The 922,746-nt window shown below is 53.6% G+C and carries 866 protein-coding genes, 16 tRNA genes, 7 pseudogenes and 1 riboswitch (2 of these 890 cut by a window edge); of the genes and pseudogenes, 395 read left to right on the plus strand and 494 right to left on the minus strand.

Features of this window, described 5'->3' with window-relative positions:
* The 3 genes in view from O3S68_RS07065 to O3S68_RS07075 are tightly spaced (each overlapping or abutting the next) and all read left to right on the plus strand, a layout consistent with a single transcriptional unit that may run on beyond the window.
* A protein-coding gene (locus O3S68_RS07065) for an FUSC family protein (RefSeq protein ID WP_442913102.1) crosses the window boundary here: on the plus strand, nucleotides 1–1,140 show its 3' portion. It extends 933 nt beyond the left edge of the window; only the last 1,140 of its 2,073 coding nucleotides appear in the window; its start codon lies beyond the left edge, outside the window; it ends in the stop codon at nucleotides 1,138–1,140.
* Nucleotides 1,133–1,348: a DUF1656 domain-containing protein gene (locus tag O3S68_RS07070; protein WP_269231125.1), complete on the plus strand. Its 216-nt coding sequence runs from the start codon at nucleotides 1,133–1,135 to the stop codon at nucleotides 1,346–1,348. The genes O3S68_RS07065 and O3S68_RS07070 overlap by 8 nt, the downstream gene beginning before the upstream one ends.
* Nucleotides 1,345–2,256: an efflux RND transporter periplasmic adaptor subunit gene (locus tag O3S68_RS07075; RefSeq protein ID WP_269231126.1), complete on the plus strand. Its 912-nt coding sequence runs from the start codon at nucleotides 1,345–1,347 to the stop codon at nucleotides 2,254–2,256. Before O3S68_RS07070 ends, O3S68_RS07075 begins: the two co-directional genes overlap by 4 nt.
* A gap of 74 nt (nucleotides 2,257–2,330) precedes the next feature.
* Here the strand turns inward: O3S68_RS07075 and O3S68_RS07080 are convergent, their stop codons facing one another.
* The 3 genes from O3S68_RS07080 to O3S68_RS07090 all read right to left on the minus strand — a co-directional run bounded on the left by O3S68_RS07080 (nucleotide 2,331) and on the right by O3S68_RS07090 (nucleotide 4,685).
* Complete coding sequence (locus O3S68_RS07080) at nucleotides 2,331–3,509, minus strand: alpha/beta hydrolase-fold protein (RefSeq protein ID WP_269231127.1); 1,179 nt, start codon at nucleotides 3,507–3,509, stop codon at nucleotides 2,331–2,333.
* 378 nt (nucleotides 3,510–3,887) lie between these two features.
* Nucleotides 3,888–4,298 (minus strand): ASCH domain-containing protein, encoded by a 411-nt coding sequence (locus tag O3S68_RS07085; protein WP_269231128.1) that lies wholly within the window; start codon nucleotides 4,296–4,298, stop codon nucleotides 3,888–3,890.
* Nucleotides 4,299–4,409: 111 nt separating this feature from the next.
* A complete protein-coding gene (locus O3S68_RS07090; RefSeq protein ID WP_016495764.1) occupies nucleotides 4,410–4,685 on the minus strand; it encodes a hypothetical protein in 276 nt (91 codons plus the stop codon).
* A gap of 369 nt (nucleotides 4,686–5,054) precedes the next feature.
* Between O3S68_RS07090 and O3S68_RS07095 the strand changes: the two genes are divergently transcribed.
* On the plus strand, nucleotides 5,055–5,987 hold the full coding sequence (locus O3S68_RS07095) for an ATP-grasp fold amidoligase family protein (protein WP_269231129.1): 933 nt from the start codon (nucleotides 5,055–5,057) through the stop codon (nucleotides 5,985–5,987).
* Here O3S68_RS07095 and O3S68_RS07100 read toward each other — a convergent pair whose 3' ends face one another.
* Both O3S68_RS07100 and O3S68_RS07105 read right to left on the minus strand, forming a co-directional pair.
* A complete protein-coding gene (locus O3S68_RS07100; RefSeq protein ID WP_269231130.1) occupies nucleotides 5,988–7,061 on the minus strand; it encodes an ATP-binding protein in 1,074 nt (357 codons plus the stop codon). It abuts the gene before it with no gap.
* Complete coding sequence (locus O3S68_RS07105; RefSeq protein ID WP_016495761.1) at nucleotides 7,058–7,762, minus strand: response regulator; 705 nt, start codon at nucleotides 7,760–7,762, stop codon at nucleotides 7,058–7,060. Before O3S68_RS07105 ends, O3S68_RS07100 begins: the two co-directional genes overlap by 4 nt.
* Nucleotides 7,763–8,197: 435 nt before the next feature.
* Between O3S68_RS07105 and crrC the strand changes: the two genes are divergently transcribed.
* The 3 genes from crrC (at nucleotide 8,198) to O3S68_RS07115 (ending at nucleotide 12,931) form a co-directional block, all read left to right on the plus strand.
* The gene (gene crrC / locus O3S68_RS24275; protein ID WP_045509591.1) at nucleotides 8,198–8,584 is read left to right on the plus strand and encodes a colistin resistant protein CrrC; all 387 of its coding nucleotides are present in this window, start codon (nucleotides 8,198–8,200) and stop codon (nucleotides 8,582–8,584) included.
* A gap of 271 nt (nucleotides 8,585–8,855) precedes the next feature.
* Nucleotides 8,856–9,779 carry an ABC transporter six-transmembrane domain-containing protein gene (locus O3S68_RS07110; RefSeq protein WP_016495758.1) on the plus strand — a complete coding sequence of 308 codons (924 nt, stop codon included), beginning with the start codon at nucleotides 8,856–8,858 and terminating at the stop codon, nucleotides 9,777–9,779.
* 38 nt (nucleotides 9,780–9,817) lie between these two features.
* Entirely contained in the window at nucleotides 9,818–12,931 is a 3,114-nt protein-coding gene (locus O3S68_RS07115; protein WP_269231131.1) for a multidrug efflux RND transporter permease subunit, read from the plus strand.
* Between the two features lie 71 nt (nucleotides 12,932–13,002).
* Here the strand turns inward: O3S68_RS07115 and O3S68_RS07120 are convergent, their stop codons facing one another.
* From O3S68_RS07120 to O3S68_RS07130, 3 genes are all read right to left on the minus strand, one after another.
* Nucleotides 13,003–13,170, minus strand: coding sequence for a hypothetical protein (locus tag O3S68_RS07120; protein WP_269231132.1), 168 nt, complete (start codon nucleotides 13,168–13,170; stop codon nucleotides 13,003–13,005).
* A 365-nt stretch (nucleotides 13,171–13,535) separates the two neighbouring features.
* Complete coding sequence (locus tag O3S68_RS07125) at nucleotides 13,536–14,018, minus strand: RES family NAD+ phosphorylase (protein ID WP_269231133.1); 483 nt, start codon at nucleotides 14,016–14,018, stop codon at nucleotides 13,536–13,538.
* 62 nt (nucleotides 14,019–14,080) lie between these two features.
* Nucleotides 14,081–14,542, minus strand: a complete 462-nt coding sequence (locus O3S68_RS07130; RefSeq protein ID WP_269231134.1) for a hypothetical protein — start codon at nucleotides 14,540–14,542, stop codon at nucleotides 14,081–14,083.
* A gap of 201 nt (nucleotides 14,543–14,743) precedes the next feature.
* Between O3S68_RS07130 and cspE (O3S68_RS07135) the strand changes: the two genes are divergently transcribed.
* On the plus strand, nucleotides 14,744–14,956 hold the full coding sequence (cspE, locus tag O3S68_RS07135; protein WP_016495754.1) for a transcription antiterminator/RNA stability regulator CspE: 213 nt from the start codon (nucleotides 14,744–14,746) through the stop codon (nucleotides 14,954–14,956).
* A gap of 636 nt (nucleotides 14,957–15,592) precedes the next feature.
* Nucleotides 15,593–17,506 (plus strand): methyl-accepting chemotaxis protein, encoded by a 1,914-nt coding sequence (locus tag O3S68_RS07140; RefSeq protein WP_269231135.1) that lies wholly within the window; start codon nucleotides 15,593–15,595, stop codon nucleotides 17,504–17,506.
* A 78-nt stretch (nucleotides 17,507–17,584) separates the two neighbouring features.
* Here O3S68_RS07140 and O3S68_RS07145 read toward each other — a convergent pair whose 3' ends face one another.
* Nucleotides 17,585–18,616, minus strand: a complete 1,032-nt coding sequence (locus tag O3S68_RS07145; protein ID WP_269231136.1) for a S66 family peptidase — start codon at nucleotides 18,614–18,616, stop codon at nucleotides 17,585–17,587.
* A 136-nt stretch (nucleotides 18,617–18,752) separates the two neighbouring features.
* A complete protein-coding gene (gene yajD / locus O3S68_RS07150; protein WP_013365700.1) occupies nucleotides 18,753–19,100 on the minus strand; it encodes an HNH nuclease YajD in 348 nt (115 codons plus the stop codon).
* A 562-nt stretch (nucleotides 19,101–19,662) separates the two neighbouring features.
* On the opposite strand from yajD, the gene O3S68_RS07155 reads away from it, so the two are divergent.
* The gene (locus tag O3S68_RS07155) at nucleotides 19,663–20,874 is read left to right on the plus strand and encodes an MFS transporter (protein ID WP_269231671.1); all 1,212 of its coding nucleotides are present in this window, start codon (nucleotides 19,663–19,665) and stop codon (nucleotides 20,872–20,874) included.
* Between the two features lie 45 nt (nucleotides 20,875–20,919).
* On the opposite strand, the gene O3S68_RS07160 is transcribed toward O3S68_RS07155, so the two are convergent.
* The gene (locus O3S68_RS07160) at nucleotides 20,920–21,717 is read right to left on the minus strand and encodes a helix-turn-helix domain-containing protein (protein ID WP_016495749.1); all 798 of its coding nucleotides are present in this window, start codon (nucleotides 21,715–21,717) and stop codon (nucleotides 20,920–20,922) included.
* A 211-nt stretch (nucleotides 21,718–21,928) separates the two neighbouring features.
* Here O3S68_RS07160 and cfa point away from each other — a divergent pair, with 211 nt between their 5' ends.
* The 12 genes from cfa (at nucleotide 21,929) to O3S68_RS07220 (ending at nucleotide 35,229) form a co-directional block, all read left to right on the plus strand.
* A complete protein-coding gene (gene cfa, locus O3S68_RS07165) occupies nucleotides 21,929–23,077 on the plus strand; it encodes a cyclopropane fatty acyl phospholipid synthase (protein ID WP_016495748.1) in 1,149 nt (382 codons plus the stop codon).
* Nucleotides 23,078–23,171: 94 nt separating this feature from the next.
* A complete protein-coding gene (locus O3S68_RS07170) occupies nucleotides 23,172–23,891 on the plus strand; it encodes a (Fe-S)-binding protein (protein WP_045509622.1) in 720 nt (239 codons plus the stop codon).
* Nucleotides 23,892–23,900: 9 nt separating this feature from the next.
* Nucleotides 23,901–25,334, plus strand: a complete 1,434-nt coding sequence (locus tag O3S68_RS07175; protein ID WP_269231137.1) for a LutB/LldF family L-lactate oxidation iron-sulfur protein — start codon at nucleotides 23,901–23,903, stop codon at nucleotides 25,332–25,334.
* Nucleotides 25,334–26,029, plus strand: coding sequence for a LutC/YkgG family protein (locus tag O3S68_RS07180; RefSeq protein ID WP_269231138.1), 696 nt, complete (start codon nucleotides 25,334–25,336; stop codon nucleotides 26,027–26,029). The genes O3S68_RS07175 and O3S68_RS07180 overlap by 1 nt, the downstream gene beginning before the upstream one ends.
* Before the next feature lie 127 nt (nucleotides 26,030–26,156).
* Complete coding sequence (locus O3S68_RS07185) at nucleotides 26,157–26,522, plus strand: helix-turn-helix transcriptional regulator (protein ID WP_082071774.1); 366 nt, start codon at nucleotides 26,157–26,159, stop codon at nucleotides 26,520–26,522.
* 66 nt (nucleotides 26,523–26,588) lie between these two features.
* Nucleotides 26,589–27,377, plus strand: a complete 789-nt coding sequence (locus tag O3S68_RS07190; protein WP_269231139.1) for a phosphotransferase — start codon at nucleotides 26,589–26,591, stop codon at nucleotides 27,375–27,377.
* A gap of 92 nt (nucleotides 27,378–27,469) precedes the next feature.
* Nucleotides 27,470–28,375, plus strand: coding sequence for a transcriptional regulator GcvA (gene gcvA / locus O3S68_RS07195; RefSeq protein ID WP_045509633.1), 906 nt, complete (start codon nucleotides 27,470–27,472; stop codon nucleotides 28,373–28,375).
* A 74-nt stretch (nucleotides 28,376–28,449) separates the two neighbouring features.
* Nucleotides 28,450–29,277, plus strand: a complete 828-nt coding sequence (locus tag O3S68_RS07200) for a DMT family transporter (protein WP_269231140.1) — start codon at nucleotides 28,450–28,452, stop codon at nucleotides 29,275–29,277.
* Between the two features lie 20 nt (nucleotides 29,278–29,297).
* Nucleotides 29,298–30,188, plus strand: a complete 891-nt coding sequence (locus O3S68_RS07205; RefSeq protein ID WP_045509638.1) for an oxidoreductase — start codon at nucleotides 29,298–29,300, stop codon at nucleotides 30,186–30,188.
* 138 nt (nucleotides 30,189–30,326) lie between these two features.
* Nucleotides 30,327–32,720, plus strand: a complete 2,394-nt coding sequence (locus O3S68_RS07210) for a phosphoketolase family protein (protein WP_269231141.1) — start codon at nucleotides 30,327–30,329, stop codon at nucleotides 32,718–32,720.
* A gap of 149 nt (nucleotides 32,721–32,869) precedes the next feature.
* Nucleotides 32,870–34,183, plus strand: coding sequence for a cation:proton antiporter (locus tag O3S68_RS07215; RefSeq protein ID WP_269231142.1), 1,314 nt, complete (start codon nucleotides 32,870–32,872; stop codon nucleotides 34,181–34,183).
* Nucleotides 34,184–34,272: 89 nt separating this feature from the next.
* Nucleotides 34,273–35,229: a quinone oxidoreductase family protein gene (locus O3S68_RS07220; RefSeq protein WP_269231143.1), complete on the plus strand. Its 957-nt coding sequence runs from the start codon at nucleotides 34,273–34,275 to the stop codon at nucleotides 35,227–35,229.
* On the opposite strand, the gene O3S68_RS07225 is transcribed toward O3S68_RS07220, so the two are convergent.
* The 4 genes from O3S68_RS07225 to ycgZ form a co-directional block, all read right to left on the minus strand.
* Nucleotides 35,213–36,736 carry an alpha/beta hydrolase gene (locus tag O3S68_RS07225; RefSeq protein WP_269231144.1) on the minus strand — a complete coding sequence of 508 codons (1,524 nt, stop codon included), beginning with the start codon at nucleotides 36,734–36,736 and terminating at the stop codon, nucleotides 35,213–35,215. The genes O3S68_RS07220 and O3S68_RS07225 overlap by 17 nt on opposite strands.
* A gap of 260 nt (nucleotides 36,737–36,996) precedes the next feature.
* The gene (locus O3S68_RS07230) at nucleotides 36,997–37,275 is read right to left on the minus strand and encodes a biofilm development regulator YmgB/AriR family protein (protein WP_170956311.1); all 279 of its coding nucleotides are present in this window, start codon (nucleotides 37,273–37,275) and stop codon (nucleotides 36,997–36,999) included.
* Nucleotides 37,276–37,316: 41 nt separating this feature from the next.
* Nucleotides 37,317–37,625, minus strand: a complete 309-nt coding sequence (locus O3S68_RS07235; protein WP_045509656.1) for a hypothetical protein — start codon at nucleotides 37,623–37,625, stop codon at nucleotides 37,317–37,319.
* A gap of 147 nt (nucleotides 37,626–37,772) precedes the next feature.
* Nucleotides 37,773–38,012, minus strand: coding sequence for a regulatory protein YcgZ (ycgZ, locus tag O3S68_RS07240; protein WP_016495733.1), 240 nt, complete (start codon nucleotides 38,010–38,012; stop codon nucleotides 37,773–37,775).
* Between the two features lie 333 nt (nucleotides 38,013–38,345).
* Here ycgZ and O3S68_RS07245 point away from each other — a divergent pair, with 333 nt between their 5' ends.
* The 3 genes from O3S68_RS07245 to O3S68_RS07255 all read left to right on the plus strand — a co-directional run bounded on the left by O3S68_RS07245 (nucleotide 38,346) and on the right by O3S68_RS07255 (nucleotide 41,382).
* Complete coding sequence (locus O3S68_RS07245) at nucleotides 38,346–39,569, plus strand: diguanylate phosphodiesterase (protein ID WP_016495732.1); 1,224 nt, start codon at nucleotides 38,346–38,348, stop codon at nucleotides 39,567–39,569.
* Nucleotides 39,570–39,669: 100 nt separating this feature from the next.
* Complete coding sequence (locus O3S68_RS07250) at nucleotides 39,670–40,416, plus strand: MerR family transcriptional regulator (protein ID WP_097405835.1); 747 nt, start codon at nucleotides 39,670–39,672, stop codon at nucleotides 40,414–40,416.
* 156 nt (nucleotides 40,417–40,572) lie between these two features.
* Nucleotides 40,573–41,382: a hypothetical protein gene (locus O3S68_RS07255; protein WP_269231145.1), complete on the plus strand. Its 810-nt coding sequence runs from the start codon at nucleotides 40,573–40,575 to the stop codon at nucleotides 41,380–41,382.
* A 59-nt stretch (nucleotides 41,383–41,441) separates the two neighbouring features.
* On the opposite strand, the gene O3S68_RS07260 is transcribed toward O3S68_RS07255, so the two are convergent.
* The 5 genes from O3S68_RS07260 to O3S68_RS07280 all read right to left on the minus strand — a co-directional run bounded on the left by O3S68_RS07260 (nucleotide 41,442) and on the right by O3S68_RS07280 (nucleotide 46,809).
* Nucleotides 41,442–42,677, minus strand: coding sequence for an MFS transporter (locus O3S68_RS07260; RefSeq protein ID WP_269231146.1), 1,236 nt, complete (start codon nucleotides 42,675–42,677; stop codon nucleotides 41,442–41,444).
* 20 nt (nucleotides 42,678–42,697) lie between these two features.
* Nucleotides 42,698–44,233, minus strand: a complete 1,536-nt coding sequence (locus tag O3S68_RS07265) for a DHA2 family efflux MFS transporter permease subunit (RefSeq protein WP_016495728.1) — start codon at nucleotides 44,231–44,233, stop codon at nucleotides 42,698–42,700.
* Between the two features lie 10 nt (nucleotides 44,234–44,243).
* The gene (locus tag O3S68_RS07270; RefSeq protein WP_160269826.1) at nucleotides 44,244–45,422 is read right to left on the minus strand and encodes an efflux RND transporter periplasmic adaptor subunit; all 1,179 of its coding nucleotides are present in this window, start codon (nucleotides 45,420–45,422) and stop codon (nucleotides 44,244–44,246) included.
* A 22-nt stretch (nucleotides 45,423–45,444) separates the two neighbouring features.
* Nucleotides 45,445–45,900, minus strand: a complete 456-nt coding sequence (locus O3S68_RS07275) for a MarR family transcriptional regulator (RefSeq protein ID WP_016495726.1) — start codon at nucleotides 45,898–45,900, stop codon at nucleotides 45,445–45,447.
* 123 nt (nucleotides 45,901–46,023) lie between these two features.
* Nucleotides 46,024–46,809: an HAD family hydrolase gene (locus O3S68_RS07280; RefSeq protein ID WP_269231147.1), complete on the minus strand. Its 786-nt coding sequence runs from the start codon at nucleotides 46,807–46,809 to the stop codon at nucleotides 46,024–46,026.
* A 679-nt stretch (nucleotides 46,810–47,488) separates the two neighbouring features.
* Between O3S68_RS07280 and O3S68_RS07285 the strand changes: the two genes are divergently transcribed.
* Together O3S68_RS07285 and O3S68_RS07290 are read left to right on the plus strand one after the other, a co-directional pair.
* Complete coding sequence (locus O3S68_RS07285) at nucleotides 47,489–47,995, plus strand: ferritin-like domain-containing protein (RefSeq protein ID WP_016495724.1); 507 nt, start codon at nucleotides 47,489–47,491, stop codon at nucleotides 47,993–47,995.
* Between the two features lie 27 nt (nucleotides 47,996–48,022).
* A complete protein-coding gene (locus O3S68_RS07290; protein WP_269231148.1) occupies nucleotides 48,023–48,898 on the plus strand; it encodes a manganese catalase family protein in 876 nt (291 codons plus the stop codon).
* Nucleotides 48,899–48,934: 36 nt separating this feature from the next.
* Here O3S68_RS07290 and O3S68_RS07295 read toward each other — a convergent pair whose 3' ends face one another.
* Nucleotides 48,935–49,762: an MBL fold metallo-hydrolase gene (locus O3S68_RS07295; RefSeq protein ID WP_097405828.1), complete on the minus strand. Its 828-nt coding sequence runs from the start codon at nucleotides 49,760–49,762 to the stop codon at nucleotides 48,935–48,937.
* Between the two features lie 18 nt (nucleotides 49,763–49,780).
* Complete coding sequence (locus tag O3S68_RS07300) at nucleotides 49,781–50,527, minus strand: OBAP family protein (protein ID WP_269231149.1); 747 nt, start codon at nucleotides 50,525–50,527, stop codon at nucleotides 49,781–49,783.
* A gap of 631 nt (nucleotides 50,528–51,158) precedes the next feature.
* Between O3S68_RS07300 and katG the strand changes: the two genes are divergently transcribed.
* Complete coding sequence (katG, locus tag O3S68_RS07305) at nucleotides 51,159–53,342, plus strand: catalase/peroxidase HPI (protein WP_269231150.1); 2,184 nt, start codon at nucleotides 51,159–51,161, stop codon at nucleotides 53,340–53,342.
* A 43-nt stretch (nucleotides 53,343–53,385) separates the two neighbouring features.
* Here the strand turns inward: katG and O3S68_RS07310 are convergent, their stop codons facing one another.
* Nucleotides 53,386–53,787 (minus strand): RidA family protein, encoded by a 402-nt coding sequence (locus O3S68_RS07310; RefSeq protein ID WP_016495719.1) that lies wholly within the window; start codon nucleotides 53,785–53,787, stop codon nucleotides 53,386–53,388.
* Between the two features lie 108 nt (nucleotides 53,788–53,895).
* Between O3S68_RS07310 and O3S68_RS07315 the strand changes: the two genes are divergently transcribed.
* Nucleotides 53,896–54,501, plus strand: coding sequence for a TetR/AcrR family transcriptional regulator (locus O3S68_RS07315; protein WP_269231151.1), 606 nt, complete (start codon nucleotides 53,896–53,898; stop codon nucleotides 54,499–54,501).
* Nucleotides 54,502–54,733: 232 nt separating this feature from the next.
* On the opposite strand, the gene O3S68_RS07320 is transcribed toward O3S68_RS07315, so the two are convergent.
* From O3S68_RS07320 to fdhF, 5 genes are all read right to left on the minus strand, one after another.
* Nucleotides 54,734–54,895, minus strand: coding sequence for a hypothetical protein (locus tag O3S68_RS07320; protein ID WP_016495717.1), 162 nt, complete (start codon nucleotides 54,893–54,895; stop codon nucleotides 54,734–54,736).
* A gap of 111 nt (nucleotides 54,896–55,006) precedes the next feature.
* Nucleotides 55,007–55,993 (minus strand): cytochrome d ubiquinol oxidase subunit II, encoded by a 987-nt coding sequence (locus tag O3S68_RS07325; protein ID WP_269231152.1) that lies wholly within the window; start codon nucleotides 55,991–55,993, stop codon nucleotides 55,007–55,009.
* A gap of 1 nt (nucleotide 55,994) precedes the next feature.
* The gene (locus O3S68_RS07330; RefSeq protein WP_269231153.1) at nucleotides 55,995–57,371 is read right to left on the minus strand and encodes a cytochrome ubiquinol oxidase subunit I; all 1,377 of its coding nucleotides are present in this window, start codon (nucleotides 57,369–57,371) and stop codon (nucleotides 55,995–55,997) included.
* Nucleotides 57,371–57,850, minus strand: a complete 480-nt coding sequence (locus O3S68_RS07335; protein ID WP_097405823.1) for a DUF1641 domain-containing protein — start codon at nucleotides 57,848–57,850, stop codon at nucleotides 57,371–57,373. Before O3S68_RS07335 ends, O3S68_RS07330 begins: the two co-directional genes overlap by 1 nt.
* Nucleotides 57,850–60,822, minus strand: a complete 2,973-nt coding sequence (gene fdhF, locus O3S68_RS07340) for a formate dehydrogenase subunit alpha (protein ID WP_269231154.1) — start codon at nucleotides 60,820–60,822, stop codon at nucleotides 57,850–57,852. The genes O3S68_RS07335 and fdhF overlap by 1 nt, the downstream gene beginning before the upstream one ends.
* Nucleotides 60,823–61,339: 517 nt before the next feature.
* Between fdhF and O3S68_RS07345 the strand changes: the two genes are divergently transcribed.
* The 6 genes from O3S68_RS07345 (at nucleotide 61,340) to gap (ending at nucleotide 65,144) form a co-directional block, all read left to right on the plus strand.
* On the plus strand, nucleotides 61,340–61,522 hold the full coding sequence (locus O3S68_RS07345; RefSeq protein ID WP_016495712.1) for a general stress protein: 183 nt from the start codon (nucleotides 61,340–61,342) through the stop codon (nucleotides 61,520–61,522).
* Nucleotides 61,523–61,621: 99 nt separating this feature from the next.
* Nucleotides 61,622–62,119 (plus strand): YciE/YciF ferroxidase family protein, encoded by a 498-nt coding sequence (locus O3S68_RS07350; RefSeq protein WP_045509684.1) that lies wholly within the window; start codon nucleotides 61,622–61,624, stop codon nucleotides 62,117–62,119.
* 34 nt (nucleotides 62,120–62,153) lie between these two features.
* Complete coding sequence (locus O3S68_RS07355; RefSeq protein WP_016495710.1) at nucleotides 62,154–62,660, plus strand: ferritin-like domain-containing protein; 507 nt, start codon at nucleotides 62,154–62,156, stop codon at nucleotides 62,658–62,660.
* A gap of 66 nt (nucleotides 62,661–62,726) precedes the next feature.
* Nucleotides 62,727–62,927: a hypothetical protein gene (locus tag O3S68_RS07360; protein WP_160269805.1), complete on the plus strand. Its 201-nt coding sequence runs from the start codon at nucleotides 62,727–62,729 to the stop codon at nucleotides 62,925–62,927.
* A gap of 142 nt (nucleotides 62,928–63,069) precedes the next feature.
* Complete coding sequence (locus O3S68_RS07365) at nucleotides 63,070–64,050, plus strand: GlxA family transcriptional regulator (RefSeq protein ID WP_160269803.1); 981 nt, start codon at nucleotides 63,070–63,072, stop codon at nucleotides 64,048–64,050.
* Nucleotides 64,051–64,133: 83 nt separating this feature from the next.
* Nucleotides 64,134–65,144, plus strand: coding sequence for a type I glyceraldehyde-3-phosphate dehydrogenase (gene gap, locus O3S68_RS07370; protein ID WP_269231155.1), 1,011 nt, complete (start codon nucleotides 64,134–64,136; stop codon nucleotides 65,142–65,144).
* 36 nt (nucleotides 65,145–65,180) lie between these two features.
* Here gap and O3S68_RS07375 read toward each other — a convergent pair whose 3' ends face one another.
* Nucleotides 65,181–65,543, minus strand: a complete 363-nt coding sequence (locus tag O3S68_RS07375) for a MerR family transcriptional regulator (protein ID WP_016495706.1) — start codon at nucleotides 65,541–65,543, stop codon at nucleotides 65,181–65,183.
* An 85-nt stretch (nucleotides 65,544–65,628) separates the two neighbouring features.
* Here O3S68_RS07375 and O3S68_RS07380 point away from each other — a divergent pair, with 85 nt between their 5' ends.
* Complete coding sequence (locus O3S68_RS07380) at nucleotides 65,629–66,513, plus strand: alpha/beta fold hydrolase (protein ID WP_269231156.1); 885 nt, start codon at nucleotides 65,629–65,631, stop codon at nucleotides 66,511–66,513.
* A 37-nt stretch (nucleotides 66,514–66,550) separates the two neighbouring features.
* On the opposite strand, the gene adhP is transcribed toward O3S68_RS07380, so the two are convergent.
* Both adhP and exaC read right to left on the minus strand, forming a co-directional pair.
* A complete protein-coding gene (gene adhP, locus O3S68_RS07385; protein ID WP_017457060.1) occupies nucleotides 66,551–67,582 on the minus strand; it encodes an alcohol dehydrogenase AdhP in 1,032 nt (343 codons plus the stop codon).
* A 27-nt stretch (nucleotides 67,583–67,609) separates the two neighbouring features.
* Nucleotides 67,610–69,130 carry an acetaldehyde dehydrogenase ExaC gene (exaC, locus tag O3S68_RS07390; protein ID WP_269231157.1) on the minus strand — a complete coding sequence of 507 codons (1,521 nt, stop codon included), beginning with the start codon at nucleotides 69,128–69,130 and terminating at the stop codon, nucleotides 67,610–67,612.
* Nucleotides 69,131–69,404: 274 nt separating this feature from the next.
* Between exaC and O3S68_RS07395 the strand changes: the two genes are divergently transcribed.
* On the plus strand, nucleotides 69,405–71,162 hold the full coding sequence (locus tag O3S68_RS07395; RefSeq protein ID WP_269231158.1) for a sigma-54-dependent Fis family transcriptional regulator: 1,758 nt from the start codon (nucleotides 69,405–69,407) through the stop codon (nucleotides 71,160–71,162).
* 95 nt (nucleotides 71,163–71,257) lie between these two features.
* On the opposite strand, the gene mqo is transcribed toward O3S68_RS07395, so the two are convergent.
* Nucleotides 71,258–72,949, minus strand: coding sequence for a malate dehydrogenase (quinone) (mqo, locus tag O3S68_RS07400; protein WP_269231159.1), 1,692 nt, complete (start codon nucleotides 72,947–72,949; stop codon nucleotides 71,258–71,260).
* A gap of 258 nt (nucleotides 72,950–73,207) precedes the next feature.
* Complete coding sequence (locus O3S68_RS07405; protein WP_269231160.1) at nucleotides 73,208–74,122, minus strand: N-acetylmuramic acid 6-phosphate etherase; 915 nt, start codon at nucleotides 74,120–74,122, stop codon at nucleotides 73,208–73,210.
* A gap of 173 nt (nucleotides 74,123–74,295) precedes the next feature.
* Between O3S68_RS07405 and O3S68_RS07410 the strand changes: the two genes are divergently transcribed.
* Both O3S68_RS07410 and dcuR read left to right on the plus strand, forming a co-directional pair.
* Complete coding sequence (locus O3S68_RS07410) at nucleotides 74,296–75,909, plus strand: sensor histidine kinase (protein WP_016495699.1); 1,614 nt, start codon at nucleotides 74,296–74,298, stop codon at nucleotides 75,907–75,909.
* Nucleotides 75,906–76,625, plus strand: a complete 720-nt coding sequence (gene dcuR, locus O3S68_RS07415; protein ID WP_016495698.1) for a two-component system response regulator DcuR — start codon at nucleotides 75,906–75,908, stop codon at nucleotides 76,623–76,625. Before O3S68_RS07410 ends, dcuR begins: the two co-directional genes overlap by 4 nt.
* Here dcuR and O3S68_RS07420 read toward each other — a convergent pair.
* Nucleotides 76,606–77,568 (minus strand): FAD:protein FMN transferase, encoded by a 963-nt coding sequence (locus O3S68_RS07420; RefSeq protein WP_269231161.1) that lies wholly within the window; start codon nucleotides 77,566–77,568, stop codon nucleotides 76,606–76,608. The two genes, dcuR and O3S68_RS07420, sit on opposite strands and share 20 nt — an antisense overlap.
* Before the next feature lie 66 nt (nucleotides 77,569–77,634).
* Nucleotides 77,635–80,415, minus strand: coding sequence for a flavocytochrome c (locus O3S68_RS07425; RefSeq protein WP_269231162.1), 2,781 nt, complete (start codon nucleotides 80,413–80,415; stop codon nucleotides 77,635–77,637).
* A gap of 636 nt (nucleotides 80,416–81,051) precedes the next feature.
* Between O3S68_RS07425 and O3S68_RS07430 the strand changes: the two genes are divergently transcribed.
* Nucleotides 81,052–82,563, plus strand: coding sequence for an anion permease (locus tag O3S68_RS07430; protein WP_071925190.1), 1,512 nt, complete (start codon nucleotides 81,052–81,054; stop codon nucleotides 82,561–82,563).
* A gap of 51 nt (nucleotides 82,564–82,614) precedes the next feature.
* Entirely contained in the window at nucleotides 82,615–84,264 is a 1,650-nt protein-coding gene (gene fumA, locus O3S68_RS07435; protein ID WP_269231163.1) for a class I fumarate hydratase FumA, read from the plus strand.
* 69 nt (nucleotides 84,265–84,333) lie between these two features.
* Here fumA and O3S68_RS07440 read toward each other — a convergent pair whose 3' ends face one another.
* The 54 genes from O3S68_RS07440 to O3S68_RS07705 all read right to left on the minus strand — a co-directional run bounded on the left by O3S68_RS07440 (nucleotide 84,334) and on the right by O3S68_RS07705 (nucleotide 139,443).
* On the minus strand, nucleotides 84,334–84,642 hold the full coding sequence (locus O3S68_RS07440; protein WP_016495693.1) for a hypothetical protein: 309 nt from the start codon (nucleotides 84,640–84,642) through the stop codon (nucleotides 84,334–84,336).
* Complete coding sequence (locus O3S68_RS07445) at nucleotides 84,632–85,006, minus strand: hypothetical protein (RefSeq protein WP_269231164.1); 375 nt, start codon at nucleotides 85,004–85,006, stop codon at nucleotides 84,632–84,634. The genes O3S68_RS07440 and O3S68_RS07445 overlap by 11 nt, the downstream gene beginning before the upstream one ends.
* Nucleotides 85,007–85,048: 42 nt before the next feature.
* Nucleotides 85,049–85,567 (minus strand): hypothetical protein, encoded by a 519-nt coding sequence (locus O3S68_RS07450; RefSeq protein ID WP_269231165.1) that lies wholly within the window; start codon nucleotides 85,565–85,567, stop codon nucleotides 85,049–85,051.
* 30 nt (nucleotides 85,568–85,597) lie between these two features.
* Nucleotides 85,598–86,314 carry a hypothetical protein gene (locus tag O3S68_RS07455; protein WP_269231166.1) on the minus strand — a complete coding sequence of 239 codons (717 nt, stop codon included), beginning with the start codon at nucleotides 86,312–86,314 and terminating at the stop codon, nucleotides 85,598–85,600.
* Nucleotides 86,315–86,360: 46 nt separating this feature from the next.
* Entirely contained in the window at nucleotides 86,361–86,588 is a 228-nt protein-coding gene (locus O3S68_RS07460; RefSeq protein WP_269231167.1) for a hypothetical protein, read from the minus strand.
* 136 nt (nucleotides 86,589–86,724) lie between these two features.
* The gene (locus O3S68_RS07465; RefSeq protein WP_269231168.1) at nucleotides 86,725–87,363 is read right to left on the minus strand and encodes a hypothetical protein; all 639 of its coding nucleotides are present in this window, start codon (nucleotides 87,361–87,363) and stop codon (nucleotides 86,725–86,727) included.
* Nucleotides 87,364–87,518: 155 nt separating this feature from the next.
* Complete coding sequence (locus tag O3S68_RS07470; RefSeq protein ID WP_016495690.1) at nucleotides 87,519–87,773, minus strand: hypothetical protein; 255 nt, start codon at nucleotides 87,771–87,773, stop codon at nucleotides 87,519–87,521.
* A gap of 226 nt (nucleotides 87,774–87,999) precedes the next feature.
* Complete coding sequence (locus O3S68_RS07475; protein ID WP_269231169.1) at nucleotides 88,000–88,386, minus strand: immunity protein Tsi6 family protein; 387 nt, start codon at nucleotides 88,384–88,386, stop codon at nucleotides 88,000–88,002.
* 367 nt (nucleotides 88,387–88,753) lie between these two features.
* On the minus strand, nucleotides 88,754–89,128 hold the full coding sequence (locus tag O3S68_RS07480; RefSeq protein ID WP_269231170.1) for a hypothetical protein: 375 nt from the start codon (nucleotides 89,126–89,128) through the stop codon (nucleotides 88,754–88,756).
* A gap of 286 nt (nucleotides 89,129–89,414) precedes the next feature.
* Nucleotides 89,415–89,696, minus strand: a complete 282-nt coding sequence (locus tag O3S68_RS07485) for a hypothetical protein (protein ID WP_269231171.1) — start codon at nucleotides 89,694–89,696, stop codon at nucleotides 89,415–89,417.
* Between the two features lie 41 nt (nucleotides 89,697–89,737).
* Nucleotides 89,738–90,043, minus strand: a complete 306-nt coding sequence (locus O3S68_RS07490) for a hypothetical protein (RefSeq protein ID WP_269231172.1) — start codon at nucleotides 90,041–90,043, stop codon at nucleotides 89,738–89,740.
* Between the two features lie 1,364 nt (nucleotides 90,044–91,407).
* Nucleotides 91,408–91,845, minus strand: a complete 438-nt coding sequence (locus O3S68_RS07495; RefSeq protein ID WP_269231173.1) for a hypothetical protein — start codon at nucleotides 91,843–91,845, stop codon at nucleotides 91,408–91,410.
* Nucleotide 91,846: 1 nt separating this feature from the next.
* On the minus strand, nucleotides 91,847–96,268 hold the full coding sequence (locus O3S68_RS07500) for an RHS repeat-associated core domain-containing protein (RefSeq protein ID WP_269231174.1): 4,422 nt from the start codon (nucleotides 96,266–96,268) through the stop codon (nucleotides 91,847–91,849).
* 13 nt (nucleotides 96,269–96,281) lie between these two features.
* Nucleotides 96,282–96,710 (minus strand): DcrB-related protein, encoded by a 429-nt coding sequence (locus O3S68_RS07505; RefSeq protein WP_097405807.1) that lies wholly within the window; start codon nucleotides 96,708–96,710, stop codon nucleotides 96,282–96,284.
* 3 nt (nucleotides 96,711–96,713) lie between these two features.
* On the minus strand, nucleotides 96,714–97,151 hold the full coding sequence (locus O3S68_RS07510) for a hypothetical protein (protein WP_269231175.1): 438 nt from the start codon (nucleotides 97,149–97,151) through the stop codon (nucleotides 96,714–96,716).
* 61 nt (nucleotides 97,152–97,212) lie between these two features.
* Nucleotides 97,213–99,822 (minus strand): type VI secretion system Vgr family protein, encoded by a 2,610-nt coding sequence (locus O3S68_RS07515; RefSeq protein ID WP_269231176.1) that lies wholly within the window; start codon nucleotides 99,820–99,822, stop codon nucleotides 97,213–97,215.
* A gap of 100 nt (nucleotides 99,823–99,922) precedes the next feature.
* A complete protein-coding gene (locus O3S68_RS07520) occupies nucleotides 99,923–100,315 on the minus strand; it encodes a DUF4150 domain-containing protein (RefSeq protein WP_016495682.1) in 393 nt (130 codons plus the stop codon).
* 4 nt (nucleotides 100,316–100,319) lie between these two features.
* Nucleotides 100,320–100,925 (minus strand): DUF3540 domain-containing protein, encoded by a 606-nt coding sequence (locus O3S68_RS07525; protein WP_269231177.1) that lies wholly within the window; start codon nucleotides 100,923–100,925, stop codon nucleotides 100,320–100,322.
* The gene (locus tag O3S68_RS07530; RefSeq protein ID WP_269231178.1) at nucleotides 100,922–102,007 is read right to left on the minus strand and encodes a pentapeptide repeat-containing protein; all 1,086 of its coding nucleotides are present in this window, start codon (nucleotides 102,005–102,007) and stop codon (nucleotides 100,922–100,924) included. The genes O3S68_RS07525 and O3S68_RS07530 overlap by 4 nt, the downstream gene beginning before the upstream one ends.
* A complete protein-coding gene (locus tag O3S68_RS07535) occupies nucleotides 102,004–104,544 on the minus strand; it encodes a DUF2169 family type VI secretion system accessory protein (protein ID WP_269231179.1) in 2,541 nt (846 codons plus the stop codon). Before O3S68_RS07535 ends, O3S68_RS07530 begins: the two co-directional genes overlap by 4 nt.
* 85 nt (nucleotides 104,545–104,629) lie before the next feature.
* Nucleotides 104,630–104,992: a hypothetical protein gene (locus O3S68_RS07540; RefSeq protein WP_016495678.1), complete on the minus strand. Its 363-nt coding sequence runs from the start codon at nucleotides 104,990–104,992 to the stop codon at nucleotides 104,630–104,632.
* Nucleotides 104,992–105,390: a hypothetical protein gene (locus O3S68_RS07545; RefSeq protein ID WP_269231180.1), complete on the minus strand. Its 399-nt coding sequence runs from the start codon at nucleotides 105,388–105,390 to the stop codon at nucleotides 104,992–104,994. Before O3S68_RS07545 ends, O3S68_RS07540 begins: the two co-directional genes overlap by 1 nt.
* Nucleotides 105,391–105,735: 345 nt before the next feature.
* Nucleotides 105,736–106,044, minus strand: a complete 309-nt coding sequence (locus O3S68_RS07550; RefSeq protein WP_269231181.1) for a hypothetical protein — start codon at nucleotides 106,042–106,044, stop codon at nucleotides 105,736–105,738.
* A gap of 129 nt (nucleotides 106,045–106,173) precedes the next feature.
* Nucleotides 106,174–106,536, minus strand: a complete 363-nt coding sequence (locus O3S68_RS07555) for a hypothetical protein (protein WP_269231182.1) — start codon at nucleotides 106,534–106,536, stop codon at nucleotides 106,174–106,176.
* Nucleotides 106,537–106,667: 131 nt separating this feature from the next.
* A complete protein-coding gene (locus O3S68_RS07560) occupies nucleotides 106,668–107,048 on the minus strand; it encodes a hypothetical protein (RefSeq protein ID WP_269231183.1) in 381 nt (126 codons plus the stop codon).
* A 78-nt stretch (nucleotides 107,049–107,126) separates the two neighbouring features.
* On the minus strand, nucleotides 107,127–107,501 hold the full coding sequence (locus tag O3S68_RS07565; protein WP_269231184.1) for a DUF3592 domain-containing protein: 375 nt from the start codon (nucleotides 107,499–107,501) through the stop codon (nucleotides 107,127–107,129).
* Nucleotides 107,502–107,611: 110 nt separating this feature from the next.
* A complete protein-coding gene (locus O3S68_RS07570) occupies nucleotides 107,612–107,983 on the minus strand; it encodes a hypothetical protein (RefSeq protein ID WP_269231185.1) in 372 nt (123 codons plus the stop codon).
* A 299-nt stretch (nucleotides 107,984–108,282) separates the two neighbouring features.
* Nucleotides 108,283–108,630, minus strand: coding sequence for a DUF3592 domain-containing protein (locus tag O3S68_RS07575; RefSeq protein WP_269231186.1), 348 nt, complete (start codon nucleotides 108,628–108,630; stop codon nucleotides 108,283–108,285).
* A 5-nt stretch (nucleotides 108,631–108,635) separates the two neighbouring features.
* The gene (locus O3S68_RS07580; RefSeq protein WP_269231187.1) at nucleotides 108,636–111,032 is read right to left on the minus strand and encodes a type VI secretion system Vgr family protein; all 2,397 of its coding nucleotides are present in this window, start codon (nucleotides 111,030–111,032) and stop codon (nucleotides 108,636–108,638) included.
* Between the two features lie 60 nt (nucleotides 111,033–111,092).
* A complete protein-coding gene (locus tag O3S68_RS07585) occupies nucleotides 111,093–111,470 on the minus strand; it encodes a DcrB-related protein (protein WP_016495669.1) in 378 nt (125 codons plus the stop codon).
* A 142-nt stretch (nucleotides 111,471–111,612) separates the two neighbouring features.
* On the minus strand, nucleotides 111,613–113,085 hold the full coding sequence (locus O3S68_RS07590; protein ID WP_269231188.1) for a serine/threonine protein kinase: 1,473 nt from the start codon (nucleotides 113,083–113,085) through the stop codon (nucleotides 111,613–111,615).
* Between the two features lie 26 nt (nucleotides 113,086–113,111).
* Nucleotides 113,112–115,730: a type VI secretion system ATPase TssH gene (tssH, locus tag O3S68_RS07595; RefSeq protein WP_269231189.1), complete on the minus strand. Its 2,619-nt coding sequence runs from the start codon at nucleotides 115,728–115,730 to the stop codon at nucleotides 113,112–113,114.
* A gap of 113 nt (nucleotides 115,731–115,843) precedes the next feature.
* Complete coding sequence (gene tssG, locus O3S68_RS07600; protein ID WP_269231190.1) at nucleotides 115,844–116,887, minus strand: type VI secretion system baseplate subunit TssG; 1,044 nt, start codon at nucleotides 116,885–116,887, stop codon at nucleotides 115,844–115,846.
* Entirely contained in the window at nucleotides 116,884–118,755 is a 1,872-nt protein-coding gene (tssF, locus tag O3S68_RS07605) for a type VI secretion system baseplate subunit TssF (RefSeq protein ID WP_269231191.1), read from the minus strand. The genes tssG and tssF overlap by 4 nt, the downstream gene beginning before the upstream one ends.
* A gap of 2 nt (nucleotides 118,756–118,757) precedes the next feature.
* On the minus strand, nucleotides 118,758–119,327 hold the full coding sequence (tssE, locus tag O3S68_RS07610) for a type VI secretion system baseplate subunit TssE (RefSeq protein WP_160269750.1): 570 nt from the start codon (nucleotides 119,325–119,327) through the stop codon (nucleotides 118,758–118,760).
* On the minus strand, nucleotides 119,320–120,132 hold the full coding sequence (locus O3S68_RS07615; RefSeq protein WP_269231192.1) for a type VI secretion system accessory protein TagJ: 813 nt from the start codon (nucleotides 120,130–120,132) through the stop codon (nucleotides 119,320–119,322). Before O3S68_RS07615 ends, tssE begins: the two co-directional genes overlap by 8 nt.
* A 9-nt stretch (nucleotides 120,133–120,141) precedes the next feature.
* Nucleotides 120,142–121,131, minus strand: coding sequence for a hypothetical protein (locus O3S68_RS07620; protein WP_269231193.1), 990 nt, complete (start codon nucleotides 121,129–121,131; stop codon nucleotides 120,142–120,144).
* Nucleotides 121,132–121,151: 20 nt separating this feature from the next.
* The gene (locus tag O3S68_RS07625) at nucleotides 121,152–121,946 is read right to left on the minus strand and encodes a PP2C family protein-serine/threonine phosphatase (protein WP_016495661.1); all 795 of its coding nucleotides are present in this window, start codon (nucleotides 121,944–121,946) and stop codon (nucleotides 121,152–121,154) included.
* Nucleotides 121,943–123,748: a type VI secretion system-associated FHA domain protein TagH gene (gene tagH, locus O3S68_RS07630; protein ID WP_269231194.1), complete on the minus strand. Its 1,806-nt coding sequence runs from the start codon at nucleotides 123,746–123,748 to the stop codon at nucleotides 121,943–121,945. The genes O3S68_RS07625 and tagH overlap by 4 nt, the downstream gene beginning before the upstream one ends.
* 129 nt (nucleotides 123,749–123,877) lie before the next feature.
* Entirely contained in the window at nucleotides 123,878–124,714 is an 837-nt protein-coding gene (locus O3S68_RS07635; protein WP_269231195.1) for a lysozyme inhibitor LprI family protein, read from the minus strand.
* 103 nt (nucleotides 124,715–124,817) lie between these two features.
* Nucleotides 124,818–125,612: a lysozyme inhibitor LprI family protein gene (locus tag O3S68_RS07640; protein WP_269231196.1), complete on the minus strand. Its 795-nt coding sequence runs from the start codon at nucleotides 125,610–125,612 to the stop codon at nucleotides 124,818–124,820.
* Nucleotides 125,613–125,615: 3 nt separating this feature from the next.
* Nucleotides 125,616–126,449 carry a peptidoglycan-binding protein gene (locus O3S68_RS07645; protein ID WP_045509807.1) on the minus strand — a complete coding sequence of 278 codons (834 nt, stop codon included), beginning with the start codon at nucleotides 126,447–126,449 and terminating at the stop codon, nucleotides 125,616–125,618.
* 203 nt (nucleotides 126,450–126,652) lie between these two features.
* Nucleotides 126,653–127,135, minus strand: a complete 483-nt coding sequence (locus tag O3S68_RS07650) for an Hcp family type VI secretion system effector (RefSeq protein WP_016495656.1) — start codon at nucleotides 127,133–127,135, stop codon at nucleotides 126,653–126,655.
* A gap of 197 nt (nucleotides 127,136–127,332) precedes the next feature.
* On the minus strand, nucleotides 127,333–127,827 hold the full coding sequence (locus O3S68_RS07655; protein WP_269231197.1) for a T6SS effector amidase Tae4 family protein: 495 nt from the start codon (nucleotides 127,825–127,827) through the stop codon (nucleotides 127,333–127,335).
* Entirely contained in the window at nucleotides 127,824–128,255 is a 432-nt protein-coding gene (locus tag O3S68_RS07660) for a Rap1a/Tai family immunity protein (RefSeq protein WP_045509812.1), read from the minus strand. Before O3S68_RS07660 ends, O3S68_RS07655 begins: the two co-directional genes overlap by 4 nt.
* A gap of 68 nt (nucleotides 128,256–128,323) precedes the next feature.
* Nucleotides 128,324–129,826, minus strand: a complete 1,503-nt coding sequence (tssC, locus tag O3S68_RS07665; RefSeq protein WP_269231198.1) for a type VI secretion system contractile sheath large subunit — start codon at nucleotides 129,824–129,826, stop codon at nucleotides 128,324–128,326.
* A 3-nt stretch (nucleotides 129,827–129,829) separates the two neighbouring features.
* A complete protein-coding gene (tssB, locus tag O3S68_RS07670) occupies nucleotides 129,830–130,354 on the minus strand; it encodes a type VI secretion system contractile sheath small subunit (protein ID WP_016495653.1) in 525 nt (174 codons plus the stop codon).
* Between the two features lie 74 nt (nucleotides 130,355–130,428).
* Nucleotides 130,429–131,442: a type VI secretion system protein TssA gene (tssA, locus tag O3S68_RS07675; protein WP_016495652.1), complete on the minus strand. Its 1,014-nt coding sequence runs from the start codon at nucleotides 131,440–131,442 to the stop codon at nucleotides 130,429–130,431.
* 11 nt (nucleotides 131,443–131,453) lie between these two features.
* The gene (gene tagF, locus O3S68_RS07680) at nucleotides 131,454–132,164 is read right to left on the minus strand and encodes a type VI secretion system-associated protein TagF (RefSeq protein ID WP_016495651.1); all 711 of its coding nucleotides are present in this window, start codon (nucleotides 132,162–132,164) and stop codon (nucleotides 131,454–131,456) included.
* A gap of 18 nt (nucleotides 132,165–132,182) precedes the next feature.
* Nucleotides 132,183–135,794 (minus strand): type VI secretion system membrane subunit TssM, encoded by a 3,612-nt coding sequence (gene tssM, locus O3S68_RS07685; protein WP_269231199.1) that lies wholly within the window; start codon nucleotides 135,792–135,794, stop codon nucleotides 132,183–132,185.
* A gap of 3 nt (nucleotides 135,795–135,797) precedes the next feature.
* A complete protein-coding gene (locus tag O3S68_RS07690; RefSeq protein WP_016495649.1) occupies nucleotides 135,798–137,036 on the minus strand; it encodes a DotU family type VI secretion system protein in 1,239 nt (412 codons plus the stop codon).
* 17 nt (nucleotides 137,037–137,053) lie between these two features.
* Complete coding sequence (gene tssK, locus O3S68_RS07695; RefSeq protein ID WP_269231200.1) at nucleotides 137,054–138,397, minus strand: type VI secretion system baseplate subunit TssK; 1,344 nt, start codon at nucleotides 138,395–138,397, stop codon at nucleotides 137,054–137,056.
* 24 nt (nucleotides 138,398–138,421) lie between these two features.
* Nucleotides 138,422–138,928 carry a type VI secretion system lipoprotein TssJ gene (gene tssJ / locus O3S68_RS07700; protein ID WP_016495647.1) on the minus strand — a complete coding sequence of 169 codons (507 nt, stop codon included), beginning with the start codon at nucleotides 138,926–138,928 and terminating at the stop codon, nucleotides 138,422–138,424.
* 23 nt (nucleotides 138,929–138,951) lie between these two features.
* Nucleotides 138,952–139,443 (minus strand): hypothetical protein, encoded by a 492-nt coding sequence (locus tag O3S68_RS07705; RefSeq protein WP_016495646.1) that lies wholly within the window; start codon nucleotides 139,441–139,443, stop codon nucleotides 138,952–138,954.
* Nucleotides 139,444–140,426: 983 nt separating this feature from the next.
* Between O3S68_RS07705 and O3S68_RS07710 the strand changes: the two genes are divergently transcribed.
* Complete coding sequence (locus O3S68_RS07710; RefSeq protein ID WP_269231201.1) at nucleotides 140,427–142,148, plus strand: alpha,alpha-trehalase; 1,722 nt, start codon at nucleotides 140,427–140,429, stop codon at nucleotides 142,146–142,148.
* A 69-nt stretch (nucleotides 142,149–142,217) separates the two neighbouring features.
* Here O3S68_RS07710 and O3S68_RS07715 read toward each other — a convergent pair whose 3' ends face one another.
* Nucleotides 142,218–142,472 carry a GlsB/YeaQ/YmgE family stress response membrane protein gene (locus O3S68_RS07715; RefSeq protein WP_016495644.1) on the minus strand — a complete coding sequence of 85 codons (255 nt, stop codon included), beginning with the start codon at nucleotides 142,470–142,472 and terminating at the stop codon, nucleotides 142,218–142,220.
* Nucleotides 142,473–142,682: 210 nt separating this feature from the next.
* On the opposite strand from O3S68_RS07715, the gene ycgR reads away from it, so the two are divergent.
* The gene (gene ycgR, locus O3S68_RS07720) at nucleotides 142,683–143,414 is read left to right on the plus strand and encodes a flagellar brake protein YcgR (protein WP_016495643.1); all 732 of its coding nucleotides are present in this window, start codon (nucleotides 142,683–142,685) and stop codon (nucleotides 143,412–143,414) included.
* On the opposite strand, the gene emtA is transcribed toward ycgR, so the two are convergent.
* Complete coding sequence (emtA, locus tag O3S68_RS07725; RefSeq protein WP_016495642.1) at nucleotides 143,415–144,026, minus strand: membrane-bound lytic murein transglycosylase EmtA; 612 nt, start codon at nucleotides 144,024–144,026, stop codon at nucleotides 143,415–143,417.
* 100 nt (nucleotides 144,027–144,126) lie between these two features.
* Here emtA and ldcA point away from each other — a divergent pair, with 100 nt between their 5' ends.
* Together ldcA and O3S68_RS07735 are read left to right on the plus strand one after the other, a co-directional pair.
* Nucleotides 144,127–145,038, plus strand: a complete 912-nt coding sequence (gene ldcA, locus O3S68_RS07730; RefSeq protein WP_269231202.1) for a muramoyltetrapeptide carboxypeptidase — start codon at nucleotides 144,127–144,129, stop codon at nucleotides 145,036–145,038.
* Between the two features lie 123 nt (nucleotides 145,039–145,161).
* A complete protein-coding gene (locus tag O3S68_RS07735; protein ID WP_269231203.1) occupies nucleotides 145,162–146,895 on the plus strand; it encodes a potassium/proton antiporter in 1,734 nt (577 codons plus the stop codon).
* 15 nt (nucleotides 146,896–146,910) lie between these two features.
* Here the strand turns inward: O3S68_RS07735 and dadX are convergent, their stop codons facing one another.
* Complete coding sequence (gene dadX, locus O3S68_RS07740) at nucleotides 146,911–147,981, minus strand: catabolic alanine racemase DadX (RefSeq protein ID WP_097405795.1); 1,071 nt, start codon at nucleotides 147,979–147,981, stop codon at nucleotides 146,911–146,913.
* A gap of 18 nt (nucleotides 147,982–147,999) precedes the next feature.
* The gene (locus tag O3S68_RS07745; protein ID WP_327062256.1) at nucleotides 148,000–149,340 is read right to left on the minus strand and encodes a D-amino acid dehydrogenase; all 1,341 of its coding nucleotides are present in this window, start codon (nucleotides 149,338–149,340) and stop codon (nucleotides 148,000–148,002) included.
* 277 nt (nucleotides 149,341–149,617) lie between these two features.
* Here O3S68_RS07745 and O3S68_RS07750 point away from each other — a divergent pair, with 277 nt between their 5' ends.
* Nucleotides 149,618–151,150, plus strand: coding sequence for a SpoVR family protein (locus O3S68_RS07750; protein WP_016495637.1), 1,533 nt, complete (start codon nucleotides 149,618–149,620; stop codon nucleotides 151,148–151,150).
* 33 nt (nucleotides 151,151–151,183) lie between these two features.
* Here O3S68_RS07750 and fadR read toward each other — a convergent pair whose 3' ends face one another.
* A complete protein-coding gene (fadR, locus tag O3S68_RS07755; protein ID WP_016495636.1) occupies nucleotides 151,184–151,903 on the minus strand; it encodes a fatty acid metabolism transcriptional regulator FadR in 720 nt (239 codons plus the stop codon).
* A 332-nt stretch (nucleotides 151,904–152,235) separates the two neighbouring features.
* Between fadR and dsbB the strand changes: the two genes are divergently transcribed.
* Together dsbB and O3S68_RS07765 are read left to right on the plus strand one after the other, a co-directional pair.
* A complete protein-coding gene (dsbB, locus tag O3S68_RS07760) occupies nucleotides 152,236–152,766 on the plus strand; it encodes a disulfide bond formation protein DsbB (RefSeq protein ID WP_016495635.1) in 531 nt (176 codons plus the stop codon).
* A gap of 93 nt (nucleotides 152,767–152,859) precedes the next feature.
* Nucleotides 152,860–153,105, plus strand: coding sequence for a hypothetical protein (locus tag O3S68_RS07765; protein ID WP_269231204.1), 246 nt, complete (start codon nucleotides 152,860–152,862; stop codon nucleotides 153,103–153,105).
* 186 nt (nucleotides 153,106–153,291) lie between these two features.
* On the opposite strand, the pseudogene O3S68_RS07770 reads toward O3S68_RS07765, so the two are convergent.
* Nucleotides 153,292–153,596 (minus strand): annotated as a pseudogene (locus O3S68_RS07770) (hypothetical protein).
* Between the two features lie 448 nt (nucleotides 153,597–154,044).
* Here O3S68_RS07770 and O3S68_RS07775 point away from each other — a divergent pair.
* Entirely contained in the window at nucleotides 154,045–155,097 is a 1,053-nt protein-coding gene (locus O3S68_RS07775; RefSeq protein ID WP_016495633.1) for an acyltransferase family protein, read from the plus strand.
* A 140-nt stretch (nucleotides 155,098–155,237) separates the two neighbouring features.
* On the opposite strand, the pseudogene O3S68_RS07780 reads toward O3S68_RS07775, so the two are convergent.
* A pseudogene (locus O3S68_RS07780) lies at nucleotides 155,238–156,244 on the minus strand (IS3 family transposase); the annotation flags it as partial.
* 66 nt (nucleotides 156,245–156,310) lie between these two features.
* Between O3S68_RS07780 and O3S68_RS07785 the strand changes: the two are divergent.
* On the plus strand, nucleotides 156,311–157,327 hold the full coding sequence (locus O3S68_RS07785) for an IS110 family transposase (protein ID WP_269231205.1): 1,017 nt from the start codon (nucleotides 156,311–156,313) through the stop codon (nucleotides 157,325–157,327).
* Between the two features lie 219 nt (nucleotides 157,328–157,546).
* Here the strand turns inward: O3S68_RS07785 and O3S68_RS07790 are convergent.
* Nucleotides 157,547–157,666: pseudogene (locus O3S68_RS07790) on the minus strand (transposase); the annotation flags it as partial.
* A 69-nt stretch (nucleotides 157,667–157,735) separates the two neighbouring features.
* Here O3S68_RS07790 and O3S68_RS07795 point away from each other — a divergent pair.
* Nucleotides 157,736–158,713, plus strand: a pseudogene (locus O3S68_RS07795) (tyrosine-type recombinase/integrase); the annotation flags it as partial.
* A 113-nt stretch (nucleotides 158,714–158,826) separates the two neighbouring features.
* On the opposite strand, the gene icd reads toward O3S68_RS07795, so the two are convergent.
* Nucleotides 158,827–160,077, minus strand: coding sequence for an NADP-dependent isocitrate dehydrogenase (gene icd, locus O3S68_RS07800; protein ID WP_269231206.1), 1,251 nt, complete (start codon nucleotides 160,075–160,077; stop codon nucleotides 158,827–158,829).
* Between the two features lie 185 nt (nucleotides 160,078–160,262).
* Here icd and rluE point away from each other — a divergent pair, with 185 nt between their 5' ends.
* The 8 genes from rluE to O3S68_RS07840 all read left to right on the plus strand — a co-directional run bounded on the left by rluE (nucleotide 160,263) and on the right by O3S68_RS07840 (nucleotide 168,182).
* Nucleotides 160,263–160,910, plus strand: a complete 648-nt coding sequence (rluE, locus tag O3S68_RS07805; RefSeq protein WP_044489834.1) for a 23S rRNA pseudouridine(2457) synthase RluE — start codon at nucleotides 160,263–160,265, stop codon at nucleotides 160,908–160,910.
* A 14-nt stretch (nucleotides 160,911–160,924) separates the two neighbouring features.
* The gene (locus O3S68_RS07810; RefSeq protein WP_269231672.1) at nucleotides 160,925–161,383 is read left to right on the plus strand and encodes an NUDIX hydrolase; all 459 of its coding nucleotides are present in this window, start codon (nucleotides 160,925–160,927) and stop codon (nucleotides 161,381–161,383) included.
* 55 nt (nucleotides 161,384–161,438) lie between these two features.
* Nucleotides 161,439–162,545: a tRNA 2-thiouridine(34) synthase MnmA gene (gene mnmA, locus O3S68_RS07815; protein WP_269231207.1), complete on the plus strand. Its 1,107-nt coding sequence runs from the start codon at nucleotides 161,439–161,441 to the stop codon at nucleotides 162,543–162,545.
* Nucleotides 162,546–162,617: 72 nt separating this feature from the next.
* Nucleotides 162,618–163,247 (plus strand): high frequency lysogenization protein HflD, encoded by a 630-nt coding sequence (hflD, locus tag O3S68_RS07820; RefSeq protein WP_020457488.1) that lies wholly within the window; start codon nucleotides 162,618–162,620, stop codon nucleotides 163,245–163,247.
* Between the two features lie 19 nt (nucleotides 163,248–163,266).
* Nucleotides 163,267–164,637, plus strand: coding sequence for an adenylosuccinate lyase (gene purB / locus O3S68_RS07825; RefSeq protein WP_020457487.1), 1,371 nt, complete (start codon nucleotides 163,267–163,269; stop codon nucleotides 164,635–164,637).
* 138 nt (nucleotides 164,638–164,775) lie between these two features.
* Nucleotides 164,776–165,450, plus strand: coding sequence for a two-component system response regulator PhoP (phoP, locus tag O3S68_RS07830; protein ID WP_017456462.1), 675 nt, complete (start codon nucleotides 164,776–164,778; stop codon nucleotides 165,448–165,450).
* The gene (phoQ, locus tag O3S68_RS07835) at nucleotides 165,447–166,910 is read left to right on the plus strand and encodes a two-component system sensor histidine kinase PhoQ (RefSeq protein WP_020457486.1); all 1,464 of its coding nucleotides are present in this window, start codon (nucleotides 165,447–165,449) and stop codon (nucleotides 166,908–166,910) included. Before phoP ends, phoQ begins: the two co-directional genes overlap by 4 nt.
* Before the next feature lie 150 nt (nucleotides 166,911–167,060).
* Nucleotides 167,061–168,182 (plus strand): ribosomal protein uL16 3-hydroxylase, encoded by a 1,122-nt coding sequence (locus O3S68_RS07840; protein ID WP_020457485.1) that lies wholly within the window; start codon nucleotides 167,061–167,063, stop codon nucleotides 168,180–168,182.
* 48 nt (nucleotides 168,183–168,230) lie between these two features.
* Here O3S68_RS07840 and pepT read toward each other — a convergent pair whose 3' ends face one another.
* Nucleotides 168,231–169,457, minus strand: coding sequence for a peptidase T (gene pepT / locus O3S68_RS07845; RefSeq protein ID WP_269231208.1), 1,227 nt, complete (start codon nucleotides 169,455–169,457; stop codon nucleotides 168,231–168,233).
* A 290-nt stretch (nucleotides 169,458–169,747) separates the two neighbouring features.
* On the opposite strand from pepT, the gene potA reads away from it, so the two are divergent.
* The 4 genes from potA (at nucleotide 169,748) to potD (ending at nucleotide 173,675) form a co-directional block, all read left to right on the plus strand.
* Entirely contained in the window at nucleotides 169,748–170,866 is a 1,119-nt protein-coding gene (gene potA / locus O3S68_RS07850; protein WP_249882167.1) for a spermidine/putrescine ABC transporter ATP-binding protein PotA, read from the plus strand.
* Nucleotides 170,850–171,707: a spermidine/putrescine ABC transporter permease PotB gene (potB, locus tag O3S68_RS07855; protein WP_097407906.1), complete on the plus strand. Its 858-nt coding sequence runs from the start codon at nucleotides 170,850–170,852 to the stop codon at nucleotides 171,705–171,707. Before potA ends, potB begins: the two co-directional genes overlap by 17 nt.
* Nucleotides 171,704–172,501 carry a spermidine/putrescine ABC transporter permease PotC gene (gene potC / locus O3S68_RS07860; RefSeq protein WP_020457481.1) on the plus strand — a complete coding sequence of 266 codons (798 nt, stop codon included), beginning with the start codon at nucleotides 171,704–171,706 and terminating at the stop codon, nucleotides 172,499–172,501. Before potB ends, potC begins: the two co-directional genes overlap by 4 nt.
* Nucleotides 172,502–172,628: 127 nt before the next feature.
* Entirely contained in the window at nucleotides 172,629–173,675 is a 1,047-nt protein-coding gene (gene potD / locus O3S68_RS07865; protein ID WP_269231209.1) for a spermidine/putrescine ABC transporter substrate-binding protein PotD, read from the plus strand.
* A gap of 22 nt (nucleotides 173,676–173,697) precedes the next feature.
* On the opposite strand, the gene O3S68_RS07870 is transcribed toward potD, so the two are convergent.
* From O3S68_RS07870 to lolC, 8 genes are all read right to left on the minus strand, one after another.
* Entirely contained in the window at nucleotides 173,698–175,044 is a 1,347-nt protein-coding gene (locus O3S68_RS07870; protein ID WP_269231210.1) for an ATP-binding protein, read from the minus strand.
* Nucleotides 175,013–175,699, minus strand: coding sequence for a response regulator transcription factor (locus O3S68_RS07875; RefSeq protein ID WP_269231211.1), 687 nt, complete (start codon nucleotides 175,697–175,699; stop codon nucleotides 175,013–175,015). The genes O3S68_RS07870 and O3S68_RS07875 overlap by 32 nt, the downstream gene beginning before the upstream one ends.
* Nucleotides 175,699–176,460, minus strand: a complete 762-nt coding sequence (locus O3S68_RS07880) for a MipA/OmpV family protein (protein WP_269231212.1) — start codon at nucleotides 176,458–176,460, stop codon at nucleotides 175,699–175,701. The genes O3S68_RS07875 and O3S68_RS07880 overlap by 1 nt, the downstream gene beginning before the upstream one ends.
* A 162-nt stretch (nucleotides 176,461–176,622) precedes the next feature.
* Entirely contained in the window at nucleotides 176,623–177,444 is an 822-nt protein-coding gene (gene cobB / locus O3S68_RS07885; RefSeq protein WP_269231213.1) for a Sir2 family NAD+-dependent deacetylase, read from the minus strand.
* A gap of 14 nt (nucleotides 177,445–177,458) precedes the next feature.
* Nucleotides 177,459–178,370, minus strand: coding sequence for an N-acetylglucosamine kinase (gene nagK, locus O3S68_RS07890; protein ID WP_020457475.1), 912 nt, complete (start codon nucleotides 178,368–178,370; stop codon nucleotides 177,459–177,461).
* A 35-nt stretch (nucleotides 178,371–178,405) separates the two neighbouring features.
* The gene (gene lolE / locus O3S68_RS07895; RefSeq protein ID WP_020457474.1) at nucleotides 178,406–179,650 is read right to left on the minus strand and encodes a lipoprotein-releasing ABC transporter permease subunit LolE; all 1,245 of its coding nucleotides are present in this window, start codon (nucleotides 179,648–179,650) and stop codon (nucleotides 178,406–178,408) included.
* On the minus strand, nucleotides 179,650–180,351 hold the full coding sequence (gene lolD, locus O3S68_RS07900; protein ID WP_160270719.1) for a lipoprotein-releasing ABC transporter ATP-binding protein LolD: 702 nt from the start codon (nucleotides 180,349–180,351) through the stop codon (nucleotides 179,650–179,652). The genes lolE and lolD overlap by 1 nt, the downstream gene beginning before the upstream one ends.
* Nucleotides 180,344–181,543 (minus strand): lipoprotein-releasing ABC transporter permease subunit LolC, encoded by a 1,200-nt coding sequence (lolC, locus tag O3S68_RS07905; RefSeq protein ID WP_269231214.1) that lies wholly within the window; start codon nucleotides 181,541–181,543, stop codon nucleotides 180,344–180,346. The genes lolD and lolC overlap by 8 nt, the downstream gene beginning before the upstream one ends.
* A 293-nt stretch (nucleotides 181,544–181,836) precedes the next feature.
* On the opposite strand from lolC, the gene O3S68_RS07910 reads away from it, so the two are divergent.
* The 3 genes from O3S68_RS07910 to ldtC all read left to right on the plus strand — a co-directional run bounded on the left by O3S68_RS07910 (nucleotide 181,837) and on the right by ldtC (nucleotide 187,589).
* Nucleotides 181,837–182,910, plus strand: coding sequence for an acyltransferase family protein (locus O3S68_RS07910; RefSeq protein ID WP_269231215.1), 1,074 nt, complete (start codon nucleotides 181,837–181,839; stop codon nucleotides 182,908–182,910).
* 113 nt (nucleotides 182,911–183,023) lie between these two features.
* Nucleotides 183,024–186,470, plus strand: coding sequence for a transcription-repair coupling factor (gene mfd, locus O3S68_RS07915; protein ID WP_269231216.1), 3,447 nt, complete (start codon nucleotides 183,024–183,026; stop codon nucleotides 186,468–186,470).
* A gap of 159 nt (nucleotides 186,471–186,629) precedes the next feature.
* Nucleotides 186,630–187,589: a L,D-transpeptidase LdtC gene (gene ldtC / locus O3S68_RS07920; protein ID WP_269231217.1), complete on the plus strand. Its 960-nt coding sequence runs from the start codon at nucleotides 186,630–186,632 to the stop codon at nucleotides 187,587–187,589.
* A 77-nt stretch (nucleotides 187,590–187,666) separates the two neighbouring features.
* Here ldtC and bhsA read toward each other — a convergent pair whose 3' ends face one another.
* Nucleotides 187,667–187,924 (minus strand): multiple stress resistance protein BhsA, encoded by a 258-nt coding sequence (gene bhsA / locus O3S68_RS07925; RefSeq protein ID WP_269231218.1) that lies wholly within the window; start codon nucleotides 187,922–187,924, stop codon nucleotides 187,667–187,669.
* 245 nt (nucleotides 187,925–188,169) lie between these two features.
* Here bhsA and O3S68_RS07930 point away from each other — a divergent pair, with 245 nt between their 5' ends.
* Nucleotides 188,170–188,805, plus strand: a complete 636-nt coding sequence (locus O3S68_RS07930; protein WP_097407886.1) for a TetR/AcrR family transcriptional regulator — start codon at nucleotides 188,170–188,172, stop codon at nucleotides 188,803–188,805.
* A gap of 522 nt (nucleotides 188,806–189,327) precedes the next feature.
* On the opposite strand, the gene O3S68_RS07935 is transcribed toward O3S68_RS07930, so the two are convergent.
* From O3S68_RS07935 to hinT, 8 genes are all read right to left on the minus strand, one after another.
* Complete coding sequence (locus tag O3S68_RS07935) at nucleotides 189,328–189,867, minus strand: glycine zipper 2TM domain-containing protein (protein ID WP_020457466.1); 540 nt, start codon at nucleotides 189,865–189,867, stop codon at nucleotides 189,328–189,330.
* Between the two features lie 195 nt (nucleotides 189,868–190,062).
* Nucleotides 190,063–191,367, minus strand: a complete 1,305-nt coding sequence (locus O3S68_RS07940; RefSeq protein ID WP_269231219.1) for an NAD(P)/FAD-dependent oxidoreductase — start codon at nucleotides 191,365–191,367, stop codon at nucleotides 190,063–190,065.
* A 259-nt stretch (nucleotides 191,368–191,626) separates the two neighbouring features.
* Complete coding sequence (gene ycfP, locus O3S68_RS07945; RefSeq protein ID WP_269231220.1) at nucleotides 191,627–192,169, minus strand: alpha/beta hydrolase YcfP; 543 nt, start codon at nucleotides 192,167–192,169, stop codon at nucleotides 191,627–191,629.
* A gap of 36 nt (nucleotides 192,170–192,205) precedes the next feature.
* On the minus strand, nucleotides 192,206–193,231 hold the full coding sequence (gene nagZ, locus O3S68_RS07950) for a beta-N-acetylhexosaminidase (protein WP_269231221.1): 1,026 nt from the start codon (nucleotides 193,229–193,231) through the stop codon (nucleotides 192,206–192,208).
* Nucleotides 193,232–193,233: 2 nt separating this feature from the next.
* A complete protein-coding gene (gene thiK / locus O3S68_RS07955; RefSeq protein WP_269231222.1) occupies nucleotides 193,234–194,058 on the minus strand; it encodes a thiamine kinase in 825 nt (274 codons plus the stop codon).
* On the minus strand, nucleotides 194,039–194,698 hold the full coding sequence (gene lpoB, locus O3S68_RS07960; protein WP_097407879.1) for a penicillin-binding protein activator LpoB: 660 nt from the start codon (nucleotides 194,696–194,698) through the stop codon (nucleotides 194,039–194,041). Before lpoB ends, thiK begins: the two co-directional genes overlap by 20 nt.
* 10 nt (nucleotides 194,699–194,708) lie before the next feature.
* Nucleotides 194,709–195,083 (minus strand): YcfL family protein, encoded by a 375-nt coding sequence (locus O3S68_RS07965; RefSeq protein ID WP_020457460.1) that lies wholly within the window; start codon nucleotides 195,081–195,083, stop codon nucleotides 194,709–194,711.
* A gap of 1 nt (nucleotide 195,084) precedes the next feature.
* On the minus strand, nucleotides 195,085–195,444 hold the full coding sequence (gene hinT, locus O3S68_RS07970) for a purine nucleoside phosphoramidase (protein WP_020457459.1): 360 nt from the start codon (nucleotides 195,442–195,444) through the stop codon (nucleotides 195,085–195,087).
* A 338-nt stretch (nucleotides 195,445–195,782) separates the two neighbouring features.
* Here hinT and fhuE point away from each other — a divergent pair, with 338 nt between their 5' ends.
* The gene (gene fhuE, locus O3S68_RS07975; protein ID WP_269231223.1) at nucleotides 195,783–197,996 is read left to right on the plus strand and encodes a ferric-rhodotorulic acid/ferric-coprogen receptor FhuE; all 2,214 of its coding nucleotides are present in this window, start codon (nucleotides 195,783–195,785) and stop codon (nucleotides 197,994–197,996) included.
* A gap of 490 nt (nucleotides 197,997–198,486) precedes the next feature.
* Here the strand turns inward: fhuE and ptsG are convergent, their stop codons facing one another.
* The 14 genes from ptsG to yceD form a co-directional block, all read right to left on the minus strand.
* Nucleotides 198,487–199,920 carry a PTS glucose transporter subunit IIBC gene (gene ptsG / locus O3S68_RS07980; protein WP_017456430.1) on the minus strand — a complete coding sequence of 478 codons (1,434 nt, stop codon included), beginning with the start codon at nucleotides 199,918–199,920 and terminating at the stop codon, nucleotides 198,487–198,489.
* Nucleotides 199,921–200,219: 299 nt separating this feature from the next.
* Nucleotides 200,220–201,014 carry a metal-dependent hydrolase gene (locus O3S68_RS07985; protein WP_269231224.1) on the minus strand — a complete coding sequence of 265 codons (795 nt, stop codon included), beginning with the start codon at nucleotides 201,012–201,014 and terminating at the stop codon, nucleotides 200,220–200,222.
* Between the two features lie 9 nt (nucleotides 201,015–201,023).
* A complete protein-coding gene (gene holB / locus O3S68_RS07990) occupies nucleotides 201,024–202,028 on the minus strand; it encodes a DNA polymerase III subunit delta' (RefSeq protein WP_269231225.1) in 1,005 nt (334 codons plus the stop codon).
* Nucleotides 202,025–202,666, minus strand: coding sequence for a dTMP kinase (gene tmk / locus O3S68_RS07995; protein ID WP_020457455.1), 642 nt, complete (start codon nucleotides 202,664–202,666; stop codon nucleotides 202,025–202,027). The genes holB and tmk overlap by 4 nt, the downstream gene beginning before the upstream one ends.
* Nucleotides 202,656–203,678 carry a cell division protein YceG gene (gene yceG / locus O3S68_RS08000; protein ID WP_045507095.1) on the minus strand — a complete coding sequence of 341 codons (1,023 nt, stop codon included), beginning with the start codon at nucleotides 203,676–203,678 and terminating at the stop codon, nucleotides 202,656–202,658. Before yceG ends, tmk begins: the two co-directional genes overlap by 11 nt.
* On the minus strand, nucleotides 203,675–204,490 hold the full coding sequence (pabC, locus tag O3S68_RS08005) for an aminodeoxychorismate lyase (RefSeq protein WP_269231226.1): 816 nt from the start codon (nucleotides 204,488–204,490) through the stop codon (nucleotides 203,675–203,677). Before pabC ends, yceG begins: the two co-directional genes overlap by 4 nt.
* Nucleotides 204,491–204,606: 116 nt before the next feature.
* The gene (gene fabF, locus O3S68_RS08010) at nucleotides 204,607–205,848 is read right to left on the minus strand and encodes a beta-ketoacyl-ACP synthase II (protein WP_044489622.1); all 1,242 of its coding nucleotides are present in this window, start codon (nucleotides 205,846–205,848) and stop codon (nucleotides 204,607–204,609) included.
* A 91-nt stretch (nucleotides 205,849–205,939) separates the two neighbouring features.
* Nucleotides 205,940–206,176 carry an acyl carrier protein gene (acpP, locus tag O3S68_RS08015; protein WP_000103754.1) on the minus strand — a complete coding sequence of 79 codons (237 nt, stop codon included), beginning with the start codon at nucleotides 206,174–206,176 and terminating at the stop codon, nucleotides 205,940–205,942.
* Nucleotides 206,177–206,330: 154 nt separating this feature from the next.
* Nucleotides 206,331–207,065, minus strand: a complete 735-nt coding sequence (fabG, locus tag O3S68_RS08020) for a 3-oxoacyl-ACP reductase FabG (protein ID WP_020457450.1) — start codon at nucleotides 207,063–207,065, stop codon at nucleotides 206,331–206,333.
* Nucleotides 207,066–207,077: 12 nt separating this feature from the next.
* The gene (gene fabD / locus O3S68_RS08025; RefSeq protein ID WP_020457449.1) at nucleotides 207,078–208,007 is read right to left on the minus strand and encodes an ACP S-malonyltransferase; all 930 of its coding nucleotides are present in this window, start codon (nucleotides 208,005–208,007) and stop codon (nucleotides 207,078–207,080) included.
* 16 nt (nucleotides 208,008–208,023) lie between these two features.
* Entirely contained in the window at nucleotides 208,024–208,977 is a 954-nt protein-coding gene (locus tag O3S68_RS08030; protein WP_097407552.1) for a beta-ketoacyl-ACP synthase III, read from the minus strand.
* A gap of 6 nt (nucleotides 208,978–208,983) precedes the next feature.
* Nucleotides 208,984–210,072, minus strand: a complete 1,089-nt coding sequence (gene plsX / locus O3S68_RS08035) for a phosphate acyltransferase PlsX (protein WP_269231227.1) — start codon at nucleotides 210,070–210,072, stop codon at nucleotides 208,984–208,986.
* A 79-nt stretch (nucleotides 210,073–210,151) separates the two neighbouring features.
* Nucleotides 210,152–210,325: a 50S ribosomal protein L32 gene (rpmF, locus tag O3S68_RS08040; protein ID WP_020457446.1), complete on the minus strand. Its 174-nt coding sequence runs from the start codon at nucleotides 210,323–210,325 to the stop codon at nucleotides 210,152–210,154.
* A 16-nt stretch (nucleotides 210,326–210,341) separates the two neighbouring features.
* Nucleotides 210,342–210,863 carry a 23S rRNA accumulation protein YceD gene (gene yceD, locus O3S68_RS08045; RefSeq protein WP_045507078.1) on the minus strand — a complete coding sequence of 174 codons (522 nt, stop codon included), beginning with the start codon at nucleotides 210,861–210,863 and terminating at the stop codon, nucleotides 210,342–210,344.
* Between the two features lie 141 nt (nucleotides 210,864–211,004).
* Between yceD and O3S68_RS08050 the strand changes: the two genes are divergently transcribed.
* Together O3S68_RS08050 and O3S68_RS08055 are read left to right on the plus strand one after the other, a co-directional pair.
* A complete protein-coding gene (locus O3S68_RS08050) occupies nucleotides 211,005–211,589 on the plus strand; it encodes a Maf family protein (protein WP_269231228.1) in 585 nt (194 codons plus the stop codon).
* Between the two features lie 85 nt (nucleotides 211,590–211,674).
* The gene (locus O3S68_RS08055) at nucleotides 211,675–212,826 is read left to right on the plus strand and encodes a dienelactone hydrolase family protein (protein WP_269231229.1); all 1,152 of its coding nucleotides are present in this window, start codon (nucleotides 211,675–211,677) and stop codon (nucleotides 212,824–212,826) included.
* Nucleotides 212,827–212,868: 42 nt separating this feature from the next.
* Here O3S68_RS08055 and rluC read toward each other — a convergent pair whose 3' ends face one another.
* Entirely contained in the window at nucleotides 212,869–213,822 is a 954-nt protein-coding gene (gene rluC, locus O3S68_RS08060) for a 23S rRNA pseudouridine(955/2504/2580) synthase RluC (protein WP_269231230.1), read from the minus strand.
* A 570-nt stretch (nucleotides 213,823–214,392) separates the two neighbouring features.
* Between rluC and rne the strand changes: the two genes are divergently transcribed.
* Nucleotides 214,393–217,539: a ribonuclease E gene (gene rne, locus O3S68_RS08065; protein WP_269231231.1), complete on the plus strand. Its 3,147-nt coding sequence runs from the start codon at nucleotides 214,393–214,395 to the stop codon at nucleotides 217,537–217,539.
* 40 nt (nucleotides 217,540–217,579) lie between these two features.
* Here the strand turns inward: rne and O3S68_RS08070 are convergent, their stop codons facing one another.
* A complete protein-coding gene (locus O3S68_RS08070; RefSeq protein ID WP_442913104.1) occupies nucleotides 217,580–218,482 on the minus strand; it encodes a LysR family transcriptional regulator in 903 nt (300 codons plus the stop codon).
* 161 nt (nucleotides 218,483–218,643) lie between these two features.
* Between O3S68_RS08070 and O3S68_RS08075 the strand changes: the two genes are divergently transcribed.
* Entirely contained in the window at nucleotides 218,644–219,855 is a 1,212-nt protein-coding gene (locus tag O3S68_RS08075) for an MFS transporter (RefSeq protein WP_020457439.1), read from the plus strand.
* An 81-nt stretch (nucleotides 219,856–219,936) separates the two neighbouring features.
* Here the strand turns inward: O3S68_RS08075 and flgL are convergent, their stop codons facing one another.
* From flgL to flgB, 11 genes are all read right to left on the minus strand, one after another.
* Nucleotides 219,937–220,905 (minus strand): flagellar hook-associated protein FlgL, encoded by a 969-nt coding sequence (gene flgL / locus O3S68_RS08080; protein ID WP_045507066.1) that lies wholly within the window; start codon nucleotides 220,903–220,905, stop codon nucleotides 219,937–219,939.
* A 14-nt stretch (nucleotides 220,906–220,919) separates the two neighbouring features.
* Nucleotides 220,920–222,569, minus strand: coding sequence for a flagellar hook-associated protein FlgK (gene flgK, locus O3S68_RS08085; protein WP_020457437.1), 1,650 nt, complete (start codon nucleotides 222,567–222,569; stop codon nucleotides 220,920–220,922).
* A 75-nt stretch (nucleotides 222,570–222,644) separates the two neighbouring features.
* Nucleotides 222,645–223,601 carry a flagellar assembly peptidoglycan hydrolase FlgJ gene (gene flgJ, locus O3S68_RS08090; protein ID WP_017456410.1) on the minus strand — a complete coding sequence of 319 codons (957 nt, stop codon included), beginning with the start codon at nucleotides 223,599–223,601 and terminating at the stop codon, nucleotides 222,645–222,647.
* The gene (locus tag O3S68_RS08095; protein ID WP_020457436.1) at nucleotides 223,601–224,698 is read right to left on the minus strand and encodes a flagellar basal body P-ring protein FlgI; all 1,098 of its coding nucleotides are present in this window, start codon (nucleotides 224,696–224,698) and stop codon (nucleotides 223,601–223,603) included. Before O3S68_RS08095 ends, flgJ begins: the two co-directional genes overlap by 1 nt.
* Nucleotides 224,699–224,710: 12 nt before the next feature.
* Nucleotides 224,711–225,409 carry a flagellar basal body L-ring protein FlgH gene (gene flgH, locus O3S68_RS08100; RefSeq protein ID WP_020457435.1) on the minus strand — a complete coding sequence of 233 codons (699 nt, stop codon included), beginning with the start codon at nucleotides 225,407–225,409 and terminating at the stop codon, nucleotides 224,711–224,713.
* Nucleotides 225,410–225,466: 57 nt separating this feature from the next.
* Nucleotides 225,467–226,249, minus strand: a complete 783-nt coding sequence (flgG, locus tag O3S68_RS08105; RefSeq protein WP_017456407.1) for a flagellar basal-body rod protein FlgG — start codon at nucleotides 226,247–226,249, stop codon at nucleotides 225,467–225,469.
* Nucleotides 226,250–226,265: 16 nt separating this feature from the next.
* On the minus strand, nucleotides 226,266–227,021 hold the full coding sequence (locus O3S68_RS08110; RefSeq protein ID WP_020457433.1) for a flagellar basal body rod protein FlgF: 756 nt from the start codon (nucleotides 227,019–227,021) through the stop codon (nucleotides 226,266–226,268).
* A 20-nt stretch (nucleotides 227,022–227,041) separates the two neighbouring features.
* A complete protein-coding gene (gene flgE, locus O3S68_RS08115; protein WP_017456405.1) occupies nucleotides 227,042–228,319 on the minus strand; it encodes a flagellar hook protein FlgE in 1,278 nt (425 codons plus the stop codon).
* 26 nt (nucleotides 228,320–228,345) lie between these two features.
* A complete protein-coding gene (gene flgD / locus O3S68_RS08120) occupies nucleotides 228,346–229,026 on the minus strand; it encodes a flagellar hook assembly protein FlgD (RefSeq protein ID WP_020457432.1) in 681 nt (226 codons plus the stop codon).
* Nucleotides 229,027–229,037: 11 nt separating this feature from the next.
* Nucleotides 229,038–229,442 (minus strand): flagellar basal body rod protein FlgC, encoded by a 405-nt coding sequence (gene flgC / locus O3S68_RS08125; RefSeq protein WP_020457431.1) that lies wholly within the window; start codon nucleotides 229,440–229,442, stop codon nucleotides 229,038–229,040.
* A 4-nt stretch (nucleotides 229,443–229,446) separates the two neighbouring features.
* Complete coding sequence (gene flgB / locus O3S68_RS08130; RefSeq protein WP_017456402.1) at nucleotides 229,447–229,863, minus strand: flagellar basal body rod protein FlgB; 417 nt, start codon at nucleotides 229,861–229,863, stop codon at nucleotides 229,447–229,449.
* 157 nt (nucleotides 229,864–230,020) lie between these two features.
* Here flgB and flgA point away from each other — a divergent pair, with 157 nt between their 5' ends.
* From flgA to flgN, 3 genes are all read left to right on the plus strand, one after another.
* Complete coding sequence (gene flgA / locus O3S68_RS08135) at nucleotides 230,021–230,680, plus strand: flagellar basal body P-ring formation chaperone FlgA (protein ID WP_269231233.1); 660 nt, start codon at nucleotides 230,021–230,023, stop codon at nucleotides 230,678–230,680.
* Between the two features lie 94 nt (nucleotides 230,681–230,774).
* The gene (gene flgM, locus O3S68_RS08140) at nucleotides 230,775–231,068 is read left to right on the plus strand and encodes a flagellar biosynthesis anti-sigma factor FlgM (protein ID WP_017456400.1); all 294 of its coding nucleotides are present in this window, start codon (nucleotides 230,775–230,777) and stop codon (nucleotides 231,066–231,068) included.
* Between the two features lie 4 nt (nucleotides 231,069–231,072).
* On the plus strand, nucleotides 231,073–231,495 hold the full coding sequence (gene flgN, locus O3S68_RS08145; RefSeq protein ID WP_017456399.1) for a flagella biosynthesis chaperone FlgN: 423 nt from the start codon (nucleotides 231,073–231,075) through the stop codon (nucleotides 231,493–231,495).
* An 80-nt stretch (nucleotides 231,496–231,575) separates the two neighbouring features.
* Here the strand turns inward: flgN and murJ are convergent, their stop codons facing one another.
* From murJ to rimJ, 4 genes are all read right to left on the minus strand, one after another.
* Complete coding sequence (gene murJ, locus O3S68_RS08150; protein WP_020457428.1) at nucleotides 231,576–233,114, minus strand: murein biosynthesis integral membrane protein MurJ; 1,539 nt, start codon at nucleotides 233,112–233,114, stop codon at nucleotides 231,576–231,578.
* A gap of 107 nt (nucleotides 233,115–233,221) precedes the next feature.
* Entirely contained in the window at nucleotides 233,222–234,145 is a 924-nt protein-coding gene (locus O3S68_RS08155) for a Gfo/Idh/MocA family protein (protein ID WP_269231234.1), read from the minus strand.
* 2 nt (nucleotides 234,146–234,147) lie between these two features.
* On the minus strand, nucleotides 234,148–234,795 hold the full coding sequence (locus O3S68_RS08160; RefSeq protein WP_045507054.1) for a YceH family protein: 648 nt from the start codon (nucleotides 234,793–234,795) through the stop codon (nucleotides 234,148–234,150).
* Between the two features lie 9 nt (nucleotides 234,796–234,804).
* Entirely contained in the window at nucleotides 234,805–235,389 is a 585-nt protein-coding gene (gene rimJ / locus O3S68_RS08165) for a ribosomal protein S5-alanine N-acetyltransferase (RefSeq protein ID WP_020457425.1), read from the minus strand.
* Between the two features lie 237 nt (nucleotides 235,390–235,626).
* On the opposite strand from rimJ, the gene mdtH reads away from it, so the two are divergent.
* The 10 genes from mdtH to O3S68_RS08215 all read left to right on the plus strand — a co-directional run bounded on the left by mdtH (nucleotide 235,627) and on the right by O3S68_RS08215 (nucleotide 243,051).
* Nucleotides 235,627–236,835, plus strand: coding sequence for a multidrug efflux MFS transporter MdtH (gene mdtH, locus O3S68_RS08170; protein ID WP_269231235.1), 1,209 nt, complete (start codon nucleotides 235,627–235,629; stop codon nucleotides 236,833–236,835).
* Nucleotides 236,836–236,900: 65 nt separating this feature from the next.
* Nucleotides 236,901–237,548 carry a glutaredoxin 2 gene (grxB, locus tag O3S68_RS08175; RefSeq protein WP_269231236.1) on the plus strand — a complete coding sequence of 216 codons (648 nt, stop codon included), beginning with the start codon at nucleotides 236,901–236,903 and terminating at the stop codon, nucleotides 237,546–237,548.
* 123 nt (nucleotides 237,549–237,671) lie between these two features.
* Nucleotides 237,672–238,232, plus strand: a complete 561-nt coding sequence (locus tag O3S68_RS08180) for a lipoprotein (protein ID WP_020457422.1) — start codon at nucleotides 237,672–237,674, stop codon at nucleotides 238,230–238,232.
* Between the two features lie 115 nt (nucleotides 238,233–238,347).
* Nucleotides 238,348–239,388 (plus strand): dihydroorotase, encoded by a 1,041-nt coding sequence (gene pyrC, locus O3S68_RS08185; RefSeq protein ID WP_269231237.1) that lies wholly within the window; start codon nucleotides 238,348–238,350, stop codon nucleotides 239,386–239,388.
* A 75-nt stretch (nucleotides 239,389–239,463) separates the two neighbouring features.
* Nucleotides 239,464–239,709 carry a DNA damage-inducible protein I gene (gene dinI / locus O3S68_RS08190; RefSeq protein WP_017456390.1) on the plus strand — a complete coding sequence of 82 codons (246 nt, stop codon included), beginning with the start codon at nucleotides 239,464–239,466 and terminating at the stop codon, nucleotides 239,707–239,709.
* Between the two features lie 277 nt (nucleotides 239,710–239,986).
* On the plus strand, nucleotides 239,987–240,241 hold the full coding sequence (bssS, locus tag O3S68_RS08195; RefSeq protein WP_269231673.1) for a biofilm formation regulator BssS: 255 nt from the start codon (nucleotides 239,987–239,989) through the stop codon (nucleotides 240,239–240,241).
* A gap of 120 nt (nucleotides 240,242–240,361) precedes the next feature.
* Complete coding sequence (solA, locus tag O3S68_RS08200; RefSeq protein WP_269231238.1) at nucleotides 240,362–241,480, plus strand: N-methyl-L-tryptophan oxidase; 1,119 nt, start codon at nucleotides 240,362–240,364, stop codon at nucleotides 241,478–241,480.
* Nucleotides 241,481–241,531: 51 nt separating this feature from the next.
* A complete protein-coding gene (locus O3S68_RS08205) occupies nucleotides 241,532–241,648 on the plus strand; it encodes a YceO family protein (RefSeq protein ID WP_097407539.1) in 117 nt (38 codons plus the stop codon).
* Between the two features lie 259 nt (nucleotides 241,649–241,907).
* Nucleotides 241,908–242,474, plus strand: a complete 567-nt coding sequence (locus O3S68_RS08210) for a cytochrome b (RefSeq protein ID WP_269231239.1) — start codon at nucleotides 241,908–241,910, stop codon at nucleotides 242,472–242,474.
* Between the two features lies 1 nt (nucleotide 242,475).
* Nucleotides 242,476–243,051 carry a YceI family protein gene (locus tag O3S68_RS08215; RefSeq protein WP_020457417.1) on the plus strand — a complete coding sequence of 192 codons (576 nt, stop codon included), beginning with the start codon at nucleotides 242,476–242,478 and terminating at the stop codon, nucleotides 243,049–243,051.
* Nucleotides 243,052–243,085: 34 nt separating this feature from the next.
* Here the strand turns inward: O3S68_RS08215 and trhO are convergent, their stop codons facing one another.
* On the minus strand, nucleotides 243,086–244,135 hold the full coding sequence (gene trhO / locus O3S68_RS08220; protein ID WP_269231240.1) for an oxygen-dependent tRNA uridine(34) hydroxylase TrhO: 1,050 nt from the start codon (nucleotides 244,133–244,135) through the stop codon (nucleotides 243,086–243,088).
* Nucleotides 244,136–244,352: 217 nt separating this feature from the next.
* Between trhO and O3S68_RS08225 the strand changes: the two genes are divergently transcribed.
* The 3 genes from O3S68_RS08225 (at nucleotide 244,353) to O3S68_RS08235 (ending at nucleotide 247,392) form a co-directional block, all read left to right on the plus strand.
* Nucleotides 244,353–245,273: a Kdo(2)-lipid IV(A) acyltransferase gene (locus O3S68_RS08225; protein WP_020457415.1), complete on the plus strand. Its 921-nt coding sequence runs from the start codon at nucleotides 244,353–244,355 to the stop codon at nucleotides 245,271–245,273.
* A gap of 138 nt (nucleotides 245,274–245,411) precedes the next feature.
* Entirely contained in the window at nucleotides 245,412–246,659 is a 1,248-nt protein-coding gene (gene mdtG, locus O3S68_RS08230) for a multidrug efflux MFS transporter MdtG (protein ID WP_269231241.1), read from the plus strand.
* A 343-nt stretch (nucleotides 246,660–247,002) separates the two neighbouring features.
* Nucleotides 247,003–247,392 (plus strand): MysB family protein, encoded by a 390-nt coding sequence (locus O3S68_RS08235; protein ID WP_020457413.1) that lies wholly within the window; start codon nucleotides 247,003–247,005, stop codon nucleotides 247,390–247,392.
* Here the strand turns inward: O3S68_RS08235 and O3S68_RS08240 are convergent, their stop codons facing one another.
* From O3S68_RS08240 to mdoG, 3 genes are all read right to left on the minus strand, one after another.
* A complete protein-coding gene (locus O3S68_RS08240) occupies nucleotides 247,393–247,620 on the minus strand; it encodes a YceK/YidQ family lipoprotein (protein WP_160270752.1) in 228 nt (75 codons plus the stop codon).
* A 72-nt stretch (nucleotides 247,621–247,692) separates the two neighbouring features.
* Nucleotides 247,693–250,221, minus strand: a complete 2,529-nt coding sequence (mdoH, locus tag O3S68_RS08245) for a glucans biosynthesis glucosyltransferase MdoH (RefSeq protein WP_045507036.1) — start codon at nucleotides 250,219–250,221, stop codon at nucleotides 247,693–247,695.
* A complete protein-coding gene (gene mdoG / locus O3S68_RS08250) occupies nucleotides 250,214–251,749 on the minus strand; it encodes a glucans biosynthesis protein MdoG (protein ID WP_020457411.1) in 1,536 nt (511 codons plus the stop codon). The genes mdoH and mdoG overlap by 8 nt, the downstream gene beginning before the upstream one ends.
* A gap of 273 nt (nucleotides 251,750–252,022) precedes the next feature.
* Between mdoG and mdoC the strand changes: the two genes are divergently transcribed.
* On the plus strand, nucleotides 252,023–253,171 hold the full coding sequence (mdoC, locus tag O3S68_RS08255) for a glucans biosynthesis protein MdoC (protein ID WP_020457410.1): 1,149 nt from the start codon (nucleotides 252,023–252,025) through the stop codon (nucleotides 253,169–253,171).
* Between the two features lie 36 nt (nucleotides 253,172–253,207).
* Here the strand turns inward: mdoC and ymdB are convergent, their stop codons facing one another.
* The 5 genes from ymdB to csgB all read right to left on the minus strand — a co-directional run bounded on the left by ymdB (nucleotide 253,208) and on the right by csgB (nucleotide 255,588).
* Nucleotides 253,208–253,738, minus strand: coding sequence for an O-acetyl-ADP-ribose deacetylase (ymdB, locus tag O3S68_RS08260; RefSeq protein ID WP_269231242.1), 531 nt, complete (start codon nucleotides 253,736–253,738; stop codon nucleotides 253,208–253,210).
* 79 nt (nucleotides 253,739–253,817) lie between these two features.
* Entirely contained in the window at nucleotides 253,818–254,144 is a 327-nt protein-coding gene (locus O3S68_RS08265; RefSeq protein WP_269231243.1) for a hypothetical protein, read from the minus strand.
* Nucleotides 254,145–254,268: 124 nt separating this feature from the next.
* Complete coding sequence (csgC, locus tag O3S68_RS08270) at nucleotides 254,269–254,589, minus strand: curli assembly chaperone CsgC (RefSeq protein ID WP_269231244.1); 321 nt, start codon at nucleotides 254,587–254,589, stop codon at nucleotides 254,269–254,271.
* Nucleotides 254,590–254,642: 53 nt separating this feature from the next.
* Nucleotides 254,643–255,092 (minus strand): curli major subunit CsgA, encoded by a 450-nt coding sequence (csgA, locus tag O3S68_RS08275; protein WP_017456373.1) that lies wholly within the window; start codon nucleotides 255,090–255,092, stop codon nucleotides 254,643–254,645.
* 40 nt (nucleotides 255,093–255,132) lie between these two features.
* A complete protein-coding gene (gene csgB / locus O3S68_RS08280; RefSeq protein WP_174240605.1) occupies nucleotides 255,133–255,588 on the minus strand; it encodes a curli minor subunit CsgB in 456 nt (151 codons plus the stop codon).
* A gap of 591 nt (nucleotides 255,589–256,179) precedes the next feature.
* On the opposite strand from csgB, the gene csgD reads away from it, so the two are divergent.
* The 4 genes from csgD to csgG are packed head-to-tail and all read left to right on the plus strand — an operon-like array spanning nucleotide 256,180 to nucleotide 258,523.
* Nucleotides 256,180–256,830, plus strand: coding sequence for a biofilm master transcriptional regulator CsgD (gene csgD, locus O3S68_RS08285; RefSeq protein WP_020457405.1), 651 nt, complete (start codon nucleotides 256,180–256,182; stop codon nucleotides 256,828–256,830).
* A gap of 4 nt (nucleotides 256,831–256,834) precedes the next feature.
* The gene (gene csgE, locus O3S68_RS08290) at nucleotides 256,835–257,224 is read left to right on the plus strand and encodes a curli production assembly/transport protein CsgE (RefSeq protein ID WP_020457404.1); all 390 of its coding nucleotides are present in this window, start codon (nucleotides 256,835–256,837) and stop codon (nucleotides 257,222–257,224) included.
* Nucleotides 257,225–257,250: 26 nt separating this feature from the next.
* Nucleotides 257,251–257,664 (plus strand): curli production assembly/transport protein CsgF, encoded by a 414-nt coding sequence (gene csgF / locus O3S68_RS08295; protein ID WP_017456369.1) that lies wholly within the window; start codon nucleotides 257,251–257,253, stop codon nucleotides 257,662–257,664.
* 25 nt (nucleotides 257,665–257,689) lie between these two features.
* The gene (csgG, locus tag O3S68_RS08300) at nucleotides 257,690–258,523 is read left to right on the plus strand and encodes a curli production assembly/transport protein CsgG (protein ID WP_020457402.1); all 834 of its coding nucleotides are present in this window, start codon (nucleotides 257,690–257,692) and stop codon (nucleotides 258,521–258,523) included.
* Nucleotides 258,524–258,546: 23 nt separating this feature from the next.
* Here the strand turns inward: csgG and O3S68_RS08305 are convergent, their stop codons facing one another.
* The 4 genes from O3S68_RS08305 to ghrA all read right to left on the minus strand — a co-directional run bounded on the left by O3S68_RS08305 (nucleotide 258,547) and on the right by ghrA (nucleotide 261,467).
* Nucleotides 258,547–259,029: a DUF1097 domain-containing protein gene (locus O3S68_RS08305; protein WP_202819292.1), complete on the minus strand. Its 483-nt coding sequence runs from the start codon at nucleotides 259,027–259,029 to the stop codon at nucleotides 258,547–258,549.
* 102 nt (nucleotides 259,030–259,131) lie between these two features.
* The gene (locus O3S68_RS08310) at nucleotides 259,132–259,686 is read right to left on the minus strand and encodes a TorD/DmsD family molecular chaperone (protein ID WP_269231245.1); all 555 of its coding nucleotides are present in this window, start codon (nucleotides 259,684–259,686) and stop codon (nucleotides 259,132–259,134) included.
* A gap of 19 nt (nucleotides 259,687–259,705) precedes the next feature.
* Nucleotides 259,706–260,443 (minus strand): phosphatase, encoded by a 738-nt coding sequence (locus O3S68_RS08315; RefSeq protein WP_269231246.1) that lies wholly within the window; start codon nucleotides 260,441–260,443, stop codon nucleotides 259,706–259,708.
* 85 nt (nucleotides 260,444–260,528) lie between these two features.
* Nucleotides 260,529–261,467: a glyoxylate/hydroxypyruvate reductase GhrA gene (gene ghrA, locus O3S68_RS08320; RefSeq protein WP_269231247.1), complete on the minus strand. Its 939-nt coding sequence runs from the start codon at nucleotides 261,465–261,467 to the stop codon at nucleotides 260,529–260,531.
* 263 nt (nucleotides 261,468–261,730) lie between these two features.
* On the opposite strand from ghrA, the gene O3S68_RS08325 reads away from it, so the two are divergent.
* A tRNA-Ser gene (locus O3S68_RS08325) sits at nucleotides 261,731–261,818 on the plus strand.
* Between the two features lie 203 nt (nucleotides 261,819–262,021).
* On the opposite strand, the gene O3S68_RS08330 is transcribed toward O3S68_RS08325, so the two are convergent.
* Together O3S68_RS08330 and O3S68_RS08335 are read right to left on the minus strand one after the other, a co-directional pair.
* On the minus strand, nucleotides 262,022–262,327 hold the full coding sequence (locus O3S68_RS08330; protein WP_269231248.1) for a putative quinol monooxygenase: 306 nt from the start codon (nucleotides 262,325–262,327) through the stop codon (nucleotides 262,022–262,024).
* Nucleotides 262,328–262,388: 61 nt separating this feature from the next.
* On the minus strand, nucleotides 262,389–263,405 hold the full coding sequence (locus O3S68_RS08335; RefSeq protein ID WP_269231249.1) for an NADP-dependent oxidoreductase: 1,017 nt from the start codon (nucleotides 263,403–263,405) through the stop codon (nucleotides 262,389–262,391).
* Between the two features lie 91 nt (nucleotides 263,406–263,496).
* Between O3S68_RS08335 and O3S68_RS08340 the strand changes: the two genes are divergently transcribed.
* Together O3S68_RS08340 and O3S68_RS08345 are read left to right on the plus strand one after the other, a co-directional pair.
* A complete protein-coding gene (locus tag O3S68_RS08340) occupies nucleotides 263,497–264,399 on the plus strand; it encodes a LysR substrate-binding domain-containing protein (protein ID WP_269231250.1) in 903 nt (300 codons plus the stop codon).
* Between the two features lie 153 nt (nucleotides 264,400–264,552).
* Nucleotides 264,553–264,882: an NIPSNAP family protein gene (locus O3S68_RS08345; protein WP_071925278.1), complete on the plus strand. Its 330-nt coding sequence runs from the start codon at nucleotides 264,553–264,555 to the stop codon at nucleotides 264,880–264,882.
* 341 nt (nucleotides 264,883–265,223) lie between these two features.
* On the opposite strand, the gene O3S68_RS08350 is transcribed toward O3S68_RS08345, so the two are convergent.
* Nucleotides 265,224–266,132: a LysR family transcriptional regulator gene (locus O3S68_RS08350; RefSeq protein ID WP_269231251.1), complete on the minus strand. Its 909-nt coding sequence runs from the start codon at nucleotides 266,130–266,132 to the stop codon at nucleotides 265,224–265,226.
* Nucleotides 266,133–266,225: 93 nt separating this feature from the next.
* Here O3S68_RS08350 and O3S68_RS08355 point away from each other — a divergent pair, with 93 nt between their 5' ends.
* The 3 genes from O3S68_RS08355 to O3S68_RS08365 all read left to right on the plus strand — a co-directional run bounded on the left by O3S68_RS08355 (nucleotide 266,226) and on the right by O3S68_RS08365 (nucleotide 268,410).
* The gene (locus tag O3S68_RS08355; protein WP_269231252.1) at nucleotides 266,226–267,209 is read left to right on the plus strand and encodes an NAD-dependent epimerase/dehydratase family protein; all 984 of its coding nucleotides are present in this window, start codon (nucleotides 266,226–266,228) and stop codon (nucleotides 267,207–267,209) included.
* 435 nt (nucleotides 267,210–267,644) lie between these two features.
* On the plus strand, nucleotides 267,645–268,052 hold the full coding sequence (locus tag O3S68_RS08360; protein ID WP_269231253.1) for a hypothetical protein: 408 nt from the start codon (nucleotides 267,645–267,647) through the stop codon (nucleotides 268,050–268,052).
* A 169-nt stretch (nucleotides 268,053–268,221) separates the two neighbouring features.
* Nucleotides 268,222–268,410: a hypothetical protein gene (locus tag O3S68_RS08365; protein ID WP_269231694.1), complete on the plus strand. Its 189-nt coding sequence runs from the start codon at nucleotides 268,222–268,224 to the stop codon at nucleotides 268,408–268,410.
* A gap of 11 nt (nucleotides 268,411–268,421) precedes the next feature.
* Here O3S68_RS08365 and O3S68_RS08370 read toward each other — a convergent pair whose 3' ends face one another.
* Together O3S68_RS08370 and O3S68_RS08375 are read right to left on the minus strand one after the other, a co-directional pair.
* Nucleotides 268,422–268,967: a hypothetical protein gene (locus tag O3S68_RS08370; RefSeq protein WP_269231254.1), complete on the minus strand. Its 546-nt coding sequence runs from the start codon at nucleotides 268,965–268,967 to the stop codon at nucleotides 268,422–268,424.
* A gap of 411 nt (nucleotides 268,968–269,378) precedes the next feature.
* Nucleotides 269,379–271,277, minus strand: coding sequence for a methyl-accepting chemotaxis protein (locus O3S68_RS08375; protein ID WP_269231255.1), 1,899 nt, complete (start codon nucleotides 271,275–271,277; stop codon nucleotides 269,379–269,381).
* Nucleotides 271,278–271,636: 359 nt separating this feature from the next.
* Between O3S68_RS08375 and O3S68_RS08380 the strand changes: the two genes are divergently transcribed.
* Nucleotides 271,637–272,617, plus strand: coding sequence for a hypothetical protein (locus O3S68_RS08380; RefSeq protein WP_269231256.1), 981 nt, complete (start codon nucleotides 271,637–271,639; stop codon nucleotides 272,615–272,617).
* Here the strand turns inward: O3S68_RS08380 and O3S68_RS08385 are convergent.
* The 3 genes from O3S68_RS08385 to O3S68_RS08395 all read right to left on the minus strand — a co-directional run bounded on the left by O3S68_RS08385 (nucleotide 272,606) and on the right by O3S68_RS08395 (nucleotide 274,973).
* Nucleotides 272,606–272,728, minus strand: a complete 123-nt coding sequence (locus O3S68_RS08385; RefSeq protein ID WP_269231257.1) for a hypothetical protein — start codon at nucleotides 272,726–272,728, stop codon at nucleotides 272,606–272,608. The two genes, O3S68_RS08380 and O3S68_RS08385, sit on opposite strands and share 12 nt — an antisense overlap.
* A gap of 258 nt (nucleotides 272,729–272,986) precedes the next feature.
* A complete protein-coding gene (locus O3S68_RS08390) occupies nucleotides 272,987–273,943 on the minus strand; it encodes a hypothetical protein (RefSeq protein WP_269231258.1) in 957 nt (318 codons plus the stop codon).
* Nucleotides 273,891–274,973 (minus strand): MFS transporter, encoded by a 1,083-nt coding sequence (locus O3S68_RS08395; protein WP_269231259.1) that lies wholly within the window; start codon nucleotides 274,971–274,973, stop codon nucleotides 273,891–273,893. The genes O3S68_RS08390 and O3S68_RS08395 overlap by 53 nt, the downstream gene beginning before the upstream one ends.
* 504 nt (nucleotides 274,974–275,477) lie before the next feature.
* Here O3S68_RS08395 and O3S68_RS08400 point away from each other — a divergent pair.
* Nucleotides 275,478–276,284, plus strand: a complete 807-nt coding sequence (locus tag O3S68_RS08400; protein WP_269231260.1) for an SDR family NAD(P)-dependent oxidoreductase — start codon at nucleotides 275,478–275,480, stop codon at nucleotides 276,282–276,284.
* 365 nt (nucleotides 276,285–276,649) lie between these two features.
* On the opposite strand, the gene O3S68_RS08405 is transcribed toward O3S68_RS08400, so the two are convergent.
* On the minus strand, nucleotides 276,650–276,943 hold the full coding sequence (locus tag O3S68_RS08405; protein WP_020457383.1) for a DUF1330 domain-containing protein: 294 nt from the start codon (nucleotides 276,941–276,943) through the stop codon (nucleotides 276,650–276,652).
* A 203-nt stretch (nucleotides 276,944–277,146) separates the two neighbouring features.
* On the opposite strand from O3S68_RS08405, the gene O3S68_RS08410 reads away from it, so the two are divergent.
* Complete coding sequence (locus O3S68_RS08410; RefSeq protein ID WP_269231261.1) at nucleotides 277,147–278,052, plus strand: LysR family transcriptional regulator; 906 nt, start codon at nucleotides 277,147–277,149, stop codon at nucleotides 278,050–278,052.
* A gap of 49 nt (nucleotides 278,053–278,101) precedes the next feature.
* Here O3S68_RS08410 and O3S68_RS08415 read toward each other — a convergent pair whose 3' ends face one another.
* Nucleotides 278,102–278,869 carry an AraC family transcriptional regulator gene (locus tag O3S68_RS08415; protein ID WP_269231262.1) on the minus strand — a complete coding sequence of 256 codons (768 nt, stop codon included), beginning with the start codon at nucleotides 278,867–278,869 and terminating at the stop codon, nucleotides 278,102–278,104.
* A 115-nt stretch (nucleotides 278,870–278,984) separates the two neighbouring features.
* Between O3S68_RS08415 and O3S68_RS08420 the strand changes: the two genes are divergently transcribed.
* Entirely contained in the window at nucleotides 278,985–279,710 is a 726-nt protein-coding gene (locus O3S68_RS08420) for a type 1 glutamine amidotransferase (protein ID WP_269231263.1), read from the plus strand.
* A gap of 110 nt (nucleotides 279,711–279,820) precedes the next feature.
* Here the strand turns inward: O3S68_RS08420 and O3S68_RS08425 are convergent, their stop codons facing one another.
* A complete protein-coding gene (locus tag O3S68_RS08425; protein ID WP_017456351.1) occupies nucleotides 279,821–280,297 on the minus strand; it encodes a nuclear transport factor 2 family protein in 477 nt (158 codons plus the stop codon).
* Nucleotides 280,298–280,356: 59 nt separating this feature from the next.
* Nucleotides 280,357–280,926 carry a TetR/AcrR family transcriptional regulator gene (locus O3S68_RS08430; protein WP_269231264.1) on the minus strand — a complete coding sequence of 190 codons (570 nt, stop codon included), beginning with the start codon at nucleotides 280,924–280,926 and terminating at the stop codon, nucleotides 280,357–280,359.
* 445 nt (nucleotides 280,927–281,371) lie between these two features.
* Here O3S68_RS08430 and O3S68_RS08435 point away from each other — a divergent pair, with 445 nt between their 5' ends.
* Nucleotides 281,372–281,821 (plus strand): carboxymuconolactone decarboxylase family protein, encoded by a 450-nt coding sequence (locus O3S68_RS08435; protein WP_160270775.1) that lies wholly within the window; start codon nucleotides 281,372–281,374, stop codon nucleotides 281,819–281,821.
* A 44-nt stretch (nucleotides 281,822–281,865) separates the two neighbouring features.
* On the opposite strand, the gene O3S68_RS08440 is transcribed toward O3S68_RS08435, so the two are convergent.
* From O3S68_RS08440 to O3S68_RS08450, 3 genes are all read right to left on the minus strand, one after another.
* Complete coding sequence (locus tag O3S68_RS08440; protein ID WP_269231265.1) at nucleotides 281,866–282,723, minus strand: hypothetical protein; 858 nt, start codon at nucleotides 282,721–282,723, stop codon at nucleotides 281,866–281,868.
* Between the two features lie 149 nt (nucleotides 282,724–282,872).
* Nucleotides 282,873–283,616, minus strand: a complete 744-nt coding sequence (locus tag O3S68_RS08445; protein WP_269231266.1) for an SDR family oxidoreductase — start codon at nucleotides 283,614–283,616, stop codon at nucleotides 282,873–282,875.
* A gap of 225 nt (nucleotides 283,617–283,841) precedes the next feature.
* Nucleotides 283,842–284,282: a GNAT family N-acetyltransferase gene (locus O3S68_RS08450; protein ID WP_269231267.1), complete on the minus strand. Its 441-nt coding sequence runs from the start codon at nucleotides 284,280–284,282 to the stop codon at nucleotides 283,842–283,844.
* Between the two features lie 437 nt (nucleotides 284,283–284,719).
* Between O3S68_RS08450 and O3S68_RS08455 the strand changes: the two genes are divergently transcribed.
* Nucleotides 284,720–285,223, plus strand: a complete 504-nt coding sequence (locus O3S68_RS08455; RefSeq protein WP_097407517.1) for a DUF1003 domain-containing protein — start codon at nucleotides 284,720–284,722, stop codon at nucleotides 285,221–285,223.
* Nucleotides 285,224–285,608: 385 nt separating this feature from the next.
* Complete coding sequence (catA, locus tag O3S68_RS08460; protein WP_269231268.1) at nucleotides 285,609–286,286, plus strand: type A chloramphenicol O-acetyltransferase; 678 nt, start codon at nucleotides 285,609–285,611, stop codon at nucleotides 286,284–286,286.
* A gap of 289 nt (nucleotides 286,287–286,575) precedes the next feature.
* Here the strand turns inward: catA and O3S68_RS24280 are convergent, their stop codons facing one another.
* From O3S68_RS24280 to O3S68_RS08475, 4 genes are all read right to left on the minus strand, one after another.
* Nucleotides 286,576–286,779, minus strand: a complete 204-nt coding sequence (locus O3S68_RS24280; protein ID WP_052679781.1) for a barstar family protein — start codon at nucleotides 286,777–286,779, stop codon at nucleotides 286,576–286,578.
* Nucleotides 286,780–287,120: 341 nt separating this feature from the next.
* Nucleotides 287,121–287,558 (minus strand): hypothetical protein, encoded by a 438-nt coding sequence (locus O3S68_RS08465; protein WP_331275942.1) that lies wholly within the window; start codon nucleotides 287,556–287,558, stop codon nucleotides 287,121–287,123.
* 50 nt (nucleotides 287,559–287,608) lie between these two features.
* Nucleotides 287,609–288,997 carry a sensor histidine kinase gene (locus O3S68_RS08470; RefSeq protein WP_269231270.1) on the minus strand — a complete coding sequence of 463 codons (1,389 nt, stop codon included), beginning with the start codon at nucleotides 288,995–288,997 and terminating at the stop codon, nucleotides 287,609–287,611.
* A complete protein-coding gene (locus O3S68_RS08475) occupies nucleotides 288,997–289,674 on the minus strand; it encodes a response regulator (protein WP_269231271.1) in 678 nt (225 codons plus the stop codon). The genes O3S68_RS08470 and O3S68_RS08475 overlap by 1 nt, the downstream gene beginning before the upstream one ends.
* Nucleotides 289,675–289,880: 206 nt before the next feature.
* Here O3S68_RS08475 and O3S68_RS08480 point away from each other — a divergent pair, with 206 nt between their 5' ends.
* Nucleotides 289,881–290,717, plus strand: coding sequence for a MipA/OmpV family protein (locus O3S68_RS08480; RefSeq protein WP_269231272.1), 837 nt, complete (start codon nucleotides 289,881–289,883; stop codon nucleotides 290,715–290,717).
* Between the two features lie 172 nt (nucleotides 290,718–290,889).
* Here the strand turns inward: O3S68_RS08480 and O3S68_RS08485 are convergent.
* Nucleotides 290,890–291,483, minus strand: a pseudogene (locus O3S68_RS08485) (LysR substrate-binding domain-containing protein); the annotation flags it as partial.
* 233 nt (nucleotides 291,484–291,716) lie between these two features.
* The gene (locus tag O3S68_RS08490) at nucleotides 291,717–292,487 is read right to left on the minus strand and encodes an SDR family oxidoreductase (RefSeq protein WP_269231273.1); all 771 of its coding nucleotides are present in this window, start codon (nucleotides 292,485–292,487) and stop codon (nucleotides 291,717–291,719) included.
* Nucleotides 292,488–292,581: 94 nt separating this feature from the next.
* Here O3S68_RS08490 and O3S68_RS08495 point away from each other — a divergent pair, with 94 nt between their 5' ends.
* On the plus strand, nucleotides 292,582–293,526 hold the full coding sequence (locus O3S68_RS08495) for an AraC family transcriptional regulator (protein WP_269231274.1): 945 nt from the start codon (nucleotides 292,582–292,584) through the stop codon (nucleotides 293,524–293,526).
* Between the two features lie 28 nt (nucleotides 293,527–293,554).
* Here O3S68_RS08495 and O3S68_RS08500 read toward each other — a convergent pair whose 3' ends face one another.
* Complete coding sequence (locus O3S68_RS08500; protein ID WP_269231275.1) at nucleotides 293,555–294,421, minus strand: SDR family oxidoreductase; 867 nt, start codon at nucleotides 294,419–294,421, stop codon at nucleotides 293,555–293,557.
* Between the two features lie 108 nt (nucleotides 294,422–294,529).
* Here O3S68_RS08500 and O3S68_RS08505 point away from each other — a divergent pair, with 108 nt between their 5' ends.
* Nucleotides 294,530–295,405 carry a LysR family transcriptional regulator gene (locus O3S68_RS08505; protein WP_269231276.1) on the plus strand — a complete coding sequence of 292 codons (876 nt, stop codon included), beginning with the start codon at nucleotides 294,530–294,532 and terminating at the stop codon, nucleotides 295,403–295,405.
* 273 nt (nucleotides 295,406–295,678) lie between these two features.
* Complete coding sequence (locus O3S68_RS08510) at nucleotides 295,679–296,131, plus strand: GNAT family N-acetyltransferase (protein ID WP_269231277.1); 453 nt, start codon at nucleotides 295,679–295,681, stop codon at nucleotides 296,129–296,131.
* A gap of 109 nt (nucleotides 296,132–296,240) precedes the next feature.
* On the opposite strand, the gene O3S68_RS08515 is transcribed toward O3S68_RS08510, so the two are convergent.
* Nucleotides 296,241–296,777 (minus strand): dihydrofolate reductase family protein, encoded by a 537-nt coding sequence (locus O3S68_RS08515; RefSeq protein ID WP_269231278.1) that lies wholly within the window; start codon nucleotides 296,775–296,777, stop codon nucleotides 296,241–296,243.
* Between the two features lie 603 nt (nucleotides 296,778–297,380).
* Here O3S68_RS08515 and O3S68_RS08520 point away from each other — a divergent pair.
* Entirely contained in the window at nucleotides 297,381–298,286 is a 906-nt protein-coding gene (locus O3S68_RS08520; protein WP_269231279.1) for an NADP-dependent oxidoreductase, read from the plus strand.
* A 241-nt stretch (nucleotides 298,287–298,527) separates the two neighbouring features.
* Here the strand turns inward: O3S68_RS08520 and mmuM are convergent, their stop codons facing one another.
* The 3 genes from mmuM to O3S68_RS08535 all read right to left on the minus strand — a co-directional run bounded on the left by mmuM (nucleotide 298,528) and on the right by O3S68_RS08535 (nucleotide 301,962).
* Nucleotides 298,528–299,460, minus strand: a complete 933-nt coding sequence (gene mmuM / locus O3S68_RS08525; RefSeq protein ID WP_269231280.1) for a homocysteine S-methyltransferase — start codon at nucleotides 299,458–299,460, stop codon at nucleotides 298,528–298,530.
* The gene (gene mmuP, locus O3S68_RS08530) at nucleotides 299,447–300,847 is read right to left on the minus strand and encodes an S-methylmethionine permease (RefSeq protein ID WP_269231281.1); all 1,401 of its coding nucleotides are present in this window, start codon (nucleotides 300,845–300,847) and stop codon (nucleotides 299,447–299,449) included. Before mmuP ends, mmuM begins: the two co-directional genes overlap by 14 nt.
* A 362-nt stretch (nucleotides 300,848–301,209) precedes the next feature.
* Nucleotides 301,210–301,962, minus strand: coding sequence for an IclR family transcriptional regulator (locus O3S68_RS08535; RefSeq protein ID WP_097407862.1), 753 nt, complete (start codon nucleotides 301,960–301,962; stop codon nucleotides 301,210–301,212).
* A 404-nt stretch (nucleotides 301,963–302,366) separates the two neighbouring features.
* Here O3S68_RS08535 and O3S68_RS08540 point away from each other — a divergent pair, with 404 nt between their 5' ends.
* From O3S68_RS08540 to O3S68_RS08565, 6 genes and pseudogenes are all read left to right on the plus strand, one after another.
* A complete protein-coding gene (locus tag O3S68_RS08540; protein WP_007372873.1) occupies nucleotides 302,367–302,759 on the plus strand; it encodes a RidA family protein in 393 nt (130 codons plus the stop codon).
* A 201-nt stretch (nucleotides 302,760–302,960) separates the two neighbouring features.
* Nucleotides 302,961–303,800: an ABC transporter substrate-binding protein gene (locus O3S68_RS08545; RefSeq protein ID WP_269231282.1), complete on the plus strand. Its 840-nt coding sequence runs from the start codon at nucleotides 302,961–302,963 to the stop codon at nucleotides 303,798–303,800.
* Nucleotides 303,801–303,853: 53 nt separating this feature from the next.
* A complete protein-coding gene (locus O3S68_RS08550; RefSeq protein ID WP_249882263.1) occupies nucleotides 303,854–304,591 on the plus strand; it encodes an amino acid ABC transporter permease in 738 nt (245 codons plus the stop codon).
* Entirely contained in the window at nucleotides 304,588–305,232 is a 645-nt protein-coding gene (locus O3S68_RS08555; protein WP_045506919.1) for an amino acid ABC transporter permease, read from the plus strand. The genes O3S68_RS08550 and O3S68_RS08555 overlap by 4 nt, the downstream gene beginning before the upstream one ends.
* Nucleotides 305,229–305,965 (plus strand): annotated as a pseudogene (locus O3S68_RS08560) (amino acid ABC transporter ATP-binding protein). The gene O3S68_RS08555 and the pseudogene O3S68_RS08560 overlap by 4 nt, the downstream one beginning before the upstream one ends.
* An 11-nt stretch (nucleotides 305,966–305,976) precedes the next feature.
* Entirely contained in the window at nucleotides 305,977–307,248 is a 1,272-nt protein-coding gene (locus tag O3S68_RS08565) for an alanine racemase (protein WP_331275949.1), read from the plus strand.
* Between the two features lie 108 nt (nucleotides 307,249–307,356).
* On the opposite strand, the gene O3S68_RS08570 is transcribed toward O3S68_RS08565, so the two are convergent.
* Nucleotides 307,357–308,283: an AraC family transcriptional regulator gene (locus O3S68_RS08570; RefSeq protein ID WP_269231284.1), complete on the minus strand. Its 927-nt coding sequence runs from the start codon at nucleotides 308,281–308,283 to the stop codon at nucleotides 307,357–307,359.
* Between the two features lie 371 nt (nucleotides 308,284–308,654).
* Between O3S68_RS08570 and O3S68_RS08575 the strand changes: the two genes are divergently transcribed.
* Together O3S68_RS08575 and O3S68_RS08580 are read left to right on the plus strand one after the other, a co-directional pair.
* Nucleotides 308,655–309,401: an SDR family NAD(P)-dependent oxidoreductase gene (locus tag O3S68_RS08575; protein ID WP_269231285.1), complete on the plus strand. Its 747-nt coding sequence runs from the start codon at nucleotides 308,655–308,657 to the stop codon at nucleotides 309,399–309,401.
* A 13-nt stretch (nucleotides 309,402–309,414) separates the two neighbouring features.
* Nucleotides 309,415–310,128 (plus strand): SDR family oxidoreductase, encoded by a 714-nt coding sequence (locus O3S68_RS08580; protein ID WP_269231286.1) that lies wholly within the window; start codon nucleotides 309,415–309,417, stop codon nucleotides 310,126–310,128.
* A 103-nt stretch (nucleotides 310,129–310,231) separates the two neighbouring features.
* Here the strand turns inward: O3S68_RS08580 and O3S68_RS08585 are convergent, their stop codons facing one another.
* Nucleotides 310,232–310,633, minus strand: coding sequence for a winged helix-turn-helix transcriptional regulator (locus tag O3S68_RS08585; RefSeq protein ID WP_020457344.1), 402 nt, complete (start codon nucleotides 310,631–310,633; stop codon nucleotides 310,232–310,234).
* 101 nt (nucleotides 310,634–310,734) lie between these two features.
* Here O3S68_RS08585 and O3S68_RS08590 point away from each other — a divergent pair, with 101 nt between their 5' ends.
* The gene (locus O3S68_RS08590; protein ID WP_020457343.1) at nucleotides 310,735–311,466 is read left to right on the plus strand and encodes an SDR family NAD(P)-dependent oxidoreductase; all 732 of its coding nucleotides are present in this window, start codon (nucleotides 310,735–310,737) and stop codon (nucleotides 311,464–311,466) included.
* 597 nt (nucleotides 311,467–312,063) lie between these two features.
* Nucleotides 312,064–312,309 (plus strand): Imm74 family immunity protein, encoded by a 246-nt coding sequence (locus O3S68_RS08595; RefSeq protein WP_269231287.1) that lies wholly within the window; start codon nucleotides 312,064–312,066, stop codon nucleotides 312,307–312,309.
* Between the two features lie 696 nt (nucleotides 312,310–313,005).
* On the opposite strand, the gene O3S68_RS08600 is transcribed toward O3S68_RS08595, so the two are convergent.
* The gene (locus O3S68_RS08600; protein ID WP_269231288.1) at nucleotides 313,006–313,962 is read right to left on the minus strand and encodes a D-2-hydroxyacid dehydrogenase family protein; all 957 of its coding nucleotides are present in this window, start codon (nucleotides 313,960–313,962) and stop codon (nucleotides 313,006–313,008) included.
* A gap of 1,074 nt (nucleotides 313,963–315,036) precedes the next feature.
* On the opposite strand from O3S68_RS08600, the gene O3S68_RS08605 reads away from it, so the two are divergent.
* From O3S68_RS08605 to O3S68_RS08640, 8 genes are all read left to right on the plus strand, one after another.
* Nucleotides 315,037–315,468, plus strand: a complete 432-nt coding sequence (locus O3S68_RS08605) for a polyketide cyclase (protein WP_269231289.1) — start codon at nucleotides 315,037–315,039, stop codon at nucleotides 315,466–315,468.
* Between the two features lie 115 nt (nucleotides 315,469–315,583).
* On the plus strand, nucleotides 315,584–315,967 hold the full coding sequence (locus tag O3S68_RS08610; protein WP_269231290.1) for a Rid family hydrolase: 384 nt from the start codon (nucleotides 315,584–315,586) through the stop codon (nucleotides 315,965–315,967).
* Nucleotides 315,968–316,000: 33 nt separating this feature from the next.
* Complete coding sequence (locus O3S68_RS08615) at nucleotides 316,001–316,564, plus strand: GNAT family N-acetyltransferase (RefSeq protein ID WP_269231291.1); 564 nt, start codon at nucleotides 316,001–316,003, stop codon at nucleotides 316,562–316,564.
* A gap of 336 nt (nucleotides 316,565–316,900) precedes the next feature.
* Nucleotides 316,901–317,128 carry a hypothetical protein gene (locus O3S68_RS08620; RefSeq protein WP_269231292.1) on the plus strand — a complete coding sequence of 76 codons (228 nt, stop codon included), beginning with the start codon at nucleotides 316,901–316,903 and terminating at the stop codon, nucleotides 317,126–317,128.
* A 274-nt stretch (nucleotides 317,129–317,402) separates the two neighbouring features.
* Nucleotides 317,403–317,936 (plus strand): glyoxalase superfamily protein, encoded by a 534-nt coding sequence (locus O3S68_RS08625; RefSeq protein WP_269231293.1) that lies wholly within the window; start codon nucleotides 317,403–317,405, stop codon nucleotides 317,934–317,936.
* Between the two features lie 473 nt (nucleotides 317,937–318,409).
* Nucleotides 318,410–319,189 carry a BPL-N domain-containing protein gene (locus O3S68_RS08630; RefSeq protein WP_269231674.1) on the plus strand — a complete coding sequence of 260 codons (780 nt, stop codon included), beginning with the start codon at nucleotides 318,410–318,412 and terminating at the stop codon, nucleotides 319,187–319,189.
* A gap of 67 nt (nucleotides 319,190–319,256) precedes the next feature.
* Entirely contained in the window at nucleotides 319,257–319,403 is a 147-nt protein-coding gene (locus O3S68_RS24285) for an omptin family outer membrane protease (protein ID WP_442913133.1), read from the plus strand.
* Between the two features lie 498 nt (nucleotides 319,404–319,901).
* A tRNA-Ser gene (locus O3S68_RS08640) sits at nucleotides 319,902–319,989 on the plus strand.
* An 857-nt stretch (nucleotides 319,990–320,846) separates the two neighbouring features.
* Here the strand turns inward: O3S68_RS08640 and O3S68_RS08645 are convergent.
* Nucleotides 320,847–321,746: a LysR family transcriptional regulator gene (locus O3S68_RS08645; protein ID WP_269231294.1), complete on the minus strand. Its 900-nt coding sequence runs from the start codon at nucleotides 321,744–321,746 to the stop codon at nucleotides 320,847–320,849.
* Nucleotides 321,747–321,844: 98 nt separating this feature from the next.
* On the opposite strand from O3S68_RS08645, the gene O3S68_RS08650 reads away from it, so the two are divergent.
* Together O3S68_RS08650 and O3S68_RS08655 are read left to right on the plus strand one after the other, a co-directional pair.
* Nucleotides 321,845–322,567, plus strand: a complete 723-nt coding sequence (locus O3S68_RS08650; RefSeq protein ID WP_097407837.1) for an SDR family oxidoreductase — start codon at nucleotides 321,845–321,847, stop codon at nucleotides 322,565–322,567.
* A gap of 695 nt (nucleotides 322,568–323,262) precedes the next feature.
* On the plus strand, nucleotides 323,263–323,742 hold the full coding sequence (locus O3S68_RS08655; protein WP_020457333.1) for an RrF2 family transcriptional regulator: 480 nt from the start codon (nucleotides 323,263–323,265) through the stop codon (nucleotides 323,740–323,742).
* A gap of 66 nt (nucleotides 323,743–323,808) precedes the next feature.
* Here O3S68_RS08655 and oqxB read toward each other — a convergent pair whose 3' ends face one another.
* Together oqxB and O3S68_RS08665 are read right to left on the minus strand one after the other, a co-directional pair.
* Nucleotides 323,809–326,961, minus strand: coding sequence for a multidrug efflux RND transporter permease subunit OqxB (oqxB, locus tag O3S68_RS08660; protein ID WP_269231295.1), 3,153 nt, complete (start codon nucleotides 326,959–326,961; stop codon nucleotides 323,809–323,811).
* 23 nt (nucleotides 326,962–326,984) lie between these two features.
* Nucleotides 326,985–328,160, minus strand: coding sequence for an efflux RND transporter periplasmic adaptor subunit (locus tag O3S68_RS08665; protein WP_020457331.1), 1,176 nt, complete (start codon nucleotides 328,158–328,160; stop codon nucleotides 326,985–326,987).
* Nucleotides 328,161–328,494: 334 nt separating this feature from the next.
* Here O3S68_RS08665 and O3S68_RS08670 point away from each other — a divergent pair, with 334 nt between their 5' ends.
* The gene (locus O3S68_RS08670) at nucleotides 328,495–328,857 is read left to right on the plus strand and encodes a helix-turn-helix domain-containing protein (RefSeq protein ID WP_044489829.1); all 363 of its coding nucleotides are present in this window, start codon (nucleotides 328,495–328,497) and stop codon (nucleotides 328,855–328,857) included.
* 687 nt (nucleotides 328,858–329,544) lie between these two features.
* Here the strand turns inward: O3S68_RS08670 and O3S68_RS08680 are convergent.
* The 7 genes from O3S68_RS08680 to efeU all read right to left on the minus strand — a co-directional run bounded on the left by O3S68_RS08680 (nucleotide 329,545) and on the right by efeU (nucleotide 337,668).
* Complete coding sequence (locus O3S68_RS08680) at nucleotides 329,545–330,870, minus strand: glycoside hydrolase family 28 protein (RefSeq protein WP_269231296.1); 1,326 nt, start codon at nucleotides 330,868–330,870, stop codon at nucleotides 329,545–329,547.
* Nucleotides 330,871–331,123: 253 nt separating this feature from the next.
* A complete protein-coding gene (locus O3S68_RS08685; RefSeq protein WP_238328363.1) occupies nucleotides 331,124–331,531 on the minus strand; it encodes a hypothetical protein in 408 nt (135 codons plus the stop codon).
* A gap of 276 nt (nucleotides 331,532–331,807) precedes the next feature.
* Nucleotides 331,808–332,365: a chorismate mutase gene (locus tag O3S68_RS08690; RefSeq protein ID WP_269231297.1), complete on the minus strand. Its 558-nt coding sequence runs from the start codon at nucleotides 332,363–332,365 to the stop codon at nucleotides 331,808–331,810.
* Between the two features lie 687 nt (nucleotides 332,366–333,052).
* A complete protein-coding gene (gene phoH / locus O3S68_RS08695) occupies nucleotides 333,053–333,841 on the minus strand; it encodes a phosphate starvation-inducible protein PhoH (protein WP_017456289.1) in 789 nt (262 codons plus the stop codon).
* Between the two features lie 538 nt (nucleotides 333,842–334,379).
* Nucleotides 334,380–335,663, minus strand: coding sequence for an iron uptake transporter deferrochelatase/peroxidase subunit (gene efeB, locus O3S68_RS08700; protein ID WP_269231298.1), 1,284 nt, complete (start codon nucleotides 335,661–335,663; stop codon nucleotides 334,380–334,382).
* Nucleotides 335,664–335,667: 4 nt separating this feature from the next.
* Nucleotides 335,668–336,795, minus strand: a complete 1,128-nt coding sequence (efeO, locus tag O3S68_RS08705; protein WP_269231299.1) for an iron uptake system protein EfeO — start codon at nucleotides 336,793–336,795, stop codon at nucleotides 335,668–335,670.
* 39 nt (nucleotides 336,796–336,834) lie between these two features.
* A complete protein-coding gene (gene efeU, locus O3S68_RS08710) occupies nucleotides 336,835–337,668 on the minus strand; it encodes an iron uptake transporter permease EfeU (protein WP_020457322.1) in 834 nt (277 codons plus the stop codon).
* Between the two features lie 281 nt (nucleotides 337,669–337,949).
* On the opposite strand from efeU, the gene O3S68_RS08715 reads away from it, so the two are divergent.
* Nucleotides 337,950–339,134 (plus strand): NupC/NupG family nucleoside CNT transporter, encoded by a 1,185-nt coding sequence (locus tag O3S68_RS08715; RefSeq protein WP_020457321.1) that lies wholly within the window; start codon nucleotides 337,950–337,952, stop codon nucleotides 339,132–339,134.
* 35 nt (nucleotides 339,135–339,169) lie between these two features.
* Here the strand turns inward: O3S68_RS08715 and O3S68_RS08720 are convergent, their stop codons facing one another.
* Both O3S68_RS08720 and putP read right to left on the minus strand, forming a co-directional pair.
* Nucleotides 339,170–339,601, minus strand: coding sequence for a DUF3574 domain-containing protein (locus O3S68_RS08720; RefSeq protein WP_269231300.1), 432 nt, complete (start codon nucleotides 339,599–339,601; stop codon nucleotides 339,170–339,172).
* A 99-nt stretch (nucleotides 339,602–339,700) separates the two neighbouring features.
* Entirely contained in the window at nucleotides 339,701–341,209 is a 1,509-nt protein-coding gene (gene putP, locus O3S68_RS08725; protein ID WP_269231301.1) for a sodium/proline symporter PutP, read from the minus strand.
* A 418-nt stretch (nucleotides 341,210–341,627) separates the two neighbouring features.
* On the opposite strand from putP, the gene putA reads away from it, so the two are divergent.
* Nucleotides 341,628–345,584 (plus strand): trifunctional transcriptional regulator/proline dehydrogenase/L-glutamate gamma-semialdehyde dehydrogenase, encoded by a 3,957-nt coding sequence (gene putA / locus O3S68_RS08730; RefSeq protein WP_269231302.1) that lies wholly within the window; start codon nucleotides 341,628–341,630, stop codon nucleotides 345,582–345,584.
* Nucleotides 345,585–345,634: 50 nt separating this feature from the next.
* Here putA and O3S68_RS08735 read toward each other — a convergent pair whose 3' ends face one another.
* The 6 genes from O3S68_RS08735 to O3S68_RS08760 form a co-directional block, all read right to left on the minus strand.
* On the minus strand, nucleotides 345,635–346,237 hold the full coding sequence (locus O3S68_RS08735) for a KpsF/GutQ family sugar-phosphate isomerase (protein WP_269231303.1): 603 nt from the start codon (nucleotides 346,235–346,237) through the stop codon (nucleotides 345,635–345,637).
* Nucleotides 346,234–347,871 carry an FGGY-family carbohydrate kinase gene (locus O3S68_RS08740; protein WP_269231304.1) on the minus strand — a complete coding sequence of 546 codons (1,638 nt, stop codon included), beginning with the start codon at nucleotides 347,869–347,871 and terminating at the stop codon, nucleotides 346,234–346,236. Before O3S68_RS08740 ends, O3S68_RS08735 begins: the two co-directional genes overlap by 4 nt.
* 16 nt (nucleotides 347,872–347,887) lie before the next feature.
* Entirely contained in the window at nucleotides 347,888–348,841 is a 954-nt protein-coding gene (locus O3S68_RS08745; protein ID WP_020457315.1) for an ABC transporter permease, read from the minus strand.
* A 1-nt stretch (nucleotide 348,842) separates the two neighbouring features.
* Nucleotides 348,843–349,832, minus strand: coding sequence for an ABC transporter permease (locus O3S68_RS08750; RefSeq protein WP_097407818.1), 990 nt, complete (start codon nucleotides 349,830–349,832; stop codon nucleotides 348,843–348,845).
* Nucleotides 349,825–351,324: a sugar ABC transporter ATP-binding protein gene (locus tag O3S68_RS08755; protein ID WP_269231305.1), complete on the minus strand. Its 1,500-nt coding sequence runs from the start codon at nucleotides 351,322–351,324 to the stop codon at nucleotides 349,825–349,827. Before O3S68_RS08755 ends, O3S68_RS08750 begins: the two co-directional genes overlap by 8 nt.
* A 107-nt stretch (nucleotides 351,325–351,431) precedes the next feature.
* Entirely contained in the window at nucleotides 351,432–352,415 is a 984-nt protein-coding gene (locus O3S68_RS08760) for an autoinducer 2 ABC transporter substrate-binding protein (protein ID WP_017456273.1), read from the minus strand.
* A gap of 421 nt (nucleotides 352,416–352,836) precedes the next feature.
* Between O3S68_RS08760 and O3S68_RS08765 the strand changes: the two genes are divergently transcribed.
* Both O3S68_RS08765 and O3S68_RS08770 read left to right on the plus strand, forming a co-directional pair.
* Nucleotides 352,837–353,388 carry a nucleotidyltransferase family protein gene (locus O3S68_RS08765; protein WP_269231306.1) on the plus strand — a complete coding sequence of 184 codons (552 nt, stop codon included), beginning with the start codon at nucleotides 352,837–352,839 and terminating at the stop codon, nucleotides 353,386–353,388.
* Between the two features lie 63 nt (nucleotides 353,389–353,451).
* Complete coding sequence (locus O3S68_RS08770) at nucleotides 353,452–353,847, plus strand: lysozyme inhibitor LprI family protein (RefSeq protein WP_045506835.1); 396 nt, start codon at nucleotides 353,452–353,454, stop codon at nucleotides 353,845–353,847.
* Here O3S68_RS08770 and rutR read toward each other — a convergent pair.
* From rutR to O3S68_RS08785, 3 genes are all read right to left on the minus strand, one after another.
* Nucleotides 353,844–354,482, minus strand: a complete 639-nt coding sequence (rutR, locus tag O3S68_RS08775) for an HTH-type transcriptional regulator RutR (RefSeq protein WP_269231307.1) — start codon at nucleotides 354,480–354,482, stop codon at nucleotides 353,844–353,846. The genes O3S68_RS08770 and rutR overlap by 4 nt on opposite strands.
* A 23-nt stretch (nucleotides 354,483–354,505) precedes the next feature.
* A complete protein-coding gene (locus tag O3S68_RS08780; RefSeq protein WP_269231308.1) occupies nucleotides 354,506–355,426 on the minus strand; it encodes a DMT family transporter in 921 nt (306 codons plus the stop codon).
* Nucleotides 355,427–355,557: 131 nt separating this feature from the next.
* The gene (locus O3S68_RS08785) at nucleotides 355,558–355,734 is read right to left on the minus strand and encodes a general stress protein (RefSeq protein WP_020457308.1); all 177 of its coding nucleotides are present in this window, start codon (nucleotides 355,732–355,734) and stop codon (nucleotides 355,558–355,560) included.
* Between the two features lie 393 nt (nucleotides 355,735–356,127).
* On the opposite strand from O3S68_RS08785, the gene wrbA reads away from it, so the two are divergent.
* Complete coding sequence (gene wrbA, locus O3S68_RS08790) at nucleotides 356,128–356,724, plus strand: NAD(P)H:quinone oxidoreductase (protein ID WP_020457307.1); 597 nt, start codon at nucleotides 356,128–356,130, stop codon at nucleotides 356,722–356,724.
* A 20-nt stretch (nucleotides 356,725–356,744) separates the two neighbouring features.
* Nucleotides 356,745–356,972 carry a YccJ family protein gene (locus O3S68_RS08795; RefSeq protein WP_017456265.1) on the plus strand — a complete coding sequence of 76 codons (228 nt, stop codon included), beginning with the start codon at nucleotides 356,745–356,747 and terminating at the stop codon, nucleotides 356,970–356,972.
* Between the two features lie 42 nt (nucleotides 356,973–357,014).
* On the opposite strand, the gene agp is transcribed toward O3S68_RS08795, so the two are convergent.
* Entirely contained in the window at nucleotides 357,015–358,253 is a 1,239-nt protein-coding gene (gene agp / locus O3S68_RS08800; protein ID WP_269231309.1) for a bifunctional glucose-1-phosphatase/inositol phosphatase, read from the minus strand.
* Between the two features lie 152 nt (nucleotides 358,254–358,405).
* Here agp and O3S68_RS08805 point away from each other — a divergent pair, with 152 nt between their 5' ends.
* Nucleotides 358,406–358,852 (plus strand): winged helix-turn-helix transcriptional regulator, encoded by a 447-nt coding sequence (locus tag O3S68_RS08805; RefSeq protein ID WP_020457305.1) that lies wholly within the window; start codon nucleotides 358,406–358,408, stop codon nucleotides 358,850–358,852.
* 133 nt (nucleotides 358,853–358,985) lie between these two features.
* Nucleotides 358,986–359,768, plus strand: a complete 783-nt coding sequence (locus O3S68_RS08810; protein WP_269231310.1) for an SDR family NAD(P)-dependent oxidoreductase — start codon at nucleotides 358,986–358,988, stop codon at nucleotides 359,766–359,768.
* Between the two features lie 56 nt (nucleotides 359,769–359,824).
* On the opposite strand, the gene O3S68_RS08815 is transcribed toward O3S68_RS08810, so the two are convergent.
* Nucleotides 359,825–360,559, minus strand: coding sequence for a YnfC family lipoprotein (locus tag O3S68_RS08815; RefSeq protein ID WP_269231311.1), 735 nt, complete (start codon nucleotides 360,557–360,559; stop codon nucleotides 359,825–359,827).
* A gap of 8 nt (nucleotides 360,560–360,567) precedes the next feature.
* On the opposite strand from O3S68_RS08815, the gene O3S68_RS08820 reads away from it, so the two are divergent.
* On the plus strand, nucleotides 360,568–360,780 hold the full coding sequence (locus O3S68_RS08820) for a hypothetical protein (RefSeq protein WP_152641194.1): 213 nt from the start codon (nucleotides 360,568–360,570) through the stop codon (nucleotides 360,778–360,780).
* Nucleotides 360,781–360,810: 30 nt separating this feature from the next.
* Here O3S68_RS08820 and O3S68_RS08825 read toward each other — a convergent pair whose 3' ends face one another.
* On the minus strand, nucleotides 360,811–362,193 hold the full coding sequence (locus O3S68_RS08825; protein WP_020457302.1) for a diguanylate cyclase: 1,383 nt from the start codon (nucleotides 362,191–362,193) through the stop codon (nucleotides 360,811–360,813).
* 390 nt (nucleotides 362,194–362,583) lie between these two features.
* Between O3S68_RS08825 and O3S68_RS08830 the strand changes: the two genes are divergently transcribed.
* Entirely contained in the window at nucleotides 362,584–363,177 is a 594-nt protein-coding gene (locus O3S68_RS08830; protein WP_045506820.1) for a helix-turn-helix transcriptional regulator, read from the plus strand.
* 64 nt (nucleotides 363,178–363,241) lie between these two features.
* Here O3S68_RS08830 and O3S68_RS08835 read toward each other — a convergent pair whose 3' ends face one another.
* The 17 genes from O3S68_RS08835 to O3S68_RS08910 form a co-directional block, all read right to left on the minus strand.
* Nucleotides 363,242–364,243 carry a hypothetical protein gene (locus tag O3S68_RS08835; protein WP_269231312.1) on the minus strand — a complete coding sequence of 334 codons (1,002 nt, stop codon included), beginning with the start codon at nucleotides 364,241–364,243 and terminating at the stop codon, nucleotides 363,242–363,244.
* 16 nt (nucleotides 364,244–364,259) lie between these two features.
* Nucleotides 364,260–365,186, minus strand: coding sequence for an ACP S-malonyltransferase (locus O3S68_RS08840; protein WP_160270815.1), 927 nt, complete (start codon nucleotides 365,184–365,186; stop codon nucleotides 364,260–364,262).
* Between the two features lie 11 nt (nucleotides 365,187–365,197).
* Nucleotides 365,198–365,494 carry a hypothetical protein gene (locus tag O3S68_RS24200; RefSeq protein WP_331275943.1) on the minus strand — a complete coding sequence of 99 codons (297 nt, stop codon included), beginning with the start codon at nucleotides 365,492–365,494 and terminating at the stop codon, nucleotides 365,198–365,200.
* A 42-nt stretch (nucleotides 365,495–365,536) separates the two neighbouring features.
* Entirely contained in the window at nucleotides 365,537–366,565 is a 1,029-nt protein-coding gene (locus O3S68_RS08845) for a hypothetical protein (RefSeq protein ID WP_331275944.1), read from the minus strand.
* Nucleotides 366,566–366,582: 17 nt separating this feature from the next.
* Entirely contained in the window at nucleotides 366,583–367,320 is a 738-nt protein-coding gene (locus O3S68_RS08850) for an outer membrane lipoprotein-sorting protein (protein WP_269231675.1), read from the minus strand.
* A gap of 56 nt (nucleotides 367,321–367,376) precedes the next feature.
* Nucleotides 367,377–368,681 (minus strand): ABC transporter permease, encoded by a 1,305-nt coding sequence (locus tag O3S68_RS08855; protein WP_269231313.1) that lies wholly within the window; start codon nucleotides 368,679–368,681, stop codon nucleotides 367,377–367,379.
* Between the two features lie 6 nt (nucleotides 368,682–368,687).
* Nucleotides 368,688–369,344: a hypothetical protein gene (locus tag O3S68_RS08860; protein ID WP_269231314.1), complete on the minus strand. Its 657-nt coding sequence runs from the start codon at nucleotides 369,342–369,344 to the stop codon at nucleotides 368,688–368,690.
* Nucleotides 369,328–370,035, minus strand: a complete 708-nt coding sequence (locus tag O3S68_RS08865) for an ABC transporter ATP-binding protein (RefSeq protein ID WP_269231315.1) — start codon at nucleotides 370,033–370,035, stop codon at nucleotides 369,328–369,330. The genes O3S68_RS08860 and O3S68_RS08865 overlap by 17 nt, the downstream gene beginning before the upstream one ends.
* Before the next feature lie 3 nt (nucleotides 370,036–370,038).
* Entirely contained in the window at nucleotides 370,039–371,028 is a 990-nt protein-coding gene (locus tag O3S68_RS08870; RefSeq protein WP_269231316.1) for an ATP-binding protein, read from the minus strand.
* 11 nt (nucleotides 371,029–371,039) lie between these two features.
* On the minus strand, nucleotides 371,040–372,251 hold the full coding sequence (locus tag O3S68_RS08875; protein WP_269231317.1) for a beta-ketoacyl synthase: 1,212 nt from the start codon (nucleotides 372,249–372,251) through the stop codon (nucleotides 371,040–371,042).
* A gap of 4 nt (nucleotides 372,252–372,255) precedes the next feature.
* Nucleotides 372,256–374,814: a beta-ketoacyl-[acyl-carrier-protein] synthase family protein gene (locus O3S68_RS08880; protein ID WP_269231318.1), complete on the minus strand. Its 2,559-nt coding sequence runs from the start codon at nucleotides 374,812–374,814 to the stop codon at nucleotides 372,256–372,258.
* Nucleotides 374,815–374,915: 101 nt separating this feature from the next.
* Nucleotides 374,916–376,076 (minus strand): aminomethyltransferase family protein, encoded by a 1,161-nt coding sequence (locus O3S68_RS08885; RefSeq protein WP_269231319.1) that lies wholly within the window; start codon nucleotides 376,074–376,076, stop codon nucleotides 374,916–374,918.
* Between the two features lie 30 nt (nucleotides 376,077–376,106).
* Nucleotides 376,107–376,388 (minus strand): acyl carrier protein, encoded by a 282-nt coding sequence (locus O3S68_RS08890; RefSeq protein WP_020457289.1) that lies wholly within the window; start codon nucleotides 376,386–376,388, stop codon nucleotides 376,107–376,109.
* 3 nt (nucleotides 376,389–376,391) lie between these two features.
* A complete protein-coding gene (locus O3S68_RS08895) occupies nucleotides 376,392–376,958 on the minus strand; it encodes a 3-hydroxyacyl-ACP dehydratase FabZ family protein (protein WP_269231320.1) in 567 nt (188 codons plus the stop codon).
* 3 nt (nucleotides 376,959–376,961) lie between these two features.
* Complete coding sequence (locus O3S68_RS08900; RefSeq protein WP_269231676.1) at nucleotides 376,962–377,717, minus strand: SDR family oxidoreductase; 756 nt, start codon at nucleotides 377,715–377,717, stop codon at nucleotides 376,962–376,964.
* The gene (gene acpS, locus O3S68_RS08905) at nucleotides 377,710–378,102 is read right to left on the minus strand and encodes a holo-ACP synthase (RefSeq protein ID WP_045507240.1); all 393 of its coding nucleotides are present in this window, start codon (nucleotides 378,100–378,102) and stop codon (nucleotides 377,710–377,712) included. The genes O3S68_RS08900 and acpS overlap by 8 nt, the downstream gene beginning before the upstream one ends.
* Nucleotides 378,103–378,121: 19 nt before the next feature.
* On the minus strand, nucleotides 378,122–379,765 hold the full coding sequence (locus O3S68_RS08910; protein WP_269231321.1) for a ShlB/FhaC/HecB family hemolysin secretion/activation protein: 1,644 nt from the start codon (nucleotides 379,763–379,765) through the stop codon (nucleotides 378,122–378,124).
* A gap of 661 nt (nucleotides 379,766–380,426) precedes the next feature.
* On the opposite strand from O3S68_RS08910, the gene O3S68_RS08915 reads away from it, so the two are divergent.
* Nucleotides 380,427–381,284 carry a winged helix-turn-helix domain-containing protein gene (locus tag O3S68_RS08915; protein WP_269231322.1) on the plus strand — a complete coding sequence of 286 codons (858 nt, stop codon included), beginning with the start codon at nucleotides 380,427–380,429 and terminating at the stop codon, nucleotides 381,282–381,284.
* Nucleotides 381,277–381,759, plus strand: coding sequence for a hypothetical protein (locus tag O3S68_RS08920; RefSeq protein ID WP_045506786.1), 483 nt, complete (start codon nucleotides 381,277–381,279; stop codon nucleotides 381,757–381,759). Before O3S68_RS08915 ends, O3S68_RS08920 begins: the two co-directional genes overlap by 8 nt.
* Nucleotides 381,760–381,977: 218 nt before the next feature.
* Here O3S68_RS08920 and O3S68_RS08925 read toward each other — a convergent pair.
* Together O3S68_RS08925 and O3S68_RS08930 are read right to left on the minus strand one after the other, a co-directional pair.
* A tRNA-Ser gene (locus O3S68_RS08925) sits at nucleotides 381,978–382,065 on the minus strand.
* 134 nt (nucleotides 382,066–382,199) lie between these two features.
* Nucleotides 382,200–383,828, minus strand: a complete 1,629-nt coding sequence (locus O3S68_RS08930; RefSeq protein WP_269231323.1) for an ABC transporter substrate-binding protein — start codon at nucleotides 383,826–383,828, stop codon at nucleotides 382,200–382,202.
* Between the two features lie 272 nt (nucleotides 383,829–384,100).
* On the opposite strand from O3S68_RS08930, the gene yccA reads away from it, so the two are divergent.
* The gene (gene yccA / locus O3S68_RS08935; protein ID WP_269231324.1) at nucleotides 384,101–384,760 is read left to right on the plus strand and encodes an FtsH protease modulator YccA; all 660 of its coding nucleotides are present in this window, start codon (nucleotides 384,101–384,103) and stop codon (nucleotides 384,758–384,760) included.
* A gap of 88 nt (nucleotides 384,761–384,848) precedes the next feature.
* Nucleotides 384,849–385,178 carry a sulfurtransferase TusE gene (gene tusE, locus O3S68_RS08940; RefSeq protein ID WP_020457280.1) on the plus strand — a complete coding sequence of 110 codons (330 nt, stop codon included), beginning with the start codon at nucleotides 384,849–384,851 and terminating at the stop codon, nucleotides 385,176–385,178.
* On the opposite strand, the gene yccX is transcribed toward tusE, so the two are convergent.
* Nucleotides 385,175–385,456 carry an acylphosphatase gene (gene yccX, locus O3S68_RS08945; protein ID WP_045506776.1) on the minus strand — a complete coding sequence of 94 codons (282 nt, stop codon included), beginning with the start codon at nucleotides 385,454–385,456 and terminating at the stop codon, nucleotides 385,175–385,177. The genes tusE and yccX overlap by 4 nt on opposite strands.
* Before the next feature lie 93 nt (nucleotides 385,457–385,549).
* Here yccX and rlmI point away from each other — a divergent pair, with 93 nt between their 5' ends.
* Together rlmI and hspQ are read left to right on the plus strand one after the other, a co-directional pair.
* The gene (rlmI, locus tag O3S68_RS08950; protein ID WP_097408004.1) at nucleotides 385,550–386,740 is read left to right on the plus strand and encodes a 23S rRNA (cytosine(1962)-C(5))-methyltransferase RlmI; all 1,191 of its coding nucleotides are present in this window, start codon (nucleotides 385,550–385,552) and stop codon (nucleotides 386,738–386,740) included.
* A 60-nt stretch (nucleotides 386,741–386,800) separates the two neighbouring features.
* Nucleotides 386,801–387,118 (plus strand): heat shock protein HspQ, encoded by a 318-nt coding sequence (hspQ, locus tag O3S68_RS08955; protein ID WP_017456235.1) that lies wholly within the window; start codon nucleotides 386,801–386,803, stop codon nucleotides 387,116–387,118.
* Nucleotides 387,119–387,146: 28 nt separating this feature from the next.
* On the opposite strand, the gene O3S68_RS08960 is transcribed toward hspQ, so the two are convergent.
* The gene (locus O3S68_RS08960; protein ID WP_020457277.1) at nucleotides 387,147–387,560 is read right to left on the minus strand and encodes a CoA-binding protein; all 414 of its coding nucleotides are present in this window, start codon (nucleotides 387,558–387,560) and stop codon (nucleotides 387,147–387,149) included.
* A gap of 137 nt (nucleotides 387,561–387,697) precedes the next feature.
* On the opposite strand from O3S68_RS08960, the gene mgsA reads away from it, so the two are divergent.
* Entirely contained in the window at nucleotides 387,698–388,156 is a 459-nt protein-coding gene (gene mgsA / locus O3S68_RS08965) for a methylglyoxal synthase (RefSeq protein ID WP_086871977.1), read from the plus strand.
* Between the two features lie 30 nt (nucleotides 388,157–388,186).
* On the opposite strand, the gene helD is transcribed toward mgsA, so the two are convergent.
* Nucleotides 388,187–390,241, minus strand: a complete 2,055-nt coding sequence (gene helD, locus O3S68_RS08970) for a DNA helicase IV (protein WP_269231325.1) — start codon at nucleotides 390,239–390,241, stop codon at nucleotides 388,187–388,189.
* Between the two features lie 122 nt (nucleotides 390,242–390,363).
* On the opposite strand from helD, the gene O3S68_RS08975 reads away from it, so the two are divergent.
* Both O3S68_RS08975 and yccS read left to right on the plus strand, forming a co-directional pair.
* Nucleotides 390,364–390,810 carry a YccF domain-containing protein gene (locus O3S68_RS08975; RefSeq protein WP_020457274.1) on the plus strand — a complete coding sequence of 149 codons (447 nt, stop codon included), beginning with the start codon at nucleotides 390,364–390,366 and terminating at the stop codon, nucleotides 390,808–390,810.
* A gap of 17 nt (nucleotides 390,811–390,827) precedes the next feature.
* Nucleotides 390,828–392,957 carry a YccS family putative transporter gene (gene yccS / locus O3S68_RS08980; protein WP_160270822.1) on the plus strand — a complete coding sequence of 710 codons (2,130 nt, stop codon included), beginning with the start codon at nucleotides 390,828–390,830 and terminating at the stop codon, nucleotides 392,955–392,957.
* Here yccS and O3S68_RS08985 read toward each other — a convergent pair.
* Nucleotides 392,951–393,571, minus strand: coding sequence for a TfoX/Sxy family DNA transformation protein (locus O3S68_RS08985; RefSeq protein ID WP_269231326.1), 621 nt, complete (start codon nucleotides 393,569–393,571; stop codon nucleotides 392,951–392,953). The genes yccS and O3S68_RS08985 overlap by 7 nt on opposite strands.
* A 218-nt stretch (nucleotides 393,572–393,789) precedes the next feature.
* On the opposite strand from O3S68_RS08985, the gene sulA reads away from it, so the two are divergent.
* Both sulA and ompA read left to right on the plus strand, forming a co-directional pair.
* Nucleotides 393,790–394,299 carry an SOS-induced cell division inhibitor SulA gene (gene sulA, locus O3S68_RS08990; RefSeq protein WP_020457271.1) on the plus strand — a complete coding sequence of 170 codons (510 nt, stop codon included), beginning with the start codon at nucleotides 393,790–393,792 and terminating at the stop codon, nucleotides 394,297–394,299.
* A 367-nt stretch (nucleotides 394,300–394,666) separates the two neighbouring features.
* Nucleotides 394,667–395,716, plus strand: coding sequence for a porin OmpA (gene ompA, locus O3S68_RS08995; RefSeq protein WP_045506756.1), 1,050 nt, complete (start codon nucleotides 394,667–394,669; stop codon nucleotides 395,714–395,716).
* A 75-nt stretch (nucleotides 395,717–395,791) separates the two neighbouring features.
* Here ompA and matP read toward each other — a convergent pair whose 3' ends face one another.
* The gene (gene matP, locus O3S68_RS09000; protein WP_020457269.1) at nucleotides 395,792–396,244 is read right to left on the minus strand and encodes a macrodomain Ter protein MatP; all 453 of its coding nucleotides are present in this window, start codon (nucleotides 396,242–396,244) and stop codon (nucleotides 395,792–395,794) included.
* 182 nt (nucleotides 396,245–396,426) lie between these two features.
* Between matP and O3S68_RS09005 the strand changes: the two genes are divergently transcribed.
* Together O3S68_RS09005 and fabA are read left to right on the plus strand one after the other, a co-directional pair.
* The gene (locus tag O3S68_RS09005; RefSeq protein WP_269231327.1) at nucleotides 396,427–398,187 is read left to right on the plus strand and encodes a Lon protease family protein; all 1,761 of its coding nucleotides are present in this window, start codon (nucleotides 396,427–396,429) and stop codon (nucleotides 398,185–398,187) included.
* A 69-nt stretch (nucleotides 398,188–398,256) separates the two neighbouring features.
* Nucleotides 398,257–398,775, plus strand: a complete 519-nt coding sequence (fabA, locus tag O3S68_RS09010; RefSeq protein WP_131411023.1) for a bifunctional 3-hydroxydecanoyl-ACP dehydratase/trans-2-decenoyl-ACP isomerase — start codon at nucleotides 398,257–398,259, stop codon at nucleotides 398,773–398,775.
* 70 nt (nucleotides 398,776–398,845) lie between these two features.
* Here the strand turns inward: fabA and rmf are convergent, their stop codons facing one another.
* From rmf to rlmKL, 6 genes are all read right to left on the minus strand, one after another.
* Complete coding sequence (rmf, locus tag O3S68_RS09015) at nucleotides 398,846–399,013, minus strand: ribosome modulation factor (RefSeq protein ID WP_017456222.1); 168 nt, start codon at nucleotides 399,011–399,013, stop codon at nucleotides 398,846–398,848.
* A 253-nt stretch (nucleotides 399,014–399,266) separates the two neighbouring features.
* A complete protein-coding gene (gene pqiC, locus O3S68_RS09020) occupies nucleotides 399,267–399,839 on the minus strand; it encodes a membrane integrity-associated transporter subunit PqiC (RefSeq protein ID WP_269231328.1) in 573 nt (190 codons plus the stop codon).
* On the minus strand, nucleotides 399,836–401,476 hold the full coding sequence (gene pqiB, locus O3S68_RS09025) for an intermembrane transport protein PqiB (RefSeq protein ID WP_269231329.1): 1,641 nt from the start codon (nucleotides 401,474–401,476) through the stop codon (nucleotides 399,836–399,838). The genes pqiC and pqiB overlap by 4 nt, the downstream gene beginning before the upstream one ends.
* Nucleotides 401,466–402,734 (minus strand): membrane integrity-associated transporter subunit PqiA, encoded by a 1,269-nt coding sequence (pqiA, locus tag O3S68_RS09030; protein ID WP_269231330.1) that lies wholly within the window; start codon nucleotides 402,732–402,734, stop codon nucleotides 401,466–401,468. The genes pqiB and pqiA overlap by 11 nt, the downstream gene beginning before the upstream one ends.
* A gap of 11 nt (nucleotides 402,735–402,745) precedes the next feature.
* Entirely contained in the window at nucleotides 402,746–404,653 is a 1,908-nt protein-coding gene (locus O3S68_RS09035) for an ABC transporter ATP-binding protein (RefSeq protein ID WP_269231331.1), read from the minus strand.
* A 12-nt stretch (nucleotides 404,654–404,665) separates the two neighbouring features.
* The gene (gene rlmKL, locus O3S68_RS09040; RefSeq protein ID WP_269231332.1) at nucleotides 404,666–406,774 is read right to left on the minus strand and encodes a bifunctional 23S rRNA (guanine(2069)-N(7))-methyltransferase RlmK/23S rRNA (guanine(2445)-N(2))-methyltransferase RlmL; all 2,109 of its coding nucleotides are present in this window, start codon (nucleotides 406,772–406,774) and stop codon (nucleotides 404,666–404,668) included.
* A 99-nt stretch (nucleotides 406,775–406,873) separates the two neighbouring features.
* Here rlmKL and O3S68_RS09045 point away from each other — a divergent pair, with 99 nt between their 5' ends.
* On the plus strand, nucleotides 406,874–407,983 hold the full coding sequence (locus O3S68_RS09045) for a YcbX family protein (protein WP_269231333.1): 1,110 nt from the start codon (nucleotides 406,874–406,876) through the stop codon (nucleotides 407,981–407,983).
* Here the strand turns inward: O3S68_RS09045 and zapC are convergent.
* Both zapC and pyrD read right to left on the minus strand, forming a co-directional pair.
* Nucleotides 407,980–408,522, minus strand: coding sequence for a cell division protein ZapC (gene zapC, locus O3S68_RS09050; RefSeq protein WP_020457261.1), 543 nt, complete (start codon nucleotides 408,520–408,522; stop codon nucleotides 407,980–407,982). The two genes, O3S68_RS09045 and zapC, sit on opposite strands and share 4 nt — an antisense overlap.
* A gap of 168 nt (nucleotides 408,523–408,690) precedes the next feature.
* Complete coding sequence (gene pyrD / locus O3S68_RS09055) at nucleotides 408,691–409,701, minus strand: quinone-dependent dihydroorotate dehydrogenase (RefSeq protein ID WP_269231334.1); 1,011 nt, start codon at nucleotides 409,699–409,701, stop codon at nucleotides 408,691–408,693.
* Between the two features lie 247 nt (nucleotides 409,702–409,948).
* Here pyrD and ssuE point away from each other — a divergent pair, with 247 nt between their 5' ends.
* The 5 genes from ssuE to ssuB are packed head-to-tail and all read left to right on the plus strand — an operon-like array spanning nucleotide 409,949 to nucleotide 414,199.
* Nucleotides 409,949–410,524 (plus strand): NADPH-dependent FMN reductase, encoded by a 576-nt coding sequence (gene ssuE, locus O3S68_RS09060; protein WP_020457259.1) that lies wholly within the window; start codon nucleotides 409,949–409,951, stop codon nucleotides 410,522–410,524.
* Nucleotides 410,517–411,488: a sulfonate ABC transporter substrate-binding protein gene (locus O3S68_RS09065; protein ID WP_269231335.1), complete on the plus strand. Its 972-nt coding sequence runs from the start codon at nucleotides 410,517–410,519 to the stop codon at nucleotides 411,486–411,488. The genes ssuE and O3S68_RS09065 overlap by 8 nt, the downstream gene beginning before the upstream one ends.
* Nucleotides 411,485–412,630, plus strand: a complete 1,146-nt coding sequence (gene ssuD / locus O3S68_RS09070; RefSeq protein WP_269231336.1) for an FMNH2-dependent alkanesulfonate monooxygenase — start codon at nucleotides 411,485–411,487, stop codon at nucleotides 412,628–412,630. Before O3S68_RS09065 ends, ssuD begins: the two co-directional genes overlap by 4 nt.
* Before the next feature lie 7 nt (nucleotides 412,631–412,637).
* Entirely contained in the window at nucleotides 412,638–413,426 is a 789-nt protein-coding gene (gene ssuC, locus O3S68_RS09075) for an aliphatic sulfonate ABC transporter permease SsuC (protein ID WP_269231337.1), read from the plus strand.
* The gene (gene ssuB / locus O3S68_RS09080) at nucleotides 413,423–414,199 is read left to right on the plus strand and encodes an aliphatic sulfonates ABC transporter ATP-binding protein (RefSeq protein WP_269231338.1); all 777 of its coding nucleotides are present in this window, start codon (nucleotides 413,423–413,425) and stop codon (nucleotides 414,197–414,199) included. The genes ssuC and ssuB overlap by 4 nt, the downstream gene beginning before the upstream one ends.
* Before the next feature lie 205 nt (nucleotides 414,200–414,404).
* Here the strand turns inward: ssuB and pepN are convergent, their stop codons facing one another.
* Nucleotides 414,405–417,017 (minus strand): aminopeptidase N, encoded by a 2,613-nt coding sequence (gene pepN / locus O3S68_RS09085; protein WP_269231339.1) that lies wholly within the window; start codon nucleotides 417,015–417,017, stop codon nucleotides 414,405–414,407.
* A gap of 263 nt (nucleotides 417,018–417,280) precedes the next feature.
* Here pepN and pncB point away from each other — a divergent pair, with 263 nt between their 5' ends.
* From pncB to O3S68_RS09105, 4 genes are all read left to right on the plus strand, one after another.
* Nucleotides 417,281–418,483: a nicotinate phosphoribosyltransferase gene (gene pncB / locus O3S68_RS09090; protein ID WP_269231340.1), complete on the plus strand. Its 1,203-nt coding sequence runs from the start codon at nucleotides 417,281–417,283 to the stop codon at nucleotides 418,481–418,483.
* Nucleotides 418,484–418,642: 159 nt separating this feature from the next.
* Nucleotides 418,643–420,043, plus strand: a complete 1,401-nt coding sequence (asnS, locus tag O3S68_RS09095; protein WP_045506708.1) for an asparagine--tRNA ligase — start codon at nucleotides 418,643–418,645, stop codon at nucleotides 420,041–420,043.
* A 602-nt stretch (nucleotides 420,044–420,645) separates the two neighbouring features.
* The gene (ompF, locus tag O3S68_RS09100) at nucleotides 420,646–421,779 is read left to right on the plus strand and encodes a porin OmpF (RefSeq protein ID WP_269231341.1); all 1,134 of its coding nucleotides are present in this window, start codon (nucleotides 420,646–420,648) and stop codon (nucleotides 421,777–421,779) included.
* Between the two features lie 187 nt (nucleotides 421,780–421,966).
* Nucleotides 421,967–423,157 (plus strand): amino acid aminotransferase, encoded by a 1,191-nt coding sequence (locus O3S68_RS09105; protein ID WP_269231342.1) that lies wholly within the window; start codon nucleotides 421,967–421,969, stop codon nucleotides 423,155–423,157.
* A gap of 45 nt (nucleotides 423,158–423,202) precedes the next feature.
* Here O3S68_RS09105 and O3S68_RS09110 read toward each other — a convergent pair whose 3' ends face one another.
* From O3S68_RS09110 to cmoM, 7 genes are all read right to left on the minus strand, one after another.
* On the minus strand, nucleotides 423,203–423,850 hold the full coding sequence (locus O3S68_RS09110; RefSeq protein WP_045506700.1) for an MBL fold metallo-hydrolase: 648 nt from the start codon (nucleotides 423,848–423,850) through the stop codon (nucleotides 423,203–423,205).
* A gap of 26 nt (nucleotides 423,851–423,876) precedes the next feature.
* Nucleotides 423,877–424,425 carry a YcbK family protein gene (locus O3S68_RS09115; RefSeq protein WP_020457248.1) on the minus strand — a complete coding sequence of 183 codons (549 nt, stop codon included), beginning with the start codon at nucleotides 424,423–424,425 and terminating at the stop codon, nucleotides 423,877–423,879.
* 188 nt (nucleotides 424,426–424,613) lie between these two features.
* The gene (ldtD, locus tag O3S68_RS09120; protein ID WP_269231343.1) at nucleotides 424,614–426,416 is read right to left on the minus strand and encodes a L,D-transpeptidase; all 1,803 of its coding nucleotides are present in this window, start codon (nucleotides 426,414–426,416) and stop codon (nucleotides 424,614–424,616) included.
* A gap of 184 nt (nucleotides 426,417–426,600) precedes the next feature.
* Complete coding sequence (gene mukB, locus O3S68_RS09125) at nucleotides 426,601–431,049, minus strand: chromosome partition protein MukB (RefSeq protein WP_269231344.1); 4,449 nt, start codon at nucleotides 431,047–431,049, stop codon at nucleotides 426,601–426,603.
* On the minus strand, nucleotides 431,049–431,753 hold the full coding sequence (gene mukE, locus O3S68_RS09130) for a chromosome partition protein MukE (RefSeq protein WP_045506691.1): 705 nt from the start codon (nucleotides 431,751–431,753) through the stop codon (nucleotides 431,049–431,051). The genes mukB and mukE overlap by 1 nt, the downstream gene beginning before the upstream one ends.
* On the minus strand, nucleotides 431,734–433,056 hold the full coding sequence (gene mukF, locus O3S68_RS09135; protein WP_269231345.1) for a chromosome partition protein MukF: 1,323 nt from the start codon (nucleotides 433,054–433,056) through the stop codon (nucleotides 431,734–431,736). Before mukF ends, mukE begins: the two co-directional genes overlap by 20 nt.
* Entirely contained in the window at nucleotides 433,049–433,843 is a 795-nt protein-coding gene (gene cmoM, locus O3S68_RS09140; protein ID WP_269231346.1) for a tRNA uridine 5-oxyacetic acid(34) methyltransferase CmoM, read from the minus strand. Before cmoM ends, mukF begins: the two co-directional genes overlap by 8 nt.
* Nucleotides 433,844–433,961: 118 nt before the next feature.
* Here cmoM and elyC point away from each other — a divergent pair, with 118 nt between their 5' ends.
* Entirely contained in the window at nucleotides 433,962–434,738 is a 777-nt protein-coding gene (elyC, locus tag O3S68_RS09145) for an envelope biogenesis factor ElyC (RefSeq protein WP_269231347.1), read from the plus strand.
* Here elyC and O3S68_RS09150 read toward each other — a convergent pair.
* The 13 genes from O3S68_RS09150 to O3S68_RS09210 all read right to left on the minus strand — a co-directional run bounded on the left by O3S68_RS09150 (nucleotide 434,718) and on the right by O3S68_RS09210 (nucleotide 449,641).
* Nucleotides 434,718–435,611, minus strand: a complete 894-nt coding sequence (locus O3S68_RS09150; RefSeq protein ID WP_045506688.1) for a YcbJ family phosphotransferase — start codon at nucleotides 435,609–435,611, stop codon at nucleotides 434,718–434,720. The genes elyC and O3S68_RS09150 overlap by 21 nt on opposite strands.
* 136 nt (nucleotides 435,612–435,747) lie before the next feature.
* Entirely contained in the window at nucleotides 435,748–436,494 is a 747-nt protein-coding gene (kdsB, locus tag O3S68_RS09155; RefSeq protein WP_017456194.1) for a 3-deoxy-manno-octulosonate cytidylyltransferase, read from the minus strand.
* The gene (gene ycaR, locus O3S68_RS09160) at nucleotides 436,491–436,673 is read right to left on the minus strand and encodes a protein YcaR (RefSeq protein ID WP_020457241.1); all 183 of its coding nucleotides are present in this window, start codon (nucleotides 436,671–436,673) and stop codon (nucleotides 436,491–436,493) included. Before ycaR ends, kdsB begins: the two co-directional genes overlap by 4 nt.
* 53 nt (nucleotides 436,674–436,726) lie before the next feature.
* Nucleotides 436,727–437,956, minus strand: coding sequence for a winged helix-turn-helix domain-containing protein (locus tag O3S68_RS09165; RefSeq protein ID WP_097406925.1), 1,230 nt, complete (start codon nucleotides 437,954–437,956; stop codon nucleotides 436,727–436,729).
* Between the two features lie 45 nt (nucleotides 437,957–438,001).
* Entirely contained in the window at nucleotides 438,002–438,979 is a 978-nt protein-coding gene (lpxK, locus tag O3S68_RS09170; RefSeq protein WP_269231348.1) for a tetraacyldisaccharide 4'-kinase, read from the minus strand.
* Complete coding sequence (gene msbA, locus O3S68_RS09175) at nucleotides 438,976–440,724, minus strand: lipid A ABC transporter ATP-binding protein/permease MsbA (RefSeq protein ID WP_045506679.1); 1,749 nt, start codon at nucleotides 440,722–440,724, stop codon at nucleotides 438,976–438,978. Before msbA ends, lpxK begins: the two co-directional genes overlap by 4 nt.
* 36 nt (nucleotides 440,725–440,760) lie before the next feature.
* The gene (locus O3S68_RS09180; RefSeq protein WP_269231349.1) at nucleotides 440,761–443,025 is read right to left on the minus strand and encodes a ComEC family protein; all 2,265 of its coding nucleotides are present in this window, start codon (nucleotides 443,023–443,025) and stop codon (nucleotides 440,761–440,763) included.
* Between the two features lie 216 nt (nucleotides 443,026–443,241).
* Nucleotides 443,242–443,526: an integration host factor subunit beta gene (gene ihfB / locus O3S68_RS09185; RefSeq protein ID WP_007374142.1), complete on the minus strand. Its 285-nt coding sequence runs from the start codon at nucleotides 443,524–443,526 to the stop codon at nucleotides 443,242–443,244.
* 183 nt (nucleotides 443,527–443,709) lie between these two features.
* On the minus strand, nucleotides 443,710–445,383 hold the full coding sequence (rpsA, locus tag O3S68_RS09190; RefSeq protein ID WP_017456188.1) for a 30S ribosomal protein S1: 1,674 nt from the start codon (nucleotides 445,381–445,383) through the stop codon (nucleotides 443,710–443,712).
* 113 nt (nucleotides 445,384–445,496) lie between these two features.
* Nucleotides 445,497–446,180 carry a (d)CMP kinase gene (cmk, locus tag O3S68_RS09195; protein ID WP_017456187.1) on the minus strand — a complete coding sequence of 228 codons (684 nt, stop codon included), beginning with the start codon at nucleotides 446,178–446,180 and terminating at the stop codon, nucleotides 445,497–445,499.
* Nucleotides 446,181–446,345: 165 nt separating this feature from the next.
* A complete protein-coding gene (gene aroA, locus O3S68_RS09200; protein WP_269231350.1) occupies nucleotides 446,346–447,629 on the minus strand; it encodes a 3-phosphoshikimate 1-carboxyvinyltransferase in 1,284 nt (427 codons plus the stop codon).
* A gap of 71 nt (nucleotides 447,630–447,700) precedes the next feature.
* Nucleotides 447,701–448,786: a 3-phosphoserine/phosphohydroxythreonine transaminase gene (gene serC / locus O3S68_RS09205; protein ID WP_097406921.1), complete on the minus strand. Its 1,086-nt coding sequence runs from the start codon at nucleotides 448,784–448,786 to the stop codon at nucleotides 447,701–447,703.
* A 162-nt stretch (nucleotides 448,787–448,948) separates the two neighbouring features.
* The gene (locus O3S68_RS09210; RefSeq protein WP_020457234.1) at nucleotides 448,949–449,641 is read right to left on the minus strand and encodes a DUF421 domain-containing protein; all 693 of its coding nucleotides are present in this window, start codon (nucleotides 449,639–449,641) and stop codon (nucleotides 448,949–448,951) included.
* 136 nt (nucleotides 449,642–449,777) lie between these two features.
* Here O3S68_RS09210 and ycaO point away from each other — a divergent pair, with 136 nt between their 5' ends.
* From ycaO to pflA, 4 genes are all read left to right on the plus strand, one after another.
* A complete protein-coding gene (gene ycaO, locus O3S68_RS09215; RefSeq protein ID WP_045507236.1) occupies nucleotides 449,778–451,538 on the plus strand; it encodes a 30S ribosomal protein S12 methylthiotransferase accessory factor YcaO in 1,761 nt (586 codons plus the stop codon).
* A 405-nt stretch (nucleotides 451,539–451,943) separates the two neighbouring features.
* Nucleotides 451,944–452,801, plus strand: a complete 858-nt coding sequence (gene focA / locus O3S68_RS09220) for a formate transporter FocA (RefSeq protein ID WP_020457232.1) — start codon at nucleotides 451,944–451,946, stop codon at nucleotides 452,799–452,801.
* Nucleotides 452,802–452,852: 51 nt separating this feature from the next.
* Nucleotides 452,853–455,135 carry a formate C-acetyltransferase gene (gene pflB / locus O3S68_RS09225; RefSeq protein WP_020457231.1) on the plus strand — a complete coding sequence of 761 codons (2,283 nt, stop codon included), beginning with the start codon at nucleotides 452,853–452,855 and terminating at the stop codon, nucleotides 455,133–455,135.
* 194 nt (nucleotides 455,136–455,329) lie between these two features.
* Nucleotides 455,330–456,070 (plus strand): pyruvate formate lyase 1-activating protein, encoded by a 741-nt coding sequence (pflA, locus tag O3S68_RS09230; RefSeq protein ID WP_020457230.1) that lies wholly within the window; start codon nucleotides 455,330–455,332, stop codon nucleotides 456,068–456,070.
* A 65-nt stretch (nucleotides 456,071–456,135) separates the two neighbouring features.
* Here the strand turns inward: pflA and O3S68_RS09235 are convergent, their stop codons facing one another.
* From O3S68_RS09235 to lolA, 4 genes are all read right to left on the minus strand, one after another.
* Nucleotides 456,136–457,284, minus strand: coding sequence for an MFS transporter (locus tag O3S68_RS09235; RefSeq protein WP_020457229.1), 1,149 nt, complete (start codon nucleotides 457,282–457,284; stop codon nucleotides 456,136–456,138).
* Nucleotides 457,285–457,737: 453 nt separating this feature from the next.
* A complete protein-coding gene (serS, locus tag O3S68_RS09240; protein WP_269231351.1) occupies nucleotides 457,738–459,030 on the minus strand; it encodes a serine--tRNA ligase in 1,293 nt (430 codons plus the stop codon).
* A gap of 91 nt (nucleotides 459,031–459,121) precedes the next feature.
* Nucleotides 459,122–460,465: a replication-associated recombination protein RarA gene (gene rarA / locus O3S68_RS09245; RefSeq protein ID WP_269231352.1), complete on the minus strand. Its 1,344-nt coding sequence runs from the start codon at nucleotides 460,463–460,465 to the stop codon at nucleotides 459,122–459,124.
* Between the two features lie 9 nt (nucleotides 460,466–460,474).
* Nucleotides 460,475–461,086, minus strand: a complete 612-nt coding sequence (gene lolA, locus O3S68_RS09250) for an outer membrane lipoprotein chaperone LolA (RefSeq protein ID WP_249882355.1) — start codon at nucleotides 461,084–461,086, stop codon at nucleotides 460,475–460,477.
* Nucleotides 461,087–461,412: 326 nt separating this feature from the next.
* Between lolA and O3S68_RS09255 the strand changes: the two genes are divergently transcribed.
* Entirely contained in the window at nucleotides 461,413–462,090 is a 678-nt protein-coding gene (locus tag O3S68_RS09255) for a hypothetical protein (RefSeq protein ID WP_269231353.1), read from the plus strand.
* Between the two features lie 69 nt (nucleotides 462,091–462,159).
* Here O3S68_RS09255 and ftsK read toward each other — a convergent pair whose 3' ends face one another.
* Both ftsK and lrp read right to left on the minus strand, forming a co-directional pair.
* Nucleotides 462,160–466,137: a DNA translocase FtsK gene (gene ftsK / locus O3S68_RS09260; RefSeq protein ID WP_269231354.1), complete on the minus strand. Its 3,978-nt coding sequence runs from the start codon at nucleotides 466,135–466,137 to the stop codon at nucleotides 462,160–462,162.
* Nucleotides 466,138–466,257: 120 nt separating this feature from the next.
* The gene (gene lrp / locus O3S68_RS09265; protein WP_000228469.1) at nucleotides 466,258–466,752 is read right to left on the minus strand and encodes a leucine-responsive transcriptional regulator Lrp; all 495 of its coding nucleotides are present in this window, start codon (nucleotides 466,750–466,752) and stop codon (nucleotides 466,258–466,260) included.
* Between the two features lie 553 nt (nucleotides 466,753–467,305).
* Between lrp and trxB the strand changes: the two genes are divergently transcribed.
* The 8 genes from trxB to O3S68_RS09305 all read left to right on the plus strand — a co-directional run bounded on the left by trxB (nucleotide 467,306) and on the right by O3S68_RS09305 (nucleotide 475,742).
* Entirely contained in the window at nucleotides 467,306–468,271 is a 966-nt protein-coding gene (trxB, locus tag O3S68_RS09270; protein ID WP_269231355.1) for a thioredoxin-disulfide reductase, read from the plus strand.
* Nucleotides 468,272–468,385: 114 nt separating this feature from the next.
* Nucleotides 468,386–470,152, plus strand: a complete 1,767-nt coding sequence (gene cydD, locus O3S68_RS09275; protein ID WP_269231356.1) for a heme ABC transporter permease/ATP-binding protein CydD — start codon at nucleotides 468,386–468,388, stop codon at nucleotides 470,150–470,152.
* Complete coding sequence (cydC, locus tag O3S68_RS09280; protein WP_269231357.1) at nucleotides 470,153–471,874, plus strand: heme ABC transporter ATP-binding protein/permease CydC; 1,722 nt, start codon at nucleotides 470,153–470,155, stop codon at nucleotides 471,872–471,874.
* A gap of 106 nt (nucleotides 471,875–471,980) precedes the next feature.
* A complete protein-coding gene (gene aat, locus O3S68_RS09285; RefSeq protein WP_020457221.1) occupies nucleotides 471,981–472,682 on the plus strand; it encodes a leucyl/phenylalanyl-tRNA--protein transferase in 702 nt (233 codons plus the stop codon).
* A gap of 289 nt (nucleotides 472,683–472,971) precedes the next feature.
* Entirely contained in the window at nucleotides 472,972–473,190 is a 219-nt protein-coding gene (infA, locus tag O3S68_RS09290; RefSeq protein ID WP_001040187.1) for a translation initiation factor IF-1, read from the plus strand.
* A gap of 156 nt (nucleotides 473,191–473,346) precedes the next feature.
* Nucleotides 473,347–473,790, plus strand: coding sequence for a type II RES/Xre toxin-antitoxin system antitoxin (gene parS / locus O3S68_RS09295; protein ID WP_020457220.1), 444 nt, complete (start codon nucleotides 473,347–473,349; stop codon nucleotides 473,788–473,790).
* A complete protein-coding gene (locus tag O3S68_RS09300; protein WP_269231358.1) occupies nucleotides 473,787–474,251 on the plus strand; it encodes an RES family NAD+ phosphorylase in 465 nt (154 codons plus the stop codon). The genes parS and O3S68_RS09300 overlap by 4 nt, the downstream gene beginning before the upstream one ends.
* A 102-nt stretch (nucleotides 474,252–474,353) precedes the next feature.
* Nucleotides 474,354–475,742 carry a diguanylate cyclase gene (locus O3S68_RS09305; RefSeq protein ID WP_269231359.1) on the plus strand — a complete coding sequence of 463 codons (1,389 nt, stop codon included), beginning with the start codon at nucleotides 474,354–474,356 and terminating at the stop codon, nucleotides 475,740–475,742.
* A gap of 67 nt (nucleotides 475,743–475,809) precedes the next feature.
* On the opposite strand, the gene clpA is transcribed toward O3S68_RS09305, so the two are convergent.
* Together clpA and clpS are read right to left on the minus strand one after the other, a co-directional pair.
* Nucleotides 475,810–478,101: an ATP-dependent Clp protease ATP-binding subunit ClpA gene (gene clpA / locus O3S68_RS09310; protein WP_017456165.1), complete on the minus strand. Its 2,292-nt coding sequence runs from the start codon at nucleotides 478,099–478,101 to the stop codon at nucleotides 475,810–475,812.
* Nucleotides 478,102–478,131: 30 nt separating this feature from the next.
* Entirely contained in the window at nucleotides 478,132–478,452 is a 321-nt protein-coding gene (gene clpS / locus O3S68_RS09315) for an ATP-dependent Clp protease adapter ClpS (protein WP_017456164.1), read from the minus strand.
* A gap of 328 nt (nucleotides 478,453–478,780) precedes the next feature.
* Here clpS and cspD point away from each other — a divergent pair, with 328 nt between their 5' ends.
* Nucleotides 478,781–479,002, plus strand: coding sequence for a cold shock-like protein CspD (cspD, locus tag O3S68_RS09320; protein WP_007374119.1), 222 nt, complete (start codon nucleotides 478,781–478,783; stop codon nucleotides 479,000–479,002).
* Nucleotides 479,003–479,066: 64 nt separating this feature from the next.
* Here the strand turns inward: cspD and macB are convergent, their stop codons facing one another.
* Both macB and macA read right to left on the minus strand, forming a co-directional pair.
* The gene (macB, locus tag O3S68_RS09325) at nucleotides 479,067–481,013 is read right to left on the minus strand and encodes a macrolide ABC transporter ATP-binding protein/permease MacB (protein WP_269231360.1); all 1,947 of its coding nucleotides are present in this window, start codon (nucleotides 481,011–481,013) and stop codon (nucleotides 479,067–479,069) included.
* Nucleotides 481,010–482,122, minus strand: a complete 1,113-nt coding sequence (macA, locus tag O3S68_RS09330) for a macrolide transporter subunit MacA (RefSeq protein WP_269231361.1) — start codon at nucleotides 482,120–482,122, stop codon at nucleotides 481,010–481,012. Before macA ends, macB begins: the two co-directional genes overlap by 4 nt.
* Nucleotides 482,123–482,212: 90 nt before the next feature.
* Here macA and O3S68_RS09335 point away from each other — a divergent pair.
* Nucleotides 482,213–482,650, plus strand: a pseudogene (locus O3S68_RS09335) (VirK/YbjX family protein); the annotation flags it as partial.
* Here the strand turns inward: O3S68_RS09335 and O3S68_RS09340 are convergent.
* Nucleotides 482,647–484,305: an ATP-dependent endonuclease gene (locus O3S68_RS09340; protein WP_269231362.1), complete on the minus strand. Its 1,659-nt coding sequence runs from the start codon at nucleotides 484,303–484,305 to the stop codon at nucleotides 482,647–482,649. The pseudogene O3S68_RS09335 and the gene O3S68_RS09340 overlap by 4 nt on opposite strands.
* 370 nt (nucleotides 484,306–484,675) lie before the next feature.
* Here O3S68_RS09340 and aqpZ point away from each other — a divergent pair, with 370 nt between their 5' ends.
* The 4 genes from aqpZ to hcr all read left to right on the plus strand — a co-directional run bounded on the left by aqpZ (nucleotide 484,676) and on the right by hcr (nucleotide 489,176).
* Entirely contained in the window at nucleotides 484,676–485,371 is a 696-nt protein-coding gene (gene aqpZ / locus O3S68_RS09345; protein WP_045506639.1) for an aquaporin Z, read from the plus strand.
* A 126-nt stretch (nucleotides 485,372–485,497) separates the two neighbouring features.
* The gene (locus O3S68_RS09350) at nucleotides 485,498–486,397 is read left to right on the plus strand and encodes a lysine exporter LysO family protein (RefSeq protein WP_269231363.1); all 900 of its coding nucleotides are present in this window, start codon (nucleotides 485,498–485,500) and stop codon (nucleotides 486,395–486,397) included.
* A gap of 147 nt (nucleotides 486,398–486,544) precedes the next feature.
* Nucleotides 486,545–488,197 (plus strand): hydroxylamine reductase, encoded by a 1,653-nt coding sequence (hcp, locus tag O3S68_RS09355; RefSeq protein WP_020457211.1) that lies wholly within the window; start codon nucleotides 486,545–486,547, stop codon nucleotides 488,195–488,197.
* Between the two features lie 10 nt (nucleotides 488,198–488,207).
* Nucleotides 488,208–489,176 (plus strand): NADH oxidoreductase, encoded by a 969-nt coding sequence (hcr, locus tag O3S68_RS09360; RefSeq protein WP_269231364.1) that lies wholly within the window; start codon nucleotides 488,208–488,210, stop codon nucleotides 489,174–489,176.
* A 52-nt stretch (nucleotides 489,177–489,228) separates the two neighbouring features.
* Here the strand turns inward: hcr and O3S68_RS09365 are convergent, their stop codons facing one another.
* A complete protein-coding gene (locus tag O3S68_RS09365; RefSeq protein WP_020457209.1) occupies nucleotides 489,229–489,657 on the minus strand; it encodes a DoxX family protein in 429 nt (142 codons plus the stop codon).
* 153 nt (nucleotides 489,658–489,810) lie between these two features.
* Here O3S68_RS09365 and poxB point away from each other — a divergent pair, with 153 nt between their 5' ends.
* From poxB to O3S68_RS09385, 4 genes are all read left to right on the plus strand, one after another.
* Nucleotides 489,811–491,529, plus strand: a complete 1,719-nt coding sequence (gene poxB, locus O3S68_RS09370) for a ubiquinone-dependent pyruvate dehydrogenase (protein WP_269231365.1) — start codon at nucleotides 489,811–489,813, stop codon at nucleotides 491,527–491,529.
* A 38-nt stretch (nucleotides 491,530–491,567) separates the two neighbouring features.
* Nucleotides 491,568–492,566, plus strand: coding sequence for a low-specificity L-threonine aldolase (ltaE, locus tag O3S68_RS09375; protein WP_269231366.1), 999 nt, complete (start codon nucleotides 491,568–491,570; stop codon nucleotides 492,564–492,566).
* A 10-nt stretch (nucleotides 492,567–492,576) separates the two neighbouring features.
* On the plus strand, nucleotides 492,577–494,013 hold the full coding sequence (locus O3S68_RS09380) for an SDR family oxidoreductase (protein ID WP_269231367.1): 1,437 nt from the start codon (nucleotides 492,577–492,579) through the stop codon (nucleotides 494,011–494,013).
* Nucleotides 494,014–494,107: 94 nt separating this feature from the next.
* Nucleotides 494,108–495,121: an NAD-dependent epimerase/dehydratase family protein gene (locus O3S68_RS09385; RefSeq protein WP_020457205.1), complete on the plus strand. Its 1,014-nt coding sequence runs from the start codon at nucleotides 494,108–494,110 to the stop codon at nucleotides 495,119–495,121.
* Nucleotides 495,122–495,126: 5 nt separating this feature from the next.
* On the opposite strand, the gene O3S68_RS09390 is transcribed toward O3S68_RS09385, so the two are convergent.
* From O3S68_RS09390 to O3S68_RS09400, 3 genes are all read right to left on the minus strand, one after another.
* Nucleotides 495,127–495,660 (minus strand): WG repeat-containing protein, encoded by a 534-nt coding sequence (locus O3S68_RS09390; protein ID WP_233500360.1) that lies wholly within the window; start codon nucleotides 495,658–495,660, stop codon nucleotides 495,127–495,129.
* A gap of 67 nt (nucleotides 495,661–495,727) precedes the next feature.
* Nucleotides 495,728–496,558, minus strand: a complete 831-nt coding sequence (locus O3S68_RS09395; RefSeq protein WP_020457203.1) for an N-acetylmuramoyl-L-alanine amidase — start codon at nucleotides 496,556–496,558, stop codon at nucleotides 495,728–495,730.
* Nucleotides 496,555–496,878, minus strand: a complete 324-nt coding sequence (locus O3S68_RS09400; RefSeq protein ID WP_065368906.1) for a heavy metal-binding domain-containing protein — start codon at nucleotides 496,876–496,878, stop codon at nucleotides 496,555–496,557. Before O3S68_RS09400 ends, O3S68_RS09395 begins: the two co-directional genes overlap by 4 nt.
* A 102-nt stretch (nucleotides 496,879–496,980) precedes the next feature.
* Here O3S68_RS09400 and O3S68_RS09405 point away from each other — a divergent pair, with 102 nt between their 5' ends.
* The 6 genes from O3S68_RS09405 (at nucleotide 496,981) to artJ (ending at nucleotide 501,478) form a co-directional block, all read left to right on the plus strand.
* Entirely contained in the window at nucleotides 496,981–497,496 is a 516-nt protein-coding gene (locus O3S68_RS09405) for a lipoprotein (RefSeq protein ID WP_269231368.1), read from the plus strand.
* A gap of 209 nt (nucleotides 497,497–497,705) precedes the next feature.
* A complete protein-coding gene (gene artP / locus O3S68_RS09410; RefSeq protein WP_020457200.1) occupies nucleotides 497,706–498,434 on the plus strand; it encodes an arginine ABC transporter ATP-binding protein ArtP in 729 nt (242 codons plus the stop codon).
* 19 nt (nucleotides 498,435–498,453) lie between these two features.
* Nucleotides 498,454–499,185, plus strand: a complete 732-nt coding sequence (gene artI, locus O3S68_RS09415) for an arginine ABC transporter substrate-binding protein ArtI (protein ID WP_017456144.1) — start codon at nucleotides 498,454–498,456, stop codon at nucleotides 499,183–499,185.
* A 6-nt stretch (nucleotides 499,186–499,191) separates the two neighbouring features.
* Nucleotides 499,192–499,908, plus strand: a complete 717-nt coding sequence (gene artQ, locus O3S68_RS09420; protein WP_017456143.1) for an arginine ABC transporter permease ArtQ — start codon at nucleotides 499,192–499,194, stop codon at nucleotides 499,906–499,908.
* Complete coding sequence (gene artM, locus O3S68_RS09425) at nucleotides 499,908–500,576, plus strand: arginine ABC transporter permease ArtM (protein WP_017456142.1); 669 nt, start codon at nucleotides 499,908–499,910, stop codon at nucleotides 500,574–500,576. The genes artQ and artM overlap by 1 nt, the downstream gene beginning before the upstream one ends.
* Before the next feature lie 170 nt (nucleotides 500,577–500,746).
* Complete coding sequence (artJ, locus tag O3S68_RS09430; RefSeq protein WP_269231369.1) at nucleotides 500,747–501,478, plus strand: arginine ABC transporter substrate-binding protein ArtJ; 732 nt, start codon at nucleotides 500,747–500,749, stop codon at nucleotides 501,476–501,478.
* Between the two features lie 31 nt (nucleotides 501,479–501,509).
* Here the strand turns inward: artJ and O3S68_RS09435 are convergent, their stop codons facing one another.
* The 10 genes from O3S68_RS09435 to nfsA form a co-directional block, all read right to left on the minus strand.
* Nucleotides 501,510–503,834, minus strand: coding sequence for an FdhF/YdeP family oxidoreductase (locus tag O3S68_RS09435; RefSeq protein WP_269231370.1), 2,325 nt, complete (start codon nucleotides 503,832–503,834; stop codon nucleotides 501,510–501,512).
* A gap of 123 nt (nucleotides 503,835–503,957) precedes the next feature.
* Complete coding sequence (gene rlmC, locus O3S68_RS09440) at nucleotides 503,958–505,085, minus strand: 23S rRNA (uracil(747)-C(5))-methyltransferase RlmC (protein WP_269231371.1); 1,128 nt, start codon at nucleotides 505,083–505,085, stop codon at nucleotides 503,958–503,960.
* Between the two features lie 41 nt (nucleotides 505,086–505,126).
* Nucleotides 505,127–505,597, minus strand: coding sequence for a YbjO family protein (locus O3S68_RS09445; RefSeq protein WP_020457194.1), 471 nt, complete (start codon nucleotides 505,595–505,597; stop codon nucleotides 505,127–505,129).
* 73 nt (nucleotides 505,598–505,670) lie between these two features.
* A complete protein-coding gene (gene potI / locus O3S68_RS09450) occupies nucleotides 505,671–506,516 on the minus strand; it encodes a putrescine ABC transporter permease PotI (RefSeq protein WP_017456138.1) in 846 nt (281 codons plus the stop codon).
* A complete protein-coding gene (gene potH / locus O3S68_RS09455) occupies nucleotides 506,513–507,466 on the minus strand; it encodes a putrescine ABC transporter permease PotH (RefSeq protein WP_020457192.1) in 954 nt (317 codons plus the stop codon). Before potH ends, potI begins: the two co-directional genes overlap by 4 nt.
* A 9-nt stretch (nucleotides 507,467–507,475) precedes the next feature.
* Nucleotides 507,476–508,609: a putrescine ABC transporter ATP-binding subunit PotG gene (potG, locus tag O3S68_RS09460; protein ID WP_045506612.1), complete on the minus strand. Its 1,134-nt coding sequence runs from the start codon at nucleotides 508,607–508,609 to the stop codon at nucleotides 507,476–507,478.
* 140 nt (nucleotides 508,610–508,749) lie between these two features.
* On the minus strand, nucleotides 508,750–509,862 hold the full coding sequence (gene potF, locus O3S68_RS09465) for a spermidine/putrescine ABC transporter substrate-binding protein PotF (protein WP_020457190.1): 1,113 nt from the start codon (nucleotides 509,860–509,862) through the stop codon (nucleotides 508,750–508,752).
* A 349-nt stretch (nucleotides 509,863–510,211) separates the two neighbouring features.
* Complete coding sequence (locus tag O3S68_RS09470) at nucleotides 510,212–510,691, minus strand: YbjN domain-containing protein (RefSeq protein WP_020457189.1); 480 nt, start codon at nucleotides 510,689–510,691, stop codon at nucleotides 510,212–510,214.
* 85 nt (nucleotides 510,692–510,776) lie between these two features.
* The gene (gene rimK, locus O3S68_RS09475) at nucleotides 510,777–511,679 is read right to left on the minus strand and encodes a 30S ribosomal protein S6--L-glutamate ligase (RefSeq protein WP_020457188.1); all 903 of its coding nucleotides are present in this window, start codon (nucleotides 511,677–511,679) and stop codon (nucleotides 510,777–510,779) included.
* A 72-nt stretch (nucleotides 511,680–511,751) separates the two neighbouring features.
* Nucleotides 511,752–512,474 carry an oxygen-insensitive NADPH nitroreductase gene (gene nfsA, locus O3S68_RS09480; protein ID WP_269231372.1) on the minus strand — a complete coding sequence of 241 codons (723 nt, stop codon included), beginning with the start codon at nucleotides 512,472–512,474 and terminating at the stop codon, nucleotides 511,752–511,754.
* Nucleotides 512,475–512,648: 174 nt separating this feature from the next.
* On the opposite strand from nfsA, the gene O3S68_RS09485 reads away from it, so the two are divergent.
* A complete protein-coding gene (locus tag O3S68_RS09485) occupies nucleotides 512,649–512,912 on the plus strand; it encodes a GrxA family glutaredoxin (protein ID WP_017456131.1) in 264 nt (87 codons plus the stop codon).
* A gap of 30 nt (nucleotides 512,913–512,942) precedes the next feature.
* On the opposite strand, the gene ybjM is transcribed toward O3S68_RS09485, so the two are convergent.
* Nucleotides 512,943–513,308, minus strand: a complete 366-nt coding sequence (gene ybjM / locus O3S68_RS09490) for an inner membrane protein YbjM (protein WP_269231373.1) — start codon at nucleotides 513,306–513,308, stop codon at nucleotides 512,943–512,945.
* A 281-nt stretch (nucleotides 513,309–513,589) separates the two neighbouring features.
* On the opposite strand from ybjM, the gene O3S68_RS09495 reads away from it, so the two are divergent.
* Entirely contained in the window at nucleotides 513,590–515,275 is a 1,686-nt protein-coding gene (locus O3S68_RS09495) for an aspartate:alanine antiporter (protein WP_020457185.1), read from the plus strand.
* Between the two features lie 286 nt (nucleotides 515,276–515,561).
* Entirely contained in the window at nucleotides 515,562–516,224 is a 663-nt protein-coding gene (locus tag O3S68_RS09500) for a hypothetical protein (protein WP_269231374.1), read from the plus strand.
* Here O3S68_RS09500 and O3S68_RS09505 read toward each other — a convergent pair.
* Nucleotides 516,221–516,784 (minus strand): hypothetical protein, encoded by a 564-nt coding sequence (locus O3S68_RS09505; protein WP_269231375.1) that lies wholly within the window; start codon nucleotides 516,782–516,784, stop codon nucleotides 516,221–516,223. The two genes, O3S68_RS09500 and O3S68_RS09505, sit on opposite strands and share 4 nt — an antisense overlap.
* A 26-nt stretch (nucleotides 516,785–516,810) precedes the next feature.
* Between O3S68_RS09505 and O3S68_RS09510 the strand changes: the two genes are divergently transcribed.
* The gene (locus O3S68_RS09510) at nucleotides 516,811–517,029 is read left to right on the plus strand and encodes a DUF7661 family protein (RefSeq protein WP_020457182.1); all 219 of its coding nucleotides are present in this window, start codon (nucleotides 516,811–516,813) and stop codon (nucleotides 517,027–517,029) included.
* An 11-nt stretch (nucleotides 517,030–517,040) separates the two neighbouring features.
* The gene (locus O3S68_RS09515) at nucleotides 517,041–517,787 is read left to right on the plus strand and encodes a 2-phosphosulfolactate phosphatase (RefSeq protein ID WP_269231376.1); all 747 of its coding nucleotides are present in this window, start codon (nucleotides 517,041–517,043) and stop codon (nucleotides 517,785–517,787) included.
* Here O3S68_RS09515 and O3S68_RS09520 read toward each other — a convergent pair.
* Entirely contained in the window at nucleotides 517,758–518,300 is a 543-nt protein-coding gene (locus O3S68_RS09520) for a TetR/AcrR family transcriptional regulator (protein ID WP_020457180.1), read from the minus strand. The genes O3S68_RS09515 and O3S68_RS09520 overlap by 30 nt on opposite strands.
* A gap of 80 nt (nucleotides 518,301–518,380) precedes the next feature.
* On the opposite strand from O3S68_RS09520, the gene O3S68_RS09525 reads away from it, so the two are divergent.
* Nucleotides 518,381–519,583 carry an MFS transporter gene (locus tag O3S68_RS09525; RefSeq protein ID WP_269231377.1) on the plus strand — a complete coding sequence of 401 codons (1,203 nt, stop codon included), beginning with the start codon at nucleotides 518,381–518,383 and terminating at the stop codon, nucleotides 519,581–519,583.
* A gap of 31 nt (nucleotides 519,584–519,614) precedes the next feature.
* Here the strand turns inward: O3S68_RS09525 and O3S68_RS09530 are convergent, their stop codons facing one another.
* Nucleotides 519,615–520,847, minus strand: coding sequence for an MFS transporter (locus O3S68_RS09530; RefSeq protein WP_269231378.1), 1,233 nt, complete (start codon nucleotides 520,845–520,847; stop codon nucleotides 519,615–519,617).
* Between the two features lie 274 nt (nucleotides 520,848–521,121).
* Between O3S68_RS09530 and ybjG the strand changes: the two genes are divergently transcribed.
* Nucleotides 521,122–521,730 carry an undecaprenyl-diphosphate phosphatase gene (ybjG, locus tag O3S68_RS09535; protein WP_017456076.1) on the plus strand — a complete coding sequence of 203 codons (609 nt, stop codon included), beginning with the start codon at nucleotides 521,122–521,124 and terminating at the stop codon, nucleotides 521,728–521,730.
* Between the two features lie 65 nt (nucleotides 521,731–521,795).
* Nucleotides 521,796–522,554, plus strand: coding sequence for a DNA-binding transcriptional repressor DeoR (deoR, locus tag O3S68_RS09540; protein ID WP_269231379.1), 759 nt, complete (start codon nucleotides 521,796–521,798; stop codon nucleotides 522,552–522,554).
* A 31-nt stretch (nucleotides 522,555–522,585) separates the two neighbouring features.
* On the opposite strand, the gene dacC is transcribed toward deoR, so the two are convergent.
* On the minus strand, nucleotides 522,586–523,788 hold the full coding sequence (gene dacC / locus O3S68_RS09545) for a serine-type D-Ala-D-Ala carboxypeptidase (RefSeq protein ID WP_020457176.1): 1,203 nt from the start codon (nucleotides 523,786–523,788) through the stop codon (nucleotides 522,586–522,588).
* A 336-nt stretch (nucleotides 523,789–524,124) separates the two neighbouring features.
* On the opposite strand from dacC, the gene O3S68_RS09550 reads away from it, so the two are divergent.
* The gene (locus tag O3S68_RS09550; RefSeq protein ID WP_269231380.1) at nucleotides 524,125–524,754 is read left to right on the plus strand and encodes a glutathione S-transferase family protein; all 630 of its coding nucleotides are present in this window, start codon (nucleotides 524,125–524,127) and stop codon (nucleotides 524,752–524,754) included.
* A 117-nt stretch (nucleotides 524,755–524,871) separates the two neighbouring features.
* On the opposite strand, the gene O3S68_RS09555 is transcribed toward O3S68_RS09550, so the two are convergent.
* The 3 genes from O3S68_RS09555 to O3S68_RS09565 form a co-directional block, all read right to left on the minus strand.
* Nucleotides 524,872–525,333 carry a hypothetical protein gene (locus O3S68_RS09555; protein WP_233500361.1) on the minus strand — a complete coding sequence of 154 codons (462 nt, stop codon included), beginning with the start codon at nucleotides 525,331–525,333 and terminating at the stop codon, nucleotides 524,872–524,874.
* Between the two features lie 52 nt (nucleotides 525,334–525,385).
* On the minus strand, nucleotides 525,386–525,739 hold the full coding sequence (locus O3S68_RS09560; protein WP_269231381.1) for a hypothetical protein: 354 nt from the start codon (nucleotides 525,737–525,739) through the stop codon (nucleotides 525,386–525,388).
* A gap of 215 nt (nucleotides 525,740–525,954) precedes the next feature.
* Entirely contained in the window at nucleotides 525,955–526,845 is an 891-nt protein-coding gene (locus O3S68_RS09565) for a LysR substrate-binding domain-containing protein (protein ID WP_020457172.1), read from the minus strand.
* A gap of 753 nt (nucleotides 526,846–527,598) precedes the next feature.
* Here O3S68_RS09565 and O3S68_RS09570 point away from each other — a divergent pair.
* A complete protein-coding gene (locus O3S68_RS09570) occupies nucleotides 527,599–528,504 on the plus strand; it encodes a flagellin N-terminal helical domain-containing protein (RefSeq protein ID WP_020457171.1) in 906 nt (301 codons plus the stop codon).
* Nucleotides 528,505–528,793: 289 nt separating this feature from the next.
* On the opposite strand, the gene O3S68_RS09575 is transcribed toward O3S68_RS09570, so the two are convergent.
* From O3S68_RS09575 to O3S68_RS09585, 3 genes are all read right to left on the minus strand, one after another.
* Nucleotides 528,794–529,405, minus strand: a complete 612-nt coding sequence (locus tag O3S68_RS09575) for a protein phosphatase CheZ (protein WP_045506523.1) — start codon at nucleotides 529,403–529,405, stop codon at nucleotides 528,794–528,796.
* Nucleotides 529,406–529,652: 247 nt separating this feature from the next.
* A complete protein-coding gene (locus O3S68_RS09580) occupies nucleotides 529,653–530,759 on the minus strand; it encodes a PQQ-dependent sugar dehydrogenase (RefSeq protein ID WP_269231382.1) in 1,107 nt (368 codons plus the stop codon).
* Between the two features lie 177 nt (nucleotides 530,760–530,936).
* Nucleotides 530,937–531,320: a biofilm formation regulator BssR gene (locus O3S68_RS09585; RefSeq protein ID WP_017456065.1), complete on the minus strand. Its 384-nt coding sequence runs from the start codon at nucleotides 531,318–531,320 to the stop codon at nucleotides 530,937–530,939.
* Nucleotides 531,321–531,751: 431 nt separating this feature from the next.
* Here O3S68_RS09585 and O3S68_RS09590 point away from each other — a divergent pair, with 431 nt between their 5' ends.
* The 3 genes from O3S68_RS09590 to O3S68_RS09600 are packed head-to-tail and all read left to right on the plus strand — an operon-like array spanning nucleotide 531,752 to nucleotide 533,178.
* Entirely contained in the window at nucleotides 531,752–532,375 is a 624-nt protein-coding gene (locus O3S68_RS09590) for a glutathione S-transferase family protein (protein ID WP_044489818.1), read from the plus strand.
* Between the two features lie 4 nt (nucleotides 532,376–532,379).
* Nucleotides 532,380–532,760, plus strand: coding sequence for an SH3 domain-containing protein (locus tag O3S68_RS09595; RefSeq protein WP_269231383.1), 381 nt, complete (start codon nucleotides 532,380–532,382; stop codon nucleotides 532,758–532,760).
* Nucleotides 532,741–533,178, plus strand: coding sequence for an NUDIX hydrolase (locus O3S68_RS09600; protein ID WP_269231384.1), 438 nt, complete (start codon nucleotides 532,741–532,743; stop codon nucleotides 533,176–533,178). The genes O3S68_RS09595 and O3S68_RS09600 overlap by 20 nt, the downstream gene beginning before the upstream one ends.
* A 10-nt stretch (nucleotides 533,179–533,188) precedes the next feature.
* On the opposite strand, the gene O3S68_RS09605 is transcribed toward O3S68_RS09600, so the two are convergent.
* Nucleotides 533,189–533,458 carry a hypothetical protein gene (locus O3S68_RS09605; RefSeq protein WP_160270875.1) on the minus strand — a complete coding sequence of 90 codons (270 nt, stop codon included), beginning with the start codon at nucleotides 533,456–533,458 and terminating at the stop codon, nucleotides 533,189–533,191.
* A gap of 117 nt (nucleotides 533,459–533,575) precedes the next feature.
* Nucleotides 533,576–534,049: a GNAT family N-acetyltransferase gene (locus O3S68_RS09610; protein WP_045506505.1), complete on the minus strand. Its 474-nt coding sequence runs from the start codon at nucleotides 534,047–534,049 to the stop codon at nucleotides 533,576–533,578.
* A 206-nt stretch (nucleotides 534,050–534,255) separates the two neighbouring features.
* Here O3S68_RS09610 and O3S68_RS09615 point away from each other — a divergent pair, with 206 nt between their 5' ends.
* A complete protein-coding gene (locus O3S68_RS09615; protein WP_020457163.1) occupies nucleotides 534,256–534,513 on the plus strand; it encodes a hypothetical protein in 258 nt (85 codons plus the stop codon).
* Nucleotides 534,514–534,542: 29 nt separating this feature from the next.
* On the opposite strand, the gene O3S68_RS09620 is transcribed toward O3S68_RS09615, so the two are convergent.
* Complete coding sequence (locus O3S68_RS09620) at nucleotides 534,543–535,511, minus strand: alpha/beta hydrolase (RefSeq protein WP_269231385.1); 969 nt, start codon at nucleotides 535,509–535,511, stop codon at nucleotides 534,543–534,545.
* A gap of 202 nt (nucleotides 535,512–535,713) precedes the next feature.
* Here O3S68_RS09620 and O3S68_RS09625 point away from each other — a divergent pair, with 202 nt between their 5' ends.
* The 3 genes from O3S68_RS09625 (at nucleotide 535,714) to O3S68_RS09635 (ending at nucleotide 537,621) form a co-directional block, all read left to right on the plus strand.
* The gene (locus O3S68_RS09625) at nucleotides 535,714–536,748 is read left to right on the plus strand and encodes a trypsin-like serine peptidase (protein ID WP_269231386.1); all 1,035 of its coding nucleotides are present in this window, start codon (nucleotides 535,714–535,716) and stop codon (nucleotides 536,746–536,748) included.
* A 12-nt stretch (nucleotides 536,749–536,760) separates the two neighbouring features.
* Nucleotides 536,761–537,207 (plus strand): hypothetical protein, encoded by a 447-nt coding sequence (locus O3S68_RS09630; protein ID WP_269231387.1) that lies wholly within the window; start codon nucleotides 536,761–536,763, stop codon nucleotides 537,205–537,207.
* 111 nt (nucleotides 537,208–537,318) lie between these two features.
* Nucleotides 537,319–537,621: a hypothetical protein gene (locus O3S68_RS09635; protein WP_269231388.1), complete on the plus strand. Its 303-nt coding sequence runs from the start codon at nucleotides 537,319–537,321 to the stop codon at nucleotides 537,619–537,621.
* 87 nt (nucleotides 537,622–537,708) lie between these two features.
* On the opposite strand, the gene O3S68_RS09640 is transcribed toward O3S68_RS09635, so the two are convergent.
* Nucleotides 537,709–538,668 carry a bifunctional helix-turn-helix transcriptional regulator/GNAT family N-acetyltransferase gene (locus tag O3S68_RS09640; RefSeq protein ID WP_114413821.1) on the minus strand — a complete coding sequence of 320 codons (960 nt, stop codon included), beginning with the start codon at nucleotides 538,666–538,668 and terminating at the stop codon, nucleotides 537,709–537,711.
* A gap of 450 nt (nucleotides 538,669–539,118) precedes the next feature.
* Here O3S68_RS09640 and rimO point away from each other — a divergent pair, with 450 nt between their 5' ends.
* Nucleotides 539,119–540,444 carry a 30S ribosomal protein S12 methylthiotransferase RimO gene (gene rimO / locus O3S68_RS09645; RefSeq protein WP_020457158.1) on the plus strand — a complete coding sequence of 442 codons (1,326 nt, stop codon included), beginning with the start codon at nucleotides 539,119–539,121 and terminating at the stop codon, nucleotides 540,442–540,444.
* 37 nt (nucleotides 540,445–540,481) lie between these two features.
* Here the strand turns inward: rimO and gsiD are convergent, their stop codons facing one another.
* Genes gsiD through iaaA form a run of 5 tightly spaced genes read right to left on the minus strand, consistent with a single transcriptional unit; the run spans nucleotide 540,482 to nucleotide 546,757 of the window.
* Nucleotides 540,482–541,393: a glutathione ABC transporter permease GsiD gene (gene gsiD / locus O3S68_RS09650; protein ID WP_020457157.1), complete on the minus strand. Its 912-nt coding sequence runs from the start codon at nucleotides 541,391–541,393 to the stop codon at nucleotides 540,482–540,484.
* 2 nt (nucleotides 541,394–541,395) lie between these two features.
* The gene (gene gsiC, locus O3S68_RS09655; RefSeq protein WP_020457156.1) at nucleotides 541,396–542,316 is read right to left on the minus strand and encodes a glutathione ABC transporter permease GsiC; all 921 of its coding nucleotides are present in this window, start codon (nucleotides 542,314–542,316) and stop codon (nucleotides 541,396–541,398) included.
* Nucleotides 542,317–542,361: 45 nt separating this feature from the next.
* The gene (gene gsiB, locus O3S68_RS09660) at nucleotides 542,362–543,903 is read right to left on the minus strand and encodes a glutathione ABC transporter substrate-binding protein GsiB (protein ID WP_045506492.1); all 1,542 of its coding nucleotides are present in this window, start codon (nucleotides 543,901–543,903) and stop codon (nucleotides 542,362–542,364) included.
* 33 nt (nucleotides 543,904–543,936) lie between these two features.
* A complete protein-coding gene (gsiA, locus tag O3S68_RS09665) occupies nucleotides 543,937–545,796 on the minus strand; it encodes a glutathione ABC transporter ATP-binding protein GsiA (RefSeq protein ID WP_170956354.1) in 1,860 nt (619 codons plus the stop codon).
* A 19-nt stretch (nucleotides 545,797–545,815) separates the two neighbouring features.
* Nucleotides 545,816–546,757 (minus strand): beta-aspartyl-peptidase, encoded by a 942-nt coding sequence (gene iaaA, locus O3S68_RS09670; RefSeq protein ID WP_020457153.1) that lies wholly within the window; start codon nucleotides 546,755–546,757, stop codon nucleotides 545,816–545,818.
* A 163-nt stretch (nucleotides 546,758–546,920) separates the two neighbouring features.
* On the opposite strand from iaaA, the gene moeA reads away from it, so the two are divergent.
* The 6 genes from moeA (at nucleotide 546,921) to O3S68_RS09700 (ending at nucleotide 554,930) form a co-directional block, all read left to right on the plus strand.
* Complete coding sequence (gene moeA / locus O3S68_RS09675; RefSeq protein WP_045506485.1) at nucleotides 546,921–548,153, plus strand: molybdopterin molybdotransferase MoeA; 1,233 nt, start codon at nucleotides 546,921–546,923, stop codon at nucleotides 548,151–548,153.
* A 2-nt stretch (nucleotides 548,154–548,155) separates the two neighbouring features.
* Complete coding sequence (gene moeB / locus O3S68_RS09680) at nucleotides 548,156–548,908, plus strand: molybdopterin-synthase adenylyltransferase MoeB (RefSeq protein WP_269231389.1); 753 nt, start codon at nucleotides 548,156–548,158, stop codon at nucleotides 548,906–548,908.
* A gap of 122 nt (nucleotides 548,909–549,030) precedes the next feature.
* Nucleotides 549,031–549,930, plus strand: coding sequence for a glycyl-radical enzyme activating protein (locus O3S68_RS09685; RefSeq protein ID WP_269231390.1), 900 nt, complete (start codon nucleotides 549,031–549,033; stop codon nucleotides 549,928–549,930).
* A 4-nt stretch (nucleotides 549,931–549,934) separates the two neighbouring features.
* Nucleotides 549,935–552,367, plus strand: coding sequence for a formate C-acetyltransferase/glycerol dehydratase family glycyl radical enzyme (locus tag O3S68_RS09690; protein WP_269231391.1), 2,433 nt, complete (start codon nucleotides 549,935–549,937; stop codon nucleotides 552,365–552,367).
* 334 nt (nucleotides 552,368–552,701) lie between these two features.
* A complete protein-coding gene (locus tag O3S68_RS09695) occupies nucleotides 552,702–553,517 on the plus strand; it encodes a Cof-type HAD-IIB family hydrolase (RefSeq protein ID WP_097406880.1) in 816 nt (271 codons plus the stop codon).
* Nucleotides 553,518–553,670: 153 nt separating this feature from the next.
* Nucleotides 553,671–554,930 carry a DUF1479 domain-containing protein gene (locus O3S68_RS09700; RefSeq protein WP_269231392.1) on the plus strand — a complete coding sequence of 420 codons (1,260 nt, stop codon included), beginning with the start codon at nucleotides 553,671–553,673 and terminating at the stop codon, nucleotides 554,928–554,930.
* On the opposite strand, the gene O3S68_RS09705 is transcribed toward O3S68_RS09700, so the two are convergent.
* Nucleotides 554,927–556,000, minus strand: coding sequence for a LacI family DNA-binding transcriptional regulator (locus O3S68_RS09705; protein ID WP_020457146.1), 1,074 nt, complete (start codon nucleotides 555,998–556,000; stop codon nucleotides 554,927–554,929). The genes O3S68_RS09700 and O3S68_RS09705 overlap by 4 nt on opposite strands.
* 298 nt (nucleotides 556,001–556,298) lie before the next feature.
* Here O3S68_RS09705 and O3S68_RS09710 point away from each other — a divergent pair, with 298 nt between their 5' ends.
* On the plus strand, nucleotides 556,299–557,600 hold the full coding sequence (locus O3S68_RS09710) for an MFS transporter (protein ID WP_020457145.1): 1,302 nt from the start codon (nucleotides 556,299–556,301) through the stop codon (nucleotides 557,598–557,600).
* A 15-nt stretch (nucleotides 557,601–557,615) separates the two neighbouring features.
* Nucleotides 557,616–559,982, plus strand: a complete 2,367-nt coding sequence (locus O3S68_RS09715) for a glycoside hydrolase family 31 protein (protein ID WP_269231393.1) — start codon at nucleotides 557,616–557,618, stop codon at nucleotides 559,980–559,982.
* A 542-nt stretch (nucleotides 559,983–560,524) separates the two neighbouring features.
* On the opposite strand, the gene O3S68_RS09720 is transcribed toward O3S68_RS09715, so the two are convergent.
* Nucleotides 560,525–562,117: an ABC-F family ATPase gene (locus tag O3S68_RS09720; protein WP_020457143.1), complete on the minus strand. Its 1,593-nt coding sequence runs from the start codon at nucleotides 562,115–562,117 to the stop codon at nucleotides 560,525–560,527.
* Nucleotides 562,118–562,325: 208 nt separating this feature from the next.
* Between O3S68_RS09720 and ldtB the strand changes: the two genes are divergently transcribed.
* Nucleotides 562,326–563,246 carry a L,D-transpeptidase gene (ldtB, locus tag O3S68_RS09725; protein ID WP_017456038.1) on the plus strand — a complete coding sequence of 307 codons (921 nt, stop codon included), beginning with the start codon at nucleotides 562,326–562,328 and terminating at the stop codon, nucleotides 563,244–563,246.
* Nucleotides 563,247–563,292: 46 nt separating this feature from the next.
* Here the strand turns inward: ldtB and O3S68_RS09730 are convergent, their stop codons facing one another.
* From O3S68_RS09730 to mntR, 9 genes are all read right to left on the minus strand, one after another.
* Nucleotides 563,293–564,009 carry a GntR family transcriptional regulator gene (locus O3S68_RS09730; RefSeq protein WP_017456037.1) on the minus strand — a complete coding sequence of 239 codons (717 nt, stop codon included), beginning with the start codon at nucleotides 564,007–564,009 and terminating at the stop codon, nucleotides 563,293–563,295.
* A 15-nt stretch (nucleotides 564,010–564,024) separates the two neighbouring features.
* Entirely contained in the window at nucleotides 564,025–565,344 is a 1,320-nt protein-coding gene (locus tag O3S68_RS09735; protein ID WP_269231394.1) for a PTS sugar transporter subunit IIC, read from the minus strand.
* A 24-nt stretch (nucleotides 565,345–565,368) separates the two neighbouring features.
* Complete coding sequence (locus tag O3S68_RS09740) at nucleotides 565,369–566,745, minus strand: glycoside hydrolase family 1 protein (protein ID WP_269231395.1); 1,377 nt, start codon at nucleotides 566,743–566,745, stop codon at nucleotides 565,369–565,371.
* A gap of 153 nt (nucleotides 566,746–566,898) precedes the next feature.
* Entirely contained in the window at nucleotides 566,899–567,945 is a 1,047-nt protein-coding gene (locus O3S68_RS09745; RefSeq protein ID WP_020457139.1) for an aldo/keto reductase, read from the minus strand.
* Nucleotides 567,946–568,046: 101 nt separating this feature from the next.
* Nucleotides 568,047–569,570: an efflux transporter outer membrane subunit gene (locus O3S68_RS09750; RefSeq protein ID WP_020457138.1), complete on the minus strand. Its 1,524-nt coding sequence runs from the start codon at nucleotides 569,568–569,570 to the stop codon at nucleotides 568,047–568,049.
* A gap of 1 nt (nucleotide 569,571) precedes the next feature.
* Entirely contained in the window at nucleotides 569,572–571,143 is a 1,572-nt protein-coding gene (locus tag O3S68_RS09755) for a DHA2 family efflux MFS transporter permease subunit (protein ID WP_020457137.1), read from the minus strand.
* A complete protein-coding gene (locus O3S68_RS09760) occupies nucleotides 571,140–572,237 on the minus strand; it encodes an HlyD family secretion protein (protein WP_269231396.1) in 1,098 nt (365 codons plus the stop codon). The genes O3S68_RS09755 and O3S68_RS09760 overlap by 4 nt, the downstream gene beginning before the upstream one ends.
* A 101-nt stretch (nucleotides 572,238–572,338) precedes the next feature.
* On the minus strand, nucleotides 572,339–573,448 hold the full coding sequence (locus tag O3S68_RS09765) for an anion transporter (protein WP_269231397.1): 1,110 nt from the start codon (nucleotides 573,446–573,448) through the stop codon (nucleotides 572,339–572,341).
* On the minus strand, nucleotides 573,445–573,915 hold the full coding sequence (gene mntR / locus O3S68_RS09770) for a manganese-binding transcriptional regulator MntR (RefSeq protein WP_020457134.1): 471 nt from the start codon (nucleotides 573,913–573,915) through the stop codon (nucleotides 573,445–573,447). Before mntR ends, O3S68_RS09765 begins: the two co-directional genes overlap by 4 nt.
* A 188-nt stretch (nucleotides 573,916–574,103) precedes the next feature.
* On the opposite strand from mntR, the gene mntS reads away from it, so the two are divergent.
* Both mntS and O3S68_RS09780 read left to right on the plus strand, forming a co-directional pair.
* Nucleotides 574,104–574,235: a manganase accumulation protein MntS gene (gene mntS / locus O3S68_RS09775; protein ID WP_045506449.1), complete on the plus strand. Its 132-nt coding sequence runs from the start codon at nucleotides 574,104–574,106 to the stop codon at nucleotides 574,233–574,235.
* Nucleotides 574,236–574,516: 281 nt separating this feature from the next.
* Nucleotides 574,517–576,106 carry a phosphoethanolamine transferase gene (locus O3S68_RS09780; RefSeq protein WP_020457132.1) on the plus strand — a complete coding sequence of 530 codons (1,590 nt, stop codon included), beginning with the start codon at nucleotides 574,517–574,519 and terminating at the stop codon, nucleotides 576,104–576,106.
* Between the two features lie 67 nt (nucleotides 576,107–576,173).
* Here the strand turns inward: O3S68_RS09780 and ompX are convergent, their stop codons facing one another.
* Nucleotides 576,174–576,686: an outer membrane protein OmpX gene (gene ompX, locus O3S68_RS09785; protein WP_020457131.1), complete on the minus strand. Its 513-nt coding sequence runs from the start codon at nucleotides 576,684–576,686 to the stop codon at nucleotides 576,174–576,176.
* Nucleotides 576,687–577,049: 363 nt separating this feature from the next.
* Between ompX and rhtA the strand changes: the two genes are divergently transcribed.
* The 6 genes from rhtA to ybiO all read left to right on the plus strand — a co-directional run bounded on the left by rhtA (nucleotide 577,050) and on the right by ybiO (nucleotide 583,663).
* Nucleotides 577,050–577,937 (plus strand): threonine/homoserine exporter RhtA, encoded by an 888-nt coding sequence (gene rhtA / locus O3S68_RS09790; RefSeq protein ID WP_020457130.1) that lies wholly within the window; start codon nucleotides 577,050–577,052, stop codon nucleotides 577,935–577,937.
* Nucleotides 577,938–578,234: 297 nt separating this feature from the next.
* Nucleotides 578,235–578,738: a DNA starvation/stationary phase protection protein Dps gene (gene dps, locus O3S68_RS09795; protein ID WP_020457129.1), complete on the plus strand. Its 504-nt coding sequence runs from the start codon at nucleotides 578,235–578,237 to the stop codon at nucleotides 578,736–578,738.
* A 361-nt stretch (nucleotides 578,739–579,099) separates the two neighbouring features.
* Entirely contained in the window at nucleotides 579,100–579,846 is a 747-nt protein-coding gene (glnH, locus tag O3S68_RS09800; protein ID WP_020457128.1) for a glutamine ABC transporter substrate-binding protein GlnH, read from the plus strand.
* An 85-nt stretch (nucleotides 579,847–579,931) separates the two neighbouring features.
* The gene (gene glnP / locus O3S68_RS09805; RefSeq protein ID WP_017456022.1) at nucleotides 579,932–580,591 is read left to right on the plus strand and encodes a glutamine ABC transporter permease GlnP; all 660 of its coding nucleotides are present in this window, start codon (nucleotides 579,932–579,934) and stop codon (nucleotides 580,589–580,591) included.
* Nucleotides 580,588–581,310 carry a glutamine ABC transporter ATP-binding protein GlnQ gene (gene glnQ / locus O3S68_RS09810; protein WP_017456021.1) on the plus strand — a complete coding sequence of 241 codons (723 nt, stop codon included), beginning with the start codon at nucleotides 580,588–580,590 and terminating at the stop codon, nucleotides 581,308–581,310. Before glnP ends, glnQ begins: the two co-directional genes overlap by 4 nt.
* A gap of 115 nt (nucleotides 581,311–581,425) precedes the next feature.
* Nucleotides 581,426–583,663: a mechanosensitive channel protein gene (gene ybiO / locus O3S68_RS09815; RefSeq protein ID WP_269231398.1), complete on the plus strand. Its 2,238-nt coding sequence runs from the start codon at nucleotides 581,426–581,428 to the stop codon at nucleotides 583,661–583,663.
* Here ybiO and rlmF read toward each other — a convergent pair.
* On the minus strand, nucleotides 583,653–584,588 hold the full coding sequence (gene rlmF, locus O3S68_RS09820; protein ID WP_269231399.1) for a 23S rRNA (adenine(1618)-N(6))-methyltransferase RlmF: 936 nt from the start codon (nucleotides 584,586–584,588) through the stop codon (nucleotides 583,653–583,655). The two genes, ybiO and rlmF, sit on opposite strands and share 11 nt — an antisense overlap.
* 98 nt (nucleotides 584,589–584,686) lie before the next feature.
* Between rlmF and O3S68_RS09825 the strand changes: the two genes are divergently transcribed.
* The 3 genes from O3S68_RS09825 to ybiJ all read left to right on the plus strand — a co-directional run bounded on the left by O3S68_RS09825 (nucleotide 584,687) and on the right by ybiJ (nucleotide 586,212).
* Nucleotides 584,687–585,301, plus strand: coding sequence for a flavin reductase family protein (locus O3S68_RS09825; protein ID WP_269231400.1), 615 nt, complete (start codon nucleotides 584,687–584,689; stop codon nucleotides 585,299–585,301).
* Between the two features lie 98 nt (nucleotides 585,302–585,399).
* Nucleotides 585,400–585,666: a DksA/TraR family C4-type zinc finger protein gene (locus O3S68_RS09830; RefSeq protein WP_020457124.1), complete on the plus strand. Its 267-nt coding sequence runs from the start codon at nucleotides 585,400–585,402 to the stop codon at nucleotides 585,664–585,666.
* A 285-nt stretch (nucleotides 585,667–585,951) separates the two neighbouring features.
* Complete coding sequence (gene ybiJ, locus O3S68_RS09835) at nucleotides 585,952–586,212, plus strand: DUF1471 family protein YbiJ (RefSeq protein ID WP_269231401.1); 261 nt, start codon at nucleotides 585,952–585,954, stop codon at nucleotides 586,210–586,212.
* A gap of 113 nt (nucleotides 586,213–586,325) precedes the next feature.
* Here the strand turns inward: ybiJ and ybiB are convergent, their stop codons facing one another.
* Entirely contained in the window at nucleotides 586,326–587,288 is a 963-nt protein-coding gene (gene ybiB / locus O3S68_RS09840; RefSeq protein WP_045506429.1) for a DNA-binding protein YbiB, read from the minus strand.
* Nucleotides 587,289–587,313: 25 nt separating this feature from the next.
* Nucleotides 587,314–589,467 (minus strand): ATP-dependent DNA helicase DinG, encoded by a 2,154-nt coding sequence (gene dinG, locus O3S68_RS09845; RefSeq protein WP_097406865.1) that lies wholly within the window; start codon nucleotides 589,465–589,467, stop codon nucleotides 587,314–587,316.
* A 331-nt stretch (nucleotides 589,468–589,798) separates the two neighbouring features.
* On the opposite strand from dinG, the gene licT (O3S68_RS09850) reads away from it, so the two are divergent.
* The 5 genes from licT (O3S68_RS09850) to O3S68_RS09870 all read left to right on the plus strand — a co-directional run bounded on the left by licT (O3S68_RS09850) (nucleotide 589,799) and on the right by O3S68_RS09870 (nucleotide 596,540).
* Complete coding sequence (gene licT, locus O3S68_RS09850) at nucleotides 589,799–590,638, plus strand: BglG family transcription antiterminator LicT (RefSeq protein ID WP_020457119.1); 840 nt, start codon at nucleotides 589,799–589,801, stop codon at nucleotides 590,636–590,638.
* A gap of 159 nt (nucleotides 590,639–590,797) precedes the next feature.
* Entirely contained in the window at nucleotides 590,798–592,636 is a 1,839-nt protein-coding gene (locus O3S68_RS09855) for a beta-glucoside-specific PTS transporter subunit IIABC (protein ID WP_269231402.1), read from the plus strand.
* 11 nt (nucleotides 592,637–592,647) lie between these two features.
* Nucleotides 592,648–594,120 (plus strand): glycoside hydrolase family 1 protein, encoded by a 1,473-nt coding sequence (locus O3S68_RS09860; protein WP_269231403.1) that lies wholly within the window; start codon nucleotides 592,648–592,650, stop codon nucleotides 594,118–594,120.
* Nucleotides 594,121–594,129: 9 nt separating this feature from the next.
* The gene (locus O3S68_RS09865; protein ID WP_269231404.1) at nucleotides 594,130–595,521 is read left to right on the plus strand and encodes a glycoside hydrolase family 1 protein; all 1,392 of its coding nucleotides are present in this window, start codon (nucleotides 594,130–594,132) and stop codon (nucleotides 595,519–595,521) included.
* 65 nt (nucleotides 595,522–595,586) lie between these two features.
* Nucleotides 595,587–596,540 (plus strand): alpha/beta hydrolase, encoded by a 954-nt coding sequence (locus O3S68_RS09870; RefSeq protein WP_269231405.1) that lies wholly within the window; start codon nucleotides 595,587–595,589, stop codon nucleotides 596,538–596,540.
* Here O3S68_RS09870 and rhlE read toward each other — a convergent pair whose 3' ends face one another.
* Complete coding sequence (gene rhlE / locus O3S68_RS09875) at nucleotides 596,541–598,016, minus strand: ATP-dependent RNA helicase RhlE (RefSeq protein ID WP_249882479.1); 1,476 nt, start codon at nucleotides 598,014–598,016, stop codon at nucleotides 596,541–596,543.
* A gap of 235 nt (nucleotides 598,017–598,251) precedes the next feature.
* Between rhlE and cecR the strand changes: the two genes are divergently transcribed.
* From cecR to O3S68_RS09900, 5 genes are read left to right on the plus strand one after another with little or no spacing between them, the layout of a single operon-like run.
* Nucleotides 598,252–598,926, plus strand: coding sequence for a transcriptional regulator CecR (cecR, locus tag O3S68_RS09880; protein WP_269231406.1), 675 nt, complete (start codon nucleotides 598,252–598,254; stop codon nucleotides 598,924–598,926).
* The gene (gene hlyD / locus O3S68_RS09885) at nucleotides 598,926–599,921 is read left to right on the plus strand and encodes a secretion protein HlyD (protein WP_160271521.1); all 996 of its coding nucleotides are present in this window, start codon (nucleotides 598,926–598,928) and stop codon (nucleotides 599,919–599,921) included. The genes cecR and hlyD overlap by 1 nt, the downstream gene beginning before the upstream one ends.
* Complete coding sequence (locus tag O3S68_RS09890; RefSeq protein ID WP_269231407.1) at nucleotides 599,914–601,653, plus strand: ATP-binding cassette domain-containing protein; 1,740 nt, start codon at nucleotides 599,914–599,916, stop codon at nucleotides 601,651–601,653. The genes hlyD and O3S68_RS09890 overlap by 8 nt, the downstream gene beginning before the upstream one ends.
* Nucleotides 601,643–602,776 (plus strand): ABC transporter permease, encoded by a 1,134-nt coding sequence (locus tag O3S68_RS09895; RefSeq protein ID WP_045514051.1) that lies wholly within the window; start codon nucleotides 601,643–601,645, stop codon nucleotides 602,774–602,776. Before O3S68_RS09890 ends, O3S68_RS09895 begins: the two co-directional genes overlap by 11 nt.
* 9 nt (nucleotides 602,777–602,785) lie before the next feature.
* Nucleotides 602,786–603,892: an ABC transporter permease gene (locus tag O3S68_RS09900; RefSeq protein ID WP_269231408.1), complete on the plus strand. Its 1,107-nt coding sequence runs from the start codon at nucleotides 602,786–602,788 to the stop codon at nucleotides 603,890–603,892.
* A gap of 52 nt (nucleotides 603,893–603,944) precedes the next feature.
* Here O3S68_RS09900 and O3S68_RS09905 read toward each other — a convergent pair whose 3' ends face one another.
* On the minus strand, nucleotides 603,945–604,382 hold the full coding sequence (locus O3S68_RS09905) for a YbhQ family protein (RefSeq protein ID WP_269231409.1): 438 nt from the start codon (nucleotides 604,380–604,382) through the stop codon (nucleotides 603,945–603,947).
* 132 nt (nucleotides 604,383–604,514) lie between these two features.
* Here O3S68_RS09905 and O3S68_RS09910 point away from each other — a divergent pair, with 132 nt between their 5' ends.
* The 3 genes from O3S68_RS09910 to O3S68_RS09920 are packed head-to-tail and all read left to right on the plus strand — an operon-like array spanning nucleotide 604,515 to nucleotide 607,482.
* On the plus strand, nucleotides 604,515–605,276 hold the full coding sequence (locus O3S68_RS09910; protein WP_020457107.1) for an endonuclease/exonuclease/phosphatase family protein: 762 nt from the start codon (nucleotides 604,515–604,517) through the stop codon (nucleotides 605,274–605,276).
* Nucleotides 605,273–606,517, plus strand: a complete 1,245-nt coding sequence (gene clsB, locus O3S68_RS09915) for a cardiolipin synthase ClsB (RefSeq protein ID WP_020457106.1) — start codon at nucleotides 605,273–605,275, stop codon at nucleotides 606,515–606,517. The genes O3S68_RS09910 and clsB overlap by 4 nt, the downstream gene beginning before the upstream one ends.
* On the plus strand, nucleotides 606,514–607,482 hold the full coding sequence (locus O3S68_RS09920) for a lysylphosphatidylglycerol synthase domain-containing protein (protein WP_045514047.1): 969 nt from the start codon (nucleotides 606,514–606,516) through the stop codon (nucleotides 607,480–607,482). The genes clsB and O3S68_RS09920 overlap by 4 nt, the downstream gene beginning before the upstream one ends.
* A gap of 4 nt (nucleotides 607,483–607,486) precedes the next feature.
* Here O3S68_RS09920 and O3S68_RS09925 read toward each other — a convergent pair whose 3' ends face one another.
* From O3S68_RS09925 to moaA, 7 genes are all read right to left on the minus strand, one after another.
* Complete coding sequence (locus O3S68_RS09925; protein WP_269231410.1) at nucleotides 607,487–608,188, minus strand: Bax inhibitor-1 family protein; 702 nt, start codon at nucleotides 608,186–608,188, stop codon at nucleotides 607,487–607,489.
* A gap of 75 nt (nucleotides 608,189–608,263) precedes the next feature.
* Complete coding sequence (locus O3S68_RS09930; protein WP_269231411.1) at nucleotides 608,264–608,971, minus strand: Bax inhibitor-1/YccA family protein; 708 nt, start codon at nucleotides 608,969–608,971, stop codon at nucleotides 608,264–608,266.
* 57 nt (nucleotides 608,972–609,028) lie between these two features.
* Nucleotides 609,029–609,481 carry a molybdopterin synthase catalytic subunit MoaE gene (gene moaE / locus O3S68_RS09935; RefSeq protein ID WP_020457103.1) on the minus strand — a complete coding sequence of 151 codons (453 nt, stop codon included), beginning with the start codon at nucleotides 609,479–609,481 and terminating at the stop codon, nucleotides 609,029–609,031.
* Between the two features lies 1 nt (nucleotide 609,482).
* Entirely contained in the window at nucleotides 609,483–609,728 is a 246-nt protein-coding gene (gene moaD / locus O3S68_RS09940) for a molybdopterin synthase sulfur carrier subunit (RefSeq protein ID WP_269231412.1), read from the minus strand.
* Entirely contained in the window at nucleotides 609,721–610,206 is a 486-nt protein-coding gene (gene moaC / locus O3S68_RS09945; RefSeq protein WP_269231413.1) for a cyclic pyranopterin monophosphate synthase MoaC, read from the minus strand. Before moaC ends, moaD begins: the two co-directional genes overlap by 8 nt.
* A gap of 3 nt (nucleotides 610,207–610,209) precedes the next feature.
* Nucleotides 610,210–610,722, minus strand: a complete 513-nt coding sequence (moaB, locus tag O3S68_RS09950; RefSeq protein ID WP_045514033.1) for a molybdenum cofactor biosynthesis protein B — start codon at nucleotides 610,720–610,722, stop codon at nucleotides 610,210–610,212.
* Between the two features lie 17 nt (nucleotides 610,723–610,739).
* Complete coding sequence (gene moaA / locus O3S68_RS09955) at nucleotides 610,740–611,729, minus strand: GTP 3',8-cyclase MoaA (protein WP_020457100.1); 990 nt, start codon at nucleotides 611,727–611,729, stop codon at nucleotides 610,740–610,742.
* A riboswitch (molybdenum cofactor riboswitch) is annotated at nucleotides 611,717–611,862 on the minus strand. (Overlaps the previous gene by 13 nt.)
* 226 nt (nucleotides 611,863–612,088) lie before the next feature.
* Here moaA and yvcK point away from each other — a divergent pair.
* The 4 genes from yvcK to pmrB all read left to right on the plus strand — a co-directional run bounded on the left by yvcK (nucleotide 612,089) and on the right by pmrB (nucleotide 616,507).
* Nucleotides 612,089–612,997: a uridine diphosphate-N-acetylglucosamine-binding protein YvcK gene (gene yvcK / locus O3S68_RS09960; protein WP_020457099.1), complete on the plus strand. Its 909-nt coding sequence runs from the start codon at nucleotides 612,089–612,091 to the stop codon at nucleotides 612,995–612,997.
* 109 nt (nucleotides 612,998–613,106) lie between these two features.
* Nucleotides 613,107–614,750 carry a phosphoethanolamine transferase EptA gene (gene eptA / locus O3S68_RS09965; protein WP_045514027.1) on the plus strand — a complete coding sequence of 548 codons (1,644 nt, stop codon included), beginning with the start codon at nucleotides 613,107–613,109 and terminating at the stop codon, nucleotides 614,748–614,750.
* Nucleotides 614,747–615,418, plus strand: coding sequence for a two-component system response regulator PmrA (gene pmrA, locus O3S68_RS09970; RefSeq protein ID WP_020457097.1), 672 nt, complete (start codon nucleotides 614,747–614,749; stop codon nucleotides 615,416–615,418). The genes eptA and pmrA overlap by 4 nt, the downstream gene beginning before the upstream one ends.
* Nucleotides 615,419–615,421: 3 nt before the next feature.
* Nucleotides 615,422–616,507, plus strand: a complete 1,086-nt coding sequence (gene pmrB, locus O3S68_RS09975; protein WP_020457096.1) for a two-component system sensor histidine kinase PmrB — start codon at nucleotides 615,422–615,424, stop codon at nucleotides 616,505–616,507.
* A 213-nt stretch (nucleotides 616,508–616,720) separates the two neighbouring features.
* On the opposite strand, the gene uvrB is transcribed toward pmrB, so the two are convergent.
* The gene (uvrB, locus tag O3S68_RS09980; protein ID WP_269231414.1) at nucleotides 616,721–618,742 is read right to left on the minus strand and encodes an excinuclease ABC subunit UvrB; all 2,022 of its coding nucleotides are present in this window, start codon (nucleotides 618,740–618,742) and stop codon (nucleotides 616,721–616,723) included.
* A gap of 412 nt (nucleotides 618,743–619,154) precedes the next feature.
* Here uvrB and O3S68_RS09985 point away from each other — a divergent pair, with 412 nt between their 5' ends.
* Together O3S68_RS09985 and O3S68_RS09990 are read left to right on the plus strand one after the other, a co-directional pair.
* The gene (locus O3S68_RS09985; protein WP_269231415.1) at nucleotides 619,155–619,532 is read left to right on the plus strand and encodes a hypothetical protein; all 378 of its coding nucleotides are present in this window, start codon (nucleotides 619,155–619,157) and stop codon (nucleotides 619,530–619,532) included.
* Nucleotides 619,495–620,217, plus strand: a complete 723-nt coding sequence (locus O3S68_RS09990; RefSeq protein WP_044489598.1) for an ABC transporter ATP-binding protein — start codon at nucleotides 619,495–619,497, stop codon at nucleotides 620,215–620,217. The genes O3S68_RS09985 and O3S68_RS09990 overlap by 38 nt, the downstream gene beginning before the upstream one ends.
* On the opposite strand, the gene bioD is transcribed toward O3S68_RS09990, so the two are convergent.
* From bioD to bioB, 4 genes are read right to left on the minus strand one after another with little or no spacing between them, the layout of a single operon-like run.
* Nucleotides 620,159–620,881: a dethiobiotin synthase gene (bioD, locus tag O3S68_RS09995; protein WP_020457092.1), complete on the minus strand. Its 723-nt coding sequence runs from the start codon at nucleotides 620,879–620,881 to the stop codon at nucleotides 620,159–620,161. The genes O3S68_RS09990 and bioD overlap by 59 nt on opposite strands.
* Nucleotides 620,874–621,623: a malonyl-ACP O-methyltransferase BioC gene (gene bioC, locus O3S68_RS10000; protein WP_269231416.1), complete on the minus strand. Its 750-nt coding sequence runs from the start codon at nucleotides 621,621–621,623 to the stop codon at nucleotides 620,874–620,876. The genes bioD and bioC overlap by 8 nt, the downstream gene beginning before the upstream one ends.
* Nucleotides 621,610–622,764 carry an 8-amino-7-oxononanoate synthase gene (gene bioF, locus O3S68_RS10005; protein WP_045514015.1) on the minus strand — a complete coding sequence of 385 codons (1,155 nt, stop codon included), beginning with the start codon at nucleotides 622,762–622,764 and terminating at the stop codon, nucleotides 621,610–621,612. The genes bioC and bioF overlap by 14 nt, the downstream gene beginning before the upstream one ends.
* Entirely contained in the window at nucleotides 622,761–623,801 is a 1,041-nt protein-coding gene (bioB, locus tag O3S68_RS10010; RefSeq protein WP_045514012.1) for a biotin synthase BioB, read from the minus strand. The genes bioF and bioB overlap by 4 nt, the downstream gene beginning before the upstream one ends.
* 86 nt (nucleotides 623,802–623,887) lie before the next feature.
* Here bioB and bioA point away from each other — a divergent pair, with 86 nt between their 5' ends.
* From bioA to O3S68_RS10025, 3 genes are all read left to right on the plus strand, one after another.
* The gene (bioA, locus tag O3S68_RS10015; RefSeq protein ID WP_269231417.1) at nucleotides 623,888–625,174 is read left to right on the plus strand and encodes an adenosylmethionine--8-amino-7-oxononanoate transaminase; all 1,287 of its coding nucleotides are present in this window, start codon (nucleotides 623,888–623,890) and stop codon (nucleotides 625,172–625,174) included.
* Nucleotides 625,175–625,232: 58 nt separating this feature from the next.
* Nucleotides 625,233–625,709, plus strand: coding sequence for a kinase inhibitor (locus O3S68_RS10020; protein ID WP_045514006.1), 477 nt, complete (start codon nucleotides 625,233–625,235; stop codon nucleotides 625,707–625,709).
* A gap of 113 nt (nucleotides 625,710–625,822) precedes the next feature.
* The gene (locus O3S68_RS10025; protein ID WP_065368965.1) at nucleotides 625,823–627,106 is read left to right on the plus strand and encodes a putative acyl-CoA thioester hydrolase; all 1,284 of its coding nucleotides are present in this window, start codon (nucleotides 625,823–625,825) and stop codon (nucleotides 627,104–627,106) included.
* Between the two features lie 61 nt (nucleotides 627,107–627,167).
* Here O3S68_RS10025 and pgl read toward each other — a convergent pair whose 3' ends face one another.
* Entirely contained in the window at nucleotides 627,168–628,163 is a 996-nt protein-coding gene (gene pgl, locus O3S68_RS10030; protein WP_020457085.1) for a 6-phosphogluconolactonase, read from the minus strand.
* A gap of 156 nt (nucleotides 628,164–628,319) precedes the next feature.
* Here pgl and O3S68_RS10035 point away from each other — a divergent pair, with 156 nt between their 5' ends.
* Nucleotides 628,320–629,138 (plus strand): pyridoxal phosphatase, encoded by an 819-nt coding sequence (locus O3S68_RS10035; protein WP_269231418.1) that lies wholly within the window; start codon nucleotides 628,320–628,322, stop codon nucleotides 629,136–629,138.
* 109 nt (nucleotides 629,139–629,247) lie between these two features.
* Here the strand turns inward: O3S68_RS10035 and modC are convergent, their stop codons facing one another.
* The 4 genes from modC to O3S68_RS10055 all read right to left on the minus strand — a co-directional run bounded on the left by modC (nucleotide 629,248) and on the right by O3S68_RS10055 (nucleotide 632,103).
* Entirely contained in the window at nucleotides 629,248–630,306 is a 1,059-nt protein-coding gene (modC, locus tag O3S68_RS10040) for a molybdenum ABC transporter ATP-binding protein ModC (RefSeq protein WP_045513997.1), read from the minus strand.
* A gap of 3 nt (nucleotides 630,307–630,309) precedes the next feature.
* A complete protein-coding gene (gene modB / locus O3S68_RS10045) occupies nucleotides 630,310–630,999 on the minus strand; it encodes a molybdate ABC transporter permease subunit (protein WP_020457082.1) in 690 nt (229 codons plus the stop codon).
* Nucleotides 630,996–631,772, minus strand: a complete 777-nt coding sequence (gene modA, locus O3S68_RS10050; protein ID WP_269231419.1) for a molybdate ABC transporter substrate-binding protein — start codon at nucleotides 631,770–631,772, stop codon at nucleotides 630,996–630,998. Before modA ends, modB begins: the two co-directional genes overlap by 4 nt.
* A gap of 181 nt (nucleotides 631,773–631,953) precedes the next feature.
* Nucleotides 631,954–632,103 (minus strand): AcrZ family multidrug efflux pump-associated protein, encoded by a 150-nt coding sequence (locus O3S68_RS10055; RefSeq protein WP_017455971.1) that lies wholly within the window; start codon nucleotides 632,101–632,103, stop codon nucleotides 631,954–631,956.
* Between the two features lie 164 nt (nucleotides 632,104–632,267).
* Between O3S68_RS10055 and modE the strand changes: the two genes are divergently transcribed.
* The 9 genes from modE (at nucleotide 632,268) to gpmA (ending at nucleotide 641,824) form a co-directional block, all read left to right on the plus strand.
* The gene (gene modE, locus O3S68_RS10060; protein WP_097406842.1) at nucleotides 632,268–633,056 is read left to right on the plus strand and encodes a molybdenum-dependent transcriptional regulator; all 789 of its coding nucleotides are present in this window, start codon (nucleotides 632,268–632,270) and stop codon (nucleotides 633,054–633,056) included.
* A 67-nt stretch (nucleotides 633,057–633,123) separates the two neighbouring features.
* Nucleotides 633,124–634,593: a molybdate ABC transporter ATP-binding protein ModF gene (modF, locus tag O3S68_RS10065; protein ID WP_269231420.1), complete on the plus strand. Its 1,470-nt coding sequence runs from the start codon at nucleotides 633,124–633,126 to the stop codon at nucleotides 634,591–634,593.
* Between the two features lie 175 nt (nucleotides 634,594–634,768).
* Nucleotides 634,769–635,689 (plus strand): DUF2167 domain-containing protein, encoded by a 921-nt coding sequence (locus O3S68_RS10070; protein WP_269231421.1) that lies wholly within the window; start codon nucleotides 634,769–634,771, stop codon nucleotides 635,687–635,689.
* 3 nt (nucleotides 635,690–635,692) lie between these two features.
* Nucleotides 635,693–636,388 (plus strand): site-2 protease family protein, encoded by a 696-nt coding sequence (locus tag O3S68_RS10075; RefSeq protein ID WP_269231422.1) that lies wholly within the window; start codon nucleotides 635,693–635,695, stop codon nucleotides 636,386–636,388.
* 217 nt (nucleotides 636,389–636,605) lie between these two features.
* Nucleotides 636,606–637,622 carry a UDP-glucose 4-epimerase GalE gene (gene galE / locus O3S68_RS10080; protein WP_020457076.1) on the plus strand — a complete coding sequence of 339 codons (1,017 nt, stop codon included), beginning with the start codon at nucleotides 636,606–636,608 and terminating at the stop codon, nucleotides 637,620–637,622.
* A gap of 10 nt (nucleotides 637,623–637,632) precedes the next feature.
* Nucleotides 637,633–638,679, plus strand: coding sequence for a galactose-1-phosphate uridylyltransferase (galT, locus tag O3S68_RS10085; RefSeq protein ID WP_269231423.1), 1,047 nt, complete (start codon nucleotides 637,633–637,635; stop codon nucleotides 638,677–638,679).
* A gap of 2 nt (nucleotides 638,680–638,681) precedes the next feature.
* Nucleotides 638,682–639,830: a galactokinase gene (gene galK, locus O3S68_RS10090; RefSeq protein WP_020457074.1), complete on the plus strand. Its 1,149-nt coding sequence runs from the start codon at nucleotides 638,682–638,684 to the stop codon at nucleotides 639,828–639,830.
* On the plus strand, nucleotides 639,824–640,864 hold the full coding sequence (gene galM, locus O3S68_RS10095) for a galactose-1-epimerase (protein WP_020457073.1): 1,041 nt from the start codon (nucleotides 639,824–639,826) through the stop codon (nucleotides 640,862–640,864). The genes galK and galM overlap by 7 nt, the downstream gene beginning before the upstream one ends.
* A gap of 207 nt (nucleotides 640,865–641,071) precedes the next feature.
* The gene (gene gpmA, locus O3S68_RS10100; RefSeq protein WP_020457072.1) at nucleotides 641,072–641,824 is read left to right on the plus strand and encodes a 2,3-diphosphoglycerate-dependent phosphoglycerate mutase; all 753 of its coding nucleotides are present in this window, start codon (nucleotides 641,072–641,074) and stop codon (nucleotides 641,822–641,824) included.
* A gap of 56 nt (nucleotides 641,825–641,880) precedes the next feature.
* Here gpmA and aroG read toward each other — a convergent pair whose 3' ends face one another.
* On the minus strand, nucleotides 641,881–642,933 hold the full coding sequence (gene aroG / locus O3S68_RS10105) for a 3-deoxy-7-phosphoheptulonate synthase AroG (RefSeq protein WP_020457071.1): 1,053 nt from the start codon (nucleotides 642,931–642,933) through the stop codon (nucleotides 641,881–641,883).
* Nucleotides 642,934–643,251: 318 nt separating this feature from the next.
* Between aroG and O3S68_RS10110 the strand changes: the two genes are divergently transcribed.
* On the plus strand, nucleotides 643,252–643,629 hold the full coding sequence (locus O3S68_RS10110; protein ID WP_020457070.1) for a protein YbgS: 378 nt from the start codon (nucleotides 643,252–643,254) through the stop codon (nucleotides 643,627–643,629).
* 127 nt (nucleotides 643,630–643,756) lie between these two features.
* Entirely contained in the window at nucleotides 643,757–644,689 is a 933-nt protein-coding gene (zitB, locus tag O3S68_RS10115) for a CDF family zinc transporter ZitB (RefSeq protein ID WP_269231424.1), read from the plus strand.
* On the opposite strand, the gene pnuC is transcribed toward zitB, so the two are convergent.
* From pnuC to O3S68_RS10220, 19 genes are all read right to left on the minus strand, one after another.
* On the minus strand, nucleotides 644,686–645,405 hold the full coding sequence (gene pnuC, locus O3S68_RS10120) for a nicotinamide riboside transporter PnuC (protein ID WP_269231425.1): 720 nt from the start codon (nucleotides 645,403–645,405) through the stop codon (nucleotides 644,686–644,688). The two genes, zitB and pnuC, sit on opposite strands and share 4 nt — an antisense overlap.
* 38 nt (nucleotides 645,406–645,443) lie before the next feature.
* The gene (nadA, locus tag O3S68_RS10125) at nucleotides 645,444–646,487 is read right to left on the minus strand and encodes a quinolinate synthase NadA (protein WP_045514069.1); all 1,044 of its coding nucleotides are present in this window, start codon (nucleotides 646,485–646,487) and stop codon (nucleotides 645,444–645,446) included.
* A 560-nt stretch (nucleotides 646,488–647,047) separates the two neighbouring features.
* Nucleotides 647,048–647,123 (minus strand) — tRNA-Lys (locus tag O3S68_RS10140).
* Nucleotides 647,124–647,172: 49 nt separating this feature from the next.
* A tRNA-Lys gene (locus O3S68_RS10145) sits at nucleotides 647,173–647,248 on the minus strand.
* 138 nt (nucleotides 647,249–647,386) lie between these two features.
* A tRNA-Lys gene (locus O3S68_RS10150) sits at nucleotides 647,387–647,462 on the minus strand.
* A 3-nt stretch (nucleotides 647,463–647,465) separates the two neighbouring features.
* Nucleotides 647,466–647,541 (minus strand) — tRNA-Val (locus tag O3S68_RS10155).
* Between the two features lie 26 nt (nucleotides 647,542–647,567).
* Nucleotides 647,568–647,643: transfer RNA gene (locus O3S68_RS10160), tRNA-Lys, on the minus strand.
* A 163-nt stretch (nucleotides 647,644–647,806) separates the two neighbouring features.
* Entirely contained in the window at nucleotides 647,807–648,613 is an 807-nt protein-coding gene (gene cpoB / locus O3S68_RS10165; protein ID WP_160270920.1) for a cell division protein CpoB, read from the minus strand.
* Nucleotides 648,614–648,622: 9 nt separating this feature from the next.
* A complete protein-coding gene (gene pal, locus O3S68_RS10170; protein WP_017455955.1) occupies nucleotides 648,623–649,135 on the minus strand; it encodes a peptidoglycan-associated lipoprotein Pal in 513 nt (170 codons plus the stop codon).
* A 33-nt stretch (nucleotides 649,136–649,168) separates the two neighbouring features.
* Nucleotides 649,169–650,461, minus strand: coding sequence for a Tol-Pal system beta propeller repeat protein TolB (gene tolB, locus O3S68_RS10175; protein WP_020457065.1), 1,293 nt, complete (start codon nucleotides 650,459–650,461; stop codon nucleotides 649,169–649,171).
* Nucleotides 650,462–650,592: 131 nt separating this feature from the next.
* Nucleotides 650,593–651,855 (minus strand): cell envelope integrity protein TolA, encoded by a 1,263-nt coding sequence (tolA, locus tag O3S68_RS10180; protein WP_097406838.1) that lies wholly within the window; start codon nucleotides 651,853–651,855, stop codon nucleotides 650,593–650,595.
* A 39-nt stretch (nucleotides 651,856–651,894) separates the two neighbouring features.
* Nucleotides 651,895–652,323 carry a colicin uptake protein TolR gene (tolR, locus tag O3S68_RS10185; RefSeq protein WP_017455952.1) on the minus strand — a complete coding sequence of 143 codons (429 nt, stop codon included), beginning with the start codon at nucleotides 652,321–652,323 and terminating at the stop codon, nucleotides 651,895–651,897.
* A 3-nt stretch (nucleotides 652,324–652,326) separates the two neighbouring features.
* Nucleotides 652,327–653,019: a Tol-Pal system protein TolQ gene (gene tolQ, locus O3S68_RS10190; RefSeq protein WP_044489595.1), complete on the minus strand. Its 693-nt coding sequence runs from the start codon at nucleotides 653,017–653,019 to the stop codon at nucleotides 652,327–652,329.
* Entirely contained in the window at nucleotides 653,016–653,420 is a 405-nt protein-coding gene (gene ybgC / locus O3S68_RS10195; RefSeq protein ID WP_020457061.1) for a tol-pal system-associated acyl-CoA thioesterase, read from the minus strand. The genes tolQ and ybgC overlap by 4 nt, the downstream gene beginning before the upstream one ends.
* 148 nt (nucleotides 653,421–653,568) lie before the next feature.
* Nucleotides 653,569–653,862, minus strand: a complete 294-nt coding sequence (gene ybgE, locus O3S68_RS10200; protein ID WP_269231426.1) for a cyd operon protein YbgE — start codon at nucleotides 653,860–653,862, stop codon at nucleotides 653,569–653,571.
* A complete protein-coding gene (gene cydX, locus O3S68_RS10205) occupies nucleotides 653,862–653,975 on the minus strand; it encodes a cytochrome bd-I oxidase subunit CydX (RefSeq protein WP_004100325.1) in 114 nt (37 codons plus the stop codon). The genes ybgE and cydX overlap by 1 nt, the downstream gene beginning before the upstream one ends.
* 14 nt (nucleotides 653,976–653,989) lie before the next feature.
* Nucleotides 653,990–655,129, minus strand: a complete 1,140-nt coding sequence (gene cydB / locus O3S68_RS10210) for a cytochrome d ubiquinol oxidase subunit II (protein ID WP_269231427.1) — start codon at nucleotides 655,127–655,129, stop codon at nucleotides 653,990–653,992.
* 15 nt (nucleotides 655,130–655,144) lie between these two features.
* Entirely contained in the window at nucleotides 655,145–656,713 is a 1,569-nt protein-coding gene (cydA, locus tag O3S68_RS10215; RefSeq protein ID WP_020457058.1) for a cytochrome ubiquinol oxidase subunit I, read from the minus strand.
* A 650-nt stretch (nucleotides 656,714–657,363) separates the two neighbouring features.
* A complete protein-coding gene (locus O3S68_RS10220; protein ID WP_269231428.1) occupies nucleotides 657,364–658,560 on the minus strand; it encodes an MFS transporter in 1,197 nt (398 codons plus the stop codon).
* An 88-nt stretch (nucleotides 658,561–658,648) separates the two neighbouring features.
* Here O3S68_RS10220 and O3S68_RS10225 point away from each other — a divergent pair, with 88 nt between their 5' ends.
* Entirely contained in the window at nucleotides 658,649–659,086 is a 438-nt protein-coding gene (locus O3S68_RS10225) for a winged helix-turn-helix transcriptional regulator (RefSeq protein ID WP_269231429.1), read from the plus strand.
* A 73-nt stretch (nucleotides 659,087–659,159) separates the two neighbouring features.
* On the opposite strand, the gene sucD is transcribed toward O3S68_RS10225, so the two are convergent.
* The 8 genes from sucD to sdhC all read right to left on the minus strand — a co-directional run bounded on the left by sucD (nucleotide 659,160) and on the right by sdhC (nucleotide 668,961).
* Nucleotides 659,160–660,029, minus strand: coding sequence for a succinate--CoA ligase subunit alpha (gene sucD / locus O3S68_RS10230; protein ID WP_020457055.1), 870 nt, complete (start codon nucleotides 660,027–660,029; stop codon nucleotides 659,160–659,162).
* Nucleotides 660,029–661,195: an ADP-forming succinate--CoA ligase subunit beta gene (gene sucC / locus O3S68_RS10235; RefSeq protein WP_017455943.1), complete on the minus strand. Its 1,167-nt coding sequence runs from the start codon at nucleotides 661,193–661,195 to the stop codon at nucleotides 660,029–660,031. The genes sucD and sucC overlap by 1 nt, the downstream gene beginning before the upstream one ends.
* Before the next feature lie 103 nt (nucleotides 661,196–661,298).
* On the minus strand, nucleotides 661,299–662,519 hold the full coding sequence (gene odhB, locus O3S68_RS10240; RefSeq protein ID WP_020457054.1) for a 2-oxoglutarate dehydrogenase complex dihydrolipoyllysine-residue succinyltransferase: 1,221 nt from the start codon (nucleotides 662,517–662,519) through the stop codon (nucleotides 661,299–661,301).
* A gap of 14 nt (nucleotides 662,520–662,533) precedes the next feature.
* Entirely contained in the window at nucleotides 662,534–665,341 is a 2,808-nt protein-coding gene (gene sucA / locus O3S68_RS10245) for a 2-oxoglutarate dehydrogenase E1 component (protein WP_045509043.1), read from the minus strand.
* Between the two features lie 376 nt (nucleotides 665,342–665,717).
* On the minus strand, nucleotides 665,718–666,434 hold the full coding sequence (locus O3S68_RS10250) for a succinate dehydrogenase iron-sulfur subunit (RefSeq protein WP_017455940.1): 717 nt from the start codon (nucleotides 666,432–666,434) through the stop codon (nucleotides 665,718–665,720).
* A 15-nt stretch (nucleotides 666,435–666,449) separates the two neighbouring features.
* On the minus strand, nucleotides 666,450–668,216 hold the full coding sequence (gene sdhA, locus O3S68_RS10255; protein ID WP_020457052.1) for a succinate dehydrogenase flavoprotein subunit: 1,767 nt from the start codon (nucleotides 668,214–668,216) through the stop codon (nucleotides 666,450–666,452).
* Nucleotides 668,216–668,563, minus strand: a complete 348-nt coding sequence (gene sdhD, locus O3S68_RS10260; protein ID WP_020457051.1) for a succinate dehydrogenase membrane anchor subunit — start codon at nucleotides 668,561–668,563, stop codon at nucleotides 668,216–668,218. The genes sdhA and sdhD overlap by 1 nt, the downstream gene beginning before the upstream one ends.
* Nucleotides 668,557–668,961, minus strand: a complete 405-nt coding sequence (gene sdhC, locus O3S68_RS10265; RefSeq protein WP_017455937.1) for a succinate dehydrogenase cytochrome b556 subunit — start codon at nucleotides 668,959–668,961, stop codon at nucleotides 668,557–668,559. The genes sdhD and sdhC overlap by 7 nt, the downstream gene beginning before the upstream one ends.
* A 275-nt stretch (nucleotides 668,962–669,236) precedes the next feature.
* On the opposite strand from sdhC, the gene O3S68_RS24290 reads away from it, so the two are divergent.
* Both O3S68_RS24290 and O3S68_RS10270 read left to right on the plus strand, forming a co-directional pair.
* Complete coding sequence (locus O3S68_RS24290) at nucleotides 669,237–669,395, plus strand: hypothetical protein (protein WP_436873314.1); 159 nt, start codon at nucleotides 669,237–669,239, stop codon at nucleotides 669,393–669,395.
* Nucleotides 669,396–669,598: 203 nt separating this feature from the next.
* On the plus strand, nucleotides 669,599–670,885 hold the full coding sequence (locus tag O3S68_RS10270; RefSeq protein ID WP_017455936.1) for a citrate synthase: 1,287 nt from the start codon (nucleotides 669,599–669,601) through the stop codon (nucleotides 670,883–670,885).
* A gap of 46 nt (nucleotides 670,886–670,931) precedes the next feature.
* Here O3S68_RS10270 and nei read toward each other — a convergent pair whose 3' ends face one another.
* The 8 genes from nei to O3S68_RS10310 form a co-directional block, all read right to left on the minus strand.
* Nucleotides 670,932–671,723: an endonuclease VIII gene (nei, locus tag O3S68_RS10275; protein ID WP_269231430.1), complete on the minus strand. Its 792-nt coding sequence runs from the start codon at nucleotides 671,721–671,723 to the stop codon at nucleotides 670,932–670,934.
* 14 nt (nucleotides 671,724–671,737) lie between these two features.
* Nucleotides 671,738–672,475 carry a 5-oxoprolinase subunit PxpA gene (gene pxpA / locus O3S68_RS10280; RefSeq protein ID WP_045509039.1) on the minus strand — a complete coding sequence of 246 codons (738 nt, stop codon included), beginning with the start codon at nucleotides 672,473–672,475 and terminating at the stop codon, nucleotides 671,738–671,740.
* Nucleotides 672,465–673,397, minus strand: coding sequence for a 5-oxoprolinase subunit PxpC (gene pxpC / locus O3S68_RS10285; RefSeq protein ID WP_269231431.1), 933 nt, complete (start codon nucleotides 673,395–673,397; stop codon nucleotides 672,465–672,467). The genes pxpA and pxpC overlap by 11 nt, the downstream gene beginning before the upstream one ends.
* Nucleotides 673,391–674,047 carry a 5-oxoprolinase subunit PxpB gene (pxpB, locus tag O3S68_RS10290; RefSeq protein ID WP_044489594.1) on the minus strand — a complete coding sequence of 219 codons (657 nt, stop codon included), beginning with the start codon at nucleotides 674,045–674,047 and terminating at the stop codon, nucleotides 673,391–673,393. Before pxpB ends, pxpC begins: the two co-directional genes overlap by 7 nt.
* Nucleotides 674,048–674,058: 11 nt before the next feature.
* Entirely contained in the window at nucleotides 674,059–674,802 is a 744-nt protein-coding gene (locus tag O3S68_RS10295; protein WP_045509031.1) for a type 2 GTP cyclohydrolase I, read from the minus strand.
* Between the two features lie 10 nt (nucleotides 674,803–674,812).
* Nucleotides 674,813–676,225: a deoxyribodipyrimidine photo-lyase gene (gene phrB / locus O3S68_RS10300; RefSeq protein ID WP_249882523.1), complete on the minus strand. Its 1,413-nt coding sequence runs from the start codon at nucleotides 676,223–676,225 to the stop codon at nucleotides 674,813–674,815.
* A 16-nt stretch (nucleotides 676,226–676,241) separates the two neighbouring features.
* A complete protein-coding gene (locus O3S68_RS10305; RefSeq protein WP_331275950.1) occupies nucleotides 676,242–676,577 on the minus strand; it encodes a DUF1722 domain-containing protein in 336 nt (111 codons plus the stop codon).
* A gap of 132 nt (nucleotides 676,578–676,709) precedes the next feature.
* Nucleotides 676,710–676,916, minus strand: a complete 207-nt coding sequence (locus O3S68_RS10310; RefSeq protein WP_017455929.1) for a YbfA family protein — start codon at nucleotides 676,914–676,916, stop codon at nucleotides 676,710–676,712.
* A gap of 415 nt (nucleotides 676,917–677,331) precedes the next feature.
* On the opposite strand from O3S68_RS10310, the gene kdpF reads away from it, so the two are divergent.
* Genes kdpF through O3S68_RS10345 form a run of 7 tightly spaced genes read left to right on the plus strand, consistent with a single transcriptional unit; the run spans nucleotide 677,332 to nucleotide 685,582 of the window.
* Nucleotides 677,332–677,421, plus strand: a complete 90-nt coding sequence (gene kdpF, locus O3S68_RS10315) for a K(+)-transporting ATPase subunit F (RefSeq protein WP_020457044.1) — start codon at nucleotides 677,332–677,334, stop codon at nucleotides 677,419–677,421.
* Nucleotides 677,421–679,097, plus strand: coding sequence for a potassium-transporting ATPase subunit KdpA (kdpA, locus tag O3S68_RS10320; protein ID WP_020457043.1), 1,677 nt, complete (start codon nucleotides 677,421–677,423; stop codon nucleotides 679,095–679,097). The genes kdpF and kdpA overlap by 1 nt, the downstream gene beginning before the upstream one ends.
* Before the next feature lie 20 nt (nucleotides 679,098–679,117).
* Nucleotides 679,118–681,166, plus strand: a complete 2,049-nt coding sequence (kdpB, locus tag O3S68_RS10325) for a potassium-transporting ATPase subunit KdpB (protein WP_020457042.1) — start codon at nucleotides 679,118–679,120, stop codon at nucleotides 681,164–681,166.
* Between the two features lie 13 nt (nucleotides 681,167–681,179).
* The gene (gene kdpC / locus O3S68_RS10330; RefSeq protein ID WP_269231432.1) at nucleotides 681,180–681,755 is read left to right on the plus strand and encodes a potassium-transporting ATPase subunit KdpC; all 576 of its coding nucleotides are present in this window, start codon (nucleotides 681,180–681,182) and stop codon (nucleotides 681,753–681,755) included.
* 3 nt (nucleotides 681,756–681,758) lie between these two features.
* The gene (gene kdpD / locus O3S68_RS10335) at nucleotides 681,759–684,446 is read left to right on the plus strand and encodes a two-component system sensor histidine kinase KdpD (protein ID WP_269231433.1); all 2,688 of its coding nucleotides are present in this window, start codon (nucleotides 681,759–681,761) and stop codon (nucleotides 684,444–684,446) included.
* On the plus strand, nucleotides 684,443–685,120 hold the full coding sequence (gene kdpE / locus O3S68_RS10340) for a two-component system response regulator KdpE (protein WP_045509019.1): 678 nt from the start codon (nucleotides 684,443–684,445) through the stop codon (nucleotides 685,118–685,120). The genes kdpD and kdpE overlap by 4 nt, the downstream gene beginning before the upstream one ends.
* A gap of 33 nt (nucleotides 685,121–685,153) precedes the next feature.
* The gene (locus tag O3S68_RS10345) at nucleotides 685,154–685,582 is read left to right on the plus strand and encodes an EamA family transporter (RefSeq protein WP_017455922.1); all 429 of its coding nucleotides are present in this window, start codon (nucleotides 685,154–685,156) and stop codon (nucleotides 685,580–685,582) included.
* A gap of 43 nt (nucleotides 685,583–685,625) precedes the next feature.
* On the opposite strand, the gene pgm is transcribed toward O3S68_RS10345, so the two are convergent.
* Entirely contained in the window at nucleotides 685,626–687,266 is a 1,641-nt protein-coding gene (gene pgm / locus O3S68_RS10350) for a phosphoglucomutase (alpha-D-glucose-1,6-bisphosphate-dependent) (RefSeq protein WP_086871560.1), read from the minus strand.
* Between the two features lie 24 nt (nucleotides 687,267–687,290).
* On the minus strand, nucleotides 687,291–687,848 hold the full coding sequence (gene seqA / locus O3S68_RS10355) for a replication initiation negative regulator SeqA (protein ID WP_045509016.1): 558 nt from the start codon (nucleotides 687,846–687,848) through the stop codon (nucleotides 687,291–687,293).
* 182 nt (nucleotides 687,849–688,030) lie between these two features.
* Between seqA and ybfF the strand changes: the two genes are divergently transcribed.
* From ybfF to fur, 4 genes are all read left to right on the plus strand, one after another.
* Entirely contained in the window at nucleotides 688,031–688,804 is a 774-nt protein-coding gene (gene ybfF / locus O3S68_RS10360; protein ID WP_020457034.1) for an esterase, read from the plus strand.
* Between the two features lie 132 nt (nucleotides 688,805–688,936).
* Nucleotides 688,937–689,218: a LexA regulated protein gene (gene ybfE / locus O3S68_RS10365; protein WP_269231434.1), complete on the plus strand. Its 282-nt coding sequence runs from the start codon at nucleotides 688,937–688,939 to the stop codon at nucleotides 689,216–689,218.
* 163 nt (nucleotides 689,219–689,381) lie between these two features.
* The gene (fldA, locus tag O3S68_RS10370; RefSeq protein ID WP_170956365.1) at nucleotides 689,382–689,912 is read left to right on the plus strand and encodes a flavodoxin FldA; all 531 of its coding nucleotides are present in this window, start codon (nucleotides 689,382–689,384) and stop codon (nucleotides 689,910–689,912) included.
* Between the two features lie 291 nt (nucleotides 689,913–690,203).
* Nucleotides 690,204–690,650, plus strand: a complete 447-nt coding sequence (gene fur / locus O3S68_RS10375; RefSeq protein ID WP_007373881.1) for a ferric iron uptake transcriptional regulator — start codon at nucleotides 690,204–690,206, stop codon at nucleotides 690,648–690,650.
* 116 nt (nucleotides 690,651–690,766) lie between these two features.
* Here fur and O3S68_RS10380 read toward each other — a convergent pair whose 3' ends face one another.
* From O3S68_RS10380 to nagE, 5 genes are all read right to left on the minus strand, one after another.
* Complete coding sequence (locus O3S68_RS10380; protein ID WP_269231435.1) at nucleotides 690,767–693,421, minus strand: beta-N-acetylhexosaminidase; 2,655 nt, start codon at nucleotides 693,419–693,421, stop codon at nucleotides 690,767–690,769.
* Nucleotides 693,422–693,466: 45 nt separating this feature from the next.
* The gene (chiP, locus tag O3S68_RS10385) at nucleotides 693,467–694,864 is read right to left on the minus strand and encodes a chitoporin ChiP (protein ID WP_020457031.1); all 1,398 of its coding nucleotides are present in this window, start codon (nucleotides 694,862–694,864) and stop codon (nucleotides 693,467–693,469) included.
* A 449-nt stretch (nucleotides 694,865–695,313) separates the two neighbouring features.
* Nucleotides 695,314–696,981 carry a glutamine--tRNA ligase gene (glnS, locus tag O3S68_RS10390; RefSeq protein ID WP_020457030.1) on the minus strand — a complete coding sequence of 556 codons (1,668 nt, stop codon included), beginning with the start codon at nucleotides 696,979–696,981 and terminating at the stop codon, nucleotides 695,314–695,316.
* Between the two features lie 83 nt (nucleotides 696,982–697,064).
* Nucleotides 697,065–697,496 carry a membrane lipoprotein lipid attachment site-containing protein gene (locus O3S68_RS10395; RefSeq protein ID WP_097407161.1) on the minus strand — a complete coding sequence of 144 codons (432 nt, stop codon included), beginning with the start codon at nucleotides 697,494–697,496 and terminating at the stop codon, nucleotides 697,065–697,067.
* 114 nt (nucleotides 697,497–697,610) lie between these two features.
* Entirely contained in the window at nucleotides 697,611–699,629 is a 2,019-nt protein-coding gene (nagE, locus tag O3S68_RS10400) for an N-acetylglucosamine-specific PTS transporter subunit IIBC (protein WP_269231436.1), read from the minus strand.
* A 331-nt stretch (nucleotides 699,630–699,960) separates the two neighbouring features.
* Between nagE and nagB the strand changes: the two genes are divergently transcribed.
* The 13 genes from nagB to O3S68_RS10465 all read left to right on the plus strand — a co-directional run bounded on the left by nagB (nucleotide 699,961) and on the right by O3S68_RS10465 (nucleotide 707,555).
* Complete coding sequence (gene nagB / locus O3S68_RS10405; protein WP_017455911.1) at nucleotides 699,961–700,761, plus strand: glucosamine-6-phosphate deaminase; 801 nt, start codon at nucleotides 699,961–699,963, stop codon at nucleotides 700,759–700,761.
* A 63-nt stretch (nucleotides 700,762–700,824) separates the two neighbouring features.
* The gene (gene nagA, locus O3S68_RS10410; protein ID WP_045509002.1) at nucleotides 700,825–701,973 is read left to right on the plus strand and encodes an N-acetylglucosamine-6-phosphate deacetylase; all 1,149 of its coding nucleotides are present in this window, start codon (nucleotides 700,825–700,827) and stop codon (nucleotides 701,971–701,973) included.
* A gap of 9 nt (nucleotides 701,974–701,982) precedes the next feature.
* Complete coding sequence (gene nagC / locus O3S68_RS10415; protein WP_269231437.1) at nucleotides 701,983–703,203, plus strand: DNA-binding transcriptional regulator NagC; 1,221 nt, start codon at nucleotides 701,983–701,985, stop codon at nucleotides 703,201–703,203.
* 42 nt (nucleotides 703,204–703,245) lie between these two features.
* Nucleotides 703,246–703,998 (plus strand): HAD-IIA family hydrolase, encoded by a 753-nt coding sequence (locus O3S68_RS10420; protein WP_020457025.1) that lies wholly within the window; start codon nucleotides 703,246–703,248, stop codon nucleotides 703,996–703,998.
* A 256-nt stretch (nucleotides 703,999–704,254) separates the two neighbouring features.
* Nucleotides 704,255–705,919 carry an asparagine synthase B gene (asnB, locus tag O3S68_RS10425; RefSeq protein WP_017455907.1) on the plus strand — a complete coding sequence of 555 codons (1,665 nt, stop codon included), beginning with the start codon at nucleotides 704,255–704,257 and terminating at the stop codon, nucleotides 705,917–705,919.
* Between the two features lie 218 nt (nucleotides 705,920–706,137).
* Nucleotides 706,138–706,214: transfer RNA gene (locus O3S68_RS10430), tRNA-Met, on the plus strand.
* Nucleotides 706,215–706,222: 8 nt separating this feature from the next.
* Nucleotides 706,223–706,307: transfer RNA gene (locus O3S68_RS10435), tRNA-Leu, on the plus strand.
* Nucleotides 706,308–706,330: 23 nt separating this feature from the next.
* Nucleotides 706,331–706,405 (plus strand) — tRNA-Gln (locus O3S68_RS10440).
* Between the two features lie 35 nt (nucleotides 706,406–706,440).
* A tRNA-Gln gene (locus O3S68_RS10445) sits at nucleotides 706,441–706,515 on the plus strand.
* Nucleotides 706,516–706,543: 28 nt separating this feature from the next.
* Nucleotides 706,544–706,620, plus strand: a tRNA-Met gene (locus O3S68_RS10450).
* A 45-nt stretch (nucleotides 706,621–706,665) separates the two neighbouring features.
* Nucleotides 706,666–706,740: transfer RNA gene (locus tag O3S68_RS10455), tRNA-Gln, on the plus strand.
* Between the two features lie 33 nt (nucleotides 706,741–706,773).
* A tRNA-Gln gene (locus O3S68_RS10460) sits at nucleotides 706,774–706,848 on the plus strand.
* A gap of 119 nt (nucleotides 706,849–706,967) precedes the next feature.
* A complete protein-coding gene (locus O3S68_RS10465) occupies nucleotides 706,968–707,555 on the plus strand; it encodes a hypothetical protein (protein ID WP_269231438.1) in 588 nt (195 codons plus the stop codon).
* A 29-nt stretch (nucleotides 707,556–707,584) separates the two neighbouring features.
* On the opposite strand, the gene ubiF is transcribed toward O3S68_RS10465, so the two are convergent.
* On the minus strand, nucleotides 707,585–708,760 hold the full coding sequence (gene ubiF / locus O3S68_RS10470; RefSeq protein ID WP_269231439.1) for a 3-demethoxyubiquinol 3-hydroxylase: 1,176 nt from the start codon (nucleotides 708,758–708,760) through the stop codon (nucleotides 707,585–707,587).
* 171 nt (nucleotides 708,761–708,931) lie between these two features.
* On the opposite strand from ubiF, the gene miaB reads away from it, so the two are divergent.
* From miaB to gltL, 9 genes are all read left to right on the plus strand, one after another.
* The gene (gene miaB / locus O3S68_RS10475) at nucleotides 708,932–710,356 is read left to right on the plus strand and encodes a tRNA (N6-isopentenyl adenosine(37)-C2)-methylthiotransferase MiaB (protein ID WP_020457022.1); all 1,425 of its coding nucleotides are present in this window, start codon (nucleotides 708,932–708,934) and stop codon (nucleotides 710,354–710,356) included.
* A gap of 142 nt (nucleotides 710,357–710,498) precedes the next feature.
* The gene (locus O3S68_RS10480) at nucleotides 710,499–711,545 is read left to right on the plus strand and encodes a PhoH family protein (RefSeq protein ID WP_269231440.1); all 1,047 of its coding nucleotides are present in this window, start codon (nucleotides 710,499–710,501) and stop codon (nucleotides 711,543–711,545) included.
* Nucleotides 711,542–712,009 (plus strand): rRNA maturation RNase YbeY, encoded by a 468-nt coding sequence (gene ybeY, locus O3S68_RS10485; protein WP_045508988.1) that lies wholly within the window; start codon nucleotides 711,542–711,544, stop codon nucleotides 712,007–712,009. Before O3S68_RS10480 ends, ybeY begins: the two co-directional genes overlap by 4 nt.
* Nucleotides 712,010–712,114: 105 nt before the next feature.
* A complete protein-coding gene (corC, locus tag O3S68_RS10490; protein WP_044489811.1) occupies nucleotides 712,115–712,993 on the plus strand; it encodes a CNNM family magnesium/cobalt transport protein CorC in 879 nt (292 codons plus the stop codon).
* Nucleotides 712,994–712,998: 5 nt separating this feature from the next.
* The gene (gene lnt / locus O3S68_RS10495) at nucleotides 712,999–714,537 is read left to right on the plus strand and encodes an apolipoprotein N-acyltransferase (RefSeq protein ID WP_269231441.1); all 1,539 of its coding nucleotides are present in this window, start codon (nucleotides 712,999–713,001) and stop codon (nucleotides 714,535–714,537) included.
* 385 nt (nucleotides 714,538–714,922) lie between these two features.
* Nucleotides 714,923–715,849 (plus strand): amino acid ABC transporter substrate-binding protein, encoded by a 927-nt coding sequence (locus tag O3S68_RS10500; protein ID WP_017455899.1) that lies wholly within the window; start codon nucleotides 714,923–714,925, stop codon nucleotides 715,847–715,849.
* A gap of 158 nt (nucleotides 715,850–716,007) precedes the next feature.
* Nucleotides 716,008–716,748: an amino acid ABC transporter permease gene (locus tag O3S68_RS10505; protein WP_020457017.1), complete on the plus strand. Its 741-nt coding sequence runs from the start codon at nucleotides 716,008–716,010 to the stop codon at nucleotides 716,746–716,748.
* Nucleotides 716,749–716,750: 2 nt separating this feature from the next.
* On the plus strand, nucleotides 716,751–717,425 hold the full coding sequence (gltK, locus tag O3S68_RS10510) for a glutamate/aspartate ABC transporter permease GltK (protein ID WP_020457016.1): 675 nt from the start codon (nucleotides 716,751–716,753) through the stop codon (nucleotides 717,423–717,425).
* Nucleotides 717,425–718,150 (plus strand): glutamate/aspartate ABC transporter ATP-binding protein GltL, encoded by a 726-nt coding sequence (gene gltL / locus O3S68_RS10515; protein WP_269231442.1) that lies wholly within the window; start codon nucleotides 717,425–717,427, stop codon nucleotides 718,148–718,150. The genes gltK and gltL overlap by 1 nt, the downstream gene beginning before the upstream one ends.
* Before the next feature lie 39 nt (nucleotides 718,151–718,189).
* On the opposite strand, the gene O3S68_RS10520 is transcribed toward gltL, so the two are convergent.
* Complete coding sequence (locus O3S68_RS10520; protein ID WP_020457014.1) at nucleotides 718,190–718,672, minus strand: zinc ribbon-containing protein; 483 nt, start codon at nucleotides 718,670–718,672, stop codon at nucleotides 718,190–718,192.
* A 235-nt stretch (nucleotides 718,673–718,907) separates the two neighbouring features.
* Between O3S68_RS10520 and leuS the strand changes: the two genes are divergently transcribed.
* Genes leuS through nadD form a run of 4 tightly spaced genes read left to right on the plus strand, consistent with a single transcriptional unit; the run spans nucleotide 718,908 to nucleotide 723,742 of the window.
* The gene (leuS, locus tag O3S68_RS10525; protein ID WP_269231443.1) at nucleotides 718,908–721,490 is read left to right on the plus strand and encodes a leucine--tRNA ligase; all 2,583 of its coding nucleotides are present in this window, start codon (nucleotides 718,908–718,910) and stop codon (nucleotides 721,488–721,490) included.
* 14 nt (nucleotides 721,491–721,504) lie between these two features.
* On the plus strand, nucleotides 721,505–722,068 hold the full coding sequence (lptE, locus tag O3S68_RS10530; protein WP_044489592.1) for an LPS assembly lipoprotein LptE: 564 nt from the start codon (nucleotides 721,505–721,507) through the stop codon (nucleotides 722,066–722,068).
* Nucleotides 722,068–723,099 carry a DNA polymerase III subunit delta gene (holA, locus tag O3S68_RS10535; RefSeq protein ID WP_020457011.1) on the plus strand — a complete coding sequence of 344 codons (1,032 nt, stop codon included), beginning with the start codon at nucleotides 722,068–722,070 and terminating at the stop codon, nucleotides 723,097–723,099. The genes lptE and holA overlap by 1 nt, the downstream gene beginning before the upstream one ends.
* Before the next feature lies 1 nt (nucleotide 723,100).
* Nucleotides 723,101–723,742, plus strand: coding sequence for a nicotinate-nucleotide adenylyltransferase (gene nadD, locus O3S68_RS10540; protein WP_269231678.1), 642 nt, complete (start codon nucleotides 723,101–723,103; stop codon nucleotides 723,740–723,742).
* Here the strand turns inward: nadD and cobD are convergent.
* Nucleotides 723,717–724,811: a threonine-phosphate decarboxylase CobD gene (gene cobD, locus O3S68_RS10545; RefSeq protein ID WP_269231444.1), complete on the minus strand. Its 1,095-nt coding sequence runs from the start codon at nucleotides 724,809–724,811 to the stop codon at nucleotides 723,717–723,719. The genes nadD and cobD overlap by 26 nt on opposite strands.
* A 99-nt stretch (nucleotides 724,812–724,910) precedes the next feature.
* Here cobD and O3S68_RS10550 point away from each other — a divergent pair, with 99 nt between their 5' ends.
* The 11 genes from O3S68_RS10550 to lipA all read left to right on the plus strand — a co-directional run bounded on the left by O3S68_RS10550 (nucleotide 724,911) and on the right by lipA (nucleotide 735,691).
* On the plus strand, nucleotides 724,911–725,528 hold the full coding sequence (locus O3S68_RS10550) for an adenosylcobalamin/alpha-ribazole phosphatase (protein WP_045509062.1): 618 nt from the start codon (nucleotides 724,911–724,913) through the stop codon (nucleotides 725,526–725,528).
* Nucleotides 725,529–725,770: 242 nt separating this feature from the next.
* Nucleotides 725,771–726,088, plus strand: a complete 318-nt coding sequence (rsfS, locus tag O3S68_RS10555; RefSeq protein WP_017455887.1) for a ribosome silencing factor — start codon at nucleotides 725,771–725,773, stop codon at nucleotides 726,086–726,088.
* Between the two features lie 3 nt (nucleotides 726,089–726,091).
* Nucleotides 726,092–726,559: a 23S rRNA (pseudouridine(1915)-N(3))-methyltransferase RlmH gene (rlmH, locus tag O3S68_RS10560; protein WP_017455886.1), complete on the plus strand. Its 468-nt coding sequence runs from the start codon at nucleotides 726,092–726,094 to the stop codon at nucleotides 726,557–726,559.
* Between the two features lie 29 nt (nucleotides 726,560–726,588).
* Nucleotides 726,589–728,490 carry a peptidoglycan DD-transpeptidase MrdA gene (gene mrdA / locus O3S68_RS10565; protein ID WP_020457006.1) on the plus strand — a complete coding sequence of 634 codons (1,902 nt, stop codon included), beginning with the start codon at nucleotides 726,589–726,591 and terminating at the stop codon, nucleotides 728,488–728,490.
* Nucleotide 728,491: 1 nt separating this feature from the next.
* A complete protein-coding gene (mrdB, locus tag O3S68_RS10570) occupies nucleotides 728,492–729,604 on the plus strand; it encodes a peptidoglycan glycosyltransferase MrdB (RefSeq protein WP_020457005.1) in 1,113 nt (370 codons plus the stop codon).
* 10 nt (nucleotides 729,605–729,614) lie between these two features.
* Nucleotides 729,615–730,808 (plus strand): endolytic peptidoglycan transglycosylase RlpA, encoded by a 1,194-nt coding sequence (gene rlpA, locus O3S68_RS10575; protein WP_269231445.1) that lies wholly within the window; start codon nucleotides 729,615–729,617, stop codon nucleotides 730,806–730,808.
* Nucleotides 730,809–730,947: 139 nt separating this feature from the next.
* On the plus strand, nucleotides 730,948–732,159 hold the full coding sequence (gene dacA, locus O3S68_RS10580) for a D-alanyl-D-alanine carboxypeptidase DacA (protein ID WP_020457003.1): 1,212 nt from the start codon (nucleotides 730,948–730,950) through the stop codon (nucleotides 732,157–732,159).
* 104 nt (nucleotides 732,160–732,263) lie between these two features.
* The gene (ybeD, locus tag O3S68_RS10585; RefSeq protein ID WP_017455881.1) at nucleotides 732,264–732,527 is read left to right on the plus strand and encodes a DUF493 family protein YbeD; all 264 of its coding nucleotides are present in this window, start codon (nucleotides 732,264–732,266) and stop codon (nucleotides 732,525–732,527) included.
* A gap of 88 nt (nucleotides 732,528–732,615) precedes the next feature.
* Nucleotides 732,616–733,257 carry a lipoyl(octanoyl) transferase LipB gene (gene lipB, locus O3S68_RS10590; RefSeq protein ID WP_017455880.1) on the plus strand — a complete coding sequence of 214 codons (642 nt, stop codon included), beginning with the start codon at nucleotides 732,616–732,618 and terminating at the stop codon, nucleotides 733,255–733,257.
* Nucleotides 733,258–733,561: 304 nt separating this feature from the next.
* Nucleotides 733,562–734,515, plus strand: a complete 954-nt coding sequence (locus O3S68_RS10595) for a YbeF family transcriptional regulator (RefSeq protein ID WP_269231446.1) — start codon at nucleotides 733,562–733,564, stop codon at nucleotides 734,513–734,515.
* Nucleotides 734,516–734,725: 210 nt separating this feature from the next.
* Complete coding sequence (gene lipA, locus O3S68_RS10600) at nucleotides 734,726–735,691, plus strand: lipoyl synthase (RefSeq protein WP_269231447.1); 966 nt, start codon at nucleotides 734,726–734,728, stop codon at nucleotides 735,689–735,691.
* Between the two features lie 69 nt (nucleotides 735,692–735,760).
* Here the strand turns inward: lipA and tatE are convergent, their stop codons facing one another.
* Nucleotides 735,761–735,955, minus strand: coding sequence for a twin-arginine translocase subunit TatE (gene tatE / locus O3S68_RS10605; protein ID WP_017455877.1), 195 nt, complete (start codon nucleotides 735,953–735,955; stop codon nucleotides 735,761–735,763).
* A gap of 127 nt (nucleotides 735,956–736,082) precedes the next feature.
* Nucleotides 736,083–736,871 carry a deaminated glutathione amidase gene (locus O3S68_RS10610; protein WP_269231448.1) on the minus strand — a complete coding sequence of 263 codons (789 nt, stop codon included), beginning with the start codon at nucleotides 736,869–736,871 and terminating at the stop codon, nucleotides 736,083–736,085.
* Between the two features lie 89 nt (nucleotides 736,872–736,960).
* Here O3S68_RS10610 and crcB point away from each other — a divergent pair, with 89 nt between their 5' ends.
* Nucleotides 736,961–737,344, plus strand: a complete 384-nt coding sequence (gene crcB, locus O3S68_RS10615; protein ID WP_017455875.1) for a fluoride efflux transporter CrcB — start codon at nucleotides 736,961–736,963, stop codon at nucleotides 737,342–737,344.
* Between the two features lie 62 nt (nucleotides 737,345–737,406).
* Here crcB and cspE (O3S68_RS10620) read toward each other — a convergent pair whose 3' ends face one another.
* The 7 genes from cspE (O3S68_RS10620) to O3S68_RS10650 all read right to left on the minus strand — a co-directional run bounded on the left by cspE (O3S68_RS10620) (nucleotide 737,407) and on the right by O3S68_RS10650 (nucleotide 745,186).
* Complete coding sequence (cspE, locus tag O3S68_RS10620) at nucleotides 737,407–737,616, minus strand: transcription antiterminator/RNA stability regulator CspE (protein ID WP_007373839.1); 210 nt, start codon at nucleotides 737,614–737,616, stop codon at nucleotides 737,407–737,409.
* Between the two features lie 192 nt (nucleotides 737,617–737,808).
* Complete coding sequence (gene pagP, locus O3S68_RS10625; RefSeq protein ID WP_442913138.1) at nucleotides 737,809–738,342, minus strand: lipid IV(A) palmitoyltransferase PagP; 534 nt, start codon at nucleotides 738,340–738,342, stop codon at nucleotides 737,809–737,811.
* 200 nt (nucleotides 738,343–738,542) lie between these two features.
* Complete coding sequence (locus tag O3S68_RS10630) at nucleotides 738,543–741,662, minus strand: efflux RND transporter permease subunit (RefSeq protein ID WP_269231450.1); 3,120 nt, start codon at nucleotides 741,660–741,662, stop codon at nucleotides 738,543–738,545.
* Nucleotides 741,659–743,113 (minus strand): efflux RND transporter periplasmic adaptor subunit, encoded by a 1,455-nt coding sequence (locus O3S68_RS10635; RefSeq protein WP_269231451.1) that lies wholly within the window; start codon nucleotides 743,111–743,113, stop codon nucleotides 741,659–741,661. The genes O3S68_RS10630 and O3S68_RS10635 overlap by 4 nt, the downstream gene beginning before the upstream one ends.
* Entirely contained in the window at nucleotides 743,113–744,366 is a 1,254-nt protein-coding gene (locus O3S68_RS10640; RefSeq protein WP_269231452.1) for a TolC family protein, read from the minus strand. Before O3S68_RS10640 ends, O3S68_RS10635 begins: the two co-directional genes overlap by 1 nt.
* 12 nt (nucleotides 744,367–744,378) lie before the next feature.
* Nucleotides 744,379–744,720, minus strand: a complete 342-nt coding sequence (locus tag O3S68_RS10645) for a copper-binding protein (protein WP_269231453.1) — start codon at nucleotides 744,718–744,720, stop codon at nucleotides 744,379–744,381.
* A gap of 55 nt (nucleotides 744,721–744,775) precedes the next feature.
* Nucleotides 744,776–745,186 (minus strand): DUF2946 domain-containing protein, encoded by a 411-nt coding sequence (locus O3S68_RS10650; RefSeq protein ID WP_269231679.1) that lies wholly within the window; start codon nucleotides 745,184–745,186, stop codon nucleotides 744,776–744,778.
* A gap of 346 nt (nucleotides 745,187–745,532) precedes the next feature.
* Here O3S68_RS10650 and dcuC point away from each other — a divergent pair, with 346 nt between their 5' ends.
* The 4 genes from dcuC to uspG all read left to right on the plus strand — a co-directional run bounded on the left by dcuC (nucleotide 745,533) and on the right by uspG (nucleotide 748,937).
* Nucleotides 745,533–746,909, plus strand: coding sequence for an anaerobic C4-dicarboxylate transporter DcuC (gene dcuC / locus O3S68_RS10655; RefSeq protein ID WP_097400594.1), 1,377 nt, complete (start codon nucleotides 745,533–745,535; stop codon nucleotides 746,907–746,909).
* A 97-nt stretch (nucleotides 746,910–747,006) separates the two neighbouring features.
* Nucleotides 747,007–747,810: a ribonuclease I gene (gene rna / locus O3S68_RS10660; protein WP_020456992.1), complete on the plus strand. Its 804-nt coding sequence runs from the start codon at nucleotides 747,007–747,009 to the stop codon at nucleotides 747,808–747,810.
* Between the two features lie 138 nt (nucleotides 747,811–747,948).
* Nucleotides 747,949–748,359, plus strand: coding sequence for a nucleoside diphosphate kinase regulator (gene rnk, locus O3S68_RS10665; protein WP_017455866.1), 411 nt, complete (start codon nucleotides 747,949–747,951; stop codon nucleotides 748,357–748,359).
* Nucleotides 748,360–748,508: 149 nt separating this feature from the next.
* Entirely contained in the window at nucleotides 748,509–748,937 is a 429-nt protein-coding gene (gene uspG, locus O3S68_RS10670; protein WP_017455865.1) for a universal stress protein UspG, read from the plus strand.
* An 81-nt stretch (nucleotides 748,938–749,018) separates the two neighbouring features.
* On the opposite strand, the gene ahpF is transcribed toward uspG, so the two are convergent.
* Nucleotides 749,019–750,584 (minus strand): alkyl hydroperoxide reductase subunit F, encoded by a 1,566-nt coding sequence (ahpF, locus tag O3S68_RS10675; RefSeq protein WP_045508936.1) that lies wholly within the window; start codon nucleotides 750,582–750,584, stop codon nucleotides 749,019–749,021.
* A 241-nt stretch (nucleotides 750,585–750,825) separates the two neighbouring features.
* Nucleotides 750,826–751,389, minus strand: coding sequence for an alkyl hydroperoxide reductase subunit C (ahpC, locus tag O3S68_RS10680; RefSeq protein ID WP_002894394.1), 564 nt, complete (start codon nucleotides 751,387–751,389; stop codon nucleotides 750,826–750,828).
* 367 nt (nucleotides 751,390–751,756) lie between these two features.
* Between ahpC and dsbG the strand changes: the two genes are divergently transcribed.
* Nucleotides 751,757–752,503, plus strand: a complete 747-nt coding sequence (dsbG, locus tag O3S68_RS10685; RefSeq protein ID WP_269231454.1) for a thiol:disulfide interchange protein DsbG — start codon at nucleotides 751,757–751,759, stop codon at nucleotides 752,501–752,503.
* A gap of 40 nt (nucleotides 752,504–752,543) precedes the next feature.
* On the opposite strand, the gene O3S68_RS10690 is transcribed toward dsbG, so the two are convergent.
* On the minus strand, nucleotides 752,544–753,704 hold the full coding sequence (locus O3S68_RS10690) for a pyridoxal phosphate-dependent aminotransferase (RefSeq protein WP_269231455.1): 1,161 nt from the start codon (nucleotides 753,702–753,704) through the stop codon (nucleotides 752,544–752,546).
* A 116-nt stretch (nucleotides 753,705–753,820) separates the two neighbouring features.
* Here O3S68_RS10690 and O3S68_RS10695 point away from each other — a divergent pair, with 116 nt between their 5' ends.
* The 3 genes from O3S68_RS10695 to O3S68_RS10705 are packed head-to-tail and all read left to right on the plus strand — an operon-like array spanning nucleotide 753,821 to nucleotide 755,660.
* Nucleotides 753,821–754,435 carry a methylthioribulose 1-phosphate dehydratase gene (locus O3S68_RS10695; protein WP_045508930.1) on the plus strand — a complete coding sequence of 205 codons (615 nt, stop codon included), beginning with the start codon at nucleotides 753,821–753,823 and terminating at the stop codon, nucleotides 754,433–754,435.
* Complete coding sequence (gene mtnC / locus O3S68_RS10700) at nucleotides 754,432–755,121, plus strand: acireductone synthase (protein ID WP_269231456.1); 690 nt, start codon at nucleotides 754,432–754,434, stop codon at nucleotides 755,119–755,121. Before O3S68_RS10695 ends, mtnC begins: the two co-directional genes overlap by 4 nt.
* Nucleotides 755,118–755,660, plus strand: coding sequence for a 1,2-dihydroxy-3-keto-5-methylthiopentene dioxygenase (locus O3S68_RS10705; RefSeq protein WP_269231457.1), 543 nt, complete (start codon nucleotides 755,118–755,120; stop codon nucleotides 755,658–755,660). The genes mtnC and O3S68_RS10705 overlap by 4 nt, the downstream gene beginning before the upstream one ends.
* 93 nt (nucleotides 755,661–755,753) lie before the next feature.
* On the opposite strand, the gene O3S68_RS10710 is transcribed toward O3S68_RS10705, so the two are convergent.
* The 3 genes from O3S68_RS10710 to O3S68_RS10720 all read right to left on the minus strand — a co-directional run bounded on the left by O3S68_RS10710 (nucleotide 755,754) and on the right by O3S68_RS10720 (nucleotide 758,370).
* Nucleotides 755,754–756,629 carry a DUF4435 domain-containing protein gene (locus tag O3S68_RS10710; RefSeq protein WP_269231458.1) on the minus strand — a complete coding sequence of 292 codons (876 nt, stop codon included), beginning with the start codon at nucleotides 756,627–756,629 and terminating at the stop codon, nucleotides 755,754–755,756.
* Between the two features lie 2 nt (nucleotides 756,630–756,631).
* A complete protein-coding gene (locus O3S68_RS10715; RefSeq protein ID WP_269231459.1) occupies nucleotides 756,632–757,858 on the minus strand; it encodes an AAA family ATPase in 1,227 nt (408 codons plus the stop codon).
* Nucleotides 757,859–758,142: 284 nt separating this feature from the next.
* Nucleotides 758,143–758,370, minus strand: coding sequence for a helix-turn-helix domain-containing protein (locus O3S68_RS10720; protein ID WP_269231460.1), 228 nt, complete (start codon nucleotides 758,368–758,370; stop codon nucleotides 758,143–758,145).
* A 107-nt stretch (nucleotides 758,371–758,477) separates the two neighbouring features.
* On the opposite strand from O3S68_RS10720, the gene O3S68_RS10725 reads away from it, so the two are divergent.
* From O3S68_RS10725 to O3S68_RS10745, 5 genes are all read left to right on the plus strand, one after another.
* Nucleotides 758,478–758,732, plus strand: coding sequence for a helix-turn-helix domain-containing protein (locus O3S68_RS10725; RefSeq protein WP_017455853.1), 255 nt, complete (start codon nucleotides 758,478–758,480; stop codon nucleotides 758,730–758,732).
* Between the two features lie 80 nt (nucleotides 758,733–758,812).
* Nucleotides 758,813–758,923, plus strand: coding sequence for a type II toxin -antitoxin system TacA 1-like antitoxin (locus O3S68_RS10730; RefSeq protein ID WP_269231680.1), 111 nt, complete (start codon nucleotides 758,813–758,815; stop codon nucleotides 758,921–758,923).
* 160 nt (nucleotides 758,924–759,083) lie between these two features.
* A complete protein-coding gene (locus tag O3S68_RS10735) occupies nucleotides 759,084–759,656 on the plus strand; it encodes a DUF1349 domain-containing protein (RefSeq protein WP_269231461.1) in 573 nt (190 codons plus the stop codon).
* Between the two features lie 436 nt (nucleotides 759,657–760,092).
* Nucleotides 760,093–761,631, plus strand: coding sequence for a methyl-accepting chemotaxis protein (locus tag O3S68_RS10740; RefSeq protein ID WP_269231462.1), 1,539 nt, complete (start codon nucleotides 760,093–760,095; stop codon nucleotides 761,629–761,631).
* Nucleotides 761,632–761,953: 322 nt separating this feature from the next.
* A complete protein-coding gene (locus O3S68_RS10745) occupies nucleotides 761,954–762,406 on the plus strand; it encodes a lysozyme inhibitor LprI family protein (protein WP_020456977.1) in 453 nt (150 codons plus the stop codon).
* A 73-nt stretch (nucleotides 762,407–762,479) separates the two neighbouring features.
* Here O3S68_RS10745 and O3S68_RS10750 read toward each other — a convergent pair whose 3' ends face one another.
* The 7 genes from O3S68_RS10750 to O3S68_RS10780 form a co-directional block, all read right to left on the minus strand.
* Nucleotides 762,480–762,740 carry a hypothetical protein gene (locus O3S68_RS10750; protein WP_269231681.1) on the minus strand — a complete coding sequence of 87 codons (261 nt, stop codon included), beginning with the start codon at nucleotides 762,738–762,740 and terminating at the stop codon, nucleotides 762,480–762,482.
* Between the two features lie 41 nt (nucleotides 762,741–762,781).
* On the minus strand, nucleotides 762,782–763,054 hold the full coding sequence (locus O3S68_RS10755; RefSeq protein ID WP_045508918.1) for a MafI family immunity protein: 273 nt from the start codon (nucleotides 763,052–763,054) through the stop codon (nucleotides 762,782–762,784).
* Complete coding sequence (locus tag O3S68_RS10760) at nucleotides 763,054–763,389, minus strand: SdpI family protein (protein WP_020456974.1); 336 nt, start codon at nucleotides 763,387–763,389, stop codon at nucleotides 763,054–763,056. Before O3S68_RS10760 ends, O3S68_RS10755 begins: the two co-directional genes overlap by 1 nt.
* A 170-nt stretch (nucleotides 763,390–763,559) precedes the next feature.
* Nucleotides 763,560–765,305, minus strand: a complete 1,746-nt coding sequence (locus tag O3S68_RS10765; protein WP_269231463.1) for a ShlB/FhaC/HecB family hemolysin secretion/activation protein — start codon at nucleotides 765,303–765,305, stop codon at nucleotides 763,560–763,562.
* A gap of 16 nt (nucleotides 765,306–765,321) precedes the next feature.
* Nucleotides 765,322–769,509 carry a beta strand repeat-containing protein gene (locus tag O3S68_RS10770; RefSeq protein ID WP_269231464.1) on the minus strand — a complete coding sequence of 1,396 codons (4,188 nt, stop codon included), beginning with the start codon at nucleotides 769,507–769,509 and terminating at the stop codon, nucleotides 765,322–765,324.
* Between the two features lie 278 nt (nucleotides 769,510–769,787).
* Nucleotides 769,788–770,558 carry a hypothetical protein gene (locus O3S68_RS10775; protein WP_020456971.1) on the minus strand — a complete coding sequence of 257 codons (771 nt, stop codon included), beginning with the start codon at nucleotides 770,556–770,558 and terminating at the stop codon, nucleotides 769,788–769,790.
* 1 nt (nucleotide 770,559) lies between these two features.
* Entirely contained in the window at nucleotides 770,560–770,757 is a 198-nt protein-coding gene (locus tag O3S68_RS10780) for a hypothetical protein (protein ID WP_269231465.1), read from the minus strand.
* Nucleotides 770,758–770,940: 183 nt separating this feature from the next.
* Here O3S68_RS10780 and leuA point away from each other — a divergent pair, with 183 nt between their 5' ends.
* On the plus strand, nucleotides 770,941–772,611 hold the full coding sequence (leuA, locus tag O3S68_RS10785; protein ID WP_269231466.1) for a 2-isopropylmalate synthase: 1,671 nt from the start codon (nucleotides 770,941–770,943) through the stop codon (nucleotides 772,609–772,611).
* Here leuA and O3S68_RS10790 read toward each other — a convergent pair.
* The 7 genes from O3S68_RS10790 to O3S68_RS10820 all read right to left on the minus strand — a co-directional run bounded on the left by O3S68_RS10790 (nucleotide 772,601) and on the right by O3S68_RS10820 (nucleotide 780,013).
* A complete protein-coding gene (locus tag O3S68_RS10790) occupies nucleotides 772,601–773,362 on the minus strand; it encodes an AraC family transcriptional regulator (protein ID WP_269231467.1) in 762 nt (253 codons plus the stop codon). The genes leuA and O3S68_RS10790 overlap by 11 nt on opposite strands.
* A 62-nt stretch (nucleotides 773,363–773,424) precedes the next feature.
* Nucleotides 773,425–774,171 carry an IucA/IucC family C-terminal-domain containing protein gene (locus O3S68_RS10795; RefSeq protein ID WP_269231468.1) on the minus strand — a complete coding sequence of 249 codons (747 nt, stop codon included), beginning with the start codon at nucleotides 774,169–774,171 and terminating at the stop codon, nucleotides 773,425–773,427.
* A complete protein-coding gene (locus tag O3S68_RS10800; protein WP_269231469.1) occupies nucleotides 774,158–774,952 on the minus strand; it encodes an ABC transporter ATP-binding protein in 795 nt (264 codons plus the stop codon). Before O3S68_RS10800 ends, O3S68_RS10795 begins: the two co-directional genes overlap by 14 nt.
* A gap of 15 nt (nucleotides 774,953–774,967) precedes the next feature.
* The gene (locus tag O3S68_RS10805) at nucleotides 774,968–775,999 is read right to left on the minus strand and encodes a FecCD family ABC transporter permease (protein ID WP_269231470.1); all 1,032 of its coding nucleotides are present in this window, start codon (nucleotides 775,997–775,999) and stop codon (nucleotides 774,968–774,970) included.
* Entirely contained in the window at nucleotides 775,989–776,975 is a 987-nt protein-coding gene (locus O3S68_RS10810) for a FecCD family ABC transporter permease (protein WP_269231471.1), read from the minus strand. The genes O3S68_RS10805 and O3S68_RS10810 overlap by 11 nt, the downstream gene beginning before the upstream one ends.
* Complete coding sequence (locus O3S68_RS10815; RefSeq protein ID WP_269231472.1) at nucleotides 776,972–777,880, minus strand: ABC transporter substrate-binding protein; 909 nt, start codon at nucleotides 777,878–777,880, stop codon at nucleotides 776,972–776,974. Before O3S68_RS10815 ends, O3S68_RS10810 begins: the two co-directional genes overlap by 4 nt.
* A 36-nt stretch (nucleotides 777,881–777,916) precedes the next feature.
* The gene (locus O3S68_RS10820) at nucleotides 777,917–780,013 is read right to left on the minus strand and encodes a TonB-dependent receptor (protein ID WP_442913117.1); all 2,097 of its coding nucleotides are present in this window, start codon (nucleotides 780,011–780,013) and stop codon (nucleotides 777,917–777,919) included.
* Nucleotides 780,014–780,299: 286 nt separating this feature from the next.
* Between O3S68_RS10820 and O3S68_RS10825 the strand changes: the two genes are divergently transcribed.
* From O3S68_RS10825 to O3S68_RS10835, 3 genes are read left to right on the plus strand one after another with little or no spacing between them, the layout of a single operon-like run.
* Nucleotides 780,300–780,719, plus strand: coding sequence for a DUF2231 domain-containing protein (locus tag O3S68_RS10825; protein ID WP_269231473.1), 420 nt, complete (start codon nucleotides 780,300–780,302; stop codon nucleotides 780,717–780,719).
* Nucleotides 780,720–780,730: 11 nt separating this feature from the next.
* Nucleotides 780,731–782,029, plus strand: coding sequence for a PQQ-dependent sugar dehydrogenase (locus tag O3S68_RS10830; protein WP_269231474.1), 1,299 nt, complete (start codon nucleotides 780,731–780,733; stop codon nucleotides 782,027–782,029).
* A 59-nt stretch (nucleotides 782,030–782,088) separates the two neighbouring features.
* The gene (locus O3S68_RS10835) at nucleotides 782,089–782,568 is read left to right on the plus strand and encodes a tetratricopeptide repeat protein (protein WP_045508879.1); all 480 of its coding nucleotides are present in this window, start codon (nucleotides 782,089–782,091) and stop codon (nucleotides 782,566–782,568) included.
* A gap of 44 nt (nucleotides 782,569–782,612) precedes the next feature.
* On the opposite strand, the gene O3S68_RS10840 is transcribed toward O3S68_RS10835, so the two are convergent.
* Genes O3S68_RS10840 through O3S68_RS10850 form a run of 3 tightly spaced genes read right to left on the minus strand, consistent with a single transcriptional unit; the run spans nucleotide 782,613 to nucleotide 785,595 of the window.
* The gene (locus O3S68_RS10840; RefSeq protein WP_269231475.1) at nucleotides 782,613–783,401 is read right to left on the minus strand and encodes an ABC transporter ATP-binding protein; all 789 of its coding nucleotides are present in this window, start codon (nucleotides 783,399–783,401) and stop codon (nucleotides 782,613–782,615) included.
* Nucleotides 783,398–784,426, minus strand: a complete 1,029-nt coding sequence (locus O3S68_RS10845) for a FecCD family ABC transporter permease (protein WP_269231682.1) — start codon at nucleotides 784,424–784,426, stop codon at nucleotides 783,398–783,400. Before O3S68_RS10845 ends, O3S68_RS10840 begins: the two co-directional genes overlap by 4 nt.
* A gap of 50 nt (nucleotides 784,427–784,476) precedes the next feature.
* Entirely contained in the window at nucleotides 784,477–785,595 is a 1,119-nt protein-coding gene (locus tag O3S68_RS10850) for an ABC transporter substrate-binding protein (protein WP_269231476.1), read from the minus strand.
* A 217-nt stretch (nucleotides 785,596–785,812) separates the two neighbouring features.
* On the opposite strand from O3S68_RS10850, the gene O3S68_RS10855 reads away from it, so the two are divergent.
* Complete coding sequence (locus tag O3S68_RS10855; protein WP_020456955.1) at nucleotides 785,813–786,238, plus strand: hypothetical protein; 426 nt, start codon at nucleotides 785,813–785,815, stop codon at nucleotides 786,236–786,238.
* Nucleotides 786,239–786,329: 91 nt separating this feature from the next.
* A complete protein-coding gene (locus O3S68_RS10860) occupies nucleotides 786,330–786,899 on the plus strand; it encodes a hypothetical protein (RefSeq protein ID WP_269231477.1) in 570 nt (189 codons plus the stop codon).
* A gap of 75 nt (nucleotides 786,900–786,974) precedes the next feature.
* Here the strand turns inward: O3S68_RS10860 and mtnA are convergent, their stop codons facing one another.
* Nucleotides 786,975–787,997: an S-methyl-5-thioribose-1-phosphate isomerase gene (mtnA, locus tag O3S68_RS10865; RefSeq protein ID WP_020456953.1), complete on the minus strand. Its 1,023-nt coding sequence runs from the start codon at nucleotides 787,995–787,997 to the stop codon at nucleotides 786,975–786,977.
* Nucleotides 787,998–788,098: 101 nt separating this feature from the next.
* Between mtnA and mtnK the strand changes: the two genes are divergently transcribed.
* On the plus strand, nucleotides 788,099–789,298 hold the full coding sequence (gene mtnK, locus O3S68_RS10870) for an S-methyl-5-thioribose kinase (RefSeq protein WP_269231478.1): 1,200 nt from the start codon (nucleotides 788,099–788,101) through the stop codon (nucleotides 789,296–789,298).
* Between the two features lie 37 nt (nucleotides 789,299–789,335).
* On the opposite strand, the gene O3S68_RS10875 is transcribed toward mtnK, so the two are convergent.
* From O3S68_RS10875 to O3S68_RS10890, 4 genes are read right to left on the minus strand one after another with little or no spacing between them, the layout of a single operon-like run.
* Nucleotides 789,336–790,580: an LVIVD repeat-containing protein gene (locus O3S68_RS10875; RefSeq protein WP_160270974.1), complete on the minus strand. Its 1,245-nt coding sequence runs from the start codon at nucleotides 790,578–790,580 to the stop codon at nucleotides 789,336–789,338.
* A 9-nt stretch (nucleotides 790,581–790,589) separates the two neighbouring features.
* A complete protein-coding gene (locus O3S68_RS10880; protein ID WP_020456950.1) occupies nucleotides 790,590–791,654 on the minus strand; it encodes a sugar ABC transporter substrate-binding protein in 1,065 nt (354 codons plus the stop codon).
* An 18-nt stretch (nucleotides 791,655–791,672) separates the two neighbouring features.
* Entirely contained in the window at nucleotides 791,673–792,668 is a 996-nt protein-coding gene (locus tag O3S68_RS10885; protein ID WP_269231479.1) for an ABC transporter permease, read from the minus strand.
* Nucleotides 792,665–794,167 (minus strand): sugar ABC transporter ATP-binding protein, encoded by a 1,503-nt coding sequence (locus O3S68_RS10890; protein ID WP_269231480.1) that lies wholly within the window; start codon nucleotides 794,165–794,167, stop codon nucleotides 792,665–792,667. The genes O3S68_RS10885 and O3S68_RS10890 overlap by 4 nt, the downstream gene beginning before the upstream one ends.
* A gap of 162 nt (nucleotides 794,168–794,329) precedes the next feature.
* On the opposite strand from O3S68_RS10890, the gene O3S68_RS10895 reads away from it, so the two are divergent.
* Nucleotides 794,330–795,418 (plus strand): oxidoreductase, encoded by a 1,089-nt coding sequence (locus O3S68_RS10895; protein ID WP_269231481.1) that lies wholly within the window; start codon nucleotides 794,330–794,332, stop codon nucleotides 795,416–795,418.
* A 54-nt stretch (nucleotides 795,419–795,472) separates the two neighbouring features.
* On the opposite strand, the gene betA is transcribed toward O3S68_RS10895, so the two are convergent.
* Genes betA through betI form a run of 3 tightly spaced genes read right to left on the minus strand, consistent with a single transcriptional unit; the run spans nucleotide 795,473 to nucleotide 799,261 of the window.
* Nucleotides 795,473–797,152, minus strand: coding sequence for a choline dehydrogenase (gene betA / locus O3S68_RS10900; RefSeq protein ID WP_269231482.1), 1,680 nt, complete (start codon nucleotides 797,150–797,152; stop codon nucleotides 795,473–795,475).
* Between the two features lie 27 nt (nucleotides 797,153–797,179).
* Entirely contained in the window at nucleotides 797,180–798,652 is a 1,473-nt protein-coding gene (gene betB, locus O3S68_RS10905; RefSeq protein WP_269231483.1) for a betaine-aldehyde dehydrogenase, read from the minus strand.
* Between the two features lie 12 nt (nucleotides 798,653–798,664).
* Nucleotides 798,665–799,261 (minus strand): transcriptional regulator BetI, encoded by a 597-nt coding sequence (gene betI / locus O3S68_RS10910; protein ID WP_269231484.1) that lies wholly within the window; start codon nucleotides 799,259–799,261, stop codon nucleotides 798,665–798,667.
* Nucleotides 799,262–799,499: 238 nt separating this feature from the next.
* Between betI and O3S68_RS10915 the strand changes: the two genes are divergently transcribed.
* Nucleotides 799,500–801,530 (plus strand): choline transporter, encoded by a 2,031-nt coding sequence (locus tag O3S68_RS10915; protein WP_269231485.1) that lies wholly within the window; start codon nucleotides 799,500–799,502, stop codon nucleotides 801,528–801,530.
* Nucleotides 801,531–801,558: 28 nt separating this feature from the next.
* On the opposite strand, the gene O3S68_RS10920 is transcribed toward O3S68_RS10915, so the two are convergent.
* Nucleotides 801,559–802,149 carry a TetR/AcrR family transcriptional regulator gene (locus O3S68_RS10920; RefSeq protein WP_269231486.1) on the minus strand — a complete coding sequence of 197 codons (591 nt, stop codon included), beginning with the start codon at nucleotides 802,147–802,149 and terminating at the stop codon, nucleotides 801,559–801,561.
* Between the two features lie 110 nt (nucleotides 802,150–802,259).
* Here O3S68_RS10920 and O3S68_RS10925 point away from each other — a divergent pair, with 110 nt between their 5' ends.
* Nucleotides 802,260–803,003 (plus strand): SDR family NAD(P)-dependent oxidoreductase, encoded by a 744-nt coding sequence (locus tag O3S68_RS10925; RefSeq protein ID WP_045508839.1) that lies wholly within the window; start codon nucleotides 802,260–802,262, stop codon nucleotides 803,001–803,003.
* 120 nt (nucleotides 803,004–803,123) lie between these two features.
* Here O3S68_RS10925 and O3S68_RS10930 read toward each other — a convergent pair whose 3' ends face one another.
* From O3S68_RS10930 to entC, 7 genes are all read right to left on the minus strand, one after another.
* A complete protein-coding gene (locus tag O3S68_RS10930) occupies nucleotides 803,124–803,321 on the minus strand; it encodes a YbdD/YjiX family protein (RefSeq protein WP_017455812.1) in 198 nt (65 codons plus the stop codon).
* Between the two features lie 20 nt (nucleotides 803,322–803,341).
* The gene (gene cstA / locus O3S68_RS10935) at nucleotides 803,342–805,447 is read right to left on the minus strand and encodes a pyruvate/proton symporter CstA (RefSeq protein ID WP_269231487.1); all 2,106 of its coding nucleotides are present in this window, start codon (nucleotides 805,445–805,447) and stop codon (nucleotides 803,342–803,344) included.
* Between the two features lie 168 nt (nucleotides 805,448–805,615).
* Entirely contained in the window at nucleotides 805,616–806,029 is a 414-nt protein-coding gene (gene entH / locus O3S68_RS10940; protein ID WP_269231488.1) for a proofreading thioesterase EntH, read from the minus strand.
* Nucleotides 806,030–806,785 (minus strand): 2,3-dihydro-2,3-dihydroxybenzoate dehydrogenase EntA, encoded by a 756-nt coding sequence (gene entA, locus O3S68_RS10945; RefSeq protein ID WP_097407219.1) that lies wholly within the window; start codon nucleotides 806,783–806,785, stop codon nucleotides 806,030–806,032.
* Entirely contained in the window at nucleotides 806,785–807,636 is an 852-nt protein-coding gene (locus tag O3S68_RS10950; RefSeq protein WP_269231489.1) for an isochorismatase, read from the minus strand. Before O3S68_RS10950 ends, entA begins: the two co-directional genes overlap by 1 nt.
* Nucleotides 807,637–807,646: 10 nt before the next feature.
* Nucleotides 807,647–809,257 carry a (2,3-dihydroxybenzoyl)adenylate synthase EntE gene (gene entE / locus O3S68_RS10955; protein ID WP_269231490.1) on the minus strand — a complete coding sequence of 537 codons (1,611 nt, stop codon included), beginning with the start codon at nucleotides 809,255–809,257 and terminating at the stop codon, nucleotides 807,647–807,649.
* Between the two features lie 9 nt (nucleotides 809,258–809,266).
* A complete protein-coding gene (gene entC, locus O3S68_RS10960; protein WP_269231491.1) occupies nucleotides 809,267–810,442 on the minus strand; it encodes an isochorismate synthase EntC in 1,176 nt (391 codons plus the stop codon).
* A gap of 259 nt (nucleotides 810,443–810,701) precedes the next feature.
* On the opposite strand from entC, the gene fepB reads away from it, so the two are divergent.
* Entirely contained in the window at nucleotides 810,702–811,589 is an 888-nt protein-coding gene (gene fepB / locus O3S68_RS10965) for a Fe2+-enterobactin ABC transporter substrate-binding protein (RefSeq protein WP_269231492.1), read from the plus strand.
* Here the strand turns inward: fepB and entS are convergent, their stop codons facing one another.
* On the minus strand, nucleotides 811,590–812,831 hold the full coding sequence (entS, locus tag O3S68_RS10970; protein WP_269231493.1) for an enterobactin transporter EntS: 1,242 nt from the start codon (nucleotides 812,829–812,831) through the stop codon (nucleotides 811,590–811,592).
* Between the two features lie 112 nt (nucleotides 812,832–812,943).
* Between entS and fepD the strand changes: the two genes are divergently transcribed.
* The 3 genes from fepD to fepC are packed head-to-tail and all read left to right on the plus strand — an operon-like array spanning nucleotide 812,944 to nucleotide 815,734.
* Nucleotides 812,944–813,948, plus strand: coding sequence for a Fe(3+)-siderophore ABC transporter permease (gene fepD / locus O3S68_RS10975; RefSeq protein WP_045508810.1), 1,005 nt, complete (start codon nucleotides 812,944–812,946; stop codon nucleotides 813,946–813,948).
* Complete coding sequence (fepG, locus tag O3S68_RS10980) at nucleotides 813,945–814,937, plus strand: iron-enterobactin ABC transporter permease (protein ID WP_269231494.1); 993 nt, start codon at nucleotides 813,945–813,947, stop codon at nucleotides 814,935–814,937. Before fepD ends, fepG begins: the two co-directional genes overlap by 4 nt.
* Nucleotides 814,934–815,734, plus strand: coding sequence for an iron-enterobactin ABC transporter ATP-binding protein (gene fepC, locus O3S68_RS10985; protein ID WP_269231495.1), 801 nt, complete (start codon nucleotides 814,934–814,936; stop codon nucleotides 815,732–815,734). Before fepG ends, fepC begins: the two co-directional genes overlap by 4 nt.
* Nucleotides 815,735–815,886: 152 nt before the next feature.
* Here fepC and entF read toward each other — a convergent pair whose 3' ends face one another.
* From entF to fes, 3 genes are read right to left on the minus strand one after another with little or no spacing between them, the layout of a single operon-like run.
* The gene (gene entF, locus O3S68_RS10990) at nucleotides 815,887–819,774 is read right to left on the minus strand and encodes an enterobactin non-ribosomal peptide synthetase EntF (RefSeq protein WP_269231496.1); all 3,888 of its coding nucleotides are present in this window, start codon (nucleotides 819,772–819,774) and stop codon (nucleotides 815,887–815,889) included.
* A gap of 10 nt (nucleotides 819,775–819,784) precedes the next feature.
* Nucleotides 819,785–819,988, minus strand: a complete 204-nt coding sequence (locus O3S68_RS10995) for an MbtH family protein (RefSeq protein ID WP_020456925.1) — start codon at nucleotides 819,986–819,988, stop codon at nucleotides 819,785–819,787.
* 28 nt (nucleotides 819,989–820,016) lie between these two features.
* The gene (gene fes / locus O3S68_RS11000) at nucleotides 820,017–821,228 is read right to left on the minus strand and encodes an enterochelin esterase (protein WP_269231497.1); all 1,212 of its coding nucleotides are present in this window, start codon (nucleotides 821,226–821,228) and stop codon (nucleotides 820,017–820,019) included.
* Nucleotides 821,229–821,480: 252 nt separating this feature from the next.
* On the opposite strand from fes, the gene O3S68_RS11005 reads away from it, so the two are divergent.
* Nucleotides 821,481–823,754 carry a TonB-dependent siderophore receptor gene (locus O3S68_RS11005; RefSeq protein ID WP_269231498.1) on the plus strand — a complete coding sequence of 758 codons (2,274 nt, stop codon included), beginning with the start codon at nucleotides 821,481–821,483 and terminating at the stop codon, nucleotides 823,752–823,754.
* A gap of 162 nt (nucleotides 823,755–823,916) precedes the next feature.
* On the opposite strand, the gene O3S68_RS11010 is transcribed toward O3S68_RS11005, so the two are convergent.
* The 3 genes from O3S68_RS11010 to O3S68_RS11020 all read right to left on the minus strand — a co-directional run bounded on the left by O3S68_RS11010 (nucleotide 823,917) and on the right by O3S68_RS11020 (nucleotide 828,091).
* On the minus strand, nucleotides 823,917–825,596 hold the full coding sequence (locus O3S68_RS11010) for a methyl-accepting chemotaxis protein (RefSeq protein WP_045508796.1): 1,680 nt from the start codon (nucleotides 825,594–825,596) through the stop codon (nucleotides 823,917–823,919).
* Between the two features lie 283 nt (nucleotides 825,597–825,879).
* Nucleotides 825,880–826,593, minus strand: coding sequence for a GNAT family N-acetyltransferase (locus O3S68_RS11015; RefSeq protein ID WP_269231499.1), 714 nt, complete (start codon nucleotides 826,591–826,593; stop codon nucleotides 825,880–825,882).
* Nucleotides 826,594–826,753: 160 nt separating this feature from the next.
* Nucleotides 826,754–828,091, minus strand: a complete 1,338-nt coding sequence (locus O3S68_RS11020; protein ID WP_269231683.1) for an aspartate aminotransferase family protein — start codon at nucleotides 828,089–828,091, stop codon at nucleotides 826,754–826,756.
* Nucleotides 828,092–828,275: 184 nt separating this feature from the next.
* On the opposite strand from O3S68_RS11020, the gene O3S68_RS11025 reads away from it, so the two are divergent.
* From O3S68_RS11025 to O3S68_RS11035, 3 genes are all read left to right on the plus strand, one after another.
* Entirely contained in the window at nucleotides 828,276–829,040 is a 765-nt protein-coding gene (locus O3S68_RS11025; protein ID WP_269231500.1) for an SDR family NAD(P)-dependent oxidoreductase, read from the plus strand.
* A 595-nt stretch (nucleotides 829,041–829,635) separates the two neighbouring features.
* Nucleotides 829,636–830,871, plus strand: coding sequence for an EAL and HDOD domain-containing protein (locus tag O3S68_RS11030; protein WP_269231501.1), 1,236 nt, complete (start codon nucleotides 829,636–829,638; stop codon nucleotides 830,869–830,871).
* Between the two features lie 95 nt (nucleotides 830,872–830,966).
* Nucleotides 830,967–831,380, plus strand: coding sequence for a winged helix-turn-helix domain-containing protein (locus O3S68_RS11035; protein ID WP_020456916.1), 414 nt, complete (start codon nucleotides 830,967–830,969; stop codon nucleotides 831,378–831,380).
* 10 nt (nucleotides 831,381–831,390) lie between these two features.
* Here O3S68_RS11035 and O3S68_RS11040 read toward each other — a convergent pair whose 3' ends face one another.
* Nucleotides 831,391–832,281: a LysR family transcriptional regulator gene (locus O3S68_RS11040; RefSeq protein WP_045508783.1), complete on the minus strand. Its 891-nt coding sequence runs from the start codon at nucleotides 832,279–832,281 to the stop codon at nucleotides 831,391–831,393.
* Between the two features lie 677 nt (nucleotides 832,282–832,958).
* On the opposite strand from O3S68_RS11040, the gene ompC reads away from it, so the two are divergent.
* On the plus strand, nucleotides 832,959–834,086 hold the full coding sequence (gene ompC / locus O3S68_RS11045) for a porin OmpC (RefSeq protein ID WP_269231502.1): 1,128 nt from the start codon (nucleotides 832,959–832,961) through the stop codon (nucleotides 834,084–834,086).
* A 79-nt stretch (nucleotides 834,087–834,165) separates the two neighbouring features.
* Here the strand turns inward: ompC and O3S68_RS11050 are convergent, their stop codons facing one another.
* From O3S68_RS11050 to O3S68_RS11065, 4 genes are all read right to left on the minus strand, one after another.
* Nucleotides 834,166–834,498, minus strand: a complete 333-nt coding sequence (locus tag O3S68_RS11050) for a helix-turn-helix domain-containing protein (RefSeq protein WP_020456913.1) — start codon at nucleotides 834,496–834,498, stop codon at nucleotides 834,166–834,168.
* 230 nt (nucleotides 834,499–834,728) lie between these two features.
* On the minus strand, nucleotides 834,729–835,037 hold the full coding sequence (locus tag O3S68_RS11055) for a YciI family protein (protein WP_269231503.1): 309 nt from the start codon (nucleotides 835,035–835,037) through the stop codon (nucleotides 834,729–834,731).
* 17 nt (nucleotides 835,038–835,054) lie between these two features.
* Nucleotides 835,055–835,681, minus strand: a complete 627-nt coding sequence (locus O3S68_RS11060; protein WP_160271526.1) for an FMN-dependent NADH-azoreductase — start codon at nucleotides 835,679–835,681, stop codon at nucleotides 835,055–835,057.
* A gap of 27 nt (nucleotides 835,682–835,708) precedes the next feature.
* Complete coding sequence (locus O3S68_RS11065) at nucleotides 835,709–836,482, minus strand: alpha/beta fold hydrolase (RefSeq protein ID WP_442913118.1); 774 nt, start codon at nucleotides 836,480–836,482, stop codon at nucleotides 835,709–835,711.
* A gap of 129 nt (nucleotides 836,483–836,611) precedes the next feature.
* Between O3S68_RS11065 and O3S68_RS11070 the strand changes: the two genes are divergently transcribed.
* The 3 genes from O3S68_RS11070 (at nucleotide 836,612) to O3S68_RS11080 (ending at nucleotide 839,237) form a co-directional block, all read left to right on the plus strand.
* Nucleotides 836,612–837,592 (plus strand): GlxA family transcriptional regulator, encoded by a 981-nt coding sequence (locus O3S68_RS11070; protein ID WP_269231504.1) that lies wholly within the window; start codon nucleotides 836,612–836,614, stop codon nucleotides 837,590–837,592.
* Between the two features lie 142 nt (nucleotides 837,593–837,734).
* Nucleotides 837,735–838,373: a DsbA family protein gene (locus O3S68_RS11075; protein WP_269231505.1), complete on the plus strand. Its 639-nt coding sequence runs from the start codon at nucleotides 837,735–837,737 to the stop codon at nucleotides 838,371–838,373.
* Between the two features lie 12 nt (nucleotides 838,374–838,385).
* Entirely contained in the window at nucleotides 838,386–839,237 is an 852-nt protein-coding gene (locus O3S68_RS11080) for a Vmh family MBL fold metallo-hydrolase (protein ID WP_269231506.1), read from the plus strand.
* Between the two features lie 302 nt (nucleotides 839,238–839,539).
* Here the strand turns inward: O3S68_RS11080 and yjbE are convergent, their stop codons facing one another.
* The gene (gene yjbE, locus O3S68_RS11085) at nucleotides 839,540–839,788 is read right to left on the minus strand and encodes an exopolysaccharide production protein YjbE (RefSeq protein ID WP_269231507.1); all 249 of its coding nucleotides are present in this window, start codon (nucleotides 839,786–839,788) and stop codon (nucleotides 839,540–839,542) included.
* Between the two features lie 302 nt (nucleotides 839,789–840,090).
* Here yjbE and O3S68_RS11090 point away from each other — a divergent pair, with 302 nt between their 5' ends.
* On the plus strand, nucleotides 840,091–840,657 hold the full coding sequence (locus O3S68_RS11090) for a LuxR C-terminal-related transcriptional regulator (protein ID WP_269231508.1): 567 nt from the start codon (nucleotides 840,091–840,093) through the stop codon (nucleotides 840,655–840,657).
* Between the two features lie 471 nt (nucleotides 840,658–841,128).
* On the opposite strand, the gene O3S68_RS11095 is transcribed toward O3S68_RS11090, so the two are convergent.
* On the minus strand, nucleotides 841,129–842,016 hold the full coding sequence (locus tag O3S68_RS11095) for a LysR family transcriptional regulator (protein ID WP_020456904.1): 888 nt from the start codon (nucleotides 842,014–842,016) through the stop codon (nucleotides 841,129–841,131).
* Between the two features lie 1,359 nt (nucleotides 842,017–843,375).
* Here O3S68_RS11095 and O3S68_RS11100 point away from each other — a divergent pair.
* The 3 genes from O3S68_RS11100 (at nucleotide 843,376) to O3S68_RS11110 (ending at nucleotide 844,693) form a co-directional block, all read left to right on the plus strand.
* Nucleotides 843,376–843,855, plus strand: coding sequence for a hypothetical protein (locus O3S68_RS11100; protein WP_020456902.1), 480 nt, complete (start codon nucleotides 843,376–843,378; stop codon nucleotides 843,853–843,855).
* 401 nt (nucleotides 843,856–844,256) lie between these two features.
* Nucleotides 844,257–844,490, plus strand: a complete 234-nt coding sequence (locus O3S68_RS11105) for a KTSC domain-containing protein (protein WP_020456901.1) — start codon at nucleotides 844,257–844,259, stop codon at nucleotides 844,488–844,490.
* A gap of 104 nt (nucleotides 844,491–844,594) precedes the next feature.
* Complete coding sequence (locus tag O3S68_RS11110; protein ID WP_017455774.1) at nucleotides 844,595–844,693, plus strand: YoaK family small membrane protein; 99 nt, start codon at nucleotides 844,595–844,597, stop codon at nucleotides 844,691–844,693.
* Here the strand turns inward: O3S68_RS11110 and O3S68_RS11115 are convergent.
* Complete coding sequence (locus tag O3S68_RS11115) at nucleotides 844,690–845,931, minus strand: MFS transporter (protein WP_269231509.1); 1,242 nt, start codon at nucleotides 845,929–845,931, stop codon at nucleotides 844,690–844,692. The two genes, O3S68_RS11110 and O3S68_RS11115, sit on opposite strands and share 4 nt — an antisense overlap.
* A 206-nt stretch (nucleotides 845,932–846,137) precedes the next feature.
* Between O3S68_RS11115 and O3S68_RS11120 the strand changes: the two genes are divergently transcribed.
* The 3 genes from O3S68_RS11120 to O3S68_RS11130 are packed head-to-tail and all read left to right on the plus strand — an operon-like array spanning nucleotide 846,138 to nucleotide 848,934.
* Nucleotides 846,138–847,142: an ABC transporter substrate-binding protein gene (locus O3S68_RS11120; protein WP_020456899.1), complete on the plus strand. Its 1,005-nt coding sequence runs from the start codon at nucleotides 846,138–846,140 to the stop codon at nucleotides 847,140–847,142.
* Nucleotides 847,139–848,179 carry a FecCD family ABC transporter permease gene (locus O3S68_RS11125; RefSeq protein ID WP_269231510.1) on the plus strand — a complete coding sequence of 347 codons (1,041 nt, stop codon included), beginning with the start codon at nucleotides 847,139–847,141 and terminating at the stop codon, nucleotides 848,177–848,179. The genes O3S68_RS11120 and O3S68_RS11125 overlap by 4 nt, the downstream gene beginning before the upstream one ends.
* The gene (locus O3S68_RS11130) at nucleotides 848,176–848,934 is read left to right on the plus strand and encodes an ABC transporter ATP-binding protein (RefSeq protein WP_045508757.1); all 759 of its coding nucleotides are present in this window, start codon (nucleotides 848,176–848,178) and stop codon (nucleotides 848,932–848,934) included. Before O3S68_RS11125 ends, O3S68_RS11130 begins: the two co-directional genes overlap by 4 nt.
* Before the next feature lie 45 nt (nucleotides 848,935–848,979).
* Here the strand turns inward: O3S68_RS11130 and O3S68_RS11135 are convergent, their stop codons facing one another.
* Together O3S68_RS11135 and O3S68_RS11140 are read right to left on the minus strand one after the other, a co-directional pair.
* Nucleotides 848,980–849,384 carry a hypothetical protein gene (locus O3S68_RS11135; protein WP_020456896.1) on the minus strand — a complete coding sequence of 135 codons (405 nt, stop codon included), beginning with the start codon at nucleotides 849,382–849,384 and terminating at the stop codon, nucleotides 848,980–848,982.
* Between the two features lies 1 nt (nucleotide 849,385).
* Nucleotides 849,386–850,690, minus strand: coding sequence for a hypothetical protein (locus tag O3S68_RS11140; protein ID WP_160271006.1), 1,305 nt, complete (start codon nucleotides 850,688–850,690; stop codon nucleotides 849,386–849,388).
* 316 nt (nucleotides 850,691–851,006) lie between these two features.
* Between O3S68_RS11140 and O3S68_RS11145 the strand changes: the two genes are divergently transcribed.
* A complete protein-coding gene (locus tag O3S68_RS11145) occupies nucleotides 851,007–851,939 on the plus strand; it encodes a nucleoside recognition domain-containing protein (protein WP_020456894.1) in 933 nt (310 codons plus the stop codon).
* Between the two features lie 40 nt (nucleotides 851,940–851,979).
* On the opposite strand, the gene O3S68_RS11150 is transcribed toward O3S68_RS11145, so the two are convergent.
* Genes O3S68_RS11150 through O3S68_RS11170 form a run of 5 tightly spaced genes read right to left on the minus strand, consistent with a single transcriptional unit; the run spans nucleotide 851,980 to nucleotide 857,269 of the window.
* The gene (locus tag O3S68_RS11150; RefSeq protein WP_020456893.1) at nucleotides 851,980–853,494 is read right to left on the minus strand and encodes an ABC transporter substrate-binding protein; all 1,515 of its coding nucleotides are present in this window, start codon (nucleotides 853,492–853,494) and stop codon (nucleotides 851,980–851,982) included.
* On the minus strand, nucleotides 853,475–854,512 hold the full coding sequence (locus O3S68_RS11155; protein ID WP_269231511.1) for an ABC transporter ATP-binding protein: 1,038 nt from the start codon (nucleotides 854,510–854,512) through the stop codon (nucleotides 853,475–853,477). The genes O3S68_RS11150 and O3S68_RS11155 overlap by 20 nt, the downstream gene beginning before the upstream one ends.
* Nucleotides 854,512–855,492 (minus strand): ABC transporter ATP-binding protein, encoded by a 981-nt coding sequence (locus tag O3S68_RS11160; RefSeq protein ID WP_045508747.1) that lies wholly within the window; start codon nucleotides 855,490–855,492, stop codon nucleotides 854,512–854,514. Before O3S68_RS11160 ends, O3S68_RS11155 begins: the two co-directional genes overlap by 1 nt.
* The gene (locus tag O3S68_RS11165) at nucleotides 855,489–856,334 is read right to left on the minus strand and encodes an ABC transporter permease (RefSeq protein ID WP_269231512.1); all 846 of its coding nucleotides are present in this window, start codon (nucleotides 856,332–856,334) and stop codon (nucleotides 855,489–855,491) included. Before O3S68_RS11165 ends, O3S68_RS11160 begins: the two co-directional genes overlap by 4 nt.
* A complete protein-coding gene (locus tag O3S68_RS11170) occupies nucleotides 856,331–857,269 on the minus strand; it encodes an ABC transporter permease (protein ID WP_045508744.1) in 939 nt (312 codons plus the stop codon). The genes O3S68_RS11165 and O3S68_RS11170 overlap by 4 nt, the downstream gene beginning before the upstream one ends.
* Before the next feature lie 265 nt (nucleotides 857,270–857,534).
* Between O3S68_RS11170 and O3S68_RS11175 the strand changes: the two genes are divergently transcribed.
* Both O3S68_RS11175 and O3S68_RS11180 read left to right on the plus strand, forming a co-directional pair.
* Nucleotides 857,535–858,290: a LuxR family transcriptional regulator gene (locus O3S68_RS11175; protein WP_020456888.1), complete on the plus strand. Its 756-nt coding sequence runs from the start codon at nucleotides 857,535–857,537 to the stop codon at nucleotides 858,288–858,290.
* 84 nt (nucleotides 858,291–858,374) lie between these two features.
* Nucleotides 858,375–859,268: a proline iminopeptidase-family hydrolase gene (locus O3S68_RS11180; protein ID WP_020456887.1), complete on the plus strand. Its 894-nt coding sequence runs from the start codon at nucleotides 858,375–858,377 to the stop codon at nucleotides 859,266–859,268.
* A 52-nt stretch (nucleotides 859,269–859,320) separates the two neighbouring features.
* On the opposite strand, the gene O3S68_RS11185 is transcribed toward O3S68_RS11180, so the two are convergent.
* Complete coding sequence (locus O3S68_RS11185) at nucleotides 859,321–859,857, minus strand: helix-turn-helix transcriptional regulator (protein WP_020456886.1); 537 nt, start codon at nucleotides 859,855–859,857, stop codon at nucleotides 859,321–859,323.
* 811 nt (nucleotides 859,858–860,668) lie between these two features.
* Here O3S68_RS11185 and O3S68_RS11190 point away from each other — a divergent pair.
* The 4 genes from O3S68_RS11190 to O3S68_RS11205 all read left to right on the plus strand — a co-directional run bounded on the left by O3S68_RS11190 (nucleotide 860,669) and on the right by O3S68_RS11205 (nucleotide 865,752).
* Nucleotides 860,669–861,370 (plus strand): oligogalacturonate-specific porin KdgM family protein, encoded by a 702-nt coding sequence (locus O3S68_RS11190; RefSeq protein WP_065369098.1) that lies wholly within the window; start codon nucleotides 860,669–860,671, stop codon nucleotides 861,368–861,370.
* Nucleotides 861,371–861,443: 73 nt separating this feature from the next.
* A complete protein-coding gene (locus O3S68_RS11195) occupies nucleotides 861,444–863,153 on the plus strand; it encodes a pectate lyase (protein WP_269231513.1) in 1,710 nt (569 codons plus the stop codon).
* A gap of 575 nt (nucleotides 863,154–863,728) precedes the next feature.
* A complete protein-coding gene (locus tag O3S68_RS11200; RefSeq protein WP_269231514.1) occupies nucleotides 863,729–865,393 on the plus strand; it encodes a methyl-accepting chemotaxis protein in 1,665 nt (554 codons plus the stop codon).
* Between the two features lie 161 nt (nucleotides 865,394–865,554).
* Complete coding sequence (locus tag O3S68_RS11205) at nucleotides 865,555–865,752, plus strand: hypothetical protein (protein WP_020456882.1); 198 nt, start codon at nucleotides 865,555–865,557, stop codon at nucleotides 865,750–865,752.
* Nucleotides 865,753–865,802: 50 nt separating this feature from the next.
* Here O3S68_RS11205 and O3S68_RS11210 read toward each other — a convergent pair whose 3' ends face one another.
* From O3S68_RS11210 to O3S68_RS11235, 6 genes are all read right to left on the minus strand, one after another.
* The gene (locus O3S68_RS11210) at nucleotides 865,803–866,894 is read right to left on the minus strand and encodes an NADH:flavin oxidoreductase/NADH oxidase (RefSeq protein WP_045508734.1); all 1,092 of its coding nucleotides are present in this window, start codon (nucleotides 866,892–866,894) and stop codon (nucleotides 865,803–865,805) included.
* Nucleotides 866,895–867,049: 155 nt separating this feature from the next.
* Complete coding sequence (locus tag O3S68_RS11215; protein ID WP_269231515.1) at nucleotides 867,050–867,868, minus strand: phosphate/phosphite/phosphonate ABC transporter substrate-binding protein; 819 nt, start codon at nucleotides 867,866–867,868, stop codon at nucleotides 867,050–867,052.
* On the minus strand, nucleotides 867,834–868,799 hold the full coding sequence (locus O3S68_RS11220) for a fatty acid desaturase (protein ID WP_269231516.1): 966 nt from the start codon (nucleotides 868,797–868,799) through the stop codon (nucleotides 867,834–867,836). Before O3S68_RS11220 ends, O3S68_RS11215 begins: the two co-directional genes overlap by 35 nt.
* Nucleotides 868,800–868,917: 118 nt before the next feature.
* Nucleotides 868,918–869,172: a putative quinol monooxygenase gene (locus tag O3S68_RS11225; protein WP_269231517.1), complete on the minus strand. Its 255-nt coding sequence runs from the start codon at nucleotides 869,170–869,172 to the stop codon at nucleotides 868,918–868,920.
* A gap of 165 nt (nucleotides 869,173–869,337) precedes the next feature.
* Nucleotides 869,338–869,703, minus strand: coding sequence for a nuclear transport factor 2 family protein (locus O3S68_RS11230; protein ID WP_269231518.1), 366 nt, complete (start codon nucleotides 869,701–869,703; stop codon nucleotides 869,338–869,340).
* 54 nt (nucleotides 869,704–869,757) lie between these two features.
* Nucleotides 869,758–870,507: a glucose 1-dehydrogenase gene (locus O3S68_RS11235; protein ID WP_020456876.1), complete on the minus strand. Its 750-nt coding sequence runs from the start codon at nucleotides 870,505–870,507 to the stop codon at nucleotides 869,758–869,760.
* Between the two features lie 165 nt (nucleotides 870,508–870,672).
* Between O3S68_RS11235 and O3S68_RS11240 the strand changes: the two genes are divergently transcribed.
* From O3S68_RS11240 to O3S68_RS11250, 3 genes are all read left to right on the plus strand, one after another.
* A complete protein-coding gene (locus tag O3S68_RS11240; RefSeq protein ID WP_045508711.1) occupies nucleotides 870,673–871,578 on the plus strand; it encodes a LysR family transcriptional regulator in 906 nt (301 codons plus the stop codon).
* A 397-nt stretch (nucleotides 871,579–871,975) separates the two neighbouring features.
* Nucleotides 871,976–872,194, plus strand: coding sequence for a hypothetical protein (locus tag O3S68_RS11245; RefSeq protein WP_269231519.1), 219 nt, complete (start codon nucleotides 871,976–871,978; stop codon nucleotides 872,192–872,194).
* Nucleotides 872,195–872,496: 302 nt separating this feature from the next.
* Complete coding sequence (locus O3S68_RS11250) at nucleotides 872,497–872,901, plus strand: H-NS family histone-like protein (RefSeq protein ID WP_017455745.1); 405 nt, start codon at nucleotides 872,497–872,499, stop codon at nucleotides 872,899–872,901.
* Nucleotides 872,902–873,010: 109 nt separating this feature from the next.
* On the opposite strand, the gene O3S68_RS11255 is transcribed toward O3S68_RS11250, so the two are convergent.
* Both O3S68_RS11255 and O3S68_RS11260 read right to left on the minus strand, forming a co-directional pair.
* The gene (locus O3S68_RS11255; protein WP_269231520.1) at nucleotides 873,011–874,588 is read right to left on the minus strand and encodes a carbohydrate porin; all 1,578 of its coding nucleotides are present in this window, start codon (nucleotides 874,586–874,588) and stop codon (nucleotides 873,011–873,013) included.
* A gap of 195 nt (nucleotides 874,589–874,783) precedes the next feature.
* The gene (locus tag O3S68_RS11260; RefSeq protein WP_269231521.1) at nucleotides 874,784–876,670 is read right to left on the minus strand and encodes a beta-glucoside-specific PTS transporter subunit IIABC; all 1,887 of its coding nucleotides are present in this window, start codon (nucleotides 876,668–876,670) and stop codon (nucleotides 874,784–874,786) included.
* Between the two features lie 545 nt (nucleotides 876,671–877,215).
* On the opposite strand from O3S68_RS11260, the gene O3S68_RS11265 reads away from it, so the two are divergent.
* Nucleotides 877,216–877,341, plus strand: coding sequence for a hypothetical protein (locus O3S68_RS11265; protein WP_269231522.1), 126 nt, complete (start codon nucleotides 877,216–877,218; stop codon nucleotides 877,339–877,341).
* A gap of 52 nt (nucleotides 877,342–877,393) precedes the next feature.
* Here O3S68_RS11265 and O3S68_RS11270 read toward each other — a convergent pair whose 3' ends face one another.
* The 4 genes from O3S68_RS11270 to O3S68_RS11285 form a co-directional block, all read right to left on the minus strand.
* Nucleotides 877,394–878,791 (minus strand): glycoside hydrolase family 1 protein, encoded by a 1,398-nt coding sequence (locus tag O3S68_RS11270; RefSeq protein WP_269231523.1) that lies wholly within the window; start codon nucleotides 878,789–878,791, stop codon nucleotides 877,394–877,396.
* A 28-nt stretch (nucleotides 878,792–878,819) separates the two neighbouring features.
* The gene (licT, locus tag O3S68_RS11275) at nucleotides 878,820–879,650 is read right to left on the minus strand and encodes a BglG family transcription antiterminator LicT (RefSeq protein WP_269231524.1); all 831 of its coding nucleotides are present in this window, start codon (nucleotides 879,648–879,650) and stop codon (nucleotides 878,820–878,822) included.
* A 368-nt stretch (nucleotides 879,651–880,018) separates the two neighbouring features.
* Nucleotides 880,019–880,555, minus strand: a complete 537-nt coding sequence (locus O3S68_RS11280) for a FlhC family transcriptional regulator (RefSeq protein ID WP_097406231.1) — start codon at nucleotides 880,553–880,555, stop codon at nucleotides 880,019–880,021.
* Nucleotides 880,556–880,836: 281 nt separating this feature from the next.
* Nucleotides 880,837–881,262, minus strand: a complete 426-nt coding sequence (locus O3S68_RS11285; RefSeq protein WP_269231525.1) for a GNAT family N-acetyltransferase — start codon at nucleotides 881,260–881,262, stop codon at nucleotides 880,837–880,839.
* A 208-nt stretch (nucleotides 881,263–881,470) separates the two neighbouring features.
* On the opposite strand from O3S68_RS11285, the gene O3S68_RS11290 reads away from it, so the two are divergent.
* Together O3S68_RS11290 and srsR are read left to right on the plus strand one after the other, a co-directional pair.
* Nucleotides 881,471–882,148: a hypothetical protein gene (locus tag O3S68_RS11290; RefSeq protein WP_269231526.1), complete on the plus strand. Its 678-nt coding sequence runs from the start codon at nucleotides 881,471–881,473 to the stop codon at nucleotides 882,146–882,148.
* A 166-nt stretch (nucleotides 882,149–882,314) separates the two neighbouring features.
* Nucleotides 882,315–883,244 (plus strand): LysR family transcriptional regulator SrsR, encoded by a 930-nt coding sequence (srsR, locus tag O3S68_RS11295; RefSeq protein WP_045508693.1) that lies wholly within the window; start codon nucleotides 882,315–882,317, stop codon nucleotides 883,242–883,244.
* On the opposite strand, the gene O3S68_RS11300 is transcribed toward srsR, so the two are convergent.
* The 6 genes from O3S68_RS11300 to O3S68_RS11325 all read right to left on the minus strand — a co-directional run bounded on the left by O3S68_RS11300 (nucleotide 883,215) and on the right by O3S68_RS11325 (nucleotide 889,390).
* Nucleotides 883,215–884,693, minus strand: coding sequence for a succinate CoA transferase (locus O3S68_RS11300; RefSeq protein ID WP_269231527.1), 1,479 nt, complete (start codon nucleotides 884,691–884,693; stop codon nucleotides 883,215–883,217). The genes srsR and O3S68_RS11300 overlap by 30 nt on opposite strands.
* A gap of 15 nt (nucleotides 884,694–884,708) precedes the next feature.
* Nucleotides 884,709–885,494: a methylmalonyl-CoA decarboxylase gene (gene scpB, locus O3S68_RS11305; RefSeq protein WP_020456866.1), complete on the minus strand. Its 786-nt coding sequence runs from the start codon at nucleotides 885,492–885,494 to the stop codon at nucleotides 884,709–884,711.
* A 12-nt stretch (nucleotides 885,495–885,506) separates the two neighbouring features.
* The gene (meaB, locus tag O3S68_RS11310) at nucleotides 885,507–886,505 is read right to left on the minus strand and encodes a methylmalonyl Co-A mutase-associated GTPase MeaB (RefSeq protein ID WP_269231528.1); all 999 of its coding nucleotides are present in this window, start codon (nucleotides 886,503–886,505) and stop codon (nucleotides 885,507–885,509) included.
* Complete coding sequence (gene scpA / locus O3S68_RS11315; protein WP_269231529.1) at nucleotides 886,498–888,642, minus strand: methylmalonyl-CoA mutase; 2,145 nt, start codon at nucleotides 888,640–888,642, stop codon at nucleotides 886,498–886,500. Before scpA ends, meaB begins: the two co-directional genes overlap by 8 nt.
* 166 nt (nucleotides 888,643–888,808) lie before the next feature.
* Nucleotides 888,809–889,012, minus strand: coding sequence for a hypothetical protein (locus O3S68_RS11320; protein WP_020456863.1), 204 nt, complete (start codon nucleotides 889,010–889,012; stop codon nucleotides 888,809–888,811).
* Nucleotides 889,013–889,165: 153 nt separating this feature from the next.
* Nucleotides 889,166–889,390 carry a hypothetical protein gene (locus O3S68_RS11325; RefSeq protein ID WP_269231530.1) on the minus strand — a complete coding sequence of 75 codons (225 nt, stop codon included), beginning with the start codon at nucleotides 889,388–889,390 and terminating at the stop codon, nucleotides 889,166–889,168.
* 958 nt (nucleotides 889,391–890,348) lie between these two features.
* Between O3S68_RS11325 and O3S68_RS11330 the strand changes: the two genes are divergently transcribed.
* From O3S68_RS11330 to O3S68_RS11345, 4 genes are all read left to right on the plus strand, one after another.
* Nucleotides 890,349–890,816, plus strand: a complete 468-nt coding sequence (locus O3S68_RS11330; RefSeq protein ID WP_020456862.1) for an Hsp20 family protein — start codon at nucleotides 890,349–890,351, stop codon at nucleotides 890,814–890,816.
* A gap of 258 nt (nucleotides 890,817–891,074) precedes the next feature.
* Nucleotides 891,075–891,245: a YnfU family zinc-binding protein gene (locus O3S68_RS11335; RefSeq protein WP_216848957.1), complete on the plus strand. Its 171-nt coding sequence runs from the start codon at nucleotides 891,075–891,077 to the stop codon at nucleotides 891,243–891,245.
* A gap of 508 nt (nucleotides 891,246–891,753) precedes the next feature.
* Nucleotides 891,754–892,080, plus strand: coding sequence for an anti-adapter protein IraP (iraP, locus tag O3S68_RS11340; RefSeq protein WP_020456860.1), 327 nt, complete (start codon nucleotides 891,754–891,756; stop codon nucleotides 892,078–892,080).
* A gap of 482 nt (nucleotides 892,081–892,562) precedes the next feature.
* Nucleotides 892,563–892,793, plus strand: coding sequence for a hypothetical protein (locus tag O3S68_RS11345; protein ID WP_020456859.1), 231 nt, complete (start codon nucleotides 892,563–892,565; stop codon nucleotides 892,791–892,793).
* 459 nt (nucleotides 892,794–893,252) lie between these two features.
* Here O3S68_RS11345 and O3S68_RS11350 read toward each other — a convergent pair.
* A tRNA-Arg gene (locus O3S68_RS11350) sits at nucleotides 893,253–893,329 on the minus strand.
* 274 nt (nucleotides 893,330–893,603) lie between these two features.
* Between O3S68_RS11350 and O3S68_RS11355 the strand changes: the two genes are divergently transcribed.
* The 3 genes from O3S68_RS11355 (at nucleotide 893,604) to fimZ (ending at nucleotide 896,233) form a co-directional block, all read left to right on the plus strand.
* Nucleotides 893,604–894,251 carry a hypothetical protein gene (locus tag O3S68_RS11355; RefSeq protein ID WP_269231531.1) on the plus strand — a complete coding sequence of 216 codons (648 nt, stop codon included), beginning with the start codon at nucleotides 893,604–893,606 and terminating at the stop codon, nucleotides 894,249–894,251.
* Nucleotides 894,211–894,996 carry a fimbria biosynthesis regulator FimY gene (gene fimY, locus O3S68_RS11360; protein ID WP_269231532.1) on the plus strand — a complete coding sequence of 262 codons (786 nt, stop codon included), beginning with the start codon at nucleotides 894,211–894,213 and terminating at the stop codon, nucleotides 894,994–894,996. Before O3S68_RS11355 ends, fimY begins: the two co-directional genes overlap by 41 nt.
* A 604-nt stretch (nucleotides 894,997–895,600) precedes the next feature.
* A complete protein-coding gene (gene fimZ, locus O3S68_RS11365) occupies nucleotides 895,601–896,233 on the plus strand; it encodes a fimbria biosynthesis transcriptional regulator FimZ (RefSeq protein ID WP_020456855.1) in 633 nt (210 codons plus the stop codon).
* 52 nt (nucleotides 896,234–896,285) lie between these two features.
* Here the strand turns inward: fimZ and sfmF are convergent, their stop codons facing one another.
* The 6 genes from sfmF to fimA all read right to left on the minus strand — a co-directional run bounded on the left by sfmF (nucleotide 896,286) and on the right by fimA (nucleotide 901,975).
* A complete protein-coding gene (gene sfmF, locus O3S68_RS11370) occupies nucleotides 896,286–896,804 on the minus strand; it encodes a fimbria assembly protein (protein WP_097406239.1) in 519 nt (172 codons plus the stop codon).
* Nucleotides 896,805–896,813: 9 nt separating this feature from the next.
* A complete protein-coding gene (gene fimH, locus O3S68_RS11375; protein WP_097406240.1) occupies nucleotides 896,814–897,818 on the minus strand; it encodes a type 1 fimbria D-mannose specific adhesin FimH in 1,005 nt (334 codons plus the stop codon).
* A 4-nt stretch (nucleotides 897,819–897,822) separates the two neighbouring features.
* The gene (locus O3S68_RS11380; protein WP_269231533.1) at nucleotides 897,823–900,408 is read right to left on the minus strand and encodes a fimbrial biogenesis usher protein; all 2,586 of its coding nucleotides are present in this window, start codon (nucleotides 900,406–900,408) and stop codon (nucleotides 897,823–897,825) included.
* A 24-nt stretch (nucleotides 900,409–900,432) separates the two neighbouring features.
* Complete coding sequence (fimC, locus tag O3S68_RS11385; RefSeq protein ID WP_269231534.1) at nucleotides 900,433–901,125, minus strand: type 1 fimbria chaperone FimC; 693 nt, start codon at nucleotides 901,123–901,125, stop codon at nucleotides 900,433–900,435.
* Nucleotides 901,126–901,171: 46 nt separating this feature from the next.
* Nucleotides 901,172–901,360: a hypothetical protein gene (locus tag O3S68_RS11390; protein ID WP_269231535.1), complete on the minus strand. Its 189-nt coding sequence runs from the start codon at nucleotides 901,358–901,360 to the stop codon at nucleotides 901,172–901,174.
* A 69-nt stretch (nucleotides 901,361–901,429) separates the two neighbouring features.
* Nucleotides 901,430–901,975: a type 1 fimbrial major subunit FimA gene (gene fimA / locus O3S68_RS11395; protein ID WP_269231536.1), complete on the minus strand. Its 546-nt coding sequence runs from the start codon at nucleotides 901,973–901,975 to the stop codon at nucleotides 901,430–901,432.
* A 536-nt stretch (nucleotides 901,976–902,511) separates the two neighbouring features.
* Between fimA and folD the strand changes: the two genes are divergently transcribed.
* The 5 genes from folD (at nucleotide 902,512) to O3S68_RS11420 (ending at nucleotide 907,107) form a co-directional block, all read left to right on the plus strand.
* Nucleotides 902,512–903,378: a bifunctional methylenetetrahydrofolate dehydrogenase/methenyltetrahydrofolate cyclohydrolase FolD gene (gene folD, locus O3S68_RS11400; protein ID WP_020456848.1), complete on the plus strand. Its 867-nt coding sequence runs from the start codon at nucleotides 902,512–902,514 to the stop codon at nucleotides 903,376–903,378.
* A 1-nt stretch (nucleotide 903,379) separates the two neighbouring features.
* Nucleotides 903,380–903,592 carry a ribosome-associated protein YbcJ gene (gene ybcJ, locus O3S68_RS11405; RefSeq protein ID WP_269231537.1) on the plus strand — a complete coding sequence of 71 codons (213 nt, stop codon included), beginning with the start codon at nucleotides 903,380–903,382 and terminating at the stop codon, nucleotides 903,590–903,592.
* A 237-nt stretch (nucleotides 903,593–903,829) separates the two neighbouring features.
* Nucleotides 903,830–905,329, plus strand: a complete 1,500-nt coding sequence (locus O3S68_RS11410; RefSeq protein ID WP_044489584.1) for a PTS transporter subunit EIIC — start codon at nucleotides 903,830–903,832, stop codon at nucleotides 905,327–905,329.
* Nucleotides 905,330–905,399: 70 nt separating this feature from the next.
* On the plus strand, nucleotides 905,400–906,416 hold the full coding sequence (gene malI, locus O3S68_RS11415; protein WP_020456846.1) for a Mal regulon transcriptional regulator MalI: 1,017 nt from the start codon (nucleotides 905,400–905,402) through the stop codon (nucleotides 906,414–906,416).
* Nucleotides 906,417–906,582: 166 nt separating this feature from the next.
* Complete coding sequence (locus tag O3S68_RS11420; RefSeq protein ID WP_269231538.1) at nucleotides 906,583–907,107, plus strand: metal-dependent hydrolase; 525 nt, start codon at nucleotides 906,583–906,585, stop codon at nucleotides 907,105–907,107.
* A 63-nt stretch (nucleotides 907,108–907,170) separates the two neighbouring features.
* On the opposite strand, the gene cysS is transcribed toward O3S68_RS11420, so the two are convergent.
* Nucleotides 907,171–908,571, minus strand: a complete 1,401-nt coding sequence (cysS, locus tag O3S68_RS11425) for a cysteine--tRNA ligase (RefSeq protein ID WP_269231539.1) — start codon at nucleotides 908,569–908,571, stop codon at nucleotides 907,171–907,173.
* A gap of 173 nt (nucleotides 908,572–908,744) precedes the next feature.
* On the opposite strand from cysS, the gene ppiB reads away from it, so the two are divergent.
* The 5 genes from ppiB to mnmH all read left to right on the plus strand — a co-directional run bounded on the left by ppiB (nucleotide 908,745) and on the right by mnmH (nucleotide 912,837).
* Complete coding sequence (gene ppiB, locus O3S68_RS11430; RefSeq protein ID WP_020456843.1) at nucleotides 908,745–909,239, plus strand: peptidylprolyl isomerase B; 495 nt, start codon at nucleotides 908,745–908,747, stop codon at nucleotides 909,237–909,239.
* Between the two features lie 3 nt (nucleotides 909,240–909,242).
* Nucleotides 909,243–909,965: a UDP-2,3-diacylglucosamine diphosphatase gene (gene lpxH, locus O3S68_RS11435; protein ID WP_269231540.1), complete on the plus strand. Its 723-nt coding sequence runs from the start codon at nucleotides 909,243–909,245 to the stop codon at nucleotides 909,963–909,965.
* 128 nt (nucleotides 909,966–910,093) lie between these two features.
* A complete protein-coding gene (gene purE / locus O3S68_RS11440; protein ID WP_020456841.1) occupies nucleotides 910,094–910,603 on the plus strand; it encodes a 5-(carboxyamino)imidazole ribonucleotide mutase in 510 nt (169 codons plus the stop codon).
* Nucleotides 910,600–911,667, plus strand: coding sequence for a 5-(carboxyamino)imidazole ribonucleotide synthase (purK, locus tag O3S68_RS11445; RefSeq protein ID WP_269231541.1), 1,068 nt, complete (start codon nucleotides 910,600–910,602; stop codon nucleotides 911,665–911,667). The genes purE and purK overlap by 4 nt, the downstream gene beginning before the upstream one ends.
* Nucleotides 911,668–911,757: 90 nt before the next feature.
* Nucleotides 911,758–912,837, plus strand: a complete 1,080-nt coding sequence (mnmH, locus tag O3S68_RS11450; RefSeq protein ID WP_269231542.1) for a tRNA 2-selenouridine(34) synthase MnmH — start codon at nucleotides 911,758–911,760, stop codon at nucleotides 912,835–912,837.
* Here the strand turns inward: mnmH and O3S68_RS11455 are convergent.
* The 6 genes from O3S68_RS11455 to ybbA form a co-directional block, all read right to left on the minus strand.
* Nucleotides 912,834–913,493, minus strand: coding sequence for a methionine ABC transporter permease (locus tag O3S68_RS11455; RefSeq protein WP_020456837.1), 660 nt, complete (start codon nucleotides 913,491–913,493; stop codon nucleotides 912,834–912,836). The two genes, mnmH and O3S68_RS11455, sit on opposite strands and share 4 nt — an antisense overlap.
* Nucleotides 913,486–914,508 (minus strand): virulence-associated ABC transporter ATP-binding protein SfbB, encoded by a 1,023-nt coding sequence (gene sfbB / locus O3S68_RS11460; protein WP_020456836.1) that lies wholly within the window; start codon nucleotides 914,506–914,508, stop codon nucleotides 913,486–913,488. Before sfbB ends, O3S68_RS11455 begins: the two co-directional genes overlap by 8 nt.
* A 57-nt stretch (nucleotides 914,509–914,565) precedes the next feature.
* A complete protein-coding gene (locus tag O3S68_RS11465; protein ID WP_269231543.1) occupies nucleotides 914,566–915,402 on the minus strand; it encodes a MetQ/NlpA family ABC transporter substrate-binding protein in 837 nt (278 codons plus the stop codon).
* A gap of 302 nt (nucleotides 915,403–915,704) precedes the next feature.
* Nucleotides 915,705–916,850 carry a porin gene (locus O3S68_RS11470; RefSeq protein WP_269231544.1) on the minus strand — a complete coding sequence of 382 codons (1,146 nt, stop codon included), beginning with the start codon at nucleotides 916,848–916,850 and terminating at the stop codon, nucleotides 915,705–915,707.
* Nucleotides 916,851–917,048: 198 nt separating this feature from the next.
* A complete protein-coding gene (ybbP, locus tag O3S68_RS11475; RefSeq protein ID WP_269231545.1) occupies nucleotides 917,049–919,463 on the minus strand; it encodes a putative ABC transporter permease subunit YbbP in 2,415 nt (804 codons plus the stop codon).
* Nucleotides 919,460–920,146: a putative ABC transporter ATP-binding protein YbbA gene (ybbA, locus tag O3S68_RS11480; protein WP_020456832.1), complete on the minus strand. Its 687-nt coding sequence runs from the start codon at nucleotides 920,144–920,146 to the stop codon at nucleotides 919,460–919,462. The genes ybbP and ybbA overlap by 4 nt, the downstream gene beginning before the upstream one ends.
* On the opposite strand from ybbA, the gene tesA reads away from it, so the two are divergent.
* The 4 genes from tesA to O3S68_RS11500 form a co-directional block, all read left to right on the plus strand.
* Entirely contained in the window at nucleotides 920,117–920,740 is a 624-nt protein-coding gene (gene tesA, locus O3S68_RS11485) for a multifunctional acyl-CoA thioesterase I/protease I/lysophospholipase L1 (protein WP_269231685.1), read from the plus strand. The two genes, ybbA and tesA, sit on opposite strands and share 30 nt — an antisense overlap.
* Before the next feature lie 28 nt (nucleotides 920,741–920,768).
* Complete coding sequence (locus O3S68_RS11490; protein ID WP_020456830.1) at nucleotides 920,769–921,539, plus strand: SDR family oxidoreductase; 771 nt, start codon at nucleotides 920,769–920,771, stop codon at nucleotides 921,537–921,539.
* 61 nt (nucleotides 921,540–921,600) lie between these two features.
* Nucleotides 921,601–922,455, plus strand: coding sequence for a co-chaperone YbbN (locus O3S68_RS11495; protein WP_269231546.1), 855 nt, complete (start codon nucleotides 921,601–921,603; stop codon nucleotides 922,453–922,455).
* An 84-nt stretch (nucleotides 922,456–922,539) separates the two neighbouring features.
* Nucleotides 922,540–922,746 carry the start of an SPFH domain-containing protein gene (locus O3S68_RS11500; protein WP_017455696.1) on the plus strand. Its footprint extends 708 nt past the window's final position, so the window shows 207 of its 915 coding nt (coding positions 1–207); its start codon is at nucleotides 922,540–922,542; its stop codon lies beyond the right edge, outside the window.

The raw sequence follows: 922,746 nt of genomic DNA on the forward strand, positions 1-922,746 counted from the left end.
GCAGAACGCTGCGCGATATTAACCAAACGGCTTGCCCGGCTTGCCGCCGCAGAGGCGCTGACCTTTGAAACGGCGCTGCAGATGAACCTTGTCCGTCACCTCCATGAAGCCATTATCCTGTTGCTGCACTGCGAGCGGCTCGCGAACGCACTCGCGCAGGCAAAACCGGCGCAACAACCAGCAGAAGATAAACCGGCGAAAGGCTATGTCTTTCACCGCGACAGCCTGTCTGCAGCGCGCACGGCGCTGGGGGCGTTTGTCATCATCCTCTGTGGTTGCCTGATCTGGATTTATTCCGCCTGGCCCGATGGCGCGACGGCGGTCTCCATTCTCGGGGTCTGCTGCACGCTGTTCGGCAGTTTCGATACCCCGGTGCCGCATATTGTGAAATACATGATAGGTTCCGCCTGGGGGGTGATGGTGAGCCTGCTCTACAGCTTTGCCCTGCTTCCCCAGGTGACAGATTTCGCGGTGCTGGTGGCAGTGCTGGCGCCGGTCTATCTGTGGGCCGGATCGTTACAGGCGCGACCGGCTACCACCTTTATGGCGATGGGGATCACGCTGACGCTGCCCATCTTATGTGAGCTGGGAGCGCACTACAGCGGTGATTTCGCCACCGCCGTCAATACCGCCATCGCGCTTTTTGCCGCCACCGGCTTCGCGGTTCTGGGTATGGGGTTGCTGCAAACCGTGCAGGCCGATGCCGCCATCCAGCGCCTGCTGCGCATTTGCCAACGCGATATCAGGCGCAGTGTGAAAGGCGTCATGATGCTTGATGAAGTGCACTGGACCAATCTGATGATGGACAGAGCGGCGTTGTTACTGCCGCGCCTGCAACGCAGCGAACAGGCAGCCGGAGATGTGCTGCAGGCGATGTTGCAGGCTTTGCGTATCGGCCTTGCGGTAGTGCATTTACGTCGCTTGCAAACGCAAGTTAGCCGTAAAACCGCCGTTGAGATAAGCCTGCTTCTTGAACGGCTTATCCACCATACCGACTCGCCTGCGCCAGGCCCGCACCTTCACACCCTGATTGACCGCCACGCGCAATCGCCGCATGCGCTTTCACAAAAACTCACCGACAGCCTGCTGGATCTGCACTGTGCCTTGCGTGAACACAATAAGGAGCCGAACGATGGTTAATGATCTCAATCTCGCTGGCGTATACGTGCCCGGGCTGCTGGTGATCGCGCTGGCGGCGTTACTGCTCACGCTGTTATGGGTGCCGCTTTTCACCTTCATCAGACCCCTTCGGCGCCTGCCCTGGCGTCCGCTGATGAGTTTTGCCACTTACATTGTTACTTTTTTCCTGCTTATGCAGGGACTGAACGCGCTGGGGTTAGTCGCATGAAATCCTTTTTTTCTCTGTTAAGCCGTTATGCACTGACGTTAAGCGCCGTGCTGGTGGCAACCCTCCTTGCTTACCTGATGTGGAAACATTACGCGCAGCGTCCCTGGACCCGTGATGGTCGGGTGCGTGCTGATGTGGTGCAGATAGCGCCGGATGTTTCCGGGCCGGTGGCAAATGTTGCCGTTCGCGATAACCAGTGGGTTAATCGTGGCGATGTGCTCTATTCGTTCGATCCGCACTGGCTGAAGCTGGCGGTAGCCAGCGCGCAGGCGGATGTCGAGGCGAAACGCCATGAGATGTTAATGCGCCAGGATGCGGCGACAAGGCGTTCGCAAATTAAAGGCGTGATCTCCGGCGAAGACTTACAACAAACAGGCAGTGCGGCCAGCATCGCAGTGGCGAATTATCACGGCGCGCTGGCGGCGCTGGAACTGGCACAACTAAATTTATCGCATGCCACGGTGCGCGCGCCGGTAGCGGGCTATGTCACGCATCTCAGGCTGCGTCCGGGCGACTACGCCACCGCCGGGGAAACCAAAGTGGCCATCATTGATGCGAACAGCTTCTGGGTTGTGGGCTATTTTGAGGAGACAAAACTGCGGCATATTCATGTCGGAAATCGCGCACACATCGCGCTGATGGGGTTTGAACCCGTCATCACCGGTCACGTTGAGAGCATCGGGCACGGCATCGGCGACAGCAATGACGAAACGGGTGGTCTTGGCCTGCCGGACGTCAACCCCACCTTTAGCTGGGTGCGACTTGCGCAGCGCGTACCGGTCCGCATTCATATCGATAAGTTGCCCGCAGGCGTGGAGTTAGTGGCGGGGTTATCCGCCACGGTGTCAGTGGAGACTACCGGGCGGAAAACTTCCCCATCGTTACTCGCCCGCATAACCGGTGAATAACCAAAGCGTTAAATGTTGTCTTGATTTTGTCCGCTGGCAGCCTGTTCAGCGCCAGCGGACGATACGGCAACGCCTTATTTAAACAGTTTCTGCACAAACTCAGCATAGGCGGGACGCCAGACATCCATTTCATGCCCCAGACCGGGATACGCTTTATAGCTAAACGTGATGCCCTTTTGCTCCAGTTCTTTTTTAAGCCCGGCAATATCCTTCCCGGTGACGGTATCTTTTTCGCCCACCACCAACGTGAAGTTATGCAACTGCTTATTCACTTCCTGCGGCTTATTGAGCTGCGCCGTCACACCCGCATCCGGGACGGTGGCGGTGGTGACACCACTGAATGTCGCCAGCCAGCCAAAGCTGTCCAGATGGTTCATCCCGGAAACCAGTGCCTGAAAGCCCCCTTGTGAGAGCCCGGCCAGCGCACGTCCGCCAGCATCCTTGCGCACATTAAAGCGGGCATCGACCAGCGGAATAATGTCATGCATCAGTTCGCGATCTGCCGCTTTGGCATTAAGCGGATAGAAGGTTTTGCGCCGCTCTTTCGGCGGGAAATTTTCCGGGATCGCCTGCACGATATCCGTTTCGGTATCCGGCACCACCACCAGCATGGGTTTGATTTTCCCTTCGGCCAGCAGGTTGTCCATTATTTGCGGCAACCGCCCCTGATCAATGGCGGAAAGGCCGGTATCGCCAAAGCCATGGTAGAAATAGAGCACCGGCAGAGGTTCGCCTTTACCGTTGTAACCCGGCGGCGTCCAGATATACATGCGACGCTCTGAACGCAGTTCTTTCGCGTGGTAGGTCACCGTCAACAGATCGCCATGGGGCACAGCGCGATCGTCCAGAATACTGCCCGGCACCAGAATCAGGCTGGTATTGACCTGGCGCTGCGGTTTCTGAAACCGGCTTCCTGTATCCACCGAACGAAAACCATCGACATCAAAGTAATATTCGTAAAGGTTCGGTGCCAGTGCGGCGCTTTTCCACGACCATATGCCGTGCTCATCTTTTTGCATGTCGTGTGAAACAACGCTCTCCGGGGTTGAACCGGTCACCACCGATACCCGCTTTGCGCCCGGCGCGAAAAGGCGAAAGGTAATACTTTTATCGGCGTTAACCTGGGTTACATACTGACTTACCGGCACAGATAAATCCGGCGTCGCCGGTAATGGCGCGGCCACGGCAGGAAGCGTCGCGCCCGCAACAAGCGCGCTGACGGTAAGCGCCAGCCATGTAATGTGTGTTTTCATATTCCACTCCCTCATTGTTTTTCTCGTTAAGGCAGAACGTGTTAGCGCATTCCCACCACGCTTCAACCTGAACGCCAGCCCGCCCGATCAATGTTACCCGCGAAGGCCGGCAGCAAAAGTTTGCGTAGTGAGCGGATTTTTAAAAACCTGTTTCTGTGCGTTTTGCGATATATGTTGCGTAAATCAGCGACTTTTAACCAATTTTGAACAGGGTTAAGAAAGAGAGGACGTTCTGTGAACATCACGCTGAGTTTCTGCATGGCGAGCTTTTCGACCTGTTGCAGCGGTGCGGGTTTTGAAGGTGAAACAGGTGAAACGCGCCCGTCGCGTTTCACCTCGGGAGTATTAGGAAATGCGGATCGACCGTCAATCCACGGTTTAGAGAACCTCAACCACCGCGAACTCTTCCGCGACAAGCTCCATCTGTTCAGAGAAAAATCCCGCGCGGGTAAAAAAGGCTTTGTGCTCTTCGCGCCAGTATTCAAGACTTAAATCGCCCTCGCCCTCTTTTCTGGCAAACTCTTCCGTCACATCGCAAAAGCGTACCAGGCGCAGCGCTAGCATTCTGATGACGCAAACCGGGGAATATTGCCCGTCGAGAATAATATGATAACTGCCGATTTTGGCTGCCGATTCTTCAGCGAGGTAGGAAGCAAGCGAGCAGCAGGAGGCCGTTTTTCTGCCACTCACCACTAAGCGTGCAAGCGCGTTTGCCATCTCCGGCTGGTCGCCGAATGACCATGCCTGTGCGCCGGGATAGGCGTTTTTTAGTTCATCAATTTTCGTCATGCTGGACCTTTTATCGGCGTATTATCGGCGTAACTTCGCGGCAACCCGCGTTCAGGGCGGGCATTGTGCCGCCGTATTTCCCATCCATTAACGTAACCATCTACGTTTTGATCACTGCTCTTTTTTGCGCACAAGAGAGGTGACAATGGCCGTCAATCCACCGATAAGCGGCATCGGTCCTGCGCCGGCGAGGAAGTTTTCGCGATCGATTTGGTTATCACGGCGAATATCCGCAAAGCGGGCAAGCGCGTTTTTTTCACTGCTCGCGCTGATCTCTTCAAACTGTTTTTCGAAACCCTGCGCCACCAGTTGTGAAGCGGCATCCCCTTGCGAACTTTTCAGCACAACGATTTGCTTACCTTTTTGATAAAAACTGTAATCCGTCATTTCTCACTCCCTCATAGAAAAGGTGGCCCGACGGGTAATATATCTGGCTTAAGTGAATTCTGAACCTGTTTTCTGCGCAATTTGTTAAGCCGGTAAGAAAGACCCTTTTATCTTCAAGCCCTGTACCTTCCTGCAAAGATAATTCGCGTTTCTCTTTCCTTACTCCCGCCCCCTATTTCGCGGTCACACGCCGGTATCTGTGTTGAGATTTAACTTAAAGAAGATATTGCCCGTTCCCTTCTGCCAAGCAGAACTTAGCCAACTCGTTTAAGGATGTTTTACCAATAGCCACTCCATCGTCACTCCATATTAGCGGCAATATAAATCAATAAATCCTCTGCAGAATGTTTACTGTCCGCAGGAGGAAAAATGAACAGATTTAACTATTTCATGAAATACACCGAGTATCTGGGTCGAAAACTTTTAACCGCTATGGTTCAGGATCACCAGTTTCATAGCAAGAGATTAAAAAGACTCACGGGCAGAACCCCCGATCTGGTTAATCCGGTGACGCTGAGCGAAAAAATATGCTACCGAATGATGCATGACCATAACCCACTCTATACGCGGCTGGCAGATAAACTGGCGGTGCGCGATTACGTTGCGACGCGTACGCAGAAAGTACAATTACCCACCTTGCTTTGCGTCTATGACAACGTGCAAAGCATCGATTTCAGCCAGTTACCGGACAAGTTTGTGCTGAAGTGTAATCACGACAGTGGTAGCGCAGTAATATGCACCGATAAGGACAAACTCAATATTGCGCGCGCGCTGCAGAAGCTGGATTTTGCCCTGCGCAAAAATATGTATTACACCACCCGGGAATGGCAGTATAAAAACATCAAACCGGTTATATTGTGCGAAAAATACATTGATTTATTTTCCGAAAGAGACAAAAGCCGCACGCCAGAAATGCTAAGAATACACTGTTTTCACGGCATCGCGGGTTTTATCGAAGCAGACTTTACCGATGATGCCGGTCACGGTTTTATTAATGTCTACAATCGCTGCTGGCAGTTGCAGCCCTTTCAGATGGAATATCCCAATACCCCCGGGGCGATACCTGAACCGGAATTATTGCATAAGGCAATAACCGCTGCGCAGGAGCTGTCAACCGGGATCGATTATTGCCGAATTGATCTTATGCTGCAGCGTGATGTTATTTATTTCAGTGAAATCACCCTCAGCCCCCGGCGCGGCAAGTTACAAATCTCACCGCCAGAGTGGGATACCCGGCTGGGTGAGATGTGGAATATGGCCGCGAGACAAACCAACCCGCAATTGCAGACACAGAAAGCGTAATCACGGTTGTTTCCGTAGGGGCCATGAGAGGCGAAAAATAGAATGGCCCTGATCGGTTAACGTGTAGGTAACGTCGCCCTGATGGGCAAGCATGATGGCTTTCAGCACTGATAGTCCCAGCCCACAGCCTCCCGGATTGGTATCCCTTGCGCTGGCGCCGCGCTGAAAGGGGTGAAACATAAATTTATGAAACGCCTCCGGGATCCCCGGCCCCCCATCCTCAATAAGAATAAAGTTCTCGTGTTCATTCGCGCCGTGGCGGATCACCATGCTTTTAGAGGTGGCATATTTTATCGCGTTATCGAAAAGGACAGTCAGACACTGAATGATTCGCAGCGGATCGCACTGGCATTGCTGGGGGTGTAATTCGGTCGCGACGGTAAAATGGCTGCGTTTAAATTCCAGCGCAAAGGAATCCACCGCGCTCTGAATGATCTCCTGCAAATCCACTTCCGCGAGCGTTAACGTAAATTCGGCCCCGCCGGATGAACTCACCACCCGCAGATCTTCTATCAGGCTGGATAAACCCTCGGTTTGTTTAAGCAGATTGTTAAACAAGGTTGGATTTGGCTCGAATACGCCATCCACCAGCCCCTGTAAACGGCCCCGCAGAATGGTAACCGGCGTGCGCAGTTCATGGGCGATGGCGGCATTCCAGGATCTGCGCTGCGCATCCATTGTTTGTAGTTTTTCTGCCATCTCATTGAAGTCATTAACCAGATGATTAAGCTCACCCAGATGGGAACTGGCGCAAAACGCCCGCGCGCCCAGATCGCCCTGGGCTATCCTGCGCAGGCTGGTCGCAACGGAGCTTAACGGGGTCAATATTCTTGCCGACAGTTTTACCGTAAAAAAAAGCGAGATGGATAAACTTATCGCGGAAGCAATCAGGATCCATAACCAGTCCAGATAGGTCATCTGATCCTCATTCCCGGCCATTGCCCCGCCGGGAATGTAATAAATGATAAAGGTATAAAACAGGTAGGAGCCGATAACCGAGACAGCCATAACCGTCAGCGTCAGCGAAATCATAAACGCCAGAACCTGGCGGCTTAACGGATGGCCTTTGTTCATTTGTTTTCACCTAACCGGTAACCCATGCCGCGAATACTTTCCGGAACCCCTTTTAATCCGCAGTTTTCCAGCTTTTTGCGCAACTTGCTCATATGGCTGTCCACCGTGCGATCCAGGGTATCACCTTCCGGCAGGCAGGCATTGAGCAACTCTTCGCGCGAGCAGACTTTGCGCGGGTTACGCGCCAGATAGGCCAGCAGTTTGAATTCGGTCGTTGTCAGTAAGGGAGAGATAACCTCGCCGCAACCATTGATCTCCACATAAAAATCTTGCGGATACACCGTTAAAAAGGGGGTGCGGATAGGCTTATTGTGGAGTTGTTCGTGGCTGGCCTTTGCCCTGCGCAGCACAGCTTCGATACGTGCGACCACTTCAGTGGGATTGAAAGGTTTAACGACGTAATCATCCGCGCCAAGCCGCAGCCCCATCAGTTTGTCGATATCCTGATCCAGTGCCGTAACCATGATGACCGGAATATTGCTCTCTTTTCGCAGTGTGGAAAGGACAGTCCAGCCATCAAACACCGGCAACTGGATATCCAGTAATACCAAATCAGGCTTTTTCAGCCGACAGGTATCTATTGCCTGCTCGCCGTCCGCCGCGCGCAGGGTGCGCATCCCCGAACGCTGAATATAACTGGTCAGAATATCCGCTATTTCATCATCATCTTCAGCAACAAGAATAAGATAGTTGTCGTTCATGATTTCTCCACCCACCACTGATATTGCAGGCATTCTGTGACCTGGCTTGCGCGAAAGCATACACCGATGTTTTCGCTGCGGTTAATGCACTGAGACAAATGCCGTTTTTCTAAGCTGTTTCTGAAGCCAGGCAATAACGCGCAGGTCATCAGCGAACATGAGACCCGGTTGTGCGACGAAAGTTGCATCCAGGTAAACTCACTGACGTCTCATTTTTTTCTCAATGTCTGACGGCAACATCCGCAAGTGAATATTTACCAGGCAGACGTACACACTCGCTCCACATTCGGGTAATCAATTTTCCACAGTCCTGGATAACAATAGAAACTAAGGCATAGAAAATAACGTGTTACTGGAAAACGATGACATAAATAAACACGGTAAAAACATCTTATTTCATTACCGGTAACGCTATCTTTCGGAGTAGAAATATCAATGAAGTACTTACGGAAGCTCACCGCTGAAAAAATCAGTTCATTGATGATATTTTCGCTATGGTTATGGGGAATGTTCTATATATGGCTTATTTTGATGCACAACGTTGAGGAAAAAGTAGGTGCGACGCTGCTTTCATCGCCGTTTATCTATTCGGCGTTAAGCGTTTCACTTTTATTGTTTTTGCTACAGGAAAAAGCGGGCGTACTGAAAGAGCTGGCGCTTGTCACCTTCGTTTTGGTCATCATATTTCTTCACCTTATTCTCATCTTTAATATTCTGTTACTGAGGTTTCCTGATATTTATGATTTTAGTTTTTATTATGAGTGTTTTTTGATTATTTTCCTCGGCGTTACGCCGATGTACCTTTTATTGCGGATCCTCTGAATCTTGTTGAATGCGAAGCAACGATTTTTGGCGATAAGCGTGGTGACAGGTAGCGAGAAAATTCTGGCATCTTTATATCGCAGATAAACTAGCTGCCTCCATATAGCCTCCATAAAGCAGCCATTCTGCGTAAACATCAAAACGATACACTGCATCAATGCACTGTAATTCTGGCGCATATGTTAATCGGCTCGCAATGAAAGCGCAGGGGTGATTAAGCATAAAGGTAAGCCAGGATTGTTCATCCATACCGGGTAGATACTTTTTTATAATGACGTCGATAAATAAACACCCACCGTCCTCCACTGAAAATGTGAAAAGGACATTAAAACATCTGGCCGTAAAAAACGGGAAAAAGCTCTCGGTGACTTTTTTGCTGGTGATTGCGGAAAACGTGACCTATTTGTTGTATCCCGTGCTGGCGGGCATCGCTATCAACGCGATTCTGGCGGGAAATGCCCTTACAGCCGCGCTGTATGGGCTGATGATCCTCTTTATCTGGATCCTCGGTGCAACCCGTCGCAGCATCGATACGCGCACATTTGCACGCATTTATGCCGGTCTTGCCGTATCGGTTATTATTGCGCAGCGTAAATATCAGCTTAATCACTCAACCATCGCCGCGCGGGTGGTGTTAGCCCGTGAATTTGTTGATTTCTTTGAGATGCATCTGCCGATGCTGATGACCTCGATTATTTCCCTTTTTGGCGCGGCCATTATGCTGCTCATCATTGAGTTTCACGCCGGGGTGATGTGTGTGGTTATTGTCATTATTCTGTCGTGCTTTCTTAAAGGCTATACCCGTAAAAATGAGTTGCTGTTTAACCGGCTGAATAACCGACTGGAGAAGGAGGTGGACTATGTGCATAAAGCCACCACGCTCTCGCTTAACCGCCATTATTCCTCCCTTGCCCGCTTGCGAATCAGACTTTCCGATCGTGAAGCGCTGGGATACCTGGCGATCGGCGTGTTGATCGCCCTGCTCTTTACCCTGACCATTATATTAATGACCTCAACCCAGGGGGTGAACGCCGGGCATATTTATTCGGTAATGACGTATATGTGGATGTTTGCCACCAGCCTTGATGATGCCCCGCAACTGCTGGAGAAGTTTTCACAACTTAAAGACATTGGTCAACGCGTCAAGACGGATGATGTCGATACCGGGACATTATCACCGCAGCAGAAACCTTGAATTTACTCATCTCGCCTTAATTGTTCGGAATTGATTTCATGCCACAATTTTTTATTGACCGGCCTGTCTTTGCCTGGGTTGTTGCACTGTTCATTATATTGAGTGGGTGTTTATCCATCCCGCATCTTCCGGTCGCACAATATCCGTCGGTCGCGCCGCCGAGTATTATTATTTCGGTCAGTTTTCCTGGCGCATCGCCTGACATGATGAATAGCTCGGTGGTTTCACTTATCGAGCGAGAGATCACCGGTGTCGACAATTTGCTCTATTTCGAGTCCACCAGCGATACCAGCGGAATGGCGTCTATCACGGTGACGTTTAAACCCGGAACGGACAGCAAACTCGCGCAGATGGATGTGCAAAATAAGGTAAAAACCGTGGAGCCGCGCCTACAGCAGGCGGTGAGACAAAACGGTGTCACCGTTGAAGCAGCCGAGTCTGGTTTTCTGCTGATGGTCGGACTGAAATCCGAAACGGGTGCCTATCAGGAGGCGGATCTGAGTGATTATTTCGCCAGAAACATCAGCGATGCACTTCGTCGCGTGCCGGGCGTGGGCAAGGTTCAGTTGTTCGGCGGTGAAAAAGCCATGCGCATCTGGCTTGACCCGGTAAAAATGCACCATTACCAGCTTTCAGCCAGTGACGTCATCAGCGCGGTGAGCCAACAGAATGTGCTGGTTTCACCCGGCAGATCGGGAGACGAACCGGCGCTGCCGGGCCAGGACGTCACTTATCCGTTAACCGTGAAGGGGCAACTCACCTCTGTTGCGGAATTTAAAAATATCACCCTCAAAGCGACCACGGACGGCGCGCGTCTGACGCTTGGCGATATCGCACGCGTGGAGTCTGGGTTACAGAGTTATACCTATGGCATCCGGGAAAATGGCGTTCCGGCAACGGCAGCAGCGATTCAGCTTTCACCAGGCGCGAATGCCATCAGCACTGCCGCAGGGATTCATCAGCGACTGGCCGAACTGAGCACCGCGCTGCCGCAGGGCATGGCGTTTACCGTTCCGTTCGACACCGCCCCTTTTGTCAAAGCGTCGATCATCAAAGTGGTACAAACGTTAGCCGAAGCGATGGTGCTGGTTTTTCTGGTGATGCTGATCTTTTTGCACAACATCCGTTGCACGCTCATCCCGGCCATTGTTGTTCCGGTGGCGCTGCTCGGGACATTCACCGTGATGCTGCTAAGCGGCTATTCCATCAATATTCTGACCATGTTTGGCATGGTGTTAGCCATTGGTATCATCGTCGATGACGCGATTGTTGTCGTCGAGAACGTTGAGCGACTGATGGCAGAAAAAGGCCTCCCGGCGCGCGAGGCGACCCGCGAAGCGATGCGGGAAATCACACCGGCGATTATTGGCATTACGCTGGTGCTCACCGCCGTGTTTATCCCGATGGCCTTTGCCAGCGGTTCGGTCGGGGTGATTTACCGCCAGTTCACGGTTTCGATGGCGGTATCGATCCTGTTCTCCGCTTTTTTAGCTTTAACGCTGACGCCTGCGCTCTGTGCCACCCTGCTGAAGCCGCATCAGAAAAATGCGACTTCAGCGGGAAGATTTGCCGCCGGGTTTAACCGTTCTTTTCAGATGCTCTCTTCACGTTATACCGCGGGACTGGGGTATGTCGTAAAGCGAACCGGGCGGATGATGCTGCTTTATGCCGCGCTGTGCGCGGCCCTGGTGATGGGGTTAATCACGCTGCCATCCTCTTTTTTGCCCGAAGAGGATCAGGGCTATTTTATGTCCTCCATCCAGCTTCCCTCCGAGGCCACGATGCAGCGCACGCTCGCGGTGGTGAAACGCTATGAAGATGAGGTAGCGGCACGGCAAGCCGTTGATAGCAATATTATGATCCTCGGTTTCGGTTTTTCAGGCTCGGGGCAAAACTCCGCGCTGGCTTTTACGACCTTAAAAGCGTGGTCCTCGCGCAAGGGCATCGCAGCCCAAGATGAAGCCGATCTCATTCAGGCAAAAATGCAATCCGTGCCCGACGCGGTAACCATGAGCCTGCTGCCGCCCGCTATCGCTGATATGGGCACCTCTTCCGGGTTCACCTTTTATGTTGAAGACAGAGCGGGCAAAGGCTACGAGGCGCTGAAACAGGCCGCAGACAGGCTGGTTTTACAGGCAAACAAGAGTGCAAATCTTGCGGATGTCTATATCGATGGATTACCCGAGGGGGCCTCTATTTCCCTGAACATCGACCGGGAAAAAGCGCAAGCGTTAGGCGTATCGTTTGAGGAGATCAATCAGGCTATTTCTGTCACCTCGGGTTCAAACTATGTCAATGACTACACCAATGCTGGCCGTGTCCAGCAGGTCATTGTGCAGGCCGATGCGGCCTACCGAATGCAGCCTGAAACGCTGTTAAAAATATCCGTAAAAAACCGGCTCGGGGAAATGGTGCCACTTTCAGCTTTTGTCACCTCGGCCTGGCACCAGGCCCCGCAGCAACTCAATCGTTATCAAGGATACCCGGCCATTCGCATTACCGGCAGCGCCGCTTCGGGTCACGCCAGTGGTGAAGCGATGAAAACTATGGAGCAACTGGCAAAGGCATTACCGCCAGGGTTTACCGGCGAGTGGGCGGGCAGTTCGTTGCAGGAGAAAGCCTCGGCGTCCCAGTTGCCAGGGTTAATCCTCCTGTCTGTGCTGGTGGTATTTCTGGTGCTGGCGGCACTGTATGAAAGCTGGTCAATTCCCGTTTCCGTGATGCTGGCCGTGCCGTTGGGGCTTATCGGCGCGCTTATTGCTGTTAGCGCTGCCAGTATGACCAACGATGTCTTTTTCAAAGTGGACCTAATTACCCTGATTGGTCTTTCAGCCAAAAACGCCATTTTGATTGTCGAATTTGCCCGGCAGCTACGCCACCAGGGCATGAGCACCCTGGAGGCAACATTCATGGCGTCCCGACAACGGCTGCGCCCGATTTTGATGACCTCGTTAGCCTTCACGCTGGGCGTTGTTCCCCTGATGCTCGCCAGTGGTGCCAGCGCCAGCACGCAGAATGCCATCGGTATTGGGGTTTTCGGGGGCATGATCAGCGGCACCGTATTCGCGATTTTCTTTGTGCCGGTATTTTTTATTGTGGTGACAGCATTTTTTGACAGGAGTTTGCGATCCATAAATAAACCCAAAGCGTGACGTATAACCAGGCCGACCCAAGCCGGTACGTGTTTGTTTAAAGCCCCGGAAAGGGGCTGAACCGTGGTTAACTAGGGTGCGGGGGGAACGGGTGGCGCCAGTGCCAGTTCCCTCACTTCCAGCCGGACTTCATAACGCTTGCCGTTTTCCAGCGCCGGCAGATTTTTAACCACATTGTTCAACGTATCGACCGGGGTGGTGGTTTGCTGGACGACACCATACACGAGGGATCCCGGCACGGGCGGGCTATCCCTTTGTAGCGGCGGCGGTTTTATATCGCCCTCCGGGGCAGCAAAAACAGAAAAAGTGCACACCATAACGGCAGTGGCCAGGCGTGTCTTCGTTAATCCTCTCATGCTGTTCTCCGCGTTTGTGGTTAAAAAAACATCACCCGAGGGAAAATAGCCCGCCAACAAGAAGGGAATGTGAACGCGTTTCGCAAGAGAGGAAAATTGCCGGACAACATCGTGACGTCATGGCCAGAAACGGCGTCGCGGCAGACATTTCTTTCGCCCGCCATGTACGCTTTTGGCTTCCAGCACGGTACTCAGCATCGTAGCCAGACCGTAGTGGTGTCTATCCGGTGCGTTATGTCAGCTTCGTACTATTCAATAATATTGACCTGACATTGGCTGTTGTTATTCCAGGCAAAAAGCACCAGATGCCAGAGCCCGGGCGCTTTACGCGAAGGGTCAATTAAACCATTAAAGCCGAGTGATTCCAGCCGATTACGCACACCCCACGAGCCGGGAACGCCGCCCTCTTTCACCATTTCCTGCCATGGCGCAATCGCATCCTGAAGATTAATGCCCGCAGCCAGCACGGCATCTGCACTCCGGAGATCAAAAATGTTCTTTGCCATAACCCTGACTTTGACTATTTCCAGGCTGGCGCTTCGGTTGCTGCGGTGGGATTGCATGGCTGCTTCTACACCAGCCGGCGATGAACTCAGGTACAGCGTTGGTTGATGGCTGTCAGAATAGCGCCCTGGCGCTCTGGAGCCGGCTAATGCAAAGTGCCGGTAGGCCGGATCAACTGCGCGATAAAAGACCCCGTCAACCGCTGTAAAATGCGTTGTCAGATCCATAAATCTCCTCATTGTGTTCTGAGAAAAAGTCTGCCATGGCAGCCGCGTCGATTCTGCTTCGTTTAATGGCCTGATTTCCGTCCTGCTGCCTGTGCTGATACGAGGATAAATTTGATGCTGCTCAATATGTAGTCCGATCCGCGTTGCAAGGTCAACAAGCGCGGCGTATCACCGTCGATGGCACTTTTGCCATTCTTTGGGGACGAAAACATGGCTGACAGAAGACCACTTAATCCAGACGTCGTCGTACCTAAACCTGGTGGTGGCACACAACCTCGCGATCGCAACAATAACGGAAGGGTTCGTGGGAAACGCTCGGACGCAGGTAAATCGAGAAAATGATGACCGGGGCCACCTTGCGGTGGCCTTTTTGTTTTACCCCCTAAGCGAATTGGCAACGCAACCTTGCAAAAACTCTGCGAAATAACAGGCTTAAGAAAGGACTTAAAGCCAGGCAAAACAGACAGCCATGCAGCCATCCGGGCGTGTAAGTGGTTAAAATAAAAAAACATAAACGTTGCCAAATCGAACTCGCTATGTCTTAATAGCGCCATCGGTTTGGAATACAGACCTTATGAAAGCAGTTTTAGTAAAGCAGTCCTCAGTTCAAGAGTTATCCAAAGATACCCTTCTTCGTGAGCCTCCTCCTAAGTGCCAAATAAGTCACTCTATAATCACAGGCCATTATCGCCGCGCTTCGTGGCTCATCAATTAAGGAAATATCAATGTCTAATAAAATGACTGGTTTAGTAAAATGGTTCAACTCTGATAAAGGTTTTGGCTTTATCACTCCGGACGACGGCAGCAAAGATGTGTTTGTTCACTTCTCTGCAATCCAGAGCGACAGCTACAAAACCCTGGATGAAGGTCAGAAAGTCTCCTTCACCATCGAAAGCGGCGCGAAAGGCCCTGCAGCTGGTAACGTTACCGCGCTGTAAGTCCTGCCCTTTATCAGCGGTGCTTACCACAGCGATGAAGGCAAACAGCCTGAGCAGTTAAGCGCGACTGAGAATAAAAAACCCGCCTGGTGCGGGTTTTTTATTGCCCGCATTTCGGCAAAACGGAGAGTGTTGGCGCCAGACAGGCGTAGCGCTGTTTGGCACAACCAGAAAAGCGACATTAAGAAATATCCTGTCAGATGAATAAATATTGAGAGCCCGCCCACATTTAATTCGCCGCTATCCCCAAAGAACATAGAGCACTAATTAAAACCAGGCTAATCGGTAATTTCGCAAGCCCGTCAGTATGAATGACGGCACATATAATATATTCCCTCTTAGTTTTATCTCTGCCAATAAAAAACTTTGCTGACTCATGATTACAACGCTGATCGAATAAAAGCACACGGCTTTTTTCGCTATCTATAATGCAATGTGCTTCATTTACTTAAAATATATTTTTCGCCTGCAATTTTTTTCTTTTTTTCATTAAAAAATGTGCGGCAATTGTCGATAAGTATTTTGATAAGTCCTGTCTCCAGCGTCCTCTTAAGAAGTGAAGACACCTGCAATCTGATAAGAAGTGAAAATGAAACCGTCTTTTAAATATTAAGAATTATTATTGAGGATACCTCTATGCCAAAGCTGTTACCGTCAATAAAAAACCTGCCTGTCGCTGCCAAGCTGTTTGGCGGATTTGCGGTTTTGATAATTATCATTGTTCTGTCTTCACTTATCAGCATTCAGCAATCCAGCAATATCCGCGACCACGCCCTGAAAGGAAAGTTAATCAATGAAATCAGTACGGAGCTAAATACCGCGCGGCGTAACCGTTTGACGTATCAATTAAACCACGATGAAAAATCCCTTGAGGCGAACAAAGTCGCCATTGAAAAAATGGACCAGAAAGCAGTTACTGGTCTGGACTACACCTGGGACGATGACGCCCGCGTGTTGTTTGATGAACTGCGCAGCACTATCCCGGATTACGCCACTCACCGGGACACGTTTGTTAAGCTGGAAAAAGTGACCGTCGGGCAGTCACAGAATCTGACATCAGCTGATATGAAAACCCTGCTCAATCAATTCACTACCCGCCTTGAGCAGCAGGAAACCACCACCAAAAACGAGATAGCGTTGCTGAACCGCCTCAACAATATCTGGACGACGGCGTATGAGATCCAGTCATCGGCGGGTAAGCAAGGAATGGACATTTTTGCCCGTCAGTACGATGAAGCAACAAAAATGCTTAACGCTGAAAATGCGGCGTTTAGCGCTGAAGACAAAGAGATGGCGCAGGCGTTTCTCAGCGGCCTGCAGGGGCACGTCACAGCATATGCGGCTGCATTAAAAGAGTCGCAGAAGGCGGCGACGGAATTGACCACCGTGGCAGAAAAAATCAATACCGTTACCTCGAATTTGGTTACAGGCCAGACGCAGAAAAATATCGATATCATTCAGCGGGTGATGATCATCATGGGCGTGGTTGCCCTTTGCGCCGTACTGACGGGGTTACTGGTCGCCTGGCTGCTTACGCGCCAGATGACGCGGCAGATAAAACACAATCTGACGCTGGCAGAACGTATTGCCGAAGGTGACCTGACCGCAACCATTGAACCTCAGTCAAAAGATGAACTGGGTCGCCTGACGCTGGCCATGGGCGTGATGAACGACAAGCTTCGCGAAATGATCACCCAGATAAAAGAGTCGGTGGTTCATGTTGCCAATGCCTCTTCGGACATTTCAGCAGGCAATACGGATCTGGCCTCCCGCACAGAACAGCAGTCTGCCGCCGTGGTTGAAACGGCGGCCAGCATGGAGGAGTTGACCTCAACGGTTAAGCGTAATGCCGACAATGCGCGCGAAGCCAGTCAGCTCGCGGTGCTGGCGGCGGAACATGCACGTTCCGGTGGGAAAATTGTCTGGGATGTCGTCAGCACGATGGAGACGATCACCGAAAGCTCAAACAAGATCACCGATATCATCAGCGTCATCAATGGCATCTCTTTCCAGACCAATATCCTTGCGCTAAACGCAGCCGTTGAGGCGGCGCGCGCAGGTGAACAGGGGCGCGGTTTTGCCGTGGTGGCGGGAGAAGTAAGAAGCCTTGCATCGCGCAGCGCTCAGGCCGCCAAAGAGATCGAAAGCCTGATTAAAGAGTCCGTCCAACGTGTGGTCACCGGTTCAGAAATGGCCAATAAAGCCGGGACGACGATGGAGCAGATTGTCTCTTCTGTCACCAATGTGAGTGGCATCATGAACGAAATCTCCAGTGCGTCGGAAGAACAGAGCAGAGGTATCGATCAGATTGGTAAGGCGGTCACCGAGCTGGATTCAACGACACAGCAGAATGCCGCGCTGGTTCAGGAGTCGTCTGCGGCATCATCATCACTGGAACAACAGGCTGAGCAACTTGCACAACTGGTTTCGGTGTTCAAACTGCGTTCCGATACCGTTAAGCCGAAAAAAAGCGTAGCGGCGCCTCACCGCAAGGTTGATCTGAAGCCCGCAACGTCGACAGGTCATAGTGCTGACTGGGAATCGTTCTGACGGTTATGACTTGCCAGTAAGTGCCCTCCTGATGAGGAGGGCACTGTTCGCGGCCAAATGATAAACGGTGGCGGCTTATTACCTGTCTGACAGCCAGGGTTCGACGATGGATACGTTCTGATTGTCAAAATCAAGGGTAAGCGTTGAACCAAGGGGTAAAGTCAGCATCGGATGCGTGTGGCAGCAATCAAAACCATCCACGATCGGAACGTTTTCGTCACCTAAAACTTCGCGTAATACATCGAAAGGCGTCCGGCCGCTTCCGGCGTTATCGAATAATTCATGTTTACCAAGAAGGATCGCCCGCGCTTTTTTAAATACGCCATTGAGTTTCAGCATCACGAATGAACGTTCAACGGTGGCAATATCTTTTAAGCTATCTTCAATGAACAGAATGTCACCGGATCGTATTTCAGGCATCCATTCACTCCCCCAGATACCCGATAACGTATTCAGGTTACCGCCAATAACGCGCCCTGTGTGTACCCCCTGCCCGATAAACCGGCAATTATTCGCATACAGTGTTTTAGCCCGTACCGGCTCGGCATCATCCCAGTTAAGCCGTTCATCCGTCCATTTTTCCGGTAAAACATAGTCGTAGTGACCGTTATTCTGTCCGCAAAGTATTTCAATAAACGCGTGATAAGTGGCATCCACCAGCGGCGGAAATTCACCAAATGAAGCAACCAATGCCGGGCCATAAAAGGTAACTAATCCCGTTCGCGCATAAATTCCCGCCAGTAACGCAGTGGTATCTGAATAACCAATGATTATTTTTGGGTCTGCTTTCAGGGCGTCATAATCAATAAAAGGCAGCAAGGCGTTACTATTATTTCCACCTATTGTCGACATCACACAGCGAATGTGCGGATCGCGAATAAGTTCGTTGAACTCCTGCGCTCGCTCCGCAATCGTGCCGGAGCGATAGAAATCAGACTTGCCGGTCAGACGACCGGCTTTAAGACGAAACCCTTTCTCCTCCAGGAAGCGTTTCCCACGGCTAAACCGATTGGGTGCCGTGGTAGTTACCGGCGCTGATGAAGAGAAAAAACCAATGGTGTCACCGACCTGAAGAGGCGGCGCCAGAAGAGGCTTGCTGAAGTTAATCATTGGGATCCTTGCCTGTACTTACCTGCCAGCTTGCGTGCAAAACCTGTTTAGCACGCTTACTTAACGCCACGACTGACGGCTTGTTGCCAACCTGCCCGGCACTGATTTTTGCGGGCAGGAGCGAAGAGTGCTGGCGCTATTTTTTCTTATTCAGCATCGATTTTAAATCGGCAAAGGGGTTATACGTTGCGGCCCCGACATCTTTCTGCGCGTCTTCCCCTGCCACTACGGTAGTGCCGTACTGATCGGCTTCCGTATATTTCGAGTGTTCGTGGTCATGGCAAAACAGACACAACAGCTCCCAGTTGCTGCCATCTTCCGGGTTATTGGTATGGTCGTGATCGATATGGTGAACCGTTAATTCGCGCAGATTTGAATAGACAAACTCGCGTGAACAGCGTCCACACACCCACGGATAGATTTTAAGTGCTTTCTCACGATAACCGCTTTCCAGCCGCGCGTAGTTTTTTGGGATCAAAGCCATTGCCAGTGCCACCTGTTATAAAAAGATAGTTTTCTACTATATCCCAAAAGCGACGCGCTGGCGTAACCCGCAGCGGTGAATGGCTGGCAACACACCGCTGCGGGCCGTTTGCTTTATTAGCCTGTTAGTGGAGCGGCTCTACTCCGCCATCGAAGCGGTGGTTGATCACATTTGACCGGCACGCCACCCGCTAGCTAAAAACGCCAAAGATATCGGCAGTGCCGCCCAAAGCACGGCGCGGCTGATGGTCGCTGTTGTCCGGGGGTGTGATTTTGCTGGCATAGCCGTCAAACACCGTCGGCATCGTCAGCCGCCTTGAAGATGCAGACTCACCACACGTTTGCAGTCGACCGCCTTTCCTGCGCCCCTTCGCCAGCACGACAGAATGTTACATTTATGTATCACACGATTGACGTGAAAGCCGATTATTATCCCTTCTCACAGGTGTTCGATACGGCATCTGTTTTGTCTGCCAGCCGCCGGAAGCGGATAACAACCCGCTTTCAGGATGCGGAAAACCGGGACTTCAGGAACGCAGCGCATGCACATAAAAAGGGGTTCTATGCCGTTACGCTCGCTACAGGCACTCTGTTTAGTGAATTTTTTCATGGCGGATGTCAGGGATGGCCTTGGCCCCTTTTTGGGGATCTTTCTCACTGAGCATCACTGGCAAGCCGACAACATTGGCTGGATGATGACAGCCGGCGGTCTGGCGGGTCTGGTGGCGACCATGCCTTCCGGGCTGGTCGCTGACGCCACCCGGCATAAGCGCGGCATTCTCGTTACCTGCTGCTTGCTGATCACCGCCGCCACGCTGTTACTCTGGGCGTATCCGACACTTTTTGTCGTTGGTTTTTCACAACTTGTCACCGGCATATCCGCCGCGTTTATTGCGCCGCTATTAATGGGTATTACGCTTGGCTTAACCGGCCCGTCTGGCTTTAACCAGCAGATGGGCAGGAACGAGGCGTTTAACCACGGCGGAAATATGAGTGCCGCGATCCTGGCGGGCATTCTGGTGTGGTATTTCGGTACCGATGCCGTTTTTATTCTGATGACCGGCATGGCGATATGCGCAACGTTCGCGGTATTTGCTGTTCGCAATAACGACATTGATAACCGCGCCGCACGGGGGCTCAGTCACGGCGAAGATCCGGCGGCCGTCCCCCGCCTCAGTGCGATTATCACCCACCCGGCCCTTATTGCGACTGGCGTGACGCTGATGCTGTTTCACCTGGCTAACGCGGCGCTGCTGCCGATGCTCAGCATGCGGGTGGCCTCCGCGCCCGGCGGGGAAATGAGCGCCGGTGTATATGCGGCGGCGACCGTCATTATTTCGCAACTGGTGATGATCCCCGTCGCCTTATTTGCCGCCGCCAGGGCGGGAAAATATGGTTACCCGCTGCTGATTACCGCAGCGTTGCTGGTTCTGCCGCTGCGCGCGGCACTTGCCTGCGTCTCGGCAGGACCGCTTTTTATGATCCCGGTTCAGATACTGGATGGCGTGGCCGCAGGGCTGCTGGGCGTGGCGGTACCCGGTTATATCGTTAAATTGCTGGAAGGCAGCGGGCACACCAACGCCGGGCAGAGCTTTATCATGCTGTTGCAGGGTGCCGGAGCCGCATTCAGCCCGGCGATGGCAGGAACAATTGCGGCGAAATACTCCTACAGCGTGGCGTTTGCCGTGCTGGGGGCAATCGCCCTGCTGGCGCTGGTTATCTGGTGGCTACGCCGGCTTTTTTCAGGAGTTAGTAAAGAGCGGCAGTATGAATGACGCGCGCCCCGGCGCGGCTGAAAAAGCGCGGCGGGTAGTCTCTGTTTAATAGCGCGTTGGCGGCACGCCGAACATGGCGCGAAACGCAAAGGTAAACGAGGCCGGGCTTGAATAGCCAAGCTCCAGCGCTACCTGCGTCACGCTGCGTTTGTTTTTTAGCATCACCACGGATTCCAGCAAACGCACCCGTTTTTTCCATTCGCTGAACGCCACGCCGGTCTCCTTTTTGAAACGGCGCGAGAACGTGCGCACCGACATACCGCTACAGGAGGCCCACTGTTCAATACTGTGCGCGTCGCCGGGGGTTTTCTGGATCTGGCTGCAAACTCTCGTCAGCAACGGCGATACCGGCCAGGAGACCGATAACCCGGCATCGGGTAAACGTCTGAGCAGCGAAATCAGCACCTGCACTAACTGCGCGTCATCGCCTGCGTCGTCATACTTTTCCGGCACGTTTTGCGTGGCGTAGTGAATATACTCACGCACAAAATCACTCACCACCACCACCTTACTGCCGCTAAAGGGGATGGTGGCAAAATCGGCCTCGACATACAGGCTTTCCAGCAATACGTCGCTGCCGGCAAGAAGACGGTGCGGCACGCGCGCCGGGATCCAGACACCGTAAAGCACGGGCACCACCAGCGTCTTCCCTTCAATTTCCACCCGCATACTTCCCTCGCGCGCATAGAGAAATTCCGCGAACGGATGCTCATGCATGTCCACGCCCGTATCGCCGCGTAAAGGGTAACTGCGAAAGTACACCGGGCGAGGCAAGGTCATCAGCACCGGCGCGGGCTGGCCGCTAATGGGCTGACGAGGCGGCAACACAAGCTTTGAGCACATAACAACCTGACCTCTATTCGATGAAGTTTGTCTTGATAGCACAGCGCAGGCAAAACGGGTTTCCTGAATAATGAACGGGTCATAAATATATTTCACCCGTTGTGAACAATTTACCAGCCAGCTGCCTGAGCGATAAGCCTTTTTCGCACTGACGGGCAGTGAATAACGGGGGAATTACCGGCTGAGCGCACGCTACGTTGAAGGAAAGATGATGGCTAACGAATGTACCGTCGATGTGATCAGTAAACCCGGCCACTGGCTGCGGATTGTCCAGGAACTGCTGTCCCAGGCAGGCATCATGATTAATGGTCCCGAACCCTGGGATATCCGCGTGCATGACACGCGTTTTTTCAGGCGCGTGTTGCAGCAGGGTTCACTCGGGCTCGGTGAAAGTTATATGGAGGGCTGGTGGGATTGCAAACAGCTCGATGCGTTTTTTGACAAGCTATTGCGCGCCAGACTTGATGAGCAGCGCCCGGCGCGTTTGGCCGACCTGATGCGCATTGCCGCGGCGCGCATCATCAACCCTCAGTCCCGTCGCCGCGCCTGGCAAGTGGGCGAAGTGCATTACGATCTGGGTAACGATCTGTTTAGCCGCATGCTCGATCCCCATATGCAGTACTCCTGCGGTTACTGGAAAAACGCCGATGAACTCTGCGCGGCGCAGGAGGATAAGCTCGCGCTGATCTGTGAAAAACTGCAGCTTAAACCGGGCATGACGCTGCTGGATATTGGCTGCGGCTGGGGCGGTTTAGCGCAATACGCGGCGCGCCATTATGGTGTCAGCGTTGAAGGCATCACCATTTCGGCAGAGCAAAAAGCCTACGCCGAAAGCCACAGCGAGGGGCTGGATATTCGCATCCTGTTGCAGGATTACCGCGATCTGGATAAACGCTATGACCGCATCGTCTCCGTCGGCATGTTCGAACATGTCGGCCCGAAAAACTATGCGACCTACTTTAACGCCGTCGATCGCTGCCTGAAGCCAGATGGTCTGTTTTTACTGCACTCCATCGGGTCGAATAAAACCCTGCATAATGTCGATCCCTGGATCAATAAATACATTTTCCCGAATGGCTGCCTGCCCTCCTTAAAACAGATTACCGAAGCCAGCGAGCCCTATTTTGTTATCGAAGATGTGCATAATTTCGGTGCCGATTACGACAAAACATTAATGGCCTGGCATCGCCGTTTTAATCAGGCCTGGCCGCAAATAGCAGGCAATTACTCCACGCAATTTCATCGCATGTTTAATTATTACCTCACCGCCTGCGCGGGCGCATTTCGCGCCAGAAATATCCAGCTCTGGCAAATCGTATTAAGCCGCGGCGTCACCGGCGGGCTGCGCGTGGCGCGCTAAAGAGACGAGAAAACAGGTAAGCGCAAACGCCCTCGCCGCCTGCCTGAAATGAAAAATAACGTTATGCCGTTATCTTCGCTGGAAGCTAAATAATATGAACGTAAATTTTTTTGTTACCTGCATTGGGGACGCACTTAAATCGCGCATGGCGCGAAACAGTGTCCTGCTACTCGAACAGTTAGGCTGCCGTGTGCAGTTTCCTGAAAAACAGGGCTGCTGCGGTCAACCGGCAATTAATAGCGGCTACATTCGTGACGCCTTGCCGGGTATGAAAGCGCAAATTGCGGCGCTGGAAATCAACGACTACCCGATTATCTCGCCTGCCGGTTCCTGCATGAACGCGATCCGCCACTATGGGGACTGGCTGGTCGATGAACCTGAGTGGGCGATGCGCGCCGCGAAGGTTGCCAGCCGCATGGTTGATCTGACCTCCTTTATCGTTAACCAGCTTGGCGTAACCGACGTCGGCGCGCGCCTGCCAGGACGGGCGGTCTATCACCCCTCATGCAGCCTGTTTCGTAAGCTCGGGGTACGTGATGAACCGCTAATACTGCTGCGCGAGGTGCGCGATCTGGAAATTGTGCCGTTTGGCGCCCAGGAAACCTGCTGCGGATTTGGCGGCACCTTTTCGGTCAAAATGGCCGAAATTTCCGGCGAGATGGTGAAAGAAAAGGTCGCGCATATCATGCAAGCCAGGCCGGATTACCTGATCGGCGCGGATGCCAGTTGCCTGCTGAATATCGGCGGGCGTTTACAGCGTGAAGGCCAGAACGTGCGTGTGCTGCATATCGCTGATGTGCTGATGAGCCGCTAAGGAAACACTATGTCGCTAAAAACCAGCAATGTTCCTTTTTATGACCGGGTACAGCAGCAAATTGACGATCCGGTAATGCGCCACGCCGTGGCGAACGCGCAGGATCGGATCGGTATCAACCGGCAGAAAATGGTCGATGAACTGGAAAACTGGCCCGACTGGCGCTCGCGCGCCGCTGAAATTCGTGCCCATGTTCTCGACAATCTCGATGCCTATCTTTACCAGTTAAGCGAAAAGATCCGCGCTAACGGCGGTCACGTCTTTTTCGCCGATACGCATGAAGATGCCACCCGCTATATTTTGCAGGTTGCCGGGGAAAAACAGGCGCGCAAAATCGTTAAATCGAAGTCGATGGTCACCGAAGAGATCGGCATGAACGCCGCGCTTGAAGCGGCTGGCATTGAGGTCGTGGAAACGGATCTGGGCGAGTATATTCTGCAACTCGCCAAAGATGCCCCCTCACACGTGGTTGTCCCGGCCATTCATCGGGATCGCCATCAAATTCAGCACGTGTTGCGCGAAAAGCTGGGTTATAACGGCCCCGAAACGCCGGAAGCCATGACGCGTTTTATTCGCCAGAAGATCCGCGAGGATTTCCTCAGCGCCGACATCGGCATTACTGGCTGCAACTTTGCAGTCGCGGAAACCGGCACGCTCAGCCTGGTGAGCAATGAAGGCAATGCCCGGCTTTGTACCACCGTGCCAAAAACGCATATCGCCGTGATGGGCATGGAGCGCGTGGTGCCGACATTCGCTGAGCTGGACGTCATCCTCACCATGCTGTCGCGCAGCGCGGTTGGCGCCCGTCTTACGGGATATAACACCTGGCTTACCGGCGCGAAAGGCAGCATGGAGAGCGACGGACCGGAGTCGTTCCATCTGGTCATTGTCGACAATGGTCGCTCGCAGGTGCTGGGCTCGCCTTTCCAGGACATCCTGCGCTGCATCCGCTGCGGTGCCTGCATGAATACCTGCCCGGCCTACCGTCATATCGGCGGACACGGTTACGGCTCGATCTATCCCGGCCCGGTTGGCGCGGTGCTTACGCCGTTGCTCGGCGGTTATGATGATTTCAAAAACCTGCCCTACGCCTGCTCGTTATGTACCGCCTGCGATGATGTCTGCCCGGTGCGCATTCCGCTGTCGTCACTGATCCTTGAACACCGCCGCACGCTGGCGGAAAGCGGAAGAACGCCCGCCATGGAAAGACACACCGTTCATCTGTTCAATTACGCCAACCGTCACCCCCGGCTGTGGAAAGTAGGCATGGTCGCTGGGGCACGCGCCGCCCAACTGATGATCCGCAACGGCAAGATGCCCTTTACGATCTCAGCCATCGGCAAGTGGACGGAGGCCCGCGATCTGCCCGCTGCCGATGGCGAGAGTTTCCGCAGTTGGTTTAAAAAACACCAAAAACAGCATAAAAACGGGGAGCAAGCCTGATGGAAAACCGCGATGCGTTTATGCAAAAAATTGCTGGTCGACTCGGTCGCGAACCGCGTCAGATACCGCCGCCGCTGGAGTTTGCCGGACACGCTCCGCTGACAAGCCGCTACGCCGGACAGATCCAGCAGCACCCCTGCGACAGTTTTATCGAATATGCGACCACGGTTATGCAGGCCCACTGCGAAGTGGCTCCGCTGGCGCAAGTTCCCCAGCTTGCCGAACGGATCTGTAACCAGTACGGCGGCGGTCCGCTGCTGATTAGCGGCGACGCCCGGCTGGCAAACGTCGGGATCACCGCGCATTTGCAGAACAGGTTTCCAGCAAATTGCTGGGCGTCATCGGGCGGAGAAGAGAATCTGCGTCGCGCCGCACAAGCCAGCATTGGCGTGGTCTACGCCGAATATGGTCTGTGCGAAACCGGCGGTGTGGTGCTCTTTTCCTCCCCGTCACAGGGGCGCGCTATCAGCCTGCTGCCCACCACCACCCTGTTCGTTATCTATAAGAGCAGATTGCTGTATGGCGTCACACAACTGGCGCACGTTTTGCGCCAGCGGGTGCAGGAAGGCGAAACGCTTCCCTCGTGTATCAATCTTATCGCCGGACCAAGTTCGACGGCCGATATTGAGCTGATTAAAGTCGTCGGCGTCCACGGGCCGCTTAATGCCGTCTACTTAATTATTGAAGATTGCTGATGCGGATAATCTGACGGGCGGAAACAGGTCATCTGCCCGTAAACAGAATGACGCGTGACGCTTTTGCGTTCGGGGAGGAAACAGAGATAACTTCCCCAAGCGCCGCGCATTCACAGCGGGTATTGAAATGAGAAAAAAGTCCTCGTTATATCTGATGAGCTTAACCATCCAGGATATTCTCCAGTGGATAGAGCGCAATATTGCCGAGCCCTTACCGCTTGGCGTGTTAGCGAAAAAATCCGGTTACTCCGCCTGGCATTTCCAGCGCGGTTTTAAACAAATCGCCGGCATGTCGCCTGGCGTGTATATCCGCTACCGGCGCATGGTGATTGCGAAAGCGTTGCTGAGCGAAACGCATCGCTCTATTACGGATATTGCGCTGCACCTGGGTTACCAACAGCAATCGACATTCTGCCGCGCGTTTCGCGAACAGTATCAGTTAACGCCAAGACAATATCGCCTGCTTGCGCAGGAGCAGTCGACGCAGGAATAAACCGCCCTCGCGTCGCCACCCTCCAGGCTACACTGAAACGCTCGACCAGCGCGCAAGGAATAAGGGATGACAGCTCAGGATTTATCAAAAATGGGGGCTGCAAACGTGGCGCTTTTTGTTGATGAGCATGGCCAGCGCGTCATTGAGAAATATCCCGTCAGTGAGGTTGAATATGCTTTTTATCAACATGCGGCGCACCGGCTCAACGCGGCAAAGATTGCCTCGCCAGGGCTGTTATTCGCCGATCCGGCGCGACAGTTAGTAAGGCTTGAGTATATTCCTCACCCGGTTTCGCAGGATGCCGTGGCAGGTGATGAGGTGTTAGCGATGCTGGCTCGCTTGCATCGCGTTGCGCCAGAGGCGTCATGGCGCTATCACCCGCACAGCTGGTCAGTTTCCGCGCTGGAAAAATCGCTGGCGCTGCTGGCGTTGCCGGAACCGGCTTCGCAACAACTGCGCCGTTTTCAGCAATCCAGCGAGGTGCTCTTTCGCCATCCGGGGTTAATTTCCGGCGACAGCAATGCGGGTAACTGGGGACGACGGGATAACGGCGAGCTGGTGCTCTTCGACTGGGAACGATTTTCCACGGGAAGCCCGGCGATTGACCTCGCGCCGCTGATAAAAGGGATGGGCACCACACACGCTTTTCAGGCGCTTGCCGGGCGCTATTGTCGTATTGCGGATCATGCAACACCGCGCGAACTCGGCCGGGAGATTGCCCTCGCCAAAGCGTGGATTGTCACCGAAGTGGTCACGCTGCTTGCTGAGCGGCAGAAAACCGATCTTCAGCGCTATCTCGCCTGGTACCGGCAACATCTTCCGGACTGGTTAGACAGCACCGTTACCCTGCTCTGAATGGCGGCAGCTTACTGTTCTGTTCGCGTAGCTTTCCCCACGATTTCGGCATAGGGTGTTATGAGCATTAGCTCATTAACAGGAACCGTAAGATGCGTGATCTTCCCCCCACTGCGACACTGCGCGCCTTTGAAGTGGCAACCCGCCACACCACCTTTACCGCGGCGGCGGCAGAGCTGTGTATAACGCAAAGTGCCGTCAGCCATCAGCTAAAAAATCTCGAGGACATCTGGGGATTACCGCTGTTTCAGCGCGGCAAAACCCTCAGCCTGACGCCAGCCGGTGCCGCGCTCGCCCCGCTGGTACGCGAATTTTTCAGCAAACTGGAAACCACGCTGGCGGATTTGCGCGAGCAAAAAGGCCGGGTGCGACTGCGCGTCAACACCACTTACTCTTTTGCGCTGAAATGGTTGCTCCCACGCTTGCCGGATCTGGCGCGCTTACACCCGGAAATTCTGGTGACGCTGGAAAGCACCGATCAGGCCATTAACTTCGCCAGCACCGATGCCGATGTGGCGATCCGCTTTGGTCACGGGAATTATCCGGCGCTGCATACAGAATTTATGTTCCGCGAGCAGCTTTTCCCGGTTGCCAGCCCGGCACTTTTGCAGCGTTTTGGCACGCCGGATGAACCTGCCGAACTGCTGCGCTACCCGCTGCTGACGCGCGATGGCGCCGATCTGGTTCCCAAATGGGACGCCTGGTTTAAGCAGGTCGGCGTTAATACCGATGTGCTGCATGAGAACGTGCGTTTCGCCGATACCAATATGACCATCGAAGCGGCGCTACTGGGCCAGGGAATTGCGCTGGCGCGCAGTGGGCACGTTGAAAAGGAGATCGCCGATGGCTCGCTGGTGCGGCTTTTTGACGTGCCTTTCCCGTCGCCGGCCGCCTATTATTTTGTCTGCCCGCAGGGGATCGAAACACAGCCGCACATTGTGACATTCCGCAGCTGGCTGTTAGCAGAGTCACAACAGGCACAGCTTAACTATCGCTAAGCATGAGTATTTGTTCATGCTGGTGTGATGACACTTCACTTTTCATCCGGGCATGTGCTGATTAGCATCGATACATGCCCACTTACCTTGTTTTACTGACGTTATTCGCCGCCCTGCTGCATGCCAGCTGGAATACGCTGTTACGCGGCGGCACGGATCGCTTATGGTCAATGACCATCATGTGCGCGACGATAGCCCTCACCTGCATTGTCGTGGCGCCGTTTTTACCCTTGCCGGCTTATGCCAGCTGGAAATATGCGCTGCTGTCAGCGGTGCTGCATGTCGGTTATAACCTGTCTCTGGTACGCAGTTATCAGAGCGGCGATCTCGGGCAAACCTACCCGATTGCGCGCGGTGCTTCACCGCTGATGGTGACCCTGACGGCGGCTCTGTTTGCCGGGGAAAAAATGGCCGTGAACGCGCTGGCTGGCATTGGGTTGATTTCCGGCGGTATTCTGCTGCTTGCCCTGCAACGCCGTCGCCTGGCGCTACCGGGTCTGAAATATTCGCTGGTCACTGGCGCGTTTATCGCCGCTTATAGCGTGGTGGATGGCATTGGCGTGCGCATCGCGGGTAATGCCATCGCCTATACCGTGTGGATGAGTGCGTTATGGGGCGCGCTGATGCCCGCGCTCTATATCGGGCTTCGCGGTGCAAAAAGTTTACTGCGCTGGCGTCCCGATGTATTGCCTGCTGCCGCCGGCGGGCTGGTTTCGCTGTTGGCTTACGGCATCATTATTTATGCGATGGCGACCGCGCCAATGGGGGCAGTTTCAGCGCTGCGTGAAACCAGCGTTCTGTTTGCGGCGCTACTGGGTTATCTGTTTCTCGGCGAGACGTTAACGCTAAGAAAAGTGCTGGCGTGTACGGTGATCGCGACCGGCACGGTAATAATTGGTTAACCACATCAGGAGAACTCACCATGTCTGATTTTCCGACAATTGCGCTGCTTGGCCCGGGGGCTATCGGCACGACTATCGCGGCGGCGCTGCACGAAGTGGGCCACGCGCCCGTTTTATGCGGACGTACCGCGCACCCGCAGTTGATTCTGCGCCACGATGAGGGGGAAATTGTGGTGCCCGGCCCGGTATTGAGCGATCCGGCAGCGCTGCATAAGCCGTTCGATCTGGTGTTTGTGGCGGTGAAAACCACGCAGGTTGCGCAGAGCGCCGCCTGGCTGGCGACGTTATGCGATGAAAACACCGTTGTGTGCGCGCTGCAAAATGGCGTCGAGCAAAAAAACCAGCTCGCTCCACTGGTCAACGGCGCAAGCGTGCTGCCGTCCGTCGTCTGGTTCCCGGCGCAGCGTGAGCCGGATGCCTCTGTCTGGCTGCGCGCCAGACCGCGCCTGACGCTGCCGGACGTGCCGCAGGCAGAACGGGTGGTGAAAGCGCTCAGCGACACACGCTGCGCGGTTGAATTGTCGGCGGATTTTACATCGATCGCCTGGCGCAAGCTGTTGCAGAATGCGGTCGCTGGCCTGATGGTGCTCGCCAATCGCCGCGCCGGCATGTTTACACGCGAGGATATCACCGCGCTGGCACTGGCGTACCTGCGTGAATGCCTGACGGTTGCGCGGGCGGAAGGCGCGGTGCTCAGCGATAACGTTGCCCGGGAGATTGTGGACGGTTTTCACCGTGCGCCGGCGGATTTGGGGACGTCAATTCTCGCCGACCGCCAGGCGAATCGCCCGCTGGAGTGGGATATCCGTAACGGCGTGGTGCAGCGCTATGGCCGCACGCATGGCATCGCCACGCCCATCAGCGATGTGGTGGTTCCACTGCTGGCCGCAGGCAGTGAAGGCCCCGGTTGATCGTCCGGTTTTGCACGAAAAAGGGAGCGTGATGCTGTTCATTTCGTCATCAGAAAACACGGTGTGCCAGGCTTAAAGGGAAATTTGTTCGCCTGCAAGGGCAACGCCTGGTTTACCTTCTGACGACGCGAGGAAAGCATGACACAGATATCGTCTCTCTCTGACCACGAAATTCAGCTGCTTGATCGCTACTGGCGCGCGGCCAATTATCTCTCTGTCGGGCAAATCTACCTGATGGATAACCCGCTACTGCGCGAGCCGCTCAGGCCGGAACATATCAAACCGCGCCTGCTGGGCCACTGGGGTACCACGCCGGGGCTGAATTTTATCTATGTTCATCTCAACCGCGCCATACGCCAGCGCGATCTCGATATGATTTATATCTGCGGCCCCGGCCATGGCGGGCCAGGCATGGTGGCCAACACCTGGCTTGAGGGGAGCTACAGCGAAATCTACCCGCAGATAAGCCAGAACGCCGACGGCATGAAGAAGCTGTTCCGCCAGTTTTCTTTCCCCGGCGGCATCCCCAGCCACGCCGCGCCCGAAACGCCCGGTTCGATTAATGAAGGCGGCGAGCTGGGTTACTCACTTGCTCATGCGTTTGGCGCGGTGTTCGATAACCCGTCCCTGATTGCCGCCTGCGTGATTGGCGATGGCGAAGCGGAAACCGGTCCCCTGGCCTCAAGCTGGCACGGCATAAAATTTCTCAACGCCGCCCGCGACGGCGCGGTACTACCGATCCTGCACCTGAACGGGTACAAAATTGCCAACCCTACGCTTCTCGGGCGCACCAGCGATGATGATTTACAACAGCTCTTTCGCGGCTACGGCTACGAACCGCTGTTTGTCAGTGGCCATGAACCCGCCAGGATGCACCGCCTGATGGCACAAACACTGGAACAGGCGCTGAACAGCATCCGTGACTATCAGCAGCAGGCGCGCAGTGGCGAGGCGCAGACCACCGTGCCGCGCTGGCCACTGATCATTCTGCGCAGTCCCAAAGGCTGGACAGGCCCGCAAACCGTCGATTGCAAAAAAGTGGAGGACTTCTGGCGCGCGCATCAGGTTCCGGTTTCATCATGCCGTGAAAACGATGAGCACCGGCAACTGCTGGAACAGTGGATGCGCAGCTATCAGCCAGACGATCTTTTCGATGCATCGGGACAACTCAAAACAGAACTACAGGTACTGGCTCCGGTCGGCGACAAACGCATGGGCGCGTCGCCGTGGGCCAACGGTGGTCGTTTACGCCGGGAGCTGGTGACGCCGGACCTGCATCACTACGCCGTCGAAGTGACCTCCCCGGGCGAAACGCAGGCCGAATCCACCGCCGCGCTGGGCGCCTATCTGGCCGGTATTTTCGAACACAACCGCGATAATTTCCGGCTGTTTGGCCCCGACGAAACGGCCTCCAACCGGTTGAGTAAAGTGTTCGACGTAACGAATCGCACCTGGCAGGAGCCGCTTAAACCCTATGATGAGCAACTGGCGCGCGATGGTCGGGTGATGGAGATCCTGAGCGAACATCAATGCCAGGGCTGGCTTGAGGGCTATTTGCTGACCGGGCGTCACGGGCTGTTCAACTGTTATGAGGCGTTTATTCATATTGTCGACTCGATGTTTAACCAGCATGCGAAGTGGCTGAAAGTGACGCGCAACCTGCCCTGGCGCGCGCCGATATCGTCGCTCAACTACCTGCTCTCCTCGCATGTCTGGCGCCAGGATCACAATGGCTACAGCCATCAGGACCCCGGTTTTATCGATCATGTCGCCAATAAAAAAGCGGATATTGTGCGCATCTACCTGCCGCCGGATGCCAATACCCTGCTGTGTGTCGCCGACCACTGCCTGAAAACCTGGGATCGCATTAACGTCATCGTCGCCGGGAAACAGCCTGCGCCTCAGTGGTTAAACCTCGACGACGCGGCAAAACACTGCGCCGCAGGGATGGGGATCTGGCCGTGGGCCGGAAACGTGCAGCAGAACGAAACTCCGGATGTGGTGATGGCCTGCGCGGGCGACGTGCCGACCATGGAAACCCTCGCTGCGGTCGACCTGCTGCGTCATTACCTGCCGGAGCTGCGTGTTCAGGTGGTGAACGTCGTGGATCTCATGGCGCTGCAAACCCAGGATCAGCATCCGCATGGCCTGAGCGAAGAGGCCTTCGAAGCGGTGTTTACTGCCGATAAGCCGGTGATTTTTGCCTTCCATGGCTACCCGAGTCTGATTCACCGCCTCACTTATCAGCGCAACAACCACCGCCATTTTCACGTGCATGGCTTTATGGAAGAAGGCACCACCACTACGCCATTTGATATGACCGTGCTCAATGAACTGGATCGTTTTCACCTGGCGCAGGAGGCGATTTTGCGCGTGCCGTCGTTACAGGGCAAAGCGGATGACATCCTGGAGGATCTGGCGCAAAAAATTGCCGCGCACCATCAGTATGTTCGCGAATATGGCGAAGACTTGCCTGAAGTGCAGAACTGGAAATGGCCATCACAGCAAGGGGAAGGCAACGTACCGGAATAAACGGGCGTGCAACCCGCACGCGTAATGTCCCATGTGTTACCAGCACGCCGTTCGCCAGGCGCGGCGTGCTGGCATTAGGGAGCACTCTGCTGGCACATCTTTTGGTAGCAGCTATACCTGTTAAGAAGATGATTTTGCTCGGGAGTAGTATGGAATATCTGGCCTGGACCGCTGCGGCGGGTTGTTTGTTGTTGTTTATGTCTCTCTCTTACGGCTGGATAAGCCGTGTCCCGGTGCCCATTTTTGGCCTCTATCTGCTGGTTGGCATCGCCTGCGGGCCGTGGATGCTGGGGCTGATTGGCATTGATATTGTTCGCCACGCACCGCTTACCAGCCGGATAACGGAAATGGCGATGGCAGCGTCGCTTTTTATCACCGGGCTAAAAATCCGCCTGCCGCTTACCTCGCCTTACTGGCGAATGGGCATCATGCTGGCGCTGCCCGCTATGTTGCTGACCATTGCCGGGATTATGCTCGCCGCCCATTTTATGGCCGATCTTTCATGGCCGTTATCGCTGGCGCTGGCGGCCATTCTCGCCCCTACCGATCCGGTGCTGGCAAGCCTGGTGGCTATCAACGATGCACAGGATGATGACCGCCTCAGGATCGCGCTCTCCAGTGAAGCGGGTCTCAATGATGGCACCGCGCTGCCCTTTTTGATGCTGGCGCTGGTCTGGCAAAAAGCCGGTGGCGCAATCAGCGCCGGTGAATGGTTTCACTGGCTGAGCGTCGATCTGCTCTGGGCGCTTATCGGCGGGCTGGGTATCGGTTTTGTTCTCGGACGCTTAATTGGCCTGGTCGCCACACGCTCACGCCACGCGCAGGGGGAAGTAGCACCGAGCGATTTTATTGCGTTAGCGCTGATTTGCCTGAGTTTTTCGCTGGCGATGATGCTCAGCGCGTCCGGTTTTCTCGCGGCGTTCGCTGCCGGTATCGGCCTGCGTAGCGCCGAGATGAGCGTACAAAAACGCCACACCAGCGAGGACGATCACGACCTGCCCGCCGAGATGCAGGTGAATCCGCATACCCGGCACGGGCTTGAAGAGCATAACCCGATCAAATCCGTCGGTCTGGTGGTGGGCGATGCGCTCTCCTTTGGCGATACCGTTGAGCGGTTGCTGGCCGCCGGGCTGGTGATCGTGCTTGGTGTGACACTGTCACGCCACTGGGATGCCAGCGCGCTGCTGCTGGCCTTCACCGTGTTTATCATCATTCGCCCCCTCGCCGTCTGGTTGCTGACCTGGCGTTCGGGTGAATCCGTGCTGCATCGGTTAAGTCTTGGCTGGCTGGGCATTCGCGGGATCGGCAGTCTTAACTATATCGCCTACGCCTGGACGCATGGCCTTCAGAACGCGGGAGCGATAACCGATATCGCCATCACCATCGTGACGCTAAGCGTGCTGGTGCACGGTATTTCAGTCACGCCATTACTCACCCTGCGGCGAAAACAGGAACAGCGCTGAACGTCGCCGCGAACCATCATACGCAGACGTAGCGTCGCTGAGCTTGCGGCGTTGTCATGATCACCCGCAGATAAAAACAGGAGACAACGATGAAAGCCGCACGCTATTTTCAGCCGGGAAAACCGGAGGTTTTACGTTATACCGATGTCCCTGAACCTGTTTGTGGTCCGAACGATGTGCTGATCCGCGTAGAAGCCATCGCGCTTGAGGGCGGCGATGTGATTAATCGCGCCACGGCCTTCCCCGGCGAGCAAGGTGGTATTCCTGGTTATTCCGCTGCGGGCACGATTATTGAAGTCGGTGCGCAGGTAACAGATCGCCACCCGGGACAACGTGTGGCGACGCTCGCGCTCGCGGGTTCTCATGCCCAGTACCGCGTTGCACCCGCGCAATGGTCATGGGTCATTCCCGACGGGCTGGATGTTGTTTCCGCGTCCGTTATCCCGGTGAGTTTTGGCACGGCTGCCTGGGCGCTCTCTTCACGCTTAAAGATCAAAACAGGCGATAGCGTGCTTATCCAGGGCGGCGCGGGTGGCGTTGGGGTTGCCGCCATTCAGCTTGCGAAGGCGCAGGGCGCGCGTGTGCTCGCCACGCTTTCCGGTGATGCCCGCGTAAGCCAACTGACAACGCTCGGACTTGATGTCGCACTGGATTACCGCCAGCAGGATATTGTCGCCGAGGTGAAACGGCTGACAAACGCAGCCGGCGTGGACGGCGTTCTCGATCTGGTCGGCTCGACGCTGGAACAATCCATCGCCTGCCTGCGCGAATGGGGAACCGTGGTACTGGCCGGTAACGCCGGGGGAAATGCCCGCGCCGATCTGGCGGCATTACAGCAAGCTAATCAAACGATTAGCGGGCTTTTCTGGGGGCGTGAACTTGCCCACCAGCAAGCACGAGATTCAATCGACACGCTGCTGATGGATGTCAGGGATAACAAATTCAGCGTGATCATCGACAGAGAGTTTTCCCTGCAAGAGGTGGTGCAAGCCCACCGCTACGTAGAGGAAAACCGCGTGCTGGGGCGCATTATTCTGCGTCCCTGACGGCTGGCGACTGGCGAGAAGCATTGAGGCACGCCGGGATATCGCGCTTATCGCTGCACGCAATGCGCTGGTTTATTTGCGCCATCATCCACGGGAAAAAAGGGTTAGAACTGGTGCGCATCAGCGTATCAAGACTCACCGCCAGCGTATTGGTTTCGCCGCGTAGCGAAATGGCGCCGAGGCTTATGCCGTATTGATTATTCTGCGCCGGATAGAGGCCGTACAGGGAGTCATTCAGTGGAAACGGCAGCGCAATGTGCGACAGCGAAAACATCCCCGGCGGCCAGGCAATGTGTAACGCCTCCTGCGTCTCCTGCACCGCCTGCGCGGGCGTCATGCGGGCAACCGTGTCAACGCTGTCGGCGGCGGCATTGGTAATGACGGTTGCGGTGTAGCGACGTGGCGGCGCAGGCAGCAGCGTATTCACCGCCAGCGAGGCTGACGGGCGAAACAGCGCACCGGCATTGGCCGCCTGGTTGATATCAAACAGCACTAACTCGCTGCCGTTTTGCGGCACATAGCGGTACAGCGCGTCGACCACCGCGCGGGTACTGACCGTGGAATCCATCACCGACTGGAACGTCAGCACCGGCGGTAAGCCTTTTATCTGTCCGCTGCGCGCAGCCTGCTGGATCTGCTGCTGCAACGCCTGCGTTAGCAACCATGATTGTCGGGCGGCGTTAACCGGAAACGAATTGTATTTATACGGGTTGAATTCTGGCACCACATTCAGCCACGCCGCTTTGGCAAACGCCGGAAACGCCGCGGGCCAGCCAGCGAGCCCGGCAAAACGCGCATAGGACGGGACGCCGATCATCGGCGATAACAGAATGATCTGTTGTGGTCGGCGCAGCGCGCTGTTGCCAAGGCTATCCAGCGCATACTGCATGGCCAGTGCGCCCCCGTTCGAGTAGCCGACAAGATGCAGCGGTACGGACGATCCCGCAAGCCTTGTGGCTTCCCGCACAGCCAGTCGCGTGGTCGCCAGCCATTGGTCGCGATCCACTTTCGCCAGCGCGCCCGGTGCTGTGCCGTGCCCCGGCATGCGCGGCACCACCACCACAAATCCCTGCTGCTGCCAGGCCTGCGCCAGGTAACGCATGCTGTAGGGCGAATCCGTCAGCCCGTGCAGCAACACCGCCGCGCCGCGAATAGTGCCTTGCGGCATCAATACCTGAGAGCGGTTCCAGTTGGGTTGAAAACCGGCGGGGTAAACCCGGCTTTGCGCGTAAAACCGGTTAAGCGGTGTTTTCTCATCGTCGCTAAGCGCATCTGTGAGCTGCGTTTTCATGTCGCGGAAAAGCGTGTCTTCGTGCGCAAGATAGTCGGCGAAACGGGCGTGGTCGATGGCTTCGGCAGACATTTCATCAGCAGACCAGCGGTGCCATGACTGCAACGAAGGGCCTTTTTCCGACTGATAAACGCGGCCAATAAAAAAAACGATGCCGAGCACAAGCAGCCCAACGGCAAGCTTTCTGGCAAGTGCGATGAGCTTAAAACCTGACATTATTGCCCTTTGTCGCCACCAGGCGCGGCGATGCCGTTACGAAACAGTGCACAGAGAATAGTGCCACTTTTCAGATTGCGGCAAATCACTATGTCGGCAGGCAAGCGTAAAAAAACCCTGGTGTGGCAGGTGTTGGCAAATGGTGTTTTCAACAAGTGGAGCCAGTAGAAGCCAATAAAGGAAGGCAAAAAACCGCTATTGGCAGATTATTGCCACCGTCTGCTTTTGCGGACGGTGGCAATAATCCCTCGTTCCTGAGGTCAGATATCATCCGTCGTATGGTGTACAACAATTTCCAGCGTATTGCGGATAATGTCGCTTCGTACCACATCATCCGTGCTTTCGATCATCCGGATAAGTTCAAGAATCAACGCCTTATGGGTTATACGTTCATCGGCTGCGACTATGCGTCTGATGGCGACACCAAGAATGGCGGATTCCTCTGCAAGTTTTTCACCACCGCTGCGAAAATATTCCATGAGAGAAAGATCGGTAAGATTTTCGTACCCATCAGAACTTTCAAGCATAGCCTGGCTCATTTCATTACCCCATGTTGAGTTCATTCTTATCAGCACTTCAGTCAGTGTTTTTTACTACTGCCCGGCTGCTTGTTGCCAAACAGTGGATAAATGTTATCCCTGCGATCCTCATTCCATTCCATGCCTACCGCGTCTGCGCCATGGCGCATTTCGCCCAGCGTGTTATTGCTGATTTCGGCAATAATGCGCCCCAGCATCTTGCGCCGTTGGCTGTCAGGTTCACTGCTCTCCATCGAACGCAGCCGGGCTATCAGGGCCTGGGTGCTGATAGGAGAGTTGTCTTTCAGGAGTGACAACACGGCCACTCCGATAAGTTCATCTGTCAGTTGCTCTATTTCACTACTGTTCATAACTGCATCTCGGGTTGCCGCCCGTTGCCGAAGTGCAATTGCGGCATGAAGCCAATTCTCACGTGGTAGCGTTCTGCCAGAGCTTATGGCGCCCCGTGAGAATTGACTCAAATAACCAGGTCATTTATCGCGATTAGTCTTTTCATCTTAACGATCAAACAGCAAACCAATCAGCGTGTGATAGTGGCTCTCCTCTTCCGGGCCAGATGCTTTTTCAAGCCGCGACAACAATTTTGTACAAATAGCCTTACGGTTCAGATTGCGGCCTTCGGTCAGGATCTCGACTGCAATGCGTCCCAATGTTTCTTGCTGCGTTGGCAGCGTGGCTTTATCAAAGTAGCGAGTAACAGCATTCGCTGTGTTTGGAAGAAAACCATTCTGTTGCATCTGTTAATCCTCTAAAGTCCATGAGTCAGGAAAGTACAATTAAAGTTATACAAAGATTGCTAATATGTACATAGAAATTGTACAAAATAATTAGCCCCCTATAGAAACACTCAATAAATTCATACAAATTAACAAGTTAACACAAAAACAAAAGCTCTTGGACGCGACGGATTTGTACAAATTACCTGTATCGATGCCTGCTGAGTTGTTAACATTTCTGCATAATCACCTGCGGACATACGCGAACTATTTGAAAATAAATGGAATAACGGCACAACGTCCTGGCTATCTTCTGCTAAGGTAAATATTCCTAAATATCCCGCCGGAACTCCTATGCTTACCACCATCATTTACCGCAGCCACCTGCACGACCATGTCTCGTTTAAGATGCTTGAAGAGATGGTCGCAGCCGCCAATATCAAAAATGGTCGGGCCAGCGTGACGGGGATCCTGCTATTTAATGGCACCCATTTTTTTCAATTGCTTGAAGGACCTGAAGAAAGTGTTACGGCTATTTATCAGGACATCTGTGGCGATGACCGCCATTACAATTTGGTCGAAGTGCTCAGAGACTACGCGCCGTCAAGGCGCTTCGGTAAGACCGGAATGGAGCTGTTCGACTTGCGCGATCACGATCGTGAAGCGGTATTGCAGACCGTGTTTGATAAAGGCACAACGCGATACCAACTGACCTACGGCGATCGCGCATTACAGTTCTTTCAGACCTTCGTCGAAGACAGCGAGAAAGAGTTCTACTACGAAATTCCACCGGGCGATGCCTGGGAGTTTATTGCCGATGGCAACGCGATACCCCTGCCGCCAGGCGTCCCGGATAGCCGTGCCGACTGCCATTTTGCTTTCCAGCCTATTGTTGACCCCTTTGCCCGCCAGATTGTCTCTGTCGAAGCGCTGCTGCGTACCCGCGTAGGCGGCTCGCCGCAGGACTGGTTCGACGATATGGCCGGGGATGATATTTACACCGCCGATTTACAAAGCAAGCGCGTCGCTTTTGCGATGGCCGCGGCGTTGAAGCTGGGTACGCAGACGCTCTCGGTAAATCTGCTGCCCATGACGCTGGTAAAGGTGCCTGATGCCACTGAATTTATTGTGCAGGCGATTAAAGAGCACGGGCTGGTTCCTGAACAGGTCATCGTGGAATTTAACGAAAGCGCTGTGTTTTCTTGCATTGATGCGTTTACGCAGGCGGTAAAAATGCTGAAAGGTGCCGGTATTCGTGTGGCAATCGATCACTTCGGTGCCGGGTTTGGCGGGCTGGTATTGCTGACGCAATTCCAGCCGGACCGAATCAAAATCAACCGTGCCCTGATTGCGGACGTGCACAAAAGTGGCTCCCGTCAGGCCATTGTTCAGGCGATTATCAAATGCTGTACCTCGCTGGAAATTGCTATTTCCGCCGTCGGCGTCGAAAAGGCGGAAGAGTGGATGTGGCTTGAATCGGCGGGCATTTCTCAGTTCCAGGGTCACCTTTTCGCGCGCCCGGATGTAAACGGCATTCCGGCCGTGGCCTGGCCAGAAAAAAGAGATGAGATGATATAAGCTGTGCAGCGAAGTTGTACAAAAAAGGATTTGTACAACTTTGCAAAGTTAACTTAGTCTGTGAAAAGAGCACACTGGCGTTAAAGAGTACGAGGGAGCTATGGCTTTTTATAGTATCGGCGAGGTTGCCGAACGCTGCGGGATAAACCCGGTCACACTACGCGCCTGGCAGCGTCGCTATGGGCTGTTAAAACCGCAGCGCAGTGAAGGTGGTCATCGTCAATTCGATGAGTCTGACATTCAGCGCATTGTGGAGATCAAGCGCTGGATCGATAACGGCATTTCCGTAAGCAAAGTTAAAGCCTTGCTCGACGACAACAAATTCGCCGGGCAAACAAGCTGGGCGTCACTCCAGGAAGAGTTGATGTCGATGCTGCGACAAGTGAATCCCTCCCGGCTGCGCGCCACCCTTCACACCTTGAGTCAGACACACGCAGCGGATGTGCTTATCGACGACATACTGGTGCCGGTACGCCAGCGGCTCAGCCGCGATAAAAATACCGCACGTGTGGTGTTAAGCCTGCTGGACGGCGTATTAGTGGAGTTCGCCGCGTCAGGCATTGCCACCGCGCGTGAACAGGCAGCAAAAACGGCGCTGCTGATCGCCTGGGGAAATGACGATCGCACCCATCTATGGCTCGAAGCATGGCGCCTGTCACAGCAGGGCTGGCGCATTGATGTCCTCGCCGAACCGCTCGACTCCCCTCACCCGGAATTTTTTCCCGGCCAGCATCTGTTTGTCTGGACCGGCAAACCGCTCACGCGCAGCCAGGCGCAGCAGCTTGCCCACTGGCGGGAACAGGGGTTTGCTATCGCTCACCATAGCGGCAAGGCAGAAAGCATCTGAGACTGGCGTTCAATTCAGCCTTGCTTCTCTGTCGCTATCGGTTTGCTGAAAACCGTTTTGTCTCCCCACTACTCCTGATGATCGCGGAGATCATCAGCTGTGGTTATAATCGCTTCGCCAGTTCGCACAGAAAATAATATTAATAAGGGGAGCATTGTGACGGAAAAAGCATCAGATTCAGGTTTGAAGGAACAGATAACGGGTTTTGCCAGTAATATTATTTCCAGCCGATTAAAAGGGCCAGTGTATATCTATTTATTGTGCTCACTGGTCGCGTTTAACTGGAAGCACATATTACTTATCGCCATGTCGGATGAGAAAATAGAAACCCTCCTTAAAAATATCACCAGCGCTTACCATTTCTCGCATAACTATTTTTACTGGCCGCTGGTGGTGGGTTTTGGCATGTCTATAGCCATGCCGGTACTGGATTTTGTTGTTAATTTACTCTCCTCTTTTGTACGCATTGGTGTTAACTGGTCAGATCGCGTCGCAAATGCCGCATGGCAATGGTTTATGGATCGTATCAATGCAGGCAGAACAAAGACGCTCAAAAAAACGCTGGCGCTTGAAGCTGATCTTGCAAAAGCCCAATTTCAACTTGATAACGCCCAAAAATCTCTCAGCAATACCCGACAACTCTCCTCCTCTGTTCGCCAGGAAATTATTTCGCTTGCCGCGCGGCTGGCTGTTATTTCCGGGAATATAAGCACTAACCTGGAAGCTTTAAACGATCCGGAGAAAGTTCAAAGCACCCTTCACAAACTGTTTGATTTTGATGAACGTAATCCGGGACGTGCGTTGGCGAAAAAAATATATATGACTAATGCATCCGAAGATTTTATTGAAGCAATAATACGGCAAACGCAATCATTCTCTAAAGAGGATATAGAAAAGATAATGGCGTTTCTGAATCTTCCCTCCGCCACGGCCGAAGAGAACGAACCCGCGGCTGCTCAGGGTTAACCATTCTGCCAGGCAATATTTTCCCTGAACAGAGCCCGGCGTAAACCGGGCTGATTAACCTACCCCATATCACTTTCCAGCCGCTGGCGGTGGCGCAAACCGGGGAACCACTTCATCCAGAGGGCTACCACAATCAACGTGCCGACACCGCCAATCGCCGCCGCAGGCACCGCGCCAAGCCACGCCGCCAGCATACCGGATTCAAATTCGCCGAGCTGGTTAGAGGTGTTGATAAAAATGGAGTTAACCGCGTTCACCCGCCCGCGCATCTCGTCTGGGGTATCGAGTTGCACCAGCGAACCGCGGATCACCATGCTCACCATGTCGAAACCGCCGAGCGCGAACAGCGCCAGCAACGACAGCCACATCCAGCTTGAGAAGGCGAACACCAGCGTCGCCACGCCAAACCCTGCCACACACATAAACATGATCATGCCGACATTGCGCCTCAATGCGCGGTGGCTTAACCAGAAGCCCACCAGCAGCGCACCAACGGCTGGCGCACTACGCAGCAAGCCCAGACCAAGCGGCCCGGTATGCAGCACATCATGGGCGAAAATGGGCAGCAGCGCGGTCGCGCCGCCGAGCAGTACGGCAAACAGATCGAGCGAAATCACCCCCAGCACATCCGGGCGGTTGCGGATAAACCCAACGCCGGCAAACAGCGAAGATAGCGTCGCCGGCGTGCGCGGCGGCTGCGCCTGTTCATACCGCAGCGTCATCACCAGCAACAGCGACACCAGATAGAGTCCGGCGGTAACGCTGTACACCACATCGGCCCCCGCCGCGTAGAGAAAACCGCCCAGCGCCGGGCCGACAATCTGCGCCGCCTGGCCGGAAACCGCATTCGCGGCCGTTGCTCGCGGTAAAATGGAGAGCGGCACCAGCGCTGGCAACATCGAAATCATCGATGGCGACTCAATGGTTTTGGCGCAAGAGATAACGAAGATAAGCGCCAGAATCACCCACACGCTGGCATCGCCCTGCCACGTTAACCACGCCAGCGCGGCGATGGCCAGCCACTCGAGAATCTGCGCCAGCAGCACCACGCGACGGCGGTCAAACTGGTCGGCGATATGCCCGGCAGGCAGCGCCAGCGTTAACGAGGGAATAAACTGCACCAGACCAATCATCCCCAGCCAGAACGCGCTCTGTGTCTGGGAGTAAATTTGCCAGCCGACGATGATAGATAACATCTGAAAACCGAAGCTGGAGCTGGTTCGCGCCAGCCAGAAGGCAACAAAAGAACGATGCTGCAATAAACGACCATCACTGCCTGGTAACACCGGAGCCATAGGTTATTCCATCTCTGTTATTAGTGTCCTGCCGACGGCGCGCCCGGCGCACCGGAACGCACAAACGGCGGGCGGGCAAACCAAATCACCACCACCAGCGCCAGAAATCCCCAGCCCAACAGCCAGAAATAGTCGATGGTCGACAGCATATAGGCCTGCTGTTCAATGGTTTTATCCACCGCCGCCAGGTGTTGCTGCGTCACGCCGCCCATTTTATGCAGATAATCAGTGGCCGCCGGGTTATACACGGAGACGCTTTCCGTCAGGTTAGCATGATGGTAAACCTCGCGGCGCGACCAGATCCAGGTGGTGAGCGACGAGGCAAACGAGCCGCCCAGCACGCGGAAAAAGGTTGCCAGCCCGGAGCCTTCCGCCACTTCGGCACCGTGCAGATTCGACAGCACAATGGTAGTGATCGGCATAAAGAAAAACGCCACGCCGATACCCATAAACATCTGCACTTCCGCCACGGTGCGAAAATCGACACTGGTATTAAACTGCGCGCGGATAAGGCAGGATGCGCCCATGGTCAGAAACGACAACGACGCCAGCAGGCGCAGATCCACTTTATGGGCGTAGCGACCGATAAACGGTGTTAACAGCAGCGGTAAAAAGCCCATCGGCGCGGCGGCAAGCCCGGCCCAGATGGCGGTATAACCCATCTGGGTTTGCAGCCACTGCGGCAGGATAATGTTAATGGCGAAAAAGGCCGCGTAACCGAGCGTCAGCGTTGCGGTGCCGATGGCGAAGTTGCGATCTTTAAACAGCCGCAGGTTCACAATCGGGTGCTGCTCCCCCAGTTCCCAGATGACAAACGACGCCAGCGCAATGGCGGAAAGTACCGACATAACGATGATTTCCGTGGCGTTGAACCAGTCCATGTCGTTGCCTTTATCCAGCACCACCTGCAACAGGCCCACGCCGAGCACCAGCAACGCAATGCCGATGTAATCGATCGGCGAATGAGAGGTGGTTTCTTCGCGCTCGCGCAGCTGTGTCCAGACCACGATGGCGGCGAAAATCCCTATTGGTACGTTGATATAGAAGATCCACGGCCACGAGTAATTGTCGGTGATCCAGCCGCCGGTAATCGGCCCGACAATCGGTGCGACCACGGTCACCATCGACAGCAACGCCAGCGCCATACTGCGTTTGCTGGTCGGGAAAATCACCAGCAATAGCGTCTGGCACATCGGGAACATCGGCCCGGCAAAAAAGCCCTGCAGCGCGCGGAAGATAATCAGCTCGGTCATGCTGTGGGCGAACCCGCACAGAAACGAGGTCAGAGTGAACAGCGCCACCGAACCAACAAACAGCTTGAGCTGACCAAAGCGACGGGTAAACCAGCCGGTCAGCGGCAGCGCAATAGCATTACACACCGCGAACGAGGTAATCACCCAGGTGCCCTGATCCGAACTGACGCCAAGGTTACCGGCGATGGTCGGCAGCGCAACGTTCGCGATGGTGGTATCCAGCACCTGCATAAAGGTTGCCAGCGACAGCGCAATCGTCGCCAGCAACAGGCTCGGTGGCGTAAACGCCGACTTATCTTGCATAACGTCTCTCTTAGCGGGCGCCGGACGCTACCGCCTGGCTGTTGTCATGAAGAATTTTCGCCACCAGTTGATCGGCGTTCTCCAGTGCGTTCTGGTAAACGTCGGTAGTGAAGCGCGGCGCAGCAACCGTTTTGGGCGGCAGCAGATCGCCATCGGCGTTACGAATATCCACGCGGGCAAACATCGACAGCCCCACGCGCAGCGGATGTTTCTGCATGTCATGCGGGTCAAGGGTGATGCGCACCGGCAAACGCTGGATGATTTTGATCCAGTTCCCGCTGGCGTTTTGCGCCGGCAGCAGCGAAAACGCACTGCCGGTGCCAATGCCCAGACTCTCAATGGTGCCGTGGTACTCCACATCGTCACCGTAGAGATCGGCGGTCAGCGTCACTTTCTGCCCCAGACGCATGGTATTCATCTGGCTCTCTTTAAAGTTGGCGTCCACCCACACCTGATCCAGCGGCACAATCGACATCAGCGTGGTGCCGGAATCGACGCGCATCCCCAGTTGTACCGCGCGTTTCGCGACAAAGCCGCTTACCGGCGCAACAATGGTGCTGCGCGCGTTATCGAGGTAACGCTGGCGCAACGTGGCAATCGCGCTTTTGATTTCCGGATGGCTGTCGATAACCGTGTCATCGGTCATTGCCAGGTTAGTGCTTAACGCCTGTTGCGCCGCCGCCAGATCGCTTTTCGCCGTGGCGACCGCATCGCGGTAGTGCGCTAAATCCTCAACGGAAATCGCGCCGCTGGTAGCGATTTTTTGCCGACGCGCATAGTCGTTCTGCGCGGTTTGCAACGCGGTTTGTTTCGCCGCAACCTGCGCACGGTAGTTATCGACCGTGCTGTACAAGCCGCGCACCTGGCGCACAGTGCTGGCCAGGTTCGCTTCTGCCTGTTGCAGGGCAATTTCGGTGTCACTCGGATCCAGCAACACCAGCGGCTGCCCTTTTTCGACATAATCGCCTTCATCAACGGAAACCTGCGTCACCGTCCCGCCGATTTGCGGCGTTAAGGTCACCAGGTTGGCGTTGACGTACGCATCGTCAGTGCTTTCGTAGTAACGGGCATATAACAGATACCAGGCCAGACAGCCTGCGGCGATAAGCAGCAAAACAACGAACAGGATAGCGAAGTTGCGCTTACGTTTGCTCGGCGCGCGTTCGGGTTGTGCAGATGAAGTTTGCATCTTGATACCTTTTCAGGACAGCTTAGCGATGTGGGCGGGTTGCCTCGTCCGGCAACATTTTTATCAGCAGTTCAACCAGCAGCCGCGACTCGTCGGCGGTCAGACGCCTGGTCATCGTACTGAGAATCGAGGCCAGCGCCTCATTCTGAAATCGGTCACAAATCACGCGCCCTTTGTCGGTCAATTCGAGAATGACCTGGCGTTTATCTTCCGGGTTGGTGGTGCGCACAATCAGATCGCGCTTGACCATGCGCTCAAGCATGCGGCTCATCGCCCCGGCGTCCATCAGCAGATTTTTGCTCACTTCAACCGGGCTATTGAAGCCTTTATAGATACTTATCAATACCTTGAACTGTGCAGCGGTGATATCCGCAGCAGAAAAGTACTGGCTAATAAGCTGGTCTTTGAACTGGTTTGCCAGATGAATCAACAAACCGAGGTGCAGTTTTGGGTTGGGAATATCCGCAGCGTTAGTCATGATATTTGCCTGGTCAGTAATTACAAATGAAATTACTGACCAGGCAGTGAACTGTCAATGAATTGTCAAGATAAGCGCACGTTTTGTCAGTGCGTGATGGTGTTCCGGGTGGTGAAGATCAACTTAACACGTTGATTTTATAGCTTGTGAAGCGAGCACTGCATTCGCTGCTTCGACAAACCCGGCCCCACCCGGCCCACGCGTGATCCAGGCAGGCGCCTGGGGCAGCGCATCAAGGCACTCCATCACGGTACTGACGCCTACCGAATGGCGGAAAAAGGCAAACATCGGTGCATCATTGAGTGAATCACCGGTATAAAGCACCGAGTCAGGGTCGCTATCGATGTCGAGGTTGTAGTGTTCGCGCAGCACTTTTCGCGCCATCACCAGCTTGTCGTAACCGCCCAGCCAGCCGAGAAGCCAGAGATTATTGACCGTGACACTGGCTCCATGACTGCGCATGCAGTTGATGATGGCGGCGTTTTGTTCGTCATCCGCCGTGCGGGAAAAAGCAATACTGGTCAGTCGAAAGGGCTGGTCATCAGCCAGCGTGGCCGTGGGAACCTGGCGTTTTACGTCGTCAATAATATGCGCTAATTGTGGTGTCAGTTTCGCCTGCGCGTCGTGCCAGTAGTGACGCGCAATCCCCTCCCGTGCGCGGCGATAAAAAAGCCCGCCGTTTTCGCCAATCACCCCTGCCACCGGCCACATTCGCGCCATTTGATCGCACCAGCCAGCCGGTGCGGCGGTCACAGGAATAACGCTGATCCCCGCGTGTTGTAACTGTTCCAGTGCCTGGTAGGTGGCAGCAGCCAGTTTTCCCTGGTATGTCAGGGTTTCGTCCATGTCCGTCAGGACAAAACGTACTGCGCGGAAAGTCGCGGCATGGGCATTTTCCAGTTGTTTCATGATGTTCTCCTCGTGGGCTAACAGGGTAACGAGCCATCAGCGCCCTGAACATCATTCTGATTAGCAATAATCCTCATATGGAAAAGTAAAAACGGGCATATGCCGCATGCACCTGTCAGGTAAGGCATCACTCTCTTTTTTAACGCCGCGAATGGAGCGGTTCAACAGTGCATTCGGCGGCAACCCTTTCGGCGGGCGCGAGGGCTGAGATAGTTCTTAAACTTGCTGAATATCACGCGTGTAGCCGCTTGCCAAACGTAAAGAAATGTCAAAAAAGGCCACGAAAAAGCCAGCTATACCTGCCAAAAATGAGTGATAGTGACACAGGTGATTAATGAAAACGAAAGTGCATGCCGTTAAGTTATTAATATTAATGAAAATTTATTTTTTAAAAAATAATAACAAGCGAAACGGCGAGCAAAAAATATATTCAACCCAACCTGTTTACGCCTCGGTTTGACTAAATGAGGTCAGTGTCTAAATTTAATATCAAGCGACACACGCTGGCATGTAAATATAAAGCAGGAAGGATATCAGGATTAATATTTGTCTATTTAATTCATCTCGCGTTAATAAACGCCGCATAACTTCCCCTGATATTTTTTATTAATCGTATAACTGCTGATAACAGCGGCAGTGCCCTATTTTGCTTATCCACTCAACCATGAAAGGATCAGATATGACACCTCAAGAAAATTATCACGACTGGTTACGCGATGCACATGCCATGGAAAAACAAGCTGAGTCAATGCTTAATGCCATGAGCAGCCGCATCGATAATTACCCCGATTTACGCGCACGAATTGAGCAACATTTAACGGAAACGCAAGGGCAAATAAAATTGCTGGAAACGGTGATGGATCGTAACGATATTAACCGTTCGTTAATGAAAGATGCCACCAGCAAAATGGCGGCGATGGGTCAATCATTTGGTGGCATGTTTGCACCGGATGAAATCGTTAAAGGCGCAATCAGTAGCTACGTCTTCGAACAATTTGAAATTGCCTGTTATACCTCGCTTATCGCCGCGGCTGAAAAAGCCGGTGACAGCGCCAGCATCGATATTTTCAAACAGATCCTGGCGGAAGAAAAAGCAATGGCCGAATGGGCACTCAATCATATTCCGGATGTGACAGAACAATTTTTGCTGCGCAGCGCAGCGGAAGGCGTGGAAGCTAAAAAATAATAAATTTTATTTTTCAGGAGGCAAGCAATGTTTCGTCATGTAAAGCAACTGCAATACACCGTGCGCGTCAGTGAACCGAATCCAGGGCTGGCCAACCTGCTGCTTGAACAGTTTGGCGGCCCGCAAGGGGAACTGGCTGCGGCATGCCGCTATTTCACCCAGGGGCTGGGTGATGAAGACGCCGGTCGCAAAGAGATGTTGATGGACATCGCGACAGAAGAGCTCAGCCATCTGGAAATTATCGGTTCGCTGGTCGGCATGCTCAATAAAGGGGCAAAAGGCGAGCTGGCAGAAGGCACCGAAAGTGAGGCGGAGCTGTATCGCTCGTTAACCGAAAACGGTAACGACAGCCATATAACGTCGCTGCTGTACGGCGGCGGCCCCGCGCTGACTAACTCCGCCGGTGTCCCGTGGACCGCCGCTTATATTGATACGATTGGCGAAGTGACCGCCGACTTGCGTTCGAATATCGCCGCCGAAGCGCGCGCGAAAATTATTTACGAGCGCCTAATCAATGTCACCGACGATCCGGGGGTAAAAGACGCGTTAGGTTTCCTGATGACCCGTGAAGCCGCGCATATGCTCTCTTTTGAGAAGGCGCTCTACTCGATTCGCAATAATTTCCCGCCAGGAAAATTACCGCCAATCGAACAGTACACCAACGTCTACTACAACATGTCGGAAGGTGACGATCCGCGCGGTAGCTGGAACAGCGATGAGAACTTTGACTATGTCGCCGATCCACAACCGGCGGTCGACGGCGGTGACGGCTCCGCCACCACGACGCTCAGCCCGGAACAACTGGCGCTGGTAAAAGCGATGGCCGAACGCACCAAATCCGATCCGACTGTGGATCCCATCACCGGCGCCGACCTCGGTAGCGGTGAACCCCAGCCGAAATAAGCATCCCGAAAGCATCTGCCTTGCAGATGCTTTTTTTTATCGGCGTTGTAACGCACGCAACTCCTGCGCATCGTGGCTACAAAACAGCCGGATCTCCTCGCCATGCGTTAACGCCAGCTCGCGCAGACGTTGCTGGTTAACCCTTCTGGCTGCGTTATCCATCGCCATCATCCATTGATAAAAACGCAGCCCCGGCGTGCAGTGGCGCTCCGTCCCCCCGATTTCCCCCCGGTAAAACCAGGCGTCACCGCCGTGCAGTAGCCAGCCAGCGGGATGCTGAATGGCAATACCGGCATGACCCAGCGTGTGACCAGCGAGCGGGATAAGCAAAATCTCCGGCGGCAACCCACGCAGGGCCGTCACGGCATCAAAGCCGTACCACTTCTCGCCTTCGGCGGCATACCCCTGCCAGCCCGATACGCCCTGCCACTGGCCGGGACGATAGCGTTCGCGTGTCAGCCAGCTGTGCCGCTGCTGCGCAGTGTCGATTTCGCGCTGTAAGAGATGGATCTGCGCCTGCGGGAAATCGGTCAGGCCGCCGGCGTGGTCAAAATCCAGATGGGTCAATACAATATGCCGCACATCTGCAGCCTTAAACCCTAACGCCTCAACCTGGGCCAGCGCCGTTAAGTTTTCCCGCTGCTGGATATTGTTCAACAGGCGAAAAAAGGCCGGGATATTGCGCCGGGGCTGGCGCATATCGGTGGTGCCGAAGCCGGTATCCACCAGCACCAGACCGTGGCGTTGTGTTTCAAGCAGCAGGCAGTGACACGCCAGATGCGCATGCACACCTTTGCTGAAACCGTCATACAGCGCGCCGCCGAGTGGGCACATACAGCCGCAATTAAGATGATGAATAATCACGTTTGCCCTCCGCGAGCGTTATTTATGCGCATGTGTACCTTCAGAGAGCGTAACGGGCTTGATTTGAATTACCTGCCCCTGTTCCCACGCATCCGCGCCCTGTGCCACCGGGTGCGCTGGCAGGTCTGCGCGCTGCTGCCTGATAGCCGGGGTGCTCACGCCAAAACGGCGATCGCGGTCAGCAAGCAGCGCCGGATCGAGTTGCCAATCTTGTGTAAATCCCATCATTAGCGCGGGCACGCCCAGCGGCAGCGTCTGATCACGTTCAGTGTGCCAGGTATGCCAGGTCTTGCCGTAGGTATTCACGATATTGCTCATCAAGGCTTTTTCGGCGACGGCCGGTAAACCCGGCGCAATAAGCGAGCCGGATTTCACTTCATAACGGTGGCTATGCCAGAGTTTTTTCTCCTCGGGCGGCAGCGTTTTGAAAAGTCGCTCACTGATGATGTATTCCACGCCCATCAGCCGTGCATTTGCGGTATTACCGTCATAAATCACCGCCTGCATGACATCGTTATTTAACACGGTGACATAATGATGGGCTTCCATTTGCCCTTGTCGATCGCCGTTATAAAAATGAAAGCCATCAAGGTAAGCACTTATTGCCTCAATCGGCGGGCGAGATTGTATTAGCGCTGCGCCTGTTTCGAGGGTTTTCATTTTTCCGGAAGTTTTCTCGCCAGGTATAGCCGTTTGCGGTTCGCTATTATTGGCGCCACAGCCAACAAGCATCAGGGGAATAATAAGATGTAAAGCCAGACGCATTGATCTTTTTCCTTAAAGTCAGGTGGAATAATCAGGGTAGCGTATGCTGCGTATTCGGCCAGTTATATTGTGATAATGTGCCGTTACGTCATTATTAGCGAAACGGTAAAAAAGAAAAAATGTCGTTCTCTACATAAGATTATCCACAACCCTTCCCCCACGCTGGCAAAAAATGCATTGCCGTAATCTCTTTCTTATTGAGCAAACGCAGCGAAATGCAGTCGCTACATAGCGTGCTTATTAGCCATTCCGTTTCGGTCGATTAAATTAACATTGCGCAGATAAATCATCAGAAAATTATTCCGGACGCCGGGATGGATATATTTCGTCAAAACGTTGGCGTTTAATTTCAAAGAGAGAATACACACCTGTGTTCCATACGCTTGCAGGTAGCGCCTGCTGTACCGTGGTGACGTGGTCACAAAAAATGCGCTACGCCCGGAAAAAAACCGTAACGGTAGTGGTGGAATTGCTAATGTTTAGGAGTGGGTAGCGCAGTTAAGCGATTTGCGTCAAGTTTTTACCATTTTATAGAAAGGTATTAACTATCAAATCTGTAGATTCATTCAAATACCTTTATCAGGAAGCAGTGTATATCGTAACGACAGAACACAAGCAAATGGAGCCCGATATGAGCACGTCAGACGATCAATCCCTCTCGTCATCCGTCGAGAAATGCCCCTTTCATAACAAAAGCAGCGAAAAAAGTGCAGGCCCGGTAACCAGTAACCGCGACTGGTGGCCGAACCAGTTACGCGTAGATTTGCTAAACCAACACTCCAACCGTTCTAACCCGCTGGGTGAAAATTTTAACTACCGCGAAGAGTTCAAAAAGCTCGATTATTCCGCGCTCAAAGCTGATATCCGCAATGTGCTGACCGATTCCCAGGAGTGGTGGCCAGCAGACTGGGGCAGTTATATCGGCCTGTTTATTCGCATGGCCTGGCACAGCGCCGGCACCTATCGCACCGTCGATGGTCGCGGGGGTTCAGGTCGTGGTCAGCAGCGCTTTGCACCGCTCAACTCGTGGCCGGATAACGTCAGCCTTGATAAAGCGCGTCGTCTGCTGTGGCCGGTAAAACAAAAATATGGTCAAAAAATCTCCTGGGGCGATCTGATTATTCTGGCGGGCAACGTGGCGCTGGAAAATGCCGGTTTCCGCACTTTTGGTTTTGGTGCCGGGCGTGAAGATGTCTGGGAACCGGATATGGATGTCGACTGGGGTAATGAAAAAGAGTGGCTAAGCCACCGCCACCCGGAAAGCCTGGCGCAGGCCGCGATTGGCGCAACCGAGATGGGGCTGATTTACGTTAACCCGGAAGGCCCGAACGCCAGCGGCGAGCCCGTTTCTGCAGCCTCTGCCATTCGCGCCACCTTCGGCAATATGGGCATGAACGATGAAGAGACCGTCGCGCTGATCGCCGGTGGTCATACGCTGGGCAAAACCCACGGTGCCGCCACGCCGGATAACCATGTCGGGCCAGAGCCGGAAGCCGCGCCGCTGGAAGCGCAGGGTCTGGGCTGGATGAGCAGCTACGGTAGCGGTGCAGGCCCAGATGCCATCACTTCCGGTCTGGAAGTGGCATGGACGCAAACACCCACCCAGTGGAGCAACTACTTTTTCGAAAACCTGTTCAAATATGAGTGGGTGCAAACCCGCAGCCCGGCGGGTGCTATCCAGTTTGAAGCGAAAGATGCCCCGGAAAATATCCCTGATCCGTTCGACCCGGCGAAAAAACGCAAGCCCACCATGCTGGTAACCGATTTGACGCTGCGTTTCGACCCGGAATTTGAAAAGATTTCGCGCCGTTTCCTCAACGATCCACAGGCGTTTAATGAAGCCTTTGCCCGCGCCTGGTTCAAACTGACCCACCGCGATATGGGGCCAAAATCACGCTACATCGGCCCGGAAGTGCCAAAAGAAGATCTGATTTGGCAGGATCCGCTGCCTGCGGCGGTTCATCAGCCGAACGGTGCTGATATCGCTAATCTGAAAGCGGCGATTGCCGAATCCGGCTTGTCGGTGAGCGAACTGATTTCAGTCGCCTGGGCGTCTGCCTCCACCTTCCGTGGCGGCGATAAACGCGGCGGCGCGAACGGCGCGCGTCTGGCGCTGGCACCGCAAAATGGCTGGGAAGTGAACGCTATCGCCACGAAAGCCCTGCCCGCGTTGCAAAGTATTCAGAAAACGCTGGCGAAAGCCTCGCTGGCGGATGTGATTGTGCTGGCGGGCGTGGTTGGCGTTGAAAAAGCAGCGGCAGCGGCCGGTGTGCAGGTTAATGTGCCGTTTACGCCGGGGCGTGTCGATGCGCGTCAGGATCAAACCGATGTGGACTCTTTCGCACTGATGGAGCCGCTGGCCGATGGCTTCCGCAACTATCGCCGCGTGTGGGATGGAATCAGCACCGAAACGTTGCTGATTGATAAAGCGCAGCAACTGACGCTCACCGCGCCGGAAATGACCGTGCTGGTTGGCGGCCTGCGCGTACTGGGTGCGAACTATGACGGCAGTAAGCACGGCGTCTTTACCGACCAGCCGGGCGTACTGAGCACCGATTTCTTCGTTAACCTGCTCGATATGCGCACCGCATGGAAAGCCACCGACGAGAAATCAGAGCTGTTTGAAGGCCGCGATCGCAAGAGCGGTGAGGTGAAATACACCGCCACGCGCGCCGACCTGGTGTTTGGCTCCAACTCGGTACTGCGCGCGCTGGCGGAAGTTTACGCCAGCGCCGACGGTAAACAGAAATTCGTCACCGACTTTGTTGCCGCCTGGACAAAAGTGATGAATCTCGATCGCTTCGATCTGCTCTAATCCCGCTCTTTATCCTCAAGCCTGCGATCTGTCGCAGGCTTTTTTATGCCGCGCGTTCAGGAATGCGCGCAATCACCTTAATTTCGAAATCAAAACCCGCCAGCCAGTTCACGCCCACGGCTGTCCAGTTGGGATACGGCGGCTGCGGGAAAAGCGCCTGTTTGACTTGCATAATGGTGGCGAACTGGTTTTCCGGGTCCGTATGAAAGGTGGTGACATCAATCAGATCATCAAAAGTACACCCCGCCGCCGCCAGCGTGGCCTGGAGATTGTCGAACGCAAGACGCACCTGTGCCGCGAAATCGGGCTCCGGGCTGCCATCGGCGCGGCTGCCAACCTGACCGGAAACAAACAGCAGATCGCCGGAGCGTATCGCGGCGGAGTAACCATGTTGTTCATACAACGCATGGCGATGAGCGGGAAAAACGGGTTCGCGTGGGATCATAGAGTTACCTTTTGTTGGTTGATTTGAGATACACTTCGTATATGAAGTTAATCCACATACACTGCGTATGTCAATTCACATACGCGATGTATTTCAAAGAGAGTCAACATGGCCGTAAAACGTCGCGCGCAAACCATGGAAGAGAATCGCGCCAAACTTATCGCCGCAGCACGCAAGGCGTTTGCCGAAAAAGGCTTTGCGGCGGCATCAATGGATGAACTGACCGCCAGCGTGGGCTTAACGCGCGGGGCGCTGTATCACAACTTTGGCGATAAACAGGGCTTACTTGCCGCCGTGGTGGCGCAGGTTGATGGCGAAATGGCGCAGCGCGCGAAGATGTGCGCGCAAGCCACCGATAATGCCTGGGATGCGCTGCTGGCTGAAGGTGTCGCCTATATCGAAATGGCGCTCGATGCGGAAATTCAGCGCATTGTGTTGCTTGATGGCCCGGCGTTTCTTGGCGATCCTTCGCGCTGGCCAAGCCAGAATGCCTGCCTGCAGGCCACCCGTATCGCCGTTGCTGACATGGTGGCAAACGGCGAGATGAAAGAGGTGGATGTGGAATCCGCCGCGCGTTTGCTCAACGGCGCGGCGTTGAATGCCGCGTTATGGGTCGCCGCCAGTGATAACCCGCAACAGACGTTACCCAAAGTTATTAACGCGTTTTGCTTGCTGGCCAACGGGCTGCGCGCAGAGAAAAAAAACCCGGCGTAATGCCGGGAATAATGGGTAGATAACGAGTTTTAGCGTGGCGGCAAAGTGCGCCGCCGCGAAATCAGGGTAACAACAAATGAAGCCGCAAGCCGGAGAAAACAGAGTCAGTGGCAGGGCTCGCGGCTATTAAAAGGGATAAATATAACGCAGAGATGACACGGCGTCGGTGGCGAATAATACGCCCGTCGCCTGCACTCCTGTGCCACTGGTGAAGCATGCTACCCGAGTGTGTTCAACCTGAAGCGGCTTCTTTCTCCAGCCTGAGCACAAAATGGTTATCGTGACGGGCAATCTTCGCCCCGCTGTTGCCGTAGTTTGCCGAGAGCATAAAAAACGTATCCGCATCGACATCAAAAGCCAGCTCAACTTCCTGGTGCTTACCTGAGCTAATCATTTGATATGCCTGCTTTAAATTATAAGCTTTTGCTATAGCCATGGATAAGTCTCCGCGCATGCTGTTGCTTACTGTAAATCTCGCCTTTACTTTATAGCCTGTTTTGCCGAACTAACCTGCAATTTTTCCACTGAAGATGCGAAAAACCCAGCTGTTATAAAGCAACGTTACGGGCACCAGTAGCGCAAACATCACCAACAGAAATCGCTGCGTGGCCGGTGGCGCGGCGGTTTGCGTAATGCTGAGAACAGGTGGCACTATCCAGGGAAAAAGCGTAAACACCAGCGCACAAAAAGCACAACTGACTATCACCTGCACCGCCGCCAGCGGTAGAAATATCCGCCGCAATATCAGCCCCAGCCATAACAACGCAACTGCCAGTGCAGCCACCAACGAGAGTGGTAACCACAGCCACGGGTTAAACAGATGCTGTCGCCAGGTTTCGTGCAACTGCGCGCTCCACACCAGCAACCCCGCCAGCAGCAACCCGGTGCCGATGGCGAGCCACGGCATCACCCGCCGCCCCCACGTTTCCAGCTCGCCGGTACAGCGCCAGATTATCCACCCTGCCCCCATCAGGCTATATCCGCAGACCAGCGCAAGGCCGCAATAGAATGGAAAAGGACGCAGCCACTCAAAACCGCTGCCGGTAAACTGGCGCCCATCGGTAGCAATTCCCTGCAACAGCGCGCCCACAATAATCCCTTGCGCCAGCGCCGCCAGTAGCGAACCAGCCACCAGCATCAGGTCAAACAGCCGTGGCGCATAGTGGCGGTACTCAATTGCCATGCCGCGCATCACCAGCGCCAACAACATCACAAACACCGGGATATAGAGCGCGCTGAGGATGATGCCGTACGCCAGCGGGAAAAGCCCCAGCAAGCCACCCGCCGTGAGCACCAGCCAGGTTTCGTTGCCATCCCAGACCGGCAGTAAAGAGAGGTTGATAATATGACGCGACTCCGGGCTGCGCTGAAAGGCGCACAGGATGCCGGTGCCCAAATCCGTGCCATCAAGCAGAACATAGATCAGCAAACTGAGCGCCAGCGCCGCGGCACAAAGCGCATCAAGCCAGGGCAAACCTAAAATATCCGGCATATCACGTCCCCTTCCCGGTGCGTTCGGCGACCTCAGGCATGGCACTCTTTTCATGCCTCGCCGGTAAGCGCGACATCAGTTTCAGCAAAAACCACAGCCCCAGCGCAAAAAGCGCGATATAAACCACCACGGTCACCAGCAACGAGCCCAGCACCAGTTCAGGTGAAACCGGCGCCACACTGTGCGAGGTGCGCAGCAAGCCGTAAACGGTCCAGGGCTGACGCCCCGCTTCCGTCACCAGCCAGCCTGCGAGCATGGCGATAAATCCGGCGGGTGCCAGTAGCACCATCACGCGTTGTAACCAGCGTGCCCGCCACAAACGCCCCCGCAGGCGCACCACCAGCCCGGCCATGCCCGCAGCCGCCATGACGATGCCAAGCCCGACCATCACGCGAAACGACCAGAACACCACCGGCACCCACGGCAACGCTTCCGCCGGGTACTGGTTGAGCGTGTGAATGCGCCCTTCAAGATTGTGCCGCAAGTAGAGCGAACCGATATCGGGAATGGCGACTTCGTATAAATTGCGGCGCTGTTGCATGTCCGGCAGCGCAAATAATCGCAGCGGCTCGCCTTCGCCCGGCGGCGGTGGATCCCACGCGCCTTCCATCGCCGCCAGTTTTATCGGCTGATGGTCGCGCGTGTTTTCGCCATGCAGATCGCCAAGCACGATCTGTACCGGTGCCATCACCACCAGCATCCACAGGCCCAGTGAGAACATCTGGCGCGCCGCCGGATGTCGCGCCTCGCGCAGCAGATGCCACGCCCCGCAGGCCGCCACCAGGCACGCCGTGCCCAACATTGCCGCCACCACCATATGTGCCATGCGCCAGGGAAATGACGGGTTGATAATCGCCGCCCACCAGTCGACCGGCACAAAGCGACCATCGGCCGCCACGGCGAAGCCATCCGGCGTTTGCATCCATGAGTTGGCCGCAAGGATCCAAAACGCGCTGAACAGCGAACCAAGCGCCACAATACAGGTCGCCATAAAATGCACCCACGGCCGGACTTTGCCCATGCCGAAAAGCACCACGCCCATAAACCCCGCTTCAAGAAAGAACGCGACCAGCACTTCCATATACATCATCGGGCCGAGCACTGCCCCCGCGCGGCTGGCAAGTCCGCTCCAGTTCGTCCCGAAAGCGAACTCCATCACCACGCCGGTGACCACGCCCACTGCCACGTTAAGGGCAAAAATTTTGCTCCAGTAGCGCCACAGCGACAGCCAGAGCCGCTGCTTGCGCCAGAGCCACATCGCCTCAAGGAACATCAAAAAATGCGCCAGACCAATGGAAAAAGCCGCCAGCACAATGTGAAAGCCGATGGTAAAAGCAAACTGGCCGCGCGCCAGCAACAGTGCGGTTTCCTCGTTCATTATGCGTCGCTGGGTTTACCGGTCCACGCGGAGATCGGCTTATCAACCGGTTGCTCCATGCGCCGCGCGAAGGCTTTCATCCCGGTAAGCAGGGGTTGCAGGGCATGCCACAGATCCTCGTCCTGCAGCATCTTCCACGCCCCTTGCAGACCCGGAGCGGTATGCTCACCCGCCCCGGCAGGCTGGCTTAGCGCATCGGCCATATCGCGCAGGCCAAAGGCCAGTTTGTACATTTTCTCCGGTGGAATGCTGGAGAGCGCGAGCAGCAGCACCGCGATATTCTGTATCGCATTGAGCGTGCCTTCGCGCTGTAAGCCGTTAACCAGCACCTGCGCGATCTCCTGATTGGCTCCTACCAAATCATTTGCCAGGCGCAGCACGCCATGCTGATGCAGCGACTCCAGCAGCCGCGCCAGTTCTTCATGGGCATCGGGGCCAATCTTTGCCGGTTCCGGCTGATAATCAATCGCTTTTGCCATCAGAATTTCTCCGGGTGGGGTTCGGTTGCTGGCGGTTCGCGGTAATCTTCGCGTCGCCATTTCTCTTCCACTGGCACCTTGTCAATCGGGGTACGTTTACCGTGGCGGAAATTGTGCTTCGGTAGCGGGTCGGGCAGCGGTGGGCGATCCAGCGTTTCAAGGCGCACGGCCAGCTCTTTATAGGCAGGTGTATTGACCGACGGATCGTGGTGTTCGCCAGTGAGTTGGTTAATGCCATCTTTACCCTGATGAATAGAGATAAACAGCACCTTCCCCTGAACGCGATCGGTCACCACCACCGGCACCTCAACTTCTCCGCGCCGGGAGATAAGTTTTACCCAGTCGCCTTCCTGCAAGCTGCGCGCGCTCGCCAGCTGCGGGCTGATTTCCACAAACCAGTCCGGTGAAAGACTGGTGGTGCGCCCGCCCTGCCCGCTCTGGTTGGTGGACTGGAAATGCTCCTGCATCCGGCCATTGTTGAGTAACAAATCATATTCGGCATCTGCCTCTTCAGCGGGCGGTTGCCAGCTCAGCGGATAAAGCGTGGCGCGCCCGTCGGGGGATTTAAAGCGTTCGGTATAAAGCAGCGGTGTGCTGCTGCCATCGGCGTTGACCGGCCAGATTTGCGATTTCCAGCCCTCAAGACGTGAATAGCTGACACCGGCAAAGCTTTCGGCAATGCCCGCTACTTCCGCCATGATCTCCTGCGGGTGTTGATAGCCCCAGTCATGGCCCATACGGGCCGCCAGTTGCGTGAGGATCCACCAGTCCGGGCGGCTGTCGCCGAGCGGCTCCATTACCGGGTAGAAGCGCTGAATTCGCCGCTCAGTGTTTACAAACGACCCCTCTTTTTCCACGCTCGGACAGCCAGGCAACACCACATCAGCAAACTGCGCCGTGCGGCTAAGAAACAGATCCTGCACCACCAGAAAATCGAGGTTGGTAAAACCCTGGTGCACATTTTCTGCGTCCGCGTCGGAAAAAGCGGTTTCCTCGCCAATGACGTACATGGCACGGATCACCTCCTTGCGCGCCAGTTCAACCATCATAAAGTTGTCCTGCCCGACGTTAAGCGACAGGCGCTCAGCCGGTACGCCCCAGGCCTTGGCCCATTTTTCGCGGATCTGTGGATCACTGACCGATTCATAGCCAGGGTAGAAATTTTTCAGGCAGCCAAAGTCGCTGGCGCCCTGCACATTGTTATGTCCGCGCATCGGGTAGCCGCCGGTGCCGGGTCGGCCATAGTTGCCGGTCACCAGTAACAGGTTGGATAACGCGGTGCTGGTGTCTGCGCCGTGGCTGTGCTGCGTGATGCCCATCGCCCACATAATGCAGACGCTACCCGCCTTGCCGATCAACTCTGCCGCTTCGCGCAGTGTCTCTTCCTGTATGCCGGTGATTTGCGCGGCGTAATCCAGCGTAAACGGGGTTAGCGACTGGCGATAGGCGTCAACCTGGTTGACACGTTCCGCGAGGAATGCCGCATCTTCATAACCGTGGTCAAACATATAACGCGCCATTGCCGATGCCCATACCAGATCGCTGCCGGGATGAATGCGTAAATGCAGGTCGGCGCGTTCCGCCATTTCGTGGCGTCTTGGGTCGACCACCAGCCATTTTTGCCCGCGGTGTTTTTTTGCCGCTTTCAGGCGTGAGGCGATCACCGGATGGTTCTCCGCCGTGTTGCTGCCGACGATAATCACCAGTTCGGCCTGTTGCAGATCGTCAATTGTCCCGGCATCGCCACCATAGCCCACCGTGCGAAACAGCCCTTCCGTGGCCGGGTTCTGGCAGTAGCGCGATGAGTTATCCACGCTGTTGGTGCCAATAATGGCGCGGGCAATTTTTTGCGTCAGATACGCTTCTTCGTTGCTGCCTTTACTGGAGCCGATAAAACCAATACTGTCCGGGCTGTACTGATCACGGGTCTGTAATAAGCGGCTGGCGACAAGGGTTAAGGCTTCCTCCCAGCTTGCCGGGCGAAAACGGTCATTTTCGCGGATCAGCGGCGTGGTCAGGCGCTGCGGGCTGTTAATGAAATCCCACGCGAATTTGCCCTTAACACAGGTGGAGATGCCATTTACCGGCGCATCAACCACCGGCTGCACTTTCAGAAGCTGGCGGTCGCGGGTCCACATTTCAAAGCTGCATCCGACGCCGCAATAGGTGCAGACGGTTTTGGTGCGTTTGATCTCCTGCTGGCGTAACGCGGTATCCATCACCGAAATACCGGAGATAATTTCGGCGCCGGTGGAATTCTCCAGCACTTTGATCACATCGATCAGCGGACGTTTGAGCGACTGGCGCATCGAGGTAAAGGGCCCGGCATCCGGCTGCATGCTTTTTTCCAGCAGCGCATTGCACGGGCAGACCGTCACACAATGCCCGCAACTAACACAGCTCGAACCGGCAATTTGATTCCCCCCGTCCCACAGCACGCGTGGATGCTCCATGGTGTAATCAATGCTCAGCGTTTCGTTGACTTCCACATTCTGACAGGCGTCCACGCAGCGCCCGCATAATATGCATTGATCCGGATCGTAGATGTAAAACGGGTTGGAGTGATCTTTAACGTAAGGCTTACGCGTATACGGGTAGCGCTGAATAGGAATGTGCATATCCACCATGGTGTTATGCAATGTACAGTCGCCAGTATTGTGTTCGCACACGGTACAATAAAGTTCATGTTTAGCCAGCAGACGATCCATGCCCTCTTCGCGCGCCGCCCGCGCCTGGCTGTCCAGCGAGTTAATCACCAGCCCGTCATGGCTTCGCAGCGTACAGCCGCGCACCAGCTTCCCCGCCTGTTCGACCCAGCACACATCACAGGTCTGTAACGGATCGAGCGCCGGGTGGTAGCAAACATGGGGTAGCGTGATATTACAGGTTTCAAGAAAATCGATCAGCGGGACATTTTCGGGGCCAACCAGCGCCCTACCGTCGTACAGGACGGTACATTTTTGCAGGCTCATCTTGCTTCCTCACCAAAAAACGCTGTACGCGCACTCCCCGGTTCGACAGCTCAGTGAACTGGCAAAAGTCGTTCCTGTTCAGGGTGACGTATCGGTTATGAAATTTAAAAGTAGTTGCCGCGTGAGCGGCGAGCCAAACGGCAAGATACATTCTGCATCCCTGTTTGAGACTTCTCTTAAAACCATAAGAAATCATGATGATTTACCAAAGCCAAATGTAAATTTATGTCAATAAATGCCATTTTCATGCCAGAAACCACATGAAAAAAGGTAGGTAATAACGAGAGGTAATATTCGTTTTCTATCTACTTTTTGCTAAGTGGCTTATTTTAAAGATACATCCTCAATGCCGCTTTGTTTAAATAACCAGCAGCTACACCTAAAGGAGTATTTTTTTGCATAGGAATTTTCACGTTTGACTATTTCACTACAGCGACTAACTTTAATCCCTGAACGCAGTGAACATGGTTTCGAATATTCATGTTCATATATTTAACAACGAAACAGGAGAAATATTATGGCTGAACATCGTGGCGGCTCAGGTAATTTCGCCGAAGATCGTGAAAAAGCGTCCGAAGCGGGCCGCAAAGGCGGTCAACACAGCGGTGGTAATTTCAAAAATGATCCACAGCGCGCTTCCGAAGCAGGTAAAAAAGGCGGCCAGAATAGCCACAGCGGCGGCCGTAAATCAGGGGATTAATTTCTGATTTAATTTTTTACCGCATCAATATATTTATTTTATTCCTGGCGAGCCGGCAACGGCTCGCTATTTTTAACCTGAAATTAAAGGTCTTTAATTATGCAGATTAATACGCTAAACGATTTATTTATCCACGGTTTGTCGGACATTTACAGCGCAGAAAAACAACTTGCCCGCGCGTTAGCCAAACTGGCACGCGAAGCCTCTACGCCCGAGCTGGTGCAAGCCTTCAAACAACACATGGAAGAGACGCAAGGCCAGATAGAGCGCATCGATCAGCTGCTTGAAGCCGAAAGCGGCCTGAAGTTAAAACGCATGAAGTGTCATGCGATGGAAGGTTTAGTAGAGGAAGCCGACGAGGTGATTGAAAGCACTGAAAAAGGCACTATTCGTGACGCCGCGTTAATTGCCGCTGCGCAAAAAGTTGAACATTATGAAATTGCCTCTTACGGTACGCTTTGCACCCTTGCCGATCAATTAGGCTATAAAAAAGCGAAAAATCTTCTGGCGCAAACGCTGGAAGAGGAAAAAACCACCGACAATTTGCTTACCAAAATTGCGACCAGCAAAATTAATTCCAAAGCGGAAGTAGAATAAATGTCATTGAGTTAATTCCACCTGAGGTAAACGTATGACACGCGAAGAGAATTATCACGACTGGCTACGTGACGCACATGGGATGGAAAAACAGGCAGAGTCGATGCTGGAGGCAATGGCTAAACGCATCGATAATTATCCTGTGTTGAAAAGCAAAATTGAAAGTCATTTAGCCGAAACCCGCGAACAAATAGTGTTACTTGAAGGGCTTATTGATCAATGCGGAATATCGCGATCGGTCCTCAAAGACACCATGGGTAAAATGGCGGCGATGGGTCAAGCCGTTGGCGGTGTCTTTAATTCCGACGAGGTGGTTAAAGGCGCAATAGGTGGCTATGTCTTTGAGCAATTTGAAATTGCGTGCTACACCTCATTGATTAGAACGGCTGAAGAATTGGGCGATGTTAACGGCGTGCAGGTGCTGCAAAAAATTGTGGCGCAAGAGATTGAAATGGCGGAGTGGATGCTCCAGCACGTGCCGGAAGTGACAACTCAATTCCTTGACCGCTCCAGCGCGCCCGGCGTTGAAGCGAAAAAATAACCTGCGTTTATTGTTAATGGAGAGACGACGATGCTGCCAAAGCTGAAACGCGTAAGGAATGTGTTAATGAACAACCGTGCCAGTGACGATCTCGGCTGGCAAGTGTTGAGTGAGTTTGAACGCGCCCGGGAGCAAAAACCCTTTGTCGCCGGGCAACCTGCCAGCAACCATGATGAGGCTGAACTGCCGCAACCCGATCTTTCTCTCGACCCCGTGCAGGAATATCTGGTCACGACGATGGCTAACCGTAAACAGGCCAGCGAATAACGCCCATAGACCGCGTTATTCGATAACATTTTGTGTCTTGTTAGATTTGCCCGGAGCGGAGACTCCGGGTTTTTTATTGCCCGTCATCCGCGCCCTTCAGCGCAGGCTTGACTTAAAATGTAATTGGCGTACGTTTCAGGACATGAAAACATTCCTGATTATTGTTCCTGATGGCGGCATGCTGTTCGAAGCCGCCGGGATTGCCGACATTCTGATGCAGGCCAACCAGCTACACCCGGATGAGACCGCGCAGCCGCGCTATCGCGTTACCGTTGCCACCACCCAGCCTCACCAGGTGATCCATGGCCAGTCCGGGCTGAACCTGCTGGCCGATCACCGCCTGCCGGAGATCGATCCGCGACAGCCGTGGGACACCATCATGATAACCGGTCGCGGTACTGATGCCGAAGAAGGTACGGCCGTGGTGGACTGGCTGCGTCTTGCCGCGCCGCACGCGCGTCGGGTCGTTTCTATTTGCGGTGGCGCGATGCTGCTGGCACAAAGTGGGTTGCTTAACGGACGGCGCGCAACCACCCACTGGCGGCTGCTGGAAACCATGCAGAAAGAATACCCCGCGGTAACCGTTGAAGGCGGCCCGCTCTATATTCAGGACGGGCCAGTCTGGACCTCCGGCGGCGTCAGTTCCGGCTTCGATCTCACGCTGGCGCTGGTCGAAGATGATTATGGCTTCTCACTGGCGCTGGATATCGCGCAGAACATGGTGATGTACCTGCGCCGCCCCGGCGGTCAGTTGCAGTTCAGCCGCTATCAATTGCAGCAGGCCAGCGGCGTCGGGCCAATCAGCGAACTGCAAAACTGGATCCTTGCCAACCTGGCTGAGGATTTATCCGTTGAGCGGCTGGCGGAACAGGTTGCGATGAGCCCGCGAAATTTCACCCGCGTCTTTACCCGTGAAAGCGGTGTTTCTCCCGCGCGCTATGTGGCCGAAGCGCGGCTCGCCGCCGCACGTAGCCGGCTGGAGCAAACCAGTGAAACCCTGGAGCAGATCGCCGCCGCCACCGGTTTCGGCAGCAGCATCAATCTGCGGCGCATTTTCGAACGCCAGTTACACCTGACACCAGGCGATTACCGCCAGCGCTTCCACTGCCGCAAATTGGCGTAAAGTGATCCTTTTTTGTCGTTTACGCCAAACCATGACCGGCCTACAGTAACTGCAGTTAGTTACCGCACAGGAAGGAGTCAATTATGGTTAAGGTCGGCATTAATGGTTTTGGCAGGATTGGACGCAACGTGTTACGCGCGGCGCTGGGCAACCCGGAGATTCAGATCGTGGCGATTAACGATCTGACAGACAGCAAGACCCTCGCTCATCTGCTGAAACATGATTCTCTGCTCGGCACCCTGCCCGTTCCGGTAGAAGCGGGTGAAGGCCAGTTGTTCGTCGATGGCAATGCGGTGCGTGTGTTCAGCGAACGCGATCCGGGCAACATTCCATGGCGCGATGTTGGTGTGGAAGTGGTAATTGAAGCCACCGGTTTCTTCACCGAACGCGACAAAGCCGAAGTGCATATCAGCCGCGGCGGCGCAAAACGGGTGATTATCTCCGCACCGGGTAAAAATGATGATTTAACCATCGTGCTGGGCGTGAACGACAGCCAGTACGATCCCAAACGCCATTTTGTGGTCAGCAACGGCAGTTGTACCACCAACGGACTTGCCCCTGCCGCGCAAGTGCTGCATCAGCGCTTCGGGATCGAACATGGCCTGATGAACACCACCCACGCCTATACCAACAGCCAGGCGCTGCACGACCAGCCGGAAAAAGATCTGCGCGGCGCGCGTGCTGCGGCGCTGTCGATTGTGCCTTACTCCAGCGGGGCGGCGAAAGCGCTCGGCAAAGTGATCCCGGAACTCGACGGCCGGTTGACAGGCTACTCTCTGCGCGTGCCGGTTCCGGTGGTGTCGATTGTTGACCTGACGGTCACGCTAAAACGTGATGTTACGGTTGAAGAGGTTAATGCCGCGTTCCGCGAAGCCGCAGAGGCCGGTCCGCTGAAAGGTATTCTCGGTTACAGTGACGAACCGCTGGTTTCCAGCGATTACCAGGGCGACCCGCGCTCGTCGATCATTGACGGATTATCAACGCTGGTGATTGGCGGCAATCTGGTGAAAATCCTCGCCTGGTATGATAACGAGTGGGGCTTCTCAAATCGCCTGGTTGAACTGGCAAGCCTGATCGGCAAACGCGGTTTATAACGGCGAGACTTCTGCCCTGCACATTATGACGACGCCTCAGGGCGTCGTTTTTTGTTCTGTCGCGCCCAGCGCGGCAACCAGTTGCGCGCGGCGGCGTTCAAGGGTGGCGATTTGCGCCTCAATCGTCGCCAGCCGTTTACGCTGCAACGCGCGCGTTTGCGGACACATCGTCGCCCCTTCTTCATTGCGCATACAGGCAGGAAAAGCGGCAATTTCAGCAATGCTAAACCCCGTGGCGATTAACTGCTGGATTTGCCTCACCTGGCCGAGCGCCTGCGGTGGAAAGTAGCGATAACCGTTGCAGGCACGCGTGCTGCACAGCAGGCCGTGTCGATCATAATGGCGGATAGAGCGCACGCTGATGCCCGTTTGTCGGGCGAGTTCGCCAATTGAAAACATTCTCTTCCTCCCGGTAAATGGCTTGACTCTGACACCAGTGTCAGGGTTGAGGATAGCCGCGAACATTCATCTGGAGGAACATTTTATGCTGTTATCCACTGGCCGTTATCTCGCTATTTTGTTATTCATCTTTTCCGCCTCGCTGTTTGCCAGCGACAAGCAGTACACCGTGACCTCGGCGGACGGTGTGGAACTGGCGGTACAAGAGTCCGGCGCGCCGCAAGGCAAGCCGATTATTTTTATTCACGGCTTATTAGGCAGCCACCTGAACTGGGAAAAACAGCGTCAGGATCCGGCTTTGCAACGTTTTCGCTTAATCAGTTTTGATATGCGCGGCCATGGTCTGTCAGCCAAACCGATGCAAGCAGAGGCCTACCGCGAGGGAAGCCGCTGGGCGGAAGATGTCGCCGCCGTCATTGCCGCAAGCCATGCAAAAAAACCGCTGCTGGTCGGCTGGTCGCTGGGTGGCGCGGTGATCAGTCACTACCTGGCGCAGTTTGGTGACAAAGCCCTGTCTGGCGCGCTGTATGTCGACGCCGTGGTGGAGTTAACGCCCGATCAGATCCCGGCGCATCCGCAAGTCTATCAGGCGATGACCTCGGCGGATTTAGCCACCCACCTGGATGGCGAGCGCGAATTTCTGCGGCTCTGCTTCTACCAGCAACCTGACCCGGTTACCTTCGCGCGCCTGCAAGCCAATGCGGCGATGGCCTCCTGGGAGATGCAACGCGCCGTACCGTCAATGAAAGTTGCGCTTGAGCAGGGGCTGGGAAAAGCGACAATCCCGGTACGCTTTATCTACGGCAGGCATGACCAGCTGGTGGAGCCACACGCATCGCTGGCGCGTGCCAGAAGCGTGAATCCCCGTATTAGCGCGGTGTGGTTTGACCATTCGGGGCACGCCCCGTTCCTGGAAGAGCCAGCCCGTTTTAACCAGCAGTTGGCAGAGTTTGCGGATGCTCTGCACTGAAACGCCAAACGGGGCATCGCTGCCCCGTTTTACTCTGTTACTTCGACATATCGACGACGATCCTGCCGGTGATTTTCCCGGCGCGCATCCGCTCAAAGATGCTGTTGATATTCTCCAGCGGCTCCACGGCGATTTCCGCATGGACTTTGTTGCGCCCGGCGAAATCCAGCGCTTCCTGCAGATCTTTACGCGTACCGACAATCGAACCGCGCACCGTGGTGCCATCGAGCACCATGTCAAAAATCGACAGGTCGAATTTCCCCGGTGGTAAGCCGTTGAGCACCATGGTGCCGCCACGGCGCATCATGGTTGTTGCCTGCTCAAACGCTTTTGGCGATACCGCGGTCACCAGCACACCGTGCGCACCGCCAAACTCGCTATGGAAACGCGTTCCCGGATCTTCCTGGCGCGCATTGACCACCACCGAGGCACCGAGACGGCGGGCAAACGCCAGCTTGTCATCATCAATATCGACCGCCGCCACGTTCATGCCCATCGCCACCGCGTACTGGATCGCCAGGTGTCCCAGACCGCCGATACCCGACACCACCACCCACTCTCCGGCGCGCGCTTCGGTCATTTTCAGCCCTTTATAGACTGTCACCCCGGCGCAGAGGATTGGCGCGATACTCTGAAAATCGACATTATCCGGCAAAATCCCGACATAGCTGGCATCGGCCAGGCAATATTCGGCAAACGTACCGTTTACCGAATAGCCGGAGTTTTGCTGCGAATGGCACAGGGTTTCCCAGCCGCCAAGGCAGTGTTCACAGTGACCACATGTTGAGTAGAGCCACGGCACACCAACCCGGTCGCCCTCTTTCACATGCTTCACGCCCGGCCCGACAGCCACCACATGGCCGACACCTTCGTGGCCGGGGATAAACGGCGGGTTCGGTTTAATCGGCCAGTCGCCATCGGCGGCGTGTAAATCCGTGTGACATACGCCGGTCGCTTCAATTTTGACGAGGATCTTGCCCGGTTCAACAGCCGGCACCATCACCTCTTCAATCACCAGCGGCTGACCAAAGGCTTTCACCACTGCGGCTTTCATGGTTTTCAGTTGCATATTATCGCCTCATCCTGATGTAGATAATTAATACAGCCCCAGCGGCGAACCGCTGTAACTCACCAGCAGGTTTTTGATCTGCTGATAGTGGCTCAGCGCCAGTTTGTGGGTTTCACGCCCGACGCCCGAGTTTTTGTAACCGCCAAACGCCGCATGTGCCGGGTAGAGGTGGTAACAGTTTGTCCACACGCGACCCGCTTTAATGCCGCGTCCCATGCGCCATGCGCGATTGATATCCAGCGTCCACACCCCGGCGCCGAGGCCAAACTCGGTGTCGTTGGCGATACGCAGCGCTTCGGCTTCATCTTTAAAGGTGGTAATGCCCAGCACCGGCCCAAAAATCTCTTCCTGGAAGCAGCGCATCCCGTTATGGCCTTTAATCAATGTCGGCTGGATATAGAAACCGTTTTGCAGCCCGTCGCCGTGTTCCACGTGAGCGCCGCCGGTAATGATTTCGCCGCCTTCGTCGCGGGCAATCGAGATGTAAGAGAGGATCTTGTCGTACTGCTCTTGTGACGCCTGCGCACCAATCATGGTGTCGGTGTCAAACGGGTCGCCTTGGCGGATGTTCTCCATGCGGGCGATAACTTTTTCGACAAACTGCGGGTAGATCGATTCCTGCACCAGCACGCGCGACGGGCAGGTGCAGACTTCGCCCTGGTTGAAGAAGCCGAGCACCACGCCTTCCACCGCTTTATCAATAAAGCCTTCATCACCGTTCATCACATCTTCAAAGTAGATATTCGGTGATTTGCCGCCGAGTTCGACGGTGCTGGGGATGATGTTTTCCGCCGCGCACGAAAGGATGTGGCGGCCAATCGGCGTGGAGCCGGTAAAGGCGATTTTTTCGATGCGTTTGCTGCGCGCCAGCGGTTCACCGGCTTCAGTGCCGAAGCCGTGCACCACATTCAGCACGCCTTTGGGTAGCAGATCGCCAATCAGTTCCATCAACACGCAGATGCCAAGCGGTGTCTGTTCAGCCGGTTTCAGTACCACGCAGTTACCCGCCGCCAGCGCCGGCGCCAGTTTCCATGCCGCCATCAGCAGCGGGAAGTTCCACGGAATGATCTGCCCGACGACGCCCAGCGGTTCATAGATGTGGTAAGCAACCGTATTGCTGTCGATCTCTGCCGCTGTCCCTTCCTGCGCGCGGATACAACCGGCGAAATAACGGAAGTGATCAACAGCCAGCGGCAAATCCGCGCCCATGGTTTCGCGGATCGGTTTTCCGTTATCCCAGGTTTCTGTTAATGCCAGCATTTCCAGGTTGGCTTCGATGCGATCGGCAATGGCCAGCAGCACATTGGCGCGATCCTGCACGCTGGTTTTTCCCCAGGCGTCGGCGGCAGCATGCGCTGCGTCCAGAGCCTTCTCAATATCCGCCGCGTCTGAGCGCGGGAATTCGGCAATCACCTGTCCGGTGACCGGCGAGGTGTTGGTAAACCAACGCCCTTCCACCGGGTCAACAAATTCACCGCCAATATAGTTGCCATAACGCTGTTTAAAAGAGACTTTCGCGCCATCAAGGCCAGGGTGGACATATTTCATAAGATGTTCCTCTTTTATTATCGGTACAGGTGAGGCGTCGCGCATCGTGGCGGACACAGTGACATAAGCAGTTCTTATGCCAGGTCGTAGCAAACGATCCGTCGCAGGTGCGTTTATGCTGATAAAACAAGGAAATAACTGAAAGCCAGACTTTTGCCGGAATGAAATGACACAAAAAAGGCTGGTACAGGGTGCGGGAAGTGTGTCGCACGTCGCTACATACGGGACACTGTTATGCTACACAAATGTAACATCTCATTTAATGGAGAGTCACATGCCGCCACGCGCCTTGTCCCTCGCTCCTGCCGGGTTACCCTGCCTGCTTGAAAACTCCTGGCAGCGTAGTCGCAGCTACGGGTTGACCCGCGATGATGACGCCCAGCCCTGGGTAGCGACATCCATGCTGAAAGATGCCCGCGCGGAAAACGGTTGGGTCAACCACCTGGCCGCCCCGCTGCTGGCGCGACTGCGCCCGGAGCTTGCCAGTCATCCGTCGATAATGGTGCTGTCCGACGCTACCGGTCTGGTGCTGGAGACCCACGGCAACCGCGACTTTCTGCAAAAAGCGCAGCGTTATGCGCTGGCACCCGGCAACCTGTGGGGCGAACACGCGCGCGGCACTAACGCGATAGGGACTGCGCTGGCATTGCAGCGCCATTGTGAAGTTTCCGGCGGCGAACATTACCTCAGCCGCAACGCAGGCTTGTTTTGCTCGGCGTCCCCCGTCTTCCGGCCGGATGGACAAATTGCCGGGGTGTTAGATCTCTCAACACCCGCCCAGGCGCCGCGCCGCGATGCCGCCGCGCTGATCCGTCGCGCGGTATGCCAAATAGAACATGAGTGGGCCACCAGCGCGCTTGGTGCCGACCGCTGGCTGCTGAGTCTGCATCACGACCCGTCGGTGCTCGGCAGTGCGCAGGAGCTGTTGCTGATTTTCGCCGATCAGACATTGCTCGGTGCGAACAAGCTGGCGATGGATGAGTTTTCGCTGACGCCGCAGCATTTTGGCGAACTCTCTTTGCAAACGCTTTTCCCGGAGGCCGGTTTACAGGTCGGCGAAACCACCCTCGACGCCAGTAATACACGGCGCTACTACGCGCGTCAGACGCTGCCTGCGCGGCGCTATATCGGGCGCGGCGCAGCCCTCGCGCAGGATCAAATGGCGCGGGAAAAAGAGAAAGCACTGCGCATTGTTAATGCCGGGATTGCCTTGTGCGTGACCGGTGAAACCGGCAGCGGGAAAGAGTATCTGGCCCGCGAGCTATATGCCCGCAGCCAGTGGCGCACAGGAAACTTTGTCGCCATTAACTGTGCGGCGCTCCCGGAGCATTTGATTGAGTCCGAACTGTTTGGCTATGTTCCCGGCGCGTTTACCGGCGCAAGCCCGAAAGGCTATATCGGTAAGTGCCGGGAAGCCGATGGTGGCGTTCTGTTTCTTGACGAGATTGGCGATATGCCGCTGGCGCTGCAAACCCGCCTGCTGCGCGTATTGCAGGAGAAGAAAGTGACGCCGCTGGGTGCCAACAGTGTGTATGACGTCAACTTCACGCTAATTTGTGCCACCCATCAGGATCTCGCCGCACGGGTGCAGGCCGGGACATTCCGCGAAGATCTGCTGTACCGCATTCAGGAGTTTCATCTGCGCATTCCTCCGTTGCGCGAGTGGCAGAATGTTGATGGGTTTATCCAAAAACTGTGGCAGGAGCTGGGCGCAGCCAGCCGTGGCCTTACTCTTAGCGCCGAGGTGGTCGCCACGCTGGCGGGTCGCCCGTGGCCGGGAAATGTGCGCCAGTTACTCAGCCAGTTGCGGGTATTGATGGCGCTGGCGGAAGACGGTGATTGCATTACGCTTGCGGATCTTCCCCATGACAGTGCCTCTTCGCCCCCGCCAACGCTGGCGGTGGCAGCCCCGCAAGATGAGCAGAGCGCGATTGCAGAAGCGCGGGGCAACATGAGTCTGGCGGCTAAAAAGCTGGGGATATCGCGCAGCACGCTCTACCGTCGCCTCGAAAAACGGCAAGCGAACGGTTAAATGCGCGACGGGAATAACAACAGAGTTTTATTCAGGCGGGAACGGTCGCAACCGACAAAAAGAGAAAGGGCGCACCGGAGTGCGCCCTGTTTTATTTACAGCGCCATATCGTGCTGTGGGGAGGCGTCGCTTTTCGCTTGAACCGGCTTGTCAGCCGGAGCATCGCTTTTCGCCTCTGCCGGTTTATCAGCCGGGGCGTTTTTCTGATCGTTCATCTCAATCACCGGCGGTTTCGCCAGTTGCAGCGTGGCGGCGGTGTCATCCCACACTTTCTGGGTCAACGCCACGTTACCGTTCATCTCCTGACCGTAGCTCGGCACGATGTCGCGGATTTTGCTCTGCCACTGCGGCGAGTTGAACTGCTCCGGGAACATCTTCTTCAGCACATTCAGGGTGATTGGTGCCGCCGTCGACGCGCCCGGCGATGCGCCAAGCAGCGCAGAGATGGTTTTCTGCTGATCGACCACCACTTCGGTGCCAAGCTTCAGTACGCCACCTTTGTCTTCATCTTTCTTGATGATCTGCACACGCTGGCCGGCCTGGATCAGTTTCCAGTCCTCTTTACGCGCCTGCGGATAGTACTCTTTCAGCGCTTCAAAGCGGTCTTCATCGCTCAGCATCACCTGACCAATCAGGTATTTCACCAGGTCGAAGTTGTCGAGCCCTACGTGGGTCATCGGCATAAAGTTGCTGGTGGTGGTAGTGCTCAGCAGGTCAAAGAAGGAGCCGTTTTTCAGGAATTTGGTGGAGAAGGTCGCGAACGGCCCAAACAGCACGACGCGTTTGCCATCAATAAAACGGGCATCGATATGCGGTACCGACATCGGCGGCGCGCCCACGGACGCCTGACCGTAGACTTTTTGCAGGTGCTGGCTGGTGATCGCCGGGTTTTCCGTCATCAGGAAGGAACCTCCGACCGGGAAGCCCGCGTAATTATCCGCTTCCGGGATGCCGGTTTTTTGCAGCAGCTTCAGCGCCCCGCCACCAGCACCGATAAAGACATATTTCGCATCGATGGCGTGCTCGTTACCGCTGTTCACGTCTTTGATGGTGACATGCCAGGAGTTATCGGCATTGCGTTTGAAATCGGTCACTTCGGAAGAGGTTTGCAGGGAGAAGTTGCTGCTTTTTTTCAGGCTGCCAACCAGCTGACGGGTAATTTCACCGTAGTTAACGTCGGTGCCGACCGGCGTCCAGGTGGCGGCGACTTTCTGGTTCGGGTCGCGCCCTTCCATCACCAGCGGTGCCCACTGTTTAATTTGCTGATGGTCGGTGGAGAATTTCATGCCCTGGAATAAGGTCGTTTGCTGCAAAGCGGCATAACGTTTTGCCAGATAATCCACATTATCGCCCCAGACGAAACTCATGTGCGGCGTGGAATTAATAAAAGCGTGCGGGTTATTCAAAATACCGCGCTTCACCTGTGCCGACCAGAACTGGCGGGAAATCATAAACTGCTCATTAATTTCCAGCGCTTTGCTGACATCAATAGAGCCATCCGGACGCTGCGGAGTGTAATTAAGTTCCATATTTGCCGAGTGACCGGTGCCGGCATTATTCCAGCCGTTAGAAGACTCGAGCGCTACGCCATCGAGTTTTTCCACCATCACTTGTTTCCACTCCGGCTGCAGCTCCTGCAGCCAGGTCCCCAGAGAGGCGCTCATGATGCCGCCGCCAATCAGCAGGAAGTCCGTTTTTTGCGTCTCTTCCGCGTACGCGCTGGTCACTGAACTGACGAGTAACGCGGCGGCGCTGAGCGAGATAATTGTCTTTTTCATTGCAGGCATAATTATAAGGTTACATAGCAGGTGTGATTTGTGAAAACAGATATTAACGCACTTTTACGTTAATTTAAAATATCATACACAATTCAGCTCATATCGATAAATAGTATTTCGCCGCTTTTTTAAATTAAAAAAAGCAGTGACATAAATAATGTGGAATTAATAGTGACGGGATTTATCTTAAAAACTCGAAATATCAAACGCTCGTACAATACATAATAAAAAAACCCGCCGTAATTATTGGCGGGCTTTTTTCATTATTCAGACATCAGCAAAATGCGTTTTCGCCTCCTGTAAGGCAATTCGCAGATGATCGTTATTCTCGGTTAGCAGATCGCGCGCGCGCCAGGCATCCAGACCGGTCAGCACCATTAATATCGCCGTACGGCAGTTATGGTCGCAGCTCTCCAGCGCGCTTTTCGCTTGCTCGCGAGAGCACTGCGTCGCCGCCATCATCAGCGTGATTTGCCGCTCTGCCCAGTGCACACTGGTCGCCTGCACATCCACCCGCAGGTTGCTATAAACACGCCCGGTACGGATAGCAAGACCGGTTGCCAGCATATTGAGGATTTGCTGCTGGGCAAGCCGCGCTTTCGGTTCGCTAAAACCACTCACCACCTCCGCGCCGCTGTCCGGTGCCAGCACGATATCCGCCAACCGGGCGGCTTCGCTATCGTGACCCCGGCAAACCAGCGCGATGTGTGCGCCGAGCACCCAGGCGTGGCGCAGCGCGCCCCATGTCCACGGCGTTTTACCACTGACCGACAGCGCCACCAGCATATCGTCATGGCTAAAGTTGATGGCCTGTAAATCGGCAACCCCGCGTTCATAATTTGCCGCCGCCGCGTCACGCTCTTGCGCGTTAGCATTGATGCCACCGGCCAACAAGCCAATAACGCCATGACGTGTATCGGGAGCAAAACCTTGTGCGGTTTGTATCGCCGCCTGCCCGGACGCACCGGCGCCGATAATCACCACCCTGCCGGCGCGATTCAGCGTCGCGCTGGCGTTATCCACCAGCCGGGCGATCTCCGGCAAACAGGCGCTTACCGCGTCGGTAACCTGTTTATCTTCCTCATTGATGAGCGTCAGCATATCCAGCGTGGCGAGCCGGTCGATGTCGGTCGTGCGGCGGTTGCGACGTTCCACTAGTGAACCGTTTGGCTTACTGCTCATACCCTGCTCCTTCTGAATGGTTCCACACTCACTATAAGGTTATTTATCTGCCTTACCTGCGAATGGGGTCACGCTTCACGGCTACGCCGCGCATTTTGTACTTCTCGCGCCGCTTTAAGATTTTTACGCCTTCGGTGATAATAACTATCTTGATGTGAATAATTGGGTTTGGCATGAAAGAGTTAGCGCAGCGGATAAAACCACGCAAACGCCCTATGAAGCTCAGTACCACCGTGACGCTAATGGTATGCAGCGTTATCGGTTCGGTGTTGCTGCTGGCCTTTGCCCTGTGGTTCTGGCAAATCAGTAATGCCACGCGCGATGGTGTAAAAGAGACGGCGCTGGCCGTTGCGCGCACGCTGGCTGATTCGCCTGAAATCAAGCGTGGATTATTGTTGCCGCCTGACAGCAACGTGATCCAGCCGCTGACGGAAGCGGTCGCTGCCCGCAACGATCTGCTGTATGCCATCGTCACCAATATGCACGGCATCCGGTATTCGCACCCGAACGCCGGGATCATCGGGCAACACTTTATTGGCGAGGATCTAAACCCGGCGCTGAAAGGCAAAGAAAATGTCGCCGTGAACCGCGGCGTGCTGGCACCGGCATTACGCGTTTTTACACCGGTATATGACGACGCCAACCAGCAAATTGGCGTGGTGGTGGTCGGGATCTCGCTGAGCAAGGTCGATCAGCAAGTCAGCCGCAGCCGCTGGGCGGTGATGTGGACGTTGCTGTTTAGCGCGCTGGTGGGCTCGCTCGGTACCTGGCAACTGGTGCGGGTGCTGAAACGCATTCTGCTTGGCCTTGAGCCGCACGAGATCTCGGCGCAATTCAAGCAGCGCCAGGCGATGTTACAGTCACTGAAAGAAGGGGTGATTGCCGTCGATGCTGACGGGCGCGTAACGCTGCTTAACCATGCCGCACGGCAGATGCTGCTGACCAATGCACCAGACGGTGCCGCCGGACACGGGCCTCTGCTCGCCGACCTGCTCGAAGTGCTGGAAACCGGCGAGCCAACCCACGATCGCGAGCTCGGTTGCAACGGTCTGCTGCTGCTCAGCAACACCGTGCCGGTGCGCAGCCAGGGCGTGGTGATTGGCGCGATCAGCACTTTCCGCGATAAAACCGAAGTCAGCCAGCTACTCCAGCGGCTGGACGGGATGGTGAATTATGTTGATGCGTTGCGCACCACGTCCCACGAATTTATGAACAAGCTGCATGTTATTCTCGGCCTGCTAAACATGAAAAGTTATGACAAGCTTGAAGAGTACGTGCTGCAAACCGCGCAGAATTATCAAACCGATATTGGCGCTATTCAGCACCGGGTTAAATCGCCGGTGGTGGCGGGTTTTCTGTTAGGCAAAATCAACCGGGCGAAAGAGCGCGGTTTTACGCTGACGCTGGCGGATGAGAGCCTGGTGCCGGATAACCCCAATGAGAAGCAAGTTACCGTACTGGTGACGGTGCTGGGGAATCTCATCGAAAATGCGCTCGATGCCATGAGTAGTCAGCCGGAAGGCGAAGTGGGTATCCTGCTGCATTATCAGGATGGCTGGCTGACCGGCGAAGTGAGCGACGATGGTCCGGGCATTGCGCCAGGTAATATCGACGCCATTTTCCGCAAAGGATTCTCGACGAAAGGTGATAACCGGGGCGTTGGGCTGTTTCTTGCCAGCCAGCAGCTCACCGAACTTGGCGGCACGATCACCGTCGAGTCTGAACCCGGTGTCTTTACCCAATTTTTTGTCCATCTCCCCTGGGATAGTGAAAGGAAGAACGCGTGATAAATGTATTAATTGTTGACGATGATGCCATGGTCGCCGAGCTGAACCGCATGTATGTGGCGCAGATCGCCGGCTTTCAGTGCTGCGGCACGGCATCGACGCTGCGCCAGGCCGAGGAGATGATTAACGATCCGCAGCGGGATATTGATCTGGTGCTGCTGGATGTCTATATGCAGCAGGACAGCGGGCTGGATCTACTCCCCATCATTCGCGCCAGTGGCCGGGCGATTGATGTCATTATGATCACCTCCTCCGCCGATGCGGCAACCATTCAGACGTCACTGCACTATGGAGTGGTGGATTATCTGATCAAACCCTTCCAGTTCCCGCGCTTCGAAGAAGCGCTGACCTCGTGGCGCGAAAAGCGCAAGCTGATGAGTGCGCACCCCTATTATGAGCAGTCTGATGTCGACCGCCTGTTACACGGTGGCGCGCCTGAAGCCGCCGATACGCGCCGTCTGCCAAAAGGGTTAACCGCGCAGACATTGCGTACCATTTGCCAGTGGATTGACGCCCATCCGGGCATTGAGTTTTCCACCGATGAACTGGCGAATGCCGTGAATATTTCGCGCGTGTCGTGCCGTAAATATCTGATTTGGCTTGCCCAAATCAATATCCTCTACACCACCATTCACTACGGTGCAACCGGTCGCCCGGTGTATCGCTACCAGTTGATCGCCGACCAATACAGCTTACTTAAGCAGTACAGTCAGTGATTCGGTAACTGTCGTCGCACGGCGTAAAGCGGAACTGACGCTGTGAAGAGAGGATAATGTCGCGGTTTTTGGTGACGAAAATCGCTTCAATATCCTCGCGCTGTTTCAGTAATGCGCAGCCTTTTTCCACACCGAGACCGAAGATAAGCGTGGTCCAGATATCACCGTCGAGCGAATCGCGGGAAATGATCGTCACGCTGTCGAGTTCGTTATCCAGCGGGTAACCACTGCGCGGGTCAAGAATATGGTGCCAGCATTTACCATCCTGTTCGAAATAGCGCTCGTAGGTGCCGGATGTCACCACCGATTGGTTCACCACGTCTATCGACCCCACCAGCGCATCGCCGGACGAGAAAGGCTTTTTCAGCCCGATAGACCAGCTACCTTGCGGCGTGCCCAGGGTTTGCACATTGCCCCCCAGGTTAATCAACCCGTCGCGCACATCCTGCTGATGCAGGTAATCGCGCACCCGATCGGCGATAAAGCCTTTGGCGATTGCGCCAAGATCGATCTCCATCCCCGGCTGGGTGAGAAACACGCTGCTGTCGGCATCATTCAGCACCACATCCTGCGGACGGGTAATGCGCAGCCGCGCGGTTATCTCGTCGGCTGGCGGTACGCGGTCGCCTTTAAAACCGATACGCCACAGTTTCACCAGCGGGCCAATCGCCAGGTTAAAAGCACTGTCCTGCACCATGCTGGCGGCTTTGGCGCATTTAATCAGTTCATACACCGGACGGCTGACCGCAACCGGATGCTGACCTGCGGCGTGATTAATATCCATCACCTGCGAATGGGCGCGGTTGACCGTCAGCAGATCTTCGTAACGTTTGATAAGGCCAAAAACGCGGGAGGCGAGCGCTTCGTTATCGGCAAAGAGTTTCAGCAGAATGGGAGAACCCATAAGGGTTGCAGAGTAGCTCCAGACACGGTTATCGGACATCGCACTCTCCTGATGGGCTAAATTGAGCAGGCCTGCGCAGTGGCAGGCCTGAAGTGTAGCACGCGGTTAGCCGCGTTTGGCGCGCATTGCAGCCTGGTGTCCCGCCAGTGAGCCGAAGATAATAATATCGGCCACGGCGTTCCCGCCGATACGGTTGCCGCCATGCAGGCCGCCAACCACTTCCCCGGCGGCATAAGCGCCCGCGATCACCTGGTTTTCTGTGTTCAACACTTCGGTTTCAGTGTTGATGGTCACGCCCCCCATGGTGTGGTGCACACCCGGTGCAATCTGGATCGCGTGGAACGGGCCTTCATTGATCGGCGCACGCAGTGCGGTGGTGCGACCAAAGTCCTCATCGTGCTGTTTTTCCACAAAGCCGTTGTAGCGTTCGAGCGTGGCCAGGAAAGCGTGGTAATCGATACCCAGTTTATCCGCCAGTTCACGCGGCGAGCTGGCGCTGGTAACCAGGCCACGCGCGATATACTCGTCTGCCGCTTTGTTTTTCGCTCTGACATGCTCATCAAACACGATGTAAGCGTAATGTTCCGGCAGGGCGATGATTGCCGCCGAGACTTTATCGCGGGTCGACATTTCGTTAAAGAAGCGTTTGCCCTGCTGGCTGACGAGAATCGCACCGCCGCCGCGAATCGATTCGGAAATCAGGTACGAGGTATTCTGTTCAACGGTCGGGTGGATCTGAATTTCGCCCATATCCACAGTGCCCGCGCCAATACGTTCCAGCAGTGCGATACCGCCGCCGGTCGCGCCTTTATGGTTGGTGGTGACAAAACCTTCCAGATCCGGACGGTATTTCACCACCATTGCGCTGTTGGCGCTGAAACCACCGGTCGCCACAATCACACTTTTCGCCTCGATCACCACACTCTCCTGCTCTTCGGTCAGCAGGCGTACACCGCGCACTTCACCTTGCTCAAACAGAATGTCGTCCACTGAGGTATCCAGCATTACATCGATGCCGCGTTTGGTGACATTACGCACCAGACCGCTAATCAGGTAGCCACCGACTGCCGATCCGTCGCGCGGGCGGTGCGTACGGTCAATGCTCATCCCGCCAGTGGTGGTGATATCGTTAAGCATAATGCCGCGACGAGCCAGCCATTCGATGGCTTCTGGCGCATTTTCCACAAAGCGACGCAGCAGCGCCGGATTGTTTTTGTTACCGCCGCCTTTCAGGGTTTCCGCGTAGAACAGCTCTTTGCTGTCCTGAATGCCTTTTACGCGCTGGAAGCGGGTTTCCGCGGCGTTCATGCCCGCAGAGGCTTTAATGGTGTTACCGCCGATGGTTGGCATTTTTTCGACAATCAGTACGCTGGCACCTTCGTCGTGCGCCTGAATTGCCGCCGCCAGACCCGCGCCGCCGCTACCGACAACCACAACGTCATAGCGTTTGGGTTCCTGAGAGTCACTGCCCTCTTCTGCCGCCAGCGCTTTGCTGGATTTCACCATCGCTTTTGATACCGCTTTTTTCACCGCTTCGCTCTGGCTGGTTGCGCCTGAAATCGCGTCAACGTGCGGGCTGTTGGCCGTCAGGATGCGGCCGCGGATCTCTTCAAAGCTGCTGGTGAATTCAACGCTATCAACGGTACTTGAGGCGAGTTCGATATCAACGATGCGGTCTGTGTCGAGGCTGACATTGATAACCAGCTCGTTAGCGTCGTCCTGAACCGTTTCAGCAAAAAGACCTGGCTTAAATTTCGAAGCGCCCATGCTCATGTCGCGGATCATCGCTTCAACCAGCGAGAAACGCCACAGCGGTTCCGGGATATTCAGCGCTTCACGCTGGGTACTATCAATGAACAGCTCCAGGGTTTCACCGTTGGCGATACGCGCCGTCCAGTCCGGATACGCGATGCACGCACGGCCTACCGCAATCAGGTCATAGCCCTGATCCAGCCCCTGCTCAGCGTCGGCGGCATTAACGATACCGCCAACACCCATCACCGGCACCTGCGCCAGCGTTGCAGAACGCATGGCACAATATTTTTTAATCAGTGGCGTCGGATCGCTGGTGTCGTTAATGGAAGGACGCAGCGCCGCACCCAGCGAAAAGTGCAAATAATCAACACCGCGCGCCGCCAGCTTTTCCAGCAGGAACATGGTGTCATCAAAACGGATGCCGGGCACTTCCAGCTCTTCCGGCGAGAAACGGTAACCGATAATAAAGGCGTCGTCGGCGTACTGACGCGCCATTTTATGGGTGATGTCCAGTACGGCCAGCGGGAACTTCGCGCGGTTGTCGCGGCTGCCGCCCCACTCATCATCACGCTGGTTGGAGTTTGGCGAGAAGAATTGCTGGATAAGGTAGGTATTGGCACCGTGAATTTCGACACCATCGAACCCGGCCTGAATGGCGCGGCGCACGGCGTCACCAAATTTGCCAATCATTCCTTCCACTTCAGCGGTGGTCAGCGCAACCGGGGTTGCCGCGCCATCACGCGGAGCGGCAATAGCGCTCGGACCAACCGGCGCACGACCGCCAATCAGCTTCGGTTCGACCATGCGGCCGCCGTGGTAAATCTGCAAAATTGCTTTTGAACCTTCGGCTTTAATCGCCGAGGCAATTTTTGCCAGACCGGCAATTTTCTCGTCGTTATCAATACCGATAGCGCCCGGAAATGCCAGGCCGAGATCATCGACAAAACAGCATTCAACAATAATGGTGCCGATACTTCCGGCGCGGGCGCGATAATATTCCACCAGTTCACTGCTGACTGTCCCGTCAAAATAACCTGTGCAGGTGGTCATTGGCGCCATTAACAAACGGTTTTTCAGTTCTGCGCCATTCGGCAAGGTAAACGGGCTGAGGATGCGTTCGTTGCTGGTCATAATTAAACTCCAAATCTAAAAATTAAAAACTTTGAATTCGGTGACGGATTTATTTTTCGTTCTGTTTTTTAATCCTGATGTCGTGTATTTAATATACCGTGAATTTTAATTACCAAATTAATTACGTTAGTTATAAAACTATTTAACCACCTTAATAACAGAGCTACCTCCAGCGTATTATCATTTTTAAATATCGTATTCACACAGCTTTAATTACCGGTAACATTGCGATTACTTCACACTTTTCCTTTCCAGCTTTATTCAAATAATAAAACAGACAAACATCATATAGTTAAAAGAAAATACCTCGTTAATGAGAGTTATTATCAGCACCATTTTTTAACATTTACGGTAATTTTGTGAAATTAACCACATAATACTCTGTGGGTATTCATTTTATTAAAAAAAGTGTCGTTCGTTTCGTTTTCTTGATCTCAATCAATAGTATTCGCCAATGGAAGAGCAATATATAAATACGCTCAGATTTTTATTTAATGCGATTGAATTTGCGTTAAACAACACATGCCAGAATGTGAAAAGTCTCAATAAAAAATTAAAGTAACTTTTGAAACTAAAATAATCAGAGATTCACTTTCCGCGCATGACCGAATTTTTAACTACTTGTAGATGCTCACTATGACAGAGAAAACAACAACCCCACCGTCTGCTCCCGCAGCCAGTGCAAAAGCCGGAAATAAAAACCGCCTGATAATGATGGCGTTGCCGATTATCGTGGCAGTGCTTCTGCTGTTTGTCCCGGTGCCGGAAGGTTTACCGCCGTTTGCCTGGCACTACTTTGCTATCTTCGTTGGCGTTATTGTCGGCCTGATTTTCGAACCCCTGCCGGGTGCGGTTATCGGCATGACCGGCGTGGTGGTTATCGCGCTGTGTAGCCAGTGGCTACTGTTCAGCCCGGAACAACTGGCCGACCCGAAATTCAAGCTGGCTGGCCAGTCCTTTAAATGGGCGGTAAGCGGTTTCGGTAACTCCACCGTGTGGCTTATCTTCGGCGCGTTTATGTTTGCCGCCGGTTACGATAAAACCCAGTTTGGTCGCCGCCTGGCGCTGATTCTGGTGAAATATCTTGGCCGCCGCAGCCTGACGCTCGGTTACGCCATTACTTTCGCCGACCTGCTGCTGGCACCGTTCACCCCGTCAAACACCGCGCGCAGCGGCGGGACAATCTACCCGATTATCGCCAACCTGCCGCCGCTGTACGGTTCCAAACCGAACGATCCAAGCGCGCGCCGCATCGGTTCTTACCTGATGTGGGTGGCGATTACCGCAGCCTGTATCACCAGTTCTATGTTCCTTTCCGCACTGGCACCGAACCTGCTGGCGCTGGCGCTGGTGAAAAGCACCGTTGGCATTAATATCTCCTGGGGTAGCTGGTTTATCGCCTTCCTGCCGCTGGGCGTGCTGTTGATTCTGACCATGCCGCTGCTGGCTTACTGGTTCTACCCGCCAGAAGTGAAAGTCAATGACGAAGTGCCGCTGTGGGCCAGCCGCGAGCTGGAAAAACTGGGCAGAATGTCACGCAATGAAATCCTGCTGCTGGTGTTTGTCTGCTGTGCGCTGCTGATGTGGATCTTTGCCGCCGACTTTATCGAGCCTGCGCTTGCCGCGCTGCTGGTGGTCGTGCTGATGCTGTGGACCGGCGTATTAACCTGGAACGACATCACCAGCAACAAACCGGCATGGAACACCTTTGTCTGGTTCGCCACTCTGGTTGCGCTGGCCGATGGCCTCTCCACCACCGGCTTTATCGCCTGGTTGGGTAAAGAAGGCGGCCTGCTGATGAGCGGTATCTCTCCGGGGATGGCGACCATCGCCCTGCTGCTGGCGTTCTACCTGCTGCACTATCTGTTCGCCAGCACCACCGCGCACACCACGGCGCTGCTGCCTGCAATGCTGACCATCGCGGCGACAATTCCTGGCATCAATATGGAAGTCGTGGTTCTGGTTCTGTGTACCTCACTCGGCGTGATGGGCATCATCACCCCGTACGGTACTGGCCCAAGCCCGATTTACTACGGTAGCGGCTACCTGCCGACCAAAGATTACTGGCGTCTGGGCACCATCTTCGGTGCTATCTTCCTGGCCGCCCTGCTGTTGATTGGTTATCCGTGGATCACCATGATGTTCTGATTCGTAACCGCCGGGCATTCCCGGCGGTTTTATTTTATGGAGTAAAGAGCTATGTCGAACAAACCCTTTGTTTATCAGGACCCGTTCCCGCTGGCGAAAGACGATACGGAATATTATCTGCTGAGCCGTGAATATGTCTCCGTCGCCGACTTTGACGGCCAGCAAGTACTGAAAGTCGAGCCGGAAGGGCTGACGCTGCTGGCACAACGCGCGTTCCATGACGCGTCTTTTATGCTGCGCCCTTCCCACCAGAAACAGGTGGCGGCCATTCTGCATGACCCGCAAGCGAGCGAAAACGACAAATACGTTGCTCTGCAATTCCTGCGTAACTCTGAAATCGCCGCTAAAGGCGTGCTGCCGACCTGCCAGGACACCGGCACGGCAATCATTATGGGTAAAAAAGGTCAGCGCGTGTGGACCGGCGGCGGCGATGAAGCCGCGCTGGCGCGTGGTGTTTATAACACCTACACCGAAGACAACCTGCGTTATTCGCAGAATGCGCCGCTGGATATGTATAAAGAGGTCAACACCGGCACTAACCTGCCTGCGCAGATCGATCTCTATAGCGTCGACGGCGACGAGTATAAATTCCTCTGCATCGCCAAAGGCGGCGGTTCAGCTAACAAAACCTATCTCTATCAGGAAACCAAAGCGCTGATTACACCGGCGAAGCTGAAAAACTATCTGGTTGAGAAGATGCGTACCCTCGGCACGGCAGCCTGCCCGCCATACCATATCGCCTTCGTGATTGGTGGTACGTCTGCGGAGTCCACGCTGAAAACGGTGAAACTGGCCTCAACCCGCTACTATGACGGCTTGCCGACCGAAGGTAACGAACATGGCCAGGCATTCCGCGATGTCCAGCTTGAACAAGAGCTGATGCAGGAAGCGCAGAACCTTGGCCTCGGCGCGCAGTTCGGCGGTAAATATTTCGCTCACGATATCCGTGTCATCCGTCTGCCGCGCCACGGTGCCTCCTGCCCTATCGGCATGGGCGTCTCCTGCTCCGCCGACCGTAACATCAAAGCGAAAATCAACCGCGAAGGTATCTGGATCGAGAAGATGGAGCACAATCCGGGGCAATATATTCCGGAAGAGCTGCGCCAGCAGGGTGAAGGCGATGTGGCGAAAATCGATCTCAACCAGCCGATGAAAGCGATCCTCGCACAGCTTTCCGCGTTCCCGGTATCAACCCGCGTTTCGCTGAACGGTACGATTATCGTGGCGCGCGATATTGCTCACGCGAAGCTGAAAGAGCTGATTGATAATGGCGAAGAGCTGCCGCAGTACGTGAAAGATCACCCGATCTACTACGCCGGCCCGGCAAAAACGCCAGAAGGGTATGCGTCCGGTTCGCTTGGCCCAACCACCGCAGGGCGTATGGACTCCTACGTGGATCTGCTGCAATCGCACGGCGCGAGCATGATCATGCTGGCAAAAGGCAACCGCAGCCAGCAAGTGACCGATGCCTGTGCCAAACACGGCGGTTTCTATCTGGGGAGTATTGGCGGCCCGGCTGCCGTCCTGGCGCAGCAGAGCATTAAGAGCCTCGAATGCGTGGCTTACCCGGAACTGGGTATGGAAGCAATCTGGAAAATTGAAGTGGAGAACTTCCCGGCGTTCATTCTGGTGGATGACAAAGGTAACGACTTCTTCCAGCAGATCCAGAACAAACAGTGCGCCGGCTGTAACCAGCGTTAAGTAAGATGTGAAAAACCCCCGGCGGAGTGTCCGACCGGGGGTTTTTGTTGTACATAAAACAGCGCATGTTTAGTTGATGCGGAGATCATCTTTCCAGCAGAGTCGATAATAGCGCGCAATAATCTTCGCCAGCGCTTCACGTTCGCCAGCCCCAATGACACTGCCGTCATCCCATCGTTTAAGGCTCGTTTTATCCAGCGTGCTGTAGCGCGCAGAAACCTCACAAATCAGTGCCCGTTCATTAAGCTGAAAGAAAAGAAACTCGCCCCGGTAAAGCAATTTAAGGCGAATAACGCCCCATTCGGCGTCATGAAACTGACAGGCGGAACCATCGCGCTTCAGTTCCTGCAACTCTTCGCGCCACGCTTTATTGATCATCGCTAACCACCAGCAGCGCATAAAGTGTGGCGATGTAACGGGCAGGCTGCTGCTCTTTATAACTGAAGATAACCAGCGTTTTCCCCTGCCCGCCTTCGCAGCTATGCGCAGAACAAAGAAGCGAGCCTTCTGGCGCGGAGTAACGCGTATAAGCCTCAGGATTGAAGGTAATGACTTTGATTCTTGCCGCCACCGCGGCCTGAATATCCTCGGGTAGCCGGGCAAAATCCCCGCTCTGGTAGAGATCCGGCTCAATTGGCTTCTGGCAACGCGGACAAATCAATTCGACAGGTTGATTAAAAAAGCGCGTTTCCTCGCCATCGTGCAGCATCACGCGTTTCTTAATAAGTTTGTCGATTTTCATCGTCGTCACCCTGCGCGAAAAATTGAAAATTCAGGTCGCCCTTCAGTCATTTCCAGTGCTGATATTAATGGCCCGCACTTTGCCGCCGGTGACATCGAAAGCGATATTTTTGTGCGCCAGTGAATACATAATCCACTCTTCGCCATCGCTGTTATCGGTTTCACCCGCACCATAAAACTCAATCACACGCTGTTTCGCATCGCCTGGCGCCACGCCACGCACGGTATGCAATGTGGGGGCATGCAGCGTTATCTGCCCGATGACGTAACTGTCGACGCTTTTGCCGCGCTGCTGCCAGTCGATATTAGCGCTGTAGATATCAAAGCCCGCAAAAATGTGGCGGTAAAATTTATAGTTTTCCTCGCCAAATGGCACTTCACCAACAAAATCCTCGCGGGTTTGTTTCCCGAGCGCCGTCAGCAGATTGCGATCCCAGTCCTGCCCCAGGGTGATAGCCTGTTTATTGATTTCCACGGTGAAGTCGTTTTCCGTCAGCGGCGTTTGCGCCGCATGGGCAGAAAAAGCAAACAGCAGCGCAAAAACAGGGAATATTCGACGCATTAACCTTTCCATAGTCAGTCAAAAGAAGCGCTATTTAAGCCAGCTGCCCGCCTGGTTGACAAGCGTTTTACCCGCCTGCGTCACCACCAGTTTCGGCGGGTTGTAATCGACAAGATAAAGCACATCGCCATTACGGAATTCTGCGCCAATCACGCGGTTTTCATTATCCAGCCGCGTTTTACCGTGCAGGCTAATCTGCTGGCTGTCGCGGTTTCGCGCGCCGGTATAAAGCAGATCATCGCAAGGCGTGGTGAACGCGCCGCAATTATTGCGGATCGCCAGCATAAAGTTATCAGTGCGGATAATTTTCGTCGTCGCGCCAGCGTGAACAGTCTCTTTAACCAGCGCGTAATTTTCCGGGGCGTAATAATCACCGTGTTCAGGCGGTTGCGTCAGATGCCACGCCAGCTTGTCACCATTAATAACCAGCGTGGCTTTGCCGTTTTTACCGCCAAAGCTCGAATCAAACGTAACGATGGCGGTGTCATTTTTCACCTCGCCGCGCAGGTTATCCTGCTGTTCATCCGGGCAATCAATGCGGTTGCCGCGCTGAGTGATAAAGCAATACGATCCAGTAAGCTTGTTATTCTGCTGGGATAATTTCAGCGTTAATGTGGATTCGTTACTTTCACTGCCGTGCCACTGACCGGAAAAATCAGTTGCCGACGCGGCGCTGGCGCAGCAGGAGAGCAAGAAGCTCGCAACGACAACATAAAGCCGCTGCTGAGTTGAATGAATAGCGTGCATAACGTGCGTCTGTTCCTTTTCAGCATCACAAAAAATGAGTGGATTCTTAAGGTCCGTAAAAAAACATCAAGGTCGACAGGTCGTTAAGCTCCGCTTTCGATAACGTATTTTTTTCCATGCGATCGTACTGGTAGATAATCCCTTTCATGGGAATGGTCGATGGATGCTCTCTGGCTATGGTCATTAATGTTTCAATATCCGACGGATTTTTGAGCGCTCGGCTGAGGAATTTGTTCAGTAACGCTTCGCCCTCTTCACGGGTTAACAGATCCATGCGCATTTTCTCATATGGTTAATTCAGCAGCGAAAAGCTGATGGCTGAAATAATTACCCTCGACGCCATCAACGCATCTCTGTTTTGCAGCACTATTACCTGCGCCTTTGGAACGTACGGTGACAGGCATGCGAATCTACTCATGCGCTTTCCAGATACCTTTTTCATCGAGAAGGATTTTATTGTTTTGTATCACGGTTAAGCTGTTATCAATTTTACTCAGCAGATAAGTGGTGGTGCCGTTTTTAAAGGTGTAGGTAATAACAGGGCAGATCAACTGTTCACAAGATTTCCGCACCGCAAAGCCATGCAAATTGACTTCGGCCCGATCATTTTTACGCACGCCGTAGTACGTTGCTTCGTCACAATTCGCGCCGTTACCACACACCGTGACCACTTTTATCTTAAATTTAGGGGTTTCAAAAAAATCGACGAAGGTCTCAGCCGTTTGAGTAATCGCGGGCGTGTTAAACGACACGTCCTGAAAGCGGCTAACCCATTGTTGCAACGCATCAGGAATGCGTTTTTCACCTGTATTGCTTTTATAGTGTGCAACCGAAGCCGCTGGCACTACCCATGCGGCAGAAAGTCGACCATCCGGATAAATAACAAATGCGGAGGCATTTTCCAGATAGAGATCTTTCAGCCAGCCTTCCACGAATAACCCGCCATCCGCAGTGTGTCGCGGTTCGCCATAGACATCGAAATTGCCTGCAAACGCAGCGTAATCTGCCCCCAAGACATTTTTTAACGACGCCTGCACCTGCTTATCCACGGTGATATTTTCGACCGTTTCGAGCGTGTCATAATGGTTAATATCAATAACCGCAGCAGCGTCAAATGAGAAAAAAGAGAACAAGCAAATGAAAAGGATCGACAAACGCACGTTGCCAGTAAAAAGATTTCGCATAAAGTTAATTCACTTCCTAATTAGCGCACTTTAAACTCAGGAACCGGGACTTCACGATGTTTGTATTTATCATAATTGTCGCGCATATCTTTTGCTAACGAGACCATTTCATGAAAATCGCTATATCGACTTAACTCGGCATGGTCGAGAATAAAACATTTTTGCACATCCCACATACTGTTATAGGGCCAAATCATGCAAATAAGATATTTATCGTCGCTTTGCAAAATAAAGAAATCGCCCTTTTCTTTATGAATAACGTTCACTTCAGCCATAACTACTCCTGATAACTCTATAAAACAACAACGCTGAATATGCTAAAAAGCATCATCAAGATAATTTTTTTCTTTACTGTCATGTCGATAAGTCAAAACTAGGGCTCAAAATTTCAGCAGGCGAGTCCAGTGGGAATTGAATTTCTGAATAGAAGCTAACAGACTTTATATGCATCTGATTTTTACAGCTTAATGGAGCAACCCTGTTGTTCCGTTCGAAAAATAATCACACATCAAAATCATCTGGATACAGCAAAGCCAGCCTTTTTTGTTTCTCATAATAATTTTTATTAATTTGGTGCGGCAACTGTACCTTTAATCCCTTTCGGATCTGAGAGGCAATATAAAAGGCATCAGTCAATCGTTCAAAGAAAACCTCATCTGAAGATTCAAATTCTTTTGCAGCAAAGATACCAAAAGTCAGATCACGTAACTTACTTTTATCTTTCTCTGTACCATTTACGACATCCTTTAAGTATTTAAGCTGCGCTGCGATTGACTGATACATTGGCACAAGTGAATTTGCTGTTTGATTATTTTCTATGTCCTGACATCTTTTAGTCGCAAGGTTTAATGCTTTTTCTATATATTCGGATGCTGTCAGTTCAGGCATTGGACACTCGTTTATGCGTATGATAACTGGTTGCAAATTACATATCAAACTTATTCTATTCTCGTTAAAAGTTACGTCCGTGAAGATAAAACTTATTAATTACATTAAATTATTAAACTATAGATAGCAGTAGCAAATATTTTGACTCGTCGGAAATGACGTAGTCTGCAAATAAAGAACTTATAAATCATGTCGAATCGATAAAAAGAATTGATTTAGCCATGAAAGGATTGGCCAACTGACACCATCACACTAATTTTAAAAAACGTAATCTGACGCAATTTACTTTTACAAAATAAAACAAACATATAGGCTTTTCATTTTTAAAACCATCGCTGAAATTATTCACTGGCACAATGCAATAATATTATATAGACTTGAAACCCGTCTTTTCAAACAGACAAATCGGACAAACATCACATAGGTAAGATGATAATTTATTAATAACAACTCTGTCATTCATTTTTTTATTTTCGCGATCCCTGTCATACAAGACATACTCACCATCGCAATTAATATTCAGCTCATCTAACAATGTACGCTCAACCAAAATATGCTGCTTTGCCATAGCGTCGTCAGGCTGGACAATGGTTAACCGAATTATATCGTTTACGATGATATTTTTCTCTAATGCCTCGTTTATCGCCTTTGAGACAGTTGCATTGCAAGCTACTGTGTGGACTGAGCAAAATGAAAACACGCCAACCTCGTATTTGAAAAATGACAAAGCTAAATTTTTCATTTTTCACTTTATCAGGAATATGATCTCTACTACTGCTGAAAAACCGGCTTCGTTTATGTATGTATTCTGGCAATAAACACACTTTCGTTTCATGTAATCTTCTTTATCTCACAAGAATCATGTGACAAAAATGGGTAAAATATATTTTTTAATGCTCCAAAGTCACCGCACAATTCAATGTCGGAGGAACTCCTATGAAACGTCACCTGGCCTTGTTCTCGCAAATGCATGAAGCAAGAAGAATCTATTTACAAGAATGTTGAGCGACCGCCAAATTATACTTACTCTAAGACATTCTCATTAGGCATTCTCTCAACCGATAAATCAACTGTTTATCATCGAGACAATCTACTGGTCTAAGATTATCAAGCATCGGAACGTGCTGCTCAATCCACCAGATACCTTCCTTAATTCCTCTTTTACCGTAAATAACCACTGCCAAATCCAAGGCGCCATTGAGTTTACTCGCTAAAAACTTTGCATTATCATCAAAATAATCTTTATTATAAAGCGCTACATAACGTTGCCAACGGTCATCACCAGCATAGAAACCCTCTAATTTTTTCATTTCTTAAAAACCTTCGGACGATTATTGAAACCGCAATTTTTTCAAATGATGGTTAACTCACTTAAATAAGCCTTTGGATAATAAAGCTTAATGATTTCCAGGATCGTATCTCGTTCTTGTTCTTCAATTAGTTTTCCGTTATCCCAGCGCTTAATGCTTTTTTTACTTAACATTGCATCTCGTGCAGAGATTGTGCAAATTAGCGCTCTGTCATTTAACTGAAAGTATAACCCTTCACCACGATAAATTGTTTTAAGGCGAATCACACCATAGGTTTTATCTGCAAACTCAGAAGCCGTGTCATCATTTTTTAAGTCTTGAAGATAAGTGATTTCGTCGCTATTCACTTTAGCCCTCTATTATAAAGCCTGTGGTATGTGCTTAAAAAAAGTCAGGATTAGGAATACTTATTTGCATTAAATAATCGACTCCTGGTATATAACGATTATGAAATTTTACTTTTTATTCGCGCATTTTATGACGTTAATTCTGATTTAGTTACAAAGCTATAACGCCGTACATCGACAATAAAAATTACAATCTGAAGAATAGCTGAGTCTCTTCTTTAAAATTCACTATCTTGCATCTATACGATAAGTATCTTTATCTGTCCAGAATATAACATTATAATTTCCCCAATTAACACCCTAGTCTTTGTAATACTCCATCACTGCTGATGGATACCAGCCATTTCCATACAGGAAAAGAGCTCCTTCATTGATGAGCTCCGCTATGATTTTTTTGTTTATCTTTATCCTCAGGGACCGGTAAGGCCATTACTTCACCAGTGGATAAAATCCTAAATTTTTTAGCCTGTTAATCAAAACCTGATCACTTATTTTTATTTTCACCTCTTTTCCAGCTATATCAATTACGATGATAGAATGATCAGGTATGTTATTCATTTTGTATTTACCCGTGCGCTTGCTGGAGTTGATAGTGGTTAAGCATTTTATCGTAGATTAATCAAAGTATAACGGCAATACATATACCGAATAGAAAAGTAATGGTCATTTAAAATGGGATTATTTGGAATCTTCCCGTTAGCATTCAAATAATTTATTCATTAAAAATTCCCCATCCTCATGATTACACAAGACTGATAGAATTTAATGAACACATGTGGCCATTAAAAATAATCAAATCGTATTCAAGGCATTAGCATCAGGCATACTTTCAATCTCTTAATGAGTTGAGGATCATCAAGACAATCTAATGGCCTTAATGCATCTAAAGCAGATACCTTTTGCTCCAGCCACCACAAACCTTCATTGAGGCCCCTTCGTCCATAGATGACAACGGCCATATCTACGTTACCTTTAATCTTTTTTGCGATAAATCTTGAATCATCGTTAAGATAGTTATCTAATTAATATTTTACAAAGTCATTCCAATCATCATCACCTCTATAGTCATCTTCAAGTGGTGGCATGATTAAAGACTCCGCAAAAACTAAAGGAAAACGTATTTGATCTTTTTAATGGAACATATTTTTTTGCCACTATAAAATCATCAAATAATATTACTTGATGTAAAATAATAAATTAAATAATTTTCCATGAGTCATATGACAAATAACCTTTTGATGAAGCTTATATTTTTTCATAAAAGTAGAGTAAGAGTAACAAGTACTCGCTCTACTAAACAGACTATCCATGCTAGTACACTATTAGTGAATAAATATCCACATTGACATAAGTCCTTTACTTAATTAGCGCCGGTAATGGCATACAATCTCAGCAGTCTGGTTATGTGGATCATATGACGCATCTATATCACCCCATTTATTTTGGAGGGGTAATAAATGATTTGTCTGCTCCTGAAACCAGGCTCTTAGACTTTTAGTCAATTTCCCATCAAACTTCTTTTGTAAGCCATAAAATTTTTGCGTTGGAGCCAGTAACCAACCTTTCAGAGCAGCGTTTTCAATGGAAGACCCATCAAAATAAATAATGACAGTAACTTTCTCTTTTTTATTTTCCTGGTTAATATCTGTGGTTGTTCGATAGTTAAGAACCACATCGTTCACTTTGGGAAACCATTCATCCCATAAAACATTTTGCGATAGGATGTCTTTCTTTTTCATCTGAGGTGAAAGCGTTAAATTTTCATTAACTTCTAATATTCCAGTATCACTATCGAAGTTCATTTCACATTCCTAATTTAAACGGAAGGCCAATTGGTTCAAGCACAGTTTTATAGTTTGATATAAAATACTGCGTCCCGTTTCCTTGACCAAAGATAGTCGAATCCTGAGCTAAAGCTTTTCCTGTTCCAGCAATCGCAACACGTTTAACACGGTAGGCCTGGATCTGACCACGATAGCCAAAGTCACGATGTGGTAAAACTTGTAAACTTTGCCATAATTTACTCCTGCTTCCACCAGCAGCATCAAGAGTTGCCTTATCGAAATAGAACCCCGACTGCCCCGGTGTACCACCATAAATTATCTCACCTTCTTTCAGCATGGTATTTGACCATGAGTCACGACCTTTATATGCTCCATGCCCTTGCCATTGTCGACCAAATGCGGCCTGGTTATGGTCATTTGCTTTTGTCGGCTTACTCGGTTTGCAAGACCGTCTCAACCCCCACGGATCCACCCACCCCTGCGCATTCGGCGCATACTGGTAAAGATTGAGCCCACCCGCCAGCCCTATCGGGTCCTGCTGGGTAAAGCGCCCGCAGTCGGGGTCGTAATAGCGGAACAGATTGTAGTGTAAGCCGGTTTCGCGATCCAGGTACTGTCCCTGCATGCGCAGGTTCTGGGCATATTCCGGCGCATGCAGCGGTGTCTCATGCAGCAGTTTACCCCACGCGCTGTTCTGCCCTACCCAACGCAACTCACCTTCCACGTCGGTGAGACGCTCCGGCGTGCCATTTGGCTGATTGTGGAACCAGTAAACGTCCGGGTCGGTAATACCGTCGATGCGCGCCAGCGGGTCGAAGCTGCCCTGATCGCTGTAAACATAGGTCAGCGGCACATCGTCGTGAATTTCCTGTAATAACCTGAAACCGTCCCAGACGAAATGCGTGGTAACGCTTTGCCCGACCGGCTGGCCAGCGCGCATCTGGCGGCGTGTTTTGCTGATGCGTCGTCCCAACGGGTCATAACGAAAACTGACCTGCACCTGCGGCTTATTGCGGTCACGCGGCTGGCTGATGACCTCCGTCAGCCGGTGTTCGCCATCATAGCGATAGCGCCAGCGCGTCTGGCCGTTATCTTTCTCCACGGTGCGACCGTGGATGTCATATTGCCAGCGGATACCATGCAACTGAGTGACGCGGTTGTGACGCACGGCATGCTGCACCGTTGTATCGACAGGGTTGCTCGCCGCATCCCAGCGCCACTGCTCCTGCCCCGGCAGAGTACCGTCCTGCGTCAGCAAGCGCCCGGCATCGTCGTATTTCCAGCGATACCAGTTAAACGGATTATCGTCCCGTTCTTCACGCACCAGATTATTGCGGTGATCGTAATCCCAGCGGCGGGACCAGCGTCGCGGCGCCGGACGTTGCGCGTTGCCGCTAAAGACGTCGCGCCGATGCATGCGCCCAAGGCGATCGTAATCACTGCGGGTAGTGAGCAGCCCTTGTGTGCGGCTAATTTCCCGGTGCAAGGTGTCGCGGCCAAAATCACTGATCGGCAGGTTATCCAGCGCAATACTTAACAAATGCCCGCTGCCGTAATAGAACTGTTTCAGCTCACGGCCATCCGGCAACTGTAGCGAGGTGCGGTTACCCAGCGCATCGTAGCCCCAGCGGAGTGTACCGTTTTCCCCCTGCTCGCCGATCACGCGTCCCAGCGCATCGAAAGTGAAGTTCAGCTCCTGCTCCGCTTCGGCGCTCCAGCTGTTTTCATCAAGCGCGGGATGCAGGCTAATGCGTTCAGGAAATCCCGCAGCAGACCAGCGCCAGCGCGTCTGGCCTTCCGGTGTGGATCGCGCGAGCAACTGCCCAGCCGCGCTCCAGCTAAAACGGTGGGTAATCGCCTCAGGGTGCCCGGCGGCAAATGTGCGCGACAACGTGCGTCCGCAGGCATCGTAGGTATAGCGGCTGACAACGCCATCCAGCCCCTGCTCTTCCAGCAACAGGGAATCCGCCCCCCAACGGAACTGGTAGGCTTCCCCGTTCTCGTTATGCAGGGCGACCAGGCGGCCACGGCTATCCCAACTGCGGCGGACCTCTTCCCCAAGATGGTTACGCGTCGCCACCAGCCGTCCGGTGTTGTCATAACGAAACGCGCTGCGGCTGCCATCCGCCGCTTCATGTTCTGTCGGTAACCCCTGTTCGTTCCAGCGCAGCGTTTCCAGCCAGCCTTCTGCCCGCTCAAGCTGCACCGGGCGGCCTGCGGCATCATAGTGGTAACGGGTTTCTTCCCCGTCCGCCGCCTGCACCGCAACCAGCCAGCCGAGAGGATGGTAGTGATAACGAGTGAGATGCCCGGAACAATCCGTTTCGCGGATAACCTGACCGGCATCGTTGTACTCCATGCGACGGCTATTGCCAGCCGCATCCACTTCTTCGATAACCTGACCAAACTCGTCGCGATGCCAGACGGTGCTCTGCCCCAGCGCGTCCACCGTGCGCGCGAGGCCAAAATGTGGGTCGTAAAAAAAGCGTGTTGTACTGCCGCCGGGTTCGGTTATTACCGCTGGCAACGCGCGATTTTCCAGCCACCGGGTGGCGCGTTCATTGCCGTCGGCATCAATCTCCTGGACCCGGTTGCCCATCTCGTCATAAACGAAGGTCATGGCATTGCCGAGCGGATCGATACGGCGGGTTAATTGCTCGTTGTCGTTCCATTCGAAACGCCAGTTCTCGCCACGTTCATCGACGAAGCGAACAATCAACCCCTGCGTATTCCAGTAGTGCTGGCGCGTCTGGCCGTCATAGTGCGTAACGGTAGTTAACCCGGCATCGAGATCGTAGGCAAAGCGGCAGCCGTCTCCGGTATTGGTGCGGTTTTCAATGACGCGCCAGTGATCAAACCTCGCCCAGCGGTATTCGCTTTCCAGCCCGCCCGCGGCGCGGTGCCAGACCATCAGGCCGTCATCGTTATAACGATACTCGCGCGTCACGATCCCGCTGGCATCGGTTACTGTTGCCAGTTGACCGCGCGCGTCGTAATGCCAGCGCATCAGCGACCAGTGGTGTTCGCCATCAAAATGGCTGGCGGACGTCACACGCTGCGAAAAACGCGCGTCATCATAAGCGAACGTCACATCAATCGCGCCGGGCGCATCATGAAGCCGTACCAGACGCCCGTGCTCATCCCAGCCGGTTTCCAGCGCGTTGCCATATTCATCACTGAGCGAGGCAAGGCGCAGGATCGCCGGGTTGGCGCGGGTGGGTTTGAATAAACGCCATACCGCGCCGTCATCATCAGCAATGGCGACATCGCCATTATCATTGCGCCGGATGATCACCCCTTCGCTGATGCTGTACATCGCCTGATCAACCGACGGCAAGGTGAAACGCAATTCACGCCCGGTTTCGTCAAACCAACAGGCTTCATCGCCCGTCAGCACCAGATAACTATCAAAAACGGTCGACCAGCCCGCACCAAACAGCCCGGCGCGTGACGTCAGGCTGTTATAGCTGCGCTGCAACCGCAGCGGAAAGCGCCCCGGCAGTGAGAAATCAAGTTCCTGCTCGTCATTAAGGACTTTCACACCGGTGGCGGCATGCACCGGGTGCGGTGAGCCAAATATCGCATTCACCGCCATGTCCGCTAACATACCGCCGCCTGCGGATGCCAGCGCACAGGGCATATTTTTTAAAATTTTGCCGGGGCGTCCGCGGATAAGCGACAACGCGATCATCGCCACCGCTAAACCGGGCAATTTGCCACTTTTGATATCGCGCACCGTCAGGGTTTCGCCGCCAATGATCACATTCGGCGAGACATTATCGGAAACGGTGCCTTCACAGGTGGTTTTGTCTTTCGCGCGAACGGCTGGCTGGCCGTTGATAAACACGCTTTTCGACCCCTGGGCCAGATATTGCGGCCCGGAGTGCTTCTTGCAGGCCACTTTGTCCTGCTCCAGCGGCGATGTCCCGGCGTCCGCCGAGCCGACGGTCGGCTGCCACATTTCGCTGCCAAAATGTTTTGCTCCGGCAAGTAGCATGCCGGCGTAATCGGCGAAACTGGCGGGCGATTGCGGCTCGGCAGGCGGTGTATCCGCCGGGGTTAACGTTCCGGCCGCTCGCGCTGCGAGCTTATTATTGGTCAATACGTTGGCCGAGCCGGTAACGATTTTACCCGCGGGCGACGGCGGGAAAAGCGCGTCGCCAAGGCTATTCGCCATATTACTGATGTCATCGGTGATCCCGGCGACGTTAGCGAGGATGCCGCCAACAATGCCGCTTAACAGGCAACTGGAACCAATCGCCGCCACACTCGCGGCAGCAGCACCGGCGCCCAATAAAGGCGCAGCAGTCGCCGCCGCGAACGCCACCGCCGAACCAATCGCCGCATAGGCGACCCCTTCGGCAACGATACTGGTGATATCGGCGAAAACGCTCGAGTGAATGATTTCATCGCCCTGACGGGCCGCGTGTTTGTCGCTCATGCTACCGATTCCGTTATTCGTGCAGCGTCAGACTGTGTTTAATGGAGTCCCAGCGCTCGCCATCTTCATCGGTAAAAGCGCGCAGTGCCGAAAGGGTAAAGATCATCACTACCGCCGCGCCCGGCGCCTGAACGGCAAACTGTTTTTGCCAGATTTGCTGACCGTTACGGGTAAACACCGTTTCCACTTCTACCGCGCGGGTTTTGTTGTCGCGGCCAACGAGAATACGCGCGAATTCGCTCTGTGCGATATCGCCCATTTGCGTACGCAGCACGTCCCACTGGCGATAAAACTCTTTCTCAAAATCGCTGCCGTCCGGGATCGGGCCGCGACTGACGATCAGCGATAAGCCACTCTCTTCATCGCGAAGCATGGTCATACTGGTGTCCTGCCAGCCGGCAGGAAATAATGAAAAGGAACCTTCCTGGAGGGTATATTGCATAAGTTAATCCTGAAAATTCCTGAGGGTCATATTTTTTAAATAAGAGGGTTGCGCATAAGGAAAACCAAATCCAATGCCATTTCCCTTTTCATCAAGTGGTGTGTTCCAGGAGAAAGTTTCATCTTTAGAACGCCCGCGCGGAACATCAATTAACTTTAATTGCGGGTAGGTTTTCCTGACGTCCTCTAACAAAATATCGGCATTCGCGACATCGTAAGAAATGATATAAACCTTACCCGGATTATGCAGATCAAGACGGACTTCCATATTTCTGATTTCAATACCGCCGTCAATCGTGAACGGTTCTGCTTTTAATCTCTCCGCAATATTGGGATCTTCACGCACAAATCTGCCGGGAATGATTGCATCTAGTTTTTCTACATCCTGGCCGATTGTGTTTTTAAGCTGTGTCGCGAATTGCCATAATGATTGTACTTTCATATTATTTTCTTCTGCGCATGAATAAAATGAGGAGAATAAAGCGAATGTCATTACGATTATTTTAGTGAGGTGCCTTACCTTGCATATAGTCATCGTACATATTCCCGTAATGGTCTTCATAAACTTCATTGGTTGTTGAACCGGATGCAACTTCACCCCTGCGGTAAATTTCTCCAATTGCTTTACTGGCTTCATCGCGGGTTATTTTTCCGCTGTCCATATCTTTAAATGCCTGGATATATTTCATCTCATTCGATGAGTCAGTCATTGAGCCAATATCTATACCGCTATTATGATAAATCTCGCGGCGGACCTGAATTTCATTTAGCGTGGCCTGCCCTTCATCTTTAAGCATGCCGTTAACAAAATTACTTTTTGAGCTGAAGTCATTTTTATAAGGACTGGTCGCATGGCCGACTTCATGCGCTAACGTCATGACCGCTTCATTATCATCCGCCATACTTTCCGGATCTAATACCATGACTTTATTTTTCGTATCGGTCCAGCTTCCCCCCCCTGGAACGTTAGGTGATATATTCCACTGATCATCCATGAGTTTTTTTAAATCGCTCTGCATTTTGGGAGAACTGTTTATTTTCTTCACCACGCCATCACTGAACGGCATGAATTGACTTTTACTCTTCTCGTTACTAAAAACATAATCCCCCTTCAGCGGCGGCGGCGCTTTGTATTTCGTCACCGGTTTAGCAGCCCCCGCCGGAGCCGCTGCCACAGGGGCCGCGTGTTGCACGTTACCCTGCGGGGAAAATTTCGCCTGTACTGCGGAGTTAATATTCCCTTTATGGTCAGCTCCTGGCGCGGTAGTCGGGGCTTTTGTTCCGGGAGCATTGAGATGCAACTTACCGCCGGTGGTAATGTGCCCATCTTCTTCGACAAAGAAGTTAAAGGATTTACCAATCAGGTTGATTTTGCCGTTCGCATTAAGCTCAATGGCGCTGTGACCGGATACCAGCCGCAGTTGCGTCCCGGAAGCCAGAATAAACTGCTCCACCACCGCATCGAGCTTGCCTTTGCCGGTAAGGATTTCCGTTTGCCCTTTCACGGCCTGCGTCTGATTCGTTTCGACGCGGTACAGCTCATTTTTACGTACATAGTGGCTGTGGTTACTGCCGATCGAGCGCGAGGCGTCGTTTTTGACGTGAACATCCATGTTGCGTTCCGCCTGGATCCACACCTGTTCTTCGCCCGCCTTGTCTTCAAAACGCAGGGCGTTGGCGTTATCGACCGAACCATCTTTCGAGCGGCTGAGGAAGCCCATCTGCGTGGCAGCAGCAGGTAATGCCCACGGCGGCATACTCGCTTCGTTATAGACACGCCCGGTAACGATCGGCCGGTCCGGGTCGCCGTTGATAAAGTCGATCACCACTTCGTCGCCCACGCGCGGGATTTGCACCCCGCCGAAGCCCTGCCCCGCCCAGGCACTCGACACACGCACCCAGCAGGAGCTGGTGTCATCGCCTTTTGCCAGACGATCCCAGTGGAATTTCACCTTCACCCGGCCATATTTATCCGTCCAGATGCTTTCGCCCTGCGGGCCGACCACTTTCGCCGTCTGCGGACCGTAGGTTTTCGGCCACGCCGTCACCGCCGCCGGGCGGAACACAACCGACGACGGAATGACGGTGAAATCAATGCGGTGCACCGTTTCGCCGTCGGAGCCGCTGGCGTAGCGGTTTTCCTCGAAAAAGTAGTTCGCTTCGGTGGTCAGGTACTCGCCGTTATCGCTGAAAAACGGCGCGTTATACAGCGCAAAGGTGTTTCCCGGTGCGACACCAACCGCCGTGGCAGTGCCCTGAATCTGCTGGTGCTCCACCTGCCAGCGCTCCTGGCGGATACGCGCGTAATACTCCCCGTGACCGTGCTCGACAAAACGCCCCGGCCAGTCGTACACGTCAATGCTGCCCGGCTGCGGTGACGCCGGGTTCTGCCGCGCCTGGAACAGCCACGCGTTCGGCTTGCGGAAATCGTAATCGTCGAGGCTGTAAATGCCCGGCGTCACGCTGTCCTCCAGCGCCCACTGGCTGATGCCCTCTTCGTCGGTCGCGCCGCCGGACGGCGTCTGGTGATACGGAATGGTTTCATAGCCGCTGAAAGGCTGATGTTCGGTCGCCGCGTCGGTCAGCACCAGCACATGGCGGTCGGCTTCGTGGCGGAAATGGTAGGCGATGCCCTCAAGCTCCATCAGACGGCTGATGAAATCGAGGCTCGATTCCTGGTACTGCACGCAGTAATCCCAGGTGCGGTAACTGCCGGTCAGCTTATCTTCCACGTTCACCTGATATTCGCCGAGCAGCGTTTTCACTATCTGCGGCGCAGTCTGGCCCTGGAAGATACGCAGGTTGCGGTCGCGTTTCATCGGCCACAAATCCGGCTCCACGGTGAGCTGGTACACCGCGTAACGCGTCCCCGAAAGTTCAACGGCGCTCACCGCCACGCGGGTGATTTTGCCGTTGATATAGCGCGTGCCCGTTCCCTGGGTGGGAATATTGATGGTTGCGGATTGCCCCAGCAGCTTGCTGCGGTCTGCCCGCGCATCGGTGCCCAGTACCGTCAGCGCCAGCGTAAATGACTCCGACAGCGCTTCGCGCCCGGAGAGTTTCCAGAAAAGTAAGTCCCCGACGGGTAACGTCGCCGTGATCCTGTTCGCCATAACCATGATTCCGTAAAAAATCAATCACCGGAAAGCGCACTTGCTGTTGCCTGTGCGTTCGTTTTTTTAGGTGGAAAATTACTGTGCGTTGCGTGTGCCGTTACGGTGCCAGCATTAATACTTTGAACTGGCTTGGCACAATGCGCATACCAATGGCATTGGTGGAGTTTTGCAGGCTGACGCTGGTTAAGCGCGTTGCCGGTGTACCTTTCAGCAACACGGTGAACGCGCCGGTCAGATGGCGCGACGGCCCCATCACCGTACCGGACGCCACTCCCGTTGCCACTCCGGGGTTATCGCCATTGGTCAGCGGCGTAATGGTCGCCATATTGTGCGCGGGCATGCCCATAAACAGAATATTGAGCGCGTTCGGTATCGCGGTTGGCCCCAGCGCGATATCCGGGTACGGGATTGGCGTCGGAGCTGGCATCGGCGTCAGACAGACATCCGGGAACGCGAGATCAACACCCATTAACTGGCAGTTTGCAAACATCGAATTACCCCATATGGATCTGTTCAGAATCGACTTTAGTGATCGCTTTCGAGGTGATCACCGTGTTTTGCGCGTGCATACGCAGATAATCTTCCGCTTTCATATCCAGTTGCCCGGCGCGCACATGCTCGGTCTGGCGGGTGGTGCGAAACAGGTGCTGGCTCATCTGCGTGACCGTCTGCCAGACGGATTCCGCGCGTTTGCCAACAATGCGCGAAAGCGTAACCCATGCGGAAATCTTGTCACCGCTGTAGTTCATCTCACTGATATGGCAATCGCCTTTCGCCGCACTGACATTCAGCGCCTCGCTGCTGAGGGTTAACGCGCCCTGGCTTGTGATACGCAAGTCGCCCGGCACACTCAGCTCGGTGGCGTCCTCGTTACCGCGCTCCAGCACGGCGAGTAGCCACATCTGGTTATCGACCGCGCTTATCAGCACCGTATCGCCCGCCTGCGGTGCAATCACGCAGCTTACTGCCCGGCGGCAGTGCCAGCCGCGCCCGTCGCATTCGACCATCAGGCTGCCATCGTCAAAACAGTGGGTGACGCGTGCGGAAAACTGGCCGCCGGGCAGCGTGGCGAGAGTCAAAGGTTGATTGAGGTTGTTCATTGCAGGTCTCCGTAAATTCGGCTGTGGCGTTCGGCGGTCCAGGCCTCCGCCGCCAGTAACTCTTCGTCGTACTCAAGAATGCCTTTGCGATCGGCAAACCGCGCGCCCTCTTGCCGCGCGCGATGAAAACGGCTGCGCGAGAAGATCGCGCCGCGAAAATCGGCTTCGCACACCTCCGCGCCGCTGAAATCGGCATAGGTAAAATCACACAGGGTGAAATCGACCTGTCGGGCCGCAACGTGTTGCAGAATGCTCTGGAAAAAACGGCTCTGTTTAAAACTGGCCTGCTGTAATGTCGCGCCGACAAAAATCGCCTGATCGAACAGGCTGCCGTGGGCGTGCGCGCCGCTCAAATCGGCCTGCATAAACAGCGCCTGCGTGGCATTAACGTTGTTCAGTCGCGCTTGTCTGAGCGATGCGCCTTTGAAATTGCACTGGGTGAGCTGCGCCCCGCTAAAATCAGCGCCATCAAGCTGGTTATCGGTAAACTGGCAGCCGGTGAACTGATGTTGCGCATAGTTTTTGCCGCGCTGGTCGCAGTTAAAAAACACCGCCCGTTCAAACTGGCTCCCGCTGAGATCCGTATTGCGCAGATCAATGCCGTAGTACGTGGTCAGCAGGTTATGGCAATGGTTGAGTTTCGCCCCATCAAGCGGGCACTCAAACAGTGTCGAACGTTCTAAACGCGCACCGGTAAAATGACTTTTATTCAGCGGGCTGCGCATAAACTGGGTGCTGTCAAAAGCCGACTGCGTGAAGTCGCAGCCGTTTAATGTGCATTCGTTGAATACGCAACGCAGCAGCGCGGTATTGCTGAAATTCGCCGCGGCTACATCACACTGGTTAAACACGGTCTCTTCGAGGTGTGCCGCTGTAAGCGCGGCGCCTGCAAGCTGGCATTCGGTAAAAACGCTCTCCTGCAGATTGCAGCCCTGCAGACTGGCCCCTTCGAACGACACCTCCTGAAAAATCCCGCCGGATAAATCACATCCGCGCAGATCGCAGCCATCAAGGTTGAGTTCCATAATGGCCTCGCCGCTTTTCACTTTTTGCTGCAACTCTGCGGCACTTAACTGACTCATATCACCTCCCCGTCGCGCTTCGGCAGGGTTTTCACGCGTTTGTTATAGGCACCCTCAAATTTCGTGGTGCTGTCCGCTATCGACTGGGAAAGATCGGCGCGGAACAGATTGCTGAAACTGAGATCGGCACCTTCAAGACGGCTTTTTTGCATCATCGCGCCCATTAAATTGGCGCCGGTAAAACGCACACGCCGAAAATCAGTTCGCATAAACAGACTGCCGGTTAGCGTCGCGCCGCTAAAATCCGCCCCTTCACATTGCGCCTCGCTGAGATCGCTGTTATCGAGCTTCGCACGAACGAAACGGGCGTCAGTCAGTACCGCCTGGCGTAAATTGCTCTGCTTTAGCTGCGCGCCGCTGAAATCTGCACCACACAGCGTGCCTCCGGATGCCACCGCACAGGTGATAAGCGTGGCGTCACGAAACAGGGCTCGCTCAAGGCGGCTCTCTACCCAGGAACAGCCTTCCAGATGTGCCCCGGCAAAAGAGGCACTTTGCAGATCACACTGGATAAAACTGCTTTTATTCATTGTTGCCGCGCTAAAGTCAGGTTGCGGCAGCGTAAGTTCCATAAACACACAATTATCCAGCGTCGCGTGACGGAATACGCACTGGCTAAAGCCGGTTTTACGCAGCAGCAGGTTTTCCAGCCGTGCATGGCTGAAATCACAGGCGTCAAACAGCGCATCGGTCATTTCCGATTCTGTAAATTGCGCACCGGTGAAATTGGTCTGGTGGCACTGCGCCAGCGCAAGACTTGCTTCGGTGAAGTTGCATTCGCAAAGCGAGGCATCCTGTAAATCCGTACGCGCCAGCATCGCATTGCTGAAATCAGCGCCGTCAAGCTGGCACTGGCTGAGGTTGGCACACTCCAGCAGTGCATTGCGGAAATTGGCGCCACGCAGATCCATGCCGGAGAAATCCGCGCCGGTCAGATCCAGCCCGCTGAAATCTCCGCCCTGCGCCATCGTTCTTTCGGCACGCTGGCGAATAATCAGCGCGATATCGCCAGTCAGTTTGATGGCAGGTGGTTGTTCGGCGGCAGACATCAGATAGAGTTTGTGCAGCGCTTCCCGGCTCTGCTTTAGCTTTTTCTCACTCATGTTGTCGGCGTTGCGCTCCAGTAAATCCTGCATGCGCATCATCGATTCCGGCCCGCGCGGCTGGTTTTCCTGCGCATTCATCTGCGGGAAACGCGCCTCCATCTCTGCTTTGCGTGTTTCGGCCTGCGCCTGCATTTGCCGGGCTTTGCGCTCCATCTCTTCGATAAACTCAGGCAAATCCTCCAGCTTCGGAAGTGCGGGCTCCTCCATCTCCTGGAGCAGATCGGCGGTATCCGCGCCCTGTGCTTCCAGCCGCGCACGATGCTGCTCGCGCAGCTGCATGGCGCGGTTTTGCTGGTTATCGCGCATCGGGCTGTGGTTTTCCTGTACCTCGCTGTCGATCCACGGGCCGATAACCTCTTCAGGTATCAAATCTTTTTCACGGAAGGCAAACAGCGCGCCTTTCTCTTTATCCAGACGCTGATGGAGCACTTTGCGATAGTGGTTGACCGAGCGGGGAGCACCGATTTTTTCCAGCGCAGGCATCAGTTGCAAAACGTCTGCCGCATCGTCTTCATTGATACGCTGATTGCCCTGCCAGATAAGCACCATCTGCTCAAGATGCGGGAAAAACCACACCGTCGTGGCGCGCAGCGCGATCTCTTCAAACAGGATCTCATCGCCGCGCTGGCGCTGCATAAAGCAGCGCGCCTGCCACGGCGGCAGCGTGCCTTCCTGCAAATGCTGCTCCGGGTGCATATTCCAGATGCGCCATGCGGCCTGCGGTGGTAACGCATCCCGCTCTTCCCACCACTGATCGGGGCTGGCGGCGTTAAATACCCGCCAGTCAATATCGGGCGCAAAACCAGGAAAATCATGCTGCAACCAGCGGGCATCGTAGTTTTTACCCATCCGGCGAAAGCGGCGAGGCCAGAGAAGATCCAGCGGGCCGAAAGAGGCTGGTTCAGGTTTTGCGCGCGGAGACGTGACACGCTGATTTAAGAGTTCAATATTAGGCAGGCGACGAAATCGGGTGCCGTTGTGGTTTTCTTCCACGGCGCCGATACCGTGCGGGTTTTCCTCAAAACCTTCGCCCCCGAAAGCGCGGCTCCAGTCGAGACGCATCTGTTCAAAAGGTTTGGCGGCGGTCGGGCGCGAACCGGCCCAGTAGCGATCGCCGGTGACGGCCAGCGTTTTACTGAGCTCACCGATTTCAATGCGCACCGCACACGCGGTTTTATCCTGATGATGGTGCGAATAAGCGAAGCCGGTAGCGAGGAATTCGGCGCGCGCTTTCGGCATTGCCATATCCAGCACGCCGCCGCTGGTTTGCAACTCGCTGGCGGCCAGCTGCCACAACTCGACTTCAGGACGTAATTTTGGTTGCGCGCTCATATCCAGCAGCGCGAGAACAGAAACACCCAGGTGATTTTGCCCCTGCAGGCGAAATGGGCGATTAAGCACACTCAGCCGCAGCGGTTTAATAATCTTCATATAACATCCTTTGGAAGATTAAGCGTATCGTTGGCGTTTTTTTAACGTCAGGAAAGAGCGCCTTACGATGAAATAATTTATGAATTTAAAATACGCGCGGAAGATTAACCTTATTGAGCGAAGGATCGCTGCGCAAATAAATGACCGGAACAGTTTCGCCCGCTTTATAGTTAAGCATCTCCATCGTTTTCACCACGGTAACCACATTTTGTTGTGTGAAAACCTTGCCGGTATGATCGTTAAATTCATAATCCAGTGTGACATTGACGATGCCATTTGGCGCGGGCGTTCCCGCCACGGCCTGAGTTATTCGCGCATTAACATGCACAGGATCGCTGGCGATGCGCTTTTTTATTCGGTTGTTTTTTATATCGCGAATCGCGATTTTAATAAAAACAATAATTACCAGCGCGGGAAAGAGATAAGCAAGATACTTAAAGTAGTCCATTACGTTTCCTGAAATGATTCATCAAAAACAATATCGGCGACAGCGATTTTCTTTGTAAGCAACCCTTGATATTTTATGCGCAACTTAAGGCCCGACTTTAACCTTTCGATATCACTTGCATTAATTAAAGCCGCTGCTTTTTTCTTTTGCGTTTTCCGGTCAATCACAATGATGAAATGGAATAGAAAATATTCGCCTTTTGGCGTTGATTTTAACGGTACCCATATTTCCAGCACACCCTCTTTTTCAAGGCCATACCAGTCACGTAACGTTGCACGATACTGGATTAATTTCGCATCGCCGGTAGGCTCACGCAGACCTTTAATGAAAAGGTAAATAAAAATAGCCAATATAGACCATGAAAAGAGCTTGAGTTTTTTTGCAATGAGGTCCGTCATGAATGGCAATACCTTATCTTCGCTAAAACTCAATTTTAATGACCGCTAAGCGGTCTTCGCTTCCTTTCTTCACTCTGATTCGCAGTCCAGGTTGGATCAATGGCATCTGAGAAATGTTCACCAGGGTTTTAGCAGTGTAGAGTTGATTATCGCCCGGCAGGTGAAAGCGAATATCATAAAAGAAGTCATTATCCAGTAGTTAAAAACAGTGTCTCCCCCCTTTAATTTATTAGCAGCCAAGCAATATTCTCAAACCATTTCGCAGCAAATGAGCTATTCGACCGTTCCTGAACATCAGTACGAATAAACAATAGCGAGCATTAATCTTTTTTTATTATACATATTTTATTTTTCAAATATGAAAACAAAATGTTTATCATCGATATACATGATTTTTATATGCATACCAGATTGCATCTGTGGAGCGTAGAAGGTATCAATCTTTTCACGACCTTCAATGTTACGCCCTTCCACATTTAAAACATAAGCTACAGTTGTATTCCCAGAGTCATCCGTGGAAACGGGCCTGATATTTTCAATTACGGCCATAATCGGGCGACCTTCACTAATTATTTTCTCCGTTTTATTAACAGAAATGAAACACATAATAACAACCACAGCAATTATGCCAATCGCTAATAAAATCCCCATCATATTGCTCATTCCTTTTTTCATAAATACATAGTCAATTGTGCAGACATATTCATCTACTGTGGTCGTGCGCTTCGCACGATAGTGGAATGAGATATGATCAGTGACATCGTCCCGACCTAACCATAATTGTCATAACTTTATCCGGCTTTCTGATTCAAGTATTAGCCATATCTTTTTAGGATTTTCTTTCTTGTAGTAAATATCCACTTTGCGTTCTCGCTCGAGAGGCATCATATCTAACACAGTAACGACCTGTGTTTTTTCCAGACTTATATCGTGACCATCTTGGGTAGTAAACGAAAGCGTAAAGACACATTTTGGTGAACCAGTACCTGAAGTGGATATTTGCTTGATATTATTTATCTTAGCAACTGTCCTTATACCGTTCTTTTTAAAATCATCATGAACCATCCCTGTATGGAATACCAAATAAATAAGGAAGCATGGCGCTACAATGCTTAATATCAGGCCAACATTATCGCCAGTGAACATTATAACCTCTTAAGATTTATATTTATCGATAAGATGGCTTTTAATGAATAACTTCAGCTAAAATGTAATACTAAAGAAATGATATATATGATACCAATTCAAAACCATCATTATTTAAAAATAATATAGGTTTATTTATAATCGATAGCTATCACAGCTATACGTGGTGGATTATCAGCATTATATTTTATTATTAGAGTTAACCCTTTCTGAATCTTATGTATCTCATTAGGTCTAACCAGACCTTTTGCGACATATTTTTTCCTTGTGTCATTAATAGTAGCAGTAAAAGTAAAATCGTATAAAAAATCATTGCCGTACTTGGTATCTGTTTGATGCCACGATTCAAGTGACGTCTCAATAATTTGACCACTCCACTTTTCTCTGGATGACCAGTCACGCAGAGTGGTAACTTCATCTTTATTCGGCTTTAATGTTGAAAAGGCCAGTATAATCCCCAGGATAGATACGATAACGCCGATTATTAAGGGAGTTTCTGTAAAAACACTCATATTCACTGTTATGTAAATAAAAAAATTGGACTAACAACAAAAATTTCGATTCGTGAATGGTATGGTGACAATAGAGATTCACCTGATCAACACACCACCTTTCCCTTCATTCAGAAAATGTTTTTCAGGATTAGTACGTAAATAGACAACCGGAACGGTACTACCGATCGGATATTCGATAAGGTTAATTGTTTTAATTATTGTCAGTACGTTCTTGCGTGAGTAGTTCGCTCCAGTTAAATCTTTAAATTCATAATCGATCGTTAAGTTAACCAATCCGTTTGATGACGGCGTTCCTGGCATAACGGCTGAGATAGTCGCATGGGTATAGACCGGATTTCTAAGAATGATTCTTTTCATCACCCCCCAAACTATGTCCCTGCAGATCAAATAAATAATAAGACCTGCTACCAGCCCAACCAAAATGATATGCAGGACCTTCAAATAATCCATGGAGAGATTTCCTTGATTAATATATATTTCGTTCTAACGACACTGAAAACGAATAAACAGCCAAACCTGAATTAATACACCATCAAACACACTACCCTTTAAAGATTTTGTTAATAGTTTTGATAATCTTCGTAATAAAACTGCTCAGGCATGTTACGATTGACTCTGATTTTGATGATTTGCCCAGGAATAATTTTTTCTTTTTCAGTAATCAAGAAAGAAAAGCCTCTTTTAGAAACAAAAATTTTATCATTGTAATTATATTTGACTGACGCCACCACCACAAAATAATTGTTTATCCTTTGAATCTTATCATAAACTACATCTGATATTTCAGCATCGAGGCTAACGCCATGCTCTTTAATATAAGCATCCTGAGCATCACGCTGCCTGTTCTTATAAACAACATACCCAACAAAAAGCAATATGCACAATGGTATAAACCAGGCAAGCTTAGGCATAATATACGATAAATAACTCATTGTTCCTCAGTTATAAAAAATGTTGACGCCGTCATTAATCAATAAATGGTAGTTATCATTTGTTCACTATTGCTAAGTTTGCGCATCGCCATCATCAACGATACCAGAATGAATAGTTGTGCATATATCGTTAGCTGATGCACGACTTCAACTTAGCAAAGGATTAATTACCGTATAAGGTATCGCTATTTAAACCTTTCTTATGAAGTCGCGCTGTTGTCATTAATAATTTAAATCTCTTTTTTGAAATGAGATGCGATAATTCAACCAGTGACGTACCACTCAAAAATCCAATTAGCTTATTCCATTTCGCTTGGCATAAGAAGTATTTGTTGAGGATCCTGAGGGAGATAGTAAAGCACAACAGTGTTATTCCTCATGATTTTTATTAAATCCTCAGGCGTAAAGAATCTTTTAGTCGTAACGGATACAGTCCCATTTTTAGTTGCAAACTCGACAACCATGCGGAATCGTGTATTTCCCGTGCCAGATGCACCAATTTTTTCCTTACTTAGAATTTTCGCTTCTGTTCTGATTCCTTCTTTCTTAAATTTCTCGTAATCAACACCTGTTTGATAACAAAAAATAAAAACCCCCACTAACGCAAGGACAATTAAAATAATGGTGATAAACGGAGAATTAAACAAAATAGTCACCCTACTATGAATAAATTATTGAAAAAAGTTCTTAAATTAGATTTTGAAATCTCAATTTTATTTTTCAGTCTTGCCCTGACATCAGCGTCGCTCAAATCTATATTTTTGGTTGAACTATCAACCACATTATGTGCGATTGACATGCCTGTTAAGCCACCTGATACACCTGTAAAAGAAAGAGATAAACCAGTAAATGATGTAGACATTCCTTTTGCGTTACTCACCCAAAAAGGTGCATCGATGTCCACATTGGTATCACTCTTTATCGATATGGTACCCGGGGAATAAATACTGATATCACCTAATACAGTTTCATCGAGGTTTCCCTTTATACTTAAGGCTGCATTTCCTTTTACGTCAGTGATTTGATTCTGATGAACCGTCAACTTATCTACACCTTGAATATCTGTTACCACACCTTTCTTGTAAGTTACTTTAGTCGCAGCACTAACTGCTGCGCTTGATGCAGATGATAAAAAGTCAGCAGCAGTTGGATGAGAATCCATGGCTGAAATTACCTGCCCTTTAGTTTGTTTTATATCGAAAGGAACCGTTTTAACAACGCTAGCATTACCCTGTGCATCGATAACTTGCCCAAATACTACTTCCGGTACTTCATACATTATTTTAGCGGCAGCAGTCGTACTTACACTCGCATCGGTTTTAAACACCAAATTGCTCGTGTAACTGTTATCAGAGAACCCCGTAACAGACTTCTTCTCGTTATCGACGATTGTTTCTTCGCGTCCTTTAGCAGTAATCGAGATGGTCTGACCCTTATTAAAGGTCTGCGTATCGTGATCATCAACGGTTACCGAGCGGGTATTTTTGTGCGTGTATATCGTTTGCTGGTGCACAACTTCATTATGAACACCTTCAACCGATACATTCATATCGCGTTCCGAATGCAGATCGACGGATTCACTTCCTAACCGATCCTCAAAAAACAGGTAGCTGGCGTTGTCTTTGCTGCCGTCTTTACTGCGGGTCATAAAGCCCATGCGCGTTGAATCATCCGGCAGTGTCCACGGCGGCATGCTGGATTCGTTATAGACACGCCCGGTAACGATCGGCCGGTCCGGGTCGCCGTTGATAAAGTCGATCACCACTTCGTCGCCCACGCGCGGGATTTGCACCCCGCCGAAACCCTGCCCCGCCCAGGCACTCGACACACGCACCCAGCAGGAGCTGGTGTCATCGCCTTTCGCCAGACGGTCCCAGTGGAATTTCACCTTCACCCGGCCATATTTATCCGTCCAGATGCTCTCGCCCTGCGGGCCGACCACTTTCGCCGTCTGCGGCCCGTAGGTTTTCGGCCACGCCGTCACCGCCGCCGGGCGGAACACCACCGACGACGGAATGACGGTGAAATCGATGCGGTGCACCGTTTCGCCGTCGGAGCCGCTGGCGTAGCGGTTTTCCTCGAAAAAGTAGTTCGCTTCGGTGGTCAGGTACTCGCCGTTATCGCTGAAAAACGGCGCGTTATACAGCGCAAAGGTGTTTCCCGGTGCGACACCAACCGCCGTGGCGGTGCCCTGAATCTGCTGGTGCTCCACCTGCCAGCGCTCCTGGCGGATACGCGCGTAATACTCCCCGTGACCGTGCTCGACAAAACGCCCCGGCCAGTCGTACACGTCAATGCTGCCCGGCTGCGGTGATGCCGGGTTCTGCCGCGCCTGGAACAGCCACGCGTTCGGCTTGCGGAAGTCGTAATCGTCGAGGCTGTAAATACCCGGCGTCACGCTGTCCTCCAGCGCCCACTGGCTGATACCCTCTTCATCCGTGCTGCCGCCGGACGGCGTCTGGTGATAGGGAATGGTTTCGTAGCCGCTGAAGGGCTGATGTTCGGTCGCCGCGTCGGTCAGCACCAGCACATGGCGGTCGGCTTCGTGTCGGAAATGGTAGGCGATGCCCTCAAGCTCCATCAGACGGCTGATGAAATCGAGGCTCGATTCCTGGTACTGCACGCAGTAATCCCAGGTGCGGTAACTGCCGGTCAGCTTATCTTCCACGTTCACCTGATATTCGCCGAGCAGCGTTTTCACTATCTGCGGCGCAGTCTGGCCCTGGAAGATACGCAGGTTGCGGTCGCGTTTCATCGGCCACAAATCCGGCTCCACGGTGAGCTGGTACACCGCGTAACGCGTCCCCGAAAGTTCAACGGCGCTCACCGCCACGCGGGTGATTTTGCCGTTGATATAGCGAGTGCCTGTTCCCTGGGTGGGAATATTGATGGTTGCGGATTGCCCCAGCAGCTTGCTGCGGTCTGCCCGCGCATCGGTGCCCAGTACCGTCAGCGCCAGCGTAAATGACTCCGACAGCGCTTCGCGCCCGGCAAGTTTCCAGAAAAGTAAGTCCCCGACGGGTAACGTCGCCGTGATTCTGTTCTGCATAACGAGAGATCCCTACTCAATGTCTGTCAACGGCAATCAGCGCACGGTAAAACCTGCACGCTATTTTGCACGATGAAATTTAATACTCTGGATGATTTGTTGATATTGCTTTTGATGTTCTTCGCTGAATTCGCCAGGGCAGGTTCCCACGTAGCTCACCATTTTTTTCCCGGCGGGATCGTCGAGCAAAATTAACGTCTGGCGCTGGAAGATAACGTGGTTGTCATTTTTGAACTGGTAGAAGAGCTCCACGGCGGGATAACCGTCCACTTCCAGCATTTCCGACGATTCAAGATGAAAATCGATGAGCGTCATCTCCAGCTCACGCGTTTTTCGGGCAGCGAGGGCGTGAACTTTATCGTCAGCTTTTGCATTACTTCGCGATACGACAAACGTAAATTCACCGCCACCCTGATTGCTGTGTGTTAATAAATTCATAGTTCTGTCTTTTTAATATAACGAGCGAGACGAGCGTTGTTATTGCAACAAGAAGACATTGCATCAGCATGCAATGTGAAAAGTGACGCGCGCGGGAATGGCTTCCCGCGCGCTGCCGGGCGTCAGCCCGGAGGAACCACCACTATTGTGCTTGCGGGTTGATAAGCCAGGTACCTGGCTGCCCAATAGTAATAGTCTGGCTGCGGGTCTGACCGTTGCCCTGCAGTACCAGGTTGTACCGCCCCGGTTGCAGCTTCAACGAGGCAAACCCGTTGGTGGCCGGAGAGACAGACTGCGCTTCGCCGTTCAACGTCAGTTTTTCACCCTCGTTCATACGCACAAAAATCTGCGCTACCGGCTCCTGTACCGCAGGCGCAGTGGTCTGGCTTTGTGCCTGCGTCTGCGTGGTTTGCGAAGGCGTTGCCGCAGGCGCAGTGGTTGTCTCCTGCACGGTCTGGCGCGGCGGTTCAGCGGCCTGCTGCGTGGTCTGCTGCTGATCGCTGTTACTGGCGTTCTGCGTCGCCGCCGTGTCCGACGAGGAATTCCCGCCAAACAGCACCGCCCCCGCAATCACCCCAACGATCACGCCAGCGGCTACCAGCCCCGGCACTTTGTAACGCTTCACGCTACTCAGCGCATCGGTTTTTTCTGTCGTTTCCTCCACCGGCACCAGCATGGTACCCGGCTGTTTTACGCTCATGACGTCGTCGATCCCGGCGACCGGCATTTCAATCAGCGCGGCGAATTCATCCACCGTTTGCGGACGGTCTTCCATTTTCAGCGACAGCGCGCGATCCACCGCCTGCAACAGCGTATGCGAATACCCCGGCAAACCGCGCTGCGTCAGCGGAACATAGGTGTCCTGAATGCTGCGCACCACGCTTACCGGCGGCGGTGAGCCAATAATCAGCGTGTGCAGTACCGCGCCAAGGGCGTAAATATCGGTCCACGGCCCCTGCTCGCTTTCATTGTCGTCGGTGTATTGCTCAATCGGCGCATAGCCCGGACGCAGCATGGTTTCGGTTTCATCGGATACCGAACCAATACTGCGACGCGCAGAGCCGAAATCGAGCAACACCGGCAGGCCGTTATCCTGAATCTGGATGTTATCCAGCGAGATATCGCGGTGCAGATAGCCTTCGTCATGAATGGTTTTGATAGCACCCAGCAGCATCGGCAGCATGCGGCGGATCCACGCTTCATTAATCAGCGTCGGGTTCTTTTCACGCAGGCGGGAAAGCGTGGTGCCGCTGTAAAACACCGTTCCCATGTAGGCGGTGTCGTTCTGCACCCAGAAGCGCAGCACATGCAGCAGGTTCGGGTGGTTGAAGCGCGCCAGCAGACGCGCCTCCTGAATAAAACTGTTCAGCCCGGCGGTAAATGCTTTACTGAAGCGCTCGCTACGCAGCACCAGCGTCATGTCATCATTACGTACCGCCAGCGACGACGGCATAAACTCTTTAATCGCGATGGTTCGCTCAAGCTGGTGATCCTTGGCGCGATAGACGATGCCAAAACCACCGCCGCCGATCACTTCTAAAATTTCAAACTCGTTGAAGCGATATCCCGGTGGCAGTGCATTCGGTACACTCCGGTTGTTATCGTGATCCGTCATATTGGAAAACTCTCTTGATAATGGCTTTACGCCGCAAACTGACAGTGAAACTCACCCTGCTCAAACGTGACCCGTAAGCGCTTATATTGCTCGTCGCGCGCGCTGGCGTCGAGTAATAGCTGGCTCATCAGCGGCAGCAGTGTATTAGTAAGGATGGCGTCCACCATACGGCCGCCTGATTCGACTTCCGTGCAGCGGGCAACAATTTGTTCCACCACGCTGTCGTCCACTTCCGACACAATCCCGTGGTTGTCCGCCAGACGGCGCTGAATGCGTTTAAGCTGCAGGCGCACAATCATCGCCAGCATCTCGTCGCTGAGCGGGTAGTACGGCACCACCAGCAAACGGCCCAGCAGCGCGGGCGGGAAAACCTGCAACAGCGGCGGGCGCAGCGCGTCGCGCAGGGCGTCCGGTTCCGGCATCAGTTCCGGATCGGCGCACATGCCGGTAATCAGCTCAGTCCCGACGTTGGAGGTGAGAATAATAATGGTGTTACGGAAATCAATATGGCGGCCTTCGCCATCTTCCATCCAGCCTTTATCGAACACCTGGAAGAAGATTTCATGCACATCCGGGTGGGCTTTTTCGATCTCATCGAGCAGCACCACGCTGTAAGGACGGCGGCGCACCGCTTCGGTTAACACACCGCCTTCGCCGTAACCCACATAACCCGGAGGCGCACCTTTCAGCGTGGAAACCGTATGTGCTTCCTGGAACTCACTCATGTTGATGGTGATAACGTTCTGCTCGCCGCCGTACAGCGACTCCGCCAGAGCCAGCGCGGTTTCGGTTTTACCGACACCGGACGGGCCGCACAGCATAAAGACGCCTACCGGTTTGTTCGGATCGTCCAGGCGCGCACGCGAAGTCTGTACCCGTTTGGCAATCAGTTCCAGGCCGTGGCGCTGTCCAATCACGCGTTCGTTCAGGGTATCGGCCAGTTTTAACACCGCGTCGATTTCGTTTTTCACCATCCGGCCCAGCGGGATGCCGGTCCAGTCGGAAACCACGGCGGCGACCACGTTGGCATCCACCGAGGTAAACAGCAGCGGCGCGTCGCCCTGTAGCGCACGCAGTTCGGCCTGCTGTTGCGTCAGCGTGGCGCGTATATCGGCCTGCGCCTCTTCCGGCGAAGTATGCAGCTGCGCGCGCAGCGCAATAATCGCGTCAACCAGCGCCTGCTCCTGCTCCCAGCGCGCCGTCAGTTCGTCGCGTTGTTGCGCCAGTTTTTCCAGCTCGACCTGCAATTTTTCCACGCGATCGCTTTCACCGGTCGCCATTTTCGCTTCACGGTTGGCAATCTCAACTTCCACGTCCAGCGCGGCGATGCGGTGCAGGCAATCTTCCAGCTGCGGCGGCGGAGAACTTTGGCTTACCGCGACGCGCGCACAGGCGGTATCGAGCAGCGCAACGGCTTTATCCGGTAACTGGCGCGCCGGAATGTAGCGGTGCGAGAGTTTCACCGCCGCGACAACCGCTTCATCCAGCAGCAGCACGCGGTGGTGTTTTTCCAGGGCGGAAACGGTGCTGCGCAGCATCAGAACGGCTTTTTCTTCGTCTGGTTCGGCGACTTGTACGGTCTGGAAACGGCGGGTCAGCGCCGGATCTTTCTCAATGTATTTTTTGTATTCCGCCCAGGTGGTCGCGCCGATGGTGCGAAGCTGACCACGCGCCAGCGCCGGTTTCAGCAGGTTGGCGGCATCGCCCGTACCCTGCTGGCCGCCGGCGCCAATCAGCGTGTGAATTTCGTCGATAAACAGAATGATCGGCGTCGGGCTGGATTGCACTTCGTTAATCAGCGACTGTAAACGCGCTTCAAATTCGCCCTTCATTCCCGCGCCCGCCTGCAACATGCCAATATCCAGCAGCCACAGTTGCACATCTTTCAGCGGTTCCGGCACGTCACCTGCGGCAATGCGCAGCGCCAGTCCTTCAACCACCGCGGTTTTACCGACGCCCGCTTCACCGGTCAGCAACGGGTTGTTCTGGCGGCGACGCATCAGGATATCGACCATCTGGCGGATCTCTTCATCGCGCCCCACTACCGGGTCGATTTTGCCGTCGCGCGCCCGGGCGGTCAGATCCTGACCATACTGCGCCAGCGTGCCTTGCTGCTGCGGTACGCCCGCGCCTGCGTCATCGTTCAGCGCCACGGTGACTTGCTGGCTCTCTTTGCTGTTAGCGAAAATGGCGTCGAAGTTATCCAGCAACGCATCGGCGCTGATACGCTCAAACTGCGGCGAAATGCCTTTCAGCACGTTTGCCAGACTCCAGGTTTTCAGGATCCCGGCCAGCAGATGGCCGCCACGAATGCGCGTCACGCCATATTTTAACGAGCCATATACCCACGCGCGTTCAACGGCGGTATCAATGTGTTCTGACAAGTCGGAAACCGAACTTGCGCCGCGCGGCAGTTTGTCCAGCGCCGCGACGATATCGCGCGTCAGCGCCTCTTCATCCAGCGAAAAGTGGCGAATAACCTGTTGCAGATCGCCGTCCGTCTGTTGCATCAGTTGATGCAGCCAGTGAACCAGCTCCACATACGGGTTGCCACGCAGCTTGCAAAAGGCGGTGGCGCTTTCCAGCGAGGTAAATAACAGCGTATCGAGTTTGCCGAACAGAACGGCGCGGCTGATTTCTGACATGAGTTCATCCATTATTCATAATTAGTGTGCAGTCATCCTTACAAGCCAGCTCGTCGCGCGATACGACATGCAGGATGTGTGCGTACGTCAGACCAGGAAACTAACAACGGAGGTTACCCCTCCGGGCTGAAAACCAAATCTCCTCGCGCCTGTGGCCTGGGCTGTGTACCAAGCCAGGCGCTGTAACCCAGACGCCCGGCTCCACCAAGCGTGGCACCAGCGACATCTTCACTGCGCAAAATCACTTTCACCGCCCACTGGTACTCAATGCCCAGATACTGGCGCACCCAGTCGCGTAGCGCGGTAACCCACTGTTCACCCGGCATAAAGCGCCGGTAGGTATCGATATTAAGCGGGCCAATTTCGATGCGAAACTTATGGCACACATCGCGTACAGCCTCGCCAAGAAACGCCGATTGCCCGAGGCGCGGCGCGTGTCGCCCGCCCTGTAAGCGCGCACGTTCACGTTCGCTGAGCGGCATCCACTGCGGCACGTTTTCGACAATGGTGACCGGCACGTTGAAATAGCTGCGCAGGATCTTCGCCAGCCCTTCCGGATCGCGCCCGTTGCGGGTCAGATGCCCGGCAAGGGCAAAGCGGGCGTGCGGGCTTAAGCTGCCTTTTTCCAGTTGTCCTGGCTGCCCCATGCCGATCAGCGAGGCGATGTACTGCTCAAAACGTTTGTTATCCTGGCGATCCAGCGAAACGGTCGGCTGCGCATCGGCCCAGGCGCGGTAAAACAGCAGCGCCAGGCGGTGATGAAAAAGATCGGCGAAGGCGCTCAGGCTGTCATCCTGGTGGTGCGCGATACGTTCGCTGGCGTATTCAGTCAGGTGAACCGGCAGCGGGCCGTTGGGGCCAAACAGGCCAAAACTGAGAATCGAGACGTCATACAGCGACGAGTTTTCGCGTTGGCGCACGCTTGACAGCGTCGACGGCGCAAAGCCAAGTGATGGGGTTTGACCAATACGCAACGGCTCAAAACGCGGCAACGGCGCGCGACCCAGCGGGTAACGCTCACCGCCACGCGCATCGACGCGGCGCAGCAGCGTAAACAGATCGTAGCGCCACGGCGTCGCCATTACGTTTTGCCAGAATGCCTCCGGCAGCGCACTGGCGCGCGTAATGACCGGCGCGCTGTTCAGCGTTTCGGTCATATCAGCGCCCTCTTGCCCATGCGCGGCGGCCAGTAACCCACTTCCCCGCGCTGCTGGCTCTTAAGCGTGAACTCGGTAAAGCTGTTCATGCCCACCAGACGGGCAAAAACGCGCTCTAGCACGCTGCCAAACAGGTACGGACTGAAGCCGGAGAACGCCTGCTCATCGACCGTCAGGGTAATGCCAATACCGCGCGCGAAAACAATCGGCCCCGGTTCCGGCACGCGGCGATGCACCGGTTCAAGCACGCAGTGACGCACCCCTTCGATCTGACGCGCGACCGGCGCTTCCGCCAGCCGGGTATAAAGCCCCAGCAACTGGCGCAGCGCCGCAGCGCCTTCACCGTCTTCGCCATCCATCAGGCTTAAATAGTTCATCTGCAACTGGCTGATCAGCCGCCAGGTACTCAACCCTTCTGCCAGCGCCGGACGCGGCGGTGTCGGGCCTTTGCGCAGTTGTAATGTTTTAACCGGCAGCGAATCCGGCAACACAAACTGACCAATCTCCTGCTGCAACATCAGCGGCAAGTCGCGGCTGGTGCACAGCACTTCGGCGGTAATGTAGCGTAACTCTTCCCGCCACGGCGCATGCTGTTCATCCACCAGCGAGGCGAACACTTCCGAACCGATGTAGCCGGTACGCGTGCCGTAACGCTGCGCATGTTCCGATAACGCACGCTGTTCGCGGCGCAGCGAAAAGTAAGCCCCGTAGTTACCTTCGTCCTGGCTCCAGCTACTCCAGAACGGGCGAAATGTTTGTTCATCACGCTGACCGTCGATGCTGGCGTGAATTTTGGTAACGGCGTAGATCTCGTAATCCAGCGGACGGATGTTATCGACCACCAGATGGTACTCATGCAGGCTGTCGCTCAGTTTCTGGCGTTCCGCCACTTTCGGGAACAGGTTAATCACTGGCGTGCAGTGAAGTGCGAGGTGGCTCTTATCCACCACCCGTTCAAGCTGCGCATCGGCTTTGTCGAGCAGAATGATGATATCGAAGGACTTCGCTTCGCCACTTTGCGCCAGCATCGTGCGCAAGCCATGCAGGCTGATAAACAGGAAACGCGACGGAAAAGCAAAGTACTCCTGCAACAGGCGGTAGCCGTCAAAATTGCGCAGATCGTCCGGCAGCAGTGCCTGGTCTGCGCTGAACCCTTCCTGGCGCAGTGCATCGTCGGCCAGCACCAGCGGCGGGGTTTTCTGCCCGTTCGCCTGGCACAGAATGCCGACCTGATGCTCCATCACCAGCTCGAGAAGCTTCAGCGCCTGCATATCCGGGCCGCTTAAGAAGAACTCCAGACGGTCGAAATCAAGATGGCTGAGGTTTACCGGGCCGTCGCAACTCAGGCGAATACGCAGTGCGCTTTGCGCCCCGCGCTGGCTTAAACCGACCTGCGCCAGCGGCAGATCGGCGGGCACGCCGCCCAGTTCCACCTGGCTGATTTTCAGCGGCAGCAGCGTGACATCATGCGCGGTGGTGTAACTACAGGTGACACCGTTCTTTTTCATCACCTGGCTGTCCATCATGGTGCCACGCGGCACCACAAAACCGTTGCTCAAATCGCCTTTCGCGCTGTCCGGTTGCAGTTCGGCAATCGCCATGGACGGCGTGGGCGCAAGGTAATTCGGCGCGACCATTTCCAGCAAACGCTGGGAGAAACGCGGGAACTCGGCGTCCATTTTTAACTGCACGCGCGAGGTCAGAAAGGCAAAACCTTCCATCAGGCGTTCGACATACGGATCGGAGACGTCCATGCCGCGCATACCCAGACGCCCGGCAACTTTCGGGTAGCGTGCGGCGAATTCCTGACCCATTTCGCGCAGCCAGGCCAGTTCGCGGTTGTAATATTCGAGTAATTTGCTGTCCATCGTTACCCCGCGTCTTTCAGCTCGAAATGCCCGTTTTCCAGATCCACATCGGTACGAAACAGGAACTCCAGCGGATAAGGCACGCACCACAGGCGGCCTTTGATCTCAATCGACAGGACGTTATGCAGATCCAGCGACTTAGTATCGGAGATGCAGCGCACCTGCAATCCTTGCGGAAGAATGCGCGGTTCAAAATGCAAAATCGCGTCGGTCAGTTTGCGCTGGATATCCTGCCATTCGATATCCGACATGCGCTTGCCCGCCAGCGGCGACACGCCAAAGTTCACCACCGAACGCCGCACCTGGTCAAAACCGGAGAGATCCTGTTGCGCTTCGTTATTAATGGTGTTGAACAGCCACTGCAAATCGCGCAGCACATGGCGGCGCAGCGCGGAGTGCGAAACCAGATTGTTGTTCACCGGCTCCTGCACTTTATCCGGCGCGTCATCCGTCAGGCGATCGAGCAGCGAAGGCTGCATTTTATCGCGCGCGCCAACGGTCTCTTTCCCGCGCCGCGAGCGCCAGCCGCTACGCAGCAGGTCGCTCTCTTCATCATGCGCAGAGTTACTCATCTGCGGCTTCCACGTTAAAGCTGACGGTGGCGAGATCCAGCAGCGAATATTCGGCGCTGTCGTTAAGCCACACTTTTTGCCCCTGCCCGATATAGTGCGGCGCATCGCCTGGCAACGGCTGCCATTCGGTGACGCGACACAGCTTAAAGCGGTCATCAGCATTCGCATCCAGCGGGTAGCGCGCCGGGATCTGGCACACCTGTTCGCTGCCATCCTGCAAGCGCACCAGCGTGTGACGCCATACTAAATCGGTGACGCTGGCCGGGGGCTGGAACTGCATCGCGGAAATGGCGCTGAACGGCAGCCAGAAATAACGGCCATTGACGATAGCTTCGCAGACCGGGCCAAAGCGGCAATCGCCATCCATCAGCCAGTCAAAGTGCAGCGTTTGACCGTCCTGCGTCGTCAACTGCCCGGGGTTAGCGTCGGCCATTTCCAGCGCGGCTTCACGATCTGCGCTGGCATTCGCCGCTTCCGGCTCCAGCGCGCTGACCATTGATGCCAGCCACGGCCATTGGTGATCCGGCGTAACCGGACGCGCGCGACCGGCCATCACGTCCGCACGCTGGCGTTCGCCTTCAATGGCTTGTTCCAGCAGCGTAACGGTTGGCTGTGCCTGCGGTTTTAACGCCTGCCAGCTTTTTAACTGCGCCAGCGCGCGCGACCAGTTGCCATCAAGGCACAACAGTTGGGCGAACGCGGCGCGCAGATCGGCGTCGCCCGGCTGCGTGCGGATACGGCTTTCGAGCTGCGCCAGGCTTTCCCGCAACGATTCGCCCGCCAGTTGTTGAAACAACGTGTTCATCGCCGCTCCTTAATTAACCGTTTTATAGGTGCCAACCGCCGGGTTGCGCAGCTGCGGGTGCAGCGAGTCAATCAGCAAAATATTCAGGTGCGTACCCGGTTCAAACCACGGCATCCACGCTTTGCGCACTTCTTCAATACGCGCCTGTAAACGCGCCGGATCATTTGCCACGTCGCGGGAGATTTCCACCGCCACGGTGCCATTCGCCTGCCAGCCATTCAGGCTGTCAACATACGGCAGGATCATCCAGCTCTGCGCCAGCGTACCTTCGCTGACCACCATACGTTCGTTGTTGACGGTGGTGATCAACAGGCGATCCGCATCCACACTGGCATTCAGGCCACTGACCGGGAAACCGTGTACGAAGGTCATGGTGATTTTCTTTTCCACGCCGTTGCTGAGTTGCGTCACCACGCTGCGACCGTTCAGCCAGCCGCCCTTCTCACACTTGCCATCTTCTTTGGCGGGAATAAACAACGCGGGCGTACCGGCGCCGCCCTGCCAGAAGGTGCGCAGGTGGCAGCCATCCTGCAAGGTGAACTCCTGCCACGGCGCACGGCTGGCGGGCGGCGAGAGATCTTCGGCGCGACCGGTAGGGGCAACCAGTCCGGCGCTCGGGGTTGCGGCGGGCGCGGTAGTCGCACCGGTTGAGGTGACCACCGGATCCCACTCTTTGGCTTTATCGGCGGTGCCTTCAGCCAGCGTCGTGCCTTGTGGGTCGGTCAGTTTCCAGCGCACCTGCGTCAGCGTGCCGCACTGGTTTTCCAGCAGCGCGCCAAGACGCGGTAAAAAGCTATTCAGTACCGAGGGTTTTTTATCGCCGCTGGCGACAATGCGCAGCGGCAGCGTCTTCGCACACCAGCTTTTTGGCGTGTTATCGGCGACGTTATCGATCCAGACATCCAGTTTTTGCGAAGGCGATTGCACGATGCGGTAGTTTTCTGCCTGCACGCTGCCACACACTGCCAGCAGGGCCAAACCCGGTAGCCAAAGTTTCATAAAAGTCCTTGTAAGCTGTATCAATCACGAAGAGGGAAAAACTGCGCGGCTTCAGAGAGCGTATGCAAAAGCGTCGTCTCCTGAGGCGTGCCCATCCACACCGCTACGGCGCTATAGTTGTCCTGCTGGGTCTGCGCCCCGACACCGTTTTTCAGCAGGATTTGATTCATCAACGTCAGCCACTCATCCGGCGTGTTCACCATGTGCAGCGACTGTTGCATCTGCTCCTCGGTGACGCCGTGCCAGAAACCATCCGTGCACAGCAAAAAAGCATCGCCATCTTCAATCGGCACCACATCACTGTAGCTCGGTTCACGCTCATCCTCGCCCAACCCCAGCGCGAAATAGAGCAAGTTACCGTTGATACCCTCGGTCTGGTGCCCGGCGTCTTTCATCTGCTGGACGAGGCTGTGATCGGTGGTGACGTGGTAAAGCCAGCCGCGACGAAACAGATATAACCGGCTGTCACCCGCGTGCGCCCAGTAGGCGAGCTGGTAATCGCGATCGATAAACAGGCTCACCATGGTGGTGCCCATGCGGTGATAATCCTGCACCGCTTTTTGCTCTTCGCGGATGGCGCGGTTCGCGCCATTCACGTACTGACGAATGTACTGGGCATTGAGGTGCTCGTCACCGTCGAACCGGGTGATAATGGCGTTTCGCGCCAGTTTCGCCGCCACGTCACCGCCGGGTAAACCGGCGATGCCGTCGCAGACCACAAAGCAGGCGGCGCGCTCGCCGATGGTTTCCCCGGTCTGATCCTGATTACTGGCACGTTCGCCCTGTCGCGAAATAGAGGCCGTGCTGATATTCATTCTTCCGATCCGCTTTGTGAGTCTTTGTACTGGTTGACTTCCATGTCGTAAGCGTGGAGGAACGCTTCGCCAAACAGGGTGTGGAAGTCATCGTCAATCTCACCGGCCGTCTGGGCGTAAGTACGAACGTAGTAATCCCATAACGCGGCTTTACGGTTGGAGAGCACGCCAAGCCGCGCGGTTGCGCCGTCGCGTTTGGCGTCATCTTCCAGTTGCTCCGGATTAAACTGCTGCAACATGGCGGCGATAATGGCGCGAATACCGGAGATCATCCCCAGCTGGTGCGCCTGTAAATCGATCAGTGCGTCACGCACCGATTTTTTCGGCGGCATAAAACCAGGCATACGCGTGCCGAACATCTGCATTAATACGGTTTTACCCGACGGCAGCAGTTTGAACGGGTTGTTGGCGTCATCCAGCACCATGGTCATGTCCGCTTTTACACCGCGTTTCAGAATAGAACGCGACGACAACAGCGCAACCGTGCCCTGCGAGAACATGCTCAGCATCTGACCGAACTGGCGCATGTTTTCTTTATCGAACTGCGGCACCGGCTGCATGTCGCTCAGTCCCATGCCTTCAAGCAGCGCATCAAGCAGCTCACCCTTCAGCACATCACCGCTGTCGCCGGTGCTGACTGATGGCGTGCTCTTCGTGCCATTGCTCTGAACCGGATCGATACGCAGACGCCCTTTCGGCGTTTGCGCCGCGCTGCGCTGCACCGCCTGCGGTGTTGGCAGCGTGATACCAGCGTAATCCTGCTGCTCCTGCACCTCTTCCGGCGCGGAGAGCGGCGCGTCGTCGGCAAACAGCGGCGTCGAACTTAAATCTTCCGGGTGCAGCTCGGTAATAATCGGCTGAGCGGTTGGCGGCGGTTCCGGCGTGTTGAGATCGGTAATGATCGGCTGCGGTTCAGCCGGTTTCTGCGCCGCCAGTTCATCGGCATGCGCCAGCGGCACCGCGCCGCTCAGCAGGCCAAGCGGATCGTCGCTGCGGGTTTGCTTCGTGCTACCGCTACCGCCAAACAGCGCCAGCGGATCGAGCTCGTCGCTATCCGGCGTGTGCGATTTTTGTGTCGGTTCAACCGGCGGCACCAGCGCAGAAGGCGTGGAATCGTTGAAGATGCTGTCGTTTTTAAACAACTGTTCGTCGTTAAACAGCTGATCCGAGGCCAGCGATTTCGGCGTCACCAGCGGTTCATTGTTATTGAGCAGCGACAGCGGATCTTCCGGGTTGCGCTCCGGCCCTTTCGGCGCGGCGAACGGGTTAAGATTTTGCGCTTCCTGCGGTTTCGCACGGCTGCTGGAGATGCTGTCGGAGATGGAAAACTCCTGCATCAGGCTGTCCCAGATTTCCGTCGGCACGGACGCCGGTGCGCCTTCTGGCGCGTTTTTCTGCGCCGGAGCAGGTGCCGGTTTCGCCACCTGCGGCTGCGCTGGCTTCGGATACATCTCTTCCGCCATACGGGTGACAGGACGGGTATCCTGGATCAGATCGGTGACTTCAATACGGTACTCATCGATGCCAAGAATATCGCCATCCTGCAGCTCAACCTGACGCCCACGTTCAAGGGGGATGTCATTCAGTACGACGCGGGTCACGTTGCCACGGTTGGTGACGCGGCACTCGCCATTGCCGGCGATATGGACAATCGCCTGCAAACGTGAAATGGAACGGTCGTTGTCCGGCAGCACCAGATTGTTGTCCGTGCCGCGGCCAATGGTGCCGCCCGGGGGATAAAAGTCGCAGCTACTTTGTGGCGGCTGATGACCGGGTTTACTGGTAATAATAGTGAATCGCATCGCGTATTCCTGCTGGAGTTATGTGCACTCAAACGGTGCCGCTTTAGCTAAAACGGCTGCGTTTGAAGACAAGCGAAAAGAAGGTCGACGTTCGCGAACCCGGCGCAGCCACCGGATAAGTCTCTTGTTTTACTGGATTTTACTGACCAATTCAAAGGTCCGTTGTTGCATCGATTTTGTTAAGCAGGCGGCGTCTGTCTGGCACTGGTTGCGTTTTTTAAGCCAGTCGCGCTGCGCCGCTTTCATGCCCGCCAACGTGGCTTTATCCGCCGGGTCAATTTCTTGCTGTTGCTGCAACTGAATAATGTAGGCATCGGTCACGCTGCGATCCCAGGCCGCCAGTTCATTGTCGCCACAAATCGCTTGCTCGGTGGCGCTTAGCTTAGCGTTACAGGAAAAACGGGGCGTAATTTTTTCATCAGCCGTCACGCGTTTCAGCACAAAATAGCTGTTGTCATTCCCGTACATCAGCAGCTTATCGGCAGATAACAACGCTACCCAGTTACCGATGGATTCGCCATCCGGCCCCAGGTGCCCTTGCTGGCATTGCAACACAATTGGGGTGATTTTCTGCATGCCTTGCCCGTTCAAACCGAAATCTTCTGCAACAGGAATTTTGGGCGGAAAACGGCGCTCGCCGGAGGTTTTTACTATCGCTTCATTTAGCGTCATCGGCGATTGCTGAAGGTATGCGGGTTGCTGGCAATCAATGTTCAGCGCCGCGTCGCCACTTACCGCGTGGTTATCAAAACGCACCACGCGGCCAACATAGCTGGGATCGTTGACTTTGGTATAGAAGGAGATGGTGGCTTGCGTATCCGTTGAATTGGCAATAATACGCCAGGGCCCCGAAATAGAGGCTGGCGCTTCTGCTGCGCTGGCCGCGCAGTGACTCAACAAAACCAGTGCGGCTAAGGCGACACACTTTACGCGCGCCGGGGTGAACCGAATGATGCTTCCTGTCATGTTTTTCCCTGCCATCTCATCCAGTGGCGTACATGCAATACCGACAACGTCTTACTACTTAGCAGGGATGGCTGCCCGCCATCCCCTTATGACACGACACGACTCAGACCCCATCCAGGCTGTGCGCCAGCGTTTCCAGACGATCGTTCATCGATTTTTTCAGGCATTGCACATCGCCATTGCAGCTATTGCGCTGGCTTAGCCAGGCTTTCTGTTGCGATTGCAGTTTGTTTTCCAGATCGTTATTGCCAAGCGAGGCGGCTTCTTTACGAAACGCTTTGTACGAACGGGCAACGCTGTTATCCAGGGCCGCCAGCTCGCGATCGCCGCAAATCGCTTTTTCCGGCGCGGAAGCGGCTTTTGCACAATCAAACGATGCCTGCGGTTTGCTGTTTTTATCGACCGGCTTGAGCAAAAGGATGGTGCCATCCGTCCAGTTCAGCAGTAAGCGCTGATTGACGAACGCCAGGCTGGCATCGCTGCCCGCATCACCGTTGGCAAAGTGACCGGATGCGCAGGTAATATTCTCGACCTGCGTTTTCGCGCTCCCGTCTAATCCCAGCTCATAGGTTTTCGCCGCGTCTTTCTCCGGGATGGACTGCGTTGCAGCAACCCAGCCATCCAGCGTGCTGCTGCTTTCTTTCATCGCGGGTGACTGGCAATTCGAGCCGCCCGGCAGCGTAGTGCTGATGCCTTGCGGTGTCACGCTCAGAAAGCGCCCGACAAGGCGATCATCGTTGAACTGATAGTTCAGGGTGCGTTCTGTTTCGGTATTAATAAACGCTTTCTCAACCTGCCACTCGCCCTGTACCGGTGAATTGCCTGCCTGCACCGCCGAAGAGAACAACGCCAGGCAAGTCATGGTTGCCGCTACGATCTGTTTAGTGTGAGTCGTCATTGATCAATTTGTCCCGTAGTCGCCGTTTAAGAAAAGATTCACTTCAAAATTACGACGATTAATCAAACCCTTCATAACTTTGTGTTTACTGGTATTCGCGCGTTTAATTTCCGTCATCGCATCAGAGATCTGCCCGCGATTGATAAAACCAAACACGTTATTCAGCCGTCCACCAGGGTTATACGCAAAGGAGACCAGCGCGTCGAATTCATACTGCTTCAGCGGCACAAAAATACCATTTCTCACCGCGTTAACGTACGGCGGAACGGTGGCACGCAGTAAATTTGTCTCCTGATCGGCGGTAAGACGCACCAGTTTCGCGTTATCGGCGACAAACTGGCTGGCCTGGTCATCATGCAATCTGGCGGCTTTACTGATTTTTTCCGCGGTTATCGCATCAATGCCGATTTCAATCATTTTCGCTTTGATAGATTGCTCTGAGCGCTCTTTCATGTCGTAGCCCGGCCCGAGCGTCACGCCGCTTGCGCCGCCTGGCCAGTGCAGGTAACAACTTTTGTTTGCCCAGGCTTCGCGATGAAAAATAAAGGTCATGCCACTGGCGGAGATATCCATCGCACCGACAGCCTGTCGCCCGGCGCTGCCGGAAATCGGCGGCTGTGGCGCGCGGGTGGTGACCGGTTTTCCCAGTGCAGCAAGGGTGCGTCGCCCGACAATTCCATCGACGTGTAAATTCTGTTTCGCCTGGAATTGTTTGACAGCCATTTCGGTTTTTAAGCCGAAAATACCATCTTCACCGACTTTCGCTCCCGATTTATTCAGCAGCTGCTGTAGCTCTTTAACATTCGTACCACGATCACCCTTGCGCATAACACTCATTCGTTCATCCTCAAATTATTCTTTAATTTTTATACGCACTCAAAAGAAACAGCTTTCATAAAAGCGGCTGCGTTTGAGTAGCAAATTATTTTGTTGGGGATAACGCGACTAACCCGATATAAAAAAGAGAGAAAAAATTAATAATTAAATCGTCATTTGCCAGAAAAAAAACAAGGTGAGCCCTTGCGGGCTCACCACAGCGATTACGCTTCTTTGTTTTCTTTGATGTTCCAGCCAGCGGTGGTTTCAGCACCTTTACCGCCGGAGGAGGACTGCTCCCAGTACTGCTGTTTCACTTTCGCAGCCTGGAATGCATAGGTCACACCTACGGTGTCGCCGTTGTCAGCACCGGTGTACTGAACGGAAGTCACCAGCACGTCTTCCAGCGTGATGCGCGCATACTCAACCTGCTGGCCGCCTGCTTTGCAGACAGACAGCTCAACTTTGGTCAAGTGTTTGCCGCTGGCGCAATGTTTCAGGATAGCCGTCGTGGATTTATCAATGAGTGCGTTAACATGCAGGTCATTAAAATTGACTTTACCGGCACCGCCGCCACCGCCAACGCTCATGTTCCCAGGTTGTGAAGCACCCCAGGAAAAAGATGTGATATCAGTCCAGCCGGTGTGGTTAGAGTCTTTAGATTCACCCGTAACTCCATCGACCTTCAGAAACATATCAATAGCCATAATATTTACTCTTCGTTAATGATAAATATTGCTTTCGAAAAAGCGCTTATATGGCAAACGGGTAAGCATGGGGCCGAATAAAACCGTCCATATTTTACCTCTGCCTCTTTACATCCTGGAAAGATATATTTCTTTCCAGAAGTTCCTTTTCTACCCAGGCGGGTAGAAATTAAATCATTTAATTAATTACGCGTGGGCTACTTTAATTCCCAGAACCACACTTCTTTGGAGTCGGTATGGCATCCACTGTTGCACTGAAACATATTATTACTCAGTGGTTCAAGCAGGTCGATATGACCACCTCCATAACCTGCGATTCTGTGAAAATAAACGACACCTTTACGGTTACGCAATTTTCTGCCCGCTTCGCGAATATCAGTGTAGACTTCAGCTTTTCCAAACACACTGTCTTTATAAAGTTGATCGGCAAGAAGCTTCGCGCCTGGTTCTATCTTTTTACCTTTATAAGGACCGTCTTTAATAATAAATCGGCCAGTAAAATCAATATTATTTTTAAGCAAGGCTAAACTCATTCGTACACCACAAGTATTCTCATAATTCGGATTGCTTGCTTTAAGTGCCTGATAGTCATAGCCAATCTCTTTAAATAGTTCTTCCGGTGATAAAAAGCCAGGTTGATACTTCAGAGAGGAACGATGGAAACGTTTTAACTGCTCGTATAATGGCCTCATTTATTGTTCCCCTTTTTGCATGGCATCAACTCTGTCATCGCATCGCTTATTACTTTTGATGCACGCAGTTTTCCTTTTTCCGCCGTTAGATTTTCAAAGTAGGAATATAAATTTTCATGAATAGATGACGGCAGAAGACGGTTATAACCACACCATGTTTTTCCTTCTGTCGTATCCAGTACGCCTAACAGATACATATCTGCTTTAATCCGCTCACGCTCATTCGTTTTAGAGAACCAGGCGTCAGCAAAACGTTGGGCGCTCATATTTACATCGAAGCCATTTAGCAAAGCAGGATCCCGCATAAGATTTAAAACAGAATCTTCGGGTAACGGAGACGCTTGTGGGTACGAATAGGTCTTCGTCTCCGCACTTATCATTGTGGAGAACATGACCAAAAAACCCGCAAGTCCAATACGCATTTTCATCACATATCCTTCTGTTTGCGAAAATGTTTCCAGGGCCGCAAACCTCTAAAGCTTGCGGCCTGTCTGGCTTACGCCTCTTTGGTTTTCAGCGACGGCAGTTTGGATACCAGACGCAGAGAAACGGTCAGACCTTCCAGCTGGTAGTGCGGACGCAGGAAGAATTTCGCCGCGTAGTAACCAGGGTTATCTTCGATTTCCTGCACCTGCACTTCTGCCGCAGCCAGTGGTTTACGCGCTTTGGTTTCCTGCGAGGAGTTCGCCGGGTCGCCGTCGACGTAGTTCATCACCCAGTCGTTCAGCCAGCGTTCCATTTCGTCACGCTCGCGGAAGGAGCCGATTTTGTCGCGCACAATGCACTTCAGGTAGTGCGCAAAACGGCAGCAGGCGAACAGATACGGCAGACGCGAGGCGAGACGTGCGTTAGCGGTCGCGTCGGCGTCGTGGTACTCCATCGGTTTTTGCAGCGACTGTGCGCCAATAAAGGCGGCGAAGTCGGAGTTTTTACGATGGATAAGCGGCATAAAGCCGTTTTTCGCCAGTTCTGCTTCGCGACGGTCGCTGATGGCGATCTCGGTCGGGCACTTCATGTCCACGCCGCCGTCATCGCTCGGGAAGGTATGGCATGGCAGGTTTTCTACCGCACCACCGGATTCCACACCGCGAATCGAGGTACACCAGCCGTACTCTTTGAAGGAACGGTTGATGTTGGTCGCCATCGCGTAGGCCGCGTTCGCCCACGAATAGTTGTTGTGGTTCGCGCCATCGGTCTCTTCTTCGAAATCGAAGCTGTCAACCGGATTGGTGCGAATACCGTACGGCAGACGCGACAGGAAACGCGGCATGACAAGGCCAAGGTAACGGGCATCTTCAGATTCACGCAGTGAACGCCAGGCAGCGTATTCGGTGTTCTGGAAGATTTTTGTCAGATCGCGCGGGTTCGCCAGTTCCTGCCAGGACTCCATCTGCATCACGCTTGGCGCAGTACCGGTAATGAACGGGCAGTGTGCCGCCGCGCCGATGCGCGCCATTTCGCCCAGCAGTTCGACATCCTGCGGGCTGTGGTCGAAGTAGTAGTCGCCAACCAGGCAGCCAAACGGTTCGCCGCCGAACTGGCCATACTCTTCTTCATAGATTTTTTTGAACAGCGGGCTCTGGTCCCAGCCCACGCCTTTGTAGCGTTTCAGGTTACGGCCCAGTTCCCGCTTGGAGATGCTCATAAAGCGAATTTTCAGCATCTCGTCGGTTTCGGTGTTGTTCACCAGATGGCTCAGACCGCGCCACGCGCTTTCCAGTTTCTGGAAATCTTCGTGGTGGATGATCTGGTTAATCTGCTGCGACAGCTTTTCATCAATCCCGGCAATCAGGTTCTGAATGGTGCGATAGGTATCGCTGGAGAAGGTGACGGTGTTTTCCAGCGCCTGTTGCGCCAGCGTTTTCACCGCGCTTTCTACCGCTGAACGCGCCTGGTCCGTTTTCGGACGGAACTCTTTGCTGAGCAGCGCGCTGAATTCATCCTGGCTGAAGGCCTGTGCGCCCTGCTGCAGTTCTTGCTGTTGAGAAGGGTTGCTCATGGTTTACTCCTCTTTACCTTGCGCACTGTCTTCACTGTTCGGTAACTGGCTGAGCGATTTCAGCAGGGTTGGATCCTGCAACACTTTGGCTATCAACTCTTCCGCGCCGTTTTTGCCGTCCATGTAGGTCAGCAGGTTGGAGAGCTGAGTACGCGCTTCCAGCAGCTTGTTCAGCGGCTCAACTTTGCGCGCCACCGCGTCAGGCAGGAAGTCATCCATGCTGTCGAAAGTTAAATCGACGTTCAGACGGCCTTCGCCGGTCAGGGTGTTGTCGACGTTGAACGCCACGCGCGGTTTCAGCGCTTTCATGCGTTCGTCGAAGTTGTCGACGTCGATTTCGAGGAATTTACGATCCTCAATAGAAGGTAAGTTCTCCACCGGTTTCCCTACCAGATCCGCCATTACGCCCATCACAAACGGAAGCTGGATTTTGCGCTCCGCGCCGTACACTTCCACGTCGTACTCAATCTGTACGCGGGGGGCACGGTTGCGGGCGATAAATTTCTGACCACTGTTACTTATTGCCATGATGTTCTCCATCGAATATGCGCGGTGAAGGTTTGACGACCGGCAACGCGCCTGCCGTCATAACTCGGTACGCGTCAGTCCTGACGCCCAAAGATGTTTTGCAGTTGATTCACGCCATCGGGCGCCAGATCGCGAATAATCTCCATAAAGTCCAGTTCGATTAGCCGCTGTACGCGGTCAATCATCAACGGCGCGGGGTGGCTCGGCTCGTGCTGGGTGAAATATTGCTTCACTTTTTCCAGCATCAGTTGCGCATCGGCACGCGTGGTAACCTGTGCGGTTCGCCAGTCGGTATGCGCCGCAAGCGGTGTCGCGACAACCGCTTGCGGTGCGCTCTCCGCAGGTGCCGTTTGTTCTGTCGCCTGTTGCTCTTCCGTGCGGTTAGCGCGGCTGACGCCGGCGATTAACCCGACCGTTTTGAGTAACTGTTCCATTTCCGGCACCCCGCTTTCGCCCAGTTGTTCGAGCAACCATGTACGGATCGTTTGCAGACGCCCTTCGATTTGGCAGATAGCCTCAATGCCAGGCTGACCGCCGCGCGTGAGTTCATCAATCAGACGCACCCGACCGCCAGGATAGCCTGCACATTCCGTTTTGCTGCCGTCAAGCAACGCCTGCGCGTCGCGCACGTTTAGCTCATCACCGTTGCTGCGCAGCAGCGTCGACTGGCGCAGCGTGGTGGTCAGCGAAGATTTATCGCTTAACCCCGCCAGCGCATTAATGCGATAAAACGGGTCGAATTCACCACCGTCAGTCAGCGAAGGCCAGAGTTGATCCCAGTACAGCGCCAGCGCCTGGCCTAACAGCATTAAACCATCAGCATAGCCTTCCAGCCCGCGACGTCGAGTCCACGCATGGGTTAACGCCATCATCACGCGGATATCTTTAGTGCGCGCCAGCAGCCCGGTGGCCAGTTTTTCCACCCGCGTCCAGTCTGCCGGTTCGGCGGGAATAATGGTGCTGCCAAACTGCTGCTCGGCTTTGCCGAGGCTCGCCTGCTCCATCGCCTGGAAATCGGCGTCGTACTCCAGATTCTCACCGCAAGGCTGCTCCGGGCTGACCGGAGCGAGTAACGATTCTATAGTCATCCGCAACCTGCTTATTCTTCAAACATCGGTGGGTAGAGGCCATGGCGACCGGGTCTTGCGCCACCCGCCGGCTCAAACAACAGCGTGAATAACTGGCCGGTAAAATTGCCGCTGTGCACATGGGTGTAGAGCGGGTAGCCATCGCTGCGGTTGGTCCACCAGAAACTGATCTGGCGCAGCGGATCAAAACATTCGGCGGCCTGTCGCCAGCCGATGGTAGATTCGCCGTCGCCGTCATAACCAATCACATCCAGAATTTCCGAGCGCGTTTCCGGCTCCACCAGTTGTACGGGTGGAATGGAGAGCAGCGCCTGGTCGAGCTGTTCGGGTGAAAACCCATTGCGCACGGCATGCAGCATGGTGCGCCCGAGTTGTTCATACCAGTCACCCGCCTTCGCTAAATGGCGTGGCGACCACTCCAGCGGGTTAATCGCCATCAACGCACACAGTGGATACTGACGACCAACGCTGTCGCGCCCTGGCAGCAGACAGCCCATTTGCACCTGCTGCCCGCCGAGCATCGGCGGCACAACAAAATTCCAGATCGGCGCATTGCTGAACTGCCGGTCGTTTGTACGCTGTTCTTCTTTCTGCCAGTTCATCAGCCCCACCTGAAACCAGTGGGACCACTGACGCTGAAGCGCATCAGGAAAGCGGCGTTGTAAAAAATCGCCCGCACTGGGCAGTTTGCCATACCAGCTAATTGCAGAAGTCGTAGTCATTAGGCGTTCCTTTGCAGTTCAAGGACATGCGAAACGTGGAAGCTGGAACGGGTTGCGGATGCTGTTCGGCGCGAATTCCAGCGTCACCTGATGTCCGTCAACCGTGAATGTCGCCTGGCGGCTCAGGCTGCTGCTGCCGGGGCTGACGCGCGCTTTATCGAAAAAGCGGTTCAGCGCCCAGGCGCCGTTGGTCACCAGCGTAGCGGTTGTACCGTTGGCCAGCCCTAACTGCATCCGCACCTGGTTGGTGCCGCCGGAACCCGGCCAGCTAACGATTTGCACCGCCTGCGGGCCGTGGCTGTAGCGAAGGATTTGTCCGTCTACATCCAGCGTCATATTCAGGATGGTGTTATCCATGCGCACCGTACGCACCGTGGTGCGAAACGACGGTGTTGCGCTGCCGTTGGCAAAGAACGCGTCACGAATCGATTGCGCTTGCTGAAACGGCACCAGCACCCCTTCGCTGCCCGGCAGGGTTTTGCCATCGATGCCCGGCATAAAACGCCATGTCGCCTGGGTGGTATCGACTTTGTTGGTCAGGTTGTCGCGAAAAAAGACATCCATCAGGCCGGTACCAGGGGCAAACATGCGTGCCAGATCGTCGGGGGTAACTTCGCTGCTGGCGGAACGCACTAGCGGGTAGCGTCCGGCAATCGCCTGGCGGCAAAAGCTGCCCACTTCCACGCTGATGCGCTTGCGCACGTTTTCCATATCCCGGCGCTGGGTATCACTGCTCGCGCCAACCGCCATGTTGCTGAACATGGTTTGCAGCCCGCCAGGTAAACGCCCGGCACTGGCCTGCAAACGGCTGATCGCTTCGCCGCCCGGCGGTGGCATTCCGCTGTTGGCGGCATCCTGCACGGCAGTCAGGTAACGATAAAGCTCATCAACCTGTTTGAGAAAATCATCAAACACAATGGTCTTGCCGCCCTTTTCCAGCGGCTGCGCCAGTTCGATGATCGGCGCGAAATGTTCGGTGACACGCTGTTCCGGCGTCTGGCTGGCGGCGGCGTTTGCCGTGGCTGAAGCGCCGTCATGGTTGCTGAACAGCGTTTCGAGCATCTGCGTACCACGGTTGCTGCTCTCCGGCGCTTTCTCTTTACCATCCGCCACGTCATCACGGCTGAGTTTCAACTGCTGGCTGAGATTGATAACCAGCCGGCGCAGCGGTGAGTTGTTTCCGGAAAGCAGACGCGCGGTATTGATGCGCTGGTTCAGATCCGCGCTGTTATTAAGCTGAATGTCACTTAAGAAGTTATCCCAGATAGCGATAAAATCCCGCGCATACAACTGGCGCACCGCGTTATCGGTTTGCTGTTTGTCTTCCGCTTGCGTGGTGGAGCCAAGCACCCAGACATCATCTTCATGCAGCGAGGCGGTGACCGGCGCGATTTGCGCATTGAAACTGTTCCAGTACCCATCCGGGGTATACAACCCCGGCAGCCCTTCACCGACCGGCTTACCGCTTTTGCGGGAAAAGACCAGTTCACTCTGCGGGCCGCCAAGCGACGCCAGCGAAACCTGCTTCAGGTTTTCATCGCGCTCCAGCAGGCGTTTCAGCCGCCCGTAAACGCGGGTGGAGAGCGGTTGCTGGTTGATCAATGCCTGTTCGCGGCTAATCAGCGCCTCGTCTTTGGCATACGGCGACGACTGAATTTGCGGCTCCAGCAGTTGCGTCAGGTGCCACTCAAGCTGGCTTAACTGCGCTTTGGTAACGTTCTGCGGCAGGTTACGTTGCAGATTGAGCATCACCCACGAGTGCAGGAACTTACCGTCGTAATGCTTCGGCTGATACAGCATCTGATAGGCTTTCAGCGCTTCATAGCTGTATTCCACATCGCTGCCGTTGTCGTTACGCAACCAGGTAGTGATGCGCATCGCCACTTCCGGCAGCAGCATCTGTTGCAGCGCTTTCTGGTACAGGGTTTGCGAGGCGTCAGCCACATCGTTACCGCGATAGAGCCCCATACGGCGGGTGATCGGCGGGTTATTGACGTCAAACTTCTCGCTTTCCGGCAGCGCAGAGAGGCCATTAAGCAGCGGCAGCAAGGCAAAGAGATCGCCCTGCTGGCGGTTACGCAGCGCTTTGATCTGCTGGTCAAGGGCCGGTACTTTGGCCTGCACTTCATCCAGATAATCACGGTTGTTGCCGTAGCTGGTAAACCACAAGGCGCTGATAATAATCAGCAGCGCCAGCAGCGCCGCATAACCGGACCAGATCACCGCCCGGCTGCGCAGTTCCCACCAGCGGTTTTGCCCGGCAATACCGGCTTCCTGGAAGATCACGTTTTGCAGCAGATGCTTGATAAAGAAGCTCTGCCCTTTCCCGCCCGGCACCGGTTCCTCTTTGCTGACCGAATCCCAGTTATCGCCTGATTTGCCCTGCGGCAGCGACAGCGCGCGGTTAAGCTCGCCCATCACGCGGTCAAACGGCAGGCCTTCCTGCGTACCGCTGGCAAAATAGATGCCGCGCGGGGAGAACTCGGTTTCAAAGTTGGAGCGGGCAAAAATGGTGTTCAGATAATCTGCCAGCAGCGGACGCAGCGCGGCGAACTCCTGCGGGAACAGGAAACATTCCGCGCGGGCTTGCGCATCGCTTTCACGCAGTAGCGTATCCGGCAGGGCCGCGTCCAGACGCTGTTGCAGCAGCGCGAATTCCTGAATAAAACTGCCCTGCAGGTCGAAATCCGCCAGTTTGGCTTTTTCCCACGGGAAGGTGAAACCCCAGATTTGATCGCGCTGCGCTTTATCAAACCCGGCAAAATACGCGCGAAAACCTTTCAGCAAGTCCGCTTTGGTCACCAGCACATACACCGGGAAACGGATCCCCAGTTGTTCATGCAACTCGGTCAAACGCTGGCGCAGGTTAAGCGCCTGTTCGCGCGATGCCTCGGCTGACTGGGTGAGCAGATCGGCAATGCTGACCGTCACAATCACGCCGTTGATCGGCTGACGGCGGCGATACTTTTGCAGCAGGCCAAGAAACTTCAGCCATTCGCTCGCATCCTGAACCTGCTCGCTCTCCTGCGTGGTATAACGCCCGGCGGTATCGAGCAGCACAGCCTCGTTGGTAAACCACCAGTCACAGTTACGCGTACCGCCAATACCGCGCAGCGCGGTTTTACCGAAGCGATCCGCCAGCGGGAATTGCAGACCGGAGTTGACCAGCGCAGTGGTTTTACCGGAACCCGGCGCGCCGATAATCACATACCACGGCAGTTGATACAGATACTGGGTGCTGAAGCGCTGCGCCCACTGTCCGCGTTGACCTGGCTGGTTGAAGTGCGCTTTTTTCAGTACCTGCGCGGCTTCTTCGAAACGCTCGTTCAGCACCTGTTCTTCGTTATTGAGGCGTTTGCGCTCAACCGGATCTTTTGCCTCTTCGCTTTTCAGGTTGTCCATCAGCTTGCGGTTGAGCCAGGCGTTGTAAAGACGCGGCACAATGTGGCTGTGAACCCAAATCAGGTACATCACCGCAATGGTGATCATGCGGTTTTGCTCAGACTCAAGCGGGCGGGAATCCACGACGGAGAGCAGCGGGCCAATCATCCAGATAACCGCGGCCAGCCCCGTTACGCCAAGGAAACCCCACAAAATGCGGTTGGTCAGCAATGAAAGCAACATATTCATCCTTTAGTTTCCTTGCGGCAATCCGTTCAGCTCGGCGGCCGTATTTCCCGGCGACACCAGCAAAGTAATCTCTACGCGGCGGTTACGGGCGCGGTTTTCAGCCGAGTTGTTCGGCGCGATCGGGTTCATCTCCCCTCGTCCTTCCGCTTTCACACGCGCCGGTTGCGACAGGTGTTTTTGCAGCAGCGACTGCACAGAACGCGCGCGCTCAAGCGACAGCTCGTAGTTCGAGGCGAAACGCGCACTGCGGATCGGCACGTTGTCACTGAAACCCACCACCAGAATTTTGCCGCTGACGTTATTCATCGCCTGCGCAACACGATCGATAACCGGTTCATAGCTTTCGCGTGCCACCGTCGATCCCGAGGCAAACAGGCCATCGCCTTTGAGTGTTACCACGCTGCGATCGGCTTCATCGCGCACCGCCACCAGGCCTGCCTGAATTTCCGGGCGCAGAAACGCGCGTAGGTTAAGTACCGGCTGCACGTTTTGTACCGGCTGCTCAATGGCCGCTTCCGGCAACTGGGTTTGGTAAATTTTCGCCAGCACCGGGTTGGTGCTGTCACCCAGACGCCAGTTGAGCACGATATAGAACAGGCAGGCGAGAAAACCCGCCAGCCCGACACACGCCCACAGCGGAATAACCGGCCGCCACAATTTGCGCATGACCGGTTGATCTTCCGGGTGCGGCGACAGCGGCGGCGGATAGTTGCCACGCACACCGCGAATCATCTGCCACAAGCGCTGTTTGATGGTTTCCAGTTGCGTGCGGCCGTTGTCCATCACCCGGTAACGTCCTTCAAAACCGAGTAACAGGCAGAAGTTGATCAGCTCCAGCAGCGCGATATGTTCGCGCGGGTTTTGCGACAAGCGCGCCAGCAGCTGGAAGAATTTCTCCCCGCCCCAGGTTTCGTTGTGGAACGTCACCAGCAGACCGCTACCGGACCAGACGCCACGGCTTCCCCACGGCGTGAGCGCCGCCGCTTCATCCAGCGCGGTGCATAAACAGTAACGGGCGCCGACGATCACTTCGTAGGCCAGCCCGGATTGCTGGCAGCGCACTTCAAAACGGCGAATTTCATCAATCAGGTGCTGGCGCAGACCGCTTTGATCATCATGAGAAACGGAATAGCGGATCTGCGGTATCGCGTTAAGTAACGGGTTGGCGGCCGCGACCAAAGGATTGTTGCCACTTGCTCCTGCCAGAGCGGCATCGCTGCCGGAGGCTTGTTGTTCCTGCATATTGTGCGCTCGCTGTATTATTCAGTCGGGCTACGGATGGCCCAAAACTCCATATCAAGACCCGGGAATTCACCTGCCAGATGCAGCGCGAAAGCCCCCGATTTTTCCATTTCGTTCCACAGCTCGCCGCCCTTTTCCAGTTCGAAATAGTTGTAACCGGCATGCCACGGAATTTGCGGCGGCGCGACCGGCATGGTGCGCAACTTCATACCCGGCAGTTGCAACTGCACCAGGTCGCGGATTTTGGTGACCGGCGCGACTTTCATCTGGGCCGGGAAATGGGTTTGCAGGATTTCGCCAGGGACACTGGCTTTCACTGCCAGCACGAAACCAAACTCGCGCGCCATGGTGGTGGTCGGCAACGTGACGATATTCAACCCGTGCGTGCGTTCGGTGAGCGGCAACTGGATGGCGTGCTCTTCCATCACCAGAGACAACCCGTTGCGCAGCATCAGTTGTAACTTGCCAAAACACCCGGCCAGATCGTCATGGTCGTAAACCGGCAGCGTCTCTTCCGGCGAGCGTGACGCGGTCCAGGTGGTCAGCTCGGTGGCAAACGCCAGCCAGCTGCGCCACAACTCTTCCGGGTGGATCATCGGCAGCGTTTTCAGATGGGAAACCTGGCCGACATGGTGGTTAATCAAGGCCAGCAGCGTGAATTCCACCATTTCGGAGGTATTGAAACGCCCCGGCTGGCGCAGACGCTGGCCAATCTGCTGGCTACGCTGCATCAGCAAACTTTGCAGATCGTTGATAATGGCGTAAATCGCCGGGTTGTTAACCGCATTCAGCATCGGCGGAATATAACGGCTATCAATTCGAACGTGGTTATCGTTACGTTTTTCTACGACATGCGCGACACCGATCGCCGTCCACTCTGCCGAGAGATCTTTTTCCAGCATCAGTTTCAGACGCAGACGGCCAAACTGCACCGCCGCCGGCCCGACGGACATGGCGTTATCGTCATCGACTTCGCTTTCCCAGGTGACATAACGCGCCAGCGAATCTTTCTCTTCGCTAAAGATCACCTCATCACGCCCGCCGCGACGGGCAGGCAGCGCCAGCACCACGCGCTCATTGTTGATGTTGTCAGGGATAGCCAGCGGTGTGGGCGCCTGGCGAGCATCGTGGAATGAGAAGAACGTGCCATCCGGCAGTAAACCGCTGGCATAACTCAGGGCAATACAGCCCTGGCGCAGCATGGCATCGTCGAGCTCGATATCAAGGTAGCCCCAAAGATACGGGCGCTGCAGTGTCCCCCACTCGCGAATATGGTGTTGCAGATAGCTTTCCGCTCGCTGAAAGTGATGAGGGCGCAGAAACATACCTTCGGTCCACACGACCTTTTCTGCTTTGTTCATACGGTTTTCCTGTTAAGACTGGCGCTATTTGGAAATCACACGGATGCCATTGACGTCGAGGAAGATGTTGGCTTCCAGTTCGTCTGACGACGATTTCCAGAATTCGTAGAAGTGCGTCTCTCCCTGCACCGGGAGCGGTAAGGACATCCGCCATTTTTTGCCATCCAGCGCCTGATACTCCGCCATTACGCCGATGTAACGCGCGTCGGGCGCGCTTTTACCGCTCAGCGTTTTCGACAACTGGCCGGGCATCAGGAAAAATTCATCACTGTTCAGCAGGTTGGCGCCAAGTACGCTATCTGCGTTGTTTTGCAGCGACCAGAAATCGGCGGACATAAATGTCGCGTCCGATTTCAACAGCAACACCCTGACTTTAAGGGGAGCGGACTCATTGATTTGCGGATGAGCCCTGAACTGAAGGTTATAGCTGGTAGGTACGCTGTGTGAAGAGGAGCCACAACCGCTGGCCAGGGTGGCCAGCACAAAGAAAAACACCAGGCTAATCTGGCGTACAACCGAATTATTATTCATACCAGGTACTCGTCACGGCTGGATTAATTGATGATCCACGTTCCGGAGTTGGCGTTTTTGCAAGCCTTACCGCTGCCATCGACAGTCACGCAGGTCTGTTTTTTACGTTTCAGTTTGCGTGCGTCATCACGCAGGGTTTTTTCGTACAGCTCGCTTTTCACGACGGCACGCATCGGTACATAACCAATCAGCTCTTCCTGACCTTCATCGGCCAGCGCCATCCAGAAGTGTTCAACCTGACCCAGAACCACATAGGTTTTACCGGCTTGCAGCTGGCGAATTACTTTGCCGCCGAAATCCGGTGTGCTCATCACCGACGCCGGGTAAAGCGCGCGATAGTCTTGTTTGATAGGCTGGAATTCCTTCGGCGGAATAACCGCGTAGCGGTGTGTCAGCGTGACACCGTTCACTTCGCTGGTGACGATGGTGTCATCGGTTGGGGCGGGTTTAGGTGGCGCTTTACAAGCCGAAACGCCAAAGACAAAAAGAAGAGCCAATACCATTCGCATGTTCATAACGTTTTTTTCCATTGCAAATATATTACTGTGTTGACCTGGAGCGTTTTGGAAAGGGTATTTAAATCGCTCTAAATGACGCAAATCCATGTCCAGTTAAACGCTCAGATAATGAATAAAAGGCATAGCTACCGCACGAGTCTGTCGCAGGGACAGGCCGCAATAATATTACTTTTCATTGACTATCGTGACACAATTTTACAGATCAGATTATTCAATTCAATATGATCTCCGACCTGTTGAAATACTATTATTTAATTTTTTTGCAAATTAGGACAATTCTCAAGAAAGGATTTCACTTTAGATGATAATCCGAAAAGATGCCAACCCACCCATTTTGTAACGGTGCGCAATCTTTGCATAAATCGCTGATTATTAATCAATATTAGTGACAACAAGGCAATAGCATATATTTTAAAATGCGAGATAGGATGAATCCTAAAAACTAATTTTATGTGATAAACCCTACAATATTTAGTAGTGAAAATACCTGAATAAAAGTGCGGATTAACGTACAAGATAAGCAACGGCGTTATTTTGGCTTTGATAGGCAAAATATATTGAACAAATAAACATTATTTCCACAGCACGATAGTCAAGTGTGTAACAGTCCCTGGCAGGAAACATTTCTTTACTTTCATATGAAATTTCAACCCACCTTAAATTGTGTAGTCAGACTTAATTTTTGTGAACCGACAATAAACGAACCCTTTCAGCAAAATTGATACAGCGCACTATTTACCCATTTCGGGCCCTGTCGCAAATAAATAAAAAGCCCCTGACGGACAGGTATGCAGCCGGTGCTGATTATTTGTGCAGCGAGAGCATAAAATCCGCCCCCTGATCTGCCAGCCAGACGGGGAAATTGTCTGGAATCGTGCAAAATGCCAAACGCGACACACGATTTGTTTCAGATTCGACTATGGTTTTGTGCAAGGTTGATTGCGGCAGCACCGCTGTGCACCCGCTAAGGAGAATAATCGATGACAAGACCTGTTCTACACCGACCGCGCGCTCTGCTGCTGGTCATGCAAATCGCGTTAGGCGGCGCGTTACTCGCCACAGCTCCCCACTCTTTCGCCGCCGAGGCGCAAAATACGCCGCAGCCACCGGATGTTCTGCTCGGTCCGCTGTTCAGCGATGTGCAAACCGCTAAGCTCTTTCCCGATCAAAAAACCTTTGCCGATGCCGTGCCGAAAGGTGACCCGCTGATGATCCTCGCGGATTACCGCATGCAGCGCACGCAAACCAGTTTCGATTTACGCCACTTTGTCGATGTGAACTTTACGCTGCCCAAAGAGGGGGAAAAGTATGTTCCGCCTGAAGGGCAAAACCTGCGTGAGCATATTGACGGGCTGTGGCCAGTGTTAACACGCACCACCGACAGCGCCGGGAAATGGGATTCGCTGCTGCCGCTACCAAAACCTTATGTCGTGCCAGGTGGACGTTTTCGCGAAGTCTATTACTGGGATAGTTATTTCACGATGCTCGGTCTCGCCGAGAGCGGCCACTGGGACAAGATTGAAGACATGATCAGCAACTTTGGCCATGAAATCGATACGTGGGGCCATATTCCTAACGGCAACCGCAGCTACTACCTGAGCCGCTCGCAGCCGCCCTTCTTCTCATTGATGGTGGAATTGCTGGCCACGCACGACGGTGACGAAGCGCTGAAAACCTGGCTGCCGCAAATGGAAAAAGAGTACCAGTACTGGATGGAAGGTGCAGATACGCTGCAGCCAGGCCAGGCCAATAAGCGCGTGGTTATGCTCAGCGATGGCAGCATCCTGAACCGCTACTGGGACGATCGCGATACGCCGCGCCCGGAGTCGTGGCTGGATGATGTGACAACGGCCAAAAATAACCCCAATCGCCCGGCAACCGAGATTTACCGCGATTTGCGTTCTGCCGCCGCGTCGGGCTGGGATTTTAGCTCCCGCTGGATGGACGATCCCAATCAGCTTGGCACCATTCGCACCACCAGCATTGTGCCGGTTGATCTGAATGCGCTGATGTTCAAGATGGAAAAAATGCTCGCCCGTGGTTATCAGGCAGCCGGCGATAGCGCGAAAGCAAGTCAGTACGATGCGCTGGCGAACGCGCGTCAGAAAGGTATTGAGGCCAATCTGTGGAATGAAAAAGAGGGCTGGTACGCGGATTACGATCTGAAGACGAAGAAGGTGCGTAATCAGCTGACAGCCGCAGCGCTTTACCCGTTGTTTGTTAATGCCGCCGCCAAAGATCGCGCCGATAAAGTGGCCAGCGCGGCCAAAGAACGGTTGCTGAAGCCGGGGGGTATCGCTACCACCACGGTGAAGAGCGGTCAGCAGTGGGATGCGCCGAACGGCTGGGCGCCGCTGCAATGGGTGGCAACAGCGGGCCTGCAAAATTACGATCAGCAGAAACTGGCAATGGAAGTGAGCTGGCGTTTTCTGACTAATGTGCAGCACACTTACGATCGTGAGAAAAAACTGGTCGAGAAATATGATGTCAGTACCACCGGCACCGGTGGCGGCGGCGGCGAATATCCGCTGCAGGACGGTTTCGGCTGGACCAACGGTGTGACGCTGAAAATGCTCGATCTGATCTGCCCGAAAGAGAAACCGTGCGACAGCGTACCGCAAACGCAGCCCGCACAGCAGGCTGCCGCGAAGGTTGAACCAACGACTCAGCCGCAAAAACAGCAGCAAGCCGTCGCGCAGTAACGCGCACAGTAAAAAGCCGCAACAATCATGTTGCGGCTTTTTTGTCTCAAAAAACGGATGAACTGGCGGTTAATTTCGTCTGAACAACCGGAAGACGGCCAGCACGACAATCGAACCCAGCACCGCGATCAGGAAACTGTGCCAGTTGAAGCCGGTAATATCTCCGCCATAACCAAATTGTGTCGCGAGCCAGCCGCCGACAACGGCCCCGACGATCCCAAGTATACAAGTCAGAATGAAACCGCCTCCATCCCGTCCCGGCATAATCAACTTAGCAATAACGCCAGCAATCAGGCCAAAAACGATCCACGCGAGAATGCCCATGTTTCTCTCTCCTTCTGTTAGTCTTGTTGACGCGCACATACCACTTCGGCGACGCGTTAGCTACAGTATAGATGTCGGTCATAAAACATTTTCATCTCACAGACTTAATTCAAACGGATTACGAAAATAATTACGTTATTTGTATTAAGTTCTTGCCGGGAATGCCGATAAAGCAACGAAGGTGTGTCAGCCATCAAGGAGCCATTCGGCGTGAGCAATTACAGTGAGCAGTTCCTGAAACAAAATCCTCTGGCCGTGCTGGGCGTTTTACGCGACCTGCAAAAGAACCAGGTGCCCGTTTGCATCACCTGGGGTAGCGGTCAGTTCATCAGCAAGATACTGGAAGTGAATCCAGAAGAGCTGGTCATGGATTTTGGCAGCCAGGAGTACGAGAACAACGCAGTACAGCGTGCGGGAAAGGTTACCGTGACCGCTGAAACACATGGCGCCAAAGTCGAATTCACACTGACAAAGCTTTCTGCAGGCGATTTTCAGGCTTTACCTGCTTTTATTACTCCGCTTCCGGAAACGCTGTGGTTTATTCAGCGCCGAGAATATTTCCGCATCAGCGCCCCGCTCCACCCGGCCTATTTTTGTAAGGCATTTATGCCGGATAAAAGCGAGATTCGCTTTCGTCTGTTCGACCTGTCATTAGGCGGTATGGGCGCGCTGCTGGATGGCGAAGCGCCTGCCGCGTTGCAACCAGGCATGCGTTTTTCCAAAGTGGAACTGGATATGGCGTCGTGGGGGCAGTTCTATTTTGACGCGCAGTTGATTGCGATTGGCGAGCGTAAAGTCGTTGATGGCAAAAATGAAACCATTGTCACGCCGCGTCTGAGTTTTCGCTTTTTGAATGTCAGCCCGGGCGTGGAACGCGAGCTCCAGCGCATTATTTTTGCCCTGGAGCGCGAGGCGCGCGAACGCGCCAGCCGGGTACGCTAATTACATCGCATCCATCGCTTTTTGCACTTTCCAGATATAGCGCGGCGCCTGCGGCGCGGGGTGGTTTTCCGCCACATGCTTCATAAACGCGTCTGCGCTTAACTCGTTTATCTCTTCAATGGCTTCGCTTCTGTCGGACGAGAAAGTCCGCAGTAGCGCGCCTGCGCCATTCACATACGAGACCACCAGCGCGTACTGCATCACTTTCGGATCGCGGATGCCTGCCAGCGCCCCGTGCTCAAGAATACTCAAATAAGCCGCCCCCATGGAGATGTTGCGCTCCGGGTTTTTGAGTTCGCTGGTGGACGGTTGCCCGCTCCAGCCCATATGACGGTAAACTTCGCGCCCGGCGGTGGAGGCTTTAAGCTGCATCAGGCCAACGGCGTTGGATTTGCTGACCAGATTCGGGTTACCGCCGGATTCCACGGCGATCATCGCGGTGATCAATTGCGGGCTGACGCCCCATGCTGCACCGGCTTTTTCGGTGATGGGCATCCACTGCATTGCGCGTTTTACCGGCACTTCCGGGTTCCAGTCCGGGTTACGATAATCCTGTTTTGAACTACATCCGGCGAGCAGTACCACTAAAAAAGCAAACCATCTCAATTTCACGCAAGCTAATCCTTCTATAAGTGTCATCGGCTACGGATGACAACGACACAGGTTAGCGGCATGATAACTGTTTCCCTATAGATGTCAGCAAGGAATTGCCATGTCCACCTTCCATCTGATTGCCCCTTCCGGCTATTGCATTAACCAGCACGCCGCAGCGCTTGGCGTCGAACGTCTCACTTCGCAAGGTCATCAGGTTAACAATCAGCACGTCATCACCCGCCGTCATGAGCGTTTCGCAGGACATGACGAAGAGCGCCTGGCGGATATCAACGCACTGGCGCAATTGCCGGGCGACAACATTATCGTGATGCCGGTGCGCGGGGGGTACGGCGTCAGCCGTCTGCTCGCGGATATTGACTGGCAGGCGCTGGTGGCGCGCCAGCAGCATCAACCGTTGCTGATTTGCGGCCATAGCGATTTCACCGCCATTCAACTTGGGTTGCTGGCATACGGCAAAGTCATCACGTTTAGCGGGCCAATGCTGGCCGGTAATTTCGGTGCCGAAACGCTGGATACTTTTACGGCAGAGCACTTCTGGCGCGCTATCAGCAATGAAACCTTTACCATTGAGTGGGACGGTGAAGGCCCGCAATGTGAAGTGGCAGGCACGGTGTGGGGTGGAAACCTGGCGATGTTAAGCTCGCTGATTGGTACGCCCTGGCTGCCTTCCATACCCGGCGGCATTCTGGTGGTGGAAGACATTAATGAACATCCCTACCGCGTGGAACGCATGCTGTTGCAGTTGTTGCACTCAGGTATTCTGGCGCAGCAGCGGGCGCTGATCCTCGGCAGTTTCTCGCTGGCGCAACCCAACGATTACGATGCGGGCTACAATCTTAATAAGATGATCGACTATCTGCGCGCGCAATTGACGATCCCGGTAGTCAGCGGGCTGGCGTTTGGTCATGAACCGCAGACCGTCACACTGCCGCTCGGTGCGCATGCCCGGTTGCAACATGCTGAAAAGACGCAACTGACCTTAACGGGTCATCCCACGATCTTGAGGTAAAAAAAGCGCTTTATGCTCTTATTAAAGCCTTGTTTCTGCCGTTATTATATGACGCACTAAACAACCCGGCCGGTTACTGCCGCCCGGGATCCCCCACGGTGAGGATTAAGGAGAAGCACACCATTGGACGCTGAGGCGATAATCAGTCTGTTTATTCTGGGTTCAGTTCTTGTAACCTGCAGTATTTTATTAAGTTCTTTCTCCTCCCGCCTTGGTATTCCCATTCTGGTTATCTTTCTGGCAATCGGTATGTTGGCCGGTGTTGACGGTATCGGCGGTATTCCGTTCGATAACTACCCTTTTGCTTACATGGTCAGTAACCTCGCGCTGGCGATCATTCTACTCGATGGCGGCATGCGTACCCGCGCCAGCTCGTTTCGCGTCGCGCTTGGCCCCGCGCTTTCCCTGGCGACCATTGGTGTGCTGGTCACTTCCGGCTTAACCGGGATGATGGCCGCCTGGCTGTTCAAGCTCAACATTATGGAAGGCTTTTTGATCGGCGCGATTGTTGGCTCCACCGATGCCGCCGCGGTGTTCTCGCTGCTCGGCGGTAAAGGGCTGAACGAGCGTGTCGGTTCTACCCTTGAAATCGAATCCGGCAGCAACGATCCGATGGCGGTGTTTCTTACCATCACGCTGATTGAGATGATCCAGAAGCACACGGCCGACATCGACATCATGTTCCTCGTGCATATTGTGCGGGAGTTTGGCCTCGGTATTCTGCTCGGCGGCCTGGGCGGCTATCTGTTGCAGCAGATGATTAACCGCATCTCTCTGCCGCCGGGCCTTTATCCGCTGCTGGCACTGAGCGGCGGGATTCTGGTTTTCGCCTTAACTACGGCCCTGCACGGTAGCGGCATTCTGGCGGTCTATCTGTGTGGTTTTGTGCTGGGCAACCGTCCTATCCGCAACCGTTACGGTATCCTGCAAAATTTCGATGGGCTGGCCTGGCTGGCGCAAATCGCCATGTTCCTGGTGTTGGGTCTGTTAGTCACACCGTCTGATCTGTTGCCGATTGCGTTTTCCGCACTCATCCTCTCAGCGTGGATGATTTTTGTTGCTCGTCCTCTGTCCGTGTTTGCCAGCCTGTTACCGTTTCGCGGTTTTAACCTGCGCGAACGCATTTTTATCAGTTGGGTGGGGTTGCGCGGCGCGGTGCCGATTATTCTCGCCACCTTCCCGATGATGGCCGGGCTTGATCACGCGCGCCTGTTCTTTAATGTCGCCTTCTTCGTGGTGTTAATCTCGCTGCTTTTTCAGGGAACGTCGCTCTCGTGGGCGGCGAAAAAAGCCAAAGTTGTCGTGCCACCGGTTGGCTGGCCGGTCTCCCGCGTCGGTCTGGATATTCACCCGGACAATCCGTTTGAGCAGTTTGTTTATCAACTCAGTGCGGATAAATGGTGCGTGGGTGCTGCACTGCGTGATTTACACATGCCTGCGGATACGCGTATTGCGGCACTGTTTCGTGACAACAGCCTTCTGCACCCGACCGGCAGTACCCGGCTGCGTGAAGGCGATGTGTTATGCGTGATTGGCCGCGAAAGCGATCTCCCCGCGCTCGGGAAGCTGTTTAGCCAGTCTCCGCCGGTGGCGCTGGATCAGCGCTTCTTCGGTGATTTTATTCTTGAAGCTGATGCTAAATTTGCCGATGTGGCGCTGATTTACGGTCTGGAAGAGGGGCTGGAGTATCGTGAAAGCCAGCAAACGCTGGGCGATATTGTGCAGCAACTGCTGGGTGCCGCGCCGGTCGTGGGGGATCAGGTCGAGTTCGCCGGGATGATCTGGACAGTGGCGGAAAAAGCCGATAATTCGGTACTGAAAGTCGGCGTTCGCGTGGCGGAAGACGAGGCGGAATAACCGCCTCGCGTTAAGTTACACTGTCACAACAGGCACGCGCGGCGCCAGGGCGCACATCAATTCGTACCCTACTGTTCCGGCCGCCGCCGCCACTTCATCGATTTTTATCTCGTTACCCCATAGCTCAACCGGCGTACCAATCCCGGCCTGCGGGCACGGGGTTAAATCCACCGTCAGCATATCCATTGAGATCGCGCCAACAATGCCGGTACGAATGCCATCCACCAGCACTGGCGTGCCGGAAGGCGCGATGCGCGGATAGCCGTCGGCATACCCACAGGCGACAACACCAATACGCTGTTCGCTCTGCGCGCGGTAACGACAACCGTAGCCCACCGTTTCACCGGCTTTCAGCGTCTGCACGGCAATGATCTCACTGCTCAGCGTCATTACCGGACGGATCCCGCTGTTGGCGACATCCTGCCACGCGCCCGATGGCGAAGCGCCATACAGCACCACGCCGGGGCGCACCCAGTCATAGTGCGTTTCCGGATGCCACAACGTGGCGGCGGAGTTAGCCAGCGAGCGCGGCGCGTTAATGCCTTCCGCCGCCTGCTCAATACGCGCCAGCGGCGCGGCGATACCGTCTGCCCGCTCCGCTTCAGCAAAATGTGACATCAGCGTCACGGTTGCCACATTGGTTAAGGCATTGAGTTGCTGGTACACGGTGTGCACGCGTTCAGGCATAAAGCCGAGACGATTCATCCCGCTGTTGATCTTCAGGTAAACGTCGAGCGGCGCCTGCAGACGCGCGTCCTGCAAGGCTTTGATCTGCCAGTTGCTGTGCAGGCTGGTCGTCAGGCGATATTTATCAAACAGCGGCAGTTCGTCGGCATGGAAAAACCCTTCCAGCATCAGAATCGGCCCTTTCCAGCCGCGTTCGCGTAGCAAAATGGCTTCTTCAAGATTGAGCATCGCAAAGCCATCTGTGCTGTTGAGCGCGCGCCAGATGCGATCCAGACCGTGACCATAGGCGTTCGCCTTCACAACCGACCAGACTTTTGCGGCAGGTGCCGCGCGGCGCACAACCTGTAAGTTATTGCTCAGCGCCGTTAAATCAAGCGTGGCGAGAACCGGACGAGACATTCCTATTCCTTCTTCGAATCAGTTATGAGCACCGTGTAAATGGTGCGCGCGCACAGGGGTAAAGCCAGGCGAATAACGCGCCACGCTTAAATCATCAGCAGCAATCGCAGGAGTACTGCCGGACATCAGGTCGCTTAACAGCTGGCCGGAACCGCAAGCCATTGTCCAGCCAAGGGTGCCGTGCCCGGTGTTCAGCCACAGGTTTTTATACGGCGTGCGTCCGACAACGGGCGTACCGTCTGGCGTCATGGGGCGCAGGCCGGTCCAGAAAGTTGCTTGCTCGACAAATCCGCCACGCGGGAAGAGATCGCGCACCACCATCTCCAGCGTTTCGCGGCGTGGTTTCAGCAGTTCCGTATTAAAGCCAACGATTTCCGCCATGCCGCCGACGCGAATACGCTGATCAAAGCGGGTAATGGCAATTTTGTAGGTTTCATCAAGGATCGTGGAAACCGGTGCGCCGTCTTCTTCGGCAATCGGGATCGTTAATGAATAACCTTTCAGCGGGTATACCGGGATATCGACGATGTTTTTCAGTAAGCCGGTAGACCACGAGCCAAATGCCATCACGTACGCGTCGGCTTTGACCACCTCTTCTCCGCACTTCACACCGTAGATGTTTTCGCCTTCATACAGCAGGCGATCCACCGGGGTGTTAAAACGAAACTCCACGCCCGCCTGCGCCGCCATCTGCGCCAGTTGCTGGGTGAAAAGCTGACAGTCGCCCGTTTCATCATTTGGCAGACGCAAACCACCGGTCAGTTTGTGTGCAACTTCCGCCAGCGCGGGTTCGACTTCCGCCAGCCGGGCAGACTCCAGCAGCTGATAAGGCACGCCGGCATCCTGTAATACGGCAATATCGCGCGTGGCGTTTTCGTACTGCTCAGCGGTGCGAAACAGCTGCAATGTACCGCCTTGCCGCCCTTCATACTGAATACCGGTAGTTTCGCGCAGCAGTTTCAGGCAATCACGGCTGTATTCCGCCAGACGCACCATGCGGCCTTTATTTTCCATATAGTGGCGCGTGTCGCAGTTGCGCAGCATCTGCCACATCCATTTCAGTTGCGATGAGGTGCCGTCGAGGCTGATTGCGAGCGGCGCATGGCGCTGGAACATCCATTTAATGGCTTTTAACGGCACACCTGGCGCCGCCCAGGGCGCGGCGTAGCCTGGTGAGATCTGCCCGGCGTTACCGGCGCTGGTTTCCTGCGCGGGACCCGGCTGGCGATCAATCACCGTGACGTCATGCCCGGCCTGGCGTAAATACCAGGCGCTGGTGACACCCACCACGCCACTTCCTAACACAACAACTCGCATATCCCTCTCCTGTGAGTAAAGCACGATCATCTGATTACAAATTGATAACCCAGATGAAAATATTATTCAACATATGGCTTTTTTATGGTGAGCTTCCTCACAGCTTCGCCGTATGACAAGGGTTTCTGTTATTTAGCATCTCCTGCTGCGCGACTTTTCGCCGCAGCATAATATTTCGAAACACTTGCTATTTACGCCGTTGATATGATGAAAAATCGCGAAGAAAAATTTATGGCTTAGGTACAGATTTAATTGCGTGTTCTATGCTTGAAATGAGACGCTCCATACAGAGAGTGTCGTTAACAACGAGGGCGCGCTAATGGCTACGATTGACTCAATGAATAAGGATTCTATTCGTCTGAGCGATGGACCCGACTGGACTTTCGAACTGCTGGATGATTACCTGGCGGAGATTGACCGGGTGGCGAAACTTTATCGGCTGGATACCTATCCGCACCAAATCGAAGTGATCACCTCAGAGCAGATGATGGACGCTTACTCCAGCGTCGGCATGCCGATCAATTACCCTCACTGGTCGTTCGGGAAGAAATTTATCGAAACTGAGCGGCTTTATAAACATGGGCAACAAGGGCTGGCCTACGAGATAGTCATCAACTCTAACCCCTGCATCGCTTATCTGATGGAAGAGAACACCATTACCATGCAGGCGCTGGTGATGGCGCACGCCTGCTATGGGCACAACTCTTTCTTTAAAAACAATTACTTATTCAAAAGCTGGACCGATGCCAGCTCAATCGTCGACTACCTGATTTTCGCGCGCAAATACATCACCGATTGCGAAGAACGCTACGGTGTGGACGAAGTGGAAAAGTTACTCGACTCGTGCCACGCGCTGATGAACTACGGCGTGGATCGCTACAAACGTCCGCAGAAAATCTCGTTGCAGGAGGAGAAAGCACGGCAGAAAAGCCGTGAAGAGTATCTGCAAAGCCAGGTGAATATGCTGTGGCGTACGCTGCCCAAACGCGAAGAAGAAATAACCATCGCGCAGGCGCGTCGCTACCCGGCGGAGCCGCAGGAAAACTTGCTCTACTTTATGGAAAAAAACGCGCCGTTACTGGAGTCGTGGCAACGCGAGATCCTGCGTATCGTGCGTAAAGTGAGCCAGTACTTCTATCCGCAAAAACAGACGCAGGTGATGAACGAAGGATGGGCGACGTTCTGGCACTACACCATCCTTAACCACCTGTATGACGAAGGCAAAGTGACCGACCGCTTTATGCTGGAATTTTTGCACAGCCACACCAACGTGGTGTTCCAGCCGCCCTATAACAGCCCGTGGTACAGCGGCATTAACCCGTATGCGCTGGGCTTTGCGATGTTTCAGGATATTAAGCGTATTTGCCAGTCGCCAACGGATGAGGACCGTTACTGGTTCCCGGATATTGCCGGTTCGGACTGGCTGGAAACGCTGCATTTCGCGATGCGCGATTTCAAAGATGAGAGCTTTATCAGCCAGTTTATGTCGCCGAAGATCATGCGTGATTTCCGCTTCTTTACCGTTCTGGATGATGACCGTAACAATTATCTTGAGATTGCCGCTATCCATAATGAAGAGGGTTACCGGGAGATCCGCTCGAAACTCTCCTCGCAATACAATCTCAGCAACCTTGAGCCCAACATCCAGGTGTGGAATGTGGATCTGCGCGGCGACCGTTCACTGACGCTGCGCTATATTCCGCACAACCGTGCGCCGCTGGATAAGGGGCGCCGCGAAGTGCTGAAACATGTGCATCGTTTATGGGGTTTTGATGTGTTGCTGGAACAGCAAAACGAAGATGGCAGTGTGGAGTTGCTGGAGCGTTGTCCGCCGCGCGCCAACAGCCTGTAATGAAAAACCCCTCTGTTGAGGGGTTTTCTTTGCTTATCGGCTTTGTAAGGCTAAATCACCCGGCATCGTTTTCTGCATCCGATGCCAGATCTCACCACTATCATGACCATAGCGGCGCACAACTTCGTAGACTTTGTCATGCTGCGCCTGTTCGCACACTTGCGCCAGCTGGTGGTAGAAACCGAGCGCCAGGCTGCGGGCTTCCGGGCTTGAGAAATAGTGGCGACCAATTCGCGTATACAACCCTTTCATGCCGTTAAGGATCAAACCATAAATTGGGTTACCGGACGCAAAGGCCAGACCGCGGAAAATGTTGTAATCGAGGTCAGCGAAGGCATCAGCATGATCTTCAACTTCACGCGCGCTGGCCAGTACTTTCAGCGCGTCTTCCGGATGCTGACGAAACGCGGTGCGAATAAAAATCGTGGAAATGTTGGTACGCACTGAAAGCAGATTATCGATCAGTTGCGGAACACTCTCGTGATCCAGACGCGCCAGCGTTTCCAGAATATTCAGCCCGGAGGTTTCCCAGAAGTTGTTCACTTTCGTCGGCTTGCCGTGCTGAATTGTCAGCCAGCCATCACGGGCGAGGCGCTGTAAAACTTCACGCAATGTGGTACGAGTGACGCCAATCAGTTCAGAGAGTTCGCGTTCAGCCGGAAGAATCGACCCCGGAGGGAAGCGACTATTCCAGATACTTTCAATGATGTACTCTTCCGCGAAACCCGCCGGGCTCTGCGCCTTAATGACCATAGAGAGATTTCCATTACACAGCTAAGCAAAGGACACTCATCATACCAGACCGCACCCGGTGCAGGTAGCGTACCTCATGAAGAAAAAAGGGGATCGGGGATCCATTTTGGCGATTTAACAACGCTTATCCGCAATAGTAACAGGGCTTTGATGCGCAATATTTACCCCGCAGCACGGAGGATATTTTGTTGCGTAAATGGCAGCACTTTGTTGCCAGGTTTGACTTTTCGCATGATAAACATTCGATTACGCATTATTTTCTTGCCCGCTAGTGGCCTGCGCAATGATTTCGTTTACACTGCTTTGTCTACGCATCTCCCAGGGAAATGATTATGTTGCGATATTTAAACGGGTGCTCACGCGGGCGCGGCGCCTGGCTTTTGATGGCGCTAACAGCGTTTGCGCTGGAAATGGTCGCATTGTGGTTCCAGCATGTCATGCTGCTTAAACCTTGCGTCCTGTGCATTTATGAACGCAGTGCGCTCTTTGGCGTAATGGGCGCGGGTATTGTCGGGGCGATTGCGCCGAAAACACCATTACGTTATGTCGCTCTGGCTATCTGGATCTACAGCGCGTGGCGCGGCATCCAGCTGGCCTGGGAACATACCATGATCCAGTTACATCCTTCGCCGTTTATGACCTGCGATTTTGCCGCTCGTTTTCCGGGCTGGCTGCCGCTGGATAAATGGCTGCCGCAGGTGTTTGTCGCTTCTGGCGACTGTGCCGAGCGCCAGTGGTCATTCCTGACGCTGGAAATGCCACAATGGTTGCTGGGCATTTTTGTCGCCTATCTGGTTGTTGCACTGCTGGTGCTGATTGCCCAGCCGTTCAAACCGAAAAAACGCGACCTGTTTGGTCGCTAACAGAACGCTCCTTCGGGAGCGTTTTTTTTGACTGATTCAGGATGAAGGCAACTTCCGCAAAGATGAATACTGGCAGGGAAAAGGACGATTCGGGTGGCTGGAGTTATCGCACTTATTTACTTCGCTTCAGGTACGCTCTTTTTTACGCAGAAGATCAGGCTGTTCGCCATTGTCTCTTCTTTTATTCTCTATATTGCTCTGCATATCGCTGCTGCCAGTACGCTTCTTAGCGGGCTGTTGCTGGCCTCTTTGCTCATCACGTTCGTCATCTTACCGACCCTGAAGCGCCCACGTACACGAAGGCGGTTCTCCACTTTTCCCTGCCCTGCTGGCGGCTGACTGTCCCGGTTATGTATGACGTTTTTGTTAGTCAGCCCATTCCGGCTTATTAAGGACAGGCAGTAGTTAATTTTGATACTGCGTTGAAGTGAAAAGAAAGCAGGTAAAAAGCAATGCATTAGCGCAAGACGAATCGACACCTTCAGCGGTTTTGAGTTGTTTTGCGCTAATTTTTTGCCCCATTTATCATATCACTGGGTTGTCATCGAACTCGCTGGTGCGTGCGTCGTTGATGATGTAGGTGATCATTCCTTTAAAGACCAGTCGGCCATCGAAATCCTCATCGTCTCATCCAGATAGCACATCGCTATCTCCCCGACTACTGGCGTGGCCGACATATCAGAACCAGCAAAGCCCCCCTTATTTATCGCTTCACGGCGGGACTCGCTGCCGACGCGCAGGAAGTACGTCGCGGAAGGCACGCGAATCAGCTCATGGTCGAGCAATATCTTCTCATCCATGTAATCAGCAGCTGGCGAAGGAAAGCCCATAACAGAGCCCTCCGTTCGGGTTGAACTAGAAAAAGATACAGTCCAGGCCTCAAGAGGTCGACGCATCGCGGTATGTGCGGGCGTACGTCCTGACCCACCGGTTGCCCTCGGCAAGTGACAAGTGATGATTCAGGTCCGCCAGGTTTCACACGTTCGTCCTAACAACCTTCCGACCCAAAGGCTCGCGGGTTACTGACTTGTAGAGAGCGGTGATCTTATCATCTTAGCGCGGCATGGCTTCTCCCTTGCACTAACACTGTATATAAACAGCGCAATCCATAAGGTTACATCTCAAAAATGCAAATCAAATTAGTTGCAAAGGCTATCGTTAGAATTAAAAGTAATGGCTACTTTATGTATTTATTGGTATTTTTTGACCAGCAGTCACCTAAGTTATAATTACAACGAACCTTGCGAGCGAACATAGACAAAGGCTGTCTATCGGATTATGCTTAATGAAAAATTTTATTTTGGTAAGTTCATGTTTCGATCAATTCAGATGCTTAGAGCTCTTGCTGTCTGGTTTGTAGTCCTCCATCATGTGAAGCAGATTGCATTCGCAGATCACTTCTCTAATTCCTTCATGGATAAGCTTGCTCACAAAGGCGCGGCAGGCGTTGATCTTTTTTTTATAATCAGTGGCTTTATCATTTATCAAACCATCTATACAAAGCGCGTTAGTGCCGCCCAGTTTGCGTTAAACAGAGTAATGCGCATTGTGCCTGCATACTGGTTATTTACCGGTATAGCTGCATTTTTTGCTCTTTACTTCAATGGTTTAATGTTTGCTACCACAACTAACCCGGAACTTCTAATAAGAAGCCTTCTTTTCTTGCCGACGGAAAGAACTGACATAATAGGTTATATTCCATTCCTTACAGTTGGGTGGACACTAAACTATGAAATGTTATTCTACCTTCTGGCATGTCTGGTAATTTTAACTTCCAGAAAACGCTTTATAGTGCTTATTTCCTTTGTGATAATTTTCAGCTACGAGTACCTTAAGCCATCATTATCAGCCATGCCATTTTATAGCAATGGCATGATGCTTGAATTCCTTCTTGGCGTTTTTGTCGCTGACTTCTATAAAAACGGTATGCTGGAAAAAATAAATCCATTAATTTTAAGCGGACTGTCGGTGGCTGCTTTGGTCTTCATTTACAATAGGCCTGAGGATCATGACATATTATATATTGGATTCCCTTGTGCGGTAGTGGTGGCATGTTTCGTAGGTCTTGAGTCATCAATCAAAGATAATAAGTTTACGAAAATATTTGTTAGACTTGGTGATTATTCCTACTCAACATATTTATGTCACGTTATCGTAATCTGCTCTCTTCTTTATGCTTTTAAAGAAGTTGATAACCGCGAATATATCGTTTCTATTCTTTGCGTCCCATTAACTTTGGCAGTTTCTTTTTTAAGCTACAAATTTATAGAGCGCCCTATAGGGAGTCTATCCAAACACATACTTAAGAAGTCCCCTCCTGTAATAGCATAACATTAGCGGCAGCTATTATAACTGCCGCTAATGTATTAATAACCCCAAAAATCCCCGAAAGTGATGTTTTAGTTATGCCGGATGGCAATTCCCCATCATAGGTTCTGATGATGACCTGCCCACGGGATTAGATACAACCTTCAGTTAGTAATATCGGTTGGTTTTTTTTCATATTTCCTGTTTCGCCAGTCCGTTGCGAATTCAGCTGGTGTCTGGTAATCCAGTGATGAATGGGGACGACACTCGTTATAATCCTGCCGCCAGTCATTAATCGTTTTCCGGGCATGAAGAATATCGCTGAACCAGTGTTCATTCAGACACTCATCGCAAAAACGTCCGTTAAAACTCTCAATAAATCCGTTCTGCGTTGGCTTACCTGGCTGGATAAGCCGTAGTTCCACACTATGCTCAAAGGCCCAGTGATCGAGCGCGCGGCAGGTAAATTCCGGGCCCTGATCGGTTCTTATTGTCGTCGGATACCCCCGAAACAACGCGATGCTGTCCAGAATACGCGTGACCTGAACGCCTGAAATACCGAAAGCAGCGCTGATCGTCAGACACTCCTTCGTGAAATCATCCACACAGGTCAGGCATTTTATCCTGCGACCGTTGGCCAGTGCGTCCATAACGAAATCCATCGACCATGTCAGGTTCGGTGCATCCGGGCACAGAAGCGGAAACCGCTCGGTCGCCAGCCCTTTACGGCGCCATCTGCGTTTTACACTCAGTCCATTAAGGTGGTAAATACGGTATACCCGCTTGTGATTGACGTGAAGGCCCTCCCTACGCAGCAACTGCCAGATGCGCCGATAACCAAAACGTCTGCGTTCAAGCGCCAGCTCAGTAATACGCTCTGATAAATGTGCATCAGTAGCCGGACGCTGAGCATCATAACGGCAGGTCGACAGGGACAAACCTGTAAGCCGGCAGGCACGGCGTTGCGACAGACCGGTCGCATCACACATCAACACCACGGCTTCCCGCTTCTGGCCTGTCGTCAGTACTTTCGCCCCAGAGCCACCTGAAGCGCCTCCTTATCCAGCATGGCTTCGGCAGGCAGCTTCTTGAGCCTGGCGTTCTCTTCCTCAAGCGACTTCAGGCGCTTAACCTCGGGCACCTCCATACCGCCATACTTCTTGCGCCAGGTAATGGGATGGACTACCTCCTCCTCCTGCGGTTAACTGTACGAAATGTGCTCACCAGGAGAATCACCATGAATATCGTATTTCTGGGTATTGATCTGGCTAAAAATGTTTTTCAGCTCTGCGGATTAAACCAGGCCGGCAAACCGGTTTATACGAAACGCACTGGCCGAAAAGAATTACTCCTGACGCTGGCAAATATTCCAGCCTGTCTGATTGGGATCGAAGCGTCCACCGGGGCATTTTACTGGCAGCGTGAGTTTGAGAAACTGGGGCACAAAGTAAAGGTCATCAGTCCTCAGTATGTAAAACCCTTTGTCCGTGGGCAAAAAAATGACGGTAATGATGCACAGGCCATCGCAGTGGCTCTGATGCAACCGACAATGCAGTTCGTGCCGCCAAAAAGCCCTGAACAGCAGGATATCCAGGCTTTACACCGGGCAAGGCAGCGTATTGTTAACCACCGCACTGCGACAGTCTGTCAGATAAGAGGACTGTTACTTGACCGGGGGATCCCCATTGGCAATGCTGTCTCCAGAGCTCGCCGGGCTATTCCTCTTATCCTTGAAGATGCAGAAAACGGTCTAAGTTCCCGTATGCGCAGAACAATTGCGGAACTCTATGATCTCTTTAACGATCTCGAGCGTCGGATCCATTTTTTTGATAAGGAAATTGAAACAGTATTCAGGCAATCAGAAGCCTGCCAGCGTATCGCCAAAGTTAAAGGTATTGGCCCTAAAACGGCCACGGCCGTTGTTGCTGCTATTGGCAAAGGAACTGAATTTAAGAATGGCCGTCACTTTGCTGCATGGCTTGGTCTGGTTCCTCGCCAGCACTCGAGTGGCGACAGGCAGGTGCTGATGAATATGACGAAAAAAGGCGACAAGCATCTACGGACACTTTTTATTCATGGTGCCCGCGCTGTCGTCAGGGTTGCTACGAATAACAATGATGGTTATATGAATCAGTGGGTTAACCAGTTAAAGGAACGGCGCGGATTTAATAAAACGACCGTGGCGGTCGCTAACAAAAACGCGAGAATAATCTGGTCGATGCTGAGAAATGAGACCGAGTATCAGGTAGTGTGAAATTAATACCCTGTCAGCAAAAGTTGCAGCGTACTGAGAAATGGTTACAGGTTGCACCTGCACAATCGGAACCTGATTTTTATACTGGCCTCAGAGGCCGTCCAGTTGTTGAGGCGATTGTGTGCGGATTACCCATTTGGGCACAGATTTTCCTGATGCCGGATAGATGTAAGCAACAACCCAAAACCAGATTCAGTACTTGCAAAACGGAGGTAGTCCATAGATGTAAAAGGTGGCGTCGGAAATGGCGTGCTTACGGCAGAGCTCACGGACAGAAACCCCGGCTTCAGCCTCGCGGAGGATACTGATGATCTGTTCGTCGGAAAAACGCTTCTTCATGGGGATGTCCTCATGTGGCTTATGAAGACATTACTAACATCGCGGTGTATTAATCAACGGGGAGCAGGTCACACTATCATTGCCGAGCAGCGCACCAGGCAAATACTCAGCGTTAACGATCGTTTGGCTCGGATGAAGGGCAAGAGAACTGACATTACTGTAACTGAATGGCTCGATAAATATATCGCTGTCCAGGAGGATCGGTTCCAGCATAAAGAGTTAAGGCTCAATTCGTTAAAACAAAAAAATAAACCTGTTCGTTTATTTCGTGAGCATTGCGGGATGCAGCATTTAAAAGATATCTCAGCACTGGATATTGCAGAGATTATCGATGCCGTAAAAGCTGAAGGCCATAACCGCATGGCTCAAGTGGTTCGCATGGTACTTATCGACGTGTTCAAGGAAGCACAGCATAGCGGTCACGTGCCGCCGGGATTTAACCCGGCACTTGCTACTAAACAGCCGAGAAACAGAATTCAGCGGCAACGCTTATCTCTTGAAGAGTGGAACACTATATTTCTGGCAGCGGAAAAGCAGGAGCCATATCTCCAGTGTGGGATGTTACTTGCTATTGTCACTGGACAACGGCTTGGCGATATCAGCAATATGAAATTCACTGATATTTGGGACGATATGTTACATGTGGAGCAGGAAAAAACAGGTTCACGGCTGGCTATCCCACTGGATTTAAAATGTGAAGCTATTGGGCTTTCTCTTCGGGAAGTAATATCTAAATGCCGCGATGCAGTTGTCAGTAAATATTTGGTGCATTTCAGACATACCACCTCACAGGCAAAAAGAGGGGATCGTGTTTCAGGGAATGCCTTAACAACCACGTTTAAAAAAGCGCGAGATAAATGCGGACTGGAATGGACTAAAGGAGAAGCACCTACATTTCATGAACAGCGTTCTCTTTCGGAAAGGCTATATAGAGAACAAGGTCTCGATACACAGAAATTATTGGGGCATAAATCAAGAAAAATGACCGATAAATATAATGACGATCGCGGTAAAGACTGGACAATTGTCAGTACGAAAACGGGTTAATTTCCGTCCAGTTTTGGGGAAGGGTTTTGGGGAAAGTTTTGGGGAAGAATTTCTCAGAGCCGAAAAAAACGGGAACCAACCGGCTCCCGTTCTTGTTTAACCCGCAAGGCGGATTACATGTTCGCGATAATCGCGTCGCCAAACTCTGAACATTTCAGCAGTTTAGCGCCTTCCATCAGACGTTCAAAATCGTAGGTCACGGTTTTGGCGTTAATCGCGCCGCTCATGCCTTTAACGATCAGGTCAGCCGCTTCAGTCCAGCCCATGTGACGCAGCATCATCTCTGCGGAAAGGATCACAGAACCCGGGTTCACTTTGTCCTGACCTGCGTACTTCGGCGCCGTGCCGTGTGTGGCTTCGAACAGCGCACACTCGTCGCCAATGTTCGCACCAGGAGCGATACCGATACCACCAACTTGCGCCGCCAGGGCGTCGGAGATGTAGTCACCGTTCAGGTTCATACAAGCGATAACGTCATATTCTGCCGGGCGCAGCAGGATCTGTTGCAGGAACGCATCGGCAATAACATCTTTAATGATGATCTCTTTACCGGTTTTCGGGTTCTTGATTTTCTGCCACGGACCGCCATCGATCAGCTCGCCGCCGAACTCTTCGCGTGCCAACTGGTAACCCCAGTCTTTGAACGCGCCTTCGGTGAACTTCATGATGTTGCCTTTGTGCACCAGCGTTACAGAATCACGATCGTTAGTGATTGCGTATTCAATCGCGGCGCGCACCAGGCGCTTGGTGCCTTCTTCGGAGCACGGTTTGATGCCGATACCACAATGTTCCGGGAAGCGAATTTTCTTCACGCCCATCTCTTCACGCAGGAATTTGATCACTTTCTCTGCCTCGGCAGAGTCGGCTTTCCACTCGATACCCGCGTAAATATCTTCTGAGTTTTCACGGAAGATGACCATGTCGGTCAGTTCCGGATGTTTTACCGGGCTCGGCGTGCCATCGTAGTAACGTACCGGGCGCAGGCAGATGTACAGATCCAGTTCCTGGCGCAGCGCAACGTTCAGGGAACGGATGCCGCCGCCAACTGGCGTGGTCAGGGGGCCTTTAATCGCAACGCGATACTCACGAATCAGATCAAGTGTTTCAGGCGGCAGCCAGACGTCCTGGCCGTAAACATGGGTAGATTTCTCACCGGTATAAATTTCCATCCAGGAAATTTTACGCTCGCCCTTATAGGCTTTCTCCACAGCGGCATCCACCACTTTCAGCATCGCCGGGGTCACGTCCACGCCGATACCGTCACCTTCAATGAACGGGATAATCGGGTTATTCGGAACGTTGAGCTTGCCATTTTGCAGGGTGATCTTTTTACCTTCCGCCGGAACAACTACTTTGCTTTCCATTCACCTCTCCTTCGAGCGCTTCTGGTTGTTTGCTCGCTGACTTCATGCCGGGGCGCTCAGACTGCGTCCGCTCACCTGTTACGTGATTCACACAGAGCAAACCGTTTTTGTTAATGAATTGTAATGAGCCCGAACATACTAACCGATACTCAGGCTCCATGAAAGGCAATCGTGATTCAGCTATAATGCGGCAATTGATAACTACTGAAAATACCATGAACAAAACTTCTTTTAGAAATCACCGCCTTAAGCGATTCAGCTCACGACAAGCCACCAGGTCTGAACCACAAAACCAACCAAAACGCGTGATTCTGTTCAATAAACCCTACGATGTTTTGCCACAATTCACCGATGAAGCCGGACGTAGCACGCTGAAAGATTTTATTCCGGTACAGGGCGTTTACGCCGCAGGCCGCCTGGATCGCGACAGTGAAGGGCTGCTGGTGTTGACAAATGATGGCGCGCTACAGGCAAGCCTGACGCAACCGGGCAAACGTACCGGCAAAATCTATTACGTGCAGGTGGAAGGCGAACCGACACCGGCTGCAATTGAAGCGCTGCGCACCGGGGTAACGCTGAACGACGGCCCGACACTGCCTGCTGGCGTTGAGCGCGTAGAGGAGCCGGGCTGGCTGTGGCCGCGTAATCCCCCCATTCGCGAGCGCAAATCGATTCCTACCGCCTGGCTGAAAATCACCCTGTATGAGGGTCGTAACCGCCAGGTGCGGCGCATGACGGCGCATGTTGGCTTCCCTACCCTGCGCCTCATCCGCTACGCTATGGGAAACTACACGCTGGATAACCTCGCCACTGGCGAATGGCGTGACGCTTAATCAGGGAGGCTATGATGTTTAAACCCCATGTAACTGTCGCTTGCGTGGTACACGCGCAGGGTAAATTTCTGGTCGTCGAAGAAACCATTCGCGGCAAGGCGCTGTGGAATCAGCCCGCAGGCCACCTCGAAGCCGATGAAACCCTGCTGCAAGCGGCAAAGCGTGAGCTGTGGGAAGAGACGGGTATTCACGCCGAACCGCAACACTTTATCCGGATGCACCAGTGGCTGGCGCCGGATCGCACGCCGTTCCTGCGTTTTTTATTTACCGTCGAGCTTAACGAAATGTGCGCCACTGAACCCCATGACAGCGATATCGATTGCTGCCACTGGGTCACCGCAGACGAGATCCTGAACGCACGGAACCTGCGTTCGCCGCTGGTTGCGGAGAGCATTCGCTGCTACCAGACCGGCCAGCGTCTGCCGCTGGAAACCATCGCAGAATTTAACTGGCCGTTTACAGGGGATGCCTGAGCCGCCAGCCCGTGCTAGAATACGCCGCCCTGAAGTTCTTAGTCGCGAGTATTCTATGTCTGATAGCCCAAAAAAAGTGATCGTCGGCATGTCCGGCGGTGTCGACTCTTCCGTTTCCGCTTACCTGTTGCAACAACAAGGTTACAAGGTGGAAGGCCTGTTCATGAAGAACTGGGAAGAGGATGACGGCGAGGAATACTGCACTGCGGCGGCGGATCTTGCCGACGCGCAGGCCGTTTGCGACAAGCTCGGCATTCAGCTTCACACCGTCAATTTTGCCGCAGAATACTGGGACAACGTGTTCGAGCATTTCCTGGCTGAATATAAAGCTGGACGTACGCCGAACCCGGATATTCTGTGCAACAAAGAGATCAAATTTAAAGCCTTCCTTGAGTTCGCCGCCGAAGATTTGGGCGCCGACTATATTGCCACCGGCCACTACGTGCGCCGCGCCGACGTTGACGGCAAAAGCCGTCTGCTGCGCGGTCTTGATGGCAATAAGGATCAGAGCTACTTCCTGTATACGCTCGGTCACGAGCAAATCGCGCAGAGCCTGTTCCCGGTTGGCGAACTTGAAAAACCGCAGGTGCGTAAAATCGCCGAAGAGCTGGGGTTGATTACAGCGAAGAAAAAAGACTCGACCGGTATCTGCTTTATTGGCGAGCGTAAATTCCGCGAATTCCTTGGCCGCTATCTGCCCGCCCAGCCGGGTAAAATCCTTACCGTCGACGGGGAAGAGATCGGCGAGCACCAGGGTTTGATGTATCACACGCTCGGCCAGCGTAAAGGGCTGGGTATCGGCGGCACTAAAGAAGGCAGCGAAGAGCCGTGGTACGTGGTCGATAAAGATGTTGAAAACAACATTCTGATTGTCGCCCAGGGTCATGAACACCCGCGCCTGATGTCTGTCGGGCTGATCGCTCAACAGCTGCACTGGGTCGATCGCGAGCCGCTGAAAGGTACGCTGCGCTGCACGGTAAAAACGCGTTATCGCCAGGAAGATATTCCCTGCACGGTTACCGCGCTGGATGATGATCGCATTGATGTCCGCTTCGATGCACCGGTTGCCGCCGTTACACCGGGGCAATCTGCGGTGTTCTACCTGGGCGAAGTGTGCCTCGGCGGCGGTATTATTGAGCAGCGCCTGCCGCTGCCCCTTTAAAAGACCTTTTGCACAACCGGACTGGCCAACGCCCGCAGCAGTGATGTCTGGCGGGCAGATAAAGGAGTGAGTGTGGCGAAGAACTATTACGATATTACCCTGGCGCTGGCGGGAATTTGCCAGTCGGCTCGACTGGTGCAGCAACTGGCGCACCAGGGACACTGCGACGCAGATGCGCTGCATGTCTCGTTAAATAGCGTAATCGACCTGAACCCGGACTCCACCTTAGGTGTCTTTGGCGGCAGCGAAACCAACCTGCGTACCGGGCTGGAAACGCTGCTCGGCGTGCTGAACGCCAGCAACCGCCAGGGGCTGAACGGTGAGCTGACCCGTTACACGCTCAGTATGATGGTGCTGGAGCGCAAGCTCGCCGCCAGCAAAGGCGCGATGGAGACGCTCGGTAACCGCATCGCCGGTTTGCAGCGCCAGTTAGAGCATTTTGACCTGCAGTCAGAAACGCTGCTGAGCGCAATGGCCGCCATCTATGTAGACGTTATCAGCCCGCTGGGACCGCGTATTCAGGTCACCGGCTCGCCTGCCGTGCTGCAAAGCCCGCAGGTGCAGGCGAAAGTCCGCGCCACCTTGCTGGCCGGTATCCGCGCTGCGGTGCTGTGGCACCAGGTTGGCGGCGGTCGTCTACAGTTAATGTTTTCCCGAAATCGCCTGTCGACGCAGGCCAAACAAATTCTCGCTCATTGTTAACCTCCCGGAGTTGTGACTTATGGAATTATCCTCCCTGACCGCCGTTTCCCCTGTCGATGGACGTTACGGCGATAAAGTCAGCGCACTGCGTGGCATCTTCAGCGAATTCGGTTTGCTGAAATTTCGCGTTCAGGTTGAAGTACGCTGGCTGCAAAAACTGGCGACCCACGCGGCGATCAAGGAAGTTCCTGCTTTTGCTGCCGACGCAAACGGTTACCTCGATAAAATCGTTGAAGACTTCAACGAAGAAGACGCCGCGCGCATCAAAACCATCGAACGCACCACCAACCATGACGTGAAAGCGGTGGAGTATTTCCTGAAAGAGAAAGTGGCAGGGATCCCGGCGCTGCACGCCGTTTCTGAATTTATCCACTTCGCTTGTACCTCAGAAGACATCAACAACCTGTCTCACGCGCTGATGCTGAAAACCGCGCGCGACGAAGTGATCCTGCCGTACTGGCGCAAGATCATCGAGGCGGTAAAAGATCTGGCCGTTCAGTACCGCGATATCCCGCTGCTTTCCCGTACCCACGGCCAGCCGGCAACGCCGTCGACGCTGGGTAAAGAGATGGCGAACGTGGCTTACCGCATGGAGCGCCAGTTCCGCCAGCTTAACCAGGTGGAAATTCTGGGCAAAATCAACGGTGCGGTCGGCAACTATAACGCCCATATCGCCGCTTACCCGGAAGTGGACTGGCATCAGTTCAGCGAAGAGTTTGTCACCTCGCTGGGTATTCAGTGGAACCCGTACACCACGCAGATTGAGCCGCATGACTATATTGCCGAGCTGTTTGACTGCATGGCGCGTTTCAACACGATCCTCATCGATTTCGACCGTGATATCTGGGGTTACATTGCGCTGAACCACTTCAAGCAGAAAACCATCGCCGGTGAAATTGGCTCTTCAACCATGCCGCACAAAGTTAACCCGATTGACTTTGAAAACTCAGAAGGCAACCTTGGGCTGTCCAACGCCGTGTTGCAGCATCTGGCCAGCAAATTGCCGGTTTCCCGCTGGCAGCGCGATCTGACCGATTCCACGGTGCTGCGTAACCTGGGTGTTGGTGTGGGTTATGCATTGATTGCCTACCAGTCAACGCTGAAAGGCGTGAGCAAACTGGAAGTGAACCGCGACCGCCTGCTTGATGAGCTGGATCATAACTGGGAAGTACTGGCCGAGCCGATCCAGACCGTCATGCGCCGCTACGGGATCGAAAAACCGTACGAAAAACTGAAAGAGCTGACGCGCGGTAAACGCGTTGATGCCGAAGGCATGAAGCAGTTTATCGATAGCCTGGCGCTGCCGGAAAACGAAAAAGAGCGCCTGAAAGCGATGACCCCGGCCAATTATATTGGTCGTGCCATCACTATGGTTGATGAATTGAAATAACCCCCCGCCGTTGCTGTTAGCCCTCTTTCCGCCGCGAAAGAGGGTTTCTTTCTCCCCCGGTTTAAGAAATGTTTATCCCCTGCGCACCACAATCAGCGTTAAACTATTTATATCAAAAATATATGGAGAGTTCTGACGATGCGCGTACTCGTTGTGGAAGATAATGCTCTGTTGCGTCACCATTTAAAGGTTCAGTTGCAGGAGTTAGGACATCAGGTCGACGCCGCAGAAGATGCAAAGGAAGCGGATTACTTTCTTAACGAACATCTGCCGGACATCGCCATTGTCGATCTCGGTCTGCCGGATGAAGATGGTCTGTCGCTGATCCGCCGCTGGCGCAGCCATGACGTCACGCTGCCGGTGCTGGTGCTTACCGCGCGTGAAGGCTGGCAGGATAAAGTGGAAGTGCTGAGCGCCGGTGCAGATGACTATGTCACCAAACCGTTCCACATCGAAGAAGTGGTGGCGCGTATCCAGGCGCTGATGCGCCGCAACAGCGGCCTCGCGTCTCAGTTGATCTCTATGCCGCCGTTTCAGGTCGATCTCTCCCGTCGCGAACTCTCTATTAATGACGACGTGGTAAAACTCACCGCTTTTGAATACACCATTATGGAAACGCTTATCCGCAACAGCGGCAAAGTGGTCAGCAAAGATTCGCTGATGCTGCAGCTTTACCCCGACGCTGAACTGCGCGAAAGCCACACAATCGACGTTTTGATGGGGCGGTTACGTAAGAAAATCCAGACGCTCTATCCTGACGACGTTATCACTACCGTGCGCGGCCAGGGCTACCTGTTCGAACTGCCGAAATGAGACGCCTGCTGCGGCATTTTCTGCCGCTCTCTCTGCGGGTTCGTTTTTTACTCGCCACGGCCGCCGTCGTGATGGTGCTTTCTCTGGCCTACGGTATGGTGGCGCTGGTGGGTTATAGCGTCAGCTTTGACAAAACGACCTTCCGCCTGCTGCGTGGCGAGAGCAACCTGTTTTATACCCTGGCGCACTGGGATAACAATAAACTCAGTGTGGATCTGCCTGACACCCTCAATTTGCAAAGCCCGACCGTGGCGCTGATTTACGATCAGCAGGGGAATCTTATCTGGTCGCAGAAAGACGTACCGTGGCTGCAAAATCTGATCGAGCCGGACTGGCTTACCGCTAACGGCTTTCATGAGATAGAAGCCGATGTCGATAACAGTAGTACGCTGGTTGATGACGATCACTCGATTGCCCAGAAGCTGAAAGAGATCCGCGAAGATGACAGCAGCTCAGAGATGACGCACTCGGTGGCGGTGAATATCTACCCGGCAACGGCACACATGCCGCAGTTAACCATTGTGGTGGTCGATACCATCCCCATTGAGCTTAAACGTTCTTATATGGTGTGGAGCTGGTTCGTTTACGTGCTCGCCGCCAACCTGCTGTTAGTGGTGCCGCTGTTGTGGCTGGCGGCGTGGTGGAGCTTGCGGCCGATTGAAGATCTGGCGCGCGAAGTGCGCGAGCTGGAAGAGCACCATCGAGAACAGCTCAACCCGGAAACCACCCGCGAGCTCACCAGTCTGGTGAGCAACCTCAATCGGTTGTTAAAAAGTGAACGCGAGCGGTACGACAAATACCGCACTACCCTGACCGATCTGACGCACAGCCTGAAAACGCCGTTAGCGGTGCTGCAAAGTACCCTGCGATCGCTGCGCGGCGAGAAAATGACCGTCAGCGATGCTGAGCCAGTGATGCTGGAGCAAATCAGCCGGATATCCCAGCAAATTGGCTACTACCTGCACCGGGCAACCATGCGCGGTTCCAGCGGTTTGCTCAGCCGTGAACTGCACCCGGTCGCGCCCCTGCTCGACAGCCTGACCTCGGCGCTGAATAAAGTGTATCAGCGCAAAGGCGTCAATATTACGCTCGATATTTCACCGGAAATCAGTTTTGTCGGCGAGAAAAACGACTTTATGGAAGTGATGGGCAACGTGCTGGATAACGCCTGCAAATACTGTCTGGAGTTTGTCGAAGTTTCTGCCCGGCAGACCGACGATACGCTGCATATTCTGGTGGAAGATGACGGGCCGGGAATTCCTGCGGCGAAACGCGAGATGGTGTTTGATCGCGGGCAGCGCGCCGACACGTTACGCCCCGGCCAGGGCGTCGGGCTTGCGGTGGCGCGAGAAATTGTTGATCAGTACGAAGGGCAGATCCTGACCGGTGAAAGCCTGCTCGGTGGCGCAAAAATGGAGGTAATTTTTGGCCGTCAGCAGACGATAACGGCCAACGATTGATCTTCCACCGTAACAACGCGGGCAAAAAGAACAAAAAGGAGCCATTACGGCTCCTTTTTACTTTTATGTCACATTGTTACGCAGACAAAATGACATATCAGCATTACTATGATCCTTTATTCAGCCACTGATTATTTGCCGGAAACGCATATGGAATATCACGTAGAGATAAACTGGCCAGACTTTATTCAACGCTACTGGCAAAAACGCCCGGTGGTGCTGAAGCGTGGCATTAAGAATTTCGTCGACCCGATAAGCCCCGATGAGCTGGCAGGGCTGGCAATGGAAAATGAAGTGGACAGCCGGCTGGTTAGCCACCTTGATGGCAAATGGCAGGTCGGGCACGGCCCTTTTGAAAGTTACGATCACCTGGGTGAGAGCAACTGGTCGCTGTTGGTGCAGGCGGTGAACCACTGGCATCAGCCGGCCGCCGCGTTGATGCGCCCGTTCCGGGTTCTGCCCGACTGGCGCACAGACGATCTGATGATCTCATTCTCCGTGCCCGGCGGCGGTGTTGGCCCGCATCTCGATCAGTATGATGTGTTTATCATTCAGGGAACCGGCCGTCGTCGCTGGCGTGTCGGCGAGAAAACGCCGCTCAAGCAGCACTGCCCGCATCCGGATCTGCTTCAGGTCGATCCGTTCGAGGCGATTATTGATGAAGAGATGGAGCCGGGCGATATTCTCTATATTCCGCCAGGATTTCCGCACGAAGGCTATTCGCTGGAAAACTCACTGAACTACTCGGTAGGTTTCCGTGCGCCAAGCGGTCGCGAGCTGATTAGCGGCTTCGCCGATTATGTTCTGCAACGCGAGCTGGGCAGCCAGCGTTACAGCGATCCGGACGTGCAGCTGCGCGACCATCCGGCAGATATTTTGCCGCACGAACTGGATAAACTGCGCGAAATGATGCTTGAGCTGATTAATCAACCGGAGCAGTTCAGGGAGTGGATGGGCGAATTTATCTCCCAGTCACGCCACGAACTGGATGTTGCGCCGCCAGAGCCGCCTTATCAACCGGATGAGATTTATGATGCGCTGCAACAAGGCGACAAACTGGTGCGCCTTGGCGGCCTGCGCGTGTTGCGAATCGGGGAAGATGTGTTCGCCAACGGCGAGCGGATCAACTCTCCCCATCGCCCGGCGCTGGAGGCACTCGCCAGCCATATCGTGCTGACGGGAGATCTGCTCGGCGATGCGCTGGAAGATCCCTCGTTCCTCGCCATGCTTGCGGCGCTGGTTAACAGCGGTTACTGGTTCTTTGAAGATTAATGCCTGAGGTTGCCCGGCGGTGCTTGCCACCGGGCAATATAAGAAGGTTTACTCAGCTTTGGCGGTCAGTTCGGCGATGCGTACAATCACCTGCACCGCTTTCTCCATCCCTTCCAGCGTCACAAATTCATGTTTACCGTGGTAGTTATAACCGCCGGTAAACAGGTTCGGACACGGTAATCCCATAAACGAGAGCTGCGCCCCGTCAGTGCCGCCGCGGATCGGTTTCAGATCGGGTTCAATATCGCAGTCGCGCATGGCCTGTTGCGCCACGTCCAGAATGTGCGGAAACTCGACCACTTTCTCGTGCATATTGTAGTAGCTGTCTTCAATCACCAGTTCGATATAGCAGTCCGGGTGCAGACCCTTGCCGACTTTTTTGGCGATCTCCATCATCTTACGTTTACGCGCTTCGAAGTTTTTGCGGTCAAAATCGCGGATGATGTAGTGCATGTCGGCGCGATCGACCGAGCCTTTAATGCTGGTGAGATGATAAAACCCTTCGTAGCCCTCGGTCTGTTCCGGACTCTCCTCTTCCGGCACCAGCGCGTGAATTTTGCTGGCGAGCGTCAAGGCGTTAACCATCACCCCTTTCGCCGTGCCGGGATGCACGTTGTTGCCAACAATTTTTATGTTCACCGACGCCGCGTTGAAGTTCTCAAACTCCAGCTCGCCCACGCCGCCGCCATCAACGGTATAGGCCCATTTCGCGCCGAATTTCTCCACGTCGAAATGCTTCGCCCCTTTGCCCACTTCTTCATCCGGCGTGAACGCGACGCAAATATCGCCATGCGGAATATTTTTCTTTTTCAGTACCGCCAGCGCGGTCATGATTTCGGCGACGCCGGCTTTATCATCCGCGCCAAGCAACGTTTTGCCGTCGGTGGTGATCAGCGTCTGGCCCAACATCTGGTGCAACACCGGGAACATCACCGGCGAGAGGATCTCATCGCCAATGCCCAGCGCAATATCGCCGCCGCGATAGTTTTCAACAATTTGCGGGTTAACATTTTTGCCGCTGTAATCCGGCGAGGTGTCGACATGAGAAATAAAACCAATGGCCGGAACCGGCGTTTGCACATTCGACGGCAGTTTCGCCATCACCGTGCCTTTGTCGCTTAATGTCACATTTTCCAGCCCCATCTCTTCCAGCTGGCTCTGAAGTAAACGCAGGAGCTTCCATTGGCCGTCTGTGCTTGGCACCTGGCGGACGCCGGGCTTAGATTGAGTATCCAGAGAAACGTACTGCAAAAAACGCTCTAATAATTTGTCCATGAAGCCCCCCTACAAAATGTCACAACATTATCAGTAAGCGCGAAAAGACAAATATTGCGTCAGGTCACTTTTACCCCGTAAACGGCAATATTTTCAAAATTGCGCGCGGCGTAGTCAGTATTGTTGAGAACATGCGGTGTTGCGCGGTCAAAGGAGAACAACAATTGGCGATTTCATGGGTTTGCCGTAGAATGCCAGCCCTAAAATCGTGCACAACCCTGAAGGTGGTTCATCACAAACCCCGCATCGGATATCACTTTTGATGCGCAAACACGGGACAGAGTAAATAATTGAACACACAATCGCGTTCGCGTTCACCGCTGGTGCAACTGGCTGGTATTCGCAAAAGCTTTGATGGCAAAAATGTCATTTCTGATTTTAATCTCACCATCAATAACGGCGAATTTCTGACGCTGCTTGGCCCTTCGGGCTGCGGTAAAACGACGGTTCTTCGCCTGATCGCCGGGCTCGAAAGCGTTGATGTCGGCCATATCCATCTTGATGCCCAGGATATCACCCACGTTCCGGCAGAACACCGCCATGTGAATACCGTCTTTCAAAGTTACGCCCTCTTCCCGCATATGACCGTGTTCGAAAACGTGGCATTTGGCCTGCGGATGCAAAAAACTCCGGCGCAAGAAATTCCCCCGCGCGTCACCGAAGCACTGCGTATGGTGCAGCTTGACGAGTTCGCCCAGCGTAAACCGCACCAGCTTTCTGGCGGCCAGCAACAGCGTGTCGCCATTGCCCGCGCGGTAGTGAATAAACCGCGCTTACTGCTGCTGGATGAGTCCCTCTCCGCGCTTGACTATAAGCTGCGCAAACAGATGCAGAACGAACTGAAAGCGTTGCAGCGCAAGCTTGGTATCACGTTTGTCTTTGTGACCCACGATCAGGAAGAAGCGCTGACCATGTCAGATCGCATCGTGGTGATGCGCGACGGGCGCATCGAGCAGGACGGCACGCCGCGCGAAATTTATGAAGAGCCGAAAAACCTGTTCGTCGCCAGCTTTATTGGTGAAATCAATATTTTCAGCGCCACGGTGATTGAGCGTCTGGACGACAGCCGCGTGCGGGCAAACGTCGAAGGTCGCGAGTGCAATATCCATGTCAACTTCGCGGTGGAAAAAGGCCAGCAGCTGAACGTGCTGCTTCGCCCGGAAGATCTGCGCGTCGAAGAGATCCATGATATTGCCGAAACCGAAGGGCTGATTGGCTACGTGCGCGAACGTAACTATAAAGGGATGACGCTGGAATCGATGGTCGAGCTGGAAAACGGCAAAATGGTGATGGTCAGCGAGTTCTTTAATGAAGACGACCCGGATTTTGACCATTCGCTGGACCAGAAAATGGCTATCAACTGGGTAGAGAGCTGGGAGGTCGTGCTGGCTGATGAAGAGTACAAGTAAATTCCAGAAGGGCGTGATCGCGACCATCGTCGGTTGGCTTGTACTGTTTGTTTTTCTGCCCAATCTGATGATCATCGCCACCAGCTTTTTGACCCGCGACGACGCTAACTTCGTCAAACTGGTCTTTACGCTGGATAACTACACCAGGCTGTTGGATCCGCTCTATTTCGACGTGCTGCTGCATTCGCTCAACATGGCGTTTATCGCCACGCTGATGTGTCTGGCGCTGGGTTATCCGTTTGCCTGGTTTCTGGCGAAACTGCCCGCCAAGGTGCGTCCGTTACTGCTGTTCTTGCTGATTGTCCCCTTCTGGACCAACTCACTGATCCGCATCTACGGGCTGAAAATTTTCCTCAGCACGAAAGGGTATCTCAACGAGTTCCTGCTATGGCTGGGCGTTATCGATACGCCGCTGCGCATTATGTTTACCCCCGGCGCGGTGATTATCGGGCTGGTCTACATTCTGCTGCCGTTTATGGTCATGCCGCTCTACTCCAGTATTGAAAAACTCGATAAACCGCTGCTGGAAGCGGCAAAAGATCTCGGTGCCAGCAAGTTGCAAACCTTTATCCGCATCATTATTCCGCTGACGATGCCGGGGATTGTCGCCGGTTGTTTGCTGGTGATGCTGCCGGCCATGGGGCTGTTCTACGTCTCGGATTTGATGGGTGGCGCAAAAAACCTGCTGGTCGGCAACGTGATTAAGAGCCAGTTTCTGAACATCCGCGACTGGCCGTTTGGGTCGGCAACCAGCATCACACTGACCATCGTGATGGGGCTGATGTTGCTGGTTTACTGGCGCGCCGCGCGATTGCTGAATAAAAAAGTGGAGCTCGAATGATCGGTCGACTGCTGCGCGGCGGTTTTATGACCGCGATTTACGCTTACCTTTATATCCCGATCATTATTTTGATCGTCAACTCCTTTAACAGCTCGCGCTTTGGCATCAACTGGCAGGGCTTTTCCACCCAGTGGTACAGCCTGTTGATGAATAACGACAGCCTGCTGCAGGCGGCGCAGCACTCGCTGACGATGGCGGTGCTGTCGGCAACGTTCGCGACGTTAATTGGCTCGCTGACTGCCGTGGCGCTTTACCGCTACCGTTTTCGCGGCAAACCATTTGTCAGCGGCATGCTGTTTGTGGTGATGATGTCGCCGGATATCGTAATGGCAATTTCCCTGCTGGTGCTGTTTATGCTGCTCGGCGTGCACCTGGGTTTCTGGTCGCTGCTGTTTTCGCATATCACCTTCTGTCTGCCGTTTGTGGTGGTCACGGTGTTCTCGCGGCTGAAAGGGTTTGATGTGCGGATGCTGGAAGCGGCCAAAGATCTGGGTGCCAGCGAGATGACCATCCTGCGCAAAATCATCCTGCCGCTGGCGATGCCTGCTGTCGCCGCAGGCTGGCTGCTGAGCTTTACCCTGTCGATGGATGACGTCGTGGTTTCCTCTTTCGTCACCGGGCCAGGATATGAAATTCTGCCGTTGAAGATCTACTCAATGGTCAAAGTCGGCGTATCGCCGGAAGTGAACGCGCTGGCGACGATCCTGCTGGTGCTGTCGCTGGTACTGGTGATTGCCAGCCAGTTGATTGCACGTGATACGACGAAAACAAAAAGCCTGCCTCGCCAGGCGTAATGGATGCAGCCAGTTCGGGCGGACAGCGCGCAGAAGCCGCAGAACGTTAGGCGTTCGGGCACTGTCCGGACCCGGAATGGCAAATAAAATAGCCTGCAAGGCAGGCTCTAACTCAGGGGACGTTTGAATGAAAAAATGGTCACGCCACCTGCTCGCGGCGGGCGTACTTGCCCTCGGCATGAGCGCCGCACACGCTGACGACAACAAAACACTCTACTTCTATAACTGGACCGAGTATGTGCCGCCGGGCCTGCTGGAGCAGTTCACCAAAGAGACCGGCATCAAGGTTATCTATTCGACGTATGAATCGAATGAAACGATGTACGCCAAGCTCAAAACCTATAAAGAAGGCGCGTACGACCTGGTGGTGCCGTCGACCTACTTCGTGGACAAAATGCGCAAAGAGGGCATGATCCAGAAGATCGACAAAACGAAGCTGACTAACTTCCACAATCTCGATCCCGAGATGCTTAACAAGCCATTCGACCCGAATAACGATTACTCCATTCCGTACATTTGGGGCGCGACGGCGATCGGCGTCAATACTGACGCCATCGATGCGAAAACCATTACCAGTTGGGCAGATCTGTGGAAACCGGAATACAAAAGCAGCCTGCTGTTAACTGATGATGCGCGCGAAGTGTTCCAGATGGCGCTGCGCAAACTCGGTTATTCCGGCAATACCACCGATGTGAAAGAGATCGAAGCGGCTTATAAAGAGCTGCAAAAACTGATGCCAAACGTGGCGGCGTTCAACTCCGATAACCCGGCGAACCCGTATATGGAAGGCGAAGTGAATCTCGGGATGGTGTGGAATGGCTCCGCCTGGGTTGCGCGCCAGGCGGGAACACCGCTGGAGGTCGTGTGGCCGAAAGAAGGCGGTATTTTCTGGATGGACAGCTTATCGATTCCCGCAAACGCGAAAAACGTCGACGGTGCGCTGAAGTTGATTAACTTCCTGCTGCGCCCGGAAATTGCCAAACAGGTCGCGGAAACCATCGGCTACCCGACGCCAAACCTGGCGGCGCGTAAGCTACTCAAACCTGAAGTGGCAAACGATAAATCCCTCTATCCGGATGCCGAAACCATCCAGAAAGGTGAATGGCAAAACGATGTCGGCAGCACCAGCGCCATTTATGAAGAGTACTACCAGAAGTTAAAAGCGGGCCGTTAACCGCTTTCGTCGACCGGGTCGCTCACCCGGTCGACACCGCCAGAAGCAACCCTGGTCTGGCATTTTCCGCCTGCAACGTCCAGCCGTGCGCCAGCGCAATTTCATGGCAAATCGCCAGCCCCAGCCCGGCTCCGCTATCGCGTCGATGCGCGCCGCGCCAGAAGCGCGAAAACAGCAACGGTAATTCGTCTTCCGCCACGCCCGGCCCGACATCGCGCACCGTAAACCCATTTTCACTGACGGCAATATGCACGGACGTACCGGGTGGCGCGTGCTGGATAGCGTTCTCGATCAGGTTTTTAAGCAGGGTGAATAACGCCCCGCGATCGGCGCGCCAGCGCAGCGGATCGTCTGCCGTTGATAAGGTCAACGAAACCTGCGCATCTGAAGCGATACGCTGAAGAAACTGCACGCAATCGCGGGCAATCGCATGGGCATCAACCTGAGCAAACTGGTAGCTCAGTGGTTCGCTGGCCTCAGCCAGCAGTAATAACTGCTGAACCTGACGCGCCAGATGTTCGACCTGCAATAACAGCGGCTCGCGCGCTTCCTCTGTGGCCTCCATCATTTCTACTTCTGCACGAATCAGCGTCAGCGGTGTTTTTAACTCATGCGCCGCTTTCGCCAGAAAATCCTGCTGATTACGATACCCCTTCTCCAGTCGCGCCAGCGCCTGGTTGAAGCTGTCAATCAGCGGGGAGATCTCTGTCGGTACGCCGCGTGTTTGCAGACGCGCATCCAGCGAGCGCGGCGAGATAAGCGCCGCCTCCGTCGACACATTGCGCAGCGGCTTGAGGGAATATTTCAGCGTCACCCACGCACAAAGCCCGAAGACTACCAGCAGCACCAGGCTGAACAACTCGATACCAAAGCGGATAAACGGTAAGGCAAAACCGCGATGCAGAAAATCGATAATCCGCGAACTGGCAGCCATCTGGATCCACCAGGTTTTGCCTGCAAGAACATACGGTTCGGTCGCACCATCGTAAATCATGCCGTTAAGCGTGAATTTAAACTCTCGTGATACTCGCGGTGCAAGCGTCGGCCAGTGTTGCGCACCGGGCGACATCAGCACGACTCGCCCTTCGCCATCCAGCACTCGATAAGCTACATCATCGGTGATGCTTTGGTAGATCCACAGTGGAAATTGGTCGCCGTTATTGAACCCGGTCGGCTGCCCGCGCGCGTCAAACTGCAAGTCCTGAGCCAGCCGGTGGGTGTAGTCAGAAAGATCCATCCCCGGTAAGCGCTCTTTCACCACCCGACCAGACAGCACCAGCAACGCAATACTCAGCAGCGCCCCGGCGACAAACGCCAGCAGGATCTTCAGCGCAAGGCTATTCAGCCAACGTTTTTTCCCGGATGGCATAGCCTAATCCCCTGAGGTTAACAATCTGCAGGCGCGAACCAATCGCCGTTAACTTACGCCTTAACCGGTGCAGCGCGACGTCGAGCGCGTTCGGCGTTACCGCATCGCTTAACCCCCATCCGGCGGCTTCCATCCGGCTACGGCGCACTACGCCGCCCTGCTTTCCTACCAGCGCTAACATGATTTGCAGCTCAGCAGGTGCCAGCGCAATGTGCTGTTCGCCACACTGCATAATGCTGGCTTCCGGCGAAAGGATTAAATCGCCCCACGCCGGTTGCAGCGGCTGGCTTTGCACCGGACGGCGCAACAGGGCACGCATGCGCGCCACCAGTTCCTCCATGGCAAACGGTTTGGCGAGATAGTCATCCGCGCCCGCCTCCAGCCCTTCGACGCGATCGTGCAGCGCATCGCGGGCGGTGAGGATCAAACACGGGATCGCGACCTGCGTCTGGCGCAGGCGATGCAATAGCTGGATACCGTCGCCATCGGGCAAACCGCGATCGAGCACCAGCCCCTGATAAGAGACCTGTGCTATCGCCGCCCAGGCCGCATCGCCGCGCCCGACAATATCCACAGCGATGCCCGCCGCTGCCAGCCCTTTGGCAATCAGGCGCGCCAGATGGTCGTGATCTTCAATCAGTAATATTCGGCTCATCAGAAATAGTACAGATAACTTATTAAGATGCGGTTTTCGTTAGTCCTGTTCACCAGCGGGCTGTCCTTAATTTCCGACGCCAGCAGCGTCATTTCCACGTCAACCATCAGCGTGTGATGTTCATTGAATGTGTACAGGCTGCGTACGCCCATTTCGGTGTTAATCGAGGCATCTGCACGGTATGCAGGCCGCCACGGACGTGCTTCGCTGCGGCGCACGCCGTAGTAGTAATCGACATAGCTGCTGTTATAACGGCTGACGACCAGCCGCGGCGTCAACGTAAATTGCTCACTCAGATGCCAGCGCTTTTCTGCGCCCAGGCGTAAACGCTGCCCGCGACTGTTACCGGAAAGATCGTGAGTCCAGTCGGTAAACAGATCCACCACCGGGTTTTGCCACCCGATGCCCGCCCCGCCCCAGAATCCCCCTTTGCGCTTGTCCATCCCTTTCAGGATATCGGCATCATCGGACGAATAGCCTGCGCCATCGTAACGGGCTATTAGACCGATATTGAGCTGTTGGGTTTCACTCAGATGTAGCGCGGGCAATTTGACTTCAGCCGCCGTGCCTGAAAAGCGGAAATAACGGTTTTCATAATGCAGAATCGGGATCGGGGTGTACTGACGGTCACTATCCTGGTAAGGCTTTTGCGTGCTAATCACGCCGACGCCAATTCCCCAAACCGGCGGTGTTTCTGCCTGGGCGGCAAAGACAACAGAGACGAGACTTGCTGCGACAACACAACGTGGCACAACACCCATGATGATGCTCCTGTTAGCGGTGGAAACGCTATCATCAGGGGCGTTGTCTTACGGGGAACTTACCAGGGATTTTCACGATAGTCACACGCTGGCGCGTGGCGAACAGGTCAGTAAAAAGCGCTAAACCGCCATCCCCTTAGCTAAAAAGGATGGCGGTGATGGTTAAAGCTTTTTCAGCAGCTTTTCAACGTATTCCGGTACGACCTGGCTTGCCAGCCCATAGTGTTTCTCTTCAAACTCGCTGCCAACCTGGCTCGGTTCGAGATTCAGCTCTACGGTGTGCGCGCCCTGCAGTTTCGCTTCATGCACAAACCCGGCAGCCGGATAAACATGCCCGGAGGTGCCAATCGCGATAAACACATCCGCCATTGCCAGCGCGCTGTAAATCTCGTCCATCCCCAGCGGCATTTCGCCAAACCACACCACATGCGGGCGCAGCGGTGCCGGAAACTGGCAGCAGTGGCATTTGTCATCGTGCGTGACATCCCCCGTCCACGTCAGCACCTGCCCGCTTTGCGAACAGCGCACTTTCAGCAGCTCGCCGTGCATATGGATAATGTTTTTATTGCCCGCGCGTTCGTGCAGGTTGTCGATGTTTTGCGTGATCAGCAAAAAGCGATCGCCCAGCGCCTGCTCGAGCTTCGCCAGCGCCAGATGCGCGGCATTCGGCACAATCTCCGGCAGTTGCAGCTGCCTGCGCCGATCGTTATAGAAGGTTTGCACCAGTTGCGGGTTGCGGGCGAAACCTTCCGGTGTCGCCACGTCTTCAACATGATGCTCTTCCCACAGCCCGTCTGCCGCGCGGAAGGTACGAATACCGGATTCAGCGGAAATGCCCGCTCCCGTCAGAACGACGACTCTTGGTTTTTCCATTACGCCTGGCACCATTGTGTCTCTGAAAAAAATTCGCTGACGCAAGCGCTCGCGCAAACGGCGCTTGTTACGGCGAAAACGGCTGAGACGATGTGAACGTCGCGATTGCATAGCATCCTCTCAGATTAGTCAGTGAGGTGAAGAAAGGCCGCGCCGCGCATCCCGCCCGCATCGCCATGGCGCGCGCGTTCGATACGTGGTACATCGCCTGCCGGTAACAGATGCGGCGCAATACGCGCTGGCAACAGCCGGGTCAGCGCGCTGAAATTTGATAAACCGCCGCCAATTACCAGCAGATCCGGGTCGACAATGGTCAGAATATTACCCAGACACACCGCCAGCAAATCCACATAACGTTCCACATGCGCCAGCGCCTTCGCCTCGCCCTGTTCCCAGCGCGTAATGATTTCCGGCGCTGACAAGGATTGATGATAGAAGTGTCGGTACAGCCAGGCAAAACCGCGCCCGGAGAGATAGTTTTCAATACAACCGATCTTTCCGCAGCCGCATCGGGTAAGCGGGAAATCAAAACCCATCAGCCCCAGCGCATCCACCGGCAGGCGGATATGACCGAACTCACCGGTAATAAAGCGACGGCCAGAGATGGATTTGCCATTCACCACCAGCCCACCGCCAACGCCGGTGCCGAGGATTAACCCCATCACCAGCGGATACTGGCGGAATTCGTCATCCCAGGCTTCGGAGAGCGTAAAGCAGTTGGCGTCGTTGTCGATACGCACATTGCGCTCAAGCAACGCAGTAAGGTCGGCGCGCAGCGGTTGACCGCTGGCAGCGGGGAGATTAGCGGCATACAGCGTGCCGTCGGCGGTTTCCGGCATGCCGGGAATACCGACGCCGACGCTGCCTTTGACACCGAAATGCGCATCCGCTTCGGCAACCAGATCGGCAATGGCGCGCAGAAACGTCTGATAGCTGTCGTGCGGGGTGGCGACGCGCTTTTCCCACTGTAAGCGCCGGTTGGCGTCAAAGACGCCCAACGCGATTTTACTGCCGCCGATATCAAATCCGTAATTCATTGCCACTCCTTCGTTGTGGCCCGTTCCACGCGGAATTACTGCCCGCTCAGCACTCGTGCAGGATCAATATTGCTCGCCCGGCGCGCCGGATACCAGCTTGCCAGCAGGCTTAGCGCCAGCGCCGTCACCAGCACATAGACGACATCCAGCGGGTGCAGCTCCGATGGCAGGAAATCGATAAAGTAGATATCTCCCGACAGGAACTGATGGCCGATCAACTTTTCAATCACATTAATGATTGGCGTTAATTGCAATGATACGACAACGCCGATCACCACACCGCTGATGCTGCCAAGCAGGCCCGCCAGCAGACCGTACCAGACGAAAATGGCGCGGATAAGCCCATCTTTCGCCCCAAGCGTACGCAGCACGGCAATATCACCACTCTTGTCTTTTACCGCCATGACCAGCGTCGAGACAATGTTAAAACAGGCCACGCCAATCACTAAGACCATCGCCAGATACATTATGGCGCGGATCATCTGAATGTCGCGATACATGTAGCCGTACTTACCAATCCAGCTTTTGATATAGACGTAGCTGTTGGTCACTTCACCCGCGTCGCGCACCAGTTTATTGGCGTTAAACACATCATTTACTTTGATGTCGATGCCGGTGACGCTGCCGCCCATATCCAGATATTGCTGCGCGTCCTGCATCGGGATCATCGCATAGCTGTGATCAAGCTGGCCGCTCAGTTGCAGAATGCCCGTGACATGCAAACGCACGCGTTTGGGTTGCAGCAGTTTATGCGCGTCATCGGAGTTGGGGATCATGATGGAAACCCAGTCGCCCTGCTTCACTTTTAGCGCATCGGCCACGCCTTTACCCAGAATGATCTGTTGCTCACCGGCACGGAAATTTTGCCAGGCGTCGCCCTGCACAAATTTCGGCAAAGCGCTAAGCTGCGTTTCCTGCGCCGGGTCAACGCCTTTCACCTGAATCGCGCGCAGGTTGGCACCGCTTTCCACCAGCCCGGTAAAATTAATATAGGGCGCAGCGGCGGCAATGCCCGGCACTTTTTTCACTTTTTCCAGCGCTGTGTCCCAGTTCGTCCAGGGCTGATTCACCGGCTCGATTTCACCGTGCGGCACCACCGCCAGAATGCGGTTGTTCAGTTCACGTTCGAAACCATTCATCGCGCTTAAACCAACAATCAGCACCGCCACGCCCAGCGCGATGCCAACGGTGGAGATCACCGAAATCAGCGACACCATGCCGCCACGACGGCGACCACGACTAAAACGCAGCGCAATCAGTAAAGAGAGGGGTGAGGCCATTACTCGGCCCCCATCAGGGTGACTTCAGTATTCAGGCGACCATCGCGCATTTCTAACTGGCGATTCATACGCTTCGCCAGGTGTAAATCATGGGTCACCACGAGGAAAGCCGTGCCCTGCATTTTGTTCAGTTCGCCCAGCAGTTCGAAAATGCTGTCCGCGTTACGCGCATCGAGGTTCCCTGTCGGTTCATCTGCCAGCACCAGGCGCGGATTGTTGACCAGCGCGCGGGCAATCGCCACACGCTGGCGTTCGCCGCCGGAAAGCTCGGAAGGGCGGTGGCTGGCGCGATGTTCAAGCCCAACCGCGCGCAGCATTTCCCGGGCTCGCTCATTAATTTCCGCTGGTTTCTTTTTGCCAATCAACAGCGGCATTGCCACGTTTTCCAGCGCGGTGAAGTCCGGCAACAAATGATGGAACTGGTAGATAAAGCCTAATTCCCGGTTACGCAGCTCCGCTTTGGCGGTCGAGGTGAGTTTGCTCATCGGCTGGTCACGGAAAATTACATCGCCAGAGGTTGGCGTATCCAGCCCGCCTAACAGGTGCAACAGCGTACTTTTACCGGAGCCGGAGCTGCCGACAATCGCCATTAACTCCCCTTCCGCCATGCTAAAGCTGACATCATGCAGTACGTCGGTTTGCACACTGCCTTCCTGATAGCGTTTGCACAGGTTGTCGCATTGCAACAGGATCTTATTCATAACGTAAAGCCTCAGCGGGTTGAGTGGCGGCGGCGCGCCAGGAAGGATAAAGCGTAGAGAGCAGCGCGATGGCCATCGCCACCAGCGCAATACCAATCACCTGCAGCGGTTCAATCGCCACCGGCAGGGCTGCGCCATCAAGGAAGGCACCAATAATCGGCATCAGGTTATTTAACTGGCTGGCGAGCAGTGCGCCCAGCCCGGCACCCAGCAATGCGCCAATAATCCCGGCGCTGGCTCCTTGCACCATAAACACGGCCATGATTTGACGTGGGGTTAAGCCCTGGGTTTGTAAAATCGCTACCTCGCCCTGCTTTTCCATCACCATCAGACCAAGCGAGGTAATAATGTTGAATGCCGCAACGGCGATGATCAGGCTCAGCAGCAGCCCCATCATGTTTTTTTCCATCCGCACGGCCTGGAACAGCTCGCCTTTACGATCGCGCCAGTCCTGCCATTTGGTGCCTTCCGGCAATGTCTGCTGGCTGAGCACATCGACTTTCAGCGGCTCATTCAACCATAAACGCCAGCCGGTGATATTCCCCGCCGGGTAGCGCATCAGGCGTGAAGCGTCATCAATATTGACCAGCATCTGGTATTCGTCGACTTCACTGTTCGCCGCAAATGTACCCACCACGGTGAACAGACGCTGGCTCGGCAAACGGCCCATCGGCGTAAACTGGCTGGCAGAGGGCACCATCACACGAATTTGATCGCCACGGTTCACGCCCAACTGACCGGCCAGTTGCTCACCGAGGATAATGTTGTATTTGCCCGCTTGCAGATCGCTTTGTTTGACGTTCACCAGATATGGCGTCAGCGGATCGTTTTGCGTTGGATCGATGCCCATCATCACCCCCACCGCCACGCTGCGCGCGCTCTGGAGCACTACATCGCCAGTGGTGAGCGGCGCAATTCGCGTCACGCCCTGTAATTTGATTTGGCTTGCCGGCAGCTGCGCTGGATTCAGTGAGCCGTTTTGCGTGGTAAGAGTGGCCTGTGGCATCAGCCCCAGAATGTTGTTTTGCAGCTCGCGCTCAAAGCCATTCATCACCGATAACACCGTTACCAGCGCCATAACACCGAGGGTGATGCCAATGGTTGACAGCCAGGAGACAAAGCGGCCGAAGCGGTCCGCTGCGCGCCCGCGCATATAGCGCAGGCCTATGAAAAGAGTGACAGGCTGGTACATGAAATCCGTCTGGTTGCTGATAGCAGAGTGAGGAGTATATAAGCGAAAGCACAGAGCGTAAATGAGTGAAACGGTAAGTATTCGTCAGACAGATAAGGAAAAATTCCGTGAAATCAAACCAATAAACAACCGCCAGCCAGTTTGCATTTCCGTTTGTTTGTACGGCTGTTGACCGCTAACGCCCTCTCGCCTTAATCCGAAAATGAACAAATACAGACACTTCCCCAATACATCCCTCTCCCGTCTGCCCAGGATCAACGACCAGGATTTTGGCAAAACAGGCAACAGTGTTAATGAAACAGAAAACATTATGGATTAATCAAATCAAGGGGTTATGTATTTGTCTGGTTGTGGTTTATCACTCCGTCATCACGTTTTACCCGCACCTGTCCACTTTCCAGCATCCGTGGTCGCAAACGCTCACTAAATGCTGGATTTATTTCAACCTTTACCTCGCGCCGTTTCGTATGCCGGTGTTCTTTTTTATCTCCGGCTACCTCATTCGCCGATATATAGACGATGTGCCGTGGAAAGAAACGCTCGATAAGCGTATCTGGAGCATCGTCTATGTGCTGGCGCTGTGGGGCCTCCTGCAATGGGCTGGGTTACGCCAGATAAATGACTGGCTCGCGCCGCAGCGCGATCTGAGTAATGCCGCCAACGCGGCTTACGCGGAGAACTGGCGCGAGTTCGCGCAGGGCATGCTCACCGCCAGTACCAGCTTGTGGTATCTCTATGCGCTGGTGGTCTATTTCACGCTTTGTAAGCTGCTCAGTAACTGGAAAGTGCCACTATTAGCGCTAATGATCCTGGCAAGCCTGGCGATTAATTACCTGCCACTGCCGTGGTGGGGGATGAACAGCGTGGTGCGTAATATGATTTTCTATTCGCTCGGCGCCTGGTATGGGGCAAGCGTAATGGAGTGGGTCAAAACCGTGTCGCTCCGCCGCTACGGATTACTGTTTGCGCTGGCGGCCGTGGTGGCTTTCGGGCTGTGGATGTTGAATATGCCACTGCCGCTGTGCCTGCTTTCTATTGTGGGCATTATGCGTTTGTTCCAGGTGCTGGAGCAGCGTTTTCCCCCCAACGAAAAGAGCCTGCTGAACGTAGTCGGCTCCAATACGCTGGCGATTTATACCACTCACCGCATTCTGATTGAGGCCATCAGCCTTGCGCTGCTCAAACCGATGAACGCAGGCGCATGGCCGCAAACGGTCGAACTGGCGCTGCTGTTAGTCTATCCGTTCGCCACGTTGCTGATTTGTACGCTGGCTGGACTGATGGTGAGAAAATTGTCGTCGGCACTGTTCGCCGATCTCTTTTTCACGCCACCGACGAAACATCTCACGGCGGTGCAAGCGCGTTAATCCTGCGCGTCGTATTGGCTAAACCCGCTTAATCACAGATAATAATGGTATTGCGTATCAGGGATATGCCCCCATAACGGGGGGTATATCCATAACGAGATCTTGATATCCCCATGCCTGAACAATACCGTTATTCCCTGCCTGTCAAAGCAGGCGACCAGCGCCAGTTTGGCGAACTGACAGGTGCTGCCTGCGCCACCGAAGTTGCGGAAATCATTGAGCGCCATCCGGGCCCGGTTGTGCTGATTGCGCCGGATATGCAAAACGCGCTGCGCTTGCAGGATGAGATTGGGCAGTTTACCGATAACCTGGTCATGAACCTCGCCGACTGGGAAACGCTGCCGTATGACAGCTTCTCACCACATCAGGAAATTATCTCTTCCCGCCTGTCGACCCTATATCAGCTCCCCTCCATGCAGCGCGGCGTGCTGATTGTTCCGGTAAATACGCTGATGCAACGCGTTTGCCCGCATAGCTACCTGCATGGCCATGCGCTGGTGATGAAAAAAGGGCAGCGCTTGTCGCGCGATGAGCTGCGCAGCCAACTCGATAGCGCGGGTTATCGCCATGTTGATCAGGTTATGGAGCATGGGGAGTACGCCACACGCGGCGCGCTGCTTGATCTTTTCCCGATGGGCAGCGAGCAGCCTTTCCGCCTCGATTTTTTCGATGACGAAATCGACAGTTTGCGTCTTTTCGACGCCGATACCCAGCGAACGCTGGAAGAAGTCGAAGCAATTAACTTACTGCCCGCACACGAATTCCCGACCGATAAAAACGCCATTGAGCTGTTCCGCAGCCAGTGGCGCGATAAATTTGAGGTCAAACGCGACGCCGAGCATATTTACCAGCAAGTCAGCAAAGGTACGTTGCCTACCGGGATTGAGTACTGGCAACCGCTGTTTTTCAGCGAACCGCTGCCGCCGCTGTTCAGCTATTTCCCGGCAAACACTTTGCTGGTTAACACCGGTAATCTGGAAAGCAGCGCCGAGCGCTTCCAGCAGGAGACGCAGGCGCGTTTTGAGAACCGCGGTGTTGACCCGATGCGCCCTTTACTGCCGCCGGAGACGCTGTGGCTTCGCGTTGATGAGCTCTACAGCGAGCTGAAGAAATGGCCGCGCATCCAGTTGAAAACCGAACAACTGGCCGACAAAGCCGCGCATGTTAACCTGGGTTACCGGTCGTTGCCGGATCTGGCGGTACAGGCGCAGCAGAAATCACCGCTGGATAACCTGCGTAAGTTCCTCGAATCGTTCGCCGGGCCGGTGGTGTTCTCCGTCGAGAGTGAAGGTCGTCGCGAGGCGTTAATTGAGCTGCTGGCACGCATCAAAGTTGCGCCTAAGCGTATTATGCGTCTCGATGAAGCCGAAGCGCCTAGCACATACCTGATGATCGGTGCCGCAGAACACGGCTTTATCGATACGTTACGCAGCCGGGCGCTAATTTGTGAAAGCGATCTGCTCGGTGAGCGCGTCGCGCGTCGCCGTCAGGATACACGGCGCACCATCAACCCGGATACGTTGATCCGTAACCTGGCCGAACTGCATGATGGCCAGCCGGTGGTGCACCTGGAACACGGTGTGGGCCGTTATGCCGGAATGACCACGCTGGAAGCGGGCGGCATCAAAGGCGAATATCTGATGCTGACCTACGCCGGCGACGCCAAACTGTACGTGCCCGTCTCGTCGCTGCATTTAATCAGCCGCTATGCAGGCGGTGCGGAAGAGAACGCGCCGCTGCATAAACTGGGGAGCGATGCCTGGTCGCGCGCGCGGCAAAAAGCGGCGGAAAAAGTGCGCGATGTCGCCGCAGAACTGCTGGATATTTACGCGCAGCGCGCCGCCAAAGCGGGCTTCGCCTTTAAACATGACAAAGAGCAGTATCAACTTTTCTGCGACAGTTTCCCGTTTGAAACCACGCCGGATCAGGCGCAGGCTATTAACGCGGTGCTCAGCGATATGTGCCAGCCGCTGGCAATGGACCGGCTGGTGTGCGGCGATGTCGGCTTCGGTAAAACCGAAGTGGCGATGCGCGCCGCGTTTCTTGCGGTTGAAAACAATAAGCAGGTGGCGGTGCTGGTGCCAACCACCCTGCTCGCCCAACAGCATTTCGATAACTTCCGCGATCGCTTCGCCAACTGGCCGGTGCGCATCGAAATGCTTTCACGTTTTCGCAGCGCCAAAGAGCAGGCGCAGATCCTGGAGCAGGCCGCCGAAGGAAAAATCGATATTCTGATTGGCACACACAAGCTGTTGCAAAGCGATGTCAAACTGAAGGATCTCGGCCTGTTAATTGTCGATGAAGAGCACCGTTTCGGTGTGCGCCACAAAGAGCGTATTAAAGCGATGCGCGCCGATGTGGATATCCTGACGCTGACCGCCACGCCGATCCCCCGTACACTGAATATGGCGATGAGCGGGATGCGCGATCTGTCGATTATCGCCACCCCGCCCGCACGCCGCCTGGCGGTAAAAACCTTTGTACGCGAGTACGACAACCTGGTGGTTCGTGAGGCAATACTGCGCGAGATCCTGCGCGGTGGGCAGGTCTACTATCTCTACAATGATGTGGAAAATATTCAGAAAGCCGCCGACCGGCTGGCGGAACTGGTGCCGGAAGCGCGCATCGCCATCGGTCACGGCCAGATGCGTGAACGCGAGCTGGAGCGGGTGATGAATGATTTCCACCATCAACGTTTCAACGTGCTGGTGTGCACCACCATTATTGAAACCGGGATCGATATTCCGACCGCCAACACCATCATTATTGAACGCGCCGATCACTTCGGCCTTGCCCAGCTCCACCAGTTGCGCGGGCGAGTCGGGCGTTCGCACCACCAGGCCTACGCCTGGCTGCTGACGCCGCATCCCAAAGCGATGACCACCGATGCGCAAAAACGCCTGGAGGCCATCGCCTCGCTGGAAGATTTAGGCGCGGGCTTCGCGCTGGCAACGCATGACCTGGAGATCCGCGGCGCGGGAGAACTGCTGGGCGAAGACCAGAGTGGTCAGATGGAAACCATCGGCTTTTCGCTCTATATGGAACTGCTGGAAAATGCGGTCGATGCGCTGAAAGCGGGCCGCGAGCCGTCGCTGGAAGATCTCACCAGCCAGCAAACCGAAGTGGAATTACGTATGCCGTCGCTGCTGCCGGATGACTTTATTCCTGACGTCAACACGCGCTTGTCATTCTATAAACGCATCGCCAGCGCTAAAGATGAGAACGCGCTGGAGGAAATTAAAGTCGAGCTGATTGACCGTTTCGGCCTGTTGCCGGATGCAGCGCGTAACCTGCTGGATATTGCCCGCTTGCGCCAGCAGGCGCAAAAACTGGGGATCCGCAAGCTGGAAGGCAACGAAAAAGGCGGCATGATTGAGTTCAACGCGAAAAATCATGTCAACCCGGCGTGGCTGATTGGCTTGCTGCAGAAACAACCGCAGCATTTCCGCCTCGATGGCCCAACGCGGCTGAAATTTATGCAGGATCTCAGCGAGCGCAAAGTGCGGATGGATTGGGTTCGTAACTTTATGCAGCAGCTCGCCGAAAACGCGGTAGCCTGAAAAAATGCGTTACGCCGGGTCGCATGGCCCGGCACCTTTACTTTCCTCAACATTTACAAATATTTTGCAATACTCCAGGATTTCCCTACACGCTGACCTACCATAATTCCATCACACAGCTTTATGGCAATAACCTTATGATTTACATGGATTATGGTAATGATAAAAATGTCGCGTTTCGTTCACTGGCTCGCGCTGCTGGCCGCCACTGTCGCTCTCGCCCTCCCCGCACACGCTAACACCTGGCCTTTACCCCCTTCCGGCAGTAACCTCGTTGGCGAGAACCGTTTTCATGTCGTGCAGAACGACGGCGGTTCACTGGAGGCAATTGCCAAGAAATACAATGTTGGATTTCTTGCGCTTTTGCAGGCCAACCCCGGTATCGATCCGTATGTCCCGCGCGCGGGCAGTGTACTGACCATTCCGCTGCAAACGCTGCTGCCCGATGTGCCGCGCAAAGGCATTGTGATCAACCTCGCCGAACTGCGCCTCTATTACTATCCGCCGGGTAAAAACGAAGTCACGGTTTACCCGATCGGCATTGGCCAACTGGGTGGCGACACGCTGACGCCCACCATGGTCACCACGGTTTCCGATAAACGCGCGAACCCCACCTGGACACCGACCGCGAATATTCGTGCACGCTATAAAGCGCAGGGAATAGATTTGCCAGCGGTGATGCCTGCCGGGCCGGATAACCCGATGGGCCACCATGCCATTCGCCTTGCCGCGTTTGGTGGCGTCTATTTGCTGCACGGTACTAACGCCGATTTCGGTATCGGTATGCGCGTTAGCTCCGGCTGCATTCGCCTGCGGGATAAAGACATCTCTAACCTGTTCGCCCAGGTTTCCCCGGGTACGCCAGTGAATATCATCAATACGCCGATCAAAGCGTCAGTTGAACCTGATGGCAGACGGCTGGTGGAAGTGCATCAGCCGCTATCGAAATCGATTAACGATGATCCCAAAACATTACCCATCGTGTTGAACGCTGCGATGCAAGCGTTCAAAGATGATGCGCGCAGCGATGCAGCAGTGATGAGCCATGCGATGGAAGTGCGTTCAGGGATGCCGGTCGATGTCACCCGCCACATTGAAAACGACCCGCAGGTGATGTAACTGCCCTGCTGGCGTAAAAAAAGGCCCTGCGATAATTCGCGGGGCCTTTTTTATCACCGTGGCGTAATGTGTTGCGCTTATTTGTAAAGAACAGCAGTGCCGTGCAGGTTGTCAGAGCCGGTTACCGAGGTGATGCGAAACGACTTTGCGCCCATCTCATCGGCTTTCTGAGCCAGTTGATCTTCTACGGAGGCAAGGTTGGAGTTCGCACGTACACCAACGGTCGCCACTTCCTGCTGGCCTGTCGGAGCAGATTGCACTTCAACAGCAGCGAAACTGGCAAAAGAGAGAGAACTCAGTACAGCAGCAGTAAACAGCGCAGTGATATTTTTCATGATGTCATTCCTGGATGCAGATGAAGGATGCCGTTAAACATTTAATTAACGATCGATACACAAATCGTAGATGTGATCTGCATCAGGCGTCAATGGTTTTTTTATAACGATCATTAAATAAAATAAATTTTATTTAAAATTCATAACGATATGATTTATAGATATGTGCTAATTTGCTGCTGGTTATCTGTCGGGAATATTTTTATAATGGTCATTCAACAAACTAACAAAGGTTAGGCGGCGATATGACCAGTGAAGTCAGCAGTTGCACCAAAAAAAGCCGTGGCCGACCGAAAGTGTTCGACAGGGAAGCGGCGCTCGACAAAGCCATGACGCTATTTTGGCAACATGGTTACGAAGCCACATCATTATCCGATCTCGTCGAAGCGACCGGGGCGAAAGCGCCGACGCTGTATGCCGAGTTCACTAACAAAGAGGGGCTGTTTCGCGCCGTCCTCGATCGTTACATCACCCGTTTCGCGCGCCAGCACGAAGCGCAGTTGTTGTGCGAAGAAAAATCTGTGGAAAGCGCGCTGCGGGATTACTTCACCGCCGTGGCGAAGTGCTTTACCAGTACGGATACACCCGCTGGGTGCTTTATGATCAATACCTCGGCGACGCTGGCGGCATCGTCACAGGCCATTGCGAACACCATAAAATCGCGACACGCACAGCAGGAAGAGACGCTGCGTCAGTTTCTCACCGCTCGCCAGCTGCGCGGCGAAATTCCGCAGACGGTTGACACGCTCGCACTAGCGCAGTTTTTAGGATGTATCTTGCAGGGCATGTCGATCAGCGCGCGTGAAGGCGCGAGTTGTGAAAAACTGCTGCAAATCATTCAAACCACTCTGCGGCTGTGGCCGGATTTGATCAAAGCCTGAAAAAAAATGAGACGGGAAACCGTCTCATCTCGCCTCTGTGATTGAGATATCACATTTCAATAATAGGTAAAATCTATCAGCGTTTTCCCCCGCTTTGCTATTCTTAATTGTGATTATTGCGCGGCTAATGATTAGTCCGGATGATACAAATAATGAGCATCATGATGATGCAGCTATGTACTTGCTTTCCTTTGCTCTCACCCTAAGTGCTGTATTGAACGACTTCCGAGGATAAAGGGTATTTACCTGTACTTAACACATGCAGAAGGAAAATGGAGATGATTTTGCTATTACCATTCATTAAAGTGTTAATAGTAATAACATTATTATTTGGTCTGTGGGTTTTGTTGGGTGGTTCAGTACTGTTTGCATTTATTTCAATTGTGATAACAGGCCTGCTGCTGGTTCGCCAACACGACTTTATTTGACTGATTAAAGCCTTGCAGAAATGTAAGGTTTTTTTAATGAAAAAAGGCTCCTCAGCCTGAGCGATGAGGAGCCAACATGCAGAGTACTTCTGTTTTACGCTTTGTTATTCAAAACGAGTTGACCATTGCCATCCAGCGGAATTTGCGTACCGGGATCTTTATCCATACGGATTTTTCCCTGCTGGTCACCAATTTTATACGTCACGTCATAGCCGAGCATTTTTTCTGACTTGTCATACACAGTGCTGCAACGTTGCTGGGTCGTGGTGTAGGTATCCCTTTCTTGCATCCCACCCTGAATCTGATTACCGGCGTAACCGCCGCCTAATGCACCAACGACTGTGGCGACATCTTTCCCGCGACCGCCACCAAACTGGTGCCCCAGCACGCCACCCGCTACCGCACCGAGTACAGAACCGGTAATCCGGTTTTCATCTTGTACGGGACGACGATGCGTCACTGTCACATTTCGACACTCCTGACGTGGCGTTTTAACTGTTTCCTTGATTGGCGTCGCAGAAACCACTTGCGCGTACTGAGGACCGCGCTCAAACACGTTCAGGCTGGCAACTGCGGCAACGCCCAGTGCAGCGGCCACGCCAATACCGATACCCGCTAACATTGATTTGTTCATCAGGATTCTCTCCCTGTTTGCTATTGGTAACAATTTTGCAACTTCGCAAGCAAGGAAGCCAATCAGAAAGAACGTAAAAAGAGGGATAGTGGGCAGGAAAATGACGACATTCAGAGTTATCCGAGCGGTTTGACGCCATCACTAGAGGGATATGCTGCTCCCCGGGCAGATAAAGCCGCAGGGAGCAGAACAGCGTTAGTGCAATTTGAGACGCGGGCGGATCACCCGGTTAATACTGCCGACCAGCATCATCAGGCCGGTTTTGAAATAACCATGCAGCGCGACCTGATGCATACGGTACAGCGAGATGTACACAAAGCGTGCAATACGGCCTTCAACCATCATCGAACCGCGCATCAGGTTGCCCATCAGGCTGCCAACGGTTGAGAAATTGGACAGGGAAACCAGTGAGCCATGATCTTTATAGACATACGGTTTCAGCGGCTTACCTTTGATCTGCGCCAGAATGTTATGCAAAGCAAGGCTTGCCATCTGGTGAGCGGCCTGCGCACGCGGCGGTACAAAACCACCTTCCGGTCGGGCACACGACGCGCAATCGCCAATTGCGTAAATATCCGCATCGCGGGTGGTTTGCAATGTTGGTTCGACCACAAGCTGGTTAATACGGTTGGTTTCCAGACCGCCAATCTCTTTCATAAAATCCGGCGCTTTGATACCCGCCGCCCACACCATCAGATCGGCGTTGATGTATTCGCCCTCTTTCGTGTGCAGACCACCTTCATCGGCGCTGGTCACCATCGTTTGCGTCAGTACGCGCACGCCCATTTTGGTCAACTCGTTATGCGCAGCACCGGAAATCCGTGGCGGCAGCGCAGGCAGAATGCGTTCGCCGGCTTCCACCAGCGTCACGTTCAGCGCTTCGTTTGTCAGACCTTTATAACCATAACTGTGCAGCTGTTTCACCGCGTTGTGCAGCTCCGCAGAGAGTTCAACACCGGTTGCCCCACCGCCAACAATCGCAATATTGACTTTGCCGTTAGCGCCAAGGTTCGCTGAATATTTCAGGAACAGATTGAGCATTTCCTGGTGGAAACGGCGCGCCTGGTGTGGATTGTCGAGGAAAATGCAGTGCTCTTTCACGCCAGGCGTGTTGAAGTCGTTCGACGTGCTGCCGAGCGCCATTACCAGCGTGTCATAAGCCAGTTTACGTTCCGGAACCAGCAATTCGCCCTTCTCATCGCGCAGTTCAGCAAGCGTAATGGTTTTGTTTTCGCGATTAATATTAACGACAGAACCGAGCTGGAACTGAAAATGGTGATTACGCGCGTGCGCCAGGTAGCTCAGCGCATCAACCCCTTCATCCAGCGAACCTGTCGCTACTTCATGCAGCAACGGTTTCCACAAATGGCTGTGGTTACGATCGACAAGCGTGATTTTCGCTTTTTTGCCGCGGCCAAGCTTTTTACCTAACTGCGTCGCCAGTTCCAGACCACCAGCACCACCGCCTACAATCACAATTTTCTTCAATGGTGTAGTCAACGTGACCCCCTAAAATATTAACCAATTGTTAATTAAAAGTTATAAAAATAGCCTTTAGTTAACAACAAGTTACGCACTTACAACCAGATATTGACGCTGAGAATAACACGAACGGTTCAATGGTCATACCAAAATTGATATGCATCAAGTTTTGATGCTTAAAAGATGAGCAAGTGTAGTCGACAGGCAAAATAATGCCCGGCAAAAGGCAGAAATAAAAATAACGCCGGCAGGTTAGATAACCTGCCGGAATGGGGAATTACCCGAGGGTTTTGAAGGCTTTAATGCGCTGGAGATGCGGGGAGATATTCTTGAATTTATGCGACTGTTGTTCGTCCCAGACAATTTCGTAATAGGGGTGCAACTCTTCGGCTGAGCGCTGGCTGTTCAGTGCTTCGTCCTGGCGCGAGAGGATCACCAGGCAGCGATCGCGATTTTTCTCACGAAAATTGGAAACGCATTTGGTGGCAATATCCTGGTACTCTTCCGGGCGATCAATTTTCCCTTCCATGTTCTCGTAAGGAAACAGGTTAGGATTGAGGATCACCTGACGGATATCGCACAGGAAACCGATGCGCTCGGCCCAGTAACCGCCAAGGCCGACACCGCAAATCAGTGGACGCTCGTCGATATTGAGCTGCAACATTTTATCCACTTCTTTCAGCAGATGCTGCATATCATGCTTCGGATGCCGCGTACTGTAGCTAATCAGACGTACATCCGGATCAATAAACTGCAGCTGCAACACTTTTTCATGGTTGCCGGGGCTGTTTGAGTCAAAACCGTGTAAATAGATAATCATGGTATCCTCACCACTTCGACATCGCGTCCGCAGGAATTAACGGGCCTCTTTGTGCTCCTGCCAGCGCGCATGCAGCTGCTCCAGTTGGTTATGAGCCGCCTTCCAGCGCGCTGAACTCATCAACTCCTGACGAGAATATGAACCTTTATGATACAAATGCGTAACACGTTGTGCATTGATCGGCGACAGGTTATCCAACACGCTTACTGCGCCTTTACGATTATTACAGACCAGGATCATATCGCAACCGGCATCCAGCGATGCCTGGCCACGTTCAGCATAACTTCCCATGATAGCTGCGCCTTCCATTGACAAATCATCCGAAAAAATCACGCCGTCAAAACCCAGCTCGCCGCGTAATACGGTTTTCAGCCAATATGGCGAGCCGCTGGCCGGACGCGGATCGGCGTCAGGATAGATAACGTGCGCGGGCATAATCGCATCGAGTTTGTTTTGCTCAATCAGGTTGCGGAAAATCGTCATATCATGCGCGCGGATCTCGCCTTGTGGCCGCGGGTCGCGTGGTGTTTCTTTATGGGAATCGGCCGTAACCGCCCCGTGACCGGGAAAGTGTTTACCGGTGGTTTTCATCCCTGCGCTGTGCATCCCGTCGATAAAGCGCGTCGCCATAGCCAGCGCTTTCACCGGGTCTTCATGATACGAACGCTCGCCAATCGCCGCGCTGATATGCCCAATATCCAGCACCGGGGCAAAACTGATGTCGATATCCATGGCGATCATTTCGCTGGCCATTAGCCAACCCGCCTCCTGAGCCAGCCGTCCGCCCTCTTCCAGCCCATGCAAAGCAGCAAAAGATTGTGCGGCGGGTAAGCGAGTAAAGCCGTCGCGAAAACGCTGTACGCGCCCGCCTTCCTGATCGACCGCCACCACCAGACGATGATGCGAAGCGCTGCGGATCTGGCGCACCAGCTCCCGTAATTGCTCGGGATCGTGATAATTACGGGTAAAGAGGATCAGGCCACCAACCAGCGGGTGCGCCAGAATCTCGCGCTCTTCCGCATCCAGTTCGTACCCTTCCACATCCAACATCACTGGGCCCACATTTACCTCTCTTGTGCTTTTTTCGCTAGCTGACGCCATATTTCATTCGCCAGCGTAATAAATTGTTGATCGCCCGTTTGCTGCCAGCGGCACTCATACCAGCCAGCCATCAGCATCAAAACCCACGGACGCCAGCGCCGGACCTGGCGCCACAGCAAAGCGGGATTAATGGCAGACTGATGCGCATAGCGATTCACCAGTTCCTGCCGCTCTGCCTCGTTTTTCGTCCATATCGCCGCCAATTCCAGCGCGACATCGCCATCGCCCGCATATTCCCAGTCGATCAGCCGCAACCCCCTGGCACTCTGCACCAGGTTTCCGGCGTGGACATCCATATGTAACGGTGCCAGCCGTAGCGGCACAGGCTCTTTTTGCTGGCGCAACTGCTTTAACTGGCGCAGCCAGAACGGCGTCCGCCGCGAACGCGCACTCTGCTGCCAGTAACCTTCAAGCAGCGGCAATAATGTTATCCGCCAGCCAAACAGCGGCTGGCGGTGTAAATCGTACAGTAACGGCACCAGCACACTGGCCTGCGGCAGCACAGCGCAGACCTCGCCGGGTATATAATCGACCCCCATCCACTCGCCGGTGAATAAGCGCGGGCGTGGAGCAATAGAAGCCGGCAAGCGGCGGAGTAAGCGATACTGACGCAGAAAAGGCGATGATGTCGCCTGGTGCCGTTTTCGCAGCACCAGCGTATGCCGTCCATCGCGAATAAGACAACTCCCGCCGCTGAGGCCGGTATTCTGGCTGGCGACGGGAGTATAGGTCGGAAAGTAGCGTGACAACACCTCGTCACGCGTCTGTTTATTGTTGCTGAACCGCACCTTTACCCGACCAGATAATTTCGCCGGTCTGTACCAGCATCAATTGCATTTGCAGCGCCGGTGCGTTGACATTCCCGGTCGCGTTGGAGTAGAGCACATACTGCGCCCCGACGTTACGGGCAATACCGATGGCTTTACTGCGTGTACCGAGGCTGTCCTGTGGAGAGAGCCCCAGTTGCTGCTTCGCGACCGCCAGTTGCTGCTCGGTAACAAGCGTAAATTTACCGTTATTCGCTAACGCGTTGCGCACCACACCCGTTGCTTCGCTCGTGTTAATGGAACCGTTGGTACGGTTATTGACGCTATCCACTAACAGCACGCTGCCTGCGTTGGCGCCGCTGGCCTGCAACATTTTACCGACCATCGGCTGAACGGCGCCATTCCAGTCAAAATGACGCTCGCGCGGCGCGGGCTGCCCCGTTTGATCCTGATGCTCAATTGGCCCCGGTTGCTGCTGCGGCAGCGTCGGGACAGAAGGCACTTCCGGCACCGGTTGTTGCGGCTCTACCGGCGTGGGTTGTTGCGGCGTGCCTGCACCACCCGCCTGATCAACCGGCGCGGGTTGCTGATCGCTAATACAACCCGCAAGCAGCACGGCCAGGGTTGTCAGTAGCGCGTAGCGTCCAATAGTTTTAATCAAGAGTCACCCCTTACAGGTAAAGATAAAGTCTGACGCTGTGCGCACCCAAATAGTTGGCGCTGCCATACACCGTCACGCCCGAATTTCCCGGGATCGTGACGGTTCGCGGCGCTTCCAGCGGGTGCATTTCCAGACCTCTGGCGTCATACCAGAAAAAACGATAATGCACGGTAACGGGCTGCTGTCGTTCATTAAACAACCGTGAAGACGCGGAAGGCTGGAGTTCCTGCGTACTTAACGTCGGCGGCTGCGCAATAATCCCGGAGGCCAGAATGCTCGATTCCATCACTAACGTCTGGTCGTCGGCGACCGGGATCGTAGGACGTGAACTGCACCCCATCAGTACCAGCGCTGCCAGCCATAACGCGACACGCCCGTTCGTCATATTAAAGACCTTTATGAGCCAGCATCGGCCCCAGTGCGCGCCCGCCGAGCAGGTGCATATGAATATGATAAACCTCCTGCCCGCCATGACGATTACAGTTCATGATCAAACGGTAACCGTCTTCAGCAATCCCTTCATCGCGAGCAATTTTCGCCGCAACCGTCACCATACGCCCCAGCGCCTGCTCGTGCGCTTCGGTCACATCGTTGACGGTTGGGATCAGAATGTTTGGCACAATCAGAACATGGGTTGGAGCTTGCGGAGAGATATCGCGAAAAGCGGTAACCAGTTCGTCCTGATAAACAATATCCGAGGGAATTTCGCGGCGAATGATTTTACTGAAAATGGTTTCTTCGGCCATGACGTTTTCCTTTTATGTTCGCGGAGCCAGCCCGCAGCCGTCGTCAATTACGTGCCCTAGAGTATGATCGAGATTCTCTTGTTGTTTCAACCAAAACGCTGTTTTTCTTTCACCTTTCCGGCTTTGCTGGCACGCAATCGTCCGCGTTTAAGGTGCGCTGCGGTGAAATGGTATTTCAATGGTGAATATTACATCTGTTTACATTCATATAGTGAATGCGTATATTTCGCATTTGCATTTTCATGCGCGATTATTATCAGACGAATTACAAAACCCGCCTGACGCGACAACGTATCGCTGTAAGGCTTTCCCTCTAACGCACCATTAAGGGTTTATGCATGTCTTTCACTCATCACGCCAGGGACGAAGTGCGTCCGTTAGCCGCCACACCGTCTCTGCTTGCCGCCTGTATTGCAATGGCTTTAGTCCCTTCTGCTGCGTTTGCGGCAGAGATCGCCGCAACATCTGAAGATACGGTTGTGGTTGATGGCGCAGCATTAAGCACCTCTGACAGCCAGGCGCAAGACTACAGCGTAAAAACCACCACCACAGGCACCAAGCTGTTACTGGTCCCGCGAGACATTCCACAATCTGTGAGTGTAGTCAGCCAGCAACGTATGCAGGATCAGCAGTTAAATACGATCGAACAAGTGCTGGATAACACGATTGGCGTCAGCGCATCGCGTATTGACAGCCACCGTACGAACTTTTTCGCCCGCGGCTTTTTCGTCAGTAACTTTGCGTATGAAGATATGCCGACATTCCTTGATAACCGGTGGAATTTTGGTGATACCGCAGGCGACACGGCAATTTATGACAAGATTGAAGTGGTGCGCGGCGCGGCCGGTCTGATGAGTGGAACAGGTAATCCCTCTGCTTATGTCAACATGGTGCGTAAACATGCCGACAGCAAAGAATTCAAAGGAACCGCCACCGCGACTTACGGTAGCTGGAACGATCAGCGCTATGTGCTGGATCTGCAAGCACCGTTGAGCGAATCGGGCAACGTGCGCGGCCGGGTTATCACTGGTTACCAGGATAAAGATTCCTGGGTTGAACGTAACCACTACCGCAAAAAATTCATTACCGGTGTAGTAGATGCAGATATTACTGATTCCACTACCCTTTCTCTCGGCTATGACTATCAGGAAAGTGAAGAAGACAGCCCGACCTGGGGCGGTTTCCCGTCGCTATACAGTGATGGCAGCCGCACGCATTTCCGCCGCGGTTTCAATACCGCTGCTGACTGGGCTTACTCCAATGTCGACTCTTCAAAAATTTTCGCCAACCTGACCCAGCGTTTTGACAACGGCTGGGAAGCGAAAGTTAACGCCATGCATGCGGAAACCAACTTCGACAGCAAGCTGATGTATATCGACGGTTACCCGGATAAGACCACCGGTCTGTATGATGCCTCGCAGTGGCAAGGCGCATGGGGCGGCTGGAACCGTGGCGAGCGTAAACAAGACGCTATCGATGCGTTTGTTCGCGGTGGTTACGAGTTGTTTGGCCGCCAGCACGAAGTGATGTTCGGTGGTAGCTACAGCCGCCAGCGCAACAATTATGACAACTCATACCCGGTTAATGACAATTCCGGCCTGATGGATGTCGGCAACATTCATAAATATAACGGCAACACGCTGGCCGACCCGAGCTGGTCTGACTGGGCGCTCTACCAGCGCGATGTGATCCGCCAGAAATCGCTGTATGCGGCAACCCGTATCTCTTTGGCCGATCCGCTGCACTTGATCCTCGGTGCGCGTTATACCGAATGGCGCGCAAAATATAATCTGGAACGTAAGCCGGATGAGATCCGTAACAGCAAGTCCGATGACGTCACGCCATACGCAGGCCTGATTTATGACATCGATGACACCTGGTCTGTTTATGGCAGCTACACCTCTATTTTCGAGCCGTCCAGTCAGCGCGATATCAACAGCGAATTTCTTGAACCTACCACCGGTAAAAGCTATGAAGCTGGCATCAAAGGTGACTGGTATAACACACGTCTGACGGCGACCCTGGCGGTATTCCGTACCGAGCAGGATCACGTTGCCGTATCGACCGGCGAGTACATTCCAAATTCCGGCGGCCAGACCGCGTATAAATCCGTCAACGGCACGGTAAGCAAAGGCATCGAATTTGAGCTCAACGGTGCTCTCACCGACAACTTGCAGCTCACCTTTGGTGCCAGCCGTTTTATGGCTGACGATGGTGACGGTGTAGCCGTTAACCCGGAACAGGCGCGCACCACGATGAAATTATTCACGCGCTACCAGTTGCCGATGCTGTCAGAGCTTTCCGTTGGCGGCGGCGCGCGCTGGCAGAATAAAACCTGGCAGGAGATCAAAGGCCCGAATGGAGACATGCGCATTACGCAAAGCGGTTATACGGTGGTGGATCTGTTCACCCGTTACCAGGCAACTAAAAACTTCGCTATCCAGGCCAATCTGAACAATGTGTTCGATAAAGAGTATTACGATTATCTGGGCACTTACGGTGTGTACGGTGCGCCGCGTAACTTCTCTGTAAGCGCCAGCTACAGCTTCTGATAATCGCAGCCGCGAGCCACTAAGCCCGCCGTCCTCCCGGCGGGCTTTTTTATTCTGTTTTCTTGCTCCCGAAAAACGGCCATTACCGATAACTGCCCGCCCCCAGTTCTCCCGCGATCGCTTATAGCAGACGTTTCCGCTGCACTTATCCTTGCGCATTTAACGTTGAATGTAGTGTGAGTGTGAGGCGCGTCTGTGAGTCACATGACAGCCAGCTTGCCAGAGCGGAGGGGGAATGGCACACGGTCTGTGGGCAACGACGGACTTTGTCCCTCTTTCTTTTCAGTACAGTAAAAATTCAGCGTTAGAAAAGGCAACATTGATTGCGCCTGGCAGGGCATACCGACCTTCTGCAAAAGAAGGCTGTGTCTGCCCGGTGAAATTTAAATCAAGAGGCAAACCTGTTGCTGGCCAGATCCACAGCACATAGTTTTCAGTGGACAATAAAAAAGGGAGCCATCAGGCTCCCTCAGTCTCCCCAGACTATGGCTTAGTTGTTACGGATGTACTCATCCATTTCGGTTTTCAGGTTATCGGATTTAGTACCGAAAATTGCCTGCACACCGGAACCAGCAACAACCACACCCGCAGCACCCAGTTTCTTCAGGCCAGCCTGATCCACTTTCGCTACGTCAGCCACGCTGACACGCAGACGCGTGATGCACGCATCCAGGTTGGTGATGTTCTCTTTACCGCCGAACGCCGTAACCAGAGCCGGAGCCATTTCGCTGGTAACGCCAGCTTTGCTCTCTTCCGTGGTGTCTTCACGACCCGGGGTTTTCAGATCCAGCGCTTTGATCAGCACGCGGAAGATGGTGTAGTAAACCACCGCGTAGCATGCACCGATAACCGGGAACAGCCACAATTTGCTGCTGTTGCCGCTCAGCACGATGAAGTCAATCAGACCGTGAGAGAACGACGTACCGTCACGCATACCCAGCAGGATACAGATCGGGAATGCCAGGCCAGCCAGAATCGCGTGGATAACGTACAGGATCGGCGCAACGAACATGAAGGAGAACTCGATCGGCTCGGTGATACCGGTCAGGAACGAGGTCAGCGCTGCGGAGATCATGATACCGCCCACTTTCGCGCGGTTTTCCGGTTTTGCGGAGTGCCAGATAGCGATAGCAGCAGCCGGCAGACCGTACATTTTGAACAGGAAGCCGCCAGACAGTTTACCCGCAGTCGGGTCACCCGCCATATAACGCGGGATATCGCCGTGGAACACCTGACCTGCTGCGTTGGTGAACTCGCCAATCTGCATCTGGAAAGGTACGTTCCAGATATGGTGCAGACCAAACGGCACCAGGCAACGTTCAATGAAACCGTAGATACCGAACGCCACAACCGGGTTCTGGTAAGCGGCCCACTGGGAGAAAGTCTGAATCGCAGTACCGATCGGCGGCCAAATGAAGGAGAGGATCACGCCGGTGAAAATCGCAGCCAGACCGGAGATGATCGGCACGAAACGTTTACCAGCGAAGAAGCCCAGATACTCAGGCAGCTTGATGCGATAGAAGCGGTTAAACATATACGCGGCAATCGCGCCGGAGATAATACCGCCAAGCACACCAGTATCAGCCAGGTGTTTTGCGGCAATTTCTTCAGCAGGTAAATGCAGAACCAGAGGCGCAACCACTGCCATGGTTTTCACCATGATGCCGTAGGCAACAACGGAGGCCAGAGCCGAAACGCCGTCGTTATTGGTGAAGCCAAGCGCAACACCGATAGCGAAGATCAACGGCATGTTAGCAAAAACGGAACCGCCCGCTTCGGCCATAACGTGGGAAACCACTTCTGGCAGCCAGCTGAAGTTTGCAGAACCGACGCCCAGCAGGATACCTGCGATAGGCAGTACGGATACTGGCAGCATCAGCGATTTACCGACCTTCTGCAGGTTAGCAAATGCATTCTTAAACATAATTGAGAGTGCTCCTGAGTATTAGTGCTTTTTTCTACGCTTTCACGCATTGGCGAGGGGGGAGAACCGCGCCGTGGGAAGGGCATCTAAGCGCCCTTTATTTATTACACAGAGTAAAATAAATCAGTAAAAGTTTGTTTGACGGCTATCACGTTTCAGCTAGCGCCAGTTACGAAACTCACACTGATTTACAAAAGGTATCGGCTTCCGTATGAAAAACGACCGCCACCGCCTTTTTTATGGCGGTGAACTTTACTCCGATCGTTTATTAATTACGAGTACTAAAATAAGCTGACAGATCAGGCAGATTGCAGGCGGGATGGGTCAACATGGAACAAACGGGCAAAGTTCTGTGTCGTTTGTTGCGCAAGCTCTTCGACAGAAACGCCTTTCAGCACCGCCATATATTCCGCCACATCGCGCGTCATTGCTGGCTGGTTCTCTTTGCCACGATGCGGCACCGGGGCGAGATAAGGCGAATCGGTTTCGACCAGTAAGCGATCGAGCGGAATGTAACGTGCCGCATCACGCAACTGCTCCGCGTTGCGGAAGGTGACGATACCAGAAAACGAGATGTAAAAACCCATATCCAGCAGCTTACCTGCCGTTTCGCGATCTTCAGTAAAGCAGTGCAAAACACCTCCGCAATCCGTCACGCGCTCTTCCTGCAAAATCGCAAGCGTGTCTTCTCGCGCATCGCGCGTATGGACGATCACCGGCTTGTTCAGTTCACGGCCAATACGGATATGGATACGGAAGGATTCCTGCTGGCGCGGCTTCGTTTCCGGCGTATAAAAATAGTCCAGCCCGGTTTCTCCCATCGCCACGACGCCCTCTTCCGCCGCCAGTTGGCGCAGCGTGTCGACATCGTACTCTTCATCCTGATTCAGCGGGTGCACTCCGCAGGAAAAGACCACATTCGGGCGCTCCCCCACCAGCTCACGCATCTCGTGGTAACCCGGTAACGTCGTAGCCACCGCCAGACAAAACTTCACGTCGCGCGCGGCAGCTTTCGCCAGCACGTCATCAACGTCTTTGTGCAAAGAGTGGTAATCCAGGCCATCAAGATGGCAGTGCGAATCAACTAAAAACATAATCTTCTCTTACAGATGGGAGACAGGAAGCGTTACGCCTGTTTGCTGGTAACGTTCCAGCGTTAACAATAGATCGGTCAGCAGCAACTCGCGGTTAACCCCGACCACACTAAGCAACTGTTCACGACAGGTAAAAATAGCATGCAGTAACGCGTGCAGCGTTGGCGCTTGCACCTGGCGCGCCAGCTTTTCGACCAGCGCTAAGGCATCAACATTGCTGAGCAATGTCGCTCCTTGCTGCATTTTTAATGCATCAAGCAGCAACGCAGAGAGCCATTGCAAACGCTCAGCCACCTTGTCGTGGTTCAGTGTCGGGAGCATCGCCAGCCAGTCACCGCTATTCAGCGCTGCGTCTGTCGCCTGACAAAGCAACTGCCGTTGCGCCCAGACATCGGTCTGAAGCAGCGCTTCTGCCGCGCCAGGCGAACCGGCGCACAAACGTAGTGCGGTCAGAATCGTCTCTTGCGAGGCGGTAACTTCCCGTGCAAGCCAGCTGCAGGCGTAGTTTTCTGCGGGAGGCGCAAGGTGGTGCAAGCGGCAGCGGCTGCGCAAAGTCGCTAATAATCTTGCCGGCTCCCGACAGCCGAGGAAGAACCAGGTGCGCGCGGGCGGCTCTTCCAGCGTCTTCAGCAACGCGTTGGCGGCGGCGTCGGTCAATAACGCGGCATCCTGGATCCATACCACTTTCGCGCCGCCCAGCCGCGCATGTTCGTAAAGCTTTTCGCTGACTTCACGCACCGCATCAATGCCCAGCGCGGATTTTCCTTTTTCCGGTGCCAGTGCATAGTAATCAGGATGCGTTCCAGCCTGCATAAGCTGGCAGCCGCGGCAGTGGCCGCAGCTTTTATGGCCTTCAGGTGTCTGGCATAGCAAGAAACGGCTGATGGCGTAAATCAACGCATCTTCGCCCATCCCCGGCAGGGCGTGGATCAGCAACGCGTGGTGCCCACGACCGCTCTGATAACTGGCAACCAGTTGCTCAAAATCGGGACGCAGCCACGGATACCATTTCATGCGCCCTGCTCCTGCACCCAGGCTGTTACCGTCTGGCGGATGTCGGCAATCACCTTGTCCAGCGGTTGAGTAGCATCAACGGTGCGAATGCGGTCATCTTGCGCAGCCAGTTCAAGGTAGCGCGCGCGGGTACGATTAAAGAAATCCAGCGACTCTTGCTCAATACGATCCAGCTCGCCACGCGCACGCGCACGTTTCAGGCCAACTTCCGGTGTGACATCCAGATAGAGCGTCAAGTCCGGGCGAAAATCGCCCAGGACGACATCGCGCAGCGTAGCCAACATAGTCTGATCGATGCCTCGTCCGCCGCCCTGGTACGCCTGCGTTGAGAGATCATGGCGATCGCCGATCACCCAGCAACCACGCGCCAGTGCGGGTTTAATGACGGTTTCGACCAGTTGAACCCGGGCTGCGTAAAACATCAGAACTTCGGCTTTATCGGTAATGACTTCATCACCAACGGAACGAATATCCAGCACCAGGCTACGCAATTTTTCCGCCAGCAGCGTACCGCCCGGTTCCCGCGTAAACACCATTTCACCGACGCCAAGCTCTTTCAGCGTCTCAACGATGACATCGCGCGCCGTGGTTTTCCCTGCGCCTTCAAGCCCTTCGATAACGATGTATTTACTGCCCATTTTTTTCCTTAAGTACTTTCAGGTAGTCCTGCACTGCCCGGTTATGGCTGGCGAGATTGGTATTAAATGTATGTCCGCCTTTACCATCCGCGACAAAATAGAGATACGGCGTCTTCGCCGGATGCGCCGCCGCTTTCAGCGAGGCCTCACCGGGTGTAGCAATAGGGCCCGGCGGCAAACCGCTAATTACATAGGTGTTATAGTCGGTCGGCGTTTCCAGATCGGCGCGCGACAGCTTACCATTATAACGCGCGCCCATCCCGTAGATAACCGTCGGATCGGTCTGCAGCCGCATCCCGATGCGCAGCCGGTTAATAAAGACGGAGGCCACCTGATCGCGCTCGCTGGCAACAGCCGTCTCTTTTTCGACAATCGACGCCATGGTTACCAGCTGGTTCTGATCTTTATACGGTAGCCCCTCCATACGCCCTTCCCAGGCTTGCTCTACCGCACGCGACATTTTCTGATGCGCACGCTTGAGCAACGCAACGTCCGTGGTGTTAGCGGTGTACATCCAGGTATCGGGCCAGAACCAGCCTTCCACCCACTGCGGATGCTCCAGTTTCAGGGCTTGCGCCACCGTCGCGTAGTCGTCGTCTTTCAGGGTGTGTTTGATGTAGGGAGCGTCGCGCAACTGTTTGAGGTAATCGCTCAGGCGCATACCTTCGACCAGCCGTAGCGGAAACTGCGCTTCTTTACCACTCTCCAGTAACTGCAACATCTCGCGCACGGTCATCTTCGGTGTAAAACGGTAGGTACCGGCTTTGAAATGTGAAAGATCCGGTTCCAGTCGCAGCAGCCACTGAAACACGCGCGGGCGATTAATTACCTTTTCGCGATACAGCAATTCACCCAACGCCACACGGCCGGTTCCGGCGGGCAGCGTGAAAATGGTTTCATCTTTAATCAGGATCTGGCTGTCCGCTAACTGGCGAACCTTCCAGACGCCGGCTCCCGCCGCGATAACCAGCAAAGCCAACAGGAGGAGAACTACGCGTAACATTTTCTTCATGACGGATTTATGCGCTCACACAAGGGGGCTAAAAAGTGGTACAAATCGCGCGCTGACCAGTGCTGTTCCGCCCACTGGCGAACCGGGACAACTGGCATCAACGCGTTACAAATAATGACTTCGTCGGCCAGCATCAGCACATCATGCCGCGCATTGACTTCGACAACCTCAAAAGCGGAAGTTTTCAGCTGGCGCAAACAATATTGACGCATGATGCCATCAACACCGGCCTGATCAACGCGCGGCGTGAAGACCGTCGAACCCTGCCGCCAGAAGATATTGGCGGCACAACATTCAACCAGCCAGCCTTCGCTATCCAGCACCAGCGCTTCATCAGCAGAGGTCTGCTCAAGCCCGGTGCGAATCAATACCTGCTCCAGGCGGTTAAGGTGTTTGATCCCGGCGAGCATTGGGTTACGCCCGAGACGAATATCACTCAACGCCAGGGTTACCCCTTCCTGCCTCCACCGAGCGTAATGGGCAGGGCTTGCTGATACTGACACTATTCGCGTCGGCGTATCACAACCCGCTGCGCTATAGCCTCGTCCGCCAGTGCCACGGCTGAGAATAACTTTCACCACACCCTCTTCTTTCTCTTTCGCGAGGTGTGCCATTTCCTGCGCCAGTATGTCCCAGTCGAGATAAGGGATCCGGAGCCGTTTACAGGCAAGACGCAGGCGCTGGAGATGCGCGTCAAGAAACTGGATTTGCCCGTCAAGGATGCGCGCGGTGGTAAAACAGCCATCACCAAATTGCGTCGCCCGATCATTCGCGGCAAGCCATTGCTGCTCTTTACCATTAATCAAGAACATAGAGGGCTCCTTATGCGTCTGGGCGGACAGTTTGGCAGGATGAAAAGCGCAGGACAAGGGGATAAACCCGAATAGAAAAGGCCCGACAAGCGGGCCTCCAGTACACAGCGAAATGATCAGACTTTCTTGAAGATCAACGAGCCGTTGGTGCCACCGAAACCGAAGGAGTTACACAGGGTGTACTCCATGCCGCTTACCTGGCGTGCAACATGCGGCACAAAATCCAGATCGCAACCTTCATCCGGGTTATCCAGGTTGATGGTCGGCGGAACAGCCTGATCGCGCAGAGCGAGGATCGAGTAGATAGATTCTACTGCGCCTGCCGCACCCAGCAGGTGGCCGGTCATCGATTTGGTCGAACTAACCATTACTGTACGAGCCGCGTCGCCAAAGACCGATTTCACGGCCTGCGCTTCTGCCATATCTCCCGCCGGCGTAGACGTACCGTGCGCATTAACATAGCCAATCTGGCCCGGGGTGATGCCGGCATCACGCAGTGCATTAACCATCGCCTTCGCGGCACCCGCACCGTTTTCCGGCGGAGAGGTCATATGGTAAGCATCGCTGCTCATACCAAAGCCGACGATTTCAGCATAAATTTTCGCACCGCGCTTTTTCGCATGCTCGTACTCTTCCAGCATGATGATGCCAGCGCCGTCGCCGAGAACAAAGCCGTCACGCTCTTTGTCCCACGGACGGCTTGCCGCCTGCGGATTATCGTTGCGGGTAGACAGCGCGCGCGCTGCGCCAAAGCCACCTACGCCTAACGGCGTACTGGCTTTTTCCGCGCCGCCTGCCAGCATGGCATCAGCATCGCCGTAGGCAATGATACGTGCCGCATGACCGATGTTATGCACACCTGAGGTACACGCTGTCGCGATGGAAATACTCGGGCCTTGCAGACCGAACATGATAGTCAGATGACCTGCCACCATGTTGACAATCGTTGAAGGTACAAAGAACGGGCTGATTTTACGCGGCCCCCCCTTGACGAGGGAGCTATGGTTTTCTTCGATCAGGCCGAGACCGCCGATACCAGAACCAATCGCTGCGCCAATACGGGATGCGTTCTCTTCTGTGACTTCAAGGCCGGAATCCTGCATGGCCTGAACGCCAGCCACAATTCCATATTGAATGAAGTCATCCATCTTGCGCTGTTCTTTACGCGAGATGATGTCTTCACAGTTAAAATCCTTTACTAAGCCAGCAAATTTGGTTGCATAGGCGCTAGTATCGAAATGGTCGATCAGGCTGATGCCACTCTGACCGGCAAGGAGAGCTTTCCAGGTAGACTCTACGGTATTGCCGACAGGAGACAACATGCCAAGTCCGGTCACAACTACACGACGCTTAGACACGTTTGTCCTCCAGGGAGGGTATAAAAAAGAGATTCGTGGGATAACTACAGATAAAACTCAGGCGGTCGAGTGACCGCCTGGAGATGTTCACTTACGCCTGGTGGCCGTTGATGTAATCAATGGCAGCCTGAACGGTGGTGATCTTCTCAGCTTCTTCGTCCGGAATCTCAGTATCAAACTCTTCTTCCAGAGCCATTACCAGCTCAACGGTGTCAAGAGAATCAGCGCCCAGGTCTTCAACGAAGGAAGCATTGTTGGTAACTTCTTCCTGCTTAACGCCCAGCTGTTCGCCGATAATTTTCTTAACGCGTTCTTCGATAGTGCTCATACTCTTAAATTTCCTATCAAAACTCGCTTTCGCGATGGTTTTCGTAGTGTATAAAATGTTGAAAAATTTGCAACTAAATCCCGGCAGTTCTTACCACGATTTTACGCTATTTTGAGGCCTTTCGCCCTAATAACGCAAATAATTTTCATCGTGGTTAAACCATATACATTCCGCCATTGACGTGCAGGGTTTCACCAGTGATGTAACCCGCCTCGTCAGAGGCTAAAAATGCAACCGCACTGGCGATTTCCTGAGCACCGCCAAGGCGACCCGCAGGAACCTGCGCCAGAATACCCGCACGCTGATCATCAGACAGCGCACGCGTCATGTCCGTTTCAATAAAACCCGGAGCAACAACGTTTACAGTAATACCGCGGGACGCAACTTCACGCGCCAGCGATTTACTGAAACCGATAAGACCCGCTTTCGCCGCAGCGTAGTTGGCCTGACCAGCATTTCCCATGGTACCAACCACAGAACCGATAGTGATAATACGCCCATGACGCTTTTTCATCATAGCGCGCATTACCGCTTTTGACAGACGGAAAACAGATGAAAGATTGGTGTCGAGAATATCGTTCCACTCATCCTCTTTCATGCGCATCAACAGGTTATCACGGGTGATCCCGGCATTATTTACCAGAATATCAACCTCGCCAAATTCTGCGCGAATGTTTTCCAGAACAGATTCGATAGATGCAGCATCGGTCACATTCAACACCAGACCTTTGCCGTTGGCACCTAAATAGTCGCTAATCGCCTGCGCGCCACTCTCGCTGGTCGCCGTACCGATAACCTTCGCGCCACGGGCAACGAGGGTTTCAGCAATAGCGCGACCAATACCGCGGCTTGCACCGGTTACCAGTGCGATTTTTCCTTCAAAACTCATGGTCTTCCTCTTTTATTGCGCAAGTGCCTCTGACACGGCAGCCGGCTCGTTGAGCGCAGATGCAGTCAGGGTGTCAACAATACGTTTAGTCAGGCCGGTGAGGACTTTACCCGGGCCAACTTCATATAAGTGCTCAATGCCCTGCGACGCCATCAATTCAACGCTCTTCGTCCATTGCACGGGGCTGTACAGCTGACGCACCAAGGCATCACGAATCGCTTCTGGCGTCGTTTCGCACTTCACATCCACGTTATTTACAACCGGGATCTGCGGCGCGTTAAAAGTAATGTTCTTTAATTCAGCGGCCAGTTTTTCTGCGGCTGGCTTCATCAGCGCACAGTGCGACGGTACGCTAACCGGCAGCGGCAGCGCACGTTTGGCACCTGCAGCCTTGCAAGCAGCGCCTGCGCGTTCAACGGCTTCTTTATGACCAGCAATAACCACCTGGCCTGGCGAATTATAGTTCACCGGAGAGACAACTTGCCCTTGTGCCGATTCTTCACATGCTTTGGCAATGGAAGCATCATCCAGGCCGATAATGGCAGACATCGCGCCAGTACCCGCCGGCACGGCTTCCTGCATGAATTTCCCACGTAGTTCAACCAAACGAACCGCATCAGCAAACGCGATAACACCCGCACACACTAATGCGGAGTATTCGCCCAGGCTATGCCCCGCCATCAGCGCAGGCGTTTTACCACCCTGCTGCTGCCAGACGCGCCACAGCGCGACAGAAGCGGCCAGCAGCGCCGGTTGTGTCTGCCAGGTTTTGTTCAGTTCTTCCGCCGGGCCTTGTTGTACCAGAGACCAGAGATCATAACCCAGAACAGCTGATGCCTCTGCGAACGTCTCTTCAATCACCGGATAAGCCGCAGCCATATCAGCTAACATACCGACGGTTTGGGAGCCTTGTCCCGGGAACACAAAAGCAAATTGCGTCATTTTTTTATCCTTATACTCAGAAACGAACCAGCGCCGAGCCCCAGGTGAACCCGCCACCAAACGCTTCCAGCAGGACAAGTTGCCCCGGCTTAATGCGTCCGTCGCGTACCGCTTCATCAAGCGCGCTGGGAACGGAAGCTGCGGAGGTGTTGCCATGGCGATCCAGCGTAACAACAACGCTATCCATCGACATGCCGAGCTTCTTCGCTGTCGCGCTGATGATACGCAAGTTAGCCTGATGCGGCACCAGCCAGTCCAGCTCGCTGCGCTCAAGATTATTGGCTGTTAATGTTTCATCAACAATACGCGCCAGCTCTGTCACCGCAACTTTGAATACTTCGTTACCCGCCATCGTCAGATAGGTCGGGTTCTCCGGATGCACACGATCAAGGTTAGGCAGCGTCAGCAGCTCGCCGTAGCTCCCGTCTGCGTGCATATGTGTGGAGATGATGCCTGGCTCTTCGGAAGTGCCCAGCACAACAGCGCCTGCGCCATCACCAAACAGAATAATCGTACCGCGGTCGTCCGGATCTAATGTCCGCGCGAGCGCATCAGAACCAATGACCAACGCATGTTTCACCGCACCAGATTTAACATACTGATCGGCGATGCTCAGCGCATAGGTGAAGCCCGCACACGCAGCAGCAACGTCAAACGCCGGGCAGCCTTTGATTTCCAGCATGTTCTGGATTTGGCAGGCTGCACTCGGGAAGGCATGCGTTGCAGAGGTAGTAGCAACAATGATCAAGCCTATCTGATCGTTATTGATGCCCGCCATCTCAAGCGCACGTTTAGCGGCTTCATAGCCCATGGTCGAAACCGTTTCGTTTGCAGCGGCGATGCGGCGCTCACGGATCCCTGTACGGCTGACAATCCACTCGTCAGAGGTTTCCACCATTTTTTCTAAATCGGCGTTTGTCCGAACCTGCTCAGGCAGATAACTGCCGGTACCAATAATCTTCGTATACATGTACGCTCAGTCACTCTTGGGTAATATACACACGCTCTGGTTTTCGCCATCCGTTGCAGACGAAGACGAGTATGCATACACAGATTCCAGGCGAGCGGCGATCCGTTGTGGAACCTGCCGCTGCACCGCCTGCACTGCCTGCTCAATTGCCACGCAAAATGCGCGCTGATTCGCCGCACCATGACTCTTAATCACAGTGCCGCGCAATCCTAACAGACAGGCGCCATTATACTGGTCGGGGTTGAGGTGACTGAATCGCCTTGTCAGGCTTTTTTGTAACCAACGCTTTAATAAAATCAGCCACCACGACCTTTTTTTCCCTTCACCCTGCGATTTCAGCAGTGAAAGAAACATTCTGACAACACCTTCCATTGTTTTTAATGTGACGTTTCCGGTAAAACCGTCACACACCAGCACATCCGTTTTGCCGGTCAATAATTCGTTCGCTTCAAGATAACCAATGTAGTTCATTGAGGACATGGAGCGTAATAATGCCGCAGCATCGCGGATGCTATCGTGCCCTTTGGTCTCTTCTTCACCAATATTTAGTAGCGCCACACGTGGGTTGGCAATACCGAGGATCTCTTCGGCCATCACCGCACCCATCACGGCAAATTGCGCCAGCATCGTGCTGTCACAATCGACGTTTGCGCCCAGATCCAGCACAACGGTCTTGCCTTTCTGTTGATGAGGCAACACGGTCACCAGCGCCGGACGCTCAATTCCGTCAAGCGGTTTGAGCAGCATTTTCGCCAGCCCCATTAGCGCACCGGTATTTCCTGCACTCACGCAGGCCTGGGCGCGACCTTCTTTGACTAACTCCAGCGCCATGCGCATAGAAGTACCACGGCTGCTACGAATAGCCTGCGCTGCGCGCGCATCACTGGCAATAACTGACTGGGCAGGAACAATAAGCAAGCGCGAGCGTTGCTCGAAATCAGCTTTGGCAAGTAATGGCGTGATAGCGTCGGGATCGCCGACTAAAAGAAGGTTGAGTTGAGAATTAGAGTTCAGTGCCTGCAAAGCTGCAGGCACTGTCACGGATGGGCCAAAATCTCCCCCCATGACATCTAACGCCAGGGTTAGACGTGTCAAGGTATCGTCGCAGCCTGGTTCGGTCTATCCCCGCTTATGCGGGGAAATCCTCACTAAGCTTCATCACGCTTGCGCGTGATTACTTAGTGATAACCTTGCGACCGCGGTAGAAACCGTCGGCGGTAACGTGGTGACGCAGGTGGGTTTCACCAGAAGTTTTGTCTACAGACAGGCTGGTGACTGCGGTCAGCGCGTCATGGGAACGACGCATGCCACGTTTGGAACGGGTTGGTTTATTCTGTTGTACGGCCATGGACCTTACTCCTTAATTACTTACGCTTTAAGCTGGCTAATACGGCAAATGGATTTGGTTTCTGCGCTTCATCAGGCAGTTCCCCAAAGACCATGTCCGCCTCGGACACTTCACAGTGTTCAGAATCATGCACCGGAACTACCGGCAGGGAGAGAATGATTTCATCCTCGACCAGCGCCAGCAGATCGATTTCACCGAATTCGTTAACCTCAATCGGCTCATACGCTTCCGGCAGTGCTTCAGCCTGTTCGTCTGAACGCACAGGACTAAAACAATACGTGGTGTAGACCTGATGAGTGAACGGTTTCCCGCAACGCTGGCATTCGAGCGATACCGTTACCTTTGCATCACCGTTTAACACGGCAAGACGCTGGTTATCGATAACGAACGACATGGAGCATTCCACATCACTGTCTACGCTGACTACAGATTCAGCGACGCGCTCCGCCTGGTCGGGAGTATAGATACCCTCGTAATCAAGGCGTTTTTGAGCCGTGCGAACCGGATCAAGAGTCAGGGGTAATTTTACCTTTTGCATAGGGCGCGCATATTAACTTTGTAACGTCATAGAGTCAAAGAAAAAGGCAGCCTGCGGTTGCCTTTTGCCAATAATTCGCACACATTGCGGCCTACAGTTTAAAATGCCTGTCATTGTTAAGCCATATTTGGTGAAAAAAATATGTCGCAAATTATCCTCGCTTCCACTTCGCCCTACCGCCGCGCCCTGCTCGAAAAACTCGGTTTACCCTTCGAATGCGCCGCACCGCAGACAGACGAAACACCGCGTGCAGGCGAAGCGCCTCGCCATTTAGTGCTAAGACTGGCGCAGGAAAAGGCGCAATCACTGGCGCAAAAATACCCTCAGCATTTGATTATTGGTTCCGATCAGGTGTGCGTACTTGATGGCGAAATTACCGGCAAACCGCACACAGAAGAGAATGCCCGCCAGCAATTGACGAAAGCCAGCGGCAATATTGTGACTTTTTATACTGGCCTGGCGCTGTTTAATTCCGCAACCGGTCATGTGCAAACAGAATGTGAGCCTTTCGACGTCCATTTTCGCCGCTTAAGTGAACAGGAAATCGACGACTATGTCCGCAAAGAGCGCCCGTTGAACTGTGCCGGTAGCTTCAAAAGCGAAGGACTGGGTATTGCATTGTTTGAACGCCTGGAAGGACGTGACCCTAATACATTAGTGGGTTTGCCGCTAATTGCGCTGTGCCAGATGCTCCGGCGTGAACATTGTAACCCGTTGTTAAGCTAATGCTTTCGCGATCACAGTTTCTTTTTTAGGCAAACGTTACATTCATCACCAATATTAAAACGCCGTTTTAATTTAAGGAGAGGTGATGAAGATTTTACGTACGTTGCCGCTGATGTTTGCCCTGCTGGCGTCTGGCAATGTTTATGCGCAAGATAAGTGGCAAACAGAGGGCGTCGTTGAAGGCAATCTTCCGGCAAGCTGGCAAACGCTGAAAGCGCAGATGCGTTATCCCGATTCGTGGTTATCAGGCAATTTTAAAGATTTCCACCAGTGGCAATCGCATAGCCGCCAGCTATTTCGCCGCGCCCTGCTCACCCCGGACGCCACGAAACCCTTTTCTCCTCACTCGATAGCGAAAGAAGATCGCGGCATTTATACCGCTGAAAAATTATCGCTAAACATTACGGACGATAACCGCATTTCCGCCCTGTTATTGATGCCGAAAACACCCGGCCCGCACCCTGCCATCGTTCTGTTGCACGATCATGGCTCGAAGTTTGATATCGGCAAAGAGAAGCTGATCCGCCCGTGGGGTAACGCGGAGCAACTCGCCAGTGCGCAAGCATGGGCTGATAAATTTTTCAGCGGTAAATTTATTGGTGATGAACTGGCGAGCCGGGGTTACGCGGTTATCGCTATCGACAGTCCCGGATGGGGCGATCGCGGCCCGATGGTTTATGAACAACAACAGGCGCTGGCCAGCAACTACTTCAATCTGGGACGCTCGCTGGCAGGCGAAGTAGCCTATGAGGATATGCGCACGGTCGATTTTATCGCCGCGCATCCCGGAGTGGATAGTAAACGCGTTGGCGTACTGGGTTTCTCAATGGGTGGTTTTCGCGCCTGGCAACTGGCGGCGCTGAGCGAAAAAGTCGCTGCTACAGCGGTAATTTCGTGGTTTGGAACCTATAACGGCCTGATGCAACCCGGCAATAATGTGTTACGCGGTCAATCCGCGTTCTATATGTTGCATCCGGGGATGCCCGCCCGCATGGACATTCCGGATATCGCCAGCATTGCCGCGCCGAAGCCGATGCTGATTTTCAGCGGTGGCAAAGACAAACTTTTTCCGGCTGAGGCGGTAAAAGACGCTTTTGACAAAGTGCATCGGGTGTGGTCTTCGCAGCAGGCAGACGACAAACTGGTGACGAAAAGCTGGCCGGAACTGGGACATGTCTTTTATCAGGAACAGCAAAATGAAGTGTTTCCGTGGCTGGACAAATGGCTGAAGCCGTAAGCCAACCCCGTTTTCCCCCTCGCAGACGCGAGGGGGAAAAGATTACTTAGCGTTGCGTAACACTTGCAGACAATGTTTGAGTGCATCATCAAGTGGCGCTTCTATACGCAATGTTTCGCCCGTATGGGGATGCGTGAACTTGAGTGCCGCAGCGTGCAGGAACAGTCGTGACAGCCCGGTTGGAGCCAGTTGCTTATCAAACTCGCGATCGCCATAGCGATCGTCAAAAGCAATCGGGTGGCCGGCATGTAGAGTATGTACACGAATCTGATGCGTACGTCCGGTCACCGGGCTGCAACGCACCAGCGTCGCGAATTCATAACGCTCTTCAACTTTAAAACGTGTTTCTGAAGGCTTGCCTTCGCTGTTCACCCGCACTATCCGCTCGCCACTTTGCAGAATATTTTTCAGCAAAGGTGCCTGCACCACTTTGACATGCGACTGCCACTGGCCGCGAACCAGCGCCAGATAATCTTTCTGCATATCTTTACCGCGCAGTTGCTCATGCAGCGAACGCAGCGCGGAACGTTTTTTTGCCACCAGCAAAACGCCGGAGGTGTCACGATCTAAACGGTGAACCAGTTCAAGAAAGCGAGCTTCCGGGCGCAACGCGCGCAAACCTTCAATCACGCCAAAACTCAGCCCGCTACCGCCGTGTACCGCCGTGCCCGAGGGTTTATTCAGCACCAGGATATGCTCGTCTTCATAGAGAATAACGTCGGTTAGCTGGGCAACTTTTTGCAAATGCGGAGAAACCGCCTCTTCTTCTTTTTCTGCAACGCGTACCGGCGGAATGCGGATTTCATCCCCCGCTTCCAGTTTATATTCCGGTTTTACACGTTTTTTATTTACCCGCACTTCACCCTTACGCAGGATGCGGTAAATCATGCTTTTAGGTACCCCTTTGAGCTGGGTACGCAGAAAATTATCGATACGTTGCCCCGCTTCATCAGCGGTAATAGCAACGAATTTTACGGATGGTGTCTCAGTTTTCATGGGAGGCGATTCTAAATAGCCACGCTGAATAGCGCCACTCATTTTTCTATGCTTATATTTACAATTGACTCGGTGACTTCGTTTTGCTCAGTTGATTCGGCGGTTATTAAACCAATCTCCGGGCAAAGGTGAAAAAACTGTGAGTAACCGGGTGATAAATGGTAAAAGTCAGCTTGCTATAACAGGGTTCGCAAGGAATAATGTTGCGGTTTTCCGTGTTGAATCTTGTTAAAACAAGTAAATGAGCGGAATGACCAGTTTTGCCTGTCCGATCATACACGCAGCAATGGCGTAAGACGTATTGAACTTTCAGGCAGTTAGCGGGCTGCGGGTTGCAGTCCTTACCGGTAGATGGAATCTTCTCTGGAGAGTTTTTCCCAGGCTGTTCCCCTGATAATTGCGCTGTGTTTTCCACAGGAAACACAGGCAACCGACACACTGCGCCTCTTTAGCGAGCGACAACCGTGAGGTTGGCGACGCGAATAGTCTCGAGGCCATCGGTTCTCCCCCGGAAAGGCGTTATCTTGCCCGCAGCTTAGTCGTCAATGTAAGAATAATGAGTAAGTTACGATGAAAAGAATGTTAATAAACGCAACTCAGCAAGAAGAGTTGCGTGTCGCACTTGTTGATGGACAACGCCTGTACGACCTGGATATCGAAAGCCCGGGACACGAGCAGAAAAAAGCGAACATCTACAAAGGTAAAATCACCCGCATTGAACCCAGCCTTGAAGCCGCATTTGTTGATTACGGTGCCGAGCGTCACGGTTTCCTCCCCCTCAAAGAGATCGCCCGCGAATACTTCCCAGCTAATTACAACGCACATGGACGTCCGAACATCAAAGACGTACTGCGTGAAGGTCAGGAAGTCATCGTTCAGATTGATAAAGAAGAGCGCGGCAACAAAGGCGCGGCACTGACCACTTTTATCAGCCTTGCAGGCAGCTACCTGGTGCTGATGCCGAACAACCCGCGTGCGGGCGGCATTTCTCGCCGTATTGAAGGCGACGATCGCACCGAGCTGAAAGAAGCACTCTCCAGCCTGGAATTACCGGATGGTATGGGTCTTATCGTACGCACCGCAGGCGTGGGCAAATCCGCCGAAGCGCTGCAGTGGGATTTGAGCTTCCGTCTGAAACACTGGGAAGCTATCCAGAAAGCCGCCGAAAGCCGCCCTGCTCCGTTCCTGATCCATCAGGAAAGCAACGTGATTGTGCGCGCCTTCCGTGACTATCTGCGTCAGGATATCGGCGAAATCCTCATCGATAACCCGAAAGTGCTTGAGCTGGCTCGCCAGCATATCGCTGCGCTGGGTCGTCCCGATTTCAGCAGCAAAATTAAATTGTACACCGGGGAAATCCCGCTGTTCAGCCATTACCAGATTGAGTCGCAGATTGAATCCGCATTCCAGCGTGAAGTCCGTCTGCCGTCCGGTGGCTCTATCGTTATTGACTCCACCGAAGCGCTGACCGCCATCGATATCAACTCCGCACGCGCAACGCGCGGTGGCGATATTGAAGAGACCGCCTTTAACACAAACCTGGAAGCGGCAGATGAGATCGCTCGCCAGTTGCGTCTGCGTGACCTGGGTGGCCTGATCGTTATCGACTTTATTGATATGACCCCGGTGCGCCACCAGCGCGCGGTGGAAAACCGCCTGCGTGAAGCGGTGCGTCAGGATCGTGCGCGTATTCAGATTAGCCATATTTCCCGCTTCGGCCTGCTGGAGATGTCCCGCCAGCGCCTGAGCCCGTCGTTGGGCGAGTCCAGCCATCATGTCTGCCCGCGTTGTAGCGGTACCGGCACCATTCGTGATAACGAATCCCTGTCGCTGTCGATTCTGCGTCTGATTGAAGAAGAAGCGCTGAAAGAAAACACCCAGGAAGTGCATGCGATTGTACCGGTTCCGGTCGCGTCATACCTGTTAAACGAAAAACGCGCCGCGGTAAGCGCTATCGAAGCCCGTCAGGGCGGCGTACGCTGCGTGATCGTGCCAAACGACCAGATGGAAACACCGCACTACTCCGTACTGCGCGTGCGTAAAGGCGAAGAGACGCCAACGCTGAGCTACCTGCTGCCGAAACTGCACGAAGAAGAGATGGCCCTGCCGTCTGAAGAAGAGTACGCCGAACGTAAGTTACCTGAACAACCAGCACTGGCTACCTTCGTTATGCCGGACGTTCCGCCAGCACCACAAGCGCCAGCCGCAGCAGCAAGCCAGGCGCAACCTGCCGCAACACCAGTTGCCGCCCCAGGTTTGCTGGGTCGTTTCTTCTCTGCCCTGAAAGGCTTGTTCGCGGGTGAAGCTGCCCCGGCGCCGGTTGAAGTGAAAGAAGAGAAAAAAGGCGAGAAACAAGAGCGTCAGCAGGATCGTCGTAAATCACGCCAGGGCAACCGTCGCGATCGTAATGACCGCCGTGACAACCGCAGCGAAGGCAACGAAGCGCGCGAAAGCCGTGATAACCGCGAAGGTCGCGAAGAGAATCGTCGTAACCGCCGCGAAAAATCGCAGCAAAACGCCGAAGCCCGTGAATCTCGCCAGCCAGTCGCTGTTGATGAAACAGAGAAAGCGAAATCTCGTGACGAGCAGCAGCAACCTCGCCGTGAGCGCAACCGTCGCCGTAATGATGATAAACGCCAGGCGCAGCAGGATGTCAAAGAGCTGAACCGCGATGAGCAACCTGCTCAGGAAACTGAACAGGAAGAGCGCGTGCAGGTCATGCCGCGTCGTAAACAGCGTCAACTCAGCCAGAAAGTCCGTATTGGCGGTGACAACAACGTAGAAAACCGCGTTGAAGAAATCACTGTCCAGGACACCGCAGCGCAAAACACGCAGCTGGCGAAAGTCGACCTGCCAGCGGTGGTTGAAACCGCGCCGGTACAGGAACAGGATGAAAACGCTGAAGCACGCGAAAACGCGATGCCGCGCCGTTCACGCCGTTCCCCGCGCCACCTGCGCGTGAGTGGTCAGCGTCGCCGTCGCTATCGTGATGAACGTTACCCGCTGCAATCTCCAATGCCGTTGACCGTAGCCTGTGCCTCACCGGAAATGGCGTCCGGTAAAGTGTGGATCCGTTATCCGGTGCCGCGCGCGCAGGAAGAGCAGCAGACTCAGGAACTGTCCGTTGAAAACAATGCAGCCCCTGAGCAGGAGATCGCTCCGGCTATGGCTGAAGCACAACTGGTTGCGCATCCGCAAGCGGAAGTTGTTGAGCCGCAGGCGACGGTTGAAAATGCCGGGCCGGCAGTGGTTGAACCGCAAGCCGCTGTTGAAGCACCGCAGACGGTTGCCGTTGAAACCACCCACCCGGAAGTGATCGACACGCCGGTGGATGAACAACCGCAGCTGATTGCTGAGGAAGATCGTCCCGTTGCGCAGGAAGTGGCAGAAGAAGCCGAACCCGCACAGCAGGAAGTCGCACCGGTAGCAGAAACGCCAGCGCCGGAAGCTGTACAGGACGCGTCCGAAGAAGCGGCTGCGCCAGTTGTTGCCGAGCCGGTGAAAGCGCCGGTGGTAGCGCAGGTTGCTCCCGCGGCTAAAAAAGTGGCTACCGCGCCAATGACCAAAGCGCCAGCGCCTGCCTATGTGCCGGAAGCGCCGCGTCACAGTGACTGGGTACGCCCGAACTTCGTCTTCGAAGGTAAAGGTTCTGCGGGTGGTCACAGCGCCACACACGCGGCAACCGCTCCGGCGACGAAACCGCCAGCTGCTGAGTAATTCCCTGGCAGTCAAAAGCCGACCCCCGGGTCGGCTTTTTTTATGTCTGTCGCACCGGATGGCGCATACCGCCAAGCCCCGGCATCACTTCACGCATCAGTTGTAAAAATTTCCGCAACCGCGCGGGATAATAGCGCGCCCACGGATAAACCAGATGAACCGGCAGCGGCGCGGCCTGCCACTGCGGCAACAGCGCTACCAGCTTGCCACTGCGCAACTCCTCTTCCACCGCCCAACTGGAAATCAGCGTCACGCCAAGCCCGCCAATGGCGGTATTGCGGGCCGCATACAGGCTGTCGGTATAAAGCCGGGGTGCAATCGCCACCTGCTCCGTATCGCCACTTTGCAGGTGACTCAGATGAATTTCATGCTGGTAGAACGTGCTGAGCGCAATCCACGGCAGCGCGGAGAGCTGCTGTGGCGTGTCGACAGCAGGAAAACGCGCCAGCAACGCGGGTGACGCCACGATAGATCGGGGTACTTCTGCCAGCAGTACCGATACCGTTGCCGGGTCCACTTCTGCCCCAACGCGAATAGCGCAATCGATATTGGCACTGAGAAAATCGACATTCTTGTCATTGAGCATCCATTCAACAGAGAGTTGCTGGTGACGTTCAAGAAACTGAGTCAGCGGACCGAGCAGTTGTTCCTGACCAAAGGCATGCGGTGCGCGTACGCGCAAAATCCCGACCGGCTCGTCGTCGGACTGGCTCAGCTCATCTTCCAGCGCTACCCAGGCATCCGCAACGCGCTTTGCATGCTGATAGCAGCGTTCGCCATCATCCGTCAGCTTCATTGCATGGGTGGTGCGCAAGAGCAGCTTGACGCCAAGCAGCGACTCCAGCGACTGCAACCGGCGGCTGACCGTCGCCTGCGTCGTCTCCAGCTGGCGCGCCGCCGCCGACAGCGACCCGGCCTCCACGATACGGATATACGTCCGCATCAAATCCACCCTATCTATACGCTCTTGCCGTTTCATTATTATTTTACCTATACGTTTCACGTATAACCGTTTTACCACTCCGCTGGCTACCGCGCCATGCTCTGCTGCGTAAAAATGGCCTCACTTCGTTATTTACACCTAACGTTCCTGGGGAACCTGCTATGAACCGTCATTCTCTTTCGTCCGATGTTGTTGGCTGGGTCATTTTTGCCCTCGCGCTCGGCGCCGGATTCAGCGTCGCGGCTATCTATTATTCACAACCGCTGCTGCCATTAATGGGCAGCGACCTGCACTTAACCGTCAACGGTATGGGGCTGGTGCCGACACTCACACAGGCCGGTTATGCGCTGGGTATTTTGTTCCTGCTGCCGCTGGGCGACCGCCACGACCGCCGCCGTCTGATCCTGGTTAAAAGTGCTGCACTGGCGCTGCTGTTACTGGCCTGTAGCCTGACCAGCCATCTGCCTTCATTACTGGTCGTCAGCCTATTACTGGGCATGGCCGCAACAATGGCGCAGGATATTGTCCCGGCGGCAGCAATTCTCGCGCCGGAAGGCAAACAGGGGAAAATGGTCGGCACGGTAATGACCGGTTTACTGCTCGGGATCCTGCTTTCCCGTACCGTCAGCGGCTTTGTCGGCGCGGCATTCGGCTGGCGTATCATGTATCAGCTTGCCGCAGTCAGCATTGCGTTGATTGGCGTGCTGATGTGGTCGGTGCTGCCGCGTTTCGCAACCCACTCCACGCTGAGCTACCCGGCGCTGATGAAATCGATGGCGCACCTGTGGCAACGCTATCCGGCACTGCGCCGCGCCGCTTTCGCGCAGGGTTTTTTATCCATCGCTTTTAGCGCTTTCTGGTCAACCCTTGCGTTGATGCTGCTGGAAAAATATCAATTAGGCAGCGCGGTGGCGGGTACTTTCGGCATCGCCGGTGCGGCGGGTGCGTTAGCGGCACCGCTGGCAGGTGGCCTGGCGGATAAAGTTGGCGCAGAAAAAGTTACACAGTTAGGTGCGGGTCTGGTGACGGTATCCTTCGCCCTGATGTTTCTGCTGCCGGTACTGCCGCCGCATGGCCAGCTGGCACTGATTGCCCTCTCGGCGGTGGGTTTCGACCTGGGTCTGCAATCCAGTCTGGTGGCTCACCAGAACCTCGTGTACGGTCTTGAACCGCAAGCGCGTGGTCGTCTGAATGCGCTGCTGTTTACTGGTGTGTTCATTGGTATGGCGCTGGGCTCTGCGCTGGGCAGCAAACTTTACTCCGTTGCGTCCTGGCAGGGTGTGGTCGTGCTGGCAACGGTTTCCGGTCTGGTTGCTCTGCTGATCCGTCTGTTCGACGCCCGTCAAATCCAGCAAGCGGCGCAGAAAGCGTAGGATAAAAAAAAGCCCGCTCCGGGGTGATGGAGCGGGCATAGCGAACATGCCCAGTTTCCAGACATGCTCAAAATGAAAACATTACTTATTCATCTGGAACAACGACAGACCCTGCATATCGGTGAACGCTTTGTAAGACGCCTGCAGCGCGGCTTGTTGCATGGTGTAAGACGAAATCACCGAGTTCCAGTCCACGTCAATCAAATCACTCTTCTGCTGTTTCAGCGCCACAGTACGGTCATCGCCCAGCGCATCGAGGGTGTCCAGTTCGTTCAACTGCGTACCCAGTTCAGCACGGACAGTCGACACGTTGTTCAGGGAGTTACCCAAACCACGGCTGGTTTTATCCACTACTGCCTGCGCTGCCGCCTTGGCGGTTTCATCGCCTGCTACCGGGGTTTTCAGTGCGGTAATCGCCGTATCGAGCATTTTGAACAGATCGGTTTCCGATGTGCCCGGCAGGCCGGTGGCCGGATCAACCGGTTCTGGCGTGGCGTTGCTGCTGATATGGTTGAATACTTCATTGCCCGTATGCGCAATAACCATGGTACGCGAGGCGTCAACCTGCTGGGAAATTGCCTGGTTACCACCGCTATATGTGCCCGTGGCATCATACGGCGCGCTTTCCGTTTTATAGCCGCCAAAAATATAGCGGCCGTTACCGTCGGTACTGTTCGCCAGGTTCAGCAGCTGATCGCGGTAGCCCTGCAGTTCAGTTGCCAGCGAAGCACGGTCATCATCACTCAGCGAACCGTTGCCCGCTTTCACAATGGTGCCCTGTGCGCCAGTGATCGCCGTCGTCACCTGCTGCAATACGCTCTCTTCCAGCGACACTTTCTGCTTGGCGAAAGTACGCGCCGTCTCATATTGAGTGTTTTGCGCCTGCGCCTGCGAAATCACCACCGCCTGAGAAGCGGCAATGGGATCGTCCGACGGGCGGTTAACTTTCTGCCCGGTCGCCATTTGCTCGCCGTAACCCAACCACGCGCTCTGCGAGTTGGTCACGCCGCGCATGCTTTGTTCGTACATCATTTGAGTACTGATACGCATTTTTCACCCCTTACTTAGCGAATGCCGAGCAGCGCATCAAACAGCGTGCTTGCAGTTTGTAAAACCTGAGCGTTCGCCAGGTAATATTGTTGATAACGCTGCAGGTTGCCGTACTCTTCATCGAGGTTAACCCCGGAGATCGACTGCTGCTGCTTGGTCAACTGCGTCACCACGTTCGTCTGCGTGGTGGAGCTGGTTTTCAGCGTCGAGGTTTTGTTACCCACATCGCTGACCAGCGTGGCATACGCGTCGTTAAACGTTTTGTTGCCGCCGACGACTTTCGCGCTTTGCAGATTCAGCATCGCCTGGCCGTTGCGGTTATCGCTCGCACCAGAACCGGCGACGGAAGCCATGGCAATTTTCGACTCATCGGTAATCGCCACGCTCATATTCACAATCGCATTGCTCACCGGGCGAACGGTAAAACTGTCGTTGGCTTTAGGGCCAGTAGTGGCGCTGATGCTAACTTTCAGACCGTCGAAATTCAGCGTGCCATCGGAGGGATCTGGCGTCACGGTGGTCGTGGTATTGTTGGACAGTCGGGTAACTTTCCAGTTAGTCCCGTCGTAGGCCACTTTATAATCCGTCGCCTGTACCGCCGAGCTGTCGCTGACCGCTGCGGTCAGTACCGCATCACCAGTGTTTTTGGAATTACTGGTGGTTGATGGCGCGCCAATGGTAAAGAACTGGCCACCCTGATTACCACTCGCATCGTAACCCTGCGTGTGTTGCTTGTTGAATGAATCAGCAAACGACAGCGCCAGTTGTCCAAGCGTATTACGCGCCTGGTCAAGATCCTGCGAACGGAACGACAGCAAACCGCCCAGCGAACCGGTGGTGATCAGTTTTTCCGGGATCTCAATATTGCCTGCAGTTTTGTCAACATACGCCACGGCAGTACGTGCCGGATCGGCGCTGGACTGAACGGCCGCCAACTGGCGCGCATCGCTGCCCTGCACCAGAGAGTAGCCATCACCCATGCTGATGTTGTAGGTGTTGCCATCCTGGACGCTGACTTCAACACCGACAATTTTGTTCAGTTCACTAACCAGCTGGTCGCGCTGATCGAGCAGGTCATTCGGCGACGCACCGCCGCCAACCGCGGTCAGACGAGAAATCTGGTCGTTAAGTTTGGCAATCTGCGTGGAGTAGTTGTTGATCTGATCAACGCTTGAAGAGATAGACAGGTTTACCTGTTTATCCTGGTCGCGCAGGTACTGGTCGGCCACTTTGAACTGGTTAACCAGACCGTCCGCTTTACCCAGCATCGCCTGACGGGATGACGGGTCAGAAGCGTTACTTACCAGTGTTTGCAGGCTGGAAAAGAAGCTCTGCAGGCTGGTCGACAGCGAGTTAGTGGTATCCGACAGGACATCATCAATTTTTGACATCTGCTGGTAACGCGTGGTCAAACCGCTGTTCTGGTTTTCCGCTGCACGCAGCTGATTAGTAATAAAGGCGTCATACTCACGCTGAACACCGGTAACGAGTACACCGTTACCCACCCAGCCGCCACCGGTCAGGGTACTGTTGCCTGAGGTGAGCACCGTCGTCTGACGGGTATAACCCGCTACGTTATAACTGGCAATGTTATTACTGGCGGTATTAAGCGCGGCCTGGGCTGCGTTGAGCCCACTCATGGCGCTGTTAATCAAACTGGACATGGAGGTTCCTTATACACTTTCAGACATGAGTCCTGTTGACGATTATCGGCAACCCAGGGCAAAACTTGAGATATTTCAGAACAGATTTTGGATATCCGTGCTGTAGGCTTTACTGACCTTTTCACCCATCGATTTAAGCTGTTGGATCATGCTGGTCAGCTTACGGGCGTAGTTTGGATCGGTCGCATAACCGGCGTTCTGCAACGCCTGCGCGCCCTGCTCCGCCGTCGCCGCCGTGGTCACTGCCGAGTAGCGTTTATTACGCGTCAGCATGCCCACATAATCGGAGAGCGCTTCAAGGTACGAGCTGTAGACGCGGAACTTGGCTTTCACCTTCACCGCTTCGCCGTTTTCATATTCTGTCGTCGTGATTTCCGTGGTCGGCCCTTTCCAGCCTGGCGTGGCTTTAACACCAAAAATGTTAAAGCTCGGCTCACCGTTTTCACGCGGGATCTGGCGCTGGCCCCAGCCGGATTCCAGCGCGGCCTGCGCGAGGATCAGGTGATGCGGAACACCGCTCTGCTCACTGGCAAGACGCGCCGGCAGTGAAAGCTGGGCAAGGAAGTCTTTGCTGTCACCGGTTAACGGCTCGTCGCCGTCTTCCGGCACTTTTGGCATCGCTTTGCGCACCAGTTGTGTCAGCGCCTGGTTTTGATAGGACGTTACGGTTTCCAGCGGGAACTTCATCGGCACCTGCTGCATCTGATCGGCAGGCTCAACCGGTGCCTGATCGCCAGCCATCTGTTTAACCATCATATCGGCCAGGCCAAGCCCTTTGCCTGCGGTCATCTGCTGTGCAATTTGCTGGTCATACATGCTGGTGTACAGCCGTGTTGAATCACTGCTGAAAATGCCGTCTTTCGGTAACGCTTCGCGCATGCTTTTCAGCATCATCTGCACGAACATCCCTTCCATCTGGCGGGCAACCGGGCGCAGGTTCGCGCCAGGATCCTGGCGCGTTTGCGCCTTCAGTTCATTCAGTGATTGCGCGTCCCATGCCGCGCTCGTCAACAACCGGCTGTCAGTCAACATTAGATGATCTCCAGTTTCGCACGCAGGCAGCCTGCGCTTTGCATCGCCTGAAGGATGGACATCAGCTCCATCGGGGAAGCACCGAGCGCGTTAAGCGCACGGACCACGCTGTTCAGGTTGGCGCTGGAACGGACGCTTTGCAGCGAACCGCCACTCTGGCGCATATCAATTTGTGTTTGCGGTGTCACCACCGTCTGACCGCCGCCAAATGGCGTATTCGGCTGGCTCACGTTGGCCTGCTGATTGACCGTCACCGAGAGGTTGCCCTGCGCGACAGCACAGTTATCCAGCGCCACTTCGCGGTTCATCACCACCGAGCCGGTACGGGAGTTAATAATGACTTTCGCGTCCTGCTGCGTAACGCCGACTTCCATATTCTGGATGTCTGCCAGCAAACGGACTTGCGAGCTGCCGCCGTTAGAGACGCGGATCTGCACGGTACGCGCATCCAGCGCGGTGGCGCTGCCGTAACCACGGTTACGGTTGATGGTGTCGGCAATTTGCTGCGCCATGCTGAAATCTTCCTGGTTCAGCTGCAGGTTAATGGTGTTACCTGCGCCAAACTGGGTCGGCAGTTCACGTTCGATGACCGCACCGTTAGTAATACGCCCGCCGTTAAGCTGGTTGACCTGCACACTGCTGCCACCTGCGGAAGCACCTGCACCGCCGACCAGAATGTTACCCTGCGCCAGCGCATAAACCTGGCTGTCAACGCCCTTCAGCGGCGTCATCAGCAGCGTACCGCCGCGCAGGCTTTTTGCGTTACCCATTGAGGAGACCACGACATCAATGGTCTGTCCCTGGCGTGCAAACGCCGGGAACTGGGCGGTGACCATCACCGCCGCCACGTTTTTCAGCTGCATGTTGGTGCCGGCAGGAACCGTGATCCCCATCTGCGACAACATGTTGTTTAAGGTTTGGGTGGTAAATGGCGTCTGGGTCGTCTGGTCACCTGTACCATCGAGCCCCACGACCAGGCCATAACCAATTAAGGAGTTTTCACGTACGCCCTGTACACTGGTGAGATCCCGGATACGGTCAGCCTGGGCGAAGGTCGCCACCAGCGCTAACACGATACCAGTCAAATACTTAAACATAATTCACCCCGGTTACATCGGCGATAAGTTGAGGAAGAAACGTTGCAGCCAGCCCATGTTCTGCGCTTCGTTGATATAGCCGTTGCCGACATACTCGATGCGCGCGTCCGCCACCTGTGTGGACGGAACCGTGTTGCTGCCGCTGATGGTGCGTGGGTTCACAACACCCGAGAAGCGGATGAATTCAGTGCCCTGGTTGATGGCTATCTGTTTTTCACCCACCACATGTAAATTGCCATTGATCAGCACCTGATCGACCGTCACGGTCAGCGTGCCGCTAAAGGTATTGCTGGCATTGGCGCCACCTTTGCCGTTAAAGGTATTACCGCCGGAAGCAGAGAGATCGGCGCGGGCATTACCAAACAGACCTTCCAGGTAGCGCGGCGTGGTATCCATGCCGAAACTGGCCTTGCTGTCACGGCTGGCATTTGCCGACGAGCTCTTACTGGCACTGACGTTCTCTTGCAGTACGATCGTCAATGTATCGCCCACGTTACGCGGACGGCGGTCTTCAAACAGTGGCTGATAGCCGTAGTTTATCGGCTGCGCAGTCTGATAAATCGATCCATTTACCATCGGCACCGGTCCCGGAACCGGTTGAGCGGTGGTCGCCCCCTGAACCAACGGCGTTGATGGAACCCAGGCACATCCCGTCAGGGTTAATGCCACTAAAGCCATAATCGGATAGCTGCGCACGGCGTATTTTTGCATTGCATTCATCTTCAAAATCAGGGTTCCGGTGCGGCAGTTACCGCACCGGATAACGCCTTAGAGTTGCGTCAGTTTTTGCAGCATCTGATCGGTGGTCGATACTGCCTTACTGTTTATTTCGTAAGCGCGCTGAACCTGGATCATATTCACCAGCTCTTCCGCCACGTTTACGTTCGAGGTTTCCACAAACCCCTGATACAGCATCCCCGCACCGTTCAGCCCCGGCGTCGTGGAGTTTGGCGCGCCAGACGACTGCGTTTCTGCGTACAGGTTTTCACCAAGACTTTCCAGACCGGTGTCGTTCATAAAGGTGGTCAGGTTTAACTGGCCAACCTGAACAGGCGCAGCGTTACCCTGCTGCGTCACGCTAACCACGCCGTCGCGGCCAATGGTGATGCTCAGGGTGTTCGCCGGAATGGTGATCGCAGGCTGCACCTGGAAACCACCCGCCGTTACCAGTTGACCGTTCTGGTCGACCTGGAAGGAACCATCGCGGGTATACGCCGAGGTGCCGTCCGGCAGCAGCACTTCAAAGAAGCCCTGCCCCTTGATCGCCACATCTTTACTGTTGTTGGTCTGAGACAGGTTGCCCTGGCTATGCAGACGCTCGGTGGCCACCGGACGAACACCGGTACCGATCTGCAAACCCGAAGGTAGCGTTGTCTGCGCTGAAGACTGTGCGCCAGGCTGACGAATCGTCTGGTACAGCAGATCTTCAAATACCGCGCGCTGGCGCTTAAAACCATTGGTACTGACGTTCGCCAGGTTGTTGGCGATGACATCCATATTGGTTTGTTGGGCGTCGAGGCCGGTTTTTGCGATCCATAATGAACTGATCATAAGTAGTCCTGTTTAATTAGCCCATTGACAGCAATTGGTTGGCGCGCTGGGCGTTATCGTCGACGCTGCTGATAATTTTCATCTGCATCTCGAAACGACGGGCGCTGGCGATCATGTCGGTCATTGCGGCAACCGGCTTGACGTTACTGCCCTCCAGCACACCTGACATCACGCGAATAGACGGGTCGTCCTGCAATGTCGTACCACGGGTCGCTTGTGCGTTCTGGCTCAGACGGAACAGCCCGTCATCACCGCGCACCACTTCCTGCGCGTTCGCTTTCACCAGCTTCAGCTTGCCGACCGGCGCGATAGTATTCGCCGGATCGCCAGGGTTCAGCGATGAAATCGTACCGTCAGCCGCGATACTAATTTGCGAACCTTCCGGTACCGAAATCGGGCCGCCGTCGCCAATCACCGGATGCCCCTGAATGGTCAACTGGCCGGTTGAACTCACCTGGATATTACCGTTACGGGTATACCCTTCAGAGCCGTCCGCCGTCTGTACTGCCAGCCAACCGTCCTGCTGCAACGCCACGTCCAGCGGACGCGAGGTGTAGTCAAGTTGCCCTGGCGTCATATCGGCGCCAGGCGTAGAAGCCACTACCAGCGTACGGGTAGGCAGTGAAAGCCCTTCTACCGGTACCGCGCGCAGCGCATTGAGCTGCGCGCGAAAGCCTGGCGTGGACGCATTCGCGAGGTTGCTGGCGGTGACAGCCTGCTGATTCAGCGTCTGGCTGGCGGCGCCCATCGCGGTGTATATTGCGTGATCCATTAAGCCATCCCGTCAGACGATTAACGCAGGTTAACCAGCGTGTTAAGGATCTGATCCTGGGTTTTGATAGTCTGCGCGTTCGACTGATAGTTACGCTGCGCGACAATCATGTTCACCAGTTCTTTACTCAGATTCACGTTTGATGCTTCCAGTGCGCCGTTGGTCAGCTTACCGAAGTTGCCGGAACCCGCTGTACCCACGATAGCAACGCCGGAAGCGGTGGTCGCAGACCAGACGTTATCCCCTTCGGATTTCAGGCCTTCGTTGTTAGCAAAGTTCGCCAGCACGATCTGACCCAGTACCTGAGTTTTCTCGTTGGAGTAGCTGCCCACCACGGTGCCGTCATCGTTGATCGCGTAGCTCACCAGCGATCCTGGCGGGTAACCATCCTGATCAACAGAGGCTGCGCCGCTGCTGCCGGTGTTCTGCTGCATAGAATTCAGGAAGCTCAGCGAGTAAGTGCTGGCAGCAGAACCATTGAGGCTGGCCAGCGCGATATTGATCTGCGGCTGTGCGTTCGGCGCGGCGTTCAGGTTCCAGGTACGCGGCGTGGTGGCCGGCAGCACTTCGGTGTAGTTAGTCACGGAAGTGAGCGTACCGTTGGAGCTGAACGACATCTGCGCGGCTTTTTCATAAGAAGAGCCGGAAATGCTGGAGTCTTTGGTGTAGACATCCCAGGTGTTAGCGGCGGTTTTAACGAAATAGCAGTCAACCGCATGTTCGTTACCCAAGCTGTCGTAAGACGTTACCGTGGTTTTTTTGTTGTAGGTATCCGAGTTAGTCGGATCGAACGGTGTCGTCGTCGGAATGGTCGCCGTCGAGTTCAGGTTCATCGGCATCGTCGCCGTGGTGGTGGCACGCGCCGACATCACGGTCGTTGGGATGTTAATGGTCGTCGGGTTGGCACCGGTCTGTACTACCGGCGGTGTACCCGCAACCGGATAACCCGTCAGTTGCATACCCTGCATGTTGACCAGGTTGCGGTTCTCGTCCAGCTTGAACTGGCCGTTACGGCTGTAATAAACAGAACCGTTGGTATCTACCATGCGGAAGAAACCATTCTGGCTAATCGCAACATCCAGACCACGACCGGTGTTGGTCGTTGTACCGTCGGTAAAGTCCTGAGTGATACCGGCAACTTTTACGCCCAGACCCACTTTAGAACCGGCAAACATATCGGCGAAGGACGCAGAGCCGGATTTAAAGCCATAGGTGGCGGAGTTGGCAATGTTGTTACCAATGACATCGAGGTTGGTGGCCGCAGCATCTAGGCCGCTGACCGCTTGTGAAAAGGCCATGACTTACTCCTGATAAGTGTTTTGGCTTAGATAATCTGCCGTACTTCGTCGAGTGTGGTGGTACCGTAAGTACCTAAATCCAGTGTGCTACCGTTGCTGCCGCGGGTAACACCTTGCACCAGTGCAAACTGCAGCGGCTGGGCAACCAGCTGTGTTGCGCCAGAGCTGGCGGCGATAGAGACTTTATAAGAGCCATCAGGTGCCGCTGTTCCATCCGTCATCTTGCCGTCCCAACTGAAGGTGTGGACACCGGCAGTCAGCGAGCCAATATCGATAGTGCGCACCACGGTACCGTCTTTGCTGGTCACGGTAGCGGTCACTTTATCGGCGGCTTGCGTCAGTTCCACGCCAAACGGCGTTGAGGTTTCTTTGCCCACCAGAACGGTCTGTCCCGGGATCATCACGCCATGGCCAATCAGGTTTGTCGCCTGCAGCGACTGGCTGTTGTCGATCTGTCCGGAAATCGAACCGAGGGTGGTGTTCAGTTTTTCAATCCCGCTCACGGTGCTGATTTGCGCCAGCTGAGTGGTCAGTTCGTTGTTCTGCAGCGGGTTAGTCGGGTCCTGGTTTTTCAGTTGCGCGACCAGCAGCGTTAAAAAGCTGCCTTGCAGGTCGGATGCACTGTTTGTTCCGGTTGCGCTGGTGTTGTTACTGGTCGAGGAGACACCGTTATTTGTCGGGTCATCCACTCTTACGGCGATAGACATGCGCGTCTCCTTTACTGTCCGAGCGTGAGGGTTTTGAGCATCATGCTCTTAACGGTATTAAGCACTTCAACGTTCGCCTGGTAGCTGCGGGACGCAGACATGGTATTCACCATTTCGCCGACCACATCAACATTGGGCATTTTGACGTAGCCATTCGCATCAGCCAGCGGGTTACCTGGTTCGTAAACCAGTTTGTCCGGTGCCTGGCTCTCAATCACATCAGCAACTTTTACACCGCCGGTCGCTTGCCCGGGCGCAGCATCCACCTGGAACACAACCTGCTTAGCGCGATACGGCTGACCATCGGGCCCGGTCACGCTGTCGGCGTTCGCCATGTTACTGGCGGCCACGTTCAAACGTTTGGACTGCGCGGTCAGCGCGGAGCCTGCGACATCAAAGATATTCAGTAATGCCATTTAATTAGTTCCCCTGTTGCAGAACACTCATCATGCTTTTGATCTGCCCACCCAGCACAGTCAAGCCGGTCTGGTATTTAACGCTGTTGTCAGCGAACTGCGTACGTTCACGATCCATATCCACGGTGTTGCCATCCAGCGAAGGCTGATCAGGAATGCGGTACAGCAAATCGGTAGACGGTCCGCTCATCGCCTGCGCCGGAATATGGCGCGAAGAGGTCATGGTCAACGCAACGCCGCTGCCTTCAGCACGCCCACGCTCCATGACTTTTTTCAATTCGCTGGCGAAATCAATATCGCGCGCCTGAAACCCCGGGGTATCGGCGTTGGCGATGTTTGCCGCCAGAATTTCCTGACGCTGGGCGCTCAGGTTCAGCGCTTCTTGCTGGAAACGAAGTGCGGCATCAAGTTTATCGAGCATGGCTCCCCCACTGATGACAATTATTTAGCCAACAGCTTAAATCTCCGCTGACAAACTTATCGCTGGAATAAGGGCAAAATGCGTCGCTATTTATTGCGTTGATAGGTTGACCATGCGGTTAAAATTCCCTCAACCACTCAACAGGCAGGAGTCTGCGATGAACACGTTGAAAGGCGGTTTAGCCGCGACCTTACTGTTTTTAAGCGCCTTTGCTCAGGCCGCTGACTTGCAATCACAGCTGACGTCATTTTTTGCTCAACGTCTTGCTGGCTTTAGCGACGAGGTAGTGGTAAATATACGCACCCCGCAAAATCTGTTACCCAGTTGCGAGCAGCCAGCGCTGAGCGTGCTCGGGAACGCTAAACTGTGGGGGAACCTGAACGTGCTGGCGAATTGCGCAGGTGTTAAGCGCTATTTGCAGGTGGAGGTTCAGGCGACCGGTAACTATGTGGTGGCAGCGCAGTCCGTTGCCCGTGGCAGCCTGTTGCAGCCCGGCAGCGTGACGCTAAAACGCGGCCGCCTCGATCAGTTGCCGCCGAGAACGATGCTGGATATTACCCAGGCGCAGGATGCGGTCAGTTTGCGCGATCTTACTCCAGGCCAGGCGATTCAACTGTCAATGTTGCGCCAGGCGTGGCGGGTTAAAGCGGGTCAGCGTGTACAGGTCGTGGCGTCGGGCGATGGCTTTAGTGTGAACGGCGAAGGTCAGGCACTGAACAATGCGGCGGTGGCGCAAAACGCCCGTGTGCGCATGGCTTCAGGGCAGATTGTCAGCGGTACAGTGGACGCTGATGGGAATATTCTGATTAACCTATAATCTTTTTAAAGAATTCATGTCGCCTGCCGATAATTAAGCAACGACTAAAGATATCAGGCCCGAAACGCCGGGATACCTCGATGAGGACAACACTATGAGCATTGATCGCACATCGTCTTTAAAACCGGTTAGTTCCGTTCAACAGCGCGAAACTAACGAGACCCAAACGCAGAAAACGCGTCTGGAAAAAGCGGCTACGGCAAACAGCACCAGCGTGACCCTCAGCGGCGCGCAGACCAAGCTGATGCAGGCTGGCGCGAATGACATCAATATGGAACGCGTGGAACAGCTGAAAACCGCGATCCGTAATGGTGAACTGAAGATGGACACCGGCAAAATCGCCGATGCCCTGATTGATGAAGCGAAGAGTTACTTGCAGAGTAAATAACAGTATGAATCGACTGTCAGACATTCTTGATCAAATGACAGTTATCCTGAGCGCTCTTAAAGACGTGATGGATGCTGAGCAAAAACAGCTTTCCGTAGGTAACATTCAAAGCAGCGCACTGCAGCGTATCACGGAAGAAAAAAGCTCATTGCTCGCGACACTGGATTACCTGGAGCAACAACGTCGTTCGACACAAAAAGCGCAGCATAGCGCGAACGACGACATCGCCGATCGCTGGCAAACCATTACGCAGAAAACGCAGCATTTGCGCGACCTTAACCAGCACAATGGATGGCTGCTGGAAGGACAAATTGCGCGTAACCAGCAAGCGCTGGAACTGCTAAAGCCGCATCAGGAACCGAGCCTGTACGGCGCGAATGGCTATACCGCTTCCGCCAGCCGTGGCGGAAAGAAAATCTCGATTTAATAAGACCCGTCTTCTTTGCCAGGGATAATTCCCTGGCAATTTGCTTTTCTGTTTTCCCGCTTCCACTTCGCTGAACAGACTTACACCGTAGTCCGCCGCGCGAACTCTTTCACTTTAAAGCCCAGCAGCGCAAGCGTGGCGAAATAGGCCATCACCCCGACCAGCACGACAGCCATCAACCGCAGCAGGCGATAAGGCATAGTGCCAGTTGACCACTCCGGCATGACATACAGCATGCCCATTAATGCCGCTGCCATCACCAGCACCGCAACCACCAGACGCAGCAGGAAACTTGCCCAGCCCGGCTGCGGCGTAAAGATCTGCTGCTTACGCAGCTGCCAGTAAAGCAGCCCGGCGTTCAGACAGGCCGCCAGACCAATCGACAGCGACAACCCGGCGTGTTTCAGCGGCCCGATAAACGCAAGGTTCATTAATTGCGTCATCACCAGCGTGACAATGGCAATCTTCACCGGCGTTTTAATGTTCTGTCGCGAGTAGAAGCCCGGCGCCAGCACTTTAACCACGATAAGCCCCATCAGCCCCACCGAGTAGGCGATGAGCGCGCGCTGGGTCATTGATGCATCAAACGCGGTGAATTTACCGTACTGGAACAGCGAAACGGTCAACGGTTTCGCCAGAATGCCGAGCGCTACGGCGCTGGGCAACGCCAGCAGAAAGCAGAGCCGCAGCCCCCAATCCATCAGGCGGCAATATTCGTCGTGGTTCCCGCTGGCGAAACTTTTCGACAACGACGGTAACAGGATAGTGCCAAGCGCCACGCCAAGCACGCCGGAGGGAAACTCCATCAGGCGGTCAGCGTAATACATCCACGACACGGAACCGGAAACCAGAAACGAGGCGAAAATGGTGTTGATGATAAGTGAGATCTGGCTGACCGAAACCCCCAGAATGGCCGGCCCCATCTGTTTGATAACCCGCATCGCCCCGGCATCGTGGAAGCTGATGCGCGGCAGCACCAGCATGCCGATCTTCTTCAGGTGCGGCAGCTGATACACCAGTTGCAGCACACCGCCGACCGTAACAGCCCAGGCCAGCGCCAGTACCGGCGGATGGAAATAGGGAGCAGCAAACAGCGCAAAGCCAATCATGCTGATGTTTAAGAATGTCGGCGCAAACGCCGGCACCGAAAAGCGATTCCAGGTATTGAGGATCGCCCCGGCCAGCGACGCCAGCGAGATCAGCAGAATGTAAGGGAAGGTAATGCGCAGCAGTTGCGAGGTTAAGTTGAATTTATCCGCCGTATCGGCAAAACCCGGTGCGGTGACGAGGATCACCCACGGTGCCGCCAGCATCCCGGCCACGGTGACGATGGCCAGCGCCAGCGTCAGCAACCCGCAGACATAGGAGACAAACACCCGCGTCGCATCTTCACCCTGTTTGCTTTTGTACTCGGCGAGGATCGGCACAAAGGCCTGAGAAAACGCCCCCTCTGCAAAAATGCGGCGCAATAAATTTGGCAGTTTGAAGGCCACGAAAAAGGCGTCGGTCGCCATTCCCGCACCAAACACCCTTGCCACAATGGCGTCGCGCGCAAAACCCAGCACGCGGGAAAACATCGTCATGGAGCTGACAGCCGCCAGCGATTTTAATAGGTTCATTCTGGTTTCCATAAGACACAACGCCTGCAATGCAGGCGTTGATGTACAGCGAAGCGCTTAGTCTACAGGGAAAAAGGCGAATTACTATCGCCAGATGTTACCGGGCATTATTCACTCATCGCCTCGCGCCAGAGCTTGTCTACCACGCGCTGGGCGAGGATCGCTTGCTCACCTGCGGTTTCCGGAACTGTCTGATTTTGCACGCATTCAATGAAATGGCGGGCGCATCCGGCGAAACCGCGCTGCTCCAGCACACTCTGCCAGCCCGCCACCGGACGGGCGACAACGCCCTGCCCGCGTTCTTCGCGCCACTCGCGCATATCGGTTATGTCCAATAAGCCACCATCCGTCACCGCCTGAACCCATTCCCGCTGGCTGCCCGCCCGGCGATGCATGCTGGTGGTAATTTGCAGGTGTTCAACACTGAAATGGTGCTCGGCATAAATCATAGCGCCATCGTCATTGGTCAGCAGCGTCCCGCTTTTTAATTGCGCGGTACCGCCCGCCAGCCATAGCGCGGTATCCACAACGTGCAGGTAGTCATCCAGCAGGGTGAAGCGTAAATCATGCGGCCCGACGCTGTCGGTACGGTGTTTATCCATACGCAACGAAGCGGCCTGCGGCATCTGCTGTTTTAGCTCGCGGTAAAGCGGGGAGTAACGGCGGTTAAACCCGACCATCAGCGTCAGTTTTTTACGTGCGGCCAGCTCAATAAGCCGCTCCGCATCCTGTAAGTTTTCCGCCAGCGGTTTATCCACACAAACGTGTACACCGAGATTGAGCAACTCACTGACGACCGCATAGTGTGAAACCGTGGAAGTGTGGACAAAAACCGCATCGCATTGTGCCGCCAGGGAAGCCAGCGAGTCGGCATACGGAATGCGCCAGGTTTCGCACACGCGTAGCGCCTTTTCCCGCGTTGGCGACCAGGCCGCCGCCAGCGTCCAGTCAGTTGCTGCGCCTAACACCGGCAACCAGGCCTTTTGCGCAATGCCGCCAAGCCCTACCACACCGATACGTAAAGTTGTCACTGTTAATCTCCCAGATGTGCGAGCAGCGAATCGAGACGCTGCTTCAGTTCAGCCACTTCCGCTTCCAGCGCATCGACACGCGCTGCCAGAGACGCATCCGGCGGGCTGACGGCTTCCACAACATTCACCAGCGTCTGCACATCGCCGCTGAAAAGATGCATAAAGCGGCTTTCGCGTTTGCCCGGCTCTCTCGGCAGACGCACCACATACGGCCCGTCTTCACGCGTCGCCAGATGTTCTAACGCATTTTCCACTTCAGCCATATCGCTGAACTGATGCATCCGTTCGCCGCGGGTGCGCAACTCGCCCGGCGTTTGCGGCCCGCGCAGTAACAGCGTAGTGATCAGCGCCACTTCGGCAGAACTAAGTTTGAGATCGCCAAATTCCGAATTACAAAAACGCTGCTCATATTTTGTCACCCGGTTACCAAAACCGCTTACCGTGCGCAGATAATGGCGCTTGACCAGTTCATCCAGCACCGTTTGCACCTCGTGTTCAGCAAGGTTCATCACCGGTTCACGGTTGGTTTTTTGATTACAGGCAGTGACAACACCATTAATGGAGAGCGGGTATTGCTCCGGCGTCGTCACCTGTTTTTCCAGTAAACAACCAATCACCCTCGCCTCGACGGCGGTTAATTGATACTTCATCAAAACTCCTTAGCGACCGGGGGTCCATTCCTGCGTGGTTAATGCGGTAAGCACGTGATCGCGCCATTGCCCGTCAATTAACAGATACGATTTGGCATAGCCCTCTTTTTCAAAGCCAAGCCTCGCCAGCAAATCACCGCTGCGTTTATTGTGCGGCATGTAGTTCGCCATAATGCGATGCATATGTTGCGTGCGTTGCATATAGCGAATGGCGGTGGTGAGCGCTTCGAACATCAGCCCCTGCCCCTGCCATTTCTGGCCGACGGAATACCCCAGATAACAGGCATGAAAAGAGCCGCGCACCACGTTTGAGAAATTCGCCACGCCAATTATCTCTTTCTCTTCCGGATCGAGCAGCGCAAAGTAGAATGCGGAACCCTGTTTATGAAATTCATTGATCATGCTCAGGCGCGCCTGCCAACCGGAAGGATAACAATGGCTTTCATCGCGCACGGGTTCCCAGGGTTTTAAAAACTGACGGTTTTCGGCGTAATAATCCGCCAGCCGCCAGGCGTCGCGCTCATGCACCAGGCGAACCACCAGGCGGTCTGTTACTAAGCGTACTTTCGGCACGTTACTGCGATAGCCAAACATGCATTACCACTCCTTCCGTTTTACGACTCTTTTAACCCCTTCCCTTTACTATACAGTTGCTCCGGGGCTGTGGGAAAACAGCAACATGGCATTTTCTGCGTCAAACACCATTTTCGATGAAAAGTCTCAATCAAAGGCAGATGTTGATAAAAAAATATTGTCACCACGAAGATGGGAAAAGGCCCGGCGAAACCGCAGAATAAGAAGATCTTATCTTTCTTATTTCCCGGAGGGGAAATGGCGCGCATATCGCAGGCAAGGAGCCTGGGTAAATATTTCCTGCTTGTCGATAATATGCTGGTTGTTCTCGGCTTTTTCGTTGTCTTCCCACTGATTTCTATCCGCTTTGTTGACCAGCTTGGCTGGGCGGCGTTAATGGTCGGCATTGCGCTCGGTTTGCGTCAGTTTATTCAACAAGGGTTGGGGATGTTTGGCGGTGCGATTGCCGACCGCTTCGGCGCCAAGCCGTTGATTGTCACCGGCATGCTGATGCGCGCGGGTGGTTTTGCCGCGATGGCGGTGGCGCATGAACCCTGGCTGCTGTGGCTTTCCTGTATTCTTTCCGGGCTGGGCGGCACGCTGTTTGATCCGCCGCGCTCCGCGCTGGTGGTGAAACTGGTGCGCCCTAATCAGCGCAGCCGTTTTTTCTCGCTATTAATGATGCAGGACAGCGCGGGCGCCGTTATTGGCGCGCTGCTTGGCAGCTGGTTGCTGCAATATGACTTTCGTCTGGTATGTGCGGCCGGGGCGCTGATGTTTATTTTATGTGCCGCATTTAACGCCTGGCTGCTACCTGCATGGAAACTCTCAACGGTGAAAGCACCGGTGCGCGAAGGTCTGACGCGCGTGCTGCGTGACAAGCGCTTTGTGACTTACGTGCTGACCCTTACCGGTTATTACATGCTGGCGGTGCAGGTCATGTTGATGCTGCCGATTATGGTTAACGACATTGCCGGCTCACCGGCGGCAGTGAAGTGGATGTATGCCATTGAAGCCTGTCTGTCGCTGACGCTGCTCTACCCTATTGCTCGCTGGAGTGAAAAACGCTTTCGTCTTGAGCATCGACTGATGGCGGGTCTGCTGGTGATGTCCTTCAGCCTGCTGCCGGTGGGGATGGTCGGCACGCTGCAGCAGCTCTTCACGCTGATTTGCACCTTCTATATTGGCTCCATAATTGCCGAACCCGCGCGGGAAACGTTAAGCGCACAGCTGGCCGATGCCCGTGCACGCGGCAGCTATATGGGGTTCAGCCGTCTTGGGCTGGCCTTCGGTGGCGCGCTTGGTTATGCCGGTGGCGGCTGGCTGTTTGACGCAGGGAAAGCATTTAACCAGCCAGAGCTGCCGTGGATGATGCTTGGCGTTATCGGGATGATCACCTCCATGGCGCTACTGTGGCAATTTAGCCACAAACGTATTCGCCCGACCATGCTCGAGCCCGGCGCCTGATTTGCACGCCGGTTTTCCCTCTTCCATACTGGTAATTGATGGATAAGCCAGTATGGAGGAGAAACGTGAAACTCTACATTTACGATCACTGCCCGTTCTGCATTAAAGCCCGCATGATTTTCGGCCTCAAGAACATCCCCGTCGAACTCAAGATCCTGCTCAATGATGACGAAGCCACACCGACGAAAATGATTGGCCAGAAAATGGTGCCGATCCTGCAAAAGGACGACAGCCGCTATCTGCCGGAAAGCATGGATATTGTTCACTATGTCGATAAGCTGGATGGCAAACCGCTGCTTACCGGCACGCAAAACCCGAAAATCGAAGAGTGGCTGCGCAAGGTTAATGGTTACGTTAATAAGTTATTGATCCCCCGCTTTGCGAAATCGGCGTTTGACGAATTTTCTACGCCGCAGGCGCGCGCCGGGTTTGTAGCCAAAAAAGAGGCCGCCATTGGCGATTTTGCCGAGCACCTCAGCCATTCCACAGGATTAGCGAAAAATATCAGCGACGATTTACGTGCGCTGGATAAATTGATTGTGCAACCCAACGCGGTGAACGGAGAACTCTCCGATGATGATATTCATCTCTTCCCGCTGCTGCGTAATCTGACGCTGGTAAGCGGTATCAACTGGCCAAGCCGCGTTGCAGCGTACCGCGACAATATGGCGAAACAGACACAAATTAACTTGCTGTCATCAATGGCTATTTAACCGCCCATGACGGAAGCGCGCCCGCTTCCGTCATGCCTTTCAGCTTTTTCCGCTGGCCTTTATTTAGTGTGTGTCGCATGCTACGCCCCTGCGTCGTAGCATGGCGATCACGTTGAGGAATTCATGAAGAGAATTATTTTTGCCGCAGCATTACTGTTGAGCGGCGTGCTGGTGGGGTGCAATCAACTGACCCAATATTCTATCAGCGAACAGGAGATTAACCAGGCGCTACAGAAGCGTAACGACTTCGCCAAAGATATTGGCGTGCCCGGCGTTGCGGATGCCCATATTGTGCTGAATAACCTGGCCAGTGAAATCGGTCGCGAAGAACCCAATAAAATCACGCTGACCGGTGATGCGAATCTGGATATGACCTCGCTATTTGGCAACCAGAAAGCCATCATCAAATTGAAACTCAAAGCGTTGCCGGTGTTTGATAAAGAAAAAGGCGCGATTTACCTGCAAGAGATGGAAGTGGTTAACGCCACCGTGACACCGGAAAAAATGCAGACCGTGTTACAAACGTTGATGCCTTATCTTAATCAGTCGCTGCGCAATTACTTTAACCAACGCCCTGCTTATGTGCTGAAAGAAGACAACAGCAAAGGCGAGGCGCTGGCGAAAAAATATGCCAAAGGGATTGAGGTGAAACCGGGGGAAATTATTATCCCCCTCACCGACTAAATAACAGGGCGCCGCGAGCGCCTTTTTTTCAGGAAAAGGATGCAAACGAAAACGTTTCCGCTTATTCTTAGTGCCCGGCAAAAAACACCTGTTTCTCACCAGCCGGAGCACTCCAATGACCCAATCCCAGGTTTTGAAAATCCGCCGTCCTGACGACTGGCATGTCCATTTACGTGATGGCGAAATGCTAAAAACCGTGGTGCCGTGGACCAGCGAAACTTACGCCCGCGCCATTGTCATGCCGAACCTTGCTCCTCCTGTCACCACTGTGGATGCGGCTATCGCCTACCGCCAGCGTATTCTTGACGCTGTGCCCGCCGGGCATGATTTTACGCCATTAATGACCTGCTATCTGACCGACAGCCTGAGCGCCGATGAAGTCGAACGCGGCTTTAACGAGCAGGTATTTACGGCAGCGAAACTCTATCCGGCGAATGCCACGACCAACTCCAGCCATGGTGTTACCAGCTTAGATGCGATTATGCCGGTTCTGGAACGGATGGAGAAACTGGGCATGCCGCTGCTGGTGCATGGTGAAGTGACGCACGCGGATATTGATATTTTCGATCGCGAAGCGCGGTTTATCGAAACGGTCATGGAACCGTTACGCCAGCGCCTGCCGGGGCTGAAAGTGGTGTTTGAGCATATTACGACCAAAGATGCCGCAGATTATGTGCGCGATGGCAATGAGCTGCTGGCCGCGACCATTACCCCTCAGCACCTGATGTTTAACCGAAACCATATGCTGGTCGGTGGCGTACGCCCGCATCTTTATTGCCTGCCGATCCTGAAGCGTAATATTCACCAGCAGGCGCTGCGCGAACTGGTTGCCAGCGGCTTTACGCGCGCGTTTCTCGGTACGGACTCTGCGCCGCATGCGCGTCATCGTAAAGAGGCCAGCTGCGGCTGCGCCGGTTGTTTCAACGCCCCCACCGCGCTTGGCAGTTATGCAACCGTGTTCGAAGAGATGAACGCCCTCCAGCACTTTGAAGCGTTCTGTTCCGTCAACGGGCCACGTTTCTATGGCTTACCGGTGAACGAAACGTTTGTTGAGCTGGTGCGTGAAGAGAGCCAGGTGCCAGAGACGATTGCGCTGCCGGAAGATTCACTGGTGCCGTTCCTCGCCGGTGAAACCGTGCGCTGGCGCGTTAAATAAAAAAATTATCGCTCCCTGTTGTAATATTTTTCGCTTAACTGTATAAACATACAGTAAATTACACAGGGGGCTATTATGCGCATTGAAGTGACTATCGCCAAAACCACACCCTTACCGCCTGGCGCTGTTGATGCACTGGCGGGCGAGTTATCTCGTCGTCTGAACAATTGTTACCCCGATCGCGAAAACAAAATTACGGTTCGCTATGCCGCAGCAAATAATCTTTCGGTTTTAGGCGGTGCAAAAGAAGATAAAGATCGCATAACTGAAATTTTGCAGGAAACCTGGGAAAGCGCCGACGACTGGTTTATCACCGACTAATTTCTCTTTAAGTTTGTGCTTATTGCCGGGTCGCCCCGGCTTTTTTTGTTGTTTTTTTAAGCGCAATCCTGGTGCAGATCTTTTTTAATAAAAATATATGGTTAAGAGCCCGTTTTCTTATTCAAAAAAATCTAACGGCCGAAAAAACATGTTGCAGAGTGTTTAATTATTCGATCTACAACCCCACTTGTTGGTATACTGAAAAAGCTTCAAATAAAACACGCATTGAACCTCAAGAGTCGTTGTCGAATTAAACACGCCAATAAAGGGGGTTATGATGGTAAAGAATAATGAAGTCATCCAGACCCATCCACTGGTCGGATGGGACATCAGCACCGTGGATAGCTACGACGCACTGATGCTCCGGTTGCACTACCAGACCCCAAGCAGAGCCGCTCAGGAAGAGACCGAAGTCGGCCAGACGTTGTGGTTAACGACCGATGTTGCCCGCCAGTTTATATCGATACTCGAAGCGGGCATTGCCAAGATTGAATCGGGCGACTACCAGGAAGATGAGTATCGCAGGCATTAGTGATAATGCGCTATATAGACTCAACAGGCACCCTTGTGGTGCCTTTCTTATTTCTGTCCTTGTATAACGTTCCCAGGTTAATTACCCTCCTGAACACGCATTTGCCTGGAGAACACCACCATGAAATACGATCTCATTATTATTGGCAGCGGCTCTGTCGGCGCAGCGGCAGGCTATTACGCCACGCAAAGCGGGCTGAATGTGCTGATGACCGACGCTCACCTGCCGCCCCATCAGGAAGGCAGCCACCACGGTGATACGCGTTTAATTCGCCACGCTTACGGCGAAGGCGAAAAATATGTTCCGCTGGTATTGCGCGCGCAGCAGTTGTGGGAGCAACTAGTGGCGGAAAGCGGCGAAGCGGTATTTGACCGTACAGGCGTTATCAATATTGGTCCGGCTGATTCCACTTTTTTGGCTAACGTCGCGCAAAGCGCAGCGCAGTGGCAGCTGGCCGTCGAAAAACTCGATGCCCCGTCACTGATGGCTCGCTGGCCGGAAATCCGCGTACCCGACGATTACATCGGCCTGTTTGAAGCCGACTCCGGTGTACTGCGTAGCGAACTGGCGGTAAAGACCTGGATCCGTCTTGCCAAAGAGGCGGGCTGCGCTCAGCTCTTCAATTGCCCGGTCACCGCGCTGCATCATCATGAAGACGGTATCAGCATCGATACCCGGGAAGGGACATTCCACGGCAAAAAAGTTCTTGTCAGCGCGGGGACGTGGGTGCAAAAACTGCTGCCGGCATTGCCGATACAACCGGTCCGCAAAGTTTTTGCGTGGTTCCAGGCCGATGGCCGTTACAGCACCAAAAACAAATTCCCGGCGTTTACCGGTGAAATGCCCAATGGCGACCAGTATTACGGCTTCCCGGCGGAAGACAATGAATTAAAAATCGGCCGTCACAACGGCGGGCAGCTTATCAGCGACGCGCAGCAGCGTAAGCCGTTTGGCGAAGAGCCGGGAGATGGCTCCGAATGTTTCGCTTTCCTGCGCCAGTTTCTGCCCGGCATCGGTGGGTGCTTGTACGGTGCATCCTGCACCTACGATAACTCACCGGATGAAGACTTTATTATTGATACGCTGCCGGGATCCCCGGACACGCTGATTGTCACTGGTCTTAGCGGACACGGTTTCAAATTTGCGCCAGTGCTGGGCGAAATTGCCTGTGAATTTGCCCACGGCAAACGTTCGCATTTTGATTTACAACCTTTCTCACTTTCCCGTTTTACCGGGTAACCTTTCAGCGGCCTCGTTCGGGGTCGCTTATCGCATTTTTACGGAGAGAATATGCACCGTCTGTTTCATTACTTAATAAATAACGTGCGTGAACATTTGATGCTTTATATTGCGCTGTGGTTACTTATCGCACTGATCGATATTATCTATATCGTATGGGCATCTTGATAAACACTGACAAAAATTGACATATACTTATAAAAATATATTTTCAGGGCAGAATATTTAAACATCCTCTCCGCAACAAAACCTTAATAAATTGAGGACTTACACCACAGTCCACCTAATGTGCTGAATGTTATCCAGCAAAGTCATTCAAAAACGATGATATAGAAAAAATAACGATTCAATCGCGTAATTTTGAGTTGCAATATTGTTTCTCTCCCGCCATTTTAATTTAACCAGTTATTAACCCAGATTAACAATTATGCCATTACGCAATTCACCTGAGCGCTACGGCGCCGTTTCTATTGTTCTGCACTGGCTGGTGGCCATTGTGGTTTACGGTATGTTCGCGTTGGGTCTGTGGATGGTAACGCTGAGCTATTACGACGGCTGGTATCATAAAGCGCCTGAGCTCCATAAGAGCATCGGCATTTTGCTCATGTTCGGCCTCGTGTTCCGGGTAGTGTGGCGTTTTCTTTCCCCGCCGCCAAAGCCGCTCGCCAGCTATTCACGTCTGACGCATATCAGCGCCGTGCTTGTTCATATCGCGCTCTATTTGCTGTTGTTCGGCATTCTTTTCAGCGGCTATCTGATCTCCACGGCAGACGGTAAACCCATCAGCGTTTTCGGTCTGTTCGAGATCCCCGCAACGCTTGCCGATGCCGGATCGCAAGCCGACCTTGCCGGAAATATTCACCTCTGGCTGGCATGGACAGTGGTTGTGCTGTCCGTATTACATGGCCTTGCCGCGATTAAACACCATTTCATCGATAAAGACGTCACTCTCAAGCGCATGCTGGGGAAATCGTCGCCTGACTCTGGAGCATAATATGAAGAAAATCCTGCCGGGACTCGCTCTCGCCTCGCTGCTGTTCACCACGGGTTCTGCTATCGCTGCGGACTACAAAATTGATAAAGAGGGTCAACACGCCTTCGTTAATTTTCGTATCCAGCACCTCGGCTATAGCTGGCTCTATGGCACGTTTAAAGATTTCGACGGGACGTTTAGCTTCGACGAAGCCAACCCGGCCTCAGACAAAGTGAACGTGACCATTAACACTAACAGTGTCGATACCAACCACGCCGAGCGTGATAAACACTTACGCAGTGCTGAATTCCTGAATGTCGCCAAATTCCCGCAGGCAACCTTTACTTCAACCGAGGTGAAAAAAGCGGGTGACGGGCTGGATATTACCGGCAATCTGACGCTGAATGGCGTCACCAAACCGGTAGTGCTGGCGGCGAAACTGATGGGCCAGGGCGATGATCCGTGGGGCGGCGTGCGCGCAGGCTTTGAAGCTTCCGGCAAAATTAAGTTGAAAGATTTTAACATCACTACCGATCTGGGCCCGGCGTCACAGGACGTTGAACTGATTATTTCCGTGGAAGGCGTGCGTCAGAAGTAAGATTGCGGGAGAGGGGCAACCCTCTCCCCAGGGTTTATTCCGGATCCGGAATGCCCAGTTTGGTATTCAGACGACCACGGGATTTGTTAAAGATTTTGTTGCCATTCTCCCGCCCGGCGCGACGTTTACGCTGCTCTTCTTCCGGCAGTTCGCTCTCTTCTTTGCACAGCTCACTGCAGCAACCGTTAAATTTCTCAGCGCAGGCCGGACACTGAATAAACAGCAAATGGCAGCCGTCATTGCGACAATTGGTATGGGAATCGCAGGGTGTGCCGCACTGATGGCAATGAGCAATAACGTCATCGGAAATGCGCTCGCCCATACGCTCATCAAAGACAAAGTTTTTACCGATAAAACGCACCGGCAAGCCCTGTTCGCGCGCGCGGCGCGCATATTCAATAATGCCGCCTTCGATATGCCACACTTTAGTGAAGCCGTTATGCTTCATCCAGGCACTCGCTTTCTCGCAGCGGATACCGCCGGTGCAGTACATAACGATTTTCTTATCTTTATGTTCCTGCATCATTTCGACCGCTTTCGGTAGCTGCTCGCGGAACGTATCCGCCGGGATCTCCAGCGCACCAGCGAAATGTCCGACTTCGTATTCGTAGTGATTACGCATATCAATGAACACCGCATCAGGATCGTCGAGCATGGCATTCACTTCCGCCGCTTTCAGATAATCCCCCACATCGCTGGCGTCAAAACTCTCATCTTCGATACCGTCGGCAACAATCCTGTCGCGGACTTTCATGCGCAGCACCCAGAAGGATTTACCGTCATCATCAATCGCGATATTTAAACGCAGGCCGTCGAGCGCCGGATCGAACGCATAAAGCGTCTGGCGAAAGGCGTCGAATTTACTTTGTGGCACGCTGATTTGCGCATTGATGCCTTCATGGGCAAGGTAAATACGGCCAAACACGTTCAACTGGCTAAAAGCCTGGTAGAGCGCGTCGCGCGTGGCTTGCGGATTAATAATCGAGAAATATTTATAGAACGAGACGGTAACGCGCGGTTCCGTTTCCGCGAGCATCCGCGCCTTCAGTTCATCATTGGAGATGCGGTTGTGTAACACTGGCATGGTGTACGTGTCCTGCAAAGTTAGGGGTGAAAAAACGGCGGCATCATAAAGCAAATACTGATAATTTACATCCACACATTTTGCGCTACATTTTCTCTCATTCTAACGATTACGACGCAACAATTCCTGACAAAACAGGCATTCTGTGCGCCATGGTTTTGGTTAATTCCGAAAAAATGCGAGAATACAGGGAATTGTTGCTTCAAACAGGACAGTCATGACGCATTTACCCAAGTTTACGGCATCGCTGCTGCACCCGCGCTACTGGGCTCTCTGGTTCGGGGTCGGCATGCTGTGGTTAGTTGTTCAACTCCCCTATCCCGTGATTTACCGCCTCGGCTGTGGCATTGGTCACCTGGCGCAGCGCCTGATGAAACGTCGCGCGCGTATTGCGCAGCGCAATCTCGAACTCTGCTTTCCGCACATGAGCGAAACAGAGCGGCAGAAAATGGTCGCAAAAAATTTTGAGTCGGTTGGCATGGGTTTAATGGAAACCGGCATGGCCTGGTTCTGGTCCGATCGCCGGATGTCACGCTGGATGGACGTTATCGATTTTGAACATGTCAGAAGCGTGCAGGCGCAGGGGCGAGGAATTTTGCTGATCGGCGTCCATTTTTTGACGCTGGAGATCGGTGCCCGCATGTTTGGTCTGAACGAGCCAGGTATCGGTGTCTATCGCCCGAATGACAACCCGGTTATTGACCTGCTGCAAACCTGGGGCCGCATGCGTTCTAATAAAAGCATGATCGACCGTAAAGATCTTAAAGGCATGATCCGCGCCCTGAAAGCGGGTGATGTCGTTTGGTACGCGCCCGATCATGACTACGGCCCGCGCGCCAGCGTTTTCGCCCCTTTCTTTGCCGTTAAAGATGCGGCTTCCACGTCAGGAACCTGGATGCTGGCCCGCATGTCCCAGGCCTGTATCGTACCTTTTGTTCCACGCCGTAAACCGGACGGTAAAGGGTATGAATTGATTATTCTCGAACCGGAATGCTCTCCTCCGCTCGATGACGCAGAAACCACCGCAGCATGGATGAACAAAGTCGTTGAGCGCTGCATTATGATGGCGCCAGAGCAATATATGTGGTTGCATCGCCGCTTCAAAACGCGCCCGGAAGGCGTCCCCTCTCGCTACTGAAGTGATAAAGAGCCTGCAAATGCAGGCTCTTTTTTTGTCATACAAACCTGCGTCAGCGCATTGCGGCAATCATAACCCGGGCGCATAATTAGCATGCTTACTATCGACTATTATTAATGTGTGCTGTTATGGACGGTTATGTCTCACTCTGATGCCCCAATAAACTGGAAGCGCAATCTCACCGTTGCCTGGTTTGGCTGTTTTCTCACTGGCGCGGCGTTTAGCCTGGTGATGCCCTTTATCCCCCTCTATGTCGAGCAGCTTGGCATCACCGATCCCGGTGCGCTCAATATGTGGTCCGGTTTAGTCTTTAGCATCACCTTCCTGTTCTCTGCCATCGCTTCTCCCTTCTGGGGTGGTCTTGCCGACCGTAAAGGACGCAAAATCATGCTACTGCGTTCCGCGCTCGGCATGGCGATTGTTATGGCGTTACTGGGCATCGCACAAAATGTCTGGCAGCTCCTTGTGCTGCGGGCGTTGCTCGGTTTGCTGGGCGGTTTTATCCCCAACGCCAATGCCCTGATCGCCACGCAAATGCCGCGCAATAAAAGCGGCTGGGCACTGGGGACGCTCTCAACGGGAGGCGTCAGCGGCGCGCTGCTTGGCCCGCTGGCCGGTGGTTTGCTGGCCGATAGCTGGGGTTTGCGGATGGTCTTTTTTATTACCGCTTCTGTGCTTTTTATCTGTTTTCTGCTCACGCTACTTTGCATCCGCGAAAATTTCACCCCGGTGGCAAAACGCGAGATGTTGCACTTCAAAGAGGTTTTCGCCTCGCTAAAAAGCCCCAAACTGGTGTTGAGCCTGTTCATCACCACCATGATTATCCAGGTAGCGACGGGCTCTATTGCACCGATTCTGACACTCTATGTGCGCGATCTTGCCGGTAATGTCAGCAACATTGCCTTTATCAGCGGCATGATTGCCTCCGTGCCTGGCGTCGCGGCACTGCTTAGCGCACCTCGTCTGGGTAAATTGGGCGACAAAATCGGCCCGGAGAAAATCCTCGTCGCGGCATTAATAATCTCCGTCTTGCTACTGCTGCCAATGTCAATGGTGCAAACGCCATGGCAACTGGGCATTTTGCGCTTCCTGCTCGGCGCTGCAGACGGCGCCTTGCTCCCTGCGGTGCAAACGTTGCTGGTCTACAACTCCACCAGTCAAATTGCCGGACGGATATTCAGTTACAACCAGTCATTCCGCGATATTGGTAATGTTACCGGCCCGCTGATGGGTGCGGCGGTCTCGGCCAGCTACGGTTTTCGTGCGGTGTTTTGCGTGACGGCGGGCGTCGTTCTGTTTAATGCCATTTATTCATGGTGCAGTTTGCAGCGCCCTGCCCGCCGGGCCAGAACCGAGGCAACCCGCAGCGTTCAACGCCAGCAGTAGCGTAAAGCGTGATCGCCTACCCGATACAATAGATATTTACCTCACATCCAGGCTGCCCCGCGTATAAAAAAGCGATGCTGTTTCGTGCTTATTTCCCGAATTAATCAAAGCCAAAAAGCGGGATAACTGGCATGACTGACCATCTTTATCTTGCAACACGTTAAACATAAAACGCAGTCACAAACATTCGTCACGGCTCCCGCAGATGTACTGTTATTCAGCGCGACACCTTTCTCGTTATGCCATGAAATCGCTGATTTATTTATGACAAATTTGACGCTCGCAAAGCCAGCGTCTATAGGTTTGTGCATACCTTTTTTACTGTTATCTCAGGAGCGATGATATGGCCGAAACTGAACTGGAGTATTACTCAACACTGTCGGAAGCAATTGATGCCGCGCGGGAATTATTTATTGCCGACAACCCGGATCTTGATGAAGAAGAAATCAGCGTGCAGCAATTCAATGTGCAAAAGTATGTTCTTCAGGATGGCGATATCGCATGGCGCGCTGAGTTTTTTGCGGATGAAGAAGAGCCTGGCGAATGCTTGCCCCTTTTCAGCGGTGAAGCCGCACAAAGTGTCTTTGACGGCGATTTCGATGAGATCGAGATAAGCCAGGAATGGCAGGAAGAAAATACGCTGCATGAATGGGACGAGGGTGAATTCCAGCTGGAACCGCCGCTGGATACCGAAGAGGGACAGACAGCCGCTGACGAGTGGGATGAGCGCTGATTACTCGTAAGGGCCGTGATGAGCATCCAGCGGTAACAAAAGTGTGTCAAACACCAGTGAGAAAGGTAAATCAAGTACGGTAATGTAGCGCCACGCGGAGTCGCGGACATCCCACTTAACGCCGGGATAATACTGATTACCGTGTCCCTGGCCAGGAATTGTCCGGCTGACGATGCTGCCGCAACCGCTTAGCAGATACGCCATGACGACTACCAAAATTACTCTCACAGACAACCTCTTCTTATCTGATACAGATAAAAAAATACCGGCTCTCAGGCCGGTATTTTCCTTAATGTCGGCTTACTTTGCCTTCAACGCCAGCGGGTTAAGCTTCAGCGTTTCATAGTAGCTCGCCCATGACAGATATTTCTCCGGTGCCGCCCACAAGCGATAGTGCATACGCGCTAGTGTGACCGGGTCGCTCAGCAACACCAGGCGACGGTCACGGTTCAGCTTCTCTGGTGTTTCATTCAGCGCCTGCTCAACATGGCGATCGCGGGCAATTTCCAGCACGTGGCTTGCGCGGTGGCGAGCCGTTGCCATCGCCGTTGCCAGCGCGTTGAATGACGGGTTAAACACCGCATGCATAAAGCCATCATCCAGGCTGCGCGAGCGGTTCAGCTCCAGATATTTATCCGTGTTCACCAGCACCTGCGGCGGAGAATACTCTTCCGGGATGAGGAACAGTTTCCAGCGTTTGGTACGCAGTCCGACGGTAGACCGGCTGGAGATAACCGACACGAACGGCGACAGGATCAGCGAGAAGACAATCGGTGCCAGCCAGAACAGGAAGCGGAGATCAAGCCATGCCATCCCTACTGCCCATACCAGCCCCAGCAGCAGCTGAGAACCGTGGCGCATAAAGGCTTCACCCCACGGCGTGGAGTCATCGTCACGCTGCGGCGAGTTCCATACCACTTCCCAGCCAAGGAACGCGCTGACCACAAACACGGTGTGGAACAGCATACGCACCGGCGCAAGCAGCACCGAGAACAGCACTTCCAGCAGCAGGGAAATCGTTACGCGAATGAAACCACCGTACTCTTTCGGCCCCTTGCACCACACCAGGATGATACTCAGTAGCTTCGGCAAGAACAGCAGGACCATTGTCGAAGCGAAAAGCGCAATAGCCAGCTCCGGACGCCACTGCGGCCACACCGGGAACAGCTGGCGCGGCTGCAGGAAGTATTGCGGCTCCGTCAGCGCATGCACCACCTGCAAGGCCGTGGAAAGCGCAAGGAACATAAACCACAGCGGCGCGGAGAGATAGGACATCACACCGGTGAGGAACACTGCGCGGTGAACCGGGTGCATACCTTTTACCAGGAACAGGCGGAAGTTCATCAGGTTGCCGTGACACCAGCGGCGGTCGCGCTTCAGCTCATCGAGCAGGTTCGGCGGCAGCTCTTCATATGAGCCAGGCAGATCGTAAGCAATCCACACCCCCCAACCGGCACGGCGCATCAGCGCGGCTTCGACAAAGTCGTGGGACAGAATCGAACCGGCAAACGAACCTTCACCCGGCAGCGGCGCCAGCGCGCAGTGCTCAATAAACGGTTTCACGCGGATAATCGCGTTATGCCCCCAGTAGTGGGATTCACCCAACTGCCAGAAGTGCAAGCCCGCAGTGAACAACGGCCCGTAAACGCGGGTCGCAAACTGCTGACAACGCGCATAGAGCGTATCCATCCCGGACGCTTTCGGAGACGACTGGATGATCCCGGCGTTCGGGTTCGCTTCCATCAGGCGTACCAGCCCGGTCAGACACTCGCCGCTCATCACGGAGTCCGCATCCAGCACCACCATGTAGCTGTACTGGCTGCCCCAGCGGCGGCAGAAGTCATCGATATTACCGCTTTTGCGTTTTACGCGACGGCGGCGGCGACGGTAGAAAATCTGCCCTTCGCCCTGCACTTCCGCAATCAATTCCATCCAGGCTTTCTGCTCGGCTACGCAGATATCCGGGTTGTAGCTGTCGCTCAGAATATAGACGTCGAAGTGCGCCGCGTTGCCAGTGGCTTTCACAGATTCCCAGGTTGCGCGCAAGCCCGCGAACACGCGATCCACGTCTTCGTTACAGATAGGCATAATCAGCGCCGTGCGATGTTCCGGGTTTAGCGGTTCATCGCCCACCGTCGAGGCCGAAATGCTGTATTTATCGCGGCCAATCAACAGTTGCAGGAAGCCCATCAACGCAGTCCAGAACCCGGCGGAAACCCAGCAGAACAGCACCGCGAACAGGATCAAGATACCGGTTTGCAGCACATACGGCAGGAGCTGCATAAAGGAAACCCACAGATCCTGGCCCGCCATATCCGTTGGGTTGATAAGCGCCCAGCCCTGATAAGGCAGAATGGTTTTCATATACCAGGTGGCGACGACGGTTTGCGCCAGCGTCAGCACCAGCAGGATGTAGCGGCGGATAGAACCGACGGTACGCCATTTCTGCTCGTGTGCTTGCTCCTCTTTGGTCAAACGCGCAAGGTAACGGGGCGCAACTTCGCGCCCGCGCAGACGATCCCAAAAACGGCCAATCGGGTTCGTGCGCCACGGATCGGGGAACATCGAAGAGCGCTTGGCTTTCGGCATCGCCTGAAGCTGTGCACGCCCTTCATCGTCTTTGATCAATTGCCCTTCAGCGAGCGAATCCGGCCAGCTATGTTCCAGACGTGCTTTCACAGAACCCAGCGGCGTATCATCTTCACGCGTCCAGCTCGTATGCTCTTTATCCAGCGCCTCATGCACGCTGCGAATGCTCTCTGTCGGCAGCGCCGCTTTTTCCGATGCGGAAAGCGGCAGCATGTCGATATACTCAGTTGTCTTATTCATTGGCAGGTAGCTGATAGCTCCAGGTTTCACTCAGGTTCTGGTCGGCGTTGACCAGCGCCGCGCGCATATCCGTGGTTTTCTTCGGATCTTTGACTTTCACGCGCAACATCAAACGCCAACCTTGCGTAACCGGATTATAGCGAACGGTGTTTTCCACAATCTCACCGTTATCGCCAATGCTGGCTTGCGCGGTTACTGGGGTATCCTTCGGCAGCTTTTTCATATCCTGGCCGGTGAAATCCACTACAAACGCGATAGTTCCGTCAGGTTGACGGATAAGATTTGACTGTTTCACATCCCCTGTGGAGCGACGCGTCTGCAATACCCACGCATTGTCTGGCGCATGCAGCTTGTCTTCGTCACGGCTAAAGGTGATGGTGTATTTGAAGTTCATCTCTTTACCCGGATCCGGCAGTTGATCCGGGGTCCAGTAAGCGACGATGTTATCGTTAGTTTCATCGTTGGTCGGGATTTCAACCAGTTCGACTTTGCCTTTGCCCCACTCGCCTTTCGGCGTTACCCACGCGCTCGGGCGCAGATCGTAGCGGTCATCGATATCTTCAAAACGGGAGAACTGACGACCACGCTGCAGCAGACCAAAGCCCTGCGGGTTTTCCATCGCATAGCTGCTCACAGCAAGATGTTTCGGGTTATTCAGTGGACGCCAAATCCACTCGCCGTTGCCTGCCAGCATCGATAACCCGTTAGAATCGTGCAATTCCGGGCGATAGTTGGTCGCAGGAGAGGGTTGCGTCGGCCCAAACAGGAACATACTGGTCAGCGGCGCAACACCGAGTTTGCCCACTTTGTCGCGCAGGTAAACTTTGGACTGCACATCCACTACGGTGTCGCGGCCTGGAATAATCACAAAACGGTATGCGCCTGTTGCACGCGGTGAGTCCAGCAGCGCGTAAATGGTCAGGCGTTTGTCAGTTGGTTTTGGACGCTCAATCCAGAACTCACGAAAACGCGGGAACTCTTCGCCAGATGGCAGTGCGGTGTCAATGGCGAGACCGCGAGCGGAAAGGCCATACACCTGCCCCGCACCAATCACGCGGAAGTAGCTTGCGCCCAGCATGCTGACGATTTCATCGTTTTTATCTTTATTATTGATGGGGTACAGAACTTTGAAACCGGCGAAACCGAGGTCTTTGACCGTGTCTTTATCGTGCTGGACGTTGCCGAAATTGAAGTAATCCGGGCTGTATTTGATTTTACGTACGGCAGTGGTAGTCACTTCGTTGATGGTCACTGGCGTGTCGAAGTACATACCCTGGTGATAAAACTCAAGCTTAAATGGGGTGTTGATCGCGTTCCAGTAGGCTTTGTCATGGTTAAACTGGATCTGCTGATAGTCCGCGTATTTCATCTCACGGAACACAGAGGGCAAATTGGTCTTGGGTGCTTCGTAGCCTTTACCGGCCAGTGATTGTGCCTGTTTTGCGACATCATCAATAGAAAAGGCCCAGCCTGATGACGTATAAAGTGACAACAGAACAGCAGCACCTACCCAACGCATTTTCATCATTCGTAATTTAGGTTTCATAATAACTAAGCACTTCCCCCTTTGTGTGCTTAAATCGATCCGATCCATTTTAATGGAAACTCAGGCTATCCGACAACTGAATCCCCGCATTGTTCTCCATGCAGGCTCATTGAATAAGCAAATGAAACTAACCCTTTATCGTTTTGCAGGCTTATCCTGGAGACAGGTTATCGGTCATAGTGTAGGGTTGGTTGCGAATGTAATCATTATTTGTCTTATGGATAAGACGAAAAGTCTGAGAATGTACGGAGTGATATGACCAAAACCCCCGCACAACGAGAATATTTCCTTGATTCCATACGCGCGTGGTTGATGCTGCTTGGGATCCCGTTTCATATTTCGCTGATCTACTCCAGCCATATGTGGCACGTGAACAGCGCCTATCCTTCATGGTGGCTAACGCTGTTCAATGACGCCATACATGCGTTCCGTATGCAGGTGTTCTTTGTCATTTCCGGTTATTTTTCATACATGTTGTATTTGCGTTATCCGCTTAAGCGCTGGTGGAAGTTGCGCGTTGAGCGCGTCGGCATTCCAATGCTCACCGCGATCCCGCTGCTGACGCTGCCGCAATTTATTATGTTGCAATATGTGAAAGATAAAACAGCCGAATGGCACACCCTATCGACTTATGACAAATTCAACACGCTGTCATGGGAACTCATCTCCCATTTATGGTTTTTATTAGTCCTTGTGGTATTAACAACGATCAGCATGGTGCTGTTTAAAAAACTAAAAAATAGCGCTAACCGGCTGGCTGGCAATATTTCGTTGGCGAAACTGTCGCTTTGGTTCCTGCTGTTAGGTATCGCATGGGCTGCGTTGCGTCGAATTGTGTTGATGATCTATCCGGATATATTACGTGACGCGCTGTTTAATTTTGCGGTCATGCAGACGTTGTTCTACATTCCGTTCTTCATTCTTGGTGCGCTGGCATTCATTAACTCGCGCCTGAAATCACTTTTCACCACGCCTTCGCCATGGTGCATGCTCGGCTCAGCGCTGGCCTTTGGTGCTTATTTGCTTAACCAGCGCTATGGCAGTGGTGATGGCTGGATGTACGAAACCGAGGCGGTTATCACCATGCTGCTGGGGCTGTGGATGGTCAATGTCGTCTTTTCATTGGGCCATAAATTGCTGAACTTCCAGTCAGCGCGTGTAAGTTATTTCGTGAACGCATCCCTGTTTATCTATCTGGTACACCATCCGCTGACGTTGCTATTTGGCGCGTGGATCACACCGCATATCCAGTCCAATCTCCTTGGTTTTCTTGCCGGGCTGGTCTTCGTCATTGGCATTGCGGTGCTGCTGTATGAAATCCATCTGCGCATTCCGCTGCTACGCTTCCTTTTTTCCGGCAAGCCGCAGCAAAACGACGCGAAGCGTCATGCTCACGCCAGATAAGGTTTCCGGCTGCCCTGCCCGCAGAGCAGCCGCGCCTTATTGGATGTGCTGAGTCAGTAAGCGCTGGTAAAGCTGCGTCATTTCGTCATCGAAACAAACAAAGATCACCCGCTGGAGTTGAGGCCGGCGTATAAGGTGCGCAGCGACGGTATTAACGGCGATTTCGGCCGCCGCGGCTTTTGGGTAACCATACACGCCGGTACTGATAGCGGGAAAAGCAATGCTCGTGTAACTATTGGCTTCCGCCAGTTGAAGGCTATTGCGGTATGCATCCTCCAGTAAGCGCGCTTCATTCTCTTCTCCGCCACGCCAGACCGGCCCAACGGTATGGATCACCGCTTTCGCCTTTAAATTTCCTGCCGCCGTGATCACCGCATGGCCTGGTGGACACTCGCCCTGCTGCTGACGTACCTGCCGGCACGCATCGAGCAAAGCAGGCCCGGCGGCACGATGAATCGCGCCATCCACACCGCCGCCGCCAAGCAATGATGAGTTTGCTGCATTCACAATCACATCCACTTCAAGCGTGGTGATATCCCCCTGAAGCACCTGCATACGTGGTTGCATTTTTGCCCCCTATCCGCCAGTAACCCGTTAACACCGTTAAGTGTATCCGGAAATAGCAAGGGCAACATATTCAAAATCATCAGTTATAGGTGATGGTAACCTCGGCGCGGGATTGCTGCGCATCGAGATAGCGCATCTGGACTTGCGCAACCTGCGAAGAGAGTGATTGCCCGGTTACCTCGTTGACATGGATTTGCTGGGTCTGCATTTGATTGTTTTGCAAACACGAAAGCTGCAGATTTTGGTTCTGAGTGCGAGTTTCGCAGCCGCCTTCAACGATGGCACCACGAAAATGGATCGCCCCTCCTGCCTGCTGGGTTCCGGCATAGGCGGATGACATCATAAAAAAGCAGGCAACAGGGAACACGAACGCTTGAAACAGACGCATAAACACCTCGTAAATCACTCATCCCTGACGGTTGAGCTTCGGCTATTGGTAAGTTAAATATCGGCACCGTTAACGCGTTCCTTAATTAAAATTAGCATTCAGATGAGGAATATGTTCGCCGTATCCTGGATTAAGTAAATTATTATTCGGCGGGCCACTGCCGGGAGAGATGGAGCGACTGACCATCAGATACCGTGACGAGAATTTTGACGTTATCGTGCGCGGAAATATTCAAATGAATGCGTGAAATTGCGGTTATTTGATTCGCCGGGAGAGTCATTGTGTTTCGTTGCCGGCTTTGGCTCACCCCCGCAGCACCTTCGCGCTCGGTAATAATCTGCACCTGGCAAACACAATCCTGCGTAACCTGCACCAGCGGAGTAATGGTGTAATTGTCGCCCTCGCGGGTGGTATTGAACGTGATCTGGCTGGATAACGCCGCCAGCAATAATAAGGTATGCATAGCGCCTCCAAAAAAAAACAGGGCCGCAGCCCTGTTTATTCCTGCCCGGGGGATCAGTACTGATTCGCGGTAGCGTGGTTACCGTAACCGGTTTGCTGAACAGTGACACTCGAGCCCGATGCAGTCTGGTTAACCAGCGCGCCGTTACCCACACCATACTGGCTCACAGAAATATCAGAGTTGCGGCCATTCCACTGATCGATAGTGGCATTGTTTTGCGCCCCGTTCTGAACCAAATCGATAGAGCTGGCATCAGAACCCTGACCCACATCGGCGGCGTTGGCGGAACCATACTGATGGATAGTCAGGTCAGATTCACGTGCATCGCTTTGCAGAGCAAGGGCGGCGTTGGCGCTGCCATATTGATAAATGCTCAGTTCAGAATTTGGACCATTGCTGCCACCGCCATGACCGCCGCCATTGCCATACTGCGGGACACTACCTGCAAATGCGCCTGCTGAAACAACGATCGCTGCGAATGCTGCCACTTGGAAAAGTTTCATGGTAAACCCCCGTTGGATTGAGATTAAAGCCGCAAGACTTTCAACGTTGAATAACGCGAATAGCCATTTGCGACTGTCGTTGCACCACTACTGCCGTTTTTTGCGTACCGTACTGCGTGATATTTGCCCGGTTGCCCGAGCCTTTCTGAATAATAACCGCGCTATTACCATAAGCCCCCTGCGTAATACTCGCATCGTTGGCACTCCCGGCCTGATCGATATAAGCAAGGTTATAACTTCCGGACTGATTAATTTGCGCTGAATTGTTTCCGCCATTTTGCGAAATAACACCTAATAATTTCGAACCTCGTTGATCAATATGCGCATTATTACTCGCACCATGTTGATCAATATTGGCTGATTGATTATAAGGCGCCTGGCTTAACTCATTAATCGCCAGATTATATTCCGGGTTTGCCAGGTCATATCCGGCTGCTGTTACAAGGCACGGAATTCCCAGCAGGGTTAACATCATAAAGGCTATTTTGTTCTTCATGCTGTCACCGCCAAACTTATTTGTTAATACCTGGTTGCAAAACTGAGTATGCCGTGGATAAAAAGAAAATATCTCACCAGCAAGTTGGATTTTCATTAGTCTTGTCATTCTAAAGCATGAAGTATAATTATCCCCCGTTTGCAGCAGAGGCGGCATCAGATGATTTTTCTTAAATAATTACCCCGGCGTTATAAGCGTCAATGCCCAGGATACGTGGCCAGAGCAAAACGTTAAAATAAGGCGAACCTGAAGCCAACAAAAGTCAGGTCATTGTTCTTAATATAAATTCTCGCACCATATTTTTTTGTAACCCTCCCTGCTTTTGCCTTTGCATATCTACTTGCCCGAACATCAAAATAACATTTCAATATTTAATTTTACATTCTGTTACATGATTCACACTTGCTTTAAGGTTTGCAAGCGTTAGATTGAATTCGCAGCACTCATTACTTTGTATTATTTCTCCCTTGCACGGGCTGATCACTTATTCCTGAACACAGCATAGCGCATCCGACAGTACATCTGGTTTCCCCGGTGAATAACCGGGGGGTTGAAGTTGATGAACAAAAAACAAATACGCGGGGTTTCATCATGTTTAGTGAAGTCCATAGTTCAGCTATTTCAGTCTTATTATTAATAACCAAACCTTCATTACAGGCAACGGCGCTTCTCCAGCATTTAAAATTTGCGCTCTCTTTGCCCGGAAAGCTCCATAATATTCAACGGCCTCTCGATGATATTCCCGCATTGAGCATCGTCTTATTCGACATGATGGATGCGGATAAAAAACTGATTCAGCAATGGCAGAATATCCTGTCACAACGAAATGGTGATATTAAGCTATTGCTGATGAATACCCCTCTTGATTACCCATTCCAGGATGTAGAAAACTGGCCGAATATTACGGGCGTCTTTTACATTTCCGAGGACAGAAGTCAGCTGGTCGATGGCTTACAAGGCGTACAACGTGGTGAGTGCTATTTCTCGCAAAAACTGGCGAGTTATCTCATCACTCATGCCGGGAATTATCGTTACTACAGCACTGAATCTGCACTGCTCACCCACCGGGAAAAAGAGATCCTTAATAAGCTGCGTATCGGCGCATCAAATATTGAAATAGCCCGTTCACTGTTCATTAGTGAAAACACAGTTAAAACGCATCTTTATAATCTTTTCAGGAAGATAGCGGTAAAAAACCGCACGCAAGCCGTCTCCTGGGCTAACGATAATCTCAGGCGTTAATGCTATGAAACGCTATGGGTATCGTCTGGCAACTGCCACTTTGCTGATCGCCTGCGTAAACGTATCGGCTGTTGAAGTCGAAGTTCCCGGGCTGTTAGCCGATCACACTGTATCGTCTGTCGGACACGATTTTTATCGTGCATTTAGTGATAAATGGGAAAGTAACTGGAAAGGGAATTTAACTATCAATGAACGACCTAGCGCCCGTTGGGGAAGCTGGATAACGATAATCGTCAATCAGAGTGTCGTATACCAGACGTTTCTTTTCCCGACGCACCGCGACTTTGAGAAAAATGTCGAAATCGCGTTGGCGCAAACCCAGCAAGCGATCGATCACCTGCAAATAAACCAGGCGCTGCTGAGCGTTGGCGATATGGCGAGTGATGAATTCTAAAATACGTTAAATCTCCGGAGGCTATTATGCGAAGCATATATACCCTGCTTGCGCTGTTGCTTGTCGCGCCTGCATGCTGGGCGGGAACCATGACATTCCAGTTTCGTAATCCTAATTTCGGCGGTAATCCTAATAACGGTGCATTTTTATTAAATAGCGCCCAGGCACAAAATTCTTATACCGATCCCAGCTATAAGGATTACGGCGTGGAAACCACTTCCGCGCTGGATAATTTCACCCAGGCAATACAATCACAAATATTGGGCGGATTACTTACCAATATTAATACCGGTAAACCCGGGCGAATGGTGACCAGCGATTTTATCGTGGATATTTCCAACAAAGACGGACAACTGCAATTAAACGTCACCGACAGAAAAACCGGCAAGACATCTACGATTCAGGTGTCGGGATTGCAAAGCGGTTCAACGGACTTTTAAGCCACTGTCTAACAGGACAACAACTATGTCGCGTCTATTTATTTTATTCGCCGTGTGTTTATTAAGCGGTTGCCTCACTGCGCCGCCAAAACAAGCCGCTAAGCCGACGCTGTTGCCGCGGGCGCAAAGTTACCAGGACCTGACGCATCTGCCGATGCCAAGCGGGAAAATTTTCGTCTCGGTGTATAACATCCAGGATGAAACCGGGCAATTTAAACCCTACCCGGCAAGTAACTTTTCTACCGCCGTCCCGCAAAGCGCGACCGCAATGCTGGTGACGGCGCTGAAAGATTCGCGCTGGTTTGTCCCGCTGGAACGCCAGGGTTTGCAGAATCTGCTAAATGAACGAAAAATCATTCGCGCCGCGCAAGAAAACGGGACTGTTGCCATCAACAATCGCGTTCCTCTTCCCTCGCTGACTGCCGCGAATATCATGATTGAAGGGTCCATTATTGGCTACGAGAGCAATGTAAAATCCGGCGGCATTGGTGCGCGTTATTTCGGCATCGGCGGAGACACACAATATCAGTTGGATCAAATTGCGGTGAATTTGCGGGTGATTAATGTCACGACCGGGGAAATTCTCTCGTCGGTCAACACCAGCAAAACCATCCTCTCCTATGAAGTACAGGCTGGGGTATTTCGCTTTATCGACTACCAGCGGTTGCTGGAAGGAGAAGTTGGCTATACCGCCAACGAACCGGTCATGCTCTGCCTGATGTCAGCGATTGAAACGGGGGTGATTTTGCTGATCAATGACGGGATTGATCGGGGACTGTGGGATTTGCAACAAGGCGCCGATCGCCATAATCCTGTGCTGGCTAAATACCGCGAAATGGCGGTGCCGCCGGAGTCCTGAAAAAAGAAAGGCGTGACTTGCGGTCACGCTTTTTCTTGCTCTTTGAGCAGCGGCTGCGCGCGGCGGGAAGCCAGCCACAGCCCGCTGTTTTTCATGGCATAGCCAAACACTAACCCCACCGCCAGCGACGGGATAACCAGCCGCCAGTCGCCCTGCCCGGCAAACGTCGCGCAGGCGCCAATGAATGTCCCCGGTACAAAAGAAAGCAGCACGTTCCGGGCCTGCAGACACATCAAAAACGCCACCACACCGGTCATCAGATAGCCAACGATCTCCAGATGCGGAGCCAGGGCTGCGCCATGAATCATGACCTGCGCCCAGGCAACGCCACTCATCACCGTACAGGCGGAAATAAGCAGCCCTTTCACACCGCCCTGCGGACACGCGAAATAGGCGGTGCAGCCGAGAAAACCGGCCCAGCTTAATAAACCGAAAGCGACAGCCACCCAGCCCCAGATACCGGAGAGAATGCCTGTCGTAATTGCGATAGAAAGGAGAATGTTCATGGCGCGCATCATAGCAAATGCACGCCCCGGATATGCGACAATGTGCACACTATTTGAAAACCAACTATCTCAGTTGCATTTTAATTGTGATTAAAATCACAATTAATCTTCTAGCTCTTCCTGCAACTCATCCCACATCGCGGCAATTGCATCGCGTGTCAGTGGCGCCATGGTGCGCCAGAACGGCGTTGTCGCATGGGCTTCAACTTTGCCAAAGAAGGTGCCGCACCAGGGCAGGATATAATCGGCGAATAAGGTCTCCTGCGCTTCGCTTTCGTCTTCTGCGGCCTGATCTTCCAGCCATGATGCCGCCAGCAGCAACGTGCCGATGTGATCGGCTGGCGCATCGGTTAACGGCATGCCGCGGCTGGACAAAAATGAACGCACTTCCGCTTCCGTAGCACCTTCCACCCAGGCACTGCGATAAGGCGAGACGCGGCACTCTTCCCCAACAAACAGCGCGTTGTAATCGGCCGCCAGTGCCTGCGCATCGCTGTTTTTCTGCAACCGTTCAAGCAGCTCATCCTGCTCCAGCGGCCAGCTTTCCGCCAGTTTCCCCTCCCGGATCATGGTATAGAGCGGTACCAGCAGAGGATCTTGCGGCTGGCGGTAAAACAGCGAGCCCAGTACACGGCAGAGAATTGAAAATTCGTTCATTCAGTTGTTCCAGTCAGTATTAAAGTTCTGCAAATTCGGGAATTGGTGCCATGCCGCGGGATTCGAGGAAATCCAGCAGACGACGCGGCGAGACATTCAAAATACGATCTTCCGGGAAACCGACGTCATCCAGCACCTTACGGCACTCACTGAAATCGCCCAGCGTAAACGCGGTGTGAGAATCCGATCCCAGCGCCACCCAGCCGCCGGCATCACGCACGGCGGCAGCCACGGCGCGGCAATTCGCCTCGCTGCCTTTGCGCGAATGGATAAACGATGAATTGTTAATTTCAAGCGCAACGCCATATTTCGCGGCGGCAGCGGCAACGGCCGGAATATCAATGTCAAATTTCGGGTTACCGGGATGGCTAATAATATGGACATTGCCGCTGGCGATAGTCGCAATCATGGCCTGAGTATGGGTGGCTTTATCCTGCGGCGGAAACACTGGCTCATGGAAACCTGCAATGATCAGATCCAGCGATGTCAACATCGGTCCGGTGCAGTCGATTTCACCCTCGGTGTTTTTAATATTGGCTTCGATACCGCGCAAAATACCCACGCCATCGACCAGCCGCGGCCAGATGCGCATATTCACAAAGTGCCAGTAGTGCGGCGCATCCGCCATATCCGGCCCGTGGTCGGTAATGGCAAAGAGCTTAATCCCTTTGCGTTTTGCCTCGGCAATATAATCGTGAAGCGTACTGTAAGCGTGGGTGCTGGCGACGGTATGCATATGCAGGTCAACGGGATACATGACTCACTCCTGTAGTTATTTCTGCAAAGGATAGCAGTTATCGTTCGCGAGTTTAATGACAAAACCCGGCGATGCCGGGCGTCTGTCAATAACCACGCGCTCTGTCTACCCGCCCGCTCACCGCTTCACCTCGCTCAATAGCCTGAATAGCCTGCGCGATAAAAGCCACGGCTTCACTGCGGCGTGTCGTCGCCGCCATATGTGGTGTCATCGCCACACGTGGATGCGCCCACAACGGATTATCAGATGGGAGCGGCTCCTGGCTAAAGACATCAAGCATGGCGCCTTTCAGCTTGCCGCTCTCCAGAGCAGCAAGCAAATCACGCTCGACAACATGCACACCGCGCGCAAGATTTATCACATAGCTGTTGTCAGCGAGCTGATTGAGCAACGCAGAGTTAATAATGCCAGCCGTTTCCGGGGTATTGGGCAGCAGATTGATCAACACTCGTGTGCCATGAAGAAAGTCGGGCAACTCCTCGCCACCCGCAAAGCTGGTCACGCCGGGCATGTTTTTACGGCTGCGACTCCAGCTACGCAGCGGGAACCCCCACTGGAGCAGACTTTCGGCCACTTTCGTGCCGAGCACACCCGCGCCGAGGATGCCAATGGTGAAGTCTTCACGTTCGTATTCATCCAGCGGTTGCCATTTCGCCCGCAGTTTTAGCGCCTGGTAATCATCAAAGCGCCTGAACCAGTGCAGCACCTGACTCACGGCATACTCCTGCATTTGCAGCCCCATGCCGGTATCCTCCAGGCGAAACAGCGGAATAGACTCGGGAAGCATCTCAGGATGAGCCTGCAACTGGCTAAGAATCGAGTCAACTCCCGCCCCCAGTGCAAACACGCCTTTTAATTGTCGGCCTTTGAGCATCGCAACCGGTGGATGCCAGACCAGCGCATAATCGGCGTGGGCATTATCGCCCGGCGTCCACGCACGGATATTTGCCTGCGGCAGCGCCTGCCGCAATGCGCGGATCCAGTCATTGTTATTGAATGAGGGGTGATAAAAGATAATTTCCATATCAACTCCAGAACCTGATGTGATGTATCCGGTTATTTTCCGGAACAATTATGCTTTTTCGCGAAGGCCGCTCAGCATAACAAATTTCTCTCATACCTCGCGGAGAAAGTGCCGTGCCGAGAAAAAAAGCGATTTCAGAACGTTTAAGAAGCAGGTTGTTTAAAGTTTGTCTAAACGCGCTAATTTATTGAAAAAGAGGATTGACGGCGTTCCGGGTTTTCCCTACATTAGCGCCCGTCCCGGTAACACCGGGAAGACAATGTGGTAAGGTGTCCGAGTGGCTGAAGGAGCACGCCTGGAAAGTGTGTATACGGCAACGTATCGGGGGTTCGAATCCCCCCCTCACCGCCATCATTCAAAGAAGAGCTCGCATGCAGATGCGGGCTTTTTTTTCGCATAGCGCACTCCCGCAGGGGGGATGAGAAGCCCCGACCGGGGGTCGACAACTGGCGCAGCCAGCTGGACAGATGACGAGCCCGCGAGAAACCTGCCCGCACAAAAAAACGGCAACGTTTTGGAACAACCGCTCGTCAAATATCCTCGCCCTTACATTGTCATTCCCTATCCAGTAGCCCTCTTTCGTTAAGGGCATCATATTTCAGGATTTCGGCGGTCATTCGTTGCTGCCATCGGGTGATAAATGCCCGGGTGTGGGGAGCGGCCAGATGCGCGGTCAGCGCATCCTGATCTTTCCAGCGTTCCGATATGAGCACGCTTCCTGCAAGATGATCCTCTACGGCCACGTCATACGAGAGGTTTCCTGCACGTTTTCGCACGGTTTGAGCAAGCACTTTCATATCGGCCATAAAAAGCGATAAATCAGAGGGGTTGATCTTCACATAGCCACAAATGATGAGCATATCGTCGCCTTTTATCTGCTATTCCCGATCGCCATGGCTGGCCGATCGGGGATCGTGATTATCAAAAGTTTGTCAGCACAATTTTGCCCTGAATCCTTCCCATTGCTGCGCGCTGGTGGGCAGCAGATGCCATTGCGAGCGGATAGGTGCTATCAATCACCACCCGAACCACACCTTCTTCCAGAAGACGGCCTGCTTGCGCTAATTGCGCACCGCTGGAGCGCACTTGCGTGGATGACACCGTCACCGCTTTTTGCGCGGCCTCATGATGTGCGGAAAAGCCTAAAGGATTAACCAGAAAGAGTGCGCCGCCAGGTCTGATACAGCGCAGAAAGCGCGCCATAGTTGCGCCACCCACCGCATCAAAAACGAGATCAACATTTTTTACTGCGTTCTCGGCTGCGGTTTTGGTGTAGTCGATAAACTCGTCTGCCCCCAGCTCGCGTAAAAGCGCTTCATTGTGTGAGGAAGCCACGGCGATGACCCGCGCACCTTTCCAGCGGGCAAGCTGAACAGCAAGGTGTCCCACGCCGCCGCCGGCACCATTGACCAACACGGTTCGCCCTTTTAATGGAACGGCTTTATGTGGAAAAGACTGGAAAGGATTCGGCGCGGCATGCCCGGTTTCGATAAGAAACTGCCAGGCCGTGAGCAGTGACATCGGGGCACCGGCAGCCTGAACATGCCCGATTCCCTGCGGTTTCAGCGCCAGTTCCGACGAAGGAACACTGACATATTCTGCGTAAGCGCCACTGCCCGCCATCACCTTTTCAGGAAAACGCACCATCGAATAGACCTCATCCCCGATGCTGAACCCGGTAACATATTTACCGACCGCCGCGACAACACCTGAGATGTCCGTTCCCAAAATAAGCGGAAAAGTGGGTTCGGGCCACCATTCACGCGGAAGTGCCCGATACCCGTCACACAGATACCAGTCTGGCGGGTTAAGGCTGGCCGCTTGCACATGAACCAGAATCTCGTCGTTTCCCACCCGGGGCCGGGGAACGTCTTCATAACGCAGGTTATCTGGCCCACCAAACGCATGTAGCTGTACAGCTTTCATCATCTCAGTCATTACCGTCTCGCTCTAAAAACAACTCAGGTAACAGAGCATACGGCTAATATTCAGGATTGATAATGTAGCTGTATTTCGCTTTAATTGTGCCATGAAGGAACAAATCGGTTTTGAAAGACTCACGGGTCTTATCGCATTCGCTCGTGCCGGCGCTCTGGGCAGTTACAGTGCCGCTGCCCGCTCGCTCTCCGTTTCACCTTCCGCCATCAGCAAAAGTATTCAACGGCTGGAGAAGCATCTCGGCGTCACGTTATTCACCCGAACGACACGCTCGCTCGTGTTAACGACCGAAGGGCGCGAGCTACATGAGCGGGCGTTGCGATTGCTACGTGATGCCGAGGAGATCGAGCAGATAGCAAAACGCGCGCGCGCGGAACCGGCAGGTACATTGCGGATTGCGGCATCGTTACCGGTGGGTATCCACATGATCGCCCCCGTGCTTGCGCAATTTTGCGCGCTTCACCCAAAAGTGACGATTGATTTACGGCTAAGCGACCAGGTGGTAAACATCGTTGATGAGAATATTGATATTGCCATTCGGATTGGCGATCTCGCGGATTCAAACCTGCTGGCGCGTCGCCTCCCGCCGTATCAGATAGGATGCTATGCCTCGCCTGAATATTTAGCCGGTTGCGCTCCACCGCAACATCCGGATGACTTAATCAGCCACCAGACGATTAATCTGCGTTACCAAAATACAGGGCAACTTTTTCGCTGGCCGTTCCGTGTCGGTGAGCGGGAGATTGAAATTGTGCCTTCGTCAACGGTGATTGTTGATGCCAGCGAAGCCGTCATAGCCGCAATGACTGCCGGGGCCGGAATAGGTATGGCGTCGAATTTTATGGTGTCATCCCTGGTCAGGGATAAAAAGTTAGTTCCCGTACTCGCAGATTTTACGGTAGCGCGGCGTAATATTTCGGCTGTCTGGCACGAAAGTCGCCGTTCCAATCCGGCGGTACGCGCGTTTCTGGATCATATGCTTAAACATTTTTAAATTAGCTGCCAGCGGCGATAATCAACGCGGCATGAACCGCAGTATCCACATTGGCACGCAGGAAATGCTCAGGACGAAATCCGTGCCAGTCTGGTTTTACGGCCCCAGAGCGCAATAATTCGCAATGATGAAAATATAGAAAGGATATCGAAAATGAAAGCAGTGGAATTTTTGCTATACACTCTCAAACCCGGCACCGGGAAAGAGTTTCACCGGATCATGACCGAGGAGAGTGCCCCGCTTCATCGTTCAGCAGGTATGGATATCGTTTCTTTCGGTCTTTCAGCCCATGACGATGATGCTTACTATCTAATCAGAGCTTATGACAGCCTCTCCCACCTGGAATCCTCTCAGGAATCTTTTTATAACAGTGAAGCGTGGCGGCTTGGCCCCCGGCAGGCCATTATTGACAGAATAAGCGTCAGCGTTAAATCGGTGCTCACACTCAGCGACAGTGCAATCGAAAATTTACGATCCAGCTAATTGCGCAACCAGAAATGATTATAACGCCGCGCCAGCGGCATTTTTTTCGCCAGTCCTTAACGTCGCGCGTCACCTGCGCGTAACCACCAGTCTCTTCGGCGCCAACTCACTGTCTCAGCGCCTGCAGAATTGTTCAGTGAACGGCATCCCCATTCGTAAGCCATCTGGTCAGCGATCAGATCCATCTGAACGGCAGCAATGCGCGAGGAGCAGACATTCTGCCCTCTGAAAAGGTTCACAGTAATGACATCTCTGACAAATTGAGGTCGCGGGTATTTACATACGATTTCTGCCTACCTGCCCAGATATTCCATCATCTGCTGCCGTAGAGGTGGCCGTCTTCATGTCCCTACGTTGTTGATATAAGCCTGTAAGCCTGCTGCGAGAATATCGAACACCGTTTTACAGGCCTTACTGTGCCGCAAGTCCTCATGCATCACCAGCCAGGTGTCGAGATGAAACGCAAAGAAATCAGGCATCAACCTCTCTAACGGAACAGGGAAACCGGCCAGTTGAACCTGACACATCCCTATGCCCGCGCCTGCGCGGATAAGGTGCAGTTGCGCGACATCACTGTCAGTGCGCACGGTAAAGCGTTCACGATTTAACTGAGGAAAGTGTTTCAGTGCCTGTAAAATAAAGGGCGTCGTTTTATCAAAGCCCACAAGCGTATGGGTGAACAACTCGTCAATACTTTCCGGTGCGGCGTGGCGTGCCAGATAGGACGGCGAGGCATGCAGACCAATTTCAATACTGCCCAACCGACGCGCAATCAGTTGTTCCTGCACCGGTGTGCTCATGCGTACCGCAATATCCGCTTCCCGGTTCAATAAATCCTGTATTCGGTTAGACAGCACCAGTTCAATGGTAAGTTGAGGATAATCTTCTTTAATTTGTGCAATCAGGGGGGGCAGCACTTCGGTGCCGATAATTTCGCTCGCAGATACGCGAACCACGCCATGTAACCCCGCGGAGTGGGCACTGAAGCTGGCAGCCGAACGCTCAATCATACTGGCTGTGTTTTCCATCGCTTGCGCATGTCCCTGAATCGCTACCGCCGCATCCGTGGCCTGCAGGCCAGTCTGAGAACGTGTAAACAAAACCAGACCAAGGGCGGATTCCAGTGCCGCTACGTGACGCCCCGCTGTGGGCTGGGTGATGGAAAGCATGCGTGCCGCTCCCGACAGGGAACCTTCTTTCATCACTGCCAGGAAGGTTCGATACCATTCCCATGGAATATTTATGTTCATACAAAAATGCATACCTGCTATCTGATGCCATGCAATTACATTTAGCTTGCACAGGCACTACGATGTCAACAGATATCCGGAAGAGGTAAGACAATGAACAGCAATAACAAGGTACTCATACTGGGCGCCACAGGCGGAATCGGTGGTGAAATCGCCCGTAAACTCATCCGCGAAAAATGGGACGTTCATGCGTTGCGCCGCAATGCCCCGCAGAATGAAGATCACGAGAGTATGACGTGGATAAAGGGTGATACGCTGAATGCTGAGCAGGTTGCGAGTGCCGCGTCAGAGTGTGATGTGATTGTTCATGCTGTTAATCCACCAGGTTATCGAAACTGGGAACAACTGGTTTTGCCCATGCTACAGAACACAATCAATGCCGCAGAGCGAAATGGTGCATTAATCGTTCTCCCGGGCACCGTTTATAACTACGGCCCGGACGCCTTTCCACTCCTGCGCGAAGACTCTCTCCAAAATCCTGTCACCAGAAAAGGGGCAATACGGGTGCAAATGGAGAAGGCTTTGTTCGCTTACGCGCAGCGTGGCGGAAAGGTGCTGATTCTGCGGGCCGGTGACTTCTTTGGCCCTGACGCAGGCAACAACTGGTTTTCGCAGGGATTGATCAAACCGGGGCACCTCCCGCGGATAATTAAAAACCCAGGCAAAGCCGGGACAGGCCATCAGTGGGCCTACTTGCCGGATGTCGCCGACACTCTGGCTGCGCTGTTGGCACGTCGGGATCAACTCGACCCTTTTGCCTGCTTTCATATGCGGGGACACTGGGACGCCGATGGTACGGCGATGACCGGAGCCATACAGCGTGTCGCACAGCTTGCTGGTGTTAACGCAAAGGTAAAATCATTTCCCTGGTGGCTCATCACGGCGATGGCACCTTTCAACACCACACTGTATGAAATGCTGGAGATGCGCTATTTATGGGAACAGGCAATACAGATGGACAATGCAAAACTGATCGCTTTCTTAGGCCACGAACCTCATACCCCGCTTATTGAGGCTGTGCGTACCACTTTAATCGGCCAGGGCTGCGTTAATCACACATTGTTCACGCATTCGTGAGCAGATCTGAGTCTCGTTTCTGGCACGAAGCGGCAAACAAAGGCACAGCCATGTCTGCTCCGAGCGAAAAGCGGTTCTTTAAGCCAGTATATATCAGATGCCGGACTAACACTGGCAGGTGATAATCAACCGGGGGCAAGTCAAATGAAGTGGCAGTGATCGGCGGGAAGCCCACAGCTATTGAAGCCAAATTTGTCGATGACGGGGCTAGTTCTATTCAGAACCAAGAAAGCCCGGCTGGCTCAAAACCATGGTCAGTAACTGAATAGACAAAATGGTAGTTCAGGCGAAAAAATACTCCACTGGTTTCGATGGCGGTGCTATCTATCATACAAACAGCCCAGAATTAGCTAGTTACTATTCGAAGGTGTTTACCGATGCGGGCGTCACAAACTTTAAGTTTGTACTTACCCCGGTCACAAAGTGAGGTGTGAAATGAGTAATGATCGAGAAATGTTAGAAAAAATTCTGGGTGGAAAAATCGAGCAGTCGAACGCCAGAAATATACCTGGTGTTACGATTGTGGATGGGCAGCAAGTTGTTTATTTTTCGGACGATGGGAAAAACAACCCCCGAAAACAATTTAATAATATTACGTGCTTTTCTGAGCCTCCGAATGCTGTTCGTGGAGGGGTAAATGATCGCGGGTGCAAAGTCACCCCGCCCTCGGGGCCTATTTTTCACGCGATTTCCTATCATGGTGATCTTGACGGTTGGAGAAAAGATATTGAGGCAGGGGCCATTGGCCTTGGTCTATTACTCGCCCAAATCAAAGGTGATCAATTGGTTATTTCCGATGGCCGCTCAATCCCGCTATCAGATTGCAAAATAGAGTTTTCTTAATCATCACTTATTCTCAACGCCGGTCTCGTGCTGGTTTTTTGCAACCTATTTGCTCCGAGGTTGCATCTGACCCTGACCGGAAATCCTGTGACCTGCTCCCCATCAGCTAACATAACTCAATGTTATCAATGTCCGCTCCTGGCACGAAAGAGTCGATCAGGGGGCAGACATGTCTGCTCAGAGCGAGGAACGGACATTGCTAACAGCATTCTGTGCGAATCAACAGGGAGCGGGTCAGCATTTCCAGAGTTTACCTCTGTGGAAGGCAAAAAAATGGAGTATGCCGATCCAGAACTGGCGGCTGGAAATGCGTCGTTTCATTATCGAGTTCGGTGACCGCCTGAGCGCTCACCTTTAACGAGTGGGCAGTTACACTGAATTACTGACACACTCCTGCCAAAATGTCAGACAAACCCCATATTCATCCAGAAGGTCGTCAGCAATTTCAAACTGAAACACCTTATCCGGGAAAGCCTCTGCTAACGCGCGCTTCCAATATCTAGTTATCTGCTCGGCAAATAAATGACAAAGATGATAATCCTCTTTTGACAGACCTACTTTAAATACGGGTCGGTCCGCTGCATCTTCCCACTTTGAAAAAAACTGATTTATTGAAAAAATATTTCTGTATCGTTCAACGTCTCTGCGCGATGTACTTTGTACTAATACATTAGATTTACTCTCTACTAGCCCCAGCAAATGAAACCTTTTCGGGTCGTATTGCTGAGCGTTAGGTAGCCAGAAAATATGCCCCTGGATCTCAATAAAATCAGGAGAGAGCAAACCCAGCACAGAAATTGCTTGCTCCAGTGAAACCAAGTGCCCTACATATGAAAAAAATTCTCCGGCGCCAATATCTGAAACAAACAGGCTTAATGACTCTTTAGAAATATTACCCTGATAAACTTTCATCATTTCAATCCTAAACTATCTAGAACCAACTGAGGAACATTTCCCTCAAAAGCTTTTGTATCACTTCCCTTCTTGGGAAAATATGTTCCATTCGGAGCCTGGTTCCACTCGACCACCTTAATCCGAGAGTTAGACACATCATATAGTGCACGCCCCTCAGGTGACCTGCTCCCCATAAATTAACATATCTCAACGTTATCAACGTCTGCTTCTGGCACAGCGCTGCCGTTGGTCATTACCTGCACAACTAAAATATGACTACTGAATCTGTGGCGATTAACTGTTGAGTAAAAATAGAGTAGCGCGAAGGGATTTTTACAACGAGTGATATGTGAAGCGGTTCCTGGCGGTAAGGCTAAGTGACAGGCACAAAAGATAAGAAAGCCGACTCTGCCGAGTCGGCTATTTTGGATGTCAGAGCTTGAAGCTGCCAACCACGTTTTCGAGCTGGACGGTTTGTTCTTCCATGGACTGCGCGGCCGCCGCCACCTCTTCCACCAGCGCCGCATTCTGCTGCGTTGCGCTATCGAGCTGGTTGATGGCGATGTTTATCTGGGTAATTCCGCGACTTTGTTCATCGCTGGAAGAGCTGATTTCTGAGATCAGCACGCCCACGCTTTCGACTTTCTCCATCAGGCCGTCCATCGTGGTACCCGCCTGACGAACCAGTCCGCTGCCCTGTTCAATGCTACTCACCGACTCTTCAATCAGTTTTTTGATCTCCTGAGCTGAGCGGGCACTACGCTGCGCCAGCGAACGAACTTCACCGGCCACCACAGCGAACCCACGTCCGTGCTCGCCCGCCCTTGCCGCCTCCACTGCAGCGTTAAGCGCGAGGATATTGGTCTGGAAGGCGATGCCGTCAATCACACTGATGATTTCCACCACTTTAGAGGAGGACTCATTGATGCTATTCATCGTGGAGACAACGTTGTTAACCACACTGGCCCCTTGTTTCGCCACCGCCGAAGCCTCTTCCGCCAGTTTGTTCGCCTGCAACGCGTTCTCTGCGTTAAGGCGCACGGTGCTGGTCAGTTCTTCCATGGACGCTGCTGTTTCCACGATCGAGGCCGATTGATCTTCGGTGCGCGAAGAGAGGTTCAGGTTACCGCTGGCAATCTGGCGCGAAGCCGATGAGATCGCCATCGAGCTATTCCCTACCTGCTGCATCAGCTCATTAAGGAACGAAATAAACTTATTGAAGTTGTTGATAATGGCGTTGAATTCCGGGCTCTTACTTTGCGCAAGACGCTGCGTTAAATCCGCGCCGCCGCTGGATAACGCTTCAATATTACGATTGAGCAACGTCACATTATGGAAAATATTGCGCACAATAATCATCATGATAAAGACGATAAGGATGCCGATAATCGCCTGTACGATGGTGAGCTTGGTCATGATGGCGTCAGACATACTCACCAGGTGGCTGCTCGGAATATCAACCGCCATGAACCATGGGCTGCCGCTGATGGGCAGAACGAACAGGGAATGCGCGCCATCTTCACCGTCATAGCTCCCGCGTACTTCGGTTGTTTTACCCTGGCCCAGCAGGCTAACTAACGGTGCCGCCGCCGGAATACCGAGATCGCGAACGTTTGACAGCGCGGGTTTATCCTGTACGGAAGAGCCGTTACCGACGATTTTGCCGTCCGCTTCAACAATCAGTACGCTGCCGTTTACCGCTTTGCCCATCTCAACAGCCAGCTGATTAAAGAAGCCCAGCGTCACGTCGATGGTCGCCACGCCCCAGGCTTTACCGTCTTTCCAGATCGCCATAGCACAGTTCGTTCGGGGCTGCGGGCTGGCCGCATCCTGATAAGCTTTCGCCCACGCACACTCGCCTTTCGGCGCATTCATGCCGTCTTTATACCAGGGTTGTTCCCAGTATTTTGCCGATTCCGGCTGGTTCCATACGGTGTTGACCTGCAGGTTACCGCTTGCGTCGCGGGCATAGAAGGTACTGAATTTGTCCCGAGCCGGATCTCGCTGGCCGGGAAGAGGCCAAATCCCCCCGCCGAATACGTTTAAATCGCCATATTGGTTAACCAGACGCGGTAATAATGCGTCGATTTGCTCACTTTGCAGACCGACAACCAGTTCAGTGATGGAGCGTTGCTGAGCCTTAACACGGTTCATCTGCTCTTTAATCGCGTTACTTTGTAATTCAACCGTCGCCTGAATATTTTTGGTCTCGGTTTCAATAATCTGCGGGGAAACGAATTGTTTGATAACAATATAGGTAACTATCAATAAGATAACGAAAAAGCTTATAAGTAACAGGCCTATTCGGCCCTGAGTATTTTTCCATGTCATAATAGCGGCACCCGTTCTGGTTGAATTAGGTGTAATAACGACATTTATTTGAAATTCTTTAATTTAAATGGTGCCATGGTTTCATATAACCGCGCATTTCATTGGTCAAAATGAGGTTTTAGAAAAAAACGTTCTGTTGTTCACATTTTTTAATGTCCCCCACTTGTTTCTATAAAAGATAATATCAACGTCATGCGTTATATCCCGTAGATGAATTTATTTTGATGATATCTATATTATTTTCATCAAGATGCGTACATTCTGATGAAACAGAACGGTACGGACAGCAACATGTTCATTCGTACTTTTTTATCAGGCACGGTGGCAAGATACATAAGGCATGAAACTGAAGGACAGACATGACGGCATATTCAAACTCTGATGCGGCAAAGGACTTACGCCCGGCCTTAGACAAGGCACCCGCTGGCGCTGTCAACGGTGAATGGATCTTTATCACGGAGCAGGCTGGAGTCGCCTCGCAAACCGGAGGCTACAGGTATGCCGACGGAAGTCACATTACTGCTGGTGACCACGCCTTTCAGAAGGTTCAGAAGGTTGTCGAGAAACTCGAAGCATCACGGATACAGCCCTTTAATAAGGTTATTGTTCGCTGGCGTAAATCTAAAATACCGTTAATGCGGGGTCGCGTTACGGTTGACATAATTTTCGATGAGGCCATTGTGCCGCGAGGCCCTCAGAGTCCGGTGTATGAGGCTGCCGCTGTCGCAAGGCGAGCATTCTGGAAGAAGTATGGCGAGGTGTCGGATGGTTTTATTGCTGAACGCGGGGATGCAAACATTCACAACCAGACGAAATGGTTCGGGCCCCATCGCCGGGTGCTCAGCATTAAGAGCAGCAGCAAATTAACGCTGGCTACCGATGGCCTCTCGACGCCATGGGCTGGCGTTGCAGCCGCAGAAAACGGCGTAGAATGCGAACTCTTCATGGAGCTGGATGTTTCAGATATTACCGGCCATCAGAGGGATGACTGGGCGCATCTGTTAATGAACCTGGGAGATCTCGTTGCCAATGGCTATGCGATTGCCGCCGATGTTGAAAAATATGAAGCCATTCTGTTCTGCTCTCTTACGGACGATTATCAGCCAATGACCCGGATCGTTCTCAGCCGTGATGGTCGTCGGATTGAGGGGCTGCCCTTCGGTTCAGTTCCGCTGATCCGTGTAACGCCGATAACCGAAGCAGAGATTGAACATCAGGACCAATCCGATGAATGGGCATCAAACGCGGCAAAACATGCACTCGCGCAACGGCGGATAGAAACGTCGAGATTTATCACGACGTTATTCCCCCCAGGCAAAGTGAAGCAGTCAGCTTTCTAAAGAAAGAGCAGCTAAAACGATGACAGGGCGATCCGGACTAACGATATTTTGTAGGCTCACCAGAACGGCATCTGCTTCAGTAAGCGGCAGATTGATGTATGAAATTGCCATACCCCATCTTCATTATCATCAGAAACAAAACTATCCCTTCCCCGGAAGAGATAATTTTTCTATTCGCGATTACCGCCGTATTTGGCTGGCCCTCAAATTACCATGCTAAATTGCTCATTACTGTTGCCGGTTTTATTTTCTTATTCCGTTCTCAGAACGGAAAGTCGGGCATGCCGGTAATCGTTAATACCCAAGCAAAACCGGTTCAACAGCAATAAACGTCGCCACTCCCCCGCTCAGCAACTGAGTAACCACCTGTTATTGCTGATTTTCTCCGAAGGGGTCAGCAGCATAAAAGAAATTGAAAAGCGGATGTGAAACACCGGTGGTCTTTTTATCAGCCTCATCTGCTTTCAAAAAATATTCCAGTAAGGTTTTTGGCGTTTTTGCCAGGTTCTCGAACAAATTTACGGGATGCTGCACCACTTTCCCGCCTTCCAGACGAAAGCCATGTTTCAGTCCGGTTGCGGTTACAAAGAATTTACCATTTACACTGCCAAAATCAGGCTCCGGCGTTTTCAACGTCACTTCACTGGCCGCCTCAACAATAAAGTTTTGATTCCCTTTTTGCTGATAAACCGAAAACTGCGCGTCGGAAACCTGCTCCATGCCAGCGACATTTTTGCCGGCCTGATTGACGATGCTTTCAATAAAGTTAAAGTTTGCCAAATGCGTCGGAGAATATCCCGGGTCCAGTTCATAGCGTAAAAAACCTTCATCCAGCGCGGAGCCAGATAGTTTCCCCCCGTTGAGGATACGTGAGGCTGTTGCCTCATCTTCTGCAATAAATTTGTAAGTCAGTACGTGCCCGCCGGTGTCATACATATTCCCGTCATTAAGGTTTGCCATCACGCCATTAAACATACGGTAATCCCCTAAATCGCGGGCGAGATCGTCCACATAGCGCAGATCCGTTCCCTGTTGCTTTGCCTGGGCATACAACCCGGCCAGCGTATTGCGGTCATTATTTGTCAGAAAATTAACCGAAGACATGCCCATCGTGTCTTTCGTCAGTTGAGTTTGTACAGGCGGGTTGCTGTCCGTATCGCCGAACAGACGGGACATCAGCAGCCCCATACCGCTGAGAGTCGTTTGCCCTGATGCCGCCGGCGTCTTCGCTGACGTCTGTACAGGCTGGGGGAGAGTGGTTTTTGAAATATCCTCAGAGGTGCTTTGCGTCTGTGTGTATTTCGCTGTGGATGTCGTGATAATCATAAAATCCATTTCCCCAAGACCTGAGATGTAAAGTGGATCCCCGGTGAGTCCATACCGCTTTTTTCCGTAGTACCCCACAATCCGGAACACGGCGGAATAGATACGCTGCGCTTATTGATGTGAAATCGTACATCGATATAACTAACGGCATAAGACCGGATAACTTGAGCGTTTTTCCCGCCAGGAACGATGCACCAGGTTGACGCCTGACCGCCATTAACATCCCCATCATCACCAGCCCGGCACCCGCTGAAGAGATCAGCGCCCAGCTATGCGTGATCTCCCAAACCCAGGCGGCAGCCAGTGAACCGCCTGCTCCGCCCAGAAACATGATGCTCATAAAGAGTGTATTAAGACGGTTTCTGGCATCCGGGCGCAAAGCATAAATTGTGTGCTGGTTCGCTATCAGTACACATTGCTCACCCGCATCCAGTAGTAAAATGCCCACCACCAAACCCGCCATGCTGTTCCAGGCCCAGAGAACGCCCCAGGCAAACAGCATGAGTAACACACCCAAAACCACCATCCGGAATGGTCCCTGACGATCGCTGAAACTGCCTGCCAGAGGCGCACACAAAATACCGATTAATCCCAGAGCGGCCAGGGTTCCGGTTACCCCTGCCCCATAACCGTAGCGATGCGCTAACCGGAAAGGGAGCACGGTCCACAGCATGCTGAAAGAGGCAAACAGCATGGCCTGTGTCAGTAATGCGTCTCGCACCGGCGGCTCGCTTTTCCACAGTTCACCTAATGAACGTAACACCGCCGGATAGTGAAACGTGGGTGTCAGCAATGACTGAGAAGGCAAAATGCGCGCGATGAAAAATAGCGCCAGCAATGTCATGACCGCGCCGGAAAAAAAGACGCCACGCCAGCCGAAATACTGACCGATAAGGCCTCCGATAGCCCGGCCAGCAAGAATGCCAGCGAGAACACCGCTCATCACGGTGCCTACCGTTTTTCCCCGCGAAGACACTTTCGACAGAGAGGCAGCAAGCGGCACGATTTGTTGGGCAACGGTTGCCGCCATCCCCCGTCAGGAAAGAGAAGCACACCAGCACAGTCGCCGTTGGGGCTAACATCATGCCGATCAGCGCGAGGAAGAGCACCTGCGCCTGACGCAGGATAAGCCGCTGACGCTCAATATAATCACCTAAGGGGATCAGCAGGAATAAACCCGCCGCATAACCTAACTGGGTGGCCATGGGGATCAACGAAACAGCAGCCCATTCATGGGGAAAGGTCGCTGCGATCAGATTCAGGACAGATTGATTAAAATAAATATTCGCGACCACCATGCAGCAAATCATCGCCAGCATCAGAATTCTGGCTGATGAAAGCGCCTGGTTCTCCGTACGCACTGACCACACCTCGCTCTACATTCACGCTTTTTTGCAGCATAAGCAGAGGCGGCGCCCAACGCTTTGCGCGTTTTTTTCAGACGTCTGAATTATATGGCACAAGCGTCTGAAATCGGGATGAGTTAGTAATGGTTCTCATGTTGTTAACGGTGCTGAGTGTGAGGAGTAACAAAATGGATTTAAAACTGACAGGTAAAGTGGCTCTGGTAACCGGAGCGCGAACCGGGATTGGTTTCAGTATTTGTGAAGAGCTGGCTGCAAATGGTGTGCATGTCGTTATGGTTTCCAGACAAGAACCGGAACTTATCCTGGCGGCGAAAAAGATCGCCGATAAGTATGGTGTTTCGACGCTGCCGGTTGCCGGGGATGTGACCGATCCCGGCCTGCCCTCGCGGGTCGTTGAACAAGCGGAAAAGGGTTTTGGGCACGTTGATCTGCTGGTGAATAATGCCGGAAAAGCCCATGCAGGCACGCTGTTAACCACCACTGAAGAGGACTGGCAGTTAATGACCGAGACCAAATTTTCCGCCATGCGACGCTTTTGCAAAGCTGTGTTACCCGGAATGCAAAGACGAAACTGGGGGCGAATTGTCACTATTTCCTCTATTGGCGGCATCTACCCAAACCCGCAACTTACCGTCTCACATGCACTGAGCGCCGCTATCAACAACCTGACCCGAAGCCTTGCTCTGAGCGTGGCGGCGGATGGCATTCTGGTTAATGCGATTGGCGTGGGTGCTGTCGCGACGGATAACTGGGCGCAGAATATGCTGCCGAATGTCCGCCATCGCCGCCCTGAACTGGCTGATAAAACTGACGACTACGTCATGGCATTACTGGGAAAAGAGAAAACGCCGGTAGGCCGCTTTGGGCTGCCTGAAGATATCGCGGCAATTGCCGCCTTTCTGCTCTCCGAAAGGAATCAGTTTGTTACCGGGCAGACCATTGAAGCATCAGGTGGCGCAGACAGATTTATGTGAATGTTCCCCCTCAAAAGAAGGTGTGAGAGGGGTTAATCTGAACCCGCTAATCAGCATGCCCGGGCCAGCGAAATAAACAGCGCTGACGCCCATTGCCAGGGCAATAATCCCGCGCGCGTTGTGCAGGAGGAGAATACCTGGCTGCGGGAGAGCCGGTGACAGCAAGAGCGGCTTGCCATCACAGTCGATGTCATATGCAGGCGTGCCGATGAACTGAACGAAGCGTCACCGGCCGCGCGGAGACTGCGGTTATGTTCGAGGCAGCAGGCCATCCTGTTTATCAGGATACCGGGGGATTAACCTCCCCCTTGTTTAAGGGCCGCGTTGCCTCTATCCATGAACTCACGGACCTGAAACCCGGCGCGTTAAAGCCCGGTGCCTTCAACCAGTACAAACGTTCCGCTGGCAGCCCCTGAACGTAGTGATCTTGCGGCCTGGTATTCCGGACTTTCATAAAAGCGTTTAGCTTCCGCAAAAGAATCGAACTCAAAAACGACATGCCGTTCATGCGACTCTCCTTCAAGGTTTTCGTACTGCCCGGACCAGGCAATGATCTTCGGATCGAAATTCTGCATGGCCGCCGCCGCCGCTCTGGCATATTCAGCGTAGGCAACGGGATCTGAAACGGTTACATGGGCGATGAGATAACCTTTATTCATGGGTTTTATCCTTCGTTAGCGGCTGGATATGCCAGCGTAAGTACATAGACAAGTGAGAACGTAAAAGCCTTTTCAGGGGATGATTGATCTTCAATGCATCCAGACAGCGTTGTGCGATTACGCGGTGTGAAAGCAGTCTATTAAGTATTAACATGGCCATAAATAGCGGAAAAAATAACGTACTGTTACCCAAAAGGTGAACAATGAAAAATCTGGAGCCACTGATCATTTTTGCGCGCGTGGCGGAAATGAAGAGCTTTACGCAGGCAGCCGAAAGTCTGGGCATCCAGAAAGGACGCGCTTCACTGGTGGTCCGTGAACTCGAGCAGGAAATTGGCGCTACGCTACTGCACCGGACAACGCGGACGGTACAGTTGACTGAAGACGGGCGGATTTTTTATTCGCGCGCCCGCGATTTTCTCTCGGAGGCTGAGGAACTGAAATCCATGTTCTCTCACGGCGATCAGTCATTAAGGGGGAGGATTCGCGTTGATATGCCAGCGGTACTGGCACAAAGCGTGGTGATCCCTGCTCTGCCACAGCTGCTGGAAGCACATCCTGAACTGGAAATTGAACTTTCGAGTACTGACCGCCGTGTCGATCTGGTTCAGGAAGGATTTGACTGCGTTGTGCGCCTCGGCCCCGTTGTTGATGAAACGCTTATTGCACGGCCATTGGGGCATCTGCGCATGATCAACGCCGCCAGTCCGCGCTATCTTGATCGCTTCGGTGTTCCGCAGACGATTGACGATCTTCTCAGCCAGGGACACAGGATGGTTCACTATATGCGCAACTTTGGTTCGAAACCTGACGGATGGGAATATCCGGCAGGCGATGGTTACCACTCAGTGATGTTACCAGGCACCATAAGAGTCAACAGCGTACCGGCTTATCATGAGGCGGGGCTGGCGGGGTTAGGTTTAATTCAGGGAGGCTATTCCTCACTTTTACCCTACATCAAAAGCGGTGCACTGGTTGAAGTGTTGCCCCAGTTTCGCCCCGCGCCGCTCACTGCGTTTTTTGTTGTCGCGCACCGGCGCAACTTGTCGCAGCGTGTAAGAGCGTTTATGAACTGGACCGAAGAAATGTTAAAACCTTACTTTGACTGATACCGGCATTCATAATTGGTTGTTATTGCCCTTCCCCGTCGCAGCCCGGTTAAAACTCGCCGGGCGTTGTCCCCATCACTGAACGGAACGCCGCAGAAAACGCCGCCGGGCATGAGAAACCGAGCTGGTAGGCGATCTGTTTCACAGGGATGTTATCAGCGAGGAGATCTAAGGATGCGTATATTCTGGCTCGCTGTTTCCATGTCCGGAAGCTGAACCCGGTGTCCCGTAAAAACTGGCGAGAAAAAGTCCGTTCCGACATGTTGGCAATGTCAGCCAGGTCAATCAGTGACGCGCTCCAGCGATGACTGAACACCAACTCTCTTGCGGCACGAAATAAACGCGCATCACGCGGCATGGGAAGTTCCGCGCCCCCGGAGGGGGTCTCGCTGAGGATTTCCAGCAGTAAAAGCGCCATTTTTCGCTTTATCGGCGCGTTATATTCACCCGTAAAAAGGCCATTTATGAGTTCTTTCACCAGTGGCGTCGCGCTAATGGTATGAACCTGGCTGTTCCTGCTGAAGTTTGTACAGGCCGCAATCAGGCTACTGCTGACATAGACCGCCCGTAATTCCGTATCTGACAGAACGCTATAAGAGTGAACCATAAACGGGGGGATCCAGAGGGCGCGCTGCGGGGGAATAACCCACTGTCTGTCAGCGGCTTCAACCAGCATTACCCCTCTGGTAGCAAATAATAGCTGCCCTTCAAGATGGTAATGCGGGGGATCAACCTCTCCACGGCGGTAAGAAATGGCCGTGCCTGACCAACCCGTCGCTTCATTATGTCTTGGCGTTTTATCAATGCTGACTGGCATTTCAGATGAGAACCTCTTGTTTACCATGACCTGGCTGATCTTACCCGCGCGATAATGTTGGCGGGTAACGTGCGCTTAATTAACTTTATGACCCGTATTACAGGAGCATACATCTGTGCGAGTACATTTCATTGTTCATGAACGTTTCGAAGCGCCCGGCGCTTACGAAATCTGGGCCACGCGTCGCGGCCATCAGATCACCTTTTCCCGCGTTTATGCCGGTCAAAAACTTCCCGCAGATGCACGGGACATCGATCTGCTGGTGGTCATGGGCGGTCCCCAGGATCCCTCCGTCAGTGTGGAAGAGTGCGCGCATTTTGACTCTCACGCTGAGCAGGCGCTGATTGCCTCGGCGATGAACACAGGTAAAGCCGTCATCGGTGTCTGCCTGGGCGCTCAACTGATTGGCGAAGCATTGGGCGCCCCTTTTGCTCACAGTCCGGAAAAAGAGATTGGCACGTTTCCCATTTTTATGACTGAGAAGGGAGCGCTGAACGAGATGTTCTCTCACTTCGGCAATACCCTTAACGTAGGTCACTGGCATAACGATATGCCGGGGCTTACGCCTGAGGCGGTAATTATCGCCTGGAGCGAGGGATGTCCACGCCAGATCGTCGCGTATTCTGATCGGGTTTACGGGTTTCAGTGCCATATGGAACTGACACCGGAGGTCGTCGAATTGTTGATTGCTCATTCCGAAAACGATTTACGCCGGGCCGCTGAATATCGTTTCGTTCAGTCAGCAGACGAACTGCGGGCGACGGATTACAGCGAAATGAACAGAAACTTATTCATCTTTCTCGACAAACTTGCGTCACGTTACGCCCAGTCAAACGCATGACGGCATTCATCTCAACGGAACCGACTCCTGATGTTAATGAACATCTGGCGTTATTTTTACGTTAAGAAAAGCCCCTGGCTACCACAGTATCCGGGGGCTTAGCGACAAATTTACAGACCCAGTTCCGACAACCCCGGATGATCATCCGGACGACGTCCCAGCGGCCAGTGGAATTTGCGTTCACTCTCTTTGATAGGCATGTCATTGATACAGGCGAAGCGGCGTTTCATCAGGCCATCGGCTTCAAATTCCCAGTTTTCGTTGCCGTAAGAGCGGAACCAGTTGCCTGAGTCATCACGCCATTCGTAAGCGTACCGGACCGCGATACGGTTGCCGTCAAACGCCCATAACTCTTTAATGAGACGATACTCAAGTTCCTTTTTCCATTTACGGGCCAGGAATGCTTTGGCCTCTTCACGATTATTGGCAAACTCGGCGCGGTTACGCCATTTGGTATCCAGTGAGTACGCCAGTGAAACTTTTTCAGCATCGCGGCTGTTCCAGCCATCTTCAGCGAGACGCACTTTTTCAATCGCTGACTCGCGAGTGAAAGGCGGAAGTGGCGGGCGGGTTTGCGTTTCGGACATGGTGAAGCCTCCTGTAAATTCGGATATATGAGTAGAAATCATTTTTTGATACGCAGGCGTTATGAAGAGGCCTGTTCCAGCAAGATTTTCGCCACGTCCTTTGCGCTATCGGCGGCGCTGCAATCGCCCATTACGTACGACATGGTGATAGCGCCCTCCAGCAGAATCAGTAGCTGTCTGGCCAGCGCGACAGGTTGCCCGATATTTAATTGCTCAGTGAGTTCGAGCGTGTAATCCAGCAATTTTTGTTTATGCAGCTTTGCTATCTGGCGAACGGGATCGTCAGGGTTCCCCACTTCTCCGGCTGTGTTGATAAATGCACAACCACGAAAGCCTTCTGATTCAAACCAGCCCCTGAGGACAGTGAACATATTCAAAATGCGATCCTGAGGGGTATCGCCTTTATCAGATTCGGTTCTGAACCAGTGCATCCAGCGTTCATCACGCTCATTCAACGCGGCGGCTGCCACGTCATCCTTGGTCGCGAAATAGCGATAAATACTTTTCCTTGCTACGCCTGAGGTCTTGACCAGAAGGTCCATGCCGGTGGCATGAATACCGTTTTGATAGATCAATTGCTCTGCGGTAGACAGGATTTTTTCTCGGGTATCGGTCGTTTTCTTGTTCATGCGATAAAGGTAGAACGATCGTTCTACCTCGTCAACCCTTTTCTCAGAAAGAACTTTCGAAAAAGAAAAAAGCCGTCCGTGAGTGATAACGAACCACTAGCTGTTTTTAAAGCGCAGATGAGCTGGAGGCGCACTCTACGGGCACGAAGACGCCGAACGCGTCGAATTGAACGTCTGTCATGAGTGGAGAGCGGATATTAATCGTGCGTTTTATCATTCCGGGGAATCATCTTCAACGGACTGTTTTCTCTGTTTAACTGGCAGAAATTCCCGCGCTGAATGTCCTACCTTCTTACTCAGTATTTGTCTCTTTTATTTATGTCATGAATAGCTAATATCACAACGTCAGAGCAGATGTGCCGATTCAAATTCGTCGTAATGGCGCTTTATGACATCGGAATAATAAACAGAGAGCGACTCAACAATTTCAAAAGGAGAGACAAGTATGAAGCGTCCAAACTGGTTTCAGGTTTCTGCTGAAGGTGGAAAGGCTATCGGAGCGCTCCATCATTACGCTACTACCGGGACAAATTTACCCGCTGATCTTATTCACTTAATTTTTTTAAGCGTTTCACAGATTAACGGTTGTGCGCACTGCATTGATATACATACTCGCGACCTTATCAAGGCTGGTATGTCCATCGAAAAGATAGTTCTGGTGCCTGTCTGGCGCGAAGCGACCTATTTATTCTCGGAAACAGAGCAAGCGGCGCTCGCATGGGCAGAAGAAATTACCCGTATCAGTGAAACACACGCTTGCGATAAAGCCTATTCCGCCGCGCTTTCTGTATTCGGTGAAAAAGATCTGGTTGAACTGACCATTGTTATTGCCACTATGAATGCCATTAATCGTATGGGTATCAGTTTTCGCATGAAGCCGCTCGCTAAAGCCTGAAATGCGGTGCTGGCGAAGCGAGGTTATACATAATATTCTGAATTTTATAATGAAATAATTATCGGGGGATGCACCTCTTTAAAGATAAAACACCCCTCATACTGATTTTTGGGTGTGACGGTTTCACGTTCGAAAGCATGATGCCAGGCAGTGCTGACATCCGGTATTTGTTGCGCTGTAAGCAAAGTGTATGCCGCCGCACCGGATAAAAGTTCGACCGAGAGTGGATCGGTAATTTGAAAATTAAATAGCGTTAAATCATTGTGTAAAGCACTACCGCGTTGGGCAAGCTGAGCAATAGAATGACTTTGCAAGGGAAATGCATCCTCAAAATATTCTCGGACGGATTTTAACTGTAATTCTGCCTTCTCAAAGCTACCGCGCCGTTTTATATGAAGATTGTGAAGCATAATTAACATCCGGTGTTCTGGATACGCTGAAGTGAAGTTGATCAAATTTTCAGCCATGCGGAAGTCACGCCATGCAAAAAAGTGTCTTCCCGATCGGGCCCTGAAATATTCATCCCTTTCTCGTTGTTGAATGGGTTGCCATTCCGGGGGGAAGGCAGTTACAGGTCGACGAGGAATAGCGTCAATTCCAAGACAAGGAATTTGCCGCGATATAGCCCATGTCAGTAAATTTAAGGTTTCCTGCGTACGTAATATCGTGGGGAAGTTTTGAAGTCGGCAAATGGCAGATTCATTATGTTGATGCGAAAATAACATCCCTTTACTATCCGCTTCAAAAATTAATACAGCCGAATTTTTAAAATAGCGCTCCGCTATATCCTTTCTTAATTGAGTATATTCCGACACACCATGTATGGATTCGCCCAGAAAAATAAAACGTTTGTCGCGAAAAAGCGGTTGCTCTTTAAGAACATAATCCGTAGATCTACGCATCAGAATTATGGCCGCAAGTGATAATTACATGCTATTACCTTAACTTTATACGGCGACTACGGACAAGTGATTTGCAGTCACTGAAGCATCTCTACTTTACATAAACGGCCTTTAGTGAACGGTGGCCGTTCTGTTTAGCATCAGCGGGCTCAGCCCCGACTACTAAGATCTTCGCGCGTTGGCCCCTGAAAGTAGATGCTACTGATATGGCAACTGCGCGGTTGAGTCAGCACAAAACGAATCGTTTCCCAGATCGATCGCCCATCCAGTAGTCGTTCCCCCATTCTGGAGCGATTATCGACAGCCATATCTAACCCGGTCAGTTCGAAATCCGGTGGGTACAGCCCGGTTACGCGTATATTTTCTTCAGATAACTGCTGTGACAGTTTCGTTGTAAACCCGCTAAGCCCATGCTTGCTGGCAAAAAAAGCGGGATGCGCAATTGAATCCGTAAAATGCGGGATCGCGCATGAAGATATAATGGAGACGATATCAGCACCTTCTGAACGTCTTAATCCAGGCAGCAATGCCTGCGTCAGTAAAATCGACCCCGTAAGTCCTGAACTGATGGTAGTGATAATTTCTGTATCAGGCTGATCGTCCAGTGTCCCTGACAACCACTGGGCGGCATTGAGAATTAAAATGTCGATGGGCTTGTCTGAAGTTAATAACGGTGAAGAAAACGAAGAAAGGGACTCAGGCCGGGTTAAATCACAGATATACCCTTTTGCAATGCCGCCTTCGGCAGTAATGATGCTGCAAGTTTTTTGCATATCATCAGCCCGCCGCGCGCAAAAATTCACCTCGACGCCCTCTCGCGCCAGCCACACGCACAGCGCCCGGCCAAATCCCCCGCCGCCACCGGTAATAACCGCTCTTTTACCTCTCAGCATCTTCATGCCTCCTTTTCTTAATGGATATGTGTGATGGAGATATACATGAGGAGACTGAATGACATCTTTCCGTTAGTGCCATTTTTAATAAATAAACGGCGCGACAAACTGGTGAAGAGAACAAGGGAATTAGCGACTTTCGCCTCTGGCGCAAGGCCGCCCACAAAAATATCATCGGACGGTGATTTGCCCGAAGTTGTAATTTGGGTTCAGGTAGTCCTGTATTTACAACTTGACGGTATAGCGGACAAAATTATCCAGCACGGCAAGCTTATCATACAGTGCCCGGGCCGGATTGGACTCTCTGGTAACCCAATAGACTTTCGACCATGACTTCGTCCGGGCTTCCTCACATATCGCCTCAATCAGCGCTTTTCCCGCGCCAAGGCCGCGCATAGTTTCATCAACAAAAAGATCTTCAAGGTAACAATGAGGCTGTGTTACCCATGTTCCCTCATGCAACACGCACATCGCAAAACCAACCACGCCTTGTTCGGCTTCCGCAAGCCGGCAGATGACATCAGAGTCTGGAGATAGCACCCGATGCCAGGTCGATGAGGTAACATCATCGCTCAGCGTACTGCCAGAAAATTGCAAATATCCGTTCCAGAGCTTTAACCATGCATCGTAATCCTTAGCGTTAGCTTCACGTACCTTAAACGACATGTCATATACCTTGATGAGTAAGTGTTAATTCCATAATAACAAAGCTGATTTTGGCCCCTGGCGCTGCTTCCAGGCTTAAAAGTCCCGGAACGCTAATATCCGTTTCTGCCACGAAGCGGGCAGCGCCGGAAGAGATGATATGCGCTCTGAGTGAAAAACGGGAGTTCGCCGTTTATCCCACCGTTACTGGCGCCTGTTAATCATTGAGGAGCATCAGTAATCATTCGGGGTGTTCCGGGCGAGCTTGCCGGCCGCGAACCATCCAGTTGGCGATGGGATAATGTGGATGGAGTGAGCTGGTTGATACGCTTTATGCAGGCGCTTTACCTGACGTATAACATCCGTGACGTATATTTTTGTACGACTGGGCTTTAGTGTCCAATGATGAAATAAGTTTCGGCGATTCTGGCAACCTCCCCCAGCAGGAAGTCTATGATATGCACACAGATAAAAAATTTCGGTTATATCGCCCCCTGAAAGGCATTACGCATACTTTTGGCGACGAGTGGTTTGCGTTGAAAGCAGAAGCGTTCGCTCGTTTTTTCGGTACGCCGATATTTCTGATTGGACAGACTATCGTTGTGATCGTGTGGATTATTCTGAACGTGGCTGGTGTCGTGAAGTTTGATCCCTATCCTTTTATTCTCCTCAATCTTGCGTTCAGCATTCAGGCTGCTTATGCCGCGCCGCTGATCCTGCTGGCGCAAACCCGGCAGGCGGAGCGAGATCAGGCTCATGCGCTGGCGGATGCACAACACCGCGAAGATCTGGACGACGCAATGACGAAACGCCAGATCCTCGCCGAGGAGCAGTCGGCACAACTGCTGGAATTGCTAAAACAAAATACTCAGTTGACCGAAATGACCCGGGAAATGGCCGAGCGTATCGAAACAATCACCTTACAGCTTGCACAGCGTGAGCTTCACAAACAGCAGCAGTAAATATCTCGTGGTGACTGATGCCACCGTGAGATCTGCTGGCAGACGTCGGGCGTTATGGCAGCGATCCGCTCACTTCGCCAGTATCACGAAAATGCCCCGCTAAGCCTGCTCCCTGAGCAGGCATGACAGGCCGTATTTAGCGAGGAGCGGATATTCGGCGACTTTTTGTCGTTACGAAAATACTGCATATTGCACAATCTACTTTCATTATTTGGATATTGGAAAATTTACGTACTGTTTCTTCCCGTATGAAGATAGATACACTCACTCTTAATAATTTCGTTCGCTACGAGGAAGGTTCCTGGCCTATACACTTGATTAATTTATAGAAAAATCTTAGGCTACCGGAAAAACATTATTCATTATTGGTGACCAAAGGCTAAAAATGAAAAAAACAACTCCAGAATATACAACTGTCGACCTATCTCGTTGGGCAAGGAAGGAGCATTTTGAGGCATTTCAGACCCTTGCTCAGTGTACATTTAGTCAAACTGTACAATTAGATATTACCGCGTTGTTAAAACATATAAAGGCGGTTGGCTGGAAAATTTATCCTACTTTAATTTTTCTCATTGCTAAAATAGTAAACAAGCATACAGAATTTCGTATGGCTATAAAAGACAATGAGCTTGTCATCTGGAATGATATTCACCCATGCTATACGATTTTCCATGATGAAACAGAGACTTTTTCGTCATTATGGAGTCACTACGATGGCAATATTCATCACTTCCTGGATATTTATTCCGAAGACGTCGCACGCTATGGCAATAACCTCTCCTATCTGCCTAAAGAAGAGTCTCGGGAAAACGTATTTTTCGTATCTGCAAATCCCTGGGTAAGTTTTACTGGTTTTAATATTAATATTGCAAACATGCAGAACTTTTTCGCCCCCATGTTCACGATTGGAAAATATTACCAACAAGGTGAAAAAGTACTGTTACCTCTCGCCGTCCAGGTACATCATGCCGTTTGCGATGGCTTCCATGTATCAAGACTAATCAATGAGTTACAAACTATGTGCGATGACTTATTGCGACATTCAGGGGAACCCGAAGCGTAATGCGCCAGAACACGGGTAAATATCCTTTTCCCTGGGGCATACAGCACGACGTCGGCGCTAAAGCTGAAACGGAGAGAGCTTTGGCATGTTTGAATTATCCTTTGGACTCTTTATTATTCCTTGCAAGCGCAAGTAACTCTTCGATATTATTTTTGTCCTCCTGCTTAAAATAAACGTCAAAATCATGCCATTTTATCCTCTTTCCAGGATAAAATGGCATGATTAAGAATATCGAGATAAATCACTTTCTCCTCACCAGGTAACTCGGGGGTTTTCTCATGAATGATGGCTATTTTTTACTATCAATCCAGCTAAAATCACATAAACAATCGTTTAATGCATCCCAGTTGAATCCAAAATATCCGGGAAACCACAGCAAATAATAAAAGCTTTTGAGTAATTCCGAACTCAGTCGTATTTCAGGATCGATTCGCGCGCAAAAGACCTGAGAAATATCTAAAGATGGGTATTTTTCATAGAATTTAAAAGACATTAAATTTTATCCTTTACTTCCTGGAGGGAAGGCTTACGGTCCACTATATCCTGGATCTCACTATCTTAACCCATAATCATTAATTTCAGCGATGGAATATGAGTATCCGTTCCTGGAACCGAGATCCTCTATTTAATCGCGTGATGGTTTCCAACGTACGTTTCAGGCACGAAGCAGTCAGCCATAGACAGGCATCTCCGCTCATCACCAGAAGCGGAGGTTCGCAGTGGTTCCCCTCCTGACGAAGGTATTACGCAATTTGCGGTGTGTTAATCAGTGTGGCGCAAGTCATATGAGCCGGGGCACTTCACGGTAGTGCTGAGTGAGACGCGAGTGTCGTGCTAGCACGTTTTATCGCCGCCAGCCCAGCGCTTAATATCACTTATCTTTGGCGAGCGGATGCCCGCGCTCAGGAGATTTTTGGTGGTGTAAAGGCTGACCTGCGTGTTGTCGCCATTCCGGCTTTCGATCTCAATTAACGTGTTATTAATCAATAACCCTTGTGAAAGGAGCTTTTGATTGATCTCCCCTTTTTTGCGCTCAACGTCAAACTCGCTTAATACGATAACCGGATTTCCTGAATATGCCTCATATTCGAGGCACTGCCTTGCCATGTGCCTGATGATTCGATAGGTATCAGAAGCCCCTGCGTGGCTTATGAAACTGCCGTCAAAAGAGGACTGGCTGCTTTTAAGTTCGCTGACGGTTATGGCGCACCCACTGAGTGCGAGGGAACACAACAGGCCTGCCAGGGCAACGTATTTCACTTTTAACTCCATGGTTCAGGTAGATGCCCTCCGCCGGGTCGGGATCAGCGTTGCGCTTTCGTTCAGGCGGACTTGTGGTCTGGGAAATCAACCGTAACCATCAGTCCGCCTTCTGCAGACGTAGTGAGACTTACGCTGCTGTTGTGTTGCTGCGCAACCGCTTTGACGATGGCAAGCCCCAGCCCACTCCCGCTTTGCATCTGATTAGGATCGCGAAAAAACCGGTCAAACACGCGCTCCCGCAATTCAACCGGAATGCCTGGCCCGGCATCTGAAACACGTAACTGCGTGGAATTATTTAAGGATCGTAACTCCACCTCGACCCGTCCGCCCTCAGGGCTGTACTTCACGGCATTTTCAATAAGGTTATCGATAAGCGACATCAACCGTTCGCGGACACCTGTTATCCAGATTTCATCTTCAGCGTAGAATTCAAGCTCTATCCTGCGCTCAGCCGCGAGCGGCGCCAGCCCGGCCATTCGCTCTTGTATAAGCGTCGTCAGCGGCACAGGCTCCATAACCATGTCAATGCGCGCTTCGCTGTGCATCATCAGCAGCAACTGATTGACGAGACGAGCCGCACGGCTATTGCTGCGAATAATCCCTGCCAGTAACTCTTTTTGACTGTCACTGCTGACATAGGACTGCAAAGCTTCAACATTGATTCGCATTGCAGCCAGCGGGGTACGCAGCTCGTGGGCGGCATCGGCAATGAAAACGCGTTCCCGTTCCGTGCTTTCCCGCACCCTGGCAAGAAATCCGTTCACAGCGTCGACCATCTGGCGAAGCTCCCTGTGCTTTGGCACGGCTTTTAAGGGCGAGAGATCGTCCGGCGTGCGTAGGGAGATTTCATTGACCACCCGATTCCACGGGCGCATCGCAATGCGGATGGACAACCACGCGGGAAACAAAAGAAAAGGAATGCATACCAGTAGCGGCATGACGTAGTAGCCACGCGAATTCAGGTAGATAAAGAAGTTCCAGCCTCCGGCAGGGGTGATGAGTGTGACCTCCGTGTCGGAGTTCGCGGACGTCAGGGTACGGCTGGTCCAGGCGCGCCCTTCGCTCTGAACTCGCTCAATTTTCCCATCGCGGGTGTTTGTCACCCCGGTCGGTGCGCCATCAGAGGCATAAATTATCGCTTTGTTCTTGCGCACGATAAGGCTGATGGAGAGTTCTGGATCTTCACCGCCACCGTAATCTTCCCGCACCGCTTTACTGAGCGCAGCCAGCACATGCGTTCGCTCCTGCGGGCGATCCTCCATACTCTCAACGACAGTAAAAATGGTTTCGTAAGTCTTGCTGCCCGTTAATATCGGCGGGCTACGCAAGTCCTCCCACAAAACGTAAGTCAGAAAAAGACACCAGAGCAGTGTGAGCAGTAGCATTTGAGCTACCATAATACGCCGTACGAACGTTGGGGTTCTCAGATGGCGCCAAAAATTTCGCATCAACCTGCCCCCTTCAGGATCGGGACGGTATCAATGACATACCCAACGCCCCTCACCGTTCGCACATAGCCGTCGCCGATTTTGCGACGCAAATTCCCCATATGCACATCGAGCGCATTACTCATATTTTCTTTTGCGCCAAAGATCCTTTCTTCCAGAAAACTGCGGGTCAGCACGCGATCGCTGCGCAACATCAACGTTTCAAGCAGCGCGTATTCACTTGCCGTCAACTCAACATGCCGTGCATTCACGGTCACGCGTCGCGTCGGCACATGAAGCGATAAGCCGCGAATCTCAATCGCCTCGTTCTCAAAACCGTAACTGCGGCGCGCAAGCGCTCTCACTCTGGCCAGCAACTCGGCGAGAACAAACGGTTTGACAAGATAGTCGTCGGCACCGGCGTCCAGCCCGGAGAGGCGATCGTGCAGTGTGCCGCGCGCCGTCAGGATGATGATGGGGATGCCCTTGAGCTGCTGACGCAAGCGCGCCATCAGGCCCATGCCATCACCGTCGGGTAAGCCGAGGTCGAGTAACACAAGTTCAGGCACGCAGGCATCAAGCTGATGCAGCGCATCCTCTTTGCGGCGAACCCATATGACATCAAATCCTTGATCTGCAAGAGCAATACGCACGCCATTGCCGAGATCCAGGTCGTCTTCGATTAGGAGAATTTTCACAATGGTTACGGTATCAACAGTGAATGAAGAACGTCTGAAGAAAAAAACGGTAGCAGGAAATCTATCAGCTTTGCAGCACCTGTACTTGCTTCATCCTTTCTTCATTTTTGGCTCACGAGAACTTTAGGGGGCGCATGCAAAATGAGCGTTCTGGCGTTTAACACCCGCTTGTATCGTAATCATTTGAATCCACAAGGACTTCTTTAATGAGAAACATCAAACTGCGTCATAAGTTCCCCCTTCCACTTTCGGGGCGCAGCCTGAAAAAAATGTTGCCGGGCGCGGTCCTGGCGTTACTGGCCACCCCGATACTGGCGGCAGAACAGGATCCGGGCAATGCGTTGACCCTGGGAGGCGGCGCGAATGTTACGCCGCGCTATTCTGGCGCGGATAAAAGCCGCGTCACAACAGCCCTGGTGCTTGATTACACAATGGCAAATGGTTTCTTCGTCAGCACCACGCGGGGCATCGGCTACGGCAACAACATCGGCAAGTTCGATTACAACGCGGCGCTGAGCTATCGCGCAGGCCGCAAGGATCGCGATGCGGACAGCGACTCGCTAAGCGACGGCAGCGACTACCTGCGCGGTATGGGCGACGTCAAAGGCTCGGCTCTTGGTGTGCTTGGCGTGGGGTACGGGGTGACCAACTGGCTTAATGTGCAATTGCAGGCCGAGGTGCCGGTTTCGCAGCGAAGCAATGGTGCGGCCCTGCATTTCGGCATCAATAGCCCGCTCTATGTCTCATCGAACAACTCCGTGACGCTGGCGCTGACCGGCAGTTGGGGAACGGAAAAGTACATGCAGACTTACTACGGGGTCAGTGCATCCCAGTCGGCCGCCTCGGGGTTTACTCAATATGATGCCGGATCGGGAATTTATGCCTGGTCAACGAATCTTACCTGGACACACAAGTTCAACCAGGACTGGAGCGTGGTTGCCGCAGCAGGCGTTACGCAGTTGACGGGTGCTGCGCGCAATAGCCCGATTGTGCAACGAAACACATCGCCCACAGGAAGCCTGCTGGTGACATATCGTTTCTGATCGTTGTTCAACACGCTTACCGCCCGCTTATGGCTGCGCACAGCCAATAAACAGGCATTCGTTCCGCCCCGGTTCAGCGAACGGGGCGCAACTCAATACAGTGAAGATCCAAAAGCATCTGCCCCGGACCCGGATAAAACCTGTTAGCTGGCGCATCAGCAGAAGAGCAGGCTCACGTTGCGGACGGGGCGGGATCCGCCAGCAAGGCATCGACGATATCCAGCATGACCCGCAGGCGATCCATATGGCGCAGATCATAGTGATACCCCACCCAGATATCTTTGGATGGCGGCGGTTCCGGCATGCGAATGCTCTGCAATCCGGGGATGGCATCGCCAAGAGGCCGTGGCAAAACAGCAATCCCCATTCCCCGCTGGCACATCTGTGCCTGAACGGCCCGGCTGGTACTGGTAAATACACGCCGCGACTGCGGAAATCTGTCAAGCAGCCAGGCAACGTCAGAAAAGTGGGATTGTGCCGTATTCATAAGAATAAGCCCCACAGCAGCCGGGTCGTGTCCGGCGAGATGCGCGATTTCCGGCATGCCATACAGCGCGTAGGGCATACTCATCAACCGGCGCTGAACAATGTCCGGTTCGGTAAAGGGAACGATGCGAAATGCGATGTCGGCATCACGTCGCGACAGATTAAGTAAGCGGTAGCTGGCGATAATTTCCGGCACAATCGCTGGATGGCGGCGCGTCAGCTCGACCAGCACAGGGGCCAGAACATAATTAGCAAACCACTCGGCTGAGCGAATAACCAGCGGAGTCGCCAGCCAGTTGAGGCGCCGTTACTTCACGCATCCACGCCTGGTACGCGCCGCGCGGCCTCTTTTCCGGGATCAAAAAGCTAATTGTCGCGGCCTTGCAAAACATCCTCGCCAGCCTGATACGCGGTGAAGAGATGGGGAACGGCAGCCATCGCACTTTGCTAAAGCTCAGAGGGGAATATCCCCTCTTTGATCGTCTTTACCACTCCCGTTCCCGTTCGCAGTCGTTAGTAAGTGAAGGGTGAGCGATGCTGTGCCTCTTTCAGCATCATTTGGGCATCTTCACCCGCCGCAGTATAGAGCGGCGCACTGGCATCCCGCGCAACCGCGAAAATGGCATTCGCGACATCATCCGCATGCGTCACGGGCGCGTTGCTATCGCCCACACGCTGGATAAACTCCTGCACCATTTGCCCATAGGCGGGATCATCGATGCCTGCAAAATAGGCGCGCGCATTCTCGCCAAACTTCGTTTCCGGGGAGCGCCCCGGTAACACTACGTGAACACGAATACCAAAAGGCCTGGCTTCAATGGCGAGTGACTCGCTCCATGCATTCAGCGCCGCTTTACTGGCGCGATAAAGGCCAATCAGCGGCATCGCCCGGGTCGTTACGGATGAAGAGACGTTAATGATCACCCCTGATTTTTTCTCTCTCATCAGCGGCAGAAACGCCTGGGTTAATGACAGCGTCCCCAGCACATTGGTGTTCATTAACTGCTGCGCGGTGGCAAGCGGCGTAAGTTCGACCGGTACAGGTGCGCCAAAACCCGCATTGTTCACCAGAACATCAATCGCGCCCGCCGCTTTCACGACATGGTTAATGCTCTGCGCGGAAGTAATATCGAGCGGCAGGATCGTCAGTTTATCGCTTGCAGGCAAACAAGTTGGGTCAGGCGTTCTCATGGTGGCAATCACTTCCCAGCCCTGCTGTAAAAAAAGTTTTGCTGCGGCAAGACCAAAACCTGAAGAGCAACCGGTAATCAGTACAGTAGACATATGTGATCCTCTTTGATGGCAAGAGCAGCGATCATAGCGGCCACCAGCCGGACAATATATAATCAAACGTCCCGTAAATTTTAGAGATCGTCCAATGTCAGATCCGTTGACCGATATTGTTGCCCTGCTCAACCCCAGGCCATCGCATTCAAAACTCGTTGAAGGGCGCGGCCAGTGGCGTATTGTTCGGGAATCTGGCGGAGAGGCCTTTTACTGCGCCGTACTGGAAGGCGAATGCCTGATCACTGTTAACGGCAAAGGACCAACGTTGCTGGTTGCCGGTGATTTTATTCTGATACCCGCCGCGTACGTTTTCGAGAACACCAACGCGGGCGGAGCTGGCTCAACTGACATCACAACGCCTACGATTATCAGCGAAGGGCATGTGCGGATTGGCGCAACCAGCGGACCCGCCGATCTGATCATGACTGTCGGCCACTGTGAATTCGATACGCCGGATAAGCAACTCATCGTCTCTTTGCTGCCAAATGAGATCCTGATTAAAGGGCAACGGCGTTTCGCCACCTTGCTTGAACTTCTGCTGGATGAAAGCCGGGCCAGGCGACCAGGGCGCGACGGGGTATTAATGCGGCTTTTACAGCTGCTGCTGGTCGAGTCGTTACGCAGTAATGATGATCTGCCGAAAACGGCTGGCATCCTGAAAGGGCTGCAACATGAAAAGATCGCCGTCGCGCTGCATCTGATCCATGAAAAACCGGGCGTTGAGTGGCAAATCGCCCAGCTCGCCCGCCACGCCGCCATGTCCCGCTCGGCTTTTTTTGCCGCTTTCAGTGAGACAGTCGGGATGCCGCCGGGGCAATATCTTCTCTTCTGGCGCATGTCGTTAGCGAAAAAAGCGCTGGTCAGCAGCAAAGAGAAAATCGAACAAATTGCCTTTCACGTCGGCTATCAGTCTGCGAGCGCCTTTAACGTGGCATTCACGCACTATGTGGGCGTTCCACCAGGCGTTTTCAGACGCCAGAATGAGATCCCGCAAACGCGTTCCCCGGCGTTAAGCAGGGAGCAGGCTTTTCCTTAAGCCCACGCCCGCGTGCCAGAAGGGTATTTTATTGCGCGGCAAGTGCCGTCACGACGTCGCGGTAAGTATGCAGCGGGCGGCCAAGAAGCGTGACCAGTCGCTCTCTGTCGCCATCCTGCGGGAGCATGCCGTGGCTGACGTAGCGCTCAGCCATCAGACGCATTTCGTAGGCCATCCATTTCGGCATAAATTCCGCCATGCTTGCTTCAAATGCACCCGGATTATCTCCGCCGTAGATAATCTCGCGGCCCAGTACCTCGCTCCATACGGCGGCGGCGCTCTCGCCGGTCAGCGTATCGGGGCCGACAAGATTAATCGTCTCGACAGGCAGTTTTTCGCTCGCCCGATCGCGTCGTATCAGTTCTATAGCCGCCACTTCAGCGATATCGCGGGTGTCGACCATCGCCAGGCCAATCCCGCCGATCGGCATCGGATAAACACCGTGGTTCATGACCACATCCTTAATCATGGCCTCATTGTCAATAAAGTAGGTAGGCCGCAGGATCGTGGCGCTAAAGTCCATTGCTTTAAGCATGCGCTCGGCCCCATATTTCACGGCGAAGTGCGGCACATTCACGGCAACATCGGCGCCAAAGACAGAGAGATAAACCACGCGTTCAACGCCGCACTCGCGGGCAATGTTGAGGGTAATCATCGTCTGGGTATATTCGTCGCTCGTGACCGCATTCAGTAAAAACAGCGTCTTGATGCCGCTGAAGTCGGCGCGCAAGGCGTCGATATCCAGCATATCGCCTTTCACAACCTCCACATTTTCGGCAAAACCGGCCTTTGCGGGGTCACGGGTCAGCACGCGGAAATCGGCGCCGCGGCGAAGAAGCTGGTTAACAATATGGCGGCCGACGCGGCCGGTAGCTCCGGTGATCAGGATGGTCATGGTATTTACTCCGTGGTGTTTGGTTGGTGTGAACAAACACTATCGCGATCCATTTTCGCTTTGAAGATGCTATTTTTTAGATGGTTCGTTCCATAAATGAGACACCCCATGGATATTAATGCCCTAAAAGATTTCCACCTCATCGCGGCCTCGGGCGGGATCGGCGCGGCCAGTCGCGCCAGCGGAAAGCCCAAAGCAACCCTGTCACGCAGGCTGACGGATCTTGAAGAGGCGCTCGGTGTGCGTCTTATTGAACGCGGCGGGCAGAGGCTGCACATCACTGAGGCGGGTGAACGCCTTTTGTCACGCACCGTTGGCGCAATCCGTGACATTGATGAAGCGGTCGAATCCGCGCGGGAAGCGTCGGCAACTCCCGCGGGATGGCTGCGTATTGCGGCCCCGCTGCTCTTTTCGCAACTCGCTCTCGGGCAGCTTCTGGCTGAGTTTCGCCGCCGCTACCCTCGCATTTACGTTGAAGTGATTTCTGAAAATCGAATCAGCGATCTGGTGGATGAGCATTTTGATGTCGCGATCCGTATTAATCCGCACAAAAACAGCACGCTGGTTGGCAGACAGTTTGCCAGAGACAGACTGGCGCTGGTGGCGGTTCCCGCGCTTGAGATGCCGCTCAGCGATGCGCAAAGCGCGCCTGCGATCCCGGCAATTGTGATGTCAACTTATTCGGACGGCGAGCTCTGGACCGTTCAGGGCGGGAAGCGTCGTTTCGCGCCGCAACCAGTGATGCGCCTCTCTTCCCTGCTGACCTTGCGCGACGCCGTGCTGGCAGGTGCCGGCGCGGCGATGCTTCCGCAATCCATTGTCAGCCAGCAACTGGAAAAAGGTGAGCTGGTGTGCTGGGGAGAAGCCGATACATTGACTGAACTCTGGGTGCTGCACACCGCCCGTCGCCTTCAGAGCCCCAAAGTTAAGGCTTTCGTGGAGTTTATTTGCGAGCACTATCCCACCGGCTGGTTCTCTGTCTGAACCAGCCGATTCGGGTATTAACCGGAGATAACTATTTGTTAAGCAACAGATTTAGCACTGCGCTGTGAGGGCATTATTGTTGATTGCCCAACCACGAGCGAATTCTCACGCTGTGCTGTGCTGTGCTGTGCTGTGCTGTGCTGTGCTGTGCTGTGCTGTGCTGTGCTGGCGTGTGGCGTGTGGCGTGTGGCGTGTGGTGTCTGGTGTCTGGTGTCTGGTGTCTGGTAAGAGAGTGTTATTCTGCGTAGAAAATCACCACCAGGAGAGGTTACTTTGCCTTTAAATCTCCATATTCGCCCTGCGCTTGCTGATGAGGCCTCAATGCTGGCTGAACTCCGCGTTGAGGCAATGCGCCCGAGTCTTGAGGCGATCAACAGATTCGATCCCATCAGAGCACGCGAACGCTTCCTTTCGACATTTACGGATAAAGAGACGTTCATCATCTGCTACCAGCATGAGATCGTGGGATTTTACGTGCTGCGGGATTTCCCGACGTACCTCTATCTGGATCACTTCTATATCAAAAATCAATTTCAGGGTAAGGGCGTGGGAAAAGAGGTGGTGCAGCGCATACAGCAAAAAGCCAGACATCCAGGGAAAGCTATCCGACTCATCGCGTTGAAAGCAAGTCCGGCGAATGATTTCTACCGCGCTTTAGGGTTCATGTTTGAGCGAGCTGAAGGCGTTGATAATCACTATATATGGCCATACGTCGACGCTGAATAATGCACTCCTTTTCAGTGAGCTGAGGCAAGGTCGTTGAAGTAAAACAGTACCGCTGGTAGCGGGCGGTACTCTCGCTTTAGCGGAGATCGCCGCTAAGTTTACAGGCGGTTTATGACGTCAGCCGATAGTGCGACTGCACCAGACCCGAAGGGAAGCTGCGGCTTGATAACAGAGTCAACTCTATATCCCTATTCAGGGCTCCGAACAACGGTTTTCCCGAACCGAGCAGGACAGGAACGGTAGTGATAACGATATCGGCGACCAGACCTTCGCGCAGGAACGACTGTATTACCTGCCCGCCATCGATATAGACGCGATGCGCGTTCTGCGCCGCCAGGTCAGTAAGCACCTCCCCTGGCGTGCGGCATGAGAACTGCACTTTGCCCTTCAGCTGCTCGGGCACGGGAGTATCGCTTAGCTGTCGGGAGAGCACCAGCACGGGTCGATCATAAGGCCATTCGTCAAAGGTCAGCACCTTCTCATAGCTGCCCCGCCCCATAACGATCCAATCTTTGTCCGCGATAAATGCTGCATAGCCATGATCTTCTGTCGGGTCATCGCGCTGCAACAACCAGTCGATGTCGCCATCCTGTCGGGCGATATAACCATCAAGACTGACCGCGATAAAAACATGTGTGGTGACCATCAGATGCTCCGTATTCAGGTTGCATATATCCCGTAGAGTTTAGGGATGTGAGCGATATTGGCCTGCTCCCTGCGGAAAAACGTAGCATGAGAGCAGCAACGTTCCCATTATGGATTAAGGCAAAAAATCGTGTGGTGTTGAGTCCAGGATGGAGCGAAAAGCCGTGATCTGCTACCCATAAAGTAACCTATCGCCATGTTAACAACGCCCGCTCCTGGCACTCAGCAACTGGTCAAGGGGCAGGCATGTCGGCAGTCAGTATTTATCAATGATGCCCTGACTGACGACATAAAAAAGCAATCGCCAGGGGGCTATTGACAGCCTGTTTACACCTGAGTAGGCTCACCGGCACGTCGCGAAAAACGATCTTTCTGCTGCTGAATTAATCGCGTACACGTCGATTCTGTTTCCTTACAGTTTGACCAGCGTCTTCGAAATCAATCGCGTTGTTGCCATGACATGGCGAAAGCGCTTATCGCTACCCGTTGGTAGCGGCACGATAAACGGAGCGTACCTATGTCAAACTCAAATTCTGACCCGCAGTTATCTGTCCGTTCTCTTCCTGCTTTTTCTGCTCCTGTGTGTGTAGATGGTAGTAACACGATGAAGGCAATCCGTTATCACGCTTTCGGTGGGCCTGATGAATTACGCGTTGATGAAATTCCTGTTCCTCACGCCGGGCCTGGCGAGATTCGTATTGCGGTGCATTATGCCGGGGTGAATCCATCGGACTGGAAACGCAGAGAGGGCCAGTATCAGGCATTCGAAGATGGGGTGTTGCCACTCACGGTGGGCGTGGAGGCCAGCGGCATTGTTGATGAGATTGGCGATGGCGTTTCCGGCGTTGCCATCGGCGATGCGGTATTCGGTTTTGGTGATGGCACCGTCGCGGAGAAAGCCATCCTCTCGCACTGGGCGGTCAAACCCGCTGCAGTATCTTTTGCGGTGGCAGCAGGCTTGCCCGTAATGACTGATACGGCCAGCCGGGCACTCGATGAAGTGAATATAAAAACGGGGCAGACGCTGCTGGTTAGCGGGGCGGCAGGCGGTGTAGGAACGGCTATCGTCCAGCTTGCCTGCCTGCGCGGCATAACCGTTATTGGTTCAGCAAGCTCCCCCAAGCATGGCTATCTCGCCTCATTAGGCGCCATTCCGACCACGTACGGTCCCGGTTTACAGGAACGAATAACTCACTTAGCGCCGGGAGGTGTTGATGCGGCCATTGACGTTGCGGGTTCCGGGGTCATACCTGAATTAATTTCAATCGTGGGACATCCCGCTCGCGTGCTTTCCGTCGCGGATTTATCTGCAGAGCAGTATGGCGCGAAATTTTCCCACGGCCCGCCTGTATACCCGGAGCTGATCCTCGCAAATATTGCCCGTCTCTGTGCTGATGGCCTGTTTAAACTTCATATTGCGGGCGTATACCCACTGCAACAGACTGCCGATGCACATCGGGAAAGTGCACAAGGCCACGTGACCGGCAAACTCATCATCAAGGTTTGCTGAAGTGCAGCTTGCCGGAAGCAATGGGTTACCCGTCACGTCTCGCTCTTCAATTCGGGTGCAGCCTCGGTGCCTTCCGCCATGCAATGCACAGTCATCAGGTTGAGGTTATCGGTTGTCAGGCATAGACAAATTTTTCGCCAGCCATTGATAACGCAGAGAGCGATTTATCTTCATGCCAGCCGGATGACAGGCAGCGTGGGCCACAATTTCCGGCCCACGAGCCTTGTAAGTTTCCTCGCCGTTAACGGTGTTCGCTCAGCGCGGCAATATCCTGCGGGGTAGTACGGCAGCATCCGCCAATAATTCTCGCTCCCGCCGCTAACCACTGGGGCAAATATGCCGCTAAGGATCCGCTGCTCCCGCCATGTGTGTGCCACGCCTTAGTAACGGCGTCATAGGTTTCACCAGAGTTCGGATAGACAACCAGAGGCAGCGCACTGAGGCTTTGCAGATGTTTGAGGGCGGCGGTGGTTTTGCTCAGCGCAATACAGTTAATTCCCAGCGCAACAATTTGGGGACAACCAGACAGCGCATTTACCACCTGGACCAGCGGTGTGCCATCGCTCAAATGCTTGTCGTCACGTAAGGTAAAAGAGAACCACGCCTGCGCATGCGGGTATTCAGATAGCAGGTCTGCCAGCGCGACGATTTCGGCGAAAGAAGGTAACGTTTCACAGGCCAGCAGATCGGCACCGGCATTGAGCAATGCGTCAATGCGCGGGCGATGAAATGCCTGAAACGCCTCGTGGCTGCACGCGTAGTCGCCGCGATACTCCGAGCCATCTGCCAGATAAGCACCGTATGGCCCAACAGAGCCCGCCACCAGCAGCGGACCGGCATTGGGGTTTTCTGAGCGATAAATGTCACTCGCCTCTTTTGCCAGTTTCACACTCTGTGCAATCAGCGCTTTCGACTGCGCCTCAGTCAGCCCGCGAGCCGCAAAACCAGCGGGTGTGGCCTGGTAACTGGCGGTAATGGCTATCTGTGCGCCCGCCCGAAAGTAATCCAGATGCACGTCCCGAATACGCTGCGGATTTTCCATTAACACTTTGGCCGACCAGAGATTATCGACAAGGCTGCATCCGCGCGCTTCAAGCTCAGTGGCCAGGGCACCATCCAGCACGGCAAAGGGATGATGTTCAAGCAGCGTGGTCAGGGAGTTACTCTGCGGCATAGTCAGCCTCCTTCAATGTTGTTTTCCGGGTGAGAAAATAGGCACCGTAGCAAAAGGCGACAAACGGCAGACCACAATAGAGCGCAATGCGTTGATCCGCATCGAACGCCAGTCCGATGCAGGCCAGCAGACACAGCACGAATCCCAGTACCGGCACCAGCGGATACCAGGGTGCCCGGTATTTCAATGCCGCAGATGACTTGCCCGACTGTAAGTGGCGGCGACGAAAGACAAAGTGGGCCGCGCAGATGCTGAGCCAGACCGCGACAACAGCAAAGCCTGAAATGGCGCTGAGCGCAACGAAGACAGTATCAGGGGCAATCACACTCGATAACAGCGCCAGCAGACCACCAAGCATCGAGACAGAAAGTGCTATCAACGGCACGCCATTTTTGTTGACGCGGGCAAAACAGCCCGGCAACGTTTTTTCGTTTGCCAGCGACCATAGCATACGACCCGACGCGTAGAGCCCGGAATTCGCCGCGGAAAGGATAGCGGTCAGGATGACAAAGTTAAAAATATCTGCTGCATACGGAATGCCGATTTTTTCAAAGACCAGCACAAACGGGCTCTTCTCAACTCCGGCCACATTTGCTGGAACCAGCGCGGCAAGAACAAAAACAGTGCCGATAAAAAACAGGATCAAGCGGGCAATCGTCGCGCGGATCGCAACCGGGATAGCCTGGTGCGGATTTTCTGTTTCACCTGCCGCAATACCGATAAGCTCCGTACCGGAAAAAGCAAAATTGACCGCCACCATGGTCATCAGAATGGGCAAACCGCCGTGCGGGAACCAGCCTTCACTGGTGAGGTTAAAAAGCCCCGGCGACGGTGAACCATCCTTCAGGGAGATAAACCCGAAAATCACCCCGCAACCCAGGATGATGAAGACGAGAATGGTCGCGACTTTAACCAGCGAAAACCAGAACTCCCCTTCGGCAAAGAAACGCGTTGAAATCGCGTTAAGACAAAAAATTACCGCACAAAACAGGGCACTCCATATCCAGACTGGAACCTGCGGAAACCAGTACTGCATACAAAATCCGGCGGCGGTAAAGCTTGAACCCAGTGCAACTGTCCAGGTAAGCCAGTATAGCCATGCCACGGTATACCCTGTCGCCGGACCGATATAGCGCGCCGCATAGACATGAAAAGCGCCGGTTACCGGCATCGCCACGGAAAGCTCGCCAAGGCACTGCATCACCAGCCAGACGACCAGCGCCCCAATCAAATACGCCAGCAGTGTCCCTGCCGCCCCCGTAGTGGAGATGATGTATCCGGTATTAAAAAATAATCCTGTGCCAATGACGCCGCCCAATGACAGCATAATCAAATGGCGGGTTTTCATGGTTCGCTTAAGCTCGCCATTTTCTTGTTGTGTTTGCATACCACCTTCTAAACGTATAGATGTCTAAATGTCCGTTACGGGGTACTTTATATCGTCATTATCAACAAAAGGCCAGCACCAGGCTGACATCCGGGTTGAGACACGCAGAAGCAAGGGGCGTACAAAGATCGGGAAAGCGTTTTTTTCAGCGCACGACCGGGAGGAAACAAGATAAGAATGTCGGGTATCCGGATGCCCCGCCGCAGGAGTGAAAATATCTGTGGCTGTGGGAATGAGTCCTTTTGAAGGGGTTATACCAGCGGGCTTTCGCAGCGCAACGACGCAAGCGATACAACCCTGCGCCCTCTGGTGTAACCCGACGAGACGCAAATCCATTATTTTCAATTACATGGATTATGGACTCAGGTGAAATCCGATAATTTTTGCCCGGAAACGATCAGCTCGTTGAGCAACATCTGACGGCGCTCCTCCGGCGTATCGCGACTCACCATAAAGCAGATTGCGGCGACCGCTTGCCCGCTTCGGGAACGAATCGGTGCGGCCATACAGCAGGTAAAACTCTCTGATAAGCCTTCCGTCAGGCAATATCCCTGCTGTCCGGCACGATGGATATCTTCGAGGAAGGCCTGTTTGTCGAGGACTTGCCCGCTCGCCAGACGGTAGTCCTCTTCGGGAATGAGATCGAGAATGGCACTATCCGACCAGTTACTGAGCAGCAGGCGACCGGTGGCAGTCCACGGAATCGGTACCCGCACCCCGACATCTGAGGTGATTTTGAACGGGTGGGCATTACTTTCCGACAGCACGACGGTGTACTTATTCCCTTCCAGCATACAGAGCTGCACCGTCTCGCCATGACGGGCAACGATCTCAACCATTAACTGATGTGAGCGGCGGATCAGATCGTTATGGGCCATGTAGTCCGCACCGTAATAGTGCATTTCACGGCCGAAGAACACCGCGCCGTCGGCATCCAGTTCAAGCAACCCGGCCTCACTCAGCAGGTTAACAAGTTCATATACGCTGGAACGCGGCGCGCCGGTGGCGTCGATCAAATCGCGCATCGCCATGGGCTGACGAGCGATATGCAACTGGCGAAAAATGTCGATAACCCGGTCAACACCGCGCGCCCGCGATGGCTTCTCGTCCGGCATAAGCAAATTCTCCTGATGCAGTCGGGCGGTCGCGCCAGACAGTAAAAAAGAAAAGCATCATACACCCAGCGTCGTCGTTAACCCATCCCCGTTAATTAAAATTTCATCGCCCGCGTTTATATTTCTTTGTTCTATTTTGGGGCCTCATTTTAGCGCATGAGCTGCAGGTTATTTTTTTAAATAACGACAGCGGTAACATTTCCGGCCAGGAATTTCCTTCATTACTTTTTTATTTTGCGATCGCGACAACATCACGAGAAATTAAATTCTCCGCGATATATTGCAAAAGCAAAAAACCTGTGCAAATCTTGCTCTATCCGATATTGCAGATATCAGTCTGATATACCAGACAACAAACACCCGGCACTAACGGGTATTCTCAGAACCAAAAGGAGCAGCGTTGCATGACGATTAAGCGTTATGGCATTGAAGGCGGCACCGGTACGGGTGGGCAGAAACTGCCGTTCGCACGGGCAGTTGAGGCCGATGGCTGGCTGTATATCTCAGGCCAGACACCGATGCGCGAGGGCGAAGTGGTGGAAGGCGGTATCATCGAACAGACGCAACTGGCGTTCGATAACTGTCTCACCATCATGCGGGAAGCAGGTTATCGCGTGGAAGATGTTGTGCACGTTACGGCGGTATTAACCGACGCGCGCTATTTCAGTTCATTTAATAAAGTATTCAGAGAGATATTTAGTGATAATCCGCCAGCACGTATTTGTAGCGTGCAGGATTTAGTGGTCGACTGCAAAGTGGAAGTGGATATGAAATGTTTCCGCGCTGACCGCAAATAATTAAAACCGTTAAAACAGGCTGCGCTTTTTATTTTTTTTCTTCGTCAACACCAGGACCGCCTGTTATTAATTGATGCTTTTGCTTTTTCACCAGAATATCCCGAAATAATCAGCGCTGCCGCTGCGCGGGCGGTCGCCTGACTTATCACGGGTGACACGGTATTACGCCGTCTCGTCAAACATTAAAAGAGAGCATAAAAAATGAATGCAACAACATCGCTGAAATTAAGTGCCGCAGCACTGGCCGGCGCGCTGGTATTGCTGGCTGCCGCAGGCTGTACGCCGACCGAAGAGAAAAAAGAAGCGGGTGCGGTGCCGCAGTCTGCACTGCAAACCGTCCTGCAGCGCGGCACACTGCGCGTGGGCGACTGCCTGAGCTTTGCCCCGTTTGGTTTTTACGATAAAGACGGCAACCCGGATGGTTATGACGTCGATCTGGCCAAAGCGCTGGCGAAAGAGATGGGCGTCAAACTGGAGATGGTCAACACCACCAGCGCCAACCGCATTCCTAACCTGCAAACCAATAAAGTCGACGTGGTGTTCTGTAACTTCACCCGCAATCTGGAGCGCGCCAAAGAGATCGGTTTCACCAACCCGTATGTCGTGGCGAGCGAAGCCATGCTGGTGCGTAAAAACAGCGGCATTCAGTCCGCGCATGACATGGCCGGAAAAACCATCGCCACGGTGAAAGGTTCCACTAACGGCGACGAAGTGCGCAATCTCGGCATCGACGTGAAAATTCAGGAGTATGACTCATCCCAGGCGGCGATTCTGGCGGTGAAGCAGGGACAGGCTGATGCGATGATCGAAGATAACAACTTCCTCGCCTATCAGGCGAAGCTCGATCCGTCGCTGACCGTGACCAACGAAGCGCTGGTGCCGCTGGAGTACAACGCCTTTGGCGTGAAACTGGGCGATCAGGTGTGGACCAACTATCTGAACGAATTCCTTTTTGAAATCAACGCCTCCGGCGAGAACGCGCAGCTGTATGAGAAATGGTTTGGCAGTAAACCGCGCTACCCGCTGAATCCGCAATACTGATTGTTCGCCCGCGGTGCAGCAACCGATGCTGCACCGCCTGAAGGAGTCACACCATGAGTTATCAATGGCTAACCCTGTGGCGCTACGCCGACACCTTTCTGGACGCCGCCTGGCTGACGTTACAGGTCACGCTGCTGGCGTTTATCCTGGCGGTGGCTCTTGGGCTGCTGGCTGCGCTGGCAAAATCCTCGCCGCTGGCGCCGGTACGCTGGCTCAGCCACTGTTACGTCGAGTTCATCCGCAATACCCCGGTGCTGTTGCAAATTTTCATCATCTTTTTTGGCCTGCCGTCGTTGGGTATCACCATGAGCGCCTTTACCGCAGGCGTGCTGGCGCTGGGGATTAACGTGGGCGCTTATCTGTCGGAAACCTTCCGCGCCGGCATTCAGTCAGTCGCAAAGGGGCAGCTCGAAGCGGCGTATATCCTCGGGATCCCGCGCCGACAGATCTTCCTCAGCGTGGTGCTGCCGCAGGCGGCGCGCGCGGTGTGGCCTGCCATTATCAATAACCTGATTCAGTTACTGCTCGGCACGTCGCTGCTCTCCGCCATCGCGCTGCCTGAACTGACCGGCACCGCAACGGTGATCAATGCGCGCACCCTGCTCTACATCCAGACCTTCAGTATTGTCGCGCTGGTCTATCTGGTGCTGAGCAATCTGTTCTCATGGCTTGGCAACATGGCAGGACGCCGGATGTTCCATCCGCCGCTGGTGACGCCGGTAAAAAAGCCCGGCTGGCAGTGGGCAAAAAAATGGCTGATTAACCCAGCGAAACGGGAGAATGCCCTATGAGCGAACTTATCATCAACTCGCTGCCAATCCTGCTGAAAGGCTTGGTCATCACGTTACTGCTCTCTGTCGCCGCTATCGTTGGCAGCACGCTGCTCGGGTTACTGGCGGCAGTGTTACGCACCAGCCGTTTGCCAGTCGCCAGGCAGATCGCCGTGCTCTATACCGAACTGTTTCGCGGGACACCGGTACTGATCACGCTGATGTTTATCTATTTCGGCGTGGCGTACTTCGGCTATGAAATCAATCTGTTCGCCGCCGGGATCCTTGGCCTGAGCATTTATCAGGGCGCTTACATTGCCGAAGTATTCCGCGCCGGGATTGAAGCTGTCCCCAAAGGCCAGTGGGAGGTGTCGTGGATCCTTGGTCTGACAAAACGCCAGACGTTTCTAAGCGTGATCCTGCCGCAGACGCGCGGCATCGTGCTGCCGCCGCTGGTGGGTCAGTATCTTTCGCTGATTAAAGATACCTCGATTGTCAGCATGATCGGCATGTCGGAATTGATGCACCAGGGCCAGGCCATTGTCGATCGCATCGGTCAGCCGGTGGTGATTTACGGCCTGGTGGCCCTGCTCTACTTCGTTGTCTGCTTTCCGCTTTCCCGTTGGGTTCAACATCATCAAACCAGGAGCCAGTTATCATGAGCAAATCCGCCATTACGCTGAGCCGGATCACCAAATCCTTTGGCTCAACCCAGGTACTAAAAGAGATAAGCCTTGATGTGTCGCCCGGCGAAGTGCTGGTGCTGATTGGTGCATCCGGTTCCGGCAAAAGCACTGTATTACGCATTATGAGTGGGCTGGAAACCGCCGATGGCGGGGAAATCTGGGTGAATGAAGTACCGCTGCACGACCGCAAACGCAGCAGCGAAATCTGTGGCCACGTCGGCATGGTGTTTCAGCAGTTCAATCTGTTCCCCCATAAAACCGCGCTCGGTAACGTGACGCTGGCGTTGATTAAAGCGCAGAAACTGTCCGAGGCCGAAGCCAATAAACGCGGTATGGCGGCCCTGAGCCGTGTCGGGCTGGCCGAGCGCGCGCACCATTATCCGGCCCAGCTCTCCGGCGGTCAGCAGCAGCGCGTGGCGATTGCCCGCGCGCTGGGGGTGGAGCCGAAAATTATGTTTTTCGATGAAGCGACGTCCGCGCTCGATCCCGAACTGGTTGGCGAAGTGATGGAGGTGATGCGCAGCCTGGCGCGTGAAGGTATGACCATGGTGGTGGTCACCCACGAAATGGGTTTTGCGCGTAAAACCGCTGACCGCGTGGTGTTTATGGATCAGGGCGTGATCGCCGAGCAGGGCTCCCGGAGCAGATCTTCGTCAATCCGCAAAATCCGCGCACCCAGCAGTTCTTAGCGCGTGTGCTTGAGCACTAACAGGAGGCATGATGTCGATTCACTTTCCCCTGCAGGCGGACGGCGCGCTGGATGCGCTGCAGCCTGCGCCGCGTTTTAAATCGGTCGCCGGATCCGGTAATCAGCCGCTGGCTAACGGTGTCCAGGTCTTTAACAGCCCGGATGTGTTTTCCCCACTGATGTTGATGAAGCAATCCGCGCTGGAGAATAACCTGCGTCAGCTGGCAGCGTTTTGTCGTGAGCAAGGCGTAATGCTGGCGGCACACGGCAAGACCTCAATGTCTGCGGCGATCCTGCGCCGCGCCGTCACTGAAGGCGGTGCCTGGGGATTGAGCGCCGCCACCCCTGCGCAGGTTCGCGCCTTGCGCCAGTTCGGCATTCGTAACGTCTTCCTCGCCAATGAACTGGTCGACCCTGCAGGCATTCGCTGGATAGGCGAATGGCAACAACAGCATCCCGACCATAATTTCCTGTGCTACGTCGATTCGCTGCAGGGTGTTCGTCTGCTGGAGCAGCATCTCGGCGACAGCCGCATTGCAGTCCTGCTGGAAATGTCAGTCAGCGGCGGGCGCACCGGCTGCCGTTCACCCGCTGAAGCACTGGAGATTGCCGCCGCGATTGCCGCCAGCCCTGCCCTGCAACTGGTGGGTGTTGCGGGTTATGAAGGCGCACTCGGTGCCGGACGTGATGCCGCAGGCGTGCAGCGCGTCAAAGATTACTGCCAGATGCTGATCGACACGGCGGCGCTGCTGGCTGAAAAACAGTTGTTTGCCAGCGAGCAGATTATCCTCAGTGCCGGTGGCGGCGCATGGTTCGACGTGGTATCGGCGTGTTTTACGGCCGCGAAGCTGCCACTGCCCATGACGCCGCTGATTCGATCCGGCGCTTACATGGCGCACGACAGCGGGCTGTACGCGCGCATTGCGCCTTTTGCGCAGCCCGGAGCTACGCATCATTTCACCGCTGCGCTGGAGATCTGGGGACGGGTGTTGTCGCGCCCCGAGCCAGGCCTCGCGTTTGTTGATTTCGGACGCCGCGATGTGCCGTTCGATCAGGATCTGCCCAATCCGCTGTGGGTGCGCAATATCGATGGCAGCGCCCCGCGTGCTGCGTCTGGCATGCGTATTAGCGAGGTGAACGATCAACATGCCTATTTGTTGCTGCCGCAAGAGGATGCGTTAAAGCCCGGCGACTGGGTGGGTTGTGGTATTTCGCATCCCTGTACCGCCTTCGATAAATGGCGGTACTTGCCGCTGGTTGACGATGATTACTGCGTCACGGATTCACTGGAAACCGCATTCTGAGCCAAACATCGGGCGGTAACGGCGCGATAGGTCGTGCTGTTTTTACCTGTGCGACTGCACCGCGCTTATCCGTTCTTTAACTACCACGACATGCAGGCCGGGAAGCGATTATTCCGGCCAGTACGATTCGGCTTTCACTTTTAATAAATGGCGTAAACGCTGCGCTTCCTTTTGCGGTGGGCACCCAAAGAACCGGCTGAATTCTCTGCTAAATTGTGTCGGACTGAGGTAGCCAACCCTGAAAGAGGCTTCGCTGGCCGTGACATTGCGCTTCACCATTAAAAAACGCGCCTGGTGCAGCCTGATGGAAATCAGATACTGTTTGGGTGTTGTGCCAGTGAATGCCCTGAAATGGCGATGAAAAGAGGGAGAGCTCATGCCTGCTTCTTTCGCCAGCGTCTCCACGTCAACAGGCTCCATAAACCGGGTATGCATCGTGCGGATGGCGGCAGCAATTTGTCTGAAATGCCCTTTACCGGAGAGGGCCGCTCTGATGGCGGCTCCCTGCGTATCGATCAGGACGCGATAATAAAGTTCTTTCAGAATACCCGGCCCCAGAATTCTGGCCTGCTCCTCATCAGAAAGCGCCAGCAGAAGGCGATATACCGTGTCGGCCAGTTCTTCTCCCAGCGGGCTGGAAAACATGATTCCCGCCTGCTCATTTTCGCTTACTTCGCTTTCGCCCATTTCAATCAGTAATTCGGCAATCGTGGCGACATCAAGCGATACGGACATAGCCAGCAGCGGTTCTTGCTGGCTGGCAGTCGTCTGGCTGTTGAAAGGAAGAGGCGCTGAGACCACCAGATAATGTCCGGGATCGTAGGTAAATTCCCGCCCGCCCATCAAAGCGGTTTTCTTTCCCTGCAGCACAATGACAATGCACGGTTCGTAAAGGACGGGCGTATGGGGCATCGACTCATTGACCCGCAACAGTTTTATCGCCGTCATACGGGTGCGCGAGTAGCCCTCATCAGGCGCAAGCGCCAGCAAAGCAGGGATCATTTTTTGCGTAAGGCTTGAGGTAAGTCCGGACACTGCACCCCCGAATATATAAAAAGATAATTTTTTGCGTCTGTATAAGGTTATCGAACCCAATTCTGACAGAAAAAGATAATCTTTGTACAGGAACCTTCATTGTTGCATCGCTCTGCTTTCCCTATTCTTTTCGCAGCAAAAGAAAGGCGCAGACGTTATGTATTTCCTTTGTGAATCAACATGCTGCCTTATGACAGACACTGGCGGGAAAACGTCGCACTGAGACGCCTCGCTGCCGCCTGTCGCGCCTGGCGTAGTTTGAACAGATCCCCCGCTTTTCACACCGTCAGATCGGCAGCGCAATCAGGTCAATACCGGCGGCTGAAGACGATGACGTTCAGGCGAGGCAATGCAAAATTTGAGGAATAAAAATGGCAGATTTTTTGGGATTAACGAACAAAGTGGCAATTGTCACCGGTGCCGCAGGTGATATTGGCAGGTCCACCGTAAAACGTCTTGTTAGTCATGACGCTAAGGTGCTGGCTCTCGATATCGACCCGGCAGTTCAGGCCCTGGCACAGCGCAATCAGGTGGTGACGCAGATATGCGATGTCAGCCATGAACAGGAAGTCATCAGCGCCCTCACTCTCGCGCAGGCGGAATTCGGCGGCGTGGACATTCTCATCAACAATGCGGGCAAGACCCTGAATAAACTCGCTACCGAAACATCCGTTGAAGAGTGGGACAGCATTATGGCCATTAATGCCAGAGGGTATTTTCTCCTGAGCCGGGAAAGCCTGAAGGTAATGCAGCCCCGCAGGCAGGGAGCGATTGTCAATGTGGCCTCCGTAGTGAGCATGGTGGGCATGAAAGCCACGTCCGCTTATTCGGCTTCTAAAGGCGCCATCGCGCAACTGACGAAAGTGCTGGCGCTGGAAGCCGCTGAGTATGACATCCGGGTTAATGCCGTCGCCCCCGGCGTCGTCGAAACAAATATTCTGTCCGACATAGTAGAAGACAGTCGGGTGATGCTTGCCAGCTACGGCCATGCGCATCCCCTTGGACGAGTGGCTCAGCCGGAAGAAATTGCGGAAGCCATTATCTGGCTTGCCTCACCGAAAGCGAGTTTCGTGACGGGAACGGTATTAATGGCAGACGGCGGTTATACCGCACAGTAACAAGGAGCCAGTGATGAAAAAGCAGAGCATTTTAATTATCGGAGCCGAGAAAGGGCTGGGTCACGGGCTGACAGCAACCTATCTGGAACGGGGGTGGGACGTTTTCGCCACACACTTACCGGATGCGGATATCTCCGCCCTGCGCGCGCTGGCAGAGATCTACCCTGGCAATCTGATGACCAGCGAGATGGATGTCACCAACAGCGCCCATATCGGGCCACTTCTCGACAGGCTCCGCGAACGGCAGTTTGACGTTATTTTTATGGTGGCCGGAATTTACGGCCCCTTGCATCAGTCCGTGTTGCAGGCATCTGACGCGGAATTCCAGCAAATTATGCTGACCAATGCGTTTGGCCCTGCCCGCCTGGCCCGGCACCTCCTGCCGGTACTTAAGCCTGCGGGAAGCCTGGTTTTCATGTCGTCGCATCGGGGGAGTATCGCCAGCAATACCGAACCGGGGATCGGTCTTGAGCTTTACCGGGCCAGTAAAGCGGCGCTGAATATGCTGGCGCGTTGTATATATATGGATATCAGCCAGGGAGCACAGACGGTGCTGTCGATTCATCCTGGCTGGGTGGCGACGGCGATGGGCACGCTGGATGGTACGGTGGATGCGGAGATCGATGTAAAAACCAGCGTCAATGGCATGATCAGTGTGATTGAGCAACACCGCAACGCCAGAAGCCACTTATTCCTCGATTACGAGAACAACAGCTGGCCCTGGTAATAACCGACAAAGCAGCCTGTATCTTTTCCAGGTTTACCCCGGCCCCGGGAATACACATCCGGGGTTAGCCTGTTGGCGTTATTCAGAGAGCCGGGGGGATTGCTCAGGCCTCAACCCGCCTGTCGTATTTATTTTCCTCCGCATGCGTTCGATCGTATTCAGCCTGCGCCAGTGCAATGGCCGGACCAAACTCCTGCGCCCAGTTCGCCAGCGCAATAAAAGGCTGCTGCAGTGACTGCGCCAGCGGCGTAATGGTGTATTCCACACTCACCGGATGCGTGGAGAGAACGTGACGATCAATTAAACCGTTTCGCTCCAGCCGTTTCAGCGCATCGGCCAGCGCTTTGTGGGTAATTCCGTCCAGCCGTCGGCGAAGTTCATTGAACCGGCAAGGTTCCGTACACAGCACCGTCAGAATTAATATCGACCATTTATTGGTGATATGTTCTAACACCAGGCGGGTATTTCGTTGTTCTATCAGGCAATTATCGTGGTTTTCTGGCATGGCGGTATAGTCACTTATAGTTGGTATAGCGAAAGTGCGTAATTGATATTAAGTATAGAATTTATATCATCTGTTTTCGAGACCTCAACCGGAGAAATCAGATGGGCAAGATAGAGAAAAAAGTCGCTGTGGTGCTTGGTGGTGCAAAAGGGATTGGGCTGGCGATCAGCCAGCGTTTAGCCACCGAGGGGGCTGTTACCTGGTTCACTTCACGGCGGGCAGAAGAGCTTGAGACAGCCAAAAGCAAAATATCAGGAACCGCGATGCCGCTGCAGGCTGATGTCAGTCAGAAGAACGAACTGAGCCGTATCATGCAGACCATTGCTGAAAAATCAGGTCAGATAGATATCCTGATCATCAATGCCGGAATGTCGGAATACGCCCCGCTTGAAGAGGTAAGTGAAGAGCATTTTGACCAGACATTTGGCCTGAATGTTCGCTCCCCCGTTTTTGCTCTACAGGCAGCATTGCCTTTGTTGAAACCCGGCAGCAGTGTCGTTCTCATCGGTTCAATTGCTGATGTTCTCGGCACACATGGATACGGCGTTTACTCGGCCAGCAAAGCCGCACTGCGCTCTTTTGCCCGCACCTGGACACGCGAACTTGCCGCGCGCGGTATCCGCGTTAACGTTGTTGCACCCGGACCGATAGACACAGACATGATGGCCGCAACCTCTGATGAGGTGCGTAAAGGCTTAACCAGCGCAATACCACTTGGCAGAATGGGCCAGCCTGAAGAGGTAGCCAACGCTGCATTTTTCCTCGCCAGTGACGAGAGTTGCTATATAGCAGGTGCTGAGATTTGCGTTGATGGCGGCATGACGCAGGTTTAAACCTTCATTCGACGGCCATCCCGGGATGGCCGTTCAAAGTAACGGCAATATCAGATGATATCTGATATCCAGTCTGCAAATGCGCACACCGCGCGAGAAAGAAAGTGTTGATGCGGGTACAGCACGTTGGCTGGTACGGACAGCGCTCGTAACAGAGAACCACCCGACTCGCCAGGTTTATGGCCATGTGCTGACCAGGCTGGTCCCGGCCAGCGTCCCTGTCACTGGACTGGTCGCTTTTTGCGCAGTGAGGGTCAGTCTTTTCCTTGTGCAGAACGCAGGGCGAAGGGTTGGTGCAGCGCCGGTAATGCAACGTACATGACAGGCAGCCCTGAGCGAGGAGCGGAAGCTCGAAGTTGCTCTTGCAGCGATAAAGGCATTACTAACAACGCCGTATGTCTATAAACGGTGAGCAAGTCAGGGTATGCAAATGGAGTCTCAGGAACGGTGCGTGCAGTATTCGGGCAGAGTCTGCGACCTGAAAAGTCTGGGAAAGAGCTGAGTTGCCTGCGTTGATGAAAAATCCTAATGTAGAAGAAATTATTACTATTGATCCTGTAAGAATGGGCGAGAAAGCTATTTACGTGAGGGGGAATTATGATTCTTGAAGTCTCTCGGGGTCATATCCAAGTAAAAATTGGAGATAGAACGGCGACCGTTCAAGGTGAGATGTTCTTTTCCAGTAAAGATAAAATTGGCTTTGTATTGTACAAGGGGGCTTTGAGGTTTTGGGATGCGCCTAACCAAAGTCAGGTTATGACTGGCGATGATATCGATATGGTTATTGCTGATATTCAGGCCGATTTTTCCAAGGGAGGGCATACCTTAGAAATTGAACATTAGTATGGCAAAAGGTTCTGGAGGGGCAGTTAACATTGGGCTATCGGTTGCGAGAACAACTAAATAATAACAGGCACAATCCGGCTTCGATGCGCAGCTTAGTGCAGAACTGCTGGTAGACCCGCCTACTTTCGTCATTTCGGCGTCGGCCAAGGGTATTCAGTTAATCCGCGATGAGACTGTTACCTCTCATACTGAATGCGAGAAATTTAACAGGCAGCCCTGAGCGAGGAGCGGAAGCTCGCACAATATAAAAATGGCAGGGTTGCTTAAGTCATCAGAGCTGACAGCGAAGTGTTGACCATTTTGCAGGATGTCCGATGAATTCACGCAATGCGTCGAGAAATCCCGTGCCGCTGTAAGCGGATGACGTAACGCGCGTAGCACATATATTTCTGCAAATACATATAGTTGCGTGAATATCTCCGAAAAGAGGAGTGCCAACGCGCCACTGTTAATGTCATCCCCCGCGACCCGTAAGCAGGAACACGATCCCCAGCCCTTCAATCGCCGCCTGACGAATTATTTCGAAATCATCACAACCGAACATGCGTAAGCTACTGTTTTCTCAGACCGAATGGCCAGTCATGCTCGACCAGCAACACAGATCCGCAACGTGCTGGACTACCCCTACCCCGCCAGACGATCCTGCTCTGTAGTTGGGCTGACATGCGCTTATTATTTCCTTTATTTTTTAAGTCAGAGATTTATAACGTGTGTAGTATCACCTTCAAAGAAACGAACCACATTCTCAAAGGCTGCTTTGAAATATAATTCATACCCAGCTTTTTCTACATAACCCAGATGGGGTGTACACAGAACGTTCGGCATGTGTAAGAAAGGGTTATCGGTATCATAGACAGGTTCTTGCTCATAGACATCCAGAGCTGCATATCCGGGACGACCTTGCCGCAAAGCCTCATAAAGCGCACCGTCTGAAACAAGCTCAGCACGACTTGTGTTCACAAATAAAGCATCCCCTTTCATTTTAGAAAGATCACTGAGGGTAATATTTCCTTCAGTTTGCGCCACCAGGCGTTGATGTACTGTGATGATGTCAGAAGTGGAAAAAAACTGCTCTCGGTTTTCCGGCACATGCAATCCAACGGCACGAGCTTCTTCTTGCGCGCGCTCACTCCCCCATATTTGAACCCGCATCCCGAATGCCTGAGCATAATTTGCAATCTTCTTGCCTATTTTCCCGTATCCCAGTATTCCAATAAGTTGGTTATTTACTGCAGAACCCATTTCTGTCTGCCACAACCCTTTTTTCATGGCGTCCACTGATGAAATTAATTTTCTTCTGGAAGCCATAATTAACAACCATGTTAATTCAGCAGGTGCAACAGGCGAACCAATACCTTCAACTATGGCAACACCGGCCCGGGTACATGCATCAATATCGACATTTCTGGCTAACTTGCCAGTTTGACTGATCAGTTTCAGATTAGGCGTACGTCTTAAAAAAGCGTCATCAATAACCGTTCGCTCTCTGATTAATATTAATGCCTGTGCAGTAGCAAGCTGGTTTTCAATATGGGGAGTTTTACTCAAATCCCCAACGGAAACACAGGAGTATTTATCATTGCTTTGCAGAAATTTAAGCGAAGTCGTAGCTAACTGGTAATCATCTGGAATAAGAACTTGAATAGGCATTCTTCACCCTGATTCTGGATTAGTTTCACTTTCATATTATTTCAAACAAGGACGAAGCTATATCTTATTATTTAGCTTTCCCTGCCACTAATAATGATCCATTTGCTGAACAATTTAAGTTTATCAGGAAGATGCTTCTTGTAAAGACCACGTTAAAGGAATGTTATTTTTTTATTTGTTTTACACCAGTATTTAAAATTACGAAACAATACATATCCAAAATAAAACTTTATACTGAGATTGATTACTCCACTGTAAAGCCAGATTAGATGCGGTTCCACTTAGACCTGAACCTCAAAACCATCCATGGGCGATCATTTTATTTCATTTAAAAGATATCAATATTTCGAACGCTACATCTTTCTGTTTGGATGGTTGAATTTAAAAGTCAAAACAGCGAAAGCGTCAGAGAGGAATAAACTCTCCAAGTGCACTGCAATCACACCACAACCGTAACGCAGCAGATGTCGCTGCGTTTGTAAGAGGATATTGAACCTGTGAACCGCCGATAGTGCACGAGGAACTCCACTGGCGTCGTCACTTTTCGGACCAGGACATCTGAAACCATGGCAACGCAATTTTTTAATCAAGGCTTGAACGACGGTATTTCATTGATGGGCAGAAGCCTTAAAACAAGCAATTGAGAAACAAAAGGTCATACAGGTCATGCTGTTACCCTGTATGTGGATTCATAGCCTTACACCGGGTTTTAAGGTCTGCAAAACTCACAGGTCGAATCTGAAACGACATCCCAGCCCAACCAATTCCATGTGTTGTCAGAAATTCCGTGAGGTTTAACTCCCGACGAAGGGGGGCGGTGAGCTGAAAGGCTACTCTGCGAGAAGCGGACCTTTTTATATTCTTTTAGCCATTCAAATTACCGTTTAAAGCGCCACCCGCGTCACATCCCAGCAGCCCTTTCACTGGTCTGCTGGCGAGTGATTATGTGTTGAGATGCCTGCCTGAACGAGATTGACTCTCCCGGAACGAAAAATGAGGTTTGGCATTTTTGCCGTTACACCATTATAAGTACACATTCACTATGCCCACTTACTGTATCTGACGAGCAATTTTATGAATGAAAACAACGCCTGGAGCAAGCGCTATACACTCACTGTAAAAAGCCAGCCGAAAGCAATATGGCAGGCCTTTGTCGACATCAATAACTGGAAACGATGGAACCCTGGCGTAAAGTCAATCACTATCGAGGGGCCATTTCATACGGGAACATGGTTCACAATGGTGTTACCTGAAGGAGAGGTTGTCCGTAGTCAGCTTACTGATGTTTCCGAAGGAAAATATTTCATTGACGAGACCTGGGTGGATGAAACACGGGTCAACGTTGAACATCGTATTGAAGCATCCGGCCCCGATGAGAGTATCGTGACGTATGCAATCAGTACCCAGGGTCCCCAGGCTAAGGCTTTCGGAGAGGGGATCAGCTCGGACTTCCCGGAAGTCATGGCAGGATTGGTTACATACCTGGCCGAAACAGGCTCAATGTAATGGCATCTGAATTCCTGTTTTGTCGACGGGTGGATGATGATCCTGCGTAATTGCCACAGAGCATAACGGTTTGGTACATGCTGGCATTTCTTAAGTCATCAATTTGAGAAAAATTATGAAAAAATCGATAGTTCCTGAAGAATTTCAGCATTATTTCGATGACTGGCACTTCTCCCCCGTCATCGACGCTGATGGCACAGTGTACCTTTCAGGTGTTACCGCAGCACGTAAGGACAAACCGATAAGTAAGCATCCTGAAGAACAATTCCACGATGCGTTTTATAAGCTTGGCGTTTATTTAAACGCCGCCGGTTTGGGCTATGAACATATACTTGAGATGACCACTTTTCATATTGATCTTAAAAAACATATAGACGTTTTTTCGAAAGTAAAAGATGAGTATATAAAGGCGCCATACCCGGCATGGTCCGCCATTGGAGTATCAGAATTCATTCCAGAAAATGCGCTTGTGGAAATGCGGATTGTGGCTAAAAGGTAATTTCCGCATGTCAAATTTTATGAGGATTGCACCGTGAGTGCTAAATTAATTGAGCCTTTGATGTCGGATTTATATATCCTGGAACCCTTAGATAAATCTCATGCTAACGAAATGTATGCAGGATTATGTTCTGTTGACGATTATAAATTTATACCGGCCAACCCACCGGCAAACATGGATGAGTTAACAGCGCGTTATGAGAGAATATCTCAGCGTTACTCGCCGGATAAGAGCCAAATATGGCTAAACTGGGTCATTATACATCGTCAGTCTGGTGCATACCTTGGATATGTCCAGTCGACCATTATGGTTGAAAAAAACTGGGCATATATTGCTTATCATGTGTTTGGCAGGTATCAAAAACGCGGGGTGGCAAAACAGTGTGTGCGTATAGTAATAGATTTTTTATTTAAACATTATCATTTATCTCATGTCGACGCATTGATTGACTCTCGTAACCTGGCCTCAATTGGTTTAGTGGAATCTTTGAAACTAAAGAAAATTAACGAGCTGAAAGATGCGGATTTTTTCAAAGGTTCGGCCAGCGATGAATTTCATTATAGAATTTTTAATAATGAATGGACGACAAAAGCGTGAGGTTATAACGATAAACAATGGGAAATACCAAAGATAATAGACCATCAGAAAGAAAAATAATTAAAATTTATAATTTATTGAAATATAGTTATTCGCAATACCATTTCCCCTATCACACAATCGCCCGTAAACCCCGTTCAAATGAAAAACGTTTTTACCCCTGCTCATTAATCTATCGATATACTTGCGATATCCGTTGAACTCACAGCACGAAGCTGACGTTAGCCCCTCTCACTCATGCTGCAATAACATTCACACAATTGTTATAAAGAAAGTGCTCTGAGAGACAATACATGTAAGGATAATTAATTCAGCAAATCACGGAGTATGACCCCCATGACAATTATATTCATCCCTTCTCTTGTGGCATTGCTTGAAGAACAGGAAAAAGAAACCGGACGCGAATTGAGCCGGTATGAGGTTGAGTCGATACGGGATAATGCTACCGCTATTAACTTACCAACGGACATTGCCCATGACATGCTTGCAAGCCGGGGCTATTCCGATCTCGATGCAGAAAATATCTGGGTAGAATGGTTAGCCTATAAAAATAGAGCATTGTGAATTGTATTGAAGGATTATGAGCAGAACGTCTCGAATACAGTCATCCATTCACCCTAACTACCTGAATTGGTAGTCCCCCTCTTCATGCGAACCTGAAAACTTGTGGCGTTTCACGAGCCTGGGTATTCTCATTCAGGGTCCGTGCTGCCCGCCGCTCGCTTCCTGAAAGGAAAAGGTGAAAGCATGTAAGTTCTCAACCTCATTAATTTTAAAACTCTTGATGGTCGGGACGTGGTAATGCGAGCACCACCATTTCCTGACAGCAGGAGAAAATATGTTTTCCATCGAGCAAGCCAAACAAATGGCGGCAAAGTTAAAAGCCTCTCTTGAGTTGCGTGAACATAAGCTTTCTTATTCCACCGCGCTCGAAACGGTTGCACACCAGTTAGGCTTCAGAGACTGGAACACAGCGGCAGCAACGTTGCCCCCGCAGATCCCACAGTCTCAAATCCAATTCAGCAAACCCATCCCTATCCTGCGAATTTTTGATGTCCGCAAAGCACAGGAGTTCTATCTTGAATTTCTCTCATTCAGCGTTGAGTTTGAACACCGGTTCGAGCCTGGCTTACCGCTGTATATGGGCATTGCCAGAGAAGGGTTGCAGTTACATCTTTCTGAACATCACGGTGACGCCAGCCCGGGCGCAACGATATTTATCCCTTTGAATAATATCGAGCTGTTGAGAAATGAACTCCACGGCAAGCAATATGGATACGGCCGCCCGGAAATCGTGAAGCAAGACTGGGGAGACGTTATGGAAGTCCACGACCCGTTTGGCAACCGGCTGCGCTTCTGTCAACAAAGCTAGTTTGCCCTTCTTGAACAGGGGGATCGTCACCGGCGCTTTCCCCTTATTAAGGCAGTCATGAATGGCACAAACCAGCCTGTCAATAACGCAACCTTGTCTGCCATGCGCGATAAACAACCACGCGGTTTTCTGGCAAATCCCCGGCGCCTTCTCTACTACCCGCATTGCAATGTGTCGCCCGCTCTGCGAGCGGTTATAGAAACGTTGAGAATTTAACGGATAAAGTGGATGTATCCCATGGTGGCTAAACGATGTCCGTTTTTACTCCAGCCCTGCCGCAGGAAAGTGGTGAGCGAAAGGCTGACGTCTGGAGTAATGGTGAAAATGACACGACAGGATTAATGATGTTTCAGGCCTGGCAACGCGCTTTTAACGCCTTCTGGTTGCGTGTCAATCAGAGAGCACGCGCTAATTTGCCGTTTTTCCCTTCCCGTAAACAGCCCTATTGGCATTTAAAAACTCAGGAATGTTTAATGAAATCTGAAGCGCTCCTTTCCAGACGTCACCTGAACATTTTTATATTTACCGCTGCGCTGACTCTCTTCACGACAGGGTATACACCTTCAGCTCACTCTGCAGACAGCAAACCTGTGAAGATCGCGGTTTACCGGGGGGAAGCGGGTTGCGAGGGCTGCTCGGAAATGGTTGTAAAATCGCTCGTTAATACCGGCCTGAAACTCTCCATCAGCTATATGGGTGAGAACGAAAAGCTCACGTTGAACCGCCAGAACCTGAAGGGTTTTGATTTGTATATTCAGCCTGGCGGCGGACAGGACATTCCTGCGGCTTACGATGCGATAGGTGATGAGGGCGCTGACGCGATCCGGGATTTTGTCCGTTCCGGTAAGGGGTATCTTGGGATATGTATGGGCGCTTATCTTGCTGACAAAGACTGGATAGGGCTTATCAATGCCCCCCTTGATTCAGAAGCTGGCAGGCCGGGTGCAGAGGCTAATGACGAAGGAGACTACACGCTTTCCGTTAAATGGGGAGGCAAAGAGGAATCGTTTTACTATCAGGATGGCCCCTATCTGAGTAACAGCGCTGAAAGCCCCGGCTATACCCCCATCGCTTATTACCTGAATGGCGACGTTGCAATGGCGGCCTACACCTTTGGAAAAGGTAAGGTTGTGCTTACCGGCCCTCATCCAGAAGCTGATGAAAGCTGGATTGACGCAAGCAAACCCGGGTATATCCCTGCCGCAAGCAAAATGACACGCCTGCTGAAATATCTGGACCCGCAGAAAGATTGAACACCAACGGCGGCAATACGCGCCTCCTCGCCCTCATCGCCTGGATATCGGGTATTCGTAATCGGGCCTGCCGTACCCTGGCATCGCAGTTCAGTATCGTATTAATGACGTTGAAATTAACGCCCTGCTCAAATTCAGTGATTGGTTTCCAACAAAAACTATACCATTAACGCTGGTCTGCAATATCGTTTCTAAATCAGCGCTGCGTATATAGTCTTTACAGACACGAAGCCCCTGACGGGGCTTTTTTTATAGCCATATTCTCTGAAAAATATCCTGCAAAAGGATTTCAATTAAGCAGCAGCCCCCCACTGATGCGCCTCTTAGATCAGATATAAACGCGACATCATGCCCTTGTCATACTCTGCATCCAGTCCCGCATGGATGCCGACTTCCCCGGCCTCGAACATCCCTATTTCGCCGGATGCGTGATGAAATCGATCCTGTCCATCAAAAAAAACAGTGCGTCTTATGATCGTGAGAATTGAGTACGCATTCACAGGGCTTACTCACGAGGAATGCCTGGCGACATCAGTGCCTGCTCGCTTTGCTTTATGGGCCGGTAAGCTTGCGTATTTTGCGGTAAATCTTCGCATTGCTCACACCTTAAGCGAACAGTCATGAAAGCTTAAAATCTTGCTTGACCGTTTCAGTACAACTCCCTATAGTAGCGCCCCGTTGCCCCCAGTACTGGCTGGCAGCGATACAATGTGGTGAGGTGTCCGAGTGGCTGAAGGAGCACGCCTGGAAAGTGTGTATACGGCAACGTATCGGGGGTTCGAATCCCCCCCTCACCGCCATGATTCAAAGAAGAGCTCGCAGGCAATGCGGGGCTTTTTTTTCGCATATCGCACTCCCCAGGGGGGTGAGAAGCCCCGACCGGGGGTCGACAACTGGCGCAGCCAGTTGGACAGACCATGAACGCAGTGAATGGGCTGCCCGCAGGGTGAGCGCAGCGAATCAATCCCCCCTCACCGCCATCATTCAAAGAAGAGCTCGCAGGCAAATGCGGGCTTTTTTTTCGCATATCGCACTCCCCAGGGGGGTGAGAAGCCCCGACCGGGGGTCGACAACTGGCGCAGCCAGTTGGACAGACCATGAACGCAGTGAATGGGCTGCCCGCAGGGTGAGCGCAGCGAATCAATCCCCCCCTCACCGCCATCATTCAAAGAAGAGCTCGCAGGCAAATGCGGGCTTTTTTTCGCATATCGCACTCCCCAGGGGGGTGAGAAGCCCCGACCGGGGGTCGACAACTGGCGCAGCCAGTTGGACAGACCATGAACGCAGTGAATGGGCTGCCCGTAGGGTGAGCGCAGCGAATCAATCCCCCCCTCACCGCCATCATTCAAAGAAGAGCTCGCATGCAAATGCGGGCTTTTTTTTCGCATATCGCACTCCACCAGGGGGGTGAGAAGCCCCGTCCGGGGGTCGACAACTGGCGCAGCCAGCTGGACAGACCATGAACGCAGTGAATGGGCTGCCCGCACAAAAACGCCGGGAGCGTTTTTGAACAACGCTTGCGTTGGCTCCAAAGGGCCGAGTAATAGTGAGCGCAGCGAATCAATCTCCCCCACAGCCATATTCTGCGTGTCATAAGCAGACATAACCCATGACAAAAGGGGTCAATATCAGCGTGCGAGCCGTGACAACGCTGACGTTAAATATGCTGCTGCCGCCACTGCCTGACGTGGTCTACCAGCGCGCGTAGTTTAGGTGCCATATTTCGGCGTTGCGGAAAGTAGAGATAGAAGCCAGGGAAATAAGGAAGATAATCGTCCAGCAATGAGACAAGCTGCCCGCTTTCAACAAACGGTCTGAACGTATCCTCTGTGGCAAACGTAATTCCGCCACCAGCAAGCGCGAGCCGCAGCATCAGGCGCAGATCATTAGTGGTGATCTGCGGTTCAATCGCCAGGCTGAAAGGTTCTCCCGCCTCCTCAAATGCCCAGCGGTAAGGGGCGACATCTTTGGCAGGACGCCAGCCGATACACCGGTGATGGATCAATTCACGCGGATGTGCGGGTGCGCTGTTCGTCGCGAGATACGCGGGCGAGGCAACCGCCATTTCACGTTGTTTTTCGGTAAGCGGGACGGCGATCATATCCTTTTCAATCACCTCTCCAAGCCTTACGCCAGCATCATAACCCGCAGCCACAATATCAAACTCCTCATCCGTCACGACAATATCGACCGTCACGGCAGGGTTGGCCGCCGCAAACGAGGCGATCAGCGGGCCGGAAAGAAATACTTCGGCTATCGAGGTCACGGCAATGCGAAGGCATCCGCGCGGCATATTCTCCGACGCGACCTCTTCGAACGCCGTTTCAATACTGGATAACGGCAATGACAGGGACTGACGCAGCCGTTCTCCCGCCTCCGTCAGCGTTACTGAGCGCGTCGTACGCATTACCAGCATTGTGCCGAACGCATCTTCAAGTCGTCTTATTCCCTGACTGATTGCCGATCGGGTGACGCCCAGGCGAGCAGCCGCCGCGCTGAAATTACGCTCTTCTGCCACCGCGATAAAAACCGGTACAAGGTTGAGATCAATTTTCATTGTTTAACGCTGCTAACCAGTGAGTCCAGTAACAGCAGGATACAGGAACCAATCGTTAAGTTCTATGATCGTGTCGAACTCAACTGAAGGAGCATGCTATGGATAAAGTGATAGTTATTACTGGCGCATCCAGCGGGATTGGCGAAGGGATGGCCAGAGAGCTGGGCAACGCAGGCGCGAAGGTGTTATTAGGGGCCCGCAGACTGGAGCGTATCGAAGCCATTGCCGCAGAAATACGCAGCGCGGGCGGTATCGCCGAAGCGCGTGAGCTTGATGTCACCAGCCGCCAGTCGATGGCCAGCTTCGTGCAGGCGGCGCTGGATCAATGGGGCCGCGTCGATGTTCTGATCAACAATGCGGGCGTCATGCCGCTCTCTCCGCTTGCCGCCGGCAAACAGGATGAATGGGAGCGAATTATTGACGTGAATATCAAAGGCGTGCTCTGGGGCATTGGCGCTGTGCTTCCCGTGATGCAAGCGCAGGGCTCCGGTCAGATAATCAATATTGGCTCTATTGGTGCCCTGTCTGTCGTGCCAACCGCCGCCGTCTATTGCGCCTCAAAATTCGCAGTACGCGCGATTTCGGATGGTTTACGCCAGGAAAGCCCAAATATTCGCGTGACCTGTGTCAATCCCGGCGTGGTGGAAAGTGAACTTGCCTCAACCATTACGCATCCTGAAACCAGAGCGGCGATGGATGTGTACCGTTCTGTGGCACTTAAACCAGCGGATATTGCCCGTGCCGTGCGGCAGGTCATTGAAGCCCCTGAGAGCGTGGATACAACAGAAATAACCATCAGACCGACCGCGTCAGCCAACTGATATTCCTGACTGATGACAGGCGTTAATGTCCGTTATCATTTCTGCGCATCGTCGGGGCCAGGGTCATGCAGCCTGACGGCAGGAGAACCACTTATCTCCCCTGCCGGGTTGCTGGCCCTGATAGTAAAGCTGGTTTATTGCCCGGAGTCAGCAGAACATGCCGCAACATCTTCTGGAAAATATGCTCTACAGGTGACCTGCATACCTGTACTGGCAGCCCCTACCCGCCAGGCTACCGGTATCGCAATGGCTTTCTTTTGACGAACAGACGGCCCACTTCCCGCACATAACTGAACATCGTTTCCCCCAGAACGGCCCCCTTTGTGGCAGAAAAGACGTTATAAACATTAAGGTATAATCGTTTACCGGGAGGATGAGCACAGTAACGCCTGTGAAGTGTCTGGATAATGGGTCGGCATTGATCCGTTGTATGGTTGTGAGGCGCCATGATGAGCCAGACCATAATTAAATAGCCGCCAGTGCGCCACGGATCTGAACGATGAATCTGAGTTCAATAACCCGTGCGCGGATACATACGTTGCATCCATCCGGCGTACCGGAAACTCTTTTTTACAGGGTTCGTTAAGCGTTGATTGCTTCAAAAAAATTACCGCATTTGTTATATTGTTGCTCATTGCTTATTCACCTCTGCGGTGCCAAAAAGAACAAGATTCACCGCAACCCAGGATTATAAAATGTTAGATTACCGCTTCCCGACAGCTTTGCAGATGGTTCTCAGCGTAGCGATGGCGGAGCAAGTGGGTGAACGTTCGACGAGTGCGATTCTGGCCTACGGCCTGGAAGCGAATCCGAGCTTTATCCGCAAATTAATGGTGCCGCTCACGCGTGACGGCATTATCGTCTCAACGCTTGGCCGCAACGGGTCTATTCACCTTGGTCGCCCGGCGGAAGAGATCACCCTGCGCGATATCTACCTTTCCGTCATCGAAGATAAAAAATTGTGGGCGTCGCGTCCTGACGTACCGGCACGTTGCGTGGTCAGCGCTAACGCCTGCTGGTACTTCAAGTCTATCGCCGAAGAGGCGGAGCAGGCGTCATTACAGGTATTAGCGCGCCACACCGTGGCAAGCGCGCTGGAAGAGGTGAAAAAAGCCGATACCAGCGGATGGGATCCCGTGCCGGAACTTATTGCCCAGTATAAAAAAACCTCTTAATTATTTACTTATTGCGAAAAAAAACCGCCTTCACAATGAAGGCGGTTTTTTTGTATCTGCAACTATTTACGCAGGCAAAACGTCATTTACCGGTTTACCGCGCGTCACAAATTTACGCAGCGTAACGTAAAACACCGGTGTTAAGAACAGACCAAACAGCGTCACGCCCAGCATACCGGAGAACACCGTGATCCCGGTGACGCCGCGCACTTCTGCACCCGCGCCGTGACCGAGGATCAGCGGGATCGTGCCGGCAATAAAGGCGATGGAGGTCATAACAATCGGGCGTAAACGCACGCGGCAAGCCTCCAGCGCCGCTTCCATGATCCCTTTCCCCTGGATTTCCAGCTCGCGGGCAAACTCCACGATAAGAATCGCGTTTTTACACGCCAGCCCCATCAGTACGACCAGACCAACCTGCACGAAGACGTTGTTATCGCCACCGGTCAGCCAGACGCCAAACAGCGCGGACAACATGGTCATCGGGACGATAAGGATCACCGCCAGCGGCAGCGTCCAGCTTTCATACAGTGCGGCCAGCACAAGGAAAGCCAGCAGAACCGCGACCGGGAAGACAATCAGCGCCGTATTGCCCTGCGTGGCCTGCTGGTAGCTCAGATCCGTCCATTCAATATTCATCCCGTTCGGCAGGATCTGCTTAGACATCCCGTCCAGTTGCGTCATCGCCTGCGAGGAAGAGAGAACGCGAGGGTCGGCATCACCAATAAGATCCGCCGCCGGATAACCATTGTAGCGAATCACCGGATCCGGCCCGTAGGTGGTACTGATATTCACCATACTGCCGATCGGCACCATTTCGCCCTGATTATTACGGGTGCGCAAATTCGCAATATCTTCCACACTATCGCGGAACGGCCCGTCGGCTTGCGCCATCACGCGCCAGGTACGGCCAAACTGGTTGAAATCGTTAACATAGGACGAGCCCAGATAGGTTTGCAGCGTACCGAACAGATCGGTTAACGACACGCCCTGCGCTTTCGCCTTATCACGATCGACCTGCACATCCAGTTGCGGAACGTTTGCCTGGTAGGTTGAGATGGGGAAATGCATTCCCGGCGTCTGCATAATCGCACCGGACATGGTGTTCACCGCACTTTGCAGCGCGCCATAGCCAAGACCGGCGCGATCCTGGATGTAGAGCGAATAACCAGAGCCCTGACCCAGCCCTAAAATCGGCGGCGGCAAAATGGAGAAACCAAAGCCCTGCTGGATCTGCGCGATTTTAGCGTTGATCTCAGCGTTAATTTCCGCCGCGGTATGTTTACGCTGGTCGAACGGCTTCAGGCCAAAAAAGACCGTCCCGGTATTCGGCGTGTTGGTGAACTGCAACGCGTTAAGCCCAGGAAAAGCGACCGCATAATCCACACCTTCGGTATTCATACCGATTTCGCTCATTTTGCGGATCACCGCATCGGTACGGGCCAGCGAAGAGCCTTCCGGCATCTTCACGCCGCCAATCAAATAGAGCTTATCCTGTGTCGGAATAAACCCGCCTGGTACGGCTTTAAACATGACGCCAGCGGCACAGAGCAGCAGCACATAAACGACAAACACCGCACCACGTCGACCAAGCGTTTTACCAACCAGCCCCTGATAACCGTTCGAGCTACGATGGAAAAAGCGGTTAAACGGACGGAAAAGCCAACCGAACAGACGGTCAATGAGCCTCGTCGGGAAGTCTTTCGGTGCGCCATGCGGCTTCAACAGCAAGGCAGCCAGAGCCGGAGAGAGCGTCAGCGAGTTGATGGCGGAGATCACCGTCGAAATCGCGATCGTCACCGCAAACTGTTTATAGAACTGACCGGTTACGCCGGAGAGAAACGCCATCGGCACGAACACCGCGCACAGTACCAGCGCAATCGCGATAATCGGCCCGGACACTTCTCGCATCGCCTGATGCGCCGCCTGCAGGGGCGCAAGCCCCTCTTCGATATTTCGCTCGACGTTTTCCACCACCACGATGGCGTCATCCACAACGATACCGATAGCCAGTACCAGCCCGAACAAGCTCAGGGTGTTAAGCGAAAAGCCGAGCAGGTAGAGAATGCTGAACGTCCCCACGACCGAGACCGGCACCGCGATCAGCGGAATAATCGACGCGCGCCAGGTTTGCAGGAACAGGATCACCACCAGCACAACCAGCACCACCGCTTCCAGCAACGTTTGCACGACCGCGCGAATAGAATCGCGAACAAACACCGTCGGATCGTAAGGTGCCGCCCATTTCATATCTTCCGGGAAACGCGTGGCCAGCTCGTTCATTTTGGCGCGCACCGCGTTAGACAAATCGATAGCGTTCGCCCCCGGAGACTGGAAGATACCAATCCCGACCGCGTCTTTATTATTAAGCTGAGAACGCAGCGCATAGCTGCCGGAACCCATTTCAATACGCGCCACGTCGCGCAGGCGTACTACCGAACCGTCTTGCGCCGTTTTCAGAACAATATTGCCAAACTCGTCTTCCGTATGCAGACGCCCCTGGGCGTTAATGGAGATCAGGAAATCGCTCTCTTTCGGCAGCGGCTCCGCGCCAAGTTGCCCGGCGGAAACCTGTACGTTTTGCTCCTGCATCGCCGTCACCACGTCAGAAGCCGTTAACCCGCGAGCCGCCACTTTATTGGGATCCAGCCAGATACGCATCGCGTATTCGCCCGAACCGAAAATCTGAATCTGGCCGACGCCGGGCAGACGCGCCAGTTCATCCTTCACTTTTAGCGTGGCGTAGTTACGCATATACAGTGAATCGTATTTACCGTTGGGCGAAAACAGATGCACCACCAGTGTGAGCGTCGGTGATTGTTTCTGGGTGGTGATGCCCAAACGCCGCACATCTTCCGGCAGACGCGCCTCCGCCTGTGATACGCGGTTTTGCACCTGAACCTGCGCCTGATCGGGATCCGTACCCGGACGGAAAGTGACGGTGGTCACCAGTACGCCGTCGGAGCCTGCAACAGATTTCATGTACATCATGTTTTCAACGCCATTGATCGCTTCTTCCAGCGGCGTCGCCACCGTCTCGGCAATCACTTTCGGGTTGGCGCCCGGATACTCCGCGCGCACCTGCACGCTTGGCGGAACAACGTCAGGGTATTCGCTAACCGGCAACAGCGGGATGGCGATCAATCCTGTGACAAAAATCAGGATCGACAGCACCGCGGCGAAAATCGGCCTGTCGATAAAAAAGCGGGAAAAGTCCATGTGTCGGATTCTCAGGTAAGGGATCAGTTGAGGGCGGCGCTGGCGTTCATGGCAACGGTTTTCGCGTTAACCGGCATCCCCGGCATAAACACTTTTTGTAAACCATCGACGATGACCTTATCGCCAGGGTTCAGCCCCTTCTGCACGATGCGTAAACCGGCGGCCAGACGCCCCGGCGTGATATCGCGACGCTGCGCTTTCCCGTCTTTATCAACGATATAAACATATTTGCGATCCTGATCGGTCAGCACCGCTTTGTCGTCGATAAGCGTGGCTTTGAATTCAGCGCTGCCCGGCAGACGTACGCGGGCAAAAAGCCCCGGTGTGAACTGACGTTGCGCGTTATCCAACAGCGCGCGCATACGGATCGTGCCGGTACTCGGCGTTAACTGATTATCCAGAAAATCCACTTTGCCCTGATGCGGGTAGCCATCCTCCCCGACAAGGCCAATTTCCACCGGTAACGCCAGGTGATTACTGGACGCCCCCTGCCCGCTACGGGCGAGGTTTTGATAGTGGAGGTAGGTCGACTCATCCACGTCAAAGTAGACGTAAACGCTCTTCTGTGAGACCAGCGTGGTGAGGACGCTGGCGCTGTCACCCGCAGTGACCAGATTACCGCTGGTGATCAACGCCCGGCTGGCGCGACCATCGATAGGCGCGGTCACTTTGGTGAAATCCAGGTTCAGTTGCGCGGCATCAACTGCCGCCTGCGCGGCGCGAATGTCGGCCTGCGCCTGAATGGCGGCCGAACGGCGCTGCTCCCACTCCTCACGGGAAACCAGATGGGTATTAATTAATTTATCGGTACGGTTAGCCTCACTTTGCGCCAGGCTGGCCTGCGTTTTGGCTCTCGCCAGCGTCGCCTGCGCCTGTTCCAGCGCGGCGCGATAGGTTCTGTCATCAATGGTGAACAGCACCTGACCCTTTTTCACTTCCTGGCCGTCGGTGTAATTCACTTTATCAATGTAGCCGGAGACGCGGGGGCGGAGCTGAACACTCTCCACCGCTTCAATCCGTCCGTTGAAACTATCCCACTGGCTAATAGATTTCACTACCACGTCAGCGGCGCTGACGGCGGGAGCTTGTGGCACGGCATTTTGCGCGACACCGTTATCACATCCGACGAGCAGTACGGAGAGAAACATCGCTCCCAGTGCATTCAGATGATACTTAACCCAAGGTTTCTGCAGGCTCATTATTTTTATTCCGCTAATTGTAGCCGCCGGGCAAGACGCAGCGGGAGACGCTACGCCACTTCCTTTGTCCGGGCTGGCTTCAGGCCATTTGTGCCGTTCATCGCCACAAAACTGTAACAGTTGCCAATACACTATCGCGGGGATTGTAGGGAGGCGCTAAATTTAGTGCAAGAATAATTGATACACTTTATGTGCTGTTTGAAACAGGGGTAAAAGTCGCGTTTCCGGCAAGGATTTAAATGCAACAATAAAACTTGCAATTAATCTAAAAACGGGCCACCTTTAAATGCAACAGACAAAGATGCTTTTTAATAAGCAGCGTGAGGGCAACAAGATGAACACTGGCGCATTTATTCACGATTTACTCGACTGGATCGACAACAACCTGGAAAGCCGTCTGGACATTGAGACCGTCTCCAGGCGGGCAGGCTATTCGAAATGGCATCTCCAGCGGCTCTTCAAAGAGCATACGGGTTATCGTCTCGCCGAGTATATCCGCGCGCAAAAGCTGCAAAAATCGGTCGAGCGTTTAACCCACAGCGACGAGCCGATTGTGAACGTGGCGATCGCGCTAGGCTTTGACTCCCAGCAATCCTTTAACCGCAGCTTCAAGCGTCAGTATGGGCAGGCCCCCGGCGCATGGCGTCGCAGTGTCGGCTGCCCGCAGGCACAGCAATCACGCCAGCAATCCACATAGCGCGTTGTGGTTTTCGCAAAGGCATTCAGGATGAAATCGTCGGCCTGATAACAGCAGGCCATCGATATGTGGGGGCAGGTTGCCGCGTGTGGTTTGATGTTTCCTTAAAATAGCCGTCCTGAAAAGCCCCGGCACAGCATCATTCTGGTATGAAGAAGCATGACGTGAGCTATTTACAAACCGCATCATCCTTTTTCGATCACATACCAAAGCGGCCATGCTTGTTGTTCCGTAAAAATCTCACCTCCGCCCTCTTCTTCTGAGAATGTAATCTCCCTGACCAAACTACATGCCGTAATTATTCGAATAATTTACGCACCCACCGATACATAAGTTTCGTTTCGTTGATATTTATCCCCCGGTCAAACTTGCCAGTTGATCAGGGATGATGTCGCTAATCTGCCACCCTTCTGCCTGTTAAGCGCTGGCGGGTGAGCTGATGCCTGCCTGTATCAACCTGACAGGCGAGTCCCGTTCAACAGCGGATATTGAACTGACAAGCGTCGTGGCCGTACAGGATCCGCTAAACGCGGCGTATCTGTTCATCGAAGATGGCTGATAGCAAACGGTTTAAAACAACCCTCCTTTGCCGGAGGGCTGTTCCCGTCATCGCTGACTGCGTCAAACGATATTGCGTAATAAACAATCAGCGTCATCAGCACCGGCAGAGTTCCATCGCATACCTTTTTAGTCTTCTGGCACATTCGTCACCGGGAAGGGGATCCAGTTTTTGGCGCAATCCCTCGAGGCAGCCGATCGTGGTAACCATGCTTTTCCCGGCGGCACCGGTGAGACGCCATCGGGGCCAATGCGGATCTGCGCCGATTCAATTATCCAGCGGGCAGGGTTGCTGAAAGAGACGCCGTTCAGGGCAAATTGCAGAGGATGAGCCGCGTCATAACCGCGTAATATCAACTGGCCGCTTTCACCGGAAATATGATTCAGGGAGATATCGCGATAGACAGGAATGTTGTTACCGCTTGCGTGCGCATCATAGCGCGTATCAAAGTCGAGCGGCCGACGATTCCCGCGCATACAAACATTTTCGTAGCGCACATCGCTGACAATGCCACCCCGGCTGATATCACTTTTGATACGAAGCCCGGAAGTTGTGCCATCAAGTGTCAAATCACGCACCCGAATGTCACTGACACCGCCGACGGTCTCGCTACCAATCGACATCCCGTGTCCCCAGTAAAAATGGTTATCCACCAGAATCACATGCCGCGTGGCGCCACCCGCGCCCGCTTTAATCGCCACGTTATCGTCACCGGTTCTGATGAAGCTGTGGGCAATGAGGATATTCTGCGACGAAATGGGATCAATGCCATCGGTGTTACGGGCATCCGCTGGGGTATCAATACGCACGCCCCAGAACGTCGCATCGCGGACGTTTTTCAGCGTGACATGGAATCCTGGCGAATTTCGCAGTGTGATGCCGTGAAAAATAATATGGGAGGCATCATCTATTTCAATCAGGCGAGGTACATTCTGTGCCCCGCCCTCCGTCTGCGCGCGGCGAGCCAGTTGCCACCATGATTCATCCTGGCCTTTTATCGGCTTACCGCCCTGCCCGTCAATAATCCCTTCGCCGACAATGCCTCCACCGTCAGTGCGGCTAAAAAGGATAAAGGGTCGGCAGCCATTCCCTTTATGATCGACAGTTCCACAATGGCCATTTTTGTCGTATACACGTGGGTCACTATTTGCTACCAGCATTGCCCCTTGCGAGATCCAGAGTGTGACGCCAGATTTCATGTTCAGCGGTCCGCTGGAAAAACGCCCCGCCAGAAGCTGTAAAACCTCACCCCGGGGGCAGTTATCAATCGCCGACTGAAGTCGTCGAGTATCGTCTGCCGATGAAGACGTCAGCTTTGCGCAGACAGGCGCAGGCAGCACAGGTTCTGGCGCATCAGCACTCTCCAGGGCCGATAGCGCCGCGCTGAAGCCGGATACCGGGAAAAAAATCAGACTGGCAATTATTCCTTTCACATTACGGCGCAGAAAAAACATAATTATCCCGACATTAGAATTGTTGAAGTATTGTAGTAGTGCTGTGATGAAAACACCGGGCGAATTCGTTTTCAGTTGAAGTGACGTTTAAGTTCGGCAGCCAAAAAGTGTTAGGATGTTTCTTCTTTTTATTTTTGCGATTACCATTCAGCATTAATTCATAGTTCTCAAAGCGTGAGGGATTTTGCAAACCGCATTGGCTTTTCATATTGCTTTCCTTTTAATCTAATGGAAAAGAGATATCGCTTTATGCTTACTCATTACCATCCAGCTTTGTAAAAATACGCCCGGATGTTGCCTCAAGGATGTTCACCACACGCTTCAGTGCTTCGAAATCGGAATAAAACTGTTGGCCTAACGGCGTATTTCTCGCAATCTCAATGCAATAATTCAGGGCGTTTAGCGCATGGTGTGCATGGTAAAGACAAAGCGTGGCGTTGCTGTCCAGACGGGCTTTGGATAACATGCGGACATCCTGTTCAATACCGGCTCTGATACCATCCAGTTTTAAGTACAATAAGCGCAACGCGTCGGGTTCATCAGGTTCCAGTAACAACACATTTATCAGCCCAATGGATTCTTTAAAATTTTTAACGATTGCGTTAATAAAATCACACCCGTCATATGCCATGTTCACTCCGTAAAAAGCCATTAATGCCATTAGTGTCACTTGATATAATTAATGTTGTTATCCAGATGCATGAAAAAGTAAACGGCATTGCCATAAACTAAAAATCACAGTCGGGAACACAAACGGTGACACGCTAATTTTCATTAGCAGAGTTTATCTTTATAAAATTAAACCTGAATACAATAACATTATTTAATCAATGCTCGCAGCATAACCGCATTAATAGTGTGAGTATCGTTGATATTGTTTTTTACCGGTACAGAGCTACGGGTTCGGTGCCTATTTCAAAGACTGTGACGTTGCCTGTCAGACTATCCCTTTATCGCGCGCCTGCTGAGCACGCTGAATAAAGCGCATGGTGTCGAGTAAATTATCCTTCTCAGCGTCAGTAAGATTGGGAGACACCATTTTCTCCGCCAGTAAAGCCCGGTCAGTATAAGAGAGCGTTCCTGCCCGAAGCCGCTGACTTATGGTCAGTAGCAGAAGCTTGTCCAGTTCATTAATACGCCGTCTGATCCCATCAAGATCCAGGAGGGTAACAAAGAATTCTGGTCGGGGTAACCAGTCTGCCAGATAGCGATACTGTATCGCTTTTCCCGCGTTCATCAGCGCACTGATGAACGGCTCCACGGACTGCGGCTCCAGACCAGCCTCGCGCGCGGTGCTGCGCGCCTGCGATATTACTTTTTGTTCCCGGGCTACATCTTCCACCGGCAAATGGTTCTTCACCTTGTAAGCTGCAACTTCTCTCATTAACGCCATACGTTCGGTTAAGAGTGATGAAAGGGCACTGAGACAAATGGGCGCAGATGCTCCTGCAAAAAAGCTACCGGACATACAGAGTGTCGATACGAAAATTTTCATCATCATCCCTCAAGGAAAGGTGCCAACCCTAATTTACCTGTGCAAATATAACCAGTAGTTACTATTTCGTTTCTGGATGTAAGAACTTTGTTATAAGCAGCGTCAACTTTTCGAGCAGCGCATGTCGTTCCAGCGCGTACGGATACAATCTTCTCCTCGAACACCCATTTGCATGGTTCTCCGTAGTTAAAAAATGATTGCGGGATAGACAGCAAGCCAGCACCGCGGCAAAGCGCTAACAGGCACCGTTCACTTTTCATTAATTCAGTTGCGTTATTATTTCATCAAAGTGGCTTTGCGTAAGAAAATGTAACGCGCTGATATCAATATGGATTCATCGACAGAACGCAAATCTTGTACAGATTTGCGATTTCAATAATGGGGAAAAGCACCAGTCAGGTTCGTTTGAACTGCACGTTGCCCATGGCAAATGCGTAATCCCTTACAGGGAAGCAGGCTCACACACTCAGCGGAGTTCTCATCTGCATGCACGGTTATTGATACGTAATTATTTACAAGTCATAGTCTTGCCCTCGCCCTTCAACGAAGCGCTTGTCTGGAAAAGCGGGCTTTTTTGTCTGTCGTGCAGGGAATGGACATCCGGGAACGGGGGAGAGAACGGCCTGTTTGCATCCCGCAAAAAATAAAACCCGGTTTCCCGGGTTTTATCGCTAACTATCAACGCCGTCAGTCGTACGCTTTCAGCGTGCGCTGGCAGAGCGCGGAGCGTACGCAGTCGTCTTTATTAAAGCGTACAACGCCAATCATCTCGTCTTCCTCAAAACGTGCCAGCGCGTCGCTCAAGCCCGATTTCACACCGGATGGCAGGTCACACTGGGTAATATCACCGTTGACAATAACGGTCACGTTCTCCCCGAGGCGCGTTAAAAACATTTTCATTTGCGCAGCCGTGACATTCTGAGCCTCGTCGAGAATGACCACCGCATTTTCAAAGGTACGTCCGCGCATATAGGCGAACGGCGCGATTTCCACCTTACCGATCTCTGGTCGCAGGCAGTATTGCATAAAGGACGCCCCCAGGCGTTTCAATAGCACGTCGTAAACGGGCCGGAAATAGGGAGCGAACTTCTCCGAAATATCACCGGGTAAGAAGCCGAGATCTTCGTCGGCCTGCAGAACCGGTCGGGTTACAATAATCCTGTCCACATCCTTATGGATCAGGGCTTCCGCCGCTTTCGCCGCGCTGATCCACGTTTTCCCGCAGCCGGCTTCACCGGTTGCAAAGATCAGTTGTTTACTCTCGATAGCATTCAGGTAGTGCGCCTGAGCTTCATTGCGCGCTGCAATTGGGGAAGTATCACGGCTGTCCCGCGCCATGCCAATTGCTTCTACGCCACTCATCTGCACAAGCGAGGTGACCGACTCTTCTTCACGTTGTTTATGGCTGCGTGAATCACGTCTCAGCACGCGTTTCGCTTCACGACGAGCTTTGATCACTGCTTTTTGTCTTCCCATGGATAGCACCTTGAGTTGTTGGTTTACATCACACACGTCGCTATCGACGCGATTATGCGCACAAACGTCTGAGGGTTGGCTTCCTTGTAAGCCATGACTTGCCTTTGAAAATGACGTGCCAACGCGACGAACAGCATCGCCTGTCACATCGTCAACATCAGGAATGAAAAAGAAGGAGGAAAATTCAGGGGTGAAGAAGTCGCTGCCGGAGGTCGCACCGCCGTGCCGGGTTTTGCGTGGTCTTTTTGTCTGTCCGCTACTGGACTTTACCATCCGCGATCTCCAGAAAAACTTCATCACCGCAGGGGATAACGCTCTCACTAATTACATCAAAGCTTAGCATCATTGCAACATTATTTTTACCTAACTATAACGTGCATGACCTCTGCGTCGTTGAACAGAGTCTCGGTTATGAATATTACAGAAAGATAACAGATACTTTCTCATACGAAAAAATGATATCTGGATGGCAGAAAAAGTATGTCAGGATGCAACAGATGACAGATTATCCTGCCCGGTGGCGGGCAGGATAGGATCTTCACGCTTCGAGCAGAGATTGCGCCAGATAGCGGTTTGCCGCTTGTACGCCGGGCAATACAAAGAAGTAACCGCCGCCAATCGGACGAATGTACTCTTCCAGCGCCTCGCCGTTCAGACGTTTCTGCACCGTCAGAAAGCCTTTTTCCAGATCGTGCTGATAACAGACGAACAACAGCCCCATATCCAGCTGGCCGGAGTTGGTCACGCCGAGCGAGTAACTATAACCACGCCGCATCATCAGGCTGGATTGGGTCTCTTTCGTCCGCGGGTTCGCCAGGCGAATATGGCTGTCGAGAGCAATAACATCACCGTCTGGATCGCTGGCATAATCCGGGACATCATGTTCATTCTTCATGCCCAGCGGCGCACCGGAATGCTTATCGCGCCCGAAAATGGTCTGCTGCTCTTTCAGCGGTGTGCGATCCCAGAACTCCACATGGAACTGAATAATACGCACCGCCTGGTAACTGCCGCCCACCGCCCACGCCGGTTCGCCCTGCTCTTTCGTCACCCACACCACCTCGTTCATCAACGCATTATCGCGGCTGTCCGGGTTGGCGGTGCCATCTTTAAAGCCCAGCAGGTTAACCGGCGTCTCTTTGCCTTTGCTGCGCGCCGCATGGTCAGAGATAAACCCTTCCCTTTTCCAGCGCACGCTGAGTAAATCTGGCGTGTGTTTGATGATGTCACGCAGTGCGTGAATCACCGTGTCCTGTGTGTTGGCGCAAATCTGGATCAGCAAATCGCCGTGACACAGCGCCGCGTCGAGCGAATCGTTAGGGAAACGCGTCATCTTTTGCAGCTTTTTCGGCATCTGCTCGCGCAAACCAAAACGGTTATCGAACAGCGATTCGCCCACGGAAACCGTCATCGTCAGGTTATCCGGCGCGATATAAGCGCCGAGAATACCGGAGTCCATTGGCGGTAAGCGTGGGTTCGTTGTCTCCGGAGCCGGGCCGCCGGAGGTCAGAAACGTGATGCGCTGCGTCAATAAGCGGAACAGCCGTTCGAGATCGGCTTTATCAGCAGCCAGCACATCAAACGCCACCAGCATCATTGACGCCTGTTGCGGCGTCAAAATACCGGCCTGATGCACGCCCAGGAAAGGCTGCTTCTCCATCCGCGCATCCGGCGAAAGCGTCCCCGGTGCGCTCTTCGGTGTTACCGCATGCGCCACCGGGCATCCGCCAGCCAGCGCAAGCGCGCCGCCCAGCGCGCCCATACTTTTTAATAAACGGCGCCGGGAAGGTTCGCTGACGTCGTTGTTATCCTCTTGCTTCATGGTATTAGTCCAGCCCCAGCACGCCGCGCAGCTGCGCCAGATCTTCCGCCAGTGTTGTGATCGGCCCTTTCAGCGCATTGCGATCGGCGTCGGTCAGCTTATCGTAAGTCTCATATCCGTCTTTAGTGCGGTATTTCGCAAGGATGGTATCTACTTTCTTGAAGTTGGCATCGACTTTCGCCAGCAGTTCGGCGTTATCTTTCTGCAATTGCGGACGCAGCAAATCAACGATTTTCTGAGCGCCATCGACGTTAGCCTGGAAGTCCCACAAGTCTGTGTGGCTGTAGCGATCTTCTTCACCACTGATTTTGCTGGCGGCCACTTCTTCAATCAGACCGGCTGCGCCGCCAACCACTTTAGAAGGAGGGAACGCCAGCTCATTAATGCGCGTTTGCAAATCAACCACATCGGAGTAGAGCTGATCGGCATATTTGTCCATCTCTTTGGTGCTGTTGTCGCCAAACAGGGCTTTTTCCAGACGGTGGAAACCGGTGAATTTCGGATCGGCGGCTTTATGCTCGTAATCATCTTCACGGGCATCAATGCTGCCATCGAGATCGGAGAAAAGCTCAGCAATCGGTTCAATACGCTCGTAGTGCTGGCGCGTCGGCGCGTACAGCGCTTTCGCTTTTTCAATATCGCCCGTTTTCACCGCCTCGGTGAACGCTTTGGTGCCGGAAACCAGCTGCGCCGTTTCAGCAACCACATACGCTTTATACGCGGTAATGGCTCCGCTCAGGCTCAGCAGCGCGTCACCTTTTGCCGCATCGGCTGTTGCCGCGCCTTTCACCACCAGCTTACCTTTCGGGTTGGTTAACAAACCGCAGGTCATCTCATACTCGCCCGGCTGCAGGTTGGCGGTTAGCTTCTGGCTAAAACCTGGCGCGATATTTTCACGCTCTTCAACCACCATTACGCCTTTGAGGATCTCCCACTCGAGCGCTTTCTGGCTGTGGTTGAGAATAATAAACTGCGTTTTACCCGCGTTCACCGTCAGGTTCATCGGCTCACACTGCTTGTCCGTAACCGTGACTTTCACCTGCGGAATATCCGCAGCATGCACCGCGAAAGCACTGGAGATGAATGCCGCCATCCCGGCCTGTAATGCACTACGACGAAAATGAATTGCCATGTCCTTTCCCTTAATTAGTATGTTGTAACTATAAAGCGATTACGGTGCCGCCCGTGAAGGCTGCGTACCCGCGCGAGGCGGTAAAACAAACATCACCAGCGCCGGGATCAGATAGATAAAGTAGACCACCACTTCGCTGACGCTTGGCGTTTCCTGGTAACCAAAAATCCCTTCCAGCAGCGTGCCGGTGAGGGAATGCGTGGTGAGCACATTACTGAAATCGAAGGCCACATCCTGGAAGTGGTTCCATAATCCCGCTTCGTGAAAAGCGCGGATCGCCCCGGCGGCAAGCCCGGCCGCGACAAAGAGAATAAACAGGCTGGTCCATTTGAAAAACGCGCCAAGATTCAGACGCACGCCGCCCCAGTAAAGCAAGAAACCGAGCACCACCGCCGTAGCCAGCCCCAGCACCGCGCCCAGCGGTGGCCAGACGCCAACATCCTGCTGGAATGCCGCCAGCAGAAAGAACACCGATTCCAGCCCTTCGCGCGCCACGGCGAAAAAGACCATCAGGATCAGCGCCCAACCGTGGTTATGACTGCGCGCCAGCGCGCTGTCGACCGCCTGCTCCAGTTGCACTTTGACGTTGCGCGACACTTTGCGCATCCAGAACACCATCCAGGTGAGGATCACCACGGCGATCGCCGCGACAATGCCTTCAAACAGCTCCTGCTCTTTTTGCGGGAACTCGCCGGTGGTTTCATTAATCGCGATACCCAATCCAAGGCAGAGTGCGGCGGCAAGAAAAACACCAATCCACATCACGCTTATCCAGCGTCCGCGCTGGGTACGTTTCAGATAACTGGCAATCAGGCTGACGATCAGCGCCGCTTCGAGGCCTTCACGTAACATAATCAAAAATGGAACAAACATGGAGGAAACCCCTAGTGTCATGCGCGGTCAACGGTTGCAAAGAAAAGTAAATTGCATTGATAGTGATTATCATTACGGCGCAAGGAAACTCAAGCGAAAAATGTTGAGAATGATAACTGGATGTAACCGCGTAGCAGGCTAACCATGCGGTTTTTGCGTTATGCGGAAGCGGTTGAAATAAAGCAAAAACATAGCTTACAAATCTTTAACTTTATATTTACCCCACTCCAGCGCTGTGGCTAAATAAACGCCCCGTTTCGTTTACCTGCAAAATTAAAGACATGACTAACTTTTTCCATTTTTTGCTGGCGCTGATAGTGATCCTCGCGCTGGCCTGGCTGGTGAGTTTCGACCGCCGGCACATTCGTTTTCGCTTCATCCTGCAATTAATTGTTATTGAACTGGCGCTGGCGTGGTTTTTCCTGCACGCGCAAAGCGGGTTAACGCTGATTAAATACGTTTCCGGCTTCTTTGAAGCGCTGCTGAAATTCGCGGGCGAAGGCACCAGCTTTGTCTTCGGCGGGATGAGCGAGAAAGGGCTGGCCTTTATCTTCCTCGGCGTGCTGTGCCCTATCGTCTTTATTTCCGCGCTGATCGGCATTTTGCAACACTGGCGCATTCTGCCCATCTTTATTCGTTTGATAGGCACATTGCTGTCAAAACTGAACGGCATGGGCAAACTGGAGTCGTTTAACGCCGTCAGCTCGCTGATCCTCGGCCAGTCGGAAAACTTTATTGCTTATAAAGGTATCCTCGCCGATCTCTCCTCTCGCCGCATGTTCACCATGGCAGCAACAGCGATGTCGACGGTGTCGTTGTCGATTGTCGGCGCGTATATGACTATGCTGGATGCAAAATATGTGGTTGCCGCGCTGATCCTCAATATGTTCAGCACTTTTATTGTGCTGTCGGTAATTAACCCGACGCGCCCGGAAGCGGAAGCCGAGGTCAAGCTGGAAAAGCTCCACGAATCGCAAAGCTTCTTTGAGATGCTCGGTGAGTACATCCTCGCGGGTTTCAAAGTAGCGATGATTATTCTGGCGATGCTGATTGGCTTTATTGCGCTGATTAGCGCCATTAATGCCCTCTTCTCCGCCTTGTTCGGTATCAGCTTCCAGCAAATCCTCGGTTATGTGTTTTACCCGCTGGCATGGCTGATTGGCATCCCGCTGAGCGATGCGCTGCACGCGGGCAGCATTATGGCGACCAAGCTGGTGGCGAATGAATTTGTGGCGATGATTGAGCTGCAAAAAATCGCCGCGCAGATGACGCCGCGCGGGCTGGGTATTCTTTCCGTGTTCCTGGTATCGTTCGCCAACTTTGCCTCGATCGGTATTGTGGCGGGGGCAATTAAAGGGTTAAACGAGCAACAGGGGAATGCAGTTTCCCGCTTTGGTTTGCGCTTAGTGTACGGCGCAACGCTGGTGAGTTTGCTTTCGGCGGCTTTCGCAGGCGCGGTGTTGTAATTTACTGGCCCACTTCGCGCAAGTGGGCCATAACATCAGAATTGCACACAGACCGGCTGATCGACACGCATCACCGATTCCTGGGCAAAGCGTGATTTGTAGATCTCACGCAGCGCATCGATTTTCGCATCACTTTGCGCATCCACACTGTGGATCAGCATCAGCGCCTTGCTTGGCTCCTTCGACACCTTCCCGTTGCTACTCAGCCACTGTCCCTGCGCATCAAATGTGGTCAACCCATCGCGAAAACGCGGCGTGACATCGTTATCCACATACTGCTGCCACTCCTGCGCGGTAATCGCTTTACCGCCCTGGCGGGTCAAGCCGTAATAGAGCGTGGTTTGCTGCATCTGATTTTCAGCTTTGCAGGTTTGCGCGGCCGCTCCCGGGTGTTTTGCCGCCGGCGAAACGCAACCCGCCAGTAAACCTGCCATCACCAGTGCAGTGAACCCTGTCTTTAACGTCATGTTGTTATCCTCATTGTTATTTGTTGTGAGATAACAGCGTAATTACAATTATTTAGCAATAAAAAAACCCGCCGCAGCGGGTTTTTCATAAGAGATAATTTATTCAGCCTGTAAACGCGATGGCGGCGCAGAGCGGTAATGCGCATCCGCCTCGGCAAAACGCTGCTGCATCTGCGCGGACGGCGCTTTGCCCAGCAGGCTAAACACCACAATGCCGATACTGCCGAAAACGAAGCCCGGAATGATTTCATACAGATCCAGCCAGGCGTAGTGTTTCCAGACAATCACCGTCACCGCACCGATGATCATCCCGGCCAGCGCACCGTTACGCGTCATGCGTGACCACATGACCGAGAACAGCACCACCGGACCAAACGCCGCCCCGAAGCCCGCCCAGGCGTAGCTCACCAGGCCGAGCACGCGGTTTTCCGGATTCGCCGCCAGCGCAATCGCCACCAGCGCCACCAGCAACACCATCGCGCGCCCTACCCATACCAGCTCGCGCTGGCTTGCGCCTTTATGCAAAAACGCTTTGTAGAAATCTTCGGTAATCGCGCTGGAGCACACCAGCAACTGGCAGCTCAGCGTCGACATCACCGCGGCGAGGATCGCCGACAACAGCACCCCGGCAATCCACGGGTTGAACAGAACCTGCGCCAGTTCGATAAATACGCGCTCGGCATTCTGGTTAACGGCTCCCGCCACAGACGGATGCTCATTAAAATAAGCGATGCCGAAGAAGCCCACAGCGACCGCGCCTGCCAGGCACAGGATCATCCACGTCATACTGATGCGACGCGCATGGACAATGGTGTGATGGGAATCCGCCGCCATAAAACGCGCCAGAATATGCGGCTGGCCGAAATAACCCAGTCCCCAGCCCATCAGCGAGACGATGGCGACAAAATTCAGGCCTTTCAGCATATCGACGTTTTCAATGCTTTTTTGCTTGATCACGTCCAGCGAATCACCAAAACCGCCAACGGAAATAATGACAATCACCGGCGTCAGGATCAGCGCGAAAATCATCAGGCTGGCCTGCACCGTATCGGTCCAGCTGATCGCCAGGAAGCCGCCAATAAAGGTGTAAATGATCGTCGCAGCGGCACCAGCCCACAGGGCGGTTTCGTAACTCATACCGAAGGTGCTTTCAAACAGACGCGCGCCGGCAACAATACCGGAAGCACAATAGATGGTGAAAAACACCAGAATCACCACCGCCGAGATAATCCGCAGCAGGCGGCTGTTATCTTCAAAACGGCCGGTGAAATAGTCCGGCAAGGTCAGCGCGTTATTGTTCACCTCGGTGTGGACACGCAAACGTCCGGCCACCAGTTTCCAGTTAATCCACGCGCCCAGCGTCAGGCCAATGGCGATCCAGCTTTCAGAGATCCCCGAGATAAAAATCGCGCCCGGCAGCCCCATCAGCAGCCAGCCACTCATATCCGATGCCCCCGCCGACAGCGCAGTGACCAGCGGCCCAAGGCTGCGGCCCCCCAGAATATAGTCATCGAAGTTTTTCGTCGAACGCCAGGCGACGAAACCGATAAGTATCATGCCAAAGATATAAACAAGAAAAGTCACCAGCATTGGTGTGCTCATTGCCATTAAAAAGTCTCCAGGATTCTTCGTCGGCAAAGACTGTTTGCCGCTTTTGTCCAGCGCCGGAACGGGGCGATGGGGCGTTTAGATTATTTGAAGCGCCCGTATCCTGCCGGATGCCTCACTTATTCACAATTGATTTAACACAGCATTTACATCAAATTCATCCCGACTCTGATAGCAATTTCCTATAGGTTGCACTCTGTCACACTTTCAAAGGTTGCACCTTTAAAAAGTGTTATCTGCCGCATAAAACCTGCTTTGCCAGCGAATTGTTCAGCGCCTTTAGCAATAACCAGCCGTTAACATCTCATTCATTTTCTACCTTGCCAGCCAGGTCACATTTAACAAGGTTGCACAAAGTTGCAACATGATGGATATTTCAGCCTGAACCGCAAAACCACGTAAAAAACAGGAGCAAAGCATGGGCACCACCACCATGGGGGTCAAGCTTGATGACGCAACACGCGAAAGGATCAAAGCCGCCGCGGCGACCATCGACCGCACACCGCACTGGCTGATTAAACAAGCCATCTTCAATTTTCTGGAAAAGCTGGAAAACAACGAAGGCCTGCCGGAACTGGCGACCGCATCCGCCACCGCGCAGGAAGACGAAAGTGCCGTTGTGGTTGATGACAGCCACCAGCCGTTTCTCGATTTTGCCGAGCAGATCCTGCCGCAGTCAGTTTCCCGCGCCGCGATCACCGGCGCATGGCGCTGGGCGGAAACCGATGCGGTGCCGATGTTGCTGGAACAAGCCCGCCTGCCGCAACCGGTGGCGGAAAATGCCCATAAGCTGGCTTATCAGTTAGCGGAAAAACTGCGTAACCAGAAAACCGCCTCCGGCCGCGCTGGCATGGTGCAAAGCCTGTTACAGGAGTTTTCCCTCTCCTCGCAGGAAGGCGTGGCGCTCATGTGTCTGGCCGAAGCGTTACTGCGTATTCCCGACAAAGCCACCCGCGATGCGCTGATCCGCGACAAAATCAGCAACGGTAACTGGCAGTCACACATTGGGCGCAGCCCGTCGCTGTTCGTCAATGCCGCCACCTGGGGGCTGCTGTTTACTGGCCGTCTGGTCTCCACGCACAACGAAGCCAATCTCTCGCATTCGCTGAATCGTATTATTGGCAAAAGCGGTGAGCCGCTGATCCGCAAAGGCGTGGATATGGCAATGCGCCTGATGGGCGAACAGTTCGTCACCGGCGAAACGATCGCCGAAGCGCTGGCCAACGCGCGCAAGCTGGAAGAGAAAGGTTTCCGTTACTCCTACGACATGCTCGGCGAAGCGGCACTCACCGCAGCCGATGCGCAGGCGTATATGGTGTCGTACCAGCAGGCGATCCACGCCATTGGCAAAGCCTCCAACGGGCGCGGCATTTATGAAGGGCCAGGGATTTCCATTAAGTTATCTGCCCTGCACCCGCGCTACAGCCGTGCGCAATACGACCGCGTGATGGATGAACTCTATCCGCGCCTGAAATCCCTCACCTTGCTGGCACGCCAGTATGACATCGGCATTAATATTGACGCCGAAGAGGCCGATCGTCTGGAGATTTCCCTCGATCTGCTGGAAAAACTCTGTTTCGAGCCGGAACTGGCAGGCTGGAACGGCATCGGTTTTGTTATTCAGGCCTACCAGAAGCGCTGCCCGTTTGTGATTGATTATCTTGTGGATCTGGCGACACGTAGCCGTCGTCGTCTGATGATCCGTCTGGTAAAAGGCGCTTACTGGGACAGCGAAATCAAGCGCGCGCAAATGGAAGGGCTGGAAGGCTACCCGGTTTATACCCGCAAGGTATACACCGATGTTTCATACCTCGCCTGCGCGAAAAAATTACTCGCGGTGCCGAACCTGATCTATCCGCAGTTCGCTACTCACAATGCCCATACGCTGGCAGCTATTTACCAGCTTGCCGGGCAAAACTACTATCCGGGCCAGTACGAATTCCAGTGCCTGCACGGCATGGGCGAACCGTTGTATGAGCAAGTCGTAGGGAAAGTGGCCGATGGCAAACTGAACCGCCCGTGCCGCATTTATGCGCCGGTGGGCACCCACGAAACACTGCTGGCGTATCTGGTGCGCCGCCTGCTGGAAAACGGCGCGAATACCTCGTTCGTCAACCGCATCGCCGACAACACGCTGCCGCTGGACGCGCTGGTTGCCGATCCGGTGAGCGAAGTGGAAAAGATCGCCGCCCAGGAAGGCCAGGTCGGTTTACCGCACCCGAAAATCGCCCTGCCCCGCGCACTGTATGGCGAAGGACGAATCAATGCCGCTGGCCTCGATCTGGCGAACGAACACCGTCTGGCCTCGCTCTCCTCCTCGCTGCTCGCCAGCGCGGCGCAGAAATGGTACGCCCGCCCGACGCTGGAACAGGTGGTCATGGACGGCGAACCCGTCGCGGTCGTTAACCCTGCCGAACCGAAAGACACCGTTGGTTATGTGGTGGAAGCCAGCGAAGCGCAGGTTAATCAGGCGCTGGAAAACGCCGTTAATCACGCGCCAATCTGGTTTGCCACACCGCCGCAGGAGCGCGCCGCCATTCTTCAGCGTGCCGCGGTGCTGATGGAAGACCAAATGCAGTCGTTGATTGGCATTCTGGTGCGTGAAGCGGGTAAAACCTTCAGCAACGCCATTGCCGAAGTGCGCGAAGCGGTCGATTTCCTGCGCTACTACGCAGGCCAGGTCAGTGCGGATTTCGATAATGAAACGCACCGTCCGCTGGGGCCGGTAGTCTGTATCAGCCCGTGGAACTTCCCGCTGGCGATTTTCACCGGCCAGATTGCCGCAGCGTTAGCGGCGGGCAACAGCGTGCTGGCAAAACCTGCCGAACAGACTCCGCTGATTGCCGCTCAGGGCGTGGCTATTCTGCTGGAAGCCGGTGTTCCGGCGGGGGTTTTACAGTTATTGCCAGGGCGTGGCGAAACCGTAGGCGCGCAGCTGACCGCCGATCCGCGCGTGCGTGGCGTGATGTTTACCGGCTCCACCGACGTGGCGACGCTGCTGCAACGCAGTATCGCCACGCGTCTCGATGCCCAGGGTCGCCCGACGCCTCTTATCGCTGAAACCGGCGGGATGAACGCGATGATTGTCGACTCCTCCGCGCTTACCGAACAGGTGGTTATCGATGTGCTGGCCTCCGCGTTTGATAGCGCAGGCCAGCGCTGTTCAGCCCTGCGCGTGCTCTGCTTACAGGATGACATTGCCGATCACACGCTGACCATGCTGCGCGGCGCGATGGCGGAGTGTCGCATGGGTAACCCAGGCCGACTGACCACCGATATCGGCCCGGTGATCGATGCCGACGCGAAAGCGAATATCGAGAAACATATTCAGGCCATGCAGGCCAAAGGGCGCAAGGTGTACCAGGCTGTGCGTGAAAACAGTGAAGATGCGCGTGAATGGCGCACCGGCACCTTTGTCGCGCCAACGCTGATTGAACTGGAGAGCTTTGACGAGCTGAAAAAAGAGGTCTTCGGCCCGGTGCTGCACGTTGTCCGTTATCACCGTAACCAGTTGGATCAGTTAATCGCGCAGATTAACGCCTCCGGCTATGGTCTGACGCTCGGCGTTCATACCCGTATCGATGAAACCATCGCCCAGGTCACCGGCAATGCCCATGTCGGTAACCTGTATGTGAACCGCAATATGGTGGGCGCTGTGGTAGGTGTGCAGCCATTTGGCGGTGAAGGGTTGTCCGGCACCGGGCCGAAAGCTGGCGGGCCGCTCTATCTTTACCGCCTGTTAGGCAGCCGACCGGAAAACGCGGTGCAGAAAACGCTGGCCCGTCACGACGCGCAGCATCCGCTGGATGCGCAGCTGAAAGCATCACTCTTGCAGCCGCTGGAAGCATTACGCGCATGGGCAAAAGATCGTCCAGCGCTGCAACAGCTCTGCGCGCATTATGGCGAGCTGGCGCAAACCGGAACACAACGCCTGCTGCAAGGCCCGACGGGTGAACGCAACAGCTGGACGCTGGTACCGCGCGAGCGGGTGCTCTGCGTGGCGGATAACGAGCAGGACGCGCTGGTGCAACTGGCGGCGGTCATCGCCTGCGGCAGTCAACTGCTGTGGCCGGACGATACGCTGCACCGCGATATGGCAAAACAGTTGCCGGAAAGCGTCAGCAAACGTATCCAGTTTGCCAAAGCCGATGCGTTAATGGCGCAGACGTTTGATGCGGTGATTTTCCATGGTGACTCCGACCAACTGGTGGCGCTGTGCGAAAACGTCGCCGCACGAAATGGCGCGATTGTGTCGGTTCAGGGCTTTGCACGCGGTGAAACCAACATCACGCTCGAACGTCTGTGGGTGGAACGCTCGTTGAGCGTCAACACTGCCGCTGCCGGTGGCAACGCCAGCCTGATGACGATTGGCTGAAGCTGTCCTCTCCCTGAAAAACAGTCTGGTAATAACAACAAAAAAGCGCCTTACGGCGCTTTTTTTCTGAGCGTCAATCCAACATCCCCGCCGGGATGTACCGACAGTAACGTCTCTTTTGAATAACCACTTTCGCTCATCAGGCAGGCGCAGGCGGCATCGAAAATCGCCAGCGTCAGCACGATGGAAGTGGTCGCCAGCATATTAAGCGGATCAATTTCGCGCTGCACGCCGGTGGAAATCACCAGCCGCGCGGCCTGGGCGATAGCGGAATCCGGGTTTTCCGTCACGCTAATCAGCGGCACACCCTTTTGCGCAAGCCCTGGCAACAGCCGCGTTAATTCGTCGGAATTCCCGCCGCGCGACAGCATAATCACCAGATCATGGCGATCGAGAAACCCCAAATCACCGTGCGCGGCATCCGTGGCATTCAGATAGATAGCCGGGCGTTCGACGCACGCCAGCATATGGGCAATCTTGCGTGCCGCAATGCCGGATGTTCCTACGCCGGTGACCGCGATTTTGCCACGACAGCCACGCAGCTCTGCCATTAACTTATTCCACAGCGCGTCGTTAAGATGGTGGCTTAACGCCGCCATCTCTTCGCTATAGATTTGCCAGGCGCCGCAGGCCTGACGCCAGCTATCGCTCATGCCTCCTCCTGCATCAGTTGGCGGTATTTCATGTGATCCTGGTACATCGCATGGAAGACGGTGTATTTGCGATCGTAATACTGCTTGATGCGATTAGTCTGCGGCGTCACCGTCTTGCCAATGCGGCTCATCGCCGACATCGCTTCCGGGAAAGTGTCAAACACGCCCGCCGCCACGGTGCCCATCATTGCCCCGCCGAGCAGCATCGCTTCGCTCTCTTCCGGCAGCAACATCGCGCAACCGGTGGCATTTGCATGCTCCTGAACAAAGATCGGGTTTTTGGTGCCACCGCCGCTCGCCATTACCGTGTCGATGCTGTAGCCGCTCTGATTCATTGTTTCAATAATATGCCGCGTCCCGAGGGCAATCGCCTGGATGGTCGCCAGATAATGCAGCGCCATATCCTCCGGTGTACGCGACAGTTTCAACCCGCTGATCACCCCGGTTAATGTCGGGTTCGCACGCGGCGAACGGTTACCGTGGAAGTACGGCAGAATGTGAATATCACGCGTTAAAAACGCGATGTTTTCCGGCTCGCCCGCCATCTTGCGCAGCAGCGCATTCAGCACTTCATAGATGGTTTGCCCTTGCGCTTTTGCCTGGGCGAGCAGCGTTTCGTAGCACGGATGGGACTGGATAATATGGTCAATTAATGCCCCGGTCGCCGACTGCCCGCCCTCATTCAGCCAGTAACCCGGCAGCACTGCCGAGAAGTAAGGCCCCCACACGCCGCCGATAAAGCGTGCCTGCGGTGAGATCGCCATATGGCCGGTAGAGGTACCGCCAATCAGCGCGATACGCCGATCGAAATCCGCCATTTCCCCCGAAGGCCCACTGGCGCCGAGCGTTCCCAGCGTGCCTGCGTGGGCATCGATAATCGACACGCTGACCGCCGTGCCGGGCATCAACCCCATTTCGGTTGCTGCGCGCTGCGTCAGTCCGCGCCCCAGCGGCTCACCCATGGTTTTCACGTAGCGGCCAATTTTCTCCGCGTCATGCTCCAGCAAATCCTCAAGGCCAATCTGGCGGAAATAACTGGTGTCCCACTTATCCTCATGGCCCATATATGTCCACTTGCACACCGTGGAGCAAAGTGAACGGGTATCATCGCCGGTCGCCCGCCAGGTGAGAAAATCCGGCAGGTCGAAGTAATACCCGGCATTGGCCCAGGTGTTCGGCATGTGCTGTTTTAGCCACAGCAGTTTCGGCGTTTGCATCTCCGGCGAGATGATCCCGCCCACGTAATCCAGCACCCGGTGGTGCGTGGCGTTGATACGGTTCGCCTGTGAGATAGCACGGTGATCCATCCACACGATAATGTTCTGCTCACTGCGCCCGGAAGGACTAATGGTCAGCGGGTTGCCCTCTTTGTCGAGCACCACCAGCGAACAGGTCGCGTCAAAACCGAGGCCTTTAACCTGAATCGGATTAATGTCCGCCTGGTTCACCGCATCGCGTACCGCGTTGCACACCGCCTGCCAGATATTGTCGGAAGATTGCTCCACAAAGTCGGCCTGCGGGCGGTAAATTTCAATCGCCCTGCTCGCCTGGCTGACCATTCTGCCGGTCAAATCAAAGACGCCTGCACGTGCGCTGCCGGTGCCAACATCCACACCAATAAAGTAGCTCGCCATTCTTTTTCTCCCGCTCTCAGGCTTTTCGATTTTGTAATGCGATAAAGAGGATCAGCACCGCGCCCCAGAGCGCCATCGTCAGATAACTGCTGATACCCAACAAATTAAAGCCACTCTCCAGCATCTGCAGTACCACCAGCGCCAGCACCAGCCCCAGCACGCGGCCAAAACCGCCGTCCGGGTTAATGCCGCCCAGCACCGACGCCAGAATGGTCACCAGAAGATAAGACTCACCGTAGCCCGCTTTCGCCGAATTGAACTTTGCCATCATCAAAATGGCGGCCGCCCAGCCCAACAGTGCGGAGATGATATAGACCGAAATCTGTACGCGAACGGTATTCACACCGCTGTAGCGGGTGGCCTGCTCGTTTGAACCAACCAGATAAAGGCTGCGCCCGAGCGTCGTGTGTTCGAGTAACACCCACAGCAGCAACGCAACGAAAATAAACAGCAACAACGCAACCGGGATGCCAAGCAGTGTGGCGTTGCCAAGGAACTGAATAGCCGCCGGAAAACCGGAGATGACCGTGCCATTTGAGAACAGAATATTCAGCCCGGAAATCAGCGTCATGGTGCCAAGGGTTGCCAGAATTGGCGAAACGCCAATCCACGCCACCAGCGCACCGTTCAGCGCGCCAATCGCCACTGCCACCAGCAGACCGGCGAGTAACGCCAGCGCCAGGAACAGCGGGTTATCCGGGTGGCTGACAATCACCGCCGCCATCACCAGCGAACAGGCGTTCGCACTGGCAATGATCGACAGATTAATGCCGCCGGTCAGCATGGTGATGCCCATGCCCAGCGCCAGCATGCCCAGAATCGGCAACTGCGAGCCAATCGACTGGAAGTTAGCGATGCTGAAAAAACGGCTGCCGAGCAGCGCAGAGAAAACCAGCGCCACGACGATGATAATCACGCATTGCAAGCGGATGATGGCATCACCGGGCAGAATTCGGACGATGGATTTCATCTTATAACTCCCTCGCAAGTTTGCGTTTTTCGTTCCACGCGGTGGCGCTAATGCTCACCAGAATAATCGCGCCGCTAAACACCGTGTGCCAGTAAGAGGAGACGCCCAGCAGCGTTAAGCCATTCTGCAGAAAGGCCAGCAGCACAACGCCCAGTAGCGTACCGGTCAGCGTACCGCGCCCACCGGACATGCTGGTACCGCCAAGCACCACCGCCGCCAGTACCGTCAGCTCAAACCCCAGCAGCGAGTTGGGCGCAACAGACTGGGTAATTTGCGCCTGCACTACGGCCGCGACGCCTGCGAGAATGCCCATAAAACCGTAGACGTAGAAGTGCAGCTTCAGCAGGTTCAACCCAAGGCGTGACGCGGCATCACGGTTGCCGCCCATGGCATAAATCTGGCGGCCCAGCCGGGTGTAGTTCATTAACACGGCAGTCAGAATGATGGTCGCGCCCAGACACAGCAGCGGCAGCGTCAGTCCATAGTCATATCCATCGGCGGCGGTGAACGAGAACCAGTTGATGCCGTTCATAAACCAGTCCGGAAAACCGTACAGCCACGTCCCTTTGGTGGCATACACCAGCAGGCCGTAGTAAACATTCAGCGTGGCAATGGTAATGATGATGGCAGGCACGCGCAGCCAGTAAACCAGGAAGCCGTTGACCAGGCCCAGCAGCAGCCCGACCGCCATCGACAGCCCTAACGCCAGCGCGAAATTACCACCGTGGGCAATCACCCAACTGGCCATGGCGTATTGGGCAATGGCGGTCATCGCCGGAAACGAAATGTCGATGCCGCCGGAAATCAGCACCACAAACAGTCCGCAGGCCAGAATCCCGAGGATGGCGTAGCTGGTGGCGACATCTGTCAGGTTGCCGAGGGAGAGAAACTCATCGGTACGCACGCTGAGAAATATCGCCAGCGCGATCACCAACAGCCCCAGCCAGAATTCATGTTGCCCGACAAGGCGGGAAAAGGACGTGTTACGCATTGACCACCCCGGCAATTTCCTGCTCTGTGCAATGGTGCGGATTAAATTCGGCCACCAGTTCTCCCTGACGCATCACCAGCACGCGATGGCTGTTGTAGTAAGCCTCCGGGATTTCGTCACAAATCATCAGCACCGCCATCCCCTGCTCCGCCAGCTGGCGGGCAATCTGGTAAATGCCCTCTTTGTTGGCGATGTCTACGCCAACCGTGGGCGAATCCAGGATCAGAATGCGCGGCTGCGTGGCAACCCATTTAGCGATGGCGATACGCTGCGCGTTGCCGCCGGAGAGCGTTTTCACCGGCAACTGTGCATCGGAGACTTTGATATTCAGCTCGCGGATCAGATCGGCCACCAGTTGCCCGGCTTTCGCGTGATCAAGCAACCCGCTGCGTGTGTGCAGCTTGTCGAACACCGTGACGATGGTGTTGTCATAAATCGACTGTTCCATGATCAACCCCTGCGTCAGCCGGTCTTCTGACACATAACCAATGCCGTGACGAATCGCGTCATGGTTGTTACGCAGTTTCACCGGCGTGCCATTGATGCGGATCTCGCCATCTTCCGGTTTGGTCATACCAAACAGACTCATGCACAGTTCGGTACGCCCGGCGCCTAAAAGGCCAACAATCGACACAATTTCGCCGCTGCGCAGCGCCAGATTGATATCACGATATTTACCTTTGCGGCTGAGATGGCGCAGCTCCAGCATGGGCAATTGATCCACCGGTGGTTTTTCCGGCAGCGGGCTATAGTGAAAACGCTGGCCGGTCATCAGATACGCCAGCTCGTGGCTATCCAGTTCGCTTGCCGGCCAGGTACCAATCAATTTGCCGTCGCGCATCACGCTGATACGATCGGCCACTTCCATCACTTCATCCAGACGGTGGCTGACAAACACCACGCAAATACCGGCGGCTTTCAGTTCATTGACCACGCGCAGCAAGCCATTCACTTCCTGGCGGGTAAGCGACGCGGTGGGTTCATCCATAATTACCAGCCGGGCATCGGCGGCAATCGCGCGGCAAATCGCCACCAACTGGCGGTCGGCAATAGAGAGTTTTTCTACTTTTTTATCCGGATCGAGGCGCACGCCAATGCGCGCCATCGCCGCCAGCGCCTGGGTTCGCATCGCGCAACGACGCACCCAGATATCGCCTCCGGGGAGGTAGCGGTGAATGGCGATATTTTCCGCCACGCTAAAATTAGGAAACAGCGACAGATCCTGGTAGATAACCTGAATCCCGTAGTGCGCTGAAAGCTGCGGCGTGAGCTGGTGGAAAAGCTTGCCGTCGAGCGCGATGTTAGCGCCCTTTTCCGGGTGATAAACACCGGAGATAACTTTGATGATAGTGCTCTTTCCGCAGCCGTTTTGCCCCGCCAGACAGTGAACTTCGCCTTTCTCCAGCGTTAAATTCACATTATCCAGCGCCAGCACGCCCGGGAATCGCTTGCTGATATTCTCAAGAGTGATAAATGCGGTGGTGTCGGTCATCGACAATACCTCTGCCAGCGCCCGGGATGGGCGCGAGGTTAAAATCTGCGGCGGAAGAGGCCGGCCTGACGGCCGGCATTCCGGTTCCCTGGTGTGGCCTGAAAGGCTCAGAAACCGAGTGATTGTGCGTTATCTTTGGTCACTTCGAGGATCTTATTAAAACGGATCACTTTCTTATTCATATCAACATCGGCTTTGCCCAACCCATCGATAGTCAGATCGGGCGTCACTTCTTTTCCTTGCAGCAACTGATCGGCGACAGTCACCAGCGCGAAACCGGCGTCACGCGGATCCCACAGCAGCGCTTTTTTGATGTCGCCACGCATCAGATACGGTGCGGCCTGGCCCGGCATCGCGATGCCCACTACTGCCAGTTTGTCTTTTGCACGTTTCTTCTGTACGGCTTGCCCGGCGCCAATCGGCCCCAGCGAACCAAAGCCAATCACCCCTTTCATTTGCGGGTAGGTTTTCATTAAATCGAGGGTGGTGGCATAGGATTTGTCGATGCTTTCGGCAACCGGCAAACGCGAGGTCACTTCGAACATATCCGGGTATTTCTCTTTTTGATATTTGATCGCGTAGTCAGCCCAGGCATTGTGCAGCGGCACCGTCAGCGAGCCGACATAAATGGCGTAACCGCCTTTACCGCCCATATCTTTTGCCAGTTCATCGACGTTGGCCTGCGCATATTTTTCGCTGTCGATGGTTTCGATATCCCACTGACCAATTTGCTGATCCGGCGATTCATGCGTCAGTACCACAATGCCTTTGTCACGGGCCTTTTTCAGCACCGGCTCCAGCACCTTCGCATCGTTCGGCACCACGATGATGGCGTTGACGTTTTTGGCGATCAGATCTTCAATCACTTTCACTTGCTGCGCCGGATCCGGCGTTGATGGCCCGGTCTGGTACGCATTGACGTCCAGTTTTTTCGCCGCTTCGTTGACCCCGGTTTCCATGCGGTTAAACCATGGAATACCGGTAACTTTGGCAACCACCGCGATCTCATATTTTTGTGCCGCAAACGCCTGGCCGGAAACCATGCTGGCAGAAATGAGGGCTGCGCTGAGTAATGCGAGTTTGAATTTCATAGTTGTACCTTTCTTGAGGACAGAGGAAAGTCGCGGAAGGGAGGTTAGCAACGAAGGGAAGAGGCAAAACACTGCTAATTTTAAAAATGTGATATACGCCCAAATAAGTTAAATTGACGATCCATTATTGTTAATTATAAGTTAAATACGCACGAAGATTCTCCAATAGCAGCGCAAACAGTGTTAAATTCAACCTATAAATAAACATATCATTAACAATACATTTTCATTTCCAGCTTTGTGGCAGATGTTTTTACATGGCAAAACCGCATCTCAGCCGCCAGAAGTTTTTAAAATTGAGAACTGAAACGAGCAAGGCAACAACGCCAATAGCAACATTTTCAGCGTAAACGATACTCACCCGCCAGCAGTGGCGATAACCTTGTATTCCCTGCGGCTTAATGAATAACGGAGTGTCACGATGCGCTATGCGGCTGAACTGGAAGCACTGCTTCGTGCCGATTCACAGCGAATGGCGGTACTGGCAATGGTGCAGGCAACGCACGAAGGGTGCTGGACTGGTGCCGGATTTATACGCGATGCGGTTTGGGATCAATTGCACGGTTTTACGCCGCGACCGCATACCGCAGATGTGGATGTTATCTGGCATGAGCCTGCGGACACGCGCGCTGAACGTGATGCCGGGCTGGAGGCACAGTTGCGTCTGCGCTCGGGTGATGTTGCCTGGTCGGTCAAAAATCAGGCGCGTATGCACACGCGTAATGGCGATGCGCAGTACGCCTCGCTTGACGAAGCCCTTTGGCACTGGCCGGAAACGGCGACAGCCGTCGCGGTACGTTTAGACAAAGAGGATCGCCTCGCGATTATCGCCCCTTTTGGGCTGGCGGATTTATTCTGCTTGCGTCTGCAACCGACACCCCGTTTTCAGCACGAGAAGCGGCACCTTTTCGACCAGCGGGTTGATGAAAAACGCTGGCTGACACGCTATCCAAAACTCCAGCTGTGCGGGTGACTTTCGCGAAGGGCTATGTTAATAAAAGCGCTGGTTCAACGCCTTGCGAAATAAGGGGAAGTGATGAAAACGCGTATGCTGGCGCTGGCGGCGCTGTTACTCAGCAGCCCGGTTCTGGCCGATGAGTGCGATAACGCCTCCACACAATCTCAGCTCAACAGCTGTACCGCTGGTCAATACCAGGCCGCGGATAAGAAACTTAATCAAACCTTCCAGGCCGCGCTTAAACGCGCGACGCCGCCGCAAGCGGCGATGCTGAAAAAAGCGCAGCAGAGCTGGATAACCCTGCGCGACAGCGACTGCGCGTTTGTCAGTTCTGGCGTGGAGGGCGGCAGTGCCCAGCCGATGGTGCAAAACCAGTGCCTGACAGATAAAACCAACGAACGTGAAGCCTGGCTGGCATCGCTGCTGCAATGTGGCGAAGGTGATCTGAGCTGCCCATTACCGCCGGGCCATTAACGCACGCGGATGCCTTCGATGATCATATGCTGAACGTTTTCCACCGCGCGCTGAAAGAAAGCCTCATCCTGCAGGGTCGAGCCGGTGACCGCTTCCACCTGGGTTGCGAAATCGGCGTAATGCTGCGTTGAGGCCCAAATCATAAAGATAAGATGATGCGGGTCGACAGCGGCGAGTTTGCCGCTGGCTACCCAGCCCGCAATAATCGCCGATTTATCGTCAATTAAGGTTTTCAAACTGCCGGTCAGTTCCGCTTTCAGCAGCGGCGCGCCCTGGAGCATCTCCTGGCAAAACAGTTTTGATGCCTGGGGATGGTCGCGCGAAACTTCCATCTTTAAACGGATGTATTCGCGAATGGCCGCCAGCGGTGCGAAATCCTCGCGAAACGCTTTCAGCGGCGCTAACCAGATATCGAGGATCTGGCGCAACACGGCGATATAAAGCGCCTCTTTCGACGGGTAGTAATAAAGCAAATTGGTCTTCGATACGCCCGCCAGCTCCGCTACCTGTTCGAGGCGCGCGCCATGAAAACCAAGCCGGGAAAAGAGCTCCAGTGCTGCGGTTAAAATCGCCTGCCGCTTTTCACTCACCGCGCGCTTGCGTTTGCTCGCGCCACTCGCTGCATCCTGTGCCATCACTCACTCCTTCTCCTTCACTATCACGACTCCTGCTCTGCCTCAGTTGCGGCGGCGGAAGTAGATGTTTTTTTCTTTTTCAGCTTCAGCTCACTCACCAGCACGCCAAGCACAATCAACGCGCCGCCCAAAAGTGCTAACAGCGGTAACCGCTCGCCAGCAATGCGACCAAAAATTCCGGCCCACACTGGCTCGCCAGTATAAATAACCGTGGCGCGGGTTGGCGACACGCTGCGCTGCGCCCAGTTCATTACCACCTGGATAATGGCGCTAAAAATACCCAATCCCAGCGCGACCAGTAACAAAGTTGTTGTCAGTGGCGGTATGGTTTCTCCGGCAGGCACCATGGCGGTAAAAGACACCAGCGATGCGGTGAGCAACTGCACCACGGTCACCCGGCGAACATCGACTTTTCCGGCCCAGGCACTGATCAGAATAATTTCGGCGGCAATCGCCAGCGCGCTGGCAAGAGTAATTATTTCCCCCTCACCGAGCGCCAGCATGTTCCCCTCCGGCCCGGCGAGCAACAGCAAGCCGGTAAACGCCAGCGCAATGCCAACACAGGACATGAATCCCGGCAACCGCCCCAGGCACAGCCACTGTAATAGCGGCACCAGAGGCACATACATGGCGGTAATAAAGGCGGATTTGCTGCTGGAAATAGACTGAAGCCCCCAGGTTTGCAGACTGTAACCCAACGCGATAGCAACGCCGATGACGACTCCCGCCTTCACTTCAAGCCAGGTTAAACCACGCAGAATATTGACAGAGAGCATACCCACCGCCAGCGCGGCAGTGGCAAAGCGCAGGCCAACGAAGAAAAACGGCCCGCTCATCGTTACGGCGTATTGCACGGCGAGAAACGTACCACCCCAGAACATGGTGATAAGGATCAGCAGCGCTTCCTGAGGCTTTACGGAGAAGGCGTAACGGGAGAGAGACATATCACAACCGGCAACAGGGGGAAAACGCTAGTGTGCGTTGGCTTCGCAGACGGTGCAAGAATAAAAAAACCGCCGGGTCTCCCCGGCGGCGGGCGTGGTTGACAACCGGTCAGAGCTGTCAGCCGCCATTGTTAGCTGCTGTTGCGGCTACCATGGCTATTTTTGCCCCCTTTTTTACCGGCTTCTGAGGCGCGCTGGGGATCGTTTTTGAAATTCCCCCCGCTCTGCTGGCCACCTTTACGGCCTGCTGCTGATGCTCTTTCACGGTCTTCAGCAAAGTTACCTGATCCACCACGATGGTTTGCCATGCTTACCTCCAGATGAGTGAAATATCAGACATCATACTGCGTTCAGTAAAAGAGGATTCTTTCACCGCACGGTGCAAAGGCAGAGCCTTTATCTGCGCCGTGTGGAACTAAGCTTAGTGGAAGGAAAGTATTCAGCCAGTGAATGGTAATATTCTGCAACAGCTTGCGCTGCCAATAGCCCTCCTTCCCTAAGCGAAACCGATAACTTCCTCTTAACTCGCCAAAAATCTGTCGCGTTTATATGTGACAAATTGTAAGTGCCAGAGTTTTATTTTTTAAATTGTTATTTATCAAAGAAATGGCGCTCTCATTTGCACTCTGGCTATCACGTCATACGCTTAAAAAGAACGCAGCGATCTGCTGCCGTAAATCATCGAATAAGGAGTGAGGCAAATGGCCAAAGTATTGGTGCTTTATTATTCAATGTATGGACATATTGAAACGATGGCGCATGCCGTTGCCGAAGGTGCGCAAAAAGTGAATGGCGCGGATGTGGTCATCAAACGCGTACCGGAAACCATGCCGGCAGAATTATTTTTGAAATCAGGCGGTAAGACGCAAAACGCGCCAGTCGCCACGCCGCAAGAGTTGGCTGACTACGACGCCATCATTTTTGGTACTCCGACGCGCTTCGGCAATATGTCCGGACAGATGCGAACGTTCCTTGATCAGACTGGTGGGTTGTGGGCCTCGGGCGCGTTGTACGGCAAGCTGGCGAGCGTCTTCAGCTCTACCGGCACCGGCGGCGGCCAGGAACATACAATCTCGTCAACCTGGACTACCCTTGCACATCATGGGATGGTGATTGTGCCGATTGGCTACGCTGCCCAGGAGTTGTTCGATATTACGCAGGTTCGCGGAGGCACACCTTATGGCGCAACAACCATTGCCGGTGCCGACGGTTCCCGACAGCCCAGTGATGAAGAGCTGGCCATTGCCCGTTATCAGGGCGAATACGTTGCGGGCCTGGCAGTAAAACTCAACGGTTAACCTTCCACAGGAGGAGAGAGATGCCAACTCAAGAAGCAAAAGCCCATCGCGTTGGTGAATGGGCCAGTTTACGTAATACGTCGCCGGAAATTGCCGAGGCGATCTTCGAACTCGCCGATTATGACGAAAAGCTGGCAGAGAAAATCTGGGAGGAAGGCAGCGATGAAGTGTTGCTGCGCGCCTTTGAAAAAACCGATAAAGATTCTCTTTTCTGGGGCGAACAAACCATAGAACGGCAAAATGTGTAGCATCCGGCTCCCCCGCTATCGCGGGGGAGCACTTCGTTTCGCTTATTTCGCCGCGTCGCGCATTACCGCGTTGAACTTATCAATCGGACAGAACCCATCTTTATCTACCGGGCAGCCGTTTAAGGCCAGCGTGACACGCTGTGCCGGGGATTTAAGGGTTAATGCTTCGGCTTTGCGCAGCTGATCGCGGCTCTGATAAACATATTCAATCTTCATCAGATCGCGATTACCCGCCGTGTCATGCCAGCGCTGGAAAACGATCTTCCCACCAATCGGCGTGCGTTCGTTCTGGTCATGCAGTTGATAAGGTTTGAAATCGAGCGCCGTGAGCAACGAGGCGATGTTGGAGTCATGCCCCACCAGCAGGGTCAGTTTTGGCGCACGGCCAGCCTCTTCCACCAGCGTTTTGTCGATGTATTTCACCAGCGGTTTTGCCACGTTACGCGCCACTTCCGGCGAGGTGAACAAGGTATCCTGGTAGCTATTTTTCAGCTTCGACAAAATATTCCATTGCTGATCAGTTTTGATTTCGCCCCACGCCACCTGGTCCATTGGGAACCCTTCGTAGTACTGCAAGGTGAACGCATCCACCAGCGAGTTCCCCACTTTCAGTGGCCCGGAAACACCCGGCTCCTGCTGATATTTCGCGCTGAAGGTATCGGTGCTATCTACCAGTGAGCATTGTTGTTTCTCTTTACAGGCCGGTGACTGCTGATAGCGGGTGATTTTTTCCAGCAGTTTATAGCTCTCTGCCAGCGCATAGTGCTGGCGCTGAGTTTCCATCGCTTTTACCGCCTGCTGGCCAAACGCGGCAGACTCGTCCGTGATCACCGGATTAAAGGTCGGATCCATGGTGCCCATCTTTTCCTGGTGATGTACCGGGACATCACAGCCAGGAAACGCGCCATTGATAAAGAACTGCGCCGTCGCGACAGTGCGTTGCAGACTGTTAGCCCAGGCGTAAATACTTTCTGGTGACGGACACTCCCCCGTCGCAATGAGCTTCTGCTCCGCGAGCCATTCGCGCATATAGTGCCCCATATACACTTCCAGCACGCCGCCTTTGGTGGTCAGCTCCCCGCCGGGCACATCCCACTCGGGCCATTTGTTGGGTGTTGATTGCTCCAGCACGCTGCCATTATTCGCCAGCGGTGCACGTAAGTTATGACGACTCATGATCAACACTTGTTGTAACTGATAACCCTGTGGTGCCGTTTGCGCCATCGCGGCGGGGAGTGCCATGGTGGCGGCAAGTGCGCTAAGCCAAAAAACCGTTTTCATTATGCTTTCCTTATTTTTCTACCCGAAATTAGATTGTGACACATTCATGACAACTCACGCGCATAAGATCTGCGGAGTGTGCACTGGCGCAAAAAGCGGTGTGAAGCCGCGCGATGTGGTTTTATAATTAAACCGCTAACCGGAGAACCGCGATGAAACGTACCCGCTTTGAAGAAACTTTCTGCCCTGTTGCTCGTTCACTGAATATTATTGGCGACTGGTGGTCGTTACTCATTGTGCGTGATGCACTCGCAGGCGTGACGCGGTTTGGCGAATTCCAGAAAAACCTGGGTATTGCCAAAAACATGCTGACTGCACGTCTTAAACTGCTGGTGGATGAAGGGATTTTGCGCACGCAACCAGCCTCTGACGGCAGCGCCTGGCAGGAGTATGTGTTGACGGAAAAAGGCCGTTCCCTGCAAACGGTGCTTGTCGCTCTTTCCCAATGGGGACAGGAGTGGTTGTTCGGGCAGGATGAGCCCGCCAGCGTGCTGGTCGATAGCCAAACGCATCGGCCATTACAAAAACTGGCTCTGCGCGCCGAGGATGGCCGTGAGTTGCAGCCAGAGGACGTGCGGCTGCGAACTGCCAAACTCTGACAATTCAGTCTGTTACCTCAAACAACTATCAAATCGCACTTTTTGCCGCCTCATTTGGTTGCATTATAAAACCAGATATCGGAAGCTCAATTTAGTTTTATGATAAAACCATTTAACAACGAGGTAAGAGAAAATGACAACTGCACTGATTACTGGCGCCTCTTCAGGGATTGGCGCCATCTATGCCGACCGTTTTGCGGCTCGTGGTTACGACTTGCTGCTGGTTGCGCGTCGCGGCGATCGCTTACAAGCACTTGCCGACGATTTGCAGCATCGCCATGGCGTAAAAATCAGCACACTGGTTGCCGATCTCAGCAAGGCTGAGGGGATCGAGCAGGTTGAAACGGTTTTACGTGACGATACGACGATAAGTCTGCTGGTGAACAATGCCGGTGCAGCCAATCTTGCCCCTATCCTCAGCAGCGGTGCCGATCAACATGAAGCCATCAACACGCTGAATACCACGGCGCTAATGCGTCTGACACTGGCAGCGTTGCCGCGTTTTGTGGAAAACAACCAAGGAACCATTATTAATATTGCTTCAGTTGTTGCTTTCCATGCTCGTGCAGGCAGCGCGGTCTACAGTGCGACGAAAGCCTGGGTGCTTAATTTCACCCGTGGTTTGCAGGAGGAGTTTGCCGGAAGTAATCTTCGCATTCAGGCCGTACTGCCAGCCGCGACCGCGACCGAAATTTGGGGGCATTCCGGTATTACACTTGATGCGCTACCCGAAGGCTCGGTAATGACCAGCGAAGATTTGGTCGATGCGGCACTGGAAGGTCTTGACCAGGGAGAACTGGTCACGATTCCGCCAGTCGAGGATTTACAACTGTGGGATAACTGGGAAGCAGCGCGGCTGGCGCTGTTTAGCGCTTCGCGCAATGGTAAACCTGCCTCACGCTACGCGCGCGATTAACATTTACCGGTCGTTTGTAAATAAAGTGGAGCCACTGGCTGGCTCCACTTTATTACTCAGTAAAAACTCGCGCGGGTGGCGATCGTCATATGCGTCTCAGCATCCCCGGACTTTTCCGGGGTGACATTGAAGTGACAAAGAACCGGAACTAGCCTTTCGTCGTACTGGCATTCACTTACCGCAGTGAAATTAAACCGGGCATCAAGCGCAGATTCATTGACCATCGTATAATCAAGCGGTTTATTGACGCTATCAGGGTAGTGAATGCTGGTTGAGGAGGCGACGAGATCGCCAGAGTAATATTGCACCTTTTTGATATTGCCATCAGTGTCGTAGAAATGATCGGCAATTTTTAGTGTCCGCAGCATTGTCTCGCCCAGCAGGCCTTGCGCATTGGTTTTATAATCAAGATGCCCCTCACTATCATCACGACTCATTAAATTACATTTTTCATCCAGCCCAAAAGCGACAGGTTTGCCATTAAATGTCCCTTTTAACGCTTTTCCTTCATGGGCCAAATTCATATGGCTGTTATCGGACTTACCATCGCGACGTAACGCCTGTACGCAGCCCTCGGCAGATAACGCCACATGGAGCGTATAAACCTCGTTGCCTTTATCATCGGTTCCAGTGGAATCGATGGTTTTGACATGTCCTTTGATCGGGTTGAAATCGAGCAGTGTCGACAAATTTAACAGTACCGGAATATAGGTTTGCTGCGCGCAGGCAACCGTGGTGGTGAGCCCAAGCGAGAGGGCCAACAAATAAGAGCAAATTTTCACTTCTGCCATCCTTTGACATGAAAGTGAAAAGAGTAACAAATGCGGATGATTCAGCAAGACCAGAAAGAGGAAAATCTGAAGGCAAAAAAGCCAGAGTGGCTAAAAAGCGGTTAATATGTCCGCGCATGTTGATGATCGTCAAAAACATTCCTGCTCCAGGTACGGCAGCACAGATTAATTACACCTCGTCACCTTTTCGTAAAAAACGAAAAGAAGCGCTAAACGCGTAAAATAATATACCGCCAATTCATCCGGACAATTCAACCAGGCTCTTTCCATAATTCGACGCGATTGCGACCCTTATTTTTTGCAATATAGAGCGCCTCATCAGCGACCTGAATTAATCGTTCGTAATCAGGGTGACCACTATACATTGCCGCCCCGATAGAAAGAGACAATGCAATATTATCCCCAGAAGGCGAAACAACCGTGATCTTTTCAACACGGCTACGGATGCGCTCAGCAATACGCAAAGTATCAAACTCCGTCGCCTCGGTTAAAATAATGACAAACTCATCGCCACCGTAACGAAAAACATAATCACTACTGCGCACATTGTCATAAAAAGCGCTGGAGACTTTGCGTAAAATCTCATCGCCAGTATGATGCCCCCATGTATCGTTAATCTGTTTAAATTTATCAACGTCAATAATTAATACAGACAACGGTGTATTCATGCGCTTGGCATGTGCAATTTCACGTTTAAATATCGTCGGCAAGAAGCGTCGATTAAGAAGTTTAGTCAGCACATCCATTCCGACTTCATGCCGGGAAACTTCCTCAAACAATTCACGTAACATGGTAATAATCTGCGAAACGGTGTTTCTTATTTGAATTAAAAATTTTATGCGCAGTGTTCGGTTACTTAATGCTCTGGGTGTATTGCGCGTATTGCGGAATACTTCATCCAGGTCCTGAATGAGGCGTGAGATATGTCCCACTTCGGCAATACCGCTAAAATAGTGGCGGCCTTTATGGTTAAACCACAGGCCAAAGTCTGACTGACTGAAAGTCAGGCTATTACCCAAATCAGCATCCAAAATGATTTTGTAGATAAGATCAATTTCCCAGCTTAGCAACGCAGCAGTCTGACGTTCCTTCTCTTCTTCTGCGTTCTCAAGCAAAGTGAAAATACGATAATTCTCATCTTCTTTCGCAGAATTGTGTTCAGTAAAGGTAAAAGCTCGTGACATCACTTCCATGGCAAGATCAATACTGTTAATGGCGTAATGGTAAACTTCAAGTTTCTCTGCTGGGCTGTGAGTTGACGAATTGATCACCGGAAAGAGTATTTTTTTAAGAACCCGGAAGCCCATTTCGACGATTTCAACCGAAATACCAATGCGCGCATGAATGGAAGCAACGTGTTGCTGAACGGCGATAACCTTATCGATATCATCAACCTGGCAAGTCAACACATCGATAATCCACGTCTCCAGTGCACTTTTAAGGCGTCTTTCTACTTGATCATTGGAAAGGAACTCCTCCGCATGAGGGTCAATCAGAACGATACGGTAGAATTCTTGGCTCAGAATATGCGCATGCGTTTTGCCAACTTCTGCAACTAAAAAACGAATACGTTCATCTGTTTTATCAATGAGATGAGTCCACTCGCTTTTAATCAATTTAAGATAATTTTCCATTACTTAAACCCTTACGATAGTTAACGCGCTCTCTGCTTGCCCTCATCAGTGTGCTGAATATTGCAAGCCGGAAACTCACAACAAACGTTGAATGTTCTCCAGTCTTTTTTAAAAAACGAAATAATATGCCAAGAAAAAAACGATCGACAAGATAAAAAAATAAACATTACCTGAAATGCATCACTAACATCTCAATCATTTAAAACAACAAAATCAAGTAATGCACCCAAGAAGTATAGACTGCAAATAAGCAATTACAATCCACCCTGTAACTAACCTTATCTTATTACAAGGTCTTATTTAAGATTATTTAATTACAGGTTCCACTCCTGACTACCTATAATCCAGGAATTATCTCCCGAATTATTCAACACGATATCGAGCAAACACATGAAGATTTATACGATCAGTGACGATGTTTATTTCCAGAATGGAATTATTTCATTAGCCAAGTCGAAGGGATGGGACATAGTTGCACATGAGTTAGATTCCTCTCTTACTAACCAACTAACACCTGATGACGTCGTAATCCTTCATCTGGATGTAAAGAACAGCACCTATGCGAAAGCAATCTCACCGCTTAATAAAGTCTGTAAATTACTGGTTATTTTAGGTGCAGCGAGAGATATTGTGATTAATGATGCTGATCTGGTCATCAAATCCAGGGACTCGCTTCTTGAAATAAGTCGAGCTATTAGAGCTGTGGCAAAGAAGAAAAAAGAACTTTCGATCAAAGAGAGTGACCTCAGTGATATCGAGAATATTATTCTCAAAGAATCACTAAAAGGCAAAAACATCCACCTGATAGCTAAAACACTCAATATACCGCCAAAAAGAGTTTACGCTTACCGCAACAAGGCGTGCAAAAAATTGGGAGGAAAAAAAATAAGTGACCTACTTCTGATAAGGGATAAACTACTTGAAGAATCATCAACTTTTTTCACCTCACCTACCAGTATAAGAGAACTGGATTACAGCTTTTAAAACATACAAGCAAAAGATTATCACCGCCTGTAGTGATATAGATGCTACAGGCGGTTTATTTCTCTCACCAGAGATGAGTCTGTTTGTCGATCGTCCCCCAGCGGAAGTACATGTCACACGCCATCAGAAAATCCCGATGCCAAAGCGCGTAAACGTGCAAATAGTTAAAGCCAATGCAAGGTAAAAAACAGATCAGAAAATAGATCTCAAACCAGAGTTGCCATCCGGACCATGCCAGCAGCATACTAACGAAAATGATCCATACAAACTCTATGAGCAGTAACAGAAGAATTCTCAACCAAAAAGGTTTGTCATAGAATGCAGGCCATGGCAATGAAACTGAAAAGTAAAAATCAATTTCTTTTAAAAACAACCTACCGAGAAAGATATAACGTTTCGACAATCGTGTAAAAAGCAGATTCATCGTCAAAACAATACAACACGCAATAAACATTGCGATCACTACCCCGGCAGAGAAAACGCCTACCCGCTGCGAAAAATCCGCCTCATGTTTCAAAGGCGAAATCGTCAGCAAATTTAAAGCGACACCAAGTAAAAGATAGGCAAAAATATAGCGATAAAGGTGTTTATACTTCACCTTTTCAACCGCTGCTGTTGCTACCTGCTTAATATAACTGGTCCTTAAGTTCCGAAACACACCGTAAATAAAAATCGGTGAAATTGCCAGCAAAGGAATCAGTACATACATTGCTGGATGAACTAAAAAACTGCTCCATATGATTAACCAAAAAACGACAGTAAATAAAATACTGGCAATAAATGGGTGAGAAAACGATGCTTCTGTTTTGCTAAGTTTACTCCCAGAAAAAAAAGAGAAGTCAATTGCTTTTGTAACGCATTTGTATGCCCAAAAAGCTTTAAGTTCATAAATTGAGTTAAAGAATAAAATACCTATTATACCACTGAGATAATAAGTGTCATTTTGATTAAACTTATAGCCATTATTCTTCCAATAAAAACCAATCATAATAAAAACGACAATGAAGAGAAACGGCAGTATTTTTTTGTCCTGAATGCGTATAAATTTGAGATAGTCTGGAATCACAATAGCACCATTATATTTAAAATAATCCCCTGCAATGCAATGTCATCTCAGGTTTAAAGTTTACAAAATCCATTAATACTTTCCCAAGATAAGCTTTATTGCTAATTTCGATAAATAAGGTCGGTTTTTTATTTCCTAAAAAAAGCGACATGGAATCAGCCCATTTAACAGTATGTGTCAAATGCAAGGAGAGGTTTTCTTTGATCTTTACTGGTTCAGTTTCTGCCCTCCCCGTCACATTCATGACGACATCGTGCTGGGGTGGGCAAATTTCAGCATCAGACAAATATTTGCGCATTAAGGGTACGCCTTCAGCCATCAAACGCGTGTGCCAGGCACCGCTTACGCCAAGCTTCACAGGCTCATGGCCTGCAGCACGGAGCTGACGTGAGAACTCATTAAGAGCAGCTATCGTTCCGCCAACCACTTGCTGCCGGTGGCTATTATCACAACTGATATCGATTGGTAGCTCAGATTCATTAATCATTTGACTGAGAGCGGTATTATCTATGCCTTTTACCGCCAACATATAGCCTTTGTATTTTTTACTAACCTCATCCATCACCTGCGAACGAAGATGGATCAGGCGGAACAAATTTTCCAGTGTTACTGCTCCGGCAGCATAAAGAGCGCTATATTCTCCGACACTATGCCCGCATGAACCTGTAACGCGCATGTCCCCAAGTTTGTCTTTACAAAGGGTGTAGAGCGTTATATTCATCGCGGTTACAGCAATTTGTTGTACCGTAGTCTGGATCAAGCGATTCATTGGTCCTTTTAGACATAATCGCCTAATATCCATACCCGAAATATCACTGGCGCAATCCCAGATAGCACATGTTGTTTGATTTATATTCCATAAATCTGCCCCCATACCGATAACAGGATTACCCTGGCCAGCAAAAAGAAAAACAACAGGCTGTGAAGTCTTATTTAAATCCATAGATAATATCCTTATAAATGATATTCAAACCCCAGATACAAACCAATCGTTCTACCAAAGTGGGAGAATTCAGCATCTCTTGAGCCAAATGCTGAAAACATACCAGCATAACCTTCCACTTTTCCGTCAAAATAATTAAGCGGTGTTGAGTAGTGCACACCTACTAACGAACTGTAATCCATCATATTGGTAATAATATAAGGTTGCAGGCTAGAGCCACCTTTGAAAGCTAAACTTGCATACGCATTAATGTAGTGTTTTCCCTGGAGGTTTCCTTTATTTGCAACATTACTAATTTCTGCCCCCATAAGGTATTTATACGCGTCAAACACCTGATCTAATACAGCATACTAATTTTTGGTATTGAGGTAATCGACAAAATTCATTTGCTGGTGCCACTCACGTGCGGAATATCCTTCGCTTTGAAAGTAGTATTCCATGCCAAACAAACTGAAGTTATCGGTTGTGTACTGCCCCCCTATCGCCAACTCAACACCCTGTTTATTTTCGGTGGCATAGAGCGAAGAAGGAAAAACGTAATTTTGCACCACAGCAGCCCTTTGCTGTGAAAAATGCCGCCATTGCTGGGCTGAGTGCAAGGCAATCTCAGCATTGATAATCCATTGTGGTGTGTAATTAAAACTGTCAGCTAAAGCAACAGAGCGAGATTCTCCTGACATAACATTAATTGACGGCGTATGATTTTTAAGACGATATTCTGTATAACTTAACAGATAGCGTTCACTGGAATTAGAGCGTTGATCAGCAGACCAATTGCCTGACGACTCATAGCGCTTATTTATTCGTGCTAATCGAGGTGCGACAGTGAAAGCCAGACCGTAATCCCTTGTATCATGAATAAGGCTCGCTCCCCAAAATGATTCAGCATAAACCGATTTCATTGCCGGAGTATAAAGGCGGTCATTTTTGAATCCCGCATAGTAATTAGTTAGCAGAGCCGATGGCGATTTAAGAAAGAAAATACCCGGTTTATCTCTGAGTTTACCGACTTCCAGACGAATGTTGTCAGAGGCTATAAACGTAAGTTTAACTTGATTCAGTAGCATTCGTGAACGATGGTTATCCTTATCAAACTTACCAGGTGCTCGCCATGGATAATAAGTCAATCCATAAAGTGATAGATCTAAATTAAGCTGTTCCTCAATAAGCGAACAATCACTGCTGAATTTCACGCCTGCGCTATTATTAACATTATCTTTTACATAGGCGTTCTTACCTTCAATATTCCATATCGATGGTTTCTTTTTTGTATAAGAGCCTTGTAACGATAGTGTAACATCAGCATTTTTTTGTATATCTGAACCAGAAAGACAATTTGCAGAGAGACTAACAGGTAACAATATGAATGACAAAGTCACCAGATTTATGCGGCAACTCACTTAACACCTCGCTGGATATATTCCCGGGTAAAGTTAGATTCCGATAAAGACTCGAACCTGACATCGCTGTACTCCATAACAGAATAACCTTTACTATGCTTTGCATCTCGCACAATGATTTTCATTGGTCGCATTTCCCCCAGTACCATTTGAAAATTTTGGTACTGGACTGTTTTAAGCAGTCTATCGTCCATCGAATAATAAGATGCCTGATATGGGTGATAATTTTCTTTTTCAACCAGATAGATAATTTTTGGGTATGTCACTGCATCCGATTTACGCAGTAAGACGAGTTCGTAGCAGATCGATTCCCCGCAGGGCCTATCTCCCGTCAGCGTTGCGCTATAGGAATATTCAAAGTTGGTAACGATTACGTCACCATTTGAAATCTGTCCGACCAATCTTTGTTCTCTCGATATAGGTATAGGTCGTCGAAGGGTTGGCGTATAAAACCAAAGATCATACCAATCAGATAGCATGATATTACCCTTATCCCTTGGCGGATAAATAAACCGAGCTAATGAGCGAGCATCAGCCGGCATTCCTTTTTCAGGCTTCATAAATCGCATCGATATATCAAGGATCTGTTTATTTTCTTCTTTTTCTACACCATTTTTGTACTCAAGCACTGTAACGGTATATCGAAAAGGTTTATTGGGTGAGCGAATTTCGTCAGCTCGCCGAATAATATCCAGCGCACCGACCGCAGCTATCGCACTGGCATTTGCCATCATAAAAAAAACAGACACAATAATGGTTCGAAGACTAACGGTGCCAATCATATTCAGCCTTAAGAAAATTTAAATGCATCTGATATATTTAACCGGGATGCTCGCAACGCAGGTAATATTGACGCTAACGAGGAGGTTAGCACAGGCAATACAAACGTTAACCATATCAACCCGGCGTTATTAATTTTAATGAAAGCAGTATAACCTTGCGTTTGCCCGGGAGAGGGAGGCATGGCAATACCATGTAGATTAATGATACCTGCTAGAATAAAGCCGATGGCAAGACTACCTATCGCACCGAGGATCCCAATATATATGCCTTCCAGCAGGAATAACCGCGAAACATGAAATGGCTGTAAACCTATAGCCCGTAGCGTGGTGATTTCTCGTGTACGCTCTATAATATTCATCGTCATCGCATTACTGATCATAAATATTACGATGAGGACCACGATAAGCTTAATGAAGAAATAAATACCAGAGAGTAACCCCTCCACTTGCTGATAAAAAATAGAAGTATCCTTCCAACTTTTAACGATTAATGGCAAATGATGTTCATCAATAAAATGCCGTAAATTTTTAATAAAAAGATCTGTATTGTCTTTTTTAAGCAAGATTAATACTTTACTTACACCATCTGTACCCATCAATTTTTGTGCTGTCGCCAAAGGCATTTTCATCGCAACATCATCATAATCTTTAATTCCTGAGGAAAAGATGCCACGTAATTTCAATGAAAGTGCGCCCTGACCACCATGGGTGTTGACTGTCATTATATCAAGCCAGTCACCGTAATTCGCATTTAGCGTTGCGGCAAGTCCTTCCCCGAGGGTAACTTCATTGGTTTTCACTCGCGATAAATCACTCCCAGAAATAATTTTATCGAATGAACCGAGCTTTAATGATGGCAACGGTTCCACACCAAACCCTGAAAAAAAACTGGAGGTTTCATTTTCGTATTGTGATACAACGCCGCTAAACTCCAGTTGTCCTGAAATAGTTGAAATATCATCAGATAACCCATGATCACTGAGGATTTCTTTTTTCAGGTTTGCATAATCTGCAATCAGGCTGCGGCTTTTATTAGATGTCTCAAAATATTTTGGATTATAGATCTGTACGTGTCCGATATTTGTTCGAATCGTCTGTTCCTTCAAAATCCAAAAAGAATAGTCAATAAATCCACCATATAAAAAAATAGACACGCCACCCAGCATTATGGCAATCATTGTTGAAAGTGTTCTTTTTTTATGCCGGAACAAATTCAAAAAAGAGAACTTTGCATCCCTGAATTTAAAAAACAGACAATAAAGGACAAAACAGATTATTATAACAACAGCTATATTCATTAAAGGCATATGCATGGAGATCTACTCACCTTTGAGTAATGGAATAACAACCTGGGTAACTTCATTCATATCCCACTCTGGTTCAGCATGGAATTTAGTATTCAGGTACTTCGCATCCCCAGAACTTTTCGCCTTTATTTTTTTCATTAGCAATTCAGCCTGCTGAGGCTGATTGCAACTCACCAGGGCTCTATAACGCATATACTCGATATGATTTACAATATCTTTGTCGAAAACATTTTTTCCCCTTAATAACCGCTCGGTATCATCGAGTGTTACCACGCAACGCCCTATGACAGCAGGTAAATACGCGTCGATGCGTGCGCGTAGATATCTAATACGGGGATTTTCTTCATGTGTATCTACTGCTTCATCAAGATAAAAAAAGCCCGTTTTCGCATATTCCGAAGCATGGATAAAATCATTAACAGCCGAAAAATGATTCGCCTGGCGTAACATTCCATAGGAATAAAAAATCAGCGATGTAACGTTCTTCGTTTTTTCAAACTCCTGAAAAAGCGCCTGTGTCGTTTTCGCTAACGCATCGGATTGCTCAGGAAGGCCGTGCTGTATCACTTTATCGACCTCCGGAGCGGTCATCGCATCAGCACTCTTCGCTACCACCGTACAGGCCAACCCCACCCAGAGTGGCCAATAATACTTATGCACCTGAGCCATGTACTAACACTCCATCTTTAATTTCAATTACCCTCCCGGCCCTGTCTCTAAGCTGGGTTGAATGCGTGGAAATAACAAATGTGGTACCGGTCTGCTGATTTATTTTCATTAAAAAATCTAAAATGGCCTCCCCTGTCGTTAAGTCCAGATTGCCGGTCGGTTCATCGGCGACGACGACTTTGGGATCATGCGCAAGCGCGCGGGCGATCGCAACGCGCTGCTGCTGCCCTCCCGATAACTGACCAGGTTTGCGATCAACTAAATGGCCGAGTCCCACACTGTCCAGGAAATGTAAAGCGCGCTCTTTTGCTTCTTTCTTATTGAAATGTGCATTCAGAATAAGTGGATAAAAAACGTTATCAAAAACACTGAGTACCGGAATGAGGTTAAAAAACTGGAAAATAAATCCTAAGTACTTGCTTCGTACATACGCCAACTGTTTTTCGGGCATTTCATTAAGAACATGATTAAGAAACATGACAGTCCCCCCGGATGGCGTATCGATGCCAGAAAGGATATTGAGCAACGTGCTTTTCCCACTACCGGAAGGCCCACACAGCGCCACAAACTCACCTTTATTAATTTCAAGGTTAATATTTTTAAGCGCATCAACCTTATTTTCACCCGAACCAAAATGCTTATAAATATCCTGCATAAATATTGCTGGAACTTCTTTTATTGTGTTGCTCATCAATCACAACTCCGCCGAAAAGCAGGTATCAAAATAGCTATACCCGCCAAAATTATCAGCTAATATTGTGCGCATCTTTTTTGAAATACCCTTGTTATTTAGTAGATATTCCCAACTCAGCGCAGGTGTAAGACAACCACTCGCCCCATAAATATCGTTCAGATCGATAAAATCAATGCCAGTTTGCTGCGTTACTCGCATGATATTATCTTTCCTGGCCGAAATGGTAAGCAAATCACCTTCCGACAGGTCCTTCATCATCTCACGTTGAATGTCATCAATATTATTGTTAGCGACATAATTACCGCAACTCACTCTTAGTGCACTTTCGCGCAAACTAAAAATAAAACATCCTGTCCGTTCGACAGAGAGTTGCATGCCATTTTTTTGCTTCGATTTGGCGCCACCTTTCATACCAAAGATATCTTCATCCGAAAAAACCAATACAGGGATTGCTCTGTATGCTCCGCATATCACGACAAAATCGAAAACTTTCCAGTGTAGATAATCTTGTGCCAGTTGCATCACCTGTACTAATGCAAATTTCTCCCCACGAACTTTGCAAGTTACGTTTTTGATAGAGAATTTCTTTAATATATTTTTAGGCAACGTATCAATAATCGAAGTATGCAGCGCGCTGGTAATATTTTCAAAAACAGATGATTCTCCCCATGCATCAATATAAATAAAAGCAGTACGCGACTTAAGCAATAACATACGATCTCTTGGGGTCATCTGTTGTAATGCAACATCAGCAGCTTGCTCCATGGATTCTATATAATCCATATAACGCGGTTTACGTATCATTTCCCGCGCATAAGTTTCTTTATCAGTGCCGAATCGCTTAAACGCCCAGCCGCTTGCGGAAGTAGATTTAAGAGCCTGATTATACAGATGCGATTCCCAGGCATTTAACCAGTGAGGTACATAAAAATAGAACTTATCGTCTGGTTCCAGAAGTGAAAATGACGACAGATATATCTCATTTTTCATATCTACTAATCTCAAACACGGGTATCTGACATGACAACACCGATAATTGACCCATCAACACCAAGGCCCGTCTTCAGCAAATGTTTTTTTTCATGTTTAATGGCACCGATATCCGTCAACAGCTGACTTGCTATCTCTTCAATAATGTCATCGTTACTTACCGGAGTAAGTAATTCGCCTTGGCGAAGGGAGTGTTCACCAATAATCAAATCGACGATCCCTGAGCCTGTTGTGGTGTAACCCAGTTGTCCTTTATAAGCGAGAACAGGAACAGGTTGCTTGTCTGAAAGCATTGCGATTGCTTTGGCTTCTGCCTTATCACTGTTTGACGAACCATTGCCATGAGGAATAATTGCGCATAAGTCACCGAGACCAATATTTGCTTCATCTAATATTTTACTGATTACTTTAATAATATTAGAGCTTAACCAAGCTGAATCATTACTGCGGCTCGCGCTAATTTGCGCATATGCAGATTTGAGCCGCACCCCACCGTTTAATCCTCTGGCCTGCCGATGTTTTTTGCTCTCGAGTAATATGACGCCGAATCCCTCTGAAAATAAAACTGATCTGCTATTCTGACCAAATGGCTGTACTGATTCGCTATCAAGCATTGATTGGTTTTCAAGAAACCAGATATCCTGCGTTTTAATTTTTGAACAATTAATTACGCAAACAAGATCTGCCCCGTCACTATCAATCGCCTGGCAACCAAGATGAACCGCAGTTAATGATGAATTACTTGTGCAATGTAAATTAGGCGGAAGATAGTTTAATCCATATTTATGTGCAATATTATAGGAAAGTTCGTCCTGCGACATATTTTTAGCGTGAAGACGACTTATTGATGGTGAACATTTTAGATCCTCAATATCATTATGGTCATAAAAGGATTTATAGTCTATGCCATCAACACGTGGCCCTAACCCGGTTAAATATACCCTTACCCTTTCACCCGTAAGCGCGCTTTTGTCAAGATTAGCCCGTGCCAGTGCATCATCGATTAATCGATATAGTAACGCTAATGGGCTATCATCTCTTTGCTCCAGCTTTGCGACGCGCTTATTCGCTTTAAACCCACATTTCAGCGCTACTTCTTCAGAAGCAAACCAATAAGTTTCATGAACACGCTTACCAGCACGAAGATTATTTATTAATTCACTATAATTTTCAGCAAAGGGTAAATGTAGACTGTAGCCTGCAATGATAGCCGCATTATCCATTGCACTATTCCTTAATTACAAATGCATAATAGTTTCCACCTTCTGTTGCCCCAACCAGCAACACATGCTTAAGCGTTAAATTTTGAGGACTCCGTACGAAGTTTATACGTGAGTCGAAGAACGCTTGCGTATAAGGAATGGCCGGCACTGATTGCTTTTTAATACAATCAATGACAACTAAAAGATTGAGCAACCCGGCAGATGAAGCAACGAACCCGAAATAAGCGTTATAGTTAACGACCGGAACCCGTGGATTCTCTTTCTGGAAGACGCTGTAGATAGCGTCGATTTCAATTTGCGAATTTTCTTTACTGCCATTACTGGTGCCGCAAACCAAATCGATATCTGCTGCACTGACACCGGCATCATCAAGTGCGCGCTCAATTGCCAGAGACATTGCTGACGATTTTTCACTCAATAACGATGCATCAAAGTAGCTATTACTGCTGGATTTACCGTAGCCAGCAATTTCTGCCATCACCTCGGCACCACGCGAAACTGCCGCATCCGGGTCTTCCAGTAATAACATGCACGCACCTTCGCCGGGAATGAATCCCTTTGGCTCCTCGCCATAGATTTGATAATCATTGACATCAGAAGTCATATGGATTTTCTGTGTTAGCGCATCCATATAAAGAGACAGTGAGGGGAAATATTCATCAGCGCCGCCCACTATCACATGGGGTTGCAGGTTTTGCCGGATAATCTCATAACCATAAGTTAATGCGCCGAGCGCCGCATTCTCGCCGGTAGCAAGTGTGGTGGTATAGCCTTTAATGCCTTCAGAAATGCCGCAGAAAGTGGCGATCGAATTCATTAGCGAGCCAGGAAACTCAGAGGTGCTGACTTTCCGCGGATCGGGTTTCAGACTCTGCATATATTTATAGGTTGTCTCCTGAGGGCCACGAGACATCCCCATGATCATGCCGAGCTCTTCGCCATCACGCTTTATTTTACGTTTCGCCATATTCAACGATTCAGACAGCGCAACAAGCGCAAACGTCCCGCCACGCGTTGCCTTTCGGGCATCAAAACGGCGCAGATGTTTACGCGGCTCCAGCCCCATTATCTGAAAGGTTTTAAAATCCGGCTCCTGTTCCGGAAACGTTCCGGTGCTCATGGCAGCTTCATCGCCAAAAATTTCTTCGAGTTGATTTGTGGCAACCAGCACTCTCAGTAATTCCCGCGCTTCTGCCAGGGTGTCATCAGGAAACGTGACACCACCTAACACGGGTACGTGATTTTTTTGCCAGACATTGTGCAAAATATCATTAACCGTGTGACCAATCGCCGTTACGGCCCCTACGCCAGTAATAGCCACACGCTTACTGTCATATTGACTGACCGGCACTGTCCCTGGTTTTGTACTCACCACCATGCAGCAGTTATTTCCACCAAATGCATAGTTATTTTTCATAAAAATATTAATTTCTTTTTCTCGAAACTCATTAGCGACATAGTCCAGGTCGCAATTTGGGCGCGCAATTGAGAAATTGAGAGTCGGTAAAACTTTATTTTCAGGCAGCGTTACCAGACAAGCGATAAGCTCAACAATGCCTGCAGCACCAATGTTATGGCCGAAATAAGATTTTGTTGAACTGACAAGCAAATGATCGTTATCAGGAAACACTTTCTTCATCGCCAGCGTTTCAATACGGTCATTCGCTTCTGTACCCGTACCGTGTGCATTGACGTAATCAATTTGTTCCGGCTTTACACCAGCATTCTCCATGGCTTTAAGCATGACCTGTACCGCGCCACTGGCTCGCGGGTCCGGCCCCGTTTCGTGGTAGGCATCGCAGGAGGTTGCGTAAGAGAGAATTTCACCGTAAATTTTGGCTCCGCGTGCGATGGCATGTTCATAATCCTCCAGTACCATCGCACCAGCACCTTCACCGATAGACATGCCAGACTGACCTGAAAAGGGAGTGCAGGTGCTGGGATGCATCACGTTCAATGCGTAAAACCCAGCAAACGTTGGCAGGTAGATAGGTTCTGTACCGACAGCCAGCATGGTCTTACTTTTACCATTTTGGATATAGTCAAAAGCCATACCGATCGCGTTAGGGCTGGCTGTACAGGCCGTTGCCACCAACTCCCCGCCACCTTTGAGACCTAAGAGTGTCGAAACACTTGAGCAGCAGGAAGAAAATCCCCCCGAATAAATAGTCTTGCGGAGCGAGAAATCATCCATTCTCTGCTCAAAAATTGGCAGAAACGCTTCAGTTCCGGCGGAAGAAACGCCGACAATTAATCCTGTCTCATCAAGGCAGGCTTTATTACCAATAAGCCCGGCCTGAGTCAGCGCATCCTTGCCCACTTTGTATGCCCATAATGCAGCGTTATCCAAAGAGTGGATAATATTTTCAGGGAGCTCTGAATAATCTATTTCCTGAAGGACTTCAGCTGCACGGGCATTTTCAAACCACGTTGCAAACCGCTCACTGTTGCCGACACCATTTTTTTTATCAAAGAGCGCCTGTTTAAAATCTTCAATAGTTTCGGCCAGGGATGACAAAATCCCCATACCTGTAATTACAACGCGTTTCCTGTTCGTTTTCACCGTTATCCCCCGGAGTAGAAAATCTTTGTATTCATAATAAATAGCCAAAGTAAAGCGACATATTTATACCTGTCGCCTTACTTTCGCTTTAATTATTAGAATTACACAATTCGCTTTGACTTTGACGGATCAATAAAACTATGTTCAGCCGGATTGATGAGCATACTTAAGTTATATAAAAAAGGTACGCTTTTTGTTCTCGCTGGAATATGTTTTTCTGCCGTTAAAATTTCAAACCCTGGGAGATCCGCTAAAGCATAATCATTGTCAATCAAAGCCAGCGCGATAAAAGATTGTAACGCAGGGGAAAAACCGGATTTTACAATAACGCCAACCTCTTTCCCCTCTACTAAAACTTTATCATCAGAATTGATTCCACTGCACTCTGCAGTCGGGAGCATACCAATGAGTTTACGCTCAGCCAGATTATGGGACTGTGGCTCAATCACTGACTTGCCAATAAAGTTTTCTTTATCGTATTGAATTGCCCATTGCATTTGCAACTCAATCGGGTTTTGGCTATAGCCGGAAAAAAGACTTTCATCCCATCCGGTATTCTCAAGACGAACAATATCCTGGTATTGGATACCACCGGTTTTTAATTCGTATTTTTCACCAATTGAAAGGATGGTTTCCCATAATTTTACCAGGGAAGCCTCCTCGCCAATGGCCATATATGCAAATTCGCCATGCTTCCCACAGCGGAAAATGATCAGGTCATCGGCCTCATTAATGTACTCAAAGTAAGGTAAACCAATAATGTCGTAGCCATATATTTCTGACATAACTTCCCAGGAGTAAGGCCCTTCCAGCATAATAGCGCCCCAACCGCTATCTGCCATAGACTTAATCTCCGGGCGTTCAACAATATCGAGTGCTTCATCGCTCTCTAAAATTGATGTAAGGCGCTCAATTAACTCCGGTGCCGGGATGTTTTCTGAAAGGATGTAATAACCGTCCGGGGTACAGAGCACATATATGTCCCCGCGGATGGTACCATCCTCATTTAATACCAACGAATAGATACCTTGCTCATCGCGAATAATTGAGATATCAGCTGAGGCCATATGATTTACCAAAGCCCATGCATCATCTCCCATTACGCTAACGATAGCCATATGTGAATAATCGATAAGCAGTGCATTTTCTCTGACTGCTTTATATTCAATGGCGAGATCATGATATGCTACAGGAACTGTGCGCTTATTATAAATGCCCATCCTGGCATTGTTTTCCAAATGCAAGTCATTAAGAGACTTCATAAAACCTCTTCAGGTAAATTGTTCAAAAGGTCAGGCACGTTTTTTTGTAATAACAAATGTTGCCAAATTATTAATGCTACGCATATAAGAAGGATCGTCTCCTTCACTTACTTGTATATCAAAGACCTTATCAAGCAAAACAATAATTTCGGTCGCGTCTACTGAATCCAACTTTAAGCCGTTACCAAATAATGGCGTATCGTCATCAATTTGCGTTTCATCTCGTTGAATATTTAATCGCTGGATGATTTCCGTTTTAATTGTGAAAAGTACATCTTTACGCTCCTGGATATTATCATGCATAGTTGTCATTGCTTATGTTCCATTAATGGTATATTTCGCTTCACGGTAGTTAATTATTGTTCCTTGGCTAATCAATTTTTTACCAACGTTAGCCGTCACGGAATAGTGCATAAACCCAGTTGGATCTGAAAACACCAACTTGCTTGTAACCTCAATCGTATCGCCTGGATAAGCAATATCTTTAAACTTTAAATTCTGTGCTGCTAATACGCCGCGCACTTGTGAGCGCCTTGCCCTGATAATATCCAACAATTCTTGCTGATGGATCTTCGCATAAATATCTCGTAAGTTTTTCAATTCGATGCCAAACTTTTCAAAATAAATATCGCATACATCAGTAATAAATGAAAAATACTCACTTGCCTGACCAAATATCTCTGCAATAAGAACACCGGGCATGATAGGGTCATCAGGAAAGTGTCCAAGTAAATAGGGTTCGTTATATGTAATATGTTTTACGATCTGCACATACCCATTTTCCCCATATTTATAATCATCTATTCTGTCGACCATTAGTAAGGGCTGTCGCCACCCGCCCATCTCAAGAAAAATTTTAGAAGGAATAGAATATCTGGACATAAATCACCGCATTACCAGACCGCCATCGATCACGATGGTCTGGCCAACAATATAACTGGCAGCAGAAGAACTTAAAAAAACAATTGTATTCGCCACTTCCTGGCACTTTCCCAGACGCTTCAAAGGGATTGAGTTCGTTACCTCGCGCACTACAGTACGAGAAACTTTCTTTACCATCCTCGATTCAATCATTCCAGGAGCAACAGCATTCACTCGCACACCCCGAGGAGCTAATTCTGCGGCTAATGTTCTGGTAAAACCGAGCAAAGCGCCTTTTGAAGCACTGTAATTAACCTGGCCTATACTTGGAATTACTGCTGCTATAGAAGAAACATTGATAATCGCTGGAGTTTCAGAACATCGCAGCAGCATTAAAGCTTCCTTCGTTAATCTGAAAGTGCTCAGCATATTTGTATCAATAACAGTACTAAAATCCTCAAAAGTCATTGAGGCAAAAAGACTGTCTTTAACAATGCCTGCGTTATTCACTAATACATCAATCTTTGTGACTTTAGCATTCAAATATTCCATTAATATAGCCACCTTTTCAGAATCAGCTATATCACATTGCAATATATTTAATCTTTGTCCTGCGGGATTAGTTTCTTTTAAATTGTCTAAACGATCCGCATTTGTATTATACAATGCATAAACTTCACACCCTTGTTCCAGAAATTTTTCGCAGATGGCAATGCCGATGTCGCCACTGGCTCCTGATATTAAAACTGTTTTGCCTTTTAGATCATTATATTTATACATTTCCATTACACGCAATTGAGTTAACAAGAGATACTGCTACGGCATGAGTGCGACAATGCGATATGCTAAGTGACACATTAATAACACCGTTTTCCTTTATTACCTCACCCAATCTCCCAGTAAATAAAAAAGAGGGGCAGCCAAATTCATCATGATTTATCTCAATATCTTTAAAGCACACCCCATTCCGAAACCCACAACCAAGCGCTTTAACAATTGATTCTTTAGCGGCCCAAAATCCGGTTGCCCTTTCAAAATCCGGTTCATTTGCATTAATTTTCATTATCTCTTTTTTTGTAAATACGCGTTGTAAAAAAAACTTGCCGCCATTGTTAATCGCGTTAGTGATCCGTTCCACTTCAACGATATCAGTACCGATACTTATCCCTAAATTTATCATAAGATTACAGTTGATAAGTTACATTAAAATTAGATATAAATTGATCTTCAACGAGACCAGTCGGGTACATTAAGGGAACTGATAAAGAGATATCATACCCGAGTGATTTAACTGTTCCTTTAATCCCAAGAATTGTTCCAACTATCCTTTTCCCATCAAAAGTATTTTGTGGGTATATTTCACCAGAAATCTGACCATAATCCGCGCCTATATATAACTCAGAACTGTAATTCCCGATAAGGAAATGTAATGTATTCTGAATATAGTACCCTTTATTGCCATCTAATCCTGTGCTGGTTTCAAACCCTCTAACGTTCCAACGATTACCTATTGTAAATTGATCTTGTAATGTTAACGGCGCTGGCGAAAATTGAGCCCCCATATTCAATTCATAATAATAGTGTAAATACTCACCGTTGAACCATTTCACATAATTTGTAGTCAGATTAAAAATTTGGCTTTCCGTACTCACGTCCCCTGACACCATATCCGGTGTTTTTTCACCACCCAGCCAAGTCATAAAACGTTGCCAGCTAATGGAGGAGTCTAGTGTCGCTTCCTGGAAATTTTTTTTAAAAGTTAGTCCAAGGCGCAGATTGCTCATATCTCGTTCTTGCAGTGCTAAATCTACGCCACCTAATTGATAGGTAGATTTACGCCTTAATAATTCTATATTCCCTGTTATTTTTTTATCCATGTTGCGAAAAAGAGTTCGGGTTCCTTTCAAACTAAGGTATTGATTTTTTCCTTCATAGTCTAAATCCCAATAACTCAGCCCAACACGCTGGCGAGACATACTGCTACTGTAGAAAAGTTCATAATCCCAAAAACCTACTGGTAAGCTATAAAAAGCACTGATGCTTTTATATTGACCTGTAGTACTGCTGGTACCAGCCAAATAGAAAAGATCGCCAAGCTTTGCAGAGTTGTACAAATAGCCTGAAATACCAGTAAGTATCTTTCCTGTGCTTCTGTCACCCCAGTCGTTGTATGTCGTTTTGATATTCCATAATTTTTTACGATTAGTATTGATAACAATATCGCTACGGCCGTAGCGACTGCCAGGCACGATATTAATCTTTACATCAACGCCAGGCACTTTCTGTAAGTTCTCCAGCCCTTGTTCAATATCTCGCAGATTAAGAATATCACCTGATGTAAAAGGCAGGATCCAACTTCTGATATCGTCATTTTCAATGATCACTTTATCGATCCTTCCTGCTAAAATTTTCAGCTGTAATTTTTTTGCCTTTAAATTTTGTACAGGGATATCCACTCGTGTTGTTACATATCCAGCCTTTATATAATAATCCTGCAAATAGGTCGCAACATATTCAATACCTTTCGTCCCAAGACAACTGTTCGAGATCTCATCTTTTATATTTCGAATGGTTTTATTATCCAAAAATTCGTTCTCTAAGATAAGTTCTGATATAGGGTAACAGCCTTTTTCAGAGGGTAATTCAAATTCGATAATGTTTTTGTCTTTAAGCTTAGAGAAAACATCTTTTTTATCAATCTGATTTTCTTGGGCGATGTTATTATCATTTTTTTTCTGATCTTTGGCTAGTCGTTCCAGCTGAGTATCAGCATGTGCACGAATACTACATAGCAAAATGAAAGCTAAAAAGTAAAATTTGATTTTCATTACCTCTAGAAAATTAAAACTACAAGAACGGCTAACACGTATAATTATCTTCATAACAACAGCCAAAACAACTTAATTATTCTTAAAGACCAAAAAAGAACATTCGTTAAAAATAAAATGTTTTTAACGTGGCGACATTATTGACATGATGTATAATCATTAATTATGTTTTGAATTAATTAACCCTTAATATCATCAAGAACATCATTGAAGCCTTCGACAACCAGTTTCGTTTCTAATATAACCCTAAAAACATCTCTTCCGTAGCGGCTTTCCCCGTCTGCCTTAAGCACCACATTATGAATCGCTACTACATTAGCATCAAACAATCATATATCGTATAAATATATATTCTCACCAGAAAAATGTATTACTCCCATTATCTTAAATGGGACCTTAAATCAACAAAAGTTAATTTAAGATATATAACAACCAACAATCAAAGATGCATCCACCTAAATATCAAGCATTTTTTAATGTAAGCATCAATAGCACCCATTATTAATCAACCTACGCTAAAATTCGCAAGAAGACGGCATTAATTGTTGCAAAAAACATAGCAATACATCTATTGTTATGCTGAAATTAATAACATAACATTTTAACCTATTACATACATCGCTAATAAAGGACTCAGCCTCTGGCTGCTATTGGAATATATATGTACTGGATTATCAACGACAATATTGAATTCAGACCGGGAATGAAAAGACTGTCATCGGTAAATAATCCCGAAATGAACGTTACTCTGACCTCTCCAGCCAGCCGTTGCCTTCTCTTACTGCTTCAAGCATCTCCGGATATTGTGCTGCAACAAGATTTTTTTAAGAAAGTTTGGGAAGAAGAAGGAATGTTAGTTCCCACGAATACGCTCTATCAGAATATATCTATTGTTCGTCGTGGGCTGCGTGCCGTAGGTGAAACAGACAGAAGACTTATTGCAACCATTCCCCGGAAAGGTTTTCAGATAGATGACAGCGTAAAAATCTCCAGACGAAACGATAACGAACCGGCTACACCTTTTGCTATTTCTACTGCCAATTATCAAACAACTCACAACACTCCTGAAGAGCTTGATTATCCAAAGGATGATGTACTGAACGAGCAAGATCTTCATGCTGAGACAGACACTCGTGCAATTAAGAAAAAGAAGTCGTTTGCAACCTCGAATGGAGTTTTTGCTGCTTCAGCCTCATTTATCGCAGCCCTGCTCGTCGTTTACCTGACATGGAACATTAGTAACGATGCTGCTTTTTTTGAAAGTTATACGTTCATTGAAAATGAAGATGGTTGCCATTTTTACACCAAAGATGATAGCCATGACAACAATGAATATTACCTGAAATATAAATCTCTTATTAAAGACTCTGGTTTGAATTGTAAAAATTACCCCTGGGTCTATTTCCCAACTTCACCTACCTCGCCATCTCTCGCTGCTTTAGTCTGCAAGAATAAATTTTCGACAACATCATCACCAGGGTGCATTTCACTTTTAATCAGGGGAGTAAACGGTGACTAAAAAAGCAATATTCTTTCTAAGCCTGTTTTTTATAAGTGTAGGGATTGTAGCGGGATTTTTTTATTACTCATTGCTTATAAAAAACAGAAGTGCTGAAAGTTGCAGTGCTTCCATGATCGTTTTTCATAAAGAAACACAAGCCAACATTACTTTCGATTTTATGTACAATAAAGAGAAAAGAAATGGCATCGTTTCAGTAAGCGGAAGTTACCTTGAAAACTCTCACCCAGAAGGAACCATACGCAGAGATATATCCTTTACTTGGACCGAAAATCACGGTACCTATAATTTTCTGTCATCCGGGATAAACAAAATCGATAGTTTAGAAACCTTACCGGATAAAGTCATCGCTACTGTTTTGCCCGGTTTTTACGTTTATCCTGATAAAAGTATCACCTATTCAATCCATCCCCAGGGATCGCAAGGATTTCTTTTCACCATTGGAAAACGGCCGCTTTTCTTTTGCAGCCGTTAGAAGCGGTTAGTGAGTGTCATCAAATTTGCATGATGGGGACGACCAAACCAGTCCTCCCCTGCTTCTACTTTGAACAAAAACGGCAGAACTGATTGAGCGTCAATGGAATTCACGTATTACTCTATCCACGAACTTAGAGTAAGAGCTGAATGCAACCAACGTTGATTTTCTCGAAATAAAAAAGCCCCAGCTTACGAAGTAAGCTGGGGCTTTATATTTGGCGGAAGCGCAGAGATTCGAACTCTGGAACCCTTTCGGGTCGCCGGTTTTCAAGACCGGTGCCTTCAACCGCTCGGCCACACTTCCGGTGTGAGGCGCACTATAAACATCCTCGAGTCTCATGTAAAGCCCGGGAATGTTTGTTTGCCTGAAAAACCATCAAAACCGCGCTGTTAGATTGAAATACCAGCACAATGATCGTTTATTCAGCGCATCTCAGATCAGTGTTGCTTAATGTATAAATCTTTTGTCAGGTATACACCCAGGCTATCGGGCGCAAACCCGCCAACCCAAGGCTTCACCAGATGTGTACGAACATAGTGGTAAACCGGGATAGCGGGAACGTCCTCGCCAAGTATGTCTTCTGCTTGCTGGTAATATTTACCACGTTCGGCAATATCCTTCGCTTTCGCTGCACTCTTCAGTGTTTCGTCATACGCCGGATTGCTATATTTACTCGTGTTTTCACTATCGCCGGTACGGAAATTATTGAGGAAAGTGGCGGCATCAGCATAGTCTGCAATCCATGCATACCGTACCACATCGAAATTACCCGTATGCATGGTATCAAGCATGGTTTTCCACTCCTGATTTTGTAGCTTTGCATTAACACCAAGATTTTTCTGCCACATTGAACTGGCAGCAATCGCGATCCGCTGATGTGTTTCCATCGTGTTATACAGAAGGCTGAAGCTCAATGGGTGCTCATCAGTGAAACCAGCTTCATTGAGGAGTTTTTTCGCTTCAGCGAGTCGTTTTTCCCTCGGCCATGACGCGTAATCTGGTGAAGCTATTTTCACACCGCCAATTTCCGGCTGGCTAACTACCCATGCAGGACGCTGCCCCTGTGCCATTACCTTATCCGCGATGACATCTTTATCCAGAGCCATATTGAGTGCGCGACGTACTCGAGGATCGTTAAATGGCGGCTTAGTGGTATTAAACTCGTAATAATAGGTCGCCAGTTGCGGAGCGACATGCACCTGATCGCCTAACGTTTTCTTTAACTGCGCAAACTGGTTCACAGGAATGGTGTATGTGATATCAATCTCGCCAGCTTTATAACGGTTAATGTCCGCCGTTTCGGCATTGATAGGAAGGTAAGTGACTTTATTAATCACTGTCGCTTTATTATCCCAGTAACGAGTATTGCGCTGGGCGACAATGCGTTCATTAACGACCCAATCGGTAATCTTGTAGGCACCGCTCGTTACTATATGTTCCGGCTTTGTCCATTTATCACCAAATCGATTGATCAACACGCTGTCTACCGGAACCAAAGATGGGTGCGCCAGCATCGGCAGAAAGGATGCCGTGGGTTGCGTCAACGTGACTTCCAGTGTTGAATCATCTAGCGCCTTCACCCCAAGCGTGTCAGGTGTTTTTTTACCTTGAGCGATATCAGCAGCATTAACGATATGCATATTTCCAGGATAGCTGGCATAGGGGGATGCCGTTTTCGGATCGACTAAACGTTGCCAGCTCCAGACCACATCTTTTGCCGTGATCGCCGTACCATCCGACCATGTGATCCCCGGGCGTAAGTGGAAAATCCAGACCGTGTTATCTTTGTTTTCCCATTTTTCCGCCAGCCGGGGTTCAATGGTTCCATCTGCCTTAACAGCGACCAACCCGTCGAAAATATCGCTAATAATGTTGAACTCGACGTCACTTTCCACTTTATGTGGATCCAGCGATGCAGGCTCGCTGCCATTGTTACGCACCAACTCCTGTTTTTCAGCAAGCGTTGTTCCTGCGGGTACCGTCGCTGCAAACGCGCCGGAACATGCGCTCAGAATGCCGATAGTCAATAATGAAAGTGCAATGTGGTTACGTGTTTGTGGTTTCATGTCCTTTCGCCTTAGTAATGTACATTGTCACGACGCGATTACACTCTTAGCGCCCCAATAGTTATATAGCAATAGATTTCAGTGACATATAAGACACCAATATGGATCTGTCTCACATTTATCCCTTTATGCTGAGTAGCGCGCATTTCTGCGCACGAAACACTGTGTCAGCACCGCGGCATTATGAGTAAAGATGGGTAAAACAACTTTGTCAGCAAGCGAGACTTTTTTAGACTCTGCAATCAATTACATCTGTCATAAGAGAGTGACTCATGGATCGTATTATTACTTCATCGCGTGACCGTACTTCCCTGCTAAGTACGCACAAAGTCCTGCGTAACACCTATTTCCTTTTAAGCTTAACGCTGGCGTTTTCCGCAATTACGGCGACCGCCAGTACCGTATTAATGTTGCCTTCTCCGGGCCTGATCCTGACGCTGGTTGGGATGTACGGTTTAATGTTCCTGACCTATAAACTGGCGAACAAACCAACCGGTATCCTGGCTGCGTTCGCGTTCACTGGTTTCCTCGGTTATATCCTGGGGCCAATGCTTAATGCTTATCTCTCAGCAGGGATGGGAGATCTTATTGGCCTGGCACTCGGTGGCACCGCATTGGTCTTTTTCTGCTGTTCCGCCTACGTGTTAACGACACGTAAGGATATGTCTTTCCTCGGCGGCATGCTGATGGCGGGCGTGGTGGTGGTGGTGATCGGGATGGTCGCGAATATTTTCTTGCAGTTGCCAGCGTTGCATCTGGCTATCAGCGCCGTATTTATCCTGATTTCAAGTGGCGCTATCCTGTATGAAACCAGCAATATCATCCACGGTGGTGAAACCAACTACATCCGCGCCACAGTCAGTCTGTATGTGTCGCTGTACAACATCTTTGTCAGCCTGTTGAGTATTCTGGGTTTCGCTAACCGCGATTAAACAAGCCTGATTCCCCATTAGCCCCGCTTATGCGGGGCTTTGTTTTTTGCTACACTCCCGCCGTTGTTGACTAACGCTGCTAAAAATTATGTTGATCTTTGAAGGTAAAGAAATCGAAACCGATAGCGAAGGCTATCTAAAAGACACTACGCTGTGGAGCGAAACCTTAGCGTCTATCATCGCTGAGAAAGAGAACATAACGCTCTCTCCTGAGCACTGGGAAGTGGTGCGCTTTGTGCGTGAATTTTACCTGGAATTCAATACCTCTCCCGCTATTCGCATGCTGGTAAAAGCGATGGCGAATAAATTTGGCGAAGAGAAAGGCAATAGTCGCTATTTGTACCGCCTGTTTCCCAAAGGGCCTGCTAAACAGGCGACAAAGATCGCTGGTTTGCCAAAACCGGTGAAGTGCATCTAATAGCGAATGCCGAAGTTTGTCCATTCCCTGCCGGGCTGATGCGGTTCGGCAAGAACTCTGTCAACCCGGGCGCTACGCGGTCCCCCTGCTTTCAGCCACGCAATCAGCTGATTCACTGCGTGCTCGTCGCCGCAGGCAACCACTTCGACGCTGCCATCATCAAGATTACGTGCATACCCCGTCACACCGAGCTTCTGTGCTTCGTGCTGCGTGCTATAGCGAAACCCGACGCCCTGCACCATTCCGTGTACCCAGGCGATTGTGCAGACATGTGCCATCTTTCCCTCCCCTTTCTATTCAGGCTCGTTGCATTTGCCCGTTGAACCCGTGACAATAGCGCCCATTTTCTTCAGTTTATAGAATAGCCGAATATGAGTGTACGTTTAGTGTTAGCCAAAGGGCGCGAGAAATCATTGCTGCGCCGTCATCCCTGGATTTTCTCCGGCGCTGTCGCGCGAATGGAAGGCAAAGCCAGCCTCGGTGAAACGGTTGATATTGTCGATCATCAGGGTAAGTGGCTGGCGCGTGGAGCATTATCTCCTGCATCGCAGATTCGTGCTCGCGTCTGGACTTTCGATAAAAATGAAAGCATTGATATCGCGTTTTTCACCCGCCGCCTACAACAAGCACAGCAGTGGCGAGATTGGCTGGCGCAACGCGATGGTCTCGACAGCTATCGCCTGATTGCTGGCGAATCTGACGGCTTACCCGGCGTAACCATCGATCGTTTCGGTGATTTTCTTGTTCTCCAACTTCTTAGCGCAGGTGCGGAATATCAGCGTCCAGCCATTATCTCGGCGCTCCAGTCTCTCTATCCACAATGCGCGATTTACGATCGCAGCGATGTTGCTGTGCGCAAAAAAGAGGGGCTGGAACTCGCGCAAGGACTGGTGGTTGGCGAACTGCCGCCCGCGTTGTTGCCGATTAAAGAGCACGGCATGAAGCTGTTTGTTGATATTCAGGGCGGGCATAAAACCGGTTACTACCTCGATCAGCGCGACAGCCGGCTGGCAACACGTCGCTACGTGGCAGACAAGCGCGTATTAAACTGCTTCTCCTATACCGGCGGCTTTGCCGTTTCCGCGCTGATGGGCGGATGCCGCCAGGTCGTCAGTGTAGATACCTCTCAGGAAGCGCTGGATGTCGCGAAACAGAACATTACGCTGAACGAGCTGGATCTAAGCAAAGCAGAATTTGTTCGCGACGATGTATTCAAACTGCTGCGCAAATATCGCGATCAGGGCGAAACTTTCGATGTCATCGTGATGGACCCGCCAAAGTTCGTGGAAAACAAAAGCCAGTTGATGGGCGCCTGTCGCGGTTATAAAGACATCAACATGCTGGCGATCCAGCTCCTGAATCCCGGCGGTGTACTGCTCACTTTCTCCTGTTCCGGTTTGATGACCACAGATTTATTTCAGAAAATTATTGCTGACGCCGCAATAGATGCTGGTCGTGATGTACAATTTATAGAACAGTTCCGTCAGGCCGCCGATCATCCTGTGATCGCTACCTACCCGGAAGGGCTGTATCTGAAAGGGTTTGCCTGCCGCGTCATGTAACTTGAAATTTGGAACTGCGCCCGCATATCTGCGGGTATGTAAGGTTCCCGGGAGGTGACAATGATTGCCAGCAAATTCGGTATCGGTCAGCAAGTTCGCCACTCACTGCTGGGGTATCTTGGCGTAGTGGTCGATATCGATCCTGAGTATTCACTGGACGAGCCGTCAGCAGATGAGCTGGCGGTGAACGACGAACTCCGCGCGCTGCCCTGGTATCATGTCGTAATGGAAGATGATGATGGCCAACCAGTGCACACATACCTGGCAGAAGCACAGCTGACAAGCGAAATTACGGATGAACATCCGGAGCAGCCATCCATGGATGAACTGGCGCGCACCATTCGCCGACAGCTCCAGGCTCCGCGCCTGCGCAACTAAAAATACCCCGCCAGATGCGGGGTATTTTTTATTTCGCCAGACCGAGCCGCGGGATCTCAATAGCCGGGCAGCGATCCATCACTACATTTAACCCCGCCTCACGCGCCAGCACGGCCGCTTGTTCATTAATCACCCCTAATTGCATCCAAAGCGTTTTCGCTCCGATGGCAATCGCCTCCTGTGCAACACCCCACGCCGCTTCCGAATTGCGAAAAACATCCACCATGTCGATTTTTTCTGGCACATCGGCAAGTGTTGCATAGCCCTGCTGCCCAAGAAGGGTAGTCCCTGCTACTTTCGGCGAGACGGGAATCACATGATAACCCTGGTCCAACAAATACTTCATCACGCGATAACTTGGTCGATCGGGTTTATCACTCGCACCAACCAGCGCAATAGTTTGGGTCGACTGTAAAATATCGGCAATATCGGTTTCTTTCATGTTTTCCTCCCGGCGATGTCACCAAAGTGTAAATCAAACAGACCCACCCGACCATTTTCGGATTTTTTTATTCACTTCTCTTGCAGCATCAGACGCTTCCAGTAATCTGTAGCGAAAACCACTGACGGAAGCGGATTATGGAATCAACCACTCGCACCTTACCCGTGCGCAAAAATATTGCACTGGTCGCACACGATCACTGCAAGCAATCATTAATGAAATGGGTAGAACGCCACCAGCCTGTACTGGCCAAACATGAGCTATATGCGACTGGTACAACCGGGAATTTGATTCAGCGAGCAACCGGCCTTGAAGTCAACGCCATGCTGAGTGGCCCAATGGGCGGCGACCAGCAAGTCGGCGCGTTGATTTCAGAAGGCAAAATCGACGTACTGATTTTCTTCTGGGACCCGCTTAATGCGGTCCCGCACGATCCTGACGTAAAAGCCCTCTTACGTCTTGCAACGGTGTGGAATATTCCGGTTGCGACCAATTTATCTACCGCTGATTTTATTATCGAATCGCCGCAGTTCAATAACAGCGTCGACATCCTCATTCCGGACTACCAACGTTACCTCGCTGAGCGTCTTAAATAAATCCTGGCGGCCGCAGCGGCCGCCTTCGTTTCACGGTTTTCGCGCGACTGGCACATCCAGCGATTTTAACGTGTCGACAAAGCGTGACGGTTCATCTTTATCAAACAATAGCCAGACACGATGGCGTGCGCGCGTCAATGCGACGTACAACAATCGCCGCTCTTCCGCATCAGGGAACTCTTCCGCCTGCGGCAGCAAGGCTTGCTCCATAATGGATTCCCGCGCCGGAGCAGGAAAACCATCCGCGCCCTCTTTCAGCCCCACCACAATCACATAGTCCGCTTGTTGCCCTTTACTGGCGTGGATAGTCGTAAAATCGAGCTGAAGTTTCGGCCAGCGGGTGGCGGCTTTATCAAGAACCGCCGGTTTTCCGTGGTGATAACGAGCCAGAACCAGGATCCTGTCTTCCGGCGTTGCATATCCGCTGAGTTTATCTAAAAGTGCATCCAGCTGATCCTGCGCCATCAGCGTCACTGCGTTTTTATCCCCACTTTTCAAACTGTTCAATGGCTTTGCAAGCTGCCATGGGTTCTGCTGGATAAAGCGATTCGCCACTTCACCAATGCGTGAATTGAAACGATAAGTCGTATCCAGTGCGCAGAGATCGCCTTCACCAAAATAGTCATGGAAAGCGGTGGTTAAGGAAAGTTGCGCGCCGCTGAAACGGTAAATTGCCTGCCAATCATCACCGACAGCAAATAGCGTCGTTTGTGAGTTTTGCTTACGCAACGCAGCCAGCAAAGCCGCGCGCTGCGGTGAAATATCCTGAAATTCATCGACCAGAATATGCTTCCATGGGCTAACAAAACGCCCTTTTTCAAGCACATTAATTGCCTGATGAATCAGCCCGGAAAAATCGACGGCGTTTTCAGACTTTAGCTCTGCTTTCCACGCTTTTAAAATCGGCGCCATCAATTTAATGCGTTTACTGAACAGGTCACGAACTTCATCTGGAGCGCCGGCGATCATCTCAGCCTGTGCACCGCCATGCATACGCATCAGTCCGATCCAACGATCGAGACGCGGAGCGATGCGGCGCTGCAATTTTGCATCTTCCCAAAAATTGCCTTCAGGGACGTCCCATTCCATCTCTTCTTCCAGCCACTGACGCCACCCTTTCGCCTGTGCTTTCTTTTCACTGCACTGCTGGCACCAGGTATCCGTTAGCAAGGACAGCCGAGCCGATGTGTCATTTTCCAGCTCGCTTAAAGCGGGCACTTTTTTGCTTCCCTGGGAGATGATATACAACGCCAGCGCATGAAAAGTGCGCGCAGTAATCTCCTCGGTATGTAGCCTTTGCTGGATACGCTCATCCATCTCCTGAGCGGCTTTGCGACCAAACGCAAGCAGCAGGATTTGATCCGCCGAGGCTTCGCCACGAGCCAGCAACCAGCCTGCTCGTGCCACCAGCACCGACGTTTTTCCACTCCCCGCGCCAGCAAGCACAAGTAAAGAGTGCTCGCCGTTGACCACGGCCCGCGCCTGCGCCGGGTTTAAAGGAGATGTTTCAACGTGCTCAAAAAAAGCGGCGTACTGAGTAACCATCGTTTCAGTATAAGTTTGATTGTGCTGTGTCCGGCGCTTCTCAACGTCCGTCAGCCACGACTGACACTGACGCCAAAGCTCACGGCAATTATCAAACTCCGCTAATCGGCTTGTCGGAATCGGCAACGCGGCAAACGCCTGCTGCAATTGCTGCTGTAACCCCTGAAGCTGCTTACGGGTAAGCCATTTCGTTGGCTCAATACGCCCGGAAATCAGCTCCAGTTGCTCCGATAAAACCCCGGCAGCAACCTCGCTCATTTCCGCGCTCCACCGGTTCCAGCGCTCATTTAAAAGATGGTAAAAACGCTGTGTTTCGTTCCATTCCGTTCCGTGAAGACGAACTACTTTGTTGTCGGCAAGCTGAAATTCCATCTCTCCCCACACCAGCCCTCGCTTGCATTCAATCGCTAACAACTGATTGAAAGGGATAAGGTATTCGTGTCTGTCACCTGCCACTTTAATGCCGGCATTCAGAATGACTGCGCGATCATACGGGTGTTGCGCCAGACGTTTTCCCAGTGAGGTCGCTTTCAGTTCCATGACTTATCGTTCTCAACTTGTGACAATAATTGCCAGTTTACCTGCCAGAGAATTGGCGCTCCAGCCCAAATAATCGTTACAATTACCGGCATTCTCTACCGACCGGTTTGTACTGAGGTTTTATGCGTACCGTTTTGAATATTCTAAATTTTGTGCTTGGTGGTTTCGCCACAACACTCGGATGGCTACTCGCAACAATAATCAGCGCCCTGCTCATTATCACTCTGCCGTTGACGCGCTCTTGCTGGGAAATCACAAAGCTCTCATTTATCCCCTGGGGAAATGAAGCCATTCACATTGATGAACTCGAACCGCAGAGCAAAAACAGCCTGTTAAATGCAGGTGGAACATTATTGAATATTATCTGGCTTATTCTGTTTGGCTGGTGGCTATGCATTATGCATATTACCGCCGGTATCGCTCAGTGCCTTACCATCATCGGCATTCCCGTTGGCGTCGCGAACTTTAAAATCGCTGCGATTGCACTGTGGCCAGTTGGCCGTCGTGTGGTATCTGTAGAAACCGCTCGCGCTGCCCGCGAAGCCAATGCGCACCGTCGTTTTCAATAATCGGATCGCTTGTCATTATGTTAAGTCCTCTGCTTCGCCGTTATACATGGAACAGTGCCTGGCTCTATAACGTCAGAATTTTTATTGCGCTTTGCGGGACTGCTTTGCTGCCCTGGCTACTCGGCGAGGTGAAACTGACCATCCCGCTAACGCTTGGCGTCGTTGCCGCCGCACTTGCCGATCTGGATGACCGCCTGACGGGGCGGCTGAAAAACCTGATAATTACGCTGGTGTGCTTTTTTATTGCGTCTGCATCTGTGGAGTTACTCTTCCCGTGGCCATGGTTGTTTGCGCTTGGTCTTGTGACATCCACCATTGGTTTCATCCTGCTTGGCGGGCTCGGACAGCGTTACGCTACCATTGCTTTTGGTGCGCTGCTTATTGCGGTCTATACCATGCTGGGAATTTCCCTTTTCGAACAATGGTATCAGCAACCACTGCTGCTGTTGGCAGGTGCAATCTGGTTTAACTTGCTGACGCTGGTTGGACATCTGGTTTTCCCCATTCGCGCCCTACAAGACAACCTGGCGCGTTGCTATGAACAACTGGCACATTACCTTGAACTAAAATCACGTCTTTTTGACCCGGATATTGAAGATGATAGCCAGGCGCCGCTCTATGATTTAGCACTGGCGAATGGCCAGTTAGTGAACACGCTCAATCAAACCAAAGCCACGTTGCTCACGCGTTTGCGCGGAGATCGTGGGCAGCGCGGCACACGTCAAACATTGCATTACTATTTTGCAGCGCAAGATATTCACGAACGAGCCAGTTCTTCACATATCCAATATCAAACACTGCGCGAACACTTTCGTTATAGCGACGTGATGTTCCGCTTTCAGCGCTTACTTTCCATGCAGTCACATGCGTGCGCTCAGTTATCACGCGCCATTTTGCTTCGCACTCCGTATCAACACGATTCTCGCTTCGAACGTGCATTTATCCACCTTGACGCGGCGCTTGATCGTCTTCGCGCTAATGGCATCACGCCTCAGGAGCATATGAAAGCACTTGGTTTTCTGCTGGATAACCTGAGGGCTATTGACGCTCAGTTAGCAACTATTGAATCTGGTCAACCACAGCCTTCATTGTCAAATGACACTGAAAATCAGCTTTCGGATGATAGTCTGAGTGGTTTCAATGACATGCGGCAGCGGTTACGTAATAATTTGACGCCAGAATCCGCACTTTTTCGCCACGCAGTACGCATGTCGGTGGTGTTATGTATCGGTTATGCGTTTATCCAAATAACGGGGCTACAGCATGGTTATTGGATCTTACTGACCAGTCTCTTTGTCTGCCAGCCGAACTATAACGCCACTCGCCACAGGCTGACGCTACGCGTAATCGGAACGCTGATTGGCGTTGCGATCGGCTTGCCGGTACTTTACTTCGTTCCCTCACACGAAGGGCAACTGATACTCATCGTCATCACCGGCGTACTGTTTTTCGCATTTCGAACAGTGCAATACGCGCATGCCACGATGTTCATCACCTTACTGGTGTTACTGTGCTTTAACTTATTGGGCGAAGGATTTGAAGTCGCGCTTCCCCGCATTATTGATACGCTTATAGGTTGTGCTATCGCCTGGGCGGCAGTGAGTTTTATCTGGCCGGACTGGCGTTTTCGACACCTGCCCCGCGTTACTGAACAAGCCTTTGATGCTAACTGCCGCTACCTTGATGCCATTCTTGAACAGTACCATCAGGGACGCGATAACCGGCTTGCTTACCGCATCGCCAGACGTAACGCTTATAACCGTGACGCGGAACTGGCATCGGTCGTTTCAAATATGTCTTCCGAACCCGGAACCTCACCTGAACTTCGCGATGCCGCGTTCCGTTTGTTATGTTTAAATCATACCTTTACCAGTTATATTTCCGCGCTTGGCGCACATCGTGAGCAGCTCACCCAGCCGGATATCCTACGTTTACTTGATGATGCAGTCTGCTATGTTGACGATGCTCTACATCACCTACCAGCAGACCAAAAACGTGTTCAGGATACCCTTGCCGATCTATCCCAACGCATTAAACACCTGGAGCCGCGCCCGGATAGCAAAGAGCCACTGGTACTGCAACAGATTGGCCTGCTAATCGCTTTATTGCCTGAAGTGTGCCGTCTGAAAAGCCAAATTACTCAGTAAGGACTCGCTCCTTTCTTGATTACGCCGTTAAACCACTCCATCAGTTCCCGGCGTCGCGGCGCCGGTAACGCCGCTTCGTGAAGCCCAACAATTGCGCCCTCGAGTGCAAGAAGCACTTTCGCGCTCAGATGCTTGTTTGATTTTCTCAATCTAAGCCAACAAACTTTTGCCCCGAGCATTCGCAGTGTATGTGCATCCAATACGCCCGCTTCATGGAGTTGAGCTTCAAGTTGAAAAGTAAGGTTAGGCAGATCGCGTAACCGTTTTCTGGCACTGCGCCGATCTTTATCACGCCGCGCAGCATCAAGTGACAGAGCCGAAAGTTGCAGAAGTAACGAACGATCGCGCCACAAACTCTCGCTAACGAAGTAGTAATTTAACGAAACCTGACGCCCACGTTTGTTGAATACCAGTAAAGGGGCATCTTGCGTAACCGTATATTGCGCACTCTCGTCGCAAGCGCGAAGGTAAAGTTCCCCTTCTGCAACCATCGCGAAAACCGTTTTATCCACTGACAAGCTGTAACCACCAAAATGAGCGCGGTGACAAATTGTGCCGAGAGGCATGAGGTATTCGCGCGACTGATATATCCGTTGATAAGATAGGTCTTCCATGATTTTTCCCTTATAAATCACATAGTAAAAGCCAGATTTAAATTACTGAAACCACTACGCAGGAACATAGGCAACTGTGAGCAAGACGGCAAGCAAATTTTTCATTACGCGGCAGGGACAAAACAAAAATGCGAGATAGTTTCCGAAAATGAGGTTGATCTCTGAGCATGCAACGGTTACTGTATAAACATACAGTAACCCACAGGGCTGGATTGATTATGTACACTTCAGGCTATGCGAATCGTTCGACAACACTCGCTTCAACACTCAACAAATTGAATCATGTTGAGCCTTCCAGCATCACTACCGGGCTGATTAGCGAAATGGTCTATCGTGAGGACCAGCCCTGGATGACGCAGCTTCTTTTACTGCCTTTACTGCAGCAACTCGGGCAACAATCCCGTTGGCAGCTGTGGTTGACACCTCAACAAAAACTCAGCCGTGAGTGGGTGCAATCCGCTGGGTTACCCCTCACCAAGGTGATGCAGGTGAACCAGCTTTCTCCAAGCGTAACACTGGACTCAATGATTCGTGCATTGCGCACAGGTAACTATAGCGTCGTTATTGGCTGGCATTCTGAAGAGCTGACTGCAGAGGAACATCGCCAATTAGCTATGGCGGCAGAAGAAGGCAATGCGATAGGCTTCGTTATGCGACCTGTACGCCACGATCCTCTGGCTGCGAGACAGCTTTCCGGGATAAAAATTCACTCAAATTTGTATCATTGAGTAAATTTAAGAGTTTTCCTAGGATGTTTTTTGCCTAAGAGCAGCGCTTCAAATTTATCGTCCAAATACAGCGCGAAAGCCTGTCTCGCGCGCTTTGTACGGAAATAGCCGTGGTGAAAGATTCATCAGAAGTGTTAAATATTGTGTATACAAAGCCTTTTTTTTCATATGCCTGACGGAGTTCACACTTGTAAGTTTCCAACTACGTTGTAGACTTTACATCGCCAGGGGTGCTCGGCATAAGCCAAAGATATCGGTAAAGATGTCTGCAGAGTTGTCAGTGAGCAATGCCCCCGGTGAAGGATTTAACCGTGGCTTCTCTAAAGAGATTCCCATGGCGATTTTTGGATGATAACGAGGCGCAAAAATGAAAAAGACAGCTATCGCGATTGCAGTGGCACTGGCTGGTTTCGCTACCGTAGCGCAGGCCGCTCCGAAAGATAACACCTGGTATACAGGTGGTAAACTGGGTTGGTCCCAGTATCATGACAAAGGTGCGGTATGGCAGAACGATGGCCCGACCCACGAAAGCCAACTGGGTGCTGGTGCGTTCGGTGGCTACCAGGTTAACCCGTACGTAGGTTTCGAACTGGGCTATGACTGGCTGGGTCGTATGCCGTACAAAGGCGACACCGTTAACGGCGCGTTCAAAGCTCAGGGCGTTCAACTGACTGCTAAACTGGGTTACCCGGTAACTGACGATCTGGACCTGTACACTCGTCTGGGTGGTATGGTTTGGCGTGCAGACGCTCAGAACAACCAGGGCTTCAAAGATCACGATACCGGTGTTTCTCCGGTCTTCGCTGGTGGTGTTGAGTGGGCAGTTACTCGTGACATCGCTACCCGCCTGGAATACCAGTGGGTTAACAACATCGGTGATGCAAACACCGTTGGTGCTCGTCCGGACAACGGTATGCTGAGCGTAGGTGTTTCCTACCGCTTCGGCCAGCAGGAAGACGCTGCTCCGGTAGTAGCTGCTCCGGCTCCGGCTCCGGCTCCGGAAGTGCAGACCAAACACTTCACTCTGAAGTCTGACGTTCTGTTCAACTTCAACAAAGCGACGCTGAAACCGGAAGGTCAGCAGGCGCTGGATCAGCTGTATGGTCAGCTGAGCAATCTGGATCCTAAAGACGGTTCCGTAGTGGTTCTGGGCTTCACTGACCGTATCGGTTCTGACGCTTACAACCAGAGCCTGTCTGAGAAACGTGCACAGTCCGTAGTTGATTACCTGGTTTCTAAAGGTATCCCGGCTAACAAAATCTCCGCACGTGGCATGGGTAAATCCAACCCGGTTACCGGCAGCACCTGTGACAACGTGAAACCGCGTGCAGCGCTGATCGACTGCCTGGCACCGGATCGTCGCGTAGAGATCGAAGTTAAAGGTAGCAAAGACGTTGTAACTCAGCCGCAGGCTTAAGTTCCCGTCTAAAAAAACCCCGCTCATTAGCGGGGTTTTTTATTGCCTGAAATAACAGGCAGGAATAATTCGCACCTATTCTTTCCCAAGTAATGCCTGCAGGTCATGTTTCAGCGTAGACATCTGTGATGCATACTTTTCCTTGTGCTCGGCATCTTCGATCAACTGCACAATCGTTTCAGAAAGCGTTTTCCCCCTGCGCTGCGCTAACCCAGCCAGACGCTGCCAGACCACAAATTCCAGGTCGATCGATTTTTTACGCGTATGCTGATGTTCGGCATTAAAATGCCGCTTGCGGCGGGCGCGAATAGTTTGCTTCATCCGGTTAATCAATGACGGATTGATATGCTGCACAATCCAGTCGTTGACCTGTACGGGTTCATTTTCGAGTGTCAACAATAAATCGACCGCATCTTTAGCGGCACTGGCTTCTATGTAGCGCGTGATTAATTCCCCTTCACGATGCTTTTTTACAAGATACTTCCATTTCCAGCCGCTTTCGAGATTTTCCAGTTGTTGATATTTCATTGCGCTCTCAACGTGACCGTGTAACTCAGTTCAGAATATCAGTTTTTTCCAACTCTGCTGAAAAGAAATCACGGCCTCGTTTAAGCCAATAGTGTTCGCGTCGCGAAAGCGTGTAATCAATGTGTGCTGTTGGAGCGTTTACGGTATAATCGCGCCTTTGACATCAGACTAAAAAAACGACTTTGACCATTACAAAACTTGAATGGAACGACCTGGTTCCTGATACCAGCAGCTATCAGGAAGTATTTGAATCGTCCGAATTAGCCCGCGAAACGGACTTCTCCCTGGCCGATACGCAACCCCGATTACAGTACGCGCTGGAGCAATTGCTCTATCCGCAGGCGACGTCACGCTTTTTGCTGGCTAAAGCGCCAGAAGAAGCCGAATATCTTGCGCTTATCGCCAGCGCCACCGAGATGCTCATCCCTGAAGCCCGCCCATTTTCTGGCGGCCAATATCATGTCAATGGTTCGGCAATTCGCTTCGAACCTTCGGCTGATGCCCAGGCAAATTTTATCGGCAGCAAACCCACCGCGATCGCCGATTGGGTAGAAGCAGAACAACTTTTCGGCTGCCTTCGCCAGTTTAATCAGGAAATCACGTTGCAACCCGGCCTCGTCCACCAGGCAAACGGTGGAGTGCTGGTTATTTCCTTACGTACTCTGCTTGCACAGCCACTTCTGTGGATGCGCCTGAAAACGATGGTAACGCAGCGCCGTTTTGACTGGGTTTCCTTTGATGAATCGCGCCCTCTGCCGGTCACTGTGCCGTCCATGCCAATGGATCTGAAAGTCATCCTCGTGGGTGAACGTGAATCACTCGCGGATTTCCAGGAAATGGAGCCGGAACTCGCATCGCAGGCCATTTACAGCGAATACGAAGAAACGCTGCAAATTGCTGATGCCGAAACCATGCCCATATGGCGTCAATGGGTCGAGCAAACCGCTCGCGATGCGCACTTGCCCGCCCCTGCGGCTGATGCATGGACAACACTCATTCGCGAAGCCGTCCGCTACACCGGCGATCAGGAAACGTTACCTCTTTGCCCAATGTGGTTGTCTCGGCAACTGCGAGAAGTGGCAGCGATGTCCACTGATGAAACCTTTAGTGGGGAAGAGTTCCAGACAATGCTTGCGCAGCGAGAGTGGCGTGAAGGCTTCCTGGCGGAGCGCATGCAGGATGAGATCCTGCTTGAGCAAATTCTGATCGAAACCGAAGGAGAACGCATCGGTCAGATCAATGCACTGTCCGTTATCGAGTTTCCGGGACATCCACGTGCCTTTGGTGAACCCTCGCGAATCAGTTGTGTGGTACATGTTGGCGATGGCGAGTTTAACGATATTGAACGCAAAGCTGAGCTGGGCGGTAATATCCACGCCAAAGGCATGATGATCATGCAAGCGTTCCTGATGGCGGAACTGGAGCTGGAACAACAGATCCCCTTCTCCGCCTCACTGACTTTTGAACAATCATACAGCGAAGTCGACGGTGACAGCGCATCAATGGCTGAACTGTGCGCATTAATCAGCGCGCTATCTGAAGTTCCGCTTAATCAGAGCATTGCGATCACAGGCTCGGTGGATCAATTTGGTCGCTCCCAGCCGGTCGGCGGGCTGAATGAAAAAATCGAAGGCTTCTTCACTATTTGTCAGCAGCGCCAGCTCACTGGCAAGCAAGGGGTGATTATTCCCTCGGCAAATGTACGCCATCTCTGCCTGCAGCAGGAACTTCTGGATGCTATCCAGGCGCAGCAATTTTTCATCTGGGCAGTAGATGACATGATGGATGCGCTACCCTTATTAACGGGCTTGCCGTGGGATGCCGAAGGGCAAAACAACCTTAAGCAACTCATCCAGGAACGTATCGCGCAGGCAACACAACAGGATGCTCGCCACCGCTTCCCGTGGCCGCTTCGCTGGTTGAACTGGTTTATCCGAAACTGATCGGACTTGTTCAGCGTACACGTGTTAGCTATCCTGCGTCCGAAATTACAAATAAGGCTTACTGAGAACATGGTAGATAAACGCGAATCCTATACAAAAGAAGATCTTCTTGCCTCTGGTCGTGGCGAATTGTTTGGCGCAAAAGGCCCGCAATTGCCGGCACCGAACATGCTGATGATGGACCGTGTGGTCAAAATGACTGAAACCGGCGGTAACTTCGATAAAGGCTATGTTGAAGCTGAGCTGGATATCAACCCGGATCTGTGGTTCTTTGGCTGCCATTTCATTGGTGATCCGGTGATGCCTGGCTGCCTCGGCCTCGATGCAATGTGGCAACTGGTTGGTTTCTACCTGGGCTGGCTCGGCGGAGAAGGCAAAGGCCGCGCACTGGGCGTAGGCGAAGTGAAATTCACCGGCCAGGTGCTGCCAACGGCGAAAACCGTGACTTACCGTATTCACTTTAAACGCATTGTAAACCGTCGTTTGATCATGGGTCTGGCAGATGGCGAAGTGCTGGTTGATGGCCGCGTTATCTATACCGCCGCGGATCTGAAAGTAGGTCTGTTCCAGGATACGTCTAACTTCTGATACCGGGTTACCTACCCCGGTAAAGGCGAAACCTCCGCAATGCGGAGGTTTCTTTTTTAAAGAGACAGAATCAGGCAATGACTGCCCTGTCCTCCATGGCCTCCCGCCAGCCTCCCAACCACTCGGACCTTTGATTCAGGGTTTGGTAGGGACACATTTCCTTCGGACGCCCGGTAATACCAGCCTGATAACCACGTTGATGTGCCCGTTCCAGGCGATCGCGTTTTTGTCTCTTCATGCCTCGTTTCCCTCATTATTTGATCTGGTGGAAAAGAAAACAGTGGTCACTTAATGCGCAACCACAGGTCACAAATACCTTGAATAGACTTCGTCGTCAATGCGCAAAATTCACGCCAGTGTCATAAATGTGAGCTACACAAAAGTTCATTTGTACAAAAAATGTGAGCCAGCACAACTAATGGTTTGTACTGAAACATAAAAAAACCGCCATAGATTTTGTCTATGGCGGTTTTTACAGACTTTAGATTTACTTATGGCAGACGATTTAGCGTATTCGCAATACTGACAGCCTCTTGCTGCCAGCCCTGAGCCAGCATTTTCACCATTTCATCATAGCCATCCTGCTGCTGTTTCAGCTCAATATGGAAGGGGCGCTTAATCAGTTGTCCCTGGTGTTTAAGTAACCATTCGCCGCTTACAATCACTCGCCCATCATAGCGACCATGAAAACCGGTCACTGTTACGTTTAGCGTATCTTGCTCACTGCCTAACGGCTGCGATGCGACCACCCAGCCAGGCAGTTGATTGCTCAGATTGGATACCAGCGTGTTACGCAGTTGCTGATCAAGCGGGCTGGCCCACAAATTGTTCGTAGCAATGACGTATTGCACATCGCTGGTTTGGTACACCACGCCATTCCCCGCGAGAAAATCAGGTACCGAAACCTGTTCTACCCATAACTGACGATTCCCCTGGTTTTGCCCGGCCATCGCCTGTGCCTTTACTTGCGACGGCGAAGGCAGCTGATAGTAGCTTTTGTTATCACCGCCGCTACTGCAGGCTGTCAGCAACAGCGCCAGTATCGCTAATGCGCTCTTTTTCATTCTTTTGCCCTCTTCGGCTGCGGATCGGGTTTCCCTTTCGCTTCAAATACCAGCGCGTTGCTCTTATCGTTGAGCGTTTTCAGCACCGGTTGCAGTTCACGCAATACCTGATCGAGGCGCTGCATATCCGCCACCATTTTATTGTAAGCGGCGGAACCCGGCTGGAAGCCCTGCATACTGCGGTTAAGTTCGCGTAGTGTGCTCTGCATATCTGCAGGCAGTTGCTGCATCGACTGGCTGGCGGTCAATTTGTTGAGGTTATCCAGCGTCGTTTGCAGACGTTTGAGCGTTTGCTGGCTTTCAGATAGCGTGCTCGTCGCCTGCTGGATCATCGGGTTCAACGGTAAATTGTTAATTTTATCCAGCGTATCCATTAGCCGTTGCTGGATCTGCGCCAGTCCACCACTCATAGTCGGAATGATGGGATAGCCAGCGAACTCGTGCATGCCACTGATCGCCGGGGCATTATTGTAAAAATCGAGATCAACATACAGCGCGCCGGTAACAATATTACCGGTCTTCAACGAGCCTCGCAGACCACGCTTCAGTAGCGCATTCAGATGTGCGCTCAAATCCGGATCTTCACCCAGTTGGTTCGCCAGACGTTCCGGCTCAATACGGATCAGAACCGGAATACGATAATCATCATTCAGCGCCTGGCGCATACCTTCCGTAAAGAACGGCACCTTGCTCACCGTACCAAGGCGGATGCCGCGGAACTCAACCGGCGCGCCGGGTTGCAAGCCACGGATCGAATCTTTAAAGAACATCAGATAATCAACATGTTCGGTGTATAGCGAATCCTGAATGCTGCGCTGATCGTCATACAACTTAAAAGCGCTGTTTTCCGCCACCGGCTGCCCCAAATCCAGGCCTTCCGGCACATCGAAGCTGACACCGCCGCCGAACAGCGTCGTCAGCGACCCCATCTCGACACGCATCCCGGCGGAGGTGAGATCGACGGCAATCCCGCTGTCTTTCCAGAAACGCACATTGCTGGTCACCAGCCGATCGTTCGGCGCATTAATAAAGAGCTGATAGCTCATGGTCCGTTTTTGCGTATCAAAGGTGCTGGTTTCCACTGAACCCACGCGATAGCCACGGAACAACACCGGATCGCCTGCCGTTAATTGCCCCGCTTTATTACTGTCAAGGATCACCCGGATACCTTTCGCATCCGGCGGTGCCAACGGCGGCGAATCGAGCAAGTTGTAGCGCTCCGGTGCATTGCCTTTTACACCGGGCTGAAGTTCGATATAGGCACCAGAAAGCAGCGTACCAAGCCCGCTGATACCTTCGCGACCCACCTGCGGTTTCACCACCCAGAATACCGAATCATTATGCAGGAGCTTTTCCATGCCGGAATTGAGCCGCGCTTTGATTTCAACATGGGTAAGATCATCGGTCAGCGTCGTACTCTCCACTACGCCAACGTCCACGCTGCGGCTTTTGATCGTCGTTTTACCGCCGACAATTCCTTCGGCGTTATTGGTGATCAGGGTGACTTCCGGGCCTTGATGGCTGTAATGATAGAAAAGGATCCAGGCCCCAATCAGTGCCGTCACAATCGGGAAAATCCACACCGGTGACCAGTTTCTCACCTTTTGCACCCTGGCTTCCCCACTCTTATTCTCCATGCTTTAACGACTCCTCATGGTGCGTTTGTGGCTCGCGATCCCAGCTCAGACGCGGGTCGAAAGTCATTGCCGCAAACATCGTGATAATAACGACCAGCGCAAACATCAGCGCACCCATCGCAGGATAAATATTCATCAGCCCCCCCATCCGCACCAGTGCAGACAGTACGGCAATAACAAACACGTCGATCATTGACCAGCGCCCAACGAATTCCACTATTTCATAAATAAAATGCATGCGTTCGCAATCGCGCTTTCCGTGCCCTTTCGCATCAATACACAGCCAGGCGATGCCAATCATTTTCAGCGTCGGCACCATAATGCTGGCGATAAAAATCACTAACGCAACCGGATACGACCCCTCGCTCCACAGCAAAATCACCCCGGCCAGAATGGTCGACGGCATGCGGTCGCCCAACAGGTCGGTCACCATGATGGGCAAAATATTGGCGGGTAAATAGAGCATGATGGCGGTCATCAGCAGCGCCAGCGTCCACTGAATACTGTTGCGCCGACGCGCATGGCCATGAGTATGGCAACGTGGGCAAACCGGCTGGTCAATCGCCACTATCGCCGTGCAACATGGGCAGGACCGCAGCCCCTGGCGGATACCTGGTACACCGACATGCAGCGGCTGCGCAACAGCTGGCGCTGGCGCAATGTCGTCCCACAGCCAGTGGCGGTCTACGCACTGAAACGCCCGCAGTTGCAACAGACAGAACAGGCACCAGGGAATGAAACTGCTGCCGATGCCAATATCGCCATAAGCCATCAGTTTGACGAAACTGACCAACACCCCGGCGAGGAAAATCTCTGCCATTCCCCAACTTTTAAGCTGGAATAACACGCGGGCAAGGCCAATTTTCAGGCGAAAATCCATCCGCACGCGGTTAACCAACAGCAGGATCGTCACCAGGCAAAACGCTGGCACAAACTGCACGAACAACAGAAAGAAAGTGCCGAGGCTGGCGTAATCTTCCGAGAACATCACACCAGGAATTTCCAGCAGCGTCACCTCACTGGCAACGCCTGCTACTTTCATGTTTACGAAGGGAAAAAGGTTGGAGAGCAATAACATAAACAGCGCGACGATAGCATAAGCAGTGGGACGCTGCCGCGGCGCGTCCCACTCGGTCGCAAGCGTTGTCCCACAACGCGGGCACACCGCTTTTTGTCCATGTTGCAGCGGCGGTAACGCCACCAGCATGTCACATTGCGAACAGAGAATGTGGCGAGTGGTGTGGTGGTGTTCACACATACAGGCTCCCTTTATGCGCCGTTTTTCAGAGCCTCCAGATACTCCCAGCGTTCAAACGCTTCCTCAAGCGCTTGCTCCGCCGAAGCCATATCGGCTAAGACTTTCTGCGTATGGTCGTGCGGCTGGCTAAAGAAACTTGCATCGGCGACCTGCGCTTGCAAATCCCCAAGTTGTGCTTCCAGTTGTTCCAGCTTTTGCGGTAATTGTTCCAGTTCACGCTGCAGGTTATAGCTTAGTTTGTTACTGTTGCGTTTGACAGTTTCTGCTTTGGCTACCGGCGCTTCCATACTTTTTTTCGCGGCGTCCTGTTTTTGCATCTGCGACGCCGCCTGCTGACCACGGGCATCGTGATAGCCGCCAACATACTGACCAATCTGGCCGTCGCCTTCGAAGATCCAGCATTCGGTCACGGTATTATCAACGAACTGACGATCGTGGCTCACCAGCAGAACCGTCCCCTGATAGGCATCGATAAGCTCTTCCAGCAGTTCCAGCGTTTCAACATCCAGATCGTTGGTTGGTTCATCGAGAATTAACAGGTTGCTGGGTTTCAGGAACAGACGCGCCAGCAACAGTCGGTTACGTTCCCCGCCAGAGAGCGCACGTACCGGCGTCATCGCCCGTTTCGGATGGAACAGAAAGTCCTGCAAGTAACCCAGAATGTGGCGCGGCTTGCCGTTCACCAGCACTTCTTGCTTACCTTCAGCAAGGTTGTCCATCACCGTTTTATCCGGGTCCAGTTCGGCGCGGTGCTGATCGAAATAGGCCACTTCCAGTTTGGTACCGACATGGACACGCCCGCTATCGGCTTTGAGTTGATCCAGCATCAATTTGAGTAGCGTAGTCTTACCGCAGCCGTTCGGTCCGATCAGCGCGATTTTGTCGCCGCGCTGCACCTGCGTGGAGAAATTGCGCACCAGCACTTTGCCATCGATGCCGTAATTGACGTCTTCCATCTCGAAAACAATCTTGCCGGAGCGGGAGGCCTCTTCCACCTGCATCTTCGCGCTGCCCATCACTTCACGGCGTTCACTGCGCTCGCGGCGCATGGCTTTTAACGCGCGGACGCGGCCTTCGTTACGAGTACGACGCGCCTTGATGCCCTGGCGGATCCACACCTCTTCCTGCGCCAGCTTGCGATCAAACTCCGCATTTTGCAGCTCTTCCACGCGCAGGGCTTCTTCTTTCTCCAGCAGATACTGATCGTAATTGCCCGGATAGGAAACCAGCTTGCCGCGATCGAGGTCGACGATACGCGTCGCCATATTGCGAATAAACGAACGATCGTGAGAGATAAAGATGATGGTGCCGCCGAAAGATTTCAGGAACCCTTCCAGCCAGTCGATAGTTTCAATATCCAGGTGGTTGGTTGGTTCGTCGAGCAGCAGCACACGCGGACCGCTCACCAGCGCGCGCCCCAGCGCTGCCTTACGCAACCAGCCGCCGGAAAGGGCGGAGAGCGACATATCCGCCGTCAGCCCAAGCTGCGCCAGCACTTCATTGATACGGTTTTCCAGTTGCCACAAACCGTGGTGATCCAGCATCTCCTGCACACGCGCTAACTCGGCGAGGTTTTTATCGCTCGGATCGCTCATCACCAGGTGGGAAACCTCATGGTAGCGCTTGAGATACTCGGCCTGCTCTTCAATCCCTTCAGCGACAAAATCGTAGACGCTGCCGGTAACATTACGCGGCGGATCCTGTTGCAGGCGTGCCACCACCAAATCTTGCTCATACACAATGCGACCATCATCCAGGTTAACTTCCCGGTTGAGGATCTTCATCAGCGTTGATTTCCCCGCGCCGTTACGCCCAACAAGGCACACGCGTTCGATTTCTTCGATATGCAGCTCAGCATTATCGAGAAGCGGCGCATCGCTGAATGACAGCCACGCGCCATGCATACTGATCAATGACATTTATTTATCCTTTCAGGCTGCGGTAATCAGCCAGCAGTTGTGGATCTGACGGTTGCGGGCAAAATCCTGCGACTGCGTTTTTTGGGTGATTTCTTGTGCTTTAAGACCCAGTTTCGCCAGCCCGTCGAGATCCATACGGAAACCGCGTTTGTTATTGGAAAACATGATCGTGCCGCCCTTACGCAACAGGCGTTTGAGATCCTGCATCAGCGCCATATGGTCGCGCTGTACATCAAAAGACTCTTCCATACGTTTGGAGTTGGAGAAGGTCGGCGGATCGATAAAGATCAGGTCGAACTGCTCATCAGTATCGCGCAGCCACGCCAGGCAGTCGGCCTGGATCAGGCGATGCGCACGACCGCTCAGGCCATTAAGACGCAGGTTGCGCTCGGCCCACTCCAGATAGGTGCGTGACATATCCACCGTTGTCGTCGAACGCGCGCCGCCCAGCCCCGCATGCACACTGGCGCTGCCGGTATAAGAGAAAAGATTCAGGAAATCTTTGCCTTTACTCATTTGGCCGAGCATACGGCGCGCGATACGGTGATCGAGGAACAAACCGGTATCAAGATAATCGGTCAGGTTGACCCACAGGCGAGCGTTATATTCGCTCACTTCCATGAAATCACCCTTTTCATTCATTTTCTGATACTGATTGTTGCCCTTCTGCCGTTCACGGGTTTTCAACACCAGCTTGTTTGGCGCAATCCCCAACACATGAATAGTGGCCGCAATGATGTCAAACAGGCGCTGACGCGCTTTTTGCGCATCAATCGTTTTCGGTGCGGCATACTCCTGCACCACCACCCAATCGGCATAGCGATCGACCGCGACGTTGTAATCCGGCAGATCGGCATCGTACAGGCGATAACATTCGATACCTTCCTGACGCGCCCATTTTTCCAGCTTTTTAACGTTCTTGCGCAGGCGATTCGCGTAATCTTCCGCCATTGCCGGCGCTTTCGCTTCGCCGGTATTTTCCGCCAGATGGTAATTTTTCTGCACGCAATCCAGTGGACCGTTTTTCGCTTTGAACTGGCGCTCAGCACGCAGTTGCAGGCAGTTCAGCAGATCAACCGAGGCACTAAACAGTGACAGATTCCAGCCGCCAAATTGTGCTTTCAGCAGACGGCCCAACAGGCTGTGCAGCGCGATCAGCGCCGGTTCACTCTCCAGACGCTCACCATACGGCGGGTTACTGATCACCGTACCGTACAGGCCTTTTGGCAGCGGGTTGCTCAGCTCGGCAACATCTTTGACCTCAAAAGTCACCAGCTCGCCAATCCCGGCGCGTCGGGCGTTTTTACGGGCGATATCGATAACGCGCGCGTCGCTGTCTGACCCATAAAAATGGGAGGCGTAATTCGCCAGCCCCGCACGCGCGCGCGTTTGTGCCTCGGCTTTCACCTCTTGCCACAGCGCTTCATCGTGCTGTGCCCAGCCACCAAAACCCCAGTGGCCGCGGTGCAGACCCGGCGCGCGATCGGTCGCCGCCATCGCAGCTTCAATCAGCAGCGTCCCGGAGCCGCACATCGGATCCAGCAGCGGCGTGCCTGGCTGCCAGCCAGAACGCATCACGATCGCGGCGGCCAGGTTTTCTTTGATCGGCGCCATCCCGGTGCGATCGCGGTAGCCGCGCAGGTGCAAACCTTCACCGCTCAGATCAAGGGAGATATTTGCCGTATCCTGGTTCAGCCAGACGTTAATACGCAGGTCCGGCATCTCACGTTCCACATTCGGACGCGGCAGGTTTTTGCGGGTAAAGCTGTCGACGATCGCATCTTTGACTTTCAGCGCGCCGTACTGGCTGTTACGAATTTCATCGTTCAGGCCGCTAAAATGGACGGCGAAGGTTGCGCCCGGATTAAACATCTCTGTCCAGTTGATCGCCTGCACGCCGAGGTAGAGATCAAGATCGCTGTAAACCTTGCACTCCCCAAGCGGCAGCATAATGCGCGAAGCCAGACGACTCCACATCAGGCTCTGGTACAGGAGCCGCGTGTCCCCTTCAAAATGGACACCACCCTGAACAACCCGGCACTCAACGGCACCGAGTTTTTCCAGTTCAGTTTTTAACAGCTCTTCCAGCCCGCGGGCCGTACTGGCAAACAGAGAAATCATAATGTCACTTACACTCAACGAAAATTGTTGCGCATTATAGCTAATCTGGCGTTCATGTCATAAAGTTGAGGGCTAATTTTCATCAGACAGGGGGAAGACGTGCCAACGCTTTCACGTCTTTTTATTCATCCGGTAAAATCCATGCGTGGTATTGGCCTGACGCATGCACTTGCCGATATCAGCGGCCTCGCTTTTGACCGTGTTTTTATGGTCACGCAACCCGATGGCACTTTTATTACCGCACGACAGTATCCGCAGATGGTGCGCTTTACGCCCTCACCGTTAACCGATGGTTTGCACCTGACCGCACCGGATGGCAGCAGCGCGGTGATTCGCTTTGCCGATTTTGCGCCCGACGCCGCGCCCACGGAAGTATGGGGAAACCACTTTACTGCCCTAATCGCGCCCGACGAGATTAATCGCTGGCTGAGCGGCTTTTTTTCGCGCGAGGTGCAGTTGCGCTGGGTTGGACCTGAATTAACCCGCCGCGTTAAACACCACGATGACGTACCGTTATCTTTCGCCGATGGTTTTCCCTATCTGCTGGCTAACGAAGCCTCGCTGCGTGATGTACAAAACCGTTGCCCGGCCAGCGTGAAAATGGAGCAGTTTCGCCCCAACCTGGTAGTGACGGGCGCGCAGCCGTGGGAAGAGGACAGCTGGAAAGTGGTGCGTATTGGCGAGGTGGTTTTCGACGTCGTGAAACCGTGCAGCCGGTGTGTGTTCACCACCGTCAGCCCGGAGCGCGGGCAAAAACACCCCTCCGGTGAGCCTCTCGCGACCTTACAGCGTTTTCGCACCGCGCAGGACAACGGTACCGTCGATTTCGGCCAAAACCTGATTGCCCGTAATAGCGGAGTGATCCGCGTTGGCGATGAAGTAGCCGTGCTGGCAACGGCGCCCGCGAAAATATACGGCGCAGGCGAAGCCGAAGAAGCTGTTGAACAGGATGTGCAACCCGCAGGCACGGTAGAAATCAACTGGCAAGGTCAAACATTTCGCGGCAATAACCAACAAGTGTTGCTTGAACAGCTTGAAAATCAGGGGATTCGCGTGCCCTACTCGTGCCGCGCCGGGATTTGCGGTTGCTGCAGGATCCGCTTAGTGGAAGGTGAAGTCAGTGCGCTGAAGAAATCAGCGGTTGCGCCGGATGGTTCAATTCTCTGCTGTAGCTGTGTGCCGAAAACATCGCTGCGACTGGAGGCTTAAACCGCCTGTTCGAACTGAATTGCGTTGGTATGTAACTGTGGTTTGAGGCGATCGTTCATAATTTTAATCGCGTCGCCCAGTTGCATAGTGCGCCCGGCAATTACCACGCCGGGTTGCGCCAGCAGACACAGCGCAGCATTGTCACCCGGTTCAACCACCAGCAGATTCACACACTCCTGCGTATCGCTGAGCCAGACGCAAGCGCCTTCGCCCGTAACAGGCGTCCACAGGGAATCATGCGTCATGAAGTGCCAGCTTTTCGGCATTTGCGGCTTGAGGAAGCGAATCGCTACCAGCGCGTTAAGCACCAGTTCAGCGCGTTGCTCATGGGATAACGGCAAATCGCGGCATTTTTCATCAAAGGAGAAATAGAGCGCAGCATCATCAACGCAAAAACCAGACGGTGAGAAAGCGTCTGGCGTCAGCATCTTACGGGCAAAACGAGAGCGAAATAACATGCCATTGGCTAAATCGAGCATCATGCGATCATGCTCATCATCAAAATACCAGCGCCAATTATCGTCAGGTTTAATTCGCATTTTCCTCTCCCCTTCCCCTAAACATCCTGTCGCTTTTTCATCCTGTTTGCCGCCTCGTTTATTACCTAAATAATAAAAGACTAAAATGTTTAAATTAGCAACAGTGGTGGAATATAAAACAACCAGGGCGGGAAATAAAGCCCTGGTTGTACAGGAAGGGATAAAAGATTAGATATGGGTAACGATTTCTTTAATCAGCGGTGGACCTTTAAAAATAAAGCCCGAATAAATTTGCACCAGTGACGAACCGGCGGCGATTTTCTCGCGAGCCGCTATCACCGAGTCGATGCCGCCCACACCAATAATGGGCAAGCGTCCGTTTAATTCTTGCGACAACCGCCGAATAATTTCCGTGCTTTTTAATTGCAACGGACGACCACTTAACCCACCCGTTTCGTCACAATGTTTCATTCCCTGTACCAGCGATCTTTCAAGCGTAGTATTAGTGGCAATAACACCATCAATATTGTGGCGAACTAAACTATCGGCCACCTGGATCAATTCTTCTTCAGAAAGATCTGGTGCGATCTTTACGGCTACCGGAACATATTTATGATGCACATTTTGCAGATCGTTTTGCTTATTCTTAATTGCGGTAAGCAGATCGTCCAGCGCTTCGCCATATTGTAGCGTGCGCAAACCGGGCGTATTTGGCGAAGAAATATTAATGGCGATATAACCGGCGTAGGCATAGATTTTTTCCATACAAATCAGATAGTCATCTTTACCCTGCTCGACTGGCGTGTCTTTATTCTTACCAATATTAATGCCCAACACACCGTCGAAGTGTGATTTTTTTACGTTCTCAACCAGGTTATCCACGCCAAGATTATTAAAGCCCATACGGTTGATCAGCCCTTCGGCGTCCACCAGACGGAAGATCCTCGGCTTGTCATTACCCGGCTGCGGGCGTGGGGTCACGGTACCGATTTCGATGGCGCCAAACCCCATCGCGCCCAGCGCATCAATGCACTCACCATTTTTATCCAGCCCGGCCGCTAACCCCAACGGGTTCTTAAAGGTCAGACCCATGCATTTGACCGGCTTCTCCGGTACACGCTGACGTACAAGGGCTTCGAAAGGTGTGCCGGTAATACGGCGTAATTGCTGGAACGTTAATTCATGAGCGCGCTCTGGATCGAGCTGGAAAAGGGCTTTACGAACGAAGGGGTAGTACATGAACTCTCCTGGATTCCCGGTTGCAAACCGGGGGCGTATTATCAGTGATTACCCGACGAAAGGGAATTGACCTGCGGCAAAAAAAGGCGAATCGACGCAATCGTTTTCTCTTACCTCTCTCCTTTATGCAAATTTCAGCATATTTTCATCGAATAAATCATTTAGTGGAATAAATCGACTCTGCCACACTGCCCTTAATTGTTATGAATGTTATCTAAAAGCAAACAATTGGTTATAAGGAGCGATTATGAGAGTTGTCACCCTGGCCGGAAGCCCGCGCTTTCCCTCCCGCTCCAGCGCGTTGCTGGAGTATGCCCGCGAGCGCCTGAATGCGCAGGATATCGAAGTGTGTCACTGGCATTTGCAAAATTTCGCGCCGGAGGATCTCCTCTATGCCCGCTTTGATAGCCCCGCGTTACAAACATTTATTGGGCAACTCAACGAGGCCGACGGGTTAATCGTCGCGACACCTATTTATAAAGCGGCTTACTCCGGCGCCCTGAAAACGCTACTCGATCTGCTGCCCGAACGGGCGCTGGAAGGCAAAGTGGTGTTACCGCTGGCCACTGGCGGCACCGTGGCGCATATGCTGGCGGTGGATTACGCCCTGAAGCCGGTGCTCAGCGCACTGAAAGCGCAAGAGATCCTGCATGGCGTCTTCGCCGATGATAGCCAGGTGCTGGATTACCAGCATAAGCCCAGCCTGACGCCCAATCTGCAAACCCGACTGGATAAGGCGCTGGAAACTTTCTGGCAAGCGCTGCACCGCCGGGATATCCAGGCGCCGGATTTCCACCTGCCGCAAGGAGTCGCGCATGTTTAATCTGTTTAAAAATCGCGCGCAATGGCTGGCGTTAAGCGGTTTACTGACGCTTTCCGCCTGGACGCAGGCCGCCGAACCGGCACCGGAAAGTTTGCGTATTGGTTACCAGAAAGGCAGCGTCAGCATGGTGCTGGCAAAAAGCCATGAACTGCTGGAAAAACGCTACCCGAACACCAAAATCACCTGGACGGAATTCCCGGCAGGCCCGCAAATGCTGGAAGCACTGAATATTGGCAGTATCGATCTCGGCAGCACGGGCGACATTCCGCCAATTTTTGCGCAAGCCGCGGGGGCGGATCTTTTGTATGTCGGCGTTGAGCCACCAAAGCCGAAAGCAGAAGTGATCCTTGTTGCACAAAACAGTCCGATTAAAACGGTTGCCGATTTGAAAGGGCATAAAGTCGCTTTCCAGAAAGGTTCCAGTTCACACAATTTACTGCTGCGCGCACTGCAACAGGCCGGGCTGAAATTCAGCGATATTCAGCCGGTGTTTCTGACACCTGCGGATGCGCGCGCCGCGTTCCAGCAAGGTAACGTTGATGCATGGGCCATCTGGGATCCTTACTACTCGGCGGCGCTGCTGCAGGGTGGCGTGCGGGTACTGAAAGACGGCACCACGCTGAAACAGACTGGCTCCTTCTATTTAGCTTCGCGTCCCTATGCGGAAAAAAACGGTGCATTTATTCAGGGCGTTCTGAATACCTTTAGCGAAGCCGATGCGTTAACCATTAGCCAGCGTGACGAAAGCATCACACTGTTTGCCAAAACGCTGGGGCTGCCCCAGCCGGTGATTGCCAGCTATTTCGATCACCGTCCACCGACCAAAATCTCACCGGTCGATGACACCACCGCCGCACTGCAACAGCAAACGGCCGATCTCTTTTATGAGAACCGGTTGCTACCGAAAAAAGTCGATATTCGCACCCGTATCTGGCAACCGGCCAAACAAGGAGCCAAATCATGAGCTTAAATCTGTTCTGGTTTTTACCCACCCACGGCGATGGTCACTACTTAGGGACGGACCACGGCTCGCGCCCGGTAGATCATGCTTATTTACAACAAGTCGCTCAGGCGGCGGATCGTTTAGGGTTCAGCGGGGTGCTGATCCCGACCGGACGCTCCTGTGAAGATGCGTGGCTGGTCGCCGCCTCACTTGTCCCGGTAACGCAGCGGTTGAAGTTTCTTGTCGCCCTGCGTCCCAGCGTCACGTCGCCGACCGTTGCTGCACGCCAGGCGGCGACGCTGGACAGGCTATCAAATGGACGTGCGCTGTTTAACCTGGTAACCGGCAGCGATCCGCAGGAACTGGCCGGAGACGGCGTATTTCTCGATCATACGCAGCGTTATGAAGCCTCCGCGGAGTTTACTCACGTCTGGTGTCGTCTGCTGGAAGGCGACACTGTAGACTTCGAGGGCAAACATATTCATGTACGCGGCGCGAAACTCTTTTTCCCGCCGGTGCAGCAACCGCGACCGCCGCTCTATTTCGGTGGATCGTCCGATGTGGCGCAGGATCTGGCCGCTGAGCAGGTTGACCTCTATCTGACATGGGGCGAGCCGCCGGCGCAGGTAAAAGAAAAAATTGAACAGGTGCGCGCCAAAGCCGCAGCCCACGGGCGTAAAGTGCGCTTCGGTATTCGGCTGCATGTGATTGTCCGGGAAACGAATGCCGAAGCCTGGCAGGCAGCGAATAACCTGATCGCCCATCTGGATGATGCCACGATTGCTAAAGCGCAGGCCGCCTTCTCTCGCCAGGATTCCGTAGGTCAACAGCGGATGGCGGCGCTTCATGGCGGCAAGCGCGATCAACTGGAGATCAGCCCCAACCTGTGGGCTGGCGTTGGGTTGGTACGCGGTGGCGCGGGAACCGCGCTGGTGGGCGATGGTCCGACCGTCGCGGCAAGAATCAATGAATACGCTGAGCTTGGTATCGACAGCTTTATTCTTTCCGGCTATCCGCACCTGGAAGAGGCATATCGCGTCGGCGAACTGCTGTTCCCGCACCTGGATGTCGCGGTGCCGCAAATTCCGCAGCCACAACCGTTGCAGTTGCAGGGCGAAACGGTGGCGAACGAGTTTATTCCCCGAAAAGTGGCGCAAAGCTGAGGCAATTATGGCGGCAGAAAAGAAATGGCTCCTGCACATTGCCCCCTGGCTACTGCCGGCGGGGATTGTGGTGGTGTGGCAAATCGCCTCCTCCACCGGTTTGCTCTCCACGCGCATCCTTCCCTCACCGGAAGGCGTGCTGGAAGCATTCTGGACATTAAGCGTGAGCGGTGAATTGTGGCAACACCTGGCGATCAGCTCCTGGCGCGCGGTAATTGGTTTCTCGATTGGCGGCACTATTGGTCTCACACTGGGGTTGGTTAGCGGGTTGTCGCGCTGGGGAGAACGTCTGCTGGATACCTCCATCCAGATGTTGCGCAATGTGCCGCATCTGGCGCTGATCCCACTGGTTATCTTGTGGTTTGGTATCGATGAGAGCGCGAAAATTTTTCTTGTCGCGCTCGGCACGTTGTTCCCCATTTATATCAATACCTGGCACGGCATTCGTAATATCGACCGGGGATTGCTGGAGATGGCGCGCAGCTACGGTTTGTCCGGTTTTGCGCTCTTTGTTCATGTGATCCTGCCCGGCGCGCTGCCGTCGATTATGGTCGGGGTACGCTTTGCGCTCGGCCTGATGTGGCTGACACTGATTGTTGCCGAGACAATTTCCGCCAACGCTGGAATTGGCTACCTGGCGATGAACGCCAGAGAGTTTCTGCAAACGGATGTTGTGGTGGTAGCCATTATTCTCTATGCCCTGCTCGGCAAACTGGCCGATGTGAGTGCGCAATTGCTGGAGCGCCTGTGGCTGCGCTGGCATCCCGCTTATCACGTGAAGGAGGCAACAGCATGAATACGGCGCGACTCACTCAGGGGATCCCGTTGTTATTAAACGGCGTGAGTAAACGTTACGGCGATAACACCGTGCTCAGCGGCCTGGATCTGCATATTGCCGCCGGGCAGTTTGTCGCCGTGGTAGGCCGCAGCGGCGGAGGCAAAAGCACATTGCTGCGCCTGCTGGCCGGGCTGGAAACCGCCAATGCCGGAGAGCTGTTAGCGGGCAATACACCGCTGGCGAATATTCAAAATGACACGCGGATGATGTTTCAGGATGCCCGGCTGCTGCCATGGAAGTCTGTGATAGATAATGTTGGTTTAGGGTTGAAAGGCCGCTGGCGGGAAGCCGCACAGGATGCGTTACGCGCGGTCGGGCTGGAACAGCGAGCCAGCGAGTGGCCAGCAGCGTTGTCCGGCGGGCAGAAACAGCGGGTCGCGCTGGCGCGGGCGCTGGTACATCAACCGGGTTTGCTGCTGCTCGACGAACCCCTGGGTGCGCTGGATGCGTTAACCCGTCTGGAGATGCAGGCACTGATTATGGAGCTGTGGCAGACACACGGTTTCACCGTGGTACTGGTGACGCATGATGTCAGCGAAGCGGTGGCGATGGCGGATCGCGTCCTGTTAATAGAAGAGGGAAAAATCGGGCTGGACCTGGCCATCGATTTGCCGCATCCGCGCCGCCTGGGTTCGGTGAGACTGGCAGAACTGGAAGCGGAAGTGTTGAATCGGGTGATGAAACGCAGCGAGTCGGAAACCGTTCCGTTACCAAAAACTCGTCACGCTTAATGTTCTGTAGTCACCAGCACAGGTCGCGCCCGTTAAGGTTTATTGCTTACTGAAAACCACGCTCTGTCGGCGCAGTCGTCAACCGGTTTGAATTCAGCCAGGTGGGCGGGGGTAAATCACGGACTGGTATACGCGGCTTTATAACGGTTTCGGCGCGCCCTTTGCGGGGAAAACAGTGCCGCCTTCGGTGAAGGCGGCATTTTTATTACGCCAGCGCTTTGCTGACTTTCTCGTACAGATCGCCGGAAAGGTTCGGCAACGCTTTTAACTGCTCCAGCGCCGCACGCATCATCGCCTGACGTTTAGCGTCATAGCGTTTCAGGCGGATCAGCGGCTCAATCAGACGCGATGCCACTTGCGGGTTACGGCTGTTCAGCTCGGTTAGCATTTCCGCCAGGAACTGATAGCCGCTACCATCCAGCGCATGGAACGCTGCCAGGTTGCTGCTGGCGAAAGCGCCAATCAGCGAGCGGATGCGGTTCGGGTTGCTGAGGGTGAACGAGCGGTGTTTCAACAGGCTGCGCACCGTTTGCAGCACATCTTTCGCCGGGCTGGTGGCCTGCAGAATAAACCATTTATCCATCACCAGACCGTCGTGATGCCATTTGTCATCGTACTCCTGCATCAGCGCATCGCGGCACGGCAGTTGCGCGGCAACCGCCGCCGAAAGCGCCGCCAGCGCATCCGTCATATTATCTGCGTCGTGATACTGCTGGCTCACCAGTTTGTCTGCCAGTTGCGCATCGCCAAACGCCAGGTAACGTAAGCACGTGTTACGCAAAGAGCGTTTGCCGATATCCGCATGTTCAACGCGGTAGCTATCGAGTTTGTGCGCGTTGTACACCGCCAGACACTCATCCGCAAGTTCGGTGGCAAGCGTGCGCGTCAGCGCTTCGCGTACCGCCGCGATGGCCACAGGATCGATGGTTTCAAACAGTTCGGCGATCTCATTTGCCGACGGCAGCGTCAGGATCTCTGCGGCAAGCGCAGGATCAATCGTCTCGTCCAGCAGGATCGCGCGAAACGCATCCGCGACATGCAGTGGCAGCGACAGCGCCTGGCCCTGCTGATGGCGCGCAACGTTCAGTTTAATGTGTGTAGCCAGCAGGCTTTGCGCCGCATCCCAGCGGGAGAAATCGTTACTGGCGTGGCGCATCAGGAAGGTCAGCTGCTGATCGCTCCATTTATATTCCAGCTTCACCGGCGCAGAGAATTCACGCAGCAGCGACGGCACCGGCTGGAAATAGACGTTATCAAAGATAAAGGTCTGTTCCGCCTGAGTGACGTTCAGGACGTTATGTACCGGGTGCCCGTCTTTCTGCAACGGGATCACTTTACCTTCGTTATCGTAAAGTTCGATATCGAACGGGATATGCAGCGGCAGTTTGTCTTGCTGTTCGGCGGTCGGTGGTGTGCGCTGGCTGATGGTCAACGTGTATTGCTCAGTGTTCGGGTTGTAATCATCGTGCACCGTCACCACTGGCGTACCGGCCTGGCTGTACCAGCGGCGGAAATGCGACAGATCGATGTTTGACGCATCCTCCATGGCCTGCACGAAATCGTCGCAGGTCGCCGCGCTACCGTCATGACGCTCAAAATAGAGCTGCATCCCTTTCTGGAAATTCTCTTCGCCAAGCAGCGTATGCATCATGCGAATAACTTCCGCGCCCTTTTCATACACCGTCAGGGTATAGAAGTTATTCATTTCAATAACTTTATCCGGGCGGATCGGGTGCGCCATCGGGCTGGCGTCTTCGGCGAACTGCAGACCACGCATGGTGCGCACATTATTAATGCGGTTTACCGCACGGGAGCCCAGGTCAGAGCTGAACTCCTGATCGCGGAACACCGTCAGGCCCTCTTTCAGGCTGAGCTGGAACCAGTCACGGCAGGTTACGCGGTTACCGGTCCAGTTATGGAAGTATTCGTGACCAATGACGCGCTCGATATCAAGGTAATCTTTATCGGTAGCGGTATCGGTGCGGGCAAGCACGTATTTCGAGTTGAAGATGTTCAACCCTTTGTTTTCCATGGCACCCATATTGAAGAAGTCGACAGCGACAATCATATAGATGTCGAGATCGTATTCGAGGCCGAAACGCTGTTCGTCCCACTTCATAGAATTTTTCAGCGAGGTCATCGCCCACGGTGCACGATCGAGGTTGCCGCGATCGACATATAGCTCCAGCGCCACTTCACGCCCGGAACGGGTGGTGAATGTGTCGCGCAGCACGTCGAAATCTCCGGCGACCAGCGCAAACAGATAGCAGGGTTTCGGGAACGGATCCTGCCACTGTACCCAGTGACGACCATTCTTCAGTTCGCCCTGATCAACGCGGTTGCCGTTAGAGAGCAGGAACGGATAGCGGGTTTTATCGGCAATCAGCTTGGTGGTAAAACGCGCCAGCACATCCGGGCGGTCCAGGTACCAGGTAATATGGCGGAAGCCTTCCGCTTCACACTGCGTACACAGCGCTTCACCGGACTGGTACAGCCCTTCGAGCGCGGTATTCGCGGCCGGGCTTATTTCATTCACAATGCGCAAGGTAAAACGCTCTGGCAAACCATCGATCACCAGTTGGGAGCCTTCTTCTTTATAGTTGGTCCAGGGCTCATCATTTACATGAATGGAAATCAGGGTCAGCTCGCCGCCATCCAGGCGCAGCGGCACAGCAGAGGCGCTATGGCGTGACACTTTGCTCAGCGCAGTGACGACGGTTTTGGCGGCGTCAAGGTCAAAGGTCAAGTCAATATCGCTAATCAGGTAGTCCGGCGCACGGTAGTCGTGACGGTATTTGGCTTGTGGCTGTTGTGTCATAAAAAACCTTTAGCATCTTCTGTTGGTTACGACTCCAGTCTATTCCGGTTGCCGCAAACGCGCCACGCAGAATCTTCATCTTTTCAGAGGGAAAAGCTCTGTCTGCTACATTTTTATAACAGTCGGCACGAAATGCCATCGACCCATTCAACGCCTTATGGTGTGATCAGGGTTCAATAACCAGGTAAACAAGGTATACTCCAGCGACATTCTGCTTTGTTTATTGTACTAAACGCTCCTGTAAGAGGATGCTACTGCGCACCATGACTCAACTCGCTTTCTCAGGTCTGCAAACGCTGCTGGATACCGACGCTTACAAGCTGCACATGCAGCAAGCGGTGTTTCACCACTATTATGACGTGCATGTGTCGGCTGAATTCCGCTGTCGCGGCGATGACCTGCTCGGTATCTACGCAGATGCGATTCGCGAACAGGTCGACGCGATGCAATCGTTGCGTCTGCACGATGACGAGTATCTGTGGCTGTCCGGCCTCCCCTTCTTTCAGCCTGATTACCTTAACTGGCTACGTCATTTTCGTTATGACCCGCGCCAGGTCACGATTACTAACGACAACGGCAAGCTGCATATCAGCCTTTCCGGCCCGTGGCGCGAAGTGATCATGTGGGAAGTACCGCTGCTGGCAGTGATCAGTGAAGTGGTTCACCGCTGCCGTTCGCCACAGACTGGCGTGCAGCAGGCTCTGCTGCATCTGGAAGAGAAACTGGCGGATTTCGCTGCGCGCACCGCGCAGGTAGATATGTCCGGTTTCCGTCTGATGGATTTCGGTACGCGCCGCCGTTTCTCCCGCGATGTGCAACAAGCGATAGTCGAACGGTTGCAACAAGAACCCTGGTTTATTGGCACCAGTAATTATGACCTGGCCCGCCGGCTGTCGCTGACCCCCATGGGCACCCAGGCGCATGAGTGGTTCCAGGCACACCAACAGATCAGCCCCGATTTGGCCACCAGCCAGCGCGCGGCACTCGCGGCCTGGCTTGAGGAGTATCCAAACCAACTGGGGATTGCGTTAACAGACTGCATTACGATGGATGCGTTTTTACGTGACTTCGGTCCGGAATTCGCAACCCGTTACCAGGGTCTGCGCCATGATTCTGGCGATCCGGTGGAATGGGGCGAAAAAGCGATTTCCCACTATGAAAAACTCGGCATCGATCCTCTGTCGAAGACGCTAATATTCTCGGATAATCTCGATCTGAACAAAGCGCTGGATCTCTATTGCCATTTTGCCGATCGCGTCAAGCTGGGCTTTGGTATCGGAACGCGCCTGACATGTGATATTCCCGGCGTAAAACCGCTGAATATTGTTATTAAGCTCGTTGAGTGCAACGGAAAACCGGTAGCAAAATTATCCGACAGCCCCGGGAAAACTATCTGCCATGACAAGGCGTTTGTTCGCGCCTTACGCGAAGCGTTTGACCTGCCGCAGGTCAAAAAAGCCAGTTAATAGCTGGGAGCCTGGGAGCTCCCTTCTTTTTTGCCAATAATTTATTAATTGTTCCTGCGAATTCTGCTTGTCTGATGGCGTACGCCAGGTAACATAGATATCCCCCCTAATCGGGCGGACAAGTGTTTATTTTTTCCGACTATTAACAGAGAGAATATTATGAGCGTTGTGCCTGTAGCCGACGTATTCCATAGCCGCGTGGCCGTTGACAGTGAAGTCACCGTACGCGGATGGGTACGCACCCGCCGAGATTCTAAAGCTGGTATCTCCTTCCTCGCCGTTTATGACGGCTCCTGCTTTAATCCTGTACAGGCCGTTATTAATAATTCTCTGCCCAATTACCATGACGAAGTGCTGCGTCTGACCACCGGTTGCTCCGTTATCGTCACCGGCAAAGTCGTGGCGTCACCGGGCGAAGGCCAGAGTCTGGAAATTCAGGCGACCTCTGTCGACGTCACCGGCTGGGTTGAAGATCCGGATACCTACCCGATGGCGGCAAAGCGCCACAGTATCGAATATCTGCGTGAAGTTGCTCACCTGCGCCCGCGCACTAACCTGATTGGCGCGGTTGCGCGCGTTCGCCACACGCTGGCGCAGGCGCTGCATCGTTTCTTCGACGAACAAGGTTTCTTCTGGGTATCTGCGCCGCTTATTACCGCGTCGGATACCGAAGGCGCAGGCGAAATGTTCCGTGTCTCCACGCTGGATATGGAAAACCTGCCGCGTACTGCGGAAGGCAAAGTCGATTTTGATAAAGATTTCTTTGGTAAAGAAGCTTTCCTGACCGTTTCCGGCCAGTTGAATGCGGAAACCTATGCCTGTGCCCTGTCCAAGGTTTATACCTTCGGCCCGACGTTCCGCGCGGAGAACTCCAACACCAGCCGTCACCTGGCTGAATTCTGGATGCTGGAACCAGAAATCGCTTTCGCCGATCTCGACGATAACGCCCGTCTGGCTGAAGCGATGCTGAAATACGCCTTTAAAGCGGTGCTGGAAGAGCGTCTGGACGACCTGAAATTCTTTGAAGAGCGCGTGGACAAAGACGCGATTGGCCGTCTGGAGCGTTTCATCGCGGCAGATTTCGCTCAGGTTGATTACACCGATGCGGTCGCCATTCTCGAAAAATGCGGTGAGAAGTTCGAGAACCCGGTGTACTGGGGCGTTGACCTGGCTTCTGAACATGAACGTTACCTGGCCGAGAAACACTTCAAAGCACCGGTGGTGGTGAAAAACTACCCGAAAGATATTAAAGCGTTCTATATGCGTCTTAACGAAGATGGTAAAACCGTGGCGGCGATGGATGTGCTCGCGCCGGGTATCGGTGAAATCATCGGCGGTTCGCAGCGTGAAGAGCGTCTTGATGTCCTGGATGCCCGTATGGCAGAAATGGGACTGAATAAAGAAGATTACTGGTGGTATCGCGATCTGCGCCGTTACGGCACTGTACCGCACTCCGGCTTCGGTCTGGGTTTTGAACGCCTGATAGCTTATGTAACCGGCGTACAGAACGTGCGTGATGTGATCCCTTTCCCGCGAACTCCGCGCTCCGCAACATTCTAATGTTCTCAAGGCCAGCGTTATCGCTGGCCTTGTTCATTTATGTGACGCCCGTCAACTTTTATTAACAGTTCACGAGTGTATCCACCAATCCCCGCCGCGTTTTTTACCCTTCTTTGCGCTTTCTTACACCTGAAAAACTTCTGTACATAAATCCCCCAAACCGTTTATTGCGGAATATGTCAGCCTGTTAATTAGCACTTTTGGTTAAAATACGCACAGCAATCTGGATGGCTAAATGCCGTTATAAGAAAAAACACGACACGCGCGTTTCGCGGATAAGAAAAGCCTTTAGCTTAATTAAATATAAGTAATTCATATAAATAGCAATGATATCGCTCATTAAACCAGCACCCGATGCTGAACTTTGAGATGGTTCACAAAGTTCCTCAAAATACACAAAATCTTACACAATATTTCTTTTTGTTACTGCTTTAAGACAGTTGTAGCACTTTCAGGGTAGCGAAACGTTGTTATGTTTGGAAAGATGCCTTTCAGACACAGAAAGACACCAAACTCTCATCAATAGTTCCGTAAATTTTTTTTGACGGAATTTATTGGCGGCAGTGGCAGGTGTTCAAAAAAACCAATGAGGGTAATAAATAATGATGAAGCGCAATATTCTGGCAGTGGTTATCCCTGCTCTGCTGGCAGCCGGTGCAGCTAACGCTGCAGAAATCTACAACAAAGACGGCAACAAAGTAGACATCTACGGTAAAGCTGTAGGTCTGCACTACTTCTCTAAAGACAACGGTGCTAACAGCTACGCTGGTAATGGCGACCAGACTTATGCACGCCTGGGTTTTAAAGGCGAAACCAAAATCAACGACCAACTGACCGGTTACGGCCAGTGGGAGTACAACTTCCAGGGTAACAACTCTGAAGGTGGTACCGATGCTCAAAGCGGTAACAAAACTCGTCTGGCATTTGCTGGTCTGAAATTCGGCGATTTCGGTTCTTTCGACTACGGTCGTAACTACGGTCTGGTATACGACGCAATCGGCGTAACCGATATGCTGCCAGAATTCGGTGGTGATACCGGAAACAGCGATAACTTCTTCTCTGGCCGTAACGGTGGTCTGGCGACTTACCGTAACCACAACTTCTTCGGCTTGGTTGATGGTCTGAACTTCGGCGTTCAGTACCTGGGTAAAAACGAGCGCGCTACAAAAATCACTGATGACGCGAGTGACATTACTCGTTCGAACGGCGACGGCTGGGCGACTTCTGTAAGCTATGACTTTGAAGGCTTTGGTATCGTTGGTGCTTACGGCGCAGCGGATCGTACCAATACTCAACAGGCCCTGACAACTTACGGTACAACAGGCGATAAAGCTGAGCAGTGGGCAACCGGTATCAAATACGATGCTAACAACATCTACCTGGCGGCACTGTACGGTGAAACTCGCAACGCGACCCGTCTGAAAACAACTCTGCCTGGTGACACTTCTGCTTCTAACGGTTACCTGAACAAAACTCAGGACTTCTCCGTCGTTGCACAGTACCAGTTCGACTTCGGTCTGCGTCCGTCCATCGCTTATTACAAATCTAAAGCGAAAGATGTTGAAGGTATCGGTAGCGAAGATTACATCAACTATGTTGAAGTTGGTGCTACCTACTACTTCAACAAAAACATGTCCACCTATGTTGACTACATCATCAACCAGATTGATAAAGACAACAAACTGGGCGTAGGTTCTGACGACACCGTAGCAGTAGGTATCGTTTACCAGTTCTAATCAGTCACCCTCGACTGTTATATGCATATTAAACAGGGCCTTTGGCCCTGTTTTTTTATGCCTGTAAGATAAATTACGATGAGTTTTGAAAAGCATCGCGCTTTTTATCGCAAACGGTTGGCAATTCCTGTGTCAGCCGTTAACCTGATAGCGGATCTCCCTTCTGTCATCAAAATGGAACCTCGTCATGTTTGAGAATATAACCGCCGCACCTGCCGACCCTATTCTGGGTCTGGCCGATCTGTTTCGCGCCGATGAACGCCCCAATAAAATCAACTTAGGCATCGGTGTCTATAAAGATGAAACCGGCAAGACCCCGGTGCTGACCAGCGTTAAAAAAGCCGAGCTTTATCTGCTGGAAAATGAAACCACCAAGAACTACCTCGGTATCGACGGTATTCCTGAGTTTGGCCGTTGCACGCAGGAACTGCTGTTCGGCAAAGGCAGCGCGATTATCAATGACAAACGTGCGCGCACCGCGCAAACGCCTGGCGGTACGGGTGGCCTGCGTGTGGCGGCAGATTTTCTCGCTAAAAACACCTCCGCAAAACGTGTCTGGGTGAGCAACCCGAGCTGGCCGAACCACAAAGGCGTATTTAACTCCGCCGGGTTGGAAGTGTGTGAATACGCTTATTACGACGCGCAAAATCATGCGCTGGACTTCGAGGGTCTACTGGCAAGCCTGAACAATGCCCAGGCAGGCGATGTGGTGCTGTTCCACGGTTGCTGCCATAACCCGACTGGTATCGATCCAACGCTGGAACAGTGGGAAACACTGGCGAAGCTGTCCGTTGAAAAAGGCTGGCTGCCACTGTTCGACTTCGCTTATCAGGGCTTTGCTCGCGGCCTCGAAGAAGATGCTGAAGGATTACGCGCATTTGCTGCGCTGCATAAAGAGCTGCTGGTTGCCAGTTCGTTCTCGAAAAACTTTGGTCTGTACAATGAACGCGTCGGTGCCTGCACATTGGTGAGCGCAGACGCGGAAAGCGCCGATCGCGCATTCAGCCAGATGAAAGCTGTTATCCGTGCCAACTACTCTAACCCGCCAGCACACGGCGCTTCCGTGGTTGCAACCATTCTCAGTAACGAGGCTCTGCGTGCCATTTGGGAGCAAGAGTTAACAGACATGCGCCAGCGCATTCAGCGTATGCGCCTGCTGTTTGTTAATACCTTGCAGGAGAAAGGGGCTAACCGCGATTTCAGCTTTATTACCAGACAGAACGGTATGTTCTCGTTCAGCGGCCTGAGCAAAGAGCAGGTGCTGCGCTTGCGTGAAGAGTTTGGTATCTACGCGGTTGCTTCAGGGCGCATTAACGTCGCGGGCATGACGCCGGATAATATGTCGCCGCTGTGCGAAGCTATCGTTGCCGTACTGTAAGTTACAGCAGCAACAAAAAGGGTCGCCGAAGCGACCCTTTTTTATTTACCAGACCGGTAATTCATCTTGCAGGAACGGATTGTGCAACCGCTCATTTCCCAGCGTAGACATCGGACCATGTCCGGGAAGGAAAGTAACATCATCACCCAGCGGCAACAATTTGCGCTTGATGGAATCAATCAATTGCCCATGGTTGCCCTTCGGGAAATCGCTGCGCCCTACGCCGCCTTTAAAAATCACATCGCCGGAAATCAGCAAACGAGATTGTGCATCAAAGAACACAATGTGCCCCGGCGTATGACCAGGACAGTGCAATACCTGCAGCGTTATTTTACCCACCGTTACGCTGTCGCCTTCATTTAACCAACGATCGGGCGTCAGCGGCTGGCACTCCTCCAGGCCAAACATCCGGCTTTGTGCCGGCAGGCCTTGCAGCCAGAACTCATCTTCTTTTTCCGGGCCGATAATCGGCACACCATAATGCTGCGCCAGTTCGGCTGCGGCACCAACATGATCAAGGTGACCATGCGTAAGCAGGATCTGCGTCAGCGTCACGCCTGAAGCGTCCACTTCCTGAATAATCCGTTCGGCGTCACCGCCGGGATCGACCACGGCGGCAAGTTGGGTCTGCTCACACCAGATAAGCGAACAATTCTGGGAGAACGCGGTAACCGGAATAATACGATAGTTCATACTGCTCCTGTAGCTCAGCCTGAGTTTTACCAGTGCCTTACCGGCCCGGTATCAATATGCACAAAGTTGCTGCTGGGGTAGTATCCTACACCACCCGCGCGCAGAGATAACGCGGCTTTGCGAATATTACTCAGCGAAATCCCTTCAATATGGAAATCCATGGCCTGACCTTTGGTGTGATAACTCTGTTTCGCCACACCGCGGCTGTGTGCGCGTAGTTCATTGTTGGTATCAACAGAACGGTAACCGGAGATCAGTTGCACTGGCTTGCGTGTTCCCAGCAGCCCTTGCAAACGGAAAAGATGGTCGAACAAACGAGGGTCGATGGTTTTGATTTTATTCGCGCGGTAATCACGGAAAAAATGATTAAGTTTTGCTAATTCATCCTGAATATAGCCCCTGCCATCGAAAAACTCAGCTTTAATAGATTCACCGGTATTCAGATTATTCAGCGTCAAAATACGCGGGCGCGGCGTGGAAAGGGTGGCAAAAGCCGGTGTTGGTAAGATGGCAGCACCGAGTGCGACCCCACCCAACGCCAGCAGTTTGCGGCGATTAGCGTCAAATTTATCCATGATAATAAATTCTACAGATAAGCAATGTTGAACAAAATTTATGCACTCGTATAGCGCACGAGAGGCACCTTACCGGGCAACAAACGCCACGTCAAGGCTGCCTCATCCCAGTAAATACGGGCTCTGTAGCCTCCAGAGCCCATTTTCTACCAGTTATTACGACAACACGCTGACTGAAACTGCTTCATTTATCTGATTAATTGTTCTGCTTTCGACAAGATTTGTGCACCCGATCGCGCCGTCAGATCATAATTGTAAATATCTGTACGATACTGCGTCCGCCCGTCAGCCCCGACAAAGGCGGTCAGGTAATAGAGATTGACCGGGATATCATGACGAATATTGACATAACGCGTATCTCCCTGTTTTAGCGCATCAGAAATCCGCGTATCGTTCCATCCCGCATCCTGCAACAGCATATTAGCGAGCTCAGAGGCTTTATTGACACGCACGCAGCCAGAGCTCAATGCCCGCGCCTCTTTCTGGAACAGATTATGGTTCGGCGTATCATGCAAATAGATAGCATCCGAGCTCGGCATATTGAACTTATAGCGTCCCAGCGAATTCTGAGCACCAGGAGCCTGCTGGAAACGGAATGGTAAGTTCGCAGGCGTGATGGTCGCCCAGTCAACCATGGACGGGTCGATCGCTTCCTTGCTGTTCCATCCTCGCAATACGGTATAACCGTGGCGCTCAAGATAAGCCGGATCGTTCCATACCTTCGGTAGAATATCCTTACGCGCCAGCGTTGGCGGCACGTTCCACGGCGGGTTAACCACCACGTTGTTCAGCGCGCTGCTCATCATCGGCGTTTTGCGGTCCGGACGGCCCACGATCACCCGTGATGCCAGCACCTGGTTACCGTTGAGGTAATAAACCAGCGAATATTCAGGAATGTTGACCATGATGCCGGTCGAAAGCGTACCCGGCAGCAAACGCAAGCGCTGGATATTCAGCGCCAGTAACCCGGCGCGCTGCGACGGACTTACGTTCAGCCAGTCGCGCGTCCCCTGGCCAATCACGCCATCCGCATGCAACCCTTGCCATGCCTGGAAACGTTTGACCGCTTCCACCAGTTGGCGGTCATATGCCGCGCGCGTCGGCTGCGCTTTTTTCACGTGCTGAGCCGAAGGGCTAACGGCGACGTTATCACCCGGTAAGGCGATATTTGATCCCCCCTCCAGCATACCGGTGCGCTGCAGGATCTCACGCAGTGCCAGAATATCATTGCTCCACTGCCCCGGACGCAACGTCACCGTGCTGGTGATTTGCGGCCACGGACGAGCATCGCCCACCAGCGCCAATAGTGACTGGTGCATAGCAGCATACTGCGGGTGATGTGGTGCAAGATGATCGATAAAACCAGGCAGAGATCCATTGTCCAGCGCCAGTTGCCACTGGTTAATGACCGAAATGGCAGGCGTTGTGAGTGCATAAGGTTTGTCGCTATAGAGCCAGCGCTGGCCCTTCGACTGGATCCCCGAGACAAAGTGCAAATATCCCAGCATCGCATCAGACAGCACAACATCGCGCGCCATGCCGGAAACCGCGGGATCGGTGAGTAATTCAACCCAGTTAGTAAATTGTGGCTGAAACCCTGCAATCGCTACTTCTGCCAGTTGCTGCTGAAACGCCTGCACCGCCTCGCGGTTATCCCACATCGGTTTTTGCCCGCGCGCGGCGTATAACGCAGCGAGCTGATCCATATAGACCGGCGTCCAGTTGGCTGGCAATTGCGACTGAAGCTGTGCGCGCACATCAGCAACGGAAACGCCAGAAGGGAAAGGTTTCACGCCGATCAACATCGCCGTCGCAGGCGATTGTTCCTGCGGCTGCGGCAGCACGGTTGGCTGCTCACCCGGCGTCGCCGAGCTATCCACCGGCACGATTTCAGGCTCATCGGCCTGCACACTAAACAGTGGAGCGAATGCGAATGCCAGGCATAAACTCAGCGCCGACATTCGACGACCATACGACTTCTTAAGCAACATCCCTTGCCCCCTGTTTCTCTTACATTGCTCGTGACAAATTCGTCACCTTTCTCTCAGTATATAAAGACAAAAAAGCATTTGCCTTCCCTAATGTAAAGAAGTTTAAAGATTAAACGCGGGCTGGCAATAGCTTTCGGCAAACAAAAAGGGCGACATTACTGTCGCCCTTTCGCATGTTACTTTCTTACGACGCATTCGCCGTGCCAGGAAGCGTTTCCGGAAGCTGAGCGGCAAAACCGCGCAGACCGACAACGTGCACATGCTCATGATTTTGCACGACTTTACGCACCAGCTTGTAGGTGGTGCCTTTTTCCGGGCTGATATTTTCCGGTGCCGCGATAATGAGCTGCATTTCCAGACGTTCGCACAGCTCAAACAGTGTTGCGATAGAGCGGGCGTCCAGACGTGCGGCTTCATCAAGGAACAGCAAGCGGCACGGAGAGATGTCTTTACCGCGCAGGCGACGCGCTTCATCTTCCCAACTCTGCACCACCATTACCAGAATCGACATCCCGGTACCAATCGCTTCACCGGTCGACAACGCACCAGATTCCGCGCGCAGCCAGCCGTCGGAACCACGGTTAACTTCTACTTCCATCTCAAGATAGTTGCGGTAGTCCAGCAACTCTTCGCCGATGGTTTGCGGTGTACGCTGACCCATATCGATTTGCGGATTCAGACGCTGATAAAGTTTCGCCAGTGCTTCCGAGAAGGTCAGGCGGCTGCTGTTAAACAGATCCTGATGCTGCTCGTGCTGCTCAGAAAGCACCGTCAACAATGTGGCATGGGTTTCCCGCACATTCACATTCAGACGCACGCTATTCACCTGGCCGAAGGAGACACTTTGCAGCCCCTGGTTCAGCATACGTATACGGTTCTGCTCGCGCTGAATGGTTTTGCGAATAATGTTCGCCACGCTGCGCGAGCTGATCGCCAGCTTCTGTTCACGGGACGTCAGCTCTTCCGTCAGGCGGCTAAGCTCGATCTCCATCTGTTCGATGGCTTCAACCGGATCATCAGTACGAATAATATCCTGGCGGATACGCTCACGCAGATGCTGATACACCGCGACAAAGAACTGGATCTTGCGCTCCGGTCGTTTCGGATCCTCGGAAAGACGCAGCACATCGCGTAAATGTTCGTTATCCGCAACTGCCGGACGCAGAGCACCGAGCGCCTTATCCGACATCGAGCGTAATTCATCGGCAGAAAGGTAGGCCAGCTCGCGGCGGTGCAGACGGCGTTCAACACCGCTGTCTTTCACCATGCGCATCACCGCGCACCATCCTGCTTTCGCGGTAACCACCTGTTCACGCATTTCATGGTAATCGCGTTCCAGACGGCGCAATTTACGCGTCAGGTTATCCATCTCCGCTTCGCAGAAGGTGATGGCTTTTTCCAGCTGGTTACGGCGTGCGCGGTTACCGGAGAGCTGTGCATGCAGCTCGTCACGACGGATACGCGCCCGTTCTTCTGCTCCACTGTCGGCGCGAACGCCAATATCCTGCAACTCTTTTTGCAGATCGTTGAGCAGCTCTTTTTTGGTATCGAACGAACTCTTCAGCGAAGCCAGTACCTGGTTGTACTGGCTGTATTGCGCGGCATGGCTACGCATCGCTTCACGCGCTTTGGTACGCTCCGCTTCTGCCTGTTCCAGGCGCTGGCGCAGTTTTTCGTTGAGATCGTTATTACCGTTAAACATTTCAGCGGCATCGGAGTAGCTGAAGTGCGCACGGCGCTGTACCACTTCCGCCAGGGCGAACGCTTGTTGGCGGGCATCACGCTGCACCTGCTGCGAGGTGGCATAATCTGCCTTTAACTGCTCAAACTGTTCCGGATCGCTTTGCAGTACGGATACAACCGGTTCGAGTTTCGCCAGTTGATTGCCAAACTGCTGAATAAACCGCGCCGCTTCCTGTGCTTCGTCCAGGCGTTCCTGAATTTCATCCACGCGATCGGCAAGGGTATCGTCAGCCAGCAGATTAATACGCGGCAGCAAGCGGTTAAGCTGGGCAACGCCCTCTTTCGCCTGTTCGAACTGCACGCGGTTTTGCTGGTTGTCATTTTCATGGTTACTGATTGCGCGCTCCAGCTCGCCACGGCGGCTGCTGAGAGTGCGAATTTCCGCTTCCGGATCGTCCTCAAAGGCTACCGCCAGGTGGCTACCGATAAAGCGGCTGAATGCCTGATGCAGGCGCTGCGTTTTCTGCACATCAAAAGAGAGCGTGGCAAAACGCTCTGCCAGCGCTTCACGCTCTGCATGCAGGCTTTCGATACGGCTCTCGCGCGCCGCGCGGCCAAACAGCGGCAGCGTCGGGAAGCGTGAATAACGCCACTGGCGATCGGCGATTTTCACCACCACCGCTTTTTCCAGCTCATCAACGCTAAACACGCTGTCATCGAAGGATTGCGGGTCCCCTTCGATCAGATAGAGATCTTCCGGGCAGTCTTCCAGACCTTCCAGCATTTCGGCGACCTGCGACAGATCCGGCACCACAATCGCATGACGCGATGGCCCGTATAGCGCGGAGTAATACGGCGCATCGTCAATGCTGACATCGTCATAGATTTCCGACAGCAGTACACCGCCAAAACGCTCCGCCAGCGCATTGAGACGGCCATCTTCGGCACCGCCAGGCTGGCTTAAACGTTCGATTTCATCATCGACAGCACGTTTACGCGCGCCCACTTCATCGCGCTCAACGATGGCTTCGCGCTCACGCTCAAGCAGTTGTTGCAGATACTCTGTCACGTCCTGCCCGGACTCGAACTGCTCACCGCTTTGCTCGCACAGTTGCGTCAGATTGCTCTGCGCCGCCAGCCATATCGGCGCACGTTTGGTCAGCGATTGAATACGAGACTGTAATTGTTCCAGTTCCTGACGCATCGCCATGCGCTGCTCACCAGCGGCGGAAACGTTGTCAGAGAGTGCGGCGATTTGCGCTTCCAGTTCCTGGTGCAGCGCTTCAAGATCGTCTGCGTCATACTGTTTGCCCTGGCGCTTGCAGAACTCAGCCAGCAAACGCTCGGCATCCTGCTGCTCACGCAGACGCTGTTCCAGCTCATTCAGACGCATACGCAGCGGCTGTACCTGCTCGGCCAGGTGGCGCTGGTTAACGCCCTCCCGCAGCAGCTCACGCGCCACATCCCAGGCTTCGTTACGCGCCAGCGGGCCGTTAATCGCAGCTACCAGTTGGTACGCCTGCTCGAACTGGCTGTGCGCGGTTTGCGCCACGCTTAATTTCTGATCCAGCGACAGCAGTTTTTCCGTCGCTTCCTGCTCTTTCGCCTGGAAAGTTTCCAGCCATTCGTCGGCGCTTTCCGGCGTCAAATCCGGCAGGTTGCATAACTCTCTTGCTCGCTGTAACGCCTGCAACGCCTGGTTGTACTGAATGGCGCGAGTTTGCTGGACATCCAGCGCTTGCTGGTAATCGGCAAGCTGGCTTTTCAGCTCATCCACTTCAAGCTCGGCGGCTTCCGCGCGGGCTTCGTTCTCTTCCTGACGCTCGGCGGCTTCGGCCACCACTTCATGCTGCTCTTCAAGGCGAACTTGCAGTTCGTCGAGATCCGCTTCGTAGCGCTCGATTTTTTCCTGCTGGCGCAGCGCGGTTTGCACCAGATTCAGGTGATCGCTGGCGGCCTGATAGTCGGCCTCCAGATCTCCTTCCGCACCGCTATGCTCTGAGAGTTCGCGCGCCATATCGACATGCTTATATTGCTCTGCCGCCAGTTGCTGGCGCGAGGTAAACAGATCGCGACGAAACTCGAGCGCTTTGTCCAGATGCACCCGCCGTTCGTTGGCGTGGCGCATATAGTCCGCCGCCACATAGTTGGTGGCTTCGCTGATGAGATGCTTAAACAGATCGCGATCCGACTGAGTCACGCGAATCGCTTCCAACGTCATGCGGTTTTCACGCAGTGCCGCTTCCATATCCTGGAACGCTTTGCGCACGCCGCTGTTTTCCGGCAGCAAATAGTCGCGCAGCGAACGGGTAATGGCGCTGGAGATCCCGCCGTACAGCGAAGCCTCAATCAGACGATAGAACTTGCTACGATCCGAGGCCGAACGTAAACGACGCGCGACAATCCCTAAGTCAAACATCAGCGCATGGTAATCGGTGATGGAGTTGAACTGCTTGAACTGCACCCCTTCCATCGTATCCAGCTTGTCTTTCACTTCCTGCAGAGAAAGCACGCGCGCCTGACGCTCATTCAGCGTTTCCGTCAACAGCTGCGTTGGCAGCATCGAGGTAGGCAAGCCCTGAATCGCAAACGGTTTGATATCCACTTTGCGGTCGCGACCGGCGACCTGTTGCAAACGCACCCCCACCAGCACGCGCTGATGGCGGGAGTTGATCACATCCAGCACCGAGTAACAGACACCGGCTTTCAATTTACCGTGCAGGCCTTTATCACGCGAACCCGAGGTCGCGCCCGCTTCGGTGGTGTTACGGAAGTGCAGCAGCGTCAAATCCGGAATCAATGCCGTAACAAAAGCGGCCATTGTGGTCGATTTGCCGGCGCCGTTGCCCCCGGAGAGCGTTGTCACCAGCTCATCCAGGTCAAACGTACGGGCAAAAAAGCCGTTCCAGTTAATCAGCGTCAGCGAACGAAATTTACCGCGATCAATCATTACTCTTCCTCCGAGCTATCCGGCTGATTATCTTCAGGCTCATCATTGAGCTGCAGATGGTTTTCGACAGGCATCGCTTCACCGTCGCGGATCATGCGCAGCTGCGCTTCACGCGCATCATCGCCCGAGCGCACATCTGCGCCAAAGCGGAACACGGACTCCGTGATACGGAACTTGCTGCTGTCGTTACCCATAAACCAGATCATGCCGAGACGGCGCAGGCGGTTCAGCGAAGAGCGTACCTTTTCCTGCAGCTTTTGTCGGTCAAGATCGGAACCGGTAGAACGGTTATTCACCAGCTTCAGCAGCTTCGCTTCATCCGCCAGCGACAACAGCTCGTCGTAAAGCTCCTGCTGGGTGAAGATCCCTTCATTTGCCAGACGCTCCGGGCTGAGATAGAGATAGCAAAGAATTTTACCCACCATCATATCCAGCTCGGAAAGCACCGAGCGCGGGATAAGCGTGGTGGAGCGCGGGCGTAGATAGAAAAAACCTTCCGGTGCGCGGATCAGCTCAACGTTGTAGCGCGCGTAAAACTCTTCCAGATACTCCTGGAAATCCATTAAAAAAGCGTGATTGTCCAGCTCGTCGAGGCCGATATGTCGCCCTGAGCGCAATGCGCTGTCCAGTGCCGGAAACAGAGAGTTAGCCAACGCCTGTGCCAGTTTAACCGGCATCACTTGTTCAATATTTGTCGATGACATGCGCCTGTACCTTGGCTCCGTAATCATTAATCGGCTGCCACTTCGGCGGCAGTCCGGTGAAATCTGCTTGCGCTACGCCAAGACGTACCGCCTGATCAACCACGATGCGCGCGATGTCGAAATGACGAACACGCGGATATTGCGCCAGATACTCGCGCGCCACCAGGCCGAGATCCAGCGGCACGCTTTTGGTCTTATAAATTGCCAGTTGCTGCTCAATAAGCGCCGCCAGCTGTTCGCGAATTTCGTTAAACTCTTCGTACTCCAGATCCGGCGGCAACTCACCTGTGACTTCTTCATCACGCAGCGCCATCTCTTCATCGCGCATGTCCAGCAGCCTGTCGGCGCTGGCGTAGGTTAACGCCCACGGCGCATCGAAATAGGATTGTACCGACTGACGCAAACGCTGGGCAAAGACGCGGTTCTTATCCATATCGATAGCGGTACGGATAAATTTGTGTACGTGGCGATCGTAACCAATCCACAGATCGATGGCCTGCTGGCCCCAGCTCACAATACGATCCAGCTTACTTTGCAGGTTGAAGACCAGTTGATCGAGGAACTCGAGATCATCGCGTCCAAGGGTCGCATCCTGAATGCTCAACAGGTTGGTCTGCAATTTATCCCCGGCGGCATCGAGCGTATCCTGCAGTTCGCGTAACGTACCGGAGGTTTCAGACAGCAGCAATTCACAACTGGAGATGGCCGCGCGCCAGTCTTTATTCAGCAGTTGTGCAATATCATCTTTGACCTGTTGCTGCTGTTCATCCATCAGGCGCTGAGTCAGATCGATGCTGTCAAAAATCTCCGCGACTGAGTATTTCAGCGGCGCGTAAACATTGCGATGCCAGTGAAATTCGTCTCCGCCTTCCTGTGCCGCATCTGCGGCGCGTTTTAACTCGCTGGCCACAATGGAAAGCTGCATAGAAAGACGCAGCGTGGAGAACTCGCGCTGGCGAATGTAGTAATCAGTAATGCCAATGCCCAGCGGCGTCAGACGGTAGATGGCATTGCCCTCCACCAGCTCACTGGTAAAGCGATTTAACAAACGCTGGCGCACCAGGTCGTTTATGGCGTTATTCGCGCGCTGAGTAATGGTTTCACTGGTTTGCTCGAACGCATCGCTCACATGGCGAAAGGCATCGACCAGTTCACCTTCGTTCATTTCCCCATCCAGACGCTCACCATTGAGCGTGGCGATGGCCAGCAAAAAAGAGAGCCTGTCGACCGGCAGCGAGATGGAGAAATCATTTTTCCTGGCCCAGGCAACCAGTTCGGGGACTGTCTGGGAAAATTCACTCATCGTTTGTCCTTTCATCGATTTGCGGCTTAAGCGCGGTCACGTGAATATAGCGGCCAAGGCTAATATAGGGTTCCTGGCGGCAATAGCGTGTTTCCAGTTCAAGTAACGCGTCAAAGCAGTCATGCTGCTGGTGTTTTTCGCGCAGATAATCGTGAAACACGCGCACACCCGTTTTGCCCGTTATCTGCCAGCCAATCTGTTCGAGCCAGCCATAAACATCCGCAGGAGCACGCGGAAAATCCGGGGAAAGGGTACGTTTTTTGCGCTTCGGCATACCGACTTTCACATAGTCAAAATTTCCTGCCACCATGTTGTGCATCAGCAAGCCGTCGGCATTGTAAAACATTAATGACAACGCGCCGCCGGGGCGCAACACCGACCACAATATTTGCAATACAAGAACCGGTTCTGCGACCCATTCCAGCACAGCATGGAACAATATCAGATCAACTGGCGATTCCAAATGCTGAGCAACGTCCTGAACGGCGCATTGTATAAAATGCATGTTACCGCTCACACCTTTCTCTTCTGCCGCCGCCTGGGCACGTGTGATCATCGCTTTCGACACATCACAGAGCGTGACGTGATGACCCAACTGCGCCATGCGAATCGCCGTCTGGCCTTCCCCACCGCCAGCATCCAGCACACGCAATGGCTGGTTGCCCATCCGGGCCAACAGTGCATCAAGATCCTGCCACAGAATCGCCTGACGTAGCTGACCTTTAGTCGTGCCGTAGATGTTGCGCGAGAACTTCTCGGCAATATCGTCGAAATTGCGATCCTTCATGGGTGCTCCACGCTCCTGGCAAAACCGCTATTTTGTCACAGCCGTGCCGATAATGAACCCATCTGGTGTAAGATCGGCGCAAAAGGCCTGCTATATGGTCAAAAAGGAGACGGATACGGTGCTTTTTACTCTCAAAAAATACATCGGCGGCCTGATGCTGCCTCTGCCTTTTTTGCTTTTGCTGATCGGGCTGGGCATTGCGCTGATCTGGTTTAGCCGCTGGCAGAAAACCGGCAAAGTCCTTATCAGCGTCGGGTGGCTGGTTTTATTGCTGTTAAGTATGCAGCCCGTTGCCGATCGCTTTTTAAAACCGATTGAAGACACCTATCCCACCTGGCGCGGTACGCAGCCGGTAAAATACATCGTGATTCTCGGTGGTGGTTATACCTGGAACGATGCGTGGGCACCGAGTTCAAACCTGATTAATAACAGCCTGCCGCGTCTGACGGAGGGCATTCGTCTGTGGCAGGCCAACCCTGGTTCGAAAATGATCTTTACCGGTGCGGCGGCGCAAACCAACCCGGTCAGCACCGCGGAAGCTGGCGCACGCGTCGCTGAAAGCCTGGGCGTGCCGCGCAGCGCCATCATAACGCTGGATCAACCGAAAGATACCGAGCGGGAAGCGCTCGCGGTGAAAGAGGCGATTGGCGATGCGCCTTTCCTGCTGGTGACTTCAGCGTCTCATCTGCCACGCGCAATGATTTTCTTCCAGCATGCTGGCCTGCATCCATTGCCCGCGCCGGCAAACCAGCTGGCAATTGCCTCACCGCTTAATCCGTGGGAACGCATTATCCCATCCCCGGTGTGGCTGATGCACAGCGACCGGGTGGGTTATGAAACGTTAGGGCGTCTCTGGCAGTGGCTGAAAGGCAGCTCAGACCAGCCAGGGGAGTAGGGATTTCGAGGCAAGATCGAAGTTAGCGCGGTTAAACCGTCCGGTATTCACCAACTGCGCCACTTCATCCCATAACAGGTAAAGCCAGCGCCGCCACAGGAAGGATTCCGCAACCGGCGCGCGCTGGAGATAATGCCAGAGCAATCCTTCTGCCTGCGCACCTTCCACCAGCCGGAACAGTTCATATTCGCGCGGCGCCCAGAGCATAATGCCAGGCCCAACCATTGCCAGTAACTGGTCGCTACGGGCATCCTTCAACATACTGCGCAAGTTAAAGCTGCCATGCACCAGCACACAGTTATCGTTAAAACCATCAAACAGCGCGGGCAGGCACTCGCGAGTACGAAACAGCACGCGCTTATCCTGCATCGTCAACCCGGTATTGTGATACTGGTTGAGCGTGGTCCACAGCACTTCCACGCGCTGGCGATACCAGGAAGGCCAGATATTTTCCTGGGTACTGTCAACGGTGCCAACGCAACCGTGGCTATCCTGGCGGTGCCAGAAAAGTAATGCCTCAACGATTTGATCTTTGAGCTGCTCCCAGCGCTCAGGCGTACGCGCTGGCGCTTCAACCGGTACGCCGCGCAGGCGTTCTATGAGCAGCACATCCGGCCCCGGATGCTCTTCATGCGTCATGACACCATAAACAACTGGCATGCGAACAGCCCCGCCGCGCGCCAGCATTGATATCTTCCAGGCTAACTGTCGCGCAATGCCAGGCGTTGAGAAGCTTCGTGCCAGCAGCGGCATTGGATTACCCTGGCTGTCATACAGCGCCCAGAGTGCAGAATCCGGCTTTTCGCTGACGCACTCCATGCGGCTCAGTTTTTCACCCAACAGATGACTCAGTTCAGCGCGCAGTTGTTCCATAGCAGATTGCCCTCACAAAGATGACTGCTTTTATAATGAGCGCCGATAGCATAGATGTCATCCTGATGAGATCAAAACAGCATAAGAATTTCGCCGGCCAGCGGCAAATCCCCTCCGGATGGAGGGGATGGAGGGATTAACGCAGCTCCTGGCGGACGCGCGCCAGATCTTCCGGGGTATCTACACCGGTTCCCGGCACCACACTGGCAACGGCAACGTGGATTTTCTCGCCGTACCAGAGCACACGCAGTTGCTCCAGCATCTCTATCTGCTCAAGCGGGCTGGTTTGCCAGCTGACATAACGGCGGATAAAACCGGCGCGATAGCCATAAATGCCGATATGGCGCAGGAAGGTATCGCCAATCGTCTCGCGAGATTGTGCGAAACGGTCGCGATCCCAGGGGATCGTGGCGCGGGAGAAGTAGAGCGCGTAACCCTCGGCGTCCATCACCACTTTCACCGCGTTCGGGTTGAACGCCTCTTCCGCGCTGTGAATCGGTACCGCCAGCGTTGCCATTCCAACATCACGCGCGGCAAGATTTTCTGCCACCTGGCGAATAATCGCCGGCGGGATCATGGGTTCATCACCCTGCACATTGACGATGACGGTATCGTCGCTGAAACCGCATTTTTCCACGACTTCGGCAAGGCGTTCAGTGCCGGACTGATGATCGGCGCGGGTCATACAGACTTCACCGCCAACCGCCTGTACCGCATGCATCACCTCTTCGTTGTCCGTCGCCACGATAATACGCTCAGCGCCGGATTCACGGGCGCGCTCCAGCACATGCACCACCATGGGCTTACCGTTAATGTCGACTAAAGGTTTGCCGGGCAAGCGAGTGGAAGCATAACGCGCGGGAATGATAACAACGAAACTCATGGCCGGCTCTCTTCGGCAGTTAATGAACGAGCTTCGGTTTCCAGTAATACCGGAATACCGTCCCGCACCGGATAGGCGAGGCTGTCGATTTTGCAGATTAATTCTTGTTTATCCTGGGTGTAATTCAGTTTGCCGTTACACACCGGGCAGGCAATAATTTCAAGTAAACGGTGATCCATCTTTCCTCCTGATACACCGATAATTAACGGTTTAAGCTTATCATATTCATTTCTTACGCCGCGTCTATTTCCAGCCCGGCGCGGCATGCGGCAAATAACCCCGCAGGCAGTCGCGAGAACGTGACCCGCGACGCCCCCTGCCAGCGGGCAAAGTCGGTAATCGCGCCTAGCAACCCCTTTTCCAGCGAATGCCCGGGTTTAACGCCATCTTCCAGATACAGCGCAATAATCTCCAGTATGCCCGCTTTACGGTGCATTTTTGCATCCATACGCCCCACCAGTCGCCCACGATGCAACAATGGCAACACAAAATAGCCAAATTGCCGTTTAGGGGCCGGGGTATAGCACTCCAGACGGTAGCTAAAATCGAACAGTTGTTCGGCCCGTTTACGATCCCAGACTACGGGATCAAACGGTGAAAGCACCGCGCTGTGAGTAGCGACAAGCTTGCCAGCTTGCGCCTGTTCAAGCAGCGGCAATAAGGAGGCATGCAGCCAGGCCGGACCTATGTTTTCGACATTAACGGGGTAAATGGTTCCCGCATCCTGCATCTTCTCCAGCACTAACGGTAATGCTACGTTCCGCAAGCGGTAGTAATCCGCCAGCCACTGGGCGCGAAACAGTCCTAAACTGCGAGCGCTGTTTTCCAGCATCTGGTACTCCGCAGCATCCTGTGATAGCAGATCGCGAGCATCATCCCAGTGCGGCACAACACGCTGCGTTAAATCATAAACACGCTGAAAATTGCGACGCTCCACCACCATCACTTTTCCGGCCGTAAATAGCCCTTCCAGATGCCGCTTATGCGGCTTCCACTCCCACCAGCCGCTGGCACCTTTACGTGGATGTTCAAAATCTGCCGAACGCACCGGACCATTTTGCGCAATATGTGCAATGAGCTGCTCTATTTCCGCCGCATGTTCCTGCATCCACGCTTCGCGATACTTCCAGCCCATTTTATCTGGCGCCAGCATGCGATGGCGCACCAGCGCAAAATCTTTACGCGGCAGAAAACAGGCTTCATGCGCCCAGTACTCCATCAGGTCACCGTTGCGTAGCGCGTCATCAAGCCAGTGCTGCGGGTAGTGCCCAAGGCGGCTAAAAAGCACCAGATAAGGGCTGCGGGCAACAATATTAATGGTGTCAATTTGCAGCAGCGACATGCGCTGAATAGTGGAGAGAATATCGCCCGGTTTTGCCCGACGGGAAGGTTTACGTAATAGTCCCTGGGCTGCGAGATGCAAATGACGGGCAGCAGTCAACGAAAGTTGTGGCACGGACATGGAGGTTCCTGTTTATCTAACAGGGCGCAGCCGATGCAACAACCGTCAGCGCGCCAGAGTGAACAATTCCTGTAGTAATTTTTGCGCCTGCTCACCCGCGAGCTGTGCGTCTACAGGCAAATACCACCAGTTATCCTCAGCAAATGACCGACACTTTACCGCGTCTTTTTCGGTCATCACCAGTGTCTGCCCCGGTTTCACCAGTGGCTTTACCTCATGCAGCGATAACGCCTGATGATCGGCAAGCGCTACCGTCTTTTGCAGCGTTGCACCACACTCGGTGAGAGTAGCAAAGAAACGCGGCGGATGGCCGATTCCTGCCATCGCAACGATATTGGTCAGTGTGTGAACGTCACGGCGTTCGCCGGTACGCAGATTAACAGCCAGTCCAGGGCGCAAACGCATCGGGATCTCTTCCGCTCTGGCTACACCGCCGTTGGTAATGATGGCATCGACACTTTTTAAACGCGACGCCCGCTCACGCATCGGCCCTGCGGGCAACCACCAGCCATTGCCAAAACGCCTGATGCCATCAACAACGACAATTTCCTTATCACGCGCCAGCTTATAATGTTGCAAACCGTCATCCGTAATGATCAGTTGTACCGGGTATTGCGCAAGAATCGCACTGACGGCGTCGCTTCTGACGGGAGAAACCGCAACCGGCGCGCCAGTGCGTTGATAAATCAGTACCGGTTCATCCCCGGCCTGAGCCGTAGTGGTTTCGGGTGTCAGCACGAGCGGGTAATGAGCTGCTTTACCACCGTAGCCACGCGACACCACGCCAACACGGATGCCACGCTGCTGTAGTTGCTCCACCAACCAGATGACAACAGGCGTTTTACCGTTGCCGCCTGCCGTCAGATTGCCAACGACCACAACAGGAACCGGTGCACGCCAGGATTTTTTTAAACCAATGCGATAGGCGAGACGAATGGCACCACTCACCAGGCCGTAAAGCCAGGAGAGCGGTAGCAACAGTAGCCACAGCGGGGATTCACCGGACCAGATGCGTGCAATCATTCGCCAAACTGCATTTTGTGAAGCTGAGCATAGACCCCACGTTGTTCCAGCAGATCCGCATGGGTGCCACGTTCAACGATACGGCCATCTTCCACCACCACAATTTCGTCGGCCTGTTCGATGGTCGACAAACGGTGAGCAATCACCATTGAGGTACGGTTCTTTTGCAGCTCGTTCAGTGCGGCCTGAATGGCTCGTTCAGATTCGGTATCGAGCGCCGAGGTCGCTTCATCAAGAATGAGGATCGGGCTGTCGCGCAGCAGCGCGCGGGCAATCGCGATGCGCTGGCGCTGACCGCCTGAAAGCAGCACGCCGTTTTCCCCAATCACCGTATCCAGCCCTTCATCCATCTTATTGATAAAGTCGTAGGCATAGGCCATTTTCGCTGCTTGCTCAATCTCTTCGCGGCTGTACTGTTCGGTACGTGCGTAAGCGATATTATTGGCAACCGTATCATTAAACAGATGTACGTTTTGCGACACCAGCGCAACCTGGTCACGCAACGACGTGAGCTTATATTCACGTAAGTCGTGACCATCCATCAGGATCTGGCCTTCGTCGACGTCATAAAAACGCGTGATCAGGCTTGCCAGCGTCGATTTACCCGAGCCAGAACGCCCTACCAGTGCGACGGTTTTGCCCGCCGGAATCGTCAGGTTGATATTGCGCAAGGCTGGCGTTTCACGCCCCGGATAGGTGAAGGTCACGTTGCGAAACTCAATATCACCGCGCGCACGTTCAATCACCCGCGTGCCTTCGTCTTTTTCTTGCTCGCTATCCAGAATCGCAAACAGTGTCTGGCATGCCGCCATACCACGCTGGAACTGAGCATTGACGTTGGTCAGGGATTTCAACGGGCGCATAAGCGCGATCATCGAAGAAAAGACAACGGTGATAGTACCCGCACTCAAGGTGGACATTACGCTTGGAAAGCTGGCGGCATACAGCACAAACGCCAGCGCCAGTGACGCAATAAGCTGGATAACAGGATCGGAAATAGACGATGCCGAGACCATTTTCATGCCCTGCAAGCGCATCTTGTTGCTGACTTTATCAAAACGGCTGGTTTCTACTTCCTGGCCACCAAACATCAGCACTTCTTTATGCCCTTTCAGCATCTGCTCCGCACTGGTGGTCACCTGCCCCATCGTGTTTTGCATATTTTTACTGATGTTACGAAAGCGTTTGGAAACCACGCGAATCGCTATCGAAACGATCGGCGCCAGCACAATGAGAATCAACGAGAGCTGCCAACTGTACCAGAACATCATGATAAACAAGCCGATGATCGATGCCCCCTCACGCACAACAGTAATCAATGCGCCGGAGGACGAGGAAGCGACCTGTTCAGAATCATAGGTAATACGCGAAAGTAAAGTGCCTGTAGATTGCTTATCAAAAAATGAGACCGGCATGCCCATCATATGGCTGAACAGGCGACGGCGCATGGTCATCACCACCTTTCCGGAAACCCAGGAAATGCAGTAACTGGAGATGTAGCTGGTGATGCCTCGCAGGATCATCAGCCCAATAACCACCAGCGGCATCCACAGCAGCACAGAGCGGTCGGTTTTACCAAAACCATCATCCAGTAACGGTTTGAGCAGCGATAACATAAAGGTATCGCTGGCTGCGTTGAGGATTAACGCTATCCCCGACACGATCAGACCCGCTTTGAAAGGCGCAATAGTTGGCCATAATCGGCGGAATGTCTGCCACGTGGAGAGATCTTTGTCGTTATGCATTCAAAAAACCAGCACTTGTTGAAATAGCCGCATATTCTACCCGTTATCACTGGGGACGCCAAACCACTGATGATACCAACGTGGTAAAAGTTGATCTCGTAAGCTATGGATTTCCCAGCCCTGTGGCGTAAACGATACCGTTAACTGCCCTTGATGCGGTGTGTCGTACCAGCGATACCCTTGTTCACGGTAGCGGTCGATCACCTTTATTGAGGGAAATCGCCAGGCATTGTAACGCGACGCCGACGCCAGTGCTGCTTCGCCGCCAATTCGCTGCACAAACGGCAGCGATGATGAACTATTGCTTCCATGATGAGGCACTTGCACTAGTGTAGACTGCAAATGCGTCCAGTAGTGGCTCAGCATCGCCATCTCACCTGCCGCTTCAATATCGCCTGTGAGCAGGAAGCTGTGTTGACCGTCATCGACTCTGACTACGCAAGAACGGTTGTTTCCTTTCGTCCCGGTACCGCTTAGCGGCCAATGAACGGTAAATGTTAATCCCTGCCATTGCCATTGCTGACCACGAAAGCATGGTTGATGTGCAGCCCAACCCAGCGGGCTACGGATCCATAATGCCGGCCAGGTTTCCAGCAAGGAGACCAGACCCCCGCGATGATCCAGATGTTCATGACTCAAAATAACGCCTTCGGGCTGCAAAGCATGCCAACGCAGCCATGGAATAATCAACTGTTGTCCACTATCGCCGCCCGGCCACGCGACGCCAGTGTCATAAAGTATCGCTTTGCCATTACGTTCAATCACCATTGCCAGGCCCTGCCCGACGTCGAGCATATGCACTGCCCACTCCCCCTGCCGTTCATTGCGCCAGAACGGCAGAGTAAGCAATGTCAGGCATACCAGACACAGCGCCGGTACGTTCCGCCATAAATGCAAACGCCAAACGATCAGCGCCAGCCACGGCAACCAGGCCAGCCACTGCCAGCGCATATCCACATTAAGCCAACCGGCAGGTAGCCAGTGCAGAAAAGTAAACAGGAAATCCAGTGTCCTATCTGCAAGGTACCAGCAAGCCAATTCCCCCGTCACAGGACCAATCAAGTGCAGCAACATTCCCACTAAAATGAGCGGTACGGTAATAAACGTTACCAACGGAATAGCCAATAAATTTGCAGCTAGTGAACTCAGACTTATGCCGTGGAAAATTGATAACTGCACAGGAAGCAGCAATAACGTCATCCCTACTTGTAGATGAAGCAAATTGATACTGCCCTGGACCAGCTTAGTATGTTGTTTTGTAGAAGCTGGTAGCCATTGATACCAAAACAGTAGCGCGGCTACTGCGAAAGCGGACAGCCACAGACTGGTTGATAGCACGGCGAGGGGATCGGTGAATAAGATAGCGGCAATGCAACAAAGCCATACCTGCCAGGGCGACCACAATCGCCCGGATAGCCGTAACGCGGCCCAGACGCTAAGAGAAATAGCGGTACGCAATGCAGGAGGCTGTAGACCAGTCAGACAGGCGTAGCTTATTGCAAACCCTACGCCAGTAAGCAAGGGTAAACGCCAGCCAATCCAGCCGCCGGGAAAGAAAAATTGCACACTACGAACAACCAGCCAGCCCAACATTGCCGCCAGAGCAATATGTAGCCCTGATATCGCCATTAAATGCGCCGTACCAGTTTGCCGCATGATCTCTTTAACACTGGCATCCAGCGTTGTGCGCTCGCCCATCCCTAACGCCAGTATCACCTGCTGCCAGGGGTATGTATTCAGCGTTTCGGTTAGTGATTGCAGGTAGCGCGCGCGCCATGTGCACTGGGGGTCGCTCAGACGGGCATCCATAAAACGGCCACTCAGCGGCTGATGGGAAGTTATTGCATAACGCTGCGAGTCGAAGCCCCCATCATTCAGTTGCCCGTGGACGGCACGTGCTCTAATCGTCATTATCCATCGCTGGCCAGTACAAACTGGCTCCGGCAAATACTGGCCATAGAAGCTTATTCCTGCTGACGGAAACAGGCGTTTACCGTCCAGACGAGTGATTTTGCCCCAGTGCCGGGTCATATGATCCGTATCGGTAATTACCACTTCTGCCTGGTGATTCGCTCCAGGTAGATGCTCGCCAGGCCAGACTGCCTGCATTGCTGACAGCACTCCCCATGCGAATGCAAGTAATGTGACTGCACAATAACGAAACAGGCGGGAACGAAAACACGCAAACAGACATCCGATGGCAATCAGAAACCACACATACCCTGGCGTTGGTAGTGAAGGCATCCACTGTAATGGCAAAATGCCAATTATCAGGCATATAGCTAATGCCGGTAACGTCATGCATACCTCCTTGTTGCGTGGAGAGTATGCCCGCTGTCGCCAGGACTTTCTGTTTGGAATAGCTGTTTTGCGGTACAGGCTGGTGGCTTTCGACGCTCTTACAGGGCATCTGCAAAATTGTGCGAAGTAGCTTCAGAAATAAAGAGGTCAGCGAAACAAAAAAAGCACCCACAGGTGCTTTTTTCGTCGAAGTGAATTTCAGCGTGTAGCTAAAAATTACTCATAAATATTGGCGCGGTCACGTAATTCTTTACCCGGTTTAAAGTGCGGAACGTATTTTCCTTCCAGATCCACTTTATCGCCTGTTTTCGGGTTACGCCCGGTGCGAGGTGCACGATAGTGCAGGGAAAAACTGCCGAAACCGCGGATCTCAATGCGCTCGCCCTGGGCAAGAGTAGAGGCCATATGCTCCAGCATCTCTTTTACAGCATCTTCCACAGCTTTAGCCGGAATATGCGACTGCTGGCTTGCAAGTCTTTCAATCAATTCTGACTTGGTCATGATTCCTCCGGTTTCCTTCAACGCAAAATTAGCTTTACTAGCTTTAACAAGGGCGGCCGTAGCCGCCCTTTGTCATTGATTACAGGACGAATCCTGTGATCTGTCAAGTAACTCATCATCGTTCACGCTGCAGCCGTGTGACTTCCGTCCTGGTACAGCGTAAAGAATTCAGAGCGCTTGAGATTACTCGCCTTTCGCTGCTTTGAAAGCTTCAGCCATAGCGTTAGAGAAGTTGCCTTCTTCCTGTTTGTTGTTAACAGAAGCGATTGCATCTTTCTCGTCAGCTTCGTCTTTCGCACGAACAGACAGGCTAACTACGCGGTTTTTACGATCAACACCGGTGAATTTAGCTTCAACATCGTCGCCAACATTCAGAACCAGAGTTGCGTCTTCAACGCGGTCACGGGAAGCTTCAGAAGCGCGCAGGTAACCTTCAACGCCGTCAGCCAGTTCTACGGTCGCGCCTTTAGCGTCAACAGCAGTAACTTTACCGTTTACGATTGCGCCTTTCTTATTCAGTGCAACGTAGTTGTTGAACGGATCTTCGGCGAGCTGTTTAACGCCCAGAGAGATACGCTCACGCTCTGCGTCAACCTGCAGAACAACGGCTGCGATTTCGTCGCCTTTTTTGTATTCACGAACTGCTTCTTCGCCTGCAACGTTCCAGGAGATGTCAGACAGGTGAACCAGGCCATCGATACCGCCGTCCAGGCCGATGAAGATACCAAAGTCAGTGATAGACTTGATTTTACCTTCAACGCGGTCGCCCTTGTTGTGGGTTTCTGCGAACTGCTGCCACGGGTTGGATTTGCACTGTTTCAGGCCCAGGGAGATACGACGACGTTCTTCGTCGATATCCAGAACCATAACTTCCACTACGTCGCCAACGTTAACAACTTTGGACGGGTGGATGTTTTTGTTGGTCCAATCCATTTCGGAAACGTGAACCAGGCCTTCAACGCCTTCTTCGATTTCAACGAAGCAGCCGTAGTCGGTCAGGTTGGTCACGCGACCAGTCAGCTTGGTGCCTTCCGGGTAACGTTTAGCGATAGCCACCCACGGATCTTCGCCCAGCTGTTTCAGGCCCAGGGAAACACGAGTACGTTCGCGGTCGAATTTCAGCACTTTAACAGTGATTTCGTCGCCAACGTTTACGATTTCGCTCGGATGCTTAACGCGTTTCCATGCCATATCAGTGATGTGCAGCAGGCCGTCAACGCCACCCAGATCAACGAATGCACCGTAGTCAGTGAGGTTCTTAACGATACCTTTAACTTCCATGCCTTCCTGCAGGTTTTCCAGCAGCTGATCGCGCTCTGCGCTGTTTTCGGATTCGATAACCGCACGACGTGAAACAACAACGTTGTTACGTTTCTGGTCCAGCTTGATTACTTTGAATTCAAGCTCTTTGCCTTCCAGGTGCAGAGTGTCACGGACCGGACGAACGTCTACCAGGGAACCCGGCAGGAACGCGCGAATACCGTTCAGCTCAACAGTGAAGCCGCCCTTGACTTTGCCGTTGATAACACCGGTAACAGTTTCAGCGTCTTCGTAAGCTTTTTCCAGCGTGATCCAAGCTTCGTGACGTTTAGCTTTTTCACGGGACAGCAGGGTTTCACCGAAGCCGTCTTCTACTGCATCCAGGGCAACGTCAACTTCGTCACCAACCTGGATTTCCAGCTCGCCCTGGGCGTTTTTGAACTGCTCTGCCGGAATGGCGGACTCAGATTTCAGACCGGCGTCAACCAGAACTACGTCTTTGTCGATAGCAACAACAACACCACGAACGATAGAACCCGGGCGGGTTTCGATTTCTTTCAGGGACTCTTCAAAGAGTTGAGCAAAAGATTCAGTCATATTGATAATCTTCAGGATTCTTCAATTTAACGTCCACCTGGCTTCATGCCGGATGGGGTTGTTTCACATGCCTGCTCACATTCCATTGCAGCAGGTACTACGAATTCGGTCGCTTATGCGAGAGCCAATTTTTGGCGAGCATATTGTAGCGCTTTCTCAATCACTTGCTCAATACTTAAACTGGTTGAATCCAGTACTAAAGCATCGGCAGCGGGAACCAGCGGTGCAACAGGACGGTTTCGATCGCGATCGTCACGTTCCTTTATCTCGGCCAAAAGGCGTTCAAAGTTAACACTAAAGCCTTTCTCCTGCAACTGTAGCATGCGCCGATGCGCACGCTCTTCAGAAGAAGCGTCAAGAAAAATTTTTACCGGCGCATCAGGAAAAACAACAGTCCCCATATCACGCCCATCGGCGATAAGTCCCGGCGCGTCACGGAATGCGCGCTGGCGACGCAATAACGCTTCACGCACTCGCGGAAACGCCGCAATCTGCGAGGCTGCATTTGCCACGTCCTGAGTACGGATTTCGCTGCTGACATCTTCGCCTTCCAGAATGACTTCCAGATGGCCATTTGTTGACACGAAACGCACATCCAGGTGCGCTGCCAGCGGAACCAAAACATCTTCGGAAGAAACATCGACATGGTGATGCAGCGCAGCGAGCGCCAGAACACGATAAATTGCGCCTGAGTCCAACAGATGCCATTGCAACGCTTCCGCCATTGCCTTGCAAAGCGTGCCTTTACCCGCGCCGCTTGGCCCATCAATGGTAATTACCGGGGCAATTGCCGTCATCTTTCTCTCCTTAATCAAGGCATATCGTTACATAACCGCGCGCATTATACGCGCCAATGTCCACAACCGTTACTGTTGCGTGCGAATAACCGAAGAGGATGCAGCTGAGTGTAGAATAATTGCGCGGGAAGCGGGCTGATTTACACCAGCCCGCAAGAAGGGAAGTTATGCCAGCGTACTAATATGGGCTAATTGCTCGAAATAGTCCGGGAAGGTCTTCGCTGTACATTTCGGATCAAGAATGGTGACCGGCGTATCAGACAGCGCCACCAGCGAGAAACACATCGCCATACGGTGATCGTTATAAGTCGCGATTTCCGCAAGCTGCAGCCTGGCAGGCGGTGTCACGCGAATATAGTCTTCGCCCTCTTCCACTTCGGCCCCGACTTTACGCAACTCTGTCGCCATCGCGAACAAGCGATCGGTCTCTTTTACGCGCCAGTTATAGATATTACGCAGAGTGGTCGTGCCTTTGGCAAATAGCGCTGCCGTCGCGATGGTCATTGCCGCATCGGGAATGTGGTTCATATCCATATCGATGGCGTTCAACTCACCACGGGTGCAGGCAATATAATCATCGCCCCAGACCACGGTCGCGCCCATTTTCTCCAGCACATCAGCAAAGCGAATATCGCCCTGCACGCTGTTACGGCCTATACCGGTCACTTTCACCGTACCGCCTTTGATTGCACCGGCCGCGAGGAAATAAGAAGCAGAAGACGCATCACCCTCGACCAGATAATGGCCCGGGGACTGGTATTGCTGCGCACCGCGCATAACAAAGCGTTGATATTGCTGATTTTCAACCTCAACGCCAAAGGTCTTCATCAGATGCAGTGTGATATCAATATACGGTTTGGATACCAGGTCACCTTTGATAGTGATAACCGTGTCGTTGGGTGCCAACGGGGCTGCCATTAGCAATGCGGTTAAAAACTGGCTGGAAACGCTGCCATCGACACTCACTTCACCGCCAGTAAAGCCACCGCGCAAATGCAGTGGCGGATAATTTTCCTGCTCAAGATAATCAACCTTTGCCCCGCCCTGACGAAGCGCATCAACCAGATGGCCAATCGGACGCTCTTTCATGCGCGGCTCGCCAGTCAGCACAATATTGTTTTCGCCAAGACACAGCGCGGCGGCCAACGGACGCATGGCAGTTCCTGCGTTACCCAGAAACAGCTCCAGTTTTTCTGCTGAATGCAGCGGGCCACCAACCCCCGTCACTTCACAACGGGTACGATCGGCAGACAACGTGTAATGAACTCCCAGCGCACTGAGGGCATTGAGCATGTGGCGCACATCATCACTGTCCAGCAAGTTAGTCAGAACAGTCGTGCCACGAGCGAATGCAGCCAGCAACAAGGCGCGGTTGGAGACACTCTTTGAACCAGGCAGATTGATGGTGCCATCTACTCGCGCGATGGGTTGTAACGTCAGGGATTCCATGAAACTTCACTCTCAACTAACAGAATAAAACCCCCGCAGTGAAACTACGGGGGTACGTCAAAACAGTGCGATTAACCGTGGCGGCGTTCGAAATCGACCATGAAATCAGTAAGCGCCTGTACGCCAGCTAACGGCATCGCATTATAGATAGAGGCGCGCATCCCGCCGACAACACGGTGACCTTTCAGCGCGTGCAGACCCGCAGCGAACGACTCCTCCAGGAAGACTTTATCGAGCGCGCTATCTGCCAGTTGGAACGGCACATTCATGCGCGAGCGGTTCGCTTTCGCCACATCGTTGCGGTAGAAATCGCTGCTGTCGATCACGCCGTACAACAGATCGGCTTTTTGCTGGTTGATTTTGTCCATTGCTGCCACACCGCCCTGTTTTTTCAGCCACTTAAACACCAGCCCAGAGAGATACCAGGCAAAGGTCGGGGGCGTGTTAAACATCGAGTCGTTTTCGTTCAGCACGGTGTAATCCAGGATCGACGGGCAAGCCTGATGCGCTTTACCCAGCAGATCTTCGCGCACAATCACCAGCGTCAAACCCGCCGGGCCGATATTTTTCTGCGCGCCTGCGTAGATCACGCCAAAACGGCTTACGTCAATCTGACGAGAGAGAATAGTCGAGGAGAAGTCAGCGGCGACAACCACATCACCGAAGTCCGGTGTTTCATCGATCGCAATACCGTCGATCGTTTCGTTCGGACAGTAGTGCAGATAGGCCGCATTATCGCTCAGTTGCCAGTCGCGCATCGGTTTCACCGCGCGCAGACCATCAACAGTGATTTTGGCGTCAATAACGTTCGGTGAGCAGTATTTTTTCGCTTCTTTTACCGCGCTCGCCGCCCAGTAGCCCGCATCAACGTAGTCAGCGGTGGTTTTATCGCCCAGCAAGTTCAGCGGAACGCCGGCAAACTGGCCGCGACCGCCGCCGTGACAGAACAGAACCTTATAGTTAGAGGGAATATTCAGCAGGTCGCGAAAATCCTTTTCTGCTTCTTCCGCCACGTGGATAAACTCTTTACCACGATGGCTAATTTCCATCACCGACGTTCCAAGACCTTGCCAGTCGCACAGCTCTTGTTGCGCTTGTTTGAGCACATCCGCCGGTAATACTGCCGGGCCAGAACTAAAATTAAAGACCTGAGTCATTTCCCCTCACCACGCTATAAAGCAATAAGTTATTCCTGTGACATCGGTTTTATCATTCAGCGCTACGCGCCGCAACGGGTAATGGGTGCCAGCGGCAAGATGTGCGCTAACTCACATAGCAGAAAGTTTTGTTTGCTCACCCCAGACCCGATAAAAACGCTGTTATGTCACGCGAACAGCCCGGCTTGCCTTCGACCATTCCGGATTTGCACAACGCGGGCAAGATTGCTTTTCCCCTTTATGCATGGCGACAATTTTACTGCAGCGGACACAAACATAATCCCCCGCTTCGGGAACCGTCGTGAAACGCTCACTGCAACCTTCAGGCAAAATACATAACCCGGGTTTCACCTCATCGTCCGGGAAGTAATAAACGCTGATTTGACCGTTGGTTTCCATTATTGCCAGACGAATCTGTCCGAGTTGTTCCACGCCATTTAAACGTAGCTCCATAAAGAACTCGAACTCGGTCATGTTCGCCGCATGCACCTTTTCCCAGGCCAGTTCGCCATTCTCAACAATGACAACCGGTTTGCCTTCCAGCAAATCTTCCAGCTTTTCGCTGTGCGACATCAGCCACATCACAAACCGGTAGAGCAACGCTAAAGTGATAAAAACCACCAGCACCGGCAGCATGGGAACATCGTCGTAAAAAGCGACATCCCCGGCCGCCGATCCCAGAGTCAGGATTATCAGCACCTCAAACAGGGACATCTGGCGTACGCCGCGTCGTCCGGTGATTTTGAGAAATAAAAAGACCAAAACAAAGGTATAGACACTACGCAGTGCGACTTCCCCGAGAAACTCAAGAGGGACCTTGTCGAGCGCCATGCGATGCAGATCAAACGCTTTCATTTTTTATGCCTGAACAGTCGTTACTTTTCTTAATCATAGCCATAAGTTTTATTTTCGTCGGTCAGACGTGGAAGATAGCGTCAGTCACGCAAAACCCGTATCATTGCGCGCTTTACGTACGAAAAAAGTGACCGCCATGACTCAAACATTTATTCCCGGCAAAGACGCCGCGCTGGAAGATTCCATCGCTCGCTTCCAGCAAAAGCTCACCGATCTCGGTTTTAACATCGAAGAGGCCTCATGGCTGAATCCGGTGCCAAACGTCTGGTCAGTGCATATTCGCGATAAAGAGTGCGCGCTGTGCTTCACCAACGGCAAAGGTGCGACCAAAAAAGCCGCGCTGGCCTCTGCGCTGGGCGAGTATTTCGAGCGTCTGTCCACCAACTACTTCTTCGCTGATTTCTGGCTGGGTGATGCTATCGCTCAGAGCCCGTTCGTTCATTATCCGAATGAGAAATGGTTCCCGCTGCCGGAAGATGATTCTCTGCCGGAAGGCATTCTGGATGCGCGTCTGCGCGCCTACTACGATCCGCAGAACGAACTGGCTGCCGGGATGCTCGTTGATCTGCAATCCGGCAATGATGAGCGCGGTATCTGTGCCCTGCCGTTTACCCGCCAGTCTGATGAGCAGACGGTTTATATCCCGATGAATATCGTCGGCAACTTATATGTTTCTAACGGCATGTCCGCCGGGAACACGCGCAATGAAGCCCGCGTGCAGGGGCTGTCCGAAGTGTTCGAACGCCATATTAAAAATCGCATTATTGCCGAGAGCATCAGCCTGCCAGAAATTCCGCAGGATGTGCTGGCGCGCTACCCGGGCGTTGTCGAAGCGATTGCCAAACTGGAAGCGGAAGGTTTCCCGATCTTCGCTTACGACGGTTCCCTGGGCGGTAAATACCCGGTTATCTGCGTTGTCCTGTTCAACCCGGCCAATGGCACCTGTTTTGCCTCTTTTGGCGCACATCCTGATTTCGGCGTGGCACTTGAGCGTACTGTTACCGAGCTGCTGCAAGGCCGCGGGTTGAAAGATCTGGATGTCTTCACACCGCCAACCTTTGATGATGAAGAAGTGGCTGAGCATGCCAACCTCGAAACGCATTTTATCGACTCCAGCGGTTTGATCTCCTGGGATCTGTTCAAGCAGGATGCGGATTATCCGTTTGTTGACTGGAGCTTCGCAGGCACGACGGAAGAAGAGTTCGCCACACTCATGGCTATCTTTAAGGCAGAAGATAAAGAAGTCTATATTGCCGATTATGAGCATCTGGGTGTTTACGCCTGCCGTATTCTGGTGCCTGGCATGTCCGATATTTATCCGGCCGAAGATCTGTGGCTGGCGAACAACACCATGGGCAGCCATTTGCGCGAAACAATTCTCTCTTTGCCTGGCAGTGAATGGGAAAAAGAGGAGTACCTCAACCTTATCGCGCAGCTTGATGACGAAGGTCATGATGATTTCACCCGCGTTCGCGAGCTGTTGGGTCTGGCGACCGGTAAAGACAATGGCTGGTACACGCTGCGCATTGGTGAACTAAAAGCGATGCTGGCGCTGGCAGGCGGCGATTTGGATCAGGCATTAGCCTGGACTGAATGGACGATGGAATTCAATGCCTCGATCTTTAGCGCCGAACGGGCCAACTACTACCGCTGCCTGCAGACATTATTATTACTGGCGCAGGAAGAGGAGCGCGAGCCGCTGCAATACCTGAATGCATTCGTACGTATGTATGGTGCGCAAGCGGTTGAAGCCGCCAGCGCCGCATTAAGCGGTGAAGCGCCGTTCTACGACCTGCAACCGGCAGACGGTTCCCTGCAGGCATTCCCGGCGCATCAGTCGCTGTTAGCGGCTTACGAAAAATTACAACGAGCCAAACGGGCATTCTGGTCGAAATAACGACAAGTAGCACGACAATATGTAGGCTTAATGAGTGGTCTACGCTATATTACGGGGCAATTTCATTGCCCCGTTTTATTTATTTTTTGGCAATGACTGCCATATGTAATATTAAAGTTAAATATGGGTAAATATAATTATCCACTCCAACTAATATTGTTACTTCTTATGGCAATTACTCCATTTTAATTAACTGTTTTTTGGGAGGTCACATAAAAAAATTCAACTCATTTTGCAATTTTTAAACTTTATTTTTATTTTGATAATCAACAAGTTACTCCGCATTCGTAGAAAAACCACGCTCTTTGCGGTCCTATAAGCCAGGCGAGATATGATCCATATCAAATTCTCTTCTATAATGCTTTGTTAGTATCTCGTCGCCGACTTAATAAAGAGAGAGTTAGTGTGAAAGCTGACAACCCTTTTGATCTTATTCTTCCAGCCGAGATGGCCAAAGTTGCCGAAGAAGCTGGTGTCTATAAAGCGACTAAACATCCGCTTAAGACTTTCTATCTTGCGATTACCGCAGGTGTGTTTATTTCCATTGCTTTCGTTTTCTACATCACCGCCACTACAGGTTCCGGTGCAATGCCGTACGGTATTGCTAAACTGATCGGTGGTGTCTGCTTCTCCCTGGGGCTGATTCTTTGCATCATTTGCGGTGCAGATCTCTTTACTTCAACCGTACTGATTGTCGTGGCTAAAGCCAGTGGACGTATTACCTGGGGGCAACTGGCCCGCAACTGGATTAACGTCTATGTCGGCAACCTGGTGGGTGCGCTACTGTTTGTGTTGTTAATGTGGTTGTCTGGCGAGTATATGGTCGCCAACGGCGGCTGGGGCTTAAACGTGCTACAAACCGCAGACCATAAAGTACACCACACATTTATTGAAGCCGTGGCGCTGGGCATTCTGGCTAACCTGATGGTTTGTATGGCCGTGTGGATGAGTTATTCCGGTCGCAGCCTGATGGATAAAGCCATGATTATGGTTCTGCCGGTGGCGATGTTTGTTGCCAGCGGTTTTGAACACAGTATTGCGAATATGTTTATGATCCCGATGGGTATTGTAATTCGCAACTTTGCAAGCCCGGAGTTCTGGACCGCTGTAGGTTCCAGCCCGGAAAATTTCTCACACCTGACCATTATGAATTTCATCACTGATAACCTGATCCCCGTAACAATCGGGAATATCATCGGTGGAGGATTATTAGTCGGGTTGACATACTGGGTCATTTACCTGCGTGGCAACGATCATCATTAATGGTTGTTCCAGGCAGTAAATAAAAAATCCACTTAAGAAGGTAGGTGTTACATGTCCGAGCTTAATGAAAAATTAGCCACAGCCTGGGAAGGTTTTGCGAAAGGTGACTGGCAGAAAGAAGTCAACGTACGTGACTTTATCCAGAAAAACTACACCCCGTACGAAGGCGATGAGTCCTTCCTGGCTGGCGCTACTGAAGCGACCACCAAACTGTGGGACAAGGTCATGGAAGGCGTTAAACTGGAAAACCGCACCCACGCGCCAGTTGATTTTGACACCTCCATTGCATCAACCATCACTTCTCACGACGCTGGTTACATCAACAAATCGTTAGAGAAAATCGTTGGCCTGCAAACTGAAGCTCCGCTGAAACGCGCAATCATTCCGTTCGGCGGCATCAAAATGGTTGAAGGTTCCTGCAAAGCGTACAACCGCGAACTGGATCCGCAACTTAAAAAAATCTTCACCGAATACCGTAAAACCCATAACCAGGGCGTATTCGATGTTTACACCAAAGACATTCTGAACTGCCGTAAATCCGGTGTTCTGACCGGTCTGCCGGATGCTTACGGCCGCGGTCGTATCATTGGTGACTACCGTCGCGTTGCGCTGTACGGCATCGACTTCCTGATGAAAGACAAATACGCTCAGTTCCAGTCTCTGCAGTCTGATCTGGAAAATGGCGTAAACCTGGAAGCGACTATCCGTCTGCGTGAAGAAATTGCTGAACAGCATCGCGCACTGGGTCAGATCAAAGAGATGGCAGCGAAATACGGTTGCGATATCTCTGGTCCGGCTACCAACGCTCAGGAAGCAATCCAGTGGACCTACTTCGGTTACCTGGCCGCTGTTAAGTCTCAAAACGGCGCTGCAATGTCCTTCGGCCGCGTATCCACCTTCCTGGACGTGTACATTGAACGTGACCTGAAAGCAGGCAAAATCACTGAGCAAGACGCTCAGGAAATGATTGACCACCTGGTCATGAAACTGCGTATGGTTCGCTTCCTGCGTACTCCTGAATATGATGAACTGTTCTCTGGCGACCCGATTTGGGCCACTGAATCTATCGGTGGTATGGGCGTTGATGGCCGTACGCTGGTTTCCAAAAACAGCTTCCGTTTCCTGAACACCCTGTACACCATGGGCCCGTCTCCGGAACCGAACATCACTGTTCTGTGGTCTGAAAAACTGCCGCTGAACTTCAAAAAATTCGCTGCGAAAGTCTCCATCGATACCTCTTCTCTGCAGTATGAGAACGATGATCTGATGCGTCCGGACTTCAACAATGATGACTACGCAATTGCTTGCTGTGTAAGCCCGATGGTTGTGGGTAAACAAATGCAGTTCTTCGGTGCGCGTGCTAACCTGGCGAAAACCATGCTGTACGCCATCAACGGCGGCGTTGATGAAAAACTGAAAATGCAGGTTGGTCCGAAATCTGAACCGATCAAAGGCGACGTGCTGAAATTCGACGAAGTGATGGATCGTATGGATCACTTCATGGATTGGCTGGCTAAACAGTACGTCACCGCGCTGAACATCATCCACTACATGCACGACAAATACAGCTACGAAGCTTCACTGATGGCGCTGCACGATCGTGACGTTATCCGTACCATGGCTTGCGGTATCGCTGGTCTGTCCGTAGCGGCTGACTCCCTGTCTGCTATCAAATACGCGAAAGTTAAACCGATTCGTGACGAAGACGGTCTGGCTATCGACTTCGAAATCGAAGGCGAATATCCGCAGTTTGGTAACAACGACGCTCGCGTTGATGATATGGCGGTTGACCTGGTTGAACGTTTCATGAAGAAAATTCAGAAACTGACAACTTACCGCAACGCTATCCCGACTCAGTCTGTTCTGACCATCACTTCTAACGTTGTGTACGGTAAGAAAACAGGTAACACCCCGGATGGCCGTCGCGCTGGTGCGCCGTTCGGACCGGGTGCTAACCCGATGCACGGCCGTGACCAGAAAGGTGCTGTTGCCTCTCTGACTTCCGTTGCTAAACTGCCGTTTGCTTACGCTAAAGATGGTATCTCTTACACCTTCTCTATCGTGCCGAACGCGCTGGGTAAAGACGACGAAGTCCGTAAAACCAACCTGGCTGGTCTGATGGATGGTTACTTCCATCACGAAGCGTCCATCGAAGGTGGTCAGCATCTGAACGTGAACGTCATGAACCGCGAAATGCTGCTCGACGCGATGGAAAACCCGGAAAAATATCCGCAGCTGACCATCCGTGTTTCTGGTTATGCCGTACGCTTTAACTCCCTGACTAAAGAACAGCAACAGGACGTTATTACTCGTACTTTCACTCAGACCATGTAATGGTATTGACTGAAACTACGCAGTAAAAAGCGTATAATAAAGGCTCCACGACTGTGGGGCCTTTTTAACACCTGAAGTGTGCTTTGTCAGCCATCTATACTTGCTGGATGTCTGCCAAAACAGACTTAGCGCAGAAGGAATTAAACTGCGCAGACACAGGCCCCGGATGGGCCACATCTGGAGAAAACACCGCAATGTCAGTTATTGGTCGCATCCACTCCTTTGAATCCTGCGGCACGGTCGACGGCCCGGGCATCCGTTTTATCACCTTCTTTCAGGGCTGCCTGATGCGCTGCCTGTATTGCCACAACCGCGATACCTGGGATACACACGGTGGCAAAGAGATCACCGTTGAAGAACTAATGAAAGACGTCGTTACCTATCGGCACTTTATGAACGCCTCCGGCGGGGGCGTCACGGCATCCGGTGGAGAAGCAATCTTGCAGGCAGAATTCGTTCGCGACTGGTTTCGTGCCTGTAAAAAAGAGGGCATCCACACCTGCCTCGATACTAACGGCTTTGTGCGCCGTTACGATCCGGTGATTGATGAATTGCTGGAAGTTACCGATTTGGTGATGCTCGATCTCAAGCAAATGAACGATGAGATCCACCAGAATCTGGTCGGCGTATCCAATCACCGGACCCTTGAATTCGCCCAGTATTTATCGAAGAAAAATATCAACGTCTGGATCCGTTACGTCGTGGTACCCGGCTGGTCTGACGATGACGATTCCGCCCATCGACTTGGTGAATTTACCCGCGACATGGGCAACGTCGAGAAAATCGAACTCCTGCCCTATCACGAGCTGGGCAAGCATAAATGGGTGGCGATGGGCGAAGAGTATAAGCTGGATGGCATTCACCCGCCGAAGAAAGAGACCATGGAGCGCGTTAAAGGCATCCTTGAGCAGTACGGTCATAAAGTAATGTACTGAGCCATCCTGAGACAAAAAAGCCACAACACTCAGTTGTGGCTTTTTTATTTATCAAGCGGCGTATATCAGGCGTGCGCCACCGGCGTTGGGTGATGTCCTGCTTTGCGCATCAGCATCACCAGATAGATAAACGACACACCCGCAATCATGATAAACAGCAAGCTATCTGAGTAGCTTTGCATCAGCATTGCGGTCAGCGTCGGACCAAGCAGGCTGCCAATGGTGTAACTCAGCAGCAGCGCCTGGTTCATTGCCACCAGCTGGTGATGTTCCACTTTCTCACAGGCCCATGCCATCGCCACCGGGTAAAGGGTAAAGCCTGCGGTCCCGAGCACAAAAAGCGCGGGAGCCATAGCGGCATTGCTCAACATCGCAAAACATCCCACGATCACGACAAACACCTGCACACGCAGCACCAGCAGGCGGCCAAAACGATCTGCCAGCCGACCAATCGGCCACTGCCCTACAATACCGGCGCTGACCATCAGCGCCATCCAGAAACCAATCCCCGAATCGCTGATCCCCTGGTGCGAAAGATAAAGCGGCATCAAGCCGTACAGTGAACCAAGGATGATCCCGGAGATAATACAGCCATTCACGCCCAGGCGAGCATGGCGCAGGCGCAGCATCGGCCATACCGAGGTCGGAGCCTGCTCTTCACTCTGCTGGTTGACAATGCGGGTAAACAGCAGCGGCAGGATCGCCGTTAACACCAGCGCAGTCGTCCACGGCAGTACGCTCATCAGATCTGTCGGCAGCTTACTGACCATCACCTGGCCAAGCACTGTGCCAACATAGTAAACCATCATATAAGCTGCCAACAGGCGCCCACGATTTCGCGATGTACCGCTGCACATCAGGGCGCTTTCCACGACCACCCAAATCATCGCGCAGCCCACACCAGCGACAAAGCGCCAAACCATCCAGCTCCAGAAGCCAATCATTAGCCCCAGGCCAACACAGCCTGCGGCAAAAATCAGCGAAGCAAGATAATAACTGCGGTTAAAACCCAGACGGCGAATTAATCGCCCGGTCAGTAACGTACCCAGCAAATTGCCAGTGAAGTAGGAAGAACCCACCATACCAACCTGCCAGGTCGGTAAGTTTTCGTGGGCGAGCCAGAGCGGCACGAGCGTATTTAACGTCGCGATCGCCAGCGTCAACAGCATTAAGCCACAGAGCAATAGCAGCACTGGCCGAGTATAGATGGACATGGATAAAAACCGTGAGGAAGTTCAGTTTGCGTGCGCATCATGCCACCGGTAAGGACATTGTCAATCCACGGATTTTTGACGCTGACACCTTTTGCACCACGACGATTCGTAAAACTTATCCAGCACTGGGCTTAACAAAAGACGATACAACTCACTCTATTGAAAACAAAAGAATACTTTTGCAAACAGACAGAATTGTCGGTCGAAAAAATTCATGATGAATGCCGGACTAAAAAGGCTGAAAAACGCACAGTAAAAATTATTGCCCACCATAGCGATTGCATTGTTCTCCTTCTGGAAGGACATGCCAAAAAACTGAAAAAGAGCTTCGGCCAGTTCTGTGCAGGTTAAATACGAACCTGGTGCTGGCGCCGCACGGAGCGAAGTTTTAACTAAGCAATAAAAAAGCGCCCGCAGGCGCTTTCAGAATTAACATTCACTACAGGCAGATGATTAGCCGATGAACTCAAGGCCGTTCATGTACGGACGCAGTACTTCCGGCACTTCAATTCGCCCATCAGCCTGCTGATAGTTTTCCATTACCGCCACCAGCGTACGGCCAACTGCCAGACCGGAACCATTCAGGGTATGAACCAGACGGGTTTTCTTGTCGGACTTGCTACGGCAGCGCGCCTGCATACGACGAGCCTGGAAATCCCACACGTTAGAGCAGGAAGAGATTTCGCGGTAGGTATCCTGCGCCGGGACCCACACTTCCAGATCGTAGGTTTTGCACGCGCCGAAGCCCATATCACCCGAGCACAGCAGCACTTTACGATAAGGAAGCCCCAGCAACTGCAACACTTTCTCAGCGTGGCCAGTCATTTCTTCCAGCGCCGCCATGGAGTCTTCCGGGCGAACAATCTGCACCATTTCAACTTTATCGAACTGGTGCATACGGATCAGACCGCGCGTATCACGCCCATAAGATCCCGCTTCTGAGCGGAAACAAGGCGTATGCGCAGTCATTTTGATCGGCAGATCGTCTTCATCAATGATCTCATCACGCACCAGGTTCGTCAGCGGAACTTCTGCTGTCGGGATCAACGCGTAATTACTGCTGTCTGCTTCTTCTTCCAGCGGACGGGTGTGGAACAAATCACCCGCGAATTTCGGTAACTGCCCGGTGCCGTACAGCGTATCCTGGTTGACCAGATACGGAACATAGTTCTCAGCATAGCCGTGCTGTTCGGTGTGCAAATCCAGCATGAACTGTGCGAGCGCACGATGCATACGCGCAATCTGCCCTTTCATCACCACAAAGCGAGATCCAGTAAGTTTCACCGCTGCGGCGAAATCCAGCCCGCTGTGCATTTCACCGAGCGTTACGTGATCGCGAATGTCGAAATCGAATTTGCGTGGCGTACCCCAGCGGCTAACCTCAACGTTGTCGTTTTCGTCGTGGCCGACTGGAACACAATCGTCCGGCAGGTTAGGGATTGTCAGCGCGATGTCGCGGATCTCTGCCAACAGGGTTTCCAGCTCCGCTTTAGCCGCGTCCAGCTCTTCACCCAGCTTGTTCACTTCCAGGCGTAAAGGCTCGATATCTTCCCCGCGTGCTTTCGCCTGGCCAATGGATTTCGATCGCGAGTTGCGTTCCGCCTGCAAGTTTTCAGTGTTAACTTGCAAGACTTTACGACGCTCTTCGAGCGCACGTAATTTATCTACATCCAGCTTAAAGCCCCGGCGTGCCAGTTTTTCAGCGACTGCGTCTGGCTCGGTACGCAGCAGATTGGGATCGAGCATGCTTTTCCTGTGCTTATCGAATTGAAATAAAAGAATACGACCGCTGCCTGCGGTCGATGGTGTAAGTCGTAACCTTACCGCAACGCCCGCACTAGCGATAGCGTTTTATAGGGCTTTTATGATCCTGTTCGGTAAGCCAGGCGAGCTTTTCGCCAATCTTACCTTCAAGGCCTCTTGTCGAGGGGTGATAATAGCGCGTCTGTGCCATTTCTTGCGGGAAATATTCCTCACCGGCGGCATAGGCATTGGGTTCGTCATGCGCGTAACGATACTCCTGTCCGTAGCCCATCTCTTTCATCAGTTTGGTTGGCGCATTACGCAGATGAACCGGCACGTCATAATCGGGGCGATCGCGCGCGTCCGCCAGTGCCGCTTTGAAGGCGGTATAAACCGCATTACTTTTCGGCGCGCAGGCAAGGTAGACAATCGCCTGCGCAATCGCACGTTCGCCTTCTGCAGGACCAACGTGTGTAAAACAATCCCAGGCGGCAATCGCGACCTGCATCGCACGTGGATCGGCGTTACCGACATCTTCAGAGGCAATCGCCAGGCAGCGGCGCGCGACATATAAAGGATCGCCACCGGCGGTAATAATTCGCGCGTACCAATAAAGCGCCGCATCCGGCGCACTGCCGCGGACCGATTTGTGCAACGCGGAGATCAAATCGTAAAAACGATCGCCTTTGTTGTCGAAACGGGCGCTGCGTTCACCGGCAATTTCCGTAAGCAGTTCTGGCTTTAATATACGCTTGCCGGAACTGTCGAGTTCCGCCATATCCGCCATCATCTCAAGTGTATTTAGCGCCCGGCGCGCATCACCGCCAACCAGCTCGGCAATCGCCCTCCGGGTTTCATCCGGCAGAACAATATCCTGCCCGCCGTAACCGCGCGCTTTGTCTTCCATCGCCTGCGTTAAAACCTGCTCGATATCCTCAGTGGTCAGCGATTTAAGCAAATAAACGCGCGCACGCGACAGCAATGCAGAATTGAGTTCAAAAGAGGGATTTTCCGTCGTCGCGCCAATAAAAGTGATAGTGCCATCTTCAATATGCGGCAGAAAAGCGTCCTGCTGGCTTTTATTAAAGCGATGAACCTCATCGACAAACAGAATGGTACGGCGCCCGGCATTACGGTTTTGACGCGCACGCTCAATGGCTTCGCGGATCTCTTTTACGCCTGAGGTCACCGCAGAAATACGTTCTACATCCGCACTGGCATAACGCGCGATCACTTCGGCGAGCGTGGTTTTGCCCGTTCCCGGCGGTCCCCACAAAATCATGGAGTGTAAGTGTCCGGCTTCTATCGCGCGCGGGAGCGGCTTACCCGGCGCTAACAAATGTTGCTGACCAATGTACTGCGCTAAATTTTCTGGCCGCATACGCGCGGCCAGAGGTTGAAACGCATTATCGGAGAAGTCGAGCGACATGTTACTCATGCACGCCTCTTACTTGCGTTGATCGTCAACCGTTACGCCCTTCGGCGGGGTAAAGGTAAATTTAGACGCATCAACGGTGCCATTTTGCTGTGATTTCAGCTGATAGCTGCTGCGCTGATCGTCCTGCTCAATGGCGCTAAATTGATGGATAGTGCCATCACGCCCCACATTGATGGTGAACTGTTTCAGATTGCCGTTGTTGCCTTTCGGCGTCAGCACAAAATCGTCACCTTTTTGCTCAATATTGTACTGTTGCCAGTCGCTTGCCTGATTACGGGCTATCAGCATAAACGGCGTGTTACCCGTGGCGTCTTTCAGCCAGGTCGCTGTTGCCTGCTCAACAAATGGATTATAGAACCACAGCGTTTTACCATCTGACACCAGAACACTTTCATCCGGCTGGGTCATGTGCCAGTTGAACAAGTTTGGACGTTTCACCCACAGGTCGCCCTGACCTTCCTGCACCGCAGCGCCGCTGCCGTCAGTCACTTTTTGAGTGAAGGTAGCGTGAAAGCTGCTGACTTTATCGAGACGGCTTTTCAGGTCGCTGGAAGCATCAGCCCAGACATTACTGGCGGCAAAGCTGACAAATAAAGCGCAGGCGATGGCAATTTTTTTCATCTTGATTCCTTAAATTTTCCCATACTGCCAGTCAACTGACTAAGCAAATAACTGCCCCTACTATAACAATTCAGCAGCGTAGTTTCCTGGTAAAAAAACTGAAATCGACTAGCTAAGCCTTACACTTCGGCAAAAGACAGCATCTCTAAAGATGCTCATCTTTTTGAAAATAAGTTCATAATTTCAATCACCTTAAAAAAACCTATAGTATATTCGTAATCATCTGAACATAATACAATCCAACAATTACGTCATAACGTTTCAGCAATTTAACTTAAGCTAATCTTTAATGATTTTATCAACAGTAGAGTTAACAGGGAATATTTATGAATCTTAGGCCATTAATATTGACACTGCCATTATTTCTGGCAGGTTGTAAGGCGCTCACTACGGATGGGTATTTAACTAACTGGGTATTTTTAGACGACAGGACAAATTCCAATAGGGCACCATTCCTGTTTTGCGCTAATGAGTATTTTAAGTCCCCTCAATTTATTAATTACTATAATCGAACTCATACAACATCTGAGCGTGATGTTGTGGCCATTACCAACATCAGAAGTATAAATGGGCCACACTTTGACCATATTCTTGAATATCCTATGAAATGTTGGGCCACAAGGATTTATGGAGATCACCAGCAAGAAACAGCTGTGATGGAAGTCACTGTGGAAAAATACAGTGATAGAGCATCTACAACGTTGGATGCTTTTTTTATAAACCCCGAGGATCAGTTACTTATAGATTGGAAGAATTATGAATGGTTACCAAGAAGAATTGAGGTATTGAAAACGGCTATTGCAAATGGAAATAACCAACCAGTTACATATAAGTGCTATCATGGTAACCATGATAGCACCGGGAAGTATTTCGAAACCGTAACCTATACAAGTTCCGCCTCTGACTGTGGCCTTAACACTACTGCTATCACCCAAGAAAGCGATAGCTTATCTACTTTGAAGTCTGAATTGGATGAGTTAGAAAAAATTAATAAATATCGTTAACCATCTGCACAATCTGCCTCCATTGTCGATAATTCCCGCAAATGGAGGCAGAATAATGCTGTTAAAATATTAGTCAAACGGCGGCGGCGCCAGCACTTCACGGTTTCCGTTATGCCCTTGTTCGCTGACGATCCCCTGCGCTTCCATCTGCTCGATGATACGTGCTGCGCGGTTGTAGCCGATACGGAACTGGCGCTGTACGCCGGAGATTGAGGCTTTGCGTTTTTCAGTTACGAAATTAACAGCCTGATCGAATAACGGATCCAGTTCTTCTCCCCCCTCAAAACCGCCACCTGCACCGCCTTCGCTTTCGCTATCCGAGGTAATGCCATCGACATATTGCGGTCGCCCGCGCGCTTTCCAGTCCTGCACAACGGCGTGCACTTCCTGGTCGCGAACGAATGCACCATGAACACGTACAGGTGCAGAGGTCGAGTTCGGGCCTGAATAGAGCATATCCCCCATTCCCAGCAGCGATTCTGCACCACCCTGATCGAGGATGGTACGCGAGTCAATTTTGCTCGAAACAGTGAATGCGATACGTGTCGGGATGTTGGCTTTAATCAGACCAGTAATGACATCCACTGACGGACGCTGGGTCGCCAGCACCAGGTGAATGCCCGCAGCACGCGCTTTTTGCGCCAGACGTGCAATTAGCTCTTCCACTTTCTTACCGACGGTCATCATCAAATCGGCAAATTCATCCACCAGCACCACGATATACGGTAGTTTTTCCAGTACCGGATGCTCGACATCCATGCTGTCCCCCGGTTTCCAGTAAGGATCAGGGATCGGGCGGCCCATTCGCGCAGCTTCTGCGATCTTCTCGTTGTAGCCCGCCAGATTACGTACTCCGAGCGCCGACATCAGCTTGTAGCGCCGCTCCATTTCGTTGACGCTCCAGCGCAAGGCATTGGCTGCGTCTTTCATGTCGGTGACGACTTCGGTAAGCAGGTGCGGGATCCCCTCATACACTGACAGCTCAAGCATTTTCGGGTCGATCATGATAAAGCGCACCTCTTCCGGCGTCGCTTTATACAGCATGCTGAGGATCATAGCATTCACGCCCACCGATTTACCTGAACCAGTTGTACCCGCAACTAACAGGTGCGGCATCTTCGCCAGATCGGCTATTACCGGATCGCCCGCGATATCTTTCCCCAACACCACCGTCAGCGGCGACGGGTTTTCGCGGAATTTCACGCAGTCCAGCACTTCGCGCAGGTAAACGGTTTGTCGTTTCTTATTCGGCAGTTCCAGACCAACGTACGGTTTACCCGGAATAACTTCCACCACACGCACTGCAACGGTCGACAACGAACGTGCCAGATCGCGGGAAAGGTTCGAAATACGCGCAGCTTTCACACCTGGCGCGAGATTCAACTCAAAACGGGTGATAACCGGACCTGGAGAATAGTTGACCACATCAGCTTTGATGCGGAAATCCGCCAGTCGCGCTTCCACCAGACGCGCCATCTGTTCCAACGCAAACGTGTCTACCGGTTCGACTTCCGCTGGCGGCTGCGTCAGCAAATCCAGCGACGGCAGCGGTGTTGTCGGTTTTTGCATCGGCCGGCTGTCGCCATTACGCATTAGCAACGGATGAATCAGGCTTTCTTGCGGCTGCGGTTGCGCCACAGGTTGGTGAGCTGGCTGCTGATAATGCTGCGGCTGTGCGACAGGTTGATGCACCGGCTGCTGATATTGCTGCGGCTGTGCAACAGCTTGATGAGCTGGCTGCTGATAATGCTGCGGCTGTGCAACAGGTTGGTGAGCTGGCTGCTGGTATTGCTGCTGTGCAACATGTTGATGCACTGGCTGCTGGTATTGCTGCTGCGCAACAGGTTGATGAGCTGGCTGTTGATAATGTTGCTGCGGTTGTTGTTGGTGCTGCTCTGCAGGGGACTCCTGCTCCGGCATCACGCCTGGTGTAAACAGCGGTTCGCCAGGGCCATCATCTACCAGCGTCTTCATTGGTGAGAACGCAAAGTCCTCCGGCGTAAACGCCTGAGTCCCGGCAGATTGTTCACCCGCATACCGCTGCTGCTGCGACGCAGCGAACTGACGCGCGAGCTCCGCCTCTTCAGCGTCTTCTTCACTCGGTACAGCATGCTGCGACTGGAATTGCGGAATCTCATGCTGGAATCCATCACCATAGCGATGGTGCTGCGTGGCGGCGAACTGGCGTGCCAGTTCATCCTGCTGCTGCATATCAGCATCGTCTTCTGTGAATTGATCGTGATGATGGCGCGTTTCATCTTCTTCGCGCGCGCGCTCTTCGGCCATCCGCTGAGACGGCAACTTGATACCATAAGAAGCCAGTTCACGGCGCGTTGGTACACGCACCCGGTTCGGGCGCGGAAGCTGCGGGCCAATGCCCTCTTTCACCTGCGGACGCGGTGTACCACCTGCCGCAAGGCTGAATACCGGACCTGCCGCAGCGGTTGCCGCGGCTACGCTACTGGCAGCCTGCTGTACTCCGGCTGCAACTGGCGCAACGGTTGCTTCAACAGGCGGTATTGATGGCATAGTCGGCACAACCGGCTTCGAAACCAGTTCAATATTTTCGGGCTCAGGAATCGGCTGATACCACGCCGCCAGTTGCTCACGCTCGCGCGCACGTTTCTCCTCTACTTCTTCGAAGTAATAGAGCGGTGGACGAGTCTGTTTCACTTCTTCAACGACAGGTTCAGGTTCGACTACGAGTTCCGGTGCCGGGGAGATTTGCGGCTGCGCCTCACCCTGCCATGGCAGCGGATCGTGTACCGGCTGCGTATAAATATCGTCCTCTTGCGGCTGCGCCGTCACTGGAGCTTCTGGCGTCCAGCTATCCTGCGCGACAGGCTGCTGCCAGTGTGGTTCTGCATATTGTGCAGACGGATGCGCCGCTTCCGGTGAAACCGACGGGTTTGATACAGGCTGATAAGATGCAGGAGCGTTATGCTCATCTGCCGTTGGCTGATACGCAGCAGCTTGCTGTACAGGCGGCTGCGCATAGGGCCATTCAATCTCCTGCGGTGCCTGCACCACCGGATCAACCGGCGCGGCATAAGCCTGTGCAGCGACAGTCGTCGCGGCAGCAGCGGTGGCTATGGGGGCCGTTATGCTGCGACCATTGAGCAGCGGATCGTATTCCTGTTCAGATTCAGTTGCGCGATGCCCGGAGAACAGCACGTCGTCAGCATCGGCAGGTATACCGCGAGCGCTATAAGCAATATCGTCTTCATCGTCATCCATCCGCTTACCGGAGAACAACGCCTCATCAGTTTTGCGCCCCATCGGATTCGCAAACTTTTCGGCAACCCGTTTTCGCCGCGCCAGTGCACCACGCAAAATACGGGTACGGCGAGATTCACGCGGAGTGTCGATATCACCTTTATCTTCATCATCCTCTTCATACTCTTCGTCATCGACCCAGGTATCATCACGACGGGTACGATTACTGGCAAAAGTGAGAATGTTGAGGATCACACTGCCAATTTTCTCGGCAATGGTCACCCATGACCACCCGGTGAACAGCGTCAAACCGGCGGCCCAGATACAGAGCAGTGCCAGCGTACCGCCACTGCTACGCAGCAGGGGTTGTAGCGTGGTACTTAGCAAGCTGCCAATGACGCCGCCGGAGGCGAAATACCAAATATCATCCGCATTAATCGCCGCAAGACCACAAGAAGTAAGGATCAGCGCCAGCGCGCCAATCATGCGCAGCGATACAGCAAAATAGTCGATGTAGTCTTCACTGGCCCGATGGCGATAAGCAAACCAGCAGCCGCCGATAATAATCACCGGGATGGTATAAGCCATGATGCCAAAAATGAAAAACAGCGTATCGGCAAGCCACGCGCCGGGCACGCCGCCAAGATTATGGATAGGCTCATGCCAGGCCGTTTGCGACCAACTCGGATCGGACGGGTTAAAGCTGAGAAGCGCTGCCATTAACCAAACGGCAGAAAGTGAAACGAGGATCAGCAACGCCTCCAGGAGTCGACGTCCGCTGCTTAACTTGGTCAGTGTGACTTCTTTGTCTTCGGTGTATTCCTGGCTCAAGACAGGCTCTCCAGGTCCTTGATGCTAAAACGGACAACAGCGCCGGGTCTCCCCGGCACTGTTGCTGTATGGATTAACAGGAGTGTAATCAAAAAACAGCGATTTTGCACCTGTTCCGTATTAGCGCGTCTTAATTACCAGACGATTGCTCTGTTTGACTTCTTCCATTACCACATATGTGCGGGTGTCGTTAACGCCCGGCAGACGCAGCAGGGTTTCCCCTAACAGTTTGCGGTAAGCCGACATATCCGGTACTCGCGTCTTCAACAGATAGTCGAAATCGCCTGAGACCAGATGACACTCTTGAATCTCTTCAAGTTTTTGCACGGCAGCATTGAATTGTTCAAACACATCCGGCGCGCCACGATTCAGAGTAATCTCAACAAATACCAGAAGTGATGCATCCAGATAATGCGGGTTCAGCAGCGCCGTATAGCCCTGAATAAACCCTTGTCTTTCCAGCCTGCGCACACGCTCAAGGCATGGCGTTGGGGAAAGCCCCACTCGTTTAGAAAGCTCGACGTTGGAAATACGCCCATCTTTTTGCAATTCGTTCAGAATATTACGATCGATGCGGTCGAGATCTTTGCCAGGGCGCTTCTTGCTATCTACCATTATTATTGTCTCTCTGTATTCCTTCCCTACTCCTGTCTTGACCCTGTGCACTTCACTGTTCAGAGTCTTTGCCCGTCGCGCTACGCGGCGCGTAATAAAAGTTAGCGCGTCACGTAATCCCAGGGGCAGTATTGAGAAGACCGTTGCCTGGGGCAGCTATCGATATCACGAATGGCGTCTGTCCACGCCATACGTAGATTTCGCTAGCCCGGTAAAAATGGCATTTACATGCATGAATTTGCGTCACGCGCGAAACACTGCTTTTTTTCTTCCTTTGATGTTTTCGCAAATGCGCAGGGGATTGTCAAAGCAAAACATCTTTTTTTAGTACAACATGCCAGATATTCATCAGGGTCGTTCCCTAATCATCATTTTATCACCTTATAACTGCCACTTTTTCAGTAGGAATTATTATATTTAGGCGGTTAACAGCCCCTCAGCCATCGGTCCTTTCTATTACACATATCGTTAACAAAATCGCTGCACCCTTTTTTTACGCCGGTAAATTCCCTACAATCCAGCCCAATGTCTGCCAAACAACAATGAGGATCTCATGGGTACGGCCAAACACAGTAAGCTGCTTATCCTTGGTTCAGGCCCTGCCGGTTATACCGCTGCGGTCTATGCTGCGCGCGCAAACCTGCAACCCGTTCTGATTACCGGTATGGAAAAAGGCGGCCAGCTCACCACCACCACTGAAGTGGAAAACTGGCCGGGTGACCCGCACGATCTGACCGGGCCACTGCTGATGGAACGCATGCATGAACATGCCACCAAATTTGATACCGAAATCATCTTCGATCACATCAACAGCGTGGATTTGCAAAATCGTCCGTTCCGCCTGACTGGCGACAGCGGCGAGTACACCTGCGACGCATTGATTATTGCCACTGGCGCGTCTGCGCGTTACTTGGGCCTGGCATCTGAAGAAGCATTCAAAGGCCGTGGCGTTTCCGCCTGCGCAACGTGTGACGGTTTCTTCTACCGCAACCAGAAAGTCGCGGTGATTGGGGGCGGTAACACCGCAGTGGAAGAAGCGCTGTATCTGGCAAATATTGCCTCTGAAGTGCATCTGATCCATCGCCGTGACACCTTCCGCGCGGAAAAAATCCTCATCAAACGCCTGATGGATAAAGTGGAAAGCGGCAATATTGTGCTGCACACCCACCGTACGCTGGAAGAGGTGACGGGCGATCAGATGGGCGTTAATGGTCTTCGTCTGCGCGATACGCAGAATGCGGATAATGTCGAATCGCTGGAAGTTGCAGGTCTGTTTGTGGCTATCGGCCACAGCCCGAACACCGCTATCTTTGAAGGTCAACTGGCGCTGGAAAACGGCTACATCAAAGTGCAGTCCGGTATTCATGGTAACGCCACGCAAACCAGCGTTCCTGGCGTCTTTGCTGCGGGTGATGTCATGGATCATATTTACCGTCAGGCGATCACCTCTGCGGGAACAGGCTGTATGGCAGCGCTGGATGCAGAACGTTATCTCGACGGGCTGGCTGAACGTAAATAATCTTTACAACTCAGTAACAAAGGTAAAAAAGGCGACTATAAGTCGCCTTTATTTTTGCTCCGATGTAACATTGCGCCAGCTCAAAATCCGATAACTTCACCTGCAAAGCGCGCAATGAATAAAACCCGTCAACAAGAACTGACCCGCTGGTTAAAACAGCAAAGTATTATTTCCCGTCGCTGGCTGACGCTCTCCCGCCTGCTCGGCGTGGTCAGCGGCGTGCTGATCGTCGCGCAAGCCTGGATTATGGCGCGTATTCTGAACCATATGATTATGGAGAATATCCCGCGCGAAGCCCTGTTACTGCCGTTCACCTTGCTGGTTCTGATTTTTATCCTGCGCAGTTGGGTAGTCTGGCTACGTGAACGTGTCGGTTTCCATGCAGGTGCGCATATTCGCTTCGAAATCCGTCGTCAGGTTCTTGATCGACTGCATCAGGCCGGTCCGGCGTGGATCCAGGGAAAACCCGCAGGAAGTTGGGCCACGCTGATACTTGAGCAAATCGATGATATGCACGATTTCTACGCCCGCTACCTGCCGCAAATGGCGCTGGCGGCGAGCGTTCCGCTGCTGATTGTTATTACCCTGTTCCCGATTAACTGGGCTGCGGCGTTAATATTGCTGGGTACAGCTCCGTTAATTCCGCTCTTTATGGCGATGGTCGGAATGGGCGCGGCGGATGCAAATCGTCGTAACTTCAAAGCGCTGGCGCGCCTGAGCGGCCACTTCCTTGACCGCTTACGTGGAATGGAAACGCTACGCATTTTTGGCCGCGGTGCTGCAGAAACAGAAAATATTCGTCATGCCTCGCAGGATTTTCGCAGCCGCACCATGGAAGTGCTGCGCATGGCCTTCTTATCTTCCGGCGTGCTGGAGTTCTTCACCTCGTTATCGATTGCATTGGTGGCGGTCTACTTCGGTTTTTCCTATCTTGGCGAGCTGAATTTTGGTCACTACGGGGCTGGCGTAACCCTGTTCGCCGGTTTTCTCGCGTTAATTTTGGCACCGGAGTTCTTCCAGCCGCTGCGCGATCTCGGTACCTTTTATCACGCTAAAGCCCAGGCGATTGGCGCAGCGGATAGCCTGAAAACCTTTATGGAAGCGCCACTCGCACATCCGCAACGAGGTGATATCACGCTGAAAACCGATGAGCCGGTAACACTGACGGCGAGCGATTTGCTGCTGAAATCTCCCGAAGGCGCAGTACTCGCCGGGCCGCTCAATTTTTCCCTGTCCGCTGGTCGGCGCGTCGTCGTGGTAGGAAGAAGCGGCTCTGGCAAGAGTTCGCTTATCAATGTACTTTCTGGTTTTCTGCCTTATGAAGGTTCATTGCGCGTTAACGGCATCGAACTGAGTGAGTTAGATCCGGATAGCTGGCGCGAAGCGATAAGTTGGGTTGGGCAAAATCCGCAACTTCCCGCCACCACGTTGCGCGAAAATGTGCTGCTGTCACGCCCCACTGCCAGAGATGCAGAGCTGCAAGCCGTTCTGGATAAAGCCTGGGTCAGCGAGTTTCTGCCACTGCTGCCAGAGGGACTGGAAACACAGCCTGGCGATCAGGCGGTACGCCTCTCTGTTGGTCAGGCGCAACGCGTGGCTGTTGCCCGTGCCCTGCTCTCTCCCTGCAAACTATTGTTGCTGGATGAACCTTCCGCCAGCCTTGATGCCCACAGTGAGCAACGTGTAATGCAGGCACTTACCGATGCCTCATTCCAGCAAACGACTCTGATGGTGACGCACCAGTTAGAAAACCTGGCTGACTGGGATGCTATCTGGGTAATACAGGATGGCCAGATTATGGAACAAGGCAGCTACGCCGAACTCGTTGCTGCGAAGGGGATTTTTGCGGATCTCCTTGCCCATCGCCAGGAGGAGATTTAAATGCGCGCCTTACTGCCTTATCTCGCACTGTATAAACGCCACAAGTGGATGTTGATGCTCGGGGTTATCCTCGCCGTTATCACTTTGCTTGCCAGCATTAGCCTGTTGACGCTCTCCGGCTGGTTCCTCTCTGCGTGCGCCGTGGTTGGCGTCGCGGGCATCTACAGTTTTAACTATATGCTGCCCGCCGCCGGTGTGCGTGGCGCAGCGATTATTCGTACCGCCGGGCGCTATTTTGAACGGCTGGTCAGCCATGATGCGACGTTTCGCGTACTGGAACATTTGCGCGTTTCGACATTCAGTAAACTGCTCCCCCTCTCCCCTGCCGGGCTGGCGCGTTTTCGCCAGGGCGACCTACTGAACCGCGTCGTCGCCGATGTCGACACGCTCGATCATCTTTACCTGCGCGTCATCTCCCCGCTGGTTGGTGCTCTGGTGGTGATCATTGTTGTCACCCTGGGTTTAAGCGTACTGGACATACCGCTGGCGCTGATATTGGGCGGTATCATGCTGGCAACCTTGATTATCCTGCCGCCGTTATTTTACCGCGCGGGCAAGCCGACCGGCGAAAGTCTGACTGCCCTGCGCGGGCAGTATCGCCAGCAATTAACCAGCTGGCTGCAAGGCCAGGCGGAGTTAACCATTTTTGGTGCCAGCCAGCGATATCGTACGCAGTTAGAAAACACCGAACTTAGCTGGCATGACGCCCAGCGCCGTCAATCCGATCTAAGTGCAGTCTCGCAGGCCGTGATGCTGCTCATCAGCGGCACGGCAGTGCTGGTTATGCTGTGGTTTGCTTCCGCCGATATTGGCGGTAACACGCAGCCCGGCGCGTTGATTGCGCTGTTTGTATTCTGTGCGCTTGCGGCTTTCGAAGCGCTGGCTCCGGTCACCGGTGCATTCCAGCACCTGGGGCAGGTTATCGCGTCCGCCATACGCATCACGCAGATAACGGAATGCCAGCCGGAAGTGACGTTCCCGCAAAATAGTGTCATCACGCCAACAGATGTCGCCGTGCAATTCGATGCCCTGACATTTAACTACCCAGGCCAACCGCAGCGTGCGCTGGACTCAATTTCTTTATCGATTGCCGCCGGAGAACATGTCGCGATCCTTGGCCGAACCGGGTGCGGCAAGTCCACGTTATTGCAATTACTGACGCGCGCATGGGATCCGCAGCAAGGAGAGATTCGTCTCAATAACCAGCCGCTGGCAAGCTTTGCGGAAGCTGATTTACGCAAACTTATCAGTATGGTGCCACAGCGTGTTCATCTGTTTAGCGCGACGCTGCGTGATAACTTATTGCTGGCCTCACCGCAGGCCAGTGACGATACCCTGAGTGCGATGCTAACCCGCGTCGGGCTGGAAAAACTGCTTGAGGATAATGGGCTCAACGCCTGGCTTGGTGAAGGTGGACGCCAGCTCTCGGGCGGTGAACTACGCCGTCTGGCGATTGCTCGCGCATTATTGCATGATGCACCGCTGGTGCTTCTGGACGAACCGACCGAAGGTCTGGATGCCGCAACAGAGAGCCAAATCCTTGAATTACTGGGTGATGTGATGAAAGGCAAAACGCTGCTGATGGTCACACACCGTCTGCGTGGACTGGCGCGTTGCGATCGGATAATTGTGATGGACAACGGGCAAATAATTGAGCAAGGTAATCACGCAGCGTTAATGGCGAAACAGGGTCGGTACTACCAGTTTAAGCAGCGTCTGTAGTGGCTATTCGTCATTTTGCCGTTTCTGTAACGGCAACGTTAAAGTGGAACGGCCAAAATGACGATAGTAAGTAGGGTCCCTTGTCGCGTTGTGGAGCACAGAAGTCATGCGCCTGGTGCAGCTCTCTCGTCATTCTATCGCTTTTCCTTCGCCCGAAGCGGCGTTGCGTGAACCCAATGGACTGCTGGCGCTGGGCGGCGATCTCAGCCCGGCGCGTTTATTAATGGCCTACCAGCGCGGTATCTTCCCCTGGTTCTCGCCTGGCGACCCAATCCTGTGGTGGTCGCCCGATCCGCGCGCCGTGCTGTGGCCGGAAACCTTTCATGTCAGCCGCAGCATGAAGCGTTTTCATAAAACCTCTCCCTATCGCGTAACGCTGAATCATGCTTTTGGTCAGGTGATCGATGGCTGCTCACAGGATCGCGATGAGGGCACGTGGATAACGCCTGACGTGGTGATGGCTTATCATCGCCTTCATGAGCTGGGGCATGCGCACTCGATTGAAGTCTGGGAAGGTAACGAGCTGGTGGGTGGGATGTATGGCGTGTCACAAGGTGCGCTGTTCTGCGGTGAATCAATGTTTAGTCGCCGTGTAAATGCCTCCAAAACAGCATTGCTTGTTTTTAGCGGCGAATTTGTACGCATGGGCGGCGAGTTAATTGATTGCCAGGTGCTGAATAGCCATACTGCGTCGCTCGGCGCCATTGAGATCCCGCGGCGGGATTATCTTTTACATCTCGAAAAAATGCGCAAACTTCCGCTCCCTTCCCACTTCTGGGTGCCCCGAACGCTGTTTTCATCGCTCTGACGAATGTTTTCGGCACATTTTTTATCAGGGTGTTATAATGGACGCTCAGAGCAGCTTTTGCCTGTTGCCCCGCCCCACCCGGGAGTTGTTCGTATCAGGGATGCCCTTCGCTTTACTCCACCGCTCCCCTTTACGGTTGCGCTTTTAGCGCGTCCTGGCTGTTGGCGTGAGGGTAACTGGCAAAAGTCGTTTTGCTGCGTTTTATCAGCGCAAATCTTTACTTAACAGACGAACTTCGGCATTATCTTGCCGGTTCAAAAATTATGGTAGTGATACCCCCGAGGATTAGATGGCCAAAGAAGACAATATTGAAATGCAGGGTACCGTTCTTGAAACGTTGCCTAATACGATGTTCCGCGTAGAACTGGAAAACGGTCACGTGGTCACTGCGCATATTTCCGGTAAAATGCGTAAAAACTACATCCGCATTCTGACGGGCGATAAAGTGACTGTGGAACTGACCCCGTACGACCTGAGCAAAGGCCGCATTGTCTTCCGTAGCCGCTAAGATCTTCCATCAGCACAGCTAAGTGCACCGATTTTAAAGGCCGGGTAATTCCCGGCCTTTTGTTTTTCTTACGCCAATCCTTCCTGATTAGACTTTAACCAATAACGACAATTGTCTATACTCAAACCTGACAAATGTCATCACACGGGAGGAAAGATGAGAACCTGGAGCCCGGATCAAAAACCAGCCGAAAATGCACTCTGGCGCTTTGCCGGTTTCCCCGCCAACAGAGGACTAAAACTCGTTCAGATGTTGAACGAAGGCTTGCCAGTCAGCATTCTCGACAATATTCATGAATGGACAGAAATGTCCCGCTCCGACATCCTGCGCGTCACGGGTATCAATGAACGCAATGTTGCGCGTCGCAAAAGCGCCGGCCGTACACTCACACCGGAAGAAAGTGAGCGTATTGCGCGTTTAGTAAGGGTTGTTGATGCTGCGGTACAGTTTTTCGGTAGCAAAAAGATGGCGTGGGACTGGCTGGAAACCCCCGTTCGCGGCCTTGGCAATGTGGCGCCAATTTCGCTGATTGCCACTGAAAGTGGCGCGCTGGAGGTGACCGACCTGCTCGGCAGGCTGGAACACGGAGTGTTTGCGTGATCTTTTATCGACTGGTAACGCGCCGCTACGCCAGCGAAGCCTGGACAGGCAGCGGTGCAAATCTTTATGGCGGTCGCTGGAATCACAAAGGTCACCCGGCGGTTTACGTCGCCTCATCCGTTTCGCTTGCCGCACTCGAAATGCTGGTGCATATGCACAGTGACGCGGTTATGAACCAGTATGGACTGTTCAGCATTGAGATCCCTGACAAGGAGATTGAATATCTGGATAAGCAATGGCTACCGCCGGACTGGCAGGAAAACCCGGCGCCGCTTTCGACCATGGATTTAGGTACCTCCTGGCTGGAAGCCAACAGCGCCGTCGCGCTGGTGCTGCCGTCATGCGTTGTTCCGCTTGAGAATAATGCAATTCTGAACCCGAATCACCCCGCCTTTAATAAGCTGCTAAAAACCGTAAAAGCGCTTCCTTTCTTTTTTGATCCACGCCTGGCACGCCCGTAATTTTTGCACAACTTACCGGGCGATGTTTTTTCTTGACCAGCCCCCTGCCTTCCGCCGTACTATCTTGCGCATACTTCATCAAAATTAATGGTTGGCGAAAGCATGGAACAGGTTGGACACAATCATCACTCATTACTTCTCACAGAGTGGCAGGTCTTACTGCAGCAAACGCCACCGCAAGTGCACGATATTCTGTCTGCCCTGGCCGATGAGGAAATTCGCCATCTGGTTAATGTTTTTTATGACTACATGCTTTCGCACAGTGAAAGTGAGCTGTTTTTAAACACTGAACAGGTGAGTACACGCCTTAGTCATAGTATGTTTCACTGGCTGCGCAGCGTGTTGGGTAGTGCGAAAGAGGACATCGAACAACTTCTGGAAAAACAGCGGGAAATTGGCATCGTTCATGCGCGTATTGGTTTACCGATCGACCTTGTCGCTCGGGGAGCGCGTAAGCTGAAAAATGAACTTTATGATTTATTACAAGCAAAAGCGACGATTCCCCCCATATTACTCAGCCAAACCCTTTGCTTTAGCAGCCTGGCAATGGATACCGCGATAGAAGCCATGACCGTTTCATATTCGCCAGGCTATCAAAATTCAATGCAGGCACAGGAACAGTACCGTCTGTTATCCATTTATGATGATGTGAATGTTGAGCGCGAGCGACAGATTAGCGCCCTGACCAGCTGGGAAAACCAGTTTATCTACAATATCGCCACCGGATTGCCCGCAGCGGATCTGATTTACCTGTCGGAATCGGATTTCGGCATGTGGTTTTCTCATAAAGGTAAGCATCTGCTGGGCAATCAGAAGATGCTGGCTAATATGGATGCACTCATTAATCAGGCTGACGAGCGCATTACTCGGGCGCTTACGGCAGAACAATCGCCGGAGATGGAGCCACGAATGGCGGTGTTGCAGACAGTACGCCAGCTTACCGGGCAAATCCACCGTCTGCTTGTCGCGATGTTCGACGCGCTGGTAGAGCTGGAAAATGGCAAAGATCCACTGACGCAACTGCTTAACCGCCGCTTTATTCCCACCATTATGCGCCGGGAGATCTCGCTGGCACTGAATGTGCGTAAACCCTTTATTCTGGCGATGCTGGATATTGATCACTTTAAGAGAATCAACGACAGCTTCGGGCACAGCGCGGGCGATATCACGCTCAAAACGGTAGCTGCTGCCATCTATGATCACTTCCGCAGCAGTGATTACGTTTTCCGCTACGGCGGTGAAGAGTTTATGGTGCTGCTGGTCGAATCTGACCTGTTACAGGCGAAGATCATTCTGGAAGCGCTGCGGCAGAAAATCGCCGCGTTGACAATTGAAGTCACACCCGCACAACACTTCTCGGTCACCGTTAGCATCGGCGTCGCCGGGTTTGATTACCACCCGGATTACAAGCGTTTAATTGATAAAGCGGATCGTGCGCTTTATGTTGCTAAAAGCCACGGGCGCAATCGTATCGAAACCAGCGTTATTTGAAGCTGCTTTTGCAGGCATAAAAAAACCGGGCTGATATCGCCCGGTTTTTAGAAGTGAAGTACAGAGATTAATGTGCTGCTTCCGGTTTGTGCTTCTGCGCACTCTGGAAGCCATACTCCAGCTCATTTTTCTCTTTATTCAGCGTTACCGTGACCTGACCACCATCAACCAGCGAACCGAACAGCAGTTCGTTGGCCAGCGGTTTTTTCAGGTTGTCCTGGATAACACGCGCCATCGGGCGAGCGCCCATTGCGCGGTCGTATCCTTTCTCCGCCAGCCAGTCGCGAGCTTCCTGGCTGACTTCCAGCGATACGCCTTTCTGATCCAACTGCACCTGGAGTTCGACAATAAACTTGTCGACCACCTGATGGATCACCTCTGTCGACAAGTGATCGAACCAGATAATGTTGTCCAGACGGTTGCGGAACTCCGGCGTAAAGATCTTTTTGATCTCTTCCATCGCATCGGTGCTGTTATCCTGGTGGATAAGACCAATGGATTTGCGCTCGGTTTCACGCACCCCGGCGTTGGTGGTCATCACCAGCACTACGTTGCGGAAATCAGCTTTGCGCCCGTTGTTATCGGTCAGCGTTCCGTTGTCCATCACCTGCAACAGCAAGTTAAAGACATCCGGATGCGCTTTTTCGATTTCATCAAGCAGCAGCACCGCGTGCGGATGTTTGATCACCGCGTCGGTCAACAGACCGCCCTGATCAAAACCTACATAGCCCGGAGGCGCACCAATCAAACGGCTGACAGTATGACGTTCCATATACTCGGACATATCAAAACGCAGCAGCTCAATGCCCAGCGCTTTTGACAGCTGCACTGTCACCTCGGTTTTACCCACGCCGGTTGGGCCAGCAAACAGGAAGGAACCGACCGGTTTATGGTCTTGACCCAGCCCTGCCCGGCTCATTTTGATGGCCTCGGTTAATGCCTCAATGGCTTTATCCTGACCGAACACCAGCATTTTCAGACGATCGCCAAGATTTTTCAGCGTGTCGCGATCGCTCTGAGAAACACTCTTCTCAGGAATACGCGCGATACGGGCCACCACCGATTCGATATCCGCCACGTTAACGGTTTTCTTACGCTTGCTTACCGGCATCAGACGCGCGCGCGCGCCCGCTTCGTCGATAACATCAATCGCTTTATCCGGCAGATGGCGATCATTGATGTATTTCACCGCCAGCTCTACCGCCGCACGCACCGCTTTCGCGGTATAACGTACATCGTGGTGCGCTTCGTATTTCGGTTTCAGGCCATTGATAATCTGCACCGTTTCCTCGACGGACGGCTCAGTGATATCAATTTTCTGGAAGCGACGCGCCAGAGCACGATCTTTTTCAAAGATATTGCTGAATTCCTGATACGTGGTGGAACCCATGACGCGGATTTTACCGCTGGAAAGCAGCGGCTTAATCAGATTTGCGGCATCCACTTGCCCACCAGACGCAGCGCCTGCACCGATGATGGTATGGATCTCATCGATAAACAGAATGCTGTTATTGTCCTGCTCAAGTTGTTTCAGCAACGCCTTGAAACGTTTTTCGAAATCGCCACGGTATTTAGTACCGGCCAGCAGTGAACCGATATCCAGCGAGTAAATTGTGCAATCTGCCATCACTTCTGGCACGTCGCCCTGCACAATACGCCACGCCAGCCCTTCGGCGATGGCAGTTTTACCTACGCCGGATTCACCCACCAGCAGCGGGTTATTTTTACGACGGCGGCACAGAACCTGAATCGCACGTTCAAGTTCTTTACCACGGCCAATCAGCGGGTCGATTCCTCCCACACGAGCAAGCTGATTAAGGTTGGTGGTGAAGTTTTCCATACGTTCCTCCCCTCCTGCCTGCTCTTCGCTGTTCACCTGCCCGCTACTGCTGCTGCCAGTGGCGTCAGATGATGGGCCTGGCTCGTCTTTACGCGTGCCGTGAGAGATAAAGTTCACCACGTCAAGGCGGCTTACTTCATGTTTGCGCAGCAGATAAGCCGCTTGCGACTCCTGCTCGCTAAAAATGGCAACCAGCACGTTCGCGCCGGACACTTCGCTGCGCCCGGATGACTGAACGTGAAACACCGCGCGCTGAAGAACACGCTGGAAGCTGAGCGTCGGCTGTGTGTCGCGCTCCTCTTCGCTCATGGGTAGAACGGGTGTGGTTTGTTCGATGAAGGCTTCGAGTTCCTGCCGCAGCGCCACCAGGTCCACTGAACACGCTTCCAGCGCTTCGCGGGCAGATGGGTTACTGAGCAGCGCCAGTAACAAGTGCTCGACGGTCATAAACTCATGTCGGTGCTCGCGCGCTCTGGCGAAAGCCATGTTTAAACTGAGTTCCAGTTCTTGATTGAGCATAGGCACCTCCCCCAAGTTTCATGCCTGCATTCAGGCTCTTTCCAGCGTACACAGCAACGGATGCTCGTTCTCCCTGGCGTACTTGTTCACCATTGCGACTTTCGTCTCGGCAACCTCAGCGGTGAAAACACCGCAAATGGCCCTGCCGTGATAGTGAACCGTAAGCATCAGTTGCGTTGCACGTTCTACATCATAAGAAAAGAACTTTTGTAGCACGTCAATAACAAATTCCATCGGCGTGTAATCATCGTTCATTAACATAACTTTATACATGGATGGCGGTTTCAGCGCGTCGCGCAGTTTATCTTCCGCCAATTGGTCGAAATCCAGCCAGCTATTGCTCTTACCCATCGTTAGCGTTTCATCTTAGGTTACAGTTTCCGGCAGCGTTTAATCGGCCGATTACATGAGTCTAGATGTATTTTCAATCTACATCAGATGACAGATAACAATCATCTATCGTTGTCATTCGCGACGGCTGTCACATTCCTTTGTAATAGCGTTAACTGCTTCAAAATTTTGATGCGTCGCCTCCAAGAACCCCTGCCAAATGCTTGACGCGTTATACGAATTATCTAAATTGTACAGTCGAGAGTTGGCGAGGTTTTGAACAGCCCGCTTGCTCTACCACCGGTTCATTCCATCTTACTTAAATAAGATTTACGAAGGATGTCGAAGCATGGAAACGGGTACTGTTAAGTGGTTCAACAATGCCAAAGGGTTTGGTTTTATCTGCCCTGAAGGCGGCGGCGAAGATATCTTCGCGCATTACTCCACCATTCAAATGGATGGTTACAGAACGTTAAAGGCCGGGCAGACTGTCCGGTTTGATGTACACCAGGGCCCTAAAGGCAATCACGCCAGCGTCATCGTGCCCGTAGAAGTGGAAGCCATGGCCTGAAGCCTGTTATCACATTGTGTACATGCCGCAGTCAAAATGCCAGCCCAATCGGCTGGCATTTTTATTACTCGCGAGCCAGCGCGTCTACCGGATCCAGCCGTGCGGCATTACGCGCAGGCAACCAGCCGAACAGCACACCGGTAAATGTCGAACATAAAAATGCCGTTAACAGTGCCACCGGTGAAAACCCAATCTCCCAGCCCGGTAAAAAGAGTTGCAAGGTAAAAGCAATCAACATAGATAGCGTGACGCCGAGCGCGCCACCGACAAGGCAAACAAACACCGCCTCAATCAGAAACTGCGACAAGACGTCCCCCGCCCGGGCACCAACTGCCATCCTGATGCCAATCTCACGCGTCCGCTCGGTGACCGACACCAGCATAATATTCATCACACCGATACCGCCAACCAGCAACGAAATGACCGCCACCAGCGTTAAAAACAGCTGAAGAGTACGTGTGGTCTTTTCCGCTGTTTTCAAGACCCCGTCCATATTCCAGACGAAGAAATCTTTCTTACCGTGGCGCAGGCTGAGCAACCGCGTGAGCTGCTGTTCCGCCTGCTCACTGCTGTAGCCCTCATTCACCCGCACCGTAATGGAGTTTAGCCAGGACTGCCCCATAATACGCCCCGAGATGGTGCTGTACGGCAGCCAGACGCGCAGGATTTTGCTGCTGCCAAACATTGATTGTTTCTCCTCCGCCACACCAATCACCGTCGCTGGCATGTTACCCACCAGGATTACCTCGCCGACGACGCTGGCTTTATTGGGGAATAACTGACGGCGGGTGTTGCTGTCGAGCACCACCACTTGTGCCCGACCTTTCAGTTGCTCCTCGTTAAACGAGGCACCTTCGCTGAACGTCATGCCATACACATTAAAATATTGCCCGCTTACGCCATTGGCGCTCGCCGCCACATCAATATTGCCGTAGCGCAAACGCAGATTTTGTGAAACGGCAGGTGTGGCTGATTTAACCCAGGGCTGTTTTTGAATCGCCTGCAGATCGTCATACTTCAGCGCCTGCTGGTATTGCGGCTCGTCATCGCCAAAATCTTTGCCGGGATAGACATCAATCGTATTGGTGCCTATTGAGCGAATATCCGCCAGCACCAGCTGTTTCGCCGCATCACCGACCACCACAATCGAGACCACTGAAGCAATACCGATAATAATGCCGAGCATGGTCAACAAGGTGCGCATTTTATTGGCCGCCATGGCGCGCCAGGCCATGGTCAACGCTTCCTGAAAACGGCTGACAAATTGCCGCCAGCCCCCGGCGTGCGTCATGATCGCGTCATGGTTTGCGGGCGCGGCGGCTTCCGTTTTGGCTGGCGGATTACTGATTATCTCGCCATCACGAATTTCAATCACCCGCTCTGCCTGCGCGGCCACCTGCGGATCGTGCGTCACGATAATTACCGTATGCCCGCGATCGCGCAACTGATGCAGGATTGCCATCACCTCTTCGCCTGAGTGGCTGTCGAGGGCACCGGTCGGTTCATCGGCCAGAATCACCTGGCCGCCATTCATCAACGCACGGGCAATACTCACGCGCTGTTGCTGTCCGCCGGAGAGCTGCGACGGTTGATAATCCGCCCGCTCCCCCAGCCCTAAGCGGGTCAGTAATGCTTTTGCGCGCTCCAGTCGCGCTTTACGTTCCGTCCCCGCATACACCGCCGGAACTTCGACGTTCTGCGCAGCGGTCAAATGGGAAAGCAGATGATAACGCTGAAAGATAAAACCGAAATGTTCGCGGCGTAGCTGCGCAAGCTGATCGCTACTGAGCAACGATACATCCGTTCCCGCCACCCGGTAAGTGCCGCTGGTGGGCTTGTCCAGGCACCCCAGAATGTTCATTAGCGTGGATTTGCCGGAACCGGAGGCACCAACAATCGCCACCATTTCGCCAGCATTAATGCGCAGCGTGATGCCTTTTAGCACCTCGACCTGTCCGTCGCCGGACGGATAACTGCGGCGGATATTATTCAGGTCCAGCAATGCGGTCATTGCGCCGCTCCGCTTTTCTCGCCAATCACCACTTCTTCGCCCGCATCCAGGCCTTTCGTCACCACCACTTCCGTATCATTACGTGCGCCCAGCGTCACCTCGCGCTCGCGGGTTTCACCATTACGCAGCACCTTCACTTTATAACGGTTGTCCCCCACCGGATCGCCAAGCGCCGCCAGAGGGATGGTGATCACATTCTTCAGGCCGGTCAGTTGGATATGCACCTGCGCGGTCATATCAAGGCGCAACACACCCTCCGGGTTTGGCACTTCAAAACGCGCATAGTAAAAAATCGCATCGTTGACCTTTTCCGGCGTCGGCAGAATATCTTTCAGCTCGCCTTCATAGCGTGTTCCCGGATCGCCCAGCACGGTGAACCATGCTTTCTGCCCCGGCTTGAGGTGGATGACATCCGCTTCGGAAACCTGCGCTTTCACCAGCATGGTACTCATATCGGCCAGCGTCAGGATGTTCGGCGCTTGTTGCACGGCAATCACCGTCTGGCCCTGCAGCGTGGTGATTTGCGTCACTTCACCGGCCATCGGCGCAAGAATACGTGTGTAATCAAGGTTGGTTTTCGCGGTATCCAGTGTGGCCTGGTTACGTTTGATCTGGGCATCAATGGTGCCAATTTGCGCTTCTTTTACCGCCACATCCGTCGCAGAGGTGTCCAGATCCTGGCGGGAGATCAAATTGCTTTTCACCAGCTGCTGCTGACGCGCTAGTGTTACCTGGGCCAGCTTCAGTTCAGCCAGCGCCTGACGCCGCTGCGCCCGTAGTTCCATTAATGTCGCATCGACTTCTTTGATTTGGTTTTCCGCCTGCTCGGGGTCGATCACGCCTAAAAGCTGATCTTTCTTTACCTTATCGCCGATATTCACCGACAGTGTTTTTAACTGACCATTTACCTGGGCGCCAACATCAACCTTACGGAGCGCATCCAGCTTCCCGGTCGCCAGCACGTTTTGTTGCAATTCACCCGGCCGCACTATCAGCGTCTGATACTGAATGACCGGGGCATTAAGTTTGCTCCACAACCAAAATGCCGCCAGTAAAACCACCACTGCCAGCACAATCATTACTGTCCTGCGTTTTCCCTTCAGTTTCATAAAAATCCCAGCTCATCGGACATGCAGTTTATAGAGGCCAATCTTAACTAAACAGAGCACCAACGAAACAAAAAATTCGTATTTTCTCCATTGTGCCAGTTCGCCGGCAAAACCACGCTCTATATTGGTGGACTGCAGGGCGCGAAAGCGCATGTTCCGCATGAGGCGATTCAGGTAGCGACCAAGGCGTGTCATGGGTTGTTCCCGAAACGTCTGCTGGTGGAAACGGCCATGACGATGGCGCAATTTCTGCAAGTGGAAGAGATCCGCGCTGTCAGTAATGAAACGCATATCTACCGCAACGCGCGTTATCGCAAGAAAAAACAGGGGCTGCTGCATGCCGATTACAACAGTTTCTGGGAATCGCTGGGTGCCGTTGCCGATCAGCACGGCGACTTCGTGCTGCCCCTGGTGATGCCGCGCAAACCGATGGAAGAGATCGCCAGCAAAAAGCGTTCTGAATATCGCCGCCGCTACGAGCTGCTCGACAGTCTGCAGGCGCAGACTGCCGCTCACTGCCAGAACTAATCTGCCCGCCCGCGTGCCAGCCATAGCACGCGGGAAAACATTTTACGAAACAGATGCGGCACCGACTCCACGCCGCGCCTGCCCGCTTCCAGTGCCACTTCAATCGCCAGATCCGGTTTTGACGAACGGTGGATCGCTTTGATAATTACCCGCCGCATATTCATCGACACATTGTCCGGTAACTGTGCGACACGGTGATAGACATCGGCGAACCCTTCCCGATACATAAAATGCTCCATATCCAGCGCCGGCAGTTCCGTCAAATGTTCGCGCGTCTGATCCCTGTCGTTATCGAGCAGGCTACGCACGGTAGCGGCATACTTCTTCCCGGCTTCGTCGCCATCCACCAGCACATGCCACTCAATACCCATGCGGCGCGCAAACTTAATGAGCGGCTTTAAGCCTGACTGGGCAAATTCGATAATTTTCACCCCTTCGGCATCGAAATGATGACCGCACTGGCGCGCCAGTTCATTGATAACCCAGTTCTCCGTCTCCCCTTCCACCAGCAACCAGCAACGGGCAAAGAGTGAAGAAGGCCGGTTAACGCGAATATGAAACGCAATGCGCCGCCCATCTTCGGCACTTAAACCGCCAGGGCCAAGACGCCAGGCCGCCACACGCGAAGACTCGCGCACCAGGCGACAAACATGTTCAACCGGTGTTAACGACAGCAGCTCACCGGAGTTGGTGGTGGTTATCTTTTGTAGCGGCAGCAAATTCAGCAATTGCCAGGCCACAGAGAGCATGATCGGATGCAGCCGCGTTTCCGGATCTTCCACCAACAATAGCGGCCGCGCGTCACGGTCGAGATGGACAGAACCTTTCGCCTGCAACAGCGTGGCGAAAAACCCCAGCAGAATAACCCGGTACATCCGCCCGCCGGGTTTATCGATCATGCGGTTAATAATGTCGAGATAGCGCCAGCTACGTTGCTCATCATGAGAGCGGCGGCGCATCAAGCGCTGGTGTGAAGCGCCGCTACCCTGCTCGGCAAAATAGTGCTCAAGCAATTGCACCATCGCTGACAGCCCGTGGCGTATCTGCGCGTCGGTTAAATTTTGCGGGCGGGAGATCAATTCGTGGGAGATGAAATCAAGCTGACGCGCGGTGTTTTCCAGCAACGGCGTATCCGGCACGCTGCCGTTACGGATGCGGCGCATAAAGCGCGCATCACGTAGCCGCAGTACCGGCATCAGCCGCACCAGGTGGCGGGCACTTTCATCAATGTCCTCCAGCGGCAGCAAATCCCCCTGTGCATCGAGAAAACCGCGTAGCGTCATTACGCTGCCATCGTCGGAAAGCTCGCCTTCATGCCGGTAGAAGAGGCGGCGATAACCGTCATTCCCGGCAACCCAACAATCTGCCAGCGGGCGGTAACGCCGCGTGCGGTAGCGTCCGGGTTCGGATTCGCGAAAAGTCAGAATAATATGCAGATGATGTTCCCGCCCTTGCAGATCCCCCGGCGGGAACCAAAAATCATCGCGGACAAAATGGTAGAGATCCGTTTCCGGTGACAGCAGGAGGGTTAACGCGTCCAACAAGCTCGATTTACCCCAGGCGTTTTCCCCAATTAACACGTTGTTCTGCTCAAGCATCAGCGATAAACGATTAATGCCGCGAAAGCCGACAATATCCACGCGCTCCAGAATCATTCTTCCTCCGGCATCTGGGCTTTTCCGTCTATTCTTGAAGGAGTATAGCGGGACGAAAAGCGGCAGAACACGCGCTAAGTGCAATATTTCATTGAAATATATGCAGTGGCTCCATCGTTGTAATATTTAAAAAATGAACCGCGATATTAAATAGCATATATTTCTTATTTATTGAAATAAGTAAAAACTTAACACCGGTTAAAAGCAATAACTTACGATAAATTATCTAGTTGAAATCAATTTACTGGTTTTTATAACTGGTTATTTTATTTTGTAACTCCCTACAATACGCACGCTTTTATTCACGCATCCATTGATGTCTGACACACGGCGCGGGTCTGGGCCCGTTTCTGTTTTTATCGAGGTGGCTATGTTTAGAAAATTAGCGGCGGAATGTTTTGGCACATTCTGGCTGGTATTTGGTGGCTGCGGCAGCGCAGTGCTGGCGGCAACGTTTCCGCAAACCGGCATTGGTTTTGCCGGGGTGGCGCTGGCGTTCGGTTTAACGGTCATGACCATGGCATTTGCCGTCGGGCATATTTCCGGCGGTCATTTTAATCCGGCAGTCACACTCGGCCTGTGGGCTGGCGGTCGTTTTCCGGCAAAAGATGTGGTGGGATATATTCTCGCGCAACTGGTTGGCGGCATTATTGCCGCGGCAGTGCTCTATTTAATTGCCAGCGGTAAAAGTGGTTTCGATGCGGCGGCCAGCGGTTTCGCCTCTAACGGCTACGGAGAACATTCCCCAGGACATTACTCAATGTATTCCGCCATTATTATTGAGATTGTCCTGAGCTGCGGTTTCCTGCTGGTTATTCACGGTGCGACAGATAAAAATGCACCTGTCGGCTTTGCACCTATCGCCATTGGGCTGGCGCTGACATTAATCCATTTGATCAGTATCCCGGTCACCAACACCTCGGTTAACCCGGCGCGCAGCACCGCCGTGGCGATTTTCCAGGGCGGCTGGGCGTTAGAACAGTTATGGATGTTCTGGGTGATGCCGATTATCGGGGGTATCCTCGGTGGCGTTATCTACCGTACGCTGCTGGAAAAACGCACTTAAGATAAAGACCCGGTTTTGTGCCGGGTCTTTTGCATAATCTTTCTTATTTTTTGCAGCTTTACTCATTTTCCACCTTTGGGTAGTGTGTTCCCCGGTGTTTTCACTTTGCAAGGATTCGGGCGCTTCATGCTTTCAGGACTGTTAATTATTCTTCTGCCGTTGGTCATCGGTTATCTGGTTCCCCTGCGTCACACTGCTGCGCTCAAACTTATCAATAAATTACTCAGCTGGATTGTCTATCTGATCCTCTTTTTTATGGGGATAAGCCTCGCTTTTCTCGATAATCTCAGCGCGAACTTACTGGCGATATTGCATTACACGGCGGTCAGCGTGGTGGTGATCCTGCTGTGTAACGCCGCTGCACTGCTGTGGCTGGAGCGTACGCTGCCCTGGCATCACCAGCACCAGCAAGAAAAATTGCCTTCGCGGATTGCGATGGCGCTGGAATCCCTGCGTCTGTGCGGTGTGGTGGTTATCGGTTTCGCCATTGGTCTTTCCGGGGTGGCGTTTTTACGCTATGCCACGGAAGCCAGCGAATACACGCTGATCTTCCTGTTGCTGCTGGTGGGTATTCAGTTGCGTAACAGCGGCATGACGCTGAAACAGATTGTCCTTAACCGCCGGGGAATGATTATTGCCGTGGTGGTGGTTGCCAGCTCGCTGATTGGCGGCGTGATTAATGCGCTGATCCTCGGCCTGCCGCTGAAAACGGGTCTTGCCATGGCTTCGGGATTTGGCTGGTATTCGTTGTCGGGCATTCTGCTTACCGAGTCGTTCGGCCCGGTGATCGGCAGCGCCGCCTTCTTTAACGATCTGGCGCGCGAGTTGATTGCCATCATGCTGATCCCTGGTCTGGTGCGCCGCAGCCGCTCTACCGCGCTTGGGTTATCGGGCGCGACCTCGATGGATTTCACCCTGCCGGTACTCCAGCGCTCCGGTGGCCTGGAGCTGGTGCCCGCCGCCATTGTGCACGGTTTTATTCTCAGCTTGCTTGTGCCGCTTTTAATGGCCTTTTTCTCTGCCTGATACTTCATTGGCGGTAGATGCCTGCCGCCAAACTTGCGCTAAATCAATATCCCCTTAAATTGCCGTCAAAATCGCTTTTAAGCCTGCCGACAGCAGCATAATCTTAAACATGCATTTCAAATATAACTTTAACATAAAGGTGTGACCATGTTTTGTGTGCAATGTGAACAAACCATCCGAACTCCGGCGGGCAACGGCTGTGCGTACGCGCAGGGGATGTGCGGTAAAACCGCCGAAACCTCCGACCTGCAGGATCTATTGATTGCCGCGTTACAAGGGCTCTCCGCCTGGGCCAGCAAAGCACGTGAGTACGATCTGATTGACCATGAGATCGATAACTTCGCGCCGCGCGCCTTCTTCTCTACCCTCACCAACGTCAACTTCGATTCCGTGCGTATTGTCGGCTACGCGCGCGAGGCAATCGCCAAACGTGAAGCGCTGAAAGCGCTCTGCCTCGCTATCGATGCGAATGCTCACGTCGACAATCCAATGGCCGACCTGCAACTGGTCAGCGACGATCTCGGCGAATTACAGCGCCAGGCGGCAGAGTTCACGCCGAACAAAGACAAAGCGGCGATTGGCGAAAACATCCTTGGTTTACGACTGCTCTGCCTGTACGGCCTGAAAGGCGCGGCGGCCTATATGGAACACGCCCATGTGCTGGGCCAGTACGACAACGATATCTACGCCCGTTATCACAAAATCATGGCGTGGTTGGGTACCTGGCCTTCTGATATGAATGCCCTGCTCGAATGCTCAATGGAAATTGGCCAGATGAACTTCAGCGTGATGAGCATTCTGGATGCCGGTGAAACCAGCACTTACGGTCACCCGACGCCTACTCAGGTCAACGTCAAAGCCGTTGCCGGGAAATGCATCCTGATTTCCGGCCACGACCTGAAAGATCTCTACAACCTGCTGCAACAAACCGAAGGCACGGGCGTAAACGTCTATACCCACGGTGAAATGCTGCCGGCGCACGGCTACCCGGAACTGCGCAAATTCAAACATCTGGTCGGTAACTACGGTAGCGGCTGGCAGAACCAGCAGGTGGAGTTCGCCCGCTTCCCTGGCCCCATCGTCATGACGTCCAACTGCATTATCGACCCGACCGTTGGTGCTTATGACGACCGTATCTGGACGCGCAGCATCGTCGGCTGGCCGGGTGTCAACCATCTGGAAGGCGACGACTTCGCACCGGTGATCCGCCAGGCGCAGCAGATGTCAGGCTTCCCGTTCAGCGAAATCGAACACCTGATCACCGTCGGTTTTGGTCGCCAGACGCTGCTTGGCGCGGTGGATTCACTGATTGATTTGGTGAGCCGTGAAAAACTGCGTCATGTCTTCCTCGTTGGTGGCTGTGACGGTGCGCGCGGTGAGCGTAACTACTTTACCGACTTCGCCACCCAGGTGCCGGATGACTGCCTGATCCTGACACTGGCCTGCGGTAAATACCGCTTTAACAAACTCGACTTTGGCAACATTGAAGGTCTGCCGCGCCTGATTGATGCGGGTCAGTGTAACGATGCTTACTCAGCCATCATCCTGGCGGTGACGCTGGCGGAAAAACTGGGCTGCGGTGTTAACGATCTGCCGCTGTCGCTGGTGCTCTCCTGGTTCGAACAAAAAGCGATTGTCATCCTGCTGACTCTGCTCTCGCTGGGTGTAACGAATATTGTCACCGGGCCGACGGCCCCGGGCTTCCTGACGCCGGATCTGCTGGCGGTGCTGAATGAGAAATTCGGCCTGCGCCAGGTCACGACCGTGGAACAGGATATGCAGCAGTTGCTGAGCGCATAAGGAGCTAACGATGACCATGCCAACCCCTCAATGCCCGTGGCGTATGCAGGTTCACCATATCCAGCAGGAAACGCCGGATGTCTGGACACTGTCGCTGTTGTGCCACGATTACTACCCCTATCGCGCCGGGCAATATGCGCTGGTGAGTATCCGCAACAGCGCGGATACGCTGCGGGCCTATACCATTTCGTCCACGCCGGGCGTTAGCGAATACATCACGCTGACCATCCGCCGTATTGATAATGGCGCAGGTTCTCAGTGGCTGACACGGGAAGTAAAACGCGGCGATTATCTGTGGCTTTCCAATGCGCAGGGGGAATTCACCTGCGATAACGAACCGAACGATAAGCTGTTGCTGCTGGCGGCGGGGTGCGGCGTGACGCCGATTATGTCAATGCGTCGCTGGCTGGCGCATTACCGTCCGCATGCTGACGTACAGGTGATCTTCAATGTGCGTTCGCCGGAAGACGTGATTTTTGCCGATGAATGGCGTGATTACCCGGTCACGCTGGTGGCAGAAAATAACGCCACGGCGGGTTTTGCCGCTGGTCGTCTGAGTCGCGAGTTACTGAGCCAGGTGCCGGAACTGGCGGCGCGCACGGTAATGACCTGCGGCCCGGCGCCATATATGGATTGGGTTGAAAGCGAAGTCAAAGCGCTTGGCGTGACGCGTTTCTTTAAAGAGAAATTCTTTACCCCAGTGGCTGAAGCCGCAACCAGCGGGCTGAAATTCAGCAAACTCTCGCCGATGAAAACCTTCTACGCGCCAGTGGGCAGCACGCTGCTGGATGCGCTGGAAAGCAATAAAATGCCGGTCAATGCCGCCTGCCGCGCCGGTGTCTGCGGTTGCTGTAAAACGCAGGTAGTTTCCGGTGAATACACCGTCAGCAGCACCATGACGCTAACGGAACAAGAGATTGCCGACGGCTTCGTGCTGGCCTGCTCCTGCCACCCACAAGGCGATTTAGTGCTGGCGTAATCCGCAATAAAAAAGCGCCCCTCATCTGAAGGGCGCTTTTTCCTTAAACCGTTTACTTCCAGGCAGGTGCGACGGAGTAACGACCCGCACCGATAAACGCAATCACCAGCGCCGCAATAAAGTAATACACCATACTCTCAATCGCCCATGCGCCAGTCGCATCCAGCGATCCGGTTTTACCCACGCCAACCAGCAGCCAGGCCACAACCATGGTGAACGCCAGCACCAGTGCAGCAGGACGCGTCAGTACGCCGAGGATAAGCAGGATCGGGCACAGCACTTCGCCAATCAGCACACCATAAGCGATAAAACCGGGAAGCCCCTTCGCCGCCAGCATCCCCGCAATCCCATCGATACCGCCGATTAATTTGTGCAGCCCGTGGAATAACATCAGCCCGCCGACCATTAAACGCAGCAGCAGACGACCAAAATCTTCATGCGAAAACATCTTATTAACTGAGTTTAACAATGATTTAACCATTTGAAATGATTCCTGTTTTCATCGACCTGTGTCAGACTATTCCGATCTGTAACAAAAATAAACCCCTGTTTTATAAAAGCTCATTCTAAATCCGCTTTGTGACGCATTCATTGTCTAAGCTTGTAAGCAAGATCACAAAAAGGAGCGTCGTAGATGAAACAGACAGTGGCCGCGTATATCGCCAAAACGCTGGAGCAGGCAGGCGTAAAACGCATCTGGGGGGTAACCGGCGATTCCCTTAACGGCTTAAGTGACAGCCTGAACCGCATGGGCACCATCGACTGGATGCCGACCCGTCATGAAGAAGTCGCCGCCTTTGCCGCCGGCGCAGAAGCACAACTCACCGGCGAGCTGGCCGTCTGCGCGGGTTCGTGCGGGCCAGGAAACCTGCATTTGATTAACGGCTTGTTCGACTGCCACCGCAACCATGTCCCGGTGCTGGCGATTGCCGCTCATATCCCTTCCAGTGAGATCGGCAGCGGTTATTTCCAGGAAACTCATCCGCAGGAGCTGTTTCGCGAATGCAGCCACTACTGCGACCTGGTATCAAACCCGGAACAGATCCCGCAGGTACTGGCGATTGCCATGCGCAAAGCCATTCTCAACAAAGGCGTGTCGGTGGTGGTACTGCCGGGTGATGTCGCGCTGAAACCTGCGCCGGAAAGCGCCAGCAGCCACTGGTATAGCGCCCCGCAGCCGGTTGTCACCCCTGCCGAGCAGGAGTTGCACAAACTGGCACAACTCCTGCGCTATTCCACTAACATTGCACTAATGTGCGGCAGCGGCTGTGCCGGGGCGCATAAAGAGTTACTGGCGTTTGCCGGTAAGCTGAAGGCGCCGATTGTCCACGCCATGCGCGGCAAAGAACATGTGGAGTACGACAACCCCTTTGACGTGGGAATGACGGGCTTAATTGGCTTCTCATCGGGTTTCCATACCATGATGAATGCCGACACACTGGTGCTGCTCGGCACCCAATTCCCTTACCGCGCGTTCTACCCCACTGATGCGAAAATAATCCAGATCGACATCAATCCGGGGAGTATCGGCGCGCACAGCAAGGTAGACATGGCGCTGGTGGGCGATATCAAAGCCACCCTGGCCGCTCTGTTACCGCTGCTGGAGGAAAAAACCGACCGCAAATTCCTCGACAAAGCGCTGGAAGACTATCGCCAGGCGCGCAAAGGGCTGGATGATTTAGCAAAACCGAGCGACAAAGCGATCCATCCGCAATATCTGGCGCAGCAAATCAGCCACTTCGCTGATGATGACGCCATTTTCACCTGCGATGTCGGTACGCCAACCGTCTGGGCGGCGCGTTACCTGAAAATGAATGGCAAACGCCGTCTGATTGGCTCCTTTAACCACGGTTCAATGGCCAATGCTATGCCGCAGGCGCTGGGCGCGCAGGCCACATTCCCACAACGGCAAGTGGTCGCGCTGTGTGGTGACGGCGGTTTTAGCATGCTAATGGGCGATTTCCTGTCGGTCGTGCAGATGAAACTGCCGCTGAAAATTATTGTTTTTAATAACAGCGTGCTCGGTTTTGTGGCGATGGAGATGAAAGCGGGCGGCTATCTGACGGATGGCACAGAACTGCAGGATACCAACTTTGCGCGTATCGCCGAGGCCTGCGGCATTACCGGTATTCGCGTGGAAAAATCGGCCGATGTTGACGACGCGCTGCAACGTGCCTTCTCGATCGATGGCCCGGTGCTGGTGGATGTCACCGTGGCGAAAGAAGAGCTGGCAATCCCGCCGCAAATCAAGCTGGAACAGGCCAAAGGTTTTAGTCTCTACATGATGCGCGCCATCATTAGCGGGCGCGGCGATGAGGTAATCGAACTGGCGAAAACCAACTGGCTCAGGTAAAACAGAGGGCATTACCCATCGTAAGATAAGGAAATGCCGTGATCGATTTACGCAGTGATACCGTAACCCGCCCGAGCCGCGCCATGCTGGAACAGATGATGGCCGCCCCGGTCGGGGACGACGTTTACGGTGATGACCCGACGGTCAATGAACTGCAACGTTACGCCGCCGAACTGAGCGGTAAAGAGGCGGCGTTGTTTTTGCCGACCGGTACCCAGGCCAACCTGGTCGCCCTGCTCAGCCACTGCGAACGCGGTGAAGAGTACATTGTCGGCCAGGGGGCGCATAACTATCTCTACGAAGCGGGCGGCGCAGCGGTGCTCGGCAGCATCCAGCCGCAACCGATTGATGCCGCCGCCGATGGTACGCTGCCGCTGGACAAAGTCGCGGCGAAAATCAAAGCCGACGACATTCACTTTGCCCGCACCAGACTACTGAGCCTTGAGAACACCCACAACGGCAAAGTATTGCCGCGCGACTACCTGCGACAGGCATGGGAGTTTACCCGCGAACGTGGGTTGTCGCTGCATGTCGACGGTGCGCGCATCTTCAACGCGCTGGTGGAATATGACTGCGAGCTGAAAGAGATCGCCCAATTTTGCGACTCGTTCACCATTTGCCTGTCGAAAGGTCTCGGCACGCCAGTAGGCTCCCTGCTGGTGGGCGATAAAGCGTATATCACCCGCGCTAATCGCTGGCGCAAAATGACCGGCGGCGGTATGCGTCAGGCCGGTATTCTGGCGGCGGCGGGCCTTTATGCATTACAAAACAACGTCGCGCGGCTGAAAGAAGACCATGAGAATGCCGCGTGGCTGGCCGCGCAACTGAAAGAGGCTGGCGCAGATGTGATGCGCCACGACACCAATATGCTGTTTATTCGGGTAGGCGATAACGCACAAGCGCTGGGCGCGTATCTGCGCGAGCGCGGCGTGTTGATCAACGCCTCGCCAGTGGTGCGCCTGGTCACGCATCTGGATGTTAATCGTCAGCAACTGGCAGAGGTGGTTCGCCACTGGCAGGCCTTTTTACAGCACTAAGGAGCGGGATGTGGCGCAGCGGATCCTGGTGCTTGGTGCCAGCGGCTATATTGGACAACGACTGGTCGAAGCGCTCAGCCAGCAAGGTCATCAGATCAAAGCGGTCGCGAGAAACTTAACTCGCCTGCAAAAGCAGCAACTGCCGGGCGTAAGCTGCCATCGCGTTGATCTCTGGTGGCCGCAGGAGTTGCCCGCGTTACTGCGCGATGTCGATACGCTCTACTATCTGGTGCACAGCATGGGCGAAAGCGGCAACTTCGTCGCCCATGAGCGGCAAATCGCGCTGAATGTGCGCGATGCGCTGCAGGGGTCGTCGGTTAAGCAGGTTATCTTTCTCAGTTCGTTACAGGCGAAGGGCGAAACGAATTCCGACCACCTGCTGGCCCGGCAATACACCGGCGATCTGCTGCGTGCGGCGGGCATTCCCGTTACCGAATTACGCGCCGGCATCATTGTTGGTGCAGGTTCCGCCGCCTTCGAAGTGATGCGCGATATGGTGTTTAACCTGCCGGTGTTAACGCCGCCGCGCTGGGTGCGCTCGCGCACCACGCCGATTGCGCTGGAAAACTTGCTGCACTATCTGGTCGAACTGCTTCAGCACCCCGCGCAGGAACACCGGGTGTTTGAGGCCGCCGGGCCGGAAGTATTGAGCTACCAGCAGCAGTTCGATCACTTTATGCGCGTCAGCGGCGTTCATCGCCCGCTGATCCCGATCCCCCTCCCCACCCGACTGATTTCCGTCTGGTTTTTACACCTCATCACCTCTGTGCCGCCGACCATCGCCAAAGCGTTAATTCAGGGCTTAAAGCACGATTTGCTGGCAGATGATACCGAATTGCGCCGCCTGATCCCGCAGACACTGCTCCCGTTTGACGACGCGGTGCGCCGTACCCTGCAGGAGGAGGAAAAACTGGTTAACTCCAGCGACTGGGGTTACGACCCGCAGGCGTTTTCCCGCTGGCGTCCGCAATATGGTTACTACCCAAAGCAAGCGGGTTACACAGTGAAAACCGCTGCCAGCCTGAGCGCATTATGGGAAGTGGTTAACCGCATCGGTGGTAAGGAGCGCTACTTCTTCGGCAACATTCTGTGGCAAACCCGCGCGGCGCTTGATCATTTAATTGGCCACAAATTGCCGCATGGTCGACCTGCGCGCCCGTTTTTGCAAACCGGTGACGCGGTAGACAGCTGGAAAGTGATCATCGTCGAGCCCGAGCAGCAACTGGCGCTGCTGTTTGGTATGAAAGCACCAGGGCTGGGACGGCTCAGCTTTACGCTGACCGATAAAGGCGATCACCGGCTGCTGGATGTCCGCGCATGGTGGCATCCGCACGGTATGCCGGGGCTGTGGTACTGGTTATTGATGTTCCCGGCGCATCTGTTTATTTTTCGCGGCATGGCGCAGCGTATTGCCCATCTGGCAGAACAAAATAGAGAAAAAGTCTGAGCTTAACCGCTTTTCTTTTCGTCATCCCATTGCATCAGAGCGTAATTCACGGAAGAATGCCCGCGATAAAGCCTTTTCAACACAATGGATCGATATGAAAGTACTGGTCACGGGCGCAACCAGCGGTTTAGGCCGAAACGCGGTCGAGTATTTGCGGCAAAAAGGAATTAGCGTCAGGGCCACTGGTCGTAACGAAGCCATGGGCAAGTTACTCAGTAAAATGGGCGCTGAATTTGTGCACGCCGATCTGACCGAACTGGTCTCCTCGCAGGCAAAAGTGATGCTTGCCGGGATCGACACGCTGTGGCACTGCTCAAGTTTCACGTCACCGTGGGGCACACAGGAAGCGTTTGATCTGGCAAATGTGCGCGCGACTCGCCGTCTCGGTGAGTGGGCCGTCGCCTGGGGCGTGCGCAACTTTATTCATATCTCCTCCCCTTCGCTCTATTTTGACTATCACCACCATCGCGATATCAGTGAAGACTTTCGCCCGGTGCGTTTCGCCAATGAATTTGCCCGCAGCAAAGCGGCCGGTGAACAGGTGATCGACCTGCTGGCGCAGGCGAACCCGAATACCCGTTTCACCATTTTGCGCCCGCAAAGCCTGTTTGGTCCGCACGATAAAGTCTTTATTCCGCGTCTGGCGCAGATGATGCACCACTACCGCAGCGTGTTGCTGCCGCGCGGCGGCGATGCGCTGGTGGACATGACCTATTACGAAAACGCGGTGCAGGCAATGTGGCTTGCCAGCCAGCCTCAGTGCGATAAGCTGCCTTCCGGGCGGGCGTACAACATTACCAACGGCGAGCCGCGCTCGCTGCGCAGCATCGTGCAGACATTAATTGATGAACTGGGTATTCACTGCCGGATTCGCTCGGTGCCTTATGCGATGCTGGATATGGTAGCGCGCAGCATGGAGCATTTCGGCGATAAACGCGCCAAAGAGCCTGCGTTCACCCATTATGGCGTGTCGAAGCTCAACTTTGATTTCACGCTGGATATCAGCCGCGCCCAGCAGGAACTGGGCTATACGCCGATTGTGACGCTGGATGAAGGCATCAAACGCACGGCGTACTGGTTAAAAGACCACGGCAAACTGCATCGCTGAATGATTTAAAACGGGCCGGATTTGACGTCAGAAATTTTCTGCCCGCTTTTATCGATGTAGAACCACTCCCCGCCGACCAGCGCGGTATGCTCGCCATCCTTTTGCGGTTTGCAGCCGTTACACACCAGCGCTCTGCCCTCTTTAAACTGCCAGCCGTAATCGAACTGTGGCGCGATGCGGTTGCGGAAATTGTCGTCCCAGTAGCCCACTTTGCCGTTCTGGCGCGAGCGCACCAGCCCTTCAACAAACCAGTCCGGCCCATTATCAAAATGCACAACGGAAAGGTAACTGTCCGGCGAACGCACATAGTAATCGGCATCCATCAACCCGGCGGCGCGCATATAGTCATACAGACCAACCCACGACATGCCCTCGACATCACGGGTTTTTGCAAACAGCGCAGGCAGGAATCTGAGCTTGCCCTCTTTCACTTCAACGCATTTATCGAGCTTTTCCACGTTATCCGTGGATTTATCCCAGTAAGCACAGCTGAACACCGTCACCGGGTTTGGCGCGGCATGGGCAGAAAAAGCCGCCATCAGCAGCGCGCCTGATATGATGCGAAACCTCATCTCCATTGACCTCGTCATAAAAAAGCAGTGGGAATTACCCCGCCTGGCCATATTTTTCCAGTAATGCCTCGGCAATCGCCTGGCTTTCAGCGTCAGCAATGCCGTTCCACAGCCCCGGACGGAAATGCATTTGAAACGCCATGATGACCCGTTTTTGCTCTGCGGGCGACATCTGCGGTTTCACGTCGTAACCGTACCGCGCCAGTAAATCAAGCAAGGAAGCCGTATCTACCGGTTCATGCGCAGAACGACCATTCAGGTAAAACGCGACACGCTGCGCATCCGGCCAGGCGCCAATCCCCTGGGAGAACAGCGTTTGCCACGGGAACAACGGGCCAGGATCGTCTTTACGCTGCGGCGCGATATCCGCATGTGCTACCACATTCTGCGGTGCAATGTGGTAGCGCGAGATTATATCTTTTACCAGAGGAATCAATGCATTAATTTGCGCGGGCGCAAAAGGTGCGAATTGTTTTCCGCCAGAAGTACGTTGCCAGCCGCGATTTTCCAGTTCAATGCCGATGGAGGTGTCGTTGATGCGTGTTGCGCCACGCCAGAAACTCGCCCCTGCATGCCAGGCTAACTCCTGCTCTGGCACCAGTTGCCAGATCCGCGGTTTACCGTGATGTAGCGGGGGCTCCGCCGGGATCAGGTAATGGGCGCTCACCTGCTTATCCGTAAGCGTTGCCAGCGACACATCAAAATCATCGGCGGTGTAGTGAATAACCAGCACTTTAATACGCGGATACGCCGCCTGCGCCTGCCGCCGGGTATCAAGCTGATAACCGTCTTTATCAATGATGCCTTTTTCACTGGCGCAACCTGCGAGCAGCAGCGCCAGCAGCAGTAACGCGATGTTTTTCATGCCCGCGTTTTCACCGCCGTACCGCTGACGCACACCATTAGCATACTGCCATCCTTGCCCACCGTTTCGTAATCAACATCAATGCCGACCACCGCATTTGCACCCAGTGCTTTAGCCTGCTCGCCGAGTTCGCGAAAGGCGATATCGCGCGCCTTGCGTAGCTCTTTTTCATAAGCGCCGGAGCGGCCACCGACGATATCGCGGATGCCGGCAAAGAAGTCACGAAAAATATTCGCCCCGAGAATTGCTTCCCCGGTCACGACCCCGCAGTACTCGACAATCGGTTGCCCTTCCAGCGTCGGTGTGGTTGAAAACTGCATCGGTTTCTCCTTTTAACGTTCAATGCGTTACACCACACATTATCAGATCAATACACTATTCTTGAAAGGTCGTGACTTCTGAAGAGAAATAAGGAAATCAATATGCGCTATTCAGTTTTGACTCTCGCCTTGCCATGCGCGCTGCTGTTAAGCGCCTGCACCACGGTAACCCCGGCATTTAAGGATACGGGCGCGCGTGTTGGCCCGTGTGTGGAAGGCGGCCCGGATTCCGTAGCACAGCAATTTTATGACTACCGCATCGCGCACCCCGGTAACGACTGGACTGCGCTGCGCCCCTATCTGAGCGATGATCTGAGCAAAATGCTCACCGCCGCCAGCCGCGATTCGCGCAATGCCACGCTTTTAAAAGCGGATCCGTTCTCCAGCCGCAACGTCACCCCTGAAAAGGCTGTCGTCGCCAGTGCATCGACCATTCCGAATACCGATGCACGGAATATTCCGCTGCGCGTCACGCTCACCAAAGGTGACCAAAGCTGGCGGGATGAAGTGCTGATGATCCGCGAAGGCCAGTGCTGGGCAGTAGACGATGTGCGCTATCTCGGCGGCACCGTTCATGCCCCCGCCGGAACGCTACGCCAGTCGGTAGAACATCGGTGATTATTTCATGCCGCAATAGATAACCCCCGTAAAATGTCTGGCATTCCGCGGTGAATGCCGACATTTATGCCTGGTTCCCGCACCGCTCGGTATTTTGTGCTAACTTTATGTAGGAAGTTGGTTTATTTTTAAGTTTTAACGCACAAATATTGCATAACTATTCTGTCAACGTTACTATTTGCGGCCTCAATTGCTATCAGACTGCTTCGATGAGTATTAAATTAAACAGCATCAATTGCTTTTATGGCGCACACCAGGCGCTGTTCGATATCACGCTGGATTGCCCGCAAGGGGAAACACTGGTGCTGCTCGGCCCAAGCGGTGCGGGTAAAAGTTCGCTGTTGCGCGTACTCAACCTGCTCGAAATGCCGCGTTCCGGCCAGTTAAGCATTGCAGGCAATCACTTCGACTTTGCCAAAACCCCGTCTGATAAAGCGATCCGCGAATTGCGCCAGAACGTGGGCATGGTATTTCAGCAATATAATCTCTGGCCGCATCTGACCGTGCTGCAAAATCTGATTGAAGCGCCGTGCCGCGTGCTCGGTTTAAGCAAAGATCAGGCGCTGGCGCGCGCGGAAAAGCTGCTGGAGCGTTTACGTCTTAAACCGTATAGCGACCGTTTTCCGCTACATTTATCCGGTGGTCAGCAGCAGCGTGTCGCTATCGCCCGTGCGCTGATGATGGAGCCGCAGGTGCTGTTGTTTGATGAACCGACCGCCGCGCTCGATCCGGAAATCACCGCGCAAATCGTCAGTATCATTCGTGAGCTGTCGGAAACCGGCATCACGCAAGTTATCGTGACCCACGAAGTGGAAGTGGCGCGTAAAACCGCCAGCCGCGTGGTGTACATGGAAAATGGTCACATTGTTGAGCAAGGGGATGCGGGCTGCTTTGCCGCGCCGCAGACCGACGCGTTTAAATATTACCTATCTCACTGAAGAATCGGGATTAATGACAATGAAAAAAGTACTGATTGCCGCGCTACTTGCAAGCGTAAGCCTTACCGCTACAGCAGCCCAGACTATCCGTTTCGCCACCGAAGCGAGCTACCCTCCGTTTGAATCAACCGACGCGAATAATAAAATCGTCGGTTTCGATGTCGATCTGGCTAACGCGTTGTGTAAAGAGATTGATGCGACCTGTACCTTTACCAACCAGGCGTTTGACAGCCTGATCCCGAGCCTGAAATTCCGCCGTTTCGACGCGGTGATGGCCGGTATGGACATCACCCCGGAACGTGAAAAACAGGTTCTGTTCACCACGCCTTATTACGACAATTCCGCGCTGTTTGTGGGTCAGCAGGGTAAATTCACCAGCATTGACCAGCTGAAAGGCAAGCGTGTAGGCGTGCAGAACGGCACCACCCACCAGAAATTCATTAACGACAAGCACCCGGAAATCACCACCGTTCCTTACGACAGCTACCAGAACGCGCGTCTGGATCTGCAAAACGGCCGTATTGATGCCGTGTTCGGTGACACCGCGGTGGTCACAGAATGGCTGAAAGCGGACGCGAAACTGGCGGCAGTTGGCGATAAAGTAACCGACAAAGAGTACTTTGGTACCGGTCTGGGCATCGCGGTACGCCAGGGCAACACCGATCTGCAGCAGAAATTCAATGCCGCGCTGGAAAAAGTGAAGAAAGATGGGACTTACCAGACCATCTATAACAAATGGTTCCAGAAGTAATCCTTAATGAACGAAATGTTTCCATTAGCAAGCGCCGCCGGGATGACCGTCGGCCTTGCCGTTTGTGCGCTGATCATCGGCCTGATTCTGGCGATGATCTTTGCCGTTTGGGAGTCCGTTAAGTGGCGCCCGATTGCCTGGATTGGCACCGCGCTGGTCACCGTACTGCGTGGCTTGCCGGAGATCCTGGTGGTTCTGTTTATCTATTTCGGCTCTTCACAGCTGTTGCTGACGCTCTCTGATGGTTTCACCATTAATCTCGGCGTAGTGCAGATCCCGGTGCAGATGCAGATTGAAAACTTCGACGTTAGCCCGTTTCTGTGCGGTGTGATTGCGCTCTCCCTGCTGTATGCGGCTTACGCCTCGCAAACTTTGCGTGGTGCGTTAAAAGCCGTACCGGACGGGCAGCGGGAATCTGGCCAGGCGCTGGGCCTGTCGAAAGGGGCGATCTTTTTCCGCCTGGTGATGCCGCAAATGTGGCGTCACGCGCTGCCGGGGCTGGGTAACCAGTGGCTGGTACTGCTGAAAGATACCGCGCTGGTGTCGCTGATTAGCGTGAACGATTTGATGCTGCAAACTAAAAGCATTGCTACCCGTACGCAGGAACCCTTTACCTGGTATATCGTGGCGGCGGTGATTTACCTGGTTATCACACTGTTGAGTCAGTGGGTGCTTAAACGCATCGACATGCGCGCGACTCGCTTTGAACGGAGGCCGGAATAATGCTCGAGTTTTTACCAGAGCTGTTCAAAGGCCTGCACACCAGCCTGACGCTCACCGTTGCGTCGCTGATTGTGGCGCTGATCTTATCGCTGCTGTTCACCATTGTGTTAACGCTGAAAACGCCGGTGCTGACACACATCGTGCGCGGCTATATCACGCTGTTCACCGGTACCCCGCTGCTCGTGCAGATCTTCCTGATTTACTACGGCCCGGGGCAGTTCCCGTCGCTGCAAAACTATCCGGTTATCTGGCATCTGCTCTCGGAACCGTGGCTGTGCGCGCTGCTGGCGCTGTCGCTGAACAGTGCGGCGTACACCACACAGCTATTCTATGGCGCGATTCGCGCCATTCCGGACGGGCAGTGGCAATCCTGCGGCGCGCTCGGGATGAGCAAGAAAGACACGCTGGCGATTTTGCTGCCTTATGCATTTAAACGCGCGCTGTCGTCCTACTCCAACGAAGTGGTGCTGGTGTTTAAAAGTACTTCGCTGGCGTACACCATTACGCTGATGGAAGTGATGGGCCACGGTCAGCTTCTGTATGGTCGCACTTATGACGTCACAGTTTTCGGTGCCGCAGGGCTGATTTATCTGGTGGTCAACGGGTTGTTAACGCTGATGATGCGCCTGATTGAGCGTAAAGCGCTGGCATTTGAACGCCGCAACTAATTGCATAAATAGTAAACAAAGGCGAGCTAATGGTTTCATTACTCGCCTTTTTTATTTCCATGAAAATATATTTAAGCATTTTTATTGAATATAAATTCATTTAATGGCATGGTTAGCGTCACGCTTTAGACACGGCAACAACCATAAGATTGACCGACAGGAGTTCGATAATGAAAAAACTGGTACTCGCCGCCCTTCTCGCTTCGTTCGCCGCTGGTGCTTCTGCGGCAGATAAAATTAACTTCGGTGTTTCCGCCACTTATCCGCCATTTGAATCGATGGATGCCAGCAACAAAATCGTCGGCTTTGATATCGATCTGGCAAACGCGCTGTGCAAACAGATGCAGGCCGATTGCACGTTTACCAATCACGCCTTCGACAGCCTGATCCCGTCGCTGAAATTCAAAAAATATGACGCGGTAATTTCCGGTATGGACATCACCCCGGAACGTAGCAAACAGGTCGCTTTCACCGACCCGTACTACGCGAACTCCGCGCTGGTGATCGCCAAAAAAGATGCCTTTAAATCTTTTGATGATCTGAAAGGCAAACGTATCGGCATGGAAAACGGCACCACGCACCAGAAATACCTGCAGGACAAGCACCCGGAAGTAAAAACCGTGGCTTATGACAGCTATCAGAACGCGATTATTGACCTGAAAAACGGGCGTATCGATGGCGTGTTCGGTGACACCGCCGTGGTCAACGAGTGGCTGAAAACCAACCCGCAGCTGGGCGTAGCGACACCGAAAGTGACCGACCCGCAATACTTCGGCACGGGCCTTGGCATTGCGGTGCGCCCGGATAACAAAACGCTGCTGGAAAAACTGAACGCCGCGCTGAAGGCGATTAAAGCTGATGGCACTTATCAGAAAATCAGCGATCAGTGGTTCCCGCAGTAATTACCTTTCAGGCCGGGTAGCTCCCGGCCTGTTAACGCAGCGCCCCCGACGTTTCCGTTCCCCGCCCGACACGCTCCATCGCCACCGGAATGCTTTTATAAGCCGGAATACCGCTTTTGGTATCGTGGCTGTCCAGCGGCACCAGGATATTCGCTTCCGGGTAATACGCGCCGACCGAACCCGGTGCCATATCCAGCACCACAATCGTCAGGTTATCCATGCGCCGCGAAGTGGGGTTACCGTCAGGATCGAGCGCGATAATATTCACCTGATCACCGACGCGTAACTGCCGCGTTTCTGCCTCATCGGCATTAATAAACAGGACATCGCGCCGCCCGGTCACTCCGCGATAGCGATCGTTAAGCCCGTACAGCGTAGTGTTGTATTGATCGTGGCTGCGCAAAGTGGTTAATACCAGATCGTGACATTTCAGCGATCGCGGATCTTCGTTAATTCCCTGCATCACTTTGAACTGCGCCAGACCCGAGGGCGTGTTCCATACGCGTTCCGAAGCCGTATTACGTAAACGAAATCCCCCCGGTTTTTTAACCCGCTCGTTGAAATTGCTAAACGCCGGGAAAACCGCTTCGATCGCATCGCGAATAGTGCTGTAGTCGCTGACCATTTTATCCCAGTCCACCACGCTATCCGGCAGAGTTGCTTTCGCCAGCGCGGCCACCAGCGCAGGCTCGGATTTCAGGTGCGGCGAAGCTGGCGTTAAACTCCCGCGCGACGCATGTACCATCGACATCGAATCTTCGACCGTCACGCTCTGCGCGCCCGATGCCTGCATATCCGTTTCCGTGCGCCCGAGCACCGGTAGCAGATAATTATGTTTGCCTAACAGCAGATGCGAGCGGTTCAGTTTCGTCGCCATATGCACCACCAAATCGAGCTTACGCATCGCCGGGAAAGTGGTTTGTGGATCAGAAATCGCTTCCGCCAGGTTGCCGCCAAGGCACAAAAGCGCATTCACTTTGCCATCGCGCATCGCCTGGATAGCGGCCACCGCGCCGTGCCCATGTTGCCGTGGCGGCTTGAAACCAAATACCTTTTCAATATTGTCCAGCAACTCGGGATACGGGATCTCAGTAATGCCCACCGTGCGGTCACCCTGCACATTCGAGTGGCCGCGCAGCGGGCAGATGCCCGCCCCTTGCTTACCTATGTTGCCGCGCATCAGAAGCAAGTTGGCAATTTGCTGCACATTCTGCGTACCGTACTGGTGCTGGGTGATCCCCATGCCGTAACAGATAATGGTGCGTTCGGCACTGGCGTACAGCCGGGCGATATTCTGGATCTCCTTGCGCTCCATGCCAGAGACTTTAAGAATGTGTTGCCAGTCGGTTGCGTCGAGATCGGCTTTCAGCGCCTCAAACCCTTGCGTATGCTGGCGAATAAACGCCTCATCAATCACGCCAGGCTCACCTTTCGCCAGCGCCTCTTCGTGCATCGACAGCAGGATTTTCATCACCCCTTTCAGCATCGCCGCATCACCGCCCACCCGCACTTTGTAGTAGGTGGATGCCAGCTTCGTGGAGCTTAGCGCCAGCATTTCAATCGGGCTTTGTGGCGACGTGAACCGCTCAAGTCCCCTTTCGCGCAGCGGATTGATGGCCACGATCGTCGCGCCGCGTTTTGAGACTTCGCGAAGCGTGCCAAGCATTCTGGGGTGGTTGGTTCCGGGATTGTGGCCGATGCACAACACCAGATCGCAGTGGTCGAAATCTTCCAGTTCCACCGTGCCTTTACCAACTCCAATGGATTCCGGTAAACCCACGCTGGTCGGCTCATGGCACATATTGGAGCAGTCCGGGAAGTTATTGGTGCCATATTCGCGGGCAAACAGTTGCCACAGAAAAGCGGCTTCGTTGGAGGCGCGTCCGGAGGTATAAAACTCGACGCTGTTGGGATCGTCGTAGCCGCGCAGAAGTTCACCAATCTCGCGAAAGGCGGTATCCCAGTCGATGGGCTGATAGGTATCGCTGGCGGCGTCATACTTCATCGGGTGGGTTAAACGCCCTTCGCCTTCCAGCTCAAACGCGTTCCTGTTCCACAACTCACTGACTGTATGCGCCGCGAAGAATTCCGGCGTTGTGCGTTTACTGGTGGCTTCCCACGACACCGCTTTCGCGCCATTTTCACAAAATTCAAACGACGAGGTATGTTGCGGATCGGGCCACGCGCAGCCGGGGCAGTCGAACCCCTGCGGTTGATTAACTTTGAACAGCGCGATGACGTCCTGTTTCACCGACATTTGCCCGCGCAGTGCATCCGCGACTGCTTTCAGCGCGCCCCAGCCACCTGCCGAACCGCCATACGGCGCGATACCTGTTGTCCGATTTTGATCTTTCATGTTGCCCCATTTTTCTGTGACCAGCGTTGGCTTAAGCCTGGTACAGAAAACGCGGGCTGGAGCGGCATAACAGGAACTTAGTCGCACTAAGTTCTTAAAAAATGTTTCCGCGTTGCGCTGGGATCAGCGTTTAACCAACAGCGTCAACACCTCGTAATGCGCGGTATGCGGGAACATATCGAACAGTTGAACGCGCTCAATGCGATAACCCGGCAGCAGGCGAATATCTTTCGCCATCGAACTGGCGTTGCAGCTGGAGTAGATGATGTACGGCGGTGCCATGTGGCTTAAATAGTCGCACAGCGCCGCGCCAATCCCACGCCGGGGCGGGTTAACCAGCACCAGCTCAGGAATATCAAGCGAAGCGGTAGCAAACTGAGTGGAATCCAGCGCCTGGAAATGCAGATTTTGTAAGCCAAGCGCTTGTGCCGATTGCGTGGCGCAGGCAATCGCTTCCGGGGCGATTTCAATACCGGTCAGGCGCATCTCCGGCGTTGCGCAGTGCAGACCAAAACCGCCGACGCCGCAAAACAGATCCCACATATGGTTAACCGGCAGCGCCCGAACCCAGTTGCGGGCGGTCGCGTACAACGCGCTGGCAACGGTCGGGTTGGTCTGGAAAAAACTCTGCGGGCGGATCCACAGCGGCACGCCGTTAAAGTTTTCCGCCAGCGCCTGCTGCCCGGTGAGAAAAATCTCCGTCTCACCTTCCATGATCGCCATATGTACCGGCTGGATATTGGCGGAAATCACTTTCAGTTGCGGTAATTGTGCTTGTAACTCAGGCAACGCCGCGCGCAATTGGGCGAGTTTCGCCTCCGAGCGCAGCACAAAGCGCAGCATCATGCCGCCATCCTGCTGGCTTTCAGTCAGCAGCAGGTATTTCAGCTCACCGCGTTTACGCGCCACGTTGTAAGGCGTTAACCCGGCGCGGGCAATAAACGGTTTGAGCGCGGCAAAAACCGGAGCGAAAGTCTGCGGATAGAGCGGGCAGTCGGTGAGATCTTCCGGCGTCCCGTCACGATGCAGCATCCCAAACAGCGGTTTTTCTACGCTGCCGCTGACCACCATTTTGGCTTTATTACGAAACCCCTGCTCCGGGCCACTCACTGGCGAACACCACTCGGCAACAGGCAAGCCGTCCAGCAGCGTGTGGAGATCGTCCATTTTCGCGGTAAGTTGCTGTGAGACCGGTTGTGCTATCCATTGACAGGAACGACAACGACCAGCATCGAAGAGAGCGCACTGCATAGTAAAGCCTTTCATTTTGCGGGGCGGGGATTGTACCACCGTTATTGCAGGCGGAAAAAGCGTCGGCTGGGCGCGGGAACAAACAGCAGGAATAACACCAGCAGATCGGGGAGTTTTTGCATCACTAACGCCTGGAAAATCTCCCGCCGGGAACCACCCGCAATACTGAACAGTTCCGGATAGCCATACCCGAGCGAAGCGGCCCATAAATAACCGGTCGCCACCATTTGCGTGGCGAGGTAAAGCCAGCGCGCCCAACGACGTCCTTTAACCACCGAGAAAGCACAGAGAATTTCGACAAACACTAAAAACAGGCTGCCAAGGAAAACCAGCGTCAGGCTCCAGGTCTGCGCGCTGCGCTGTACAAAATCGAGCAGGCCGCGCCAACCCAGCAAATTCAGTATCATCAATACATCCACACAGCGAATCATAATAATGGCGATGGCCGCCACCTGCACCAGCGCTGGCACATTCAATTTCGCGTGATGAGCGGTTTTCTTGAAGAACCCCAATCCGATGATTTCCCTGTGAAAAATGCCGCGACAAGCGCGGCATCAGCAACACAATTTCACGATTCTAATAAGTTCAGCCTTGTCTTGCACGCTGGATATCACGGATCCGCTGTTTTTCCGCCCGCGCCATTAAATACCAGGCGATAAAACCAACAATCCCGACCACGCCAAGGATAAGTGTCGCCAGCGCGTTGATTTCCGGGTTCACCCCCATGCGCACGCTGGAGAAGACCAGCATCGGCAATGTCGTCGCTCCCGGCCCCGAAACAAAGCTGGCGATCACCAGGTCATCCAGCGACAGGGTAAAGGCCAAAAGCCAGCCGGAAACAATCGCCGGCATGATCATTGGCAGCGTGATAACGAAGAACACTTTTAGCGGTGTCGCACCAAGATCCATTGCCGCCTCTTCAATGGAGCGGTCCAGTTCGCGCAGACGCGAGGAGATAACCACGGCAACATAAGCGGTACAGAAGGTCACATGGGCCAGCCAGATAGTGAGCATCCCGCGGTCGGCGGGCCAGCCAATCGCATGGCCGAGCGCCACAAACAGCAGCAGCAGCGACAAGCCGGTGATCACATCCGGCATCACCAGCGGTGCCGTTATCATAAAGGCGAAACCGTTTGAGCCACGAAAGCGGCCAAAACGCACCATCACCACCGCCGCGATAGTCCCCAGCACCGCCGCCATTGTCGCCGCACAAGCGGCGATGGTCAGGCTTAACCCCACCGCGCTCATCATGGCGTCGTCGTGAAACAGCTCTCCATACCAGCGCGTCGACCAGCCCGCCCACACGGTCACCAGTCTTGAGCTGTTAAAGGAGTAGATCACCAGCATCAGCATTGGCGCGTACAGGAACGTAAAACCGAGCACGAGGATCAAAATGCGCCACGGAGAGCGCACTACCGGTAAGTTGTTCATGCGTGGTCCTCCCCTTGTTTCTGCTGATGTTTGTGGAACCACATGATCGGCACAATCAGCAACAGCAGCATAATCACCGCCACCGCCGAAGCCACCGGCCAGTCGCGGTTATTAAAGAACTCCTGCCACAACACACGACCGATCATAATGCTGTCCGGGCCACCGAGCAGTTCCGGGATGACAAACTCGCCAACTGCCGGAATGAACACCAGCATCGATCCGGCAATAATCCCGCCTTTGGTCAACGGCACAATCACGCTGAAAAAGGTTTTCAGCGGGCGCGCCCCAAGATCCAGTGAGGCTTCCACCAGTGAATAATCGATACGCGTCAGCGCGGTATAAATCGGCAACACCATAAACGGCAAATAGGCATAAACAATCCCGATATATACCGCGAGATTGGTATGCAGGATCGTCAACGGCTGATCGATAACCCCCAGCCACATCAGGAAGTTATTCAACACGCCGTTATTTTTCAGGATCCCCATCCACGCATACACGCGGATGAGAAACGACGTCCACGACGGCAAAATCACCAGCAGCAGCAGAATATTGCGCGTCGACGGTTTGCTGTGCGCCACAGCCCAGGCCAGCGGATACCCCAGCAGCAGACAACAAAGCGTTGAGATCGCCGCCACCTGTAACGACTGCAGATAGGCTTCAAAATAGAGCGGGTCGTCGGTAAGTTGCAGGAAGTTGCCGATATTCAGCGTGACCGTCAGTTGGCTGTCCGCCCACTCGATAAGATCGGTATACGGCGGGATCTGCCGCGCCATCTCTGCAAGGCTGATTTTGAATACAATCAAAAACGGCAGCAGAAACAGCAAAGTCAGCCAAATATAGGGCAGCGCAATAACCAGTTTGCGCCCGTGACGCATCTGCATGCGTCCCAGCCATAAAGTGAAACCGCCCGGTTTTTCGACGCGGGACGGTGGCTCCAGTGTACTCATCGCCGCTCCTTAAACCGTCAGAACCACACAACTATCGGCATCCCAGCAGAGGCGAACTTCATCGCCCCAGGTTGGCGCGCCTTTACGGTAGCGATGCGCGTTCTGCAACTGGGCGCTGATCATCTGCCCGCTTTGCAAACGCACGTGATAAATAGAGAGGTCGCCAAGGTAGGCGATATGCACCACTTCCCCGACGGCAAAGTTATAGCCGTCGGCTGGTGGATCTTCGCAGAGCATGATCTTTTCCGGGCGCAGCGCCACGAACACCGGCACGTTATCCACCACCGACGCATCGGCGTCCACTTTCAGCGGATGCACCAGCCCCGGGGAGTCGATCACCAGACCATCTTCCTGACGCTCTTTCAGCAGCCCTTCGAACACATTCACCGAACCGATAAACTCGGCGCTGTAACGCGTGGTCGGGTGCTCGTAGATCTCTTCCGGTTCGCCGATTTGCACAAACTTCCCGCGGTTCATGATGGCGATACGCCCGGCCATGGTCATCGCCTCTTCCTGGTCGTGGGTCACCATGACGCAGGTCACGCCAACGCGCTCAAGAATATCCACCACTTCGAGCTGCATCCGGTCGCGCAGCTTTTTATCGAGCGCGCCCATCGGTTCATCCAGCAGCAGCAGTTTCGGCCGTTTCGCCAGGCTGCGCGCCAGCGCCACGCGTTGACGCTGACCGCCGGAAAGCTGATGCGGCTTACGTTTGGCGTACTCGCTCATGTGCACCAGGTGCAACATTTCGGCCACGCGGCTGGCGATTTCCGCTTTCGGTAACTTGTCCTGTTTAAGGCCGAAAGCAATGTTCTGTTCCACGGTCATATGCGGAAAGAGCGCGTAGGACTGGAACATCATATTGATCGGGCGCAAATAGGGCGGCACATGCGCCAGGTCTACGCCATCAAGCATGATTTGCCCGTGGGTAGGCAGCTCAAAACCGGCGAGCATGCGCAGCAATGTTGATTTGCCGCAGCCGGACGCACCAAGCAGGGCAAAAATTTCACCTTTATAAATCGTCAGACTGACATCATCAACGGCGTGCTGACCATCAAAGGATTTGGTCAGATTGCGAATTTCCAGCAGCGGCGTCAGATCCTTGCGGCTCTTCGCCTGTGGGCGGGGGATAGCGTCATTCACTCAAGTGCTCTCCGGCAAAAACATCAACCCGTTTCAACGAGTTGTCGTACAAATGACTGGACAGAGGCGCATCACCTCTGTCCATTTTTGGGGCAGGCGCACCGCCACGGTGCAGCCTTATCACCTGTCAGGTGATTGAATTATTTGCCGCTTTTAACTTTAGTCCACGCGCGGGTTCTTACGCGGTCGATTTTCGGATCCTGGACTTTCAGCGTAAAGAGTTTGGCGAAAACATCCGGCGGCGGGAAGATAGCCGGGTTATCACGCACTTCTGCGCTGATCAGCGGAACCGAAGCTTTGTTACCGTTCGCGTAGAACACATGATCGCTGATATGGGCAATCACATCCGGGCGCATCAGGTAGTTGAGGAACTGATAGGCTTCGTCTTTGTTTTTGGCATCAGCCGGCATCGCGAAGACATCGAAGAACGCCAGCGCGCCCTCTTTCGGAATGGTGTAAGTGATATTTACGCCATTCTTCGCTTCTTTCGCGCGGTTTGCCGCCTGCCACACATCACCCGCCCAGCCAATAGCCACGCAGATGTCGCCATTTGCCAGGTCATTAATGTACTGAGAAGAGTGGAAGTAACGAATGTTAGGACGCAGTTTTAACAGCAGGTCGGTTGCGGCAACGCTGTAATCATCCGCTTTGCTGCTGTTCGGATCTTTGCCGAGGTAATTAAGCACGGTGGCAAAAATCTCTTCCGGCGCATCAAGGAATGAGACGCCGCAGCTTTTCAGTTTTTCCAGGTTTTCCGGCTTCAGCACCAGATCCCAGCTGTTTACCGGCGCGTCTTTGCCGAGCGCGGCTTTCACTTTGTCAATGTTATAGCCAATACCGGTGGTGGCCCACAGGTACGGAATAGCGTATTTGTTGTCAGGGTCGTGTTTGGCGACCATTTTCAGCACGTCTGGATCGAGGTTTTTCCAGTTCGGCAGTTTGCTCTTATCCAGCGGCTGGAATACCCCGGCGGCCAACTGGCGCTCAAGGAAACTCGCGGACGGCACCACCAGGTCGAAGCCGGTGCTGCCCGCCATCAGTTTGCCTTCCAGCACTTCGTTGGAGTCAAACACGTCATAAATGACTTTGATGCCCGTCTCTTTTTCAAAATTCGCGACGGTGTCCGGCGCAATATAATCAGACCAGTTATAAACATGCAGTGTCTTTTGCTCGGCTGCGAGCGTGCTGGCAGAGACAGCCATCAACGCACCCGCGACAAGACCTGATACCCATTTTTTGCTCAAGGCGGTCATATCTCATTCCTTCTGGAAAGTCCGTTAACATACGAACTAAATGTACGCATCATAAGATATGCAAGAATCATGCATATTTTGTCACTCTGCACAGCCCCGGAGAAGAAAACGCTTCCGGCTGACACCGCATGCTGTTTTAAGCATCGCAAGAATAACTGTAGCCAGGGTTTGAGGCTATAGGTCAGATTAAAAAACGCCTTTTATCAATTTTTTATGCAGGATACGTCTATGTGATAAGCCGTTACGCGAGGAATAGCGGTGAAAAATTCTTTAAGGAAAGGTTAATAGCAGAATAAAAATATTTATTATGCAGCCGCCGTGGCAGCGACTGCGTTAATGCTGCACAGAGTCAGTGGAGAAAATTGTGCGACTCTTCACCTGCCACCATCTCTTCTTCGCCTGGCGTGAACAGCAGTTGATGTGCGTTGGCTTCCATAATGACCATTGAAATCTGCTCTTCGCTCTGGCGCATAAACCAGGCGAACTGTTCAAACGTAATGGCAGGCCCGACGCATAAAGACTGGCAAACCACCAGCTTCGGCAGATTATCATCCTGAAGGTCGAGGAATGCTTTCACGGTCAAAGAACTGGCATTAATGGCGGAGAGATCGGCGGCCAGCGCCAGCAGCGCCGACGGTTTGACTTCCGCCATGGCGGTAAACAGCACAACGTCATTAACAAGGTCGACTTTTGCATCAAACACGCCATCAAAATTTTGCATGTGCGGCAGGTGTAGCGCCTGGCAGTTATCGCACTCAAAAAAGTTAATGCCCAGTTCATCCAGCCAGTGACGCAGCGTGTCCAGACCCGGAACGACGAGTGAATCCATAAAGCAGTGCTCTCTTAGCGAAAAAATTGGCCATAGCTTACGCAAAAAGGCCAGAACGTACCATTCATTGCGCGGGAAAATCGCCTCAGCCGCCGGTTTTAAGGCAAAAACCCGGCGTTGCCTGGCGTTCGATCCACTGGATCATGCGGCCCGCAATATCGATGCCGGTGGTTTTTTCGATGCCTTCCAGCCCGGGCGATGCGTTAACTTCCATCACCAGCGGGCCACGTTCGGCGCGCAGGATGTCGACGCCAGCCACATCCAGCCCCAGCGTTTGCGCAGCAGCCAGCGCGATTTCACGCTCACGCTCGGTGATATGTGCCACCAGCGCCTTGCCGCCGCGATGCAAATTAGAGCGAAAATCCCCCTCTTTCGCCCGGCGTTCAATGGCGGCGACCACATCATTGCCAACGACCAGACAGCGAATATCGGTTCCCTTCGCTTCGGCAATAAACTCCTGCACCAGAATGTGCGCATTCAGACCACGAAAAGCGTCAATTACGCTCTCCGCTGCCTGGCGGGTTTCCGCCAGCACCACGCCGATGCCCTGCGTCCCTTCCACCAGCTTCACCACCAGCGGTGCGCCGCCGACCATATCAATCAAATCGCTGGTATCGTCCGGGGAATGGGCAATGCCGGTTACCGGCAGATCAATCCCCTGGCGCGCCAGTAACTGCAACGAACGCAGCTTGTCTCTGGCGCGGGTGATCGCCACCGACTCATTGAGCGGATAACTGCCAAGAATTTCAAACTGACGCAGCGCGGCGGTGCCGTAGAAGGTGATGGCCGAGCCGATACGCGGGATCACCGCATCGAAATGCGGCAGCTGGCGGCCTTTGTAATGAATGGACGAGGCCGCCGGGCTGATATTCATATAACAGGAAAGCGGATCGAGGATCTCGACCAGATGACCGCGCTGCATCGCCGCTTCGCGCAGGCGTTTACACGAATAGAGCGTTCCATCCCGGGACAATATGGCAATTTTCACCCTGCACCTCTCTAAAAAGACCTGTCAAAGCAGGCGTATGATACACGCAGCGACGTGCAGGATGAACGGGAATTAGCGTGTCGCCCATCCCTGTTTATGCAAATAGTCGAGAATAAACGGGCGGCTCTCTTTAATGATGGTGCGGCGGATATGATCGCTCCAGGTGTCACGCCGCGTATTGCTGTCGCGCGTCATATAGTAGTGGGCGATCTCCTCGTCATATTGCGCCAGCACATCTTTATCCAGCGGCTGATAGCGGTTTTCATGCACCACCAGTTGCGCAGGCAGACGCGGTTTCTTATCCGGCGTGTCGGCAGGCCAGCCAAGGCACAGGCCAAACAGCGGTAACACATGTTTTGGCACCTGCAATAACTCACCTACGGCTTCAATGCTGTTACGAATTCCACCGATATAAACGCCACCCAGCCCGAGCGATTCTGCCGCAGTGAAAGCGTTTTGCGCCATCAGCGCGGTATCGACTACGCCGAGCAGCAACTGCTCCGCCAGCCCAGGATTCGCCTCTGGGCAAATCTGGAAATTACGATGGAAATCAGCGCAGAACACCCAAAATTCCGCCGCCTGCGCCACATGTTGTTGCCCGCCGGTGAGCGTCACCAGTTGCTGGCGTAGCGCAGGATCGGTGATGCGAATTATCGAGCTGCATTGTAAAAAGCTGGAGCTGGATGTTGCCTGCGCGCTGGCGATAATCGCATCGCGCTGCGCCTGGGTAATCGGTTGATCGGTAAAATGGCGAATGGAGCGATGGGCGCACAGCAATTCAATAGTTGGTGTCATGAATAATCCCCCAAATAAACAAGACCCTCAGTATAGGCGAAGCCTGCATCCTCGTTGTATCCGCAATTTGCGCTGAAAGGTTGCAAAGATTAAAGCAACAGGCATAACCTGCTTTTCATTACGCACAGTTATGGTCATGATAACCGGCAGTTACCTTCAGATTTGGGAGAGAGTATGTTTGCTGTAATTTTTGGCCGCCCAGGCTGCCCATACTGTGTACGCGCAAAAGAACTGGCAGAAAAACTGACCGCCGAGCGTGATGATTTCAACTATCGCTACGTGGATATCCACGCGGAAGGCATCACCAAAGCCGACCTGGAAAAAACCGTCGGGAAACCGGTTGAAACTGTGCCGCAGATTTTCCTCGACCAGAAACACATTGGCGGCTGCACCGATTTCGAGGCCTATGCCAAAGAACATTTCGGCCTGTTTGCCTGAGCCGAGCAACGCCCTCTTTCTGAGGGCGTTTTATTTCTTGCAGCGCAGAATTTTGCGCACAAAAAGATAGAATAACCCGCCCATTCCGCACCAGAAAATCGCGCTGAACAACCAGGCAATAACCTGCCAGTTCGACTGAGAAGAGGCTAAATGCAGGTAAATCAGCACATAGCAAAATGGAGCCGCCAGCACGGCGCCGAAAAGCGGCACGATCGCTTTGCGTCGGCGAGTAATCAGCCCACCGACAATACCGGGAAGCGTGAAAAGCAGTAAGCCTAATTCAGGATTACCGGACACGGGTAGCGCGCCGTTCATATTTATGACCAGCAACAAACACACCGCAATAAAAAGTAATGCGCAGCAAATAACGCCGACCCGACTTCGCCTGTTCTTCAAACACGCCTCCTGACTTTTTCTCTATCGCACTAACAACTCGTTCAAAAGAATGTCCGGACAGATAAAGCGTTGCGGCAATCCGTGCCAGAAAAGCACCCACGTAAATACGCGATTCTCACTAGCCGTTGTAATCTAATACGATTAAACTAGCGGCCTGTTTTTGTTTTGTGAGGAGTGTCTGGTGTTGCACCGCTTTTTTCGTACGCCAGCGCATGAGCAAAACACTAGCTCAAATAACCATTTCTTTCAACAGCTTACAAGTAAACAAGAAGTTAGCCTCCGTGAATATAAACGTCGCAGATTTGTTAAACGGGAATTACATACTGTTATTGTTTGTCGTTCTGGCACTCGGACTTTGTCTCGGTAAATTACGACTGGGTTCTGTTCAACTCGGTAATTCCATTGGCGTTTTAGTGGTTTCATTATTATTAGGCCAGCAACATTTCAGCATTAACACGGATGCACTTAATCTTGGCTTTATGCTGTTTATTTTTTGCGTTGGTGTTGAAGCCGGACCAAACTTTTTCTCTATTTTTTTTCGCGACGGTAAGAATTACCTCATGCTGGCGCTGGTATTAGTGGGCAGCGCGCTGTTGATCGCTTTAGGCCTTGGCAAACTGTTCGGCTGGGATATTGGCCTGACGGCAGGCATGCTGGCCGGTTCGATGACCTCGACACCAGTTCTGGTGGGCGCAGGCGACACACTGCGTCATTCCGGTATGGAAAATGGACAACTCTCCAGTGCGCTGGATAACCTGAGCCTCGGTTATGCCCTGACCTATCTGATTGGTCTGGTGAGCCTGATTTTCGGCGCACGTTATTTGCCGAAATTGCAGCACCAGGATTTACAGACCAGCGCCCAGCAGATCGCCCGCGAACGCGGTCTGGACACGGATGCGCACCGTAAAGTGTATCTGCCGGTGATCCGCGCCTACCGCGTGGGGCCGGAGCTGGTGGCATGGGCCGATGGTAAAAACCTGCGCGAGCTGGGGATCTACCGCCAGACAGGATGTTATATCGAGCGCATTCGGCGCAATGGCATTCTCGCCAGCCCCGACGGTGATGCCGTACTGCAAATGGGCGACGAAATTTCGCTGGTCGGTTACCCGGATGCGCACGCGCGCCTTGACCCGAGCTTTCGCAACGGCAAGGAGGTGTTCGACCGCGATCTGCTCGACATGCGTATCGTCACCGAAGAAGTGGTGGTCAAAAACCATAACGTGGTCGGTCGCCGCCTCGCGCAGTTAAAGCTGACCGATCACGGCTGCTTCCTCAACCGCGTGATCCGCAGCCAGATTGAGATGCCGATTGACGATAATATCGTGCTCAACAAGGGCGATGTTTTGCAGGTCAGCGGCGACGCGCGCCGCGTGAAAACCATTGCCGACCGCATCGGCTTTATCTCTATTCACAGCCAGGTCACCGACCTGCTCGCCTTCTGCGCGTTTTTTATTGTCGGCCTGATGATCGGCATGATCACCTTCCAGTTCAGCTCCTTCAGCTTCGGCGTGGGTAACGCTGCCGGCCTTCTGTTCGCCGGGATCATGCTCGGCTTCCTGCGTGCCAACCACCCCACTTTCGGCTATATCCCGCAGGGCGCGCTGATGATGGTAAAAGAGTTTGGCCTGATGGTATTTATGGCGGGCGTGGGCTTAAGCGCCGGTAGCGGCATCGGCAACGGTCTTGGCGCAGTAGGCGGCCAGATGCTGATCGCCGGGCTTATTGTCAGCCTGGTACCGGTGTTAATTTGTTTTCTGTTTGGCGCGTATGTGCTGAAAATGAACCGTGCTCTGCTGTTCGGCGCGATGATGGGGGCGCGCACCTGCGCTCCGGCAATGGAGATCATCAGCGATACAGCGCGCAGCAATATCCCGGCGCTGGGCTATGCGGGCACCTACGCCATCGCCAACGTTCTGCTGACGCTTGCGGGGACATTAATCATCATTATCTGGCCTGGTCTCGGATAAGTCTGAAGCTGAGAAATATTTCAGTTATGCGCAGAACTTTTTTGTGGGGCGTCAGTCATAACTAGTGCCACTGCTTTTCTTTGATGTCCCCATTTTGTGGAGCCCATCAACCCCGCCGCTTAGGTTCAAGGTTGATGGGTTTTTTGTTGCCTTTTTCCCATTACCCTTCCTCGATTTGAACCGATAAGAAGCCTGTGTTTCCGCCTTCCCTCTGCCGCTGGCGAAGCAACAAAGATTTGGTAATATCGATGCCGAAAACAGCATGACTTGATATAACGGGACGACGATGAAAGCGGAAGAAAACATACTTGAAAGTTGGTTAAAAAAATCATTATACCGCGATGTTTTTTATAAAATCGGTATATGGTGCATTATCTCCATTATCTCTTTTTATATCGCAGGAAAAACAGCGAATTTTGATATCGCAAAATATCTGCTTAGTTTTCTGGATAAAAGTATGCCGCAAGTAAATTACGGCTGGATGGTGTTATTTATTATTATCCCGATCTCATTTTTCATGAAAGATATGGAAGCAATGAAACCCGACTCATGGGGAATGGACACCCTGCGAGGCAGGTTTGGCGCAGCCCTGCGCAAAGTGACCAGCGACCTGCTGCTGTGGTCCGCCGGGATTTCTACCGCATTACTGACAACATCATTAATTGCGCTGGCGATTCTCTTTTACAGAGAACCTCAAGTGACCTATAAAAGCCTTGCGCAAATCGTATTTGTATTAATGGTATTATTCATTTTCTTATTTGCCAATATATGGTGTTATTTCATATTAAAACGCAACAACGATGTACTCTTTTCTATTATGAATAGTCAGCGCGGAATAAAGTTAGGTCATCTTGTTATTATTCTGTTGTGTTTGTACGCTGCGCATAAAATATCTGTCGATATCGACAAAAAAGCAACAACGGAACAATCGCAGCCCAAAACCTCTTAAAACGCCAGACGAAACCATATCGCCCACAACACATAAACGCCTCCTGCTAAAAAGCAGAGCCCGTAGGCCCATACAATCCCCGCTTCGCGGCGCAGGTAGAATTTAAGCGGGTTGCGGTGCAGATTCGCGGCGTTATAGGTTTTATGAAAATGCGTCATCTGTTGTGCACCTTTGCTGATAAGCGCAAAGAAAAAACTCACCGTTATGATCATCGCAAACGCCATATAACACTTTAAAAACAGCCTGAGACTGGTAAACACCCACGGACCGGAGTCTCTGCTAACACCCGCAACGCCGTGCTTTTTCAGCATAATGGCAGCACCGCTCAACATCAGATGCACAAGCAAAAAAAGGGCAAAATGTTTCGCATTGGTGGCAAAGGTGTTTTTTAAAGTGATACCAAAGATCCAGGCGAGAAACGCTGCCACGGATATTAGCCACATTACAGTGTCTAAAAACATTTTATTCCTTTTCAATGGGTTGTTTGAATTACCTATTTTTGCATTAATACTAAAGCAATCGCCAGCGCCGTGTTTTTCATTGTGCTCTTTTTTAACCATTACCCGACACCGAAAGGAGCTCCCTGATGCTGATTTACAACGTTTTTGGCCGTTATATTGGGGTAAAACGCGTGGGGGATGGCTGGCATGTGTTCCGCGTGGACAGAAACGAAGGCAAGCATTCGCGCCTTTATAACATCATCGTTCCGAGTGAATTAAGCGAAGCGGAGATCCCCGGCTGGTTGGGGGATATTTTCCATGAGGCCGCAACGGAACAACATCCTGATGTTTTTCGCGTGGAATAAAGGAGCAGAAAATGTGTGCACAGTGGTACAGCCAAAGCTCGTTCGATGTGCGTCTGGAGTGGGGGTTAACTGCAGCGGAGCAGCTGGCGCAGGAAGCTGATTGCGTGGTGATTGTCGACGTGATGTCGTTCTCCACGTGCGTTAGCATCGCCACTGATAACCAGGCGCTGATTTACCCGTGGCCATGGAAAGATGCGAGCGCGCAGCGCTACGCACAGGAAAACCATGCCGACGTCGCCAGTTTTGACCGCACCTTTGCCGGTGGGAATTACACACTCTCGCCCGCCTCGTTACTGCATATTCCCGCCGGACACCGGCTGGTGCTCCCCTCACCTAACGGTTCCACGCTTTCGTTTAAAGCACGCGATTGCGGCGCAGCGGTGTTTAGCGGCTGTTTTCGCAACCGACTGGCGACCGCGAAAGCTTGTGCAGGCTTTGAGCGCATTTTGCTGATCCCGGCCGGGGAACGCTGGCCGGATGGTAGCCTGCGCCCGGCGCTGGAGGATTATCTGGCGGCGGGTGCCATTATTGCCGCACTTGGCAAGCGTAAACTCTCGCCTGAAGCGCGAGCGGCAAAGGCCGCATTTCAGGGCGGTGACTTCAGTGCTCTTCATTACTGCGCATCCGCCAGTGAACTCCACGCCCGGGGTTTTTCAGCGGACGTAGAACTGTGTCTCGCGCTTGACGCAAGCCATCGCGCCTGTGCATTAATCGACAACGCGTACCGCTCACTGCCCGGCGAGACGCCCAATCATTAAGCGAATAGCTTCGCGGCTCAGCGGCTCGCGATCGACCACAAAATGCAGCGTCATCCCTTCGATAAACGCATCCAGCGCACGTGCCGTCATCGGTTCGAACCAGTGCTCCAGCATGGTCTGGCTGGTGCGCATCCAGTCTTGCATCACACTTTTCAGCGTGGGCTGGCGGCTCATAAACGCATACAGCTGGTACATCAGTTCCATATTGCGGGCGGTGGTCACCTGGGCGCTGTAAATCAGCTCGGTTAGCGCCTCACAGGCTTTTGCCTGACTGTCAACGCCGTCGAAAAAAGCGGCATATTGCGCCGACATCTGCCGGGTAAACAGACTGAAAGCCTCAGCTAATAACGCATCGATACCGGAAAAGTAATAGGTCATTGAGCCCAGCGGCACATCCGCACAGCTGGCGATTTTACGGTGCGTCACCGCCTGAATCCCGTGTGCGGCAATGGTATCCAGCGTCGCTTGCAGAATGCGGTCACGCCGCTGCGGGTCGTTGGGTCTTCGGGCCATAGATCCTCTCACTCATTTATGTACAAATGTACACTTGCTTGCTAGTGTTGTCTTATCTTTTCCCTCTTTGCCGTGACGTTATGACTGGAAATGCTTCGCGAAAAGCCCTGCAACATCGCTTGTGGGCGCTGTTTACCTTCTTTTTTATACCGGGGCTATTAATGGCCTCGTGGGCTACACGAACGCCCGCAATCCGCGATATTTTATCGGTTTCCACCGCAGAAATGGGCGTGGTGCTGTTTGGCTTGTCGGTCGGTTCGATGAGCGGCATTCTCTCCTCCGGTTGGCTGGTGAAGCGCTTTGGCGCGCGGAAAGTGATCCGCGCCAGCATGTCGTTCAGCGTCATCGGCATGGTGGCGCTGAGTATCGCATTGTGGCTGGCGTCTCCACTGTTATTTGCCGTTGGTCTGGCTCTTTTCGGCGGCAGCCTGGGTGCGGGCGAAGTGGCAATGAACATCGAAGGTGCGGAAGTCGAGCGCGAAATGGGCAAAACCGTGCTGCCAATGATGCACGGTTTTTACAGCTTCGGCACGCTGGTCGGCGCAGGCATTGGTATGAGCGTTACCGCTGTTGGCCTGGCGGCCAACTGGCACATTCTGGCGGCGGCACTGGTGGCGATTGTTCCCATCATGCTGGCGATTTCCGCCATTCCGCCTGGCACCGGCAAAGACTCCGCCGAGGAGAAAGCGCGCGCGAAAAAAGGGCAGCCGTTCTGGCGTGATACCCAACTGTTGCTGATTGGCGTGGTCGTGCTCGCCATGGCGTTCGCTGAAGGTTCCGCCAACGACTGGCTGCCGCTATTGATGGTGGACGGGCACGGCTTTAGCCCGACGTCCGGCTCGCTGATCTACACCGGTTTTACTCTTGGAATGACCGTCGGGCGATTTATCGGCGGCTGGTTTATTGACCGTTACAGCCGCGTCACAGTGGTGCGCGCCAGCGCGTTGATGGGTGCGCTGGGCATCGGGCTGATTATCTTCGTTGATAGTGCATGGGTGGCGGGCTTCTCGGTGATTTTATGGGGGCTTGGTGCCTCGCTCGGTTTCCCGCTGACCATTTCCGCCGCCAGCGATACCGGCCCGGACGCGGCAACCCGCGTCAGCGTGGTCGCCACCACCGGCTACCTGGCGTTTCTCGTTGGCCCGCCGCTGCTCGGTTTTCTCGGCGAGCACTACGGCCTGCGTAGCGCCATGCTGGTGGTGATGGGGCTGGTGCTGATTGCCGCCGTGGTTGCCCGCGCGGTCGCCAAACCGGCTCCGGAAACACAGGCTGAAACCTGCTGATTACGCGGCGGCGCTGATAATGCGCGCCGCCCTATCCTTCCAGCGAATTCCCCACTCGTTTATCACGCAGAAATACCACCATCAAGCCCAGCCACAGTACACCATTAGCCAGGTTGAAGAGGCTGAACAAGCCATTACCGCCGCTCAGCCAGGCGTGTTTACTGATTTCGATACCGACGGTAAAAATAAACATCTGCAACATACCCATTGCCGCCGAAACGGTGCCTTTACTCATGTCGCTGGCAAACAGGGTCAGACGCACCAGCCCGGCATTCGCCAGCCCGATACCAAAGGCGTAAAGGCTCAGCCCGGCGGTCATCCACAAATAGGCATGCGAAGAGGCAACTGTCGCAACAGCCGCCAGCAGCAACCCGGCCGCGATAGGCCAGCCACCCATAATGATCAACGCGCGCACGGTGCGCCGTGAAGTCAGTCGCGCCAGTACCAGGTTACCGATAATCAGAGCGCCAAAAATCGGCACCTGCAACAAGCCGTATTCATAGCTACTCAGTTGCTCGCCGCTGATGATGATAATCGGCGACTGGGCAATCCACGCCAGCAAAGGCAGGCTGACAAAACCTGTCGCCAGCGCCCCGGCGACAAAACGCAGGTTCTTCATCACTTCGACGTAGTCGCGCCACAAGGCTTTAAAGGAGAGCTTTTCACCCAGCCGCGTGGCGGTCTCCGGCATTGCCCGTTGCAGGCCAACAAAGGCGAAAGCCGCCAGCAACGCGAAAAGGACAAACATTCCCTGCCACGGCGCGGCATGCACCCACGCAGCGCCCACCAGCGGACCGAGCAGCGGCGCTATCAACGCCACGTTTGCCATCAGCGCGGTGATTTTTATGCACACCGCTTCTTCGAAAGATTCCTGGATCGCCGCGTAACCTACCGCGCCAATAAAGCACAGGCTAATGCCCTGCAAAAAGCGCAGTAACGTGAATTGCTCAATGTCCTGCGCCAGCAGTGTTGCCAGGCAAGTAACGATAAACCACACCACGCCGGTCAGCATCACCGGGCGGCGACCAATGCGATCCGACAGCGGCCCCAGCAGCCACTGCAAAAACATGCCGCCCGCGAGGTAAGCGGTCATTGACGTTGGAACCCACTCAATGCCGGCGTTGTACTGCTCCACCACGGCCAGCATGCCGGGCTGGATCATATCGTTGGCGATATAGGTGGAGAATTCGTAAAGCACCAGGCAGAGGGGAAACAGTAGCGCCCGTCGTCCCAGACGTTGGCCCGTTAAGGAATGGTTTTGCATGCAATCTCTTCATCTATGAAAAATCGCGCAGAGTGTAATCAAAGCCGCTTTGCAGCGATAGGAAATTTTCAGTCACACAATAAATAAAGCACATTTCAGTTCGTTTAAGGTTCACTTAAGTGCACCGCCGTATTATACGCCTTCCGTGCTTTACTCCAGGAATCGTCTAACTCTCAGATGAGTAAGACAAAACCGCTTTACCGTTAATCATGCCGCTTTTAAGGTGGGCACTTTCGCGTCAATTTTGCTTATTTCATCAAAGAGTAACAAACGTATGTTAGAGAGCCTGAATTACACCCTGTTTTACTGGATTAACGCCACGCCAGACTCTCCGCGCTGGCTGATTGCGTTTGCCGATTTTGCCGCCAGCGATTTGATTAGCATCGTGCCGCTGTTAGCCGTTGGCCTCTGGTTATGGGGTCCACGCGAACAGGTGAACGCGCAGCGCCAGCTGGTAATTAAAGTCACGCTGGCGATGCTGGTCAGTCTTTGTTGTTCGGCGTTGCTGGGGCATTTTTTCCCCCACGATCGCCCCTTTGCCGATCGCGTGGGCTACAACTTCCTGCACCATGCACCGGACAGTTCTTTCCCGAGCGATCACGGCACGGTGATCTTCACCTTTGCGGTCGCTTTCCTTGCCTGGCACCGTTTGTGGTCGGGCGCGCTGTTGATGGTCATCGGTCTGACCATCGCCTGGTCACGCGTTTATCTTGGCGTGCACTGGCCGCTGGATATGCTCGGCGCGCTGCTGGTTGGCATCGGCGGCTGTTTGTCGGCGCAAATCCTCTGGCAAGGCTTTGGCCCGGCGCTCTACCACAGTGTGCAACAACTCTATCGCGCCTGTTTCGCCATGCTGATTCGCCGCGGCTGGGTACGTGACTAAGCCCTGAGGCAAAGGTAATATGAACGCCCTGCTCAATGCAGGGCTTTCTTTTATTCAGGGGAATTATGGAAACAAGACGCGACGAACGGATAGGCCAGCTGCTGGCGGCGCTCAAGCGCAGCGATAAACTGCACCTGAAAGAGGCGGCGACGCTGCTTGGCGTATCTGAAATGACCATTCGCCGCGATCTCAGCGCCAACAGCGCGCCGGTCGTGCTGCTGGGCGGTTACATCGTCCTGGAGCCGCGCTCCGCCAGCCATTATCTGTTAAGCGACCAAAAAAATCGTCTGGTAGAAGAGAAGCGCCACGCGGCAAAACTTGCCGCCGGGCTACTTAAAGCGCATCAGATGGCCTTTTTCGATTGCGGCACCACCACGCCGTGGATCATTGAAGCCATTGCGGACGATCTGCCCTTCACCGGCGTCTGTTACTCACTGAACACCTTTCTGGCATTACAGGAAAAACCGCAGTGTCGCGCCATTCTCAGCGGCGGTGAGTTCCACGCCAGCAACGCCATTTTCAAACCGTTGAACTTCAACGAAACGCTGAACAATCTGCGCCCGGATATCGCCTTTTATTCGGCGGCGGGGGTGCATGCGCAGCAGGGCGCGACCTGTTTTAATCTGGAAGAGTTGCCGGTAAAACACTGGGCGATGGCCTGCGCGCAATACCACGTTCTGGTGGTGGATCACAGCAAGTTCGGCAAAGTGCGTTCGGCCTGCATGGGGCCATTAAGCCGCTTTGATGTACTGGTCAGCGACTGTCGCCCCGACGAGGCGCTGGAGAACGAAGCAAAAAAACACCAGCTGACGTTGCTCTATTGACCGTGCCCGGCTGGGCACGGTCGAGGTTGTATCAGGAGAACCAGCCGCCAAACCACTGATGCAATTTCAGCAACACAAAATCCCACATCCGGCCAATGAAACCGGCCTCTTCCACCGCTTCCATCACCACCAGCGGACGTTGCTCAATGGTTTTACCGTTCAACTGAAAATCGATGGTGCCCACCACCTGGCCTTTAGCCAGCGGTGCCTGCAGTTCCGGCTGCGTTAAGGTGTAGCTGGCTTTCAGGTTATTTAATTGCCCCTTAGGAATGGTGATAGAGCCTGTATCGCCCGCGCCAAGTTTCGCTTCGCTCTCATCGCCAAACCACACGCGCTGGCTGACAAACGTCGCGTCAGGCTTGATAGGCGTAACCGTGTCGAAGAAACGGAAACCCCAGGTGAGCAATTTTTCTGACTCATTAAAACGGATGCGGTCGGTTTTCGCGCCCAGCACCACAGAAATCAGGCGCATATCACCTTGTGTCGCCGAGGCCACCAGGTTGTAACCCGCGCCATCGGTGGTGCCGGTTTTCATGCCATCCACGTTCATGCTGGTGCTCCACAGCAACCGGTTACGGTTCGGCTGGCGGATCTTATTGAAGGTGAACTCTTTTTCTTTGTGAATGGCGTACTCATCCGGCACATCACGAATCAGTGCTTTGCCGAGCAGCGCCATATCACGCGCGGTGCTGAACTGCCCTGGCGCATCCAGGCCATGTACCGTTTTAAAGGTGGTATTGGTCAGGCCGAGTTTTTGCGCGTAGCTGTTCATCAGGCTGACGAATGAGTCCTGACTTCCCGCCACAAAATCTGCGATGGCGATACTGGCATCGTTGCCGGACTGGATAATCACGCCTTTGTTGAGATCGGCCACGGAAACCTGATCGCCGGGTTTCAGGAACATCAGCGAAGAGCCACGCAGCGCCGGGTTGCCGGTCGCCCAGGCGTCTTTGCCGACGGTCACTGTATCAGTGAGATGAATTTTTCCGGCTTTCAGCGCCTGGCCAACTACATAGCTAGTCATCAGCTTCGTGAGGCTGGCAGGATCAAGCTTCTCGTCAGCGTTGCCTTCTGCCAGCACCTTACCGCTGGCGTAATCCATCAGGATCCACGCCCTCGCATCGACGGTAGGCGCACCCGGCGTTTGTTCCACCGCATACAACGAAGGGGAGAAAAGCATCAACAGCGCAGAGCCCGCAACCAGGCTGCGAAGGGATAAAGAGAAATGCGTCATAGGGGCCACCCGAGTATCCATTCAAAAACGTCACAACACCGTGCCGCAACAAACGGTGAGTAATAGCGCACAAACGAAACGAAAAAAACCGTCACTGGGTAAAGTTTTTAAAGTTTACGCAATAACAGCGTGTTGCGCTCCGTTTGTGCTGAATATTTATCCCCTGAATCATTCGCGTTGCACCTCGCGCGTTGAGCCGTGCTTGCGCTGGCGTCGAAGGAACGACGCTTACGAAGAAACCGGTAACAAAACCCGCACATCTGCAACTTGAAGAATGTCGGAGATTGGCACACGATGAATGTCACACCGACACTCATTCACACCACTGAGGTAAAAATGATAACGCTATGGGGCAGAAATAACTCTACTAACGTCAAAAAAGTTCGCTGGCTGCTGGAAGAGCTGGAATTACCGTACCAGCATATTCTGGCGGGCAGAGAGTTCGGCGTGAACCATGAGCCTGAGTATCTGGCGATGAACCCGAATGGTCTGGTGCCGCTGCTACGGGACGATGAAACCAACGTGGTGCTGTGGGAATCCAACACCATCGTGCGTTACCTGGCGGCGCAGTACGGTCAGGGCCGTTTGTGGGTCGACTCCCCTGCTGAGCGTGCGCAAGGGGAAAAGTGGATGGACTGGGCGCTGAGCACCCTTTCGCCAAAACATGGCCCACTGCTGCAGGGGCTGGTGCGCACCGCGCCGGAACAGCGCGACAACGCCGCGATTGAAGCCAACAAAAAAGCGCTGGATGGGCTGTTCGCGATGCTCGACGATGTACTGGCAAAGCAGCCCTGGCTCTCAGGGGAAGCGTTTGGCTGCGGCGACATCGCCGTCGGCCCGTTTATCTATAACCTTTACAATATCCCCGGGTTACGTTGGGCACCGCACGCCAACCTGCAACGCTGGTATGCGCAATTGTGCGAACGTCCCGGCTTCAAAAACGCGGTAATGATCCCGGTGACCTGAACCTGTTTTTAACCGGTAGCGCTGACGTTATCGCCTGCTGTTGACAGCGAACACGCCGGCGCCATCCGGTACACCCACGCAGCAATCTATAAAGTCTGGCAGCCAGCAGCAGAGACGTTATTCCTCTTCGCCCTCGCCATCCGCAAACAGTGGATCGTCTTCTAAGGGAACCAGGCTACTTTCATCCCATTCGATCTCATCCGTCGCGTAGTCAATACGATCCACTTCGCAGCACTCTTCCAGCAGCGCTTCGGCCTCATCAAGAAGCTCGATTGCATCCTGATAAAAGGCCATCACGTCAGGTTCGGCCACTTCATCATTATTTATCGCGTCGAGTTTATGGATAGCAAAATCGATATTCTGCAGAGTCTCCTGCAAAAGCGTCACCTCTTCGCCAAACTCCATACCCGAAATCACCGCAGCATGATCATCACTCAGCGCATCATCCCGCTGAGTAAAAGCGTAACCGGCTAAGCCAGATTGTCTGGCGACCGACAGAAATGATTGCGATCTTTTCTTTAAAAAACTTGCCCGTTCTAACGACAGCCCCAACTGCTCAGTGGCGACATTATCCATCATACCCATCTCGTAAAGTGATATAAGATTTCCGCTACAGCTAAATCATTAATTTTCACATGGCTTGCATGCGGTACTGAACCGAAACACGCCGCAGCAATACCGGGACGGTTTCTATATATTGAAAGCAGGTGCTAATGGCGTGACTCATTTCTCTGGGGGAGCTGGAGTGTAAATAATCATCCAGTGTTATCAACACACATTCATAGGTAAATAAAAAATCGGTCAACTCTGGCGGATATGGCTGCAGCGTCAGTTCAACGCGAAGTTCATTATACAGCGCCATCAATTTTTTCAGCGCAAAACAGGCATCCGTTCTTTTATTTTCAAAAGCATGTTCATTCAATGCAGGTTTGATAATGGCAAGTAGTGAACGATGAACGTTGGTATATTTTGGATTAAGAAACATGAGTCACCTCTGACATCATTAAATTTGCCAGCGTCTACACCCGGCGTTTTCATTGACAATTAAGTGCAATAAAACGGACTAATCCCAAATTACAGACACAGTAATAGGGCTGAGAGACAAACACTTTTCAAAAAAAGAATGTTTGTATCTCAACATATGTTCATAGCCAGCGATCATGAGGCTGTGGTTACCGCGTAATTAAGTCAATAAAATCATTACAGCGTATTCAGCCTTGCGTTAATTCTGCCGCCAACGTCGCTGCCAAAACTATAATATTTTTCCTTCATAATATCGCCTTCACGCACCATCATGAAAACCCGACGGGATAAATTATTATTTTTGATATTAATATATTTTATACTATTGTGATCGTTACCGAGCGTTGAAAGTTTTGGAAAAAACGAGACATTATCCGAATTTTTTACCATATATCGGATAGTTTCCAGATCGTTTGAAATACTCCGTGCATGGTTGAGGATCTCTTCGCTGCCAGGTTCAAGATTGAGATGTTCTGGCATCGATTTGGTCATAATAAGTTTATGTTTTTTCAACTCGCTGAGATCAATCACTTCTTGTTTCGACAGCGGATGGCTGTTGTTTACGCCCAGCACAAATTGCTCTTCATAGAGCTGAGCCTCGAGGAAGTTATCGTTAGCAATCGGCCCTATCAGCAGCCCCAACTGTAATTGCCCTTTCCCTAACATACTCAGCAAATTATCTTCACTGACTTCATGGAGCTTGATCTCATTATCCGGAAATTTTTCTTTGAACGCGCTGAACAGGTCTTCATATATATACGACCCAAGCGTCGGGGTTACACCAATATTGATAACGCCAACCGGTTGAAAACGTAGCCGCTGCGCTAACTCATGCAGGTTATGCACCTCTCGAAGAATATTTTCGATCAGTGGCAACAAATGCAAGCCGATCGGCGACAGGCTAAACCCTTTGCCTTTGCGATGCAGCAATGGAATGCCTAATTCCTCTTCCAGTTTTTTGATTTGAATGCTCAGGGTGGGTTGAGAAACATCGCACTCCTCAGCCGCCTTTTGAAAATTCATATGTTTTATCAACGCGACGAAGTATTCCAAATCTTGCGTTCTCATAACGTCAACTCTCCCGTGTGCAGACAAAAAACACAGAAACACCACACAATATAAGCCTTTTATGTTTCAGCCAGGGCAGCAAACACGACCGGGACTGATGCGTGATTTTTCGTGCTAAATTTAATTTAAGTGCCATCTCCGGCACAACTATTCAGTTATTTGTTATATAAACAACGCAATATTCTTTCTAATCAGTAATCGAAATTCTGGCGCAAAACTTTAATTGTTAATTCATATCATCAACCGCTTAATAGGATGCAACGATGCAATAATGTTAGAATTTGCTTTTAGTACCCACATTATGGGCAACATTTAACCTTTCAGGACAAATAACGTTGAAGACAACCACCTGATTAAATATGAGCCTAGCAGCATCCTGGCGTCAGGAAAAGCGAATTTACCTGCATTAAAGTTACAAAAAATATTCTTTCCAACAAACAATTCAACAACACTTAATAGTAGTTTAGCAATACTAAAATAGTCTAATGCGGTTATTCTTATTTCTCACTAACCTATGCGAAACTATGATCGAATCAGCCTATAAGCATTATTAAAATAGAATGCATCAGCGGCAATTTAAATATATTTAAAACCACTATTAGTTATAAAATCATCATATTAAATAGCTTCTTTTATAAAAATAAACTATTAGGCATTTAAATTTAAAGTTTTATTCCCCTTGGACGATATCCATTTCGCCCAGCGATATTGGGCAATACTCATAGATTACTTCTATATTTCTGGAGAAATGAAATGGCCGTTATTAATACCAACACGTTGTCTTTAATGACCCAAAATAACCTGAGCAAATCTCAGTCTTCTTTAGGCACGTCTATTGAGCGTCTGTCATCCGGTCTGCGTATTAATAGCGCAAAAGATGATGCTGCTGGTCAGGCAATTGCTAACCGTTTCACGTCAAATATTAATGGTCTTTCCGTTGCGGTGCGTAACGCGAATGACGGCATTTCACTGGCGCAGACTACCGAAGGCGCACTGAGCGAAGTGAATAATAACCTGCAGCGTATTCGCGACCTGACTGTACAAGCGCAGAATGGCTCTAACTCCGCGTCCGATGTCGACTCCATCCAGGCGGAAGTTAACCAACGTATGGAAGAGATCAACCGTATTACCACCCAGACTGACTTTAACGGCCTGAAAGTGCTGAATACCGGCTCGGGCGACAGCCAGTATAATTTCCAGGTTGGCGCGAAAGATGGCGAAACCATCAGCATTACCGTGAGCAGCAGCGACGCGTTCAACCTCTACAACACCACCGGTGCGACGGCCGCAACAACAGGCCAGATCGTCAACGGCAGCGCACGTTCTACTGACGCGCATGGCTTTGATGTGCTGCAGGGCGTTGTCAGCTCCGGCGGCACCACCGACGGTAATCCGCTGGCCGATCTGGATAAAGCCATCAAAGCCGTGGATACCGAACGCAGCCTGCTCGGTGCATCCCAGAACCGTTTTGAATCAACCATTTCCAACCTGAACAACACCGTGAACAACCTGTCGGCAGCGCGCAGCCGTATTCAGGATTCTGACTACGCGACAGAAGTGTCTAACATGTCCCGTTCGCAGATCCTGCAGCAAGCTGGCAGCTCCGTACTGGCGCAGGCTAACCAGGTTCCGCAGACCATGCTGTCCCTGCTGCGTTAAGTTGTGTGAAATCCGCTTACCTCCTTCAGAGCGGATTTCAACGATGTCATTCCTTGACTAACACCCGCTTTGTCATGAGGGCGGGCTTCATTGAGCATAACGAATTTATTTTTCTTTTTTATCCCGCATATGTTGATGGCATTGCGGGATTTTTTTATTTAAAGGCGTGCGTTTGTTATGCGAGATAAACAGCCAAAAAAAGTGAATGCAATAGAATTGCATTCACCAAAATAACAATTAGAGGATATCAATAAGCACAACAACGAGGGTGAAGCACTAACAAAATAAATTACAGACCAAGGCTATTCAGCAATTCGTCAATATCTTGCTCGGCTGCCTGCGGGGCTGTCGGATCAGCGCTGGCTTGCTTGATTGTCGCGCGCCCTTCTCGCGGTACGTTTTCTAACAGCACATTCAGGAATTCTTTCTCAATATTTTCCAGCAACGCCATCATGCGCACAATAATCCGCGCCGTGGTATCCGGGAAATCCTGCGCCATCATAATTTCCCGCAGCCAGGATTTGCTGGCTTCGGTGCGCGTCGGCACAGAGCCCAGCCAATCATGCGTGGCGCGGGCAAGCGCCATCGTCTCATCAATACTTGCGGCTTCGTTATGTTGCTGCCATTGCGAAAGCAGCTGGCTGGCTTGCTGGCTCAGTTGCTCCTGCAGGGGTTGTGTCAGTTCGATATAGGTGAGCGTCTTACCCGATGCCTGCGCCGTAAGATCGACGACATATTGCAAACGGCTGCGCGCGTCAGGGATGGAGTTAGCCAGTTCAGCAATGGTGATATCGTGGCCTAACTCACGCAGGCTGCTTCTTAACATGCGAGTGACGTTACCAATGCGGGAAATCAATTCATAAATATCCGTCGACGTACCCGAAATACCTTGATGATGCATTATTACCTCTCCTTTAACGCATACTCTAAGATATTCAGTTATCGGCAATCGCTGCTGGCACTTAAATAAAAAGAGCCACATAACCAAACGCTATAAAAATAAAAAACCCGGCATTTGTTTATTTAAAAATAATTAGATGAAAACGTTTATAGGAAAATAAAATATAGCTTTTACCTGTTAACGCCAGAACGGAAAATACCTACGACTAATACGCGTAATGAAGAAAGGGGAATATCCCCTTTCTGCTTCAGGAGGCCGGGCTGACTTTCCACAACGCGCCGTCGGATTCATCGGTCAGAACATAGAGATAACCGTCCGGCCCAACGCGAACATCGCGAATACGCTGCCCGCGATCGCCGAGAATACGGCCATCTTCCGTCACCTTGTCACCCTGCACGCTCATGACGATGACATTTTTATCTTTCAGCGCGCCGATAAACAGTTTGTTTTTCCACTGCGGGAAAACGTCAGCGTTGTAAAACGCCATACCGCTGACCGCCGGGGATCGTTTCCAGTAAAAGATCGGCTGCTCGGTTCCGGCGACAATCTCCCCTTTCGCTTCCGGGATCTTCAGCCCGCTGTAGTTGATACCCCAGGTGGCAATTGGCCAGCCGTAATTTTTACCCTTTTGCGGAATGTTGATCTCATCGCCGCCGCGCGGGCCATGCTCGTTGAGCCACAACGCGTTACTCCACGGGTTGATTGCCATTCCCTGCGGATTGCGAATACCGTAAGACCAGATTTCCGCTCGTGCCCCCGCTTTACCGACAAACGGGTTATCCTGCGGCACCTTGCCCTGGTCCGTCAGCCGCACCAGTTTGCCCTGTAATTTATCCAGATCCTGCGCCGTCGAGCGCTGGTTATTCTCGCCCAGCGCAATCCATAAATAGCCTTTACCATCAAATACCAGCCGACCGCCAAAATGGTTACCGGTAGAGAGTTTCGGCTGCTGGCGAAACACCGTCCGGAAATCGTCGAGGCGTTTAAAATCCTCGCTAAGACGGCCATACCCGACCGCCGTTCCGGCTTTATCATCCTGACCGGCCTCGGCGTAGCTCAGCCACACCCGGCGCGACTGGGCAAAATCCGGTGCCAGCGCCACATCCAGCAAGCCCCCCTGCCCGTGCGCCCAGACTTCGGGAACGCCAGTAATCGGGTCGGAAATGCCCTTATCTTGTTGCCATAAACGCAGCTGCCCGCCGCGCAGGGTAATCAACATACCGTGATTATCGGGCAGAAACGCCAGCGCCCAGGGGTGATCGAGTTTGGTTTGCAATACATCGACTTTCACCGCAGCAGGTGCGGCGCACACCGAGAGGGAGAGAAACAGAAAAAGCAGCGGGATCTGGCGCATACGGCGCTCCTTTATGCAGTTTTTTATTCTGATAAAGGGTAGACCGCGCAGCGCGGGCAGAAGCGACTTTTACACTGCCTATACACAACCGCATGCGCAGCGCGGGTGTTGCAGTAAAACCGGCGGAGCAACGTCGAGGAGGCAGGCGCAGAAAGGGGGAGTTTCCTCCCCCTGGTATCAGGCTTCTTCGAGCGGTGAATGCTCGTTCAGATACTGAATGCAGTAATTAAGCACATTCAGCGAACGTTCCAGCTTGTCGACATTCACCGAAATATAGGTGGGACAATCCTGTCGCCCGCTCATCAGACAAACAGCTGCTGAGGAGAGCGCTTCCTCGGCGCGGTATATCGCACTACGTGAGTCGCGATCCGGCATTTCGTTTAACCGTTCGCCTTTATCGCGGATCTCCAGCGCCAGGGCAAAGAAGCGTTCACGCAGACGATCATTTTCGCTGACCGACATATACCCTTTCGCTTTTCGCATCTGGATATAGGCCGCAAGGTCACTTCGGGCAGCAATCAACTTCGTCAGCAGACGACGCGCAAGTTCATCAACGGTCATACATCTTCCCCCCTTGTCAGCCAGTGTAGGATCATAGTATGGTCGCTTTTTGAACAAAAGCATGCGTCCGGTCAATATTTAATTTTATCTGCCGGACCTTTACATTTCACTTAAAGTAAGCCACGCCAGCCAACCACCGTGATCGGTGATGTCCCGAGCCTCCAGCAATCCATAATTTTCACAAATGAATCAGTTAACTCGCTCAATCTCACCCGCCGCTCACTGAGCCAGACTGACCCCATCACGCCCCCGCACGACTGTTCTCACCCTTACGCGTCTGTCGCCATGCATTACGCTTTATCCCGGGTGTTTGCCGTCCGCTAATGTCATGAGTGACCGTGACGTGCTGGCACGCATCTGCAGGTGGTCAGAAAGCATTTGTCTGGTGTATTGTTTTTAAACGATTAATTACACGAATGGACACCTGCAACATGCTTAAAATTCTTGGCAAAACGACATCGATCAATGTGCGAAAAGTACTCTGGACCTGTGAAGAAGCCGGGCTGGATTATGTGCAGGAAGATTACGGCAGCGGTTTTGCCTCCACCGAAACGGATGAATTCCGCGCCATGAACCCTAACGCGATGGTGCCGGTACTGATAGACGACGGTTTTGTATTGTGGGAATCCAACTCGATTTGCCGTTATCTGGTGCGTAAAGCCGGGCGTGAGGATTTGCTTCCCAGTGAGCCGCAAGCCTGCGCCAACGTTGAACACTGGATGGACTGGCAGGCCACCGAGTTCAACAACGCCTGGCGTTATGTCTTCCCGGCGCTGGCACGCAAGAACCCGGACTTTAACGACCCGAAAGCCATCGCAGCAGGCATCAAAGAGTGGAATCACTGCATCGGCATTCTGGAGCAGCAATTGCAGCGCACCGGAGCATTCGCCGCAGGTGACACCTTTACGCTGGCGGATGTGGTGCTGGGGCTGTCGGTCAACCGCTGGAAGATGACGCCATTCGACCACCCGCCGGTTCCTGCCATTGACGCGTGGTTCGCGCGGTTAAACCAGCGCCCGGCATTTCTGCGCCACGGCAATAATGGCATGGTGTAAAGCGATGCCATCCCAGGCGAAAGTTATCCGCGATTACACGTCGGCGTATCCCGATCCGATTGCGGTCGGCAAAGGCGAACGCGTGCTGATAAGTCATTGCGATTTGCAGTGGCGCTGCTGGGTGTGGGTGACGTTAGCTTCAGGAAAAAGTGGTTGGGCGCCGCAGCAGCTTTTCGCGCCGCTGAGCGCATGTGAAGGAACAGCGCTTGATGACTATTGCGCCCATGAACTCACCGTACGTGTCGGGGAAACGCTCACGCTTATCAAGGCGCTTAATGGTTGGTACTACGCGCAAAAAGCGGATGGAGAACAGGGTTGGGTGCCGCAGGAGCATATCAGGCTGAAGGATAAACAGAGGGAAGAAAATGACAAGAGAGCGCTATAACCTGTCGGTTGCGGTATTTGTATTGCTGCGAAAAGAGAAGCAGATTTGCATGCTTAAACGCACCGGAACAGGCTGGATGGACGGTTGCTATAGCCTACCCGCCGGTGGTCTGGAGCAGTACGAAACGCTGGGGGCAGCAGCGGCACGGGAAGCCAATGAGGAGACGGGCGTGGTCATCGCACCGGATGATCTTCAGCTGGCGCATACGCTGCACGTCTGGACAGAGAATCGCTCGTGGATGGGCCACTTTTTCAGTTGCACACGCTGGCAGGGCGAGCCGTTTGTCGCCGAGCCGGAGAAACATGGCGATTTATGCTGGTACGCCATTGACGATTTACCTGAAAACACGATTGGCTATGTCAAACAGGCGATTGCGCAGATCGCCGCCGGGCAACCTTATTCAGAATACGGATGGTAAAACGCGGCACTCAGCGCCCGATTTTAGCCCGTAGCACTTTAACGCTGCGGGCTAAAAGCCAGGCGATAACCAGCACAATGATCACCAGCATTATGGTGCCTGGTGGATCCATCCCCCATTCGTAGGTATCGGTAATCATGTGGTGTCGCCAGAGCAGATCAAACAGCCAGTCCGATGACCATTGCCAAAACTGGTTAACGGGCTTGATGACAGCGCTAATAAAAAAGGCGAGCACCACATACAGCAGCCCCGCCAGAATCTTAATGATTGTCCTGCGCATCGTTTTTCCCTTTCCGGTGTTAGTAAACCGGCCGTTTTTACCAGCGCGGGAACGGCATAGCAATGGCAACGCGGCATTAACCGCATTGTCCACTTTTACCGCGATGGTGCAGGCGCGCTACTCTTTAGTCGGGTTATTCCTGCTCTTGTAGATATCCGGACGGGCAATCGTCCACGTGTAATCGGGCCGGTTAACAGGTTCATAACCCGCCTGCGCGTACAGCCAGGGCGCGGTGGAAGTAAAGAGAACAATCCGGCGCAATTTTTCAAAAACAGGATGCGCATGGCAGCAGGCGATTAACCATTTTCCCAGTTTTTGCCCCTGATACGCTTCCAGCACATACACATCACACAGGTAGGCGAAGGTGGCATAATCGGTCACTAACCGGGCAAAACCTATCTGCGCATCACCATGAAACAGACCGAAATTAAGGCTATTTTGCACGGAGATCGCCACCGTTTCCCGGTCAATCCCCACCGCCCATGTTGATCGCGTCAGATAACGGTGGATCGCTGCAATATCCTGCTTTTCGGCGTCGGTTGTTACCAGGTAATTCTCTTTGCGCCATTCCTGAACGTCGAAACTTGCCATAACCCTGCCTTTATCACGTGAGGAAAACGTTCAAATTAGCATGAATTTTGCGCACCGGTGAGCGCGAGAAAAGACGAAAACCAGGGGCTTTTTTACCGGGCAAGCGAAGCGCATAGTAATAATTTATATCGTGCAGGGGTAAACGAACGTTGCCCGATGCCGATAACATAGCTGCCACCAACCGCTTCATTTACAAGGAAGATGTCATGAAAACCTATGTGTTCTACTCCAGTGACATTGCCGTGAATGTCTATGAGAAAAAAACCTTGTCCGCCGAAGAAGTGCGGCAGCTTAAAGCTGATGGCTTTCACAAAATGCCGTTTGAAACCCAGGCGGAAGACGAAGCGCAGGCAATTGATATCATGCTGGCGCATTTCAAAGAGAACCTGGAAGCGCTCGAAGAGTTCACCAAAGACTGGTGTATTCCCGCCACCATTTTCGACGCGATTTATGCATTGAGCTAAACCGCTGAAGGCCGCATTCGCGGCCTTTTTTACTCTGCTTCAGAAAGCGTCTCACCGGACACATGCAACAGCGCCGAGTGCATCGAGGCGGCAAACATCGCGCCGTGCGTCAGGCCGGGATAAAGCCGGTAAGTCGCCGGTATGCCTCTGCTACGCAGGCATGAAACCGTCTGGCTTAGGGCAGCTAACACGTCCGAGGTGGCGTTTTCGTCCTGCGTTTTTCTGTCGCCGTCGCCTTCCATAAACCACACTGATTTCTGGCGGCTCTGCGCTGTGTTGACACGCTCAAGTGCGCTCAGTAGTGCAGCGTTATTACGATCCAGCGAAGGGACGGCTGAGTAGAACGTGTGAAAGAAATCGGACGACAGAAAGCTCTCCAGCACGAACAGTCCCCCGTAAGAGTGCCCCCACAGCGCCCGCTTTTGCGGGTCGATAGCGAGATCTTTTTCAGCCTGTGGGGCAATGGTCTGCTCCAGTAACCTGCGGAAAACCGCGCTACCACCACCGGTTCTGCCGCGCAGATTCTGCGGGCTACTTTGCGTTGCGGGCGTGTAGTCATACGCTCTGGCGGTTAACTCAAACGGCAGATCGGTCTGATAGCCAATCGCCACCAGCACGGGCGGATCGCGCTGCGACAGTTTTTGCAACAGCTCATCGGATAACCGGTCCATCACCGCGTTGCCGTCCAGCAGATAGAGCACCGGATAACCACTGGCGGGCGGCTTTTTATTCGGGATGGCGGTCCACACTTTGTAATGGCGCTTGCCGTCGGCGGAATCAAAAGTATTAACAGTGAAATGATAAAACGCAGAACCTTTATCGGCGATATTCGGCCCCAACGGCGTCATGTCCGGGCGGGCATAACTGTTCGCCGCGCAGAGCATCAGCAGGAGTGCCGCCAACTGGCGAATTACTGCGCCTGGGCTCGAAAAACCGCCTGCGTTAAACGAGCTAACCCGCAGGAATATGAAGCCATTTTTAAATGAACGCGTGAACATTATCCTTCCCTGGTACAAGAAATTCACAACGAAGTTAATGCGAATCATTATTAATTGCAACCATAAGGGCCGTTGTTGCGGTCTCGCCTGATAACGGCAACAGGCTTCTTATCTGGAAACAAAAATCATACTTTCGTATGAGAAAACTTTGCACCGCAGCGTCTGATAATTCAGTCATACTCCTGCCTTCTGGATCGTTACCATGCGAGCGATACTCCCACTTCTGTTGCTCATGTTATGTAGCATTATCAATCAGGTGGGCGCGCGTGAGACTGCCATCGTCAGCAATGACGGGTTAAATATCGAGCAACTCCAGACCGATGATTTACTGAAAAAGCACCCGTTTGATAAGGGAATAAAATCAGCGGAACATGAATCAACGCTGTTCAAACTGACCATCCGCAACATGCAGCAGGAGGGTATCAACCAATACCCCACGCGTAACGAAGACAACAAAATCGTCATGGAGAAACTGCATTTACCGCCAGGCAGCATTGCGGAAAATACGCCTGACTGTAATTCGGCGACGGTGAATTATTATCGTACCTATGGTGATAAAGAATCGGCGCAGTCGGTTATCAGCCGCTGTCAAAAAAAGCTGGAAAAGAATAACGTTGAGACATTTCCCTATGCCGCTAAATTTATTCCTTCGGTTGTTTATCTGCGTTCGTCATTAGAAGCGTGCAGCGGCTTTTTAATCAATAACACCACCGTTGTCACCGCGGCGCATTGTAATGTTGATACGGCTTATTTTAGTAACGGCGAATCGAGAAAAGTCAGTAAACAGAATGGCAAAGTGTGTTTTCAAACCGAGGGCAGCTATTGTGATTATGCTGTTTTAACGGTTGATAAAGTAAATATTGCCTCGCCTCCTGTTCAGTGGCAACAAGCCGACGTTAATGATGAATTATGGATACCGGGCGTTGCTATTTCTTCCCCTGAAAAGATCCCCGACAATTATCAGGCATCTAATATGGCAGCAACCGATAACCAACAAAACAAAAGCTGCAAAGTGGTTTATATCAACGATAACTGTCTTATTCATTTGTGTACGGTGCTTCAGGGCTTTTCCGGTGCGCCCATCGTTAATGTGACGAAAAGCAAAACGGAAAATAGCGTGGTTATAAGTGGCATCCATATTTCATCGGAACAAACTCTCAGTAAAAACATGTGCAAATTAAATATCGAAAAATTACTGGCTAATTACGCTGTACCGAAATCAAAACTGCCCTTTTAAGAGGTGACCCGTATGCCTGGCAAAAAAACACTCTTATTGATCAGCACCCTTCTGGCAGGGTGTACAAGTGAGCATACAAACACCGTCAGCTATAACCCGCAAACAATAAAAGAGGGCGGAATTGAAGAGATGCGCGCGTTTATATCGGGAGATCCCTGCCCTGCGGCGTTAGATGAGGACAGAGGTTCTCCTGAAGCCGCCGCGCTATTATTAGCGGTGGCTACGCCGATCCTGAGTGAAACCCTTAAATATGGTTTTTCGCTTATATCAAAAGTTGGCAGCAATATGGCGAAGCCCTACCCGTTAAATGCCTATATTTATCCGAGTAAAACCACGCTAATTTCTAACGCGCAATGTTTAACGCTGGTTTATGGTCAGTTCGGCGGCACAGGAAAAAATAATCTGACAACACCCGGATTACCCTATCAATATTACAATACGCCACTTCTGGCCGGGTAATTAACCAGCGTTCTCGGTTTTGCTATGCAAATTAAAATCCAGCATAGCGAAGAGCGATTATCGTTTGTTCCGTATTCTCTTTTTTACCCCAAACAACTGCGGCCATACGGCATGAATAATCATCACGGATTAACCGTGGCGATAGATTTTGGCGGTAATGATGCCACGATCGAGTTTGATAAAGTATATGTCGGGCGTTATTACAACCAACAAGCAGTGATAACGCATGGCAAAACCATTGAGCTGGCAAAAGTGACGCCGTATACCCTGAAAATTACCGTCACGGAGGGGCCAGACAATGAAACGCTCGCCGGGCTGCTGCAAGCGGTGTCATCAAGTGATGTCGTGGCAGCGCAGCAGCAGATCCTTAAAACGTATATTGATAAAAAAATCGCCGAAAAAACGGCAAAATAAAGTGCGGGTGTAGCGGTTAATAGCCAGCCTTATCGGGAGACAAAAGGCTGTAAGCTCTGCTCCAGCCAAGCTCATAGCGCAACGGATTTAACGCTGCGCAATTTCCCCGCAGCGGGTAAATTGCTGCTCCAGCATTGTGCTTCCCCACTGTTCGCCCTGCCACTCTTTGCTCAGGGTGAAACCGAAAGATTCATAAAGGGCGCGCGCGGCGTTCAGCCCGCTGAATGTCCAGAGCTGCACCGCAGAAAACTGTTGTTCATCGCAAAACTGCATCGCTTTGGCGAGCAGTTGACGTCCCATGCCGGTGCCACGGCATTCATCATCAAGAATAAACCAGCGCAGATGCGCCTCGTTATTGCCTAAATCTTCCCCGTCAATGGCCACCGAGCCGACGATTTTGCCCTGATAAACCGCGAGCCAGATGTTATTACGCGCATTCTCCAGACGTCCGGCAAATTCGGCCAGGCCCGCGGCCACTTTGCTTTCAAAAAAATAGCCGAAACCATAATGTTGCGAATAGTAGCTGGCGTGCATTTCGCTGATACGGCCAATCATTCCCGGCAGATAACCGGTGACAATTTCTGGCTTTTCACGGCCAGGACGCGGTGCGCCCTGGCGGCAGGCTTCAAGCGCGGTGGCATAGGCCGACAAGCCGCGAGCAACCGCCTCCTGTTCGGCAGCGGTCAGATGTTGCAGCGCCTCGCGCACACGCATCGCACCGTAATTGTTAATGCGCGCGACGCTCGCTTTGCCCTGCGCGGTCAACTGTAGCGTTTTATAGCGCGCATCCGCAGCCGAGGGTACGTCCTGCAATTCACCGGCGGCGATAAGCCGGCTCAGCATACGGCTGACGCTTGATTTCTCCAGCCCCAGGATCTGCACCAGCTGCGCTGCCGTCATCGCCCCCTGTTTTTCCACTTCCAGCAGAGTATGGACGGCGGAAGGAGAATAATCCGTCGCCGCAAGCGTGCTGTTCATAAAGCCCAGCTCACGCACCATCCGCCGTGATGCGGAACGGATATCATTGATCAGTTGGTCAGCGGCCACGTTGTTTCCTCAGAGGGGAGTAGATAGTTGTGCAATACAACCATCAACAAACCAGGCTGTCAACATAGCTTTTATAGGGTCAAAAGCGCTATGACCGGACACGCGACACTACGTGTTACTACACGGTTTCAAGAAGGCTAACCCCGACGCCTGATTTTGCAGGCGCAGGGCACATATAAAGCGTAACACTACAAGCGACAAGGGTTTACAGCTAACTTACTGAATATATTGATATTACTGGAAGCGTGCTCGCAAATCCCGATGCGGTAACACAGGAGCCGTTGATGAGGTCTCAGCCCGTATTGCCGCGTCAGCTACACCTTTCCCGCCCAAAAGCCGCATGTTGCTGCTCAGAATTCCCTGCGCTCCCCCTTAATTACCCTATAAATCCAGGCGAGAGCCCTGTACAATCCCTGCCCTAAGATCCTATAACTGATTAATTTTTGAACTATGAGCAATGTGAACCTGCAGCCGAAAATCGGCTTTGTCTCTCTTGGCTGCCCAAAAAACCTGGTGGATTCCGAACGGATTCTCACCGAACTGCGCACCGAAGGTTATGACGTGGTGCCAAGCTATGACAACGCTGACATGGTTATCGTCAATACCTGCGGTTTTATCGACAGCGCGGTGCAAGAGTCGCTGGAAGCCATCGGCGAAGCGCTGAATGAAAACGGCAAAGTCATTGTGACCGGCTGCCTGGGCGCAAAAGAGGATCAGATCCGCGAAGTGCACCCGAAAGTGCTGGAGATCACCGGGCCGCACAGCTATGAGCAAGTACTGGAACATGTTCATCACTATGTGCCGAAACCAAAGCACAATCCGTTCCTGAGCCTGGTGCCGGAACAGGGCGTCAAACTGACGCCGCGCCACTACGCTTACCTGAAAATTTCCGAAGGCTGTAACCACCGCTGCACGTTCTGCATTATTCCGTCGATGCGTGGCGATCTGGTAAGCCGCCCGATTGGCGAGGTGTTAGCCGAAGCCAAACGTCTCGTCGATGCCGGCGTGAAAGAGCTGCTGGTGATCTCGCAGGACACCTCAGCTTACGGCGTGGATGTAAAACACCGCATGGGCTTTCACAACGGCGAGCCGGTGAAAACCAGCATGGTTGGCCTGTGTGAGCAACTGGCGAAACTCGGTGTCTGGACGCGTCTGCACTACGTTTACCCGTATCCGCACGTGGATGATGTCATTCCGCTGATGGCGGAAGGCAAGATCCTGCCGTATCTGGATATCCCGCTGCAGCACGCCAGCCCGCGCATTCTCAAGCTGATGAAGCGCCCCGGCGCGGTCGACAGGCAACTGGCGCGCATTAAGCAATGGCGTGAAATCTGCCCGGAACTGACGCTGCGTTCCACCTTTATCGTCGGTTTCCCTGGCGAAACTGAAGAAGATTTCCAGATGCTGCTCGATTTCCTCCAGGAAGCGCGTCTGGATCGCGTCGGCTGCTTTAAATACAGCCCGGTAGAAGGCGCAACCGCCAACGAACTTGCCGATCAGGTGCCGGAAGAGGTGAAAGAGGAGCGCTGGAACCGCTTTATGCAACTGCAACAGCAGATCTCCGCCGAGCGCTTGCAGGAAAAAATCGGCCGCGAAATTCTGGTGATCATCGATGAAGTGGACGAAGAAGGCGCAATTGGCCGCAGCATGGCGGACGCTCCGGAAATCGACGGCGCGGTGTACCTGAACGGCGAAACCGGGGTTAAACCGGGCGACGTTGTCCGCGTGAAAGTGGAAAACGCCGACGAATACGATCTGTGGGGCTCCCGCGTTTAAGCCTTCCTTCCCTCTCCTCATACGGAGAGGGAACCTCCTATCCCTTAATCTTCGGGTCCAGCGCGTCGCGCAGGCCATCACCCAGCAGGTTAAACGCAAGTACCGTCAGAAAAATCGCCAGCGAAGGGAACAGCGCCACATGCGGCGCAATTACCATATCCGCACGCGCTTCATTGAGCATCGCGCCCCACTCCGGGGTGGGCGGTTGCGCGCCCAGGCCTAAAAATGAGAGGCTGGCGGCTGAGATAATCGACGTGCCGATACGCATGGTGAAATAGACCACAATCGACGATACCGTGCCCGGCAGAATATGGTGAAACAGGATCACCGCATCGCTGGCCCCGATGCTGCGCGCGGATTCGATAAAGGTTTGTTGCTTGAGCACCAGCGTGTTACCACGCACCAGACGGGCAAACGCCGGCACGGAGAACACCGCCACGGCGATGATCACGTTCGCCATGCCGCTGCCCATCACCGCCACCACCGCAATCGCCAGCAGAATGCCGGGAAACGCGAACAGCACATCACAGATGCGCATAATCAGGCGATCCCACCAGCCTTCGTAGTAACCCGCCAGCAATCCCAGCACCGTACCGATGAGCGCGCCAATCAGCACCGCAAAAAGACCGGCGGCAAGCGAAATCTGCGCGCCGACCAGCACACGGCTTAAAATGTCGCGCCCCAGCGAATCGACGCCGAACCAGTGCACCAGCGACGGCCCTTCATTAAGCCGGTCATAGTCAAAATAGTTTTCCGCATCGAACGGGGCTATCCACGGGGCGACAATCGCCAACAGGATCAGCAGCAGCACAAAAATCCCGGCGGCCATCGCCAGCGGCTGGCGGCAAAAACGCCGCCAGAATTCATGCCACGGCGTGCGCACATGCCCCGGTTTGACTACGGGCATGGCGTTTAACACCGCCTGTCGACGCCAGTTTAATAATCGCATCCTTACTTGTACCTGATCGTGGGATTAAGGGCGGCGTAGAGCACATCCACCACTAAGTTGATAAGAATAAACTCCAGCGAGAAGAGCAGCACCTCGGCCTGAATCACCGGGTAATCGCGCATCTCCACCGAGTCCACCAGCAAACGGCCCAGCCCAGGCCAGTTGAAGACTTTCTCCACCACAATGGAGCCGCCGAGCAAAAAGCCGAATTGCAGCCCCATCATGGTGACCACCGGGATGAGCGCATTGCGCAGACCATGTTTGAGAATAACCCAGCGCTCGCTTACGCCTTTGGCACGCGCGGTACGCATGTAGTCCTCGTTGAGCACGTCCACGAACGAGGCGCGGGTAAAACGCGCCATCACCGCCGCCACTGCCGCACCGAGCGTTAACGACGGCAAAATATAGTGTTGCCAGCTGTCGGCACCCACGGTCGGCAGCCAGCCGAGTTCAACCGAGAAGATCTGCATCAGCAACATACCGAGTGCAAACGCCGGGAATGACATGCCCGTTACCGCCAGCGCCATCCCCAGATGATCCGGCCAGCGGTTGCGCCATACGGCGGCGGCAATTCCCGCGCCAAGCCCAAACAGCATCGCCCAGCACATACTGGTGATAGTCAGCAGCAGCGTCGGCATAAAACGGCTGGCGATTTCCTCCACCACCGGGCGGCGCGAGGCCATCGAGATACCAAAATCGCCTTGCAGCACATTGCCGATGTAGTGCCAGAACTGCCGCCACAGCGGTTGATCCAGCCCAAGCTGTTGGCGCACCAGCTCAATGACCTGCGCGTCGGCTTCCGGCCCGGCAATCAACCGCGCCGGATCGCCCGGCAGCAAGTGGACAAACAGAAACACCAGCACCGCCACAATCAGTAGCGTCGGGATCAGGCCCAGCAAGCGTTTAATAATATAATTTTGCATTGTGCGTTCCCTCACGCCTCCTTTTGTTCTGCGAGGTGGAGTGAGTTATTTCACCAAATCCGCGTTATCAAAACTGAACCCGGTATCGGGCATAATGTAGAAACCGGTGAGCTTCTTGTTATGTGCTGAAACCAGCTTTTCCACCACCAGCGGCACCCACGGTGACTCCTGCCAGATAAGATCCTGCGCCTGTTTGTACAACTGCTCTTTCTCCGCGGCATCCGTGGTTTTTAACGCCTCGGCCAGGTCTTTATCCACCTGTGGGTTGCTGTAAAACGCGGTGTTGAACTGCGTTGGCGGCCAGTTCCATGAGGCGAACAGCGGCGACAGCGCCCAGTCAGCTTCGCCGGTCGAGGCCGACCAGCCGGTGTAGAACATGCGCACGCCGCTCTGCGCCTGCGCTTTGGCTTCCACTTCCGCTGCGCGCTGCCCGGCGTCCATCGCTGTCACCTGCACTCTAATGCCCACCTGCGCCAGTTGCTGTTGGGTAAACTGTAATACTTTCTGCGCGGTGCTGTGGTTATGCGACGACCACAAAGTGGTGCTGAACCCCTGCGGATAACCGGCCTCTTTTAGCAGTTCGCGGGCTTTTGCCGGATCGTACGGCCAGGGTTGATAGGCCTGGGAATAGGCAATGGTTGGCGGTACAACGCCGGTGGCGGGCGTCGCGAAACCGGCGAACGCCACTTTCACCAGGGCCGGACGGTTAATAGCGTAGTTGATCGCCTCGCGCACTTTCGGGTTATCGAATGGTTTTTGCGTGACATTCATGCTGATGTAACGCTGCATAATCGACGGGCTGGCGACCAGCTCCAGCTTGCTGTTTCTTTTCAGCACTTCCGCCTGCTCGTAGGGGATGGGGAAGGCAAACTGCGCTTCGCCGGTTTGCAGCATCGCCGCGCGGGTGTTGTTGTCCACCACCGGCCGCCAGGTAATGGAGTCCAGCTTGGGTAAACCTTGCTGCCAGTACCCGGCGAATCTCTTCACTTTCACGTAATCGGTCTGATTCCACGCTTCCAGTTCATACGGGCCGGTGCCGACCGGGTGAAAACCAATGTCGTTGCCATATTTTTGCAGCGCCGCCGGAGAAATCATGGCCGTTGCCGGGTGGGCGAGGATATTGATAAACGCGGAAAAAGGCTGCTTGAGGGTGATTTTTACCGTGTAGGCATCCACCACATCGGTTCTGGCGATATTTTTATACAGGTTATAGCGCTTCAGGCTGTTGCGCGGGTTGCTGGCGCGGTCGAGGTTCGCTTTTACCGCAGCGGCGTCAAAGTCCGTACCATCCTGGAACTTTACCCCGTGGCGCAAGTTGACGGTATAGACCATGCCGTCAGCGGAAACGCTGTAGCTTTCTGCCAGCACGTATTCCAGCTGCATATCTTTATCAAGGCCAAATAGCCCCTGATAGAACGATTTCGCCACCGCCTGCGACAGCGTGTCGTTGGCATCATACGGATCGAGGGTAGTGAAATTGGATCCCACCGCGACAACCACATCCTTCGCCGCAACGGCCGGGATGGCGGTCAGCGCAAACATCACGCTGGCGAGTCCCCGCCAGTGCCGTGAAATGAATTGTGTCATGTTGCTCTCCTGAAGAACCCTGCCAGTGCTCAGTTAAAAACGGGATTGCGTGCTGCCGGGCGTCGAGCGGGCAACAAAATGCCCCGGCCCCACATTCTGCAACTGCACGCGTTGCATTGACTCGCCGCGTTTGCGGATATTGCTGGGCATGTCATCAGACAACAACACACGCTGCGCGTGATGGTGCGCAGGGTCGGCAACCGGCACCGCCGACATTAACTTACGTGTATACGGATGCTGCGGGTTTTCAAACACCGCCTGCCGTGGGCCGATCTCGACAATTTGCCCAAGGTACATCACCGCGACGCGGTGGCTGATGCGTTCTACCACCGCCATATCATGCGAGATAAACAGAAACGCAATGCCCATCTCACGCTGCAAATCGAGCAGTAAATTGATGATTTGCGCGCGGATCGAGACATCCAGCGCCGAAACAGATTCGTCCGCCACCACCACGCGCGGGTTGAGCGCCAGCGCCCGGGCGATGCAGATGCGCTGACGCTGCCCGCCGGAAAACTCATGCGGGTAGCGCCAGGCATGTTCCGGCTTCAGGCCGACGCGCTCCAGCAGCCACTCCACGCGCTGCCGCCCCTCTTCTTCACCCAATAAATTGTGCACCCGCAGCGGTTCGATAATGGAATCGCCAACGGTCTGGCGCGGGTCCAGCGAGGCGTACGGATCCTGAAAAATAAACTGAATATCGCGGCGGATGCGTTTCATTTTGCTATCCGGCAGCGTATCAATGCGCTCGCCGTTAAAGGTGATAGAACCGCTCTGGTGCTCCACCAGCCGCAGCAGCGCGCGCCCGGTGGTGGATTTACCGCTGCCGGATTCGCCCACCAGCGACAGCGTTTCGCCAGGCCAGAGATCAAAACTCACCCCTTCCACAGCGTGCACCTCTTTGGTGACGCGATTAAGAATACCGCTGCGCAGCGGGAAGCGCGCCACCAGATCGCGCACCTGCAAAATCGGCTCACCCGGCACGACTGTATCCTGTTCAATTTCCGCTTCCTGATGCGCCGGGTTTTTCGGTGAGATCAGCGGAAAACGGCGCGGCAGCGTGCTGCCGTGCATCGCCCCCAGTTTGGGCACCGCCGCCAGTAGCGCTTTGGTATACGGATGCTGCGGATGGTTGAAAATCTGCTCAACGCTGCCGGTTTCTACCGCTTCGCCCTGGTTCATCACCAGTACGCGGTCGGCAACATCAGCGACCACGCCCATATCGTGCGTGATGAAAATCACCCCCATCGACATCTCTTTTTGCAGTACGGCGATGAGTTGCAGGATCTGCGCCTGGATCGTGACATCCAGCGCGGTGGTCGGTTCGTCGGCAATCAGCACCGCCGGGCGACAGGAGAGCGCCATGGCAATCATCACGCGCTGACGCATGCCGCCGGAAAGCTGATGTGGAAAGCTGGATAAAATCGACTGCGATTCCGGGATGCGCACCAGATCGAGCATACGCCGCGCTTCAATCATGGCGTCTTCGCGCCCCAGCTTCTGGTGCAGGCGAATTGACTCGGCGATCTGCTCGCCCACCGGAAACACCGGGTTGAGCGAGGTCATCGGCTCCTGAAAAATCATCGCGATATCCGCGCCGCGCACGCTACGCATCTGCGATGCGCTCAGCCGGGTAAGCTCCACATTCTGCCGGTTACGCCGGGTCAGACGCATATGATCGCAGCTCACTTCGCCGCCCGCCTGCTCAATCAGGCGCAGCAACGCGAGCGCGGTAACCGATTTACCGGAGCCGGATTCGCCGACAATCGCCAGCGTTTCGCCGCGTTTAAGGGAAAAGGAGAGATGGCGAACCGCCGGGACGAGTTGCTTGTCATGGCTGAAAGCGACGTTCAGATTACTGACATCCAGCACCATGTTCGCGTCGGTTTCCATCCGCGCAACCCCATTCGCATTATTCACGATAAATGCCCACGCTTGGCGCATCGCCCGCGTAACCCCACGCGCGATACATCCCTTCACTGTTGAACGGCAACGCCACGTTACCTTCGCGATCAACCGCAATCAGCCCACCGCTACCGCCCAGCGCCGGCAGTTTTTCCATCACCACGGCGTCGCAGGCTTCCTGCAAACTCAAACCGCCGTACTCCATCAGCGCGGCGATGTCGTAAGCCGCCAGCGCGCGGATAAATACTTCACCGGTGCCGGTGCAGGAGACCGCCACGTTGGCGTTATTGGCATAGCAACCTGCGCCGGGCAGTGGGCTGTCGCCCACGCGACCCGGTAATTTATTGGTCATGCCGCCGGTCGATGTCGCAGCCGCCAGGTTGCCCTGCTTATCCAGCGCCACCGCCCCCACGGTGCCAAATTTTTTGCTCTCATCGAGCGGCGCACCGCCATGATCCAGCACTGTGTTCCCGGCGTCGCGCGCTTCCATCAATTGCGCAAAGCGTTCCGGGGTGGAAAACAGGCTCGGCGATACCGCTTCCATACCGTGGGAAAAGGCAAACTTTTCCGCCCCTTCGCCAATCATGAAAACGTGCGGGCTGTGCTCCATCACCAGACGCGCCGCCAGTACCGGATTGCGCAAGCGGCTGACGCCCGCCACCGCACCCGCTTGCAGTGTGTTGCCGTCCATCACGCAGGCATCCAGCTCATGGGTTTCATCGCGGGTAAATACCGCGCCGATACCGGCGTTAAATAAGGGACACTCCTCCAGCAGCCGCACCGCTTCCGTTACCACATCCAGCGCGCTTACGCCCGATTCCAGCATGCGCTGTCCGGTTTCGATAATTGACGAAAGTACATGTACGTAACGTTGCTCTTTTTCCGGGCTCATCTGCGCACGGCCGATAGCACCCGCACCGCCGTGTATTGCGATTACCGCTTTAACCATTTGTGCCGCCTGAATTTCTCTGCGCCTGGAGGGATTTCTGAATATAGAAAGTCGTTACAACGATGTAAAGCAATGTCATTACAACGGGGTAGGCGTAAGGCATGTTGAGGCCTTCTCTTTTCTGCCATAATGGCCGCTTCATCGCGTTGACTGGATATTAACTATGGAATCATCAAACGGCCTGATCTCGCTCGATACGGCCCTGTCACAGATGCTGTCACGCATTTCACCGCTGACTGAAAGCGAAACCCTGCCGCTGGTGGCCTGCTTTGGCCGCGTGGTGGCGCAAGATATTATCTCTCCGCTGAACGTACCGGGTTTTGATAACTCGGCGATGGACGGCTACGCCGTGCGGCTGGCGGAGGTACAAAGTGGTAACGCCCTGCCGGTGGCGGGTAAAGCGTTTGCCGGGCAGCCCTTCGACGGCGAGTGGCCTGCCGGCACCTGTATACGCATTATGACCGGTGCGCCGATCCCCGCCGGGTGCGATGCGGTAGTGATGCAGGAACAGACCGAACAGACCGACGCCGGTATTTGTTTTACCGCCGAGGTGCGGGCCAATCAGAATATCCGCCGCGCGGGCGAAGATATTCGACAAGGTGCCAGCGTTTTTGCGGCGGGCACAAAACTGACCGCCGCCGAGCTGCCGGTCATTGCCTCGCTGGGCATTGCCGATGTTAGTGTGCTGCGCAAAGTGCGCGTGGCGCTGTTTTCCACCGGCGACGAACTGCAACTGCCAGGCCAGCCGCTGGCTGACGGGCAAATCTACGATACCAACCGCCTATCCGTTCACCTGATGCTGAGCCAGCTCGGTTATGAGGTGATTAACCTTGGCATCGTGCCGGATGACCCGCAGAAGCTGCGCGACACCTTTATTGCAGCCGACAGCCAGGCCGATGTGGTGCTGAGCTCCGGCGGCGTGTCGGTGGGCGAAGCCGATTACACCAAAACTATTCTTGATGAACTGGGCGAAATCGCATTCTGGAAACTGGCGATCAAGCCGGGTAAACCGTTCGCCTTCGGTAAGCTCAAAAACAGCTGGTTCTGCGGCCTGCCGGGCAACCCGGTTTCCGCGACGCTCACCTTTTATCAGCTGGTACAACCGCTGCTGGCGAAACTTGCCGGTAACACCGCCGATACGCAGCCGCTGCGTTTTCGCGCCCGTGCGGCGGAGCGCCTGAAAAAGTCGCCGGGGCGTCTCGATTTTCAGCGTGGCGTGTTAAGCCGTGGCGACGATGGCACGCTGGAAGTGCGCAGCACCGGGCACCAGGGTTCACATATTTTCAGCTCCTTTAGCCAGGGTAACTGCTTTGTGGTGCTGGAGCGCGAACGTGGCAATGTCGAAGCCGGTGAATGGGTGGATGTCGAGATGTTTAACCATCTCTTCGGAGGCTAAAGATGGCTGAAGCACTCAGCGACGCGGAGATGATGCGCTATAACCGGCAGATTATTTTGCGCGGTTTTGATTTCGACGGCCAGGAGCGGTTAAAAGCCGCTCGCGTACTGGTGGTCGGGCTCGGCGGCCTCGGCTGCGCCGCCGCACAATATCTGGCCGCGGCAGGCATCGGGCAGATGACGCTGCTCGATTTTGATACCGTGGCGCTCTCCAACCTGCAACGCCAGACGCTGCACAGCGACGCGGATATCGGCGCGGCAAAAGTGGACTCGGCGCGCGAATCGTTACTGCGCATCAACCCCAATGTGCACTACACCGCCATCAACGCACTGCTTGATGATACGGCGCTGCTCACACAGATTGCCGCACATGACCTGGTGCTGGATTGCACCGATAACGTCGCCATTCGTAACCAGCTCAACGCGGGCAGTTTCCAGCATCGCGTACCGCTGGTTTCCGGTGCGGCCATTCGCATGGAAGGCCAGATCAGCGTCTTTACCTGGGGCGAAAACGACCCGTGCTATCGCTGCCTGAGCCGTCTGTTTGGCGATAATGCGCTGACCTGTGTTGAAGCGGGTGTCATGGCGCCGCTGGTCGGGGTGATTGGTTCGTTGCAGGCGATGGAAGCCATCAAAGTGCTGGCGCATTACGGTACGCCGGCGGCGGGAAAAATCGTGATGTACGATGCGATGACCTGCCAGTTCCGTGAAATGAAACTGCTGCGCAATTCTGCCTGCGAAGTCTGCGGGCGTTAATCTCCCTTTATTTTCCGGATGGCGCAACGTCATCCGGCATCGCGATAAAAGGTCGACTCTCGTCACGGAAACTTTCATTCGAAAGTAATTTAATCTCCATATGAAATGAATGGAGATAAAAAATGATCTTCAACATCCAGCGCTATTCCACTCATGACGGCCCGGGCATTCGCACTGTCGTGTTCCTGAAAGGCTGCTCGTTAAGCTGCCGCTGGTGCCAGAACCCGGAGAGCCGCAGCCGCACGCGGGATCTGCTCTTTGACAACCGTCTGTGCCTTGCCGGGTGTGATTTATGCCAGCACGCCGCGCCAGAGGTGATCGAACGTGCGGTAAACGGTTTGGTTATTCATCGCGAAAAACTTGATGATAGACAGCTGGATGCTCTCACCGGGTGCTGCCCGACCGAGGCGCTGAGTGTCTGCGGTGAGACGCCAGATGTGGGCGATATTATGGCTACCGTTTTGCGCGATAAACCCTTTTATGACCGCAGCGGCGGCGGCATCACCCTTTCCGGCGGCGAGCCGTTTATGAACCCGCAACTGGCGCAGCAACTGCTCCAGAGCAGCCATCAGCACGGCATTCATACGGCAGTGGAAACCTGCCTGCATGTGCCGTGGCGCTATATCGAACCGTCCCTGCCCTTTGTTGATCTGTTTCTCGCCGATTTAAAACATGTCGATGATGCCACGTTTCGCCAGTGGACCGGCGGCTCGGCAAAACGTGTGCTGGATAACCTGAAACGGCTGGCACAGGCGGGAAAAAAACTCACCATTCGCGTGCCGCTGATCCCCGGTTTTAATGCCGATAAAGACGCCATAAGCGCCATTACCGCCTTCGCCGCCGATGAGCTGAACGTCAGCGACATTCATTTTTTGCCTTACCACACGCTGGGCATGAACAAATATCACCTGCTCGGCGAACCCTACACCGCCCCAGAGAAGCCGCTCGACGCCCCGCAACTGCTGGCGTTTGCACAGGATTGTGCCCAGCGCAAAGGGCTGACGGCGACATTACGAGGATAAAACCATGACCACGCTGCAACTCAACACCCTGACCGATCGTATAAAAGCCCATAAAACCGCGCTGGTGCATATTGTGAAGCCACCGGTTTGCACCGAGCGCGCCCGACATTACACCCAGGTTTACCAGCAGAACATGGACAAACCGCTGCCGGTACGCCGCGCGCTGGCGCTGGCGCATCACCTGGCCGAACGTACCATCTGGATCAAGCATGACGAGTTGATTATTGGTAACCAGGCAAGCGAAGTGCGCGCTGCGCCGATCTTCCCCGAATACACCGTTTCGTGGATCGAAAAAGAGATCGATGAACTCGCCGACCGCCCCGGCGCTGGCTTTGCGGTTAGCGAAGAGAACAAACGCGTGCTGCATGAGATCTGCCCGTGGTGGCGCGGTCAGACGGTGCAGGATCGCTGTTACGGTATGTTTACTGACGAACAAAAAGCGCTGCTGGAAACCGGCATTATCAAAGCCGAAGGCAATATGACTTCTGGCGACGCGCACCTGGCGGTGAACTTCCCGCTGCTGCTGGAGCTTGGCCTCGACGGGTTGCGTCACAAAGTGGATGAACGCCGGACGCGCATCAACCTGACGGTGCTCGACGACCTGCATGGCGATCAATTCTTAAAAGCGATTGATATTGTGCTGGAAGCCGTCAGCCTGCATATCGAACGTTTTGCCGGGCTGGCGCGCCAGATGGCCGCGGAAGAGACGCGGCAAAACCGCCGCGATGAACTGCTGGCGATAGCGGAAAACTGCCTGATTATCGCCCACGAACCACCGCGCACCTTCTGGCAGGCGTTGCAGCTCTGCTACTTTATCCAGCTGATTTTGCAGATTGAATCCAACGGGCATTCGGTCTCTTTCGGACGCATGGATCAGTATCTGTATCCGTACTATCGCCGCGATGTTGAATTGCAGCAGTCATTGCCGCGCGAACAGGCCATTGAGCTGCTGCACAGTTGCTGGCTGAAACTGCTGGAAGTGAACAAAATTCGCTCCGGCTCGCATTCGAAAGCCTCGGCGGGTAGCCCGCTCTATCAGAACGTCACCATCGGCGGTCAACAGTGGCATAACGGTGAAGCGCGCGACGCGGTTAACCCGCTCTCTTACGCGATTCTGGAATCCTGCGGACGCCTGCGTTCCACCCAGCCGAACCTGAGCGTGCGTTACCACGCCGGCATGAGCAACGACTTCCTCGACGCCTGCGTGCAGGTTATTCGCTGCGGCTTTGGCATGCCCGCGTTCAATAACGATGAAATTGTCATCCCAGAATTTATCAAACTCGGCGTTGAGACCGCCGACGCCTACGACTATGCGGCCATTGGCTGCATTGAAACCGCCGTTGGCGGCAAATGGGGCTACCGCTGCACCGGCATGAGCTTTATCAACTTCGCCCGCGTGATGCTGGCGGCACTGGAAGGCGGACGCGACGCCACCAGCGGCAAAATCTTTCTGCCACAGATCCAGGCGCTGTCGGCGGGTAATTTCCACGGCTTCGAGGAGGTGATGCAGGCGTGGGATCGGCAGATCCGTTATTACACCCGTAAATCCATTGAGATTGAGTATGTGGTCGACACCATGCTGGAAGAGAACGTGCCGGATATTCTCTGCTCCGCGCTAGTCGATGACTGCATCGAACGGGCGAAAAGCATTAAACAAGGTGGCGCGAAATATGACTGGGTGTCCGGCTTGCAGGTGGGGATCGCCAACCTGGGTAACAGCCTCGCGGCGGTGAAAAAGCTGGTCTTTGACCAGGGTGTTATCGGGCAACAACAACTGGCGCAGGCACTGGCAGAAGATTTTGACGGCCTGACGCACGAACAGTTGCGCCAGCGGCTGGTCAACAGCGCGCCGAAATACGGCAACGATGATGACAGCGTGGATACGCTGCTGGTACGTGCTTATCAAACCTATATCGATGAGCTGAAGCAGTATCACAACCCGCGTTACGGTCGCGGCCCGATCGGTGGCAATTATTACGCCGGAACTTCGTCCATTTCCGCTAACGTGCCGTTTGGCGCAGCGACGATGGCGACACCGGATGGACGCAAAGCGCATACGCCGCTGGCGGAGGGCGCAAGCCCGGCGTCCGGCACCGATCATCTGGGGCCGACGGCGGTGATAAGCTCCGTGGGTAAATTGCCGGTGGAGGCGATTCTCGGCGGGGTGTTGCTGAACCAGAAACTGAATCCGTCGACACTGGAAAACGAGAGCGATAAGCAAAAGCTGATGGTGCTGCTGCGCACCTTCTTTGAGGTGCATAAAGGCTGGCATATTCAGTACAACATCGTGTCGCGCGAAACGCTGCTGGAGGCGAAGAAACACCCGGATCGGTATCGCGATTTGGTGGTGCGCGTCGCCGGTTATTCGGCGTTCTTTACCGCCCTGTCGCCAGATGCGCAGGACGACATTATCGCCCGTACTGAACATACCTTATAAGGTGGCGACCGGACTTCCCCCCGAAGCCGGTCTACTTTCGTCTGTCAAAAATAGGGGCTCTGTCATTTACTTTCCGGCACCACGCCTGCGAAATGCAAAGGACTTTTTCGCTTTTACCGGCTGTTTAACCTATGGATTTCGGATTGCAGGAAGGCGGCAAGGCGGTAAGTCCCCGGGAGCTTACACAAGTAAGTGACCGGGGCGCGCCGCCGCAGCCAACACACCTGCAGTTCGAAAGACGACGGTTAAACTTTCGAATGAAATAAAATTTGTGCTTCCCCTCACATTATCTCTAGAATGTTTCTCGTCGCAGTTACATTCAGGAGTTCTATGTATGACCGTCAAAGTTATCGTTACCGATATGGACGGAACCTTCCTTGATGACGCCAAGCAGTACGATCGCACACGATTTATGGCGCAATTCGAGCAGCTTCGTCAGCGGAATATTGAGTTTGTTGTCGCCAGCGGCAACCAGTATTACCAGCTGATCTCCTTCTTCCCGGAGCTGAAAGAGACCATTTCGTTCGTCGCGGAAAACGGCGCGCTGGTGTATGAGCACGGTCAACAGTTGTTCCACGGTGAGCTGACCCGCCACGAAGCGCAGGTGGTGATTGGCGAACTGTTAAAAGACAGCAGCCTCAACTTTGTTGCGTGCGGCCTGGAAAGCGCGTACGTAAGCGAAAACGCTCCGGCAGAGTTCGTCGATCTGATGTCGAAACACTATTACCGCTTAAAACCGGTACGCGATTTTCAGCACATTGACGATACCCTGTTCAAGTTTTCGTTGAACTTGCCGGACAGCGACATCCCGCAATTGATCGACGCTCTGCATGTCTCGCTTGACGGCATCATGAAGCCGGTCACCAGCGGCTTTGGTTTTGTCGATTTGATAATCCCTGGTCTGCATAAAGCCAACGGCATTACGCGCCTGCTTAAACGCTGGGGCATCTCACCGCAACAGTGCGTCACCATTGGCGACAGCGGTAACGACGCGGAAATGCTGCGCATGACCGATTTCTCGTTCGCCATGGGCAACGCCAGCGACGCCATCAAAGCCATTGCCCGTCATCAGACCGATGACAATAACCACCACGGCGCATTGAATGTGATTCAGGCCGTACTTGATAACACCGCGCCATTCAATCGCTGAACCTCTGCCGGAGCGCCCGCTCCGGCCCTTCCTGTGGCTAATTTTCCGCTTTGTGCTCCGCATCAAGTTTTTAAACTTGCATTAACTTCTTTTTAACTTATTTTATCATTTGTAAGTTAAATGACTTTCGAATGAAAGAATGCGAGGTTCAACATGGCTTTTACCAGTGAAACGCTGCCCACCGATCACAAAGCATCGATTCGTCAGATGAAACAGGAACTGCGCGCGCAGATCGGCGATGTACAGCAGGTGTTTAACCGCCTGAGCGAACAGATTGCCGCCCGCGTAACCGATATCAATGCCCTTAAAGCACAAGGCAAATCCGTGTGGCCACAAATTGCCTACAGCGACATTGCGCAAGGCAAGGTTAGCAAGGCGCAGCGGGCGCTTATCAAGCGGCGCGGTTGTGCGGTCATTAAGGGGCATTTCCCGCGTGAGCAGGCGCTGGGCTGGGATCGCTCAATGCTGGATTACCTCGACCAGAACCATTTTGATGAGGTGTACAAAGGGCCTGGTGACAGCTTCTTTGGCACGCTGGAGGCTTCGCGCCCGGAAATCTACCCTATTTACTGGTCGCAGGCGCAGATGCAGGCGCGCCAGAGCGAGGAAATGGCCGCTGTGCAATCCTTCCTCAACCGCCTGTGGCGCTTCGAAAGTGAAGGCCAGCAATGGTTTGATCCGGATGTGAGCGTCATCTACCCGGATCGCATTCGCCGCCGTCCACCGGGAACCACCTCGAAAGGCCTCGGCGCGCATACGGATTCCGGTGCGCTGGAGCGCTGGCTGCTCCCCGCTTACCAGCGTGTGTTTGCCAGCGTGTTTAGCGGCAAATTTGAGGAATATGACCCGTGGAATGCGGCGCACCGCACCGAGGTGGAAGAGTACACGGTGGATAACACCACCAAATGTTCGGTGTTCCGCACCTTCCAGGGCTGGACAGCGTTGTCGGACATGATCCCCGGACAAGGGTTGCTGCACGTGGTGCCGATCCCGGAAGCGATGGCGTATATTCTGCTGCGCCCGCTGCTGGATGATGTTCCAGAAGATGAGCTGTGCGGCGTGGCGCCAGGGCGGGTATTACCGGTCTCGGAGAAGTGGCATCCGCTGCTGATGGAAGCCCTGAGCAGCATTCCGGCGCTGGAAGCCGGGGATTCCGTATGGTGGCACTGCGATGTGATCCACTCGGTTGCGCCGGTGGAAAACCAGCAAGGCTGGGGCAATGTGATGTACATTCCCGCCGCGCCGCTGTGCACGAAAAATCTCGCGTATGCGCGCAAAGTGAAGGTCGCGCTGGAACAAGGTGCTTCGCCGGGCGATTTTCCGCGTGAGAACTACGAAAGCGACTGGTCAGGCCGCTTTACACTGGACGACCTGAATATTCATGGTAAGCGCGCGCTGGGTATGGACGTTTAGACGTCATACAACCCTTCACGCTCCACGGCGGTACGTTGTTGCCCGGGACGTATCCGCCGTACCGATTCGCGCACCGCAAGCGTACCGTTGAGTAGCAGCGAACCAGTGGTGGCCTGCGGGCGGATCAACCGCTGTTGCAGCAGGTGTACCGCCTCAACGCCCAGTTCATCACGCGGGACATGCACCGCGGTGAGCGGCACATCCTGAATCGCCGCCAGATTAAAGGCGTCAATGCTCATCACCGAGACATCCTGCGGCACGCGCAGCCCACGCTGCTGGAGCGCATGAACCGTGCCTTCCGCCATAAAATCGCCCCCGACGAGAAAGGCGGTAGGCGGTGATTTATGCGCCGGATCATCAAGCCACTCCCCTACCCGCATCCCCGCTTCTTTGGCACTAAAACTGGGGACAGTGATCAGATCCCGCTTACTTTGGAAACGCAGATTGCGCCGCTGCCAGGCCTCTTTGATGCCCGCCAGGCGCAGATCCATCGTGTAGCGACGCAGGCACATCACATTCACCACCTCGCGGTGGCCCATATCAAACAGATAATTTGCAGCAAACTCGCCGATCGTGCGGTGATCCGGCGCGATGGAAGGCAAACGCATACGCCCGTCACGGCAGTTGATTAACACGCAGGGTTTACCCATATCCGCCGCCAGGTCATGAATATGGGGATCATCAATGCCCAGCAGGATCGCCGCCTGGGTTTCCGCTGCGTTCATGCGCGCGAGAAATTCATTGGCGTCGCTGTCCAGCTCTTCCAGCGCGCAGTAGCGCAGCCGCACTTCATGGGGTGACAACGCTTTGTTAATGCTCTGGATCACCCGGTAGTAGAAGATATCGGAACGCTCATCAAAGGCCCGCTGCGGTGCGAAAACAATCAGGTTATTCAGCAACAGCCGCCCGGCGGCAATCCCCTCCATCACCCCCAGCTCACGCGCGCAGGCCAGTACTGCTGTGCGCGCTTTTTCACTGGTATTGGCTTTGCCTGCCAGCACGCGGGAAACCGTGCTGGTCGACAGATTCGTACGCAGGGCAATTTCGGTGATTTTGAGCTTTTTATCCATTCTGTGATCTTGCTCCGTTTCCGAAATGGGAAAATTTTCATGAATCGAAAAGCCTGATATTCATGGCGTCAATACAAGTTTGCCGCATGTCGTCGCTGATTGATGAGAATCCTTGCACAAAATCCACTTTAGCTGTCGATTTTTCTCGCCTAACGTAAACGTGTCATACAACTTCCATACTAGTTGTAAGAACAATAACCAAAAAAATGCAAATAAATCATCATGCAAACCTGTGCGGTATAACAACTCCGCAAGAGTTTGCCCCGACTTCCCTACAAGAAGATATGCGGAGAAAAGAATGAGCCAGGGGATCAACAATGAAATGGCGGCCAGCAAGAGCCGCCGGATAGTCAAAAAATTACGCTGGTGGATGTTGGTGCTGTTCTTATTCGGCGTCACGGTGAACTACATCACCCGAAACTCGCTGGGGATTCTGGCACCGGAATTAAAAACCAGCCTCGGCATCACCACCGAACAATACTCATGGATTGTCGGCGCGTTTCAGCTGGCTTACACCATTTTCCAGCCGCTGTGTGGCTGGCTGATTGACGTGATTGGCCTGAAAGTTGGCTTTATGGTGTGCGCCATCATCTGGGCGCTGGCCTGTATTTTCCACGCTGGCGCAGGCAGTTGGGTACATCTGGCGATTTTGCGTTTCACCATGGGCGCATCGGAAGCGGCGGCTACACCGGCGAATGCCAAAACTATCGGCGAATGGTTCCCGAAATCAGAACGCCCGGTGGCTGCCGGTTGGGCGGGCGTTGGCTTCTCGATTGGTGCCATGCTGGCTCCGCCGATTATTTACTTCGCTCACGCCTCATTTGGCTGGCAGGGCGCGTTTATGTTTACCGGTGTGCTGGCGCTGCTGTGGGTGATTTTGTGGTGGGCATTTTACCATAACCCGGACAAACACCCGAACCTCAGTAAAGACGAGCTGACCTTTATTCAGCAGGATAATGAACCGCCAGCGGTCAAACTGCCCTTCTTTACCGCTCTGAAAACTGTCTCGAAAAACAAACGCTTTTACGGTATCGCCATCCCGGCGTTTATGGCAGAACCGGCCTGGGCGGTGCTGAGCTTCTGGGTGCCGCTCTATCTGGCGAAAGAACACGGTATGGATCTGAAACAGATCGCCATGTTCGCCTGGCTGCCGTTCCTCGCCGCCGATCTCGGCAGCGTCGCCAGCGGTTACCTGACCAAACTCTATACCCGCTGGTTTGGCTGCTCCCGCGTGAACTCGGTGGTTGCCAGCTCGGTGACCGGCGCATTTTTGATGATTTCGCTCGCCATTGTCGCGATTACCCGCGATCCATACATCACCATTGTGCTGATTTCGATTGGCGGTTTTGGCCATCAGATCATCTCCTGCATGTTGAGCGCGCTGGTGGTGGAATCCTTCGATAAAGGCCAGATGGCAACAGTAAATGGCATGCGCGGCTCGGCGGCGTGGATCGCCAGCTTCCTCTTCTCACTGCTGATTGGCGTCACCGCCGACAAAATTGGTTTCAACCCGCTGTTTATTGCCATGGGTTTCTTTGACCTGATTGGCGCTTGTTTCCTGGTGGCATTTATTGCTGAACGACGCGCAAAACGCGCCTGATTGTGGATGTCTGATATGAAAACCCTCAAGAACTGGACGTTACAAAACCAGGCCGCTCACCATGTTGAGCTGCTGGTAGATGGGCAACACACCCTGTGTCTGTATGTGCTGGAAGAGAACCTGTTCCGTGTGCTGCTCAAGCGTAAAGGCGAGCTGGCGCTGGACAGAACCTGGAGCATTGCACCGAAAGATGATGTTCCGTGGGAAGGCCGCTCGCGCGACGATCTGTCGGGTTTTAGCCTGCCGCACTGGTCGCTGGCGCAACAGCACGAGACATTAACCATTGAGAGCGCAAAACTGCGCGTCACCGTACACCAGCCACTGTGGCTGGAGTGGCACTACCGCAACGACGCGGGCGTCTGGCAATGGCTGGCGAGCGATCGCCCGACCAGCGCGTATCTGGTTAACGCCCATGGCGACGGCGTGGCGCACTATCTCAGCCGTAAAAAAGAGGAGCGTTTCTACGGCCTCGGCGAGAAGGCAGGTAATCTGCAACGCAATGGTCAACGCTATGAGATGCGCAACCTTGATGCGATGGGCTATAACGCTGCCAGCACCGACCCGCTGTACAAGCATATTCCGTTTACTCTCACCCGCCGCGACGATATCAGCTACGGGCTGTTTTATGACAACCTCAGCAGTTGCTGGCTGGATCTGGGTAACGAGATCGATAACTATCACACCGCCTATCGCCGCTGGCAGGCGGAAGCGGGCGATATTGATTACTACATTTTTACCGGCGCGCGTGCGCTGGATGTTACCAAAGCGTTTGTGCGCCTCACCGGGAAAACGCTGTTCGGCCCGAAATGGAGCCTCGGTTATAGCGGCTCAACCATGCATTACACCGATGCGCCGGATGCGCAAAACCAGCTGATGAATTTTATTCGTCTGTGCGAAGAACACGCGATTCCGTGCGATTCGTTCCAGCTCTCATCCGGCTACACCTCGATTAACGGCAAGCGCTATGTCTTTAACTGGAACTACGACAAAGTGCCGCAGCCGAAGGTGATGAGCCAGGCGTTCCACGATGCGGGACTGAAACTGGCGGCGAATATCAAACCCTGTCTGTTGCAGGATCACCCGCGTTATAGCGAAGTGGCGGAGCGCGGTCTGTTTATTCGCGATTCCGAAACCGATGCGCCGGAACGCTCCAGTTTCTGGGATGACGAAGGCTCACACCTCGACTTTACCAACCCGCAGACTGTCACCTGGTGGCAGGAAGGCGTCACCACGCAACTGCTGGAGATGGGCATCGATTCGACCTGGAACGATAACAACGAGTTTGAAGTGTGGGACGGCGAAGCGCGCTGCCACGGTTTTGGCCAGCAAATTGCCATCAAACATATTCGCCCGGTGATGCCGCTGCTGATGATGCGCGCGTCGATGGAAGCGCAGCAGCGTTTTGCTCCGCAAAAGCGCCCGTACCTGATCTCCCGTTCCGGCTGCGCCGGGATGCAGCGTTATGTGCAAACCTGGAGCGGTGATAACCGTACCAACTGGGACACGTTGCGCTACAACATCCGCATGGGCGTGGGCATGAGTTTGTCCGGTTTGTATAACGTGGGCCACGATGTCGGCGGTTTTTCCGGCGATAAACCGGATGCGGAGCTGTTTGTGCGTTGGGTGCAAAACGGGGTAATGCACCCGCGTTTCACCATTCATTCATGGAACGACGATCACACAGTGAATGAGCCGTGGATGTATCCGGCGATCACACCGTCGATCCGCAGCGCAATTGAGCTGCGCTACCGCCTGCTACCTTATCTCTACACGCTGCTGTGGCAGGCACATGCTGACGACGAACCGATGCTGCGCCCGACGTTCCTCGATCACGAACATGACGAGCAGACGTTCGAAGAGTGCGACGACTTCCTGCTTGGCCGCGATCTTCTGGTGGCAAGCGTCGTCGAACCAGGCCAGCGCGAGCGCCGCGTCTGGCTACCTGCCAACAATAGCGGCTGGTACGATTTTTACACCGGTTGCTGGTATGCGCCTGGCCAGTGGGTGACGCTGGATGCGCCGCTGGAAACGCTGCCGCTGCTGGTGCGTGCCGGTGCCGGTCTGCCGCTCAGCGATCGCATCAGGCATGTTGATACCAAAGCGGATACCACGCGTGAGCTGCACCTGTTCCCGGTGAAGGGTCCCGGGCGTTCACGCGGCCTGCTGTTTGAGGATGATGGTGAGTCCTGGGGCTATAAAGAGGGCAACGCGCTGTGGCTGGAGTGGGAAATGGTTTGCTCGGGCAGCACCATTGATTTGCAGGTACATACGCGCGGCGACTATCGCCCGGCCTGGCAGGCGCTGAAAGTGACGCTGCCTGCGGGTGAAAACCGCCAGGTGTTAATTAATGGCGTTGCGGCCAGCGAGTGGACGTTTGCTTAATGTGAAAAGCCCGGAAGCCATGTGCTTACCGGGCTTGCTTCACTTATTTACCTGAGTATTTCACAGCAAATCTGCGTATCTCCGGGGACTTACACAAGTCAGTGACCGGGGGACGAAGGTGCAGCCAACACACCTGTGATGTGGGAAAGGACGGTAAAGTATTTACCTCAGTATTTCGCGCGACAGGAAGGCGGCCAACCTGAGCCTCCCCGCGAGCTTACACAAGTCAGTGATCGGGGGACGAAGGTGCAGCCAACACACCTGTGATGTGGGAAAGGGCGGTAAAGTATTTACCTCAGTATTTCGCGCGACAGGAAGGCGGCCAACCTGAGTCTCCCCGCGAGCTTACACAAGTCAGTGATCGGGGGACGAAGTGCAGCCAACACACCAGTGATGTGGGAAAGGACGGTAAAGTATTTACCTCAGTATTTCGCGCGACAGGAAGGCGGCCAACCTGAGCCTCCCCGCGAGCTTACACAAGTAAGTGACCGGGGGACGAAGGCTCAGCCAACACACCTGTCGCGTGGAAGACGACGGTAAATTTATTCGATACCTTTACTGCGCAAATAATCCTCATAATTCCCGGAGAAATCCACCACGCGCTGCGGCGTAATCTCAATCACGCGGGTTGCCAGCGAACTAACAAACTCACGGTCGTGGGAAACGAAGATCAATGTGCCCTGATACATCTCCAGCGCCATGTTCAGCGATTCGATGGATTCCATATCCAGGTGGTTGGTCGGTTCGTCCATAACGAGGATGTTCGGTTTTTGCATCATCAGCTTGCCGAACAGCATGCGACCTTTTTCACCCCCGGAGAGCACTTTCGCCGGTTTCTTGATATCGTCCTGGCTGAACAGCAGACGACCGAGGATGCTGCGCACCGCTTGTTCGTCATCGCCTTCCTGTTTCCACTGGCTCATCCAGTCGAAGACGGTCAGATCGTTATCAAAGTCTTCGGCGTGATCCTGCGCGTAGTAACCGATTTGCGCGTTTTCAGACCACTTAACGGTACCGTTATCGGGCTCAAGCTCGCCCACCAGCGTTTTCAGCATGGTGGATTTACCCACGCCGTTTGCTCCCAGAATGGCGATTTTCTCACCCACTTCCAGCAGCAGATTGAAGTTTTTAAACAGCGGGCCTTCATCAAAACCTTTGCTAAGCGCTTCCACTTCCAGCGCGTTACGGAACAATTTCTTGTCCTGTTCGAAGCGGATAAACGGGTTCTGACGACTGGAGGCCTTAACCTCTTCCAGTTTGATTTTGTCGATCTGACGCGCGCGGGACGTCGCCTGGCGAGATTTAGAGGCGTTCGCGCTAAAGCGGCTGACGAACGATTGCAGATCAGCGATCTGCGCTTTTTTCTTGGCGTTATCCGCCAGCAGCCGTTCACGCGCCTGCGTTGCCGCCGTCATGTATTCGTCGTAGTTGCCGGGGTAAACACGCAGCTCGCCGTAATCGAGATCCGCCATGTGCGTACAGACCATGTTAAGGAAGTGGCGGTCGTGCGAAATGATGATCATGGTGCTGTCGCGTTCATTCAGCACCTGCTCCAGCCAGCGAATGGTGTCGATGTCCAGGTTGTTGGTCGGTTCATCGAGCAGCAGAATGTCCGGGTTGGCAAACAGCGCCTGCGCCAGTAACACACGCAGTTTCCAGCCGGGAGCGATTTCGCTCATTGGGCCGTAGTGCTGCTCAACCGGAATACCGACGCCGAGCAGCAGTTCGCCCGCACGCGCTTCCGCCGAGTAGCCGTCCATTTCGCCGTACTGCACTTCGAGGTCGGCCACTTTGTAGCCATCCTCTTCGCTCATTTCCGCGAGGCCATAAATACGGTCGCGTTCCTGTTTCACTTCCCACAGTTCCGCATGGCCCATGATCACCGTGTCGAGTACGCTGAACTCTTCGAAGGCGAACTGATCCTGGCGCAGCTTACCGATGCGCTCATTCGGATCGAGAGAGACGTTACCCAGCGTCGGCTCTAAATCGCCGCCGAGGATTTTCATAAAGGTGGATTTACCACTCCCGTTAGCCCCGATCAGGCCGTAACGGTTGCCGCCGCCAAATTTGACGGAGATATTTTCGAACAGCGGCTTGCTGCCGAATTGCATGGTGACGTTGCTGGTGACTAACACAGAGGTATCCTGAAATATGTGACAAACACCCTATTATGCCACAATTCCGAATTAGATTCCTGCCTGGTGTCAGACCACTAAACTGCAAGCAAAGGGAAAAAAGTGTGATTTCGTACACATCTGAATTCCCTGGACGGTGGAATGCACATATAATGCGCTTCCTGCATTCTCAACCCAACGGCCAGTGTGGCAATAAGTCTTGCATAAGATGAACATGAAATTAACAACCCTTTTAGCGGCGGCGTTTGCTGTCGTGGGATTTTGCAAAAGCGCGTCTGCTGTTACATATCCGCTGCCGACTGATGGCAGTCGTCTGATCGGTCAGAACCAGGTCGTCACTATTCCGGAAGGCAATAACCAGCCGCTGGAATATTTTGCGGCTGAATATCAAATGGGTCTGTCCAACATGCTGGAAGCAAACCCGGGCATTGATGCCTACCTGCCGAAAGGCGGCACTGTGATGAATGTTCCACAGCAGCTGATCCTGCCGGATACGGTTCACGAAGGGATCGTGATCAACAGTGCGGAAATGCGCCTCTACTACTATCCGAAAGGCACCAACACGGTGATCGTGCTGCCAATCGGTATCGGCCAGTTGGGTAAAGACACCCCGATTGCCTGGACCACCAAAGTAGAACGTAAAAAAGCCGGTCCGACCTGGACACCGACGGCGAAAATGCACGCGGAATATGCAGCGATGGGTCAACCGCTGCCGCCGGTTGTACCGGCTGGCCCGGATAACCCGATGGGTCTGTACGCGCTCTATATCGGCCGCCTGTACGCCATTCACGGCACCAACGCTAACTTCGGTATCGGCCTGCGCGTGAGCCACGGCTGTGTGCGTCTGCGCAACGACGACATCAAATTCCTGTTCGAAAACGTGCCGGTCGGTACGCGCGTACAGTTTATTGATGAGCCGGTAAAAGCGACCACCGAGCCGGATGGCAGCCGCTACATCGAAGTTCACAACCCGCTGTCCACCACGGAAGCGCAGTTTACCGGTGGTGAGATTGTGCCGATTGCGCTGACCAAAGCGGTGCAGGCCGTGACTAACCAGTCTGATGTTGATTCAAACGTGGTTGATCAGGCAATTCAGAACCGTTCCGGTATGCCGGTTCGTCTGAACTGATTACGGTTGATAGCATAAAAAAGCGGAGCAATGGCTCCGCTTTTTTTTACCCGTGATTCACCACAATAATGCCACCGTGATCGTAACGGTAATGACAATGGGCATATTCCAGCGGCGTGCCATCCTCCAGATAAATCACCTGCTCCACTTCCAGCACCGGATCGGTCTCTTCGCAATTCAGATACTGTTTATCTTCCGCCCAGGGTTTTAAGGCGCGCACAATGCGGTATGAACCCATAATCTTCAGCGCCAGATCGTCCTGCACATAGCGAAACACGGAGCTTTCCAGATGACCGCGGTTTAACCCCGGCACCAGGTTTACCGGCATCAGCGTAAACTCCAGCGACATCGGTTCACCTTCCAGCAACCGCAGGCGAATGAAGTCATACACCGGGTCATCCGGCCCCACCAGTAGCGAGGCCTGCTCCTTTTCCGTGGGGAAACGCAACTCGAAGCGGATGATTTTACTGGTCACTTCACCGACGTTTTCCCAGGTTTTGGTCGCGCCAAAATAGTCGCTACCGGGTAGATCCCAGCGCGACAGTTGCAGGAAATTCTTGCGGATAAACGTGCCCTGGCCCTGACGGGTATAAACCAGCCCTTCAACAATCAGCTGGCGCATCGCCTGCTGAATGGTCATCCGGCTGGTGGCAAACTCCGCCGCCAGCGCGAACTGATCCGGCAATGGCGCGCTGGCGGCGTACTGCTGGCTGAGAATGCGCCGCTTAATTTCCCGCGCGATAGTGATGTATTTTGCCGCCATAGCCTTCCTTCGTTTTTAGTCTATCCCATTGTTTCTTAAGGCCACTCTCTCGGCTATTTTGAGGAAAGGCAGGTAGAAGAATACACCAAAGATGATGATTATCAACTGAACCACCACCGCCCGCCAGTCGCCTGCGGTGGCCAGCCAGGCGCTTAAAATCGGCGGCGTTGTCCACGGAATCATCACCACACAGCGCGAGATCCAACCGAGCGTAGTACAAAGCCAGGCAAACCAAATCCCCAGCGCCGGAAGCAGCACAAACGGGATCATCAGCGGCAGGTTAAAGACGATGGGCAGACCGAAAATCACCGGTTCATTAATATTGAATAAGCCAGGCGAGATAGCCAGCCGCGCTACCTGCTTCGCCGACTGCTGCTTCGCGAAGATAAAGATGGCGATCAGCAGCGAAAGGGTGCTGCCAGTGCCACCAATCATACCGAACGTGGGCACAAAAATACTGTTGATGATATGCGGGATTGGCTGCCCGTTGGCAAAGGCCAGCATGTTCTCGTTGGTGTTAATCAACAGCAGGGGTTCAAGGATCACACCGTTGACCACTGTCTGGTGAATACCGAGCGTAAACAGAAAGTTACCAAAGCTATAGATAAACAGCGTGCCCGGTAAACTGGTATTAATCTGCCGCAACGGTTGCTGGATAAGCGTGGTGATAAGGTGAATCAAATCCGTGTGCAACAGGTTCGCCAGCAGCGCCGCAACAATGGCGAACAGCGAGAGGGTAATGATTGCCGGAATCAGCGAGGAGAAAGATTGCCCCACCGCCGAGGGCACATTTTCCCCGAGCGAAATAGCAAATTTCTTCACGCTGGCGACGCGGATAAACAGCTCCGTGGAGAGCAAACCAATAATTACCCCGGCGAAAATCCCCGTCGTGCCAATGTTGGTGAACGCCAGCATCTGCGTCACGCTCACCGTCGCTTTCCCGCCAACTGGCACCACATCCAGTTGCATCGGCATCATGATGATGAAACTGGAGATCGCAATGACCACCGCCGACACCGGGTTGTCAAAGTTCTTATTGCGCGCCAGCGACCAGGCGGTCATCGGCGCAATTAATAACGCGGCGATATTCAGCGTGCCGTTGATCACCGCCTCGCCCCAGACTTTAAAACGCGCCAGCGTTTCCCCTTCCAGCACCCAGGGGAAAACCACGTTATTAATCAATACCGCCAGCCCGGCGAGGATAAAAATCGGCATCACCGCCGCAAACGCGTCACGCAGCGATCGCAGATGCACCTGGTTTGCCAGCCGGGCGGAGAACTCGACAAATTTATCGACGAATGACTGCATTTTCGGCGTGATGTTGCTGTCAGACATTGCGGCTACCCTCTCAATCGTTACTTACATGTCGCGGCCGTTGCTGCGAATCAGCTGTTGCAGCCAGCGATAGCTCTTTTTCGGTACGCGTTTTAAATCTTTCAGGTCGTGGTTTTCGCGATTGACGTACACCACGCCGTAACGCTTACGCATATCGCCCTGGGAACTGAGAATGTCGATCAAGCCCCAGCCGAGGTAGCCCAACACCTGTGCGCCGTCCTCAAAGATGGCGTCCTGCATCGCCTGGATATGGTCGCGGTGATAAGCAATGCGGTAATCGTCCTCAATCGGGTTAACGCCGTCCCACTCTTCAATCACGCCGATGCCGTTTTCAATCGGGAACACCGGCAAGCGCCAGTCGTTGTAATAGCGGGTAATAATGGCGCGAAAACCGAGTGGATCGATTTGCCAGCCCCATTCGGTCGCCTCAAGATACGGGTTCGCTTTATCGCCCTGTTGCAGGAAATAATTGACCGGGGTTCCCGGCGCAATGGCATCGCTGTCGAGGGTTTTGCTGGCGTAGTAACTAAATGCCATAAAGTCGTTTTTGACCCGCGCGATTTCCGCCAAATCCTCATCACGGTAGATATCGCGAAAACCTTCTCTTTCGACCACCGCCAGCACTTCCGGGCTGTACCCCTGCCCGGCATACACTCGCAGTAAGTTTTGATTGAGGAATTCGTCATATTGCGTGGCGCAAAATACATCGCGCGGTTTGCAGGTCGCCGGATAAACCAGCTGGTGCGCCAGCATGCCGCCCATTAATTTTCCGGGCTGGGTAGCGTGCAGATAATGGGTCAGCAGCACATGCGCCATCATCACATGGTGCTGAATCTGATAGAGCTCACGCAGGGTTTTCTCACCTTGCAGATAGCCACCGACCTGAAACGCGCCTGGCATGTGGTAAATATTCTGCTCGTTAAACGTCAGCCAGTACTTCACCCGGCTGCCAAAGCAGTCGATCATCTTTTTGCCGTAGCGTACAAAAGCGTCCTGCACGCGCCGGTCGGCAAAACCGTTGTACTGCTCTGCCAACGCCAGCGGCATATCAAAGTGGTAGAGGCAGATCATCGGCTCAATGCCGCGCGCCAGCAGATCGTCGATAAAGCGGTCATAAAAGGCGATACCCTCGTCATTGAACTCGCCATCACCCTGCGGGCAAACGCGGCTCCAGGAAATCTGGAAACGGTAGCAGTTCATGCCCAGATCCTGCATCAGGTCGAAATCCTCCTGATAGCGATGGTAGGAATCAGTGGCGACTTTCCAGTCGGAGGCAAATTCGCTGTCTTCGCGAATATCGTAGACCGACATCCCTTTCCCGCCCTCGTTCCACGCGCCTTCGGTCTGCATGCTGGATACGGAGTTACCCCATAAAAAGCCGTTCGGTAACGTTTTGCTCATCGCGCTTCTCCATGACTAGTCATTTTTAGGATATGACTAGTCATATAGATAACGGCGAAAAAATGGGCAAAAAGGACGATGCGATTTTGTGACGCTATTCGAAAGAAAAGAAAAACGCGACGGGGTGAGCGTCGCGTTTGAGAGGAAGGATAATTACTGTTGTTTTAGCTGGTTACGGCGGTATTCCCCCTGACGCTCAAACATCCAGCCGGGATATTCGCGCGGCAGTGCGCTCACAGCATCCAGTTGTTGCAGTTCGTCATCGCTCAGGTGGATCGCCGTCGCCGCAATGTTATCGTCCAGTTGTTCCGGGCGTTTCGCGCCAATAATCACGCTGCTGACTACCGGCTGATGCAGCAGCCAGGCCAGCGCGATTTGCGCCACGGAAACCCCTTTGCTGTCGGCGATGGTGCGCATAACGTCCACGCAATCAAAAGCGCGGTCTTTATTCACCGGCGGGAAATCAAACGCCAGGCGGCGTCCACCGGCTTGTGCCTGACCGTCGCGGCTATATTTACCGCTCAGCAAGCCGCCCGCCAGCGGGCTCCAGACCATCAGCCCCACGCCTTCGCTCTGCATCATCGGCACCAGTTCACGTTCCAGATCGCGGCCGGCAATGGTGTAGTAAGCCTGAAGCGAGGCAAAGCGCGCCAGCCCAAGACGCTCCGAAATCCCCAGCGCTTTGGCGATTTGCCACGCTGCCCAGTTAGAGACGCCGATATAGCGCACATGCCCGTGCTGAACAAGGTTATCCAGCGCGTAAAGCGTCTCCTCGATGGGCGTGGCCGGATCAAAGCCATGTAACTGGTAGAGATCAATATGATCCAGTTGCATACGCTTGAGGCTCTCTTTCACGCTATTCATGATGTGATAGCGCGAACTGCCGCGCGAGTTCACCCCGGCGGTGCCGGTTTCGCCAAACACTTTGGTCGCGACGATAACGTTTTCACGCGGCACTTTCAGGTTTTTCAGTGCCTGGCCGGTGATCTCCTCCGAACGCCCGTCGGAATAGACGTTAGCGGTATCGATAAAGTTAATGCCGGCATCGAGCGCGCTGCCAACCAGCTGCTCGGCTTGCGCCTGTTGCAACTGGCCGATTTTGCTCCACATGCTCTCGCTGTCGTCACCGCCAAACGTCATGGTGCCGAGGCACAGTTCAGAAACAAACAGTCCGGTATTACCCAGTTTTTTGTAGCGCATGATGGCGTCTCCTCATCTGTTTAGTTGACGCAGACAGTTATACGCAATCCTCTGCGGCGGCGAATGTGAGGATCCTGCCTGTTTCTTGCCCAATTCTCTGATTATCCGCGCGGCGCTTCACCAAACACTTTGTAATCAGGCAGTTGCACATTCTGATACGGTTCCCAGCCGCCGCCGAGCGCTTTATACAACGCCACCAGATCGAGGCTGCTTTGTACCCGCGCCTGCTCGCGCTGCTGGCTGGCCTGCGCCAGCTGACGCTGAGCATCCAGCACATCAATAAAACTGGCGATCCCCTGACGGTAGCTGTCGGTGGCAAGCGAGAAAGCGTTTTGCAGCGCACTGAGCGTTTTATCCAGTCCCGCTTCACGCTGCTGATCGGCGCGGTAACTAACCAGCGCATTTTCCACATCACCCAGCGCACTGAGCACCGTCTGGCGATAGTTCAGCACCGCCGCGCCCTGCTCTGCACGCGCCAGCTTGACGCTGGACACCAGCCGCCCCCCCTGGAAAATGGGAATCGAAATCTGCGGGCCGAAGCTATAAAAATGGCTGCTCCAGTCGGTCAGCCAGTTGGTTTCGCTGTTGCGCAGACCAAACTGGCCGCTCAATGACAAGCTGGGGAACAACTGCGCAACCGAAACGCCAATCTGTGCCGTCGCCGCATGCAGGCTGGCTTCCGCTTCGCGAACGTCCGGCCGACGGCGCGCCAGCGTCGACGGAATTCCGGTGGGTACAATGTCCGGCAGCGCGGGTAACGGCTGCGCATTACGCAATTCGTTGTCCAGCGCACCAGGCGGTTTACCGAGCAGGATCGCTAACGCGTTCATCGCCTGGCGCTCCTGCGCTTCATATTGCGGGAGTTGCGCTTCCAGGTTGCCAACCTGGGCGCGGGCATTTTCCACATCCAGTTGCGGTGAAAGTCCGCCTTTTTGCCGGTTTTCGGTCAGCGTAAATGTCTGCTGCGCGCTGTCAATTTGTGTTTTCAGCGTACTAATGATGTTCTGCGCACCGCGCAGTTGCAGCCACGCGCGCGCCACTTCGGCTTCCAGCGACACCAGCGCATCGTTACGTTGTTCAATTGCCTGTTGTTGCTGCGCGGACGCCGCTTCTACCTGGCGTCTTACTTTGCCCCACAGATCCAGTTCCCACTGGGCATCAAAACTGCCCTGATAGAGATTTACCGGTTGGGTAAGCGCGCCAAGCGCCCCGCTGATCGCCGGGTCAGCATCCTGCAACTGGCCCTCCACGTTATGGGATTTCAGCTCACCTTCAATACCCAGTTGCTGGCGAGTCGCTTTCAGCGACCCGTTAACCGCTGGCAGAAACGCGCCACCCGCCTGGTTAATCTGCTCTCGCGCACCGGCAATGCGCAGGACGGTTTGCTGGAGCGAAAGATTATCTTTAATCGCCCGCTCAATCAGGCTGTTCAACTGCGGCGACTGGAAGGTTGTCCACCAGCGCGGATTCACCGCCTGCGAAGAGGCCTGCGATTTAACCGCTTTGTCACCCGGATCGTTCCAGCGCGCAGGCGTTTGCGGTTTGGGCGCCTGGTAATCCGGCCCGACAGCACAACCGGCAAGCCACAGCGACAACAGGGTTACGGGAAAACGACACCACGTCATATTAATGTGCTCCTGCGCTGCCTTCGCTTTTGATCGGCGAAAGCAATAAACAAAAAGGAATCAGCAATAACGCCACCAAACTGAGGATGGTGAACACGTCGATATAGGCGAGAAAACGCGACTGGGCGATCATCGCTTTGTACATCTGCCCGGTAGCGCTGGTCAGCGGATCGCCGACCAGGCTGGTGAAGTTACGGATCGCCTCCGCGGATTCACGTAAAGCCTGCTGAAATTGCTCATTAAAGGGAGAGGTATGCTCTGATAAGTGCGACATATGCGCCTGCGAGCGCTCGGTGATCGCCGCCGTCGAGAGCGAAATACCAACCGATCCCGCCACGTTACGGAACATGGTAAACAGCGCTGCCGCATCGGCATTAAGCTGGCGCGGGATCGAGATAAAGGCGATGGTCGTCAACGGGACGAACAGGAAACCCAGCCCAATCGACTGGGCGCTGCGAAACAGCATCAGCGTTTCAAAGTCGATATCCGGCGCCAGCGTACGCGACCACCAGAATGAGGCGGCCAGGCAGAAAAAGCCGAAGGCGATTATCCAGCGCGTCTGCACCACCGGCATCAATTTCAGCACCAGCGGAATGGTCAGCACAATCAACACTGCGCCGGGCGACAGCACCAGCCCGGACCACGTGGCGGTGTAGCCCAGATCCTGCTGCGCCAGTTGCGGGATCACCACCGAGCTGCCATAGAGGATCATCGCCATGCCGGCCATCAGCAAGCTGGAAACCGTAAAGTTCTTGTCCGCCATGCAGCGCAAGTCGACCACCGGCTTTTTGGCATACAGCAGCCAGTAAATAGCCCCGACAATACCAATCGCAGTGAGGACGGCGAAAATACGGGTGAAATCGGAGTTGAACCAGTCTTCATCTTCACCGCGATCGAGCATCACCTGCAGACAACCCAGCCCCAGCGCAATCAGGCCAATGCCCGGCCAGTCGATGGACAATTTCTGCTTCGATTTGCGCTCCCAGGGCGGATCTTCCAGCAGCTGGTAAATCGCCAGAACCGTGATAATGCCCACCGGGATATTGATAAAAAAGACCCAGCGCCAGGAGTAGTTATCGGTTATCCAGCCGCCCAGCGTTGGCCCCAGCACCGGGGCGACAATAATGGCGATAGACGACAAACCAAAGGCTTTGCCGCGATCTTCCGGCTTGAAGTAATCCAGCAACACCGATTGCTGCGTAGGTTGCAAACCGCCGCCAAAAAAGCCCTGCAAAATACGAAACAGGATGATTTGCCACAGTTCGGTGGCAATTCCGCACAGAAACGAACAGACGGTAAACATCACAATGCAGATCAGGAAAAACTGCTTGCGTCCAAAGGTGCGGCTGAGAAAAGCGGAGATCGGCAGGACGATCCCGTTCGCCACCAGGTAGCTGGTCAGCACCCAGGTTGATTCGTCATAACTGGCGGAGAGCGACCCGGCGACGTGCGGCAGCGCCACGTTGACAATCGTGGTATCAAGGATCTCCATAAACACCGCGAGGGTGACGACCCACGCCACCGCCCACGGGTTACTGGCGGGTTTCCAGTTCTCGTGGCTGTGATCCGTCATTCCAGCGTCACCTTCGGTTCAACGGAAAGGCCTAACGGCAACGGTTTGTTGGGATCCAGGCCTTTATCGATGACGATTTTCACCGGCACGCGCTGAACGATTTTGACAAAGTTGCCGGTCGCATTTTCTGAAGGGAAAGCGGCGAACTTCGACCCGCTGCCCTGCTGGATGCTATCGATATGTCCCTCCAGCTCCAGATCCGGCCACGCATCCACTTTGACGCTGACTTTATTCCCCGGGCGCATCCGCTCCAGCTGCGACTCTTTAAAGTTCGCCACCACCCACACATCCGGTGAGACCAGGGAAAACAACGCGGTGCCCGCCTGCACTAATGTACCGTTTTGCACATTGCGTTTGGTGATAAAGCCATCGAACGGGGCACGAACCTCCGTCCAGGATAAATTCAGATTCGCGGTTTCCAGCTGCGCTTTTGCCTGCGCCACTTGCTGCTGGCGCGCTTCGACATTGGTTTCCTGCTGGCGGATTTGCAACTGCACTTGGTCGGCGACTTCCAGCTGTGCCAGGGCGCTGGCAAGTTGTGCCTGCGCGCTACGCAACTGGGCATTGGCGCTGTCAATATTTTGTTGTGTGGTGGCGCGAGGATCGACACCACGCTGACGGCGATAAGCGGCTTCGGCATTCGCCAGGTCTGCTTTTGCTTTCAGCACCTGTGCGCGCGCTTCGTCACGCTGAGCGGGATACTGCACTTTTGATAAGTCCAGTTGCGCCTGCGCCTGGTGAAGCTGTGCGATTGCCAGCCCCAGTTGCGCTTGCGCCTGATCGCGCTGCGCGGTGGCATCGCGCGGGTCAATCGTGACCAGCAAATCCCCTTTCTTGACGCGCTGGTTATCTTTCACCCGCAACTCGGTGACGTAACCGGCCACTTTCGGCGCGATCGTCACCGCGTCGCCATCGGTAAAGGCGTCGTCTGTGGTCTCTTCATTACGGGTTAAAAACCACCACACCAGCGCAACGATCACCATCACGCCGACAACAATGGCGAGGATAATCAGTGGCTTCTTTCCGGGGCGTTTACGTGGGTTCTGGTTGTTATCGTCCTGAACATCGTCAGGATGCGTTGTGTTTTCTGCCATAGTTTCGCAACAGTCCTGTCAGGTAACGGCGCCAGGGATGCGCCGTTAACTAAAGTTAGGCGGTTGCTATACATTTGCCAGGATAAACTGACAAATCAGCACTATCTGAATAAGAGTAATCCGTATCCCACCAGCGCCGCCCACAGCAGCATCGGCATGGAATAAAGATGGAAGCGCCACCAGATGCGGCGATCGTTTGCCATACGCAGCGCGATAAGATTGGCCAGCGAACCGGGCAGCAAACCAAAGCCGCCAACATTTACCGCCCAGGCCAGCAGCGTATCCGGCGGTACATAATTGAGCAGCAAAATGGTCGCGGGCACATTACTGATAAATTGCGACAGGCCAATGGCCGTCAACCACAACCCTGGAGGTGACAACTGGCTGGCACTGTTCAGCACCGCGTGCAGCGCAGGCAACTGAATAAGCAGGTGGACATCAATAAACATGGCGATAAACACCAGCAGCAGCGTCCAGTCCACACTCAGCACTACCCGCCGCGCCAGTAACAAGAACCCGATGGCGACAATTGCCAGCCCCCACAACTCCTGTTTCAACTCCAGCGCGGTAATAAAGATTAAGTAGAAACCTAGGCAGCTCCACACCAGACGGGGTTGCCAGTCCGGCGTTTGCACGCCGCTATGGTAGTTAAGCGCCTTTTTCGGAAAACAGAACCAGCACAACACCAAGAGCGTAACCATCATTGCCAGCGCCAGCGGCGCCATCTGCCAGATGAACGCCGGGAAAGAGAGGCCAGAGCGTCCCCAGATAAGAATGTTTTGTGGGTTTCCGATAGGCGTTAATAACGACCCGGCATTTACCGCCAGCGCTTCAAAAATGATCAGCCGGTTAACCGGGATTTCGCACAGTTTCTTCAGCGTGATGGTCAGCGGTACCACAATAAACAGCGCCACATCATTGGTGAGAAAGGTGGAGAGGAGCGCTGCAGCCAGCACCATAAACATCGCCAGCCGACGCTGATGATGAAAACGACGCACCATACGCCGCCCAATCACATCAAAATAACCGCTCAGCTCAACCCCTTTGGTCAGCAGCATCAGGCCGCTGAGGGTAATAATGGTGTGCCAGTCGATCGCACCCGGCCAGTTTTTCGGCGCAAACGGGGCAAAAAAGCACAATACAAAACCAATAAGCAGTAACAGATGCAGGAAACGGTCGCGCGCCAGCGCGCGGAAGAACGGCATACTCATTCAGGAGGTTGCTCATGTTGCAGGGTGAAGCGACGGAAACACTCCAGCGTTTCCTCGCTGACGTGATGTTCCATACCTTCGGCGTCGCGTCGCGCGATTTCAGGACTGACACCCAGTACCAATAAGAAGCTTTCCACGATTTGGTGACGCTCGCGGCTCTCCTGCGCCAGCCTCTCACCTTCCGCAGTCAAAAAAACGCCGCGCCAGGGAATCTGTTCAATCAAGCCCACCGTTGCCAGTCTTTTTAACATTTTCGCAACCGTCGGTTGTGAAACGCCAAGGCGGGCGGCCATATCCACCTGGCGGGCTTCGCCTACTTCGCGGATCAAATCCGAAATCAGTTCAACATAGTCATCAATCAGTTCGCGACGATGTGCTTCGCGCACCTGACGAAAGCCTTCAACGTGCTCTTCTACATTTACCAGCGTCACTTTTTTTATTGTTTGCTTACCTGCGCGACGGTTCATTGTGCTTCCTCTGAAGGTGTGACACCTGTGCAGCATCATATAAGAGAAGCGCCATTGTAAACCATCCGTGAATCAGCACAAAAAATTAACGTCTTAGCCATAGCTATAGAACATAGCCTGTGCTATATCTGTATGTAATGCGTTCACCCTTCATGGAACGAAGGGCATGAAAATGGCAGGAGGTAACGATGAATGAGTTCAAGAGGTGTATGCGCGTGTTTAGTCACTCTCCCTTTAAAGTCCGTTTAATGCTGCTGAATATGTTGTCCGATATCATTACCGGCAAACCTCAGCAGGACTCCGACAAACCTTCTCACTAATGCGGCGTCGCGGTACGCCGCTTCATTTTTCTGTCACAATCCCCCGTCATACTGGCTAATTCGTCTAAAAATCAGCGTATTTTTGCTGGATTTGCAATCATTCTCTCAAAACAACCGCTTAGCCCCTGTTGACCTTCGACGCGCCTCGCTCTATCTTTGCGCTGCCCTGCACAAATTGCGGCTCGCAGATGCGGACCCCCTCCCCTCTTCACACGCACTGTCCGGCAGGTTTTGACCCTTAACGCCAGGGTGAGCACATGGCGTTTTCATGACAGTAATCTATGAGCTTAATCCTTAAAGAATCCGTTGCCTTTCGCAGCCAGACGCTCAACCCGTGGACGGGTTTCTACTTTTTACAATCGATGTTGATTAACTTCGCTCTGGGTTATGAATTTAGCGTGATGTATGCGGTTCTTTTAACCTGCGCGCTGCTGATCCTCTGGCGTCATGCGCCTCGCGCGCAGAAAACCGTTATCGGGATTATCTCGCTGGTTGCCGCCTGTTATTTCCCCTTTGGTCGGGCATATGGCGCACCAAACTTCAACACGCTGCTGGCGCTGCTGTCGACCAATATGGAAGAGTCGACGGAAATTCTGACTATCTTCCCGTGGTATCACTACGCTATCGGCGTATTCATTTTTGCGCTGGGTGTTATTTCGCTGCGCCGCCGGATAATCGTGCGATCCACGCCGTGGCTGAAATGGGACACGCTGGGCACGATTGTGTGCATCGCGTCTTATTTTATTGGCCCGGTGCAAAACCATTTCAAAGGTTACGAATTCAGAATCATTGATACCGGTGTTCCGGTGCTGCGTTTCGTGCGCGATGTGGCGTTCAACTACTATGTTGTTAAAGAAGAACAGAAAAATATGGCCGCGCTCGCCAGTGTGAAAGACACCTGGACTGTGCTGGCGGTGAAACCGAAATACCATACTTACGTGGTGGTGATTGGCGAAAGCGCACGTCGTGACGCGCTGGGCGCCTTTGGCGGCCACTGGAATAACACTCCGTTTGCCAGCCAGGTGAACGGCACGCTGTTTACGGATTACATCTCCGCGAGCGGTTCAACACAAAAATCCCTTGGTCTGACGTTAAACCGCGTGGTGGATGACAAACCGCAGTATCAGGATAATTTTGTCACGCTGGCGAACCGTGCCGGTTTCCAGACGTGGTGGTTTTCTAATCAGGGGCAAATTGGCGAGTACGACACCGCCATCGCCAGTATCGCTAAGCGTGCCGATGAAGTGCAGTTTTTGAAACGCGGTGACTTCGAAGCAGATAAAAACACCCGCGACGAGGATCTGTTAAAACTGACCAATCAGGTCCTGAGCACAAAACGCACCCAGCCGCAGCTGATTGTGCTGCATTTGATGGGCTCGCACCCGCAGGCCTGCGATCGCACCGGCGGCAAGTACAATGAGTTTGTGCAGTCAAAAGAGACCTCCTGCTACCTCTATTCCATCACGCAGACCGATGATTTCCTCGGGAAAATGTATTCGCAACTGGTTAATACCGGCGAAAGTTTTTCGATGGTTTACTTCTCGGATCACGGACTGGCGATTAAAGAACGCGGAAAAGAGGTGCAGTACCTGGCGCACGCCGATACTTTTCAGCAGGACTTCCAGGTGCCATTTATGGTGCTTTCCAGCGACGATACCAAACATCGGGTAATTAAAGCGCGCCGTTCAGCGAACGACTTTTTGAGTTTCTTTTCGCAGTGGACGGGGATCAGCGCAGAGCAGATTAAAAATCCTTACCGTTTTATGTCCGAGCAAAAAGCCGGGCCAGCGTACATTACCAACTTTAAGTTACAGAAAGTTGACTATAACCATCTCGGCACGGATCTCTTCGATACGCGCAGTAAGCGGTAATTTCTGAAGCAGATTGCAGATAAAAAAAATCCGCCCATTGGGCGGATTTTTTTTATCGCCGAAGCGATTAGAAGCGGTAACCAACGCCGGCAATCCAGGTGCCAACGTCTACGTTACGAATACGGCTCTGCTCGTAGGAGAAGTCCAGAGCAACGTTTTCCATCGGGTTGAACTGCAGACCAGCACCGTAAGAGAAACCGTAGTCGCTGGTATCAGACACTTTAGCGGTGTCTACAGTCTGCTGGAATTTACCGTAACCTACACCCACAACACCGTAGATGCTCGCCCAGTCGTTGATGCGGTAAGCCGGACCTGCGGTGATGCCATAGTATTGCGCTTTGTTATAAACGCTGCTTTCGGTGCGATCTTTTTCAGTGTAAGTAAAGGAACCGATAACACCCAGCGGGTTGTTGTCCTGCTCGTAGCGATATTTCAGGTTGAAACCGTTAGTTTTGTTAGCAATACCCTGAGCGTCGCTCTGAGCGTAACCGCCAGTTACGGTTGAAGTAGCTGCTACTGCGGAACCTGCAGAAACCGCCAGAAGTGCGGCCAGTGCTGAAAGACATGCAATTTTTTTCATAATCCACCTCAAATGTGCTTCAAGTAAATCCTACGTCCTACGCATTTAAATATATCAAAATTAGTTAAGAAACTCTTTGCGGGAATTGGGGTCTAAAGCGCCATTTGATGTAACAGAAAGTTTCCGTTACTGACCAACACTTTCAAAAAAAAGCACTTTTCCCGCACAACGCACCATTATGCTGCGCATTTAATGGCACATTCATCCAGATAATTCTTAATTGGATAGGTTAATTAACCATCAGAGGGGAGCTATTCTACGGATTTTTCAGTTACTTTTTTTCAACAAACGCTCAACCAGCCGGCGGTAATTCAAGTAGACTGCCTCTTTTACTTTATTTGACAGAAATTGACGGGAGAAAGGATGCCTGCGCAGTCTCGTAAATTACCGGTTTGGTTGCCGGTGCTCATATTGCTTGTGGCGATGATGTCCATTCAGGGAGGCGCGTCGCTGGCGAAATCACTCTTCCCGCTGGTTGGCGCACCGGGCGTCACCGCGTTGCGTCTCGCACTTGGCACGATTATTTTGGTCGTGGTGTTTAAGCCATGGCGTTTACGTTTTACCCGTGAACAACGTCTGCCGCTGCTGTTTTATGGCCTGTCGCTCGGCGCCATGAACTATATGTTCTATTTATCAATCCAGACGATACCGCTCGGCGTTGCGGTGGCGCTGGAATTTACCGGCCCGCTGGCGGTGGCGCTTTTTGCCTCACGCCGCCCGGTGGATTTCATCTGGGTGATCCTCGCGGTACTTGGCCTCTGGTATCTGCTGCCACTGGGCGAAAATGTGTCACATGTTGACCTTACTGGCGCGGCGTTCGCCCTTGGTGCCGGCGCTTGTTGGGCAATCTATATTCTTTCCGGTCAGCGCGCCGGGGAAGAGCATGGCCCGGCGACAGTGGCGCTGGGTTCATTAATTGCGGCGGTGATTTTTGTGCCGCTTGGCGCATTCCAGGCAGGTGAAGTGCTGTGGCACTGGTCTGTTCTGCCGCTGGGGATCGCCGTGGCGATTTTATCCACCGCCCTGCCTTACTCGCTGGAAATGATCGCCCTGACGCGCTTACCGACTCGCACATTCGGCACATTGATGAGTATGGAACCGGCGATGGCGGCAATTTCCGGCATGATTTTCCTCGGTGAAACGCTAACATTCCAGCAAGCGCTGGCGCTGGCGGCGATTATTATTGCGTCGATGGGCTCGACACTCACGCTGCGTCGGGAAGCGACAGTCAAAAAAATTGATATCGGCTAAATAACTATTATTTGGCATGAGATCCTTCTTATGCCAAATATCCAACCCCGCCGCAGACATTATTTCTTACTTTTCCCTGCATCCTGCATTAAATAGAATCATTCGCATTTTAGAAATAATAAGTTATTAGAATTATCTTACATTTCATTTAATTAGTTGCGTCATCCTGAAATCCTTTTCTATATTTTATATTCGCTATCGAACTGATAGGTACAGCCAAGACTGTCAGCGAAAATCTGGTGCTATACTTAGTTTCGGTAATTTCCTGGGACACAAACATCAAGAGGATATGAGATTATGAGTACCGCTAAACTGGTTAAAACGAAAGCGTCTAATCTGCTTTATACCCGCAACGATGTATCGGATAGCGATAAAAAAGCGACCATCGAGCTGCTGAATCGCCAGGTGATCCAGTTCATTGACCTGTCTCTGATCACTAAACAGGCCCACTGGAATATGCGCGGTGCTAACTTCATTGCCGTACATGAAATGCTGGATGGCTTCCGTACTGCGCTGGTAACCCACCTTGATACCATGGCAGAACGCGCCGTACAGCTGGGCGGTGTCGCACTGGGCACCACACAGGTGATTAACAGCAAAACCGCGCTGAAAAGCTACCCGCTGGATATCCATAGCGTGCAGGATCACCTCAAAGAACTGGCCGATCGTTACGCGGTAGTTGCCAACGATGTGCGTAACGCCATTGGCGAAGCGAAAGACGAAGATACCGCTGATATCTTCACCGCCGCTTCCCGCGACTTAGATAAATTCTTGTGGTTCATCGAATCCAACATTGAGTAAACCATAAGGTTTGCCTATATGCCCTGCGCCTCACGCGCAGGGTTTTGCACCATTACAGTGCGCATTATTTCCCCTTTACGCCCACAAAGTTATCACTTCGTAATTATCCCATCACAAAACTGTTAATAACTGATTGTTTTCACCCCACGATCTGCGCTAAAAAAAAGCAAAACAGGCCACGCCGCCATAATGCACCAAAACAGTGACTCAAAATGGTGCACACGGCTATTGTTGCTACACTTATTGTGCAACCGGGTAAAGGTTCACCTTTACAAAACAATAGGTTGTAAACCTGGCATGATTTTTTCATACTGCGTTCATTCTCGCAGGGGTTCGTTCCCCGGATACAAAAGGAAAAACTATGAAGTCTGTATTGAAATTTTCCCTGGCTGCACTCGCTCTCGCTTTTGCCGTTTCTTCTCAGGCTGCTGATAAAAAACTGGTTGTCGCCACCGACACTGCGTTCGTTCCTTTCGAATTCAAACAAGGTAACCAATATGTTGGTTTCGACGTGGATCTGTGGGCAGCGATCGCCAAAGAACTGAAACTGGATTACGAACTGAAACCGATGGACTTCAGCGGCATCATTCCTGCGCTGCAAACCAAAAACATCGATCTGGCGCTGGCGGGTATCACCATTACGGAAGAACGTAAAAAAGCCATCGATTTCTCTGACGGCTACTACAAAAGCGGCCTGCTGGTGATGGTGAAAGCCAACAACAACGACGTGAAAAGCGTGAAAGACCTCGATGGTAAAGTGCTGGCAGTGAAGAGCGGCACCGGTTCCGTTGACTACGCGAAAGCGAACATCAAGACCAAAGACCTGCGTCAGTTCCCGAACATCGATAACGCGTATATGGAACTGGGCACTGGCCGCGCTGACGCTGTACTGCACGACACGCCGAACATCCTGTACTTCATCAAAACTGCTGGCAACGGTCAGTTCAAAGCTGTCGGCGACTCTCTGGAAGCGCAGCAGTACGGTATTGCTTTCCCGAAAGGCAGTGATGAACTGCGCGAGAAAGTGAACGGTGCGCTGAAAACGTTGCACGACAACGGCACTTACAACGAAATCTACAAAAAATGGTTCGGCACCGAACCTAAATAATTATTAAAAAATAAAGTGTTACACCTCGGAGGCGGCTTTCGCCTCCGATGCTTTTTGTTAAAACCACGGTATACAGGAACACATCATGCAGTTTGACTGGAGCGCCATCTGGCCCGCCATTCCGCTTTTGCTTGACGGGGCCAAAATGACCTTATGGATCTCGATCCTTGGTCTGGCTGGCGGTATCGTTATCGGCCTGCTGGCCGGTTTAGCCCGTACCTATGGCGGCTGGATTTCTAACCACATCGCACTGGTATTCATCGAAGTTATTCGCGGTACGCCAATCGTCGTTCAGGTGATGTACATTTACTTCGCCTTGCCAATGGCCTTCCCCGATATTCGTATCGACACCTTCAGCGCCGCGGTGATCACCATCATGATCAACTCCGGGGCTTATATCGCCGAAATCACCCGCGGCTCCGTGCTGTCCATCCATAAAGGGTTCAGCGAAGCGGGCCAGGCGCTGGGGCTTTCCCGCGTTGAAACTATCCGCCATGTGATCATGCCGCTGGCGCTGCGTCGCATGCTGCCGCCGCTGGGTAACCAGTTGATCATCAGCATCAAAGACACGTCACTGTTTATTGTTATCGGCGCAGCCGAATTAACCCGTCAGGGCCAGGAAATCATTGCCGGTAACTTCCGTGCGCTGGAAATCTGGACCGCCGTCGGGGTGATTTATCTGATCATTACCCAGGCGCTGAACATCGTGCTCCGCCGTCTTGAAAAAAGGATGAAAATCCTGTGATTGAATTTAAAAACGTTTCCAAGCACTTCGGTCAAACCCAGGTGCTGCACAATATCGATCTGAACATTACTCAGGGTGAAGTGGTGGTGATTATCGGGCCGTCGGGCTCCGGGAAATCGACGCTGCTGCGCTGCATTAACAAACTGGAAGAGATCACCAGCGGCGATCTGATTGTCGATGGTCTGAAAGTTAACGATCCAAAAGTGGACGAGCGCCTGATCCGCCAGGAAGCGGGCATGGTGTTCCAGCAGTTTTATCTGTTTCCGCACCTGACCGCGCTGGAAAACGTCATGTTTGGCCCGATTCGTGTACGCGGCGCAAAGAAAGAAGACGCAGAAAAACTGGCGAAAGATCTGCTGGCGAAAGTCGGTCTCGCTGAGCGAGGTCACCACTATCCGTCTGAGCTTTCCGGTGGTCAGCAGCAGCGTGTGGCGATTGCCCGCGCGCTGGCAGTCAAACCGAAAATGATGCTGTTTGATGAGCCCACCTCTGCACTCGACCCGGAACTGCGTCACGAAGTGCTGAAAGTGATGCAGGATCTGGCCGAAGAAGGCATGACTATGGTCATCGTGACCCACGAAATCGGCTTCGCCGAGAAAGTGGCCTCACGCCTGATTTTCATCGATAAAGGCCGCATTGCCGAAGATGGCAACCCTCAGCAGCTGATCGAAAATCCGCCGAGCCAGCGCCTGCAGGAATTCCTGCAACACGTCTCCTGATTTACCCCGCCCCTCCTTGCGGAGGGGCACTCCCCCAGATTCTTCTCAATTCATCGCGGCCGCGGTACGGCATCTATACTTATCATTTTGCTGGACTTTCTCACCGGAGGAGCACATGCCGTGGATCCTGCTATTGATTGGGTTGTGGTGCGCGCCGTTACAGGCTGCGACGATACCCGGCATTACCTCTGCGACAACCACGCCTGCGCCTTCTACGCAAACGAGTGAGCCTAATGTCGAGCAGAAAAAGGCCGCTTATGCCGCACTTGCGGACGTGCTGGAAAACGATGAGTCGCGCAAGGAACTGATCGATCAGCTACGCAAAGTTGCCACCGCACCAGCACAAGAACCCGTGCCGGAACTCACCCCGCCCGAGGTGAAAGAGCAAAAAACGGTGCTGGAAAACGTAACCGAGGTGAGTGAACATTATGGCAATGCACTGGCATCCCGTTTTGCTCAGCTGTATCGCAATATCACCGGTTCGCCCCACAAAGCCTTTAACCCGCAGACCTTCAGCAACGCCGCCAGTCACTTCCTGCTACTGGCCGCGCTGGTTTTTGCTTTCTGGTTTCTTGTTCGTTTAGCGGTATCCCCGCTGTATCGCAAAATGGGCGCCTGGGGACGGCGTAAAAACCGCGACCGCAGTAACTGGTTACAACTGCCCTCAATGATTATCGGCGCGTTTATTATCGACCTGATGCTGCTGGCGTTAACAATATTTGTCGGTCAGTTGCTTAGCGCGAACCTTAACGCAGGCAACAGTACCATTGCCTTTCAACAAAGCCTGTTCCTGAACGCCTTTGCGCTGATTGAGTTTTTTAAAGCGATTTTGCGGCTGATTTTCTGCCCGCGTATTGCCGATCTGCGCCCATTTCGCATTACCGATGAAACCGCCCGCTACTGGCATATGCGTCTGAGTGCGCTGAGCAGCCTGATTGGCTACGGTTTGCTGGTTGCAGTGCCGATTATTTCCAATCAGGTAAACGTGCAGTTTGGCGCGCTGGCAAATGTGGTGATCATGCTCTGCATTACCGTATGGGCGCTGTACCTTATTTTTCATAACAAGCGGCAAATTCAGCATAACTTAATTGTGCTGGCGGATCACTCGCTGGCCTTTTTTAGCTTGTTTATCCGCGCGTTTGCGTTGATCTGGCACTGGCTCGCCAGCGCTTACTTTATTGTGTTGTTCTTCTTTTCGCTGTTCGATCCTGGTAACAGCCTGAAATTCATGATGGGTGCCACGGTCAATAGCCTGGCGATTCTGAGCATTGCTGCGTTTCTTTCTGGCGTATTGTCGCGCTGGTTGAATAAGACCATCACCCTGTCGCCACAGGTACAGCGCAACTATCCCGAACTGCAAAAACGGCTCAATGGCTGGCTCTCGGCGTCGTTAAAAGCCGCACGGATTCTGGTGGTCTGCGCAACGATCATGCTGCTGCTGAACGCCTGGGGGCTGTTTGATGTCTGGCACTGGCTGAATTACGGTGCGGGCGAGAAAACCGTCGATATCCTCATCCGTATTGCCTTGATCCTCTTCTTCTCCGCCGTGGGCTGGACCCTGCTTGCCAGTATTATTGAAAACCGGCTGGCGTCGGATATTCACGGTCGCCCGCTGCCAAGCGCGCGCACCCGCACACTGCTGACGCTGTTTCGCAATGCGCTGGCAGTGGTGATAAGTACCATAACAGTGATGATTGTGCTGTCGGAAATTGGCGTCAACATCGCGCCATTGCTGGCCGGGGCCGGGGCGCTCGGGTTGGCTATCTCGTTTGGTTCGCAAACGCTGGTGAAAGATATTATCACCGGTATTTTTATCCAGTTTGAAAACGGCATGAACACCGGGGATTTGGTCACTATCGGCCCGCTAACCGGCACCGTAGAGCGAATGTCGATTCGCTCCGTTGGCGTACGTCAGGATACTGGCGCGTACCACATTATTCCGTGGTCATCGATCACCACTTTCGCCAATTTTGTGCGCGGCATTGGCTCGGTGGTGGCGAATTACGAGGTAAATCGCCAGGAGGATACCGATAAAGCGAATCAGGCGTTAAAAGATGCCGTGGCAGAACTGATGGAGCAGGAGGAGATCCGCGGCTTGATTATCGGCGAACCGTCTTTTGCCGGGCTGGTCGGGCTTACCAACACGGCATTCACGCTTCGTGTCACCTGCACGACCCTGCCGCTGAAACAGTGGACAGTGCGTTTTGCCCTCGACACGATGGTGAAAAAGCATTTCGACCGTGCAGGCGTGCGCCCGCCGGTGCAGACATACCAGATGTTACCGGCGCCGGAAAGCGCAGCACAGCCAGCTTCACCCGCCAGCCCGCCACCGCCGGCAGAACCTACCCTTTAAAACGCGTCTGCGCCCAGCGTTTACGCTGGGCCTCATCGAGAAACGTCCAGGCGATAAAACGGCTCTGCTTCTGGCCCTGCGCCATCTCTTTTTTCATCACTTTCACTGCGCCAGCCTGGGTCAAGGCACGATACAGCTCGGGCAGATTATCGCCGCGAGACACCAGCGAGGTAAACCACAACACCTGGCGCGCAAACTGTTGGCTTTCAGCAATCATCTTGCTGATAAAAGCCACTTCGCCGCCTTCGCACCATAACTCCTGCTGCTGGCCACCAAAGTTGGCCGCATCGTTAACCGACTGGCCGAGATTGCGACGCTTGCGCTCGCTGCCAGCCTGCGCGCTTTGCGCGGAATCATGAAACGGTGGGTTGCAGAGAACCGCATCGTACTGCTCATTTTTATGAATAATACCAGTGAGAACAGACGCCGGATCTTTCTGTCGACGCAACCGTACCGCACGGCTCAACCCAGGGTTGGCGTTGATGATCGCCTGTGCGCTGGCAAAGGCCTGATCGTTAACTTCGCTGCCGGTAAAACGCCAGCCGTATTCATGCGCGCCAATCAGCGGATAGATGCAGTTGGCACCAGTGCCAATATCCAGCACGCTGGCCTGCGTCGGCACATTGCCGTCGTTGCTTTCCGCCAGCACATCCGCCAGATGGTGAACGTAATCCGCACGCCCCGGCACTGGCGGGCAGAGGAAACCGTCGGGAATATCCCATTCGTGCACGCCATAGAATTGTGCCAGCAGCGCTTTGTTCAGGGCTTTAACTGCCTGCGGATCGGCAAAATTGATGGTCGTCTCACCGTTCGGGTTAGTGGTAAGAAACGCGCGCAGTGACGGATTCACAGCGCACAGCGCGTCGAGATCGTAGCGGCTGTGGTGGCGGTTACGCGGGTGCAGACCCGGCTTCTGGGCATTCATGGCATTCTCCTGTTAGCAGCGGCGTAAGATACCCGTTGACGATGGTCGGGTAAATAAGTGAGGCTGAAGAATCTGTTTTTTAACGACCGGAAAGCGCTATGTATTTTTATGAACCTGCAAAAGGTCATGGTCTACCCCATGATCCCCTGAATGCCATTATTGGCCCGCGCCCCATCGGCTGGATCGCCTCGCTGGATGGGCAAGGCCGACGGAACCTCGCCCCATATAGTTTTTTTAACTGCTTTAATTATCGCCCGCCGATTATCGGCTTCGCCAGCAGCGGCTGGAAAGACAGCGTACGTAATATTACGGAAACCAAAGAGTTCGTCTGGAATCTGACAACACGCGCGCTGGCCGTACCCATGAATGAAACGTCCGCTTCGTTACCACACGGCGAAGATGAGTTTGCCCGTGCGGGTCTGACGCCCGCAGCCAGCCGGGTCATCAAAACGCCACGCGTGGCGGAAAGCCCGGTCAACTTCGAATGCCGCCTCTCGCAATGTATTCAACTGACCGCCGCCGACGGGACGCCGGTTGATAGCTGGCTGGTGCTCGGTGAAGTGGTTGCCGTGCATATTGATGAGACGTTGCTGGAAAACGGCATCTACCAGACGGCAAAAGCAGAGCCGGTGCTGCGTGCGGGTGGCCCTTCAGCCTACTACGGCATTAGCGAAGCGCAGCGTTTCGATTTGACGCGCCCGGATAACCGCTAGCCTCTTCGCCGGGCAACGATTTTACCGTTCGCCCGGCCCGACATCAGCGCCGCCGGGCAGTTTGCTATAATTATGGTTTTAGCCCGGGAGAACACATTATGGCTTCAGGTTGGGCAAATGATGGCGCAGTTCAGCAGCAAATCGACAGCACCATTGATGATGCCGTCGCGCGTGCGCGCAGCGGTTTACCATCCGGCGAAAGTTTAAAGGTTTGCGAAGAGTGCGGTGAGCCAATTCCGGAAGCACGGCGTAAAGCGATTCCCGGGGTACGCTTGTGCATCACCTGTCAGCAGGAGAAAGATTTACATAACTCTACATTTTCAGGATATAATCGCAGAGGTTCGAAAGACAGCCAGCTACGTTGACCTTTTCTGACGTGTGTAACCAGCCCAAGCGGTTGCCTTAACATCCATAAAATTCCGCCCTGAACGTAGCAAAATGTGCCGCCAAAATGGATGCCAGTCCGGGCAGCGGAAAAATGCGTTATTTGCATCCTTAAATCGATTTAAATTCAATAAATTAACCTTTATTCAATTTTTTAGAATAAGGCCGTCAATTCTCTTCGGTTTTATCTCCCGCCAAAAACCGTGATACTCATCACATCGACGGAACATTGTCCCCCAAACAGAATAACCTGCGAGAGATTAACTATGAAAACCATTAAATATGCTGTTGCTGCTATCGCGCTGTCTACCCTCTCTTTCGGTGCTTTCGCGGCACAATCAGTCACCACTGCTCAGGCAGAGAACCTGAATAAAATCGGTGTTGTTTCCGCTGAAGGCGCGACCACGCTGGACGGCCTGGAAGCCAAACTGGCCGAGAAAGCACAAGCCGCTGGCGCCACGGGCTACAGCATCACGTCCGCGACAGGCAATAACAAACTGAGCGGCACCGCGATTATCTACAAATAACCGAAAACCGTGTTTTACCCCCGGCACATTAACCCTCTGCCTGGGTGCTCCACCCTCATTAACCCTGTTGTTACCCTGTTTTGCCCGTCCAGAAATGTGACGGGCTTTTTTTATCAGAAGTTTTGCGCAACCCGCGCCAGCCCCTCTTCCAGCGTCGCCACTTCACCCGTCGCCACCAGGCAGCAGGCAAGCTGAATTTTGAGCGACTCCGGCACCGCTTCACTTCCCGCAAGGCAGCGCTCTGTCCAGCGCGCAGTGCTTTCCGCATCTTTCGCAGCACCGTCACTTACCGGCGCTACCGCATCATCACGGGCATAAAGCACGCGCTCACCCTGCGCATCAATCAGGTTGATTTGCGGGCATCGTTGCGGGTTGGCATAAACTTCCCCTTCCGTGCCATGCATCAACAGCCCGCGTCCACCAATATCAGCAAAGAATTTCCCCACCCGCGTGATGTATTCCGGGTGCGAAACGCTGGATAAACGCAGCGCGGCGTCTTTTTCAAACGGCGTAGCCAGCTTCGCCAGCGTGTGCGCGCTGTTACGCACGCCCATCCGCCAGCGCATCGCCAGCTGTTTTTCCAGCGGCGGGCAGAGTGCGCTCACTGGAATATAGACCGGGTGATGCCCCTCCAGCTTCGCCTGCGCCTGGCCGGCATGCAGCGTGGCATCGATCCCAAGCAGTTTGAAAATGCTCTCCGTCACCACGCGCGTCGGATCTTCAGTAACGCCATGAACCACCACCGGAAAACCGAGTTTGTTGAGCAAAATTGCCAGCAGCGGCGTCAGGTTCGCCTGCTTGCGCGCGCCGTTATAGCTGGGGATCACAATCGGCATCGGCTTTGCGACCGGCGGCGTCAGTTTCAGGGTGTGCTGCTGCATCGCCTCGTAAAAGCCGAGCATTTCCGCTTCCCCTTCCCCTTTAATACGCAGGGCAATCAAAATGCCGCCCATCTCCAGATCCGGCACTTCACCCTTCAGCATCTGCGAGTACAGACCACGAGCGGTATCGAAATCCAGATCGCGGGCGTGGTTTTTCCCACGACCAATTTCTTTAATGATTTTGCGGTAATCCATAGCGACTCCTTGCGGGCTCACATCGTTAACGGCGTTTGCGACGCTTCTGTTCTGCTTTTTTCACAGGTTTCTTCACTATAACGTCCGGCATTGCCGGTTGTGAAATAGGAAACACAGGTAGCGCGTCGAGCAGCCGTTTACCGTAGTTTTTAGTCAGCAACCGTTTATCGTAAATCACCACTTCGCCACGACAACTGTGGCTGCGAATAAGCCGCCCCACTTGCTGAATAAGGTTAAACGATGCGCTGGGCAGGCTCTGTACTTCAAAAGGATAGCGATTCAGGCTTTTCAGCCACTCGCCTTCGGTGATCACCACCGGGCTGTCGATAGGTGGAAAAGCGATTTTATGGATGTGGACCTGCGTCAGGTAATCGCCTTTGAGATCCAGCCCTTCAGCGAATGACTGCAAGCCCACCAGCACACTGCGCTCGCCATTATCGATACGTTTACGGTGCAGTTCCACCAGCCGATAGCGCGGCTGATCGCCCTGCACCAGCAGCAATAAACGCAAGTCCGCGACATAGGTTAAAAACAGCTGCATCGCGCGCTGGCTGGCGAACAGCACCAGCATCCCGGGATGCGCTTTACTCTCAACCTGCTCGCGAAACCAGGTCGCCATTTCCGCAATATGCTGCTCTTCGTTTTCCATCAGTGGCTCGTAGCGCATCTGCGGAATAACAATTTTTCCCTGCTCAACATGGTTGAACGGCGAATCAAGCGTGACAAAGCGATCCCCGGCTTTCTCTTTTAAACCACTCATCTCTTGCAGACGATTAAAACTGTTCAGCGAACGTAACGTCGCCGAGGTCACCACAATGTGCGGTACGCTGCGCCAGAGCAGCTTTTCTAACTGATCGCTTACGCGAATCCCCACGCAATGGAACAGCAGATGCAACTGCCCGTCACGCGCCTCGCGGGTAACCCATTTGGTCACCGGCGCACCGGACGCCTGCGCCATTGAGGCCAGCCGCCAGAGTTTGCTCTGACTTTCGAACATACCCAGCGCGCGGTTCATCTGCAAAATAACCCGGTGCAAACGCACAATGTCGTGGCTGCCCGTCTTCTCGCTTAAATCATTCAGAAACAGCTCTGCCAGCCCGCGCAGCATCTCCGTCAGTTTTGCCAGCCGCTGGCAAATCTCCATCACTTCGTCGGGCAGTTCCCCCATTGCAAAGCGATATTCCGCCTCCTGGCCCGCCGGAAGATACAGGTTGAGAATGTTGTTAAGCGACGCGATGAGCGCGTAAAGCTCCTCGCAATGGGCGTTGAGCCGCTCCGGTGTCGCCAGCGGCGGCAGCGTTTTCGGGCGAAACTGCTCAAGGCAGGTCGCCACCAGTTTGGTGAACAGATCGAGCTGAAGCTGATACCAGGGGGCGGTGATTTCCGCTGTCATTTCCAGCGCGTCGCGCGCTACGTCCGGCAAATGGTGGCCTTCATCGAGCACCAGCAGCAGGTTTTTTGGCTCCGGTAGCACTGCTTCGCTCTCCATCGCCGCCATCACCAGCGCGTGGTTGGCGACCACCACTTCCGCTTCCTGGATTTCGCGGCGTGCGACAAAAAAGGGGCATTCGCGGTAGTAGTGGCAATTACGGTTCAGGCAGCTGGCTTTATCGGTGCTGAGCCGTCGCCACAAATCATCGCTAATCGCCTTGTCAGTGTGATCGCGCAGGCCATCCCACTTGTAGCTGTCGAGATCCGCTTTCAGCGCCGCGCAACGTTTCTGCTCTTCCTGGTTACCCGGCGTCAGTTCATCGTCCAGAAACGCCAGCAGATCCTGCTGGTTCGGCTCGCTGCTTGCCAGCGCCGCCAGGTTGCGCGGACAAACATAGCGCCCACGGCCAAACGCGGCGGTAAAGCGTAAATCCGGGATGATTTTGCGCAGCAGCGGCAGATCTTTACTGAAGATCTGATCCTGCAACGCCACGTTCGCGGTGCTGACCACCAGCGTTTTTTGCTCTTCACGCGCGATGGCGATGCCCGGAATTAAGTAAGAGAGCGTTTTCCCCACGCCGGTTGGCGCTTCAATCGCCAGATGACGCCCTTCATCCCCCGCCAGCGTTTTCGCCACGTCAGCAATCATCTGCCGCTGCGGCGCGCGGGGAATAAAGTCCGGGATCTGTTGTTGCAACGCCTTATACCAGGCGGCGATCTGCGCTTTTAGCGCGGCGGTAAGGGCCATGAGGAAACCTGAAACACTGTATAAACAGCCACTATTGTGGCATTTTTAGCGCCCGTAGGGTAACCCTTTTTGCCATGCCGGAAGCGCGCCCGCATATCCTGTGCGTCATCATTCTGATACAGGATATTTTTCACAACGCCGATCACAAATTGGCAGATCCAATCACCATTGCCGTTGAGGTCGCGTTGATCATTTATTCAGGCAATGCTAGTTTTTACCTGCATTACGCTTGTTACCGAATATCGGGCAAAACCTAAATGCAGAGAATGAGGGCGACATCCGCTCGCTGCTGTATTTACGTTTTGCCCGTTTTTGTTTGCAGGAGTTGGCGATGCTGGTCAAACAAATATTAAATAATAACGTTGTCAGCGCCATTGATGAGCATGGCCTTGAGGTTATTCTGACCGGGCGCGGCTTAGGGTTTAATACCCAAAGCGGTGCCCGCGTCGATGCGCAAGCCATCGAAAAAATATTCCATTTGCAGGACTCACAAGTCTCCGCACGTTTTAAAGATCTGGTCAGCGAAGTGCCGGTGGAAATAGTGCAACTCACCGCCGATATTGTTGCGCTGGCACGATCTGCGCTTGCGCATAAATTAAGTGAAGGCCTGTACGTTACGCTGGCCGATCACCTGCACTTTGCGCTACAACGCACAGAAAAAAATGAAGTTTTGCCTAATCCGTTAGAGTGGGAAGTGCGCCATTTTTATACTGAAGAGTATGCCATTGGCCGCCAGGCGCTTGGCATGATTGTCGCGCGTACCGGCACACTATTACCCGACAGTGAAGCCTGTAGTATTGCGCTGCATATTGTGAATGCCGGGCTGAACGATACGATGGGTAAAACCACAAAAATTACACGGCTTATTTATCAGTTACAGAATATCGTTAAATACTTTTTCACCCTGCCGCTCGACGAACACAGTTTGAATTATCAGCGTTTCATTACCCATTTAAAATTTTTCGCCCAACGGGTAATTGATGGTGTGGTGTTAAATAATGACGACGAAGAGTTATTCGCTATGGTGCAGCGTCGTTATCAAACCACCCTGAAATGCGTTGACGCGATTAACGAATTTGTCGGCAAAAATTATCACCACACGATGAGCAATTCGGAAAAACTCTACCTGACCGTGCATATCGAAAATGTGGTACAGCGGACAGAGTCGTAAGGTAACAAGGTCGCGCCTGCGACCCGAAGTATGACGAGTATGAATTCTTTCCAGGCTTGTTACTGTTAAATCAGGCAAACCCCAGAAGAACAAAGCGCCGGTGAGTACCGGTAATTGTTATGGCACCTGCCACGCAGGTGTCAGTCTGGAGGAATGACCATGAACTATCAGGATACCGCGCAGCAGATAATCAACAGGATCGGCGGCAAGGGCAATATTCTGTCACTGTTTCACTGCATCACCCGTTTGCGTTTCTTACTGAAAGATAACGACAAAGCCGATCGCGCCGCGCTGGAAGCGCTGGATGGCGTGATTGGCGTAAACATTTCCGGCGATCAATATCAACTCATCATCGGCAACGATGTCGCACCGCTGTGCGATGCCTTGCTGGCGAAATTACCGGGGGTTTCCGCCACCAGCGCAGCACAATCCGGAAAACGCCGCAACCCGGTGTCGGTGGTGCTGGAGGGGTTATCCAGCATCTTTTCACCGATCATTCCGGCGATTGCCGGGGCCGGTATTCTGAAAGGTGTGCTGGCATTGATGGTGGCAATGCACTGGCTGGAAACCAGTAATCAGACATACCAAATCCTGCTCGCCATCAGCGATGGCGTGTTCTACTTCATGCCGCTGGCGCTGGCCTTCAGCGCGGCGAGTAAATTTGGCGCGAATCCTTACGTGGCGGTTGCGCTGGCTGCCGCCCTCTTCCACCCGGCGATTCAGACACTGTTTAAATCTGGCGCGCCAGTCCATTTTATGAGCCTGCCGGTGCCGACGGTGAATTACGCCTCAACGGTGATCCCAATTCTGCTCGCCGTCTGGCTGCTTAGCCGGGTGGAAAAGCTGATAGATCGCATCATGCCCGGCGTGCTGAAAACCATGTTCGTGCCGTTGCTCAGCCTGGTTATCGTCACACCCATCACCTTGATCGCCATCGGCCCGTTGGGGATTTTCGCCGGGAACGCACTCTCCAGCGGCATTATCTGGCTGGTGGAAAACGCCGGGATCGTAGCAGGCGTGGTGGTTGGCGGCACGCTGTCGATGATCATCATCACCGGTATGCACTACGTGCTGGTGCCTATCATGATCAACAACATCAGCACCATGGGCTTCGACCCGTTCAAAATTCTTTTCTATGTGGCCAACCTCGGCCAGGCGGGCGCGGCATTTGGCGTGTTCCTGCGCGCCCGCGATAAGAAGCTGAAATCACTGGCGTTAAGTACCAGTTTCAGCGCCGTGATGGGCATTACCGAACCGGCGATGTACGGCATCAACATTCGCTACAAACGCCCGTTTGCCGCCGCGCTTATTGGTGGCGCCTGCGGCGGCGGTTTTGCAATGGCGATGGGCGTCAAAACCTACGCCTTCGCGCTGAGCGGTTTGCCCGGCCTGCCGGCGCTGGTTGGCCCGACGTTTATGTGGGCGCTGGTCAGCATCGCTATCTCTTTTGTCTGCGCGGCAGTTGTTACCGTTATGCTTGGTTTTGAAGAAACCGTGGTGGCAGGCGTCAGCCCGATGCCGGTTGCGCGCAGCGAAGAGAAACTCTTCGCGCCGGTCAGCGGCGAGTTAAAACCGCTTAATAGCTTAAGCGACCCGGTGTTTGCTGATGAAATTTTCGGTAAAGGGATCGCCATCTATCCCACCAGCGGCGAGCTGCGTTCTCCGGTCAACGGCACGGTGGAATCCCTGTTTGAAACCCATCACGCGCTGGCGCTGCAAAGCGATACCGGGGCGGAGATCCTGATCCATATCGGCATCGATACGGTGAAACTCGGCGGTAAACACTTCACCAGCCACATAACTGCCGGGCAAAACGTGGAGGTCGGTGATTTGCTGGTGAGCTTCGATCTGGCGGCATTGCAGGCCGCAGGCATCGATCCCAGCGTGATTGTGGTGGTCACTAATAGCGAACAATACGGCGATATCAGCCCGGTAAAAGCCAATGGCGATGTCGCCAGCCGGGACGCATTTCTCACACTGACCGCAAGCGCGGCGTAAGGAGCAGAGGCATGGCATTTTCGAAAGCATTTCCGGAAGGGTTTTTATGGGGTGGCGCAACCGCTGCTAACCAACTGGAAGGCGCGTGGAATGTAGGCGGCAAAGGGCTTTCCGTGTCGGATGTTTACACTTTTGATAGCAACACGCCGCGTGAGCGCTGGCTCGATCAGTGGCTGGGCATGACGCACGCGCAAATACGGGAAGCACAGGATCCGCACAGCAAAAAATATTATCCGAAGCGCAAGGGCAACGACTTTTACCACCGTTTTAAAGAAGATATCGCGCTGTTTGCCGGCATGGGTTTTAAATGCTTCCGCATGTCGATCGCATGGACGCGCATCTTCCCGCGCGGCGATGAAACCACGCCCAACGAAGCGGGACTGAAATTTTACGATGAGGTGTTCGACACGCTGCTGGCGCACGGCATCGAGCCGATTGTTTCCCTCTCGCACTATGAAATGCCGCTGGCGCTGGTGACCGATTACGGCGGCTGGCCGAACCGCCAACTGGTGGATTTCTATGTGCGTTTCGCCACCACGGTATTCACCCGCTATCGCAAGAAAGTGAAGTACTGGATGACGTTTAACGAGATCAACTGCGTGAAACATCACCCGTATGTCAGCGTGGGGGTGATCGAAGAGGACAACCCGCATCTGGAGCAAGATAAATACCAGGGCGCGCATCACCAGTTTGTCGCCAGTGCCCTTGCGACCAAAGCCTGCCACAGCATAATTCCCGGCTCGCAGGTCGGCTGCATGATCAGCTACCAGATGCTCTACCCGCACACCTGCCATCCGGATGATTTGCAGGCGTGCGAAGAGATGCAGCGCGTATCGCTGTTCTTTAGCGATGTGCAGGCGCACGGTTATTACCCTGCCTACACCGACCGCATGCTGGCCGAAAAAGGCGTGACGCTGCAAAAAGTGGTCGGCGATGACGAGATCCTGCGCCAGCACCCGGTCGATTTCGTCTCCTTTAGTTACTACATGTCGAGCACCGTCAGCGCACACCCGGAAACGCTGGAAGGCACAGAAGGCAACCTGGTCACCGGCGGCATCCGCAACCCCTATCTGCCCACCAGTCAGTGGGGCTGGCAAATCGATCCGAAAGGGCTGCGCCTGGCACTCAATCAGCTCTATGACCGTTACCAGAAGCCGCTGTTCATTGCCGAAAACGGCCTCGGCGCGGTGGACACCGTCAACCCGGATGGTTCCATCGATGACGATTACCGCATCGATTATCTGCGACAGCACGTTGAGCAGATGAAAGAGGCCATCGCCGATGGCGTGGCTCTGTTCGGTTACACCTGGTGGGGACCCATTGATGTGGTCAGCGCAGGCACGGCACAAATCTCCAAACGCTACGGCTTTATCTATGTCGACCAGGACGATATGGGCAACGGCACGCAGGCGCGTTCGCTGAAGAAAAGCTACCACTGGTATAAAAAACTGATCGCCTCGAACGGCGAAGACTTAGCCGATTAAGGAGTAGATATGTCTGTTTTTCCAAAAGGTTTCTTATGGGGCGGCGCGATTGCCGCCAACCAGGCGGAAGGGGCGTGGAATGAAGACGGCAAAGGGCCGTCCATCGCCGATGTGGTACGCGGCGGTATCGCCTCCGGCAAACACGATGCGGTGATTGACCCCAACCTTTACTATGCCAGCCACGACGCGGTGGACTTTTACCACCGCTACAAAGAGGACGTGGCGCTGTTCGCCGAGATGGGTTTTACGTGCTTTCGCACCTCGATTGCCTGGTCGCGCATTTTCCCGCGCGGCGATGAAACCACACCCAACGAAGCCGGTTTAGCATTTTATGATTCGCTGTTCGATGAGCTGCGAAAGTATGGCATTGAGCCGGTTATCACCCTCTCGCACTACGAAACGCCGCTGGCGCTGTATCAGGAGTATGGCGGCTGGAAAAACCGCCAGTTGATTGACTTTTTTAGCCGCTACTGCGAAACGGTATTTCGCCGCTACAAAGGCAAGGTCAAATACTGGATGACCTTCAACGAGCTGAACAACATGAACCGCATGCCGTTCGCCACCGGCGCGGTGGATGCCGATGCCGGTGCGCAGGCGATCTGGCAGGCCAATCATCACCAGTTTGTCGCTAACGCGCTGGCCAACAAGTTGTGCCACGAGATCATCCCTGAGGCGAAAATCGGCTGCATGTTGTCGCTGAGCACCGTCTACCCGGCAACCAGCAACCCGCAAGACATCTTCTCGACCATGCAGTTACGCCGCCGTTCGCTGTTCTTCTCGGATGTGATGATGCTCGGGCAATACCCGGCGTATGCGCCGCGTCTGTTCCGCGAACTGGGCGTCAAGCTGGAGATAGCCGATGGCGACCTGCAACTGCTGGCAGAGTACCCTTCGGACTACCTCGGCTTTAGCTACTACCGCAGCGTGCTGCACCAGGCAGGCGGCCAGTTCCGCATTTATACCGGCGGCACGGCCGGGCTGGACAACCCATATCTGGAGAAAACCGAATGGGGCTGGCCGATTGACCCGCAAGGTTTTCGCATCGTTTGTAACGAGCTGGCGGATCGCTACCGTAAGCCACTGTTCGTTGTTGAAAACGGTTATGGCGGCATGGATGAACCGGACGCCAGCGGGCAAATTAACGATGACGCCCGCATTGATTATGGCCGTCGCCATATCCAGGCCATGGCGGAAGCGATTGACGATGGCTGCGACATTATGGGCTACACGTGGTGGGGGCCAATCGACATTGTCAGCGCCGGGACGGGTGAGATGAAAAAACGCTACGGCTTTATCTATGTCGACAAGGACAACGACGGCCGCGGTACGCTCACGCGCAGTAAGAAGAAGAGTTTTGCCTGGTATCAACAGGTTATCGCCAGCAATGGCGAAGTGCTGTAAGGTTAAAACCGGGAAGCGCTGCGGCGCTTCTCTTATTTTGGCCTGTTGACGATAAAGGTTTACGCATGAGTACATGGCATCTGGTTGACCCCGAGCTTCGCCCCGCCCTGCAATCCTGGACACCTTCCACGCTGAACGCCGACGCCCTTCCCGCCATACGCGAGCAGCGCCAGCAAGCCGCGCTGCAGGCCATGCATCTTGATGATGGGCTTTCACTGGCGATGCACGAACAGCACATTGCGGGTGCCCACGGTGAACCCGCCGTGCGCGTGCGCGTGATCACGCCAACGATACGTCGCACCAACCGGATGGGGATTTTGCATCTGCACGGCGGCGGTCATCTGTTTGGCAGCCCCGAACAATCTTTGTCGCTCACCCGCCCGACAGCCGCGCGGCATGACTGCGTTGTCGTCTCTGTCGATTACCGCTTGTCACCGGAGCACCGCTTTCCCGGTTCGCTTAATGACTGCTATGCCGCGCTGGTGTGGATGGCGGAAAACGCGGCGCAATTAGGCATCGATGCCAACAATATCGGCCTGATGGGCGACAGCGCCGGCGCGGGTGTTGCCGCCGCTCTGGCGCTGCTGGCGCGCGATCGCAAAGGGCCGCAACTGGCGTTTCAGAACCTGATGTTCCCGATGCTCGATGATCGTACGGTGGTGGAGACGGAACGAAACCCGGTGACGGGCGAATTTATCTGGACGCGGGAAAACAATGCGTTTGGCTGGCGTGCGCTGCTTGGCTGTGAACCCGGGAGCGTTGAGGTATCGCCGTATGCCGCTCCGGCGCGCGCCGATGACCTGGCAGGGCTACCGCCGACCTGGATAGGCGTTGGCACGCTGGATCTGTTTCTTGATGAAGATATGACGTATGCGCAGCGGTTAATACGTGCGGGAGTCGAGGTGGAGTTGAATGTCTGGCCGGGGGCGTATCACGGTTTTAATTCCGACCCGCAGGCGAGCATCGCACAGCGGGCCAGAGAGACGCGCCAGAACTGGCTGGCGCGTTTTAACAGCTAATTACTCGGCGGCAGAAGGCTTACGCGGGCGACGACGGCGAGACGGGTTGCCCGCCGGCGCCGCACCGCCATCAAGACGGCGTCCACCTGCCGGTTTAGCGGCTCCGCCATCCAGACGACGACCACCGGTCGGCTTCGCGCCGCCTTCAGCACGGCGTCCCCCCTCCTGCTTCGCAGCGCCACCTTCGGCGCGGCGCGGGGAGCGCGGTTTTTGTCCTTCGCCTTCACTGCGGCGCGGCGCAGACTGACCACGGCCACCGCCGCCCTGCCCGCGTCCACTGCCCTGACGACCGCCGCCCTGGCCGCGACCATTCTGAATCGGCTCGGCTTTGATCGACGGATCCGGCTCATAGCCTGCCAGCGCAATGCGCGGGATCTCTTTTTTCAGCAGGCGTTCGATATCGCGCAGCAATTTATGTTCGTCCACGCATACCAGTGACAGCGCTTCGCCGGTCGCCGCTGCCCGGCCGGTACGGCCAATACGGTGCACGTAATCTTCCGGCACGTTCGGCAGTTCGTAGTTCACCACATGCGGCAACTCTTCAATGTCGAGCCCACGCGCCGCGATGTCGGTCGCCACCAGCACACGAATGTCGCCAGATTTGAAATCCGCCAGCGCACGCGTACGCGCCCCCTGGCTCTTATTGCCGTGGATCGCCGCGCTGGTGATGCCGTCTTTATTAAGCTGCTCCGCCAGGTGGTTAGCGCCGTGTTTCGTGCGGGTGAAGACCAGCACCTGCTGCCAGTTGCCCTCGCCAATCATCTGCGACAGCAGTTCCCGTTTGCGTTTTTTATCGACGAAATGCACATGCTGCGTCACCTGCTCAGATGCGGTGTTACGGCGCGCCACTTCGATTTCCAGCGGATTACGCAGCAGCTTTTCTGCCAGCTGTTTGATCTCATCAGAGAAGGTCGCGGAGAACAGCAGGTTCTGACGCTTCGGCGGCAGTTTTGCCAGCACGCGGCGAATATCGTGAATAAAGCCCATATCCAGCATGCGGTCGGCTTCGTCGAGCACCAGAATTTCCACGCTATCGAGTTTCAGCGCGTTCTGGTGTTCCAGATCCAGCAGACGCCCCGGTGTCGCCACCAGGATGTCAACGCCGCCGCGCAGCTTCATCATCTGCGGGTTAATGCTCACGCCGCCGAATACCACCAGCGAGCGGATATTCAGGTATTTGCTGTACTCCTGAACGTTTTCACCCACCTGCGCCGCCAGCTCACGGGTTGGCGTTAAGATCAGCGCCCGGATCGGGCGACGGCCTTTGGCGTGCGGCTCGTTTTGAATCAGGCGTTGCAACAGCGGCAGCGTAAAACCGGCAGTTTTACCGGTGCCGGTCTGGGCGCTCGCCATCAGATCGCGGCCTTGCAGCACCGCCGGGATAGCCTGCTGCTGAATAGGGGTCGGCTGAAGATAACCCTGCTCGGCAACAGCGCGCAGGATTTCCGGGTTCAGGCCAAGGGCATCAAAAGACATAACAACTCCACACCGCCCCGACCTGTGAACAGGTGTAGTTTTCGAGGAGATAATAATTTGGCTGATGACAAAAACCACAATGTCATGAAGGGGCGGAGTGTATCAGCTTTTGTGATCACACGCATAAAATATCCCTCCGGGTACGGAATGCGTGATATTAACGCACCGCTAACTGGACAAGCCTACAATTTAGCCATAAAGTTAATCAATCGATTGATTAACTTTCATCACCGCCATGCATACAACACCGACCACCAGCCGGGGCGAACAGGCCCGAAACCAGCTGATTGCCGCCGCGCTGGCACAGTTTGGTGAATATGGCTTGCATGCCACCACGCGGGATATCGCCGCACAAGCCGGGCAGAACATCGCCGCGATCACTTACTATTTTGGCTCAAAAGAGGATTTATATCTCGCCTGTGCGCAGTGGATCGCCGATTTTATCAGCGACAATTTTCGCCCGCATGTGCAGGCCGCCGAAGAGCTGTTCGCCCAGCCCGCGCCGGATAAAGCCGCCATTCGCGAGCTTATCCACCGCGCCTGTAAAAACATGATTGTGCTGCTCACTCATGACGAGACGCTCAACCTGAGCAAATTTATCTCCCGCGAACAGCTCTCGCCGACGCGCGCTTACCAGTTGGTGCATGACCAGGTGATTGCGCCGCTGCACAGCCACTTTACGGCACTGCTCGCCGCCTACACCGGGCGCGACGCCAAAGATACGCAAACCATTATTCATACCCATGCGCTTATCGGCCAGATCCTCGCCTTTCGCCTCGGGCGGGAAACCATTTTGCTGCGCGCCGGATGGACGCAGTTTGATGAAGAGAAAGCGACACAGATTTATCAGGTCATCACCTGTCATATCGATCTTATCTTGCAAGGATTAACGAACAGGAGTTCAACGTGATGAAAAAACCCATCGTCGTGGTAGTGATAGTTGTGGTGGTACTGGCCGCGCTGGGCGGCGGCTGGATGTGGTATCAAAGCAAACAAGACCACACGCTCACCCTGTACGGGAATGTCGACATCCGCACGGTGAATTTAAGTTTCCGCGTTGGCGGGCGGCTCTCTGCGCTGAACGTGGATGAAGGGGATGCGATAAGCGCCGGGCAAACACTTGGCGAAATAGATAAAGCACCCTATGAAAACGCGCTGTTGCAGGCACAAGCCAATGTCGCAACGGCACAGGCAAAATACTCGCTGGCGACTGCCGGTTACCGTGATGAAGAGATAGCCCAGGCCGTCGCCGCCGTGCGTCAGGCACAAGCGGCATATGATTACGCGCAGAACTTCTTTCAGCGCCAGCAGGGACTGATGAAAAGCCGGGCGATTTCGGCAAACGACCTGGAAAATGCCCGCTCCTCACGGGATCAGGCCCAGGCAACGCTGAAATCGGCACAAGATAAACTGAGCCAGTACCGCGCCGGTAATCGCCCGCAGGAAATCGCCCAGGCAAAAGCCAGCCTGGAACAAGCCGAAGCCGCGCTGGCGCAGGCGCAACTGGATCTGCATGACACCACGCTTATCGCGCCGAGTAACGGCACGGTACTGACGCGCGCTGTCGAACCCGGCAGCATGCTCAGCGCCGGAAGCACTGTATTAACCCTCTCCCTGACCCGCCCGGTATGGGTTCGCGCCTATGTGGGTGAACGCAATTTGCACCAGGCACAGCCGGGGCAAGAGGTTTTGCTGTATACCGATGGCCGCCCGGATAAGCCTTATCACGGAAAAATTGGCTTTGTTTCGCCCACCGCCGAATTCACGCCAAAAACCGTCGAAACCCCGGATTTGCGTACCGATCTGGTCTATCGCCTGCGCATTATTGTGACCGATGCCGATGACAGCCTGCGCCAGGGGATGCCTGTTACGCTGCGCTTTAGCGGCGAGGCGCGCCATGAATGACGCGGCTATCCATCTGCGCGGGTTAGTAAAGCGCTTTGCCGGAATGGAAAAACCCGCCGTCGCGCGGCTGGATTGTGAGATCAAAGCGGGATATGTCACCGGCCTTGTCGGGCCGGATGGCGCCGGGAAAACCACGCTGATGCGCATCCTTGCCGGGCTGATGCGCCCGGATGAGGGCAGCGCGCGCGTCATGGGCCTCGACCCCATCGCCAATGACAGCGAACTGCATGCCATGCTCGGCTATATGCCGCAGAAGTTTGGCCTGTATGAAGATTTGACGGTCATGGAAAACCTCAATCTGTATGCCGATTTGCGCAGCGTTACCGGCGAGCAGCGCCGTCAGACGTTTGCGCGGCTGCTGGAGTTCACCGCCCTCGCCCCGTTTACCGGGCGGCTGGCCGGGAAACTCTCCGGCGGCATGAAACAGAAGCTGGGGCTGGCCTGTACGCTGGTCGGCGAACCGAAAGTGCTGTTGCTGGATGAGCCGGGTGTCGGTGTCGATCCGATTTCCCGTCGCGAACTGTGGCAGATGGTGCATGAACTGGCCGGCGACGGCATGCTGATCCTCTGGAGCACCTCCTACCTTGATGAAGCCGAGCAGTGCCGCGATGTGTTGCTGGTGAACGAAGGCGAACTGCTGTATCAGGGCGAACCGAAAGCACTGACGCAAACCATGGCCGGGCGCAGCTTCCTCGTCACCAGTTCAGAGGAGAACAACCGCCGTCTGCTGCGGCGTATCCTGCGGCAGCCGCAGGTCAGCGACGGCATGATCCAGGGCCGCTCGGTGCGTATGATCCTGAAAAAAGGGGCGCAGCCCGAGGATCTGCGGCAGGCAGAAAAGATGCCCGCTATGGAGATCGAGGAGACCGCGCCGCGCTTTGAAGATGCTTTTATCGACCTGCTTGGCGGTGCGGGCACTTCCGAATCGCCACTGGGGGCGATTCTGCATACGGTGGAAGGCAGCGCGGAAGAGACGGTAATTGAAGCCAAATCGCTGACCAAAAAGTTTGGCGATTTCGCCGCCACCGATAATGTCAATTTCGCCGTCAAACGCGGGGAGATTTTTGGCCTGCTCGGCCCGAACGGCGCGGGGAAATCCACTACCTTCAAAATGATGTGCGGTTTGCTGGTGCCGACGGATGGCCAGGCGCTGGTGCTGAATATGGATCTGAAAGTCAGCTCCGGCAAAGCGCGCCAGCATCTGGGGTATATGGCGCAGAAGTTCTCCCTGTACGGCAACCTGACGGTCGAACAAAACCTGCGCTTCTTTTCCGGCGTCTACGGCCTGCGCGGGCGGGCGCAGAACGAGAAAATCGACCGCATGAGCGAGGCTTTCGGGCTGAAAAGTATCGCCAGTCATGCCACCGATGAACTGCCGCTCGGCTTTAAGCAGCGGCTGGCACTGGCCTGCTCGCTGATGCATGAGCCGGACATTCTGTTTCTGGATGAACCCACCTCCGGTGTCGATCCGCTGACGCGGCGCGAGTTCTGGCTGCATATCAACAGTATGGTGGAAAAAGGCGTCACCGTAATGGTGACCACCCACTTTATGGATGAAGCGGAGTATTGCGATCGCATTGGGCTGGTCTACCGCGGGAAGTTAATTGCCAGCGGCACGCCGGATGCGCTGAAGGCGCAAACCGCCGATGCGGATCACCCGGATCCGACAATGGAACACGCGTTTATTACGCTTATCCATAACTGGGATAAGGAGCACCACGATGAGCGTTAAAGCCCTCTCCTGGCGACGCGTACGCGCGTTATGCGTCAAAGAGACGCGCCAGATAGTGCGTGACCCGAGTAGCTGGCTGATTGCGGTGGTGATCCCGCTGCTGCTGCTGTTTATTTTCGGTTACGGTATTAACCTCGATTCCAGCAAACTGCGCGTAGGCGTACTGCTTGAACAGCACAGCGAAGAGGCGCTCGATTTTACCCATACGCTGACCGGTTCGCCCTATATTGATGCCACCATCAGCGATAACCGCCAGCAGCTGATTCAGATGATGCAGGCCGGGCGCATTCGCGGGCTGGTGGTGATCCCGGTGAACTTCGCCGCGCAAATGGCGCGCCCTGGCGACAGCGCGCCGGTGCAGGTGATAACCGATGGCAGCGAACCGAACACCGCTAACTTTGTGCAGGGGTATGTCGAAGGCATCTGGCAACTCTGGCAGCAGCAACGCGCGGAAGACAGCGGGCAGACCTTTAAGCCTTTGATCGATGTGCAAACGCGCTACTGGTTTAACCCGGCGGCTATCAGCCAGCATTTCATTATCCCTGGTGCGGTGACCATTATCATGACGGTGATTGGCGCTATCCTCACCTCGCTGGTGGTGGCACGCGAGTGGGAGCGTGGCACCATGGAAGCGCTGCTCTCCACCGAAATCACCCGCGCGGAACTGCTGCTGTGCAAACTCATTCCCTATTACTTTCTTGGCATGCTGGCGATGGGGCTGTGCATGCTGGTGTCGGTATTTATTCTCGGCGTGCCGTATCGCGGCTCGCTGCTGATCCTCTTTTTGATTACCAGCCTGTTTTTGCTCAGCACCTTAGGCATGGGGCTGTTGATTTCTACCGTCACACGCAATCAATTTAACGCCGCGCAGGTGGCGCTTAACGCCGCGTTTTTACCGTCGATTATGCTGTCCGGTTTTATTTTCCAGATAGACAGCATGCCCGCGATTATCCGCGTGGTGACGTACATTATTCCGGCTCGCTACTTTGTCAGCACCCTGCAAAGCCTGTTTCTGGCGGGCAATATCCCGGTGGTGCTGCTGGTGAATGTGCTGTTTTTAATCGCCTCGGCGGTGATGTTTATTGGCCTGACGTGGCTGAAAACCAAACGCAGACTGGATTAAGGAAAAGCCATGTTTTACCGTTTACTGACGCTTATCCGCAAAGAGTTGCAATCGCTGCTGCGCGAGCCGCAAACCCGCGCCATTTTGATCCTGCCGGTGCTGATTCAGGTGCTGCTGTTTCCTTTCGCCGCCACGCTGGAAGTGACCAACGCCACCATCGCCATCTATAACGAAGATAACGGCAAACACGCCGTCGAACTGACCCAGCGTTTTGCCCGCGCGAAAGCCTTTACCCATGTGTTACTGCTGAACAGCCCGCAAGAAATTCGCCCCACCATTGACACGCAAAAAGCGCTGTTGCTGGTGCGCTTCCCGGCGGATTTCTCGCGCACTCTCGACAGCGGCGTTACCGCGCCGATGCAGTTGATTCTGGATGGGCGTAACTCGAACAGCGCGCAAATCGCCGCCAATTATTTGCAGCAGATCGTCAAAGCGTATCAACAGGAGCTGCTCAGCGGGCGGGAAAAACCGAACAACAGCGAACTGGTGGTACGCAACTGGTATAACCCGAATCTTGATTACAAATGGTTTGTGGTACCGTCGCTGATTGCGATGATTACCACCATCGGCGTGATGATTGTTACCTCGCTGTCGGTGGCGCGTGAACGCGAGCAAGGCACGCTCGATCAGTTGCTGGTTTCACCGCTGGCAACGTGGCAAATCTTTGTCGGTAAAGCGGTGCCCGCGCTGATTGTCGCCACGTTCCAGGCAACGATTGTGCTCGGCGTGGGTATTCTGGCGTATAAAATCCCCTTCGCCGGTTCGCTGCTGCTGTTCTATTTCACCATGCTGGTGTATGGCTTGTCGCTGGTGGGTTTTGGCTTGCTGATTTCGTCGCTCTGTTCAACCCAGCAGCAGGCGTTTATTGGCGTGTTTGTCTTTATGATGCCGGCGATTTTGCTCTCCGGTTATGTGTCGCCGGTGGAGAATATGCCGGTCTGGTTGCAGGATCTCACCTGGGCGAATCCAATCCGCCACTTTACCGATATTACCAAGCAGATTTACCTGAAGGACGCCAGCTTTACCATTGTCTGGCAGAGTTTGTGGCCGCTGCTGGTGATTGCGGCGACCACCGGTTCAGCGGCGTATGCGCTGTTCAGGCGCAAAATCATGTGACGGGTTTTCAGCTTATGTACGGGCAGGTTTGCTTGCCCGTCTGTTTGACTGCTTAGCGGTGATCGTGAGGGTTGGCTGCGTTACCGCGTTGATGCAGGCCGAAAGATTTAGCGGGAAGTTTTCTCTCTTTGGTCAGCAGCGACACCACCGCCGGTCCCGCGAGGATCGCCAGCCCGACAACCGCCAGCAAATAGTTATTTTGCAATACGCGGGAGAGCAGCCAGATAACAATCAGCGACGCGCCAAAATACCAGGTGGTGGTCAGCTCCTCCAGCACATCGCCGAACTCGCGCCAGCGCGCTTCATGGTGGCGCTGGAGAAACAGCATCAGCAGCACGGAGATGCCATACAGCACGCAAAGCCCTAAGCCAACACGCACCAGCGTGCCGCTCATCCAGCCCATCACCAGCAGCGTTACAATCAGTACGTGCAACATAATCTGCCAGCAACTCAGGCCAGTCGCGACACGAACACGTTGTTGCCACTTCATGGTTTCTCTCCTGGAGGATTTTTATCTGTATGAAGCGTACTCGTATTTACGGAAAATTCCGTAACCCCGCCCTTTTTTGTGACAGGGACTACAATTTATTTTCACGAGGAGAGTGACGCTGGCAGGAGAGTTATGACCCAACACGCGCGAAATTTTTCATTAAAAGTGCTCACCATCAATACCCATAAAGGCTTCACCGCGTTTAACCGCCGCTTTATTTTGCCCGAGCTGCGCGACGCGGTGCGTACCGTTAGCGCCGACATCGTCTGCCTGCAAGAGGTGATGGGCGCGCATGAAGTTCACCCGTTGCATGTGGAAAACTGGCCGGACACCACCCATTACGAATTCCTTGCCGATACCATGTGGAGCGATTACGCCTACGGGCGCAATGCGGTTTACCCGGAAGGACATCATGGCAATGCGGTGCTCTCCCGCTTTCCGATTGAGCATTATGAAAATCGCGACGTCTCCGTTGACGGCAGCGAAAAGCGCGGCCTGCTCTACTGCCGCATTATGCCGCCGGATCTGGGTCATGCGTTGCATGTGATTTGTGTCCACCTCGGGCTACGGGAAGCGCACCGCCAGGCACAACTGACCATGCTGGCGGAGTGGGTCAATGGGCTGCCGGAAAACGAACCGGTGGTGGTCGCTGGCGACTTTAACGATTGGCGGCAAAAAGCCAATCACCCGTTAAAAACGCAGGCCGGGCTGGAGGAGATCTTCACCCGCGCGCATGGACGCCCTGCCCGCACGTTTCCGGTGAGCCTGCCGCTGCTGCGCCTCGATCGTATTTATGTGAAAAACGCGAACGCCAGCGCACCGACCGCGTTGCCGCTGCGTAACTGGCGTCATTTGTCCGATCATGCCCCACTGAGCGCGGAGATCCATCTATGAAATGTAGCTGGCGGGAAGGTAATCGCATTCAGTTGCTGGAAAACGGGGATAACTATTACCCCGCGCTGTTTGACGCCATCGATCATGCAAAACAGCGCGTTATTCTGGAAACCTTTATCTGGTTTGAAGACGATGTTGGACGTCAGTTGCAGCAGGTGCTGCTGCGTGCTGCCCAGCGTGGGATCAGCATTGAAGTGCTGCTGGACGGCTACGGTTCGCCGGATCTGAGCGAACCGTTTGTCAGTGCGCTGACCTCGGCGGGGGTAATTTTCCGTTACTACGATCCCGGCCCACGGCTGTTCGGCATGCGCACCAATCTATTTCGCCGCATGCACCGCAAAATCGTGGTAATCGATAACACTGTGGCGTTTGTTGGCGGCATTAACTACTCGGCAGAGCACGTCACCAGCTACGGCCCGGAAGCGAAGCAGGATTACGCCGTGCGGGTTGAAGGCCCGGTGGTGCTGGATATTTTGCAATTTGAACTGGAGAACCTGCCGGATAACGCACCGGTCAAACGCTGGTGGCGCAAACGCCGCCATCGCCCGGAGGAGAACCGCAAACCCGGCGAAGCGCAGGCGCTGTTTGTCTGGCGCGATAATGATGATCACCGCGACGACATTGAACGCCACTACCTGAAAATGCTGGCGAATGCGCGCCGTGAAGTGATCATCGCCAACGCCTACTTCTTCCCCGGCTACCGGTTGTTGCACGCCATGCGCAGCGCCGCCCGGCGTGGTGTCAGCGTAAAACTGATTGTGCAGGGTGAACCAGATATGCCGATTGTGAAAGTTGGTGCGGAGCTGCTTTATAACTATCTGCTGAAAGGTGGTGTCCAGGTGTATGAATATCGCCGCCGCCCGCTGCATGGCAAAGTGGCGCTGATGGACGATCACTGGGCCACTATCGGCTCCAGCAATCTTGATCCGCTGAGCCTGTCGCTCAACCTTGAAGCCAATCTGATTATTCATGACCGCGTGTTTAACCAGACGCTACGCGACAATTTGCAGGGGCTGATTAATAACGACTGCGTGCGGGTAAATGAGTCCATGGCGCCGAAACGAACGTGGTGGAACCTCGGAAAAAGCGTGGTGGTGTTCCACTTTTTACGCCACTTCCCGGCGATGGTCGGCTGGCTACCGGCGCATACGCCAAGGCTGGCCGAGGTGGAGCCGCCCGTTCAGCCCGAAATCGAAACCCAGGATCGGACTGAAGCGCAGCACTCAGGGGTGAAACCATGACATCACGCTCACATCCGCGCTGGCGGCTGGCGAAAAGAGTACTCACGGTCCTGTTCTTTATTGCTGTTGTGGTACTGCTGGTGCTGTATGCACAAAAAGTGAACTGGGATGATGTCTGGAAAGTCATTCGCGACTATAACCGCACCGCGCTGCTGAGCGCCGTCGCACTGGTGGTAATCAGCTACCTGCTATACGGCTGCTATGATTTGCTCGGCCGTGCTTACTGCGGGCACAAGCTGGCAAAACGCCAGGTGATGCTGGTGTCGTTTATCTGTTATGCCTTTAACCTGACGCTCAGCACGTGGGTGGGCGGCATCGGTATGCGCTACCGGCTTTACTCACGTCTTGGCCTGCCGGGGAGCACGATTACCCGCATTTTCTCACTGAGTATTACCACCAACTGGCTGGGCTACATTTTGCTCGGCGGGGTGATATTTACCTTCGGCGTGGTGCAGATCCCGGCGCACTGGTATATCGACGACACGACGTTACGCATTGTCGGCGTGGTGTTGCTGCTGGTGATCGCGGTTTACCTGTGGGGCTGCGCATTCGCCAAACGCCGTCATCTGACGATTAAAGGCCACAAGCTGGTGCTGCCATCGTGGAAATTTGCCGTTGCGCAGTTGGCTATTTCCAGCGCCAACTGGATTGCCATGGGGGCTATTATCTGGCTGTTGATGGGCATGCAGGCCGATTTCTTCTTCGTGCTTGGCGTGTTGCTGGTCAGCAGTATCGCAGGTGTGATTGTGCATATTCCGGCGGGGATCGGCGTGCTCGAAGCGGTGTTCATCGCCCTGCTCGCCAGCGAGCACGTTTCACAAGGCATGATTATCGCCGCCCTGCTCGCCTACCGCGTACTTTACTACTTCCTGCCGCTGCTGCTGGCGCTGGTTTGCTACCTGTTACTGGAGAGCCGGGCGAAAAAGCTGCGGGCGAAAAACGAAAAAGCGATGGCGCAGCAGTAAGTTTTTAGCGCGAGCTGGTGCCAGGTAAGAGATACGACAGCAGTTCCAGCGTTCTGAAAAACGCGGTGATGACCCCAAGCCAGATAGCCAGTGCGCCACGGATCGCACTGCTCTGCACGGTGGTAAATTCGCGGGCGTAGAGCTCACAGGCGCTTACGGCGATGGACTTGCTTTTGTATGCGCTCACGGCGCTAAAGAACAGCACCGCCATTATGCTACCGAACCACAGTAACAGACCGCTGTGACGCAGGCTGTTTACGGCTATCGCCAGCAACAGACCCGCCAGCGCCATCAGCCAGTAGTAACCGCTGCCGCGCAGGGATGAACCGGCAAAATGGGCAATCGCTGCGCCAAGCAGATACATGCCGCCGGTAATCGCCAGATGGACGATAATCCCGGCGAGCGGAAACAGGCTGGCGAGCAACAAGCCCGAGAGGATACTCATCAGCGCCAGACCGGCTAACGCCAGCCAGGTATTGAAGCGGTCAAAAAGAACGTTGAGCACCAGGGCGGCGACAAACCAGAGGATCACCAGCAGCACAATAATCGCGCTGTGTTCGGTAAACGCGCGGATCGCCATGACATCCAGCACCAGCCAGGCCGTGGCGATACTCAGCGCCATTCCTGCCGCCAGCCATAAGCAAATATTGACCATCAGCTCTGCAGGCGCGACCTGTGCAGGCTGGATCCAGCCAAAGGGTTTCACCGGGTTCCTCCCTGAATAGCGGCTGTCCGCAAGGCAAAAAAATCCCGGCAAATGCCGGGATCGTGAAGCGGGATATTAACGGCGGTTGCCGAAAATACGCAACAGCATCAGGAACAGGTTGATGAAGTCGAGGTACAGCGTCAGCGCGCCGAGAATGGAGGATTTACGCAGCTGCGACGCGTCGCGAACATCGATTTGCTGACCGATATTTTTCAGCTTCTGCGTGTCGTAGGCGGTCAGACCAACGAAAATAACCACCCCGATATAAGTTACTGCCCACATCAGCGCTTCACTTTTCAGCCAGAAGTTGACCAGTGAGGCCAGCAGAATACCAATCAGCCCCATAAACAGCATGCTGCCGAGGCCGCTGAGATCGCGTTTGGTGGTGTAACCATACAGGCTCATCGCGCCAAACATCCCGGCGGTGACGACAAAGGTGGCGGCAATAGATTGCGCGGTGTAGACCAGCAAAATACTGGAAATCGTTAGCCCGGTTAGCGCCGAATAGAGCATAAACAGCGTGGTTGCCAGCCCGGCGCTCAGCTTATGAATCAGCCCGGAGAGCACAAACACCACCGCCAGTTGCGCAATCACCAGGCCAAAGAAGGTTATCTGGCTGGAAAAGATAAGAGCTCTGACAGCTTCGCTGCGCGCGGCGTACCAGGCGACAAACGCCGTCAGCAGCAGGCCGCAGGTCATCCAGCCATATACCTGCGCCATATACGTTTGTAAGCCGGTACGGCTGTGCTGAACAATTGAATCAGAACGAGGGAAACGGTCCATAATCACTCCAGATTGATGGGTTAGCCTTTTAAGGTTAACACATCCCTGCTCAACGGATTACCAACGTTTCGCCGCCTGCTGGTCGCTGTCGCGGGCTTCCACCCAGCGATCGCCTTCCGGCGTCGCCTCTCGTTTCCAGAACGGCGCGCGGGTTTTCAGGTAATCCATAATGAATTGCCCGGCGTCAAACGCGCTGCTGCGGTGCGCGCTGGCCACACCAACAAAGACAATTTCGTCGCCCGGCCACAATTCGCCCACACGGTGATATACGGTGACACGCCCGAGCGGCCAACGGCTGCGCGCTTCATCAACGATCTCCGCCAGCGATTTTTCCGTCATACCCGGATAGTGCTCCAGCGTTAACGCACTGACGCTGTCACCTAAATTGTGATTGCGCACTTTACCGGTAAACGTCACTACCGCGCCGTCTTCATCGCATGCCGCCAGCCAGGCGTATTCATCGCCGACGCTGAACGTCGCATGATCGACGCAAATTCGCGTTTCGCTCATTTCAGCCCCCGGTGACCGGCGGGAAGAAAGCGACTTCATCGCCGCTTTGCAACGGATGGTCAAAACTGACCAGCGTCTGATTCACCGCCGCCAGCAATTTGCCCTCTTCCAGCGCCAGCGCCCAGCGCTCGCCCTGCGCAGCCAGATGCTGGCGCAGCGCTTCCACAGAGCTAAAAGACGTTTCAATGGTGGTGCTGTCGCAGCCGACCAGTTCGCGCACCTGCGCGAAAAAAAGGACTTTATTCATTGCTATCCGCCCTGAAATCACCCGATTTGCCGCCGCTTTTCGCCAGCAGGCGCACCGGGCCAATCACCATATCTTTTTGTACCGCTTTGCACATATCGTAAATAGTTAACGCGGCCACCGAAGCGGCGGTCAGCGCTTCCATCTCCACACCGGTTTTGCCGCTCAGGCGGCATACGGCTTCGATACGTACGCGATTATGTTCCGGCTCGGCCTGCAACTGCACTTCGACTTTGCTCAACAATAGCGGGTGGCACAGGGGGATCAGCTCCCAGGTGCGTTTCGCCGCCTGGATCCCGGCGATACGCGCAGTGGCAAAGACATCGCCTTTATGGTGGCTACCGTCGACGATCATCGCCAGCGTTTGCGGCAGCATGGTGACAAACGCTTCAGCGCGCGCTTCACGGACGGTTTCCGCTTTGGCGGAGACATCCACCATATGCGCTTCGCCGTCGGCGTTAATATGGGTCAGTTGTGACATAACTTATTTCTTAAGATGGGGATAGAAATTACACGGGCGCGTACGCGCATCCAGCTGCGGCGCAATAATATTGTCCCATGCGGTGCGGCAGGCTTTGGTCGAACCGGGCATGGCAAAAATCAACGTCTTATTCGCTATACCGGCGACAGCGCGGGATTGCAGCGTGGCGGTGCCAATCTCTTCAAACGAGAGCATGCGGAACACTTCGCCAAACCCTTCGACTTCGCGGTCGAACAGCGGCAATAACGCTTCCGGCACCTGGTCGCCTTCCGTCAAACCGGTGCCGCCGGTGATCAACACGACTTGCACATCATCGCTTGCGATCCACGCGGAAACCTGGGCGCGAATGGCGTAACGGTTCTCTTTGACGATGGCTTTATCGACCAGTTGATGACCGGCTTCATGCGCGGCGTCGCGCAGCCAGTGACCGGATGTATCGTCTTCTTCACCGCGACGGCTGGAGACCGTCAAAATAGCTAGCCTGACCGGGATAAACTCAGCGCTGACCTGGCTCATGTCATTCTCCTTGCGGTTTAACCGCCGATGTATGAAAGGTTTTGCGTAATGCCTGTATTGCCCTGATGCAGGAAGTGCGTCTGCTTTTTGTGCGTTAACGCCACCGCAATACGCTGTTCAAGCATCGCCTGCTGCGCATCGTCTTGCAGCAGATCGCGCAGATTCACGCCGCCATCGCCAAACAGGCACAGATGCAGTTTACCGGTCGAGGAGACGCGCAGACGGTTGCAACTGGCGCAGAAATCTTTTTCATACGGCATGATAAGGCCGATCTCCCCCTCGTAATCCGGGTGGCAGAAAACCTGTGCCGGGCCGTCGCTGCGCTGGCGCAACTGGTGGATCCAGCCACGTTTAAGTAGCTCATCGCGCAGCACCATGCCGGATATATGGTGGTTGCGAAAAAGCTCGCTGCCCTCGCCGGTTTCCATCAGTTCAATAAAGCGTAGCTGGATGGGACGCGATTTTATCCACGCCAGAAAGGTGTCGAGCTGATGATGGTTCACATCGCGCATCAGCACGGTGTTGACTTTGACTTTAGCAAACCCGGCGCTGAAGGCGGCATCGATACCGTCCATCACCTGACGGAATTTATCCTGCCCGGTAATGGCGTGAAATTGCCGCGCATCGAGACTGTCGACGCTGACGTTGATGGCGGTAAGCCCCGCCTCGCGCCACTGGGCCGCGTCACGTGCAAGGCGGTAGCCATTGGTAGTGACGGCGATTTGTCGGATAGCGCTGTTTTCACGCACCGCCGCAATGATGTCGGTAAAATCACGGCGCAGGGAGGGCTCCCCGCCGGTCAGGCGCACTTTCTCCGTGCCCATCGCGCTAAACGCGCGCGTCACCCGGCGAATTTCTTCGACGCTCAGGAAGCCATTATTGTTGACGCCGCTCGGCTTATAGCCGTCGGGCAGACAGTAAGTGCAACGGAAATTGCACACATCGGTGATCGACAAACGCAAGTAATAGAACTTACGCGCGAACGCATCGGTAAGTTGTGAGGCCATGTACACCTTTCCAAGTACGGGAGATGCAGTCATTTCTTTCTGCACCCTGGCAGCAGAACCGTTCGGTTTTGCTACGGCCAAAGCACCATGTCGTGAGAGTTAGGTTGCTTAGGCTTGAGTGTATGTTTTGTCAGTAACGCTAAAATTGCTTAAGCGATAGTAGCGCGAACGTCGGGCTTTCGCTATCACGATCATCGCTATATAAACAGATACATAGCGGCATGATCATGCACTTTCGCTACAGAGTACGCGAAAATCGCCTTTTTGCTTTGATATGTGTCATTTTCCTTCCTGCGCGGCATCGTCTTTTGGTGGTATTTAGGCTAACGTAGCGCGGTAAATTTTCATAAGGAACCATTATGCGTAATCGCACACTTGCAGACCTGGATCGTGTTGTCGCCCTCGGCGGCGGGCATGGCCTCGGGCGTGTGATGTCTTCGCTTGCCTCGTTGGGATCGCGACTTACCGGCATTGTCACCACCACCGATAATGGCGGCTCAACCGGGCGTATTCGCCGCTCTGAAGGCGGAATAGCCTGGGGCGATATGCGTAATTGTTTAAACCAGCTCATCACGGAACCGAGCGTGGCGTCGGCGATGTTTGAGTACCGTTTTAGCGGTAACGGCGAACTTTCCGGGCATAACCTCGGAAATTTAATGTTAAAGGCGCTCGATCACCTGAGTGTGCGGCCTCTGGAAGCGATCAATTTAATTCGCAATTTATTAAAGGTGGACGCATTTTTGATCCCGATGTCTGAGCAACCCGTCGATTTAATGGCGACAGACAGTGAAGGGCATCAGGTTTATGGCGAGGTCAACATTGACCAGCTTCACGCGCCAATCCAGGAGTTAATGCTGTTTCCGAAGGTGCATGCCACTCGCGAAGCAGTACAGGCAATCGCAGAAGCGGATTTGATTATCATCGGCCCAGGCAGCTTTTACACCAGCCTGCTGCCGCTGCTGCTGCTCGACGATCTGGCGCAGGCGTTACGCCGTACACCCGCGCCGGTCGTTTACATTGGCAACCTTGGTAAAGAACTCAGCCCGGCCGCCGCCAGCCTGACGCTGGCAGATAAACTGGCGATTATGGAGCAGTACGTCGGTAAAAAAATTATCGATGCCGCTATTGTTGGCCCGAAAGTCGACACGCAAGCCGTTAGCGATCGGTTAATTATTCAGGAAGTGCTGGAAGCCAGCGATATTCCTTACCGCCATGACCGGCATCTGCTGCGCGTCGCGCTGGAAAAAGCGGTGCAACATTTGGGTTAAGAAGCGTACGGCGGGAATTTTTTCTCCCGCCAGTGCTTTGCTTAATTTCTTAAGGTTGTCTTAAAAATCGGCTGTCAGCATAGCGCTACTTTCATTGCAGGATCCGAGTATGCGTATGCTTCACCTTCGTCGGCCAACCTTAAGCCGCCTCCATTTTCTTCTGCTCTTCGCCGCTTATATTGCGCTGGGCCTGAATATTGCGTTTTATCACCAGGCATTCACTTTATTGCCGGTGAACTCATTGCATAGCTGGCTGGTTTTCCTCTCCATGCCACTGGTTGCTTTCAGTGTCATTAATATTGTGTTGTCTCTGGCGTCATTTGTGCGTCTTGATCGCCTGGTTATCTCACTCTTTGTGCTGGTGAGTTCGGCGGCGCAGTATTTCATTTCGACGTTTGGCATTATTATCGACCGTTCAATGATCACCAATATTCTCGACACCACGCCGGCGGAAAGTTTCGCCCTGCTGTCGACTAAACTGGTGCTGACGCTGCTGCTGACCGGCATTCTGGCCGTGGTTATCGCCTGGTGGATTAAAATAAAACCCGCCCGCTCCGCGTTACGCAGCGTAATGTTGCGCGTTGCCAGCATTATTATTTCTGTGCTGGTTATCGTGGCGGTGGCGCTGCTGTTTTATAAAGATTACGCCTCGCTGTTTCGCAATAATAAAGAGCTGGTGAAAACACTCAGCCCGTCAAACTCCATTACGGCTTCACTGTCGTGGTATTCCCATAACCGCACCGCCAATTTGCCGCTGGTGAGAATTGGCGAAGATGCGCGTCAACGCCCGGAAATGCAGCGCGGTCCGCACAAAAACCTCACGATTCTGGTGCTGGGTGAAACTTCGCGTGCGGCGAACTTTTCACTCGGTGGTTATGAGCGTGAAACCAACCCGTTGTTAAAACAGGATAATGTTATTTACTTTCAGAACACCGCTTCCTGTGGGACGGCGACCGCCGTCTCCGTACCGTGCATGTTCTCCGGTATGACACGCGCCCATTATGACGATCAACTGGCGGCGCATCAGGAAGGGTTGCTGGATATTATCCAACGTGCGGGAATTAACGTGCTGTGGAATGAGAACGACGGTGGCTGTAAAGGCGCATGCGATCGTGTTCCGCATCAGGATATGACGCAATTAAACTTGCCGGATTACTGTATTAAAGGCGAATGCCAGGATGAGATCCTATTCCACGATCTCGCCAGTTATATCGATAAATTGCAGGGTGACGGGGTGATTGTATTACACACCATCGGCAGCCACGGGCCGACGTATTACAACCGCTACCCGGCGCAGTTCCGTAAATTTACGCCGACCTGCGATACCAATGAAATTCAGACCTGCTCACAGCAGCAGCTGATTAATACCTACGACAACACTATTTTGTACGTCGATTATATTGTTGATAAAGCAATAAAATTGCTGCAATCGAAGCAGGATAAATTCACCACCAGCCTGGTTTATCTCTCCGATCACGGTGAGTCGCTTGGCGAAAATGGTGTTTACTTGCACGGCCTGCCGTACTCCATTGCGCCGGAAACACAAAAACATGTTCCGCTGCTGATTTGGCTGTCGCAGGAGTATCAAACGCGTTATGGCGTGAACAGTCAGTGTCTGCAAAAAAATGCGCGGGAGAAGGCAGTTTCACAGGACAACCTCTTCCCGACGATGTTGGGTATACTGGGTGTCAGCACGAAAGAGTACCGTGCTGAAGACGATCTTTTAACCGCGTGCCGGGGGCAGTTGAAATGAAGATTCTGGTGGTTGAAGATGATGCTCTGCTGTTGCAGGGGTTGATTCTGGCGATGCAAAGCGAAGGGTACGCCTGCGATGGCGTCTCTACCGCGCATGAAGCTGCGCTGTGTCTGGCAAACGGCCATTACAGCCTGCTGGTGCTCGATTTGGGTCTGCCGGATGAAGACGGTTTGCATCTGCTCACCCGGCTGCGCCGCGAAAAATATACGTTGCCGGTATTGATCCTCACCGCCCGCGATACGCTTGAAGATCGCGTGGCTGGGCTGGATACCGGTGCAGACGACTACCTGGTCAAACCCTTTGCGCTGGACGAGCTGAACGCCCGCATTCGCGCGCTGCTGCGCCGTCATAATAATCAGGGCGATAACGAAATCAGCCACGGTAATCTGACGCTGAATGTGACCCGCCGCCAGGCATGGCTGGATAACCAGTTGCTGGAGCTGACGCCAAAAGAGTACGCCCTGCTATCGCGCCTGATGCTGAAAGCCGAAAGCCCGGTACACCGGGAGATCCTCTATAACGATATTTACAACTGGGATAACGAACCGTCGACAAATACGCTGGAAGTGCATATCCATAATTTACGCGACAAAATCGGTAAATCGCGTATCCGTACCGTGCGCGGGTTTGGCTACATGCTGGTACAACCGCAGGAACGGAGCTGATTAATGGCGCTCTTCAATTTCAGGCGCTGGAGCATGCGCCGCCGTTTGTTACTCACCATCGGTGGCATTCTGGTGTTTTGCCAGTTGGTCAGCGTGTTCTGGCTGTGGCATGAAAGCGAAGAGCAAATCCAGCTGCTGGTGCAGGCAGCCATTCATAATCACAACAACCGCAAACATATCGAGCATGAAGTCCGCGAAGCAGTGGCTAGCCTGCTGGTGCCAAGCCTGTTGATCATCGGGCTGGCGTTGCTGCTCTGTATGCAGGCGGTGAAAGCCATTACCCGTCCGCTGCTTGAGCTGCAGGAAGAGCTGAATAAACGCACACCGAACAACCTGCAACCCATCACGCTCAACAACAGCGTCAGCGAAGTGGAAGCGGTTACCTCATCGATTAACGAGCTGGTCTCCCGCCTGACGCTAACCCTCGACAGGGAGCGGCTGTTTACCGCCGACGTTGCCCATGAGCTGCGCACGCCGCTGGCGGGGTTACGTCTGCATCTGGAATTGATGGCGAAAACCAGCGGTATCAACGTCGACCCGCTGGTGCAGCGCCTTGAGCAAATGACGGAAAACATTGCCCAGCTATTACTGCTGGCGCGCGTCGGGCAGTCTTTCTCCGCAGGGAGTTACCAGCAGGTGATGCTGTTGCAGGATGTGGTGCAACCCATGCGCAGTGAACTGGAACAGATGCTGACCGCGCGCGAACAGACGCTGGAAATTGCAGAGCCAGAAAGGGACATTGCGGTTGCCGGTGACGCCACGCTGCTGCGGCTGCTGGTGAGAAACCTGGTGGAAAACGCCCACCGCTATAGCCCGACAGGATCGGCCATTACCGTACGTATCGAAAACGCTGCCGCACCGGTACTGGCGGTGGAAGATGAAGGGCCGGGCATTGATGAAAGTCGCAGCGGAGAGCTCAGTAAAGCCTTCGTGCGTATGGACAGCCGCTATGGCGGCGCGGGCCTGGGATTAAGCATTGTGTCGCGTATCGCGCAACTGCATGACGCGCAGTTCTTTTTACACAACCGGCTGACGCAATCTGGCGTACGGGCGTGGGTAAAATTTCTCCCCGGCGCCCGCCAGGCATAAATCAGTAGGTCAGCACCCACAGACGGGCAAAAACAATCACTAACGCCAGCGCGAAAGCGACAGCGAAAAACTCACGAACCTTAAATTGTTGCATCAGATTGCCCTCCAGAATACCGGTGGGCAGTGTGTCAGGCGTAGGTTAAGCCAACATTAAGAGAGCCCGGACAGGCTCTCTTTTTTGTTATTTTGTGCTGGCATGTCATCGCACGGATTTCAGGATGCGGCAATAAACAGATCGCGCAACTGGTGCAACTGGTCGCGTACTTTCGCCGCTTCTTCGAACTCCAGATTTTGCGCATGCTGCATCATCTGACCTTCCAGTTCGTGGATTTTCTGCTGCAGCGCTTTCGGCGAGAGCGCCAGTTCAGCCGCTTCCACCTGCGCAGGCGTGCGCGTTTTACCACGGCCTTTCGCACGCGTCTTCGCCAGCCCTTCGCCAAGCGCCAGAATATCCACCACTTTCTTGTTCAGACCCTGTGGCGTAATACCGTGTTCTTCGTTATAGCGCTGCTGTTTCTCACGACGACGCTCGGTTTCGCCAATCGCTTTCACCATCGACGGTGTGATCTTGTCGCCATACAGAATCGCTTTACCGTTGATGTTACGTGCGGCACGGCCAATCGTCTGGATAAGTGAGCGCTCAGAACGCAGGAAGCCCTCTTTGTCGGCATCCAGAATCGCCACCAGCGAGACTTCCGGCATATCCAGCCCCTCACGCAGCAAGTTGATACCGACCAGCACATCGAACTCGCCAAGGCGCAAATCGCGGATAATCTCCATACGTTCAACGGTGTCGATATCCGAGTGCAGATAACGCACCCGCTCGCCATGCTCTTCCAGATATTCGGTGAGATCTTCCGCCATGCGTTTGGTCAGCGTCGTCACCAGAACACGTTCGTTAATCGCGGCGCGCTGGCGAATTTCAGAGAGCAAATCGTCCACCTGAGTCGCCACCGGACGCACTTCAATTACCGGATCGAGCAGCCCCGTCGGGCGCACCACCTGATCAATCACTTCGCTGCCCGATTTCTCCAGCTCGTAATTGCCCGGCGTCGCCGAAACATAAATTGACTGCGGTGCCAGCGCTTCAAACTCTTCAAATTTTAACGGTCGGTTATCCAGCGCCGACGGCAGGCGGAAACCGTACTCCACCAGCGTCTCTTTACGCGCACGGTCGCCGCGATACATCCCGCCGATCTGTGGAATGGTCACGTGGGATTCATCGATTACCAGCAGACCATCGGCTGGCAGGTAGTCGAACAGCGTCGGCGGCGGCTCGCCCGGCCCGCGCCCGGAAAGATAGCGCGAGTAGTTTTCAATCCCCGAGCAGTAGCCCAGCTCGTTCATCATCTCCAGATCGAACTGCGTACGCTGGCTGAGCCGCTGCTCTTCCAGCAGTTTATTGTTTTCCAGCAGCGTTTTACGACGTTCCGCCAGTTCAACTTTGATCTCCTCCATCGCCTGCACGATCCGCTCGCGCGGCGTCACATAGTGCGTTTTTGGGTAGATGGTGAAGCGCTGGATGCCCGACTCAATATGGCCGGTCAGGGGATCGAACAGCGACAGGCGCTCAACTTCTTCATCGAATAATTCGATACGCAGCGCCAGATCATCAGATTCCGCCGGGAAGACATCGATAACTTCGCCGCGTACGCGAAAAGTGCCGCGCTGGAACGCCTGATCGTTGCGGGTATATTGCAGCTCCGCCAGACGACGCAGGATCGCGCGTTGATCGATGATCATGCCCTTAGTCAGGTGCAGCATCATTTTCAGGTAGAGATCCGGATCGCCCAGACCATAGATGGCGGAAACAGAGGCCACCACAATCACATCGCGACGCTCCAGCAGCGCCTTCGTCGCTGACAGACGCATCTGCTCGATATGCTCGTTCACCGAGGCATCTTTTTCGATAAAAGTGTCAGAACTTGGCACATACGCTTCCGGCTGGTAGTAGTCGTAGTAAGAGACGAAATACTCGACCGCGTTCTCCGGGAAGAACTCTTTCATTTCACCATACAGCTGCGCGGCCAGCGTTTTGTTCGGTGCCAGCACCATTGTCGGGCGCTGGAGATCGGCAATCACATTGGCGACGGTGAATGTCTTCCCTGAACCCGTCACCCCGAGCAGCGTCTGGTGCGCCAGGCCGTCTTCCAGACCTTCCTTGAGGCGGCGGATAGCTTCAGGCTGATCGCCGGAAGGACGAAAAGCGGAATTCAGTTTGAACGGTTTACTCATGAACGGCTACCTGATGAAGGAATGAGCGGGCAGGTAACACATTTTACTCACCCTGTTCACTTTTGCCAATAAATAACACTGGATGAAAAAACAGTAGCGAAACAGGCAATCTGTACTACTCCCCGTTAGGGCACCGCTTCTCCCCTCAAATTTCAGCGCGGACAAGATAAAACACTAACCCTTTCAGGTTATCCCCAAAATTTTTCCTCTTTTAACATTTGTCAAGCGAGCCTTTGAAAGTTTTGTGGCAGCGGGTGACACTTTTCTTACAGGCATTGCTTTTATATAACCTTTTGATTATTAAAAATAATCTTAAAAAGACGTGTTTAACACCAATTCAGGCGCAACCCGCGTCCTCTCTCGCTTGCCGCATGTTTTCTAACTCTAATACACAAGGTTATCCACAGGAATAGTGGATAACTGCCGCCAGGCCGGATACCTCGCCTTCCCGCCAAATCCCATTTTGTCCCAGGCGGGCGCCGCTAAAAATTTTTTATCTTTTCTTTTTGATAATTATCGGCAAACGAAACGCAGGATCCGCATGAGATCGTTCTCACAGATCCAGCCATTGCTGCACCACAACTCAACACTGCAAGCACTGGCAAAGTGCAGAATTTTTACCTGGCTTCTTCCCTCCTCACGTTTTAAAAGCCACTTTTCTCAGCAGCATCCGAAAAAAAAGCCTTTTTTATGTTCTGGCAAGCCTTTTGCAGAATCATCAAAGTCATCAGAGCCGAAACAAGGAGCGGACAATGTTGAGCTTACGGGCAGTAAACCAGTATTACGGTAATCAGCATACATTGTGGAATGTCGACCTCGATTTATCCCCCGGGGTCTGCACATCAGTTATTGGGTTGCCAGGCATGGGCAAGACGACACTGGTGAATTGCATCACCGGCTATTTACCCATTGAAAGCGGCAGCATGATTTGGCAGGAAGCGGGCGCACCGCCGCGCGACTTGCTCTCTTTGCAAGCCGAACACCGCAGCGCCATCGGCATCAGCTATGTGCCGCAGGACAGGCGGATTTTTTCGCAACTCACCATTGAGGAAAATCTGCACGTCGCGATGCGCGCCGGCAGTGAACCGGGCAGCGCAGTGCGGCGGGATATTTACGATTTGTTCCCTGAACTGTATGAACTGCGCCAGGTACGTGGCGCGGAGTTGTCAGAAGATAACCAGCAACAACTGGCGATGGCGCGGGCGCTGGTTACGCACCCACGGCTGTTGATCCTGGATGAGCCAACGCGCGGTCTGGGGCAGGCTTTTATTCATAAACTGGGCAATTTGATCGTGCGGCTCAACCAGGAGTTTGGCATGACCATTTTGCTGGCTGAACAGCACTTATCATTTATTCGCCGGGTCGCCGACCGTTTCTGCCTGCTGCACCGCGGGCGCAATGTCGCGCAGGGCGACGTTAAACTGCTTGATGATCCACTGCTCTCAAAGTGGATGACACCGGAGTCAGGACACTGAGATCAAGATAATGACCCGTTTTTTCTTTTTCCGGTGCGTGGGCAAACCAGGGAATTTCGCCAATCAGCGGAGCCTGCATCACGCGCCGAAGCGTTGCCAGATACTCCGGGTGTCGCCTGCCCGGCTGCACCACATCGTTAGCAATCCAGCCCGCCAGCCGTAACCCCGCCTGACGCACCGCTTGTGCGGTTAACATGGCATGGTTGATACAGCCAAGTTTTACGCCAACGACCAGAATCACCGGCAACTGCTCCTGCACCACCCAGTCGGCGAAAGTGAGCGTCTCTGAAAGCGGCGTAAACCAGCCCCCCGCCCCTTCCACCAATAGCCACTCCGCCTGTGTTTCCAGCGCGCGCAGCCCGGCGGACATCACCTGCGCATCAATGGGTTCACCCACATCGGCACTCACAATATGCGGTGATGTGGGTTCTGCGAAGGTATACGGATTGACTGTCTTATACGCCATCGGCAGGCTGCTGTGGTGTTGCAGCGCCAGCGCATCGCTGTTGCGTAATCCGTCTGCGGTCATCTCACTCCCGGAAGCCACCGGTTTATAACCCGCACTGCGTAAACCACGCAGATTTGCTGCCTGCAAAAGCGCGCAGCTGGCGACAGTTTTCCCGACTTCCGTATCCGTACCGGTCACAAAATAGCGTTCAATCACGGGCGATCACTCCCCAAAAAAGATGATAAGTCAGCGGGCATTTGCCCTGCTGTTGCGGCCAGGCCAGCTGCAAGCGTTGCAGTTTGCCGCGTGTCAGCCCCTGCTGCCTGCCCGCGTGTAAATGTGTTGCGCCAATACCTTTTAGCGAACGCAGCGCCGCAGTGGCATCGTCAAAGTGCAAGGTTATCGTCTCGACGCCACTGCGCAGCCGCCAGCCACGCAAAGCCTGCCCGATGGCTGGCAAGGTTAAAAAACGGTTGGCGTGCGGATGGTCGTCAATCGCGCGCCACGCCTGGTTCAGCTCCGGCAGTGATGCCGCGACCAGTGTCGTAAAAGCAACACAACCGCCGGGTTGAGTCACGCGATACAACTCCCCGACAGCCTGGCGCAAATCATCACACCACTGCACCGCCAGGTTGCTCCAGACCAGTGAAAATTGCGCATCCGCCAGCGGCATGGCTTCAATATCGCCTCTGACATAGCGCTGCGCGCTGTGCTGACGGCGCGCCTCATCGAGCATATTCGCCGAGAGATCCAACGCCGTTACCTCACCGCCCTGCCCGCGCCAGTAGCGGCTCATTGCGCCGGGTCCACAACCGGCGTCCAGCACCTGAGCAGGCGTAACAGCGCCCAACTTAGATAACAGCAGATCGGCGCTCCGGCGCTGCAATTCGTCGTGCTGAGTATAACTGTGTGCCGCGCGGCCAAAAGCAGCGGCGACCGCCTGTTTATTCACCGTCATGCAAAGCCTCCAGCAAACGGTCGATATCATCGAACTGGTGCTCTGCTGTCAGCGTCAGGCGTAACCGCGCCGTGCCCGGCGGTACGGTGGGCGGGCGAATCGCTGTCACCCAACAGCCGCGCTGACGCAAGCGTTCAGCCAGCCGCAATGCGCGGCTATTTTCACCCACAATCAGTGGCTGGATTGCGCTGGTGGAATCCGTCATCGTGACGGATTCATATGCCACACTGTGACGAAAATGGGCAATCAGCGCCGCCAGTTTTTCACGCCGCGCTTTCCCCTCGTCGCTACGAATAACCTGCAATGCCGCGCCAAGCGCCACCGCCTGTGCGGGAGGCATCGAGGTGCTGTAAATCAGGTGGCGGGCAAATTGCAGCAGGTAATCCGCCACCGTGTCACTGCACAACACCGCCGCACCACTGACGCCAAAGCCTTTGCCGAAGGTCACCACCAGCACGTGCGGCTTGATGCCCTGCAGGTGACAACTGCCGCGCCCCTGCTCGCCCACCACGCCAATGCCGTGGGCATCATCCACCATCAACCAGGCCCGCGCTTCCCGCGTGGCATCAGCAACCGCCACCAGCGGTGCACTGTCGCCATCCATGCTGAAGACGCCCTCGGTCACCACCAGTTGCTGCCCGGCAAGCGGTTTTGCCAGCAGCGTGGTCAGTTGCCCGATATCGTTATGCGCGAAACGCCGCAGCTGCGCCGGGCTGTGGCTGGCGGCTTCCAGCAGTGATGCGTGGCTTAATTTGTCAGCGACAATCCTGTCCTCTTTGCCCGTCAGCGCAGCAATGACCGCCTGATTAGCGGCAAAACCAGAGATAAACAGCAACGCGCGCGAGTAACCAAGCCAGTCGGCCAGCGCCTCCTCCAGTTCCCGATGCGCGGTGGTGTAGCCGCTGACATGACCGGAGCCACCGCTACCCACGCCATAACGTTCCGCGCCCTGTTGCCAGGCGCGGATCACGGCAGGATGTTGGCTTAAACCGAGGTAATCATTACTGGAGAAGTTGCAAAAGCGCTGCTCGCCAAGTGTGAGCCAGCGCCCCGCGCCCTGCGAGACGGCACGCCTTGTGCGCAGCGCATCTGCCGCGCGACGCTCATCCAGAGCGGCATCAATACGCTGTTGCCAGCTCATACGGCTGCCGCGTTGTAATACTGGTCGGTATCGGCGTGTAACAACTGTTGCTCAAGCTGCTGCTGTTGCTCGTTGTCGCCGTTCAGCACCGCCGTCTGCTGCGGGTTCAGGCCGAGCTTACGGAACAGTTGCAGATCTTTATCCTCTTCCGGGTTCGGCGTGGTAAGCAGTTTGCAGCCGTAGAAAATGGAGTTCGCCCCGGCCATAAAGCACATCGCCTGAGTCTGCTCGTTCATTTGCTCGCGTCCGGCAGAAAGACGCACATGCGAGGTCGGCATCATGATGCGCGCAACCGCAATGGTGCGGATAAAGTCAAAGGCGTCGACGTCCTCGTTATCCGCCAGCGGCGTCCCTTTTACTTTGACCAGCATATTGATCGGCACGCTTTCCGGCGGTGTTGGCAGGTTCGCCAGTTGCAATAACAGACCGGCGCGATCGTTAACCGTTTCACCAAGACCGACAATGCCGCCGGAGCAAACTTTGATGCCCGCGTCGCGCACTTTATCCAGCGTATCGAGGCGCTCCTGATAGGTGCGCGTGGTGATGATATTGCCGTAAAACTCCGGCGAGGTATCAAGGTTGTGGTTGTAGTAATCCAGACCCGCTGAAGCCAGGCGTTGAGCCTGATTTTCGTTGAGCGTGCCAAGCGTCATGCAGGCTTCCAGCCCCAGCGCTTTTACCCCTTCGACCATTTTTTCGAGGTAGGGCATATCGCGATCGTGCGGGTTTTTCCACGCCGCGCCCATGCAGAAACGCGTCGATCCCGCGCGTTTCGCCTGGCGGGCGGATTCCAGCACCTGTTCAACTTCCATTAACCGTTCGGACTCCAGCCCGGTTTTATACCGCGCGCTCTGCGGGCAGTATTTGCAATCTTCCGGGCAGGCACCGGTTTTAATCGACAGCAAGGTGCTGACCTGAACCTGGCGCGGATCGAAATGCTGGCGGTGGACCTGCTGCGCTTCAAACAGCAGTTCAAGGAGGGGTTTTTCAAATAGCGCGGTCACTTGCGACATTGTCCAGCGTGCGTGGTGAGCCATCGGGCATCTCCAAAGGGTGTTGTAAAATCGTTATTCGGTGTAGACTCGTAAACCTAAAACTTTTTAATTTGGTTTACAAGTCGATTATGACCCTGGACGATCTCGCCTTTGACGCGCGACATATCTGGCACCCTTACACCTCCATGACCTCCCCGCTGCCGGTTTACCCGGTGCAGTCCGCACAAGGTTGCGAGCTGATACTCAGCAGCGGCGAACATCTGATTGACGGTATGTCCTCCTGGTGGGCGGCAATTCACGGCTACGGGCACCCGGAGATTAACGCGGCGATGAAAGCGCAAATCGACGCGGTATCCCACGTGATGTTTGGCGGCATCACTCACCCGCCAGCGATTGACCTGTGCCGCAAGCTGGTGGCGATGACGCCGGAAGCGCTGGAGTGCGTCTTTCTGGCCGACTCCGGCTCCGTGGCGGTGGAAGTGGCAATGAAGATGGCGCTGCAATACTGGCAGGCGAAAGGCGAGCCGCGACAGCGTTTTCTCACCTTCCGTAACGGCTATCACGGCGACACGTTTGGCGCGATGTCGGTCTGCGATCCGGATAACTCCATGCACAGCCTGTGGAAAGGCTATTTGCCGGAAAACCTGTTTGCGCCCGCGCCGCAAAGCCGCTTTGACGGCGAATGGGACGAGCGTGACATGGTGGCCTTCGCACGCCTGATGGCAGCGCATCGCCACGAAATAGCAGCAGTGATCCTCGAACCTATTGTTCAGGGCGCGGGCGGCATGCGTATCTATCACCCGGAGTGGCTTAAGCGAGTGCGCAGGATGTGCGACCGGGAAGGCATTCTGTTGATTGCCGACGAAATCGCCACCGGTTTTGGTCGCACCGGCAAGCTGTTTGCCTGCGAACATGCCGGGATCGCCCCGGACATTCTGTGTCTTGGCAAAGCGCTGACCGGCGGCACAATGACGCTTTCGGCAACGCTCGCCACGCGCAACGTGGCAGAGACCATCAGCAACGGTGAAGCAGGCTGCTTTATGCACGGGCCAACGTTTATGGGCAACCCGCTGGCCTGCGCGGCAGCCAACGCCAGCCTGACCATATTGCAACAAGGTGCATGGCAAGCTCAGGTGTCGGCGATTGAAGCGCAGTTAAACGCGGAGCTGGCACCCGCGCGCGAAGCGGCCAATGTCGCCGATGTGCGAGTGCTGGGAGCCATCGGCGTGGTGGAAACCCGTTCGCCAGTTAATATGGCGGCGCTACAACGCTTCTTTGTTGAACAAGGCGTATGGGTACGCCCGTTTGGCCGGCTTATCTACCTGATGCCGCCCTATATCATCACCCCGGAGCAGCTCTCCCGTCTGACCCGCGCCGTCAATGCCGCCGTGTTGCGCGATGACCTTTTTGCCTGAGGTTTTGCCGGGGATCGGCTACACTTCCCGGCACGCATGAAAAGCAGAAGGAGTGCATATGAAGTTGGTCAGCCATGATTTACGCGACGGCGAAAAGCTGCCGCATCGCCAGGTGTTCAACGGTATGGGCTACGACGGCGATAATATCTCCCCGCATCTGGCGTGGGATGAGGTTCCTGCCGGCACCAAAAGTTTTGTTGTGACCTGCTACGATCCGGATGCACCGACCGGCTCCGGCTGGTGGCATTGGGTGGTGGCGAACCTTCCCGCCGATACGCGCGTGCTGCCGCAAGGCGCCGGTTCCGGTCTGGCGGCATTGCCGGATGGCGCAGTGCAGACACGCACCGATTTCGGCAAAGCCGGTTACGGCGGCGCCGCACCGCCGAAAGGCGAAACGCACCGTTATATCTTTACCGTCTATGCGCTGGACGTAGAGCGCATTGAGGTCGATGAAAATGCCAGCGGCGCGATGGTCGGTTTTAACGTCCATTTCCATACGCTATCCAGCGCCTCAATTACTGCCCTTTTTAGCTAAAAAGAAGGGATTTACAGCCGATTGTACAAATCGGCTTCCCGTTTCGCTCAACTTAGTATAAAAAAGCAGGCTTTGAAGTCCTCTTTCAACTTTTGCATAGTCTGGAGCTCCCCTTGAACACATCATCGGTTTCCCGTCTGGCGCTGGCGCTCGCTTTTGGCGTGACACTGACCGCCTGTAGCTCAACCCCGCCGGCGGAACGTCCGTCTGAACAGAAAGCGCCTGGCACCGCCGCGCGCCCGATCCTCAGCGCAGGTGAAGCGAAAAACTTTGTAGCGGACCGCTATTTTACCGCCATGACGCCGGATAACGCGGCATGGAAACCGGTCGCCATCCGTCTGCCGGAAAAAGCGAACTTCGTGGTCGGCCCGGCCGGTACGCCGGGTGTGACACATACCACCATTCAGGCAGCGGTAGACGCGGCAATCAACAAACACGCCAGCGATCGTCAGTACATCGCGGTGATGCCAGGTGAATATGAAGGTACGGTTTATGTGCCTGCCGCGTCCGGCAGCGTGACCATTTACGGTACCGGCGAGAAAGCGCTGGATGTGAAAATCAAACAGGCTATTGATGCCGAAATGGACCCGAACAGCTGGCGTCGTCTGGTCAATCCGTCGGGCAAATACATGCCGGGCAAACCGGCATGGTATATGTTCGATAACTGCCAGAGCAAACGTACCGCAACTGTCGGCGTAATGTGTTCTGCGGTCTTCTGGTCACAGAATAACGGCCTGCAACTGCAAAACCTGACCATTGAAAATACGCTGGGTGACAGCGTTGACGCGGGTAACCACCAGGCGGTGGCGCTGCGCAGCGATGGCGATAAAGTGCAGATCAACAACGTCAATATTCTGGGTCGCCAGAACACCTTCTTTGTTACCAACAGCGGCGTGGATAACACCCTGCGTACCGATCGCCAGACCCGTACGCTGGTGACCAACAGCTATCTTGAAGGCGATGTCGATATCGTGGCCGGTCGCGGCGCGGTGGTGTTTGATAACACCGACTTCCGCGTAGTGAACTCGCGCACCCAGCAGGAAGGTTATGTGTTCGCACCAGCCACCCTGTCTAACCTGTATTACGGTTTCCTCGCCGTCAACAGCCGCTTTAACGCCGCCGGTAACGGTGTGGCACAGCTCGGCCGTTCACTGGATGTTGATGGCAACACCAACGGCCAGGTGGTGATCCGCGATAGCGTAATCAACGAAGGCTTTAACGTGGCGAAACCGTGGGCCGATGCCGCTGTTTCCGGCCGTGCTTATGCCGGTAACACCGGAACCGTTGACGATAAAGGCAACGTGCAGCGCGAGCTGAACAACCCGCAGTTCAACCGCATGTGGGAGTTCAACAACCGCGGCGTTGGTAGCCAGGTTGTGGCGATGCCGAAAAAATAAGCCGCTCCTGATAAGAAAAAACCTCGCCGTAGCGAGGTTTTTTTATGCGCGACATGCAGCATCAGAACGCGTTAACCACCACCCACATTGGCCCCTGACCTACCGCATAGCGGGATTTCTCGGTCAGCAACCCTTGCTCGCCGCTGATCTCGTACACCGCAATGTGGTGCGATTTCTGCCCGGCGGCAATCAGGTATTGACCGCGATTATCAATATTGAAGCCGCGCGGCTGCGTTTCCGTTGGCTGGAAGCCTTCGATCGCCAGCACGCTACCATCTTCCGAAACGCTGAACACGGTGATAATGCTGGCGGTACGGTCGCAGGTATAAAGATGGCGACCATCCGGCGTGATATGAATATCCGCCGCCCAGCGCGTGTCGCTGAAATCCGCAGGCATCATATCCAGCGTCTGCACACACTCGATGTTGCCGTGCGCATCGCTGAGCTGCCAGACATCGACTGAACCGTTGAGTTCATTGACGCAGTAGGCAAAACGCTGGTTCGGATGAAACACCATATGACGCGGGCCAGCGCCCTCAACGGTGGTGACCTCCGCTGGCTCCTGCGCCGTCAGATTGCCGTCATCGGCCAGCGTAAACAGGCAGATGCGATCCTGTTTCAGTGCCGGTGTCCACAGAGTGCGGTTGTCCGGAGAGATATTCGCCGAGTGGCACCCTTCCAGCCCTTCCACCACGTCAACCGTCCCGGTCGGCAGGCCATCGTCCAGACGGACGACGCTCACACTGCCCGCGTTGTAGGACGCGCTGAACAGGAAGCGCCCGCTGCGATCGGTTGAGATATGCGTCGGGCTGCCCGGCAGCGGCGATTCCGCCGCGAAAGTCAGGGCGCCATCATCCGGCGCGATACGATACGCGATAACGCGAAATTCAGGGCGAACCCCGACATAGAGGTAACGTTTATCCGGGCTGACAACCATCGGCTGCACCTGGCCGGGCACATCCACCACCTGGACAAGCGTCAGGCTACCTTCAGAGTTCAGGCGCCAGACGTGGATCTGCTGACTTTCCGGGCTGGCGGTATAAACGGTTTGTTTCATGAACGCTCCTCTCCTCTAATTCTTTTTTGCATTAAGTAACCAGGATAGCTGCTTTTGTTGGTTGATGCTGAATTTTACCCGGAGATTTTGCGCAGCCGGTGACCCGGTGTACCATCCCCGGACATTTGAATTTCAACATCGACCACGGAATACGATATGACTTCGCGCGTGATTGCACTGGATTTAGACGGTACGCTACTGACCCCGAAAAAAACGCTTCTGCCCTCATCCCTTGAAGCGCTGGCTCGCGCAAAAGCCGCCGGTCATCAACTGATTATCGTGACAGGTCGGCATCATGTTGCCATCCACCCTTTTTATCAGGCACTGGCGCTGGATACACCTGCAATTTGTTGTAATGGCACTTATTTGTATGATTATCATGCAAAAAAAGTGTTAAGCGCCGATCCGTTATCGGTTTCTCAGGCGCAGCAGTTGATCACACTGCTTGATGAGCACGCGGTTCACGGTCTGATGTATGTCGACAACGCCATGCTGTATGAAAAGCCAACCGGCCATGTTGAGCGCACCAACACCTGGGCGCAACAGTTGCCGCCAGAGCAGCGCCCGGTCTTTCGGCAAGTGGCTTCCCTGCGCACAGTGGCACAGGAGGTAGAGGCTATCTGGAAATTTGCGCTCACCGATACCGACACGCAGAAACTGAAAAATTTTGCCCAGCACGTGGAGCAAACGCTGGGGCTGGAGTGCGAATGGTCATGGCATGATCAGGTCGATATCGCCCGCGCGGGCAACAGCAAAGGCAAACGTCTGAGCGAATGGGTGGCGTCACAGGGGCTATCGATGAAGGACGTGGTGGCGTTTGGTGATAACTATAACGATATCAGCATGCTGGAAGCCGCTGGTGTCGGCGTGGCGATGGGCAATGCCGATGACGCGGTAAAAGCCCATGCTAACGTGGTGATTGGCGACAACACCGTCGACAGCATTGCGCAATTTATCTACAAAGAACTGCTGTAAACCCCTGCCCGGTTCGCCGGGTGAAAAGCTTATGCCCCTGCGTCAGGGGCTAATACCGGGCGCGGGCTGATGACCGCCCACAATGCATCGCAGGCGGCGCATCCGGCGATCACGCGGTTATCGACACGCTTTTGATTTGCGCATATAACCACTGACCCGGCTTCACGGCCAGCTCATCTCTGGCCCACGGACTGATGCGCGCCCACAGGGTGCGGCTGCCTACTTCCAGTTGCACTTCCACCTGGCCGTCGATATCAAAACATTGCGCCACTTTCGCACGCAGAATATTACGGATACTGGTATTCATCGGCGGCTGCAGCACCAGCGAAACATCTGTCGCCTGAATACGGATCCGCAGCGCGCTTTGCAGCGGAAGGTCGACCTTGTTAACCCAAATATGCTGATCGCCAAGCGCCAGCGCCGTCATCGCATAGTGCGGATGGTGCTCCAGCACCACCACTTTCAACACGCTACTTTGCTGCTCCGCCGGTAACCACGGGTTCATCACGCGGCTGCCCCAGACATCCTCCAGGCTGCCGAAGGCTTTCACTTCTCCCGCCTCCAGCACCATCACTTTATCTGCCAGATGCAGGATTTCATCCAGGGAGTGGCTGACGTACAGCATCGGAATATTGATCTCCCGCGCCAGCCGTTGCAGGTACGGCAGCAGCTCGCGCTTACGAGGAATATCCAGCGACGCCAGCGGTTCATCCAGCAGCAGCAATTCCGGCGCGGTTAACAGCGCACGGCCAATCGCCACACGCTGCTTTTCGCCGCCGGAAAGCCCACCGGGTAAACGATCCAGCAACGGTTCAATACCGAGTAACGCCACCAGTTTGTCGAACTGACCAGCCATGGATTTGGCCATGCCGTAACGCAGATTGCCGCGCACTTTGTAATGCGGAAACAGTCGCGCGTCCTGGAAAACATAGCCGACACGCCGCTTCTCCGGCGGCAGGCAAATTTTGCTTTCGGTATCAAACAGCACGCGATTATTCAGCGCTATCCGCCCTTGCTGTGGGTGTGTCAGGCCACCAATCGCGTTGATCAACGAGGTTTTCCCGGCGCCCGAAACGCCAAAAATCGCGGTGATGCCGCTGGCGGGCAGCGTTTCAGCAATGCGTAAGCGATGCGTACCCAGTGTCTGGGTGAAATTGAGTTCCAGCATAACTTACCTCCCTGTCCTTTCGCGGCTAATACGGGCCAGCCATTCGGAAACCAACAGCGAAACCAGTGCCAGCACTATCGAGATAATACATAACCGCGCCGCCGCGCCTTCACCGCCGGGCGTCTGAATCAGGGTGTACATTGCAGAGGGAATGGTGCGGGTTTCGCCCGGAATATTGGAAACAAAGGTGATCGTCGCGCCAAATTCACCCAGTGAACGGGCAAAGGCCAGCACCGTGCCAACGATAATTCCCGGCAAAGTAAGCGGTAACGTAATGGTGAGAAAAACGCGCCAGCGCCCGGCACCTAACGTGCGGGCTGCCTGCTCCAGTTTGGTATCTACGCCCTCCAGCGCCAGACGGATAGCGCGCACCATCAGCGGGAACGACATCACCGCTGCGGCCAGCACCGCGCCGCGCCAGCTAAAGGCAAAGGTGATACCAAACCAGTCATACAACCACTGACCAATGAAACCGCGCCGCCCCATCGCCACCAGCAATAAATACCCCACTACCACCGGCGGCAGCACCAGCGGCAGGTGCAGCACACTGTCGAGCAGCGCTTTGCCCGGAAACGTGCAGCGCACCAGCAGCCAGGCAAAAAAGATCCCAAACGGCAAACTGAAAACCACTGCCAGGGATGAGACTTTCAGGCTCAGCAATACCGCCTGCCATTCGGGATCCGTCAATATCATTCGTGCGTAGTAAATCCGTAACGTTTAAAGATTTCAGAAGCCTGCGGGCCTTTCAGATAGTCATAAAACGCCGTTACCGTCGCGTTTTTATGGCCGTCGATAATAGCCAGCGGGTACTCAACTTTTTGGTGTGAATCTTCCGGGAAGGTCCCGACCACTTTCACCCCTTTACTGGCAACCGCGTCCGAGCCGTAGACAATGCCAAGCGGCGCTTCGCTGCGCTCCACCAGCGCCAGCGCACCGCGCACATCTTCCGCCGGAGCCAGCTTCGGCGACAGGGTTTCCCATGCGCCCAGTTTGGTCAACGCTTCTTTGGCATAAATCCCCGCCGGAACATGTTCCGGGTCACCAACGGCCAGACGCCCGCCTTTCAGCAGACTGTTCCAGTCGGTTTTAGCATTAATAACGATATCGCCCTGCGCACTGTTTTTGGGTGCCACAACCACCAGGCTGTTACCGAGCAGTGTTGCGCGGGTTGCGGTATCGATAGCTTTTTTATCTACCGCGTAATCCATCCATTTCTGATCGGCTGAAATAAACAGATCCGCTGGCGCTGCTGCTTCAATCTGGCGCGCCAGAGTAGAAGAAGAAGCAAACGAGGAGACCACCTCAACGTTTTTCTCTTTTTTATAGGCCGCCGCAATATCCTGCATTGCGTTAGTCAGTGATGCTGCTGCAAAAACGGTAATTTTACCTTCATCCGCCAGCGCATGCCCGGCAACGGAGAGCGTTAATGTCGCCGCGGCAAAAAGGCGTAACCATGTACGTGCCATCTGGAACTCCTGTGAGTGTCGTTATATACGTAAAAACATAACGATATTACCAGAGTTTCCCGGCGGTTAGGTAATACCCATCAAGAATTAGCAACCTATATAAATATATCGGCAGGAAGTAACGAGATCTTGAATATCTGACAGATAAACGCCCGCGAAAGCGGGCGTTTGCAAGAGAGGATCAGCGTTGCTGACGGCTTTGGTCGCGGCGACCGACGCCAGAAAACACGTTAAACACTTCACCCAGACCATAAATCAGCCCCAGGATAATCGCCATCACGACAGGCACCATGACGACGGCAAACACCAGGCTTTTCAACAACTCAAACATAGTCGTCTCCAGAAATTGTGAACGAGGCATTCTAGCCTGATTCAGGTGATAAACACTCGCCTTTTGTGCGATTGGCCTCGCAGCGTTATGCGCATTCACCGGCATCAGGCTAGGCGTAGTGACGGTTTTCCTTCACAATAGTTCTTTTGCCAGGACATTGCGTAATGCAGGCTGAAATTCTCCTCACACTCAAACTCCAGCAGCGCCTTTTTGCTGATCCGCGCCGTATTTCTCTGCTCAAGCAGATTGTTGAAACCGGATCTATCAGCCAGGGCGCGAAGAACGCCGGTATCAGTTATAAAAGCGCCTGGGATGCCATTAATGAGATGAACCAACTCAGCGAACAGACGCTGGTTGACCGCGCGACCGGCGGCAAAGGCGGTGGCGGCGCGGTGGTGACGCGCTACGGGCAGCGTTTGATTGAGCTTTACGAACTGCTGGCGCAAATCCAGCAAAAAGCGTTTGACGTGCTGAGTGATGATGACGCCCTGCCTTTAAACAGCCTGCTGGCGGCGATTTCGCGTTTCTCGTTGCAGACCAGCGCCCGCAATCAGTGGTTTGGCACCATTACCGCGCGCGACCACGACCACGTGCAGCAACATGTCGACGTGCTGCTGGCAGACGGTGAAACCCGCCTCAAAGTCGCTATTACCGCGCAAAGCGGCGAACGCCTGGGCCTCGACGAAGGCAAAGAGGTGCTGGTGCTGCTGAAAGCGCCGTGGGTAAGCATTACGCAGGATGCCAAACGCGCCGCGCAGGCCGATAACCAGCTTACCGGGCGCATCAGCCATATTGAGCGCGGCGAGCAGCAAAGTGAGGTGCTGATGACGCTGCCTGACGGCCAGTTGCTCTGCGCCACCGTGCCGACCCAAGAGATAGATAATTTGCAGGAACAGAGCGAAGTGACCGCATATTTTAATGCCGATCGCGTGATTATCGCCACGTTATGCTAATCGCATTGACAAGATAGCTCATTGCACGTATCCCTGAGTTTCTACGCTGCAAAAAATGGGATACATAATGTCATCATTGCAAATTTCGCAAGGCACGTTTCGTCTTAGCGACACCCGCACGCTGCACATTGAACACTTAGCGCTACGCGCTGGCGAAAGCTGGGCTTTTGTCGGCGCGAATGGCAGCGGCAAGTCAGCGCTGGCTCGCGCGCTGGCGGGGGAATTGACCTTACTGAAAGGTGAACGCCAGTGCCAGTTTACCCGCCTCACCCGCCTCTCTTTTGAGCAGTTGCAAAAGCTGGTCATCGACGAGTGGCAGCGCAATAACACCGATATGCTCAGCCCCGATGAAGAGGATACCGGGCGTACCACCGCCGAGATCATTCAGGATGAAGTGCAAGACGCGCAGCGCTGCGCACAACTGGCGACGCAGTTTGGCATCTCGCATCTGCTGGAGAGACGCTTTAAATACCTCTCGACCGGCGAAACCCGGAAAACGCTGCTCTGCCAGGCCCTGATGGCCGAACCGGAGTTACTGATCCTTGACGAGCCTTTCGACGGGCTTGACGTCCATTCACGCCAGCAACTGGCAGAACTGCTCGCGCGCCTCAATGCTGACGGCTTTACGCTGGTGCTGGTGCTGAACCGCTTTGATGAGATCCCGGACTTCATACAACACGCCGGGGTTCTGGTGGATTGCTCGCTCACAGAAACCGGAGAAAAAGCAGCCCTGCTGCAACAAGCGTTGATCGCCCAGTTAGCCCACAGCGAAAAATTATCCGGTATCACGTTGCCGGAACCGGATGCGCCCCCGGCGCGCGAAACATTAAACGCAGACGCGCCGCTTATCGTGCTGAACGATGGCGTCGTCTCTTATAACGACCGGCCAATCATCGATCACCTTTCATGGACGGTAAAGCCCGGCGAGCACTGGCAGATCGTCGGCCCGAACGGCGCGGGCAAATCGACACTATTAAGCCTGATAACCGGCGATCATCCGCAGGGCTACAGCAACGATTTGACCCTGTTTGGCCGTCGTCGCGGCAGCGGTGAAACCATCTGGGATATCAAAAAGCATATTGGCTATGTCAGCAGCAGCCTGCATCTGGATTACCGCGTCAGCACCAACGTACGCAATGTGATCCTCTCTGGCTATTTCGACTCGATTGGTATTTACCAGGCCGTTTCGGATAAGCAGCACAAACTGGCACAGCGCTGGCTGGATATTTTAGGTTTCGATGCGCGCACCGCCGACGCACCGTTTAATAGCCTCTCCTGGGGTCAGCAGCGGCTGGCGCTGATTGTGCGTGCGCTGGTCAAGCATCCAACGCTGCTCATTCTTGATGAACCGTTACAGGGTCTTGATCCTTTAAACCGCCAGCTTATTCGCCGCTTTGTTGATGTATTAATTAGCGAAGGTGAAACCCAGTTGTTATTTGTTTCGCACCACGCCGGAGACGCGCCCGCTTGTATTACCCACCGGCTTGAATTTGTACCAGAGGGTGACGGATATCGTTATCAACTTACACCACAATAATTAGGGGGATGGTTCCATTTCGCCGGATATGATGTAATAGCCCCGCTTTAAATAAGCAACATAATAACGATCTCTGACTGGTCAGTTGGCAACATAAAATTGTCGGCGGCCAGTTTTTGTTATGGCAAGAAAAAAGCCCGTCGATGGACGCCGGGTAAAAAATTACGGGACTATGATGAATCAATTCCTCCGCATGACCCGCGCCATTTCTCTGGCTGCGGCGCTGTTACTGGGTTTCGGCAGTGCCGCTGTCGCCGATGAGAATGCGCAAACACCCGCCTCCGGTCAGGAAGCACAATTAAAGCAAGCCGTTGAAAATATGCAGCGTGCCAGTATTCACGGCCCGCATAAAATTGATCTCGGTAATCAGGCGATTCTGAACCTGCCTGAAGGTTTCGCTTATATTCCATCGCAGCAGGCAGCGGTATTTATGCGGGCGCTGGGCAACCATGTTGATAACAACTCTTTTTATGGGCTGGTATTTAGCAATGATATTTCGGGCTTTGTTTCCATTGAATATGCCAATGCCGGTTATATCAAAGATGACGATGCTAAAGACTGGGACGCCGACGAACTGCTGAGTAATTTGCAGGAGGGCACCAAAGCCGGCAATAAAGAGCGTAGTGAAAAAGGCATCCCGCCAATTGAAGTGTTGGGTTGGGTAGAAAAACCCACCTACGAGGCGACCACGCATCGCCTGATTTGGTCTGCGGCAATCCGCGATATTGGCAGCAATGTGCCGGAAAAAGAACAAGGGGTTAACTACAACACCTATCTGCTGGGTCGTGAAGGTTATCTGTCGTTAAACCTGGTAACCGATCGCGGCACCGTTGAGCAGGAAAAACCGCTCGCCAAAACGTTACTTAACGCCGTGACCTTTAACGACGGCAAAAAATACAGCGACTTTAATGCTTCTACCGACAAGATTGCCGAATATGGCCTGGCGGCGCTGATTGGCGGCCTGGCGGCGAAAAAACTGGGCCTGCTGGCGCTTATCGGCGTGACGCTGCTGAAGTTCTGGAAACTTGGCCTGATCGCCGTGGCGGCGTTCGGCATGGGTGTGAAAAAAATGCTGTTTCGCAAAAAAGCCGAGTAAGCCATGAGCATGCTCTTGCTGCTGCTTAAAGGGGCCAGCCTCGGGAAGTTTTTCCTTTCCGGGGCCACCATGCTGCTGTCGATCGCTACCTATGCGCTCGCCTTCGGCTGGCTTTATGCGACAGGGTTTGTGGTGCTGCTGTTTTGCCATGAGCTGGGACACTATCTGGCGGCGCGTCAACGTGGTTTAGCGACGGGATTACCGATGTTTATCCCCTTCGTGGGTGCCTGGATCACGTTGAAAGATGAACTGCCAGATGCGGAAACCGAAGCCTGGGTCGGCATTGCCGGCCCGCTGCTCGGCTCGCTTGCCGCCCTCGGTTGCTACTATCTGGCGGAGTATTTCCACAGTTCGCTATTGATGGCGGTGGCCTATTCAGGCTTTGTGCTTAACCTGTTTAACCTGATCCCCGTGCCGCCGCTGGATGGCGGGCGCATTACCGTCGCCATCTCGCGCAAGATCTGGTATCTGGGCATTCCCGTACTGCTGGGTTTCTTTTATCTTCACCCGAGCCCGCTGTTGCTGCTGGTGTGCTTTCTCGCGGCATCACAAATCTGGGCACGGCGCCATGATCAACCGAATCTCGACACGCTGACCCCTGGCAAACGTCTGGAATATACGCTTTTGTACTTCGGGCTGATTGCCTGGCTCTCCCTGATGACTTATAACCTCCACGAGGCGTTATCCGGCTTTCGCTGACGCCGCCTGCGTTGCTGCACCGCAGTGACACCATTTTTAAGACTTTTTACTTGCGTCGGACGAACCCCGCTATTGCGGGGTTTTTCTGGCGTTTACCCCACAAACCGGCTGGCAGAAAATTGAGTGTAAACGATTCCACTAATTTATCCCATGTCACAGTTTTCACCTCTCTGTTATGCTAAGGTTTGTTCATATCAAATGCTTTATGGAGGGAAATATGCGAGTTCTGGTTACAGGTGGTAGCGGTTACATTGGAAGTCATACCTGCGTCCAACTGCTGCAAAACGGCCACGACGTTATCATTCTCGACAATCTCTGTAACAGTAAGCGCAGCGTGCTCAATGAGATTGAGCGCTTTGGCGGAAAAGCCGCGCTGTTCGTTGAAGGCGACATTCGCGATGAAGCGCTGCTCGCAGAGATCCTGCACGATCATGCCATTGAAGCGGTGATTCATTTCGCCGGGCTGAAAGCCGTTGGCGAATCCGTGGCAAAGCCGCTGGAGTATTACGACAACAACGTCAACGGCACGCTGCGCCTGATTAACGCGATGCGCGCCGCAAATGTTAAAAACTTCATTTTCAGCTCCTCCGCCACCGTTTACGGCGACCAGCCGAAAATCCCTTACGTGGAAAGCTTTCCGACCGGCACGCCGCAAAGTCCCTATGGTAAAAGCAAGCTGATGGTGGAACAGATCCTCACCGACCTGCAAAAAGCGCAGCCGGAGTGGAGCATTGCGCTGCTGCGCTATTTCAACCCGGTTGGCGCCCATCCGTCAGGCGATATGGGCGAAGATCCGCAGGGCATCCCGAACAACCTGATGCCGTATATCGCCCAGGTTGCGGTTGGCCGCCGCGATTCACTGGCAATTTTCGGCAGTGATTACCCGACGCCAGACGGCACTGGCGTGCGGGATTACATCCATGTGATGGATCTGGCGGACGGGCATGTTGCGGCCATGCAACAACTGGCCGGCAAACCGGGCGTGCATATTTATAACCTCGGCGCGGGCGTCGGCAGCAGCGTGCTGGATGTGGTGAACGCCTTCAGTAAAGCCTGCGGTAAACCGGTGGCCTGGCACTATGCGCCGCGCCGCGAGGGCGATCTCCCGGCTTACTGGGCCGATGCCAGCAAAGCGGATAAAGAGCTGAACTGGCGCGTAACCCGTACGCTTGACGAAATGGCAGAAGATACCTGGCGCTGGCAGTCACGCCACCCGCAGGGCTATCCCGATTAAAGGAATGGTAATGACGCAATTTAATCCGGTCGATCACCCGCATCGCCGTTATAACCCGCTGACCGGCCAGTGGATCCTGGTTTCTCCGCACCGCGCAAAACGCCCCTGGCAAGGGGCGCAAGAGACGCCTGCGAAACAAACCCTGCCGGCGCACGATCCGGACTGTTTCCTCTGCCCGGGCAATACCCGCGTAACCGGGGATAAAAATCCGGATTACACCAGCACTTATGTGTTCACCAACGACTTCGCCGCGTTGATGACCGATACGCCAGACGCGCCGGTAAGCGACGATCCGCTGATGCGCAGCCAAAGTGCGCGCGGCACCAGCCGGGTGATTTGTTTCTCGCCGGATCACAGCAAAACGCTGCCGGAACTGAGCGTGGATGCGCTGGAAGCGGTGGTGAAAACCTGGCAACAGCAAACCACTGAGCTGGGCCAGCAGTACCCGTGGGTACAGGTGTTTGAAAATAAAGGCGCGGCGATGGGTTGTTCCAACCCGCATCCACACGGGCAAGTCTGGGCCAACAGCTTCCTGCCGAATGAAGTGGATCGTGAAGACCGCCTGCAACGCGACTATTTCGCCCGGTATCACTCCCCGATGTTGCTGGACTACGTAAAGCGCGAGCTGAACGATGGCAGCCGTACGGTGGTGGAAACGGAGCACTGGCTGGCAGTCGTTCCTTACTGGGCGGCGTGGCCGTTTGAAACCTTGCTGCTGCCGAAAGCGCAGGTACAGCGCATCACTGATTTAAGCGATGAACAGCGCCGCGATTTAGCGCTGGCATTGAAAAAACTGACCAGCCGTTATGACAACCTGTTCCAGTGCTCGTTCCCCTACTCGATGGGCTGGCACGGCGCGCCATTTAACGGCGAAGAGAATGACCACTGGCAACTGCACGCGCATTTCTACCCGCCGCTGCTGCGCTCCGCCACGGTGCGTAAATTTATGGTCGGCTATGAAATGCTGGCCGAAACCCAGCGTGACCTGACGGCGGAGCAAGCCGCCGAACGTCTGCGCGCGGTCAGTGATATCCATTTTCGCGAATCCGGAGAATAACAATGAGTCTGAAAGAGAACACACAATCCCTGTTTGCTGAAAAATTCGGCTACCCTGCCACCCACACAATTCAGGCACCGGGTCGTGTGAACCTGATTGGCGAACACACCGACTATAACGACGGTTTTGTTCTACCGTGCGCCATTGATTACCAGACGGTGATCAGCTGCGCACCGCGTACGGACCGCATCGTTCGGGTGATTGCCGCCGATTATGACAACCAGAGCGATGAGTTCTCGCTGGATGCGCCTATTGTGACCCACGACAGCCAGCAGTGGTCGAACTACGTGCGCGGCGTGGTAAAACACCTGCAAAAACGCGATGCCAGTTTTGGCGGCGCGGATCTGGTTATCAGCGGCAATGTGCCACAGGGTGCGGGCCTGAGTTCTTCTGCCTCGCTGGAAGTGGCGGTCGGTACGGTGTTCCAGCAGCTTTATCATCTGCCGCTGGATGGCGCGCAAATTGCCCTCAATGGTCAGGAAGCGGAAAACCAGTTTGTCGGCTGTAACTGCGGCATCATGGATCAGCTTATCTCGGCGCTGGGCAAAAAAGGCAGCGCGCTGCTGATCGATTGCCGTTCGCTGGGCACCAAAGCGGTGTCGATGCCGGAAGGCGTGGCGATCGTCATCATTAACAGTAACTTTAAACGCACCCTGGTTGGCAGCGAGTACAACACGCGCCGCGAGCAGTGCGAAACCGGCGCGCGCTTCTTCCAGCAAAAAGCGCTGCGCGATGTCAGCATTGATCAGTTCAATGCGGTGGCGCATGAGCTGGATCCGCTGGTCGCCAAACGCGTGCGCCACGTGCTGACCGAAAACACCCGTACCGTGGAAGCCGCGGCTGCGCTGGAGAAAGGCGATCTGCAACGCATGGGCGTGCTGATGGCAGAATCACACGCATCAATGCGTGATGATTTTGAAATTACCGTCCCGCAGATCGATACGCTGGTTGAGATTGTCAAAGCGACCATTGGTGACCAGGGCGGCGTGCGCATGACCGGCGGCGGTTTCGGCGGTTGCATCGTCGCGCTGATGCCAGAAAACCTCGTACCGGCAGTCAAAAAGGCTGTTGAGAGCCAGTACGAAGCGAAAACCGGTATCAAAGAAACCTTCTATGTTTGCAAACCTTCACAGGGAGCAGGACAGTGCTAAACGAAGCTTCTGCAGCAGCCCCGGACGGGCTGCCCTTTCGCCTGATCACCCTGCGCAATAGCGCCGGGATGGTGGTGACATTGATGGACTGGGGCGCGACGCTGTTATCTGCGCGCGTACCGTTAAAAGATGGTTCCGTGCGTGAAGCGCTGCTGGGCTGCGCCACACCGGAACACTACCTGCAACAGACAGCGTATCTCGGCGCGTCGGTCGGCCGTTACGCCAACCGTATTGCCAAAAGCCGCTTCACGCTGGATGGCCACACCTATACGTTGACGCCAAGCCAGGGTGAAAACCAGCTGCATGGCGGCCCGGAAGGGTTCGATAAACGGCGCTGGTTGATAGAGCGGCAAAATGATAACGAAGTGGTCTTTGTCCTGAATTCAGCGGATGGCGACCAGGGATTCCCGGGTAACGTTCATACCCGGGCGCATTTCCGCCTCGGCGACGATAACCGGCTCGCCATTGAATACCGGGCAACGACTGACAAACCGTGCCCGATCAACCTGACTAACCACGCTTATTTTAACCTTGATGGTGAGCAGTCGGATGTCCGCAACCACACGTTGCAACTGCTCGCGGATGCTTATCTACCGGTCGATGAGATGGGCATTCCGACAGACGGGTTAAAAGACGTTGAGCGGACCAGTTTTGATTTCCGTACCCCGAAAACCGTGGCGCAGGATTTTCTGGCTGAGGACGATCAGCGCGTGGTGAAAGGTTACGACCATGCGTTTTTATTGCAGGCAAAAGGCGACGTCAGCCAGCCCGCCGCGCAGTTGTGGTCGGCGGACAAACAGCTGCAAATGACGGTATATACCAGCGCGCCTGCGCTCCAGTTCTATTCCGGTAATTATCTGGAAGGAACGCCTGCGCGCGGCGGCAAAACCTATGACGCGTGGCAGGGCCTGGCGCTGGAGAGCGAGTTTTTGCCCGACAGCCCGAACCGTCCGGATTTCCCGCAGCCGGACTGCTTCTTACTGCCTGGCGACGTTTATGTCAGCCTGACGGAATACCACTTTATTGCGCAGTAATCCCCCCGCCCTCCTGCCGGAGGGCTTTTTTTACCCGTTTTGCTGAAATATGCGCCACTTATCGACAAAACCATAACCCCTGATTCACAAGCACCTTACACTCGGCGGCTATTTTCGCTATGGTTATGGGTAACCGTTGCCGGGAGCACCTTCACGGCAATATAATGAGAATTGTTATCATTCAATCAGGCTCACAGGAGTAAGTGTATGGCTGTTACTAAGCTGGTTCTGGTTCGTCATGGCGAAAGCCAGTGGAACAACGAAAACCGCTTCACCGGTTGGTACGATGTTGATCTGTCCGAAAAAGGCGTTGGCGAAGCAAAAGCGGCAGGCAAACTGCTGAAAGAGGAAGGCTACACCTTCGATTTTGCTTATACCTCTGTGCTGAAACGTGCCATCCATACGCTGTGGAACGTGCTGGACGAGCTGGATCAGGCGTGGTTACCGGTAGAGAAAAGCTGGAAACTCAACGAGCGTCATTACGGTGCGTTGCAGGGTCTGAACAAAGCTGAAACCGCTGAAAAATATGGTGACGAGCAAGTTAAACAGTGGCGTCGTGGCTTTGCTGTTACACCGCCGGCGCTGACCAAAGATGATGAACGTTACCCGGGTCACGATCCGCGCTACGCAAAACTGACCGATGCCGAGCTGCCGCAGACCGAAAGCCTGGCGCTGACCATCGATCGCGTGATCCCTTACTGGAACGACACCATTCTGCCGCGCCTGAAAAGCGGTGAGCGCGTGATCATCGCCGCTCACGGTAACTCCCTGCGCGCGCTGGTGAAATACCTCGATAACATGAGCGAAGAAGAGATCCTCGAACTGAACATCCCGACTGGCGTACCGCTGGTTTACGAGTTCGACGAAAACTTCAAACCGTTGAAACACTACTACCTGGGTAACGCAGACGAGATCGCTGCAAAAGCTGCTGCGGTAGCAAACCAGGGTAAAGCGAAGTAAGTTTTCGCCGATAAAAAAAGCGTGGAAAATTCCACGCTTTTTTATTTGTGCAACCGTTAACTGCGTCGCGCTTTCACTGCCGCCGCGAGCTGGCGCAAAATAGTTTCGGTATCGTCCCAGCCGATGCAGGCGTCGGTAACACTTTTACCGTACACCAGCGGTTCACCGCTCTCCAGGCTCTGGTTGCCTTCCACCAGATGGCTTTCAATCATCACACCGATAATGGCTTTTTCACCCCCGGCGATCTGCTGGCACACATCCGCGCCCACTTCCATCTGTTTCTTGAATTGCTTGCTGGAATTGGCATGGCTGAAGTCGATCATCACCTGCGGCTCCAGGCCAGCTTTCTGCAGACCCACTTTTACTTCCGCGACATGTTTCGCGCTGTAGTTTGGCTCTTTACCGCCGCGCAGAATGATGTGGCAATCACCGTTACCGGCGGTGTTTACAATGGCGGAGTGGCCCCATTTGGTGACGGATAAAAAGCAGTGCGGCGCACCTGCGGCGTTAATCGCGTCAATGGCGACTTTAATGGTGCCATCGGTGCCGTTTTTGAACCCCACCGGGCATGAGAGGCCGGAAGCCAGCTCGCGATGCACCTGCGATTCCGTCGTACGCGCGCCAATCGCTCCCCAGCTCATCAGATCGGCCATGTATTGCGGGGTGATCATATCGAGGAACTCCCCCGCCGCCGGTAAACCGCTGTCATTAATTTCCAGCAGCAGCTTACGCGCAATACGCAAACCGTCGTTAATCTGGAAACTGTTATCCATGTGCGGATCGTTAATCAGCCCTTTCCAGCCCACTGTGGTACGCGGTTTTTCGAAGTAAACGCGCATAACGATTTCTAAATCGTCTTTTAACGCTTCACGCAAAGCCAGCAGGCGCGAAGCATACTCTTTCGCCGCCGCAGGATCGTGAATGGAGCACGGACCGATAACCACCAGCAGACGATCATCATTTCCACGCAGGATTTTATGAATCGCTTTGCGGGCATGCGAAACCGTATTGGCGGCGGTTTCAGTGGCGGGGAATTTTTCAAGGAGTGCTACAGGAGGTAATAACTCATTGATCTCTTTAATACGTAAATCGTCGTTCTGATAATTCATGTTCGTTCCAGTCTGGCCATACTTTTTTTGATGAATGCAATCTTTCCAATCTATCTCGTCGGCGGCGAAGTGTAAACGCGATTTTACACTTCGGCCGGATAATTCCTGGAATGCGGCCAAATCGCGTTAAAAAGTAGCGAGTGGTGATATCAGCGCTACACTTTTTAACTGTTAACACTTCTATTTTTCATTTTATCGCTATTCTATGCTGCTATACCGCGCATGAATGGTATCTTTAACCACTGAGCGTGATAATTCGTTCGCGCTGCTTTTACCAGCCTCAACGGCGGTAAAAACGACCGGAACAGGAGCATCATGATGAAAATGAATAAATTAGCGACACTTTTACTGACGACGACGCTGACTTTCGCAGGTGGCGCAGCCTACGCGGCCGACGCAGCCTCTTCTACCGACAGTAACGGTGATGCCAATGCCGCAGCGGCTGCAGGCCAACCGGCACCGGACGCCAAACAGAATGTTGCGCCAAACAATGTGGATAACAGCCAGATCAACAGCGGTAGCATGAACACCAACTCAACCTCTCAACACAGCGCTAAGCAGCATATGAGCAAAGATCAGGTGCATAAAAACACCATGTGTAAAGATGGCCGCTGCCCGGATGTGAACAAAAAGGTTGAAACCGAAAGCGGTAACAACCATAGCGTCGATAAGAAAACCGACGGCACAACCCAGTAAAATCCGGTGCATTAATCATCAGGGAGAGCTTCGGCTCTCCTTACTTTTTTCTCTCCAGTCTCCCCCGCAAACTGAAAAATCTGTAATGATGTAAGGCGTTAAAATAATTACAAGGAACGACCCGCCCATGGCGCATTCACACTCGCACACTCCCGCTGATGCCAACGCCCGCCGCCTGCTGCTGGCGTTTATCGTTACTGCCGTTTTTATGGTTATCGAAGTGGTCGGCGGCCTGGTTTCCGGATCGCTGGCGCTGCTGGCCGATGCCGGCCATATGCTGACGGACGCTGCCGCGCTGCTTTTTGCGTTATTAGCGGTTTACTTTGCGCGCCAGCCACCCAGCGCTCACCGTACGTTTGGCTGGCTGCGTTTGACTACGCTTGCAGCATTTATTAATGCGCTGGCGCTGGTGCTGATTACCGTGTGGATTGTCTGGGAAGCGATTCAGCGTTTCACCCATCCGCAGCCCGTTGCAGGCTTAACCATGATGGTGATTGCGATTGCCGGGCTTGTGACCAACGTGCTGGCATTCTGGTTACTGCACCGGGGAAGCGAGGAGAAAAACCTGAATGTCCGCGCTGCCGCACTGCATGTGCTGGGGGACTTACTCGGTTCTGTCGGTGCCATCGCTGCGGCACTGGTGATTTTGTTCACCGGCTGGACGCCGATTGACCCGATACTTTCAGTGCTGGTGTCCGCGCTGGTGTTACGCAGCGCCTGGCGGCTAATGAAAGAGAGCGTTAACGAGTTACTGGAAGGTGCGCCGGGCTCGATGGATATTGGCGCGCTACAGCGACATCTGCGACGTGCTATTCCGGAGGTGCGTGATGTTCACCACGTGCATGTCTGGCTGGTGGGTGAAAAACCGCTCATGACGCTGCATGTGCAGGTGATCCCACCGCGCGACCATGACAAGCTGCTGGGTGAGATCCACCACTTTCTGGCACATCATTATGAGATTGAACATGCGACAGTGCAGATGGAGTACCAGCCCTGTAGCGGGCCAGACTGCCATCTGGGCGAGGCGCAGCCTGAGCACCACCATTCACACTCGCATTAATGCGAAAGCGCGTGAGAGCCCCGCTCACGCGCGCTGTTAATCCACATTCTGCTGCCGTTAAGAGCGATAAAGGTCAGGATCAGATACTCCAGCGACATCGCCCAGACGCCCTGCAGTGCGAAAATCACCACGCTTATCACGTTAATCACCACCCACAGCAGCCAGTTCTCAACGTATTTGCGCGTCATCAGGATCATCGCCACGATGGAGAGCACCATCATGCAAGAGTCCCAGAACGGGAACGCATCGGGCTGTAATTGCGGCATGACCACATTCAGCCCTAAGGTTTGCATGACGGCCACGGCAATTTTCGTCAGAAATGCAAAGACCGGATCGATAAAGAAAGTCATCAAACCAATCGCCACCACGCATACCGCCAGCCAGCTCATCGCTCTGGGTAACGGTAGCCAGCGGATTTGTAATTCAGCTTCATTCTGCGAGGTTTGCCGTGACCAAGCATACCAGCCATAAATGTTGGCGGCAAAGAAAAACAGCTGCAGCAGTAAGCTGGCATACAGCTGGATCTGGAAGAAAATAATCGCAAACAGCGTCACGTTGATCAGACCAAACACGTAATTACTGATCTTCTCAAGGCTGGCGAGCCAGATGCACAATAAACCGGCCAGTGTGCCTGTGGCTTCAATCCATGAAAGATCGTACCCACCGGTGCCAATCGGGATATGCACCAGGATGTTCTGCGTACTAAAAAAATCCATTCTTTCCCCACAGCGTATTGCTACGCATTGATTATTCACTAAGAACGTAGTGTAGCCGCAAAATCGAGCATACGGTTAAGCGGCAGCAGCGCACCTTCACGCAGCGCGGCATCAACGTGGATTTCATGCTCCGCGCCACCATTTTCCAGGCTTTCAGCGATAGCTTTCAGACCGTTCATCGCCATCCATGGGCAATGCGCGCAACTGCGGCACGTCGCCCCCTCACCTGCGGTTGGCGCTTCCAGTAACTCTTTTTCCGGCACGGCCTGCTGCATTTTGTAAAAGATACCGCGATCGGTCGCGACGATAAGTTGCTTATTCGGCAGTGTTTTTGCCGCAGCGATAAGCTGGCTGGTTGAACCGACTGCATCTGCCAGATTCACGACTGACTGCGGCGATTCAGGATGCACGAGGATGGCAGCATCAGGATAGAGCGCTTTCATGCGCGTCAGCGCCTGCGTTTTAAATTCATCATGCACGATGCACGCACCCTGCCAGCACAGCACATCCGCACCAGTCTGTTTTTGTACATAGTTGCCGAGATGACGATCCGGAGCCCAGATAATTTTCTCGCCAAGGCTGTCGAGATGCTCAATTAACTCTACCGCAATACTTGAGGTTACAACCCAGTCGGCACGCGCTTTCACGGCCGCAGAGGTGTTGGCGTAAACCACCACGGTGCGATCCGGGTGCGCATCGCAAAAGGCGCTGAACTCTTCAACCGGACAGCCGAGATCAAGCGAGCATTCCGCATGCAATGTCGGCATCAGGATGGTTTTTTCAGGGCTGAGGATTTTGGCGGTTTCCCCCATAAAACGTACGCCAGCCACCAGCAGCGTTGAGGCGGAATGTCTGGCGCCGAAACGCGCCATCTCCAGTGAATCAGAGATACAACCGCCGGTCTCCTCAGCCAGTTGCTGAATTTCCGGGTCGGTATAGTAGTGTGCAACCATCACCGCATCCCGCTCTTTGAGCAAGCGCTTGATTTTCTCGCGGTAAAACTGCTTCTCGTGCAGGTTTAGCGGTGCGGGTTTAGGCGGGAACGGATAGATTGCGGTTTCAGGATCAAACATTACGCTCATCATGCTTACTCGTTTTGCTTGCTTAACTTAATTACCAGAACAACGCAAATGCGTGACGTCATTAGCGCACCGGTGTTTTATATACTAAACAAGATAGCTGATTGGACAAAAAATGTCGTGGGGAATTTTTGTGGAATAGCAGAAAGCAAAAAGCGCTGCCAGCGCCATTTTTATAGTGGTGGGTCGTGCAGGGTGACCGCTTTGCTCGCCCTTCGGGTCGTCGCCGCAAGCGGCGACCTTGTCTCACTACGTGAGACCCGAACCTGCTACAGAGTTACTCATTTCATCCTGAGACTCGCCCTGCGGGCCAACGCTGCGCGCTGTTCAAAATTGATCCCGACAATTTTGTCGAATCTTCAACTCCGGCAGAAAGCAAAAAAGCGCCGCTAGCGCCGTTTTTACATTGGTGGGTCATGCAGGATGACCCGCTTTACTCGCCCTTCGGGCCGTCGCCGCAAGCGGCTCCGTTGTCTCACTACGTTCGACCCGCACCTGCTGCAGGTCCGAATTTTTAACTTGGGCAGATAGCAAAAAAGCGCCTTTAGGGCGCTTTTTTACATTGGTGGGTCGTGCAGGATTCGAACCTGCGACCAATTGATTAAAAGTCAACTGCTCTACCAACTGAGCTAACGACCCCTTTCGGGATTGTTCTTCGAAGTTAACCGGCGCCAATATGATGTTAAATTGGTGGGTCGTGCAGGATTCGAACCTGCGACCAATTGATTAAAAGTCAACTGCTCTACCAACTGAGCTAACGACCCATACGGGTAGCGACTTCGAAGATAATTTTATCTGTGACCACATTACGTGGCTGATCGTGCAGGATGGCTCGCTTTTAGCCGAATGCTGCTGACGCAACGTTATCCTTCACGTTTAACACCATTTGATGGATGTTAAATTGGTGGGTCGTGCAGGATTCGAACCTGCGACCAATTGATTAAAAGTCAACTGCTCTACCAACTGAGCTAACGACCCGAGTGGTGGGTGATGACGGGATCGAACCGCCGACCCCCTCCTTGTAAGGGAGGTGCTCTCCCAGCTGAGCTAATCACCCGATACTACGCTGGATACTGCTTTACGTGGTGGGTCGTGCAGGATTCGAACCTGCGACCAATTGATTAAAAGTCAACTGCTCTACCAACTGAGCTAACGACCCACTTTGCGTTGCTTCTGGTCTGTGTGATATCCCTTGGCAACGGCGGCATATATTACTGATTTAAGAATTCAGCGCAACAACAATTTCGATGAATATCACTTAACTGCTTATGATTCATGCGACAAGACCAGAAAAAGCTCGATTTCTGGTCATGTGCTATGCATTACATCGAACCAAGACGTTTTTGCGCTTGTTTAGCACCTTCGGTACCAGGGTATTTACTGACCACCTGCTGGTAGACCGCTTTCGCTTTTGCTGTATCCCCTTTGTCTTGCATAATCACGCCGACCTTGTACATAGCGTCTGGCGCTTTAGGCGACTTCGGGAAATTTTTCACCACTGAAGCGAAGTAATAAGCAGCATCGTCTTTTTTGCCCTTGTTGTAATTCAACTGCCCGAGCCAGTAGTTGGCATTCGGTATGTAGGTTGAATCAGGGTATTTTTTGACGAAATTCTGGAATGCAGCGATAGCTTCATCCTGGTGGGATTTATCCTGCACCAGCGCAACCGCAGCATTGTAATCGGTATTGGCATCACCACTTTGTACGGGCGCGCCAGTATTCGCCGCCCCCGTGTTGGCACCAGAATCCGCTGCCGGAGCCTGCGCTGCCGCCCCGCTCTGATCGCCGGATGTCTGCTGCGTCTGCCCCGCCGCACCGCCACTGCTAAGATTGCCTATCTGCTGCAAAATTTGCTGTTGGCGTTCAACTACCTGGTTCAGTTGATATTGATTTTCCTGGATTTGCCCACGAAGCGTATCAATATCGGCCTGATTATCGGAGAGTTGTTGCTGGAGTTGAGTTAAAAGCTGGCTGTGAGCATTGGAAATACGCTCGAGTTGAGTGACGCGGTCTTCGACCGAGCCTGAGCCGACACTACTGATTGGCGCCTGAGCATTAGCGGCCCAGGGGGCCGCTATGCCAACCAGTAACGACAGACTCAACAGATGATGTCTGAAGTTACTGCTCATGCAATTCTCTTAGTAAACCAGTACGGCGCGACGGTTTTTAGCGTAAGCCGCTTCGTCGTGACCCAGTACTGCAGGTTTTTCTTTACCGTAAGAAACGATGGAGATCTGGTCAGCGGAAACGCCTTTACCCTGCAGGTACATTTTAACGGCGTTAGCACGACGTTCGCCCAGGGAGATGTTGTATTCCGGAGTACCACGTTCGTCAGCGTGACCTTCAACGGTAACTTTGTAGGACGGGTTGCTACGCAGGAAGTTAGCGTGAGCATCCAGCATCGCTGCGAAGTCAGAACGGATGTCATACTTGTCCAGATCGAAGTAAACAATGTTGTTCTGCTGCAGCTGTTGCATTTGCAGACGCGCTTGTTCTTCGGAGGACATGTTGCCGCTACCGTTCATGCCAGTGCCAGCACCCATCATGCCTTCGCCGCTCTGGTCGCTTGCATTCTTGTGAGAAGAACATGCAGCGATCGCCATTACAGGCAGAGCCAGCATCAGGCCTTTCAGCACTTTGTTCAGTTGCATTTCTTTGATTCCTTTATAATCAATTATTTATTATTACAGATACGGAGACCAGGCAGGGAATTTAACCTGTCCATCAGTCGCCGGAATACGCGCTTTGAAACGCCCATCTGTAGAAACCAGATTCAGCACGGATCCCATCCCCTGAGAAGAGCTGTAGATTACCATTGTGCCGTTAGGTGCCAGACTTGGCGTTTCATCCAGGAACGTTGACGTCAGAACCTGTACGCCACCCGCTTCCAGATCTTGTTTAGCGATGTGCTGCTGGCCACCGTCAGAGCTAACCATCACCATAAATTTGCCGTCGCTGCTGATATCCGCGTCCTGGTTCTGAGAACCCTGCCATGAGATACGCTGTGCTGCGCCGCCATTAAGACCCACTTTATAAACCTGCGGACGCCCAGCCTGGTCAGAAGTGAATGCCAGGGTCTGGCTATCCGGGAACCAGGTCGGCTCCGTATTGTTGCTGCGACCATCGGTCACCTGGCGGATCTGGCCAGAACCAATGTCCATTACGTAAATGTTCAGGCTACCGGTTTTCGACAGTGCGAATGCCAGTTTAGAACCGTCCGGCGAGAACGCCGGTGCGCCGTTGTGACGCGGGAACGAAGCAACCTGACGAACACTGCCGTTAGCCAGTGTCTGGATAACCAGTGCAGAACGACCGCTTTCAAACGTCACGTATGCCAGTTTTGAGCCATCTGGTGACCATGCCGGAGACATCAGCGGCTGCGGAGATTTATGCACCAGGAACTGGTTGTAACCGTCATAGTCGGAAACGCGCAGTTCATACGGGAACTGGCTGTTAGCGGTCTGCACAACATAAGCAATACGGGTACGGAACGCACCTTTAATGCCGGTCAGTTTCTGGAATACTTCGTCACTGGCAGCGTGAGCGGCGTAACGCAGCCACTGTTTGTTCACTTTAAAGGAGTTTTGCGCCAGTACCGTTCCCGGTGCGCCACCGGTATCCACCAGCTGATAAGCGACATTGTAGCTGCCATCAGGATTCGGGGTCACCTGGCCGACAACCACCGCGTCAATGCCCAGTGCTGACCACGCGGCTGGCTGCACTTCCTGAGCGCTGCCAGGCTGCTGCGGCAGACGTGAACGATCGAGTGGATTGAATTTGCCGCTGTTGCGCAGATCCGCAGCAACGATACCACCAGCATCCTCAGGCGCAGCGCCAGGTCCAGCCCACTGGAAAGGCACAACGCCGATCGGGCGTGCCGAGTCCACCCCCTGGGTGATCTCGATACGTACTTCTGCGTGCAGCACAGCTGCCCACAGCATTAGAAAACCAAATGCAACACGTAATGCCTGCTTCATCATATCTCCCTTATCCGGGCGGAAAACCCGCGATAATTTAGCAGAATTTTAACAAACTCAATAGACAAAACTACCCGCGTCAGGACACCCTCAGCACGATCTCCCCCGCAGATTGCGAGGGAAAGTGTACCTTAAGGTTTAAAGTCCAGCGGCGCATTTTTGAACACTTCATATACAGCCTGGCTTGGCGGTTTCGGCATTTTTGCCTGTCGCGCTGCAGCAAGCGCAGCCTGGCAAAGGGCCGGATCGCCACCTTCCGACTGAATATCTAACAGCATACCGTCTGGCGCCAGTTTGACACGTAACGTACAGGTTTTCCCCGCATAAGAAGAGGCGTCATAGAAGCGGCTTTCGATAGCCGATTTAATCTGCCCTGCATAGTTATTGATGTCTGCACCGGACGCGCCGTTGTTCTTAGTGTTACCAGAACCGGCGGGAGCTGCATTATTCCCTTTCGCTCCACCACCCGTTTTCGGTGCATTCTTACCGGAGCTTAAATCACCAAACAGATCGTCAACGCCTGCGGCATCTGCTTTCTCGGCGGCGGCTTTCTTGGCGGCTGCGGCCTTCTCTGCAGCCGCTTTTTTATCGGCAGCTGCTTTTGCTGCTGCAGCTTTTTTCTCGGCGGCAGCTTTTTCAGCGGCGGCTTTTTCGGCTGCAGCCTTTTCAGCAGCCGCTTTCTCCGCTGCGGCGGCTTTCTCCGCTGCCGCTTTTTCGGCGGCAGCTTGTTTAGCCGCTTCAGCCTGCGCTTTTTTCGCGGCTTCGGCCTCGGCTTTTTTCTTCGCTTCAGCAGCTGCTTTCGCCGCTTCCGCTTCGGCTTTTTTCTGTGCGTCTGCGGCAGCTTTCGCGGCTTCGGCTTCCGCTTTTTTCTTCGCGTCGGCAGCCGCTTTCTTCGCAGCTTCTTCTGCTGCTTTTGCCTGCGCGTCCGCTTTTGCTTTTGCGTCAGCTGCGGCTTTCGCGGCCGCCTCTTCAGCTTGTTTCTGCTGCTGTTGAGCCTGTTTTGCCGCCTCTTCCGCTTTTTTCTGCTGCTCAGCCTGTTCGCGCGCCGCTTCCTGCGCCTGTAAACGCTCCTGCTCCAGCTGTTTTAAATGCTCCTGCTCGGCAGCCTGCTTTTCACGCAGCTCTTCCGCTTGCTGTTGCGCCTGTTTTTCACGCTGCTCTTTGGCGCGCTGCGCACTGGCTTGCTGCTGCTGCTGGCGGTTGTAATTTTCCACCACAGCGCCCGGATCGACCATCACCGCATCAATCGCAGAGCCACCGCCACCGCCTGAAGAAGCATCAATATGCTCATCAAACGAGCTCCAGATCAGCAGCGCCACAAGAATTACGTGTAGCACAGCCGAAATGATTATTGCTCGCTTAAGCTTGTCGTTTTGTACGGTTGCCTTTGACACTCTCGGTTCCCAAAAACTGTCCGCCTGTTAAGCCGGTGATCAGATAGGCTGCGTCATCAAGCCGACTGATTTCACACCCGCGCTATGTAACAGGTTCAGCGCTTTAATGATTTCATCGTACGGCACATCTTTCGCCCCGCCGATTAAGAACACGGTTTTCGGATTGGATTGCAGGCGACGCTGCGCCTCCGCAATCACCTGCTCCGGCGGCAGTTGATCCATACGATCTTTTTCCACCACCACGCTGTACTGTCCGACACCGGAAACCTCAATAATGACCGGAGGATCGTCATTGGTACTGACGGTTTGCGACTGTGTCGCATCCGGCAGATCAACCTCTACGCTTTGCGTAATGATCGGTGCCGTCGCCATAAAGATCAGCAGCAGCACCAGCAACACGTCCAGCAACGGTACGATGTTGATTTCAGACTTGAGGTCACGACGGCCCCGTCCACGCGATCTGGCCATGGCTTACTCCTTGCTGCTGTCGCTGCTGGCAAATGCCTGGCGATGCAGAATAGCCGTGAACTCTTCCATAAAGTTGTCGTAATTCAGTTCCAGTTTGTTCACACGCTGGTTCAGTCGGTTATAAGCCATAACCGCAGGAATGGCTGCAAACAGACCGATAGCTGTTGCGATCAACGCTTCGGCGATACCAGGCGCAACCATTTGCAGCGTCGCCTGCTTCACCGCGCCCAGCGCGATAAAGGCATGCATGATCCCCCATACCGTACCGAACAGGCCGATATACGGGCTGATAGAACCCACAGTACCAAGGAAAGGAATATGGTTTTCCAGCGTTTCCAGTTCACGGTTCATCGAAATACGCATCGCCCTTGATGCCCCTTCGACAATCGCTTCTGGCGCGTGGCTATTTGCGCGGTGCAGTCGAGCAAACTCTTTGAAACCACTATAAAAAATTTGTTCCGAACCGCTTAAATTATCACGGCGTCCCTGGCTTTCCTGATACAAACGAGACAGTTCGATGCCGGACCAAAACTTGTCTTCGAAGGCTTCCGCTTCGCGCCCTGCAGCGTTGAGGATGCGCGTTCTCTGGATAATAATGGCCCAGGATGCGATAGAAAAACCAATCAAAATCAACATGATAAGTTTGACCAGAAGGCTAGCCTTCAGGAACAAATCAAGGATGTTCATGTCAGTCACTGCTTAAACTCCGCGACAATAGACTTGGGAAGCGCACGAGGCTTCATTAAGAGTGGATCAACACAGACAATCAGCGCTTCAGCTTCGTTCAGCACTTTATTCTCTGCATTGACAATCCGCTGCGAGAAAACCATCGAGGTTCCGCGCATTGATGTAATTTCCGTTTGGACTTCGAGCATGTCGTCGAGTCTGGCGGGTGCAAAATACTCCAACGTCATTTTGCGTACCACTAACGCAATGCGTTCAGCCAGCAGAGCCTGTTGACTCAAGTGATGGTGACGCAGCATCTCAGTGCGGGCTCTTTCATAAAAAGCAACGTAGTTGGCATGGTAAACCATGCCACCGACATCGGTATCTTCGTAATAGACCCGAACCGGCCATCGAAACAGCGTTGTATTCACTTTACATCCCGGTAATGCAAAAAAAGTTAGAGCTTTTAAACTTCGCTACTATACGCGCGGGCAAGATGCTTTGGAATGGGTTGAGGTAAACGGAGAGTAAAAATTTATGGGCTTTTGCAAGCCCATGAGGATAGCGGATATTTCTTATTCAAAAGAAGAAGAAAACAAGCCCGGCAAGCATTACGACAAAAGCGACTGGCGGGCAGAAAAAACCCTGCCAGTGAAGCGCGCGCGGGCGAAAGCCAACACCGTGAACAATACCGGCGCATACCGCCCACATTAATAACAGTCCGTGCCAAATCTCCAGCTCGCTGGTTTTGGCCGCGAAACGGGAGGGATCCCAGAAGATACAGCCCGCCAGCAGTAATGCCATTATTAAGGAAAGGGCCCTTAACGGGCCCTTGTCCATTACCGCATAGAGTTTTGCGATAATTTTTTCCATCAGTGTTCTTCTTTCCCGGCTTTGGTCGCTTCAACATGTTCCAGCGCCAGCGCGGTAATCACTCCGAAAGCACAGGCAAGAAGCGTTCCTAAAATCCATGCGAAATACCACATATTCTGCTCCTTACTTAATACATAGAGTGGGTATTGCTTTCAATGTGCTCTTTGGTAATGCGACCGAACATTTTCCAGTAACACCAGATGGTGTAAAGCAGGACAATCGGTACAAAAACCAGCGCCACATAAGTCATCAGGTTCAGCGTCAGCTGCGTCGATGTTGCGTCCCACATGGTCAGGCTTGCTTTCAGCATGGTGCTTGACGGCATGATGAACGGGAACATCGCGATACCCGCAGTCAGGATGATGCATGCCAGCGTCAGTGAAGAGAACACGAACGCCCAGGCGGCTTTATCCAGACGCGCCGTCAGCACGGTCAGCAGTGGCAACACCACACCCAGCGCCGGCACCAGCCACAACACAGGCATGTTGTTGAAGTTTGTCAGCCAGGCTCCCGCCTGTACCGCCACTTCTTTGGTCAACGGGTTAGACGCGGCATGATGATCTATCGCGGAAGTCACCACGTAACCGTCAATACCGTAAACCACCCACACGCCCGCCAGTGCGAAGCAAACCAGCGTAACCAGCGCCGCAATTTGCACCGTGGCACGGGCACGCAGATGCAGTTCGCCAACGGTACGCATTTGCAGGTATGTCGCGCCCTGGGTCAGGATCATCGCCACGCTCACCACGCCGGCCAACAGACCAAACGGATTCAGCAACTGGAAGAAGTTACCGGTGTAGAACAGGCGCATATCGTTATCAAGATGGAACGGCACACCCTGCAGCAGGTTGCCGAATGCCACACCGATCACCAGCGGCGGAACAAAGCTGCCGATGAAGATGCCCCAGTCCCACATGCCACGCCAGCGCATATCTTCAATCTTCGAGCGGTAATCAAAACCAACCGGACGGAAGAACAGTGAAGCGAGCACCAGGATCATCGCCACATAAAAACCGGAGAACGCGGCAGCGTAAACCATCGGCCAGGCGGCAAACAGCGCGCCACCAGCGGTGATCAGCCAAACCTGGTTACCGTCCCAGTGCGGCGCGATGGCGTTAATCATCACGCGGCGTTCGGTGTCGCTACGACCCAGCACGCGGGTCAACATCCCCACGCCCATGTCGAAGCCGTCGGTGACCGCAAAACCAATCAGCAGAATGCCAACCAGCAGCCACCAGATAAAACGTAATATTTCATAATCAATCATTTGACGACTCCTGTCTTAGCGTGCCGGCTGAGAAGCCACGGTGGACTGCTCGTAGTGATAGCGACCTGTTTTCAGACTGCTCGGCCCAAGGCGAGCAAATTTGAACATCAGGAACACTTCCGCCACCATAAACAGCGTATAAAGGCCGCAAATCAGAATCATGGAGAACAGCAGATCGCCAACGGTCAGCGATGAGTTCGCAACCGCGGTCGGCAACACTTCACCAATCGCCCACGGCTGACGGCCGTACTCGGCAACAAACCAGCCCGCTTCAATAGCAATCCACGGCAGCGGGATGCCATACAGCGCAGCGCGCAGCAGCCATTTTTTCTCACCGATGCGATTACGAATCACGGTCCAGAAAGAGGCAGCGATAATCAGCAGCATCAGCACGCCAGCGGCCACCATTATACGGAACGCGAAGTACAGCGGCGCAACGCGCGGGATGGAGTCTTTGGTCGCTTGCTTGATCTGCGCTTCGGTCGCGTCTGCCACATTCGGCGTATAGCGTTTCAGCAGCAGGCCATAACCAAGATCTTTCTTGATGTTATTGAACTGGTCACGAAGGGCCTGATCGGTAGAGCCTGCGCGCAGTTGCTCCAGCAACTGATACGCTTTCATACCGTTACGGATGCGCTCTTCGTGCTGCACCATCAGATCTTTAAGACCAATAACCGGCGTATCAACAGAACGGGTGGCGATGATGCCCAGCGCGTATGGGATCTGGATAGCAAATTTGTTCTCTTGCTTATCCTGGTCCGGCACGCCAAACAGGGTAAACGCCGCCGGTGCAGGCTGGGTTTCCCATTCGGCTTCAATCGCAGCCAGTTTGGTTTTTTGCACGTCACCCATTTCGTAACCGGATTCGTCACCCAGCACGATAACAGACAGCACTGCGGCCATACCGAAGCTGGCAGCAATAGCGAAGGAGCGTTTAGCAAAAGCGATGTCGCGACCGCGCAGCAGATAGTAGGAGCTGATACCGAGGATAAAGATGGCACCGCAGGTATAACCAGACGCAACAGTGTGAACGAATTTCACCTGCGCTACCGGGTTAAGTACCAGTTCAGCGAAGCTCACCATCTCCATACGCATGGTTTCAAAGTTGAAATCAGAAGCAACCGGGTTTTGCATCCAGCCGTTTGCCACCAGAATCCACAGTGCGGACAAGTTGGAGCCAAGAGCCACCAGCCAGGTCACTGCCATGTGCTGTACTTTGCCCAGACGATCCCAACCGAAGAAAAACAGACCTACAAACGTAGACTCGAGGAAGAAGGCCATCAGACCTTCAATGGCCAGCGGCGCACCGAAGATATCCCCAACATAATGGGAATAGTAAGACCAGTTAGTCCCGAACTGGAACTCCATCGTCAGACCGGTAGCCACGCCCAGTGCGAAGTTGATACCAAACAACTTGCCCCAGAACTTGGTCATATCTTTATAAATCTGTTTGCCGGAGAGGACGTAGACCGTTTCCATAATTGCCAGCAGGAACGCCATACCGAGCGTCAGTGGCACAAACAGAAAGTGGTACATCGCGGTCAAGGCAAACTGTAAGCGCGACAGTTCGACTATATCTAACATTATGACTCCTTGCTCATCGCATGAAGACTCCGAGAGTAAACCCCGTTAGCGAAGGTTCACACGCATGCCCCAATACAAAATTGCTGCACTGTTTTATTCACGTCACATAAAGCGTGACAATGAATGAAAAAAGTTACAACCAGGTTAATAAAAAACTCGAATTGATCTCTCGAATATATTACTCCGCAAAGCCCTTACAATAAAAAGGTTTTTATTGAGTTAGTTTTACGTTTTTCGACAGTGATCAATTTATAGCGAATTTACCACTTTTACACCAATTTGATCGGCGACAATTTAACGATTTTCAGCATCTTTTCCAAGCTTTTAAATATTGATTTAAATCAATTTTATTCAGCATTGTTAATTTTGTATCCGGTGTAGAATCACAGTAAAAACATTGTTAACAACATGTTCATTTTAACGCCATTCATGGTTATCAATCGGCGGGTAAAGATAAATAATGGCGACTTTATTTAACGTTTATCATTCATGTAAAAAATGAGACAACCGCGGCAACTTAAAGGGGGCGTAAAATTAGAGCGGATGATTATCTTGTTTATTTTACAATTATTTCACTTTCGCGATTATCATACTTAACACCGCGCAGTGATTATTCGTTATATTTCCTGGGACATTAATACCCTTTTATTTTACAGGTTATTACTGACAAGCATCCAGCGCCGGGTTGCCCCCCAGACGATAAGCGCCAGCAACGTTACTGCTGCGCCAAGCAAGCAAACCCCCTGCCAGCCGAAAGCAGCATAAATCGCTGTCGTTGCCATGGCACCCAGCCCGCTGCCAAGAGCGTAAAACAGCATATACAACGCCACCAGTCTGCCGTGCTGCGAGGCGTGGCTACGCAAAATCAGGCTCTGATTGGTGACATGCAGCGCCTGGCCGCCAAGATCGAGCAAAACAATGCCGAGGATAAATAACGCCAGAGAGTGTTGTAACTGTGATAGCGGCCACCAGGCCAGTAGCAACAAGAGGAGCGCCAGTAAACTCGTGCGCTGCGCATTGCCGCGATCTGCTTCGCGCCCGGCTTTTGCCGCTACCAGCGCGCCCGCAACGCCCGCCAGGGCAAACAAGCCAATTACCGTATGGGAGAAACCAAACGGTGCGGTACTTAACGGCAGCACCATTGCGCTCCAGAAAATATTAAAAGCGGCAAACATCAACAACGCCAACACACCACGGATTTGCAATACGCGATCGGTACGCAACAGACCCAGCATTGAGGCCATCAAACGTAACCAACTGACAGAAATCATCGCGCTGCGCATAACAGGTAACCGCCGCCAGAGCAGCAGCAATAACACCAGCATCAGCGATGCCGAGACGCCATAAACCGCGCGCCAGCCCGCTAAATCGCTAATAACACCGGCAAAAACTCGCGCTAATAGCAGGCCGATAAAAACGCCGCCTTGCGTCGCACCCACTACCCTTCCCCGCTCCTGTTCATTAGCAATGCTGGCTGCGCTGGCAATCAACCCTTGTGTCATTGCCGTGCCCAGCAACCCTGTTGCCAACATGCCGGCAAGCAACACCGCTGCCGATTGTGCCAGCGCGACAGCGGCGAGCGCACCCACCAGCGCCAGCAACTGCACCAACAATAACCGACGTCGCTCAACAAGATCGCCTAATGGCACCAACAGCAGTAAGGCCAGCGCCGATCCCACTTGCGTCGCCGTCACCACGCCGCCGACAGCTGCCTGGCTAATAGCAAAGCTCTGTGCCAGTGCATCCAGCAACGGCTGTGCGTAATAGACATTCGCCACACATAAACCGCTGGCTACGGCAAACAGGGCGATGACACTGCGCGGCGTTGCCTGTGCGTTTTTATTCATACTTCCATCCTGGTTGCAAAACGAAACTAGTTGAAGGGTAGATAAACCAGTTTTAAAATGCAACCAGAATGCTAACCGGAGATTCACCATGCCACTGAATACTCAACCTTGCCCCGTCGCGCGTTCTGTCGATTTGATTGGCGATCGCTGGGCACTCCTTATCGTGCGTGACGCTTTTGATGGTGCGCGACGTTTTGGCGATTTTCAGCGAGGTCTTGGCGTGGCGCGCAATATTCTTACCGACAGGCTACGCAAACTGGTGGAAGCGGGTATTTTCACCACGCAGCCAGCATCAGATGGCACGGCGTATCAGGAGTATGTGCTGACCAAAAAAGGCGAGTCGTTGTTTCCGGTGGTCGTGGCGCTACGCCAGTGGGGCGAACAGCATCTTTTTGCACCGAACGAGCCGCATTCCGTGTTGATTGATAGCCAAAGCGGCGAAACCATTCTGCCGATGCAACCGCAGGCGGCAGACGGGCGTATCCTTAGTGCGGCAAATACGCAGGTACGTAAACTGCAGCTATAAAAAAGGCCGCTACGGGAGCGGCCAACCATGTCGAAAGGATACTTGCTCCCCTACATGGAGGAGCAATGAGGTTTTATTTGATAACAGATTTCAGCGCTTCGCCGATATCGGCCAGGCTACGTACGGTTTTCACACCCGCCGCTTCCAGAGCAGCGAATTTCTCATCTGCGGTGCCTTTACCACCGGCAATGATGGCGCCTGCGTGGCCCATACGTTTGCCTTTCGGCGCGGTCACACCTGCGATATAACCCACCACCGGTTTGGTCACGTGATCTTTAATATACGCCGCAGCTTCTTCTTCCGCGCTGCCGCCGATCTCACCGATCATTACAATCGCTTCGGTCTGCGGATCTTCCTGGAACAGTTTCAGGATATCGATAAAGTTTGAACCCGGGATCGGGTCACCGCCGATGCCCACACAGGTGGACTGGCCGAAACCGTAATCTGTGGTCTGTTTAACCGCTTCATAGGTCAGCGTACCGGAACGGGAAACAATACCGACTTTACCAGGCTTATGAATATGGCCAGGCATGATACCGATTTTGCACTCGCCTGGGGTGATAACACCCGGGCAGTTCGGGCCAATCATGCGCACGCCAGCTTCGTCCAGCTTCACTTTCACCGTCAGCATATCCAGCGTCGGAATACCTTCAGTAATGGTGATAATCAGTTTAATGCCCGCGTCGATGGCTTCGAGGATCGAGTCTTTGCAGAACGGTGCCGGAACATAGATCACGGTAGCCGTCGCGCCAGTTGCTTCAACCGCTTCGCGCACGGTGTTAAACACCGGCAGGCCAAGGTGCGTGGTGCCGCCTTTGCCTGGCGTAACGCCGCCAACCATCTGGGTGCCATAGGCAATTGCCTGCTCGGAGTGGAAAGTCCCCTGGCTTCCGGTGAAGCCCTGGCAGATAACTTTGGTGTTCTTATCAATCAAAACAGACATTATTTCCCCTCCACTGCGGCAACAACCTGCTGTGCTGCATCCGTCAGACTTTTCGCTGCAATAATATTCAGGCCGCTGTCCGCCAGGCGTTTCGCGCCCAGTTCAGCATTGTTACCTTCCAGACGCACAACCACCGGTACGTTAACACCGACTTCTTCTACCGCGCCGATGATACCGTCAGCGATCAGGTCGCAACGCACGATACCGCCGAAGATGTTAACCAGTACCGCTTTCACGTTCTCATCGGAAAGGATAATTTTGAACGCTTCGGTCACGCGCTCTTTGGTCGCGCCGCCGCCCACATCCAGGAAGTTCGCCGGTTCGCCACCGTGCAGTTTCACGATGTCCATGGTGCCCATCGCCAGACCTGCGCCGTTGACCATACAGCCGATGTTGCCATCCAGTGCAACATAGTTCAGTTCCCAGTGCGCCGCCTGCGCTTCGCGCGGATCTTCCTGCGACTGGTCGCGCATTTCGCGCAGTTCCGGCTGGCGGAACAGAGCGTTGCCGTCAGCACCCAGTTTGCCGTCGAGGCAGATCAGATCACCCTGTTTAGTGATAACCAGCGGGTTGATTTCAATCAGCGCCAGATCGCGCTCAAGGAAAATGGTCGCCAGCCCCATGAAAATCTTGGTGAATTGCTGAACCTGCTTGCCTTCCAGACCCAGTTTGAACGCCAGGTCACGCCCCTGATACGGCATCGGGCCGGTCAGCGGGTCGATGGTGGTTTTGTGGATCAGGTGCGGGGTCTCTTCCGCCACTTTCTCGATTTCCACGCCACCTTCGGTGGAGGCCATGAACACGACACGGCGAGAGCTACGGTCAACCACCGCGCCCAGATACAGCTCTTTGTCGATATCGGTTGCCGCTTCAACCAGAATCTGGTTTACCGGCTGGCCGTTCGCGTCTGTTTGGTAGGTCACCAGGCGTTTGCCCAGCCAGTTTTCCGCGAAGGCGCGAATATCTTCTTTGCTGTTGACGACTTTTACGCCGCCCGCTTTACCACGGCCGCCGGCATGGACCTGGCATTTAACCACCCAAGGGCCTGCGCCGATTTTGGATGCCGCTTCTTCGGCTTCACGCGGGGTAGTACAGGCGTAACCAACCGGAGTCGGCAGACCTGACCGGGCAAACAGTTGTTTCGCCTGATACTCGTGTAAGTTCATGTGTTCTATCCATCCTTCATTTAATTTGTCACGCCGGATGACGGCCTACAAAGCAGGTGCTCGTTATAGTGGCCCGGCAACTGACGTTGCCGGGCTAAGGACACTAGACGTCCAGCAGCAAGCGAGTCGGATCTTCCAGCAGCTCTTTGATGGCTACCAGGAAACCAACGGATTCGCGACCGTCAATCAGACGGTGATCGTAAGAGAGCGCCAGGTACATCATCGGCAGGATCTCAACCTTGCCATCAACCGCCATCGGGCGATCTTTAATGGCGTGCATGCCCAGAATCGCGCTCTGCGGCGGGTTGATGATCGGTGTAGACATCAGCGAACCGAACACCCCACCGTTGGTGATGGTGAAGTTACCGCCGGTCAGATCGTCAACGGTCAGTTTGCCGTCACGGCCTTTCACTGCCAGCTCTTTGATTTTCTTCTCGATATCCGCCATGCCCAGCGTATCGACATCGCGCAACACCGGTGTTACCAGACCACGCGGCGTGGAAACCGCCATGCTGACATCGAAATAGTTGTGGTAAACCACGTCATCGCCATCGATGGATGCGTTCACTTCCGGGTAGCGTTTCAGCGCTTCAACCACCGCTTTCACGTAGAAAGACATAAAGCCCAGGCGGATACCGTGACGTTTTTCAAACGCGTCACCGTACTGCTTACGCAGATCCATAATCGGCTTCATGTTGACTTCGTTGAACGTCGTCAGCATGGCGGTAGAGTTTTTCGCTTCCAGCAGACGCTCGGCAACGCGTTTGCGCAGACGGGTCATCGGCACGCGTTTTTCGGTACGGCCAGCCAGCGGTGCCACCGGGGCGCTCGCCGGAGCAGCAGCTGGTTTTTCCTCTTTCGCCGGTGCTTTCGCCAGATGTTTCTCAACATCTTCGCGTGTAATACGACCGCCAACGCCCGTGCCTTTGATAGCGCTGGCTTCGAGGTTGTGCTCAGCCAGCAGGCGACGGATCGCCGGGCTCAGTGCGTCATTGTTTTGCTCTTCCAGCGAGGCCTGCTGGCGCTGTGCCGGCGTGGACTCTTTCTCTTCAGATTTGGCGCTGCTCTCTTTACCAGAGCTGTTGCCCTCTTTCAGGCGGCCCAGGATCTGGCGGGAGGTCACAGTGGTGCCTTCATCTTCCAGCACCGCGTCCAGAATACCGTCTGCCGACGCCGGTACTTCCAGTACCACTTTGTCAGTTTCGATTTCGACCAACACTTCGTCGCGTCGTACGCTATCGCCTGGTTTTTTGTGCCAGGTCGCAACGGTCGCGTCAGCAACGGACTCGGGCAGATCGGGAACAAGAATATCTACGCTACTCATTATTTATCCTTTAATTAATCGACGTTCAGCGCGTCATTTACCAGATCTTGTTGCTGTTTCTGGTGAACGGACAGGTATCCCACCGCCGGAGAGGCGGAGGCCGGGCGACCTGCATAACGCAGAGCGGCCCCAAACGGAATCACATCACGGAAATGATGCTGGCTGCAGTACCAGGCGCCCTGGTTAAGCGGCTCTTCCTGGCACCAGACAAAATCATGTACGTGAGCGTAAGGTTTCAGCGCTTCCTGCACCGACTGGTGCGGGAACGGGTAAAGCTGTTCGATACGCACAATCGCGACATCTTTCTGGTCGTTTTTACGACGCTGTTCCAGCAGATCATAATAGACCTTACCAGAGCAAAGGATCACGCGCTTAACGCCTTGCGGATCAAGATCATCCACTTCGCCAATCGCCGGCATAAAGGTGCCGTTCGCCAGCTCATCCAGCGTGGAAACCGCCTGCGGATGACGCAGCAGCGACTTCGGCGACATCACCACCAGCGGACGACGCATACCGCGCAGCGCCTGGCGACGCAGCATGTGGTAAACCTGCGCCGGGGTAGACGGCACGCAGACCTGCATATTTTGCTCAGCACACAGTTGCAGATAACGCTCCAGACGCGCGGAGGAGTGCTCCGGGCCCTGGCCTTCATAACCGTGCGGCAGCAGCATCACCAGGCCACACATACGGCCCCATTTCTGCTCGCCGGAGCTGATGAACTGGTCGATAACCACTTGCGCGCCGTTGGCGAAATCGCCGAACTGCGCTTCCCAGATGGTCAGCGTGCGCGGTTCTGCCGTGGCATACCCATATTCAAACGCCAGTACCGCTTCTTCGGAGAGCACGGAGTCCCACACGCGGAACGCCCCCTGCGAATTGTGTACATGGCTCAGCGGCGTATAGGTAGAACCGTTCGCCTGGTTGTGGATCACCGCATGGCGATGGAAGAAGGTGCCGCGGCCGGAGTCTTCACCGGACAAACGTACCGGAATCCCTTCATCCACCAGCGTGGCATACGCCAGTGTTTCTGCGCCGCCCCAGTCGAACAACTTCTCGCCGCTCGCCATCAACTGGCGGTCAGCGTAAATCTTCGCCACGCGGGACTGCATTTCGATGGCTTCCGGCACCGTACTGATGCGTTTTGCCAGCTCCTGCAAGCGCTTCATTTCCACCTTGTTCGGGTAGCTCTCATCCCACTCGTGGTTGAGGTAAGGCGACCAGGTAAAGGAGTGCATATTCATCGGACGCCATTCGGCGACCACACACTCACCCGCATCCAGCGCATCGCGGTACAGGTTTACCATTTCGGTGGCATCTTCCAGCGTAATGGTTTTTTCCTGCTCCAGGCGATCGGCGTAGATTTTGCGCGGCGTCGGGTGTTTTTTGATTTTCTGGTACATCAGCGGCTGGGTTGCGCTCGGCTCGTCGGCTTCGTTGTGGCCGTGACGGCGGTAGCACACCAGGTCGATAAAGACATCGCGTTTGAAAGTATTACGGAAGTCGAGCGCCAGGCGAGTGACGAACGCCACTGCTTCCGGATCGTCCGCATTAACGTGGAAAATCGGCGCCTGCACCATCTTACCGATGTCGGTACAGTATGGCGTAGAGCGCGCATCCAGCGGGTTCGAGGTGGTGAAGCCCACCTGGTTGTTAATGACGATACGCACTGTGCCACCCACTTCGTAGCCGCGTGCTTTCGACATGTTCAGGGTTTCCTGCACCACGCCCTGGCCTGCAACGGCGGCGTCACCGTGAATGGTGATTGGCAGCACTTTATTGCTGCTCGGTTCGTCAAGGCGGTCAAGACGCGCACGAACGGAACCGATAACCACCGGGCTGACAATCTCGAGGTGTGACGGGTTAAACGCCAGCGCCAGGTGTACCAGGCCGCCTTCCGTTTCCACGTCGGACGAGAAGCCCATGTGGTATTTCACGTCGCCGGTGCCGAGGTGTTCTTTATGTTTACCGGCGAATTCGTCAAACAGATCCTGCGGCTGTTTACCCAGCACGTTAACCAGTACGTTCAGACGTCCGCGGTGCGCCATACCCAGCACCACTTCACGGGTACCGCTCTTGCCCGCATGACGGATCATCTCTTTGAGCATCGGCACCAGCGCATCGCCGCCTTCCAGCGAGAAGCGCTTCGCACCGGGGAATTTCGCGCCCAGATAACGTTCAAGACCTTCTGCGGCCGTCAGTTCAGTCAGGAAGCGTTTTTTCTCTTCGCTGCTAAAGCTGGATTTACCGGCTGCGGATTCGATGCGTTGCTGGATCCAGCGCTTCTCTTCGGTGCTGGTGATATGCATATATTCCGCACCGATCGAACCGCAATAGGTCTCTTTCAGTGCGTTAATCAATTCGCCCAGCGGCATGGTGTCTTTGCCAATCGCAAAAGACCCCACGTTAAAGCTGTTCTGGAAATCGGCTTCCGTCAGATCGTGATAAGCCGGATCGAGATCGGGAACCCTCTCTTGCTGCCACAATCCCAGCGGATCGAGGTTCGCATGTTGATGACCACGAAAACGGTATGCGTTGATAAGTTGCAGGACTTTAACCTGCTTCACATTGGTGTCGGGGTCGGAAATAGAGGAAGAGTAACGTGAAGCATCTTTCGCCAGCTGACGGAAATAATCACGCGTCTTGGAGTGGAACTGATCCGGTTTGACTCCGGTGCCCGGTAACTGCTGGAACATAGAACGCCAGTTTGCATCTACCGAGTCAGGATCGGTTAAGAAGTCTTCATAGAGCTGTTCTATCCAGCTCTGGTTCGACCCAGAGAGGTAAGAAGAGTCCAGCCAGGCTTTCATTGCGCCGTTCTGCATCGTGATCCCTTAAGCATTGTTATGCTTACTTCGCCGTGGATAACTACGACGTACACCCGTTAGCGCACGTCCCAGGGTTCACTTGCGGGCTCTTGGTGGCCCGCGAAGGAACCTTTAAAAACTGCCTAATCTTCGCTGTCCGGGCTGCGACTGCGTTGGCTACCTTTGCTTACCCTGGTCACATAGTTGACTATGCTCCCAGGGATGCGCTCAGTTGCCGCCTTGTCTCGCACCAGACATCTCGATTATGTCTACTGTGGCGGTTTTTAAAGGTTTCCTGCTTCCTTGTTACCCGGCGGCGCTAACGCTGCCGGGCAAAAAAAACATCACTATTAATGTAGGCCGGATACGCGTCAGCGCCATCCGGCACTGACATTTATGCGCTTCGTTGCAACAACATCGACTTAATATGGCCGATGGCGCGCGTCGGGTTCAGCCCTTTCGGGCATACACTGACGCAGTTCATAATGCTGTGGCAGCGGAATACGCTGAAAGCATCGCTTAACCCTTCCAGACGGTTATCGGTTTCCGTATCGCGGCTATCGATCAGGAAACGGTACGCCGCCAGCAGACCGGCCGGGCCGATAAATTTGTCCGGGTTCCACCAGAACGACGGGCAAGATGTCGAGCAGCAAGCGCAGAGAATACATTCATACAAACCGTCGAGTTTTTCACGCTGGTCAGGTGACTGTAAGTGCTCTCTTGCTGGCGGATTTTGCCCATTATTCAATAAGTAAGGCTTAATCTTCTCATATTGGGCATAGAATTGTCCCATGTCCACCACCAAATCGCGGATTACCGGCAGACCAGGCAGAGGACGGATCACAATCTTCTGTTTGCCGTTGCCCAGAGCGGAAATCGGGGTGATACACGCCAGACCATTCTTACCGTTCATGTTCAAACCATCAGAACCACACACCCCTTCACGGCAGGAGCGGCGGAACGACAGCGTAGGATCTTTTTCTTTCAGCTGCATTAACGCATCCAGCAGCATCATGTCACGCCCTTCTTCGCCTTCAAGGGTGTAATCCTGCATGCGCGGCGCGTCATCAACGTCCGGGTTATAGCGATAAATCGAAAATTCGAGTTTCATTATCCTGTCTCCGCATTAATAAGTACGAATCTTCGGCGGGAATGCCGGACGCAGTTTCGGTTCCATATTGACGCTGCGACGCGTCATGGACTCCGTTTCTGGCAGATACAGGGAATGGCACAGCCAGTTTTCGTCGTCACGATCCGGATAGTCGAAGCGGCTATGCGCGCCACGGCTCTCAGTACGGAAGTTTGCGGAGACCGCCGTTGCATACGCGGTTTCCATCAGGTTATCCAGCTCCAGGCACTCAACGCGCTGGGTGTTAAATTCGGTGGAGGTATCGTCCAGACGGGCGTTTTTCAGACGTTCGCGGATCACTTTCAGTTGCTCAAGCCCTTTCGCCATCGCATCGCCTTCGCGGAAGACCGAGAAGTTATGCTGCATACACTCTTGCAGCGCTTTACGAATGGTGACCGGATCTTCGCCATTGCGGTTGTTGTTCCAGCGGTTGAGGCGCTCAAGGGAACCTTCGATATCAGACTCGCTGGCATCGCGCAGCGCGCCCTGCTCGGCGATAGACTCTTGTAAATGCAGACCTGCCGCGCGACCGAACACCACCAGATCCAGCAGCGAGTTACCACCCAGACGGTTAGCACCGTGTACGGATACACAGGCAATTTCACCTACGGCAAACAGCCCCGGAATGACGACATCTTCGCCCTTCTCGTTCACCGTCAGCGCCTGGCCAGTGACTTTGGTCGGAATACCGCCCATCATATAGTGGCAAGTCGGGATGACCGGGATCGGCTCTTTCACCGGGTCGACGTGCGCGAAGGTGCGCGACAGTTCAAGGATCCCCGGCAGGCGCGATTCCAGCACCTCTTTACCCAGGTGATCGAGTTTCAGTTTCGCGTGCGGGCCCCACGGGCCGTCACAGCCGCGACCTTCACGGATTTCGATCATGATGGAACGCGCCACCACATCACGACCCGCCAGGTCTTTGGCGTTTGGCGCATAACGCTCCATAAAGCGCTCGCCATGTTTGTTCAGCAGGTAACCGCCTTCACCTCGGCAACCTTCCGTTACCAGCACACCCGCGCCAGCGATACCGGTCGGGTGGAACTGCCACATTTCCATATCCTGCACCGGTACGCCTGCGCGCAGCGCCATACCCACGCCGTCGCCGGTATTGATATGTGCGTTGGTGGTGGACTGATAAATACGGCCCGCGCCGCCGGTCGCCAGCACGGTTGCACGCGCTTTGAAGTAGACCACTTCACCGGTTTCAATACACAGTGCGGTACAACCCACCACCGCGCCATCCTGGTTTTTCACCAGATCCAGCGCGTACCACTCGGAAAAGATCGTCGTGTGATTTTTCAGGTTTTGCTGATAAAGGGTGTGCAACAGCGCATGACCGGTACGGTCCGCTGCGGCTGCCGTGCGCGCCGCCTGCTCGCCGCCGAAGTTTTTCGACTGGCCGCCAAACGGGCGTTGATAGATACGGCCATCATCGAGACGGGAGAACGGCAGCCCCATATGTTCCAGCTCAAGAATCGCTTCCGGGCCGGTTTTACACATATATTCAATGGCATCCTGGTCACCGATGTAATCGGAACCTTTTACCGTGTCGTACATGTGCCATTCCCAGTTATCTTCATGGGTATTACCCAGCGCAACGGTAATACCGCCCTGCGCAGATACGGTGTGAGAACGGGTTGGAAAGACTTTAGAGAGCAGCGCACAGGTTTGCCCGCTCTGGGAAATTTGCAGCGCCGCGCGCATACCTGCGCCACCGGCACCAATAACAACAGCATCAAATTCTCTGACTGGCAGTTTCATTACACACCCCACACCACAACGAATCCATAAATCACGTAAGCCGCGAGTGCAACGACGATAGCCAGTTGCAGAACCAGGCGCACAGCCAGCGGTTTAACGTAGTCGGTCAACACCTGCCACATGCCAATCCAGGCATGGATCAGAATCGAAAACAGCGCCAGCAGCGTGAAGACTTTCGTGAAAGCGGAGGAGAAAAACCCAGTCCATACCACCCAGGTCAGATCGCCGTGCGTGGCAAAAAAACCGACCATATAGATGATGTATAACGTCAGGACGATGGCAGTAGCACGGACAAGAATAAAATCATGTACGCCGTTGCGTCCTAATGCGGAGGCGTTGCTTACCATACGAGGACTCCTGCGAGAATTGAAAGCACGACAGTGATTGCAAAAGAGAGATTAGCGGAACGCTTTCCCGCTTCGAAGGTTTCTTCCAGCCAGCCAAAATCCATTAACATATGGCGAATACCGCCCACAGCGTGATAAGCCAGCGCTGTCAGGATGCCCCAGAAAATGAATTTAACGAAAAAGCTGCTCATGATGGCAGAGGCGGTCAGGAAGCCCTCTTCGGACGACAGCGACAGGCCCAATAACCACAGCAGAATGCCAACCGCCACGAAAGTAATGACGCCGGAAACGCGGTGGAGAATGGAAGCTATAGCCGTAACAGGAAACCGAATTGTTGTCAGATCCAGATTGACAGGTCTTTGTTTTTTCACATTTTTTATCATGAATAACGCCCACATGCTATTCTTATAGTTTCCTTCCTCCGGTCTGCGTGCGGGTCAGACAGCGTCCTTTTCTATAACTGCTCGTCATGCAAAAAATTAGCTTCCAGATGCTAAACGACAGGTTACAACGCTGGGTGGCTCGGGATTGCAGGGGTATTCCGGAGACCTGGCGGCAGTATAGGTCGTTCACAAAATCATTACAATTAACCTACATATAGTTTGTCGGGTTTTATGCAGAACAGTGACCCCCATCACGATAACAACATTCTTTTAAATTTTAATCATCTGATTTGACAAAAGTTAAACATTCTTGTTACAAACTACGCCAGAAAGGGCTTATAATTCGCAAAAGTTATGGGGTCTTACTTTCACCTGAGAATAAGTTATGTAACAGTGTGATGGTATTGACCGATGTAATCAGGACAGTTATTAGTGGTATACAGGTTTGATAAATTCGGACTGCTAAGACGCTGATTTGCTGTTTTTTCACTGTGTTTTCAATGTGTACTTGCACGCGCCCATCGCTCTGTACCCTGGTACCTCCTCTCAACAGAGCTGCGAGCTAAATAACAAACTGGTAACGTTGACGGGCAGTTGAATGCAAATCCGGTGACTGGCGGTCTTAAGCAATAAGGCGCTAAGGAGACCGTAAATGGCTGATAAGAAAGCAACCATCACCTACAATGGTGACGCTGCTATTGAACTGGATGTGCTAAAAGGCACGCTCGGTCAGGATGTGATTGATATCCGTAGTCTCGGTTCAAAAGGGGTATTCACTTTTGACCCAGGTTTTACCTCTACCGCATCATGCGAATCGAAAATCACCTTTATCGATGGTGACGAAGGTATTCTGCTGCACCGTGGTTTCCCTATCGACCAACTGGCGACCGAATCCAACTATCTGGAAGTCTGCTACATTCTGCTGTACGGCGAAAAACCGACGCAGGAACAGTTTGACGAATTCAAACTGACCGTAACGCGCCATACCATGATCCATGAGCAGATCACCCGTCTGTTCCACGGTTTCCGTCGCGACTCGCACCCAATGGCGGTGCTGTGCGGTGTGACCGGCGCGCTGGCCGCGTTCTACCATGACTCACTGGATGTTAACAATCCGCGTCACCGCGAGATTGCCGCGTTCCGCCTGCTGTCGAAAATGCCGACCGTTGCGGCGATGTGTTACAAATATTCCATTGGTCAGCCGTTCGTCTACCCGCAGAATAACCTCTCCTACGCCGGTAACTTCCTGCACATGATGTTCTCCACGCCGTGTGAACCGTATGAAGTGAACCCGGTGCTGGAACGCGCAATGGACCGCATTCTGATCCTGCACGCCGACCATGAACAAAACGCTTCCACCTCTACCGTGCGTACCGCTGGCTCTTCTGGCGCGAACCCGTTCGCCTGTATCGCCGCGGGTATCGCCTCCCTGTGGGGACCAGCACACGGCGGCGCCAACGAAGCTGCGCTGAAGATGCTGGAAGAGATCAGTACCGTGAAACACATTCCGGAATTCCTGCGCCGCGCCAAAGACAAAAACGATTCGTTCCGTCTGATGGGCTTCGGTCACCGTGTCTACAAGAACTATGACCCGCGCGCGACCGTGATGCGTGAAACCTGCCACGAAGTGCTGCGTGAGCTGGGCACCAAAGATGATCTGCTGGAAGTGGCGATGGAGCTTGAGCACATTGCGCTCAACGACCCGTACTTTATCGAACGTAAGCTCTACCCGAACGTCGACTTCTACTCCGGTATCATTCTGAAAGCGATGGGTATTCCTTCTTCCATGTTTACCGTTATCTTCGCGATGGCGCGTACCGTGGGCTGGATTGCACACTGGAACGAAATGCACGACGACGGCATCAAAATTGCCCGTCCGCGCCAGTTGTACACCGGTTATGAAAAACGCGAGTTCAGCTCCGATCTGAAAAAAGATTGATAGCTAACCCACAGAAAAAAACGCGCCTTCAGGCGCGTTTTTTATTTCAATGCTGACAAGCCGGGCACCAGTAAAACGGCCGGGACGACATGGTGGTTTTCGCAATTATCCCGCCGCAACGCTCGCACGGTTCGCCTGCGCGGTGAAACACCTTAAAGTGAAACAGCGCGCTGTGGTGTTGATTCTCATCCACCACGCCGCGTGTCTGGTACGACAAACGCGGAATATCCAGCAGCGCATGCGCTAACACGTCGAGTTGTTCTTCGCTTAGCTGCGAAGCGTTACGCTGCGGTGCCAGGGCGCTTTGCCAGAGAATTTCGACGCGCAGGTAATTTCCCAGCCCGGCAAGAAAGGCCTGATCGAGCAATAACCCGGAAAACTGGCGACGGCGAAAACGGGGAGATAACAGCCGCGCTTTTACCTGCTCTACGGTTAGCGTCATATCCAGCACATCCGGGCCAACACGCTGTAAAAACGGATGCTGCGCCAGTTGTTCCGGGGTGAGTAACGCAATGTCCGACGCGCTGTACAGCAAAATCGCCTTCTGCTCCGTTTGCAGCCGCACACGCAGCACACGGTTGGTTTGCGGGATCTCACCTGCCCCGACCACGCGCCAGACGCCGTACAGCTGGTTATGGCTGTAAAGCGTCAGTCCACCGGAAAAATGCGTCAGAAGCGCTTTTCCCCGCGTTTCAATATTCTCAACGTACTGCCCCACCAGATCAGCGGCGAAACCTTTCAACGACGGCAGGCCAAACCAGACATCCGTCAATGGTTTATCTTTAACAGCGGCTTCAAGCGTATCCGCCGCCCGGCGGATCTCCGGTCCTTCCGGCATAAAAACTCCTTGCGTTAGTGGGCGGAAATCATCACACCACGTTGGGCAAAGGCACCATGTAAGCGGCGGGCAAACAGCAGCGCGTGCTCGCCATCACCATGCAGGCACACCGTTTGCGCCTGCACATTAACAAACTCACCGGTGACACACCTCACCCGCCCTTCCAGCACCATCTCCAGCGTTTGCGCCAGCGCCAAATTGTCATCATCAATCAGTGCGGCAGGCTCACTGCGCGGCACCAGCCGACCATCGCGAAGGTAGCCGCGATCGGCAAACACCTCCTGGCGCGTACGCAAACCATAACGCTCTCCGGCACGAATTAACTCGCTGCCCGCCAGCCCAACCAGAATCAATGCGGGATCTGCATCGTAAACCGCTCCAGCAATGGCATCGGCCAGCGCCACGTCATCCGCCGCCTGGTTGTAGAGCATACCGTGCGGTTTCACATGGTGCAGTTTGCCGCCTTCGGCACGCACCATCGCCGCCAGGGCACCAATTTGATACAGCATCTGCGCATAGACAATATCCGGTGGCAGGTGCATCGGCGTACGGCCAAAATTCTCCCGATCCGGAAAAGAGGGATGGGCGCCCACCGCCACGCCGTTACGCAATGCTTCGCGCACACAGCTCAGCATGGTTTGCGCATCCCCTGCGTGGAAACCGCAGGCGATATTGGCGGAAGAAACAAGCTGGAGCAGCGCCGCATCGTTGCCGCAGCCTTCGCCGAGATCGGCGTTTAAATCAATCTTCATTGTGCAGACGCCATGCCAGTTGATCGAGATAGATACGCTGCTCGCGCCGCGCCTTCAGTGCCTCATCCAGCGAGCACTGGACAAAGTGTATCGGCTGCCCGAGTGGGATTTGCGCCAGATGGTACATATCCGCCTCGATAATGCAGGCAATTCGCGGGTAGCCACCTGTGGTCTGGGCATCATTCATCAGCACTATCGGTTGCCCGTTAGAGGGAACCTGCACGACGCCCGGCAACAAGCCGTGGGAAAGCAGTTCGCGTGACGTAGTGCGCACCAGCGGCTGGCCCTGCAAACGATAACCCATGCGGTTACTCTGCGGGCTTATCTGCCACGGCAAACGCCAGAGCGCCTCCTGCGAGGCGCTGTCAAATTCGTGATACTCCGGCCCTGGCAACGCGCGAATACGGTTGCCCCACAGCAACTGTTTTACCCCTTGCTGCGTGTGAAAATGACGGACAGGTTCGCCCAGTGGCAACACATCGCCATCGCGCAATAATCGCCCTTCCAGCCCGCCGATAGCGGTTTTCAGATCGGTACTGACCGAGCCCATCACCGCAGGTACTGCAAAGCTACCCGCTATCGCCAGGTAACTGCGCACGCCATGCAGCGGCCTTTTCAGCACCAGCCGCTGCCCGGCTTTTGCCGCAAATCGCCAGCCGGTCCACACCGCTTTACTGTCAAGTTTCGCCTCACAGCCTGCGCCAGTGAGCGCAAACCAGACATCGCGACCAAACTCCACTTCGCACTGACCAAAGGTGATTTCCAGCGCCGCCGCCTCCGGCGCGTTTCCCACCAGCGCATTGGCAATCTGCAACGCGGGTTCGTCCAGCGCGCCACAATAACTGACGCCGGACTGGCGCAAGCCAATACGTTTGCCGCCCTGCAAGGTGGTATACATTCCCGCGCGGATAATTTTCAGCATACGCCCTCCTTGCGCGGCACAAACCGCAGCGTGTCGCCCGGACGTAATAGCACCGGCTCCGGCAAGCGCGGGTTGAACAGCGCCAGATCGGTACGGCCAATCAGGTTCCAGCCGCCGGGCGTTTCCAGTGGGTAAATGCCGGTTTGCGCGCCGCCAATGGCGACAGAGCCGGCGGGAACGCTCACTCGCGGTTCAGCGCGGCGCGGTGTGGCGAGCGCCTCCGGCATCCCGCCCAGATAAGGGAAACCAGGCTGGAAACCAAGAAACCACACCACGTAATCGACAGAAGCATGCAGCTCAACAACCTGCTTTTCCGTCATCCGGCAGTGTTCCGCCACCAGCCCCAGATCCGGCCCGGCCGCTTTGCCGTACAGCACCGGGATCTCAATGGATCGTGACTCTGGCTCCAGCGCCTCGCTCTCTTCCCACCAGCGCTGTAAACGCTCAATCGCGTCGAGCGCCAGCGAATGCGGATCGCGCAGCACCACCGTAATGTTATTCATCCCCGGAATGGCTTCCACCACGTCCGGCACGTCCGCCAGCCGCTGCGTCAGCCGCCAGATACGCTTTTGCGTCGCCAGTTGTACCGGAGGCTCCAGCTCCAGCACCACCGCGCTTTCACCTAACAAATAACACCGTGCTCGCTGCACTTGTACTCTCCTTACGCCGGGTTCGGAATATCGATAAACGTGACGTCAAGATCGGTATTTTCATTCAGCCAGTCGCTGAGCGCGCGAATACCGCCGCGCTCGGTAGCGTGGTGGCCCGCAGAGTAGAAATGCAGCCCCTGTTCACGGGCAGAGTGAATGGTCTGCTCGGAGACTTCGCCGGTGATAAACGCATCAACACCGAAGCGGGCCGCTTTATCAATAAAACCCTGCCCGCCGCCGGTACACCAGGCAACGCGGGTGATTTTTTCCGGCCCGGTATCGCCACACCACAGCGGCTTGCGCCCGAGACGCGCTTCAATCCACGACGCCAGCTCCAGCCCCGGAACCGGCATGGAGAGTTCGCCCCACGGCAGCAACTCTTCAATTTCGCCCATTACGTTAATGCCGAGCAACGCCGCCAGTTGAGCGTTATTGCCAAGCTCCGGGTGCGCATCGAGCGGCAGGTGCCAGCCATACAGGTTGATGTCATTGGCCAGTAACGTTTTCAGGCGATTACGCTTCATCCCGCGAATGATCGGCGCTTCGTTTTTCCAGAAATAACCGTGATGCACAATCACCGCGTCCGCCTGCTGGCGTACCGCTTCGTCCAGCAATGCCTGGCTTGCGGTCACGCCGGTGATAATTTTCTGTACCGTTTCCCGCCCCTCAACCTGTAGCCCGTTCGGGCCGTAATCACTGAACGCCGCACTGTTAAGTTTTTCGTTAATCAGTTTTTCCAGCTCGGTATTTTTCATCATCACTCCTTTACGCTTTACGGGCAGCTTCATAGGCCGCCAGCGTGGCGGTACGCGCCTGTTTATGGTCAACAATCGGGCGGGGATAATCGAGTTTTACCCCGTGTTTATCCGCCCAGTCCCAGGGTTGATGCACCGATTTTTCCGGCACATTTTTCAGCTCCGGTAGCCAGTGGCGAATAAACGCGCCGTCAGCATCAAACCGTTCGCCCTGCGTGGTCGGGTTAAAAATACGAAAATAGGGAGCCGCATCGGTGCCCGTCGAGGCCGCCCACTGCCAGCCGCCATTGTTTGCCGCGAAATCGCCATCGATCAACTGCGACATAAAATAACGCTCCCCATGGCGCCAGTCGATAAGTAAGTCCTTGACCAGAAAGCTCGCGGTTATCATCCGTAAGCGGTTGTGCATCCAGCCGGTGGCGTTCAACTGGCGCATCGCCGCATCAACAATAGGGTAGCCGGTATTGCCGCGTTGCCAGGCTTGCAGATGCCCGGCGTTTTCCTGCCACTGCACCTTATCAGTCCAGGCTATAAAAGGACGATGCTTACAGAGCGCCGGATGATAGGTCATCAGATGGCGATAAAATTCGCGCCAAATCAGCTCATTCAGCCACACGGCTCCCGGTCCGCCGTCGAGCGCCCGCGGTTGTTCAGCCAGCAGACGATGCAGGCACTGGCGCGGTGATAACGCGCCAGTCGCCAGACACGCCGACAAGCGGCTGGTGCCTTCGATTGCCGGGAAATCGCGCTGCTGCTCATACGCCGCCGCCTGCTGCTGGCAAAACTGACGAAGCCGTGCGAGAGCGCTTTTCTCATCGGCCGGGAACAGGTTTTCGTCAAATTCCTGCTGTGGATAATCAAGCGTAATCGGTTTTACTGCGACCTCAACGCCTTCACGCGGGTGCGGTGCGGCGACACACTGAGGCAGATCCGCTTTCAGCCGACGCAGAAAGGCATTTTTAAAGGGCGTAAAGACTTTATACATCTCATGATTGCCGGTCATCACGCTACCAGGTGCCAGCATCACGCTGTCGTCAAAACCCTGGCAGGCAACATTTGGCAATGCCTTTTCGACGGCCGCGTCACGCTGTCGCTCGTTAAATTCGTATTGATAGTTATAAAAAAGATGGCTGACTTGCTCGCGCCCACAGACATCCACCACCGTTTGTACGCTGTCGGTAAAATCTGCCGCTTCCCGGTAGATCAACGGAATGCCCTTTTCCGCCAGCGCCTGCTGCAAGGCGTTGAGATGCGCATTGAGACAGGCAGCCTGGCGTGGCGCCATATTATGTTGCCGCCACTGTGCCGGCGTGGCGATAAACAGGGCTTTTACCTGCGCGTTATCGCTGCGACAGGCGGCAGCAAGCGCAAGATTGTCGTGCACGCGCAAATCCGCGCGAAACCAGACCAGATGGGTGGTCATACCGCTCCTAATATCCTTAATGTAAGCACCGCGCCTTTGGCCGGGAGTTGACATGGCGTAGTCCGGCCAGGGACGCGTCGGGAAATTCAACCATATAGTGTTTGAGTAAGGTCTTCGGTGCAAGCCGTGGCTGGGGTCGCTGGTGGTAACATTCAATCAGCGTGGAGAGGGCTGGCTGCTGGCGGGCATAAAGCGTTTGATAAAAACCAGGCATCAACGCCCTGGTATGATTGCGCCGCGTGGTTAGCGCCAGGCGGGTCGGAGCAAATATCTGGCGGGCAGAGAGCGACTTAGCCGTGAGAGCAAGCCCTCTACAACAACCGTAAAAAAGACGGGTTTCCCGGACATACAGGCATGAATGCCAGCAGGGATGTTCTCGCGCATTACGGCTCCTTTTTCTACCCCGGTAAGGGTAGTCACAGGCCGCAGGTAAAAAAAAGCCACCGCAAAAGCGGTGGCGATGAGGTTTGCTGTGTGTCGTCGATTAATAAAAGTCGCAGGCTACTTTCTCTGCCTGCTCCATCCACACCGGTTTATCGCTGGTTTTTGCCCAGACGCGATGCAGATAGCTATAAAAACGTGCGCGGTCTTTCCAGAACAACATTACCGGCAACGCCAGTACACCCGCCAGAACGGCGAAAGCACGTCGCATCAACACAATATGAGCCGGAAACGCTTTGTATGTGTCCATAATTCTCTCCCCTTTGTCAGGCCGGTAAGCAGCACCGGAAAATAATTAGCCCCCACTGAAACTTACTAACGTAAAAACCAGGGCGGCACTGAAATCTGGTTAAAATAGTACCGTTTTGTTTGTAATTTTACTACTCATCCGACCACTATTTTTTGTCAATTTAGGCTTTATTTACATTGAGCCGGTAAATAAGTTACAAAATGGTTAAATTAATACTAACCATCAGTTAAATTGTGGATTATTTGATAAACAGGGTTGCCCGGGGAAAGGGGCAACCCGCATTAACACCACTCCCCCTGCTCATTCCGCGCGATTTTTATATTTTTTTTACACCTCGCCCGCCGATTTTTGCGAAATCTTTGCGTCGAAAATTCTACTTTTTCTGCACATCGTTAAATCACCCCGGAGGTGGATTGTGAGTGCAGGCGTAGTAATCGGCATCGTGCTGGTTTTCCTGTTATTGGGCTATCTGGTTTATGCCCTGATCAACGCGGAGGCTTTCTGATGGCCGCTCAGGCGTTTCTTCTGATTGCCAGCTTTCTGCTGGTATTGTTTATCCTCGCGCGCCCGCTCGGTTCGCTGCTGGCGAAAATGATCGCCGGGCAGCCGCTGCCCGGCGTGCGCGGTGTGGAAAACCTCCTCTGGCGCGGGCTTGGTATCGATACCCGTGAAATGAACTGGCGGCACTATTTACTGGCGATTTTGTGGCTGAACATCTTCGGCCTGGTGCTGCTGTTTGCGATGCTGATGCTGCAAGGCATTCTGCCGCTTAACCCACAAAACCTGCCGGGGCTCTCCTGGCACCTGGCGCTGAACACCGCCGTCAGCTTTATCTCTAACACCAACTGGCAGGCGTACTCCGGGGAGAGCACCCTGAGCTATTTCAGCCAGATGGCGGGACTGACGGTACAAAACTTCTTATCCGCCGCGACGGGTATTGCTGTGGTCTTTGCGCTGATCCGCGCTTTTTCACGTCGCAGTATGGAGACGCTCGGTAACGCCTGGGTCGATATCACGCGCATTACCCTGTGGCTGTTGCTGCCCATCGCACTGCTGATTGCGCTGTTTTTTATTCAGCAAGGGGCGCTGCAAAACTTTTCGCCGTACCAGGCTTATACCTCGCTGGAAGGTGTGCAACACCTGATGCCGATGGGGCCTGTTGCGTCGCAAGAAGCGATAAAAATGCTCGGCACCAACGGCGGCGGCTTCTTTAACGCCAACTCGTCGCATCCGTTTGAAAACCCTACAGCCTTAACCAATTTTGTGCAGATGCTGGCGATCTTCCTGATCCCGGCGGCGCTGTGCTTCGCTTTTGGCGATGCGGTCGGCGATCGCCGCCAGGGACATATGTTGCTGTGGGCAATGTCGATTATTTTCGTCATCTGCGCCGGGATTGTGATGTGGGCGGAGTTGCAGGGTAACCCGCACTTCCTGACGCTCGGTGGCGACAGCGCCATCAATATGGAAGGGAAAGAGAGCCGTTTCGGCATTCTGGCCAGCAGCTTGTACGCCGTGGTCACCACCGCGGCCTCTTGCGGCGCAGTCAACGCCATGCATGACTCGTTTACCGCGCTTGGCGGCATGATCCCGATGTGGCTGATGCAGATTGGCGAAGTGGTGTTCGGCGGCGTGGGTTCGGGTCTTTACGGCATGCTGCTGTTTGTACTGCTGGCGGTGTTTATCGCCGGGCTGATGATTGGCCGCACACCTGAATTCCTCGGCAAGAAAATCGACGTGCGTGAAATGAAAATGACCGCGCTGGCGATCCTCGTCACACCGGCTTTGGTGCTGATTGGCACCGCGCTGGCGATGATGACCGACGCCGGTCGCAGCGGCATGTTCAACCCCGGTATTCACGGCTTTAGCGAAGTGCTGTACGCCGTCTCATCTGCCGCCAATAACAACGGTAGCGCCTTTGCGGGCTTAAGCGCCAATACGCCGTTCTGGAACTGTTTGCTGGCGTTTTGCATGTTCTTTGGCCGCTTTGGTGTGATTGTGCCGGTGATGGCGATTGCCGGTTCGCTGGTGGCGAAGAAAATTCAACCGACCAGCTCCGGCACGCTGCCAACGCATGGTGCGCTGTTTATCGGCCTGCTGATCGGCACCGTGTTACTGGTCGGCGCTTTAACCTTTATTCCAGCCCTGGCGCTTGGCCCGGTGGCGGAATACCTGCAATTTTAAGAGTGGCGGAGACGCGTTATATGAGTCGTAAACAACTGGCGCTTTTCGAACCGAATCTTGTTCGCCAGGCGCTGATGGATTCCGTGACCAAGTTAAGCCCGCATGTGCAGTGGCGTAACCCGGTAATGTTTATTGTCTGGATTGGCAGCGTGTTAACTACCCTGCTGGCGCTGGCAATGGCGACCGGTCATCTCGACGGCAGCGCGTGGTTCACCGGCGCGATCAGCGTGTGGCTGTGGGTGACGGTTCTGTTCGCCAACTTCGCCGAAGCGCTGGCCGAAGGCCGCAGTAAAGCGCAGGCCAACAGCCTGAAAGGGGTGAAAAAGACCGCCTTTGCCCGCAAACTTCGCGCCCCGCAGCATGACGCGCAAATCGACCACATTCCGGCGGAAGATCTGCGCAAAGGCGACATCGTGCTGGTGGAAGCAGGCGACATTATCCCCTGCGATGGCGAAGTGATCGAAGGCGGCGCGTCGGTAGATGAGAGCGCGATCACCGGGGAATCCGCACCGGTGATTCGTGAGTCCGGCGGCGATTTCGCCTCAGTAACCGGCGGTACGCGCATTCTCTCTGACTGGCTGGTGATCCAGTGCAGCGTTAACCCTGGTGAAACCTTCCTCGATCGCATGATCGCGATGGTGGAAGGCGCGCAGCGGCGTAAAACGCCGAACGAAATCGCGCTGACCATTTTGCTGGTGGCGCTGACGATTGTGTTCCTGCTGGCAACGGCAACGCTGTGGCCCTTCTCCGTGTACGGCGGCACGCCGGTGAGTGTCACCGTGCTGGTTGCCCTGCTGGTATGTCTCATCCCAACCACTATCGGCGGACTGCTTTCCGCGATTGGTGTCGCGGGGATGAGCCGCATGCTGGGGGCAAACGTGATCGCCACCAGCGGTCGCGCGGTGGAAGCGGCGGGCGATGTCGATGTGTTATTGCTGGATAAAACCGGCACCATCACGCTGGGTAACCGCCAGGCGTCTGACTTCCTGCCCGCCCGGGGCGTGGATGAAAAAACGCTGGCCGATGCCGCGCAGCTCTCCTCGCTGGCGGACGAAACGCCAGAAGGCCGCAGTATTGTTATTCTGGCGAAACAGCGCTTTAACTTGCGCGAGCGCGACATGCAGAGTCTGCAAGCGACTTTTGTGCCGTTCACCGCGCAAACCCGGATGAGCGGGATTAACGTGCAGGACCGGATGATCCGCAAAGGTTCCGTCGATGCCATTCGCCGCCATATCGAAGCGAATGGCGGTCAGTTCCCGGCTGATGTCGAAGCGCTGGTCGAACGCGTGGCGCGCCAGGGAGCAACGCCGCTGGTGGTTGCCGAAGGGGCAAAAGTGCTGGGCGTGATTGCGCTGAAAGATATCGTCAAAGGCGGCATAAAAGAGCGTTTTGCCCAGTTACGCAAAATGGGTATTAAAACGGTGATGATCACCGGTGATAACCGCCTGACCGCCGCCGCGATTGCCGCTGAAGCGGGTGTCGACGATTTTCTGGCCGAAGCGACACCGGAAGCCAAACTGGCGCTGATCCGCCAGTATCAGGCAGAAGGCCGGCTGGTAGCGATGACTGGCGATGGCACCAACGACGCTCCTGCGCTTGCGCAGGCGGATGTGGCGGTCGCGATGAACTCCGGTACGCAGGCGGCGAAAGAAGCGGGCAACATGGTGGATTTGGATTCCAACCCCACCAAGCTGATTGAAGTGGTGCATATCGGCAAACAGATGCTGATGACGCGTGGTTCGCTGACCACCTTCAGTATCGCTAACGATGTGGCGAAGTACTTCGCCATTATCCCGGCAGCGTTTGCGGCGACCTATCCGCAACTGAATATGCTCAACGTGATGCACCTGCACTCCCCGGCGTCGGCGATTTTGAGTGCCGTTATTTTTAACGCGCTGGTGATTGTGTTTCTGATCCCGCTGGCATTGAAAGGGGTGAGCTACAAACCGCTGACCGCCTCTGCCATGCTGCGTCGCAACCTGTGGATCTACGGGCTGGGCGGTTTGATCGTGCCGTTTATTGGCATCAAAGCGATCGACCTTATTCTCACGCTGTTCGGCCTGGTGTAAGAGGAAGATAAAAATGGCTTTATTACGTCCCGCATTTCTGCTTTTGATACTCTTTACCCTGATTACCGGCGGGCTTTATCCGCTGCTGACTACCGCGCTGGGGCAGTGGTGGTTTCACGATCAGGCCAACGGCTCACTTATTCGTGAAGGCAACAACGTGCGTGGCTCTCGCCTGTTAGGCCAGGATTTTACCCAGCCGGGATATTTTCATGGTCGCCCTTCCGCCACGGCGGACGCGCCTTATAATCCTATGGCGTCCGGCGGCAGTAACCTGGCGGGTAGCAACCCGGAGCTGGATAAAGAAGTGGCGCAGCGCGTCGCGCAACTGCGGGCCGACAACCCGCAAGCGGATACGCATGTACCGGTAGAACTCATCACCTCCTCGGCCAGCGGCCTTGATGGTCAGTTATCTCCGCAGGCCGCTGAATGGCAGATCCTGCGGGTGGCGCAGGCGCGTAACCTGCCGGTGCAGGTGGTGGCGAAACTGGTGGCGCAGCACACGTCAACGCCGCTGGTGAATTTTATCGGCCAACCGGTGGTGAATGTGGTGGAACTTAATCTGGCGCTGGATGCGCTCAAGGACAAATAAAGCATGACTGATGAGCCTTTGCGCCCCAATCCCGACCGCCTGCTGGAGCATGCCGCCACCGCGCACCGGGGCAAGCTAAAAGTCTTTTTTGGCGCCTGCGCCGGGGTGGGGAAAACCTTTGCGATGCTGCAGGAAGCACAGCGGCTGCGGGCGCAAGGGCTGGATATTCTGATTGGCGTCGTGGAAACCCACGGTCGAAAAGAGACCGCCGCGCTGCTGGAGGGGCTGGCAACGCAGCCCGCCCGGCGTATTCACCATCGCGGACGCTTAATTCAGGAGTTTGATCTCGACGCCGCCCTTGCGCGGCGTCCGGCGCTTATTTTGATGGACGAGCTGGCGCACAGTAACGCGCCCGGCTCGCGTCATCCGAAACGCTGGCAGGATGTCGAAGAGCTGCTGGAAGCGGGAATTGATGTTTTTACCACCGTCAACGTTCAGCACCTTGAAAGCCTGAACGATGTGGTCAGTGGCGTGACCGGCATTCAGGTGCGCGAAACGGTGCCGGATCCTTTCTTTGACAGTGCCGATGAAGTGGTGCTGGTTGATTTACCGCCGGATGACCTGCGCCAGCGTCTGCACGAAGGCAAAGTCTATATTGGCGGTCAGGCGGAACGCGCGATTGAGCACTTCTTCCGTAAAGGCAACCTGATTGCCCTGCGCGAACTGGCGCTGCGCCGCACAGCCGATCGGGTAGATGACCAAATGCGCGCCTGGCGCGACCGCCAGGGCGAAGAAAAAGTCTGGCACACGCGTGATGCGATTTTGCTTTGCGTCGGCCACGGCGCAGGCAATGAGAAGCTGATCCGCACTGCCGCACGCCTGGCGGCCAAGCTCGGCAGCGCCTGGCATGCGGTATATGTCGAAACCCCAACGTTGCATAAACTGCCGGAGCCGCAGCGGCGGGCGATTTTAAGTTCGCTGCGTCTGGCGCAGGAGCTGGGCGCAGAAACCGCCACCCTTTCCGATCCGGCGGAAGACCGCGCCATTTTGCGTTACGCGCGCGAACATAATCTCGGCAAAATTCTGATTGGCAGACGCAACAAACGCCACTGGTGGAGCCGGGAATCCTTTGCCGACAGGCTCGCCAGGCGCGCGCCGGATCTCGACCTGGTGATTATCGCGCTGGAAGATGCGCCGACTCCCCTGCCCGCCCGCGCCGGGGATATTCGCCCGTTTATGGATCGCTTTCGCGTGCAGCTTAAAGGCTGTCTCGTCGCGCTTGCGCTTTGCGCCGCCATTACCCTGATAGCTATGCAGTGGCTGACGGCATTTGATGCCGCCAACCTGGTGATGATCTATCTGCTTGGCGTGGTGCTGGTGGCGCTGTTTTTTGGCCGCTGGCCCTCCGCTTTCGCCACGGTAATTAACGTTGTCAGCTTCGATCTCTTTTTCATTGCCCCGCGCGGCACGCTGGCGGTGTCCGATGTGCAGTACCTGCTGACCTTTGGCGTAATGCTGACGGTAGGCCTGGTGATAGGCAACCTGACGGCCGGTGTTCGTTACCAGGCGCGTGTGGCGCGCTACCGGGAGCAGCGCACCCGTCATCTGTATGAGATGTCAAAAGCGCTGGCGGTTGGACGTAGCAATCAGGATATCGCCGCGACCAGCGAAACCTTTATCCACTCCACGTTTAATGCGCGCAGCAAACTGCTGCTGCCGGACAGCCACGGCCAGCTGGCGGCTGTGACGCAGACGCACGGCATGACGCCGTGGGATGACGCCATCGCCCGCTGGAGCTTTGATAAAGGCCTGCCTGCCGGTGCAGGCACCGATACGCTGCCCGGCGTACCGTATCAAATTTTGCCGTTAAAAAGCGATCAAAAAACCCATGGCTTGTTGATTGTTGAACCGGCGAATCTGCGCCAGTTAATGATCCCGGAACAGCAGCGCCTGCTGGAAACCTTCACCCTGCTGGTCGCCAGCGCGCTGGAGCGCCAGGCATTAGCCACCAGCGAAGAGCAGGCGCGGCTTGCCAGCGAGCGCGAAAGCATTCGCAACTCGCTGCTGGCGGCGCTGTCTCACGATCTGCGCACGCCGCTGACCGTGCTGTTTGGTCAGGCGGAGATCCTCACACTGGATCTGGCGAGCGAAGGTTCAGCACATGCGCCGCAAGCTAACGAAATCCGCCAGCATGTGCTGAACACCACGCGGCTGGTGAACAATTTGCTGGATATGGCGCGCATCCAGTCTGGCGGCTTTAACCTGAAAAAAGAGTGGCTGACTCTTGAAGAGGTGATTGGTAGTGCGTTGCGAACGCTGGAGCCAGGGCTTGGCGGCCAGCATATTGCGCTCGACCTGCCCGATCCGCTGATGCTGGTGCATGTTGACGGCCCGTTGTTTGAGCGCGTGTTGATTAATCTGCTGGAAAATGCGGTGAAATATGCCGGGCATCGCGCCGAAATCGGCATTACCGCGCACAGCACGCCGGATCAGTTAACGCTGGATGTGTGGGATAACGGGCCGGGGATCCCAGCAGGTCAGGAAGCGGCGATTTTCGATAAATTTGCCCGCGGAACCAAAGAGTCTGCCATTCCCGGCGTTGGGCTGGGGCTGGCGATTTGCCAGGCGATTGTTGAGGTGCATGGCGGCACTATCGCTGCCCGCAACCGTCCGCAAGGCGGCGCGCTGTTTTGTGTTACACTTCCACGGGAAACACCGCCGCAACTGGATGAATTACCTGAGGATCTGTGATCAACGTTCTGATTGTTGAAGATGAACAAGCTATCCGCCGTTTTCTGCGCACCGCGCTGGAAGCCGAGGGGCTGCGCGTCCATGAAGCAGAAACACTGCAGCGCGGGTTAATTGAAGCTGCCACCCGCAAGCCGGATCTGGTGATCCTTGATTTAGGGTTGCCGGACGGTGACGGGCTCGATTTTATTCGTGATCTGCGCCAGTGGAGCAAAATGCCGGTGATTGTGCTCTCTGCGCGTACTGAAGAGAGCGACAAGATCGCCGCGCTGGATGCGGGTGCCGATGATTATCTCAGCAAGCCGTTTGGCATTGGCGAATTGCAGGCGCGCCTGCGCGTCGCGCTGCGCCGCCATGCCGCAGCCACACCTGATGAGCCGGTGGTCACTTTTTCAGATATTCGCGTCGATCTGGCTAACCGCCGCATCCAACGCGGTGAGGAAGAGCTTCATCTCACACCGATTGAGTTTCGCCTGCTGGCGGTGCTGCTCAATAACCACGGGAAAGTCCTGACGCAGCGTCAGCTGCTTAGCCAGGTCTGGGGTCCTAACGCCGTGGAACACAGCCATTACCTGCGTATTTATATGGGGCATTTGCGGCAAAAGCTGGAGGTTGATCCGGCGCGCCCTCGCCATTTACTGACGGAAACAGGTATCGGCTACCGGTTTATGCTCTGACGGCGTATCCTTCTGATTTTTGGGAGGGGAATCATGAGTGCCTGGTTAATTTATGCCTTGCTGTCGGCGCTGACCGCCGCGCTGGTGGCCATTTTCGGCAAAATCGGTTTACAACATCTTGATGCCAATACCGCCACCGCCATCCGTGCGGTGGTGATGGCGATTTTTCTGGTTGGCGTGGTGGTGGTTCAGGGCAAGCTGTCGCTGATTTCGACGGTATTCGCCGATAAAAAAGCGTTGCTGTTTGTGGTGCTAAGCGGCGTAGCCGGTGCGCTGTCGTGGCTGTTCTACTTTATGGCGATCAAAACCGGGAATGTGTCGCGCGTGGCGCCGATTGATAAGCTCAGCGTGGTATTTGCGGTGATTCTGGCGGTGGTGCTGTTTGGCGAGAAAGTTTCTCTCATTTCTGGCGCGGGTGTGGCGTTGATTACCGCCGGTGCGCTGATGGTGGCGCTGGGGTAAAGGCAGTAAAAAGGCTCCCTGGGGAGCCTTTTCTTATCAGCGCTTAGGCGTTTTTCAGCACTTCGCTGACAATCTCTACCGCTTCTTTTTCGATCTGCTTACGGTGTTCAGCACCGAGGAAGCTTTCACAGTAGATTTTGTAGGCGTCTTCGGTGCCTGACGGACGCGCGGCGAACCAGCCGTTGTCGGTCATCACTTTCAGCCCGCCAATGGATGCGCCGTTGCCCGGTGCCGCAGTAAGACGCGCGGTAATCGGATCGCCTGCGAGGGTGCTGGCGCTAACCATTTCCGGGGAAAGCTTAGACAGTGCCGCTTTCTGTGCGGAAGAGGCAGAAGCCTGCAAACGGTTGTAGCTCGGCGCACCGAAACGTTCTGCCAGCTCATCGTAGTGCTGCTGCGGGTTTTTCCCGGTGACGGCGGTGATTTCCGCAGCCAGCAGGCACATGATGATGCCGTCTTTATCCGTTGACCACGGGGTGCCGTCGAAACGCAGGAAAGAAGCACCCGCGCTCTCTTCGCCACCGAAGCCGAAGCTGCCATCGTGCAGACCATCAACAAACCATTTAAAGCCGACCGGGACTTCCACCAGCTTACGACCCAGGTCATTCACCACGCGGTCGATCATCGCCGAGGAAACCAGCGTTTTACCAACGGCAACGTCTTTGCCCCACTGCGGACGGTGCTGGAACAGGTAGTTGATCGCCACCGCCAGGTAGTGGTTCGGGTTCATCAGACCAGCCGGAGTAACAATGCCGTGACGGTCGTAGTCCGGATCGTTGGCGAAGGCCAGATCGAACTTGTCACGCAGCGCCAGCAAGCCCGCCATGGCACACTCGGAGGAGCAATCCATACGGATAACGCCATCTTTATCGAGATGCATGAAGCGGAACGTCTGATCGACCTGATCGTTAACAATGGTCAAATCCAGCTTGTAGTGCTCAGCAATACGTTTCCAGTACTCGATACCGGAGCCGCCCAGCGGGTCAACACCCAGTTTCAGGCCCGCTTTCTGGATAGCCGCCATATCGACGATATCCGCCAGCCCTTCAATAAACGGCTGTACCAGATCTTTTTCCGTCACATGACCAGACGCCAGCGCGGCATCCAGCGTAATGCGTTTTACGCCTTTCAGGCCATCTGCCAGCAGTGCGTTAGCGCGATCCTCGACCACTTTGGTGACGTTGGTATCAGCCGGGCCACCATTGGGTGGGTTGTATTTGATACCACCATCTTCCGGTGGGTTATGCGACGGCGTAATAACGATACCGTCCGCCTGCGCGCCGCCGTTTTTGTTGTGAACCAGGATAGCGTTTGAGATGGCAGGCGTCGGCGTAAAGCCGTTATTTTCCTGCACGATAATGTCCACACCGTTGGCTGCCAGCACTTCCAGCACAGAGATAAACGCCGGTTCAGACAGCGCGTGGGTATCTTTACCCACGTAGCACGGGCCGGTAATACCGTTTTTCGCACGCTCTTCGGCGATAGCCTGAGCGATGGCGAGGATATGCTGCTCGTTGAAGCTGTGGCGACCTGCGCTGCCACGGTGGCCGGATGTTCCGAACTTCACCGCATGTTCTGAATTTCCGACTTCCGGTTTCAGCACGTAATACTGCGCAGTAAGCTGCGCGACGTTGATTAAATCGCCCTGTTGTGCAGGTTGACCCGCACGCGGATGGTTAGCCATTGCCTGGTCCTTTCAATGCAAGGATTAAATTGTGCCGCAAACTTTTTCAATCAATTCCGCGGGGAACTGCATTGATTGCATGATGTGCTCGATCATGCTGCATTTACGACCCGTATTGGTATTAGTGATGACCCAGTAAGGGGTGTTCGGCACCTGTTTCGGCTTGGTTTGATTGCCGTTTTGCAAAAGCGTTTGCTCGTTCGCGGCAAAGTATACGCGGGTGCGCCCATGCAGAGACTCGGTGGATTCCGTAAACCCTTTTTCATCCAGTAAGTAGAGTGTAGACAGCACCAGCAGGAAACGATTGACCGCCTTTTTCTGCTCGGCATATTCATCAGACAGAAGCAGCTCGCGAACGGCACGGACTTTGTCTTTGGCGGTGTTGGTCGGTTTACTTCCTTCAACGGTGCTGACAGTACGCGTCTCTTTTACCGGCGCGAGGGAAGCGGCAGGCTGTGATGATTGAGGTACGGCGGAAAATTTTAACATACGCCGTAAAATGTCGGATGCGCTCTCGCCAATGTGCTTCGTGTGGCTGGCAATATAACTGTAGAGCTCATCATCAACTTCGATCGTTTTCATCTTAATCCAGTGCGATATCTTATCTGAATACAAGTGTTGGGATTATAAAGTGAAATCTCAACAGCGGATAGCGTCAAACCAGGATGGCGGCAAAACTAAGAGTAATTCTTAACCTTGCGGCCGGGCGGCAGAATGTTCAACATAATAACCTAACCCGAATGAGTGAAAAAAAGAACTTTGCCATGAAATTGAATACGCGCGCGCAAACTGCGCAACATCCGCACAACAATTCTCCGATCGTCCTTGTCCACGGTCTTTTTGGTAGCCTCGATAACCTTGGCGTGCTCGCCCGTGAGCTGGTTCAGGATCATGATGTGTTGCAAGTGGATATGCGTAACCACGGTCTTTCAGAACGCGCTTCAGAAATGAACTACCCGGCCATGGCGCAGGATCTGCTGGATACGCTGGATGCCCATCAGCTCGATAAAGCGACCTTTATTGGCCACTCCATGGGCGGTAAAGCGGTGATGGCGTTAACAGCGCTTGCGCCGGAGCGTATTGATCAACTGGTGGCGATTGATATTGCACCAGTGGATTACCAGGTGCGCCGCCATGACGAAATTTTTGCCGCCATCAATGCGGTGAGCGATGCCGGGGCATCCACTCGCCAGCAAGCCGCGGCTCTGATGCGCGAACATATAAATGAAGAAGGTGTCATTCAGTTCCTGCTGAAATCCTTTGTCGACGGCGCATGGCGTTTCAATGTGCCGGTGTTATGGGATCAATACCCGCATATTGTCGGCTGGGAAACGATTCCTGCATGGCATAAACCGGCCCTGTTTGTTCGCGGGGGAAACTCCCCTTACGTCACTGAAGCCTACCGTGACGCGCTGCTGGCGCAGTTCCCGCAGGCGCGAGCACATGTGATTGCAGGTGCAGGTCATTGGGTACATGCCGAGAAACCCGATGCGGTTTTGCGCGCTATCCGTCGCTATCTCGCTGAAAAGACAAATTGATTAAAAAGGCGGCGACTGGTCGTTTCAACGCGCCCGGTCGTTGGCGTGTCCGTTGTGCTGATGTATGATGGCGCGCTATTCAGCCCGGGCGCGCCGCCCTATTGCTTGTTTTTCCCGTAGTATGCTTAGATCATGGCTAAAGAACAAACGGACCGTACGACACTAGATCTGTTCGCGAATGAGCGTCGCCCGGGACGGCCGAAGACAAACCCGCTCTCGCGCGATGAACAGTTGCGCATCAATAAACGCAATCAGCTAAAACGCGATAAAGTTCGTGGGCTTAAGCGTGTCGAATTAAAACTCAACGTGGAAGCCGTCGATGCGTTAAACGAGCTGGCAGAAGCGCGAGATATGAGCCGCAGCGAGCTTATCGAAGAGATGCTGCTGACGCAGTTGAAAGCTTTGCGCGGCTAGCGAATCCTCCGAAACATCATCGAAATAACACTTTCATGTGTCATACAGTGCAGTCCGACGCGATAGCAGTTTCCGCGTGCTTCCCTGTTCTGCTATGATTGCCCTTATCTGTGGGCGTAGCGCCACCACCATACTCATTAAGTTTCAAGAGGTTATTTTACTCATGGCAATTACAGGCATTTTCTTCGGCAGCGACACCGGTAACACCGAAAACATCGCGAAAATGATTCAGAGTCAGCTTGGTAAAGACGTTGCCGACGTACATGACATTGCCAAGAGCAGCAAAGAAGATATCGAAGGGTATGACATTCTGTTGCTCGGCATTCCCACCTGGTACTATGGTGAAGCGCAGTGCGACTGGGATGATTTTTTCCCGACGCTGGAAGAGATCGACTTTAACGGTAAATTAGTTGCGCTGTTCGGCTGTGGCGACCAGGAAGATTACGCGGAATACTTCTGCGATGCGCTGGGCACCATTCGCGATATCATCGAACCGCGCGGCGCGACCATCGTTGGCCACTGGCCGACCGCGGGCTACCATTTTGAAGCCTCTAAAGGTCTCGCGGATGACGACCACTTCGTTGGCCTGGCGATTGACGAAGACCGTCAACCCGAGATGACCTCAGAACGCGTACAGAAATGGGTAAAACAGGTTCGTGAAGAGCTGCACCTGGACGATATCATTAACGCCTGATTTTCTACGGCGTAATCTGTGGGTTACGCCGTATTAATAGATAAAAGCAATGGAAATAATTGCTACAAATTTTTAACTTTTTTCTCCATCGCTGTACAATGAGCCCTGCTAAACTGGGTGCCGTCGCAAAGGACTTTGCTGGCGACACCACGTTTTATAAGCTTACTTTACTTGAGGGCTTGCAGTTTTCATCCAGCCATGGCAGTTCTATAATGAGACGCATTACCCCAGGTGCATTCCTTATAACTTCCGCTAAGGAAGTGAATCGTATAGCAACAGGACAGATTCCGCATGACTGACAACAATACCGCATTAAAGAAGGCCGGCCTGAAAGTCACGCTTCCTCGGTTAAAAATCCTTGAAGTGCTTCAGGAACCGGATAACCATCATGTCAGTGCGGAAGATTTATACAAACGACTGATCGACATGGGCGAAGAGATCGGGCTGGCAACGGTTTACCGTGTACTGAACCAGTTTGACGACGCCGGGATTGTGACCCGTCATAACTTCGAAGGCGGCAAGTCCGTTTTTGAACTGACTCAGCAGCATCACCACGATCACCTGATCTGCCTCGATTGCGGCAAGGTGATTGAATTCAGTGATGACTCCATTGAAGCGCGTCAGCGTGAAATTGCCGCGAAACACGGCATTCGCCTGACTAACCACAGTCTTTACCTTTACGGCCACTGCGCCGAAGGTGACTGCCGCGAAGATGAACACGCGCACGACGCGAAATAACTGCTTTTGAAACCTAAAAAGCCAGCCTGACGGTTGGCTTTTTTTTGCCTGCAACATTGGCAATAAAAGAAAAAACCCGGCAAGCTCGCGCCGCCGGGTTTAATCGCTGCATCACATTACGCTTTTACGCTATCGACACGGCTAAAGCGTTTACCGTCCGGGCTGGCGGTGCGCACCTGCACTTCCCCGCTCACCTGCGGACGCGCTTTATCGTCGTAGCGCTGCCAGTTTTTGCCGCCGTCGGTTGAGAACTCAACCACCATGCCAGGGAAGCTGGTATTGGCTTCAAGTTTTCCACCGACCACGCGCGCGCCCGGTACTGGCAGGCGGTAATGAACCCCGGCCTTATCCAGTTTCGCCAGTTCGCGATGACCTAACAGGTTCGCAAAGCGTTGCCAGTCACGTTCCAGCGCTTTCACATCCACCAGATGTGTCACGCCGCCTTTGTATTCACGTCCGGCTTTGTAATCCTGCTCCCAGCCCGCGCGATGCCATGCGCGTTCAGCCACCGAAACCATACGTGGATAGATCATGTACTCCATCTGGTTATCGGTGCGCACCACTTCGCTCCACAGCTGCGCGGAAAGGCCATACGCGCCCGGCCACGGTTTATCGGACTTCGCGCTAAACGGGTTGCCATCGCGATCGAGCGAGGTTTCCGCGTTCTGCGGCATGTTGTCCGGGGCGAAGCTGAAAATCTTACGTTCATCGCTAAAACGCGTGCCCCAGTAATAGCCGCTTTCCGCCGGGTTGACCTCATTCGGGAAGTCGAGATACACGTAATCAGGATTGGAGACGACAACACGGAAGCCTTTGTTCGCCCAGTCGTTCACCGAATCAAAACCGCCCCAGTAGAGCGTATCCCAGAAGTTAACATTGACATGATCGGTGGCGAACACCGACGCGTCTTTGGCATCTTTCAAACCGTCCTGCCACGCCTGCATAGTATCAATGCCGTGCGCTTTCACCAGCTTGCTGACTTCCACGCCGAAATAGCTGGAGAGATGTTCAACATCGGCAACTTTGCCCTCTTTGATCATCGCCTGGCAGGCTTGCGATTTCGCCCATGGCTTATCCTGATTGCTCTGATCGATAATGCCTTTGCCCGCTTCCGGTTTTTTCTGATCCGTATAGCCTGTACCCAGATAGATATTTTTCGCTTCGTCACCGCCAAAATGCCAGGTATTCAGCGGCAGCCCGGCTTCTTTATGCATTTGCTGGATTTCGCCAATCACTTTGTCCACAAAGTTACGCGACGAATCAAGGCACGGATTGAGATAGCCGGTACGGTTATAGAACTGCACACCAGTGGTGTTCGAGGTGTCTGTCGGATCCAGCAGACGATATTGATTTGCCTCTTTCTCTTTGCCCGCTTTCATCAGGCGATCGTAACGCGCTTCCATCGCGATCACCGCTGCACGCGCATGAGCTGGCATATCGATTTCCGGGATCACTTCAATCTGTCGCGCTTTGGCGTATTTGAGGATCTCGATGTAATCCGCACGGCTAAAGTGGCCGCTGCCGTTGTTGTTACTGTCCGGCCCGGAGCCCAGCTGTGGCAACAGGCACGTTTTCTCACTCAAATCATGACAACGTTTGCTGCCGATATCGGTCAGTTCCGGCAAGCCGGGGATCTCAATACGCCAGCCTTCATCATCCGTAAGATGGAAATGGAATTTGTTGAGTTTGTACGCCGACATCTGATCCAACAGACGCAGCACCGCCGCTTTGCTGTGGAAGTTGCGACCGACATCCAACTGAATGCCGCGATAGTCAAAACGCGGCGCATCTTTCGCTTCAAGCGCGGCAATCTTCATCTCGCCCGTAGCAGGAACAAGCGACAGCAGCGATTGCAGACCGTAGAACACGCCCGCCTGATCGTAGCCGGTCACCACGGTTTCCTTCGTGCCAATGTGCAGACGGTACGCGCCAGAAACCGCCTCATCGCCGCTAAAGACGTTGCTGGCAATTTCAGTCCGCAGCGGATAACTGCCCTCTTTCACCCCCAGCAATGCAAAACGCGATTTCACTGCATCCTGTGCATCGGCACTCAGCACTGAGAGATCCAGCTTCACGCCCTTACTCAGGTCGACATCCTGCCCGTGGATGTTAACGTGCTGCGGTGTTGGCACAATCTGACCACGTAGCGATGCGAGGTTTAGCGTTTTCACATCACTATTTTTCTCAAAGCGCGCCTCGGCAGTCATCAGGATATTTTTGTCGTCCGGCGTGCGTTTCCACTGATTATCAAGCGGTGTAACGAAGCGGGATAAATCTTCCGTGTCCGTATTGGCAATGACTTTCGCCGTCGCGCCGTCGGCGGTGACGTACCAGCGCGGCAACACATCGGTGATAAACAACTGCCAGTATTCATTGACAATCGGGATCTCTATCGCTTGCCTGGCCGGGAAACCGGTGAATTTGTCGGTCGGTTCCAGCTTATGCAGGTCGCCCATAATGTGAGTCACTTTGAACTGATCGTTTGCTACCTCCAGCACCGGGCGAATGCTGTGAAAATAGATGGCCCACGCTTTGTCGGTTACCGCGTCGCCATTATTGGTCAGTGTGATCACCGCTTTGTTGCAGGAAGCCCAATCGGCGCCGAGTTTCGCGCAGTCAACGCCGTGTTGCGCGGCGAAATTATCTTTCACCGCATAGTTAAGATGAAACTGGCTGATAGCATCCACGGTACTCTGATTCGCCAGCGCCGCAGTGCTGCCCAGCATCGCCAGTACGGCACTGGCGAGCATACTTAAACGAACTGTTTTCATTACGTATTCCTTGTAGTTTGCCGGGCCGAACCCGGCATGCGCTCATCAGAAAATGGTAAACGGTGCGATAACCATAAACTTCACATCGCGCTCATCCTGGAAGATGTTGCCATAACCGCCGCTGTAGCTCGGGATGTCGGAATGGTTGTCGTACTGGGTGAAGTGCAATTTGAACATCGTGCCTTTCGCACGCCCTTCCTGCAGGGTGTAAATCGCATCGAGGCTGTAAGAAGACTCTTTCAGGCGGTAGTTCGGATCGTAATAGGCATCTGGCGTTGCCATATCTGCGGGTTTCGCATCCCAGGCGTAAGCGTAAGACGCGCCCACCGTCCAGCCCGGCAGGTTCCAGTTTTTCAGGTCGTACATCGCACCGAAGAACACCGCTTTTTCGCCGTTGGCGTTAAAGTCAGAGCGGTTATCCCACCAGATATCCAGCCGACCATTGGATGAAGCGTAAGTCGGCGTCATACGTTGCAGGAAGTAGCCCTGCTGGCCATCCGCTTTTACCCACGTTCCTTCCAGACGCAGATCGACCTGCCCCACTTTGTAGCCAAATGTCAGCGCCTGCAGCCACGCCGTGCCGTCATAAATATCGTTTACGCCGCCATTACTGACTTTGTCGCGTGTGCCGTAGAACTGGTAACTGGTGCTCAGCGGGCTGCCTGCGATATCGAATTTGTAGCTGGCTTTTGCGAAATATTGATCGACATACCCCTGAGCCTGACCAAACGCAGCTTCCAGGATCAGATCGTTTTTAAAGTCATATTTCGCGCCAACCGAATGCAGGTAATCAACTTTGGTCTTTTTATCGTTTTGATAGAACTTGTCCATCTCGATATGCCACGGCGATTTGTACTCGTTGGTCCACATATAGGAGAAACTCAACGCCCCGGCATCGCCGTAGTCAAAATTCGCCCCGGCTTCAGCGCCCTGATAAGTGCCTGGCATAAAGCTCCAGTGCGGCGCTAACAGCGTCTGGCCGGTTGGCTGGATGTAACCCGCGCGCGCCCATACCGGGCCATATTTAAATTTCGCCGCGGCTTTATACAGGCTGACCCCGCTCTTATCACCTGACCAGTCTTCTTTGTAGGCTTTATTGCTGGAGGAGAAAGCGATTTCGTTAGGATGCGCGCTGTCACCGTTTTCCGCCATCTCGATGGCGGTGAAGGCAGCAATATCCAGACCAAACATATCGGCGGCGTAACCGGACTGGAAATCCAGGTTCGCGTTCCATGTTGAGTGGGAAAGGTTGGTTTTGTATTTATCTTCCAGAACATCTTTGCGGTCACGTTCACGCTGCCAGTAATAGATACCGCCGGTGAGCGTGGAATCATCGATAAAGCCTGCTGCATGAGCCTGTGGAGAGACAACCCAGCCCGACATTGCTGTGACACCGGCGATTGCCAGCGCCAGCGTACTACGTTTGCCACTAAACGTACGCATGAGTGATTCCTTCTAGACGTATTAAAAAATCGCCGGAGATGACGAAAAAAGGTCAAATAGTTTAGGTAGTTACGAAAACCCCCGAATTCACTACCGACTTAAGACTATTTTTCGCGACGCGAATTATCAATGTTTTTTAGCGGCAAAATGACAGGATTATGACGAAGAGCACATATTCCGTAGTGTTTTGAAACATGTTACATAAAACAGGAAAACAACCAATAAAAATCGGAAAAACAAAGAGATTAATACTAATTGATAGCGATTACACATTATAATCGACTTTTAAAACCACAAAAATGCTTTCCATCTGTTCAGTAAAAGCATCAATGAGAAGATACATTAATTCGCGTCGCGAATGTATATAAAGTGTAACAAGCTAATGGATAAGCAAAAAAAAAGCGCCGCTGAAAGCGGCGCTTTAACCCAATGGTTTCTGGTTGACTTACTCAGTCGCCGATTTTCGCCCAGGTATCGCGCAGACCCACTGTGCGGTTGAACACCGGTTTGGAAGCGGTTGCATGACGGCTATCGAGGCAGAAATAGCCTTCACGTTCGAACTGGTAAGCTTTGCCCGCCTCTGCTTCTTTCAATGACGGTTCGGCGTAGCCTTGCTTAATAACCAGCGATTCCGGGTTGATGGTCGACAGGAAATCTTCGGCCGCCCCCGGATTCGGGACGCTGAACAGACGATCGTAAAGGCGGATTTCGACCGGCAGCGCATGCTGTGCGCTCACCCAGTGAATAACCCCTTTCACTTTGCGACCATCGGCCGGATCTTTGCTCAGCGTATCCGCATCGTAAGAACAGAAAATAGTGGTGATGTTGCCGTCGGCATCTTTCTCCACGCGTTCTGCTTTGATGACATAAGCGTTACGCAGACGAACCTCTTTACCCAGTACCAGACGCTTGTACTGTTTGTTGGCTTCTTCGCGGAAATCTGCGCGATCGATCCAGATTTCACCGCTAAACGGCACGTCACGTGTGCCCATTTCCGGCTTATTCGGATGGTTCGGCATGCTAACGATTTCGCTGCTGCCCTGCGGATAATTTTCGATAACCAGCTTCACCGGATCGATAACCGCCATTGCACGCGGAGCGTTTTCATTCAGATCTTCACGGATGCAGGACTCCAGAGAAGCCATCTCAATGGTGTTGTCCTGTTTGGTGACACCGATACGTTTGCAGAATTCGCGGATAGAGCCTGCGGTGTAACCACGGCGGCGCAGACCGGAGATGGTCGGCATACGCGGATCGTCCCAGCCTTCAACATGCTTGTCAGTAACCAGCAGGTTCAGCTTGCGCTTGGACATCACAGTGTATTCCAGATTCAGGCGCGAAAACTCGTACTGGCGCGGGTGAACCGGAATGGTGATGTTATCCAGCACCCAGTCATACAGACGGCGGTTATCCTGGAATTCCAGCGTACACAGTGAATGAGTAATGCCTTCCAGCGCATCGCTGATGCAGTGGGTAAAGTCGTACATCGGGTAAATGCACCACTTGTTACCGGTCTGGTGATGTTCGGCGAATTTAATGCGATACAGCACCGGATCGCGCATCACGATAAACGGCGACGCCATATCGATCTTCGCACGCAGGCACGCTTTACCCTCTTCGAAGCCACCCGCGCGCATTTTTTCAAACAGCGCCAGGTTCTCTTCCACGCTGCGATCGCGATACGGGCTGTTCTTACCTGGTGCCGTCAGCGTACCGCGATATTCGCGGATCTCATCAGCGGAGAGCTCGTCAACGTAGGCCAGGCCTTTGTTGATAAGCTCGATCGCGTATTCGTACAGCTTGTCGAAATAATCCGAGGAGTAGCAGATATCGCCAGACCAGTGAAAGCCCAACCATTGCACGTCGTTCTTAATAGATTCAACGTATTCGATGTCTTCTTTTGCAGGGTTTGTGTCATCGAAACGCAGGTTGCACTGCCCCTGGTAATCCTGGGCGATACCAAAGTTCAGGCAGATCGATTTCGCGTGGCCAATGTGCAAATAACCATTTGGCTCCGGCGGAAAACGGGTATGGACGGTAGTGTGCTTACCACTGGCCAGATCTTCATCAATGATCTGGCGAATAAAGTTAGTCGGGCGGGCTTCTGCCTCACTCATCACAGGTTCCTCAAGGCGTAAACAACGTATAACGGCATATGATCTAATAAGAGGACGCAGGAAACAACCTTTACTTATACAAATCACTGATGCCCGGAAGAAAGGTATTCAGCTACGTCCTGCGCTTGTCGGCAGCGTAAATCTTGCGTGGTCGGTTTAAGGATGACCGGGCTCGCTATCTCATCGCCCTCGCCGTTTTGCGGAACATAACCCGGCGCTTCAATACACCAGCCCCACGAGTAGAAATTCGTCCCGTGCAAAAAGAAAATCATATTTTCCCACTGGGATTTTTTCTCCACGTCGATATGCCCTTGCCGATCGGCTCGAAACGCTTCCGGTGGCGGATAGTACCCCGGCGGTGAACGCCCGGTGCTGACCCACATCATTGCCGTTGAGATCGGTTCCCCGGCCGGATTACGCACATCCACTTCATAGTGTGGACGCAGCGTGGCGTAACGTGGAATACAGCCGCTTAACGTCAGTGCGATAAAGAACGCGCTAATTATCCTTTTCATATCATCCCCTTGATAAAAGCGACATCAGTATGGCACTGATTAAATGCAAGGCAAAAAAAAGCGGCGGAGGATATTCCCCCGCCGCTTAAGGCATGAAAGCTTACTCAGGAGCTATTAGCCTTTAATTTCATACAGCGGAGTCTGACCAGCAACCACCGCGCCCTGCGCCTTGATAACCAGACCGCTAAAGTCGTCGATATTGCTGACCACCACCGGGCTAATCATTGAACGGGCATTCGCGTTGAGGTATTCCAGATCCATTTCGAGGATCGGCTGTCCCGCTACCACTTCCGCACCTTCTTCAACCAGGCGAGTAAAGCCCTGGCCGCCCAGCGCCACGGTATCAATGCCCATATGGACAACGATTTCCGCACCTTTCTCGGTTTCCAGGCAGAAGGCATGGTTAGTGTTGAAGATTTTCACAATGGTGCCCGCAGCCGGAGAAACCACGGTTTTATCCGTCGGTTTCACTGCCACGCCATCACCCACAGCTTTGCTGGCAAAGGCTTCATCCGGCACTTGATCCAGCGCCACCAGTTCACCGGTTACAGGCGATACCAACTCAGCGATGGTTGTCGCGTTCGGTACCGCCTGCGGCTTTACCGATGCCGCCGGAGCCGCTGCCGGAGCAGCATTGCCTGCAGGCGGGACATCACCTGCCGTTCTCATCGCGTCGGCAATTTTTTCCGCCACGAAACCAACGATAATCTGCACGCCGGTTTTGTTCAGGCGAATAACGCCTGAGGCGCCAAGACGTTTCGCCATGGATTCGTTCACCAGCGAAGAGTCTTTCACCGTTAAACGCAGACGAGTGATACAGGCGTCAATACCAGTCAGGTTAGAAGAACCCCCAATCGCGGCGATATACTGACGTGCCAGGCCACTCACATCCTGCTCGGTGTTACCGCTGACATTCATATCCTGACCATCCGCTTCGTCGCCGGAAACAGCCAGTTCGCGACCCGGAGTCAGCATGTTGAACTTGGTGATAGCGAAACGGAAAACCACGTAATAGATAACGAAGAACACCAGACCTTGCGGGATCAGCATCCACCACTGGGTCGCCAGCGGGTTACGCGAGGAGAGCACCATATCCACCAGACCGGCGCTGAAGCCGAAACCGGCAATCCAGTGCATGCTCGCGGCGATAAATACGGAGATCCCAGTCAGCACTGCATGGATCACATACAGTACCGGCGCAACGAACATAAAGGAGAATTCCAACGGTTCAGTGATACCGGTAAAGAACGAGGCAAACGCACCCGCCATCATGATACCCAGAACTTTGGCTTTATTTTCCGGACGTGCGCAGTGGTAAATCGCCAGCGCCGCGCCCGGCAGGCCGAACATCATGATCGGGAAGAAACCTGCCTGGTAACGGCCAGTGATACCGACCACCGCTTTACCGGCTTCAATAGACTGCGCGCCACCAAGGAAGTTAGGAATATCGTTAATACCTGCTACGTCAAACCAGAACACGGAGTTGAGCGCGTGGTGCAAACCGACCGGAATTAACAGGCGGTTAAAGAAGGCGTAAACGCCAGCGCCAACGGAGCCGAGTTTCTGAATGCTCTCACCAAATTCCACCAGACCGCTAAACACGACCGGCCAGATATACATCATGATGAAAGCAACAACGATCATCACAAACGAGGTGAGGATCGGCACCAGACGGCGGCCGCTAAAGAAGGAGAGCGCTTTCGGCAGCTCAACGCTGCTAAAGCGGTTATAGAGTTCAGCGGCAATAATCCCCACCAGAATACCGACGAACTGGTTTTTGATTTTGCCAAACGCGGCCGGAACTTGATCCGCAGGGATTTTTTGGATCATTGCCACTGCTGCCGGTGAACAGAGCGTGGTCAGAACCAGGAAGCCGACAAAGCCAGCCAGCGCCGCAGCACCATCTTTGTCTTTTGACATACCGTAAGCGACCCCCACCGCGAACAGCACGCCCATGTTATCGATAATGGCGGAGCCGGACTGGATGAAAAACGCCGCCAGTGCGTTTTGACCACCCCAGCCAACCGGGTCAATCCAGTACCCGACACCCATCAGAATTGCCGCCGCAGGCAGCGTGGCGACAGGCACCATTAGCGCACGGCCGATCTTTTGCAGATAACCTAGAATACTCACTTTTATTCCCCCTATGAACCCGATGAGAGCTCACTGAAACAGTCGTTTTTTATTGTGTCACTAACCCTGAAATCACGGCTATTTTCTCACTACCTGACAGAGTGTGTGAAAAATTAATTCGCCTCGCAAATTAAAAGCGTATTTTCTGTGATTAAAATCACTAAGTATCGTCAATCACCCTCCCAATCACTGGCAAACAGGCAAAACTTATTTTATGATTAAAAATATCAGGACGGATTGCTCCCTTCTCTCTGGCGCGAACCAGGTTACGCTTAACGCTGAGTTAGCACGCATTCCGCCAACTTTCTTCATTTAACTTTAGAGGTGAACAATGAGACTGATTCCCCTGGCGACAGCTGAACAAGTCGGCAAATGGGCAGCCCGCCATATCGTCAATCGTATCAACGCGTTCAAACCAACCGCAGACCGTCCGTTTATTCTCGGCTTACCAACCGGTGGAACTCCGCTCACCGCGTACAAAGCGTTAGTTGAGATGCACAAAGCAGGCCAGGTTAGTTTCCAGCATGTTGTCACCTTTAACATGGATGAGTATGTCGGCTTGCCGAAAGATCACCCGGAAAGCTACCACAGCTTTATGCACCGCAATTTCTTCGATCATGTTGATATTCCGGCTGAAAATATTAACCTGCTCGATGGCAACGCGCCGGATATTGACGCAGAATGTCGCCGTTATGAAGAAAAAATCCGCTCTTACGGCAAAATTCACCTGTTTATGGGTGGCGTAGGCAACGATGGGCACATCGCGTTTAACGAACCGGCGTCTTCGCTGGCCTCGCGCACCCGTATTAAAACCCTGACCCATGACACTCGCGTGGCGAACTCTCGCTTCTTTGACGGCGACGTTAATCAGGTGCCGAAATACGCACTGACCGTTGGCGTGGGTACGCTGTTGGATGCGGAAGAGGTGATGATCCTGGTGCTCGGCGGCGTGAAAGCGCAGGCGCTGCAGGCGGCTGTTGAGGGCAACGTTAACCACATGTGGACCATCAGTTGCCTGCAGTTACACCCGAAAGCCGTCATCGTCTGTGACGAACCGTCCACGATGGAGCTGAAAGTGAAAACGTTGAAATACTTCAACGAGTTAGAAGCGGAAAATATTAAAGGTCTGTAAGTCAGTTCCCGCTCCGCGAGGCGGATCCTGCGGAGCGGTATACCTAGTTAACCGGGGGTCGTTATGTATGCTTTAACCCAGGGCCGAATCTACACCGGCCATGAAATTCTGGATGACCATGCGCTGGTCATCGCCAATGGTCTGATTGAACGCCTTTGTCCGCTGGCTGAGCTGCCAACAGGAATTGAACAACGCTCGCTGAATGGTGCCATCCTTGCCCCCGGTTTTATCGACGTGCAGCTCAACGGCTGTGGCGGCGTACAGTTTAACGACACCGCAGAAGCCGTTAGCGTAAAAACGCTGGAAATCATGCAGCAGGCGAATGAGAAATCCGGCTGCACCAGCTACCTGCCGACGCTGATTACCACCAGCGATGAATTAATGAAACAGGGCGTGCAGGTAATGCGCGATTACCTGGCTAAATACCCGAATCAGGCGCTGGGCCTTCATCTGGAAGGGCCGTGGCTGAATATTGTTAAAAAAGGCACGCACAACCCGGAATTCGTGCGTAAACCGGATCCGGCGTTAGTCGACTTCCTGTGCCAGAACGCCGATGTGATCACCAAAGTAACGCTGGCCCCGGAAATGGCGGGCACCGAGGTGATTCGCCAGTTAGCTGACGCGGGCATTGTGGTTTCTGCCGGTCACTCCAATGCAACGTTAAAAGAAGCAAAAGCCGGTTTCCGCGCCGGGATCACGTTTGCCACACATTTATATAATGCCATGCCGTACATTACCGGCCGTGAACCCGGTCTGGCAGGCGCAGTGCTTGATGACACAGACGTTTACTGCGGCGTGATTGCAGATGGCCTGCATGTCGATTACGTTAATATCCGTAATGCTAAGCGATTGAAAGGCGACAAACTTTGCCTGGTAACTGACGCGACAGCGCCAGCAGGCGCGAATATTGAGCAGTTCATTTTTGCTGGCAAAACAATATACTACCGTAATGGACTGTGCGTGGACGAAAACGGAACGCTGAGCGGTTCCTCCCTGACGATGATCGAAGGGGTGCGAAATCTGGTGGAGCATGTCGGCATTGCGCTGGATGAAGCGCTGCGTATGGCAACCCTCTACCCCGCTCGCGCCATTGGCGTTGACGAAAAGCTGGGAAGTCTCGCCGCGGGGAAAGTGGCGAACCTGACGGCGTTCACGCGCGATTATAAAATCATCAAGACCATCGTTAATGGCAACGAGGTCGTCACTGCATAAAGAGACGGTATGACATCAGGCGGACAAGCTCAAATCGGTAACGTTGACCTCGTAAAGCAGCTTAACAGCGCGGCGGTTTACCGCCTGATTGACCAACACGGCCCCATTTCGCGCATTCAGATTGCCGAACAAAGCCAGCTTGCTCCCGCCAGCGTGACAAAAATCACGCGCCAGCTCATCGAACGCGGGCTGATCAAAGAAGTCGATCAGCAGGCCTCCACCGGGGGCCGCCGCGCTATCTCCATTGTTACCGAAACCCGCAGTTTCCAGGCTATCGGCGTGCGCCTCGGGCGTTACGACACCACCCTGACCTTGTACGATTTAAGCAGCAAAGTGCTGGCGGAAGAGCATTATCCGCTTCCCGAACGTACCCAGGAAACGCTGGAACACGCGCTGCTCAATACCATCAGCCACTTTATTGAAACCAGCCAGCGTAAGATCCGCGAACTGATCGCGATTTCCGTTATTCTGCCGGGCCTGGTAGACCCGGAAAGCGGTGTGATTCGCTATATGCCGCATATTCAGGTTGAAAACTGGGCGCTGGTGGAAGCCCTTGAAGAACGTTTCAAATTGACCTGTTTTGTCGGGCATGACATTCGCAGTCTGGCGCTGGCCGAGCACTATTTTGGGGCAAGCCAGGATTGTGAAGACTCCATTCTGGTGCGCGTGCACCGCGGGACGGGCGCCGGGATTATCTCTAACGGGCGCATTTTTATCGGTCGTAACGGCAACGTCGGCGAAATTGGACACGTGCAAGTCGAGCCACTGGGCGAACGCTGCCACTGCGGCAATTTTGGCTGTCTGGAAACTATCGCCGCCAATGCCGCAATAGAACACCGCGTTCGTCACCTGCTGGAACAGGGCTACCAGAGCCGCCTGACGCTGGAAGATTGCTCTATCAAAACCATCTGCAAAGCCGCCAACAAAGGCGATGCGCTGGCCTGTGAAGTGATTGAATATGTTGGTCGCCATTTGGGTAAAACCATCGCCATTGCCATTAACCTGTTTAACCCGCAGAAAGTGGTGATCGCCGGGGAAATTGTTGAAGCAGAAAAAGTGCTGCTCCCGGCCATTGAGGCGTGCATTAACACTCAGGCGTTAAAAGCGTTTCGCAAAAACTTGCCGGTGGTGCCTTCCGCGCTGGATCACCGCTCGGCGATCGGCGCGTTTGCGCTGGTAAAACGCTCTATGTTGAACGGTCTGCTGCTGCAACGTTTGCTGGAAAACTAACAGCGTCTATCGTTAATACTTATTTTTTTATCCGGACAGTCCATGACCATTCAGAATGTAATCTGTGATATTGACGGCGTGCTGATGCACGACAACGTTGCCGTACCGGGTGCTGCGGAGTTTATCTCCCGCATCCTTGAAAAAGGCATGCCGCTGGTATTACTGACCAACTACCCTTCGCAAACGGGCCAGGATCTGGCGAACCGCTTTGTCTCCGCGGGGATTGATGTGCCTGCCAGCGTCTTTTATACCTCGGCGATGGCGACCGCTGATTTTCTTAAACGCCAGGAAGGGAAAAAAGCCTATGTGGTGGGCGAAGGCGCACTGATCCACGAGCTTTACAAAGCTGGTTTTACCATTACCGATATCAACCCGGATTTTGTCATCGTTGGCGAGACCCGCTCCTATAACTGGGAAATGATGCATAAAGCAGCGTTCTTCGTGGCGAACGGCGCGCGCTTTATCGCCACCAACCCTGACACCCACGGTCGTGGATACTACCCAGCCTGCGGTGCGCTGTGTGCAGGTATTGAAAAAATTTCCGGCCGCAAACCTTTCTATGTCGGCAAACCCAGCCCGTGGATTATCCGTGCGGCACTCAACACTATGCAGGCGCATTCCGAACAGACGGTGATTGTGGGCGATAACCTGCGCACCGATATCCTGGCGGGCTTCCAGGCCGGGCTTGAAACCATCCTGGTACTCTCTGGCGTGTCGCGCATCGATGATATCGACAGCATGCCGTTTCGCCCGTCGTGGATTTACCCCTCGGTCGCGGAAATCGACGTTATATAAACTTCACCACGTCTTCGGGCGTGTTTTTTTATTTTCACCGCTGTCAAAAAGAACACCATTCAATAAAAAGCGCATTATTTTGCCGATTCATCAATAACAGAGTCTTATGCATACTCTTTTTTCAGCATTCAATAATCATCATTGCACTTTTTACTTTCAGCGCGGTAAAAGGCTTGCGCGCTGCCCCGTTTTTGCGGCATTTTGACTGCAAGCACACAACATTACAGCTTTGCACTCAAGGTTAACGGAGAAGTCTATGTGTTCAATTTTTGGCGTACTGGATATTAAAACCGACGCAGTCGAATTACGTAAAAAAGCGCTGGAATTATCCCGACTGATGCGCCACCGCGGCCCGGACTGGTCCGGTGTTTATGCAAGTGATAAAGCCATTCTGGCGCATGAACGTCTGTCTATTGTTGACGTTAACGCCGGGGCACAGCCGCTCTACAACGAGAAGAAAACACATGCGCTGGCAGTGAACGGTGAAATTTATAACCACCAGGCGCTGCGCGCAGAATATGGCGACCGTTACGCATTCCAGACCGGTTCTGACTGTGAAGTGATCCTCGCGCTGTATCAGGAAAAAGGGCCGGAATTCCTCGACGACTTGCAAGGTATGTTCGCTTTCGCCCTGTACGACAGTGAAAAAGATGCTTACCTGATTGGCCGCGACCATATCGGCATTATCCCGCTGTATATGGGGCACGACGAACACGGCAACCTGTACGTGGCGTCAGAAATGAAAGCGCTGGTGCCGGTTTGCCGCACCATTAAAGAGTTCCCGGCAGGCAGCTACCTGTGGAGCAAAGACGGTGAAATCCGCTCTTATTATCAGCGCGACTGGTTTGACTACGATGCAGTAAAAGACAACGTGACCGACAAAGCGGAACTGCGCCAGGCGCTGGAAGACGCAGTGAAAAGCCACCTGATGTCCGATGTGCCGTACGGCGTGCTGCTTTCGGGTGGTCTGGATTCTTCGGTCATTTCCGCGATCACCAAGAAATTCGCAGCCCGTCGCGTTGAAGATCAGGAGAAATCAGAAGCCTGGTGGCCGCAACTGCACTCCTTCGCCGTGGGTCTGAAAGGCGCGCCGGATCTGAAAGCGGCGCAGGAAGTCGCCAACCATCTTGGCACCGTGCACCATGAAATTCATTTCACCGTGCAGGAAGGACTGGATGCGATTCGCGATGTGATTTACCACATCGAAACCTATGACGTGACGACGATTCGTGCCTCGACGCCGATGTATCTGATGTCGCGTAAAATCAAAGCGATGGGCATCAAAATGGTGCTCTCCGGCGAAGGTTCCGATGAAGTGTTTGGCGGTTATCTCTATTTCCATAAAGCGCCGGATGCTAAAGAACTGCACGAAGAAACCGTGCGTAAACTGCAGGCCCTGCATATGTTTGACTGCGCCCGTGCAAACAAAGCGATGTCCGCCTGGGGCGTGGAGGCGCGTGTACCGTTCCTGGATAAAAAATTCCTCGACGTGGCGATGCGTATCAACCCGGAAGACAAAATGTGCGGCAGCAACGGCAAAATGGAGAAACACATTCTGCGCGAATGTTTTGAGTCCTACCTGCCGGCAAGCGTGGCATGGCGCCAGAAAGAGCAGTTCTCCGACGGCGTGGGTTATAGCTGGATCGATACGCTGAAAGAAGTTGCGGCGCAGCAGGTTACGGATCAACAACTGGCAACGGCCAGCTACCGTTTCCCGTACAACACGCCAGCATCGAAAGAAGCGTATCTGTACCGCGAAATTTTTGAAGAGCTGTTCCCGCTGGCAAGCGCGGCGGAATGTGTTCCCGGCGGCCCGTCCGTTGCTTGTTCTTCCGCAAAAGCGTTTGAATGGGACGAAGCTTTCAAAACCATGAACGATCCGTCAGGTCGCGCGGTTGGTATTCACCAGTCAGCTTATTAATAAGTAATGGTTATTCTTACAGGCCCTGCGGGGCCTGTTGTTTTTTGTGCGCTGATTTAATGAATAAAATCAATTTTCGCCCAATAAAGCGTCATGCTGTTCGCAACCTAACCAAACAGTCACATTCCGGCAATTTTCGATGAAAAAGGTATTGACGCTGTAAGGCCCAATACGCATAATGCGCCCCGCAACGCCGATAAGGTAACGCGAAAAAAGATGGCTACGTAGCTCAGCTGGTTAGAGCACAGCACTCATAATGCTGGGGTCACAGGTTCGATTCCCGTCGTAGCCACCATCTTTTTTGCGGGAGTGGCGAAATTGGTAGACGCACCAGATTTAGGTTCTGGCGCCGCAAGGTGTGCGAGTTCAAGTCTCGCCTCCCGCACCATTCCCAGGTAAGCGTTGCACGGATGGGGTATCGCCAAGCGGTAAGGCACCGGTTTTTGATACCGGCATTCCCTGGTTCGAATCCAGGTACCCCAGCCATCTCTTCTTCGACTCCTGCGAAACGCACTAGTCGTTGGGGTATCGCCAAGCGGTAAGGCACCGGTTTTTGATACCGGCATTCCCTGGTTCGAATCCAGGTACCCCAGCCAGTCGATGACTGGGAAAGCAGTAAAACTTGGCTACGTAGCTCAGCTGGTTAGAGCACAGCACTCATAATGCTGGGGTCACAGGTTCGATTCCCGTCGTAGCCACCATATTTAAGGTCTAATGTTAAGACGTTAAACCTGAAAAAGATTTGTTGGGGTATCGCCAAGCGGTAAGGCAGTGGATTCTGATTCCACCATCCCGAGGTTCGAATCCTCGTACCCCAGCCATCTCAAAGACGTTTGCTTTCGCGAACGCACTTTTGGGGTATCGCCAAGCGGTAAGGCAGTGGATTCTGATTCCACCATTCCGAGGTTCGAATCCTCGTACCCCAGCCAACAAAACAAAAAAGCTCGCTTCGGCGGGCTTTTTTGTTTTCTGCACATCCACGGATGTTGGTAGTTAATCACTGCATAAACCGTATGGTAATTTATCCGCCTCTCTCCTCTGAGCCAGCATGATGAACTATCAAAACACTGCCCTATTAATTTATGCCCCGCTGTATGTACTCTTTGTGGTGACCGGTTTCGGTCTTGCTTTTATGGGCCTCTCCGCGCCGATCTTTTATGGCCTCTGTATGGGGTTGATCTTCCCGGTCGTCATATCCATGCGTCTGCATACGCTGAGCGAAAGCGGCCAGGCCCTGCTGCTGAAGGAGACAACTCACTGGACGGTGTATGTGCAGGGCATTCCGGTGCAGGAAACACGCTCATCGCTGAAAAATCCCTGCTTCTCTACGCCACAGCGCCTGCAGCAATTCTGTATGCGGACACTGCTCGCCAGGCTCGTGCTGCAAGTTGCGTCTGTCGCGCTACTGGTGCAACAGGCCAGCGCAAACCCGCTCTCCCCTGGCTATGGGGCGGCAGCCTTCGTGGCGCTGATTATTCTGCTGGTGCCGCTTTACCGCACAGTGCTGTTGCTGCGCAAAATGCACAGTGGCGAATGGGCGCTGCAACAGCTTGAAGGGATTGACGGGTATCAGGCCTTTTTTATCGACAAAAAAGGCGCGCGCACAGCACTGGATAAGTTATTGGCCATTATGTGAGTACTGCGGGCGCTGCGCCCGCAGACCTTTTATAATCCTAATGCGTACTTCAGCGCCTGCCGTTTCAGCACACCGGCGCGATCCGCCGCCATCAGACCGATATTGCGCAGCAGCCGCACCGGACCGAGGGTGTTACTGAACCCGGCGTAAAACAGATCCATCCCGCTTTGCATAATAAAGTTATCCGCCATACGTCGCGTCTGATAACGCTTCAACACCGCATGGCTGGCCCAGGCTTCCGCCTGCGTACGCGCGCTGGTCAATACATCCAGCAGCGCATCCACATCGCGATACCCCAGATTAACGCCCTGCCCGGCCAACGGATGAATGGTATGCGCTGCGTCGCCCACCAGCGCCAGCCCCGGCCTGACATACTGCAGCGCATGGCGGCGAGTCAGCGGAAAAGAGGCCGCAGCAACCGGTTTAACGGCACCTAAGCGCGCCGGGAAATGTCGGGCAATCTCCTGCTCCAGTTGCGCCATCGTTAATGTCTGCAACTGACGAATACGCGCCGGGCTGTCATACCACACCAGCGATGCCCAGTTATCAAACAGCGGTAAAAAGGCATGCGGACCAGCAGGCGTGAAATGTTGCCAGGTGCTGTCACCCGCTTCGTGTTCGCACTGAACGGTGATCAACATGCAGGATTGTTGATACTGCCAGGCGTGAATGCCAATTCCCGCCGCTTGCCGTACCCAGGAATTCGCGCCATCGGCCCCTACCACCAGTTTCGCGGTTAACGTATCACCATCCGCAAACGTTAATTGCTGATGCGCATCGTGCGCATGCAGCGCGGTTAATTCTTTCGCCGTAAGTAGCGTTACCTGCGGGTGCGCCTGTAACGCCTCCCACAGCGCACGCTGGAGCACCGTGTTTTCCACCATGTAACCGAGCAGCGGCAACTTCAGCTCGCGAGCGTCGAACAGCACATGCGCATTTTCCCACTCCCAGGTTTCCAGTTGCCGATAAGGGTGACAGCGCATGGCCTGAATGCTCTCCCAGACGCCCAGTCCGCGGAGTAACGCCACCGATGCGGCACTGATTGCCGAAATACGTACGTCCGGCGGTAACGTTGCATCAAACGCCGCGGGTTCCTGTTTTTCAATCACGGTCACGGCAAAACCATGTTGCGCCAGCCCCAGCGCCAGCGCTCCGCCGACCATTCCGCCGCCAACGATGGCAACTTCAGTGGATTGATTTGTCATGGCTACTTGTCCTTCAACGAGAATCCGTTAAGTTTACCGGATTTTTTACCCCTTGAGGCTGACAACCGTCATACTGGTCAGCACGCGACCAAAGCATTACAATACGCGGCCTGCAATCCTGGCTGATACCCGTCATACTCAGGGTATACGAACTTAAGCAAGAGCAAGTCGATGACAAAAAAACTCCACATAAAAACCTGGGGCTGTCAGATGAACGAATACGATTCATCGAAGATGGCCGATCTGCTGGATGCCACGCACGGCTATCAACTGACCGAGGTGGCGGAAGAAGCGGATGTGCTGCTGCTTAATACCTGCTCAATCCGTGAAAAGGCTCAGGAAAAAGTCTTCCATCAGTTGGGCCGCTGGAAGCTGCTGAAAGAGAAAAACCCCGATCTGATTATCGGTGTTGGCGGCTGCGTGGCGTCTCAGGAAGGCGATCATATTCGCCAGCGCGCGCACTATGTCGACATTATTTTTGGGCCGCAAACCCTGCACCGCTTGCCGGAAATGATCAACTCCGTGCGCGGCACCCGTAGCCCGGTGGTCGATATCAGCTTCCCGGAAATTGAAAAATTCGACCGTTTGCCGGAACCGCGCGCCGAAGGTCCGACCGCGTTTGTATCGATCATGGAAGGCTGTAACAAATACTGTACTTACTGCGTGGTGCCTTATACCCGTGGTGAAGAAGTCAGCCGCCCTGCCGATGACATCCTGTTTGAGATCGCGCAACTGGCGGCGCAGGGCGTGCGTGAAGTGAACCTGCTCGGCCAGAACGTGAACGCCTGGCGCGGTGAGAACTTTGACGGCAGTATTGGCACCTTTGCCGAGCTGCTGCGTCTGGTGGCGGCGATTGATGGTATCGATCGCATCCGTTTCACCACCAGCCACCCTATTGAGTTCACCGATGACATCATTGACGTCTATCGCGACACGCCGGAGCTGGTGAGCTTCCTGCATCTGCCGGTGCAAAGTGGTTCTGACCGCATACTGAATCTGATGAGCCGCACGCATACCGCGCTGGAATACAAAGCGATCATCCGTAAGCTACGCGAGGCGCGCCCGGACATTCAGATTAGCTCCGACTTTATCGTCGGCTTCCCGGGTGAGACCACCGAAGACTTCGAAAAAACCATGAAGCTGATTGCCGATGTTAACTTCGACATGAGCTACAGCTTTATCTTCTCCGCACGCCCGGGCACGCCCGCTGCCGATATGGTAGATGATGTGCCGGAAGAGGAGAAAAAACAGCGCCTGTACATTCTGCAAGAGCGTATTAACCAGCAGGCGATGGCCTGGAGCCGCCGTATGCTTGGCACGACGCAGCGCATCCTGGTGGAAGGGACTTCGCGTAAGAACATCATGGAGCTGTCCGGCCGCACCGAAAATAACCGCGTGGTGAACTTCGAAGGCAAGCCAGAGATGATCGGTAAATTTGTCGATGTGGAAATCGTCGATGTCTACCCGAATTCCCTGCGCGGCGTGCTGGTGCGTACCGAAGAAGAAATGGGTCTGCGCGTGGTGGAATCGCCACAATCTGTTATTGCCCGTACGCGTAAAGAGAACGACCTCGGCGTCGGTCTGTACCAACCGTAATACCACCGGCCTGCCATTTCTGGCAGGCCTTGCTTTTCCCCTCGCCGACCCCAACATCTTGCGCAATGCTTGCGACTTCTTTATATGCCGTGAATAATTCCCTAATGGGCATAGCCCTCGACACATCGAAAAGAGGAACAGTTTGAATATAGATACGCGTGAAATTACCCTTGAGCCAGCGGACAATGCACGTCTGCTAAGTCTGTGCGGCCCGTTTGACGACAACATCAAACAACTGGAGCGGCGACTGGGCATCGAAATCAACCGCCGCGATAATCACTTCAAACTCACCGGACGCGAAATTTGCGTTAATGCCGCCGCCGATATTCTGCGCACCCTGTATGTCGATACCGCGCCGATGCGCGGCCAGATCCAGGATATCGAACCGGAACAGATCCATCTGGCTATCAAAGAAGCGCGCGTGCTGGAGCAGAGCGCCGAGAGCGTGCCGGAGTACGGCAAAGCGATTCATATCAAGACCAAGCGTGGTGTGATTAAACCGCGCACGCCGAACCAGGCGCAGTACGTCGCCAATATGCTCGATCACGACATCACCTTCGGCGTTGGCCCGGCGGGAACCGGTAAAACTTACCTCGCGGTCGCCGCAGCAGTGGATGCACTGGAACGTCAGGAAGTACGCCGCATTCTGCTGACGCGCCCGGCGGTAGAAGCAGGTGAAAAACTCGGCTTCCTGCCCGGCGATCTCAGCCAAAAAGTCGATCCTTATCTGCGCCCGCTGTATGACGCGCTGTTTGAAATGATTGGCTTTGAACGCGTCGAAAAGCTGATTGAGCGCAACGTCATTGAAGTCGCGCCGTTAGCCTATATGCGCGGTCGTACGCTAAACGACGCGTTTATCATTCTTGATGAGAGCCAGAACACCACCATCGAACAGATGAAGATGTTCCTGACGCGTATTGGCTTTAACTCCAAAGCGGTGATTACCGGCGATGTCACGCAGATTGACCTGCCGCGCAACACCAAGTCCGGTCTGCGTCACGCCATCGAAGTGCTGGCGAACGTCGACGAAATCAGCTTTAACTTCTTCCACAGCGAAGATGTGGTGCGCCATCCGGTGGTTGCCCGCATCGTTATCGCCTATGAAGCCTGGGAAGAGGCCGAACAGAAACGTAAAGCAGAACTGGTCGCCGAGCGCAAACGCGAAGCCCAGGAGCAGGAGCAGAAATGAGTCAGGTGATCCTTGATCTACAGCTGGCGTGTGAAGATAACAGCGGCCTGCCGGAAGAAGCGCAGTTCCAGAAGTGGCTTGACGCCGTTATCCCGCAGTTTCAGGAAGAAGCGGAAGTCACCATTCGCGTGGTCGACAATGCGGAAAGCCATGAACTGAACCTGACCTACCGCGGGAAAGATAAGCCGACTAACGTGCTCTCTTTCCCGTTTGAAGCGCCGCCGGGCATCGAGATGCCGCTGCTTGGCGATTTGATCATTTGCCGCCAGGTGGTGGAACAGGAAGCCCAGGAGCAAGGCAAACCGCTGGACGCACACTGGGCGCACATGGTGGTGCACGGTAGTTTACACCTGCTCGGTTACGATCATATTGAGGATGATGAAGCCGAAGAGATGGAAGGGATCGAGACAGAGATAATGCTTGCTCTGGGCTATGAGGATCCGTACATTTCCGAGAAAGAGTAAGTTGGCGCGCAGATTGCTGCGCGCCACTCGCTAAAAATGCCGTCCGGCGCTGAGTTTACGCGCGACGCGCGACAGATTAACCAACACGAGAACCCACACGACGCCATGAGCGACGATAACTCACACAGTAGCGACAACACCACCAACAAAAAGGGATTCTTCTCCCTTTTACTCAGCCAGCTCTTTCACGGCGAACCGAAAAACCGTGATGAACTGCTGGAACTGATCCGAGACTCCGGGCAGAACGAGCTTATCGACAACGATACGCGCGACATGCTGGAAGGGGTAATGGATATTGCGGACCAGCGCGTTCGCGACATCATGATCCCCCGCTCCCAAATGATTACCCTGAAACGCAACCAGACGCTGGACGAATGTCTCGATGTCATTATCGAGTCTGCCCACTCGCGTTTCCCGGTGATTAGCGAAGATAAAGATCACATCGAAGGGATCCTGATGGCTAAGGATTTGCTGCCTTTTATGCGCAGCGACGCCGAAGCGTTCAGCATGGAAAAAGTGTTACGCCAGGCGGTAGTGGTGCCGGAAAGCAAGCGTGTTGATCGCATGCTGAAAGAGTTCCGTTCCCAGCGCTACCATATGGCTATCGTTATTGATGAGTTCGGCGGCGTTTCTGGCCTGGTAACGATTGAAGATATTCTCGAGCTTATTGTCGGCGAAATCGAAGACGAATATGACGAAGAAGAGGATATCGATTTCCGCCAGCTTAGCCGCCACACATGGACAGTACGCGCACTGGCACCGATTGAAGATTTCAATGAAACCTTCGGCACCCACTTCAGTGATGATGAAGTAGACACCATTGGCGGTCTGGTGATGCAGGCGTTTGGTCACTTGCCTGCGCGCGGCGAATCGATTGACATTGATGGTTACCAATTCAAGGTCGCTATGGCTGATAGTCGACGTATTATTCAGGTCCATGTCAGAATGCCGGATGATTCTCCGCAACCGAAACTGGATGAGTAATGTAAATGGTATTTGCCGCATTGTTTGAGCGCCAGCGCATACGTCTGCTGCTGGCGTTGTTATTCGGAGCCAGCGGAACGCTGGCTTTTTCTCCTTATGACTTCTGGCCCGCCGCACTTATCTCTCTGATTGGTCTGCAGGGTTTAACCCTGAACCGCCGCCCGTTGCAGGCTGCCTGGATTGGTTATTTCTGGGGGCTTGGCCTGTTTGGCAGCGGTGTGCACTGGGTGTATGTCAGCATCGCCCAGTTTGGCGGCATGCCTGGCCCGGTCAATATCTTCCTCGTGGTGCTGCTGGCGGCCTATCTGTCGCTCTACACCGGGCTGTTCGCCGGTATTTTGTCGCGTCTGTGGCCGCATACTACCTGGTTGCGCCTGGCCGTTGCCGCGCCGGTTGTCTGGCAAATTACCGAGTTCCTGCGCGGCTGGGTGCTGACCGGTTTCCCGTGGCTCCAGTTTGGTTACAGCCAGATAGATGGGCCGCTGAAAGGTCTTGCGCCGGTGCTTGGCGTTGAAGCAATCAATTTCTTACTGATGGTGGTAAGCGGTCTGGTGGTACTGGCGATAGCGCAGCGTCGCTTGCGCCCGCTGGTTGTCGCCGTCGTGCTGTTCGCTCTGCCCATCCCGCTGCGTTATATCCAGTGGTATCAACTGCTGCCGGAGCGCACCACTCAGGTGTCGATGGTGCAGGGGAATATTCCACAATCAATGAAGTGGGACGAAAACCAGCTGCTCAATACGCTGAAAATCTACAGCGAAGCCAGTGAGCAGGTGATGGGTAAATCGCAGCTGATTATCTGGCCGGAGTCTGCCATTCCGGATCTGGAAATTAACCAGCAACGCTTTTTAAGCGCCATGGATAATCTGCTGCGGGCAAACAACAGTACGCTTATCACCGGGATTGTCGATTCACGTCTCAACAAGCAAAACCGTTACGATACCTACAACACCATCATTACGCTGGGCAAAGACAACGCTTATAGCTACAGCTCAAGCGATCGCTATAACAAAAACCATCTGGTACCGTTTGGCGAGTTTGTACCGCTGGAGTCGATTCTGCGTCCGCTGGCACCCTTCTTCGATTTGCCGATGTCCTCATTCAGCCGTGGTGCTTATGTACAGCCTCCGCTGTCGGCGCATGGGCTAACGCTGACGGCGGCAATCTGCTACGAAATCATTCTTGGCGAACAGGTGCGTGATAATTTCCGTCCGGATACCGATTTCTTGCTGACCATCTCTAACGATGCCTGGTTTGGCAAATCCATCGGCCCGTGGCAGCACTTCCAGATGGCGCGGATGCGTGCGCTGGAACTGGCGCGCCCGCTGTTGCGGAGCACCAATAATGGCATCACTGCAGTCATTGGCCCGCAGGGTGAAATCCAGGCGATGATCCCGCAATTTACTCGTGAAGTATTAACCGCGAAGGTGACGCCAACCTCTGGTCTCACGCCGTATGCCCGCACGGGTAACTGGCCGCTGTGGATTATCACCGCCTTGCTGGGTTTTGGCGCCCTGGTGATGGGCTTGCGTCAGCGCCGCCGTTAATCCCTCTCCTCGTTGTTCTGCCCGGTGGCGATCTGCTTGCCGGGCATCCTCTCTTCGCTACACAAAATTTACGATTAGGCCGTTTTGGCATGCGGTTTGCTTATATCTATCAGGCAGCTATGTAATCCGCTTATGTGCAACTTACGTCGCACCAGCAGGAAACAGCAGCAGCACCAATCTGGTGCAATGGAAGATTTTTGCCTCTAAACGGTGCGGCGCGCCTCGCAAAAATAAACAATACCGCAGCAAAATCTTTACATTAAGCCAGACTGAATGTAACAAACACACACGACACTGCACGATATTGTCGCAGAACAACAAAAACACAATACACACAATGGGTATCAATACGCGTCTCTGGCGCTGACGATAAAGGAGTCTGGATATGCAATTACGTAAACTGGCCGCCGCGATGCTGGTGATGGGACTGTCCGCCGGTCTGGTGCATGCTGAAGATGCAAAACCTGCCGACGCAGCGCCGGCTGATCAACAAGCTACACTGGCTAAAATTGCTAAAAACGGCGTTATCGTCGTCGGTCACCGCGAATCTTCCGTACCGTTCTCCTACTACGACAATGAACAAAAAGTCGTCGGTTACTCCCAGGACTACTCCAACGCTATCGTTGAAGCGGTGAAGAAAAAACTGAATAAGCCGGATCTGGCGGTAAAACTGATTCCAATCACGTCACAAAACCGTATCCCGCTGCTGCAAAACGGCACCTTCGATTTTGAGTGTGGTTCCACCACCAATAACGTTGAACGTCAGAAACAAGCGGCGTTCTCTGACACCATTTTCGTGGTTGGCACACGTCTGCTGACCAAAAAAGGCGGTCCGATTAAAGACTTCGCCGACCTGAAAGGCAAAGCGGTTGTTGTGACTTCCGGCACTACCTCAGAAATCCTGCTGAACAAGCTGAACGACGAGAAGAAAATGGACATGCGCATTATCAGCGCGAAAGACCATGGCGACTCGTTCCGTACGCTGGAAAGCGGTCGTGCGGTAGCCTTTATGATGGATGACGCGCTGCTGGCGGGTGAACGTGCGAAAGCGAAAAAACCGGACAACTGGGACATCGTTGGCACGCCGCAATCAAAAGAAGCCTATGGCTGTATGTTGCGTAAAAACGATCCTGAGTTCAAAAAGCTGATGGATGACACCATCGCTCAGTTGCAGACATCCGGTGCGGCGGAAAAATCCTTCGATAAATGGTTTAAAAACCCAATTCCGCCAAAAAACATGAACCTCAATTTCGATCTCTCTGACGATATGAAAGCGCTGTTCAAAGAACCGAATGACAAAGCTCTGAACTAATTAAAACCATTAGGGGCGGGTTTACCTGCCCTCTCGATTGTCGAAGTAGCACGGACAGACTATATGCTGAGCGGTCGTTCCCCACTCAACACGAAAACTCGCTCTTCACACAATCTTCGAGGGTAGCGCTGCTACCCTTTTTTTTCCGGAGTAGATTTATGTCCATAGACTGGAACTGGGGGATCTTCCTGCAACAGGCCCCGTTCGGCAACACCACCTATCTTGGCTGGCTATGGAGTGGTTTTCAGGTCACTATCGCGCTTTCCGTGACGGCCTGGATTATCGCTTTTCTGGTCGGTTCCCTGTTTGGCATTCTGCGTACCGTCCCTAACCGTTTCTTGTCCGGCATTGGCACCCTTTATGTCGAACTGTTCCGCAACGTGCCGCTGATTGTGCAGTTTTTTACCTGGTACCTGGTGGTACCGGAACTACTGCCAGAAGATATCGGCATGTGGTTCAAATCAGAACTGGATCCGAATATCCAGTTCTTCCTCTCATCAATGATTTGTCTTGGGCTGTTTACCGCAGCGCGTGTTTGCGAGCAGGTACGCGCCGCGATTCAGTCGCTACCGCGCGGGCAAAAAAATGCCGGTCTGGCAATGGGGCTGACGCTGCCGCAAACCTACCGTTATGTGTTGCTGCCAAACGCTTATCGCGTGATTGTGCCGCCGATGACCTCGGAGATGATGAACCTGGTAAAAAACTCGGCCATCGCCTCCACTATCGGCCTGGTCGATATGGCCGCGCAGGCGGGGAAACTGCTGGATTACTCGGCACACGCATGGGAATCCTTCACTGCCATCACCGTCGCGTATGTGGTGATTAACGCCATCATCATGCTGGCGATGAACCTGGTTGAACGCAAAATTCGCCTGCCGGGCAATATGGGGGGCAAATAATCATGTATGAGTTTGACTGGAGTTCTGTGATCCCTTCCCTGCCCTATCTGTGGGCCGGGCTGGTGGTGACGCTGAAAATCACCGCTATTGCTATTGTGGTCGGCATAATCTGGGGAACGCTGCTGGCGGTGATGCGCCTGTCGACTTTCGCCCCGCTGCGCTGGTTCGCCAAGAGCTACGTGAACGTGTTCCGCTCCATTCCCCTGGTCATGGTGCTGCTGTGGTTCTATCTGATTGTGCCGGGCTTTCTGCAAAACGTGCTTGGCCTGTCACCGAAAACCGATATCCGCCTGATTTCCGCGATGGTGGCCTTCTCAATGTTTGAAGCGGCCTACTACTCAGAAATTATTCGCGCCGGCATCCAGAGTATCTCCCGCGGGCAGTCCAGTGCCGCACTGGCGCTGGGGATGACGCACTGGCAGTCGATGAAGCTCATCATCCTGCCGCAGGCGTTTCGCGCCATGGTGCCGCTGCTGCTTACGCAGGGGATCGTCCTGTTCCAGGATACCTCGCTGGTGTATGTCCTGAGTCTGGCGGATTTCTTCCGCACGGCCTCAACAATTGGCGAGCGTGATGGTACGCAGGTCGAAATGATCCTGTTTGCCGGTGCAGTTTATTTTGTTATCAGTCTTAGTGCTTCGCTGTTGGTCAGCTGGCTGAAGAAAAGGACCGTCTAATGATTTCCCTGAAAAATGTTTCTAAATGGTATGGTCACTTTCAGGTGTTGACCGATTGCTCCACCGAAGTGAAAAAAGGCGAAGTGGTGGTGGTTTGTGGGCCGTCCGGCTCCGGTAAATCCACGCTGATTAAAACCGTCAATGGTCTGGAACCGGTGCAAAAAGGCGAGATTCTCGTCAACGGCACCAAAGTGAATGACAAGAAAACCGATCTGGCAAAGCTGCGTTCTCACGTCGGGATGGTGTTTCAGCACTTTGAACTGTTCCCGCACCTGTCGATTATCGAAAACCTGACGCTGGCGCAGGTAAAAGTGCTCAAACGTGATAAAGCCTCCGCACGGGAAAAAGGGCTCAAGCTGCTGGAGCGCGTTGGCTTGTCAGCGCATGCGAATAAGTTTCCGGCGCAGCTCTCCGGCGGCCAGCAGCAACGTGTGGCGATTGCCCGTGCGCTCTGTATGGATCCGGTGGCGATGCTGTTTGATGAGCCGACTTCGGCACTCGATCCAGAGATGATCAACGAAGTGCTGGATGTCATGGTTGAACTGGCAAACGAAGGCATGACGATGATGGTGGTGACCCACGAAATGGGCTTTGCCCGCAAAGTAGCGAACCGGGTGATCTTTATGGATGAAGGGAAAATTGTCGAGGATTCAGAGAAAGACGCCTTCTTCGATAATCCGAAATCCGAACGTGCAAAAGACTTCCTCGCAAAAATCCTGCATTAACAACCTGCGCCTGCCCGCTCCGGGCAGGCGCTTTCTGGATTATGGTTCGAACGGGCGGCGCTGGAATTGGTCATGTCCACATTTCGGGCATAACGGCAACACATCCGGCGTATAGACCGCCAGATGAAAGTGGCACTTCTCGCAGACCAGATTCCCGAGTCCTACCACTTCGCCGCTGTGATAGACACCGTGGTGATTGAGATCCTGGAACACTTCACGCCACTCAAGCTGCGTTTTATCGGTGATATCCGCCAGTTCCTGCCAGATACTCTCTTTAATCACCCGCATAAATACGCTGTCGGTGACTTCTTCCTGGCTTTCGCTGTAACTGAGGGCGAACTCCTCCAGATCGCGGCGAATGGCGCGCATCAACTCGTCAACCTCGGTGCGCGTTAACTCACCGGTCTTAGCCACGCGCAGGCGCGCTTGTTCAACCAGGGCGTCAATATCACGCTCTCCATTGCGTAGACGCTCGGTCAACGCCGCCACCAGTTCACGGTAAAAATGAGCAACCTTGTTCATCGTTTCGCCTCCCGGTTCAGTAACTCTCTCTAATGGTAGACGTTATTTCTTACTCGCTGTGCCGACTCGCCCGCACTGTCGACAAAAAATTCGCCGCCAACGGCTGCGGCAATTTCATTCCCGCCTCGCGGAAAGGCTGTTTTGAGAGTGGCGTTTGGGCTATGCTATGCCTTTCGAAAAATCACGTAACAACGCTACATTTGTAGCTGTAGCAAAAACAGGACTACTGGCTGCCATGCAAGAGCAATACCGCCCGGAAGAGATAGAATCCAAAGTACAGCGCCACTGGGAAGAGAAGCGCACATTTGAAGTCACTGAAGACGAGAGCAAAGAGAAATACTATTGCTTGTCGATGCTCCCCTATCCTTCTGGCCGACTACACATGGGCCACGTCCGTAACTACACCATCGGCGATGTGATCTCCCGTTATCAGCGCATGTTGGGTAAAAACGTGCTGCAGCCGATTGGCTGGGATGCGTTTGGTCTGCCGGCTGAAGGCGCGGCGGTAAAAAATAACACCGCACCGGCACCGTGGACTTACGACAACATTGCGTACATGAAAAACCAGCTCAAAATGCTGGGTTTCGGCTATGACTGGAGCCGCGAGCTGGCGACCTGCACCCCGGAATATTACCGTTGGGAACAGAAGTTCTTCACCGAGCTGTACAAAAAAGGTCTCGTCTATAAGAAAACCTCCGCGGTGAACTGGTGCCCGAACGATCAGACCGTGCTGGCGAACGAACAAGTTATCGACGGCTGCTGCTGGCGCTGCGATACCAAAGTTGAGCGTAAAGAGATCCCGCAGTGGTTTATTAAAATCACCGCTTACGCTGACGAGCTGCTGAATGACCTGGATAATCTGGATCATTGGCCGGATACGGTGAAAACCATGCAGCGCAACTGGATTGGCCGTTCTGAAGGCGTGGAGATCACCTTCGACGTGCAGAACAGCGACCAGAAACTGACGGTCTACACCACCCGCCCGGACACATTTATCGGCGCAACCTATCTGGCCGTTGCGGCAGGCCATCCGCTGGCGCAGCAAGCTGCCGCAAGCAAACCGGAGCTGGCGTCCTTTATCGACGAATGCCGTAACACCAAAGTTGCGGAAGCCGATATGGCGACGATGGAGAAAAAAGGCGTTGATACCGGCCTGAAAGCCATTCACCCCCTGACCGGCGAAGCCATCCCGGTATGGGCGGCAAACTTTGTGCTGATGGAGTACGGCACCGGTGCGGTGATGGCCGTTCCGGGTCACGATCAGCGCGACTACGAATTTGCCACGAAATACAATCTGCCGATCAAGGCGGTCATTCTCAACTCTGACGGCAGCGCGCCGGATCTGAGCGAACAAGCGATGACCGAAAAAGGCGTGCTGTTTAACTCCGGCGAATTCGACGGTCTCGACTTTAACGCTGCTTTTAACGCCATTGCCGACAAACTGGCGGCCAAAGGCGTGGGCGAGCGCAAAGTGAATTTCCGTCTGCGCGACTGGGGCGTTTCCCGTCAGCGTTACTGGGGCGCGCCCATCCCGATGGTGACGCTGGAAGATGGCACCGTTATTCCAACGCCGGAAGATCAACTGCCGGTTATCCTGCCGGAAGATGTTGTCATGGACGGTATCACCAGCCCGATTAAAGCCGATCCTGAGTGGGCGAAAACCACCGTCAACGGCCAACCGGCGCTGCGCGAAACCGATACCTTCGACACCTTTATGGAGTCTTCCTGGTACTATGCGCGTTATACCTGCCCGCAGCACAACGAAGGTATGCTGGACCCGAAAGCGGCAAATTACTGGTTGCCGGTAGATATTTATATTGGCGGCATCGAACACGCCATCATGCACCTGCTCTACTTCCGCTTCTTCCACAAACTGATGCGCGACGCGGGCATGGTGAACTCCGATGAGCCGGCGAAACAGCTGCTGTGCCAGGGCATGGTACTGGCCGATGCGTTCTATTACGTGGGTGAAAACGGCGAGCGTAACTGGGTTTCGCCGAAAGATGCCATTGTTGAACGTGACGAGAAAGGGCGCATTGTCAAAGCGACCGATCCGGCGGGCCACGAGCTGGTTTATACCGGCATGAGTAAAATGTCCAAGTCGAAAAACAACGGTATCGACCCGCAGGAAATGGTTGAGCGTTACGGCGCGGACACCGTGCGTCTGTTCATGATGTTTGCATCGCCAGCCGATATGACACTGGAGTGGCAGGAATCCGGCGTAGAAGGCGCGAACCGCTTCCTGAAACGCGTCTGGAAACTGGTTTATGAACATACCGCTCGGGGTGCTGTTGCCGCACTGGATCTGGCTGCGCTGAGTGAAGACCAGCAAGCTCTGCGCCGCGACGTGCATAAAACTATCGCGAAAGTTTCCGATGATATTGGTCGTCGTCAGACTTTCAACACCGCTATCGCGGCGATTATGGAGCTGATGAACAAACTGGCGAAAGCGCCGCAGGAGAGCGAGCAGGATCGCGCCTTAATGCAGGAAGCCCTGCTGGCGGTGGTACGTATGCTTAACCCGTTCACCCCACACGCCAGCTTCACGCTGTGGCAGGAACTGGGCGGCGAAGGCGACATCGACAACGCACCGTGGCCGGTAGCTGATGAAAAAGCGATGGTTGAAAACACCACGCTGGTTGTCGTCCAGGTCAATGGTAAAGTGCGTGGTAAAATTACTGTTGCCGTTGACGCGACGGAAGAACAGGTGCGTGAACGCGCAGGCCAGGAACATCTGGTAGCAAAATATCTTGATGGCGTGACCGTGCGTAAAGTGATTTACGTACCGGGTAAACTGCTTAATCTGGTCGTTGGCTAAGCGCGGGAGGAAGCGTGCGATATCTGGCTACATTGTTCGTATCACTGGCGGTGCTAATCACTGCCGGATGTGGCTGGCATCTGCGTAATACCACGCAGGTGCCGAGCGAAATGAAAACGATGATCTTTGACTCCGGGGATCCGAATGGCCCACTGAGCCGCGCGATCCGCAGCCAGTTGCGTCTGAACGGTATTAGCTTGCTGGAGAAAGGATCAACGCGTCAGGACGTGCCTTCGCTACGTCTTCTCGCATCAAGTATCACCAGTGACACGGCTTCTGTTTTCCAGGATGGCAGAACTGCGGAATATCAAATGGTGCTGACCGTAAACGCCAGCGTACTGATCCCGGGTCATGATATTTACCCGATCAATACCAAAGTTTATCGTTCCTTCTTTGATAACCCGCAAACGGCACTGGCGAAAGCCGCAGAGCAGGAGATGATCGTTCAGGAGATGTACGACAAAGCAGCCGAACAACTGATTCGTAAGCTGCCTAGCGTACATACGGCAGATGCGAAAAGCACGCAGGACGCCGCCACCTCGACGACTGGCTCCTCCTCCACGCAACCGGGTAGCTAATGCTCAGGTTGTATCCGGAACAACTCCGCGCGCAGCTTAATGAAGGGCTGCGCGCGGCGTATTTACTCCTCGGTAATGATCCGCTGCTGTTGCAAGAGAGCCAGGACGCCGTGCGTCAGGTCGCCGCTGAACAGGGCTTCATCGAACACCATACCTTCACACTGGATGCCAGCACGGATTGGGATGCGATTTTCTCCATCTGCCAGGCATTGAGTCTGTTCGCCAGTCGCCAGACGTTACTGTTACAGCTGCCCGAAAATGGCCCAAACGCGGCTATCAATGAACAGCTGGCAAAGCTGGTTAGCCTGCTGCATGACGACCTGATTTTGACGGTGCGCGGGAACAAGCTGACCAAAGCGCAGGAAAACGCGGCATGGATAACGCAGTTAAATAATCGTGCCGTGCAGGTAAGCTGCCAGACGCCGGAGCAGGCGAATCTGCCGCGCTGGGTTGCCGCCAGAGCAAAGCAAAACAAACTGGAACTGGACGACGCCGCCAATCAGTTACTTTGTTATTGCTACGAAGGAAACTTACTGGCACTGGCACAAGCGCTGGAACGCCTGGCGCTACTGTGGCCGGATGGCAAACTCACCCTGCCCCGTGTGGAACATGCGGTAAACGACGCGGCGCACTTCACACCTTTCCACTGGGTTGATGCGCTACTTGCCGGGAAAAGCAAACGCGCGTTGCACATTCTCACCCAGTTGCGACTGGAAGCGTGTGAGCCTGTGATCCTGCTGCGTACCGTGCAACGGGAATTGCTGTTGCTGGTGACATTGAAACGCCAGTCAGCACACACGCCATTGCGCGCGCTGTTTGACAAGCATCGGGTGTGGCAAAACCGCCGGGGTGTCACGGGCGATGCGCTTAATCGCCTGAGCCTCGATCAGTTACGCCAGGCAGTCCATTTGCTGAGCCGCATTGAGCTGATTGTGAAGCAGGATTTTGGGCAGTCGGTCTGGGCCGAGCTTGAAGGGCTTTCTCTGCTACTCTGTCATAAGGCACTGGCAGACGTTTTTATTGATGGTTGATATGAATCAGTTGCAGGCACTGTTTGGCGGTACATTCGATCCGGTCCATTATGGACACCTGAAACCTGTGGAAGCGCTGGCGAACCAGATTGGCCTTTCCAGGGTGATCATCATGCCCAATAACGTGCCGCCACACCGTGCACAACCGGAGGCCAGCAGCCAGCAACGCAAAAAAATGGTCGAGCTGGCCATTGCCGACAAGCCCTTATTCACCCTTGATGAACGCGAACTTCGCCGCGACACCCCATCATACACGGCGCAAACCTTACAGGAGTGGCGGGAAGAGCAAGGTACGCAACACCCACTGGCGTTTATCATTGGCCAGGATTCACTGCTCACCTTCCCCACCTGGCATCACTACGAGACCATTCTGGATAACTGCCATCTGATTGTCTGCCGCCGCCCGGGTTACCCGCTGACGATGGAGCAGGAAGCGCACCAGCAGTGGCTGGAAGCCCATCTCACCACCAATCCTGAAGAGCTGCATGTTTTACCCGCCGGACGGATTTACCTTGCCGAAACGCCGTGGTTCAACATTTCGGCAACGCTTATCCGTGAACGGCTGGAGCACGGTGAAAAGTGCGATGATCTGCTCCCTGAGTCCGTCCTGGCATATATCAACGAGCAGGGTTTGTACCGCTGATCACCGCCGTCATGGCAGCGATGAGCCGATCATTCTCCCTTTTGCTTCGCACCGCCACACGATAATAGCGCGCATCCAGCCCTGGATAATTGGCGCAGCTACGAATCAAAATATGGCGGGAAAGCAAGGCCTGTTGTAACTCCAGACCCGGCACGTCACAGCGCAAAAAAAGATAGTTTGCACAGCCAGGCCAGACCGTTAACCCCGGCAGCACACTTAGCGCGGCGAACAGACGCGGACGTTCGTTATTGAGCCAGTTCCAGCTTGCCTGCTGATAGTCACTGTCCTGCAAAATCACCTCACCGGCGAGCGCGGCAAAGGCATTGATGGACCACGGCATCTGCGCATCGCGCATAGACCGGACTTGCTGTTCGTTGCTGCCCAGCACATACCCCAGTCGCAGGCCAGGAATGGCGTAAAACTTGGTGAGTGAACGCAGCACCCAAACGTGCGGATTGTTTGCCAGATAAGGAATAAAACCTTCGCGTTCGGCAATAAAATCCATAAAGGCTTCGTCGAGGACAAGCGCAATTCCCAGCGATTTGCAACGTGCGGCAATCGCGTGCAGCAGAGGCTCGTCCGGCAACAAACCGGTGGGGTTATTGGGTGTACAGAGAAATAAACAGTCGAGATCGGCGGTCAGCGCGCCCAGCAACGCATCAGTAAGCTGCCAGCCATCAGTCTCACGTAATTGATAGTCGCGAATCCCGCACGCCACCAACGCCAGCGCCCGACGATACTCGGCAAACCCAGGCGTTATCAGCATCGCTTGACGTGGCTTAAGCATGTTGACCAGCGCAAAGATCGCTTCCGTTTCACCATTTCCGGCAAGTATCCATGAAGCAGGAACCTGGTGATGAGCCGCCAGCACCTGATGCAGACGCTGATACTCAACATCCGGGTAGCGCTCGGCGAGCGACAGATTATTTTGCAACGCATGTTTAAGCGATGCCGGCATGCCAGCCGGATTAATGTTGGCACTGAAATCAAGCAACTGCTCCGCTGATATCCCCAACAGTTCTGCCGCCTCACGCGTGTTGCCACCGTGCGCACTGTGAAACAAAGCCATCTTCCGCTCCGGTTAAAAGCCGTTATCTTAAACGAAAAAGAGGCCGTGATTGAGGGCGCGATGGTAAACTTTGCGCACAAATCCAGACGGGAGACCATCATGCGACTCTGGCTGATACGCCATGGAGAAACCGAAGCGAATGTCGCCGGGCTTTATAGCGGTCATTCACCGACTCCGCTGACGCCCAAGGGGCTGGCGCAGGCGAAAACTCTGCGCGATTTACTCGCTCATGTACCCTTCGATTATGTGCTGTGTAGCGAACTGGAGCGCGCGCAGCAGACGGCCGCACGCGTGCTGGAATCGCGCACGCTGACCGTTCATACCACACCATTACTCAATGAGATGTTTTTTGGCGACTGGGAAATGCGCCATCATCGCGATTTAACGCGAGAAGATCCGCAAAGCTATGCCGCCTGGTGTACCGACTGGCAGCACGCCGTTCCAACCAATGGTGAAGGATTTCAGGCATTTTCTGCACGAATTGAGCAAGTTATTGCGCTCGTTGCCGATATAAAAAGTCAGCACAAGAATGTGTTGATCGCCAGCCATCAGGGAGTGTTGAGTTTGTTGATCGCCCGTTTGCTCAACATGCCTGCTGCGTCACTGTGGCATTTTCGTGTTGATCAAGGGTGCTGGAGCGCTATTGATATCCATGATGATTTCGCCACGCTGCGGGTATTAAATAGCCGGGCAGCATGGCACGCGGACGATGCATAGCCTGTTTTTCATGCATCCTATTCACACCGCTGATTCGGTCATTGACACGCCCTCACAGGCTGTTATCCTCCGCGCGCAGAAATTGTTTTACAAAAATGGCAATGCAATCACGCGCCCGTGATGGGATGATAGCCAACTTTTAAACTTGCCGGGTCTCTCATACCCCGACAATCGATGCAGTTCAGGTATAATGTCAGGCCGTTCATTAACAGTACATTTTTCACTCACCCCAGGGGGAACACTTGCAGGGTAAAGCACTCCAGGATTTTGTTATCGACAAAATTGATGACCTGAAAGGTCAGGATATCGTCGCCATTGACGTTCAGGGTAAATCCAGTATCACCGACTGCATGATTATCTGCACCGGTACATCTACGCGTCACGTTATCTCTATTGCGGATCATGTGGTGCAGGAATCGCGCGCCGCCGGCATGATGCCGCTGGGTGTCGAAGGTGAAAGCGCCGCGGACTGGGTCGTTGTCGATTTAGGCGATGTCATTGTCCACGTCATGCAGGAAGAGAGCCGTCGCCTGTATGAACTGGAAAAACTCTGGGGTTAATGCGTGAAACTGCAACTGGTCGCCGTCGGCACGAAAATGCCGGACTGGGTACAGACAGGTTTTAGTGAATACCTGCGCCGCTTTCCAAAAGATATGCCGTTCGAGTTAATCGAAATTCCGGCGGGAAAGCGCGGCAAGAACGCAGATATCAAACGCATTCTCGATAAAGAGGGTGAACTGATGCTGGCCGCGGCTGGCAAAAATCGTATCGTTACCCTCGATATTCCGGGCAAACCCTGGGATACGCCGCAGCTGGCAAACGAACTGGAACGCTGGAAGCAAGACGGGCGCGATGTCAGCTTGCTTATTGGCGGGCCGGAAGGGTTATCCCCAGCCTGCAAAGCGGCGGCAGAACAAAGTTGGTCACTCTCTGCGCTAACGTTACCTCACCCGCTGGTGCGCGTGCTGGTTGCCGAAAGCCTGTATCGCGCATGGAGTATTACCACCAACCATCCTTATCACCGTGAGTAACGACGAGTCTTGGGTAGATTAAGCAGCGGATGAAATTACAGAATTCTTTTCGCGACTATACGGCTGAGTCCGCGCTGTTTGTGCGCCGGGCGCTGGTCGCTTTTACGGGGATTTTGCTGCTTACCGGCGTGCTGGTAGCCAATCTTTATAACCTGCAAATCGTCCGTTTTGCGGACTACCAGACCCGCTCCAACGAAAACCGCATCAAGCTGGTGCCTATCGCGCCCAGCCGCGGCATTATCTACGATCGCAACGGCACGCCGCTGGCGCTGAACCGCACCATCTATCAGGTCGAGATGATGCCGGAGAAAGTCGATGATGTGCAGCAAACGCTGGATGCCCTGCGCGATGTGGTCGATCTGAATGACGACGATATTGCCAACTTCAAAAAAGAGCGCTCACGCTCGCACCGCTTCACCTCAATCCCGGTAAAAACTAACCTGACGGAAGTTCAGGTGGCGCGCTTTGCGGTGAACCAGTACCGTTTTCCCGGCGTTGAGGTCAAGGGCTATAAGCGCCGCTTTTATCCGTATGGTTCTGCGCTGACGCACGTTATTGGCTACGTGTCGAAAATTAACGATAAAGATGTCGAACGGCTGGATAAAGAGGGCAAGCTGGCAAACTACGCTGCCACCCACGATATCGGTAAACTGGGTATTGAGCGTTATTACGAAGATGTGCTGCACGGTCAGACCGGTTATGAAGAGGTGGAAGTCAACAACCGCGGCCGCGTGATCCGTCAGCTCAAAGAGGTGCCGCCGCAGGCCGGTCACGATATCTACCTGACGCTGGATTTAAAACTCCAGCAATATATTGAAACGCTGCTCGCCGGTAGCCGTGCCGCCGTGGTCGTGACCGATCCACGCAATGGCAGCATTCTCGCGCTGGTGTCGATGCCAAGCTACGACCCGAACCTGTTTGTCGATGGCATTTCCAGCAAAGATTACTCTTCACTGTTAAACGACCCAAATACGCCGCTGATCAACCGCGCCACACAAGGGGTTTACCCGCCTGCGTCGACGGTAAAACCGTATGTGGCCGTTTCCGCACTCAGCGCCGGGGTGATCACGCGCAATACCAGCTTGTTCGATCCCGGCTGGTGGCAATTACCCGGCTCGGAAAAACGTTACCGCGACTGGAAAAAATGGGGTCACGGCCACCTGAATGTTACCAAGTCGCTGGAAGAGTCCGCCGATACCTTCTTCTATCAGGTCGCCTATGATATGGGCATTGACCGCCTGGCAGAATGGATGGGCAAATTTGGCTACGGTCACTATACCGGCGTTGACCTCTCGGAAGAGCGCGCCGGGAACATGCCAACCCGCGAATGGAAACTGAAGCGCTTTAAAAAGCCCTGGTATCAGGGCGATACCATTCCAGTAGGGATCGGCCAGGGTTACTGGACAGCAACGCCATTGCAGATGAACAAAGCGATGATGACACTGATCAATGATGGCGTTGTTAAAGTGCCGCACCTGCTGATGAGCACGGTAGAAGATGGCAAACAAGTGCCGTGGCAACAGCCTGCCCAGCCGCCGGTGGGTGATATTCACTCTGGCTACTGGGAGATTGCCAAAGACGGGATGTATGGAGTAGCCAACCGTCCGAACGGTACGGGTCATAAGTATTTCGCCAACGCACCGTACAAAGTCGCGGCGAAATCCGGTACCGCCCAGGTCTTTGGCTTGAAAGCCAACGAAACCTATAACGCCCACCGTATTGCCGAACGTCTGCGCGACCATAAACTAATGACGGCATTCGCCCCTTACGACAACCCGCAGGTCGCCGTCGCCGTCATTCTGGAAAACGGTGGCGCTGGTCCGGCGGTGGGTACGATTATGCGCCAGATCCTCGATCACATTATGCTTGGCGATAACAACACCGAGCTGCCAACGGAAAACCCGTCCACGGCAGCAGTGGAGGACCAATAACATGACGGATAATCCGAACAAGAAATCGTTCTGGGATAAAATCCACATCGATCCGGTGCTGCTGCTGATTATCCTTGCGCTGCTGTTTTACAGCGCGATCGTTATCTGGAGCGCCAGCGGCCAGGATATCGGTATGACCGAGCGCAAAATCGGCCAAATCGCCATGGGGCTGATTATCATGGTTATCCTGGCGCAGGTGCCGCCACGCGTCTATGAAGGTTGGGCGCCCTATCTCTACATTTTCTGCGTCGTGTTGCTTGTCGCGGTGGACGCTTTCGGCGCTATCTCAAAAGGCGCGCAGCGCTGGCTCGATTTGGGCGTGGTGCGTTTCCAGCCTTCAGAAATAGCCAAAATAGCCGTACCGTTGATGGTGGCGCGCTTTATTAACCGCGATGTCTGCCCGCCTTCGCTGAAAAATACCGCAATCGCGCTGGCGCTGATTTTCGTGCCGACGCTGCTGGTGGCGGCGCAACCGGATTTGGGAACCTCGATCCTCGTGGTGCTCTCCGGGCTGTTTGTGCTGTTTCTTTCCGGGTTAAGCTGGCGATTGATTGGCATTGCCGCAGTGCTGGTAGCGGCATTTATCCCGGTGTTGTGGTTCTTCCTGATGCATGATTATCAGCGCCAGCGCGTGATGATGCTGCTCGATCCGGAAACCGATCCGCTCGGCGCGGGCTATCATATTATTCAGTCAAAAATCGCCATCGGCTCCGGCGGTCTGAGCGGTAAAGGCTGGCTGCATGGAACCCAGTCGCAACTGGAGTTTCTGCCCGAACGCCATACCGACTTTATCTTTGCCGTGCTGGCAGAAGAGCTGGGCCTCATCGGTATCCTGATTTTGCTGGCGCTATATGTATTGCTGATTATGCGTGGGCTGTGGATTGCCGCCCGGGCGCAAACCACATTCGGGCGCGTTATGGCCGGTGGTTTAATGTTGATTTTGTTCGTTTATGTGTTCGTAAATATTGGTATGGTGAGTGGTATCCTGCCAGTGGTGGGCGTACCGCTGCCACTGATCAGTTACGGGGGTTCTGCCCTGATCGTACTCATGGCCGGGTTTGGTATCGTTATGTCGATCCATACCCACAGGAAAATGTTGTCAAAGAGCGTATAAGAGGTGGGCAATGCGTAAGCAATGGCTTGGGATCTGCATAGCAGCAGGATTACTGGCGGCATGTTCGAACGATGATGGTCAGCAGCAGACGACCGTAGCGCCGCAACCTGCGGTGTGTAATGGCCCTGTCGTTGAAATTAGCGGTGCGGAGCCTCATTACGAAGCGCCTGTCGCCACGGCGAATCAGGATTATGAACGCGACGGTAAGCGCTACAAAATCGTGCAGAATCCGGCGAACTTTAGCCAGGCGGGTTTTGCGGCGATTTACGATGCCGAACCCGGCAGTAATTTGACCGCCTCCGGCGAAGCGTTCGATCCGATGCAGCTTACCGCAGCGCATCCGACGCTGCCTATTCCGAGCTATGCGCGTATCACTAACCTGGCGAATGGTCGCATGATCGTGGTGCGTATTAACGATCGCGGGCCCTACGGTAACGATCGCGTAATTTCCCTGTCACGCGCGGCAGCGGATCGACTGAACACCTCCAATAACACCAAAGTGCGTATCGATCCGATTATCGTTGCGCAGGATGGTTCCCTTTCCGGCCCGGGTATGGCATGTACGAAAGTTGCACAGCAAACCTACGCCTTGCCAGCGCGTCCCGATCTTGGCGGCGGTCTCGGCAGTGTCTCTTCGGCTCCGCAGCCTGAAGAACCGCAGGGCAACGTACACGCGATCAGCAATGATACGCTGAAAAGCGACGACACCACTGCTGCGCCGGTACGTAGCGGTGGCTTCCTGGGCGCGCCGACCCCACTCGCCTCTGGCGTACTGGAAGGAAGCGCTAATACTTCCACCGCGACAGCAGCGCAACCTGCAACAACATCTGTGACGCCAACCGTTACACCGACCGCGCAGACTGCTCCAGCTGCGCAAACGTACACACCGACGCGCACTTCGCCCGTGACAGCACCGGGTTCGGTACAGGGCAACGTACATACGGCCGCGCCTGCCAGCAGCGCTGCGGCGGCAATCAGTGGCGGTTATATGGTGCAGGTGGGAGCCGTCAGCGATCAGACCCGTGCTCAGCAATATCAGCAGCGCCTGGCGCAGCAGTTTGCGGTTCCTGGCCGCGTCACGCAAAACGGTGCTGTCTGGCGCGTACAGTTAGGGCCGTTCAGCAACAAAGCGGACGCCAGCGCATTGCAGCAACGTCTGCAAAACGAGGCGCAATTGCAGTCATTTGTCACGAATGCCCAGTAAACTTGCGAAGGTGTCTGACTTTGTCAACTTATGTCAGCAACATTAACAAAGTCATGCTGAAAGTCAGATGCCTGCATGTATAGCTTTTGCTATAGTAAGGCACTTTTTTTAACTCCATCACGGATGTCGTTGTTCGACCATGAAGACCACTTTTTCCGTTCGTTTTATGCAGCGCCTGGCGCTCACCACGGCGCTGACTGCAGCCTCTCTTTCCGCTGCGCATGCCGATGACCTGAATATTAAGACCATGATCCCGGGCGTTCCGCAGATTGACGCGGAATCCTATATCCTGATCGACTATAACTCCGGCAAAGTGCTGGCTGAGCAAAACGCCGATGCGCGCCGCGATCCGGCAAGTCTGACCAAAATGATGACCAGCTATGTCATTGGCCAGGCCATGAAAGCGGGCAAATTTAAAGACAGCGATCTGGTCACGATTGGTAACGACGCCTGGGCAACCGGCAACCCGGTGTTCCGTGGCTCTTCCCTGATGTTCCTGAAACCTGGTATGCAAGTGCCGGTTTCCCAGTTGATCCGTGGTATCAACCTGCAATCCGGTAACGATGCCTGCGTGGCGATGGCCGATTATGTGGCGGGCAGCCAGGACGCGTTTGTCGGCCTGATGAATAACTATGTTAAAGCACTGGGCCTGCAAAACAGTCACTTCCAGACCGTACATGGCCTGGATGCTGATGGTCAGTACAGCTCCGCGCGTGACATGGCGCTGATTGGTCAGGCGCTGATCCGCGATGTGCCGAACGAATACTCCATTTATAAAGAGAAAGAGTTCACCTTTAACGGCATTCGTCAGACCAACCGTAATGGCCTGCTGTGGGATAACAGCCTGAATGTTGACGGGATTAAAACCGGTCACACCGATAAAGCGGGTTATAACCTGGTGGCGTCAGCGACCGAAGGCCAGATGCGCCTGATATCTGCTGTGATGGGTGGTCGCACGTTTAAAGGCCGTGAAACCGAAAGCAAGAAGCTGCTGACCTGGGGCTTCCGTTTCTTTGAAACTGTAAGCCCAATTAAAGCCGGTAAAGAGTTTGCTTCAGAGCCTGCATGGTTTGGCGACAGCGATCGTGCTTCGCTGGGTGTTGATAAAGACGTGTACCTGACCATTCCGCGCGGCCGTATGAAAGATCTGAAAGCCAGCTATGTGCTGAACACCAGCGAGCTGCACGCACCGCTGCAGAAAAATCAGGTGGTTGGCTCTATTAACTTCCAGCTGGATGGCAAAACCATCGAACAGCGCCCGCTGGTGGTGCTGCAGGAGATCCCGGAAGGTAATTTCTTCGGCAAAATCATTGATTATATTAAATTGATGTTCCATCACTGGTTTGGCTAAAAATTGAACACTTGAAAGTGTGATTTCCGTCCCCATATACTTAGTATCTCAGAAAAACTCCTGCCCTTGCGGCAGGAGTTCTTATTTTTAACGCCGGAGCTGACATGAAAACCAATCTTAAAGAACTGCTTGAATTCCCGACTCCTTTTACTTACAAAGTGATGGGTCTGGCGAAACCAGAGCTGGTTGATCTGGTGGTTGAAGTGGTACAGCGCCATGCGCCAGGTGATTACTCTCCGCAGGTAAAACCGAGCAGCAAAGGCAATTACCACTCGGTATCCATCACCATTAACGCTACGCATATTGAGCAAGTTGAGACGCTGTACGAAGAACTCGGCAATATCGAAATTGTTCGTATGGTGCTGTAATTGTTCATCACGTTACCCGGAGCCATTCGGGTAACGTTTTCGCTGTGATATACTTCCCCCACTCTTTTTCTCCCCCGGGGATGCCGTTTTGTCTCAGGACACCATTCTTATCCGCAATCTTGGTTTGCAGCCTTATGATCCGATTTCTCGGGCAATGCATGAATTTACTGATGCTCGCGACGAGACGACGCCGGATGAAATCTGGCTGGTAGAACACCATCCCGTCTTTACGCAAGGTCAGGCCGGCAAAGCCGAACATGTGCTCGCCCCGGGGGATATTCCTGTGATCCAGAGCGATCGCGGCGGCCAGGTAACCTACCATGGACCAGGCCAGCAGGTGATGTATGTATTAATTAATCTGAAGCGGCGCAAAGTAGGCGTGCGCGAACTTGTCACATTGCTGGAAAATACGGTTATCAATACGCTGGCCACACTCGGGATTAACGCACAGGCGCGAGCTGACGCACCGGGTGTATATGTGCAAGGCAAGAAAATTTGTTCCCTGGGTCTGCGGATCCGTAAAGGGTGCTCATTCCATGGCCTGGCGCTGAATATCGATATGGATTTGGCGCCGTTTATGCGCATCAATCCTTGCGGTTACGCCGGTATGGAAATGACCCAGGTCAGCCAACTGGTGGAAAATAGCGATATGGATAAATTAAGGACGATTCTTATCCAGCAATTTTTAGCGCTACTAAACAATCCACCGCATCAATATATGAGCGCTTAATATATCATGTATAGAAGCCCGCATTTTGTGCGGGTAGTTATTTATTTGGCCTGTTAGCGCTTTACAATAGAAGCCATATTCTCTATTTTCAACCTGCCTGCTTTGTCGGGAAAATTAGCATTAAAGCACGTTGCCAGGCTTTGTATACACGCTCCAGTCCAATCTTTTTTTAGTGTATTGTCTGGCCTCGCGATGAAAAACTACGTCATGATGACGAGAGACAGGATGTTTACTCAAGTTAATAATCAACAAAAAAAATAAATTCAACTATCATTCAGATTTTGAATGAATACGGAGCACAAGCGTGGATAATAATAACCTGCAGGAAAAGCGAATAACCGTGCGCCCCGACGATGATAAGCCGCAAGTCTTCAGAACGCTGCGCAATATTGATCTCAATTTACTGACTATTTTTGAGGCAGTATATGTGCACAAAGGGATAGTCAACGCGGCGAAAGTGCTCAATTTAACGCCTTCCGCAATTAGCCAGTCCATTCAAAAATTACGCGCAATATTTCCCGATCCGCTTTTCATTCGTAAAGGTCAGGGCGTGACGCCTACGGCTTATGCTTCCCATCTGCACGAATATATCAGCCAGGGACTGGAGTCTATTCTTGGCGCATTAGATCTGACCGGCAGCTATGACAAACAACGTACGATTACCATCGGCACGCCACCATCGATTGGTGCATTAGTTATACCTGTTATCTTCCAGGCAATAAAAGAGAGTTCGCCGCATCTGATGATGCGTAATATTCCTGTTAACGATGCGGAAAGCCAGCTCTGCCAGTTTCAAACCGATTTAATTATTGATACGCATATTGCGGGCTCTCGTACCATTAATCATCACGTCCTCTATAGCGACCGTGTCATGCTGGTTTGCCGCAAAGGGCACCCTTGTTTAAATGGGCCGATTAATGAAGCGGTTTTACAGCAGTACGAACACACGCTGCTCATGCTGGAAGGGCAAAATCTTAGCGGGCTGCGCCAGCGTGTACAGGATCTTTTCCCTGAGCGTCAGGTAAGCTTCAGCAGTTACAATATGTTTACGATTGCGGCACTGATCGGCAACAGCGATATGCTGGGATTAATGCCGGCGCGGCTGTTTACGTTATTCAGTGGCTGTTGGCCGCTGGTTGAAATTGATTACCCGCCAATCAGTAACGAGCACCTTGAAATCTCGCTTTTTTACAATAAGTTGAGCCTGCGTGACCCGGTGCTGGAAAGCGTTATTAACGTTATACGACGGGCTTTTTAACGCCCGTCCGTGCCAGGCGAAAGCGCTAACCCTTATTGGGCATTTGGCACAAAACAACAACTATTTTACAAATTGCCCCGTTGTCAGGCTGCTTTCTATCCCCCATCAATGGTATACTGCACGCAAGTTAATTCAAAAATAGTTGATAAATACAACATTCATTTGAATTGAAATGCTTACTTCGTTATCCGCAACTGGAACACGCACGCTATGAGTAAACCCATTGTGATGGAACGCGGTGTTAAGTACCGCGATGCCGATAAAATGGCGCTTATCCCGGTTAAAAATGTGGCGACAGAGCGCGAAGCCCTGTTAAGAAAACCGGAATGGATGAAAATCAAACTCCCGGCCGACTCCTCCCGTATCCAGGGTATTAAAGCAGCCATGCGCAAAAACGGGCTGCACTCTGTGTGCGAAGAGGCTTCCTGCCCGAACCTTGCTGAGTGTTTCAACCACGGTACGGCAACCTTTATGATCCTTGGTGCTATCTGCACGCGCCGTTGCCCATTCTGCGATGTGGCACACGGACGTCCTGTGGCACCGGATGCCAACGAACCGCAAAAACTGGCGCAGACCATTGCTGATATGGTGCTGCGTTATGTGGTTATCACCTCTGTAGACCGTGACGATTTGCGTGATGGCGGTGCTCAGCATTTTGCTGATTGCATTACCGCCATCCGCGAAAAAAGCCCATCGATCAAAATCGAAACGCTGGTGCCGGATTTCCGTGGCCGCATGGATCGTGCGCTGGATATACTCACCGCCACGCCGCCGGATGTCTTTAACCACAATCTGGAGAACGTGCCGCGTATTTACCGCCAGGTTCGCCCGGGCGCGGATTATAACTGGTCGCTGAAACTTCTGGAGCGTTTTAAAGAAGCGCATCCGGAAATCCCCACAAAATCCGGTCTGATGGTTGGCTTAGGTGAAACCAACGCAGAGATCATTGAGGTTATGCGCGATCTGCGCCGTCACGGCGTGACGATGCTGACGCTGGGCCAATATTTACAGCCAAGCCGCCATCACCTGCCGGTACAGCGCTATGTCAGCCCGGATGAGTTTGACGAAATGAAAGAGGAAGCACTGGCGATGGGCTTTACCCATGCGGCGTGTGGCCCGTTCGTTCGTTCCTCTTACCATGCCGATCTGCAGGCAAAAGGCGTGGAAGTAAAGTAATACTTGCTTACACTGCAGACAAAAAAACCGGCTTCTGCGCCGGTTTTTTTTCGCCTGTCAAAGCCGCTGTTACTCTTTGTGAGAGAGTTTTTCTGCTGTGACTTCGTCAGCTTTTTTCGCTGCATCATCATCATTCATGGCTTTTTTAAAGCCTTTGATGGCTGCGCCCAGGTCACCGCCGAGCGTACGCAATTTTTTGGTTCCAAACAGCAGAACAACCAGTGCGGCCACAACCAGCAGTTTGGTAATACTAATCTCACCCATAGATACCTTCTTTCGTAAAACAGGCTGCATAAAACGCCATTATAACCGGACTTCATTAACGGTCATTCGACGCGCGCACACAATAGCAATGTGTAACGAGATGAATCAAGTGTTGTTTAAAAAAACATCACAATAAATGCGGTGCAGCGAAACGGCGATTACGTAACACCGGCAGTACCTCGCGCGTCTGCACCACACGTTCCGGCGAGACCTCGGCGAAAATAAGCTGTGGCGCTTGCGCCGCCGCCGCAACCGTCACGCCCTGCGGATCAACGACCCGGCTCTGCCCGATATTTTTATTGCCGCATTCGCCTGCCGCGACAATATAACATGTTGTGTCCAGCGCCCTTGCCGAAAGCAGCGTCGCCCAGTGCTGCTCCTTGAGGGGACCGCGTACCCAGGCGGCAGGCAACACCAGCAGTTCTGCCCCCTGCAACGCCAGCGACAAAGCCAGCTCCGGGAAACGCAGATCGTAGCACGTCATCAACCCGACCTTCATGCCCTCCACCTCAATCAACGGCGGAATATCGCGCCCGGCGTCCACCCGCGCAGATTCCTGCATGTTGAATGCGTCATACAAATGCAGCTTGGCATACTGCGCGATCACCTCTCCACCGCGCAATACCACCAGCGTATTAACTGCCCTGCCCTCGGTTGACGGAACATGCACCGTCAACACCGTCGTCAACGCATTACGCTGGCTCTCCGTACGCAACAGGCTCAGAAAGCCGCCATCAAGCGTCTGCGCCGATTTGACAGAAAGGTGAGGGTCTGCATCATCTCTTGCCAGTAATGCCTCTGGCAGCACCAGCAGCGACGCCTGACGCGCTGCCGCCTGTGCCATCAACGCAACACACGTCTGCGCATTGGTCCGCCAGTCTGGCGTGACCGCAAATTGCCCGGCTGCAACAATCATCTTTAGTCCTCTCGCTTCGTCGCGATAGCCAGAAAATAGCCGCGACGCTAAACTCAACACTCTAACAAATCAAATAGCAGGATCTCACGGTGTTACAACTTCTTTTAGCGGTATTTATTGGCGGTGGAACCGGCAGCGTTGCGCGCTGGATGTTAAGCATGAAACTTAATCCGGCACATCAGGCGATCCCTGTTGGGACGCTCACCGCCAACCTGCTCGGCGCGTTTATTATCGGTATGGGGTTAGCGTGGTTCAATCGGATGACGCACATCGATCCCGTCTGGAAAGTGCTGTTAACCACCGGTTTTTGTGGCGGTCTGACTACCTTTTCTACCTTTTCCGCAGAAGTGGTTTTCTTGTTACAGGAGGGGCGAATTAACTGGGCGCTGCTGAACGTGGCGGTAAACCTGCTGGGCTCGTTTGCTATGACGGCACTGGCGTTTTGGCTATTTTCCTCAGTTAATGCAAACTGAAAGGATAAAAAAACCCGCCTTGCGGCGGGTTTTGGAATTCTTACTGTACGTACGTAGCTGAATTAAACAGGCATTACGTTCGCAGCAGATGGGCCTTTGGCACCGTTAGTGATTTCAAACTCAACGCGCTGACCTTCAGCCAGGGTTTTGAAACCATTGCTCTGGATTGCAGAGAAGTGTACGAACACGTCTTTGCTGCCATCTTCCGGAGTAATGAAACCGAATCCTTTGGATTCATTAAACCACTTAACGTTACCTTTAATCTTAGACATCAAAATTACCTTTACATGAAAAATCGACACAAATGCTGTGTCGGGTATCAGTACAACAATTGTGACGACTTTTGTCCAGTCGTTATTCGTGAAAAAGTGATAAATGTCGCTAACTTTTTTGCAAAAGTGAGTTTATTCCGCGTTTTAGGCGATGATTAAAATTTGTACATCGCGTTAACACCTCGTTTGCAGCTAAAACTGAAAGCGCATCCAGGCAAAGTAAACGTTCCCGTTGTTATAGGTGCCCGGAATGTAGGTCATCTGGAAGGTCGCCGGGCCATAACCGATAGATGCCAGCGGCAACAGTACCGGAATGGGAATGTACTTCCAGTTATCACGCGCGGTAAACCCGGCCGTATAACCCAATCCCAGACGGAAGTTATCATCTGCCAGCGGACGCCATGTTTTCTCCCATCCGTAGCCGCCAATCGGCTCCCATTTGTTAAATGAATCTTTAAATGCCATCAGATAGAGGCCGTGCCAGTTCCCTTTTTCGTCCCAGCGTGACTGACCAAAACCCGCGCCCCATGGACGTTCGTTATAGCGGTCCGTTTTCTCCTTGTCATAGGCGAAACGCGCATGCCAGGTGATAGCAGGAACATAGAGATCATAATGCTCTGGCTGCTGCCAGGTTTGCTTCACATTGTCAGTAAAACTCGAGAACCAGGAATTCTCTGCAGCAAGCGCTGTGGTAACCACCGAAAACTGGCAAAATAAAGACAAAATAATAGCTAAAAACTTCTTATTTACAGACACCGTATTTATTCCATGTTATGCAACAACGTATATTCTTGGGCATGTTATCTGAATGGTTCCTTAACAAGATCGGATTAATTCTGAAAAAACCTACGGAATAATCGCAGTATTACGTCACTAAACACAGAATATCGTTCAATGCGCCCCATCACAGGGGCGCAAAAAAGCGACTAACGTTTGCGATGCAGTAAGAAATAAACTGCCGGGATAACCAACATCGACAGCAAAGGTGCCGTTATCATGCCGCCAATCATCGGCGCAGCGATACGGCTCATCACCTCCGAACCGCTGCCACCGCCCCACATAATGGGAAGCAGCCCCGCCATTATCGTCGCAACCGTCATTACCTTTGGCCGCACGCGGAGTACCGCACCTTCATGGATTGCCTGTAGCAGTACCTTATTTCCCCCCTCCGGTTCACGTGTGCGATATTTCTTAAGCGCGTGATTAAGATAGAGCACCATAATAACGCCGAACTCTGCCGCCACGCCGGCCAGAGCAATAAAACCGACCGCCCCCGCAACGGATAAATTATATCCCAGCAGCCACAATAACCAGACACCGCCAATCAACGAGAATGGTAATGTCCCCATTATTAACAGGGCATCAGATATACGCTTAAAGGTAATAAATAGCAGGACGAAGATAATCATTAGCGTTACCGGCAAAACGATTTTCAATTTTGCCGTGGCGCGTTCCAGATATTCAAACTGTCCGGACCACGAGAGCGTGACCCCCTGCGGCAGTTTCACCTGCTGCGCTACACGCTGCTGCATCTCGTCCACTGCCGATTTCAAATCGCGACCGCGCAGGTCAACGTAGATCCAGTTTGAGAGGCGCGCGTTCTCGCTTTTCAGCATGGGCGGCCCCTCTTTCACCACGATATCCGCCAGTTCACCTAACGCGATCTGGCTGCCATTTTCGGTGATCACCGGCAATTTACGCAAATCATCGACGTTATCCCGTATTTCTCGCGGGTAACGTACATTGACAGGATATCGCTCCCGCCCCTGCAGCACTTCGCCAATATTTTCCCCACCAACCAGCGTAGAGACCAGCGATTGCAACTCTTTTACCGACACACCATAACGCGCAGCCTGCTGCCGGTTAATGTTGATATCGACGTAGCGCCCCCCCGCCAGACGCTCGGCCAGTGCCGATGTTACGCCTGGCACTGTTTTCACCACCTGCTCGATTTGCTGCGCCACACGTTCAATATCAGCAATATTATTTCCGTTCACCTTAATCCCCACCGGGCTTTTGATCCCGGTTGCCAGCATATCCAGGCGGTTACGGATAGGCGGCACCCAGACATTGGCAATGCCCGGCACCCTGACGGTTTTATCCAGTTCTTCCACCAGTTTTTCCGGCGTCATGCCTGGCCGCCACTGGTCGCGTGGTTTAAAGCGAATAGTGGTTTCCAGCATGGTTAATGGGGCAGGATCGGTCGCGCTCTCTGCTCGGCCTGCTTTACCAAACACGCTCGCCACTTCCGGCACGCTTTTAATCAGCCGGTCAGTCTGCTGCAATAAACGCCCGGCTTCCCGCGCAGAGATCCCCGGTAACGTCGACGGCATATACAGTAAATCGCCTTCGTTGAGCGGCGGCATAAACTCACTGCCCAGCCGACTCAACGGCCATAACGTTGCCAGCAACAGCAACAACGCCACCGCCAGTGTCGCTTTCGGCCACGCCAGCACTTTATCCAGCAGTGGCTCATACAGGCGAATCAGGAAACGGTTAATGGGGTTGGCTTTCTCATCAGGGATCTTGCCGCGAATAAACAAGCCCATCAGCACCGGAACCAGCGTGATACCAAGCCCGGCCGCTACTGCCATCGCCCAGCTCTTGGTGAATGCCAGCGGCGAGAACATACGCCCTTCCTGCGCTTCGAGTGAAAACACAGGAATAAACGACAGGGTAATGATCAGCAGGCTGCAAAATAACGCCGGCCCCACTTCGACTGCAGCCTGTTCTGAAAAATGCCAGTAATCCGCTCCGGTCGGCTGTCGATCAGGGTTATCGTGCCGCCACTGCTCCATCACCTTGTGCATATTCTCAATCATCACAATGGCCGCATCCACCATCGCACCGATAGCAATCGCAATCCCGCCCAGCGACATGATATTGGCGTTGATGCCCTGGTAATGCATGACGATAAACGCGCCGAGGATCCCCAGCGGCAGTGACACAATTGCCACTAATGCCGAACGGAAATGGAACAGGAACAGCGTGCAAACCAGCGCAACAACGATAAATTCCTCAATTAATTTATGCGTCAGCGTTTCAACCGCGCTCTCAATCAGCGTCGAGCGATCATAAACCGGTACGATCGCCACACCGTCGGGCAGCGTTTTTTGCACCTCGCTGAGTTTCGCTTTCACCGCATGAATGGTATCGAGCGCGTTTTTGCCATAACGCATAACGATAATGCCGCCCGCGACTTCACCTTCGCCATTATATTCCGCCACGCCGCGGCGTAGCTCAGGCCCCAGGCGCACCGTCGCTACATCTGAAAGCATCACCGGTACACCATCCCGGCTGGCGATCACTATCTGGCGAAAATCTGCCAGTTGCCGCAGGTAACCGGTGGTACGCACCATAAATTCGGCTTCGCCCATCTCCAGCAGCGCACCGCCACTCTCCTGGTTCGCCGCCTGCACAGCGCTGACGATCTGTTCATGGGTAATATTCAGCGCCCGCATTTTCGCGGGATCCGGCACAACCTGATATTGCCGAACCATACCGCCAACACTTGCCACTTCCGCAACGTTCGGCACGGTTTTAAGTTCAAATTTCAGCGTCCAGTCCTGCAACGCGCGTAAATCCGCCAGATTATGTTTACCGCTGCGATCCACCAGCGCGTACTCATAAATCCAGCCCACACCGGTCGCATCCGGCCCTAACCCAACGTTCACGCCCGCAGGCAATGAAGACTGGATTTGACTTAAGTTCTCCAGCACACGAGAACGCGCCCAGTAGAGATCGGTATCATCATCAAACAGCACATAGACATAGGCATCGCCAAACATCGAATAGCCGCGCACCGTTTTCGCCCCCGGCACGGAAAGCATGGCGGTAGTCAACGGATAAGTCACTTGATCTTCAATAAGTTGCGGCGCTTTACCCGGATAGCTGGCACGAATAATCACCTGTACATCGGAGAGATCCGGCAGAGCATCCAGCGGCGCGCGCTGGATTGACCAAATCCCCCAGCCGGTGAGCACCAGCGCGGCCAGCAGGATTAACAAGCGGTTACGCAGCGAGGCACGAATCACGGCAGCAATCATTTCATCGTCTCCTGCGTGGGCATCAGATGAGTAATGACAGCACCCTGCTCGTCATCGAGCGTAAAGCTGAACATCACCTTATCGCCCACTTTGATGGCGGGTTCAGGCTGTTTAAGAACGAAGTCCATCGTCATCGCTCCCCAGTTCAGCGCCGGAATCGGCTGGTGCGACAGCGTGATGCTACCAGCATCAATTGCTTTCACCACACCGGTTGCGTCGTAGGTTTGCACTTTCTTCGCGGGAGTTTGCGGCGCCTGTTGGTGCGGCAGTGCGCTACGCAAGCTCGCTTCTGAGTCAATCAGGAACTGGCCGGAGGTCACGACCTTATCGCCCTCCTGTAATCCGGACAGCACTTCGGTCCAGCCCTCTGCCGTACGCCCGGTGGTGACGTTAACGGCCTGGAAATGCCCGTCACCCGTCGCCAGTAACACGCGGCTTGCCGCACCGGTTTCAATCAGTGCCTCTTCCGGAATAGCCAGTACCGCGGGCTGTTGCGCCGATGCAGGCTGCGTTACGGTCAGGAACATGCCGGGTTTAAGTTTTTGCTGTGGGTTATCCAGCACGATACGCGCTTTCAGCGTCCGGGTGGTGGTTTCAAGCTGCGGCAACAACTCACTGACGCGGCCGTGAAACTGCTCACCCGGCCAACTACCCGATGTGGCAATAATTTCTCTACCCGCAGTAAGCGCCTGCGCCTGGCTTTGCGGGTAATCGACCACCAGCCAGACAGGATCAAGGTTCGCCAGCTCAAAGAGAACTTGCGTAGCGGCAACTTGCGCGCCTTCACGGGAATCAAGTTTCACCACATAGCCATCGCGATCGGCGCGCAGCGTGAGCCGGGTTTGCGGTTTCCCGCTACGCTCAACCGCGCGAATAATGGCATCCGGCATAAACTGCAACGCCAGCCGCTCACGGGCGGCGCGTGTCAGTTCGCCATCGCCCAACTGGCGCACCGCCAGATACTCCTGCTGCGCCGTTGTCCATTGCGGGATCCACAGTTGCGCCAGCGCTTCGCCTTTCTTCACCCACTGTTGCGGCGCGCGGACAAACAGTTTTTCCACCACGCCCGCCGCAGGAGACGGCACGCTCTGAATGCTGCGCTCATCGGTGGTTACCGTGGCAAAGGCGGAAAACGCGTCAGCAAGCGCGCGTTTTTCCACCTTCGCCGTCGTCATCCCCAGGTTTTGCTGCTGCTGCGCACTGACGCTGACGCCACCGCTGGCAGGTGTTTCATCGGCATAACGCGGCACCAGCGGCATATCCATAAACGGGGATTTACCGGGCTTGTCAAAACGCTGATCCGGCACCATCGGATCGTACCAGTAGAGCACTTTTCGTTGTGTTGTTTGCTCGCCTGAAGCCGCAGGCGCACTGTGCTGGCGACCGGCGAAATACCCTACGCCCGCCGCCAGGCAAGCCGCAATCACGACGGCTAAAATCGTTTTTTTCATTACCTTAACTCCTGCGGGATCAGCCAGCGGATTGCGGCCCATTTCTGCGCCATCTCTTTCTCGGCCTGGTTCGCGGCCAGTTCGCTATCGAGCACATTACGTCGGGCCTCCAGTAACCCGGAGAGATCCGATTGCCCCGAACGGTATTGCGCCGCCAGTAACGTGGCCCGCTGACGAACCAGCGGCAGCACCTCGTCACGCTGGCGCATCCACAGCGTTTGCGCGGCGTTATATTCGGCAATGAGCGAATGCAGCTGTGCGGCGTGATCGCGCTCAGCCAGCGCCAACTGGTCGTTAGCCTGCATAGTGCGGGAAACATCAGCGGCGTGATCTTTATCCTGACGGTGCGACTGGAACAGCGGCAAATCGACGGTAAACATCACCCCGGCCATATCTTCATACCCTTCGGCGCGGCGTCCGTACCACACTTCCACCTCGACATCCGGAATGGCGGCAATGGCGGATTCGGCGGAACGGGCTTTCGCGCTGTTAGCCATACTGGCCGCAGCGATAATGTCCGGATGCTGCGCAATGCCCTGCTCCAGCGTTTTTTCATCCGCGGGCAGACGTTGATACCGTGGAAGCTCGCCGGAAACGGCACTCACATCCTCGCCAGTCAACTGTGTCAGGCGAGTTTGCGCCAGGTGCACATCGCGTTCGGCGAGCGTGAGCTTGTCGCGCATTGCACTCAGGCCAACCCGGAAAGCCAGCACGCTGTCTAGTGCAGCATTGCCCGCTCCCACGCTGGCGCGCTGCGCGCCCTGCTGGCGTTCGGTTTCTACCAGCAGTTTGCGCGCGGTCTGCAACGCCTGTTGTGAAAGCGCTAAGTCGAGCCACGCCTGGGCGGTGTCGCGCTGTAAATTGGCGCGTACGACGGCAGATTTGGCGCTAACACTTTGCGCTTCGGCTAACAACGTATCGGCTTTACGATCGCGTTTTTCGGCGCTGACATACTGCTGCATGATACCGATCCGTTGCATCGTCATCCCTTCGCGGGTTAAACGGCGATCGTTGTTGCCCTGTACCGGGACGTTTTCAATACCGAATTTCAGCTTCGGGTCGGGTAACTGGCGGGCAGAATCTGCCATCGCATCCAGCGCCTGCGCTTCGTTGCGGTTAGCGGAAAGTTCGGCGGAATAGCGCTCAGCGGCGGCAAGGGTTTGCGTCAGCGTCAGTGACTCCGCCTGCGCGGCGGAGCACATCAGTCCAAGCAACACCCCGCCGAGCCGCAGGCTCAGCGAGTAACGTTTCATTGTTGCCCCCGGTTAGCGTTGCGGCGTTAATGAAACGAGCTGGTAGCCGTTTTCGCTTTGAACAAAGCTGAACTCGACCTTATCGCCCACGTTCACCGGTGCAAACGTGCTGCCTTTGGCCAGGGCAAACTGCATGGTCATTGGCGGCCAGTTCAGCGCGGGAATAGCGTGATGGGCAATAGAAATCGCATCGGGGGTAATTTTCTTGATAACGCCCTGGCTTTGATAGGTCGGCGCTTGAGCGTGCATGGCACCATGCGAAGACATATCGTGCATTGCGGGCATATCTTCCGCGTAAGCGGCAAGGGAGAAAAACAGCACGCCAGAGAGCATGCAAAGAAGAGAAGAAGGCATAATAAAACTCCTGTTAAACAATGAAATTAATAAAATTCAATGGATTAACAGGTTTTTATTCACGGAACCGGCAAAAACGAATCGTTGCCGGCGGGCCTATCGCGGGAGGGGTTAACGACCATCCGTCATGCGCGACGGGGGAACAAACAGGTTCAGCGACCACCAGCGTCAGCGAAACGGGCAGCGCTATCAGTGAAGCATTATCGGTATCTTTTTGCGCCAGATCCGGTACACAATGCTTTTCACACAGCGGCGTTTTCATCATGTCCATATGCGGCGCGCTGTCCGACATCATCATTCGATGGTCCATATGCTGAACCATCACATGTTCACCCTGCACGCTGACACTGCAGTCATGGGAAGCGAGCGCCACCTGGCTTTGAATCAGCAGCCAACCAAACGCCAAAAGCAGCATCAATAGATGCCGCTTAATAAAGCGCAATCGGTATAGCCAGCCTGCGTGCATAACGTCGCCATGGGTGAAAGGAAAGTAACGGCGAGTATAAGCAGCATTATTTTTAATTTTAAAGCGTTTTTTAACTAATTTACGCCCGGAAATAAAGCGCAACCGAAACCGTTAAATTCATTAACTTACCAGCACCTTTTAAATAACAAATTTATCATTTCCTATTAATCCCAATTATTGCTTAAGCAGTATTAATTAAGTGGGGTGATAACAATTTGACGCGATTATTCGCTCAACACATCGCTTTGTTGATTTTAATCATCTACCCGCTGGCTATTATTCGGCACATTGCGTTGCCAGTTTTTTTACTTACTTTTTATTCAGGTCAACCTCCGGGGCCAACAACATGTTATTAACACTCATTGAACTGCTGATAGGCGTGGTGGTGATTGTCGGCGTGGCGCGCTACATCATCAAAGGCTACTCCGCCACCGGCGTGCTGTTTGTCGGCGGTCTGGCGCTATTAATTGTCAGCGCGCTGATGGGCCACAAAATATTACCAGGCAGCGCCACCAGCACTGGCTATAGCGCTACCGATATTGTCGAATACATTAAAATCCTGCTGATGAGTCGCGGTGGCGATCTCGGTATGATGATCATGATGCTGTGCGGGTTTGCCGCTTATATGACCCACATCGGCGCCAATGATATGGTGGTGAAGCTGGCTTCGCGGCCGCTGCGCTTTATCAACTCGCCTTACCTGCTGATGATTGCCGCCTATTTTGTCGCTTGCCTGATGTCGCTGGCGGTCTCTTCCGCAACCGGCCTTGGCGTGCTGTTGATGGCAACGTTGTTCCCGGTGATGGTCAACGTCGGTATCAGCCGTGGTGCGGCGGCAGCCATTTGTGCTTCTCCGGCGGCAATCATTCTTTCGCCCACCTCCGGTGACGTAGTGTTGGCCGCGAAAGCCGCAGAGATGCCGCTTATCGACTTCGCGTTTAAAACCACCCTGCCCATCTCTATCGCAGCGATTATTGCCATGGCGATTGCCCACTTTTTCTGGCAGCGCTACCTGGATAAAAAAGAGCATATCGTCAGCGAAATGCTGGATGTGAAAGACATCACTACCAACGCGCCCACCTTTTACGCCATTCTGCCGTTTACGCCGATTATCGGCGTGCTGATTTTCGACGGCAAATGGGGCCCGGAACTGCATATCATCACCATTCTGGTGATTTGTATGTTGCTGGCGGCAGTGCTGGAATTTTTACGTGGTTTCAATACACAAAACGTCTTTTCCGGGCTGGAAGTGGCTTATCGCGGTATGGCTGACGCGTTTGCTGGCGTGGTGATGTTGCTGGTCGCCGCCGGGGTTTTCGCCCAGGGGTTAAGCACCATTGGTTTTATTCAGAGCCTGATTTCGATTGCCACCTCGTTCGGTTCAGCGAGCATTATTTTGATGCTGGTGCTGGTCACGCTGACCATGCTGGCGGCAATGACCACCGGTTCCGGTAACGCGCCGTTCTACGCCTTTGTCGAGATGATCCCGAAACTGGCGCACGAATCCGGTATCAACCCGGCTTACCTGTCGATTCCAATGTTGCAGGCATCCAATCTTGGTCGCACCATCTCTCCGGTTTCCGGCGTGGTAGTTGCCGTGGCGGGGATGGCGAACATATCCCCGTTTGAAGTGGTAAAACGGACTTCGGTACCAGTGATCGTCGGTCTGATTGTGGTGATCATCGCCACCGAAGTATTAGTCCCGGGTGTCGCAGTACATTAATTTATAAATGCCATTTATGAAAAAGCGCCTGCCCGGCGCTTTTTTTATGGTTTAATAACGCATGGCAATTACCCGGATACATCCATCAGGAACCGATATGTTTATAAAGGGATTCTTCACCTGCGCAAGCCTTGCCGCAACGCTGTTCTCCGTCGCTTATGCCGCACCGCTCAAGCCCACACAGTATGGTGACTTTGACCGCTATGTTCTGGCGCTCTCCTGGCAAACCGGTTTTTGCCAGAGCCTGCATGCACAAGGTCGCAATGAGCCCGATGAGTGCCGACCGCAAAAAGAACCCGCCAACAAAGCCGATTATCTGACCGTGCATGGCCTGTGGCCTGGCCTGCCGAAATCCATCGCTGCGCGCGGTGTCGACGAGCGCCGCTGGATGCGCTTCGGCTGCGCTACACGCCCGATTCCAAACATGCCGGAGGCGAAAGCCAGCCAGAAATGCGCCGCGGCGGAAACCGGCCTGTCGCTGGAAGTTGCTAATAAACTCAACGCCGTGATGCCGGGCGCGGGCAGCACCACCTGCCTTGAGCGTTATGAATACGCCAAGCACGGCGTCTGTTTTGGCTTCGATCCGGACGACTATTTCGGCGCGATGGTACGCCTGGACACAGAAATCAAACAGAGCGCGCTCGGCCAGTTTCTGGCGGAAAACTACGGGAAAACCGTCACCCGTGACGCATTCAACGCCGCCGTCGCGAAAGCCTACGGCGATCAAAGTGTGAAAGCGGTGAAGCTGACCTGTAGCGGCAACCCGGCGTGGCTGACGGAAATGCAGATCGCCATCAAAGCCGGGGCGATAAATGCACCGCTCGCAGCCACCTCTTTGCTGCCGCAACCGCACCCCGGCAACTGCGGAAACAGCTTCGTGATTGATAAAGCGGGCTACTGATAAATCATAATTCCGGCAAATGTGCGCGGCATCACTTCACAGCGCGCTGCCGTGTCAGTATTATCCCCTTTAGACAAACCCTCGCTGCCAGTCGGCGAGGGTTTTTCTTTGGATCAATCACCTGACATGGAGTACCAGATGTCCAGACCTGCCATTATCATTAATGAGCGAGACGCCGAGCGCCTCGACCGTCTGCTTGAGCAGCCCGCTCACGCTAACCTGCCGGTCGCGGATGCGCTAAATGAAGAGTTGGATCGCGCCCAGATGTGCGCGCCAGAAGCGATGCCACATGATGTGGTGACGATGAACAGCACGGTAAAATTCCGTGAGCTGAAAAGCGGTGAAGAGCGCGTGCGCACGCTGGTTTATCCGGCGAATGTGACCGACAGCGCCAGCCAGCTTTCGGTGCTTGCGCCTGTCGGCGCAGCGCTACTGGGTTTGCGCGTTGGCGATACCATTCACTGGGAACTACCGGGCGGCACCACCACCGACCTTGAAGTGCTCGAACTGCTGTACCAGCCCGAAGCCGCAGGCGATTTCATGCGCTAAGCCCCGCCCTGCGTTGTTATGCAGAGGATGCGCCCGCATCCTCTTTCCGTTCCCGCCCGTTTATTCTTCAGATTTGCCATCCAGGCAGCAAAATATTCCTCCCGTTTATGATTCAATCAGAAGGACATAATCTACAGGGAGAAACGTTTATGTATCAGACAATCATTATGCCGGTCGATGTTTTCGAAATGGAGTTAAGCGACAAAGCCGTGCGTCACGCTGAATTTCTCGCGCAGAGTGAAGGCGTTATCCATCTTTTGCATGTACTACCCGCCTCCGCCAGCCTGAGTCTGCACCGTTTCGCCGCTGATATACGCCGTTTCGAAGAGCATCTGCATCAGGAAGCGCAAACACGCCTTAGTACCATGATCACGCACTTTCACATTGATTCTTCACGCATTCATGTTCATGTCCGTTCTGGGAACGTGCGCGATGTGGTCAATGAGTTAGCCGAAGAGTTGAACGCTGATATGGTGGTGATTGCCTCGCGCAATCCGTCCATCTCCACTCACCTGCTCGGCTCGAACGCCGCGAATATCGTGCGCCACGCGCACATTCCGGTGCTGGTGGTCAGATAAAGACGCTCTGGCGTAAAAAAAAGAGGCTACCAAAGGTAGCCTCTTTACATTTGCAGGTATTGTTTACTTTCTTATTTTTGCTTACGCAGTTTTCGTGCGGATAAGGTAGTCAAAGGAACTCAGAGAGGCTTTGGCACCTTCACCCGTGGCAATAATGATCTGTTTGTACGGCACCGTGGTGCAGTCACCGGCGGCAAACACGCCTTTCACGCTGGTTTCGCATTTCGCGTCGATAATAATTTCGCCCATGCGGTTGCGCTCAATCGCGCCTTCCAGCCAGGTGGTGTTCGGCAGCAGACCAATCTGCACAAAAATCCCCGCCAGCGCCACGCTGTGAACATCGCCGCTCACACGATCGCGGTACTCAAGACCGGTCACTTTGCTGCCGTCGCCTTTCACTTCGGTAGTTTGCGCATTCAGAATAATGTCGACGTTTTTCAGGCTGCGCACTTTGTCCTGCAACACCTGGTCAGCTTTCATTTCCGGGGCGAATTCAAGCAGTGTTACGTGCTCGACAATCCCCGCCAGATCGATCGCCGCTTCCACACCGGAGTTACCACCGCCGATCACCGCCACGCGCTTGCCTTTAAACAGCGGGCCGTCGCAGTGCGGGCAGTAAGTCACCCCTTTGGTGCGGTATTGATCTTCGCCCGGCACATTCATGTTGCGCCATTTCGCGCCGGTGGCAATGATAATGCTGCGCGCTTTCAGTACCGCGCCGGACGCGGTTTCAATCTGGTGCAGACCGCCTTCCACCGCCGCCGGAACCAATTTGCTGGCGCTCTGGCTATCAATTACATCGACGTTGTAATCCGAGACGTGCGCTTTCAGCGCGCCCGCCAGTTTCTGGCCTTCTGTTTTCGGCACAGAAATGTAGTTTTCAATATCAACAGTATCCAGTACCTGGCCGCCGAAACGCTCGCCCATCAGGCCGGTACGAATGCCTTTACGCGCTGAGTAAACCGCCGCCGCCGCACCCGCCGGGCCGGAACCGACAATCAGCACGTCGTAAGCGTCACGCTTGTTCAGCTCTTCCGCCGCGCGTTTTTCCGCACCGGTATCAATTTTGGCGACAATTTCGCTCAGCGTCATACGCCCCTGACCGAACTCCTGGCCGTTAACGAACACGGCCGGCACCCCCATCACGTTACGATCGGTGATTTCGTTCTGGAACGTACCGCCATCAATCGCCGTGTGTTTAATACGCGGGTTCAGCACCGCCATCAGGTTCAGCGCCTGCACCACGTCCGGGCAGTTATGGCAGGAGAGCGAATAGTAGGTTTCAAACTCAAAATCGCCATCCAGATCGCGGATCTGCTCAAGCAGCGCCTGCGCCTCTTTTGACGGATGACCACCGGTCCACAGCAACGCCAGCACCAGAGAAGTAAATTCGTGCCCCAGCGGCGAACCGGCAAAACGCGGGCCGTTATGCGAGCCAGGGTTAGTGATCAGGAACGACGGTTTACGCACCGCCAGGCTGTTGTCTTCTTTAAAGGAGACCTTGTCTGACAGTTCAGCGATTTCGCCCAGCAGCTCTTTGATTTCTGCCGATTTCGCGCTGTCATCCAGCGTAGCAATCAGCTCAACAGGTTTAGTCAGTTTCTCAAGGTAGGCCTTGAGTTGGGTTTTCATAGTAGTGTCGAGCATAACGTTCTCCCTTAAAACATCATCATGCAAGCCGAATTGTTTAAGGCTGCATCAATGCAACTTGCATCATGGTGCTGAATAAAACGGGCACCCAAAAGTACCCGTTTGCCAGATAATTTCCCCAGTATTTCGCGCCAGAGCAAGGCGGCTAGCCTGAGAGTCCCCGGGAGCTTACACCAGTAAGTGAACGGGGCGAGCAGGCGACGCCAACGCCGCTATGGCGTGAAAGACGACAGGAAATTTAGATTTTACCAACCAGATCCAGGGACGGAGCCAGCGTCGCTTCACCCTCTTTCCATTTCGCCGGGCACACTTCACCTGGGTGAGAAGCCACGTACTGTGCTGCTTTGATTTTACGCAGCAGGTCAGATGCGTCGCGGCCGATGCCTTCAGCGGTGACTTCGATAGCCTGGATGATGCCCTGCGGGTCAACAACGAAGGTGGCGCGATCGGCCAGACCTTCATCTTCACGCATGTTGTCGAAGTTACGGGTCAGGGCGCCAGTCGGGTCGCCGATCATCGCGTATTTGATTTTCGCGATGGTTTCGGAGCTGCTGTGCCACGCTTTGTGGGTGAAGTGGGTATCGGTGGAAACAGAGTAAACGTCCACGCCCAGTTTCTGCAGCTCTTCGTAGTGGTCAGCCACGTCGCCCAGTTCAGTCGGGCATACGAAGGTGAAGTCAGCCGGGTAGAAGAAGAAGACGCTCCAGCGGCCTTCGGTATCTTTCTCGGTTACTTCGATGAACTCACCGTTTTTGAACGCCTGGTTTTTAAAAGGTTTAATCTTGGTATTAATTAAGGACATCTATACTTCCTCCGTGTTTTCGTTGGGGTGTAAGTTAACGAACTTCGATTGATTCAGCCAATGCGTTTGCTTTATCAAATCAATAAGTGTTAGCTAACAACCCGCAACGAGCAACCTTGTGAACGGCTGAATTGCCAAAAGTAAAAAGGCCACCGCGACGGGTGGCCTCGATACCTGAAATACCCGTGGGTAACTTCAGCGCCAGCAAGCTGGCTTTGCGTTGCGCTCATAACCTGTTGGTCATCAAGCGTTGTTGATTACACCACTGCGGGCACGTGAGGACAATGCCTTGCCCGGCGGTCTTACCGATGGTTGTGATAGGTTTTCTCTACCCTTGCTCTTTCCCACTGTTTTTATAAGGATTTTTATGCTCAAGCGCCTGTTAATGCTGACCCTGCTACCGCTGACTCTGCACGCCGAAGAACTGCCTGCGCCGGTAAAAGCCATTGAAAAACAAGGCATCACCATCATTAAATCCTTCGACGCGCCGGGCGGCATGAAAGGCTATCTCGGTAAATATCAGGAAATGGGCGTCACCATTTATGTCACGCCGGACGGCAAACACGCTATCTCCGGCTACATGTACGACGATGCAGGCACCAACCTGAGCGAAAAGCTGATCGCCAAAGAGATTTACGCCCCGGCAGGCCGTGCGCTGTGGCAGCAGATGGAAAAAGCCGACTGGCTGCTGGATGGCAAAAAAGAGGCACCGCGCGTGGTGTACGCCTTTGCCGACCCGTATTGCCCGTACTGCAAACAGTTCTGGCAGCAGGCACGCCCGTGGGTGGAGTCCGGCAAAGTGCAGATCCGCACGCTACTGGTTGGCGTGATCAAACCGGAAAGCCCGGCAGCCGCAGCAGCGATTATGAGCGCGCAGGATCCGGCAAAAAGCTGGCACGACTTTGAGCAGTCGAACGGCAAAATGGCGTTGACGTTACCGAAAAGCGTACCGCCGGAAATGATGAAAAAGCTCAACATCAACCAGAAAATCATGGATGACCTTGGCGCGAACGCCACGCCTGCCATTTACTACATGAATGAAGACAATGTGTTGCAGCAGGAAGTCGGTTTGCCGGACGCGGAAAAACTGAACACGATTATGGGCGAGAAATAAAAGCAGTCACGGCGGCGCAGGCAGCACCGCCGTTAACCTGTTACAGCTTACACAGGCGCTCTGCCGCCGCCAGCAGCGTCGATTCCTGCTTCGCGAAGCACAGACGAATCAGTTTGTGCGGGAAAGGATCGGCGCAGAACACCGACAGCGGGATCGCCGCCACGCCAACTTCTTTGGTCAGCCACTGGCAGAAACTCACATCGTCCAGATCGGAAATCGCACTGTAATCCGCCAGCAGGAAGTAGGTGCCTTCGCACGGCAAAATCTCCAGCTTGCTGCGGCTGAGTGCATTGACCAGCACATCGCGCCGCGCGCGGTAAAACTCCGGTAGCTCACGATAATGTTCCGGCTCGGCGCGCAGCATATCCGCCAGCGCCAGTTGCGCCGGAGTATTCACCGAGAACGTCAGATACTGATGTACCTTGCGCAGCTCCGCGCTGATGGCGGCAGGCGCCACGCAGTAGCCCACTTTCCAGCCCGTCATATGGTAGGTTTTGCCAAATGACGATACCGCCACCGCCCGCTCGCGCAATTGCGGATGCGCCAGCACGCTGGCATGTCCCTCTTCGGCAAAACAGATGTGCTCGTAGACTTCATCGCTCAGCACATAAATTTCGTGTTCGGCAATCGCCTGCCACAACGCAGCGAAATCCGCCTTTTGCCACACCGTCGCCGACGGATTGTGCGGCGTGTTCAAAATCACCAGCCGCGTGCGATCGCTGAGCAGCCCCGCAAACTGCTGCCAGTCGACGCGAAAATGCGGCGGTTGCAGCGCAATGCGTTTCAGCACCCCGCCGGAAAGCTCGACCGCTGGCGCGTAACTGTCATAGCTCGGATCAAAGCAGATCACCTCATCGCCCTGGCGCACCAGCGCAGTAATCGCCGCGTACAACGCTTCGGTCGCCCCGGCGGTGACGGTGATATCGGTATTCACATCCGGTTTATGCCCGTACAGCGCGGCCGTTTTATCGGCAATCGCTTCACGCAGCGCCTGCACACCGGTCATCGGCGCGTACTGATTCGCCCCCTGCGCCACATGAAACGCCAGCCGCTCCTGCAAATAGCGTGGGCCGTCGAAATCCGGGAAGCCTTGCGACAGATTAATCGCCTGGTGCTGCTGCGCCAGGGCGCTCATTTGCGTAAAGATGGTGGTGCCAAGCGCGGGAAGTTTACTTTGTGGAATCAGTGCATTATTGCTCATTATTTGCTGCCTGCCTGTGATACGCGTGTTGCCGCCACTATAACACGATGCTAGTATTTGGCAATCAAGACGCTTAGACGTCTATACGATAACAATATTCCTTATAAGGAAGGGTGATGACAGACAACCTGCAACTCCAACAACTCGTTGCCGCCTGCCACTGGATAGGCGCAAAAGGCTGGGCACCCGCTACCGGCGGGAATATGTCCGTGCGCCAGGACGCCGACTGGTGCTGGCTGAGCGAATCCGGCAAAGACAAAGGCAGCCTGACCACGGCGGATTTTTTGCAGGTGTCGATTGCCGATAACCATGCTCCTTCCGGCCGTAAACCCTCGGCGGAAACTGGCCTGCACACCTTGATTTACCGCCTCTACCCGCAGGCCAACGCAGTGCTGCACGTCCACACCGTGAACGCGACGGTGCTGTCTCGGGTAGAGAAATCCCCTGCCCTGCTGCTGAACGGTTTTGAGATGCAAAAATCCCTGAGCGGCCAGACCACGCACCTGGACACCGTGCCTGTGGCCATTTTCGACAACGACCAGGATATCGACGCGCTGGCGGCTCGCATCGCCGACTATGCGCAGACCCATCCGCTGCGCTATGGTTTTCTGCTGCGTGGCCACGGGCTAACCTGCTGGGGGCGCGATGTCGCCGAAGCCCGCCGCCACCTGGAAGGGCTGGAGTTTTTATTTGAATGCGAAATGCAGCGTCGCCTGCTGGAGAGACCATGATCCGCGCTATCGTTACTGATATTGAAGGCACCACCAGTGATATCCGCTTTGTGCACAACGTCCTGTTCCCTTACGCCCGCGAACGCCTGGCGGCGTTTGTCACAGCCGAGCAGTACAACGAGCCAGTGAGTACGATCCTGGATAACCTGCGGGAAGAGATCGATCAACCACAAGCCAGTACCGCCGAACTGATTGACGTGCTGTTTGCTTTTATGGATGAAGATCGCAAATCAACGGCGCTGAAAGCGTTGCAGGGCATCATCTGGCGCGACGGTTATGTGAACGGCGATTTCAAAGGCCACCTTTACCCGGACGTGTTGCCCCAGCTTGAGAAATGGAAAGCGCAGGGTATTGATCTGTATGTATATTCTTCGGGCTCGGTGGCGGCGCAAAAACTGTTATTTGGCTACAGCGACGAAGGTGATATTACTCCTCTGTTCAGCGGGTATTTCGACACGCTGGTTGGCGCGAAACGCGATGTGCAGTCGTACCGCAATATTGCTGCGCAGATTGGGCTGCCGCCCGCGTCCATTTTGTTCCTCTCCGATATTCATCAGGAGCTGGACGCCGCCGAAGCGGCAGGTTTTCGCACCACGCAACTGATTCGCGGCGATGATGACGCAGCCAGCCATCATTACCAGGTTCCCTCTTTCAGCAACATTAAGCCGGAGCAGATCCCTTCATGAGCGCACTGACGATTTACACCGATACCGATGCCAGCACGCCGGTGTGGCACAGCACCGACGCCACAGAGATCCAGCAAAAACTGAACGCCAAAGGTGTGCGTTTTGAACGCTGGCAGGCCGACCGCGATCTCGGCGCAAACCCGATACCGGAAACGGTGATCACCGCTTACCAGCACGCCATCGACAAACTGGTGGCCGAGAAAGGTTATCAGAGCTGGGATGTGATCAGCCTGCGCGCCGATAACCCGCAGAAAGAGGCGATGCGCGCCAAGTTTCTCAATGAACACACTCATGGCGAAGATGAAGTGCGCTTCTTTGTGGAAGGCGCGGGCTTGTTTTGCTTGCACATCGGCAGCGACGTTTACCAGGTGCTGTGCGAGAAAAACGACCTGATTTCCGTCCCCGCCGGAACCCCGCACTGGTTTGATATGGGCTCAGAGCCGAACTTCACCGCCATCCGGATTTTTGATAATCCAGAGGGGTGGATCGCGCAGTTTACCGGCAGTGAAATTGCGGGTGGGTATCCACGGTTGGGTTAAGCTTTTTTTATTCTTCCAGAAATAGCTGTAATTAAATATTGCAATAAATTATCTTTAGAATGTAAAGGCATAGACAACTATGCCTTTATTACATTAACCTACTAACCTTAATTCACCCTCATATCTCTGTAGGATTTTTTTTATTTTGCTGTATAAATTAGTCTGTTCGAAATGTTGCGAGGAATAATAAAGCCGAAGATTTCTTTCTATTTTATCCTGATTAATGTTTTTGTCATTTGTAAAAGCGCCTTTATAAAGTTTACTTAAAACATTCGTAAAATCATGTCCATTGCAGATATGGAGTATATCTACCGCTTTACTTTTATATTCATCGTAAAGTCTCAATATATAATCTCTATCTATTTCTTTTTTATATCGCCTCAATACACTATCGATAAAAGCGTTTTTATCAAAAATTATTCTAAAATCATTGAAATGCAAAAAAGGTTCTACATCTAAGTTCGCAAAATTAAAACCAAAATCATGCTCAGCATTTATCCATTTCAAAATACCAATATGATAACAAATATCAAATATATTCCTTTCAATTTCTGATATTAGAGTGTTTTCATCAATATGTTCATAACTTTTTGGGTTTGTGTATTCGAAGAAAAATCTCCTCATAAAACCGCAGTTAATCATCATAACTTCAATATCATGAAAATCGGTTAGAACTATATCTTTATAAGTTCGTTGTAATATCAAATCGAAATCTGCATCACATACTCCATAGACTTTATCATTACCTGCTTCACGTAATTTACGTACAGATTCAATAACCGAAATCTTACCCTTACAAGGTGAGTCATAATGAATAGAATTATGAAGTTTCATACATTTAAAAAAACTTATATCTGTTCTACCCTCCACTACAATTAATATCTTCCCAGAATATTTCTCACTTTTGAATAAGAGCATCATTGAACCAACCCAATCAAGTTCTGTCGTACTCTCTTTTAATGACTTCATAATCAAATCCCCTCCCCACTCATATCAAACAAGTCATGAGTAAGATCCCAGCGGGTGTTTATTATCGTAGGTGAGTGCGTTGCAATTAACACATTAATTGGCTTATTAATTTTTTGTATTTTACTTACAGCTTCAAGGAAACTTTTTTGCCAAGCAACGTGAAGGGAAATCTCGGGCTCATCAATCAGGATTACTGTCTTTTCTTTAGGTTTAAAGATCATATCATAATAAATTATGACCTGATTTTGCTCTCCGGAAGATAAACTATTTAAGGGAATAATTTCATTCTCATTACCTTCTTCAACAAAATAAAAACCTCTTTCTTTATTAACTTTGATTTTTTTAAACGATAAAACACTATCACTAATTATATTGACAAATAAATCTATTTTTTTATACAAATCAGCATACGGCTCAAGTTTTTTTAATGCATCGGCAACATATAAATTCAGTACCTCACCGTAAGCCGCAGAAATTTCCGAAGAAAGGAAATAATTAGATGAAAAGCCATCATCAGACTCAATTAGTTCATATTTTAGTAGATCATCTTTTATATCCTGCAGTCCCCTAAGCCTTTCCGAAATATTTACGTATCTACTTCCACCCACTGAATTTTCTATTTTTTCAAAAAGCCTAGTCGGAAAAGATGAATCTAATTTCTGAGAAGTGATCGAAGCATTTAATGAAACTTTCGCCATTCTTTTTCTTAGTTCTTCCGCTAATTGACTTATTTTATTTTTTTTTGAATCCAAATCTTGCAGTCGCTGAGCTTTAATAAAAATAGATGTAACATCACCAAAGTATGACAAAAAAACATCTGGTTTTAACCCTAAAAATTCATTTTTTGTATCAAGACTTCTTAGACGCAGTTCTATTTTCTCTCCTTTATCATCTACATAGTAGATATCCTTATCATTAGATATCTCTTCATTTATATGCTCAACTGTTACTCTATCTGTTTTTAAATCTGACAAAGTTACCATTAAATTTGTATAATTTCTTTCAATACTTATTGAGAGGCCACCAACAAATGATAAATAAATCGATTTGAATTTTATACTAGATAAGTTCTTGAAATCGTTTTTTAGGATAGAATCAATTATCCTTAAAAGCATTGTTTTACCATAACCATTTGGCCCAGTAATAATGCTTATATCTTGTGACTCCAAAATAAGGTTGTAATCTAAACGTCCAAACAACCCTTTAACAATCATAGCCTTTATAGACATTCCTTATGACCTCTATGATCTGATGAATACTATCATTCTACGTATAACATATATATTTCCTAAAATTCATCACTACATCACACTCTTTAATTTGAGGAAAATAATTGTTAACCGTAATGGTAGCATGACTATTTCTGCACAAAAGAAAACTTATTATATTCGTATTATCATATTTCGCTAGCATTGTCATTGCCGAGATTTTAGAAATTGATGTTTTATCATATCGATAGCATTATTTTTTAATAATTATATACCAACCTAATAATACACCATAGAAAATATAATCAACGAATATTGTTTATGACTTTACTTGGCTCGATTCCCACCAATCTCGCCAAATGTACAAACTCCACCACATCTAATCTTCTTTCACCACTCTCAATTTTGGCGATAAAGGATTGTGGACGACCGAGCGCTTCGGCAAGCTGCGCCTGCGTCATTCCTCGTTCTTTGCGAGCTTTTTTGAGGGCGATGATAACGCGTTGGTACTCTTCTGAATAAACAGAGGCCATAAAATCGATTCCTTGAAAAATATCCTGAAATCGAATATCTATCGGTTGCCTTTTTATCCCAAAACAGGATAATTGAGCACATAACAACCACGTGTAAGGAGGACACAATGGAAGATCAGAACTGGCATCCAGCAGATATCATTGCCGCATTGAAAAAACGTGGCACCAGTCTGGCGGCGTTGTCTCGCGAATCAGGATTATCCTCATCAACATTGGCGAACGCACTGTCGAGACCGTGGCCAAAAGGTGAGTATTTAATCGCTCAGGCACTGAATATAGCGCCGGAAACGATATGGCCAGATCGCTATAGGGATCAAAAAGGAAACAAAATTGAACGTCGCTTTCGCAAAGCCTTTCGTTGATTATGCTTTATAAACAAAACCTTATTGGTTTAACCCCTTGCTCTCTTCCACTTGAGGGGAGAGCAAAATACGCTAAGCTGATGCTGAATGAAGATTCTTGGTATCGGGTGATTAACGCCATTGAAAATCCCCCCGATCCCAATGAAAAACTCAAGCAAGCAGCCAAACGGCTGTCGAAGATCAAATCCTGAGGGGTGATTCCCTCTTTAAATTGATAGCTTCCCTTCACGAAAAAATTACCAGCCTGACCATTTTGCTACCATTATCAAACTTCCCCGCGGCCCGCACTGGCAATCTCGACCGCCACCGGCGACACTCTTTAAGCCGCCAGCACAGATAAAGGAGCGAAACATGACGGGTGATTTTTACTGGATTAACGAACCGCAGCAGTGGCGTGAAACGCAGGGCAAAATGGAAGTGGTCACGGATGGCAGCACCGATTTCTGGCGCAAGACCTGGTACGGGTTTGAGCGCTTCAGCGGCCACGGTTTTGTGCGCGATGTGACGGGTGATTTCACCTTCCAGGTACGGATTCAGGCGCGTTTTTCCGAGCTGTATGACCAGGCGGGCGTGTTGTTGGTCGCGGACGAACAGAACTGGCTAAAAGCCGGGATTGAGTTTAACGATGGCGCGCCCGCCATCGGCAGCGTGCTGACGCAGGGTTATTCAGACTGGGCGACCGGTATTTTCCCCGGTGACGCGGGCGATTTCTGGCTGCGCCTGAGCCGCAAAGGCGACGCGCTACGGCTACAATACTCCACCGATGGTCACATCTGGCCGCTGCTGCGGCTGTGCCATTTTCCCCACTCGCGTTGCACGGTTGGCATGATGTGCTGCACACCGGAACGCAGCGGTCTGGAAGTCGTCTTTTCTGAAATGGCGCTCACGCCGCTGCTGGAAAAAGATCTCCACGATCTGAGCTAGGTTCACCAGAATATCAGCGCCTCAAGTACAACGCAGGCAGTCGACGCGTTATTGACGTTACAGGCTGCCTTACCCAGCCAGGCCGAGAAAAATACCCACTCATAAATATCTTTTTCTAATAATTTCGTTGATAAACTTTTTCTTGCGCTACACATTATTTCAGCTTTACTAAACTCACGCGTTAAATAGTGGTAAAAATACACAATATATTATTCACTCAATAACAACACGCTTTGAATATATTATATAGACAATACTCTTAGTCATTTCATTAAAAATTTAGCGCTTGTATTTAAAGGTTATTTTCCAGAACACTTACCAAGCTAATGAAAAAGTAAAACTCACCTCTCTTTTTATTCATTTCGCTATGAAGGTTTCACTTTAGTCGCCGATAAAAATAGTGTTCCCCTGGATATGGAAAGTACCTGAGGCTGTTATGACCATTCTTAAGAAATTATTAGTCGTGTTTGCTATAACATTTGTTGCCATGATTGTGCTCGGTGGTCTTAGCATCCGGGCATTAGATAATGCGCAATCACGTTTCGATTACGTTGTGGAAAATAGTTTACCGAGTATCAGTAAGCTCAGCGAGGCGCTCCAGCACCGCGAAGAGGCGCGTCGACAAATCCTGATGTCACTGTTGGTCACCGATGAGGCAGTGTTTACCAAACATATGGCGCAAGCGAAAGATGAGCTAAATAAAACCAACGAGATATTTAAATATTATCGTGAAAAGCTTATTAGTGACGACATTGATGCACAGCAATTAAAAAAGACGCAAGATTCCTTTGATGACTATTTGCAAAAAGCAGAATCCATGGTTGGTGTTTATCACAGCGAAGGTGTTGAAGCGGCTCGAAAAATGGTTTCTGATGGCGGTATAACTGCCAATGCCTCTGTTGCTCTGAGCGCAAATATTAAAGATATGTTGACTCATAATTATAATATTGCTGCTAAATACGCCGAAAATAACCATGCACAATATATCAATACTTTTTGGCTATTAGTGGGAACCATTATCTTTTTGCTGGCGTTAATTGCCGTATTTGCTTCGTCAATTCTGAGCTATTTAAACAAGGGTTTAAAAAGCCTGCAAAAAAGTATGGAAACCATCAGCAGCACGCTGGATCTGACGCTTAAAGTTGATCTGCATAAAAAAGATGAACTGGGTGCAACTGCCAGCAGTTTTAATAACCTGATGGAGAAAATCCGCGAAGTGTTGAGCAGCGTAAAAGATGCCAGCAACGAAGTGGATGTCGCGGCGAGCGAGATCGCCAAAAGCAATGATGACCTGTCATCCCGCACCGAATCGCAGGCCTCGTCGCTGGAGCAAACCGCCGCCAGCATGAACGAATTGTCAGCCACGGTGCGCCACAATATGGATAACGCCCAGGAGGCGAACGCCTTTATTGGTCGCGTACAGTCAATGGTGAATGAAAGCCATCGTGAGCTGAGTTCCCTGCAAAAATCCATCGACGATATTTCCGCGTCTTCGGCGAAAATCTCTGAAATCACCGACATTATCGACGGCATCGCCTTCCAGACGAACATCCTCGCGCTCAACGCAGCGGTGGAAGCCGCCCGTGCCGGTGAGCAGGGCAAAGGCTTTGCGGTGGTGGCCGGCGAAGTGCGATCGCTCTCGCAGCGTTCCTCGGTGGCGGCACGTGATATTCGTGGTTTAATCGATGAAGCCATCAAGAATGTCGGTCAGGGCGTCAGCTATGCGGCCAACGTGACCACGCGGATGAACGAGGCGCTGGGCGCGGTTGATGAAACCACGGTACTGATTAATCAGGTGAATAACTCTTCAACCGAGCAGAGCCACGGTATTGAGCAGGTTAACGTGGCGGTCAGCCAGATGGAGGGCAACCTGCAGCAGAATGCCGCCATGGTTGAAGAGATGGCCACCGCCGCGAACTCACTCAGCCACCAGGCCGGTAAACTGCTTAACGATGTAAACGCCTTTAAGCTGTAACCCATCATTGTCAGGCAAGTGCCCCCTACGCACTTGTCTGACAATCTTACCTCTCTCCGGCCTTCCTCGATAAATCCCCCAAATATTTACTTCTGATGCATTCCCCCTGAAACTGCTTAGCAGCAGTGCCAGACTCTGCTTTGCAACGCAATACAAACAGAAAATCACACAGGCCTACTTTGACATGGTATTGCGGGGCGCTGGGCCATAAAAACCCTGGCGGTTTGCGTAGCTAAAACGATAAAAAAATCGTTGAGTTAATTCGTAAGCGTGGTTTTTATATAGCCTTTGAAGAGAACTGAAAAAGGATTAGCCTTCTGCCATGCAAATCATAAAAATTGCACTTGTCATCGTATCGCTATCAATTTTCAGTGCGGGTGCCATCACGCTTGATTCAGGCAAAGCTATCCAGCAATGCCTTACACTGCCTGCCTATGGTGATGAAAAAAACCAGACACAATGCAAAGAGGACTTAAAAAATAAATCAGAAAAATCACTACAAGAAACAATCACTAAGATAAAAACACGGATAAACAACGATTACGATACGCCCTATCACCTTAATGATCCTGAAGGCAGTGAGATAAAAGATCTGTTTTGGGAGAGATTTAATAAATCTCAACAGCTTTGGATCGCATCACGAAATGAGTTCTGTGCAGCGTCAGCGTTATTAGTTGGCGAGTGGGCGGCAAGTCAGGATGATTTACAGACGCAATGCATTATTAATCAAAACACTGATCGCGAGCAGTTATTAAAAGCGACCTATATAAAATAAGCTGCCAGGCACCTTTATGCCGGAGTATTTTTTCTGTCGCAGGAAATAAATCTGGTGGTGATCTTCCCGGCTTCTACAGTAAGCCTAACGCTTCCGGTAAATGGCTAATAAACGCGGTTTTATCGGCTGGATAGTACCGCGATAACTCAATAAATATCGCCGTCAGGTGATGTTTATCATCTGCGTTTAATGTTTGCAGTTCAGCGGCGACCTGCTCCAGCGCGTTGATGGCGGCGTCCTGATCCAGTTGGTTTTCATCGGTGAACTCAAGGAAAATAGCCAAATCGGCGACCACCTTCGCCAGCGCAATTTCACAACGTGTTGGCAATTTCACCTCTCCTAATGGATGCATTTTCAGTTTTTTCGGCGCAAATATCACAAAGCGGAACCGCCTTCTTTAACTATCAGCGCTTTCATATGTTCAATACTGAAACCACCCCATTTACCGCCGTAGTCGTTAAAAATCTCTACGGCAAGGCGGTACTCCTCTTCGCTGATGGGCGCGTCTTCTTCGACGATATAATCGCAGATTGTTTCAAATGCTAAGCCGCTTTCACCGAAATCGACATATTCAATGGCAAAGCGCAGTTTCTCTGCATTCACGCGGCCAGCAAAACGCGCACCAAAGGTTTTAATGCCCTCGCGCATTATGATCCTCTTTTTTCCCGCGATTCGTTGACCAGCGCGCAAACCACCGGCACAGATACCGCCAGCAAAAACAGCATGATGCTGATCATTGCGTTACCCGCGTTCTCACGCCAGTTACCAAGCAGCGCCGAAAGCAGAAAAAATCCCACACCGCAGAGCAGCATCACTTTGCCAAAAAGGCGGTTTGCCCGATACCAGGCCGTGTCATCCCGCAAGGTTAGCGCGGTGCGCACACCGTAAAAACGATTGGGTTTGATACGTTGTCGCGCCAGCGGAATCGCAATCGCCATTAGCACCAGCATCCCAACGCTGAGGGAGAGAAAGATGTCGTTCATTGCAGGCTCCTTATGCTGAGCAGACATACATTCCGGACGTTTGTTATGGCAAAACATCATGTGCCCGACAACGGGATAAAGCAACGGCTATCCCTTGAGCGGGATCGCGCATATGTTTAGCGGAGAGATAGAAACCCGCACACCGGACGGTGCACGGGAAAGTGCGAGGCTTAGAAGAAGGTCAGCAGGCTGAGGTTAAAGCGGTTGTCCTGCGATTCGCCGCTTTGATTGCCGCGCGCGTACTCCAGCGTTAGCAAGGCGCTGTTCGGGCTCGCGGCCTGGCTGGCGCTCAGGCGCAAACCGGCACCGTACGCGCTACCGTGCACCTCTTTTTTCTCCAGCGCCGTCGGTTTTGCCTGGCTTACCGAACCCAGCGAACCGAAGACGTATGGCATTACCGCGCTGCCAAAGTCGGGTGCCCAGGAGAACGCACCCAGCGGCTGCGGTAAGCCAACTTCAGCACGCGCGGCCAGGGCGCTATCTCCGCTGACTGTGCCGGAATCAAACGCCGACAGCCAGCTGCTGCCGCCAAGTGAAGCCTGCTCAGAGGACGGCAGGGCCTGGTCAAACGAGGTTTGCGCCAGGCCAGAAAGGGAGAGTTGTACTTTGCCATCCACCAGCGGCTGGCTGTAGTTCATGGTCAGCTCCAGTTTCTGGAAATCGGGATCGGCACCGTTTCGGCTCATCGGCAGATCGATGGTGCCGTGGCGTGCGCCCAGACCATCGATACCAAAAGAGGCTGTCAGGCTGGAGGCGAAACGCGCGTCAAAATCGGTGGTGTAATCCATCGACTGTGCCACGCGTACAATGCGCAGATGATCCTCGGTAAACGGCACGTCGGTGTTATTGAACTGCAAGTGCTGCGTTTCGTTTTGCACATCCAGCGACAGCAAAGTCGAGGTGTTAAAATCACGCGCACGCACCCAGTGGTAACCCAGGCGTGTCGACAGGCGCTGGAAATGATCGCGCGAGGTCAGCCCGCTGTCGGTTTTCGGTTTGGTGCGGCTGTCCACCCCTTCGACGTTCATCCACAAACCATCTGTGCCAAGCGGTACAACCACGCCAAGCGCCCACTGGCGGTTACGCGGCTGCGTATCCGTAAACGGGTTATCGCCGCGCGGGTAACCGTTCAGGCGCGCGTATACCTGCTCGCCAAAACCCGTCAGGTTATTAAACTGCCCGCCAAGCCCGAGTGAGTATTTACCCAGTTCGTCAGAAAGGCCGTTATCAAAGGTGACCAGCCCGGCAAGCGGATCGTAGCGACCATCAACAATCAGCACCGTTGAGCCCGGTTTGCTGCCCGGTTTGAGGGTCGATTTCAACATCACGCCCGGCGTGTCACCCGCCAGCAGCAAACGCCGCTCGAGCGCTTTACGGGTTAAATGTTTCTCGCCCACCAGCGGTTGCAACAGGCTTTCCACCCGGCGGCGCGCGGTGTCCGGCAGCGCAGAGGCATCCACTTTTTCCACGTAACCGTCGGTTACCACCACGCGCAGCGGCGCACCATCTTTGATTTGTTGCGGCGGCAGGCTGACGCGCGCCAGCAAGTAACCCGCTTTGATGTAGGCGGTTTCCAGTTCCTGCGCGGCGGCAAACAAATTCGCGGCAGAGACGCGGCGGCCTTTGACGCGCGATTCAATGCGCGCTGTTTCGCTCGCTAACTGCGGAAAACCGCCTTCAACCAGCAGACCGGCTGGTGTGACAAACAGTTTTTCCGCGCCGTTCGGCGCAGTAAGCCCGGTGGTGGCAGGCAGCGTAATGCCGCCGCCGGTGTGCTGCTGAACCGGCGCATAAGAGGGTTGCACCAGTTGGCCGGCGCTGGGAGCCGCAATGGCGGCTCCTGCGTGTAAGCTCGCGGCGATACTCAGGCTCAGCAATGTCGGTGCTAAAAGTGAAGAGTGTGAAAATAAACGCATGAGTTATCTCTTATTTTTACTTGCCGGAGCAGGAAAGGGCTAAATCGGCGCCCATGGAACAAACCGCACCCGCCAGGCGAGGATCCGCCGTGGCGATAACCGCGTTATCCGCGCTACCAGCGCTGCTGGCATCATGGGTCACCAGCATCGTGTTACCGGTTAACTGACGCGTCACATCCTGCGCAAAGACACGGTTGCCAATGGTGGCGGCTAACGGCGTCGCTACCGGTGTTGATGTCGGAGTCGGGGTTGGCGTCGGAGTTGGCGTGCCCGGCTGGTCATTTACCACAAGCGTACCGTCGATATAGTTGATGGTGTAATTACCCAGCCCGTTACCGGTGGCATTGGCGGCAATCACCGCGTAGCTGCCCGCAATGGCGGTGCTGTCTGCGCCATCACTGGTGACATCCACGTGCGCGATCGCATCGCTGTTCAGCAGGCCGCTGGCGCTATAGCCCAGTTGCGCAGTACTACCGACCGTTTTGCTGCCGCTATTCGCGGTGATGGTCAGTGCAGCAGGTGTCACGTTCAGCGTGCCGTTGTAGCTAATAACGTAGTTGGTCAAACCGCTGCCGGTTGCACCGCTACCATTGATGCCGTAACTGCCAACATTAGCCGTCGCCGCTGCACCTGCGCTGCTCAGCGCCACGCCGGTCACCGTGTCGCCATTGAGCAGGCCGAGCACGCTGTAATCGCTCAGGCTGATAAGGTCGCCGTAGGTTTTGCTGGCGTTGCCGGCGTTGATCACCAGTTGTGCCGGCGTCACGTTCAGCGAGCCTGCGCCGTAGCTGATGGTGTAATTCGACAAGCCGCTGCCGTTCGCATTGCTGGCGTTGATGGCATAACTGCCTACGCCTGCGGTGATGGCGGCCCCTGCGCTGTTAAGGGCGACATTCGTTACCGTATCGCCGTTTAACAAGCCCACAATGCTGTAGCCACTTAGGTTCGCCGCATCGCCATAAACCTTGCTGGCGTTCGCGGCGGTGATGGTCAGCGTCGCGGGTGTGACGGTCAGGTTGCCGTTGCGATAGACAACGTTGTAGTTGCCAAGCCCGGTGCCTGTCACGTTGCTGCCCACAATGCTGTAGCTGCCAACGTTAGCCGTGGTGGCAAAGCCCAGGCTGGTATAGGTCAAGCCGTTCACGGAATCGCCATTGACCAGGCCTTGCGCGGAGTAATTCACACTTCCCGGAAACTGACCATACACTTTGCTGGCGTTAGCCACGTTAATGGTCAGCGTAGCTGGCGTCACCGTGGCGCCAACGCCCACAATGCTGGCTGGCTGCCCGTTGGGTTTAAGCGCGCTGACACCGGTGGTATCCAGCGCATAGCTGCCGACGTTATCGGTGCTCCTAAGCCCGTTCGTCAGGCTACCGCTGATGGCGTTCCAGAAGCCAGCACCGTAGTAAGTTGTAATCGGATTCGCGCCATAGATGGCGGTTTGCGCCACGCCAACAATGCCGGACACGCCGAACAGCGCCGGCATGGCGGAGCCAGTGGCCGGCGCCCAGGCTTTATTATCCAGCCCGATAAAACTCGCGCTGTTGTTCATTTGCGCGGTGGTTAAACCGGTGATCGCTTCCGTACCGTTGGCACCGCGCCCAATGCCTGCCGCGACGTTATCGCTATTCCAGTAGAGGTTACTCTGCGTTCCGCTACCGCTTTTGGAACCCACCACCCCGCCAATCGCGCTGGGTGTGGAGGTCACGTTGATGGTATTGGTTGCAATGCTATTGCTGATCGTTCCGGTGTTACTGCCCGCCAGCCCACCTGCCTGCGCGTTCAAACCGGCGTTAATCACGCCGGAGGAGTAGACGTTGTTGATACTCCCGGCGTTATTACCGGTCAGCCCGCCGACATAACCAATCGCACCGCCCATCCCGCTGCCGGTAACGCTACCGGAAACGTAGCTTGCGCTAATCGTGCCGCCCGCCATGTTGTAGCCGGTCAGACCGCCGACATACTGCAAGCCGTTGCCGCTGGTGCCGGAGAGATTCAGGGAGCCGTCGAAATAACTTTGCGTAATGTTTTTGCTGTTCTGCCCGACCAGACCGCCCCAGTAAGACCAGTTAGAGCTGTTCGTCGCGCTAATTGACGCCCCGGAACGGCTGTAGGAGATCTGCCCGGCGTTGTTACCCACCAGCCCGCCCATGTAGGCTGTGGCATCGGACGAGCGGGTCAATGAGCCAAGCACCGTAGAATAGGCGATAGTGCCGGTGTTGTAGGCTGCCAGCAGTCCGGCGTAGAACGGCGATGTCGAAGACGCGGTGAGCTGCGCCGAGTTCAGCCCCATGTTGCGGATGGTGCCGGTGTTATAGCCAAACAAGCCAACATAGGTATCCGCACTGTTAATGGTCAGGCTGGAGATGGTGTGCCCAAGCCCCGTGAAGATGCCGCTAAACGGCGCACTGGACGAGACGCCAACCAGTGAAGAGGTATATGTGTTGCCAATAGCAAGAATGTTTTGCGCCAGCGCGTATTTGCCGCCAAGCCCGGTGCTGTCAATGGCATCGAGATCCGCCATCGTGCGGATCAACGTGTAATTCTGCCCGCCAATGGTCAATGAGGCATTTGCGCCAGGTATTGTTATCTGTTTGCCGGAGAGCAGCGTGTAATCTTTGCCGATGCCATAGTTCAGCGCCAGGCCCGCATTCGCTCCCGTCGCCGAGATATTACCGTTAAGAATGATGTTGCCAGCCGCCGCCAGCGTTAAGGTGGTGTCGGTCGTCCAGCCAAGGTTCGTGGCAAGCGTGATGTCGCCATTCTGGCTGCCGGTCGAGCCGGTGGACACCGTGACGTTGGCGGTCGAGAGCGCGTTTTGTAACGTGGTCACGTTAATAACACTATCATCCGCGCTGGCGCTAAAACCGGAGCCACTATCCGCCGCCGAGGAGATGACCACGTTATGCGGATCGAGCAGCAGATTGCCGAATTTGCCGCTTTGCGCAGAGAGATCGGTGCTGCCGCTATAAGCCAGTTTGGCTTTGCCGGAGACTTCCGCTTCGCCACCTTTACCGGTGCCCGCGCCGCGTGCGCTGATTTTACCGCTGAAGGTTGTCTGGTTATCCGACCACACCACCACATCGCCGCCATTCCCCTGGGCTGTCGCATCAGCGGTGATACGGCTGGCGCTGTCAATGTATGTATCCGTGGCGCGTTGCGTGCTGCCTTTGCCCTGACGCTCGCCGCCAATGTTAATGTTACCGCCGCCGGTTTTGCCGGAAGCGTCCACTTTCGCCCCCGCCAGTGTAATGTTATCGCCGGTGACAGTGATTTTCCCGCCTGCGCCGTCGCCCGATTTCGCGCTCAGCGTGCCGGAAAGCACTACATTGCCGCCTTCACCGCCGCCAATGACGATGGAGCCGTTCTGGCCGCTGACGCTGTCGGCTTCGACCACGCCGCTCAGGTTGATGGCGTTACGCGCCGCATTGCGCGCCGTGGCGGCTGTCATCACCACCGAGCCGCCCTGTGCCGACACCGTGCCGCTATTTTGGATCAGCGCCTCTTTCATGCCGGAATTACCCGGTACAGCGACCTGCAGGAAGCCATCGCCGGAGAGATCCAGGGTGGCAGATTCGCCCGCGCCCAGCCCCACTTTGCCGACCGGGACGTTGATTAAGCCGTCGTTTTTGACGTTGCCGCCAATCAATGCGGCATAGCCGCCGCGACCAACGCTTATCACGCCTGCGTTGCTCACTTCAGCCGATGAACCGTTGCCGGTGAAGACGCGCTTCCCTTTGAGGAAGTCTTCATCTTTGATGTCCAGCGTCGAAGCAACAAAGCCGCCGCCGGTTTTCACCGTGCCACCCGGTGTAATGGCGATACCGTTCGGGTTCACCAGGTAGACCTGACCATTAGCCGTTATCGAACCGGCGATGGTGGATTTTGTTGTGCCAGTGACGCGGTTAAGAATGGCGGAAGAGCTGCTCGGCTGAACGAAATCGACCGAATTGCCCTTGCCGACGGAGAAACTGTTCCAGTTAACGATCGCCGTGCCGGAGTGCTGGTTCACCGTGACGGCGGAACCATTTTGCCCAATGGAGACCTGCCCCGCCGCGACATTCGCACCGGTGGGCAACTCGCCCGCCAGCGCGGGGGCTGCGCAAAGGGCACTGACAAACAGCGCGATAAAACGTTTTGTAAAAACCGGTGGCGTATTACTGCCCTGGTGCTGAGCTGAAGAACGGCAAAACGATGATGTCATGAGCATCATTCCTGTGATGGCAAGAAGAGTAATGGGGTGTTTACTCGCAAGCTGCTCTTTGCAGAGCAACGTTACATCCCTTGCAGATCAACAGGTCTGAACTGTCGCTATCGCAGAATTATGTAAATGCGCCGTAACAATAAGGTTATCGTCACCTTAAGATAAATCTTTATCATTTCGGACATATCTCGTTGCATATTTTCACAAACAAAAATAAGCGATTGATTAGCTGAATGTTCTGCCGGGTAGCAATGTGCTGACCCGGCCAGCCGGAATGGTCAATGCTGGGGCGTTACGCGGTTGATGCCCATCGCCATCACCTGTGCCGGGTCGAACAGCGACAAACTTTCCACCTGCGAGAGCAGCAACACTTTGCGAAAATCGAGCGCCGAGCGTGGTTCTGAAGCAAGGTCGATACCATGCTCGTCATACCAGGCGCTGTAGTTATGCTCGACGTGCAGATCGAGGGTGTTTTCATCGCGATAGCCGCTAAGCATGGGGATCAACACAATGTTGTTCGCATCGCCGCTATCGAAGGTGGCCGTGTGGATCATGCCAATGTAAATGCGTTGTGACTTGAGGGTGATCCACGCCAGATCGCCCTTTTCCATACACTGATAAATCAGCCCTTCCACGCCGTTAGCGCGCGAGAGGTGTTTATACAACTCGCGCCGACCGTTGCTGTCGAGCCTGGCGCTACCGGACCAGTTCGAGCGCCACAGGCAAAACAGCACCGCAAACGCGAGCATAATCACCACCGGCGCCTGGATGCCTAAAAAGCTCCAGTTCATAAAGCTCATATGCAGGTGGTGCTGCTCCGGGCCAAACACCGCTGGCCACGCGTTCATCACCGTAGAGGTGATCAACAGACACAGCCACAGTAGCCCCGTCGCCAGAATCCCCTGTAACACGAAGACGCAGCCATACAGCGCCACGAGGAAGTAAACATCCCAGCCGAAGCTGCGTTTGAATTTAAAACGGGTGGAGAGATCGTGCGAGGTATACCAGTAGCCACAAACCATTAACACCATAAAGATAGCGGTTCCCATGCTACGCCCTCTTCAACGTGTCGACGTGGCGTTTGAAATCTTCCTGCACGCGCTGGCAATGAATATTCACCGAGGTATTACCATCAGCATCAACCACAATGCGTTCGCCATCTACAATGGCATCCTGAATGTCGTTGTGACTCATCACCTGTAACAATCGGTCCGGGCTTGCGAATAATGAATACAGCATTTTTTTCATTTCGTACCTCCGCAGCCAAGTATAGAAACCCTGCCGCGCGTATGGCGTTTTTCATCCGGATTCTTACTGCCGCACGGCTTTTCGCTCAGGTTGTCACTTTTACGCAACAGGTTGTCCGTTACGCGGGGGCGACGAATAGTCGCGGCGTGGAAACTGACACCACACCCTGCGGAGACCCGAAAAATGTTAACGACCCCTGCTGAAAAATATCAACGCCACATGCCCGTAACGCTGCGCGATCGCCGCTGGCCAGATAACACGCTGACCCGCGCTCCGCGCTGGCTCTCGACCGATTTGCGCGACGGCAACCAGGCGCTCGCCGAGCCAATGGACGCCGCGCGGAAACTGAAATTCTGGGAATTGCTGCTGGACTGCGGTCTTAAAGAGATTGAAGTCGCTTTCCCGTCCGCGTCGCAAACGGATTTCAATTTCGTGCGCCAGTTGATTGAGGAACACCGTATTCCGGACGATGTGACCATACAGGTGTTAACCCAGGCGCGGGAAGATTTGATTACCCGCACGTTCGCCGCGCTGCAGGGCGCGAAGCGTGCCACCGTGCACCTGTATAACGCCACCGCCCCGGTGTTTCGTGAGCAGGTTTTTCGCCAGAGCCGCGAGGAGATCGTCGCGCTGGCGGTAAACGCCGCGCGGCAAATTCGCGACCTTTGTGAAAACGCGCCAGAAACCGAGTGGATTTTCCAGTACTCGCCGGAAACCTTCTGCTTTACCGAAGCGGAGTTTGCACTGGCGATTTGCGAAGCGGTGGCCGATGTCTGGGAACCGGGCGCGACACGACCAATGATCGTTAACCTGCCTGCCACGGTGGAAGTGAGCACGCCAAATGTCTATGCCGACCAGATTGAGCATTTTTGCCGCCACTTCTCGCGCCGCGAGCAGGTGTGCATCAGCGTGCATACCCATAACGATCGCGGCACCGGGATTGCCAGTGCGGAACTGGCGCTGCTCGCCGGTGCGGAGCGCGTGGAAGGTTGCCTGTTTGGCAACGGTGAGCGTACCGGCAATGCCGACCTGGTGACGCTGGCGCTGAATCTTTATACCCAGGGCATCGCGCCGGAGCTGGATTTTAGCCAGATGAAAAAGGTGGTTGAGATCGTCGAAGAGTGCAACCAGTTGCCGGTAGCGCCGCGTCATCCCTATGCCGGAGAACTGGTGTTCACGGCCTTTTCCGGCTCTCACCAGGATGCGATCAAAAAAGGCTTTGCCGCGCGGCAAAACACCCCGAATGCCTTCTGGGAAGTGCCCTATTTGCCGCTCGATCCGGCGGATATTGGCTGTAGCTATGAAGCGGTTATCCGCGTCAATAGCCAGTCAGGCAAGAGCGGTGCGGCATGGCTGCTGGAGCAGAACCACGGCCTGAATTTGCCGCGCAAACTTCAGCAGGAATTCAGCCAGCATGTGCAAAACGCGGCGGATGCGGACGGAAAAGAGATGTCGCAAATGGCTATCTGGAACCTGTTTCGCCAGACTTACGGGCTGGTGGAACATCCGCCACTGCAACTGATTGAATATGTCTGCACCAACCAGCCAGGACAGCGCACCACGTTACAGGCGGAGATCCTTTGCCACGACAAAAAACTCAAACTCGACGCCAGCGGCAACGGCTTTCTTTCCGCCGCCATCACCGCCCTGTGCCGCAGCTTGCAGGTGGAGATCAACATTGAGAGCTACCACGAACATACGCTCGGCAAGCACAGCGACAGCCGCTCGGTCGCCTATGTCTGTTGCGAGGATAAACACGGCGCGCGCGCCTGGGGTGTCAGTATCGATAGCGACATTACCCGTGCGTCGTTGCAGGCGGTGTTAAATGCCGCCCGGCCGTTTATTACGAGGTAAAGTAATCGCCGGGCGGCACGCCCATTACCCGGCGAAACATGGCGCTGAAGGCGCTGGGGTTGGCGTAGCCGCACTCCAGCGCCACCTGCGTGACCGGCTCACCCTGCGCCAGCCGGGTTAACGCCGCCAGCAAACGCGCCCGCCGTAACCATTCGCTGAACTGTAAACCGGTCTGCTGGTAGAAATGGCGCGACAAGGTGCGCCCGCTCATGTTGACCTGGCGGGCAGCGTTTTCCAGCGTCCACTCACCCGCCGGATCGCGCCGCACCGCGTCACAAAGCTGCCTTAACCGCGCGGAAGTGGGTTCCGGCAGGCAAAACGGCAGCGTATTCATCAGGCGGATTTCATCCAGAATCAATTCGTAAATGCGCTCCGCACGGCTGCCAGCCTGATACGCCTGTGGCAATTCCAGCGCATTAAGAATCAGCGCGCGCAGCAAATCGCTGACCCGCACCACCTGGCAGACCACCGGTAAATCGGCCCGCGCCAGCGGTTCGACAAACACGCCGCGCGCCTGCACTTCCCCGTCAATACGCAGCGCATGAGAAATCTGCGCCGGGATCCACACGCCACGCCCTGGCGGCACAATCCACATGCCCTGTTGCGTTTCCACGCGGATCACGCCACTCAGGGTGTGGATCAGCTGATCGCACGGGTGAGTGTGCCAGTGCTCATGCTCCCCGTGCCGGTAATCATGGGCGTAGGGGATCACTGCGCGTTGGGAAAAATCGAGGGCGAATGTCTGTTTCACGGCGCGACCGTTGTTATGTTGCAGGGTGACATTACCTTAATCACCGCCGCGCTCGCTGTCATTTATTTCTCCCGGCACAGCGGGCAGTTGTGGCAATATTCCACCGGCGTTGAGGCTTTGTAATAAAAACAGCAGGTGCGGCGAAAACGCACCATCTTGCCCGCTGCGCTCTTTTGCGCAGGCCGACGAAAGCGCCTGAGCGGATTCCAGGGCGCAGCAAACAGATCGGGTGTGGCGGCGTCCAGCAGCCAGGCGAAATCCGCCTGCTGGCGCTGCGTCTGCTGCGCGTTCAGCCCCTCCATTCGCCCCTGGTAGAGCGAGTAAACGCGCACGGCGGTGTTTTCCCACAAAATAGCTTCCGGCAGGCCGCTTACCCGCGCCAGGCTCTGCCACAACGGCGATAAATAGTCGCGAAACAACGCGCCAACCACCGTTTCGCGCCATGCGTCGCGCTGGCCGGAAAGGTAATGCGTTACGTCAACATCCACCGGCAGCGACGAGCTCCACAGCCCGTTGTCGTGCGCATACTCCACCCGGCTGGCGTAAAGGCTTAACGGCAAGCCTTTATCAAACACGCTCATTGCGTACAGCACATTGCCGGTCGCGAGGAATGCCAGCCGTTTGGCGAGCAGCGACGCGGCAATCGCCAGATCGGGCGCGCCAATCAGCGGCATCACCCGCACTAACAGCGCGCGACAGCTTTGTGCATCCAGTAGCGCCTGTGCCGGTACGCTGCGCGCATCGGCTTGCGAGCGCGAACGCAGACGGAAAGTGTGTTGCAGGTACGAACGCTCTTCAACCGTCAGCATCGGACGCTCCCGGAAAAGGAATGCACAACGGTGTGTGGAAGAAAGGATCGTCGATGATGCGACAGCGCAGATTAAACACCTCGTTGACCAGCGTTTCGGTCATTATCTGCTGCGGCGCGCCCTCGGCGTAAACCCGCCCGTCATGGACGGCGACGAGGTGATCGGCATAACGGCAGGCGAGGTTGAGATCGTGCAGCACCATCACAATGGTTTTGCCCTGCTGCCGGTTGAGCTGGCGCAACAGTTCAAGGATCTCAATCTGGTGCGCCAGATCGAGATAGGTGGTCGGTTCATCCAGCAAGAGTGTCTCCGTGGCCTGCGCCAGCGTCATGGCAATCCACACGCGCTGGCGCTGCCCGCCGGATAACGCATCCACCGGGCGATGCTGCAATGCGTCGGTTGCGGTCAGGCGCAGCGCGGCATTCACCTGCTGCTCATCCTCTTGCGACCACTGGCGCAGCCAGTTTTGATACGGAAAACGCCCCAGACTCACCAGTTGACGCACCGTGATACCTTCCGGCGCGACAGGCGTTTGCGGCAAAATGGCCAGCTTGCGGGCAATTTCCGCCGTATTGCTGGCGTGAATGTCCAGGCCATCGAGAATAACGGTGCCGGAATGCGGCGTCAGCAAGCGCGCCATGGCTTTAAGCAGCGTGCTTTTGCCGCAGCCGTTACTGCCAATCAGCACCGAGACTTTCGCGCCAGGCAGGGTTAAATCCAGCGCGTTAATCACCTGCCGCTGTTGATAGCTGACGCTCAGTTTTTGCGTTGAGAGAGACACATTTTCCCCATCAGATTACGTCCGCTGCCGAATCAGCAGCCACAAAAAGAACGGCGCACCGGCCAGCGCCACAAAAATCCCTGCCGGTAAATCAGCAGGCCGGAATAGCGTTCTGGCGAACAGGTCAGCGATAACCACCATACTGCCCGCGCTACAGACGGTGACATACGCCTGGCCGAAAAAGCCATTGCGCACCACAAGCCTTGCCAGGTGCGGCGCAATCAGCCCGACAAACGCCATCGCCCCCACCTGCGCAATCGCCCCGCCGGAGAGCACCACACAACTTAGCAGTAACAGCACCCGCAGCGGCTGCACCCGTACGCCAAGGCCGGTGGCCAGCGCGTCGTCCAGTTGCAGGGTTTTCAGATAGCGCGCCAGAAACAGCAGCACCGGCAACGCCCACACATACACCGCCAGCAGGCGCAGCACTTTGTCCCATGTAGCGGCATACACGCTGCCGCTCAACCATACCCAGGCGGAAAAGGTGGTGGTCAGCGGGCTGAAGACCAGCACCAGCGTCACTACCGCGCCCGCCAGGGCTGAAACGCCAACGCCGGTGAGGATCAGCCGCAAGGGTGTCAAACCGCTGCGCCACGACAGCAGAAAGATCAGCCCGATGGCGCAGGCCGCGCCGCCCATCGCCGCGTACGGCAAGGGCGCGCTGCCATATTGCAGGCTGAAAAAGGAGAGCCACAGCAACGCCCCGGCACTCGCCCCGGCGGTCACGCCGAGCGTATCCGGCGAAGCTAACGGGTTACGCACCAGCGTTTGCAGGATCAACCCGGCAAGCCCCAGCCCGCCACCTGCCAGCATCGCCAGCGCCACGCGCGGCAGACGCAACTGGTGCAGAATAAAGCTGTGCGCGCTGGCATCCGGCTGCACCAGCAACCGAAGCGTTTGCGCCAGCGAGATCGCCACATCGCCAGTGTTCAGTGCCACCAGTGCGACCAGCAAAGTCATCGCCGTACAGCCGAGTAATCGCGGCAGTAAACGCCGGGAGTAGTGGCGGGAAAACGGCCCGCAGCGCAAAAGCTGACTATCCGGCATGGTTCCCCCTGCGTTGCGCCAGCAGGATAAAAAACGGCGCGCCCATCAGTGCGGTCATCACCCCGACCGGCAGCTCCTGGGGCAGAATAACCACCCGCGCGGCGATGTCGGCGGCCAGTAGCAGTAACGCGCCGAGCAGCGCGCAGGCCGGAAGCGTATAGCGCAGGTCGCTGCCAAATAACTGGCGCGCCATATGCGGCACCATCAGGCCGACAAAACCGACATTTCCCGCCAGCGCCACGGCGCAACCCGCCAGCCCCACTACCAGCATGCTCGCCAGCAGACGCACCAGCGCAATGTTCAGCCCCAGCCCACGGGCAATCTCTTCTCCGGCGTTGAGCACGTTCATCTGCCCGGCGAAAAAGCAGGCGGCTACCACCAGCAGCGCACCGGGGAGCAGCATCGGGTAGACGAGCTGTACGTCATTGCCCGCAAGGCTACCGGCCAGCCAGAACAACATGGTGTCGAGACTTTCCTGATCGATAACAAGAATGGCCTGGGTAAAGGCATTGCACAGCGCGGTGATCGCCACACCCGCCAGCACCAGCCGCAGCGGATTAAGCTGCCCGTTGCTGACTTTACTGGTAAACCACACCAGCGTGCCGGTGGCGCAGGCACCGCTAAACGCCAGTAACAGCGTGATCCACGGGTCGCCGATGGCAAAAAAACTGCCCGCCAGCACAATTAACAGCGCCGCGCCCGCATTGACACCAAACAACCCCGGCGAGGCCAGCGGATTGCGGGTCAAGGCCTGCATCAACGCCCCCGCCACGGCGAGAAACGCACCAACGCCAACAGCCAGCACTGTGCGCGGCAGACGCGAGGTGCGAATAATGATATCCACCGCGCTGGTGGGATCGGCATGCAGCAGCGCCTGCGTCAGTTGGCTGAGTGAATAAAACCGCGCGCCGGTCATCATGCTGAGCAACATCAGCATTACCAGCAGCAGACCGCAGAGCAGAAAACGCCCGCTCATACGCGCCCCCGGTTGAGTGCCTGTTCAACATCACGGAGGATCTGGTTGGCGCCCAGGATGCCGCCGGATAAGCTCCACGGCACGCTATCCACTTCCCACAGTTGCCGCGTTTTCACCGCGCGCAGTTGCTGCCACAGCGGGTGCGCGGTGAGGGCGTGGTACTGTCGCGTGATGGCCGGGCTGTTGGCCCGCAGCAAAATAAAAAACAGATCGGCATCCAGCAGCGGAATATTTTCCATGCTGGAAAAGCGCAACGACGCGCTGTGCGCCTGCATGGCCTGCGCATTCCAGGCAAATCCCACTTCAGACATCACCGAGCCGGGAAAGCTGTTCGCCACATAGCTGCGAATGTGATCGGGGCGCACTTCAATTACCGACACCTGCGGCGCACGCTGCCCGGCAAAACGTTGTTGCAGCAGGCTGCGCAGCGTGGCGATACGCGCATCCCAGTGCTCAAGGAGTTGTGCGGCGGAGCTGGTCAGGGCCATTTTTTGCGCCACCACCGTCAGCGTTTTTTTGAATTCAAAGACATCGTCGAGCAGCGTAACAGGTGCGATTTTCGCCATCAGCGGCGCGACATCCTGATGGCGAAAGCGGGAAGCGAAAATGATATCGGGTTTCAGCAGCGCGATTTTTTCCAGCGCAGGCTGCGTCTCCAGCCCCAGTTGCGGCACGCCGGAAAGCTGCGGGCGCAAATAGCGATACACCGGTTTTTCCGCCCAGGATTCAACAATGCCGCAGGGCGTAACGCCCAGCGCGGCCAGGCTGTCGGTGGCCCCCTGAAACAGAGAAACCGCGCGCGGTACGCCGGGTTTGGCAAACAGCAATGGTGAGACACTGCACAACAGTAGCGCCTGTAAGCTGCGTCGGCGCGAAAGAGAGAAAGCGAGTTCGTTTTTCATCATCCATTCAAACCGCCCCGCTAACCGGGGCGGTAACACTCAAAAATCGAGACTGTAGCCCAGCGTCGCGGTGCGACCCCGACCGGCGAAATAGCGATCCGGATCGACAGACGCGCTTTGCGAATAGTAGGTGATGTACTGTTTATTCAGCAGGTTAGAAACCCCAAGGCTCACCTGCCCGTACGGCAACTTGTAGCCGACCGCCGCATCCACCAGCGCATAACCGGAAAAGTCTTTTTCCGCATCGTCGAATGTCTTGCTGAGCGCCCAGTTGGCTTGCAGGAAGGTGCTCAGTTGCGCATTCCAGTTTGCCGACCAGCTGGCGATGATGCGATCCGGGGCGATATTTAAGCCATCGAGTTTCGCATCCAGGCTGCCGTTGTCATCGCTGTCATACCGGCCGCGCATGTGTGACCACGACAAGGTCAATTTGTGATCGGCATTCGGGCTGTAACCCGCGCTAACTTCCACACCGTCAATCTCGGTCTTTTCGCGACGGGCGACAAACGCATCGTTGACCAGCTCAACGCGGCTGCCGAGCTTCGAGGTGGACTGGTAGTAGCTGGCTTCGAAATCAAACGGCGCGTGTTGTACGCGAAAACCGATTTCGCTGTTTTTGGTGACGATCGGTTTCAGACCGTTGTAGTCATCCAGTTTGATGCCCGGCGTGTCGATGCCGCGCAGCACGCGTCCGACATCCGGCACGGTAAACCCTTCGCTGTAGCTGGCAAACAGGCTTAACGGTTCAACCGGTGTCCAGACCACACCGGCGTTATACAGCGTCTGGTCGAACGATGGCGTGCCGCCTTCTACCGTCACGCGGTCGTTGGCCCACACGGTTTGATAACTGTCGATATTCAGCCGGGCATATTCATAGCGAACACCGCCGCTTAATTTCACCGATTCAACCGGCGTGTATTCCAGTTGCAGGAACGGAGACAGATCGGTGTAGTTAATTTCCGGAACGTAGGTGCGCCCGGTAGCCCATAAATCCTGTTTCGAGTTATCAAACAGGGTATCGAAACCCACCGTCGCTTTAATGCGGTCATCCCAGAGATCGTCTTTGGTGAGCGCGATTTTGCTGCCGTACTTATCGGTATACGCACGGCTCTGATCGTACAACGTGCCGAGGGGAGCAATAGCCGGATCCTGGAACGACGAGGAATTGGTCGCGCCGAACAGCGCTTCATAACGCTGATAATAGGCCAGCGCCGTCAGCTTCATGCCTGCCAGATTGTAGTTATCGTAGGTGGCTCCCACCGTCCACACATCGTTATGCGGCGCGCTGCCCGGCGGGTTACCTTTTTTCGAGGTGGTTACTTCACCGTCATCGCGATCGCCTCGCACGCTGACATAGTTATCTTTGTTTTTCAGGCGGTAACGGTTAAGGCTCAACTGTACGCGCTGATCGTTATCCAGCCAGTAACCCACTTTCGCCAGCAGATCCCAGGCGCGGGAGTCCATCAAATCGCCCTGCGTGTTATCTACGCCAATCGCGTGGTTATTGGCGTCTTTGAACAACCCCTGATCTTCATAGCTCAGCGCGAACAGGTAATCGATGTACTCTTCGCTGCCGTTGATGCTGTAGTTGGTTTTATAGGAAAGCGTATCGCGGTTAAATTCCGCGGTGGGCGTGGTGGTTTCCACGCTGACATGCTGGTTGACGGTGCCCGGTTTCGCGCGTTTGGTGATGATGTTGATCACCCCGCCCGTCGCACCGACGCCGTTGCTGGCGTTCGCCCCTTTGATCACCTCAATGCGCTCGATCATCGAGGCGTCGATGGTATGCATTTCGCGCCCGGTCGGGCGCAGCGGGTTTGATTGTGGGATCCCGTCAATCATCACCAGCGGTGTGCGTCCGCGCAGCGTTTCGCCACTGCCGGACATTTTCTGCCGTGACGGTGAAAACGACGGCAGCAGGTTGCTGAGGATCTGCGAGGTATCGGAGGTAATTTGCCGCTGCTGGGCAATCTCTTTTTCGCTGATGACTTTGATGACCTGCGGGGAATCATTACGCGAACCGTCGGTGCGGGTGGCGGTCACAATCAGTTCATCATCACTGTTTTTCGCATCCTGCGCATAAAGTGGCGAGGCGAAAAGCAGAGCCATCGCGCCGTACAAAGGGGAAATTCTCATCTAAACAACCCTCAATTTTTATTATTCCCCACCGTTTGCGGGGATCACTCCGTAACAAAATCAAATGACAACAATAAGAAACATTTTGATACCGATTATCATTATCGGTAAAAGAATGTAAAGTGAATATTTTCCAGGCGAAATTGAGGGCCGCCTGAAGAGCGAGACGTGAATGGAACAAACACAACACATAAGCAAAATTAATTAAATTTTGTGTAAGCGGTCTACCCTTTAACAAGCAGATCCTGTGGCTTATCCCGCTTGTTTCCACCAAAAGGAACGACCAATGCAAACACTCTCCGGGCCATCGCGCGCGACGCTTGCGCTTTACGAACTCTTTAATCCGCTGCCCACCGGCTTTTTTGTGGCAGCGTGGATCTTCGATATTCTGTATCTCAAAACCTTTCAAATTATGTGGACCGACGCGGCAAGCTGGCTTATCGCCATCGGTCTGTTGATTGCCATCCTTCCCCGGCTCATCAACCTTGTGCAGGTTTGGGTAACGCAGCGCCATAGCGTTACTAACGCGGAAAAAATCCATTTCTGGCTCTGGCTGCTGGCGATTGTGCTGGCGATTTTTAACGCCTTTGTGCACAGCCGGGATGCTTACGCGGTGGTGCCGCTTGGCGTGATCCTCTCAACGGCGGTAGTGATTTTGCTGCTGATTGCCCATCTTCAACTCGCCCTGCGCACGCGTGTCCAGTAAGGAAACAAACCATGAATATGCCTAATCGCTTACTGACCGTTGCCGCGCTCACCACCCTGCTCACCGCCTGCGATCAGGGGGCAAACATAGACCCGATGAAGCAAGTTGGCCCAGAGCCAGAGTTGCCAAAAGCGCAGAATTTCCTGTTGCCACCGATGCAGGTGCCGGAGGGCGTGGCGTGGAAAGCGGGAGAAACGCCAACAGTTCCGCAGGGGTTAAAAATCGAAAAAATAGCGGATGGCCTGCTGCACCCACGCCAGCTGTACGTTTTGCCGAATAACGACATCCTGGTCGCCGAAGCCAATGCCCCGGCAAAACCGACCACGCGCCCGAAACAGCTGATTATGGGTCTGGTGCAAAAAGCCTCCGGCAAAGGCGGCCCCGGCGGTAACCGCATCACGTTGTTGCGTAACGCTGGAGGCACATGGCAAAAGCACACGTTTATTGAAAACCTGCACTCACCGTTTGGCATGCAGTTGATAGGAAATACCTTGTGGGTCGCCAATGCCGACAGTCTGGTGAAATTCCCGTATCAACAAGGAGAAACCACCCTCAGCGCGCCGGGAGAAATCGTCACCGAACTGCCCGGCGGACCGATTAACCACCACTGGACAAAATCCCTGCTCGCCAGCCCTGACGGCAGCAAACTCTATGTAGGCGTGGGTTCCAACAGCAATATCACCGAAAACGGCATCGGCGCGGAATATCGCCGCGCGGCGGTGCTGGAAGTGGATGCCGCCACCGGCGCGAGCCGGATCTATGCCAGCGGGCTACGCAACCCGACCGGGCTGCAATGGGAGCCAGAAAGCGGTGCGTTATGGGCGATCGTCAACGAACGCGACGAAATTGGATCCGATCTGGTGCCGGACTACATGACATCGGTAAAAGAGAAGGGTTTCTACGGCTGGCCATATAGCTACTTTGGGCAGCACGTGGACGAGCGCGTCAAACCACCGCGCCCGGACTTAGTGGCGCAGGCCATCAAGCCGGATTACGCGCTCAGCTCGCACGTCGCACCGCTCGGGTTCTTGTTCTATACCGGCGACAATATGCCGCAATATCGCGGCGGCGCGTTTATCAGCGAGCACGGAAGCTGGAACCGGAAGCCGCTCAATGGCTACCAGGTGGTGTGGGTGAAATTTGCCAACGGCAAACCGGTTGGGCAACCGCAGCCGGTCGTAACCGGTTTTCTTACCGACGATCAGAAACAGGTGCGCGGGTTACCGGTCGGGCTGGCGATGGATAAACAAGGCGGCGTGCTGATTGCCGACGATGCCGGTAACGCTATCTGGCGAATCAGCGCGCGCTAATCTTGTCGCTGCCTGTCGCCTGCTTTATAACGTTCAGACACACTTAATGGATGAAAACGATGGATAGCAGATTGCAGGCAGCGATTGCGCTGCGCAAACAGGGTCAACACGATAAAAGCCGTCAGGCGCTGCAAGCGCTGGCAGAAGAACCCGCGCTACGTGCGCAGGCGTTGCTCAATATCGCCTGGTCGTATGATAACGAAGGCAAAGAGCGCGACGCCGAGCCTCATTACCTGGCGGCGCTTGCGGCCGGATTAAGCGGTGAAGATAAGTTCGAAGCGCAGTTTGGGCTGGCGTCAACGTGGCGCTGTCTTGGCAAATACGCACAGGCGAAAAGCTTGTTTGAAGAGATCATGGCAAGCTGGCCGCAGGCCACCGAAGTGCGGCCATTTTATGCTTTGTGTCTGCACAATCTTGGCGAACACGACAACGCCATTGCCGTGCTGCTGGCGTCGATTATTCAGCATCCCGACGCCCGCACCGAACCCTATAAAGCCGTGCTGCACCACTACGCGCAGCACCCGCATCAACGCTGGTGACCGGTGTAGCGGTGCCGTTTGCCGCAGTGGACGGCGCGCTGGGACTAGCTTGCCTGCTGGGTTAAACCGTCAATGATCACCTGCTTCATCCCTTGCGAGCAGGGTTCCACGCGCCCGCGCACACCGTAGACCTGCGCCAGGCTTTCCGGCGTTATCACCTCGCCCGGCACGCCGTTCGCCACGAGCTCGCCTTGTTTGAGGATCAACACATGGTCGCCGTGGCGCAGCGCGATATTGATATCGTGCACCACCACCACGGTAACGATATTGCGGCTGCGCGTTTCCCGCTTCACCAGATCCATCACATGGAACTGGTAGTTGAGATCCAGCGCGCTGAGTGGCTCATCGAGCAACAGCAGTGAAGGCTGGCGGATCAGCGATTGCGCCAGCCCGACTAACTGTTTCTGCCCGCCGGAGAGCTGGTCGAGGTAGTGCAGCGCCAGATGCTCGATACCGAGCTGGCGCAATAGCGACATCACTTCGGCCTGCTTTGCCGCGCTGTGTAAGCCGCCGGAAGCACGTTGTGCGACGATAATCGACTCCAGAACATGCAAATGAACGCCTGCTGGCAGCGATTGCGGCAGATAGACGACCTGCTCGGCGCGTTTTGCAAACGGCTGGCTGAGCAGGTCTTCGCCATCCAGCAGCAATTCCCCTTCTGCTTTGTTCAGCCCGGCCATTGCCCGCAGCAGCGTCGATTTGCCGCTGCCGTTTGGCCCAAGCAGAATTGTCACTTTGCCGCGCGGCAAATGGGAAATATTGAGATCGCGAATAATCTGTCGCTTGTGATAGCCCGCGCCAAAACCGCGCAGGCTCAGGCCGCTCTGGCTCATACACTCCCCCGGTGGCGCACAATGATGGTGATAAAGAACGGCACGCCAACCAGCGAGGTGACAATGCCCACCGGAATAATCACCCCGTCGATCAGGTTTTTGGAAACGATAGAAGCCAGCGATAACACCAGCGCGCCAATCAACGCGCTACCCGGCAGATAAAAACGGTGATCCTCGCCAAACAACATGCGGGCGATATGCGGAGCGACCAGACCGATAAAACCAATCGGGCCGACAAACGCTACCGACAGCGCCGACAAGATACTGATGCGCAAAAGCGTTGCCAGCCGCAGGCGACGCACGTTAATGCCAAAACTTATCGCCCGATCTTCGCCAAGGCGCAGCGACGTCAGTTTCCATGAACTGAGCATCGACAGCGGCATGATCACCGCCAGCGCCAGTAGCAAAATGCCAAGTTTCTCCCACGACGCGCGGGCAATGCTGCCCATGGTCCAGAACACCAGCCCCTGCAGCGTGTCTTCGTTGGCGATAAATTGCAGCATCGACACCAGCGCGTTGAAGGTAAACACCAGCGCGATACCGAACAGCACCACGCCGGAGGTCGCCACCTGCGTCCAGCGGGTAATACCGTCCAGCAACAGCGCCGCCAGCAGCGCAAAAAGAAACGCGTTCGCCGAGATAAACCACTGCCCTGGTACGCCGGGAATACCGATACCAAGTACAATCGCCAGCGCCGCGCCAAACGCCGCCGCCGACGACACACCCAGCGTAAATGGGCTGGCTAACGAGTTATTCAGGATGGTTTGCATCTCCGCGCCCGCCAGACCCAGCGTGAGCCCAACAATGATCGCCATCAGCGCGTACGGCATGCGGATATCCCAGACAATCACCCGCGTTCCGGCATCGGCGCTCGCCGGGTCAACCAGCGTTTGCCACAGCGTATCCAGCGGCAGACCAGAGGGGCCGAGGGTGAAATCCAGCAGCATTGAGGCGGCAATGAACACCACCAGCAGCGCCAGCAAACTGACGCGGCGGCGAAGGATCACGCGGTAATTGAGCATCAGGCTGTCCGCAGCCGTCTCCTGCCTCTGCTCGTTTGTTTCCAGCGTGGTACTCATTTGCCCTGCTGCCAGCTATAGACGAAGTTGTTATCCGGCAGTTTGGTGAAGTTTTTGATGATGTGATGGTAGGTCGCATCCGGGTTCAAATCCGCAAACGCCTGCGGATAGATATCTTTCGCCAGATATTCCATGCCGACAATGTTGTACGGATGATTGTAGAAGTGGTGGTAAACGCCATACACACGTTTTGCACTGACCGCCGGGATCTGCGCGACACCGGTGCGTTGCAGCAGCACCTGCGCCTGTTTATTGACCTCATCTTGTGAGACGTTCAGCCCGAGCGGCAGCACCTGGCTGTTACCCCGTTTAGAGCCGGTCATGATATAGACATCCGGGTTGGCGCTAATGAGTTTTTCAAGCGAGATAAACCCGGTTGCACCCGGTAGCAGCTCAGAGCCAAGGTTCTTCGCGCCGACCGCTTCAACCAGCCCGCCCCAACCGCTGTGCCCGTGGGTAAAGCAGCAGCTATCCGCGTTACCGGCCAGCGCTTCGACGAATACCTTCGGTTTCGGGTTTATGGCGGCGGTTTTCTGCTCAATCGCTGCTAATTGCTGGCGATAATAGGCGGTGTACGCCGCCGCGTTGCTTTCGCGGTTAATCACTTTACCCAGCAGATCGATACTCGGCGCGGTGTCTTTTGCCGGGTTCACTTCGTAATCAACAAACAGCACCGGAATGTGCAGCGCGGTCAGTTTAGCCAGCACGCCGCTATCGGCCAGCGCCGGTTTCGCGCGCAGCTGCGCAATCATCAGATCCGGCTGTTTCGCCAGCACGCTTTCCAGATCAACATTGCCTTTATCGCTAAAGCCCATGTCCATAATGCGGGTCGCTTCCGGCCACTGGGTTTTCAGCATTTCCCAGGTGGCAATGTCCTGTTTTTTCGCCAGATTGTTCCATGCCACCAGCCGTTTAAACGGATTGTCGCGATCCAGCAGCGCCATCGTCATGATGTCGCGCCCGTCCTGCAAAATAATGCGTTGCGGTTCGTGTTCAATGGTCACTTTGCGGCCATCGAAATCGGTTACGGTGAGCGGATATTGCGTGGCGTGCGCCAGCATGGGAACAGCGAGTAAAGCGGCGAGCACGAACGTAAAGATTGATTTCCCTTGCATAAAAAAAAAACCCTGCAGATAGTCAGATATTAATGATTTTGATAATTATTATCATGTCTAAATAAACGAAACATATACAACATCAAAAAATAGGCTGACCGCAACCCCGCGTTAACATCCTGATTCGTTTTCTCTTTTGCTGACATCGTTTCTTACGGATTTTCACCGCCGCGATGGATTACCTTCGTGCTTTGCCAAAAACCTGCGGAAACCGCCGATGAAATACTCCCTGCTTCTCTTGCTGATAACCTTTATCTCCAGCGTGCGGGCGGATGATGCCGTCCGACTTCACTGCCCGACACGCGGCAACCTGACGGTCTCTTTTTTTGACTACAACCTGATAACCATGAAGTGGAGCGACCATTTTCAGGTCGCGGCGGGCAAAGAGCGCAGCAAAACCAAAGCGGGCGTCCCGTTCTGGAGCACCACGTTTGGCAACGGCGACAACTTAGCCTTTTTCCCGGATTCCGGTCAGTACTATCTTTTTTATGCCGGCGCGAATGCGCCTGAACAGTGCAGCGAGCTGGGCAGTTTTGTCTACCCGGTGATCACCCCGCCGCGCTATGACAAAAACGCCAGTACGCCGCAAAGCCAGGCCAGCACCATTGATAAGGATGTGATTTTGCTGCACCCGGCGACCTGAATTTCCCCTACCCAATCCAGTAGCCTCCCTTTGTGACACGCCGCAAGGCGTGTATGCTGCCAGCGCCGCTGCGGCATACAGGGAGGTCATCATGCAAAAATTCATTATGTTGATAGTTATCGTGTTGCTTTCGGGCTGCGCGACGACGTCGCCAATGCCGGAATGGGACAACATCACCGCGCTGGAAGTGCGCCAGGATCGCATCACCGCATATTCCGACCATTACGCCTACAACTTCATCCGTAACGATCCGCATGCTGATGCCTACGCCCGGTACGCTGAGTTTTATCAGGAGTTTGCCAGCCATGTTCCCGGCGTTGCCGTGAACTTTGTGGTGAAAGATAAAAAGGTGACGGCTGAGTACAAAGCGCTCGTTGATGTCTCCGGGCTCAGTGCCGCGCAAATTGAGCGCCTGCGTTATCACTACGGGGCAAACATTATTGAGCCGAATAAAAAGCTGGCGGTGACCTTCAGAGCGCAGGGTGACGTGGTCTACATTCTGCAACACCCGTACGGCCCGGATACCCGTACGCTGGAAAAACCGGTGACCGTCACGATTAACGACACCACCAAACAGCATGTCTCGTGGACGGCGCCCCTACTGATCCCGGCGTTTCCACTGATTATGATTTACGGCTGCGCCACCGGGCCGTGCGTGTGATCGGCGCCGTTTCCCGAATAGAGAGTTACCGCCGTCTGGCAAGCAAACAGCGGTGTTAAGCCGGTACGTTGGTAATTAGCGTGGCTGGAAGATCCCGTTCGCCACATCAGCAGGTGTCACCACGCCGCTGTCGAGTACCCAGCCGCTGATGAGCGCCGCCGGTGTGACATCAAATGCCGGGTTGTAAACCCGCGCATTTTCCGGCGCCCAGTTCACTGCGCCAAAACTCCCGGCCACCCCGGTCACTTCCGCGGCAGCGCGCTGCTCAATGGGAATGGCATCGCCATTCGGGCAGTGCGGGTCGAGCGTGGTTTGCGGCGCAGCCACATAAAACGGCACGTTGTGGAATTTCGCCAGTACCGCCAGCGAATAGGTGCCGATTTTGTTCGCCACATCGCCATTGGCGGCAATGCGATCGGCGCCAACCCATACCGCATCCACCTGCCCTTTCGCCATCAGGCTGGCGGCCATGGAATCAGTAATTAACTGATACGGCACCCCCAGCTCGCCCAGTTCCCAGGCCGTTAGCCGCCCGCCCTGTAATAATGGGCGGGTTTCATCCACCCACACATGGGTAATTTTTGCCTGCTGATGCGCCCGCGCAATGACACCCAGCGCGGTGCCGACGCCCGCTGTCGCCAGCCCACCGGTGTTGCAGTGGGTCAGCAGTCGGCTGCCCGCTTGCACCAGCGCGCTGCCCGCTTCGGCAATGTTGTCGCACAACTGTTTATCTTCTTCGACAAGCCGCAGCGCTTCGGCGGTTAACGCCGCCACAAAATGCTCCTGCGTGAGCGCCTGTTTCATGCGATCAAGGTTATTCATCAGGTTCACCGCCGTCGGGCGCGCCGCGCGCAACGTTTCCAGCGCCTGCGCCAGTTGGTCGCGGTTTGCGCCCTGTTCTGCCAGCAGCGCCAGCAATAAGCTGGCAGAAAGGCCAATCAACGGCGCGCCACGCACCCGTAGGGCATGAATATGGCCGACAAGATCCTCTACCGTGCTGGCCGGTAGCCACTGTTTCTGCTGCGGTAAGGCCTGTTGGTCGAGAATAAATAATTGATTGTCGGCGACTCGCAGGCTGGTGGTCTGTAATGGCTGCATTGCGTAAAATCCCTGTTGCGTTGTTGTAGCGTATTGTGTCAGGATGACGTTCGGATGTATAGACGTCTAAATGGCTTTATTAGCAAAAGAGGATCGAGGCAATGTCGCAATACCGTACCTTCTCCGCCCGCGATGCCGTGGCGTATGCACAACAATTTGGCGGCCTGGACAACCCGTCCGAACTGGTGGACGCACAGGAGGTGGGCGACGGTAACCTCAATCTGGTGTTCAAAATTTTCGATACCCAGGGTGTGAGCCGCATTATTGTCAAACAGGCGCTGCCCTATGTGCGCTGCGTGGGTGAATCCTGGCCGTTAACGCTTGATCGCGCCCGGCTGGAAGCGCAAACGCTGGTCGAACATTACCGGCACAGCCCGCAGCATACGGTAAAAATCCACCACTTCGACCCGCAACTGGCGGTGATGGTAATGGAAGATCTCTCCGATCATAAAATCTGGCGCGGCGAGCTCATTAACAATGTGTTTTACCCGCAAGCGGCTGCGCAACTGGGCGAATACCTGGCGCAGGTGCTGTTTCACACCAGTGATTTTTACCTCCATCCGCATGACAAAAAAGCGCAGGTCGCACAGTTCATTAACCCGGAAATGTGCGAAATCACTGAAGATCTGTTCTTTAACGATCCCTACCAGGTTCATGAGCGCAACAACTACCCGGCGGCCCTGGAAACGGAGGTCGCCGCCCTGCGCAATGACGCGCAACTGAAACTGGCGGTGGCGGCGTTAAAGCACCGCTTCTTCTCTCACGCCGAAGCACTGCTGCACGGCGATATTCACAGCGGCTCGATTTTTGTCGCCGACGGTAGCCTGAAGGCGATTGACGCCGAGTTTGGTTACTTTGGCCCCATCGGTTTTGATATCGGCACCGCCATCGGCAACCTGCTGCTCAACTACTGCGGTTTACCAGGGCATCTGGGCATTCGCGATGCGGCCAGCGCGCGTGAACAGCGTCTGACCGATATTCAAACCCTGTGGACCACCTTTGCCGAGCGCTTCCAGGCGCTGGCGCGAGAGAAAACCCGCGACGCGGCGTTAGCGCAACCGGGCTACGCCAGCGCCTTCCTGAAAAAAGTGTGGACCGACGCGATCGGTTTTTGCGGCACGGAGCTGATTCGCCGCAGCGTTGGGCTTTCACACGTCGCCGATATCGACACCATCAACGATGAAGAGATGCGCCACGCCTGCCTGCGCCACGCCATCACGCTCGGTAAAGCGCTGATTGTCATCGCCGAGCGCATTGAGAACGTCGATGAGCTGATTGCCCGCGTGCGTCAGTACAGCTAACGCAGCCCTCTCCCCCTGTCGGGGGGAGAGAACCTCACTACCCGAGATACTCGATTATCGACAACCCGCCGTTGTAATCGGTGCTGTAGATAATGCCGTTCGCATCAACAAACACATCGCAAGACTGGATCACGCGCGGGCGTGCAGGTCGCGTATCCATCATCTTCGCTGGCGCGGCAGGCACCAGCGCGCCGGTTTCCACCGGACGATACGGGTTAGAAATATCGTAAGCCCGCACGCCCGCATTCTGGTAAGTGGCGAAAATCAGCGTCGAGCTGATAAAGCTGCCAGGGCGATTTTCGTGCAGGTTGTGCGGCCCGAAATGCGCCCCTTTCGCCACATAATCGGTTTCGTCCGGCTGCGGGAACGTCGAGATGCTTACCGGATTTGACGGCTCACGAATATCAAACAACCAGATCAGCTTCTCGCCATCTTCCTGATTGTCGAGTACCGCTTCATCCAGCACCACCAGCAAGTCCCGGTCCGGTAGCGGCAGCGCGGTGTGCGTACCGCCGCCAAACGGCGGGCTCCAGTTGCGGTGGCTGATCAGCTTCGGCTGGGTTCTGTCTTTCACATCCAGTAGCGTTAACCCGCCGTCGCGCCAGCTACCGTACGCCGTATCCCCGGCGATAATCGCGTGGTGTAGCGCATAGCGTTTGCCTTCCGGCCACGCTGGCGTTTCCCCTGCGGCCTGGTTCATTCCCGGCAGCCACCAGCGCCCGGCAACCTGCGGTTTACGCGGATCGGCCAGATCGATGGTCAGGAAAATATAGTCGGTAAAGCCGTCGATCAGCGCCGAGACATACGCCCAGCGCCCGCCCACATACCAGATACGGTGAATGCCGATGCCGTTGAGCGACAGGAAGCTGATTTCGCGCGGTTTATCGGGCGTGGAGATATCAAAAATGCGCAGCCCGGCGCTCCAGCCTTTGTCCTGCACATCGCTGACCGTCTCGCCGACCGAGCGGGTGTAGTAGACCTTTTCATCGGCAAAGCGCGCATCGGCGAACAGATCGCGCGCGTTGATTACTAAAAGCAGATCGTCATGGGCTTGCAGATGCACATTCCAGGTGCCCGGCGGGGCCGGGACGTAACCGGCGGCTTTCGGGTTTTTCGGGTCGCGCACATCCACTATCGAAAACCCCTGCGACACCATATGCCCGATATAGGCAAAGCCACGGTGTACCATCAGTTGCACACCGTCCGGGCGACCGCCCTGGTCGCTGTGACCAATCAGCCGCATATTGCGGCTGTATTCAGGACGCGGTAATTCACTCGCCATGTCCGTTCCTTACTTGTTTTTCGCTTCCAGCGTGGCGAACCACGGCGCGATAAAATCTTCCGTCTGGCCCCAGCCCGGAATGATTTTGCCGAGCGACGCCACATTCACCGCGCCCGGCTGGCTTGCCAGCAGCGCTTGCGGAATGGCAGCGGCTTTAAAATCGTAGGTGGCAGGGGTCTGTTCACCGGCAATTTTATTGGCGATGAGGCGCACGTTGGTGGCACCAATCAGTTTCGGATCCACCGCCACGCTTACTTTCCACGGGCTGCCCGACTCGCGCATCAGTTGCAGATCCTGGTTGGAAACGTCAATGCTGTAGAGTTTGATCTCGGTGCGACCGTTCTCTTTCAGCGCCTTATACGCGCCCTGGCTGAACGCATCCCATGTGCCCCAGATTGCATCAATCTGCCCTTTCGGGTATTTCGCCAGCACCGCGCCCACTTTATTTGCCGTGTCGCCCTGCACATCGGAAGAGACCGCGCCAATCGACTCCAGCTCTTTAATACCTGGATTGGCTTTCAGCAACTCGGCGTAGGCGGCCTGGCGGCGCTCCATCGGCGGGAAACCGGCGACCCACAGTTTGATAATGTTGGCTTTGCCGTTGAAATCTTTCACCAGCTCGCCAAAGGAGAGTTTGGTTAGCGAGGCGTCATCCTGCTGCGTCACCGTCACGCCCGGAATTTCACCGTTAACAGCGGTATCAAACACCGCCACTTTGATGCCCGCAGCCACCGCTTTTTTAATCAGATCGGTGGAGTACGGATCGCGCCCCTGCGACAGAATAATGCCGTCATATTTCTGACTGATCGCCTGGTTAACGAAGTCCTGGAATTTGGCGTCATCACCGTTGCTCAAAAACGTGCTGATTTTAAAGCCGAGTTTTTTACCTTCCTGCAACGCGCCGGAGACAAACTGGGTGGTGTTATCGTCTGACCCCAGGTTGCGGATAAGCGCAATGCGTATCGGGCCGTGGTGATTAGCAATGGCGTCCGGCACCGGCGCAGGTGTAGTGGCGTGGCCTGGCAGCGCGCTCAGTAAGCCCAGCGCCAGCAGTGAGAGTGCAATTTTTTTCATCTGTTTTCCCCTGAAGAATTAACGACGCTGGAAGTAAGTCAACGCAAGGGCACCGGCCAGCACCAGCCCCTTAATAATGTCCATCGCGTAATAGGGCACCGACAGCATCACCAGCCCGTTTTGCAGCACGCCGAGAATAACCGCTCCCACCAGCGTGCCGAGCGCATTCGGTTTGCCGGAACCGGCGAGCGAGAAACCGATCCACGCCGCCGCCACCGCATCCATCAAATAACCGCCACCGGCGTTGACCTGCGAAGAGCCAATGCGTGACGCCAGCAGAATGCCGCCCAGCCCCGCCAGCAGCGAGGCGATAACATATGCCGCCACTTTGTAGCGCGTGGTACGAATGCCGGACAGGCGCGCCGCTTCCGGGTTGCCGCCAATGGCATACATGCGACGACCGTGGGTGGTCAGCGACAAACCCAACTGCGCGACAACCGTCACCACCAGCATAATGATCACAATGGTCGGCACCTGACCGAGCAGACCAAACGCCGCCGGAATGGTGCCCTCCGCCATATCGCCGCTCGGCAGCACCATGTTTTCGGTAATCGAACCGCCATAGCTGTAGGTCATTGCCACACCCTGAATCACAAACAGGCTGCCAAGCGTCGCCAGCATGTCGGGAATGCGCAGCACCACAATTAAAAAGGCGTTGAACAAGCCCACCAGCGTACACAGTGCCAGCGTAACCAGGATGGCTTCGGTGGTACCAACGCCGTGCCAGACAAACAGCGAAATCACCAGCGCATTCGCCAGTGAGGCGGTGGAACCGACCGACAGATCAAACCCGCCGATGGTCAGCGAAATAGAGACACCAATCGCAATCACCGTGACGATGGCGATGGAGCGCAAAATGTTGATGATGTTGAAGGGATCGAGGAAGTTGTCCGACGCCACGCCAAAGATGGCGATAAGCGCGACCACGGTAAGCAACATGCCCCATTTATAGAGAAAATCAAAAAACTGCTGGCGGGGCGTCGCCGCCGCATTGACTGAAAGGGCCTTACTCACGGCGCCGTTCCTCCGGTGGAATAATAAAGAAGCGTCTCTTCGCGGGCATCCTCGCCCTGCACTTCCGCAACAATGCGCCCATCCCACAGCACACAAATCCGGTCACACAACCCCACCAGTTCGGCGAATTCCCCCGAGGCGTAAATCACCCCTTTGCCTTCGCGCGCCAGGCCATCAATCAACTGGAACAGGTCGGTTTTCGCTTTCACATCCACGCCTTTGGTCGGCTCATCGAAAATCACCACATTGGCGTGACCGCGCAGCCATTTGCCAATCGCCACTTTTTGCTGGTTGCCGCCGGAAAGACGGCGCAGCGTTTGCCCCGGCCCGGTAGTGCGAACGCCAACGCGGGCAATCACTTCCTGCGCCCAGCGCCAGGCCTGGCGATGCGCAAAAAAGCCCCAGCGCGAGAAACTGTTATCCGCGCTAATGGACAAATTCATACTCACCGGCTCATCAATAAAAATGCCCTCTTTGCGCCGCTCTTCCGGCACCAGCGCCAGCCCGCGCATCACGGAATCGGCCGGATCGCGCGGCCGCCACGGTTGGTTATTCAGCTCGCCACGGCTGGTTCGGCTTTTACTCGCACCGAACAGCGCCTTACACAGCTCGGTTTTCCCCGCCCCCGCCAGACCAGCAATGCCGAGAATTTCCCCTTTACGCAGGCGCAGCGAGATATCTTTCAGCAGCCCCTCGTCGTGCAAACCGTCAATGCTTAGCAGCACTTCATCACTGTGCGGTGGACGGGCCGGCGGATAGATATCGCTCAACTCATGACCGAGCATCTTCTCGACAATCGCTTCGCCGCTCAGGGCATGCATCGGGCCGGATTCAATCAGTTTGCCGTCGCGCAGCACCGTTAAGGTGTCGCAAATCGCGTTCAGTTCGTGGATGCGGTGCGAGATAAACACCACGCCAATGCCCTGCTGTTGCAGGCGTTTGACCACGGTGAACAAACGCTCACTTTCGTGCTGATCGAGCGGTGCGGTGGGTTCATCGAGAATTAAAAAACGGCAGTGATGCGAAAGCGCGCGCGCCAGCAGGATCTGCTGCTTCTCCGCCAGCGTGCAGCTATCGATCGAACGTTTTACATCAAACATCACATCGAGTTGCGCCAGCGCCTCGCGCGCCGATTTTCGGATCTCGCCCCAGCGGAAACGATGTCCGCCTTCCGCCAGCTTATCGAGCATGATGTTCTCGGCAATGCTCAAACCCGGGATCAGCGCAACATCCACTTCCTGCTGCACCAGATGAATGCCCAGCTGTTTGGCATCGCGCGGGGTGCGAATCGACACCGCCTGGTTATTGATGGCGATTTCGCCTTCGTAATGGTCGTATGTGCCGCACAGCACCGCCATCAGCGTCGATTTCCCCGCGCCGTTCGCGCCGGTTAAGGCATGCACCGAACCGCCGCGCAGGGAGAAATTGACATGCGACAGCGCCTTAAAGCCGCCAAAGGCCAGGCTTATGCCGCGCATTTCGAGGTGGTTGCTGCTCATTCGCACGCTGTTCCTGCAATTAATAGGTTGATTTAACGAATTTTTCACAGCCTGGCTTGACTGGCAACGACAGAAAATGCATAAGATAAAGCTAAATATTATTAGCCATCCGGATGTCCAGACATAACATCGGGTTAGCGATCACGCACAAGGACACAACACATGAGCAGCACTGATATCCGCGTCGTACCCGGCCCGGCCAACTACTTTTCCCACGCCGGTAGCCTCGCGCGGTTGCATGATTTCTTCAGCGCAGAACAACTGGCGCGCGCGGTATGGATCTATGGCGAGCGCGCCTTTGCCGGGGCAAAAGCGTTTTTGCCGCAAGGGTTTAACACGCCGGGCGCGAAACACATTTTGTTTAAAGGCCACTGTAGCGAGCACGACGTGAACGAACTGGCGCAGCAGGCGGGCGACGATCGCGCGGTGGTGATTGGGCTTGGCGGCGGCGCCTTGCTGGATACCGCCAAAGCGGTGGCGCGCCGTCTTGGTTTACCGGTGGTCGCCATTCCGACCATCGCCGCCACCTGTGCGGCGTGGACGCCGCTGTCGGTGTGGTATAACGACGCTGGTCAGGCGCTGCACTTTGAAATTTTCGACGACGCCAATTTTCTGGTGCTGGTTGAACCGCAAATCATCCTTAATGCGCCTGCGGAATATCTGCTGGCAGGCATCGGCGATACGCTGGCGAAGTGGTACGAAGCGGTAGTACTGGCACCACAACCAGAAAAGCTGCCGCTCACCGTACGTCTGGGGCTAAACGGCGCACTGGCGATCCGCGATGTGTTGCTACAGAGCAGTGAACAAGCTCTTGCTGACCAGCAGCGCGGCGAGCTGACGCAGGCGTTTCGCGATGTGGTGGATGCGATTATTGCCGGGGGTGGGATGGTCGGCGGGCTGGGCGAGCGTTACACCCGCGTTGCCGCCGCACACGCGGTGCACAACGGTTTAACCGTGTTGCCGCAAACGGAGAAATTCCTGCACGGCACCAAAGTAGCGTATGGCATTCTGGTGCAGAGCGCCCTGCTCGGCGAAGACGATGTGCTGGCACAGTTGATTAACGCCTATCAGCGTTTCAACTTGCCGACCTCGCTGGCAGCACTAGATGTGGACATTAATAACCGCGCGGAGCTGGATAAAGTGATTGCTCACACTCTGCGTCCGGTGGAGTCGATTCACTACCTGCCGGTGGAACTCTCTGCCGATACGCTGCGCGCGGCGTTTGAAAAAGTGGAAGCGCTGTCGCGCTAATCGCCCTTCTTTGCGTAATGCCGCCGGTAAACGCGTTACCGGCGGCATTTTCTTTTACGCTCGCAGCGGTGTACCGCGAACCGGGCGATCGCCCGCCACGAAATAATCCGCATTGCTGCGCGGCAGCGGCGTGCGGCCACGGATGTTATCGGCAATCTTCTCGCCAATCATAATGGTGGTGGCATTGAGGTTACCGGTGATGATCAGCGGCATGATCGAGGCATCCACCACGCGCAAGGCTTCCAGCCCATGAACACGCCCTTCGCCATCGACCACCGCCATCTCATCGCTGCCCATTTTGCAGGTGCCACACGGGTGATAGGCGGTTTCGGCGTGGTTACGCACAAACTCATCCAGTTGCTCATCGCTCTGGCACTCAATGCCCGGGCTGATTTCCCGCCCGCGATATTTGTCCAGCGCCGGCTGGTTGATGATCTGCCGGGTGATACGAATCGCGTCGCGGAATTCGTGCCAGTCCTGCTCATGGGCCATGTAATTAAACTGAATGGCCGGATGCTGGCGCGGATCGCGCGATTTCAGACGCACAAAACCCCGGCTTGGCGAGCGCATCGAACCCACATGACACTGGAAGCCGTGCGCTTCTACTGCATTTGAGCCGTTGTAGTTAATCGCCACCGGCAGGAAATGGTACTGAATATTCGGCCAGGCGAACTCCTCGCGGCTGCGGATAAACCCGCCGCCCTCGAACTGGTTGCTGGCCCCAATACCCGTGCCGTTAAACAGCCACTCCGCGCCAATTTTCGGCTGGTTCCACCACTTCAGCGCCGGATAGAGCGACACCGGCTCCTTGCACTCATATTGCAGGTACATTTCCAGGTGATCCTGCAAGTTTTCGCCCACGCCCGGTAAATCATGCACCAGCGGAATATCGAACTGCTTGAGCAGATCAGCGGCACCGACGCCGGAGCGCTGCAAAATTTGCGGCGAAGCAATCGCTCCGGCGCAGAGCAACACTTCCCGGCGCGCATGCACCTCATGTACCGTGTCGCTGGAGCCCTGCAAATAGGCCACACCGACAGCGCGTTTCCCCTCAAACAGAATGCGATCGGTGGTGGCATGGGTAATGATTTTCAGGTTCGGCCGCGTTTTTGCCATGTCGAGATAGCCGCGCGCGGTGCTTGAGCGGCGGCCTTTCGGCGTGACAAAGCGATCCATCGGGCCAAAACCTTCCTGCTGGTAGCCGTTAAGATCGTCAGTGCGGGGGTAACCGGCCTGCACGCCCGCCTCAATCATCGCGGCGAACAGCGGGTTGTTGCCCGGCTTGCAGGTAGTGATGCTGACCGGGCCGTCGCCACCATGGTAATCGTTCGCGCCGATATCGCGCGTTTCCGATTTACGGTAATAGGGCAGACAGTCGCGGTAGGTCCAGTGCTCAAGACCCGGCTGCTGCGCCCAGTTATCGAGATCCATCGCGTTGCCGCGCACGTAGCACATGCCGTTAATCAGCGATGAACCGCCCAGCCCTTTACCGCGCCCGCACTCCATGCGGCGGTTATTCATGTGCGGCTCAGGTTCTGTTTCATAGGCCCAGTTGTAGCGCTTGCCCTGCAACGGGTAAGCCAGCGCCGCAGGCATCTGCGTACGGAAATCAAAACGGTAATCGGGACCACCCGCTTCGAGCAGCAGAACATTCACATCGCTCTCTTCGGTCAGTCTTGTTGCCAAAACGTTCCCTGCGGATCCGGCTCCAATGATGATGTAATCAAATTCCATTCGTCGCTCCTCAGGTTAAAACTTTATTCAAAATACGGACTGAAAACGGCTCAGCTCGAGCTGGACGGATTTGACCTGCGTATAGTTTTGCAACGTCATGAGGCCATTTTCACGCCCAATGCCGGAGTGCTTGTAGCCGCCCACCGGCATTTCAGCGGCGGATTCCCCCCAGGTGTTGATCCAGCAAATACCGGCTTCAATCTGGTGAATGACGCGGTGCGCGCGGTTAAGATCCTGTGTCACCACGCCCGCCGCCAGGCCGTAATCGGTAGCGTTGGCGCGGCGCACCGCTTCCTCTTCGCGCTCATAGATCAGAATCGACATCACCGGACCGAAGATCTCTTCACGCACGATGGTCATCTCATCGCGACAGTCGGTAAATACGGTAGGTTCGACCCACGCCCCGTGGTCGAAGTCACCGCCGGTCAGACGCTTACCGCCGCACAACAGGCGAGCGCCTTCGTTGATGCCGCTTTCGATATAACGCATTACGTTGTCGCGGTGCGCAAAACTGACCAGCGGCCCGAAATTGGTGTTCAGATCGTTGACATCACCGGCTTTAATGCGCGCCACGCGCTCAACGATTTTTGCTTCGAACGCCTGCTGCAAGGCCTTCGGAATAAACACGCGCGTGCCGTTGGTACACACCTGGCCGGAGCTGTAGAAGTTCGCCATCATGGCGATATCGGCGGCGAGATCGAGATCGGCGTCGTCAAATATAATCAGCGGCGACTTACCGCCCAGTTCCATGGTCACGTCTTTCAGCGTCGAACCGGCCGCATTCGCCATCACTTTCTTGCCGCTGGCAACGCCGCCGGTGAAAGAGACTTTGTCGATGCCCGGATGGTCGGTCAGCAACTGTCCGGTCACCGCGCCGCTGCCGTTCAGCACGTTAAATACGCCGTCTGGCACGCCAGCTTCGCTGTAAATTTCCGCCAGTTTCAGCGCCGTGAGCGGCGTGACTTCGCTCGGTTTAAAGATCATGGCGTTACCGGCCGCCAGCGCAGGCGCAGATTTCCACAGCGCAATCTGGATCGGGTAGTTCCACGCGCCAATCCCGGCCACCACGCCAAGCGGTTCACGGCGTGTGTAGACAAACGAGGTGTCGCGCAGCGGAATTTGCTGACCTTCAAGAGAGGGGATAAGCCCCGCGTAATACTCGAGTACGTCCGCGCCGGTGACGATATCAACGGCCTGGGTTTCGCTCAGCGGTTTGCCGGTATCCAGCGTTTCCAGCGCCGCCAGTTCATCATTGCGCTCGCGCAGAATATCGACGGCGCGGCGCAGGATGCGCGAGCGCTCCATGGCGGTCATCGCGGCCCAGATTTTCTGCCCTTTTTGCGCACTGGCAACGGCGCGATCGACATCGGCCTGCCCGGCTTCGTGCACCTCGGCCAGCACCTCGCCGTTCGCCGGATTGATGGTCTGGAATGTGTTACCCGCCGCAGCCGGGACGTATTGACCATGGATATAGAGCTGCTGTTCTGCGAATCGGGACATACTTCCTCCTTCTCAGTGATTCGTCGCGCCAGCCAGTTGCTGGCGAATGAATTGGGTGGTGAGCGTTCTGGCAATGTCCAGGTTAAAGGGTTTGCCGCTCAGCGCCGCGCGAAGCCAGAGGCCATCGATCAACGAGGCAAGGCCATGCGCCGCCAGTCGTGCCTGTTCACGCGGCAGATCGCGGCGAAACTCCGCCGCCAGCGTGGAGAACAGCCGGCGGCTGCTGACGCGCTCCAGACGACCAAGCTGCGGCTGATGCATACTGCTGGCCCAGAAATCGAGCCAGGCTTTCATCGCCGCGCTGTGGACCTGGCTGTCATCAAAATTGCCTTCGACAATCGCCAGCAAACGCGTTTCGGTACTGGCCTGCGCGAGCGGTTTTAATCGCTGCGCCACGGCGTCGCGCAACTGGCGGGTGATGTCGCGCATGGTCGCTTCCAGCAGACCATTTTTGTCCCTGAAGTAGTGGCTGATGATGCCGGTCGATACGCCAGCGCGGCGCGCAATTTGCACAATCGTGGCGTCGTTAATTCCTACTTCGTTAATGGTACTCAGGGTCGCATCAATCAGCTGCCGACGGCGTATCGGCTGCATTCCCACCTTTGGCATGGCTCCATCTCCACCGCAATGTAAGGGCCTTATTTAATCTTTTTTTGATTGCACGTTCAATATAAAAAAGGATTTTGTTAGGATACTGCGCTTCAATTGTTAAATAAACGAAGCGGGAATGTATAAGCTAAATACGGCGACGCAAACCGTGAGAACAGAGAGGAGCAAACGCGATAAAACAACCGATGTTTGGCGTTAATCTTTTGAAAAATTACAGGAAATTAACCAGAGGTAACCGATGATTAATCCACCTGCCAGTGAAAAAGACAGAATCAATCCCGTGGTGTTTTACACCTCTGCCGGACTGATTCTGACATTTTCACTGGTCACCATTTTGTACAGCGATTTCGCTGCGACCTGGATCCAGACTACCGTTAACTGGGTCTCCTCCACCTTTGGCTGGTATTACATGCTGGCCGCAACGCTCTATATTGTCTTTGTTATCTATATGGCCTGCTCGCGCTACGGGGCAATTAAACTCGGGCCGGAGCAGTCCAAGCCGGAGTTCAGTTTGCTGAGCTGGTCGGCGATGCTGTTTGCCGCCGGGATCGGTATCGACCTGATGTTTTTCTCCGTCGCAGAGCCGGTCACGCAGTATATGCAGCCGCCGGAGGGCGCAGGCCAGACGATGGAAGCCGCACGCCAGGCGATGGTGTGGACGCTGTTCCACTACGGTTTAACCGGCTGGTCGATGTATGCGCTGATGGGGATTGCGCTGGGCTACTTCAGCTACCGCTATAATCTGCCGCTCACTATTCGTTCTGCGCTGTACCCTATTTTCGGTAAACGCATTAACGGCCCGATTGGCCACACGGTGGATATTGCGGCGGTGATCGGCACCATTTTTGGTATTGCCACTACGCTCGGTATTGGCGTGGTGCAGCTTAATTACGGGCTGAAAGTGCTGTTCGACGTGCCGGAAGGGCTGACCGCGCAGATGGCGCTGATTGTGCTGTCGGTGGTGATCGCTACCATTTCGGTCACCTCCGGGGTGGATAAAGGCATTCGCATCCTTTCGGAACTGAACGTGGCGCTGGCGCTCGGGCTGATCCTGTTCGTGCTGTTTATGGGCAAGACCGATTTCCTGCTCAACGCGCTGGTGCTCAATGTTGGCGACTACATCAACCGCTTTATGGGCATGACGCTCAATACCTTTGCGTTTGATCGCCCGACAGAGTGGATGAACAGCTGGACGCTCTTCTTCTGGGCCTGGTGGGTGGCGTGGTCGCCGTTTGTCGGGCTGTTCCTTGCACGTATTTCCCGCGGGCGCACCATTCGCGAGTTCGTGCTCGGCACGCTGATTATTCCGTTTACCTTCACCCTGCTGTGGTTGTCGGTGTTTGGCAACGCCGCGCTGTATGAAATTATCCACGGCGATGCCGGTTTCGCCCAGGAGGTGATCGCCCATGCCGAACGCGGGTTCTACAGCCTGCTGGCGCAATATCCGGCGTTCAAACTCAGCGCTTCTGTCGCCACCATTACCGGCCTGTTGTTTTATGTCACCTCGGCGGATTCCGGCTCGCTGGTGCTGGGTAATTTCACCTCGAAGCTGAAAGATATCAATAGCGATGCGCCGAACTGGCTGCGGATTTTCTGGTCGGTCGCTATCGGCGTGCTGACCATGGGCATGCTGATGACCAATGGCATTTCCGCGCTGCAAAATACCACGGTGATCATGGGCTTACCGTTCAGTTTTGTGATCTTCTTTATTATGGCCGGGCTGTATAAATCGCTGAAGGTGGAAGATCACCGCCGTGCCAGCGCCAGCCGCGAAACCGCACCTTATATTCCGGCGAGCAACGACCGCCTGAGCTGGAAAAAACGCCTCTCGCGGCTGATGAATTATCCGGGTACGCATTACACCCGGCAGATGATGGAAACGGTGATTTACCCGGCAATGCAGGATGTGGCAAAAGAGCTGGAACTGCGCGGCGGACGGGTATCGCTTGAAAATGTCGCGCCGGAAGAAGGTCAGCCGCTGGGCTACCTGGATCTGCGCGTCCACCTCGGTGAGGAGCAGGATTTTGTCTACCAGGTATGGCCGCAGCAATACTCCGTACCGGGCTTTACCTACCGCGCACGCAGCGGCAAATCGCACTACTTCCGGCTGGAAACCTTCCTGCTGGAGGGCAGCCAGGGCAATGATTTAATGGACTACAACAAAGAGCAGGTGATCATCGACATACTGGATCAGTACGAACGCCACCTGAACTTTATCCATCTGCACCGCGAAGCGCCGGGCAATAATATTGTTTTCCCTCAGCCATAACGCAACGGGCCACTTCGGTGGCCTGTTTTTACGGCGCAGGCCACAATCCCATTGCCATACGCGCGACGCCGAGTAGCATTTCCCGGCTCGCGCCATCGCGCGCCTGAATCGACATCCCCTGCTGAATGCTGACATACAACCGGGTCAGCGCATCGATATCGGTGGTCTCAGGTAACTCGCCGCGCTGCTGCGCCTCGCTCAGGCGCGCTTTTAGCTGCGCAACGCCGCCATTACGCAACTGACGAACCCGCTCGCCCAACCGTTCATGGCCTTCGCTGGCAACCGCTGAGAGCGTCACCATGCAGCCATGCGGCAAATCGCAGCGGGTTAACACCTCAGCCGATCGCTCCAGCCACGCCGCAATGGCTTTTTTCGGTGATGGCTCGCTTGCCATATCGCCCCAGATCGCTGGCGCAACGCACTGTTCGTAGTGCTGCAACACCTCGTCGTAGAGATCTTCTTTGCTACCGAACGCCGCATACAAGCTGGGCGATTTAATGCCCATCGCCTCATACAGATCGTTCATGGATGTCGCGGTGTACCCCTTCTGCCAGAAGAGTTTCATCGCGTTATTCAGCGCCTCGGTACGGTCAAATTCCCGTGGTCTTCCCCGGCTCACTTTCGCCTCCTCGCATTTTGTGCTGATCGGTATATTAATAAGATTGACGAATGTATGGAAGCCTGTTTATTTTAATTATGTATCAATCGACACATAATTACGGAGCCACCATGTCACATTCACTTGCAGGAAAACGCGCGCTGGTCACCGGCGCGAGCCGCGGTCTGGGAAAAGCCATCGCCTTAACGCTGGCGCGGGAAGGAGCGGACGTCGCCATCACCTGGGAGAAATCCGCCGATAAAGCACAAGCCGTTGTGGAAGCAATCCGCGCGCTGGGGCGTAACGCCGTGGCGATCCAGGCCAACAGCGCCGAACCACAAGCTGCCCGCGCCGCTGTAGATCAAACTGTGCAGCAACTCGGCGGGCTGGATATTCTCGTTAATAATGCCGGCATCGCGCGCGGTGGCCAGTTAGAAGCGATGTCGCAGGAGGATATCGATGCGATGATCAACGTGAATATTCGCGGCGTGGTCTACGCCACCCAGGCGGCGATTGCACACCTGCCGGACGGCGGGCGCATTATCAATATCGGCAGTTGCCTCTCCGATCGCGTGCCGTTTAAAGATATCGCCATTTATTCGATGACCAAATCCGCGCTGAACTCATTAACACGCGGGCTGGCGCGGGATTTGGGCCCACGCGGCATTACCGTGAATATGGTGAAACCCGGTTCGACGGACAGCGATATGAACCCGGCGGATGGCGAAGGCGCGGAAGAGCAGCGTCGTATGATTGCGCTGGGGCATTATGGTGAAGCGCAGGATATCGCCGAAGCGGTCGCTTTCCTTGCAAGCCCGGCGGCGAAGCAGATTACCGGTGCGGATATCGTGGTTGATGGCGGCACCAACGCCTGATCCTGGCGAAAATAACTGGCCTATAGCTGAAAGCTTTCCGGAAGCACCAGCCTGGCTGGGGGTTTTCTGTAGATAAAGAAAAGCGGCGCTATGAGCGCCGCTTTTTGAGCAAGACGAGAGTTAACAGCAGCGTGCACCGCCCTTTCCACCGTAGCGCGCATCCTGGCGCTCGCGGAAAAACTCTTCATAAGTCATCGGCGTCTGCTCCGGGTGCGTCACGCGCATATGCTCGACATAGTTGTCATAATCCGGAACGCCAATCATCATTTTCGCCGCCTGGCCTAAATACTTCCCGGCTTTTGAAAGCGTATCGAACATAAACCCCCCGCGTTACGCGATTAATGCACACTTTTTGCCTGGCCGACAATCTGCTCAACGTCGCCCGTCATTTCCTGGTACGGCGTCTCGTTCGCGGTCGGTTGATCCTCTTTCAGCGCCGCCAGCGCGGTTTTCAGCGAGTAGAACGCCAGTACCACCACCACGACCATAAAGAAGATGGTCAAGCCAGCATCGAGACGGTTGTTAAACACCAGTTGCGCCAGTTGAGACTGGGTATATTGCGCCGGAATATTGCCGCTGTCGATCATCGACTGGAACTTGTTGGCGATGGCCAGGAAGCCGACTTTCGCATCCGGGCTAAAGGCTTTTTGCCAGCCTGCGGTGAGCGTACAAACCAGCAGCCAGGCGGTTGGCAGCAGTGCCACCCACGCGTAACGCTGGCGTTTCATCTTGAACAGCACCACCGCACACAGCATCAGCGCCATGCCCGCCAGCATCTGGTTGGCGATGCCAAACAGCGGCCACAGGGTGTTAATACCGCCGAGCGGATCAACCACGCCCTGGTGCAGGAAGTAGCCCCACGCCAGCACGCACAGCCCGGTCGCCAGCAGGTTCGCGGGCAGCGATTCCGTGCGTTTGAGGTTCGGTGAAATCACGCCCAGCAGATCCTGCAACATAAAGCGCGCCGCGCGTGTCCCGGCATCCACCGCCGTCAGAATAAACAGCGCCTCAAACAGAATGGCGAAGTGATACCAGAACGAGACATCCATCAGACCGCCGAGCGCGCCGTGCAGGATATAAGCCATGCCCACTGCCAGCGTCGGTGCGCCGCCCGCGCGTGAAATGATCGACTGCTCGCCCACTTCGCTGGCAATCTGCCTGAGCACATCCGGGGTGATACTAAAGCCCCAACCGCTCACCACCTGCGCTGCCGACGCTACTACATCGGTAGTGCCCGCAGGGGCTAAGACCGCCATCGGGCTGTTCATCGCAAAGTAAACGCCCGGATCGATAATGCACGCCGACACCAGCGCCATGATCGCCACGAACGACTCCATCAGCATGCCGCCGTAACCGATAAAACAAGCCTGCCCTTCGCTGGCGAGCATTTTCGGCGTAGTGCCGGAGGAAATCAGCGCATGGAAACCGGAAACCGCGCCACAGGCAATGGTAATAAACAGGAACGGGAACAGATTACCGGTCCACACCGGGCCAGTCCCATCAACAAACTTGGTCAGCGCAGGCATGGTCAGCGTCGGGCGCATGATCAGAATGCCGATCGCCAGGCCAATAATGGTGCCGATTTTCAGGAAAGTGGAAAGGTAATCACGCGGTGCCAGCAGCAGCCACACCGGCAGCACTGAGGCGACAAAACCATAGCCCACCAGCATCCACGTTAGCTGCACACCGGTGAAATCAAAGTACGGTGCAATCGCCGGGTTTGCCGCCACCCAGCCGCCAGAAATAATGGCGAACACCAGCAGCACCAGACCAATCACCGACACTTCGCCAATTCGACCGGGGCGCAGATAGCGAATGTAGATACCCATAAAAATCGCCAGCGGAATGGTAAAGGCGACGGTATAGGTTCCCCACGGACTGTGGGTCAGCGCTTTGACGACAATCATCGCCAGCACCGCAAGGATGATCACCATGATCATAAAGGTCGCCACCAGCGCAATCACGCCAACGGTCGGCCCCATCTCCGCTTTCACCATCTCACCGAGCGAACGCCCGTCCCGACGGGTGGAGATAAACAGCACCATGAAATCTTGCACCGCACCGGCCAGCACTACGCCTGCGAGGATCCAGATCATGCCCGGCAAATACCCCATTTGCGCCGCCAGCACCGGCCCTACCAGCGGGCCTGCGCCGGCAATCGCCGCAAAATGGTGACCGAACAGCACTTTTTTGTCTGTCGGCACGTAATCAAGACCATCGTTGTAGCGCACAGCCGGAGTCATGCGCGTCGGGTCAACCTGTAGCACATTTTTAGCGATATAGAGGCCGTAAAAACGGTAAGCGATAAGGTAGATACAGACCGCGGCCACCACGATCCACAGCGCGTTGATCTGTTCGCCGCGGTTAAGCGCGATATAGCCGAGGGCGAATGCGCCAACCAGCGACAGCACGCCCCAAATAAGATATTTCCCTGAGTTGTTCATAGCGGGTATCCGTTGAGAGACAGAGAGATGTTACATTTTGTATCTATATCAACTCGCGGATTTTAACAACTTTGAAACATGGGAAATTTGCCCTGCCACCAGGCATTTACCTGATTGTGTTACCGGGATCGCAAGAATGCGCCCTCTCCTGTCAAAGAGAGGGCGAGATTACCCCAGCACCGCCGTGCTGAGACGACAGGTGCAGCAGCGTCGGCCTTGTTCGTCGAAGACCACAATTTCCCAGCTTTGGTTCTGCCGGCCAAGATGTAGCGGCTGGCAAACGCCGCGCACTTTTCCCTGCGAAACCGGGCGATGATGGGTGGCGTTTAATTCCGTGCCCACCACGCACTGGCCGTCGCGGGTCATCAGGTAGCCCGCCATCGATCCCAGCGTTTCCGCCAGCGCCGCCGAGGCACCACCGTGCAGCAGACCAAACGGTTGATGCGTGCGGCTGTCTACCGGCATTTCCGCTTCAAGGAAATCATCGCCGATGCGGGTGTAAGTAATCGCGAGATGCGCCACCAGCGTGTTTTTGCTGGTGGCGTTCAGTTCATCAAGGGTTAAATGACGTTTCCAGATCATCTACGCCCCCAGCGTCGAGCCGCCATCCACCACGATATCCTGCAATGTGATATGGCTTGCCAGATCGGAAGCGAGGAACAAAATGGTGTTCGCCACTTCCTGCGGGCGGGCGATTTTCCCCAGCGGGATACCGAGCTTGAACTGCTCGCCAAAACCGCGAATACGCTGTTGTTCGGCGTCATCGCTCACCCACAGCAAACGCTGCATGTCGGTGTCGGTCGATCCTGGTGAAACCACATTGCAACGTACATGGCTTGCCGCCAACTCAAGGCCAACGGTGAGCGCCAGGCTTTTGAGCGCCGCTTTCGATGCGCCATACGCGCTCATGCCGATACGTGGTGTGTGCGCCGCGTCGGATGCGACGGTGACAATCGCCCCGCTCTGCTGACGGCGAAATTGCGCCATCGTCTGCTGAAACAGGTTAAACGCCCCGCCGACGTTAACAGCGAAGGTGTTGTGCCAGGCGTCTGGTGTCAGTTCATCGGTGGCGGCCATGTGCAACACCCCGGCGGCGTTGACCAGTACATCCAGCCGCTCGCATTGCGCCAGCACGCGCTGGCAAACCACCTGAACTTGTGCGGCGTCGGCAACGTCCAGCACTTCACAGGAGAAAGGGTAATCCGTGCCGCCAAAGGCGAGATCGAAACCGATCACGTGCGCGCCCGCCCCGACAAACGCCTTCGCCGTGGCATAACCGATGCCTTTACCGGCCCCGGTCACCCAGACAATTTTGCCGGTAAAATCCAGACCAACCATTACTTCACCTCACGCGAAAGCAGCGTCCACCAGGCGTCAATGGTCGGGGTTTTCGCCAGCATCACAAAGTCGATATCGCCATGTACTTTGCGCCAGCGCGCGGCGAGCGCCATCATGCGCACGGAATCGAGGCCGTAGTCGATGAGATTCTCGTCATCTAACGGTTCGTCGGACTCATCCAGCAGCGGCAGGATCAGCGTGCGTAATGCCGCTTTGCTGCCCGGCACAGGCAGTAATTCTTGCGTCATCACCACGCGACCAGCACGCCCGGCGACATAATTAAGCGACATCAAATGCTCTTCGCGGCTGAAATCCGCCAGCGCGTCGGCAACCATAAACGGTTTGATATCGCGCATAAACGCATCGGTGGCGGTGGTCATGCAGCCAATGTGTGAATACACCCCGGTGATGAGTAACTGGTTACGGCCGGTCTCTTTGAGCATCTGCTCCAGCGGCGAGCGGTGAAACGCGCTGTAGCGCCACTTCACCAGCACGGTGTCGGCCTCATCCGGCGCGAGCGCAGCAACAATTTTTTGCTGCTCCGGCGAGCGGGTTAAGCCTGGCCCCCACATATCGTTGAGCAGCGCGCGGTCTTCATCGTTCTGCTCTTTCGGCTGCGCGGTGTAGTACACGGGAATAGCGTTTTGCTTGCAGAAATCACGCAGTGCGGCGATGTTCGCCACCACTTGCTGCATCATCGGGCAGTTTTCGCCCCAGAAGTTAACAAAGTAATCCTGCATATCGTGGATCAGCAGCGCCGCACGTTCCGGCTCAAACGGCCAGCTCACTTTGTTTTGCGGGATATCGGCCGCGCCAGGCAGCGCGTAGCCCTGTAGTTTTGGAATCGCCATCTTCTCTCCTTTACGCCGGTGCGCGTTGCGCTAACCACTGACGTAACTGTTTTTTATCGACCTTACCCACCGGCGTCAGCGGCAGCGCGTCCACGCACTCCACGCGATCCGGCAGTTTGAACTCGGCAACGCCCTGCTCTCGCAGAAAGCGGCGGACAGCTACCGCGCGCAGCGGCGTTTTCACCACCAGGTAAGCGCAGCTTTTTTCACCCAGCAGGCTGTCTTCCATGCTGACCAGCGCGGCGTGGATCACCGACTCATGGCGCAGCAGCAGGTTTTCGATCTCCTCGGCGGCAATCTTCTCGCCCCCACGGTTGATCTGATCTTTTTCCCGCCCCTGCACGGTGATATAGCCCTGTTCGTCGATCGAAATCAGATCGCCGGAGCAGTAAAAACCGTGTTCGTTAAAGGCGCTGGCATTGTGTTCCGGGCTGTTAAAGTAGCCGCGAAAGGTGTACGGGCCGCGCGTCATCAGGCGGCCAACGTGGCCTGGCGGCAGCAGATTGCCGTTTTCATCCGCCACCCACACTTCATCATCCGGGCACATCGGGCGGCCTTGCGTGTTGATAATGCGGTCAAAGGGATCGTCCAGACGGGTGTAGTTCACCAGCCCTTCCGCCATGCCAAATACCTGCTGCAACTGGCAGCCGATCTCCGCCGGAATACGCGCCGCAAGCGTTGCCGATAAACGCGCCCCGCCGACCTGCAACAGCCGCAGCGAGGCGAGTTGCGCATTGCTGCCCCACTCGGCGATCGCCTGTAACCACAGGCTTACCGCCGGCGGCACCAGCGCGGTAACGTTAATCTGGTGTTTTTCAATCAGCGGGAAGCAGAGCGTGGCACTCGGATCGGCAGCCAGCACCACGCAGCCTCCGGCGTGGAAGACACCAAGCGCGCCGGGTGAACTCAACGGGTAGTTGTGCGCCGCCGGCAGCGCGCAGAGGTAACGGGTTTGCGCGTTAAAACCGCAGATCTCGTTACTGCGCACAATGCTGTAGTAGTAATCATTGTGCGTGCGCGGAATGAGTTTTGGCGTGCCGGTGCTGCCGCCAGAAAGCTGGAAAAACGCCACTTCATCGGCGGGCGTTGGCGTGGCGATAAAATTATCTGCCGGGCGGGCAATGGCGTTTTCCAGCGCCTGCACGCCGCTGTCGCCGCGCAGCAGTACGGTGCGCACCGACGGGTGCTGTGCAACAAACGCGGCGAGGAAATGGTCATTCTCAAACAGCGTGTGGGCGCGATCGGCAATCAGCAGCGCCGGCGCGATTTGCGCGGCATACGCGTTCAATTCGCTGCGCTGATGGCTGAACAGCGCGTTGACTGGCACCACGCCGATTTTCAGCAGCGCGAAGAAAACAATGTAGAACTCGCTGACGTTGCCCAGTTGCACCAGCGCGGTTTCGCCGCGCTTGATGCCTTGCGCCTGTAACGCCGAGGCCAGATTGTCTGCGGCATCGTTGAGCTGGCGGTAGCTCAAGCGGCGTTCGCCCTCGATCACCGCCGTGGCATCACTGCGCGCGTGGCGGGCCAAAATATCGGTCAGCGGTAAATCCTGCCAGTAGCCCTTTTCACGGTAACGATCTGCAAACTCGTGCGGCCAGCGGGTAAACGGAATGGTCATGGTTGATCCTCAGTGCAAACCAAATGCGTTCAGCATGGTGGTCAGCTTGACGCCGGTTTCGCGCCACTCGGAAAGCGGCGAAGAAGCCGGAACAATCCCGGCACCGGCGAACAGACGAACATGGTTATCGTGAAGCCGCGCACAGCGAATAGTGACCACCCACTCGCCGTTACCCTCGGCGTCGCACCAGCCAACGATGCCGCCAAACAGCTCACGGTTGAACGGCTCCAGCTCGGCAATCACCTGTTTCGCCACCTGGTGCGGGAAGCCGCTCAGCGCGGGCGTCGGGTGCAGCAGGCAGGCCAGCGTCAGCGCGTTTTCTCCGGCGACTGCAGTGCCGGTAATCGGCGTGGCCAGGTGCCATAAAGTGGGGGTAGTAACCAGTTGCGGTGATTCCGGCAATGTCAGGGTTTGGCTGCGCGGCTGCAGCACGTTTTTCATCGCCTGCGTCACCAATTCGTGCTCGTGCCGATCTTTTTCCGAAGCCAGCAGCTTGTTGCCCGCTTCGCGGTCAAGAATGTCGTCCGGCTGGCGACGAGCGGAACCGGCTAACGGCAGCGAACTGAAGTGCTCCTGCTCTTTGCGCAGTAACAGTTCCGGGCTTGCGCCCAGCAGTACGCCGCCATCCGGTAGCGGAACGTGGAAGTTGTAACTGGCCGGGTTCTGGGCAATCAGGCGCTCTAACAGCACGCCGCTGTCGATACGGCGGTCGGTGGTTAACTCAATCAGACGCGAGAGCACCACTTTGTCGACTTCCGGCGTGGCGGTGCGCGCGGCGGCATTCGCCACCATCTGCATAAACGTCTCCTGCGTTGGGATCGCCTGCTGCGCCGTGACGTTCGGCATCGCGCCACTGGTGAAATAGCGCGCGGATCGCTGTTTCTCGGGGCGGGAGAAGGTTTGCCAGCTGTGCGGGATAAACAGCGCAGATGGCTGGGTGGTGTCGAAGGGGATCGCGCCAACCATCACCGGGTGGGCAATGCCCTGCGCTTTCGCATCGGCAAACGCCTGAGCCAGTTTTTGCTGGAAAGCACTCTCGGGCGCATCGCCGCCCGCGGCAGGCTCGCAAAAACGCGCCACGCACCCGGAAGTGGTGAAACTGCGGTACGGCGACATAAAGAAAAACTGATCCGCGGCCAGCGTCTTCGCAGACTGCCGGGTTTCCTCAGCCAGGGACGTATCCATATCATCCTCCAACAGTGATAAATTAACTAATAATGATTATCATTTGTGTTTTTGAGTCGGTAAGATAAAAAGTTATTGCCCGCTCTGTCAACAGCAGATTGTTCTCTCGCGCGGCGAATGCTTGCATCTGCTTCATTCAGATATGAAAATGAGAAGCATTAACTTCAACAAAAACAGGATATACGTTGTGAGATGCTCTTTTTTGCGCTGTAAACCCTTAGTGTTTTTAGGAATTTTTGTTTTAGGAATTACCTCAGCGATGGCGGCAGAGTGGCCTCGCCAGGTCACGGACAGCCGTGGAACGCACATGCTACCGACTAAGCCGCTGCGTATTGTTTCCACCAGCGTAACGCTCACCGGTTCGCTACTGGCGATTGACGCGCCGGTTATCGCCAGCGGCGCGACCACGCCAAATAACCGTTTTGCCGACGAACAAGGCTTTTTGCGCCAGTGGGGGGAAATTGCCCGGCAGCGTAATGTCGCGCGGCTTTACATTGGGGAACCCAACGCTGAAGCCGTCGCTGCACAAATGCCAGATTTAATCCTTATCAGCGCCACCGGCGGCGACTCCGCGTTGCCGCTGTATGATCAGCTATCAACCATCGCCCCGACGCTTATCATCAACTACGACGACAAAAGCTGGCAGGCGCTGTTAACGCAGCTTGGTGAAATCACCGGTCACGAAAAAGAGGCAGCAGCGCGTATCAGCCAGTTCAATCAACAGCTTGCGGACGTTAAAGCACGCATGAAACTGCCGCCGCAGCCGGTCAGCGCGCTGGTCTATACCCCGGCGGCACACAGTGCCAATCTGTGGACTGAATATTCCGCGCAGGGCCAATTGATGCAGCAACTGGGCTTTACCCTCGCGCCGTTACCGGCGAATCTGCACACCAGTCAAAGCCAGGGGAAACGTCATGACATTGTCCAGTTAGGCGGCGAGAATCTGGCCGCCGGGCTGAATGGCGAAGCGCTGTTCCTGTTTGCCAGCGACCAGAAAGACGCGGATGCGCTCAGCCAGAACCCGCTGCTGGCGCACCTGCCTGCGGTGCAAGATCACCGCGTGTACGCACTCGGCGCGGAAACTTTCCGCCTTGATTACTACAGCGCCACCCGCGTGTTACAACGCCTGGCGGCGCTGTTTGGTTAATCAGGCTTCGGCGGCGGGCTGCACCTGGCGAAAACGCCGCAGCTCGCCGAGCACCACCACCAGCAACACGCCCACTATCGCCAGCACAAAACCGCTGATGCTCGCCGATGCGGCGGGCGTCATCATTGACCCCATCGCGCCCAGCAGCGCGGCACCAATGGCGTCACCCGTGACGTTTTGCGCCGTCCATAAACCGTTAATTCGCCCGAGCATCGCTTCCGGGGTTTGCGTTTGCAGCAGCGTGTATTGCAGCAGCGAACTCACCGCCGTCAGCCAGCCACACAGCGCCAGAAACAGCACGCCCAGCGCCCAGACGGGCATCAGGCTGAATAAACCGATGGCGATAAACGCGCCAATGGACGCCAGCAGCATAATCACGCCGGGGCGCTCACTGTGCGCCAGCTTGCCGCTGGTTAACGCGCCAATGGCCGCGCCGAGCGGCAGCGCGGCATACAGCAAGCCAATTTCTGCCGCCGACATGTTCCAGCTTATCGCCAGCGCCGGGTAGAGCACGCGCACCGCGCTTGCCATCGTCAATAACCCACCAAGCAGCGCGATGCCGCCAATCAAAGGGTTGTGCAGTAAAAATTGCAGGGCGCTAAGTAGCGATTTCAGCGGGTGCTCGCGCGGTTGTGGCGGTGGCGGTAATGCAGGCAGGCTCAGTAACGGCAACAAGGTGATAAACGTGCCCGCCGCCGCCAGCCCGTAGTTCCACTCCACGCCGCCGGTTGCCAGCAGCAAACCGCCGCACATTGGCGAAATAACGGAACCCAGCCGCACCGTCAGCATGGTAATGGCGCCAGCGTGCATCAGGTTTTCCCGCCCGACCAACGCAGGTGTCGCCGCCAGCAGCGCCGTTACGCCCAGCGCGCCGAAAAAACCATCCCACAAACCGAGCAGATAAATTGCCAGCAGCGAAGGCTCCGGCAACAACGCATTCAGATACAGGCCGATAAAACCGAAGCCGCAGGTGGAACGCGCCAGCAGAATCAGTTTCTTGCGTTCAAAACGATCCGCCAAAACACCACCAAACATCAGGCCGACGAACATGGCGCTACCGGTCAGCGTAACGGCAAGGCCAACTTGCCAGCTGGAGTGGGTCATCGCCTGGATTTGTACCGGCACCGCTACGCCCAACAAGCCCAGCGAGAGAATCGAGATAAAACGCGCCAGAAATACCGCGCGAAAAGCCGGATGCGTACGCAGCAGACTCAGGTTCAACAGCCAGGATTGTTGCTTCATTCCAATGCCTTAAATACACACTTTCTATGTCCATTCGCAGGCTGCGCATGGTAACATACCAAAACAAGATCGATAACGATAATTAATATCATTATCAAATTTGGGACGTTTTATGTCGTGTTCTGCTTTCCCGGCGCGCCCCGTTACCCTCGCCGGGTTATTGATATTGCTGGTTGTCGCCGTTGCACTCAGCCTGTTTATTGGCGCAAAACCTCTGCCCGCCGCGGTCATCATCGACGCCCTCACTGGCGTCTGTCAGAGCGCGGACTGCACCATCGTCAACGATGCCCGTTTGCCGCGAACGCTGGCAGGTTTACTCGCGGGCGGCGCACTGGGCATTGCCGGGGCGTTAATGCAAACGCTCACGAGAAATCCGCTCGCCGATCCAGGCTTACTCGGCGTTAACGCCGGTGCCAGCTTCGCCATTGTGCTCGGCGCGGCTCTGCTGGGCGCTGTCTCCCCTGTCGAACAATTACTGCTCGCCTTTTGCGGCGCACTGGCGGCGTCGCTGCTGGTCGCCTTTACCGGCAGCCAGGGTGGTGGGCAACTCAGCCCGGTTCGCCTGACGCTGGCGGGCGTGGCACTGGCGGCGGTGCTGGAAGGATTATCCAGCGGTATTTCATTGCTTAACGCCGACGTTTATGACCAGTTGCGCTTCTGGCAGGCCGGTTCGCTGGATATCCGCACCCTGCAAACGCTAAAAATTGTTCTGATCCCGGTGCTGCTGGCAGCGCTCATGGCGTTGATGCTGAGCCGCGCGCTTAACAGCCTGAGCCTCGGCAGCGACACCGCCACGGCGCTGGGCAGCCGCGTGGCGCGCACGCAGTTGCTCGGTTTAGTGGTGATCACGGTGCTGTGCGGCAGCGCGACGGCGGTTGTCGGCCCGATTGCCTTTATCGGCCTGATGATGCCGCACATGGCGCGCTGGCTGGTGGGCGCGGATCACCGTTGGTCGCTGCCGGTCACACTGATTGCCACCCCTGCTCTGTTACTGTTTGCCGATATCATTGGCCGCCTGCTGGTGCCGGGCGAACTGCGGGTTTCCGTGGTCAGTGCCTTTATCGGCGCGCCGGTATTGATCGTGCTGGTGCGCCGCGCACGCGGAGGCAACTTATGATGGCCTCCTCCCGCCGCCTGCTCGGCAGTTGCGTGTTTATGGTTATCACCGCGTTGCTTTTAGCCAGCTGGGGTTTACGCAGCGGTTCGGTGACGCTGGCGTTTTCACAGGTACTTGACGCGTTCACCGGCGACGCGCCGCGTGCCATGCAACGGGTCGTGATGGAGTGGCGTTTGCCGCGCGTGCTGATGGCGCTGCTGGTGGGCGCAGCGCTTGGCGTGAGTGGCGCGATTTTCCAGTCGCTGATGCGTAACCCACTCGGCAGCCCGGATGTGATGGGTTTTAACACCGGTGCATGGAGCGGCGTGCTGGTGGCGATGGTGCTGTTTGGTCAGCATCTGGCCGCTATCGCACTGGCGGCGATGGTCGGCGGTATGCTCACTTCGCTGGTGGTCTGGCTACTGGCCTGGCGCAACGGCATTGAAACATTCCGCTTGATCATCGTCGGTATTGGCGTGCGCGCGATGCTGGTGGCGTTTAATACCTGGCTGTTGCTGCATGCCTCGCTGGAAACCGCGCTCTCCGCCGGGCTGTGGAACGCCGGGTCGCTCAATGGCCTGACCTGGGCGAAAACCGTCCCTTCCGCACCGATCATGCTGGTGATGTTTCTTTTTGCCGCCCTGCTGGCGCGCCGTATGCGGCTACTGGAAATGGGCGATGACAGTGCCTGCGCGCTCGGTGTCAGCGTTGAGCGTTCGCGCCTGATGCTGATGCTGGTAGCCGTTGCACTCACCGCCGCCGCAACAGCACTGGCGGGGCCGATTTCGTTTATCGCACTGGTCGCGCCACATATTGCCCGTCGCGTCAGCGCCACTGCACGCTGGGGATTAACCCAGTCCGCGCTGTGCGGTGCGCTGTTGTTGTTGCTGGCGGATATGATTGCCCAGCAAGGTTTTACGCCTTATCAGTTGCCGGTCGGCGTGGTGACCGTCAGCCTCGGTGGCATTTACCTTATCGCCTTGTTAATTCAGGAGTCTCGCAAGAAATGACCGATTTATCTGCCCGTTTGCGCGGCGAAGCGCTCACTCTTGGCTACGGCAAAAAAGTGGTGGCTGAACACTTAAGCGTGGCGATCCCCGACGGCCATTTCACCGCTATTATCGGCCCTAACGGTTGCGGGAAATCCACCTTACTGCGCACGCTGAGCCGCCTGATGACGCCCGCGCAGGGCCATGTTTATCTTGATGGCGAGCAGATCCAGCGCTATGCCAGCAAAGAGGTGGCGCGTCGCATAGGGTTGCTTGCGCAAAACGCCACCACGCCCGGCGATATCACCGTGCAGGAACTGGTCGCGCGCGGGCGCTATCCGCACCAGCCGCTGTTCACCCGCTGGCGCAAAGAGGATGACGAGGCGGTGCAGCGGGCGATGCGGGCCACCGGGGTGGAAAGCCTGGCCAGGCAGAGTGTCGATACGCTCTCCGGCGGGCAACGCCAGCGCGCATGGATTGCCATGGTGCTGGCGCAAGAGACGGCGATCATGCTGCTTGATGAGCCAACAACCTGGCTGGATATCAGCTACCAGATCGACTTGCTGGAACTGTTGAGTGAGCTGAATCGCGAGCAGGGCTACACGCTGGCGGCAGTGCTGCATGATTTGAACCAGGCTTGCCGCTACGCCACGCATCTGATTGCGCTGCGCGACGGCAAAATTGTGGCGCAGGGCGCGCCAAAAGAGATTGTGACCGCTGAGCTGATTGAGGCGGTGTACAGTATGCGCTGCATGATCATTGACGATCCCATCGCCCATACCCCGCTGGTGGTGCCGCTCGGGCGTAGCGGCAGATAAATGCATTGCGGGTGATGTTTACCCGATATTTGGTGTGGTGACGGTTGTGTTCCGTTCACCAGACGTATCCTGTTTCAGCGGTTCAACAGGCGCAGAAACAGGACAAAGGGGCCTGTATGCCCCTTATAAATGCAGAAGCGTCGGGTCTTTCCCTATTCCCCCAAAATTTCCCTTAACACCGGCCCAATATGCTCAAACGCCTGCGGCGAGATAATCTCAACGTGAGCGCAATCTTGACGGTAAACCTCCAGTTCACGAACCCACGGTGCCCAGGTTGTGTGCGGATCGGTGCCTGCGGGTAAGGTGCGCCCGGCGACAAACAGCGTTGCTTTCCCGTCAAATGGCAGGCTGTGGGCGGTGGTCAGCAAGCGAACCGCATCGGCATAGTTGCCCTCGATAACGGAGAACAGCTCGCCGGAGGCTTGCCCCTGCTGCGCGGCGAGAAACGCCTGACGCTCGCGTTCAATCTCTGCCAGCACTTCCGGGTCCAGCCCGTTTGCCTCTTTCTCTGCCCAGTTTTGCGTTTCCGGCGGCCAGGTATCGAGCAGCCCGAGGAACGCCACGTCCTCACCCCGCTGCCGCAGACGCGCGGCAATGCCCTGCGCTAACGTGCCGCCGAGCGAATACCCGAGCAGGTAATACGGCCCGTGCGGCTGCTGCGCAAGTAGCGTCGCCAGGTGTTGCTCACAGGCTTCGTCTAACGTCGCGGCTCGTTGCAGAGGGCCATCCGGTCGAGGTGACTGAATACCGGTGATCGACCAGCGCGGCGCAAGGTGACGGGCCAGCACGCTAAACTGCCAGGCAAAACCGGACGCCGGATGGAAGCAAAAGAGGGTCGGCCCGTCGCTTTGCCGCAATGGTAGCAAGGTTTCCAGCCCCAGCCGCCCGGTCTGCTCCGCCGAAAGCGCCTGTTCGAGCAATACGGCAAGTTTTTCTACCGTGGAAGCGACCATGATTTGCCCTGGCGTGACCTGCCGTTCGCACTCGCGGCTCAGTTGCGCCGCCAGGCGCATCGCCAGCAACGAATGCCCACCGAGCGCGAAGAAATCCGCCTGCGCGTCGTTCACTTCGCATCCGAGCAAACCGGAAAATGCCTGCGCGATCAGCGTTTCCATACCGGCGTTGAGCGGGCGGCCGCCCTGCTGCACCGCCAGTTCAGGCAGTGGTAACGCTTTTCTGTCGAGTTTACCGTTGGCGCTCAGCGGCAACGCGTCCAGTTGCACCAGCAACACCGGCACCATATGCGGCGGCAGTTGCTCACGCAGTTGCGCCAGTAGCGCCGTTGTCTTCAGCGGCTGTCCGGAGGCAGAAACCACATAACCGACTAACTGGCGTGCATCGCCGCCGCTGGCGGCAGCCTGATTGAAGACACAGGCATGCGATACCGCCTGAGCCACGTCTGGCAGCGCCAGCATGGCACGGTCGATTTCACCTAATTCAATGCGCTGACCGCGAATTTTCAGCTGGTCGTCGCTGCGCCCGAGGTATTCAACCGCGCCATTTTCCAGCCAGCGCGCGACATCACCGGTGCGATACATGCGTTCGCCTGCGGCAAACGGATCGGCGATAAAGCGGCTGGCGGTGAGATCCGGGCGACCAAGATAGCCCTGCGCCAGTTGGATGCCGGTGAGGTAGAGATCGCCCGCCACGCCCGGCGGCACCGGACGCATCATCGCGTCCAGAATGCGCAGCCCGGTGTTCCAGACCGGGAAACCAATCGGCACGCTGTTGCCGCGTACACCCGCCAGCGCTTCGCCATAAGCCGGATACCAGCTCACATCCACAGCCGCTTCCGTCGGGCCGTATAAATTATGCAGTGGCGCGCCAGTCAGCTGCTGCCATTCGCGACAGAGCTCGGCAGGCAGCGCTTCGCCACTACAGAACACCTGTTTTAGCGTGCGGCAACTGCGCTTTGCGCTTTCCGGCGTGAGTGAGACGACAAACGCGGCCAACATCGACGGCACAAAATGCGTGGTGGTCACGCCGTAATGGGTAAAGAAGTCCTGCAACGCTTGTGGATCGCGGTGCGCATCCGGTTCCGCCATTACCAGCTTTGCCCCGGCGATAAACGGCCACCAGAACTCCCACACCGACACGTCAAAACTGCACGGCGTTTTCTGCGCCACCACATCCTGCGCGGTGAGCGGGTAGCTTTCCTGCATCCACAGCAGACGGTTGACGATGGCGGTTTGCCCGACCATCACCCCTTTTGGCCGCCCGGTGGAGCCAGAGGTGAAAATGATGTACGCGGTATGCTCCGGACGCGCCAGATTGAGCGCGTCACTGCCGTGAGTTTCCAGCGGGGCTTCGTAGCAGAAATGACGAAGCGCGGGAATATCGGCAAAGCGCGCCCGTTGGTTCTGCGCAGTGATCAGCAGACGCGGCTTGGCATCGTCTAGCATCATTTTCAGCCGCTCGTCCGGGTAACCGGTATCCAGCGGTAGCCAGGCGGCACCTGCTTCGACAATGCCGTGCAGCGCCAGCGTCAGGAACACCGAGCGCGGCAGCGCCACCGCCACGCTGTCGCCGGGCTGAACACCAAGCTGGCGAAGCTGGTGCGCCAGCGCCACAACCTGCTCGCGCATTTCGCGATAGCTAAATTGCCACTGCGCATCTGCCAGCGCGGGTGCTTCCGGCGTTTTCGCCGCCTGCGCGGCAACCAACGCGCTTAAGGTGGTAGTCGGCAGTATCTTGCCGGTATCGTTAATGTCTGCCAGCCGCTGCGCTTCTGGCGATAAGAGCAACTCAGCATCACCGCAGCGCAGATGTGGATTTTCGGCAAACTGCCCGAGCAGATGCGCCAGCCGCCCGACGTGTGTTTTTAAGGTGGATTCATCATAACGGCTGCGGTTCGCCAGCACTTCCAGCGACAACCCGCCCTCTTCGTGCGGGAACAGAGCGATTTCCAGATCGTTCACGGGGCCGGTCGCCAGCGTGTGCGTGGTGCCTTTAATGCCATCAACATCCAGCAGATAATCAAACATTTTGACGTTAAATACCGGGCCGAACAGCGGCTCGTCGCCCGCTGCACGCCCGACGTCACGCACAATTTGCTCGGCGTCATAACGCTGGTGGCGACGCATCGCTTTCAGGCTGCCCGCAAGCGTTGTCGCCAGCGCGGAGAGCGTTTGAGTACCATCCAGATGAATGCCCAGCGGCAGTACGTTAAGCACCGACCCGGTAGCAGTTAACGCCGCCGAACCCATGCGGCGCATAAAGATAAACCCGGCGGCATAGTCGGTGCGTCCGCATAGCCGACCAAGCCACAGTGCGGCCAGCGCCAGCGCCAGATCGGCGGGTGAATGGTGGCTAAAAGCCTGGGTTACGCGGCGAAATGCCCCGGCATCCATCGCCACGTTGAGACGTAAAATATCGGTTGTTGCCGCGCGCCCCGGCAGTGGCGTGTCGGAAAGGGAGACCGGAGAGGGTAACGCGCTGCGCTGCTGTGCCCAAAAAGCGCGGTCACGCTGCCAGGCATCGCTTTCACGGTAGCGCTGATACTCTTCCACCACCCCGGCAAACGGCGTAAAGGGCGATGCCGGTGTTGCCTCACCGCGTCGCCATGCGCTGTAAATGGCGGCAATCTGGCGGGTAATGGCCGGAAAACTGAAGCCATCAACCAGTAAATGGTGATAACGCTGATACCAGTACCAGTGCTGCTCGCCCACGCGTAACAGTTGGTGGCAAACCAGCGGATTACCACTCTCCACGCGCAGGTTTTGCGCCAGGTCGGCCTGCATTATCTGTAATGCAGCAGCGTGCGGTTGGCGGCTGTCACGCAAATCGACGATCGCCGGCTGGGCAAAGACATGAGCCTCGTCGACCCACTGCCACACTTCGCCGTTCTCCTCTTCAAAGCGCATACGCAGCGTATCGGCCTGCGACAAACCGCTGGCAATCGCCTGAGCCAGCAGTGCGGCGTCGATATCGCCCTTCAGTTCAACATAGTGCGCCACGCTCCAGGCGTTGGGCAGCGTGGAGAGTTTTTCCGCCATCCAGATCCCCGGCTGTGCGGCGACTAGCGGTAAACGTTGGGTCATTTTCCGCTCCTCATTGCGCATGGTGCGCCGGGGTTAATGTTTGCCAGTTTGCCGCCAGCCAGGCGTTGCAGTCGTCCTGCGGTTGCGGCTCGCACACTACGTTCCAGCCTGCGGGAAGCGCGCACTGCGCGGGCCACAGGCTGAACTGCCGCCGGGTATTTTGCAGAATATAAAATTGCCCTTGCGGGTTATCGAAGGGGTTGGTGAATTCCATAGCAAACTCCTGTCATAGAAAGGTGCGATTAACGGGCGCGGGTAAGCGGCTGCCAGAGGGTGATAAGCCCGGAGGTCAGCCCGCCGCGCCAGCAAAGCGCATCGTGTCCGCCGTCAACCTGACGCCAGAAAACCGACTGCTGTGTGCGTTGTAACAGGGGAAGAAGCGCCTCGTTGGCGCGAAAAATCAGTGGTTCGCGCACCCCGGCCTCCAGCACAATGCGCAGGCCCTGCGGGTTCAACTCACCGTTTTTAAGTTGTTCGATAATGATGCCGTCACGCTCGCCGCCGCGATGCGGCCACCAGAACGATCCGGACTGGCTCAACACGCAGCCAAACCGCTGCGGCCAGTGCAGCGCGGCATAAAGTGACGACAGGCCGCCAAAACTCTGCCCGGCCACCACGGTGCGATCCGCGCTGTCGCTGAACGGCGCAATGGCACGGACCTGCGGTAATAACTCGTCCTGTACCGCCAGCCAGAAATCGGCATTGCACGGCAGCTCCTGGCTGCGGTGGGCGTTATCAATCACATCAATCAGTACATACACCGCGTCCGGCAATTGCCCGGTGTTGGTCAATGCAGCCAGCGCAGGCCATACCGGCATACTTTGCGCCCAAAACTGCCCGTCGAGCAGGATCGCCAGCGGGCGTTCAGCGCTATGGCTGTTGCCGGTAGTGTAAACCCAGACGCGGCGCGTGTTGTTCAGGCGCGTACTGCGCCATTGCAGGTGTTGCGGTTCGTTGAATGGCGTATCCGTTTCGCGCCAGCCAGGCTGTAACGGTGCATCGGGCATTTCCAGCGCCGAAACGGGATGGCCACGCCCGCCGCGCCAGCTTTGCGGATTGAGCGGATCGGCAATTGCGCGCGGCAATAGTTTTCGCCAGCCTTCGCGCAGCGCGGTGCGATCCGGCGGCGTAAGCGTGAAAACGTCGGCGGCGAAATCGTCGCTGTTTTGCGAAGGAATCAAGCAGTAGCTGCCGCGCCAGCTGGCGGCAAGCGTGGTTTTCCAGTACCAGACATCGGTTCCGGCAATGCGCGTCAGCGATTGCGGCGTCGATTTTTGATGGTGATCGGTCACGCCGGTAATGTAGATCCACACCTGGCGCACGCGGGAGGTTGCTTCTGTCCCGGCGGGATCGCGCCACCAGAAAGTGACCTCATAATTTCCCTGCGCGTTTTTGACCCATTCGGGCCCCTGTTTCGACTCCCACCAGGCATCACTTCCCGTTGTTGACGTCACGGCTTTCACCTCAAATATGCTGTGGAAATTTTTGCTTGCAGATCAAAAAATATCGATAATATTATTGATAATTATTTTCATTTGCAATAGCGTGTTGGCGCGCTGTGGGAAGCGCGTCTTTCACTTAAAACGGCCGCCGTGGGCGAATTTTCTCAGGAGTGAGCGCCTCGCTACGAGCTGGCTTCATCATGCCGCCTCCTCTCCCCTGGGAAAGGAATTGCCGGGGATGCGGCGACGAAATGCAGGTAAAAAATGAATAACAAAATCAAATCCCTGGCCGTTCTGGTCAATCTGGGGATCTACGGCGTTGCTGTGCCAGCGTTGGCGGCAGAAACCCGCACCGCTTCTGGCGAAGAGACAATTGTTGTCACGGCTGAGCAGCAAAATTTGCAGGCACCGGGCGTTTCCACCATCACGGCAGACGAAATTCGTAAGAACCCGCCTTCCCGTGATGTCTCCGAAATTATCCGTACCATGCCCGGCGTGAACTTAACCGGTAACGCCACCAGCGGTCAGCGCGGGAACAACCGCCAGATCGACATACGCGGCATGGGTCCGGAGAACACGCTGATTCTGGTGGATGGCAAACCGGTCACCAGCCGTAACTCCGTGCGTCTTGGCTGGCGCGGCGAGCGCGACAGCCGGGGCGACACCAACTGGGTGCCGCCGGAGATGATCGAGCGTATCGAAGTGATTCGCGGCCCGGCGGCGGCGCGCTACGGTAACGGCGCGGCGGGCGGTGTGGTGAATATCATCACCAAAAAAGAGAATACTGGCGAATGGCACGGCTCGTGGAATACCTATTTCAACGCGCCGGAACACAAAGATGAAGGGTCAACCAAACGCACCAACTTCAGCCTGAGCGGCCCGCTCGGTGGCGATGTTAGCTTCCGCCTGTACGGCAACCTCGCCAAAACCCAGGCCGACGCGCAGGACATCAACAAAGATCACCAGTCGGAACGCACCGGCACTTACGCCAACACCGTCGTTGCCGGCCGTGAAGGTTCAATCAACAAAGACATTACCGGCGTTGTGCGCTGGGATTTTGCCCCGATGCAGGCGCTGGAGTTGCAGGCCGGTTACAGCCGCCAGGGCAACCTCTACGCGGGCGATACGCAGAACACCAACAACGACAGCAGTACCAATAACTACGTCAATGAAAACTATGGCAAAGAGACCAACCGCCTCTATCGCCAGAACTACTCGGCGACCTGGACCGGCGGCTGGGATAATGGCGTCACCACCAACAACTGGGTGCGTTATGAACACACCCGTAACTCACGCATCCCGGAAGGGCTGGCGGGCGGTACGGAAGGCCTGTTCAACGCGCAAAAATTCTCTGATATCGACTACAGCGATCTGTTGCTGCACAGCGAAGCGAGCGTACCGTTTGAACTGCTATTCAAGCAGAACCTGACGCTCGGCGCCGAGTGGGATCACCAGAGCATGAAAGATTCCACCTCGAATACCCAGACCTTTATGGGCGGCAATATTCCGGGTTACAGCAGCACCGGTCGTAGTCCTTACTCCAATGCCGATATCTTCTCGGTGTTTGCCGAAGACAACATTGAGCTGACCGACAGCACCATGCTCACTCCGGCGCTGCGCTTTGATCACCACACGATTGTTGGCAACAACTGGAGCCCGTCGCTGAACTTGTCTCAGGGCCTCGGCGACGATTTCACCCTGAAAATGGGCATCGCCCGCGCGTACAAAGCACCAAGCCTGTACCAGACCAACCCGAACTACATTCTCTACAGCCGTGGTCAGGGTTGCTACGCGGTCACCGTGGATGCTAACGGCCGAGACATCGGCTGTTATCTGCAAGGTAACGACGATCTGAAAGCGGAGACCAGCATCAACAAAGAGATTGGTCTGGAGTTCAAACGTGACGGCTGGCTGGCGGGTGTCACCTGGTTCCGTAACGACTACCGCAACAAGATTGAGTCAGGCTACTCGCCGGTTGGGCAAACCTCCATCAAGAGCGGCAACTCAAACCTGAACACCTATATCTACCAGTGGGATAACGTGCCGAAAGCAGTGGTGGAAGGGTTAGAAGGTGCGTTGAATGTACCGGTAAGCGAGACGGTAAACTGGACCAACAATGTCACCTACATGCTGCAAAGCAAAAACAAAACCACCGGTGAGCGTCTGTCGATCATTCCTGCATATACCTGGAACTCCACGCTGAGCTGGCAGGTTACTCAGGATGTTTCGCTGCAATCCACCTTTACCTGGTACGGTAAACAGCAGCCGAAGAAATATGACTACAAAGGTAACCGCGTCACCGGTTCCGCCACCAACGAAGTGAGCCCGTACAGCATCGTTGGCCTGAGTGGCACCTGGGACGTGACCAAAAACGTCAGCCTGACGGGCGGTGTCAGTAACGTGTTCGATAAACGTCACTGGCGTGAAGGTAACGCCCAGACCACCGGCGGCGGCGCAAACTGGATGTACGGCGCGGGTGCCGCAACGTATAACGAGTCGGGCCGCACCTGGTATATGGGGGTAAACACCCGCTTCTAACCGCTGTCCGCCCTCTCCCCCGCCGGAAGATCCCCCGCTTCCCCACGGGGAGAAGGGCACTTACGTTATCAAGCGATGGTAAAATGAAAACGGCACGCCACCTGAAACGGTGCGCGTGCCAGATTTATCTATTGCCCGGACAATGCCGCCGGGCGGGGTTTATCAGAACGCTTCCCAGTCATGCTCCGGCGCTTTGCTGCCGCCTGCAAGCGCAGGTCGGCGCAAGGCTTTCCCCGCTTTTGGCGCAGCCGCTGATGGTTTGCCGGTAGTCCCCTGCTCTGCATCGCCTGGCAGTTTAAACACCGAGACAATTTCCGTTAACTGGAACGCTTGATGCTCCAGCGAAGCGGAAGTGGCGGAAGATTCTTCCACCAGCGCGGCGTTCTGCTGGGTCACGCTGTCCATTTGCGAAATCGCCGTGCCAACCTGACTAATCCCTTTGCTCTGCTCCACGGACGCCGAGGCGATCTCGCCCATGATATCCGTTACGCTGGTGACGGAACGCAGGATGTTGTCCATCGATTCGCTGGTCAACGTCACCTGGTCAAAACCGTTATTGACGTTCGTGACCGACTCATCAATCAGCACTTTGATCTCTTTCGCGGCTCCAGCGCTTCGCTGCGCCAGATTACGCACTTCGCTGGCGACCACCGCGAACCCGCGCCCTTGCTCACCGGCACGCGCCGCTTCAACGGCGGCGTTGAGTGCCAGAATATTGGTCTGGAACGCAATGCTGTCGATGACGTTAATGATGTCGGTGATTTTCTGCGAACTGTTGGTGATATTTTTCATGCTGGCGATGACCGCCTGCACGCGCTCTTCCCCTTTGTTCACGGCGGCTGACGCCACGTGTGCAAGGTTGCTGGCTTCGCTGGCGTTGTCGGCGTTCTGTTTGACCACCGCGCTCAGCTCCTCCATGCTGGCGGCGGTTTGCGTCAGCGCGGCGGCTTGTTCTTCTGTGCGCGAAGAGAGATCGGTGTTACCGGACGCAATTTCGCTCGCCCCCTGGTAAATTTCACCCGCGCTGTTACGGATCTGCGTAACGGTGTTCACCCAGTTGTTCTGCATAGTTTCCAGATAGGGAATCAGTTGCCCCACTTCGTTGTTGCCCAGATCTTTTGTCGGCTTATCCAGCTTGCCCACCGACAACACCTGCAGATGTTGCTTAACCCACTCCAGCGAGCGCGCCAGGCACAGCGCCAGGTAACGCTCGGACATCACCAGCATCGCCAGGCCAATGATCATGGCGATGATAATGATGGCGCGCGTCAGCGAAACCCAACTGGCAATACGCGCGTTAGCGGCGGATTTCAGCTCGTGAATTTGCTGGTTATACGCGACGATCGCCTGTGAGAATCCGCTGCGCAGCGGGCTGAACTGCGCTTTCGACAACTGGTTATAACTCTCGGCATTGTCGGCTTTAACGGCGGCGAACATCGGCGTAATGGCCTGATTAAACAGGTTCAACGAGCTGTTATAGATATTATCGATGGCCTCGGTGCTGATATTCGCATGATCGGTCACTTTGAACTGATTCAGACCGTTTTGCAGAAAATCGATATCTTTGCCGATACGATCGAGGGTTTGCTGGTAGTTTTGCGTATCGTTATTGGCCTGGAAAACCAGCGCGCGGTCCATCAGCAGTTTGACCTGGTAATAGCGATCGCTGGCGTTGTTGATGATGTCGCCGTTAATTTGCTGAACGTTGGTGAGTTCCACTTCATCGGTTAAGGCGCTCAACGCATGTAACGAATAAAACGAGACACCGCCCCAGAGCAAAGTGAAAATGACCAGGATCGCCAGCATTGCGACCTTGATTTTTAAATTTCGAATAAAGTGCATAAAAAACCCCGGTAAATAGTTGTGAAATAACGTTTTAAAGCAGCGATCTCCTCGCTGTCATAAACCCCATCGGCTAAGTTTCCGGGTTAATTAAGAATAAAAAGAAGTAAGGCAACAACCTTTCTATTGAAATGGTGATAACACGTAGTTTACCGTGGCTTAACTTTTGAAACGGAAGTAAAGTGGTAATTTGGCAGGCGTTTCCCCCGGTAAAAGATGTCGAATTGCGTGGCGCGCGGAAGGGGTAAAGCGGGGGCATCGGCGGATACCGATGCCACGTTCATTAAGATGACGAGGGAGCAAAGAAGGCGCTGAGTTTTTGTTTTTGCCTGCCCTGCTCGTCAAAGTTACTGGCCGCCAGCCAGGCGGAAATCGCCGCGTCGCGCTGCGGCCATTCGCTATCCAGCATGGATAAATAGTCGGTATCGCGGTTGCGCCCTTTACGCACCATATGCTGGCGAAAACGCCCTTCCCAGCTAAAGCCGAGACGTTCGGCAGCGCGGCGGGAAGCAACGTTGAGCGTGTCACACTTCCACTCTACGCGGCGGTAGTTGCAGGCAAACGCGTGGCGCAGCATCAACCAGATGGCTTCCGTTCCCAGCACGCTATTTTTCATGCGCGGTGACCAGGTGACATGGCCGATTTCCACCGAGCCATTTTGTGTGTTGATGGCAAGCCAGGCGACAACGCCGAGCGCCTCACCGCTGGCACACTCCACCACGGCGAAAGGCGCGATGGTGGTGTCGATCATTTTACCCACCACCCATTGCGCCATACTGTCCACGGTTTGTGGGCGCTCACCCGCCAGCCATGTCCAGTCGCTCTCGTTTTCCGCCTGCGAGTAAGCGCGCAAAAGATCGTGCGTGTGTACCCTGGCGTCAAGCGGTTCCAGCCGACAGTATTGTCCGTGCAACATGCTGCGCGGCAGCGGCTGGACGCCGTGCCAATGCGGCAACATGTCACCGACGGTTTGACCATAATGATTCAATTCCGGCACTTTTTTCTCCCAGGTAAAAAAGTTAAACAGAAAAAGAGTGTTTTAACAGCAGTTAAGCCCGGAATATAGTGCCTAAAATTGGGGGGTAAGTGGAGAAAAATCTCTTTGAAATCAGAGGACTGACCAGATTTGGCATCAGAATAGTCTGATGCCTTTACACTTACTGACTAAAGTGGCCAAATTGAGCCAAAACCTGGTCAAAAATGGCCATTCCCTGCTGGACTTCTTTCGCGCTCATTATGCAAGGTGGCACCACATGAATGCGGTTTTCAACAACAAAAGTTAACATTCCGGCTCCTGTTAGCGCCGCCTTGATCGCAGCCATCTCTGTCGCGGCTAAAGGCGTTTTGGTTTTGCGGTTGCTCACCAGCTCCAGCGCCTGGAACATGCCGCGCCCGCGTACCTCGCCAATCAGCGGATGTTTTGCTGCCAGAGCCTCCAGCGCAGGGCGCAGAACGCCGTTGCCGATCTCTGCCGCATTCTGCACCACGTTCTCCTCTTTCATCGCATCAAGCGTGGCGACAATCGCCGCCATCGCCAGCGGATGCCCGGAATATGTCAGCCCACCGGCGAAGAAATGGTCGTCAAAGTAGTGAGCAATCGGCGCGGAAATCAGCACACCGCCCGCCGGCACATAGCCCGCATTCACCCCTTTGGCGAAGGTGATCAGATCCGGCACGATGCCATCCTGTTCGAAAGCAAACCAGCTACCGGTACGGCCAAAACCGGCCATCACTTCATCAAGGATCAGCACAATGCCGAACTCATCCGCCAGCGCGCGCACGCCCTGCATATACCCGGCTGGCGGCACCAGAATGCCCGCCGTGCCGGGAATGGACTCCAGCAGGATCGCCGCAATCGACGACGGCCCTTCGCACTCAATCATGCGGCGCAGATGCGCCAGCGCGCGCTCGCACTCTTCGGTTTCACTGGCGGCATTAAATTCGCTGCGATACAGGTACGGGTTAAAGAAGTGAACATGCCCGCGCGAATACTCATTTGGCACACGTCGCCAGTCGCCGGTCGCCGCAATGGCGCTGCCGGTGTTGCCGTGATAAGAGCGATAGGCAGAGAAAATTTTGTCACGCCCGGTGTACAGCCGTGCCATGCGAATGGCGTTTTCGTTGGCATCCGCCCCGGCGTTGGTGAAAAAGACTTTGCTGAAGCCTTCCGGTGCCAGCTCCACAATGCGTTTTGCCGCTTCGCCACGCGCCAGGTTGGCGGTGGCCGGCGCAATGGTTACCAGCGTTTCCAGCTGCGCTTTCATCGCCGCCAGCACGCGCGGGTGTTGATAACCAATATTGACGTTCACTAACTGGCTGCTGAAATCGAGGTAGCGGTTACCGTCGTAATCCCACAGCTCGCAGCCTTGCGCCCCGGCAATCACCATCGGGTTGAGGTTGCCCTGCATCGACCATGAATGAAACACATATGACCGGTCCAGTTGACGCACGTCGTCGTTCGTTATCGCCATCTCGTTGTGAAGTGCCAGTTTCATGCCAGATCCTCTCATGCCGTTGTTGTTGTCTGCATCATGCTGCGCGCCATAAAGAGGCGGGTAGAGCCAGTCGGCTTCGCGGGATGTGACACCCGTGTCACACGTCAGTGGCGTAACTGGCACTGTCTGGCAGGCGTGAGGATTTTTATAGTGGCGCAATAACCCTGCACAGGAGAAGAGAACAATGGCAGCGAAAAACGTGGTGTTCATTACCGGCGCGACCTCCGGATTTGGCGAAGCGGCGGCGCAGGTTTTTGCCGACGCCGGATGGGCGCTGGTATTGAGCGGGCGTCGGCTTACGCGTCTGGAAAACCTAAAAGAACGCCTGCATGGCAAGGTGCCGGTGCACATTATTGAACTCGATGTCCGCGATAGCGCCGCGGTAAAAAAAGCGGTGGCCGAACTGCCTGCAGCATTTGCCGATATCACGACGCTTATCAACAACGCCGGACTGGCGCTCGCCCCACAGCCCGCCCAGAAAGTGGAGTTGCAGGACTGGCAAACGATGATCGACACCAATGTTACCGGGCTGGTTAACGTGACACACGCGCTGCTGCCCACGCTAATTGCACACGGTGCGGGGGCATCGATTATCAATATTGGCTCTATCGCCGGGCAGTGGCCCTACCCTGGCAGCCATGTGTATGGTGCGACCAAAGCCTTTGTGAAGCAGTTTAGCTACAACCTGCGCTGCGATTTACTGGGAACGGGCGTGCGGGTAACCGATCTTGCGCCGGGGATTGCCGAAACGGAATTTACCCTCGTACGCACCAAAGGCGACAAAGCGGCGTCTGATAATTTGTATCGCGGCACGACGCCACTCAGCGCGCAGGATATTGCCGGGCAGATGCTCTACATCGCCACCCTGCCGGATCATATGAATATTAACCGTGTAGAAGTGATGCCGGTGCGCCAGGCCTGGCAGCCGTTTGCCATCGACCGGGATTAAATCTGGAGTGTTCTGAGCCACAAAATAAAACGCCCCGGCATAAATGCCGGGGCCTGCTTTTATTCTTTTTTCCTGGGTGTTTAATCGTTTTACCCCGCCCGGCGCTTATCTCCGGCACTCACTCTTAGGTGGCGTTAGCTCTTTATGGGGTGAGACCACAATAGTCCATCGGAATGTTCTGAACAATAGTCTTTTGGTTGCAATTTTCGGTTTTTTGATGCTCATCATAATTTGCCGGATCCTCCCGGAAACCCGCGTGACGACGGTCACTCATCAGCAGGCGCTAACAATTTTCGAGCCGCAGAAAACAGACGAAGCGTGACGCGTATCGCGATGCGAGCGCAAAATTGATGAATTTTTCGCCGCCATTGTCGATAAAAGAGGCAATGCGTTATGATTGCGCCATTCGGAATTTGACTTAAATCCTTCAGACGTTTACAAAAGATACTGCCTTCCTTAAGTCCGACTTGCGTCTTTCCCGTTTTCGTCCAGGCTTCCATTTTACCCAGCGTAAAAATGGTGCGGATTGACCGGTTCAGATTTGCGTTTTACCGACTATTTTAAGATTTGCAGGCATCTGTAAGTGGAGTATCGCATGTTCTCTTTTGTCGCCCGGCAGGCGATTTTTGATGCAAATATGAACACAGTCGGTTACGAGTTGTTGTTCAGAGACAGTATGACGAACCGGTTTCCCGACGTTACGCCGGAGTACGCCACTGCCCAAATTATTGTCGAACAGTTTCTGGGCGCACCGCTGGGCCGTCTGAAAGAGTACAGCGCGATCTTCGTTAACTTCCCCTATGAACTGCTGATACAAGGGATGGCGGAAACGTTGCCGAAAGACCGCGTGATTGTGGAAATCCTCGAAACCGCCAAACCCACGCCTCAGTTGCTCAACACGGTAAAAAAACTCTCTGCGCACGGCTTTCGTATCGCGCTGGATGACTTCGCGTTAGGTGACACCTGGAACGCGTTTTTACCTTATATCAGCATTATCAAATTCGACGTGCGGGAAAATACGCCGGACGAGATCAGCGGCTATATCAATGCCAAAGCCCATTTGCTGAAAGACACCATATTTCTTGCCGAAAAGGTGGAAACCCAGGAAGAGTATGAGTGTTTCCGTAATATGGGTTGTACGCTGTTTCAGGGGCATTTTTTCAGCAAGCCGGTGATCCATTCAGCCAATAAACTGTTTCAGAATCAGGAAATCACCTTAAAACTGATGAAAGAGGTGAATGCCGACTCGCCGGATTTTGGCCGAATCGAAGCCCTGCTGAAACAGGATCTGGCGCTGTCGTTTAAGATCATGCGCTATGCACAAAATATTGTCTTCAACGCGCGCGGGATTAAAAACTTCCGAAGCCAGTCGTTAAAGGACGTTATTTTTTACCTTGGCACCAATGAGTTACGCCGCTTTGTGCTGGTTTCCTGCCTGACCTCGGTCAACAAAGTAAAGACCGACGACATTTACTACCAGAGCCTGATCCGCGCCAAGTTTTGCGAACTGGCCTCGGCGCACTCCATCAGCCGTCACTCAGCCGATGACGCGTTTATCGTCGGTCTGTTTTCACAGCTCGACAGGATTTTTGAAATGCCGATGGCAGATTTATTAAGCCAGATTGATATTTCCGCCAGCGTCATGATGGCGCTTAAAGAGCAAAAAGGCCCGCTCTACCCTTACCTGCAACTGATTGAGCTGTACGAAAATCACAACTGGGAAGAGGTCAGCGCGCTCGGTCACCGGCTGGGTTTTAACCGCAGCATGGTGGCAGAGCTGATTAAAGCCGCCACCAAATGGACCAACGCTATCCCGTCAGACGTCAGCTAAGCATTTCAGTTTTCGCGCCGGAAAGCCGATTTAATCAGTAGGGTGTTACTTACACCGCTACTTTGTTTCACTCGGCTGATCACTGGACGCACATCATGGAAAAGTTAACGGTATATGGATATCGCCTCGGTAACGAATATCAGGTGGAATTCGTGCCTTATAAGCAAAGTCTGACGACCTGCGCGATCCCCGGTAGCTGCACATATTTACGTAATACCATGAGCAACCTGCTGACCTATCTGCTGGCGCACGCTGTGGGGAATATTGTGGCCGACAAAACGCTGCAGATTCAGGTATGGGAAAATAATGGATTGAGTTGCTCAAGCCAGCGGCTGTGGCAAGTGATGAACAACCTGAAGCGTAAACTGGCGGTATTCGGTTTGCCCGACGACTTTATTCTGCGCGTGGCCGGGAAAGGGTATCTTATCCCGCCGGAAAAGGTGCTGACGCTGTATTGCCGGGAGACGTTTTTTCAGCAACACCTCGCGGTAGATTACTCCGCCCTGTAAGGCCAGATAATTAAGCATAACGCAGCGCGTCAATCAGTAAGCTAAACGCGGCAGTGTGCTGTTTACGGCTGGGATAATAGAGGTAATAGCCGGGGAATGGTTCACACCAGTCGTCGAGCACCGTTTCAAGTTTGCCTTCGCTAACAGCCTGCGCCACGCAATCTTCCGGTACCAGCGCCAGCCCCATACCGCTGGTTGCCGCTTCGACTCTGGAAGCCAGGTTATTAAAGGTTAATTGCCCTTCCACGCGCACGCGCATTGGCTGGCCGTCTCTGGAAAACTCCCAGGCATACAGCCCGCCAAGCGTCGGCAGACGCATATTAATACAGTTGTGCTGCTGTAAGTCATGCGGCGTTTGCGGTTTACCATGACGGGAAAAATAGCCCGGCGAGCCCACAACCACCATGCGCCAGTCGGGGCCAATTCGCACCGCGACCATATCTCTGGCAACCTGTTCACCAAGGCGAATACCGGCATCGTAGCGCTCACTGACAATATCCGTCAGGGTGTTATCGATAGTTAATTCCACTTTCACATCAGGGTAAGCGTCTAAAAAAGGCTTAATGGCTGGCCACACCGTCGAATGCAATGCGTGCTCGCCAAGCGTGATGCGGATATTGCCAGCCACGCGATCGCGCATATCGGTTAAGGCAATGAGTTCTTCCTCAATCTCTTTAAAGCGCGGGCCAATGCTATTAATTAATGCCTCGCCTGCATCCGTTGGCGCGACGCTGCGCGTAGTACGGGTAAGCAGACGAATTTGCAGACGCTCTTCCAGCCCGCGAATAGCATGGCTGAGCGCCGATTGCGAGACACCTAATTTTGCTGCCGCGCGAGTAAAGCTACGTTCGCGGGCCACCACAATTAAATAGAAAAGATCATTAAAATTATCTTTCAGCATTTCCGCCCCGTGACCAGACCATGAAAATAGCGTTTATGCTACACTTCGGCTGCGTTTTAATATATGTCTATAATTCACTAATCCCGCAATAAAAGGGCTCTGATCGTGAAGCAGGTCACCTCTTTTTATGTTAATAAGCGCCAGCGCCTTCTTTTTAATGAGCCACATTCATAACCGCAATGAACCATATTACTTAATCAATACGCTTTATTATTCACCACGCATAAACGCACTGAACACCATTAAAATTAACCATGCAGCAGCGGCAGATATTTAATAATTAAACATCTGCTTTTATTACCCACCTTAAATAACCACTTAATCAACCTGCATATTTAACCGCACCTTTTGCCAATAAAAGCCGGGGGAATTACCCCCGGATAGGGAAAAAAGTAACAGTAGACACAAAAAATGCAATGAGGTTAATAAAGCGTCTTAACGGTAACCGATCAAACGCGAGTGATATTAGCGATCTGTGCGATTAAAAATAACCCAAAAAAAGTTCCAACCGATATTTGTCAATATGTGCTAAAAAGAATTTAAATATTTACACCAGAAGAACTCAGATGATAAACAATATCCTGCAACCTGAATAATCCATGAACCACTCTCATAAGTGGCAGTGTATTCTTGTTGTTATTAAAAAACACAGTGGCAAACATCAAGGGTTTATTTATATGAAAATCTCTCAACTGAGTCTTTTCGTCTCTGCTGCGGTACTGTGCTCGTCAGTACACGCGGCGGAAATATATAATAAAGACGGTAATAAGTTAGACTTATATGGTTTGGTATCAGCAGAACATTATTTTTCTGATAACAGCGGCTGGGACGGCGACCAGACTTATATGCGTCTTGGCTTTCGCGGTGAAACACAAATTAATGACCAACTGACCGGCTACGGCCAGTGGCAAATGCATATTGACGCTAATAAATCGGAAGGTGATACCAATACGCCACGCACGCGTTATGGCTTCGCCGGGTTAAAATTCGCCAATTACGGTTCAGTGGATTATGGCCGTAACAAAGGTGTTTTATATGACACCCTCGGTTATACCGATATGCAGCCCGAATTCGATGGCATGACATACGGTTCCGACCAATTTATGTTTAGCCGTGGCAACGGCATGCTGACCTACCGCAATACGGATTTCTTCGGTCTGGTTGACGGCCTGAATTTCTCCCTGCAGTACCAGGGCAAAAATGATGGCGGCGGCGAATCCGGCGCCGGTCGAAATGTATTACGCCAGAACGGCGACGGCTACGGCTTATCCGTGGAATATAACATTGGCGCGGGCGTAAGCGTTGTTGGTGCCATGACCAGCGCCAAACGGACAGAAGAGCAAAATACCGCCACCAATATTCTCGGTAATGGCGATCGCGCCGAAGCCTATTCTGGCGCAATTAAATATGACGCCAATAATATCTACCTGGCGGCGATGTTTACTCAGGCTTATAACGCTTCGCGTTTTGGCAGTGCTTCCGATACGACGACCGCCTACGGCTACGCTAACGAATCACAGATTTTTGAAGCGTACGCCAGCTACCAGTTCGACTTTGGCTTGCAGCCATTCGTGGCGTATAACGCGCTGAAAGGGAAGAATATTGGCAGCAACAGCGCGGGCGATAAATATGGCGATCAGGATATCGAAAAATATGTCGATCTCGGTGCCACCTATTACTTCAACAAGAACTTCAACATGTTTGTTGATTATAAAATCAACCTGATTGATGAAGATAAATTCACCACCGCCGCCGGTATCAACACCGATGACGTGGTAGCAGTGGGTATGGTTTACCAGTTCTGAACCTGCAAAAAGGCGGCGCAGGCCGCCTTTTATTCACCGTCTTTTCCCGCACGTTTTCCTTTCATTACGACTTTTTTCCTTAGCGCTGATGCTGGCGTCGCCAGACGCCGGGCGGCATCTGGTATTTGCGCGTAAAGGTGCGTGTAAAAGTCTGCTGCGAGTCATAACCGTATTTAGTGGAGATAGCCATAATCGACTGCTCAGTCGCCAGCAGTTCATGCGCGGCGCTTTCCAGCTTTTTCTCGCGGATATAGATGCCAAGCGGTATCTGAATCACTTGCTGGAACAGGCGCTGAAGATGCCATTTCGAATACCCCGCCCGCGTGGCGACATCCTCGATCCGTAGCGGCCTTTCAAGGTTATCGTCAATCCATTGCTGGATCTCAAGAATCACCGCGTGTTGCATACCCATGGTTGAAACCTCCTTGAGAACAGGAGCATTCACCTTAGCGAAGTGATACTTACGCAAACATGACGCGAAAATAATAATTTTGTCAGAAATGTCCATGCCGCAACGCCATATGGCATGGGGCAGCGCGCCCGACGCGGGGAAACCTGTCAGCGCGTAACCCATCCTGACTGGCCTGCAATGCGCAAGGGAGGCGGCTGACCGCAGCCTCCCTGTTGCCGTTTTCGGTCAGGCTATAGCGCTTTTGCCTCCCCCGCCCATTCGCGCAGGAAATGCGCGGAGCAAAGAGCTGGCTCGATAACCGCAATATCGACGCTGACCAGGCCAAATTTAACAAAAGGATCGCGTTCTATGTCATTTTCCAGACTCTGGCTGTCGCTGGCCGTCGCCAGGATAAATCCACCCGGTTTATTTTTCAGCGGCCCGGCGAAAATAATATGCCCTTTTTTGATCATCTCGCCCAGCCACAATTTGTGCGCATCAACATACGCACCGAGAATATCCGGTTCACTGGCGTAACTAAGCGTAATTGCATATAACATAATTTATTCCCCGCAGATTAATGTAATGGCAGCGCAGCAATAATGTTATTTATCGCCGATCGCGCGGCGGCAATTTGCTGGTGTTTAATGTCATCTCCTTTCGAGGTACCTTCCGCGCGGATAATATGAATAGCGTCAATACCCAGAAAACCGAAAAAGGCACGCAGATATTTCTCCTGGAAATCCATGCCATCAAAAGGCGGCTGTAAATAAAAGCCGCCGCGGGCTGAAATAATCAACACCTGTTTTCCCTCCGCCAGCCCAACCGGCCCGGTGGCGGTGTACTGAAAGGTTTTTCCCGGTTGCGCAAGCCTGTCCAGCCAGGCTTTTAACTGACTGGAAACAGAGAAGTTATACATTGGCGCCGCGATAACAATCAGGTCATGCGCCAGGAATTCATCGACCAGTTGCTGTGAAATCTGGTGCTCCGGCTGCCTGTCGCTTGTCGGTTGGCTGCCGGGAACAACGCGAAATCCGGCGGCAATATCTGCGGTTAAATGGTTTATTTCGTCGCGAACCACATCGCGATAGGTTATTTCCGCTTGCGGATAATGCGCTTTTATTTCCCGCATAACGTCAGCGGAAAGTGCGCGAGTGACGGAATGGTCACCCGAAATACTGGAATCAATATGCAGAATCTTCATCATACTCTCCGACAATAAACACAGCAGTTATTTAAAGGATTTAGCAGCAGTATCGATAAATTTCGCCACCGCTTCGGGTTGCGAAACCATAGACAAATGTGAACTGTTAACGCTATATACCGTGGCGTGGATCTGTCTGGCTATTTTCTGCTGAACGGCGGGTAACAAAGCATGATCGTTTTCGGTCAGCAAATACCAACTCGGTTTATTTTCCCAGGCGGCATGAGTGATTTTTCCCTGAAATGCCGCGAGGGCGATCGGTTGTGAAACCGCAGCCAGAGCCCGGACATTGCTGGTTGAAATATCGTTCGCCATCACCTGTTGAAACTGGCTGGCATCATCTAACCACACCAGCCCTTGCGCATCCGGCGCGAACCCGCTTACTGGCGCGTGAAGCCGCGCCAGTAAATCCGTCACCGATTCCCCCGTAGCCGGTGCCAGCGCCGAAAGGTAGACCAACCCACGCACGTGGCTGTTATTTCCGGCCTGGCTGATAACGGCACCGGCCCACGAATGACCGACCAGCAGCACATCGCCGTGCTGGCGTGCCAGCACACGCCCGGTGGCGGCGACATCATCATCCAGCGAGGTCAGCGGGTTTTGTACAGCCGAAACGTGGTAGCCCATGTTTTGTAAGCGCTCGGTCACGGCGGCCCAACTGGAGCCGTCCGTAAACGCGCCGTGTACCAACACAATATTTTTAATCGGCTGCGCGGCCACCTGCGCCGACATCACGCTCAACATGGCCGCACAAGATGCCGCCGTGATAAACCGTTTTCCTTTGCGAAAAGCGTTCCGCATGTTCTCTCCCGCCACGTATTGATGAAGTTATAAACACCATGCGCAGAGTGTAATCAGGGGTTTCTGGCGTGGTAAGATGGCGAACTTGACATTAAACAGGCAAAATCAGACATAACGCGGAGAACCACAATGCAGATAGCGATAATGGCCACGGCAGGCAGCATGATGTCTGCGATTAGCGGGCTTGCGGATATGTTCTGGATAACCAACCAGCTTCTGCCCGCCAGCATTGAAGCCAGCCGGTTCAGGATCGCCATTGTCAGCCCTGACGGGAAGCCGGTCGCGGACGCGCAAGGTCGCACGATTGCGGTGGATGACGCGTTTGCCAGCATAACCGCGCCCGATGTGATTCTGGCCTGCGGCATGGCGCTCGGCAGCAATAAACTGCCTGCGCTCACCAGCCCGGAGGCCGTCGCGTGGTTGCGCCAACAGCATCAGCGCGGTGCGAAAATTGGCGGTGCCTGCGCCGGGGGGTATCTGCTGGGTGACGCCGGATTGCTGGATGGCAGAGAGTGCGCCACCACGTGGTGGCTGTATCCCACTTTCCGCGCCCGCTATCCGCGCGCCAAAATGGTGTGGGGCAAAGCGTTAATCGAAGAGCGCAACGTGATCACCACCGGCGGACCGCTATCGTGGGTGGATCTGGCGCTGCACATTATTCGCCAGCATGCCGGGGACGAAGTGGCAAGAATGGCAGCAGATATGACCGTTGCCGACAGCCAGCCAATCTCCCAGCAAATCTATGCGCCGCGCGGCTTTTTAAACACCATCGATCCACTGTTACTGCGCGCCGAACAGCTTATCCGCTATGAAAATCCGGCCATCACCGTCGAAGCACTCGCCAGCGCGTTGAACCTCAGCCCGCGCACCTTGCACCGAAAACTGGCCGATTTAACCCACGAAAGCCCTAAACATTTTATTACGCGTGTGCGCATAGAATCAGCCTGCCTGCTGCTTGAAAACCCGTCAGCCAATATCAGGCACGTCGCCGCCGCGTGTGGCTATACGGAAGATACGGCGTTTCGCAAAGCCTTTAGCCAGCTCATCAACATGACACCTGCGCAGTACAAGCACTGGGCTGCCGCGCGAAACACGAAGCACGGGCATTAACGCCCCGCCGTTGCGGCATTTTTGTCGTCATGGCGGGGTTATCTGATCGTTTTACGAAACGCTGCATGTCCGGTTACGGGAATTCTCTTCACCGCCAATGTGCCTACAATGGGCGGCACCTGCACAACAAGAGAGAATAACCATGGCATTTCAGGCTGGGCTGTACTGGATAATCGATCCGCTCTGCGGCTGGAGTTATGGCGCACTGCCGCTGATTAACCGCACGGCTGAACACTTCACTGAACGACAACATATTTTGCCCGGCGGCCTGTTTATCGACGCGCAGCGCCGCCGCCTGGACGCCGACTGGCTGGCCCATGTGCACGAACATGATGATCGGATCGCGAAATTAACCGGTATGCCGTTTGGCCGTGCTTATAAAGAAGAGTTGCTCGCCCGCGACGGGTTGCTGCTCGACTCGCTACCGGCCACTCGCGGTTTGTTAGCCTTACAGCAATCTGGCGAACCGGCTGACGCACTGCGCTTTCTTAACGCCATTCAGACAGCCTGGTATCGGGACGGCCGTGATATCACCCGCGATGAGGTGGTCAATGCGGTGATTCAGCACGCCACCGGTCTGCCTGTTGTCAACGGTCAGGTGGCGGAAAGCGAAGCCCGCGCCGCCATTCAATATGGCCGCATGGTCATGGCACAAGCCGCCGGAGCAGGTTTCCCCTGCGCCGTGTTGGTGCAGGAAGATGGCCGTTACACGCGGCTTCCGGTCAGCCAGTATTACGGCAATCCGGATGCATTTATGGCGCTCGTAAAAACATATCGTTAAAGGAACTCCACCATGAACCGTAAACTACCCGGCGTATTGCTGATGCTCGCCAGCGCCTCTTCTGTTGCCGCACCGTTACAATTGCAGGTTTATAACCCGCAGGAAAAGGCGATTTTCGCCGTCTCATCCACACTGGTTTCCGGTCCTACGGAAGCCATTTTGTTTGATGCGCAATTCAGCGTGAAAGATGGCGAAAAACTGGTGGAGATGATCAAAGCCAGCGGCAAAACGCTCAAGCAAGTGGTGATCACCTCCGGCGATCCGGATTTCTATTTTGGCCTTGAACCGATCGTTAAAGCCTGGCCGCAGGTCAAGGTGGTTGCCTCGCCGGCGGTGGTGAAACATATCGAAGCGACAAAAGAGGCCAAGCTGGCGTACTGGGGGCCGCAGATGAAGGACGGCGCGCCGCACACCTTAACCGTACCGATAGCGACCACGGCGACACACTTTACTATCGATGGTGAAACGCTGGAGCTGCGCCATCCGCAAAGCTATGCGGCTTATGTCTGGATCCCGGCGAATAAAGCCATTCTCGGCGGCACGGCAATTTCCAGCGGCATCCACGTCTGGAGCGCCGATACGCAAACCCCGGCTGCACGTGCGCAGTGGCGTGACGTGCTGGGCGAAATGCAACGCCTGAAGCCGCAGCAGGTGATCCCCGGTCATTACCTGGGGGCGCGTCCCGCCGGTGAGCAGGCCATTACGTTTACCCTTAATTACCTCGATACCTTCGAGCAGGCGCTGAAAGCGAATAACACCTCGGCGGGCGTTATCAAAGCAATGAGCGCCGCTTATCCGAAGCTGGCAGAAGCGGGTTCACTGGAGCTGAGCGCTAAAGTGAACACCGGCGAAATGACGTGGTGATCGTCACGCGGAATCCTGATTTCCCAGATCAGAATTTACGCCTCATCTGCAATATTGTTCCGCACACGCAGGGCGCGGCGTGATGAATTAAACGCCACGCCATGAACAAGATAAGGGGGCCACTGCGTCCCCCTTTTCCATTCCTGCAGCTCCCGCAACTCGCACTATGCTCACCTTCCGCGTGCCGATCGGCTGTCGGCTCGCGTCGGGATGACGCGTCCCCTCACACCTTCCGGTGCGATCAAACATTGCGTTTTAAATCCTCAAAAACCCTGGCGTGGCGAATTAAAAAAGCGTCACCGTTAATTGGCAGGCGTAGTCGTCGTCGTTGTGCTGGTTGAGGTATTACTGCCGTCATCTCCCCCGCCCATTGATAATAAAAGCAAACCGGCTACGGCAGAAACAACTGCCACGCCGGTGACGGCTGAACTGCCAACTGCATATTCCGCTGCATTCTCCCCGGCGGCTTTTCCTTCTTCTGCGGGCGCTGCGTAGCAAATTTCAGAAATAACAAATACGAAAGCGATAATAATGTATTTTAAAAGCACCATAATCCTGTCCTCATATTTATTTGGGATCATCTGCACTTTAAATCGCCATCGCAAAAACGGATCGCAAAATAGGACATTCCTCGACAATATGAAAACAAATGGGAGATTCCTCAGCGAAACCAAATTATCTCAGCGGATGCACATTTCGCTTAAAAATAAAAATAAGATAATCCTCAGTTAACAATTTTTTAGCAGTATGATAGAGATCAAAGAAGACATAGAAGAACACCACAAAGGATTGAGAAAAATTTCAAACTGCAAATTTTACACACGCACATCCAGACGCTCCAGGAGGGTGTAATATGGAAAGAAAAATAGATGTCATATTATGCAAAATCACCTGCTCTTATACCAAAAAAGGCATCACGCAATTAGTTAATGAAATCAGAAACGGCAGTGGTTTGCACATTGGAATTAACTTTACAGCTCCTTATTCTGGCCGGGGAACATTAGTGGTAACCAAAGGTAATTTTATACCCTTTACGTTGGCACATACACCCATGATTGTGATACCCGATAAAGTTCCGGTCAGCGTTTTAATGGACATATTAACCGAATTTGTTTACGGAAGAGTCAGCCAGCATGTTAAGACGATCCGTCTGGGAAGGCGCGAAATTGCGATTCTTAAAGAGATGATTTTCGAAAAAAGTGACGAGGAGATTTCAACGCTATTAAACATCAACAAAAAAACCGTTTCATCGCACAAGGACAACATAAAAAAGAAAATCTCCGCGAGTACAAAGATTGACATTTTCTATGCGTTTAGCATTTTTTCCTTTACCGACTCCACATTAAATGAGAGTTCGAGTGAAGATCCACTTTTTATGCCGCCGGGCGAGCAAATAAATAGAATGGTCGCTTACGGCTAAGAAAGAAAAATAACTACAACACTCAGCAAAATAAAAACCAGGACGCAACATGAAATTGCCTTTTTATCCCATCGATAAAAAGGCAATTCACATTAAATACCGTTAAGTCTTCTTGCCGTATTTACGCGGTTGACCCACTTTTCTTGAGCGTACAAGTCGAAAGTGCCTGTAAAAAGAATACGCGATAACGATCAGCAGCACGCCTATCAAGGCCAGGTTCATCATCACCATTTTAGTTTCACTCACAACGGGCGGGCTTTCATTTAACCGATAAATAACCGCAGCCGTCAATAGCTGACCAAAAAATAAGACTGGCCTCAACAGCACAAATAATTAAATGCTAATGATGAGATTAAACCTAAGGAAAACAATGGCGCTGCCGCGCATTGCCAGCACGAGTACGCAACACCGCTATTATCTTTAGATTTTTCATCGTTATTACCCGGCGAATTCCCCACATAAAATGGCTATTTATTCTGGCACGCTGGTTAACTGCTGGCGGATAGCATCAATAAACAACCGCAGCGCGGCGTGTTGATGTTCCCGAGACTGATACAGGCCATAAATCCCCAGTCGTTGCGGTTCGAGATCGGGTAACACCCTGACCAGTTGGCCATTATTCAGCGCCTCCTGCGCTTCCCGTTCCGGCACCAGCGCCAGCCCGCACCCGGCAATCGCCGCATCGCGCAGCACCGCCGAGATCCCCGCGCTCAGATTACCGTTCGCCATCACTTGCCACGTGTTTTGTGCGCTGTCGGTGAAGTGCCACGACTGCCCGGCGAAACCGCTATAGTGAAGACAATTGTGGTGCTCAAGCTCGTGTACCGTGTGCGGTGTACCGTGCAGACGCAGGTAATCCGCCGATGCGCAAAGTACCGAGCGGCACTCGCCGAGACGGGTGGCTATCGCCCCTGCTTCCGGGTTATTGGTGATGCGAATCGCCAAATCGATGCGTTCACCAATCAGGTTGACCGGGTGGTTTCCCACTTCGACTTCGATTCTTAACGCCGGGTAACGCGCCAGAAAATCCGGCAATACCGGCCCGATAATGTGGCTGGCCGTGAAGTGGGCACAGGCGACACGCAATGTGCCGGAGGGTGTTTCCCGCGTCGATTGCCCTTCGATATCGCCAAACAGCGGCGCGAGTTGCCGCGTCTTTAGTAGCGTATTCTCCCCGGCAGGCGTAAGCGTCAGGCGGCGAGACGAACGATGAATAAGCCGGGCGCCCGCCCATTTTTCCATCTCATCAAGGTAGCGGCTGACCATCGGGCGAGAAATACCCAGCGCCCGCGCGGCGGCGCTCAGGCTTCCCAGCTCGCAGATGCGATTAAACACCACCACCGCCATCACTCTGTCCATCTGTGCACCTGTTCGGTTTGTGAAACGTAACGCGCATTGTTTCAGAAATGTGCCAGGCAAAACAGCCTTCCTCGCATACCTTGTGTTTTGAGTACCACGCGCGCTTCCCGCTTTTTGTGTAAGTCCGCGCTCTGTGACGCTGCCGTTTTAACGTCACATGGTGATGAAATGGCTGTCATGCCAACGAAGGCGCATGGCATCTGGCGCTTTTTCAACCAGCAATGCCAGCCCTTCGCGCACGATGTCGCTCATCGGTGTACTGCGCTTACGGCACCTTCATATCTTCGCGCCGGCAATTTATGCATAAAGTTTACAGGCGGTGTGCCGTTAGTCATATCGGTGAGCCAATGCTTTGGCAATGCAAATACCTGAATGTGTTTTGAGCGGGAAACCGTGGATGAGAAAAATGATACGAAAAATATTGTTACTGCTGTCTGTTTTATCGATTGGCTATTACGCCTACTCATTTTCTACGGTGATGGCAGATTTACCCTTCACGTACCAGGTGCAGAATGTCTTCACAATAGTCATGTGCTCGGTGTTTGCAGCGCTGTTATTTGCATCAAATAATAAAGAACTATTATTCTTGCTAAATCGTTACTATTGCTCATTCAGCATAAGAAAAACAAACGATAGCGATAACTACACCATTTTATTCTGTTTCATGTTTCTGTCTTACGCGCACTATTATCTTTCCAGCCTGTTCTGCAGGTTAATACTGGATGTAATAGTAAAAATCGGCTCACTGGACTCCTTCCTGGCGATCAATATTTACACTTCACTGTTATTTGCAGCGAACTGTTTATTGTTTGTGGTTTACGCAATCCCTGTTGTGCGGGCATTTATAAAGCGGAACGCTGAAAAAACGTCTGTAGTTTCTACCCAACAGGACGAATAAACAGACCTGCGATGCAACGATCACTCCTTTGCAGCCCATAAAAAACTGGCGCGAGTTCGCCAGCACTTTTTTGTTAGCCGGGGTGCCATTTCAATATATTTTTACTTTTATTCAGTTAGTTACCTTCATCCTGACCGTTTGAATCATGTTTGTGCTTTCCGCGCACGCGCAGAGTTATGCAATCAGATGGATACGTTACCCGCCCCGGATAAAAGGTCTACGCCAAAAACCCGATTTGTTTTTTTATTTCCACCGTTATCTTTAAATGATTATCGGATGAACACAGGGTAGCGGATAATATTTAAATCGGCTCAAATGGGTTGATATAAATATGACGTCACTATACCGCCCGTTTATCTCCAGTGAGAGGCGCGTTGTTTTTTTGATGCGCATCCGATAACCAAAATTAAATACCAGCAGTGCACGATAAACACCCATCGTAATCATGAGGAGAGAAAGAGATGCCATCTATTTATTATCGCGGTGACAACCGTGTTATTTCCGAAATACAAAAAACCGGGTTCCAGCCGCGCATTGAGTCGTGCCGCGGGCGAACTCCAGCCCAGGCTATTGCCTATATTCAACAGCTTATTGTCACCAACGGTTTTAAAAATCTTGTGGATATTGGCGGTTACATCATAAGTAATTCTAAAGGGGATTCTGTCTCGACCTCCTGTATTGAAGATGGCGCTTCTTATGGCAAACATAAATATCGCATCACCGCCCCGAAGAGTGCGCTATTTTTTGAATTTAATCTCGACGGCAGCGTGGGAGCACAACTTCCCGATCAAGGGCATATGTATGGACGCAAGCCGTACTATATTTTAACCGACGCGAACCCTGACTTAAGCCAATACGTTATTGTTGGCACCAGAACAGCCACGCAGGAAGCCACCTTTTTTACTGATATACCCAGCGACTGGATCTCGTTACTCAGCTAACCGGATCGTGTAGCCCTGCTCGACGCGAAACAGTGCCCTCCTGCTTAGTGAGGGCACTGCTTAGGCATGAATTACCCCATGGCATCACTGTGCCAGGTTTCCCTTTTCGTTAATCTGCACCATGGCATTCTGCGCACCGGTTTGCCACGCTGAACAGCGAATAAGTGCATGTCACAGCCGGACGGCTGCGATCATGCTGTGCAACGTCCTGCCGGCGTCTGATTCACACCGTGAAACGACGCGCAATGCGCATCCCGCTCTGTGCATGACACCCCCCTTTAGTAAACGCTGGTTAAACGGCACGCCGCTAAATCGCTGGCCGCAGTGTAAATTTTCCGCGTCCACTGCCGATAGCAATAGCAGAAGTGCCACTTTGACATTGACGTTGAGCAGAACACATTATGAAAAGACATCCCCTTTCCTGCCGCGCGCTGCGCGCCGCCGGATACGATCCAAACTCCTGCGTACTTGAGCTTGAACACAGCAACGGCCGGGTTGAGCAATATCTTGGCGTGCCCCCCAAAACCTGGCAGGCATTTTTGATGAGCCACGAGCAGGAAAACTATTTTCGCGAGCATATCGCCAGTAGCTACCTGAAAATTACCGTCGAGCAGGCAAATCGCAGCCGTTTTTAACCGCTGATGCGGTAATTTTTTGCCCGCGTTTGTGCTAACGTTGTCTGCCCGCAGACGATGCGGTTTGGTGCGTGTTCATGCTGGCGACAGCGTAACGAGGTGTTATGAGAATTGGTATTGCGTTTCCTATCCTGGTTTTTATTGTCGCCGTCGCCTTTCTGACGTGGTTTATCGCTGGCGGTTACGCCACGCCAGGCAGCTAACGCCCGGCGTGTTGCGCCATCGGGCGACAGATAAATATCATGGCCAGTGCGCTGAGCAACGGGATCAGCGCCAGCCACAACCAGGCGATACTCGCCGCCGCAGAAGGGGTCAGCGCGTTATCCAGTTGCCCGCCTAACAGGAAGTTTCCCGCAAGCACCGTCACGCCCCCCATCGACGCCAGTGCGCCATAATGCGCGCCGAGGTTCTGGTTATCCGCGAACCATGGCACCAGATCTTTCCCCACCGGTACAATCAGCATTTGCCCGAGCGTTAATAGCGTCACCATGCAGGCGGCGGGTACATAGCGCTGCCAGTTTTCCGGTGCCGGCGTCGCGGCAAACAGTGCAACGCTGATAAATGACGCAGCCAGTAGCGCAAACCCCACCGGCAACATGCGTGCCGCGCCAATACGGCGGGCAAGCCGCGCCAGCGGCATCTGTAACGTGATGATGAGCACCGACGCCAGCATAAAGAGCGGGCCGAGGGTTTTCTCGCTGCTGCCCGATCGGCTCAGCTCAACCGGCAACGCCAGGTAAAGCTGGTTATAGCTGAACAGATAAGCACTGTAGGCCACCATAAACGCGACAAAACGCGGTTTGCGAAAAGTTTTCCACCACGGTAGCACATGCAGCGTTTCCGTTTTCCCGTTGCCACCCGGCAGACAGAAAAAGAGCACCAGCAACGCCACCACAAACACGCCCGCCCCGGCCAGCGCCACGCGCTGGAAACCAAAACCGGCAAGCAGCGAACCCAGCAGCGGCCCGAGCACCGTGCCCAATTCGCCGCAAATGGCGAACAGCGCGAACCACTCCGCGCGGCTGCGCTTTCCCGCTTTTTCACTCTGCGTGCCCGCTTTCGCCAGCAGCGCTTCGATGGACGGAGAAAACAGCGCCCCGCCAACGCCGGTTAAACAGGCGCCCAGTACCACCGGCAGCAGCTCCCCGCCAAACGCCAGCAGCAGATACCCGCTGATACGCACCACGCAGCCGCACAGAATAATGATCCTTGCGCCAAAGCGGTCGGATAACGCGCCACCTAATAAAAACATGCCCTGCTGAGAGAAAGTGCGCAGACCGATGATCAAGCCAATCAACGAGCCAGAAAGCAGCAAATCGTCGCGCAGATAGATCGCCAGAAACGGCACCACCGCATAAAAACCGATATTAAAAATCAGCTGGCTACCGGCGAGCAGATACGGCGAGGTCACTTTCGACGGGGCAGAAATGTGGGCAAGCATGAAGGTTCCAGGTCAGCAAAACGCGCAAGGGTCTTTAATACCGGGGAAATTTCCTGCTGGCAACTCTCTTTAAACACACATTGAAAACAAGGTGTTCATTGATAATCCCCCATATTGACAAGGCCCATGCCGCTCGGTATAAGAGCCGCCATAAGAATGATTTGCATTTACAAAACTAATACTTTCTCAAGGTCATGATGATGCCAATGTTTAAAAAATCGTTGTTTGCACTGGGGATGTTGTTTGCGGGTTCCGCTCTGGCGCAAGCCACCCATTATCCGCTGACCATTGAAAACTGCGGAGTGCAGGTTACGTTCGACAAAGCGCCGCAGCGCGTGGTGGCGCTGGGGCAGAACACGGCAGAAATCATGCTGCTGCTTGGTTTGCAGGACAAAATGGTGGCCAGCGCGTTCTGGCCGACCAAAGTGCTGCCGCAGCTTGCCGCGCAGAATGCCAAAGTCAAAGTGCTGACGGTCGAGATCCCAACGCTTGAGTCGATCATTGCCCAGGAGCCAGATTTCGTGGCCGCCCAGTTGCCGATCCTGCTGGGGCCGGACAGCAAAGTGGCGAAGCGCGAAGATTTGTCCGCCATTGGCGCAAACAGTTATCTCTCACCGGGTGTCTGCGCAACCAAACAGGATAACGGCGATATTTACGGTAGCCGTCATACCCTGTGGAACCCGTCGCTGCTTTATAAAGAGATCAGCGATCTGGCCGAAATTTTCGATGTACAGGATCGCGGCGAGAAGCTGATTGCCGGGTTTAAACAGCGCGAAGAGGCGCTGCGCAGTAAGTTCGGCCACGGCAAGAAAAACCTGTCGTTTGTCTTCTGGTTCTCCAGCGCCTCGCCCTCGGCGGATGCCTATGTCGGCGGCAAGAATAGCGCTTCCGGTTATATCGCCAGCCTGCTTGGCGGGCACAGCGCTATCACCTCGGAAAGCGAGTGGCCGACGCTCAGTTGGGAAAGCATTATTGCTTCTAACCCGGATGTGATTGTTGTCTCCAGTCTCGATCGTAACCGCTGGGCGCTGGACAGCGCGGAAGAGAAGATCAAATTCCTGAAAAGCGATCCGGCGGTCAGCCAGCTTGAGGCGGTGAAAAAAGGCCATATCGTGGTGATGGACGGCCAGGCGATGAACCCGACCATCCGCACGTTCTACGGCGCAGAACAAGTGGGCGCACAACTGGAGAAGTTGGGGCTGGATAAATGACCACGCCCTCATCGGCTGCGCTTAAAAAAGCGCAGCACGCGGTACTCTTGTTGTTATCGCTGGTGCTGCTCGCACTGGTGATTGCCGTCAGCGTCGGCGTCGGCGAACTGGCGATTCCGCTGAGAACCACCTTTTACGCCGTCAGCAATAAACTGGGGCTGACCAGTGAGCCGCTAAACCGTATCCATGAAACGGTGATTTGGGACTTCCGCCTAAGCCGCGCGCTGGTTGCCGCCTGTTGCGGCGCCGGGTTAGCGATTTGCGGCGCGGTGCTGCAAAGCCTGCTGAAAAACGCGCTGGCAGAACCTTATGTGCTGGGCGTGTCCGCCGGGGCATCCACTGGCGCGGTATCGGTGGTGGTGTTAGGTCTCGGCGCAGGCGCGGTGTCGCTCTCTGCCGGGGCATTTGTTGGCGCGTTTGCCGCGTTTTTGTTTGTCGCCGTGTTAACCAACGGCGCGCGCGGCGGTAACGAACGCACCATTCTCGCCGGGGTCGCGGCGTCCCAACTTTTCAACGCCATCACCGCGTACAGCATCAGCACCTCCGCCAGCGCGCAGCAAGCGCGGGATGTGATGTTCTGGCTGCTGGGCAGTTTCAGCGGCGTGCGCTGGCCGGAATTCCAGCTGGTGTTAGTCGTGGTTATCGTTGGTCTGCTGGCGTGCCTGTATCACGCCAAAGCGCTGGACGCTTTTACCTTTGGCGATGACGCTGCCGCCTCGCTGGGCATTCCGGTAGGTGCGGTACGCTTGATTCTCTTTTCCGTTACCGCACTGATCACCGCCACCATTGTCAGCATGGCAGGTTCCATTGGCTTTGTGGGTCTTGTGGTACCGCATGTGATGCGCTATTTCATCGGGCCGCTGCACCGCCAGTTACTGGTGGCGTGTGCGATGGCCGGTGCGATTTTGATGGTGCTGGCGGATATTGCCTCGCGCACGCTGATTGCGCCGCAAAGCCTGCCGGTTGGCGTAGTTACCGCGCTGGTGGGCGTGCCGTTCTTCGCGGTTATTCTCTATCGCTCAAGGAAATTCGCATGAGTATCAGCGCCAAAAACCTCTGCTGGCGGGCAGGGAAAAAAACCATTGTCGATAACGTCTCGCTTGAGGTAGCAAAGGGCCAGACGCTGGGCCTGCTGGGGCCGAATGGTTCAGGGAAATCCTCGCTACTGCGCATTCTGGCCGGCCTGCGCCGCCCGGATGACGGCAGCGTGATGCTGGATGGTCGCGATGTCGCAACGCTGAGAAAAAAAGCGCTGGCGCAGCGGGTGGCGTTTGTTGAGCAGCATGCGGCGACGGAAGCCAACATTCGCGTGCGCGATGTGGTGAAACTGGGGCGCATTCCGCACCACTCGCCGTTTAGCCCGTGGTCGCACAGTGATGATGAGATAGTCACGGCGGCGCTTGAGCGCGTGGGCATGCTTGAGCACAGCGAGCAGGGCTGGCAAAGCCTCTCCGGCGGCGAACGTCAGCGGGTGCATATTGCCCGCGCGCTGGCGCAAGCGCCGAGCGAGATTTTGCTCGACGAGCCTACCAACCATCTCGACATTCATCATCAAATGCAGTTAATGCGCCTTATCAGCGAACTGCCGGTAACCAGCATTGTCGCGATCCATGATTTGAACCACGCGGCCATGTTCTGCGATGCGCTGATCGTGATGCAAAAAGGGCAGATTGTGGCGCGCGGCACGCCAGACGAGGTGCTCACGGAAGCGATGCTGGCCGAGGTGTTTCAGGTGCGGGCACGCATTGAGATCTCACCCGATCACGGCAAAAAACATATTCACTTTTTGTGAACGCCATTGCGCCAGAACGCGGCACGGTTCTGGCGCAAAGCGGGCTTAAAGGTCAATCACGTTGCGGCTGTCCTGCAACGTGGCATGTAACGATTTCAGCGACACCACCGAAGATTGCTGGGTGATGGCCACAATCGCGCCTAACGATTTATCTAACAGGTCCAGATTGTTCGTTTCCAGCGCTTTGTCCAGCACGGCAAACGTCTGGGTAAGCGAGGTCTGGCGCAGCGCGAAATCCTGATTCAACGCCTCCAATAGCACCTCTTTTTGCGCCTGAATCCGCGCAATTTGCACATCGGTTTCCCTGGTGATTTGATGGCGAGCCGTTTCCTGCTCCGCACGGTATTTTTGTAAATCACGCCAGGCGTCAAAAATCTCTTTCGCCGCCGATGCCGCTTGTAACGGCGACGCTTTTGCCGCCACTTTCGAGGCGTTAAACAGTGCTTTCATATTATGCCCACCAGAATAAATATGCTGCGTATCCCATCACGGCCAGAATGCCCGTCCCCACCAGCCCTGAGCTGTCAAAATTAAACAGACGACCTAACGCCCCGGAAAAGCCGGTGAAACTGAACAAAAAGGCAACAAGCGAGGTGTAAGTCCACTCAATGCTGTGCAGGTAATACCCCAGCGCGCCAAAAAGAAGGCACAGCACCATCCACACCAGAATCGAAGGTTCATCATCATCGGCAGTTGCTTTGCGCCGCTGGCTGTCTGCCAGCCAGAAATAGAGCGCGCTCTGCTCGCCAGGTGCGAGAGAAGAGACATCGCTGGTCGTGGTCATGTGATCATTTGCGGCGATCAGGTTTGTCACCAGCGTATTCACACGCTCCTCGGTGAAGGCCTGCGCATGGGAAACCACCGTCACGGATTCCTGCGTTGGGCTATTCTGATCATCCACCAGACGTATCGCCAGCAACTGTTTCATCGCTTTTACCAGCAGTACGGTCTGGAGTTTCAGGAAAACGACACGCTCGTGCGCAACGTTAGTTGAGAGTGCCTGATCCAGCATCTGGTAACTTGTTTTCAGGCGCTGAGCAATACCTTCAATGGTCGAGGCATACAGCGAAATATGCTGGTTAATGGCCTGCGCTACTTCGATTACCGCATTGATTTTTGCCACTTCCTTGTTAACCGCACTGCGATATTCATACGCTTCGGTCAGTTTTTTTTCCGCATTCTGGCTGTATTTCAGCATCGCGAAAATGGCGACCGGTGCCAGCACAATGCCGCCCAGCACCATGGTGCCACCGGCGATCCCTGCGCCACCGGCGGAAAGCGCGCCGCCGCCAAACCAGGCCAGCGTGGCGTTACTGGCGGCAGCGCCGGAAAGCGACGCGATCGCAGTGCCGGTAGAGGCCGCGCCGAATGTCGAAACCGCGCTCATCGAGCCGAGGGCGAGCGCCGCGCCGGTCGCTGTACCTTTCACCCCGGTACCAATGATTTCGGTCATTTTTACCGACTGGGTTTGCAACTGCGGCGCGTCGTAGCGGGCAAAATTATCTAACACATCCTGCGAGACTTTGGTCTCCAGCCGGTTAACTTTTTGGCACTTCTCCAGTACCGACAAGGCCTCAGGGATAATGACATCCGCATAGCGTTGCTTTTGATCGAGCAGCGTGTTGATGAGCGTTGACGATGTATTTCTGGCTTCTTCCAGCCCCTCTTCCGCCAGCCGCGCTTTAAAACGCGCATTCACCACAATCTCTTCTGCTTCTTTTTTTTGCTTGTGTGCTTTAAAAATATTTAGTCCCATCGGTAACCTCGAATCATCCCACTGTGTTCCAGGCATAAAATCGGGTTATCGGCATAATCGGCTGAACGTTAAGTGAAATTTTCCCGACGCCGACCACTGCTATGCCGACCGTTCTTTTTATTGCGCGGCCTATCTCTTTGTATTTCTTCCAGAATGCCACATTTCGTGGGGCTTTATTGCGCCACCTACCAGATCACGTAGCTCGGGTAAAACTGGCGACTCTGCAAAGAAAATAAGTAAATACACTGGGGTGAAAGCGGCGGCCAAACCGTTGCCGGGTGTACTATAGCGGTGAAAACATTCACCGGAGTCAGGAATGAATATCATTGAAATCATCATGTCGGCGGGCAAGGTTTCCGTAGATGTTGCGTTGTATACCTTGCTGCCCATCATGGTGGTGATGCTCATCATGATGAAATACCTGGAGGAGAAAGGGGTTTTAGATGGCATCGTGCGCCTTACCTCCCCCGTTCTGAAACCTTTTGGTATCAGCGGAATGGGGATTTTCGCCCTTATCCAGCTTAACTTTGTCAGTTTCGCCGCGCCTCTCGCCGCCCTGGCGATTATGGAAAGAAGAGGCACCTCCGACCGCCATCTCGCCGCCACGCTGGCCATGTTGTTCGCCATGGGTCAGGCCAACGTCTTTTACCCGCTAACGCCGTTCGGCCTGCACTGGGGGATGGCGATTGTGATTTCGCTTATCGGCGGGCTTGCCGCCTCCACGCTGACCTATTATGTGTCGGGGCGAAAACTCTCCGCTGCCAGCCTGCGCGACGAAGAGGGCGAATTGCACCAGGATAAACCGCGCGCGGGTTTGATTGCGGTGATTAACGGCGCAGGGGCAGATGCCATCCGCTTGTCGCTGGGTTCACTACCGATGCTGCTGCTGTCGTTAACGGTGGTGGGGTTACTGAAAGCCGCGGGCGTAGTGGAAGCCTTAACCACGCTGCTCACGCCGCTGCTGTCGTTTTTCCATATTTCGACGGTGTATGTGTTGCTGGCGTTAACCAAATGCCTGGCGGGCGGGACGGCGTATTTTGGCGTGGCGTCCGAAATGGTGCAGCACGGGCAGTTAACGGCTGAGCAAATCAACGCCTCGGCGGGTTTTCTGGTGCAGACGCTGGACTTGCCCGGTATCGGCATTTTTCTCGGCATCGCCAGCCGCTTTGTGCGTCTGTTCCGTTTTGCGCTGCCGGGCGCGATTGTCGGGATACTGGTGCGCACCGTCTTGCATACGGTGATGTTTTAAGCGTACGCCGGGTGACGTAATGCGCACCCGGCAGCCTGTTCTATTTTTTCACCGTATCTTCAAGGAAGAAACGTCCCAGCGGATTCTGGTAGAAACCTTCAATATTCTTCCGCGTCACATTGCGATAGGGGCTGTAGTAGAGATCGATCCAGTTCACATCAGCTTTAGCCATTTTTTGCAGCTCGATATACATCTGTTCACGTTTTTTCGCATCCATTTCGACACGTGCCGCCGCCACCAGCGCTTTCACTTTGTCGTTCTTATAACGCGTCATGTAGTTCATGTTCGTGTCATGGCCGAGCACAAAGGTGGTTTTCTGATCCGGGTCGAGAATGTCGTTGGTCCAGTACATCACCGAAATATCGTACTCACCGGCCACCAGCATGTCCCAGCTCTGGCTGGGGTCAACTTTCTGCAAGTTCACCTTAACACCTGCTTTCGCCAGCTGCTGTTGCAGTAAAATGGCGATTTGCTCATCCACTTCATCCCCGGCGTTAACCACATAATTCAGCGTCAGATCGCCCGCGCCCGCCGCTTTCAGCATCTGTTTCGCTTTTTCAGGATCGTAGGGGCGACGCAAGTTGTCGTTGTAGTGATAGAGCGCACCGGCCGGAATATAGGAGTTCGCCACCTGGCCGTAACCAAAGGTCACGGTTTTGACAATCGCGTCTTTATCGATGGCAAAGTCCAGCGCCTGGCGCACCTCCACTTTGCCAAGCGCGCCGTGCGAATGGTTGATAAGCAGATGATCTTCGCGGGTTGACGGATCCAGCTCCACTTTCAGGTTGCTATCTTTTTGCAGCGAGGCAATGCGCGAGAACGGCACCGTCAGCGCGGCATCCAGTTCGCCGGCCTGCACTTTCAACATACGCGTGTTGTCATCCGGGATGGTCAACCAGTCCACTTCATCAAGGCTGACATTTTTTGCCTGCCAGTAGTTCGGGTTCTTCACCAGCACGATTTTTTCGCCGCGCACCCACTCTTTTACGCTGAACGCGCCGGAACCGACCGGTTTTTCCGCGAAGGTTTCTTCGCCTTCGGCTTTCAGCGCTTTCTCGGAGATCACCGACGCGTTCGGCAACGCCAGCTGTGACAGGAACGGCGCAGAGGGCGATTTCAGCGTCACCACCAGCGTGCGCGCATCCGGCGCTTCGGCTTTATCAATAATGCTGTACGAGTCGCGCCAGAGCGATCCTTCATCACTACGAATGCGCAGCAGGCTGAAAGCCGCGTCGCTGGCGCTTACCGGCGTGCCGTCAGAGAATTTGGTATCGCGGATTTTAAAGGTATAGACCTTGCCATCCGGGGAAATTGTCCAGCTTTCCGCCACGCCCGGTTCCAGTTTGGTGCCGGTTTTATCGACGCGCACCAGCGGATCAAAAACGTTGGAAAAGACCCAGTTATCCGCGTTCTGCGCCGATTTGATCGGATCAAACGTGGTGCTGTCTTCCCGACGACCAATCGTCAGAACGCCAGCCGCCTGCGCCATTTCACTGACCACACTGAGCGCCAGAAAAACGCTGGCTGCCAATAACTTAACTTGCTTGTGCTTCATCAAAGGATCCCTCAGTCAAAGGAAAAACACTCTTCTCGCCTGCGTGCGTCAGCACACAGGTCCAGGCGTGATCGGCAATCTGCCGGGTCGGGGGTAATGCGCCAGTGCGGCACTGCACCTGCGCGTAAGGGCAGCGCGGATGAAACGCGCAACCTTGTGGAATGGCAACCGGGCTCGGCGGCTCGCCCGTAAGCGTCTCCTGCGGCAACGGTTTATCCGGGTCGATTTCCGGGATGGCGGAGATCAGCGCAGCGGTATAAGGGTGGCGCGGATGGGTAAAGACGGCTTCTGCGGGGCCTTCTTCGACGATCCGCCCGAGGTACATCACCGCCACCCGATCGCACAGGCGGCGCACAATCGCCAGATCGTGGGCAATAAACAGGATCGCCAGCCCCATTTTTTCGCGCAGATCCATCAGCAAATTGACGATCTGCCCCTGAATGGAGACATCCAGCGCCGCCACGCACTCGTCGGCGACAATCAACCGGGGTTCGATCGCCAGCGCCCGCGCAATCCCAGCCCGCTGGCACTGCCCGCCGCTCAGTTGGCCGGGTTTGGCTGCGGCGTGCTCCGGGCGCAAGCCGACCAACGTCAGCAGTTCTTCAACCCGTGCGCTAATCCGGTCGCGCGGCACTTTCTGGTGGACGCGCAGCACTTCGCTGATGCTTTCGCCTATTGTCTGCCGCGGGTTAAGCGAGGCGAACGGATCCTGAAAAATCATCGCCGTTTGCAGACGCAGCCGCGCGATGTCGCTTTTCAGACCGTGAGTGACGCGGTGGCCGTCGAAACGCACTTCACCATCATTGATCTTTTCTAGCTGCAACAGCGCCCGCCCCAGCGTGCTTTTGCCGCTGCCGGATTCGCCCACTAATCCCAGCGTTTCACCCGCGTGGATTTTGAGCTTCACCTGGTTTACCGCGTGGACCACGCGTTTTTTGCTGAGCAACCCGCCGGAAACCGGAAACGTGACTGAGACGTTATCCGCTTCCAGCAAAGGCCAGTTTGCCGGTGTCGACATTATCCCTCCCGCTGAGTCAGTGGCTGTAAGGCGTGATGACACGCCGCCGCGTGCGTCAGGCTGTCGCGCCCGAACAGTAACGAAGGCTGCTGCTGACATGCGCTGCTCGCCTGCGGGCAACGCGGGTGAAAGCGGCAGCCAGTCGGGAAGCTCCCTGCCAGCGGCGGTTGTCCATTGATGGTGACCAGCCGTCCCTGCCCGCCTTCGCTGGAGGGCTGGCAATCAATCAACCCGCGCGTGTACGGGTGCAGCGGCTGCGCCAGCACTTCGCGCTTGCCGCCCACTTCGCATAAACGCCCGCCGTACATCACCGCAATGCGATCGCAGGTTTGCGCCACCACGCCGAGATCGTGGGTGATCATCACCACCGCCAGGCCTAACTGCTCGCGCAGGGTGCTGAGCAAACGCAGGATCTGCATCTGCACGGTGACATCCAGCGCGGTAGTCGGCTCATCGGCAATCAGCAGCGACGGTTCCGGTGCCAGCGCCACGGCAATCATCGCGCGCTGGCGCATACCGCCGGAAAATTCGTGCGGATAGTTGTTAATGCGATTTTGCGGATCGGGAATGCCCACCTGGCGCAGCAGCTCTTTGGCATCCTCTTTTGCCTGCCGACGGTTAACGCCGAAATGCAGGCGGCGGCTTTCGGCAATCTGCTCGCCAATGGTCATTACCGGGTTTAAGTGGCTGGCCGGGTTCTGGAAAATCATGCCAATTTCCCGTCCGCGCACCGCCGACATCTGCGCTTCGCTAAGCGACAACAGATCGCGCCCGCCAAACCACACTTCGCCACCGCTAATCGTCAATCCCTGCCCCGGCAGCAGTCGCATTAGCGCCCGGCAGGTCACGGTTTTTCCGGAACCGCTCTCGCCCACCAGCCCCAGCATTTCCCCGGCCTGCAGCCGGAAAGAGACCTTATCCACCAGCGCGCCATCATCCCCCCGGGAAATGGTCAGTTGCGAGACGTTTAGCAAACTCATACGCGCGCTCCCAGTTTGTCGCCAAGACCATCCGCCAGCAGGCTGAAGCCCATTGCCAGCAGAACAATCGCCAGCCCCGGAAAGGTGGTTATCCACCAGGCAGTAGTGATAAAACTCTGCCCTTCTGCCACCATCACGCCCCACTCGGCCGTCGGCGGTTGTACGCCAAGACCGAGGTAGCTCACCGCCGCGCCGTTTAACAGCACCAGCACGCAATCCGACATGGAAAACACCAGCGCGCCGGTCATGGCGTTAGGCAGCAAGTGGCGAAACAGAATGCGGGCATGACCATAGCCGAGGCTACGCGCCGCCAGCACAAAATCACGCTGCTTGAGGGTTAATACCTGCGCCCGTACCAGCCGGGCGTAAGAGACCCAGCCAACCATCGCCATCGCGATGTAAAAACTGCCAAGACCCGGCCCGAGAATGGCGATAATCGCCAGCATCAACACCAGAAACGGGAACGCCAGCACGATATCGATAGTGCGCATGATCAGCGCATCCACCGCGCCACCCAGGTAGCCTGACAGCGCGCCGAGCGTGGTGCCGAGCAGAAACGGAAAGATAACGCCCAGCAGACAGATTTGCAGATCCACCCGCGCGCCCCACAGCACGCGGGAGAAGATGTCGCGGCCAAAGTTATCCGTGCCAAAAAGATGTGCGCTCCCTGGCGGCAGCAAGCTGGCGGTCGCATCCTGGGTTATCGGATCAAACGGTGCCAGCCACGGGGCGAATAACGCGACGCACAGCCACAAGCCAACAATCAACAACCCAACGCCAAGGGCATGCTGCTGTGGAATAGCGCGTCGACGTAACACGGTCAGTACGCTGATAGCACTCATAGTTTCACCCTCGGATCCAGTGCTACCGTCAGTATGTCGGCCAGCAAGTTGACGGCGACCGTGGCAAGGGCAAATACCATCACCACGCCCTGCACCACCATGTAGTCACGGCTGAAAATCGCTTTTACCAGCAGTTGCCCCAGTCCCGGAATGGCGAACACGCTCTCAATCACCACCGTGCTGCCAATCAGCCAGCCGATATTCACCGCCAGCAGGTTTAGCGTCGGCACCAGTGAGTTGGGTAACACATGCCGCCAGAAGATGCGGTTTTCCCGCTGCCCGCGCGCTCTGGCGGCCATCACGTAATCGCTGCTCATCTCCATCAGCAGGCTGGCGCGCAGGTTGCGGATCAACACCGCCGACAGCGCCAGCGCGACGGTCAGACACGGCAGCACCATATGGTGCAACTGGTCGGCAAAATCGCTGCCGTAACCGGAAACCGGGAACCAGCCCAGCACCACGCTAAAAACAATGATCATCATGATGCCCAGCCAGAAGGCGGGGAAACCGAGGCCGGCGGTGGTGAACAGGCGAATAAGCTGGTCGGCGATGCGCCCACGCTGACGCGCCGCCAGCGCTGCCAACGGCACCGTAAAAATAACTGCCAGCAGCACGCTGCCAAGCACCAGCCACAAGGTGGGCTCAAGGCGGGAGTTAATCAGTTTCAGGGTATCGATGCGGTAGACGATCGATTTTCCCAGTTCGCCCTGCACCAGATTGCGCAGAAAGTAGCCATACTGTACCCACAGGGGTTCATCCAGCCCGAACTGCGCACGAATGCGCGCCAGTGCCGCTGGCGTGCTGCGCACACCAAGCAGGATGCGCGCCGGATCGCCGGGGATCGCGCGCACCATCGCAAACGTGATGATGCTTATTCCCAACAATACCGGCAGTAGCTGCAATGGTCGGAATAACAGAAAACGGTAACGGTGCATCAGCATTCTCCTGTGGTGCATGCGGGGTCGTAAGGTTAAAAAAACGCCTCGCGATGGTGCGCCACTCCCCTGGTTATCCGCGCCCGGCCTTGTTTGTCGGGCGTTTTCTTTACGCTAGCGGCATCCATGGAGGCTGGGTAGTTAGCAAAAATACTAGTTTTGCTTCTCCCGCGTGACGGCACCGGAATTGCATACCTTCCTCACGCTACGGGAGAAGTCTGCACAAAGCGTGCCCGTGGCGTGGCACCGTCAACCATGAGGGGGAATGATGCGAATAAACATTGAAAACCCTGCTGCTGCTAATGGCAGCAGGCTTGAGGAGGCGTTTGCCGGGCTATTTACCCAGACGCAGGCGCTGGGTTTTGACGCGGTGATTTATGACTACACGCCGGTTCCGCGCTCGCTGGAAGGGGCGCTTATCACGCCATCGCTGCTGGAGATGCGTAATGTGCCGGAGGATATGCGCCGCTTGTGGTGCGAGCGCGGTTACTACCAGGTCGACCCGGTGCAGCACTTCGCGCTGGAGAGCTGCGCGCCGTTTGTCTGGTCCTATCAACGCCCGGACAGCGGGGCGCTGCATGGCAGGCTGGATGATAACGCCCAGGAAGTGACGCATTACATGCGCGACCACAATATGCCCTGCGGTGCCACGGTGCCGCTGCATTTGCCGCACGGCGGGTTTGTTACCCTGACCGGCATTGTCGCCAGCCAGCAGCAAGCGCGCGATATCAGCGACACGCTGGCGCAATTAACCTTTATCGCCCACCGTTTTCAGGAGTCTGCCTTTCCGCTGTTTGACGCCTCGATGCTCACTTGCCGCCATGTCAAATTAAGCAACCGCGAGCGCGAGTGCCTGGCGTGGTCAGCCGAAGGATTAACGGCGAAAGAGATAGCCCGCAAGCTGCACCGCTCGGTGGCAACCGTGACGTTGCATCTGAATACGGCGGCGAAAAAACTTGGCGCGACCAACCGCGTACAGGCGGTGGTGCGGGCGTTGCACTACCGTTTGCTCGACAGCTAATAACTAGCAATTTTGCTAGTGTTCAGCGCCGCCTTCGGCGTTCTACCCTGAAAGCCAGTTCACTTAACAGGGTAGACGTCAACTATGTATACCATTCGCGAAGGCTACGTTCCCTTCCGGGAGTATCAGACCTGGTTTCGCATCTGCGGCGATCTGCAAAGCGGGCAGACGCCGCTGGTAGTGGCCCATGGCGGCCCCGGTTGCACTCACGACTACGTTGATGCGTTCAAAGATATCGCTGAAACCGGACGGGCGGTGATCCACTACGATCAAGTGGGTAATGGTCGTTCAACCCATCTGCCGGATAAAAGCCCCGATTTCTGGCAACCCGGTCTTTTTCTTGATGAGCTCAATCATCTGCTGCAGGCGCTGGAAATTGCCGATAACTACGCGCTGCTCGGCCAGTCCTGGGGCGGCATGCTGGCGGCAGAACATGCGGTGACGCAGCCACAGGGGCTGAAAGCGATGGTGATCGCCAACTCACCGGCCTCGATGGCGCTGTGGCTGGAAGGCGCGGCGAAGCTGCGCGCGCAATTACCGCCGGATGTGCAGGACACGTTGTTGACCCACGAGGCGGCGGGCACGGTGGATAGCGCAGAGTATAAAGCGGCAAGCCAGGTATTTTATCAACGTCATGTGTGTCGGCTCGACCCATGGCCTGCGGAGGTGCAACGCACCTTTGACGCCATGGAGGCTGATCCCACCGTTTACCACGCAATGAATGGTCCCACCGAATTCCACGTTATTGGCAGCATGAAAAACTGGACGATTATCGACCGGTTAAAGCAAGTGCGCGTGCCGACTTTGTTGATTTCCGGGCGCTACGACGAAGCCACGCCGGACGTGGTGCAACCCTTCAAAGACCATATTACCGGGGCGCAGTGGGTGATTTTTGAATCCTCAAGCCACATGCCCCACGTCGAAGAGAGGCCGTTGTGTATGAAGACCGTCAGCGACTTTTTACTGGCCACATGCTGAGGCTGTTTGCCCACACCAGGTTGTGTTGTTAAGCGCCGGCCAGGCGCTTTTTTTATGCGCGCATTGCGGTGTAGAGCGAACAAAGCGCCTGCAAACTTTTGGTGCCGGTGCGCTTCATTAACCCGTTGCGCTGCACGCTGACGGTGGTCGGGCTGACACCGCGAATGCGGGCGATATCCTCCACCGAATGTCCACGCAGCAGCAGGCGCATAATTTGCTGTTCAGCGCTGGTGAATTTAAATGTGCCATGGTTGTAACCCGGCTGCTGATTCTGTGCCGATAACAAACTCATCACTTCCAGCGCCTGACGCAGCTCTTCAACGCGTAACCTTTCGGCCAGACAGAGTTTCACAAGACCAGGGAAAAGTAGCGACAGCGAGTCAAAATGGCGTTCTGAGGAGATAAAAATAGAGTAGTGCGCGGGCGGACGGGTGAAAAACAGCGAGTACATTTCCACAATGTCCATTCCCGTGGTGACATATATAGCAGGCGCACCACTGCAAAAACGGCTGCCCTTTTCCCGGTTAAGTTGTCTGAGTATTTTCTCAATACCATAAATGAAAAGGCGATCCTTCCCGTAGATAGTCATGTAGGTACTCCAGAGGGTAATGTTTTATTATTTTCCTCTCCGCTAACGGAGGCATGGTCTTTTTTCCTGAATGTGCGGGATGTGTTCAGTCAGATCAAGCGTGATTCTGGCTCGTTTAATGTTTGTTTAGTTTGCGACAACATAAATCACCCTGATTTTCCTTTCCATACTCTCCCTGATGTGCTCAGTGTATTGCATTTTGTGTCAAATGTTCGCCTTTTATTCCAGGAATAAATTTACTGCGCTATTTATTTGGCGGGTAAACCTTACAAATTTGCATACATGCACCCTTGTATATTTTTTGATTAATTTATTGATTTTAAAGAATTTTAATAAATTAAGATTATCTTTATAATCAGCAAAATAACAATTTTCATTCTACTTTTAAATGTTCGATCTCAGTCTCAAAACATCATTTCAAAATGTGTAAAAGTCCGTTCCACTTGATAGGATAAAGATATCTTGATGCAGACAAAACCGTATTTTGTGTGGTGAATCCCCCTAAGCGGAGGGGTCATGCTGATATGAGGTTATTCTCAATAAAGTTTCATTTTTATGGACGGATTGAGGCGATCGGCACTCAATTCACCGGGAGGCACCCGGCACCACACGCCACTTTAAAAGTAACGTGAGCGTTGCTGTTGTTATCAGCAATAACTGCACCGAAACTATATTTGGCATAATTATTATGCTTGCTAATTATATCAATTTGCACTGAGAGCGAATAAACCATTCCTCTTTGAATTAACACTATCTGCATTTTTCGCAGAGAACATCTTGTACCTTTTGACTATAAATAATAGGGGATATTATGTTGCGCACTTTGTTATTAGTTACTGTACCTTTTATGAGTATTGCCGCCCAGGCGGTAACATTTGATTATCGCCATGAATTAAATGATAGCGGCGGTAATAATCACAAAGATCGTTTATTAATGTCGCACCGTTTTGCTAACGGTTTTGGTTTATCGCTGGAAGGCAAATGGAAAGGTTCACAAAATAAAGATAAAGCGTATCACGAGACGGTAAGTAATGGTACCGAAGTGGTGGCCAGCTACGTCTATAAAATTAACCCCACCTTCCAGATTGAGCCGGGTTTCTCACTCGACAGTAGCTCCACGTCGAACAACTATCGCCCGTACCTGCGCGGCAAAGTGAACTTCAGCAATGACGTTGGCGCAACGCTGCGTTACCGCCCGTACTTCAAACGTAACTCCAACAACATCGGTACGGCAAAAGATACCAGCGAAAACGGCTATAACCTGACGGCTGCGGTGTCATGGAAAATTTTCGGTGATTACCAACTCGATTACGAGCTGGATTACAAACATGCCACGTCCGCCGGCGTACTGATTGCAGATAATGAAAACTACGACTGGACGCACGATCTCAAACTGACATACAAACTTGATAAAAACTGGTCTCCGTATATTGCCGTGGGCAACGTTTCCGGCAGCAAATATACCGATGAGCGTCAGACCCGTTATCGTGTCGGTGTGAAATATAATTTCTAATAAATAATTGCAGGGTAGCAAACATAAATAAGGGTTTCGGCAGAAATCCTTATTTTTATCTAAGAGGCAAATAATGAAACTGTCAAAAATAGCACTGGCGGTCGGTCTTCTCGGTATCTTCTCCTGCACGGCATTTGCGCAGGAGAGCGCGCGATTAAGCAGTGTAAAAGCGTTTGCCGATACGGTCATCGATAAAGCCGGTGACAAATATCACAGCAATGTGCCGCTGCTGGCGGATGGCGTGGATCCACGCACCGGTAAGCAGATGGAGTGGGTCTTTCCGGATGGAAAAACGGCGGTACTTTCCAACTTCTCCGCACAGCAGAATCTGATGCGCGTGCTGGTTGGCCTGAGTAACCTGACGGGTGACGCGAAATATAAAAAGCGGGCGGAAGATAATGTCCGCTACTACTTCCAGCACTACCAGGACAAAAGCGGGCTGCTGCTATGGGGCGGGCACCGCTTTATCGATCTGAAAACGCTTGAACCACAAGGGCCAAGCGAAAAAGAGATGGTCCATGAGCTGAAAAATGCCTACCCATACTACGACCTGATGTTTGCCGTGGATAAACCGGCAACCGCCCGCTTTATCCGCGCGTTCTGGAACGCACATGTGTACGACTGGAAAATTCTCGAAACCAGCCGCCACGGCGAATACGGCAAAGAGATGGGCAAACTGTGGGCCAGCCATTTTGAACAGCAACCGCCGTTCTTCGCCACCAAAGGTCTGAGCTTTCTTAACGCCGGCAATGACTTAATTTATTCAGCTTCGCTGTTGTATCAACACGATGGCGAGAAAGGCGCGCTCACCTGGGCGAAGCGACTGGCGGAGCAGTATGTGTTGCCACGCGATAAAAAGACCGGGCTGGGTGTTTATCAGTTTACGCAAGCGCTGAAACGCGCCGAAACCTCCGACGACACCGATACCAACTCAAAGTATGGCGATCGCGCACAGCGCCAGTTTGGTCCGGAATTTGGCCCCGACGCGCTGGAAGGCAATATGATGCTCAAAGGCCGCACCAGCACGCTCTACTCCGAAAACGCCCTGATGCAATTAGCGCTGGCAAAATCACTGGGCGCGGATGGCAACGACATCAAAAAGTGGACGTTGGATGGCCTGAAAGCCTTTGCGCATTACGCCTATGATGAGAAAACCAACACCTTCCGCCCGATGCTGGCAAACGGCACCGACTTGTCGAACTACACGCTGCCGCGCGATGGTTACTACGGCAAGAAAGGCACCGTGTTGAAGCCTTACCCGGCGGGGAATGAATTCCTGCTCTCTTATGCCCGCGCCTGGACACTGGCACCGGACGCAGAGATATGGAAAGTGGCGCGCGGCATTGCCAAAGGCCAGGGGCTGGGTGATATCGGTGAGCCGGGCGGTAAAAGCAGCAAGCTGGATCTGAACACCAAAAACAGCGAGCCATATGCCATTTTTGCGCTGATCGATCTCTGGCAATCTACTGGCGACAAAGGATACCTGACGCTGGCTGATAAAGTGGCGGACAATATTCTGGCAACGAAACGGCTGAATAACTTTTTCATCGATGATCCGCAATATATCTATGCCAATGTCGACAATATTGCGCCTTATGCACTGCTGACGCTGGAAGCGGCCATGCGCGGCAAACCCGATGCGGTTGCGCCATTCATTAACGGCGCGGGCTTTACCGAAGGCGCATATCTGCTGGCCGATGGCACCGTGCGCTACTCCACGCGTGATGATGAGTTGTTCATGCTCAAACCGGGTGAGCAGTTGAAACCTAACGGTAAAAAGTGATCCCTTCACCTCTCACGGTGCGCCCGTGGGAGGTTTTCTTGCGCCGTATTTTTCCCTTCGCATGCTATTCTGGCGGCGTTCACGACGCCTTATCAGCGATAATGTCGAACAAAAAATGTATTAATCTCCGCAATCCCGGATATAACAATCCGGCATTTCTCTTGCGTATTATTAGCACGCAATTTTATTTTCCGCAGATTAAATAAGATAGCGACCTTATTATCCGGCCACTAAGAAATAATCATCAAATTGAATTTAATAAGACTTAATTCAAATCAAATATTGGTAGCCGATAGAAATAACCTTTTCAAGTAATTGTTGAAAAATAATAGACGCCTGTTATGAATTCAGATAGTTTATGTGATCGAAGTCCAGGAATAATATTCTGCACTCTGATTAATTATATTTAAGTTGATTGAAATCAACATTCACAAAATAGAACATCTTTTCAAAAAGTTAAAAGACCGTTTTATTAACGCCAATCGCGTTCTGGTCAAAATGTCATGGAGGGTGAAATAGCCAGAGAGCTGGGCCAATGCCAACCTGAGGGTAATTTTTATTACCGGGGAAACAACATGAAAATACTTCGCGACATAACTATCCGCAAAATGCTGATCATCATTTTATCGCTTTTCAGCATTATTTGGGGACTGGCAACCGTCCTGACATTTCACAATTTTTCTACTATTGACCAATTACTGACGCAAAACGCCGGGCAAAAAAATGTCTACGCCTTGTTGGTGAAAGGAAACGATCAATATTTCCGCACCGTGACCCGCATGCTGCGCGCCATGGATTACCAGCAAACCGGCGACGACGAAAATGCGAATAAAACATTCGCCTCCGCTGAAAAAGCACTGGCAATTACCCAGGATATGCTGGCGAAGTTTCGCGCCAGCCAGCACCCAGGTGTTGATAGTGAAACCGTTGCCGCCATGATCCGCGACTGGGACGCCCTGCTTAATAACGGCATTGTGCCGATGCTGAATGCAGCCAAAAATAAGCAAACGGATACTTTTCGCGACTTATTTCGTAAAACCTATCCTCCGCTGAGCGTGCAGTTTGGCGCAACCGCGGAAAAATACACACAATCGATTCAGTCCAACGATTTACTGGATCAAACTCAAGAACAGGTGATTTTTAATAAATACGTGCTCGCTGCCTCCTTAATAGCCGGTATCTTCACGCTGTTTCTCACCGACCGCTACCTGGTGAATTTCCTGGTCAAACCGATTCGTGCGATTCAGACACATATGGAAACCATGGCCGCCGGTAAACTGAATCACGAATTGCACGAATTTGGTCGTAACTGTGCGGGCCAGTTGATTCCTTTCATCCGCACCATGCAGGAAAACCTGAGAACCACGGTGGAAACTATCCAGGAGAGTTCGACCAGCATTTACCGCAGTACCAATGAGATCAGAGAAGGCAACGAAGAGCTTTCCGGGCGTACCGATCAGCAAGCCGCCGCGCTGCAACAGACCGCCGCCAGCATGGAAGAACTCACTTCCACCGTGCGTAACAACGCGGAGAACGTGCGCGAAGCCCGTAAACTGACGGAAAACGCTCAGCAGACCGCGCAAAAAGGCGGCGAGATCACCGCGACCGTGGTGAAAACCATGCACGGGATTTCCGAAAGCTCGCAGAAAATTGCTGATATTACCAACGTGATCAACAGCATTTCGTTCCAGACCAACTTACTGGCGTTGAACGCGGCGGTTGAAGCGGCTCGCGCCGGGGAGCAAGGCCGTGGATTTGCCGTAGTAGCCAGTGAAGTACGTGCGCTGGCAAGCCGCAGTGCGCAGGCGGCAAAAGAGATCGAAACGCTGATTCATGAATCCGTCTCCCGCGTAAAAACCGGAGCCGAACAGGTTCAGGAAGCCGGTGGTGCCATGTCGGTAATTATCAACTCCATTGAACATGTGAATAAACTGATGACGGAGATTTCCGTCGCCTCCGATGAACAAAGCCGTGGTATCGACCAGATTGGCCAGGCAATGACCGAAATGGACGGCGTTACACAGCAAAACGCCGTGCTGGTGCAGGAAGCGAAAGCTAACGCCGTGTCGCTGGAAAAAGAGGCTGAGCGCCTGAATAAAACCATCGCCATGTTTGATTCTGGCCTGAAAGAGAACCGCCGTAGCGCGCAGCCAGGCAGAAGCACATTACGCCAGTCGCCGCAGCTCGCGCTGGCCTCCTCATCAACAGGTGAGAGCCGTGATAACTGGCAATCTTTCTAAGTAAATCGCTCTCCTTTCACCACGCCCGGGGCTTCACGCTTCGGGCTTTTTTATTTATATAACAGCCAACTAACGCATTAATAATGCAGTGATTTTGATAAATGGCGGAAATATATCTGTGTGCTAAATTTCTCTGTAGACAAATCGGGGAGGGATAACGCATGAAGTTCAATGATGAGCACACGGGACTCATTGGATTAGCCATTGGCGCGGCCGTGATTGGCCTTGTTTCAGAACGCAAAGCCATTAACCGTGACAGCATCGTGCAGGAGATTGAACGGCAAGGCAGAAACCGGGGCGATGGCGTAGAAGATGACGTATTCCTCAAAGCGGCGGAGTTGGTGCGTAAGGGCGTTTAACGGGCAATAGCGGTGAGCCTGGCAGAATAGCAAGCTCACCGATGCATGCGTTATTTAACCGTTCCTTTCACACCGTGCGGTTCGGCACGGCGATACTGCGGCGCGATATGTACCGCACCATGCAACGCGGCGGCGGCGTGCCATGGCCAGCGTGGATCGTAGAGCGCGCCTCGTGCCAGCGCGATAAGATCGGCCTCCCCTTGCTGCAAAATAGCTTCTGCGTGCTGTGGCTCGGTAATCAACCCCACAGCGATAACCGGCATACGGGTCTGCTGGCGCAATGCTTTGGCAAACGGCACCTGATAACCCGCCGTCACCTTAATGCTTTGCAACGGCGAAAGCCCGCCGCTGGAGACGTGAACATACGCGCCGCCCAGCGCTTCAATTTTTTTCGTCAGTACCACCGATTGTTCCAGATCCCATCCACCTTCTACCCAGTCCGTCGCCGAAATGCGAATGCCTACAGCAACGGAAGCCGGTACCGCTTCACGCACGGCGCTAAACACTTCCTGGGTGAAACGCAGGCGATTTTCAAGGCTGCCGCCATACTCATCACTGCGCTGGTTAGAGAGCGGCGAGAGAAACTGATGCAACAAATAACCGTGCGCCGCGTGGATTTCAATCACCTCTATTCCCAGCGCCACCGCCCGCAAGGCGCTGTCGACAAACGCCTGTTTAACCCGCGCCAAATCTTGTTTCGTCATTTCAAGCGGTGGACGTTCTGCCGGATCGTGCGCCAGCGCGGAGGCTGAGATCGTTTGCCAGCCGCCCTCTTGTGGGGAAAGCTGTTTGCCCCCAAGCCAGGGCGCGCTGACCGACGCTTTACGCCCGGCATGCCCAAGCTGGATGCCGATTTTCACCGGCGAGTACTGGCGAATATCCTCCAGCACCACGCGCAGCGCCTGCTCGGTTTCGTCATCCCACAGGCCGAGATCCTGCGGCGAAATTCGCCCTTGCGGCTCAACGGCGGTGGCTTCGATTATCAGCAGCCCCGCGCCGGAGAGCGCCAGGTTACCTAAATGAATGCGATGCCAGGCGGTCGCTTTTCCTTCTTCGGCGGAGTACTGGCACATCGGGGCAATAACGATGCGGTTATCCAGCGCAACGTCGCCAATAGTAACTTCGGTGAATAACTGACTCATATCTCATCCTTTTCCGGTTTCGCAAATGGCACTCCCGGACGGCAACAGTGTGAATGGTTTGCATGACTTTCAGCCAATTTTCCGGGCTTGTCTTTGGCGGCACGTGCCCTTTTCACGGCATTTACCTTTGATAACACAATGAAATGACTGACGAATTATAGCTGCGTGACGCCGCGTGCTGCGGCCTCATCCCGCCATCTCAACAACAAAGAATAGTCCTGTCGTGTGACCACGCTAAAACCGCCAATCAATACCGCGGCACAGATGTCGTGAAAACGCGCGTCGCTGACCAGTTGCTGCAACGCCTCTCTTAGAGATGCGAGCGTGGCGGCGCTGCTCTGCTGCGCGGTGATCAGCGGCAACCCCGGCGCTAACGGGCTTTGCGCTATCACACGCAGCCCACGCAACAGCGAAGGTTGGTGGCGTTGCAATAAGGCGAACGTCACGCAGTCGATGGCGGCGATATCCGCCGTACGGTTGTGCAGCGCCACCAGCGATTGCCGGTGGCTGCCGCTGAAATGGGGAGCATCGGCGAAAAATCGTCCTTCGTCCGCAAGCTGCGAAACCAGATAACGCAGCACGTTATAACCTGATTGCGAATCGGCGGAATTACACACTGCGCGACGACCGCGAAAATCCGCCAGCGAAGTCGCGCGTTCCTCATCACGCGTCACCAGCAGGCTGCGATAGCGAAAGCCTTCACAGCCTGGCGCAAGGTAGTGAAAGCAGCCAACCAGTTGCACATCCGGTAATTGCGTTACCAGCGGGTAGCCGCAGGTCTGGCTGAGCAGCACATCGTCACGCCGCCAGTGGGAAGGCAGGTCGCTTTGCGGCCAAATCTGCTGCGCCGGAAGCCCGCGCTCCGCCAGCAGTTCGCACAACGCCTGGCCCAGCGCGGCGGTTTCTGGCTGCGCGACGTCATACATCGGCAGGGCAATGTTATTCACTGCGTACTTTGCTTGCGGGGTGTGCATTGACCTCTACCGGGGTAAAGAAAAACTGCCGTAACCATTCACTATAGCCGCGCACCAGAAACCCGCTATTGCGCTGCTGGTACGCCGCTTTGTCACGCAGGTAAACCGTTCGCAGGCCGTACCACGGCACGGCGGGCAGATCGTGATGCACGGAATGGTAGTTGAGGTTAAGAAACAGCAGACGCCACGGCCACGCGGCTTCGTTGATCACCGAACGCGCTAACGGATCGTCGGCTGCACGGTGTTCGAGAAAAGAACGCACTTTCGTGATAGCCAGCGCCGGGTAGCTCACCGCCAGCACAAACCAGATAACGGAAAAATTACAATGGATTATCCAGGCAAAGATCACACCCAACAGCGCACCGTGTACCAGCCACATCAGCATGGTTTTACCTTGCCGCATGCGAAATGCCGCTACCATTCCTGCCAGCAAGTGCGCAATATCCAGCGCCGGAGCCAGCAGTAAACGGCCAGCAAAGGTATTACGCAACTGAATCAGTTTTCGCTGCCAGCGCGTCAGGCGATGCCAGTGTTGAGTGGAAAAATAGTAGGATTCCGGATCATCTTCCGGCAGTGTCAGTAAGTGCGTACGGTGGTGAGCCAGGTGCGAATCGCGATAAATGCCGTACGGATACCACACCGCCAGCGGCATTACCCCCAGCAGTTGGTTAAACCAGGCCCAGCGCGTGGGATGCCCGTGGATCAGCTCATGTTGCACCGACAAATACCAGGTGGTGAAGAGGATCAGAAGCGCGGTGGCCGGCAACAGGCCGAGTGTTTTCCAGTGCGCGAGCGTGCCGAACCAACCGCCATACACGGTAACAATCACCAGCCAGGTAGGCAGCTCGCTGCGCCACAGCCAGCTGCGTGATAACCGCCGGATGGCGTCCCGTTGTTGTTTATCTAAATAGACCGCGCTGCTTTTCGCCATTCACTCATTGACTCCCCGCATTCTCATCTCGCCACGATGTGAGAGAACGCCGGAAATGACAAAGTATTTAAATGGCTTAGCTATTGCTGAAAATCGCTTAATGCGGCGGCAACTCAGGCTACTTTGCCACGCGGATCATCACGTGTTGTAGGGCAACATTGTAGCGAACACCCAGGCGGTTAAGGATGCGCACATTTTTAACTACCGTCGCCAGGGCCTGCAGAAAGGTTGTCGCCTTTTCATGGCGCTGGTGGAAGGCTTCATCTTTCCAGCCTGCCACCAGGTGATAGGCGTTGGCATCGGCCAAATCCTGCGCGAAAGCATAATAGATACAGCCCGGCAGTTTGCGCGCCGCCGCCATTTCCGGCACCACAGCATCAATAAGGGTTTGCCCGTCCTCAGGGTGGACGCGATAGTAAGCGCTAACAACGATACCTGTAGCAGGCAGTTTGCTATGGTCGGCACTGGAAAACTCAGGTTTACCGGTATGTTGATAGGGGTTTCTCAGTGGGCAATGAATGGTGCGGCTTGCCGACCGTTACGGCGTGTTAATAAATACCCACAGGCTGGCAAGTCTGCCATCGCGCACGGTGAAAATATCCTCACCGCGGATCAGATTCGGGTTCTCCTGCGGGCCATAACCCCAGCTAACGCGCCCTAAACCGTGGTTCCACGTCACCGGATCGGGGGTGAACGAAAACCCCGGATGCTCACGCTGCACGCGAGAAATCAGTGCCGCAACGTTCTCAAACCCGGTTGCCACATCGGCATCATCCGCCACGAAAAAATCGTCGGCATAGACGTCAGAAAAGGTGGTGACCTGTTGTTCAGGGTGTGCGCTATTCCAGATAGTAAAATGCTTGTCGATCAGTTGCTGAGCAACCAAAAGTGCAGAAGTGTGCATGTTCTGCTCCTGCGTTGCGGGCTGGCGCAGCAATGGCCAGCCCGGCGTGGTGAATTAGATTTGCGCCATGCCGCCATCGACGAACAGCTCAGCGCCATTGATAAAGCTGGAAGCATCCGAAGCGAGAAACGCGACCACTTTGCCAATCTCTTGCGGTTCACCTAAACGCCCCAACGGAACCTGGGCTGCCAGCGCGTCAAACAAGCCCTGACGATGCTCATCCGGTACCAGTTCACCTAAACCCGGCGTGCGGACAGGGCCTGGGCTGACCACGTTAACGCGGATACCGCGCCCTTGCAGATCCAGCGCCCATGAACGGGCAAAGTTACGCACCGCCGCTTTACTGGCGCTGTAAACGCTGAAACTGGCGGTGCCTTTCACCGATGTGGTCGATCCGGTGAGAATGATTGAAGCGTTGTTTACCAGCAGCGGGAGCGCTTTTTGCACGGTAAACAGTACGCCGCGCACGTTGGTGGCGAAAATGCGGTCGAAATGCTCTTCAGTAATCGCCCCCAGCGGCAGCATGTCGCCACCACCGGCGTTGGCAAACAGGATGTCGAGTCGCCCGGCGCTTTTCGCAATCTGGGCAAACACGGCATCAAGATCCGCCATTACCGACGCATCGGCGCGAATGCCCGTGGCGCTGGAACCAATACGTTCAACCGCCGCGTCCAGTTCTGCCTGGCGACGACCGGTAATAAAGACGCGCGCCCCCTGCTCTGCCAGTTCTTGTGCGGTTGCCAGACCAATGCCGCTTGTCCCGCCAGTCACCAGTGCGATTTTGCCATTCAGTTGTGTGCTCATGTGGTATTCCTCGGTTCAGTTAAGGGATGTGCCTGCGGCAGACCAGCCTGCCGTCTCAGGTATGGCGCAACTCTACCTCCCCCGTTTTTATTGAAAAATACCGAAAAATTAAAATGACTATTCACCACTGTGTATAATCAACATCACAGCAACGGAGGAACTCGCATGGATCAATTACTGGCAATACGCGCTTTCGCCCGCGTGGTCGAAGCGGGGAACTTTACCCGGGCGGCGGATTCGCTGGAGATGCCCAACGCGACATTGAGCAAACTGGTGCAGGAACTGGAAGCCCACCTTGGCGTGCGGTTATTGCAGCGCACCACCCGCCGCGTGACGGTTACGCCGGAAGGGCGCGACTATTATGAAAAAACAACCCGTATCCTTCGCGATCTCGAAGATGTCGACGGTTCATTCAATGCCGCACGCGGAACGCCGGGCGGACAGCTTCGCGTCGATATTGGCGGCTCAACGGCGAAAGATGTGTTGATCCCCGCCCTGCCGGATTTTCTGGCGCGTTACCCGGACATTCGTCTTGATTTGGGCGTTGCCGATCGCCCGGTGGATCTGATTAGCGACAATGTGGATTGCGTGATCCGTGGCGGGCCACTGGATAGCTCCTCGCTGATTGCCCGCCGTATTGGCGCCGCCACGCTCATTACCTGCGCAACGCCGGAATACCTGAAAACATTTGGTACACCGGCCTATCCCGAGGAGCTAAAAAACGGCCACCGGCTGGTCAGCTACCTCTCGCCACAAACCGGCCGAGCGTTTCCGTTACGCTTTGAGCGCGATGGCGAAAAAACCGAAATTAAAGTGCCGCACCGGATTGGTATTAATGAGAGCAATGCGCATCTCGCCGCCGGGATGGCGGGGCTGGGGATTATCCAGACCTTCAGTTATTCACTCGGTGCGGCGTTAAAAGCGGGCACGCTGGTGGAGATCCTGCGCCCGTGGCGGCCAGAGCCGTACCCTTTTCATGTGGTGTATCCACAAAACCGCCACGTTACGCATCGTCTGCGCGTGTTTATTGACTGGCTGCTGGAGATATTTCCCCAGCGAGTGGGGAAATAATCGCAAAATAATCCGCAACGCTTTTATCTGAATCTGTTTATTCGCGCGGGAAAGCGCCAACGCAGCGATAGCGCGTTTCTGCGGCTGCGATTGGCAGCAACGTTATGGTGATATTGAACGGTGAATTTATCGCGCCGCGCGTTTTCTCGCGGGCCGAACCCGTTAAAAAACAGGATAGCGATAAGATCTGCAGTTTCAGTTTAATATCAGCAAAACCTGATAACCGGATAAAACCTGCACTTCATCATTTATGCGACACGCTGCGTGCAGCGCAACAAGCGATATCCAGCAATGCAATTATTACTGCACGTAATTAAAAGTTGAGTATGAAAAAGAAACCCCAGCGGAGGGTCAATAAGGTCGATTTTATGACCTCCGATATGAACTGGAGCGTGCTGTGCTTGCTACTAATCGAGAATATTCTCAACAGCGTCTGACGCGGATCAAATTTCTTAGCGGCTTATTGTGGAGAAACCTGAGCCATCAATATGTGGTCATGTTTAATGGAACATTTAGCCATGCTGAAATTGCCGCTTGCGCTAACGCAAATCAAAAAGAAAAAACGCGTCAGTTCAGAGATAACGTTTACCGTTTGCCACAGGCGCTATACCTGTAATGCCTCTTTGTTAAGAAAAATCTGCACCCGTCAAGCGAAAGTCAATGCGAAGATATAGGTTATTTTATGATGAACAAGCGGCATTAACTAACGATTCCGATAAAAATAACCCTTAAATTCTGTGGCTTTTTTAATGCCGCATTGTGACTAAATTAGCCAGAGCCAGATACCCACAAAGTCATAGGGTTGCACAATCACATATATATTTGCTAAAACCTATAATTCCGTATTGATTTTTATGTCGTTATCACTAAAAATTAATTCCGATAGATTATTCATTTTTCCGCACACGGAGTGACGCTATGTCAGAAGCACTTAAATCACTTAATAACATTCGCACCCTGCGAGTTCAGGCCCGTGAGCTTACCCTTGAAGCTCTTGAAGAGATGCTTGAAAAACTGTCAGTTGTTGTTGAAGAACGTCGTGAAGAAGAATCTTCTCTACGTAAAGAACAAGAAGAGAAAGAAGCCAAGCTGGCTGCGTTTCGTCAAAAACTGCTGGATGAAGGTATCGATCCAACCGAACTTTTATCCTCGCTGAAAGGACAAACGACGAAATCAAAATCTGTTCGTGCACCACGCCCAGCCAAATATAAGTATATTGATGAAGACGGCACGGAAAAAAGCTGGACCGGCCAGGGCCGCACACCGAAAGTGATTGCCAAAGCACTGGAAGACGGTAAAAAATTGGAAGATTTTGCCATCTAAAAATAAAGGGTTTGTCTTTATCCCACCCTTCATTTTTATCGCTTTCTAACGCAACATCTGCATGCGTTATTGTTCCCCGCCGCCACGGCGGGGATTCTGTTTTTGTTGTTCAAAAGACCACTTCAGCCTGCACGCCAAAACTTATTTGATAATCCTTACCGTCGTTAAAGGTCTGGTTATCGATCTCATGCTCTAACGCTTTCAGGTAAGTACTATAGAGGCGAAGTTCCGGTCGGGAATTAAGAATGCTGGTATCCACTTTATACACCTGCGCCAGCGTCACCTTATAACCAGATTCATCCAATGTGGAATTATTGACACGATTTTTCTGCGTGAAATACCCCAATTCCAGCGCCGTCTGCATGTTTTGATTCCAGATCCATGACGGACGAATAACCGCGCGCGCGGTAGTAAAGTCCGTATGCGCCCCGGTATATGTCGAGTAAAGATCGTGGCCGCGACCATACACCAGCGCGTGCGCCATGATTATCTTCTCACCCAGATAAAACTCCCCCTGATCCACCAACCGCCAGCCAATACCGCCGCTATGAATACCGTAGTAAGAACTGTTGTAATCAAAATCCGGGTTGGCGCTGGAAATATTCATAAACTGGCTGGCAAGGGAGTTATTTGCCACTTGCAGCGTCAATTCATTTGAGCCTTTCAGAATAGGATTACGCAAAATCGCCTGTCCAAGCCAGGAGGATTTGACCTGATAATAGTCATTATCCGCCTGCGCTTTTTTCTGCTCATCCGTCTGGTTAGCAAACGCATATTTCGCCCCCAGTTCCAGCGTCGCATTTTCTGTCACAGGAAGATTCTTGTAGCGAACTTCAGCGATATTGACGTTAACCTGCGTGGTATTGCTACAGCTGGAAGCGCCTGCGGCGCAGACCGTACTGTAATTATCAATATCGTTACGCGTTATCGCCATACTGAGTGCGCCAACCGGTAGCTTCCAGTTTTCTATCCCTACGCCTGCACCGGAAAGTGTGCGATTGCTTTTCCAGTCCAGCAGCTGAATTTCATATTGTGGCAGCGTATGTTTCCCCACCCAGACCGAAGCCTCTGGCGCAAAAGGAAGTAGCCCATTGCCTTCAACATAGAGCTTACTCAGTTTGCCCATACCGCCGCCGGACATCCCTTTTTCAAAGGATTCATTGCTCTGGGTTAACCCGAGATCGCCCTCAAATTGCACGTTCGCCCAGATAGATTTGTCGCCATCGCGCCATGCCCGTTTCTTTAATGACAAGTTATACCAACCGTCATATTCGTTACCAAAACGCCCCAGTGAGCCCACTGCCCAGGATTTTGGTCCCCCATTGGTGGTGGTTGCCCAACCCGAGCGGAAATAACCGGAATATTTAAAGCCGGTATCATCCTGCACATACTGGCTTATTTTTTTCAGAGCCGCTGGCGATAGCTCCGGCTCCGTTTTCGCTTGCGCTGGCGTAGCCTGCACCGTTACACCAGGCACGGCTGACGAGGCAACGTTGCGTTGCTGCGCGCGATCTTTTTCTTCATAGGCTTGCAGTTTCTGCTGCGTAACGCGCAACTGCGCTTCCAGTGCCGCCATGCGCTGTTCAAGCGTTAGCTGCTGCGCCGTTGCGCCGCTGCTTGCGCCATAACAGGATACTAACGCCACGGCAATGTACGTCTTTTTAGAAATTATGTTGTTCACTTTCATGAGTTCCCCTCGGTATTGCCCCCTGAAAACAAAAAGACCTGCAACTGACGGAAAATGCTCCGTCAGTTGCAGGTCTCGCCTGAATAAAATCAGTCACGTCCTGTGGGGGTAGATCAATTAACGCATAAACACGTGCTTAATAGGTTGCGGCGACAACTGCCCCCGCCGCAAATAGCCTCCCGCCAGCAGCGGGCGTTACACCAGGAGCGCCATTACCGGCTCGCCAAAGCGGGAATGGGACTTATCGCTAATGTGTAATTCGCGCCAGGCTTCGCTGTTGGTAATGACCACGGGTGTCACCGTGTCATAACCCGCCTGTTTAATGTTATCGAGATCGAATGTCAGCAGAAGCTGGCCTTTTTTGATTTCATCGCCTTCTTTCACCTGCATATGGAAATATTGCCCATCCAGTTGCACGGTATTAATCCCGACGTGGATCAGTATTTCCGCGCCCGCCGTGGAGCGAATGCCAATGGCATGGCCGCTGGCGAAGGTGCTGGCAATATGGCCGTCGACCGGGGAATAAACTCGTCCTTCATCCGGAATAATGGCAAAACCCGGCCCGACAACGCCTGTCGAAAAAACCTTATCATCCACTTCAGCCAGCGGAATTAACGCGCCAGAAACCGGCGCGGTAATCTGCTCAGGAGCCAGCGCAGCGGTTTTCGGCATCACCAGTTGATGCGCGGTATGCTTTTTTTCACTCGCCGATGCGTCAGGCAGCGCTTGCGCGGAAGGTTCGTCAAAACCCACAATCAACGTCAGCACCAGGCTGCCAGCAAACGCCATGGCGCAGCCAATAAGAAAGCCGATAAAACCATCGCCGTAGAAAATCGGCAGCGTCAACAGCCCCGGCATCCCCATTGAGATCGCCGAACTTTTGGCGTATCCGACCACCGCACCGCCAAAAGCCGCCGCGATCACCGCACAGATAAACGGTTTTTTCAGTTTCAAGGTGACACCGTAGACACCCGGTTCGGTAATGCCGAATAGCGAGGCGATAAAGGTACTGCCCGCCAGCGCTTTCAGCTTTTTGTCTTTTGCCCGCAGCATCACCGCCAGCAAGGCTCCGGACTGGGCGAAAACCGAGGGGCTGGAGGCTGCTTTAAGAAAACTGTGTCCCATCACAGAAATGTCGTTGATAAAGACGGTAACAAAGCCCCAGTGCACGCCGAAAATCACCAGCACCTGCCAGGCGGCAGCCATTAGCGCGCTGGCGATAATCGGGTTGAAGCCGTAAATCGAAACAAATAAAGAGGCGACAAACTCACTGATCGAAATGCCAATCGGCCCGATGGTCATTAACGTCAGCGGCACCATTAACGTCAGCAGGAAAAACGGCGTCAGAATATTGCGCACGCTTTCATGAATATGGCGATTGAGAAAGCGCTCAATTATCGACATCAGCCAGACGCTGAAAATAATCGGGATCACCGAACCGGTATATTTCATCATCACCACCGGCAGGCCAAAAAAGCTCACCGGCTGGCCGCCATCAAATAGCCCTTGAATACTGGGGTAAATGAGCGCACCCGCGATCGACACGGCAACAAAGATATTGGTTTCAAATTTACGTGCGGAGGTGATGGCTAACAGCATCGGCAGAAAATAGAACAGGCTGTCGGATGCGGCATGCAAAATAATATAGGTGCTCTCTTTATTGCTCAGCCATCCGGCCGCCAGCACAATCGCCAGCGCGCCTTTTAGCACACCGGCTGCGGCCATCGCACCTAATAATGGCGTGAATATCCCGGCGACCAAATCGATCAAACGACCTAACAGCGAGGCTGTATTTTGCGACGGCTCCGAAGGTTGTTTCTTTTTATCATCCTCCAGTAATCCTGAGATGGTGCCAAACGCGCGGAATACGTCTGGCACGCGGTTGCCAATCACCACCTGTAATTGACCGGAGCCATTCACCACGGTAATGACGCCGTCCAGCGCGTCGAGCTCTGCCAACCGCACCTTGCTGTTATCGATGATTTTAAAGCGTAAACGCGTCGCGCAATGTACCAGCGTCGCAACGTTGCTCTCCCCACCTACCAGCTGCAGAATATTTTCTGCCAGTACTTTGTTATTCATAATGAGACTTCCCGTTTCACAAACGACAGTAATAATCAGGACACCCTGGTGTTGCCTGTATCCGCTGGCCAGCTGGAAAAAAGCAAAAAAAAACCTGGATAAAATAGTGTGTAAACACACTGCTTTATCCAGGTCTCGCCCAGAATTTCTCTGGTGACGTCCTTAACTAACGCCCTCTTTCTAACAAGCCGCGCAGGCAATTACCACCGCAAATAACCAATTTGTGAAAATCATCACGCAAATAGCGTTGCCATGGAATTGAGCAGGCAGGCAAATACAGCCCCCCGGTAACATTTATCACTATTATGGGCGGCCTGGCTGAACGACTCTTTTTATAATCATGCCCACAGCATGCTACATCACCTTTGGCGAAACCTGCTTTCCGTTGTCTGGCGGAGCGACGGGAAGCAGATTTTTAAGAGAGGAAAAAACCAGGTCACTTACAAAAACGCGATTAAGCATGTTACTGGCGCTCTCCCCTGATACGGCCAGCACGGGGATCTATTTCGCCCCGCAACTGACACCAGGGCACAGCGACTTACCCGATGCCGGCGTTACCGCACCGCAAACCAAAAACCGCTACGCCGTTCCACATCATTTTGCAGGTGCAGAATGGCGGCATGCCGTCCCTTTTCGCCTGGCGCTGCGCGATTGTCACCGGGACGCCATAAACGACAAATGCCGGATGGGCGTAAGCCACATCCGGCATCTCTTGCGCTCACATTACAGCGCTAAGGTTGCCCCATTACTGCTGATCACATCGCGATACCAGAAGAAGCTTTTCTTGCGCCGACGCGCCAGCGTGCCATTCCCGGCATCATCGCGATCCACATAGATAAAGCCATAGCGTTTCGACATCTGCGCGGTACCGGCACTGACCAGATCAATCGGTCCCCAACTGGTATACCCCAGCAGTTCCACGCCATCTTCAATCGCCTCTCTGACCTGCACCAAATGCGCCTGCAAATACTGGATGCGGTAATCATCTTCAATTGAGCCATCCTCGGCGGGAACATCTTTCGCCCCCAGCCCGTTCTCCACAATAAACAGCGGTTTCTGGTAACGATCGTGCAGCTCATTGAGTAAAAAACGCAGCCCTTGCGGGTCTATCTGCCAGCCCCACTCGGAGCTTTCAAGGTGCGGGTTGGGGATCATGCGCATGATATTGGTGCGCGAGCTTTGATACAGCTCCGGCTGTGCGGCGGCGCAACCGCTCATGTAATAACTGAACGAGATGAAATCGACTGTCTCTTGCAGGTCCAGCTCATCCTGCCCGGTGATATTGAGCGCAATGTTATTTTCGCGGAAAAAGCGGCCAATCCACGCCGGATAAGCACCACGCGCCTGAACATCGCCAAAAAACAGCCAGTCGCGATTTACGCGCTGCGATTGCAGTACATCTTCCGGTTTGCAGGTGATCGGGTAACGAATGCCACCCAGCAACATGCTGCCGATTTTCGCATCCGGAATGATTTCATGGCAGGCTTTTACCGCGCGGGCGCTTGCCACCAGCTGATGATGAATGGCCTGATAGATTTCCTGCTTACTTCGCTCACCCGCAAGCCCAACGCCGGTAAACGGCGCGTGCAATGCCATGTTGATTTCGTTAAACGTCAGCCAGTATTTCACTTTATCGCGATAGCGGGTAAAGACCGTGCGCGCGTAGCGTTCGAACAAGTCAATCACCTTCCGGCTGCTCCAGCCGTCATAGTTTTTCACCAACCCGTAAGGCATTTCATAGTGTGAAAGCGTGATTAACGGCTGGATGCCATAGCGGGCCATTTCATCAAACAGTCGGTCGTAAAAAGCCAGCCCCTCTTCGTTTGGCTCGCTTTCATCGCCATTCGGGTAGATGCGCGTCCAGGCAATCGAAGTGCGCAGCACGTTAAAACCCATCTCAGCAAATAACTGAATATCTTCCGGGTAGCGGTGGTAAAAATCGATGGCTACATCTTTGATACCGGTGCTGTTCGCGTCACGCTCAACGACATTGCCATGTATTCCCTGCGGTTGCAGATCGGAAGTGGAAACGCCTTTTCCTCCCTCGTTCCACGCACCTTCGACCTGGTTTGCGGCAACTGAACCGCCCCACAGAAAACCTTCGGGAAATCTCATTTGCATCGTTACTATCTCCTTTTTCTTGCCGCCGTTAACCACCGCTCAGCCGATTGATATGGATCGTCAGGAACATCACTTCGTCGGTGGTGAGCTGGCACTGGTAATTTTTCTCAACATAATCATTAACTTTCATCGCACAGGCATAGGCGGCCGGCATCATGCCGGTGATCCCCTGATAGATACTGTCGTCACCGTGCGCAACGGTATTTCGGTTCAGCAAACGCAGTGCGAAAAATTTGAGGTGTGTAATAAGGCGCTGATAATTTAGCGATTCTTCGTCATAGGTCAGGTGCAGATCGTATTTCAGGATTGTCAGCACATCTTTAATGATGGTGGCGCTCTGCATGGTGCTTTGCATGTCGCTGTTATTTTTGGCATTCGCCAGATGCAGGGCGATAAACCCGGCTTCATCCTCCGGCAGGCTAATGCCGAGTTTACTATTGATAAGCTGCAATGCCTCAAGCCCCACCGCATATTCCTGGGCATAAAAACGTTTAATGTCCCACAGTAAAAAGTTCTTAATCACCAGCCCGTTGGCTTGCCGCTGGATGGCAAAATTTAAATGATCGCTTAACGCCAGGAACAGCGTGTCCTGCACAGTGATCGCCAGCCGCTGCTGAGCCAGCGCAATGATCTGCTGCGTGACAGCCAGGTAAGGGGGAGGAATTTCCGCCAGCAGTTGCGAAAGGACGTCCGCCAGCCCTTCCGACTTTTTGACGAACTGGCTTTCAATCTGGCTGCGGTCGACCTTATCACCCGGTCTTTTGCCAAAACCAATGCCCCGCCCAATGGCTACGATCTCTTCATGCTTTGCATTGATGAGCAGGACAGCGTTGTTGCTGAGTATTTTTTCTACTTTCATTTCAGCTTTCTCACTGTTTAATCCTGATGTTTTTCCAAAAGCGTGCGCCCGGATAAAAAGCAAAAAAAAACCTGACTCCATTGCCGCCACGCAAGGCAACAATGGAATCAGGTTTCGCTCAGTTCTCTACTGATTACGTCCCGGGAACCCTTATAACGAATCAGACGAGGCGGCTCAAGCCTTCAAAACGGGAACTGTGATGATAATCATGGATGTGTGATCAGTGCCCCGATAACCGTGCAATCCCTTGCAGGGTTATACATGTATTTTTTGCGACGGGCGGAAATATTTTACCGGGAACATTGACATACAGCAGAGTAAAAGAATGTTGAATTTAAATCCTTTATCTATATAAAGGCCATCAAGAATTAATCACTAAGCTGTTGCGTTTTATTTAATAAATAAGAATTATTCCGACTCACTAAACAGGCTTGCTTTAATAAACCGGACTCTAATTGCAAATCAGGTTCGAAACACAACTGATATATATATTTTTCCAGCAAAGAAGGCGCGGATTGCTCGCCAAAACAGCATGCAGGTTCGCATCCATCACTACAGGCCAGACACTTCTCATAAGCCTCGATTAACACCCAGCCCTGAACCAGCGTCAACACCGGAGCAGACTGTAACTCCAGCAGGCAGTCACTGACATAAAGCGAGTAGGCTTCAAGTGCTGTGCGGCTTGTCGCCTCCGTGTCACGCTTTTTTAGCAGCCGCCATACGCGGCCAAAATGACGGACATGTATCCGGTGAGTATGATCCAAAAACCACGCTTTTGTGAAAGGAGAGCTGCTGTAAGTATGCTTATCTCCTTCATTATCAGCGAATATATTGCAGACGCCCCTGTTCGCTAAAAATAATACCAGAGACATCTTTTGCAGTTCAGAAATATAAGATTTATTCATTGCGTCACAAAAGAATATAAGAATTTACTGTAGCACCCATAATCAATAATACATTTTACATGAAACTTTGCCACAAACATTTCAATGATACTTAATAAAAATTTGTTACCCGTATCCCAAAAACAATACTTAAATAAAACGCAAACTAATGTTTTCTTAATAAATAGACCTAAAGCGGAACATACGAGCAGAGTTTGTACAAACCTGCATGAGTGTGAGGGTAATTGCACGGGCATTCAGCAAATGCCCGTGATGACGGAAAGGCGGCTCCGCTGAGCTTCTTAAAGCTGTTTGCGCAAAAAAATCCGGCTGGTTCCCTCAGGCAGGCAATCAATCCGGCCAAACTCTTGCCAACCATTTTTTTTATAAAACCCAGGGGCCTGGAAACTGATGGTGTAAAGAAAACCAGAGATACAGCCGCGCTTTCTCCCTTCCTCTTCGAACTGCCGTAGTAGTGTTTCGCCTAAACGCTGCCCACGAAGTACTGGCGGAAGATAAACCAGATCAATAAACAGCAGTCCCAGTGACGTACGACCAATCATCCCGCCAATCACTTCACCAGTATTCGCATCTTTAACCAATACGCTCAAAGGCTTACGATCGCTGATACCGGTGATCTCATCATTAAAAGCGTTCAGGCCTTGTTCCACCGGAAAAAAATTTGCCGCGACAGCCTGGTCTGAAACGCTGACCACGTAATTTGCCATGATCTTCCCCACACGAAAGCACTCATAGATTCCTTGATTTGCACCAATAAAGATGAAAATTCAGTGCTAAATCCCCGCTAAAGCTTATTTAAATCAGACCGTTATCTTTATTAACCACTTTTTGCTCAAAGTCAGGCTACCGGCGTGTTCACTGAAAGAACCGCTCCGCCGGATAAAACGTTGTAAACAGAAAAAAGAAGGAAAAAAAGTGAAAATTAAAGCATTAGCGCTCAGTGCACTCTCTGTCGCCCTGCTGGCCGGATGTGCGGGAACCAGTACGCACCCGGTCAAGGCCACCAACGGTACAACGCTTGAGGTTGCTACCATTTTTAGCCCGCCTGAAATGAATAACAATCGCTACCCTGATGTAAAACTGCGTGAAGTGAGCCCTGCCCATGCTGGCGCCGGTATGGGGCTTTCGTTACTCAGCGCCGCGCTTGGCGGCGGCGCGGGCAGTGGCGATGCCTTTGATAAAAATAGCTACAAAGGCAACGCGATAGATTCTATGCCGGAACCGACATCGCGCTATTTAAGCCCAAAAGTCGAAGTGAAAATTCGCGAATGGCTCGATAAACAGGGCGGTAATTATGTCTACAAACAGCCGCTGTATATCGCAGCAGCACAGTGGTCGCTGGTCTACACAGATATGTCTGCGGGAAACAGTAATTATGATCTGGCCTACCGCGTGTTGTTCTATAAACGTGCAGAAGATGGCAATATGCTGAGCACGTTTGTAAAAGCGGAATGTGCACCAACGGCGAAAACCGCGCCGCTGGCCGACTGGCGGGCAAATAATTACCAAAAAGTGACGCAAGAAACGCAGAAAATGATGGATGCGTGTCTGCTTGAGCTGGAAAACCAACTGCCACGACTGTTGAAGAAATAATCTGAAAAAGCCGCAAATAACTGCGGCTTTTCTTCCACTCTGTATTGATGCCTCTGGTTCGAGCCAGACAGCAGTGTTATACCATTGCTGACAGCAATAAATAGCATGCTAATGATGGCACGGATGGCCATACGCATCGGTTATTTAGTCAGAGAGGGATTTTCAGATGAGCAACTCTATTTTTATTTCCAAAAGAATGCGCAATTTCATTTTACTGGCGCAGACGAAAAGCATCGCCAGAGCGGCAGAAAAAATACACATGACTGCGTCGCCGTTTGGCAAAAGTATTGTCTCGCTGGAAGAACAGATTGGTTATCCGCTCTTTACCCGCAAAGATAACAGTATCCGTTTGAATAAAGCCGGGCAGGAACTTTATCAGAAACTGTTCCCGGTTTATGAGCGCTTATCGGCAATTGAAAATGAACTTCACTCTTCCGCCCTGCGCTCGCACAAAATCGTTATTGGCGTCGACAATACCTATCCCACCATCATTTTCGATCAACTGTTAAGCCTGGGCGATAAATATGACAATATCAGCACCCAGGCCATCGAATTCAGTGACAACGGCGTGATTGACGACCTGCTTGGCCACCAGCTTGATTTTATTATTTCTCCTCAGCAAGTTTCCCCACGTGTTCTGGGGCTGGAGAACCTCACGGCTACCGAGTTACCTCCGCTGCGTCTGGGTTTTTTAGTTTCCCGCCGCTACGAGCAAAAACAACCGCAGGAGTTGCTGCGAGAACTCCCGTGGTTGCAGATGCGTTTTCAGAACCGCGCGAATTTTGAAGCCATGCTCGATTCTCACATGCGCCCTTGTGGGATCCACCCAACCGTTATCTACCGGGCCTACAGTTTTATGGCGAAAATCAGCGCGGTGGAACGCGGGCAGTTTCTTACCGTGATCCCCTATTTCGCCTGGCATCTGGTTAACCCCACTACACTGCGATATTTCGATGCGCCAAACGGACCGATGTATATGCAGGAATATCTCTATTCACTGAAAAACCATCGTCATACCGCTGAAGTCTGTCAGTGTATTAATGACGATCGCGACGATTCGTCCGGTTTAGCCGAGCATCGATCCTGTGTTCAGTAAATTCGTGTGCAATTCGAATACGCGGCTAAGATCGTGATGAAGATGCCCGCCGGGAGCCGTTTCCAGGTAATGATGAAGGTAATCCCGATAGAGTGGGTGTGCGCAGTTATCAATAATGGTGCGGGCACGCTCAATTGGCGACAACCCGCGCAGATCGGCGATACCCTGCTCCGTAATGATCACTTTGACGCTATGCTCGCTGTGATCAACATGGCTGCACATCGGCACAATGGAAGAAATTTTTCCCTCTTTAGCAATCGAGGGAGCCATAAATACCGACAAATAGGCATTACGCTCGAAGTCTCCACTACCACCAATACCATTCATCAGGTTAGCGCCCGCGACATGCGTTGAATTGGCGTGTCCGTAAATATCAAATTCCAGCCCGACATTCAGCGCTATTACTCCAAGACGGCGGATGATCTCCGGGTTATTGGAAATCTCCTGTGGTCGCAAAACGATACGCCCGGCGAAAAAATCCATATTGTCGTAAATGTTGCGCAGCGTATTGTCGGAAACGGTCAGGCTGGATGCGCTAACACCGAGGATTTTTCCTGCGGCAAGTAAATGCGCTACCGACTCCTGCAACACTTCGGAATACATCATAAACGCAGGGATGTCCGGGCTTTCACCGAGCCGCGCCATCACGGCATTATTGATATTGCCTACGCCGCTTTGTAACGGCAGAAATTCGCGCGGAATACGCCCCTGTGCCATTTCATGGAGCAAGAACGTCACAACATTGTCGGCAATTTGCTGGCAGACAGGTTTCGCGCCATCCAGCACGTTACCGGCATCCGGTAATTCGGTGTCCACCACCGCCACAATCTTTTGAGGTTCCACCTGCACATAGTGCAAGCCAATCCTGTCCAATGCGCTAAAAATAGCGACACTGTGGCGATACGGCGGTGCGCCGGGCGTAGCGATATCGGCAAATTCAGCCACCCGCGGGCTGTGGTAGTGATTAAGCTCAATGATGATTTTTTTTGCTTTGCGCAACCAGGTCGGCGCGTTGCCAATCCCACTGGAAAGCCAGATTTTGCCATCAGATGTCAACGCCGAGGCTTCGATCACGGCGATATCAATCTCGCCAAAGAAGCCGTAGTTCACCATCTGCGCAACTTCACTCAAATGCAGATCAACAAACTTAACCTGCCCCTGGTTAATTTTTTTCCGCATTCCCGCCGCAGATTGATAGGGCGCGCGCCAGCTAACCGCTTCCGCCTCCGATAAGGCATTATCAGCCGCCGCGCTAATAGACGCGCCAGTGAGCAAACGGATTTGAAACGGTTGCTGCATTTGATGCAGCTCCCGTGCTCGCCGAGCGATGGCGGCGGGAAGCGCTTTGGGCGAACCTGCTGCAGTAAAACCACTGAAAGCAACCATGTCATCGTGGTGGATGAGTTCTGCCGCTTCGTCGGCGCTCAGCCGGGGCCATGATTGTTTCATTATCGTCTCCGTTAATTAGCGTCCAAGGAAGTTCGGTTTGCGTTTTTCCATAAACGCGCTCATTCCTTCCTGATAATCCCGGCTGTCATAAACTGCGCGACGCATCCCCTGAATACGCTCAAACTCATCCGAATTCATGGTGTGTGCTTCACCAAGCACGCGTAGCTCTTCTTTAATTACCGCGATGGCAAGCGGTGCTTTTTCCGAGATCTGGTGCGCCATCTGCAAGGTGAAATCTTCCAGATCGCTGGCGTCAACAACATGATTCAGAATGCCAACTTCCCGCGCCCGCTGCGCCGTGATGGGGGCCGCAGTGAAAATCAGCTCTTTAACGATATGGAACCCGGCGTCGCGCGTCAGGTTATGAATGCCGACCAGGTTATAAGGAACGCCGAGATTAACGGGCGTCATAGAGAAAGTTGAAGAGCTGGCGGCAATGATCAAATCGGAACTCATGATCATTTCAAACGCCCCTCCCCAGACACTTCCTTCCACCATGGAGATCACGGGCTTCGGATATTTTTGGATCATACGGGTGATCTGGCGCAGCGGGTCGTCATAAGAGAGAGGATCGCGCCGCCCCGAAGGCAATTCGTGGATATCATGCCCGGCGGAGAAGACTTTCGCACCGTGCGGCGCACGCAGGATCACGCAACGGATCTCCGGCTTGTTAAGGTCCTCCAGCGCCCGCATCAAATCATCGATAAATACTTTACTGAGCGCGTTAAGCTTGCGTGCGTAATTAAATTCAATGACAGCCACTTTTTGAATAATGTTTACAACCACATACTCATACGACATATCAATTCCTTTTTACCGTGCAAAATAGTGATGCTGAAGGTATTCACGGATGTGCTGTAAACCTGTACGCGGTGCTTGCTGATGATTTTTCACCTCATCTAGCGTTTGGTTGAAATCTTCACGGAAAGCGCGGTGGGCATAAAGCTGACGCACCGCCTCTTCTTCAACCTGTTTTCGTAGCCACGTCACGGTCTGCTGCTGGCGCAATAACTTGAGATAACCATTTTTTGTCATCACGTCGTAGAAATGAACAATTGCCTGCCACACATCCTCTATACCGCGCTTTTCCAGTGCGCTACAGCACAACACCGCTGGTCGCCACGGCGGATATTTGTGGCGAACGATAGCAAGCGCGCTGTCGTAAATTTGCCGGGCGATGGCAACTGCCGCGCGGTTGTCGCCATCATCTTTGTTGATAACAATGATATCGGCCATTTCCATGATGCCTTTTTTGATGCCTTGCAACTCATCTCCACCACCAGCGATTTGCAGCGAAACGAAGCAATCGACTATGCCTGCGACCTCCGTTTCAGACTGGCCAACCCCGACTGTTTCCACTATCACCACATCGTAATTGGCGGCTTCGCACAGCAGTATCAATTCGCCAGCGTGCAGGCTGATCCCCCCCGTAGCGCCGCCGGAAGGCACAGGCCGAATAAACGCCGCATCGGCTCTGGCCAGTTCCGTCATACGGGTTTTATCACCCAGCAAACTGCCGCCGCTGAGTGGACTGCTGGGATCGACCGCAATAACCGCCACCCGCTTTCCCTGGCCAACGAGCATCATGCCAAAGGTATTAAGAAAGGTACTTTTTCCGGCTCCGGGTGTCCCGGTGATACCAATGCGTATTGCCCTACCTGTCGCCGGCATAATCGTGTCCAGCAATTGCTGGCTCAGCCTCTGATGCCGTGAAAGCTGGCTTTCCACCAGCGTCATAGCCTGTGCAAGCGCGACGCGATCGCCCGCGCATAACCGGCGAACGAATTCATCAAGGGTTTGTTCATTAATCATGGCGCTGACTAATCCGCTTCAATACATCGCGCACGCTTTCCAGCATCGGCGTACCTGGGCCATAAATCGCTGCCACGCCACGTTCACGCAGGAAGTCATAATCCTGTGGCGGGATCACGCCGCCAGCAATCACGCAAATATCCTCACGACCATATTTTCTTAGCTCATTAATTAATTCAGGAATAAGCGTCTTATGACCTGCCGCCAGCGACGATGCACCAACCACGTGCACATCATTTTCCACGGCCAGCCGGGCAATCTCTTGCGGTGTAGAAAACATAGGGCTGAGATCGACATCAAAACCCACATCGGAATATGCGCTGGCAATGACTTTTGCCCCCCGGTCGTGCCCATCCTGCCCCATTTTCGCAATCAAGATGCGCGGACGACGACCATGCTCAGCAAGAAAGTGTTGTGTTTGCGTAATGATGGCGTCGAATTCCGCCGCCGTTTCGCTGTCCTGCTGATAGCTTTGCGTGATCACCCCCGTAACGCATTGGCTGGGAACAAGGTAGCGGTCAAACGCCGCTTCCAGCGCACTGGAAATCTCACCAAGCGTCGCACGCAATCGTGCGGCATGAATCGCCGCAGCGAGCAGATTTTCGTTGTGTTGGGCGGCATGGGTCAGCGCTGCCAGCGCATCGTGAACGGCAGCGGAATCACGCGTGGCGCGGATCTGCTCAAGTGCGGCGATTTGCTCGTTACGCACCTTCACATTGTCGATTTCCAGTACCGGCGTAACGGCTTCTTTATCAAGCTTGTATTTATTAACACCGACAATAGTGCGTTTACCCTGGTCGATAAGAGATTGCTCGCGTGCGGAAGCCTCCTCGATCATGCGTTTTGGCAAGCCCGATTCGATAGCCTTTGCCATCCCTCCGGCATCATCAATCCGACGGATGATTGCCCGCGCCTCTTTTATGATTTGATCGGTCAGAGATTCGACATAATAGGAACCGCCGAGCGGATCGACGGTGCGGCAAATTTCCGCCTCTTCCTGCAGGATAATTTGCGTGTTACGCGCAATACGCGCCGAAAAATCTGTCGGTAGCCCCAGGGCTTCATCAAACGCATTGGTGTGCAGAGACTGAGTGCCGCCAAGCGTCGCTGCCAGCGCTTCAATGGTAGTGCGAACAATGTTGTTGTAGGGATCCTGTTCTGTCAGGCTCCAGCCGGATGTCTGGCAATGGGTGCGCAGCGCCAGCGATTTCGGATTGGTCGCGCCAAACCCGCTAACGGCTTCGCTCCATAGATAGCGGGCTGCGCGCAGCATGGCGACATTCATAAACAGATCCATGCCGATACCGAAAAAGAAAGAGAGGCGCGGCGCGAAGTCATCAATTTTCAAGCCTGCGGAGAGCGCGGCTTTTATATATTCAATGCCGTCCGCGAGGGTAAACGCCACTTGTTGAATACAGTTAGCTCCCGCTTCTCCCATATGGTAACCGCTGATGCTAATCGTATTAAATTGCGGCATATTGGCAGAGCACCAGGCAATAATATCGGCAATAATCCGCATCGATGGCTTAGGTGGATAAATATAGGTATTGCGGCAGAGATACTCTTTTAAAATATCATTCTGAATAGTACCGGTTAATTTTTCAGGAGGAACGCCCTGCTCTTCCGCTGCAACAATATAAAACGCCATGATAGGTAAAACCGCACCATTCATCGTCATCGATACCGACATTTTATCCAGCGGAATATTGTCAAAGAGTATTTTCATATCTTCCACAGTATCGATAGCGACACCCGCTTTTCCTACGTCGCCCGCTACGCGCGGGTTATCCGAGTCATATCCCCGATGAGTTGGCAGATCAAACGCAACGGAAAGCCCTTTCTGCCCGGCGGCAAGATTACGCCGGTAAAACGCGTTCGACTCCCTGGCCGTTGAAAACCCGGCGTACTGGCGTATCGTCCACGGTTGGGCGGTATACATTGTGGCACGCGGCCCGCGAGTATAAGGCGGAAGCCCCGGTAGCGTGCCGGTGATTTCCAGCGCGTTCAGATCGTCAGGAGTATATAAAGGCTTAATCGCAATGCCCTCTGGCGTCAGTTTGACCAGCGATTCAACGCGTTTTCCCTTGCGACTGAGCTCTTTATTCGCGACATTTTGCCAGTCAGACATGGTAGCCATAAATATCTCCGTTATTCCAAATCAATAACTCACTGGGAAGAAATAGTAATTTCCACTATCAACATTGTCGCCAGCAAAAAAAGACCTGTGGCGATTCATTTTTTGCCGCAGGTTATATTCTGATTTTCTATCACGCGCCAATTAATAGCGTGGACACGTCGCTTATTTAATATTTATGGGAAAAGAATCGCTCAATCGTTTCCTGTACATGCTCATCAGGATTTTCTGCAATATCCCCTTCTCCAGCGCCATGACGTATATAGTGATTTTGCCCGTGAATCTGCGGGAAAGCGGGTGCCGCCGAACTTGCAGTCGAGGCGAACGTCAAAAGAAGAAAAAACCAGGCTACGCTTAACTTTTTTCCCATCATGCCTATACCTTTCAAGCGAGAGTTAACAGGCAACATACTGAAAGAGAAAGCGTCAGAAAGTGTCAGGGATGTTCAAACCTGTTCCGGCAGTTGTAATTAGCCGTGGGAAATGAAAGAGAGAGGAAACAATAAAACCGCCCTCAGGCGGTATGTTTACAGGTCAGACTCTAACGCATCCTGAATCGCATCGGCGAGAGTGGAGACTTCTTGCGAGACGTTACGTAAATCCATCTGGCTACGAATGCCCGCGTTGGCCGTGGTTGCCGAAACCGCCGCTTTTGAAATTTCCAGCGCTGCCTGTACAGCTAATAAGCGCTTTCTGTTTTCTACCGCCTCATCCCCTGTCGCGCCATCAAGATCAAAATATCCTTCTAACATTACTTTCTCCTTCGGATTTACCAGCAAAGGCCAAGCATACACAGTTAAGCGAGGGGATGAAAACGTAAACGCGTGCGAGCAGCCTCGTATAACGACGTTATGGCGAGTGTTTGAAATAGACAACATGGCGCAAAGCATAACGATAAGAAGGGTTATCGGACAAGGGATCGGGTTTTGTGAGCGTCGTAAAGAAGATACCTGCCGAGTAGCGGCACTGAAAATACGAAAACGTGAAGGCAAAGAGTGCGATTACAGCGCCGGTATTGTTGCCCGGTTGTTCACCCGCTTATGATGTCGTTTGAGAAGAAGCGTTTATCGCGCTGCGCGTTAGCTAAAATCCGGGCAAAAAAAACCGCTCGGACAGAGCGGTAGAAGAACATCACCAGGGAAAATAGGGTTAACGATGATAGCGCGTTAACTATAGTTACTTTCTGTCGCTCTGCCAGTTCAAAAAGCATTAATTAAACCAATTACATAGAGAGCCAATATCTATCAGAAATCGATTACAAATGAGAACAATCTCATTGCCGTCAGGTTAATAATTAGCAAACTAATAAACGTAACGAATATGCATTTGCATCCCTCAGGAGCAGCCCGGATTTCCTATTCCTGAGGGTCTTTTCTTATCAAGATAATTCCCCTTTTCGCTGAAATGAAATAGCGTACAGAAAAGTTATATCCTCCCGAACGGCTCCCTCTGCGGCTCACGTAAAAACCCAGTGGCAGGAGCAATTTTGTATTAACGGCTTCTTTTCCCTCCTATTACAGGCCCGTTATTTTCTTCATGCCAACGGCCATTTCAGGGGTACTCAACCATGCAATTCGTCGGTTCGATACAGGCAAAAAAATTTTTATTTGTGGCCTTGAAAAAACCTTTGCAGGAATTATTTATATAAGCGGACAAGCAAAGCTTGCCTTTAAGTTGAACTTTTGAATGGATTATTCAGGAGGTTAAGTTATGGCACTCAAAACCTTGTCAGCACTCCCCGGTTTCACTGACTCTGTTTTTGCTGACCGCTTCAATCGTATCGACCGGCTTTTCAGCCAGTTAACCGGCGACTCGCCGGTGGCATCATTACCTGCTTATGACCTGAAAAAAGTCGATGCAAGCAATTATCAGTTACACGTAAGCGTCCCTGGCTGGAAAGAAGACGAACTCGAAATCGAGACCGTCGGCGGGGTATTAAATGTATCAGGTAAACGCGCGGAAAATGAATCTCATGATGAGCAGGGCTGGATATACAAAGGTATTCGCCGCGCGGATTTCCGTCTGAGCTTTTCGCTTCCGGAACATACTAAAGTGAGCAACGCAAAACTTGAAAATGGCATATTGCAGGTGTCCATTTATCAGGAAATTCCCGAGAGCGAAAAACCACGCAAAATTGCCATTGAAAATACACAAAAAGCCATTGAACATCAGGCTTGATAGCTTTCCTTTTTCTTTACGGCCCGCGTATGCGGGCCTTTTTCTTACCCTGGCTCTGATACGCTGTTTTGCCGACACGTATAAACTTTTCGCAGAACGTATAACCAGCAGGACGTTGTTGCAATTCATTCCTGTGGCGATCCCATCATCGAGCGACAGCATAAACAAGCCACACGATTCTGGCTCTGCGGAAAAGGAGTGCGGGCAATATGTTCAGGGATAGTGTATGGTTGCAGGCCATTTATCAGGAAATACTCTATGCCACAACGCAAAGACTCAAAAAACAATCGCAACTTCCTCACCAAATGCACCTGCCCGCATTGTTCACAACAGTCAGAACACAGCTTCTCCCGAGTCCAGAAAGGCGCAGCGTTAATGTGCCCGCACTGCAGTAAGATCTTCCATCAGGACAAGGCCGCTTTCGCTTAAAACCGAGCTACGTTGAGAAACCGGTCGAAATATCAGGGCCGGTTATCAACTTGGGCGGTCCTGACAAGCGAAAGTCACGGCAATCATTTCGGCCTGAATCACGCCAGCATAATTGTGCAGCAGTAATCGCAGGCCGGCATGCAAAGAGCGTTGGTATGGGTAAAGCCGCAGAACTGTCCAGACACTTCATCAGCCGAGTGGTTGTTACCCTCATTAACCGTGTTGCTCACATCACAAAGCGTATCAGCCGTCACCGTGCAAGCATCGCACACCCTTTAAGCCGCGTAGAATCTGCTCTCAATGTTGTCGCCCCAGTCGTGATTACCGCATCAGTAGGTGCCGTTGGTGCCTTATCAATAACGCTTTGAGTATCAATGAATTCAACCAGACATCTGGCCAGCCTGATGCCGGAAGGATGTATAACCACAACAAAACTATTTCATCCTTCATTATAGAAATCTCGACCATAATATATTCAGGGGTGATGCGGCTAATAACAGGGGCACTTATGAAAAACTTAATACTCAGTGTGATTGCAAAAATCTCGAAAATGGATGCGGAAGCCAAGCTACTCGCAGCTAAAGTGGAAGCTCAATCTTTACTTATCGGGGCATTACTGCTGACACTTGGCAAAAACGGTGGCATGAATGAAATGCTTGATAATGTAAAAAAAGCAATTAATGCAGCGCTTGATGCGGCTGATATTCCACTGAAATCAGACGCAGAATTACTGATGAATGAATTTAACAATCTTATTCAGTTAACTCAGTTGCTTGAAACAAACGACGCGGAAATTGATATAGAAGCGTTAAAGGGCGCGTCCGATAAAATTTAACACAATTCGCTTATTAATCATAAGGCTGGAAAAATAAACCTCCGGCCTTTTATTTACGCTGCCACCGGGCCATCTCTTTCCCTTGACCCGTTTGTTGTAAATCCACATGCCCGACAGAGCCAGCCGCAATGCGTAAAGCCTGCCTATGCCCCCCAACTCAAGTAGCTATTAGCGCAGCTCACCTTGCAGCCCGGTTAATGGATGGGTGATGTTTCGATTCGCTCGCTGGGGGTGAAATCATCCCGCAGATCTGGTTCATCAGCCTTGACCGGGAGAACCTGACATATCGACGGTGATGCAATCTTCTGACGCTACTCCGACCTGATACGCCGTCCTGATGTTATCCCGATCCGGTTTGGCCGTGGCTCCACTGGTTTTATTTGCCTAACTGAACGATATTAAATATTCACATCACACCGATATTCGCGACAGAACATTCCTTGTTTGTCGGTGAGCGCCACAGTATTTCTTAAGGAGAGGTTATGAAGCCAGTAGAAGACGCGATTAATGACCTGCAGTGTCGTGCTTTAGCGTATGAAATCATTTTTCAGTCCATTTGCTCAGAGTTGCCGCAAGTGTTCATCGAGAAAGCCGCAGAGAACATTCAGCTTAACTTCAAAGCATTTGAATCTGGCACGCATTCTGAAGCAGGGAAAGCAAAGCTTGAAGCAGCGAAAGCGATTGCCTCGAGAATTATAGGAGCAAAGATTTAACCTCTCTCCCAGACTGGATCCTAAGGTGGAGGGGAAGTCACCATCCTTTCTTCTCCGCTTTTTCTCTTGCTGTGTTGTCATGGTTGTTATGATCAGAAATGGGGGTTCGCGCACTCAAAGGCAGGAAACAGGCCTGCTGCTTCACTGACCCGACAGTCCGAAAAAAGAGCGTCCATGATAGCCGCGCATGCAAGTTTGAACGCCATCAAGGATTTTCAGTTCGATACCTTAGACGCATAGACTAACGGGTTAATACGGCCCGGAGTGCCGTTATCTGTTCTTCGATAAATAGAGGGATGGGAAAGCTTAAAAACAGCACGTTGATATGCTCACCTGTCACCTGACCATTTAACAGAGCACGCGAAGCAGATTGATTTCATTTTCGGGCCTGATGACCCAAATATGTCCCACAACGGAAATGAGGAGAAAGTGAAGGAAACGTAATGCGTTGATTCTGAATGGTACGCCCTACAGGGTTCGAACCTGTGACCTACGGCTTAGAAGGCCGTTGCTCTATCCAGCTGAGCTAAGGGCGCATTATGTGGATGCTCACCGTTGAGGTGGAAACGCCTGGAATTATACGGTCAGCGCCTGGTGAGTCAATGTATTTTCCGCTGGTTGCTTGCTTAGTGAACGACGCTGCGCATTTTCGCAACACCTGTCCCATTTATGCCCGAAAAGACCTGGTCTTTCTACTTATCCTGATCGCTTCCTGGGAAAAGTCCCATGTCTCTTTAAGTATTCGCGCCTATATCCCCCGCTTTGTGAAGGACAAAATGTTTCCATTAACTAATGTAATGGAGCCTATACGTGACAAATAGAGCAAAACACAAACAAGGCCGGGGTTACCAATGTAAATCAAAACCGATTATACAGCGCGATAATAGTGATGGGATGCTTAACCGTCAGCCAGCTATTCCCGCGACCGGAAACAGGGTTGAACGCGATTACAGTTCGTTTGCGCTGCGGTTATTACACGACCAGACGCGAAACTTAACATTGCCGGGATCAACACGCCAATCCTTGCTTAATCTGCCACTTCACTCTCAGTCTTACACCATCTCATTTATGGACATCCTGATAGTATATCGCCCTGATTTAGCGGTTGACTCTTTGAACTTACAGGCTTTTTCGGTGCATTGTGGCGCGCAACATATCCATTGCCACCACACCGTCAGACAACCTCACTCTTCTGGTGTCGCGTTTTTTCCGGACAATCGCACCCGGGAAGCGCCAGAGGCTTTTGCTGATACAGGCTTGCATATTTCCAGCTTACTGGTTGATAAAACGGCAACCTGGCAGCGCCTTTATACGCCCGAGATTCTCAAACCGGGCATAAACCAGCCCAGTCATTTTGCTCATATGGCATCCATTACATGGCGCGAAACAGCACAACAGCCGGATGCGCAGTTTGCGCATGGCTTTTTTTGGCCAACACTTTTCGGTCACGAAAAGTGAAATACGTTTGCGAGGGAAAATGCGAACTTTCATCCGCCGGGAAAAAAATCGCCTCCACAGGCCCGATTTCCGGGTTTTACCCTATCGGGAATATCCGCCGCCGGTGTTTGACAGGCTGGAACACCTTACTCAGCAGCTCAGTTTCGCCCTGCCTGAATGCATCATCAGCCAGATATTAATTTCAACCGATAGTTTTCTCAGCTATGCCTGGAACAGGGGGCTCTTCTCCGGTAAACGCAACGCCGTGTTTTCATCGCTTGATTCAGCACATCATCGGTTCGCGGAGCCGCATCTCTCGCACCTGATCGTGGATATGGAGAGCCTGCTCACATCGCGTTTTAGCGCCCTGGAAACCCTGCGGCAGCTCGCTTCGCACAATCGCAAACTTCATATCTATCTGTTAGCGACAAAAAGCGACGCGCCACTGTTCAATTTCCTGCGCGCGGCTGGTCCCTTTCGCGTAATAAAACGGGATCTCCCCGTCAAGCCATTCAGGCAGGCGCTGTTGGCTCCTGCCTCACCTGTTGATGTTTCGCGCAAATTTCCGCCGGTAGAGTGGCAGATGTTCACCGCGCTGGCGCAAGGAAAAACGCTGAAACATGTCGCTCAGCTACTCAATCTGCCTTACCATCGCATGGTTTATCGTCTCAACCTACAACTGAGGCAACTTGGGTTGCCCGATCGTCAAAGTTTGCTTCATTTACTGCACCGCTTAACGATAGATGCTAATCACTATTGGGGATAACAGGCGTTGCCATCCTCCTTATCTAAGAAATTACTTAGTCAATTTTTCTTGCCGGGTATGTTTTTTTACATAAAACCAACAATTACAACTATTCCTGGTACTGTCTTTTTTTAAAATCCACTCAGATTCCACCCAAGGCGTACGTTGTTATCCAGCGTTGTAGCAATGAAATTGCGATAACAGCGATTAACAATAAAAAAACAATCAAATAATTAAATTGTTTTAACCATTAAAAAAAGCGTAAAAAACCATGCTTATCAAAATCAGCAAGCTATCATGCCAAATATTCAATCACCTATTATTGCTCTCAGAACTTCATATTTAGAAATAGCCTTCATGAACTCTTAACGCTTTTCTGCCAGAACTTCCCAGGTATAATTACAGTAACTTATTAATAATTACGATATCTCTCTGTATTAGCACGTAATTGATATTCCCCGCGTTCGTAAATGACGAATGAAAATAACTTGGCGAGTAAGGATGCTATCGGTTTTTCAAGGGAATTATTTTTCCTCATAGAATACTTGAAGTTACATTTACCTTTTCGACGTCTATCGCATTTACGCAAAGGCGTGGCGTTAAAAAAACAATCTGAGGCAAAAAGATGAAACCGGCTTCCGTTATCATTATGGACGAATATCCTATTGTCAGGATGTCGATAGAAGTGCTTTTAGAGAAAAACCAGAATGTTAAAGTGGTATTAAAAACGGATGATAGCCGTGCGGCACTGGATTATATCCGTACGCTTCCCGTTGATCTGGTTATTCTGGATATTGAACTCCCTAAAACAGATGGCTTTACTTTATTGAGAAGAATCAAGGCGATACGAGAAGATGTCAATGTGCTTTTTTTATCATCAAAATCTGAATCGTTCTATGCTGCAAGAGCCATTCGCGCTGGCGCTAATGGTTTTGTCAGTAAGCGGAAAGAGCTTAACGATATTTATAACGCCGTAAAGATGATTCTTGCCGGGTACTCTTTCTTCCCATCTGAGACGCTGAGTTATATAAACCAACCGGGCAAAAAGAAAGGAGAACAGCGGGACATGCCGCTTTCTAATAGAGAAGTAACGGTATTACGCTACCTCGCCAACGGATTATCGAACAAAGAAATTGCGGAACAGCTTTTATTAAGCAACAAGACGATCAGCGCCCATAAATCGAATATTTTTTCGAAACTCGGTGTGCATACCATCGTCGAGTTGATTGATTACGCCAAATCACACGAACTGCTATAGCACTATACGCCCGGGAAAAGATTACCGGGCGTATGCTTTATTGAAAATAAAATTAATAGTAATTAATCGCGAAAGTGGCATCGGCATTTGCCGTACCGGGTACAGGATTATCTGCCAGCGCGATGTAATTGGCGTAGAACTGCAGCGTTGCATTGCCATTGCTGTCCACGGCTATATCCTGGCTGGCTGTCGCCAGCGCTAGCGGCGTGCGATCTCTGTCGCGCAGCTCAATAGCCACTTTCTGTGCCATCACGCTATCTTTTAACGCCAGCAGTGCCGGGTTGCTGGCGGCTTTCCCCGAAAAGGTGATCGATGCGCTACCTGGCGGGCACCCCACTAACCGCAAGCTAAAAGGTACCAGTGGCGTGGTATTACCCGCATTTTGCAACTGTTTGGTTGGCCAACGTCCTAATTGCACCGTTTTGTCGTTGTCGGCCGTCTCGGCATAGCATGTAAAGTCCACTACCGTTGCGCGTAACTGAATGTTGATTTCTCCAAGCGGCGTATCGGCGATCGCAAACGGGCTCAGCCAGCAGCCAACGAGCATGACATGGCGTGGTTTGATAAACATCACGGCTCCTTAATCATAATCAACGCGCAAATAGCCCCGCGCCACAAAATCGCCCTCGGCGGGTTTGAAACCTGTGACGCTGACCGGCCACGCACTGATATCAACACGCGCAGCGGCGTTGTCATCAAGCTGGAAAGGGATTTTGCTACCCAGCGTGTTGGGGGTAAGCGGATTGCCCTCACGGTCAGCCACGACAAACCCCACATCAGGGTTATCAGAAACCATTACCTGCCCACTGGCTTTTTCCGCTTCCAGACGCATCGAAAGATAGGCCTGCGCGTCAACATTGGTGCACGCTATTGCCACGGTTTTAATTTGCGGATCAACGCCGTTCGGGCGGTTCCCCGGCCCGGCCTGGCTAAAGAGCGCGGCGCCAATTTTATCAAACTCAAATTCAACGACCTGGCCTGCATTGAGTTTGCAGCTTTGCGGCACTTCCACTTTGCCGCTGTAGCTAATGGTATAGACCGGTACCGTGAGGGCATCGATGTCCGTACTGGTGACATATACCCTGAACATGGTTTGGCGCGGGATCGGCACCATATTGATAAACGGCCGCACCACTTTAAGTTTAAAGATAAGCTTCGAGTCCATTACACCAAAAGGTTTCTGATTGGGTACGTTGGGGTGTGTTCCCATGCGGATAAAATTTCTCGGCGGGAAAAAGATGCCGGCGTAATCATCGGTGATGCTCATCGCCCCTTCCAGATAATCGTTTAACCTCATGTATTTGTAACCGCCATCAATGGTATGTATCGGCAAGTCAGAGACATAGCTTCGGTAGGTGTAATTCACTTTGGTGCCGGCAGGACAGATAGCCTGGACGCCAACCCAGCCGGATTTTTCCGGCAACGTCACCACCTCACCAACATGGTTATTCCCGCTGGTAAACAGGTTCGACAGGTCATAATAGATATCTGTCGGTATGCCCTTCGCGTTCACACAAATTGTGGCCTGCGCCGACGTCGCTGCCAGTAACAACAAGCCGCAAAGCAGTGCATGAAATTTGTTCATAAAATCATCCTTGTTCACAACGGGCGCTTGTCATCACCACCGCCTGTTGCAGGCTGGCTTCCGGTAAGGAGTAGCGAGCAAGGCAGCGCGATTGCGTGCCGTCTCCCCACTGCACCAGCAGTTCACCCTGCAATGGCAAACCACTTAAATACGCCTGTCCGTCCTCGCCCACCATGCCGGTCACGCCGCTGTCGGTTTCACGTACCACCGAACCAAACGGCACCGGGCGATCGCCGCGCATCAGCGTAATCAGTGCGCGTACACCAATCCGGGTGTCAAAGCTGGCACGGACCAGCGCGCCCTGCGTGGGGACGACGCTACTGACGCTGTTTTGCACATCGGTGTGGTTATCCATCGTGTTGGTATCAAGCGCAATGCGGTTGTATCGATAAACGGAGGCATAAGGGACGATGGCGTAGCCTCGCCAGTCGGTTTGCACCCCGGTCTGATTTTCCACCCGCACGCCCTGCGCGCCCGGCGCTTTGATAAGTACGTTGGTATCGCCAAGCGGCTGGCCAAAAGTTACCCCTTCGGCATGCGCGACCACGCCACCGCCAAGCTGCCAGTTATATTCGTGCTGATAGGGATCGTAGTTATAACCGAGGCCGAGCGTGCCCCAGCCGGCCTGCCAGTTGGCACTGGCGCTGCCGCTGTAACCACTTGTCCTGCTGTGCCCCTGGCTTACGATGTAACTAAGGTTACGTCCTTCAAGTAAGGTGCCGCCAACCCCGCTCTGCCAGCTATTTTGTCCGTTGCTGTTACGGCTAGCGTTAAGGCTGGCATACGTATGATCCAGCGCGCTTCCCCGGCTGAAGCGCTGCCCGCTCAGAGCGCTAAACGGTACGGAAAGATTCAACGCAATAATACGATCCGTATTATTGATGCCGGGTGAGCGGTTCCACGACCAGGTAAGCGAGTAGCTTATCCCCCGCCAGCCGCTGGCGTAACCGATCTGATACCAACTGCTGGGCTTAACATTGTTCCAGTAAGTTTGTTGGCTGCCGGAAATGTACAACGAGCCGTAATCCCTCAGGTTTTGCGAGATATTGACCTGAAAGCGCCCTTTTCTGTTGTTGTTGAGGTTGTGATAGCTAACAAGCACCGGTTTTGGCTTCCGTCTCCCCTCACTTTCGTCCTGATCTTCATACTCATAACCCTCCATGCGGCGATAGGCGACATCACTCAGCGTGTAAAACCCACGCGTTGAGTAGCGATACCCGAGTAGCTGAAAGTTGGTGCCATATTGGTTGAGTGATTTGGCATACAAAAAGCGCAACGATTGCCCCTGATGCGTGCTGCCATCCGCCAGTTCGCTGCGTGCCTGGGTAAAATCGAGCGATATCGCCCCCCAGCCGCCAAGGTTTTTGCCAGCCCCCAGCACAAAGGCGTTATAACGCTTTGCCAGTTGGGTTCCGCCATAGGCGGTGTAACCGCCCGCCAGGCCGCCGACCACGCTCCCCTGAACAAAAGAAGGGGAAGATTGTTGATCGTTGCCGCTGCGAAAATTCCCGGCCACGAGGTCATATTTAAAGCGTCCTTCACGTTGCAGGATCGGCACCGTCGAATACGGCACCGTATAACGTTGTTGACGGCCATCTTTCTCATCGACGGTAACGTCCAGATCGCCGCTGGATGAGGTAGGGTTCAGATCAGAAATCACAAAAGCACCCGCCGAGACATAACTCTGATAAATGACATAGCCGTTCTGGCGGATGGTTAATTTGGCAGGCGTGCGCGCAATGCCGCGTACGGTTGGCGCGTAACCTTGCAGGCTATCGGGAAACATATTATCGGAAGAGTAAAGGCGTACCCCGCGAAAACCGAGGCTATCAAACACGTCGCTGCCGGTATTACTGTCGCCCATCACCAGCTCGCTTTTCAGCGGGATAAGGGAACGTTGCAACCAGCTTCCGATGGTCTTCCAGCTGCGGGTGTGTTCCGCTCCGCTGCTGCTGTAGCGCCAGGCACCATTATTACGCAACCGCCATGGGCCATAATTCAGCCCGCTTTGTAAGCTCAGAAAACCGTTATTGCTGCCGGTGCTGTGGCTCCCTGTAAAGCTATAGTTAAGCAACCCGGCGGTAATGCCTTCGTCCCACTCCTCGGCAGGAATGTAACCGCGTGCGCTGTTCAGCATCGAAGCCTGGGGTAACCCAATATTCAGCCGCATTGCTGAGAAATCAAAAACAGCTTCAGCCCCCGGTATAGCGGTCGTGATATCGATACAGGCGTCACCTTTGTCGGTGAGCAGCGCCGGAAAAGCGCGAATATTAACGCCCAACCGATTGAGCAAATCGAGCGTGAAGCATGGCATCAGACCACCGGAAGCGGGCGTCGCCCCGTGATGGGCAATATCGAAACGCAGATCCTGGGTGGCGATAAATTCGCCGTCGCGCCAGATATCCACCCGATAAACGCCCGGAGGCTGGTTACCTTTTTCAAAGCGTGATAAATCGGCAATGGCAGCGGCATCCTCTGATAAAAACGCCGGGTTGAAGTAGTTCTCAGCGCGGCTCATCGTCGGGTGCAACACCGCCAGCAGCGACAACGCCAGCCGTGAGTAAGCTGAAGGAGACGTGCGCTTATTCATAGGCATCCCTGTCATTTGTCTTTGTTATGGCAGACCAACGGTTTTCACCGGCGTCAGCGCGCCGTAATCATTCACCGTCTGGAAAGTCACTCCGCCCTGAGCATCAGGCGGAATAAGCAACTGAGCACGGCCTTTAGGCGCAACCATGACATTGTCGAGCTTCTGTTTGCCCATATGAACATTCACCAGAGTGATGTAATACGCGGAGGGATTAGTGATGTTCAGGTGTTTATCGAGACGCGAAAACTGCAGTTTCGCAGACGCATCCTCTGTTAACCCCGATAGACTTTTCGGGCGAACAAATAGCTTTATGCGAGAGAGAACAGCCAACTGCAGCACGTTTTTGTCTGTGGCATTCTCTTTGCTCACCGATGGAATCGCTTTTACGCTCAACCAGAACAGAGATTCGCGGTCGTCGGGTAACGGTTGCCCGGCGTAGATAATACGCAGCGTGTTTTCACTTTCCGGCTCGCTAACAAACAGCGGCGGAGTCACGACAAACGTTTTTTCTTTTTCTCCACGACTATTTTCCACCCATGAATTCACCAGAAAACGTGCTTTTCCATCGCTATTAGAAATAGAAAGCGAGGTCTGCTTATCCCCGGCAGGATAAATAACCCGGGTTGCGCCAAGTGCTATTCCTCCAGCGGCGTTTACTGGCAGCGCGATAGATATTAAAAGACTGATAATCCAACCTGATTTAAAAAAAATGTTCATAGCGCAAATAACTCTTCAGAATATTATGCGGGCCATAATAAATATGTCAGGGGTAGACCAGCGAAAACCAGGCAACAGAATGTAAACGTCGTGTCGTAATACGCTCTGTAATCGCGCGGTAGCGTGCATAAAAATGGATTGCTACTTCATTAGCGATCGTGGGGAAATAAGAGAGCGGCATGCTGTGTCGCTGCGTTTGATCAAACAGCGCCAGCGTGAGACCTGTCCTCATCATGAATAATTTCTCGCATTACAGTGTCAAGCGCCTCGTCCCTGAGGCCATGTCATCCCTGGAAGTAATGGGTTATTCGTATTTCATGATGAACGTCGCATCCGCATTTGCCTGCCCTGGTGTCGCGGTCGCGCTGGTGGCTTTGTAACGTGCGGAGAAGTGTAATGTGTTGGTGCCTTCAAGCAGCGCCTGAGCGGTGGAGAAGCTTGCGCCGTCCGGGCTTAGTGTTTTCGAGGCATTATCAAGAATCTCGATCCCCACCCCGCCTGCCGTTGCACTGCTGTCACTGGAGGTGACCGCCAGTAGCGTATTATCGGCGGCATCGGCCTGGCCCGAGAATGCGACAGAAGCCGTCGGGAAGATGGCAGGATCGCAGTCATTAAGCACAATGTTGAACGGTACAGAGCCGCTGGTTGCCCCCACATCCGGGAATGAAGCGGTGCGATATTGCCCCAGCGTCACTGTCTGGTCGGCGGAAGCAGTGCTGACCGCGCAAGCTGCGTTCACCAGTTCCCCGTCAAAATGTATATTACCGCCGCTTACGGTGTCTGCTTGTACGGCACCTGCCATCAGCATCAATCCAGCAGCAACAGAACTAGCCATTAATTTCATTTTCATAATATTCTCCTTGAAATAAAAAGTTGCGATTCCGACATCCTGCCGAAAACCGTTTGAGACTTGAATACGCTAAATACCAGATGAAAGAATCTTTTCCTGTGAAGATATAACGCATCGGGAACAACTTATTCGCTTCCCATTTCTTCCCTGGGAAAACACCCAATATTTTTCTCTGTGGACATAACAACTAGCCACAGCACGACAGTAGTGGTTTCGTAAAAGTTAAAATATTCGCCATTACTGTCATTACACCAGGTCTGTTCTTATTCGGGCTTAAGAAAAGGCCTAGCTTTTATTTATTAAAGGGATAAGAAATAGCCGTAAATGCCTGTAACGGTGGCTTAATAGCGGACTTTCTTAAGGGTGATGAATTGTTGAAATTTGGTTAACAACCAGCAACGGCGAAGCCCTTGATCTGCTGAGATTTCAGGCGCAGCGGCGGCGAAATCCGCAAACGGTGACTGACAGCGCGCCGCGCTTCTGACAAAATAGCCGCCATCCCCTTAGTTGATATGACAGATGGAATCCTCTCTCTGATGGCAGCAAAGATTATTGATGGTAAAACGATTGCGCAGCAGGTGCGCTCTGAGGTTGCTGAAAAAGTTCGGGCGCGCGTCGCGGCAGGATTTCGCGCTCCGGGCCTGGCGGTCGTACTGGTTGGCAGCAACCCGGCATCACAAATTTATGTCGGCAGCAAGCGCAAAGCCTGTGAGGAAGTGGGTTTCATCTCCCGCTCTTACGATCTCCCGGAAACCACCAGCGAAGCGGAACTGCTGGCGCTTATCGACAAGCTGAACGCCGATACCGCCATTGACGGTATTCTGGTGCAGTTGCCGCTGCCGGCGGGCATCGACAATGTGAAAGTGCTGGAACGCATCGCGCCGGACAAAGACGTAGATGGTTTCCACCCGTATAACGTAGGCCGCCTGTGCCAGCGTGCGCCGCGTCTGCGCCCGTGCACGCCACGCGGTATTGTCACGCTGCTGGAGCGTTACAACATTGACACCTTCGGCCTCAACGCCGTGGTGATTGGCGCGTCCAATATCGTTGGCCGTCCGATGAGCATGGAACTGCTGCTGGCCGGTTGCACCACCACCGTGACGCACCGCTTCACTAAAAACCTGCGCCAGCACGTTGAAAACGCCGACCTGCTGATTGTCGCCGTGGGTAAACCGGGCTTTATTCCCGGCGAGTGGATCAAAGAAGGCGCGATTGTGATTGATGTCGGTATTAACCGTCTGGAAAACGGCAAAGTCGTCGGCGATGTGATTTATGAAGAAGCCGCCGCGCGAGCAGCGTATATTACGCCGGTACCGGGTGGCGTTGGCCCAATGACGGTCGCCACCCTGATCCAGAACACGCTGCAGGCGTGTGAAGAATACCATGATGTAAAAGGCGTATAAGATGGCAACATTTTCTCTCGGTAAACATCCGCACGTTGAGCTGTGCGATCTGCTGAAACTCGAAGGCTGGAGCGAAAGCGGCGCACAGGCGAAAATCGCCATTGCCGATGGCTTTGTCAAAGTGGATGGCGCGGTTGAAACGCGCAAACGCTGCAAAATCGTCGCCGGTCAAACGGTGAATTTTGAAGGCCAAAGCGTTACCGTCATCGCGTAATCACGCGTAGCAAGCCGGGTGTCGCATCACCGCAGCCCGGCACCTTCTTTCTCCTTCCCCCTGCGGTCATCACGGTTAATTACCGATCAACCTCAAAGAATCATTAATTCATCTGGCTAAATGTGAAAATTTAGTTGCAGCCCGTTACGACTTATCTCACGATGAGTAGAACGTTCTACTAAAACGTTCTACTAACAATAACGGCGCCAAAAGAGCGCTATTTCGGGGGAAATCAGCATGAGTCTGATATCAGGGTTTGTTAAATCATTGTCTAAGTTGTCGATGATTGGCCGCGCGTTAATGTTGCCAATCTCGTTGCTGCCAGCCGCAGGTCTGTTACTTGCTTTCGGCGATAAATTTCACCTGCCGCTGATGATGAACGCAGGTGGCGTTATCTTCGATAACCTGCCGATGTTGTTCGCCATCGGTTCGGCGGTTGGTCTCGCTTCAGAATCGGGTATTGCGGCGCTTTCAGCCGCGGTATCGGTGTTCATTACCAATATCACTATCGGCACCATGTTAGGTATCACGCCGGAAATGGCCTCGCAGGGCGGAAAATATGCCATGGTGGTCGGCATTCCTACCCTGCAAATGGGCGTTTTTGGCGGGCTGATCTGCGGTATTCTTGCCGCCTGGTGTTATAACCGCTTCCACACCATGCAGTTACCGGAGTTCCTCGGCTTCTTCTCTGGTAAGCGTTTTGTTGCCATCGCTACCGCATTCTTATCCTTTGTGCTCGGCCTGCTGCTGCCCTATGTCTGGCAACATATTCAGGCGGGCATCGATGCGCTTTCCGTTATCGTCAACGGCGATAATCAGGCCGCGTCGACGTTTATTTTCGGTTTAGTGGAACGCGCGCTGATCCCACTCGGTCTGCACCATATCTGGTATCCGTCGTTCTGGTATTCGTTTGGCGATTACACCACGCAGGCCGGCCAGGTGATCCATGGCGATCAGACTATCTGGTTCAAAATGCTGGAAGAAGGCGTGAAATCCTTTAGCAGTGATACCTACCAGAACGCCGGTAAGTTTATGCAGGGTGAGTTCCCGCTGATGCTGTTTGCGCTGCCTGCGGCCTGCCTTGCGATGTACCACGAAGCGCACACCCGCAATAAGAAGATCGCGTTCGGTATTCTCTTCTCTGCGGCGTTGACCTGCTTCCTGACCGGCATTACCGAGCCGGTTGAATTCACCTTTATCTTCGTCGCGCCCATTCTCTACGTCTTTAACGCCATTATGGCCGGTCTGGCGTATATGACGATGTACCTGCTGCACGCGCACATCGCGAAATCCTTCTCTGCCGGATTTATCGACTACTTGTCGTTCGGCATCCTGCCGTCGTTTAACGGTTATCAGACCAACTTCCTTAACGCGGTGATCGTTGGCATCCCGATGGCGCTGATTTATTACTTCACCTTCCGTTTTGTGATCCGCCGCTTCGACGTGAAAACGCCGGGACGCACGGAAGTTACCGCTGTGGCAGATGATAAAACTGACAGCGAACTGGCAACCGAGATCATCGCCATGCTGGGCGGTGCGCAAAATATCGACTCCGTTGGTTCCTGTATCACCCGTTTGCGCCTGGAAGTGGCGAAAAGTGAAATGGTGGATAAAGATGGCCTAAATGGCCTGGGCGCGCGCGGCGTAGTATTTGTCGGTGATAGCGGTATTCAGGTTATTTTCGGTGCGAGGGCGCAATTTATCGCCCAGACCATGTCCACAATGATCGGCAAATAATAAGATACCGGATTGGCGCGTCCAGTACGCGCCATATCAGGTGGAAAACCGGGAAAATCAGGGAGCGAGTTTGAAGAAAGTCAGCATCATTGATGTCGCTAAACAGGCGGGCGTTTCCGTTTCCACCGTCTCGCTGGTGCTGCGCCAGAAAGGGAAAATATCACAAGCGACGATCGCTAAAGTCCATGCCGCTATCGATGCGCTTGGCTATGTTCACAATGTTGCTGCCGCGAATCTGCGTGCCAATACCTCCAACCTGATTGGGCTTATCCTGCGCGATTTCAGCGACAGCTTCTCAATAAAAGTGATGGCCAGCATCGTGCAGGAGCTGGAAAAACAGGGTTACATGGTTTTTCTCGGTCAGCCGCTCAACGATGGCGATCACCTGGAACGCTGCCTGCTGTCTTTCAAACAACAAGGGGTTGCCGGGGTGATTTATCTCGCCTCCGATACGCGCAGCTCAACGCTTCCCGCCCAAATTCGCGACTGCCCGCTGCCGCTGGTGGTGGTGTCACAGTCGCTGCTCAATGAAGCGTGCAACCTGGTCATGCGCGATAACCGTCAGGCCGCCAGCCTGGCGACGCGCTATCTCATCGAACGCGGGCACCGCAATATTGCCTATATTGGCGGCATTGAAGGCGATTTAATGCGCCAGCAACGTCTGCTGGGATTTCGCACCACAATGACGCAGAACGGGCTGGTAGTACGCGAAGAAGCCACTCCGGCCTGCAGCGACGATACCCGCGCGGCAAGCTACGCTGTCCGCCAGTTACTGGAAAAAAATAGCACTATTACCGCCCTGCTCTGCCACTCGCCGGATGCCATGATTGGCTCCATCGCCGGGATCCACCAGACCGGGCATACTGTGGGCAAAGATGTGTTCCTCTCTCAGCAAGTGGCGCTCGTCGGCTTTGAAGATATGCTGCACGTCAATCTCACCTCGCCTTCCTTTACCTATGTTTCGTCCGCCAGTGAAGAGACCGGACGCCAGGCGGCGGGGTTGATCATCCGCAAGCTGAAAGAGCCCGAGTTGCAAACGCAACGCATCACGCTTTCCGGCCAGCTGATTGCCCGCGAGTCTGCGTAATCCGAACACGTCGGGCAGACAGCGGCGTCCTCGCGAGCGGTAACCTCACGTCGGCTTAAAACCAGCCAGCCCTGGTCTGTTCTGATGAGAAAAGATTCAGAAAACCCCTCAGTTTACCCGCCTGGCGCTTCGGCTATAATTTCGTTTTTCTTCAGAGACCTGCGTTATGCCAACGATTGTTACACATGCTGCTGTCCCGCTTTGTCTGGGGTTGGGGCTTGGCAGTAAAGTGATCCCACGCGGCTTGCTGCTGGCGGGGATAGGGCTTGCCATGTTGCCCGATGCCGACGTGCTGGCGTTTAAATTCGGTGTCGCTTACGGCAATATTTTCGGCCACCGCGGGTTTACCCACTCGTTGCTGTTTGCTTTTGTGGTGCCGCTATTGGTGACCTGGTTTGGGCGAAAATACTTCAAAGCGAGTCTGGCGCGCTGCTGGGCGTTTCTCACCGTGTCGCTGCTGTCGCACAGCCTGCTGGATTCCATCACTACCGGTGGGAAAGGCATCGGCTGGCTGTGGCCGTGGTCGGATGAACGGTTCTTTGCGCCATGGCAGGTGATCAAAGTCGCGCCGTTTGCGCTGTCGCGCTATAACACACCGTATGGTCACCAGGTGATCATTTCGGAGTTGCTGTGGGTGTGGCTGCCGGGTGTGATTCTGGTGCTGCTGTTATGGAAAATGCGGCGGGGATAAATATCGACCACCGCCAGTGGTTTTGAAGGGACAACAAAAAAGCGGCCGAAGCCGCTTTTTTTCTTACTTACGACGCCAGGTCGTGCCCTGCGGGCCATCTTCCAGCACGATACCCATCTCGTTCAGACGGTCACGCGCGGCATCGGCTGCCGCCCAGTCTTTCGCTTTACGCGCATCGAGGCGCTGCTGGATAAGCTTTTCGATCTCAGCCACTTCGCTGTCATCCGCCTGCGCGCCGCTTTGCAGGAAGAGATCCGGATCCTGCTCCAGCAGACCCAAAACGCCCGCCAGTTCACGCAGCTTTTTCGCCGCCGCATTTGCGCCCAGCGCATCCCCGTCATGCTTCAGCGTATTCACTTCGCGCGCGAGATCAAACAGCACGGAATAGGCTTCCGGGGTGTTGAAGTCGTCATCCATGGCGTCGCAGAAGCGTTTCTGGAACATCTCACCGTTCTCAAAATAACGATGTTCGGCGTTATTGCTATCCGTACCACGCAGCGCGTTGTACAGACGCTCCAGCGCAGAACGCGCCTGTTTCAGGTTCTCTTCGCTGTAGTTCAACTGGCTGCGATAGTGACCGGACATCAGGAAGTAGCGCACGGTTTCCGCGTCGTAATACTTCAGCACGTCGCGCACGGTAAAGAAGTTGCCGAGCGATTTTGACATCTTCTCGCGATCAACCATCACCATGCCGGAGTGCATCCAGTAATTTACGTACTCGCCGTCATGCGCACAGGTTGACTGGGCGATTTCGTTTTCGTGGTGCGGGAACATCAGATCGGAACCGCCACCGTGGATATCGAAATGCGAACCCAGCTGTTTGCAGTTCATCGCCGAACACTCAATGTGCCAGCCGGGACGCCCTTCGCCCCACGGCGATGGCCAGCTCGGCTCGCCAGGCTTGGACATTTTCCACAGCACGAAGTCCATCGGGTTGCGTTTTACTTCCGCGACTTCGACGCGAGCCCCCGCCTGCAACTGATCCAGATCCTGACGCGAAAGCTGACCATAAGTCGGATCCGTCGGCACCGAGAACATCACATCGCCGTTTTCAGCCACGTACGCATGTTCGCGATCCAGCAGGCGCTGTGTGATTTCAATAATTTCAGCAACATGGTGCGTTGCGCGCGGTTCGCTATCCGGGCGCAGGATATTGAGCGCGTCAAAATCCTTATGCATCTCTACGATCATCCGGTCGACCAGCGCGACAAAACTTTCACCATTCTCATTAGCGCGCTTAATGATTTTGTCGTCAATATCGGTGATATTGCGGACATATTTCAGCTTATAGCCGAGAAAGCGCAAATAGCGGGATACCACGTCAAAGGCGACAAAGGTACGGCCGTGACCGATATGACAGAGATCGTAAACGGTAATACCACACACGTACATGCCGACTTCCCCGGCATGGATAGGTTTGAATTCCTCTTTTTGGCGCGTCAGTGTATTAAAGATTTTTAACATCGAAGATTCCATGTGGACGTGTGTGGAACGAAAACCGCATATATTACCCGTAATTCAAACCCGAAGCAGCACACTTTGCAAGGTGATCCAGCCTCGCGGTTATGCTATAACAAGCGACTATCTCTGACCCACTGGCGGGTCTACGCACTACACTATCAGAACAGGATGCAATAATGGTTACTTTCCACACTAATCACGGCGACATCGTAATCAAAACCTTTGATGACAAAGCGCCTGAAACAGTTAAAAACTTCCTGGACTACTGCCGTGAAGGTTTCTACAACAACACGATTTTCCACCGTGTTATCAATGGCTTTATGATTCAGGGCGGCGGTTTCGAACCGGGCATGAACCAGAAAGTCACCAAAGACCCAATCAAAAACGAAGCCAACAACGGTCTGAAAAACACCCGTGGTACGCTGGCCATGGCGCGTACTCAGGCTCCGCACTCCGCTACCGCGCAGTTCTTCATCAACGTGGCTGATAACGACTTCCTGAACTTCAGCGGCGAAAGCATGCAGGGCTGGGGCTACTGCGTGTTTGCCGAAGTGGTTGAAGGCATGGACGTTGTTGACAAGATCAAAGGCGTTTCCACCGGCCGCAGCGGCATGCACCAGGACGTGCCGAAAGAAGATGTGGTGATTGAAAGCGTGGACGTCAGCGAGTAATTGGTGGCGACACTCTTTATCGCAGATTTGCATCTGCAAACAGAAGAACCGGCGATCACCGCCGGTTTTCTGCGTTTTCTGGCCGGTACAGCGCGTGACGCCGATGCGCTCTACATTTTGGGCGATCTGTTTGAAGCGTGGATTGGCGACGACGATCCGAACCCGCTACATCAACAAATAGCCCAGGCGATCAAAGCCGTTGTCGATAGCGGTGTCCCCTGCTATTTCATTCACGGCAACCGCGATTTCCTGCTCGGTCAACGCTTCGCGCAAGCCTGCAGTATGCAGTTGTTACCTCAGGAACAGGTGCTCAATTTGTATGGCCGTAACGTGCTGATTATGCATGGCGATACGCTCTGCACCGATGATGCCGGTTATCAGGCCTTTCGCGCCAAAGTGCACCAGCCCTGGCTGCAAAAGCTGTTCCTCACCCTGCCGCTGTTTATTCGCCGACGTATCGCCGCGAAAATGCGCGCCGGCAGTAAAGCCGCCAACAGCAGCAAGTCGCTTTCGATTATGGATGTAAACCAGCACGCCGTGGTGGAAGCCATGGAAAAACACCAGGTGCAGTGGTTGATCCACGGTCATACCCATCGCCCGGCAGTGCATGAACTCACCGCAAATAACGCGCCCGCTTTCCGTGCCGTTTTGGGCGCATGGCACAGCGAAGGTTCGATGGTGCGCGTCAGCGAAAGCGATGTCGAACTGATTCATTTCCCTTTCTGAATACGCTTGTGATTACGCGTCAAACGCGCGAAACATCGCTACGCAACCGTTTTCCTTGCCCGTTTTACATGCTATTCTCTGTGCCCTCTTATGTAGTCTGAAGCACACCCACAGGAGTTTTGAGACGTATGTCTTCAAGCAACCAACCGGCGCGCATCGCCATTGTTATGGGCTCGAAAAGCGACTGGGCCACCATGCAATTCGCCGCAGAAATCCTCGATACCCTGAACGTTCCGCACCATGTTGAAATCGTCTCCGCACACCGCACCCCGGATAAACTGTTTAGCTTCGCCGAAAGTGCGGAACAAAATGGTTACCAGGTGATTATTGCCGGTGCCGGCGGCGCGGCGCATCTGCCGGGCATGATCGCGGCGAAAACACTGGTGCCGGTGCTGGGTGTGCCGGTACAAAGCGCGGCGTTAAGCGGTGTGGACAGCCTTTACTCTATCGTGCAGATGCCGCGCGGCATTCCGGTGGGAACGCTGGCAATTGGTAAAGCCGGTGCGGCCAACGCCGCGCTGCTGGCCGCACAGATCCTGGCGCAGCATGACGCGCAACTGCACCAGCGTCTGGCGGACTGGCGCAAATCTCAGACCGATGAGGTGCTGGATAATCCGGATCCGAGAGGCGCGGCATGAAACAGGTTTGCGTATTAGGCAACGGCCAGCTTGGCCGGATGTTGCGCCAGGCCGGTGAACCGCTCAGCATCGCGGTCTGGCCGGTTGGGCTGGATGACGCGCCGGAAGCGGTGCCGTTTCAACAGAGTGTTATCACCGCCGAAATTGAGCGTTGGCCGGAAACAGCGTTAACGCGCGAGCTGGCGCGCCACCCGGCGTTTGTTAACCGCGATGTGTTCCCGATCATTGCCGATCGCCTGACGCAAAAACAGTTATTCGACAAACTCGAGCTGGCTACCGCACCGTGGCAGTTGCTGGCGGATAAAAGCGAATGGCCCGCCGTGTTTTCCCGCCTGGGCGAGCTGGCGATTGTTAAGCGCCGCGTGGGGGGCTATGACGGTCGTGGGCAGTGGCGTTTACGCACAGGCGAAACGGATCAGTTGCCGGACGACTGCTACGGTGAGTGCATTGTCGAACAGGGCATCAATTTTTCCGGTGAAGTATCGCTGGTCGGCGCGCGCGCGCGCGATGGCAGTACCGTTTTCTACCCGTTGACGCACAACCTGCATCAGGATGGCATTTTGCGTACCAGCGTGGTTTTCCCGCAGGCTAACGCCGCTCAGCAACAGCAGGCGGAAAACATGCTTTCTGCCATCATGCATGAGCTAAACTACGTCGGCGTGATGGCGATGGAGTGCTTTGTTACACCGGGTGGGTTGCTGATTAACGAGCTGGCGCCGCGCGTGCACAACAGCGGCCACTGGACGCAGAACGGTGCTTCTATCAGCCAGTTTGAACTGCATCTGCGCGCGGTGGTGGATCTGCCGTTACCGCCGCCGGTGGTCAACAGCCCGTCGGTGATGATCAACCTGATTGGCAGCGATCTGAATTACGACTGGTTGAAACTGCCGCTGGTGCATTTGCACTGGTACGACAAAGAGGTACGTCCGGGGCGCAAAGTGGGTCATTTGAACCTGAACGATGATGACATGGCGCGTCTGAGTGCCACGCTGGAAGCGCTGGTGCCACTGCTGCCGCCCGAGTACGCGAGCGGCATTGCCTGGGCACAGTCAAAACTGCAGTAATCTCCCGCCGGGGAATTGATCTCCCTTGTTCGGGGCGTAAAATCTGCACGCTGGTGGGATTACCACCAGCGTTTTGCAGAAGGAAGCCCAATGAACGACACCACGGATTATCTCGCCCTCCTGCGGGATGAAACGCCTCTTATTGATGTTCGTGCACCGGTTGAGTTCGCCAAAGGTGCCATGCCCGCGGCTATCAATCTGCCCTTAATGAACGACCATGAACGCGCAGCGGTAGGCACTTGCTATAAACACGAAGGCGCAGAAGCCGCGCTTCGTCTGGGTCATCAACTGGTCAGTGGCGAAACCCGTGAACAACGCATCGAAGCATGGCGGCAAGCCTGCGCGCAATATCCGCAGGGTTATCTTTGTTGCGCCCGCGGCGGTCAGCGTTCGCATATCGTTCAGCAATGGCTGCGAGAATGCCTGGTGGACTATCCACTGGTGGTCGGCGGTTATAAAGCGCTGCGCCAGGCCGCCATCGAAGCAACGCAACAGTGCATGCAACGCCCGGCGCTGCTGGTGGGTGGCTGCACGGGAAGCGGCAAAACGTTGCTGGTGCGTTCGCAGCGTAACGGCATCGACCTTGAAGAGCTCGCCCGGCATCGCGGTTCCTCGTTTGGCCGGACGCTGCAACCGCAGCGCTCGCAGGCCAGTTTCGAAAACCAGCTGGCAGCGGCGCTACTGAAAGTGACGCCCGCGTTCTGGCTGCTGGAAGACGAAAGCGCCGCGATTGGGGCGAACCATCTGCCAGCCGTGGTGCGCGAGAGAATGGCGCAATCGCCGCTGGTGGTAGTGGAAGATCCCTTTGCACAACGCCTGGAGCGTTTGCGCGTCGACTATTTCGTAGAGATGCACGCGGCGTTTATCACCCGCGACGGTGAGGAAGAGGGCTGGCGTCAGTATGCCGAATATCTGCGTCACGGGCTTTTTGCCATTCGCCGCCGCCTGGGATTACAGCGCTACGCGGAATTGACGCGCCATCTGGAGAATGCGCTGAGCCAGCAGCAGCGCAACGGCAGTACCGAGGAACACTTCGTGTGGCTGGTGCCGTTGCTGGAGGAGTACTACGATCCGATGTACCGCTACCAGCTTGAGAAGCGCGCGAAAGCCATTCGCTTTCGCGGCACTTTTGCAGAAGTAGCGGCCTGGCTGGCGGCACACACGGCTTAATGCCGATCGCGTTTATCGGCGCGTTTCGCCAGCCAGTCTCCCAGTACCTGGACTATCTGCACCAGAATAATCAGCGCGATAACCGTTACGATCATCACCTGGGTTTCATAACGGTAATAGCCGTAGCGGATCGCCAGATCGCCCACACCACCACCGCCGACAATCCCGGCCATCGCGGAATACCCAATCAGGCTGACGAGCGTAATGGTCAGGCCGCGCAGCAGACCCGCGCTGGCTTCCGGCAACAGCACGGTACAGATAATACGCAGCGGGCTGGCACCAAAGGCTTCCGCCGCTTCAATAATGCCTTTATCCACCTCACGCAGGGCGCTGTCGACCAGCCGTGCATAAAAGGCAATCGCCGCCACAGACAGCGGCACCGACGCGGCAATCGGTCCAATGGTGTTGCCGAGCAAAAACTGCGTCACCGGCAACAGCAGCACCAACAGGATCACAAACGGCACCGAGCGGATAATATTCACCAGCACCGTGCTCACCAGATAGACCGCGCGGTTTTGCCAGAACAGGTGCCTGTCGGTAACGAAAATCAGGAAACCGAGCGGCAAACCGCCTACAATCGCCAGCACCGTCGAGATGCTTAACATCTGGAAAGTTTCGCCAAAGGCGAGGCTCAGATCGGCCATTAAATCATCCACGGATCACCTCCACCTGCGCGGTACGGTTGCGAATATAGTCCACGGCGTCACTTACTGCCGCCGGGTTTTCCACCGACGTCAGTTGCACCACCAGAATGCCCAGCGCCCGCTCGCCGATATACTCAATTTTGCCGTGCAGAATATTAACCGCGACGCCAAATTTTACCGCCGCGTCAGAGAGCACCGGCTGCTCAGCGGAGTCACCAATAAACAGGATCTTCAATAATTGCCCTGGCAGATGCTGTTGCAAACGCTCCGGCAAGGTCAAATTGAGCGTGTGCGACACCAGTTGGCGGGTGAAGGGGTGCTGCGGATGGGCAAAAATATCAAACACGTCGCCCTCCTCCACCACTTTGCCGCCAGACATCACCGCCACCCGATCGCAGATCGATTTGATCACGTTCATCTCGTGGGTGATCAGCACAATGGTGATCCCCAGTTGTTCATTGATCTGCTTGAGCAGGGTCAGAATGGTAGCGGAGGTTTCCAGATCCAGCGCCGAGGTTGGCTCATCACACAGCAATACATCCGGGTGATTAGCGATGGCGCGCGCAATACCGACCCGCTGCTTCTGCCCGCCACTGAGTTGCACCGGGTAGCGAGTGGCTTTATCGCTTAAGCCTACCAGTTGCAGGATCTCCGCCACGCGCGGGGCGATTTTACTGCGTTCCCATCCCGCCGCTTTCAGGCTGAAAGCCACATTTTGCGCCACGGTACGGGTATGCATCAGGTTGAAGTGCTGGAATATCATGCCTATGCGCTGACGCGCTTTGCGTAATGTGATGCCTTCCAGCGCCGAAATAGCAACACCATTGATTTTGACGCTGCCCTGGCTTGGGCGCTGCAGCGCATTCAGCGTGCGCAACAGCGTACTTTTGCCCGCGCCGCTGGTGCCCACAATGCCGAAGATCTCCCCCGGCGCAATACGCAGCGTGACATCCTCTACCGCCCGGGTCGCGCTCGTACTGCCGCGCGCTGCGGGGAAATCCACGCATACTTTTTCGATTTCAATCATGCAAACCTCAAACGACAAAAGGCAGGCCGCAGCCTGCCCGTCAAATCAGCCGGAGTGTTACTTTTTATCCGCGCCCTGCATCCAGTCTGGTTTCTGGAACGCACCATAAACATTGTTCGGATCGTCAATTACTGCACGGTAAGCCGGCGATTTCACCACCTCGACAATATCTTTCGCGAACGGTTTGTCGGCGTCTTCCGTGCGCACCGCAATGATGTTTTTCAGGTTCTCATCGAGGTGCTCTTGTTTGAGCGCAGAGGAGAGTTTCAACCCAGCGGCAATGGCAAAGTTGCCATTTACCAGCGACGCGGTTACGCCGTCCAGCGTGCGCGGCAGTTGCGCCGCTTCCAGCGGTTTAAACACCAGCCCTTTCGGGTTGCTGGCGATATCGCGCTCGGAGGCTTTAGTCGGGTCGATGTTATCTTTGATAGTGATAAGGTCGAGCGATTGCAGGAAACGCAGCCCGCGCGCCAGGTTGGTCGGGTCATTGGAGAGTGTCACAATGTCGCCCTTTTTCAACTCATCCAGGCTTTTGATTTTGCGTGAATAAAAGCCCATACCCGCCGTCGGCACGGTAATCAGCTTGGTTAATTTCAGGCCTTTATCGGCCGTGAATTTGTCAAAATAGAGGCTGTGCTGGAACAGGTTGGCATCAATACTGCCGTTCGCCAGCGCCATATTCGGCTGTACGTAATCGCTAAATTCACGCACCACCACTTTATAGCCTTTCTCTTTTAACGACGGCGCAATAGCCTGTTTCACCATATCGCCGTATGGTCCAGGTGCGACGCCGAAAACGATGGTGTGCGGATCGCTGCTGGCGTGAGCAAACGGTAAGCCGCAGGCCAGAAGTAATGCGCCGAAGGTCGCGCGCAAGCTGAGACGACGTCCCATAAATTCTCCCTAACGAGTTGAGCTGCTGTGTTGACGCGACGTACAGTGCGGCGCGTTCCATTTTCACCTGATTGATAAGGCTGCTGAATAAGATGGCATAAACACAGCGCAGCGGTAATTGAAATAAATTCAACATGCTGTGAACTATGTCACTGAATGGCGGGGAGATCTTTGCGGGGTAAGGCGATGAAGCATAACGAAAAGCCCTGCCCAAGGTGGGTTTTCTGGCTTCCCGTTATGCTTTTTGTTGCTAAGCATTGCCGGATTTAAACGAAGCGTTAAACCCGGCTGATGCAGACCTCTTAGAAGTCGTAACGCAGACGAACGATGTTCATGTCGCCCAGGTCGTCGGTGCTGCTGGTGAATACGTGTTCGTAATCGACACGGAAACCGTAATCCAGCTGGAAGGTCACACCCACGCCGTTATCAATACGCTGGTAATCACGACCAGTGGTGTATTGCAGACGGTCGCCCATGACGTACGGCTGTACGTATTTAAGCGCGTACTGACCGACCGGGATTTTATAACCGGCAAAGTATTCAATACCCCACGCGTCGCCCGCGAAGTAGTTATGAATATCTTTTTTACCGGTGGTCAGATAGTTTTCGTACCAGCCGCCACCGAAGGAGAAGGTCCAGTTATCCGGCGTCCAGCTCAGCGCGGTGCCATAGATATTCTGGCTGTAGGTATCGCTGCCACCGGTGTTGCCATTGCGCATATCGGCCTGGGTGTAGTTCCACGCCGTACCCCATGTCAGATCTTTGGCAATGTGGTAATCCACGCCCAGAGAACCGCCGCCTTTACGTTTGTAACGCAGGCCATTGCCACGCAGCAGATCGTTATCAGAGAACAGGTAAGATGCATAAATGTCAGCATCACCGAAGGTGTTTTTGTATTTCAGCATCTTACGTGAACGGTAGGAACCGTCGTAATCGCCGTTAATACCGTTACCGGAAGCCTGGGCTTTCATGTCGTAATCCCAGATATCGGTTTTCGCACCGACCACATCGTAGTACACGCTGTTCTGCTGACCGAAGGTCATCGTACCCCAGGTCTTACTTTTCAGACCGGTGTAGAGCATACGGCGGGTGGTATTATGCGCGCCGTCTGCATAGTGGTTATCCCAGTCGAACAGTGCCGGAATGTTCACACCCAGCTCGTAGTAGTTAACCCAGCTAATATCATCGAACAGGTAGTAATCGGTCGCAAAACGGAAACGGGTGCCACCGTCATAGCCGTTGCGTTTGAAGGAGCCTTTATCACCGTCGCCCATCATGTTATCGAACTGCGGACGAATAGAGCCACCAACGGTGAAGTTCAGGCGGCTTAACGGATTGCCAGCCTGCGGATCTTGCTTAAGTACAGTAATTTCCGCCTGAGTTGCAAAAGACATCAATGCCACTGCTGCGCCGATGGCTGTCGCCAGGGCGGTTGTTTTTATTTTCATGGTTTTTCCTTGATGGATAGACACCACTAGTAAGTTACTAGCGGCGAAATATTAACGTCTAAAAGCTTCTATTTGGTGGGGTTTTTTTGTTGTTTTGTGCTGGTAAATAATTGCCAGGGGAACTTTTACACTTTGAAACAGACGCACACCGATAGAATTATCGGCATGCGTTTCGTTAAGCAAATATTGATGAAGGGATTAATTACTGAATTGACGAAACAGTGCTTTTCCTTTAAGCAAACGCGCGCCAAGCCAGCCGCCGCATAGCGAAAGCAGTAACGCGCCGCACAACGGTAACGTTGCCCACAAACGCCAGTCCGGCTCCCACGGGAAATCAAACACCCTCGTTTGCAGCACCGCCAGCGCGGTTTCCGCGCCCATCGCCGCGACCAGCCCGGAGACCAGCCCCAGCAGCGCGAACTCACACCATAACGTGGTTCGCAGTAGCCGCTTGCCCGCGCCGAGCGTGCGGTAAACCACCAGCTCCTGGTGACGCTGACGCATACCGACTTGTACCTGCGCGAGCAGCAGCAACACGCCGCAGGCCGTGACCAGCACGACCATCACTTCCAGCGCCCGGCTGACCTGCTCAAGCACCTGACCGACCTGTTTTAAAATCGCGCCAATATCGAGCAGGCTGATGGTCGGGAACTCCCGGTTCAGTTGCGTTAACATGCCGTTGCCGTTCTGCCAGCGGAAACTGGTGAGCCAGCTCTGCGGCTGGCCGTCCAGCGCCCCCAGGGGGAAGATAAAGAAGAAATTTGGCCGCAGGCTTTCCCAGTCCACTTTGCGCAGGCTGCTGATGGTGGCGCTGAATTCCTGCGTATCGCCCATAAACGTCACGGAGTCGCCTAGCTTCAGGCCTAACCGCTGCGCCAGCCCCTCCTCAACCGAGACCTCCCCGTCTTTCGGCGGCCAGTGTCCGGCGGTGACCGGGTTATGATCCGGGCGCTGCTGAAGCCAGGTGAGATTGAGTTCGCGGTTCAGCGCCTCATCCTGGTTGCCCTCCGTCGACTGGCCGTTAATTTGCGTCATCCTCGCGCGCACAATCGGGAAGAATGCCTGGGCGTCAACATGGTGCTCAGAAAGAAACGCTTTCAGCGGTGTCACCTGTTCCGGCGCGATATTGATTAAAAAGTAGTTCGGGCTTTCCGGCGGTAACTGCTGTTGCCACCTGTCCAGCAGATCGCCACGCAGCACCAGCAGCATCGCCAGCAACATAAAAGAGAGCGAAAACGCCGCAAGCTGGCTCAGCGTTGACCACGGCTGACGCAGCAGCCGGTTCACCGCAAGACGCAACGGCAGCGCTTTAAATGTCAGTCGTTTGAGCACATTAAGCAGCAGCCAGCCCACCACGCCGCACAGCAAGGCCAGCACCACCGCGCCCGCCAGCACAGCCCACAGCAACATACTGCCGCCCATCAGCCAGCCGAGTAGCAGCACGGCTACCGCGCAGATCACCGGCACGTAGAACTTCAGCGGCCAGACATTGGCCACCGCGTCACGTCGCAGCACACGCAGCGGCTGCGTCGCCAGCAGCAAGCGATAGGGTCGCAACCCCACCAGCAGCGAAATCATCACCATCGCCCCGACCGCCCACAGCCACGGCCACAAACTTGCGGGCGGCAGCGCAGCAGGCAGCACCGGCTTGAGCAGCACCATTAAAACGCTTTCGAACACCAGCCCGATGACGCCACCGGTCACCACTGACAGCGCCAGTACCATTAACCACTGCCCGACAATCAATTTGCGTAATTGCGCGCGGCCCGCACCAAGGGTTTTCAGTACCGCCACCAGATCGTAGCGACTACGGCAATAGTGCCCCATCGCCACCGCGACGGCGGCAATTGCCAGCAGCAGCGTTAATAGCGCAGATAACAACAGGAACTGCTGCGAACGCTGCAAGGATTTGCCCAGTGCGCCTTCATCCTGCTCCAGCCCGTACCAGCGGTGCTCCGGTTTCAACTGCGGCAGTAACCATTTTTCGTATGCATCTAATTGCGCGGGTGTGCCGCCAAATTTTACCCGCCAGCTGACGCGGCTACCCGGCTGCACCGCACCGGTTTTCGCCACATCGGCAATATTCATCAACAGACGTGGTGCCATCTGAAAAGGGTTAAAGCCTGAATCCGGCTCCTGTATCACTTCTCCGGCAATACGCAATGTGGCATCCCCCACATCAATAGCATCACCGGTTTTTAAATTGAGCAGCGCCATTAACCGTGGCGCCAGTAACACCGTTCCCGCTCGCGGTTTTAACCCCGCCGGGCTGGTTTGCAGCTCACCATAAAGGGGGTAAATGTCATCAACGGCTTTCACATCGGCTAATTGCGGCGTGTCGCCAGCAAAAGTCATGGTGGCAAAACTGATTTGTTCGCTGACTCGCAGCCCTGTTTTTCGCGCTTCATCCAGCCACGACTGGGGTATCTCACGAGAGCTGCGTAGCGCTCTGTCGCCCGCCATAAATTCCCGGCTCTGCTGGCTGAGCCCTTTTTCCATGCGATCGCTAATGTTGCCGAGCGCCAGCACGCAAGCCACCGCCAGACTTAGCGCCATCCAGACAATCAGCAGCGACGGCGAGCGCCATTCGCGCCAGAACCAACGGGCTATCATGCATCCTCCCGCAGTTCACCATTGACTAGCCGCAACCGCCGATCGCAACGCGCGGCAAGCTGCGGATCGTGCGTTACCAGCAGCAGTGTGGTGCCATATTGTTGATTCATGGAAAAGAGCAAATCAGCGATCTTGTCGCCGGTTTGCCTGTCGAGATTGCCGGTAGGTTCATCGGCGAACAGCACCGACGGTCGGCCATTAAACGCGCGAGCCAGCGCCACCCGCTGTTGTTCACCGCCGGAGAGTTGCGCAGGCAGATGATCCAGCCGTTTACCCAGTCCTAACTCTTCCAGTAACGCTTTCGCGCTACTGCGGCTTTGATTGCTGTTTTCGCCGCGCAGCAAGGCCGGGAGTTCAACATTTTCCAGCGCATTTAGCGTGGGAATGAGCATAAAGGATTGAAAAACAAAGCCGACATTTTGCGCACGCAGTTGCGCGCGCGCCTCTTCATCCATCTTATGCAGAGGTTTGCCGAGCAGGTTCACCTCGCCGCTACTGCCATCGTCTAACCCGGCGAGGATCGCTAACAAGGTGGACTTTCCGGAGCCGGATTCGCCAATCAGGGCGATGGTCTCGGCTGGTTTGACAACCAGCTCAACTCCGGTAAGGATGGAAAGCTCATGCTCCCCCTGACCGACGGACTTCTTAAGATGATGAACTTCAACAATGTTTTCCGCTGGCATTTGCCCTTCCTGTTTTTGCTTTTGTTAACCTTCCGCGCCACGGCGGCGGACACGTTACTGATTCTTGGCGACAGTCTGAGCGCCGGGTATCGCATGGCGGCGAATGCCGCGTGGCCTGCGCTGCTCAATGACAAATGGCAGCAAAAACCGACGGTTATCAACGCCAGCATCAGCGGCGACACCTCGCAGCAGGGGCTGGCGCGCCTGCCTGCGCTGCTTAAAGAGCATCAACCGCGCTGGGTGCTGGTGGAGCTGGGCGGTAACGATGGTCTGCGCGGTTTCGCGCCGCAGCAAACAGAGCAAACGCTGCGCCAGGTGGTGCAGGCGGTGAAAGCCGCCAACGCGCAACCGCTGTTAATGCAAATTCGGCTCCCTGCCAACTACGGTCGCCGCTATAATGAAGCCTTTAGCGCCATTTATCCTAAGCTTGCCAAGGAGTTGGATGTTCCTCTGCTGCCATTTTTTATGGAAGAGGTCTATCTGAAACCGCAATGGATGCAGGATGATGGCATCCATCCCAACCGCGATGCGCAGCCGTTTATTGCAGACTGGATGGCAACGCGACTGGCGCCTTTAGTTAACCACGACTCCTGATTGTTCAGGCACGCCCCCAGGTAAAGTTATGCAAAAAACGGTCTTAATAACAGGATGTTCCAGCGGCATCGGGCTGGAAAGCGCACGCGAACTGAAGCGTCAGGGTTTTCGCGTGCTGGCGGCCTGCCGTAAACCGGACGATGTCGCCCGGATGGCAAGCGAAGGCTTTACCGGCATTTTGCTCGATCTTGACGACGCGCAAAGCGTGATACGCGCCGCCGCCGAAGTGATAGCGCTGACCGACAATCGCCTGTACGGGATCTTCAACAACGCCGGATACGGTGTTTATGGCCCGCTCGATACCATCAGCCGCGAACAGCTGGAACAGCAATTTTCCAGTAACTTTTTTGGCACTCACCAGCTCACCATGCTGCTGCTGCCTGCGATGCTGCCGCACGACGAGGGGCGCATCGTGATGACCTCCTCGGTGATGGGGCTGATCTCAACGCCAGGCCGCGGCGCTTACGCCGCCAGCAAGTATGCGCTGGAAGCCTGGTCGGACGCTTTACGAATGGAGCTACGCCATACAGGCATCAAAGTGAGCCTGATTGAACCCGGCCCGATTCGCACGCGCTTTACCGACAACGTGAATCAGACACAACGCGATAAGCCGGTGGAAAACCCCGGTATCGCCGCACGTTTTACGCTGGGGCCGGAGGCAGTCGTCGCCAAAGTGCGCCATGCTTTTGAGAGCAGCAACCCGAAAGTGCGCTACCCGGTAACGCTGGTGACATGGGCGGTTACCTTTTTAAAACGCCTGCTGCCAACGCGCATGATGGATAAAATTTTGCACGGGTGAGTTGAAGGCGCGAAGCCTGTCCCCCATGTATGACGAAACAGTGAAATAAAGAGAACTTAGTATGTCTGCACAGAATATTGTCAATATTACCGAAATGAACCTGCAACAGGTGCTGGAGCAATCCGTTGCCACGCCGGTGCTGTTCTATTTCTGGTCCGAACGCAGCCAGCACTGCCAGCAACTGACGCCGGTGCTGGAAAACCTCGCCGCCCAGTACAACGGGCAGTTTATCCTGGCGAAAGTCGATTGCGACGCAGAGCAGATGGTGGCATCGCAGTTTGGCTTACGCGCCATTCCTACTGTTTACCTGTTCCAGAATGGCCAGCCGGTTGACGGTTTCCAGGGGCCGCAGCCGGAAGACGCGATTCGCGCGCTGCTGGATAAAGTGCTGCCGCGCGAAGAGGAGCTGAAAGCGCAACAAGCTATGCAGTTGATGCAGGAAGGCAAACACATCGACGCGCTGCCGCTGCTGAAAGAGGCCAGCCAGTTAGCACCGCAAAACAGCGAAATCACCCTGCTGCTGGCAGAAACGTTGATTGTGTTGAACCGTGCGGATGAAGCCGAAGCGGTGCTGAAAGCGGTTCCGTTACAGGATCAAGACACCCGTTACCAGGGCCTTATCGCGCAGATCGAACTGCTGAAAAAAGCCGCGGATACGCCGGAAATCCAGCAGCTGCAACAGCAGGTTGCAGACAACCCGCAGGACGCGCTGCTGGCAACACAACTGGCGCTGCAACTGCACCAGGTGGGCCGCAACGAAGAAGCGCTGGAACTGCTGTTTAGCCACCTGCGTAAAGATCTGGCTGCGGCAAACGGTGAAGCGCGCAAAATGCTGCAAGAGATCCTGGCCGCGCTCGGCACCGGCGACGCGCTGGCATCGAAATACCGCCGCCAGCTCTACTCCCTGCTCTACTAATTCCCCTGCTAAATTTGGCGATCGCGCTGTTTTAATCGCTAATTCGGGCTAAGATGGCATCAAATTAAACAGGAGGTTTTTTTGATGCCAATCGTCATTCTGGTTCTTATCTTCGTCGCGCTGGTGGTGGTTATCTCCGGTGTGAAAATCGTCCCGCAAGGCTTCCAGTGGACTGTGGAACGCTTTGGCCGTTTCACCCGTACGCTGCAGCCAGGTTTAAGCCTGGTGGTGCCGTTTATGGATCGCATTGGTCGTAAGATCAATATGATGGAACAGGTTCTCGATATCCCC

Source organism: Kosakonia sp. SOY2 (assembly GCF_027109175.1).
Classification (GTDB): Bacteria; Pseudomonadota; Gammaproteobacteria; order Enterobacterales; family Enterobacteriaceae; genus Kosakonia.

Bases quoted from the DNA above. Each gene is read 5' to 3' on its own strand.
- O3S68_RS07070 (WP_269231125.1), top strand. From the start codon at position 1,133: ATGGTTAATGATCTCAATCTCGCTGGCGTATACGTGCCCGGGCTGCTG.
- O3S68_RS07075 (WP_269231126.1), top strand. From the start codon at position 1,345: ATGAAATCCTTTTTTTCTCTGTTAAGCCGTTATGCACTGACGTTAAGC.
- O3S68_RS07080 (WP_269231127.1), bottom strand. From the start codon at position 3,509: ATGAAAACACACATTACATGGCTGGCGCTTACCGTCAGCGCGCTTGTT.
- O3S68_RS07085 (WP_269231128.1), bottom strand. From the start codon at position 4,298: ATGACGAAAATTGATGAACTAAAAAACGCCTATCCCGGCGCACAGGCA.
- O3S68_RS07090 (WP_016495764.1), bottom strand. From the start codon at position 4,685: ATGACGGATTACAGTTTTTATCAAAAAGGTAAGCAAATCGTTGTGCTG.
- O3S68_RS07095 (WP_269231129.1), top strand. From the start codon at position 5,055: ATGAACAGATTTAACTATTTCATGAAATACACCGAGTATCTGGGTCGA.
- O3S68_RS07100 (WP_269231130.1), bottom strand. From the start codon at position 7,061: ATGAACAAAGGCCATCCGTTAAGCCGCCAGGTTCTGGCGTTTATGATT.
- O3S68_RS07105 (WP_016495761.1), bottom strand. From the start codon at position 7,762: ATGAACGACAACTATCTTATTCTTGTTGCTGAAGATGATGATGAAATA.
- crrC (WP_045509591.1), top strand. From the start codon at position 8,198: ATGAAGTACTTACGGAAGCTCACCGCTGAAAAAATCAGTTCATTGATG.
- O3S68_RS07110 (WP_016495758.1), top strand. From the start codon at position 8,856: ATGACGTCGATAAATAAACACCCACCGTCCTCCACTGAAAATGTGAAA.
- O3S68_RS07115 (WP_269231131.1), top strand. From the start codon at position 9,818: ATGCCACAATTTTTTATTGACCGGCCTGTCTTTGCCTGGGTTGTTGCA.
- O3S68_RS07125 (WP_269231133.1), bottom strand. From the start codon at position 14,018: ATGGATCTGACAACGCATTTTACAGCGGTTGACGGGGTCTTTTATCGC.
- cspE (WP_016495754.1), top strand. From the start codon at position 14,744: ATGTCTAATAAAATGACTGGTTTAGTAAAATGGTTCAACTCTGATAAA.
- O3S68_RS07140 (WP_269231135.1), top strand. From the start codon at position 15,593: ATGCCAAAGCTGTTACCGTCAATAAAAAACCTGCCTGTCGCTGCCAAG.
- O3S68_RS07145 (WP_269231136.1), bottom strand. From the start codon at position 18,616: ATGATTAACTTCAGCAAGCCTCTTCTGGCGCCGCCTCTTCAGGTCGGT.
- yajD (WP_013365700.1), bottom strand. From the start codon at position 19,100: ATGGCTTTGATCCCAAAAAACTACGCGCGGCTGGAAAGCGGTTATCGT.
- O3S68_RS07155 (WP_269231671.1), top strand. From the start codon at position 19,663: ATGCCGTTACGCTCGCTACAGGCACTCTGTTTAGTGAATTTTTTCATG.
- O3S68_RS07160 (WP_016495749.1), bottom strand. From the start codon at position 21,717: ATGTGCTCAAAGCTTGTGTTGCCGCCTCGTCAGCCCATTAGCGGCCAG.
- cfa (WP_016495748.1), top strand. From the start codon at position 21,929: ATGGCTAACGAATGTACCGTCGATGTGATCAGTAAACCCGGCCACTGG.
- O3S68_RS07170 (WP_045509622.1), top strand. From the start codon at position 23,172: ATGAACGTAAATTTTTTTGTTACCTGCATTGGGGACGCACTTAAATCG.
- O3S68_RS07175 (WP_269231137.1), top strand. From the start codon at position 23,901: ATGTCGCTAAAAACCAGCAATGTTCCTTTTTATGACCGGGTACAGCAG.
- O3S68_RS07180 (WP_269231138.1), top strand. From the start codon at position 25,334: ATGGAAAACCGCGATGCGTTTATGCAAAAAATTGCTGGTCGACTCGGT.
- O3S68_RS07185 (WP_082071774.1), top strand. From the start codon at position 26,157: ATGAGAAAAAAGTCCTCGTTATATCTGATGAGCTTAACCATCCAGGAT.
- O3S68_RS07190 (WP_269231139.1), top strand. From the start codon at position 26,589: ATGACAGCTCAGGATTTATCAAAAATGGGGGCTGCAAACGTGGCGCTT.
- gcvA (WP_045509633.1), top strand. From the start codon at position 27,470: ATGCGTGATCTTCCCCCCACTGCGACACTGCGCGCCTTTGAAGTGGCA.
- O3S68_RS07200 (WP_269231140.1), top strand. From the start codon at position 28,450: ATGCCCACTTACCTTGTTTTACTGACGTTATTCGCCGCCCTGCTGCAT.
- O3S68_RS07205 (WP_045509638.1), top strand. From the start codon at position 29,298: ATGTCTGATTTTCCGACAATTGCGCTGCTTGGCCCGGGGGCTATCGGC.
- O3S68_RS07210 (WP_269231141.1), top strand. From the start codon at position 30,327: ATGACACAGATATCGTCTCTCTCTGACCACGAAATTCAGCTGCTTGAT.
- O3S68_RS07215 (WP_269231142.1), top strand. From the start codon at position 32,870: ATGGAATATCTGGCCTGGACCGCTGCGGCGGGTTGTTTGTTGTTGTTT.
- O3S68_RS07220 (WP_269231143.1), top strand. From the start codon at position 34,273: ATGAAAGCCGCACGCTATTTTCAGCCGGGAAAACCGGAGGTTTTACGT.
- O3S68_RS07225 (WP_269231144.1), bottom strand. From the start codon at position 36,736: ATGTCAGGTTTTAAGCTCATCGCACTTGCCAGAAAGCTTGCCGTTGGG.
- O3S68_RS07230 (WP_170956311.1), bottom strand. From the start codon at position 37,275: ATGAGCCAGGCTATGCTTGAAAGTTCTGATGGGTACGAAAATCTTACC.
- O3S68_RS07235 (WP_045509656.1), bottom strand. From the start codon at position 37,625: ATGAACAGTAGTGAAATAGAGCAACTGACAGATGAACTTATCGGAGTG.
- ycgZ (WP_016495733.1), bottom strand. From the start codon at position 38,012: ATGCAACAGAATGGTTTTCTTCCAAACACAGCGAATGCTGTTACTCGC.
- O3S68_RS07245 (WP_016495732.1), top strand. From the start codon at position 38,346: ATGCTTACCACCATCATTTACCGCAGCCACCTGCACGACCATGTCTCG.
- O3S68_RS07250 (WP_097405835.1), top strand. From the start codon at position 39,670: ATGGCTTTTTATAGTATCGGCGAGGTTGCCGAACGCTGCGGGATAAAC.
- O3S68_RS07260 (WP_269231146.1), bottom strand. From the start codon at position 42,677: ATGGCTCCGGTGTTACCAGGCAGTGATGGTCGTTTATTGCAGCATCGT.
- O3S68_RS07265 (WP_016495728.1), bottom strand. From the start codon at position 44,233: ATGCAAGATAAGTCGGCGTTTACGCCACCGAGCCTGTTGCTGGCGACG.
- O3S68_RS07270 (WP_160269826.1), bottom strand. From the start codon at position 45,422: ATGCAAACTTCATCTGCACAACCCGAACGCGCGCCGAGCAAACGTAAG.
- O3S68_RS07275 (WP_016495726.1), bottom strand. From the start codon at position 45,900: ATGACTAACGCTGCGGATATTCCCAACCCAAAACTGCACCTCGGTTTG.
- O3S68_RS07280 (WP_269231147.1), bottom strand. From the start codon at position 46,809: ATGAAACAACTGGAAAATGCCCATGCCGCGACTTTCCGCGCAGTACGT.
- O3S68_RS07285 (WP_016495724.1), top strand. From the start codon at position 47,489: ATGACACCTCAAGAAAATTATCACGACTGGTTACGCGATGCACATGCC.
- O3S68_RS07290 (WP_269231148.1), top strand. From the start codon at position 48,023: ATGTTTCGTCATGTAAAGCAACTGCAATACACCGTGCGCGTCAGTGAA.
- O3S68_RS07300 (WP_269231149.1), bottom strand. From the start codon at position 50,527: ATGCGTCTGGCTTTACATCTTATTATTCCCCTGATGCTTGTTGGCTGT.
- katG (WP_269231150.1), top strand. From the start codon at position 51,159: ATGAGCACGTCAGACGATCAATCCCTCTCGTCATCCGTCGAGAAATGC.
- O3S68_RS07310 (WP_016495719.1), bottom strand. From the start codon at position 53,787: ATGATCCCACGCGAACCCGTTTTTCCCGCTCATCGCCATGCGTTGTAT.
- O3S68_RS07315 (WP_269231151.1), top strand. From the start codon at position 53,896: ATGGCCGTAAAACGTCGCGCGCAAACCATGGAAGAGAATCGCGCCAAA.
- O3S68_RS07320 (WP_016495717.1), bottom strand. From the start codon at position 54,895: ATGATTAGCTCAGGTAAGCACCAGGAAGTTGAGCTGGCTTTTGATGTC.
- O3S68_RS07325 (WP_269231152.1), bottom strand. From the start codon at position 55,993: ATGCCGGATATTTTAGGTTTGCCCTGGCTTGATGCGCTTTGTGCCGCG.
- O3S68_RS07330 (WP_269231153.1), bottom strand. From the start codon at position 57,371: ATGAACGAGGAAACCGCACTGTTGCTGGCGCGCGGCCAGTTTGCTTTT.
- O3S68_RS07335 (WP_097405823.1), bottom strand. From the start codon at position 57,850: ATGGCAAAAGCGATTGATTATCAGCCGGAACCGGCAAAGATTGGCCCC.
- fdhF (WP_269231154.1), bottom strand. From the start codon at position 60,822: ATGAGCCTGCAAAAATGTACCGTCCTGTACGACGGTAGGGCGCTGGTT.
- O3S68_RS07345 (WP_016495712.1), top strand. From the start codon at position 61,340: ATGGCTGAACATCGTGGCGGCTCAGGTAATTTCGCCGAAGATCGTGAA.
- O3S68_RS07350 (WP_045509684.1), top strand. From the start codon at position 61,622: ATGCAGATTAATACGCTAAACGATTTATTTATCCACGGTTTGTCGGAC.
- O3S68_RS07355 (WP_016495710.1), top strand. From the start codon at position 62,154: ATGACACGCGAAGAGAATTATCACGACTGGCTACGTGACGCACATGGG.
- O3S68_RS07360 (WP_160269805.1), top strand. From the start codon at position 62,727: ATGAACAACCGTGCCAGTGACGATCTCGGCTGGCAAGTGTTGAGTGAG.
- O3S68_RS07365 (WP_160269803.1), top strand. From the start codon at position 63,070: ATGAAAACATTCCTGATTATTGTTCCTGATGGCGGCATGCTGTTCGAA.
- gap (WP_269231155.1), top strand. From the start codon at position 64,134: ATGGTTAAGGTCGGCATTAATGGTTTTGGCAGGATTGGACGCAACGTG.
- O3S68_RS07375 (WP_016495706.1), bottom strand. From the start codon at position 65,543: ATGTTTTCAATTGGCGAACTCGCCCGACAAACGGGCATCAGCGTGCGC.
- O3S68_RS07380 (WP_269231156.1), top strand. From the start codon at position 65,629: ATGCTGTTATCCACTGGCCGTTATCTCGCTATTTTGTTATTCATCTTT.
- adhP (WP_017457060.1), bottom strand. From the start codon at position 67,582: ATGCAACTGAAAACCATGAAAGCCGCAGTGGTGAAAGCCTTTGGTCAG.
- exaC (WP_269231157.1), bottom strand. From the start codon at position 69,130: ATGAAATATGTCCACCCTGGCCTTGATGGCGCGAAAGTCTCTTTTAAA.
- O3S68_RS07395 (WP_269231158.1), top strand. From the start codon at position 69,405: ATGCCGCCACGCGCCTTGTCCCTCGCTCCTGCCGGGTTACCCTGCCTG.
- mqo (WP_269231159.1), bottom strand. From the start codon at position 72,949: ATGCCTGCAATGAAAAAGACAATTATCTCGCTCAGCGCCGCCGCGTTA.
- O3S68_RS07405 (WP_269231160.1), bottom strand. From the start codon at position 74,122: ATGAGCAGTAAGCCAAACGGTTCACTAGTGGAACGTCGCAACCGCCGC.
- O3S68_RS07410 (WP_016495699.1), top strand. From the start codon at position 74,296: ATGAAAGAGTTAGCGCAGCGGATAAAACCACGCAAACGCCCTATGAAG.
- O3S68_RS07420 (WP_269231161.1), bottom strand. From the start codon at position 77,568: ATGTCCGATAACCGTGTCTGGAGCTACTCTGCAACCCTTATGGGTTCT.
- O3S68_RS07425 (WP_269231162.1), bottom strand. From the start codon at position 80,415: ATGACCAGCAACGAACGCATCCTCAGCCCGTTTACCTTGCCGAATGGC.
- O3S68_RS07430 (WP_071925190.1), top strand. From the start codon at position 81,052: ATGACAGAGAAAACAACAACCCCACCGTCTGCTCCCGCAGCCAGTGCA.
- fumA (WP_269231163.1), top strand. From the start codon at position 82,615: ATGTCGAACAAACCCTTTGTTTATCAGGACCCGTTCCCGCTGGCGAAA.
- O3S68_RS07440 (WP_016495693.1), bottom strand. From the start codon at position 84,642: ATGATCAATAAAGCGTGGCGCGAAGAGTTGCAGGAACTGAAGCGCGAT.
- O3S68_RS07445 (WP_269231164.1), bottom strand. From the start codon at position 85,006: ATGAAAATCGACAAACTTATTAAGAAACGCGTGATGCTGCACGATGGC.
- O3S68_RS07450 (WP_269231165.1), bottom strand. From the start codon at position 85,567: ATGCGTCGAATATTCCCTGTTTTTGCGCTGCTGTTTGCTTTTTCTGCC.
- O3S68_RS07455 (WP_269231166.1), bottom strand. From the start codon at position 86,314: ATGCACGCTATTCATTCAACTCAGCAGCGGCTTTATGTTGTCGTTGCG.
- O3S68_RS07460 (WP_269231167.1), bottom strand. From the start codon at position 86,588: ATGGATCTGTTAACCCGTGAAGAGGGCGAAGCGTTACTGAACAAATTC.
- O3S68_RS07470 (WP_016495690.1), bottom strand. From the start codon at position 87,773: ATGGCTGAAGTGAACGTTATTCATAAAGAAAAGGGCGATTTCTTTATT.
- O3S68_RS07475 (WP_269231169.1), bottom strand. From the start codon at position 88,386: ATGCCTGAACTGACAGCATCCGAATATATAGAAAAAGCATTAAACCTT.
- O3S68_RS07480 (WP_269231170.1), bottom strand. From the start codon at position 89,128: ATGAAAAATTTAGCTTTGTCATTTTTCAAATACGAGGTTGGCGTGTTT.
- O3S68_RS07485 (WP_269231171.1), bottom strand. From the start codon at position 89,696: ATGAAAAAATTAGAGGGTTTCTATGCTGGTGATGACCGTTGGCAACGT.
- O3S68_RS07495 (WP_269231173.1), bottom strand. From the start codon at position 91,845: ATGAACTTCGATAGTGATACTGGAATATTAGAAGTTAATGAAAATTTA.
- O3S68_RS07500 (WP_269231174.1), bottom strand. From the start codon at position 96,268: ATGAGCGACAAACACGCGGCCCGTCAGGGCGATGAAATCATTCACTCG.
- O3S68_RS07505 (WP_097405807.1), bottom strand. From the start codon at position 96,710: ATGCAATATACCCTCCAGGAAGGTTCCTTTTCATTATTTCCTGCCGGC.
- O3S68_RS07510 (WP_269231175.1), bottom strand. From the start codon at position 97,151: ATGAAAGTACAATCATTATGGCAATTCGCGACACAGCTTAAAAACACA.
- O3S68_RS07515 (WP_269231176.1), bottom strand. From the start codon at position 99,822: ATGGCGAACAGGATCACGGCGACGTTACCCGTCGGGGACTTACTTTTC.
- O3S68_RS07520 (WP_016495682.1), bottom strand. From the start codon at position 100,315: ATGTTTGCAAACTGCCAGTTAATGGGTGTTGATCTCGCGTTCCCGGAT.
- O3S68_RS07525 (WP_269231177.1), bottom strand. From the start codon at position 100,925: ATGAACAACCTCAATCAACCTTTGACTCTCGCCACGCTGCCCGGCGGC.
- O3S68_RS07530 (WP_269231178.1), bottom strand. From the start codon at position 102,007: ATGAGTCAGTTAAGTGCCGCAGAGTTGCAGCAAAAAGTGAAAAGCGGC.
- O3S68_RS07535 (WP_269231179.1), bottom strand. From the start codon at position 104,544: ATGAAGATTATTAAACCGCTGCGGCTGAGTGTGCTTAATCGCCCATTT.
- O3S68_RS07540 (WP_016495678.1), bottom strand. From the start codon at position 104,992: ATGGACTACTTTAAGTATCTTGCTTATCTCTTTCCCGCGCTGGTAATT.
- O3S68_RS07545 (WP_269231180.1), bottom strand. From the start codon at position 105,390: ATGACGGACCTCATTGCAAAAAAACTCAAGCTCTTTTCATGGTCTATA.
- O3S68_RS07550 (WP_269231181.1), bottom strand. From the start codon at position 106,044: ATGATGGGGATTTTATTAGCGATTGGCATAATTGCTGTGGTTGTTATT.
- O3S68_RS07555 (WP_269231182.1), bottom strand. From the start codon at position 106,536: ATGTTCACTGGCGATAATGTTGGCCTGATATTAAGCATTGTAGCGCCA.
- O3S68_RS07560 (WP_269231183.1), bottom strand. From the start codon at position 107,048: ATGAGTGTTTTTACAGAAACTCCCTTAATAATCGGCGTTATCGTATCT.
- O3S68_RS07565 (WP_269231184.1), bottom strand. From the start codon at position 107,501: ATGGATTATTTGAAGGTCCTGCATATCATTTTGGTTGGGCTGGTAGCA.
- O3S68_RS07570 (WP_269231185.1), bottom strand. From the start codon at position 107,983: ATGAGTTATTTATCGTATATTATGCCTAAGCTTGCCTGGTTTATACCA.
- O3S68_RS07580 (WP_269231187.1), bottom strand. From the start codon at position 111,032: ATGCAGAACAGAATCACGGCGACGTTACCCGTCGGGGACTTACTTTTC.
- O3S68_RS07585 (WP_016495669.1), bottom strand. From the start codon at position 111,470: ATGAATTTATTAACACACAGCAATCAGGGTGGCGGTGAATTTACGTTT.
- O3S68_RS07590 (WP_269231188.1), bottom strand. From the start codon at position 113,085: ATGACGGATCACGATAACAACCGGAGTGTACCGAATGCACTGCCACCG.
- tssH (WP_269231189.1), bottom strand. From the start codon at position 115,730: ATGTCAGAAATCAGCCGCGCCGTTCTGTTCGGCAAACTCGATACGCTG.
- tssG (WP_269231190.1), bottom strand. From the start codon at position 116,887: ATGACCGAAACGCTGAACAGCGCGCCGGTCATTACGCGCGCCAGTGCG.
- tssF (WP_269231191.1), bottom strand. From the start codon at position 118,755: ATGGACAGCAAATTACTCGAATATTACAACCGCGAACTGGCCTGGCTG.
- tssE (WP_160269750.1), bottom strand. From the start codon at position 119,327: ATGAGTAACTCTGCGCATGATGAAGAGAGCGACCTGCTGCGTAGCGGC.
- O3S68_RS07615 (WP_269231192.1), bottom strand. From the start codon at position 120,132: ATGAACACGTTGTTTCAACAACTGGCGGGCGAATCGTTGCGGGAAAGC.
- O3S68_RS07620 (WP_269231193.1), bottom strand. From the start codon at position 121,131: ATGAAACTTTGGCTACCGGGTTTGGCCCTGCTGGCAGTGTGTGGCAGC.
- O3S68_RS07625 (WP_016495661.1), bottom strand. From the start codon at position 121,946: ATGAATATCAGCACGGCCTCTATTTCGCGACAGGGCGAACGTGCCAGT.
- tagH (WP_269231194.1), bottom strand. From the start codon at position 123,748: ATGCGATTCACTATTATTACCAGTAAACCCGGTCATCAGCCGCCACAA.
- O3S68_RS07635 (WP_269231195.1), bottom strand. From the start codon at position 124,714: ATGACAGGAAGCATCATTCGGTTCACCCCGGCGCGCGTAAAGTGTGTC.
- O3S68_RS07640 (WP_269231196.1), bottom strand. From the start codon at position 125,612: ATGACGACTCACACTAAACAGATCGTAGCGGCAACCATGACTTGCCTG.
- O3S68_RS07645 (WP_045509807.1), bottom strand. From the start codon at position 126,449: ATGAGTGTTATGCGCAAGGGTGATCGTGGTACGAATGTTAAAGAGCTA.
- O3S68_RS07650 (WP_016495656.1), bottom strand. From the start codon at position 127,135: ATGGCTATTGATATGTTTCTGAAGGTCGATGGAGTTACGGGTGAATCT.
- O3S68_RS07655 (WP_269231197.1), bottom strand. From the start codon at position 127,827: ATGAGGCCATTATACGAGCAGTTAAAACGTTTCCATCGTTCCTCTCTG.
- O3S68_RS07660 (WP_045509812.1), bottom strand. From the start codon at position 128,255: ATGAAAATGCGTATTGGACTTGCGGGTTTTTTGGTCATGTTCTCCACA.
- tssC (WP_269231198.1), bottom strand. From the start codon at position 129,826: ATGAGCAACCCTTCTCAACAGCAAGAACTGCAGCAGGGCGCACAGGCC.
- tssB (WP_016495653.1), bottom strand. From the start codon at position 130,354: ATGGCAATAAGTAACAGTGGTCAGAAATTTATCGCCCGCAACCGTGCC.
- tssA (WP_016495652.1), bottom strand. From the start codon at position 131,442: ATGACTATAGAATCGTTACTCGCTCCGGTCAGCCCGGAGCAGCCTTGC.
- tagF (WP_016495651.1), bottom strand. From the start codon at position 132,164: ATGACTACGACTTCTGCAATTAGCTGGTATGGCAAACTGCCCAGTGCG.
- tssM (WP_269231199.1), bottom strand. From the start codon at position 135,794: ATGAATATGTTGCTTTCATTGCTGACCAACCGCATTTTGTGGGGTTTC.
- O3S68_RS07690 (WP_016495649.1), bottom strand. From the start codon at position 137,036: ATGCAGGAACAACAAGCCTCCGGCAGCGATGCCGCTCTGGCAGGAGCA.
- tssK (WP_269231200.1), bottom strand. From the start codon at position 138,397: ATGAACAAAGCAGAAAAGGTCGTGTGGACCGAAGGTATGTTTCTGCGC.
- tssJ (WP_016495647.1), bottom strand. From the start codon at position 138,928: ATGAATAATAATTCGGTTGTACGCCAGATTAGCCTGGTGTTTTTCTTT.
- O3S68_RS07705 (WP_016495646.1), bottom strand. From the start codon at position 139,443: ATGAACATGCGAATGGTATTGGCTCTTCTTTTTGTCTTTGGCGTTTCG.
- O3S68_RS07710 (WP_269231201.1), top strand. From the start codon at position 140,427: ATGACAAGACCTGTTCTACACCGACCGCGCGCTCTGCTGCTGGTCATG.
- O3S68_RS07715 (WP_016495644.1), bottom strand. From the start codon at position 142,472: ATGGGCATTCTCGCGTGGATCGTTTTTGGCCTGATTGCTGGCGTTATT.
- ldcA (WP_269231202.1), top strand. From the start codon at position 144,127: ATGTCCACCTTCCATCTGATTGCCCCTTCCGGCTATTGCATTAACCAG.
- dadX (WP_097405795.1), bottom strand. From the start codon at position 147,981: ATGTCTCGTCCGGTTCTCGCCACGCTTGATTTAACGGCGCTGAGCAAT.
- O3S68_RS07750 (WP_016495637.1), top strand. From the start codon at position 149,618: ATGGCTACGATTGACTCAATGAATAAGGATTCTATTCGTCTGAGCGAT.
- fadR (WP_016495636.1), bottom strand. From the start codon at position 151,903: ATGGTCATTAAGGCGCAGAGCCCGGCGGGTTTCGCGGAAGAGTACATC.
- dsbB (WP_016495635.1), top strand. From the start codon at position 152,236: ATGTTGCGATATTTAAACGGGTGCTCACGCGGGCGCGGCGCCTGGCTT.
- O3S68_RS07775 (WP_016495633.1), top strand. From the start codon at position 154,045: ATGCTTAATGAAAAATTTTATTTTGGTAAGTTCATGTTTCGATCAATT.
- O3S68_RS07785 (WP_269231205.1), top strand. From the start codon at position 156,311: ATGAATATCGTATTTCTGGGTATTGATCTGGCTAAAAATGTTTTTCAG.
- icd (WP_269231206.1), bottom strand. From the start codon at position 160,077: ATGGAAAGCAAAGTAGTTGTTCCGGCGGAAGGTAAAAAGATCACCCTG.
- rluE (WP_044489834.1), top strand. From the start codon at position 160,263: ATGCGGCAATTGATAACTACTGAAAATACCATGAACAAAACTTCTTTT.
- O3S68_RS07810 (WP_269231672.1), top strand. From the start codon at position 160,925: ATGTTTAAACCCCATGTAACTGTCGCTTGCGTGGTACACGCGCAGGGT.
- mnmA (WP_269231207.1), top strand. From the start codon at position 161,439: ATGTCTGATAGCCCAAAAAAAGTGATCGTCGGCATGTCCGGCGGTGTC.
- purB (WP_020457487.1), top strand. From the start codon at position 163,267: ATGGAATTATCCTCCCTGACCGCCGTTTCCCCTGTCGATGGACGTTAC.
- phoP (WP_017456462.1), top strand. From the start codon at position 164,776: ATGCGCGTACTCGTTGTGGAAGATAATGCTCTGTTGCGTCACCATTTA.
- phoQ (WP_020457486.1), top strand. From the start codon at position 165,447: ATGAGACGCCTGCTGCGGCATTTTCTGCCGCTCTCTCTGCGGGTTCGT.
- O3S68_RS07840 (WP_020457485.1), top strand. From the start codon at position 167,061: ATGGAATATCACGTAGAGATAAACTGGCCAGACTTTATTCAACGCTAC.
- pepT (WP_269231208.1), bottom strand. From the start codon at position 169,457: ATGGACAAATTATTAGAGCGTTTTTTGCAGTACGTTTCTCTGGATACT.
- potB (WP_097407906.1), top strand. From the start codon at position 170,850: ATGAAGAGTACAAGTAAATTCCAGAAGGGCGTGATCGCGACCATCGTC.
- potC (WP_020457481.1), top strand. From the start codon at position 171,704: ATGATCGGTCGACTGCTGCGCGGCGGTTTTATGACCGCGATTTACGCT.
- potD (WP_269231209.1), top strand. From the start codon at position 172,629: ATGAAAAAATGGTCACGCCACCTGCTCGCGGCGGGCGTACTTGCCCTC.
- O3S68_RS07870 (WP_269231210.1), bottom strand. From the start codon at position 175,044: ATGCCATCCGGGAAAAAACGTTGGCTGAATAGCCTTGCGCTGAAGATC.
- O3S68_RS07875 (WP_269231211.1), bottom strand. From the start codon at position 175,699: ATGAGCCGAATATTACTGATTGAAGATCACGACCATCTGGCGCGCCTG.
- O3S68_RS07880 (WP_269231212.1), bottom strand. From the start codon at position 176,460: ATGGGTGTTGTGCCACGTTGTGTTGTCGCAGCAAGTCTCGTCTCTGTT.
- cobB (WP_269231213.1), bottom strand. From the start codon at position 177,444: ATGCAATCGCGACGTTCACATCGTCTCAGCCGTTTTCGCCGTAACAAG.
- nagK (WP_020457475.1), bottom strand. From the start codon at position 178,370: ATGAATTACGGATTTGATATCGGCGGCAGTAAAATCGCGTTGGGCGTC.
- lolE (WP_020457474.1), bottom strand. From the start codon at position 179,650: ATGGCCTCACCCCTCTCTTTACTGATTGCGCTGCGTTTTAGTCGTGGT.
- lolD (WP_160270719.1), bottom strand. From the start codon at position 180,351: ATGAATAAGATCCTGTTGCAATGCGACAACCTGTGCAAACGCTATCAG.
- lolC (WP_269231214.1), bottom strand. From the start codon at position 181,543: ATGTACCAGCCTGTCACTCTTTTCATAGGCCTGCGCTATATGCGCGGG.
- O3S68_RS07910 (WP_269231215.1), top strand. From the start codon at position 181,837: ATGAAACAGAAAACATTATGGATTAATCAAATCAAGGGGTTATGTATT.
- mfd (WP_269231216.1), top strand. From the start codon at position 183,024: ATGCCTGAACAATACCGTTATTCCCTGCCTGTCAAAGCAGGCGACCAG.
- ldtC (WP_269231217.1), top strand. From the start codon at position 186,630: ATGATAAAAATGTCGCGTTTCGTTCACTGGCTCGCGCTGCTGGCCGCC.
- bhsA (WP_269231218.1), bottom strand. From the start codon at position 187,924: ATGAAAAATATCACTGCGCTGTTTACTGCTGCTGTACTGAGTTCTCTC.
- O3S68_RS07930 (WP_097407886.1), top strand. From the start codon at position 188,170: ATGACCAGTGAAGTCAGCAGTTGCACCAAAAAAAGCCGTGGCCGACCG.
- O3S68_RS07935 (WP_020457466.1), bottom strand. From the start codon at position 189,867: ATGAACAAATCAATGTTAGCGGGTATCGGTATTGGCGTGGCCGCTGCA.
- ycfP (WP_269231220.1), bottom strand. From the start codon at position 192,169: ATGATTATCTATTTACACGGTTTTGACTCAAACAGCCCCGGCAACCAT.
- O3S68_RS07965 (WP_020457460.1), bottom strand. From the start codon at position 195,083: ATGACGAACGGGCGTGTCGCGTTATGGCTGGCAGCGCTGGTACTGATG.
- hinT (WP_020457459.1), bottom strand. From the start codon at position 195,444: ATGGCCGAAGAAACCATTTTCAGTAAAATCATTCGCCGCGAAATTCCC.
- fhuE (WP_269231223.1), top strand. From the start codon at position 195,783: ATGTCTTTCACTCATCACGCCAGGGACGAAGTGCGTCCGTTAGCCGCC.
- ptsG (WP_017456430.1), bottom strand. From the start codon at position 199,920: ATGTTTAAGAATGCATTTGCTAACCTGCAGAAGGTCGGTAAATCGCTG.
- O3S68_RS07985 (WP_269231224.1), bottom strand. From the start codon at position 201,014: ATGTTTTTAGTTGATTCGCACTGCCATCTTGATGGCCTGGATTACCAC.
- holB (WP_269231225.1), bottom strand. From the start codon at position 202,028: ATGAAATGGTATCCGTGGCTGCGTCCCGATTTTGAGCAACTGGTTGCC.
- tmk (WP_020457455.1), bottom strand. From the start codon at position 202,666: ATGGGCAGTAAATACATCGTTATCGAAGGGCTTGAAGGCGCAGGGAAA.
- yceG (WP_045507095.1), bottom strand. From the start codon at position 203,678: ATGAAGAAAATGTTACGCGTAGTTCTCCTCCTGTTGGCTTTGCTGGTT.
- pabC (WP_269231226.1), bottom strand. From the start codon at position 204,490: ATGTTCTTGATTAATGGTAAAGAGCAGCAATGGCTTGCCGCGAATGAT.
- acpP (WP_000103754.1), bottom strand. From the start codon at position 206,176: ATGAGCACTATCGAAGAACGCGTTAAGAAAATTATCGGCGAACAGCTG.
- fabG (WP_020457450.1), bottom strand. From the start codon at position 207,065: ATGAGTTTTGAAGGAAAAATCGCACTGGTAACCGGTGCAAGCCGCGGT.
- fabD (WP_020457449.1), bottom strand. From the start codon at position 208,007: ATGACGCAATTTGCTTTTGTGTTCCCGGGACAAGGCTCCCAAACCGTC.
- O3S68_RS08030 (WP_097407552.1), bottom strand. From the start codon at position 208,977: ATGTATACGAAGATTATTGGTACCGGCAGTTATCTGCCTGAGCAGGTT.
- rpmF (WP_020457446.1), bottom strand. From the start codon at position 210,325: ATGGCCGTACAACAGAATAAACCAACCCGTTCCAAACGTGGCATGCGT.
- yceD (WP_045507078.1), bottom strand. From the start codon at position 210,863: ATGCAAAAGGTAAAATTACCCCTGACTCTTGATCCGGTTCGCACGGCT.
- O3S68_RS08050 (WP_269231228.1), top strand. From the start codon at position 211,005: ATGTCGCAAATTATCCTCGCTTCCACTTCGCCCTACCGCCGCGCCCTG.
- O3S68_RS08055 (WP_269231229.1), top strand. From the start codon at position 211,675: ATGAAGATTTTACGTACGTTGCCGCTGATGTTTGCCCTGCTGGCGTCT.
- rluC (WP_269231230.1), bottom strand. From the start codon at position 213,822: ATGAAAACTGAGACACCATCCGTAAAATTCGTTGCTATTACCGCTGAT.
- rne (WP_269231231.1), top strand. From the start codon at position 214,393: ATGAAAAGAATGTTAATAAACGCAACTCAGCAAGAAGAGTTGCGTGTC.
- O3S68_RS08070 (WP_442913104.1), bottom strand. From the start codon at position 218,482: ATGCGGACGTATATCCGTATCGTGGAGGCCGGGTCGCTGTCGGCGGCG.
- O3S68_RS08075 (WP_020457439.1), top strand. From the start codon at position 218,644: ATGAACCGTCATTCTCTTTCGTCCGATGTTGTTGGCTGGGTCATTTTT.
- flgL (WP_045507066.1), bottom strand. From the start codon at position 220,905: ATGCGTATCAGTACTCAAATGATGTACGAACAAAGCATGCGCGGCGTG.
- flgK (WP_020457437.1), bottom strand. From the start codon at position 222,569: ATGTCCAGTTTGATTAACAGCGCCATGAGTGGGCTCAACGCAGCCCAG.
- flgJ (WP_017456410.1), bottom strand. From the start codon at position 223,601: ATGTTGACTGACAGCCGGTTGTTGACGAGCGCGGCATGGGACGCGCAA.
- O3S68_RS08095 (WP_020457436.1), bottom strand. From the start codon at position 224,698: ATGTTTAAGTATTTGACTGGTATCGTGTTAGCGCTGGTGGCGACCTTC.
- flgH (WP_020457435.1), bottom strand. From the start codon at position 225,409: ATGCAAAAATACGCCGTGCGCAGCTATCCGATTATGGCTTTAGTGGCA.
- flgG (WP_017456407.1), bottom strand. From the start codon at position 226,249: ATGATCAGTTCATTATGGATCGCAAAAACCGGCCTCGACGCCCAACAA.
- O3S68_RS08110 (WP_020457433.1), bottom strand. From the start codon at position 227,021: ATGGATCACGCAATATACACCGCGATGGGCGCCGCCAGCCAGACGCTG.
- flgE (WP_017456405.1), bottom strand. From the start codon at position 228,319: ATGGCCTTTTCACAAGCGGTCAGCGGCCTAGATGCTGCGGCCACCAAC.
- flgD (WP_020457432.1), bottom strand. From the start codon at position 229,026: ATGTCTATCGCCGTAAGAGTGGATGACCCGACAAATAACGGTGTCTCC.
- flgC (WP_020457431.1), bottom strand. From the start codon at position 229,442: ATGGCATTACTGAATATCTTTGATGTCGCAGGCTCCGCGCTGACCGCG.
- flgB (WP_017456402.1), bottom strand. From the start codon at position 229,863: ATGCTCGATAAACTTGATGCCGCACTTCGTTTCCAGCAAGAAGCGCTG.
- flgA (WP_269231233.1), top strand. From the start codon at position 230,021: ATGAACACGTTGAAAGGCGGTTTAGCCGCGACCTTACTGTTTTTAAGC.
- flgM (WP_017456400.1), top strand. From the start codon at position 230,775: ATGAGCATTGATCGCACATCGTCTTTAAAACCGGTTAGTTCCGTTCAA.
- flgN (WP_017456399.1), top strand. From the start codon at position 231,073: ATGAATCGACTGTCAGACATTCTTGATCAAATGACAGTTATCCTGAGC.
- murJ (WP_020457428.1), bottom strand. From the start codon at position 233,114: ATGAACCTATTAAAATCGCTGGCGGCTGTCAGCTCCATGACGATGTTT.
- O3S68_RS08160 (WP_045507054.1), bottom strand. From the start codon at position 234,795: ATGAAGTATCAATTAACCGCCGTCGAGGCGAGGGTGATTGGTTGTTTA.
- rimJ (WP_020457425.1), bottom strand. From the start codon at position 235,389: ATGTTTGGCTATCGCAGTAACGTGCCGAAAGTACGCTTAGTAACAGAC.
- mdtH (WP_269231235.1), top strand. From the start codon at position 235,627: ATGGCGCGCATATCGCAGGCAAGGAGCCTGGGTAAATATTTCCTGCTT.
- O3S68_RS08180 (WP_020457422.1), top strand. From the start codon at position 237,672: ATGAAGAGAATTATTTTTGCCGCAGCATTACTGTTGAGCGGCGTGCTG.
- pyrC (WP_269231237.1), top strand. From the start codon at position 238,348: ATGACCCAATCCCAGGTTTTGAAAATCCGCCGTCCTGACGACTGGCAT.
- dinI (WP_017456390.1), top strand. From the start codon at position 239,464: ATGCGCATTGAAGTGACTATCGCCAAAACCACACCCTTACCGCCTGGC.
- bssS (WP_269231673.1), top strand. From the start codon at position 239,987: ATGGTAAAGAATAATGAAGTCATCCAGACCCATCCACTGGTCGGATGG.
- solA (WP_269231238.1), top strand. From the start codon at position 240,362: ATGAAATACGATCTCATTATTATTGGCAGCGGCTCTGTCGGCGCAGCG.
- O3S68_RS08205 (WP_097407539.1), top strand. From the start codon at position 241,532: ATGCACCGTCTGTTTCATTACTTAATAAATAACGTGCGTGAACATTTG.
- O3S68_RS08210 (WP_269231239.1), top strand. From the start codon at position 241,908: ATGCCATTACGCAATTCACCTGAGCGCTACGGCGCCGTTTCTATTGTT.
- O3S68_RS08215 (WP_020457417.1), top strand. From the start codon at position 242,476: ATGAAGAAAATCCTGCCGGGACTCGCTCTCGCCTCGCTGCTGTTCACC.
- trhO (WP_269231240.1), bottom strand. From the start codon at position 244,135: ATGCCAGTGTTACACAACCGCATCTCCAATGATGAACTGAAGGCGCGG.
- O3S68_RS08225 (WP_020457415.1), top strand. From the start codon at position 244,353: ATGACGCATTTACCCAAGTTTACGGCATCGCTGCTGCACCCGCGCTAC.
- mdtG (WP_269231241.1), top strand. From the start codon at position 245,412: ATGTCTCACTCTGATGCCCCAATAAACTGGAAGCGCAATCTCACCGTT.
- O3S68_RS08235 (WP_020457413.1), top strand. From the start codon at position 247,003: ATGGCCGAAACTGAACTGGAGTATTACTCAACACTGTCGGAAGCAATT.
- mdoH (WP_045507036.1), bottom strand. From the start codon at position 250,221: ATGAATAAGACAACTGAGTATATCGACATGCTGCCGCTTTCCGCATCG.
- mdoG (WP_020457411.1), bottom strand. From the start codon at position 251,749: ATGATGAAAATGCGTTGGGTAGGTGCTGCTGTTCTGTTGTCACTTTAT.
- mdoC (WP_020457410.1), top strand. From the start codon at position 252,023: ATGACCAAAACCCCCGCACAACGAGAATATTTCCTTGATTCCATACGC.
- ymdB (WP_269231242.1), bottom strand. From the start codon at position 253,738: ATGCAACCACGTATGCAGGTGCTTCAGGGGGATATCACCACGCTTGAA.
- csgC (WP_269231244.1), bottom strand. From the start codon at position 254,589: ATGCATACCTTATTATTGCTGGCGGCGTTATCCAGCCAGATCACGTTC.
- csgA (WP_017456373.1), bottom strand. From the start codon at position 255,092: ATGAAACTTTTCCAAGTGGCAGCATTCGCAGCGATCGTTGTTTCAGCA.
- csgB (WP_174240605.1), bottom strand. From the start codon at position 255,588: ATGAAGAACAAAATAGCCTTTATGATGTTAACCCTGCTGGGAATTCCG.
- csgD (WP_020457405.1), top strand. From the start codon at position 256,180: ATGTTTAGTGAAGTCCATAGTTCAGCTATTTCAGTCTTATTATTAATA.
- csgE (WP_020457404.1), top strand. From the start codon at position 256,835: ATGAAACGCTATGGGTATCGTCTGGCAACTGCCACTTTGCTGATCGCC.
- csgF (WP_017456369.1), top strand. From the start codon at position 257,251: ATGCGAAGCATATATACCCTGCTTGCGCTGTTGCTTGTCGCGCCTGCA.
- csgG (WP_020457402.1), top strand. From the start codon at position 257,690: ATGTCGCGTCTATTTATTTTATTCGCCGTGTGTTTATTAAGCGGTTGC.
- O3S68_RS08305 (WP_202819292.1), bottom strand. From the start codon at position 259,029: ATGAACATTCTCCTTTCTATCGCAATTACGACAGGCATTCTCTCCGGT.
- O3S68_RS08310 (WP_269231245.1), bottom strand. From the start codon at position 259,686: ATGAACGAATTTTCAATTCTCTGCCGTGTACTGGGCTCGCTGTTTTAC.
- O3S68_RS08315 (WP_269231246.1), bottom strand. From the start codon at position 260,443: ATGTATCCCGTTGACCTGCATATGCATACCGTCGCCAGCACCCACGCT.
- ghrA (WP_269231247.1), bottom strand. From the start codon at position 261,467: ATGGAAATTATCTTTTATCACCCCTCATTCAATAACAATGACTGGATC.
- O3S68_RS08330 (WP_269231248.1), bottom strand. From the start codon at position 262,327: ATGCTCATCATTTGTGGCTATGTGAAGATCAACCCCTCTGATTTATCG.
- O3S68_RS08335 (WP_269231249.1), bottom strand. From the start codon at position 263,405: ATGACTGAGATGATGAAAGCTGTACAGCTACATGCGTTTGGTGGGCCA.
- O3S68_RS08340 (WP_269231250.1), top strand. From the start codon at position 263,497: ATGAAGGAACAAATCGGTTTTGAAAGACTCACGGGTCTTATCGCATTC.
- O3S68_RS08345 (WP_071925278.1), top strand. From the start codon at position 264,553: ATGAAAGCAGTGGAATTTTTGCTATACACTCTCAAACCCGGCACCGGG.
- O3S68_RS08350 (WP_269231251.1), bottom strand. From the start codon at position 266,132: ATGAACATAAATATTCCATGGGAATGGTATCGAACCTTCCTGGCAGTG.
- O3S68_RS08355 (WP_269231252.1), top strand. From the start codon at position 266,226: ATGAACAGCAATAACAAGGTACTCATACTGGGCGCCACAGGCGGAATC.
- O3S68_RS08360 (WP_269231253.1), top strand. From the start codon at position 267,645: ATGAGTAATGATCGAGAAATGTTAGAAAAAATTCTGGGTGGAAAAATC.
- O3S68_RS08365 (WP_269231694.1), top strand. From the start codon at position 268,222: ATGTCTGCTCAGAGCGAGGAACGGACATTGCTAACAGCATTCTGTGCG.
- O3S68_RS08370 (WP_269231254.1), bottom strand. From the start codon at position 268,967: ATGATGAAAGTTTATCAGGGTAATATTTCTAAAGAGTCATTAAGCCTG.
- O3S68_RS08375 (WP_269231255.1), bottom strand. From the start codon at position 271,277: ATGACATGGAAAAATACTCAGGGCCGAATAGGCCTGTTACTTATAAGC.
- O3S68_RS08380 (WP_269231256.1), top strand. From the start codon at position 271,637: ATGACGGCATATTCAAACTCTGATGCGGCAAAGGACTTACGCCCGGCC.
- O3S68_RS08385 (WP_269231257.1), bottom strand. From the start codon at position 272,728: ATGGCAATTTCATACATCAATCTGCCGCTTACTGAAGCAGATGCCGTT.
- O3S68_RS08390 (WP_269231258.1), bottom strand. From the start codon at position 273,943: ATGATTATCACGACATCCACAGCGAAATACACACAGACGCAAAGCACC.
- O3S68_RS08395 (WP_269231259.1), bottom strand. From the start codon at position 274,973: ATGGCGGCAACCGTTGCCCAACAAATCGTGCCGCTTGCTGCCTCTCTG.
- O3S68_RS08400 (WP_269231260.1), top strand. From the start codon at position 275,478: ATGGATTTAAAACTGACAGGTAAAGTGGCTCTGGTAACCGGAGCGCGA.
- O3S68_RS08405 (WP_020457383.1), bottom strand. From the start codon at position 276,943: ATGAATAAAGGTTATCTCATCGCCCATGTAACCGTTTCAGATCCCGTT.
- O3S68_RS08410 (WP_269231261.1), top strand. From the start codon at position 277,147: ATGAAAAATCTGGAGCCACTGATCATTTTTGCGCGCGTGGCGGAAATG.
- O3S68_RS08415 (WP_269231262.1), bottom strand. From the start codon at position 278,869: ATGCCAGTCAGCATTGATAAAACGCCAAGACATAATGAAGCGACGGGT.
- O3S68_RS08425 (WP_017456351.1), bottom strand. From the start codon at position 280,297: ATGTCCGAAACGCAAACCCGCCCGCCACTTCCGCCTTTCACTCGCGAG.
- O3S68_RS08430 (WP_269231264.1), bottom strand. From the start codon at position 280,926: ATGAACAAGAAAACGACCGATACCCGAGAAAAAATCCTGTCTACCGCA.
- O3S68_RS08435 (WP_160270775.1), top strand. From the start codon at position 281,372: ATGAAGCGTCCAAACTGGTTTCAGGTTTCTGCTGAAGGTGGAAAGGCT.
- O3S68_RS08440 (WP_269231265.1), bottom strand. From the start codon at position 282,723: ATGCGTAGATCTACGGATTATGTTCTTAAAGAGCAACCGCTTTTTCGC.
- O3S68_RS08445 (WP_269231266.1), bottom strand. From the start codon at position 283,616: ATGCTGAGAGGTAAAAGAGCGGTTATTACCGGTGGCGGCGGGGGATTT.
- O3S68_RS08450 (WP_269231267.1), bottom strand. From the start codon at position 284,282: ATGTCGTTTAAGGTACGTGAAGCTAACGCTAAGGATTACGATGCATGG.
- O3S68_RS08455 (WP_097407517.1), top strand. From the start codon at position 284,720: ATGCACACAGATAAAAAATTTCGGTTATATCGCCCCCTGAAAGGCATT.
- catA (WP_269231268.1), top strand. From the start codon at position 285,609: ATGAAAAAAACAACTCCAGAATATACAACTGTCGACCTATCTCGTTGG.
- O3S68_RS24280 (WP_052679781.1), bottom strand. From the start codon at position 286,779: ATGTCTTTTAAATTCTATGAAAAATACCCATCTTTAGATATTTCTCAG.
- O3S68_RS08465 (WP_331275942.1), bottom strand. From the start codon at position 287,558: ATGGAGTTAAAAGTGAAATACGTTGCCCTGGCAGGCCTGTTGTGTTCC.
- O3S68_RS08470 (WP_269231270.1), bottom strand. From the start codon at position 288,997: ATGCGAAATTTTTGGCGCCATCTGAGAACCCCAACGTTCGTACGGCGT.
- O3S68_RS08480 (WP_269231272.1), top strand. From the start codon at position 289,881: ATGAGAAACATCAAACTGCGTCATAAGTTCCCCCTTCCACTTTCGGGG.
- O3S68_RS08490 (WP_269231273.1), bottom strand. From the start codon at position 292,487: ATGTCTACTGTACTGATTACCGGTTGCTCTTCAGGTTTTGGTCTTGCC.
- O3S68_RS08495 (WP_269231274.1), top strand. From the start codon at position 292,582: ATGTCAGATCCGTTGACCGATATTGTTGCCCTGCTCAACCCCAGGCCA.
- O3S68_RS08500 (WP_269231275.1), bottom strand. From the start codon at position 294,421: ATGACCATCCTGATCACCGGAGCTACCGGCCGCGTCGGCCGCCATATT.
- O3S68_RS08505 (WP_269231276.1), top strand. From the start codon at position 294,530: ATGGATATTAATGCCCTAAAAGATTTCCACCTCATCGCGGCCTCGGGC.
- O3S68_RS08515 (WP_269231278.1), bottom strand. From the start codon at position 296,777: ATGGTCACCACACATGTTTTTATCGCGGTCAGTCTTGATGGTTATATC.
- O3S68_RS08520 (WP_269231279.1), top strand. From the start codon at position 297,381: ATGAAGGCAATCCGTTATCACGCTTTCGGTGGGCCTGATGAATTACGC.
- mmuM (WP_269231280.1), bottom strand. From the start codon at position 299,460: ATGCCGCAGAGTAACTCCCTGACCACGCTGCTTGAACATCATCCCTTT.
- mmuP (WP_269231281.1), bottom strand. From the start codon at position 300,847: ATGCAAACACAACAAGAAAATGGCGAGCTTAAGCGAACCATGAAAACC.
- O3S68_RS08535 (WP_097407862.1), bottom strand. From the start codon at position 301,962: ATGCCGGACGAGAAGCCATCGCGGGCGCGCGGTGTTGACCGGGTTATC.
- O3S68_RS08540 (WP_007372873.1), top strand. From the start codon at position 302,367: ATGACGATTAAGCGTTATGGCATTGAAGGCGGCACCGGTACGGGTGGG.
- O3S68_RS08545 (WP_269231282.1), top strand. From the start codon at position 302,961: ATGAATGCAACAACATCGCTGAAATTAAGTGCCGCAGCACTGGCCGGC.
- O3S68_RS08550 (WP_249882263.1), top strand. From the start codon at position 303,854: ATGAGTTATCAATGGCTAACCCTGTGGCGCTACGCCGACACCTTTCTG.
- O3S68_RS08555 (WP_045506919.1), top strand. From the start codon at position 304,588: ATGAGCGAACTTATCATCAACTCGCTGCCAATCCTGCTGAAAGGCTTG.
- O3S68_RS08565 (WP_331275949.1), top strand. From the start codon at position 305,977: ATGTCGATTCACTTTCCCCTGCAGGCGGACGGCGCGCTGGATGCGCTG.
- O3S68_RS08575 (WP_269231285.1), top strand. From the start codon at position 308,655: ATGGCAGATTTTTTGGGATTAACGAACAAAGTGGCAATTGTCACCGGT.
- O3S68_RS08580 (WP_269231286.1), top strand. From the start codon at position 309,415: ATGAAAAAGCAGAGCATTTTAATTATCGGAGCCGAGAAAGGGCTGGGT.
- O3S68_RS08585 (WP_020457344.1), bottom strand. From the start codon at position 310,633: ATGCCAGAAAACCACGATAATTGCCTGATAGAACAACGAAATACCCGC.
- O3S68_RS08590 (WP_020457343.1), top strand. From the start codon at position 310,735: ATGGGCAAGATAGAGAAAAAAGTCGCTGTGGTGCTTGGTGGTGCAAAA.
- O3S68_RS08595 (WP_269231287.1), top strand. From the start codon at position 312,064: ATGATTCTTGAAGTCTCTCGGGGTCATATCCAAGTAAAAATTGGAGAT.
- O3S68_RS08600 (WP_269231288.1), bottom strand. From the start codon at position 313,962: ATGCCTATTCAAGTTCTTATTCCAGATGATTACCAGTTAGCTACGACT.
- O3S68_RS08605 (WP_269231289.1), top strand. From the start codon at position 315,037: ATGAATGAAAACAACGCCTGGAGCAAGCGCTATACACTCACTGTAAAA.
- O3S68_RS08610 (WP_269231290.1), top strand. From the start codon at position 315,584: ATGAAAAAATCGATAGTTCCTGAAGAATTTCAGCATTATTTCGATGAC.
- O3S68_RS08620 (WP_269231292.1), top strand. From the start codon at position 316,901: ATGACAATTATATTCATCCCTTCTCTTGTGGCATTGCTTGAAGAACAG.
- O3S68_RS08625 (WP_269231293.1), top strand. From the start codon at position 317,403: ATGTTTTCCATCGAGCAAGCCAAACAAATGGCGGCAAAGTTAAAAGCC.
- O3S68_RS08630 (WP_269231674.1), top strand. From the start codon at position 318,410: ATGAAATCTGAAGCGCTCCTTTCCAGACGTCACCTGAACATTTTTATA.
- O3S68_RS08645 (WP_269231294.1), bottom strand. From the start codon at position 321,746: ATGAAAATTGATCTCAACCTTGTACCGGTTTTTATCGCGGTGGCAGAA.
- O3S68_RS08650 (WP_097407837.1), top strand. From the start codon at position 321,845: ATGGATAAAGTGATAGTTATTACTGGCGCATCCAGCGGGATTGGCGAA.
- O3S68_RS08655 (WP_020457333.1), top strand. From the start codon at position 323,263: ATGTTAGATTACCGCTTCCCGACAGCTTTGCAGATGGTTCTCAGCGTA.
- oqxB (WP_269231295.1), bottom strand. From the start codon at position 326,961: ATGGACTTTTCCCGCTTTTTTATCGACAGGCCGATTTTCGCCGCGGTG.
- O3S68_RS08665 (WP_020457331.1), bottom strand. From the start codon at position 328,160: ATGAGCCTGCAGAAACCTTGGGTTAAGTATCATCTGAATGCACTGGGA.
- O3S68_RS08670 (WP_044489829.1), top strand. From the start codon at position 328,495: ATGAACACTGGCGCATTTATTCACGATTTACTCGACTGGATCGACAAC.
- O3S68_RS08680 (WP_269231296.1), bottom strand. From the start codon at position 330,870: ATGTTTTTTCTGCGCCGTAATGTGAAAGGAATAATTGCCAGTCTGATT.
- O3S68_RS08685 (WP_238328363.1), bottom strand. From the start codon at position 331,531: ATGGCATTAATGGCTTTTTACGGAGTGAACATGGCATATGACGGGTGT.
- O3S68_RS08690 (WP_269231297.1), bottom strand. From the start codon at position 332,365: ATGAAAATTTTCGTATCGACACTCTGTATGTCCGGTAGCTTTTTTGCA.
- phoH (WP_017456289.1), bottom strand. From the start codon at position 333,841: ATGGGAAGACAAAAAGCAGTGATCAAAGCTCGTCGTGAAGCGAAACGC.
- efeB (WP_269231298.1), bottom strand. From the start codon at position 335,663: ATGAAGCAAGAGGATAACAACGACGTCAGCGAACCTTCCCGGCGCCGT.
- efeO (WP_269231299.1), bottom strand. From the start codon at position 336,795: ATGGCAATTCATTTTCGTCGTAGTGCATTACAGGCCGGGATGGCGGCA.
- efeU (WP_020457322.1), bottom strand. From the start codon at position 337,668: ATGTTTGTTCCATTTTTGATTATGTTACGTGAAGGCCTCGAAGCGGCG.
- O3S68_RS08715 (WP_020457321.1), top strand. From the start codon at position 337,950: ATGACTAACTTTTTCCATTTTTTGCTGGCGCTGATAGTGATCCTCGCG.
- O3S68_RS08720 (WP_269231300.1), bottom strand. From the start codon at position 339,601: ATGACGTTAAAGACAGGGTTCACTGCACTGGTGATGGCAGGTTTACTG.
- putP (WP_269231301.1), bottom strand. From the start codon at position 341,209: ATGGCAATGAGCACACCAATGCTGGTGACTTTTCTTGTTTATATCTTT.
- putA (WP_269231302.1), top strand. From the start codon at position 341,628: ATGGGCACCACCACCATGGGGGTCAAGCTTGATGACGCAACACGCGAA.
- O3S68_RS08735 (WP_269231303.1), bottom strand. From the start codon at position 346,237: ATGAGCGATAGCTGGCGTCAGGCCTGCGGCGCCTGGCAAATCTATAGC.
- O3S68_RS08740 (WP_269231304.1), bottom strand. From the start codon at position 347,871: ATGGCGAGCTACTTTATTGGTGTGGATGTTGGCACCGGCAGCGCACGT.
- O3S68_RS08745 (WP_020457315.1), bottom strand. From the start codon at position 348,841: ATGAAATCCATCGTCCGAATTCTGCCCGGTGATGCCATCATCCGCTTG.
- O3S68_RS08750 (WP_097407818.1), bottom strand. From the start codon at position 349,832: ATGCGTAACACGTCCTTTTCCCGCCTTGTCGGGCAACATGAATTCTGG.
- O3S68_RS08755 (WP_269231305.1), bottom strand. From the start codon at position 351,324: ATGACCGACACCACCGCATTTATCACTCTTGAGAATATCAGCAAGCGA.
- O3S68_RS08760 (WP_017456273.1), bottom strand. From the start codon at position 352,415: ATGAAATTCAAACTCGCATTACTCAGCGCAGCCCTCATTTCTGCCAGC.
- O3S68_RS08765 (WP_269231306.1), top strand. From the start codon at position 352,837: ATGCGCTATGCGGCTGAACTGGAAGCACTGCTTCGTGCCGATTCACAG.
- O3S68_RS08770 (WP_045506835.1), top strand. From the start codon at position 353,452: ATGAAAACGCGTATGCTGGCGCTGGCGGCGCTGTTACTCAGCAGCCCG.
- rutR (WP_269231307.1), bottom strand. From the start codon at position 354,482: ATGGCACAGGATGCAGCGAGTGGCGCGAGCAAACGCAAGCGCGCGGTG.
- O3S68_RS08780 (WP_269231308.1), bottom strand. From the start codon at position 355,426: ATGTCTCTCTCCCGTTACGCCTTCTCCGTAAAGCCTCAGGAAGCGCTG.
- O3S68_RS08785 (WP_020457308.1), bottom strand. From the start codon at position 355,734: ATGGCAAACCATCGTGGTGGATCAGGTAACTTTGCTGAAGACCGTGAA.
- wrbA (WP_020457307.1), top strand. From the start codon at position 356,128: ATGGCCAAAGTATTGGTGCTTTATTATTCAATGTATGGACATATTGAA.
- O3S68_RS08795 (WP_017456265.1), top strand. From the start codon at position 356,745: ATGCCAACTCAAGAAGCAAAAGCCCATCGCGTTGGTGAATGGGCCAGT.
- agp (WP_269231309.1), bottom strand. From the start codon at position 358,253: ATGAAAACGGTTTTTTGGCTTAGCGCACTTGCCGCCACCATGGCACTC.
- O3S68_RS08805 (WP_020457305.1), top strand. From the start codon at position 358,406: ATGAAACGTACCCGCTTTGAAGAAACTTTCTGCCCTGTTGCTCGTTCA.
- O3S68_RS08810 (WP_269231310.1), top strand. From the start codon at position 358,986: ATGACAACTGCACTGATTACTGGCGCCTCTTCAGGGATTGGCGCCATC.
- O3S68_RS08815 (WP_269231311.1), bottom strand. From the start codon at position 360,559: ATGGCAGAAGTGAAAATTTGCTCTTATTTGTTGGCCCTCTCGCTTGGG.
- O3S68_RS08820 (WP_152641194.1), top strand. From the start codon at position 360,568: ATGAAAGTGAAAAGAGTAACAAATGCGGATGATTCAGCAAGACCAGAA.
- O3S68_RS08825 (WP_020457302.1), bottom strand. From the start codon at position 362,193: ATGGAAAATTATCTTAAATTGATTAAAAGCGAGTGGACTCATCTCATT.
- O3S68_RS08830 (WP_045506820.1), top strand. From the start codon at position 362,584: ATGAAGATTTATACGATCAGTGACGATGTTTATTTCCAGAATGGAATT.
- O3S68_RS08840 (WP_160270815.1), bottom strand. From the start codon at position 365,186: ATGGATTTAAATAAGACTTCACAGCCTGTTGTTTTTCTTTTTGCTGGC.
- O3S68_RS24200 (WP_331275943.1), bottom strand. From the start codon at position 365,494: ATGGGGGCAGAAATTAGTAATGTTGCAAATAAAGGAAACCTCCAGGGA.
- O3S68_RS08850 (WP_269231675.1), bottom strand. From the start codon at position 367,320: ATGATGGCAAATGCCAGTGCGATAGCTGCGGTCGGTGCGCTGGATATT.
- O3S68_RS08855 (WP_269231313.1), bottom strand. From the start codon at position 368,681: ATGCATATGCCTTTAATGAATATAGCTGTTGTTATAATAATCTGTTTT.
- O3S68_RS08860 (WP_269231314.1), bottom strand. From the start codon at position 369,344: ATGGCTCAGGTGCATAAGTATTATTGGCCACTCTGGGTGGGGTTGGCC.
- O3S68_RS08865 (WP_269231315.1), bottom strand. From the start codon at position 370,035: ATGAGCAACACAATAAAAGAAGTTCCAGCAATATTTATGCAGGATATT.
- O3S68_RS08870 (WP_269231316.1), bottom strand. From the start codon at position 371,028: ATGAAAAATGAGATATATCTGTCGTCATTTTCACTTCTGGAACCAGAC.
- O3S68_RS08875 (WP_269231317.1), bottom strand. From the start codon at position 372,251: ATGGATAATGCGGCTATCATTGCAGGCTACAGTCTACATTTACCCTTT.
- O3S68_RS08885 (WP_269231319.1), bottom strand. From the start codon at position 376,076: ATGAAGTCTCTTAATGACTTGCATTTGGAAAACAATGCCAGGATGGGC.
- O3S68_RS08890 (WP_020457289.1), bottom strand. From the start codon at position 376,388: ATGACAACTATGCATGATAATATCCAGGAGCGTAAAGATGTACTTTTC.
- O3S68_RS08895 (WP_269231320.1), bottom strand. From the start codon at position 376,958: ATGTCCAGATATTCTATTCCTTCTAAAATTTTTCTTGAGATGGGCGGG.
- O3S68_RS08900 (WP_269231676.1), bottom strand. From the start codon at position 377,717: ATGTATAAATATAATGATCTAAAAGGCAAAACAGTTTTAATATCAGGA.
- O3S68_RS08910 (WP_269231321.1), bottom strand. From the start codon at position 379,765: ATGAAAATCAAATTTTACTTTTTAGCTTTCATTTTGCTATGTAGTATT.
- O3S68_RS08915 (WP_269231322.1), top strand. From the start codon at position 380,427: ATGTACTGGATTATCAACGACAATATTGAATTCAGACCGGGAATGAAA.
- O3S68_RS08930 (WP_269231323.1), bottom strand. From the start codon at position 383,828: ATGAAACCACAAACACGTAACCACATTGCACTTTCATTATTGACTATC.
- yccA (WP_269231324.1), top strand. From the start codon at position 384,101: ATGGATCGTATTATTACTTCATCGCGTGACCGTACTTCCCTGCTAAGT.
- tusE (WP_020457280.1), top strand. From the start codon at position 384,849: ATGTTGATCTTTGAAGGTAAAGAAATCGAAACCGATAGCGAAGGCTAT.
- yccX (WP_045506776.1), bottom strand. From the start codon at position 385,456: ATGGCACATGTCTGCACAATCGCCTGGGTACACGGAATGGTGCAGGGC.
- rlmI (WP_097408004.1), top strand. From the start codon at position 385,550: ATGAGTGTACGTTTAGTGTTAGCCAAAGGGCGCGAGAAATCATTGCTG.
- hspQ (WP_017456235.1), top strand. From the start codon at position 386,801: ATGATTGCCAGCAAATTCGGTATCGGTCAGCAAGTTCGCCACTCACTG.
- O3S68_RS08960 (WP_020457277.1), bottom strand. From the start codon at position 387,560: ATGAAAGAAACCGATATTGCCGATATTTTACAGTCGACCCAAACTATT.
- mgsA (WP_086871977.1), top strand. From the start codon at position 387,698: ATGGAATCAACCACTCGCACCTTACCCGTGCGCAAAAATATTGCACTG.
- helD (WP_269231325.1), bottom strand. From the start codon at position 390,241: ATGGAACTGAAAGCGACCTCACTGGGAAAACGTCTGGCGCAACACCCG.
- O3S68_RS08975 (WP_020457274.1), top strand. From the start codon at position 390,364: ATGCGTACCGTTTTGAATATTCTAAATTTTGTGCTTGGTGGTTTCGCC.
- yccS (WP_160270822.1), top strand. From the start codon at position 390,828: ATGTTAAGTCCTCTGCTTCGCCGTTATACATGGAACAGTGCCTGGCTC.
- O3S68_RS08985 (WP_269231326.1), bottom strand. From the start codon at position 393,571: ATGGAAGACCTATCTTATCAACGGATATATCAGTCGCGCGAATACCTC.
- sulA (WP_020457271.1), top strand. From the start codon at position 393,790: ATGTACACTTCAGGCTATGCGAATCGTTCGACAACACTCGCTTCAACA.
- ompA (WP_045506756.1), top strand. From the start codon at position 394,667: ATGAAAAAGACAGCTATCGCGATTGCAGTGGCACTGGCTGGTTTCGCT.
- matP (WP_020457269.1), bottom strand. From the start codon at position 396,244: ATGAAATATCAACAACTGGAAAATCTCGAAAGCGGCTGGAAATGGAAG.
- fabA (WP_131411023.1), top strand. From the start codon at position 398,257: ATGGTAGATAAACGCGAATCCTATACAAAAGAAGATCTTCTTGCCTCT.
- rmf (WP_017456222.1), bottom strand. From the start codon at position 399,013: ATGAAGAGACAAAAACGCGATCGCCTGGAACGGGCACATCAACGTGGT.
- pqiC (WP_269231328.1), bottom strand. From the start codon at position 399,839: ATGAAAAAGAGCGCATTAGCGATACTGGCGCTGTTGCTGACAGCCTGC.
- pqiB (WP_269231329.1), bottom strand. From the start codon at position 401,476: ATGGAGAATAAGAGTGGGGAAGCCAGGGTGCAAAAGGTGAGAAACTGG.
- pqiA (WP_269231330.1), bottom strand. From the start codon at position 402,734: ATGTGTGAACACCACCACACCACTCGCCACATTCTCTGTTCGCAATGT.
- O3S68_RS09035 (WP_269231331.1), bottom strand. From the start codon at position 404,653: ATGTCATTGATCAGTATGCATGGCGCGTGGCTGTCATTCAGCGATGCG.
- rlmKL (WP_269231332.1), bottom strand. From the start codon at position 406,774: ATGATTTCTCTGTTTGCCAGTACGGCCCGCGGGCTGGAAGAGCTGTTA.
- zapC (WP_020457261.1), bottom strand. From the start codon at position 408,522: ATGCGAATTAAACCTGACGATAATTGGCGCTGGTATTTTGATGATGAG.
- pyrD (WP_269231334.1), bottom strand. From the start codon at position 409,701: ATGTACTACCCCTTCGTTCGTAAAGCCCTTTTCCAGCTCGATCCAGAG.
- ssuE (WP_020457259.1), top strand. From the start codon at position 409,949: ATGAGAGTTGTCACCCTGGCCGGAAGCCCGCGCTTTCCCTCCCGCTCC.
- O3S68_RS09065 (WP_269231335.1), top strand. From the start codon at position 410,517: ATGTTTAATCTGTTTAAAAATCGCGCGCAATGGCTGGCGTTAAGCGGT.
- ssuD (WP_269231336.1), top strand. From the start codon at position 411,485: ATGAGCTTAAATCTGTTCTGGTTTTTACCCACCCACGGCGATGGTCAC.
- ssuC (WP_269231337.1), top strand. From the start codon at position 412,638: ATGGCGGCAGAAAAGAAATGGCTCCTGCACATTGCCCCCTGGCTACTG.
- ssuB (WP_269231338.1), top strand. From the start codon at position 413,423: ATGAATACGGCGCGACTCACTCAGGGGATCCCGTTGTTATTAAACGGC.
- pepN (WP_269231339.1), bottom strand. From the start codon at position 417,017: ATGACACAACAGCCACAAGCCAAATACCGTCACGACTACCGTGCGCCG.
- pncB (WP_269231340.1), top strand. From the start codon at position 417,281: ATGACTCAACTCGCTTTCTCAGGTCTGCAAACGCTGCTGGATACCGAC.
- asnS (WP_045506708.1), top strand. From the start codon at position 418,643: ATGAGCGTTGTGCCTGTAGCCGACGTATTCCATAGCCGCGTGGCCGTT.
- ompF (WP_269231341.1), top strand. From the start codon at position 420,646: ATGATGAAGCGCAATATTCTGGCAGTGGTTATCCCTGCTCTGCTGGCA.
- O3S68_RS09105 (WP_269231342.1), top strand. From the start codon at position 421,967: ATGTTTGAGAATATAACCGCCGCACCTGCCGACCCTATTCTGGGTCTG.
- O3S68_RS09110 (WP_045506700.1), bottom strand. From the start codon at position 423,850: ATGAACTATCGTATTATTCCGGTTACCGCGTTCTCCCAGAATTGTTCG.
- O3S68_RS09115 (WP_020457248.1), bottom strand. From the start codon at position 424,425: ATGGATAAATTTGACGCTAATCGCCGCAAACTGCTGGCGTTGGGTGGG.
- ldtD (WP_269231343.1), bottom strand. From the start codon at position 426,416: ATGTTGCTTAAGAAGTCGTATGGTCGTCGAATGTCGGCGCTGAGTTTA.
- mukB (WP_269231344.1), bottom strand. From the start codon at position 431,049: ATGATTGATCGCGGTAAATTTCGTTCGCTGACGCTGATTAACTGGAAC.
- mukE (WP_045506691.1), bottom strand. From the start codon at position 431,753: ATGTCATCGACAAATATTGAACAAGTGATGCCGGTTAAACTGGCACAG.
- mukF (WP_269231345.1), bottom strand. From the start codon at position 433,056: ATGAGTGAATTTTCCCAGACAGTCCCCGAACTGGTTGCCTGGGCCAGG.
- cmoM (WP_269231346.1), bottom strand. From the start codon at position 433,843: ATGAAGGATCGCAATTTCGACGATATTGCCGAGAAGTTCTCGCGCAAC.
- O3S68_RS09150 (WP_045506688.1), bottom strand. From the start codon at position 435,611: ATGGAACAACTGCGCGCTGAACTGAGTCATCTGTTGGGTGAAAAACTG.
- kdsB (WP_017456194.1), bottom strand. From the start codon at position 436,494: ATGAGTTTCGTTGTTATCATTCCCGCGCGTTATGCTTCCACTCGCTTG.
- ycaR (WP_020457241.1), bottom strand. From the start codon at position 436,673: ATGGATCACCGTTTACTTGAAATTATTGCCTGCCCGGTGTGTAACGGC.
- O3S68_RS09165 (WP_097406925.1), bottom strand. From the start codon at position 437,956: ATGTCCGTGCCACAACTTTCGTTGACTGCTGCCCGTCATTTGCATCTC.
- lpxK (WP_269231348.1), bottom strand. From the start codon at position 438,979: ATGATTGCACGCATCTGGTCCGGTGAATCCCCGCTGTGGCTACTGTTG.
- msbA (WP_045506679.1), bottom strand. From the start codon at position 440,724: ATGCATAACGACAAAGATCTCTCCACGTGGCAGACATTCCGCCGATTA.
- O3S68_RS09180 (WP_269231349.1), bottom strand. From the start codon at position 443,025: ATGACGTTACCGGCATTAGCTATATGCCTGATAATTGGCATTTTGCCA.
- ihfB (WP_007374142.1), bottom strand. From the start codon at position 443,526: ATGACCAAGTCAGAATTGATTGAAAGACTTGCAAGCCAGCAGTCGCAT.
- rpsA (WP_017456188.1), bottom strand. From the start codon at position 445,383: ATGACTGAATCTTTTGCTCAACTCTTTGAAGAGTCCCTGAAAGAAATC.
- cmk (WP_017456187.1), bottom strand. From the start codon at position 446,180: ATGACGGCAATTGCCCCGGTAATTACCATTGATGGGCCAAGCGGCGCG.
- aroA (WP_269231350.1), bottom strand. From the start codon at position 447,629: ATGGAATCCCTGACGTTACAACCCATCGCGCGAGTAGATGGCACCATC.
- serC (WP_097406921.1), bottom strand. From the start codon at position 448,786: ATGACTCAGGTCTTTAATTTTAGTTCTGGCCCGGCAGTATTACCGGCG.
- O3S68_RS09210 (WP_020457234.1), bottom strand. From the start codon at position 449,641: ATGAAAGCGTTTGATCTGCATCGCATGGCGCTCGACAAGGTCCCTCTT.
- ycaO (WP_045507236.1), top strand. From the start codon at position 449,778: ATGACTCAAACATTTATTCCCGGCAAAGACGCCGCGCTGGAAGATTCC.
- pflB (WP_020457231.1), top strand. From the start codon at position 452,853: ATGTCCGAGCTTAATGAAAAATTAGCCACAGCCTGGGAAGGTTTTGCG.
- pflA (WP_020457230.1), top strand. From the start codon at position 455,330: ATGTCAGTTATTGGTCGCATCCACTCCTTTGAATCCTGCGGCACGGTC.
- O3S68_RS09235 (WP_020457229.1), bottom strand. From the start codon at position 457,284: ATGTCCATCTATACTCGGCCAGTGCTGCTATTGCTCTGTGGCTTAATG.
- serS (WP_269231351.1), bottom strand. From the start codon at position 459,030: ATGCTCGATCCCAATCTGCTGCGTACCGAGCCAGACGCAGTCGCTGAA.
- rarA (WP_269231352.1), bottom strand. From the start codon at position 460,465: ATGAGTAACATGTCGCTCGACTTCTCCGATAATGCGTTTCAACCTCTG.
- lolA (WP_249882355.1), bottom strand. From the start codon at position 461,086: ATGAAAAAAATTGCCATCGCCTGCGCTTTATTTGTCAGCTTTGCCGCC.
- O3S68_RS09255 (WP_269231353.1), top strand. From the start codon at position 461,413: ATGAATCTTAGGCCATTAATATTGACACTGCCATTATTTCTGGCAGGT.
- lrp (WP_000228469.1), bottom strand. From the start codon at position 466,752: ATGGTAGATAGCAAGAAGCGCCCTGGCAAAGATCTCGACCGCATCGAT.
- trxB (WP_269231355.1), top strand. From the start codon at position 467,306: ATGGGTACGGCCAAACACAGTAAGCTGCTTATCCTTGGTTCAGGCCCT.
- cydD (WP_269231356.1), top strand. From the start codon at position 468,386: ATGAATAAAACCCGTCAACAAGAACTGACCCGCTGGTTAAAACAGCAA.
- cydC (WP_269231357.1), top strand. From the start codon at position 470,153: ATGCGCGCCTTACTGCCTTATCTCGCACTGTATAAACGCCACAAGTGG.
- aat (WP_020457221.1), top strand. From the start codon at position 471,981: ATGCGCCTGGTGCAGCTCTCTCGTCATTCTATCGCTTTTCCTTCGCCC.
- infA (WP_001040187.1), top strand. From the start codon at position 472,972: ATGGCCAAAGAAGACAATATTGAAATGCAGGGTACCGTTCTTGAAACG.
- parS (WP_020457220.1), top strand. From the start codon at position 473,347: ATGAGAACCTGGAGCCCGGATCAAAAACCAGCCGAAAATGCACTCTGG.
- O3S68_RS09305 (WP_269231359.1), top strand. From the start codon at position 474,354: ATGGAACAGGTTGGACACAATCATCACTCATTACTTCTCACAGAGTGG.
- clpA (WP_017456165.1), bottom strand. From the start codon at position 478,101: ATGCTCAATCAAGAACTGGAACTCAGTTTAAACATGGCTTTCGCCAGA.
- clpS (WP_017456164.1), bottom strand. From the start codon at position 478,452: ATGGGTAAGAGCAATAGCTGGCTGGATTTCGACCAATTGGCGGAAGAT.
- cspD (WP_007374119.1), top strand. From the start codon at position 478,781: ATGGAAACGGGTACTGTTAAGTGGTTCAACAATGCCAAAGGGTTTGGT.
- macB (WP_269231360.1), bottom strand. From the start codon at position 481,013: ATGACCGCATTGCTGGACCTGAATAATATCCGCCGCAGTTATCCGTCC.
- macA (WP_269231361.1), bottom strand. From the start codon at position 482,122: ATGAAACTGAAGGGAAAACGCAGGACAGTAATGATTGTGCTGGCAGTG.
- O3S68_RS09340 (WP_269231362.1), bottom strand. From the start codon at position 484,305: ATGATTCTGGAGCGCGTGGATATTGTCGGCTTTCGCGGCATTAATCGT.
- aqpZ (WP_045506639.1), top strand. From the start codon at position 484,676: ATGTTTAGAAAATTAGCGGCGGAATGTTTTGGCACATTCTGGCTGGTA.
- O3S68_RS09350 (WP_269231363.1), top strand. From the start codon at position 485,498: ATGCTTTCAGGACTGTTAATTATTCTTCTGCCGTTGGTCATCGGTTAT.
- hcp (WP_020457211.1), top strand. From the start codon at position 486,545: ATGTTTTGTGTGCAATGTGAACAAACCATCCGAACTCCGGCGGGCAAC.
- hcr (WP_269231364.1), top strand. From the start codon at position 488,208: ATGACCATGCCAACCCCTCAATGCCCGTGGCGTATGCAGGTTCACCAT.
- O3S68_RS09365 (WP_020457209.1), bottom strand. From the start codon at position 489,657: ATGGTTAAATCATTGTTAAACTCAGTTAATAAGATGTTTTCGCATGAA.
- poxB (WP_269231365.1), top strand. From the start codon at position 489,811: ATGAAACAGACAGTGGCCGCGTATATCGCCAAAACGCTGGAGCAGGCA.
- O3S68_RS09385 (WP_020457205.1), top strand. From the start codon at position 494,108: ATGAAAGTACTGGTCACGGGCGCAACCAGCGGTTTAGGCCGAAACGCG.
- O3S68_RS09390 (WP_233500360.1), bottom strand. From the start codon at position 495,660: ATGGCGGCTTTTTCTGCCCATGCCGCGCCAAACCCGGTGACGGTGTTC.
- O3S68_RS09395 (WP_020457203.1), bottom strand. From the start codon at position 496,558: ATGAAAAACATCGCGTTACTGCTGCTGGCGCTGCTGCTCGCAGGTTGC.
- O3S68_RS09400 (WP_065368906.1), bottom strand. From the start codon at position 496,878: ATGCAGTTTTCAACCACACCGACGCTGGAAGGGCAACCGATTGTCGAG.
- O3S68_RS09405 (WP_269231368.1), top strand. From the start codon at position 496,981: ATGCGCTATTCAGTTTTGACTCTCGCCTTGCCATGCGCGCTGCTGTTA.
- artP (WP_020457200.1), top strand. From the start codon at position 497,706: ATGAGTATTAAATTAAACAGCATCAATTGCTTTTATGGCGCACACCAG.
- artI (WP_017456144.1), top strand. From the start codon at position 498,454: ATGAAAAAAGTACTGATTGCCGCGCTACTTGCAAGCGTAAGCCTTACC.
- artQ (WP_017456143.1), top strand. From the start codon at position 499,192: ATGAACGAAATGTTTCCATTAGCAAGCGCCGCCGGGATGACCGTCGGC.
- artM (WP_017456142.1), top strand. From the start codon at position 499,908: ATGCTCGAGTTTTTACCAGAGCTGTTCAAAGGCCTGCACACCAGCCTG.
- artJ (WP_269231369.1), top strand. From the start codon at position 500,747: ATGAAAAAACTGGTACTCGCCGCCCTTCTCGCTTCGTTCGCCGCTGGT.
- O3S68_RS09435 (WP_269231370.1), bottom strand. From the start codon at position 503,834: ATGAAAGATCAAAATCGGACAACAGGTATCGCGCCGTATGGCGGTTCG.
- rlmC (WP_269231371.1), bottom strand. From the start codon at position 505,085: ATGCAGTGCGCTCTCTTCGATGCTGGTCGTTGTCGTTCCTGTCAATGG.
- potI (WP_017456138.1), bottom strand. From the start codon at position 506,516: ATGAACAACTTACCGGTAGTGCGCTCTCCGTGGCGCATTTTGATCCTC.
- potH (WP_020457192.1), bottom strand. From the start codon at position 507,466: ATGAGTACACTGGAGCCACCGTCCCGCGTCGAAAAACCGGGCGGTTTC.
- potF (WP_020457190.1), bottom strand. From the start codon at position 509,862: ATGACCGCCTTGAGCAAAAAATGGGTATCAGGTCTTGTCGCGGGTGCG.
- O3S68_RS09470 (WP_020457189.1), bottom strand. From the start codon at position 510,691: ATGGATTCACTCGTCGTTCCGGGTCTGGACACGCTGCGTCACTGGCTG.
- nfsA (WP_269231372.1), bottom strand. From the start codon at position 512,474: ATGACACCAACTATTGAATTGCTGTGCGCCCATCGCTCCATTCGCCAT.
- O3S68_RS09485 (WP_017456131.1), top strand. From the start codon at position 512,649: ATGTTTGCTGTAATTTTTGGCCGCCCAGGCTGCCCATACTGTGTACGC.
- O3S68_RS09500 (WP_269231374.1), top strand. From the start codon at position 515,562: ATGAAAGCGGAAGAAAACATACTTGAAAGTTGGTTAAAAAAATCATTA.
- O3S68_RS09505 (WP_269231375.1), bottom strand. From the start codon at position 516,784: ATGGTTAAAAAAGAGCACAATGAAAAACACGGCGCTGGCGATTGCTTT.
- O3S68_RS09510 (WP_020457182.1), top strand. From the start codon at position 516,811: ATGCTGATTTACAACGTTTTTGGCCGTTATATTGGGGTAAAACGCGTG.
- O3S68_RS09515 (WP_269231376.1), top strand. From the start codon at position 517,041: ATGTGTGCACAGTGGTACAGCCAAAGCTCGTTCGATGTGCGTCTGGAG.
- O3S68_RS09520 (WP_020457180.1), bottom strand. From the start codon at position 518,300: ATGGCCCGAAGACCCAACGACCCGCAGCGGCGTGACCGCATTCTGCAA.
- O3S68_RS09525 (WP_269231377.1), top strand. From the start codon at position 518,381: ATGACTGGAAATGCTTCGCGAAAAGCCCTGCAACATCGCTTGTGGGCG.
- O3S68_RS09530 (WP_269231378.1), bottom strand. From the start codon at position 520,847: ATGCAAAACCATTCCTTAACGGGCCAACGTCTGGGACGACGGGCGCTA.
- ybjG (WP_017456076.1), top strand. From the start codon at position 521,122: ATGTTAGAGAGCCTGAATTACACCCTGTTTTACTGGATTAACGCCACG.
- deoR (WP_269231379.1), top strand. From the start codon at position 521,796: ATGGAAACAAGACGCGACGAACGGATAGGCCAGCTGCTGGCGGCGCTC.
- dacC (WP_020457176.1), bottom strand. From the start codon at position 523,788: ATGACGCATTTCTCTTTATCCCTTCGCAGCCTGGTTGCGGGCTCTGCG.
- O3S68_RS09550 (WP_269231380.1), top strand. From the start codon at position 524,125: ATGATAACGCTATGGGGCAGAAATAACTCTACTAACGTCAAAAAAGTT.
- O3S68_RS09555 (WP_233500361.1), bottom strand. From the start codon at position 525,333: ATGATGGATAATGTCGCCACTGAGCAGTTGGGGCTGTCGTTAGAACGG.
- O3S68_RS09560 (WP_269231381.1), bottom strand. From the start codon at position 525,739: ATGTTTCTTAATCCAAAATATACCAACGTTCATCGTTCACTACTTGCC.
- O3S68_RS09565 (WP_020457172.1), bottom strand. From the start codon at position 526,845: ATGAGAACGCAAGATTTGGAATACTTCGTCGCGTTGATAAAACATATG.
- O3S68_RS09570 (WP_020457171.1), top strand. From the start codon at position 527,599: ATGGCCGTTATTAATACCAACACGTTGTCTTTAATGACCCAAAATAAC.
- O3S68_RS09575 (WP_045506523.1), bottom strand. From the start codon at position 529,405: ATGCATCATCAAGGTATTTCGGGTACGTCGACGGATATTTATGAATTG.
- O3S68_RS09580 (WP_269231382.1), bottom strand. From the start codon at position 530,759: ATGCGCCAGATCCCGCTGCTTTTTCTGTTTCTCTCCCTCTCGGTGTGC.
- O3S68_RS09585 (WP_017456065.1), bottom strand. From the start codon at position 531,320: ATGACCGTTGATGAACTTGCGCGTCGTCTGCTGACGAAGTTGATTGCT.
- O3S68_RS09590 (WP_044489818.1), top strand. From the start codon at position 531,752: ATGCTTAAAATTCTTGGCAAAACGACATCGATCAATGTGCGAAAAGTA.
- O3S68_RS09595 (WP_269231383.1), top strand. From the start codon at position 532,380: ATGCCATCCCAGGCGAAAGTTATCCGCGATTACACGTCGGCGTATCCC.
- O3S68_RS09600 (WP_269231384.1), top strand. From the start codon at position 532,741: ATGACAAGAGAGCGCTATAACCTGTCGGTTGCGGTATTTGTATTGCTG.
- O3S68_RS09605 (WP_160270875.1), bottom strand. From the start codon at position 533,458: ATGCGCAGGACAATCATTAAGATTCTGGCGGGGCTGCTGTATGTGGTG.
- O3S68_RS09610 (WP_045506505.1), bottom strand. From the start codon at position 534,049: ATGGCAAGTTTCGACGTTCAGGAATGGCGCAAAGAGAATTACCTGGTA.
- O3S68_RS09615 (WP_020457163.1), top strand. From the start codon at position 534,256: ATGAAAACCTATGTGTTCTACTCCAGTGACATTGCCGTGAATGTCTAT.
- O3S68_RS09620 (WP_269231385.1), bottom strand. From the start codon at position 535,511: ATGTTCACGCGTTCATTTAAAAATGGCTTCATATTCCTGCGGGTTAGC.
- O3S68_RS09625 (WP_269231386.1), top strand. From the start codon at position 535,714: ATGCGAGCGATACTCCCACTTCTGTTGCTCATGTTATGTAGCATTATC.
- O3S68_RS09630 (WP_269231387.1), top strand. From the start codon at position 536,761: ATGCCTGGCAAAAAAACACTCTTATTGATCAGCACCCTTCTGGCAGGG.
- O3S68_RS09635 (WP_269231388.1), top strand. From the start codon at position 537,319: ATGAATAATCATCACGGATTAACCGTGGCGATAGATTTTGGCGGTAAT.
- rimO (WP_020457158.1), top strand. From the start codon at position 539,119: ATGAGCAATGTGAACCTGCAGCCGAAAATCGGCTTTGTCTCTCTTGGC.
- gsiD (WP_020457157.1), bottom strand. From the start codon at position 541,393: ATGCGATTATTAAACTGGCGTCGACAGGCGGTGTTAAACGCCATGCCC.
- gsiC (WP_020457156.1), bottom strand. From the start codon at position 542,316: ATGCAAAATTATATTATTAAACGCTTGCTGGGCCTGATCCCGACGCTA.
- gsiB (WP_045506492.1), bottom strand. From the start codon at position 543,903: ATGACACAATTCATTTCACGGCACTGGCGGGGACTCGCCAGCGTGATG.
- gsiA (WP_170956354.1), bottom strand. From the start codon at position 545,796: ATGGAAACCGACGCGAACATGGTGCTGGATGTCAGTAATCTGAACGTC.
- iaaA (WP_020457153.1), bottom strand. From the start codon at position 546,757: ATGGTTAAAGCGGTAATCGCAATACACGGCGGTGCGGGTGCTATCGGC.
- moeA (WP_045506485.1), top strand. From the start codon at position 546,921: ATGGAATCATCAAACGGCCTGATCTCGCTCGATACGGCCCTGTCACAG.
- moeB (WP_269231389.1), top strand. From the start codon at position 548,156: ATGGCTGAAGCACTCAGCGACGCGGAGATGATGCGCTATAACCGGCAG.
- O3S68_RS09685 (WP_269231390.1), top strand. From the start codon at position 549,031: ATGATCTTCAACATCCAGCGCTATTCCACTCATGACGGCCCGGGCATT.
- O3S68_RS09690 (WP_269231391.1), top strand. From the start codon at position 549,935: ATGACCACGCTGCAACTCAACACCCTGACCGATCGTATAAAAGCCCAT.
- O3S68_RS09695 (WP_097406880.1), top strand. From the start codon at position 552,702: ATGACCGTCAAAGTTATCGTTACCGATATGGACGGAACCTTCCTTGAT.
- O3S68_RS09700 (WP_269231392.1), top strand. From the start codon at position 553,671: ATGGCTTTTACCAGTGAAACGCTGCCCACCGATCACAAAGCATCGATT.
- O3S68_RS09705 (WP_020457146.1), bottom strand. From the start codon at position 556,000: ATGGATAAAAAGCTCAAAATCACCGAAATTGCCCTGCGTACGAATCTG.
- O3S68_RS09710 (WP_020457145.1), top strand. From the start codon at position 556,299: ATGAGCCAGGGGATCAACAATGAAATGGCGGCCAGCAAGAGCCGCCGG.
- O3S68_RS09715 (WP_269231393.1), top strand. From the start codon at position 557,616: ATGAAAACCCTCAAGAACTGGACGTTACAAAACCAGGCCGCTCACCAT.
- ldtB (WP_017456038.1), top strand. From the start codon at position 562,326: ATGAACATGAAATTAACAACCCTTTTAGCGGCGGCGTTTGCTGTCGTG.
- O3S68_RS09730 (WP_017456037.1), bottom strand. From the start codon at position 564,009: ATGGCGGCAAAATACATCACTATCGCGCGGGAAATTAAGCGGCGCATT.
- O3S68_RS09735 (WP_269231394.1), bottom strand. From the start codon at position 565,344: ATGTCTGACAGCAACATCACGCCGAAAATGCAGTCATTCGTCGATAAA.
- O3S68_RS09740 (WP_269231395.1), bottom strand. From the start codon at position 566,745: ATGAGCAAAACGTTACCGAACGGCTTTTTATGGGGTAACTCCGTATCC.
- O3S68_RS09745 (WP_020457139.1), bottom strand. From the start codon at position 567,945: ATGCGCTACAAAAAACTGGGTAATACCGGACTGTTTGTTTCTGAACTG.
- O3S68_RS09750 (WP_020457138.1), bottom strand. From the start codon at position 569,570: ATGACGTGGTGTCGTTTTCCCGTAACCCTGTTGTCGCTGTGGCTTGCC.
- O3S68_RS09755 (WP_020457137.1), bottom strand. From the start codon at position 571,143: ATGACGGATCACAGCCACGAGAACTGGAAACCCGCCAGTAACCCGTGG.
- O3S68_RS09760 (WP_269231396.1), bottom strand. From the start codon at position 572,237: ATGGCAGAAAACACAACGCATCCTGACGATGTTCAGGACGATAACAAC.
- O3S68_RS09765 (WP_269231397.1), bottom strand. From the start codon at position 573,448: ATGAGTATGCCGTTCTTCCGCGCGCTGGCGCGCGACCGTTTCCTGCAT.
- mntR (WP_020457134.1), bottom strand. From the start codon at position 573,915: ATGAACCGTCGCGCAGGTAAGCAAACAATAAAAAAAGTGACGCTGGTA.
- mntS (WP_045506449.1), top strand. From the start codon at position 574,104: ATGAATGAGTTCAAGAGGTGTATGCGCGTGTTTAGTCACTCTCCCTTT.
- O3S68_RS09780 (WP_020457132.1), top strand. From the start codon at position 574,517: ATGAGCTTAATCCTTAAAGAATCCGTTGCCTTTCGCAGCCAGACGCTC.
- ompX (WP_020457131.1), bottom strand. From the start codon at position 576,686: ATGAAAAAAATTGCATGTCTTTCAGCACTGGCCGCACTTCTGGCGGTT.
- rhtA (WP_020457130.1), top strand. From the start codon at position 577,050: ATGCCTGCGCAGTCTCGTAAATTACCGGTTTGGTTGCCGGTGCTCATA.
- dps (WP_020457129.1), top strand. From the start codon at position 578,235: ATGAGTACCGCTAAACTGGTTAAAACGAAAGCGTCTAATCTGCTTTAT.
- glnH (WP_020457128.1), top strand. From the start codon at position 579,100: ATGAAGTCTGTATTGAAATTTTCCCTGGCTGCACTCGCTCTCGCTTTT.
- glnP (WP_017456022.1), top strand. From the start codon at position 579,932: ATGCAGTTTGACTGGAGCGCCATCTGGCCCGCCATTCCGCTTTTGCTT.
- ybiO (WP_269231398.1), top strand. From the start codon at position 581,426: ATGCCGTGGATCCTGCTATTGATTGGGTTGTGGTGCGCGCCGTTACAG.
- rlmF (WP_269231399.1), bottom strand. From the start codon at position 584,588: ATGAATGCCCAGAAGCCGGGTCTGCACCCGCGTAACCGCCACCACAGC.
- O3S68_RS09825 (WP_269231400.1), top strand. From the start codon at position 584,687: ATGTATTTTTATGAACCTGCAAAAGGTCATGGTCTACCCCATGATCCC.
- O3S68_RS09830 (WP_020457124.1), top strand. From the start codon at position 585,400: ATGGCTTCAGGTTGGGCAAATGATGGCGCAGTTCAGCAGCAAATCGAC.
- ybiJ (WP_269231401.1), top strand. From the start codon at position 585,952: ATGAAAACCATTAAATATGCTGTTGCTGCTATCGCGCTGTCTACCCTC.
- ybiB (WP_045506429.1), bottom strand. From the start codon at position 587,288: ATGGATTACCGCAAAATCATTAAAGAAATTGGTCGTGGGAAAAACCAC.
- dinG (WP_097406865.1), bottom strand. From the start codon at position 589,467: ATGGCCCTTACCGCCGCGCTAAAAGCGCAGATCGCCGCCTGGTATAAG.
- licT (WP_020457119.1), top strand. From the start codon at position 589,799: ATGCTGGTCAAACAAATATTAAATAATAACGTTGTCAGCGCCATTGAT.
- O3S68_RS09855 (WP_269231402.1), top strand. From the start codon at position 590,798: ATGAACTATCAGGATACCGCGCAGCAGATAATCAACAGGATCGGCGGC.
- O3S68_RS09860 (WP_269231403.1), top strand. From the start codon at position 592,648: ATGGCATTTTCGAAAGCATTTCCGGAAGGGTTTTTATGGGGTGGCGCA.
- O3S68_RS09865 (WP_269231404.1), top strand. From the start codon at position 594,130: ATGTCTGTTTTTCCAAAAGGTTTCTTATGGGGCGGCGCGATTGCCGCC.
- O3S68_RS09870 (WP_269231405.1), top strand. From the start codon at position 595,587: ATGAGTACATGGCATCTGGTTGACCCCGAGCTTCGCCCCGCCCTGCAA.
- rhlE (WP_249882479.1), bottom strand. From the start codon at position 598,016: ATGTCTTTTGATGCCCTTGGCCTGAACCCGGAAATCCTGCGCGCTGTT.
- cecR (WP_269231406.1), top strand. From the start codon at position 598,252: ATGCATACAACACCGACCACCAGCCGGGGCGAACAGGCCCGAAACCAG.
- hlyD (WP_160271521.1), top strand. From the start codon at position 598,926: ATGAAAAAACCCATCGTCGTGGTAGTGATAGTTGTGGTGGTACTGGCC.
- O3S68_RS09890 (WP_269231407.1), top strand. From the start codon at position 599,914: ATGAATGACGCGGCTATCCATCTGCGCGGGTTAGTAAAGCGCTTTGCC.
- O3S68_RS09895 (WP_045514051.1), top strand. From the start codon at position 601,643: ATGAGCGTTAAAGCCCTCTCCTGGCGACGCGTACGCGCGTTATGCGTC.
- O3S68_RS09900 (WP_269231408.1), top strand. From the start codon at position 602,786: ATGTTTTACCGTTTACTGACGCTTATCCGCAAAGAGTTGCAATCGCTG.
- O3S68_RS09905 (WP_269231409.1), bottom strand. From the start codon at position 604,382: ATGAAGTGGCAACAACGTGTTCGTGTCGCGACTGGCCTGAGTTGCTGG.
- O3S68_RS09910 (WP_020457107.1), top strand. From the start codon at position 604,515: ATGACCCAACACGCGCGAAATTTTTCATTAAAAGTGCTCACCATCAAT.
- clsB (WP_020457106.1), top strand. From the start codon at position 605,273: ATGAAATGTAGCTGGCGGGAAGGTAATCGCATTCAGTTGCTGGAAAAC.
- O3S68_RS09920 (WP_045514047.1), top strand. From the start codon at position 606,514: ATGACATCACGCTCACATCCGCGCTGGCGGCTGGCGAAAAGAGTACTC.
- O3S68_RS09930 (WP_269231411.1), bottom strand. From the start codon at position 608,971: ATGGACCGTTTCCCTCGTTCTGATTCAATTGTTCAGCACAGCCGTACC.
- moaE (WP_020457103.1), bottom strand. From the start codon at position 609,481: ATGAGCGAAACGCGAATTTGCGTCGATCATGCGACGTTCAGCGTCGGC.
- moaD (WP_269231412.1), bottom strand. From the start codon at position 609,728: ATGAATAAAGTCCTTTTTTTCGCGCAGGTGCGCGAACTGGTCGGCTGC.
- moaC (WP_269231413.1), bottom strand. From the start codon at position 610,206: ATGTCACAACTGACCCATATTAACGCCGACGGCGAAGCGCATATGGTG.
- moaB (WP_045514033.1), bottom strand. From the start codon at position 610,722: ATGAGCCAGGTCAGCGCTGAGTTTATCCCGGTCAGGCTAGCTATTTTG.
- moaA (WP_020457100.1), bottom strand. From the start codon at position 611,729: ATGGCCTCACAACTTACCGATGCGTTCGCGCGTAAGTTCTATTACTTG.
- yvcK (WP_020457099.1), top strand. From the start codon at position 612,089: ATGCGTAATCGCACACTTGCAGACCTGGATCGTGTTGTCGCCCTCGGC.
- eptA (WP_045514027.1), top strand. From the start codon at position 613,107: ATGCGTATGCTTCACCTTCGTCGGCCAACCTTAAGCCGCCTCCATTTT.
- pmrA (WP_020457097.1), top strand. From the start codon at position 614,747: ATGAAGATTCTGGTGGTTGAAGATGATGCTCTGCTGTTGCAGGGGTTG.
- pmrB (WP_020457096.1), top strand. From the start codon at position 615,422: ATGGCGCTCTTCAATTTCAGGCGCTGGAGCATGCGCCGCCGTTTGTTA.
- uvrB (WP_269231414.1), bottom strand. From the start codon at position 618,742: ATGAGTAAACCGTTCAAACTGAATTCCGCTTTTCGTCCTTCCGGCGAT.
- O3S68_RS09990 (WP_044489598.1), top strand. From the start codon at position 619,495: ATGTTGAGCTTACGGGCAGTAAACCAGTATTACGGTAATCAGCATACA.
- bioC (WP_269231416.1), bottom strand. From the start codon at position 621,623: ATGACGGTGAATAAACAGGCGGTCGCCGCTGCTTTTGGCCGCGCGGCA.
- bioF (WP_045514015.1), bottom strand. From the start codon at position 622,764: ATGAGCTGGCAACAGCGTATTGATGCCGCTCTGGATGAGCGTCGCGCG.
- bioB (WP_045514012.1), bottom strand. From the start codon at position 623,801: ATGGCTCACCACGCACGCTGGACAATGTCGCAAGTGACCGCGCTATTT.
- bioA (WP_269231417.1), top strand. From the start codon at position 623,888: ATGACCCTGGACGATCTCGCCTTTGACGCGCGACATATCTGGCACCCT.
- O3S68_RS10020 (WP_045514006.1), top strand. From the start codon at position 625,233: ATGAAGTTGGTCAGCCATGATTTACGCGACGGCGAAAAGCTGCCGCAT.
- pgl (WP_020457085.1), bottom strand. From the start codon at position 628,163: ATGAAACAAACCGTTTATACCGCCAGCCCGGAAAGTCAGCAGATCCAC.
- O3S68_RS10035 (WP_269231418.1), top strand. From the start codon at position 628,320: ATGACTTCGCGCGTGATTGCACTGGATTTAGACGGTACGCTACTGACC.
- modC (WP_045513997.1), bottom strand. From the start codon at position 630,306: ATGCTGGAACTCAATTTCACCCAGACACTGGGTACGCATCGCTTACGC.
- modB (WP_020457082.1), bottom strand. From the start codon at position 630,999: ATGATATTGACGGATCCCGAATGGCAGGCGGTATTGCTGAGCCTGAAA.
- modA (WP_269231419.1), bottom strand. From the start codon at position 631,772: ATGGCACGTACATGGTTACGCCTTTTTGCCGCGGCGACATTAACGCTC.
- O3S68_RS10055 (WP_017455971.1), bottom strand. From the start codon at position 632,103: ATGTTTGAGTTGTTGAAAAGCCTGGTGTTTGCCGTCGTCATGGTGCCT.
- modE (WP_097406842.1), top strand. From the start codon at position 632,268: ATGCAGGCTGAAATTCTCCTCACACTCAAACTCCAGCAGCGCCTTTTT.
- modF (WP_269231420.1), top strand. From the start codon at position 633,124: ATGTCATCATTGCAAATTTCGCAAGGCACGTTTCGTCTTAGCGACACC.
- O3S68_RS10070 (WP_269231421.1), top strand. From the start codon at position 634,769: ATGAATCAATTCCTCCGCATGACCCGCGCCATTTCTCTGGCTGCGGCG.
- O3S68_RS10075 (WP_269231422.1), top strand. From the start codon at position 635,693: ATGAGCATGCTCTTGCTGCTGCTTAAAGGGGCCAGCCTCGGGAAGTTT.
- galE (WP_020457076.1), top strand. From the start codon at position 636,606: ATGCGAGTTCTGGTTACAGGTGGTAGCGGTTACATTGGAAGTCATACC.
- galT (WP_269231423.1), top strand. From the start codon at position 637,633: ATGACGCAATTTAATCCGGTCGATCACCCGCATCGCCGTTATAACCCG.
- galK (WP_020457074.1), top strand. From the start codon at position 638,682: ATGAGTCTGAAAGAGAACACACAATCCCTGTTTGCTGAAAAATTCGGC.
- gpmA (WP_020457072.1), top strand. From the start codon at position 641,072: ATGGCTGTTACTAAGCTGGTTCTGGTTCGTCATGGCGAAAGCCAGTGG.
- aroG (WP_020457071.1), bottom strand. From the start codon at position 642,933: ATGAATTATCAGAACGACGATTTACGTATTAAAGAGATCAATGAGTTA.
- O3S68_RS10110 (WP_020457070.1), top strand. From the start codon at position 643,252: ATGAAAATGAATAAATTAGCGACACTTTTACTGACGACGACGCTGACT.
- zitB (WP_269231424.1), top strand. From the start codon at position 643,757: ATGGCGCATTCACACTCGCACACTCCCGCTGATGCCAACGCCCGCCGC.
- pnuC (WP_269231425.1), bottom strand. From the start codon at position 645,405: ATGGATTTTTTTAGTACGCAGAACATCCTGGTGCATATCCCGATTGGC.
- nadA (WP_045514069.1), bottom strand. From the start codon at position 646,487: ATGAGCGTAATGTTTGATCCTGAAACCGCAATCTATCCGTTCCCGCCT.
- cpoB (WP_160270920.1), bottom strand. From the start codon at position 648,613: ATGAGCAGTAACTTCAGACATCATCTGTTGAGTCTGTCGTTACTGGTT.
- pal (WP_017455955.1), bottom strand. From the start codon at position 649,135: ATGCAACTGAACAAAGTGCTGAAAGGCCTGATGCTGGCTCTGCCTGTA.
- tolB (WP_020457065.1), bottom strand. From the start codon at position 650,461: ATGAAGCAGGCATTACGTGTTGCATTTGGTTTTCTAATGCTGTGGGCA.
- tolR (WP_017455952.1), bottom strand. From the start codon at position 652,323: ATGGCCAGATCGCGTGGACGGGGCCGTCGTGACCTCAAGTCTGAAATC.
- ybgE (WP_269231426.1), bottom strand. From the start codon at position 653,862: ATGGAAAAAATTATCGCAAAACTCTATGCGGTAATGGACAAGGGCCCG.
- cydX (WP_004100325.1), bottom strand. From the start codon at position 653,975: ATGTGGTATTTCGCATGGATTTTAGGAACGCTTCTTGCCTGTGCTTTC.
- cydB (WP_269231427.1), bottom strand. From the start codon at position 655,129: ATGATTGATTATGAAATATTACGTTTTATCTGGTGGCTGCTGGTTGGC.
- cydA (WP_020457058.1), bottom strand. From the start codon at position 656,713: ATGTTAGATATAGTCGAACTGTCGCGCTTACAGTTTGCCTTGACCGCG.
- O3S68_RS10220 (WP_269231428.1), bottom strand. From the start codon at position 658,560: ATGAATAAAAACGCACAGGCAACGCCGCGCAGTGTCATCGCCCTGTTT.
- O3S68_RS10225 (WP_269231429.1), top strand. From the start codon at position 658,649: ATGCCACTGAATACTCAACCTTGCCCCGTCGCGCGTTCTGTCGATTTG.
- sucD (WP_020457055.1), bottom strand. From the start codon at position 660,029: ATGTCTGTTTTGATTGATAAGAACACCAAAGTTATCTGCCAGGGCTTC.
- sucC (WP_017455943.1), bottom strand. From the start codon at position 661,195: ATGAACTTACACGAGTATCAGGCGAAACAACTGTTTGCCCGGTCAGGT.
- odhB (WP_020457054.1), bottom strand. From the start codon at position 662,519: ATGAGTAGCGTAGATATTCTTGTTCCCGATCTGCCCGAGTCCGTTGCT.
- sucA (WP_045509043.1), bottom strand. From the start codon at position 665,341: ATGCAGAACGGCGCAATGAAAGCCTGGCTGGACTCTTCTTACCTCTCT.
- O3S68_RS10250 (WP_017455940.1), bottom strand. From the start codon at position 666,434: ATGAAACTCGAATTTTCGATTTATCGCTATAACCCGGACGTTGATGAC.
- sdhA (WP_020457052.1), bottom strand. From the start codon at position 668,216: ATGAAACTGCCAGTCAGAGAATTTGATGCTGTTGTTATTGGTGCCGGT.
- sdhD (WP_020457051.1), bottom strand. From the start codon at position 668,563: ATGGTAAGCAACGCCTCCGCATTAGGACGCAACGGCGTACATGATTTT.
- sdhC (WP_017455937.1), bottom strand. From the start codon at position 668,961: ATGTGGGCGTTATTCATGATAAAAAATGTGAAAAAACAAAGACCTGTC.
- O3S68_RS10270 (WP_017455936.1), top strand. From the start codon at position 669,599: ATGGCTGATAAGAAAGCAACCATCACCTACAATGGTGACGCTGCTATT.
- nei (WP_269231430.1), bottom strand. From the start codon at position 671,723: ATGCCGGAAGGACCGGAGATCCGCCGGGCGGCGGATACGCTTGAAGCC.
- pxpA (WP_045509039.1), bottom strand. From the start codon at position 672,475: ATGAAGATTGATTTAAACGCCGATCTCGGCGAAGGCTGCGGCAACGAT.
- pxpC (WP_269231431.1), bottom strand. From the start codon at position 673,397: ATGCTGAAAATTATCCGCGCGGGAATGTATACCACCTTGCAGGGCGGC.
- O3S68_RS10295 (WP_045509031.1), bottom strand. From the start codon at position 674,802: ATGAAAAATACCGAGCTGGAAAAACTGATTAACGAAAAACTTAACAGT.
- phrB (WP_249882523.1), bottom strand. From the start codon at position 676,225: ATGACCACCCATCTGGTCTGGTTTCGCGCGGATTTGCGCGTGCACGAC.
- O3S68_RS10310 (WP_017455929.1), bottom strand. From the start codon at position 676,916: ATGGACACATACAAAGCGTTTCCGGCTCATATTGTGTTGATGCGACGT.
- kdpA (WP_020457043.1), top strand. From the start codon at position 677,421: ATGGCCGCTCAGGCGTTTCTTCTGATTGCCAGCTTTCTGCTGGTATTG.
- kdpB (WP_020457042.1), top strand. From the start codon at position 679,118: ATGAGTCGTAAACAACTGGCGCTTTTCGAACCGAATCTTGTTCGCCAG.
- kdpC (WP_269231432.1), top strand. From the start codon at position 681,180: ATGGCTTTATTACGTCCCGCATTTCTGCTTTTGATACTCTTTACCCTG.
- kdpD (WP_269231433.1), top strand. From the start codon at position 681,759: ATGACTGATGAGCCTTTGCGCCCCAATCCCGACCGCCTGCTGGAGCAT.
- O3S68_RS10345 (WP_017455922.1), top strand. From the start codon at position 685,154: ATGAGTGCCTGGTTAATTTATGCCTTGCTGTCGGCGCTGACCGCCGCG.
- pgm (WP_086871560.1), bottom strand. From the start codon at position 687,266: ATGGCTAACCATCCGCGTGCGGGTCAACCTGCACAACAGGGCGATTTA.
- seqA (WP_045509016.1), bottom strand. From the start codon at position 687,848: ATGAAAACGATCGAAGTTGATGATGAGCTCTACAGTTATATTGCCAGC.
- ybfF (WP_020457034.1), top strand. From the start codon at position 688,031: ATGAAATTGAATACGCGCGCGCAAACTGCGCAACATCCGCACAACAAT.
- ybfE (WP_269231434.1), top strand. From the start codon at position 688,937: ATGGCTAAAGAACAAACGGACCGTACGACACTAGATCTGTTCGCGAAT.
- fldA (WP_170956365.1), top strand. From the start codon at position 689,382: ATGGCAATTACAGGCATTTTCTTCGGCAGCGACACCGGTAACACCGAA.
- fur (WP_007373881.1), top strand. From the start codon at position 690,204: ATGACTGACAACAATACCGCATTAAAGAAGGCCGGCCTGAAAGTCACG.
- O3S68_RS10380 (WP_269231435.1), bottom strand. From the start codon at position 693,421: ATGAAAACAGTTCGTTTAAGTATGCTCGCCAGTGCCGTACTGGCGATG.
- chiP (WP_020457031.1), bottom strand. From the start codon at position 694,864: ATGCGTACGTTTAGTGGCAAACGTAGTACGCTGGCGCTGGCAATCGCC.
- glnS (WP_020457030.1), bottom strand. From the start codon at position 696,981: ATGAGTGAGGCAGAAGCCCGCCCGACTAACTTTATTCGCCAGATCATT.
- O3S68_RS10395 (WP_097407161.1), bottom strand. From the start codon at position 697,496: ATGAAAAGGATAATTAGCGCGTTCTTTATCGCACTGACGTTAAGCGGC.
- nagB (WP_017455911.1), top strand. From the start codon at position 699,961: ATGAGACTGATTCCCCTGGCGACAGCTGAACAAGTCGGCAAATGGGCA.
- nagA (WP_045509002.1), top strand. From the start codon at position 700,825: ATGTATGCTTTAACCCAGGGCCGAATCTACACCGGCCATGAAATTCTG.
- nagC (WP_269231437.1), top strand. From the start codon at position 701,983: ATGACATCAGGCGGACAAGCTCAAATCGGTAACGTTGACCTCGTAAAG.
- O3S68_RS10420 (WP_020457025.1), top strand. From the start codon at position 703,246: ATGACCATTCAGAATGTAATCTGTGATATTGACGGCGTGCTGATGCAC.
- asnB (WP_017455907.1), top strand. From the start codon at position 704,255: ATGTGTTCAATTTTTGGCGTACTGGATATTAAAACCGACGCAGTCGAA.
- O3S68_RS10465 (WP_269231438.1), top strand. From the start codon at position 706,968: ATGATGAACTATCAAAACACTGCCCTATTAATTTATGCCCCGCTGTAT.
- ubiF (WP_269231439.1), bottom strand. From the start codon at position 708,760: ATGACAAATCAATCCACTGAAGTTGCCATCGTTGGCGGCGGAATGGTC.
- miaB (WP_020457022.1), top strand. From the start codon at position 708,932: ATGACAAAAAAACTCCACATAAAAACCTGGGGCTGTCAGATGAACGAA.
- ybeY (WP_045508988.1), top strand. From the start codon at position 711,542: ATGAGTCAGGTGATCCTTGATCTACAGCTGGCGTGTGAAGATAACAGC.
- corC (WP_044489811.1), top strand. From the start codon at position 712,115: ATGAGCGACGATAACTCACACAGTAGCGACAACACCACCAACAAAAAG.
- lnt (WP_269231441.1), top strand. From the start codon at position 712,999: ATGGTATTTGCCGCATTGTTTGAGCGCCAGCGCATACGTCTGCTGCTG.
- O3S68_RS10500 (WP_017455899.1), top strand. From the start codon at position 714,923: ATGCAATTACGTAAACTGGCCGCCGCGATGCTGGTGATGGGACTGTCC.
- O3S68_RS10505 (WP_020457017.1), top strand. From the start codon at position 716,008: ATGTCCATAGACTGGAACTGGGGGATCTTCCTGCAACAGGCCCCGTTC.
- gltK (WP_020457016.1), top strand. From the start codon at position 716,751: ATGTATGAGTTTGACTGGAGTTCTGTGATCCCTTCCCTGCCCTATCTG.
- gltL (WP_269231442.1), top strand. From the start codon at position 717,425: ATGATTTCCCTGAAAAATGTTTCTAAATGGTATGGTCACTTTCAGGTG.
- O3S68_RS10520 (WP_020457014.1), bottom strand. From the start codon at position 718,672: ATGAACAAGGTTGCTCATTTTTACCGTGAACTGGTGGCGGCGTTGACC.
- leuS (WP_269231443.1), top strand. From the start codon at position 718,908: ATGCAAGAGCAATACCGCCCGGAAGAGATAGAATCCAAAGTACAGCGC.
- holA (WP_020457011.1), top strand. From the start codon at position 722,068: ATGCTCAGGTTGTATCCGGAACAACTCCGCGCGCAGCTTAATGAAGGG.
- nadD (WP_269231678.1), top strand. From the start codon at position 723,101: ATGAATCAGTTGCAGGCACTGTTTGGCGGTACATTCGATCCGGTCCAT.
- cobD (WP_269231444.1), bottom strand. From the start codon at position 724,811: ATGGCTTTGTTTCACAGTGCGCACGGTGGCAACACGCGTGAGGCGGCA.
- O3S68_RS10550 (WP_045509062.1), top strand. From the start codon at position 724,911: ATGCGACTCTGGCTGATACGCCATGGAGAAACCGAAGCGAATGTCGCC.
- mrdA (WP_020457006.1), top strand. From the start codon at position 726,589: ATGAAATTACAGAATTCTTTTCGCGACTATACGGCTGAGTCCGCGCTG.
- mrdB (WP_020457005.1), top strand. From the start codon at position 728,492: ATGACGGATAATCCGAACAAGAAATCGTTCTGGGATAAAATCCACATC.
- rlpA (WP_269231445.1), top strand. From the start codon at position 729,615: ATGCGTAAGCAATGGCTTGGGATCTGCATAGCAGCAGGATTACTGGCG.
- dacA (WP_020457003.1), top strand. From the start codon at position 730,948: ATGAAGACCACTTTTTCCGTTCGTTTTATGCAGCGCCTGGCGCTCACC.
- ybeD (WP_017455881.1), top strand. From the start codon at position 732,264: ATGAAAACCAATCTTAAAGAACTGCTTGAATTCCCGACTCCTTTTACT.
- lipA (WP_269231447.1), top strand. From the start codon at position 734,726: ATGAGTAAACCCATTGTGATGGAACGCGGTGTTAAGTACCGCGATGCC.
- tatE (WP_017455877.1), bottom strand. From the start codon at position 735,955: ATGGGTGAGATTAGTATTACCAAACTGCTGGTTGTGGCCGCACTGGTT.
- O3S68_RS10610 (WP_269231448.1), bottom strand. From the start codon at position 736,871: ATGATTGTTGCAGCCGGGCAATTTGCGGTCACGCCAGACTGGCGGACC.
- cspE (WP_007373839.1), bottom strand. From the start codon at position 737,616: ATGTCTAAGATTAAAGGTAACGTTAAGTGGTTTAATGAATCCAAAGGA.
- O3S68_RS10630 (WP_269231450.1), bottom strand. From the start codon at position 741,662: ATGATTGCTGCCGTGATTCGTGCCTCGCTGCGTAACCGCTTGTTAATC.
- O3S68_RS10635 (WP_269231451.1), bottom strand. From the start codon at position 743,113: ATGAAAAAAACGATTTTAGCCGTCGTGATTGCGGCTTGCCTGGCGGCG.
- O3S68_RS10640 (WP_269231452.1), bottom strand. From the start codon at position 744,366: ATGAAACGTTACTCGCTGAGCCTGCGGCTCGGCGGGGTGTTGCTTGGA.
- O3S68_RS10645 (WP_269231453.1), bottom strand. From the start codon at position 744,720: ATGCCTTCTTCTCTTCTTTGCATGCTCTCTGGCGTGCTGTTTTTCTCC.
- O3S68_RS10650 (WP_269231679.1), bottom strand. From the start codon at position 745,186: ATGCACGCAGGCTGGCTATACCGATTGCGCTTTATTAAGCGGCATCTA.
- dcuC (WP_097400594.1), top strand. From the start codon at position 745,533: ATGTTATTAACACTCATTGAACTGCTGATAGGCGTGGTGGTGATTGTC.
- rna (WP_020456992.1), top strand. From the start codon at position 747,007: ATGTTTATAAAGGGATTCTTCACCTGCGCAAGCCTTGCCGCAACGCTG.
- rnk (WP_017455866.1), top strand. From the start codon at position 747,949: ATGTCCAGACCTGCCATTATCATTAATGAGCGAGACGCCGAGCGCCTC.
- uspG (WP_017455865.1), top strand. From the start codon at position 748,509: ATGTATCAGACAATCATTATGCCGGTCGATGTTTTCGAAATGGAGTTA.
- ahpF (WP_045508936.1), bottom strand. From the start codon at position 750,584: ATGCTCGACACTACTATGAAAACCCAACTCAAGGCCTACCTTGAGAAA.
- ahpC (WP_002894394.1), bottom strand. From the start codon at position 751,389: ATGTCCTTAATTAATACCAAGATTAAACCTTTTAAAAACCAGGCGTTC.
- dsbG (WP_269231454.1), top strand. From the start codon at position 751,757: ATGCTCAAGCGCCTGTTAATGCTGACCCTGCTACCGCTGACTCTGCAC.
- O3S68_RS10690 (WP_269231455.1), bottom strand. From the start codon at position 753,704: ATGAGCAATAATGCACTGATTCCACAAAGTAAACTTCCCGCGCTTGGC.
- O3S68_RS10695 (WP_045508930.1), top strand. From the start codon at position 753,821: ATGACAGACAACCTGCAACTCCAACAACTCGTTGCCGCCTGCCACTGG.
- mtnC (WP_269231456.1), top strand. From the start codon at position 754,432: ATGATCCGCGCTATCGTTACTGATATTGAAGGCACCACCAGTGATATC.
- O3S68_RS10705 (WP_269231457.1), top strand. From the start codon at position 755,118: ATGAGCGCACTGACGATTTACACCGATACCGATGCCAGCACGCCGGTG.
- O3S68_RS10710 (WP_269231458.1), bottom strand. From the start codon at position 756,629: ATGAAGTCATTAAAAGAGAGTACGACAGAACTTGATTGGGTTGGTTCA.
- O3S68_RS10715 (WP_269231459.1), bottom strand. From the start codon at position 757,858: ATGTCTATAAAGGCTATGATTGTTAAAGGGTTGTTTGGACGTTTAGAT.
- O3S68_RS10720 (WP_269231460.1), bottom strand. From the start codon at position 758,370: ATGGCCTCTGTTTATTCAGAAGAGTACCAACGCGTTATCATCGCCCTC.
- O3S68_RS10725 (WP_017455853.1), top strand. From the start codon at position 758,478: ATGGAAGATCAGAACTGGCATCCAGCAGATATCATTGCCGCATTGAAA.
- O3S68_RS10730 (WP_269231680.1), top strand. From the start codon at position 758,813: ATGCTGAATGAAGATTCTTGGTATCGGGTGATTAACGCCATTGAAAAT.
- O3S68_RS10735 (WP_269231461.1), top strand. From the start codon at position 759,084: ATGACGGGTGATTTTTACTGGATTAACGAACCGCAGCAGTGGCGTGAA.
- O3S68_RS10740 (WP_269231462.1), top strand. From the start codon at position 760,093: ATGACCATTCTTAAGAAATTATTAGTCGTGTTTGCTATAACATTTGTT.
- O3S68_RS10745 (WP_020456977.1), top strand. From the start codon at position 761,954: ATGCAAATCATAAAAATTGCACTTGTCATCGTATCGCTATCAATTTTC.
- O3S68_RS10755 (WP_045508918.1), bottom strand. From the start codon at position 763,054: ATGCGCGAGGGCATTAAAACCTTTGGTGCGCGTTTTGCTGGCCGCGTG.
- O3S68_RS10760 (WP_020456974.1), bottom strand. From the start codon at position 763,389: ATGAACGACATCTTTCTCTCCCTCAGCGTTGGGATGCTGGTGCTAATG.
- O3S68_RS10765 (WP_269231463.1), bottom strand. From the start codon at position 765,305: ATGCGTTTATTTTCACACTCTTCACTTTTAGCACCGACATTGCTGAGC.
- O3S68_RS10770 (WP_269231464.1), bottom strand. From the start codon at position 769,509: ATGACATCATCGTTTTGCCGTTCTTCAGCTCAGCACCAGGGCAGTAAT.
- O3S68_RS10775 (WP_020456971.1), bottom strand. From the start codon at position 770,558: ATGGGAACCGCTATCTTTATGGTGTTAATGGTTTGTGGCTACTGGTAT.
- O3S68_RS10780 (WP_269231465.1), bottom strand. From the start codon at position 770,757: ATGAAAAAAATGCTGTATTCATTATTCGCAAGCCCGGACCGATTGTTA.
- leuA (WP_269231466.1), top strand. From the start codon at position 770,941: ATGTTAACGACCCCTGCTGAAAAATATCAACGCCACATGCCCGTAACG.
- O3S68_RS10795 (WP_269231468.1), bottom strand. From the start codon at position 774,171: ATGCTGACGGTTGAAGAGCGTTCGTACCTGCAACACACTTTCCGTCTG.
- O3S68_RS10805 (WP_269231470.1), bottom strand. From the start codon at position 775,999: ATGCCGGATAGTCAGCTTTTGCGCTGCGGGCCGTTTTCCCGCCACTAC.
- O3S68_RS10810 (WP_269231471.1), bottom strand. From the start codon at position 776,975: ATGAGCGGGCGTTTTCTGCTCTGCGGTCTGCTGCTGGTAATGCTGATG.
- O3S68_RS10815 (WP_269231472.1), bottom strand. From the start codon at position 777,880: ATGATGAAAAACGAACTCGCTTTCTCTCTTTCGCGCCGACGCAGCTTA.
- O3S68_RS10820 (WP_442913117.1), bottom strand. From the start codon at position 780,013: ATGAGAATTTCCCCTTTGTACGGCGCGATGGCTCTGCTTTTCGCCTCG.
- O3S68_RS10825 (WP_269231473.1), top strand. From the start codon at position 780,300: ATGCAAACACTCTCCGGGCCATCGCGCGCGACGCTTGCGCTTTACGAA.
- O3S68_RS10830 (WP_269231474.1), top strand. From the start codon at position 780,731: ATGAATATGCCTAATCGCTTACTGACCGTTGCCGCGCTCACCACCCTG.
- O3S68_RS10835 (WP_045508879.1), top strand. From the start codon at position 782,089: ATGGATAGCAGATTGCAGGCAGCGATTGCGCTGCGCAAACAGGGTCAA.
- O3S68_RS10840 (WP_269231475.1), bottom strand. From the start codon at position 783,401: ATGAGCCAGAGCGGCCTGAGCCTGCGCGGTTTTGGCGCGGGCTATCAC.
- O3S68_RS10850 (WP_269231476.1), bottom strand. From the start codon at position 785,595: ATGCAAGGGAAATCAATCTTTACGTTCGTGCTCGCCGCTTTACTCGCT.
- O3S68_RS10855 (WP_020456955.1), top strand. From the start codon at position 785,813: ATGAAATACTCCCTGCTTCTCTTGCTGATAACCTTTATCTCCAGCGTG.
- O3S68_RS10860 (WP_269231477.1), top strand. From the start codon at position 786,330: ATGCAAAAATTCATTATGTTGATAGTTATCGTGTTGCTTTCGGGCTGC.
- mtnA (WP_020456953.1), bottom strand. From the start codon at position 787,997: ATGCAGCCATTACAGACCACCAGCCTGCGAGTCGCCGACAATCAATTA.
- mtnK (WP_269231478.1), top strand. From the start codon at position 788,099: ATGTCGCAATACCGTACCTTCTCCGCCCGCGATGCCGTGGCGTATGCA.
- O3S68_RS10875 (WP_160270974.1), bottom strand. From the start codon at position 790,580: ATGGCGAGTGAATTACCGCGTCCTGAATACAGCCGCAATATGCGGCTG.
- O3S68_RS10880 (WP_020456950.1), bottom strand. From the start codon at position 791,654: ATGAAAAAAATTGCACTCTCACTGCTGGCGCTGGGCTTACTGAGCGCG.
- O3S68_RS10890 (WP_269231480.1), bottom strand. From the start codon at position 794,167: ATGAGCAGCAACCACCTCGAAATGCGCGGCATAAGCCTGGCCTTTGGC.
- O3S68_RS10895 (WP_269231481.1), top strand. From the start codon at position 794,330: ATGAGCAGCACTGATATCCGCGTCGTACCCGGCCCGGCCAACTACTTT.
- betA (WP_269231482.1), bottom strand. From the start codon at position 797,152: ATGGAATTTGATTACATCATCATTGGAGCCGGATCCGCAGGGAACGTT.
- betB (WP_269231483.1), bottom strand. From the start codon at position 798,652: ATGTCCCGATTCGCAGAACAGCAGCTCTATATCCATGGTCAATACGTC.
- betI (WP_269231484.1), bottom strand. From the start codon at position 799,261: ATGCCAAAGGTGGGAATGCAGCCGATACGCCGTCGGCAGCTGATTGAT.
- O3S68_RS10915 (WP_269231485.1), top strand. From the start codon at position 799,500: ATGATTAATCCACCTGCCAGTGAAAAAGACAGAATCAATCCCGTGGTG.
- O3S68_RS10925 (WP_045508839.1), top strand. From the start codon at position 802,260: ATGTCACATTCACTTGCAGGAAAACGCGCGCTGGTCACCGGCGCGAGC.
- O3S68_RS10930 (WP_017455812.1), bottom strand. From the start codon at position 803,321: ATGTTCGATACGCTTTCAAAAGCCGGGAAGTATTTAGGCCAGGCGGCG.
- cstA (WP_269231487.1), bottom strand. From the start codon at position 805,447: ATGAACAACTCAGGGAAATATCTTATTTGGGGCGTGCTGTCGCTGGTT.
- entH (WP_269231488.1), bottom strand. From the start codon at position 806,029: ATGATCTGGAAACGTCATTTAACCCTTGATGAACTGAACGCCACCAGC.
- entA (WP_097407219.1), bottom strand. From the start codon at position 806,785: ATGGTTGGTCTGGATTTTACCGGCAAAATTGTCTGGGTGACCGGGGCC.
- O3S68_RS10950 (WP_269231489.1), bottom strand. From the start codon at position 807,636: ATGGCGATTCCAAAACTACAGGGCTACGCGCTGCCTGGCGCGGCCGAT.
- entE (WP_269231490.1), bottom strand. From the start codon at position 809,257: ATGACCATTCCGTTTACCCGCTGGCCGCACGAGTTTGCAGATCGTTAC.
- entC (WP_269231491.1), bottom strand. From the start codon at position 810,442: ATGGATACGTCCCTGGCTGAGGAAACCCGGCAGTCTGCGAAGACGCTG.
- fepB (WP_269231492.1), top strand. From the start codon at position 810,702: ATGGCGGCAGAGTGGCCTCGCCAGGTCACGGACAGCCGTGGAACGCAC.
- entS (WP_269231493.1), bottom strand. From the start codon at position 812,831: ATGAAGCAACAATCCTGGCTGTTGAACCTGAGTCTGCTGCGTACGCAT.
- fepD (WP_045508810.1), top strand. From the start codon at position 812,944: ATGTCGTGTTCTGCTTTCCCGGCGCGCCCCGTTACCCTCGCCGGGTTA.
- fepG (WP_269231494.1), top strand. From the start codon at position 813,945: ATGATGGCCTCCTCCCGCCGCCTGCTCGGCAGTTGCGTGTTTATGGTT.
- fepC (WP_269231495.1), top strand. From the start codon at position 814,934: ATGACCGATTTATCTGCCCGTTTGCGCGGCGAAGCGCTCACTCTTGGC.
- entF (WP_269231496.1), bottom strand. From the start codon at position 819,774: ATGACCCAACGTTTACCGCTAGTCGCCGCACAGCCGGGGATCTGGATG.
- O3S68_RS10995 (WP_020456925.1), bottom strand. From the start codon at position 819,988: ATGGAATTCACCAACCCCTTCGATAACCCGCAAGGGCAATTTTATATT.
- O3S68_RS11005 (WP_269231498.1), top strand. From the start codon at position 821,481: ATGAATAACAAAATCAAATCCCTGGCCGTTCTGGTCAATCTGGGGATC.
- O3S68_RS11010 (WP_045508796.1), bottom strand. From the start codon at position 825,596: ATGCACTTTATTCGAAATTTAAAAATCAAGGTCGCAATGCTGGCGATC.
- O3S68_RS11020 (WP_269231683.1), bottom strand. From the start codon at position 828,091: ATGAAACTGGCACTTCACAACGAGATGGCGATAACGAACGACGACGTG.
- O3S68_RS11025 (WP_269231500.1), top strand. From the start codon at position 828,276: ATGGCAGCGAAAAACGTGGTGTTCATTACCGGCGCGACCTCCGGATTT.
- O3S68_RS11030 (WP_269231501.1), top strand. From the start codon at position 829,636: ATGTTCTCTTTTGTCGCCCGGCAGGCGATTTTTGATGCAAATATGAAC.
- O3S68_RS11035 (WP_020456916.1), top strand. From the start codon at position 830,967: ATGGAAAAGTTAACGGTATATGGATATCGCCTCGGTAACGAATATCAG.
- O3S68_RS11040 (WP_045508783.1), bottom strand. From the start codon at position 832,281: ATGCTGAAAGATAATTTTAATGATCTTTTCTATTTAATTGTGGTGGCC.
- ompC (WP_269231502.1), top strand. From the start codon at position 832,959: ATGAAAATCTCTCAACTGAGTCTTTTCGTCTCTGCTGCGGTACTGTGC.
- O3S68_RS11050 (WP_020456913.1), bottom strand. From the start codon at position 834,498: ATGGGTATGCAACACGCGGTGATTCTTGAGATCCAGCAATGGATTGAC.
- O3S68_RS11055 (WP_269231503.1), bottom strand. From the start codon at position 835,037: ATGTTATATGCAATTACGCTTAGTTACGCCAGTGAACCGGATATTCTC.
- O3S68_RS11060 (WP_160271526.1), bottom strand. From the start codon at position 835,681: ATGAAGATTCTGCATATTGATTCCAGTATTTCGGGTGACCATTCCGTC.
- O3S68_RS11065 (WP_442913118.1), bottom strand. From the start codon at position 836,482: ATGCGGAACGCTTTTCGCAAAGGAAAACGGTTTATCACGGCGGCATCT.
- O3S68_RS11070 (WP_269231504.1), top strand. From the start codon at position 836,612: ATGCAGATAGCGATAATGGCCACGGCAGGCAGCATGATGTCTGCGATT.
- O3S68_RS11075 (WP_269231505.1), top strand. From the start codon at position 837,735: ATGGCATTTCAGGCTGGGCTGTACTGGATAATCGATCCGCTCTGCGGC.
- O3S68_RS11080 (WP_269231506.1), top strand. From the start codon at position 838,386: ATGAACCGTAAACTACCCGGCGTATTGCTGATGCTCGCCAGCGCCTCT.
- yjbE (WP_269231507.1), bottom strand. From the start codon at position 839,788: ATGGTGCTTTTAAAATACATTATTATCGCTTTCGTATTTGTTATTTCT.
- O3S68_RS11090 (WP_269231508.1), top strand. From the start codon at position 840,091: ATGGAAAGAAAAATAGATGTCATATTATGCAAAATCACCTGCTCTTAT.
- O3S68_RS11095 (WP_020456904.1), bottom strand. From the start codon at position 842,016: ATGGACAGAGTGATGGCGGTGGTGGTGTTTAATCGCATCTGCGAGCTG.
- O3S68_RS11100 (WP_020456902.1), top strand. From the start codon at position 843,376: ATGCCATCTATTTATTATCGCGGTGACAACCGTGTTATTTCCGAAATA.
- O3S68_RS11105 (WP_020456901.1), top strand. From the start codon at position 844,257: ATGAAAAGACATCCCCTTTCCTGCCGCGCGCTGCGCGCCGCCGGATAC.
- O3S68_RS11110 (WP_017455774.1), top strand. From the start codon at position 844,595: ATGAGAATTGGTATTGCGTTTCCTATCCTGGTTTTTATTGTCGCCGTC.
- O3S68_RS11115 (WP_269231509.1), bottom strand. From the start codon at position 845,931: ATGCTTGCCCACATTTCTGCCCCGTCGAAAGTGACCTCGCCGTATCTG.
- O3S68_RS11120 (WP_020456899.1), top strand. From the start codon at position 846,138: ATGTTTAAAAAATCGTTGTTTGCACTGGGGATGTTGTTTGCGGGTTCC.
- O3S68_RS11125 (WP_269231510.1), top strand. From the start codon at position 847,139: ATGACCACGCCCTCATCGGCTGCGCTTAAAAAAGCGCAGCACGCGGTA.
- O3S68_RS11130 (WP_045508757.1), top strand. From the start codon at position 848,176: ATGAGTATCAGCGCCAAAAACCTCTGCTGGCGGGCAGGGAAAAAAACC.
- O3S68_RS11135 (WP_020456896.1), bottom strand. From the start codon at position 849,384: ATGAAAGCACTGTTTAACGCCTCGAAAGTGGCGGCAAAAGCGTCGCCG.
- O3S68_RS11140 (WP_160271006.1), bottom strand. From the start codon at position 850,690: ATGGGACTAAATATTTTTAAAGCACACAAGCAAAAAAAAGAAGCAGAA.
- O3S68_RS11145 (WP_020456894.1), top strand. From the start codon at position 851,007: ATGAATATCATTGAAATCATCATGTCGGCGGGCAAGGTTTCCGTAGAT.
- O3S68_RS11150 (WP_020456893.1), bottom strand. From the start codon at position 853,494: ATGAAGCACAAGCAAGTTAAGTTATTGGCAGCCAGCGTTTTTCTGGCG.
- O3S68_RS11155 (WP_269231511.1), bottom strand. From the start codon at position 854,512: ATGTCGACACCGGCAAACTGGCCTTTGCTGGAAGCGGATAACGTCTCA.
- O3S68_RS11160 (WP_045508747.1), bottom strand. From the start codon at position 855,492: ATGAGTTTGCTAAACGTCTCGCAACTGACCATTTCCCGGGGGGATGAT.
- O3S68_RS11165 (WP_269231512.1), bottom strand. From the start codon at position 856,334: ATGAGTGCTATCAGCGTACTGACCGTGTTACGTCGACGCGCTATTCCA.
- O3S68_RS11170 (WP_045508744.1), bottom strand. From the start codon at position 857,269: ATGCACCGTTACCGTTTTCTGTTATTCCGACCATTGCAGCTACTGCCG.
- O3S68_RS11175 (WP_020456888.1), top strand. From the start codon at position 857,535: ATGATGCGAATAAACATTGAAAACCCTGCTGCTGCTAATGGCAGCAGG.
- O3S68_RS11180 (WP_020456887.1), top strand. From the start codon at position 858,375: ATGTATACCATTCGCGAAGGCTACGTTCCCTTCCGGGAGTATCAGACC.
- O3S68_RS11185 (WP_020456886.1), bottom strand. From the start codon at position 859,857: ATGACTATCTACGGGAAGGATCGCCTTTTCATTTATGGTATTGAGAAA.
- O3S68_RS11190 (WP_065369098.1), top strand. From the start codon at position 860,669: ATGTTGCGCACTTTGTTATTAGTTACTGTACCTTTTATGAGTATTGCC.
- O3S68_RS11195 (WP_269231513.1), top strand. From the start codon at position 861,444: ATGAAACTGTCAAAAATAGCACTGGCGGTCGGTCTTCTCGGTATCTTC.
- O3S68_RS11200 (WP_269231514.1), top strand. From the start codon at position 863,729: ATGAAAATACTTCGCGACATAACTATCCGCAAAATGCTGATCATCATT.
- O3S68_RS11205 (WP_020456882.1), top strand. From the start codon at position 865,555: ATGAAGTTCAATGATGAGCACACGGGACTCATTGGATTAGCCATTGGC.
- O3S68_RS11210 (WP_045508734.1), bottom strand. From the start codon at position 866,894: ATGAGTCAGTTATTCACCGAAGTTACTATTGGCGACGTTGCGCTGGAT.
- O3S68_RS11215 (WP_269231515.1), bottom strand. From the start codon at position 867,868: ATGCACACCCCGCAAGCAAAGTACGCAGTGAATAACATTGCCCTGCCG.
- O3S68_RS11220 (WP_269231516.1), bottom strand. From the start codon at position 868,799: ATGGCGAAAAGCAGCGCGGTCTATTTAGATAAACAACAACGGGACGCC.
- O3S68_RS11230 (WP_269231518.1), bottom strand. From the start codon at position 869,703: ATGCACACTTCTGCACTTTTGGTTGCTCAGCAACTGATCGACAAGCAT.
- O3S68_RS11235 (WP_020456876.1), bottom strand. From the start codon at position 870,507: ATGAGCACACAACTGAATGGCAAAATCGCACTGGTGACTGGCGGGACA.
- O3S68_RS11240 (WP_045508711.1), top strand. From the start codon at position 870,673: ATGGATCAATTACTGGCAATACGCGCTTTCGCCCGCGTGGTCGAAGCG.
- O3S68_RS11250 (WP_017455745.1), top strand. From the start codon at position 872,497: ATGTCAGAAGCACTTAAATCACTTAATAACATTCGCACCCTGCGAGTT.
- O3S68_RS11255 (WP_269231520.1), bottom strand. From the start codon at position 874,588: ATGAAAGTGAACAACATAATTTCTAAAAAGACGTACATTGCCGTGGCG.
- O3S68_RS11260 (WP_269231521.1), bottom strand. From the start codon at position 876,670: ATGAATAACAAAGTACTGGCAGAAAATATTCTGCAGCTGGTAGGTGGG.
- O3S68_RS11265 (WP_269231522.1), top strand. From the start codon at position 877,216: ATGCCGGCGTTACCGCACCGCAAACCAAAAACCGCTACGCCGTTCCAC.
- O3S68_RS11270 (WP_269231523.1), bottom strand. From the start codon at position 878,791: ATGCAAATGAGATTTCCCGAAGGTTTTCTGTGGGGCGGTTCAGTTGCC.
- licT (WP_269231524.1), bottom strand. From the start codon at position 879,650: ATGAAAGTAGAAAAAATACTCAGCAACAACGCTGTCCTGCTCATCAAT.
- O3S68_RS11280 (WP_097406231.1), bottom strand. From the start codon at position 880,555: ATGAATAAATCTTATATTTCTGAACTGCAAAAGATGTCTCTGGTATTA.
- O3S68_RS11285 (WP_269231525.1), bottom strand. From the start codon at position 881,262: ATGGCAAATTACGTGGTCAGCGTTTCAGACCAGGCTGTCGCGGCAAAT.
- srsR (WP_045508693.1), top strand. From the start codon at position 882,315: ATGAGCAACTCTATTTTTATTTCCAAAAGAATGCGCAATTTCATTTTA.
- O3S68_RS11300 (WP_269231527.1), bottom strand. From the start codon at position 884,693: ATGAAACAATCATGGCCCCGGCTGAGCGCCGACGAAGCGGCAGAACTC.
- scpB (WP_020456866.1), bottom strand. From the start codon at position 885,494: ATGTCGTATGAGTATGTGGTTGTAAACATTATTCAAAAAGTGGCTGTC.
- meaB (WP_269231528.1), bottom strand. From the start codon at position 886,505: ATGATTAATGAACAAACCCTTGATGAATTCGTTCGCCGGTTATGCGCG.
- scpA (WP_269231529.1), bottom strand. From the start codon at position 888,642: ATGGCTACCATGTCTGACTGGCAAAATGTCGCGAATAAAGAGCTCAGT.
- O3S68_RS11320 (WP_020456863.1), bottom strand. From the start codon at position 889,012: ATGATGGGAAAAAAGTTAAGCGTAGCCTGGTTTTTTCTTCTTTTGACG.
- O3S68_RS11325 (WP_269231530.1), bottom strand. From the start codon at position 889,390: ATGTTAGAAGGATATTTTGATCTTGATGGCGCGACAGGGGATGAGGCG.
- O3S68_RS11330 (WP_020456862.1), top strand. From the start codon at position 890,349: ATGGCACTCAAAACCTTGTCAGCACTCCCCGGTTTCACTGACTCTGTT.
- O3S68_RS11335 (WP_216848957.1), top strand. From the start codon at position 891,075: ATGCCACAACGCAAAGACTCAAAAAACAATCGCAACTTCCTCACCAAA.
- iraP (WP_020456860.1), top strand. From the start codon at position 891,754: ATGAAAAACTTAATACTCAGTGTGATTGCAAAAATCTCGAAAATGGAT.
- O3S68_RS11345 (WP_020456859.1), top strand. From the start codon at position 892,563: ATGAAGCCAGTAGAAGACGCGATTAATGACCTGCAGTGTCGTGCTTTA.
- fimY (WP_269231532.1), top strand. From the start codon at position 894,211: ATGGCTTTTTTTGGCCAACACTTTTCGGTCACGAAAAGTGAAATACGT.
- fimZ (WP_020456855.1), top strand. From the start codon at position 895,601: ATGAAACCGGCTTCCGTTATCATTATGGACGAATATCCTATTGTCAGG.
- sfmF (WP_097406239.1), bottom strand. From the start codon at position 896,804: ATGTTTATCAAACCACGCCATGTCATGCTCGTTGGCTGCTGGCTGAGC.
- fimH (WP_097406240.1), bottom strand. From the start codon at position 897,818: ATGAACAAATTTCATGCACTGCTTTGCGGCTTGTTGTTACTGGCAGCG.
- O3S68_RS11380 (WP_269231533.1), bottom strand. From the start codon at position 900,408: ATGAATAAGCGCACGTCTCCTTCAGCTTACTCACGGCTGGCGTTGTCG.
- fimC (WP_269231534.1), bottom strand. From the start codon at position 901,125: ATGAACATTTTTTTTAAATCAGGTTGGATTATCAGTCTTTTAATATCT.
- O3S68_RS11390 (WP_269231535.1), bottom strand. From the start codon at position 901,360: ATGATGAGGACAGGTCTCACGCTGGCGCTGTTTGATCAAACGCAGCGA.
- fimA (WP_269231536.1), bottom strand. From the start codon at position 901,975: ATGAAAATGAAATTAATGGCTAGTTCTGTTGCTGCTGGATTGATGCTG.
- folD (WP_020456848.1), top strand. From the start codon at position 902,512: ATGGCAGCAAAGATTATTGATGGTAAAACGATTGCGCAGCAGGTGCGC.
- ybcJ (WP_269231537.1), top strand. From the start codon at position 903,380: ATGGCAACATTTTCTCTCGGTAAACATCCGCACGTTGAGCTGTGCGAT.
- O3S68_RS11410 (WP_044489584.1), top strand. From the start codon at position 903,830: ATGAGTCTGATATCAGGGTTTGTTAAATCATTGTCTAAGTTGTCGATG.
- O3S68_RS11420 (WP_269231538.1), top strand. From the start codon at position 906,583: ATGCCAACGATTGTTACACATGCTGCTGTCCCGCTTTGTCTGGGGTTG.
- cysS (WP_269231539.1), bottom strand. From the start codon at position 908,571: ATGTTAAAAATCTTTAATACACTGACGCGCCAAAAAGAGGAATTCAAA.
- ppiB (WP_020456843.1), top strand. From the start codon at position 908,745: ATGGTTACTTTCCACACTAATCACGGCGACATCGTAATCAAAACCTTT.
- purE (WP_020456841.1), top strand. From the start codon at position 910,094: ATGTCTTCAAGCAACCAACCGGCGCGCATCGCCATTGTTATGGGCTCG.
- purK (WP_269231541.1), top strand. From the start codon at position 910,600: ATGAAACAGGTTTGCGTATTAGGCAACGGCCAGCTTGGCCGGATGTTG.
- mnmH (WP_269231542.1), top strand. From the start codon at position 911,758: ATGAACGACACCACGGATTATCTCGCCCTCCTGCGGGATGAAACGCCT.
- sfbB (WP_020456836.1), bottom strand. From the start codon at position 914,508: ATGATTGAAATCGAAAAAGTATGCGTGGATTTCCCCGCAGCGCGCGGC.
- O3S68_RS11465 (WP_269231543.1), bottom strand. From the start codon at position 915,402: ATGGGACGTCGTCTCAGCTTGCGCGCGACCTTCGGCGCATTACTTCTG.
- O3S68_RS11470 (WP_269231544.1), bottom strand. From the start codon at position 916,850: ATGAAAATAAAAACAACCGCCCTGGCGACAGCCATCGGCGCAGCAGTG.
- ybbP (WP_269231545.1), bottom strand. From the start codon at position 919,463: ATGATAGCCCGTTGGTTCTGGCGCGAATGGCGCTCGCCGTCGCTGCTG.
- tesA (WP_269231685.1), top strand. From the start codon at position 920,117: ATGAACTTCAACAATGTTTTCCGCTGGCATTTGCCCTTCCTGTTTTTG.
- ybbA (WP_020456832.1), bottom strand. From the start codon at position 920,146: ATGCCAGCGGAAAACATTGTTGAAGTTCATCATCTTAAGAAGTCCGTC.
- O3S68_RS11490 (WP_020456830.1), top strand. From the start codon at position 920,769: ATGCAAAAAACGGTCTTAATAACAGGATGTTCCAGCGGCATCGGGCTG.
- O3S68_RS11495 (WP_269231546.1), top strand. From the start codon at position 921,601: ATGTCTGCACAGAATATTGTCAATATTACCGAAATGAACCTGCAACAG.